An 899,737-nucleotide genomic window follows, 5' to 3' on the forward strand; every position below is an offset into this window, starting at 1 on the left:
TGAAGAAGCGCTTGCTGGTGGAAGTGAATGAATAGGCAGCTCATGATGGTCTATGGCGTTCTGGCGGAACGATAGCGAAGGATCACAAAGAGCATGATGGGATAAGCCAGGATTGCCCCCAAGAGACCCAGTACGCATCCTCCCAGGATAAATGGGAGTAAGTACGGTGTTAAGAGTTCAAAAATATTGTCAAGATGCATGCTTGAAAAATCCAAATCAGAGGTCGGCGCAGACCCGTAGAATGTGAACCCCGTATACAACGTGAGTCCGAGAATGGGAGCGATGGTCCATGGATTATTGATGAAGGCCCCCATGAACATGGCGAGGTAGTTCAATCTCAAGGCCCAGGCGAGGAAGACGACGCTGATCGTATGAAAACCGTAATGCGGGGCGAACGCGATAAAGACGCCGATCGCAAAGGCTATCGCGGTTCGTTGTGGCGATTCTTTGAGATGTAGGACCTGAATGAGTTGATCGCGAACAGTCTGAATTGAGAGCACGTGCCTTTCCTGGATGGTCTGCCGGTCACGAGTGAAAATGTGTGTAACTCTGTTGGGTCAGCGGTTGTGAGGATCCATCTTCCCGCCTGAGTGAAATGCCGTGTTTCTGATGACGAATGCTGCCGATGCACGTGATAGATTGCCTGATGTCAGAGGCCAGCGATTCGAGCTGCGAGCGTTTCCGCGACGGAACGGTAAACAGTAATTCATAATCTTCTCCCCAATGAAGGATGAGATCCTTCGATAAATTTCGATGGGCCGCCAGAAATGCGGAACATTGTCGAGAGACTGGCAGTTGTGCCAGGTCGATGAGGGCCCCGACGTGACTCGCGCGGCAAAGGTGCGATATGTCTCCCGACAGACCATCTGACAAATCGATCGCGGCGGTCGCAAGCCGGTGTTGGGCTAACAATTGACCCAGATGGATTTTGGGGGATGGCTGTAGATGACGTCTTTTCAAAAATCGTACGACAGACTGAGGAACATGTCCAGTCGAGCCCTTTGTCTGGCGCTGAAGGAGGCGAAGACCGGCACCGGAGTCTCCGAGCGTGCCTGTCACAAAAATGAGGTCGCCACGTTTAGCTCCTCCACGTGAAAGTGCATGGTGTGTCTTCACGGATCCAAGGATGGTGAGGCTGATGACGATATCCCTACGAGAGGCACACGTATCGCCTCCGACGATCTTCATGTCATACCGTTTGCAGAGTTGGCGTATTCCCCTGTAAATAGCCCGAATCTGTGCCAATTGGCATGAGGAGGGTACGGCGAGCCCCGCTAGCAGGTAAAGGGGAGCGGCTCCCATAGCTGCCATGTCACTCACATTGACGGCTGTGGCTTTATACCCAATATCTGAAAAAGTCGAAAATCGTCGATCAAAGTGAATGCCTTCTATGAACAGATCTTTCGAGATCACACACTCATAGCCAGCTTTCTGTGGAAGGACAGCTGCATCATCACCGATTCCGTAGGGCGACACGAGATTGCTGTCCCCGATCGTTGCTTGCAAGGCGCGTATGACTTCAAACTCGCCTGTATCTGCAACGGTTCTCCGGGAGGGAGTCGGTGGCATGTGATTAACGCGTGGAAGATTTCCGGCTGGCAATTTTTCGTCGCGGGGAGGTGTGCGAGCGGCCAAGGGGCTTGAGTTTTCTCCGGGTCGCGGGCGTTTTCGCATTGATGGATCGTAAGGTCGCGCGAGGTTTCGACTGGCTTTGCAGCGCGGCCGTTAACACTTCATCCATGGATTCCACGAAAATAAATGTCAAGTCTTCTAGCAGATGCTTCGGGATATCGTCCAAATCTTTTTCGTTGCGCTTGGGAAGAATGAGGCGGGGAAGCTTTGCGCGTTTGGCTGCAAGGATTTTTTCTTTCAGTCCGCCGATTGGCAGCACACGTCCGCGTAGTGTAATTTCTCCAGTCATGGCCACATCGCGACGGGTTGGGATGTTACTCAAACTTGAGGCCAGGGCAGTGGCCATAGTGATTCCAGCCGACGGGCCATCTTTGGGAATGGCTCCCGCGGGGACATGGACGTGAATGTCTTTTTTTGAAAATGCATCAGGGCTAATGTGTAAGGATTTTGCTTGTGTTCGAATATAACTCAACGCGGCCTGAGCTGATTCCTTCATCACGTCACCCAAGTGTCCGGTTAATGTGAGCTGTCCCTTCCCCTTGGTTGATGAAGCTTCGATGTACAGCACATCGCCACCATTTTCAGTCCAGGCTAATCCCGTGACCACTCCCACCTCGTCATGTTCCAACTCCTGATCGGGCAAATACTTGGGAGCGCCTAAGTATTTATAAAGCGTGCTGGGCGTGATGATGGACCGACCGGTTTGTCCCTCTGCGACCTTCTTCGCGACTTTTCGCAGGACATTGGCGATTTCACGCTCAAGATTTCTGACTCCGGCTTCTCGTGTGTATTGAGAAATGATCATTCGTACGACGGGCTCGGTCAGTCGAAGATGGTGTTCAGTGATCCCATGTTCTTCGAGTTGACGGGGAATGAGGTATCGGTGGGCAATACCTAGCTTCTCTTCTTCGGAGTAGCCTGGGATTTCGATGATTTCCATTCGATCTCGCAGGGCAGACAGAATGGGATCCGTCAAGTTCGCCGTAGTGATAAACATGACATCGCTTAAGTCGAATGGAACGCCGAGATAATGATCGGTGAAGTCATGATTCTGTTCTGGATCGAGGACTTCAAGGAGCGCGGCGGAAGGATCTCCACGAAAGTCCATGCCCACTTTGTCGATTTCATCGAGCATGAACACCGGGTTTAGAGTCCCTGCTTGTTTTAACCCCTGGATAATCCGTCCAGGCAATGAGCCAACGTAGGTTCGCCGGTGTCCACGAATCTCTGCTTCGTCTCTCGTGCCTCCCAGACTGATCCGAACGAATTCGCGGCCGAGGGCTCGTGCGATCGATTTACCCAATGAAGTTTTGCCAACTCCCGGTGGACCGACAAAACACAGGATTGGTCCCTTCATTTTTTCTTTGAGTTTTCGGACGGCCAGGTATTCCAAGATACGGTCTTTGACTTTTTCAAGATCGTAGTGATCTTCATTGAGCACCTTCGAGGCTTTCTTGATATCCAGGTTGTCCTGGGATCGTTTGCTCCAAGGAAGATCAACCATCCATTCCAGGTAGGTTCGCACGGTCCCGGATTCAGCCGCATCGGGATGCATTTTTTCGAGTCGTTTGAGTTGCTTTTCGCATTCTTTCAAGACGTGGTCTGGCATGTTGGCTTCTTTGATGCGCGTGCGAAACTCAGAGGCTTCTTCGGTGCGGTCATCAATCTCACCCAACTCTTTTTGGATTGCTTTGAGCTGTTCACGAAGAAAATATTCACGTTGGGTCTTATCCATCTCGCCTTTCGCTTGCGCCTGAATTTTTTGCTGCATCGAAAGCACTTCCTGCTCTTTGGCAAGAATTTCTCTGACACGCGTAAGGCGAACGAACGGGTCTTGAATTTCCAGGACTTCTTGAGTTGTTTCGACTTTTAACCCTAGGTTGGAGGCGATGATGTCGGCTAGACGACCTGGTTCTTCCAGGTTTTCAATGACGGTCAAGACATCAGGCATGATGACTTTCCCCAAGCTCACTAGCTGTTCAAGCGCTTCTTTCGTCGTCCTCATGAGGGCTTCATGTTCAAGCTCGGATCTTGAGACTTGGGTATCCACGATTTTCTCGATGTTGACGGTATAGAAAGGTTCTGATTGCGTATAGTCCAGAATTCTCGCCTTCGCGAGTCCTTGCACTAAAATTTTGATACGCTCATCAGGCAACTTGAGCATACGCATAATCACGCCGACTGTCCCGACCCGATGCAGCTCTTCGGGTTTGGGTAATTCAGTTTCCTGTGTCTTCTGAGTCGTCAAGAAGATCATTCGATTATCGGCCAAGGCCGATTCGATGGCCTTGATCGAGACATCTCGACCAACAAAAAGAGGAAGCACCATGTATGGGAAGACCACGATGTCACGCACGGGTAAAAGGGGAAGCGAAGAGGGGATTTCTGCTTGAGGTGAACCTTCCATAATATCAAAGTGAATGGTCTGAACGGACCAGCGATTCTGATCGCGAGAGTGGGAAAATATGTAGGACTGGGGAATAAAACCAAGATTTGCGAGTCGGACGTTTCTTCACGTTCATCATCAAGTCATGATACTAGGAGAAGGGCAAAAAAAATGTCAAGGTAACCTCATACGCCAAGCATGCTGCCAGGCTGTTTTTATTCATGACTTTACAAAAATCGCATATCGACTATATAATTCAAAGACCTCCTAATAATTATTCTATTCTTACAAACCGTAGACTTCCTGCCCATTCGTCGAGCGCATATCATGGCAAAGGCCCACAACTTCTCTGGCGAGTATGGCCAATCAATGTTCCTTGTCTAGGTTTCCATCATTGTAACCATTAACCATTGTGTTTTTACCATGAAGTACGCCGAGCCGGGGAAGGTGTTAGAGCAGCGGTCCCATGAAGCCGGTCGCTGGAAACATGAATGAACGGCTGGTGGCGTCGAATTGTTGATTCAGGGAGACGTTTGAGCTTTCTCGATGCCAAGAGGGTTCTTACGAGCTGTCTTGTGGGGATCGTGTTATCTGCCGGGGTTGTGACATCACCGACGCGTGCATGGGGGGAAACCACTCGTATTCGAGCGATCGATATCGAGGGAGCCCAGCACATTGAAGCGCAAGCCATCGCATCCAAATTGACGCTGAAGATTGGCGAGCCGTTCATCCCTCAGAAAATCCGGACAGAGATTCAACGTATTTATGGAATGGGATTTTTTGAAGATGTTCAGGTCGAGACGACTAAATTCTCCGATGGAATTCAGGTGACGTTCCACGTCAAAGAAAAGCCCTTCAATGTTGAGACGGTGTTTGACGGAAATCACGAATTATCTGAAGACACCCTCAAAGAAAAAGTTACGGTACAAAGTCAGGTATTCCTGGACCAAGAGCAAGTCAACACCAGTGCCGAAAATATTCGTCAAGCCTACCAAGATGAAGGCTATTATCACGCATCCGTCATCCCGGTTATTGAGGTCATCGGGGAAAATCGCGATCGTTTGACATTTTTCATTCAAGAAGGCCCGCAGGCTCATATCAAACATGTCACCTTTGAAGGCCGAAGCGTCGTGTCGCGAAAGGAATTACTGGGGGGGATGGCGACACGTGAGTGGTCTCTTCCCTGGTCCTGGTTTACGGATGCCGGGATTCTCAAGAAAGAGGAAATCCCTAACGATGTTGAGCGGATCAAAGAGGCCTACATGAACAGGGGCTATCTGGACGTTCAAGTCGGGACGCCATCGATTACGCTCGATGACAATAAAGAATCATTTGATGTGAATTTCCCCATTGTTGAGGGCGAGCCCTACATCGTGAGTCGAGTGACGTTCAAAGACAACACTGTTTTTACGGATAAAGAATTGAAAGAGGGGCTGTCCATTCATTCAGGAGAAGTGTTCCAACGAGCCAAAGTTCGGGAAGAAATTACTCGATTGACAGACCTCTATGGGGAGCGGGGGTACGCGTTTGCGGAGCCGATACCTTCTATTCAACCTGACCCTGAGAGTCGGAGCGCAGAGATTGTGTTCACGATCAAAGAAGGGGAGTTAATTCGCATCCGTAATATTCAAATCACGGGAAATAATAAAACTCGTGACAATGTGATTCGTCGGGAGTTGCGAGTCGATGAACGCGATATGATCGATTCTGTGGCCATGAAGCGGAGTTTTGAACGTTTAAATAATCTCAACTTTTTCGAAACCGTTGAAATTTTGCCAGAACAGATTAGTGACGGAGAAGTTGACCTGGAAGTCAAGGTGAAAGAGAAGCCAACCGGATCATTCAGCGTCGGCGGAGGGTTTAGCACCCTTGATCAATTCACGGCGATTGCAGACATTACTGAAGGCAATCTTCTGGGGCTTGGGTATACGGCAAGAATTCGAGGGCAGGTTGGAGGACGCAGAACTTTGGGGGTGCTGACATTTCGGAATCCCGCTTTGTACGATGGATTGACGTCCATGCAGATTGATGGATTTCAGACGAACACAGACTTTGTCACCTACCGTGAGAAGAAAACGGGTGGGAATATTACGTTCGGCCGTGCCTTTTCCGAATACATTTCCGGAAACTTCACGTTGGTTGGGGAGCGCATTCGAATTTCGCATCCGCGTTCGGATGCCCCTGAACTGATCCTCGATCAGGTTGGCACGCAGACGACGACCGGATTTAGAACCGCCTTGTTTCGAGATTCACGTGATTTTTATCTGGACCCGAGATCGGGAACACGGGTCGGGGTTAACGCGAGTTTTGGTACCGAGCTGCTCGGGGGAACGAACGATTTTTACTCATTTGCGTTTGACGCACTGAAGTACACACCGTTGCCGTTCTGGGATCTTCGTATCGCCACGCGGGGACGGGTCGGTCTAGCTAAAGGATACAATGGGGATGCCGTGCCATTATCTGAATTATTCTTCGTCGGAGGCATTAACACGGTCAGAGGTTTTAAATTTGGACGAGCCGGTCCGGTAACGTCAAGAGGAACGCTGGTCGGAGCCACTAAACAGCTCATTTTTAACGTGGACTTGATTTTTCCGGTGTTGCCTGAAGCCAAGTTCAATGGCGTGGTGTTCTTCGATTATGGTGAGGGATTTTCGGAAACTCATTTTTTTAAGATATGTTGCAACCTCAGGCCGACGACTGGTCTTGAAGTGCGGTGGATTTCTCCTTTCGGACCTCTTCGTGCTGCGTATGGAATACCGTTATCCAGAAGAAATGGAGAGAAAAAGGGTGTGTTTGAATTTTCAGTGGGCTCTGTATTTTAGGAATACACGTATGGGGAGTTCTACAAGTTATGGATAGGTCTTCCATCGAATATCTTATCCCGTGCCAAACGATGGTCAGACTCTGGCTCGTTGCTGGCCTTTTGGGGCTGGTGAATATTACGGGTTGCACGACGATGAGTCCGGCTATCGAAACTCGCTCAACGGTTGCCGTCGTGGATTTTCAGCGCGTGATCGAGGAGACGAGCACTGGAAAGTCCCTTAGAGAGTCGTTTGATGCCTTTGTGAAGGACCGACAAGTGCTACTTGAACTTGAGCAGCAAGAAATTCAAAAATTGCGGAATGATCTCTTGAACCAGGGAAGCGTGCTGAGCGAAGCGGCGAGACAGCAACGGGAAGAAAAGTTTCAACGTCGTGTTCGGGAGTATCAGATCAAAGAAGCGGAACTGTCACGTGAGCTCCAAGAAAAACAGCAGGAACTCATGCTCGAATTTCGCACGGCTGTCAAACGGGTGATTGCAACCCTTGCTGAAGAACGTGGGTATGATATGGTGGTTGAATATGGAGAACGATCATCGACTCTGTATCATCGTCCTCAATTGGATATCTCTGATGAGATCATTGAGGCTATTGATCAAGATGCCTTGTGAGTGTGAAGCCCCTAGGGTGTCGTGATGTGTCCATGAGAATGCTAGACAAAATTCTCGCTGATATTCGCACTGTTCTCATCTATCCACTGTTAGGGAAGGAGTGTAATCGTGGCTGGCGTTGACATCACTGCTCAAGAAATCCTCTCTATTCTTCCTCATCGGTATCCGTTTCTCTTGGTCGATAAAATTATCGAGTATGAAGCTGGTCGACGCATTGTCGGCCTAAAAAATGTGACGTGTAACGAACCCTATTTCCCCGGGCACTTCCCTGGACAACCGGTCATGCCCGGGGTGTTGCAATTGGAAGTGATGGCCCAAGTGGGCGCGATTTTGGCCTTAAAAGATGCGGAAGGAGAGCGGCGGCGGATGGTCTACCTGACAGGGGTTGACAAGGCCAAATTCAGAAAGCCCGTTTTCCCAGGTGATCAACTTCGAGTGGAAGTGGAGCTACTCAAGCATAAGGCCGCGTTTTGGAAGATGCAGGGGAGAATCGTGATTCAGGCCGCGCTGGTCTGTGAAGCGGAAATGACGGCAGTGGTCACTGACGAGCCTACATCCTAGGTTTTTCATCTCTCATCGGAGTTTGCCACAATGAGTATCCATCCCACAGCGGTGGTTCATCCCAAGGCCGAGTTGGAAGAGAATGTCAGTATTGGCCCATACTGTGTGGTTGGGGAGCACGTGCGGCTTGGTGACGGGACCGAGTTAGTCTCTCATGTCACGATCGAAGGCCATACCGATATCGGCAGACGGTGTAAGCTCTTTCCGTTTTCCTCGATCGGGTCCCCCCCGCAGCATCTTCAATATCAGGATGAACCGACCCGAGTGGTCATCGGAGATCACAATATTTTTCGTGAATATGTCACAGTGAATCGTGCGACGAGTTTTGGCGGTGGCGTCACGAGGATCGGGCATCATAATTTTCTGATGGCCTACGTGCATATCGCGCATGATTGTGACTTGGGCGATCACATCGTCATGGCCAACGCGGCGACATTGGCCGGCCATATCTCCATCGGCCATCATGCTGTGATCGGGGGGCTGGTCGGCGTGCATCAATATGTGCGTATCGGGGACTATGCCATGGTTGGGGGGTGCTGTGCGGTCTCGCGGGATGTGCCGCCATTTATGAGGGCGGCCGGGGGGTATCCAGCCCGTCTGTTCGGGGTCAACTCTATCGGGCTGCGTCGGCATAAATTTGGCACGAAGCGAATCTCGGTCATTAAAGAAGCTTATAATTTACTGTTCCGGCAGCAGTATCGTTTGAATGAAGCGGCCAAAATCGCCCGTTCACAATATGAACACAGTCAAGATGTGTTGCAACTCCTCACCTTTATTGAAAGCTCCAGACGCGGGATAAGTCGTCCGGGAAAACAAGGCGATGAGCATGAAGAGAATCTTCTGTAGTCGGCCGTGTATGAAGAAATGACAAAGGTCAGGCCACCGTGTCGATAAGCATGGCCCGAAATGAACGAATCGGACTGATCGCCGGGAGTGGCCGTTTCCCCATCATTTTTGCTGAAAATGCCCGTCGACTCGGCTACACCGTGTCAGCCGTGGCTCATATCGGAGAGACCGCGCCTGAACTTGAACAGGCGGTCGAGCGGATTCATTGGATCAAGATTGGTCAACTGAATAAAATCATCAATGCTTTCAAAAAAGACAATATCCATCAAACGGTCATGCTTGGAGGGGTACAAAAGACACATGCCTTCTCGACGCTCCGGCCGGACCTTCGTACGTTGGCAGTACTGGCACGGTTGAAAAATTGGAACGATGATGGAATTTTGCGGGGTATCGCCGAGGAACTTGAAAGCGAAGGGATTACCATTTTGGAGTCGACCTTTGGGTTGGACAACATCCTTGTCGAGGCCGGTCCGATGACCAGACGGGAACCGACGAAGAAAGAATGGCAGGATATTCAATTTGGATGGAACGTGGGATATCATATTGGACACTTAGACATCGGACAATGTGTGGTCGTGAAGAATCGATCAGTCGTAGCGGTAGAGGCGGCTGAGGGCACTGACCAAGCCATTCAACGTGGAGGAGCGTTGGCACAGGGTGGCGCAGTGGTCGTCAAGCGCTGCAAGCCCACTCAAGACTTGCGTTTTGATCTTCCAGCGATCGGCCCCATGTCCATCCAGTCCATGATTCATGCAAAAGCCTCTGTCCTCGCGTTAGAAGCCCGACGAACGGTGATTCTCGATCGTGACCTCGTTCTTGAGCAGGCGAATGCCCATCGTATCGCCATTGTCGGAGTCAACGGTGCTGGTGACCGATTGAGTCTTGAATGAATCGACTCTCAGGACTGCCGAGAAACAGGGCAGAGGCTTTGAGCCGATTCCCCTCGTTACATTGAAAGTGATTGTCTAGCGATGAATCAACTCAGAGTTGGGGTGATTGGAGTTGGGCATCTTGGACGACATCACGCCAGGATCTACTCTTCCCTTTCAGATGCAGACCTTGTTGCCATCGTTGATATTGATCAAGCGCGTGGACGGGCGATCGCTGAAGAATTTGCCGTCCCCTTTTACCAACACTTCCAACACATGTTGTCGAAGGTTGATGCTGTGAGTGTAGCTGTCCCCACTTCTCAGCATTTCGCGGTTGTCCGAACTTGTTTGGAAGCCGGGGTGCATGTTCTCGTCGAAAAGCCGATCACGACGAATGTCCCAGATGGTGAACGGCTGGTTTCGCTGGCCAAGGACCAAGGTTGTATTTTGCAGGTTGGGCATGTGGAACGGTTTAACCCAATCATGGAACTCGTGCGCCCCTTGATTCATGAGCCAGGGTTTCTCGAATGTCACCGGTTAAGTCCGTTTCAACCTCGTGGAACCGATGTTGATGTCGTTCTGGACTTAATGATTCACGACCTGGATATGGTGCTCTCGTATGATCTCGGGGCGGTGGTTTCAGTGGAGGCTTCTGGCTTAGCGGTCTTGACTGAGCAAATTGACATTGCGAATGCCAGAATCAGGTTTGAGAAGGGAGCCGTGGCGACATTTACGGCGAGCCGTATCTCTACCGGTCGGCTTCGAAAGTGCCGGATTTTTCAGTCTCGCGCATATCTTTCGATTAATTACCAAGAACGGCAAGCGACGATTCACCGTCGAAATGGAAGAACCGGAGAAAAAGCCTGTGTTGAAACCGAACAATTTTCCGGCTCAGAGGATGAGCCTCTTCAACGGGAGCTCCTCGCCTTCCTTAACACCGTCAGACATCAGTCGACTCCGCTGGTTTCCGGCGAGGACGGTGTGGCCTCTTTGGGACTGGCGCATCAAATCGTAACGAAGATTCATCTGTCAACTCCTGTCGTATGAACATCTGACGAGCATGATTGATTCCTCGCGTTCTTTCAATGTCATGAACAGGAAGCCTCGTATACTCATTCTCACTGGGGAGGCTTCCGGAGACTTGCACGGAGGAAATTTGGCAAAGGCTCTTCAGCAGTTATGTCCGGGCATTCACATCACAGGGGTCGGCGGAGCTCATATGTTAGCTGCCGGCGTGAACTTGCTTCCTGGTATCGATCGGGTGGACGCGATCGGTTTTCCGGGTGTGAAGCAGTTGTGGCAGGGAATGCGGACATTGCAGCGTTTGAAGAACATCATTAGGGAAGAGCCGTATGATGCCATTGTTTTCATCGACAGTCCTGGCATGAACCTGCGTTTGGCAAAAGTTGCAGCCAAAGCGAAGCAGCAGGTGATCTATTACATTGCGCCTCAAATCTGGGCGTGGGGAAAGCGTCGTTTGAAAGTCATCCAGCAGTCCGTGAGCCGGATGATCGTCATTTTTCCCTTTGAAGAAGAACTCTACCGAAAGGCAGGCGTCCCCTGTAGCTTTGTCGGTCACCCTCTTTTGGATACGATGGAACCTTCGTATCAACGATCGGCCGTAAGGGAACGATTGACCCTTCCGGCGGAGTCTCGAGTTTTAGGTCTTTTGCCTGGAAGTCGGGAGCACGAAGTCCTCAGATGTTTGCCCACGATGTTGGAAGCGGCATGGGAAACGAGGAAGGCTTTTCCCAAATTGCACATCATTATCGCGAGATCCGCGTCTGTGTCAGAAGACATCATTCATGGTATGGTCAGTCAATATAAGAGCCTGCAAGTCTCGGTCGTCGATCATCAATCTAATGAGGTCATGGCTGCGTCGGATTTGTTGTTTGTGGCTTCTGGAACCGCGACTCTACAGGCGGCGGTCATCGGCACTCCGATGTTTATTTTGTACAGAGTTTCATGGTTGACGTATGTGATCGCTCGCCAGGTGATCAAGATTCCGTATATTGGGCTGGCCAACATCGTGGCTGGCCGTCTCATTGCGCCAGAGTTCATTCAAGAGGAGATGACCGTAAAACGATTGGTGCCGGAAGCGATACGTTTATTGCGGGATCCTCAGCTACTTCAACACATGCGCGACCAGTTTCAGGACGTTCGCGCGGCTCTAGGGAAACCGGGGGCGTCACGTCGGGCGGCTGAATGTGTGTTGACTGAGGTGCAAGGGTGAGCATCTTTTTTCGGCTCCTGACCTACGTGCGGGCCTATCGGTTCCGGTTGATCCTGGCGTTGCTGTGTTCCGTCGGCGTGGCCGGACTACAGGCCATGTACGCCTGGTTGGTACAACCCCTGATGGATGGAATTTTTATCGAGCAGGATGAATACGTGTTCCAGGTTTTACCGGTCATTATACTCGGCGTAGCGTTATTGAAGGCGAGTTTTGCCTATGGACAGGCCTATTGTATGAGTTATGTCGGTAATTGGATCGTCGCGGATGTTCGTCATCAGTTGTTCGTCCAGGTTGTGCGCTTGCCGGTTAAATTTCATGATTCGAACGCGTCAGGACGGTTGGTGGCTCGGGTGCTCAATGATGTGAATGAAATGGCCAATGCGATCCCAAGCATCATGAAAGATCTCTTTCAGCAAGGCTTGACCTTTGTGGCGCTTATGGGGGTCGTGTTTTATCAAAATTGGAAATTGGCGACGATCATGCTATTGATTATTCCCGCGTCCGCGCTCGTGATTGTCCGTCTCGGAAAACGTTTACGCAAACTCGCGACACGCGGCCAAGAAAGCATGGGCGATATGGCTTCGGTGCTGAAAGAGACCTTCACTGGCATTCGATTGGTGAAAGCTTATGGAGGAGAGGAGTCGGAAACTCAGAAATTTGACCGGACCAATCATGCGTACCGATCAGCGAGTCAAAAGGCCGCTCAGGTGTCCGCTCTCTCGTCTCCACTCATGGAAATCATCGGGGTCACAGGCACCGTCATCATCACATGGTACGGGGGATATTTGATCAGTGTCGGGGCCATGACCCCAGGCGAGTTTTCTTCTTTCTTTGCCGCCATGTTCATGGCGTATGCGCCGATCCGCCGTTTGTCTGGGGCGAATCATGCCATTCAACGGGCACTCGCGGCCTCGAAACGAGTGTTTGATGTTCTGGACCTTGAGAATGAATGCGATCGTGATCATGGAAAAGAGTCACTGCCGAGCATTACCCGGTCGTTAGAGTTTCGAGATGTGTCGTTTTCTTACGAAAGCTCCAAAGAGCCTGCTCTACGCCATGTCTCTCTGAAGGTCCAGGCCGGAGAAATTGTCGCGTTGGTCGGCAGCAGCGGAAGCGGTAAATCGACACTCGTGAGTTTGGTCCCCCGATTTTATCGGCCCACTGACGGCATGATTCTGATCGATGGTCAAGATATCCGTGAGGTCGATCGAAGATCGTTGCGAAGACAGATTGGGATTGTGTCCCAGGAAACCGTGCTCTTTGATGACACGATCCGGAATAACATCGCGTATGGTCGTCCCAGCGCGAGTGCCCAGGAGATTCTCGAAGCCTCCCAATCCGCGTTTGCCTGGGAGTTTATCGAACGACTCCCTAACGGATTTGATAGCCGTGTGGGGGAGGATGGTGTCAAGCTTTCAGGCGGACAGCGTCAACGGCTTGCGATCGCACGAGCGATTTTGCGTGATCCTCCGATTTTGATCCTCGATGAAGCGACGTCAGCATTAGACTCAGAGTCGGAAAAACTCGTCCAGGCGGCTTTGACGAATCTGATGCGTCATCGGACGACTCTCGTGATCGCTCACCGTCTCTCGACCGTACAACATGCGAATCGTATCGTTGTGCTCGAGCGAGGAGAAATCGTCGAAGTGGGTACACACGCGCAATTGCTTCAGTTTGGCGGTGCGTACACGCGGTTGTACCATACCCAGTTCGAACAGACTATGATGGGAACATTGGAGCCGAATACGGTTTAGTGATGCGGCTGACGAATCGAATGACTTTGCGGTTGGCTCCGAAGTTTGGCGCCTGGCTGATTCAATGGCTCGGTCGTTCGTTGGAGATAAGCAGACAGGGAGAAGAGCCTGTGCTCGACCTGTATCGGAATGGTCAGTCGATGATTTTTGCGTTTTGGCACGGTCGACAATTGATGATGCCATGTGTGTATCGCGGGCGCAAGGCATATGTCTTGATCAGTCAACACCGCGATGGTGAGCTGATTCACCGGCTCATCGGTCGATTAGGGTTTCGGTCCGTTCGCGGATCGACGACGCGTGGTGGAACGGCTGCCTTGCGAGATTTGATTCGGTATGGACGGGAAGGGGTGGACCTGGTCGTGACCCCGGATGGGCCCCGGGGGCCAAAATGGAAGGTCCAGCAAGGGGTCGTGTTTTTGGCCAAGTTGACCGGGTTACCCATTGTTCCCGTTACGGTGGCCTATTCAAAAAAAAACTCTTCTCCAGTTGGGATCAGTTCGTGATCCCCTATCCTTGCGCTCGTGCCCTGTTCATGTGGGGAAAGCCCATATGGGTCGATAAACATGCTTCACGGAAATCGTTAGAAGCCAAGCGGGTTGAACTCGAACGGACGTTGCTTCAGCTGACGAATGAGGCAGACGAAGCCGTCATGCTTCGGAAGGGAAAAACATGAACGACATCATGTGAGGCCTGCATCGGCGCCATACGTGATCTTACGTGAATGTCGACCCTGATGAGAGAGAAAGTGCGTGGGATACCTTTTGTACAATATCCTTCTTTGGCTTGCGTCTCCCTTCATTATCTTGACGTTACTCGCCAAGCCACGCTGTCGTCGTGGCCTTGCCCAACGGTTGGGCCGTGTTCCAAAACATCTTCGAGATCTTGGCGCTCCAATCATGTGGGTTCATGCCGTGTCACTTGGAGAGGTGACCGCAGCCGTTCCGCTCGTCAAAAGCCTTCACCAACAATACCCGAATTATGTCTTTATCGTGTCCACCGTGACCGAGACCGGTCGTGAAGCTGTTGAGCAGCGATTAGCGGGGGTGGCTCATCATGCGTATGGACCGTTGGATTTTCCATGGGCCGTGAATGCGTATGTTCGGCATTTGGGTCCTGTGGCCTATCTGTTCGTCGAAACGGAGTTGTGGCCGAATTTGTTGCGAACAATGTTCCGGCGACAGATTCCGGCTATCATGGTGAATGGACGGCTTTCCACCGATTCGTTCGAGCATTACCGGTATGTCAAAAAATTCATGGAGCAAGTGTTGTCCTGCATCACTCTCTTTCTTATGCAATCAGAACGGGATGCCAAACGCATCAGGGAGCTGGGAGCCAAAGCTGAGTCGGTGCATGTCACTGGGAATATGAAATTCGATTTATGCGGTCCTGAACAAACCGATTATCCGTTGCCTGCCTTACGGGATCAGTTAGGTCTACAAGAGCATGAACGTCTTTTTATCGCCGGAAGCACTCACCCCGAAGAGGAGGATCAGCTTCTTCGATGTTATAAACGTGTATGTAAAACGATTCCCTCATTGGTTTTATTGATAGCCCCCCGGCATATTGAACGGATCTCCGAAGTCGAGGCAACGGTGTTACGGCATGGCTTTCCGTGTCTGCGAAAGAGTCAGCTCGCGGACAAGTCTCAGGAATCCTTTCCTTCTAAGGCCCCGCGAGTGATTCTACTGGATACCCGAGGAGAGCTCGCGAGTCTGTATGCGTCGGGATGGGTCGCGTTTGTGGGCGGCACCTTAGTCCCTGTCGGAGGACATAATTTGCTGGAGCCGGCTCAGTTGGGAATCCCTGTGTTGTATGGCCCGTACACCGATCATTGTGCTGAAAGCGCCAAAATCTTACGTGAGGCCGGCGGTGGGATCGAAATTCATGATGAAGAAGAATTGGCTGCCACGCTCATTGAGGCCTATCACGTAACGGCCTGGTGTGCGACAGTGGGGCAAGCTGCTCGACAGGCTGTAGAGATGCATCGCGGCGTCGTCCAGAAAAATCTGGCCTTGCTCGGATCACGGATTTCTTCCCCAACCACAGAGTCTGCCGAGGTTTCTTCTCGTGTCTCGTCAAGTCAATCCAATGTGATTGTGTCGTGATGTGGTCCGGTCATCCGAATATGAGCATTGATCACGGTGTCCAGTTCAGCAGAACCTTTTCTTGGCTTCAGCGTCATGCATCGTCATTCCTGAGCGTCCTGAGCATTCCGTATGGTTGGGCTGTGCACGCAAGAGGGAAATTCTATGACGACGGGTGGTTGACTTCTCGACGGCTTCCTTGTCCGGTCATTAGCGTCGGAAATCTCACGGTAGGTGGTACGGGGAAAACTCCGATGGTCATGTGGCTGGCCAATTGGTTACGCGCTCGGGGGCAACGAGTGGGAGTGCTTAGCCGTGGCTATCGTCGAAAAAGTACGGCGGAACGCTTGCTCGTCTCTGATGGCGAGACCTGTCTGGTTGAGGCTGATGAAGCTGGCGATGAGCCGTATTTGATAGCCCGAAACTGTCCTGGGGTCGTGGTGGCCGTCGGCAAGAATCGATATGACGTTGGGCGATGGGTGTTTGACCAGATGCATATCGACTGTTTTATCCTTGATGATGGATTTCAGCATTTACGTCTCTATCGTGATTGTGATTTTCTGCTCATCGATGCGCTCGACAAGAAAGGGATTCAGGGCCTATTGCCTCGAGGACGTCTTCGTGAGCCTGTGCAGGCCGCACGACGGGCCTCGGCCATACTGGTCACACGGGCCGATCAAGCGTCGAACCTCACGGAGTTCCTGCTTTCCCTTCACTCGGAAATTCCAAAAGACTTTCCATCCATTCTGGTTCGATTCGACTGCCAATTTGTCAGACATGTGAAAACAGGCGAGAGCCGTTCAACGGAATGGCTCATGGGAAAACGAGTCGTACTCGCGTGTGGAATCGGCAATGCTCTGTCATTTCGTCGAACGGTCGACTGTCTCAACGTGAGCATCATTAATGTCTTGGAGTTTCCCGACCACGTGACCTACACCGATGATCGTATTGAACGTATTCGAAAACTGGCGAGACGAGAGAAGGCTGATCTTGTCTTGACCACGGAAAAGGATGGAGTCAAACTAGCTCCATATCTCGCTGAGCTGGAGCAGTGGTGGGCCGTGACTCTCGAAGCGGTCTTTGAAGAAGGGGGAGAACACGCGGAAGATTTATTGACTCGTCTTCCGCTCAATTTTCAACGTCATGCATGAGAGGGACTCGCACGGTTTTCCGAATTCTTTCTGTCTATGTCGAAGACGTACGTGAGCAAAGAACGCATTGATCATATCGTCATTCGGGCTCCGAACTGGGTTGGAGATTCGGTGATGTGTACCCCAGCATTGATGGACGTCCGAGAATATTTTACTAATGCGACGATTGTCTTATGGGCACGACCAGCGATCGCAGAAATGCTACAAGATCATCCGGCTCTTGACCGCGTGTTAGTATACGATGATCACGGTGAGCATGCTGGGTTTGGGGGGAAACTCCGATTCATTCGTGAGTTAAGATCTTTCCACTTCCAGCTCGCGATTCTTTTCCAGAATGCGTTTGAGGCGGCGTTCCTGACAAGGCTGGCTGGAATACCACACCGATGGGGATATGCGACGGACGGAAGGCGTGTGTTGCTCTCGAAGCCTATTGCCGTCTCGCACGGAAAACGAGGGACCCATCAAGTTCACTATTATCAAAATCTGGTCGAGCAAGCAGTTGGACGCAGTTCGGTCCGGAATCTTCATTTGCAGGTTTCAGCAAAAGACGAGATGGATGTCGATGAGCGGTTTCCTGAACTCGTTTCAAGACGACATGAGTATATTGTTGGCTTAAACCCGGGAGCCATGTATGGATCTTCTAAGCGGTGGCTGCCCGAACGGTTTGCTGAACTCGCTGATCGGCTGATGGCGCAGCTGCCTCGTGCGGGCCGTCACGATGCCACCGTGAAGTGTATCATCGTTGGTGGCGCCCATGAGGAAAAGCTGGCCCACACGATTGCTTCGTTGATGAAGGTTCGCCCGACAGTCCTTTCAGGGCAGACGACGCTTCGCGAGCTCATGGTCCTCATCAAGCGATGCGCTTTGTTCGTCACGAACGACACTGGACCAATGCATATCGCGGCTGCCTTGGATGTCCCGCTTGTCGCTATTTTCGGGTCCACGGACCCTCGCCATACGTCACCGTTTGGCATGGATGACGCGGTCGTGAGTCAGCCTGTGAGGTGTTCGCCCTGCTTTTTACGGTCTTGCCCGATTGATCACCGATGTATGACGCAGGTTTCTGTTGAGCAAGCTCTGGATATGGCGATGCAACAAGTTCGGGCAACGGTGATGAGTTAATATGCATCTGAATGGCGTGACGATATTCGTGGATCGGGATGGGACGTTAAACGAGGACCCTGGATATTTGAAACATCCCGCTGACCTGATACTGTACCCCGGAGTCGTCGAGGGAGTTGCGAGATTAAAGCAAGGCGGCTGTCAAGTCGTTCTTGTCACGAATCAATCAGGGATTGGCCGTGGGTTGTTGACCCGCACGGACTTACAGGCCGTTCATGAGAGACTGCAGGCCATGCTCAAGCAGGGTGGCGGAGAGCTGGATGGAATATTTTTCTGTCCTCACGTGCCGGACGCGGCGTGTGAGTGCCGTAAGCCGAAAACGGGCCTCATTCGACAAGCCGTTGAAGAGTTGGGGGTAGAGGTGATCCGGAGTTACGTCGTCGGCGATAAACGATGCGATATGGAGCTGGCGCATAATGCGGGCTCCATCGGGGTGCTCGTCTCAACGACCCCTGTCAGTCAAGAGGCCATCGACGCGGCTTCACGTGGACTGTTCTCTATCGAAAAAAATACCCGCAGTTTTGTCGAGGCTGTTGATTGGATCCTGCATGATGCCAAGACGAGACCGTGGAATGATCCGATCCCTCGATTGCATGAGTAGTTCGGGAGCCCATTTTTGGTATAAACATGTATGACCTTGACGCCTGAGCGCATACTCATTCTCAAACCCAGTTCTTTGGGCGATATCGTCCATGCTCTTCCCACTCTTGCTTCCCTGCGTCAACGCTTTCCCAATGCCTATCTTGCATGGTTAGTCAAAGAGGAGTGGGCTGAACTCCTCGACGGCAACCCGGACTTGGATGAAGTTCTCTCCGTCAAGTTCAGTTTGAAGACGTGGTCGTCGATCGTTCAACGTGTCCGGGCGAAAAAGTTCGATGTCGTCATCGATCTTCAAGGTCTGTTTCGAACGGGAGCGCTGGCAGCATTGTCGGGGGCGTCTGAGCGTGTGGGGTTTGCAATGGCAAGGGAAGGTAGTGCGTGGTTTTATACTCGACGTATTTTGCTGCCTGTCAAGGTAGACGGTCCCTGGCGACTCGTCGATATGCACGCGGTCGATCGAAATTTAACGATAGCCCGGTTTTTGGGTGCGGATGTATCCCGTCCCACGTTTTGCATTCCCGACTTCGAGGATGATCGAAGAGTTATACAGGAATATTTGGACAATGCCGGAGTTCGGGCAGACGACCAACTCATTGCGATTGCTCCAGTTTCTCGCGAAGAAATAAAGAATTGGCCGATTGAGCGATTTGCCTATGTTGCGGAACGACTTTGTCAGGAATCGAATCGAAAGGTGGTCTTACTTGGTTCTCCTTCACAACAGAAGATGGCAGAGGCCTTCTCCTCCCTTCCTCAACGGTCTTGCCTAAATCTGGTAGGAAAGCTACGAATCCGCCAAATTGGAAGTCTGCTGCGCCATGTACATCTGCTGATCGCCAACGATTCTGCTCCCGTTCATCTGGCGATGGCCGTCGGAGTACCGGTGCTGGGACTGTACGGGCCAACTCATGTTGATGCGACGGGACCGTATGGAACAGGACCCCATCGAATTTTGCATACAATGACGCCATGTCGTCCTTGTGGAAAGAAGGTCTGTCATCACGTCAATCAACATGAATGTCTTCTAGAGATCTCTGTTGACGAGGTCGTGCAGGCTGCCCATGAGCTGTTGTCCAATCGGCTAATGTCAGTACTTCAACGTCCATTAGACGGAGTCCGTTCATAATGGATCGTCTGGAGAGCGCTGCGCATCATCCTCGAGTGTCCGCCGTCGTCATTGCCTACAATGATGAGATGAATATGCGCGCATGTTTGGAGAGTGTGACCTGGGCCGATGAGATTATCGTTGTGGATTCGTTTAGCACCGATCGAACAGCCGCGATCAGTCGCGAGTTTACGGATCAGGTCTATCAACATGCCTTCGAGGGTTTTGGCCGATTACGCAATGAGGCGATAGCCCATGCGAGTTGTGACTGGGTGTTTAGTTTGGATACCGATGAACGGGCAACCCTCGAGGTCCGTGATGAAGTCCGTCGTCGTCTCGCGGAGGGTCCCGATGCTCAGGCATATTTCGTTCCGAGGTCCAATAATTTTCTGGGCCGATGGATCAAACATTGTGGGTGGTATCCCGATTATCGACAACCGCAGTTTTTCCACAAAGCACATTTTGAATATAAAGAGGACCTAGTGCATGAGAGCTTTACGGTCGATGGACGGGTCGGATATTTTTCGAGTCCTGTGAAGCAATATCCCTTTCGATCCATCGATCACTATTTTTCCAAGATGGATCGCTACTCTTCCTTAATGGCACAAGAGATGAAGAAACGAAGGCGTCGATTTTATCGGCATCAGTTGTTCACGCATCCGCTGTTTACCTTCTTGAAGATGTATATTCTGCGTCTTGGGATCCTGGACGGAAGACCTGGTCTTATTTTGTCGGGACTGTATGCGTACTATACGTTCGTCAAGTATGCGAAATTCTGGGAGCTGGACCTCCACGAGTCCGCCAAGCCGCATCACCCCTCCTAGAGTATCCGTCTTAAGGCTCAAGGTCGGTCTGTTGTCGTGTCGTGATGTCAAGCTATAGGATCCTTCATACCGAATCTTCGATGGAGCTTGGAGGGCAAGAGATACGCATCCTTGAAGAAGCCCGCGGGATGATCAAACGAGGCCATGTGGTCGTGTTGGCGGCGCAACCGGGAAGCCAGATTCTGGCAAGAGCGTTCCAGTACGACATTCCGGTGGAATCGGTGGACATGTCCAGGGTCCGATGGGTCTGGCTGATCGTGACGTTCCTCAAACTTTTCCAAAAGCATCGGATCAATGTTGTCCATACCCATGGTTCCATCGATAGCTGGACGGCTTCTATTGCGGGTCGTCTGTCGTCATTGCGTCCGCTGGTTATTCGCGCCCGGCATAAATCAACGAGGATCGCGAAGACCTGGCGGCATCACGTGCTGTACCGGACTCTTCCTCATGCTGTGGTGACGACGGGGAACGCGGTGAAACAGATTGTGATGGCGCAGGCGCAGGTTCATGAGAGCCGGGTAAAGTCAATCCCCACGGGGGTCGATACTGAACAGTTTCATCCCGGGGTGTCTGGTGACCGGGTTCGGGCTGAGTTTTCTATCCCCCGAGATGTCTGTCTCATCGGAACGGTCGCCTTTTTCCGGTCGTATAAGGGACTGACCTTCTTTCTCGACGCGGCCAAATTGGTATTGTCGGCTAGGCCCGATGTGAAGTTTCTGATGGTGGGGGATGGACCGGAGTATCCGTTGCTTGTTCAACAACGGGACGCATTAGGCTTGCAGGAATCAATTATTCTGCCCGGATATAGAAATGACATCCCCCAATGCTTGGCGTGTATGGATGTCTTTGTTCTTTCGTCCGTTGAAGCGGAAGGCGTGCCGCAGAGCGTCACGCAGGCCATGGCCATGAACAGGGCCGTGATTGCCACCGATGTTGGAAGTGTTCGAGAAATTGTGCAACATGAAAAGACCGGTCTTCTGGTAGAGCCAAAGAATGCTGAAGCTTTGGCTCAGGCGATGGTCCGGCTCGTGATGAATCAAAGTTTGAGAGAGCGGTTGGGGCAGACGGCCAGACTGCACATCGAGGAATCCTACAGCTTGGCTCAGATGTTCACGCAGACCGAGATCTTGTATGCTGATATCGGGAGCCAACGGGACGTTGGAGGCAGGATAGCATACCGATGAAGGTTAGCGGGTTTACGTTCATTCGCAATGCGGTCAAGTATGATTTTCCGATCCTTGAGGCGATCCAGTCGGCGTTGCCGGTGGTCGATGAGTTTATCGTGAATGTGGGAAATTCCGAGGATGAAACGTTGGCGCTCATCCGTTCGCTGGATGATCCCAAGATTCAGATCATTGAGAGTGTCTGGGACGATACGCTAAAACGTGATGGGCGGGTGCTGGGCCTGCAACAGGATATCGCCTTGTCGCAGTGTTCTGGCGATTGGGCCTTTCTCGTTCAAGGCGATGAAGTGATTCACGAAGATGACCTTGCCGCTATTCGTGAGGCGATGAATCAGTATGCCGCCGATGAACGCGTGTTGGGGCTGGTGTTTCGAGTTATCCACTTTAAAGGGGATTATTGGTCAGTCGATCCTTGGATGTATCGAAAAGCCACGAGAGTGATCCGGACGAATCAGGGGATTTCTTCTTCTGCTGACGGGTGCGATTTTCGAACGAAACAGTCATCGCGCATGATTAAATCCGGCGAGAGCGGCCGGATCATTCCGGCTCGAGTGTTTCATTATGGATGGGTGAAACATGCTGAAATCTTTCGAGAAAAAAAACGGGAGATGGAGGGGTGGTGGCACGGTGAAACACGGTCGGTCCAGGAATTGGATGAGGCTGCGCGACTACAGGCCGCGTTCCCGAACTATGCAATCTTAAAAGACTATGCGGGGACCCATCCACGGGTCATGAGAGAACGAATTGACAAATCACGGAGGCTCAGGCCGCGGCGGAATCGATGGCTCAATTGGGAATTTTACCGTGAAGTCGTGAAGCATGGGTTTAAAGGATGATGGCCGGTGGACGCGCGACGCTGGGCGTGGTGGTTATCACGAAAGATGAGGCGAGCAACATCGCGGAATGTCTTGACACGGTAAAATGGGCAGACGAAATGATCGTCGTGGATGCGCAAAGTACCGATAAAACGGCTGACATTGCTCGCACCTACACCGAACTGGTCTATATCCGTCCCTGGCCGGGATTTGGGAGACAAAAGAATTTCGGGATCGATCAAGCTCGATCCGATTGGATTTTGATCCTTGACGCTGATGAACGCGTCGAACAGGCGTTAGCCGAGGAAATACTGGAAATGCTCTCCTCGCCTCCATCGGATGCTGCGGCGTTTCGGGTTCCGCGGCAGAATTATTTTTATGGCCAGTGGGTTCGATGGGGAGGAGCCTATCCCGATTATCAAATCCGGATTTTTAGGCGAGGACTCGCAACGTATAATGATATCGCGATCCATGAAAATTTGCTGGTTGAAGGGCAGGTCCAGACTTTCTCTTCGCCTTTAAAGCATTACACTGAAAGGCACATCACCGATCACTTTCGAAAGTTTAACCTGTACACCTCCCTTGCCGCCTCAGAGAAGCGTAAATCCTGTCACTCGGTCGCCTGGCATCATCTGATCTGTCACCCCTTCGTGATTTTTTTCAAGACTTATGTTCTGAAGCGTGGCTACCGTGACGGTACGCGCGGCGTAATTTTTGCGGTGTTTGCGAGTCTGTATACCTTCGTCAAATATGCCAAACTCTATGAGTCAATGCTTACGCCCCCCGAAGGGCGCAGGCGAGGTTCGAGGGAAAGCGATCGTCACGCGTAATGGTGGCATTGTAGATACGAATGAAAATCGTCATCGCGGCCTGGCATTTAATGAATATGAATGTTGGCTTAGGTCGGTACACGAAAAATTTGATTGCAGCCCTGGGACGAGTCGATCGGCGACATGACTATGAAATTCTGATGCCGGTCGAGACGACGGCGTTTTTTGCGTATGAAAATTTCCGTTACCGTTTTTGTCAGTTTCCGATCCTGAAACGGCGTTTTTGGGAACAGGTGGCGACGTGGCTCGTTGGCCCGTACGATCTGCTGCATTTCCCTTATGACTCCTGTGTCGTGAGGAAGCGGGGAAAGTTTGTCGTCACGATTCATGACGTGAAACCTTTGCTCTTTCCTCACTCCAGCAACCACATGAGCATGTCAAAACTCTTCAAACGAATGTTCATGCCTCGTCCCTTCGAAATTATCGACCATGTGATCACGGTCTCAAAAAGCTCTCAGGCTGATATTGTTCGGCGGCTTGAAGTTCCTCAAGAGCGCGTGACGGTCATTCCTCAAGGCGTGGAACATGACAAGTTTTCCCCGCGAACTGAATTTGTCAACCCTCACGGTCAACAGATTCCGTATGTCTTGTCCGTGGCGGGGGCTGATCCCACGAAGAATCTCGTTTCGCTCATCGATGCCTTTTCGCAGCTTCCCGATAACGTTCGTACGCGTCATCAGCTGCTGTTGATCGGAGATATCAAGCCGCAGGGCACTATACGGGATTTAGTCGACGAGAGAGGTCTGACGCGTCAGGTCGTCTTTACGGGAATCATCTCTGATGAAAAGCTCGTACGGTATTATCAAGATGCTTCGGTATTTGTCTTTCCATCTTTGTATGAAGGTTTTGGCCTTCCTGCGTTAGAGGCAATGGCTTGTGGATGTCCCGTGGTCTGTTCGAATACGTCTTCCTTGCCCGAAGTCGTCGGCGATGCGGCACTCATGGTGACCCCGACCGATGTGACCGCTTTGGAACAGTCGATTCGCCAGGTCTTAACCGACGAAAATCTTCGCCACCGCTTGCGTGAAGCAGGGATACGGCAAGCCGGAAAATTCTCCTGGGATCAAACGGCCAAGGAAACGGTCGCGCTATATGAGCGGGTCGTCTTCGGATGAGGAGAGGACTGGCGATCTGCTCGAACGTTCGACTTTTGAAGATGCATTGACGGAATGGGAACGGCAACGCCTCAACGGATTTTGGTCCTCGCGATTCGCGCCATCGGAGATGTGGTCCTCATTACGCCGATCATTCGAATCCTCAGGCAAGCGTTCCCTCGTGCCCTTCTGACTGTGCTGGCGAATGGCGCGAGTGCTCGTGTCTTGCAACATAATCCTCATATTGATCGAGTGGTCGAGATTGATCGGGAAACTGAGCGGCAACTTTCTTTCCCGGTAAGGCTTGGACATTGGAAACGGTTTTTTGCTCAGCTCCGGCAAGATCGGTTTGATACCGTCATTGATCTGTACAGCGGGCCGAGGAGTGCCCTGTGGGGGTGGCTATCCAATGCCCGAAACCGGTATGGAGAAGATACCCGTCATCGGTTGCGGGGTTTTCTCTATAACCACCGTGTTCCTGTCGATCGGGATGGCCGTCATCTCATCGAACAAAAATTGGATGTGGTTGTTCCCTTGGTCGGAGCGATAGATCGTTCCCTGGCCAGGTTGGAGGTCTACGTTTCCAACGAAGAAGTGCAGCGAGCGCGCCATACCCTGTCGGCATTGAACAGAAAGAATCCACGACTGGTTGGTTTGGTGCCAGGTGCTGGATCTCCATGGCGAGTCTGGCCTCATGAACGCTATGCAGAGCTTGGAAACATGCTCGTAAAACAATTTGGTGTCAACATTGTCTTATTGGGGGGAGAAGCCGATCGTTCGTTGTGTGAATCGATCAACATGAACCTGACAGAACCTTCCTTAGACTTATCCGGACAGACCAGCTTGCGCGAACTGGTTGCGGTGTTGGCTGAGCTCGATCTCGTGATTGCGAACGTGACAGGACCCATGCACATTGCCTCTGCCCTCGACAAACCAAGGGTCATCGGTTTGTATGGGGCAGCCGACACTGTGCAGTATGCGCCTTGGAGTCCTCGTGCAGTCATGATTACCAAGGGCAAGCCACAGGAAGCCTACTGGCAACACGTCGATTACGAGCGTGATTATCAGAGATTGTTGGAAATTACCGTCGCTGATGTGAGCAAAACGGTTTCGGATGTCATGAAGGAGTGGAACAGTACGGAATCCTAGATGCGCCAGTCTCAGATGGAGCGAATTCTTGTCATCAAACTTCGGTATATCGGCGATGTCTTATTCTCGACTCCTGTATTACGAAAATTGCGGGAACACTATCCGAAGTCCAGAATTACCTGCTTAGTGAATGCAGGAACTGAGGATGTGCTGCGGCACAACCCGGATGTTGATGAGGTGCTCGTTGTCGCTCGTGGTTCGGCGATGTCACAGGTTCGGTTTGGACTGAAGCTTCGACAGCGATGCTTTGATTGTGTGATTGATCTGACCGACGGGGATCGTTCTGCGCTTCTGTCTTGGGTTTCGGGAGCCAACGTTCGGGTAGGGTTTAATCGGGAAAACCGCTGGCGCGGCAGACTGTATACGGAGTGCGTCGAAATTCAAGATCAGCATCGGCATATGGTCGACCAACATCTGCAAACCTTATCGTCGATCGGGACTCCTTTAGGCGAGATTCCCAATCCCACTGTCTTTGTTGGAAAAGAAGATGAACGAAACGCAAGGGATTGGTTGAGTGAATCTGGATTGCTTGAACGGCGTTGGGTGATGATTCACCCTGCGGCACGCTACTGGTTCAAGGCGTGGCCATTGGAACGGTTTGCGGACCTCATCGACCGGCTGTCGGCGGATGGCTTCATGAGCGTTCTTGTGGGACAGGAGCAGGAAAAAGGAGAGAAGATCCAAGCGCTAGCGAATGCCAAGGTCCTCTCGTGTATCGGTCGAACGGACGTATTAGAACTAGCCGCACTTATGAAACATGCAGCTCTCTTTATCGGCAATGATACTGGTCTTATGCATATTGCCGCGGCCGTTGAGTGTCCGGTCATAGGTCTCTTTGGACCGACTGATCCGCAGACCTGGGGGCCAAGAGGCAAGCGCACAACCGTGATCTACAAGGGATTAGATTGCCGAGCCTGTTTTCATCCAGGCTGTTTTCGTGGTGAAGAAAGCTGCATGAAACAGATTTTTGTGGAGGAAGTTCATGCCAGTGCTCTTGAACTGCTTCAAAAGTAGTGAACTGTAATTGTAAGCATGACTCCTTTCTTTTCTCGCTCAGTCCTAGGGAAACGCCGAGAGCGGCGCATAGTGCATAGGTATGCCCACCAATTGTTCGAGCCAATCAGCAGTTTCGTCTTTGCTGAGAGGACAGCGGTTGAGCCTGGCCTCGATTTGAAACTGCCCCCTGCTCGCAACGACGCCAATAATCACCGCCGAATCAATGCCTGAGGGAAGAATAGAAGCTGTTTGGAATTCGCACAGGGTGGCATAGAGTCGTCCTGTATCTCCCAGTACCGACAGAAGTTCCGGTAACTCTTGCATTTGGCAATGGGCGGAACAGCGATATACCGACCGCTTGGGAGTCTCGAAGGAGTCAAAATTCAGAAGCTGGTCTTCCGTAAATCCGGTAAGATACGCGCGGACTGATGGCGGGGACCCTTGATACGTCGCCGCCAATTGGCTGGCGGGGACCAGAAATTCATAGACATCCGGGGAATTGAGCTCAATCTGGCAGGGGCCGAATGCGTCTGGCCAGGAACAAAACAATGGCGCATCCTCACGTGTGGAACGTACGGCGACTTGTTTACCGTCGATCACCGGGCTCAACGGGAGTTCGAGGGTGTGTATGGCCGACAAGAATGCGTTGCGACGTTCATCTGCCCATATGGGACGTTGGTGGTCTACCCACGTTTCACCGGGAGCCACGATTTCAGTGGTATGAACCCGTACACGGATAAAGGCGTGGGTGTGACGAAATCCAACCCAGAGCATGGCATTGGGCTTGAGGGTGACCATATGTTCGTGAATACGCCAGGGGTGACAGAGTGAGCAATAGGTGTTGACCGATCGGTATTGCTGCACGAGCGTGTGGTACTGGCCCGTGAGTAAAAAAAAGTCTCCTTTCCATCCATCCATGACATGAATGAGCGTCACATCTTCGAGGGGCCAGGCATCAAGGTGTGCAATTTCTCGAGGGCCATCAACTTCCCACTCTTCGATGTAACAAATCAGGTCTTTTTCAGGGTAAACCGTCGTGAGCCCGGCTTTGGCAAGCCGCTTGACCGTTTCATTCACTTCCGCGAAGGTGAAAGATGATGAGGTCTCCCAGCGGTGTTCACGCATGCGTGAGGTCTTTACCTGAATGGATATTGGCGGGAATTTCGGTTTGAAAAACGTGCGACAGTTCGGCAGATAGAAGAGACGCGAGCAAAGCTTAGAAGGCAGCGTCTTGAAGGAGAGCCCGCCCTACACGTAATTTATAAATCAAAAGAATAACTGGCGGAGAGGGCGGGATTTGAACCCGCGGTAGGTATTACCCTACGACGGTTTAGCAAACCGTTGGTTTCAGCCGAACTCACCCACCTCTCCGCTGCTATTTGAGTCGAATCAGGATGTTTTAGACGTTATCAGGGGAATTGTCAATCTGTTTAGTGCTGTTTAGTGATGAAGGTTGTATCGGATACAACGAGACGAAAATAAAAGGCTTCGACCTAGTTTCATGTTTTGAGATATTTGCTGAGTCCTGGTAGCGAGCGCGAGCCACTGCCAGGAACTACGCCTGTCCCTGTGGGCCATCGAACGGGGTCTTCTCCCCCTCTGTATTGATAGAATTCACCATACTTTCCATCAAGGCCGCCAGTTTTTGGTATTGTGGATGATCTGGGGTCAATGGATTTCCATTTTCGTCTCGCATTAGGTCTTCCATGCCGGAAAGGATATCGCCCATTTCTGGAAAAGGGGAGTCAGGCTTATTTTTTTTGCCCATGATTACGTTCCTTTGCTGATGACGGATGGAGGATAATGAGTACCTAGGAATTTTTGTCTTGCTCAAGAATGCTGCGAATAATGGTTCTGAGATTTTCTTCCGTTAAGTTCGCGACTCTCATATTGCCATCGATAACGACGGTAGGGGTGTGCGTGACTTTGATTCGTTCCCCCCAGGCCTTCCCCTCTTCAAGCGTTCGAAATGGAGCGCCGCTCGCCAACCCTTCTTCAAAAGAGTCGACATCGAGGCTCAATTTCTGGAGTAGCAGGCGCCGAATAGTTTTATCGAAGACCTCAATTTTTTTCCCATGGATAGAGTCGAAGAGTTCTTTCTTCATCTCGGGGCCTTTCCCCATGCTGACCGCTTGCTCGTACATCTCAAAAGCCGTCGGGAGTTTACCCGGCATGACAGGAAATCCAATTAATCGCGCTTCTAACCGGTCACCAAATTCCTCTTTGAGCTTTGTGACCACGATACGTTCGAACATATGGCAATGCGGACAATAAAAATCCGCGAATTCATAGAGAATGACCTTGCCTTTTTCATGCTTGGATGGTTCATCCTCGAGAAGCTCGAATTCTCCTTCGGTCGCGGCTCCACTTGATGCCAGGGCCGGAATCGGGAAGAATAGTGCGAGCATCAAGGCGAGTATCGAGATTGTGGAATGCGCGGGTCGCTTTGCCATTCGTATTCCTTTCTGATGAGAAGCTCTTAGAATTCAAGTAATCTCTTCATCAGGCTACCATGACGAAGCCGAGGGTTCAACCTTGGCCATATATGGCGCAGATGAAGCTATGCTACGAATCCGCTGAGCCATGAGATGACAACCATACCCCGGCTCAGCCACGCATTCGACGAGCCATGTCTGTTGGTCGGTGGCGGCTCTCCTCAGCATCAGTGGGTTTGATTGTATGAGTGGGTGTGTTGAACAATGAAGCTATCAAAGGCCATATTTCGTTAGAACGACGTTGTGAGTCAGCAGCGTCGGGGCGGTTCAAAAAAGTTCGCCCAGCAAGGCCACAGGCATTTTGACGCGCGGAGCGTACTGGCATTACGTGAGCACGGCAAAATGGAGAGAACGCCGCTGGCGGCTTTTTTCAACTGCCCCTGAGTTATGATCGTGTCTGCTGGAACCGGGCTGAGGTTGGTTGAGTGAACGAACAGACCTGTCATGGTTTGCCAATTATGTCGTATAGCAGGTTAGTGTAGACAGCAGCTTGGGAAAGGTATTTTTTATCATGAATTGTTATGAAGGAGGGTTGACGGATGCTCGTGAAGAGTCTTGATGATTTTCAGGAATTCTCGCAAGAAAAAATGAAAAAACATAATGTGTTTCTGTCGCCGAGGTTTTTCTGTGATGTGTATTGTCTTGAACCATCACAGGAACAAAAAGGACATGTTCATGCCGACCAGGATAAAGTGTATGTGGTGATAGAAGGGGAGGGAACGTTTCAGGTCGGGCAAGAAAAGCAAGTGCTAAGCGAAGGACAGGCCACGATGGCGCCTGCCGGCGAGGAACATGGGCTGGTCAATCATACGGATCGACGGCTTCGAGTCCTGGTCTTTATGGCGCCAAACCCATCATAAAGGCGAGAGACCTGATGTGGAAGAGGTGAAAGGGAGGGAACGACCGTAATACCTCTTCAAAAAACTACGGCAGGGCCATATCGATGAAAACACGTCACGATTGTTTTGACAGACGATCGGGATTGAAGCAGCTGACACTGGGCATGGGTGAGGGCGCTGTGAAAGAGGCCCTCGCAACAATCTTTCAGGAAGTTCAACATGCCGGAGGGCGGGCGTTGTTCGTGGGAGGCTGTGTGCGGGATGCGCTGCTCGGTCTCGCCGCCAAAGATCTTGATATTGAAGTCTATGGCGTGTCCCCTGAATCCTTGAGGGCGCTGCTAGAGACGCATTTCAAGGTTGAGGTTGTCGGTGAGGCGTTTGGCGTCATGAAACTCCACGGCTTACCCGTCGATATTTCTCTTCCGAGACGGGAATCAAAAGCCGGACGGGGGCATAAGGCGTTCGATATTTTTTCCGACCCGTCGATGACTCCGGAACAGGCTGCGGTACGGAGGGATTTTACGATTAACGCCATCGCGTATGATCCTGTGACCGGAGATTTGATTGATCCGTTCCTGGGCGTTCAAGATCTTGAGGCTCGGACGCTGCGACATGTTGGTGGGCAGTTTTCAGAAGATCCACTCCGGGTGTTGAGGGGGCTTCAACTGGCGGGGAGGTTTTCGTTGGATGTTCATCCCGACACGATACGACTCAGTCGCCAACTTGTGGATGAATACGAAACCCTTCCGATCGAACGAATCTGGGCTGAGTGGTACAAGTGGGCAGGGCAGTCTAAGGAGCCGTCGCGGGGATTACGTTTTCTCGAACACTGTGGGTGGCGTGAGCGTTATCCTGAACTTGACGCGCTGACTGGCTGTCCACAAGATCCTCGCTTTCATCCGGAAGGCAATGTTTGGGAGCATACCCTATTGGTCGCTGACCAATCTGCCCGTATCGCTGAACGGGATCAGCTCAGTCTGGAAGATCGGGCAGTGTTGGTCTTTGCGGGTGTATGTCATGATCTTGGCAAGCCGGAAACCACCGAAATCTTACCCGATCGGATTCGCTCCCGTGGGCATAGTGGAAAGACCGAAACGTATGAACGATTCCTCCGGAGAATAGGGATGCCGCGTGCATTAGCCGATCGAGTGATCGCATTGTGTCACTATCATCTGACTCATATTGATTTTCAGGGTTCCACCCGGCATGTGCGCCGGGTGGCCGTCGCGCTTGGCGAAGCCGGAGAGTCATTGGATATGCTGGCGAGGCTTGTTGAAGCCGATCACAGCGGACGACCGCCATTGCCGCAGGAGATGCCTCAGAATATGCGAGCGATGTTGACCGTTGCGCAAGGGCTTTCCATTCAAAATCAAGCCCCCAAGCCGTTACTGATGGGGCGGCACCTGTTGGCGATGAAGGTTCCACCCGGTCCAATGATGGGGAAGCTATTGAGAGCGGCGTTTGATGCTCAGTTAGAAGGAGAATTCGAAACTCTTGATGGCGCTCGTGAGTGGATACAACAGTATGATGAATGGTCAAGCGAGGGCTGTTCCATGTAATAGCTCATACACTGAGTAGCCATTAGACGAGGCGCTTGGCCGTTTCCACGATGATCCTTGCGCTGATGCCGTATCGGTCAAGGAGTTCGGCTGGCTTCCCGCTGTGTGGAATCTCGCGAACCGCGAGCTTATGGAGGCGAATGCCCTCACCTGACAGGGCATTCAGAACGGCATCTCCCAATCCACCGTGGGCATAATGATCTTCAACCGTGAGGAATGTGTTTGACGTCGCACGAGCGCAGTCGAGGAGCGTGGCTCGGTCGATCGGGACGATACTGTAGAGATCAACGATACGTACTGGAATGCCGGCTGACGCCAATTCCTCATGGGCTTGCAGGGCTTCAAAGAGAGTCACGCCTGCCGTGACGATCGTGAGACGATCTTGATCGCTCTGACGAACGACCTTGGACCCGCCAATATGAAAAATATCATCGTTGGCGTAAAGAATCGGGGTTTTCGGTCGACCGGTCCTGATGTACACCATGCCTTCATGAGACGCTGCGGCCTGCACCAAGTGATAAGCGCAGACGGCATCCGATGGGTAGAGCACCGTCACGCCGGGTTGCGAAGACATCATGGCGATGTCCTCCAGTCCCATTTGCGAAGGACCGTCTTCTCCGATACTCACGCCGGCATGTGATCCCATTAATTTAATGTTGGCCTGGCTGATCGCCGACATGCGAATGAAATCGTAGGCACGAGTCAGAAAGCATGCAAAGGTCGCGGCAAACGGGATCTTGCCGCAAGCGGCCAAGCCAGCGGCCGCGCCGACCATATTTTGTTCGGCAATGAAATTTTCGAAGAAGCGAGCAGGAAACCGTTGTGCGAACTTGTCGGTAAATGTCGAGTTTTTCACATCCGCATCCAAGGCAACCACCCATGGATTGGCCTCCCCCAAATGGACGAGGGCCTCACCAAACGCCTCGCGCGTAGCAACGGGCTTCGCAGGGTCATAGGCCGGAGGAGCCACGGGCATGACATTGGGTGGAGCCGATTCGAATGAAACCGGAGCGGCGATGCTTGGGGATTGTCCTGGCTCTGAATTGAGCATGCCGGACAGCTCCTCAATCGCTTTGCTAGCGTCCTCTTGAGAGAGAGCTTTGCCATGCCAATTCATTTTATCTTCAGCAAACGAAATACCTTTCCCCTTCAGGGTTTTGGCCAACAGGACCGTTGGTTGATCGTGGGTGTTGGCGGCTTCTTGAAAGGCTTCGAATAGGGCGGTATGGTCATGGCCATCGACTGGAATCGTATGCCAGCCAAAGCTCTTCCAACGCGCCTGATAGGTATTCAGGTCATGTTCCAAAAGCGTGGGATCTGATTGTCCTAAACGATTGATGTCGATGATGGCGCATAAATTGTCGAGCTGCTTGTACCGAGCGATTTCAGCCGCTTCCCATACGGAGCCTTCGACCGACTCTCCATCTCCCATTAACACGTACACGCGGGCATGATTGTCATCAAGATATTTATGGTTCAACGCAATTCCCACTCCACCATTCAACCCCTGTCCCAGTGAGCCGGTCGCCAAATCGACAAAAGACAGTCGTGGCGTAGGATGGCCTTCCAGGTCAGAATGAAGCTTTCTGAGGTCTAGGAGATCACGCTCGTTCAAATATCCGGCTTCCGCCCATGCAGCGTAGAGAAGAGGAGCCGCATGCCCTTTGGATAAGATAAACCGATCGTTTCCCCGGTATTGCGGATTCGTGGGGTCGAACCGCATGATTCCGAAAAATAGCGTGGCCACAATGTCCGCGGCCGAACAGCAGCTGGTTGGATGTCCGCTTCCTGCCTCAGTTGTCTGCCGAATGGCATGGATACGAAGTTGAGCTGAAAAATGTTGCAGTGATTGAATGAGCTGACTAGAAGCCGTAGTTGACACGATGGACTCCGATGGTTCAGTGAAAGATTCGCAACCAAAGATACGCTACAGGGTTAGGGATCAAGTAAAGTAACAGACCCCTTTCAGGCAGTCAATTTCGGGATGTCCCAGGAAGATTTTTCGATTTTGACCGATTCTTCCCTCAACTCTCTTTTTCGCTCCGAGAATCCTGTACAATGTGAAAATTCTATGGCGTCCAATTAAGCAAAGGGGGAGTGTACATGCTCAAGAATCACGAGAAATTACAAAAGTCGTTTGACGGGCATCTTCCGGTTTTCAAGGTCCTTGCGATGGGTCGCTGTTGGCTGCTTCTCGGCACCGCGATATTTTTGACCAGTGTGGGTATGTTCGGGTGTGCTTCGAAACCTCATGAATCACCCCCACCCTCGAAACAGGAAATACGAAGCGACGCCGACCGCTTTTTTGAAAAATTAGAAAAAGAAAACATGAAGGGTCAAGACGACACGTCGCAGCGTTAAGGGTTTCTCGCATCACCGCAAAGCTGGGGCTGAGTCCTCGGCTGACTTTTCCTGTCTATTGCTTCGTTCCCTCTATCGAATAATCATCAAGAAACATGTCTGCCCGCTCCTTTCGTCATACCCCGTTATCTACTGAAAAGATGCCGCCAGGGATTTTTCACGTGATCGCGAATGAGGGCGCAGAGCGGTTCAGTTTTTACGGCATGCGTGCCATTCTGGTGGTATTTATGACGGAGATGTTGCGCAATCAACATGGCGATCTCGATGTGATGAGTGCGCCGGAAGCTCGCGCTCATTTTCATCTGTTTACGTCAGCGGTGTATTTTTTTCCGTTTTTAGGGGCCTTGCTGGCCGATGGCTTCTTGGGGAAATATCGCACCATTATCCCGCTGTCGCTCGTCTACTGCGCCGGCCATTTCGCGTTGGCTATCGATCAAACTCGGGTGGGGCTTCTTATCGGCCTCACTCTGATCGCGATCGGTTCCGGGGGGATTAAACCGTGTGTGTCTGCGGTCTTGGGCGATCAATTTGGAGAACGAAACCGGACTCTGCTTTCTAAGGCCTTTTCCTGGTTTTATTTTTCCATTAATTTTGGAGCATTTTTTTCGACACTTTTGACGCCCTGGTTATTACAGAACTATGGCCCTCATGTGGCGTTTGGTGTGCCAGGGGTCCTGATGCTTCTCGCGACCTTGGTGTTTTGGATGGGGCGGTATCACTACACGCACATTCCTCCCGATCCCGCAGCCTTTTTCTCGGAATTGAAAAGCCCGGCGGCCTGGCGCTCAATCCTGAAACTGTCGGGTATCTTTCTTTTTGTCGCGTTTTTCTGGTCTCTCTACGATCAAACCTCGTCTGCGTGGGTCTTGCAAGCGAAAGAAATGGACCGGCAATGGCTTGGGATAGAATGGCTGCCTTCTCAGATTCAAGCGGTCAATCCTATCTTGATCATGCTCTTTATTCCGGTTTTTACCTATGGAATTTACCCGTTGCTCGACCGGGTGTTTCCTCTCAATCCGTTGCGGAAGATATCGATTGGGTTTTTTGTGACGATGCTGGCTTTCTTGATTTCTGCCTCCATTGAGGCCCGAATTGAGGCGGGGCTTCATCCGAATATCGTATGGCAACTGCTCGCCTACGCTGTGATCACCGGCGCCGAAGTGATGGTCTCAATCACCTGTCTGGAGTTTTCCTATACCCAAGCCCCGCTCAAATTAAAGTCGGTCATCATGTCCCTGTTCCTGCTGTCTGTGTCGCTCGGTAACGCCTTTACCTCGCTGGTTAATTATTTTATCCAAAACCCTGATGGTACGACCCTGCTCAATGGGGCCAAGTACTATTATTTTTTCGCAGGCGTCATGTTGGTCGTGTCGGTCCTATTTATCTTTGTGGCCAGGGCATATCGAGAAGAAACGCACCTGCAGGGCAGTAAATGAAAACTTTCGTCCTGTGAATAATGTGTGAATAGTGTGGAAATTCTTGTCTGTCAAATGAAAAAACACTGTATAGCTGTATTTCTTGGGTATTTTGTGATTTTTTATGGATTGAAATCGTAAGTTATTGAAACAAATGATTTTTTTAAAATCTTCCTGCTGAATGTAAAGTGAAGGGTTATAATTTTTCCAAAAACTTTATCATGAGTTTTTGCTTGATTTTTTGTCTGTGAATTGTTAGGGGATAAGTTTTGTAGGGTATATTTCCTAGGCTATTTGAGTGACAGAACTGTTCCGCAAATTCGACAGACCAGGGGCAAACGTCTGCCGGTTACTGGTGGGTTCTTATGCAGGCGTCGTCTGTTGGGTGAGGTAGAGAATTTGGTTGACCCGGAAGGCTTCTGCATAGTCTTCTGGTTGAATGTATTGTGAATGAAAACATCGACCGTCAAAAATGATGAGTCGGTTGGGTTTCATGTCAATAAGGTGGAGGAGTTCCCAATATTCATTCCCGTCATTGATATACCGGTTATCCTGACAGGCAAAAAGGGGATTAAAGATCATGCTGTTCTGGAAATTTTCATACCCCTCCTGGCTGTTTAAGAATTCCTCACTCAGCTCCAAACGATCGGCCAGGGCTCGAATGCTGTCATCGGGAAATGGTGGCAGGCGTTCTAACTGTGTGGGTTTGTGACGAAAAAGCCCAGTGCCGCCAGAGCAAGATTGCTGCGGGTTCAGCCAGACCATGGCTGTAATGTCCTGGTCGATGTGTGGTTGACGCTGCCCGATATTCAAGCGGTAGTTCTGGTTGGTAATGCCGGAGAACACGACCGGTTGCGGGTCGAACGCTGACTGTAATGGAGCCCCCCAGAGAGTGCTGATGGTTTTGATGACCGATTGCGTATCGACGTTGATTGACGCTCGGACGCCTGGAAAGTTCCCGATGATTTCGAATTGGCTCGTGTACGGAAGTTCGAGGGCAAGATTGAGGACTTTCTCCGGGTACCGATAAAAATGATCGACGGTCACCACTTTGTGCCGAGCTTTTCCGACATGGTTGACCTCAACTGAATACTCAGGATTGATCTCAAACAGGTCATGCGGGATGTTCATACGTTTTTAGGCCTTTATCAAGTTAATGGTGCCGGAATGGTAGCATGTGTGGATGGCCGCATAGTGCCCATCTCTTGCGCGAGAGTCAAATCCTGAGGGGACGTTCTTCCTGTTCATTGGTCTGATGTTTCTCGTCTCATTTAGGCCGGTTTTTAGAGTATACTATGGAAGCACAGCATTCCAAGACTTCTAACCCGCTGGCGGCTTTTTGCAACGGCTCAAAGGGATGCACGATGACCGATAAGCATGGTCAGGTGTTGAGTGTCATCGAATGTAAGAACGCGGCGTGTGGACATAAAATGTCGAGAGTCGGCTATCCTGACGATTGGCCTGACGAGTATGTCTCTGATGACCGTATTCACTCAGATTGGAATGAAGAGTTGACGGAGTTCTGTATCTGTTGTGTTCGTTGTGGGCACTACACTGGTAATAAAATCGTCAAGGGCAGGAAGCCTCGCGAGGAGTATTGAACACGGAAGTCAGCTTTCAACATCGTTGTTTCCCATCGTTGAGTCGAGAGTCGGTCAGACATTCCCCGCATGATAAAATAGTTTCTGTATTCAGATCGCATACCAAAGTTAAAGGAAAAACGCTTAGAAATCTAAGAAAAGGAAACGTGTATGGCTGCTCAGTATCGGGAAATTCTCGATCACATTCGTCTGGCCTTTCCTCAGCCTATCTCCAATCGTGTGCATGACTCGTATTTTGTGCATAGCATCATGCGCGCGATTGATGCGGTGGATATGTTAAAAAGCGAACGTCCCATTTTGGGTGAACGAGCTCCGCTCGATTATGAAACCGCGCGGCGTGCGGCCATTCCCGATTCGGGGTCTAGTGTCGAAGATGTTACGGCGAATCTTGTCACGTATTGCGAAGGATTGACGCTCTGGGGGCATCCACGGACACAACAAAATGTGGTCCCGCCAGCGACGATTTCTTCATTGATCGGAGTGCTTCTCTCGTCCATGTACAATCCGAATTTGGCCTGGGATGAATATAGTCACCGATTCGCCTTGGCTGAGGTGGAAATGGTTTCCATGATGGCGCGGTTGATAGGCTATGATCCTGAACGTGCTTCGGGTGTGTTTACGTTTGGAGGAACCGGCACGACTTTGTACGGGATTAAAGCCGCTTTAGTCAAAACGATGCCCGGATCCATGGAACAGGGGATTCGAGAGGATGCGGTGATCTTTGCGAGTGATTGTAGTCATTACTGCCGGTACAATATCGCCGGCTGGCTCGGGCTTGGGTCTCACAACCTCATCACGATCCCCACCGATTCTAGGAATGCGATGGACATGTCTCGTCTGCGTGAATCAGCCCTGGAAGTGCTTCAGGGCGGGAAAAAGATTGCGGCATTCATCGCGACAATGGGAACCACTGATGCATTCGGTCTCGATGATCTGAGAGCCATCGTTTCGCTACGGGATGAACTCGTTGAGACGTTTGAACTTCCGTATGTGCCACATGTGCATGCCGATGCGGTGATTGGCTGGGCTTGGTCTGTGTTCAATGATTATGATTTTGAGACCAACGTGTTGGGTTTTCGCCCACGGACGATTCGGGCATTGGCGGGTGCCTGCCACCATATTCGGTACCTGTACTTGGCTGATTCGGCGGGTATTGATTTTCATAAACCAGGTTTTACTCCTTATATTTCTAGTCTGGTCTTGTTTAAGGAGGGGAGGGATCTTACCCGTTTGAGCCGGCCTCAGGAGCAAATGCCTTATCTTTACCAATTTGGTGAGCATCGACCGGGGATGTATACGATGGAGACGTCCAGGTCCGGGACGGGGGTCTTAGCGTCATTGGCCAATATGAAGTTATTCGGCAAGGAAGGATTACGAGTGATTCTTGGCCATATCGTCGAAATGGCCGAGCTTCTCAGCGAAAATCTACAAGGGCATGCATGTACGACGGTGTTGAACCGTGATAATTTTGGAACGGTCACTCTTTTTCGGGCCTACCCTGAGGAAGTGGACACGTTTAAGATTCAAGAACAAGAACTGACCGATCCAGCCTTTCGACCTCTGCTCCTTCAACATAATGAGTATAATCGAAAAATTTATCATTATGTCCATAAGGAAGGGATGGCCGGACGAGGTGTGGTCCTTTCGATGACCGACTGTTACCGCCAGACGGCATATGGTGAACCAGTGGCGGCGCTCAAGTCCTTTATCTTGTCCCCATTCGTGGATGAGGAAAATGTCCAAGCTGTGGTTCGTAAGGTTTTAGAAGCTCGTGAGAAGGTAAGGAGGGAGTCGCCGACTGCAGAGACTTGAGACGCACCTGAAACCCCAGTATCTTTGTTTTTTCGTTTGTCCTTGAGATTCCTATTCTGTCGAATATCTTTGGGTAGCTACCGCGAGACCTCGGCCCAGGCCTTTTGATAATCTTCGAATGAATCAACATCTAACCATCCCTTATACGTCGGCACCGCCTGGACTTCTTGCCCTTGATCGATGAGTTCTTGGATCAGGTCTGTCAGTGCAGCCTGTGTCAGATTAGCTGATTCATGAAAACCCTTCGGCCATGAGGCTTGTTGAGCTTTCCTATAGCACTGAGTGAACTGCTCCATCCCAAGTGCCGAGAACATGGCCATACCAATAAACTCTCCATGTGCTTCATCGTAAGAGATGTCATGGCCAATTTTGACAATGCGATTCGATTCTTCAGGAGTGACATATCGATGACTTTTTCCAGGAGGAGAATCGAGAATAACAAGGTCCTTACGAGATTGGATAGATGAAACTTCTGGCCTCGGACGGTCGTTCCATGAGACGTCGACGACAAGCGAAATGTCTGCGGGACTCTTCAAGAGCTTTTGCAAGACCGTTGTGTCGAAAATAATGTCACCAAAGAGCAGTAGGCAGCGGCCTTTCATGACATGGGCGGCGGAAAAAAATGAATAGAGTTCACCGGTTTCTTCGTACCGATCATTGTCATAATATTGAATGTTAGGAAGGGTGATGGCTGATTTCTGATAGCCGCGAACCAAGGCGATGTCTTTCACGTTGCATTCATTCAAGGCTGAAACTTGTCGTTCAAGTATGCTTTTCCCTTTAATGTCCAGAAGACATTTAGGCCGATCTTGAATAAGGGGCAACAATGGTTTCTCGAACCCGGCTGCAGCGATAATGGCTGTGACCGGTTCTCCTCCTGGAGGTAGAAACTGGCGTTCGTCCTGTTTCATTTGTGTGACTCCCACCAAGTCATAGACTTCTTGTAGTGGGACAATTTGAGGCTTAACGGCTTCGGCATGACCATGTGTCAGGATATCGGCTAATGTTGCTCGCATGGCTTTGATGGCCGAACGGATGGCTTGATTCGCATAAATGACCATCTTGAACCCGGCTGCTTCAAGCTCGTTGGCTGTGATGCCATCATAGGTGGTCGGGACCGCCACGAGTGGGATCTGCACATGTTGACACGATTGTGCGACATCTCTGAGTTCATCGAAAGTTGGCTCTTTCGAGTGAATAAGGATGGCATCGGCTCCAGCCTCGGCATAGGCTTGGATTCGTTTTAAGGCTTCTTCTTTTCCCCATCCGGCGATTAAAGCTTCTGTCCTGGCGATGACCACGAAATCCCTCACCGTCTGAGCGGCTTTGGCCGCCCGAATCTTGCCGCAATGTTCTTCGATTGAGATAAGTTCGCGTCTGACGCCAGCGTAAAAACTACAGCGTTTCGGGAACACGTTATCTTCGATGCAAATGGCAGCGATGCCAGCTCGTTCATGATCGTTGACCGTTCGCATGACATTGAGAGCGTTTCCGTAGCCAGTATCACAGTCGGCGACGATCGGAATCGTGATGGCTTCGGCCATGTTGCGTTCCACTCCGACTTGTTCGCTCAACGTGATAAAGCTCGCATCAGGGATACATTTTAACGCTGCGGAGATGCTGAATCCTCCAGCCCAGACGGCATGAAATCCGGCCTCTTGGACCAACTTGGCACTCAGGGCATCATGGGCTCCTCCAACTTTAATAATCCCGTCTTTTGTGAATAACTCTCTGAGTTTACTGGCAGCATGCATGGTCAATCCTCAACTTTTATCTGACCGCGATCCCTTGCTTCGAGACCACAATGATTAAAATTTTTGATCCGAAACGGCATTCATTAACGCCGCGGCAAGCACGCGACTTTGCACGGAGATGAACCCACGTTCGGTCAAGCCATGATAAGTCAGGGAAATTTCTGTCGTGTGCCCCCGCCATGAATAATGCTGGTTCAGGCCTCGCATCATGGACCCGGGGGACAGTTGATGTTCCCCGAAGGTGGTCTCTAAATACTCCATAAGGGTTTGATGTGTGTCCTCCCCTTGGTAATGGATTAAAGCTTGCGCGAACTGGTTTTTTACGGCCAAGAATTTAATCGATTCTACAGGGATGCCCCAGGCCAGTACAGCCGTATCTTTTAATCCATAAAAGACGATGTCTTCTGAACGGTCGACTTGGACTAACCTGGGGTGATGTTCGAGTGAACGTCCCCATTTTATCCCGTCAAATCCCAGCGGATCATCTTGAATCGTCCCGGCAATACACCATGTGCAGGTCACGAAGAGCGCAAAGATATTCAGGACATGAAGAGTATGTAAAGGAAATCGCATCATCTCGGGAAGCTACATTCGGGATCACAACCTAGCATGTCATTACAGGGAACGCAAGAATGCCTGGCCTGAGAAGTGGGCAGGTCGTCCGTCCAGCTGACGCAAGGGGGTGGGAATGATAAATCGTATGTTACTGGGGAGAAAGAGCTGGTTGGGGTTTCGGTAAAGCGGATAATGTTGATTCTCGAACCGGCAATGGACAGGGAATCGACTCAGCACCCTCCACATCCGTATTGATCAGGATCCAAGAACCTGGGTTTTTGAGAATGGCCGTAACTAATTCGGCATGAAGTCGATGGCCGGAACGTTTTGCGACAAAATGGCCGATCACCGGGAGACCGAGCAATGCGAGGTCTCCGATAAGGTCTAGAATCTTATGTCGCACGCATTCATCAGGGTACCGCAATCCGGTGTCGTTGAGCAGCTCGGTCTCCGAAAACACGAGCGTATTGTCCAAGGTGCCTCCCATGCCTAATCCTTTTGCCCATAAGCCTTCGATTTCATTCTTAAAGGCGAATGTTCGAGCACTGGCGATAGAACGTTGAAACGCCGAAGGGGACGCATGGTAGACGTGGGATTGGGATTGTATGAGAGGATGATCGTAGTCGATAGAATACGAGATTTTTGGTAGAGACGAAGGATGGACGGAGATAGACTTCTCGCCATGGGTGATGGAAATTGGGCGGATGATCTTTACGTAAGTACGAGGCGCTGCCTGTTCGACGATCTGTGCCTCTTGAAGTAACTCGACAAATGGCGCTGAACTTCCATCTAATGCGGGGATCTCATTCCCATTGAGTTCCAGGTAGGCATTGTCAATTTCAAGGCCCGAAAGCGCAGATAGTAAATGTTCGACGGTCTGAACCTGAAAGCTATTGTGTGAGAGACTCGTGCAGAGGTCTGTCTGATGCAGGCATTGGATATGAGCGGGGCAGGCTTCTGGAACACCGTTGGATATCTTATAAAAAATCAATCCTGTGTTGGCAGGAGCAGGGTGAATGGCGATCCCAGCTGGCTTTCCAGAATGAATGCCGGGTCCAGATGTAACAGCTATCTTCCCAATCGTTCGTTGAAACCTCATTCATCCCTCTTCAAGATGGAAGGCTCAGAGCATAGCTCAATGACTACGTGAAAAGATGAGCAATAATGATGCCGAATGAAGAATGGAGACGAATGAGTACTGGTATGAAACAATAGATCTTGATGGTAACGTGTTCACGCGAAAAGGTCTAGCCTAAATGTTGTGCGAATGATGCAGATGTCTCATTTTCACACTTATGACGTTTTTCAAAATCGTTTTCGTGTCTTGAGGATGATATGGATAAGCTACTGGTTTGCGAGGAATGCTTGGGTAAAGACGGCATATTCCTCCGGGAGTTCTGGACATTGCTCGGATCGGATTAACCCTCGAATGATTCCGTGATGTTTTTTCGGCAGTCCGGATTGCACGAATGCCTGCTCGAAGAGGTCCCACTTCATGCGGAAGTCGTTCGACAACTGCTCCCGTTCCTGGGGAGGTTTGTTTTGTAACGATGTCGATAAAAAGCGAATGGCCTTCTCCACGCTATGATAGGGCGGGGCAAGATGGAGACAGGCATAAAAGCGTTCGAGGTGGTGTCGAAAGTCCTCGCGCAAAGATTGAATGAGTGGGTCCACATTGGTCGTCATGACGAGTAGGGAAGAGAAATGTGTGAAACGTACCCATCGTAATGGATTTTCTGTTCAAGCTCAAGGACGTCAAGAAATCCGTGTTGCTTGGTCAAGAGACATCGATTCTCGCTTCTTAACGGGAAGCTGGGGGGTTACTTAATTGCAGCTAATAATTGTTTCATGCTGGGTTCTTTAAGCTTTTGTAGTGCTTTTGCTTCAATTTGCCTGACTCGTTCTCTGGTTACTGACATCGTCTGTCCGACCTCTTCCAGAGTCCAGGGTTCATCCTGCCCAAACCCAAAGCGAAGCCGGATGACCATTTGTTCACGTTCTGTCAGCGTGCTAAGGACACGTTGGACCTGTTGATTGGTCTCCTGTTTCGCGATGGGGCTTTCCGGAGAGGCTGACTTGGTGTCGGCGACGAAATCGGTCAGCAGTGTTTCACCGTCTCCGACCGGGGTTTCAAGGGAAAGAGGGTCTTGAAACACTTGAACCGTCTCATGGACTTTATCGGGTGTCATGTTTAGGATATTGCCGATGTCTTCCGTGCGTGGTGCGCCCGCGTATTGCTGTGTTAATCGTTTTGAGATACGAGCGATTTTATTGGAAACTTCATTCATATGCACGGGAATGCGAATCGTTCGTGATTGATCGGCGAGTGCGCGTGTGATGCCCTGACGAATCCACCAGGTCGCATAGGTGCTAAATTTGAATCCTTTACTGTGTTGAAACCGTTCTGCGGCTTTCATGAGCCCGATGTTGCCTTCTTGAACCAAATCCAAAAAGGCGAGTCCATGACCGACATACCGTTTGGCAATATCAACCACGAGGCGCAAATTTCGCTGCACGAGCTCCGTTTTAGCTTCTTCTAACCGTTGCCCAGCATCTTGGAGCTGTTCGCAGAGTTGTTGAATGGTTCTCGAATGGTGAGGATGCTCTCGTTTCAATGTCAATAAGGAGTTTTTGGCCTCTTCGATCGCAGGAGCTGAGAGTCCACTCAGTTGATGAATGTCTTTCAAGGTGACGATCACGTGTTGTTGTGTTGATGATTTGGTTGATTTTCGCGCGAGGCTCAGCCCTTGTTTGATCACATTCCTGATGGAACGACTCGACTGATCGATAATCTTTCCGAGCTCGGCCTCTGATTGCCGGTCTAGGAGCGGTTTCGGACCAAAAGATCGAAAATAGAGTGATTCGAGCGCCGGAGACTGACTGCTCGAGGCCGGACCATAGGTCCGTCCCGGCCGTGCTTGAGGTTCTTCTTCCGACATAGCTTCCATAACCGATGGTGCGTGTTTCATGATCCAGCGTTCCCCAGTGTGAATAAATGTGGTGATGATTTTTCGTGACCTGATAACTAAGGGGACAGCAAAAAGCGAGCCACTAAACATTCACAGAGAAGCACAGAGAGGCGAGCAATGCTTGGAGATTCGTTTATCCACAATTTTGGCAGGATCGTGAGCCGTACGCGAATGTTCCTGTACCCCCTTACCCAGGTTAGCTATAAACGATTGAAAAGTAACGATTTGTTCAGTTAAATGGATTCTTTTCCCTTTGCATGGATGGGGATAGTCTTTTTCCCTAACGCCATGTCTTACCTTCTTCGGACAATGACGGAAGTTTCTGGAGTAGTCGAATAGGAACCCAGGATGGATGTTTGACGTCGTGATGCAAGATTTGACAGGTTTTCCCAAGAACGCGCAGGAAGTCTGTTCATTGACTTCAGGTTGTAGCGGAAAAATGGTTGAAAGCGGAAATATTCATGAGTCCTTAGACTTCTGGCCGAAATAGTCACGAAAGATCTTCTGGGTTCTTTTCATTCGGTCATGAATCGTTTTCTCGAGCGTTTCTGCCCCATCTTTCCAGTTTGGAGTGATAAAGCCTAGGCGCCTCGCTAGAAAGATGATACTGTCAGACTCCGGCTCAGGAAGAAGAAGGTCGCGAGCATTGCCACGTACGATACGAAGCGCGTCAATCAATTGACGGAAAAACAGGTAGTCTTCTCGGAGAGTGTGGGCTTCTTGACGTTTGATGAGTTTTCGACGGCATAGGGCCTCGAGAGCCTTGAGAGTGTTGGAATGTCGGAGTGATGCCAGACGGGAGCCGTATATGATTTGGAGGTATTGAATGAGGTATTCAATGTCAATCAATCCCCCTGGACTGTATTTGACGTGAGTGGCCCCAGCCGGAACGAGTTCTTTGATTTGACGCGTTCGAAGGTGTATGGCGGATTCCAGGTCCCACGGGGTCGAGCTGTACACAAAACGATCACGTTGTGCCTCCACTTTTTCTCCTAGCGCTCTGTCTCCGGCCACATGGCGCAGTTTGATTAAGGCTTGGCGTTCAAATGGGGCTGCAGATCCCCCCGAATCATAGTATGCGCAAAGTTCCTGGAACGAATTCGCGAGTAGTCCTTTCTCTCCATATGGTCTGAGTCGCGTGTCGATGTGAAATATCCCCTCCTTTTTGGCCTCAATCCAGCACAAAATTTCTTGAACGAGCTGTTCGAAGAACTCCGGTGAAAATGTGAGGGTTCGTCCGGGCAAAGGTTTTTTGACATCGTAGACGAACAGGACTTCAATATCCGAGGCATAGCCCAGTTCGGCGCCGCCCAGTTTCCCCAGTCCGAAAATCGCGAATGCCAGATGGTCGGAGAGCGTCTTTCGTGGCACACGTTGGCGCCGCATATGCACGCTCAGGGCTTCTTCTAACGCCTTGTCTAAGATGGTCTCCGCGAGATTCGTCAATGCCTGGGAAAAGTCTTGAAGCGAAGTCGGCTCTAACATGTGTTTGATGTCGATCCGGAACAGTTCTTGATCCTTAAACGTATTCAGACGGGCACGGCGGCTCTCGATCGCTGAACAGCGCTTCATTTGTGATGAGAGTGAATGAGCGAGGTCGGCTTTCGAACGGATAATCGAACCATCCTGGAATTGGGTCATGACCGGAAGAAGATTGGCATGTTGTCGACGGAGCAAGTCTTCCCAGAGGAAGTCGCTGCTTCCAAAGACTTTGGCGAGTTGACTCAGTAACGATTGCTGACGAAGCAGTGACGGCGTGAGGGCTGGATCATCCATGGCTCGTAACTCGTCTAACAATTGGTCGAAATGTTCGAGCGCTTTTCCGGGATCTGGAGCCCATGTCAAAAAATGTGAAAATTCTTTGATAAGAGCTGCCGTGGAAGATAAGTCCTGTTGCTCTTCAGGATTCTCAATTTTTCCTCCAGTTCGTCCTCGTACGTGAAAAACATTGTGAGCCGTGTGGTCTTTGACCTCAATCTTGGCCTTCGCAATGTAAATTCCTCGCATTGTTAGGGCGTTCGCAAACGTGTACAGGAATGCGGGTGTGTCGGTGGAGCGGATGTCCATGGCGGTCGCATCGGGAACACGCGTGTTGTCGAACGCGATTTCTACGGGATGGATAACCGTTGAAACATGGGATTTTATTTTTCCAAGTGTTTCGATCAAGTGACGATTCACTTCACGGCGAACTTCTCGAAAATGCCGTTTCTCCAGTAAATGAAGCATATTGTGGATGGATTGTCGTAAGAGTGTCTGCTCCTGTGGACCAAAGACACAGCCTTTTAAGAGCTGAACATTGAAGACATCAACGACTTTTTTCCGGGAAAGACCTGGAGAGGGTTTAAGAGAGCGTGGAGGCCGGAGTTGGGAGGGGGGTGGGTGCTTCCATGTTTGAGAGGCGGTCCCGTCCGATGTTCGCTTCTCAGTATAGGTGAAAATTGTGGCGTTTCTGATATCGAGGCCGGCCGAAGATAATAGGCCACATAATGTCGCGAATTCGGAAAAGTAATCGTAGGCGATAAAAGTGAGTTGAAATCGTCTGGACGTGGCCCGGTCAACCTCGAGCTTAAAAGGATGGTCGATCGTGAGGTGGCTAATGTGTGTGACATGTTGTGAGATTGTGGTGGGGGAAAATTGTGCGAAGTAGTCTGGGTCCATCCGTTCGACAAAGTCTTGGATAATGAGTGGGTTGAGATCTGGGCAAGCACGTTGAAGTTCTTGGATTTGTGTCTGCGGATCGGCCTCTTTGAACATGGACAAAGTATACTGGAATCGTGGTCAGTTGTAAGCTGTGTTTGGGAATCGTATATAATGCGCTTTGCTTATGAAGGCTGGTCGTAAACGCATCTTCAAACGTCAGAGTTCCTCTTCTTCAGGCTCGTGGCTTGATCCTACCCCTTTGCTGCTTTCTTCGACCTTATCCACAGGCGAAGTCAATAGGCTTTTACAGCACTATGGTTTTACGAAGTGTGAGCAAGCAGACGCCAATTTGCAAACCATGGCAGGGAATCCGGAGGAACGTCATGCGTTGGCTGGCATTCTCCGGAAGATGCTCTTGTATATCGCCGAGACAGCCGATCCTGACCAGGCACTGAATGCCTGGGAACATTTTGTGGCTTCAGGAATTCAGAGACGGACACTGTTTCAGTTTTTGGCTCAATCCCCAAGGATGCTCCATCAACTTTGTATGATTTTCGGGAATAGCCCTGCCATGTCCGAAACGTTGATACGCGATCCCATGCTCATTTATTGGTTGGAGGAAATAAAGGCTGATGTGGATGTTCCGAGCCAAAAAGACATGGAAGCCCATCTTCGTGAGTCATTACGTGCCGTGACGACGTATGAACGAAAGTGTGATGTTATTCGTCGATTCAGGCGGCGTGAGATGTTGAGGTTAGGACTGAGAGATTTATTAAGTGTCGGTGATGTGATCGAGACGGCCACGGCGCTTACTCATTTGGCCACCGTATTAATCCAGGTTGTGTATGACCTGGTTCATGCCGAATTAGCCATCACACATGGACTCCCTCATCATCAGGATCGACATGGACGATGGGTTGAGACGGGGTTTGTGGTGATGGGGATGGGCAAATTGGGGGGAGGCGAGTTGAATTATAGTTCAGATGTCGATCTGGTATACCTATATGAAAAATCGGAAGGCCATACCTTGGGAACCCACGCACACGTGACCGTGTCTAATGAGGAATATTTCGAGAAACTCGCTCGTGAAATGACTCGTGTGATGACGGAAGGCAGTGACGAGGGGGCGATCTTCCGGGTCGATTTGCGGTTGAGGCCAGAGGGTGATGTGGGCGGATTGGCTCATGCGCTTGACGATGCTGTGCAATATTATCGGACACGAGGTCGTGACTGGGAACGCATGGCATTCGTGAAATCGTACCCCATAGCCGGCAACAAATCGGTAGGCCTCAAATTTCTTCGACGAATCCGGACTTTTATCGTCGGAACCCCTGATATGTCATCTCAGGAATTCCTCAAATCTGTACGATTGCTCAAATCAAAGATTCAGATTAAACTCCTGCGTCGTGGAGAGGAAAGACGTCATGTAAAATTAGGGTTCGGTGGTATTCGTGAGATTGAATTCCTTGTGCAAGCTCAACAGCTTCTTCATGCCCAGCAACATCCCCAAGTGCTGGAACGAAATACCTTGAAGGCGTTGCGTCGGTTACAGAACGCGCATATTCTTCCGGAGAACGTCGTTCGACGTTTGACGGCTTCATACCGGTTTCTTCGCGATCTTGAGCATAAACTTCAGATCGTGAATGAATTGCAAACGCACACACTGCCGCGTGACCTTCAGGAAGTTTCACGGTGTGCGGTGCGAATGGGTTATCAAAAAGGCCCTTCCTATCATGAGGCGGCGCAACGTCTGTTGGACGACTATAACGGGCATACCACAATCGTTCATCAATCGTACGTGCAATACATTGGTTCGTAGTCTTTCTTGCTTGAAATTCTTACAATCGTGCTTACCTGAGTGTCGTGTCGGTGATGAGACCGATACAGGCGAATTGCAGGTGAAAGGAGTTCTGCTATGGATATGAATAAGATGACGCTGAAGTTGCAGGAAGCCTTGCAGGCGGCCTCAGGTATAGCCTTGCGTCGCAATCATCAAGGTGTGGATGTCGAACATGTGCTGTTGGCATTGCTCGAACAAGACGGGGGATTGGCCAAACCTATTTTAGAGCAAGCCGGAGTATCCCCTGTTGCCGTTCAACAGGCAGCCGAGATGGCCCTCAAGAAGATTCCACAGGTTCAAGGAAGTTCCGGTGGGCCAGGGCAAATTCACCTCACTCCCAGAGTTGCTCAGGTCCTGACCCGTGCTGAGGATGAGATGAAGGGGTTGCAAGATGAATTTTTGAGTGTGGAACACGTCCTTCTCGCGATGGTGGATGAGGGTGGGATATTTCCCTCGTTAGGGCTGAAGCGTGACAAGTTACTCTCCGGATTGCAGCATGTTCGCGGGAATCAACGTGTGACGAGTCAAGACCCCGAAGGCACCTACCAGGCTCTCGAAAAGTACGGGCGAGATCTGACCAAACTGGCAGGGCAGGGTAAATTAGATCCGGTCATCGGACGGGATGAGGAAATTCGTCGGGTGATTCAAATTCTTTCACGAAGGACCAAGAATAACCCGGTGTTGATCGGAGAGCCCGGCGTAGGAAAGACGGCAATCGTTGAGGGCTTGGCGCAACGTATCGTCAAAGGCGATGTGCCTGAAGGATTAAAGCACAAACGGGTGATCGTGTTAGATATGGGCGCATTGGTCGCGGGTGCGAAATTTAGAGGGGAGTTCGAGGAACGACTCAAAGCCGTTTTGAAAGAGATACAGGCCGCACATGGTCAAATTTTGCTCTTTATCGATGAACTGCATACGGTGGTCGGGGCTGGAGCGGCGGAAGGATCGATGGATGCGGCCAATTTGTTGAAGCCGATGCTGGCCAGAGGCGAATTGCATTTGATCGGAGCCACGACCTTGGACGAGTACCGTAAGCACATCGAGAAGGATGCCGCACTCGAGCGACGGTTTCAGACGGTCCTGGTCGATCAGCCATCTGTTGAAGATACCATTTCCATCCTTCGAGGTTTGAATGAGCGTTACGAGGTTCATCATGGTGTCCGAATTAAAGATGCCGCTCTGGTGGCGGCCGCTAAGCTCTCGCATCGGTATATTGGCGATCGCTTTCTGCCGGACAAGGCCATTGATCTGGTTGATGAAGCCGCAGCCCATCTCCGTACGGAAATCGACAGCATGCCGGCTGAAATGGATGAACTTTCGCGAAAGGTTCTTCAACTGGAAATCGAGCGTGAAGCGCTGAAGAAAGAAACTGATGCTGGCAGTCAAGCCAGACTGGAACACCTGAATGAGGAGCTTGCGGAAAAACAGCAAGCTCTCGAAGGTCTTAAAACGCAATGGGATTCAGAAAAGGCATCCGTTGAAAAGCTTCAAACCCTGCGACAGCAGATGGATGATGTGAAGCGAGAGATTGAACGTGCCGAGCGGGATTATGATCTGAATCGCGTGGCCGAGTTGCGATACGGCACGCTTCCGCGCATCGAACAAGAATTGCAAGCTGAAAGTGAACAGCTTGGCCAGAAGCAGGGAGATAAACGCTTGTTGAATGAAGAGGTGGATGAAGGAGACATTGCCGAAGTCGTGAGCCGTTGGACAGGCATTCCTGTCAATCGCCTGCTTCAGGGAGAAGTGGAGAAATTATTACGGCTTGGGGAATTGTTGCATCAACGGGTTATTGGTCAGGATGAAGGCGTGCAGGCAGTGGCCGATGCCGTGCTGCGTGCACGATCGGGTATCAAAGATCCGAATAGACCGATCGGCTCGTTTTTATTTCTTGGGCCGACCGGCGTAGGAAAGACCGAGCTGGCTCGAGCGCTCGCGGGCATCTTGTTCGATGATGAGTCCAATATGATTCGCATAGACATGTCAGAATACATGGAGAAGCATACGACGGCGCGACTCATCGGTGCGCCTCCAGGATATGTGGGGTATGAGGAAGGAGGACAGCTGACAGAGGCCGTCCGGCGTCATCCATTCTCCGTAATTCTCTTCGACGAAATTGAAAAAGCTCATCATGATGTCTTCAACATTTTGTTGCAGGTGCTAGACGATGGCCGGTTGACAGACTCACAAGGGCGAACGGTCGATTTTAAGAATACGGTGTTGATCATGACGTCCAATTTAGGGAGTCAAAAGATCTTGGAGGGACAGGAGCGAGGACTCACGTATGACCAGCTTCATGCGCTCGTCATGGAAGAAGCCAAACAACATTTTCGACCTGAATTTCTCAACCGAGTCGATGAGATCGTGGTCTTTCATCCATTAAGCACGGCTCACTTAGGCGACATCGTCAATATCCAATTAGATCGATTGCGGCAACGATTGCTCGATCGTCGGATCACGCTGATGGTGACGCCCGAGGTTGTCGATGAGTTGGCCTCACGTGGATATGACCCGGTATATGGCGCTCGACCCCTAAAACGACTCATTCAGCATGACATTGAAACACCACTGTCACGATTAATCGTAAAAGGAGAGGTGCGGGATGGTGATGTTGTACATGTAGACCTTCGGGATGGCGCATTGCACTTTTCTACGAAAGAGCCCAAGGCCTGAGAAACGTCAAATCGGCAATCAGGTGCGCGTCAGGAGGACTATTCAACCGCTTGCAGTCTGAGTGAAAGACTGTGTTCTTTCCCCTGGCGACGGATCTGGATGGAAATGCGGTCTCCGACTTTGTGTCGGTCTAGGATCGTGGCGAGGTCATCGAACGTCTTGACTCGTTGGCCGTCTACTTTGGTGATCACGTCCCCGAGTCGAATTCGTCCTCCCCGTATTTCTCTGGCGCTGCGAAGGCCTGCTCGACTCGCGGGCCCACCAGGTTCGACACGGGCAATGACAAGTCCTTCGACCCCCCAACGTTCGGCAATAGAGTCGGGAATGAGGGAAATGCCAAGGCCTGGGCGGATGACTTTTCCGAACTGTATTAATTGCGGGACAATGCGGTTGACGATGTTGACCGGTACAGCAAACCCGATACCTGCGAATGCTCCACTGGGGCTGATAATCTGTGTATTCACGCCTATTAAACGACCGGCACTATCAAGCAACGGGCCTCCAGAGTTCCCTGGATTAATAGCAGCATCCGTCTGAATGGCTCCTTCGATCGTCCGCTCATTCACTGAGCGAATAGTTCGACCGAGGGCACTCACCACTCCCGTCGTCAAAGTATGATCGAGTCCGAACGGATTGCCAATAGCCAGGACGCGTTGTCCGACTCGTAATGTTTGCGCATTGCCCACAGTCAGAGGAATAAAAGATTTTTTCCGCCGATAAATTTGAAGAACCGCTAAATCATGATCGGGATCGGCCCCAATTACCTTGGCTTCATGTGAGGATTGATCATCTAGGACCACTTGTATCGTGTCGGCTTTGTAGATGACGTGAAAGTTCGTCACGATGTGACCTTGCGTGTCCCAAATAAACCCTGACCCCGAACCTTGCGGCACTTCAAACGTATTCAAGGACCAAAAATCTCGCCGAATGGCGGTGTTCGTAATATAGACGACTGAACGTCGGGCTTTTTCAAAGACGGCGATCGTGGCGAGTTCTTCTTGACTGAGCGAGGGAGAGGGGGGAGCGGAACGATTGACAGTTTCCAGCAGGGTGGAAGGTTGTTCACTTGAAAATGACAGAGTGTGTGTGGGAAGGAACCATTGTCCGAAGAGCGCCCATGTGATGAGAAGGATTGTACTTCGTGTCAATAGCCGCAATGCCTTTATCGCAAACAACGGGCGGAATATCGCCTTCGTTCGACCGATGGATATTTCACGCCCTCAGTCATTCACCAATGACCTGTAGGACCACATCTCGTGTTCGTGGGCGCGTGTCGAAATCGATCAAGACGATGTGCTGCCACCTGCCAAGCGTCAATGTACGGTCATGGAACGGAATCGAGATCGATGGGCTTTGTAGTTGGCCACGTAGGTGACTGTGACCATTATCTTCGCCGGGATTCAACGCATTATGAGACCAAGAAGATCGAGCGGGAATCAGTTCGTTCCAAAATTCATGGGTGTCCTGACGAATGCCGGGTTCATCTTCGATGATCATGAGGGCGGCTGTCGTATGTTTGACGAAAGCTGTCAGGAGTCCAGCCTGCAAGCCTGAGGTGTTGAGGTAGTGTTGAATGGTGTGGGTAAGGTTTTCGATGTGGTTATTGCCCGTCATGCGATACTGGAGAAATTCGGTCAGAACCGGCATTATGCGAAGTCTTTTTGCAGCGAACGAAGGAATCGCTGTTCTCGGGTCGTGAAGGCTGCCCCGCGTGCCTGAATCAAAAGCTTGGTAAACGATGAACAGTTCATCATGCGAACAATGGAGATGAAAATCGTCCGGCTGATCATCTTATCTGATCGAAGTTGTTCAAGGTATTGAAACGCTTGAGGGAGACTTTCTCGCGAGCGGGAATAGTAATCGCGTCCCCGACGTTGATTACTAAAAGCTTCCAACTGCTCACATGCCACTAAGATTCCGGCCAATTGCCGAACCCAGCGTGATGCGTGTTTGAGTTCTTCCGGGTAATAATAGTACAACATGATTTGTTCCATCCAAGGGAGCCAGGTGATTCCCATGGATTGTAGATGGGGCGTAATCTCGCGTATTCTTTTTCTTAAGCGCCTGGCAAATCCCAGACGCATTTCTACTTGAGCTTTTGTCCAACTATCGAGTGGTATGCCTTGATCTTTCAGCTCTTTTCCGTATTGTTCAAGAAACGCTTCAGTTTCCTTGCCGTAGGGTGTTTGAGGGTATTTTTTTCGCCATTCTCGTGGTCGTGTGGGAATGCCATGGGTTTTCGCCCATGACCATATTTTTCCGAATAAACGTTGATCCAATCCTGCTCGTCCTAAATCATGGAGGAGACAGGCAATTTCATACTGCGTGATTCGTTCAGACGGATGTTTCAGGCGTTCAGCGACCATGACGCACATCTTGGTTGTTCGCCGTGAATGTGATTTATCATATCCACGAATGATTCTGCCTGGTTTCAGTGGGTGAGGATAGTCATAAAGACTCAGCAGAGTGTTTCTGGTACGTTGTGTCAAACGTGGAAAAGATTGATGGGGTAGCGATTTCTTTGACTGATCGCTTGAAGGTTCCGCCGATCCGTGATTGGACATGAGACTATGCGTATGGGTGAGAATGGAATTCAGAATATCGACGATCACGACTGATGTCAAGTTGTCGAACGAGGTGATGAGTGATCTTGTGATCACAGAGGAGGTGGTCGATTGTTTCAGGTAATCCTGAGCGCCCATCTCACTACTTGGCGTACCTTTTCCGAGTTCCGTCTGGAGAAATCGTGAAACGTCGCTTGCGGTACATGTTGCTGATTGTTCTCACAATAGTGGGATGTTTGATCGCTGTCGTGTTAGCCGGCCCATTTTTTTTGAACCCAGTCTATTTCCAAACCATGGCGCTAGAGTACATGCAGCGTACGTTGGGACCGCATATTCATGTGGGGCGGACCCATCTGTCGCTGTGGCCTTATCCTCATATCGACGTGGCCGATGTCACGGTGAAAGAACGTCCGGATACGCATGCTTTTTTCCGGGCGAAGCGCATAAGTTTAGATTTGAAAATCTTCTCCTTGCTCCGTCGAGAATTTTCAGTCAAGGAACTCTCCATCGAAGAGCCGGAGTTAGAGGTGAAGCGTGGACGTGACGGGACATGGTGGATGTTTCAGGCTGGCCAAACGACGTCAGGTGATTCGTTGTTCATCGGTTTATCCCTCATCGAAAAAGTGATGGTTGCGGATGGGCGCATTGTCTTTATCGACGAATCTCCACGTGAAGAAGCCCGTGGAATCGTGCTTCAGGATGTCGATCTGTCCTTTATAAACACGGGATCCCAAGAGGCGGTGCCAACGCTTGAAGTCTCGGGGCTGATTCCACAGTCATCCAAAACAGCAAGATTTTTATGGGAGGGGACTGTGAATGTGATGTCCGCAGAATCATCGGAGCCTTTGTTCCGGCTCGCTGATGTTCATCAAGCCGTCAACGTCGATGGAATGCTCAAGGTGAGGAATTTGGATGTCCTTCAGATTGCTGACTTTTTTTCCGTTCAATCTGAAGAGGCGTCGCAATTGGGAGTAACCGACATTGAAGGGCATATGACGTTGATGCCCGGTCGGGTCGGGTATGAATTGAATGTGTCCGACCTCCGCGTGAGCGGGCAGGTTGGTTTATTGACTGGAAATGCCAACATTTCTGGATTGTTGACTGACGATCTCACGACGTATGCAAGCTTTCAATCGACACCGATTTCTTTAGGGGCTATTCGGTCGTTAATCCCTTCAGAGGCGATCCCTAGAAATTTTCGTCCGGTATGGACGGAAGGGGAGATAGAGGGACAGGTTGAAGTTGTGCAAGCGACCGTAGCCGGTTCAACCCGTCCAGACGTCGGGGTCTCTGTCGCGGGGACCTTCCAGCTACACGAAAGTTCCTGGAAATCCAAAGGCGGCACGCCAAATCTTGAGAATGTCAGCGGTGAAATTGTTGTAGAACCGGACCGAATCCGTTTGCGGCGTTTTCATGGAATGTACGAATCTTTGCCGGTTGAGTCGGGCAATGGAGTGATTCTTTTTAAGGACTCGGGGCCATGGTTTGAGGCAGATATTCACGGGCAAATATCAGGAGAACAGGTGGTCCATTTGATGGCAAACCTTTCACAGTCGCCATCAACTCGTACCTTCTTGAGTCGTGTAAAAGCTGTTGAAGGCATGGGCGGTCTCCACCTGCAATTTGCCGGTCTGTTAGGAAGTGTTGAAGGGGTGACCTTGAAGGCTGGTGAGTATATGGTCGATAACCTCGCATTCCATTTCGACCTATTCAAAGATCTCATAACCTTTGATCGAGGACGCTTGTCGTTTACTCCAACGGAGGTTAAATTGGAGGAAGTTCATGGTCACGCGGCCGGCAGCCGGTTTCGATTGCATGGCACGATCCACACACTGCATGGCCTGACGTTTGATCGATTCGCGATCGATGCAACCGTTCACGATCCACGTCTATCCGAAATGTTTTCTCACCTCGCATATTTGCAGCAAGTGAAAATCTTGGGAGATGTGGCATTCCATGGGAGCGTGTCAGGAACCACGGACCTCCCAAGATTCAAGGGAGAATTTGATCTCTCTGAGTCATCAATGGTTTTGCCTGGCTTGTTGACGAAACCACGAGGGGTTCGCGGTGTGTTCCGAATGGATGTCGCGGTGCGGCAACATGGAATTTTGGCGATTCAGCAAGCGGAACTGGCCATTCTTCCTTTTCGTTTGTCCGTCCGCGCCCGAGTGAGGACCACGCCACAATTTGAATTTCACGCTCGTCTCAATACCGGGCCGATTAATGTCGGTTTGTTGCCAGCTCACGTCGTTGTCGGAAAACAAATCTTCAAAGCGGGAATTTTAGAGGTGTCATTAGAAATACAGGGGAAGGGATATACATGGACTGACTGGAAACCGCGGGGATGGATCGCATTAACCGAAGGCCGAGTGGATGTTCCTAATTTATCGGTACCGCTCTCAGACGTGTTGTTGCGCCTCAAGGTCAGTCCAACGTTCGCGGAAGTAAAACGATTGCAGTGGAAGATGCAGGACAGTGATATCCATCTCACGAGCACGATCAAAAATTGGCGAGGTAAGCCGGAAATCGATATCGTGCTTGAGTCCACAAACTTTAATTTCGACGTATTGATCCCAAAAAACAATGGCACTGACCTTCAGGACTGGTTGGCCTACTTGGCAGGAACAGCGACGGTCATGGGCAATATTCGAGTTGATCATCCCATGTACCGGCATTTGGAGGGGCAGAACCTTTCAAGTATTCTAAGGATTCGAGATGGCTTGTTGACACTCGATCGAATTCGTGGTCGAGCCTATGGGAAGCCAATCGTGGGACGTGTGTTCGTGCATCTTCCACAAGAACGTCCTGCGGCGGTCCGTTCGTCTTTTCATGTCAAAGGGGTGCCATTAGAGCCGATTCAGCAGTCTATAGGATCGCATGATCATATTGTAACCGGTAATCTCTCGATGCGAGGCATGATACAGGGGCATGGCCGAGATGCCCGAGGAGTCCTGTCCACCTTAAATGGCCATGTCGACATGGTGATTAAAGATGGCTATGTGAACAAAGGCACAGTCCTGCCTCGAATCTTAGAGCTCCTGAACATCCCGACGATCTTACGTGACCAAATTGATTTGAAAAAAGAAGGATTTCCTTTCAGGAAATCGACAGCCACTCTCCAGGTTGCGAATGGCGTGATTGAGACGAAGAATATGATCGTCGAGAGTCCGATCATGCAGATGACGGCAGTTGGTTCCTATAATTTGGTCACGGATCAATTAGATGGAGTGACCGCGATCAGCCCATTTGGCCGCTATTCCGACTTCCTCAAAAGCATTCCTCTCTTCGGCCGAATTCTGGCCGGGGATCGAAAAGGAATTGCCACAGCGATGTTTGATGTACGTGGCCCCTTGGCTTCTCCGGACATTCAGTATATGCCCATGGAGTCATTCGCTACAGGCTTGTCTGGCTTATCACAACTGGCTTTCGATGTGTTAAAGAATACGATTACCTTACCCCTCGATCTCCTGAAATCTGACAGCAAAGAGGAGGACAGTGAAACGTCCAAGAAAAGGTAAATACCCTTAAATGCCATGGATCCTCTGCCACGATGATATCTTACCTGGAAGATTTTTTTCGTAGATGCCGTTCTTAATAGTTTTTTACAAAAGGAGTACGTGATGATTCCGACGGTTGAATGGGGAGAGGATTCCGTGAATATCCTGGATCAGAGTCTTTTGCCTGGGAAAATCGTCGTGCTGCAATGTTGTGATTATCAATCTGTTATACAGGCTATTCGAGAGCTCAGGGTGCGTGGCGCTCCAGCGATTGGCGTCACGGCAGCGATGGGGCTGGCCTTGGGAGCCAAACAGATCTGCACCGCATCGCTCGATGATTTTCGACGGGAGTTTGACGTGATGTGTACGCAGATGAGCGGCGCCCGTCCTACGGCCGTGAATTTATTCTGGGCTATTGAGCGAATGAAGAACGTGCTATTACGGGCATCCGGCTTGTCGCCAGATCAGTTGAAACAAGACTTGATCGATGAAGCGCAGGCGATTTGCCGGGAAGATATCGCTCGGAACCAGGCGATTGGCGAGTACGGGGCCGCATTAATCGAGGATGGACAGACCATCTTAACGCATTGTAATGCCGGTGCGCTTGCGACTGCCGGCTATGGAACCGCATTAGGAGTCATTCGGTCGGCATGGAGGACCAAAAAGCATATTCATGTCTTTGCTGATGAGACGCGCCCGGTGTTGCAAGGGGCACGGTTGACGACCTGGGAACTTTTGCAAGACGGGATTCCTACGACGTTAATCACCGACAATGCGGCAGGGGCATTGATGCGACAAGGAAAAATTCATGTGTGTCTTGTCGGTGCCGACCGCATTGCGGCCAACGGAGATGTTGCGAATAAGATCGGAACGTATACTGTGGCGGTATTGGCAAAAACCCACGGACTTCCGTTTTATGTCGCCGCGCCGACTTCAACGATTGATATGGACACTCTTTCGGGGGAGCAGATCCCAATCGAGCAACGGGATTCGTCAGAAGTGACCACGTTGTATAGCGACCGACAGATCGCCCCTGCGGCGGTTGAGGTTTTAAACCCGGCTTTTGATATTACTCCAGCTGAGCTCATTACCGGAATTATTACGGAACGCGGAGTTGTGTCGCCTTCCAAACTCTCTACGCTTCAATCGTGAGACAAGGGCTGATTGTCTTTCGATCTTCGATGATCCTAAGGAGATGACGAGCATCGTAAGAAAGACGATCCCCCGTCAGCACTCCATGAGTATTTTGCTGAGAGTCTTGGAGAGGTCTGACAGATTGTAGGGTTTGGTGATCACGCCTTTGAAGCCAAATTGTTCCGGATTCGCTAGCACGGGATCGTTGCAATAGCCACTCGATACGACTGCTAAAACCTGCGAGTCGAGTTGTTGTAAATGGCGTACCGTTTCTTTACCGCCCATTCCTCCCGGAATGGTTAAGTCAATGATGGCAAGGTGAAAAGGCTTCTCCTGTTGCAAGGCTTGACGATATGCTGTGACGGCCTCCGTTCCTTCGCTCGTATACGTGACTTCGTATCCAAGATGTTCGAGCATTTTGCCGAGTATATCCCGGATCTCAACTTCGTCATCCATGATTAAGATTCTTCCCGTCCCCTCAATCAAGGCTTCATCCTCTTCCAGGACCTCACGTTCTTCCGTTTTAGCCGCTGGAATGTAGAGTTGAAATGTGGTGCCACCTCCGAGCTGCGAGCTGACCGTAATGTGCCCGTCATGACGTTTCATGATGGAATAGGTCGTCGCCAGGCCAAGCCCGCTGCCCTTTGGTTTGGTCGTGAAATAGGGGTCAAAGATCTTGCTGACATATTCAGGCGCAATGCCGATACCCTGATCGGTAATCGTCACGACCACATAGCGTCCATCGTTGATGGGAAGGTTCGTCGTCTGCTCGATTTCCGTGTTTTCGGCTTTGACCGTGATGACTCCGCCGTCGGGCATGGCTTGATCGGCATTGATGATGAGGTTTTGGATGACTTGACTCATCTGTCCTTCATCGACTTCCACTGCCCAAAGATTCCCGGGTAAATTCACTTCGCAGCGGACATTCGAGCCACGCAAGGCAAATTCTACCGTATCCATGATGAAGTTCGAGATCGATGCGATATTTTTGATTGGCGCCCCACCTTTGGCGAAGGTCAAGAGTTGCTTTGTCAAATCCCGTGCTCGTAAGCAGGCTTTTTCGGCTGCGGTCAGCCGTTCAACGATGCTGCCGTCTGCTGGAGCCTTCTGTTTGGAGGCAAGCATTTTCGAAAGCCCGACATTCGCGAAGACCGATGTCAAAATATTATTGAAATCATGCGCGATACCTCCTGCCAGGACGCCAACTGACTCAAGTTTCGTCGCGTGCAATCGTTCTTCTTCTGCGCGTTTGCGTTCAGTGATGTCACGTGCGTCGATTAATACAAGAATCGTTCCAGTCGTGGTCCGAAAGGGGCGTGTATGACTTTCAAACCACCGCCATTCATCGGTATGATGATGCAGTCGACAGACCATTTCCCCTGATTCGAACCCATTCACCCTCCGTTCAAATTCCAGGGCCAGTTCTTCTCGTTCGTCTGGATGAACGAAATCAAAAAAGTTTTTTTCTAAAAGTTCATTGACCTGATAGCCCAACGCGTTGCTGCAATTGGGACTCAAGTAGAGACATTGTCCGGATGGTGTCGTCTCAAAAATGAGGTCATAGGAGTTTTCGACAATCGCGCGGTATCGCTCCTCGCTGTCACGTAGCGCTTCTTCAGCGCGTTTGCGTTCTAACTCGCTTGCGGCGCGAACGGCAAATAAACGAATAATCGACTGAGCTACCTGAATATTACTCAACGCGGTCTTGCCCATCGCGGCGACAAGTCCGATGGTTTGTCCCGAGGCTCCGACGAGTGGGCTTCCGATAAAGCTTGAAATTTGCCATTGTGAGAGGAGCGGGTCATCAGGGAACTCTTGGAGGGCGGTGTTGGTCCAGTTGGGATGCCGAGGCGACAACACACGCTGTCTGAAGGCTGGGGTCAGATTCCAGGAAAAATTTTCCGCGAATGAGCCTTGGGCCCACGTGGCGACTGTTTGCGCCTGGGTTTTATCGGAGCCTGGAAATTCAGCTAGGATGGCATATTCAAGATTGAGTGCGTTGGAGAGGTCTTTTACGAGCGATCGAAAGAAGGCCACACTGCCGGCTGCCGGTGCGCCTTGAGCGATATCACGAAGAGCTTCTTCGACTCGTTTCTGCTGGGTGATATCCTTGACGACTGAGATGACACCCCATTGTTCCCCCTGACGATCACAGAGCGGATAACATGAGACTAAAAACCAGCCTTTCAGACATGGTAACCATGTCTCCATCACGGCCGAAAGCGCTCCTGCTAAGACCGTTTCCCAAGGAGGGGGATCTTGAAGGTGAATCGTGCCATAATAGGGAATGCGATAATCAAGGCCAATGAGACTGGAATGGGTGGATTCGAAATAGTCTGATACGGCTTTGTTCGCCCAGAGGATGATTCCCGTACGATCGAGGATGATAATCTGATCGGTGAGGGCGTTGAATGCCTGCTCCCATTCTTCCCCGGAGTTGCGTCGTTGCAGAAAGTCTCTCGGCTTCTGACGTAATGCTTCGACCATCTCTTCTGTCTCGGATATGGCGGACGGCTCCGTCTCTGGAATATTTTTTGGGTTTCGGATGTCTTTCATCCTATCTGCACGGTATTCGACGGATGGAATAGAATAGATAATTTCCTGTCAGATCATCATTACCACACCACTTTCGCGAAAAGATTGGCAAGAGTGGGATCGATGCTTTTACCTGCCTCTCGTCTAATATGTTCGCGGGCCTCCGGGACAGCCAAAGGTCCTCGATTATTCTGGCCAACGACCAGGTGATCGAATATATTTGCCAGTCCTACTATTCTTGCCAGGTAGGGAATGGCTTCACCGGTTAACTCGTCAGGGTAGCCGGTTCCATCCCACCGCTCATGATGAGAATGCACGATGTCGGATATTGGCTTGGGGAAGGGAAGCGCTTGAATCATTTTTTCGCCAATCACCGGATGACATTTGATCACTTCGTGGTCTTGTTCTGATTGCGGGAGGTCCCCAGAGATCAAACGATTGTGAATGCCGAACTTGCCGATATCGTGTATGTAAGCGCCGACCTGAATGTATTCTTTCTCTTCGACAGATACCTGCAGATGTTCCGCGAGCAACGACGAGTAAAAATTGACGCGGTCGCAATGTCGAGCGAGTTCCGGGCTTTTGGCCTCAAGGAGTGTTTTAATATTTTCAACGGCGGTCGTGAGGCTGCTGCCGCCGCTCCATAAGTTTCCGAAGGCTTCGAGTGCACCTTGAAGGGATGTCATGCGTCGCCGGCGTTCAAACGTCTGATCGACGACGGCGAGCAGTTCCGCGACATTGAATGGTTTCAGGATATAGGCCGCAACGCCCTGCCGTATGGCTTCCATAGCAGATTGTAAGGTGCCATATCCTGTGATGATGATCACATCTAATTCTTTGCCCTCTTGACGGATTTTTTGTAAGAGATCGATTCCTTGCTGTCCGGGGAGTTTTAAGTCGAGTGTGACTAAGTCTATGGCTTGACGCTTCAACACCTGAAGCGCGACTTCTGCCGAGTCGACAGTGATCAGGTTGAAGTAGGGAGAGAGGACCATCTTGATCGACTCTCGCGGTCCTTCTTCATCTTCGACGATCAGGATTGAGGGCTGACTGGAAGCGGTAGAACTTGTAGTGCCGTCCATCGTAAGTCTCCAATGTCAATAGATGTCATAGGTACTGCCGGAAGACAAAAGCATGAAGACGAAGGAATCATGACAATGAATTTACATGGACATACGATGTTATGAAATGGCTTGAGCATGAGATCATAGAGGGTAAAAATTCCACAAATAAAATGTTTCACGCCATGCTCAAGGAGGCTGTGCTGTGATAGTTTCTAAAAATAGCTCGTGGGCTCGCTCCTCCATGGATTCGTTAGCCTGCTGACTCTGTCTGAATGTATGGTACCCCGACCGAATTGGCACGTCTCCAAGCCGATCGGAGCGAATGTTTTAGGATAACCCTATTGAGTGTTTGATCTCAAATGAAAGGCTCGATCTCTGACCGTCAAATCGCGAAAGAGTTGATCGAATAATTCCTTGGCTACTTCATCCATCAGGGTTTTCACGTCATCGGGGTCGAAAAAGACAACCGTGTCAGATCCGTTGGAGCCTAATATGGTCCGGACGGTGCTGCCATCGCTCATGTTTTTGGCTTCGAATCGTACTTGCATGCCAACTTGGATGTCTGTAAAGCCAAACCCGCTTTTGGCCTGAGATTCCAGCTTGAGCACCTGCCCTGACAGAATCACGTCAGACAAATTCTCGCCTGTTTCTCGTGCAGCTTGCCACTGTCTTTGTTGAAGGTAGGAAACGGCAAGATCGGCCATTCCTTCTCCGACATGGCCATCCCAGGCATTAAATTGAGTGGTGCCACCCCAAAAGTGTGTCCGTTTCCCGATGTTTGCTTGATTTTTACGAAGGTCTTCGAATGGGGAGACGGCAATACGAAGGGTGTCATCATGGTAGGGTTCCGCGACCTTGGTGCGGGTGGGCATAGCCGTAGGGTCGAAATTTACCATCTGACCAGTTCCCTGGCATCCGGCGATGGTACAGGTAATAATGGCGAACATAAGGACTTTGTGAAATCTCACGTGACCTGCCTCCTCTTTCACAAGATGAAGTTTTAACGCACGAGTGAATTGTCTACTGTCACACGATGTTTTGTATGAAGACGTTGTGGTACTAGAGTAATGCAAATGCCTGCTTATTTCTAGACTTTATTTGTTGGGCGGCGAGATCGCAGTCTAGTGATTCGAGATAAGCGGTCTCTGTGTGGTCATGTCGTTTTCCATGATGAGTATCTTGACTTTTTTAAGAAGTGCCTGACAGTATGGCCTTCGTTCGTCTGTTCTAAGAAAGGTCATCGAACATGTGGAAGCATAACATACTCTTTCGTGCCGAAGAGTCCATTCCTATCGCGCAGACAGAAAATGAACTTTTTCATGAAACAGACCCGGCATTAGATAGTTCGGGACTTCAGTTGGAAAAATACATTTCTGTTTGGTTGCAGGGAGATGGCGAAGAGACGACTCCTACCGTCTTTACCAATGTGTACGTCCGCACGGCGACGTTGGACCCTGTCAAGCAAGTGGGGTTTCTGCAGCCACTTCAAGGGCGCTCTCATCAAATTAAGAAAATGTTAACCGCAGATCAAAAGTGCTACCTTCGGGAGTGGTTGAAAAAGGCCTATCCCCGGGCATGGGAAGATGCGGAGGAGCATTTTCATAATATTTTTCAAGCCGAGTGAATTTCTGCTTTTTCCTGCAATGACCTTGGGTGTATTCTCTTTTCATACCTAAATACCTGGGCAATGTCTATGCTCTGGCTTGAAGTCACGTCCGATTCTTGAGTGAAAGAGGTCGTTTCGATGGATCTCCAAAAAGATGTGGTTATCGTCGGAGCTGGTGGGGGCGGAGCTATTCTTGCCACTAAATTGGCGAGAAAACATATCAGCGCAACAGTCCTGGAGCAGAGTTCAGGCCCCCCGCAGGGGTTGCGGGGAGAGATCCTGCAGCCTAATGGCCAGCGAATTCTAGATGAAATGGGTTTGTTGGCGCAGCTGCCTTCCCATGCGATTCGTCCAGTGCGATACTTTCATTTTAGACGGGTTGGAGGTGAGCGATTATGCACGGTGGATTATGGAACGCTGCCTCAACCCTACAATAGAGCGTTAGTGATGTGGCCGAATAGTGTTCAACAAACGGTCTTAGCAAATTTGGAGAAGGAAAGTCCAAAAACTTTACAGTATGGCGTAAAGGTAAAGCGTTTGTTGCGTGAAGGAACCTGTATCTGTGGTGTGGAAGCTGAATTAGACGGGAAGACGGTCCGCATAGGAGCGAAATTGGTCGTTGGTGCCGATGGTCCCTTTTCTATGGTTCGCGACGCATTGGGTATTCCCACTCGGCTTCATCGATACCAGGAAAGTTATCTTGTCGCGATGCTCGACGGACATGAGTCACTTGGAGAATCGCAATATTTTGTCGGAAAAAAAACTATCCTGGGAATATTTCCTGCCGCAGGCAATAAAATGTATGTCTTCTACATGATACCTTCCGGAGCGCTCGCAGACATGAAGAAAGAGGGGACACGCGCATTATCCGAATGTTGGACGAACATTTATCCCGAGTTGGGAAAAACCTTCGAGACGTTAACAGACTGGAGCCAAACCGCCTACATGGGAACTGGGCGGGTCAAGGCAAAGACGTGGGTCGCCGAAGGGGCCGTGTTAATCGGTGATGCGGCGCATGGAATGAATCCCCATGCTTCTCAAGGACGCATGCAGGCCATGGTGGATGCTGATATACTCAGTGAAGTGATCCAGACCTGTGCGGAAAAGGATGATTGGTCTGTCTCGCGCGTACGAGAATTTGAACGCCGCCGTCGGCCTCAAGTGACGATGTTGCAACGTTTGGCCGATGAAGAGGTCTTCTTCTGGAACACGGGCAATCCGGTCTTGTCCTATCTTCGCGATCGAGTGTTCATGACCATCGATAATAACCCACGCTTAAAATACCAAGTGCTCAGTGCCACTGCTGGGTTACGCGAATCGCCGCCCTTCTCATTTTTTGATCGGATAAAGGCCGCAGGCATCATTCCCGATTCCCAGGCGCGTCAGGCATTTGGGCAAAAATAAGTGTCGGGCTGTCATCATAAAGATAAGGTGTTAAAAACTTTTTCGCATGTCTAGTCTTCAGGCATCCTCACCTCCAATCCCTGAATCGGCGCAACAGACACTACGCAAATATCTCAAACAATTGCGCCCAAAACTGGAAGCGCATATTGAAGGAGTCATTCTCTATGGGAGCCTTGTCAGGGGGGAGTATGTTGAAGGGCATTCCAATATCAATCTCTTGTTGGTCGTGAACGAGCCCACCTTAGAGCTTCTTCAGCATTGCGGGCATCTGACCGAAAAATGGCAGCGTCAAGGAGTGGTGCCGCCGTTAGTATTGACGGAACAGGAGCTTTGTCAGTCTGTCGAATATTTCCCGTTAGAATATTTTGAGATCAAGGATAACCATCTTTTGCTCGAGGGAAGAGATCCGCTAGAGACGTTGCATGTCAATGATCACTATCTCCTGTTGCAATGTCTTCAGGAATTACACGGGAATCTTTTTCGAGTCAGGCAGCGTTTTATCGAAGGGTTTGGCAATTCGGAAGCGATTCGGGCTTTGTTGCCGCTTTCCTTGACGGCGTTGTTGCCGTGTCTTCGCGGGCTGTGCCGGGTCTTTGGGCAAGCGTCGGGGGGGACGTCCGAGGCTTTCTTACGCAACCTCCCTCACACGCTACAGGTCGAGAATCCAGTATTCTTGGAAGTGCTGGAGGCAAAGCAAGGCTTAAGGAGTCCGGGCCGATTGGCCTGGCCTGGTTTGTTTCAAGAGTATGTGCGCGGCTTAGAAGAAATCATCACCTGCGTTCGTGAAAACCAGCAACGGCTATCCAACTCATGAATGGGTTTATCAGGCTGTTTTACATCGTCGGACTCGTTGGTTTGTGGGTGAGCGTTGGCATGATGTCTGTCGTGCATGCGCAATATCCGAGGCCGCAGGTCAAGCTCAATCTTCCTACGCCACTGGGATATGTCAGCGACTATGCCGAAGTCCTCTCTCCGCATTGGTCCAAACAAATTCGCGCGGTTTGCAAAGAGCTCGAACAACGGACTGGAGTGGAAATGATCGTTGTCACTCTCGCGTCAGTGGATATCGAGGGAATGAACGTTCAGGACTATGCCTCTGCATTATACAAGGGATGGAGAATTGGCACGGCTCAGCAGGAGAGAGGTATCCTCATCCTGGCATCGATGGAGGATCGACAGGCCGTCGTTGTACTCGGGCGGAGCTTATTGTCCGTCATTTCCCGCCAGCAGCTCGATGAGCTTTCGACGCAATACTTTATCCCAATGTTTCGAGAGCAAGACCTGGGTTCATTATTCTATCAAGCCATTGTGCGGCTGGCGGCTTCGGCTGGAGAGGTGCAATTTCTCGAGCCGGCAGAAAAAAAGTCTTCGCGCGCTGGGTTCTGGATGAATCTTTCTGTGGCGATGGTAATGTTGTACATACTCTGGAGATTCACCCGTCCTGAGCGTCGTCATCCGTTTCAACGCTGGCGACGAGGAGAATATTGGAGCACCGGCCAGGGCGGATTCGGTTCGAATTTTGGGGGATTTGGCGGGCGAATGGAAGAATGAAAGGAATAAAAGGCCGCATTCTACCTTGAAAGTCAGAATTTTCATGCCACAGTGAGTCGTCGTCGTACGACGATCAGTCTAAATCAGCGTCTTCGCAGTTACATCTCCACATCATAGATCGATCCATTCCCGTCTTCTTGCCTATTCCCTGGTATGTCTATCGCAGTTGGCTTCGCGTATGCCGGGTTGGCCACAAACGCCGACTTGCCCTATGGGCTGGCTTCAGTTTCTTGGGATTGTATGAAGGGCGTCTAGCTGAACGAGCAGTAGGGAAAAGCGATAAGTAATTTAAAATTGACTTAAAGACATGAATAAATTACTATTCTGGGTCTGTGGATTTTGAATGTTTAGGGATGCCATGAAAGAGTCTTGTGAGACACAACGCCTTTAACGCCTGGATATTGGGGAGCGTCGCGTTATTCATTTTCGTGAATTTCAGCCCTCCCCGGTCTTGGGCTGCGGGTGAGACGTCTGAACACAAATTAATCGAATCGAATGCGTCAAATGACGAGATCAAGGAGGAGGGCAAGAAATTGCTGTCTTCCTCGAGTTCTGTGTTGGAAACTGCCGCTGATGCTGTGCTGATCCGTGAGAAAGAGTGGCGATGGAAGCGATATGTGAAGGAGGCGTTCAATTTACCGCAGTGGGTAGATATTGGCCTAGAGCATCGAACGCGCTTTGAGGTCTATGACCACCCCTGGCGAACGAGTCAAGTATTGGGACGGACCGACCCTCAGGTGCAGCAACGCTCTCGTCTGCGATTGGGTCTGAACGGAAACGTATTCAAATTTCTCTTTGAGGGGCAGGATTCGCGGGTCTATCTGACGGACCCTGGTGACTTTGTTTCCACGGCGACGAAGAATGAATGGGACATTTTGCAAGTTTTCGTGACGGCCAGCATCCGAAATGTCATGGGACTGGGACTTCGTACCGACCTCCATGTCGGGCGGCTTACGATGGATTTTGGCCGTCGTCGTTTGATCGCGCGAAACGATTTTCGAAATACCACGAACGCATTTGATGGCATTCATTGGCAACTGGCCCAGGGAACCACGTGGCGTGTTCGTGCCTTTCTCGTAGAACCGGTGTTACGGGATCAAGTCCAACTTGATGAACAATCAAAACGTAGTGTGTTTTGGGGGGTCTATGGTGAAACGAACCATCTGCCGTGGTTGCGCCTGAATGCGTATTACTTTGGCTTAAATGATCAACGTCGTGCAACCGTGAATGTGCAGAGAACGTTCTCCACCTTTGGGTTACGATTCTTTAAAGACCCTCAACCACGTCATATCGACTATGAAGTAGAAAGTGTCGTGCAGACAGGAAAAGCCGGCAATATCGATCACTTTGCGCATTTTCAACATATAAACCTAGGGTATACATTCGATGTTCCGGGATCGCCGCAACTCCTGTTTCATTACGATTACGCCAGTGGTGATCGAAATGCCAATGACAGCCAAAACTCTACGTTCGATACGCTATTCGGGTCCCGGCGTTTTGAATATATGCCCACGGGCAATTTCGGGCCGTTTTTCCGGACGAATATCAGCTCTCCTGGCTGGCGAGTGATCGTGAAACCGTCCAAGGACTGGACTCTGCAGGTGAAACAACGGTTCTGGTATCTTGCCACTTCTCGTGGAGCGTTTGGCGCGAGTGGATTACGCGATGCGACAGGTGGATCAGGAAACAATCTTGGGCATGACATTGAATTACGGGCACAGTGGAAGATGAATGAGAATATCGAATTCGATGCGGGGTATGATCATTGGTTCAAGGGCAGCTATTTCAAGCGTTTGCCGGCAAGCGCGGGCTTACCGCCCGGCGGTAGAAAAGATACGGATTATTTTTATATTCTGACGAAATTCAGGATGTAGTCAGCCCTATCGAAACGGAGTAGGTGGATACGTGAGTCAGGTGAGAAGCATCAAAAATTTTATCATTGGGGTTGCCGTCTATTTGTCACTGTTGGTTGGGGTAGGTGATGCCGCTGAAGTGAAGATTGCCGTGGCATCGAACTTTTTATCGACGATGCAGGAAATTGCGAGTCATTTTGAGCAGGAAAGCGGACACGCAACCGTGGTCAGTTCGGGATCAAGTGGAAAACTCTACGCGCAGATCAAACACGGAGCGCCATTTGATGTGTTTTTTTCAGCTGATGTCCAACGTCCAAAGTTATTGGAGGAAGAAGGGCTCGCTGTTTTGGGAAGTCGATTGACCTATGCTGTGGGACGCCTCACGCTGTGGAGCGCTGACTCTGAACTGGTTCGAGGGCAGGGAGACGCCATATTGTCCATGGGTGGTTTTGAGTATCTGGCTATTGCCAACCCCAAGACAGCTCCCTATGGGACCGCTGCGCAACATGTTCTTGAAAAGCTGGGATTGTGGCAGAAGATACAGCGTCGGATCGTTCAGGGCGAGAATATTGGACAGACCTTCCAGTTTGTCTATTCCGGGAATGCTCAACTCGGGTTTGTGGCGTTGTCACAAGTGTTGGATCGAAAGATCATTGGGGTAGGAAGCCGTTGGGATGTGCCCATGGAGTTGTATCCCCCGCTCGAACAGCAGGCTGTTCTTCTGGTTAAAGGCCAACACAACAAAGCCGCGAAGGATTTTTTCGATTATGTTAAGGACGACAAGGCTCAGAAGATCATTGAACGTTCTGGCTATGGAATAAGAGAAAGACAACAGGCAGAACGATAAATCCAACTGGCCTATTCGGTGAAATGAGAGAGCGATAAATATGCCTGAAATGGATTGGGGGCCGTTATGGTTAACCATGCAATTGGCGGCGGTGACGGTCGTGGTGTTGCTGATCGTCGGCACGCCCTTGGCTTGGTGGTTAGCCTTTACGCGCTCCCGAGCGAGGACGTTGATCGAAGCCGTGGTGGCCCTGCCGATCGTGCTCCCTCCTACTGTACTGGGCTTCTATCTCTTGGTCGCGCTCGGACCAAATGGGCCAATTGGGGGGACGTGGAAGGATCTTACTGGCTCAGCCCTCTCCTTTACGTTTACAGGATTGGTGATTGCTTCGGCATTCTATTCGCTTCCTTTTGTCGTGCAGCCCTTGCATGGGGCATTTGAAGCGGTTGGGAAAAAGCCTTTGGAGGCGGCTTGGGCATTAGGTGCTTCCAAGTTCGATGCGTTTCTAACCGTCGCATCCCCTATGGCCATTCGAGGGTACTTAACCGCGATCGTGCTGGGATTCGCTCATACCCTCGGTGAGTTCGGAGTCGTTCTCATGGTCGGTGGCAATATCCCCGGTGTGACGAAAGTGCTCTCCATCGCCATTTACGATCATGTCGAAGTGCTGGAATATTCCCAAGCCCACTTTCTTTCCGGCTTTCTGCTGATCTTTAGCTTTCTGATCCTCTTGATCGTCTACACGGTCAACCGGCGCCTTCCGATTCATGTCTCATGAATACACTCGCGGCTCAGTTCGATGTGCAGTATCCCGATTTCCAGTTTGTGATCGACGTAACCCTTCCTTTACGAGGGGTGACCGTGGTGTTTGGTCCATCCGGATGTGGAAAGACCACGTTTTTGCGTTGTCTGGCGGGTCTTGAGCGATCTCCAAACGGCGTGCTTCGTGTTGGCCGTGCCACATGGCAGGATGAAGCCGAGGGAGTTTTCCTCCCCATTTCGAAACGTCCTCTTGGCTATGTCTTTCAGGAACCTCGATTGTTCCCGCACCTGAGTGTTCGCTCCAATCTGGCGTATGGTCTTAAGCGGACAGAAAAAGAAAAACAGAATATTTCGTTCGAGAAGATTATCGCTCTTCTGGACTTGCAGGCTCTTCTGGATCGGAGACCGCATGGACTCTCGGGTGGAGAGCAACAGCGTGTGGCGATCGGGCGAGCTTTACTCACGAGTCCGGAACTCCTGTTAATGGACGAACCACTGAGTTCGCTCGACGTACGACGTAAGCGGGAAATCTTGCCGTTCATCCATCGGCTCGATGCGGAACTCCATATTCCGATCATCTATGTGACCCATTCTCTTCAAGAGGTGTTGCAGTTGGCTACGACTCTTGTGATGTTGAAAGATGGGCGAGTGGCGGGCATTGGCCCTTTGCGTGAGGTGTTTTCGCAGCTCGATTCGAGAAGTTTCCTGGAAGAAAGTCACATTGGCGCGGTGATCGATGCCAAGGTTGACAGTCATGATACGGAATTCGGATTGACGAAACTTACGTTTGGCGGTCGCCACCTCTATGTTCCTCGGCAAGATCAACCCATAGGGCAAGGGGTGCGAGTTCAGATTCTTTCACGGGATGTGAGTATCGTCACCAGTCCTCCGGCATTTCAAAGTAGCGTGCTGAATATTCTTGAAGCGACGGTGCTCGATGTCGGTACGTTGGATCCTCAGCATCCATTTGTCGATATTAAATTAGACATTGGCTGGCCCCTCCTTGCGACGATTACCCGAAAATCATTGACTATCCTCAACCTAAAACCTGGACAACGGGTCTATGCGCAGATCAAAGCGGTCGCCTTCAGCCAAGACCGTAGTTAGTAGCCTGCAGTCTGTAATTAGCGTATTCATGAGTTTCGTCTGTGCCGCAGTTTTTTCTAGAAACTAGTTAAATAGTTTCTAGTTTGCCTCACCAGTGAATGTTCACTTCACTGAAAAACCGTTCAAAAAATTATTCGGTTCTTGATTTTAGTTAAAAGCAAGATAGACTAAATGAGAGGGTGAGTAATACTTCGGCAAACCGTATGCAATCGAACCCTATAAGCATGAGAACTATAAATATTAAATTTTTTATAGTAATGACGATTGCGTTTTTGCTTAATGCGTGCGCATCTCTCTTGGTCAAGCACGATTATAACTCGTCAGAATCGATAAGAGAAAATCAATACACCCGATATGCTTCTACAAAAGGCGTTGTATTACTTGCAGCTAGTTGGAGTCGAGTGTGGGGATGTGGAGGGTTTGAAAACGCTGAACTGCGAAGTATTGGCTTTGATCGTTTAGTAGAGCCTCAGGGGAAGGACAACCCCCCGGAATTTGTAATTAATGGCACAGCTGATATATCAGGTTTTATCAATTATGCGTTCCTCTTAGACCCGGGCACATATGCAATCAGCCACGTGAATGTGAAAGTTGCCAAATCCATTGTTAATGTGGGTTATTTAAAGGCATCTCGACGTGAATTATTTGATTCTGATGTTCCCAAAGGTGGTACTTTCGAAATTAGACCGGGCGAAGTCGTATACATCGGTCACTTTGGACTTGATTGTGCAAATCAACCGATGCTCTGGCGTTTCTACCTAGAAGATAAGAAGGACTTTGAAGCCTACGTGAGCAGTTACAAAACTCATTACCCATATTTGGCATTAGATGCCGTGCAGTATCGTCTTTTTAAAACCCAAATGTTTGGTACCGACTTTAGCTTGAATTGACCAGCTAAGGATAAGTAGTTAGTGGTCTTTTTGATCATGCGGTTACCACTTGAGGGATTTGCCGATTTCAGAGAGATCATACCCACCGATAGCTTGTAGCTCTTGTCGAAACGGCCGGCTGACCATCGCATCGAACAATCGATCGATCATGGGGTGTGACGCCAGAATATCTTTTCTCAGGATCAGATCGTACTGTTCCTCGCGTAACGGGATAAAGTCGAGCCCGACATATCGGGCCACGGATTCCACGCCGACACCAACATCAGCCACGCCATCGCGAATGAGATGGGCGACCTCCAGATGTGAGGCCGCTTCCTTTTCGTAGCCTTTCACGCATTGACTCAGTACTCCGGATTTCTTGAGAAGCGAGTCGAGCAAGAATCTCGCACCCGATCCGACTTCCCGGTTGACGAGATGGATGCCGCGTTTGGATAAATCCTCCCCACTGCGGATATGCTTGGGATTTCCTCGCCGCAGGAAAAGACCTTGTACCCACGAAGCAAATCGGATACCGAGAAAATCTTTTCCCCGTACATGTTGCTTGAGGTATGGAATATTACTTTCCCCGGTTCGTGAATCCACCAGGTGCACTCCCGCCATATGTACTTCTCCCTGTAAGAGTGCGTTCAGAGCGTGCGTACTACCCATCGTCCAATTGGTGACGCCAGCCAAGGCGTGTTGATGCCGAATATGCTCACCGGCTAAAAACAAAGATGGGTCGCATCCGGCAATCACGATCTGGTGTTGGATTTCTTTCCGGGCATGAAGAAGATTGACCTGAACTGTAGGCGGCTTACGACTATGTTTTTTGTGAAGAGGGCTAGTGACGATTCCATCGGCGGGCATGACGAAATTCAGCAAATCTCCGAGTTGGGATATGGGTCTGGCGATTACGCGATGGCCTACCTGGGAGATTTTGACGCGCAGAGGTTGGTCATGATCGGGAGCTGCTCCCAATAATTCCGCTTCAATGGTTTCATCCATAGGCGAAAGACAAAACAGATCTTCTACTTTGCATTCCAGTATTCGGGCCAGTCGTAGGGAAATGGCCGTGCTTGGGAGATATTGATTACTCTCGATTGCATACATGGCCTGACGGGTGAGCCTCACTTTGCAGGCCAATTCCGCTTGCGTCATCCCCATGGCTTTTCGCATAGATCGAACGTTATTCCTGATAGGCTCTTCTGCAGGAAGGATCGATTTGGTTTTAGAAGGCTTCTGCTCTGATCGTTTTTTTGTCATCTCTTCCATGCTACCCAACTACTAATCCGCTGAGCAATTATATGACAACCATACCTTGGATCAATCACGCATGCGACGATCCGTGTTTGTTGGTCGGCGGTGGCTTCTTCAGTGTCAGTGGGTTGATCGTGCGAGCGATCATCGTGTCTGCTGGAACCTGGCTGAGGTCATGTGAGTTAAGGAACTGACCTGTCATAGGTCAGCGGATTAGTATCTTGAAGAACGTATGGTGAGATTCCAGATCCGATGATAAATGCTCCAGGACGAACGTCGAGCAAACGGGATGGATCAGGTGAAGGTATTGAAAAAATAAAAAATCCCATCATGGTGAAATCCGCTCAGTGAAGCTCTGCCAAATGTGTGACAATTTTACTCGAGCGGCAAACAGGGCAATGGTGTCCAGATCTTCCTGGCTTGGTTGACGAGCGCGAATAATCTGTTGTGCATCAAGAAGATCTTGTGGCCCGCCGGCATACAGTTTTAAAAGCGTCAAGACTTGCCAGGATATAACGGGAACGGTGTTGTCGAGGATGGATAATTCGACGACGTTGGCAACAATGATTCGAGTCCATTCAGTCGGTAATAGGATCAACTGAATGGGAATCGTGAGGCCTTTTGTGGCGTATCCCAGGTGATAGACCCCCCGGAGTGGATCGTCAGAATCACCAATGTGAAACTCCGCATTGAGGTAGAGAGAAAGGGCGGTTGGGCTCGCTGTCCCTAACGCTACGGCGAAGTCGACATCATGAGTGGCACGGGGAATTCCCCAGGCAGAGACGGCGAACCCTCCAATCAGGGCATACTGCTCCACAAGTCCTTGGGCTTTGGCCTCATCCAGACGACGAGCTATAAATGTTAGAGCTTCTTGGAACACGTGCGCTGTAACTCAAGACAGGCATCCGAGAGTTCAAGAGCCAGGAGCAACCGGGCTTCAGCTGGGAGACGCTGAGCGTTCGACAGTTTTTCTTGAGTCAGACGTTCCCCAAGGTGGCTAGGGCGGCGGCCTGAGGGAGCTTGAGAGGAATGCTCTGTGGACATAGCCGCATTGTACCTGTGTGTCGTTGGATTGGAAAGATGGCGTCGTGCTCACAAAGAGGTGGTCCTCCCCTGATTTGGAGAACACATTTAACAAGGGCCAGAACGGGCAGGTGAATGTCATGCTTGTGTAGAGATGATATTCGGAAACGTTCAAAGGCGAAGCCGTTGAGTGGTTGTAGCTGAGTCAGCTTGATTTTCTGCCGAATCGAGATGAATAGGACGAGATCGGTGCCATCCTAACGCGAGTCGACTTGGCTAGGGAGTATCATCTGGGTATGATTCGATAACCTCGCAATTCTCTATTATTTCCAGTACTTCCTTCTTCGGAAGTTTTTCGTTAAAACATCCATTTCACAGCGTGAATACGAAAGACGAGTTTATCGGGTTCGCAAGTCATTAGATCTCAATGTCGGTATTTTGTAATGATATAGATTACTCTTTCTTAAGTAAGGCTATCTAAATATGTCTGGAAAAGTATAGGCGTAGATCGTAAGAAAGGGCCATGGTCTAGTTTTTGTTGCGTTAAATTGAGAGCTTTACCTCTTTGGCTGCAAGGGCTACGATGTCATTAATCATGGACGCCTCAGCCCTTTCTTCTTTTCATCCCATCATCGCTGAATGGTTCCGGTCGCAGGTGGGTGAGCCGAGTGATGTGCAGATCGCCAGTTGGCCGGTGATTGCTTCCGGGCAGCATACGTTGATTGCGGCGCCGACGGGTTCAGGGAAAACACTGGCGGCGTTTTTGACGTGCATCGATACGCTTCTCAAGCAGGCCTTGTCTTGTGAGTTAGCCGATCAAACGCAGATTGTTTATGTCTCCCCACTTAAAGCCTTGAGTCATGATGTGCAGAAGAATCTGCAGGAACCGCTGGCGCAGATGACGCAATGCGCATTGTCGGCCGGCTATCTCGTTCCGGATTTACGCGTTGAGGTGCGAACCGGCGACACGCCGCCGTCGGTGCGTCAGCGCATGCTCGTGCATTCTCCCCATATTCTGATTACCACTCCGGAAACCTTGTACCTCATGCTGACGGCGCGTAAGAGCCGTGAAATTCTGACGAATGTGCAGACGGTCATCGTGGATGAAATTCATGCCTTGGCTCCCAATAAACGGGGAACCCATTTGGCATTGTCGCTTGAGCGATTGGCGGCGCTCTGTCCCAAGCCTCCTGTGCGAATCGGTTTGTCCGCGACGCAACGACCTCTGGAACTTATTGCCGATTTCCTCGTTGGCCAAGGCGCTGTCGGCAATGCCGTTGAGCGGAATTTACCGGCGCGATCGTCGTGTCAGATCGTCGATGTCGGACAAAAGCGCGAACTTCATTTAACGGTTGAGGTTCCTCGTGATGAATTGGGAGCCGTCGCAACGAATGCGATGTGGGAGGAGATTTACGATCGCATTGCCGAGTTGGCCCGTGAACATCACACGACGTTAGTGTTCGTCAATACACGACGGTTAGCGGAACGTATCGCTCATCATTTAACTGAACGTTTGGGTGAAGACAAAGTGATGGCGCACCATGGCAGCCTTTCTCGAAAGATTCGATTGTCCGCCGAAGATCGTCTGAAGACAGGGCAGCTTCAAGTGATGGTAGCCACCGCTTCACTCGAACTGGGTATTGATATCGGCCATGTGGATCTGGTGTGTCAGATAGGTTCGCCTCGCGCGATTGCGACCTGTATGCAGCGAATCGGCCGGGCCGGGCACTGGGTTGGCGCGACGCCCAAAGGCCGCTTGTTTTGCACGACACGGGATGATCTCGTCGAATGTGCTGCCACGGTCTACGCGATACGGCAAGGCAATTTAGATCCCGCGACGGTTCCACTTGAGTCCGTCGATATTCTGGCTCAACAACTCGTGGCAGAAGTGGCGGCGCAGGAACGCTCGGTTGATGACCTGTATCGACTATGTTCTCGTGCCTATCCTTATCAAAATCTCACCAGGGACATGTTCGAAAACGTGCTCCAGATGGTGGCAGAGGGGTATGTGCCCGGACGCCGCCGTCAGCAAGCGTATGTCTTTCATGATCGTGTGCAGCAGAAGGTTCGCCCGCGCCGTGGCGCGAGACTTGCCGCCATCACTTCTGGCGGCGCGATACCAGACACCGCCACCTATGCGGTCGTGGCGGAGCCGGAAGGCAAAGTTGTGGGCTCGGTGGATGAGGATTTTGCGGTAGAAAGTTTGGCCGGAGATATTATTCTCCTAGGAACGTCGTCTTGGAGGATTCGCGGGATTGAGACGGGACGGGTCAGGGTGGAGGATGCGCATGGGGCTCCTCCCAATATTCCCTTTTGGCGTGGTGAGGCTCCTTCACGTACCAAAGAGCTGTCGAATGAGGTGGCGCGACTTCGGGAGCGGGTCAGCCGGTCCCTCGAAGAATCGAGCAATAGTGTGCAGGCCAAAACTATTCTGCAGGCTGAATGTGGAGTCGATGAAGCCGGAGCGGATCAGATCGTGGCCTATGTTCAAGATGGCAAGCAAGTGCTGGGGGCGGTTCCAACGCAAGAGCGGATTATTGCCGAACGCTTTTTTGATGAAGCCGGTGGCATGCAGCTCGTCATTCACTCCCCCTACGGCGGACGTGTGAATCGAGCCTGGGGGTTGGCTCTCCGCAAGAGGTTCTGCCTGAATTTCGACTTTGAGTTGCAAGCTGCGGCCACTGATGAAGGGTTGGTTCTCTCGCTGGGTGAAAAACACAGTTTTCCGCTGGATGCCATCTTTTCGTTCTTGAATTCCCAAACGGTGCGGGATGTTCTCATTCAGGCTGTATTAGCTTCACCGCTGTTTATCACTCGTTGGCGATGGAACATCTCACGGTCCCTGGCTCTGTTGCGCTTTCAAAAAGGCAAGAAGGTGCCTCTGCATATTCAGCGTATGCGAGCGGAGGATTTATTGGGTGCGGTATTTCCGATGGCCACGGCATGCCAAGATAACCATGTGGGAGACGTGCCGATTCCCGACCATCCCTTGGTTCAAGAGACTGTGCGCGATTGTCTCACAGAAGCCATGGATATCGATGGCTTGATTCGCCTGCTGCAGCGCATGGAGTCTGGTGAGGTGCAATGCGTCGCCATAGAGTCTCCGGCTCCCTCGCCGTTCGCCCATGAAATTTTGAATGCGAATCCCTATGCGTTTTTGGATGATGCCCCACTGGAAGAACGGCGGGCTCGAGCAGTGAATCTGCGGCAAGTTCTTCCCTCTGATATTGGCGGAACATTGGGCTCTCTTGATCCGAAAGCCATCGCTGCAGTCATCGAAGAGGCATGGCCAATGGTTCGTGATGCTGATGAACTTCATGAAGTACTTCATCTTTTGGTGTGGGTGCCTGAAGAGATGAGCGCCTCCTGGAAGCCGTACCTTCATGAATTGCTGGAATCAAAGCGTGCGTTGATCGTAGGAATCAAGAGTGAGCAGAATGATGAAATCCCCTTACGCAGAGGGTGGGTCACAACCGAACAGTTTTCAGCGGTTCAAGCAGTTTTTCCTTCTGTCGAAATTCTCGCCCCTGAGCAATTGGAACTTCTTCCGGTTGTTGCCGACGTGCCTACGATCGAGGAAGCGAACGCCGTCCTGCATATTGTGCAAGGATGGATGGAATCTTGTGGGCCAGTGACCGTGCGAGAGCTGTCAAGCGCGTTGTATCTTCCTCAGTCGGCAGTCAGGCAAGCGTTGCTGCATCTAGAAGGGCAAGGGCAAGTTTTGCGTGGACAGTACCGTTCGGAAATGTCTTCTTTCCCATTCAACGGAGACTCAAGCATAGCGGGATTTGAAGAAAGTCATGGAAAGCTTGAAGAATGGTGTGGCCGGCGGTTGCTTGCCCGAATTCACCGGAAGACAGTCAGCTCGCTCCGAAAGGAGATCGAACCGGTTTCCGCGGCAGACTTCATGCGGTTTCTGTTCCGTTGGCAGCATCGTGCGCCTGGTTCACAATTACATGGAGAGCCGGGGTTACAGGAAGTCATCACTCAACTTGCGGGTTTTGAAACGGCCGCATCTTCTTGGGAACCTTCAATTTTGAAGGAGCGCGTTTCGAACTACAAACCGGAACTTTTAGATATGTTGTGTCTGCGAGGGACCGTTGCCTGGGGAAGGCTGACGCCGCCGTACAAGGCACCAAATACTTCACCTGAAAGTCGAAAAAAAGATGAGAACGCGTTGTTTCAGGTTGAGGCTCGACGATCAGTCCCCCGTCGTATCAGCCCCACAAGTCTTGCGCCGATCAGTTTCTTTCTCCGAGAAGACCTTGCGTGGCACCTCGCGTTGAATCGTCACAGGTTACATAATGCCAACTCTGGTCTACGGCAGATCTTGAGCTCAGTGGCCCAAGATGTTCTCCAGTGCATGGAATCCCGAGGGGCATCATTTTTTACGGATCTGACGGGGACAACCGGACATCTGGCCTCAGAGGTTGAACAAGCACTCTGGGAGCTTGTGGCTGTCGGGTTAGTGACCTCTGACGGTTTTGACAACCTTCGCGCACTGCTCAACCCAAAGCGGCGCAATGCCTATGGCAAGGAACGGAAGCAGCGGCCTCGTCACAGCGCGGGGCGGTGGGATCTTTTACTGCCATCGCGTCGTCCTCCAGAAGAGTCATTCACGACCGATCAGATCCATGAAAAATGGGCTAAGCAGTTGCTCATTCGTTATGGCGTGGTCTTTCGTGATGTGTTGAAACGGGAATCGTCTGCGATGACTTGGCGTGAGCTTCTTATTCAATTTCGCCGGTTGGAGTGGCGAGGTGAGATCCGGGGAGGGCGATTTGTGAATGGATTTACGGGAGAGCAATATGCGTTGCCCGAAGCCGTTGAATCACTCCGTGCCGTCAGGCGTGACCCGCGGTCCAGTGCACAGGACATTCATATTTCCGCCGCTGATCCCCTCAACCTCGTTGGGATCATTCTTCCCGGAGAGAAAGTGCCGGCCAATACTTCCAAAGTCATCTGTTTCCGAAATGGTGTGCCTGTGAGTGATGATCGATCGGTCGTGGCGTTGGGATAAATTGTTTCAGGAAGACAAAGAATCTCGAGAAGGCTTATTGCATATGGCCGATCAAAGAAAGAAAAAAACAAGTCGGCAAAAAATGATTGTCGATATTCTCTGGTTTATCCTTGGAGCGATTATTGGACTCTTCTCGTTGATCGGCCTGTATGTGGTTGCGATGAATGTTTTATGAAGGCTACCATAGAATACGGTCCTATTTCTTGATTCTCGTTTCTCTGTTGGATAATATCTGATTATGTCACGAAGACCATTTCCGGGAGCACCGCCCCCGATCCCACCAGCTTTGCGGCGACGTCAGCCCATGTCTCCACAGGCCCAACAGGAGCAGTTTAGTGCTCTTCGAGCTTCATTACTCTACTGCCCGAAATGCAAGACGGCTACCCCTGCGCGGGAGCGACTTCTTTTGGTTTTGCCCTCTGGTAATCTCTATGAATATTTGTGTTCGGAATGTGGGACGAGCACCGGTGAGAAGACGGATCAAGCGCAGGACCAGGAGGTCAAGTTAATCAAGCCGTAGCGGCGAAACTCAAACGATATCTTCCGTCTGTTTGTCCGGCACAGGAAGTCCTTCTTGCGCCATGATGCGGAGGGCATTGGTCGTAGGGCAGGGGCCAGGTTTTAGCTGATAGTCAAACTGTAGTTTCCCGTTTTCGATCGTTTCCTGGAAGTGCATGTTGTGAATTCGCGATCCATTGGTTTCCAGTAGCGCTAATTCCAAATCGTGGGTGGAAAGGAGTCCGAGCCCATTCCCCTTCTGAAGCGCTTTGATAAAGGCTTCGCTGCCTCCCAAACGCTCACGGTTATTGGTCCCCTTGTATATTTCATCGATGAGAAAGAGGACTGGGTGGCCCTCACGCTCATTCACACCGTCTAGGACGACTTTCAATCTTTTCACTTCTGCGTAAAAGTAGGACAGTCCCTCCGCCAGTGAATCAGTCACTCGGATACAACATAAGAGTCGCAACCATGTCCACGCAAGATAGTCGGCACAAACGGGAGCGCCGGCTTGAGCCAGGCAAATATTGATTCCTATTGTTCGTAAAAACGTACTTTTCCCTGACATATTCGACCCGGTTACGAGTAGCACATGGCCTAATCCGTGGAGCGCTAAACTGTTTTCCACACGAAAATTTGTTTTAATTAAAGGGTGTCCGATGTTTGTCGCGGTAAAACCGGCTTCAGATTGGGAAGCGCTGAGCTGTTCTCTTGCCGGCCATGTGTAATCCGGGTTGAGGTAGGCAAAGGTCCCTATGGAGCTGGATGCGTCGAGCGTGGCTAATCGGTCTATCCAGATGGGAAGCGAGTGTTCTAATCGATGACAGGTTTTCTTGAGCTGGTAGACAAAACTCAGGTCCCAGGGCATGAGGGCATTCACGAATAGATGAACTAACGGGTGAGCTTTGATGCTGAGTCCGGCACAGACGCGTGCGAGGTCACGAAGAAGTTTGCTAGGTTTGCGGCGATCGGTGATCAGTGGAGCGCAGAGTTCCTTGAGTTCTGGTTGATCGAAAAAGCGGTGACGTTCCAGTCGTTGAGTGACGGCCACGAATTTTTCTAATTCATGATGCAAGTCCAGCGCTCGACCAAATATCGGTGTCATGTGGCCAGCCGTGTAAAAATACAGGGCCACATACAGGCCGAACGAAAGGACCCAATACCCTGGTATGCTGATGCTTACAGACAGTATTCCAAGTATGATGGTGCTCACACACAGTATGAGGGCGAGTATGAGCCGTTGTGTGACGTAAGGAATAGACACTCCGTGACGAAGCAGCTCCTCTATTCGTTGGCCGTCCAAGGGTTGCTCACTCACGAGCGAAGCCTCTAGTGCGATTCGATCCCGCAAGAGCGTAAGGCCTGAAATTTCTTGAATGAGCGATTGCCGGTGAGTCCATTCCACATCATGTAATGGGTGCTCATTTTGAGCCAAAATCCATTGCCGTAAGCGCTGCTGGCCAGGAAGCGAGAGCGTTGAGTCTAAAAGCTGGAGTAGCGAATGTGGTCCAACAATATCCAAATCATACGCATATGAATGATGAGCTATGGTGGGAAAAGATCGTGATGGGATCTTCGACCAATCTAACTGGAGGCGGGCAAGATTCGTGACTTTTTGTTGTTTCCATTTTGTGAGCCGAAGCAGCTTGGTCTTTAAGATCCCGTGAAAGTACGTTACGGTTGCGAATAAGGCAAGAAAGGCCAGCAATGCCAAATTTCCGGTATGAAACCATGCGGCTTTGTAGAGTGCCAAACACGTGAAAAAGGCTAAAAGAAAGATCGCGAGGCGACATCGTGTAAAGGACGTACTGGTCTGTACGCCATGAGTGAGCAGCCGTTCGGCCTTTGCGATGCCGCGCGTAATGGTTCGTTCTCGTTTCTGGCTTAACGTGTCAGGCATGGTGTGTCCTGACCTTACAGTCATCTAACCCCTCCGTCAAATTCTATGCAAACGTATATTCATGTTTATCTGACGGGGTTGATTGACGTGAGTGAACTAGCTGGACGGCTCATGAACATGAGCCTATTGGGTGCCTGGGAAGACGAGGGTGTTGTCCATTTGTATTGGGACCATGCCGATTGGCATGAGTCCATGCTTGAGGCACTTGGTGAAACCCTCCTGGAACTTGGCTTGAAGGTCGATCATGATGAGATTCGGGTTCAAACGATTCCTTGGCAGGACTGGAACCGTATCTGGACGGAGTCGGTCCAACCGATCCATATCGGGAAACGCATTGTGGTTCGACCGAGTTGGAGTGAAGTCGAAGTGGCAGAGGATGGGATTGAACTCATTCTTGACCCCAAACAAGCATTCGGGACTGGTCATCATGCGACCACACAACTCTTGTGTGAATGGCTGGAAGATACCATTCAAGGTGGGGAGCAGGTGCTCGATGTTGGAACGGGGAGTGGGCTCTTAGGGATGGTCGCGTTGCGCCTTGGGGCAACGTCTGTGCTCGCGATCGATCATGACGCCGTGGCCCTGGAATGCGCGAAGGAGTATGCGCGGATGAATCATTTCGGTCCTGAGTTGGAGTTTCAGGTCCTGGACATTCATGACCTTTCTGATGGTCAGTATGATGTCATCCTCGCCAATATTGACCGGCGAACGTTGTTGTCGGTCGATCAGGCATTTGCCAACGTTGCCGGTTCGCATACGCTATTGCTGATGACAGGAATTCTCGAATCTGATTACGAAGAACTGGTTGCCTATTATCGGCAATATGGATGGAGGGACGGAGACGTTCGGAAACGTGCGGAATGGATTGCGATCGAGCTTGTACGAAGAGCCCCAGACTATCTATCTGGCTAATGTTCAAGATAGTCTATGAGGGCACGATACGTGAGCTTACGAGTTTGAGCCTTTGATCGTTCTTCTTCAGCCTGATGTTGTTCAAGCCAAACGGTTTCCGAGACTTGCATACGTGCCTGATCACAGAATGTCCACATTTGATGAAGGAAATCCACATGAAGGCCGACTTGAACGCCTTCTGATTCAATCCGGTCATCCAGGATTGCCAGAAGGTCTGAAATGGCTTGATCCGTGTCATATGGCGGGGATGTATAGCCGAAGGCCTGGGATGCCGCCTCTTCTTGTCTGGCTTGTTCCACCAGATCGTGCATGTACTCCTTCAGGAGTCCGATAATACGTCCGGGTAAACGCATGGAGGTACGAGAGGAAAATCGTTGCGATGCTTACATGAACTTGTCACGGAAAGAGGTAGCATGAACGTGCAAAATTTTCAAACGATTCAATGGAACTTTTCCAAATGTCCGGTTGTGAGAGATCCAAAGGTTTCACACGTTGACAGGCCTTGGTTTCGGGTTGAAAACAACCGCATTAATTGGGTATAAAATAAGTACCCTCTGGCGAGATGCCCTGTATTCCTTTAACAAGCTAGTGAGATGGATAATGAGGAGAGCGTTCTCATGAAGGTGACACATCTCATTTTATTGATGTGCATCATGCTCTTGTCCCCTGATATGGCGCTCGTTTTCGCTCAGGAAACGTCGGAAGACCTAAGTGCTCAGGCGTTAGAAGAATGTCAAAAAGGACGTATTGCGCAAACTCGTGATAGCCGGATGGAACATTTTAAACGCGCCGAAACCATAGCCGAACGAGCTGTGAAAGCAAACGATAAGAATGCGGATGCGCATTTTGCTTTATTCTGTAGCTTGGGAGAGCAAATGCGAATTGACGGTGAACCGGATTTTCTAGCAATTTTTGGTTATAACCGGATGATGGATGCCTTGAACCGGACGCTTGAACTGAACCCTGACCACATCGACGCCATGTCCTCCAAGGGCACGTTACTCGTGAAGTTGCCGGCCTTTTTCGGGGGAGACACGGAAAAGGGGGAAGAGCTTCTTCAGGAGGTGATCAAGCGAGAACCGACCGCGATCAATGCCCGGTTGGTCATCGCTCAAAATTATGCTGAGCGCGGCCAACATGAAAAAGCCATGGAATTAGCCATGACGGCCCTGAAATTTGCAAAAGTTCAGAATCGCAAGGATCTCATCCCCGAGGCTGAAGAAGTCCTCTCAAACCTCCGCAACGGGAAATCTTCCGACTAGGTTATCGTATTCGACCTAGCCGGAATTTCCATTTTCCTACTTCGTGCTAGCCCCATAATTCTTTCAGTCGTTGATCACGTCCACAGCTATATCGATAAAACTTATACCGTAATGGGTTCTTTTGATAATAGTCTTGGTGGTAGTCTTCCGCCGGATAAAAGGTCGTGGCCGGCACAATTTCCGTCACGATTTCCTGTGGAAACGTTTTTGTCGATTCAATCTTAGCCTTGGATTGTTCGATCAATTTCCGTTGTTCCTCGTCGTGGTAAAAAATCGCCGGGCGATATTGATTCCCATGATCGCAGAATTGGCGATCTGCTGTCGTCGGATCAGAATTTCTCCAATAGACGTCCAGGAGTTCTGGATAACTGATCTTGGCCGGGTCGAAGACGACTTGAATAGCTTCGGTGTGGCCGGTTCCTCCAGCCGAGACTTCTTCATACGTAGGGTCAGACTTTTGGCCCCCCGTATATCCCGAGGTCGTTGAAATAACCCCATCGAGTTTGTCAAAGGGTGGTTCCAGGCACCAGAAACATCCTCCCGCAAAGGTGGCTGTGGAATACTGTCCCGGTTCACCAACGGCGCTGCTAGATGGGACAGCCCCAATGAACGTCAACATTAACCCGATCGCGAGCAAGACAGCGAATCCTGTGAATTTGTTCATGATTGTTTCTCCCGTGGAATTGCCATGGTAGAGTTGGAGCCTACCAACGGCAGATGTGTGTTATTTTTAGCTGATTTGAATACTAATCCTTTGCTCATGGACTATTGTCCCATGAAATCCCGTATTGTTACAAAGGGTCGGTGAGCGGAGTGTACTCCGGCCTGGGTATGAGGTTTATCGGTTGAGTGGGCATCTGACGCTTCCAGATTATATCAAGTCTGGGTTGGATATCGTATTCGTGGGGATTAACCCAGGCGTTCGGTCAGCGGTTGTGGGTCACCATTTTGCCGGTCATTCTAATCGTTTCTGGAAATTGCTGAATGACTCTCGTCTTTTGCCATGTCCTGTGACGTATGAGGATGATTGGCGTTTACCGAGTTGGGGGGTGGGTCTCACGAATATCGTATCGCGCACGACGTCCGGGAGTCGCGACCTTCTTGCCCGTGATTATTCTGAAGGCCGACAGGTGTTGAAACAGAAGATTCGTCGGTATCGCCCTGCTATTCTCGCGTTACTGGGTGTCACCCTTTATCCAATCGTGTTTCCTCAAGGCATGCGGTCTTCGCAGCGTTCCCAAAATTCTGACGCGCCACGGAGAGTCGGATTACTCCCCGAACGATTCGAGAATGCCCGTGTCGTCTTGTTGCCGAACCCCAGTGGGCGTAATGCCCATTATTCCTACAGTGACATGTTGAAAGGGTTTGATGAGTTGTGCCGACTAAAGTCTGAGCTGCGACGAGTAAACTCGGTGGGTGGTATGGAGTAGAATTATACAAGGAGTCAAGCGTGAAACTTTGGTCAGCAAATGCTCTAGGCTTAGTCGTGCTCGGCAGTCTTGTCTTAAATCTCTCGTTGCCCGTGTCGGTTTCGTCGCGTTCTCTACCTGAGGCAGCAGAACAGGCCAAGATGGCTACCGTCGGGATTTTGCGACATGCGGAGGATGACGCCTATAAAAGTGTGTATTCTGAATTTGCCATTCGAGGATCTGGGGTCCATTTAGGAGATGGTTATATCCTCACGGCACGACATGTGGTCGATCGTCAGGAAGGAGGTAATACGCACCTTCCCGACACGATACGTGTGCTCAGTACCGGGTTTAGTGAATGGCAAGCCAAGCTGGTCGGGTCCGATCGATTCCTTGATCTGGCCCTCTATCGTCTGCAGGTGGCGGGGAAAAATGATGAGGTGCTATCAGTTTCTTTTGCTCCTGAAGAACCTCTGCAAGGTGACGAGGTATTCACGGTAGGATATCCACTCGGTTGGGGCCCTGCGCTGGCCTTTGGCCGATTTGGAAACCCTCGAACGTTTTTGCCAACAGGGCAGTCGCGTCTCATGCAAATAGACCTGTCAGCCTGTAGTGGAAATTCTGGGGGAGGACTTTTTGATCGGCAGGGGAATCTCGTTGGCCTTATTCATGCCATCATTCAATCGGAAGGGAAGAGTGATGAACGTCGTTGCAGTCGATTTGCCTTTGCGATTCCTGGCGCGTTGGTGCAGAAAGTAGTTGAGGCATTAAAGAACGGCCACTCTCCGGCGTTTCCTCGGCTCGGGATTCGCATGACCGCTGTTAAAGTACAGCAGCAATGGAGGGTTGCGGTCGCCGAAGCAAAGGGGCCGTCTCGTCGAGCTGGTCTTCGAAAACATGACATCGTTTTGTCGATCGACCAAACCCCAGTGACATCAGCTGCACAATTAAAAAGTTATTTGATCGAGCATACGCAACCAGGACAAACGGTTGAGCTTCACGTTCTGCGTGGTGAGAAGGTCAAGGTCGTGAAAGTGCTGTTGGGAAAAAGCTGATCGTTATCGTAACGTTTGTTGTAGGTGTTGTGTGAGAGCTTGCATATCAGGTGGGCATTCAATCGTGTATTCGTGATAGTCTCCTGAGTTGGGATGCTGAAAGCCAAGACTTCGTGCATGGAGCATCATTCTTGGAATTGCCCTGTCTGCTATCTCACCGGTTGTTCCCTTCCCATACCATCGATCCCCCAAGATCGGGAGGCCATGGGAGGCCAGGTGTACGCGCAGTTGATGGGTGCGCCCAGTACGCGGGACGAGGTTCAAGTAGGCTGCCACGTTTGCCCATCGTTTGATCATATGATATTCCGTGATAGCCGTACGAGGCCTGGTCGTGTCGGGGGAATGCCTGGTGGAGTCATGCGCATCGCGTCCAATGGCCAAGTGGATCACGCCATCATTAGAAGTCGGAACATTCCAGACCAAGGCTTGGTATTGTCGGGTGATGGAATGTTGTGCAAATTGTTTCGCGAGAGATCGGTGTGCGTCCAAATTTTTCGCGACCACCACTACTCCAGAGGTATCTTGATCTAATCGATGTACGATGCCGGGTGAGCACCCCTTTTGTGTCGTCACCTGGAAGTAGTCAAGAACGCCATTCAAAATCGTTCCTGACCACATGCCCGCTGTGGGATGCATCACCACACCCGGTGGCTTATTGATCACGAGCATCGCCTCATCTTCGTGAAGAATGTCTAGCTGGGTTACTTCTCCCTTAACCAACACAGATCCTGGTTTTGGGGTGTCCAGAGTGATGCGATCGCCAGGTTTGACTTGAAAGCTCGGTTTCACCATGAGGTTGTTGACCCGTATCCGGCCGAGTTGAATGAGTCGTTGAAGACGTGAGCGAGAGACTTCAGGTTCGCGATGGACTAAAAAGATGTCAAGCCGTTTACGCTGCTCTCCGCGGGTGATGACAAATTCAGTAATCATGTCCTTTGAGTAGGCGCGGTCAGAATGCTGCCGGTTACGAAGAACACCTCCAGCTTTGTGGAATGACAGTCGATCTATGATTCTCCTGACGACTGAGCCATCGGAGGTTTGCGCAATCCTATTTGTCAGGCCCTACTGAATGCGTTGAAAAAACACTTTGCATAGAAGCCGGATTGGATTGAGAGTGAACGGGCGAAATCAGCTCAATATCAGGAAGATTGTTGGAAACTTCTTCATAAGTTTTCTGGGTTTCTAAGACCGCGACAACTTCGGGAAGAGGGGCAGGCCATATTTCTGGAAGATCACATTCGCCCTCGGATTGGATGGGGAACGCCAACTGTTCAGTCGGTGGACAAAATGTCGCCTGTATTCCATCCCTATTTCCTCGAGGATCAATTCGATACCAGCCAATGCGATCGAGATGCACGGCGTTCAGACCGTGTAAACAATAGGGCGGTCTTTGATGACTGATCGTCAGGCGTTGGTAACACAGGCCTGCGGGAATGCCATTGGCTCTCAGAAGCGCTGCGAGTAGATGACTTTTTGCGTAACAATAGCCGGTTCGATAGCGCAGAACGTCTGAGGCTCGACAAGTCACAGGATTGAGTGAATAGTCTCCACTGTGTTGAATCTGATCTCGTACAAACTCAAAGCAAGCGTTGGCGATTTCGTGAGGATTGGCGCATCCATTTGCCAGCATGTGGGCTTGCGTCAGGATGAGAGGGTGTTGCCAATTAATGTAGTGACTGGCCGAGAGATATTGCTGCATGATCACTCTTGGCAGAATGCCTATGACTGCTTCAAGCGTTTTTGAAAAGGTATTCAACCGGTTCTAGCATGTCAATGTTTGTCCTGTAAATGTGAGGCTTTCCCTAGCAGATTCATGCACGGGATGATGCGTGTGTTGGGGCGGAATCTAGGAGTTGTTGTTGCAACGCCTCGCATGCCTGTTCGCATGCTGTCCTCAATTGGCCGAGATCTTCTAAGGTAGTGTCCATCCGCTCTTCTCTTCCTGCTCGTTCGAGTTCCAGGCATATTTGGGATACGATCGTGGCGCCAACGTTTTGGGCACTTCCTTTTAAGGCATGCGCCGCCAAGGTTAAGTTTTTGGCGTTGTTTTGAGTCAGGGCGTGCTCAATAGATGTCAGATGCCTGGGGATGTCCCGTGTGAATTGATTCACCAGTTCGTCCAAAAAGGAACTATCACCATCCCCTTGGAGTGTACGGAGCGCTTGCATTGTTCGGGGGTTCAAAACTTCTTGAGATGGTGAGTCCAGATGATTGCTTGGTAGGGAGTCGGTCTGCGCGCTCTCTGGATGCTCTCCGGTTTTTATCGGGAGCCATTGTTTAAGAATAGCCGCGAGGTCTTCAAGCTTCACGGGTTTTGAGAGAAAGTCGTTCATGCCGGATTGAATACAGTTGTCTTTATCCTTTTGCATTACATTGGCGGTCATGGCAATGATGGGGATTGGGTCATTTGAATGTCCGGCATTTGACGCGCCGGTATGCGTTGTTTCCTGGTTATTCGCGATGGCGGACTCGTGGGCTCTGATTGTTCGCGTTGCTTCGTATCCATCCATTTCCGGCATCTGACAATCCATCAGGATGAGGTCGTAAGGCACCTGCTCGATGGCCTCGATGACCTCCTTGCCGTTCGCGACGACATCGACTCGGTATCCGAGTTTTTCCAACATCCGTACCCCTACCTTTTGATTGACGATGTTATCTTCGGCTAAAAGTATGCGTGCACCGGATTGAGCGATGACTTTTCTTACCGAATGTTGAGTCAAGAGGTCTTTAGGGGAAGATGGTTTGCCTCCGGTTTCTTGGGATTCCGGTGTCAGGATCATGGCCAGACAACGAAAGAGATAAGATTCTCGAACCGGTTTGGTTAAATAGGCTTCAAAGCCCGCGGCGTGAGCCGTTTGAGCATCGCCGCGAAGTCCCCAAGAGGTGAGTAATACGAGATGAGTGTTCTGTAACCGAGGATCGGCTTTAATCTGTCTGGCTAATTCTAATCCATCCATTTCCGGCATTTGATGGTCCAGTATGGCAATATCGACGGGTTCTCCGCGATCGACGGACTCTCTCAGGACATCAAGTGCTTGCGCACCATTTTCTGCATTTAACCCCGTCATTCCCCATGAACTGGCATAATGGTTGAGCAAAAGACGATTGGTTTCGTTGTCATCCACAAAACACGCGCGTATGCCTCGTAATGACTCTGGAAGAGCCTGGTTCCCGACTGTTGGTGTTGAATATTCAAGGTTTAACGTAAACCAAAACCGGCTGCCTCGGCCTGGTTGACTTTCGACACCGATCTCTCCACCCATCATTTCAACCAAACGCTTGCAGATCGCGAGTCCCAACCCTGTCCCCCCGTACCGCCGGGTAGTCGAGGCATCGGCTTGACTGAATGATTGAAAGAGGCGTTGTTGATGCTCCACGGGAATCCCGATGCCGGTATCAATCACCTCAATGCGAATGGTCACAGAGTCAGATGACGATCGATCGAGGGCCGCAACCTTGATGACGACTTCCCCATGTTCCGTGAATTTAATGGCATTTCCGACGAGGTTCATCAAGACTTGTTTAATACGACCTGGATCTCCGTATAGAGATGATGGAGTCGAGGCGTACATGAGGCCCACCAACTCGATGTTTTTTTTCGAAGCTGTAGCGGCAAGAAGTTCTAACGTTTCGTCCATTGAAGAACGAAGATCGAAGGTAATGTTCTCCAATTCTAACTTGTCAGCTTCGATTTTTGAAAAGTCCAAAATATCATTGATGATGGTCAAAAGCGTATCCCCGGATGTTCGAACTGTTTCGGCTAAATCCCGTTGTTCAGGATTCAGATTCGTGTCCAGGAGAAGGCCTGTCATGCCCATAATGCCATTCATGGGAGTTCGGAGCTCATGGCTCATCATGGCCAAAAACTCTGATTTTGCATTGGCTGCCACCAGAGCTTCATCCCTGGCGATACCCAATTCGACGTTTTTTTCTTCGAGTTCGCGTTCGATGTTCTTTCGTTCTTGGATTTCATCATTCAATGATGCGTTTACGGCATGCAAATCCTTCGTCCGTTCATTGATGCGTTCCTCAAGCGTCGCATTCGAAAGAGACAAAGCTTGCGTCGTGGCTCGGAGTCGCCATAATATCCAGCCGATATAACAAACGAGTAAGACACTCAAAAGATAGAACACCATTCGATATTGTTCGATTTGCTCGAGCACGTGGTTATGATACTGTTGATATCGGCCACTGAGTCGAGCGTGCATGGCCGTCGTCGGAATGGCGAAAATGTCCTCGACGGTCTTTCGTAGGTCCTCTCGATATTTCAAGATCAATCTCATGTGCGTCAGCAGGTTTTCTATGGAGTGGCTATTGGATGGAGAGAGTGAGGATTGGAGAGAATGTAATTCGTTAATCGATCGGGTCATGTTCGTACGATAATCAGCGGATGGTTCTTGATTGTACAAGAGCGTTTGGAGAATGGCTTGCTCCATGACATGTCTGAATTCAGGTATGTGCGGGGAGGCTAAGCTGATTCGTCGAAGTTCAATCCCGGCCAACGGGAAGTATCGCGTCGAATTTCTAAGAATGGCATGATGGGACTTAAAGAGTTCCACCAAAGATTCTTTCTCCTTGAGGAGTCGGGCATAGTCCACGAGGAGTGGACGGAAGACGGGTTCGTCGAGGGCTATGAGTGATAACGGCCCCCTGAAGAAGGTGGCCTTCAATCCGTGAAGCTGTTGAGTTGCGATGACGAGGGAGTCATAGTGGAGGAGTAATCCGTTTTCATTCTTGAGAATGTCCTGGTTCAGCGTGGTATCCCACCGTTTCAGTTCTTCCAGTGCCATCATCCGCTGGTGATGGGCCGTCCGATGATCTTCTTGAGTTTTGACGAAAAGGCCAGTGACCAGAGTCAGGAGCGAAAGAAAAAACAGAATATAAAGAGCCACCGATCGCGTCACAGTTGCTTCCCCTTGTATGTGCCCGGGAGTGTGTAGAGGAAGGCCACGATGGCATCGATTTGCTCTTGGTTCAGTGATCGCCCCAGTTGATATTGGGCCATGACCCGAACGGCTTGTTCTAATGTTGAGGCAGATCCATCATGAAAGTACGGCGGCGTCAAGACTGCCATGCGCAAACTGGGAACCTTATAGAGTCGATTCTGATGTCTATGGGAGTCATGGGTGATTGAAGGCTCCTTAGAGTTTTTGTCCTTCTGACCGTACCGTTGCTCTTTGTAATAATCCCCGGTCACACCAAATTTTTGAAACATGTTCCCGCCAACGTTGGCGCCTTGGTGGCAAGCCGAACAGCCGTACTCCTTAAAGAGGGCGTAGCCCTGCTTTTCCTGTTCAGTGAGAACCGAGTGATTTCCTTGTAAGTATCGATCAAATCGTGAGTTGGGAGTCAGTAGTGATCGTTCGAAGGTCGCAATGGCATGCTTGATCGTATCCCGGGAAATGCCGTCATGATACAAAGCCTCGAATATCTCGACATACATTGGGTCGGTTTTTAGTTTGTGAATGATTTCTTGCCATGTGGATCCCATTTCTTTCGAATGCTGGATCGGGCCTTCGATTTGATCTTCCAATGTATGAGCTCGTCCATCCCAAAATTGTCGGACATTGAGTCCGCTGTTATAGACGGTAGGCGTATTAATATCCCCCAAGGCTCCCCCGATGCCGATGGATCGGAACGCTTGATCTGTTCCTCCGGCTTCTAAGTTATGGCAACTGGCGCAAGCGACGGTGTTGCTGTGTGATAAGCGAGGGTCAGAGAACAATTTTTCTCCCAATGCGACTTTTCGTGAATCCAAGGCCCAGCTTGTCGGGATTGGTTGGATCGGTTCATTCGGGATTTCTGGACTAACCGGTCGAATCAATGATGAGTGAGAAAGCGGATGGCTTGATTCGCTCAGATCCGATTCACACGCGCTCATACTACCTATTAAGAGAGCGAATAGCCCCGCGCAGATCCGAGTTATCCAAGCAGAAGAGGGGATTGTGTTGAATGTTTGTTTCTCAGGTAGAAGGATGAACTTGCTCATAGGAATATGACGGGTAGTGTAGAGATTTTTGAGAAGCAAGCACGAAAGGTACGTAAATTTATCTCGGAATAAAAACGATAATCTTTATGTCGAGAGAATGCATAACCTGCACTATTTTGTACCATTATGGGCATCCCACCACCCAGTCAGGTTATATGAGATTTTCTTGGAAGCTTTTGTCAGAGTTTTCTGAAGCAATTGCAGGCGACTCCTGACTCATTTTCGAAAAGCCAGTCGAAAGGCCTTCTAAAACATGGAGGCAATGTGTTGAGCGTCGTCTGTCAGATTTCTTTGAGGGGGACCTTGAGTTGTGGGAAAGCGTAAAGACTTGATAATATTTTTTAATATGATAGGAGGGTTGCATATGCGAGTGGCGTTCTTTCTAAAGCTACGAAAAATTCTGCTTATCTTTTCCAGCATAGGCTGTGGGCTGTTACTGTCAGCTTCCCTGGTGAGCGCCGGAGGTGATTCGATCCCGTGGCAATGTACCTCGTATACCTACACCGGTCCTTCACAAGAGGCCTGTATTCAATCTCTTTCTGATCCGCAAGAGGAAAAAATTGCGAGTCTTGAAAGGAAGATCAAACGTCAACAATTCGAACTGGAAAAACTCAAAAATAGAATGCGTCGTCAATCTTCGCCTGTCATGAGACAGACACCGTATTATCCTTCTAATGCATATGGTCCTCCGCCACTGTTGCCTCCCGGGGGACCTTGGTTCGGTGGCGGTTTTCCTCTAGGGTTTGGGGGTGGTTTTCCCCTGGGGTTGGGGGTGGGCCAATTTCCTTTCCTGCCTCCCATAGCTATCGTGATTGATTGATCCCGCGTCACGTTCACCAGCCGTGTGTTTCTCCTGTGCTGATTAGCAATACGTGTTTTTCTAAACAAAATTTTCCCCCACATCACCTCAAATCGTCTGAATTAATGGGATACGAAGGAGCCTGGTTCCTCTCGGCATATCCATGTGCCAAAGACGCAATTCCTGCTTGGACAATTTAAAAATTTGCGCGTTTAGAAACAGCGGGAGGTATACGATTGATCGGATCGGTGACGAATTGTTGAGTGGGGAGCAGAGGATGTTCAAGAAACACAGACGGAGGAAATTTTTGGCCTGTTTCCGTATGGCGGAGAGTTCGTTTCAAGACAAAATCAAAAAGTAGGGGGTTGTAATCGTAAATTTCGTTGAGCCACGTTCGTTCCTCCGACGAAATATAACCGGAGGATTCGAGCGTTCGGGTTTGAATTACGATGTTCACCGCTGGTAGGGGATAGTCGCTTCCGTTGATCAAGTTGGAATGGATTGAGGTTTTCTCCAGTATCGTGTTGAGATGATCTTTCCGGTTATCTTGTGTCAACGCTGAGATATCGGCAAAGAGCAAGGTTTTGTATTGAGGGTCTTCTAACATGCCAATGGCAAGGTCAATGTAGGGTGTTCCAGGAGTGCAAATCCCTGCATCCTCCTCTTGGCATTCTCCCAGACTCGCGACATGGGCCATGATGACTTTGACTCCCATGTCCAAAGGCTTTTTCAAGAAGAGCGGGTTCCCCAAATGTTGGAAATCCTCAGCCTCAGTGGCTTTCTCATTTCCGGTATGTGAAATCAACACCATATCGTATTCACGCATGAGGCGGTAATAGGCTTCAAGTTTGTCATTCATGCTTGGGGACGCGGGATGGATGCCCATGGCATTTGGCAGCCATTTGACGAATCGGACCCCCTGTTTTGCAAAACGGCGTAGTGCATCTTCTGCGTCTTGCCGATATGGATGGATTGAGATGATCGGGAAGAACACGTCCGGGTGTTCTTTGACTATTTTCAACATATAGTGATTAGGGGTATGAAATGTACTGAGGGTCTTTTGGGGAGTGCCATGTTCATCATGGAAATAATCGAACGCCATCAATCCGAACATTCCATGTTGGGGCATGAAGTGAATCAAGTTTTGCAGGCGACCGAGATATTGCGCATCGGCTTGAGCCGTATCGGTAATTCCAGCCGAACTCTTGTAGACTTCGAATTGAATGTAATGAACGAGCCCGCCGAATGGACTCTGCCATGCTTCATTCACGAACGTCCCGTTCAGCTCGGTATTCATCCCGAGTAAATGGGTATGATAGTCCCGGAGCCGGGAAGAGTCGATGTCCTCAAAGGCTCGTTGAATTAAGGCTCGGGCTTGAGGGCTGATATTCTCGGAAAGCTCTTCTGGCCGGTGTTCGAATGCCCCGCCAATATAGTTGCAGGCGACAACGAGACTGCTCCAGCCGAGTATCATGAGCATGCGTATGGTGATGTGGAGAAAGGTTCGCATGCGAGATTAAGCGATGGCAGATGGAAGGGACTTTAGAGGTCTCCACCCTGACATCACACAACGTTGCGCAGTTAAAGGCAGAAAACTCTCGACATCATCGGCGATCGCGTTCATGAAATTTTGAGCCAGACTCTGATCTGCGAAACATTCGAAGACATCATCCAGAAAGCCTGCGCGCAATAACGGGTGGTGCAAGAATGCTTCGCCAGAACCTGTCGGGACGTCTAATGGCTGTTCTTCGACTTCGACCCGTTCCAGGCCGATTTCATGGAGCCATTGGCTGGCGTCACTGGCGGACGGTCGCTCGTCTTGATACGCTCTAAAGGCGTGACGTTCCTTCATGAGTCCCTGCTCTGTCATTGCCTTTTCGACACGTTTCCAGAGTGAATCAAATGTCCCTCGGGAGGGAAATGTTAACACCACCTGACCTCCTCGTTTCAGGAATGAGACGAGTTGCTGGAGGGCTTTCTTCCTATGTGGACGAAAAAACATAAAGGCCAGGTTTCCTGTGATTCGATCAAATTGGGGAAGATCGGTGGGAAGGGAGCGAACATCACCTTGGCGGAACTCAAGCCAGGGGAAGGAGAGCCCTTGATATGCACGTGCTTGCCTGAGCTGGGCTTCGTGAATATCAATTCCGACGATCCGACCAGTTGGCCCGACACGATCTGCCAGGTAGAAGCTCGGAACGCCACTTCCACAAGCGACGTCCAGGATGGAGATGCCCTGAGAGAGGTCCAACTTTGATAGTAAACTTTTTGCAAAAGGGGTTGACCAATAGTCTTTCGAAGGTAGAGTTTTGAGCCAGCTTGGAGAGGGAGTGAGCGGGAAAACTTTCGATGTCAGTATGGAATTCGTCATGCTCTGTGGGCCATGATCAAAAGAAAAGCCGTTACACACTGATTCTCTCTATGAGGCACATGTTCTGGTTAGGAGGCTTGGTTCCGACTTAAGGTGATCAGAGGAATCGAGTAAGGATATGCGAAATGACTGAAATAACGCAATAATCGTGTGTAGTGGCCATTTTGTCTGAGCAAGGGTTAAGTTTCATATTTTTTCGTCCGAGACAAAAAAAGAACGAAAAGATAGGGCGTGAACACCTTTATGTGTCGAGAGCTGCCCAACATACACGACCCATGGTTATTAAGGAAAAATCAGTCAATGGGATGCAGGTGCTTATCCTCATCGGGAAACTCGATATTTTTTCGCGGAATAATTTTCGCGATGTGATCGAGGGTCATAAAAAAGCCGGGACGAGGGGACTCATCATAGACTTACATGGTGTAACGTTTATTGATAGTATAGGCATTGGTGCCTTGGTTGTTGCTGGAAAAACTTTTCAAAGCATTAAAGGAAAAATCATTCTTGCGAATCCACAAGGTACCGTGAAAGCCGCATTAGAAGCCATGAATCTTTCTGCGCTCCTTCCGATTTTCATGACCGATCAGGAATATGAGACGTTTTCTCAGCTTGTCTAGTCCTTTCTACCTTCTTGTTCTACCTTCCAATACGGGCGGTATGTTTCCATTGGTCTTCGGTCCGTTGTCCCTCATTCCTTCTTGACGAACGGTTCTCTTAAAAATTCCCTGCATCTCTGGTTGAGTATGGTAGATGTCGTTTAGGAACCGTCCGCATCTCTCTTCCTAATAAGAGGCAAACGGATTACAGTCGGTTCGTCTTGGTGGGCGAATCTCAGGTGTGGTAGGCTTCTGGGGGCCAAGTGGACTGTTTTAGCTGTCGTTTTACATCTGTTTAAGGGGGGGGCGTATGAAAATGGGAAGATGGCTTCGAGTGTTGGGGATTGTCGTGCTGCTGATGGTCTGGAGTAAGGGCGCAGTATGGGCCGAAGGTGAATCGCGTGTGGACGAAATATTAGATGTTTTGCAAACAATCGGTCAAAACTTAAAAGATCAGAAATATGGGGCAGCCGCACGAGATTTTGACTATGTGTATGAAATATTCAAGGAGCAAAAGGGAACCTGGCTGCTCGGGTGTTTTACGGAGAAACACCAAGAATGGGTTCGTCAGGGAGAGGGAAAGAGGGAAGTCGTTGGTGCAGCGGCATTTGGGGGAGGAACGACGATTCAACAAGAATACGTGAAGGGGAACTCGAAAGTTGAAGCAAAGATCATGATTTCTCCAATGGCTTCAGGCCTTGGGGCACTTTTGAATAATCCGGCTTTTCGGGGAGGAGGCAAAGGTCAGCAAAAGCGCCTTCGTAATGGCATGACGGTGAATGTGCAACCACGTGAAGTCTCTGGGGCGACGGGAGGAGCGTTGCTTTCATGGAAGGTACGTACTGGTGAGGTATCCCCAAAGGAGTTGGAAGGTCTTGCTGAAGGGACGATTAATGTTAATTGCGTGAAGGAAATCACGGGTGGACAGTAGCTGTTTTTACTTATTGCGGAAACATCGATTCCCTCATAATGGACTCTTAGGTTGATTTTCAATAACATGAGGAACTATTTATACGGACGAGGTTTAGAAGAAACGATCGACTATCGAGCGTATTTCGTCGAATCAGTCAGATGGCTGGACAAAGGAGGCAATAGTGTTATGAAGGTTCCACGTAAAGTAGAGGTGAATTTGTTAATGTTTGCAGCTTTTATTTGGGCCATATCTGGATGTAAGGCTCTTCACACGTCCATCGCGAAAAAGGATTTGGATGTTCAGACCAAAATGAGTGACTCGATTTTCCTTGATCCCGTAGGGCCTGATAAAAAAGTGATCTTTATTCAGGTTAGAAATACTTCGGATAAGGATAATTTCGATATTGAAACACCCATCAAGGCCGCGATTGCCAAACGAGGATATCGGGTGACCGATGACCCGGAAGAGGCCTATTATCGACTTCAGGCGAATGTCTTAAGTGTGGCGAAGGCGAGCCCGACCGCCGCTGAAGCAGCCTTGGGCGGTGGTTATGGAGGAGTGCTTGCTGGAGGCGCTGCGGGAGCAGGGGTCGGGGTTGCGACGGGACACGGGGGGACTGGCGCAGCGGCGGGAGGCCTCCTGGGTTCTGTGGTTGGTGGATTCACGGAGACGGTCGCGGATGCATTCGTCAAGGATGTGACGTACATGGCGGTTACGGATGTGCAACTCGTTGAGAAAGCTCCCAAAGGTGTCATCGTGCGATCGGATAGTCAGCAGAATTTGGCTCAAGGTATGGCAGGGACCCAGCGACAGACGTTTTCTGAGGTCGGGACACTCAAAAAATATCGCACGAGAGTGGTGAGTACCGCGAACCAAGCGAACCTCGAGTATGAAGAGGCCGCTGATTTATTAACGAAAGGGCTGACACGTTCACTGTCAAATCTTTTTTAGTGATCTCTTTGTTTGGCCGATGGCGAGGAAAGTCGTTGTCGAAGTCTCTGAGGGGCCGAAGTCGTTGACTGAGAGGAGCATATGTCATGAAACGTTTTACCGTGTCTTTGTGTTTCGTCAGTAGTATGTGGGTATTGGCTTTGGGGTTTGTTTTACCACATCCGGCGTTAGCCGATGAGGAGGAAGACTTGGCAGCGATGCAACGGGCGTTGAATAAAGAAGTGTTAGAAAGACCTTTCGACCCTGGTGATCAGGCTGAGGTCGATCGATTCGTTGAGGAAGCTCTTAAGAAAAATCAAATTCCACAGGAATACAAAGGCAATGACTGGAAGCCAGGTTATACCTGTAACAACCTGACATATTCATTGTCGCGATACCAGAATTGTCTTCATTATTATCGCTACTACGGAAGATATTATCCGTATTAGTCACAGTGTGTGGCGATATTCCGTTTTTCCTCCTGCCTTGCCCGGGGAGACGGCGCATGGCGGGAGGTCTTCTTCCTTCGACATCCTCAGTTCCTTTCATTCTGTCTCAAGATTTCCTTTCTTCTTTGGCGCATTCGTTTGCATGACGACTTGATCGCTTTTGGCTCTTAAGGTGGACGGTGCCTTACTTTCGTGAATAAAAGAGGCTAAGAGCGGGGTTTTAAATACAATCGTTGTTCGTTGGTATCGAGCGTGACCAGAAAGTGCTTCAGGAAGGACATGCCGAGGAGCCCATCAATCCCAGAAGGAGTATCCGGGAGATCATGGATGGCGACATCAATATCGTGAGCTTTCGCGGTTCCGGCATGGATGGATGAAAGTTTGCTCAAATTCACTTGAATCTGACCACCGGCGGTATTGACAGTGGTCAATCGAGTATCCGTACTGGCTATTAACCCCAGGTCAAGTGCGACTTCATTTGAGAGCACGGTCATCGTCGCACCCGTATCGAGAATCAACTGGACATCTCTGGTTTGATTCAGCCGGACGGAGACGAGCAACGATCCTCCATGTGGAATGACTGGAACGATCACTGTCTCTGTTCGTGGGGCATTTTGTTTCTTATCCCTGAAGGAATATTCATGCGTCGCGTCTTCTGTTTTAGAGGGAGAGGGTTCCGTCGATCCAGGAAGCGGTTGGTGTTTCTCAATCGGACGTTCCAGAGGCTGAGAGTGCATCGATGATTCAGTGGATAGAACGACACACTTTTCCAATTGAGCGGGACTGTCAGTATGGATGATCTCACCGGCTTGAGTCTCACAGCGATACATGGCTGCGAGGCTTTCAGGGAAATTTCCAGGATGGCAGAAAGCGATCAGGATGAACAAGGACACAAGGAGTGTGCGCATCTGGCGTTGAGGCGCTGAATCGAAAAGGGGGCGTTTGTCTAATATCATCATGCCTGGTGAATGAGTCGGTTATGAATTTTGAGCATCTTTCGTGAGCGGAATCTCTACCTTCACGTAATCCCCGGAGTTGAGGATTTTTGTCGATAAGGTGACGATGGTCGGGTCAATACGGTAGACCAGAATATGATTGTCAACCGTTGTGCCTTGCTTGACGATATAAATGGATTGTCCGTTGCTTAAAAAAGCTTGGCTTTCACCGCCTTTCTTTAAGTACCCGAGAAAGCGAAATTGTTGCAGCTGTTGTCTGGCCCGTTGCCTAGCTAATTCAACGGGGTCTGGACCGAGTGGCGGCGTGACTGCTCGAGGCGCTTCTTGTTTTGGCGTGATCCTGGCTGGGGGTGCCTTGGGCTTTTTCGCAGGTTGTGGAGAGGTTGAACGGGGGTGAAAAGTACTAAAGATATTTCGGGGAGTTCCTAATTCGATATGTTGACGGGGATTCGCAAAAGATTTTGCGATCGCCAGAGAACCTGCGGTTGCCTGAAGCGTCACGCCCTGGGAGTGGGTATTGAAACTGTCAGATTGCTCGGATTCATCAAGATATTGGAACAGGACGGCTCCTCCCCATACCAACAACAAGGCCGCGAGAATCTGTCCTTTCGTTTGATTCGTCATAATTGGTGAGGTTCTCGTTGTGAGGCGCTTTGATGCTGCCGTAAAAATGTGGCGACCTTGATCTGGAATCCGACCTCTTGAGATTTTTGAGACCGTTCAGCCGAAAGCTTTTCAATAAACACATACGGCCATTGTGATTCGAGTTCAAAGATAAACTTTCTGATGGCTTGGTACTGTCCCGATGCCTCAAACGTTAAAATGCCCTTGGTCGCGATATCATGTCTGAGCTTCTGGAGATCATAGCCCATGCCTGGAATACGTACGTGATGTGTTTTGGCCAATGACGCAATGGAGACACTTAAACGTGTAAAGTCCTTTTGCGCAGGCAGCCCTTCCCATATTTCCTTCAAAGTCTCTTGCGCTTGTTGAGCCGTCTTCAGTTGCGCCTGTATCTGTAACTCATTCGTGTAAGCCAGTGATGCTTGCTCCAAGTTCGATGTGGCTGGAAAAAAGACGAACAGATACATGCCGAGGGCGATCAAGCATGACAGCCCGGTCAGGAGCGATAACGGGATAAGGTGACGAGACACCTGAAAGGTCGTTTGGGAACGTTTAATGAAAGCAAACGGCATAGAGAGTTTGAATTCTAGAGTTAACTGTTGACCGTGGTGTTCTGTGTCGGTTCATAGAGGACCGTTAATGTAAAAAGAACAAACGGACTCTCTGGCGATTTTTTCTGACGTTTCTGCGCATGTTGAGACAGTACCACGTGATGAAATGACGGATGCGATTCCAAGTGATCCACGAGCCCATTGATATCCGCCAGCGTTTTGGCCGAGCCACTTAAGGCGATAGACGCCTCCTTAAAATTCACTTTGACCGAATCCATCGCAATCGTCGTCGGTACCGTCGATTCCAAATCGTTCAGGAATTGTGTCCAGGAAAATCCCAGCTGTTTGCGGACTTGGTTAGCAAATTGTATTTCTTTAGGTAGAGATTCAATTCTCGCTTTTGATAGATCAAAGCCACGAGAGGAGGCTTTCATGATGAGTTCTTGGTTGTGCGCACGCAGTTCATTCGTGAGTTGCCTGAATTGTGCGCTTTCTTCGTCGATGGTCTGGCTTGCCCACCAGATGCAGCCAGAGATGATAAGAGTTCCTACTGTGACGAGCGTCAGCACCCATTGCGTCAATGAGAGATTCTTCATTCCAGGGGCAGCGAGAGAAAGGTGTGTTCGAGGTTTCATGACAAAACCGCCGCGCTCGCAAAGGCTGAAAAAGAGGTCATCTGAGGCTCAGACCTCAAGATGGTTCGCCTGAGTTTTGGGGACAGCATGTCCGAGACCCTACTGATCCGTACCGGGGGAGCATAGGAGGAACTCGTTGCCAAAAGAGTCGCAACGGTTTCTTCGGTCGGGAGCAAGCGATCACCATGCCACAGGCCTTCTGCAACATATAGTGGGATCGGAACCTGGTCGTGTGGCGCATGAGGCTGCGATTCAAAGTAGTACTGTAATGTTGCGGCGAGTTCATTGGAGACATGATTGACCTGTAAGGGCGAATAGTCATCAAAAACCTGATTCCCGGTGTCGTGTTGGATGTCTGGGGCCTCTGACAGTGTGGATGCATGGCTGTCTGTTTCTGCCACAAGATGTTCTTGGGAGTGAACACGGGGAAGAGGCAGGGATTTCACGCGAATGAATGTAGGATGGTTATCCTGAAAAGCGATGAACCAGAATCCCCAGTTGGCGAAATAGACAAAAAGGTGTTCCTGCGTGAGTTCTCGCGCTTGATTCTTGATGCGTTGATTGAGACTCTGCATGGTTGGTTGGAAATACTCGCATGCGTCTAATCCCGAGAGGCCGACGGAATTCGGCAACAGACCGACTTCGAGGCATGCCTGTTCGTATTGCTCAAGAATATCGTGCTGAACGGCTGTGGCAAGAACCCGTTTGGGGCTTGTTGGCTCTTTAGAATGGGAAAAGACTCGGTAGGCAAACCGCGTCTGGTCAGGTACGACGTTCATGTCCTGTTGAAACTTCCAACGAACGAGGGAATCCTGTTCTGTTTGCTTTGCTGGAAGTGATGAAAACGTCAAGATCGTCGTTCGTCCGCAGACGTCCGGCAGGGATAGGGCAACGGACTGAGGTCGCGAAAGATGTTCGACGAGACTTTTCAGGCTGTGCGTGAAGGCATTCATGTCTTCGATGTTTGGCCGGGTTGGTGACAGTCGAACGACATTGGGAGGCAAAAACCGTTCGGCAATCGCACGACAGGTCACCCGATTCCAGCTTCGCCGAATTTCGACCAGACACAGCGATTCACGGGTAATCGAAAGTCCCAGAGTCGCCTTGGTCATTGGGAAGAATGTCGTCATGTTTTTTCATCAGTCGGTGTGACGCGATTGATCTCTTTTAACGTCGTCTCACCACGAAAGACCTTTTGGACCGCAGCTTGACGCAGTGTGGTTAAGCCTTGGGCCATGGCGGCAATTCGCACTTCCGAAGAAGATTTTCCCGCGAGAATCATTTCTTTGATCGAGTCGGTCAGGTCTAAGAATTCCGTAATGCCTTTGCGTCCTCGATACCCCAGCCCATTGCATTCGTGACAGCCTTTGCCTTCATACAACGTGTTCATCTTGACTGTTTCGTAGTCCAGCCCTGACTCTTCACAGAGCTCTTGGCTCACGTCAACCGAGACCTTACAGAACGGACAAATAGCCCGGACCAACCGCTGTGCCAGAATACAACTGAGCGATGCGACGAAGTTATAGGGTTCAATCCCCATGTTGACGAACCGACTGATCACATCGAAGGCATTATTCGCGTGGACTGTCGTGAAGACTAAATGCCCCGTCAACGCGGATTGTATGGCAATCTGTGCGGTTTCGACATCTCGGATTTCTCCGACCATGATCTTGTCTGGATCGTGACGCAAGATGGACCGCAATCCACGCGCGAAGGTAAGTCCTTTTTTTTCATTGACGGGAATTTGCACGATGCCCTTCAATTGATATTCTACCGGATCTTCAATTGTGATGATTTTGTCCTCGACCGTATGAACTTCATTGAGGGCGCCATAGAGCGTCGTGGTTTTTCCACTGCCGGTTGGCCCAGTCACCAATACCATTCCGTAAGGGCGAGTGATGGCTCGTCGTAATCGACGCAGGTCTTCCGGGTTAAACCCCAACACGTCCAGCGTGAGTCCATGCGCCCCTGTGGCGATATTCTGTTTATCGAGGATTCGGATGACCACTGACTCACCGAACACACTCGGAAGAATCGAAACCCGAAAATCGACTGTTCGTTTCTCGACTTGCAGTTTGAATCGGCCATCCTGCGGGATACGGCGCTCGGCGATGTCAAGCTCGGACATAATCTTCAATCTGGAAATCAATGAGGCATGTAACGAGTTCGACAGGGGTTCCATGGAGTTGTAGAGAACTCCGTCGATCCGGAATTTGACCTGAACCGATTGATCATTGGCCTCGATATGAATGTCACTGACCTGCTTTTGTAATGCGCTGAGGATGATCGTATTCACGAGTTTGACGACTGGACTTTGATCTTTTGTGATCTGCTCGACCGAAAGGATCTCCTCGCCTTTTTCGTCTTCTTTAATTAGGACCGGATCGAGTTCGGCTTGGATTCTGGACAGGACTTGTTTATTGCCCTCGCTGGCGGCCAGAGCATCCTTGATGGCTGAGGGGGGCGAGACGACCAGGCGAAGCTCGCAGCCCAGGAACAGCTCTAACTCGTCGAGAACACGCACATCTTGAGGATTGGGGATGGCTATGGTGAGCACGCCCTGGTCTTTGGAGAGTGGAACGAATGGATAACGATGCATCCACTCGACAGGGATGGTCTCAAAAAACTCGGGATCGACCCTGAATTCCTGGAGCGGATCGTAGGATAATCCATATTGTTCGGCGAGCGCCTGAACGATATGCTCCTCGGACACGACACCTTCTTCGAGTAGAACGGTTTTGAGCGGTCGTTGCGACTCAAGCGCCTGATTCACGAGTTGCTCCATCTGGGAGTCAGTGATCAGACCTCGTCTGATAAAAATATCTTCAAGGGACGTGCGTTTGAGGGGTGTCGGCATTGGCGTCGATCGTGCCTTCGCTACGCGGAGGCGTTAAATGGCTCCGGCCAGGTTAAAAATGGGTAAATACATGATGATCAGGATTCCCGCCACCAGTACTCCCATGCCTAACAACAAGACCGGTTCGATCCAGGTTGTTAAACGAGTCAGTTTATAATCTAATTCGCCCTCGTGAAATTCAGCCACTTCCAAGAGCATAGTCTCCAATGAACCGGTGGTTTCCCCGACTTCTATCATTTCAATCGTCATTCGGGGGAGAAAGGACTCCTGTTTTAGGGATGCCGAGAGACTCTTCCCATCCCTGACGGACTTGATGGCCGAACTCAGTGCCCGTGTGAAGACCCGATTCGTCATCCCCCGTGTCGTCACTTCCAACGCTGATAGCAGGGGAATTCCGCCAGCCAAAATGGTGGCCAGTGTCCTCGTGAAGCGAATCACTTGATTTTTCAGGATCACATCACCAAGCATGGGGAGATGAAGCAACCACCGGTCAATTTGCAATTGTCCGGTGGGAGTTTTCCTCCAGATTTGAAAGAATGTCCCACCTACGACGAGCCCCATGACGATCCATGGGAGCCAGAGGCTTGCCGAGTGAATCATATCGAGCAGCATTTGGGTCGCAAACGGGAGTTCCGTATTACTTTCAGCGTAGACTTCTGAAAAAATCGGCATGACGTACGCGAGCAGGAATCCGACAACCGCAAAGCCAAAGACGACTAAAAACGTCGGATAGGCCAGAGCGCTTCGGACTTTTTCTTGAACACTAATAAGGAGTTTGAGGTACCCGATATATCGTTGGATGACCTCAGGCAGGTTTCCGGCCTGTTCACCTGAGCGAATCGAGGCTTGATACAGCTCTGGAAAGTATGTCGGGTAGTTGGCCATGGCTTCAGAAATCGAAGATCCTCCACGTATGTCTTCACGAATGCCGAGGAGCGCATGTTGAAACGCTCCTTTTGTCGCACGTTCGGATAACAGGTCGAAACTGCGAAGCATCGGGAGCCCGGATTTAATCAGGGCCAGAAACTCTTGATTAAAAATGAGGAACTCCCGAAGCGAAAGCGGTTTTCCTTTTCGTGAGTATCCGCCTGGCGCTGTTTGGGCCGCCCCTTTCCCGTTGAGTTCGAGGATGAGACAGCCTTGAGATTCCAATCGCGCGCGGACAGCCCGCTCGTTTTCCTCTTCACAGATATCCTCGAAAATGTTGCCATCGGGTCTCGCCGCTCTGTAACGAAATTGTGGCACGGGTCGGTCACAGACAATCCAGCATGATAGGTAAGAACACGAATGCTTCCGGGTCGTTATGGCGACTCGGTGTCTTCTGCCAATAAGTCGTGGCTTTCTTCGTCCATGTCGTCTTGTTCGGATCCTTGGCCGGAGACGATGACGGGAACTTTCAACGTTTGCCCTTCGACGATGACATCTGACGTGAGATGATTCATGGTAATGAGTGTTTCAACAGTCGTTTGATACTTTTGAGAAATACCCCATAACGTATCCCCGATCTCCACAGTCCATGTCCCGATCTCTGAGTGTGAGGTTGATGGTTCCGTCATGGAAAAGGCTGTAAGGCTGGCGGTTCGACGTTGCGGGTTCTGTTGATGGCGTTTCATATCTTGCTTGATGTGGATGACATCGGCCATCAGGGTTTTCATGTCTGTCACCATTTGTTGTACAGATTGCTGAATGGTGCCGAGTTCGCCTGTCAGTTCCTGAATGTTGGGGAAGGAGGCCGATTGAGCTCGAAGTTCTGTAACCTCCCGACGCAGCCGGTCGCGTTCACCCTCGACGATTAAGAGGCTTTCCCGATTTTTTTCGACGTCTGCCCCCAGGGTTTCTTCGCGTGTTTTGAAGGATTCAAGTTGTCGGCGCGCGGCACGCAACTCCGCCTGTTGTTTGGCCGTTGCAATTTTTACTGCCGCTAGTTCGGCGCGGAGTAACTCCGCCTCTTCTCGAGCCTCGTGTATCAAGGCTTCGTGAACATTGGGCGCGGGGGGCGCGGGGTTATGAGCTACCGGCTCACCGGCCGTGGCCTGGTGCTGTGCGCATCCGACGGTCAACAACATATACAGCATCAGTATCGTTGATGGGCCATATGTTAAGTGTTTCATCATAAGTTACCATTCCTTGTAAGGCGTGCCATCCAAGGCAGTGAGATCACTGCCACTGTGAATATCAAAAATCCCGGCGGGCGAGTCATCCTCTTCATCTTTTTCTTCTAAGACCTCTTCCCACGTGTCTGATGACTTGGTGAAGGGGTCAACCGGAATACTTCGAATGTAGTGTTCCGTGACCAATTCTTCAAGACTTGCCGGGTATTTCCCACGATCCGCATAAAATTGGTCAATGATCGCTCGAACCGTAAACAAGTTCTGTTTGAGCGCCGCTTCTTTGGCTTTGAGAGAAGACTGCTGGAAGGAGGGAACGGCTAATGTCACGAGAATGGCCGCGATCGCCACCACGATCAATAATTCCAAAAGTGTAAAGCCACTTTTGCTCCTCATCCAGTTTGGCATAGTCACCAGTCACGATATTTCGTTTTGTCCAATGCGACATGGCTGCTGGTCGTGTAAATATCGAACACGTCTTCTCCGCACCACCGATCCTCATCGGCCTCATCCTGATGACACCGAAGGCCCCATTCATCCTTTCCGGTCATGGGATCGATGGGAATTCGGCGAAGATACCGTCGGATCGCATGGGTCTCGTCCACCTGGGCTTCGGCACCCGTCAGTTCAACCCTGAGTAATTGTTCTAAGGATTTCGGGTATCCGTTGTATCCAGTGCTTTCCTTACAGGTCAGTTGATTCTTGACGCAGAGCGGACCAACCAGCGTGTCGCCATCTCTCGCCCAGTCGCGCCGAAACGTATCGATCGCCGTTCGAACGGTGCGCAATGTTTGCCGAAGCTCCAACTCTTGGGAACGTTTGGTGCTGACTTTGGTGATCGGCAACGCCACAGACGCCAAGATGAAAATAATGACGAGTGTGATCAAGAGTTCGAGGAGTGTGACCCCGCGCCTGGATCGTAATCTATTGAACCCAAATCCTCCCATGTTGCGAAATGACGGGAACCTGTTTCCCTGTCGAGTCGATGAATGATGAATGTTGAATGTGCAACGAGGCGTTCCCCTGAGCTTTCGCCTTAAAGGCCAAGGTTGCCAGTTGCCCGCTGCCGGCCACCGATTGGCCGCTTCCACTCAATTGAATCACGACTTGGCCTTTATTCGGGACATCGGAAACGGTGAGTGTAGGGGTAATGTCGTGTTCCTTCCAAAACGTTCCTTCGACCGCTTCCTGAAATTCCAGGATCCCAGGGTCATACGTGATCGTCATATGAGTCTGCTCAGTCGCCGGTACATTGTGTCCTGTGAGGTCAATGCGTACCGTTTTACCCACTTTTGTGGATACAGCAGGGGGAATGAAGGTCAGCCGAGTCGGTGGCGTTTGAGCTGGAGGGGCAGACGTCTGAGGCATTCCAGCTTGTGAAGCTTGTTGAGTAGGTCCTGAAGCTGGAGCGTGTGGCGATGGGGTTTGGTCTTGACTAAGAGCTTGTTCGTTCTCACTAAGGAGGACTGGGAGAGCTACATTGGGCTCGGAAAATAGGGGTTTCGTGTCGAAGTTTTTGGCTGTGCCAGACCAGAGTGTCTGTTTGGCGATATCCGAAGGCGCGAGACTATTCACGATGTGAGCGGTGATGACGAGAATGACTTCTGTCGTAATCTTGTTTGTTTCGGAGTTACTTAACAGATTGCCCAAGACGGGTACGTCATCGATCCCGGGTACCGCTTCCCGTGTCTTTCGATCTTCTTCTTGCAGCAGGCCTGCCAGGACCACTGTTTCGCCATCGCGCAAGCTCAGAGCGGTGTCAGCGGTTCGTGTTCCAAAACGGAATTGTGAGATTTCCGGGTTGGACTGCAGGACGACGCGATCACCCAGTCGTGTCACTTCGACTTGCATGCGTAGAGAAATTTGGTTATTGAGATGAATGGTCGGTTCAACCGTCAGTTTAATCCCGGTATCTTTGAATTCGATGGAGGTCACGGTGGAGGTCGTTGGCGTGGCTCCGGTGGTACCCTGGCCAGGTAAGACATTGGTCGTCGAAAGCAGGATGGGTTGTTTGTCTCCGATATTGATCGAGGCCTTTTCGTTATTCAGAACCCGGATCTTCGGCGCCGCCAGCGTCTTGGCATCAGACTCTTGCTTGAAGAAGTCGAGCAGGATGCTGCCAGGGAATGTAAAGAGATAGGAGTCTGGCCCAAGATTCGTCAATTGCCGATACGTGAAGGTTTGCAGGATGCTGCTGAAGGCATTGGTTCCTGGCGGAAAAATTCCCGCGCCAGCTTGTTTCGCGAAGTTCAGTCCGATCCGTTTCGTCTTGGTTCGGTTGACTTCAAGGACTTCCACGTCAAATAAGACTTCGGCATCACCCCGGTCATTCGCTTGAATGATATTCTCGGCAAGCACGAGCTTGGCTGGTTCATCACGAATCACCACGGTATTCAGCGGTTCATTGACGTAGACTCGTTTCGTTTCGAGAATGGTCCTGAGCAGGTTCGCCATGTCTTTGGCTTTCGCGTTGGACAGGTAAAAGGTTCGAATTTTGAGGTCCTGATATTGTTCTCGCTTTTGTTTCGTGTCGGGGATGATGAGCAAGGTATCGTTGCTGACTCGTTTCGCGAACAGCTCATTGGTGTTCAAAATGAGGGTTAAAGCCTCATCAAACGGCGTATCGCGTGTGAAGATGGTGACAAGATCATCCCGGACATCCTTGTCGAATAAGATGTCGATATTGGCGGTTCTTGCCAGGATTTCAAAGACCTGTTTTAAGCGAGTATTTTGAAACCGAAGTGTGACGGGTTCGGCTGATCCACTCACGGTCTTGTGTTCGTTCTGTCGTTGAGAAATGGCCGTGATGCCCTCAAGGGCTTGAGTCAGACTCGGGTCGAGTTGAATGGCCCGTTCATAATGGACCATGGCTTGATCGAGTTGTCCGAGGCTCTGAAGTTTTTTCCCGTCCTGCAGGGCTTGCCGCGCTTCCTTGAGCCGTAAGACATCGGTCAAGGCTGCCTGATATTCAGGTGTTTCGGGAGATAGCCCCAAGGCCATTTGAAAAGCCTGAAGGGCTTCGGGAAGCTGGTGTTCTTGAAGCCATGTTCTCCCTTCCCTGTAATGCATTTCGGCCGCGCGACCTTTCACCTCTTCCAGTTTGTCCTGAAGTTCTTGGTTGAATGGATCGTGCCGAACCGCCTCGCGATAGGCGGCTACAGCCCCATCCCAATTCCCGTCCGCCACCATCTGTTCTGCAAGATCGACTTGAGGGACCGAACAACTCGTGAGGAATAGCATGAGTGAACATGCGATGAATTGAGGGCGAAACAACATCATTATTATTATGTCAGGAACCATGTATCAAGATTTGGTGACCACTGATCCGCTAACCAATTAGAGATCTTTTCGTTTACTCCAACGACCCCAGCCAGGTTCCAGCAGGCACGATCATCACTCACACGAACACCCCACTGATACTGAAGAGAGCCGCTGCCGATCGACATACACGGATCATCGAATGCGTGGCTGATCCAAGGTATGGTTCTCATCTAAGTGCTCAGAAGATTAGTAGCTCAGGTAGGCCGTCGGCTCGTATACCGTTAGAAAGCTCAAAATCCGATAAAATAACCTAGCACACTTCGAATAATCAGGCTAGATAGCTACTTGATCCTTCTATCGGAAAGCTACCCCATAGAATTAAATTGATTATGTATAACGGCGTCGTCGGAGTTTTCTGGGCGTTTTGTCGGTCTTGCCTTCGTCGGCGAAGTCGGCTGCCTTCGCAGAGATTATTCAGGGAGTCCTGGCTCAGGACTTTCAGGCGCAGGGGAAAGATTTTCAAAAGGTTTTCCTGTTTGAGGATTGATTTCGGTTTGCACTGAAGACGATCCGCATCCAGCCGAGTTGAGGACGCTATGTTTCTGGGCGATATTGCTCGCGCTGACCCCTTGAGCGCAATTACCGGTTTGCCCCGAGGCTTCAAAGCGAACCGCATGATATGTCTTCGCATCCTTGAAGTTGACGCGATCGTAGGGTTTTTCCTGGCTTGTGCTGCGTACACCATGAATTTCAGCCCCGATTTTGATCACGTCAAAGTCTTCTCCGGTGATGGGATCTTTATAGACTGTCTGGAGATAGCGATGAGGCTTCTTCGTCAAATCTATGAGTTTCTGAGGATACCGATTGGGGCGTGTGGCCTTTTGGACCTCGTAGTCCGCGGCATAGCGTTCAATCGCCTCTTTGATACGGGTTCCCCTAAAGACCAGTTCAGCCTCGCGATCCCGTTTTATCGTCACAGACCATTCCTGACCGATCACCATGAGCGAGATGCCCATCATTACGACAAAGAACATGGTCATCAGATAGGTGAACCCGCCCTCAGGACTTATATAGATATGGTTGGGGCGGCTGGAAAAAAAAGAAAGAATGTGACGTATGCCTGCGGAGAGAAACCACCGATACTTTCGGGGCCTCGATGAATGGTGGTTGAGCATGGCCTTTTCTCGTAAATCGATACCCGCTTTATCGACAGCATATTTTCCCATCTGAAGGTGAGTTGTGCAAACACCAAAGCCACTGCCTTTCTGTTGAGTCAGGGATTCTTAATCTGGAAGGGGAGGAAGAGGAAAGTCCAGTGCCTAAGGTTTAGGCACTGGACAAGAGAGTTTGAGTGCCTAGAGGTCTTCAATATCCTTTTCGACTTCTCCGGCAATCATACCATTACATCCTTTGAATGTGTCGAAAAGTCTTGGCGTTCGTGGTGGTTATTTTGCGCTTCCTGCAGCGATCCCTTTCCGCGAATTTTCTAGACGTTTCTGTTCGAGTTCTTCTGCTGCCATCGCTGCTGCACCACCGTGAGTCTTCTCAACATTTTTTTCAAGGGCGTTAATGTCTTCATTAACGGGGACTTCTTTCCCTAAATCCGTTAGGGCGCCGCTTCGTTCTCCGGGGCCGCTTTCACCCATGCCAGTACCCTCATCAGATCCGGAAGGAGTGCTGCGTTGAATGGAACTGGGAATATTATCGTCGGGATTCATCGACGTTCCCGGCTCACCCCCCTCGATCTCGGCGAAGACTCCAGTGCTGAATAAAAGACTTAATCCTGCGATACCCACGAAAACTCGAAAAACCTTCATGACACACCTCCCTACGATTTGAAACTGTAAATACGTTCCGATAATTACTAATTACCAAGAACCTTTCAGGTCGAAGGGTAATGGATTTGTGCACTTTTGGCAACATGTGCGAAATTACACACACATCAGACAAGGGCCTTGACGTACACTCAACAAACGGTCTCAAAACATTTTTTAGCAGAGGCTGCTCATCAGTAATCCAGCGTCCGTTCACGTTCTTTGGCCCATGCCCGTAGCGTATCGATGAGTTCTCCTTCATCGCCAAACGTGGCATCAATGATGATGTTTTGTCCGTTCAGAAGAAACATCGCTGGGACTCCTACCGGAATGTTCATGACCGTATGTCTCGCCTCCTCGTCCACGGTGTAGGGTTCATCCGTACCCTTTTCTGTTTTAATCAGGGCCCACTTCAAATCGCCGATCAGCGGCTGTAAGAGGTGACCTTTGACGATCCAATCCCATCCCTGATAGCCCGCCTTATGAAAGTCGATGAATTGATCTTGGTCGCTAATGACGAGTTTCAGTTTGTCTCCTCGCTGGATTGACGTGATGCCCTTCTCAGCCGCTGCCTCCAATGAGAGAAAGACTGGTTCAAGTTGGCCAATGTTGACTTGAATCACGCCTGATTTCACATGTTCGACCGTGCCCAGGACGATGTGTTCACCGGGGAGCAAGAGCTTGAGTTCAGAATCTGCAGCAGGAGATGTTGCCATAACACAAGGAACGGATAGGAATAGGCCATGAACACTGAACAACAGCGCGGCGAACGCGATAGAACGAAAACGACGGCACAGATTTTCACGAGACATACCTGTACGCTCCTTTTCTTCAGTATGATTGATGTTGAATAAACCAGCTGACCTGCCGCTGGTAGCAATGAAAATGAAAACGATGATCGGACAGTACCTATTAATTTAAATGGGGTTCATGTTACGGCCGTATCATGCCACGATTCGCCGAACATATCCACGAACCGGTCTATTTTTTGACTTGTTAACGAAATAGCCCGTAATTAGGGGCTATCTATCTCTATAGTAGATGCGGAGTATCAACTATACGACGAACGATCTCGTTAGCTGAGGCAAAGCATACACTTTCGGCAATTGTGCAAGAGGTCAGTGACACCTACGAACGGATCGTCATTACCAAAAACGGGACCGATGCGGCTGTCCTTCTGACTGAGCGCAGAAGAGTATGAGAGGCTGCTCGAAATCCTTGATTGACGCACCTACTCTGATGAAGAAGAAGCCATTCGTCGGGAGTCATGCCGGGAAGAGGGTCAAGTCTTTTGTTGATATATTATTGATTGATCGTTTCGTAGGTATTGTCCTCCTCAAGCTTGAACAAGGGCACCGTTCCGAGAACAAGCAGACCTTCGCCTTTGAGCCACATGAACTTGTTAACGTATCAGGGCCTCTCATTCCATCAAAGCGGCTGAGCTTCCACGGGTAGGGGAAAATATATCAACAAAAGACTTGATCTATATCCGTGCTCTCTGTGCCTCCAAGTGGTCCAGGGCGGGAAAGGACAATGGTAGCTGGAACTGTCGAGGGAAAATACACTAACAAAAGATTTGACCCGTATTTCGTATTCGTATTCAGAACGATGTCGTGGCAACAGGCTAAAGAGGCGGTGGACCATCTTAATAATCGGCCGAGGAAAACACGGGGGTATTGCACCCCCAATCAGCTCTTCCACAATCACTTCGTCCCACTCGTGGAAAAATAATTACACTTACAACTTGAATTCAAGCCTCACCATATTTTCACTGTAAGATTGGGGAAAATCTTGCTCCATATGTCTCTTTATTTTTGTAAAAAAACGGAAGTGATCGAAGATGATCAACAACCTCAACAATGATGTTAAGAGACCCGTCAGTATTTTTATAATAAATGTTCTTAATTATACTTTTCCCAGATACTGCTTCCCCATATGCATCTCGCATTCGAACCTGAACAATCTTTCCCTTTGTGCATCCAATCTTATCTAGTGGGTTTTCAGGAACAATTAGTGTCTGCTCGATGGAATCTCCCTTAAAAACGGCTTGAATTTTTTCTCCTTGAATTACTTCGACCGTTTTAATGGTTTTTCGATTTTCAGGCAATTTATTTGGCCACAACAAAAGATCCAATGCCAACGCCATGTTCATTCCTCGCCAATCGCTGGGCATGCCCGACAAAGGAGTACCAATAAACTTATACGTGCCTGTGATAGTTGGACATGTGTCAATTGGTGATTCAATCTGAAGTAATTTCTCTTTTAATGTAGTCTTTGGAGAACCTGCACAGCTCAGCAGAATAGACACATACACAATCCCTAAAATTAAATTATTCCTAATCAGAGTAGTGTCTGAAAGCTTCATTATCCTTAAGATTTAACTATTATCGCCCCAATAGTGGGATATAAGCAGAACTCGGAATAACTGATGCCGCGACAAAAGGTGTTGCGACAAGAACGTTAGCTGCGCTGTAAACTTCACCAAACCCATCGAGAAACTTACCATATAGACTTCCTTGAGCGAGGAAATCTTTTGCATTTCCGAAAGCAGTATACCAATAAGGACTATTTAGAAAATCATGGGGCCCGGCATAGGCTTCAGCGAACAGATCTGCAAATGAACCAGGTCCATAGGGTATTCCAAATATAGATCCTTTACCCCCTTGGACACCTCCAAGTGGCGAAGGACGCTGTGCCGCACAATCCACTGCAACAATGCAACGTCCTCCTGCTAGTTTTCGGCCATCTCCCCTAAACCTCGCACTTGTTCCACTGCTATTGTTGGGATTTACTTCAGATTGTGCAAGCATAGTTTCTCGCATTTTAATGGCTGCAACAGATAGGCTTTTTGTCCCAGCAGAAATGGCAAACCCTTTAACAAAACTTCCACCCTGCAATTCAGCTGACGTGCCTCCTATGACACCATGAGCAGCAATGCCAGATACACTGTCGCCTAGGTAGAGGTCAGCTTGTCCAAATGCATATGCCGTTCCACCGGCTATGGCTCCTGCTTTGATTACATCTCCGAACGATCCACCATCTAATCGAGTGGTGTACGCGGCAAAACCCGTCGCCGCTACAGGGCCAAAATATGAAGCAGCTGCCGCCCCTACCATCCGTGCATAGGGTCCGATCGTAGGATTCGTTAAGGCGTAGTCAATCGCAATCGTACTAGGATTCCAATAATGTCGATATTTCCATCCTGCCTTTTCAAATTTTTTGAAGGCCTTCTTAATACTTTTAAACTGTTTCTTAAAGAAGTGCCCTGATGGATTGGTAAAAAGAATCGGATTATTTCTCGCATAGCTATACCGATTAAGAGCTTGGGGGTCGGTGACACTGGGGACAATGGTATCGGCTGAAATGAATCGGCCCAGGTCAGGATCATAATATCGGGCTTCGTAGAAGTAGAGTCCGGTGGAATCATCCAGCTCTTTCCCCGTGTACTTGTAGGCGACATCGGCTCCGCTCGTACCTCCAGCCGTGTAGCTCCAGGAAAACGTTACGGTTGCTCCCGAGAGAACACTAGTGGCAGCGGGGGTGATGCTGGTAGAAGCCGGTCCGCTATGGGAAACCAAACGCACCAGCGGATTCGCTTGCCTAGGCTCCAGTTGTGGGAGCTCAAAACGCAGACTCAAGAGGCCTCCACCGAAACCGTGGGTGAAGGCCCAAGGGGCGAATCATAAGAGCGAATCACATCATTGGACCATCTGTCTGAGTAGAAAAAATCTAACAAAAGATTTGACCTGTATTTCCCGTATTCCTGTGTTCATTCAGGAAGCCATTGCATTCCACTGAGAAGGTCTTCAGGCCGATGGGCAACCAGTCCCCTGTGCGAACAGGCAGGTAGACTATGTGGGAGTGTCAGTCTAATCGTTGCCTGCTTCATTCGTTCCCAAAGTTCTTAAAAGTATGAAGTCAAGCAATGACCCTCATTGTGACCCCCATTGTATTCTATTCCTAACAAAAGGCTTGATCGGTATTCGTATTTTAGGATTTCACTAGACAGAACCTGCGAATGGATGACCTCTAATCAAGTTCCAACAGAATCCGCACTACAACACCCCATCTGCATGTGATTGAGCAAGAAACTGATGAAAAGTAGTGGCTAAAGCATCTTCACGGCTATCCGTAAATGCATTCAACCACACAAATGGTAATAGCAGAATCCAGTATGCCCCTATCTGTTTATACTGATAAGTATACCGTTTTTTAAAAGTACCTTTTATATAGACGGTATATTCTACGTCATGGACGCTTAAAGTTCCGTAACAGGGTATTATTCCACCTGTCATCCAAGAAACTTCACACCACCCTTGATGACCGTAGGAGCCTGCATAATCGTAGCGAAGTGTAATTTTAACAAGACGCTCAGGAGAACCCAGTAAACCATTGTCAATGATTGGAGTATACAAAGGAAGTTTCTCTAGATTTCTTTGAAGTACATCATATTCCCAAGCAGATGGGGAAACATCAAGCTCACTTGAAGGTTGAGTTACGTGCTCCTTATCAAGTGAACGTTTGATATGCACAAGTAGAGGCTGCTGAGTTGTTTTTAAAGGATATTCATCCGTAACATCATCCACGACCGGATGGTAAGTCGTTATCATACAAGAGCTCAAACAAAACGACGATATCAATACGTACCTCAACAGAGATAGCTTCATTTGAAGCCATGGAAATCGGGAAATTGTGTGAATGACCGTATGTCTGTTGAATAGCCTAACAATCCACTTCATAGCAATTTCATCATTGTTAGTACTGTTGACCTGCTTTTTAAAAATCGCTTACTGATATCCACAGTAACTGTATTTCCACTGAGTGCTGCTCCAGCAGTAACCGCCGCGCTGGGTATCATGGTTGGAAAATTATAGAGCAAATTGAATGCGTCATTACCTAGCCCACTTCCATATGGCATAAATTTTCCTTGATTATATGTTCCTGCAAGTTTTCCATTCACCCAGTCGTGTACTTGCCCAGTTGCTTCAATAAAATCATCCACAACAGGAATCCCATTCCACCAATGATCAGCTCGTACGGTAGGATTGCCCGGAACAAATTCTGGATCCATACCTATTTCCGCAAGTCCGGTCGCAGAAGTCATCGGTGCTGCCAGGGGTCTTGTCCCAGCAATGCAGAGTCCAAACCTGCACGTAGTTCGATTACCTGAATCGTAGGCACTCTTTTGTGTCCAGGCACGTGCTGTACTCCAAAGAACTTTCATGCTTTTTGCGCTTGCTGCTGTAATAAATCCATTCTGAAAACTCCCACCCTGCAATTCAGCTGACGTGCCTCCTATGACACCATGAGCGCAATGCCAGATACACTGTCGCCTAGGTAGAGGTCAGCTTGTCCAAATGCATATGCCGTTCCACCGGCTAGGAAGAGGGTCAAATCTTTTGTTGGTATATTCTTGATTGATCGTTTCGTAGGTATTGTCCTCCTCAAGCTTGAACAAGGGCACCGTTCCGAGAACAAGCAGACCTTCGCCTTTGAGCCACATGAACTTGTTACCGTATCACAGTTTCCCTCATTCCATTAAAGCGGTCGAGCTTCAACTGTCAAGGGAAAATATAACAACAAAAGACTAGACCCCTATTTAAAAATTAGAATGTCCCTCACTTAAAAAAAAGGGCTGCCCTAGATAATGGGAGTTATGTTAGGAGAGCCTCAAAAAAATATAATCAAAACAATCTGTCCTGTTTTGCTTCGTTGAAAAATCGGGATACCGTATCAGCTAGAGCATCTTCCCGACCGTCAGTGAAAAGGTTAATCCATGAGAAAGGGAGCAATCCTATCCAGTAGGCTCCTTTTCCTGCATAGCGATAATGATACTTTCGCTGAAGGACCCCATCTATGTAGAGACCATATTCTACATGATGGACTGACAGGTCCCCATAACAGGGGATAATTGCTAATGTCATAAAAGTCACCTCACACCATCCTTTATGACTGTAAGAGGACTCATAATCATAAGACAAGACAATGTTAATGAAGATTTGAGATTGTTGTAATTCGCTTGCTTCAATTAGTGACTTCGCAGGGGAAGAATGATCCAAGGCGTTCCTCAGCGTATGATAATCTTCATCAGTTGGAGGTAAAATTTTTTCCATATTAACTTTGCCGACTCCGATGACGGCATTTCTTTCTTTTTCATATGAACGTTTTATAACAAAATATAATGACTCTAAGGTTTTCTCTTGAGGAATGATACTATTTCGATTTTTGTTAACTGGTTGATAACTTACAATCATACAGGAGGAGGAACTCAACAAAATCATCGACACAAGCCATCCACCAAGTACCGTGCCTAAAGCATAGGATGGCCGTCCAATCTTCACAACTTTTCTTCCTACAATAAAAATAAAACCGCAAGAACTAACTTATTACCCTATTGCTCCTGGCTATATTATTTGATCATCCTCGCTGCATCAACCGCTGCAGCATTACCACTTGCCATCGCCCCGGCCGTATATGCAGCGGCAGGAAGCATCGTGCCAAAGTTTCCAAAAACATTGAAGGCAGCCTCACCACCCGCTGTCCCGAATGGGATATAGGTTCCTTGAGCGGTGTACCTACCTAATGCTGACCCGATAAACCAATCATGGACTTTGGAAGTTGCCTGAATAAAGTTATCTACAACAGGGATGCCATTGTAGATATGATTTCCCCTAATCACAGCACCGCCAATTATTTCAAATTGTGGTTCCTGACCCAACTCCGCCAATCCTAGTAGATCTTTTTTTAGGGCACCATCACCGCTCTCAATTGGTATTGTTCCATCGGTGCATAGGCCCATTCCACAGTTTGTAGTATTTCCAGGGCCTGCATGTAACAGGGGCAAGTCTTTTGTTAATGTATTCTTAATCGACTGTTTGGTCTTTCTCGCTTGCATTTAGAATAGAGATGGTCCCCATCTAGTCGATGTCTGTTCAAGAGCGGGTAAGTCGCGTGCTTGATGACGTAATTGGCTACCTTCAATTTGTGCTTTTCAGAAGTGCGTGAATTCAGACTAATGACAAATCAACGGTTCTGTCCAGCTCCAAATAGGTGGTCTCTGTGTCTCCAATGGGCTAGAACAGGGAAGGGACCATGACGGCTGGAATAGTCGAGGAAGAGAACACCAACAAAAGATTGACCTCGTATTCGTATTCAACCGAGATGGCTTGGGATATTACGTGTGCGGATTCGTTACAATGTTGGTTGCCGTGATGAAGATGTACTCCACATGAAAAAAGGTTAATGAGGATTTTTTGAGCCATGATGAAGGTTATTTATAAGATCACCTATCCAAACGGAAAAATTTATATTGGCCAGGATCGCACCGACAGCATTCATTATTTTGGCAGCGCAGGCAGCAAACTTATTGAGAGAGACTTCACGCGCGAACAACGTAGAGATTTTACGATTCGCAAGGAAATTCTTTGGGAGTCAGAAACCGCAACGCGTGCGGAGATCAGTCAGAAGGAAATCGAATTCATTCGTGAAAACCGTTCGAATGATCCTGAAGTGGGTTACAACCAATGGCCGAGGCGGAAATGATACAAAGTGAGGACACGGCTAATTTAATGAATACCGGACGCGATTGTCCGACGGTCTGCTCGATGCCGCAATATGGGCGACTCCATGTCATCGGTGGATGTTATCACATCATGGGCCGCGCCTTGGAGTGGTGTCGCCGGACTCAGTTTCTAGTCGTCTATATGAAAACAGAATGTTCAGGACTGTTGAATGACTTTAGTGATGCTTAGTCAGGGTGAGGGATAGAAAAAGAGATGAAAACATGACTGAATAAAATGACAAGAAGAGATTGTGCTTCTCGTCGAAGCCATGACGACATGTTGCATTTTCGGAAGTGTCAAGTTTTCTGAATGCAACATTGACACGCTGCAGCTCCTTTGTTACTTATTCTCCCTATGCGAATCGTGTCTTTTCCCGAATCTTGGGAGCACGGTGCTTGTCCTGTTCCGCGAAGAAATCCTTTCTTGTCTAATATCCATCCAACAAGGAGGTTGGTCGCTTTGAAATGTTGGAAGTCTTGCGTCGGCTTTCTCTCGGTTTTTCTCGTTCTGACATTGTTCTCCCACTTGTTTGCGGCGGTCGGAGATGTCAATTACATTTCCGATGAGTTGAAGGTGCCATTGCGAAGTGGACCGTCGACAGCTCATCGTATTCTTCACCGTGGGCTTCCCAGTGGAACCCAACTCACGATTCTTGCGGTCGATGAAGAGGAGGGGTTTACGCAAATACGGACTGACGGTGGAACGGAGGGGTGGTTGCCAAGTCAGTACCTCGTCGTTGAACCCATCGCCCGGCATAAACTGACCGCGGCCAACCGGCGCATTCAGCAGTTGCAAAGCAAACTGGATGAGGAACGCAAGACACGAGTGAGCATCCAGACCGAATACAAAGATGCGGAGACGAACAATCGGACGCTCAGTTCTCAGGCGCAAACGCTGTCCAAAGAACTCGAAGATTTAAAACGCATATCCGGTGATGCGATGAATGAGCATGCGAGAAATGTTGAGTTGAGCAAGCAGAATGAACGGTTGGTCGAGGAGGTTGGGCAGCTATCCACGACCGTGAGAAACCTGGAAGCCAATGTCGAGCGTGATTGGTTGTTGTATGGTGGAGGACTTGTTCTGATTGGCCTCATTCTCGGGATCATGCTCAAGGCTCGTCCCCAACGGCCTGGTGGCGGCTATTCCCGGTATAGTTAACAGTATGATATCAGCGTCTTGTTCTGGCTTGTTAAACCGGCCATGTCTCTTCCCGCCAGGCCATGTCCCAAAACATCCATTCGTAGCGTGAACTGATCACGAACGCTTCCTGCATCCTGGCTTTTTCGGCCGAGCCGGCTGACTTGGCCTGTCGATCGACGAGTGCACGCATCCAAGCCGCGACTTCTGCAAATTCCGGCGATCCGTACATGTGGAGCCACTCCCGGTAGGGATGAGAAGATGGCGGCGCGCCTTTCTTCAGAAGATGCTTGCCGACTTCACAATAAATCCATGCGCAGGGAAGGGCAACCGCGGTAATTTCTCCCACAGTTCCTTCTTGCGCCACGCTTCGCATGTGCCGGCAGTAGGCATAATTGGTCGGAGACAGGGGAGTCGTTCGCATGTGTTTCGCCGAGAGTTTCCAACGTTTGCCATAGCTTTCATGGAGTCCGCGTTCGACGAGAATGGTCTCCTCTATCAGTTTGGAAAAGTGACGTGCGGTCTCTGCGTCGGTGGCGCGCATGGCTCCCGCCGCGAAGGTTCTGGCCAGTTCTTCAAGATACCGAGCATCTTGCAAGATATAGTATTGAAATTTTCGAGCCGAGAGCGTTCCATTGCCAAGTGCAAGCACGAACGGATGCGTGAGTTGCGCCTTCCATACCGCCGTGGCCTGTTTTTTGAGTTGAGCTGAAAATGACATGTCGCGTTCACGTGGACGAGTGTGGATTAAGCGTCTTGAGGAACGAAATGATCTGGGCATTGACCTCGTCCGGTTTTTCCCACTGTAACAGGTGTCCGGCCTGGGGAATTCGATGTGACCGGGCGTTTGGTAGTATGCGTGCGAGGTCTTCTGCCATAGTCGGGGAGAAGACGTTGTCTTCTTCTCCCCAGAGGATAAGCACGGGATGTTGGATCTCTCCGAGTCGAGGGCCATATCGTTCTTCCCATTCATCGAGATGATCGGTGAGGGAGTAGAGAGGCGGGAGGATATCACGTTGGTGACGATTAACGAAGGACCGTTCAATCACGACAGCGGTAAGTAACGAGTGGTCGTAGAGAATTTCCTCAAGCACCCTCCTGGTCGCCCATCTTCCTGAGAGCTTGTTCGCGAATTGGGCAAGCCAGAGGGGCGGACGGTGGTGCAAAAACCTGTTGTAGAGCGGGGAGTGGATTGCCCCTTCCAGGGCTTGAGGAAATCCAGCGATGAGGGTCAAGGCTTTGACGCGATCAGGCGCGGAAAGCGCGACGGCCATCGCCAGGCCGGCACCCATGGAATTTCCGATTAAGGTTGCATGGTCAATGTCGACCGCATCCATGAAATGCAGGAGAAAGGTCACCAGGTGAGATGTGGTATAGGGAATGTCAGGTTTCGCGGATTGCCCGGACCCTAAAAGATCAAGCGTCAGAATGCGATAGTGTTGGGCCAATGCCAGTTGTTGATGTTCCCAATTCCAAATGGATCCTCCAAAACCGTGCAGTAAAATGAGTGGTGCTCCGGAGCCCGTCTCAACATATACAATCCGGTTGCCATCGACGTGAACCGATTTCAGGGGAAGGCGTTGGATCGATTCGATGAGGGGCGGGGGCATAGTGGATTTCGCGCATCCCAAGCATCCGATGAACACGCATGCGACAAAGGCGGACAGCACACGATGGAGCGTGATCGACAAAGCGTTACTCGAGTTGAATCAGCGTTTCGTCCGGGTTTACCTCATCGCCTTCTTGAACATGAATGGCCGAAACACTTCCGGCAATCGGGGCCTGTATGCGGTTTTCCATTTTCATGGCTTCCACGACGAGCAGGGGATCACCCGATTCGACCGTATCGCCTTCACTGACGAAGACTTTGACGACTCTGCCCGGCATGGGGGTCGTGACGTCGCCAGGTTGGCTGGGCTTGGGGCGCCCTGCAGATTTCGTTTCGTGCGCGACAGCCGTCTCCGGCCCTCCCGCAAGCACTTCCTGTAGCGGTTCCAGGTATACTTCTTCCAGTTTGTCATCAACCTTGATGTAGTAGGGTTTAATGCCGTCAACGGTTCGTCCGGCTCCCGACACCCGAATATGATAGGACTCTCCATGGACCGTGACCTTAAACTCCACCGGAGCCAGATGCAGATCTGTGGCGACGAATGGTCCCCCTTCCCCTCGAGGTTCGAGTAGTTCAGGCTTCAGTTCCCCACGCTCGCGTTCATCAAAGAATTGGAGCGCGACCGATGGCAACATCGCGTACGAAATAATATCTTCATCGGAAGTTTCCTTCTCCTTTAACTCCTCCTGCGCATCGAGAAGCTCGGGATCGAGGCTGTCGGCAGGGCGGCCTTTGACCGGCTGTTCACCTTCAAGGGATTGTTTCCGAATGTCCGAGTTCAGTGACCCTGGCGGTTTGCCATACAGGCCGCGAAAATAATTCTTCGTTTCATTCGTGATCACTTTGTATCGTTCTCCAGTGAGCACGTTCAACGTGGCCTGCGTACCGACGATTTGGCTTGATGGCGTGACTAGGGGAGGGTACCCCATGTCTTTCCGGACTCGCGGGATTTCTGCGAGCACTTCTTTCATTTTATCCAAGGCGTTTTGTTCGGCTAATTGGGCGGCTAAATTCGACAGCATGCCTCCAGGTACCTGAGAGACCAGAATATCGGTGTCCACGCCGGTAAAGTCACTTTCAAATTGCCGGTAACGCTTACGCGCGTTCCGTAAACCTTCCGCTGCGGGGGCGAGTTGCTGAAGATCCAGCCCCGTATCATAGGGAGTATTCCGTAGTGCCGCGATAAACGATTCTGTCGGAGGGTGCGAGGTTCCACCCGCGAGTGGAGACATAGCCGTATCCAGAATGTCCAAGCCACCCAGAACCGCCATCAGCGCGGACATGGAAGCCATGCCGGACGTGTAGTGGGTATGCAGATGAATGGGCACTCGAACCGTGGATTTGAGGCGAGTTAAGAGTTCGTACGCTTCAAACGGAGGGAGAAGCCCCGCCATGTCTTTGATGCAAATAGTATCCGTCCCGAGATCCTCGAGTTGTTGAGCCTGTTCGACGAAATGGTTCAAACTGTGAACCGGGCTGACGGTATAGCAAATGGTGGCTTCGACATGTTTGCCACAGCTCTTGGCGACTTCCATGGCATATTTCATATTGCGAAGATCGTTCAAGGCGTCGAAAATACGAAAAACATCGATGCCGTTTTTCGCGGAAAGTTCGATGAATTTTTCAAGCACATCATCGGCGTAATGTCGATATCCCACTAAATTCTGTCCACGGAGTAGCATTTGCAGCCGTGTATTGGGGGCGGCTTCTTTGAAGGCACGAAGACGTTCCCAAGGATCCTCTTTCAGGTAACGGAGGCAGGAATCAAAGGTGGCCCCTCCCCAGACTTCAAGAGACCAAAATCCCACGGTGTCTAATTGCTGAGCGATCGGAAGAAGGTCTTCTGTCCGCATGCGCGTGGCCAACAGTGATTGATGGCCGTCGCGCAGGGCGACATCCGTTATGTGCAGCCGTCGCTTGGGAGAAGCCTCAATTTCAAACTCCGTCCCAGACTGCGCCTTTTTGTTTGAGGACCGACTCTTCGCCTTTGTTGTTTTCTCTGAGTGACGTTTAGAAGCCATCTTGCACCTTTCACCATCACTCCATGCGGTGTGATGTGTTAATCGTCATAGGCCTGGCCCATCGATGCGTAAACCGAGTTGTCTAGAGGCCCTCGTAGGCGGCGATTGCAGCAGATAATGCTACAACCAGGTCTTCGGGTTCAACCATTTCTTCATAGGTATACAGATCGGCATGTCTTTCAAGATAGGAGGTATCAAAGCGACCTGCGCGAAAATCAGGTTCTTCCATGATTTTGGTCAAGAACGGAATGGTCGTTTTGACTCCACGAAGAACAAATTCTTCGAGTGAACGGTGGGTCCGCCGGACCGCTTCGTCCCATGTTCTGCCATGCACGGTGAGTTTTGCGAGCAACGCATCATAGTAGGGCGGGACTGTGTAATCTTTATAGACCTGGCCATCAATCCGAACTCCGACTCCACCAGGTGAAAGGTAGGCCGTCACTTTTCCAGATGAGGGGCGAAATCCATTTTGCGGGTCTTCGGCATTGATCCGACATTGAATGGCGTATCCTTGAAGGTTGACTTCGTGCTGACCAAAAACCAGCGGACGGCCTGCCGCGATCCAAATTTGCGATTGCACGATGTCAACGGCTGTAATTTGTTCGGTGACCGTATGCTCGACCTGAATGCGAGGGTTCATTTCGAGGAAATAGTACCGGCCGTCCGGATCCAAGAGAAATTCAATCGTCCCAGCATTATAAAATTGAGCCGCGCGGGCCAGTGAGATAGCCGCTTCGCCCATCTCCGCGCGTAGGCGTGGAGTTAGGATCAACGAAGGAGCGATCTCAATCAGTTTTTGATGTCGGCGCTGAATCGAACAGTCGCGTTCTCCCAGATGAATGACGTATCCGTTCTTGTCGGCCAGCAACTGGAACTCGATGTGATGTGGACGTTCGACGTATTTTTCAAGGAACAATTCGCCATTGCCAAAAGCCGCAAGCGCTTCACGCGATCCGGCTTCCATCGCTTCTTGGAGTTCATCGTCGGAACGCACGACCCGGAGGCCACGTCCTCCTCCGCCAGCACTGGCCTTGACCATGATGGGATAGCCTGTACGCTGGGCAAAGGTCAGGCCTTCTTCAAAGGACGAAATACTGCCTTCGGTTCCGGGTACGACGGGAACGCCCACCTTCATCGCCAATTCACGCGCTTTGACTTTATCCCCTAATAATTCAATGGAATGTGCGGAAGGGCCAATGAAGGTGATGCCGGCTTCCTGGCACAAGTTGGCAAATTCGGCGTTTTCAGCCAGGAATCCGTAGCCGGGATGGATAGCATCGGCACGAATACGTTTGGCGAGTCCGACAATCTGTTGGGCATCCAAGTAGCCCTGGACCGGTCCGGGGCCGACTAAGTAGGCCTCGTTCGCTTTCTTGACATAAATGCCGGTCGCGTCACTTTCAGCGTAAATGGCCGCAGTGGCGATGCCCAGTTCACGGCAGGCGCGAATTACGCGCATAGCAATTTCGCCTCGATTGGCGATTAAGATCTTTCTAAACATCATCGCGATTGTCCGTTTGAAGAAACATCATGTTTGTGTGATGTGAGGAAAACATCTGGATTTTGCCGATGGAAAACCATGTTGCCGTGACAACGTATGTTAAAGGTATCCGTCATTCAGTCGCTAGTGGGTAGTACTTGTTCATCTTAATGATACGTTGTCCTTCAGGAGACAAGGTGAATTGTTCAAACGCGAGAGTCAATGGCATTGGGTTCGTGTCCGTATGAAACACGATCGGACGTTGGACCGGATACGTTTTATCCAACACGGTTTGATACTCAGGTTCAACTTTATCCACAAAAACCAGGTTGATGGCCACTCCATCCTCTTTGGCGCGCAAGGCTGGCGTGATCGATACGAATGCGATGGCCGCTAAATCCCCCGTCACCGCATTGATGGCATGACGTTCCTGCGCAATCACCTTGGCTGAGCGTGCAATCCGTTTGATTCCCAGGACCTCGAGAAATCCTTGTCGAATATTCTGATTATCTGATCGATTGATGAGGGTGATTTTCATCTCAGGCGCTTCTTCATACACCTGAGACCAGAATCGGGTATGCCCCGAAAAAACGTCGGCCAGCTGCTGAACGCTCATTTCTGAGACAGGGTTAGAAAAATTCGTGACAATGGCAATGCCATCACGGGCGACGACCGTCGATCGAAGGTGGGGAGATACCTGGCCAGTCACGCCGATATGGGTTTCTTTCAATTCGAGCATGCGAATCGGTTTGGCGTTTTCATGCCAGAACACGTCAACTGAGGCTAACGGATGGATCTCTTCAAACGCTTCGCCGAGGCTGGCAATGAGATGTTGTTCAGGGCCATTCCCCGAGATCAGGAGAGTCCCGGCTAATTCCGAATGATCAGGAGGACCATCTTCTGCCAGAAGGGGGTGGCTCCCAAGTAGAGAAAAAAACAACAAGATGATAAGGATGGAGAGTATCTGTTTCATCGAATCATTCATGCATGCGAAAAACTTGACTATACGGTTTTCCATGATCTCTGGACATCCGTTCCCTCTAATGTTGCTAAACCCGCGGAATCATTCCTGTTCTCCCAGGCGAAAGTCAAGCCAAATGTGTTATGCCCACGAGACACATTTCGTGATGTTTATCGTCGGCTGGCCATGGTGTTTGGGGGCCTATGAGTCGATAACTGCCGGAGGGCGTGATGACACTGAAGATGTTACACCGAATCACTGGGACCTGAGCCCGATGGCATGGCATTGTCCGCCGTTGGCGCGGCACGTTGTCCCATGATCGGAGGAAGCTTGTTAAATTTATTCATACGTTCACCCAGCATGTCGTAGGCCTTCATTTCCTGGAAGCCGGTTTTATGAGTGCCCACGACTTTTGAGGCAAACGCAGACATGATCCGCCGGCTGTTCGTCCCGTTACACTTTGGACAAGCCGTATCTTCTGCCTTGGCGTTGAGTGATTGCATGATTTCGTATTGATTTTCGCATGTATCGCAGACATATTCGTATAAAGGCATTGTGACCCTCCTTATTCGTCTATGAAAAAGACGAGCTTGTTTTCCGGTTGTGGGAACCCTTGAAGTCGAAGATTGTGCTCATCGATTGGTTCATGTGGTTCATGAATCCTCGGCATCATTATACAAAATGTTGGGCAAACGATGCCATGCGGTATCATCTCTAACAGGGACAACACTCTGGACGCAAAACTTCTTGACATTTTGAAAGAATCGTTATTAAGTTATCAAGTTTGGATATCAATTAATTTTGCTGTACCTGAAGGAGGCTTACTATGCCTGTGCTCATCCGTAAGTACAAATTGGCCAGCGGGCTGATGCAAGAAGAACGTATTGATGATGATGATCGCATCGAACGATATTTTGGTCTTCTGCATCGTGATGACGTCAAAAGATTAAAGGCTGGAGAAAAAGTGATCGTCGAAAAAGATGAATGGCAGTTGATAGATGACTAACGAACATTGCCGTCTCAAGATTGTTTCGTGTTCGTGAACGGGATCATGCGATGAACTATTGGATTCATGTCAAAAACTCTCTTGACCAAGCCATGCTCCATCGTGAGCGATGTTTAGAGATACCATCAAAGACCGGACGCGCGGACTTTTGGGAAGGGGGTTGGTTTGAATATTCAGATCGGGAGTCGGCTCTTATCGGACTAGAAAATACCGGTTTGACTCGGCTTGTCCATTGTCCAATCTGTAAACCCTGAGGTTGGCGGTTTTCCACAACGTTTGTTCGGACGAATTCTGCCTCAACGTCTTTCTCCCGTGTGCTTATACCAGGTTCGATATCTTCAATTTTCCTGATCATCAAACCATGGCTCAAAAATTCGGAAATTTTCGCTGGGTCAAAGACGGGTATTTAGACAATCGCACTCAAGGGGTAGTTGTGGGCCAAATGACCTTTGCGGGTCTTGGACTCGTAGACTTTTGTCTTGCTGGGCAGTTTAGTGGAGAAATCAGCGGGCAAGTGATTCGCTTTCAGAATTCCAAGTTCTTGGACGATGGGCGCGCGATCGATTCGTTGGCCGATCTCGAGACGCCGCAGATCGGGAAAGTCAGTCTGATTTCTTTTGATCCTCATCCTTTGTTGTCGCCGCATCCTTACATTGAATGGTTTTCACGACACGATCAGCATTATCGTATTGAACTTGAACCGCACGATGCACATATCGTGTCCGATGACCAACTACATGAGATTACTCCAACCAGCACATCACTCTTGCAAAGACTCCAGCCCCTTCTTTAATGACATCGATGACATCTCTAGTTGAGGATGATCGCTACAGTTCACTTGTCAAATCCACGATGGCCACGACGGTGTTTCGTTGACAGCCTCAGGAGTCGCTCGTAGAATGCCTGACATGAATGATCGATTTCTTCGTGCTTGCCGTCGGGAGTCTGTCGACCGGACGCCCGTCTGGTTTATGCGGCAAGCCGGTCGCTACATGAAGGAATATCAAGCGATTCGTAAGCGCTATTCCATCCTCGAGGTGTGTAAAACTCCTGAATTAGCGACCGAAGTGACACTCCAGCCGATTGAGCGATTTCCATTGGATGCGGCCATTATTTTCGCCGACATCCTGTTACCTCTTGAGGGCATGGGGTTACAACTCGAATTCCTGGAGAACAAAGGACCGGTTTTTCATAACCCCGTCCGTTCTGAGGACGACATTGCCCTTTTGCGTCGAGTCGACGGAGAGACTTTTGGGTACGCGGGTGAAGCGATCCGCCAGGCCCGCCAGGCATTGGCCGGTCGTGTGCCCTTGATCGGGTTTGCCGGGGCGCCCTTCACGTTGGCGAGTTACGCCATAGAGGGGGGGAGTTCACGGGATTATCGTCGAACAAAAGAGATGATGTTTGCCCGTCCTGACTTATGGCATGCGCTGCTCACGAAGTTAGTCGATGGCGTCATTGAATATTTGCGCGTGCAGATTCACGCCGGAGCCCAGGCCATTCAATTGTTTGATAGTTGGGTGGGGTGTCTGAGTCCTGATGATTATGAAGAGTATGTGCTGCCACATACGAAGAGGATTTTCGATGCTCTGGCGACTGAAGGGATTCCTAAGATCTACTTTGGGACGGGAACGGCGACGTTGCTCCCACTGATGCGCAAAACCGGTTGCGATGTCATGGGTCTCGACTGGCGTGTCCGATTGGATGAGGCGTGGGCCACGGTTGGGTACGATCTCGCGGTTCAAGGAAATCTCGACCCACTCGTGCTGGGAGCTCCAGTGGAGGAAATTGAGCGACGAGTTCGGCGAATCCTGCAGCAAGCCAACGGGCGAAACGGACACATCTTCAATCTCGGGCATGGTATTCTTCCTCATATCCCTGTTGAGTCTGTCGAGGCCGCGATAGACTTTGTCCATCGACTGAGCGCGCGGGAGGTACAATAACTTCAGGTTCGGTTCCACCGCATAATCCATCGTTCTGCTTGCGGCATGGTTGCGGGTGCGGTGCAAGTGGCCCGGATGGATGTCATTCCTCAATGAAGAATAGATTCCGGCATTTATGGTAAGGTCTTCGCCTCACGTCGCCATCATCGGTGGCGGTATTTCAGGTCTTGCGACAGCCTTTGCCCTTCAAAAAGCCTCTCAACAGCAGAACAAGCCCATCACCTGCACGCTGATTGAGAGTCAGCCGCGATTTGGAGGGAAAATCGTCACCAATCACTTGGATGGTTTTCTGATCGAAGGCGGTCCTGATTCATTCTTGACTTCAAAGCCCTGGGCCCTGGAACTCTGCGAGGACCTGGGGCTTTCAGGGCAATTGATCAACACGAACGCGGGAAATAGTCAAACCTTTTGTTATGCCAAAGGGCGGCTCAGAGAGCTTCCTCAGGGGCTAGTCGCCTTTGTTCCAACTCGGCTGCGTGCATTATGTTCCGGTGGCTTGATTTCGCCCATTGGTATGCTTCGCATGGGATGGGAATGGTTTGTTCCCCGGCGCACCGATCCTGACGATGATGAATCCTTAGCTTCCTTTTTTCGGCGAAGGCTCGGAGCCGAGGCGTTTGATTACTTTATCGAGCCCCTTGTCGCTGGGATATATGCCGGCAATGCCGATGAGTTAAGTTTGCGCGCCACATTTCCTCGATTTTTAGAGCTGGAGCAACAATATGGGAGTTTGATTAAAGGCATGCGGGTTCAGCAGGCACGTGGACGACCGCCATCACCGGGGACACAACCTCGGCGAACGATGTTCACGACACTGCGAGGCGGTTTGGGCGATTTAATTGAGTCGCTGGTGAAACGCCTGACGGATGGGGGAACGCGGCTTCTATCCGGACGTCAGGTGGTTGATATGCGCCAGGGTGGTTCTTCATCGCACTCCGGGTATACGCTTCGGTTAGACAACGCCGATAACATCACGGTGGATGATGTCGTGTTGGCCACTCCGGCCTACGTGTCGGCCAAGCTCCTTGAGCCGATCCAGCCGACGGTTGCCGGTCTCTTGCAGCAGATCCCCTATTGTTCGACGGCCACGATCTCTCTCGCATTTCGTGAGTCTGACGTCGAGGGTAAGATCAAAGGATTCGGGTTCGTGATTCCACGTGTGGAAAGGCACGCGATGATTGCCGCGACCTGGACGTCGCTCAAATGGTCCGACCGGACCAGAACCGGACAGGCACTCGTTCGTTGTTATGTCGGGGGAAAGGGAAGAGAACATATTCTTCAAGAAGACGATACTGCACTCATCAGGTATATCCGCGAGCAATTACAGGCGATCGTCGGTCTTTCGGCGGAACCGTTACTGACGGAAGTTCATCGCTGGGACCGGGCCATGCCTCAGTATGTCTGCGGTCATCTGGCACGGTTGCAAGATATTCGTGTTTTGATGAAAGATCTTCCAGGCCTTCATCTGACGGGGGCGGCTTTTGACGGGCTTGGCATCCCTGACTGCATTAGAGAGGGAACACGTCTGGGTACGGCCTTGGTGGAGTCTTACGAATAAGGAATTTCTCGAATATGATCATGAAGAGGGGACATGAGTGACGAGTTTTCGCAGGCCCCGGACGTCGTGCGTGCGCATGTAGTCGTGCATGGAACCGTCCAGGGCGTGGCATTTCGAGCGTATGTCCGACATCATGCCCAGCGATTGAACCTTCATGGTTGGGTGAAAAACCTCCCGTCCGGTCAAGTGGAATTGGAAGTGGAAGGCGGGCCGGATGTCGTGAATGTGTTTCTCCCTTTTTTACACGATGGACCTTCTCTTGCTCATGTGGAACGGGTTGACGTGAACTGGGTTGCCGTGATGCACGATGTCACGCCGTTTGAGATTCGACGATAACGTCTTGCAAGGTTTCATTCCTGGATGGAATTGTCCCCGACATAAAATGTCTAAAAAGAGGGGACGGTGCATAGAATCGCTATGATCTTGAACCCCTAGAGGTATTGTATGGATTACAAATCAATGATTCGTGAAGTGCCAGATTTTCCGAAGCCCGGCATTTTATTTTACGATATCACGACACTCCTGAAAGATGCGAAAGCGTTCGGGCATATTATTGAGACACTCACCGAAAAGTATCAAGCGGCCAACATCTCAAAAGTGGTCGGGATTGAATCTCGTGGTTTTATCCTTGGAAGTCCTCTGGCCTACCGGTTAGATGCCGGATTTGTTCCCGTACGAAAACCAGGAAAATTGCCCGCAGATGTGTATGAAGTGAAGTATAATTTGGAGTATGGATCGAATTCTTTAGCGATTCATCGGGATGCCATCGAACCTGGAGAGCGAGTCTTGGTAGTCGACGATCTGCTAGCCACAGGCGGGACAGCGAGCGCGACCGTCAATTTAATCCGTCAATTAGGTGGGGCCATCATCGAGGTTGTCTTTCTCGTGGAACTTCTTTTTTTATCCGGGCGTGAGAAACTGAAGGATGCATCGGTGCATTCCCTGATTACCTATACTTAATGTGTCCTATTTGCCAGAATGTGTAATTTTGCTAAGATCACATCCTTGTCTCTGTCTATGTGCATGAAACGGCGTGCCATCAGTCATCACTCTTTGATGGCTCAGCCAGAAAGGGCACCGATGTATGGTTCAAAAAGTTCAGAAAAAAAAGGGTCCTGCATCCTCGGGAAAGGGCAAGACAAGCCGAGCGGTGAAAAAGGCCAGGATGCCTCAACAGGGCAATACGACCAGCAAGCGCGTATCAGTCACTAAAAAAGATTCTGAAAAAACACGGGAGTCAACGAAGAAACCCAGCTTGGCTGCTAAGACAACACAGAAGAGGCCGACTGCAAGTCCTGCCCCGAAAATAACTGCTCGATCATCGAGTTCTTCGATAAAGAAAAGTACAGGGACGTCTCGAACAACCAAAAGGGAACCAATGAAGAACGAGTCAACAGAGAAAAAGTCTAGTACCCCTAAGGATCGAAAAGCTACGTTGAAAAAGATACTTCTTGCCAAACGTGACGCTATTTCCCAAGCCATCAAACAGCAATTGGGACAATCTCTGACGGATGAACAACAACGACGCTTAGAATCAGCGATGGATAGCGGCGATCAAGCCCTTGTGGATTTAGATCGTGAAATGGGAATCTCACTCCAAGAAATGCGAAACAAGGAACGGCAACAAATTGATGATGCCTTGGTCAGCTTAGAAGAAGACACCTATGGTATCTGTGCTGAGTGCGGAGAGGAGATTAGTGAGAAGCGGCTTCAAGCCTTACCCTTTGCGCGATTATGCGTAGGCTGTCAAACGAACCGTGAACTGATAGAGAAAATTGAACGAGCGGAACATCGTTCGTGATGTTTGCTGGGGATGTGAACGGTCGTCTTTTACTTGAATATCGGACCAGCTATGCAGGGGTGGTGGGTAACCGTTCAAACGTAACATTGATACGATGGCAGAAGGCAAAGCCATTATTCTAGCGAGTGGTGGGCTGGATTCAACCGTCACGGCTGCAATCGCAAAGTCTCAAGGGTTCAATCTCTATCTGCTGACGATCGCTTATGGTCAACGGCATGGCATTGAAATCGATCGGGCAAAACAAATTGCAGCCTGGCTTGAAGCCAAAGAGCATAAAATCATCACACTCGACCTTCGAACATTTGGCGGATCGGCTTTAACTGATGACATCGAAGTGCCCCGACCTCACTCCCGTACAGGCGATCCAAGAGAAATTCCGGTGACCTATGTTCCAGCCCGGAACATGATTTTCTTGAGTCTTGCCGTTGCTTATGCCGAGGTGCTCGAAGCTACCCGCATCTACTTTGGGGCCAATACCTTGGATTATTCAGGGTATCCTGATTGCCGTCAAGAATTCGTATCGGCATTTACGACGATGGTCCAGCTTGGCACCAAATTGGGGGTTGAAGGACAATCCATTGAAATCCTGTCTCCATTGATTCGCATGACAAAAGCTGAAATTATCAAGAAAGGCCTGGCGCTCAATGTGCCCTTTGCATTGACGCATAGTTGTTATGCGCCATCGGTTGATGGACGCGCCTGCGGCGCGTGCGAGAGTTGTGTATTTCGTCAAGAGGGATTTCGAGCGGCAGGTGTTGATGATCCTGGGATGAACACGAGCGTATTCGACTAGCAAGTCAGTGCGGACATCATGCCGGAGAGGTTCTAACATATAATGTCGTGGTCGAGCATGCGAGGTTGTCAGAGAAACGCGATAGGGTTGTGTGTCTTGTCTGGTTGCCTTGCGTTATTCTTCGGTTGTTCAGAACCTGCGACGGAAGTTAGTCATGAAGATCATGAGGCGACCATGTCTTCTTCTCCTGTGACGGAACATCAGGTGGCGGTCCCTACACAATTTGTCCCGGGCGAAACGCTCTTTGACACTCATTGTGCACGATGCCATGGAGCGCAGGGCAGTGGAACCAAGCAGGGCCCCCCGCTGGTGCACAAGATCTATGAACCCAGTCACCATGCCGATTTTGCCTTTCAACGGGCTGCCGCACAAGGCGTTCGAGCTCATCATTGGAAGTTTGGCGATATGCCCAAGATAGATGCCGTTACCCCGGAAGATGTGAGCTTGATCATTCAGTATATCCGTTGGCTCCAACAACAGGCTGGGATTTTTTGATCCTTCCTAACTCATCTTTTCCCTCAATCCCCTCGGCAAGTGTATCGTATCCCGTGAGTAGTCGGTGCTGAATCTCATGTGACGTTGGACCGGAATGCCCTAAATTTTACAGATACAGGAAGGCAGGAGGGGCGAAGTCGATTCAAGGCTCGCGCACTGTGCAGGGTGGGAAAGATCGTGACGCGAGGGAATCCTATGCGTGAGTCAGACGGTTTCGGAAGATCTGATAGACCAAGTGGGTATCAGTTTGGGCCACGCCATCAATCGCGTGAATGCGAGTCAACACCAGCTGGGTTAAGGCTTCTTGGTCAGATGTTTCGGTCAAGGCAATGATGTCGGGCTTACCCCAGCAAGAGTCAATGGTCTTGATTTCGTCAATTTCGCTGAGGCGATCGATCACCTCGTCTATCAGACCAGGCAGCACATTGATCAGAACATAGGCGCGATGGATTTGCATAGTCATCCGTGACCTTTCAACATATGGTAAATCGATCTCTTGCGAGCAGGTAAAACAGATTCTCACACGGTAACTCAGGCCACTCCTTAAGACAAGATGCCTTTTCGCCTCCAAAACGAGACAAGGCGTCTATGGCATGATGCGGTCTAATGTCTCCACCAGGTCAGCAATTCGGTGAAATCCCTCCTGCCAGAATTTTTCAGAACGGATATTCACGTTCAGCGGAGTGAGGAGCGATTCAGGGCTGGCGGAGCCGCCGGCCGAGAGCAGGTTGAGATATTTGGGAACAAAGGATTGGCCTTCATTTTTATACCGCTGATAGAGGGCCAGGACCAACAAATTTCCAAAGCTGTAGGCGTAACAATAAAACGGGCTCGCGAAGATGTGTGGAATGCCCAACCATTCCCATTGAAAGGCTTCAGGAATTGTGATGTTCCGTCCGAATTGTTCACGGAGAAGCTGAAGATAGGTGCTGGCCAAGGCGTCAATCGTGGCTCCCTCACTGACCATCGCATGAGCCTGGCGCTCAAATTCCACGAAATAGGCTTGTCGTAAGATCGTCGCGTACAGGTCGTCCAATTGTGTCACCAGCAGGGCACGTCGGGCTTGAACTTTTCGTTCCTGGTTCAAAAAATTCTCAGACAAGAGTTGTTCTCCAAAGATGGAAGCTGTTTCAGCGAGCGGCAACGATGAATGAAACGTCAAGACAGAATGTTCATGGGCCAACATGCCATGGACGGCATGGCCGAGTTCATGAGCCAACGTGGAGACATCGCGCGCTTGACCGTTAAAACTCATGAGGACGTACGGGGTCTGCTGGGGCGTGACGCTATAACAGAACGCTCCGCCCATCTTGCCCTGTCGTGGTTGCGCGTCAAGATGCCGTTCTTGAATGACCCGTTTCGCCAACTGAGCGAGGCGTGGAGAAAACTGCCGGTAGGAGTCTTCCACCATCTTCCAGGCTTGAGGGAACGAATAGGTCGTAGTGGTTGCTTGAAGAGGAGCGTACAGGTCATAGCGTGTAAACTTTGGCCGCTTGAGTAATCGCGCCTTGAGAACAAAGTAATGTTGGAAGAGTTTCGCATGCTTACGACATGCGGACAGCAGCGCGGTCACCGCTTGGTCCGGTATGTCGTTGGCCACATTCCGAACGCTGATCGGAGCATGATAATGCCGGAGGCCCATGCCTTCATTCTTCCAGTCCATAACGAGGGATTTATACATTTCTCCGATGACGTCACGTTGCGCCGAATAGACGCGAAAGAGCTCTTGATAGGCCGCTTGACGACGCCTCGCCGATGGATGCCGGACGTGAGTCGTCAATTCTTCCCGTGTGAGTGAATGGTGTTTGCCGTCAATCGTGAGGGAAAATTTCAGTCCAGACGTCAAGACCCCATACAGCATCTCGACCGCTCGCCGCCCAGTACTGTTCTTCACGCTGATAACCTGTTCCTCTGCTTCGCTGAGCGTATGTGGTTTCAGTCGTGTGAGGGTTTCAAGATAATATCGAAGACTACCTGATCGTCGAAGGAGAGGGTTGGTCTGTTGCGGGTCGAGGGATTGCCACCAGAGGTCTAAAAAAAGAATCCGGTTTTCGAAGGTGGTAAGTCGTTCACGAACGGTGCTTTCAAATGCGCGTGCCGCCTGTCCTTGTGTATTTTCGGCAAACCAGAGAAACGCAAAGGCGTGCAGCTTGGCCGAAATCACGGTGATCGATTCTTTGAGCTGAAAGGCTTGATCAAAAAGTGTTGCTGAGCCTCGTTTCGTCAAGTTGGGTCGTAACCGTTCCAATTGACTGACGAGTTGTTCCAGTTTTTTCGACAGTGTCTTGAAATCGTGTTCCGGGTTGGCCAACAGGTCGGATAATTTCCAGTGGGGACCTGTTTGGGATTTAGAAGCAGCTTTCGCCATACGTTCGTCTCCTCGATATAGAGCTAAGGGTTTACGGTTCGTCACACAAATTGAAAGGAAGAGAAACCGGAAGGTGTGTTCGATGATGGACGGACAATGACTATACGTATGAATAATGGAGCTGGCGAGAGGAATCGAACCTCCGACCGGCGGTTTACAAAACCGCTGCTCTACCGACTGAGCTACGCCAGCTCACAGGCGTTTATAGGTTGCGCGTACAAAAGCGTCCATCAAATGTCCACGACGTGGAGGTATCGCGAGTCGGTGTCTTTATACCAGGATTGTAAGCTTCCTCGTCAAGCGGACAGTTGCCGCATGGAGTCTTCCGGGAACGTATCGTTCGAAAGTGGCCACGGGTGATGAGGATAGATTAGCACACGATCGGCTTTTCCCCAACCTTATTGGGCCTGCGCGAGAATGCCGTTGACGACGGTTTTCAATAGCCCCATTCAGTGATTTGGAAGCAAGGATAAAGGTGCTAGGAGCGCACACAACTTCTTCGGCGCGCCAGTGAGCGTCTTCGGCACCTTGCGCATCAAGTTTGACCCAGATCTGGAATGGACCCCGCCCTGGGGGGATTGAGAGAAGATGGGTGAGATGGCTTACTCTTCTTACATTTCTCAGCGGCTCAATGTTCGAATATACGCCAGCACATCGTGAATCTGTTGCATGGTGAGAACCTTTTCCCACGGGGGCATTCCTGACCCGGCTTTCCCTTCGCGAATAATTGTCACGAGTTCCGAGTCCGGATCGGTTCGTACGTCCTCACTGGTTAAGTCAGCTGGCGAAGGATCAAGATACATGCCGTCAGGGCCATCACCTTTTCCTTGTTCACCATGACACCCTGTACATTTTTCCTGAAAGATTGCCGCGCCTGCTGTCGGATCTCCAGAGTGTTCGCCTGATTTTCCGGCTTCTTGTGCCTTCGCACTGGCCGGGCTCAGGAATCCCGATACCATGAGAATGACAACTAGAAGACACATACGTTGTGAAAAATTCATCCGGCTTTCTCCTTTACTACTAATAGGTTTTCCAGTGAGTGTCTCGGCACCTTGCATGTCCACTTCTCAGCGCGAGAGTCTACTCGGAGCTCTGGCTGTGACGAAACCTCGCGGACATCGGTTTTGCTGTCACACCATGGAGCACGATACTTAGAGTCACCGTCAGGACGACACATGCGAGGAGTTCTTCCATTCCTGGGACAAAAAAACGTTTGACAACTAGCAGTGCGAACAAGATTGAAGCCAATCCTCGCGGACCGAACCAGCCGAGGAAGAGTTTTTCATACGCAGTCAGCTTCACTCCGCTCAGGGACAGAAAGACGGGCAGTATTCGGACCACTGACAAGAATCCGATTGCCAAAACAAGAGTCTTCCAGTTTGCATGGGCAAGACCGATCGGCACGATGACGGCGCCGAAGATGATGAACGTGAAAATCGTGAGGAGTTGCCCTTCGCTTTCCATGAATTCGGTGATGAACGTGCTTGAATTTTTCAAGGTATTTCCGAACATCAGTCCGCCGACGAACGCCGCGATGAATCCATTCCCGTTGATCAGTTCTGCCAGCGTAAACGTCAGGAAGGCGACGCTGAGGAAATACAATCCTTGAAACGTGGTGGTGATCAGCCTGGCTTCGATGACCACATCCATGATTCTGGCGAAGACATACCCGCTCACGATACCTGCCAGTGGCCCAAGCGTCACTTGCATCAACGAGAACAAGAACAGATTATCCGGTACGTCCTCCACCTCGATGCCAAATTGTTGAGTCGCTAACAGACCCGCGATAATGACGAACGGAAGAGCCAGGCCATCGTTGAGCCCGCTTTCCACGTTGATCCCCTGTCGCAAGGGTGACGGTACGGATTGATTCGTCACGACTGTCTGGCCCAGTGCCGCATCGGTTGGTGTGAGAATGGCCGCCACCAGGAACGCAAAGACCCAAGGCTCATCCGGAGATACCCAGTGGGCGAGCAGTGTCCCGAGCAGAATCGTCAGCGGCATTCCCACGAGCAACATGCGCGTTGGGATCGCATAGCTTTTGGCGAGTTCTCGAAACCGAATGCGGGAAGCATCTGAAAACAAAACCAGGATCAGGGTGATTTCCGCGATCGCATGGATCGTCTCGTGCTCTATCTTCATGGGCACATGTTCGGCTTCGTCGCGGACGAGCAGCCAGCCAAAGGCCGTGAAAAACATCGGCAAGGTAATGATCGAATCTTCGATCCAACGCGAAAAAATCGCGAAGCTCACGATTCCCAGGAGAATGATGGCGATCAGATAGAGCTCAGGCATGTCTCGCGGCGTGGTTGCCAGAAGGTTCCAGCGTAAAGGCTGGGCCGATCGTTTGAGTGGAGTGACTGCGGGCGACGCCCAAGCGATCGGTTGACTGTACCGCAAATCGTCCTTGAAATTCCAAAATGTGCGTGCCTGTCATCGCTACCCAAACGTGACATGATGGAAATTAATAGCGAATGCCCCCTTTATTCATGGCCGGCATGGCCGATCAATCTTTCCAGATTAGTCAGCGCAATAGAAAGGTCATATTTCGCATGGGTATATTCCAATTCGGTCTCTCTCATGACCCGTTGTGCGTCCAGTACCTCGAGCAGACTTGTTTCTCCATACTGAAAACTCACTTGAGCGATTCGCAAGGCTTCGCGTGCTTGCGCGAGAAGGCCATGCTCATACGTCGAGATTTGCGCCGAAGCCATGTGGATCTCCTGCAGATGCTGTGACATGTCTTTGCGAAGCTGCGTTCGTGTTGCCAGCAGCGTGGCTTCCTCCTGTCGCATCACCCCTTTGGCCTGTGCGATCTCTCCCTGGCGCTGATGCCACAAGGGAAGCGGAATTGAAAGGCTTCCCACAAAGGCTTCTCGTCCGATATCTCGTTGATAGCTTCCGTTCAGGGTCACGTTGGGTACTCTGGCCTGGAGTTCTTTTTGATGCCGTTCCTGGGCTTCTTCTACCCGTTTTTGACCCATGATGATCGCTGGGTGAGACGATAAAGTGTCCTCTGAAAAATGTGAGCTGTTCCAATCATCAGGCAATGATTTGAAGGTTCCACGTATACTGAAATCAGTGCCCAACTTGCCAGCTGTCAGGCTATTCAGGGTTGCTTGAGCCGTGCGAGAGGCCCCTGTTGTGCGAATCCGTTCTTTTTGCAGTTTGAGCGTTTCCACTTTCATTTTAATCGCGTCAAAGGGAGGTGCCTCTCCTGACTTCACTTTGCTTTGAATGGCCTTGTAGAGCCGTTTGACTGTTTGGATGTTTTGCATAGCCAGGGAATGTTGGCGATTGAAGAACAGCAACGTGTAGAAGGCTTGCTTGACTTGCGCCGTGACATTCAGCCTGGCTTGTGCAAGCCCGGCTTCCGCACTTTGAACGCTCGCCCGGGCTGCCCGCTGTTCTGCGTGGCGTGTTCCCGGCCACTCTAACGGCTGGCTCAGTGTGACGTAGCGTTCCATAATGGGCGAGCCCATCGAAGGATCGCGAAGTGATCCTCGGCCGGACTGAATGTCAAGAGTCGGGTTCGGGTACGCTGACGCGGCTAAGGCATGCCCCTCTTTCTGTTCGACGAGACTCTGTCTTTCAACAAGTAGTGGATTGTGCGCTAAGGCTATCGAGAGAATGTCCTGAAGCTCAAGGGCTCTCTTCTTATGAGCAACCGCATGGTCTTTGGCTTCTGTTCGTGCAGGAGTGAAGCCACTCATGACGATGAACATGAGGAAAATGGTCATTACATGCATATCGCTAACTCTCCTTTTCGATCGAGTCAAACATCGAGGCTTCTGAGGGTGCCATTGACATCCCATGTGAAGCAACCATGGCCTGTCGCGATCGTCCAATGAATCGGTAGAGGGATGGAATAACTAACAGGGTTAAGGCCGTCGAGGTGATCAGTCCTCCAATGACGACCGTAGCGAGTGGGCGTTGGACTTCTGCGCCCATACTCGTGGCGATGGCCATGGGCAAAAACCCGAGGCTTGCGACCAGGGCCGTCATCAGGACCGGGCGAAGGCGATCCATCGATCCCTGCGCCACGGCCTCAGACGTCGGGAGCCCCCGAGACTCCAATCTTCGAATGCGACTGACAAGAACAACACCATTTAAAACAGCGATTCCGAACAGTGCGATACAGCCAATCATCGCCGAAATACTTAAGGGAAGTTCACGAAGCCAGAGTGCAAGGAGACCTCCCGATAGTGCAAGCGGTACGTTCAAAAAAATCAGGAGGGCGGGTGGCAAAGTCCCGAAGATGACCGAGAGAATGGCGAGGATTAGCAAGAGGGTAATCGGAAGAATGATCGATAGCCGCTTGGTAGCCGCTTGGAGATGTGTATATTGGCCTCCCCATTCAAGGTAGTATCCAGTCGGCAGCGTGATAGAGTCTTGGATGGCTCGTTGAGCTTCCGTGACAAACGATCCTAAGTCTCGACCGCGGATGTTGGCTTCGACGACGAGGCGACGCTGGACATTCTCCCGGCTGATCTGCGCTAACCCTTCATCGACTTTGATGTGCGCAACCCGTGAGAGCGGAACCAGTTCACCATGGTTGGTTGGAATGAGGATGTTGCCCAATGCGGAAGGGCTTGATGATGCCTCATCGGAAAGACGGACGATCAGAGCAAACCGGCGTTGCCCTTCGAAGATCGTACCGACGGTTCGTCCGACACGTGCGGCTTCTATGACTGTTAACACATCTTTGGCATTCAACCCGTATCGACCGAGTTGTTCACGGTCAACGATGGCTCGAATTCGTGGAATTCCGGTCACTTGCTCCACTTGAATATCTTTCGCGCCTGCAACCTGTCCTAATGTTTGTGCAATACGTTCACCCTGTTGTCGCAGGACTTTCATGTCTTCGCCGAATATCTTTATGGCGAGATCCGATCGTGTTCCACCGATCAGTTCATTGAAACGCATTTCAATCGGTTGCGTGAACCCGAGTCCGATGCCTGGCACGGCATCGAGGATGGCGGTTCTCATGATGGTAATCAGCTCGTCTTTCGTGGAGGCTGTTGTCCAGTCGTCAATAGGTTTGAGGACGACGAAGACATCAGATAATTCGATGCCCATGACATCGGTGGCGACTTCAGGACTTCCTGTACGTGTGACGACCTGAGTGACTTCCGGAAACTGCCGGACCACGCGTTCCACTGCTAGAGCTGTCTCAACGGATTCACTCAGCGAAATGCTGGGAAGCCGCCAAATTTGAATAGCCATGTCCCCTTCTTCTAACTGAGGCATGAATTCGATCCCTAACCGTGATCCGGCGAGCAGGCTGAGCAGAAACAATCCGATGGCAGGAATCACGATCCAGGCTGGCCGGGAAAGGGAAAATCGGAGGCAGGGTTGGTAGATCCGACGGGCTTGACGGATCAGCCAAGTTTCTTCGTGGTTGGATGTTCCCTGAGCGAACCAATAGGACAGAACGGGGACGACCGCTACAGCAAACAGTAATGATCCGGCTAACGCAAAAATCACGGTTATCGCCATTGGCCGGAAGAGTTTTCCTTCGAGCCCAATCAGAGATAAGATCGGAACGTACACCACAATAATGATGGTGACGGCATACACGATCGGACGTAAGACTTCCTGGGCCGCTTCCTGAATTACGGCCCGTTTTTGATCTTTCGAACCCTTCCCAGTCGCTCCGAGTTTTCGGAGGATGTTGTCAATCATCACGACGGACCCGTCAACCAAAAGACCAAAATCAATGGCTCCCAGACTCATGAGGTTGCCCGAGATACCGGCTTGATACATGCCAGTGAACGCGATCAGCATTGACAAGGGGATTGCTGTCGCGACGATCATTCCTGCTCGAAGGTCACCGAGGAATAAGAAGAGAATCGCGATGACGAGCAGGCCGCCCTCGATGAGATTGTTCCGCACGGTTTGAATGACTTGATCGACGAAAAGCGTGCGGTCATAGTAGGGTTCGATGATGACTTCAGGAGGAAGCGTCGATTGGATTTCCTGCACCCGTTCTTTGACTTGCGATACGACCTGTTGCGCGTTAGCGCCCGCCAACATTTGGACCATGCCGATGACTGTTTCGCCTTCGCCCATACGTGAGGCAGCGCCGATACGGAGTGAAGAGTTTTCCCTGACTTCGCCGATATCTTTGATGAAGATCGGGACGCCTCCGGGTCCGTGGTCAATAACGATGTGTTCGAGCTCAGCGATGCTTGAGGCCATCGCTTCGCCTTTAATGAGGTAATGTTCTCGTTCATGTTCAATGTATCCACCACCGACTAAGGCATTATTCTGTTCCAGGGTTTCGAAGATTTGCTTGAGCGTCAGATTGAAAGAGAGTAGCTTGCCGGGGTTTACGACCACCTGAAATTGTTTCGTTTCACCGCCCCAGATATTCACCTCGACGACTCCCGGCACGGTTTGAAGACGACGGGCGATATCCCATTCCAGGAGCGTACGTAAGGCCATCGGGCTCTGTCGTTCGCTACGGAGAGTGAACTGGTAGACCTCGCCAAGTCCCGTGGTTGGTGGTCCCATCATTGGACGTCCATAGACCGGAGGAATTTCTTGGGTGGCGAGAGCCAGCCGTTCGCTGACGAGCTGGCGGACAAAATACTGATCGAATGTTTCGTGAAAAATTGCCGTGACAGCCGACAGGCCATACCGTGAAACCGATCGAATTTCTTGCAGTCCGGGAAGACCGCTTAAGGAGGTTTCAATCGGGAAGGTGATGAATTGTTCGACTTCGACCGGTCCCAAGGCCGGTGACCGCGTGAGAATCTGAACTTGGACAGGTGTCAGGTCGGGTACGGCGTCGATCGTCAGGGCATGCAATGACCATAGGCCGGAGATCGTCACCAGCACGAGTGTGACGAGAGTGAAGAAGCGATATTGAAGAGAGAGCGTCAGCAACCGTTCCATGCGGTCCGTCCTGATACGTCAGTTCCCAAGTCCTTCAATTGCCCCTTCAAGCAAGGTATTTTTTAAATCGAACACTCCGTCCGTGACGAACGAGTCTCCGAGTTCGATCCCGTGTTTGACTTCTACCAGGCCTCCGCCTTCTTCACCCAGTTCGACTTCGGCAAAATCATAACCGGTTTCGTGTTTTACGAAGACTCCACGGGCGCCATTGATCATGGTAACGGCGGTGGTCGGGATGGCAAGGACAGGAAGCTTGGTGTCGACAAGCTGCACTTCGACGTATTCATTCGGCTTTAACGCCCCGTCGCGATTTTCAACATCAAATCGGAATTGAATGGTACGCGTCGCTTCCTCTGCGACTGGGGCGGTGTAGGCCAGTATGGCGGCAATCGGTTTGCCTCCGCGTGGAATGACGTCGCCCTGGTCACCTTCTTTGAATCGGCGTGCTTGCTCGATCGGCAGGTTGGCAAAGATCCAGACGTGATCCGTATTCACGATTTCAAAAAGCTCTTCGCCAGCCTTGATTCCTTGCCCCAATACGGCATGTTGTTGAACAATCGTTCCACTAAGTGGTGCGCGAAGACTGTAGGTATGGCCTTCTACATGACTCCCATGTTCCAGTTCTTGTAATTCTTGTGAGGTCAATCCCATGTTCAGCAGTTTTTCTCTTACGTGTTGATAGACGGCCTGTTCTTCGATGTATTTTCCCCGATCCTCCTGAAACCGTCGCCGTGACACGACGTTCTCATCCAACAAAAGTTTGGTTCGTTTGAAATTTGTCTTGGCGACATCACGCTTGGCCTTCGCCACTAAATATTCCTGGATTAATTCGTCCAACATCAGGCTTTCAATGGCGGCGAGCGGTTGTCCTTTTGTCACCCGATCGCCAAGCTTGCTCAGGATTCGATCAATTTGCCCGGGAATGCGTGAGGAGACTTTTGCGATATGCGAGAGGTCAACGGCCACATTGCCTGGGGCCGAGATGACATGCGGCGTCAGGCGAGTGACGGCTTTTTCCGTTTGGATTCGATTGAGCACACTTTCGGGAAGGTCGGATGTCCGCACGGTTTTCGTACGATGGGACGGGGAGGGTTCCGGGATTTTCGCTGATGGCCCAGAGCTATCCTGACTGGTGTTTTCCGTGCAGCTTGTTGTGAATAACAAGAAAAGAATGAGCAGTCGTGTCATGGGCAATGTTCTCACGTTCGACTCCAAGGCCAATGATTGTGCCTTATAAGGTTTATCAACGGAAGGCTGAGTTTTTATCCTGACTTCCCAAAAAGACAGAATGATTCTGTTAGAACTCTGAGAAGGCGTCGGGAGGAGCGCGAGTGGAGCGGAGAGTGATGGGGATAGGAAGCGTAGGGGAGTGATCAGGTTTGCGCCACAGCTCACGGGAATTCGCGACGACTGTCATAGAGTGAGCGGTTGGTATGAGCGCAACATGTGGTTCGTCTATTGGAGACATGTCTTCTGGGGAGGGAACCAGAAGAGAGAAATCAATTTCTTCATGAGTGAGCTGATGCGTTGCGGTATGCTCACAGGTCCAATCATCAGGGGAAGGCTCAAGCATCGCCGAATGTTCAGATGGTGAATGCTGATGAAACTCACATGTGAGGTCTTGAGAGAGGACAGAATGGACGAGTCCACCATGCCGATGATGTTGGGCTCCATGGGCGTGGTCAGCTTCGGGATGGACATGGACCAGAGGCAAGGCCACGAGCCAGAGCATGAGCCAGATATGCGAGAGGTGTTTCAAGGCACGAGAATACATGAGCTCCGTTGCTTTGGGCATAACCGTAAGCCGTTGTCACTAGGCTCATCTTAGCATGGGGGAGTATCTATGGCTACTGAGAGAAAAGCCGCTGAATTCTCATTTCCGCGGTTCTGTCATCTCCGTACAGTCAAGGCTCAATGAAGAATCGGAGAAGCCTCCGTCTTCGTTCTTCGCCGTCTATGGTTCTCTCTTTCTTTCCTCCCTTGACGCACCGATGGGGCTCATCGCGTGGCTAGGAATTTCTTCCCTTTGTTATTTTCTTTTTGCAATTTCATTTTACGATTCTATCGAGTATGATGAACAAACGGACCCTCCGTTCTGATCTTTTTTCCCCTTCATATACAAAGGAATATATCATGTCCATGCGTCGTCTAAGAGTTACTATCCTTGATCTTGTCACCAAAGGGCCATCGAAAAACACGTTTGCGAGAGTCATGCATCCCAATATGGCGAGCATCATGCCTCAAGTCGTCGGGGTGTGGTGTGAAGAACTGGGGCATACCGTGCGGTATATCTGTTATACCGGCTTTGAAGATCTCTCTCACGAAATCATGGGCGAGACGGATTTGTTATTTGTCGGGGCCTTTTCACGGGCTGCGCAGACCGCGTATGCCGTGAGTAACCTCTTTCGAAGTCGTGGAGCGATTACGGTTTTAGGAGGACCACATGCCCGCTGCTACCCGCAGGATGCCGCCCGGTATTTTGATTATGTGCTTGGCTTGACTGACAAGACCTTGATTGACGACGTGATTCGTGAGTGCGCACCGCATCGACCCATGGGGCTTCAGCTTCATGCCGCTCGGCAACCTCATATGCTGCCCGGAGTTAAAGAACGATGGAAATTTATCGAGCCAACCCTCGCGAAAGCCCCTTTTCTGAAAATTGTTCCAATGATCGGGAGCATGGGATGTCCCTATACATGTAGTTTCTGTATTGATTCTGTGGTGGCTTATCAACCACTCGCCTTTGAGCAAATTCGAGAAGATCTCGTATTCCTACAACGGAAACTGCCCAATCCCTGGGTTGGATGGCATGATCCCATCTTTGGCGTGCGTTTTGATGAGTATATGAATGTCATTGATGAAGTGGTGCCGAAAGGGAACGTCAGTTTTATTGCAGAAAGTAGTCTCTCTCTTCTGTCAGAACCGCATCTGAAAGCCCTGCGACGAAACGGGTTTAAAGCCATTTTGCCGGGTATTGAATCCTGGTTTTCAAACGGCGATAAGTCCAAGACCGGCCCCAAAACAGGCGACGAAAAAGTCCGGCAAGTTTCCGATCATATCAACACCATTCTTCGGTACATTCCTTATGTGCAAACAAACTTTATTCTCGGCCTCGACACTGATCAGGGGGAAGAACCCTTTGCTCTAACGAAAAAGTTTTTAGATCTCTCTCCCGGCGCGTATCCGACGTTTTCCCTGTTTACCGCTTTTGGGCAGGCGGCGCCTCTCAATAAAGAGTTGCAAGAGACCAACCGCGTGCTGCCTATCCCTTTTTATTTTTTGGACAATAAGCGCGCGATGAATGTTCGTCCCAAGCACTATACGTGGCCCGAGTTTTATGATCATGTCTTAGACTTAACGGGATACGCGTTATCCTGGCCACGCATTCTTCGGCGCGCTCAGGCTAATCGGGGGATGGGGACAAAAATTCTCAATGTTGTACGTGCTGTGCCAGCGAGCCGTCTGAGATGGGATCTCAAGGTACGGTCGTGGCTGGATTCCGATACCACGGTACGGAATTTTTTGGAAGGAGAAAGCACAATTCTTCCCCGTGTGTATGAACGCAGGATTCAAAAAAGTCTCGGATCACTCTGGTCGGCCCTGCCTCTTGGGGCTCTCATGCATGATCAGAACGCCTACCTGAATGCTTCCCGCACCATGCCGCTTATGGATCTTCCGGTCCGTTCGGCGGTTCAATCGTGATCAATGACCTGCTGATAACTGCCGAGCGCATTCGATGATGGTTAGACTGGGGGCTTAATAAGAGCCATACGGAAAGCCTGGCAGGAGAAAAATATGAATGAAGCCTTTTTCGCTTTGCATTTTTTCATGATCCTGGCGATTTGAATTGACGATGTTCTTTTTTTAAATGTCATGTATTGATTTGAACTTTCCGGGAACGGAACTTACTTGCCCGGCCAAGTCCATCCTCGTATTTCTGGCATGTCTTCGCCGTATTGACTGATGTAGGCCTTGTGTTCGATCAGTTTATCCCGAATGGCCTGCTTGGCATAGGCTGCCAGAGGGCCGAGCGTCGGGACGCGATCGATGACATCTGAGACGAGATGGAAGCGATCGAGGTCGTTTCTCACCGTCATATCAAAAGGCGTGGTGGTTGTCCCTTCTTCTTTGTATCCCCGCACATGGAGATTATGGTGATTGGTTCGTCGATACGTCAGGCGGTGAATCAACCATGGGTATCCATGAAACGCAAAAATAATAGGTGTATCGGTCGTGAACAATGTATCGAACTCCTTGTCGGAGAGGCCATGAGGATGTTCATGTGGAGGTTGAAGTTTCATGAGGTTGACGATATTGATGACCCGGATTTTCAAGTCAGGAACATAGTGATGGAGCAGGTCGACGGCCGCCAGAGTTTCAAGAGTGGGCACATCACCGCAACATGCCATCACGACATCAGGCTTATGCCCCTTGTCGTTACTCGCCCATTCCCAAATGCCGATCCCCGCGGTGCAGTGTTTAATGGCCGCATTCATGTCCATGTATTGTAAGCTAGGCTGTTTCCCCGCCACGATCACGTTGATTAAGTTTCGACTTCGGAGGCACTGATCCGTGACGAACAGGAGGCTATTGGCATCTGGTGGAAGATACACGCGGATGACTTCGGCTTTTTTGTTGACGACGTGGTCGATAAAACCTGGATCTTGATGGCTGAAGCCGTTGTGGTCCTGCCGCCATACGTGTGAGGAAAGGAGATAATTCAGTGAAGCGATCGGTCTCCGCCAGGGGATATGGTTGCAGACCTTGAGCCATTTTGCATGCTGATTGAACATGGAATCGATAATGTGGATGAAGGCCTCATAGCAGGAGAAAAATCCATGGCGCCCCGTCAACAAATATCCTTCCAGCCAGCCCTGACATTGATGTTCGCTGAGCATTTCCATCACCCGGCCGTCTGGAGCTAGATGATCGTCGTAGGGATGGGTCTTCGCGACCCAAGTCCGGTTCGTAACCTCCAGCACATCCTGCCATCGGTTTGAGTTGTTTTCGTCTGGGCTGAAGAGACGAAAGTTCTGTTCCTCCATATTCTCCTTCATCACATCGCGGAGGAACTTGCCCATGACGCGAGTGGATTCAGCAAAGACCGCTCCCAGGGACGAGACTTGGACTGCATACTCCCGAAAAGGGGGGAGCCGGAGATCTTTGAGGAGCAGACCGCCATTGGCGTGCGGGTTGGCACTCATCCGCCGTTCGCCTTGAGGCGGAAGTTCGGCCAGCTCGGGAATCAATCGACCCTGGCTATCGAATAACTCTGCCGGTTTATAACCGTTCAACCATTTCTCTAGGAGGCGTACATGATCTGAATTTTCATGCATGGCCCCCATCGGGACCTGATGGGATCGCCAATAATCTTCAGTTCGTTTCCCATCGACCTCGCGAGGGCAGGTCCATCCCTTGGGAGTCCGGAGAATGATCATAGGCCAGAGCGGCCGTTGCGAGAATCCGTTTCTGGCGGCATCGGTCTTGATCATGTGAATTTCTTGAATGACACGATCAAGCGTTTCAGCCATACGCTGATGCATGGTGGCCGGCTCCTGCCCCTCGACGACATACGGGATATATCCGTACCCGCGGAAGAGGTGATCCAGCTCTTCATCGCTGATCCGCGCCAGGATGCATGGATTCGCGATCTTGTACCCATTCAAATGCAGAATTGGCAGGACCGTTCCATCGGTCACGGGATTGAGAAATTTATTCGAATGCCAGCTGGTGGCCATGGGCCCCGTTTCTGCTTCGCCATCTCCGATGACGCAGGCGACGATTAAGTCGGGATTGTCGAACGCGGCTCCATACGCATGGGACAGGGCATACCCGAGCTCACCGCCTTCATGAATGGATCCAGGAGTTTCCGGCGCGACATGACTGGGAATGCCCCCAGGAAAAGAAAACTGCGTGAAAAGGCGCTTCAATCCTTCTTCGTCTCGTGAAATGTTGGGGTACATTTCGCTATAGGTTCCTTCCAGGTACGCATTCGCCACGAGCCCAGGCCCGCCATGCCCCGGGCCGGTGATATAAATCATATTGAGACTATGGGCCTTGATGACGCGGTTCAGGTGGACATACAGAAAATTCAAGCCCGGAGTGGTGCCCCAATGGCCGAGCAGTCTCGGCTTGATATGATCTTTGGTCAATGGCTTTTTCAACAATGGATTGTCGTACAGATAAATTTGTCCGACTGACAGATAGTTGGCCGCACGCCAATAGGCATCGATCAGACGTAGCTCTTTCTTCGGTAAAGGAGTCGACATGGAACGGACCTCCGTCGCTTTCACGATTATTTCAGAACAGGATGTGGACCCTGACATGTGTCATGGTTGCCGTTGAACGCGTTTCCAACATCTTGCAGGCAAGGCTGTCGCGTTTGTGAGGGGGCCATCCAGATCGAGCGGCACGGAATCATGTACATCTCCATCGAGATTGCGTGGTGTTGGCTGGTCGGGGGTGTGTGCTGATCTATGAATCGGTGATTTGACTGTGCTGGGGAAGATTCTCTTTTGTGTCTTGAGGTCACGCGAGCCTCGTCTCATGGTGATTTACACCAGCTTTTTATGTTTGTGAGCCTGTAGGCATCGAACTGTCTCAGATGCAATCCAATCTTCTTCATCTGTTCCGATCACATACACGGCGACTGGACTTGCGTCTTCACTAATTTTCGTCACCTCGCCTGGCGTGATTCCCACGGCTTGCTTATTGCGTTCTTGATTCAGATGAACCCCGGCCCATTTCAATCCGTCGCAGATTTTCGAGCGAATTTCCGAGGCGTTTTCACCGATGCCGCCACCAAAGATGATCGCATTGACGCCTCCTAAGACGGCAAAATAAGCGCCCAGATATTTTTGGACCCGATAGCAAAACATATCAATCGCCAGTCTTGCGCGCGGGTCCTGTTTCTGCCTAGCGGCTTGGAGTAGCTGGCGCATGTCATGTGTGTCGCCTGATATTCCGAGTAGCCCCGACCGCTCGTTGAGCCAGCTTTGGATGCCCATGACCGACACCTGTTCTTTCTTCGCGAGATAACCGATGATGGAGGGGTCCAGATCTCCCGAGCGCGTGCCCATCATGAGTCCTTCCGAGGGACTAAACCCCATGGTCGTATCGATGGATTTTCCGCCGGCAATGGCTGTCATGGAACAGCCATTGCCCAGTTGCAGCGTGATGATCCGTTGATCTTTTAATGATTGTTCTGTGTGGTTGGCATAATGAGAGGCCAACGAGGCGTGGGCAATTCCATGGAATCCATATCGTTTGATGCGATGACGTTTGGAGAGTTCGTAGGGAATGGCATAGGTGGCGGCATGAGCCGGGAGCGTACGATGATACGCCGTATCGAACACTGCAACCATGGGCATGTCATGACCAAAAAAAGTTCGAGCGTCAACGATGCCTGCCAGACACGTGGGGTTGTGTAATGGAGCGAGGTCGTTGAACTGTTCGATTTCCTGCAACACCGAAGCATCGATGATCGTAGATTGTGAAAACCGATTGCCACCATGTACTACCCGGTGTCCAACCGCTTCGATTGTGGTGATAAAAGACGTCCAATTCTCAAATTTTTCTATGTCCTTGAGGGAGTCGAAGATCCATGTGAATGAGTCCTCAAGACGTTCATGGGTGCATTCCGACAGGAACACCGTCGACTCTCTGCCGGATATCTCGAGAGTACTTTGTTCCCCATTTTGTTTTAGCAGACCGTGGATGATCGATTGAGACGACTCCCGTTTCATCATGCCGGGATCGACGCAGGTGTCTGTGACTCGAAATTTTATCGAGGAACTTCCGCTGTTGATCACGAGGACTCGCATGATAGCCGTGATTCCTATTGAAGAGAGCGGAGAAGGCGTTTAGGACATTTCTTGTCGTCCGGTCGTAGTGCTACGGATTTCAAACCCAGGATCAAATGTGGCTTTTGCCATGCCGATTACTCGAAGAAGACATGATCCCACTCGCCCCTAATATATCGTAATTCATTAATTATGAATATAGGCTTGACTTCCCCGAGCTTTAGTATGGCTGCTTGGGGTTCAGCAAAGCAGATAAATGTCTGCGACTGGGAGTTGACAGCCTCACCTCATATATGGCTGTTCTTCCATCCTTGCCAGCGATCAGAGGAAGTGTTCGGCATGGCAGGGAGTCGGGGGGATGAGAGCCGAACGTTGACTGGCTTTAGGAGGCCAGTCGCCATGGAAGCCTATAAAAAGGTAAGATACCGCTGACAGAGCACAACACCGATGGCTGAGGGTATGGACAAAAAATTTCGATTTTCCATCTGGTATTTCATTTTTGCGTTTTGGATCCTGATTTTGCTGCAGGAATTGTACCTGGCCTCACAGCATTTGGATGAGGTGCCTTACAGCCAGTTTAAAGTTTGGCTTCTGGAAGATAAGGTCGCGGAAGTGGCGATTACCGACACAATGATCAATGGCAAACTGAAACCACATGTCAAAGAAGGAAATGAAGGAAATGAGAAGTGGTTTCAAACGATTCGTGTCGATGATCCGGATCTTGTGAATCTGTTAGAGGAAAAGAATGTCGAGTTTTCTGGAGTCATCGTGAGCACGTTGTGGAAAGATGTCGCTTCTTGGGTGATTCCTATTTTGATCTTTGCTGCCATTTGGATCTTTATCTTTCGCAAAGTTAGTCAAGGCGCGGGTGGAAGTTTTATGCGAATCGGACAATCCAAGGCCAAAATCTACATGGAAAAAGATATTCCTGTAAGAATGAAGGATGTAGCGGGGGTTGATGAGGCGAAACACGAACTCATGGAGGTCGTTGAATTTTTGAAAACTCCAGAGAAATTCACTCGAATTGGCGGACGCATTCCCAAAGGGGTGCTGTTAGTGGGGCCTCCTGGTACAGGGAAAACGTTACTCGCGCGAGCGATTGCGGGAGAAGCGGCTGTACCATTTTTTTCGATCAGTGGGTCAGAGTTCGTTGAGATGTTTGTCGGAGTCGGTGCCGCCAGAGTGCGTGACTTATTTGAGAATGCCAAGAGTAAAGCTCCTTGCATCATCTTTATCGATGAACTTGATGCGCTGGGCAAGGCGCGAGGTTCAGGGCCGATGGCCCACGAAGAACGTGAGCAAACGCTCAACCAATTGCTGGTCGAGATGGATGGATTCGATCCGCGGGTGGGGGTCATCATCCTGGCGGCGACGAATCGCCCGGAAATCCTCGATCAAGCGTTGTTGCGGGCTGGACGATTCGATCGACAAGTGCTCGTCGATCGCCCTGACCGGTCGGGACGTGAGGCGATTCTTCAGGTTCATGCCAAGTCAATTAAACTGGCGGCCGATGTGGCACTCGGGAAAATTGCCGCCATGACGCCAGGCATGGTCGGTGCTGATTTAGCCAACGTGATCAATGAAGCTGCGTTATTGGCCGTACGCAACAATCGTGAGACTGTCCAGCAAGCGGATTTGGAAGAAGCCGTGGAACGCGTAGTCGCGGGGCTGGAGAAAAAAAGCCGGGTGCTGAGCCAGGAAGAGCGAACGCGGGTCGCACATCATGAAGTCGGGCATGCATTGGTAGCCATGATGATCCCAGGGTCTGATCCCGTTCAAAAAATCTCCATTATTCCTCGAGGTATTGCCGCACTGGGATATACGATGCAACTGCCGATGGAAGACCGGTATTTGCTGACCCGTTCGGAATTGGAGAATAAGATCGCGATTTTACTGGGAGGGCGTGTCGCGGAAGAACTGATTTTTGGCGAAGCGTCGACGGGCGCAGCGGATGATCTCCAGAAGGCGACGAATATCGCGAAACGGATGGTCAAAGATTATGGCATGAGCAAAGTTTTAGGCACTGTGGCGTTGGAGTTAACCAATCGGCCAGCGTTTCTCTCGCCTACTGAGCCAGTGTCACGATCAGATTATTCAGAAAAAACGGCTAGAGAGATTGATCAAGAAGTGCGGAGTATGATTGATCAGCAACAGGAACGTGTTCGTACGATTCTCTCCCAGCTTCGGCCGGTCTTACTCCATGGGGCAGAAAAACTCTTGACCGACGAAGTGATGTCCGGGGAAAGCCTTCAGGAATTGCTTCGTACGCATGAAAAGGCCATGGCAGGGTCGGACTCGTAGGATATTCATGTAGGCCATTCAGGCAGACTATTGCAGAATACATCACTATTGGCGATTTCGACAGCCGTCTCCTGTCATGTGCAGGTTTGCATTGAGGTATTTTGCGACAGTCAGGCATATTTATCTCGTCCCATTTCGCCCCATCTTTTCCTCCTCTCCATTCGTGAAAAAGTCCTTTCCTGAACATTGTCTTTCTATCATTTGACCCTGCTTCCTTATGCTTGTACGCTTGCGTGACAAGGTATAATTTTTGCTTTTTTAAAGGAACGGTCAAATAGCATCAGCGGCGAAATTTGTACCAATGATTTTGTCGCTTAAAACTATGTGAGGTGTACCGATCATGAAAATCATTCTTGCCGTGGATGGCTCTGAACAATCGTACGAAGCCACACGTGGGCTGACGGGATTGGCTCCTGCTGAAGAATTGACAGTCTTGAGTGTGATCAGTGTCCCTGGATTGTCTTATCCCACTATGGGCGGAGGCTTGCCTAAAGACTTATCCATGCAAGTGGAAAAGGCCATGAGAGATGAAGGGGAGAACGTTCTTCAACACGTGGTATCGTTGCTTCCCCCGAATCCTGGGCCAGTTAAAAATGTCTTACAAGTCGGAGACCCCGCGGAGGGTATCATCAGTTTTGCCGGTGAACAGCATGCAGATCTGATTGTGATGGGGGCAAGAGGACAAGGACAGATTCAAGAACAGATGTTCGGAAGTGTGTCCCATCGGGTCATGACGCATGCGCCCTGTTCGACGTTGATCGTGAAAGATTCACTCCGAAAAATCGAGACACTTCTGGTGCCGCTCGCTAACCGGGAAGATAGTGAGAAGATGTTGAAATTTTTCGAGCGACGACCATTTCGTAATCCAGTGCAAGCTACCATCCTACATGTTGTGCCATTTTCGCAACCCATCTGGCCCGTCGGGGCCATGATTCCTGAAGAATTTCGGAAAGAAATCATCTCCCATGGAGAACAATTTACCGAAGATCTTGCAGGCGAACTACGAAACTTGGGTCATGAGGCTAAAGGCATAGCGGTGATGGGAGCTCCATCGAAAAGCATTGCCGATGCGGTCGAGAGTAGCAAGCCTGATCTTATTTTGATGCAAACACATAGCCGGTCTGGACTCAGTCGTTTTCTGCTGGGAAGTGTGTCGCATTCGGTCATCCATCATACACATTGTTCAATCCTTCTCGTGAAGTAAACAATGAGCCTGGAAGATAAAATGCAAGACAAAAAAGAATTTAGTCTCATCACCAATTGGGTATGGTGGGGAGCCATTATTCTTGGGTTGGGGATTGTTCTGTACTTTGGATTTTTCGCTGAATTGGTGGAATGAACGTATCCTTCAATCATCACCGGAATCGGCGTCCCAGAAACGCTGCATCTGAAGATACATGAATGAAGCTGTCCATGTAATGAGCAGGAGCCCTGTTAACCCTTCCATGCCGGTGAGGAAACGAATCGGACCGTGAGGGATGAGATCTCCGAAGCCCAATGTCGTGTAGACGACAAATGAGAAATATCCGCAATCTTGGAATGTCGGCTCGGTCATGAGGCCTTCAAACCTTCCATACTCGCTGTATTTGGTCAAGAAATAGTACCCGATCCCAAAAACCCAGACTTCGATCACATGCGCAATCAGTACGGCGAACGTGCAGATCATGAGATTAATCCGTGAACGATGGGGGTGCGATTTCATGAAGTCGGAGAGTCGAAACAAGGCTTGAAAATGAATGTGAGCGACGATAGTGACGAGTAGCAAGGTGACAAAGAAGGTGGTAACCATGAATTATACGTCGCGGTGCGCAAGATCTCCCTTAGAGTGTAAGGGGATAATGAGGGCATTCAAAAAGCAGGTACGACCGGAGAAAATCATCGAGCTGGTCCACCATGCAGTATGGATCGAGTAGGGATTGAACACATTATTGCGGTCTTTGCGATAATGGTCGTGTCTTGCAACAGAATTAATGGCCCAATGTTCGGAGATACGCGAGAATATCATGGATCTCCTTGTCCGATAGATCATTTTTCCATGAGGGCATCGCGGTTCCAGGACGGCCTTTTCGAATGGTTTCGAGTATTTCGTCGTCGGACTTTTTCCCGATGATTGTCAAGTTGGCTGCAGGGGGGACGAGAGCTTGACCAATAGGGCCATCACCTTTTCCCTGTGGTCCATGGCAGTTGGTGCAATAGCGGTCGTACACAGCCTGGCCTTTCGCCGCACTGCCAATGCCGGTTAGGTGTGAGGGTGATCGTTCACTTCCGTTGTTCTTTTGCGAAGTGGGTCGAGTCGTGTTTTGACCGACGAGATAGTCTACCAAGGTTGAAACCTGTTCATCTGGAACCGGACAGCCAAACTGGTGTTTCATCTTTTCGACAGTCTCGTGCCATTGAGTACGAGAGAGTAGGGGTTGCGTGTAGACGTATTCTGCCGAATGACAAATAAGGCAATAAGATGTCGCAATTTCACTTCCCTGGCCGGCCTGAAATGTGATGGGAGGGGAGGGAATCAAGATTGTTTCCTGGGCATGAACTGATAACCAGACCGGCCACAAAGACAAACTCAACAGCGACAAGAAAAAGATACGACACAGACGAGTCTGGATATTCATGGTGCTCTCTCCGTTTACCTCCCTCGAACCGTGATCGTTTCAACGGCATTTCTCAAGTATCCACTGGGATTCCATCTTGCGCTGAATCGCTGAGATTCTCCAATCCTGTTTATGGCGAGACTTTGGAGTTGATAAGACTGTCCGGCCACGGGAGTAAAGTGGGTTTCCCAGGGGCGGAAGCTATAGTCTCCATAATCCTGTCCTAATTTTGCCCGTTTCCACTGTTGGCCGCCATCTATCGAGACGAGGACCTGATCAATGCCATATCCTTGGTCAAACGCGATACCTTTCACGCGAGTTGGTCGTCCTCCTTCGAGAGTGGCACCATTCTGAATACTGGTGATGAATGACCGGACGGTCATGGTGCTGATCGGAACCGTGTGCAGCGGTTTTTGTCCGGGCTCGACGCAGGCGCAGGGATCCGCGGGAAGACGGTAGGCATGTTTCATCCAAAATTCCTCATCCACAGCGTTGAGAACTTCGATATCGTTCAACGCTTTGATCCAATAGGAGGCGTACCATCCCGGGACCACCAGTCGAAGAGGATATCCGTTTAAATAGGGCAAAGGTTCATCGTTCATCGCATAGGCAACGATGACGTCTTTTCGCGCAGCATCATCGAGATTCAATGATTTTCGGAAGTCAGGCGTGACATCGGCGACGGCTGCATCCAACCCATCGAATCTGACTTGAACGGCTTTATCCCGAACTCCTGCCTTCTCGAGCAGATCCGTAAGACGTACTCCGGTCCATTTGGCATTACCCATGGCACCGTTCCCCCATTGTCCGCCGGGAACTCGCGGGCTGAAAAACCCCCGGCTATTGCCCCCACATTGGCAGACGGCCGTGATGCTCACCTGTTCGAAGTCTTCTTTGAGGCTCTGTAGACTCAACGAGAATGGATGATCGACATGGCCGTGGATCGTTAAGTGAAATTTTTGAGGGTCAACATGTGTGGGGATGTTGGCTAAATGCCAACGAACAAAGAAGGCATCATTAGGAGTCAAGATGTGATCATCGAAAATATGGAAAGGTGTTTCAAGTTGAGGGGGACGGGTTGTCAGCACCATCAACGGTCGTTTCTGGGGAAAGGAGACGAGAGGACGACGTCCTCGATCAAACGGAAGAGTGACGGATGTCGGCGCCTCATCAGCGCGAATTGGCCGGACACCGAATAGCAACGATCCCCCCAAAAGCACTCCAGCCTGGAGCAGCCGTCTTCGGCTCAACGAATGTTCGTACGTTGATTGTATTTTGATGGGTTGTGCGTGCATGTCGTCTCAACTAGGCTCTTAGTGCGTATCATTTCGACGAGACGAACGGCCGCGTTTCTTTTCTCCTCATCCATTCGGGTAAGAAACGCAGCCGTCTTCGTTTCGCGCTATCATTATCTGCTGACGACTTTCTTCGGCTATCTGGTCTTGTGGACGATGGCAACAAGGGCCAATGTATCGAAAATTATCTTATTTGGCTAGTGTTCGAATGTAATGAATGAGTTGCCAAATTTGATCATCAGGCATTCCGGCAAACGCCATCATACCTGTCCCGGGCGATCCATTCTTGATAATCCAGAACATTTGTCCATCAGAAATGTCTTTCATGGTTTCTCCACACGTAAAGTTTCGTGGATGTGGGTTTAAGGCTGCGCCCATCGGGCCATTCCCATCGCCCGCTTCCCCATGGCATTGTTTACAGGCTAATGGAGTCGCTGTTTCCTGGAACAGAGTTTTTCCCGCTTTCACGTTCGCCGGAGAGGGCTTCAGTGGATTCGTCATTTTGCGGAATTTTCCAGGAGCTTGTTTCGTCTGACGCGGTTGTGGGCACACGCCTGACACGCTTGCGTTGCCTCCTGTCGCCGCAACTTGCTGCCCGCCCTTAAACGTCGCCTTCAAATAGGCAATCACGTCCGCCACTCCCTGTTGGCCAATCGTCAGTCCCCAATACGGCATGCTGGGTGACTTCCCGACACTACGGCCTCCATGATAAATCACGTTGTAGAGGTACTCCATCGGAAGTTTATCGAATGGTATATTGGCATGGACGGCTGGCTTCGGACTTAAGCCTGAGGCTGCCGGGCCATCACCTTTTCCAGTGGCTCCGTGACATTGCGAGCAATATTCTTTGTACAGAACTTTTCCACGGTCTACGCTTGCATTCGTGAATTCCTGGCTTTTCCATGGTTCATAATATGTGAAATCTTTCACGCCTAACGTCATCAGATATCCGATGACGCTTCGCAATTGCGGTTCCGTCGCGTCGGCCAAAAACTCTCCACTGTGTGGGGTAAAGTCTTGCGGGTTAATCCCAAAACGGAACAACCAGTCTTTATCGTATCGATTGCCGGAATCGGCAAGATCGACACTTTGCGGTCCTCCGACCAGTTGCCCATTTTCTTCGATCGTGTGGCATCCGATGCAGGCATGTTCTTTGTAGATAAATGCTCCGTCTTTTACGTCCTTCTTCGTGACTTTCGTGACATCGAACGTGCCGACCGTCACGCGGGAATCTTTCAGATTTTTTTCGAAATAGTCGGCGATGGCTTCGGCTTCCTCGTGCGAGACGGCGATATGTGTGTCCGGCTTTTCTGACAGGTCCCATCGATACCCCTTCGCGTATAACATGGGTTCTTTGCCGGTCAGCCAGCGAATGAGCCAATCACGCTGATATTTACTCCCTCCCCACATCAAGTCGGGGGCTTTGAGATCAAAACGGCTTTCGGGTTCACCTTGAAACTTGTGACAAGTGGAACAGAGGTTGTTGACGAGTGTTTTCCCATCGTGTTCTGTACTTCCCAAACTGAGAGTGGGGCTGAAAAGGATGGCGGAAATAACCATCAATCCGATAGGCCAAGCCGAAAATGAATGACGAACCTTTCGCATCGTATGAAACATCGTACCAGCCTCCTTTAAAGCAAAATGTTCATGGAATGATTGTTTTTACTGAGCAAAGTCATACAGTATTTTGGGGTCGTCGTAGCCTGGGCCATGTGAGATGTCTCACAATTCTTCGCTTAGTCGACGTACCCAAGAATTACCAAATTCGGCGCCTAAAAGTATATGACGCGTCCTGAACCGGAAAAGATCGTACGATATGTGGTGACTCTCCCCTAAAACGAGACCGGGAATGATTGCTGTGAAACGCATCTTCATGGAATTGTCCTCTGTAACGTTTGCGTTCATTTCTCACTCATTTAAGGGACAGATTTTTCTTGTTCTTCTCATCGTTCGGTTGTTGAGTCAGAGGGTAACTCAATAGACCTCCTGTAAGGTTATAGACATGTTCGAACCCATGTTGCAGGAGAATGCGGCATGCCAGGTATCCGCGCAGCCCGACGCGGCAGTAGACGATCGTTTCCTTGCTCTGGTCTAAGTCGTCAAGATGCTCGCGGAGATTATCAACGGGTATCAGTTGTGCGTGAGGAAGATGTTCTTCGTCAAATTCATGAGGACTGCGTACATCGAGAAGCTGGATGTCCTGATTGGCTTCAAGTTTGCGTTGCAGGGCCTGAGTCGTGATGGTCTGCACTTCACCCCGTAACGTATTGGAGGCCACGAATCCCGCCATAATGACAGGACCTTTGGCGGAATTAAATTGCGGGGCATAGGCCAAATCTAAATTTTCCAAATCTTTAACCGTCATGTTCGCCGTCAGCGCGGTCGCCAGCACATCTATCCGTTTATCCACCCCCTGCTCGCCAATCGCTTGAGCCCCCAGGAGTCTTCCAGTTTTGTGTTCAACAACCAGTTTGATATGAAGTTGTTCTGCGCCGGGGTAATACCCTGCATGATCGAGGGGATGGGTAACAGAGGCAAAATACTCAAATCCGTGAGCCTTTGCGTCCTTCTCCGCTAATCCTGTTTTCGCGGCGATGATTCCCATGGTCTCAACAATCGCTGTACCCAAAGCTCCTGGAAAGCGCAAATCACCACCCGCGGCATTGGCTCCCGCCACGCGGCCTTGTTTATTAGCCGGACCTGCCAGCGGAATGCGAGTGGGGATGCCAGTGACGAGATGTCGAACTTCAACGGCGTCGCCTGCCGCGTAGATATCGGCGTCTGAAGTTTGCTGACGATCGTCGACGACGATTCCTCCCGCATCACCGATCTTCAACCCCGCTGTGCGTGCGAGCGTGAGTTCTGGGCGCACTCCAATCGACAAAATGGCGAGATCCATCGAAAGTCGACGTCCACTCTGCAGTTCTGCTTCGAAGGCTATGCCATTCTGACACCGAAAGGCTTTGATCCCATCGCCCTCGATGAGACGCAGGCCTCTTTCGCACAGATGTGAAGACACCAGCATGGCCATATCGGGGTCAAATGGAAGCAGAATTTGATCGGCCATCTCGACGACCGTGACGTCCATGTTGAGGTTTTTTAATGCTTCAGCCGTCTCCAGGCCGATGAACCCCCCTCCAACAACGATCACCTGTTTGGATGCAGATTTTTCCAAATATCGTTTGATCGCGTCTGAGTCAGGAACCGTCTTCACGGTAAAGATGTTCTTCGCGTCAATGCCTGGCAGGGGAGGGACGATCGCGCCTGCGCCAGGAGACAAGATGAGCTTGTCGTAGGACTCGGAAAAGAGCGTTCCCGTTGTGATGTCTTTGACGTTCACCAGCTTTTGATCGCGGTCGATACTCAACACCTCATGTCGAACACGGACGGCGACACGAAAGCGTTTCCAAAAACTCTCTGGCGTTTGAAGCAAGAGGTCATCACGATCGGAAATAGTTCCTCCGACGTAGTAAGGTAAGCCACAGTTTGCGAAGGAAATAAACGGACCACGCTCAAACAGGACGATTGTCGCGGCTTCATTGGTGCGACGGGCTTTTGCTGAAGCGCTCGCGCCACCCGCAACGCCACCGATAATGACGATTTTCATAATGCGTCTGCGTCCTGAAATAGCATGGCGTTGTTAATAGGCGATTTCGTGGTTATTGAAAGGTCATCATATAGGCCGTGATGGCGTAAATATCTTCTTCCGGAAGAGGCGGCTTGGGAATATAGGCTCCGCTATCAGGAACGAAATCATCCGGATTGAGATTGAATCGGTAAACCCAATCGCCCTTGAGGCGACTCCCCATGGCCAAGAGCGACGTACTGGATTTGCCACCCGTATACCCTCGGCGGTTTTTGGCCGGAGTCCAGTGACAGTTGGCGCAGGCATGTTCCTGGTATAACTGCTTTCCTCTCGAAATTTGCTCAGCGGTGCCGGGTTTGACTTTTCCCTGTGCAATCCGTGGATCTGTGAGTTTTGACAAATATTGAGCGACGGCTTGAGCCTTGTCGGCTGAAAGAGCGAGGTGGGGATTTTTCCGCTTCGGATTAGAATCGTACCCAAGCGGATAGAGCTTTTGTTTGGGATTTTGCAACCATCGTACGAGCCATGCCTGGTTGTATTTATTCCCGGCCCAGGTAAGATCAGGAGCGAGTTTGTTCCTTCTCGCCGTCGGGGTTCCCTCGATTCGATGACAGGCGGTGCAGGTGGACTGGACAAGACGTTCGCCAGAATCCTCGGCGAATGCCGTTCCGCCTAATCCGTTGAAGAAGCCAATGGCAATGATGATTCCACGAATGATGTTGGTCATGGAGCTGGTGTCCCTGTTGTTTCTTGTTCACCTTGTCCTGCTTCTGATGTACTGACGTGTGTTACCGGTTTGGGTCTCTTCATGGGAATCGTCATATGAAATGAGGTGCCGACATTTTCCTCACTTTCAACCCGGATGGTTCCCTGATGGACATCGATGACATCCTTGACGATCTTGGTTCCTAATCCTGTTCCGCCAACTTTTGTACTGATGGCGTTTTTGGTGAATAGCCGGTCTCGAACCTCTGGAGGCATGCCTTTGCCTGTATCGGCGACCGTGAGTTCCAGTGTCTCGCCGTTCGGGCTCACTGAGCCTTTGATCGTGACGGAGCCGCCGGAAGGGACTTCGGGAATGGCATTCCCGATCAAATTGTAGAGAGCGGCAAAGAGCCGTCGCTCGTCAGCTTCGATGACCGGTAACTGTTCGATACCGTTGGTGAGAAGACGGACATCCCGTTCTTTCGCGGAAATCTGGAGAGATTTGAGGACCCCTTTGATCACTTCATTGACATGGCAAGGTGCGAAATGGGGTTCGCTGGTCACACCCTTGACGGCATCGGCAATTTCACGCACACGGTCTTGGATTCGTCGGGCATTCGAAGTAATCATTTCCGTCAGCTCTTTACAGGTCTTCTCACTCGTATGCTTTTTTGCCGCCATCGTGCTCGCGTCCATCGCGAAGATTTCCGTGAGTTCATCTTGCAGAAGACTGGTCCCTGTGATGACGGGCATGAGCATGTTTTTAATGTCATGTCCGACATTCCCGAGCACGCGGGTCACCTCGGCCAGCTTGGCAGCTTCCAGGAGTTTTGCGGCCAGACGTTTTTGCTCGGTAATATCCTGAAATGTGACGACTGCTCCGATTAATTGACCCGCCTCATTCCGAAGAGGAGTGCTGCAATACTGGGCAGAAAAACTGCTTCCATCCCTGCGCCAAAACCTCTCATCGGTTCCCCTGTGGACTCTGCCGTCTTTATAGGCTCCATAAATGGGACATTCCTCGTGCGGGTATGGGCTGCCGTCCTCTCGAGTATGGTGCCACAAGGAGTGGCTGGCCTGTCCCAATAGTTCGTCGGCTGAGTATCCGAGCATAACTGCCGCGGCTGGATTGACGAAGGTATGCCGTCCCTCGAGATCCAGACCGAAAATACCCTCTCCTGCAGAATTGAGGATATATTCATTTTGTCGTCGAAGGTCTGTGATCGTTTGTTCGGCTACTCGACGGCTCGTGATGTCTCGAAATGTCACGACCGCTCCAGTACTGTTTCCGGAGTCATCGAGAATGGGCGTGCTGGTATATTCCACGGGAAACGATGTGCCGTCCTTTCGCCAGAACACCTCCGTATCGCCATGGTGAACGCGTCCAACTTTGTAGGCCCCATAAACAGGGCATTCTGTATCAGGGTAAGGAGAGCCGTCTGCATGGGTATGGTGCCACAAGTCATGACTGGCGTGTCCGATCAGCTCATCTTCGGTGAACCCAAGCATTCTTGTTGCCGCCGGATTCACGAAGGTATGTCGTCCTTCCAGGTCAAGCCCCAAAATGCCTTCTCCGGCAGCATTCAATATTAAGCCATTAAGATTCTTCGTATCGCTCAAGTTCCAACTCCCTTCGTGAAAATATGGCCTGGGACATTACAATCGTGTCCTCCAGATAAATGATTCAACTAGGCGCTGCGTAAACTGTTCAGTTAACGCAGGGCCATAGCTCCATGGGTTAAGGACGTTTGGCTTCTCGCTGCGCCATGGCCTTCGCTACTGATGCTAAGAGCTTCTCCTTGTCGACCGGTTTGACCAGATAGTCGACGAGTCCTTGCTTGATCAGTTCAGTCGCAGATTCCAGGTTTGGATATCCAGTCATGACAATCAGGGAGACACTTGGAAACTCTTTTTGAAAAAACTGAATGGCTTCCAGTCCATTGACTTTCGGCATATTGATGTCTGTGACAATGACGCTAAGCAGCAATGGGTTTTCACCGCTCCTCGTCCGTTCAATCGCTTCCTCTCCGTTGGCGGCTTCGATCACGGTATATCCAACTTTTTCAAGGGCCATCCTGGCGACTTTTCGCACATCCGCTTCATCATCAACCACAAGCACTAATCCTTCAGACGCTTGCCCTCCAAACATTCCTGCTGTCATGGTGTGCCCCTGTTCAACTGACATGAACGACCTCCTCGCTGAAAATGTTGTTTGTGAATGAAACTTACCGTTTTTTCTTCTCTGTGGTCTTGAACTAGCAATGAAAGTGCCAACTGTCGTTATGACTGGCAAGATGAAGTAAGGGGCATTTTTTCAAGGCATTTTCTCATCTTCGGGTACAAGCTTCTTAATGACTGCTGCGTCGAGTTAATTCAATACGTTAAATGTTACGTTAACGCGTTAACCATAAGAGAGGCAGGAGGCGTGAAAGGGGATTAGGGTATGTGATAGCGCATGCTGTTGGGTTCTTCTAGGATGAACGGATGTTCGTTTTTATTATCCTGGACTATGAGCTGTTTGAGCTTCGTGCGAGAATTTTGGACTTTTGACCGTCATCACCGGTATGGATGAGTGACGCAAAACCGCAGTCGTGACACTACCCATGATTAAACGTCGTAAGCCTTGCCGTCCATGCGTACCCATGACAATGAGGTCAGCCCCTACGTCCTTTGCCGATTGAACAATGGCTTCAGGTATCGGTTTGGTTTTGATCAGATAGTTGGCCGTGAGTCCCTGTCGAGTCATCGCCTCCGTGAGCTGGGTGATGCGCTGTGTGACATGTTCCCGGTGTTGACGATCTTCAACGGGATGACTCAAGGTGAAATCTAAACTATATGAAAGCGGTTCCAACACATGCATTAAGGTGATGGATGCATCCACGTGTTTTTCCAGATTGTCAACATATTCGTATGCATCGAGAGAACAATCTGAAAAGTCGACGGGAAGAAGGATGTGGCGCGGGGTGACGTCAGCGGCAGTCATGTGTTGTGTTTCCATATTGCTGATATCCCGAACGCTCAAGACAGGACAAGGGGCCTGGTGGATAACGCGTTCCGCAACGCTTCCCATCATGACGCGATCAAATCCCGTCCATCCATGTGTACCGGTGACAATCAGATCGGCTTGCGATGAGAGTGCGAATTGTGTGATTTGATCCGCCTGGCTGCCTGCCAAGAGATGAGACTGTACGTCAGAAAGAGTTTTTTTGGCTTCGAGGACGAGAGAGGCCAGTTTGGCTTGTGCTGCTTTTTTCTGCTCCTGAATATAGAGATTTGCGACCGTTGAATCTAAGTCGACTTCATGTAGGACGGACAGCACATGCACGATGTCGATAGCCGCATCGCACATATTCGCCCACGTCAGGGCGATGTGCAAGGTGCGAGAAGACGAGGCGGAAAAATCTGTCGCGAACACTATACGGCGAATGTGGTGTTTCATGGCATGCACGTCTTCAGTCGTCTGCCCCCTGCCAGGCGTTTACACAGTTCCCGCGCTTAATAAAAGGATTTCGCCTTTCATGTCAGGGTGAATGGAACACTGAAATTCATATCGTCCCGACTCTCGGATCACAAAACGAAAGGTCACCTCATGGTCAGGCTCGATGAATGCGCCGCCGACATCATTGCCGTAAGCCAGAACCCCGGCGCTTTCGACTTGTGTGTTGGTATGCTTGAAAATTGATGAACCAAAATCATGTCGGACCGTGTCTTCGTTCGTCACATGAATAACGGTGTGGGCATGTAGTTGAAGCGGCGTTTGTGTGGCTCTGAATTCGAAGTCCGTAATCTTCACATCGACACGTTGTTCGGGTTGCGCGCCGGTGGGAGAGAAGACGCCCATGCTTAATACGACGGCCGTGAGCATTCCGCCGACAATCATTCTCGTTGAGGTGTGTAGTCCGATCATCATGGTCCTCCTCAGGGCTATGAATAGGCACGTTATCCTGGAACTGTTTGTGGGAGTAGAAGATGTTCCTCCAGCTTCGATGGATGATGGAGGTCTCGTTGGCAATGCATTTATCTCTCAGCCGTAGTCAAAGACTTTACCTGACTGTCGGATGAGAAGCCAGTCTCTCCGTTAATGACACCATGCAAGAATTTTACTTGTCTGTGGCCTGATCAACAATATGCACGATTACTTATCCGCGAGCCAATGACAGGTCTGTTCGTGATAGCCGTTTGCAATAGCTTCCGTCTGGCTCAACGTTGTCCCGCGCGGAGTTTGTCGTCTATATCGATTGGCACGTATTGGGATTCGCTCTAACCCATATGACCTCAGCCAGGTTCCAGCAGACACGATCATCACGAACATGATCAACTCACTGACACTGAAGAGGGCCGCTGTCGATCAACAGACATAGATCGTCGAATGCGTGGCTGATCTAAGGTCGAGCTGTCTTCTCATGGCTCAGCGGATTAGTAGCGGCATATCACGATCATGAAGAGCTTCATTGGTACAGCCCTCAGAGACAATTGGATTCTTGGTGCCTTGGCCATTCTCAGGAACTGGATCTGTGGAAGGTTGCCACAGCATGCTAGTCGGTCGGTGGGGTAGAAAGCCACAGTGAGTCTGTATACACGATACTTTCAAGGGAACGCTCACATGGTTTCAATGTAGCGCAAAAAAATGCAGGAAATGTGTCGAGAGGATGTTCAGGCCCGCGCTGATTATGTGGAGAACTTATGACGATTTGAAGACATTATCGCACGATCAAGACTGGACAATGAGCCTGATGAAGGACGCTATGGGAAACACTGCCGAGGAAAAAACGAGACAGGCCTTTCCGCCCATGTGAGCTCATCATAATCATATCGGCCTTGTTGGATTTTTGTTGTTCCAGGATGGCAAAGGAAGGGTTGCCGAGTCCAATATGACTTGAGGCAGGATAGCCGAGCGTTTCAAGCATCGTTGTGAGTGCGTCGAGTGTTTTTTGGACATTCGTAATGGCATGTTCTTCTAACAGGGTGTTTTGCTTCAATGTGATTGGCCAAGGAGCCTGTGGCAGTGGCCAGACGATCATGAGTTGGATGTTGACCATTTGACGAAACGGCTTCATCGCCAAAAAATTGAAGGCTATCCGGGCATCCTCTTCTCCTTCAATCGGAAGAAGAATGTTGACTAAAGAAGAGAGAGGAGACTTGAAGACACACGTCGAGCGTGAGGCGTGAAGGACGGTACGATGAGAAACACTTCCCAACAGTAATTCTTCCACGTGTCCTAGGCCACGTGCCCCGAGCATGACCAAGTCGGATTCTGTCGTTAGAGCGGTATCGAGGATGACCTGAGCCGGGGAACCAATTTGATGAATTTGTAACGCTGGGACGAAATCCTGGGGTACTTCCTTCGCTGTTTGAGAGAGTAGGGCATTCCCTTCTTGACGCAGACCTTCTTCGATATCCTCCTTTACCCGATCCCGCATTTTTGAAGTAATCATCGGATGATCTAACTCTGGCAAGGTTAAGGCATGCACCAACGTGAATTCTTCAGGCGGCCTGAAATGTGCAAGAGCCTGAATGGCATACGTTGATTGAGTTGAGCCATCGACCGCCACGAGTATTTTCATCAGATGTTTCCTAAGGCGCTTCCTAAATCCAAGATTGATGGTCAATGACTAGATAAATCAGCAAAAGCAGTGCCAACGATTAAAGGGGAAATTGTTGTTGTATTTTGCTACAGTCATGTGATGCTCGGAGTAATGAGCTCTGTCTCCTTACCTTCCTAAAATCATCCCCGGGCCATGATCACGCTGCCTATTGTGGGCACATATGTCGAGAGGACGGTCGGAAGACGGATTGATCGTGAACTTTTACGCTTTTAGGTGTTGTATGACTCAGGATGAAAATAGAATTCTTATCGTTGATGATGATCCAGACATGCGTAATTTGCTGCAAGATATCTTGATCGATCAGTCCTATCATGTGGGTAGCGCCCGGGATGGTCAGGAGGCTTTGCAAAAACTTGAATGTGAGCCGTACACGTTGATTCTTACGGACTTGCGTATGAAGGGGATGGATGGATTATCGCTCCTTCAAGAGGTCACCAAAACCCACCCTCAATGCAATCTGATCATGATGACGGCCTTTGGGACGGTTGAAACGGCCGTTGAAGCGATGCGGCAAGGCGCGTTCGATTATCTCACGAAACCGATTAAGACCGAGGAGCTCCTCGTCACGGTTGATAAGGCCATGCGGGAGGCGCTTTTACGCCGTGAGGTCGAACAGCTGAGAAAGCAGGTGCGTCGTGAATTTTCATTCGATCAGATTTTAGGTAAAAGCAAGCCGATGCGGGACGTGTTTGATCTCGTTCGCAGAGTGGCTGATTCCCAAACGAATATTCTGATCACGGGAGAAAGTGGAACAGGAAAAGAACTGGTCGCGAAAGCCATTCATTTTAATAGCCAGCGAAAATCCGAATCGTTCGTTCCTGTCAATTGTGCGGCGATTCCTGAACAGCTGCTGGAAAGCGAACTCTTTGGCCATGTCAAAGGCGCGTTTACCGACGCGAAATCCGATAAACGCGGTCTGTTCGAGGAAGCCCAAGGCGGAACGCTTTTTTTGGATGAAATTAGTGAACTCCCGTTAATGCTGCAGGCCAAATTGCTTCGGGCCGTACAGGAGCGTGAGATACGGCGTGTCGGAGCCACTCGTTCGAGCCCGATTGATGTTCGGATCATCGCGGCAACGAACGTGAGGTTAGCGGAAGCCGTCAAGGGTAAAAGCTTTCGTGAAGACCTCTATTATCGTTTAAATGTGATTGAAATTCGTCTGCCGCCTCTTCGGGAGCGAAGAGAAGATATTCCGATTCTCGTACATGGATTGTTGGAAAGAAGCCGGGCGGCTCAACAGAAGAATATCCACGACATTATGGAATCGGCGCTTGTTCGGCTCCTCGACTACCCATGGCCAGGTAATGTTCGTGAGCTTGAAAATGTCATCGAGCGAGCGGCGACTCTGGCGCAGCAAGATCGCATTACATTAGACGACCTCCCTCCAGTCATTCGTGAAGTGCGTGGAGAAGGACAACTGATTGAAGATGCGGTTGATCGCTTGCTTCCTTTGGATGAGCTGGAACAGCTCTACATTCGTCGGATTCTCGACAAAATGGGTGGAAACAAGTATCAAGCAGCCCAGACTCTCGGAATCGATCGAAAAACTCTCTACCGAAAATTGGGTGAAATGGTCGCGAAGGAACACGTGTAACATTTCCATTCGTCAGATGTCACCTCCATCCCATGACGAACGGCTCAGACAGGAACTAGAAACTCTTCGAACAGAGTTGGCTGAACTTCGAGCCGTTCAACGCAGACACGAACAGACAGAAGCCGGCTTACAGGCTCTTGAGCTTCAATTGGCTGGCATTATTCACTCCGCCATGGATGCGATTATCACGGTCGATGCCGAGCAGCGTGTGGTGCTCTTTAACGTGGCCGCCGAAAAGATGTTTGGGTACCAAGCTGCCGACATGCTTGGTGCCCCTCTGGATCGGTTGATCCCCGTACGGTCGCGGCCAGCTCATCAACACTATATTCACCAGTTTAGTCAGAATCACAAAACCGGCCGCCGCGTGGGTAATTTAGGAGCGATCTCAGGACTTCGGGCCAATGGTGAGGAATTTCCGATTGAGGCTTCGATTTCGCACGCCGAAGTCGGTGGGGACGCACTTTTCACGGTCATTCTTCGCGATATCTCCGAACGCGTGAAGTCCAAAACGATGTTGCAGGAGACGCAACGCACGCTGACGACCTTAATTAAGCATTTATCTGGAATGGTGTACCGTTGCCGAAATGATCGAGATTGGTCGATGTTATTCGTCAGTGAGGGGTGCCAACAGCTCACGGGGTATTTGCCGGAAGAGTTTTTGGAGCAAGGGACCGTCTCGTATGGTCGCGATGTAATCCTGAAAGATGACCGAGAGCGAATTTGGCAAGAGGTACAAGCGGCGAACGCGAAAGGTTCTTCCTATCAATTGTCGTACCGGATCAAAACGGTGGATGGCTCGATCAAGTGGGTATGGGAGCAAGGAAGCGGAGTAGCAGGCCATGATCAGACCGTCCATGCCTTAGAAGGCTATGTGTTTGACATTACGCAGGAAAAAATTCTTGAAGACCGTCTTCGTAAAACAGAGCGGTTGGCGGAGCTGGGAACGCTTGCATCGGGAATGGCTCATGAGATTGGTACGCCCATGAATGTGATTTTAGGACGTGCGGAATATTTGATGAGAAAAACGACTGACGGCAAGGCAAAAGAGGGGCTGACCACGATCATTACGCAAGTCGAACGCATTACGAAAATCATGAATCAATTACTGAGTTTTGCGAGGAAGCGACCGATCGAACGTTCAGCCATCCATCTGAAAGCAGTCCTTGACAATGTGTTTGACATTATGCATGAGCGGTTCATCAAGCACGGGATCGGTATTGAATTGATCGCCAAAGACCATGTTCCCTCCGTGTTTGCCGACGCCGATCAACTGAGTCAGGTCTTTTTAAATATCTCCATCAATGCCTGTCATGCGATGGCCAATGGCGGGATGTTAACAACTGTCATCCAGAAGTCAGGCCACCATGTCTGCGTATCGATATCTGACACGGGCGAGGGGATTCCAGCTGAGAATCTTTCCCGGCTTTTTGATCCGTTTTTCACGACCAAGCCGGTGGGGGAAGGCACCGGTTTGGGGCTCACCGTGGTCCACGGCATTATTCAAGAGCATGACGGCAGGATAACCGTGGAAAGTGAGCTTGGGCAGGGGACGACTTTTCATATCTTTTTGCCGATATATCCACTTTCGAAATGATATCAGGACTGAATGAGCAGCATCAGCGCTGTTCCCTGAAGCGATAGACTCCTTCGGACATGCCCGGGGGAATCCTCATCATCTTTCACAAGAGGGTGACAGTTAAGGAGGAAGCATGAAGGTTGTATGCGCGGTTGATGGATCGACACATTCATATTGGGCGGTAGAGGCATTGGCTATGCTCTTTCATCAGTCTCTGAAAGAAGTCGTGCTCCTGCACGTGGTGGATGATGTACAGTTAAGGCAGGGGATGAAAAAAGAACGGGCGAGTCCATCCCACATGAAAGAGGTGATAACCGCCATGAATCACGATGGGGAAACATTGCTCAAACACGCGGAGGATCATGCGATTTTCGCGATTAACCAAGCGCATACCAAACCCTTTGTTTCCATTCGGACTGTCTTGGCCAACGGTCATGTGACGAATGTGATTACCAAGCAGGCAGAAAAACGAAAAGCTGATTTGATCGTCATGGGATCACGAGGATTGAGTAACGTTGCCGGTTATTTGATGGGGAGTGTCTCGCGAAAGGTCTTAATGCATGCACCCTGTGCTGTCTTGACAGTCAAAGAGAAAATTCCGGAGAATCCCGATGTCCTCTTGGCCGTAGATGGTTCCAACGCGTCAAAACGGGCGGTGCGCACCTTCCATTCATGGATCTACCCAGAGGGAGTTTCACTTCATGTTCTGTCTGTCGTGCCGCAGTTTCTTGCCGGTATCGGTCCGAACCTCATCGCAAAATCTCACGCCAAGACTTTACTGAGACCATTCCAGCTGCGGGCCAGGGAAATCATCGCGCACTATCGCCAGTTTTTCTTGAAAGACGGATACCGGGTCACGGTCTCTGTCAAGGAAGGCGAGCCAAGAAAAGTGATCCTTGAGCAACTTGAAAGTCAAAAAGCGAACCTAGCCGTCCTGGGATCAAAGGGCTTAACGGGACCTGAGCGGTTTCAAATGGGTAGCGTGTCCGAATGGGTATCCGATTATACATCCTGTTCGACGTTAGTTATACGTCCTAGCGTGAGATGATAAGAGGTAATGCCGTAATCCGGTGCAGTGAGCATCGACCCCATCACGTGGCATCTTGGGATTGCACGAAGAATAAATGCTCGAGGACCTGAATGCCCAGAATCGGTCAGGGGGAGGCTAGTCCGGCATGTCAAGTATGTCAGGAGTTTTGACTTAGAGATAATTATCGACTAAGTAATGAAGGATCCAACGATATCCCAAGGAGGCAAATCGAGTGTGTCTTAAAAAACAAGGCCGGCGTTTTGAAGGTCGTGTATTCATCATCAGTGTGGTCTTCGCATTGGGGCAGTCATATTCATTAAATGCGGAATCTGTCCCGAGTGATCTAGCCTCTAAGTGTTCCGGCCCATTTCAACATCAATCCATTCCTCCCAACATTCTTCAGCAAACCCTCAAGGCCCACACCGTTTGGTTAAAAGATTCAGAGCACCCGAAAGGTCAGCGGGCGAATTTATGTCAAGCTGATTTGACGAGAGCTGACTTACGGGAAGTGGATTTGAGTGGGGCGAACTTGCGCGGGGCCAATTTACAGCAAGCCAATTTGAACGGTGCCTTGCTCGTCAAGTCTGACCTTCGAGAAGTCAACGCACAAGATACGTCCTTCTATGCGGTGAGCATGCAAGGGGCCAATCTTCAGGATGGGTTTTTTCAGGGGGCTGATTTTCGTAAGTCGAATCTTCATCATGTCAATTTCGGTGGCGCCGATTTACGGTTGGCCAATCTTGCCGAGACCGATATGCGCCTCGCCAATGTTCGAAACGTAGAAATGGAAGAAGCCTATCTCGTTGATGCCAACCTGCAGGAGGCGAATATGACTGGGGCGAACCTTTTTCGTGCAGACCTTCGTGGGGCAGTGATGGAGCGTGCACTGCTGGTCGACATCGAACTTCGTGAAGCGGATTTGTATCGAGCCAATCTGTCGGAGGCGGATATGCGGAATGCCGATTTGAGAGCCGCCAACGTGAGTCTGGCCAATCTCAGCGAAGCCAACCTTTCGAACGCGAATCTTCGGGAAGCCACATTTGAACGATCGGTCTTGTATAAGACAAATCTTCAACGAGCCAACTGTACAGAAGCCAGTTTTCAAATCGCCAATTTCTTGCAGGCCGATTTGTCCTATGCTGATTTGCGCGGAGCATCATTTGATGAAGCCTATATGGCGAAAGCCAATCTGCACGAGGCCAACCTTGCTGGAGCCGACTTGGCATGGAGTAATATGGTCGATGCTGATCTACGCCAGGCCAACCTTGAACAAAGTACGCTCTATAAAGCCAACCTTCAAGATGCCAAAGTTGATAAGTCCCGTTTTTACGGGGCTGATGTACGCGGGACTGATGTTCGGGGCGCTTCGTTTCGAGAGACGGATTTTCGTGGAATGACCTTGGAAGATGTGAAGGGCTTGACGCAAGACCAGCTGGATGAAGCATGCCTCGATGAACGAACGGTCCTGCCAAAGGGGCTCTCCAGACCTTCTCTGTGTTCAAAGTGATTGATGCGGACCTGAGCGAGACGGTCATTCATCTGATTCGACAAGGCACGTGACGAAGCCATGTTTGTCGTGTGGAATGAGGGGGGAATTAAAGCTCCGTATGTGTCAGGGGCCATTCGGAATCGAAAGGTCCGGAAAGTTGCCAAATCTCATCCTGTTCAACGTCCTGAGCCACATCATGTGGACCTCGCCATACAGGGACGTGAGTTCACGTCTGGACATATCGCAGATACGTACCGGCAGGGTAGCGAAAAATCTCCTGTAGATCGAAAGCCCGCTATTCTCGCCAGACAGATTATGACGTCCCCCGTCGTGACGCTGCCGATGACGGCCTCGTTTTCCCATGCCTGGGACCTGGTCAAGAATAAACGGTTCCGGCATGTTCCGGTGGTCTCTCCCGAAGGCAAGCTCGTCGGTATTCTGTCCGATCGAGACCTGTTTCGTGCCACGATTGAATTCCTATCCGAGTCGCAGGAAGCCATGACCGAAGCTCAACATGCGTCGATCGATCATATTATGGTAGTCCAGGTACTTTCCGCGACGCCTGAGACGGAGATTCGGGCCATTGCCCGGGTCTTTTTTTACGAACGAATCGGCGCAATGCCATTGGTCAATGATCGCGAAGAACTCGTTGGTATTCTCACTCGCAGTGATATTCTTCGGACGGTCGTCAATGAAGCGCCCTTTGAATTGTGGGTGTGAGGACGAAAATGCGGTCGTTCACGGCCGGTTCCGTGCCGAGCATCACACTCGGTTTTATGTTGAGGGATGGCTTAAGGTCGAGAGTGGAGCCGCAATGGTAACGGGGGTCGATATTCGTTAAGAGTTATTGTGATCTTCGGACAACGAGCACGGAACACGCCGCATGTCGAGCGACCTTATTCGATACGCTACCGATCAAGAGCTTGCGCATGCCTGTCAAGCCTCGTGAGCCCAGGACGATTAATTCCGCCCTAACCCGTTTCGCGCATTTCAGGATTTCATCGGCACTGGCCCCATACGCCAAATGTTCAGTAACCGTGCATGCCTTGTCAGAAAACTTCGAACTGGTGTCATGAAGCAATTCGGCGCCTTTTCTCCCGCGTTCTTGTAATAAACCTTCGGCTGCCTGGGTCAACTCTGCCGGAGATAGCTGAGTTGTCGTGAGCAATTGTTCCGTCTGATAAAAATGCTTTTTGACAGTATGCAAGATCGTCAATCGTGACGAGGGAGAGAAATCGATGCGACGGAGCAGGGCAACCGCGGCCTCGGCATCCGGAGAGCCATCAGTGGCGAGAAGGATGCGCAGGCCTTTGGTTTTCGACTTCATAGCGCGTGTCTGCGGTCTGACGATCAGGGTCGAACAGGGGGCTTCCGCCAGCACCCATTCGCTCACGCTTCCAAGAAGAAATCGGTTGACTCCTCTTCGGCCATGCGTGCCCATGACGACGAGATTGATTCGACGCTTGTCGATCGCCTTGAGAATTTCTCCGCCGGGAGTTCCCACGGAAACAAGCGGCGTGACTGAACGGTCAGACGTTTGGAGATGCTCACTTTGTCGTCGCAGGTCCTCCCAGGCCTTGTCTATATCTTGCTTTTCAATGGCCTTGATGGCTGCGGTATCGCTTCCTCGTCGTAGTTTTTCAGGACTATCGATGACCCTGAGAAGATACAGGGAGGTTCTCGGCGGCAATACGGCATTCCGGATGAATCGAATGGCAGCTTTGCTATGGGGCGAGCCATCAACGGTCAATAAAATTTTAAACGAGTCAACGCGTTTCTTGTGATTCATAGAGACTTCCTTTTGATATCTCGTGAACAAGCAAGCGTGCATCTCCGGCGTGAGAGACCACAAAGTGGAAGATACTGCCGATGGGCATCCTCATGGATGGCTCCAAGTCCGCGTGATTTGAACGTTTCAATGGCGCCAGGTTCATCGTCAGCGGCAGAAAAGATGTATATCAACCGGAGAACGGATTTTCAGACCTCTTCCCCGCTACCCTTTTCTGCCCTTTAATAAGACGACGATACCAATCACCCCGACAACGACAACCAGGACTCCAAATAAAAATACGTCATTCATGAAAAAGCCTTCTTGTAGGATTTATGAATCTTTCGTCTGAGTATGAACGGTATGTTCCAATTCACTGATTCGGTCTAACAATTCGAGGGCCACGGCGACTCCAGCCCAATTGATGCCCAAATCCCTATGCAAGCGTAGCGCGGACGACAGGCGTTCGGCGGCATCGGTCGAGAAAAACTCTTCGCCTTGCATGTTCGTATGCGTGACCTGGATGAGTTCCCAGCTTAAACAGACGTCTAGGAGCTCATGTCCAATGCCTAGACAGGTACATAATTCTTCTCGACGGTAGGATTCAGGCTGAAAGAGTTCGGCGATAACCTGATCAATATCCGGATTCAGTTCATCAGGCATGGCTAGCCTCCTTGATGAGATGGGCTCTGGGATTCGGGTGATCGATGGCTTTCAATTGTTCGTACAGCTGTTGTTCTTGTGTGCTTATCTCAGAAGGCATGATGATCTGAAGAGTCACGATCTGATCGCCATGCTTTCCGTCACGTGAGGGTAAACCCTTCCCGCGTACTCGCATTTTGCTATTGGCTTGACTATTTGGCGGAATTTTTAAACGAACGGAACCTGTGAGCGTGGGGACTTCCACTTCAGTTCCAAGCGCGGCTTCCCATGGCCATAATGGGAGCGTGACGACAAGATTGCTGCCTTGTCGTTGAAAAACCGGATGCGGCGAGGCATGAATGCGTAAATACAAATCCCCCGAGGGGCCGCCTCCTCGACCAGGTGCTCCCTTCCCTTTGACGCGAAGTCGCTCCCCGTCTTTCACGCCTTTTGGAATCCGAACATCAATGGTATGGGGCTTACCTTCCGAATCTGATAATTCCAGCCGGCGTGTCGTTCCCGTAAAAAAATCTCGCAGCGGAAGTTCAACCGTTGCTTCAAGATCTGCTCCAGGCATTGCAAAGCCCCGAAAAGAGGCCCCCTCTTTTTTGGCTTGTTTTCCGAAAAGCTCTGAAAAGAAATCGCTATAATCGCCTTCTTTCCCCTGAGAATAGAAGGTTTCCCATCCTCCCTGAGGTCCGCGTGCGTCGGCTTCTTGCTGGGCACGCTGATAGGCTTCGGCTTCTTTCCACTGAAAACCAAATTGATCGTATTTTTTCCTGCTGTCCTCATCGCGTAAGACCTCGTAGGCCTCATTGAGTTCTTTAAACTTCTTCTCCATTTCCACTTTTTGAGGTCCGGGATGAAGATCAGGGTGATATTTTCTCGCTAAACGACGGAAGGCTTTTTTGAGCTCTTCAGCCGTGGCGGTTTTAGAGACGCCGAGCACATCGTAATAATCGCGTGGAGTGGAGGTCATTGTGTTGGTTATTCCTCTAGTGTTTGCATATCTACGATCCAGATAACCTCGATATGCTGTCACGGTACATGAATAATGTGAAATCTATCAAACCTGTCTGAGCAAAGAAACCCACCATGCCTCCTGTGTGGCGCGATCCCTTCTCAGGCTCGAACGAAACGTGAAGCCGTCGCTGGGGTATTCCGGTATCGTTGTTGGCTCATCACCACTTTTATGGTAGGAACAATTATGTCGTTGTGGCATGCACAGACTTCGATGAGCCGTCCGCCGGAACGGCAAGTGGAGCGAGACCGGATGGTCGATGAGCAGATTGTGGCTCGCGGCATCAAGAGCGAAACGGTCACCTCTGCGATGCGGCAGGTTCCTCGACATCGTTTTGTGCTGTCGAGCCATCAGTTAGAAGCGTATGAAGATTACCCGTTATCGATTGATTACCATCAGACGATTTCGCAACCCTACATTGTGGCGTTGATGACCGAAGCCCTAGCCTTGGAATCCAAGAGCAAAGTCTTGGAAATCGGCACGGGGTGTGGCTATCAAACGGCGGTTCTAGCGCATATTGTTGACCGGGTGTTCACGATCGAAATCGTTGCGCCATTGGCTCGACGTGCAGACAGCATTCTTCATGAATTGCAGTTTGACAATATCTCTGTCCGGGTAGGTGATGGATATCAAGGTTGGCCCGAAGAAGGACCTTTTGACGCGATTATCCTCACGGCGGCTCCCGAATCTGTTCCCGATCCATTGTTGGAGCAACTCCAAATAGGTGGGCGATTCATTCTTCCATTGGGAGGGACGTCCCAAACCCTGGTTCTCTTTCATCGCACAGAAAGAGGGCTTGTTCAACGTCAGATTTTGGCCGTCTCATTCGTGCCAATGACTGGGCAGGCTCAAACAGGCTCGTCGTCAAACCGGAACAACGATCCTCCCTAATTTGATTCAACAGATGCGTATAAGGGGGTGAGTCAACTGTCGAAAATCTGTCAAGACCTTCCGACTCTCTTAATGGACCTGTCAAACGGACTTCCTCGCGATAGTTGCACAATGAGAATTTTCTACTTCTTTTCTTTGGGGCTTTGTGTTTCTTGAATCGATTCGAGATAGGTCAATAATTGCCAGATACGACCTCGAACCTGATCGGCCCATTCCGTTTCTGTCGATACGTCATCACCGGGACTCTGAAACCAGAGCCCCCAAACCGGCATATCCCGAGGACCATGCGTGTTGACTTCTTCCCTGCCATCAATGATGCGATACGTCCGCCAGAATGGGAACTCTCCTCCATGTCTCTGGCTCAAGATGGTTAAGTTTGCTGGCCGGACTTTCAGTGAGTCAGCGCGAGGACCATTGCCTTGCGCTCGTGGGCCATGACAGAGCGCGCAATACTTTTTGTACAGATAACGTCCGCCCTCGATGATCTCATGTTTTTGTGCAAAGCTCGTGACGGCTATCGAATGAATCACGATCATAATCCCGAGCTGAGCGATAATGATTTTCATATTTTTATTGCGTGGTGTCTGAGTCATGATTCACCGCTTTCGATCGGTTGCCGTCTGATTGTCTATGGTACCGAAATTCCTCACAGAAACAACCCATAGGTCAACAAAAAATACATTCAGTTGAGGTCTCTTTGAAAAAATCGTATGGCTGGAAATCCCTTGGATGTTGACGGTTTTTCCGTGAAGTCTCGCGGACTGGTCATTCCTGGAAATTTTGGGTGAAACCTTGTTCTGCACTTGTTATTGTTAAGCAGTATGCACCATTCCCTTCACCTCAAGGATGTGTGTCCAGGGTTATCTATTCGGTCCTTATCCGAGTGGTCGGTCGTTGAGGCCAAGGGTTGCTGAAGAAATCAATGAGGAGACGTGCATGACGATGAAGATTTTATTAGGAGTTGATTTCTCTCGCGACTCGAAAGCCGCGATTCGATTCCTTTCTACGTTGCGGTTTCCCGCCAAGTCAGAATTGTTTTTCGTTCATGTCATTCGCGCCTATCATGAATTCGCGATGCTCCATGCTCATGAATTGGAAGATGGAATTTCTGTTCTGCAACAAAAGCATTATGTACGAGCTCAACGACATCTCACCAAACTTGCAGAACAGTTTGTCGATCCGGCCTTACAAGTACAGACTGTCGTTCAAGAAGGAAATCCTGGAAGAGAAATTCTTGCGTTGCTTGAACAGGAGCAATGCCATCTTGCGGTCCTGGGGACACGCGGTCTTTCGAGTATTGAACGCTTCCTGCTGGGGAGCGTGAGTGAATGGGTCCTTCAAGAAGCCCCCTGCTCGATCCTGGTGGTGCGTGGTTCTGGCCGAAGAGGGAAGCGGGGTTGGCGAGTCTTGGTCGCGACGGACGGTTCTTCCGAAGCACAAGCGGCGCTCGAGATGCTGAACACGTTACAATTTCCGCCTGCGTCCGAAGTTTTCGTCTTTCATGTCGTCGAGGGCACGGATTACCGAGTGGTGCAGGATGACTTTCGACGCCTAGCAGTGGATGCGTCTGGTCAGGTGGACCTTGCTGATATTATGGAAACCATTCAAATGCGTAAGGAGGTCGAAGGCCTTGCTTTGGTCAAGGAAGCCAAAAAAGGGCTGTTTAACAGACATGGAAAGCAGGGCCATATTTCTTCAGGCCATGCTGCGGAAGAAATTCTCAGAGCTGCTCGCCGGTTCAGAGCAGACTTGATTGTGATGGGGTCCCGTGGGCTTACTGGGCTTAAACGGCAATTCTTAGGAAGTGTTTCCACTCGAGTAGCACGACACGCCGAATGTTCGGTCCTAGTCGTTCGACGGCCCAAAAAAGACAGTAAAGCCTTGAATAGTGACTGAGGTCTACCTTGTTCGAAAACTCATCGTACGCTGAGGAAATTTGCCCCGGTTTTTCCCATGAAAGTATTTAGTCACATGTTTTTTGGCTTGAATTCGTTATGGCATTAACTTTGCTCTCTTTAGCGGCCACGAGCGAATACATGATAAGCCCAGGGCGTTCGATCGGAGGGCCGTTGTGTGAGTTTGGAATGTGGACGTTCTCAGACCTGCATGTGTCAGATACTCGTGGTGGATAATGACCCGGCAATGAGAAGTCTGCTTGTTGATGAACTGAGCGATAATGGCTGTCAGGTTGTCGAATCCCCTGACGGGTGCGATGCTCTGGCCAAAGTGAAACTACAGGCATTTAATCTTGTCATTACTGATCTCAAGATGCCTGGAGGGGGGTATGCGTATTTGAAAAAGATGCTCGCTTCCGTTCAGGACTGTCCTGTAATCCTTATTACGGCATTCGGAAACGCTCAAACGAGAAAGGATGTGCTGGCTTTTGGCATCTCAGCGTATTTTGACAAACCTGTCCGTGTTAATGAGCTTCGGGCGGCTCTGCAGCGAGTGTGTCCGATCGATAAACTTCGAACATGTCAGAATCAAATGATTAAAGATGGATAAAACAATGGTAATCTTGAATGCGTTGTGTGAAAGGAGTCCCGAACGATGGCCGGATCGTTTTTTAACCCGGAATTAACGGATGATTCGACGGTATCTTCTCGGTTACAGGCTTTAATACTTCTCGCGGATCAGCTTTCTGAGCCGATTGCTATTTTAGATCCTGATTTAAAGCTCATCTATTCCAATTCATCTACCTCAGGCATGGAGATGCCCTGTCCTCTCTTGCCAGATCAGGTAGGGGAGTCTTTACAGGACGACGAAGTCAAAGAACCTCGTTGCGCAGTCTGTCCAGCGGAACAGCATTTGGGCCAAGACGACTCTCTCCTCGTCAACGCAGATTCTTCAAGCACTTCTCAAGATCACCGGTGTCCATTTCCGACATCATTTCCGGTGCCTGGAGGAGATGGAAGGGTCGGCTTTGTGGTGATGATGGGAAAACATCCACACGAGACGAAAATTTGGAGGGGAATGTCTCAGGGGCAGCCATATCTCCGTGACCAATCTACGGATGAGGTTGCCCTGTCGCAACCGACACTCATCGGCCAAAGCGACCCTATGCAACAATTGATGGAAATGATTCGCTTGGTCGCCCAATCCGAGTCAACGGTCTTGATTGAAGGTGAAAGTGGAACCGGAAAAGAGCTGGTGGCGCGGACAATCCATAATTTGAGCCCTCGTCGCAATCATCCGTTTGTCGTCGTCGAATGCAGTTCTCTCCCCGAGACTTTATTGGAGAGCGAACTGTTCGGTCATGTCCGCGGTGCGTTCACCGGGGCTGTTGTCGACCGAAAAGGATTGTTTGAAGAAGCGAAAGGCGGAACGATTTTTTTAGATGAGATTGCCGACACGATTCCCACTTTTCAAGCAAAACTGTTGCGAGTGTTGCAGGAAGGTGAAATTAAACCCGTTGGTGGAAATCGTCCGATCAAGGTGAACGTCCGCGTGATTTCCGCGTGTAATCGATCACTGACCGCACTGGTGGAGAAGCAAGCGTTTCGTTCCGATTTATACTATCGCTTGGCTATCTTGCCATTGGGCGTTCCAGCGCTTCGCGCTCGACAGGGAGACATTCCCTTGCTGGCCCAATATTTCTTGGAACAATCGTGTGACAAGAATAACAAGCGAGGATTATCGATTCCGCAAACTACCATGCAAGCGCTTCTGGCGCATGATTGGCCTGGAAATGTGCGTGAATTAGAGAATGTGATTGAACGGGCTGTCGTCATTGCACAATCTTCAACGCTGAGTATTCGCGATGTGTTTGGAGACGTGCGCATAGATATTGAGAATGAGCAGCCGGGGCTGGGTTCTCTCAGCAAGGCTGCCCGTCAAGCTATCGAAAAGCAAGAAATACTCAAAGTTCTTCAAGAAACGAACGGTGATAAAACGCACACCGCACGACGGCTGAAAATCAGCCGAGCCAACCTCTACAATAAGTTAAAAGCCTATAACATTCGTTAAAGATTGTACGGGTTGCCCCATTTTCCCCCAAATTACACTCCTGTGTGTCCAAAAAAATAGACATTGTAAATGATTGAGATTGTTGAAGATTGCTTCTCGATTTTCAGAAGTGTGTACAAATTAATAGAGTTTGTCGCGACTGGTGTTCGTTACTTTGTTGCATGCCTTGGCAAGTAAATAGCTCTGCCCCATTGCCAGGAAAACGTCACATTTATCGTTAGAGATCGTTGGCACCAAGGTTGCTTTACTAGGAGTTTGTCGGTGAAGAGCCTGGGTGTGATGGACCGGCCTCCGGAGTGCCCAATTCTCCTGAACAAGGATACTCTTCACCGACACTTTGTCGAGTGTTTCCTGAACCTGGATCATGCGTTGTCCGATGCTCAGACATCTTAAAGCTTTGAACTCTTCGTGCAGAAGAAATTCTCAGTCAGTAGTTCGATGTATGGCGACATATTCTATCGTCTTGATGTATCCACTAAATTGTAAGGAGGCCGTGTAATGTTTACTCGTAGAAGTACAACGTTTCGTGCGAGATGGTTGCTCGGAGCCCTGGGAGGAGCCTTGCTTCTGGGATCTCCCTCTCTGATTCTTGCCGAAGACTCAATAGCCGACGTCCATTCCGTGTCGATGAATCATGAAAACAGTACGGGGTGGGCGGAGCGCTTGAAGGGGCAAACGATCGTTGAAAATTCAGTCGAAGGTCGAGCTGAGCGCGCCGCAATGGTTGAGCTTCAGCATCAGCGTTTAATGGAGCAGATGCAAAAAGAGATGGGGCATTCTCGGCACCAAGAGCATAACACGGGAGCCTATAATTCCATGTCGATGATGCATCAATATGGTGCTGGACCAGCCAATGGCTTATTGGCTACCACGACTGGTGCAGAGCCGGTCTCTGACCGAGGGGGGCGGTGTCCGGCGACTGCACCGGTGAAAGAATATGATATTTCGGCCATCAACGTGGAAATTTCTTTAAATCAATGGCTGGATTACTATCCAGGGTATATGTACTCCCTGACCGAAAACATTGAGAAGGTTCGTGAAGAAGAAGCCAGGAATGCGGAGGCTCGTGAGTCTGAGGGCCATAGTAACCCCGGAGCAGTGAAAAACGGGATCCAGGATCAATGGATTCAACCGCTCGTGATTCGCGGGAATCAAGGCGATTGCGTAAAGATTACTCTTCGCAACAAGTTAGAGTTCGGAGAAGATGTGAGTCTCCATATCAATGGTTCGGACATGGTGATGAGCAAAAGCGGTCTCCCTGCCACCACGACGAATCCTGAAGCGATCGCGTATGGGCCCCGTGAAGATGCTGAAGAGGGGGATAAACCCGAACCGATCAAGATGGAATGGTACATTTCCCCTGATGCTCAGGAGGGCGGCCGGCAATTCCACACCTATAGCAATGATCGGGAATTGACGGTGATGGGGCTTTTCGGTGTGTTCGTCATCGAGCCACGCGGCTCGAAATACTGGGAGCCATTGGGAACCGGCCCGGCGACCGAAGCCCGGAGCGGCTGGCAGGTCATGATTGAAAATGGAACGGGTCCGGACTTCCGGGAGTTTGTGTTGATTTATCATGAGGTCGGTGATGAAGCGTTTCGGCCTGTGAACAAGCATGGGGACTTCCTTCCGCAACGCGATCCGCTTTCAGATGCCTATCGGCCAGGCGCCCGTGCCTTGAATTATCGAAGCGAGCCGTTCGGCATTAACAACATGCATGTGCAGCATGAATACTTTGGTTTTGAGGATGAATCGATGGCGTATAGCTCCTATACGTTTGGCGATGCGGCTCCGACGATTCCACGGAGTTATTTGGGTGATCCAGCCAAGTTCCGTGTCGTTCACGGCGGATCTGAAGTCTTTCATTCCCACCATCCTCATGGTGGGTCCATCCGGTGGCAACGGAGTCCTCGAGCGACGCAAATGCCGGTATGGAACACTGGTCAGAATGGTCCTGTGAAATATCCGATCGTCCGAACCAAGTCGGACCGGGTTGATGTCGAAGTCATCGGGCCAGCCGAGGCTTTAGATTTGGAAACGGAATGTGGGTCCGGCCTGTGCCAATGGCTTGCCGGAGATTTCTTGTTCCACTGCCATGTAGCTCATCACTATGTGGCCGGAATGTGGGGGTATTGGAGAGTCTATAACACGTTGCAAACTCCTGGCGTGCAGAATGATGTGATGCCGCCATTGCGAGAATTGCCGGATCGGCTTGACCGAATCCAGAAACCAGTGACCTCGGATCAACTGGTCGGGAAAACGGTGAACTGGTTTGGTCGAAAATTCAAAATCGTGGAATCGGGCAAGAACGATTGGAAGTCGAATCCTGCAGTCGTGACTCTCAAAGACTGGGTGGAAATGCAGCTTGCCAACCAGGGAGTCCCGGGAAACACGAAGGATGAGTTGGGGCAACTTAAATCCTATGATGCGACGGTGCTGGACTGGGTATGGGATGGTAAAAAAGCCATGAGTGAAAAAGAACCCACGCTCGGCCAGAATCCGAAATACCAACCTGAATGGCAGGGATATCAGCCAGGAGAACGTCGAGCGATTTGGTTTGAGCCGACGACAGGGAAAGTGGCCTGGCCATGGTTGACCCCACACTTTGGGAAGCGGGCTCCATTTTCAAACGATCATAACCCGGCTCCATGGTTGGAAATGATTCGCTTGAATGATGATGGCACGCGATCGGTCGGACCGGCCAAGCCCGGTGAAAACGGCAATTGGAGCCTATGTCCAAATCGTGCGGGTTCGCAAGATTACAATGTGCATTTTATTAAACTGCCGATTGAGTTGTCGGCGGCTGAGGGTGATCAAGAGGCGATCGTCGATCCCAACGGACTCTTGTATGTCGTCCATGAAGAAGAGGCTGAAGTTCGAGCCAATAATGACAAGAAATTCCCGTTGGTGGTTCGGGCGAATGTGTATGACTGTATTGATTGGACCCTGACGAGCGAATGGTTGGATGACGATATTACGAACTTCCAATCATCCAAGATTAACACGCATTTTCATTTCTTTCAGTTTGATAACCAGGCCTCAGATGGGGTGATTTCCGGATTCTCGTACGAGCAGTCGATGCGACCCTTTACCCAGTTCAAGAAAGACAAGAAAAAAGGGTTGCCTGTACCGATGAACGCGAAAGTGACGAAGGCCGTGAAAAAAGGGCAAAAGTCAATCGAGATTACCAATGCCAAGCAGTACCATGTCGGCATTCCAATCCTGATCGGTGCCGATAATGTGAAGGGTCAGGAAGTGCGTCGGATTGCCAAAATCGGTGATAACAGCCTGACGTTTACTGAAGCGTTGAAACATGATCATCCTGTTGGAGAGATCGTGACGGTTGAATATGTCAGACAACGGTTCTGGGTCGATGCCGACGTGGGAAGCGTGTTCTGGCATGACCATGCGTTTGGTGGAACCACGTGGCCACACGGTGCCGTGGGAACCATGATTGCCGAACCATTCGGTTCAACCTGGCATGACCCCAAGACGGGGAAACCGATTCGGACAGGGCCAGTCGCCGATATTTATGCGACTGAGCGTGTTGGACATGATGTGGCGGGCAGTTTCCGTGAATTGATGGTCCATATCATGGATACGGTGCCTCACACGGTGAATATCGTGACGGCGGGGAATCCTCCCGGTCAACCGGTTGATGTCGCGCTCGAAGCCGGTCGTACCGTCTCATTTATCATGCCGCCGAACGATAAGATTAAGATGACGCCGATGCCATTCTTGAACGGAGGGACTCACACCACCGGTGGGGCATTAAACTTCCGGGCGGAGCCCTTCGCGCAACGATTGGCGAACAATTCGGATCCATCGAAACTCTTTAGCAGTGTGGTACATGGTGACCCCAGTACGGCCATGATTCGTGCCTACCTGGGTGATGCCGTGGTATTTCGTCTGCTCGATGTGACGATGAATGAAAGTAATGTCTTTACGGTGTCAGGTCACACATTCTGGTCAGAGCGGTATGCGGAAGAAGCGAACCGGAAGAATTCTCTGCATATCGGCATCGCGGAACGGTATGACCTTGTCTTGCCTGAAGCGGGTGGCCCGCGTCATCAAGCAGGGGACTACATGTTCTTCAATGGACGGAGTTCGAAATTCTCGGAAGGTGCCTGGGGAATCATGCGGGTACTCGATAAACCGATCAGCGACCTTCAACCGTTGCCGAATAAGGCCTACGGAAAAGAGGGAATGCCCGAGCAGCTTCCAGTCTGCCCGAAAGACGCGATGGTGAAGACTTTTAACGTCGTGGCCATCGATCATCCGGGGATGAGCTTCAATCCGAATGCCGGAGAGGCGATTGAAGTGGATTTTGAACGGAAGATCGAATTGCGGAATCCAGAAGCCAAGATTTATGTTCTTGAAGACGAAGTACAGAAGGTTTCTGGTGATGCGCAACCCATGCCGTTGACCCTGCGTGCGAACGTCGGCGACTGCCTGAAGATCAATCTGACGAATAAGATGAAGGAGAGCCGGGCCTCATTCTCGGCGTTCGGCCTTGCCTTTGATCCGAAAGATTCGCAAGGGGTTAATCTTGGCAACAATCCAGGTGATCAAACCGTGGCTCCTGGTGAATCTCGAACCTACACCTACTATGCTGATCCGTTCAACGGAGAAGGACAAACGTTGGTGTGGGACTGGGGCAATGTTGCCATGAACCCGCGCAATGGACTGTTTGGCGGGATTATCATCGGGCCGAAAGGATCAACCTACCGAGATCCTCAGACCGGTGAAGATATTTCGATGAAGAACAGTTGGAAAGCGGATGTGATCGTGGACCACACCATTCAAGGAAACGAAGGTCGAGCGAACTATCGGGATGTGGCCTTGTATTTCCAGGATGAGGACAACATTATCGGAACCAGTTTCATGCCATATGTCCAAAATGTTGCGGGGTTGACGGGTGTGAACTACCGGGCTGAACCCTATCTCTACAGAGAAGAAACCGGTTGTACGTTGGGTAAGATGTTCCAACCATGCGAAGTCGACAATCCGCAAGATCCAGTGACTCCACTGATTTTGGCACACGCTGGTGACAAGGTTCGTATCCACGTGTTTGGCGCGAGCAGCGAACAAAATGGAATGTTCACCATCGAAAAGCACGAATGGCCGATTGAACCCTTCCTGGATGGGGCTGACATAATTAGCACGGTTGAGTTTGCTGGCTCTGAGGGCTTGGATGTATTCCTGCCATCGGCCGGTGGAACCTATGCTCTCCCAGGTGATTATGTCTGGAGCAACGGGCGGTTGCCGTATTCGCAATCAGGTCAATGGGGATACTTTCGGGTACTTCCTATGAACGATCAGCGAGTGCTCCCGCTCAGTGGTGCCGTTTCGGGAAAGAATATGGCGCAGTCGGAGCCCATACAACCGACTCCGGCGTCATTTAAGCCATAAGTCGCTCTGAGCTGCATGAGAGGGGCGAAAGAGAAGGGGGAGCCGACGGGCTCCCCCTTTTTTTGGTCTCACGTGAGTCATCTGATAGTATGAGAATAGGTGATCATGTGAGAGGCTTGAGGAATTCTATTTCGTAAGGAGGCTGGGATGAGACGGGGAGTCATGAGTGCTATTTTAATCGCATGTCTAGGTATGGGAAGCCAAGGGGCTTTCGCAGCGTACGAAGAAATCGAAGTCGCAGACGGAGGAACACTGTCCGGGACCATCACGTTAAAAGGTGAGCAACCTCGTCCCAAGGGCTATAACCTCGTCAGTTTTCCAGATCCAGCGTTTTGTGGTCGGATTTCCAACGGAAAGGGGTGGCGGTTGCTTCAGCCTTTCCAAGTCGGAGCGAATGGGGAGTTTGAAAATGTGGTGGTCTACCTCGAAGGGATCAAGAAGGGGAAAAAATTCGACTATACCCCGTCGCAAATCGAAGCCATAGACTGTAAGTTCGCCCCGTACATCACGATCGTCCGTGATCGGCATGAAGTCAAAGTAGTGAACATGGATCCTGTCATGCACGATATTCAGGCCTATGAAACGTCAAAATTAGGGGCGCGTGTCCTGTTTAATTTGCCATTACCCGTGAGCGCGAAGCTCAAGAAGACTGATTTGATGAACGGAAAGAAGGTTAAGAATCGTGCAGGTCGAATCGTCAGCCCTACGATTAAAATGAAAAAAGGTCGTCATATCTTCGCCATGCAATGTGGGTTTCATCCCTACATGGAAAGCTGGGGGCTTGCCATGGATTCTCCGTATTTTGCGTTGACTGATCAACAGGGAACCTTCACGATTGATGGGATTCCGCCTGGTACCTACAAGGCGGTGATTTGGCATCCGATGATTCAAAAGGAAATGATGGTCACGATCGAGCCGAATAGTACAACCGATTTGTCCGTGGAGTTCGATTCGCCCAAGGGACGTTTATACGCCAATGAGGCGCATGACAATACGCGATTTGGGATGGAGCTACTCGGCGATTCTCAAATCGTGCCAATGGTTGAACTTCAGCAATAATACCTGGGTTGGGACATGTGTGTGAGGGGGGAAACTTGTGAAGACGTCACTTGAGAAACGTGCTCCGCTTGACTGTGCAACGTGTTCCTGTCGAGAGACGGCGGATGTCTGTAGTCTCGCTGCGGATATTCTCAGGAACCTGCAGCAAACCAAGCAAACGATGGTTTGTCGGGGAGGGCAATATGTATTCTACGAAGGGCATCCGGTTCTGGGCGTTTATGTCCTGTGCCATGGACGGGTAAAGCTGACGCGATCGACGAAGAAGGGGCAGCAGCGTGTCGTGAAAATCGTAGAACCTGGACAGGTGCTCGAATGGAATCTGTATCAACAGTCCGCCATACATCATGCGACGGCGGAGACGCTCATGTCCTCGCGCATCTGCGTGATTGATCGTGTGAGTTTCTTGAATCTGGTCGAACAGGATAGCCGCGTCGCCTTTCGACTCCTAACGTTGATGAGCCGGGAACGGCTTGCGTTGCTCGATTATGAAGATCAACTAGCCTTCAGTAGTGCTCGCGAACGCATCCGTAACGTGTTGTACGACCTGGCTGAAAACTATGGTGAGCGAGTCGAAGATGGCGTGTCTATTTCACTCTCGCTCAAACGGGAGGAATTGGCTCAAATGGCCGCCCTGACCCCAGAAACGACAGTCCGGGTCTTGAAAACTCTCGAGGCGAATCGCTGTGTTCGCTTATCGGGACGAACGATCACGATTCTTGGAAGCGGACTCGATTGATGTCCGCTTCCAAGACCCCATCTCCAGCTTTCCGTTTCATGCTTTGCATTCCCTGAGAATCGCCAGTCGGATTTTTCCGCCCCGCTCTAGTCCTTTTGCCCTAGCTTTTTGACTGATCACAATCAATGGGAGTGTTTATATTGGATAGTGCGAACGCGCTTCGTATCGCCTACCGTAGTTTGGCTATTTTTTTATTTTATCGCCAACTACAGGAGGGAGATTATGAAGACTGCGACACGAGTTTTCATGGGCGTACTGGTGTTTGGGACGCTGTCCATGTTTTCAGGAAATACAGGAGCAGCAACATTGGAAGAGCGTGTAGAGCGGCTAGAACAACAACAGTCCGTGACTGGAGGCGGAGAGGCCGGTCATATGGTGTTCTTTCGCGGCGGTGGGGCGTGGGCTACGAGTGATCGCAGTCGGGAAGTGCTCACTGATGTCGGAGGGGCGACTGGCGTGAATAACGGAGATTCTGGCTACTATGTCGGTGCGGGACTCGATTTGCTTCTCTCGAAAAATGTGTGGGGTCTGTTCTCCAAAACTTGGATCCTTGGAGAGATCGGTGTCGAATACAAACGCTGGCATTCCAAAAAAGTATCAAGCGCGACGAATGCGCTCACAGGACTTGGGGAGGCCAGGACCAAGGTACAGCTCACGCAGTTGACGGTATCGGTCTCTCCCAAAATCATGTTCATGGAAGGCAGTCGATTCCGTCCGTGGATTATTCCCGGGGGATTAGATTTTCATGTCATCAGCCCGCCATCCGGAGATGTTACAGTGCTGGATATTGGGGCGCAATTTGCCGTTGGGGCGCAGTATCGAGTCTGGAAAGCGATGCATGTGGGAGTCGATGGTCGTTTCCACGTCGCGGCTGGTCAAACGGATACGACGAATAATTTTGGAACTGTGGGAGCCTACCTTGGCATCGCATTCTGACGTGTGCGCCAAACAGGGCTACTAATTCGATGCGCCATGAGATGACCACCATACCTTGGATCTGCCTCGCATTCGACGATCCGTATCTGTTGGTTGGCGGATTTAGTAGTCCATGCGCAATATCACTTTCAACACGCCGGGCGTAGCAGCATGTTCAAAGGCAGCAAGTCCATTGTGCAATGGATAATGAGCGTGAATCATCGGTTCGACTTGAATGAGTCCCTGCTCAAGCAGGCGAATAGCCGGGCCAAAGGGGCCGCAACGCGAACCGACGAGTGAGATTTCATCTATCACGATTTTGGCCATGTTCAAGGTGAGCGTGCCCTGATAGGTGGATTTCAGTACGATTATGCCTCGCGGGCGAACGCAGTCGCTCGCGAGAGCAAATCCTTCATGGGTACCGGTCGCCTCCACGACAATGTCAGCTCCACATGGAATGTCCCTGGGATGAGATGTAATCGCTATGCCAAGTTTTCTTAGCCATGTGTTTCGTTCAGTGTGATGGCCAAGGAGGGAAACTGAGCAGCCAGTGAGCCGTAACACTTGTGCGCACAGCAGGCCGAGCTTTCCGTCCCCGATGACAACGATGCGGTCTGCAGGGTGAATGTCGACTTGTTGTGGAATCTCGCATGCGGCAGCGAGTGGCTCGATGAAGACCGCTTGATCATCGGACAACGTTCGTGAAAGAGGATAAAGATTGCGTGCAGGCAAACGAACAAATTCTGCAAACGTCCCATCACGTCCTTGAATCCCTAACACCGTTCGATGATGACAATGGGTCGGGCGACCTGCTCGGCAGGTCTCGCACTGATGACAAGCGGCATTGATCTCTCCGACGACTCGACATCCTTCCAAGCCCGTGCCACCGTCGGTCTGTTCGACGATACCGACGAACTCGTGCCCTAAAATACCGGAATACTCCATGTACCCCTTGCAGAGCTCGAGATCCGTACTACAGATTCCTGCTCGAAGCACACGAATGATGGCTTCATCCGCGCAGGGTTCCGGACGGGGAGCGTCATGATCAAGTTGGAGTTGCGTATCAAATCGTACTGCGAACATCAGAATCTCGTAACTTACACAAATGTCTCAGGACCCGCAGTAACATGGTTTAAAGCAGAAGAGTCATAAGCATGATGAACTGGCACAACGGATGTTCAAGGATTTTTTGTACATGCTTTTCGAGCATATCGTAAGAAATTTCTCAAGTTTTTGTCGAATGAGACGATGGATAATTGGTCTTGTCGAAACTCGGAAGTCAATAAATTTTATGCAGAGGGCATGAGCATGTTTGCCGGCATTCACCATTCACTTTCCGGCTTAGCCGCGGCGCAGAACAGGATCAATACCGCGGCTCACAATATCGCCAATGCCCATACGCCGGAATTCAAGAAGTCTCGAGCCATCTTCGAAGAGTCAACGGGGGGAGGCGTGCAAGTTTCTCTGGGATCAGAGAACACCCCAGGCCCTGTTGTCCTACAGGAGACTGAAGAAGAATTGATTGCGCAAGAGTTCTCAAATGTAAACCTTGAAGAGGAATTGGTCAACCTGCTCCTGGGACAGCGTTCATTCGAAGTCAATGTGCGTGCCATTGAAGTGCAAGATGATGCGCTTGGCAGTCTCCTTGATATCCATGAATGATTCGGGGATGTATTGCACTTAATAACGACCGGGTTTTCTTATGCTTCTCTTTCTTTTTTACCGCTTAATGAAAACCGTCTATGAAGGACGGGCCAAATCCATGTAAGTTTTCTCCCTTTCAGCCAGGGTTTTTTCTTTCTCCTTTGTTCTCATCGCTTAGCGTCATCAATCAATAGGTCGTTGTCCGGGCAGATCCTTTGGAAGAGGATCGGGTCTGTCAAGAGGAAGACTGTTTTTACGTATATATATCTAGCATTTTTCTGCCGCCTATCGCCTGCGAAGTTTTCTCTCTCCTCACTTTGAACGTCATGAAAGAATTAGTGTAGAATCAAGGGTTTCGTGTAGCGATTACTTTATTCGGGCATTTACGGAGCTTTGGGCCTTACGTAAAGATTCAGGGAACATTTCCTGGCAAGACAATCAGTCTAACTCACTTCTTATTGATAGGGAGATCACTTATGAAGAGACTCGCGAGGTGCCGCCCTCTACATGCATTCACGGGATTTTTATTCAGCGAGAACCCCGCTTTGGCCGGCAAGCAGGGCCTGATCACCTTGTGCTTAGTTCTGTGTTTCCTTACGCCTTCTTCTGCCTATGCCGTCGTCCCTCCTGCGTTTGCTGAGGGGTTTGCCGAGATTGTACAAAAAGTTGGCCCGACCGTGGTAAATGTGGCGGTGACAAGCTCTGCCTCAGCGGGTTCAGGTAATCCCCTGCCGCCAGGACCATTTGGCGGACCTCCTGGTGGAAGACCACAGCCGGGCCCCCCTGGCGGACCTCCAGGTCCTCCCGGGATGAGTGCAGGGTCAGGTGTGATCATCGATCCTTCGGGGTTTATTATTACCAACAATCATGTCGTCGAGGATGCCTCAAAGATTACCGTGACCTTGCAAGATGGACGCGAGTTTCCCGCCACGACTGTCGGGACTGATCCGAAGACCGACCTCGCGGTGATAAAGATTAAAGGCGAAGACGCCAACCTCACGGCGATGCCTTGGGGAAATTATGAAAATCTACGAGTCGGCGATGTCGTGTTGGCCCTGGGAAGTCCGTTTGGCCTGAAGTCCTCTGTTTCCTTAGGGATCATTAGTGCTCTAGGTAGAGGGAGTGTTGGGATTACGGAGTATGAAGATTTCATTCAGACTGATGCGGCGATCAATCCGGGAAATTCTGGAGGCGCATTAGTCAACATGAAAGGAGAATTGATCGGCATTAATACGGCGATTTTCTCACGAACGGGTGGTTCCGAAGGTGTGGGGTTCGCCATTGCCGTGAGTATCGCCCAAGATATCGCGGAGAGCCTTATCCAAACGGGAAAAGTGGTTCGCGGGTGGATGGGAGTAGCCATTCAAGAGATGAATCCATCCCTAGCACAATCCTTTCAGCTTCCGGAAGACCATAATGGGGGAGTCCTTATCAGCGAAGTTCATGAAAACGGCCCCTCGGCGAAAGCCGGACTGAAACGTGGCGATGTGATTCTCATGTATGGGGGAGAGGCCATTCGTGACGTCAATCATCTTCGAAATGTGGTAGCGCGTACAAAGGTTGGGAAAACCAAAGACATCATCGTCCTGCGTGATGGCAAGGAAAAGACCTTGCACATTGAGTTGGGAGAACGACCTTCGGATCAAGTGCTGGCAAAAGGTGGAGCTCCGGGATCATCACCTTCCGTGGCGCCACCGGATAATGTGCTGTCGGGCATCAGCGTGGAAGCCCTCACGACGGCAAAGCGTAATGATTTAAAAATTCCAGAAGAAGTGAAAGGCGTTTTGGTCAATAAAGTTGAAGCGGGCAGTGAGGCGGAAGTTGCCGGTGTTCAGGCGGGTGACCTTATTCAGGAGGTGAGCCGCGAACCGATCACCAGTCTCGAAGATTATCAACGAATTGTCTCAAAGATCGCGAAAGAAGAGCTCGTCGTCTTGTTATTGAACCGACGTGGGAATAATCTCTTCGTCGCGGTCAATCCGAAATGATGTACTGACAGGATGTCAAAGAAACGATCAAAGACGTTCGAGTGGCTTGAAGAGAAAGTCTTCAAGCCACTCGAAGATAAAAAAATGCCGATCATGGAGCATCTCCATGAGCTCCAGTGGCGTTTGACGCGCACCGTCATCGTAATGGCCGGAATTTTTATCGTTACGTTTTTCTATGCGGATGCGTTGGTGAACTGGATCCGCGTGCCGCTTCAAAACTACTTCATCCCCGGGTCACTCGAGTGGGTTCCCTCAGATCTTCCGAAAATCCCTTTCGTGTTTTTAGCGCCCGCCGAAGCGCTTTTTCAGAACATCAAGGTGGCGGCGTTATTTGCATTGGTGCTTGCCACCCCGCAGATTCTTTGGGAAACCTGGCAGTTTGTCGTGCCTGGCTTACATGTCCAGGAACGCCGGTTTACCGGTCCCTTTGTGGTGGTCAGCTGGCTGGCGTTCTATCTGGGGCTAGCCTTTGCGTTTTTTATCGTCCTGCCGTTCGCGTTACACTTTTTGATTTCATACGGGTTGGCGGCTGGGTTTATCGCCCAGATTTCGATCGCCAACTATGTGGGGTTTACGCTGTGGTTTATGGTCGTGTTCGGCATGATTTTCGAAGTACCGCTGGTGCTGACGTTGATGGCGAAACTTGGATGGGTGGATGCGCCGACGTTAAAAGCCTACCGGAAATGGGCGTTTTTAGGGTCATTTCTCTTCGCTGCGATTTTGACTCCGACGCCGGATCCGTTTAATCAATGTATCATGGCTTTACCAATGTATTTTTTCTATGAAGTGGGTATCATTAGCGCAGGTGTGTTCGGAAAAAGGAAACCCCAAACTGACCCATCTGATGATGAAGATGAGCCGCCTCCGAGCATGCCGTCGTCAACTGCTGCTTCTTCCAAAATAGAGAGAAGGTTACAGCCAGTTGGGGCTAGTACGAGTGGAGATGATGATTATGTCAGTGTTCCCGATTCAGGACCCCGGTAAGGTATACGGGGGCAAAGCCTGAAATGGCACGTCCAAGGATATTGATAGCCTCTCATCACATGACAAAGTGAGCGTGGGCTCTTGATCAGTGCGGCTATTCTGGTTATCAGCAGCAAAGTTCTTGATAATGGGCAGCGTGATGAGATTCGTGAAGTCTTAGAGCCCATGTTTCAGGAAGAGCACATGCGACTTAGCTCATACCACGTCGTCGCGGACAATCGAGACGACATTAAGTCGAACTTGATTGAATTGTGTGACGAAAAAGGCGCGCAGATAGTGTTGACAGTTGGAGGGACAGGCGTGCGTCCGACAGATTGGGCGCCTGAAGCCACGAAGGATGTCATCGACAAAGAAGTTCCGGGAATCGGAGAAGCTATGCGCGCTGAAAGTCTAAAAAAAGTGAGGACGGCGATGTTGTCACGAGGCATTGCCGGAATCCGGGGATCTACCCTGATCGTGAACCTTCCTGGAAGTTCACGAGGGGCTCGTGAAAACTTGTCAGTCCTTATGCCGATTCTCAATCACACGATCGGCAAAATATCCGGAAAAGGCAAACTGTCTAGAAAAGGCAAACTGTCTAAATGAGAGCTAATCATTCGGTTCAGAGAGCGGAGGCATTTCATGGCAACTGAGTTAAAGATGATTCAACCGTCGACGCCCAATAGCGGGGATGTCTGTACCTACATGTGGGCATGTGCGATTTGCGATGAAACAGAAACGTGTCAAAAAGATAAAGAAGGGCACAGTCGGTGGCTCGTCGCCAAACGTATGGAACGGATCGATTACAAGATCTTGGTGATGAGTAACAAGGGTGGCGTTGGGAAGAGTACCATGACGACTAATTTGGCTATCAGTCTGGCATTAAAAGGCTATGAGGTTGGCATCTGTGATATGGATATTCATGGTCCCAACATTCCCAAAATGGTCGGGGCAGAGGGACAAAAACTCAAGATCAGCACGGGCGGCGGCATCATTCCCCATCAAGTGTACAACCTGAAAATCGCCTCCATGTCCTTTTTGTTGCAGAATTCTGACGATCCCATTATCTGGCGCGATGCCTATAAATACGAATTCATCAATCAATTGTTGGGCGGGGTCGAATGGCAGGATTTGAATTTTTTGCTCATCGATTTGCCTCCAGGCACCGGGAATGAATCCGTGACGACCATTGATCTCATCGGCGATGTCAGTGGTTGCGTGATCGTCTCGACTCCCCAGGAGGTCGCGCTGCTCGATGCCAGAAAATCGGTGACGTTCGCGAGAGACAGTGAAATCCCAATCGTGGGTATCGTGGAAAATATGAGCGGGATGGATTGTCCGCATTGTCATCAGCATATCGAAGTCTTTCGGAAGGGTGGGGGAGAAGCCTCTGCCCATGATATGGGGGTTCCCTTCTTGGGACGGGTTCCTTTGGACCCTGAGTTGGTGAGGCAAAGTGATCGTGGCGAGCCCTACGCGTTGTTCCATTCCGATTTGCCGACGGCTGACGCGATCCATCATATCGCGAATCAAGTGGATGATTTTTGTAAACGCAAAGGGTCTTTGGTTCAGCCGTCCGCGCGCCCCGCGCCGTTTATGAAAAAGAAATAAACCGTCTCACATCGATATTCAAAACATCGAAGAAAGGTACAGTACTATTCCGATGAATGGCTTGACACCGTTGGAAAAGGCTCAGCAAACGGTCCTCGATGCCGCCGTTCCCCTTGGATGCGAGAAGATAGGATTGCTCGAGTCGACCGGGCGCGTCCTGGGCGAAGACATTATCGCGCCGCGTGACAATCCTCCTTGGAACAACTCCGCGATGGACGGGTTTGCCGTTCGCTGGGACGATATTCGACAGGATTATGCGATTTCCACGATTCCCGAACTCAGGATTATCGAAGACGTCCCGGCCGGGAAAATGGCCGAAAAAACAGTCGGACCTGGCGAAGCGATCCGGATTATGACCGGCGCGCCCATGCCAGCCGGTGCCGATACCGTCGTTCGCGTGGAATTCACCGAGCCACTTGGCCAGGATCACGTGCGGATTATGAAGCCTGAAAGCGGCAAAGGCGTTCATATCCGTCCACAGGGCGAGGACGTGAAAGAGGGAGAGTGCATTATCGCGAAAGGCACGCTGCTGCGGCCGGGAGAGATTGGCATGTTAGCCATTCTCGCCAAGTCGTTCGTGTCCGTGTATCACCGGCCCCGAGTGGCCATTGTATCGACCGGAGATGAACTGGCCGACCTCGACGAACGATTCGATGAAAATAAGATCATCAATTCTAATAGCTATGGGATTGCAGCAGGCGTCCAGGAAGCCGGAGGGATTCCGATTCTTTTGGGCATCGCCAAGGATCATCCCGATTCATTAAAGGAAAAAATTTATCAAGGTTTGACCTGTGACATCATCGTCTTGTCCGGCGGCGTCTCGATGGGCGACTACGATTTTACGAAGCCTGTGTTCGCGGAACTTGGCGCGGAAATGAATTTTTGGAAATTGGCGATACGCCCAGGCCAGCCCGTTGCGTTCGGGAAAATTCAACAGAGCCTGGCATTTGGCCTGCCCGGGAATCCTGTGTCATCCATGGTCACGTTCGATCAACTTGTCCGGTTGGCTGTATTGAAAATGGGCGGGCACCGTCAATTGTATCGCCCTGTGGTTCAGGCGGTGTTTCAAGAGACCTTTTCGAAGCACACCGATCGACGCCATTTTTTGCGTGGCGTCCTTCGGCAGGAAGATGGCGTGTTGACGGTCCGAACGACTGGTGGGCAAGGGTCGGGTATCCTCACGTCGATGGTCAAAGCCAATGGGTTAATCGATGTTCCAGAAGATGTCGAGCATCTCAAGCCCGGCGATACGGTCTCGGTACAGTTGTTGAGTCGAAACTTTTAGTTCATTCATGCCATTACTTATTTTGATTTTTTCATGAAAGTGTCGTGACACATGGCTCCTCCCATTCTGTGCTTTGTTGGACGATCCAACAGTGGAAAAACCACGTTAATTGAACGATTGATTCCCGAACTCACTCACGCCGGCTATCGAGTCTCGACCATTAAACATGCCGGTCATGGCTTCGAGCTTGATACCGAGGGAAAGGATAGCTGGCGTCATAAACGTGCCGGCGCGAGTACGGTGATTGTCCTGTCCAAGGGAAGTATGGCTATGTTTGCCGATGTGCCAGAAGAGATGAAAGTCGAAGAAGTTCGGGACCGTTTCGTGAATGCTGAAATTGACCTGATCATTGCGGAAGGGTGGAAGAGCGAAGGCTACCCCAAAATTGTCGTGGTTCGTGAATCCCTTGATGAAGTTCCTGTTTCACCAGACGGATTACTGGCGATTGTTTCGATGAAACCGATTGCTCAGGTTCCGGTGCCGTGTTTGGATCGAGATGATATTAAAGGACTTGCAGAGATCGTAATTAAGAATTTCCCTCTTTCCTCGTACACGTGATGGCTTCAGGCAAAGCCCTCGGTCTGATCGCAGCCCTGGTGGGTGTGGTTCTCCTCGGGGGTGCCGTAGCCATTCCCCTCACGAACGATCCGGCGTTTTGTGCCAGTTGTCATACCATCAAACCAGCCTATGATACATGGAAGGCGTCGACGCATAAGGAAGTCACGTGTGTGGCTTGTCATGTTCGGCCGGGAATCCAAGGGTTTCTTGAGGATAAAGTTCTGGCTGGCTTAGAGGATGTCGCCATAACCTTTTTCGGCACTCCGACGGAATATCATAATTTGCAGTCTCATGTTGCTTCGGATGTCTGTCTGAGCTGTCATCGCGCGGTCCTGCGGATTTCTGAAGTTTCAAGCCGAGACCTGCCCAGACGCGTTAAGGATGTTGGGCTCATCATGAGTCATCGAATGCATATGGAAGCGTTTGAGGCTAGAAACCAGGGTGAGGGTTGCACGACCTGTCATGCGAGAGTGGTTCACGGAACCCCGATAAAAGGCTATGATATCGTCATCCCGCGCGGGCATGCCGGTCTCGATGATCAACGCTATGAGCCGCAATACCCAAAGGACTCAAAACTTTGGGAGGCTTCGATGGCTGACTGTGTCCGCTGTCACGACAATCGGACGACTCATGAAGGACGAGTCGTCAGTAAAAAATGTGAAACCTGCCATCTCCCCGATAAAATTGGGGATTTCTTGTTTTAGTCTTATCCCATGGGAATGATGTCCCAACCGCTAGTGCAAGTCCGCAATCTGACGAAGCGGTTCGGCGACTTTTGTGCGGTCGACGATATTTCGTTTGATATCCAACCTGGTGAAATTCTGGGTGTGCTCGGCCCCAACGGGGCGGGAAAGACCACAACCATTCACATGTTGCTCGGGCTTATCACGCCGACATCCGGATCGATCCGGATTTTTGGATTGGATCTGGCCACGCATCGAGAAACCATCCTCCGCGACGTCAACTTTTCCTCCACCTATATTTCGATGCCCTTCTCGTTAACGGTTGAAGAAAACCTCAAAGTCATTGCCCGGTTGTATGGGCTCCGCGATATCCAGCAGAAGATTGATGCCATGATTAAGCATTTGGACATGCAAGACATTCAACATAAACTCACTCGAAAATTATCATCGGGGCAAATGTCTCGATTGACGTTGGCGAAAGCCATTTTGACTGAGCCGAAAGTTTTGTTGTTGGACGAGCCCACCGCCAGCCTTGATCCTGACATTACCCACAAAATCAAAGCGTTTTTACAAGAATATCGCCGTTCGGAAAATCTCAGTATTCTCTACACATCGCACAATATGCGTGAGATGGAAGAGATGTCGGATCGCATCATTTTCCTGCAACACGGAAGAATCGTTGCCGAAGGCACTGCCGCAGAAATTGTGCAGCGGTTCGGTCAAAACGACCTTGAAGAAGTCTTTTTAAAGTTGGCAAGAGAGGGACGAGACACACCGTGAACGTCAGGCGAATCGGAGGGCTCTTATCCCGTCACTTGTACTTATACCAGCGCAGCGTTGCACGTCTCCTTGAAATCTTCTACTGGCCATTTTTGGATTTGGTGGTTTGGGGGTTCATCACGATCTATCTGGCCAGGCAAGGCAATGAACTGCATGGTGCGGTCACGTTTTTTCTAGGAGCATTGATTCTATGGGATGTACTCTTTCGGGCTCAACAGGGGATTGCCCTCTCTTTCCTGGAAGAAATGTGGGCACGAAATCTGATGAACCTGTTCGCCAGTCCTCTCACGGTCGGCGAATATTTGGCCGCGACGATGGTGATGAGCATCTTAAAGGTGACGGCTGTTGGATCGTTGATGATGCTGTTCGCCCTGCTCGTGTACTCGTATGATATTTTCGCCATTGGAGTGGCCTTGATTCCCTTTATCTTCAATCTGCTGCTCTCTGGATGGATCATCGGCGTGTTGACGACCTCCATTATCATGCGATTTGGTCAGCAAGCGGAAGTGCTGGCATGGGGGATGGTCTTTCTCTTTCAACCCATATCGTGCGTGTTCTATCCGCTCGAGGTCTTACCGGAAGCTCTCCAGTACGTTGCCTGGTTCGTTCCGCCTGCCCATGTCTTTGAAGGCATGCGTCAGGTTCTCCTCAGCCACCAATTTCCAAGTCTTCATCTGATATGGGCGGCGGGCCTCAATGCTGTGTATCTTACGGGGATGGTCTTTTGGTTTTACCGTACGTTCAATATCTGCAAGGAGCGTGGGATGCTCGTGCGGGTTGGGGAGTGATTGATCGTGATCATCCGCGTTGTGAATCGGTCAGGAGCGGATAAAGGGTACTGTGCGTATTGGTGTAAAAATGTATGCTTCTTTAATTGCATCGAAGTCAAGGGGGAAACGAGTTCCGTCGGCGCAACAGCCCTCTCACCGAAGAAAAAATTATTGAGGTTGAATTAGGCTCGGATCAACCAGAGACTTCGTATCCTCGATGAACCATTCTGAATCGATAGCGCCGATCATTTCATCCGGGCTAATTTGTTGAGTCATGCGACCGCGTCGGACGAACCGATGCTCGAATGACTGAGCACCGCGCTCCATCACCTGTGCCTTGAAGGCTTCAATGTACTCGGGCTTGAACTGACTATTAAACGTATTGAACAGGACGACGTGCTTGCCATCGAAGCGGTTGTGCTCGGTAAAATCCCATATCGGTGGTGCTGGGCTGTACAGCCAGATGGGAGCCCCTAGGTAGACCGTCTCGAACTCGCCTAGATCGATAGTGCGCGGTGAGATATCGGCCTCATGCTTCCGCGCATCCTGCATTGCGCGTGCCCAACCCTGTAGCCCAAGACGATAGGCCGAAGCCTGAATCTCGAACAGTTGTGCGTCCAAACGTCTCGCAACATGTCGTGCTGCAAGGGCCGTGTTCCCAGAGCGAGAGAAATAGACGACAGCAATCCGACTCTTTTGCCCGTCACCAGGCGATCCGTATGGCACAAGCTTCTGAAGATCGCTGGCTTGACGACGTTCGATCCATGTGATGGTCACGGGGACGAGCGCCGCCACTACCAGGAGTAGGGTAAGCAAGGATAACAGGCATTTGAGCAACGAAGGGGCGGTCACGTGCTCTCCAGCTTCGATTTGAAGAACGAGTGTCCGGGTCGAATTCTAATTCATATACTTGTCGATAAAGGGCATGATTTTTTCGGGATAGCGCCCGAAATAATTATACCCATCCTTGAACCGCCGTGTGGTGTCCTCGATCCACAGTAATTCCTTCTCCTTGCTGCCGAGTAGATCGAAGGTTTCCTGTGCGTCTTCGGGATTACGAGTCCAGCTATCTTTCAGAACTTGCACCATCAACACTGGCATCTTTACGCTGGCGGCCCACAAATGCGGAGTCATTTCAGCAGCAACAAACGCACCCATCTTGAGCAGTTCCAGATCGATCAATTCCTGATACTGCCTCACGCCCTGCAACTCCGAGAACGCATCGTAGATCGCCGCCATGGAAACGACCATAGGGCTCACCATGCATTGCACGTTTTCAAACAGGTCAGGATGGCGGTGGATCGCGTGATATTGTGAATTTCCACCCATACACTGGCTGTAGAGGGCAACCTTCATTTTGGAGAGCGTCGGGTGGTGGTCTACAAATTTCTTGACCCCGACACAGTCACGCCACTCCCATTGCCCGATGCCGCTCAGACCGTTATTGGCAGCACTGCTGTTGCCGTGATTGCGAATGTCATAGGTGAGCACGTTGTAGCCAGCATCGGTCAGATGCTTGTATTGGATCACGAAGTCGATCTCCACCGCGTCATACAGGCTCCACGGTTCACCCAAATGCCCAGGAAAGCCTGAACGACACATCGGTAGCGCGTGGTTAAAGATGACCAGCTTGTTGCTCGCGCCACCCTTAGCCGGGATATACCAGGCCTCCAGCGGAGTGCCGTCGTCTGAGGGAATGACGAGATCCTTCCAGCCAGTCATCCCATAATCGTCCGGTGTTTTGTGGAGCACGCTGCGCAAGGGGCGAACGATGTTGGCCATCCCTTTGACCTTTTCATAATCCTCAGCGGAAATGGTTTTGAGTTGTTCCAAGGCCTTATCCATACGTTCTTTGGATATTCTGCTCATGATATTTTTCTCCTTGTCAGGTTGCGGGCGAAGTGGCACGGCTTCGACGGGATGATTATTTTCGATAATCCCTCTTGTTCACTGGAGGCTTCCTGTATGTTCACTTTGAGTCAACAGCGGTCTTAACCGTACAGTTCTGGATGAGTACGCGTAAGATAGAGAGAGGTGGAGGGAGGAAAGTAAGAAACGAAAGCCGCTATTTTCGCATTTCACCCACGATGTGGCCCATCTCCGGCAAGATGAGTTCTTCCATGGCCAATTGCACGGCGCCCCTGGACCCTGGAATTGAAAAAATGACTCGGCCTCGATAGAGACCGGCCACGGCACGACTCAGCATGGCTGGAGATCCGATTTCTTTGTAGCTTAAATGCCGGAAAATTTCACCAAATCCATCAAGGCGTTTTTCTAACAGTCCCGCCACGGCTTCGAAGGTGGCATCCCGTCGCGAGATCCCAGTTCCTCCGTTAATAATTATGGTTTCGATCGCCTCATTTTCACCCGCCTCTTTGAGAAGCCGTTGGACTTCTACCGGTTCATCTTTGATGATTTCATAGACATGCACTTCGTGATGTCGCTGCTTCAGCAGATGCTGGATCAGTTGGCCGCTCGTATCGGTCTCCGGGGTTCGGGTATCACTGCATGTCACGACCATACAGCCGATGGCTTTGGGGCCAGACTCTTTATGTTGCACGTGGGAAGGGGCGGTCGTTGAGCTTGTGTGAGGGTGATGATGTCCTGACATGCTATTTCGCCTTGGCCGGTACTCAGCCCCAGACTTGATCGGGCTTCAAGTCAGCAACCGGTTGTCCGCCCTTAATATGTCCATCAAGGATTTTAGGGACATCTTCTTCCTTGACTTGAGAATACCAGGTTCCATCTGGGTAGACGACGACCGTTGGCCCTTGCTCACAGGGACCAAGGCAGGTCGACCCGGTCACGAGCACTTCTCCCGGTTGGACACCCCGTTCGATCAATCCCATGTTCAAAGCCATGAGAAGGTTTTGTGAGCCTTGTGCGCCACAAGAGGGCTTCGGATGACCCGGCGGCCGTGAATTCGTGCAGACTAAAATATGATATTTGGGTTTTGGCATGAGCAAGTCCTCCTATTCGAGCACGGTGTTTTGATAATGGTTTCTTCTACGTCTATCTGGTACGGCAGAATCGGAGTGGAAGATGATGTGGTGAGTTAGTGAGGACGGAAAAGTTCCCACATCTCCGTACACTCATCTGGAAGCTTCCAATGGCGAACCCCGGTAAGGATCCAGTCTAGATAATGATCTTTGGCCTTAAATTTTCCGATGGCATGAGCTGAATGGGTCAGCACGAGTTCTTTTTGATCATCCTCTGTGATGACGTGGACTTCGAGGTGTCGAAATGCCCCGTCAGGCAGATCGCCTTCAAACTTGTCCAACTCTTTGAGGTCTTCATCCGTGATTTCTAAGACCACGCCCCAAACCCGTTCCCCTTGTGATGGCGCAATGGTTGCGAGCCCACATCGCCATTGCGAAGACCATCGACAGAATTGAATCGTATGGTCTTGGAGGTAAGCCTTATACAGGAACTTGTGTTCAGGAGCCCGGCGTTTCAACTGAGTTGGATTGAGATTGTCTGCATACACGAAGAACTTCATAGTATTTCCATGAGATAGACAAAGGAGGAAGGTGAACGACAAATTTGTTTTACCATACCACCTTCCAGAACTGTCAAGAAGTGGAGAAACAGGAGGTTAGAACTGAGATGATGCAGGAAAGGTCACTGATGTTACGATTTTGGTCGCAGGATAAGGCGTCGTTGTGTTTGGTCAAGGTGCCACTGGAATCCGTCCAAGAAATTCAGCCCGAGTAGCCCATTCATGTTTTGTCCAGAATGATCGCCGAAATCCAAGACTGCGACGGGGAGGTTCGTTCGCTCAATTTCTCCGACTCGTATTGAGTCGATCTTCGCTACCCAGGCTTCCACTTGACCGTTGGCAGTTTTGACCGAAAGTTTTGGCAGGTACGGGTCTGGGAACAGTCCGAGCCTATCGGCGAGTTGAGTCGAGATGGTTGTGATCGTGGCCCCACTGTCGATGATCAGATTGGTCTCATGCAGATGATTCAGTTCAACGCTTGCCAACCACACGCCATTCCACTCGAGGGGAATACTTTCCTCATCATCGATGCTAGGCAAGGTTGCGTCATTTCCCTGCACGATTGTTGAGAGCGCCGCATGGACCTGACTCTTATCGACATCTTGTAAGAAGTCCCAGGCCAGATGTTTGAACACGAAATGTTGCCCGAGTACGAGCACAGTGAAGAGGAAGGCCCATCTGACTAATGGGGTATTCATCGCAAAGGCACAACTCCGTCACAAAAGAATCCTCAATAAGGAGACGCAAGGCCTCGCCGGCTGGTGTTTTGTACTTCGGCTGATGAGATATTGAGCTTGACAAGAATTTCTCCCATCAAGTCGATAACGGACTATTTGAGACGCCAGAAGGCTTAGAAATATCTCGCATCGTTCGTTTCAGTTTGCCTAGGTGAGGGGAAATTCTTACCCGGTGTCGAGGGTTGTGAGCCCATTTTCGCCTGTTCTGCATGTTTCCAAGCCATCAGCATGACGGCTCATTTGGCATAAAGTTTGAACCGTGTGGTCTATGACTGGGTAGTCTTGGCGGGGCACTCTGTCTAATAAGGAGCCGATGATGGAACAGAATCTACAAATTTTAGTCGTTGGTGGAGATGCCGCGATTGAGAGAGAGTTTGAATCAGCCTTGCAGGGGGTGACGGGCTGTCACTGCGTCACCTCGTATGCCGCGAATTATCGACGGGCAGAAGAAATGGCATTAAGTCGTCAGCCCAATTTGATCTGTGTCGACATGGAGCAGGACTTCGATGAATTGAAACGCTTTACGCAAGATATGCGGCACTTACTTCCTGATACGACAGTGGCTGCGATGTATCGACCGGATCAATTGAGTGCTGAACGTTCAGAAAGTGCCATTGTCATCGACGGGATTCGCGCCAACATCAAAGATTATTTGCGGCACCCACTTTCGAGCACCGAACTTCGGCAATTGCTCGATCGCGTATATGCGCCACGGTATTCAAAGCCCGTGACTTCGGGCAAATTGGTCGCTTTTGTGAGCAATACGGGCGGGGTCGGGAAGTCGACGTTAGCCGTGAATGCCGCGACGCTGTTAGCGACGAGACATCCTGGACGCGTGTTATTGATTGACGCTTCGCTCCAATTGGGCGTCTGCTCGGTGATGCTTGACTTGCTTTCGCCCACTTCGTTGGTGGATGCCGTCAGGGAAAAGGATCGATTGGATGAAACGCTATTGCGGCAATTGACCACGACGCATGCTTCCGGGCTCAATGTCTTAACCGCACCGTTCGATGCCGTGGAGGGGGCCGAAGTCGATGAAGAGTCCATGTATCGTATCCTGAATTTTGCCCGCCGGACATTTGACTATGTCATCGTGGATTCGTTTCCGATTTTGGATAGCACCGTCATTTCGATCCTGGATTTGTCGGATGTGGTCTATGTCGTCATGTTAGGAACTGCCCCAAATGTCGTGGCCACCTCGAAGTTTCTTCCTATTTTAGAGGGACTTGGGGTCCCTCAGACGAGACATCGTCTGCTCTTGAATCAAAATTATCGATCCTTTACCGGGAATCTGAGCTCGAGAGACATTGAAGAACGTTTAGCCCGTCGCTTCCATCATGTGTTCCCTTACCAGAAGCAATTGCGTGCATCGGCCAATGCCGGAATACCATATTGTCTGAATCATTCCAAACGATTCGGGTTTTATCAGAGCTTGCACCGGTTGGTGAATGAAATTGAATGTCTCGACCCGTCGGATCAGTCCTTATCACTGAAGCCCTACAAAGAATCGTCCTGGCGACAATTCTCAGAACTCGTCGAAAGGTGGTGGCGTGGATAGTCAGCGCAATGGACATACGACGCTCACTCGGTCTACGTATCGTGAACGCCTCAATCGTTCGTTGACGACAAGATTGGCCTCACGCTTGCGAGCCACAGAACGGCAGTTTTCATCGACTATTTTAAGCGAAGGGCCGGAGAAAGATCGCAGATCCTTCGATCGTCCCAAGGCTGATTACACGACGATTAAGGGCATGCTGCAAGAACGGATGCTGCTGGAAATCGGCGAACAATACTTATACGGAAGCAGTAGTCATGAGGTTTCTCGCGCCATACAGGATTTCACCACACGTATTCTTACGAAGGAGCACATTCCTCTGAATGAAGATGAACGACGAACTCTTGCGGATGAACTGACGGAGGAGACGATCGGACTTGGCCCCTTAGCCCCGTTATTAACCGATCCGGCTGTCACGGATATCCTGGTAAATGGCCCAGAGCATGTCTACGTCGAACGGTTTGGTCGAATCGAACGAACGGAGGTGAAGTTCCTCAATAAGGAGCATATTGCACGAGTCATCGAACGTATTGCCGCACAAATGGGAAGGCGCATTGATACTTCCTGGCCCATGGCAGACCTTCGGCTGACGGATGGAACCCGTGTCAACGCGACGTTGCCTCCCGTTTCGACGGATGGACCGACGCTCTCCATACGACGTTTTGGCCGACAACGATTACGCAAGCATGATCTCATCACGCTGGATGTGATGTCCTCGGAAATGGCCATATTTTTGGGATTTGCTGTTCGGGCTAAGCGGAATATCTTGATCTCGGGAGGAACGGGAGCGGGGAAGTCGACCGTACTCGGTGCGCTCGCGGAATCAATCCCTGCGCATGAACGGATCGTCACGATCGAAGATACTGTTGAGCTTTCGCTCGATCAGGAGCATGTGGTGCGGCTGGAGACGCGACCAGCCAATATCGAAGGCCGTGGAATCATCAATACGCGAGACTTGCTGATCAACACGCTTCGCATGAGACCGGATCGGATCGTGGTTGGCGAAGTTCGCGGAGACGAAGCCGTCGATATGCTTCAGGCTATGAATACCGGGCATGAAGGCAGCATGAGCACCATTCATGCGAACTCTCCGCCTGATGCGCTCTCCCGCTTGGAAACGATGGTCATGATGGCCGGATCGGATTTGCCGTCCTTCGCCATTCGAGAGCAAATTGTCTCAGCCATTCATCTAGTGATTCACGTCAGGCGTTATGAAGATGGACTGAGGCGGGTCGAACGGATCTCAGAGGTCGTGGGCCGGGACGGCGTGAAAATCATCATGCAGGACTTGTTTCAATACCATCGTCCAGGAGTCCACGGTTCGGGGACGGGATATTTTGGGTCGTGCGGAGTCGTCCCACGGATGCTTCTGGATTTTCAAGAGTATGGTTTGGATGTTCCATTTAGTTTATTTGAAGCGAGAAATCATAATGTCGTGGTATGAATTCGGTCTTTTGTTCGTGTTTTCAGGTCTGTCTGCCGTCGCCGGTTATGCCTGGTGGGATATCCGGACGAGACAGCGGTATGCCCGCCGTTTGGAGGGCCTCTTCACCTCGATTCATGAACGCCATTTTCAACGTCGGATTCACCTGTTTCCTAAACGGCACCGGTTTCTCTCCATCATTTTGAGTGTTGGTCTGTTTGTGGTTCTGGTTGAATTTCTCGATATCGCTCTTCCATTCGCTTGTGCGGCGAGTGTCTTGACAGGTGTGGTGAGTTACTTATTGGAAGCGCATTTCGTTCGACGTCAACTCGATGAAATTGAACAACAACTGGCGGATGTGATCGATCTCATTATCGGGTTGCTTCACACCGGGTTAACATTGCCGAAAACCTTGGAGATGGCGATGCATGAAACACGGAAGCCACTCAAGCCGTTCCTCGTCGATATGGTGAGCCGCATCCGTTTAGGTGATGATCCGCCCTCTGTGATTCAACAGCTTGCCAAACAAATACCTCTCGAGACGTTTCAACTTTTTTCATCGATCCTGTCGGTGCAATGGTGGAGCGGGGGGCGTTTAACGACGACGCTCATGAATGTCAGCGCCGTAATTCGAAGTCGTCTCGAGCTTGACCGCCGAATCCGGACGCAGAGCGTTGAATCCCATCTCTCAGTGCTCTCCATCTTATTTATCACGTATGGCTTGTCGTTGCTGATGTGGTATCTCAACCCCGTAGGAATGGAAGCGTTCTTGTCTACGCCGGTGGGCTCCTATCTTGGCGCCGGAGCCATCATTGTTCAAGCATTAGGAATTCTTTGGATTGCTCGATTAAGTAGGATTTCTTTTTAAGTCTCATGGCGCACGTTACGCTCCTGTGCATTTTGTTTTTATGTTCCATTATCTGTCTGATCGGTATTCGTGCTCTCTATCGGCGTCAACAATGCATGAAGCGGATTGGAGAACTGGTCGGGATCGCCAAGGAAGAAGAAGGCCCACGAGAACGACGAAGTCTCATGCGAAGATGGCTGGCTTTGGCCGGATTCCGACATGCTTCGGCATCACTGTTTTTTCTCGGCTCGATGGTCGCCTCATCTTGGTCCGCACTGATCCTTCTGGCAGTCTTGAACTACTTGGCTATTTTCAATGGTCCCATCGAAACACTCCTACGCGTGCCCAGTACGTTTGTCCACATGGTAGGGCTTGCAGGATATGGTATTCCTCTCCTCGTATTCTTTCTAATTGCCGGCATGCCGATTTTTGTCGTGAGAGGGGCGCGGACGAAACGTATCAGACAGGTCGAACAGGACCTGCCTTTGTTCCTTGACCTTCTGTCCACATTGGCGGAAGCCGGGATGAGTTTTGATTTGGCGCTTGGAAAAATTTTGAGCTCACAGCCATCGGCGCGCGCACTCAGCATGGAATTTCGGATTTTTCAACGGGAAGCGTCTTTAGGCATCTCCCGTTTGAAGTGCTTCCGGCGTCTCTCTCAACGTCTCTCGATACCCTCAGTCTCTCTATTTATCGCGGCCCTGATTCAAAGTGAGCAACTCGGCGCCAACGTCGCGGAAACGCTTCGCCGGCAGGCCGAAGACTTGCGGCATCGACGGCAAGAACAGGCAATGTTGCATGCCCAGGGATTGTCGGTGAAACTCGTCTTTCCCCTCGTGCTGTGCTTTCTTCCGGGAATTTTCATCGCCACGCTCGGCCCCACCGTCTATCAACTCATTCATATTGTTGGCGGAGTGACGGGGGCCTTTTAGTTGGAACCAGCCTCTCACATGGTTTTCGTTCACCGGCATCTGAAACACCTGGTCCAATTTAGTCTGGTGCCGGGAAGCAACCATCGGGTGCAAGTTGCCAATACTACGAATCAGACCACTAAAACAAGGCCTGCTCCTAGGTTCTGTGAATAACGAACAAGGTTGTAGGATAGGATGACATCAAGCATGTTATTTGTCAGTCGACATAAGGAAGGGTCTGTATGTACGAACGCAAAGTGGATCCGCGAGTAACGAGGCTGTCGTAGGCACGTGGGAATGTAATCCAGTGGCGGATTCGTAGGAGTGGAGTCGTGGTGGCCGATGCCATCCGGTTTGTGAGTGCGGGGACGGGTGCGGGAAGTGGCCTCTACTACGCGCGCCCCGATCATCTAGGCACACTCCAGAAAATGACGGATGGCACGAAGGCTCTCGTGTGGGATGCGGTCTACGCGCCCTTTGGGGAGATGCACAGCCTTACGGGGACAGCGTCAAACAACCAGCGGTTCCCGGGGCAGCTCTTTGATGCAGAGACCGGCTTCCACCAGAATTACTTCCGGGATTATGATCCAAGTACAGGCCGGTATGTCGAAAGTGATCCGATTGAGAGAGGTGGCCTTAGGAGCTTATTATTGCAAGCTGTTTGCAATAACTTGACGCCGTCAAAGGGCTTTGCTACAGTTTTGACCCCATGACCACCTTTCGATGCCTTTTCCCGCCCCGTGTTCTTTCCGGGATTGCACTGATTACCGCTGTCTTCTGTATCAGTCTAATGCCCTTTTCTGGGGCGCTGCAAATTCATCATGTCTTCGCGGCGGTCGATCATGATAGTCATGAGCATTCTGAATTTGATCTCTGCCAGTGGGTTCTCCATCATGCCAACGGTCTGTCGGCCTCCACTGTGCTCGACTCGGTCGCCTTACCCCTTGAATTGAGCCAGGTTGAGCGTGATCGTGATGTATCTCTGTGTTCGTATCTTGGTTCGTTCAGCCAATCTCCCCGACCCCCCCCAGTCCTTTTTTCTTTCTTTTCATAATTCGTTCTTATTCGTCATCGTGTCTCGACGCATCCTCGTGAAATGGCGCTGATGTGCGCGGCATGAGCGAATCCTGTGATTTGAATGGAGTAAAGAGAAAGGAAAACTCTATGGGTGGCGCGAGAAAGGCCATTGGCCGCAGGTTTCATCTATCTTCGTGTAGTTTCGTCTTCTGTCTTTTTATGTTGTTTGCGGTGTCGGTGTTGGCCGAAACCGACACAACGCGGGAAAATGCTATTCAGCAGCGTATGCCCGGGGCAAACGTCCAAAGTGCACCCAAAGACCTGAATCCTCGAACCGGCGGGATGCCGATGTCTGATCCAAGCTCCCTGTCCGAGGCATATCAAGCCAATGATGAGAGAGCAGGCCCCCCCAGATCCGAGCGGCCGTCCGCGCTTGAAGAGCGTCTGCCTGGTGTTGAGATCACGACGGATCCCAAGGACTTGACGCCGCGGACGGGTGGAATGCCGATGGAAGTACCTATTGAACTCGATCAACCATTGGACACACGGGAAGCCGCGATACTTCGACGGCAAAAGCTGTTGAATCGATTCAATCCGGCTATCGGGCTCGTGTTTGAAACGGTTTTTGGGTATACACAACGGCGTCAACGCTTTCTTGGAGGCGATGGGGAGAATGCGCTTGAAGAGGTGGGAACCCGCTTTCCAAAGAATGCGGCCGTCGCACTCAGGACGATCGAGCTTTTCGCGTCGGCCGAGGTGGATCCTTTTGCGCGCGCGTACCTGATCGCCTCCGGCCATGCCGAAGGTATTAACGCGCGAGGTACGGAAGAATTCGGAAAGGCGGCATTTGAGATCGAAGAAGCCGCGATTCAAACGACGTCCCTGCCGTTCAATCTCTCTGTCCGGGCAGGGCGGTTTTTTACCGATTGGGGCTTTCTGGGGCGTCGGCATGCTCATGACCTTCCCCAGATCGACGTGCCGCCATCCCTTGCCCAGATTTATGGGAACGGGAACCGAACCGATGGGATCGAACTGACCTGGCTTGTCCCTGTTTCATTCTATCTGCAAGTGAACACGGGGTATGGGTATAGCTTTGGGCTTCCGGGGGAGGGGCCGCTCGCGGGTTTGCAACGTCAGGTCATTAACGGGAGTGTGATTTTTGGGTCGATCCGGACGTATGTAGACCTTGACGACGATCACAATATCGAGATTGGGTTTTCCGGTCTTTATACACCGCAGTCGAGAGTACCGGGAGCTACGGACGAAGCTCTGCTTGCCGTGAGTAACGAGGATCCTATCGATCGACACACGTTCAACGTGGATTTTCATTATCGCTGGTATCCCCTGGGGCGTGGATTGAGACAAAGCTTTTCCCTTCATGGAGAAATTCTGTACGATTTCGGACAGGGTCGTCGCGATATCTTTGGGAACACGGTCTCGCGTGGCGCATGGGGCGGCTATGCCTATGTGGAGTATCGCTTCAGTAAACGGTGGAGACCTGGATTCCGGTTCGACTATCATCAATTGCCGAGTGAGCCGGCTCTCGTCACCAATCCGCTTAACGGTCGAGCGGGTACGACAGTCAATTCTTCAGGAAAACGGACAGACTCCATGACTTTTTCTCCTTACATCACGTTTTACCCAAGCGAGTTTCAGCGATTTGTGCTCCAATACAATCATTCGGATTACGGAAATACCTTTGCGCCCAATAATCAAGTGCTTTTTCAATGGCAAGTCGTAATCGGGAGTCATCAACATGGGTTTACTGAACGAAACTAGGGTACGGGTCGTCATGAACCTGGGGCAAGTCATGAAAGCGGCAGGAATCGGATTGCTCTTGGTCGTCAGTTTAGGCATGGCGGAACGCCCGCCCGTCGAGCAGGGTGGGCGTCTCCGTGTCGTCACGTCTATTCCTGATTTGGCCAACCTGACATCCCGCATCGGGGGCGATCTTGTGACGGTCGAAAGTCTGGCGAAGGGATTGGAAAATCCCCATGGCGTACCGATCAAACCAAGTTTTCTTCCGAAGTTGAATCAAGCCGATGTGCTCGTGGTGATGGGATTGCAGAATGAGCATGCCTGGCTGACGGCATTAATCGATGTCGCCAGAAATCCCGTTATTCTTCCCGGAAACCCCGGGTACATCGATAGTTCGATAAAAATTTCTCCCAAACAAGTGCCTGAAGTTCTGACACGTCAAGAAGGAGATTTGCATCCTCTGGGGAACCCTCACTTTAATCTCGATCCGGTAAACGCCAAGCTGATGGCTCAGGCCATTTCCGAAGGCTTAACGCGGGTCTATCCAGCCGGTAAGCCCTATTTTGAGGACAATTTACGGCAATTTGAAGCCTCGATCGATTCGAAGATGGGGGCATGGCAAAAGCTAGCGGCTCCCCTTCGGGGCATACCGTTCGTGTCGTACCACCAGGACACGATTTATTTTGCTGAACGCTTTGGCTTGAAAGAAACAGGACAAATTGAAATTCGTCCCGGCATCGAGCCGACGCAGCGTCATTTAGCAGCGTTAGTCGAAAAAATGAAGCGGGAACAGGTCAAACTCGTTCTCCGGGAGCCGTACTTCAGTGATCAACTACCGAATTGGCTGGCCGAACAGACTGGCGCTCGCGTTGCCAAGTTTCTCATCATGGTCGGCGGAAGTCCTGAAGTGAAGACCTATGAAGATCTGATTGATTTCAATCTTCATTCCATATTAAAGGCGGTTCAGGGGGAGAAGGAATCTTTTCATGAGAAGTAGGCCATGAACACACTGTTGTCCTTGGAACATGCGACCATCGGCTATCATGACCGCGTGGTCCTTCGTGATGTTTCGTTTGACATTTCCCCAGGCACGTCACTGGCTCTCATTGGTTCTAATGGTTCCGGTAAAACGACTTTCCTGAAATCCTTGGCTGGCATACAACCTCTTGTACGGGGGACGCTCCACCTTGGGACACGGTCAGATGGAGGCCTTGTGCGAGTCGGGTATGTGCCCCAGCGTGGGATGGTCAATGCCCTAGTTCGATTAAAAGCCAGGGAAGTCGTAGAGATGGGAACCTATGGCCTCCTCCGGCCATGGCAAGGTCTAGGGCCAGATGAACGTGAGCGGATTCGGCAGAGTCTTATTGCCGTAGAACTGTTGGATAGACAAGATAAGCTCTATTCTTCCCTCTCAGGAGGACAACAGCAACGGGTATTGATCGCGCGTGCTTTGGCCACGCGCCCTGATCTCTTGCTTTTGGATGAGCCTCTGGCGAGTCTTGATCAGGCGTCTGTTCAATCTATCAGGGAGGTGTTTCTGAAGCTTCAAACCGAGTTGAACGTGGCCTTAATATGGGCTGATCATGCTCTTCCAACGTTGGAAGGCATTCTGTGCGAAGCCTTGATTATCGAAGACCAACATCTCCGAAAACAGGCATTTGATGCGAGTCTCTACTCTGGCAGTCCATGTACCTTACTAAGTGGGGATTCGTTCGTTGAGTGAACTTTTTGACATTCTGTCGCCTTCATACGTGCTGAGGAATGCCTTGTACGGTAGTGTGATGGCCGGCATGATATTACCACTCGTGGGAAGCCTGATGTATGTTCGCCGCATGGTTTTCCTCGGGGTGATGTTGCCGGCAATTTCTGCTGCAGGGATTGCGATGGCCATTTTTTGGCATGCGACGTTTCATCTCGATACACAGCATAGTGACTTTGCTTTGGCATTGATGGGATCAACAGTCCTCACTACCGGTACGTTACTGATACTCGCGTATTTGGAACGACATGGCCATGTCGGGGTAGATGGAAGAATCGGCGTGCTCTATGTTCTGTCCGGAGCCGCAACCGTGTTGCTTCTTGCGAGCGATCGAATACCGGAGGCCGGAGCGTTGAGCCTCTTGCAAGGACAAATCATCGCTATTTCAGACTCTGATTTGTTGCTGTTAACGGTGTGTTTGAGTGTCATTTTGTGTATATTGTGGCTTTTCCGCAAGGAATTGTTGATGGTTTCCGTCGATCGCGACCTGGCTATTTCACTGGGCAAACGTGTGTGGGTTTGGGATATGGTGCTGTATGGGATCGTCGGGTGCACCGTTTCTTTGGGGGTTTTGATCGTCGGACCATTGGTCACGTTTGGGTTTCTGTTACTCCCGGCGATGATCGCGCTACGGATGAATGTGGGAATTTGGGTGGCTCCCCTCATCGCCGCCGCCGTGGGAATCGCGATGGCCTTCGGTGGTTTTCTGGCTTCCTATTCGCTTGACTGGCCAACCGGTCCTACGGATATCGTACTGGGCTGTGTGATGTTGGGAGGCGTGAGTCTCAGCCAATGGACCGTACAGAAATTGAAAAAAGGGAAACATAGTGTGACAGAACCGTCAATTTCTTCATGATTCATTTCCCCCCATGGTCTTTCTGCCGTAAGCGGTCCTTTAAGCGATCCAATTCCCGATGCTGTCCTTCCAATTGCTGCTGAAGCTCTTCAATTTCCTCTTCTATCGCTCGCATATCTTTGGACTTATCGTTCGCGCGTAACGGGTCTTCCTCTGTATCAATCCCTGAAGAGGAGTCCTCACGAGTACTTCGGAATGCTTCAAGATCGATCGTGAGGGACCCAATGTCGGAATAAAGGGGTAACGTCCCGTCTTGCGTGCTGGCATCGGTTCGTGCGACCTCGGAAGGATAAAACTGTAAAATCCAACGCTTGATGCGCGTCGGAGAAAAACTCGCTTTCGACGAGACCTCTTTCTGTCTCATATCAGCTTGAAACTTGTCGAGACCGATGTGCGCCGAAGCGTTGGTCATGTAGAGCGTGCCGCGCGTCAGGGTCGGAGGGATCGCTTGAGGTTTTCGACGTTCAAACTCCACGTACTCTTCTGATGTCGCCTGACTCAAGGCGTCGTGAATGAACGGACCGAAAAACTCAAGGTCTTCTTCCGAAAAGACCGGGAGTACCTGCCCTTCACCACTGACGAGCGTCGCCAATAATGCTTTGTCTTCCTGAATACGCAGCCCGTGTAGTATGTCTTGTATCGATAACAAACTGATGGGAGATGGGTGGGAGGCATGATTGAAGCCTTCAGGGAACGTTTTCAGGATAATTCGGCCGCGCGAACTCTCGTGAATCGGCGTCTCGACTTGAGGGAGAGCGAGGCAACTCGCAAGGGGCAGGGAAATGGCCAGCAAACAGATGACCTGTGAGACAAACAATTGACGATTCATACGTGACAGGACTCCTCTGATGCCAAAGTCATTTGGGACTAATTGCGTTTTCTTTTGCATGAGCATGTTAGCACGTTTTTCGATGCCTGACTTCAAAGCGCGGAGGGAATACCTGCTCATGTTTACAGAGAGGACAGCGAGTAGGGCAGGTCAGGCGGTGACGGTCTCGGAAAATAAAGCCGCAATGCCGACAGGCTGCTGGATGTACGTGAAACTGTTGGGTCTCTTGATGTTTTAGACTTTTGATGATGTGCGTGAGGTGATCTTCCACCTCCCGTTCAGAAATGCCAAGGTTACGTGCGACATCGTAGGATGAATGGGGAGTCTGTTGAAGAAGTGCGAGAATGCTTTGTCGAATGGTTCGCATTGATCAGGCCGGTTTTCCTGCAGAAGATGGCACGGTATTGGAATAGGATAAAAGTGCGCAAGTACTTAAACCTAGATGGACGATTCTTTCATGAGAAGATTTCTTGGTGATTATGTCTTTGTGTTGCAGATATTGTGGGTGCCAGAGGTGAGTCATGCCATATCTTGGCTGTCTGGAGGTTTTGGAATGGATAGGCAATTTTTTGTGTTGGCTATAAAATGACTGAACCATATTCAAGGTAACAATTTTCTCCTGTTACCGGGAAAATCTCTACCATTGACTCTAGAAACTAATCGGAGTAAAGATGGTTAAAGACATGTAAGCGTGAGTCTTGGTTTTCTGCCTCTTGATCCACCGTTTGACGATTGAAAGAGTGTTGATTTCTCACTGAGCAAGAGATCCTGGAGTTTTTCGATGGGTTGGAAATCACAAGAACCTCCTCTCAACCTCATTCATATTCTTCCTAGTGAACGGAAAAAGCCTAAGGCTCAATTACCACACGATCAGTCTCAAAATCTACGCATTCAAGTAGGCGATGAGCCGCTGTCGATGAGGACGGAGTCTCTTGCGCGGTTTGTCCGCTTGTGTCGAAGAATGTTCAACCTGGTCGGTGCTGGGATGAGCACGATGTGGTCCTGGTGTCGAAAGGCGTGGAAAGCTCTTTGTGGTGGAACCGTGGTATCTGGGATCGCTTTGTGGACGTTGATGAAAAACGTGTTTTACGGAGGACATCAGATCCTCCTTCGATCAGGGCAAAGTCTTCAACTGGTCTCCGGGAAAGTGCAAGCGGTGCTTACAAGAAAAAAAGTTATGTCTTATCGCCATTTGGAAGAGTCTTCGTCGCCTATTGAAAAAACGGTGATGGATTCACCACGTCAGCTTGAACATGATGAACTCTTGCTGGAAGTCCATGCTCTTCGAGATCAATTGGCGGCTCAACGGAGTGAGCTGGCGAGAGTCAATGCGCAAATGAGTGAATTGAAGGCACTTGCCCTATCTCAGCAACAAGTGTTGCTGCACCTGGGACAGGAACTTGAATTACTTGAATCGAAATCAGTTGGGCCAGAGAAACCCTTGCCAAAGAAGACCAAGTCGCCGCGTTCAATGAAAACCTCAAAAACTAAATCACTACCTGCTGCGTTGAAGCCTGTGGCAGAACCGTCTATTCATCTACAGTCCCCTCGATAAGACTTCGTTCCCATCTCAGCTCATTAGCAGATACGATTCAAATCCTTTCGAATCAAAGGAATATTGCTGGCCATTGGATGAAACCCTGCATGTTCCGTTTGGTTTTCAGGTATTGTTGATGCTTTGCTGGATGTTTCTTCTCACTCCTCTTCTCATCATCGCCATGATGTTTTAAGAAGTTTCCTCATGTACTTCATAAATTTCATTGATTCTCCGAAGGATATGAAAGGCTGAGATAGGCCAATTGTCGTTCTCTGTCTTGACCATAGAAGAAACGGAGCATGGTTATAGGAGGTCAGTTGTGAGAGAGGGGCTCTCGCGAACACGGTTTCGTGGGCAATTATTGGACCTGATGACTCGCAAACATCATTGGGCCTGGCCGAAATTTTCTAGTGATGCTGTCAACAAAGACCAGCTTAAAGTGCATTTTCAGCAGGAATACGAAGTGTATGTTCGAGATTTTCCGGTGTTTCTGGCGCGTATTTACGGCCACAATCCACCGGCTTCTGTTCGTGCCATGTTAGCGGAAAATATCTATGAAGAAGATACGGGAAGACTATCGCTTGGGGTCTCGCATCCGGAACTCTTCTTAAAGATGATGAAGGGTGTTGGCTACCCACGGCAGGAATTTTCACAGATTCGACTACTGGCTGCGAGCCGACGGTACAGGAAATGGCTGGATGAGATCTCAGGATGTGGTGATTGGATCATGGGGGCAGCTGTCTTGACTATTTTCGTTGAGGGAAGCCGAAATGATCGGCGAGAAATTCGAGCGGCTTCCAAACCTCCGACCAAACAACGATTGGAAGCCCGTGTGCGGGAACATCCGTTGGTTCGCTATCATCGTGTGCCGGCACGGTTCATGGATTTAACTCGTGCCCATCTCATGGTTGAAAATGGCCATCGGCATGATGCGTATCATATGGTGGTCAATCATGCAGTGACCCGCAGGCAACAAGAAAAAGTGCTTTCGGCATTGAGAAAAACGTTACGTTTGTGGCTCCACTACCGGGAGGGCATTGCTCGGGCATGTCTGCTCAAGCAATCGTGAATAGGATCATCGAATTGCTCCTCCCATATTTCAATTTTCCGCCTGTTGAACTTCCCAAGACGCAAGCGATTGAGCGATCGGACTGCTTTCTGTTCGCTTCACTTCCCGAAGAATCCTTTATCATTCGACAGCTTCGAGGTCACCGTTCTTTTCAAGCAACTTCCCCTTGTTGACAGACCTGTCTTGAATTTGGTAATTGCAATACACTTGCAATAACAAGTTGCCGTTACATGAAGAGCACGATCGATCAAGACCTTCGAGCCGCAGGACATCGGCTGACCAGAACCCGTCGAGCCGTCCTGGATGTGCTTGAACGCACCAAATATCCCTTAAGTGCGACGGAACTATTTGAACGATTGAAACGTAACCGTGTGTCAATCGATCTGGCCACTGTCTACCGGACCCTTACTGTCTTACGTGAGCTTGGTCTTGTCACGCAGGTTGAGCTTCACCAGGAAGGTCAGGTCCGTTTCGAGATTCAACACGGACGGGAACATCATCACCATATTCGTTGCCATGGATGTGGCCGTATTGTCGACCTCCTGTTGTGTCCTCTGAAAAAGCTCACAGCACTGGTAGAACGCGAAACGAAGTTTGTGGTGGATGAACATACATTGGAATTCAGCGGACTCTGTCCTAAATGTCAGTAAACCTATGAAAACATTCGGTCTCACACTTTCCAAGGCTGGATCGCTGGCCTCTCTCGTATGCGCGGTGCATTGTGCTTTAACGCCTTTGGCTTTGCTGGCTCTCCCCGTGATCGCCGCTCACTCATGGGATGGATTGGATGTCATTCTTGGTGGATTTCTCGCAGAGACGACGGAGTGGTTTTTTGTGGGCATCATCAGCCTGCTGGCGGGGTTTGGCTTACTCGCCACCTATCCGCTCCACCGCGATATCCGTCCGGCTTATCTGACGGCTGTCGGTCTTCTCTGTCTCGTTCTTTCGCACGTCTGGATGGTGCCGAGTAGTGCGGGTGAAATAGTACTCGATGTCATCGGAGCTTCTCTCATCGCTTTCGCGGGATTCTGGAATCGTCGGCTATGTCATTGCCTGGGATGTCATACCCATGAACATACTGATGATTCTCAAGCGTCTACTGCCGAACACGTCGCCTAACTTTTCTTGTGTTTTTCCCACAAGGGAGTTACCTGGCCTCAATACCTTGATCGTGAGGAGGAGGGAAGGAGGCTTATAAACGGGAAAAATCCCTGCCAATTGTTAAGACGACTTGTCTCGAAAATACGACATTGTCGTCCTAGAGTGACGAGGCGAGTTTGGTAGGAAATGAACGTTGCATTCCTATCTGTAGCTCATAGAGTAGAGCTTCCGTTTCTTCCCAGCCCAGACAGGCGTCAGTTATGGACACTCCGTAGTTGAGTTCCATGCCTTTTTCCCATTTTTGGTTGCCTGGGTGGAGATGACTTTCCATCAAGAGACCCATGATCGCGTCCTGCCCATTGCAAAATTGCTCAAGAACGGAACGTGCGACATGAGCCTGACGTGTGTGGTCTTTATCTGAATTGCCATGGGAGCAATCGACCATCACCGGTCTTGAAATGTGTTCTTTCTCGAGAGCTGAAACCGCTCTGGCAATATCACTGGCCTGGTAGTTCACTTTGCCCCCACCGCCTCTTAGCACAATATGACGGTCTTGATTACCGTTCGTTTTGATGATGGAGGTCACCCCATCCACATTTATCCCGATAAAGCTTTGTGGGTGGCGTGCGGCGATCATGGCATTGAGGGCTACTTGGAGCCCACCATCTGTTCCATTTTTAAAACCAACGGGCATCGAAAGGCCGCTGGCCATTTCCCGATGCGTTTGACTTTCCGTCGTGCGAGCGCCAATCGCCGCCCAGCTGATAAGGTCGGAGATATACTGTGGGGTCACGGGGTCAAGAAATTCCGTACCACAGGGAATGCCCATGGCATTAATGTTGAGCAGAATCTTTCGCGCCAGTTGGAATCCGGCATCGATGTCACAGCTATTATCGAGATGAGGATCGTTAATGAGCCCTTTCCAGCCTACCGTGGTTCGCGGTTTTTCAAAATACGTACGCATAATGATCACGAGTTGTTCGCGCGTCTTATCGGCGACGACCTTGAGGCGTTCCGCGTATTCGTATGCGGCCTGAGGATCATGGATAGAGCATGGGCCAACGATCACGAGCAGACGTTGACGGTCACGCCCATCCAGAATGTCTTGAATCGTCTCGCGGGTGTTATAGACGAGCAGCTCGCTCGCCTCGGGAAGTGGAAGTAAATTTTTTACTTCGCGCGGAGTCATCAAGGGTCCGATATCTATGATGTTGCGATTATCGATTTGCTCACGCATGACTAGTCTTCCTCATTGATGCCACTGAATAAATAAACGTGGAAAAATTCCCGTTTGGCCGAATGTTTTATTCGACGATGATCTCAAACTATTTTCGCTGTTCCTGAAAATTGTTTGGGAAAGTGCATTCTATAAGGAGCGTTGCGTCGTGTGCAAGTGAGCCGTCTCAGGCGGTCGGAGGACCTGAAGAAATTCGATCGTGGGCACGAAAGATTTCCGGGGCATCACACGACGGTGTTAATCAGTTTGGCCTGCTGGGATGTGAACCACTTGAGAAGGTCCTGCCGTGCGACATCGGACTCTGACTGAAATCGAAATTGTATTCCCATAGTCAGTCCCGGTGCCGGATCTATCCATTCAATGTTTCCTGAAAGCTTTGAGTTATGTGATGATCCGGGAAGCCGGCAGGTGATGAATATTTGGAGGCTCGCGACTGTAGGCCAGGCTTCGGCTGGAGCTGTCAATTGACAGCCTGTTGGGCATAAGTCACCAATCGTGACAGGGAGCACAGCGAGGACCGTGGCGTGATGGCTTAATGGTCTGGCTGTGCCTGGTATTTTGACTGTGAGCCTGGGGTAGACTCTTGCGGCTTGGTGCGAAATTTCTGCGGGGGGAGTGAGTCGCAAAGAATGTGCCTCCGGCATGATTTCTTGTATGCTGGTTTCGAACTGATAGGTTTCGCCATCGAACAAGGAACGCCCTTTCACCAGGGCTCCTACTGTCAGGCTTTGTAATGTCGTGTCCTCGGGAATCGAGCAGAGCAAGGAATGGTCAGGTCCTAATCCTAGTAGCTGAGACCTGAGGATCAACGCGGCTGTTTCGCTCGGGAAGGTGAGCCAGAGGGTATTTGAGCTAGATGATAAGAAGGTCCGTGATTGATGACTCATTTTAAAATTATCTCATATGCAGTCTTTATGAAATGAAGCATGAAGAGCGAGGATCGGCTTTTCCGGATCTGCAGGTTAACAACCCACTTTCAGGATCATGCAGAGTGTCGCTATAGTCTTATCGGCCGGGTGCCAGAAAAATATAAAAACGAATGGCTTGGTACTGAGGAGAGAAAGCTGTCGGAAATGTGAGGCGATTCAGAAGCTTAGCGTGACTCTTCTGATTCGTTTGGGATAAGGTCACGAACCATGGCATTGGCCACGTCCATGCTCGAAACTCGATACTTCCCTGACGCAATTGCCTCTCGAAGCGCCTGAACTCTATGTTGGCGGATTTCCGGTAGCTGGCGAATCATGGTCTGGACGGTTTCATGTTCTTCCTGGTTTTCTGAGAAAAACACGGCATCTCGAGGGTGCGTTTGCCGAGCTGATGATTCGGAAGGGACTGCACTTTTTTCGGGTGATGAAGGTATGGCTTTAGAGGCATCTTCAGGAGGAGTGAGTTGGCGTGAGCCAGGTGGGGGGATGGGTATAGTCATATCGTCCTTTTAGGTCAAAGTAGTATAGTTGACGGTGAAAAAAATAGAAAGAGAGATCTGGGTGGCCGAAAGTTCTATGCGTTCACTAAACAGAAAGGTTGGTCTATGGCAGAAATCGTTGTTCCTGCGCGTCTATCGCGTGTGACAACCGTCGATCCCGGCGAGATACGGGCCATTGAGCTTACATTGCCTGAACAGTGGGAAGTCGAGGGAAAGGTCTATCCTGTCTTGGATGTTATGCGTCCCGGGAATGCCTTTTTGACAAAACCATGGGGAATGCGGACAGAGAAGTGGCGAAGACGGATGTACACACGATCAAACACCGCCGTCGTGTCGCCTCATCGATTGGAGACGATCATTAACTTCACGCATGAAGAACGATCAGACACGTCCCAGTGGTGGCAAACCGACGACATATTGCAATGGCAAAAAACCGGCAAAACGCTCGATGTTCGCGTGGACTGGAATGAAGACCGGACGGCCTTGCGGATTTATGAAAATAGCCGACGCCCTCATGAAACGAATCTCTATCTTGAGTCCGATCATGAATGGCCTCAGATGTCCTTTTTCGCTTTAGCGTTTTCCACGGGAATCACGCCGTTTCTGGCATATATTCGGTACATGCGTCATCATAACTTTGGGCGATCCCATGTACATCCTGGTGTTCGCTTGACCTTGGTAGTCAGTGTACGGCACCTACAGCAACTTTTGGCACATGATGAATTGGAAGCGTTAGCGGACCAATTTTCTGATAATTTTCAGTATCACCCGGTCCTGACGCGAAGTTGGCCGAACAATTGGAAGTATGCGACTGGTCGAGTGATTCAGACCGTTGGATCAGAAAAAGGAGATGAACGGGTTGATCTCAGTCGGTTGCTTGCAATCGAGTCCAAGCTGAGTCAGCGCCATATACGTTTTTGCGGAAATACCAATGCACGTGATCAGCTTAAACTCGGACTCACACAACATAGCATTGAGCCCCTTAGCCTCAGAGCGGAAGTCTGGTAATGAATATATTGAACCGAGTGTGCAAGGAAAAGGAGAGCGGTCGATGGATTGGTTCAAGCACTCTTCAATGTAACAGGCTGCGTGGGAATCTCCGGCCGGCGAATGAGCCGGACGACCGGTTTTCCTAAAAACGCATGATGGCCACAAATCAAACAGTGAAGGCACAGTGTGGCAAGCAGTTCCTGCTGGAGTTGCTGTAGATGAACGGTACGGGATCCACATCGAGGGCAGCATGGGTGTTTTGCTCGTTGGCCAGTCGGTGTAGTCATTGGGTTACCTTGACCTTTTCGGGAAGTTCGTTTGGCCGTAGCAGATTTTTGCAGGCTACGCGGCTTCTTATTGAGTGCGGTTTTCTGTAATGGTTGTTTTTTGATCATGCCCGTTTTACCTAACAAGTTTCATGCCAGGCCTAATGCTTATCTCCTGCCAAACAAAGGAAGAAAAACTGCGTGCAATATGAATAAACGGACGTCCTGTCTCGAATATATCGGCAACACTTACCCATTCGCCTAGGACGAAAAGAACCTAGAGTTGGTGAGGCGTCTCTTGGAAATAGCGTTAACGTGAGGGAAGCTTTGGGGGGGGGCGAGGAGAATATTTCGCGAGAATCGCAGCGGCACGAGATGACAAGTTGTCGGCTTCGGTATAGCGTTTTGCGTCACGAAGTAAATCCGCGTAATTTTCAAGAATTGTGACCAAGTCTGGATGATCTGGACCGCTCTGCTCCTCTTTCAGTTGAAGAGCTTTCTGATACTGGAGTTCAGCCTTATCATATTGGCCCTGTGACCGATAATAGGATGCGAGGCTGTAAAGGCTGCTCAGGACAAATGGATTCCCACGTCCCAAACTTTCTGCATGTTTCACCGTTTCAAGCAATTGGGATTCGACCGCAGTATTTTGCTGAATTTTCACCGACTGGCCGGCAGTATTAGAAGGAGTGTTAGAAGGAAGGTGATGAGAGGACGTGTGCTGGCAGGCTTGTACGCTCAAATGCAGAACGCAGATAGCTAAAAAACGGCAAAATAGTACGTGACGAGACATGATTGTGGAATTGTACGACGAGTAATCCGATTTTTTCTTACAACGTAAAAATTGTAAGGAGGCGACTACGAAATAACAAGTCACGAGAGGGGTGACCGAGTTTTGGCTTCTCTCGCTAACGAGTTACGTCAAGAAAACGAAAATGCTCAAGGGTTTGGATACTATAGTAGGGTCGTAAGGGGGATAACGAGTGTCAAAAATTTGGTGTGCGATTTCAAGTCATGGCTTTGGTCATGCAGCTCAACTTGTGCCTGTCTTAAACGAATTGGGGAGAAGACGCCCGGATCTTGAGGTCTACCTGCGTACGGCACTTCCGTCCTCATTTTTTAAGGAAACACTTGAAATTCATTGGGAGCTTTCTCCATCTAAGCAAGATATCGGGTGTATTCAGGATGGCCCACTTCACATCGATAGCAAGAAAACCTGGGATGCCTATCGACTGTTTCACGAAAACTGGGAAGAACGGATAGGCGAGGAAGTTGACGTCATCGAACGGGTCCGGCCTCAATGCGTGTTATCCAATATTTCATATTTGAGTATCACGGCAGGAGTCAAAGCAGGCTGTCCGACGATGGCATTGGCTTCGCTTTCTTGGGACCAAGTGTTGGAAGACTATAGATGCGCGGATAACGTCGAACATTCCAGGATTATCGAACAGATTCGCCAAGCTTACCGCGGATGTCATAAGCTTATACGTCCTTTTCCGGGAATTCCGATGGTGGCGTTTCCAGATATCCAAGATGTGGGGCCAGTGTTATCGCCAATGGTCTCGCTCCATGGAGACATTCGGCATCGTCTTCGCCTCAATGCCAGTGACCGCATTGTGTTGGTGGCCTTTGGTGGCATTCCCTTATCATCTCTTCCTCTATCCCAGCTCGAAACCATCAAGGGCTACCATTTTCTGGTTAGTGGTGCACTCGACTGTGAAGGATGTCAACGTGTCACGGCGATTGATGTCATGGGGCTCTCGTTTCGTGAAATTCTCAGTTCTGCCGATATCATTATGACCAAGCCTGGTTATGCAACGATTGTCGAGGCGGTTCGCGGTGACAGGCCTATCGTGTATGTCAGGCGCTATAATTTTGCCGATGAGCAACCTCTTGTAGACTTTGCGCATCGGTATGGACGAGCCGTAGAATTGACATTGAAAGACTTCGAGGATGGAAGATGGGAGCAGGCGCTTGATCAGGTGCTGCGGTTACCGTTCCCGACGGAGTTCATGCCAGCCGAGGGAACCGCAATCGCGGCTGAGCAGATTTTGGCAATCTTGTGATGTCTACGTATGTCCCTGAGCGCCGAGGGCCATACCTTCCGCGCGATCTGGAGTTAAGGGTGGGTAGAGAGTCACGGCTAGAGCTTCAAGGTTATTCTCAAAATGATATTCCTTAGCCACTCGATCTTTCCAGAACACTCCTGAAACCTGGACTCGCTCTCCCATAACGATTGGACTGCTCCCCTGAGTCCTATCGTGCCGACCGAAGACTACGAGTTGCTGATTGCCCTCCTGTAGAACAAAGACAAAGTCAAAGAATAAACCGGTCTCATCCAGATGCATTTCGGGTTGCCTGACGACTCCTCGAACGGTCACATGTTTTTTATGAAAGTGTTCTGGGTTCGATAGTAAGGACTGAACTGTGACCAGTTCGGGATAGCTTGAAATGGGGGAGGGCAATATTCCTAGAACGCAGGTTATGAGCCATGGAAGGAGCATAGATTTTCAGTTGAAACTCTTTGATGTGAGATGTGCGAGATGGCGTAAATAGTGAAGTACAACTTTAATTTTTGCTCGATATTTTCTATAAAGTATCAATATGATTCAAAACTGGTTGAATGGCAAATGGTGTCTATAAGACATTGATATTATTGAAAAGTTGAATACAATTCCTGATATTGAGTATGATGATAAGAGATTATGACACGTCAAGAACGATATCAACAACGTCATAAGGCAGCGGGACTTTGTATCTATTGTCCGAGAAAAGCGATAAGTGGTTGGTTCTGTGCTCATCATCTGCGAAAGCGCCGCACTTCCATGCGTGCGCAAAATGGTAATCGTCCCTGGCATCCTGGAGGGCCGGGAAGGCCTCCCCTCACACGACGCTCTCATTGAAAATCACTTCGATTTCTTCTAGACGCTTTCCTGCCACTTCAAAGAGATTCTTCCATCTATACCCGCGAAGATGTCTATTCCAGGCCTCAATGTTTATGGCAGCGGTCAATTGATGTATTGTCGGTGGTTTTGATCGGAGTTCTCCTTGGCACGTCTCGATTACTATGCCGTTCTGAAAGTGGTTCCGGATGCCTCGGATGAGGAAATAAAAAAATCATATAGAAAATTAGCGCGGCTCTATCATCCGGACCATAACCAAGGCAGGCAAGATGCAGAGACGAAAATTCGTGAATTAAACGCGGCTTATGAAATCCTGAATAATAAGGAAAGTCGAAAGGCCTATGACCGATTACGGTTTGGGGGCTATCGCGAGCAAGTTGATGGATTCGGACCGGCCACTGAAGATGCCCCGGATCCAAACATCGCCTTCCAAGCGATGGAGCACACGTTACGTGAGGAAGGGAAAAAAGATGTCTTTGCCACTCTCATCAAAGATCAAGCCAAAATTCAAGAGGAACTCGCGATCATTCGTGAACGGGTAGTCGCAAAGCAGGGATATGATACCTTTCACGATACGTTCGTTCGAGAGAGGGCCGCAGAGGTCATCACCTTACTCGTCTCTGATGAACTACTCGTACGGCGTGAACGGCTCGTGGATGTCGGTCATCAAATGCTGATCTCCCAAGGCATATGCCATGATCAGAAGGACCAGGACGTAAAGGCGTTGAGAACATTACTCGAAAAATATTACGACGAAGGTTGGATTCAAGGCTATGTGCAGGCCTGTGAATTGTTTTACGTGAGGCGGTAAAAACGCTCGAATAGCGGTTCTAGCCGGGAAGATGTAGAATCGATGATCTTTGGAATACAGGAGAAGAGTTTCCCCACCCTTCTCCTGATACGTCTTTTTTCCACCCTGTGCTATTCAGTGGATTACTGACCGTCGACAAGGGAAGAAGAGAATTGTTGTTGTGAACCCTGCTGGGAAGAAAACTGAGAATTTGAAAGGGCCTGAGCCGCACGAGAAATCTCAACTGTAATGCCCGGGCCTTGGGCTGCTCCCGCTTCGAGCTGGCCTCGTGAGTCTTGGTCCTTATCTTCAGGACGTTGAACCGCTGTCGCAGGTTTGCTCGAGGAGGAAAGGGCATTTGCCACCTGGCTCAGTGGACCGTGTCCTTGTTCAATGCCTGTGATGTTCATTCAGGGCCTCCCTTTAGAAAACTAATGTGTGGCATGCTCTCCGTGTCCTATCTCTTTCGGCTCGAATCCATATTCCTTGAGTTCGAGAATGTGGTGAAAAATCTTAACATCGAAGAACCATATGCAACATGGAATATGTTCAGCAATATGGAGGAGAGTAGCTGGCAAGGGATGACAATCTCAGATGCAAGTTTCATTTTTTAATGAGTAGTTCGAACTTATTCTAAATATGTCGAGGTATGTATGAATATAAAGCTTTTCTTATCTTTTGGTCTGTGGGGCCTCACGGTCATATCCCCGGTTTTTGCCGAGGAAATTGGAAGTGTTGACACAAAATTCAACTTCCTTGGGCCGGATCATAAAATTGTGATCGAGGCATTCGATGATCCCAAGATTGATGGGGTCACTTGCCACCTGAGTCGATCAAAAAAAGGTGGATTAAAAGGGATGATTGGAGTCGCGGAGGATAGTTCCGATGCGTCAATTGCCTGCCGTCAGGTCGGTCCAGTTCATGTAAAGGAAGAACTTGCAGAAGGCGAAGACGTGTTCACTGAAAGCCGGTCATTGATCTTCAAAAAGCTCCAAGTGGTTCGGTTCTTCGACAAAAAGCGGAATACACTGATCTATCTTGTCTACAGCGATAAAATGATTGAGGGCTCGCCTAAGAATGCCATTTCGACCGTGCCGATCATGCCTTGGCCTCATCGCTAGACTTCGCGTATACCCGATGCGCTCATCAAGAATGATCGTTCCTTAGACTCGTACCTCATGGCTAAGCACTCTACTTTCAAAGCCGTGTAACATATTTTTTATCATCTTTGATCAGTAAGAATCCCACGAGGTTCTCATCACATGTTGCGTGATGAGAACCTCTGTAGGTTGACCTCCCTTACACTTTAATCGTTAAGAACAGTGGGTTTCCATTCCGGTGGACAAGTACTAGCGCAAGCTTGTCATGCGTCAGTTCCGAGACGACTTCCTGGTACTCCCGCAGAGAATGAATCTCTTCCTTATTGATTTCACTGATGATATCGCCACGGACAAGACCAGCGCGTTCGGCTTGACTTCCTGGTTCGACATAGGTGACGACCACTCCTTCGGTCATGCCTTTGACACCAAGTGTTTGGGCTAATCGTTGGTCCAGATCCTGAACTTTCACCCCAGCCAACGCGCTCTCATGAACACTTTTCCCGACGCTTGCCAATTGGATGGAATCAGGGTGTTCCGAGATTTTCGTGCTGAGTTTCTGTTCTTCGCCATCGCGCATGATGGTGATATCCACCGAGGTATCGACTGGTGTCCGCGTCACTTCGCGTTGTAACGTGCGTGGGTTCGTAATGGCCACCCCTTGATACATGACGATCGTGTCACCGCGTTGCAAACCCGCTCCCTCCGCTGGACTTCCGGATCGCACATCCGTTACCAACGCGCCTTTGGTGTCATCGAGGTTGAGGGTTTTGGCGAGGTCAGAGGTCAATTCTTGAATGCCAACGCCCAGGTATCCACGCACGACTTTGCCGTTCTTGACTAAGCTATCGAATACGGGTTGCGCCATGCTGGCTGGAATGGCAAAGCCAACGCCTTGTGACCCGCCGGTTCGGGAGAAGATCGCGGTGTTGATGCCGATGAGTTCACCTTGCGTGTTGACCAACGCTCCCCCAGAGTTGCCTGGATTGATCGCGGCATCTGTTTGGATGAAGTCTTCATATTGCGTAATGCCCATGCCCCCTCTTCCCAAAGCGCTCACGATGCCTTGAGTCACAGTCGAACTCAAGCCAAAAGGATTGCCGACCGCGAGGACATAATCTCCAACTTGAAGCTCCGAGATATTTCCCCATTTCAAGTAGGGGAGGTCCTTGGCATCAATCTTGAGGATGGCGAGGTCGGTCTGAGGGTCGGTTCCCACGACGGTCCCTGTGAATTCCCGTTTGTCAACCAGCATCACGGTCACGGTTTTGGCTCCATCGACAACGTGAAAATTCGTGACAATGTGGCCGTCGGGAGAAACGATCACACCGGACCCTGACCCCATGCCGAAATGCTCTTGTGGGGGGCTTGGCATGCCTGGTTTTCCAAAGAAATCTCTAAAGGAATCAAAGGGGCCTTCTTGAAAATTCGAATTCATGACTTTTTGGGCCGTGATGTTGACGACGGCTGGTGTGACTGATTTCGCAATCTCAGCAAACCCATGTTCTTTAACGTGTTGTTGCATTGATGCGTGAGCAGAGTCTGAGCTTTTGGTCGGGGAAGCTAAGGATACGCCGGGAACGTTGATTGACCCCAGAATCATCGACCCAGTGAGCCAGCTTGCGACGACAAGTCCCATGACGAGTCCCAGTGTCTTCCGATTTGTCTTGCTCGTTGTCTTCTGGGACTGTTGGCTAAACGATTGAAACAAATGTCTCATAGTAACCTCCTACATAAAGAGACAAGCGTGAATGTGTGAGTTCGCTGGTAAGACCAGTCGAACAATTGTTAAATACCTTGTATCAGGCAAATATGAGACGGTGATTAAATGAAGATTAAGACTTTCTTAGGCAGGAATGCGACGAGTGCAGAAGCTCTTGGCGGGGAAGCCACGAAAAATCGGACTATACAGGAGAAGTTCACCATCATTTTCCCGTGCTTGGCAAATGAATGCGAGCGTGAATCGTGAATGGAGGCTGGGTGTCTGGAATTGATGAACCGGATCGGACAGTCCATACATGCTATCGGGATTGAATTTTCTTGGTTTGGTCATGTGCGTTTGGAGACTGATTTTATTCTCTGCGTCTCTTCCCATGGCTGAGATGGCGGAGGGGGTAGGATTCGAACCTACGGTCCCGTGAAGGACTCCGGTTTTCAAGACCGGCCTAATCGTCCACTCTAGCACCCCTCCAAATGTCTGCAGTGATACGTGTTGGGCACCTTTGAATGAGCACATTAACATGTATAAGAATGAGAGAGAAGGGGGTTCAGCGGATGAGACAAATTTTGGAGAGCATTTCACGCCCCTTAAACGAAATTATACACGGTCGTTGAAAGCTCTTCTAATGTAACCGGCTTGTGAAGGATGCCGGATAACCCATCTCTTTGCAATTCAAGGACACTCTCAACTTGGCGATATCCTGTGATCAACACTACTTTAATTTCTATGCCCTTCTTCTTTAATTCATAAAAACATTCCCGGCCTGTCATTTCCGGCATGAGATCGTCAAGCAGGATCAGGGAGATATCCTCCTTGGCATGATAGACGACTTCAAGACATTCCTTAGCCGATGAGGCTTCTAGAGTCTTATACCCTAACGATTGCAGCATGCTTGATAGAATAAAACGTGTACGTTGATCATCATCACAGACCAATACATTCAAATTTTTGGGAGGATTCATTTTGAGTGTGGGTTCGAATATCTGAGCCCCCATTTTCTGTAGGGGTTCGGTGGTCAAAAATTCGATCAAAAAGCAAGCCCCACCTTTCTTCTGATTTCTCGCTTTTATCGTTCCGCCATGTTCTTTCACGGTTCCATAGACGACTGAAAGCCCAAGTCCAGTGCCTTCGTGAGATGATTTGGTGGAGAAAAAAGGTTCAAAAATTCTCTCTTTTTGGTCTGGGTTTATTCCTGGACCGTTATCAGTGACCTCTAGACATATTGACTCCCTCAATGACCGTGATCCCTTAGAGGAATGGTCTTCATGAAAAAAATGACTGTTAAACGTTTTGATGTATATTTTCCCGTTTTGCCCATCAACGGCTTGAATCGCATTGATCCCTAGGTTCACAAGCATATTCTTCAATTGTGCCGAATCACCCATTAAGCAGCTATTTGTCGCCAACAATTTAAGATGAAAGTGAGCCTTCTTCTTGCTTCCCCGTCTGAGGAACAAAATGGCATCACTGATAATCTCATGGAGGTCAACGTGAGTAAACGTCGTCCCGCCTTTTTTGGAAAACGATAACAGTTTTTTCGTGAAGGCTTTGGCGTCGTGTGCCGCATCAATAACCGTGGCGAGATAGGGCTCCAAACTGGGGTTCGTATTCCCGGCTTGAATGAGTTGGGCTGCGCCTAATAACGCACATAAGGAATTATTGAAATCGTGCGCCACTCCACCAGCCAGCATTCCCAGTGAGTCAAGTCTTTGCCCATGTTTGAGACGTTGTTCGAGGCTCAAATCCTCAAGGAGAGCTTGTAAGGTTTCTTCTAATTCTCTCAAGTATGTCTGAAAGGGAAAGACATACCCCTTTTCCTGCTGCCGTATCGCAAGGATTCCCCGGTATGCAGAACCGGACTCGTTTGCGTCATTCTCCCATGTCTTCGAAAACGTAAAAAGTGAAAATGTCATTCCATCGCATGTCATGACTTCAGGAGGTGTTTCAGACTCGATTAAGAACGTTTGGATTTTTTCTTTCAGTGCCTTTTTGAATGTCCGATTCGTTATCCAATGAGAGAGCACGCAAGGTTTCTCAGAATCTTTAACGTAACAAAAAAGTAGCGGCTCTTCTCTGTGAAAGTATGACAGGAGCTCGACACTATGTTTAATGAATATGTGTGGCTGTTTGACCGCATATCGCAATCGATTGAATTCTCTTGACAGCACAAGCTTGGCATCACTGACACTTTTTACTAATAAGCAGTTCGCTTGCTGTGCCGTGAGTTCGGTCGCCTGACCAAAAAAACGGAGATTGCCACCCGATAGCACAGCAAGATGCGTGGCGTGCGAAATCGTCTCGTCGTATTTTTCAGTGGAGAACACGAACGTAATACCTTGCTGCGAAAGTCGAACAATTTTCTTGAAAAGATGATCGTTGCTGTGTTCGTCTAAATCCTGAAAGACTCCATTCAATATGTACAAAGATGTCTTGCACAGAAACCCACGAACCAGCGAAGCGATCACTCGTTCTTTACGTGACATCAGAGTGGATGGTCGTTCCCATTCTAACTCTTGACCTAATTCATCATATAAATCTTGAGCCCGTTTACGGAGGTGATTTCTATTTAAAATTCCTTCACCAATCGCCAGTGGAACTCCCAAAAAAAGATTATCGAATAACGAGAGTTCATGGTAATAGCCTAGGTCGCCAAATATTCCTGAGATCGAGATTTTCTCTGACGAGGTAGGATGGAGATCATGGAGATATTGCACGGATCCTTGTGTGGGGTTCAGGTGTCCAGACAATATTTGCAGGAGAGCACTCGATTCGTCAGGGTTTTCACTGGCGATTGCGACAATGGCCCCCTGAGGGATAGAGAACGAGATTTCCCGAAGAATCGGAGGAAACGTCTCACCGTGGTACGACACATCTTCCAAGGTCAGGATATGGTGGCCAGCAGAATTTGAGTAAAGAGACATGGGATTATCGTCTGGGATGTTCAGTGACTGTCAGATCGATCAGCAACGTACTTAAGACCAAGATTCCGGCCATGACATAACTGACCTCTGGCTGGAGCCCTAAAAACTCTAATTGATGCTGAATGATGACGAGGAGGATAGTGATAATGAAAATCCGTGACGGAGAAGGCAGGCGACGTTGAAGGCCAGCATTACTAATGATCACGATTGCCAGGGCATCAAATGGAAGCCGCATCCCAATATTGGGACTCGCGGTATTGAGTCGAGCATAGAAAATCGTGCTTGCAAGGAGGGCCGTCAAGGCAGCGAAAATAAAGGCGAAAATTTTATAATGACGGGTCGATATCCCGCAAAATCGAGCTCGCCTGCCCCCTAATCCTATTGCAATTAAATTCCTTCCGGTTGTCGAACGTCGAAAGAATGCCTCTAAAGCACCTACCAGTGCGAGAAAGACGAGGATGGATGTGGGGAGCCCCCAGACTTCCCCCCACCCTAAGGATTCCCAAACAGCCACGGTTGTACCAGGTTGCGAAGTAGAGGGCATTCCATCGCAGAGAAAAAAAACTACGCCTCGTATGATGAACATCATCGTAAAGGTCACAACCAATGTAGATCCGACTGTGACAGAGATAATTCCGTTAACAAAACCAATGACTCCTACTAGGGGAATAATCAGGAGCATGGCTATGAATGGAGACAGAGTATTGGAGAGCATTGAGAAGGTCATTAAGCTGAACGCAAAGGTTGCTCCCAACGACAAGTCATACTCATTGACATGAAAGACCATTAACGCTCCTAAAGCGATAATCCCTAGTACAGCCGTTTCATGCCCGATGCTTGCTAAACTCCACACGGCGACGTTATGTGGGTTGATGAGTGACAATGTCGCAATAATGCACATCATCATCAGGATCATGACCCATTCGACCGTAGAAAACTTTTGGTAGTCGACAGGGGGTTGATGGTACAGATTTGAGGTTACCACTCTGGCACGATTCCTCGGGCAATCCCTGGAGTCACGAGGACTTGTGGGATTTCAATGAAAAAGTTTACGTGTTCTCCATCCATTAATTTTTGAACTGTTTGAATCACCTTTTGTCCTTCCTCAGCAATGGAAGAATACGTGGCATACTGAATATCTCCAGTATGCATGAAGTTCTTCACATCCTGAGTGAATTCGAGTGTCACAACCTTGATGTCCTTAATTTTATTTTTTTGAAGAATGTGCACGACCGCCACAGCCGCTTCTGCCCATTGTGTGACAATCACCGTACCCAGTGTCTTTTCATCGACCATTCTTTGAATTTCACGTGCGACGATCTGAATATTCCATCCAGGAATGAGCAGCTTTTCGATGAGCGTCCAGTGATCTTTGTGGGCATCAAAGGAATCAAGAAATCCTTTCTCTCGAAATCGTTGCGGTGCTGTTCCGGGCGCCCCTTCAATTAAAACGATATTTATTGGCGTATCTCTTGCCAAAAGTTCGACAGCCTTTCCAAGTATTTGGCCGGCTTTCAACTCATCGCGACCGATATGAGCATTCACAATGGCGGATGGCTGGTTTTGTGTATGACCGACCCCATTTGTGAATGTCACAAAGGGAATAGACTTTTCTCTGATTAACTTAATAATGGCTGACATGGCTTGGTTATCAACAGAACACAGAGCGATCGCATCAAAGGTTTTACCTAACAAAACATTCTCGACCTGCTCTATTTGAACGTAGGGGTCCCATCCGGCATTAAATGTCACGAGATCTATATCAAGTCTCTTCGCTTCTTGATCCATGGCACGTGTTTCAATCGAGAAAAATTTCACGGAGCCTGGAAGGAAGACAGCCATGTGCTTTTTATGGTCTTCGAATTGATGCAGTTGAATGAAAATGTTCAAGATTATCAGGAGACATAAAACCCCAAGCAGAGAAAGCAGTATTTTTTGGGGAAATGCGAACGATGGCATGTCAATGCATCGATGCTCACGCCCCTCTATGTTCAGTGCGTTTATGATACTCATTTCGTACGGAGTGTTTATGGGCTATGCGAATGAGTGCTTTCACAGCCTCATTTGAGCCGTTATGCCGTTTCTTGGGCGTCTCTTCTTACAAGTGAGGAGTGCTCGCTCGTTCATAGCCGTTTCAAATAACTTACCGTATGGTTCCCGTCGTGCCGCGCGAGATTTGTCGTATTTGCTGATTGGAACTTATTGGGATTCGCTATCAATTGAGTGATGAACAAAACAATGTGTCAGGGTAATCTCAGTACTCATGTAGTGTATGTTTGGCTCTCTCCTGTACATTTGTGGGGAAGTGCATTCAATGTGTCACGCGTCTTTTGGTGTCAGCAACGTTCCTGACAGGTCGTCAAGTCCCTTGTTGTTCATCAGATCGCCATATTTTCCCTTCGTAGCCGATCAATCTTCTTCGGAGGATGGCTCAGGTTCTACCCATGGGTACAGAACTTTCTCACATAAATTACAGAGACTGTGGGAAAGCTTAGTGTGGTGGGTGGAACTTAAATAGGCCTCTACACTCTGCCATTCACCATTTTCCTTAAATAGGCTTTTGCAGACAGCGCAGATTATCTGGAGGTTCTTTGTTGAGACGTTTTTTTCATCCATCGTATGTATATGGCAGGTGGTATGAGCGGGTTCTTCCCCTACCATCGTATGATCGGGATTCGTTCGTCTGAGATTCCAGTTTTGATGGCCAAGCTCTGGGAATTCTTTCATGACTTCAAGTATCAGTGAGCGGTTGCTGATCGCGATCTCTTCCATGCCTAACCAGGGCAGGGGTGGGAGTGGAGAGGGGCTGGTCCAGATGATATCGAACAAGCCATCTTCTCGAGCTCTTCCAATGCGTGCGTACCTTCCAACATGATGATTTTTCTGTATCTGAATCATACCGCTAGGGCCATTGAAAAAAGTTCCGATAAGGTGTTCAGACAAGACTTCGCAATCGAAGGTTTTGCAGCGTTCGACTAGTTGTTTCCATAGATACACCTGACTGTAAGATGTCACAACGGGATCGGAGATCGGATAATGTGGGCCAAGATATTCTTTGCATTTTTTCACGAAACGTTGATTTTCATCATCAGGGATCGTTGAAAAATAGTTCCAGCAGGCATAACTCCCTTTGACTTCCTCCGCAATGCTCAGAGATTCGATTTCGGAAAGGCTAAAGGACATAATCGGGATAACTTCAGGGCCTATCCCAGCCTGATACAGTTTTTTGAAAAACACTAAGTTACTGTCTCCATTAAGAGTATTAAAGATTATGTCTGGCTTACATTCGATGATCATGTCGATGAGATTGGAAACATTCGTCGATCCCAACGGTATATATTCCTCACCTAATACGGTTCCTTTATCATTTTTGACGAATAGACTAATCAAGCGATTGCTGGTTCTTGGAAAGACGTAGTCAGAACCAACGAGGACGCAACGGTTGAAGCCTCTCGATAACGCCCACTTTACTCCAGGAAGGATCTGTTGGTTAAAACAACTTCCCGTATATATGATGCAAGGGGCTTCCTCTAAGCCTTCGTATTGCAGGGGATACCAGAGAAGGGATTGGTGTCGTTCAATGATGGGCTTGACGGCTTTTCGCGATGCAGAGGTCCAACAGCCAAACACACAGGCGACATCATTTTTCGTTAAGAGAGTTTCTGCTTGGGATGCATATTCCTCGGGAATTGATTTGCAATCTTTGACGATTGCTTCAATTTGTTGACCCAGCACGCCTCCAGATTGGTTAATTTCGTGAACAGCCATTTCAATGGCTTGTACCATCGGAACCTCATTTAACTTCATCGTTCCGGAGAGCGAATGAATGATTCCAATTTTTATGGTGTGAGTCATGTGTTGTAATCGTCTCTTTAGTGTTCGTGAGTAGATATTCTTTGTACAGCCCTTGATTTGCTTTCCCCGATGACGAATTGTCCGGTAAGGTTGCTCAATCGGAGCCATAGTGCGCAGACTCTACTAATGTGCAGCGCATCATAACGTATGGCATGTCCTCCACTTATTCTGATCTTTCCCTCATCACAACACCATGGCTAAATGCCTTTCAACTGGAGCCATAGGGCATCGGCTTTGAGCGTTTGTCATTTGCGTACCTATAGGAAAAACAAGGTGGATAAGAGCGGAGAGGGGGGCTTTCTGTTTTGGTGTTCTTTCTCATCGTGGCGTCTCTCAATTTCTTGGATGATCTGTGGATGTCCTGCAACACCCCCTTGCACCCCGCGACGCCGCTTCTGTTCAACTCACCACAAACAGCACTTTCGAGTGTAGTCGAAGAACCAAAGTGGCTCGTCTTAGGGATTGAGAAACTGTTCGACGGGATTCTTTGTTATTTTCATTTCTCTCAACCGATCTGGATAAAGTTACAGATACTCTCTAAAAATACGTTTGGATAATATCAGATATATTCCTCACCTCCTGTCTAAATCAAGGGAAAAGACCCGTTAGCTATGACTTTTCCTGAAAATCAGACATAGACTGAAGGCAAAGTCGGAAATTTAGAAGTGGGTACAAGATTCTGGACAATGGATTGAGCTGTGCAGAAAGACCGGCGTACTGGCAGTAGGGGGTTCGTGACAGCAGAATGGTGAGCGGAAAGGACGGCGTTGACGTCGAGAAAAAGGAACCGGGTCGCGACGAAGCGTTGACTAGCTAAAGCAATATAGAATGACTCGTAGAGAATCTCAGTTTACTTGTGTTTATATGGCGGAGGGGGTGGGATTCGAACCCACGGTCCCGTGAAGGACTCCGGTTTTCAAGACCGGCCTATTCGTCCACTCTAGCACCCCTCCAAGGATTATTGGATATGTCGGATATGAAAGTTATTAATACGGACCTATCATGGGAAACTCTATCGGTACAGTTTTGACCGGGAATGAATTGGACGAGATTACTCGCTAAAATTATTCAATCATCAATATGGCATTCCAGGGAAATACCTGTGGGACAAGAGACATGAAGCGGACTCTCCAAACATCTTTTTCAGAATGAGAGCTCCGATGCGCTATGATAGACGTGCTGCGTTCATCTGTCTCACTCATGCTCAACATCAATGTCTAACGGTTTTTCATCCCTTCAATCCGATCAGTTTCCGGAATGTACGGACGAAGCACATCTGGAATACGTACGGACCCGTCGGCTTGTTGATAATTTTCCAGAAGGGCCACCAATGTCCGTCCCACCGCCAACCCCGATCCGTTTAAGGTATGGACGTGGGAAGGTTTGCCCTGCTTAGGTCGAAAGCGAATACCAGCACGTCTGGCCTGAAAGGCCTCGAAATTACTACAGGAGGAGACCTCTCGATAGGTATTCTGTGACGGAACCCAGACTTCTAAATCATACGTTTTGGCCGCGGAAAATCCGAGGTCTCCAGTGCAGAGTGTGATGACCCGATAGGGGAGACCCAAGGCTTGCAAGATTGCTTCGGCGCACGTCGTTAAATCTTCTAGCGCTTGATAAGAGTCTTCCGGTTGGACAAAGTTCACAAGCTCCACTTTTTGAAATTGATGGACGCGAATGAGTCCTTTGGTATCTTGTCCGTATGAGCCTGCCTCTCTGCGAAAGCACGGGGTATGGGCCACGTAACGAAGCGGAAGGTCGGTTTCCGGGAGAATCTCTTGTTGATAGATATTCGTGACCGGTACTTCGGCCGTAGGGATGAGAAAATAGTCCTCGCTCGTTATATGAAACGCGTCGTCTTCAAACTTCGGAAGCTGACCGGTTCCGGTCATGGTCGTGCGATTCACAATATAGGGAGGTAGCACTTCGGTGTATCCATGTTCGCGAGTATGGACATCTAGCATAAAGTTGGCTAAGGCCCGCTCAAGTTTGGCTCCAAGACCGAGCGAAAGCGAAAAACGCGATCCGGTAATTTTGCTGGCTCGCTCAAAGTCAAACAATCCCAGCGCTTCGCCCAGGGTTTCATGGGATTGGGGGGGGAATGCGAAGGTGGGAAGCGTTCCCCAGCGACGAATTTCGACATTATCCTGCTCGCTCGTTCCCTGCGGGACTGATTCATGCGGAGTATTGGGTATCCGGAGCGCGTGGGCTTGGAGCTGTTCTTCGATTCCGCGTAACTGCCCTTCCATGGCTTGAATGCGATCGCCTAGCTCTCGAAGTGTAGCTGTTGCTTCGTCTGTCGGTTGTTGTTGGCGTTTGAGCTTCGCGACCGTATTTGAGCCTTGTTTTAATTGATTCCGCAGCTCTTCGATATTGCCAATCAATTCTCGGCGTTGCTCTGATAATTTCCGAACGAGATCCCAGGGCACCTCTTGCCCACGTACTCCCAACGCGTGTTGCAAAGCTTCGAGCTGATCCTTTAAAACACGGAAATCATACATAGGTTGTCATTCTTAAGGGTTCGTGCATTGTGCTGAATCTACCACTCAGTGTAATGGGAGTCAACGAATGGTATTCGTGATGCTCGTGAGCGAAAAAGAGAGGACCAATCACGAGTGAACATGGCATATGTCTTTCCCTATGAAGATGCGTTTATCCTGGGAGTCAGTTGCCTGATTCTCGTCTTGCTGTACGTGCGCTGGAGGGTTGCTAGACGGCAACAAGCCCGTGCTCCCGAGGAGAAGCATTCAGGAGATGAGTAAGGCAAATTCTGCTCACGAGAGCGTTTGAGTTTTCACCAACCCCTCTTTATAATCCGTCTTCTTTTTGGGGAAAGGAACACTGCATGTCTGATGCGAGTTTGAAACGATCCGACGGACGGCTACCGAATGAAATTCGTCCTGTCAAAATTACGCGAGGGTTTACCAAATATGCTGAAGGTTCGGTGCTGATTGAAATGGGAGAGACCAAGGTCATTTGCAATGCGTCGGTCGAAGAGAAAGTACCGCCATTTCTTCGGGATAAAGGTAAGGGCTGGGTGACGGCAGAATATGGCATGCTCCCTCGATCCACCCATGACCGTATGCCGCGTGAGGCGAACCGTGGGAAGCAAGGCGGACGGACGCTCGAAATTCAGCGGCTCGTGGGCCGCGCCCTTCGTGCCGTGACCGACATGCCCGCACTCGGTGAGCGAACCATCTGGATCGATTGCGATGTCATTCAGGCTGATGGGGGAACTCGGACTGCGGCTATTACTGGCTCGTTTATCGCGCTAGCTGATGCTATGATGAAACTCAAAGAGAAGCGATTGATTAAACAACGGCCCCTGAATGATTATCTAGCTGCAATCAGCATTGGGAAAATCGGTGGAGAGGTTCGAATTGACCTGGCGTACGATGAAGATTCAGTCGCAGACGTGGACATGAATCTTGTCATGACGGGAAAAGGCCACTTAGTTGAAGTGCAAGGTACGGCCGAAGGCGCGCCATTTGAGAAAAAAGATCTTGACGCGTTCCTGTCTTTGGGATGGATTGGCATCCAAGATCTCATCAAAAAGCAAAAAGAACTCATAGGACCTCTGGCTTGACCGACAATTCTCATGCTCTACAGACGCTGGTGCTGGCAACAGGCAATCGGCATAAGCAAGAAGAAATTTTGACATATCTTGCTGATCTTCCTCTCAGGATTTTGACATTGCGCGATTTTCCCGATGTCCCTGCAATTATCGAAGATGGAAAGACCTGTACAGAAAATGCCGAGAAGAAAGCCCAGGGCATTGCCGACTATACTGGACATGTGACGCTGGCGGATGACACCGGACTCGAAGTCGACGCGTTAGATGGACGTCCTGGAGTCTATGCCGCGCGATATGCTGGGGAAGATGCCTCCTACGAAGATAATTGTCAAAAATTGCTCAAAGAGCTTCGGGGCATACCGACTGGACATCGGCAGGCTCGTTTTCTTACAGTAGTGGCGATTGCATTACCGCATGGCGCTGTTGAGACAGTTGAAGGTATTCTCAACGGAGAAATTACGACGCAGCAAAAAGGGACGAAAGGCTTTGGGTACGATCCGGTCTTCTTGATACCTGAGCTTGGAAAGACATTGGCTGAAGTAAGTCTTGATCTCAAAAACAGGATTAGCCATCGCGCCAAGGCCTTGGCAAAAGCCAAAGAGCTCCTTACAACCAAATGGATTCCCCACAAAAAGTCGGGGCGTAGCGCAGCCCGGTAGCGCGCCTGCTTTGGGAGCAGGATGTCGGAGGTTCAAATCCTCTCGCCCCGACCAACCTTCACTCTCCCCATACTCTTAAGTTCTCAGGTATTGTCATATTAATGCCATGTGAACAAAATGTCGTTATTTTGTAAGACACACTTCGTGTACAGGCCAACTCCTGCCAAACTTAGAATACCTGGTTGCGTAACAGCCGATAGTTGACTGCCTAGATCAGGTGGTGACCAAGATGAAACGGATCTTCGTATGCTCGTGCTAGTGATTGCGACGATGTTGCGCGAGAATATCTAGGGAATCGCCATGTTGCTCCACGGTTCGTCACAGATAGTGCCGTTGGCCTTGAACGATCACAAGCATTTCGTCGACCTGCCAGGCATCATTCAGGTGTCCCTGTCGTTTCTTGAGTTTTTGAGTATAGTCCTGGTTAAACTTCTAACACCATTGACGAACGGTTTCGTAGGTGACGATGATTCCGGGCTTTGTACTTTGTCTATAAACATTATTTTGGTATGATTCGCTCCATAGTCGACTTGTAAATCGTCAACCCTTGAAGTGAGCTATGACGCGTAGAGTAGTTATGCCGTGTCGTTTGACGTTACTTTGAGTTCGCTGTGATCTCCAATGCGCCCGTAGCTCAGTTGGATAGAGCATCGGCCTTCTAAGCCGAGGGTCGCAGGTTCGATTCCTGCCGGGCGCGCCACTTTTCAAAAAAAATCTTAGCTAACAAAGTCCTCAGCCTATCTTCCCAGTTTTTATGCGATGCCAAATACACTCGCTCATCTGGGTGTCCAAGGGGTCCTAACAAAGCTCGCCGTTCCTCAAGCCGATCTGAAACTTGTCTTTCTGGGCTGTCTTCTACCCGATATCCCTTGGATCATTCGACGGGCGGTTGTAGGACTCGATCCCGGTGTCGATCTGTATAGCCTGAAGCTCTATGCGATTACTCAGTCTTCTTTGTTTATGACGTTGGTGCTATGTGGCGCATTGGCCGGATTAAGCAGAACGCCGGGAAGGGCTTTTGGAATCCTTGGGAGCAATGCTGTTCTACATCTTGTTCTTGATGCGATACAGATCAAATGGGCCAACGGGGTTCATCTTGTCGCCCCGTTTTCATGGGTGCTATGCAATGTCGGGTGGTTTTGGCCGGAAAGTCTTCCGACATATCTTCTCACTGGGTTTGGCTTGGGTTACGTGTTTTGGCGATGGAAAGAGGCTCTCGCCGAACCATTGAGCCTGGCCACATTTTCGACCTATAGGATCGGGCTTTGTCTCATAGGACTCACTGTATACTTGATGGCCCCCTTTGTTTTTCTTCACGAGCCCTTCATGCACGACAATCATTATGTCCGAACGTTTCAAGAGAGGAATCATCGTATTGATCGCCCCGTGGAAGCTGATAGACGTCCTTATACAAAAGGCGTCAAAAACGACGTGATCAATGTTTTCGGAGAAGATTTCGTCGTGCGGGGGGCACAATTAGCTCAATCGGGAATGGCATCAATTCGCGGTCGCTTTGTCCAAGAACAGGTCATTGAGGTCTGGGACATTCATGCGCATTCTACCTGGTTCAGAGAATGGAGTAGTTGTGTCGGGATCTTCGCGGTCGGAAGCATATGGCTTATCGTGATCATTCGACATCTACGAATGATCACCCAGAAAACGCATGGGGCATCCAGACGATCACAAAAGGAGGGGCATGTGAGACATCATTGAAAGGGCCTGCATGTTTTACGATTGAGGATGAGACTGTATGATAGGTGAACTGAAAGAATTTTACCGTCGATTTCATGTAGGCACGTAACGCAAGATCATCAAAAACGTTTCTCGCCCCGTCTTCTGATGGAATTACATTATCAGATCTCCTTTGGCTATCCCTACTTATAGCGTTTATCGAACTCTTTCACGACTTCACTCGTAATGTCCAAACCACGTTGCGCGTAAAGGACAATCTTCAATGTCGTTTCACTCCCTTTATCGATGACAAGCGTAAAACCATGACGTTGGGCTACGACGGCGGTAGCGGCTTCGATTTTCTTCATATATTCCTGAACGAGTTCTTTTTGCTTTTGGCCGAGCTCTTGTTGGTATTCTTGCCCTCGTTTTTGAAAATCTTGGAATTTTCGCGTAAAGACCTCTTGTTTTGACTTAAGGCTCTTATCATTAGTCGATTGGAGTTTTCGCAACTCTGTTTGGAGATCTTCCAACTCTTTTTGGTCAGCCTTTAGCACATTTTCTCGTGCTTGTGCATGTTCCTTCAATGTAGCGAGTGCCCGACTCCCGGCTTTTGATTTTTCAATGACGGCTTGAGGATCGATGATGGCAATCTTAGAGGTCTCTTTTGCCAATGCCAGGGAGGTTGAACTAAAAAGTAGAATGCCAAGACACAGAAGGGTCATGATGTTTGCTGTTATCCGACGAATGGGTTGCATTGACGCGCTAAGCCTCCTCATGATGATATTCTCCAGAGAAATGTAAATGGGTTCGAAAGCCGTTCGTGATCTACGTGAGAGGTAATGCTCGCAGTACTTGGATTTCTTAGTATGCGAGAACTTCTCGAAGAGCAGCCCGCGTGACTATTGACTGACCTGAGGTTAACTAGGGCTATCGTTCGTGTCAAGAGTGCTTCGAATATCTCTACTTTACCATGATGAAACTGGGAATACGAGTGTAGATCTTATGCGGTTGTCCGTTCGTGAGCAGACGATGGGAGAGTCGATATGAAGATTGTGTGTTTTGGAGATAGCTTGACTGTAGGATTTCAATCTCCCACTCAGGAAGCCCCCTATTATCATGAAACGCCCTATGGAGATATGCTCCAACGTTGCTTTGGAAAACGTGCCACAGTGCTGACACGAGGTCACAATGGAGAATTAACGGGAGAGATGACAACTCGGTTTCCTCGGGACGTCCTTCGCGAAGTTCCGCACTCTGTCATTATCCTGGGGGGAACGAACGACCTAGGGATGAACATGGCTCCGTCAACTATTTTTGAGAATTTAACCTGGATGTATGATCAAGCGTCTCAGTCGGACATTCAGCCTGTGGCGGTCACGGTGCCTTCCTTGCGAGACGTAGGAGACCAGCAGAACCCAGAATTCCAAAAGCAGTATATTAACCCGAGGGTTGAACTGAATCGTCTGATCATGACCCACTGTCAGGCTCAAAGTCTGGCTTGTATCGACCTCTATTCCGCCACATTAGAGCCTGGCGGGACTCTTTTGCTGGCCCGCCAATATTCAAACGATGGTATCCATTTATCAACCAAGGGCTATGAATGCTTTGCAGGATTGGTGTGGGATCAAGTTTGGGCGAGGGAATACGGAATCCGTTCGACGGTCCTCGAATAACACGTTGAAACTGCCGTCGTGATAATCAAAGAATACTGAAGGGCCATTAGGTTTTGTCACTTCCCGACGAACTTGACGATGAGGTATTAGGGGACGAGGCCCCACTTGAGGAAGTCGAAGTGGATGATGACGAGTCCTTTGTCGTAGACGACGTGCTTGAACTGTCAGTGGATGCACTCGATCCACTGGATGACGCAGTCCCTTCCGTTTTACCCTCGGTCTTTCCTCCCTCTGTTTTTCCCTGAGGTTTCCCATCTTCTCCGGGCCGCTTCGGTTCTTTCAGTTTGTCTGAATAATCGGTCACGTACCATCCTGATCCTTTGAACATGATGGCTGGAGAGGAGATGATTTTTTCAACGGGTTCGCCTTTAGGGCATGAGAATTCCGCACAAGTTTTGATGGGCGGGTCGGAAAACTTCCGTTGGACTTCGAACTTTTCATTGCAGGCTGTACAGACATATTCATAAATCGGCACGGTTCGTCCTCCTGATGGTCTCCATAAGCACAGGCTGTAAGTTAATTAGGAGATAAGGTCACGCTCCCGAAAGTCAAGGGATAAAACGTCCATTTTTTCATTGTAACGCCTGAATGGCGCGAGCCACTTCGTCCATTCCCTGCTCGATAACAGCAATTGGCGGTGTGTAGGAAAAGCGTATATGCTCAGAACTCCCGAATGGTTCTCCTGCCACTCCAGCCACTTTGGCCTCTTTGAGCAGATAATGTGCCAGGTCAGATGCCGAAGAAATGATGCCGTCGGCATGCCGACGACCGAACAAGGCTGAAATGTTCGGGAAGGCATAGAAGGCTCCTCGAGGACTCAAGCAACTGACCCCGGGAATGGCGTTAAGACGGTCAACCATCATCGTTCGCTGTTTATCCAGTTCCTGAACCATTTCCTTCACGAATTCTTCTCCGTTCCGTAAGGCGGCCACAGCCGCTTTTTGAGAAATAGAAGTGGGGTTGGACGTACTCTGCCCTTGAACATGAGCCATCGCAGTTATAAGGTCCTTCGGGCCCGCCGCATAGCCTATTCGCCACCCAGTCATGGAATAGGATTTTGAGACGCCGTTCACGAGAAGAGTGCGAGCCGCGATTTCTGGTCCCAGTGCCGCAATGCTCAGATGTTGGTGTCCGTCATACGTGAGGTGTTCATAGATCTCATCAGAAACGATCAATAAGTCATGTTGAAGCGCGAGATCGGCGACACGTTCAAGAGTCTGCTGATCATACATACTGCCAGTCGGATTACAGGGGCTATTGATGATAATCGCTTTCGTCCTCGGTGTAATCAGTTTCTTGAGTGCCTCCGGATCAATCGCATAGTGGGATTGTTCTTCAGTCTTGAGGAACACCGGCGTCGCGTCTGCTAGCACGATTTGATCAGGGTAGGAGACCCAATAGGGGCTTGGCACAATGACTTCGTCACCAGCCTCAAGGGCAGCTTGAGTGAAATTGTAGAGAGAATGTTTTGCGCCACACGAAACTAGGATCTGTGACTTTTCATATTCCTGATGACGAGTAGACCGCAATGAATCGATGATGGCTTCTTTCAGCTCATCGATTCCAGAAACAGGCGTATATTTCGTGAATCCAGCCTGCATCGCCTCATATGCAGCATGTTTTACGTGGTCGGGAGTATCCTGGGCAGGTTCTCCAGCCGCAAAGTCAAACACTCGGACTCCTTGTGCTTTCATCGTTTTGACCGTTGCCGCCATTTGTAATGTTGGAGAGGCCTCAATCCTTGTTGTTCGTTCAGCAAGTTTCATGTGATTCCACGTCGTGATGGGGTTAAAAACGGGCTCGCAATCTTTCGGCGACTTCTGGATGCAAAAAATCCTGCAAGGGACCTCCAAGTGAGGCAACCTCCTTGACCATGCTTGATGTTAAATATGAATATTCTTCACTCGCCATCAGAAATACCGTTTCGATTTCTTCAGCAAGTTTTCGATTGAGCAGTGCCATCTGAAATTCATGTTCAAAATCTGACACGGCTCGCATGCCACGGATGATCGCCTGCGCCCCTCGTTCGCGTACATAATCTACTAAAAGAGAGTGGAATGGCTCCACATCAACATGCGATAAGTGTTTCGTCGCAATTTTAGCGAGTTCCACACGTTCAGATAGATCGAACAAGGGCCCTTTTTGAGGATTCGGCGCCACGGCCACGATCACACGATCAACCATTCGCAGGCTTCGCGCGATGACGTTGGCATGTCCGAGCGTAATGGGATCAAACGTCCCTGGATAAACGCCGATTCGCATGACTATCAAAAGTTGGTTGATAAAAGGTCAACATGGTATCGCCGTACCGCTGGGTTCGTGACACCTTAAGCGAGCTAGCAAAGGACGGCATGTCAGTTTTCCAAAAATGTTCTACAATGATCGTTCCCTGTGGAGAGAGCATCCGTTCATGGCCGAGGTCACATAAGAGAGGAAGGAAGTCGTGCTGTCGATAGGGGGGATCGACATAGATCATGTCATATGGTCCCGAGTAAAGAACTTGCGGGATTTGTCGGATTTTCCAGGCGTCGCCACAGAGAACGGTGGCTTCTTCGGGGTTTCCCCATTGTGCAAGATTCCGCCTGAGGAGAAGCAAGGAATCTTGGTGGTGATCGACAAACACAACACGGGCAGCGCCACGACTCAAGGCCTCGAGTCCGATGGTTCCCACTCCACAACACAGATCGAGCACTCGCGCTTGTGGTACGTGATCGGCAAGAATGGAAAATAGTGCTTCTCTCACGCGTCCAGACGTAGGACGGATATGATTTCCAGTCGGACCTTGAAGTCGACGCCCTTTTTGACTTCCAGCTATCACTCGCAGCATCAATAATGGTCTCACTCAATTATGCCCCTAGGGCTTTGTACCGTACCACACCATTTTCAGATTTCACAACACGATCAGCTGTGACTTTGACGTGTTTCTTCGGACCTGCCTATAGTGAAGAGCTCCTTAAAACACACATAACAGTAGGGAAAAATGGGAATTCAAACATGGCCCAAATCCGAACGCCCGCGGGAACGGCTCTTACAAGAAGGGCCAGAATCCGTCTCTGATGCTCAACTGCTCGCCATTCTTTTACGTGTGGGAAGACCGGACTCTACCGCCGTTCAAGTCGCCATGGAGTTGCTGCAACAGTTGGATGGGTTACCGGGCCTGTGTAATCGAAGCCTTGAAGAGTTATGCGTCATTCCTGGGGTTGGCCCAGCTAAGGCTGCTCAGATCATGGCGGCACTTGAACTGGGGAAACGGTCACTCGCCGCCCCATTAACGACAGGAGTGCGAATCGGAAGTAGTCAAGAGTTGTATAGGCATTATTTCCCCCGGCTTCGAGATCTACGTCACGAAATCTTTAAAGTCGTCTTACTTGATGCGAAGCATAAAATTATTCGAGATGCGACGATTTCTGAAGGAAGCTTGACGATCAACATCGTACATCCACGTGAAGTGTTTAATATAGCCGTCCGGGAATCAGCGGCAGCCATCGTCGTCCTTCATAATCACCCCAGCGGCAATCCTGAACCCAGTGAAGAAGATCACGCCCTCACACATCGATTGGTCACGGCGGGAGAGATTCTTGGGATTCAAGTATTGGATCACCTCGTGATTGGTGATGGCCGCTATGTCAGTTTTGCTGACAGAGGGTTTCTTCATCATAGAGAATCTTGATAGAACATTTCCGTGTTAAACGGAATCCCCCTTTTGTATTGATCTGGTTATAAGCGTAAAGTTCGGTAGATTTTCTCGGGAAAACATGCTAGAACTATTTGGGAATAAAGGGTTTTTATTCCAGACAGTCAATCAAAGCCCATCTGCCCTGTGGGCCGTATTGGACAGGTTCGCAAGAGACTTACCATGAAAATTAGTCAGGACGAAGTCGACCATATCGCCCATTTGGCACGATTGCATATCGCTGAAGGCGAGAAAGAGCAATTCAGCGAACAATTGAGCCAAATCGTGACTTTTGTCAATCAGCTTAGCGAGGTGGATACCGAGGACATTCCCCAGACTGCCACAACTTCGACGGCATCAAATGTCCTACGAGAGGACATTTGCCATGCCTGCTTGCCCGTCGAAGAAGCCGTGGCCAATGCCCCTCAAACCAAAGAAGGGTTTTTTGTCGTTCCAAAGATTATCTCGGATCAAGAAACCAGAAACCGTTGATGGAATGAAAAGCATAGCTCGTACCGAACCGAAGGTCCGAGCAGAAGAATATTCAACAATGTTCGGCCCCTGATGTTCCGTCACGCCTCGAATAAAGTTACGCGTCTTCAAAATGGTCACATCTCTTTTTAAGCTCAGTTTAAAAGAACTCCAGGATCTTTTTACTGCCGGGGACATCAGCGCCCGGGATATCGCGCGTTCCTATCTGTTACGAATCAGCCAAGTTGAATCAAAAGTGAATGCCTTCATTACCTGTCAGGACAGAGAACGACTACTCACGGAGGCTGAGGCGATCGACAGGGATTTGAAGCAATGGCGGAAAACGTTTCCGTTAATGGGAATGCCGATCGCTATCAAGGACAATATTTGTACGCAGGCATTACGGACAACTTGTGGGTCGAGAATGCTCGAACATTTTACGCCGCCCTACGATGCGACGGTCATTTCTTCCTTTCGAGCGGATCGCTATTTACTCGTGGGGAAGACAAATCTTGATGAATTCGGCATGGGTTCGTCAACGGAACATTCTGCATTTGGCACGACTCGCAATCCTTGGAACCTTGAACGCATTCCTGGAGGGTCAAGTGGAGGATCCGCCGCGGCGGTGGCGGCCGATGAATGTGTCGCTGCCCTGGGAACCGATACCGGCGGTTCTATTCGGCAACCGGCCGGATGTTGTGGGGTCGTTGGATTAAAACCCACATATGGGCGGGTATCACGGTATGGGCTTGTCGCCTTTGCCTCTTCGTTGGATCAAATCGGACCGATTACAAAAACTGTGACAGATGCCGCGATTTTACTCAATGCCTTGGCCAAGCATGACCCCCGAGATTCGACGTCCGTCGATACCGATGCGCCTGACTATACGAAAGCCGTCAAGAAAAAGGACGTCAAAAAACTCAAGATTGGAGTCCCGCGGGAATTCTTCGCGGAAGGGCTCGATCCGGAAGTTGAGCAGCATCTCCAATCGGCCATCGCTCACTATCAGGATCTTGGAGGAACGATTCAAGAAGTCTCGCTTCCGACCACGCAATGGGCGATCGCGGCGTATTATATCATCGCAACAGCGGAGGCGAGTTCAAATCTCGCACGTTATGATGGCGTGAAGTATGGTTATCGAACCAAAGAACGACAAGACCTTATGGAGATGTACCGACAGACTCGAGCAGAAGGGTTTGGCCCCGAAGTGAAACGCCGCATCATGTTAGGCACATATGCGTTGAGCGCCGGGTATTATGATGCATTCTACGGCAAGGCCCAATCCGTGAGAACTCTGATTGCACGAGATTTTGAGAATGTCTTCCAGGATGTGGATTTTCTGATTACGCCAGTGATGCCTACGCCGGCCTTTCCATTGGGTGAAAGGCTTCAAGACCCGCTACACATGTATTTATCAGATATGTATACTATTTCTGCTAGCCTGGCTGGGCTTCCTGCAATATCACTCCCTTGCGGGTTTAGTCAGGATGGCTTGCCGATCGGCATGCAGTTGATGGGGCGTCCCTTTGAAGAATCGACGATTCTTCGCGCGGCCTTCGCCTATGAACAGGCAACGCAATGGCGAAAGAAACGTCCTTCCATTCGTTAGCCAGGAAGAAAGGAACAGGTTTTTATGATCGATTTGGCTGCAGTCGCCATCGCCATCGCCGTCGTTGTCCTGGTGGGGTACCTGATCCCGACCATTTTGCAAATTAAGCGAACGGTCGCGCAGTCCGAGCGTGTCCTGGCACGGGTCAACAATGAATTACCCGGGTTGCTCAAAGATATCCGTGGAACCAGTGAAAACGTGCGAGCGCTCACCGATCAAGCCAAAATGGGGGTTGATCGGGCCTCGACGTTGTTTACGGCCTTGGGCGACATGGGACAAACGGTCCAACAGGTTCACGGAGCCGTGCGCGGCAGGAGCGGCTCGCTGTTCCTGGGACTCACCAGCGTGTTGGCGGGAATTAAAGCCGCTTCTCAAAAAATGAAACATCGTGCCTCAAAAGAAGGAGGGAAAGAGCATGGGAAATAATCAATCATCTGCGTCTGCTGGATCCGTTGCGTTAGCGTTTTTAAGTGGTGCGCTGGTCGGAGCCGTTGGGGCCTTCTTGCTGGCCCCACAGGGGGGACGTGAATCGCGAGAGCGTCTTGTGGGGTATGCACGACGGACCGGCGAGGATATTCGCGATCTTCGAGAGAAGGCCACCGATGCGTTGGATGAAGTGGTATTGAAGGGGAGGGACTTTGTGGACGAAGCATCTTCCGCCGTGAAAGAGGCCATCGAAGCTGGACGTGAAGCCATGCGTCGTGAACGCGATCAGAATACGCACGATTACACCCTTTAATCTAGAGGATTCCGCACTTAGACTATGTCGTACGAGGTGGTGATCGGCGTTGAGGTACATGCTCAACTCCGGACTCAATCAAAATTATTTTGTTCGTGTGGGACAGTGTTTGGAGGTGAACCAAACACCCAAACATGTCCCGTATGCTTGGGCATGCCAGGCTCACTGCCCGTATTGAATCGCTTGGCCGTCGATATGGCTATTCGCGTCGGTCTTGCGTTGCAGTGCACGATTCGAACGGACAATCACTTCGCCCGTAAGAATTATTTCTATCCTGACCTGCCGAAAGGCTACCAAATTTCACAATATGAAGCGCCCATCTGTGAGAATGGTTGGCTTGACATCGACTCCGCATCCAAAGTCAAACGGGTACGAATCCGCCGGGCTCATCTTGAAGAAGATGCCGGAAAAACGGTTCATCAGCCTCAAGGGCAAGATAGCTATGTTGATCTCAATCGAACGGGAACGCCGCTCCTGGAAATTGTCACGGAACCCGATCTGCGTTCCGGGGATGATGTAGATACCTATCTACGCTTGCTGCGGGACATTCTGATGTATCTAGACGTATGTGACGGCAATATGGAGCAGGGGAATTTGCGTTGCGAACCAAATATTTCTTTGCGTCCTGTTGGGGCTCAGGACTTTGGGACCAAGGTTGAATTGAAGAACATCAACTCGTTCCGGTTTGTTCATGAGGCCATTGAATATGAAGTGTCTCGACAGACCCAGGTGTTATCGAACGGAGGCACCATTCACCAGGAAACACGCCTTTGGGATGAAGTTCAAGGACGAACCGTCGTGATGAGAAGCAAAGAAGAAGCGCATGACTATCGGTATTTCCCTGATCCCGATTTGCTTCCTTTACACCTCGATCAAGACATCATTGACTCGATCCAGGCCACGCTCCCAGAGCTCCCGGGGGCTCGCAAGAAGCGAATGATCACGGCGTATGCATTACCAGACACAGACGCCGCGCTCCTGACCTCATCAAAAGCACTCGCCGATTATTTCGAGTCATGTGTGGAACTCTTTCCCTTCCCCAAGACCGTGTGCAATTGGGTGAAAGGGGAATTGCTTCATGAACTGCACGCCCATGGTGTGTCGGCCCAAGAGTCTGAGTTGAGCCCCGAACGACTCGTCCAGTTATTACAGTTAGTCGAAGATGATGCGATTAGCCTCAAGGCCGCTCGCGAGATCTTTTCCGAACTCTATGACAGCGGGAAAGACCCCAAAACCTTGATTGATGAGAAGGGATTGAGTCAAGTCTCGGATGACGAAGCCCTTCTGACGTTCATACGTGACGTGCTCGCCAATCATCCAACGCAAGTTCGCCAGTATCAAGACGGAAAAGAGGCGGTGTTAGGGTTTTTTGTCGGACAGGTGATGAAAGCGTCAAAAGGCAAAGCTAATCCTGGAAAAGTAAATGCGTTATTGAAGACCGCGTTAGTGAACCATTCTTAATATAGGTGTCATGACGATGAGTACGATTCAAACGATTGTGTCTCGAATGATCTTGGATTCGCGTGGGAATCCCACGGTTGAAGTAGACGTGAAGCTTTCAAGTGGCGCCTGGGGGCGTGCAGCAGTGCCTTCAGGGGCATCCACAGGAGCACGTGAAGCGCTTGAACTTCGGGATCGTGACAAACGACGATGGATGGGCAAAGGTGTCGATAAGGCTGTACAGAGTGTCAAGAGATCGCTTGCGCCAAAACTCATCGGCATGTCAGCCTTTGATCAAGTGGCGATCGACTCGACCATGATTGCCCTAGATGGCACGAAAGGTAAATCCCGGCTTGGCGCGAATGCTATTCTGGGGGTATCCTTAGCAGTCGCACGTGCCGCAGCTTCTGAACTTGGCCAACCGCTCTATAGGTACATAGGCGGTGTGAATGCGAGAGAATTACCGGTTCCGATGATGAATATCATTAATGGCGGAGCACATGCTGACAATGGATTGGACTTTCAAGAGTTTATGATTATGCCGGTCGGAGCCTCAAGCTTTCGTGAGGCCCTTCGAATGGGCACGGAAGTCTTTCATCACCTCAAAGCTCTCTTGCAATCCAAGCGATTAAGTACGGCGGTAGGGGACGAAGGTGGCTTCGCACCGTATGTCGGGTCTCATGAGGAAGCGCTCGATCTTATTGTATTGGCCATCAAGAAAGCCGGGTATCGAGCGGGGCGAGATATCGTGTTAGCGCTTGATGCCGCTGCCAGCGAGTTTTATGAAAAAAACCGTTATACGCTCAGGAGCCAGGATGGGGCGCAGCACTCTTCGGAGGGGATGATCGATTACTATGCATCTTTAACCGCACGTTTTCCCATTGTCTCGATCGAAGATGGGTTAAATGAAGATGATTGGAAGGGGTGGGTCGCACTCACGGCGAAACTAGGGGACCGTGTTCAATTAGTAGGCGATGATCTCTTCGTGACCAACGTCGAGTATCTGTCCAGGGGCATTCAAGAACGAGCAGGAAACGCCATCCTGATCAAGCTCAATCAAATTGGCACATTGACAGAAACCATAGAAGCCGTAACATTAGCTAAGAGGAAAGGTTTTGGGGTCATTGTCTCTCACCGATCGGGAGAGACTGAAGATGTGACGATCGCTGACCTAGCCGTCGCTCTCAATACTGGACAGATCAAAACCGGGTCTTTGTCCCGCACTGACCGGCTCGCCAAGTATAATCAGCTCTTGCGCATCGAAGAAGAGTTGGGTCGTGCGGCCATCTATCCGGGAAAGGCTGGATTACCGATTTTTTGACGTTCTAACATGGCTAAAAACCGAAAAAAGAAACGACAAAAACCAGGCTTCTTAGGCGAGGTATCACATCGACTCCCCACGGTCGCTGGAATGATCCTTGGGGGAATGTTTTTGGGGTATATCTTTTTTACGAAAGACGGAGTCCCTTTATATCGTGCTCAAGTGCAGGCTGCAGAGAATTTAGAGCGACGGATACACGAGATCAAAACTCAAAATGCCATACTCGAGGAAGAAATTCGTCTTGTGCAAACCGACTCGAGAAAGCTTGAGGAGCTAGCCAGAAATCACCTGGGAATGGTGCGGAAAGGAGAAACCGTTTATCAATTCGTGGAGCCTCAGGTAAAACACGCTCCTCCTCACCTTTAATTATATCTCTTTGTTGTGTCCTCCACGCATCGTCAAAACCCCATCTCTGAATTTCAACCGCGTCCTCGTCAGCGAGACTGGCTGGTTGGCCTGCCATGAAATTCGGCACGTTGGTTCTCGTCGGACGTCCCAATGTTGGAAAGTCGACTCTCCTCAATACTCTTGTGCGACAAAAAGTCGCGATTGTCTCGGATAAACCACAAACAACGCGAACACGAATTCTTGGAGTCGGACATTTGCCACAGGCGCAAATCGTTATCCTCGATACACCGGGACTTCATAAGCCCAAGCATCAACTCAATCGCAAGATGGTCAGGACGACCTTGGATTCGCTTCCGGAAGCCGACGTCATTTACGCCATGGTTGATGCGCGAAAGCCGCCAGGCCCTGGAGATCGATTTGTCCTGGAGCAGGTCACGGCGGCAACCCAAGCCAGAGGGTATAATGGGATATTCTTGCTCTTGAATAAGGTCGATGAAATGGGAAAGGCTCGTCTCTTGCCATTGATCGATCAATACCGTCAACTGGGAGAGTGGACGGAGATTGTACCAATCTCCGCTAAACAAGGGGATAATATTGATCGGTTGATTCAATTAACCTTGGCTTGTCTGCCGGATGAACCTCAACCTCTCTATGAAGAAGATTTCCTCACTGATCAATCCATGCGACACATGGCAGCGGAAATCGTTCGCGAGAAAATCTTGCAGCAAACACACGCTGAACTCCCGTATGCCGTAGCAGTGTTAATTGAAGATTTTCTCGAGAAAGACTCCGCAGCCCATATTACCGCCTCGATTTATGTGGAAAAATCCTCTCAAAAACCCATTATCATCGGAAAACAGGGACAACGATTGAAAGCGATCGGAACCGATGCCAGGATTGAAATGGAACAGATTTTCGGTGTCAAGATTTTCTTAGAGCTTTGGGTGAAGGTCCGCGAGGATTGGAGAGATAATGAACGACTGTTGACCGAACTGGGCTATTAGGGATACAGGGGATAGGCCCTGTTGAAATTGCTTCGTTATCGCTTTGCAATAGAGGCAAATTTTCTTATGCCACTCTATAAGACGCAAGCCGTGATCCTCAAAAGTCAGCGATGGGGCGAAGCCGACCGGATCGTGACCTGTTACACTGAACACGTCGGAAAAGTTCGCGGCATCGCTCGAGGCGCTCGACGCATGAAAAGCCGATTTGGCAGTGCCCTCGAACCATTCCGCTTGATTGGCCTCACACTATTCGAGAAAAATACAGAAACACTTGCCCGCGTTAGTCAGGCCGATATTATCGAGCCATTCTCAAAACTTTCTGAAAATTTATCCTTGATGACGGCTGCTGCACGTATGGTGAATTTCATTCAAGGCATCACGCCTGACCGGGATCCGAATCAGTCAACATTTCATGGGCTAATCAACGGCTTAACATTCTTGTCAGATGGGCATGATCCTGGATTATGTACACTTCTCTTTCACATTCATATTCTGGGACATTCCGGTTTTCGCCCTCAACTCGATCACTGCGCGGACTGTGGAAAAATGTTTCATGCCGCCACGATAGTCCGATTTTCTCCACAAGCTGGTGGCGCTGTATGTACAATTTGCCAAGATAAATACCATGGGCGAGGCCTGTCGTTATCTCCTGGTAGTTTGGCCTTTATCCAGCAGGCTAAACGACTGCCTTTTTCAAAAGTGATTCGATTGCGTGCGGATGGGCGAGTACGTGAAGAAGTTGAGCAAGCCATCGAAGCTTACGTGGAACATATTCTCGGCCGTACGCTCCCACGTATGAGTCTATATTCTTCGGTATCGCATTCGTAATTTTTTCGCAATCTTCTGAAGAGGATATATGATATGACACATGATTTGATTGCGCCTAACGATATGAATTGGCTAGACAACGGGATCTTAGGCATCGATTGGAGTGATGGCCATCGTGGAATTTATCCCGTGCGGTATCTTCGTCAACGTTGTCCCTGTGCCGCATGCATTGATGAGTGGACTGGGGAACAACGGCTCAAGCCTGAGTCTGTCCCTTTACTCGTCATGCTGAAAGATATTGAAGCTGTTGGACGGTATGCTCTGCGATTTACGTGGAGCGATGGGCATGATACAGGAATCTATTCCTTTACAGCTTTACGTGCGATGTGCCAATGCAACATCTGCCAGCCTGAAAAACCTTCAGAACCACGCGGGAAAGTCCTCCTTTAGGCAATTGTAGGCAAGAGATCGATGTAACAAAATCGTGCTACTGGCAACAACAAACATGAAGAAGCCTCACGCAGCTGCTTAAAGCAACTCTGTATGTTGCTACGTTGTAGCTGAAATTTAATAGGTAGCCGACTTGTAAGAGAGGAGGGGCGTGAACGATTTATTACTCTAAAGACACGTTCCGAATCGTGGGCACTTGTTGTATGGTATGACGAGCTTCTTCAACATAGTATGCATATTCTGCCTCAGGGTAGCCCTCGATAACAGCCTGCAGGAGGTCGCGGGCAAGTTCTAGATGTCCGGTCTTCCATGCCGCTTCACCAGCCAGGAGAGAACAAGAGGCTGCCATGGCCCTAGGATCGACAGAAAGACGTGAAGCACGATGAGATGTCCAATTTTTCAAAAATTTTGGTAGGGGAATAGGAGAGTGATGGATCGAAATTGGTCGAGGTGCCTCTGTCAGCTTGAGAATGTAATCTTTCATCTGCAAGGGATCTTGGTCGGTGACGCACCTATTATACATAGACCAAAGCCCCATAAACTCTGAATCCTCAAGGGCTAGTTCACTTCTCTCGGTAGGCTGAAAACTTTGACATCCAGTGAAAAGCACCAGAGACAATATGCCTACGAGATAAAAACGAATATTTTGGTAAATAAATTTCATAAGAGTAAGTACTTTCGGAAGATTAAAAAAACACTTGCTTGTTCATAAAAAGAATTTTTAAAGATATAAGCAATGGTCATGCCATTTAACGTAAACACATAAGTCATTGAAATATATTGTAAATTAAGATATTTTCATCATAAGATAAGATCACGTGTTGCTTATTTACAACGAAAGTGTGATTTTTGATCAACGAATTACGAACGTCTTGAACGATTCCCAAGTGTCTGCTCTTCGTATTGAGAGAATAATCGTTTGGTTTCAGGATGAAGATGAAGTGATTGTCCTTTCGTAATATCACGCGTATGAAAGAAAGGACTAAACGCCCCCGTCGGATGTAAATACCCTGCTCGAAGCGGAACAGATCGATTTTGGTGGTGAACCAGGTAACAGGAAGTCGGTCGAATGCTGCTCAACCATGCCGCCAAATCTTGCGGGTTACCGATGGATGCCGATAGCAGAAGAAGACGAGCCCGTGATGGACAAAAGATAATCGTTTCCTCCCAAACAACCCCACGTTCGGCATCGGCTAGGTACTGTGATTCATCCAAAATGACGAGCCCGAGTGTATTCAGGCGAATGTCGACCTCTCCACTTGCCGCATCATAGAACAGGTTCCGTAGAATTTCTGTCGTCATGATCAAAAGCGGAGCCTGAGCATTGTCTCGTCGATCGCCTGTGAGTATGCCGACATGATCCCGTCCAAATAACGAAGAAAATTCCATGTATTTGGTGTTTGAGAGGGCTTTCAGCGGAGACGTGTAGATCACGGTCTGGTCTTTCTCGAGTGCTCGTTTCGTGGCTTCCACGGCCACGAATGTTTTCCCGCTTCCCGTGGGAACGCTGACGATCACGTCATGCACATCGAGTTTTTCCACGGCCTCGGTTTGCCATGGATCTGGTTGGAATTCTCGTGGCGGCGGAATACCCAATCCCTCTAAGAGTTCGCTTGAGGAAACCAGCGGCGTGGGAACGCGAGATGCCTTAGGCTTGCTCTGTGCCACGACGGGCTTCGTTGAAGACTTCTCGTGAGATTCAGGTGTTGTGGATTGTCGAAAACTTTGAGCTTGTGATGTCAAAAGGTCGGATTCAAGGAGTTGCCGAGAATCCAGAGGGAGGTTGAGTAAAATCTCGATTAATCGACGTTTCCCTAAGCGAAAATGTCGGTGAATTCGCCCCCGTGCGAGAAAGTGAAGCCGTCGCAGGGGAAGCGATTGCAGATGTTGGCTGAGTTCAGCGTTCGTCATCTCAGACATTCCTCAAAAAACAACCGAATAGGGTTTCTTCTAAAATTAGAATCGAACAAATATGTTCTCACGGAAGCTCCTCCAGAACCTCGCGTCTCATGGTCGTAATCGCTGCACTAGCCGTATCAGCAAGGCTAGGATGGGAATTTTTGAGAGTTTGTATCTGAGAGAGAAACTCGATGGTTCTCGCGAACAATCGGTATACATCCCCTTCGGCCATGGTCGTCATTTGGACGAGCGACGACCATTTCAGCGTTGGTTCACGAATCCATTTGTCCGTCAATGCCGCGACATCGGTTCGAAGCAATGGAGGATCCTCATAGGGGGCTAAGGATTGAGCGATTGTCCGAACCTGATGGAGCATCGTGCTCAAACCCGCTTCCATGCGAAGAAATGAACCGGGGCGATCATCATCATGGGCGATACTGGCCATCACAGCTGCTAAAAGTGCTGGCTCAATAGCCGCGAAGGCTTCCATCCGAATCAGTTCCGTGATGAGCAATGAATGATCGATACGGATCAATCGGGCCCACTGGCCTTCTGCCGTCAATTCAGAAGTCGCCGTCAAATATCCCAGATGATGCAGAACATCGCTTTTCTCTTGAAATCGGTGCCAGAGCCCCGTTCGTAGGGCTTGAATCGTTTTCGTCAATCCTTTTTCTTTCTGTCGAAGCCGTGAGGCTGTCGCATGATCTTTACGGCATGCGGGTTGAGACGGGCAGGTGGGACAGGGGAATTCATCAGTGAGAACCGCCTGGAGTTGTGTATCATCTTCAGAGTTTTGATCGAGCAACACGGGCAAAACCGGGAGGGAGTGAGGAAGTTGCTTGAGTTCGTGCACTAAACGAGCTAGCGTGTCGGCAGTACACCACGGAAAGGAGCGAAGGGAATGAAAATCAAAAACATGGTCATAGACCTGCGTCACTGTCATCGCCGGGCATTCAGTGATGGTGCCCTTCTCTCGTAGAATGGAAAGCATAGGGTATCGCTGGCTGCGACTCCGGTACTGACGCAGGATGATTGCAAAGCCTCTTGATACGCCTATCACTCGTCCAGGCGTCAAAAACGGGAGCCGTGCCGTCGTGGCGGGAGAATCGTTGTGCACGACGATCCGTCGATGAGATTTTCTCCGTTTGGCAAAATCATAGAGTTGCCATTGCGTAATCCAGTCGGTGCAGACTCTGGGGCCAAATGGCCGCATGGTTTCTTGTACCGTATCCAGATGATTCTGATGAACATCTGCTCGACGATTGAGCTGGAACTGGGCAAAGCTCTTAGCCAGGATTCCTTCGATATGATCGAGAGGGTGGGCTTTTAAAAGGTTCAAGACCATGGGATACGAGATGACAAACTGGCTTTCGATAGGCTCTGGAAACCCGGTCAACCCTTTGCTCAATACGTGGAGATCAATATACGGCGACGGTGTAATCATCACGAAACCCACCAAATCTTTTCCGCGCCGACCGCCTCTTCCGGCCAATTGTTGAATTTCCCCGACCGTCAAATCCGAAAAATCCCTGGCTTTTCGCACGCTCGACTGCGTGATAACCACCGTGCGAGCCGGAAAATCCACGCCTGCAGCTAAAGTCGTCGTGGCAAAAACTGCATCGAGATGCCCTTTCCGCATGAGCTCTTCAACCGCGATTTTCCACGAAGGGAGATGACCCGCATGATGAGCTGCGACTCCACATCGAGCGACGACTGGCATGAGCGGATGCCCGATAATACTCGGATAATCGCTGGCCAGCCCCTCAAAAAAGGTGGTGATGGCGTGTGAGCGTTGAGGCGGGAGCGAGGAGTTCCCTCGCTCGAACGCGTTGATCGCGTCATCGCAAGCACGACGTGACGTGAGGAAGACAATCGCCGGGGTCAATTGTTTTCTTCGTAGAACTTCGACTAGTTCAACTGGATGGATGGCAGGTGGCATGAACGAGAGTAAATTGTACCAAGTTTGAATCGGAAGGTGAAGGACACGCCAAAAGGAAGTTAATCAGCAATGCTGAAGATGATCGAAGAATGCCAGCCGAAGAATTCCGGCAAGAAAAAAAGCATGAAAGCAAGAACGTGGAACAAACGCCAGCAGATGCCGACAGTTGATAAGAATACGTCTTTAAGGCATTGTAGACGTGGACCGATACTCTTGATATAGGAGGAATGATGGTTGACGTCATCGTACGCGCTGTCAAGGGAGCCACAGTCATCGATTTACATGGTCGTCTTGATATGAACGCCCGGTGGCATTTCAAAGCGATTATGAACCAATGCTGTTTGAATGAATCGGAACACGTCATCATCAATCTTTCCGGCCTGACGTTCATCGACAGTGCTGGCCTGGGTTTTCTCGTCACAGCGTATATGCAATTCACCGGATTAAAGCGACGAATGACTTGGGTGCAACCCCAGGGAGTCGTGGCAACATTGCTTGATGAACTGAAACTCCAAGAGCTCGTCCCGATCTATGAATCGGAAAAAGAGGCCATATCAGAACTCTAGATGGCCATCCCTCCTTCCCCGCCTGTTACATTTTCATTATATAACGCACCACAGTGGTTATTCACTCGACTCAACCGTGGCTTTCCGAAGCGGAGACTGATCGACGATTCGGGTTGGAACGGATAGTAGAGAATTCAATGCGGAAGGTCTATTGGTTGTATCTTATGGCTTTAATCGTTTTTTTCTGATGAGCATGTGACCTTTGATTTTCTCTTTGATGACCTGAATGTGGACATCCCACGGGTCGACAGAAAGCCGGGTCTCACTGATTTCGTGGTTGAGATCAGCGCGGATCCCTGGAGCTTTTCTGAGGCGCAGGAGTTGCGTGGGTATCGCGCTCCGATGCCCTGACATCAGAAAACTCACGACGCACGTGAGCATGGCATAGGATCCGATCGTCACGCCAAAAAGTTCAAGTGCCAACAGCACGGCCGTAATCGGTGTGTTCACGGCTCCCGCCAATACCCCAACCATCCCTAAGGCGGCCAATTGGCCAGGGTCCAGGTCAAAGGCATGTCCAAATGCCGAGCCTACTGTAGCGCCGATAAAACAAATCGGAAGGATGATGCCACCACTTCCTCCAAAATTTAATGTCAGACTCGTAGTGATTATTTTTAGGAGAAAGGCGTACCACAAAAACTCCTGCCCAGCAATCACCTCCTGAATCACCCCCTCGCCCAATCCCAGCACGCGAGTTGAGGTCAGCGATGTGAAACCCAAGAGGACCAATCCGGCCAAAAACCCAAGCAAGGGAAAGGGAAGAGTCGCCCGAAACGCCACTCGTCTCCCCAAATTAATCGCTTCGATAAGGAGCAAGGCACATAATCCAAAAACAATCCCTCCTCCTATCGACCAGAGAAGAAGGGTATGGTCAAACATTCCTTCAACTTTAAGATGAGTCGTCCAAAAGGAAATCTGAAAATACTGTGTGACTTGATGGGCAACGATGGCTGCCACAACAGATGGCAGTAAGACTTGATAGGAGATAGCGCCAACGAACAGTGCTTCGACACCAAAAAACGCACCAGCTATCGGTGCTCCAAGAACGGAGGCAAACCCTGCGCTAATCCCGCAGATAACCAATGTCTTGCGATCCTCATTAGAAAATTTCAGCATCTGAGCCGCCCAAGAGGATATTCCGCCACCAATTTGCGCGCAGGGACCGACATTTCCAGCTGAGCCTCCAGCACCGATTGTCAATAATGTGGCGACCAGTTTGACGGGAATGACTTGGGCTTGAATGAAGCCGGATCGAAGGTGAACGGCTTGTATGACCCGCTCGACGCCCTGTCCACTGGCATCCGGCGCGAGAGAGGTCGTCATCCATGCCGACAGGGCTAACCCAAACGGCAAGAGCAGAAGAGGATAGGAAAGCCGTTCGGTCTCAGACAGTATCAGAGAAAGGATCGTTAAAAATATGGTGGTTGAGAGCCCAACCAGCAAACCAGCGCCAATGGCCAACACAAGCCATTTGGCGACGTTGAGGAATAACACACATTCTTCAGCTACGCGAGTATTCATGATCAACCGTATCCTAGAACTGATCAATCGTGATACAACACTGCAAAGTGTAGCACTCTGGCAGACAAATGTCGGCGTTCCACATGAGAAAGTCATGATGAAATCTCTATTGAGATTAAGAATGAAGCAAAACATTGACAGGTCGAAAACCCTGATGCCACGACTCCATGCACCGTTTCTGACGCCACCGTTCTAGACTTTTGTTCCGTCCTCACGTCTTGCATGACTTCATCTCGAGTATTTGGACTTCTCTGCTCCGTTGCCTTCCTGGGATTTGTGAGCTATGACCTGGTTCGCCGCCCGGCTCTCGCCCTTTTCGCCGAATCGTTAGGTGCGACACCCAGCACAGTTGGCATGCTGGTCGCCATTTCGACCCTGACCGGAGTGTTTCTCAAGCTTCCGGTGGGAGTCATGTCGGACTTTTACGATCGACGAAAACTGATGCTCGGTGGACTCTTGGCTTTTGCGCTTCCGCCTTTTTTGTATCCATCCATTTCAGATACGACGACGTTAGGCCTCCTTCGTCTTGTTCATGGCTTGGCGACGGCCCTGTTTACCCCGCTTGCTTTGGCGACCGTCGCCCGAATATTTGCCGCCCAACGAGGACAGGCAATGGGATGGTACACGGCCGCGGCTCAGGGAGGGGGGCTTCTCGGTCCGGTGATCGGAGGCATCTTGGTTTATTCCGTGGGATTTTCGCCCACATTTCTTACTGCAGGGATCATTGGAACATTGAGCCTCCTTTGTTTTTTATCCATTCCCCATGCCGACATTCTCCAAGAGCAAGTGAGGCGGTCCTCTCACGGACTATGGCCAGAAGTCCGGCAAGGCATTCACGAAATCCTGAAACATCGAGGTATTCTCACGACAAGCTTGACTGAAGCATCAAAAATGATGGCCAATGGCACGCTCATGGCATTTCTACCGCTATATGGGCTTTCGATCGGTCTCAATGCTGCTGAAATCGGCATGTTGTTCGGAATTCAGGCCTTCACATCTTTATTGGCGAAACCAGTCATGGGACATGTGTCCGATAGAGTCGGACGGCAGCCATTGATTATCCTCGGATTGGGTGTCTGCGGTTGCATGCTCATTCTTATTCCCCATATTGCTTCTCTGTATTTTTTGCTACCAGTGTCCGGAATGTTTGGTTTTGGAGAGGCAGTGATTACCTCATCTTCAACGGCCTTGATCGCCGATCTTTCGCACCAGCAATCATTAGGAGCTGGCATGGGAATGCGCGGGACTATCATGGACCTTGGACATGCGAGTGGGCCGATGATCACGGGTTTGCTCATTGGATCAATCGGATATGCTGGAGGATTTGCGATGATCGGTGTGCTGCAGTTTATTACGGCCGTCATATTCGGTATGATCATGTTGCGAAGCACAATCACAATTACAGGATAGAAGACACGGAGATCTTCGAACTCTGAGGGATGTTTGATGAGAGAAGGCATGAGTACAGGCGATGTCATCATCGGTGCCATCGCTGGGTTAGGGGTCGTGGTGATGATTATCGTGTTTTTTTTGGTCGTGAAACATGTTTTGCTGAAGAAAGAACACGACTCCGAATAGACCATCAGTCAAGGCCTAGGACGAATTTGGACGAGCTCTATGTTTAGTGGAATCGTGGAAGAAATGGGCGCCATCAAGTCTGTCAATAAAGGATTGACTGGCGCACGTTTATCGATACTCGCTTCACAAATTTTGCAAGATCTCAAGATTGGAGAAAGTGTCAGTGTGTCCGGCACATGTCTGACGGTCATTGAGCATGGCCCGGAGGATTTCGAGGCGGATGTCTCGACTGAAACACTCAATCTCACCACCCTCGGATCAGCTGAAGCCGGTATGCCCGTCAATCTCGAGAGGGCTATGAAACTGAATGAGCGCATCGGCGGACATCTCGTCACAGGACATGTTGACGGGGTTGGTACGATTCGTCGAAGAGAACAAAACGGCACTGCCATTCTGTTCGTCATCGAGGTTTCAGCGGCGCTCAGTCGATACTGTGTGAAAAAGGGATCCATCACGGTCGATGGAATTAGTTTGACCGTGAATGATGTCTCGGACCAGACGTTTGCCGTCACGATCATTCCCCACACGGCAAGTATCACAACTCTGGGGCTCAAACAGGTTGGCGATCACGTGAATCTTGAGACTGACTTGATAGGAAAGTATGTGGAACGCCTCCTTCAATCGAATGGAAACATTCCCTCAAAGTCCACACCAGTCATCGATCATGAGTATCTCCAGAAACGGGGACTTCTCTGACTGTACCCACCTGCTTATGCTTCGCGACCGTCCTCTCCTTCGTCTATTTTTAGTCATCACATCTTTTATCGTGATAATCCCGATTATTTTATGGGGAGTCGTGCAATGTTATGAAATCCTCTGTACGTGGTGTGATTGCTGTGAAGGCTTACCCAAACCCCGGAGATCGTAATCCGAGGCAGCATATCCAAGTATTGGACATGAGATATGAATGGGTAGGTGAACGGATGAGGATTGGGCTATAGCGTTTTATGTAACTTGAGAGTTTCGTCTCGCCAACTTGCATCGCAAGCCCGATAATACTCTGTCGCTTGCTGATATCTCCGCTTTTCCTGCTCGGTTAGACGTGTCGGTTCGATCACCTCAATTAATCGTTTGTACCGTTTAAAATAGGCCTGGCAAGTCGGATAATCTTTTTTGTGAAACGCAATGTACCCCATGTAGACGAGAGCGTTGTAATCATTGGGCTTTAACGCCAAAACGTTTGAGTAGGCCACCTCGGCCTCACTCAATTGCCCGAGCTCTATGTGAATGGTTCCCAACCAACTTTCAACTTGATAATTATTGGGGGCCAATTCTCTAGATTTCTTGAGATGGGCTAAGCTCTCTGAACCATGTCCAACATGAAAGTGCGCTTCGCCGAGCATGAGATGGACATGGACGTCATTGGGGCGTAATAACGCCGCTTGATCAAGCTTAATGATTGCTTGAAAGAATTTCTTTTCGATGCCCAGGAGCCGCCCCTCGGTTTTTAATCGCTGAAAGTTGTCCTCATCGGCCATGGGTTGAAGATGTGAGCGAGAGGCCACTCCCTGTGACGCACTACAGGCAACGAGTGTGATGATGAGAAACAACATACAGGAATTGATAGCTAGTCGAAACATTCTTGCTTGCCTCGTATAAATAGAAAACTCTAAACCGCCGACTCATGTACGAAAATAGTGAAAAGCTGCGTTGGCGGGAGACATGAAAGACTCAAGAGCAAGAATAGAGTGGCGGAAAAGAAACTGACCATACCCCATTCGGGTGGTTATGAAGATATCAACGGGATGGGTTGACTGGTGGAATGGACTGGCTGGTGTCGGCTTACCGAGAGGTGAAGTCCTGTTGTCGCCAGGCTTCATAGACGACGATTGCGACGGCATTACTGAGGTTTACGCTGCGGGATTCGGGATGCATCGGAATGCGTAAGCGATGATCTTCCGGCAGTGACTCTAAGATGTCTTGCGGGAGACCTCTCGTCTCAGGACCAAAGAGCAAGGCATCGCCCGCACGAAAATCGACCTCATGATACCCTGTCCTCCCTTTTGTCGTGATCCCGAACACACGCGAAGGCCGCTGGGAATCGTAATAGGCTTGCAAATTTAGATGAAGGGTCACGATCGCCAGCTCATGATAGTCCAGTCCCGCTCGCTTGGCCCCCTTATCTCCCCAGCGAAATCCAAGTGGACGGATGATATGCAAGGGAAATCCGGTATTCGCGCACAAGCGAATGATGTTTCCGGTATTGGGAGGGATTTCTGGCTGGTAAAGGACTACATCGATCATGGCAGGTATTTGAAAGGACGATAACCGCACATGATCGGCTCTTCGAATAGCGCAGACAAGCGCTATTCCTCTAATGTCGAGATATCTCCTGGATCTTGCCCAAGTTCTTTAGCTTTTAACACGCGCCGCATAATCTTGCCAGAACGCGTCTTGGGAAGTGACGTCACGATTTCAATCTCTTTCGGGACCGCGATCTTCCCGAGTTCTTGCAACACATGATCTTGCAAATTTTTGATCATGTCAGGCGTTTCGGTCTGCCCTTGTTTTAATATGATAAACGCCTTGATCATCTCTCCGGCGGTTTTATGGGGCTTTCCGATGACCGCGGCTTCCACGACAGCTTCGTGACTTACTAACGCGCTCTCGACTTCTGCTGTCCCGATACGATTCCCCGCCACTTTCACGACGTCATCGGCCCGTCCCATGAACCAGAGATACCCATCTTCATCCTTATGGCAGACATCTCCAGCGGTATAGAAGCCTTTGATCGTATTCCAATAGAGCAGGTATCGATCGGGATCGTTGTGAATGGTTCGCATCATCGACGGCCAGGGCTTTTTGATCACGGCGAATCCGCCGCCGTGGGGAATGCTCTTGCCGTCACGGTCCACGACATCGGCTTCGATCCCCAGAAATGGCCGGGTGGCGGAACCCGGTTTCAAGGGAACGCAGGGGAGGGGAGTGACGAGAATACTGCCCGTCTCGGTTTGCCACCACGTATCCATGATAGGTTTGTTGCCGCCCGTCACTCGATGGAACCATTCCCAGGCTTCCGGATTGATCGGTTCGCCCACTGACCCCAAAACACGTAATGAAGAGAGATCATATTTTCCTGGCCATTCTTCTCCATACTTCATCAGCAGGCGTATAGCCGTTGGAGTTGTGTAAAAAATCGAGACTCTGTACCGCTCGATCAAACCCCACCAGCGACCAGGGTTCGGATAGTCGGGTTTCCCTTCGGCCGTTAAAATCGTACCCCCATTCAGAAGGGGGCCATAGACGATGTAACTATGTCCGGTTACCCACCCTGGATCGGCGACACAGAAATACACGTCGTCATCCTTCAGGTCAAAGACGTACTTGGTCGTAATGTAGGTCCCAACCATGTACCCTCCGTGAACGTGAACGACGCCTTTGGGTTTTCCTGTCGTTCCCGATGTATACAGGATATACAGCGGCGCTTCCGAATCGAGTGCCAAAGCCTCACATTGAGTCGACTGTCCATCGAGCCACTCATCCCAGTCCAATTCGTGAGAGCCGGACAGCGCAGGGCCGTTTTTTTCTCTCCGAACTACGACAACCTTCGTGACGGTTGGACAGTTGGCGACGGCTTCATCGACTACCGGCTTGAGCGGAATAGTCTTCGACCGGTCGTAGCCCACATCGGCGGTGATCACGAGTTTGGCTTCAGCGTCCTGAATGCGCGCTTGAAGGGCTGGCGCGCTAAACCCGGAGTACACGACTGAATGAATCAACCCAAGTCGTGCGCAGGCCAACATCGCGACGATCTGTTCAGGAATTTTAGGAAGATAAATCGTGACCCGATCGCCCATTGAAAGCCCGAGACTTTTGAGGGCGTTCGCGCATTGATTCACCTGGCGATAGAGTTCCGCGTAGGTAAAAATCCGTTCTTGCCCATCCTCTCCGACCCAGATGACGGCCACTTTATTCTTCCGCCATGATTGTACATGTCGATCAAGACAGTTATAGGAAATATTGCAGGTCGCACCGAGAAACCACTTGGCCCATGGGTACTTCCACTCCAACACGGTATGCCAGGGAGAAAACCAGTGGAGCTCTTTGGCAATGCGTTCCCAAAATTTTTCAGGGTCGGTGATCGACTCCTTGTACGCTTGCTCATAGTCTTGAATGTACGCTGTCGCTTTCAAATCGGCTGGCGGCTGAATCACTCGACCAGACTTTTGAAGAGTCTCAATATTCTGCTCCATCAGATCGCTCCTTACTCGTCGGCTAGAGGCCTCACGCACTCAAAAAAAATTTTGAGAATTGAAAATATTCCACGCATTATGCTTGCCCATCACCACCTTGGCAAGGTCTAGGTGGCTTGATGCTCGGGTCGGAGAAGGTCTAAGACAGTCTTGACAGGATTGAACGTGCTCGCAGGGACTTCGACGAAGATGGTATGCCAGTCCGCCATCGCGCCGTTCCACAGCCCAGGCAACTCAAGAGCTTTCAATTCTCGCCCCTGGTAGGATTTCTTGGAAATAAACCCCGTATTCGGGTCAGTAAAATCAAATAAATTAAAGGCTTGTCCTTGATAATTTTTGACACCACACACAAGGTCGACGGGATTAAAGTGGGTGGATGTTCTAAGGATGTCTTGTTGACTTGCGGAGCTTGGGTCAACCTGTGAAGATTCGACGATCTGGCGGGAACAGGTGCCGTCCTGGTGCCGCGCCCAGAAAGGCCCGCCTCCGGGTTCTCCGGTGTTGGGGACCATTCCACATACTCGCAGCGGTCGATTCAACCGTTGAATCAAAAACGTTCGTTGTGCGTCTCGTGTTGCCGTGCGAAGACGATCGGAAATCGAGACACCAAGAATTCTCTGGGCAAAATCGAAAATTTCGCACAGTGAATCATCACGAATGTTGTTCTCTTCCAGGGATTCTAGATGAGTGAACAATCGCTGTTGAATCGACACCAGGTACCCGCCTAATGCTTTCTTGTAGACATTGGCCTGTTCAGCAAGTCGATCTGGAACCACATTGTCGATATTCTTCAAAAAGACGATATCACCCCCAAGATGATGCAGGTTCGTCAGGAGAGCCCCATGACCTCCAGGACGAAAGAGTAGCGCACCATGTTCATCTCGAAAGGGCTGGTTTTCAAGATCGACGGCCAGGGTATCAGTCGAGGCTTCTTGGTAAGAAAACGTTAAATCGAGTTGAATGCCCAACTTCTCAACCCGTTCGCGTATGAGAAGAAGCTGTTGATTGATGAGCGTCTCATGTTCAGGCGATATGGTGAAATGCAATCGTACGAGCCCGTCCTGATCCCGCGCGTAGGCGGCTCCCTCCATCATATGCTCTTCGATCGGGGTTCGCACATGGTCTCGATAGCGATGAAACTGGAGGAGAGCTTTCGGAAGCGAGGCATACCGAAGGCCTGGAGAGAATAACAAGGTCTTGAGGATAGTCTCCCAATGTAGTCCGTGCAGGTCTGAAGCGGAGCACCCAAGGCGCATGCATAGCTCATTGCAGAAGGGGAACGACGTCAATCCTTCGAAGAACTGTTTCAGGAACACGGTATCTTGACTGTGATCGAGAAGCTCCTGATAAGTGCTTGAAGCATCGGATGGAGACGATCGTTCCAAGGTTGCCAGCAGGGTCTTGAACATTCGACTCGCCGCGCCTGAGGCGGGAACGAATTTTCTGACCCTTCCACGCTCCATGGCTTGTTGGAACACGCGGGTGTATTGGCCGAGGTCTGTGTCAGAGAGTGTCATGATACCGTCCTCAATCGTACAGGGTCGATCGAGGACGGTATAGGGAATGCCGGTACGGAAGGATGCCAACTGCCGTTCGATGGTGTGCTGCGTCATGCCTTTCGCATCTATCTGCCGGAGGTCTGAGTCTGTCAACGCAAGCATGGATCGAGCTGGAAGGTTTGAATCAGAGAGAGCAATGAGTGAGCAAGAAATGGATCAACCGTTATCGTAGAAGGCAATTTGATTGTATGAGAAGGTAGCAGAGTTGTCGAGTATCCTGAATCTTCCTGTGTGTTCCATGGAATCAGGAGTTAGTCGTCGGCGCCTCCCTTCAGGTATCCCAACCCAATTTTGAGCGCTCTTCTGGTGATTTCCGACCAACGCTGTTCGGGGTATTCCGCTAGCACGCTGGCTGCGCTCGGATCCTGGATGATCAGGTCAGTAATCTTTATCATCCCATCTTCAATTTTTACATCGGCCACGAGTGATCTCCTTAAAAAACGGTTGAATTGAGTATGATGATCGAAGAGAGAGGGACACGAGGGCCTGCGGGTTCATTTCTTGACAGCATGGAGGGTGGATGATAGCATTTTTTCAAGTGCGACGCGACCACGGTCATCAACGTTCCTTTTGCCTTGATTTGATACATGTTTTATCTTCTTCCATGAACATTCGAACCATTCCAACAAGAACTTTTTCTCGATGCCTCAGCTTTATCGCCTTACTAGGCTTTATCAGTGTGGTGGGTTGCGGCGGACCACCGACCTGGGTGAAGGAAGGATCCGGCTATTTCAATAAGGAAGGCTCTAAGTCTATCTATGGCGTGGGCTCAATCATCGGAGTCAGGAATGAGCCACTAGCCTGGGAAGCTGCAGAAAATCGGTCACGCGCTGAATTGGCCAGGACCTTTGAGACCTATACCGGTTATCTCATGCGTGATTATGCGGCATCAACGACTGCTGGTGACTTTACGAAGGCGACAGAGGAACAGGACGTTGAACGAGCGATCAAAACCATTACGACGGTAACTCTCCATGGCGTCAGGCCGATCGATCGGTATAAAGATGAGGAATCTCACGCATATTACGTGCTAACCAAGCTTTCCTTCCTGGAGATGCAACAGGCCTTGGAACAAGCCAGAGAACTGAGTCGAGAAGCCAGGGCGTACGTCAAAGAGAACGCACAACGGCTTTTTCAAGAATTAGAGAAAGAAGAAGCGAAGCGTGAGTAGTCACTCAAAACCATGGGGAAAATCAAAACGTATTGAAATGAATACCAGCTTCCTGTTCCCCAAACGGCGGTGCTCCGGTCCTGGCCTGGTAATGTGGGCCAGTATGATTGTCTTTGTTTTTCTAGCAGGTTGCGGTTCGGAAAAAAAAGTTACACGCGTCGATACGGGCGTGGTCACCGACTTTAGCGGACGATGGAATGATACGGACTCCAAGTTGGTCGCGGAAACGATGATTAAAGAGATGGTATCGCAGCCGTGGCTGGAGAATTTTAGCCGCGTCAAAGGACGGCAGCCGGTCGTCATCGTCGGAACGGTCCTAAACAAGAGCAATGAACATATTAACGTGCAAACGTTCATTACAGATCTCGAACGGGAGATGACCAACTCCCAGAAGGTCACGTTTGTCGCCGACCGGAACGAACGGGATGAAATACGTGAAGAACGACGCGATCAGGCCATTCATTCGAGAGAAGACACGCAGAAGGGGCCGGGGCAGGAGATTGGCGCTGATTTCATGATGAAGGGCGCTATTTCGAATATTCTGGACGAAGCTGATGGCACGAAAGCCATCTACTATCAGGTTGACCTTGATTTAATCGATCTAGAAAATAACGTCAAGTCCTGGTATGGACAGAAAAAAATCAAGAAAGTCGTCGAGAAAAAACGGTTTCTTTTCTAGCTTCATAACTTTCTATTCACGTTAGCAATGATGAACAGTGGGTTTTTATCAGCGTGAGGTCATTAAGTATCGATCAACTCTGAATGTCTCTCGCGGCCCAATCGTGCGATCGGGTGTAACGTCCCGTCTTTTTCCTCTCTATCGTCCAGTCTCTCTCCTCTCCATCATGGTCCTCTGCTTGGTTACGCTGGCCGTTGGGTGTAGTTCGTTCGGTAGCCATTATCAGCGTGTGGAAAAAAGCCTGCTCGCCGGTCATCTCGAAGAAGCGGATCACATCGTCGAGAAGACACAAGAAGAGTATGGCCAACGTAGCCGTTTATTATATCTTATGGATCGCGGCATGACTCTGCACCTGGCAGGACATTTTCAAAAAAGTAACGAATTTTTGGAGCAGGCCGATCAATTGATTGAAGAATTTTACACAACGCGAATTCGAGACGAAGCGGCTGCGATACTTCTGAACGAAACACAATTACCATATCAAGGAGATCCCTACGAGCAGGTGATGGTCAATGTCATCAAAGCGTTGAACTATACTCAACTGCAAGATCTGCCGGCGGCACTAGTCGAGGCTAGACGGATTGATCATCGTCTAAATTTGTTAGCGGATTCGGTCGATGACGATGCTTACCATGAAGACCCGTTTGCTCGATACCTGACCGGACTTCTCTATGAGGCGACTGGAGACCTCAATAACGCATTCATCGCGTATCGAAAGGCCGAGCAAGGCTACCGCCAGGCTGAATCATGGTCTCACGTGACGATCCCGTCCATGCTCAAAGAAGACTTGCTTCGAACCGCGAAGGCTTTAGGGTTCGATGATGAATTGTTACGTTATCAGGAAGAATTTCCGGATATGACTCCACCGGTTGTGAACAGGGAACAGCAGGCCCAGATCATTCTAGTCAACCTCAATGGGCTGGGCCCTAGAAAATCAGAGGCCTTGCTGGATTTTCCGATTAGTCTGGATGCACTCAATCTGATCGCCCTGACAAAGCGGGGATTTGGACGGAGTTCACCACGAACACGAGGGCCCGATGCCGTTCTCTATGGATTGCAAGGAGACATCGTCCGCGTGGCGTTACCTCAGGTGCTTCTCCAACCATCGCTGGTGTCGTACAGTGAAGTTCGTGCCGATAATGGTGTGGAGTCGTATCAAACACAAACCCAGCGTGTGTATGATATTCAGGCCGTGGCCAAAAAAAATTTAGATGATGACTACACGGCCCTCGTCGTCCGAGCTGTTGCCCGTGCGGCGATGAAAATGGCGGCGGCGGTCGGGATCGGCTACGGAGCGCGAGCCGCGGTAAACAAGAATTCGCAAGCGTGGGTCGGTCTCGTCGCAGTCATTCTTGCCAGAATATTCGCGATAGCCACGGAGGAAGCGGATATCAGGACCTGGCGAACACTCCCAGGGGAAATACAAGTCGCAAGACTATGGGTTCCTCCAGGCACCTATTCTCTTGTTGTACACTCCTTTGATGCTCGGGGCCAAGCATTACCTGGCGGGATTTCCGAGAAAATTAGTCTTCTCGATGGCGAAACCAAATTCCTGACACAACGGATTCCCGAGTAAATGTTCATCCGTCCTTCACTCAACGACCGCGTGAAAAGGGGACTACTCATAGGCCTTGTGAGTCTTATTTCCGGTTGTTCCCTGTTCGGTACACAAGCCACGCCTGATTGGATTCGTGGGGACAGCCGGCAATTCCCCCCAGAACAGTATCTGGTTGGGCGGGGAGAGGCGGATTCACGAGCTGTCGCCGAACGGCGTGCGTATGCAGCTATCGCACGGGTCTTTCGTGCCAATATTACGTCTCGTCTACAGGATCGAGAAAGCTATTCGCAGGAAGAAAGAGATGATTCCACGAAGACCAGCCGGGACCTGACTCTCGATCACGTGACGTCCGTTTCTTCTGAAAAAGTCCTTGAAAATGTCAAAGTTTTACAAACCTGGTATCAGCCTGACACGAAACAGTATTTTGCATTGGCGGGCATTCATCGAGGTCAAGCCGAACGACGGTTGCTTGATCGCATCACGGAACTGGACCGCGCGATCGACTTGAACATCACACAGGCGCGTCAAGCAGAAAGTCCAATCATCAAACTGCGAGGGTACAAACGTGCCTTGAGAGATTTACGGTACAGGCACGAAGCCAACACGGACTTACAGGTCTTGAGAGTATCCGGCGAAGGGTTCTCTCCTTCGTATCATCTCGCCAATATCGAACAGGAACTCCAACGATTCGTGTTAGAGGATTTTTTCATCGTCGTAAAGGTGTCCGGAGACCAGGCAAGGCAAGTTGAAACAGCCATCTGGCAAGGACTGCAACAACAAGGGCTCGTGACACATGAGGTTGAGAAAGGGGAGGCATCGAAACAAACCATCGACTCGTCCGCAACAGAGCAGACTCCAGACATCCTCATTACCGGTTCATCGCGTCTTGAGGATCTCGCCTTGTCTGATCCGCTTTTTACATACGTGCGCTGGTGTAGCGATCTGCAGATTCTTGAAACACAGAATCAACTCGTGCTTGGGATTGTCTCTCGTTCCGGTCGAGAGGGACACATTACACAAGAGGAGGCCCGTGTGCGAGCGACTCGCACGATGCAAAAAGTTGTATCAGCCGAAATTGCCGAATCGCTGGCTCGTTATATCTACAGTGATGAACAAGTGGACGCGTCCTCATCAGCATCCTGTCTTCCTCCTAGGTAGAGGCCTGCCATATTTTTAGCTAAATATCATGCGTATGCAAAGGGAAGGTCCGTGAAAAAACCCATGGCTATCATCGGAATCGTTTTTGTTCTGCTGATGTTTCTCGTTTTGACGCTGCCGTATTGGCTAGACCTGAATCGGTACCGAGATCACTTTCTGCCCTTGGTACAGGATGAGTTGAATAGAAAAGTGGACGTTCCACACATTGAGATGATGTGGTTTCCCTACTTGGGCATTCGGCTGAAGGACATGAAGATATTGGATGATCCAACGTTCTCACATGTGCCATTCGTGAGGGTTGCGTCACTCGATGTCGGCGTCAAGTGGAAGCCTCTCTTCACCCGTCGAATTGAAGTCCACAGCATCAGCATCCATCAGCCTCTGATCTCGATCATTCGCCAAAAAGATGGAACGTTGAACACAGGAACAATAGGCAGGCAATCGCGCCCAGATCATGAGCCGTCTTCGACGCCGGCTTCAGGGACATCGATGCTTGCCATTTTTGGAGTTGAGCAGCTCAATATATCCGAGGGGACGGTTTTGTTTGAAGATCGATCCGCTGAGTCGACCAAGACATATCATGTGGAGCATGTTGAATTGAACACACAATCTGTCAGGCTAGGTGATACGGCGAAGGTTCATGCGCAAGGGGTGCTTATGCCCTACCAGTTGCCTTTTGTCTTTGAGGGAAATTTTGGTCCGTTACAAGCAAATTTGGATGTCCCGAATATCGAGGCAAATTTGCATCTCGCGAATTCGCGTTTCTTGGCCAAGGGGCATGTCATGAGAGAAACTCTGAATCTTGACATCACCTCTTCATCCATCGTTCTCAACGACTTTCCCATACCTGAAGCACTACCGAAACCTATCGAATTGACGAACGTGTTGGCACATGTTCAAGCCCCGGTGACGGGGAACAAGCGTTTAAATTCGGACGCGCAGGTTGTTCAAGTTGACCCTTTCTCATTTGATATAAAACTGGGCAATTCAACTCTTTCAGTGAATGGACGGGTTGACGGAGATCGTCTGGAGATTCATGCCACCTCGCCAACCATCAATAGTCTAGACCTTCCTTTGCAGCTACCCCTTCAAACTCCTGTTTCCGTGAACCAGCTGGATCTCAAAGCAAAGACGGCTGGCCGCCTTGTTGAAGTACACGCGTTGACCGCAGAAATTTTCGAAGGTCGTCTAGACGCACAAGCTTTATGGGACAATCGACCCGACATTCCGGCCTTACGTTCAACCGGCTCGCTGAAGCAGTTTCATGTCGAAACAATACAAAGCCTTTTAAAGCCGGGTTCCATCACGTTACATGGCACTGGGGTTTTGAACTGGCAGTTAAAAGGAACAGTGCCATCAAACGGGCTCCCTCTTCTGTATGGAAAGGCTGACATGTCGATATCAGATGGGCAATTGAAGGGAGTTGACTTGCTTCATCAGATTGAAAAAGTTTTGCAAGCGGAAGGACTCTTGGGGGGACATCGCGGGGTCACGAAATTTTCCAAGCTTCAGGCCAAACTGGAATTTCAAGGAGAGCGCATTGTGATCCAGAAGCTGCAGCTAAATGGGGAAGCCAACGATTTTGTCATGGAGGGGGAGGGAGTGGTCATGCGAGATCAGTCCATGCATGTCAACGGAACTTTACGGCTAGAAAGAATGCTATCAAAGAAAATTATTGCACAGATTCCAATTGCGAAAGTCGCCCTTCAGGAAGAGCAACTCACTGTGCCTTTTGTCGTGAATGGGAATGTTTCTCAACCACAAATAGGATTGGATTTTAGAGATATTCAGCAGCGTTTGCAGAAGGAAGCGGGGAAAGCGATTCAAAAAATTCTTCAGGGTGATTCGAAAGACGTACAAAAACTCTTACAGCAAGGAAAGGAAATGCTCAAGGGTTTGTTCGGCCGTTGAAGCCATGCGGTCTCCGCCGGAAATGTCCATAGCATAAACGATTTCTCCTTCAGATTACTCACATCACATTCATCCTCCCCTTTTCTGACTCTTTGTCTCGTCAACTCTTAAACGTTGGGCTTAAGCCTAGTCACTTGGTTGACAAATAAGCCGAATTTGGCATGATCCTTTACGTCAACGCTTCATGCACTGTAAAGGGATTTGGCTCTATTGAAAGCACGAACGTAGTGGAATCCTGAACGTATTCATCTTCATGCTGGCATTTGCACGAGAGCATACTGGATTCAAAGTCATGCGTCACGCCATCGACGGGATAGGAAGCGATGTCAACACCTTTTCCATGCGCTTTTTGTGTTTAGCGAGCTGCCGGCAGATAGACAGATATGCGAGCAAACACGAAATTTGGAAAATTTTTCTTGTTTCCAAAGTTATTCTTGCTCTGTTGAACTTCCAAGCGCCAAGTGCTTGGGCTGATGGGTTTCGTAATCCGTTCCAAGATTCTGCGGCATTAGGCCAAGGCACGGCATTTATTGCACAGGCTGACAATCCGTCGGCCATTCACTTTAACCCGGCGGCGATGACTCAATTGTCTGGCATTCAGCATTCCGTCGGCGTCCAGTTTCTCAATCCGTCTACCAAATTTACGTCTACAAATGGCCAGAAAGTTGAGAATGATCTCAATGGTCCTGTCGGACTTCCGCCTCCAGGGCAATTCTTTCTCACCGTTTCCTTTCAAGACTATGATATTGGTTGGTTGAAAAACTTTACCCTGGGCCTGGGACTCGAATCGCTGTATGGATTTGCCAGTGAATGGCCAAAAGATGGTCCATTTGCTACCGCGCTTACCCGCGCTCAATTGCCTCTTCTCGATATCAAACCGTCGGTTGCCTATAAGCTTAGTGATTGGTTATCGGTCGGGGTCGGCGCAGATTTTTTTACGTTTGCCCCATTCGTTGGTGAGGGTCATTTCGAACAACAGTCTATCGCCATCGGCAACATCCCCGGAACGACAGCAGGAGAGTTAGTGGAACTGAATGGCAAGGGAACGACAGCAGGCCTCAACGCCAGTTTTTTACTCACCTTACTACGTAATGAAGCTCAGCAACCGCTCCTGACCCTCGGATTTATCTGGCGCAGTCAAGCCGTGTTGCCGATCAATGGAAGACTCCTTGCCAATGGACAGCATGTTGCCGATATCTCGTCTTCACTCAGGTTTCCCGAAATTTATGAGGGCGGCGTTGCGATCTGGCCTCTGCGAAATCAAGAAAAGGAGTGGAAAGTCGAAGTGGATGTCCACTATGTCCGCTGGCAATCGATTCGGTCTGGAGACATAACGTTATCGTCTGGCATGGCGATTCCCCAACCGCAAAAATGGAACAATGCCCTGACCGTCTTAACAGGAACTGAATGGACCTGGTTGAGTCCTGACGTATTACCGGATTGGGAAGTGGCGTTGCGAACTGGGTACATTTATTCAGAGTCGGCTACGACCGACATTAGTTTTAACCCCAGCTTTCCGGACAGCGACTTGCACGTTGTCTCTGTAGGAGTAGGATTTACATGTAAAGAAGCAGGTAAATTCTTCGGGGTTCTGGACTGTACTGATTCAGGAAGTGGGTGGTTTACAAAGAAAGCCATCGTACTGGACCTCGGTGTACAAACCATCTTTTACGAGACGCGGAACGTAACAGGGAGTCCGGTCTCAGCATTCAATGGGACGTACAAGAGTAGAGCAACTGGCGGATCATTAACCGTTCAGGTGAATTTTTAATGAGCGTTCTTCTTATATGATGCTGGCTGACTTGGAAAATGTCGTGAAGACGTGTGTAACCCAATTTGCCTGACGATGCCGAAATTGAAGCCTTCAACAGTGAGAAAATCGCTACCGCCTTCCTCGGTCAAATTGACCATTCCACTGTTGCCACGGGTCGTAGAACGTCAAAGATTATTTCATCGGCTGAATCACACAGACAACCGTTCGATCATCTGGATCACAGGACCGCCGGGATCGGGCAAGACGACGTTGGCAGCGAGTTATTTAAACCAACAGCCACGTAAAGCCCTCTGGTACCAACTCGATGCCGGCGACCAGGACCCCGCTGTCTGGTTTGGATTCTTGCGCCAAGGGTTTTCTCGACTGGCTCCACGAAGCAAACGCCCCCCCCCGGCGTTGACTCCGGAATACTTTGCCAACCTCCCAGTATTTGCCCAACATTTTTTCGAGCAGTTCTACCGTAAACTCAAGACGCCGTTTCTCCTAGTCTTCGATAATTATCATGAACTGCCCCTGGACAGTTCATTCCATACGCTCGTGCTCAAAGCGATTGAGGGAATGCCTGCCCACGGCACGATGCTGATCATGAGCCGAAATGTCCCGCCACCCATGCTGGCCCGGGTGCAAGTGGAACAACGCATGGCACTGCTGGGCTTTACCGACTTGCAGTTGACCGACCCCGAGCTCAAAGACGTGGTGCATTTGCACCGGCCGGGCATGCCGCCGGACGAGATGGAGGGATGGGTACTGAGGTTACAGGAACATACACAGGGGTGGATGGGCGGGGTGATCTTGGCATTAGCGCAAGCTGGGGAGATCGGGAAGCGCGCCCCCGACACATCGGATACGTCGGTCTTATTTGACTACTTTGCGACAGAAGTGCTGCAGCAGCAATCCGCGCAAGAACAAGAGTGGCTCTTGACGTTGAGTGCGCTGCCGTCGATGACGCGGGGAATGGCAGCAGCGCTGACGGGGGCAGAGAAGGCGGGGGCGTTGCTGGAGCGGTTGGCTCGGCGGGGGTATTTTACCGAACGGCGCAAAGATGTGGAAGTGCAGTATCAGTTTCATCCACGGTTTCGGGAGTTTTTACGCGCATACGCACAAGAGCATTGGGAGGCGGAGAAGATACATGACCTGCAAGAGCAGGCCGCGACGCTACTCAAAGCCGAGGGGCGTAGGGAAGAAGCCATGGCGTTGTATGTGGAGAACCAGCAGTGGACAGAGTTCTTGAATATTTTGTTGCCTGCTGCACCGCAATACATGAACCAAGGTAAGGTGCAGACGCTCGCTGCTTGGCTCATGCAAATTCCCAAAGACATAGTAGCGGCCGCTCCCTGGTGTCAATATTGGCAGGCCACGTGTGTGATGACGACGAATCCTGATTCGAGTGTCCCCCTGTTTGAACGGGTGTTTCATCGGTTTGAAGCAGAAGGCGATCAGACTGGAATTCTCTTGGCTTGGTGTGGGATCGTGGATGCGATTCAACTGAGCTTTCAACAGTATTCGCGATTGGATGCCTGGATTGATTTTCTTGAAACCTATTTAGCGACACATCCGTCATATCCTTCAAAAGAGATTGAAAGACAGGTGGCAGCTTCTATGTATGGGGCGTTAGTCAAACATCGATTTAATTATTCGACGATCAATCAATGGGAGCAAAAAGTCTTAGACAATATTCGTCTATTCCCGGATCTCATGAGCCAGACACAGGCTGTGTGGACAGTCTATCAGTATCGGACCTGGAATGCAGACTATGCTCTCGTAGAGAGTTTACTACAGGAAATCAAAGACAAATTAGAAGATCAACCTCATCTTGTGGCTGCTTGTCTTTTGGTCAACGCGATGCGGGGTGATATCAGTTGGATGCAAAATGATGGACTGCGATGCCTTCGCATGTACGAAGATGGGCGTCATCTTTTTGGCAGGGGTTTGGTGCCTGACCTAGAGGTCTGGCCTTGGTGCTCGGGGATTGCGGGCTATATTTTTACTGGACAATTGTCTAAGGCACGTCAGGAATGTCAAACCTTGGTCTCTCAGTATCAACACGCTCCCGGAATGGGGGGCGCGTTTACGAACTATTTTGCGGCCTGGCTTGAGCGACTTGATGGGAATATTGCCAAGGCTATGACTCACATAGATTATGCTCTCGATATTCTCTCTAAGGTTCAGATGAACTTTATTCAGAGTTTTATGAGGGGTTTGAAAATACATTTATATATCGATCTTCAGGAGTGGGGTCATGTTACTGAAGAACAGCAGAAGTATAGAGCAGATGGTTTTATCTCGCATTTTTCGTGGTTAAGATATCTTGACCACATTATCGAAGCGAGGAAAATGCTACTCAAAGGGGAGAAAGAAAAGGGGTTAAAAGAACTACGACGCTTTCTTATGATCAGTAGAGAATATGGTTGTATCTTTTGGATTGGTATTATTCCGGAAGTCATGGCGTTTTTATGTAATCACGCTCTCAAAGAAGGTATCGAAGAAGCGCAGGCTAAGAAGATTATCGCGACGCTCAAATTGAGTCCGCCGTCAGAAGGCGTCTCATACAAATGGCCCTTTGCGGTGCTGATCACGACGTTGGGCAGTTTTGTTTTATTGGCGGAGCAAACGACGACAGAGCTTCTCAAGAAAACTCCCAAGCGACAGGTCCTCTTCCTGAAAGTCCTGCTGGCGTTAGGCGGCAAAGACGTCCCACAGGAGAAGATGGCCGACATTCTGTGGCCGGATTCTGATGGGGATCGAGCCTATCGCTCGTTCATCGTGACGCTCACGCGCGTGCGCAATATGCTGGGCCACAAAGATGCAATTTTGTTAGAGAGCGGACGAGTGAGCTTGAATCCGAATCGCTGTTGGATTGATATCCTGGCCTTTGAACAATTGGTGGCCCGCGCTGATACGACATGGCACGAGAAACAAGTTGATGAGAGTCTTCCGCTTTATGAGCAAGCCCGCGCGATGTATCGAGGGCCCTTTCTCCCGCAAGAAGATGACGAGCTCTGGGCGCAGTCAATGCGCGTTCGACTCGACAAGCGTTATCAGCACGTCATCGACCGGCTTCGAACTGGCTATGAACAAACAGGCGAGTGGAGCAAAGCCGTGGAAGTGCTAGAGCAGGCCAAACAGGTCGTGGAAGTTCGTAATGAATAAGCAAAAGGAAATTGGATAAAGTGGGAGGTGGCACGCATCATCAAAGTCATAAATCAGCTAGAGCGGTGAGGATTTTCGATTGCTCGGAGTTGAACCATGATCCAGATTAAGTTGCGTGAGAGTCTCCAAACACGCTTTTTTTAGTGGAGGTAAGTCGTTAGGCACGACTGCCCATATCGTATCGAGATTCACAACATCGTAGGAATGACGTATGTGATTACCAATTCCTCTAATAGAAGGCCAGGGAATGTCGGGAGCGAATTTCTGGGCATCATCCCCAAGTTTCACGGCAGCTTCTGAAAGGATCGCAATGGCTCGTTCTACAGCGAGTCGTGTTTTTAAATCGTTTTTTCAGTCGGATTTAGAAAGTCCTTGAGTAAACCGCTCAATGTAGCCAATGCTATCAAGGATATCCTGAAAACGCAGGGAAATCTTATTAGAAGGCAAGAATGGCCTCTCTTTCTACGACTTGCTTGAGACGGGGTTTTTCTATTGGTGAGCGAACCAAATCGACAGGGCACCCAAGAATTTCTTCAAGGCGGTGTTGAATGCTAACTATGGCAAAACCGATACTAGCAGTGGGTTGGAACTCAGCGAGAAGGTCAACATCCGATGTGGAAGCTTTGTCACCTCTAGCTACCGATCCAAATAGATAGAGATGGGAAATACCTAGGGATTCTAGTTCAGGTTTGTGGCTATTGAGTCGAGCAATGACATCCTCGCGGACCATAGTAAGAATTATAACGATGTATTCTAAAAAGTGAAACCAAAGCCACTCCTTCCCATCAAGCTCACGATTCCCACGCTGCCACGTGTGGTGGCCCGCGAGCGACTGTTTTATCACTTAGACGATGCGCAACATCGGTCAGTCATTTGGATCACGGGACCTCCAGGATCTGGAAAGACCACACTCGCTGCGAGTTACCTCAACCAGCAGAAACGTAAAGCCCTCTGGTACCAACTCGATGCCGGCGACCAGGACCCCGCTGTCTGGTTTGGGTTCTTGCGCCAAGGGTTTTCTCGACTGGCTCCACGAAGCAAACGCCCCCCCCGGCGTTGACTCCGGAATACTTTGCCAACCTCCCAGTATTTGCCCAACATTTTTTCGAGCAGTTCTACCGTAAACTCAAGACGCCGTTTCTCCTGGTCTTCGATAATTATCATGAACTGCCCCTGGACAGTTCACTCCATACGCTCGTGCTCAAAGCGATTGAGGGAATGCCTGCCCACGGCACGATGCTGATCATGAGCCGAAATGTCCCGCCACCCATGCTGGCCCGGGTGCAAGTGGAACAACGCATGAGGGTCGGCCGGGATTCTGACGAAATTGGCCAGAATAGATTCCCCCGGCTAAAGCCGGGGGAATCTATAGAACGACCTTTTAATGGGGGCAGGAGCCACGGGCGCTTAATACTCCCGTGTGACGCCGGATAATGAAAAACGTTTTAGGTAGATGATGAGTGATACAAGACACAGCCCAAGCAGGACCGGGGCATGTATTCCACTCTTACCTACTGCCCCGGTCCTGCTTGGACTGGAAAATGAAGAGCGGACATCATACTCTCTTGACTTTGACTCAATTAGAGAAAAGTCCATATAACCCAATACGCGTAGCACCCTTTTTTGAACAATTTTTCCCGTGATTCATAAACGATCGTTTGTGAATAAGCTGCATTCAAGTTATATGTCGTTTCAACCGATAACGGACAAAACCATTCCCTATAGTGGACCCCAAACTCCGTTCACAAAATTCAGTCATCGCAATTAACCTTTTAAAAAATGAGAGTTTATGCGACGATCATGCTTGTTTTTTATTTTTGGGCTAGCGGTACTATGGACACTGCCTACGTTTTCTCTCGCAGGCACACTTGATCCGCCAATGTCAGGGACATTATCTGATACTCAACGATTTGTCGTGGTGATGGATGGAATGGGTGTGCTAGACAACGAAACGGGATTAACATGGCAACTATCGCCAATTACGACAACAAAAAACTGGTCGGAAGCTCGAGTTCAATGCATTGTCAACACTGCCATTTCCAATCGAAGAGGATGGCGTTTACCAGCAATCAACGAACTTTCAAGTTTGCTGGATACGGCAAATACGAATCCAGCCCTTCCAACGGGTCATCCTTTTACCAATATCGTCAACGGCATTTATTGGTCTATAAGCACCAATCCAGATAATCCGGCTGAGGCTTGGTGGGCAAACCTCGGTACTGGGGCTGTATTACTCAGTCACAAATGGAATAACCAGTACCACACCATTTGTGTGAGAGGTGGGTCACCAGGACCAGTTGATTATTAGGCTTAGTTGCTAAGCAATAATGGAGTGCGAAGAACGCTAAGTTTTTCAAAAGAAGAACTTTGAGACTATCCAAACTTTAGAGAAAGAGCCTCTGGTCTATGTGGCCCAGGGGCTCTTTCTTGTGTGCCGAGCCTGTTTAACAGCGTAAGCATGGAACTCGATTTGCCATCATTTGCGTAAATGCTTTTAGTCTCCAAATACCCTCTGCAGAAAAGAGAAGCAGAAGGTCTCAAATATCGTCCTACCCTGACCATACAATCGGACAAGCTATATTTCTCTCTGCTTCAGTTCAATGCCTACCGCTAAAAGGTAATGAGCCATTGGATAGAATCCCGTATGAACAACTTCATCATTCATCGAAAATAGCAGACAGTGGTGAAAATAACTCGACATCAACTCATAAAGGGTTTCCGAGCTTTTGAGGTTGATATGTCCTTCAGCGGCAAAACGACTCGCATACCTACTTGCTGTTATATTTGGTGTTCCTAGGATACAAATAGAATGTTCAGACAGTGACGCAGAGAGATTTTCCATAAATTTATTCTCGTGCAAGAAAGGGATATGCTCAATCACGTCTAGGGAGTATGCTGCATCAAATTGTTGATTCATTGTAGCTGCTGTCATATCGTGAACGCTCAAAGTAATTCCACCTTGCTCTTCATCTTGAAGACGGTTCTTAGCATCTTCGAGCACAAGTGGTTCAAGATCGATCCCATGAATTTCTAATACGGTTTGTTTGACAACTGATATCCCAAAAGCATCACCACAGCCAATTTCAAGCACCTTTTTCCTTCCAGACAAGATTTTTGCACAGAACTTATATCTGGCAAGAAGAAATCCTAGGTGACGTGGATCATCACGCCACATATGACTTGTCCAGGGACCCATTTGAACTGGCCCTCTAGAATGATATGAGTCAATTTGGAATTGATTTGCCGGTTCTTTTGTTTCTAATTGAACACTTTTCAAGGTCATTTGCTTCTCCTTTTATTTTTAGTAAGAAAAATCATTCTACCGCATAATCTGTTGTGAGAAGAAGGCATTAGCCAAGAACCGATGGTTCAGCTTTTTGAGAGCTATTGTCAAATCTAGTGTCTGAGATTGGTTACGCGGCGACGGGTTCCGTTGTCGTGACTTCTCTCCCATCCCTAAATTGAATGCCCTTACTCACTTGGACCAAGTGTCTAAACCCTCGTAGGCGTCGCCAAGTCTTCTCGGCACACCGTCCCAGCTTGAACATCATGTGTAACATCCCAGCCCGCGTCAGACAGCTTTTGGTTCGCTTGGTCCGGTGCCGAATGGTGCCAAAGGTCGATTCAATGGGATTGGTCGTACGAAGACTTTGCCAGTGCGCCGCTGGAAATGCATAGTAAGGTGAGGAGTGCTTCGCGATCTTTCGCCAGACACATCGTGGCTTTCGGGTACTTGGCTTCATAAGTCTGCAGAAAGACGTCAAAGGCTCGATTGGCCGTCCCTTGGGTCTCGGCCTGCCAAATCTCATGCAACGCTTGCTTCGCTTGGGGCTGCACACTCTTCGGCAACGCATTGAGGACATTGCGAGTCTTGTGGACCCAACAGCGCTGGTGCCGCGTGCTCGGATAGACTTCCTCTAACGCGCCCCAGAATCCCATGGCGCCACCGCCAACAGCCGCTTCTCGCCTTGGCTCGTAACTCCGACCACCACTAACACACAGAGCCGATGCTGCTCAGCCCGGAGTCCACTGTAAAGGCCATCTGCCCAGATATACCCCCATTCCTCGTCATCGAGTTGCTGTTGGTGCCACGTCTGATACTCGGCCCCCCACGTCTGCTTGAGTCGTGCAACCGTACTGGCAGACAGGCCCGTGGCTTCCGGACCGACTAAGGCTTCTAAAGCCGTCTGCATCTCCCCGGTTGAAATGCCTTTCAAAGAGAGCCAGGGAATCGCGGCTTCGAACGTGGCTGTTTTCCGCACATACGGTGGCACTAATGCTGAGCGAAACGTAACTGGGGAACCCTCTCGACTCCGTACCTTCGGGACTTGAACCGGCACCGGCCCGAGGCTGCTTTGAATCGGCCGCTTCGGATGATGCCCATTGCCGACGACAATGGCTCGTCCCTGGGCATCCTGTTGCTCCGCATATTCAGCTAACAGTGTAGCCCGTTCCGCTTCCAACGCGTGGGCCAGCAGTTGTCGGGCTCCGGTCCGAAGTAACTCTGTTAACGTATCCCGATTCACTGGTGCTGCTGATGGTGTTTTGTTACCCTCTTGCATCGTGGCGTCTCTCCTTTCATGGTTGAGGTGTGGCTGTGTGGCAACACCCATTTCAACCCGAGACGCCGCGTCTTTTCAACTCATCCAAACACTACTTTCGAATATAACTCGCTTTTTGATTTATAGATGTTCTATGCCGGTGAAGGACATAACATGGCTTTAAGGATAGTATTGCACAGATTATTTTATTGTCCATTAAGAGCTAATAACGTTATTGATCAAAAACCTCCTCCCCCTTGGGGTTTAATTCTACAAATGTACGATATTGTCCGTTCTATGGCGTGACCTCTTCTTGCAAAGTAGTCGCGTTAGAGTTGGCAGGCTCGATCCACAACCTACTTTGAGTCGTTCTCTGTCCATCAGGATACTAACATCAAACCGACAGCTCCTGCGCACAAGGGAGGCTAGCAACGACGATAGTTCACACTACCGAAGAAACGTCGCCCGTGAATTCATGGGGATAACTGCCCGCTCCAGATCCAACGAATAATCACCAAATCGGTTAATGTGGTGGGTGCGGTACGGAGCCAACCCCGCGACCGTTTCTGCTGTGAGTGGGTAGCCTTCCGCACTCAACTCGCTCAAGACCTTGGTCATCGCATTGACGTTGTGGAGAATCACGAGGTTGGCCACTAAATGATTGTGCTTGATGATTTTGCGCTGCTCATACCGATCATTTTCAGCAATGACCCCTTCCCCACCAAAGAGTAACCACTGGGCGAACTGATTGAATTCTTCACTCTTGTTCGTGGCCGAATGTACCATTTGACGAATCTCAATATCACCGATATACGTGAGGAGAAATTCCGTACGCACGACTCGCCCAAGTTCTCGAAACGCAAAATAGAGTTTGTTTTTCCGACTCCGAGCTCCCAATCGGCGGAGTATGGCGGAGGGCGTAATTTTCCCGGCCTTGATGGAGCGCGCGATGCGAAACATATCTGGCAGATGCCGTTCGATCAAGGACCAGTCGATTGCTTCACTAAAAAGTACATCAATATGCGCGTACTGTGTGCCTCGGGCTGGTCGGTAGAACACCAGGTTTTTCGGTTTTCGAATTCTCGGCATGAGATGAATGCCTAACAGATAGGCGAGCCCGAAGACAGGTGTACTTTGAGCATGGGTATCGCCGTGCACGGTATCTGGCTGAATATCCGATTCGTTCTTCATCAACCCGTCCAGAATGTAAATGGCTTCATACACCCCACACGGAATAAAATGACTAAACAGGGCAATGTACATATCGGAAACATGATAATAGCCAATCCCGCCGTATCCTCCGTAACGAATATGATATTCCGAGAGCAGGTTTTGCTCATACACGTTCCACTTCGTGCCGTCTGCTGACACGCCCTTGCCAGAACCCCAGGACTTCGGTAAACGAAATTGATTATAGGCGTTGATCACACCTTCAATGGCTTTATCCAACCGTTCTTCAGTGACATGATAAAGATTCAGCTAGGCCACTTGCTTCCGACTCAGTTCTTTGACGGACCGCGCAGTTTGGACAGGGCCGAGATTACAGCCATAACAGAACAAGGTTGCGATGAAGCGTTTTCGCGGCTCATCAAGCTTGGAAGCAAAGCTGGTGATTGGTCCGAACTGCTGATGCAGATTCAACCAGCGTTCAGTCTCTGTCAACACATCAAGGATATTCTGTTCGGGCAGGCGTTCAGTGATCGTTTGGTCCAGCTTCTTCAGTGCTGCCGAGGGCGTGCGTGTTTCGGGTCTGCGGATAAGCAGTCCATCATCATCGATATCGACTGACTCGTTATCAGGAAATTGATGATCGATAGATGCGGCCGTGCTGGCGAATTGCTCATGAAGCTTCGCCACAAACAGCTCCGGGTCTGACGGCAGATCCAACAAGACACTGTACTCACCAATTTGTTCGTGGTAGTCGGACCAATCGAGCAGTTGTACACGGTAATCGCTGTATTCTTCGCTGTGGTTAATGAACAGGTCGCCAGTTTTTAATTCTATTGATACTTGGGAGAGGACACACAATTCAAAATATTTGCGATTGACCTCGACAATGGGCAGGGCCGTATTGGTACTGCCGGTCACGAGCTTGCGCCACTTCTCTGATAGCCAGTGCAGCGACAGATTCTCTGGTAACGGCAGCGTCGGTTTGCGACTGTGACGATGATGAAGCACCAATTGACAGGTCTGCACAATGGACCGGTCATTCGATGATGATTCCACATTCATCAACGTTAACGCATTGAGGAGCAACGAACGCTGAGCCTGGTACGAACCCAACATAAAGGGAAGGTAGTTGCCGCCGGCATATGCCATATGTTGATCACACTCGGCCACTAAATTCTCTGGGCTGTCCGCCAAGGCTCGACTGATGCCTGCCAGACGGTCACTATCGGATGACTCTGCGTTATACGCACACAGCACATTCCGAAACTGATCAATAAGATGATCCACTTTCGTGGCACGTTGCACATGGTACTGCTCCAGCCGTTGCCGAGCATTGTTGTGCAGGACAGCCATCTTTCGAGTCACAATCGTCACTACATCATCCATCGCGTGACGCAGCTGTGAATGAAAGAGCATCACCATCAGCGCATACCGTTTTTTTGGTTTCATCCTTTTCAAACTGGCGGCATCATAAGAGCGAGCTTCCCAGTTGAACTGTCGCCATTTCGCCGCGGGGATAGCACAAACATCGTGCAACCTCTCCACCCATCGATTTAACCAGATCAGTTGCTCAAGACAGCCTTGCATCTCTTTGTTGGTGGGTTTTTTCGGTTCCCGTTTCAACCGTTGCCAGCTACTTTCGGAGGCATCTGATTTCACGATGAGGAGCTGGTCCAGATGACTCTTTGTCTCAGTAGGTAACTGACGGGCTATGGTATCGTAGATAATGGTGTTGGTCTGGGCACGTGCGTGCCTTGCAGCTCGCTGTAATGTCGTGAATCCAGGTAATTCATAGCGACAGCGCACCAGTTCTTCGATCACCACATTGATAATGTCGGCCAGTTCCTGTCGTGTCTGTGCCGCCGCTGTGGCCGTTTGCGTCACGAACTCAGCACCGCCAGCATCAAAGGCTTTAAGCGCGAGCCGCGCTCGAACCACACTCCGTAATCGGTGACGAGCCCCAGATCGCTCAAGTTTTCGGAGTTGGGCCTTACTGACGCTCAACATGTGTGCATGCTTCGCAATGTGGGAGTGGATCATGGCCGGGACATCAGCACACTTGACGAAATAGCCTAGCCGTGGAACAGTCACCAACAGTATGAGCAACGCGAATTGTTCAGCTGGAGTTTTGCTATGCTCTCGGGCGAACTCCAGGGTCTCACCCGATGGCGTGTAGATTTCGTCTAGCTCAGTAGCCGTCAGATCCGATTTGAATCGAGGGTAGGCGGTTTCGTGCTTGGCGCTCATACGAATGTGTGTATGGCACTGTCCCGTTTATGACTCTAAATGGGAGAGCATAATACACGAGCACCTGAAAAAATGGGCTATTGAGAGGCTTCAGTTTTGTGTCACCAATGATCGAAAATGGGACAGTCACGCGCAAACCCTACCCCGATTGTCGGCCACGGGAGTGTTTGACGGAGCGAGAAGTCACCGAACTAATGGCTGTGGCGCGGAAGCGTGGTCGATATAGGCAGCGTGATACCACCATGATTTTGCTGGCTTATCGGCATGGATTACGAGCCTCCGAACTGTGCGCCTTACGCTGGGATCAAGTCAGTCTTGAGCAAGGGCTCCTTCATATTCATCGTGTCAAACAGGGTGTCCCGAGCGTACATCCGCTCCGTGGACCAGAGCTACGCGCCCTGCGGAAGTTGCAAAGTGAATCGGCGAAGTCGCCGTATCTCTTTGTGACCGAGCGTGGCGGCCCCATGACCACATCTGGGTTTCGAAAGCTGATCGCGCGAATTGGGGCACTCTCAACAATGAGTTTTCCCGTTCACCCACATATGCTGCGTCACGCGTGTGGCTATAAGCTGGCCAATGATGGTCATGACACACAAGCTATTCAACATTATTTGGGTCACAAGAACATTCAACACACCGTCAAATATACGGAATTATCGGCTGAACGGTTCACCTCATTCTGGCGAGACTAAGTCTGAGGCCTCGGTTTGGCCAATTCCGTCAGAATCCAGACCGACCCTCGCATGGCGCTGCTGGGCTTTACCGACTTGCAGCTGACCGACCCCGAGCTCAAAGACGTGGTGCATTTGCACCGGCCGGGCATGCTGCCGGACGAGATGGAGGGATGGGTACTGAGGTTACAGGAACATACACAGGGGTGGATGGGCGGGGTGATCTTGGCATTAGCGCAAGCTGGGGAGATCGGGAAGCGCGCCCCCGACACATCGGATACGTCGGTCTTATTTGACTACTTTGCGACAGAAGTGCTGCAGCAGCAATCCGCGCAAGAACAAGAGTGGCTCTTGACGTTGAGTGCGCTGCCGTCGATGACGCGGGGAATGGCAGCAGCGCTGACGGGGGCAGAGAAGGCGGGGGCGTTGCTGGAGCGGTTGGCTCGGCGGGGGTATTTTACCGAACGGCGCAAAGATGTGGAAGTGCAGTATCAGTTTCATCCACGGTTTCGGGAGTTTTTACGCGCATACGCACAAGAGCATTGGGAGGCGGAGAAGATACATGACCTGCAAGAGCAGGCCGCGACGCTACTCAAAGCCGAGGGGCGTAGGGAAGAAGCCATGGCGTTGTATGTGGAGAACCAGCAGTGGACAGAGTTCTTGAATATTTTGTTGCCTGCTGCACCGCAATACATGAACCAAGGTAAGGTGCAGACGCTCGCTGCTTGGCTCATGCAAATTCCCAAAGACATAGTAGCGGCCGCTCCCTGGTGTCAATATTGGCAGGCCACGTGTGTGATGACGACGAATCCTGATTCGAGTGTCCCCCTGTTTGAACGGGTGTTTCATCGGTTTGAAGCAGAAGGCGATCAGACTGGAATTCTCTTGGCTTGGTGTGGGATCGTGGACGCGATTCAACTGAGCTTTCGACAGTATTCGCGGTTGGATGCCTGGGTGAAAACTCTGGAAGACTTTCAAGATGCTCATAAAGAATATCCATCACAAGAAATAGAAATAAGAGTCAAAGCTACTCTCTTCAGTGCATTAGTGAGCCGCTTCGGGGTTCTTATCAAGGGTGACGATACCAGCCCTGAATTTTTGAAACTAACAAAAGAAATCGAAGAATTCCTTCATCAAATTCCGGACATCACAATACGCACCCAATTAGCCTGGCATCTATGGAAGTTTTATACTTGGAAAGGTGATTTAGTAGCAGCCCGATCTGTCTTAGCAAATTTGTCCCTTCCCATACGATGTTATCCACAAGCCACAGTTGCTCATCTCATTTTTCATGGCATGGCAGGTTTTCAGGGATGGCTGGACCATGATGTGCAGACATGCTTAGCACACTACCAAGAAGGCGTGAAATATTTTGATAAAGGGCAGTCCCCCGTTCTTGACGCTTGGGTATTAGAACAAGGCGTTTGTGGGTATGTGTTGAATCAAGAACTTTTAAAGGCAATGACTATCTGTGACCTCATGCTGAAAAAATTTCAGGACGATGGAGGTGTCGGGGAAATCCATGCTCGTATTCATACCGCTTGGTTAGCAAGCCTCTCCGGACATTCAGATCAGGCTATTTCTCAAAAAGAGCGCATTCTTGATCTTGTTGTGAACTTTGAATTTCCATTTATGGAAGGACATTACAGAATCTGCCTCGTATTTTTTCTGATTCATCAAAAAGATTTCATTCAGGCTAATGAAGAATTCCAAATAGTGAAGTCTCAGACTCGATTGATGAAAGTGCAGGCGCTCGACTATCAGGTTGCTATTGCAGAAGCCAAACTTGCTTATGTGCAGGGGAAGGCACAACACGGACGTCAAGCAATTGCCGCAGCATTATCGATAAGCCGAACTACAGGATTCATGTTTTTGAAGGGAGTGATTCCAGACATGCTCGCATGGCTCTGCAATCAGGCTCTGGAAGCCGGGATCGAAGAAGCGCAGGCTAAGAAGATTATCGCGACGCTCAAATTGAGTCCGCCGTCAGAAGGCGTCTCATACAAATGGCCCTTTGCCGTTCGGATGACGACATTAGGAAATTTTGTCTTGAGCACAGAACAGGCTGAAAAAGGGCCTATTAAGAAAATCCCCAAGCGACAAGTGCTTTTCCTGAAAGTCCTGCTGGCGTTAGGCGGCAAAGATGTTCCTCAGGAAAAGATGGCCAATATTCTGTGGCCGGATGCCGATGGCGATCGAGCCTATCGCTCGTTCATCGTGACGCTCACGCGCGTGCGCAATATGCTGGGCCACAAAGATGCAATTTTGTTAGAGAGCGGACGAGTGAGCTTGAATCCGAATCGCTGTTGGATTGATATCCTGGCCTTTGAACAATTGGTGGCCCGCGCTGATACGACATGGCACGAGAAACAAGTTGATGAGAGTCTTCCGCTTTATGAACAAGCCCGCGTGATGTATCGAGGGCCTTTTCTCCCGCAAGAAGATGACGAGCTCTGGACGCAGTCAATGCGCGTTCGGCTCGACAAGCGTTATCAGCACGTCATCGACCAGCTTCGAACTGGCTATGAACAAACAGGCGAGTGGAGCAAAGCCGTGGAAGTGCTAGAGCAGACTCAGTATGTTGATGCCCCACCTATTCTCTAGGAGCTCTTGCGATAGGTTTTCCACTCTGTAGTTCTTATGTCATAGCCCTGTGCCCCTGCCTGTGATGCCGGTGTGACCCCAAATTTACACTCCACTGGCGCATTTCGCCTCAACACCATTTTCAACAGCTTTTCTTCCTCATAGGCTTTGCCGCAAATTTCTGTGCGCTATCGATTTTCTTTATGTTTTCCACACCTTCTGTTGGGTTTTTTCTCTCTCAGTTAAAAGTAATAAAAAAAAACCGCTATTCCCTTATTTTTTCTGGCTTTTGTGACCTGTTTGTGACTTGGGAATTGGTATAGAAATAACTAAAGAGTCGAAAGACTTCATCATTTTGATTAGAAAGGAGTCACGATGAAGCACATGCACATTTTATTACTATTGCTCGTGTTGATCTTGAGTGGAACATCAGCAGGTTGGGCCTTGAATGAAGGCGAGCTTTGTACACTCAAGGGCATAGGAACGGTCCCGCCTGGAGATTTTTACTACGGGGACGTGGTGCAGTTTACGGATCACTCAATTGTTGGCACATGGATACACCGGCTGCCGACCGGCGAACGGATCGTGGGCGAGCCAGACTTTATGTTCTGCCGACCGAATGGCTCACGGCTGATCGATCTTGCAGGGCCGGCGACATTCAATGGAGAGAATGGTTACTCCTTCATCTTGGCGGTTCACGATCGTGGATGGAATCAGGGCTTTGGCATCACGCATACACTGACCGCGAGTCGAACGCCTTCCCCATCGACTTCGGAGGACGGTGTCTTACCATTTGAACGCCCGTTAGTCCGTATTCCAGAGTCCATACAGATCGTGGACGGCACAATCTCCGATGGGTGGGCCCACCTGTCCTTTGATCGGTTATCGAGCCATGATCGGGTGACCTGCCGCTATCGAACAAACGGGACAATCTTCGAACTAAAAAAGTGTACAGGCGAGAAATTGGATTCTCCACCTGTGGAGGCCAATTGTATCGTTCAGGCCGTTGATTTGAGGTTGCATCTTCAAGAGATCAAGCCCAACGTCCCGGCCACGATTCAAGTGGATCTTCAAGTCACCCCTAATTATGCAGTCGACACCTATCAGTTGCTGCTCTTTGATCCAACTGGGGGACAAATCTATACAGTATATGATGACCAGGACACGGGAGACTTGAACGGGGAATTCTAGCAGAGGCAGATAAAGCATGTTGAGACAGGCATTTAATAATCACAACATTCGCCCATACACACAAGAAGAGGACATAACAGGGGTGGATCTGTTTTATGTACATAAACATTTTCAGCGGATACATCCTGGGGCTGTTTATAGTATCGCCATGTTTTGCTGATTCGAGGCTTTTACTTGTCAGCTCAACAAGGGATAGTGCAGACAACATGATGGATGCAGCATGAGGAGGGAATGATATGTATCAGCGCATAAACCGCGTTACGTATTGGCTCTTAGTTTTCATTGTATGTGGACTGAGTGGTGCATCATTTTCGTTAACGCATGCCCAACAGCGGGATGTCGAAATTCGACTGCATTCGCTGCAGATTCATGATGACTGTGACAATATTTCTGAAGGGGATTGGTTTGTGGATTTACGGACCGCTCAAAGCGGAGCGTTGCAGGATGAGGTGGTGGCGGTATTCCCTAATCTCGTGGATGCCGCTGATGTCGATACAGGGGAGACCGTATCAATTAATCGATCGGTGACCCTACCCCGCGTTCCTGTCTCGAATGACATCGAAGTTGTTGTGAATGCCGTGGACTGTGACGCGGGTCCTGCTTCCCTTTCTGGGTATTTTCTCATCCCGTTCTTTCCGTTCATCCCAGAAGGGTTTGCCAATTTTGAAAGCGACGCGATTGTGGCACGACAAACGTCGTTTGATTGTGATGGGGAGGAAGAGGTTCTGGAAATCTCAAGCGATCATGATGCGGTAGGGTCCGTAGTCTTGCGTCTAACTCCTTCGCAATGGACCACAAACAGGATATTGACAGCACGTCCGTTAAGTTCCACGCAATGTTTTGATGGTCGATTAGACCTCCCCGGCATCGGAATTATCTCTGAACCAGGCGGTTCTAAAGCGTATACGGCCAGTATCGAAATCATTCCAGGGGAGTTAATCGTTGATGGTAGCCTCATCGGTCCAGTGCTTGACTTACTTGCCACTGGTCTCGGATGTTGCTGACCTAGATGGCAATGGCCAATCGATCATTGGTTGTACTGGGCCATCATCAATACTAACTCGTAACCAGGAGGTTTATGATGAAAACCTTAATGATAGTGATGATGCTGGCGAGTCTGTGTATTCTACCGAATTTGGCATCTGCCGATGGTGAAGCTGAGGTGCGTGAAATTCAGCTCCTTGAGAATGCGAATCCTGCGTCTCTGAGGGTCAAGGTGCGATGGACAGGAAAAGCTGGGAATGCCGCGGAGGCTGGAAGGGAATTATGGATCGAAGTGAGGAAAGCGCAACATGGTGATCAAGGGCTGGCCAGAATGCAGTCGTTGCTCACATCTGCCTTACTCAGTGGAAAAACTATCTATGTAGATCAACAAAATGGTCGTCCTCAAATCGCTAATGGGTTCAAGCTCTTTGCCCAGCGGCAATAAGGATTAGGTGCGAAATCCGAAGAATGATTTCGTGTTTTCAGTCAAAAATTCGAGACGGGCAGGGTTGTGGTCGAACGCTATTCAGTTATGCCAAGCGCGTTGATCACAGGGAGAAAAGTCAAAGATCAAAGAACCGTATTATTTTGGCGCTCTCGGGTTCAGTATAGGTGAGCGAGGGGATTTATCATGTTTCCCTCCTTTGTAAGCAACGGTTGCATCCTGCGGGATGCTGCAAGCAATAGTTAGGGGGTAGAGACGTCAAGTTTTCATTGATCATCTTATTTATCAGGAGGGTGCACCCATGGATAGAAAACACTTCATTGTTTTTTTCTTTGTTTTGATTTTTCTCGGATTCGTGGGAGTCGTGTATGGGGTTGATCAACTTAAAATGACGAATACCGGTAGTAAGAATGGTTCCTACAAGGAACTCCGCTCACAAGCTCAGAAAGCGCGTAAAGCCTATCCGGAGCTGTTCCAATACTTAGAAGAGCGTGAACTCGCTATCCAGAATTCGCTCTTGGCCTTAAACAGCAAGAAGCCGAATCCTAATGCCTGGCCTATAGGGAAGATTCCAGTGCTTCCCTGGATTGAACTCATGGCTCCTCAGTCAGAAGGTCAATGTCAACAGATCCTTCAACGTACAGACCTCTCAACGGACTTTAAGGAACGACTGTATCAGATTTGCAAAAGGGGAATTTACCGTACCAACCCTTCCTTCACCTGGAGTCGGTAGTGGGTAAATCGACAGGTTGTTGCTCAACGCTTTATACGTGAAAGAAAGGCTGATCTTTATGAGTCGAGTTACAAGATTTATCGTTCTTCCACTGTTGAGTGTGTGTTTGATGATCGTGTTTCCGCTCGGATCTCGAGCGCATGATCGAAACACGATTGAAGGTGTGGTCGTTGATCAAGCCAATCAGCCTGTCGCCAATATTTGGGTGAGGCTGTACCGCGGAGAGAAGGAAATTGGTAACGATACAACCAGGGCAGATGGGAGTTATTCGATTGAATTCGATCGGGGAGATAGTCTTTCCGCTGTGCGGTTTGATGACGTTCGGACTGATGCGCTTGACCGCTATCATCCAAGTCTGACCTCGAACTTATCGGGAAAAACAGACCAAAAGGTGAACAAGGTGATGCCAGGCAAAGTAGGCAGGGCATTAGGTCCTTGGCAAGATTTAGAACTCGTCTCGACCTATGAACGCTTACACGTCCTGGATCAGACGGAGTCTCTTGAGGGTATGCGTGCTGAGCTCCCCAAACGGTATGCCGTCAATCTTGGCATGTGGAAGCCGACCGGTCTGGCGATGAAACGACTGGCCCAGGTTCGGGGGCTATATACAAACCATTGATGGTTTTCAAGTATGTGGGGGAGGATCCGTGATGACTAGAGCAACCATAAGTGAGACAGAACAAATAAGAATACTTGAAGATTGGTCGCTAGTGTTGAGGAGAGACCGTAGTGAATCTGAGGCCTCCGTATCGGAAATGCCATTGTTGCTTAATCTTTCTTAATTAAATATGAGGAAGCTTTACATGTGTAGCAACTCGATAACTAGCAATCGAGGTGCTAGAACTCGTTAACGGAAGAAAGCTATCTAATGCGCTGCTCACATTCATCAAACGGCATCAGGCGATTGCATTGCTAAGGAGTGATGTTATGTGCAAAGTCAAAAGATTATTGGTTTTCATTGGACTGTTGGCCGTCCTATCGAGTTCAGGATTTGCTCAAGCAGAATGCTTAGGACTCGGACTGCCGGCCCCACAACGAACCAATGTTTGTGAAACGTTGCTTGAGGAACTTGTTGTTCACAAGACAGAAGTGTTTTGTGATCTTAGTTTGATAGAGCGCTTTGCCTTACCAGATTGTAATCTACCAGTTGTTTGTCAAGCTGATCCAACTTGCAAAGCTGTTCGAGAGATTAAACTTGTTGGATCCCATATATTAAATGCTGGAGAACTCTATTGCGATTTTAGAGATGTACAGCCAGAGAAATTGATAGAAAATATTGCGCAAGATCGTTTCACAGATTTAGTGAAGCTTACCACTGGTGGTACATCGAGTATTCTCTTTACAGTGAGCGCGGCCCATATCGATACGCTTGAGTGTGGTGCCAAAGCCCTGACTCCTGAATTAAAGGATGTTATTCAACACCTTGTTGATGGAACGTCGTTGTCGAGGGACAGGCATTTTTACTCTATTGATCTCGATCGTGTGAAGATCATTCAACGCTCTGTCCTTCTTGGAGATCTTTACCTACGAGAAGGGTTCGATGGCATTACCCTTGATTCGTTGGTCATCGTTCAAGATGCCCATCATCAAATCTTAACGGGTTGGACTCATACATGGGATGACGTCCGCTTTGGGCATCTTAGTGCAAAAGAGGAAGAATCACTCATACTTATGATTCATAAGCTTGTTCACTACAGACAAATGGGCCGCGAACAATTCGTCAATCGTTATTTGGCTGAAGCAATCCAAAAGGGTTATGCAAATATTAGTACTGAAGAGGAAGCCTAGAATTTTGGGGAATTGGCACATAGTGAGTACGATCGTCAAAGGGGATTATTCGTTAGCAGCTTCATGCCAGTGTTGGGTCCTTGATGTGTCAGGTTCGATCGCGTCCCCAATTTTGCTGCCAGATGATGTATCTACTTCACGCAAAAGAATAAGAACGTTCGTAGAGGGTTTATGTTGTAGATTCGTTAGTTTTATCTGGTTTGGCAAGGGTAATAGAGATTCTGTTCCAACAATTTCTTATCTCATTAAAACAAAGGAGCGCTTTATGCTTACAAAAAAAATGATCGTCTTGCTCGGTATTACTTTTTTCTGTACTGCTTTCTATTTTCACCCACTTCATGCTGAAACATTTAGTGGCTATGCGAAGGTCCAAATCATCACGATCGACAAAAGTCAGGCCCCCAAGACGGATATAGGCATTCAAGCCAAATTCACTGGCAAAGGTGGTCCTATGAGGGCTGATGAGGAAAAGTTGCTCATAGTTCGTGAATCGGACTTCGGCCCTTCAGGAGTGAATCGAATTCAATCATTAGCCTTGGCTGCGCTCCTTGCAGGAAAAACCTTGTGGGTTGATTTTGATTTGCGGAATCGAGACTCACCGAAAGGCCATCTTTTAAGGTTAGATATAAGGCCATAAGATTGAAGGCACCAAAGAAAAGTGTTGATTGAAGATGGAGGTCTGCTTAGGGAGGATCACATCGTAGGATTTCAGTCAAAATGAGACCTTCTTTCTACGGCAAGATAAGTCATACGATCCTGCTATCTCACAACATGTTTTACCTTATATGAGACATAGCACATTCACAAGGAGAGATACATGATTGACCGTCGAAAATTCAGGACAATTCTTTTACTTGTTCTGTTCGTTGGGTTTTACCTCGGTTGTCTGCTTCAGACTCCTGTTTCTGCTAAGACGACTGTTGTCGTTCAGAACAATACCACGAAATCCCTGGAATTGAACACGACTAGTGAATTGGGAAGTGAATACTGGAAAAGAAAGTCAACATATGTACTACCTGGGGAGCGTGCAGAAATCTACAAAACTAACAGAGATGACGGTGTAACGGATAATCATACCTACCATTTTACGACCGAGGTCATCGTCAAGAATCCGAAAACGAAGGACACGATCAGACAGTTTCCTGAAAACTTCGCGCTCCGCCTCAAGCTTCACGGCAGTACAATTGGTAGCCACATGTGGCAGTCAGTTAGAGATCAGGCAAATGAGCAACACGATTGGCATGATGACCGTAAGAAGTGGAATGCGAGCATGAACATTGGCGACCATCAATGGAACGTCAAATACTGGGCTTATTTTACCGGTGGAGACGACAATGTGGAGTACGTCTTTCAAGAGGAATATCCCTTGCCGACAAACGTACCGGAAAAATTGTCGGATGAGTGGAATCGGTCGCACCTAAATATTCTGACGTATAACATTTACATGAGACCTAGGTCGGCGCGAGGAGCATTTCGTTTAAATGGACAGATGATTCGAGCCAAGATGATTCCAGATAAGATCCCTGGCTATGACATGATTGTTTTTCAGGAAGCCTTTGATGGGGGAGTTCGCACAGAATTACTTGATCGTCTCAAAAAGAGTTACCCCTATCAATCAAGAGTCTTAGGAAGTCAACGAGGCCTGGAGTGGAATGGTGGGGTGGTGACTGTCAGTAAATGGCCTCTTGTTTCCCAAAAGCAGCAATTATTTAAAGATGTATGCTCAGGTAATGATTGCGGGGCTGATAAAGGAGTTCTTTATGTGAAGATAAACAAAGTGAGTAAAGAAAATGAAAATAATTTCTTTCATATTTTCGGGACTCACTTAAACGCTGGAGACTGGAAAATTCAAAAGCAACAACTTCAAATCATCAGAAATTTTCTTGATGCTCAACAAATTCCCCAAACGGAGCCTGTTCTCTTCGCCGGAGATATGAATATACGGAAAGACACCGATGAGTACAAAGAGATGCTTGCTATCCTCGGAGCTGACTACTTGCCTGAGAAGCAATTGAGGGGACATTCCTATACTGATGATGGTGTCATTAATAAATTGAATGAAGGCTCTCGAACCTATGTTGACTACGTGTTGTATTCAACGAGCCATATGAAACCGGATGAGTCATCTTTCGCGGAAGTTCGTATGCTTCGATCAAATGACGAATGGAAGGAATTTCCCCATGAAAAGGCGATGTGGGATTTATCAGACCATTTTCCAGTCTATGCCAGTTATCATTTTGATGCCTGGAATCCTTCCTTTTACGTTCCTTTATTTGCAGGGCCACTATTGTGAGCAGGGCTGAAGTGTCATCATTGGAATGTTGGGCAATCTCCAGAAGGAGGGAGAACTATGTCGAAGTCTTCGTTTGCATGTCACCTCGTTTTAGGTTTCACTGTTTCTCTCTTTCCTGCTTGGCTGTCTGCTGAGACTGGAAGGCAAGTAGCACCATTAGTGAGTAATACTATCGATGAGGATAATGCCGAAGCGAATTCGAGCGTTTGGGTTGGAGGATGTACCGGCACATTGATTAAATCGGATATAGTAATCACGGCTGGGCATTGCGTAAACCGACCCTCTGGATTCGAGGCCGAGGATGGACAGTGGTACTCCACCACTGTCCTAGAAAATCGCAGGACCAGTGAAATTGGGTTTGGGTATGATCGAGAAAACTTTCGACTTGTTCTTAAAGCTACATATTTTTCGATTCTCGATGGAGCAGACATTGCGCTACTGGCTTTGGAGTCTCCAGTCAATTCACAGGTAGCAATTCCTAAGAAAGTTCTTCTTGATGCCCCTGTAGGAATTTCTTGGTCAAGACAATCTTTTCGGCAAGTAGGTTGGGGAATGCTCTCTGCTACTGCGGGTGCACCTGCCCTTAGGCGATCAGGATCTGCAATCTTCAGGCAATTTCCTTGTTACACCTTTCAAGCCATTCAAGCGGACAAGATATGTGTGAATGGCAGTCAAGTCCGAGCTGGTGACTCCGGTGGTCCTTTGTACTGGATGGATTCCCGAGGGGGCGAGTGGTTGGTTGGCGTAGCGCAAGGAACAGAGGGAAATGGTGGTCGGTATGTTCCAACATTTTTACAGGCAGGAGCAATAACCGTCCATGATGATGGGAGGAGAACAGAGGAGCCAGATATTTCTTCCTTTCTGAAACAGCATTTGGCCTCGAGCGCCTGCTCTCAAATTCGAGCACAAGCACTCGATCGTAGTCCAACGGTTCCTTTAGTCTCGTGGTACAGCCGAAGCCGAAATGATAATTCCACGACTGCGAACAAGGCGTGGCAAGGGTGCCAAGGAGATACTCAGAGCCCTGACTATGGTTTTACGAGGATAGAGGGGATAATTTTTAGCCCTGATCGTCCACAACCAGAAGGAACGATTCCGCTTCATAAATGGTACTCTCCTGATCGTGGCGATAATTGGACAACAAGTCAACATTTTATCGCTGCTCAGAGAAGAGAAGGATTATCTCCCAATTATCGTTTCGTGCGAATAGAGGGATACATCTATCCACCTTCCCTTGATCGTCGTTCTGGTGTTGTACCACTGTATAGCTGGTATAGCCCATCAAGAATGGACAATTGGGTGACAACTCAACACCGGGAGAAAGGTGAACGTGGAGAAAACCTGAGTCCTGACTATCGGTTTGTCAGATTAGAAGGTTATGTGCTGGATCCTTCTTCTGAGGGTGGCCCTCACTAAAGGGATTAACACGAAAGCAAATATTCAGTCACGTAAGCTGTCAAAATAGGAGAACTAGAGTATGGTTGTCCCTTGACTTTTAATTTAGCGAGAACTCCCCGTCGGGAAGGGCGGGATGAGAGCAAGGTCCAGTGCCTCCGATTCATGAGCACTGGACAAGCGTAGCTTGAATTCTTCAAGTACCACGTCCGTAGGGACGTGGGTATCTATGGAATTTCCCTAGAGCCTTGGAATGCTTCGAAAAATTTCCTCACATCCCACCTGTGTTTGCCTTAGGCCTGTTCCTCGTCATATTGCCGTACTCTTTGGGTATGAGCCTGTTCTTAGATATCGGATGTGGACCACTACGACACAAGCCGTCAATGAGGAATGAGTGCAGAGCAGGCAAAGTCTGTTTGCAGTTCCCGAATGATTTCTGTCCATTCTTGGGCCTGTGCAAAGTATCGGTGGGATATATGAGTTGAATCAGATTGATTGGAAATTGGCATATTCGAAAACACTGTTTGTGCGTTATGGCTATGTTGTGTGGCAAGACTGAGAAGTTGACAGGCGCCGGTCGGTGCGGGAGGCTGGCCGCCAGCTTGCTCGAAGAGCGCGATGGCGCGATAGCCATGTTCTTGAGTTCGGAACAAGGCTTCAATCCCTAAAAAAACATCTTTAGCAGACTTTTCGGATTCTTGCCTTGCCATAATCCCGGCCATCATCGCGGCCTTCCCGATCGCCAGAGCCGCTCCACCTGAATCTCCATCAGCTACTAATTCACTTGCCTGACGTTCAAGACGTTCCATTTCGGCCTGATTCCCCGTTTCTTGGGCGAAAGATGCAAGAAAACTGGTCGTCATGAATAAGAAGGCAAGGGTGACAGCAACAAAAGTGGATGGGCTCCGAAACACTATTCGCGACATCACATCAGCTGGCATCTCGATGGTATGTAACGGCTCCTCTCCCCGAAGGGAGAGGCAAACCAAACCCTTGTGAAATGAAAAACGAGAACCTCGGAACCTCGACACGAGTCGTGTTATTGGATTTGTCCGTCCATATCGATTTGCTTGACGGTCCAATTAACGGCATCACGAAGCTCGGTCATTTCATTCGAGGTGTCATAAATGAGCCACACCCTTTTTTCTAGTTCTCGCATGGGTGCAATTGACTTCTCATTGCGCAGGCGACCCAAGCTCCACACCACTTCGGTCAGGACAGGAAAATCTATGTCCTTCGACGTTTCCATCTGCTTCAGATTATTGATGAGATAGTCCAAAATCGGGGGCGTGATCGATGGATTTCCCGTCGCGGCGCCGATCTTGCCTAATCCCTTTGCCGCGGCGGCTCTGATGTTTGACTCTTCTTTCGAGTCATTAAAGATTTCCGTGAGCAAGGGAATTCCGTCACTGCCAGTTGTTGTCACGGCAGCAATGCCATCTAGGGCAAGATCCTTATCTTTCAGAATGTCTTTTAAATAGGGCAGGGCCTTATGAGATTGTAAGTTTGTCATGACCGAGAGCACCGTCACTTTTCGGTTTTTGGGGGTGCTAGGGTCGTCGAGCAACGCTAATAATCGATAATCTTGCCCCCATTCCGCAGCGAGTTTCACGGGGAAATCATACTCTTTCAGCTTCTTGGTTAACTGGCTCAACGCGTAGGGGCCTGACTTTTTCGCGTTCGCGGCTTTGGCTGCAGCATCAGCATCTTCGAAGTCGGTCCGTACCTCTTTTTGCCAGCCTGAATCTTCCCCGTTCAGATAATAGGCAAACAAACACGCGGGCCCCTTCCAGAGACGAGCCGGATTATCGGGATGATCGGCATCACCGCCGGCTCTTGTCGTCCCTCCTCCCTTTTTTCGTTCTTCACACTTCACGCGAAATTCAACGTCATGAGGCTCCTTACGATCAGTGACGATGGCGTACCCCAGTTGTTTGAGCCGATCAGAAACGAGGCTGACTATCGGTGTGCCATCGCCACGTCCGCGCTCAGTTAACGCCAAAACATTTACATAGATAGCATTGGCCTTGACGAGTTCGCTTTTTTGTTCCTCCGTGAAATAATTTCGTCTGGCGGAGACGTCAGTAATACAAAAAAAAGTCAGAAAAAAGCCGATAAGTACTAAGGAGATCCCACGTCTCATTTTCCCCCCTCTCTGGCGGATCATTAGCTGATATGACCATCTAAATCGAGTTGTTTATAGCTCCAGTTGGTGGCTTCCCGTAATTCTGTCATGGATTGAGAATTATCGTAAATGAGCCAGACCTTTTTTTGTAACTGCCGCATCGGCTCCATGGACATATCATCGCGCAACTTCCCGATAGCCCAGACGACTTGTGTCAAGACCGGGAAATTAATGTCTTCAGACGTTTCCATTTTCGTAAGCGCTGCTTGAAGGTATTTCACCAGAGGCGGGATCGCTCTTGGGTCTCCGCTCGTAGCGGCAATGGTCCCTAAGGCTTTGGCGGCTTCGGCGCGAATGGTATCCTGCTTGGTGTGTTGGAATAAATCGATGAGGAGGGGAATCGAGTCTTGTCCTGTGCCAGCCAAGGCGGTAATGGCTTCTTGTTGAAGATCTTTGTTGGCAAGAATTTTGGTCAGTTGAGGCAACGCCTCCGCCGCATTCAATTCACTCAGGACAGAGAGGACACGGAGCTTGAGGAGTTTATTCGTCTGTGGATTATCCAAGAGCTGAATCAGGAGATCAACTTGTCCCCATTCGGCTGCCAATAAGACTGGGAATTCATATTCCCGAATCCGTTCTTCCAGTTTTTTCATGGCAAAAACACTGCTATCGGAACTCCCGGCTTTCTTGGCGGCCTCCAGTGAGTCTTCAAACGATGTCCGAATTTCTTTGTACCACCCCAAGTCACGACCGTTGAGGTAATAGGAAAAGAGACAGGCCGGCCCTTTCCATAACCGGGAAGGCGCATCAGGTAGTTCCGCATCTCCTCCCGCGGCCGTCGTCCCAGCCCATGTCTTTCGTTCTTCACATTTTACTTTCAGCTCAACGTCATGCGGTTGGTCGCGTTGATGGACGACTTCATAGTTGAGTCGTTTGAGTCGACGCGAAATAATTTCCGTGAATTCATCCGTCTGATACGGCCCTTTTTCAGTTAACGCTAACACCTGCAGGTAAATGGTCTGGATCTTTTTAAGCTGTTCTTGTTGTTCGGCTGTGAGATGGGCCCTACGTGCATCGGCTGATGAAACCTGTACGGCAAGACAGAGAATGATAAGAAGGACGGTTCTCATACAAATCCTCCTGGCGAAGGTTGTTGTTCCGACCATGATTAGGTAGTAAGAGGTATTTAAAATCATAACACGTCGTTCCTGTGTTTCTTTTCAGTTAAATATTACCTTCCCCGGACAATGGCAGCAACTCATGTTGAGTGTTATCTCATGGTCCTCGCGACGCCATAGTTGTAAAGGGCAAGGCGCTGAGTTGAACCCCCGTCACGAGCAGGGTATACTCGCCACCATGCCAAAAGATTCGAAAATCGCGTTCATCGGCGCAGGCAACATGTCTGAAGCTCTGATAGCAGGGCTACTCAAAGCTAGAACATTTCAAGCAAACGCAATCTTTGTGACAGATGTCTCAAAGGATCGCTTGATACTGTTCGAACAGACGTATGGCATAGGGGGAGAAAGTCGTAACGCCAAAGCCGTCCAGAGGGCGGATATCATCGTGTTAGCCGTCAAACCTCAAGTTCTTCCTGAGGTATTGTCGGAGATCAAGTCACACGTTAAGGACTCCCATCTTGTGATTTCCGTCGCTGCAGGCTTTCCCCTCTCGAAGATTCAACAGACTCTCCCATCACGCACTGCCGTGATTCGGGCCATGCCAAACACGCCGGCTCTCGTCCTTGAAGGAGCGACAGCTCTGGCCGGGGGAGACTACACCACTGAAGCTCAGCTCGCGATCGCCCAGGAAATTTTTCAGGCCTCTGGAAAAGTCGTCGTGATCGAAGAAAAATTAATGGATGCGGTAACCGGATTGAGTGGGAGTGGACCGGCCTACGTGTATGTGATGATCGAGGCTCTGGCTGATGGAGGAGTCCGGATGGGACTTCCCCGGCACATCGCCCAAACCCTTGCCGTGCAGACCGTGCTTGGCACAGCAAAGCTTCTGACCGAGAGTGGAGAGCATCCCGGAATCCTCAAAGACCGGGTGGCTTCTCCAGGCGGAACCACGATAGCCGGACTTCACGAACTGGAACGGGGAAGGATACGGGCCACCTTGATGAACGCGGTAGAAGCGGCCACGAGAAGATCACAAGAATTGGGTTCTTAAATTACACCGTGTTTCTGTGAAAGGAGCACAACGTGCAGTATTGGATAAAAGTCGTGTTTACCGACAACAAAGAATTAGACGTCAAGGATGCTGTTCGTCATACGATCAGCGATGATATGGAAATTCTCGAGATCGATACTCCTCGAGAAGTGACGATCATTCCGCTCAAGCAGATTAAATATTTTTCGTGTGATGCCACGGTGTTTGCCAAGCCATCTTCAGGCTAACGGTTTTCTTGCGGCTCAACTTCTCACGAGAACTTTTCCAAATCCCGGAGGTCGCCAGAAGCTGTGCGCATATCACACAGGCTAAACCGAACGGGACATACCCTGCATAACCCAAGACGGGCATTTCAAAGATTTGATAGGCATGGAGATAGGGAATCGAATATTCCCAATGCGCCAGACTCTGAGAATTCCACAGCTCCCACAGTAGACCGCACAGTAAGCCCGCCATAGACGGAATCACGATTGGCCGCCAATCCCCCCGCCCCAACATCCTAACCCACGCGTCTCGGTTTTGTGATTTTTGCAGACCAAGAAGCAAGAGCAGTGGTGAGAGCCAGATCAGGGGATACAGCAATTTTGGCCAGAGGCCAATCCCGATCAAACCAAGACAGGCCAAGGCGACGAAAAACCATCTCCAGGTTTCGTGACTTCGAACAGGGACCGCCCTCCAGGATTGAAAGGGTTGACTGAGCCGGGGAAAAGACTGCAACCATTCATAGGTACAGTACACTGCGGGAAGAACGGTCGAAAACGAAAGACTCCCAACGAGAAAATAGGTCAGCCCATCAACGTCGACTTGAGGAACGTAATGCCAATTCTGAGCGAACCGATTGAGATACTCAAACACCCACCAATACATCGCGCTGAGCGGAAACAAACCGAGGAAGCACGTAGGATAATCGCGGAGAAGGCAATGTTGCGTTCGCCTGTCAGTCAGGGCATTGACCAGCACGATATAGCTCAGCCACAAGGGCGTGAAGGTGTGGAGTTGGAATTCGCCCATCCAGGAAAATCGAGTCCAAGCCAGAATCCAAAAGATAAGGAGGCTTGCCATCGATGCCCACCCCCAGAGTGAAAACGTCTGTTGTGTTGAATGATGTTGTGCTGCTGGTCGAAATGTCAGCAGTCGCAGCACAAACGGAGTAAGCATCCCGAGAATGCCTAGAGAAGAGGCGAAGAACAAGACCCAAGACACGTCACTGAGGCTTCCTGCTATTGGCCGAGGGGGAAACTCAAGAAAACTCAGGACCAATTGTCCAGAAAGCCACACCCCAATCAACGGTAATGTAAACAAGCAGAAGAGAAACAAGCAAAGGGAATAGGCCGTCATAGGTCACTCACCATGCCTTACCCGTTCAGTCCGTCCCGTTCGTCTCCTAGTCGGGAAACGTAAATTCAGCGAGGTCGGCCTGCTCGAGTCCTTGCCGCACCATGCCTGTGATATCGAGACGCTGCTCGACTTGCGTCACTTCAGTCAGCCGAGCCCGCGTATCGGGATGACGTGGAACGAAGAGCGTACAACAATCTTGATCAGGCTCGATCGAAATTTCAAATGAGCCGATCGCCTGAGCTTGCTCAGTAATTTCGCTTTTATCCATTCCAATCAAGGGGCGAAGAATGGGGAGGGGAGTGACCTCACTCACCACTTGAATATTACCGGGCGTTTGAGACGCGACCTGGCCAAGACTGTCGCCAGTGACCAAGCCCCACATATCTTCTCGCTTTGCCAGCGCCTCGGCGATCCTCAACATCATGCGCCGGTACAAGACGACTCGAATAGGCGCGGGCGCTCCCAACACAATTTGTTTTTGTATGTCTCCGAATGGAATAAGATGTAGTTTGGAGGAAAGCTGATGACGCGTCAGCAACGTCACCAGATCGCGTACTTTTTCTTCCGACGCGCGTGAGAGATAGGGGCGACCGTGAAAATGGATAAAGCCCGCACGACATCCCCGCTTGATCATGCGGTAGGCAGCCACGGGTGAATCGATACCCCCAGAAATCAAGCAAAGCACGGTTCCCCCGGTCCCAACAGGAAGTCCCCCAGGCCCGGATTCCTTGGCAAAACCGTAATAGGCTTCTTGTTTCAGGAGTTCAACATGAATGGTCAGGTCGGGTTCTGTGAGATTAACGCGTTTTCCGGTTAGATCGCAAAGATACGCGCCAATCTCACGATCAATATCCATTGAGGTTTTGGGAAATCGCTTTTCAGCGCGTTTCGTGAGTACGCGAAACGAGTGAAACCCATTGGCGGGAAGGTCTTGTTGAATCGCTGATTTTAACGCCGTGAGGTCTGGTGAGGTATAGAGGACCGGAGCCGATCGAGCAAAGAGAAAATTGGTAATCCCGAATGTTCGAGTGAGCGTCTCACGAATTTTACCCTGAGACTGTTCCTCCGGAAAGCTCACTCGGATGCGACCTGGTAACGCATCCACCCGCAGTCCGGGGATATCTTTTAAGGCTGATCGCAAGTGATGAACGAGACGCTGCTCAAAAAACCCCCGGTTTCGTCCTTTCAGGGCGACTTCGTGGTAATGAACAAGCGCGTGAAACATCTCATGAAGCGTAAGACGTCAAAGACCCGTCTTTATTGAAAAACCGTCCTATCGTCAATAATTCTCAGGTGCGTTGCTTAGCGCATCATCATTGATTTTCGAGAAAACGTTCGGCATCTATAGCGGCCATGCACCCAGACCCTGCGGCCGTAATGGCTTGCCGGTAATGAGAATCTTGTACATCGCCTGCCGCGAAGACTCCAGGTATGTTGGTCGCGGAGCTATGCGGCTTGGTGACGAGATAGCCGGCTTCATCCATGTTCAACATGCCCTTAAACAGGCTTGTATTGGGTGTATGGCCGATGGCGACGAAAATTCCGGCACAGGGCAAATCATCCGTTCGATCAGTCTTGACGTCACGCAGCCGAATCCCAGTGACTACATCGTCTCCGAGCATTTCTTCAACGGCTGCATTCCAACGAAAGGCGATTTTTTCATTTTTCGCTGCGCGGTCTTGCATGATCTTGGATGCCCGTAATGTATCTCGCCGATGAATCACCGTCACCTTCGTCGCGAACTTCGTAAGAAAGTTGGCTTCCTCCATCGCGCTGTCGCCACCACCGACCACGACGATTTCTTTCCCTCGAAAAAAGAAGCCATCGCACGTGGCACAGGTTGAGACGCCATGGCCCATCAGCCGGCTTTCCGATGGCAAACCCAGTAGATTGGCGGATGCTCCGGTTGAAATGATAAGAGTCTGAGCCTGGAGTGTTTCTTCGTCATCCACGGTCAGGGTAAAAGGCCGCTGAGTCAGGTCAACCTTGCTCACGTGGCCCTGTCGAAAGCTCGTCCCAAAACGCTCAGCCTGTGCCCGCATATCCATGATTAACTGAGGGCCCATGATGCCTTTGGGAAACCCAGGATAGTTCTCGACGTCAGTCGTGATGGTCAATTGGCCACCGGGCTGAGAGCCGTCAATTAAAAGTGGAGATAAATTGGCACGAGCGGTGTACAAGGCTGCCGTCAGCCCGGCAGGGCCCGATCCTAAGATCACAACGTTCTGCATGATGACATGACTCCTTAGGTTAAGACTCCCATGTTTCCAGAATGAAAGGGAGGAACGCCAATACGACCATTATTCATGACTCACTGTTTTGCGACGTCTTGAAATTCTGCATAGAGCTGCCGGACGACACGCCGTAATTGATCACGAGGCAATGTGCCGTCGATGACATGATCGGCATATTGCAGTTTTTCAGCAACCGGCAGCTGGCAACGTATCCGCCGTCGCGCTTCAGCCTTCGACATGCTCGTCCGTTGAGTGGCGCGTTGAATTTGAGTGTGTTGAGTGGTCATGACGACAATAATCCGATCCATGCGTTTGAACGCGCCAGATTCAATGAGCATGGCGGCTTCATAGATAATCACGACATCCCGATTCTCCCGGTAGAGACGTTGCGTGAGACGCGCTTGTTCTCGAGCCACGCGAGGATAAAGAATATCGGTCAGCTGCTTGAGCTTTGCCGGAGTATGAAAGACGACATGAGCTAAAGCCGATCGATTTACCTGGTTATCCGACGTGAGCACATCGCGCCCAAATATCCTGACGATTTCCTTCCAGGCCGAGCGCTTGGGACAAACGACCTGCCGAGCGATCTGGTCCGCATCGATGATTTGCGCTCCAAGTTGCTGAAAAAGCTGTGCAATCGTCGTCTTTCCAGACGCCAATCCTCCCGTTAAGCCCACCAAGAGCATATCGCACCTTAGCATATGATTTTTCTTGCCGACAATGTCCAAGGCTAGCCCCCAACCCATTCAATAATTGATAACGGCGTTCTGTCCTCATTCAGAATGTTCCTGTTGTCTGGAAAGATAGGATGGAAGACATCACCGAGCTGTCGCGACGCTTGACCGAGGACCGATACTTGAGTTATTGCCTACAGATGCCAAACGTCTGCAATGCAGACAGTTCATCAAACATGAAAACTTCTTTGAGAACGTAAGGCGATAATGCAAGCTCTCTATTCCAAGCCAGCCGTCATATTCTTTTTTGCACTCGCATTGACTTTCACGCATCTTTCTTCTTTTGGCGCTCCCGTAGATTCCCCGCGGGTGCAACTTCCTGACGATCAAGCCAAGTGGACGGTCGCGGCTGATGGAAGCGGGTATTATGTTTCCATTCAAGAAGCGATCGATGCCGCACAATCAGGCGACACGATTTGGATCAAAGCGGGTACCTATGCCGAAGATGTGACCGTCCATAGTAAGGAAGGTCTCAAAATCATCGGCGAACAGATGAATCTTGTGATACTCACGGGGCTGAAGCGCGTCGGGACCTTGCATGTTGGCAAATGGCCATATGGAGCGAAGAACGTAGAAATTCACAATCTTACCGTGATGCAACATGGGGGACTTGGACTGGGGATATTCAATGGTGGAGGAATCCTCCTGAAACATCTTGAGGTAAAGGGCATGGTCTTCGGTCAAGACGTTGAAGATGTGAGGCTGGAACATTGTGTGATCGGCGGGAGTGAGACGACGGGTGTGGCGTTCGCTAATTCTAAGGCCACCTTATTGGGAAACTATATTCACGACAATGATCATGGCGTGGCGATTGGGGGAAGGTCAGAAGTGGTATTAAAGCAGAACGTGATCACTCGCAGCTTATTCGAGGGTATTATGGTGAATGATGCCGCCAATGCGGTAGCTATCCAAAATACGATCGTTCGCAACGGGGGAGGGATGGCTTTTCACGATCAGACTCGCGGAGAAGCCCATGGCAATATTCTGATGCTGAGTCAAACGGCATTTCTCTTTTCCCCCCAAAGTGAGACCACGCTATCCTTTAACGTACTTTTCGCCAACAAGGTTGACTATCTTATAGAAGGGTCTGATTCCGGATCAGCCTTCCCCGAGGGTAGAAGAGGGAAGGATGATGTCACGACCCCCCCGGCATTTGTCAATGCCGAGCAAGATGATTTTCGTCTTCGTTCCGACACCAAACTCCGAGACATCGGCACCTTTCCATTCTTAGGGGCACTTCCACCCGTGGGACCTCATCCATGATGGGATAGAGGAATATCCTCTTCCCTGATGCATTTCTCCAACTTCGTTGAACCTGTTTGGCATGACTTTGGAGAAGCGAACAACGTCCCTGATTCTTGAAGCACAGTCTTTTTTCATCCCTGCCAAATTCTTCCACGCATGAATCTACTCTTTTACATGGTCTTTCCCTGAAACAATCTCATGGGATCAAAGAAACTTCCGCAGGAAGTTTATAGCCGTTTCAGTGATATCAAAACGATACAGCGTTCCCTTGCACGCCTTTACTCTTCAAGACGTGAGAGAAACAACCAAGTGTGTCAGGTCATCCACGCGGGTATCACTTTCCGTCTGCTTCAACGTCGTACCGCGCGGGGTGTGTCGTCTGTATCGATGGGAACGTATGTGGATTCGCGATAAATGATAAGATGTCGGCACAATAACCTGATTGCATGAAAATGCTAAGATAGAGTTTTCTTATGGCCATAATGACGTTAAAATGGGCTGTTTCTGAACGCCAGAAGAATCTTGAATGAACTTCCAGCATCTATCATCTTGAATCATGAAAGGTTATGGTCGTGGATATTAACGAGAAAATCATACAGGCCAAACAACGACTCATGTTCCGTGGACGCGGCGACTCCGCCAGAGAAGTGGAGACGGAACATTCAGACCCTCGGGTACCCCCCGGTCAACACCTCGTCAATAATTGGCCCGTCCTGGACCTTGGGATCAAACCCGAAGTATCACTTGAAGATTGGAGGTTGCACATTGACGGGGAAGTTGAACATCCCTTGACATGGAATTGGAAGCAATATCTCGAACAGCCCATCGTACATCTCACTTCCGACTTTCATTGCGTCACGACTTGGAGTCGTTTAGACAACGAGTGGGATGGAGTCAGCTTTCAACACTTGCTGACGATTGTCCAACCCAGTCCTTCCGCAAAGTATGTTCTGTTCGAAAGTTACGACGAGTACACGACCAACCTGCCCTTGTCGGTCTGTGACGATGATGACGTGATCTTGGCGTATCAATGGAATCATCAGCCGCTCTCAAAAGAACACGGAGGACCGGTCCGCATGATCGTTCCCAAACGTTATGCGTGGAAGGGGGCGAAGTGGATCAGGAAAATATCATTTTTACCACAAGACCAAAAAGGGTTTTGGGAAGTTCGTGGATATTCGAACACCGCCTTGCCGTGGGACAATGATCGTTATGGTTAATGCAACGGCAAAAGTTTTCCTACCGTGACCAAACCTCGGGGCTTTCTTTTTTCTTGCATGCCTTCTTCCTGACTGGATAAGATAACTTAGACGTTGATTGATGAACAGAAAAGCGGTTCTATTTCATTAAGGGCTTACACCATGAGGACCAATATGAGAGCAAGCAGGAGAAAACAAGTATTGTGCGGATTGCTGATCGCGTTGGTTTTTTTTCATTTCGTCCCAAGAGCTTTTAGTCAAGATCTGGCCTCTTTCTCTCAACATGTCACGCTTCACACCTTGAAAAACGGCTGGACGTTTATCATCGTGGAACGGCCAACGGCACCGGTCTTTGCGTTTATGACGCGTGTCAACGTTGGTTCGGCCCAAGAGCCAAAAGGGAGAACCGGCTTGGCTCATATGTTCGAACACATGGCCTTCAAAGGAACCCCACGGCTCGGAACATCGAATTATGAAGCGGAAAAAACAGCGCTCAGGAGTCTCGAAGACGCGTATCAGGCCTACCAAAAAGCACGTTGGAACCCCAAATCCAGCCCTGAACACGTGAAAGAACTCGAGGACCGCTTCAAACAGGCTCAACATGTCGCCAGTCAATATGTGTCCAAGAACGAGTTTGGGGACATTATTGAACGTGAAGGCGGGGTTTCGCTCAATGCTTTTACCGGCGCTGATGTCACCGGATACTTTTATGCCCTCCCGTCGAACAAGGTCGAACTCTTTGCTTATTTAGAATCCGAACGTTTCTTGCAACCCGTCTTTCGGGAATTTTATAAAGAACGGGATGTCGTGATGGAAGAACGTCGTCTTCGGACTGAAAGCAGCGCCATCGGAAGATTACTCGAGCAATTTGTCTCGGCTGCCTTCATCGCTCATCCCTATCATCATCCTGTCATTGGCTATGCAAGCGATATTCAATCCTATACGATGACGGACGCTGAAGCATTCTATCGACAGTATTATGTCCCCGCGAATATGGTAACGGCCATCGTCGGAGACGTCAAAGCGGAAAAGGTCATACCGCTTTTAGAGAAGTATTTTGGGCGCATTCCCCAAAGACCGATCCCTCCTCCGCTTCGAACGATCGAACCACCATCGATCGCCGAGAAAACCGTCGTCCTCAAAGATCCCTCGCAACCCTTTTACTTAGAAGGTTATCACAAGCCTGCCGTCACGCATCCCGATCAACCGGTGTACGATGCGATTGATGATATCCTCACAAACGGTCGAACATCTCGCTTCTATCGTTCGCTGGTGCGTGATAAAAAAATCGCCGTCTCAGTCGGTTCCTATGGAGCATATCCCGGTGAAAAATATCCTCACCTCTGGGTGGCCTATGGAGTTCCGGCCAGGGGCGTGAGCAATGCGACGGTTCAACAGGCTCTTCGGGAAGAGTTACAAAAGATCGCAACCGAAGATGTCTCGGACGAAGAACTTGAAAAATTTCGAACCCGTGCCAAGGCTGGATTGCTCCGGTCACTCGGCAGCAATCTGGGATTGGCGATGCAATTGACGGATTATCATCTGCTCTTCGGAGACTGGCGAGAGCTGTTCCGTTATATTGAACGACTGAAGAACGTCACCAAGGCCGATATTCGTCGCGTGGCCAGCCAAACCTTTCGTGAGACAAACCGGGTCGTTGCGATGATCGAGACTGAATCAGCGCCACCTGACATAGCATCTATCGCGACGAAGACAGGAGGATCGCAGTAATGGGCAAACATCCCAGCCGAGTCTCTCGACTCACTTCAACCGTGCTGCTCTTGTTGTTGTCACATCTGTGGCTTATAGGACCTCTTTATGCTCAAGTTGAATACGTCGCTGATTTACGATTCCCTCCTCTTCCAGATCTGGCAATTCCCGAACCCACACGAGTGACCTTGGACAATGGCATGGTGATCTTGATGATGGAAGACCACGAATTACCACTCGTGAGCGTCTCGGCGAAAATCCGAACAGGGTCCCGTTTAGATCCCCCGGGAAAAGTGGGATTGGCTCAAATCGTCGGAAGTGTGATGCGCAGTGGAGGGACCACGACAATGTCCGGTGATGCCTTGGATGATTATCTTGAAGGAAAAGCCGCGACAATCGAGACCTCAATCGGTGAAACGATGGGGTCGGCCTCGATGAGTTGCCTGAAAGATGATTTCGTCGATATTTTGAAAGTTTTCGCTGACGTCTTGCGAAACCCTTCGTTTAATCAAGAGAAGCTCGCCATCGCCAAAAACCAGGCCATGGCCTCAATTTCTCGACAGAACGACAATCCTGATTCGATCGTGAGCCGAGAATTTAAAAAGCTTGTGTACGGGGCCGACTCTTCCTATGCCCGTACGCCTACCTATACCACCATTAGTGCGATCACTCAAACAGATCTGAAAGACTGGCACCAGCGCTTCTTTCATCCAAACCGGATGATCATCGGTATCACCGGCGACTTCCAAGCCGATGCTGCATTAACGTTGTTGAAAAAAGTTTTTTCCGATTGGCCAGCCGGACCTCCCGTTCAACCGGTCTCCGTGCCATATGCGGCATCGAATCCGGCCAACGTCTTTTATGTCGAGAAGAATGACATGACTCAGGCGAAGATTATCATGGGGCATTTAGGTGTCCTCCGGAACAACCCTGATTATTATCCTCTAGTGGTGGTCAATCAAATTTTATCCGGTTCATTCGGGGCACGGTTATTTTCCAATGTTCGTTCGAAGCAAGGTCTTGCTTACGATGTGCATGGCGGAGTGGGGTTTCAATGGGACTACCCGGGTATGGCCAGTCTGATGATGTCCACAAAGACAGAAACGACTGCCGCAGGCATCGATGCCCTCATCGCTGAATCGCAAAAGATGGTCTCAGAGCCACCGACCGATGAAGAAGTTGCAAAAGCCAAAGCGAGCATCATCAATTCATTCGTGTTTTCGGTTGATTCGCCGGCCAAGGTGTTGGGGCAGTATCTTTTGTATGAATACTATGGCTATCCCTTAGATTGGCTCGTCAAATTTCGCGATGGCATCGAACAGGTAACGACCGAACAGGTGCGGGAAGCGGCTCAACACCATTTACGTCCTCTAGACTTTTCGATTCTGGTGGTGGGGCCCCGGGCCGGCACAGCACCGGCGTTGGCACGATATGACGCCGTACAAGAACTTGACATTTCGATTCCAGAGCCAAGCTAATCGCCATGCACAAGCTTTCTCGGCCCGACCCATTGTTTCCTCTTTGTTCGTGCCTTCGTTATTCATGATTCAGAAAAGGCCTAGGCTTCTTATGAGAACATTTCCCACCTGGCTCCGACAGCTCGCCTTTTTTCTTTTTGTATTCATGTTCGGGATATCGGTATCTGGATGCCAAACCAACCCTTACACGAAACGGTCACAATTATTACTCGTGAATTCTGCAGAAATGCAACAAATGGCGAGTAACGCGTACAATGAAGTCCTGTCAGACCCCAAAGTCATCATCTCAAAAGATCCGCGTGAAATTGAACCGGTCAAACGAGTCGCCGCTCGAATTATTGAAGCGGCAAAGCGTTCGAAATATGCCGAAGCCGCGAAACAATTTCATTGGGAAGTTTCCGTGATCAAAGATGACCAAACGAAAAACGCTTGGGCGATGCCAGGTGGGAAAATTGCGGTCTATACAGGGATTTTTCCGATTGCGAAAACCGAAGCCGGGTTAGCGGCAATCATGGGCCATGAAGTCGTTCATGCCCTAGCCCAACATGGTGGAGAGCGCATGAGTCAGGGTATGCTTGCTCAATTCGGGCAAGCGGGAACTGCCGTAGCCTTGGCTGTGTTAGGAGTCAATCCAGAGGTCAACCAACTGGCCATGCAAGCGGTCGGCCTGGGGACTCAGGTTGGGATTCTCCTGCCTTTTAGCCGTCAGCATGAGTCTGAAGCCGATTATATCGGTGTCTTATTGGCCGCTGACGCCGGATATGATCCACGAGAGGCTATCGCCATTTGGCAACGTATGGCCGGGGCCTCTGATGGCGCTCCACCTGAATTTCTTTCAACTCATCCCGCCCACGACACTCGTATCGCTGATTTGAAAAAATGGATGCCCGAAGCCATGACGTTGTATCAATCAGCCGACAAGGCTCCGGTCAAAAACTTGCCAACTCTTACCCCCTCTGCCAAACCTCCTTCAGATCGTCCATCAGCCCCCAAAACTAAATTTCGTCGATAGCCTGATGTCCAGCTGCATCGGAGTTTGTCCTTGACGCCATTGGTCAGTCATAGCTCTCTCTCTTCGCCATTGGCCCGCTCCTTGAGAACCGTGGCGGCGTATGTGTGGGTCGCTTTATGGTGTTATGCGGCGACAGGTTGTGGAGAAAGTGAGCCCGTCGTTGAAATCGCGCTCCATCCTTCTAAACCTCATATCCTCTACATCGCGACGAACGCCTATGTCTATAAGACACGTGATGAAGGCGCGACGTGGCAGAACATTTCTCGCGGCATGACCCACTCGCGTGTCATCTCATTAGCTATTGATCCTCTCTTTTCGGCGAACGTCTATGCTGGAACAAAAGGCGATGCGGTTTTTAAGAGTTATAATGGAGGGCAAAACTGGGTGTCACAACGTGATGGACTTGACAGTGTGACCATTTCCTCAGTCGTGCATGAACTCGTGTTTGTGCCGGGTTCGAGCAATCATCTGTACGCAGCCACATCCATGGGGGTGTTTGAATCGGACACGGCTGGAGAAACCTGGATGAAACGAATGGAAGGCATGAAAGAAGTCCTAATGGTCATTGCGTTGGCTATCGATTCTCACCACCATCACACACTCTATGCCGGCACGAGCGGAGGAGTGTACAAATCCCTTGACGGCGGAGTGTGGTGGGAAAAAGTGAATAACGGGCTGGTCGCGCCAGAAGTCTTGAAATCCTCTCGCGCCCTCGGTGTCACCAAGATCAAAGTGGATCCCCATCATGAACAGTCCGTGTATACGGCTACATTGACGGGCTTGTATAAAACCGTCAATGGAGGGCAAGCATGGCAGAAGATCGGGGAAAACCTTCCCGATCACATGTTAAGCGACTTGATCATTGATCCGGTTTACCCTGATATTGTTTATGTCACGAGCCGCAAGGGTGTCCATAAATCCGTAGACGGTGGAGCGAGTTGGGAATCCGTCAACCATGGATTAGATAACCTCAATATCCGTGCCCTGGTGATGAGTCCGCTCGACTCTCGTCTGCTGTATGTCGGAACGAATGGTAGTGGCTTGTACCGAAGCCGCGATGGCGGCGAATCCTGGCAGTCTGTTCCTTTGATCATCCCAACCGATAACCCAAAGAAACTGCACTGAAAAAATTGAAATGCTTCACTCTCTCGCTATATGATGCAGGGACTAGGAAGATAAGAATTTGAGCTCATGCTCTTTTGAGTAAAGAAGGAAACTTTTCACGATTGGGTAATTCTCGAAAAAACAAGCCTTCTGATGTCATGCCATGTTCATTCTGTGGCAAGCCACAGCGTGAAGGCAAAACATTGATTCAATCTCCAGCGAATCAGCCTTGCCCGCAATGCCAAACTCCGGGGCAGGTTTTTATCTGTCAAGATTGTGTGCAACATTGCGCAAGGTTTCTAGAGGGACAGCCTCATATACAAGAGCCAGTCGCAGCTCCAACAGAGCCGCTCCCAACGCCTCCTGAAATCAAAGCCGTCTTGGACCAATACGTCATCGGCCAAGAACGCGCGAAAAAAGTTCTTTCCGTCGCCGTCCATAATCATTATAAACGTGTGTTCAGCGGCCGTGACTTAACGCATGTGGAACTTGAAAAGGGAAATGTGATGCTCATTGGTGCGACTGGCACGGGGAAAACGCTCTTGGCGAAAAGCTTGGCGAACATTCTTCACGTACCCTTTGCTATCGCCGACGCTACGACCGTTACGGAAGCTGGTTATGTTGGAGAGGACGTCGAAAATGTCGTCCTCAAATTGTTGCAAGCCAGTGACTTTAACCTGGCCCGCGCTCAGATCGGTATTATTTATATCGACGAGATCGATAAAATTAGCCGGAAGTCCGAAAGTGCTTCGATTACACGGGATGTCTCAGGTGAAGGCGTCCAGCAAGCTCTTCTCAAGCTCGTAGAAGGCACGGTATGCAATATCCCTCCTAAAGGAGGACGGAAGCATCCTGAGCAAGAATTTTTACGAGTTGATACAGCGAATGTCCTGTTTATCTGTGGGGGCGCGTTTGTCGGACTGGACGAGTTTATCGCTCAACGTACTAACCAAAAAAGACTAGGTTTTGAAGCGGATTCCAACGCCAAAGATCCCAAGGCGGTTGACTCGTTAATGGATCGAGTGCGTCCAGAAGATTTGCTCAAATATGGGCTGATTCCCGAATTCGTGGGACGGTTTCCGATTCTCTCGACCCTTCAAGACCTGGATGTCGATGACATGGTGCGTGTGATGACAGAGCCCAAAAATGCCATCATCAAACAGTACCAGGCCTTATTCGAGTTGGAAGATGTCCATCTCAATTTCACACCAGAAGCCATTCGGGAAGTTGCCGAACAAGCCATTTCGATGAAAACAGGGGCACGGGCGCTACGCAGTATCCTGGAAGACCTCATGTTAGATCTGATGTATGACGTCCCGGCACTGAAAGGGGTAAAAGAAATCATCATCAATCATGACGTCGTAACGGGCAAGGCCAAGCCCCGGTTGCTCCGAAAATCCGCGTAATCATCCAGTCCAATCTGTTCAATTCTTCATGATCTTCTGAGAAAGATCACGATCGTCCTGCCGAAGATCATTTCTGTGCGTTAGCTGGTTCCACACACTTTCAGTCGTTCGGCATCGACGGTTCTTGTACTCTTGGCCATGAAGTCGTCATACCCCAGGAGGGTGTTTCATTATCACTACAGCTAGACGGCATACATGAACCTGTAGCGGTCTCAGACTGCACTCTTGCCATAATGAATTTTTATAGTATTTTTATGAAATGTTCATCGAGAGTTCTCAGGAAACCATGATTCGGGTTGGTCAGCTTCCTTCCTGCTCTGACCTTCAAGAGATAGGCCAAAACAATAGTCTCTGCTTTATTTTTTGAAGGTGCGCTCGCTTTTCCCGAGATTTCATAACATTTTCTCGAATAATATGAAATGCCTTTAGCAAAGGTTCCTCTATATCCTCATGACTTAGTACGCTTTCCCTGAAGTTGAAAATTTCATGAGATTCTATGAGCTAGGGTTTTCACTGAATTCATAAGCATACATAAGAAATCTACCCTTTCATTGTCACTCTTTATAAGACGTTAAAAACAAAGAGCTTTCATCCATTATTCCGTATCAATATTTAAGTATGTTACTTGCATTTGGTATACATCGTTCTTCTATTCAGAGATCTTACATGCTTCCTACACCATAGGTCCTTATACAGGTATGACATTATTACCTCCAGAGCTTCTCGACAGAATGGTTCTGTCAGAATTTGGCCCCTTCTACACTTTTTTTGAGTAGCAAATCTCCATCTTTTTCTAAGACATGCAAGCTAGACGTACGTTACTCATTCAAAGTCTCAAGGCCATAGATCTGATCTTGCTAGGCATTGCATTGGCTGCAGCCGTAGCCTTTTCGTATTCCTCTTCAGCAAACATTTCCTTTAGCCAATTCTTGTCTATTCGAGTCAAGATCGAAAACATCATTTTTGTGTGTGGCATGGCCATTCTGTGGCATGGAATTTTTTCTTTTTTTCAAATATACGAATCTCGTCGCCTTTCGACGTTAAAAAGTGAGTGCCTGGACCTGCTAAAGGCTGTCACTGTATCGACATTCGTTTTTGTGACGGCAGCCGTATTATTTCGAGTTGACATTATCGAACCATGGTTTGTTCTGGTGTTGTGGGGTGGGGGATTAAGCCTAGTACTGGGGAGTCGACTGTGCTTGAGGTTTATCTTGAGGCAAGCCAGATTAAATGGCCGGAATATCCGAAATATTTTGATTGTGGGGACCAATCCTCGAGCTGTCCAATTTGCTCTTGACATTCAAGCCAAGCCAGAGCTCGGTTATCATTTGGTCGGGTTTTTAGATGAGCCGTGGGATGGCATCAACACGTTTCAGCGAACTGGGTTTTCAATCGTGACAGACTTCGAAAATTTCCAGAGTTTTTTGCGATGTTTTATCATTGATGAAGTGATGATTGCTCTTCCAATTAAGTCATACTATGAACAGGCTGCTCAAATTGTGGCTCAGTGTGAAGAGCAGGGAGTCTTGATTCGTGTGTTGGGCAACATGTTTTCGCCAAAATTTGCCCATGAACGAGTCGAACATTTTGAAAAACATTCCCTCCTCACATTACAGCCTGGGGCCTTGGGCGATCACGCATTCGTTTTTAAACGTATCATCGATATTCTGGTCTCGTTGCCACTGTTAGTTTTTCTACTTCCTTTTTTCGCCATTATTGGGAGCCTGATTAAACTCTCAAGCAAGGGACCGGCTTTATTCGTCCAGGAAAGAATCGGTAGAAATAAACGAAAGTTTCGATTGTATAAATTCCGGACGATGGTTCCTGATGCGGAAAAAATGCTTGAAAATCTTATTCACCTCAATGAAGTCGAAGGGGCAGCTTTTAAGATAGAGGATGACCCGCGTCTGACCACGCTTGGCCGATGGCTTCGAAAAACCAGCATTGACGAACTTCCCCAACTCTGGAATGTCCTCAAGGGAGATATGAGCTTAGTTGGTCCTCGGCCCTTACCTGTCCGAGATTTTGAAGAATTTAAAGAAGACTGGCATCGTCGCCGTTTCAGTGTTCCACCGGGATTGACCTGTTTATGGCAAGTCAATGGACGCAGCCGTCTGTCGTTTGAGAAGTGGATGGAATTGGATATGCAATATATCGATCAATGGACGTTATGGCTCGACCTCAAAATTTTACTCAAGACCATTCCCGTTGTCTTACGAGGGACAGGCGCAGCCTAATGCCGCCAGTGATCTGAACTTTTCACGAAGGGTCAAGAATGGCAAAAATTGCATTTGTAACTGGCATTACAGGGCAGGATGGTTCCTATCTGGCGGAATTGCTGTTGGCAAAAGGATATGAAGTTCATGGGCTTATCAGACGGGCAAGTACGTTCAACACGAGTAGGATTGATCACATCTATCAAGACCCCCATCAACCTCAAGCTCGCCTTTTTTTGCATTATGGCGATCTCATCGATTCCAGTCAGTTGACGCATCTGATCTATAGCCTGCAACCCGATGAAATCTACCATCTTGGGGCGCAGAGTCATGTACGGGTGAGTTTTGACATACCAGAAAATACTGGTGATGTGACGGCGCTCGGAACCACGAGAATTTTGGAAGCCATTAAACGAAGTGGGGTGAAGTGCAAGTTTTATCAAGCTTCTTCAAGCGAAATGTTTGGCAATGCTGCTCCGCCGCAGGGAGAGCAGACAGTATTCTACCCCAGAAGCCCATATGGCGCGGCAAAAGTGTACGCCTATTGGATGACGGTCAACTTTCGGGAAGCCAGTCAATTATTCGCCTCTAACGGTATCTTGTTCAATCATGAATCCCCAAGGAGGGGAGAAACATTCGTGACTCGTAAAGTCACGCGAGCGGTTGCCAATATTGTCGCCGGTCGTCAGAAGGATCTGTATCTTGGTAACCGACAAGCCAGACGTGATTGGGGCTTTGCTCCTGAGTATGTGGAAGGCATGTATCGAATATTACAGGCCGATGTTTCGGACGATTTCGTTTTAGGATCGGGAGAAGCCCATACGGTGCAAGAACTCGTGGAAGAAGCCTTCGGCTACGTCGGATTGGACTGGCGAGACTTCGTCAAAGAAGACCCCAAATACATGAGACCGACGGAAGTCGACGTGCTCATCGCGAATCCGGCAAAAGCGAGGCAGCACCTCGCGTGGGAAACCCGGATTGGGTTTCCCGCATTAGTCCGTATTATGATCGATGCAGACATGAGAAAAATTGGACTGGCTCCCCAAGGCGAAGGTGATGCGATCATCAAAGAGAAATTTCCTGACAAATGGTGGAAGGGTGATTAACGATAGTAAAATCTTCGTCGCAGGTCATACTGGAATGGCGGGGTCTGCGATTGTCCGCAATCTGCAGGCCAAGGGGTTTTCCAATCTTCTCCTAAAAGACCATCTGTCGTTAGACCTAACTCGTCAATCTGACGTCGAAGAGTTTTTTTTCACAGAAAAACCGGACTACGTGTTTCTTGCCGCCGCAAAGGTTGGCGGAATTTTAGCGAATGCCACATATCCGGCCGAATTTATTTTTCAAAATCTGGCCATCGCGACACATGTCCTTGATGCGGCCTATCGAAGCGGCGTCCAACGTGTACTCTTCCTGGGCAGTTCCTGTATCTATCCCAAGCATTGTCCTCAGCCCATGCGCGAAGAATACCTGCTGAGCGGATACCTTGAACACACGAACGAGCCATACGCGATCGCAAAAATTGCTGGCATTAAGATTTGCGAAGCTTATAATAGGCAATATGGTACGAAATTCCTGAGTGTGATGCCGACGAATTTATACGGGGTAGGGGATAACTTTGACCTAGAAACGAGTCACGTATTACCAGCCCTCATTCGAAAGTTTCACGAGGGGCGCGAACATGGCCACGATGTGGTGGTGTGGGGCACCGGACGCGCCGAACGCGAACTATTGTTTGTTGATGATTGCGCTGAAGCCTGTGTGTTCTTAATGATGCTTCCTCACGAATCGTTCGATAATCTGCTATCCTATAAAGCTGGTCCTGTTATTAACATTGGAACGGGGAAAGGCATGACGATTCGCCAACTGGTCGAAATGATTCAGCGGATCATCGGGTTTCACGGTCAAGTTCAATGGGATTCGACAAAGCCTGATGGAACCATGAAGAAGGTTCTTGATGTCTCTCGGCTGCAAGGGTTAGGCTGGACGCCTCAAGTTTCCCTGGAAACAGGCATCAAGAAAACCTACGATTGGTATTGTCGATTCTCATCACAATATTCAGTCGAGGTTCCTGTCCTCCATCCTCACAGGTAAAGTGCCGCCCTAGCGAGAGTCCTTGGTGGGGAGGCTGTCGTCATTCACCATGTTGACGACGTGTTCCGAGGATCTTGGCAATAGGTTACGACCAAGGAAGGTTGTTCAGTCATGCATACCAGTGACCCCTGTTGGCCCAGAAAATTTGATCTCTTTGGCGTCTCGGTTAGCTCAACTCAGTATGATGAGGCGCTGGCAACCATCATTCAAGCGGCTCGAGAACGTCGATCGACCATTGTTGATCATATGCCCGTGCATGGCCTTATCGAGGCATCTCGAGACCCCGACCTCAGGCAGATGGTGAATCAGTTTGATATCGTCGCCCCAGACGGCCAACCCGTTCGCTGGGCCCTGAATCATTTTCATAAGGCACAGTTATCCGATCGCGTTTACGGTCCCGAGTTAATGTTACGGCTATGCCGACAAGCGAGTTTCGAGGGTATCGGGGTGTATCTGTTGGGCAGCACGGAAATCGTCCTGCATCAGTTGCGGACCAATCTTCTGAAACGCTTTCCACCACTACGCATTACCGGCTTCGAATCTCCACCGTTTCGTCCATTGACTCTTCAGGAAGATCAGGCTCTCGTCGATCGGGTTAATAAAAGTGGGGCCGGCTTGATATTTCTTGGACTCGGTTGTCCGAAGCAAGAAATTTTTGCCTATGATCATCGCAAACGCATTCATGGAGTTCAACTTTGCGTTGGCGCGGCATTTGACTTCATCGCAGGTTATAAACCAATGGCTCCTGGCTGGATGCAAAAGCATGGACTGGAATGGCTCTTTCGGCTCTGCAGCGAACCCCAGAGATTGTGGAAACGATATGTGATCACGAATACGATTTTTCTTCGTAAAGTCGCGCAGGCCATGCTTTTTGAAGGCAAGATCAGTTCGTAACATTGACAAAACGGTTTTTCGAGTTCGGACACTTCAGAGATGGAGGCTCACCCTCTAATCTCTTAGCGACAGGTTCTATCCATATTATTGAGGAGATCTCTCATGAAAGTCCTAAGTCTCGGTGGGGCAGGGTTTATCGGATCACATCTTACAGAACGTCTCTTACTTGAAGGGCATTCCGTTGTTGTCGTCGATTACTATGACGATAAAATCTCCGAACTGATCAATCATCCAGGCCTGACTCTTATCAATCAAGATATCAGAGAGCCGAACTGGGGGTTGGAAGAGCTTGTGAGTGACGCCGATGTCGTCATTGATTTAATCGCCTATGCGAACCCAGGGCTCTATGTCAAAATGCCATTAGAAGTGTTCGAGCTCAACTTCACAGAAAATCTCAAGATTGCCAAAGCCTGTAGAAAACTCCAGAGACGGCTCATTCAGTTCTCAACTTGTGAAGTTTATGGAAAGACGGTAGCGAGTTTTCTGAATGGTCACCTGGTGAATCCTGATGATCCGATCCATGCCACTTTTTCTGAAGATCATACAAACTTTATTCTTGGCCCCATAGGGAAACATCGCTGGATATACGCGTCAGCTAAACAATTATTAGAGCGTATTCTTCATGCCTATGGGATTGAAAATGGCTTCAACTACAGCATCATTCGTCCGTTTAACTTTATCGGTCCCAAAATTGATTATCTGCTCAATGAAACCGACGGAATCCCAAGAGTATTTTCGTTTTTCATGGATGCGCTGATCAATGGAGGACAAATGAAGCTGGTTGATGGAGGGACACACCGTCGTTGTTATACCTACATCGACGACGCCATAGAGGCCATTTACGCCATTGTCCTCAACCCTAACGATGTCTGTGATCGTCAGATTTTTAACATCGGATCCCCCAAAAACGAAATTTCCATACAAGAGTTGGCCGTCTCGATGCGAGATTTGTACGCCAATGAATTTTCGGATAAGCCATCAAAGCTCCCCGAAATCGTCACCGTCTCATCAGAAGAATTTTACGGAGTGGGATACGAGGATTCAGATCGTCGTATTCCCGACATTTCCAAGGCGAAGGTCCTTCTTGGATGGGAACCCAAGTGGGATATTCATAATACACTTCGCGCGACGATGAGCTATTATGTCAAGGAATACCACATGCATTACGCGCTCAAACCATGGAAACATGATCTCATGCAGAAAGCTTTAAGCGTGAAAGATTAGACATCTTTCAACTAAGAAATCATCATCGTTTCAGGTACAGCATACATGTTTAACCCGACGCATCAACCTCCGAGAACGGAGGCCCTTTGTGTTCGATGGCCTCTTGGCAAAGTCCTTTAACGCGCTGAGCAGTGCTTTCCCAGCTGTATCCTTCTTCTTCAAGAATTTCCTGAGCGGCTATCCCTAGCTGTTCTCGAAGATGAGAATTTTTCGCAAGGATAACCAAGTTATCCGCTAAGACTTGAGCATTGCCAGGTGGGACAAGAATGCCTCCGCGACCATAGTGAAGCATTTCTGCGATACGTTCGAGTCGTGAGGCAATGATGGCCACTCCCGTTGACATGTAATCAAGGATCTTGACGGGATCGAAATAAAATGGCTCGATGTGAAGAAAAGGGGCAACAGCAATATCTGCAAACCGAACATGGTCAAGCATCTTATGGCGAGGGAGCCAGCCGAGAAAACGCACAATATCCTCGAGGCCGAGGATCCGTGTTAACTGTTTATCACCGTGAAACGTCTGCCCATCACCGATGAGTTCGAGAGTAAGGTCAGGGATGTGTTGTTTTACTAAGGCAACAGCTTCTAATAATATTCTGACTCCATGCCATGAATAGAAACTGCCGACAAACACGATTGTGAGATTTGATGAATGGCATGAAGGGTCTTTCACTCGTTGAGGAAGGATCTCAACACCATATGGGATAAAAGAAATCCGTTCCGGAGTGATTCCCTCTCTTTCTAATATCTTGACCATGGGTTTAGAAACGACGCGAATCAATGAAGCATATTTCCATTGTAATTGTTCGTACTTTTGTAGAATCCTGGATTGCTTCCATCCTCGAAACGTACGTTCAAGGTAGTGAGGGGAGTGGACTTCCAGGATGATTGGCCGACAAAGCGTATGTCCAATGAGCCATGGAGCCCAATCACAATAGGAGACACGCCCATAGATAACATCTGGCGGATGAGACTTGAATTGTTTTGCCCACAGGCCAAGACGGAAGCTATACCACAGCCCACGGGCGATGCTCATAAATTCAATGAAAACATGTTGAAGCCAGTTTGGACTGTAACTTTTGAAGAACCGGGAAAGTTGCCTATTCTGACCTGAACGGGAGCACGTCGGTGAAGCCTGATGGATGGAATACTCAGGGTAGGTGGTAACTTCGACCCCGAGTCCTCGAAGTTCATCCACGAACTTTCGCCCCCAGGTACCCTGTTCACTATTCGGACGAGTCAAATGTGGATTAAGGTAGAGAATATGTAAATGATTACCGTGCATCAGCTCAAAACGCTCGGATTGTCATGATGCGAGTAAGAATGGAGTAATTCGGACAATTGATGATAATGGCATGAATTCCGAAGCCGACACATCTTAGAGATTCCAAACTTTTGCAACAATATATACCAACATGATTCTCGTGACAAAACTTCTTATGAAACAATATGCTTCGTTCAATCTATCCTCCCTTACGATAGTCAATGGTCTTGGGAAGATTAAATACTGGTTCACAAAGATTTCCTGTGGCCTCTTGGACCAAGGATTTTTTGTCCTGTCCAATGTCCTGTTGAATGTGTTTCTTTTGCGTTGGCTCTCGCCATCTGACTATGCTTCATTTACCATCGCGTTTGCCGTATTCCTTCTCATTGCCGGTTTTTATAATTCACTCATCCTTGAACCAATGAGTGTGCTTGGACCATCACACTATGGATCACACTTGCCTGAATATGTCTTTGTGCTTCTCAGACTCCATGTAACGTTAACACTAACGCTCTCCAGCATACTCGGCTTTTCCGCTCTTGCATTTTTCATCGTTGGTAGCCAATTGGCCTCTACACTTTTATGGTTAGCGGCAACGACTCCCTTCATCTTATGTGTTTGGTTCACGCGTCGAGTCGGCTACCTGTTTTTAATGCCTGTTTGGTCACTCATCGCCAGCAGTGTCTATTGTGTCACACTGCTGACCGGAGTCTTGGGGCTCTTTCTTCACACAACGATCATTCCTGGCGCCGTGCTGTTGACCATGGGATGTGCCAGTATTACGGCTTCCTGCATTGTCGGGGTTTTGATTTTTAATACCTACGCTACCCAACTGAATCATGCTCCACATTTGCGACCTCAAGCCGTATGGACACGTCATATCGAATATGGAAGGTGGACAATTGGATCCACGATCGCCTTGTGGATCGGTGCCAATGCCTATATCCCGGTGATCGCTTTATTTTTGGGAAACCCTCAGGTCGCTGGCTTTCGAGCCATCCAAAGTCTCATTTCGCCGATGAATCAATGTCTGGCAACCTTTAGTCACGTTCTTCTTCCTTATATCTCGAGACGGTGTTCCGAGATTGGAAGAAAAGAGGTGAAAGAGGGGGCGAGAGACCTGTTTTTGTTAAATTTCTGCGTTGCGTCCCTCTTCTTATTGCTACTTTCGAATTACGGTTCATATATCTTGCCACTCCTTAGTGGACAAAGTTTCTATGTCGAGTACCTTTGGCTTCTACCATATTTTATCTTAACTGGGTTTTTAGGAATATTTGTACAATCCAGCGTCGTGCTCCTCATGGCCATACAACGGCCTGATCTGATCTTTTTAGGAAGAAGCACTGGAGCTCTTGTCAGTTTGATCTGTAGTCTTCTCCTAGGTTGGCATTACGGTATGGCAGGGATTGCGATGAGCATGACCATTGGCTCGATCGCTGAAGGGATCGTTCTCTATTTGGTGAAGCATCATGAACCTCAATCTTTCAGACCTGTACTGTGGGATAACGTGACTTCGTATTTCAATCGATTCACGATATTGATAAAACCGAAAATGCTTTTAGCCGCAATGGTCTGTCGGAGTTGGCCATAATCTAAAACGATTCTTGACTGTCCTCTCAGAGGTAGCCAAAACTCCTATAGCCGTTAGAAATTCATGCGTCTAGAAGGTGGTCCAATTAATGTTCCTCCTGTCTTACAAAGTCTGCCGAACTAATGGTGATATGTCATGAATTCGCAAGAAGAAAAAATACGCGTAGCATGGCAGCATCCTATTATTCCAAACTATCGAGTGCCATATCTGGAAAAGCTCGCCAACGTTCCTGATGTCGAAGTGACATCGTTTCATGGACAAGGACTGGATGGGTATACGACGAAATCTGTTGGCTCCATTCCATCCGTCAAGAATATTCTGGTAAAAAACCGGTATTGGGCCTTCGGTCGTGGTCGAATATTCTGGCAATCCGCCGTGCGCAAAATCATAAAAGGAAAATTTGATGTCATTGTTTGTGAGGAGGTTATTCACAATGCCTCAGTTTGGATGTTATGGCTCTTTGCTCAAATAACCAATACGCCACTAGTGCTCCATGGTTTTGGATATCGACCGGTATCCGGCATGTCATATCACCGTAAAACACAACCAAGTCTCCGGCAACATTTTATCGATCGATTGAGATTTTTCATGATTAAACGTGCAAGTGCCATTGCGGTTTATACGGAAAAGGGGAAGGAAGCATGCATCCAAGAAGGTATTCAATCTCATAAGATCTTTGTCACGAAGAATACCTATGATACAGAATATCTTATGGGTTTGGAGCAGAGTGTCACGTCCCAAGAGCTTGATTCGATTACCCAGAAACTGAACCTAACAGATCGCTTTGTTCTTATCTTCGTGGGGCGACTCAACCCCTTGAAACGAGTCTCTCTTCTGATTGACGTCATGCGAAAACTTGATAAGAGTTCACTCCAAGCATCTCTCCTGGTTGTTGGAGAAGGCATTGAATATCAACCGTTGGTCAAACAGTCACAGGGATTAGCACATGTCCATTTTTTGGGTGGAATCCATGAACCGATTGAATTGGCCAAACTGTTCATGATCTCGCACGCATTAGTCATCCCTGGGTTACCCGGCCTGACATGTGTACATGGATTTTGTTATGGAGTTCCTACCATCACGACGGCGCCGGTTAATCTTAGGTGGCCGGAATGTCCAGAACTGGATTACATTCGACATGGAGTGAATGGATACTTTGTCGCAAAACCGGACTGTCAATTGTTCTGTGATGCCATTATGTACCTCGCCGATGACAAACAACGTTTACAGAAATTTAGTACAGGGGCGAGGGAAACCGCTAAATCATTGCCGCTGAGGGAAACGGTGGCACAGTTTCGTAAAGCTGTGAAGTTCGCATTCAATGGAATACAGAACAAGGCTCTCGTTTCATAAAGTTTTGCATACCGATCGTTTTATTTTCCCAATGTAGCAGGCAGGAGATCTGGACGGTGTGATGGCATCGGTCAACGATGGCAAAAGCCTATTCGAACGAATGACATATTCAATCAAATAGTCTCTACATCTTGTTCTCAGCCTTCATCACTGAATCTATGAGAGTCGCCCAGGATGACCAGAGAAAACTAACACGCATGTTTTCTCAGCTCTCCCAGCCTGTATAGCAATGGTAGGAGATTCGACTGATCGTCGAATCCAATTCGACGACATCCTATAAGACGCCAGCTCAATGCCCATTCGCCGGACGTATGCTGATACACGACAGGAAGATGGTGTGATACAAACACGGTATCAGATTTACTGAAGAGGCGTGGATTCATTTCATCACAGCCACGATATGCCTTCCGCATGACGACACTTCATTTTTTTGAACATTCACTCCGGTTTTTCAATGTGAGCAAGACGGTTCCACTCACGAAAGAAATATTTTCAGTGCTGCGTGCAGGTGGAATTGTCATGGTATTACAAATTATCGGTCTAGGGTTGGCGTTTCTTAGCCAGATTTTCTTTGCTCGCTGGATGGGAGTGCATGAATATGGTGTCTATACCTATGTGCTGGCATGGGCAATTTTGTTTTCCGTTCCTGCTGCTGCCGGCCTACCGTTAACAAGTATTCGGTACATTGCTGATGGGTTGGTACATGCCAATTTTGATGCTGTGACTGGGATTGTCAAGTGGAGTGTCTGGCTCACGATCAGTATCGGAATTGTCATAACGGCAACGGCTACCGGGATTATCTATGGGCTGAATATCGGTTACGATTTAGCGTATCCCATTCAACTCAGCATTGCGTTTGCGATCGTCCCCCTACTGGCTCTTCTTCGAGTGCAATCGGGAATTTTTCGTGGATTTGGGTGGCCGGCATGGGCTCACCTTCCTGATCCGGTTTTGAGAAACTTTTTTTTAATTTGTATTTTTTTCTTGGTGTGGGCTCAAGGAATGACGTTGACAGCGCAACTGGCGTTGGTGATTACCGTGGGAGTTTTTGTGGTCCTGAATGCTCTCCAAATGGTGATCTATAGACAAAATGTGCCTTCAGCCGTCTTGCACGCGACCCCGTCGTACGAGCCAAGAAAATGGTTAAAAACATCTTTACCCCTTTTACTGGTCGCTGGATTTCAAGTGATTGTAGAACGAACCGATCTGATCATGCTTGGGATGTTGCAGGACACACAAGATGTCTCAGTGTACTTTGCATGCTCAAGAGTCGCCAATCTGATTTTAATCGTCTTGACGGCTTTCAGCGTGCTTTCTGCTTCAAAAATTGCGGCACTCTTCAGTGTCAAAAAGCTTCATGAACTTCAAATATTTGTCATGAGCCTTTTGCGATGGATCTTTTGGCCATCGCTCGGAGTGGGGATGTTCCTCATCATATTCGGAACGCAGATCCTCTCGCTATTTGGTGATGCTTTTGTGACAGGATACGACATTCTTCTTCTATTAATCGCCTGTCAGTTTATTAACGCCATAGTCGGTCCCGTACTTCTCCTCCTGAACATGACCGGTCAGGAGCGACAATCGGCAAAAGTGTTTGCTTGGAGTTGCCTGCTCAATATCGTGTTGAATGGATTGCTCATACCGAAATTCTCAGCTATCGGTGCTGCTATCGCCACGGGAATAACGATCGTCTTTTGGAACATTTGGCTCGTGATCATCGTAAAGAAGCAATTAGGAATAGTGTGTTTTCCCTTCAACCCTTTTGTTAATCCTTTAGGAAAGTCTCAATGATGGGTACTGATGCAAAGGTTTTGTATATTGCGGGGTACGGACGTAGCGGGAGCACGTTGCTAGAGAGAATTCTAGGTCAGTTTGAAGGATTTTTTCCGGTCGGAGAATTAGAGACTATTTGGCACTATGGATTTGTGGATAACCATCTCTGTGCTTGTGGGCAATCCTTCTCTGATTGTGATTTTTGGCAATCTGTCGTGAAAGAAGGATTGCAGCCGGGGCACGACTTTGATCTTAACGAAATTGCCGCCATCAAAAAGTATTTGCGGTTTCGGCGAGTGCCTCAACTGAGCATGCCGTGCTTAACCACGACGAAGATGAGGAACGCTCTATCTCAGTATGCACGCTTACGAAGTAGGCTGTTATCGGCGATTCAAAAGGTTTCAGGAGCAAAAGTCATCATTGATTCATCTAAATCTCCCGTTGTGCTCTATGCGTTAAATGAGGTCGATCATATTGATTATCACGTCGTTCATCTCGTGCGAGACAGTCGGGGCGTAGCATTTTCCTGGCTACGAAAAAAACCAGCCCTCATTTCGAAAAACAAAGCTCACTATCTCAGCCGATTCAATGTCGCATCTTCTTCGTTGATTTGGAGTGAGTATAATCTTCTGATTGAGGCGTATGGTCAGTCTAAACGATTGCTAGGTCGTGTACGTTATGAAGATTTCATTGCTGATCCAAAAGGAGAGACGTTAAAGATTTTATCAGGCTTGGGAGAAAAACAAGGCGATTTAGAGTTTCTCGAACAAAGTTCAGTCGAATTTAAGACTTTTCATTCCCTCAACGGGAATCCCATGAGGTTTCAAAAGGGTAAAGTTCAACTTGCTCCAGATGAGGAATGGAAGCAGAAAATGCCTAAAGTGAAAAAAGCCATGGTAACAGCCATGACGTACCCATTGTTGGCACGTTACGGCTATCTAAAGCAATAATAGCCAGAGTAAAAGGAATATTCAGCAGAAAAATGACCTAAAACACATACCGGTCTGTTTAAGTTTGACATTCAACTGATCAAATTTCCATCGATCGAAGTTAACCAAAATTCTTCACGGTTGGTCGACCAGTATCTAATGTATACATTCTTATCTGCCCAAGGATTGCTGAGCCATTCATGATGAAACGAAGTATCAAGTCAGTGTTGGACCCAGTGCTGCCAGCCTTTTGTCTTGACACGATGAAGTATAAGGTTTTTGAAACTTTAAAGCCGCAACATTGGGGAGAGCAAAATGCCATATGGTCTGATCGATCGCTTGAGTCTCATGATCATTTGAAATAGTCAATATACCAATTAATGACCAGACTGAAGTGTACTCACAATACAAATCATAGTTTCAGCAACTTCAAGTAGACGTATTTTTAGCTGATGAAAACGGTTCAACGTTTTTCTTAATTAATGGCATTACGTGATTGTTTTCAGATGGCAAGACGATTATTGAGGCACTGGGACATACTCATTTTTGAAAATGATCATGGCAGCAGTATGAACTCCTTTGTTGCTACGGATCCTGTCGCTCTCCGTTCACTATCTCATGAGGGTGGCTTAACCCACAATCTTGGCAACCTGCTTTCTTTGACAGCCTATTCTTCACAACACTATGGCACATAGGCGGAAAGCAATCTGCGTTCTGTTTTCGCACTATGACCATTACTTGACCAGCAAATCCATGAGGAAGAGAGAAGGTCTGTTGGCTATTGGAGAGCCCGACCACTGACTTTGAGAATGATAGCTGATGTACCTTATCATTATTTTTCCACTAGTAATTAGTCTCATACTCGGTCTTTTGGTGCTTTCCGGTTCTCTTCCCATCATTGTTGGGGGTGGCATTGTACTCCCAATCATGTTGGGCTTATTGATCTATTGTTTCCCAGCTATTCTGGACAATGTCAAAGCCGTATGGAGACAACTTCAATGGTGGCATATTCTATGGCTTTTGGCGTTCTTTAGTGGATTTGTCTTTCGAGTCCGAGAGGCAGGGCTGGCAAGAGAAAATCCTCTAGATATCTGGGCTCTGTATCGTATCGTTCTCATGGGTCTCGTTGGAGTCATTCTGATTTATCAATTGGTCTTAAAGCGGTCTGAGTGGCTGTCTGGTATGTTCTATGGTTTAGTTGGGGTATTTGGTATTGCAGCGATATGGAACCTCGCATCAACGGTCTGGTCTGTGTATCCTGCTTGGACTTTTTACAAATCTGCGGAGTATTTTCTTGATGTCTCCCTATTGGCAGCTATTCTTTCGACTGTGAAAACCCCTGAAGAGTTCAAGAGTTTTTTGGATTGGACATGGATGCTTCTCGCGTTCTTAGCGGGGACCATTTTCCTCGGAGTCCTTCTCTGGCCAGAGGAATCAATCAAGAAAGATATTGGAATGTTTGGCGCTCGTCTCATTGGAGTCTTTCCGGCAGTTTCGGCCAATGGTGTGGGAGATTTAGGCGCAATCCTGGGATGCGTAAGTTTTGCCAGGCTTCTGTTGCGTAAGTCGAGCAGACTTTTCTTTTCCATGTTATTCGTGATCTCTATGATCTTGCTTCTTGCTTCTCAAACACGATCTTCATTGGGAGGGTTCATATTAGGTGCATTTTTGATCATGGTGCTGACAAAACGATTAGGGGTTATTTTCATCATTCCCATAGGTTTTGTCGTAGGTCTCCTGAGTACAGACATTGAGCAAGTCCTACTCCAGTACGTCTTGAGAGGGCAAGACACGGAGTTGTTGCTTTCGGGAACTGGTCGAGTAGGATGGTGGGAATATGCGTGGGAACGTTTTATCGAACAACCTTTTTCAGGGTATGGTGCCTATGCCGCCGGACGTTTTGCTGTGTTACAACAAGCTGGTCTTCAAGAAACTTCAACACTGCACAGTAGTTGGTTAGAAACATTGCTTGGCGTAGGAATTTTTGGAGTTATTTTATTATTACTAGTGCTAATCAGTACTTGGGTCGTTCTTTTGCAAGTTGTCTTTAGCCTGTCACATCACACGCTAGGATATCATTTAGCCATAGAATCCCTCGGAGTGCTTTCTGTTCTGTCAGTTCGCTCTTTCTTTGATTCTCTACTTATTTGGCATCCGGCTTTACCTTTTCTGGCAATCGTGGGACTGGCTGAAATGTTGCGAAGACAACAAAACGGTGTATTTCATGAAAATTTTGCTCGTCCATAACTTTTATCAGCAAAGAGGAGGTGAGGATCAGGCTTTTGAAGAAGAACGTCGACTCCTAAGAAATTATCGTCATCAAGTCATTGATTATACGCTTCACAATAATCAAGTCACGACATACAACAAACGAGAGCTTGTGCATGCTTTAATTTGGAATACGCAGTCTTATCGAGCGCTTCGGAATCTCATTTCCAATGAAAAACCTGACATCATGCATGTCCATAATACATTTCCATTGATATCACCGTCTGCCTACTATGCAGCTAACGCGGAAAAGGTTCCGGTGATTCAAACCCTTCACAATTTTCGGTTGTTGTGTCTCAATGCTACCTTCTTTCGCGAGAATAGGACTTGTGAGGATTGTATGGGAAAGTTATGGCCTTGGCCTGGGATACGACATGCCTGTTACCGCGATGGAAGAGGGCCAAGTAGCGGGGTAGCCACTATGTTAATCGTACATCGCTTATTACGGACCTGGCAAAGAAATGTGAACCTCTTTATTGCCTTGTCTGAGTTTGCAAAAAAAAGATTCGTTGCTGGCGGACTTGAGGAGAACAAAATTGTCGTCAAACCGAACTTCGTTGCCCCTGATCCTGGAACAGGGACAGGGGGCGGTAATTATGCCCTGTATGTTGGGCGCCTATCTCAAGAGAAGGGCATCGAAATGATGCTAGAGTCTTGGCAAAAATTGCAAGGACAACTCTGCCTCAAAATAGTCGGTGAAGGAACCCTAAGCCCAGTAGTGAAGAAAGCTACCGAATGTATTCCTTCCGTAGAGCATCTCGGATACCAATCACACGAAAATGTGCTACATCTTATGAAAGAGGCTCTTTTTTTGGTCTTCCCATCGGAATGCTACGAGAATTTCCCATTAACGATAGCTGAAGCCTACGCAGTGGGTCTACCAGTTGTCGCATGCAACAATGGAAGCATGTCTTCACTGGTCATAGACGGTCAGACAGGCTTACATTTTGAACTTGGGAACACAGATGACTTCCTCAAGAAGATAACTTGGATTTTAGAAAACCCGGGTGAATTGAGAAAAATGCGTATCTTGGCACGAAAAGAATATGTTGAGAAGTATATGGCCGAACAAAATCACGAAATACTCATGAATGTATACAAGCGTGTTGTGATGACAGAATAGGGCATACATTCTTCCTTCTGCCTATGGGAGAATGACAAATTTCCCATCGAGATCCTGCTGTTCGTCTTTCCATTCCGATGCCGTCATAACTTTGTTTAACCAATGAAACTTATTCAGTTCATCATGACTGAAGAACATATAGATATTGTGAGAAAATTGGTTATTACGGCTTGTAAAAAATGAAAGATCTGAATCTAATACCCGAAGACCGGTTTTCCCAGGGCTTAGAATTTGAATATTATCATGGACAAAGAAGTTCTCTATGTCTCTGGGTCCAAAATGCCCATCACCACGGTTTGTCTGTACAGCCAGAATTCCATATGCATTTCTCGTTAAAATATTACCAACAATTTCAACATCTGGAGACCCGGTCACTAAAATTCCAGCGCCATTATGCCCCAGGCGTTCGCCAAATCCGTTCCCTTCTACGATGTTACCTTTGATGACGGCATGATAACTCGCCGAGTGACGAATGCCGGCTCCCTCGTTGAATGCGACACGATTGGCTTCAATATGAGTTGAACGATTTTCTGGATTGGTATAAAGCCCAGGGCCTGTATTGTGATGGATATCATTGCCGATGATGTTCAGCATATTTGTCCATACGAAACGAGCTCCCCCACTTTCCCAATCCCATGCAAATCCTTGAGTATTGTTGTTAGCAATCTCATTACCAATGACTTGAATATTGCGACCACTCCCTCCGACTCCTAGTTGACCATTGTGATGAATGTTATTCTTGAGGACTTTTGTGAAATTGCCGACTCGAATGCCGATTCCATGGTTCAAGCGGATCTCGTTTTCTTGAATCGTCCAGCCATCGGCTAATGGGCCAGAGTGACCGACCCGAGAGTGAACCGCTCCTTCTTGGGCTGGATTGGCGTACTTTTCGATGATGAGCCCTGAGATAAAGACATTTTGAGCCATACCCTCAAACGCATGTCGAATTATACTGGCCTCGACTCTTCGGTTTTTGGGATTATCGGCAAGGTAGATCTTGTCAGCGTCATAGTCGAAAAACCACTTACCAACTTCAAGGTCGGCAAGCTTACTAACTTGAACCAAAGGAACATTATCCAAGAATAGATCCTCGGGATGACGACAGCTCGCTCCAGATAGTTCCAATTGCTCATCACAGAGACCAAACGTTGGTCCTTGTTGAATCTGATTGTCGGCAATCCAGTACTGACCTTGCTGAGTAAAATTTTCGAGCTCTCGTGCCCCAGACAGTATCGAACCAACCTCGCCAATAAACTTATTTCCATTCTTTGGCCGAATGTGCTGTAAACGGTGAATACCGGCTTTCAAAGTAAAGGCAGTACCTTCCGGCTGACTGTCCACAATAGTCTGAATATTGGATCCCGGCGATATTTCGATACGGGAAGAAGTTGGCAAGGGAACCAACTCCATATCAGGAGGATTCCAGAGTGTCGTTGATGAGTCAAGAGAAGGAAAACGGATAAAATTACTCGCGACGTCTTGCCCGAAATTTTGCCATTGCGCTATCGTGTAATTGATGCTTAACCTTTTAAACACGCCCTGATACTTTCCATAGAGTACATACGTATTATTCTCAAATCTATTATTTCGTTCGTTGACATACGCGGGATCTGAATTGGTCACGCCAATTCCAGTCTGGCCTTCTGCCATTAAGATAACATTGTCGTGGACATGAGCATTCTTCAACTCACGAGGACCAAACTTTCCTTCGATTCTTGTATGATCTTGAATGAGCCCAATCCCATCAGCATTATTAAGGACCTGGTTTCCATAAATCTCGACGTTGGGGGAAGATGAAACGAGGATTCCTGATCCAACATGCCAGATGCTATCCCCAAAGCCGTTCCCTTCTACAAGATTGTTCCTGATAATTGCATGATAACTGGCTTCGTGAAAGATACCCTGCGTTTTGTTCGCTAATACGTGATTATCCTCATATAACGTATTGAGGTTATCGACATCACTCCACAGTCCCGGACCAAAATTATGATGAACAAAGTTCTGACGAACAACCAGGTCAATAGTCGTCACAAATTTTGTCCCGCCACCAATATGCCAATGAAATCCTTGGATGTTGTTGTGCGCAATTTCATTTCCTTCAATCACCACGTTCGAACCTGAACCTCCGATTCCCAATTGTCCATTATGATGGACAACATTATTACGCACGTGCATGTCTTCACCTAATCGTATGCCTATGGCATGATTCCATCGAATTTCATTGTTTTCGACAATCCAGCCACGACTACGCAAACCGGCATGTCCGGTTTGTCCATGAATGGCCCCTTCTTGTCCTGGTGATGCATATTTCTCGATGATCAGACCTTGAATCAGAACATTCTGGGCGCTACCTTGAAACGCGTGAGGGAGCACACTCGCCTCAACTTTACGATTCGTCGGGTTATCTGCCATAAAGATGGTGTCAGTGGCATAATCAAAATACCATGTTCCCGGCGTTACTTCAGAGAGGCTGGTTACTTGTGTCAAAAGGACGTCATCGAAAAAAAGATCTTCTGGAAGCATACAGTTGTTGACTGGTGGTTGAATGCGTTGCGTTTCGCACCGCCCAAATCGCTTCCCTTGTTGCTGTTGATTTTCCACGACCCAGTAAGGTCCTCGCTGGCCAAATACTGTGAGTAATCGTGCTCCAGAAAGAATGGTTCCGGCTTCGCCGATAAACGTATTGTTCGTTTTTGGAGTCACGCTTTGCAAACGATAGACGCCTTTCGTCAGAATAAACGTCGTGTATGCAGAATGACCGTCGACCAGCGCTTGAATGTCGTCAGTAGGAGTGACGGTGACAGTGGTCGTGGGCTGAATCTCCTGGCTTAATACAGGTCGCGCAACAAGCAGAGTCAAAGAGATGAAAACACAGAATACGAGTGTGGCACAAACTGTATGAGATCTCATAGAAGAATCCTTTCGGAATGGCTATACATTCACAATTAAAGGAACAGTTATCGCGCGGACGTCAACGTACGCTTCTTGTTTGATTCAACTTCGTTTTTTCTGAGAGATGCCGTCAACAAGCACGGCCTTGAGCACAGGCATCCCCAACAGGCTCTCAATTAAAATTAAGAGAAGTCAGATGAACGTAACGAGGCCAAATGAAGTAGGAAATATGAAATCTGGAATATGGAGAAAAAGGAAGATAGGAAGAATAAAGACATAATTTTTAGCACATCTGGCACACACATTGTGTTTGCGAAAATTTTCAACTTATGCCATTCGAATACGTCGCGAATCAGGATTCATACTATCGAAATCAATCTGAAAAATGATTAGCCATTGAAGACTAGGAGGTCAGATGTATGATTCATGGAAATCGTTTATAGCCGTTTTAAATAACTTCCGTATAGTTCAACGTCGTACAGCGCTGAGTTTGTCATATTTATCGATTGGAACGTATTTGGATTCGCCATAAATGCTCGAAGTTGTCAATTTACTGGAGAATTGGGCAACTGGACAGGTTCTTTTGTCGTTTTGGTCATCGTTCCGGATACATCTTGGCCAAAATTCTGCCATTCTTTAAATGTATGGCGCGCATTCATCCATCTGAAACTTTTTGGCTCCTGGCTTTCCACGATGTAGGTGTTGTTCGTAAATCGGTTATTTTTTTTTGTATAGTACTGAAGATCACGAGTTTTCACGTCAAATCCCGTCTCGCCTTCTTTCATGACGATATTGTTATGATGAACGTGTAAATTCTTCACTTCGTAGTATCCGTATCGTCCATGACCTCGTTCAGTTTGTATCGCTCCAATTCCGTCGGCATTGTGCCGCACGGTGTTACCATAAACCTCAACTTCGGAAGAACAGGAAACAAGAATACCAGCGCCATTGAGCCATACCGAATTATCAAAACCATTTTCTTCAACCACATTGTTTCGAATAACAGCAGAGTAGCTGATCTCATGAAAAATCCCGGTCGATCGATTGAGCCGTACAGTATTATTTTCGTAAAGCGTGTTAATGTTGTTAATATCAGTCCACAATCCTGGGCCAAAGTTATGGTGAACATGATTATGACGAACGATTAAATTCTTTGTCCAAACGAACTTCGTGCCTCCTCCGGTATGCCAATGATATCCCATACTATTGTTGTATGAAATTTCATTATTTGCGATAACAATATCCGTCCCATTTCCCCCAACTCCATACTGTCCATTATGATGAATACGATTATTCATGACTTGACTCCCATCTCCGACACGTATCCCCATGGCATGATTGAATCTGATCTCATTATTTTCAATAAGCCAATTCTTCCCTAAAGGTCCGCTGTGACCCATACGGCCATGGATCGCACCTTCTTGAGTAGGAGTCGCATACTTTTCAATAACCAGTCCTCGAATGACCACATTCGACGCGTTGCCTTCAAACGCATAAGGAGTCACACTCGTTTCGACTTTGTGGCCGTGAGGGTCGTCCATGAGGTAAATTTTGTCTGACTCATAATCAAAATACCATTTTGTTGGGCTGAGGTCAGTCAATTGGCTCACTTGCGTAAGCGGTATATCATCAATGAACAGATCTTCTGGGAACATGCAGGTATCAACAGGCATCGCAACATGTATGTGCTCACATCGACCTGTTGCCCCTCCTTGTTGGGTTTGCCCTATTACAGTCCAATATTTTCCTTCTTTGACAAATTCAGTCAACAAGCGTGCGCCTGACAATATAGTTCCATTTTCTCCGACAAAGGTATGACGACTTTTAGGGACAATTTGTTGCAGGCGATGTATACCCGTCTTCAACAAAAAAGTCGTGTTGCCACCATACTGGTCAACCAGATATTGAATATTTCCCCCCGGATGAACCTGGATAACATTGGCATGAGGGGGTTGAGAAGTAGCATCGGCTGTCAAAGAGGCAATATTGGCTCGTTGATTACCCGAAACGGTTATCAGTTCTTGTCTGGCAGAGTGCCCAAGGACGTGCTCTGCAGCCACAAAGTACGAATAGGCAGCTAAGCAGCCGAGTACGACCGCCGTGTAAATTAACACTCTTCTCATGAACATGTGCATAGGCCGCATTGGACACCAGATTTCAGGAACTGCATGATCAACATGCTCCTGCGAAGTATCAACTGAACGACGCTAGGAACAAGAAACAATCCGTTGATTGTCTGCATGGCGTGCGTTTTCGACCTTTCTCATCATTCGAATGTATTGGTTATGCGATAAGTATTCTAGAATCTTGTCGATGCAGACCTCAGGGGATTCCTTATCTGTCATCACCACAATTTCCGGGTTTTCTGGCGGTTCGTACGGATCGGACACGCCCGTGAAATTCGTAATTTCTCCTCGCTGAGCTTTCGCGTAATGTCCCTTCACATCACGTTTTATGCAGACGTCAATCGGGCATTGCACATACACTTCGACAAAACGCCCTATTTCGTCTCGCGCTTCTCGTCTCAGTTTTTGATAGGGTGAAATGGCCGCAGTAATCGTGACACCTCCTATCCTGGTTAAAAGTTTGGCGACATATGCAATGCGCCGGATGTTTTCATCGCGATCAGGCTTTGAAAATCCCAAACCTTTTGTCAGCCGTCTCCGAACCTCGTCGCCATCTAAAATTTCCGTAGGATACTGTAGATTCACGAATCGTTGATACAGCATTTGTGCCAATGTGCTCTTTCCAGAACACGGTAATCCCGTAAACCAGACTGTAAACCCTTCCGTGCCCATAGTTCCTCCATACATTAGAGCCACCGGTATGCCCAACCGGGAATATAGTGACGTTGCTTGTTAAAAGCGACTCCAAGAACCCGTCCACCTCGCCTGATAATCCGATCCTTGAGCGTAAGAATAATCGGGGATCGTGTTTTTTCAGCTTCCACAACCATCACAACGCCATCCACCGCAGCACTCAGAGCCAAACTATCCACAGATGAGCCAAGCGGCGGAGAATCGATGAGTATAAGATCAAACTGTTTTCGAAGGAATTCCCAGATTCGCCGATAGTCCGTATGACTCGTGGAAACATGTAGATTCGACTGTCTGTTGTCGGCGAAACGAGATAGAGAGATTCGCGTTTGCTCCACTCGTGTGATGACTGAGTCCATTGAACCGCCATTCTGCATGAGACTTTGCAATGGTTCTCTTGGATGAACTCCGAATGCTTGATGCTGAGAGGAAGAAGGCTGGAAATCCACATCGATTAATAAGACTGACTTGCCATATTGTTTGGCGATAACTTTGCCATATTCCCGAAGAATGCTCGACGTTCCCACACCCGAATGACTGCCGATAAACTGCAGAATATTGCTCTGCGTATCGGGCAGCAGAGATGTAATCGATTGATGAAGTTGGAGCATTTCCGGCTCCATTGACAGGCCGGCGTTGCCATAATCCAACACCGGTTCCTCCTCAGCAAGAGTCCGGACGACAGGGGGAAGAGTATCCTCCTTTTTCTCAAGAGGCTTTTCAACGAACAACGGGGGTACTAGTCTCTCTCGACTTTTGGAATCCTGCTCCGTATAGGCATATTGTAAGGCTTCATACATTTTGCTCATGTAACAAACCCTTCGTTCACGACAGACTACATACAATACGGACCAATTGGTTCTCGCATTGCTATCGCGTCATCATCCTGACGGCGATGACCATTGTACAAACCTTTTTCCTCTCTTTCCTTCAGACTGCCATACATTCCAATACTTGACCAACACCCTGATATTCTCAAAGTCTACCTCATCAGTGTTCGTCCTTTTGTGATTGAGAAAATGTGGGAAACGCCACCTTTTGACCGGGGAAAATTTTTCTCGCATTTCGGATGTGAGGATTATATTTGAGAACATGTTCGACGTATTCAGGACTCGTCGTGCCATAGTGATTTTTCACAAGACTGCTCAAACTCTCTCCTTGTTGAACGACCCGGACAGTCAAGGGCTGTCTCAAGGAGGAGGCAGTCACATCATGCGTTGTCGTATCCTCAGGAGACTGAGCGAAAATGCCTTGAGACATGGGGCCGTTTCTTTTTTTTCTATCTGATTCAGGAGGTATAACAGACTCCCTGACAGATTGGATGTTAGGTTTCCCAAAATCGTGAAGAGCCGGAAAAATAATGCGCTGGCCAGGCTGTATGTTTCGAACATGTGTAATGCCAGGATTATGCTCCAGGACAAATTGAAGTAATTCAGGGTTGAGGTCTCCATAGACTTCCTTCGTCAATTCAGCCAAGGTTTCACCCCGTCGAATCACTCGTGTTTGATGGACAGCACCGGAAGACAGATGCCCTGCTGATATGAATGCCAAAGATGGATCAGGTCTTGTCGAGGGCTGTCCTTGACTTTCCTGAACTGTAAGAACGTCAGAAGCCAGATGTGGATCGAGATTGCCTCGCTCTTCTCCCCGGTACGCGGAAGAAGCCTGGTCAGATGTACCAGAGACAATACCATTCAGATTTTCTGATTGACCGACTTTCGGTGCAGAGGATGCTGGCTGTTCACTTCTCCCCACAGAAACAGGCTTGTTATCCATGTGTGAAAATTGTTCTTGCCTGTCTACCATTCTATCGGCAAGTGACAAAGTCGGCAATTCCATTCGAGAATTTTTGTCAGCGTGGGAGGCATCTGGCTTATCGAGTGACACGAATAAAGCCACGCCTCCGATCAAGAACAACAGGCTGGCCGTCGCTGGAACCCATCCCCACCAGCGCTTGTGGAGTTGCCTGTCAACATCGGCGATCACTTCCTGAACGATCTTGGCCGTAATAGGGTTCGCACGGTATCCTAATCCGGTTACCAGCGCATTATCACACAGAATATTCAGTCGTCGAGGAATACCGTTCGCTTGCTTGACGATAAGCTTCAGGGCGTTGTTGTGGAAAACTGGCTTGCCGGTTAATCCTGCCAAGACAAGACGATGCATGATATAAGCCAGGCTTTCATCCTCTGTTAATGGACGGATTGTCGACCATACGGCAATCCGTTGACGCAATTGCCGCAACTCATGCTGCTGTAAGAGAGTTTCCAGTTCCGGCTGCCCGATCAGAATAATCTGAATCAACTTATCAGTGGCTGTTTCCAAATTCGAGAGCATTCGAAGATGCTCCAACGTCCGTGGATCCATGTTTTGGGCTTCATCGATCAGGAGCACGACTGTCCCACCGTGACGATATCGTTCGATCAGGGTGTTCTGCAGCTGCGTCAAGAGCTCAACATTCGTACTGCCGGTGGCTTCTTGATCGAGTTCGAAAAGAATGGCCAGAAGGAGCTCTTTCACGGAAAGCGTCGGATTATAGAGATAGATCAACTGGGTGTGTTCGGCTTTCCAATCTACCTGTTCCAAAAAAGAACGAATGACCGTGGTTTTGCCGACGCCGACTTCACCCGTGATGGCGATAAACCCCTTACGATGATCAATGCCATAGAGCATCGCCCCCATCGCTTCTTTATGACTTGGACTTAAAAAAAGGAAATGTGGGTCAGGCGTCGTATGAAATGGTTTTTTCGAGAGACCGTAGAATTTCAGATACATAAGGGAGTGCAGCCTTTAGGTCTTATACGTAATGCTCGTGAGCACCGGTAGCTCCACATCTCGTGTCAAATGTTCAGGCCGGGTATAGCCACCTTGAAGATATTCATTCGCGAAAGCCAGGCTGACTCCTGCGGCCCCTCCGATCATGATACCGAGAAGAATATTCAAGAGAAGTTTAGGTTTTACGGGCTTGACTGGTATGGTGGCAGGCTGAATGATACTGATATTGGCCATCTTGAGCTGATCCATTTCCTGAGCGACTCTGGCCTCCTCGACTTTCGAGAGATAGATCGCATAGTTGTTTTGATCTGTCTCGACATCACGATCCAGTGTTTCATACTCTTTCTTCAACGAGTCCAATTCGGCCAACTTCTCATCGACTTCCGCAATATGTCGTGAGATTTCTTTCGCGCGAGTTTCTAAAGACCGATACTCAGATTTTGATTTATGGATCTCAACTTCAAGTTCTTGATAGACCGGATTTTTCCCTTTCGTCACTCGATCAGAAAGCTGAGCTTCCTGTTCTTTGATGAAGGCTTCCGTCATCTTGATTTCATTTAAGATATTTTTTATGAACCGGCTCGTGTCTTTGTAGCGAGTTGAGAGTTCTTGCTTCTGCAATCGAAGTTTCAATAAGTTGCTCTTCGCCTCATCGATGACTTTTTGACGTTCAGAGACACTAGTTAGAGAAATAAGTTTGGGAATCTGAGGAATTTGCTGCAACAGGGAACTCAGCTTGCTTTTCAATCCTTCACGATCATTTTTAACATTTTTCAAGGATGTGTCGAGGTCTTGACGCTGCTGCAGTAAGAGACGCTCTTGCTCGGTGAGGGAGGATATTCCGTAGCGCTGTTTAAAGTCTTGTAGTTTTGAGCGAGACACGTCTAGTTTTTGAAGATGGGCTGCCACTTGTTTTTCCAGGAAATCAGCCTTCGGATTACTAAAGATCTGAAGATGTCGTTCCAGCAAAAAGTCAATGAGTAAGTTCACGGCAGTAGCGGCTATGCTCGGATCGTGATGTTGATAGGCCACTCGTATTACATTTGAATTTTTAATGTTCGTCGTCGAAAGATCTTCCTGCATTTGCAAGATACTCGCCTCAACCGGGGGGATCTTACTTTGTGCTTCATCAAATTTTGGATAGATCTTATGAACCCCGATGGTTTCGATCACTCGCCTGAGAAGATCTCGACTGGTCAAGATTTGGATCTCTGATTCCAGGATTCGTTCTTGATCGAACGCAACGGCGGGACTGGCAGATCCGACTTCGGGTTGATAAATATGCTCGCGTCCCATTTTTACCATAATGGTGGATTCGGCCTCATAGGTGGGGTCCATGAAAAGAGATCCCAACACGACGACCGTCACAGTGCCAAGGAAGACCGCAAGCATAGTCCACTGGTGTTTAAACAGGATCGTAACGATATCTCGAAGACTAACTTGACTGGATCTTTCAGATTCAGTTGACATCATTTTACACGTCACATGTCTTGCCAAAATTTTGGACAAACAGGCTAGACGAGCACCCTAGCTACTCGGCCGTAATCCAGTTCGACTGCTCGCATCAATCTTCTGGTTAAACGAACGTAAGATCACCGTAATCGAAGGATTTTTCAGCTCTATATCGTACCGACGTTTAAGCCGCTTTGTTAGCTCCTCCACTGTCAATCCTGATGCCATCACCTCTCCAATCAACTGTAGAGATATTCTTCCGTCCGGCCTCACGGAAGCTTCTTGATTGAGGTCTGGATTGAAGAAAAACTTCACATCAAGAAGATCGCCAACTTGAATGCGATAGTCCTCAAGCGGTGTCGTGCCAACCATCGCAAGATACTCTTCAAAATTCCTTTCGTTGGCCGTGACGGTCCGCAGTAATTCACGAAATTCCTTTTCCAGATTATTGAGCCTCAGAAGTTCTTGATCGATTTCTGCGATCTGTTGTTGAGTGACCATTCGCCGTGATTTATCTGATACTAACTGCGCCTCAGTTCGAAGTATTTCAATCTCAAGTTCCTGGAATACAGGATTTTTACCAGTGGTCACCATGTTTTCTAGCTCAGCAGCCTTTTGCTTTTCCAAAAAGCCCTGAACGAGCTCGATTTCCTTCCGCACACTCATCAATGTACGGCTGTTTTCATGAAATTTTGTGAGGATTTCCTGTTCTTTTAATTGCAGATCTAATAGGTTTTTTTGAGCTTCCTGAATAATAGCTTGGCGATTCGTGACGCTCGAGAGTGGAACCTTTTCTGGAATTTCCTGTATCTGGTGCTTGAGCCACGATAACTTTGTATCAAGAGCACTAATATTATTGACAGCTCCTTTTAAGAGCGTATCGAGTTCTTTGCGTTGTTGAAGCAGGAGTTGTTGTTGACTTTCGAGCGATGTCAACGAATGCTTTTGTTTAAATTCTTGGACCTGCGCTTCAGAACGTGCGAGCGCTTTTTTATACGCCTCTAACTGACGTTTTACGAACGACGTTTTTGATATCAGAGGGGTCGGAGCCTTCCCTGATACAATGTCTCCTCGTTGAGGTTCTTTGATGTCCTTTTCTTGTCCGAATACATTGTTGGCCTCGTAATGGACAAAAATGAGCATCAGAAAGTACACAACACACAAGGCCTGGGGACACGGCAACAACCATGCCTTCTGGGCCGGATAATCTTGACTGTTCCTCATCAACGCGTACTTTCTGCGAACAGTTGTATGATGTTCACCATAATAGAAAAAAACGGGTTACCTCAATGGGAAAAATAAACCGAAATGAATGGGAATATTCCTCCGGACATACTGATCGACCCATAGATTAACATCAGCGATTGGTGATCGCGGGACATACACGATATCAAACGGCACAAGACCAATGTCTTGGGTAAAATCTTCACCAGTCAGGACAGCCTCAATATCAACTGGAATCACAAGAGGCTGTTTACCATAAATCCGCCGAATCACGATGGCCTCCTGCCACGCTTTCTCGGTCGCGCCTTCAGCCCGTGCTATCGCTTGCATGACGGTTAGAGGACCGCTCAGTTCCAACTCGCCGGGTTTTTCGACTTCACCGTCAACATACACTCTGGCACCGAAGGAACGTACAATCACCGTAATAACGGGTTTTTTGAGTTCCTTATCATACTCTTGAGTCAAGAGCTGCGTTAATGCTCGTGGAGTGCGGCCAGCAGCGATCGTTTCTCCGACCAATTGGAGAGAAATCCGTCCATCAGGACGAACGATGACCAACTCATTCAGGTCCGGATTATAAAAAAACTTAATATCCAACTCATCGCCAGGCTGAATCACGTACTCCTGCATGAGGGTTGGCCCGACTTTGCCAATCGTGGTTCCAGGAGCACCTACCGCAGTCGGATCTTTAACAACAACACTCGGATTACAAGCAGCGGAGAGGAGAGCAATGAATAAAATAAGTGCGACCATCAGACAGCAATATTCCTTTCATGGGTGGATTTTCTTGTAATGACACGACCATGAGGTGTCAGGGGACAGAAAGACGAGTTAGCTCACGAGGGTTGATTCCTCATTCGGCCAGCTCAATACCTGGGCTTTGGCTTTCGCGCCATCATTAAGAGATTTCAGATCACTAGTAAGTGTGGTGAAGGGACGCAGGCCCCAGATGGAGGTTATACCTGTCACTAAGGCTGTAGAATAAGATGGTACGCATTCCGTACAAGAGACACGGGAATCCCATGCAATGAGTATACCTTAAGGTACAAACACTATAGTAAGACTTAGGAACATACTGAATTATAATGAAAAACCTATACTCCGGCTACCGGAACGGTCTTCCAGAGAAGTGCATGCTTTCAAGAACGGGTAAACTACGTAACATGAGATCATCATACCCTGTTCACAAAATAAATTGTATGAGGATTTTCTATTTCATTCACACCATTAAATAAGATACAGGTGCTTATGTAAAGAGAATGGTACAAATTGCCGAAAAACAGACGAGCCGATGGTCATCGATCAATCATGAGGTACCAAAATGAATAGGCACCCGTTCACGCATTCAGTCCGAGGAAGCATTGAAAACCTGCTGGCACACCGTGCCCCTGAAGCACGTGAGGCCGCAGCGTCGACCCTGGGGGAAACCCTGACAAGAGTCGCAGATGAACGTGAGGCCTTGGAAGCCTTGAGCACCGCTCTTCACGATCCCTCGGCGCGAGTACAAGATGCCGTCCTCCAATCACTCGTTCGACTAAGTACCAGATAGCTGGTCGGTCGAGAGGCGGGGCCCAGCTCTTTCCCGACTCTCTTCCAGCTATGGCATTTTTTCAATAACTCGTCTGTTAGCCTTCGATCTTACCATCCAACCCCGCATCGTCATGATATTTCTCTCACACTGGGTCGTATGACGAATCTCCATAAATAGATAGAATCTTGACCCATTTAGCTCTAACCGACTAGACTGAATAAAGTACTGGAACTCATGATTAGCCTTCAAGGACAGAGCGGAGATCAGCTATGCAGACAAGGATGATGATGAAAAACTGGCGGGTTCTCACGATTTTCCTCGCAGTAGGACTGTATGTAGTCGGTTGGCCGATGGCAAGTGCCGAACTGACGGCAAAAGTCGTTTTGGTCCAAAATTATGAACCGCCCCCCCAGGCCGAATTTCCTGATATCCAGAAAGCCACACCTGCTCCTGAAACGCTCACTCAGCAGGATCGCGATCGATTGGAATCACTGGTGCCTCTACTCGAAGGCCGTCAAGAGCTTTGGGCCATGGGCGAATTCGTCCATTATGGCAAACATTCGGTCCCGTTTGTCGTGAAGGCTTTAACGATGCCAGGCGCACGGATTCGTTATAATGCGATCGAGACCCTTTCGATGATCAAGGACCCTTCGTCTGTTTCCGAGCTCCTGAATGTGGCAAAGGACCCAAATGAAATTTCTCGTGTCAGATCGCATGCCCTTCGTGTCGCCACGCGATTGGATTCCACCAAAGTGCTCCCTGCGATCAAAGAAATGGCCAAAGACGAGAATTCGACAGTACGGCTAACGGCTGCATTTGAAGCAAGAAGTGTCAGGCAAAAAGAGATTCTGCCGATTCTCATCGGAATCATCGCAGATCCAGAGGAATTTGTCTCCGTCACGGCACGGGAATCGTTCTGGCGACTGACGGGGTTCTCCGGTTCCCGCCGGCATAATTGGGAAGCGTCCACATTAAAAGATCGAAAAGAGTGGAGCCAAGAATGGCGGACCTGGCTTAAAGAAAATGAAAGCCGATTTGGACCGCCGGCCAATCCTCAACCGCAGCAATCTCCTACGCCCTCAAGTTAGGACAACTTCAAGACAGCCGTACTATCGTCGCGGAACGATCACAGGCTACTATCCGTGACGCTGCATACAATATCAAGGAGACGAAGATGGCCTTATTACCGATCGCAAAAGTAGGGAACCCGATCTTACGCAAAATTGCGGAACCTGTAGATCCAGACCGAATCACTACTCGTGCGTTTCAAGAATTCATCGACGACATGTTTGAAACCATGGTGCAGAATGAAGGCATTGGATTAGCGGCCCCGCAGGTCTCTCGCTCAGAACAAGTTGTGGTCATGGAGTGTCGAGGAGAAAATGGATTTCCCCGAACAGTCCTCATCAACCCACGAATTCTGTTCTATGGTCCGACGCAAACCGAGATGTGGGAGGGGTGTCTGAGTATAGACAACCTGAGGGGGCAGGTGACACGCCCGTCCATGATTCGCGTACAAGCCCTTGATCAACATGGAACGCCACAAGATTGGGAGGCTCATGGGTTGTATGCCGTGTGCATCCAGCATGAAATGGATCATCTCATCGGAAAGTTGTTTATCGATCGCATGACCGACATGTCCACGTTGACGCAATTACAAGAATTCGATACCTATTGGCAAGAAGAACCTGCCACCGTGATTTAATGTTTGCATGTTCACCTCGTTCGAGGTGGGCTGCAGACTGCACCATTATTGGATCGTTTCAAGTAAGAAAAGCCCATACCCCTTCGTGAAATCCCTCGTTCGTATCGTTGCCTACCTTGCGCCCCATCGCTCACTCGTCATCATCACATTCCTCTGTGCAGCTCTCGCCACAGGGCTCGATCTGTTGCCTCCGTGGCTGATTAAGATCGTGATCGACGAGGTCATCCCTCAACATGACCTTTCTCGACTCCCGTTGATACTGCTCGCTCTTCTGCTCGCCTATGCGTCGAAAAATCTCTTTAACGCTCTTCGGATCCGGTTCAACAATACGCTTGAGCAACGCGTCGTTTTGGAGTTGCGTGGGCAAGTGTTTGCAGCCTTACAACGGCTTTCGTTGAATTACTTTGAAAATCGGTCAACCGGAGAAATCATGTCCCGCGTCACAAACGATACTGAACATGTCGAACGCATTTTTATCGATGGTCTCGAAGGCATCTTGACGGCCTCGCTCACCTTGATCGGAATCACGGTCATCCTATTTACGTTGAATTGGAAACTCGCCTTGCTCGTTCTCTTGCCGATCCCGATTTTGATCTTTGCCGGCGCGAAGTTTACTACGCGTGTCCATCGGTATTATCACGATATTCGTCAAGACGCCGCCGATCTCAACGCGTATCTACAAGATGCGTTGTCGGGCATTCGCGAAACCATGGGGTTCAACAGGCATGACTATGAAAAGCACCGGTTCTCGACACGAAGTCACGCCTATAGTCAATCGAATCTAAAAGCGATGTACCTCTGGTCGGTATACTCTCCGAGCATGATTTTCATAGGAAGTTTAGGGACGGTTGTCACACTCTGGTATGGCTCCGGTCAGGTGATGGAAGGCAACTTGACGTTGGGTGAACTGGTGATGTTTTTGTCCTATCTGGTGTTATTTTATACTCCAGTCAATCAAATCCATTCTGTGAATCATCTGCTCCAACATGCGCTCGCCGCAGGTGAACGGGTCTTCGAAGTATTAGACTTCAAGCCGGATGTCCTTGATCGGCCACGTGTGCACCCATCAGTTCCTCATTTGGCAGGTGCGGTTGCCTTTCGTGATGTTTCATTCGCCTACCGGGACGATGTGCCGATCTTGAAGGATATCTCAATGAGCATCGCGGCGGGAGAGCAGGTTGCCCTCGTCGGTCACAGCGGCGCCGGGAAATCCACGATCATAAAACTGCTCTTTCGATTGTATGACGTCAACAAGGGAGAAATTCGCATTGATGGGTATGATCTTCGAGATTTGCCGGTACAATACCTGCGAAACCAAATCGGATTGGTCCAACAAGAGCCGTTTTTATTCAATGGGACCGTTCGAGAAAATATTGCCTATGGCAATCTCGAAGCCTCTCAAGCCGAAGTCGAGGCCGCGGCCAAAGCATCGCATGCCCATGAATTTATCATGGAGCTCCCTGACGGATATGAGACATGGATCGGTGAACGAGGAGTCAAACTTTCCGTCGGCCAGAAGCAACGAGTCTCGATCGCGCGAGTCCTATTAAAAAATCCACCTCTGGTGATTTTTGACGAAGCCACATCCAACATCGACACTGAAACAGAGGTAAAAATCAGAGAAGCGCTCATGAACCTCATGAAAGGCCGAACGACGATCGTGATCGCCCATCGCTTATCCACGTTACACCAAGTCGATCGTATCGTCGTCTTGCATCATGGCAAAATCGTTGAGGAAGGATCGCATCATGAACTCATGGAAAAAGGAGGACCGTATTCAAGCCTTTACGAAGCCCAGTTTTACGTGTAAGGGGCTGCATATGTTGTCCTTGAAGGGGAGCAGTATCCTATTCTCGGTTCTCTTCCAGCGACGATTCACGAGACACGGATGATAAATCGATGAACTGTCCGATCTGTCAACAACCCATACGGTGGGAAGGAAACCGCTTTCGTCCGTTTTGCTCTGAGCGATGCCGGCTCCTGGATCTTGAAGGTTGGCTACGTGAACGGTATCGAGTCCAGCAAGACGATGATGAGTCGATGGAGCAGGACACATCGGACACCGATCCATCATCCTCATATGACCATTTACATGACGAACGTTCGTGACACGTCAGTCAGGACCCGTCACTAATCCGTCTGAAAGGCACGCAAACGATCTGCATTCGTTCCAACGTAAATGGTTCAGCCTTAGACTGACGAAAGGCTGGAAGTTTGAGTGACGGCTTATTATGATAGGGTGGCTAGACAGCTCCGGTTGTTTCGTTTGTCATTATTAATTCAAAGATAAACCGATATGGCGAAAGTTATCACAGCTCGTAAGGTCGAAGGGGAAGTCGAAAAGGCTCATGATTATGTGCGTACACATATCCTGTTTCCTGCTGGGATGACCGGCTTGATCACGATGGTGATCGGAGTGGTTGGTCTCCTTGTTCAACTCTGGAATGACACGTACTCATGGGAAACCTTCACCTCAAGTTCAGCACTTCTGATCATTGGCGTCTTAGTCGGACTCGCCCAAACTAAATATCATCAATTTCTCTTACGGGAATTCCCATCATTTTTTGCCAGTCGAATGAGGACCGCGACGCAACGCTCCGTGCAAAAGGCCCGGAAGGCTGCGGCGGAGTCTCCCGTTGAGCATCGAGGAAGGGGGCTCGTTCCGCTCTGGTATCTCCTGGGGATCACGCTCTTTATCGGTCTTTCTATCGTGACCATTTTCGCTGGCTACATTCATCCCGTTCCCGCGTTTGCCCTACCATGGGCAGGATACTTCTGGGCCAAGATGTTTTTTTGGAAAGGGATTATCCTGCCGCCGGCGAAAAAAGGGAAAAAGCAGAAAGCATAATGGAAAGTTATTTCGTCGAAAGGCCAACGCCGACAGGTTGAGTAGGAGAACCTGCTTGACCGCACCGGACTGCTAACAATGGCAGACAGCAACGATTGTCTAGAACGTTAGGCTTTCTTCTCGATCGCCGTCAGCCGGTCGCTCAATCGTTGAATTTCTTTTCGTAACTCTGGAAGCCTCTGGTATATCGATTCTGATTTGAGCCATGACCGGTAGTCGAATCCCATGTGACCACCGATGGCTTGACCAGGCTCGATATTCTTCGTGACCCCCGTGCCTGCGGCGATCTTGGCTCTCTCACCGATCGTGAGGTGATCAACAATGCCCGCTTGTCCCCCAACCATGACATGATCATTGAGTGTCGTGCTACCAGCTATCCCGGCTTGCGCGACGATAATACAATGTTCCCCAATGTGAACATTGTGGGCGATTTGGACTTGGTTATCGACTTTGGTGCCGCGCTTAATCGTCGTCACGCCAAATGTCGCGCGATCAATCGTCACATTCGCGCCAAGCTCGACGTCATCTTCAATATGAACACTTCCCAGTTGTGGAATTTTCTTGTGTTGTCCTTCATGTTGAACATAGCCAAATCCATCACTTCCAATCACGGTGTTCCCATGAACGATCACTCGAGCTCCAAGATAACATCCTTCCAAGACGATCACATTGGGATATAGAATCGAGTCGTCACCGATCACGACATCATCTCCTATATACACACCAGGATAGACGGTAACTCGCGCTCCCACGCGAACACGGTCACCGAGAGTCACGAACGAACCGATGAATGTTTCCGGTCCGATATGAACGTCCATGCCCTTGCACACGTGCTCGGATATGCCTTGCCGGGACGATCGCGTGAGGAAGTAACGCTCCGTGAGACAGGCAAAGGCGTAAAGGGGATTGGGGGTGATGAGTTGAGGCCGGGATTCATCCGCTAATGGCTGAGCAATCACGAACGCTGAGGCGTGCGAGCGCCGAGCCAGCGAAGACAGATTCGGACTTGTCACAAACGCCAAGTCGCCCACTTGCGCCTGCTCGAGACTCGCCACACCCGTAAGCAGGGTTTCTCCAGAGCCCTGGACGCGACCGTGCACGAATTGCGCTAGCTCATCTAAACAAACCCCTGGATTCAGTTTGGGCGGCATAGGTCTGAACAGAATTTTGACTCAGGAGAGCCGTTCTAAAGAGCACTTCTTGAATGTGAAACCGATTGCATGCTACGTACATGAAACTAGCCAATCCACTTCTTTGAGTCAAGTGAGACGGATGAGGAATTATCTGATAATAACTCCATGATTTGGAATGCGAGTGACCGTTAAGGAGGACTGGTGTTGAGCCGAGTAAAAAAGCACAAAACCAAATTCAACACGATGCTCCCTGTAGTTGAGAGGAGTGTCGGTCGGCCATCTTTTTTGAGCCAGCAGCTACCCATGACTCGGATCATGACATACTGGATGCCGGTAGTACTCTATGCCGGCCTGATCGTCTTCCTGTCATCACTATCATCCACAGGCATGAAAATCCCGTCTCTTTTTTATGGGTACGATGATAAAATCATTCATGCCATTGAATACGCGATTCTGGCGATGCTGTGCTATCGCGCCTATCTTGGGACATTCGTCGAAAGACTGGCGATGTATGCGCCGGTGTTGGCGATCGTGACGGCTGTACTGTTTGGGGTCACGGATGAAATTCATCAGGCGTTCGTCCCCCTTCGACATGCCGATGTGTGGGACCTCGTCGCTGATGCCGTCGGATCTTTCCTCGGCGTGGCAGCCTGGAAATGGTATATGAAAATTTCAGCATTGGAATCATGATCGCATAGCCGTTTCAGTGATACCAAAACCATACCGCGCTTCCTTGTACGCCTGTGCGCTTCAAGACGCGAAAGAAACATCCCTGTGGGTCAGGACATTCAAGCGGGTATCACCTTCTGCTTGTGTCAACGTCGTACCACGCGGAGTGTGCCGTATTCATTAATTGGAACTCATTTGGATTCGCAATAACCTCGCTGTTTTCCTCATTTGCCCCTACCTAACGTCTTTTAGTATCGTAAATTATCTGGCTTTACACATCCGAACCGAAAGAGCGCTATGCGTTGTGTGATCAAGACACTCGCTCTTCTCATGATAGTCATGTTGACAGTCATCGACCATCAACATGTACTCGGGAACACGCACGATGAATGGGAAATCAAAAACACGAGTGGCTTACAAGCCTACAAAGCGCAGCAATACGAGCAGGCTATTCAATTATTCAAAGAAGCGTTACTGACCATCCCCGAAGAAGAGCAACCCAACTCACGTCAAGCGATGACGCTCAACAATGTGGCAGCCGCTCATGAAGCGCTGGGACGGTACGACGAAGCCGAGCTGTATTATCAGCAATCGCTCACGGTCGTCGAGCGCATTCAGGGCCCGAATCACCCCGACTTACTCCCTGGGCTGAAAAATCTCGCGATTCTTCACCGAGAGCAGCGGAATTTTGACCAAGCCGAACGCCTCTACCAGCGCAGTGTATTCATCATTCAGCACATTTTAGGAAATTCGCATCCACACCTTATTCCCGGGCTCCTGGACCTCGCCCATGTGAGCCAGGCGCAAGGAGAATATGGGCGGGCAGAAGGATATTATGAACGCGCGTTAGCAATCGGAGAAGCTGAACTGGCTCCGGCTCATCATCAGACACAAACGATTCGAATGCAATATGCCAATCTTCTCCGTCATCTCAATCGAATAGATGATGCAGAAGAACTGGAACGCCGGGCTCGTCGTGGCCTGGAGAACCCTGGCAACTATAGCGAATCCAAATAAGTTCCAAACGATGATCTTTGAAAGAATGGGGAGAAAGAATGGGATCGGAAGTTCAACTACACGTTGAATTTGAAATGACAGACGTCTCCGTCCTTGACTTCATACTCCTTTCCCTCTGAACGAATAAGTCCTCGTTCGCGTAAAGCGGTCTCAGATCCATGCAGATCGATGTCTGAAAAGGCATAGATATCCGCCTTAATGAAGCCCCTTTCAAAATCAGAATGAATGACCCCGGCAGCTTGTGGGGCTTTTGTGCCTATCGGGATGGTCCAGGCCCGTACCTCCGAGGGACCGCCGGTAAAGTAGGAAGTCAATCCCAACGTCGCGTAGGCGGCCACGATGACTTTTTCGAGCCCGCTGCATTCCATCCCAAGATCTTTCATGAATAAGGCCCGATCTTCACCAGATAATTCAGCGATCTCGCTCTCTAATTTCCCACAGAGCACGACCGATTTGGAACCGCGATTTTCGGTAAAAGCCTGGAAGTCTGAAATCACGGATGCGTCAGGCGATTCATCCGTATTCCCGACGTAGAGCATCGGTTGTGCTGTTAACAGAAAATAGGGTTTGAGGATCTCAGGAGCCAGGCCTAATGCTCGCGCGGGCCGGCCCGCTTCGAGTCCGCTCTTGAGCGTATCCAGAATTTCGAGCGTTTCTTTCGATGCCTTATCCCCCGCGCGTGCCTTTCCTGACACTTTGTCATACTGACGCGTGAGACTATCCAAGTCGGCCAGCATGAGTTCTGTTTCGATGATTTCAATGTCGCGTTGAGGGTCGACTCCTCCCATCGTGTGCACGACTTCGGAATCTTCAAAGAGCCGAACCATATGCAGAATGGCATCGACCTCGCGAATGTTCGCCAGAAACTTATTCCCTAAACCTTCACCCTGCGCTGCGCCCTTGACCAGCCCCGCGATGTCGACAAACCGGCAGGACGCCGGAATGGTCTTTTGGGGTTGAAAAATTTCCGTAAGACGAGCAAGGCGAGCATCTGGAACTCCAACGACGCCGACATTGGGTTCGATCGTCGTAAAGGGATAGTTCGAGGCTGCCGCCGTGCCGGACGTTAATGCATTAAAAATGGTGGACTTGCCCACATTGGGAAGTCCCACGATACCAATTTCCATAGGGAACAGACCTTATCAGAAACCTCAGGGATGAATCCTTAAGCCAAAAGGCCTATGCACAGGCTTTGACATTCTGTTTGGCTCATAGAGGAGCACGGAGAAATGAGGTAAGAGCTTCTAGGATTTCGTCATTCTTAACCAGCTCGGTATGGCTTACATGATAGGCGGACATGGTCGTATGAAACACCCCTCGAAAAGCGTCTGGAAGGGCTGCGGAGCGAACCGTGACTGTTTCATCGCCATCTTCATACAGCCGATCGGGATCGATGGATGGAATGACCTGGGCCTGCTTATCATTGTCAAAGTACAAACACAGACAGTCTTCCGTGTCCTTCTCTATTAAGACTCCATGATCCAAGGTACGGAAACCCTGGCCGTACATGTACAGGAGAGGAGGGGAGGAAGGACTCGAACCAGACTTGGGGACGTTGAGCAGTTCCAAAAACCGCCGTGAACGATCGAGCCAATGGGTCATGTATTCTGCCCGATGTTCGATAACGGTTGGCGGAAGATTCTTTTGGTGATTCAGCAATCCCCATCCGTAGGCTTTCCAGTTTGAGGAAACCCTGATCATGTGAGGGAGTCTGTTGAGGTCAGTGGTGAGCAAACGGTCTCCCTTTAGAATCGGTAAGGTAAAGTAACTCGAAGGGAAGGAAGAATAGGCTTCAGCAGTCAGAAGGGAAGTATTTAGCTTCGCGGTCACCCCATAATTCATGTTGCGAAACGAATTCATCACGCCTTGAAACGGCACGCCGATCATCACGGCAGAAGAAACTCTTTGCGCTCCTTCCCAGGTCTCGATTGCGGTATTTGGATCCTGATTTCCGTATCGAAGATAATAGCTCAGGATCAGCCCCCCCAGGCTATGCGCCACGACCGAGATTTTTTTCGTGCCCTGGGCTTGCAGTTGAAGGATGAGCGCATCGAGGCTCCGCACGGCATCCATCAAATCTTTCCGCCAGTCATACGCCAACGGGATCACTGAGCCAGGCAGATCCTCGATGCCGCGTAGCCGGTCCAGGATCGACCGGTAGACATCGACTTCATACAGGAGGGGAATGACCGGAACGGTTTCGAGCACCTCGGTCGCATGTAAGTTGATAGTGTCGGTGAGTTTCAGATCGTCAACAGGGAGCGTTAATGGTTGTTGACCGAAGAGCAATTCACTGGCTGACACCCACACAACGGAATCATCCGAATCACGAGCCAACTTCGTACCATAGTATCCTGGGATGAAAATAATTGCCGATGGTGGATGAACAGATGGTGCGTCTTTTGAGGTTCTCTGAACGTGACAACCAAACGACAGCACACAGAGGGCGAGTAACATCGACACGGCCCAGAAGTTTCGAGGAGCACTCATCGTATAGAAGAAGATACAGACAGAATGTTTAGTCGTTCATGTCAAGGCGCGCCGGTATAGGGAACATCGAGGTAATCTTTGGTGCGCTTGACCTGTTTGAGGTGGATAGTCCAGGGGCCGGACGCGATGATTTTCAGATAAAATGTCCCCCCTAAAGGATGAAACGCCGTCCCGGAAGAGTCCGCTGAGTTCGCCAGAATGATCGGTTCATACATTTCAAACGATCGAAGAACCTGTTCTGTTTGACTCAGGTTTCCTTCATACAAGTCCGCGACGCCATAGGCCGATAGCTGAAATGAAGGAGAGTCGGTCTCCCACCTGACCTCCCACCCATCTTTTAAGGTAAACATCTGCGTGGTTGTCGAATCGTTCCCGGAAAAATACAGGTCATTCGATGACGGCAGGGAAGATGTTTCCGCCAAGAGTAGCGAATGCCTTTCGAACGCAAAGCATATCCAAATCACGAGAGATAGGATAACAATCAAAAAACCGGACCGGCGTTTACAGAAAGGGGCACTAGAACCATTGCAATTGGACATGGAGAAGTATCGCGTGTTCGTTAATTTCCACGTTCGCTACGGAGAGAAACGGTTCGTCCTTCCTCTAAATCCAGAAGATCCGCCCAGGTGACGACGTCTTGACGCGTCGAATCCACCGCGTTCCGAATTTCGAGAAAATAGTCCCATTTTTCTGGAGTATCGGGGCCTCGATTGAGCATCCTGGTATTCCATTCATGGATTTCAGGCTCTGATCGTTTCGTTCCGTGAGTCTGAACCCACTGGAGAACTTCTTGATCTGTTCGTTCTCGAACGGCGTGAAGAAAATCTTCTGCATTGATGCCTATGAACTCGAGCAGAAAGGCATCGAGAGGACAAGGATAACGATACTCACCTAACACGCCTATCACGTGAGCCCGGCATTTATCGATCATTCGACCCAGATGGACATAGGGCCCTAATCGGTCTCTGAGACTACGGGGAAACTGTGTGCGAAGGTCCATGGAAAGCAGGGGAACGCAAGCATGAGAAGTGGGAGCGGTATCGAGACTCTACACTCCCACTCCTCAAAAAACGATCACAGCATGTGGTGATTTTCGAACGTTAACGTCTTCGTCACGATGGCATTATTTTCATACGAAATAATGCGCCGTGTGGCGGGAAGATCAGAGGCTCCCACGCGCACATGAGTATCCGAAAAGCTCTCGACATTCTTCAAGGAACCATCCTTCGGAGAAAAATAGTAGACCGTATACCGAGTCGTCAGATACTTCTGATCTTCTGTGATGGCACTGTCTTCCACATTGATCGTAAACGCGACATAGGGCATTTTGCGATTGATCTGCGTGATGCGATTATCTTTGACCCGGTACCACGACCCCATCCCATCTCCATGAATGGTCACCCGTTGCCCCAAAGGATGATGATCATCCCCATCCAGCGTGAGCGCGTATTTCCCGTCGGATTCCTCAAAGTTACGGGGGCCGCGATGGACGGCAATCATCCCGATCTGATTTTCAGCCCATTTCTTCAGTTCTTCATCATCAATATTGACCGTGACGTCTTTGGGCCCTTTCACGGTCACAACCCCTTTGGTCTCGACTCCATCGACATTGATACGTAAATCAGCCTCGAAGCCCGAAAAATCAGGTTGCCATCGCGCGGTCTTATTAAACGCTCCACGAAGCAGGTCTTTGGCTTTCGGATCATCTTGAACTGTGGTTTCGTTTTCTTCTCGCGTATACATTTCCATGACGCTCATTCCCTTCATTCAATAGGAGATAAATAATGCGTATCGGGATCGTTAGTACTCGTAGCCCATTATAGAGAAACGGCTTTCTCATGAACAACTGACCGGCGCGGCGTCAATCGGAACACTCAAATCATCCGATTGTGCACGATCGCGTGAAATGACCAGAAACGCACGAACATTTGGCACCCCAATTGCGAGATCACGCGTAGGAGGGCAAATGCCAGATGCATGTTCTCGTGACAGGAGGGGCGGGGTTTATCGGTTCGCACTCGGTTGAAGCCTTATTGAATGCTGGAGCCTCAGTGCGAGTTTTGGACAATTTTTCAACCGGAACCCGGAAAAATTTGCCTAGCAACTCGTCGCTGGAGGTTTGTCACGGAGACATACAGAACTTGGCCGACATTGAAAATGCGTTGTCCGATATCACCCATATCTTGCACTTGGCCGCTCAAGTTTCGGTGCAGGATTCCATCAATGATCCGACCAAATCTTGCGGGATCAATATTCAGGGTTTCGTCAACCTGTTGCAAGCCGCGAAAGCACAAGGAATTCACCGAATCGTCTATGCCTCGAGCGCCGCCGTATACGGACATCCTCATCGTCTGCCACTCTCCGAAGACGATCCAGTCGCGCCGATTTCTCCCTATGGCCTTGAAAAGAGTGTTAATGATCAATATGCCGGACTTTTTCATGCGCTGTTTGGTCGCTCAACGCTTGGGCTTCGATATTTCAATGTGTATGGACCTCGTCAGGATCCCCGGTCTCCCTATGCCGGTGTCATCAGCAAATTTATGGACAACATGCGACACCGACGTGCCCTCACCGTGTTTGGAGACGGGAAACAGACTCGTGATTTCGTATTCGTGAAAGATGTCGCTCAGTGCAATGTCCAGGCTCTCCAGGCAGAAACAACGGGAGTTTGTCATGTCGCCACAGGGACGAGTCGAAGCCTCCTTGAAATGATTCAAGCGCTGTTCAACGTTATTGGCTATGAAGTCCCGGTTGTTTATCAAGATGCGAAGTCCGGAGATATCCCACATTCTGCATCCCATGTCGAGAAGTTAGCTCTGACATTAAAAATGCCGTGTGCAACCCCGTTTGAGACAGGACTGAGACTCCTCTGGGATCACGTGAATTCAGCTGAATAACGAATCATGGGAATCCGTTCATACGCTCGTACATTGGGTCATGTCTTGTGCCTGCTTGGCCTGCTGAGTCTTCCCAATCATTTGGCTCTGGGGGCTGATCCAAGCGTCGCCTTCTATTACGGAAATCATGCCCCCCTCGATGAGTTGAAGGCCTTCGATGTCGTGGTGGTAGAACCTGATCATGGGTATGACCCGCAAGCCTATCGATCATCAAACAGCGAATTGTTTGCCTACGTCAGTTTGGGGGAATTTACGCCTTCACGCAGCTACGCCCGGGAAATCCCGGACAGTTGGGTGTTAGGAAGCAATACACAGTGGGATTCTTCGATTATCGATCAACGACAAAACGAATGGGCCTCGTTTGCGGCAGATCGGATTATCGGGCCTCTGTGGAAACAAGGGTACCGAGGATTTTTTCTGGACACCCTTGATTCGTATCATCTCGTCGCACACACGCCTGAACAGAAAGCGCAACAGGAACATGGTCTTGCCAAGGTCATTCAATCGATCAAAGGCAGGTATCCAGAAGTCAAACTCATTCTCAATCGAGGGTTTGAAATTCTACCTACCGTGGCCGAACACACATTCGCCGTGGCCGCTGAATCATTGTTTCGTGGCTGGGATCAGGGTCGCGCCCGGTACATTGAAGTCTCAGAAGTAGATCGTCAATGGTTGCTCGAGCAATTGCTGAACGTTCAACGAACCTATCAACTGCCAGTCATCGCCATCGATTATCTCCCGCCGCATCAGCGGCAGGCCGCCAGAAACGTTGCCCGACACATTCAACATCTTGGGATTATCCCTTGGGTGAGTACGCCTCAACTGGACATGATGGGTATCGGAGCCCTGGAGGTCATGCCAAGAAAAGTCCTGACCTTGTTCGATGGCGCGCACGATCCCGATCCGGAGCACAGCGACCTTCACCGGTTTCTGGATTTTCCGTTAAACCATCTGGGATATATCCCAGAACATCGAGACGTACGATCGTCCTTACCCGATTCGCCACTCATCGGTCGATACGCAGGGATTGTCCTGTGGGTTTCAGGAGACCGACATCCATGGAGCCAAAGACTCTATCACTGGCTGTTGCGTCAGAAAGAGCAGGGTCTTCCAATCGTGATGTTTGATTCATTTGGCCTTCCTCTGGAGGAGCGATTCCTTTCAGCATTTCAACTTCAGCTCGGAACGACACGGCAGCCGACGGGGAACGTACGATTTTCGATCAAAGATCCACGCATCGGGTACGAGATTCAACCGATACCGAAGCGACGAGAGTTTGTCCCGATCACGACCAAAGAAGGAATGACAATCCTTCAAGTGGAAACCGAAAGCGGGCAACAGCAAGACGTCATCTCCATCACGCCATGGGGTGGATATGCTCTGTCCCCCTATACCGTGATTCAACTTCCAGGCCTCGAGCATTCTCGCTGGGTCTTTGATCCCATACAGTTTCTGCAAGACACGTTACGCTTGCCGTCAATGCCCGTACCCGACACCACCACGCATAACGGTCGCCGGATATTATTGACTCACATCGATGGCGATGGATTTCCTAGCCTCGCGGAATTTCCGGGAAACTTCTATGCCGGAGAAGTGCTCTACCGGGAAATATTGCAGAAGTATCGTATTCCGACGACGGTTTCAGTGATCGAAGGCGAAGTCGGATCGACCGGTCTCTATCCAAACATCAGCAAACGGTTTGAAAAGACGGTCCGGGCGATGTTTGCCTTGGATCATGTGGAAATAGCCAGCCATTCATATTCTCACCCTCTGAATTGGAGGGAATTTGTGATATCCGGGCCAAACCGACCGGGAGATTACAATCTCAACATTCCGAACTACGTGTACGGACCGGAAAGTTTGAGTCGTGAAATTCAAGGGTCTATCGAGTACATCAATGCCCATCTGGCCCCCCCAAACAAACGTGTTCAGGTGTTTTTATGGACCGGGGATTGTGACCCGGACGAAGAAGCCGTAGGCCTCACTTACGAGATGCAGGTTGGCAATATGAATGGCGGGGACACGATCATGACGAAGGAGAATAAGTCACTCACCGCGGTCACCGCATTCGGAATCAAGAAAGGGGAGCATTTTCAGATCTATGCTCCGAATCAGAATGAAAATTTGTATACCCATAGATGGACGGGGCCTTTCTACGGTTTTGAACGCGTGATCGAAACCTTTGAACTCACCGACCGCCCCAGGAGATTGAAACCCATTAACATCTATTTTCACACCTATTCAGGGAGTAAAAAGGCTTCACTCAACGCCTTGCACCGTGTCTATCGTTGGGCGTTGTCTCAAAAGATTAATCCCATTTACGCGTCCGACTATATCCAACGAATCCATGATTTCAACCGTGTCGTCGTCGCAAAGGCCGGTGAGACTTGGAACATTCGAGGAGCACAGCAGTTGCGCGAGCTACGCGTGCCCATATCCGCCGGATACCCGGACCTGTCAAAAAGCGTAGGAGTAACTGGATATTCTGATCATGAATCTCATCGATATATTCATCTCAACGATCCGAATGAGAGCATTATTCAATTCAGCCCCAAGCCAGCTGCGCTACCATATCTTCGCGAAACCAATGGGGAAATATTGGCATGGGCGAGAACCAATGAAAGCATTCACCTCACGATCAAGTCCTATCTCCCCCTGGTGGTCTCACTCGGGAATACCAAACATTGTCAGGTATTGACTAAGGGAACACGCGTAAAAAACCGACAAGAAGGGAAAGTATTCAACCTTTTTGTTGAACAACGACGTGAAAAACCCATCAGCCTTACATGTTCTTAGGCAATCGGATCGCCAATCCAAGGAACGGTTGTTTTCACTATGGTCTATCTTGTTATTCGCTGTTGGAATCGTCTTCGTCCTCATGACGTTATTCCCGAAGCAACGGATTTTCAATCAGGTCGCCCAGGCAAACCAGGCTTCTACTGTGAGCACGTTTTTTTTGGAGAACCTACTTCGGGCCAGGCCGGATGATGCCGATCTTCGTTTGCTTCTTGCGCATCATTATTTGGAAGTCGGACAGATCACTCAGGCGCAGACAACATTGACGCAACTTTTGGACAGTACTCAGGATGATGTATGGCTCAAGGCACGATTGCTTGCACTACGCCTGCAAAAGATTCGAACTCTGGCGCTTCCGGAAGGATCTCTCCAACGCCAGAATGGTATGGGACAACTTCGGGACCAGATTCACGTGATGATCTCTTCCGGGCATTCACTCCAGACAAAAGTCCTGACTCAACTTGCGCAGTCGGCGCAATTAATCGGAGAGCCTGAGCTTGCGCAAATGCTGTATGAACGGCTGGGGACGCAATCTGAGCCTCAATCGTCGGCGTGGTTTGCTAAGGCAGCCGGACTGGCATTGGAACGAAGTGCCTATAAACAGGCTGCATCCTTGTATTTTTCCGCACTGCGTTATGCACAAACCCAGCAAGAGAAAAAAGCCTATTACATGGCAGCACTTAAAGTCCTGCAAGCGGGAAATTTTTTGGCAGAGGCCATTCAGCAAGCTCAAACGCATCTGGAAGACGTGAACCAGGATGAAGAAATATTGTTGTTTTTAATCGCGCTTGGTCGAGCGGCTGGGAATGGTGCGTTTGCTCAAAAATACGTAAAAGACCTCCTGCGGATTGCATTCGTCCCTACTACTGGACATGTGATCCCCACAAGATATGAACCCAAAAGTCAGGAAGCAACGCATTCATGGATCTTCGCTCCAACCGCTTCAAATATGCACATGGACTCCCGAACAGAACGTTGGAGGACAACATACGGACGCCGTGAGTATCGATGGCTTACGAACAGCCAGCCATCCCATCAACATCCCGCGCTGCGTCCATTCGATGATCGAATTTATTCGCTGGCCTATACCGTTTTCCTCGAGAATCAGAACCTTCAGGATGCCTTTGCTCTCGCGCAGGCGGCTGTCCAGCAAGCCCCTCAACGATTGACGTGGAGAAAACGGTTGGCACAGGTCGCGGAATGGACTGGTCGGCAGGATGTCGCACTTGCACAATGGCGATTCATGGCCGAGCGAAACCCAAGTATCGCATCGTTTGAGCAAATTCTTCGTTTAGCCCCCGGTGCGTGGAATGACGCGCAGGTAATTTTTTCATTGTTGGGGCTAGGGAAAATTCGCTCCTTGTCTGATGAAGAATGGCATAGGCTAATCGATGCATTTGAACGAGAGGGACAACCAAAGCAGGCCATCGCGTATCTCACTCACCTCAACCAACAATCACCCGCTCGCCCCCTCCTTGAGGCCATCGCCGTCCTGTACCGGCGGATGGGGAAAAACGATCAGGCTTACGAGTCCTATCGCATCTTGGAAAACCTGTACGGGAAAAATATCCGGTGGGCAATGGAGCAGGCTAACCTGCTCGTCCGTCGTGGTGACTTGCGTGGCGCCTACGACGTGTTGCGACAGGACATGAGCCTGGCTCAGCCGAATGATCTGGACTTTTGGAAACTATTAGGGCATGTGGCCTGGACGCTGGAAGAAGATCAACAGGCGGAAGATGCGTATCGCCAGTTGTGGACTCACCGGGAATTATCAGCGACAGGCCAAGAGCGGTTGATTCTGTTAGCCCGGCAAAGCAGACCGTTTGAAGCGATCGATATCGGCTTGGCGGGATGGAGGAATACCCATAGTCCCAGGTTTTTACTTCAAGCCTTGGATTTGTTGTTACAAGAGAAAAAGCACCAAGAAATTCAAGCGATCTTGAACGGATTACTGCCCTGGGAGGAAAAACTGGTCGCTCAGAACGAACGGTATTGGGTCATCCGCGCTGAAGTCATGGCTAAAATGGGGCAGCCAGAGGAAGGTCTTCACGCCTATCAACGAGCCTTAGCGCTCAATCCTGAATCCAGTGAGATCAAAGAAGCCTTTTTATGGTTCCTTATCGATCAGAACGACCGGGTGGAGCTGGAATTATCTGTCAACGATTGGCGGGACATGGCCGAACAGGACCCACGCCTCTGGGGAGCGATGGCGGCTGCCTACATGGTCCTTGATCGTCCCAAACCGGCGCTTCCCTATTTCGTCCGTCAACTGAAACACAACCAGCATGATTACCTCTGGCTCCTCAATTATGCCAGCGCGTTGGAAGCCTCATCCTACACGGCATTAGCGTGGAAGGTTCGTCAACATGCATGGCTTGGCGTGCGTCAACGCCTGCTCACGACTCCACCGGAAGAACATGCACCTCACATGCGAGAAGCCTACGCCATGCTCGCGAATGTCAAAGACCCGGGTGACGCGCTTCTTGAACTTTTTCGTCAAGAAGACATCCATCGCACGTCGCGCACATCGCCCGTCATGAAAGAGTTAGTCCTGTCATGGCTGCTCTCACAAGAAGCCTTCGACGCGGCCAAGATGTGGCTTTGGAAAAACTATGCACGCCGTATGACGGCCCCCGGATGGGCGGAACTCGCCATCGCGCTCGAGGACAACGATTGGGAATCGATCCATGCCATCGTCACCCGCCACACCAAGACATTATCACGATCTGACAACATTGAGGCGGCCAGCCGTCTCGACCGTCTGACACTCGCACAAACCCTGGCCTTCGACTCCATGAGTCGCGACCCAGACAATACCGTGGCCCATGTTCAATATCAGGAAGCTATCAAATTCGCCGTCGATCAAATCACCTCTCGCATCATGTTTGAAGATCGTCGTCCACTATCGAGTTATGCGTGGAAGACAGCCATTCCCATTCAGCTTGGCAGAATGGAGGTTCGTCCGGAAGCCTCGGTTACCTGGCAAACGAGTACTGACGCCTCGGCGTTTTCCGGCGTCCCCCATGTCGATCGTCAAATCGGCGCATCCGTTGGATACCGGCGTCCTTCCATGTTTCTCCGGCTTACAGGATTTCAACGAAGCGCAGTATCGAACTTTTGGGGTGTAGGAATGATGTATGAACAAGCGTGGAACGACCATTTTTCATCAATCCTCACGCTTGGGCGCAATTACAAAGCTGATGACTCGATTGCGTTGCAAGTCGGAGGCGTCAAGGATTTCATCAGGGGACAGGGCCTGTATTATTTTTCTAAACGACAGTTTGTGTCGCTTCAGTTGGATGCGCCATGGTTTTTCACGCAATCCCGTGACGCCCTCGGGCACGCTCTAGGCGTCGAAGGCGCGCTTGGCCATCACCTTCGACGAGAATACCCAGACGTAACCGTACGAGTCACCGGGAATGTCCGGCGATATTGGCGAGTCAACACTCTTCCCGCGAGCATTCGCCCCATATTCCCTGGCAACCAACCTCTGACATCCGATCTCGTCGTTCCAAGAGAATTTTCCCAGTTGGGCATAAATCTCAGCTTCGGCGATTCCATTCGAGATGTGTATACCAAAGGAATCCGGCCGTTCGGATTACTCGGAGCGAACCATAACAGTACAAACGGATTTGGCTATAGCGTGGAAGCTGGAATGGCAGCCCGGTTACTGGGACAAGACCGATTGGTGCTGTTCGGTAGTCATATCCGCGGTGGGTTTGGGCAGAATGCGAAGACCACCCAAATGAACCTGGAATATCAACGTTGGTTTTAACGACAAGGGTGACAAGATGAAAAACACAGGATGCTTCATGATGAGTCTAGCGTGTCTGTTTGTGGTGAGCTGTACGGCCATCGATCATTCCCAGAGTCCTATACTTGATCAACAGGCATCATGGGCTCTCCTTCCCATCCTGAACTACACCGAAACGCCACAAGCCGGCCGGCGCGCCGAATCGATCACCTCGGCGCTCCTTCATAGCCGGGGGCTGCAACAAGTTCAGCAGTATCCATCGAATCTTCAGGATGGGGCGTCGGTTCTGGGATCCGATCATCAACTGTATGACTCGGCCCTCGCTTGGGCCAAGAAACAAAACATTCGGTATGGGATAACCGGGACCGTCGATGAATGGCGGTACAAAGTCGGCATTGACGGCGAACCGGCAGTCGGCGTCAGCCTGCGATTGATCGACTTGAAGACCGATCAAGTCGTGTGGAGCGCTGTCGGCGGTCAAACCGGTTGGAGTCGAGAGGCCGTCAGTGCCGTGGCTCAAAAGCTGATCAAGCGTCTTCTTGATGAAGTCACGTTGAGCTAATGCGCCTTCCTTTTCATTTACGAGCCGTCCCGAAACCATGGCAATGGGTGGAAACCTGTGTCTTAACCGGTGTCGTCTTGGCAGCCAATCATTGGTTCTCGCCGGGTGATCCGTTTCTCATCACGACCGCATTTCCTTGGATTTGGCTCATTACCCTGCTTTTGGCGCTGCGGTATGGAACGTGGGCGGGCTTGTTGTCTTCAGGCATAATTTTGAGCGCCCTATTTCTTGAAATGCGACTCGGCCATCTTGCCGATGCTGCCATCCCCAAAGTCTACATCATTGGAGGCGTCCTGTTTATCGCGATTAGCGGAGAATTCGGGAGTCGGTGGAACATGTACCTCAAACAGATGGAAGAACGGAACGATTATCTGGATCAACGTTTACAGGAAACTGCCCGTGCGTACCATTTACTCGGGGTTTCTCATCATCGTCTCGAAGAACATTTAGTCAGTCAACCCTTGACGCTTCGCGATGCCTTGAAACGTTTGCGTGGCATGTTACGGGAAGGCGACGAGGAAGTTCCTGTGGCGGCGGCGGAACGCCTCATCCAACTGTTGACGCAATTTTTCCAATTGGAAATGGCCGGGCTCTTTCGATCGATCGAACCGAACCTCGAAGGCAGACCGATGGCTACGGTCGGAGCGATGGGACCGCTCGCCAGCGATGATCCATTAGTCCATCATGCCAGAACCAGCAAAGCATTTTCTCATGTCATGATGGACGGATCGGTCTCCGTCTTGAACACCCAGTACCTGATCGCCGCTCCGGCGATGGCGAGCACAGGATTGATCGTTGGCTGGTTGGTGGTCGAGCGCATGCGTTTCTTAAACCTCCACGAAGAGAGTTTGCGCATGTTAAAGATTTTCTTGAATTACTTCGCCGACGGGTTTCAAACGGCTGTGCTTGCACGCCCCATCCTTGAAGCATTTCCCGACTGTCCCGTCACGTTCGCCCGCGAATTGCCACGATTAGTCCATTTGCAATATGAACTGGGCCTCGATAGCCGGGTCGTCGTGTTTGACGTGAATGGCCCGACGATGCGGGAAGAAATCGTCTTTCATATTCTTCACCATACGCGAGGCTTAGATGTCGCCTGGGACATGCGCCATGAAGAAACTCGTCGTCTTTGTATCCTGCTTCCCTTCTCTGATGATGCGGCGATTGAAGGCTACCTCGCCCGTATTCAACAGCTCCTGCGTGAACGTTTCGGCAAAGGGTTTGAGGAGGCAGAGATCCAGGTCAGTGTTCGAAGTTTACACGAACCGAATCCTTCCACCATTGTTCAAGATTTGATCGTCGGAAATTATGATCGCAAGAATGTTTCTGTGCTTAGCGGTGTTGCTTGAAGGCGGCGTCCTTCCCCTCCTTCTCTTCCACGAGCAATACCACGGAGATTGGAAAGGACTGCTCCTTCTCCATGGCCTGACAAGTATCGCCGTGGGGCTGTTGGGATGGGACAGTCTTCCGCGGACGTACCGGCGCAATCCAATAGTCGTCATCCTGTTTTTCACGGTCCTGTCGTTGTTTATTCCGATGCTCGGAGCGATTGGCGTTCTCGCGCTCGTGCTTCTGACACATTTCACCACCGTGAAAAAAGACCACGCCCAGATTCAAGAACTGCCTGACTCTTATTTTTCCGGAACGGGCAATTTGGATTTCAGTCAATATGGGCGAGGAGATCTTCATTCACGATTTCAAACGGCAGCTCTTCGCACGGAAGCGCGATTAGATGCATTGGGGAAACTTCAAGGGTTTGAGACGCATCAGATTCGCTCCACGGTACGTCAAGCCTTACAGGATCAAACCGATGATGTTCGACTCGTGGCGTTTGGCATTCTCGACAAGAAAGAAAAGTCGATCAATGAACGGATCAACCGCGAACTAGAATGGTATCAACAGTGCAGGGAGAACCAGGAGAAGCTAACCCATGCACGCGAATTGGCCTATGCATACTGGGAACTGGTCTACAAAGATGTCGTTGAAGGCGATATCTTACTGTATGCCCTGGGCAAGGCCGAATATTACAATACGGTGGTCCTAACCGCACGTCCATCCGATGCAGGCATGTGGGCCTTGAAGGGACAGATTTTACTTCGTGCGCATAGGAGTGAGGAAGCGCACACGGCATTCACCAACGCCCGTGACCACGGTATTCCAGATACGCGCGTGCTTCCCTATTTAGCCGAGCTCGCTTTTTTGCGCAAGGATTTCTCAGAATTGTCCGGACTGTTTCAGCGGGGACAGAGGTTGTCAGAAGTCCCGGTATTAAAACCCGTGATACGATACTGGACTTCGATGCCAACGCCTGCTCCTGAGACCATGGTCCTCTCGTCACATCCCGACAGCCACTCGGCAAGGGTTTAACTATGTTCATGTCGCAAGAGTTTTCCACCGACCGCTTATTGGCCAGGATATCCGTGCTTGATTGATAAGAAGATGACCTCGCCGCAAGCCGATGAAGTCGACATCGCCCTCCTGCTCGAAGGGACTTATCCCTACGTGAGTGGCGGCGTATCGAGTTGGGTTCACCAAATCATTCAAGCATTTCCGGAATTCCGGTTTGGGCTGGTGTTCATCGGCGGTCATCCGGGTGAATATGGCGACATGCGCTACGTCTTACCCGAGCACGTGGTACATCTCGAAGCTCATTATGTCCACGCGAATCATGATCAACCCCCAATCAAACCGGTTGAAGGGGACACGCACGTATTCCGTTTTATCGATGAACTTCATACAGCGATGAGAGCGCCAGAATCATGCCCTCATGCCGTCGATCTCACGCAACAGATGCTGGCATTGCTGACCACATGCCCTGAAGCATTGCAGGAGCAATTTTTGTATAGCGAACCTGCCTGGGATTTCCTGTGCCAGACCTATCGCAGACATTGCACCGACCCATCCTTTGTCGATTTTTTCTGGACAGTCCGAAAGATGCATGAACCGATCTGGATGTTAGGGAAGGTGGCGGCCAGTCTGATACCAGCCAAAGTCTATCATACGGTCTCCACAGGCTATGCGGGATTTCTTGGAGCCTTACTGCATCATCGAACCGGACGCCCACTTATCCTCTCTGAACATGGAATTTATACAAAGGAACGTCGAATCGATCTCTTTCAAATGACGTCCTTTCGCGATAACCGGTCATTGATTGAAAAACGCGCCGATCATCTTGGCTATTTTCAACAGCTCTGGATTCGGTTTTTTGAGATTCTGGGGACGCTCTGCTACGACGCAGCCAATCCCATCATTTCCCTGTATGAAGTGAATCGCCAACGTCAGATTCATGATGGTGCGGATGAACGGCGCACACTGACCATCCCGAACGGGATTCCGGTGGAACGATTCGAACCGCTTCGAGCTTCTCGCCCATCACATCCCCCTCCCATTCTTTGTCTCATCGGTCGCGTGGTTCCCATCAAAGACGTCAAGACATTTATCCGGGCCATGCGAACGGTGGTCAACCGTATGCCCGAAGCTCAAGGCTGGATCGCCGGTCCTGAGGATGAAGACAAGGACTATGTCCAGGATTGTAAACATCTCACGGAAAGCTTGGGACTCACTCAACATGTCAGGTTTATGGGATTCCAGAACGTTCATGAACTGTTACCACAGATCGGCCTACTGATCCTGAGCTCCATCAGTGAAGCCCTTCCCTTAGTTGTACTCGAAGGATTTGCGGCTGGCGTACCCGCCGTCACGACGGATGTCGGCGCTTGTCGCCAGCTGATCGAAGGGGAAGGCATCTTGAAAGATCAAGCCGGCCGCGCCGGAGCCGTCGTCAGCATGGCAAATCCGACCGCCTTAGCCGAAGCGGCGTTATCTCTTTTAACGGATACGGATGCCTGGCGCGCCGCGCAGAAAGCCGGCATCACACGGGTCGAATCTTTCTACACACAAAGACAGATGATCGATCACTACCGTTCTATTTACGCAAAGGCCCTCGAAACATGGCAGGCATTGGCTTTGAGCTCCGCAAGATCTTAAAAAAAGATAGTTACTGGTCGCTACTCAAAGCCTATGCGTATGCGGGTGTGATCAGTTCCGGGCCATGGATTCTCTCTATCATCGGCATCCTGGTGATTGGTGTCATGAGCCTATCGGTCGTGGCGCCGGAAACGCTGATTATCCAGTTTCAACTCTCGGTCACGTACCTCATCGCTTTGAGTCTCATCTTGACTGGATGTTTGCAAACATCGTTCACACGATATGTCGCCGATCGTCTATATGAAAAGCGAGACGATTTAGTCTTAAGCAACTTTCACGGGGTCCTCTGCCTGGTCACGATCGTGTGCGGAGTCGGAGCCACGGGACTGATCATCTGGCTGTTTCCAGAACAGAGTCTCTTGTACAAGGTGCTCATGATCGGCAGTTTTGTCGTGTTAGGAAATATCTGGATCGCGACGATCTTCTTGTCAAGCATGAAGGAATACAAGGCAGTATTGCTGTTATATGCCTCGGGCTATGGACTAACGGTCGGAGCGGCATTGGCCTTCCGGTCATTCGGACTGGAGGGGCTGTTATTCGGGTTCTTTATAGGGCAATTTTTTATTTTGGTGGGCATGCTCGCCCTCACGGTACGCAATTATGCATCGGAAACCTTATTAGCCTGGGACTTTTTGAAAAGAGGACGGATGTATACGAGCTTGATCTGGCTTGGATTGGTGTATAACTTGGCCATCTGGGTCGACAAATTCTTATTTTGGTACTATCCGGAAACCAGTCAGATCGTGATTGGACCGATTCGAAACTCTCCAATCTATGATTTGCCGATTTTTTTAGCCTATTTATCGATTTTACCGGGAATGGCCAGTTTTCTGGTCCGCATGGAAACCGATTTCGTCGAGCGGTACCAGGAATTTTATGACGCGATCCGGGGAGGGGCGACATTAGGTCATATCCAACATGCCAAAAATGAAATGGTCCGCACGATCCGGCTGGGACTCTTTGAAATCATGAAAATTCAGTTTGTCGTCTCGTTACTCATATGGGCAATCGGCCCACCGATTCTTCGCTGGCTCGAAATTTCTGAACTGTATGAATCGCTACTCTACGTGGATATCGTGGCGGCGGGTTTGCAAGTGTTATTTTTAGGCATCATGAATGTGTTTTTCTATCTTGATAAACGGTTGATTGCATTGGGACTTTCTAGCTTATTTCTTGTCACGAACGTGACACTGTCAGCCTGGTCACTGTACATGGGCTTACCCTATTATGGGTATGGGTTTGCCATTTCCTTGCTCGTAGTCGTGATGTTTGGCATGTATCTTCTGGACAAGAAACTTCAGAAATTGGAGTATGAAACGTTCATGCTTCAATAGTTTCCTCCACACGTTCAGGCTTTTTACCGGCCAAATCCCGCTCTCGTTTCCATCTACATAAGGATGAAAATTTGCACCTGCGTTGGAAAAATTTTCCCTCAGAGGAAATCGTTTCCATGAATGTTCGTTGAGGAACATTCCTATTTTTTTTGATTAGGTCGAGTGGTCCTTGTGCCCGATGCAGATATGTGGGACGATAAAAGAGTAGAAACTGCCCTGAGTAGTCAGGTACAATACAGCCCCCGCAATTGAATCGACTCAACGTTTTTATTGGGCTACCACTCATGTACGAACGTCAAGCTGTCGTCACAGCGGCCAGACAGTTGGTGAAGGTTTTTGGATCGGTTGTAATCCTGGCCATCGGGCTTGTTTTGCTGTGGCAAACACAAACCTGGGAACGACAATCACTTTCGCACGAACATGTGCCCAAGCGATTATCGACCGAATTACCCCAATTCGATGAACAGAAGTTCATGCGGCATGTTAAGACCCGTCTCCCTATGTACCGGGAAGTATTCAAAGAAGCCGGCGGAAAATACGGCCTATCCTGGATCCTTCTTGCGGCTCAAGCTTATCAAGAATCGCACTGGAACCGGAATGCGAAGAGCCCGACTGGAGTTCGTGGCCTCATGATGTTGACTCGAGATACCGCTTCGGACATGGGAATAGAAAACCGGTTAGATCCTCGAAATAGCATTACAGGTGGAGCAAGATACCTGGCCCGTCTTTACGAACAGGTCCCTGAAAATGTTCACTCGGAAGATCGGATGTTGTTCGCCCTCGCGGCTTATAATGTCGGTATGGGGCATGTGAAAGATGCACAAATTTTAGCAAAGCGTTTGAACAAAGATCACAGGAAATGGGATTCGATCAAAACCGTCTTACCGCTTCTGGCGAAAAAGAAGTATTACAAAACACTCCCCAATCGATACGCACGGGGTTGGGAGCCTGTCCAATATGTCAAACGCATCAGAGCGTACCGGAAGATCCTTGAGTACATGGACCAACAACACACCCGCCAAGTCGCTGAACTGTAATCGACGTTTTTTCTTCTTTCCAGTTCCTATTCATCTCTCATCGACAATCCACCAGCCCTTGTCAGTCGTTATTCGATATTGATCGTTACCTTATTCTGCAAACATTTGGCATTATCATGTTCTGCATAGTCATGATGTTATAGTCGAGAAACATCTCTAACAAAAATAAATAACACAAAAGTCTTGACAAACTCAGACATCTGAGGTTAACCTCCATGCGGTTGTCTGTCCTAGATATAAAGAAAGTTTGAAGTTGCCCGACTTCAAGTAGCCACCGGGGTCCCCCTCACCCCATAAATGGCCATAATCACACAGGGTGGAACAACTCAGGGAAAAGAAAAGGGATTACATCCCTAGATTTTGGTCGAGATGGTTTTGATGATCAACGCCTTACGATAAAAATGACATTTTAACAGTCAGAGAGCCCCATAATGCAGTCCGTTTTTTATTTGTTTTCATTCATTTTTATCATTCAAGGAGGTGCGGTGTTATGAAACTATCTCGTATGGTGCTCACATTCATGACGAGTTTATGTATTGGTGTAGGAGGGTTCACGCAATTAGTGTCAGCGGCTCCTGTGTCGCCCATGATGCAGTATTTAACCACTGACTCCTTAAAGAATAACGTACGGCTGACATTCACCCTCAAACTAAGCAATGGCAATACCAATACATATGTGACTGGGGATGATCCTGGCATGTTAATGGTGAATGAGGCTGCTGGAACCATGAGCTTTGTTGATAGGATTCAAAATTCTGCCGGCGATTCAGGGTTTGATCTGGAGTTTCATTGGAAAATCGTAGATTTTTCAAGCCTTGGATTATCTGCTCCTAGATGTTGGAACGATAATTGTAGTGCTCTATATTATACAAACAATGGAATTAACCCCAAAGACGATTGGATCTTTTTTGAGAGTGACACAACGATGAACAATGGGCTAACTGGATGGGGAAAAAATCTAGGAGACAATAGAGCTCTTACGACTAAATGGGGACAATTTGGTGACGGCGCCGGAGGAATACATGTGAAACCGGAAGGCCTGGCTTTGGGTGCCTGGTTAAACGATTACAAGGGTGATCTCAATGTAAATGTTCAACCGGTTCCTACTCCAACGTCCTGGCTATTATTCGGGTCTGGATTGGTCGCCTTAGTTGGATGGCAACGTTTCAAGCGGTTTTCTTACGGAAAGATCTAAATCTTCTGTCACATACAAACTATCAACCGTCATTGCCCTTACCCTTTCAACGAACTGAATGGGTAAGGGCAAAATTTCGCCAAACGGAAAACAATAGGATTGAAATTTCCAACTCAATGATGGCCCCATTGATAAAGCTATTGTTTATCAAGACCGGAGATCGTTTTTTGATGAGGCGTTGGCCCAACGATAAGGAACATGTTGGTATCTTCACGACGAATCAGCATTAAAACCTGTTCAAGATTTTTGTGCGCACGCCGGACTTTATCGAAATCCTCCACGGATTCAATCGCTCCTTGATTCACCTCCACAACAATGTCGCCTTCTTCAAGCCCGGAAATATCGGCAGGGCTTCCGAGAGGAATTTCACTAACGAGCACCCCCTTTCTGTCTTTTGCTAAATCCGACGGTAAGGGCTCGACTTCTATGTCCGACAAGATGTTCTGGTGCGGGAGTATCTTCTGAATTTCGACCGTTTCAGGCGAAGACGATTGTCGTTCAATCATCTTAACCCGTACTTCACGGAGTTCCCCGTTTCGAATTCGAGAGATGAAAATGGTAGTCCCTGGAGGACTTTGAGCAACAAGCGCATGTAATTGATGCGGGGAAGAAATCTTGATTCCATTCAATCCCTGTATGATGTCGCCTTTCTTCAGATTGGCCTGCTCGGCAGGGCCATCAGCGGCTAAATCCGTGACGATCACGCCATGATGGTCAGAAACCTTGAACCAGCGTGCAAGGTCCGGCGATAGCTTTTGTACGGCGATCCCCATCCAACCGCGAATGACTTTGCCCTGTTGGCGCAACAAGATGGAAATCGTCTTAGCAATCTGACTTGGCACGGCAAATCCAATGCCGGCGGCTCCACCATTTTCTGTGAAAATTGCCGTATTAATCCCGACGAGTTCCCCTCTGAGATTCAGCAAAGCTCCACCCGAATTACCCGGATTAATGGCTGCATCAGTCTGGATAAAGTCTTCATAATCGGAAACACCAATCGTGTCACGGCCAATCGCGCTGACAATGCCCATCGTCACCGTTTGGGTTAAGCCAAATGGATTACCGATGGCAACAACGATCTCTCCAACTTGGAGGCGTGTCGAGTCTCCCCATCTGAGAGCCGGCAATTTTCTCATCGAGGTTTTCAAAAGAGCTAAGTCGGTTGTGGGATCGCTTCCAACGATGGTGGCGGGAATGATTTCTTGTGAGTCAAGCTGAATCCGAATATCATATGCACCGTCTACCACGTGATTGTTCGTAATGATGTACCCTTCAGGATCAATAATGACACCCGCTCCGTTACCCCTTTCTTCTTCATCAGGAGACAATTCCTCTTCGTCCTGCGCTGCCGACGTCGAATTTTGCAAAAAGAACGGGAACATGGACGGTTTCGTCATATGTTGGGGCTTAATCTTCACGAGAACACCGACCACAGAGGGTTTCGCTTGTGCCGCGACACGAATCAATTCCTGTGAGAGAGCGGAGGCTTTCGTATCGTGTTGAGCAGAGGGCAGGGGGTGGACAGGCTGAAGATTTTCCGATGCAAAAGCCCGGTCTCTCAAGCCAAACATGGAGATGAAAATTACTATGAAGACTGAAAGAGTAAAAATTTCGATTTGATGTTTCATGCTACTGCACCTCTCTTTTGTGTCTATACCCTCGGTTAAACTCTTTTTTCATCTGAAAAGCCGAGAGGGGAACCTGAATTTAGAGTAAATCTCGGACAGACGAGATTTCCAGAATAGTTAAGAGGTGATTTTTTTAAGTAGAGAGGGGACAGCCTTGGTCAGCCAATCTTTCCTATACACGTCATACACGCCATGGCGTCGCAGATACAGTGAAGTCGTCTCGTTGCTCAAGCAATTCAGGTATTATTTCACTGGAGAATAAACCGGAAAATTTACTCGTCATGGATGCAATTATGCTATGGGGTCCTCTATGGACAAGCAAAACCATTATAACTGGAATTAACTGCAACATATATACCGGTCGATTTGCTTGACGTTTTCATTGTCTCATAGATCTTCTTTTTATTCGAAACCTTTAAATGAGTCACATCGCTTCTACCGAACTGCCAAAATACAAGACAAACTGTCTCGACAACAGACACTCTGTCCAGAGGCATAAGCTCTAGAGAGTCGGTGCTGTGAAGAGAGCCGATAAAATGACGAAGATCACGGATTAAAATGTCCAGAAGCACTGAGTAATACTGGTATACCCTTTGCATTGAATCATGTACTCTACGATCGGTTTTGTCATTATTCGTCAATCGGGATCTTCATCGTGAGGGATGACATGCTTGGCCTATGTGAATCATGTGGCTATCGTGGCTCACAAGTCGTTTATGAACCTGTGACGCAATCTGAACTTTGCCTTCGTTGCTATGCTGAACAAACCTCCGAACAAACTTTTCAGAATGCCTGGACTCGCCTGACAGTCTCATCTTCTCCTCAGGCAGCGTAACTGAGCTCTAGCTGCTTAGGCTATTGCAACCGGGGAAAGGCTTGCCCTAACAGAATGCAGCTTTTCGACTTAAGCCTTTCTTCATCGCCAACGGATCTAATTCCACCATCTATCCTACGTAAAACAGCTTCAGAGACGGTACTTTTTCGATGTGAATCCCTGCAATTTGAAGATGAGTTACCATATGGCAGAACAGCAAAAACTTTTGGCACTGCTATTGCTTTCATCATGGAATTTGTAGATGGAGTTTCCCCGACATAAGCGAATCATCATCGGCGTTGAGATCGAAGCCTACAGTATTAATGTAGCGGATCATAAGATCGGGCGCCGGCTCTCACGACCCAGACGTGGCATGTCAGAGGACGGCGAACGCTTTACTCGCGATGCCTCGATCGGTAGCGAGTACAACAGTCGTCCGTTTCAAACCGTGCGGGAAGCATTGTTCCTGCTCAAGGCTGGCCTAAGAAAATATCTTCGAGATCTTTATCGTAGCCGAGATGAGGAACGAGACTACCGGATTCCCTTGCTGGTAGGCGGTTGGACCAATCGGTTTGCCGGCACCCACCTTCATATTTCGCTTCATCAAAAAAACCTGACGAAATCCTTGGCTTCATCACTGGCTTGGCATATCCATGATCAGATTCCGTTCTTGATTGCCTTAGGGGCCAATTCACCCATCTGGAACCGGCAACTGACCGATCATGCTTCCAATCGCATTCTGCGTGGGAGCGAGATTCATTTTACTACTATAAAAAAAGGCCGGATTGCGTCCATTCCAACTCAGGAACTTGTCTATAGTCCAGGACGCAAGACCAAACCACCCACCTTGGAGTTACGCGTTCTTGATTCAAATATTCCAGAATATGTGGTGACAGCTCTCTGTTGTTTAAAGGCAATCTGCCTACGCTGGTTACGAGGAGTCCGGGCCGCGAATACCCTCAAGCATGCTGATTACCTGAAAGCCCGTCTCGAAGCCGCTTCAACCGGAGTTCGTTGCCGTCTTCCCTGGCGGGGAGACTGGATGGCTTTTCCCGAATATTTTGATCACTTTCTTTGGGAACATCGGGAGGAGTTTGAGGTGATGGACGTTCCCGAGGAAATTTTTGAGGTCTTACGGCTTCTCAAACGTGGATACAATGGCTCACGCTTACTTCATGATGCGGCTCTCCTTGCACGAACCGAACATCCTCAAACCTGGCAAAGGCGATTTGCAAAACGATACCGGACAGGCCTGATGCATTTATTGAGCGGGAATACCTTTCGCGACTTTGCCGAGGAGCTACAGGTGGCTCTTCCAAACACGGATCGTGTGTGGCTAGGCCGAAAACGAGGTTCCATCGATGAGTAAACGAGGACCGGCCCCATTAATCGGTATCACCTGTGAGGCCGTGTCTAAGCGGAAAGATTTTGCCGATTATGACTTACTCTGTGACCATCGGTACAGTTTGATGGTCACACAAGCGGGTGGACATCCCGTCCTCCTCCCCATCGCACACAGGCGGTCTTTGCTACATCGGTATATGGAAGGGATTGACGGGCTCGTCATCGTGGGAGGAGACGATCTTGACCCGCGCTGGTATGGCGAACGTCCCAAACGTGCCACGAAAATTGCTTTCCCCAAGCGTTCGGAATTTGAAGCGTGGCTCTACCGTGCAGGACGACAACGAAAATTACCGATGTTGGGAATTTGCTACGGCATGCAGTTGATCAATGTGCTGGAGGGCGGCACGCTGTATCAACATCTCAGTTCATCCCGCATGGGACACCGGGTCGATCATCAAGGACTTCGTCATGGCACTCATGATGTGAGTATCCTGCCCAGAACGCGCTTGGCCAACATACTCGGAGAAGGCCCCGTACGGGTGGCAACAGAACACCACCAGGGAATCCGCTCCCTTGCCGAAGGGTTTATTCCGTCAGCCGAAGCCGCGGATGGAATCATCGAAGCGATGGAAACGCCTGCCGCGTCTGAATTGTTTGCTGTGCAATGGCACCCCGAACGCCTCCCGGAGAGTCAAGCCACCCGACGGTTGCTTCACGCATTTATTCGTGCATGCTCCCGCTACCAACGAGCCAGATCCCAACAGAGCTGAGCAGGCAGCGCGTCATCTTGCGGGGAGCCTAAGGAAACGGGCAGGTACGGTCTCGCATCCTTTACATCTTCAAAGGATATTGCTCAATCAATTTTGCGATCAACGCGGTCCATCCGGTTTGATGACTGGCTCCAAGACCCGATCCGTTTTCTCCATGAAAATATTCATAAAATTGGATCAGCTCCTGCCAATTCGGGTCGTGCTGAAATTCTGGTATGTTGCCGTATACCGGTCTATGATGGAATTCGTCTTTGAGGAAAATCTTCATGAGTCGGTACGATAACTCTCCCGCGACCTCCCAAAGCGAGCGATAGTGTCCTGATCCCGATGGACAGTCAACACGATACGAATCACCGAAAAAATGATGGAATTTTTGAAGGGATTCGACCAACAGAAAATTTACGGGAAACCAAATCGGGCCACGCCAGTTGGAATTACCGCCAAAGTCCGGCACAGTCGATTCAGCCGGTTCGTAATCGACTTGATACGTATCGCCATTGAAGGGAAAAACAAAGGGAACCTTCTGATGATACTTGGACAACGAGCGAATACCGTATGGCGAGAAGAATTCCTGCTCATCCAACATCACCTTGAGTATCCGAGTCAGCCGATCTTTCCCCACAATCGAGAGCATACGACGGATCTCGCCATCCGACCGGATTGATGTTTCGACATGCCTGGCAAATTCAGGGCGGTTGTCCAAGAACCAGTTCATTCGTCGTTTGAACCCCGGTAAGACCTCAATCATTTCAGGTTCGAGGGTCTCGACCGCGAACAGTGAGATCAATCCGACGATGGACCGGATTTTTATTTTATGAGGGTCTCCATTGGGGAGATGAAGCACATCGTAATAAAACCCGTCTTGCTCATCCCAGAGGTCCAGACAATCATCACCTTTACCGTTAATCGCATCGGTAATATACACGAAGTGTTCAAAAAATTTACTCGCAACGCCTTCATAGGCCAGATTGAATTTTGCGAGTTCTAACGCCATAGCCAGCATGTTCAGACAATACATGGCCATCCAGCTCGTTCCGTCCGATTGATCGAAATGTCCACCAGTTGGGAGCTGTTTGGAGCGATCGAAGATACCGATATTGTCTAATCCAAGAAACCCGCCCTGAAAAAGATTTTTGCCATCAGGGTCTTTTCGATTCACCCACCAGGTAAAATTGAGGAGCAGTTTATGAAAGACCTGCTCCAAAAAGTAACGGTCGGCCTTCCCGGTTATCCGCCGGTCAATTTTATACACTCGCCAGGCTGCCCAAGCATGGACTGGAGGGTTAACATCGTCTAACGACCATTCATAAGCCGGAAGCTGTCCATTGGGATGCATGTACCATTCGCGAAGAAACAACAGGAGTTGTTCTTTGGCAAAGTCGGGATCGATCTGCGCGAGCGGTATGCAGTGAAAGGCCAGATCCCATGTGGCATACCACGGGTACTCCCATTTATCGGGCATCGAGATCACATCGGCATTGTAGAGATGTCCCCAATTTCCGTTGCGGATTTCGTCTCGTCCAGCCGGGACCGGCGGACCGGAAGGATCTCCTTGACTCCAGGTCCGTACATCATAATAGTAGAACTGTTTTGACCAGAGAAGCCCGGCAAAGGCCTGGCGCTGGATGCATTGTTGCTCGAACGATAGGCCTTCAGATCGCATGGCATAAAATTCATATGCCTCTGTTTTTCGTTTAATAAAAATGGAATCGAACTGGCTGCCAAATTCCGCTCCCGAAGGCCGTTGATCAGTTAAGCGAAGTTTGACGGTTTGGCTTGTATTGGGGGAAATCCGTAGTTGGTAGCAGGCCGCAGTTTTCGTCCCAATGCGGTCTGGATTGACAGCATGAGGGTCGTCATGAATGAGATACCGATGAAACGCATCTTTGACGTATGGGGTCCTATTAGGGGTGCCCCAGATTTGTTCAGTATTCGACTCATTTTCCGTGAACAGAAGCTCTGGATTACCGTCACAGATCAGCCAGCGTTTTCCGTAATAGACATGCTCGGCTTCTACGGTCCTCACGCCTTTGGCGGAGGGTATGTGCCGGAGAATAGGTTTATCCCTCTCTGTTCCCCATGACCATGTGTTGCGAAACCACAATGTTGGACACAGCGTAAGAGAAGCAGGGTCCGGACCACGATTAAAAGCCGTAATTTTAATGGCTATGTCGTCGGGAGTCGCCTTCGCATATTCGACAAACACATCGAAATACCGGTTTTCCTGAAAAATCCCGGTATCGAGCAATTCAAACTCACCGGTCTGGCGATCCCGTTGCTGACTTTGCTCAAGCAGTTGCGCATACGGAAAAGCTTGATGCGGATATTTATACAGAAACTTCATGTACGAATGGGTTGGCGTTGAATCCAGGTAAAAATAATACTCTTTGACATCTTCACCATGATTCCCTTCCAGATTGGTGAGGCCGAACAGCCGCTCCTTGAGGATCGGGTCCTGACCATTCCAGAGCGCCAAGGCAAAACAGATGTATTGATGACGATCACAGATTCCACCAAGACCATCTTCTCCCCAGCGGTAGGTACGAGACCGAGCATGGTCATGCGGAAAATACTCCCACGCTGAGCCGTCGGCGCTGTAATCTTCACGCACGGTTCCCCATTGTCGCTCACTTAAATAGGGGCCCCAGCGCTTCCAATGTTTCATGCGTCGATTGGATTCATCCAATCGACGATGTTCTGCCGTCTTTGGAGTCTGTCTGCTGCCCCTTGTTGGAGCCTTGGTTTTACGCCGTTGCGCTGACTTCATCGCTGAAAAATTCTTTGGAAATATTTATTTCGAGAAGGGTGAGTGTCTCAACTGGCATCCCGGAGGAGATTGTCTTCAGAGACTGACCAGAGCCATGGTTGGTATGTATCTCTTATGCCATGAACAGGGTAACAAGATGAAATAATTATAACAGCCAATTCGATGCTTTCTACCGAAAAAGGCAAGCGCCTGGGTCCTCACAAGACTTCAGTCGAATCCTCAGGATCGCTATACCATACTGGATAAGAAATGGGAAAGCCCTTTGCGTGACCGACAATTTGTCGTACTGAAGGACAGTTTGTTTTATTTATGGAGTAAATAAGGGAAATATCAGAAAAACAGTGATGAAAACACTCAGGAATTTGAAAATTTTTCGACCGAATCCTCTGGCATGCGGGTTGCCTTTCAATAGGTGGTGTTGGAAGCGCAAGACAGCGCATTACAGGGAGGGAGGTGAGGGGTAGTGAAAAACAATCAACAAAAATCCAACAAAGGTGCTCAGATTAAACCGGCGGTCTCTCATGATCAGAAAGTCGGACAATCCAAAGCTGATCCCAAGAAGCCCGTTGGAAAACATTAATGTGTTTGAGATTCCTCGAGGTCGGGTTCCTCTCGACCTCGAGTGAGTCTGAACGAGAATTTCTTGCGAACACATGCGTTGTAGAGGAAAAACAAGAGGCGGACTATGGAACATAAAGAAATCGGCGTGCAGAATCATTTACCGTTGAGTGTCATCGCGTTAATGACGGCTGGAGTGCTTGGCCTAGTTTGCGGTCTACTTCTTGCTCCACAGTCGGGCCCTCGGACGCGCCGTCAGCTTCATGATCTGGCGCTTGACGCCAAAGAACAAGTGGATGAATGGGCCGAAGAGGTCAAAGACTCCGTCGAGGATCTGCTCAAACAGAAGAAAAAATTTTCGGGGTTTCAACAGAAATAGTATGCCCTGCGTGAATGACGTAATAAGCCAATGCGACTCGACACGGCAATCGGACAGGGAAAGGGAACATGCAGTATGAGTGGAGTTCAAGAATTAGAGAGAGGCATTCCTCAATTCGTCCTGGAAGCTATTCGACGATGGCAATACGAAAAGCGAACGGATCAGTTAATTCTTAATTTTCACCAGGGTACAATCGGGTCAATTCAGTTTTTCAAGATGAAGGTTACTAAAACAGAAGAATTGGGAAAATGTTTCTAACGTCGAAATTCCTATATTAAAGACTTAAGGGACCACCTGTTAAACAGATGCCTATCTTCCCAAACGGGAAGGTGGGCTTTTTTGTGCAAAAAATCAAGATTCCGATGTTCAATTTGGCGTGCTCATTAACAATCAATCATAACAAGGAGGTAAACAGTTTACCAATGGGTATTATCAGTCAAAGCAGACGTTCCCTTTGGGGATGCGTGTCAGTCGCAGTTATCAGTATGTTTGTTCTGGTGGACAATGCACAGGCTGTGTCGATGCTTCGATTATCGAGCTCACAGGGTGGCTCGGTAACCGTGACCGATCAAGGTGCGAACGATGATAATAGCAATGTGGGCGTGACGGAATTCGATGGATCGCTCACAGGATGGAACGTGAACATCACGACCGGCATCACGCATCCAGTATTAGGGTCAAGTCTCTCACCAGAGTTTGACTTGAATAGTGTCAATGTTTCGCAATCGGCGGGAACGCTGACGATTGCGTTTACTGAGACAGATTTCGGGAATAGTTCGGCGTTTGCTGGCGGCGGTGGATTTTTCGCTGCCATTGGTGGGACGACGGTCGGGACCGTGTCCTATCAAACCTACCTGGATAGTGCCAATACGCCTTTTGCTCAAACGACGCTGTTAGGAAACGTTGGGCCATTCGGGACCAACGCCTTTTCCGGGACAGATTCAGGCTCGTTTGCAGGATTGAACGCGCCCTTTTCCCTGACCTCAGTGGTGACCATTACGCATAGTGGGGCTGGGATTTCGTCGTTCGATGCCAATCGGTCTTTGACCGGAACACCCGGAGGAGCTCCTGTTCCAGAGCCATCGAGCATGTTGTTGCTTGGGTCTGGTCTCCTGGGGTTAGGTTATTGGCGTTGGAATAAGAAAAAAGAAACAGCGACAAAAGAGTAATCATTCCATACCATGACCGCTTCACGAAGGAGCTTGAGGTGAGCCGATTCCCTCAAGCTCCTTTGTTTTATGTATGTTGGGGCCGGCTCGGAACCAGGCACGTTTGATGCATTTTATCTCATAGAGAAAACTAGGAGATGTCATGAAACAACTTGCTGAAACGTGGTCGATCGATGAACAGCTCAAGCACCGAGGGCATTGCAGCATGCAAAAATTTTATGAACACGTGGTCTATGTCTGGATGACTGTCGTTATGACCCTCCTGTGCACCTTGGTCTACCTCGCCGTGAGATAATGCAAAAAGGTCTGGAATGACTTGAAACATACGGTTAGTTGGCCTACATCCATAGGGCAAAGGTTGAAGAAAAAAGAGGTAGACCTCCTCAACTGGAGACACACTTATGATAGACTATAGCAGATCAAAATAACTCATGCGGCAAATACAGTGCGGTACGATGTTGAACCATACGGAAAGTAATACCTGCTTGGCTGTCCAAACAAACATTGATCTTTCTATCACGTCTTGAAGAGCACGGGCATACAAGGGAGCGCTGTATCGTTCCGGCATCACTGACACGGCTATAGGCACAGACCATTACATCCAATCACCAACAGTTTCTTCTTACGATGAGATGACTATGAAGATACGATTATCGAGGGTTGTCGCGGGTCTACTTATCTTGTTCGTCCATGCCAGCGGGTTACCGAATGGCGCAGAAGGAATGAATTTTCCGGATGTCCAATCCTATAAAGGTGTTGCCGGAGTGCAGGTGGCGGTTATTTCGTATGAAAACATGAACGACATCTCACTGACCGCCGCAGATATTATCAAGCATGTCAAGAACAGTCTGGAAAAATCCGGAGTGAGCCTGCATCATGGCAGCCAATTGGTTGCGGCGAATGCGTCGCCTCGAGAAGCACAAAAGGGCAACCAGAGTCATGATGCACTGTTAGGAATCCGCATGAGACGAACGGAAGATTCCGCTCTGTTCGGTGCATCAAAAATCGGTGTCGTGACACTGACAATGTCTCTCTTTCAACCTGTCACGGTCAAAGAGAATCAACACGTAACCCATGCGATTACGTGGAATGACAGTCGCAGCATCTCTGGCGCGTCGAGGCGCCCACGGAAAATCCTTGAAGCGTTGGATGAATTGCTCGCGGCATTTGTGAAAGATTTTGCACCTGCCGCTTCAAAGTAAGACGAACATGACGTGATGCTCTCTCACGCCATTATCCTTATATGAGTACCCGTCTTTCGACCCATTGCCAAACCACACATTGACGTCAAGACACGATTGTGATCAGTGTCGTTGTCAGTCTTCTACCATGCCGATCGGATCTTCTGGCTTGGCGCGTTCAACCGATAACGCTCGATTATTGGGGAGAACGATGGCTTTAATTTTATCCCCAAACTTAAAGTCTTCCGTGTGTTTCGTGTCGGGAGCGACTTCAATCTGAATCTCCCCTCTTTCCCCCCTGACAATGATAAAGTCTCCATCGATCATTAAGACATCGGCAGTAATGGTTTTTGTCTTTTGTTCAGGATTGGGATCAACAGTATCAGTATCGGCAATCGTCGACTTGTCCTGTTGTTGAGGGGCCGTGGATGCGGCAGAAGGGGGAGGCGTTGGCGTCGCCGGTTCGAGGGATTGGACCCCAACGACATCCGAAGGCTTCGCGCGTTCGATAAAGATCGCTCTATCATTCGGTAGCACTTTGGCTTTGATTCGATCACCAAACTTGAACGTCTCTGTCACCTTCGTGTCTGGCGTGGCCTCTATCCGTATCTCTCCACGTTCCCCCCTCACCACATAAAAATCACCATCGACCATCAAGAGGTCAGCCACAATCATTCTGGTCGTCGGACCGAGAATCGGTGGAGGAGCGGGGGGGTCAGATTGAGTCGAAGATGTATTGGGAGTGGGGTCGGACGAGGCGGTTGGAGGTGCTGACGGCGAGGCATCGACCGCGATCCCAGTTGGCTCGTCTTTGGCCGCGCGCTCAACCGAAATCGCCGTGTCATTCGGGCGAATGACCGCTTTGATGCGATCACCGAATGTAAACGCCTCTGAGATTTTTGTATCATCCCTGACTTCAATGCGTATTTCACCCAACTCTCCTCGAACGATGATAAATTCACCTTCCACGACGAGTACGTCTGCAACAACGGTGCGTGTGGCAGGTGGTGGAAATTCGGGTTCTTGAGCTGAAAGAGGCACAACGGCGCAATGGACGAACAAGAAGACACCTAGGAAGCAGCCAAGGTATTTTTCCATGTAAGACTCCGTGATGAGAGAGTATGATCAATGAGGATTATGCACACTCCAGGGATTCATGAAGCGCTGGGTTATGTTACCTGGGTGGACCTGACAGGTAAATACCGGAATGAGCCGGATTAATGGACACTAGGCGACTTCCGCCATGCATTCCTCACAATCCTGTCGCGGATTATTGACGAGGGTACTGACTGGATACGCTTTCATTTCGTCAGATGAACAAGAGCTGAGGAGGGGAGAGAGGGAAGCGGGCTCATGGACGGCTGGATCGAGCCACGTATTAAAGTCCCTCGGGTTGAGGATGACCGGCATCCGTGGATGAATTGCCTCCATGAGCGTGTTCGAACCCGTCGTGATGATCGCGCAGGAATCGATCCTATCCTCAAATTGCTGCCATCGTTCCCACAGTCCGGCAAACGCAAATGGACGATGATCCTTAAAGCAAATGTAGTAAGGCTGTTTAGCCTTGCCTTCGCGCTTCCATTCATAAAATCCATCAGCCAGTACCAGACAACGTCGCGTCCGGAAGGCGTTTCTGAATGAAGGTTTTTCGGTGATGGTTTCACATCGTGCGTTGATCATCTTGCTGCCGGTGCGGACATCTTTAGCCCATGAGGGGACCAGCCCCCATCTCAGCATCACACATTCTCGAGAACCATTCTCTGATGAATGGCGCGCACAGGCAACCATTTGATTCGGGGCAATGTTGTACCGTGGCTTCAACGTCGGCATGTGAGCCACCTGAAGCATCTTCAGCAGCGTGTCAACATTTTCTTTTTGGGTATAGCGGCCACACATGAAACAAGAACTGGTTTATGGCGACATGCCCTGAGGGCACCACACGAGGGGATCATGGTTTTCGGTCGAGGAAACCGCAAATTCATAGTCAACCAGGAGTTGGTTCACACTTTTCCCATCGGCATAGACGATAGCCAATGAATCCTGGTGACGATCGGTCCCTTGAATGTCGAGCTCAATACGTTCTGCCCGTGCCAGAGCATCGGAGACAAACGCCAGCGCAGATCGAGCCAAATGATGTTCGCGGTCACAATGAGCCTGCATCTCAGGCGCATGAATGTTCGCAAGGTGGACGGTGATCGGTTTGTCCCCGACTTGAAACATACACGTATCTCCATCGAGACATGAAAGGAAGATGGCGAGGATTAACGAAGACATGCTTGAAAATACTAGAATTCGTTCGCTGGTTCAAGAAGTGAGAACAGATCTATTTGGGGCAGGATCATGAGGAACGCCTCAGAGATCGCTAGTCACAATGCCATGGAAAACTATAGGAACAATACTGATAAAAAAATAAGCTTATTCGCTATTGAGTTCTCAGTTCTACATGGTAACTTTTGAGCATGGCAGCGTGGAAAAAATTTCCAAAAATTTCAAGCCTTATGATTCTTCGAACGCGAAGAAGTCCAGACTTGCATCTTCATAATTGTCTTCATCCTTGCATGATTCTATGGTGGCATTAATTGTGCTTTACACGTAACTCCTATAAGTTTTACGAACGTTGATCAGTGTGGCAGCGATATGTGCATCTACTCAGAAGCCTGGTTGTGAATTGTCGCGACGATGACCACGCGGCACGACCCGGTGAATGCGAGGATGACGCATTCTGGGTTCTTCATCACAGTTCCTAAAACTGTCAGAAATCTTTAACGGTCTGACACAAACTTCTAATCCGTTAACCAATGTTAGGTCTGTTCGGTAACTCATATGACCTCAACGAGGTTTCAGCAGACCAGAGCATCACTCACATGATCAACCCACTGACACTGAAGAGAGCCGCCGCCGACCAACAGACACGGATCGTCGAATGCGTGGCTGAACCAGGGTATGGTGGTCATCTCATTGTTTAGCGGATTAGTCGTATCCCCACTTAGGAGGCTTAATTGATTCTCCATACGTCGCATTTGCCAAGAGTTCGCAGACAATCGGCATCCTACCGCCAAATCATCGTGTTGCTGATTTCCACAATCACGCTCGCAACAATTGCGCGGATTCTATTCAATCCGTTCCTTGGCGGTCATTTACCCTATGTGACCTACTTTATCGCTGTAGCAGTAAGCGCCAGAATGGAAGGTTGGCGTTCTGCCACCCTCGTGACTGTTGTGGGGTTTCCATTAGCGTGGTATCTCTTTGTGCCATACCAGAACTCGTTTATGATTGAACACAACGTGTTCATTTCCGGCTTTGCGATGTATTTTATGGTGTGCTTCGCTTTTGGGTTTTTGGGTAATGCCTTACTGAGGGAACGGCGGCGGGCTAGTGAGCAGGCTGAGTATCTGGCGACGATACTTGAAAGTATCGGGAATGGGGTGATTGTCGTCGACACAGACCTACGGATTACGAATGTGAACCCCGCTGCACAGAGCATGATCGGGGTCTCAGCGGATGAAGTACTTGGAGAGTCGCTCGTCCAGGCCATAGATTGGAAAGACGAACAGGCCAGGCGTTCATTTGAGTCACTGGCACACACTGCGCTCAACTCTCAAAAAGTCATGACGTCAGCACAGGTCACGTCACTTGTGACCCAAAGCGGCGAAACAATCGTGATTAAACAAAATGCCGCTCCCATCCGATCCCACTCAGGGAACATCACCGGCTGCGTGTTGGTTCTGCATGACATGACTGAGGAACATCGGCTGCAAATTGAAAATACGCAAAAAACCCTCGCCGCCGAACGCCTCGCGAATGACCTCGAAAAAGCTGATCACCGCAAAGATGAATTTTTGGCCATGTTAGCTCACGAGCTTCGAAACCCACTGGCATCTGTGCGTACGGCTGCCGACATTCTGCGCTTGTCTGGACATACTGACGAAACCGTCGCCGCCACTTCATCCACGGTAGAACGGCAGATTCGGCATCTTTCCCTGCTTATAGACGACCTGCTTGATGTGAGTCGCATCACACAAGGGAAGATCCAACTTCGTAAGGCGCCGGTTGAAATTGCTGAAATGATTGAAATCGGCCTCGATATTGCCAGACCTTTGCTTGAGAAGTGCCAGCATACGCTACAAGTTGATGCGCCTTGCAAAAGCATCTATCTGAATGCTGATCGGTTGCGTGTTGCGCAAATTATCGGAAACCTGCTTCACAATGCATGCAAATTTACCAGTGACCATGGAGATATACATCTGACCATTCAATACGATGAAGCGATTTTGACGATAATCGTTCGTGACAATGGTATCGGGCTCGCGCCTGAAAATCTCAATGATATCTTTGAGATGTTTGTCCAGATCGATACGTCAATCAGTCGGACGAGTAACGGTTCTGGCATAGGCCTTACGGTGGTCCGTAATCTTGCGAACCTGCATGGTGGATCAGTGCACGCTCATAGTAAGGGGCTCGGATACGGGAGTACCTTTACAGTGTCCTTACCCCTAGAGAGAGTCGATCCTCCGGCTGAGCCTGCTATGCCATTGCCAAGTGTTAAAAGTTGCCGTGTGCTGGTGGTTGATGACAACGAGAACAATGCAACCATGATGAAAGCGCTGTTGGAAATGGAAAATATTGTTGTTGACCTTGCATTTGATGGATTAAGCGCATTTCATAAAGCTCTTGAATTCGTACCGGATGTCATCCTGCTTGATCTTGGCTTACCGAAGTTGAATGGGTATCAAGTCTGTGAACGTTTGCGCGCGGAGCCTTGTGGGGCCAATATCTTTATTATAGCTCTGACAGGATGGGGGCAAGAATCCAGCCGTCAACGAACTCAGCAAATAGGGTTCGACGACCACCTGGTAAAGCCAGTCGGTCATCGTGAGATCATGGAGGCCATAGCCAAAGGGGTCGCGTTAGTTCACGAGAGGCGTGTAGGCTCAGGTGCAGAAGGTGAATTTCCCATTTCGTGCGACACTGTTCAAATCCATATGCATGCCTCTATGCAGTCGAAGGCCGAGTATCACGCGTAAACCCATGGGCCGAAATTCTCATTCGGGAAGCCATTGCATTGCACTTAGAAGGTCTTCAGACCGACGGTCAACAAATCCCCTTCTCCAAACAGTCAGGTAGAACATAGGTAGGTGTCAGTCTAATCCCAGATACTTCGCTAGAGCCTCTCAAAAAAATGGTGTCCCCCCTTTTTTCACGTCCGCTGGCAATTTCTATCCGTCTCACGTTTTCCCATAAGTTCTGATCATAGAATTAAGTAATTAGAGAAAATCATCCCATCTGCCGTCTCTGTTACGCCTTTGCCCCGTACAATCATGCGTAAGGAAGGCAAAAGAGCCGTAACATTATTTTTCGTTTTTCGCCCCACCAAACACTGAATATCCTTCGGGATACACACCCTGGAATAGTACGAGGATTTCCGAAAAATCATAGACATTTCAGGCAGAAAATCGTAGCAATGCCCCAAAATGCCAACTGCCTGGAGAGGGATGTGCTGGAAAATCAAAGAGATAAACAAGAAATGGTGCCGAGGGACAGAATCGAACTGTCGACACCAGCCTTTTCAGGGCTGTGCTCTGCCAACTGAGCTACCTCGGCACGAGGAATTTCGAAGAGATAAGGAAAATGAGGATTTCTTCTGGCCGTTAAGCAAAGCATAATATGCAGGAATACGAACGTAAAATCAAGCAGAGAAGATGAAATTAGATCTTGAAATTCGTGCCCCACTGAATAGTTTCTGGAAGGTTGCCTTCGCTTGACGGTCCTCCATACCTCGCGGTATTCTCGATTTCCGCACTATATTTATTCTCGTCATCTGCATCAATTCAGGGAACAGAACTGCGACCATGGAAATTAAGGAAGAACTTGAACTGCCAGACGAAGAATCAGAAGTCATTGAAGCGGGGGCTCCAGAAACCGAAGAAGAGCCCTTAAGCAACGAGGACTATCTTAAGGCTTTGCTTACGACAGCTCGTTCGGCTGCGCGACCGTTGAGCGTCTTGACCGCCGCAGCCAAAAATCAGGCCCTCCTCTCGATGGCTGAAGGACTCGAGGAAGCCACCGATGCGATACTCGAAGCCAATGAAGAAGATCTGACGAATTTTGGCGATGATCCCTCGCGTACCGCGATGGCCGACCGGCTCAAACTCACCCCCGAACGTGTAGCGGGCATGGCCACACAAATCAGGGAAATCGCGGCATTGCGTGATCCAGTTGGGGAGTCGCTTGGGATTTGGCAACGCCCCAACGGTATGAAAGTCGGAAAAGTCCGCGTCCCGATCGGCGTCATCGGGATCATTTATGAATCCCGTCCCAATGTCACGGCCGATGCGGCGGCCTTGTGCTTGAAGTCTGGTAACGTGTGCGTGCTTCGTGGCGGTTCTGAAGCGATTCACTCCAACACAGCCATCGCGAAAATCTTAGGAGAGGCTGCCAGCAAGTCGGGGATTCCGGAAGGCGCGATTACCTTTATAGACCGGCCAGATCGCGAAGTCGTGATCGGCCTGCTCAAAAGCGACCAATATGTCGACCTGATTATTCCTCGCGGAGGGGAATCGCTGATGGCCACGGTCACGTCCAATTCCACGATTCCCGTGGTCAAGCATGATAAAGGCGTATGTCATATTTATGTAGATGCGGATGCCGATCTCGAACAGGCGCAAAAGATCGCCTTCAACGCCAAAGTGCAGCGTCCGTCTACGTGTAACACTATGGAGTGCCTGTTGGTGAACGAGAAGGTCGCCAAAACATTCCTCGTTCCACTTGGGAAACAACTGCGTGAAGCCGGAGTTGAAATTCGCGGATGCCCCAAAACCTGCGGAATCGTGCCAGAGGCCAAGCCTGCACAGGATGATGACTACGGGAAAGAATTTCTTTCTCTGATCCTGGCGGTCAAAGTCGTCAAGGACATGGAGCAGGCGATGGAGCATATTGAAACATATGGCTCCCGCCATACCGAGTCTATCTTGACGAACAATTACAATCGCGCGCTTCGTTTCCTGCGTCAGGTGGATGCCAGTGCGGTCATGATCAATGCTTCCACCAGACTGAACGATGGATATGAATTTGGCCTTGGGGCGGAAATGGGTATTAGTACAACACGCCTCCATGCCCGTGGCCCGATGGGCCTGGAAGATCTCACGTGCTCAAAGTATGTAGTGTACGGCTCAGGACAAATCCGAGAATGATCGGACAATGTGTGCCGTTCGTTGTTTGTCCATCGTAGAAGAGCCATCACCGTTTTCGCCTGTGGCTTAACGCCTTCCTGGGTTCTCTTCAACATTTTCACCAAGCACTTGCATTGACCGCGATGGCATTTGATTCGACGATTCACTCCATCCTTCGTCAACCGGACCTCTTCGTCCTCCCTGGCAATCACGCCTATGCCAAAGACTTTCAGGCCGCCGGAGGCAGCGTGAAAGCTCAACACAGCGGACATTTCGTCTTCTACGGATCATCGGGAAGACGAATACTCATGACCGATCCGAAGGGGCATGCCCTTCACGAATGCGCATGGGAGCAAGGCCCAACGGACGAGGAACGGCTTCATTCATCCAGATTGCAGCTCGACTGGGGGAGATGGGTAGGAATCAAGCCTGGGCACATCACCTACGAGACAAAAATCAACCTGGCGGCTCGACCTGGATGGGAAAACGTGACCAAGGACGATCTTCGTACCATGGCGGCCCGGGCGATGAATGTGTCCATCGAGACGATCCGGTTTTTTTACCGCGACGAAGATATCAGGATCGATGCCAGGGGAGAGGCCACCATACGGCAACGGAAGGATGCGTTTTATATCTTGCCGACCGGCGGTTTTGAGCAGACGATCTTTATGTCCTGCATGACGGCCATGCATTGGGAACGGATCGATTACCTGCCGGTCGTGGAGTTGTTCCTCTCTCTTTTGCCCGGTACGGGAAGCGCGACATTTGAACTCATCCGAAATCTCTACGATGATCAGAATCTCCACAACCCAGTACCGTTGCGGTATCGTGGGATTCCTCCCTATCCGTCAGATGGAGCGTTTCACCTGTTTAGCCAATTCTTTACCCCTTCGTCTCACGAAGGAGTGGATCCTCGTACCGTATTTTTAGACCCTGCTCATTCGGAACGAGTGACCTGGCTGCCATCAGAGCAGTACCCATTGAGATATTTTGCGCCGGCAGATCACCTCGGGTTGACGGTCTTGAAAGGTCGCGTGGTGAAAGCGACATTATCGAACGACTCAGCGGGCCTTTCGTATTTTGGCGCGAAACCAAAGGGGTTTCCCCCTTGTGGACGAAGTGTGGGTGCCACAAACACTAGTCTTCTGCTTCAGGATGAAACACACCAGATAGAAATCCAACCCGATGAAAGCTGGGGAATCACGGATCAAGTTTCCAGTCAAAATGTTCCTGCGTCAATTCCTTCCTGGCGATCAGTGTTTCCTCGCGACCTTCCGCATGTGTCACCAGTTGATGCCTATTCCGCAGTCTTACTCTACCCCGAGGATGAGCGCATTATCGGAGAAGCGGAAAGCCAACCATTTATCTTTGATTATATCGATGACTACATGGAAGAAAATCTGGGCCTCGCCCAGGCAGTCAAGGCCGCACACCATATCCTTATCGGAGGTTGCGACGCCGCGCTTGGAACGTGCCTCCGACTCAGCATGGGAAAAGACTACACGGTGTTATACCGGTGGGGAAATCTGGCTCAAAAGCAGGCGCAAGTCCTGTGGAATCAATGTAACTCCATCCAGCGATGGGAGCTGCTCGATACGGTTCGCTTTGTTTCATATGAAGAGAATTTTCAAGTTTCACTCCAGAAATCGTATGACCTTATTTATTTCTCCTGGCTTTTTGAACATTTCGCTCATCCGCAATCGCTGAGGGACATGCTCAACGCCCTCGCCAAGACCTTAACGCCCGGCGGTCTGATCGTGACGTCGGGAGTGCCGCTGCTACAAGAACTCGCCATGCAGCTGGGCCTCACAGTCCTCCAGGCTGAATCTGTTCGTGAGCTGCCGACTTTTCGTCTTCATCAGGCCATTTTACAAAAAGCCCAACTTTTTCCGGATCTCATGGTGTATGTTCTTGCAAAGTAGCAGACTGACGTTTCGTCACTTCATAATAGGGTGTTTTCGGGCTGAATATTCACCCGACCGTTACCTTGACATGACACGTCACGACGAATAGGATAGGGTAACCTTTAACACTCATCCTGTGAGGTGAGTAAGGAGATAAGAGACCAGTGGGGCCAGTGCCCAGATTATGAGAGCAGCCTTCTCGCGAAGTTCGTGGGGAGGTTTTTTTTTGTCATTACGCCATACTCGCGCCTGGGCGCTAGGCTGACTCCGCCACGATTACAACGATTTGGCTTTGGCAGTCAGAAATCCCATGGTTTGCCGGCGCGGTTGGAATTGTGCCTCCCTCAAAGAGTGTAACCATGCCTTTGAATAACGAACATATCGTGATGGACGCGGAAGAAATGGGGCGTGCGCTGACCCGAATCAGTCATGAAATCCTCGAACGCAATAAAGGCGCAAAATCTCTTGCTTTGGTCGGCATCAGAACGGGAGGAGTCTATCTCGCTCAACGATTGGCGGAGCGCATCAAGCAGATCGAGCAAAATGATGTTCCCCTCGGGGAATTGGACATCACGCTGTATCGTGATGATTTAGCCAGTCGGCGAGAGCAGCCAGAGGTGAGGAAAACCTTAATTCCGTTCCATATTTCCGAGATGAAAGTCGTCTTGGTCGATGATGTACTGTTCACCGGAAGAACCATTCGTGCGGCGATGGATGCCTTGATCGACCTGGGAAGGCCGGATGAAATTCAATTGGCGGTTTTAGTGGACCGGGGACACCGGCAACTGCCTATTCGAGCAAACTATGTCGGGAAAAGCATCCCAACTGCTGAAGACCAGAAAGTTCAAGTTTTACTTCATGAATTGGGCGAGAATGATCGTGTGACGATCGCCTCACCGTAAAAGGCCAGAAGATTCTATGGGAATCAAAAGCAAGGATTTGCTTGGCTTGTCGGCGCTCACACCGGACGACATTCGCCTCATTCTCCGCACCTCAGAGTCTTTTAAAGAGGTCAGTGGCAGGGAGATCAAAAAAGTCCCGGCCTTACGAGGAAAAACAGTCGTAAATTTATTCTTTGAGCCAAGCACCCGCACGCGAACCTCGTTTGAATTAGCCGCCAAACGGTTGAGTGCTGATGTGATCAACTTTTCACCATCAACTAGCAGTATCGTCAAAGGGGAAACCCTGCTGGATACCGCCCGCAATATTGAATCCATGCAGGCTGATATTATCGTGCTGCGTCACTCATCACCGGGTGCTGCGGAAACGTTAGCCAAAGGCGTCCGATCCTCAGTGATTAACGCTGGGGACGGTTGGCACGAGCATCCGACTCAAGCGTTGCTTGACCTGTTCACGATCTTGGAACGGAAGAAAGAGATTCAGGGGCTAACAGTCACGATTGTCGGTGATATCGCCCACAGTCGTGTGGCGCGATCCAATATCTATGCGTTAACCAAGTTGGGAGCGCATGTACGGGTCGTCGCTCCTCCGACGATGATTCCCCTGCATATTCACTCATTGGGCGTGACCGTGTATTCTAACCTGGATGACGCCCTGGAAGGTGTGGACGTGATCATCATGTTGCGCCTCCAATTGGAACGCCTTGGTCGCGCGTTTTTCCCCAGTATTCGTGAATATGCGCGTCTCTACTGTTTGAATCGAACACGCCTCAGCCGGGCGAAGGCCGACGTGATGGTGATGCACCCTGGTCCGTTGAATCGAGGAGTTGAGATCACGCCCGATGTCGCCGATAGTCCAGCAGCCGTGATTCTGGACCAGGTCTCCAATGGGGTGGCGGTACGGATGGGGATCATGTATCTTCTTTCAGGATCAGGCGCCGCGTAGGAAGAGCGCTGGGACACGCAAAATGGCAGTCTTTGGGAACATGGCTTACGCATTCCGTATTTTACATTTAGAACATTTAGATTGTTCACGAGAAATCAGATGACGATATTGATTCAAGGCGGTACAGTGATCGACCCCGGGAGATACCATGGTCGAGGCTCGGTATTGATTCGCGATGGCAAGATCCAGGCGATCGGAGAGGATCATTCGGATTCCACTCAAGATTCGGAACCGTTAACCGTCATTGATGCCACGGGACTTGTTGTCGCTCCGGGGTTTGTGGATCTTCACGCACATTTGCGGGAACCCGGGTTCGAGTACAAAGAGACGATTGCCACAGGAACCGCTTCGGCGGTTGCCGGGGGATTTACATCAGTCTGTTGTATGCCCAACACCAGCCCGGTGAATGACAATCAAGCGGTAACAGAGTTTATCTTGAGCCGAGCCAAGCAAGCCGGAAAAGCGCATGTGTTTCCGATTGGCGCTATTACCAAGGGTTCGGAGGGGCTTGAATTGGCAGAAATTGGCGATCTTTTCGCGGCGGGCTGCGTGGCGATTTCTGATGACGGCCGTCCCGTGATGAACAGTCAGGTGATGCGTCGAGCGATGGAATATGCAAAAGCCTTTGACCTGCCTGTCGTCGATCATTGCGAATGCCTGCATCTTTCGGATAGCGGTTGTATGAATGAAGGGCTGGTGTCCACGGAGCTGGGCATGCCAGGCATACCCAATGCCGCGGAAGATGTTATGGTGGCACGAAACCTCGCCCTGGCTGAATTGACAGGGGCCAGACTGCATATTGCCCATCTCAGCACGGCAGGCTCTGTCCGGCTCACCCGCCAAGCCAAGGCGCAAGGGATAGCTGTGACCGCTGAAGTCTGCCCGCATCACTTTACATTGACGGATGATGCCACCCGTGGATTTGATGCCAATGCGAAAATGAATCCTCCACTCAGAACGGCCGCTGATGTTGAAGCGGTGAAAGAAGGCATTTCGGATGGGACGATCGATACGATCGCGACCGATCATGCGCCGCATGCCCCTCAAGAAAAACAATTGGAGTTCGATAAGGCGCCCTTTGGAATCGTGGGATTCGAAACGGCTTTTCCCTTAACCATCGCACTCGTGGAAGAGGGTGTCCTATCGCTCGAACAAGCCATCGAAAAGCTCACGTCCGCCCCGGCAAAGGCCTTCGGCCTGAAAAAAGGAACATTAGCGGTTGGACAGGATGCCGATATTGTCCTCTTAGATCCTTCTTGCCAATGGGAAGTCGACCCCGATCGGTTTTATTCCAAGAGCCGCAATACTCCCTTTGCCGGTTGGCGAGTCAAGGGAAAAGTCATGAAGACAATCGTGGGTGGCGCGGTTGTGTATGAATGTACATAGCACGTGAAACCGGGAACAATTCGATGGCAAGTGGTGGGCTATTTTCTCGAAATTTTGGGGCTCTGCATATGGGTTGGCGGGCTCATCATGATTGTGGCTGTCGTGATTCCAGCCGTCTTTAACTCGTTTGGGATGGAGCCGGCTGGCCGGTTCCTGCGTCGCGTCTTTGATGGATATAGCCTTCTCACGTCAGGCATTCTCGGTCTTCTCGTCTGTTTGACCGGGCTTCGCTATTGGCAAGGGACCTTCTCGGAAAATATGGTGCTTCCCGTTCAACGACTGGAGATTTTCTTACTCGCAGGCATGATCATGACGACCGTTCTCATCATGGGCGTATTAGGCCCGAAGGCGATTGCCCTCCAAGAGCAGGCATTCGAAGCCACGGCTGAAGCCGAAAAAAAAGCCGCGTACGATCATTTTTTCCGGATGCATATGATCGTTCGTGCTCTCCATTTTATCAATGTGGGATTGGCTACCGGGTTGCTGATCTCCAAACTTCGTCGTGGACTTGCCACGGCCAATCCTTTCGTGACGTCAGTTCAAGGTAGATCATGAAGAACGCGTTGTTAGTCCTCGCCGATGGAACCGTGTTTAAGGGAATGCCTCTCGGGTATTCCGGGGAAACGTCTGGCGAAGTGGTGTTTAACACCGCGATGACAGGATACCAGGAGATTTTAACGGACCCCTCGTACAAGGGGCAGATGGTCGCCATGACCTGCTCCCAAATCGGCAATTATGGCGTGACGCAAGAAGATTCAGAATCAAGACGACTGTGGATTGAAGGCTTTATCGTTCGAGAACCGTCTGCCAAACCGAGCAACTGGCGAAACTCCGGCACATTGTCCGACTATTTGGCGACACATCAGGTCGTGGGAATCGCTGGGATTGACACGCGCGCATTGACGAGACACTTGCGTGATCACGGATCACAGCAAGGTATCATCTCGCACGCCAATTCTGATCTGGCATCGCTTCGGGAAAAGGCTCGCAACCTGCCGTCGATCGTCGGAAGAGATTTAGTGGCGGAAGTTACCTGCGCGACGCCTTATCGCTGGGAAGAAGGCACAGGGGATTGGCCAACCGAACCTCCGAATATGCCAGACTCAACGGACCATCAACGCTTCAAGAGCTGTAAAGTCGTCGTGCTCGACTTTGGTGTGAAGTGGAACATCCTCCGGCGTTTGGTTGACGTCGGCTGCGAGGTTCATGTGGTACCGGCTTCAACGACGGCAGACGAAATCAAAGCCTTCGACCCAGAAGGTATTCTGCTCTCGAATGGTCCAGGCGATCCTGAAGCCGTTCCCTATGCCGTAAAGACGGTGCGGGAATTGATCGGGTGGCGTCCCATTTTTGGCATCTGTCTCGGCCATCAAATTCTCGGATTGGCCTTAGGCATGAACGCGCATAAGTTGCAATTTGGTCATCATGGAGGCAATCACCCTGTGATCGACTTACGGTCGCGAAAGGTTGAGATTACTTCGCAAAACCACAACTTTGCCGTGGGACCGTCTCAGATCGACCATGCCCATGCCGATGGGCTTCCTGAATTTCACACCCAATGGGGTCGCGTCCAAGTCACGCATCGGAGTTTGAATGACGGATGCTGCGAGGGTATGCTTGGATTAGATATGCCGTTCATGTCCACCCAATATCATCCGGAAGCCTCACCTGGTCCGCACGATTCAGCGTATATCTTTCGACAGTTCATGAAAAACTTACCACAGCATTCGACGTCATCATGATTGTACGATCGTTCTCTATTCACACACTCGTCAAGAAATGCATTTCAGGGAATCACATGTATAAACTCACTTCCGTCATGCTCATATTCTTGGGGCTGCCCGGGTGTATCAGTCAACCATCGCTGTTCTCTTCCGTCGGACCATTGCAAGAATCCACGGTCTCAGGCGAAGGCGAACAAAAAATTCTGATGATTGATATCGCCGGAATGCTCACATCAAGCAAACCTTCCGGGTTTATCGATCAAATCGTCGATCGCCCAAGCTTGCCCGCGCGGCTCAAAGAGGAGCTTCTTCAGGCAAGTGAAGATCAACACATCAAGGCGGTAATCCTTCGCATCAACAGTCCCGGTGGAACCGTTACCGCCTCGGATATTCTTCATCATGAAATTCAAGAATTCAAAGAAAAATACAATATTCCCGTCATTGCCTCAATCCTTGACCTCGGCACCTCTGGAGGCTATTACCTGGCGACAGCCGCCGATAGGATTATCGCGCATCCTTCAACGATCACGGGAAGTATTGGTGTGATCATGGTGTCGATCAATGCTGAAGGATTATTGCAAAAAATAGGCGTGACGCCTCGTACCATCACGTCTGGCCCGAATAAAGCCATGGGCTCCCCGTTTCATACGATGACTGACGAAGAACGCGCGATTTTTCAGGGTGTGATTGATTCCATGTACGAGCAATTCGTCGCCGTCGTTAAAGCGGGACGTCCAAACTTGAACGAACAAGAGATTCGCCGCCTTGCAGATGGTCGAATCTATACCGCCTCGCAAGCTCTCGATGCGGGATTGATCGATACGATCGGCTACATGGAAGATGCCGTCGCATTGGCTAAAAAACAGGCCAATCTCGACGAGGCGACCGTCATCACCTATCACCGAGCCGGAGGCTATAAACACAATATCTACTCGAGTACTCTGACGGAAAATATCGAGAGCCGGAAGTATCCAAGCCTTGATGCGTCATCTCTTTTGACACTCTTAAGTGGAGGGGCTCCGCAATTTCTGTACATGTGGATGCCATGATTTTTCGGGAGAGGGGTTCCGGTTTGACGATTCACATGCCTGCAATCTCACACATGTCGCTTCCCAAACCCCTGGTCTGCCTAATAGTCATTCTCGCCCTCAACGCCTGTCAAAAAGCTCCAGGTACGGCCAGAGATCAATTTATTTATATCTCGGAAGAAAAAGAAATTGCGCTCGGGTTATCGGCCTTTCGCGAAGTGTTAGCAAGCGCTCCCCTCAGTACCAACCCTGAGATTACGCTGATGGTGAATCGGGTGGGACGTCGAATTGCTGCCGCGGCCAATAAGCCCACATACCATTGGGAGTTCGCGGTGATTCAAGATGATGAACAGATTAATGCGTTTGCGTTGCCTGGCGGAAAAGTCGCGATCTTTACAGGAATATTGAAGTACACGAAAAATGAAGCCGGGCTCGCTACCGTCATGGCCCACGAAGTAGCCCATGCGTTACAGCGGCACGGAGCCGAACGCTACAGTGCCGGTATTCTTGAGCAAATCGCGCAAATTGGCACCCTCGCCGGAGCAGCGGCTGGTGGCGTTGACCCGGGGGTCGCAATCGGAGCGATGTCCGCATACGGGGTGGGAGTGGCCTTACCCAATTCACGGAAACAGGAATCGGAAGCTGATTATGTCGGCCTCCAGCTCATGGCCAAAGCCGGATACGATCCACGAGAGGCCGTCAAGTTCTGGGAACGGATGAGTGGGTGTCCTCGAAAAATGATCGGACGATTTTGCTTCCGTTCAAACGCAGCCGTCCCGGAATTTCTGTCGACCCATCCATCTGACGTGACTCGGATCAATCAGATCGAGGCCTGGCTCCCCAAAGCTCTCGAATTTTATCATCCTCAGGCCGACTCCCCTGATTTGAAGAAAGCAAGCTGAGACGGCACTCTCGCGTACGAGTACTTACGACTATGCCACGACGAACTGATCTTCACCGCATTTTACTCATCGGCTCCGGGCCCATTGTGATCGGACAGGCTTGTGAATTCGACTATTCAGGCACCCAAGCCTGTAAGGCGCTCAAAGAAGAAGGCTTTGAGGTGATCTTGATCAATAGTAACCCCGCGACAATCATGACCGATCCTGATTTGGCTGATCGTACCTACGTCGAACCCATTACCTGTGAAGTCGTAGAACGCATTCTCGAACAGGATCGCCCCGATGCGTTGCTCCCCACGATGGGAGGGCAGACAGCTCTGAATCTGACGGTCGAATTATTCCAGAAAGGCATCCTGGAAAAGTACGGTGTCCGTACGATTGGGGCGTCGTATGAGGCGATTCAAAAAGCCGAAGACCGGGAAGCGTTTAAAGCGGCTATGGAGCGAATCAACGTCAAGGTTCCACTCAGCGGATCCATCCGCTCACGACAAGAGGCCATTCAACTCATCGAGCCCATCGGATTTCCTGCTATCGTTCGCCCCTCATTTACCTTGGGAGGTGCGGGAGGCAATATCGCGTACAACCGGGAGGAATACGAACAATTCGTGGACTGGGCGCTCCTGACGAGTCCGGTCGGGCAGGTGCTGATCGAGCAATCGCTCATCGGATGGAAGGAATACGAGCTCGAGGTCATGCGCGACTTGAAGGACAACGTCGTGATCGTATGTCCCATAGAAAATTTCGATGCCATGGGCATTCACACGGGCGATAGCATCACGGTCGCTCCGGCCATGACACTGACGGATAAAGAGTATCAACGCATGCGAAATGCGGCGGTACAGATCATTCGTGAGATCGGCGTGGATACGGGTGGCTCCAACATTCAATTCGCGGTGAACCCGAAGACCGGAGATCAAATCGTCATCGAGATGAATCCCAGGGTCTCGAGGAGTTCCGCGCTGGCTTCCAAGGCGACCGGCTTTCCGATCGCCAAAATTGCCGCAAAACTCGCGGTCGGGTACACGCTCGATGAAATCACCAACGACATCACCAAGGTGACGAAAGCTTCATTCGAGCCGGCCATCGACTATGTCGTTGTCAAGATCCCGCGTTTCACGTTCGAGAAATTTGAGGGAAGCGATCCGACGCTCACCACCCATATGAAGTCCGTTGGCGAAGCCATGGCGCTTGGCGCGACGTTTAAAGAATCGCTTCAGAAAGCTATACGCTCCCTAGAAACTGACCGATTCGGCTTGTGTTCCTTGTATGGATTAGAGGGTTTATATCAAACAGAACCGGCCGACCCGGAAGTGGCCGCTGAGATTCGTGCCGCATTGCAAACACCAACCGCCGACCGGCTGTGGCAAGTCGCCGATGCCCTGCGTGTTGGCCTATCGGTCGAGGAAATTCATACGATCACTCACATCGATCCCTGGTTTGTGGAAGAAATCCGGCAACTCGTGGAATTTGAGCATGAATTGGTCGCGCAACGTCATGCGTTCTCGACGCCACTCTATCAGGAGGCGAAACGACTCGGGTTTTCGGATGAACGGCTGATGCAACTGCTCGAGCTTTCCGCTGAATCGCTTCAAGAGGTGGCAAAATCCCTTGACGCCACATTCCGCCTGACTTATAAGCGCGTCGATACCTGTGCCGCTGAGTTTGAAGCTCACACGCCGTACTTGTATTCAACATACAGCGCGCATTGCGAAGCTCGCGTCTCGAACCGCAAAAAAGTCATCATTCTTGGAGGAGGGCCCAACCGAATAGGGCAGGGGATAGAATTTGACTATTGCTGTGTCCACTCGGCCATGGCGCTGCAAGAAGAAGGCATTGAAACCATCATGGTCAACTGTAACCCTGAGACCGTGAGCACCGACTATGATATCTCTGATCGCCTGTATTTCGAACCGCTGACCGTCGAAGATGTGACGCATATTCTTGATGTAGAAAACCCCTTTGGCATTATCGTGCAATTTGGCGGTCAAACGCCCTTAAAACTTTCGTGGCCGCTCGACAAAATCGGAGCGCCGATCCTGGGAACCAGCCCGGACGCCATTGATCGGGCGGAAGATCGCAAACGATTCAGCGCCTTGATCACTGATCTCTCGTTACGTCAGCCGGAAAGCGGGACGGCATTCAGTTTTGAAGAAGCCCACCATATCGCCGAACGGGTCCAGTATCCCGTGATGGCGCGACCGTCGTACGTGCTGGGTGGCCGCGCGATGCAGATTCTCTACGATGCGGATTCGCTCGAACGGTACCTGCATGTTCATGCGTTGAATCTTGCCCGGCATCCGTTGCTCGTTGATCATTACCTGGACGGGGCCATTGAAGTGGATGTCGATGCCATTTCGGACGGCCATCATGTCGTGGTCGCCGGCATCATGGAACATGTCGAAATGGCGGGGATTCACTCCGGGGATTCAGCCTGCTCGCTGCCCCCCTATTCCTTGCCGGGATCATTGATCGATGAAATCAAAACACAAACGATTGCCCTGGCAAAGTCGTTGAATGTGGTGGGGTTGATGAATATCCAATTTGCAGTCCAGGGAAATCAGGTCTTTGTCTTGGAAGTCAACCCGCGAGCCTCACGCACCGTACCGTTCGTAAGCAAAACCATCGGTGTGCCATTGGCCAAGCTCGCGACGAAAGTCATGGTTGGCCGATCCCTGGAAGAACTTGGCTTCATGGAAACCCCGCGGCTTTCTCATATGTCCGTCAAAGAAGCCGTCTTCCCTTTTACCAAGCTTGGGGCGGTGGATGTCCTGCTCGGCCCAGAAATGCGTTCGACGGGTGAGGTGATGGGCATCGATGGAGACTTTGGCTGGGCGTTCGCCAAATCGCAAGCGGCGGCTGGCAATGCTCTTCCCAAATCAGGAACTGTTCTGTTAAGTGTGAAGGATAGCGATAAGGAAGGCACGTTGGACATCGCTCGACGGCTACGCGCGCTAGGCTTCACCCTTCAAGCGACCAACGGCACCGCTGCGTTTCTCCGCCAACAGGGAATCGACGTGGAGTCGGTCAACAAAATTAAGGAAGGCCGGCCCCATATCGTGGACGTGATCAAGAATGGCCAGATCGGCGTCGTCGTAAATACGGTCGGGAGCGCCGCTTCACAGGATGATTCCGCTCCGATCAGAAAGGAAGCGTTGTATCAGGGAATTCCGTATTTCACGACGATTCCTGCGGCAAAAGCCGCCGTCCTTGGCATTGAAGCCATGCGTAAGGGCAAACTGCGTGTTCGCCCGCTGCAAGCCTATCAAGCCGCATTAAAACATCATAAGTGATGTTGTTCTATAGGTGTACGTGATGAAAATTCCGATGACTCAGAAAGGCTATCAGGGACTGAAAGAAGAACTGGACCGTCTGCGCAAAGTCGAGCGCCCCAAAGTCATTCAAGCCATCGCAGAAGCCCGGGAACACGGAGATCTTCGGGAGAACGCAGAATACAAGGCTGCGAAGGAACAACAACAGTTCATCGAGAATCGCTTGGCCGAGATTGAATATAAGTTAACGGAAGCGCAAGTGATTGAAGTGACCCCAGGGCCAAGTGAGACCGTGGTCTTCGGTGCGACGGTCAAACTGGCTGACCTGGAATCCGGTGAAGAAAAACAGTATCGGTTGGTGGGACAGGAAGAAGCGGATATTAAAACAGGAAGCATATCCGTACAGTCCCCAATCGGCCGAGGGCTTATCGGACACCACGTCGGGGATATCGTCCAAATTCAACGACCGGCCGGAACGATCGAATACGAAGTTCAAGATATTTGGTTTGAGGAGATGTAAGATGGCATCTGCGACATCGCTTATCACGTTATTGACGGATTTTGGGCAACGCGATTACTTCGTGCCCAGCATGAAAGGTGTTATCCTCGGCATTAATTCCCAGGCGCGCATCACCGATTTATCACACGACATTGCCCCGCAGAATATCGAGCAGGCCGCCTTCTATCTGAAATCCTGCTATCACTACTTCCCCGACGGGACTATTCATGTCGTAGTCGTCGATCCAGGCGTCGGGAGCGACCGTCGCGCATTACTCGTATCGACTTCCCGCTATTTTTTCTTAGCCCCCGATAATGGAGTCCTCAGTTATATTTTTGAACAGGAGCTGTCAGTCGAAGTTCGCGTCATCGAGAATAAGCAATACCGTTTGGATTCCGAAGGGGCGACCTTTGACGGACGGGACCTCTTCTCGCCAGCCGCCGCCTGGCTCACCAAAGGCCAAGTGCCGGGATCGTATGGTCCGCTCGTTCATAATTACGTGACCCTTCCCAAAACAGAACCCAGAATGGAAAATGGAAAACTTGTTGGCAAGATTCTGTACATCGACCGTTTTGGCAACCTCATCTCCAACATCACGCCCAATGACCTCGAGACATTCCGCTCGGTGGCGAAACAGGAACCCGCGACGCTGCGATTAGGCGATCTTACGATTACAGGCATCAAAACCCATTATGCCGAGGGCGCGTTAGGATTGCCGGAATCCTTGATCAACAGTAACGGACAGTTAGAAGTCTTCATTCGACAGGGCAACGCCGCCGAACGGTGTGAATGTCGAGTCGGACAACGCATTGAAGTCGCATAACCGGTAATCGAAGCCAGCCCCATTATGAAGTCGGAAGAACGCAACAGCCATTCCCCTCTACATTAACTGCTTGTGGGGCGGTTCAAAAAGTCCGTCCAGCAAGGCCACAGGCATTTTGACGGGTCCATACCCGAAAACGGATAAAAGGGCTCATTCCCTGGGGATAACTTCATTTTCGGTTCCTGCCTAGTCAATCTTCTGGGCTTTTCTTCCATTCATTTCATCATCTCGCTGCTACGATTCATGACTTTGAGCCTCGAACTTTGAAAACTCGAGCATCACAATACCTCCTTTTTTACCCAAGGAGGTTGCGATGCCTAGAATGGAAGTCCTCAGTGCCGTCGAACGAGAAGAATTCGACTCACCGCCCACGTTCACGTTCGCTCAGCAGCAACATTATTTTGATCCGTCTTTAGACGTCATCCGTACGCTCAAACGACAACGAACACCGACCCATCAGGTCTACTTTCTCGTCAGCTATGGCTATTTTCTGGCTACGCATCGCTTTTACCCGAGCGCCCTCTTCCGAGAATCTGATATCCAATACGTGACACGAATCATCGGATTGGACGTCCAGCAGCTCCAGCTGTGGTCTTATGTGAAGCCCACACAAACACGTCACCGCCATCTCATTCGCACCCTCTGTCAGTTTCGCCGTTGCGACCACGTGGCACGTCAATATCTCACGGCCGAAGTCCAGCGTCTGGTGAAACAGCATTGGGCCCCGCGCCACTTGTTTGTTCGGCTCGTCGAACAACTCTCTGCGAAGCGCATTGAAATTCCGGGCTCCGGGTATCTGAGCCGTCTCATTGCCACGACGATGACTCAGTATCGACTGATGCTCGCTCGACGCTTGCGTGCGCAGTTGACCCCAGCCATGCGTGAGGGGTTGGCCGCATTGCTCAATCCCTCCGTGGAGCCCATGGGATCGGCACGTTATCGCCTGGGGCAATTGAAACGGTTGTCGCAATCCACCAAACCCACCAAAGTCCAAATACGCTTGAAGGATCTTGAGGAGATGCAGACCCTCTACCAGCTGCTTACTCCCGTGCTGCCAGTCCTCAATCTTCCGCAAGCCGGGATCATCGAGTATGCCACGATCACGTTAAAACTCGATCTCTTTGATCTCGTGCGCCGAACAGAACCTGATCGTCTCTTACATCTCTTCACATTTGCCATTCACCATTATTTCCGGTTGCACGATAATCTTGTTGATGTATTTTTGAGCGTCTTGCCATCTCTGTTGTCGAGTGTGCAGCGAGAACACATGGAACACTGTTACGAGAAGCGAGAGGCCCAGTCGAGAAGTCTCACCACGCTGCTCACGATCCTGGAGACGGATGTCCTGACCGCCTTTAAGACGATCAAACGGATTGCGGAATCCTCGACCCTCTCAGATCGTGACAAAATCCAACGGATTCAAACGGTCTTTGCGGCGCGCCAGACACCGCAGCAACAACTGGTTGAGACCATGACTCCCCTGAAGGCCAGTGTGGAGGAGATGCGACACCAAGATGCCTATTACACTGTGCTCGAAAGGCGCTCCCTTCGACTGCAGGCTCGCTTGATGCCGATCTTGAAACATCTCCCATGGCAGGGCACGGATCAAGCCTTACTGGCGGCGATTCGGTATGTGAAAACCCCGAAAGGCGATTGGGGTCGCGAGGCACCCAAGCGCTTTCTCACCGCCACCGAACGGAAGGCTGTCAGCCCGCCTGCTCAGGCCTTTCGCGTCTCCCTGTATAAAGCCCTCCTGTTTATTCATGTGCAACAGGGGATTAAAGCGGGGACACTCTATCTTAACCAATCCTATAAATATCGCGCCCTCGAAGACTATCTCCTCAGTCGTGAACAATGGCAACAGCATCGTCAGGAATACCTCAAGCAAGCGGGCCTTCAAGCCTTCACGAATCCTCATACGGTCTTACACACATTGGAAACGCACCTGCAGCGACAGTATGTCACCACCAATGAGCATATTCTGGCCCAACAGAATGCGCATGTGAGCCAGAAGGCCGATGCCAGTTTTGTCGTACGAACCCCGGCTCAACCAATGGTGAACACTGAGGCGCTCTCCACCTTTTTTCCGGGTCGACAGTATATCGCCTTAACGGAAATTTTAGCGACCGTTGATCGGCTCACGCACTTTCTCAGCGAATTCAAACATGGACATTACCAGCCTCGAGAGTCTCGTCCTCCCACACGTGCGTTTCTCGCGGGCGTACTGGGGCTGGGGTGTGGGATTGGGGTTCGGAAGCTTGCCCGCATTTCTTGGCATGTGCAGGAAGGGCAAGTCGAGCATACCGTTCATTGGTATTTCACTCCCACGACGGTGCGGGCCGCTAATGATCGTATTCTCCAAATGGTGGAGCAACTGCCATTGCCGGACATTTATCGTCGGTCCGAGGACGTGCTGCAGACTTCGAGTGATGGGCAGAAATTCGAAGTCCCCGCCGAGTCCCTGAATGCCAATTTTTCGTATAAATATTTTGGCAAAGGCCAAGGCGTCAGTGTCTATAGTTTTATTGATGAACGCCATCTCCTCTTTTACTCCACCGTGCTTAGCGCGGCGGAACGAGAGAGCGCCTATGTCCTCGATGGCCTGCTTTATCAGGACGGGTTGCCCAGTACCATTCATTCAACGAATACGCATGGGTATAGTGAATTAGTCTTCGGGGCCATGCATTTATTAGGATTTGCCTATGCGCCGCGGATCAAAAATTTTCAGCGGCAACGGCTCTATGCCTTCAAAGAGCTTCGCCGTCATGCACGCTATGCTGCGTTCGCCCTGAAACCTCATGGCACGATCAACACGGACCTGATTTGTGAGCACTGGGACGACATCTTGCGCTTTGTGGCGACACTCAAGTTGAGAATCACGACGCCCTCCGCACTGTTCCGACGGCTCAATTCCTATTCCGCCCAACACCTATTGTATCGCGCGTTGAAAGCCTTTGGACAAATTCTCAAGTCCATGTTCTTGCTTCGGTATTTCGATGAAGTAGAACTGCGGCAACAGATCACCCAACAACTCAACAAAGTGGAGCAGTCGCATCGCTTTGCCCGGGCCCTCTCAGTGGGAACGCCTCGAGAATTTCTGAGTGTGGAGAAGGACGAACAAGAAATCGAAGAAGGGTGTAAGCGTCTCATCAAAAATGCCGTGACCTGTTGGAATTATGTGTATCTCTCAAAGCGACTGATGCAAACAGCCGACCCCACCCACCAACACCTGTTCCTTGAGGCCATTCGGCATGGATCCCCGATCTCTTGGCAGCATGTAAATCTCTTAGGCGAGTACGATTTTTCCGATGCGCGGTTGGAAGACTCGGTGGGGATTTTCCCTGCCACTTGGCTCACTGAAAACCAATCCTGGTTGAGGGAGGCGTTAGAACGATAACTCGTTGATTGACTGGGAGAGATAACTCGCGGTTGCCTCGCGAACTGCGAGTTATCCCCAGGAAATGAGCCCTTTTATCCGTTTTCGGGTATGGACCCCTCAATCGCGGACTCGATCTGTTCGAAGGTAAAGGAATGTCCGGTTTTCCATTGATCGGACTTATCCTTGTACGACCGAGATAACGTGACAGTGAGAAAAGGTTTTCCCTTCTCCGGTGTTTGTTCCCAAATCGCAACCTGGGCACTGCCGACTTTGAGTTTATGAAGTGGTGTTTTGTGTTCTGTCGCCATGATGTTTTCTCCTTCTGTTAGCTATTGAACATTGGCTTCTCAGCAAAACCGGAAGCCAAATTCATCAGCGCAGAGAACGCATCATAGACAGATGGCCATACGGACCAAATGCCGCAGGAGTGATTAGCTTTGCTGGCGCGAGTGGGGCAGGGGAGTGTGGCCTAGAAAAACACACGAACAACACATATCATGCTGCCAAACGTGCGAGGGAATAACTGACCATAAAAACCACAAAAGTACGGCTTTGGCTGCGAGTCGAAAACAGTAACAAATTTGTCCGAGGGAAAAACCGCTCAAGAGCGGTACATCGAAGACATGTGTCTTGCCCGTTATGACGCGAAAAAGCTTGAGAAAGATGGCTGGGAATACGAGCTGACCTTTCACTACCAGGATGACGAAGATTTGGAGCGACAGGTGTATGATCTCGCCAATGAAATGGAAGGGATTACTGACCTCAGAAATGGGCTCACGGAATCGGACTTTTCAGAGGTGGGCACGGAGAGAAGTTGGTAAAGGGAGTAATGGCTAAATAATGTATTTGACAACATATGTATTATAATACATACTATGGACATGTGGCAGGTCATATTTCACGAGACGTTTGATGAAGAATTTATGGAATTGCCTGCCGATGTTCAAGACGCCATTTTAAGCCATAAAGGGCTCTTGGAAATGTTTGGGCCTCAACTGAGCAGACCGCATGCGGATACGTTGGAAGGGTCCAAGTATTCGAATATGAAAGAGCTACGTTTTGATGCGGATAACGGTGTTTGGCGAGTGGCCTTCGCGTTTGATCACCAACGCCAAGCGGTTTTGTTGGTGGCAGGTGATAAATCCGGGACTGGTCAGAAACGCTTTTACAAGCAATTGATTAAAAAAGCGGATGAGCGGTTTAAGGATTGGCTCAAAAGTCAGAAAGGAGAGTAAATCATGGCCAGAACAATAAATGAAGTTATTTCCAGCCTTCCTAAGGTGCGGCAAAAACGGATAACAAAACGTTCAAAGGAAATGGTCGAGGAATACATGGCGTTACAGGAAATCCGTAAAGCACGGGAACTGACTCAAAAAGATGTAGCGAAGAAGCTTAAGATTTCGCAAGACGGTGTCTCGCGCCTTGAACAACGCACGGACGTGATGCTCTCTACCTTACGAAAATACGTGGAAGCAATGGGTGGCAGCCTTAATCTAGTCGCGCAGTTTCCAGACCGTCCTCCTGTGGAGATTGCTGGATTTTCTGATACCCCCAAACAAAAATAACTACTATTTTCTGTGCGTGTCTGCCCAATCGTTTATATTCCAAGCAGGTTTTTCTTCCAGGAAATTTCGGCACTGTGAACAGGAAAGTCTTAGTAGTGATTTTTTAATGCCTTTTGCCTTCCTTTACGCCAATGTCTTACGTATTGTTGTGTTTATGGTAAGACGAGACAGTGATTGCCGAAACGAATAAATAAGACAGCACCAGACACGAAGAAGTTAGGATCATACGTTAGGGAGTTATTGTCAAAAGTGGTGTCTGCGTTGTTGTTCACGCGGCGACTGGGTTATTCCTCGTTTCCTCAACTCCATCAATAAACTGTCTGCCCTTGATCACGTGAGCTAACTGCTGAAAACCACGAAGGCGTCGCCAGGTCTTCTCGGCACACTGGCCTAGTTTGAACATCATGTGGCGCATGCCGTCTCGCGTGAGGCAGCCGTTGGCCTGTTTCGTCCGATGGCGAATGGTGCCGAACGTCGATTCAATCGGATTCGTCGTTCGTAGGCTCTGCCAATGGGTGGCTGGAAACGCATAGAACGTGAGGAGCTCCTCCCGATCTTTTTGCAAACACGTTGTCGCCTTCGGATACTTCGGTTCATAGGTCTTCCCAAACACGTCGAAGGCCCGTTCCGCCGTGGCTCTGGTGTCCGCTTGCCAGATGTCATGTAGCACTCGCTTCGCTTTCGCCTGTCCACTCTTGGGGAGCGCATTCAGAGCATTCCGCGTCTTGTGGCACCAACAGCGTTGCTGTCGGGTACTCAGATAGAGTTCTTCTCACGCGGCCCAGAAGCCCATCGCGCCATCGCCAATGGCGAGCTCTGGCGCATGCAGCCCCCGCGCTTGGAGATGCACGAGCACCTCCCGCCAACTCTGTGTCGACTCGCGGAGGCCATCATCAATCGCCAAGAAGTGCTTCTCGCCTCGAGCGTTCACGCCGATAACGACCAATGCACACAATCGGTGCTGCTCCGCCCGCAGGCCGCTATAGATGCCATCGACCCAGATGTACACCCAGTGGTCCGCATCGAGGCGTCGCTGACGCCAGCCTTCATACTCCTCCCGCCAGGTCTGCTTCAACCGGGAGACCGTACTGGCCGAGAGGCCTTTGGCCTCAGGGCCAACTAACGTTTCCAGGGCGGCCTGCATTTCCCCCGACGAGATGCCTTTCAAATACAACCACGGAATCGCCGCCTCCAAGTTCGCGGTCTTGCGGACATAGGGCGGCACCAAAGCCGACCGGAAGGTCACCGGCTTACCCTGACGACTCCGCACTTTGGGCACTTGGACCGTGACCGGGCCAATCCCCGTTTGTACTGCGCGTGCTGAATGATGGCCGTTACGCACAACGACCGCACGCCCGTGCTCATCGCGTTGTGTCCTGTACGTATCCACGAGTGCCGCCACTTCGGCTTCCAGGGCTTGCGCCATGAGTTTCTGGGCGCCAATCCGCATGAGGGCTGTCAGGGTGTCGCTCGCTCCTCGATCTTCCTGCTCCGTTTTGCTACGCTGATTCATCTACTGGTTGAGTTGTGGATGTGTCGCAACACCCATTTCAACCCGAGACGCCGCGTCTTTTCAACTCATCCAAACACTACTTTCGAATATAGCTCCACTGTCAGAAATAACCGCCTGAATGTGTTCTCTGCTGCCGCCATATTTTTGAAGACCTGCAAAACCATGTAGTGGTGTATCACTATGTTCTAGAACATTACCAATAAGCTCACCAAATACCGTAAAAGCCGCGACCCGATATTCTTCGGAGGATTGTTGAATAAATTTATTTGTTAATTCTTCAATTAGGTCTTCATTTGTTGCACTGGTATCAATAGTTCCAAATTCAACAAGTGTATCACTTTGCCCCTGATATTTTTGTGCCGCAGATATCAAAGGACGATCTGGAAGAACAACGACATGTTCATCCAAATGATCAAAGAACCCTGAGCGGTTAAGATATGCTCTTGTCTCTCCAGCATTAGAAAAATCCATAGTTACGTTTTTACCGAAGCGGGCTAGCTGATTTCCTAATGCAAGCAATCTCTCGATACAATCAATCATCGTCTTACAACCAGAAGAAAAATTAATTTTGATGTTTTGATTGTCTTCGGTGATAAGATCACCAGCCTGTTTGAGAATTATTTCAAAGTTATCTCCGGTTACCCATTCAGGTGGTAAAACTAATTCTTTGCCCTTTATTAAAGACCACCTGTATTCAGAATCTTGTTGGTATCTTTCCGGATGATCATACAGGAAGGAATTAACTTCCTTGCGACTGATCCCCAATTCTGAGGCTATTTTTTTAGCCTTTATGGGGGAATATTTGAGTAAAATACTGTCTATATCCTGCTTCATAGATTATGATCTCGGTCGTAATAGTCTTTTCAGATTTCTTAAAGCACCACGCTGCTCATATGTCCATCAATAACTTCCTCTATTTCAGAGGGCAGAGCATAGTGGGCCTTGTTTTTCTTCCAGGCCTCCCTAGTTTTTTCTGCTGTTTCCCCCGCTGCGTCTAACACCAGTTTTTTTGGCAACCCGGCCTTTTCCGCCAGCTTTTCAAATAGCTGTAAATCACACAGCATCATATCCTTTGTATTCAAAAATTTTAGAGCCAGCTTGTCGCCCGGAATATAAGGGATTGTGGAAACCAAATCGTAAGCCGGGGACAGTTCCGGCGTCCGCCCGTCCCTGTAAATGAAAGACCAGTTTTTTAGATGCATGTCGCCATTGCCGGTCAGAATCGTAAAGGCCAGATGCCGGATGAAATCCCGCAAACCCTCTTCGCCCGTCAACGTCCAGACCATCCCGGCGATATTGGTAAAACTGACGCCTTCATATTTTTTCTCCGGAAAAACGCTGTAGACTTGCGCAAAATCTTCGATATGGATGCGCTTGCCATCCTCCGTACGATCAAAACGCTTGACTGCAAGCGCCTGCTTACCTCTTAACTTCCCAAAATCCGGCAGGCCGACAATGTCGGATAGAGGAACCAGTTTTGTTTCCGGGACGGGGATCCCAATCTCCGCCGCCATATGCATCATGGCGTATTCGTTTTCCGGGATGTTGTCATAGGCCGGTGACGGCAGTTTGACAATCCAGTTGCCGCCCATGCCGCTTGCCGGGATGGTCAGACCGCCATTACGCGCCATCAGCGCGGAGAATTTCAGCTGAACACCCGCCAAAGAAAAGCGCAAAGGCTGCTCCGCTTCCTTGCTTTCAGATCGTTCCTGTTCTTCTTTTTTCCGTGGGAGCGAAAACCCTTTTGCCGGTTTGGCAATCACCGCGCCGGGCAAATCTTCTCCCAACAGATAGAGAAGATAAAATTCATGGGTCGGCTTTATGCCGCCACGTTCGGCCAGATACGCGCGTAAATGTCCTTCCGGCAAGAGGTTCGAAAAAAACGGCGGCACTTTTCCGCTATAGGCCTTGGGAGGGGTGAGTAAATCTCCCTCTGCGGAAAAATAGGACTGGCTTAATACAGGGCGCTTGGGATCATCTGCATAGGATTCATCAAAGGAAAATAGGTTCCGGCCGCCGGGGAGCAGGGTTAACACGCCGACGCGCCGCTCATTCAGAAAAATGTCTAGTACGCTTGTCATGCCAGTTCCTCTTCATCACTTTCAGATAAACTGTCAGGCTGCCAGGCTGGTTTCCGCTCCTTCGCACGGCCGGATATGACGGACCGGACAGCCGGGGTCAAGGCACGCGGGATCAGCATCGGCTCCAGATCAAGGAGGCGGGCCATTTCCTGCAGGCTGGAGAGGCGCAAATCCACCTCGCTCGCTTCAATCTTAGAAATATGGCTTTGCGGCAGCCCCATCTTTTTACCCAGCTCCGCTTGCGTCAGCCCTTTTTCCTTGCGGGCCTTCTTCAATTTTTCAGCAATTTCTTTCATCTCTTCCTTATAGTCTATACTAGCATAGTATATGCTATAACATATAATATAAAATTAAAATATGCTACTGCATATATAACGGCAAGTCCCCTCTTATACATTATGGATAGTTTCAATTTTTGCTTTAGACAAAAGCCAAAATTGATATTTATTGAAAAACAACGACTTACATCTCTTTTAACCTGTGCTATTTTTGCTTTTATGAATAAAAATAGAAAAGCAAAAATTGAGAATGACCCATGGAACAAGGATAAAGCCGTTGGTCAGATGGCACCCTTTACCCCTGATCAGGCCGGCCTGATCCGATCCTTGCTGGTTGCCGAGAAAAAAATCCGGGATCTGGCTCTGTTCAACATGGGTATCGATACGATGCTGCGTGCGTCTGATCTTTTACCCTTACGTGTGATCGATGTCACCGATCACAATGGTGATGTCGTTCATGAGTTTACGGTCCGTCAGAAAAAAACCAGCAAAGGTCATGTGGTTGCCCTGACACCGGATACCCGCGACTCGGTCGCTGACTGGATGATTGCCTCCGGCAAGGGCCCGGAAGATTATCTCTGGACCAGCATCGGCAACAAACCTTCCGTCAAGCACCTCAGCCGCGAACAATATGCCAATCTGGTAAAAAACTGGTGTTATCTCGCCCGCATGAATCCCAAAACCCATAGCACCCATTCCGTGCGGCGCTCAAAATCAGCCGCCATTTATGACGCCACACATAATCTGGCAGCCTGCAAGGAACTACTGGGACACAAGAACATCGGGAGCACGGCTCATTATCTGGGGGTCGATCAAAGAGCGGCGCTTGAATTAGCCAAGCGCGTCAAAATATGAAGGAGGACAATAAGATGGAAGGGAGATTTCACATCAAACTTGAAGCGAAAAATCCGGAGAAAGGGAATTTCCGGTCTTACGCTATCGATGCCGAGCAGGGTCTGTTCGGCTACTGGAAAGTTGCCGACTGATCCGCCTTCCGGGTTTTGACTGATGACCTGACCTTTCGGAACGGTCGCACTGGGTTCTGGAGTTACATTTCTGATTTCAATACCAGAGTCCTCAAGAGCTTTGGGTGTAACCCAACAAAAGGAGGAAAAGTTGCATAGGATTTTTGCTAACGCGTTGATATCGTGAGCGAATTGTCCAAGTGCGTCCTCCGTTTTTGAGGCTCGTTTAGGCCGTGAGTTTCGGGGGCTTGATGCCCACGGAGTCTTGCAGTCGTTCTTCCGAGAAATCGTATTCCCCGAGCAGATTGATATGTTGCCAGCAGACCACCGACCCATGGCGGATCGCGTGCCGTAACGTCTCATGATAAGAGCTCTCGCTGGCTTCCTCAAGCTTCTGGGAGAGATAGAGATAATTCCAACAAATGATGGCATTTTTGATGAGACGTTTACAGCCTTCCGCAATTTCCTGTTCCTGCTTATCCACTTCGAGGAATTCTCGAGGATTGCCGACCGAGATGGCGCGGGTAAAGCGATGCGTACCTTCACTGTTTACGGTGAACGATCCAGTAAACTCACAGTCAATGGCTCAGACACCTGATTTGCCAATAGCTTGCCGCGAGTACTCTTCCGTACTGAATCTGCATGTTGAGGCTTTCCCTTTCATGAGAGCATCAGAGCAAGAGGGCAATATTTGGATCATCATCGATGACGTGGCGAACTTTTCCATGACGATATACAATTCTTGTTGATGCAGCCACCGGTGTTAGCTTTCCCTCATATCCGGCCTCAATCTTATAACTCGGTAAAAAATCAAAGAATTTCAAATGCTGTGTGACTGAAATTCCAACCTAGCGGACGGACCATTTTTTCAGTCATGAAAGGATTGCCACACTTTCAGTAAATTACCTATATGATTGCCATGTTTTCTATGGTAACTAAGAAGAAGGATCGATCGCGCGCCACAGGCGCCTCCATGCTTTCGCCCCTATGAGGCTGGACATCGAGTAAAGAATACGGTAATGATTTTTCACAAAGTGTACCATCTGGATTTGCCCCATCGCTCTGCAACACGGATATCCCGATAAAAGGGGTTTCATCTCAAGCGCGTGTCTCGAAACCTGCCGTAGGCATTTCGTATGGTAAAAAGAGCATACGGGAATGAACGTTTTGAAGTGCGACGCGAAGCGTTCGTGTTGATGAATGAACGAGTCGGAAAGCAGCAAGGTACGCGCAAACAATCTTCGTCAAATGGATCAACACGATTCAACAGCTCATGAGGCGATTGATCGACTCAGCATTATAGCCCATCGTGCTCCGGTCTTGATTCGAGTGTCAGACGATGACGGGAAATGCACATTCGTCAATCAGCAGTGGTTAGACTTTACGGGACGCCCCCCAGAGCAGGAGTTAGGAAATGGGTGGATGGACGGCGTGCATCCTGACGATATTCCGGCCTATCGTGAGACTTTCCAGGCTGCGGTCAACAGACAACATCCGTATACCATGGAATATCGACTCAGGCACGCCGGCACCGATTATCGATGGGTGTTGGAAACTGGAGTTCCATGGCAGAAAACTGATCATACGATTGACGGGTATGTCAGCTCGACCATAGATATTTCCCTACGCAAGGAAGAAGAGTGCCGAATGCAACAGGCCTACACAGAACTCAAACGCCTGTGCGACGAGCAAACGGACAAGCTCACAAAAATCAGTGAATCTCAACAGCAATGGATCATTCAACGAGAGCGTGCGGAACAGATTCTTCAGCAAGTATCAGGAGGAACGACCTCAACGATTGGCCCAGCTTTTTTCCGTTCTCTTGTTGAACACGTGGCCGCCGCCTTTGAATCGCGCTACGCATTTGTGGCGGAGCTGAGGGAACGTGGTTCCCGTGTACGTACCCTCGCGTTTTGGACACCGGACGGAATTATCCCAAACACTGAATACGATATCGCACATACGCCTTGCGAACGAATCTTAAATGGGAAAGTTTGCCATTTCCCTGAAAACGTATCCTCCCATTTCCCCCACGACCGCCACCTGGACGAATTGCAGGTAGAAAGCTATTTGGCCATTCCCATAACCGATCCATCGGAAAAAGTCATAGGGCATCTGGCGATACTCGACCACAACCCCATTTCGATTCAACCTCACTCGTTACCGGTCCTGAAAATTTTCGCGGCGCGCGCCGCTGCGGAGCTCCAAAGGCAGTCCGCGGAGACGGCCATACGCGCGGTCAAGGAACAACTTGAGCATATCATGGCGTCTGCCATGGATGGGATCATTACCGTGGATGAACATCAGATGGTCACCGTGTTTAACCAAGCCGCCGAAAGTATGTTTCAGTGTTCCGAGAAGGACGCCATCGGGTACTCGCTTGCTCGCTTTATTCCCGAACGCTTTCGTCTGGTCCTCCAAGAATACATTCAGCGCACTGATGCCTCGCATGAGCCTCAGACTCCGGTCCCACAGCTGCCGATTCTCTACGGTCTTCGTGGCGATGGGAAGGAAATACCCCTAGAGGCGTCCCTCTCCCAAGTCAATGTGGGAGGGAAACGGTTGTTTACGATCATCCTTCGTGACCTAACCGAACGATATCGTGCAAAGGCCACGATCAATAAACTGCAACAGACGAGAAAATATCTTCAGGAGGAAATCAACACCGAGCTGAAGTTCCAGAACATGGTCGGGCAGTCTCTGGCCATGAAAAAAATCTTTAAACTCGTACAGTCCGTTGCTCCCACCGATACCCTGACCTTAGTGACCGGTGAAACAGGAACTGGCAAGGAATTACTGACTCGCGCCATCCATAACCTGAGTCACCGAAAAAAAGAGATGTTCATCAAGGTCAATTGTGCGGCCATTCCAGCCGGGCTCATCGAAAGCGAATTGTTTGGTCATGAAAAAGGCGCCTTTACCGGCGCTATATCCCGGCATATCGGCCGGTTTGAACTTGCTCACAAGGGTACGCTGTTTCTGGATGAGATCGGTGAGTTGCCCCTGACGCTCCAGGGGAAACTCCTCCATGTACTTGAAGCCGGGGCATTCGAACGCGTTGGCGGAACACGGACAATCAAAGCCAATGTTCGCGTGATTGCGGCGACTAATCGGGTGTTGGCACATGCTGTGCAGCAAGGGCAGTTCCGACAAGACCTGTTCTATCGCTTAAATGTCTTTACCCTCCATATCCCGCCGTTGCGAGATCGAAAAGAAGACATTCCCTTGCTGGCAGAATTTTTCCTGCAAATCTATAACACAAAACTTGGCAAATCGATTACGAAAATTCCCGAATCGGTCATGGCGAGTCTCAGTGCGTATCACTGGCCCGGGAACGTGCGAGAACTTGAGCATGTGATCGAACGGGCCGTGCTCATCAGTGAAGGGACAGATCTGGCGAACGTGGAAGGATTGCACTCGTCAGTTGAGACAGCCAATCCGGGTCTTTTCCCCACACTCGAAGACATCGAACGAGAACATATTCTCAAGGCATTACACGTCACCAATTGGCGTATCAGCGGCCCCAAAGGGGCGGCCAAACTCTTGGGTCTTAAACGCACAACGCTCGACTCAAAGATAGACAAACTTGGCATACAAAAAGACTCATAGTTTTTGCCGTTATTTCGGAAATATGCCGAAATAATGGCAAACATTCCTCGACTCTCCATTTTCTCCACACGTTCAAATTCGTCATAAGCTCCAATATTCATAGGCCTTTGAGGGCCATCTCAAGTGTCTTGATTCGTGGGCATTCGTATTGCTTATCCCATCTCTGCTGTGCCGCACTTCGATTCATAAAGGCCTTCAGCGCTGCGACCCCAAAATTGAGAAAAGAATTGATCCAGGCGAACGACTCTGCGTCAACAAAAAGCTCGAAAGTATTTGTATCCGCAACAGGCCATCAACACTGATGACGAATCAGCTCTCTCACGATTGTCATCATCGATGAAATTTCAACATCCTGGGCTCAAGAGCAAGAAAAGGAGGTACTCATGCCCGAGACACTAGTCGCATAAGACGGTTACCCCAAACTGGAACCGCCTTCAGATTGGATTGCCCTCACGGGTCTGAAGGATGACGAGAATGAACATGGAGAGGGTCTAATATCCAGCTTGAATACAGGAGACATATCATGCTTTCACGATCGTACGCTCAATCCCTACGCACAATATTTGGAGTGGTCGGATGCCTCATGATCATTTTTGGGGTTCTATCGACTCCATCAGTCGCCAAAAGCAAAGGCGACCGCGTCTATACTTTCAATGACAAAGACGAACTGCTTCAACCGATGGATTGGGCCGTCCCTTCGAATTGGCGAGAAGAATGGATTTATGTCGGAACGCCAGTCACGCCAAACGATATGAATAATGGCAAAGCCTCCTTTCCGGAGTTTCACAGCGTGTATATCCATCCGGATCATTACAACGTCTACAAAAAAACCGGAGCATTTCCCGACGGGACGATCCTCATTAAGGAAATGACGAGCGTGGGATCGAAGCAGGCTGTCAGTGGGAGCGGCTATTTCATGGGTGAATACCTCGGCCTCGAAGCGACGATAAAAGACTCGAAACGCTTCAAGGATGAGCCTGGAAATTGGGCCTATTTCAGTTGGACCAATCATGAGGGTGGGCCGCGGAAGAAGACAGCCAAAGCCGAACCAGCCGGAAAGTGTAACATCTGTCATCAAGCGTTTGCCAAAGATGATTGGGTCTTTACTCAGTATTATCCCGTGCTTCGAGCGGCAAAGCCTGCACGAGGAAAATAATTCGGTTGTCATCATGAAATCTTGCAACGTTCACACAGCAATCGCATGGTCATTGCGGTAACAACTTTAGAGAGGGGGTAGTGATGAAATATTCTGCATTCAACCTGAGTCTTCTATTCTGCCTGTTGGCAAGTGTGGCATGGGCGGAGCATCCGGGAATTGCCACGACTCATCGAGATGCAATCCAAAACGCCATGGGAAAGCATATTGAGGAGCAAATCCGATTAAACGGCAATGGGAAATACCCGATGTTCGATCCCGAAACACGGACGCTCAAACAACTACAATTTAAAGCCTTTCACGACAGTGTGGAGGTCAAGGGAAGAAAAAACCCGTATTTCGTGAGCTGCGCAGACTTTGTCGCTGAGGATGGCACGCTCTACGATCTTGATTTTTTCGTCTCAAAAAACTATGGCGTCGTTTCTGCCATCGTACATTCGAAGAACGGTGTCCATACGGACTATGACATCCATTAAGGATGTCGTAGAGCCCGGTTACTTTCTGAGTGAGCCTACATCGATGACTGTCGCATCACATCATCGAAAGTGTCGGCACTCACCACCGTCAAATATGTAATTGTTGTATGGATGAAGCTCCCCAAGCTCAGGGGAGCTTCAATTCCATTTTTCAACCCATTGGCTTAGGGACGAGAACGTCAATTGAACTTGAGACTTTGAGCTAGAGCAGAGATCGTGGGAAACATTATTAATAATAGCGGACATACGTTTTTGAGAGAACGAGGACGACATATTGAGCGACATATTAAAGGAGTACATTCATGAAAATACCTGCATTCAGGCTGGGAGAGCGGACTGAGAATCATCAATGGCCATCCCATGCCTCAAGAGTCATGCCGTTGCGTGACGACAGATCCGTACGATTCAATCGTTTGATTGTCTTGGGGTTCGTTTTGCTATGGATTGGATTTCTGAGCCAATCATTGTCTGCGCATGCGGCGGAAGGGCGATTCCTGTACATCGAGAGCAATCATGTAGATGAGGGACAAAATTCTATCGTCGCTTATTCTAGACATGCAGACGGAAAGCTTACACCATTGCCCGAGGGCCCGTTTCTGACGGGTGGAACAGGAATCAACAATGACACCCATGGAAAGCTCGGGCCGGACGATAATGATACGCCCCTCGCCTTAAGCGAAGATGGAAAGTATTTATTCGCGGTCAACACGCATAGCAACACGATTGCCGTGTTCAAGGTATTGGAAAACGGTTCGCTGCGTCACGTGAAAGGATCTCCCTTTCCTTCGAGAGGCATCGGTCCGAATAGTCTTTCGGTCTCTGGGAATATCCTGCTTGTATCGAATCGCAATGGAGATTATCATCAATTAGAGCAGCTGCGAGGCGCGGCAAAAGCCAATTACGTTTCCTTCCGCGTGAATGACGATGGAACGCTCACGTTTCTCTCGTCCATAGACGTCGAAGGTGCCCACAAGCCGACGCAGGTGTTGTTTTCAACTCTTCATAACCGGATCGCCTTCGGGAACGATTTCCAGGTTGACGCGGATTTTGACGGAGACGGGGCACGCTCATGGCTCGCTGGCCGTGAACAGAAAGTCCAGGGGCAATTGCACGCCTTCACGCTCGATGCATCCGGGCATCTCATAGAGACCGACCGTGTGACGTTGCCTGAAACAGATCCTGGGCATCTCTACGAAGGTGCACCTGGCGTCCCTTCCCTTCCTTTGGGACTATGGGACCATCCAACCAAAAATCTCCTCTATGTAGGATTCGTCACCCGCAATGAATTAGGTGTCTTCCGTTACTCCCGCGAAGGCAAGCTGACGTTTGTCACCTCGGTCCCAAACGGCGGGCAAGACATTTGTTGGCTTCTTACCAATCGAGCCGGGACCCGTCTGTATGCGGTGAATAACCTCAACAGGCAGGAAACCAAGGACAAATCGGGATCAATTTCGATCTATGACATTTCAGGCGAGAAAGCCGAGCGGCCGGTGGAGATAGGGCGTGTTCAGACGCCCTTGCCTGGTGAGTCGTTTATCAACAATCGGATGTTTTTGCAGCCAGGGAGCACGCCCTTTCAAATGGCTCTCGATCCGACCGAAAAGTTTTTCTACGTCATCAACCAACGTATTAATCAGACGCCAGAGAACAAGAGTTCCGAAGGTAATTTTTTGCATATGTTCAAAGTCGAAGAGTCAGGTCTGTTAACGCTCGTAGATTCACGCGACTTAAGGAAGGATGGGCTTCCTAGCCACTCACGACCTCAGGGAATCGTCATCCTCGATCGGTAGGCGCATTGTCGCGTTCTCAAAGCCAGCGAGTACGCAAAGCAATGGTGATGAATAGCGTCGTATAGACCTCGGAATTCAACGGGTGTACGAAAAATGTACGGTTAACTTATTCATGGAGGACAGTAAGCATGAGAATCAAACAGATGATCGTCATAGTTGTTGCGGTACTTGCTCCAAGTTTGGGGTATGCCAATGAATCGTCCATATCGGACGTGAAGCGTGGAATCACCCCGCATGGCTATGTCTACCAACAAGACTTTATGCCCAAAGAAACACTCGAGATTGACTTAGCAAGGACCGCGATCTTCATCACCGATCCACAGAACGATTTCCTGTCAGAGGGAGGCGGGGCCTGGGCTTTGGTCGGAGGACAGGTCGTCTCGAGCAAAGTTGTGGAGCATGAAATACAGCTGCGGGATACGGCGAAGACCGTAGGCATTCCGGTCTTTTACTCGCCCCATATGTATACCAAAATGGATTACGCGCATTGGAAAAGCCTGAATGCGATCGACAAACTCATGTTTCAGCAGAAGATGTTCATCCAAGGCACATGGGGACATGATTTTCATCCCAAACTCAAGCCAGACGACAACACAGTGGTCATGAATTCCCATAAGGGATTGAGCAATTTTTGGACCGGCGACGCCGTAATTCAACTACGGGAATACGGTATCGAGACGATCATCATGGCGGGCATGTCCGCTAATTTGTGCGTGGAGTCACATACCAGAGATGCCATTGAAAATGGATTTGAAGTCATTATCGTGGCGGATGCCACGGCTGGAGCTGGGCCTTACTCCAAGAAGGCAGCGCTCATCAATTATGAATATATCGCCCATGAAGTCGTCACGACGGATCAAATCATCAAGCGGCTGCTTGCAGCGAAGAAAATGAAAGATGCCAGCGCGACGAAATAATAAGAGAGTTGATCGCTGACACGCGGTGACGACATGGTGTGTCTGGCGCCGGGCCACCATGTCGCCTCGTAGATCAATCGGGAAGAGCTGACCATACAGGAAGGCTGCTTATGCGCTATGCAATTTTGATTCTTGGACTCCTTGTCGTGGCATGTACGCCCACAACAGAAACGGTTGGCGTACGTGACGCCCAAAATCAATTTTCTGAGGGCTGGGATAAGGACAAAGCGGCAGAATGGCTGGATGCTCGCGCGGATTGGTGGCTCCACGCGGAACGGACTCAACGAGTCACAGACGAGCAGGGGAGCGTTGCCTGCTTTGGATGCCACACGGTTCATACGTACACGTTCGTGCGTGCAGATTTGGCGCCGGGAACCGGTTCAGTGCCGCACATCATGAATACTATCGCGCGGCGTCTCGCCGCAGGCGTCAATGTCCCCCCCTGGAACGTAAAGCCTGAAGGCCGAGAACAGCAGTCTCGCGGATCCGAAGCGATTAATGCCGCATTGTTATTGGCGTATCAAGAGGCCCGTTCCGGAGCCGCACAGCCTTCAGACAGACTGTTGACCGCATTCGACCGGCTTTGGCACTGGCAACGACTGGATGGTGGATGGGATTGGTTTAATTTTTCTTTTGAACCTTTGGCGACTATCGAAGCCCAACACTTCGCGGCCTGTCAAGCCGCTATTGCCGTTGGAATCGCCCCAGGCTATTACTCGGATGATTCCGCGAGTCCCGAACTCAGGCGCCATGTCGAGATGCTTCGAACGTGGGTACACAACTCTCGCAACAAAGAGAATCTTTTCGGCGAAGCCTGGCTGCTCAGAGCATCGACGAAACTCAGCGGGCTTCTCGAACCAGGAGAGCGGACAGAAATCGTTGAGAGGCTGTTAGAGAAACAGGTGACCGAAGGTGAGGACTCCGGCGCATGGATGCTCTATAACCTCAACCGCTGGAAATATAGTCAAAGCGCGCCTCCTGCCATCCCACGAGATCTGCTCCCAGAGGCACGAAAGCCTGATCCATACTCGACTGGAATGATAAGCGCGATTCTTATGGACTACGGTGTTCCGGTCGATCATCCCTCAATTATCACAGCTATCGCATGGTTAAAGGCCCATCAACAGGACGACGGTTCATGGAGAGCTTATTCAATCAATAAGATTCGCGATAAGGATGATATCGCCTATCTCTTCATGAGCGACGAGGCAACAGCATGGGCGGCCCTGGCCCTCCTGGAGTTCGAGCGAAGAGGTGGTAAAGGAGTATAGGCCGCATTTTCTTCTCCTCACGGTGTCGCGAGTCCCAGGGGTAGTTTCTCCCGCAATCGTCAATCATTGGGCCACTGAAAGAACTATAAAGATTATGAAAGGAACGTTCTTGTGAAATCACGGCTGCTTCTAGGAATACCATTCGCGCTGCTCGCCTTCCTCATGCTCAAGCAGCCTGCTTTAGCTGAATGGCGGTTTGATGGCAAGCTCAACGTATTTTACACCGATGATACCTCGCTTTTCTCTGCGTCACAGCGACTGTCTTTGCGGGAAGATCCGACACAGCCCGTGATTGATGTGACCAATCAGGGAGAGGATATGGTGTTCGAACCCGCGATCTCATTCGGTAGATTATTTCGGCCATCCTGGGGCGATGTCGAGCTCACCCTCAAAGCTCAAGGCTATGTGTTCGCAGACCATTCCGAGTTCGACCATGGCACGTATGGAGGACAGGTCACTCAAACGCTTTCACCCGAGACGCGGGCTCGGTTGCGGTATCACTATGGCCCGAATTTATTCTTAGGCAGAAACGAAGAAAAGGGAACGGAGAGTGAGCGCCTGGTTGAAGAGCGTGTCTCGACTCACTTTGGTACGCTTGAGTTGGAACACGATGTCCGGGAAAACCTCATGGTTCGTTTGCTCGGCCGGTATGGGCACCGATCGTATAACGAAGCGTTCAAACAACGCGATACGGACTTTTGGACAGTGGGGACTCATGCCGCATGGGAAATGATTCCTGGGGTTGAACTTGTGGTAGGTTATCACTACGAACGAACGCTGGCCGACGGACGAAAGAAGCCTGAACTCGAGGATGATATTTCTTCATTCATTCACTTCATCGTCGCGGAACTCGCGGTCGAAGTGACAGAAAAAACGGCGCTTACATTTGGGTTTGATTTCGAACGAACAGACTTTACGACGGGGATTCGGGGGGATGAGCGGCGGAATGGGAGTGAAAATGTCTATCAGGGCGAGATTGAAGTGAGGCATGCCATTCACAAAAACATTGACGTATCATTGTCATATCAACGAAGTCAGAGAAAGTTCAGTATTGAAGATCGTCAGGCGATCATCAATACGGTATGGATCGGCAGCGCCTACCGATTTTAAATTCCATCCAGCTTCAATACATAAGAGCCAGCAAACATGTTACGATCGTAACCATGTTGTCCCTGGATTCCGGCATCGGCTGGGTCGCAGAATTCTCTGTCGTATGACCGGCTTACCACACGCGTTCATTCCTGAAAGCCGTTACAGACCATTGATATGATACGACACCTACCAGGAGCGTCCCCGCCATGAACGCCTGCCGCAAGGATCTTATCGGGTGTCAGGATTGTGGGCATATTTTTGATAAACCGGCTTGCCCGCATGGGGAAGAATTGAGTTGTCAGCACTGCGGAGCCGTATTATTGGTGAACCGTAAGGATTGGCTTACCAAGGCGGTTGCCTTTACGTTGACGGGAATCATCTTGTTCGGGGTCACGCTTTCCGTTCCCTTTTTGGGGCTGGAAGCTGCCGGTCAGACTCAGTCCAGCCATTTAGTAAGCAGTGTGGAGGCCTTGCTTGAACGCAAGCAGTTTCTGTTGGCCACGCTGGTATTCGTGACGGTTGTCTTGTTCCCCTTAGCGGAACTCATAGGACTTTCGTATGTGCTGGGCGCTCGAATGTTAGAACGCCGCGCGCCAGGGTTCAAATGGGTGCTGCATATGCTATTTTTAGCCCGCCCCTGGAATATGATGGAAATTTTTTTCCTGGGCATGCTCGTGACGGCCGTAAAGCTCGGGGATCTGGCAGAATTGCAACCGGGCATCGGTGTGTTTACGTTCGCAGGCTTAGTGGTTGTCCTGATCTTGAGTCATATGCATCTCAGCCGCGAAGAACTTTGGGATTGGATTAAGGAAGAAAATTACCATACTATGGGCAATAGGGAAGGGGCTACAGGGAGTCCTGTCGATGAGGAATTCGTCACGTGCCGCACTTGTCGCGCCATGGTGTCGATGGCGCTCATCGAAGACAATGCCCGATGTCCACGTTGTCAGAGTCCGTTATCGACACACCATGCACAGAGCTATCAGCGCAGCCTGGGGCTACTCGTGGCCGCCGCAGTGTTATTCATCCCAGCCAATACATTACCCATCATGACGACTGCCACGTTTGGCACGACCACGTCCAACACCATCTTCTCGGGTGTGGTACATTTAATCGAAGAAGGTGCCCTGGGGATTGCTGCGGTGGTGTTCGTGGCAAGCATTATGGTCCCCATTGCCAAATTTCTGATCATGGGATATTTGTTATGGGCGGTGAAGCATCCCGGCACAGGAACCCCTGAACAGCAGATCACGCTCTATCGAATGATAGAGTTTGTCGGTCGCTGGTCGATGATTGATGTATTCGTCGTAGCCCTGCTCGTGTCTTTGGTACAATTCGGGTCGCTCACGTCCATTGAACCCGGAGTGGCCATCCTGTGTTTTGCCGCGGTCGTTGTCTTGACCATGATGGCGGCGGAGACATTCGAGCCTCGATTAATTTGGGATGCATACAACGAGCACGAGAAGGAACCGCACGAAAAAAACCGTGACGATGCCTCTGAAGTCAAATCCCGGCATATAATGGCGATCACGTCTCGATCACAAAACTAGAACCAGATGGCCACGAACACGCCCGTTGTTTCGAAAATTTCATCTTTTTCACCCGTCTGGATTGTGCCAGTGATTGCGCTCCTGATCGCAGGGTGGCTAGCCCTGAAAGCCTGGCAAGAGATGGGGCCGACGATTGAAATCGTGTTTGATAGCGCAACGGGAATTGCAGTTGGCAAGACGCAGGTCCGTTACCGTGATGTCACCGTCGGGCAGGTACAAAACATTCAGCTCAGCGAGGGATTTGAAAAGGTCTCCGTCTTTGTCGAACTCGACCCTCATATTTCTTCGCTGATTTCAGAGAATACCCGGTTTTGGGTGGTCTCACCGAAAATTTCCGGCAGGGGAGTCAGTGGATTAGATACAATATTATCCGGCGTCTATATTGAGATGGCTCCAGGCAGTCCCGGCGCGGAAAAGTTTCGATTTGAGGGGCTCAGTGAACCGCCGGTCGTGCGTTCCTATGAAAAGGGCAATCATTACGTGTTGAAGGCGGAGAGTTTGGGGTCACTCGACACGGGTTCACCAGTTTACCATCATCAGATTCCGGTTGGCGAAGTCACCGGCTACACCTTTTTCCCTGAGGAAGACCAGCAGGTGCATATTCAAGTGTTTGTCAAAGCTCCTTATGACAAATTGGTCACCACACGCAGTCAATTTTGGAATATCAGCGGCATCGATGTCGTCATAGGACCAGACGGGATCGAGGCGAACGTCGCACCACTCACCTCTGTGCTCGCCGGCGGTGTCGCGTTCTACTCACCGTCTTCTCACGGGACAGACGTCGAACTTGCCGAACAAGGGCACCAGTTTGAACTGTTTGAGAATAAGGAGGCGATCAGAGAGGCCGCGATTATGACTTCATACGAATACTTGTTGCGGTTTACCGGCTCCGTGAGGGGACTGCGAGTCGGTGCTCCGGTCGAATTGCGAGGACTGCAAGTCGGTCAAGTGACGCATGTCGGACTCGGGTTTATGTTAGATGATGAACCTGCCACCAATGTTGTGATCGGCATACAACCGGAAAGATGGACTTCTGACGATCTCCCAACTCAAGAACATTTGAACATTATTTTTTCACGGCTGGTTGCCGAGGGTCTTCAAGCGCAAATCCGAAGCAGCAACCTTATTACCGGGGCGACGTTTATTGATCTTGTTCCGAATGCGACGACACATATGAGTCTATCACGCGTTAAAAAGCTGATAGGGGAGCAAGGCTACATAGAGTTACCCACAGGAGACAGTGAATTCACGCAATTGACCAATCAACTTTCAGCCACAGTAGAAAAAATTCAATCCATCCCGTTCGACTCCATCGGACAGAATGTTGACGCAAGTCTCACCAGCCTTCGAAATATTGTGACGACCCTCGAAGATTCTAATGTCGCCGGGAATTTCGGAGATATAGCCATGAGCCTCAAAACAGCGACAGACGGCCTGGATGCGACGGTTCGGCAATTAGATCACATGCTGCAGTCCGTCGACCAAACGATCGCTCCGGACTCGGAACTGAATCATAATATGAATAAAATGATCCGAAACATCGCCAAGGCAGCGAAATCCATGGAGAAGCTAACGGATGAACTCAATCGATATCCGAACGCGGTCCTTCGTGGCAGGGAGGACGATGACTGATGACAAGGGAGCATCCGATTCTTACCTGGGTCGCCGCTGGAGCTTTCCTTATCATGCTGAGCTGTACCGCCCAACCCAAGACGCACTATTATGATTTGGCAGCACAACAGACCTCTGTTCCAGGAAAGTTGGGCCGTGACCTGCACTTAGGGGTCGGCCCTTTCTCCTTTCCGGACGTTCTCGATCGGGAGGGAATCGTCACCCGGAGCTCCTCTGTCAACCTCAACGTCTCCACGTACCACGTGTGGGCCGGTTCTCTAGAACAATCGTTCACCCGGGTACTTGGAGAATCACTGGCCTCTCATCTGAATCAAAACGATGTGTGGACATTTCCATGGGAAACTCGTTTTCGTCCGGAATATCAAGTTAGGGGGGCAGTGAGTCAATTTTCTGGAGAAGCTGGCGGCACAGTGAAGTTAACGCTACAGTGGACATTACTCGGAGATCATGGGAAAAAGATCGTCAAGAGTTCCAGGTTTCAACATACCACGACCGCAGACGATACGAGTTACGATGCCTATGTGACTGCGCTGAATCGATTGGTGAATATGTTCGCCAATGAGTTATCCACAGAAATTATGGCCCACCTCCCTCAAGACTCCCGACCTTAAAGCATGAGATGAATTTTATTCGAGTGACTGCTTGCGGCATGTGTCAATCGTACGGCTGATTGACGCGGTCATCACCACCGGATCGTTAGTCATTCTAAAGGCCTGGACGTGATGGGGCTTTGCTCGCCTTCGCTCGATTTAGAAATATAGACACCCAGAAATAAAAGAACGTTTCCAGTTTATTGCTGATATGAAAGTCAGGTAATATCTTGTTGAAAATTTCGACGATGAATGGCAGGCTCATCACATGTCAGGTTCCACAATCTCTGGAACACACCGTAGAGTCGAATTGAGACGCGGCATATCGCGATACCACTTCACTGAGACTTCCTAAGACATATGAAAACATCCTCAAAATTGAGATCGAGCAAGAGTGGGCTCCCACCCGGCACCCCGATGCACATTGGTGACACACACTCGGTCAAAACGGCTATCACATGCTATCGGTATACGCCCGAATCTCTGCATCGGGAAACGTTCGTCGATCAATGGCCAACCGGTCATATCCAGAACTCTGACGACCTGATATGGATTCATATGCAGGGAGTTCACGACTGCAGTATCCTCAAGGATCTGGGGCACGATTTCGCTATTCATCCACTCGCCATCGAAGATATCGCGAATACCCATGAACGCCCAAAACTTGAAAACTATGGAGAGTACCTCTTTCTTGTCTTACAGCGGGTGATTCTTCGTGATGGGTCCGATGAGTTATCGACTGAGCAATTCAGTTTGGTGCTGGGACCACGATTTGTGCTGTCGTTTCAAGAATACGACGACAAGTTCCTTGAACCTTTTCATACCCGGCTCAACACCCCCAAAACCCCTGTCCGGACAAGAGGGAGCGATTATCTCGCCTACGAACTGCTCGACTTTATCATCGATCAGTATTTCGTGATCGTCGAGCATTTCGATGAAATCCTTGACGATATTGATGACGACTTAGAGACAAACGCGTCACCGTCCATCCTGCAAAAGCTCCACAGCCTCAAACGACAACTCATGCTGTGTCGGCAATCGATCTGGCCTTTGCGCGAAATGCTCAATCACCTTGAACGAAGCCCGACCACCTTGCTTCAAGAGACGACTCGCCCTTTTCTCCGTGACATTCATGACCATACGGTGACGATGTTTGAAGAGATGGAAATTTTTCGCGACCGTATGGGCAACATGCTCGAACTGTACCATACCACCATGAGCACGAAGATGAACGAGACCATGAAACGGCTTACGATCACGGCGACGATATTTTTACCCTTGACACTCCTGACCGGAGTGTTCGGCATGAACTTTCAACACATCCCGGGCATCGAATGGTATTGGGCCTTTCCCATGCTCCTTATCAGCATGGGGGGCATGGCTGCTGGAATGTTCTTTTTCTTTAAACTGAAGAAGTGGATCTGAGACAGTACACGTACATGTTCGTTCCTGTACGACTGAGAACGCTTATTATGGTGTTGCGGTAAGACAGATTCAACTCACAAATTATTGAAAGACAGGTTATGGGTGCAGCCCTCTCCATCGTTGTCCTCCTCACAATCTCAATCTTCTTGATACGAATTGCTTCGGTGGCGCTCCGGTTGACGGGACTGGAAGAGCAAAGCGCAAAGTTTCAGGCGCTGTCGGCATTTTCCGGAACTGGATTCACTACGCGAGAGTCGGAAAGTATCGTCAATTACCCCATTCGACGCAAGATCATCACCATTATGATCGTCGTTGGTAATCTGGGCCTGGTGAGTGTCTTTGCCACACTGGTCGTTTCTCTGGTGCATACGGAAGGCAAAGTTCATGCGATTGCTCAGCAGATCGCCTGGCTCGGAGGAGGGCTCGCCTTGCTGTGGTTCTTCATATTGAACAAGCGAGTCGAAGATCTCATGTGTCTGGTTATCGGAAAAGTTTTGCGATCAGCGACTATTCTTGGGAAGCGAAGATCTCACCGGCTTGCGCAGATCGGTGAGAACGACAGCGTGTGCGAGCATCCCGTAGCGGCAACCTGGCTGGAGCCGACAGGCTCTCTCCGGACATCAGATCTCGACCGACTGGGGCTCACTGTTCTTGCGGTACGTGGGTTGAGTGGGGAGATAACCAACAATTTCTCGTCGACTGACCAGCTCGAAGCAGGTGATTCGCTGGTGCTCTATGGCAGTGATTCGGGGCATGAACGGCTGGAACAGATGGCTCAGCACTGCGAAACGAATACAGAGTCTGATGAGGCTGCACGATCGACGCCGTAACTGATGAGCCGGGCTGTTGCCTGAGAATGAGAGACCGATTACCGTCAAGCTTAGATGTCAAGACGTGTACGTTGCCAAGTTTCGTCCATCCAACAATCGTCTAAATTCTACCTGTCTGGACTGAGCCCATTGCTTAAGTGAAGTGTCGCCGCAATCACTTATAGGCTTCCCCAACTAACGGCCCGACCTGTTTGCCAACTCCCCACACTCAACCGCACTCAGAATATCCATCCCCGGTATCATATCCTCCTTTGGAGAAGAAAAGGAGGCATTGAGATACCCGTGAAGCAACATGGGGTCCATCACCGAGGCAGGGCAGGTAGTCGGTTGTCTTTTCATGATGAAAACAAAGCCACAAAAGTTTGATCATTAACCCGCGTAACTTACCTTTTGGCAGGTTATATCTTTTTAAGGGAGGTTGCATTATCCTTCCCTGCATCAAGGACCTCAAAGGAAGACCACACAGTGATTGAGATTACTTCGGCCAAAGAGCGCCACGTTAATGATTTTGGATGCTTGAAAACTTATTGGTTATTTTCATTCGCTGATTATTTGAATCCCGAAAATATTCAATTTGGCGCGTTACGAGTGTTTCATGACGACATCGTTGAGCCAAGGCAGGGGGTTGGATCGCACCCGCATAAAGAAATGGAAATTGTGACGGTCGTCCTTCGTGGAGAGATGCCTTTACGCATCGGATTTCACGTATTCGCCCCAAAAGCCGGGACCGGTGCGACTCGCGTGGCCAGCTTTAATTCTTGGGTTTCGTTGTATTGGCTTGTCAGTGGCAAAACCGTTGGAGGCACACCGCTGTACCCGGATTCCAATCGTCTCGATCGGGGGACAGCTTTACAGCTTCACACCGTAGGCAGTAGTTAGTTCTCCAATGAACAAGGACAAAAGGGGACGATTGCGAATGGACAATTTGCCGACTTCGCCGTTTTGTCCAATAATTATTTTCCTATTCCTGAAGAAGAGATTAAGCGTCTCGAATCTGTGCTCACCGTGGTGAACGGTCGTATTGAGTATGCGGCACAAGAATTCTCTCAATTCGCACCTCCAGCTTTACCCGTGAGCCTGTCATGGTCCCCTGTTGGCACCTATGGAGGATTTGCGGCCTCCAACCGCACCATTGTAAAAAATGGCCAGTATCATGCCCAAACCCGTTTGAATACGTCGCAGCGTATTTTGAGCGATAACCTGTCGAATCATTCAAGACTGCTGGAATGTGATTGTTTCGCCTTTTAACACAGTAAGCAATCTGCAAAAGTGAAAGGAGCCTGCCATTGCTCACACAACAACGGCTTCATAAACACAAGTTTCCTTTATCTCTTTCCAGTAAATGGCCTCCTTCTTGTACCTTTATCATTGGGGTATGTTGCGTGTTGCCGCTCGCAGGATGTCTATCGCCCATTGCTATGGAACGAGCCGTGATGCAATATGACGCAAAGTTCAGTCTCACTGAAGCCAATCTTTTGCTCCTCAACATTGCCCGGTCTAAATATCATTTTCCGATCCATTTTACTACGGTTCCCAACATTGCCGCCTCCTTTGAATTTCGAGCGGACACCGGTTTTAGAGGGTCCTTTTTTGCAAACCCGACCGCTGGCTCAGATCAGGCCAATATCTATGGCTTCGATATAGGGGCCAGTGTCTCGGAACGGCCCACGATCTTTATTACGCCCGTTCAGGGAGAAGATTTCACCAAACGGCTCTTGACGCCAATGGATGAAACAAAATTTGAATTTTTGGTACATCAGGGAGTCCCACTTGCCATGCTTCTACGCATCATGGCATTGGGCATTGTCATTGATAATCATGGCATTCAAGAGTGGTTTCCGAATACCCCGTCACAGCCTGAACACTATCTGGAATTTCGGAAGCGAGTCCTACATTTGGCATCGTTGGAAACACGAAACCAAATAGACCTCGGTCCTATCGAGTACGATCGCGTTTGGCCAAAATCCACATCCGATAACATCGACCCACAAGAAATTGAGGTGGCCTACACACAGGGTTATCGGTGGGCAGACACGGAACAACAAGACGCTGTTCTGAAAAAACGGGTCGTCGGCAGAATGTTACTGGCCAATTATCGTCCCTCTCAGTTGTCGAACAAAGCGCGACGTGCCCTGGAGGATCGTGCCATGCAATTTCCCCGAAATTTTATTTTGATAGATATTCATCCCGAATTCCCAGGTGGCGCCTATCCACTGCAGGGATGGATTAAATTGCGCAGCTTTCGGGGCGTTTTGGGATTTATTGCTGAAGGCATCGATGAATATCCAGAATTTCATGTAAATTCCGATTCTCGCACAGAAAAAGTGAATGACAATCCTGTTAGAACCTTGGCCATCGAAGAAACCCCAGATGAACGTGAAGAGCCAGCCTTTTCCGTTCGCTTTCAAGATAAATACTATTCGATCTCTTCGAGTTCAAAATGGGATTTAAAAGCTTTTGAGGTCTTGCATCAGCTTTTTCAGATGACGGTCAGTGACGTGACCAAAGTCCCAGCTCCACCGATCACGATCGCAAAATAATTTCTACGAATGCCTGACTCACCTTTGTCTAGCCAGCCTAGTGCAGGGGAATCCACATCAGCATGGAGTCCATCATCTCAACCTATTTTCCGGTCATTATGAATAACAACCGTCGTTTCTCATATCCGAACTTGGAAATTTCATCTGGCTGGGATTGAGCGGTTCGATCTTACACCGTCAATGCATTGGCCTATCCCTCTCGTAAAGCACATGGATGAAGAAAAAGGGCCAGTGCTGGTGACGATTCGATATCGAATTCATTCTCAAAAAACCCAAAAACTCCTGAAAGCTATGATAGAGATGTGACGGATTCGACGAAGAGACGGTGCCTTTTTCTGGGAAGTGTTTGGTGACATGAGGGATCCTTCACATTTCAGTGAGCACTTCATGATTGAATTTTGGGATGAACATTTACGACAACACGAACGAATTACAAAAGCCAATTTGAAAATTGAACAAAACGTTCACGATTTTCACGTAATGAGTGACCCTCCTGTTGTTACGCACTTTCAAGCAGAACGGTCGACCAAGCATTCAATAAAGTCGTAAAGCCGACAGAACACTCACGATAGTTCACGAAGAAAACATTGATCATGTGGCAAGAACGCACCACATGACTTATCATGGACTTTAGAGAATGAAATCTTTCCTGCCTCTCAGCTCGTATGCAAAATTACAACATCCAGGAGCATTGGGCGGAAACCTAGATTAACAGGTATTACCGATCGAGCCCTACTAAGGAGACCGGGATTCGCCCCAGGGAGTTGACTGACAGAAATCTTTCCTTTTTGGTGAGAGGGGGGGAAGAAGTATCTGACACACCGTCCTTCCGAAGATGAATAAATCTTCACGCTTCCTTCACGACCTCCTCATGTTGGCAGTGTAAGCTTATCGTATAAAGTCATTCATTGTCTTCGTTCACTTACCAAGGAGGTAGTTTCATGAAGCGCTTTTCTTACATGATGTGTGTTGTGATAGTCGGTGTAGTATTGTTGACGTGCGGATTGGCTATCAGTTCTGAAGGTACCCCTCAACAAGGAACCACTGTTTCAACGGCTGCACTTTCGATGGAGGAAGCGATCACTGCGGCCAAAGCCAAGTTTCCAGGAAAGGTCCTTGAGGCAGAATTTGAACACGAAGACGGAAAAGCCGTGTTTGAAATTGAAATTGCCAGTAACACGGGGGGAGTGACTGAGATCAAGATTGATGCGCAGTCTGGTGAAGTGCTCTCCAGTGAAAAGGAAGAACAAAATGAGCATGAGACTGAACAGTCTGAACAGAATGACGATGATTAAGAATTCGGCACACCGGCTCAATATCCCGGTGTGCCGTCATTGTTTCTAAGCAGAGAAGAGGTAAATGAAGTGCAGTTTTTTCAAGGCAAAGTGGCTCAAAATGTTCACCTAAAATGGTGTTGATAGATACACGGGTTTGATATTGGGAGATATAACATGGACAACATCAAAGAAGAGGTAAAGCTTGTTAAAGCCGGGCTGGCCCTGGTGTTAGTCGGGCTTTTATTTGGCGTAATGATGGGGATCACTTTTGGAATCAATGAAGATCTCTATAAAGGGTTCATAGCCGATGGAATAGCGGCTCATCCAACAATCCACGATGCAAAAAGCCAGGAGAAAATCTGGCGGTATGCCCAACGAGCGCATTTTCATGCCACAGGCATAGCAGCATTCGCACTGGGATTGATCTCCCTTGTGATGTTTTCTGACCTGAAACCAAAGATGAAGTCAGCATCTTCCTTTTTTCTTGGTCTCAGCAGTTTCTATCCGTTTGCTTGGTTCACGATGTTTGCCTTAGCACCATCCATTGGACGGGGAGCCGCCCATTCCCATATCTTGACCGAAACGTTCGCCATGATCGGAGTCGGAGGGTTGCTTCTGGGGAGTTTTCTCTTAGTGGCCAATCTTTTTGGAGGGATGTTTGGCAACAAAACGACACCAGAGCGACAGGCTTAGACAGAAAGATGATAGGTAATTGAAAAAGGGAATATCTTTCATGAGGTTGGACACCATACTTGAACGTTGGCGACAATGTTGATGAATGAGAAGACTCGTGTTGACCAAGAAGAACGCAGACATAGACGAATTCTTCATTAAGCATTGTCAAAGAGTACCGGGATGATTACATTTGTTACGTAGAGATCATGCGAATTTTGCTCGTTGAAGACGACTCTGGCGTGGCTGGCTTCATTGTCAAGGGATTAATAGAGGAACGGTATGCCGTCGATCTGGCATCTGATGGAGAAGAAGGGTTTTTAATGGCACAGGCCATTGCGTATGACCTCATCATCTTAGATGTGATGCTGCCTACACTTGATGGCATGGCGGTTTGTCGGCGGTTGCGCAGTCAGGGGAAATCGGTTCCGATCCTTCTTCTCACGGCGAAGGATGCCATTGAGGATAGAGTGATGGGGTTGGACCTAGGGGCAGATGATTACCTCACCAAGCCCTTCGCCTTTCCAGAACTGCTTGCACGAATCCGCTCTCTTCTTCGGCGAGGAAGTGGACAGACCCCTCTGCGATTAAAGGTTGGGGACCTGGAGATGGATCCCGTCGCTCACCGTGTGTGGCGTGCAGGTCAAGAGCAAGCACTCACGAATAAAGAATATGCGATTTTGGAATATCTCATGCGGAATGAGAATCGGGTTCTAACCCGGTCTGCCATCATTGAACATGTGTGGGATATTCAGTATGACAATTTAACCAACATCGTCGATGTCCACATTCGATCTCTTCGGGCGAAGATCGATCGAGATTTTACCGTCACTCTCATTCACACCGTTCGCGGCGTCGGTTATGTCCTAAAAATACCCGAGCCGTCGTAATCCATGCCCTCATTCCACAAACGTATTCGATGGTCGAGTGTTTCATTGATCATTATTCTTCTTTTGATATTTTGTGTATCGCTATACACCACATTGTCTATTCTTCTGCATCGACAGGTCGATGCCCAGTTACTCGCGGTGGTTCAACCTCAGGCTGATCGAGTAAAAAAGGAAACGGGTGCAATCCAAGAATTTCTTCATAAGAATTCCCTTCCTGAATTAGACAGTGAGAACGACCTTGAACATGAAGAGCATGAACTGCGGGAGGCCATTCGGGATAGCGTGGTCCTCAGTTCGGAAGGTCAGGTGCAATGGAAAGGCGAAGGGGTCGAAGTCGTACATGGGCTTACCCCTCTTGTCAAAAATGAAGTGTTAAAAGGGAGAGTTATGTATGAGACGATTCAACCTTTACAAGGTCCTCCAATCCGGCGGGTCTCATTTCCGATCATGTCTCAGGGAGTGGTTCAGTATATCCTCCAAGCACAAACCTCTCTCGACTTGGTGAATGAAACCTTGCAGTGGCTCATCAACACACTGTCGGCCGTCGCTATAGGCATTTTAGTGTTTGGATGGATGGGCAGTAATTGGATCGCGCGAATGGCTTTGTCTCCAATCGATACGCTTGGCCAAACTGCGGCAAAAGTCTCGGCACAATCACTCGATACCCGTTTGCTTCTGGACGCCCCGTATGAGGAATTTCAACAATTGTCAAAAAGCTTCAATAAAATGTTAGAACGACTGCAGCGAGTTTTTGAATCACATCGTCGCTTTGTAGGAGATGCCTCTCATGAATTGCGAACCCCTATCGCGGCCATGAAGGGCAATATAGAAGTTGTCCTGCAACGCCACCGGTCACCTGAAGAATATCAGGACGTGCTGGCTACGACCTTAGAACAAGTGGAACATCTTGCCCGATTGGTCAAATCTCTGCTGACTCTCACCAAATTCTCAGGAGACCACCCTCCAATTGATTTGCAACCCGTTCTCTTGGAACCGCTTATCAAAAGTCTCGTATCTGAAGTCGCGATACTCACGGAGGCAAAAGGCTGTCGTTTGATCGCCCACCTTCAAAACGTTCCCCAGATTCTTGGAGATGTTGGACTCCTGAAACAACTGATGATTAATTTACTCGATAATGCCATTCGTCATACGCCACACGGTGGAGCCGTAACGGTCGACTTAGAATCTTCAGAGAATCAGGTCTTCGTCAGCGTGAAAGATACTGGCCCAGGAATTCCCGCAGAGCATCTATCTCGCATTTTCGAACGTTTCTACCGTGTTAGTCAGGCAAGAGATCGGGAGAGCGGTGGAACAGGCCTCGGCCTAGCTATCGCCAAAGAAATCGCGGTCGCTCATCATGGAAGTATTCATGTGAAGAGCGAAGTTGGAGCAGGAGCAGTGTTCACGGTCAATTTCCCTGTCTCTTGAAGTTCTCTCCCCCCCCCTTCTTTATTGATCTGCGCATGGTTTCGTCTAGCCATTCTCCTCGTGTTCTGGCCTGCCAGGGGCTGAACACGGGCTCCCTTCTTTCATGTGGAAATCTTCATGGGACATTCACGCTCTCTTTATGGTACCCCCCTATACTACAAAATGATAGAAGGAAACTCCCTTTGAGAAAACAACAACAGTAACCGTGGGAAAATTATATAGATGGAAAGTATGAGCAAGCCTTCAAGCATTGTGATGCCTCAGAAGACACTGAATAAACAGCTCATGTGTATTTCAATAAAGAGCTGACCAATCCGAACATTGAAATTCGGAAAACATGGGCATTAAAAAATTTGTTAGACGGCGGCTCTGCGGAGAGCAGCCCTTTGGAAGATTACCGCTTCAATTTTTTAATATGATCGGGGTTTTGAGCCCCATGGAACAGCGTATGAGGACTGGAGACAATATCTGATGATAAACAGTATCAAAGGTCTATTAACATATACAGCGATTGTCTTTGTCGCTTCCGCTCTCTATTTCGTCTATGTCTATACAACATACCCGCCGATACCTGAACGGGAAACATTTCTAAGCGAAATAGGCGAGGGCGTTGGCGAGGTGGGACTATGGGCTTTACTGTTCATTTATAGCCGCACTATATTGAAGTTGCTGATGGGCAAAGGCGCGATTGCCAAACGCATACTCCCGAATCATTCCTCACCCGCCTCTGCATCAATGCTCGAACATGTATTCGGGTTTTTAGATAGAACCCATGTCTATGTCGGAATCGCGACGGTCGCGGTTCTTCTCCTGCATATCGCATTAATGGGTTTGCCGATGAACATTTTATTCTTTCCCGCCATCTTGGGATTGGTCGTTTGGCAGGGATTATTCGGGATGTTTCTCACATGGAGATATTCACCAAAGGAATTAGTAAAATTCTCCTATTTCGTCCATGCTCAGTTTTTCACCGGAATTTTGATCGGCATATTTTCTTTGCTTGGGCATCTGCTCATTGAGGATTAAAAAAGTTCAAAGGGGGTAGTTGAAAAAATCCGCCATCGTCGTTTCGACAGACTTCAGATACCGTTTTGAACGAATTGAATGGCCTGTTCCACGATCTTCACCATTTTCCTGAGGTTCCGGGAATTGACGCTGAGCGGAGGAAGAAGCACTAAGACGTTCCCGATGGGCCGAATGAGCAGACCTCGCTTTTGACATTCTTTGGCGACTCGATGTCCCATGCGGTCGGTAAGTTGGAAGGGCGTTTTAGTTTTCTTATTCTTGACGAGTTCAATACCCACCATGAGGCCGATTTGACGAATATCGCCGACAATTGGTTCGTTCTTCAAAGGCCTGAGTAGTTCATCTAACAATCTAATTTTCTTCTTGAGTTTTTTGAGCGTTCGTTCTTCCTCAAAAATTTCAAGGTTTGCAAGAGCGGCAGCGCACCCGATGGGGTTACCCGTATAACTATGACCATGAAAGAAGGTTTTCCAATCCCCATACTCTCCGAGAAACGCGCCAAAGATCTTTTCTGTCGAGAATGTCGCCGCTAACGGCACATACCCTCCCGTTAATCCTTTGGAAATGGCCATAAGGTCAGGAGTAATGGCTTCATGTTCGCAAGCGAACATTGTTCCGGTTCGTCCAAATCCCGTGGCAACTTCATCAGCAATAAGTAATACGTGAAATTTCTCGCACAACTCGTGAACACGCTTTAAGTATCCAGGAGGGGAGGGGATGACGCCGGCCACGGCTTGCACCATGGGTTCAATAATGACGCCCGCGATTTCTTGATGTTTTTGTTGAAGTAAACGCTCGAGCAGACGAAGACAGTCAATCTTACAGGATGGGTAGGTAAGGTTAAGCGGACAGCGGTAGCAATGGGGGTGGGGAATTTCATGGCTCTCGAATAAGACTGGATGAAACGGTTGCTGAAACAGCTCAACCCCACTCACGCTCATCCCGCCCACGGTATCGCCATGATAGGCCTGGCTCAGGTGCACAAATTTCTTTTTTGATTTCACAGGGACATTGCACTGCCTCCAATATTGAATCGCCATTTTCATGGCCACTTCCATGGCCGTGGAACCATCATCGGAATAAAATACTTTTGTCAGGCCGACAGGCGCGAGAGCAATCAGTTTTTGAGCCAGCAAAATGGCCGGTGGGCTAGCAAGCCCTAACATCGTGGAATGCGCGACTTTCTTGAGCTGACGGCGAATGGCCTGATCGATTTTGGGATGTCGATGGCCGTGGACATTCACCCAGATGGAGGACGTCCCATCCAAATACCGACGGCCGTTCGTATCATAGAGATAGACATCCTCTGCACGCTCGATAATAATCGGATTCTCCTTCATCCATTCTTGCATTTGCGTAAATGGGTGCCACACATACTGATGGTCAAACGAGGCCAATGCCTTCGTGGAATGCCGACGTTTCATTGCTCAAAAACCCTCATTTTTGGCGAGTATAGGCAGGCCTTTCTTTTTTGACAACCTGACAACGGCTCACTACAATCAAAGCATTAGAAATGATGGACCAACCACAGCTAGCTCGCATCCGAAATTTCTGTATCATCGCTCACATCGATCACGGGAAATCCACCCTTGCCGATAGATTCCTGGAGATAACCGGGGCTATCACAAAGCGTGAATTTCGGGAGCAGTACCTTGATGCGATGGATCTTGAACGGGAACGAGGCATTACGATCAAAGCCCACGCGGTTTCAACCACCTATCGAGCAAATGACGGCACTGAATTCCTGTTGAATCTCATCGATACGCCTGGCCATGTCGATTTCACCTACGAAGTTTCTCGTAGTCTCGCCGCCTGTGAAGGAGCGCTCCTGCTCGTTGACGCGACGCAGGGCGTCGAAGCGCAGACGATCGCCAACGTGTACTTAGCCATCGCCAACGACCTGACCATTATTCCCGTCATCAACAAAATTGACCTGGCCAGCGCGGATGTTGAAGGCGTAAAACAACAAATTCAAGATACCTTGGGTCTTGATATTCAGGACACCCATTATATTAGCGCAAAAGACGGCAGAGGCGTACAACAGGTTTTGGAGGCTGTCGTCCAAACCATTCCCGCGCCGGCAGGACAGGCAGACCGGGAGCTGAAAGCGTTGATCTTTGACTCCTGGTTCGATAGCTACCAGGGGGCTATTGTCTTGATACGTGTTTTCGATGGAGAAATTGTTCCTGGCATGAAAATCCAGATGATGTCGAATCAGCGTATTTTCGAAGTCATTGAAGTCGGAATCTTTGCCCCCAAACGGACCAAGACCAAACGACTCGGAACCGGAGAGGTCGGGTATCTCTGTGCGGGCATGAAAGATCTCTCAGACACCAAGATCGGCGACACGATTACCGATGCCGGTCGACCGGCGGCGGCCCCCCTTCCAGGATACAGGGAAGTAAAGCCCGTCGTGTTTTGCGGGCTCTACACGATCGATAACGCAAAATTTGAAGACTTACGGGATTCGTTAGAAAAGCTCCGATTAAACGATTCATCATTTGTCTATGAACCTGAAACTTCCCTCGCGCTAGGATTTGGGTTTCGTTGTGGGTTCTTAGGCCTGCTGCATATGGAAATCATTCGGGAACGGCTTGAACGTGAATATAATTTGGATTTGATCAGCACGGCTCCGACGGTGATCTATCGTGTCTTTACGACCAGAAACGAAGTCGTTGACATTGAAAACCCTTCCAAGCTTCCGGATCCCTCGATGATCGACTACATGGAAGAGCCGTTCATTCAGGCGACGATCATCACTCCGGAGCGATACGTGGGGAATATTTTTCAACTGTGCCAGGAACGCCGGGGAATACAGCAAGGCATGCAATACTTGGATCCCACTCGAGTCATGCTGACCTATGAGTTGCCATTAAATGAAATGGTGTTAGATTTCTATGATCGCCTCAAATCTCGCACACAAGGATACGCATCCCTCGACTATGAGTTGAAAGGCTACCGCCGTTCGGATCTCGTCAAACTTGATCTGTTACTGAATGGGGAAAATGTGGATGCCCTTTCGGTGATCACCCATAAAGACAAGGCCCAACAACGCGGGCGGCAATTAGCGGAAAAGATGAAAGAGCTGATTCCGCGACAAATGTTTGAAGTCGCGATTCAGGCGGCTATCGGAAACCGCATCATTGCCAGAGAAACCGTCGGGGCATTGAAAAAGAATGTCACGGCGAAATGTTATGGTGGCGATATCTCTCGTAAACGGAAACTCTGGGAGAAGCAAAAAGAAGGAAAAAAACGCATGAAACAACTTGGCCGCGTAGAAGTTCCGCAAGAAGCCTTTTTGGCGATTCTCAAAACTGACAGTGATTAACATGGCTTCATCCGAAGAAAATTCTCAAACACCAGATTCCGGATCGATCAAGGACTCAACCACCTCGTCAGACACGAAAGAACATGAAGGGGGTGGCGAGAACAAATCGATCATTCGCGAATATGCCGAAGCGATCGTCATCGCGATTATCCTCGCTCTCTTCATTCGAGTCTTTGTGGTCCAGGCCTTTAAAATCCCTTCAGGGTCTATGATTCCGACGCTGTTGATCGGTGATCATATCCTCGTCAGCAAGATGGCGTATGGGCTACAGTGGCCGACGGACTGTAAGATTTACGTCGGCTTTCCCCCCGTGACGTGTTATTCCTCCAACATTTTCTGGAAATTTGGTGACCCGCAACGTGGCGACATTATCGTGTTTCGATACCCTGAGGATGAAGAAAAGGACTTCATTAAGCGTATTATCGGTCTGCCTGGTGATACCATTCAGGCCCGAAACAAAGTGGTGTACATTAACGGGCAACCTTTGCATGACGAAGCCTATACGCAACGGATTGATCAGGGCATCATCGACGGTCATATCAATCAGCGCGATAATTTCGGCCCCATTACCGTTCCGGAGAATTCCTACTTCGTGATGGGGGACAATCGAGACCAGAGTCTCGACAGTCGATTCTGGGGATTCGTGAAAATGGATAAGATTAAAGGCAAAGCCTTTATGAGCTATTGGTCATGGAATGGCCAGGGCTCATGGGTTGACTGGGTTCGATGGGACCGAATTGGCAAATTGATTCACTGAGCTTGACGCAACGGCAAACTCCTGACGGATGGTTTTTCGTATTACGCCAATTTAAAACCCCGTCAGGGCAAGTAAAGGCACATATCTTTGAGCACGACAAAGACACTGGAACGGTATATTCAACGATTTCCGCGTGCCAAGATGCTGGTGCTTGGCGATCTGATCTTAGATCATTTCATTTGGGGAAAGGTTGACCGGGTCTCACCTGAAGCTCCCGTCCCCGTCGTTCACGTCGAATCTGAATCGCTTTGCCTGGGAGGGGCTGCTAATGTGTACCGCAACATGGTATCTCTCGGAGGACAGGCCGATCTCTGTGGAGTCATCGGTTCTGATGAAGGTGGCCATGCGCTCTTGAAAGCGCTGGGAGTTTTTCGCCGTGATCGGGGAGGAATTGTCATTGATGCGACAAGACCTACCACTCGAAAGACTCGCGTGATCGCGCATAATCAGCAGATCGTCCGGTTTGATGTTGAGCAACGGCAGAGCTTATCAGCCGGCATCGAGAAAAAAGTGCTACGATACGTGGTCTCGCGGCTTCCTGAGCTCTCCTGTCTGGTTATTTCAGATTATGCGAAGGGCGTAGTCACAGCGTCACTGATGCAGGAACTTTTGAGAACGGCCAAACGTTATCATGTGCCGGTCATCGTGGACCCGAAAGTCGAACATTTCGCGCAGTACTATGGCGTGACGGCCATTACACCCAATCACGTTGAAGCCTATCATGCAGCAGGGGCCGTAGGCCTTACCGATCAACCGATCGATGAAATCGGCCGGAAGCTCAGGGAAACGCTCGATTGTCAGGCGGTGCTAATTACGCGAGGCGAACAGGGGATGAGTTTATATGAAGGGAAGAAAAAGGGGTTACATATTGCTTCTCGTGCCCGTCAGGTCTTTGATGTCACAGGAGCTGGTGATACAGTGGTGAGTACGATGGCGCTCGCCCTGAGTACCGGAGCTTCCTTTCGCGATGCAGCATTCCTCGCCAATCAAGCGGCAGGTGTCGTTGTCGGAATGGTCGGAACCGCGAGTCTGACACGAGAGCAACTCAAGAGGGCCTTACGCAATGCCTCATGATGTCTCGTCGATTGCCGTGCTCATTCCAGCTCGCTACGGGTCTTCTCGCTTTCCCGGGAAGCCGCTCGCGCTTCTGGACGGCCGTCCCCTGATTCAGCATGTCTATGAGGCGGCCGCTCGCACGAGCGGAGTTTCTGACGTTCGAGTCGTGACAGACGATGAGCGTATCGTCCGAGCAGTCAGGGCATTTGGAGGGCTGGTCATGATCGTCGACGCTCCTTGCCGGACGGGCACCGATCGAATCGCCAAAGCCGCTGAACAGGTCGACTGTCCGATCATCGTGAACCTTCAAGCCGATGAAATTCCCCTTCACTCTGAGCTTCTCCGCGATTTAATCGACCCATTCGTCGCGCACGAAGGAGCTGGCATGGGAACGTTAAAACGACGAATCACGGCTCAGCAGGAGTTGGAGGATACGGCGTTGGTGAAAGTCGTCACCGATGCCAACGATCAGGCCGTGTATTTTTCTCGTTTACCGATTCCCTACGTTCGCGACACCCACACGGAACCTCTTCGGGCTTTCACCTACTACAGTCATTTAGGCATCTACATTTTTCGTCGAAGCACGCTCTTTCAATTTGCTCGTTTACCAACCGGATCTCTGGAAGATGCTGAAAAGCTCGAACAACTTCGTGCATTGGAACATGGCCTCTCGATACACGTGTGGGAGACAAAGCGGCCTTCGCTTCGGATTGACCGGCCAGAAGAGCTTGAGTCGGCTTCGGCACACTATGAAAAATATTCGAAGCCCACGGTGCGTTCACTTGCCACTGAATTGACATCTTAACCTTCATTGATGATGGATCTATGAGTAAATTTCTCTTTATCACTGGCGGAGTCGTTTCCTCTTTGGGCAAGGGCCTGGCTTCTGCTTCAATCGGGCATCTGCTCGAAAGCCGCGGGTTAAAGATCACCTTCTTAAAACTTGATCCGTACATTAACGTGGACCCCGGCACGATGAATCCCTATCAACATGGGGAAGTGTACGTCACAGATGACGGCGCAGAGACGGATTTAGACCTTGGGCACTATGAACGATTCACGTCGGTCGGGTTAAGCAAGGAAAACAACTGTACGACTGGACGCATTTATGACTCGGTCATCAAAAAGGAACGCAAGGGAGAGTATCTGGGAGGGACCGTGCAAGTCGTTCCTCACATCACCGATGAGATCAAACAGACGATCCAGCATGTCTCCCATGACGTAGATGTCGTGATCGTAGAAATTGGCGGAACCGTCGGGGATATCGAAAGCCTGCCGTTTCTTGAGGCCATTCGTCAGATGCCCTTCGATGTCGGACGCGAAAACGTCCTGTATATACACCTGACGCTCGTTCCTTTCATCAAAACAGCTGGAGAGCTGAAGACCAAACTCACTCAGCACTCCGTGAATAAATTGCGTGAGATCGGGATTCAAGCCAATATTCTTCTCTGCCGGACCGATCGGTATCTGCCGCCATCCGTCAAACAAAAAATCGCCTTGTTTTGCAATGTCGACAAGGAGTCCGTCATCACCGCGAAAGATGTCGAGACGGTCTATGAAGTTCCGATCGTATTGCGAAAAGAAGGGCTGGATGAATTAATCGTTCGATCTCTCCGTCTTGAGACCGGCCCACCGAATTTGCGCGACTGGGATGCCCTAGTCCAAAAAATCAAACGTCCCAAGCATGAGGTCATGATTGCGTTAGTTGGAAAATATGTTGACTCGAAGGAGTCCTACAAAAGTCTTTCAGAAGCCTTGGTGCATGGGGGGCTTCAGGATGAAGCTGGCGTTCGCATTTCGTGGGTCGAATCAGGAGACGTGGAAAAACTCGGTCCGGACCGTCTTCTCCAAGATGCCGACGGCATCATGATCCCCGGAGGCTTTGGGATTCGAGGCATTGAGGGAAAGGTCAAAGCCATTCGCTATGCCCGGGAACGAAAGATTCCATATCTCGGCCTGTGCCTTGGGATGCAATGCGCCGTTATTGAATTCGCACGCAATGTCGCTGGCTTAACGAAAGCGAATAGTTCCGAATTTGATGAGCTTACTCCTGATCCAGTCATTCATTTGTTGCCGGATCAACATGACGTTCAAGACTTGGGCGGGACTATGCGGTTAGGAGCGTTTCCTTGCCGGGTTGTGGAGGGCACATTGGCCCACAACATCTATAAGCAGTCGGATGTGAGTGAACGTCATCGGCATCGTTACGAGTTTAACATGGCCTATCGAGAGGCCTTAACGACAAAAGGGCTCGTATTAAGTGGATGCTCTCCTGATAACACATTGGCAGAAATTATTGAATTACCAGATCACCCCTGGTTTATCGGGACTCAATTTCATCCGGAGTTTCATTCCCGCTTTCACCACCCCCATCCTCTGTTTACGGCCTTTATCGGTGCGGCACTTCAAAGGAAATTGGGTCGGTAACGTAGAAGTTTTCAACCATGACCGTCGCAAAAGAAGTTTCTATCGGCCCCCTCAAGGTAGGAGGCCAACAACCTCACTTTCTGATAGCGGGCCCCTGTGTGATTGAAAATGAACGGTTAGCCTTGGAAACGGCTGAAGGGATAGCTCAAGTGACGCAAGAGCTTGGTATCCCGTATATCTATAAGTCTTCGTATGATAAAGCGAATCGAACATCCATCTCATCATTTCGAGGGCTGGGGCAGGAAAAGGGGTTGGCCATTCTTAAAAAAGTTAAGGACAGCATGAAGATTCCCATACTGACAGATATTCATGCGATCCACGAAGTTTCGAAAGCAGCGGAAATCGTGGATGTCCTTCAAATCCCAGCTTTTCTCTGTCGCCAAACGGATCTTTTAGTGGAAGCCGCCAAGACCGGGTGCGTGGTGAACGTAAAAAAAGGGCAATTTTTGTCGCCTCATGAGATGGGGAATGTGGTCAAGAAGCTTGAGGAAAGTGGGGGAGAAAACATCCTCTTAACAGAGCGAGGCACATCTTTTGGTTACAATAATCTAGTCGTTGATATGCGAGCTCTTCCCATCATGAGTGCGTTCGGTTACCCCATCGTGTTTGATGCCACTCATAGCGTGCAACTGCCAGGTGGAGGCGGGACTCGATCGTCCGGACAACGTGAGTTCGTCGCGCCATTGGCTCGAGCAGCGGCGGCAGTAGGCTGTCACGGATTTTTCATGGAAGTTCACCCAGATCCAGACTCGGCCCCATCAGACGGACCGAATATGGTGCGGCTATCAGAATTGCGCACCTTACTGGTAGAATTACTCGACATATGCAAAGCCAGAGCCGGAGCCAAAGTGGATTCAGCCCTGCCATCAGGCTCACGCGTTCGTGAATGAGTCGTGCCATGTCCACATCAGAAGCCGTCAAAATCAAACATCCTTCGGAACATGCTCAGAGCAAGGAAACCTACCTAAATCTCCCTAATTCTCTGACCATATCGAGAATCCTTCTGATTCCGGTCTTTGTCTACCTCTTTTCTAATCCCACAGAAGATCGATCTTTTGCGGCCGCGGTTGTCTTTGCCATCGCCGCGCTTACCGATCTGCTGGATGGGTATGTGGCTCGCCGTCGTGGGGAAATTACCAACTTAGGCAAGCTGCTGGATCCCGTCGCTGATAAGCTGCTGGTAGCTGCCGGCTTGGTCCTTTTAGTCCAAGTCCAACGTGTCGAGGTTTGGCTGGTTATTGCGATCATTGCTCGCGAAATCATCGTAACCGGAGCGCGAGCGGTCGCAGCACGGGAAGGGTTCATCATCGAAGCCGATTCGCTGGGAAAAGTTAAAGTGATCGCTCAGATCATCGGCATTATTGCTTTGATCGTACAGGATATTTTCGTCTTGCCATTCGTCACATTACACAACCTTGGGACCTGGATGCTCTGGGCAGCATTGTTCTTTGCGGTGGTTTCCGGCACAAAATACATCGTTGAAGTTTTGCGGAAAGTTGGCCCGCAGTACCTCTGACAGACTTCAGTATCCAAAACATCACGAGAGAGACTATCGACATGGAAGGGATGTCAGTTCTGGTCGGTTTTATAGGCGCGTACCTTATTGGCTCCATTCCCTTTGGGTTGCTTGCCTCGAAATTCTGTCATGCGAAAGATCCTCGAACCGCAGGAAGCGGCAATATCGGGTTTACCAATGTCTTGAGAATTTCCGGGAAAAAAGTTGGCATCCTGACGCTCATGGGAGATGCAGGAAAAGGCTTTCTCGTCGCATGGCTGGCCAGGCAATATTTCCAACATGAACATGAATATTTACTCATTACAGTCGCAGTTGTGTTGGGCCATATCTTTTCAATCTTCCTGAAATTTCAAGGAGGAAAAGGTGTCGCGACGGCCCTGGCAGCCATCGGTGGATTGCACCTGACGCTCGGACTGGCAGTCACCGGGATTTGGCTTGCGTTCGTCGCCATCTTTCGTTACTCATCCGGAGGAGCCATCGCTGCGTTTCTCGCGCTTCCAATACTTTCGGCTACCGTATTTTCTGGGTCAGTGGCATTTAATCTTTTTGCGACCGGAATCAGTCTTTTGATACTTTTCAGACATCACGAGAATATCTCCAGATTGTTGTCGGGAACTGAAAGTAAGCTGAGCTCGAACTCTAGTTGACATAATAGTTCTTATCAGACATTAAGGGTTGGTCAATGGAGACCAGGATATGATGAAAATTTTCAGATTGTCCCTCAAAATTTCTTTGATATTGTTGTGCCTCATTTTGTCCTTACAGAGTGTGGAGGCTTCTGCGGGTGACGCGTCTACGAAAGAATCTGAAGAGCGAGGGCTCCAGTTCCTGGAAGATATTCAAAATTCGATTGCCGCCCTGGCTGAACGCGTAACGCCCACCGTGGTGAATATCGCGCCGATAAAAAAAATCGGGAACTCGCGCGGATTGCGACAACGCCCTTCTCGTGTCGCCGGGACCGGCTCCGGAGTCATAATCAGCGAAGACGGACTGATCGTGACCAATAACCATGTCGTCGGCGAAGACACGACAGAAGCCGAGATTCGCCTGTCCGACAAAACGAAAGCCTTCGCGCGGGTCGTCGGACGAGATAAGGATACAGACATTGCTCTTCTGAAGATGAACATCGAACGGACTCTCCCCAAGGCCGAATTTGGAAAATCCTCAACCTTGAAGGTCGGACAATGGGTCTTAGCCGTAGGAAATCCGCTTGGCCTAGATCGGACTGTGACGCTTGGAGTGATTAGCGGCATCGGCCGGGAACGCTTGAATCTTTCGAAATATGAAAATTTCATCCAAACCGATGCAGCGATCAACCCGGGGAATTCAGGAGGCCCGTTATTCAATTTACGTGGGGAAGTCGTCGGCATCAATACGGCGATTATTCATATGGCACAAGGAATCGGCTTCTCGATCCCTTCCGACATGGTGGCTCGTATTGTTCGACAACTTCAAGATCATGGGCGTGTGGTTCGTGGGTGGTTGGGAGTCGGGATTCAACCCATGACGCCTGAACTGGCCAAAAAGTTTCAGGTCCAAGCCAATCACGGAGTGCTCGTCAACGAAGTGTTTGAAGATCAGCCTGCCCATCGCGCCGGGATCAAACCCGGTGATATCATCAGCACCATTGGTGGCGCGCCGGTGAATACCCCGAATCAATTGTCTCGCCTGGTCGCGCTAGTGGGTCCTGGCGAAACCACCATCGTCAAGGTCATTCGCGATGGCGTGGAAATGGACATTCCGGTCGCGATGGGAGAACGAGAAGAACAGCCAATCGTCGCCTCACTCCCCGCCGAACAGTCTGACGTTACGTTGGGCATCGATGTGCAGGGGCTTACGGCTGCCCTCGCAGAAAAATTCAGCTTGCAGGAGGATTCCGGCGTCTTGGTTTCTCGCGTGGAACGTGGAAGCTTAGCGCATTCGGAAGGAATAAAGGCCGGAGACCTGATCAAAGAAGTAAACCGGAAGGAAGTGCGAACGGTCAGTCAGTTCTCTGAAGCCCTAAAAAACATCACTCCAGGAGAAACCATTCTCTTACGAGTCATCCGCAAAGATCGAGCATTTTTTGTGGTGCTCAAACCTATTCCCTAAATCCCGCCCCGTGCCTCTCTAGCACAGATGGGGGCGGATTAGGATGAAACGGCGACGAATTCTTTCTTGTGTTCTTCGATGATTTTATGCGTTTGCTCTTTCGGCACTTCTTCATAGCCTGAAAATTCCATCACATAACTGCCTTTCCCAGCCGTCATCGAAGTCAGGGCCGGCGCGTATTTAAGGATTTCTGCCAGAGGAATCAAGGCTTTGACGATCTGATGATGACCTTTCGTCGACATCCCTTGTATGCGCCCTCGTCTTGCATTCAAATCGCCAATGATGGTTCCGACCATGTCATCAGGTACAGTCACTTCCACATGCATAATCGGTTCAAGCAAGGTGGGCTGTGCCAGTTCCATGGCCTTTTTGAATCCCATGGACCCTGCGACCTTAAACGCCATTTCGGATGAGTCGACGGGGTGATGCGACCCATCATAGACCGTCACCCGAAGATCCACAGCCGGAAATCCTGCGATCGTTCCATGAAGCATGGATTCCATCACGCCTTTTTCAACAGCAGGAATAAAGTTTCTCGGTATCACGCCCCCGACGATCTTATTCACAAATTCAAACCCTGTTCCGCGTGGGAGCGGATCGAGCTGAAGCCAGCAGTCGCCGTACTGACCATGCCCTCCCGTTTGCTTTTTGTATTTCCCCTGCGCTTGCGCCGGCCGTTGAATCGTTTCTTTGTAAGGAATTTTTGGCGTATGGAGATTCACCTCGACCCCATACTTTCGCTTTAACTTCTCCAGCGTGACGTCGATATGGGTTTGTCCGACTCCACTCAGGAGCATTTCTTTCGTTTCATCATTCCGTAAAAACTCTAATGAAGGATCTTCTTCCACGAGTTTATGCAGCCCGACACTGACTTTGTCGATATCATTCTTGCTCTTGGGTTCAAGTGCGTACGACATGACCGGACGCACGAACTGCGGAGAGTCGAACTCAATCTGATGTTTTTCTTCAGCCAGCGTATCACCTGTTTGGGTGTCCTTGAGCTTTCCGATGGCCGCGATATCCCCCGCTGATACTTTCTTGGTGGCCGTAAATTTTTTCCCGAGCGCGTAAAAAAGATGCCCGCCTTTTTCTTTGATCCGTTGAGTGACGTTAAAAAAACCGGAATCGGCCTGCAACACCCCTGACTGGACTCGAATATATGTCAGACGACCCATAAACGGATCGATCGTCGTTTTAAATACCTTTCCTGAAAACGGTTCACTGTCCTGCACCTCTCGCGTGAGAGGCTCTCCAGTAAGAGGATCTTTTCCGTTGATGGGATGAACATGTGCCCAATCAGCTGGAGACGGCAGGTAGGTATGAACGGCATCCAACAACAAGGATGTCCCGATATTGTGAAGTGCCGAACCGCACAGAACAGGAATCAGTTTCCCTTCCAGCGTGCCAAACGTCACCCCTTCAAGCATCTCCTCGGCAGTCAGCTCGCCATCAGTCAGGTACTTCTCTAAAAACTGATCATTCATCTCGGCAGCCCGCTCGATCACCTGCTTGCGCAGTTCTTCAGCTGGAGGTTGCAGCTCCAGGGGAATTTCATGTTGTTGCCATTTAGGAGAACTCGTATCGGACGTGATGGCAACCGATTGGATCACATCGATGACCCCTGAAAGCTGTTGTTGCTGACGGAGAGGCATGGTGAGAGCGACTCCGTTGAGTTCCAGGGTTTGGCAGCATTCCTGAAAGGTTCTCGAGAAGTCCGCATGCTCTTTATCCAATCCATTGATAAAGAGGAGGCATGGCAACGACCGCTCTCGGATGTAATCCCAGGCTTTTTCGAGCTCGCTCTTTATGCCATCTCCGGCATCGACCACCAGGATGACACCATCGACAGCTAGCAAACATGACTTGACGTCGCTAAAAAAATCTAAAGAACCTGGCGTGTCAATAAAATTGATCCTCGTTCCTTTCCACTCAAGTTGAAGAAGTGAAGAACTCACGGAATGATGACGATGAATTTCTTCGAGTTCAAAGTCTGAAATGGTGTTTCCTTTGCTGGTCGTGCCCATTGAGTCGACCGCTCGCGTGGTAAAGGCAAGCGCTTCACTCAAAATTGTTGTACCTGAACCAGGGGCAGAGACCAAGGCGACGTTACGGAGGGCGGGTTGGCTAACATCGTTCATAATGAAGCCTCCTAATGTGGTTTCGTAAATTCTAGGCATCCGTTTTCAGGGAGTCAATGGACAGACCACAGAAAGCTGTCAAATACCACAACGCTTATGTTTGAACGTTGTCATGATTTCGACGAATCAGAATGTCAGGACCATGACATGTCGGCATTATTTTGGAGACAGACCTCTGATTCACTGGGATAACTGCCAACTTCAAAGGGAGTATGACATGGACAGGGAAAAATCGGACATGGCATAGAGGTTGCTCTACTCCCGAACATCGCCTCAATTCTTCTTTCATTCCCTCTTAAGAAAACTGAGGCGAGTCAAGGCAAGCTCTACGAAGGCTTGCTGAGTATCCTGATTCACCGAATAACAACTCGTTCCTGATTCATGGCAGTCAACACTGCCGGTGGATGGGTTTTGTCAAAAACGCAAGTAGAAATAGCTAGTAAATTTTACAAACACTGAATGCATGAGGTGCGGCGATGAATTCCACGATTTCTCAACAGGCGTCTGAATCTCTTTCTCTCGTCAGCGGTGCAGCGAATCATCAGGCTTCCTATCTCAGGGTAAGCAAATCGGTAGAGAAATACCGATTGAACTGCGCGATCTCACTTCATGGGTCCGGTGCGAATTGGAAAGGAACGACTCATGAGTTCACCCGCTCAACCATGACAATCATCATCGAGGGTTGTCCATTAGTCGTGGTCTCACAATCTCTCAAGCTCTGTTTCGATTCACCCCAATCACGTTTTGAAATTCAAGGATGCGTTCAACACGTCACTCCTATTGGTCATGACACTCAAGGTCGTTGGTCTCGCGTCAAACTCGATGTAGTGATTGAGGGCTTGGATGACCTGAAATGGCAACGTGTCAAGGCGTTCCTCAGAGGCATCGCGTCATCCTCTTCCCGTTCTTCGCTACAAGGCACCCTGGTTCCGTTGGACTCCGGAGATAACCTTTGGAATATAAAGTCGGTCCGGCTTTCAGATACTGATTCCTGTCAGGATTCCTCGCGCGCTCCCATTGCACGCGTCATTGAACCGCTGACGCAGAGTTTTCAAGCAGGCAGTCCGGAGAGCACGTCCTCAAACATATCTGTCGTGAGTACCGAGGTGATGTTTCCAAGCCAAGATGGACGAATGATTCGGGCGTATCATGATACTCCATCTATCGCCGTGTCTTCTGACAGCCCCGTGATCATTCTTTCTCCTGGTTACGGCGAAACCAAACGTGAGTACATCATGCTGTCGTACTACTTTGCGGTCAATGGATTTCATGTTCTTCGGTATGATCACAGCAATCATGTGGGATCCAGTGATGGCGACCATCTGTACACGACACTGTCGACGATGCGAGAAGATCTTGTCGCCGTGCTGAACTACGCCGCCTCACGGTGGCCTCTGAGCGCAAAAGGACTCGTCGCCACGAGCCTGAGCGCCCGAGTCGCGATCAAAACCCTCGCACACGAAGCCAAAGTGGATTTGTTATGTCTGCTGACGCCCATCGTTGACGTTCGCAGCACGCTTCAGTCCGTACATCAGGAAGATTTGATCGCGGCGTATTATCAACGACGACACAAGGGGGTGACCAATGTGCTGGGATTTAATGTTGAACTGGATGATTGGCTGGCGGATGCTGTTACTGGTCAGTTTTCTGACCTGGAAACAACGTCTGATGACATCGGCAAGATTCAAGCTCCGGTCGTGATCGTGAGTGCCGAACATGATGCATGGGTGGATTTGGGAAGTACCACAGCCGTGGTAGAAGGGTTGGGCGAACACTTACAACAATGGACAGTCATTCCTCGCGGTCTGCATCGTGTGCTGGAAAACCCCAAACGCGCCAAGGCTGTCTATCGTGAGCTGATTCATTGTGCACGACATACCTTGCTAGGAAAAGCAGGCAGGTCTGACGTCCAGGAACCGGTCAGGAAAGCCATCGGCTGTCAGAACAAGATTGAACGGGAGCAGAAGAAAGCGACGCAACCATCGCTCGAATTATCAGGGTTTTGGAAAGACTACCTGGATCACTTTCATTACATCGTCAATTTTTCGGATTACCAACAATTACTGGACCACATGTTTCAACTACTCGGTCCCGTACAATCTGGAGATCGCATCTTAGATGCCGGCTGTGGAAATGGAAATTTCGGATCACTCATGCTTCATAAACAACACGCAGCCTCACGCGCACCTCGCCAGGGTCAAGTGGACGACTTCCAATACGTAGGGATCGACTTCGTTCCGACCGCGTTAGCGCATGCACAACATCAATACCACGCGACCTACAATACTTATTTTTCAGGACGTACATCAGACGGTTCAGAAAATGCTTCGGCGTTCCATTGTGTCGATCTCAATCAACCGCTCCCATTCAAAGATGGTTCATTCGATAAGGTTGTCTCGAATCTTGTTTTAGGGTATTTAGACAATCCTGCTGCCACCATCCAAGAACTGATGAGGGTTCTGGCCCCTGGGGGAACGCTTGTCTTATCCAATCTTAAACCCAACTCAGATCTATCGCGAATTTTCATGAATTTCGTAGGAGAAACATCTAAGACTGAAGAAGTCGAAGAAGCCAAACAATTGTTAAACAATTCTGGAAAAATTCGGGAAGCGGAAGGCGAAGGATTGTTTCATTTTCCTGACAGTGATGAATTAGAAGAACTCTTTCTCACGGCCGGCAAGTCCGGCAAACTCAACATCTACAGCACATTCGCGAATCAAGCCTATATCGTAGAATTCCGCAAAGCAATGGCGCATGAAGGGCAATCTGACATTTCGTATAGTGAAGCCTTACGAGCGGCCTGACGCCCTATCCGAGCCAGACGTCCTCGGGATCTTAGAGAGGTATTTAGTGGAACAGTCAACATCCCCTCAAGATTATCTCACATGAACACCGACCAGTCCTTACCTTTAGGGCTCTGAAAGATATTCAGGGTCCTAAAGCGCTGCTTCACTCCTCCCCCTCCCCCATTGATCAATGAGCTGACGCTAGCTTTTTCACAAAGTCGTCAACCCAGCAGCCCCTATTTGCAAGGGATAGAAAGTAGTGGTAATCTTGGGCTTTATACGTTTTCATCTTCCATTATCACTACCGTTTATTTCTTCGCCATTCTCCTTAATCGGGCTTTATCGTCCTTTTTTCGTTCTCGACAATTCAGTGTTCCCCTGAAAACAGAACGTTGACACTCGAAATGGTCAACGGCAGATCCGTGAATGTGTAGAGAGGATCATAGATGAACTTTTATGCCTTTAGTGGCTTGATTAATGGTTTCATCAGTTCGGGGCTCGGACTATTCATTTTTTCTCGAGCCCCCAAAAACGCCAAACATCAAACGTATGGGCTGTATTGCTTAAGCTTGTCTATTTGGAGTTACGCCTACTACTTTTGGCATATCCAGAATGACCCCGATTCCGCATTATTTCTTACCCGCGCCTTGATGGCCGGCGCCATCCTCATTCCGATTACACACATTCAACATGTGGTGACATTGCTCGGCATTCAACAGCGTCATCGCGTGCTCCTCTGGTTTGGATATGTCCTGACGGGAGGCTTCCTCCTGAGTGATATGACGACCCTTTTCGTTTCAGAGGTCAAGCCTATCGCAGAATTTCCGTATTGGCCTGTTCCCGGCCCAGCCTTTTCTTTGTACCTGGCTTGGTTTATTTTTTCCATTGGGTATGCAGCCTATCTGTTCGGGAGCGAATATCGGAAGGCCACAGGCATTCGGCGAACCCAGTATTTGTACCTCTTGGTGGGTTCACTCGCCGGTTATCTTGGGGGGGCGACGAACTTTCCGTTGTGGTACGGGGTGCCAATCATGCCCTATGGCACGATCCTCGTCAGCCTCTATGTCGTGGCGGTTGCGTACACGCTGGTTCGCTACCGGATGTTGGATTTTTCAATTGCCGTCGAACGAAGCCTCACATTCTTATTCTTACTGGTTGCGCTCTCCATTCCCGCCCTAGGCGTCTTACTCTATCTCGAGCAGATTTATTTAGGGCAGGTGAACATTCAGTTCACCGTTCTACTCTTGTTGGTGGCCTCCATCTTAGTCGCGTTAGCGTACCGGATGATGGAAGGCATGCAGGCTGCCGTCTCGAAAGCGCTCTTTCGGGAACGACATGACATGTACCAAGCGCTGTCGACGTTCTCAAAATCCCTCGTCACGAATTTAAAACTGAAGCCGCTCGCACACGAGATTGTCCACATGCTCGGGCAAGTCATGGGCATTCAGCATGTCGTGTTATTTATCTTGGACAAGGAGCGAAAAGAATATGCCCCGATTTCTCAATTCGGGTTAACGACTGACATTGAGCAGATCCCGAAACCGACGCTCAACGATCCCCTGCCCAGGCACCTCACTGCCTCTCAATCACTCATTATTCGTGATGAGCTTGAAGATACGGCTGATTCCTCATCGATCCTGAGCAGCCTCAAGGCTACGATGGAATCCATGGGGATTGATCTGTGCCTACCCTTGATCAACAAACGACGTCTTCTGGGGTTTTGCGTCCTTGGCCCTAAAACCTCGACGGCTGCATTTACCTCGTTGGATATTGATCTCTTGACGACCTTATCGCATGAAGCGGCGATCGCCATCGATAATGCCATGCTCTACGAGGAGCTCAAGAGATCCCAAGCTCTGGTTCGACGAACGGATCGTTTACGAAGCTTGGAAACCATGGCGGGAGGGCTAGCGCATGAAATTCGAAATCCCCTGACATCGATTAAAGCATTCGTGGATCTCGTCCCCGAACGAGCGACCGATGAGTCGTTTTTATTACGGTTTGGACAAGTCGTCAAAGATGACGTCTTGAGGATTGAACGCTTGACGAAGGAAATTTTGGACTACGCACGTCCGGCAGAACCGTTCTTGAAACTCGAAGACGTGAATGAGATCGTCGAATCGTGTTTGTATGCTCTCCGGATTAGGGCATCGCATCAAATCGTAGTGATTGAGACTGATTTGGCCAACGGCCTGCCGGCGGTCTACGTCGATCGACAACAACTCAAACAAGTCTTCCTGAATCTATTTTTAAATGCGACTGAATCGATGGCTGAGAAAGGGGGAACGCTGACCGTTCGAAGTTCTGCCATCCTTCAGCAAAACGGAGACCGCAGGGTCAGAGTCGAGGTTCGCGATACGGGAGGAGGGATCGCTCAGGAAGATCTTGAGCATATTTTTGACCCCTTTTTCACGACCAAGCACCATAGCGAGGAACATGAAGGCACAGGATTAGGCCTCGCGATCGCCCATCAGATCATCCAGGAACATAAGGGGCATGTCGAAGTCAAAAGCGAGTTGGGAAAAGGGGCCATCTTTATCGTCGACTTGCCGGCGCAGAACCGCTCATCACCATTGCTTGAGGATGTGTTGTCTGTGTGATGCGACATCTCACGTGTCCTTGGCCCATCTGAATGTTATAGTGATCCCTGGATTAACCTACCCTCCCAATCTCCTGTGCCTTTTTTGAGTTTGACCATTCCCTGTTTTCGGTATCCAGCTTTCTTCAGCCAAGCTTGAACGTCCGTGGCCTGGTACGTATTGCCGGATTCGGTGAACAATAACATGGTCACGGCAAAAAGATTGGATTCGGCAGGCCGGCTGCCGGCACGATCCACTAAAAAGGTGTCTTGAATCAAAAGACGGCCGCCAGGATTGAGATGGGGGCGCAGGCGTCTGAATAATTTGAGATTCTCCGCTGCAGAATAAATATGAATGACATTCGACAACCACATGACGTCATATTTCCTCTGAATCGGATCCATCAAAAAATCCCCGGCCATATACGATACTCGCGCATGAGATCGACGAGTTTGAGCAATTTCCCTGGCCACATCCAAGGCCTCAGGCCGATCAAAGATCGTGGCGCGCAGTGAGGGATTCTTATCCAGGAATTCCAGCGCATAGGTCCCTGGCCCTCCCCCGACATCTAAGAGAGATGTTGCGGTTTTCAGGTTCAGCTGTCCGGCCACCTGCCGGGCGACGTCCAATGATCGTTCATGCATGGCCCAGCTAAAACTCCGGCGATACTCAGGCGTCCCAGGCCCTTGGGGCTCGATCGGTTTTCCAGTTTTAACAGCCTGCGTCAGGCTCGCCCAATCGCTCCATTGTCGTTGGATCAAATCGAGATACGCGCCACGATAATCTTCGCTGTGTCGATTGAGAAGGCGTCGGGCAAACGGACTATTTTGATAGCGGGCCCCATCCTTGCGAAGGAGTCCGGCGCTCAGCAAATTCCGGCAGAGTATGTCGAGGCCGCGTTGACTCACCCGTAAGGTCTTGGCCAAAGCGCGAATCGTCCACTTCTGACCGTTCATGACGGTGAAGAGTTCAAGCTCAAGGGCCGTCAAAAGAATGCGAGGCAATCGAAACTGAAAAACGGCCTCACGAAAATCTCCAAATTTGTGAATACTCATTACACCCCCTCAGCAAACGTTTCGTCTTGATTGAAGGAATGGAAATTAGGTGCGAGAATTGGAAAACTGGGAACGATATTGTTGAATAGTGATCTCAAGGGATGAAAGGTCCTCAAAGTCGACCGGTCGCTCAAACATCATGGCCACGTATTCATCATTCATCTCCGTCCGTTCCGAAAAGCCTGCAACCTGCAATCGTTTCCGGTATTTCGACACCGTTTGTTGCAGGTAGAATTTCGCCTGTTTCGCTAATTCATCTGACCCTAGATCCTCGGCTGTTCCATCGGACAAGATACTCTGCATGTCTTCGAGCATATAACCGGCTTGGCACACGAGCTTTCCATCCGGAGTAATTTCCAACAGCCAATCTTCATCATCAAGCTGCATGGTCAGCGATTCATCAACCGATCCAGGCAGCCAACCCGAAACATGTTCGAGCAAGTACGTTCGGACATGCTGCCAAGATGGCGGATGGAGTGATGGTTGGCTCATCAACAACACTATTCTTCCCGCGAGTGACGCTCACGAAGATGCTTGAGACGTTCAGTATTCTCCAGAAGCTTTGGCAGGTCGTATTTTTGGTCAACACGCACGACACGCTCAAGATACTGTATGGCTTCTTGCCAATATCCCTTTCCTTCATGGCTGCTGGCCAACACGTACCAGGCGCCACCCATGCGAAGCTCGTCTTGAAGCCGTTCCGCCATAGCCAGGCTCGTCTGGGCGCAAGCGATCGCTTCATCGTACCGCCGTTGGGCCAGGTATAGTCGCGCCATCATCCGATAGACGTCAGCTTGTCCGGCCTGATTACCGACTCTTCGCATGAGAAAAAGCGACTCTTGGTAATACTGAAACGCCAGGTCATACTGTCCGGTTTCACGAGCGACGAGGCCGAGGTCCGACAGCAAGATCGCTTTGCCTGCGTAGTCACCGGTATCGTTCATCAAGTCTAGGGCTTCTAAATAAAAGGCGCGCGCGCGCTCCCAGTCGCCAGCATCAGCTGATAAATTCCCCAAGTTGGCGAGGGTCGTGCTAATCCCGCGTTCATCCCCTAAAATTTTTTGAATTTCCAGCACCTCATGATAGTACGTTTGCGCTTGCATGCGTCGCCCACTGACCGCACAGATATTTCCTAAATTTCCCAACGTCATAGCCAGGGCCCGCTGATCTCCACTCTTGCGATCGGTTTCTAACGCTTGAGCATAACAATGATACGCATCCGTATAGAACCCACGAGAAAAGTGTTCATTCCCAAGACGGTTTAACTGTGTCGATCGTGATTCATGCATGGACGGATACAGGATCAAGGTGTCTCGACGACTTCCTCGACAACGGCCTTAGCATTGGTGAGAATAGAGGTGCCGTCACCCACAAGCAGTGCGTCAAATTGATACTTGAGAAGACGGCCGAGTCCCTCACGAGCTTTGGCAGGATCAGGATACTTTTCGGGGGGCAGGAGACTGAGAGAGCCAGCGGGCTTCCCGATGAGGGCATCACCGACGAGTAAGATGCCTTTTCCTTGCTGCACAAACAGCGCGCTTTCCCCGGCTGATTTCTGGCCAGTCAGTTGAATGACCCATATACCGCCCGGTAAAAGCTCACCATCTTTGAAGGTTTTATCGGCCTCCACTGACATATCTGGAGCATCCTTGTCAGGAACGAATAGTTGACAACCGAATTCAGTCTTATATGTCTGAGCCTCTCGTTCATGGTCACGATTCGTCAGGATGATGTAATCAACAGGATCACCTTGACGGATTCGCGCGATATCCGTGGAGGACAACAGTGGAGGATCGACCAGGATGCGATGTTCGCCGACCTCCAGCAGATGGCCGTTAAAGTCTAGTTGCTTCTCATCGGAAAACCATTGCCATTCCCAGATTCGAGGCAGAACTTGTTTCATAACGACCCGATCGCTTCTTTAAGCATCGTGGCGGTTTTTCCAACGACCGTTTCTTCATGGGGGAGATCAAGCACATCATCCTCTGGGACCGTGATAAATTTTCGATTACCCCCCTTCGTGAGGGATATCAGGAAAAGATTGTTCGAGGGTGTCGTCGGAATCACCACATCGACCGTCGCATCGATGCCTTGAACGATTTCCAGGAACTTTTGTTTTCCCTCTTCTAATTCATCCATACGTCCCCTTTAGTGTGTGAATTACATGTTTGAGATGATTTCGATGCAGTATGTGCTAAAACATGCCCGAGGCCGTCTCAGGCTTATAATGAAGAAGACTCACTTGAACTCAAGAGTTTATTGACTTCATTCAGAATGATTTCATGCCCGGCCATATTGAAATTTCCGACACGTTGCCATCGGATGATTCCTTGTTGATCGATAATATACACGTTGGGGATAAACTTTCCCCCTCCATACAATTTGTCCGTCACTTGTTCGGGATCGAGAAGATACGGATAGGTCACCTTGCTGGGAAACGTCCCAAGAAAATCGAGCACATGCTGTTTCGAATCTCCTGACGAATTGACCCCGAGTACAACCACGTTTTTCCCTTGTGTCGCTTCATGAACTTTTTGAAGATTCGACCCTTGAATCAGGCAAGGTTCGCAAATGTGAAAAAGACCTAGGACGACAACCTTACCTCGAAACGCCTCGAGGTTTATGGGCTCATCGGTCAATGAGGTCAGAGAAAAAGTTGGGGCGGTTTCCCCTACTTTGAAAAAGCCAGCGGCATGGGCCAAGACACCAACTCCCCCAACTATCAACATAGTCACGAACAAGACCTTGATCGTATCCCACCGTTTCATGTCACCCCCCTTTCCGACGAGAAGAACCATAATCCATCCTCTCGCTCGTTAGCTTAGCATAGGAAAATTTTCTGCAGCAACACAGAGAAATACGCGTGAGGCGGCTTATGGACTAGAAGTTGGAACAGTCTCGAAAAGACCAAGCTGAAGTTGTTCCGCACGTGTGAAGGAAATTGGGTATTGGTCGGTAAAGCAGGCACTGCAATAATGGCCGGCTTGTTCCGGCGCCACGCCGAGCATCCCCTCCAAGCTTAAATACCCAAGGCTATCCGCGGTAATGTACCGGCGTATCTGGTCGAGACTTTGGCGAGCCCCGATAAGTTCCTTTTGAGTTGGGGTATCAATGCCGTAAAAACACGGAGCGACAACGGGGGGAGAACTGATGCGCATGTGCACCTCTTTAGCCCCAGCCTGTCGAATCATTTTCACGATTTTTCGGCTCGTGGTGCCCCGGACGAGTGAATCGTCTACCACAACCACACGTTTACCCTGTAAAATATCTGGAACGACGTTGAGTTTGAGTTTCACGCCAAAATGCCGAATGCTTTGCTCCGGTTCGATGAATGTCCTACCGACATAATGATTACGGGTGAGTCCAATCTCAAAGGGAATCATCGCACCTTCCGAATAGCCTAAGGCAGCCGGCACACCGGAGTCCGGAACAGGAATGACCACATCGGCTTCAATGGGACATTCCTTCGCCAGTTGACGCCCTAACGCTTTGCGTATGGGATAAACGGCATGGCCTCCAAAAATCTTCGAATCCGGTCGGGAGAAGTAGACATATTCAAAGATACATTGGGCAGGCGTTTTTTCGGAAAAGGGATGGAAACTTCTAAGGCCGGACTGATCGATCACGACGACCTCGCCAGGGTCGATCTCTCGCAAAAACTCCGCCCCCATCAGATCAAACGCACATGTCTCCGAGGCCACCACCCAACTGCCCTTATACCGCCCCAAACAGAGTGGGCGAAAGCCATGCGGATCTCGCGATGCGACCAAACACTCATCCGTTAATATTAATAAAGAATAGGCCCCCCGAATCAGCCCCAACGCTTCGATAATCCGATCGAGTAAGGTATCGCCGTGGGAGTGGGCAATCAGGTGGACGATGACTTCGCTATCGGAATCGGATTGAAAAATAGCGCCATAGGCTTCCAGCTCGCCACGAAGCATCGAGGCATTAATGAGATTGCCATTGTGTGCAAGAGCAAGATTACCGAAGGCAAAGTTCACAGTCAGCGGTTGTACGTTTTTCATATCGCTCTCTCCTGCTGTCGAGTAGCGATTATGACCGATGGATTTTGTACCGGTTAACCCCTTGAGTATTTTTTTTGAGTAAATATCCGCGACCAGTCCCATGCCTTTTCGTTGATATAATCGTTCGCCATCCGAAGAGACGATGCCGGAACCTTCTTGCCCCCGGTGTTGCAGGGCATACAACCCCAAATACGTCAAATTGGCGGCTTCGCGATGGCCATAGACTCCAAACACCGCACATTCTTCTTGAAATTTATCAGGAGCTGTTCGGAGCGTTTCTTCAGGGATGAATGTCATCATGTGGCTTTCTGGAAGTCCTATGTTTATTCTACCTGTTCTTCAAGTGACATGTTCCAGGCCGTCCCGAGGGCTTGAAGAGAGACATCCAAGAGACGCGACGCGGGTTGCGTACGAGAGGTCCGGATAATTTGAAGAGAATCGCCCCCGACCGTCCCAATGAGGGAAGCTGGAACTCCATGTGTCTCGGCTATGTGAAGGACCTGTTCAACATGTTGGGGAGAAACGCTTACGACGGCTCGTGAAGGACTTTCTCCAAATAAGAGCGCGTCCAGACGAAGATCGTACGCATCAAGTTCGATGGACGCACCGCATGGTTGAGATGGATGTGTCAGACAACACTCTGCTAGTGTAACGGCTAAACCGCCTTCCGAGCAATCGTGAGCGGACTGAATGAACCCTTGACGAATCATCGTTAGGAGCGATCGATGTAGGGCACGTTCCTGCTCGAGATCAAGCCATGGAGGAGTACCCTGTTCACGGAAATGGACGACTTTTAAGTATTCCGTCCCACCCAGATCTTCTTTGGTTTCCCCTAAAAGAATAACCTGATCGCCGTCTTGTTGGAACCATTGGGTTGTCGCAAGATGAGCGGGTTCAATGAGTCCCACCATTCCCAGCACGGGAGTGGGATAAATTGACAGTCCATTGGTTTCATTATAAAAACTCACGTTTCCACTCACGACAGGAACCTCAAAATGCCGACAAGCGTCGCTGATGCCTTCAAGAGCCGCGATAAATTGCCACATGATGTCTGGACGCTCCGGATTGCCAAAATTCAAACAATCCGTGACGCCGATCGGTTCTGCCCCTGAACAGATTAAGTTCCTGGCCGCCTCTGCCACGGCCAACATGCCTCCCATGTAGGGGTTCAGGAGACAGTACCGGCTGTTCCCATCCGTCGTGAGCGCCAGGGCTTTATCGGTTCCTTTGATTCGCACGACGGCCGCATCAGAACCTGGTCGTACGATCGTATTCGTTCCCACCATATGATCATACTGACGAAAAACCCATCGCTTGCTCGCAAGCGTGGGGGAACGCAAGAGACGCAACAAGACCTCTGAAGCCTCTTTGACATCCGGAAGATTTTCCACCATGAGCGATTGAAGCATCTCTTGATATTGTGGGGCTTCGGCCGGCCGTTCATACCGTGGCCCTTCTTCGGCGAGTGCCTTAGCCGGAATTTCGGCCACGACCTTCTCGTGCTCTTTCACTCGCAACATCCCATCATCAGTGACCGTTCCGATGATGGCGGCATCGATACCCCATTTCCGGCAAATGGCCAGGACCTCATCTTGTTTGCCGGGTTTTGCGACTAACAGCATGCGTTCTTGTGACTCGGATAACAGCATCTCATAGGGAGTCATGTTCGGCTCCCGACATGGAACATGCTTCACATCAATCTCAATCCCGGAGTTCGATCGAGAAGCCATTTCACAGGATGAACTGGTGAGACCCGCCGCGCCCATGTCTTGAATACCGACAAGTAAATCTTTTTCCATGAATTCCAGGCACACTTCCAAGAGTAATTTTTCCAAGAAGGGATCTCCGACCTGCACGTTTGGACGCTTGGCCTCGGAATGATCGTCGAAACTATCCGAAGCCATGGTCGCGCCATGGATCCCGTCCCTTCCTGTCTTGGCCCCTATATACAAGACAGGGTTCCCTACGCCTTGCGCCAATCCACGCAGAAGCTTGTCTTTCTCCACGATGCCGAGACAAAACACATTCACGAGTGGATTTTTGGAATAGATATCGTTAAACGTAATTTCTCCTCCAACCGTCGGCACTCCAATACAGTTTCCATACCAGGCAATGCCGGAAACGACGCCTTTCAGGAGGTGCCGGTTCTTGGGCACATCCAACTCTCCGAATCGAAGCGAATTGAGCAAGGCAATCGGTCGTGCCCCCATGGTAAAAATATCGCGAAGAATCCCGCCAACTCCGGTGGCCGCCCCTTGAAAGGGCTCAATATACGAGGGATGGTTGTGAGACTCGATCTTGAAAACGGCCGCTAACCCGTCTCCGATATCGATAGCCCCAGCATTCTCCCCGGGACCTTGGACCACACGTGTCCCGTCGGTCGGTAATCGTTTAAGGTGCACTCGAGAGCTTTTGTAACTGCAGTGCTCGCTCCACATCACAGAAAAAATACCTAACTCCGTCACATTTGGCTCGCGCCCCAGGCATGTGATGATTTGCCGGTATTCCTCCTCGGACAAACCATGCTGCGCGATCAATTCTTTTGTATTCATGGATTCAGCCGATGACATGTGACGAAGCAATTGCTCTTACCGGGAGGGCATGCGTAGTGGAAGATGATCGGTCACGTACGACGCATATCGTAATGCAGTGAGGACCTGTTCGTAAGTCAACTGAAATGCCTCTTGAATATCTTGAAAGCTTTGTCCGGTCCCAAGAGCGCCGACGACTGTCGCGACATCCACGGTGGTTCCCGTCACGCAGGGTTTACCCGAACAAACTTGAGCATTCATAGAAATTCCAGGGAACACTTCCAACAATTTTCCTCCCGTCAACCTACGTGACAGTCTGTTTCATGGTAGACAGAAGTGAAGAAAAAATCTTCAAGCCATCGGTATTTCCGAATAGATCCTCGGCGCATCGCTCAGGGTGAGGCATCATCCCCAGAATATTGCCCCTGCGGTTTCGGATGCCGGCGATATTTCCTGTGGAGCCGTTGGGATTCGCCTCACGTGAAATATTTCCTTCGTGATCACAATAGCGAAACATGATTTGCCCGTGAGCCTCTAATGTTTCGAGTGTAGAGGAATCGGCATAGTAATTCCCTTCTGCATGAGCGATCGGGATCGTGAGGATTTGCCCAGGCTCGCATTGATTCGTGAAGGCGGTATCAGCCTGTTCGACTTTGATGTGCACATCTTCACAGATAAAAGCCAGACGGCTGTTTCGTAACATGGCTCCCGGCAAAAGTCCGATTTCCAGCAGGATTTGAAACCCATTACAGATTCCGAGGACTATCCCCCCCGATTCAGCAAAAGCGGTTACCGCCGTCATGATCGGTGAGAATCTTGCGATAGACCCAGTGCGAAGGTAATCCCCGTATGAAAACCCTCCCGGCAAAATGACGCAGTCGATATCGGCAAGCGAGGTATCTTGGTGCCAAATGAATCTGACTTCCTGTCGCAAGACTTCGGCGATCACGTGATAGCAATCTCGATCGCAATTGGAACCGGGAAATGTCACAATACCGAATTTCAAGGAAATAGGACTCCGTCAATGCCTTGAGGCGTATGAGGGCGACTCACGAGCCCTAGTGCCTCGAAATTAGGGTGATACCTCAAATCGGTAATCTTCGATGACTGGATTGGTGAGAAGTTTGTCACACATGGATTGAATCGCGGCTTCAGCTTTCCCTTGATCGGTTTCTTGTAGGTCAATCTCGAGGAGTTTTCCCATACGCACGCCACTGACGCTCTCGAATCCCAGGGTCGCGAGTGATTGTCGGATCGCATGCCCTTGGGGATCATGAATGCCTGGTTTGAGGGTGACATAAATCGTGGCTTTCATTCAGCGTGATCCAATCTGTTGTGTTCAAGCACAGACTCGTTTTAAGACTTCTTGATAGGTTTCTTCGAGTCGTCCGAGATCTTTGCGGAACCGATCTTTATCCATTCGTTCGCCTGTCTGAATATCCCAAAATCGACAGGTGTCCGGAGAGATCTCATCCGCCAGAATCAGTTGACCGTCAGAGTCGCCAAATTCCAGTTTGAAATCCACGAGCATCATGCCACGCTCCTTGAAAAACGGGAGAAGGACTTCATTGATTCGCAACGCGACGCGACGCAGTTCGGCGACTTGTGCATCCGTCGCGAGTTGTAATAAACGGACATGGTCTTCGGTAATTAATGGATCGCCAAGGGGGTCGTTTTTGTAGAAGAATTCAACGAGCGGCGGATCAAGGATCATGCCTTCTTCGAACCCCAACCGTTTGACCAGACTACCCGTGGCCCGGTTTCGGACAACGACTTCAATTTGGATAATCTTCAGATGTTTGGTGCGCATTTCACGATCACTCAATTCTTCGATGAAATGAGTCGGAATACCGGCTTCTTCAAGCAGGCGAAACAGTCTGATCGAGATCTTGTTGTTGACGATGCCTTTGTTGAAGATCGTTCCCTTTTTTTCTGCGTTAAATGCGGTCGCGTCATCCTTGAAGTATTGAATGACCTGCGCAGGGTCTGGAGTGGAGTAAACTTTCTTGGCTTTGCCTTCGTAAAGTAGGGTTCCTTGTTCCATGGGGCTTATACTTTCCTTGATCGAGATGATTGATGGATATTCCGTCGTTTCGCGGTTGGCGGAGTGACGCGTGCCCTTCGTGGTTGGCGCCCAAACACTCGTGAAAAGACCAGATTTTGATGACGAAGATACGATTTTGGTTCGAAGCAAGAGGCAATCTGTCCGGGAGAAAGATATTTTTTAATGTATGGGTCCTGTGCGATCAATTGTTGAAAGGTGCCCTGTTTCTTCCAAGATGTCATGGCATGTCGCTGAACGACTTCATAGGACTCTTTTCGCGTGGCGCCTTGTTCGACAAGAGCCAGTAAGAGTCGCTGAGAATATACAAGCCCGCCCGTGAGGTTCAAATTGTGAAGCATCCGGTCGGGGTACACATCGAGGTGTTTCAAAATTTTGTTCAACCGCACGAGCATATAGTCGATTAAAATCGTACTGTCTGGAAAAATGATCCGTTCAACGGATGAGTGACTAATGTCGCGCTCATGCCAGAGCGCGACATTTTCTAAAGCAGCCAGACTATGGCCACGAATCACTCTGGCCAAACCACTCAGATTTTCTGATCCAACGGGATTCCGCTTGTGAGGCATGGCGGATGAGCCTTTTTGACCTTCTTCAAAATGTTCCTCCGCTTCCAGGACCTCCGTCCGCTGAAGGTGCCGGATCTCAACCGCGACCTTTTCGATGCTCGCGGCGAGGAGGGCTAACGTCGAAAGATAGGCGGCGTGACGATCACGTTGAATGACTTGATTGGAAATGGGTGCCGGTTTCAGCCCTAATTTGGCGCAGACTCGTCGCTCGACGGATGGCGAGAGATGCGCAAAGGTTCCCATCGCCCCAGAGAGTTTTCCGACGGCGATATCCTTTCTGGCTATGAGAAGCCGTTCTCGCTGTCGGCTAAATTCCTGGTACCAAATCGCGAGTTTCCATCCGAATGAAATGGGTTCCCCATGAATCCCATGCGAGCGGCCGACCATGATCGTGTCCTGATGTTGCAAAGCCCGAGTCTGAATTGTGCTCAAGAGATCGGAAAGATCGTTTAAGATCACGTCCGTTGCCTCGCAGATTTGCAGGGCAAGCGACGTGTCAAGAACATCCGAAGAGGTGAGGCCGGCGTGAAGATGACGCGCGTCTTTTCCGGCCTGTTCCGTGATGGATTCTAAAAAGGCAATGACATCATGTTTGACGACCTGTTCGATCTCATCAATCCGTGTTGGGTCAATCTTGACCCTTTTGCGGACACGCGCCGCAATGCCCTTCGGCACACGCCCCTGCTCTTCCATTACTTCACAAGCCGCAAGCTCGACCCGCATCCACGACTCATACTTCCGTCTTGGGCTCCAAATGTCAGACATGGCTTGCCTGGAGTACCTGGCGATCATGGGAACGTTCGTCCTGTTCGTTGGCCGTCGGCAGTCATTCCCGAGGGCTCATCATTTCTGCGCGTTTCGTCTCTAATCGCGAATCACTTTGAAGAATGCGATCCAAAAGGCCATTGACGAATCGTTTGCTTTCATCGTCTGCGAACCGTTTGGCCAGTTCAATCGCTTCATTGATCGTCACTTTCGCGGGAATATCCGGAAGCCAGAGAAGTTCAAAGAGTGCGCAACGCAAAATATTTCGATCAACGACCGGCATCCGATTCAATGACCATTCCGTCGCGAAACGATTGATCAGCGCATCTAGTTCTTCTTGATGAGTCTGAACACCTTCAACAATGTTACTGGAATACAGACGAACATCATCAGAAGCCTTTTGTGTCATCCAGAATTCCTCCAAGAGAGCTGGATTCATTTCTTGAAACTCCTCTTGGAAAAGGATCTGGAGCGCAAGTTGACGCGCCGAGCGGCGGGAGCGATGCTGAGAAGACTTATTAGTCGTGGTCACGTTGTACGGAATTGAAGAAACCATGGAAGAGTAATTTGTTCGACCCGGGACATCCCCAATGTAGCGGAGTTGGGCGAGACGATCAATTGGTCTTTTGGCTCATATTACCAACATTCTAAGGGGTCGATTTCTTCTGGGGTTGAGACACGGGAAGGTGAAGGTGGCACATTGGCCTGAAGAAGCGGATGTTTCATGAGATTAGCCATTTCGATGGCGGTGCGAGCGGCATCGGCACCACGATTTCGCTCTAGCGCACCCGACCGCTCCAATGCCTGGTCCACGGTATTGGTGGTCAAAACGCCAAAGATGATGGGGGTGTTCGTCTCAAGGGTTGCCTGCGAGATACCCCGTGCCGTTTCCGTACAAATATAGTCAAAATGCGGCGTGTCGCCTCGAATGACAGCCCCTAAGCAAATGATCGCGCTAAACTGCTGAGAGGCTGCCAACTGGCGTGCGATGAGTGGAATTTCAAAGGCGCCTGGGACGCGAACGATTTGGATATGTTCTTCGCGGGTCCCATGCTGCTGAAGGATGTCAAGCGCACCGGTGAGTAAGCGGGAGGTAACGAATTCGTTGAATTTACTGACGACAAGCCCAAAATGAAGATCTTGGGCTGTCATGCCGCCTTCGACAGGTTCCATGATGATCAGAGACTATTCAGAGCGCCAAGAGGCGCAAGGGAAGAATATCGTGTGCCATGCTGGCCATTGGAAGATTACGAGGGGACATTGACCTTTTTACCGGAAAGTCTGCATTCCTAACATCAGAAAACATAACGAAACTGAATGGACCTACACATTATTGAGAATATGACCCAACTTGGTTTTCTTCGTCCTTAAATAATGGACATTGGATTCTTGGGGGATCATTTCGATAGGGATGCGTTCGACAACGTTTAAGCCGTACCCCTCGATACCGACTATTTTCCTTGGATTATTCGTGATCAGTTTAATTTTTCGCAGACCAAGATTGACGAGAATTTGGGCCCCGATTCCGTAATCACGCAGATCGGCCTTGAACCCTAATTTCAAGTTAGCTTCGACGGTATCACTGCCCTCATCTTGCAGATGATACGCGCGAATCTTATTAAGGAGCCCGATCCCTCGTCCCTCCTGATTTAAATAGAGCAACACTCCCCTCCCCTCTTTCTCGATCATTTTCATGGCATGATGGAGTTGTTCGCGGCAGTCACAGCGCAATGACCCGAAGACATCGGACGTCAAACAGCCGGAATGCACTCGCACCAGCGTGGGGGTTTCGTCTATGACTCCCTTTGTCAGAGCAATATGGGTTCCGCTGTCGAGTTCATTCTCAAACACGACCGCTTCAAACTGACCAAAAATCGTCGGCATTTTGGCCTTTTCAACAGATCGGACAAACGTTTCCCTGTGAAGCCTGTACTGAATGAGATCCTTGATCGTGATGATTTTGAGTTTGTGGTGCTGAGCAAATGCCAGAAGCTCTGGCACACGTGCCATTGTCCCATCATCATTCATGATTTCACAGATCACTCCGGCTGGATATAGGCCGGCGAGTTTGGCCAAATCGACCGAACCTTCCGTCTGCCCGGCTCGCTTGAGCACTCCCCCTTTATGGGCTTTGAGAGGAAACACATGTCCCGGGCGAGCAAAGTCCGTGGCTTGGCATTCAGGATTCACGGCCATTTTGATCGTCATCGCACGGTCAGCCGCCGAAATCCCCGTCGTGATATCGCGGCCGGCGTCGATGGAAACGGTAAAGGCCGTACCGAAGGGCGCTGTGTTTTCCGTGGCTTGAGGGGGAAGCTTCAATTCATCGACGCGCTCAGGCGTCAAGGCCAGACAGATTAGCCCCCGTCCATATTTCGCCATGAAATTTATGTCTTCGGCTGTGACCTTCTCAGCGGCCATGACCAGATCGCCTTCATTTTCTCGATCTTCATCATCGACCAGGATAATGGATTTCCCTGCCTTGATATCTTCAAGAGCCTCTTCAACAGTATCGAATTGATCGGTCATCAGTAGATATTCGGGTTATTGGAATAGTTCAAATGCCTGAATCCCCGAGTCCATTCTAGCATACATACTCATTCTAACCAGACTGTGGAACGGAAAACTCTCTTGAACGCTGTATCACAAGAATGCTGACGCTGGCAAAGCCGGCGATACAGGCGAGCACCCAGAACCCGCTCGCAAACGTGCCGGTCAAATCCTTGAGTATCCCGAACCATGCGGGTAAGAGAAAGCCGCCGAGAGCCCCAGCGGCCCCTATCAGACCCGAAGCCGTTCCCATATTGTTCCTGAAACGCAGTGAGGCTACCTGGAATACGACCCCGTTGCCAAACCCTAAGAGCAGGAGAACACTGACCGACAGGGGAAAAGCCCATGACGGTGGTAAGAGCTGGCCAAGTCCGATACAGAGGATTGTCACGACGGGAAAGACGCCTTGGAGCAGCTGGAGCCCCCCTTTACGGTCAGCGAGATGTCCGCCGAAGGGCCTGGCCAGACTCCCAGCCAACCCGCAGAAAGCGGTCATAGTTCCCGCCATCACCATACTGACGTCATATTGATCATGAAAAAAAATCGGCAGAAAGCTTGAGAGCCCGACGAACCCGCCAAATGTCACTCCATACAAAAAACACAACCAATACATGAATTTCCTCGATAGTGCCTCACGTAAGAGTTGCCATGGAGAAGACGAGCGTCGCATTCCAGCAGATTGGCTTCCGGGAAGGACCGTGACCCAGAAGACGACCGCAGTAAGAATCACAGGCAGCATCATGAAGCCGAATGTATTCCGCCACCCAAACCCTTCAGCCAATCGAGGAGCGAGAAATGTCGCCAATAAGACCCCGCTATTCCCAACGGCTGCGACTCCCATCGCGAGTCCTTGATGGGCTGGAGGATAGGCCTGACTCGCGATCGGAAGCGCGATCGCAAAGCTTGCCCCGGCAAATCCAAAGAGAAGACCGACTCCAAGAAGCATCAGATAATTGGTGGACCAAAGCCACGCAAAGGCAAGGGCAATTACTTCCAGGAGTAAGATGAGCAGGCCGATAACTTTGGGGCCATGATGATCAGCCAATGGTCCGATGAAGATGCGAAGCACGCTTCCACCCAACAATGGCGTAGCGACCAAGAACCCTTTCTGTGTGGCTGACAGCCCAAATTCTTGAGATATGGCAATCCCTAATGCTCCCATCAAGACCCAGATCATGAAACTTACCTCAAAATGGAGCCAGGCTCCCACCAAAGAAGGCCAATATCCGAGCTTGAGTGCTTGAATTCCGCTACGAATCATTGAAAAATTCCCGAGACTGGCAGAGCAAGTCAATGGGTAGCAGGTCATATTTCATTCGATACATGACCGATGATGTTTCATGTTGAACTATAGTTGAGGGCTCGAAGAGGGTGCAATTACATCTCAAGCAGGCAAGATTGAAGGGATTTACGGAAGGGTCGGCTCACTGTTACCGTCCTGAGTGTGGTAATAATGACTTTGTCGTTCTCCTGAAAGTCATTACAATACCTGAATGTAGCTGGTGGAGAATATGGAGATCATCTATTGGAACCAGAGACATCCAGGCAATTCAACCTTGAGACATGTTGAAAAGGACTCGAAGCAACTCGTTAGGTAATTCATGAGTGTGAATAACCCAGACATGAATGAACTCGACCAAGAGCCATTCGACCAAGATTGGCCTCTGGATATCGATGTGGACGTGGAAGATGCTGAAATTCTCCCCCCTGATGAGGAGTCCAGCGCTCCCCATCCTGATACTCTTTCTGATAATGAGACAATAAGTACTCCATGGGAGGTTGTTTCAACCGCCCTTGTTCCGACAACGACACTTGACCGTTATCTTGCTGAAGTCCGCCGCTATCCGTTCTTGACGAAAGAAGAAGAGGTCCGCCTCTTTCACGAATATCAAGTGAAAGGAAAAGAAGATGCTGCCGTCAAGCTCATCTTAGCGAACTTGCGCATATCTGTGGCCATCGCCAGCGAATACGGTAATGTCGGTATGGACCAGATGGATCTCATCCAAGAAGGCAACGTGGGGCTCCTTCAAGCCATGAAAAAATTTGACCCAACCAGGAACGTCCGTTTTTACGCCTATGCGGCCTGGTGGGTCCGCGCGTATATCTTAAGGTATCTTCTGAACAATTTCCGTCTCGTCAAGATAGGCACCACTCAAGACCAACGGAAATTGTTTTTTAATTTAAAAAAAGAAAAGGCCAGGCTTGAGCAGCAAGGCTTCGTTCCAGACCCGAAACTTATCGCAGACCGCCTGCAAGTTCGCGAACGAGATGTCATCGAAATGGACCAACGGCTCGGAAGTTGGGAATTGTCGCTCGATCAACCGCTCACCGATGATAGTGAAGGGACATTGTATGACCTCTTCCCCTCCACCCAGCCAGGAGTTGATGAAGAGATCGAAAATAATCAGTTGCGTGTCCTTTTTCGAAAAAAGTTAGGCGAATTTGCCAAGACTCTCAATGAGAGGGAAGAAGATATTCTCAGGAATCGACTGCTTGCTGAAACACCGCTCACACTCGAAGAATTAGGGAAAAAGTATTCAATCTCCAAAGAGCGCGCGCGGCAAGTCGAATCAAAAATAATCAAGAATTTACAGATATTTATGAAGAAAAACTTAAAGGACTTCGAACACATTCAACTGTAAGCATCCCCCCCCCAATCCCATCGTTCAGCCTGTAAGCGAGTCACTCACTTTCAGAGTTTTTTAAAATATATATTTGACAACCTCTTGACTTGCCTCAGAAAGGGTTTATCTATGGATCAGTCTTGTGAGTATAGTAGCCAGGTGGTCGTTATGACCACGGGATAGTCAAAATATAATAGTCGATTTGTCATAAACAAAGGAGGAGGTTTTCACATGGCAGCATCAACGAAAGAGAAAAAAGAGAAAGAAGAAAAATCTGGTAGCAGCGCCAAAGGGTTTCGTCCCCTGGGTGATCGAGTGTTCGTGACATACACGGAAGAACTCGAGCGTACGGCTGGTGGAATTTACGTGCCTGATTCAGCCCGTGAAAAGCCACAACGCGGTACGATTGAAGCTGCTGGTCCAGATGTGGAAAACGTGAAAGTCGGCGATCAAGTGTTATTCGATAAATATTCCGGGACCAAAATTAAGATTGAAAATGACGATTGTCTCATCCTGAAAGAAGAAGACATCCTCGGTGTCTTTGAAACCAATTAATCAACATCAATATATTTCCCCAAAAACTTGAAACCTGGAATGTAGGCCCAATGGCTTACAAGACGTGAAGGAGGATCATTCATATGGCAAAACAGCTCCAATACAGTGAGCAGGCACGATCATCAATTCTCTCGGGGGTCAATCACTTGGCCAATGCGGTCAAGGCTACCCTGGGACCTAAGGGTCGAAACGCTATTCTGGATAAAAAATTTGGCGCCCCTACGATCACGAAAGACGGCGTAACCGTGGCCAAAGAAATTGAACTTCAGAATGCGTATGAAAACATGGGGGCCCAACTGGTGAAGGAAGTGGCCAGCAAGACCAGCGACGTGGCAGGTGACGGAACCACGACGGCTACCGTGCTGGCTCAGGCCATATTCCGAGAAGGGGTCAAAAACATCACGGCCGGCGCGAACCCAATGGATCTGAAACGCGGGATCGATCAGGCCGTCGAAGTTGTCGTGGAGGAATTGAAGAAAATCAGTAAGCCCTGTCAATCCAAGAAAGAAATTTCTCAAATCGGTGCCATTTCAGCGAACAATGATCATACGATTGGTGATCTGATCGCCGAAGCCATGGACAAAGTCGGAAAAGACGGCGTGATCACGGTTGAAGAAGCAAAATCCATGACGACCGCCCTGGATGTCGTTGAAGGTATGCAATTTGATCGAGGATACATCTCTCCCTACTTTGTGACCAACGCCGAACGCATGGAAGCTTCTTTGGAAGATGCGTTTCTACTGATCAATGAGAAAAAAATTAGTGCGATGAAAGACTTGCTTCCCATTCTTGAGCAAGTTGCCAAGATGGGGAAACCCTTGGTCATTATCGCGGAAGATGTCGATGGGGAAGCCTTGGCAACTTTGGTTGTCAACAAACTTCGGGGAACACTCAATGTTTCAGCGGTCAAAGCCCCAGGATTTGGAGACCGACGCAAAGCCATGCTTGAAGATATTGCAACCTTAACGGGTGGCCAAGTTATTTCTGAAGAAGTCGGCCTTAAACTCGAAAACGTCAAATTAACTGATCTTGGGCGTGCAAAACGCGTGACCATCGATAAGGATAATACGACGATCGTTGAAGGAGCTGGTGATCCCAAACGTATTGAAGCACGGGTCAAACAGATCAAGACGCAAGTTCAAGAAACGACCTCAGACTATGATAAAGAGAAACTACAAGAACGGTTAGCCAAAATGGTTGGCGGGGTGGCCGTCATTAATGTTGGTGCCGCGACTGAAACTGAAATGAAAGAGAAGAAGGCTCGGGTTGAAGACGCGCTTCATGCAACCAAAGCCGCCGTGGAGGAAGGAATTGTGCCTGGAGGTGGTGTAGCCCTGCTCCGGTGTATCGGATCGTTAGACTCTTTGAAACTTTCCCATGACCAACAAGTTGGCGTGAATATCGTCAGACGAGCCTTGGAAGAACCTCTCCGACAAATTGCGATCAATGCCGGTGAAGAAGGCTCGATGATCGTTGAAAAGGTCAAGAATGAGTCAACCACCCGTGGCTTCAATGCCGCCAGTGGCGAATATGTGGATATGGTTGAGGCTGGAGTCATTGATCCAACCAAGGTTTCACGTTGCGCCCTACAGAATGCCGCCAGTGTTTCTGGTCTGATGTTGACCACTGAAGTCATGATTACTGATCTCCCTGAAGACAAGAAAGAGTCAGGGATGGGTGGTCATGATCATGGTATGGGTGGCATGGGCGGCATGGGAGGAATGATGTAAGATAGTCAGTCAACGCTCACTTAATAGATTTTTTAGGAAGGCCTGGGGAAATTATGCTTCCCAGGCCTTCTTTTTTAAGGCTTACAGTTCATTCCCGCTTTGTTTCAACCCTCTGAGTAAAGTCTTCACGACTCATGTGAAACGAGGACTGCAGATTACTCCACGTATAAAACGCAGGATAAGGCACTCGCTCTTTATTCATGAGCCCCCATGCCGATTCGACTGGCTGTCCACTTTGTTCAGCTTTCCAAGGCAATGAAAATGCCTCAAAAGAAGTGGCGAACGAAACCCATACTTGAGAATCAACTTGAGAATACACCAGTCGTTTTTCTTTCAGATACATGTCCCAGAATTTCTTTTGCGACTGAGGCGTAAAATGTCGTTCTCCAGCTTGAGGAAATCCGGTTTCTTTCACTAGCACAGGTTTGTGTGCTTTTTCCATTAATCCAATGGCCTGGTTACGCGTCCAGAAGACCGCATCTTTAGGCGGAAGAGCAGGCTTTTCCCATACCGGATGAATATTCGGGGCCAGAAAGTCCCCGAAACGATAGAGGGCGACGTCACGATACTGGCTCATCGGCTCACTCGTGGTGATGGGAACCGAAAGATCAGGACCGAGCTGCATTTGCAGAAAATTTTTGGCCAGAACCAGATCGTCCATCGTATAACGATGAAAGTACAGACCTTCATTACCTAGGCATATAGCCAGGGCCATCTCATCGGCATATTGATGAACGAGCGTGATGACGCCTTGAATTTCTCTCGTCGAACGAGCGCCCCAAATTCCGAGAATGACTGCGCGAAAACCAAGCGACTTGGCTTTTTCCAGAATGATCGGAGTCACTCTTGGGTGATAACTATAGACCACCAACCCGTCGAAGACGGATCGAAGAGCGAGGAGGTCCTTTTCAATCGAAAGCGGTGAGGGCAAATGAAAGTTTTCCCCATGACGGGGATCAAAATCAGAAGGTGAATAATCGATCAGCACCGGTGGCCGTTTTGCATCGGTTAGATACGAAAAAAATGGAACATTTTTCGTACCAGAGGCTCTTTCGCCATAGGCCTGGTCTGTGAGTGCCAGTGTCGTACATTGAAAGACCAGAAAAAACCAAACAATCAGTCTGTATACCCGTTTCATGACATTTCTCCTGATCGAAACAACCCATGGAAGATCCATAGGCTTTTTCGGCTGCGTTACAGGAGAAATGAACTGACATTAGGGCGATACAATCATGGTTTCTCTATCTATATGATTGCATTCATTGACATTAATTACGCGATGTGGATAGTTTGTGAGATTGGGCATGGAAGAGCCATGCATGACGTGAGGGATGGCCTGAAGGGATGATCGAACAGCAACGTACGAGAGGAACACCCACGTGACACAGATAGCGTTTTACATCGGGTTGTTCTTGATTACGTCATGTACGTTGATGTTGCAGGTCATTCAGACCAGGATACTTTCGGTCGTGACGTGGTACCACCTGGCTTTTTTTTCCATCAGCATGGCGATGTTTGGCCTTACGGCCGGAGCCGTTTGGGTCTATGTCCGTCGTGATCGCTTTACGGAAAACACACTTTCCTTTGACCTTTCCTACTATAGTGCTGCGTTTGCGGTCACGACAGCCTTGTGCTTCATGATTCAGATGACCTTGGCTCCTGTTGTGTGGTACTCGATCAATTCAATTTGGACATGGATCGAGTTAGCTCTCTGCTTGGCCTTGCCTTTCGTGTGCTCAGGGATAGTCGTAAGCCTGGCTCTGACTCGAAGTCCGTTTCCCCTCGGCCGTGTATACGGCGTAGATCTAGCGGGAGCTGCAGTTGGTTGCCTTGGAGTCTTGTTTGTACTTGATCAGATCGATGCCCCATCGGCTGTCCTGTGGGTATCTGTCGTGGCAGCGTTAGGGGCATTGTGTTTCCGCAGCTCCGGCATGGGAACAGCTCCTCAAATACTTCCACCGTTTTATGCCATCTTCCGACATCGGACAGTCATCTTTTCGGTACTTTTTCTCTGTGCCGTGTTCAATGGACTCACTGAGTATGGATTTCAACCTCTCGTCATCAAAGGCAGATTTGAAGGTCCACAGGACCCCATTTTCTTGAAATGGAACAGTCTTTCTCGAGTCGCGGTTTATCCAATGGGGGAAACCACCCCATATTTATGGGGACCTTCTCCCACACTTCCACACGCGAAGTATGCCGTTGAACAACGAAGACTATATATTGATGGAGATGCTGGGACTGTCGCGACTCGTTTTACCGGAGATCTTGATGAGGTAAGGTATTTACAATACGACATCACGAACCTTGCCTATCATTTGCCAGATCGAAGCCGTACCGCCATCATCGGAATTGGAGGAGGACGAGAAATTTTATCTGCGGCCGTGTTTGGATATCGACAGATCGTCGGCATTGAAACAAACCCCATTTTCATTGACCTGTTGACCCAAGAACCGAATTTTTCCGATTTCACCAACATCACGAAATTGAACGGCGTGACACTCATCATGAGCGAAGCGCGCAGTTGGTTTTTACAAACAGAACAAACCTTCGACGTGATTCAGCTAACATTGAACGATACATGGACGGCCACCAATGCCGGAGCTCTTTCTTTGAGTGAAAACGGCCTCTATACGGTCGAAGCATGGAAAATTTTCATGAATCGATTGCGTCCACAGGGAGCGTTGTCCGTCAGCCGCTGGTATGATCCAAAGACACCCGATGAAGCGGCACGTCTGCTCAGTCTAGCTTCTGCCACCTTACTTGACATGGGAGTGAAAGAGCCTTTTCGCCACATTTTCATGGCAAAATCTGAAAACATCGCAACTCTGATCGTAGCTCGTGAGCCCTTTTCTTTTCATGATCTCACGGCACTGAACCAGACTATCCTTCGATACCAGTACGGAATGTTCGTTCACCCTTCATCGGAATCCAGCTTTCGCATCTTTGAAAGCATCGTGACCGCTCATGATCGTAAGGAATTGGAAGAGTTGACTTCCCGTCAAGAGTTTGATCTCACGCCAGCCACCGATGACCGTCCGTTCTTTTTCAATCAGCTCCCGTTAAGGAATCCATTCGAGACCTTCTCGCTCGCCAGACGTCTGCTCGACGAAAAAAACAAGGACCATGGCATCCGTTATGGAAATCTTGTCGCGACTGCAACATTGATCTTTCTCTTTATCGTCTCTCTGATCTTGGTGCTGTTGACGATCGTGATGCCTTTGCGAGGAGCCCTTACAAACACGGGTAGAAAATTTGTGATGAATGGGACCTTATACTTTCTACTTATTGGCATCGGATTTATGGTGGTCGAGATCAGTTTACTCCAGAGACTAAGCATCTTTTTGGGACAGACGGTCTCGCTCAGTGTGGTGTTATTTACACTCATCCTATTCAATGGGATCGGAAGCCTTTTTTCGGATAGTATCACGCTTGATCGCAGTTGGAAGTTTGCGACTTGGTCACTGCTGACGGGAGGATATCTTATGGCCCTTCCCATGTGGCTACCTGATGTATTGTTGATGTTCGGCAATCATAGCCTGTCACACAGAGCTATGCTATCTATCATTGTCATCGCTCCGGCAGGATTGCTCATGGGATTCGGGTTCCCAACCGGGATGCGGGCGATCGCTTCGATCGATCGAACCCCAACGGCGTGGTTTTGGGGAATCAGTGGTGCAGCGGGCGTGCTGGCCTCTGTCGTTGCCGTTTCGACAAGTATCGCGTTTGGAATCAGCACGACCTTAACGATCGGAGCATTGTGTTATGTGTTGCTCTTTCCAATCATTCTTTCCTCTGTTCGGGCGCCAGATCTAAAAAGAGCCTACTAAGATGACAAGTATCGATTTCGAAAAATATAGCGGTAGGAGTTTTAGCCACTAGAGCTTTCAGTTTCGTGCCTGGAGGAAATTTCAAATCCATGGCCTCTGAGCTATGATAAAGTCATCATGCGAAAAGCAGACTGAACATTGGAGAAGTTGAACATGAGGATATGGAGTGTAATTTGGTGCCTCTTGTGGCTCACGTTGCTGGCTCTGCCTGCCATGGCCGATGATGGTCAGGGAGAATCGATCGTTTCAGTACGTATCGATCAGCCCGCGAATGGAGATTTAGGCGAGTGGAGGACAAAAGTCTCGGGGACCGTCTCAAACTCCTTGGCCAAGATTTGGGTCGTGGTTCGTCCTCTGGAAACAAGAGACTTCTGGGTTCAACCTCGGACGACAGTGGAGGCGAATGGAGAATGGGAAACACTTATCTATTTAGGCGGAGAAGACTCTTCACACGCAGGAAAAATATTTGATGTGCAGGCGATAGCGAACCCAGAATATCCTTTAAATGAAGGACTAATCTTGCCGGGTTGGCCAAGAGCAGAGGGCAAGTCCAATGTCGTAAGAGTCGTGCGAAAGTAACTGCAGGCACAGTTCTGGCTTGGTAGAGGGTGAGCCGCTATTTAGTTAACCACACATTAAAATTTCCAAACCCCTCTTTGGCAGGATTATGGGAATGGCTAAATCGTTTAATCGTAAATCCTGCTTCTTGAACCACAGCCTTTAACTCCTCAGTGTTATAATGCCAGATGTGATCGTCAGTCCACTCAGCCTTTTCGTTCAGTCGTGGCAAATCCGATAGTTGTTGATAATATTTATAATTACGTCCCCAGCCAATATCGGCATCAGGCGTCGAGAGAAAGAAAGACCCACCTGGCTCGAGCGCGTCATAAATTTTCTTTAACGTTGGGACAGGCTGAAAATTGAGATGCTCCATGACTTCGGTCATGATGATGACGCTGAATTGTTTGTCGTCCGGTAACCGCCCCCGTTCGATATCGCCTTGAACATGCGTGAGGTGATATTTCTCGTTAAAGCTATTGATGCCATACGCGCCAAAATAATCATGTATATCAAAACAAATTCCTTCCGCCCCGTAGATGGTCGTGGCATACGCCAGTAATGTCCCAAACCCACAACCCAGGTCAAGTATGCGTTTCACCGGCTTATTTTTGGTATAAATCCGATCAATGACATCAACAGCCATCCAGCCGGCTATTTCAGACCAAAAATAGACCTCATTCTTGCTGTATTTATCCTTATAATATGAAAATCCAGTTTTCGACTCTTCTTGCGCAAGATCATCCTGAATCCTCTTGACTAAGGGAATAAGCTGGAGTGGCTGGTGTTTTGAATCTTTTGAGACACTAATTCTCTGTCGCTCAACCAGGCCTTCAGGAAGGTTGGTCTGTGAAATCCCTTGATAAATTTGTCCCTGACTAGTTGTGTGTTGATATTGTTGTTGAAGGAACAACGACGCCACCTTTGTCGCCGTATAAATCACGATCTCGTAACGTTGAGGAGGATCACCGAAATGAGCGTTGACCGACCAATGCCCCCGGTCTTTGTTCGCAGGAGCGGCAACGTGAGAATCTCCATACTGTGGCCAGCCTACGCCTTTGGTCTTTTCTGGCCAAATCATGACCCAAATATCGTCCCCCAGAGATTCAGCGTAAGTTCCCAGGAGGGTCACGTCATCGCCGACGATGGAACCATTTTTTGGATACGTCATCTCGACAAGTTTGTTCCTGACCCCTTTGTCTGTGTCCGTATAGCCATGAAAATGTCCCGCATCGTTCTCTGCCCAGGCATACCCAGAGAAAAGACCGACAAGTATCCATAACAGAATCACAGGGAGGAGGCTTGGAAGCCATGTGGCCACCTTGAGAGATTTGCAGGCAGAAGGTTTTTCCCTCCTGATAAGGAAGAACATATACTGAAGTCTGATCATCGTCCATATATTGTTCATGAAATCTCCCTTATACCGTATGGTGGATCACGCTATTTCAACGAAGCGATGAGAAAGGCAGGAACCAACAGAAGTCCCCAGGTATCAAACCATCCAAAAACCCATCCTTCTGTAAAATAAAACGCAATAAACAGAACACAAACTGAAAAGTTCACGACCCGGACAGTGGCTGAGGCACTGGTCAATGGACCCACCTGATAACGCAGAAATTTGGGCGTCCGAAACCAGTCAAGCCTAGCCCCGAACAAACCTTTCATGTTCGCGGCGATGTACGTCAGCATCACGCTCCAGCCATACCATAGAACCATCGGAAAATGGAACAAATCTCTGTAGGAATGACGTTTGAAGACCACCATCACGAATGGCTGAATCAGGTTTGACGCCAAGCAAATGCCAATCGCAATTACGAATGGAATCTCCACAAAACTCAAGAGGTAGAGGTAATATTCGACCTCATATGAATTCCATCCGGTTGCCAGCCACCAGACCGTCATGATACCCAACACGATGACCGCGCCCGTAAGCAGGGGGGTCGCATAGTAGGCGTTTTGTCGAATCGCGGAGCACTTCTCCGCAACACTCAAGTTTGAGGAGGTGACGATCTTCCAGAAATACTCCCGCAGAACTCGTGCCGTGCCGGCACACCAGCGTTCTTGTTGTCGGCGAAAATGGTCATGGGAAAACGGGACTTCTCCATGATTCACCACGCTACCTAAATAGGTGCCCTTCCACCCTGCAAGCCAAAGTCGGTTGGTGAGATCAATGTCTTCCGTCAAATGACCAGGCGTAAACCCACCCACTCGTTCGATGGCCGACAAACGAAGCATGGTACAACAGCCAGAGAAAAGTGTTGGATGGTTGAGAACCTGACGTCCTTCAAAATCCACGTAATAACATCCCTCTTCAGACAAGGCGACATATTTTTGAAAGACATTCATGCCATAGGGAAAAGCCACTCGTTTTGTTTGAACAAACGCCACATTCTCTTGGGCCTCCAACACTTCAAGGGTTCGTTCTAATGCGTCTGGCTGTGGTTTCCAGTCTGCATCGAGCAGATACATGTACTCGGTCCCACGCTGTTTCAGGTAGGCCTGAAGTTTTCGTAAACTTCCGGCTTTGAACCCCTGTTTGCAAGGACGGTGAAAAAGCACGAATTCATCGGATTCCCATATTTCAATCGGAACCTCCTTCACTTCTCCGTTTTCCGATTGAACCTCCTGGACAAACGGATGATCAACGAGCTGCGTACATCCACGGGCGATGGCAAATTGACGAATTTGGTGAATGATTTCAGGATCCGTTGAATCGTCCGCTAACACCGTAAACCGATTAGGATACGTTAAACGCTCGCACCCCCGAATGGTCCGTTCCAACACATACTTTTCATTATAGGAGACGATCACGACAGCGACTTCTTTCCCACTATGTCGCGTCCGAGGAATCGAAGGCTTGCGGAGGCTCGCGAAGGCATAGAGATAGTTATAAAACGCAAAGGCAAAAAACGCCACAAGGCACGTGAGTTGAAGGATGAATATCAGAGAGGCTGACCAAACCATCGTCACCACTCATGCAATCTCGAGGTTTTATGAATATACCGGGACAACGCTCCAAGCAGGATAAAACAGGCAATTCCCAAGAGCGACGGGAGAAGGCCCCAAGAAATTTCTCCGCCCATGAGTGTCCGCGCCGACGTTACCTGAGGAGAATGAGAAACGACGGAATCAACTAACGACGGGTTAACGAGCCAATAAAAACCCAGATGGCGTACCGAAAATATTCGAAACGTTTCAGCCTGTTCTGCACCCGACCAATGTTGGTCTACCGCAAGCTCTTGAGAAAAATGTTTCTCCCATACTCCCTTCACGTTCTCCAGCAGCACAAGACTTTCATGCAAGCCCGCCGTGTATAGTGTTGCGCGCTGGACGCGGGATTGGATTTCATCGGGAGCCGTGAGCAGTAATGTTTGTCTCCCATCTCGGGTCAGCAATTCTCGAAGGATGAGATGCCCCTCGGAAAGACCTGGAGCATAAACGGTGATCATTTTCACGAACGCATGTTGTGGTCGTGCAACCAATACATTGCCTGACTTTTCTAATTTTACGAATTCACGAACCGCCGTTGACGATCCTCCCTGGGTAAACAGTGGACCACCCTGTGTCACGCCGCCCATGGTTCCCAGGACTACGGAGGAACAAAGTAGAACCGATGAGCAAATAATCAAGAGACTGATGGAAAGGGTCTTGAACATCATCGGTCTTCTCATGGAGCAATCGACTCGACAGCCGGCTTGGGTCGACCTTGAGCATCATGTAGTCCCCAATGTCCCTCAGCTTCTGGTTGGTTAAACATCTCATGTTTCCAGGGCTGATCAAAGGCTTCAAAGTACACGAACTTTACGCCAGTCGATCGCAGTGTCTCAAAGAATTTTTTTTGCATTTCTTCGCTGCGGGGGTGATTCGTTTTGGAAGGCAGCCCCGTTTCTTTCAGGATGATTTTTTGTCCGGTTGCCGCTTCCAAATAGTCGGATCGAGCGACGACCCAATCGACCGCTTCTTGGTAATGCGTTTTCCCCCCCCAAAAGGGATGCGTGTTAGGAAAGAGCCAATCGGAATGCTCCCACAACCATTTGCGGTAAGGTCCTTCAAGATAGCTATCAATCGGCTCACCCGTGGTGACCGGTTTCTTTGTAGCGTTTCGCAATGCCGACATCTGCTCTTCCAGTTCATCTACGGTGTATCGCAGGAAAAAAAGTCCCTCATTTCCCAAACAGTACCCATCAACATATTCTCGTTGAGCCAGAGCATTGTTCCACTCCTCATCCGAGTAAATATCCCAAATTCCCATGATGATCATCCCGGAAAACCCGACGGACCTCGCGATCTTGGGAATGGCCCCCATCGCTCCCCGCGCTCCATACGTGACAAGGCTCTCAAATCCAAGCTCATGCAATTGTCTGAGTTCGTGACTGATTTGATCCCGTGCAGAAGGTTGAAACTCAGACCCCGGGAAAAAACCGCGAGGTTGATAGGCAATGCCAGGAGGAACGAACGCTTGAAGAATGTCTTCGCTTTTGGAAGCGACGGCCTTCTCGATAGGCAGAGAAAAGATAAGGCAGATCAGCACTCCGCTAAACCATACGATGAGGCACCGCGTCATATGTTGAGTGGAATGAGTCATGGTCTATCACCGGGTGAACAACCGTCATGGTTGAGAGTTGGAGGGGGTACCGAACCAGATATCATCTAGGTAGAGTGTGCCCGACATTTGCTCCCATTCAAATACGACTTGCAACGTCTCCAAATGAGTCAAGTCCACGCCATGTTGAGCAAAGGCCTCGAGAGGAATCGCCACGGATTGCCATTCCGTGGATACAGTCATGTAATCCTCAAGATTCACGCCCCACCGAACGTTGCCATCATCAAGGTAAATGTTGGGTCTCTCTCCACCTTCTCCTCCCCGGACACGAAATGACACCCTGGAACATCGAGAACAATCAACCCCCCCCAAATCGGTCGCCCAACCGGCATAGGTCAAGAGATCGCTGGCGTAGGCATTGATGGCGCCGATGTTTCCACCGTACGAAAGCCGATACAACCCATTGGGTGATCCCCTCGTGTACGTACCATTGATGGCAGCCGCACCATTCGCGAAAGTCCGGTGTTCGCCGCCTAGTAAATTTTTCCCATGCCATTGTTCAAAACTGTCCACATGATACGCACGCACATGTTTGTGAAATTGAATATCATCGAGAAGAATGGTGCCTTTGGACTTTGTACTCATATGGGCAAAGGAAAAACTGACATTTTCAACCGCTCCCCAATTGAGTTCAGAACCAAAGACCGTCAGAGGGATCTCGATCCGCTTCCAATCCGTATCGAGCCTTTCTGGATGATAGGTACTGAGAAGAATTTTTCGTTCTTGACCGGATGAATCCCGAATCCCGACAAACATGTCCTGATTCAAGTCCGCACTTTTGACGGAAAAACTCAAGGCATAAAACCCGCGAAGGTCAAGACGTGGGAGGGTCGTGGCATACCCGCTGTATGTCTTGGGCCTGGAAACATCATACGAAAGAACGAGTGAATGCCCACGCCCTGAAGCATCATCAGAGGCAAAGGCTATTGTAATGATGCCACTAGCAGGATTGGATGGATTTTGAAACGTAAACATTGGACGTCGAAAATGATTTCTTCCTTTTTTTTGATTGAAATTGTCAACCACAAGAACATCTTCATTCGGATGGAGACCCGCCTCAATTTCTCGACTAATCCCAAAGTTATCGATGTAATACGTGGCTCCAGCAGGGTTGTGTCCATACTGAAGTCGCATGTATCCCGTGACATCCCAGTCTGCCATGATCAATTCATCAACGATGAAATTTCCGGTTTTCGTACGCAACATGTCATAGAAGTTGAATTGCGTCGCATGCCATTCCCCATCAGCCACAATATCCGGCACAGTGCCGATCTGTGCGATATTCACGCGTTTGTGTAGAAGTTCCATGGGATCATCGGTCAACCTGACTTGATACCATCTTCCTGACACTTTCGCGTATAGATTGGTCTTCACCCCTGGGTCCATTCGATAATCAAACTCAATGATGGGAAATTCGCGGGCGCTGAAAGGTGTTGTCCTAATATTGACAGCAAAATTGCCTCCGGGTTGGGAGTTCACAATTTTCAAAGCTTTCGTTCCGTCAAATGTGGAGGCCCCATCGATACTGACGGTCGCTCCCGCTTGACCGTCACGGTTGGACCATGATCCGACTCCCTTCTCAAAATCTTCCTGAACAAGATAATGTTGGGAAGTTGGCACTCCGGCATTGACCTGATGAATTGTTTTGGTCCAAGAATTAACAGGGATGGGATCGGACCCTTCCCCTACCCGATTCGTAGACATCACGGCATACAATGCATGTAATCGCCTGACACGGGTGAACAGGGCACCCGATTCGATTTCCTGTTGAAATGTGGGGAGATGGACCCACTCCTGAATCGCAGGATCGTATCCGTAAATGGCCATACGCTCTCGTTCAGAATGGTGAAGATTTTCCGGGATTTTTATTTCTAGAACGGCGCTTTTGGTAAACCTCTCACCTGGTTCTTTGACCTCATACACATCACCAATAAGTTGTCGGCCATGACCAGATATCTTGGGTCTCTGATTCGTCGATTGAATAAGGATGAGTCTAAATGGGGCGGTAATAGACTGCTCCTGGATCGATAGCCTCACCTGCTCATCGGGGCTGATCACCTGCCCACCCCAAGCATTGGGTATCACATTCGCTACATGAACCGTGACTCGATCCTCGATGCGTTGTCCATCCGTCGAGATAACAACCAGGCGAATGGTGTAGGTTCCCTTTAAATTAATCGGATGATCTGGAGGGTGAGTCGGGAGATAGACATAATTTTTCAGCCCCGTATCCCAGGTACCAAGATTGCCTTCGATGGAAAGGTCCGCGGACAGATAGAGGGGATTGGGAGTCACATTCTGGGTTTGAGGAGTGGTTGATCGGCGCAAAAGTTCCCAATGGGTTGGATTGGAGCCTTGGCCATATTCGACTCGATATTCTTTGAACTTTTTCCCGTGGGCTTTACCAAAAATTGGCACATTTGCCCGAACTAACGCCTGATGGGTTGGAATAAAAATCTCTGCTGTTAATGCGTCGGGTTGACCCTGGGCACTAACCCTGGATAACACTGGAGTCTTTTCTGTAGAGACTTGGATAAATGTCGGGTCAGTGCTGATAATATCCTCTTGACACCCTCCACCGAGCGCGCAAGGAAATTGCTCCATTTGCATTTCGCTACCCACTCTTTCAGAAAATGGGCTGACTTGAGCCATTACCATCAACTGACTTGATAGCATCACGCTTGTGACAAAACCCGTCAGCATTGTTTGAACCTTCATGACCCTCCCCTCACGATATGAAACTCACTGGATACATGACTTGCAGGTTAAAATGTTTCATGCGTCCTCTATCAGGGAAACGTCACTCCGACAAGACGGCTCTGTCGATCATAACTATACTTGCTGGTGATCCCATTAGCATTGGTTACTGAAACTAAATTACCGACACTGTCATGCTCATACGAGACGGAACGACCCCGGCCGTCACGTATTGTCCGTATACGGTGGGTTTCTTGATCATAATAAAAGGTAATAATGTTTCCTTCAGCATCACTGATGGATTCCAAATAGCCATCTGCTCCGTAGGCCAGCGAAATCTTGTTCCCATATTGATTACCTTGGATATGGGTGAGTCTGCCTTTACGACTAAACTCAAACATCGTACCTGCTTCGTCAAGAAATTTGTGCAGCCCCTCTCCGTCACTCTTGATCAGACGTGAATCCTTCTCGTCTCCAGTCGATAAGGTTCCCGACTCCGTTTTAGTAAAAACGGTATTCTGACCCTTACCATCAAATAATTGAATTCTCCTATCAGAAGTATTACGTATATGCATCAAATAATTATGTGTCCATCGCTTCCCTACAGGGCTATCAATTCTGGTATGTGAAAGATAGCTCCTGACAATTTCGATCTGGACGCCCTTTCCATGAAAGCCAATATCAATAGCTGAATCGTTTCCTCTTGGTCCCACCCACCAGCCAAACTTATGAGGAGATGCTTCTTGTAACGGCTCACTACGACTACCCCCAGATATCGTACATCCGGCCAGGAACGTGAGCATCACAACGAACACTACCAAGGTGTCTTTCCGAAATACGCGTCGTCCAAGCACTCAATGCTCTCCAATTTACAATCGCTCTCCACCTCATCAAAAAGGTGCTCTCGCTTCTACAAAAGTTTTCTCTAAAACGATGTGCCCGTAGATAAGGTTGGATATCTATGAGTTTTTTCTCAATTTAGCCACACACATTCTCTCTCACGTAGAAAAGACTGAGCATAGTATACGGGGCTAAACAATAGGATTACAACCGGCCAATATGTCAAAATGTTCAACAATTACAAAGTGTTCTGCGTTCTTACGTTGAAAGTCAAAGAGTTCCTGATTGGTAGAGTCCTCCAGGCTGTCCTACCCTTGAGGCCAGTCTATGGGTAGTACCGGCACTCTTACGGTCCCATGGTCCTGGCCTTGCCTTATTGATTCTACCGGTAGCTCTAAGGTAGACTCCCTCGATTTTTCAAGGTTTTCATCATTTTTATGTACTAGCTGCCTCCTGGAAAATTTAGTATTTTCCATCAGCCTTCATCTTCAGTCATTTATTTCTTCATACTTTATTTGTACCGGTCTCAACCAATATTCCAACACTCGATTTTCAATTGATGTCATGTCATTACCGTTAACATGCAACATGACTTTCTCAACGTGAGTAAATCTGTTTGAAGGCCATCATTTTCATGTTTCGAGCCTGACATCTACCAAAAGGAGCAGAACATTGTCTGGTATAGCCATGCGCACAGCAATCGATAGTTCAATCATGAATCAGGCGGAACAGTGCTCTATGCTGTGGAAACGCGCAGGGTTAGGGCTTTTCGTATTTCTTCTGAACCTGCCTCTTTCTTTGGCAACTGCCGCAGAACGAATAGATCCACATGCCTGCTCCTGGTATGCAGGAAAAGTTTCACCCTCAGACTATCAGGAGGAAATCGAACGCCGCATTGCAACTCCACTCGCGGAAGATTCGCCTGAATATCCTTACCGGCTCTGTATCATCGCCGAACTCATGAAACGGAATGGTGATGCACGCGCCACTTCTTACTATGAACAAGCGATTGCACTCCATCCTGAGGAACCCGGCCTAGAACTCATATATGGTGAATATTTGCAATGGATGCGGGGGGTAAAAAACGGCGGAATGGTCGTCGAAGCGAAAGAACATTACAGACTGGCGCAAGAAAAAATCGCGAGCCTCAAGGCTCAAGATCGATGGGGAGCGCGCAATGATGAAAAAACCAGCGATGACATCAAGAAAGCCATTTTCTACCTCAACCAAGCCAATGGGGTAGGCATAGCCGTCGGAGGCAAGGAACCAACCGTATTTTTCAGTACGATTACGGAAACACGGAATGATACGGTGGCCTTTGAATATCAATGGGTTGACAGTCGGTCCTTTAACTCAGAGGCACTCTATTCCCAAAGCAGGAATAAGCTTGCGAGACCGCTGACAAAAGATGAATTGAAAGGCATTGCCCGGCATAAACTGAGCGTGGTGACCTCAAATCGCCTACGAATTCAGCTTGGAAAGTTACGCGCGCTAGATTTCACATATCGTTACTTACGCTTTAACGATGCCAAAATTCCCAATTATAACGAACCCAAAAGAAACGTAAATGATGTTGGCCATGAATATGGAGTCTCTCTCTCTAACGACTTTCAACTGCCTATGGCCATTGACTTATTCGTTCAGGCAGGGGCCAAGTTTATTCGCCGGACGACATCTGCAGAAGGATTTAATGATCGCAAGGAGGATTCTCAATTGTTCAATTTGCTTTTGGGTGCTTCAAAGCTGATTGGACAAGGAAAAATGACTGGAGAACTTGAATACAGGCATCAATTGTGGGATCCAGGGTACAATTGGGAATCAATCGATACAATCCAGGGCAATCTTCTTTACCAATCTCGTCTGTTTGGAACCGATCGTTGGATCCTCGATGGAACATACGTGTACCAATTTGTAGATCAAAGTTCATACAATCCATTCAACGACAATATGAAATCTTTCATCGTGCAGGCAACCTACGTCTTTACCGTCCCGCAATTTATAAGAGATCGTGTAGGCGGAGGAGATGTCTTTGGGGGGTATGCGGATGCTTCGACACTCATTGCCTCGCAATCGGAAAACGAGGTAAAAAAACGCCAATTTTTCGGAGGTTTTGCGCTGCGACGAATTGATCTGGCGCCATCACTCAATCCATTTGATATCCACTTTCGCAGTTCGTACTACATTAGCGATGTGAGACAAGACTCCTCACAAGACCATTCTCAGTGGAGAAACGAATTGACATTTGGCTACCGTCTCGTCGAGAACCGTCAAGTGCAATGGCTCCCGAATAGGAATAGCATGATTCAACCTGCCTTACTGAACCTCGAAGTGCCAGTTCGTCATGACGGCTCCGTCGAAGGGCTCAGAGAATACGCCAATTATCGCGTAGGCTTACAATTAAAAGGCGATTTTATCTACTCGCAACATAACGTATCCTTCCCCTTCTATGGCACGATAGGATACGCCTTTGAACGGTTCTACCATCTGAAAGAAAATTTCCACATCTTCCTTTTTCGACTCGGAACGGGTTTCTAGTCCATGCCGTCACAGTCTTCAGTGAACTTGGGTCGGATGGCCCCATAGCTGAGCTTGGGCTCGACATCCCTCATCATATTCCATGCCTCCACATTTTGTCCTTCCATTTCAGGTCGGTTTTTCGATAATTTGAACTTGCAGGTGTTTCTGGCAAATCGGTAGACCGAATGATATGTTCATCCGCCGGACATTCTTCTTTGGGACATAGCTTGAGTCTGAACTGATCGCGGGAGAATTTGAGCATGCGATGGATTTCTCGAACTCTTATCCTTTTTTATGCTGGTCTTGTCGGATGTTCCTCCGCCTTAACCTGGGTGCCAGACCACCAGTCTCATCAACCTTCCTGTGTCCCTGACAGACTGCCTTCGTGGGAAGATTTCTCCAAACGAGAGACCCCCACGGCTACTCCGGCAGCACAGACGGCCATTCGGTTTCTCCTCCATGATTCACCGCCTTACCTTATCGCGAAATTCGACCATGAGCATTCATGGGTTAAACCTCAACCGGCCAATCCTGAGTCGCCAGCAGAGTGGATCGCCTCACAAAAATTATTGGCGCATGAACAGGTTCATTTCCTCATCAGCTGCCTTCTGGTTCGACAAGCCAATCGTGTGACCCATACTGAAGAAAACCCACGAAAAATGCTGGAGTTAGTCAAATCGGTTGCTCAACGGGTGAATGTCCAATATGATACCGACACGAAACATGGCACTGATGAGAAGGCCCAAATGACCTGGGAAACGCAAGTCCAAGAGCAATTCGAAGAAGTGACCGCGCAACCCAGTGAAGCATTCGGCACACAGGAAAAACCTCGGTAAGGGAGCGATGTTTTCTTTCAAAGAATTCCTTGTGTTATAAGCAGGGTGACATTGGATATATCCGTAGATTCGGTCTTTTATCAATCATTGAGGTGATCATGATTCGATTTCAATACATTGCGATATGTTCCCTGAGTGTTATTTTTTTTGTCATTCATTTCCTGTTATCTCCAGAAGCTTTTGGCCAAGCCCGAACGGAGACGAATTGCAATTTCGGCATGGTGAAAGGACAGGAAGTTGGCAGTTGCAATGTCCCAATTCCTTCCAGCTGCACTGTTGCGCAAATTCCCGGCTTTGATAAGCCCTGGGCTGACATATCCAAAGGCGGAAACACCAATTGTCAATTTGACGAAAAACAATCTGACTGGGAAACTACGATCGTCGGAACGTGCGATACTTGCAAAACCGATCACTGTTCAGCTCGGTTTAGCGTGATGTTTAATTGTTCGAGTACAACCACTCCGCCCAACATGCAACGTCAAGCTCACTAAAATCTGGCCCCATCGTTGCCCCGTTCTGCCGATGTCGCTTACCGCTACGATCAAGTCCGAGGCATTGCAGGCTGGCTTCGATGCCGTCGGAATCATTCAGCTTCCTCTTACCCCATCTCCGGCTCACCCCCCTGATATCCGCGATGTGCCTTCTGACGCTTCAACCACTAATACACTATACCTGCGTTTACAAGAATGGCTCCAACAAGGATTTCACGCCACGATGGACTGGATGACCCGGTCTCCGCACAAACGCAGTCATCCAACGCTTGTGCTCCCTGGTTGCCGATCAATCATTTCTCTCGCCATCAATTACTTTATTGACGAGCTGCCTGACGAAAGACCGGGAAATGGTCGAATTGCTCGCTACGCATGGGGGAAAGACTACCACCATCTCTTTAAGCGGCGCCTCAAAAAACTCAACGCCATCATTCACCGGCTGGCTCCCGAAGCTCAAACCAAATGGTATGCCGATACAGGCCCTATCATGGAAAAAGCCTGGGCGCAAGAAGCAGGCCTGGGGTGGATTGGCAAACATTCCAACCTCGTGTCTTCGGAGTATGGGTCTTGGCTGTTGTTGGGCGAAATCTTGACGACGTTGGAACTTGAGAGGGATCTTCCTGGCACGGACCTTTGCGGTTCTTGCACATTGTGCATCAACGCCTGTCCAACCGGAGCGATCGTGGAACCCTACGTGGTCAACGCAGAAAAATGCATTTCGTACATTACGATCGAACACCGGGGAGCAGAAGAAACCATTTCACCTGAAGTCAGGAAAAATATCGGCAATCGAATTTTTGGTTGCGATGATTGTCTGGATATCTGTCCATTTAATCACCGAAGTGTGCCCACCGCTGAATCTACGTTTCAACCCTCGGAGGTCACGATTGCGCCAAAGCTGTCAGCGTTGCAGACCCTTTCACCTGAATGTTTTTCCATGATGTTTCAAAACAGCCCCATTCGACGTGCAAAACATGAAGGCTTTATCCGAAACATTCGCATGGCCCAAGAGCCAACGCACGTTACCGCAGTGAAACCACAGTAGCTCCATCTCCACCCTCTCCACGTTCACCAGGACGGTAGGTCAACACATAGGGCGATGCTGAACACAGTGTTCGTAACGCGGCTTTGAGCTTTCCTGTGCCATGACCATGAATGACGAGAATAGCTTGATGGCCCTGCAGGACGGCATGGTCAAATGCAGCCTCTGTGCTCTCGATCGCTTCATCTACCGACTTTCCCCGAAGGTCAATAGTCAAAGATGGCGTGACCGACTGAAGAACATGGCCACCCGAGTTCTCGGAGACAAAATCTTTCTTAGCCTTCCCTTTCATGTTCATGCGTTGTGATGACGCAGAAACTTGAGGCGTCGCTGAAGCATGAATGCTTCGTAATAATTGCGCATCAACGGAAATGATTTTTTCGCCAACCTGAACTTTGACGCGCGGGCTAGCGTCGATGGGCTCCAAGAGTATTCCGTGCGTCCCCAGATCTTTGATTGCCACCATCTCGCCCACCGAGGCATGACGAAGCGGTCCGGTCTCGCCATCATCCAATAGTGCCTCGCTCTGTTGTTGTAACTGAACGATCTTTTGTCGGGTAGACTTCACCTGAAACAGCGTCCGGTGGCTCTTGAGTTCTTCCATCATCGTATGGAGCTCACGCTTCACATGCGCGAGTTCGGCTTGAAGATTCTTACGGACTTTTTGGCGCTCCTGACGTTCGGATTGGCACACACGCTCTTTCACCTCTCGGGCTTCCTGATGAAACCGTTCAGCTTCGACGCGCAAGGATTGAGCCTGACGCAATTCATGATCCAACCGATGTTGTGTATTCTGTAATTCTTGAAACATGAATTCGAGATCCCGTTCCTGACCTTGCAACAATGTTGAGGCATGCGACAGGACCAGAGGATCTAACCCCAGTTGACCGGCAATCTCGAGAGCTGACGATCCCCCAGGAAGACCTTCGATTAAACGATACGTTGGCGACATGGTGACTAAGTCGAATTCATGACTTGCGTTCATAAATCCGGGCTTGCGTAGTGGCATGGTTTTGAGAGAATGATAATGGGTCGTGACTATGACCTTGAACCCCTGTTCATGCAAACGACAGAGGAGGGCTTCGGCAATAGCGGCTCCTTCCGCCGGGTCTGTAGCATTCCCGATTTCGTCCAGTAACACGAGGGAGGGAGGGAACGCTTCGGGGCGGCTCGAAAGGGTATCATTCATGATCGCGATCATGTTCGTGATATGCGCAGAAAAACTCGATAAATCTCGCTCTAGGTCTTGGGCGTCTCCGATGTCGGCATAGATTCGTTCAAAAATAGCCATTTCTGAACTCTCATGACACGGCAGATGCAAACCAGCCCGAACCATCAACGCAAACATCCCTAAGAGTTTGAGAGTCGCCGTTTTCCCTCCCGTATTCGGACCTGACACGATGCAGACAGGGGTTTCATACGGAAGATGTATGTCGTTTGCCACGACGTCCCGTTTATTCATGACAAGAAGCGGATGTCGGGCTTCTTTTAACATGACATGTTGCCGTCGATTCAAAGAAACGGGATTGGCCCGCATGGTGATGCTGAGCCGAGCTTTTGCGCCCAAACAGTCCAATTGCCGGAGGGTCTGAAAATTCTGAAGAAGAATCGTTACATGAGAGGCCACCAAGCTAGAAAGATCTTGCAAAATCCGACCGATCTCTTGCTTTACCTGAAGGTCCGCGACTTTAATCGCATTGTTTAATTCGATGAAGTCGCGTGGCTCGATGAATACGGTTGCGCCGCTTCCGGAAATGTCATGCACGATCCCGGAAATATGATGTTGCTTGTCCGATTTGACCGGAATCACATAACGTTCCCCTCGCTGGGCAAAATACTGCCCTTGGAGCAGCTCTTCAAACTCATGAGAGGACAGCAATCGCTCAAGCCGTTGTCGAATTTGTTGCCGAAGTTGATGGAGATGCTGGACGAGTTGAGACAATTCTGGAGTTGCCGATTCTTGAATGTTCCCTTCATGGTCAACGCACTGGACAATTGCTTCATACACTCTGGAGAGGGGATCTAACGTATATGCCAGGACAGAGATCGTAGGGCAGGACTCTTCAAAGTCCATGATTGCCCGACTCACTTCAGCACATAGGTCCAACAGTACCGACACGGAGTACAGTTCTACCCCTTCAAGCTGCGCACCTTTTGCTGATCGATTTAACAGATCCTCGATATCGTCGAACGCCAGAATCGGAAATGAACGTGCACATTCCAATATCATCCGCATCTCAGTTGTTTCTTGTAGACGCATCGCGGCAGTCGGTAAATTTGTTTCTAAGGGCAACTGCAAACAAGCCCTCGCGCCTGGTTTTGACTGTGCGTACCTCGCCAAAACGCTGAGGAGTTGCTCCCATTCTAAAGCCTGTCTCGCTTGCAACTGTAGAGAGTCCTGTGACATACAACGGAGTCTACTATGTTTTCACGTTAAAAATGTAGCGAACATGCAGAGCACCGGGTTTTAACGGTCCAATATAGGGCACGCTTCTCATGTGAGAACGCCGATATAAAACACAGCCAATGTGAGAGAACGTAGATCCGGTATGGCCTGTTCGCGACACTATACCTTGGAAGATTCGCAACAAGAACATTCATCGGAAAAAGTTGAGCAAGCTTGTACGAGCTTTGGAGAGGTGATGAGAGGGGGCGCAACGGCTCAGGGCGATGGCATATATTGAGAAAGAGACTGTTCAAAGTTTTCCATCATCTTGAGGATATTCTCTCGAACATCTTTCCACTTATTTTCTCCGCTGTTTTGCAGGTCCTCCATTTTCGAGAGAAGTTTTTGCTTTTGATCATTTAACTTTTCAAGTCTGTCGTTGAATTGAGACTTGGTCGTTTCATGAAGGTTCGAGCTTTTCTCCCTGAGAGCTTCGACTTTATCTTCGATGAGCTTGAGTTGCGTTCGGACATAGTTTTCGAATTTTTGCTTCTCCTTGACGGCTGAATCTAAATTTTTCTTTAAAACTGTTGATGCCTCAGTTGAGATAGGTGTAGAACCTTTTTCGTCTGCCCGGGCCTGATATGGAAGCAAACACCAAATACTAACGGTGAACATCATGAATAACCCAACTCGATCACTCCATTTGGTGGAAGCGAAAAATCCTGACATAATAGGCCCCCGGGAAGAAGATATATAAAGGAAACCTCGACATTTCATGATATCATACCCATCTAACCTTGCATAGAATAATGGATTTTATCATGATTCCGACAGCACTCATGCTTCAAGCCTTCTGTGTAAGAGAAAGGTAGTAATAATGACCCAAGAAGAAGCCAGATCGTACCTCCATTATCTCTTGACCTTACATCTCCGGCGAGAAGAAGCATTCGGTCCTCTCGCACTTGCGTTCATTAAAGAACAAAACCTGGGTGACTTGGGACTCACGCCGGAGGAACGATTTAATCTAATGATGGCCACGGCACAGGTCCTGGCCACAGAACCCAAACGTTATACGCTGAAACTCGAGCTACTCCAAAAAGCGCTCAAGCTCCTCCCGGAAACCCGCTACAATGACCCAGCCTTGGCACAAGAGCTCGGACATGGGATTCGGAAAACACAGGCAGACCTCGGCATCTACAACGAAGCCATGAAAACGTCTCGCTCTCAGAGCGATCGTCAACGTCTCATCGTGGAGTCAGATGCGCCACAATATTTTCTCGATATCGCACAAAAGCGTGCCTCTTCCTATTATCAAAACAAATATCGCCTGTCGAAAGAAGCTAAAACGGCTCAGAATTTTGGCGGTTCTCCCAAAAAGTTTCAGCCAGATAATGCAGACATCCATACCGAATTTCCGGGAGCCTGTGCGCCATTCATGGCTGTCCGGAGTAATGCCTTTCATATGATGTTGCCCTTCGACCTCAAAATCAGCCGCGACCCCAGCGACCCTCTTGAGGCCGGAGTCAGAATCTTTTATGGCAAGATGGGATATTCTTTTCCGCTTCGGTACGAAATGGGGAAACTGTGCAGCTATCATGATGGCGAAGTACTTGATATCGACCTACGAGATCCAAACCTCATTTTTGTTTCGGCCTCTCGTGTGCAAGACCAAGAGTTTCAGTCGTACACACGATCAGATGATCCGAATATTCCACCAGAATTCGCTTACCCAGTGGCAATTCTCGAACATACTGGAAGCCTTGGCCCATTTATTCAAATAGCCTGTAACTTTAAAGTTTGGTTTGATGCATCCATGGTATCGCTCCTGATTCAAGGGGCCCCAGATTTACATGAATATGGCCTTCAGGGGGGAGCGGGGCTCATGACGAGAAGCTATGCTTCAGACAAGGTCGAAACCTATGCGGAATCTCGTTCACAGCCATGGCAAGAAGGTTTAAGCTTTAATTTTGTCAATCTTCACCTACAGCTTGCGTCTGGAGTCACGACGGCTTTGATTCCGCACAGTACACCTATTTTTAGCATCTTTCCTGTTTTGAATCGTCAAAATTTTCGATTTGAAGATCGTGGTCGCATGGAGCGAGGCAATGGTCATTAACGAAAAATATTCACGCAAGACTTTAATATTTAACGATAAATTGCTGATTTCCATAAATCTTCTTGAACCATTACCCCATGAATTTCAAGTATTTATTTTTCAGCCGTACGTACTTCCTTACTTAAAGCAGATTTCAATTGCCAGAAACCACATGCATATGATAGCCTAATGACTATTGATGGATGACGATGAACCTAGACCAAAGGTTTTGTCAAAGCAACTGAGCACGAATATTAACCCCGCATCACTTTCCCTGTTTATCCTTCCCCATATAACCACAAGTTTTCAAGAATTGGGCTTGTCCCATGTACATTCATCTGCCGTGTTGAATCGTCCCTGATACGATTATGGATATCTTCGCAGTTCTAGTCTGTTTAGGGCTTTCTGCATTTTTCTCTGGTGCAGAGATTGCTTTTTTCTCGATCTCGGAAAGCAAGCTCAGAACGATGGCTGAGGAAGGGAAAAAAGCGGCAAACCTTGCCCTGAGGCTCCGGGCGAACCCACAACGCCTGCTTTCAACAATCCTTATTGGCAATAACTTGGTCAATATTTCGGCAACCACGTTGACAACTCTCATTGCCCAACGGTTATTCGGAATCGAGGCAGTGGCAATCGCGACGGGAATTTTAATCTTTGTCGTGCTGATGTTTGGTGAAATCGTTCCTAAATCACTCAGTCAAAAGCATGCAGAGACTGCCGTGCAACTGATGGCCTACCCTGTCTATTGGTTCGAACAAGCCTTTTCCCCCCTACTCTTTGTCCTTGAACCATTCATTTTGAAAATGACGGGCGGTCGCTCTCTTTCGTTGCACTATGCGACTGAAGAAGAGCTCAAACTCATGCTTGATGCTGGGGATAAAGCTGGAGTTCTTGAGACAGAAGAAGTCAAGATGATCAAGAACGTGTTCGAATTTACAGATTTGACAGCAGAAGACGTGATGACACCTCGGATCTACATGTTCGGGTTGGATGGCAATGAAACGCTCGAAGAAGCACGCGATGAACTTTTCAAATCTAAGTTTTCGCGAATTCCGGTCTATGATGACGACCTTGATAACATCACCGGTATCATGTACCGCAGTCACGCATTAATGGAACTGGCCCAAAATCAGACCACGACACTCATAAAAGACATTTCCAAACCCGCTCTCTTCGTTCCCGCGAGCAAACCGGCTGATGACCTGTTAAAACAATTCCAGCAAGAAAAGCGTCATATTGCCATCGTCGTGAATGAATTCGGCGGGGTACTCGGCTTGGTAACGGCAGAAGATCTTCTAGAAGAAGTCGTCGGCGAAATCCTTGATGAAGGTGATGTCACAGAAGAATTGATCAAAAGAACAGGTAAAAATCAGATCTTGGTTGATGGAAGGACTGAAGTCCGAAAAATTAATGAATTCCTGAAGGTCGAGTTGGATGAGGAACAGAACACGATCAGTGGACTGATTCTTGATGAGCTAGGACATATCCCTGGCATTGGAGAACGCGTTTTCACCGACCACTGCCACCTTGTGGTTCGTGATGCCGATGAAAAGTCCATCAAAAGCGTTCAAATTATTAAAGAAGAAATCGTACCTGATCCTCCCGCCCAAACACCGTCGCCTGTCGGACAATCTACGTAACGCCTTCACATCCCTCTCCAATGGGGCAAGCAGTTTGACGCATTCCTCCGGAAAGTCACTTCCTTAATAAAACAATTTACCCTCTGCCACCATCACGACTTGTCCACCAACTTTGACAGCTTGGATCACGTCATCGTCGGAAAACACCTGAATGAAAATTTTCGATGGTCGATCCATTTCATAGCCTTGCTCTGCCACAATTTCAGTCGTTGGTCTCACCTCGACAACGCCGTTTTTGACCAGATAGGCTCCCAAGGCCCCACTTGCACTCCCTGTCGCCGGATCTTCGTCGATACCAATCGGGGCTGCGAACATTCGGGTATGGACGGTTGAATAATCGTCGACCGTCATCGTACTGAAAACCATCATGCCATTGGAACCATATCTTTGACAAACGTCAGTGATGGCTGCCTGGTCAGGCTGGATTGATTTGACTGCCGTCAATGTTCGCGCTGGAATAATCATGACCGGTAGCCCCGTCGAGACAACTTCCACGGGAAACGGAGATGGGGCAATGTCAGATCGATTGAGCCCCAACGCTCGCGCTACTTCAAAGAGTTCTTCCCCGTTTTTTACCGTTTCGATGAATTGTGGCGAGGGCTGGCCCATCTCAACACGATCAATCGCCCCCTTGAGAACATAGAGCTCTGCAGAGAATACGCCAATGTTACATTCGTACTGAATATGGGTAATAGGCTCATGAATGGGGAAATGGCCTAATTTGCCTAAAACATAACAGGTTCCCAGAACAGGATGCCCAGCAAATGGAAGTTCATGGGTTGGGGTAAAGATGCGCAATTTTATCCTGACGTCAGAATGGGACGAAGGAAGCACAAACACCGTCTCTGACAGGTTCATTTCATTCGCAATTTGTTGAAATTCTGAGTTGGATAAATCCGGTGCATTCGGGAAGACAGCGACAGGATTACCGCCGAACACTACATCAGTAAAGACATCAGCTTGATAGAAGGAAAGATGGCGGGTGGTCAAGTCCATCGTGGACCGAGAAGAAATGATATGAAAATATTATGAGAGAAAATGCTCAATACCTATCGACAGGCTTGCTGGTCATCATACAGCATTATGCGGAATGCGGCAAAGCTTCATAGGAGCGAGCCATGGGATTTCTGACATAATCCTCCACAAAATTCTTTAAAGTGCCATTTCGGTACAGGCGAGCATTCGCAAACTTCGTATCGATTTTACGTAATACTTTGACCGTAACCTTTGTTTTTCTGGTGAATTCTTCCAAAGTCACTCCGGTAATGTCCATATTCTGCCCGCGTCCAGATTCCATGACAGATTTCGGGATGTGAATAATCTTTTCATCGGTAAGCCGCTTGGCAATATCCTCAAACGTGAGTAAGACGGTACAGTCCGAATCGCCACCCAGCATTGCGTTTGGAACATGGAGGTAGCGCGCGCGTTTTTTTCGAAAAGTATTGAGTATCTTATAGACGCTTCCCGCCATCACCACATGGTCTTTCTTGTCCAATTCCAGTGAGTCAAAGAGGCTCACGATTCGCCTGCGATTCAAGAACGCCGTGACATAAGCCTCGGTATGGATCGTCGTAAGGTTTGGCAATCCAGCATCATAAATACGTTCCGCTTCAATTCCCAAATACCGTCTCCCCTTTCTCATCAATTCTGCCGTCGACTGCTTCAACCCGCGAACCGGCGTTAAACACCCCATCCATAAGACACATTGCTGATTGAGGTTGGAAATCATTTTTGCATCGTCGGACATCGTATGTTGGTCAAAGGCATAGAAGTTGGCGGATGAAACGGCTGGACCATCCAGGACTTTCATCACATGTTTCAAGGACGGCGCATGAGGCATGAGTTGCTGTCGGTAGGCTCCCAGGGTAATGACTGATAGCTCAAAATTGATTCGCCCTGGATATTTAGCGGCAAGCTGGTGAATTTTGGGGACGTGCACAAAACCAACGGTAAAGAACTGTATGCTTTTGTCGGTATACTGCAAAAAGTCTTCGACCCATTCCATGGCCTTGGGGTGCAGAAAGAGATCCGTCCATTCCATATATTCATTGCCCCCTAAACACCAGAATTGCATCGGATCAGTCGGTTTGCTGTTGATATAATTCAAGATAAATTCCCAATCATCTTGAGTCGTTTTTGGGGGATCGAGGGTTTCGCGGTAGGAGTGATCGATTTCGTAGCAAAACTCACACTTCACCGGACAATTTTTCCCAAGACTGATGGGGATTTTCCCGGCATCCATTTCTCGCCTTAAGACTTCACGATAGTCTTTTCCTTCCAGCACCTTCGTCTGCTCCAACATCGGAATGCTCCGGCTCACAATGTTGCCTCACCTCGTTGAAGATTCGTAGGCCCATCTCTATTTCGATTCGCGAGAGACTTTCAACTCATGAACGACTCATGCTACAACAGTTTAAGCCTCTTACTCATCGTATCGTTTGCCCATACCGTATGTCAGAAACGAACCATTCAGAAGCTCTTATCTTATTCGAATTATCCGAGCCCTATAGCTTGCAAGAATTGAATATTCGCTATAAAAAGCTCTTACATACCTGGCACCCGGCCCGATACGCCAGCCTAACGAATAACCCCAAAAAATACATGGAAATGTACAAGAAAGGCGAAGGAAAAACGAAGGAAATTCATTCTTCCTACCAAGTCCTTCTCGATCGCGTCGATGGGCAAGACGAGACAGTTACGAACCCGTAACCGACATCTTACGGTGTGGCATGGCTAACAACCCGGCTCATGCCTGTTTCTTTATCTTTGCTCGATGATTCCGCATTAGCCATAGGCCACGTGATAAGTCCCTGAACACCGTCAGTCCGTGGAAGCTCTTTTCCGGCTTTGGTCGCGTAAATTTGAGGAAGCGAGTTGGTACCGAATTTGGAGATATAGAGAAACACATGCTCGCGAGCGTTCACGCGTACCGCCCACGGCTCAAAGTCATTCTGGTAGAATTCTTCACACAGCTGCATCGCCTCTAAACAACTGATGCCCGTGGGTTCATTCAGCGTGTAGTAGTAGTCGAGAGGCATGTCATATTCATCCTGTTTGTGTATGGTAATGCCGAATTTTTCAGGATTCCTGACCATGGGAGTATGTCGGTAGGCCACAAAATAAAATAACTCTGTGGAATGGATGTAGCGTTTATTGTCGATCAAAAATCGCCTGGTGTCTTCGGCCTCCTGGCGGGTTTCGCCGGGAAATCCATAAAAGGCCATGACATGATTCCAGATGCCGGCCTTGGCGGCTTCACGAAGATTATTCTCGATGACACTCTTCCTGGCATGTTTGTCCATGAGCTCGAGCACCCGTTCATTCGCCGACTCCATACCATAGTACAATGTACAGCACCCTGCTTTGACTGCCTGCTTCCAAATTTCCGGATCTTGTAACGTTTCCTCAAACCGGATTAATGTAGTCCATTTAATCCCGACGTTCTCTTCGACAAGAAGATTGATCACCTTTTTGAACAACGCCGGTGGATAAGACTCATCGGCGAACAAAAAGTGTTGGGCCTGGTACCGTTCTTTGAGTGCAGCGATTTCACGAACCACCTCGCCGGCCGGCTTCCCGCGATACTGATCAAAATATCCTTGTCCATGATCACAGAAGGTACATCGCCCCCAGTAACAACCGCGGGTAGCGAGATATGGAAGGATACGAACAGGGACAAAATACGAATCGAGAGGCAGGCCTTCGAAATCTGGCAAGGGAAGCGACGTCGTTTTCTCTGTGTAAATTTCCTGGCTGACCTGAACGATGCCTTGATCCCGGTACATCAGATTAGGAACCTGACTCCACGTACGTTCACCGGCAAGCGCTTCGAGTAACCAGAGTAAAGCATGTTCCCCCTCGTACATGATCGCCGAGTCAAAGAGCATGGCAAAAAACTCTTCTTTCTTGGGGATTTCTTCTTGCAGCCGTGTAATAACATTGCCTCCGACAGTAATATGGATATCGGGGAAGGTGGCCTTGATCATTTTACAGAATGTCAGACCAGCCATCAGTTGCATTTGAGTGCCAATTGAGACTCCGACGACATCCGGCCGCTCTTTATGCACGGCAGGAAGAACGAGTTGCTGACAGACATCCCGATAGACATTGACTTGTTCGTCTTCCAAGCAAGCAAACACTTCTTTGGAAACACCAGACCGATACCCTAAATTACTTTCCATCGGATAAAAAACCAGAGAAGCGGGGTAGTAAGCCGCAGAGATAAAGTGCATGACTTCCCGGAATACATTCAGCGCCTGTTCTAATTTTTCGGCGTCATAAAATTCCTCACCACGAGTGACGGCCTTAGCCCATTCTGCACGTTCTGCTAAATCCATCACATCAACGTCAACCTTTGCGAACAAACAGGCTAGTTGATTCCTCTCGGCATCGGTCAACGGAACTCCAGACTGTTCTTTTTCTTGCAGGATTTTCCGTTGTCGATCCATACGAATTTTGACCCAGATCAAAAATGTATCACTAAAGAACCAGTCATACATCTCGATATTGATGTCTTTTTGGATGACTTCATGGCCATGTTCCCGAAGGACCGCGGTGAGACTGGGCAGCGCAAGATAGGGGGCCGTAGGCACCCATTCGGGCGGAAACAACAACATGGTCTTGAACTTTTTCCTGGATTCTTTGGTTACCGAGGGCGTATCAACTTGGATGAGGCCTGATGACATGACAGCATTCCCACTACATTTAGAATCAATAACGTCGGTTCTTCATCATATGCGATCCTCTATCATGAGGCTGATGCCAGAGCCTGAGGGTTGTCTTGAGAGGCTATTTTAAATTGTAACGCCGGAAGTTTATTCGTACCAAAATGGGCGACGTACAGAAAAACGTATTCACGAATGAACACCCTGAGATCCCATCCTTCATAATGGTCTCGTTCAAACTCTTCAAACACCCGCTCGGCATCCTCCACGCCTAGCCCGTCCCTTACCGTAAAGTAATAGTCCAGGGCCAAATCCCATTCCGGATTCTTATAAAACGTCACTCCAAATTTTTCGGGGTTCTTCGCCACAGGAGTATGTTTACTCAAATCAAAGGTCCCGAAGCCAATAGAGTGCACATGTTCTTTATTCTCTTCGAGTAACTGCGTTGAGACCTTGGCATCTTCATATCGTTCTCCGGGAAACCCAAAGAATCCCATGATATGATTCCAGACGCCATGCCGGGAAGAAAGCTCCAAGCTTCGCTGAATGACATCTCGGGTCGTGGCCTTATCCATCAACTTCAAGACGCGTTCACTCCCCGATTCATAGCCCATATGCAGGTATTTGCATCCCGCCTGTTGCGCCGTTTTCCAGACATCATCGTCGAGTAGACTTTTTTCAAAGCGGATGTGCGTGGTCCAGGCAATGTCCAGCTGATGTTCGACCAAAGCATTCGTGAGTTTGCGAAACAAGGCCGGAGGATAGGACTCATCGGTGAAGTGGAAATGCCGCGCGTGATATTTGTCTTTCAGATAGGAAATATCTTTGATGATCTCTTGAATCTTTTTGGTGCGATAGCCTGCCGTGTACCCCTCGCCATGATCACAGAACTCGCAACGTCCCCAGTAGCATCCCCGCGTCGCAAGGTAGGGCAACACCCGATCGGGAACGAAATATTTTTCCAGTGGAAGTCCATCAAAATCAGGAGGCGGTAATTCAGCCATATTTTCCGCATAGGTGGCGGAATTGACATGTATGCCATCGGCATCCCGGTAGAGAAGATTGGGGACCTCTGAAAGATCGCCACTACCCCCCACTGCTTCGATAAGTCGAAGAAACGCCGTTTCGCCTTCATACACGACGGCGCTGTCAAACAATGAAAATAAATTCGTCGCTTGGGGCAAGACATCGCGTAGACGCGTGACGGTATTCCCGCCTATCGTGACATGAATGTTCGGGAAATGTTGCTTGATCAGGGCACAGAAGGTCATTGATGAGAAGAGTTGTTGCTGCAACACGATGGAGAGACCGATAATTTCAGGCTGCTCGGCTTCAATGGCTGGCTTCAGAATGTGGTCAAATACCTCTCGATACACATTGACCTGCGTGTCTTCAACCGCTTCCAGAATTTCTGAAGACATAAAGACTTTATAAGACAGGTCGGTTTCCATCGGAGGCATACAGATTCGTGCCGGGGCATAGACCAAAGAAATGGTCGCAGTGACTTCGCGAAAGATTTGGATCGCCCACTCCAGCTTATCGATATCGTATAATTCCTGGCTGCGTACGATGCGTTTCGCTTCTTCGGCCTTTTCCGACAATGCAGCGATTCGACTGCGGGTACACTCACACAGAGCCAGTTGCAATTCTATTTCTGACTCCGTGAGATCGCGAATCCTCGATAGTTTCTTGAGACGATCTAATTGCTGCGGGACTCGCTTGAGGACCCGACGAAGAAAGTCATGACTAAAATACCAGTCATACATCTCAAGATTGACATCTTTTTGGATGACTTCATGTCCGGCGGCACGGATAAAAGCGGTCAGAGTTGGAAGACTCAGATACGGCTCCGAAGGAAACCAGTCCGGAGGGAAAACCAACATGACCTTTCTTTTTTCCTTGGAAAGTCCCGTGTCCCTTAGACCTTCAGGCTGTATCAAGTCCGGACTAATCAACCCTCCTTTATTGTAATCAATTTTCATAAAAAATCCTTATGAAACAATTACTTAATAAGCATTTACCCATTAGATTTTTTCAAACCGATCTTTTCAGAAACCCTTAAGTGGTGAGCATTCCAAAATTCTACTAACGGGCCATTCTATGCCCCAGTAAAATCCGTGGTCAAGCTTTCATAAGTCCTGAACATACATGAAGAAAACTGCATTGACAGACTAAGCCTGTCTCTATATAATTAAAGATTGTGAATGGCTAATTGACGGATGTGCTTGTCTCCTCAGTCCTGCCAACTTATTTCCCGTTTTCCCTAATCCTATAACCATCCCTTCCAGACTCCTGGCAAAGGGGAAACTTGTGAGGATTCACCCATGATGACATGTGTTGAGAAGAAACCAAAAAATTGGATGTCGTATCTCGTTGATTCTCTCATAAATTCAGGTGCTCTACCCAGTTGGGAGGCATTGGAATACGTGACCATGAATCTCACAGGCGAGTCTCCCAATCCAAATCTACATGATTCAAAGTCGCCCTATGAAGCGATACAACAGTTTTTGCATCGCGTATACGGCCCCATTGTGGAAGCGGCTTCCCGTACCATGGAGTTGCCTGCCTCTGGCATGATTCATATGTTCACGGATATTAGCTTGATCGGAAAGTCTGCGGTACTGGTTGTCTATTTCCCTGGGAACAATCAACCCCATCAATTGTTGCTCCTGGATTCGGCTCCGGCCTGGGACCTCGTTTTCGACTCTGATGCCGCGTTTAATGCCTGGGCACAAGAACGTTATCAGTGGATTGCCGAAGCTCTTCAGAGCATCACAAGGAATCCAACAAACGTTACGGTGACTGCTGAGGAAAGATCGTTAGCTGGTGTCCATATCCAATAAACATATCCCTGGCTATAGAAGATATTCATTCACATTTTCGGATGTGGTTGCTGAATCACGCCTTACTTCTTCCCTCATTTTTCCTTATCGAAGTTTTGCGAATTTCTCATGATAAAAGTCCGTGAATAAGGCGATTTCCCTTTTCCCTATCTTCTTCCCCAACGCCAACGTCGAAGGAAATGTAGATTGCATAAGTCCCTCTCACCATACACATTGACCAACGAACTCCATGCCATAACATATAGAAGTTATAGGAAACGGCTCTAGACGGGGGTAGGACAAGTATCGTAGGGTAACTGATTATCCAAATAAATTCACGACAGTGGAGAATGATCATGGCAATCAATGCGTTGAAAAAGAAGACGGCGCGTGGAAATGGCCCACCGACAATAGAGGCGAGCAATAGAGGGGGCGGCGAGGAAGTGTCTGCTGAATCGAAAGAGAAGGAATCGGAACTTGCCGCCCAGGAAATCGAGGCGATGTGGGAATCTCAAGAAGTCGGCATCACACGTTGGTCAGAGAGCGATGGACAACGATACGCGGATTAGTCATCATTTCGTACTCGTACCATTTTCTTAAAATTTATACGTCAACTCAAAAAGATTGACGTCGACACCTCGGTTATCAGATCCCCAGATCCCCGCATCTGAAATATGATGGAAGCGCCAGCCCAATCCAATGTGATCCGTCACATAATACGTGAGGCCACCCTGACCGACGATTTGAATCGGGCCTCCTAAATCTTGCTCACCGTACTTTTCCCGACTCACAAAGGCAACTCCCGGTCCGCCATTGATACTGATATTCCATTTAGGATACCAAAACACGATCCCTGGAACAATGGTTGCGATAAACCCCAACTCACCGGCACCTCTCAAGACACCCATTGACCCATTCATGCGAAACCGAATTTCCCACCCAGAGTCATAATTGTACCGTTTTGGAAATCCTATAGCCCCGAAAAGCGCGATATGTTGAAAATCCTCCTTTTCCGTCGGAGGAATGGCCACATATTTCGCGTTAAATCCTCCCTGAATGCCAATGACTTCGAGTGGAAGGCCTAACCAACTGTTCTTGCTTGACTCGTTTATTTTCTTATGTGAATCCGAGAATATGGGCTCATGCGCTATCTCACTTTCTCTTGTCATAGATGATTCGGCATCGACGAATGGCTGTTCGGGCTCCATTGCAACCAGATCATTCTCAGAACCGTCTTGATCTATTTCGATAGATCGTGGCGAGACTATCACATCGCTCTCAATGAGCTCCTTGTCTGGTCCCATACCTCTACGGATTGAATCGTTTGACGATTCTTTGATTCTGGCAACACCGTGCGATGAAGTCCTCGTCACACCCTTTGGCACATCTTCGTTAAATTCCAACACTTTGTTTGACCGTTCATAGGCATGATGGGCCGATGCTTCGAAGGAATCCGTGACAGGGTTGCTCGCCCTGCGCGAAATATCCTGACTATCAGCATCCGAGCTTGTCGAGAACGATAGTTCATGTGGCCTGATAGCCTTCCGTCCATCGAGCGGAGCAGTTTGAGCATAGGCTTCCGCTGGCTTATCAAGTTTCGACATTTGTTCTCTAGGTTGAAGGTCCGCAGTTCGCTCAACCAATGCCGGCTCCGATATTGTGTTGTTGTTTTCCGTGCCAATCCAGACAAGTGCGCTAATGCCCACAAGACTAGCCAAACCTATGAGTATATATTTAGCCATCAGCGTAATGGGAACCATCCTTTCAGTGGTGAAATGGCCCGCACGATATCCATAGATATTGCGAGCGTATTTGTTTCATGAAGGAATTTCATCCACATGTCTAGACCACAACTCGATTTCATCTCGTTCGAGCATGTAAAACATTTAATGTAGGATTGCCAAAAAATAAGGGAGGAGGTGTTAATGACAAGTCGGAGAGGCAAATAAGTTTTGTCTTATCTCTTTTTCCTAGAATTTCTTATCTTATTAATCTTAACAGTGCTATGCGCTTGCGACAACCAGAGAATCCTTTGAAAAATCACTATTCACAGGAGAACAGAACGATAGACGAATTTAATCTCCCTCCTACTGATTCAACGTATGGGCAATACAGAGTCCCAATACATTCATAACAGTTGAGAAAGCGCAGACCCATTACTCGGGGTCATAGCATAAATTCGGTGATAACCACCGCTCCACTTCGTCGAGCTTCATGCTTTTCCTCGCAGCATAGTCTTCAACTTGATCTCTATCGATTTTTCCAACACCGAAATATTTGGCTTGGGGATGTGAAAAATACAGGCCACTGACCGACGCAGCTGGGTACATGGCGTATGTTTCGGTAAGCTTGATGCCCGTATGCTTTTCGGCTTCCAACAAGTCAAACAAGATTTTCTTTTCCGTGTGATCGGGGCTGGCAGGATAACCCGGGGCTGGGCGAATGCCTTGGTATTCCTCACGAATCAACTGTTCATTCGAGAGATCTTCTTCTAGACCATACCCCCACTCCATTCTCACCTCACGGTGAAGCCATTCGGCGAAAGCTTCGGCTAGACGATCGGCCAGAGCTTTGGCCATGATGGAATTGTAATCATCATGATCCTTTTCGAATCGTTCACAGAGTGCTTCAATCCCGATTCCTGCCGTGATCGCAAACCCACCGATATAATCTGCCACCCCAGTTGATTTCGGCGCGACAAAGTCGGACAGTGCATAGTTCTTGTCGCCCTGAGGTTTCTCCATCTGCTGACGAAGGGTATGAAACGTCGTGAGAATGTGGGCTCGCGACTCATCTGTGTAAACGTCTATATCATCTTCCATACTGTTGGCCGGGAAGAAGCCATAGATACCTTTTGCCTTCAGCAATCTTTTTTCGATGATTTCCTGCAACAGGGTTTGAGCATCGTTGTAGAGTTCCTGAGCCTTACTCCCAACAGTTGCGTCGGACAAAATTTTTGGATACCGGCCTTTCAGTTCCCATGCTTGAAAAAAAGGCGTCCAATCGATGACTGGCAACAAATCATTCAAGGGCATATCGTCAAGTACGCGAGTCCCGAGAAAGTGTGGTCTTGCGATCTCTGATGTTTCCCATTCGATCGCCACTCGTCGTTTTCGCGCTTCCTGGATCGGCACCAACGTTTTCGTCGTCTTCTTGTTCCGGTGAGCTTCACGAATCGCAGCCTGCTGCTGTCTGACCTTTTCGACGAATGCGCTCTTGGCATCCGGACTCAGTAATTGTCGAACGACATTTACGGCTAATGATGCGTCAAGTACATGCACGACAGGTTCGTTATACCCGGGCGCAATCTTGACCGCTGTGTGCGCTTTACTCGTCGTGGCTCCCCCGATTAACAAGGGAATATTCATGCCTTCGCGATTCATTTCTTTCGCATTGTGAACCATTTCATCGAGTGAAGGAGTGATCAATCCGCTGAGGCCAATCATGTCAACATTTTCATCGCGAGCGGTTTGCAAAATTTTGTCGCAGGATACCATGACACCCAAATCGAGCACTTCGTAGTTATTACAACCCAGGACCACGCCCACGATATTTTTCCCAATGTCATGAACATCTCCTTTAACGGTGGCCATCAGCACTTTCCCTTGGGCATGGCCACCCGTTTCTTGTTTTTCTTTTTCCATGAACGGCAACAAATACGCCACAGCTTTTTTCATCACCCGCGCACTCTTGACAACTTGAGGAAGAAACATTTTGCCTGCCCCAAATAGATCTCCGACGATATTCATGCCATCCATGAGAGGACCTTCAATAATGAGCAGCGGTTTGTCATACTGCTGGCGCGCCTCCTCCACATCGACGTCAATATATTCGACGATACCTTTGACCAGGGCATGCGAAAGACGCTCTTCCACCGTTCCTTTCCGCCAGGCTTCATCCTTGACGATCGTCTTCCCGCCCTGCTTGACCGTTTCCGCAAAAGCCACCAAACGTTCCGTCGCATCTTCACGTCGATTGAACAAGACATCCTCGACTAACTCCAACAAATCTTTGGGGATTTCCTCGTAGACCCCCAATTGCCCCGCATTGACGATCGCCATGTCCAGACCGGCTTTGATGGCGTGATAGAGAAAGGCCGTGTGCATGGCTTCCCGTACGATATTGTTACCACGGAATGAGAAAGAAATATTACTGACTCCCCCGCTGACCTTGCAGTAAGGCAACGTGGCTTTTATCTGACGCGTAGCTTCGATAAAGTTCATCGCGTAATTGTTGTGCTCTTCGATACCGGTGGCCACCGTTAAAATGTTCGGATCGAAAATAATGTCTTCCGGTGGAAAACCGACATCTTTCGTCAGAATCTTGTACGCACGTGTACAGATTTCGACCTTGCGTTCCATCGTATCGGCCTGTCCAACCTCATCAAATGCCATCACGACGACAGCGGCACCATAGCGTCTGACAATTCTAGCTTGTTCTTTGAACGTGTCTTCGCCTTCTTTGAGGCTAATGGAATTCACTACTCCTTTTCCTTGAACACATCGCAACCCGGCTTCGATCACCGACCACTTGGAACTATCAATCATGATCGGCACACGGCAAATATCGGGCTCGGAGGCGATAAGATTCAAGAAATGCACCATCGCTTTCTCTGAGTCCAGCATTCCTTCATCCATGTTGACGTCAATGATCTGCGCCCCTCCCTCCACTTGTTGACGTGCCACAGACAAGGCTGCTTCAAAGTCTCCACTGAGGATAAGCTTGGCAAACTTTGGAGATCCTGTGACATTCGTCCGTTCTCCAATATTGATAAAATTGGCTTCAGGACGAATGGAAATGGCCTCCAACCCGCTGAGTCTGGTGATTGGCACCTTGGGGTGTTTCTGGTGCGGCGGAAAATCCGACACGGCCTGAGCGATAGCCTTGATGTGATCGGGAGTGCTTCCGCAACACCCTCCAACGATATTCAACCATCCTTGACTGGCAAAATCCCGCAAGTCAGCCCCCATACGCTCAGGAGTCTCATCAAACCCGCCAAAGGCATTCGGCAACCCAGCGTTTGGGTAACAACTGATATAGACAGGTGCAATACGGGATAACTCCTCAATGTAGGGCCGCATCTGCTTCGCCCCTAAGGCACAGTTGATGCCGACACTGAGAACATGGGCATGTGACACCGAGTTCCAGAAGGCCTCGATCATTTGCCCGGACAATGTTCGTCCACTCTGATCGGTGATCGTGACTGAGATCATGATGGGCACGGTTCGCTGTTGCTCCTGACAGTATCGGTCAATAGCGAACAGAGCCGCTTTGGCATTCAACGTGTCAAAAATCGTTTCCACCAGCAACAAGTCCACCCCCCCATCTATCAGTCCTCGCACTTGCTCATGGTATGCCCGTTCCAATTGTTCAAACGTCACAGCACGAAAAGCCGGGTCGTTGACGTCCGGAGACATTGAGGCTGTACGATTGGTTGGCCCCATGGCCCCCGCCACAAATCGTGAGCGATTGGGGTCTTTTTCCATAATGGCGTTCCTGGCCTCACAGGCAACTCTGGCTCCCGCGACGTTCAGTTCGTATGCCAAAGATTCCATCTTGTAATCTGCCATGGAAATGACGTTCGCGTTAAAGGTATTCGTTTCAATAATATCGGCTCCCGCATCCATGTAATCCTGATGGATCGATTGGATGATAGTCGGCTGCGTGATCGACAAGAGATCATTATTGCCCTTGACATCACACGAATGGTCCGAAAACCTTTCCCCACGAAAATCTTTTTCACCTAATGTATGCTTCTGGATCATGGTACCCATCGCACCATCCATGACCACGATTCTTTTTTGCAGTAACTCTTCTAATTCCGACATTCGTTCGATCTCCTCACAAAAGACAATACATGACTAATTTTCAAACGATCGAATTCCGTTCTAACATGACGCCCATGACATGTGCACAATTTTCTTGACATCCCTTCATCCTAAGAAATACGATGAAAAATAGGAATTTCACTTATGCCCTGTTTGACTTCTCAATCTGTTTCTCCGGTGGTTTTCGCTATCCTTATTTTTAGTTTCTGCGTCTTGGAATTTCTCACGCCTTCGAAGTCCTTAGGGAAACCCTACTTTGAAGATGGATTTCTAGGGCTTACGCAAGCTGAGTTGCACCAAAAACTCGGACAACCGATGGCTGTGAGGTCTCGAAAAGCCGCCTTACGCGTGTTTAGCTATTACACCTTTCAAGACTGGAAAAAATATTTCAGTAAGCTCGTCTCTCCGGAAAATGGTGAAGATGTCTACACCTACAAACGAGACAATGTTCAAGTCCGGTATTCATTCGTTTACATTCCAGACCTCAATGAAGATAAAGATTTTCCAACACTGTATGTCAGACGTATTGAAATTGAATTTACCCCCGCCATTCCTCTGAATCAAATTCCATCCTTGGTTCCTGAATTCGTTCCGCCGACAGATGCCGGAGCTTCTGCATTTCGCTCCAATCTCTGGGTGCTCATTTTTAAAGGCTCCCCTTCGAAAGAAGCATCATTTATCGTGAAAGAGCGCGGAAAAGAAAATTTACCTTGGTCTCTGGCCTATCAGATGTTTGCCCTCGACGGCCTCCCTAATCATTTGACGCTTGACGCTCCGATCGACCGTATGGAGATTACCGCCCAAAGTCTTGAAATCGTGAGAACCAACCAACGACTCACTCATGAACCGATCGTCAATCCCTACTCTCAAGAGTTCCCCAAACACCCTCCGCCACCAGACACACAACAAAAAAGCATTCCACGTCCGCAGTATGCTGATTAGACGCTTTGCAAGCATTATCACGTAATTATTTAAGCAAACCGTACGTCATCTTCTCCACTTAAGAGAAGATAGGTTTCTCCCCATTGATTCGGACTCTTAAGGTCCCACGGTTCACTGGAATCTTCAGCCTTCAGTCGAACGCCATGGATTCCTCCATAGATGAGTATTGCGACCCCGGAGCCAGAATCCTCGACCTTCTGAGCGTAAGCGTCGCATGTTGCTTGCTCATCATTGTTCCCCCATCCCGTAATTGTATACCATTCTCCTATTGACGAACGATCATAGATTCGTACGTGCGAAACGAGTCGAGGGGCAGAGACTTCCTTGAATCTCAGGAACACAGAGTTCTCGACGTTTAAATTATCCTCGACTTCCACGAACATGCGCATCATCCTTTCTTGACCCTCTAAATTCTGGACTGATAATATCTATCACTGGCTGTAAATATGAACATACCATAATTCTAGCCAGTTGATTTTTTGCATGTTTGCCTGACGCTCTCGCTTGATAGATCAACTTGTCAAATCACCACGTTCATTCAGAATCCAACCCTGTTCCGTTTCCCTGCCGCCGACCCGTTCGCGTCGCTGTATACGTCGGATTAACGGCTTTTTTGCTTTGGATGTTGGGCTGGGGAATTCTCCCACCCCTCTTAGACCCGACCTTCGAAAAACACATTCAAGAAAAAAACGTCATGGTAGGGATGACTCGTGACCAAGTCATGAAGGCGTGGGGATCACCCTATCAGATGAACGTGAGCTATACCGACAAAGGCATTCGGCGCGAAGAATGGGTCTATGAAGACTGGCTGGACGCCGGTACGGTCACCCATCGATACCTCTATTTTGAGGAAAATCGGCTCGTGGGGGGATGGAAGTAAGAGCCAAGAATTACTTTTGTCTAATCATGGCGTTTCCGTGATTTGCGCTCGCCGCTCACGGCCAACTCCCCCACTAATAATGAGCACTCGCTTCCACTCCCGAATTTGATAAACGGCCCATGCGTTTGGGCGTCCCTTGTAATACGCATCAGCGTCCTCACCTTTGGCTTGTAGGTAAGTTGGTTCCGTAAACCCTTCATCTAACACGTATTCCATTAAATTATCTGTCGTCACTCCACTTCCCTTGAGCGAGACATCCGATAAAAATTGAAAAATGTCGTCTGGATTGCCCAAATTTACAGTTTCCATATGCTTACAGCTTCCTCAAGAGTGTGGTATCCTATAAAAGAGATTACCGCAACTAATATTTCGTGATAAAAGGTTCATGCCAAGCATTCGTTGTAGCTTGCCTTTCGCTGTCTTTACCCCAGCTCATTTGTATTAACTGAGAAGAAATCCCATGCGCACTCTTTCCCCTGATCAGTTTCGTGAGAAGTTGTTCGATGTGCTTCGTCGAAAACGACATTGGGCCGATTCGTATTTTAATGGGAATACCATCACGATGGAACATCTTCACCGATTATACCATCAAGAATATGTTGTCTACATTCGCGATTTTGCCGTGTTACTCGCACGTATCCTTGGGAAGAATCCCCCTTGGGAAGTTCGACGACGACTCGCGACAACAATCTACGAAGAAGAAACAGGGGGGTTATCCTTCCATCAGCCACATCAAGAGCTCTTTCTCCAAATGATGATCGGACTAGGGTTTGACCGATCGGGCTTCCGCGATGTCACACTTCTTTCCAGTAGCCGTACGTACCGAGAGTGGCTTGATCATCTTTGTCAAGAAGATGACTGGCTTGTGGGCGCTACTGTACTTACCGTATTTGTCGAAGGCACGTCGATGGATCCTGAAGACGTGATGTACCCGAAGGGGCCAAAATCATCGGCAGAAATTGAAGACATCATCATGAAACATCCGTTGGTCCAATATCAAGGGGTGTCTCCCAAGTACATGGATTATATCCGCGTCCAACAGATTGTGGAACCAGTGAATCGGCGTGCGATCTATGACATGATCATTCATCACGCTATCGAAGCCGATCAACAACAATCTGTCTTGCAGCAGATGGAAGAAACACTCCAACAATGGTCACGATATCAGGATGGGATTGCTCGGGCCTGTGGCCTTCGTCAATAAGACTGCCCTCCTTGCCATCGTGACGCCTAGGTTTGACTACCCTGCCACTGTTTACGTTTCTTCCAAATAGTTTCCTTATCTCGTCAATCCTGTTCCCTGATCCGTGCACCAATGATATTCCCGAAGAATGAGATCATGAAGAGAGGCTCCTCTCGAGCAGGTGACGTAGAATAGGTGCATTGGCAGGGGGAAATTGGTAAGCCTTGAGGTCTTCTTTTTTGACCCAATCAAACGTAAAGCAATCCACGGCCTTAGGCGTTCCACAAAATGACATGCATTCAAAGACGGAGAGCTCTACGGATTTTTCAGGATACTCATACGAACAGCGCATGACAAAATGCAGTTGTTCCAAGTGAATATCTAATTCTTCAAAGACCTCGCGAACGACGCATGCTTCCAATGATTCTCCGGCCTGACATTTCCCTCCTGGAAACTCCCACAATCCGCCCATGTGAACTGAAGGGTTTCGGCGAGAAAGAAGAAAGCGATTATTTCGCCTGATGATCGCGACTCCAACTTGTATGTGAGGATTCCCCTCCATTGGCAGGAGGGTTAGGACGGCTTAAAAGGAAAGGCTTTGCAAAATTTCTGCATCGGACATAATAAACAGTATGGCTTCCTTGCGGTACAGACCATAGCTCCAAAATCCATTAACGCTTGATTAAAATCATAGCCTTTCCCTTTCGGAATAGACGCTTCTGAGATGGCCCACAATTGAGTCTTATGATTCTTTGGATCTCCCTCTCCGACAAACACTCGATATAAGACTCGCATGACATTGGTATCCAGAATCGGAGCATCTTCTTGAAAAGCGAATGAACGTACGGCACCCGCAGTATATCGACCGATTCCTTTTAACGATAGCAATTGCTCATGATCATTGGGAATTTCCCCACCGTACCGCTCGACAGTTTCACAGGCAATGCTATGTAAACGATAGGGTCGGACATTGTACCCCAATGGGTACCATGTTTCTCGCACCTGTTGCGGTTTTGCAGCGGCAAGGTCGGCCACGGTTGGATATTTTTCCAAAAATTCATGATACTTGGGTATGACCCGATCAACTTGGGTCTGTTGAAGCATCACTTCTGACACGAGAATTTTATATGGATCGTTGGTTCTGCGCCAAGGAAGGTCACGACCATATTTGTGGTACCATTTCAGTAAATGTGACTGAAATTTTCGCTTTATCCTATCATCAAGAATTTTGGGACGAGAAGAGGCTCCTGAAGATCTCACCTTTTTCTTCGATTGCCGCATGCTACAAGGCCTCCTCTTTGAAGAACACGTCGACTAGAAATCCACATGATTGTAGGGATGACACTTGTTGAATTCAAGACGGTTTCCTGGAACAATACATGTGCTCAGACGACCATCGATTCTAGACGAATCGAGACCGATCGGCCTCAGGAGGAGTTCTGCATGCTTCAAGCTTTCCCATCCATTGATATCTTCGACGGACAATGAATCGATAGATGAAATCTCTAATAGATCGTGGGATGAGTTTTCCGACATACCACAAAGCTTTTATGCCCTGTAACTCTTTTAGAACCTTTAAAGCAGCCGTCGATTTGGTATAGACCTGCCCGTGCTCAAGATACAAGAAGGTTTCAAAATCATGGATACTGAAATGATGGGTCATTAAAATCTGCTGACCAACCTCTGACTGTAAGGCTCCGAATTGAAATTTTCGCTCAGGGTCATGGCGGATGACAAAATCGACAGAAGCAATGCAGAACGTACATACTCCATCGAATAAGATCAGTCTTGGATAACGCCTCCATGAGTGCCCTTTGAGGTCTGCCATAACTACCTCCTGCATTCGGTGAATCACGGAAGTCAGTGGTATTTCAATAGAAAGTGAAATTTAGCTTCACAATATCCTATCGGGGCATAAATGCTTGAGAAGCCAACGGCAAGTCTACTGAATAAACGACGGTTACGACCGATCCTGACGTATGTCCTCGTTCTAGGCTTACTCCCTTCTCACCTTATCGCCGGGTCATCACTCGGCGTCAACATCCTCTTGGATCGAACATCGGGGAATGGAGAGAAATTGATTTATGGCTCCGCACGTCCTCTTTTTTCTCAAAACGACCAAGAAGCATTCATGACAGAACTGGAACAGACTCCTCCGGACTGGGACATGTTGCACGATCATCCAGGGGAAGAGCAAGGACATCGGCTTTTTCAATTTAATCGAAACCGGGACAAAAAAAGAGCAGGACACCCCTTACTGCAGCAGCGTGTGGCTTTTTATTGGAGTGGGATTTTACGGCAATATGTCGACGAGCTAAAGGGCTTCAGAGTTGCGATCGGTCCTATCCACACACAAACCTCCTGGGGAATCGTCAGATTTAAGCCAGTGAATATTCCCTCTGAGATGGTTGCCATACCAACTCACAAGGAAATGTCTGACGATTTACAAGAAAGGCTTACGAAAGGCTCGGAGATTGATGTTGTGATCTTGCTTACCGGACGTCTGGTACCAGATGAATCACTCATGTATGCTTTTTCTCATGAAAATTCCCATCAAGGCATGGTGCTTCCGTTTGTACGTATTGATAACATTCAGTACATTTTGCAATGACCTCTTGGGAAAGGTTTCCCGTTTCTTCTCCAACCGGCCCGACCAACTCCCTCCAGTGGACAGCGTTAAAACCGTACCCTTCATGGCTGAGTAAGCTTCTTGAGCCACTGATAATTTCTTCTTTCAAATAGTCGGTAAATTAATTAGGTACAATAGCTCACTAGACAGACAGGAATCATTTCGTTACCCTTGTGGATATCCTAGCTTTTCATCACAATACTAGCGTTCTTGGGCTGACGCGTTTCCGACAGATTTTCTAACCTTCGAATTCATAGTTACAGATAGCCCTCTCTTCTCGTCGTTATCTATTATCTTTCTTTTCCATTTTCAAATTATATTCTTAATGCCTTGAATGTGCGGGCAAGGTAAAGAATAAAACCTCTTTGCGTACTTAGGATTTTCCTCATGTGGAGGGACCCTACCATTCTTGATGTGCCTCCTTGCTACCCTGCACACATCCGCAGACAATTCTTGCGAGAACTAATGCAAAGCCTCGACACCAATCAGACACTCTCTCCACATGGGGTGGAAGGAGTAACGCTATCAAGGAGGAACCCATGCAAAGATTTTCTGCAATCACTGAAGCCTCAAACTCTGATGACACGCAGTTATCCCGATGCGGCGAAAGGATTTTAGAATCAACGATCCGAGACATTAAACGATTGGTTCAAAAAGGAGGACCGACGCCCCAAGAATATACCTCACTGAATCAAGCAATGGATAAATTAGTGTTATGCAGAAAGTCAGGCGTCCTTTCCCAGCAGCAGTTCACGAAAATTCTGCATGCCTTTGGGAATGCTTTATCGATTGAAACCATACAAGGATTCGTGTTTCAAAAGCCCCATGGCTATGCAGGTGATTTTGAGGTGATCGAGCGGATTTACAACTACTGGACAGCACCCGATCCGAATCTTAAAAACTGGGATCGATTCTTTCATTCTCACAAGGCGCCTCAAGCTGTCAGGAACCGTGTCTCATATTTTCTGGAACAAATTTGGAAAATGAAGAATCAGTTCCAAATGGAGGCGCGAGTCTTAAATGTGGGTAGTGGACCAGGACGAGATTTGTATGAAACGTTGAAAGTTATTGGTCCCTCCAATATTGTATTTGACTGCATTGACCAGGACCGTCAAGCGATCCAATATGCTGAGACACTCTGCAAAGACTTTTCAGACACGGTCAACTTCCTCCACAAAAACGTCCTTCGGTTCAATCCAACTGAAAAGTACGATCTTATCTGGTCCGCAGGATTATTTGACTATTTCAGTGATGCCCTGTTTAAGCGTGTGATTAAGCGCCTTCTACCAGGCTTGAAGAAAAACGGAAAACTGGTGATCGGGAATTTTTCAGATGACAATCCCACTCAAGGGTACATGGAACTCTTTGATTGGATCTTGATTCATCGTAGCAAGCGAAAATTGCTCGAGTTGGCGGAAGCCTGTGGTGTCAGTCCAAAGAATGTTTGGATCGAACAGGAGGCAGAAGGCGTAAACCTCTTTTTACATATTCTTAAGACGTGAGAACAGCCGCAAGGATCTTGGCCTTCGAGGATTCTCACAACTAGGTTTCAGCATTCACTATTACGCAGAACAATGATCGTATGGTCAAATTTTGCGGGTTAACAAACGTGGTCTCTTTTACTGTAGGCTTCGCAAGAGGTGCGTTGCACCTCCTGACTCTCACCCCCCTCGCATACATGAAAAAGACCTATGTAATAGAGACGCAATATCCTGACGATAAGGGAGCCGTCTGAATGTAAACTTTGTTAATTAATTAATTCTGAAGAAGTCGCATTGGCTGGCGGGGTATAGCGAATCCAAATACGTTTCAATCGATACAGACGATAATCCCCGCGCTGTACGACATTGAACCATACTGAAGTTATTGGAAACGGCTATACCTCTTGTTTTTTGACATCCTAAGCTTTCCATGTGCATATGAGCATCAGATGTCATCAATAAAGCACGATGCATTGCGTGATGATTCTTTTTCCCGAGCGACAGCTCAGCCCTAAATCTAAGCAGTTGGACACAATCCGCAATCTGTTAACTCGTGGCTGGATGAATTTCTCTAAAACATGCTGACTATACTTCACGACAACATGAAAATTTCAGCGAGAATCTGGAGCGGCAAAGTTCCTGAGATTAACCGGGAAGTGGTTATAGTTGGAAGAAAGATCACAGACAGTTCGGGGTGGACAGACAATAGGAGGTAGGATGCATTACTTATTCAAGACTTGTTGAATAGCATCACTGACCTCATTTAATCGAAATGGTTTGGGAATTCTCCCTTGAAAACCATACTCTTTGAAGTTTGAAAGAACAGGGTCATTTGAATATCCGCTGACAACGATCGCCTTGACCGAAGGATCGATCTCAAGGAGTTTTTGAATCACGATACGGCCACCCATTTCTCCAGGGATCGTCAAGTCAAGTATCACGGCATCAAAGGGGGTCCCATTCTTCTTCGCCTCACAGAACAATTCGAGTGTTTCATGGCTATTTTTGGCAGTTTGATAACCATAGCCACACACCTCGAGCATCTCGCAAAGGACTTTTCGAATTGGTGCCTCATCATCCATGACAAGGATAGTCCCCTGCCCTTGTTGAATGGGGGCGTCTCGTCTGGGTGAGATCACACGGCTCTCAATCGAGGCGGGCAACAATACCGTAAAAGTCGTTCCGATTCCCACTTCAGAATCTACAGTGAGATCTCCTCCGTGATTTTTGATGATTGAATACGAAGTCGCCAACCCAAGACCATGGCCTGAAGCTTTGGTCGTGAAATAGGGATCGAAAATTTTGCTGAGATGCATCTTGGGAATCCCGATACCCTGATCAATAAAAGAAACTTTGACCCAGTTTCCCGATGAAACTTGGCAATGGCCAGCACGCTCTTCCTCCGTCACAGTCAGATTTTGACCGAATACCGTTAACGTTCCACCACTAGGCATGGCCTGCATGGCATTGATCACTAAATTTTGAATGACCTGGCTGATTTGCCCGACATCGACATCCACAGTCCAGAGTTCTTTGACGATGTGTAATTCTGACTTGATATTCGATCCCGTAAGGACAAAATGCGTATTTTCTTCAACGATTTGACTCAAGGAGGCAGGCTTGCGAATCGGCGTTCCACCTTTTGCAAAGGTTAATAATTGTTGCGTAAGGTCTTGAGCTCGCATCGAAGCCAGCTCGGCTTCATTGAGACGCTGAAACAACGGATTATCCGAGGCGATAAAGAACTTCGCCAATGACAATTGGCCTAAAATGGCGGTAAGTAAATTATTGAAGTCATGGGCCAGTCCACCCGCGAGTAACCCCAATGAATCCAGTTTACTCATTCGTAAACGCTCTTCTTCAAATTGTTTTCGGATCGTGATATCTTCAGCCATTCCCGCGACGCGAAAAATTTCCCCTGCATCATTGGTTATGGGGAATGCACGATTATGGATCCATCGTACATTCCCGTCATGATGAAGAACACGATATTCAATATCGAGGGTTCCATTCACAACCTTCTCAAAAAACGTTTTTTCGATTTTGGTTCGATCTTCAGGATGAATTGTACTGAGCCAGGCACGAGAATTTTCCAATAATTGAAGGGAACAAGCCCCCCAGGATTTTTCGTAGGCAGGACTGACATAAAGAAATTTTTCGGTCCTGGCATCGACTAGCCAAAACACATCGGTAATGGATTCGGCAAGCTGCCGAAAACGTTCTTCACTTTCCCGAAGAGCACATTCTGCAGATTTTTTTTGGGTAAGGTCTCTCGTGATAATCAGGACGGTTTTTACTCTGCCCGTTCTGCCGAATTCCGGTATGAAGCGCGATTCAAAGATTTTTTGATCATTGTTCAAAAAGCACGAAAATTCAAGCAAAGAAGGCGTTTCCTCAAACCGAACTCGCGCGCACGCTTTCGACCATGCGTTCGAGAGCGCGTCAGGCATTTCTAACTCTTCTAAAGTTTTCCCGAGGTACGACTCAGGATTCATTGGGTGACAAAAATCAAGCCAACGATTGAGGTATAACACTCGCCCTTGCCCATCAAGACGGGCAATGATATCTGGGTGGTGTGTAGTCAGCGCACGGGTTTCCTCATCCCAACGAGATAGTTCATCCTCAAGACGTTTCTTTTCCGTCACATCGTGAAAAACCCCAACAAGATTTACTGAGACTCCATCTGCCTCTCGTACAATGCTGGCCACATCACGAATCCATACCATCCTTCCGTCATTTGAGAGTATTCGATACTCCATTTGCACTGGTTCATGAGACTCAAGTCTCTCTCGATGTTCATTCCCTACTCGTTCTCGATCATCCGGATGAATATGTTTCAGAAAAAGATTTGGATTGTTAATCCATTCTGATGGATGGAAACCCAAGACCGTCTCCAATTGAGGGCTCACATAGTTGAATGCAATTTTTCCCCATTCTATGCGGGCGGTGTAGGTGATAGCGGGAATTTGCTCGACGAGCAGACGATATTGATCCTTCGATAATGTCGTAAGGCTATTCATTCGAAGAAAGACTTATCTAGGCTATTCACGGGTAGCAAGAAATGAAGAAGATGGCTGCGCCTGGCTATGGCTGTCTTCTAGAGCGCGCGCTGGAGGTCGTGGGGCTTCGGGAATGCAGCTTCCCTTTAAATGCTTCTTCGCAGGCAGACTCAAGAGAGACAGCATGATGGTCTCGGAAGTACCGTATCCTTGAATGTATCCTCCATACGATTGGATAATATCTTGGGCGATACGAATGCTTTCATCATTATGAGCACATTGTTCTAACTCTTTATAGAATGTCCTAGGAGAGCCAAGTGAGGCGCATAAGACTTCATGTACAGATGGTTGAACTGGCCGATTTGAGACTTCGAGTTGGACCCATGGATCATTCGTCGAACTCCGAATCATTCTCGTCGTGATACAAAGAGTTTTATCATGATGCCCCACAGGATGAAGGTGAAAGAGCAAAAGATTAAAGAGCACCTGACGGATGTCTTGCCTCTTAAACATCAAGCTCGGCAGGTTCGGTTCTAATTTTTGCTCTATTTTGATATCGTGAAAAATCGGATTACGAGATATATAACAAAGGCACGATTCAATAAGTTCGTTGAGGTTCTCTGGAGTCCATCGCCGTGACGGCTCATTAGACACATAGTCGCGAATCTCTTTCGTTAACTGCTCGATTCGTTGAACATCGGTCGATAGCACGGATTTCAAGCGCTCCAAAAACTTTTCATCATTCTTCCGCATATAGGCCAATTGCATAAAGGCCTTGATGGAAGCTTGTGGCTGCGCAAGTTCCTGCGTAAGTCCCATGGACATGGTTTCTAAGGATCGCAAACGATCGATATGCCGGATCGTCTCTTGAGAACGGATGACTTCTTCACGTAGCAAAGCGTTTTCTAGCGCTAAAGCCGCTTCACGCACGAGTGTGGCAACAAACCTCGAGGTCTCATCCTCCATGGGGCTTTGCACATACGGAGAAATCATGCAAAACCCGATCAACTGATTCTTTTGAATGAAAGGAAAGCAAGCCTCAGACCGTAATTTCTCCATATCTTGCAATATTGCCTGCTTCCACTGATCAGGAAAGGCCTGCTTAAGCTCATGACAGACGACACAAGATTGGACGATGGCTAAATAACGAGGGAGAGCATCAGTCACTCCAAAAGTGTGGTCGACAGGACTGTCATAAGACTTGCCAAAATCCGATACTTGGACGTACTGGTTCTTGTCCTTGTTTAAGACAAAGAGGATCACTGTTTGCGCTTGTATGCCTTTGCCCAAAGAGACAACGATCTCTTTTCCCAATGCGCCTACGTCGTGAAGCGTAGAGATGTTCGTAGAAAATTGAGACAAGGTTTTCAGGCTTGCGTCCCGCCCTTTCAGGATTGAAGAGGCAATGGACCGGCTAGTGCCAAGACGCATTTGATACGCACCGGCGACCGTCAGGAGATGGACAAATAATTGAACCATGGAATACCGATAGCTAATGGTCCCAAAAACCGACTTTTGAGCAAGTAGTAATACCGGATATGCAGGCTGAGAAATAAGGAACAGGACAGCGAGGTAACTCAGGCCTCTTTCTACGAACACAGAAAAGTCCATCAAATGATAGCGTAGGAGTGTATAGGCCACGAGAGAGATATGGAAGGTAAAAAGTATCGTTCCATAGGGAAGGACTTCTATCCCGTACCATAGCGGAAAATTTGTTGAACCGCCTATAAATCCAACACTGGAGGCAACAAGAAGGTAGAGATATTGCTGTTGCTGTCCCCTCCCTCCCGTAAGATAGGTCTTGACTAATAGATAATGCGCATAGATCACGATGCCTATCCACCAAATCAGGAAGAAATGAAAAAAGATTCCTGGTACTGGCCAAAACGTAAAAAAATTATTGGGCTGAACATCAGCGACAAAAAGTGGAGTCAGATTCGACAAGAGGAACAGTCCTCCAACGATATAATTCTTCTGCAAAATCCCCCACTTGCTTACAGCTTCATCACGCAGCGTCATGATGTGATGAAGAAAAGTAACGGGAATAAAAATGGCGCCTACCATAAGAAGGCGAACGAAGAAGAGTGCAAGTTGATGAGACTCGGAGAGTTGCCAGAAAAAATACCCAAAGCTCCAAAGGCCTGTGGTTAGTCCAAACAAGACATAGGTCCGGTGCCTGGGATTTTGAGGAGAATGGAAATAGACAAGAAGAGTTAACCCGATAGCCGCTATTCCATTTAACAGTCCGCTGATGGCAAAAAAATTCACAACGACTTCAATCCTCAAAGCGGATCTTGATGAAATCTTTACATCTTTGCTAAAGGACCCGGCTTCTGTTCTACAGTTTTAGAGGGACAGAATGAAACAGTACGTAAAATCTAGAAGAAGGTCAAGTTTTTGAATAACTTTAGAGAAAGAAAAGTGTGACGAATCATCAATTTTAGTCGAATAGCCATAGACGCCAAGATACAGGCTTTAGTGTCTTCCCCCATCAATAACCCACGTAGTTCGCTTATTATAACAGAAGCAGCCTGGAAGATGAATCTTAAGAGTGAAAATCCAAGAGTGCGGAGGACGGGGCGTATCGTTAGGGTGAATGGCCTCTTTCTCTTTTTGGCAGAGATCCTTCAAACATGATACGTGCTTAAAATATGTGGCAGTTCACGTAAATGACTGATTTTTACGATGTGCTGTGGCAATTTGTTCTTCTCGCACAATAAAACAGCCTTGAGCCCGGACTTCGTCGCCCCCTCCCAATCCTCAGTCAGACTATCGCCGACGTGCAGGGCTTCATGAGGCTCAACAGCATGTTCGTCCAATGCATACTGAAAGATTTCCCGAGATGGTTTCACTGCCTGGACGAGGCTAGAAATCGTGATGGTATCAAAATAATTGGAGAGCGAGAGATCATTGAGAATCTGAAACAAGCGCGTATCGAAATTTGAAATAATGCCTAATTCAAACTGCTGTTCTTTTAACTCTGTTAGGAGCGGTATGAGTTCAGGTTGAATCTCCCAATGTTCTGCACGACCAAATGCCTCAAACACTTCGTCAAAATATTCATCAAACCCCTCAAACATTCCGACTCGGTAAAATACTGCGTGGACAATGTCAAACCACCATAAGCGTTCACATTGCTTCAATTTTTCAGGTTGGGAAACGGCGAATATCGGAGGAGGGGCCTGTTGGAATGCATATGAAAAAGCGGAATTGATGGAAGATCTAAGTGAAAGAGATTCCTGCAAACCGTACTTTTTAGCGTACTTAAGATACACATCTGCGACTGATCCCTTAATATGAAAAAGTGTTCCAGCTGCGTCAAAGAAGATGACTTTCAGGAAAGAATGTTTGACGTCAAGCGTACCCATGACCTGCCTTTTTTAAAGTCAGGGACGGTACGGAAAGAAAACTGGCAGGGTTAATCTCGAAAATTAGAGTCAGAAACACGATAGTGGGAACAGTTGATCATTTTCCCTTTTTCGTCCTTCGGTCACGCTCCAGTGCTTTGAGACGATTCTTGTTTTTACGGTGTTTTTTTCGAAGATCACGATCTTTCTCTCGTCCTCTTGGCATGAATATTTCTCCTCTGATGAATGTGAAAACTGTAACACTATAGTCTTTTAGCACATCGCTGCCAAACCCAACAAGTATCAGGCATTTCAGTTGAAGCCCTGCTGGGTGCGTGATAAAATCTGGCTCTTCAACCGATTAGCTCTTGATTCACATGCCCCAACAACAACTCAATAAAACATACGATCCGCAAAGCGTCGAAGAGCACTGGGGAAACTACTGGCTCCGTGAAAAACTCTTTACTCCAAGGCTGAAGGAATCGTCTCAAGCCTATTCCATTGTCATCCCCCCACCCAACGTTACCGGAGCTCTCCATATCGGACACGCATTAAATAGCACCCTACAAGATATCTTAATTCGTTGGAAGCGAATGCAAGGATATCAAACCCTCTGGGTGCCTGGAACGGACCATGCGGGCATCGCCACACAAAATGTCGTTGAGCGCCAACTGATGGCAGAAGGCAGCTCTCGAGACAAGATTGGTCGACAAGCGTTTATTGAACGCGTCTGGAAATGGCGTGAACAGTCAGGTGATACCATTCTTACGCAACTGAAACAATTAGGAGCGTCGTGCGATTGGAGCAAGCAACGATTTACGTTGGACGAAGGATTATCTAAAGCTGTCCTTGAAGTTTTCGCGTCATTGTATGAAGAGGGATTGATTTATCGAGGTGAGCGACTTATCAACTGGTGCCCCAGGTGTTTCACCGCACTCTCTGATGTCGAAGTAGAGCATGAGTCGACAAAAGGCAAACTCTATGAGATCCAATATCCCATCGAAGACGAAACAGATGCCTACTTAACGATCGCCACCACTCGACCCGAAACCATGCTCGGCGACACGGCTGTCGCCGTTCACCCGGATGACCCTCGATATAACCGCTTCATCGGAAAGAATGTTTGCCTACCACTGACTCATCGAACGATCCCTGTCGTGGGGGACTCAATACTGGTTGATCGAGAATTCGGGACAGGCGCCGTAAAAATCACTCCGGCCTGCGACTTTAATGATGAAGAGGCAGGAAAACGCCTCGGACTTCCATCAAAACCCATATTTGACTATCGCGCAAGGATTGATACGAGCCTCTTTGCTGATCAGGACATCGACCCGCAACTCAAAGAGCGCATTCATCAAAAATCTGAGCAGGATGCCCGAAGCCTCATCGTTGAAGCCCTCCAGGACAAAGGGTTGCTGGCAAAAATCGACGACCATTCAATGGCTATTGGCAAGTGCTACCGGTGCAAAACGGTGATCCTTCCCTACCTTTCCCCACAATGGTTCGTCAAAATTCAGCCCCTCGCTGACCCTGCCATTGCGGCCGTGGAGTCGGGAGACATTCGGATCATTCCCGATGAGTGGAAAAATAACTACCTGGGATGGATGCGGAATGTAAAAGACTGGTGTATTTCACGGCAAATCTGGTGGGGCCACCAAATCCCCGCATGGTACTGCAAGACCTGCAACAACGAACATCTTCTTTTTTCCAACAACGAGAGCAAGGGGCAGAACGCCAACGAACAGGAAACCACAGAGACGGTCCGATCATGTTTCATCAGTCCCGATGCTATCCCCATCATCTCCAGAACTCCTCCTACGGCATGTCCTGTCTGCGGAAACAAAGACCTCATCCAAGATCCGGACGTGCTCGATACGTGGTTTTCTTCCGCTCTATGGCCTTTTTCAACATTGGGTTGGCCGGAAGAAACGCAAGACCTTAAGACTTTTTACCCGACTTCGACGCTGGTGACCGGATTGGACATCTTGTTCTTTTGGGTGGCACGCATGATTATGATGGGCCTTAAATTCACGGGAAAACCGCCATTCAGAGATGTCTACATTCACGCTCTGGTGCGGGATGCCGAAGGGCAGAAGATGAGTAAGTCGAAAGGCAATGTCATCGATCCTTTAACAAAAATGCGGGAATATGGCACCGATGCGTTACGCTTCACCCTGGCCTCGATGGCTTCGCCGGGAAGAGATATCAAGCTCGCCGAAGGGCGTATAGAAGGGTACAGGAATTTTGTCACGAAAATATGGAATGCAGCCCGATTTATCGCCCTGCATGGCGAAGGCGAGCAAAAAGTCCTTCCCGTGCGTGAGCGGTCATACGCTGATCGCTGGATTTTGAGTCGATTGAATCAGGCCATCACTCGTTGCACGGAGTCGTTAGAGGAGTATCGATTCGACCTGGCCACCTCGTCTGTCTATCAATTCCTCTGGCGCGAATACTGTGATTGGTATATTGAACTGATAAAACCCGTGTTCCAGGACCAGGATTCGCCTGAAGCTCAGTCAACTCGTCATACGCTCTTTGAATCATTTGATGTTATTCAACGCCTCCTTCATCCATTTATGCCATTTTTGAGCGAAGAAATCTGGCAGGCCTTCCCGCATTCTGGAAAATCCATCGTGACACAGCCCTTCCCTGTCGCAGACGAAGAGTGGAATGCCGCGGATGTTGAAAAAACCTTCGAGACTTTTGAACAATTCGTGGTAACGGCGCGGACAAGCCGCGCGCTCCTGAATTGCTCTCCGACTCAAAGCATGATGTTTTGGGGAACCGCGGCCAACCAGGAAGAACGCGCGTCACTCTCGAACCTCTCCCCCTACCTCCCCCACATGGTGCGAGGATCGGTAACGCTCACTGAGGAGGATGACTGGTCGAAGGAAAACATCCTCCGACTTGTCGTCGGTTCCGTAACGGTCGGGTCAGAAATCAATCATGAAATTGACGTGCAACAGGTCGTTGAGCGAATACGGAAACAGATGCAGGAAAAGCAAAAAGAAGCTGCCCGCCTTGAAAAACGTCTCGCCTCCACAGACTTTGTCGCGAAAGCTGAAGCAAGCGTGATTCAAGAATCCAAGAATCGCCTCACACTGCTTTCTCAAGAGCTCGCCTTGCTGGAGAGCAGTGACCACCAACTTTCCACCCGGCTCTCAAAGTCCTGAACTCGCGAGCGTTGACATGAAAAACGGGCAATCTGGACTGAAGGCACTGATACGTATCGCCCTTGAAGAAGATCATGTCGCGAATGATATCACCACACGCCTTCTGTTCCCGGACCCCGTTCCTGCCGCCGCCAGTATCATCGCCAAGGAAGACATGGTCCTGGCGGGAATAGATGTGGCTCGACAGGTATTCAAGCAAGTCGACCGTCGATTACGCTTTTCTCGATCCTGCCGTGATGGCGATTCTGTCAAGGCCGGGACCACGTGTTGCACCATACGTGGTGACGCCCGTTCACTCCTCAGCGCTGAGCGAGTTGCCTTAAATTTCCTTCAGCATCTTTCAGGTATCGCTTCCCTCACTCACCAATTTCAGCGGCACATGAGAGGAAGAAACACTCAAATACTCGATACCCGAAAGACCACGCCAGGCCTTCGGATGTTACAGAAAATGGCCGTGAAACTTGGAGGGGGCCGCAATCACCGCATGTCGCTCAAGGACGGCATTCTGATAAAGGACAATCATCTGGCGATACTGAAGTCGCTAGGCATTGATATCACAGAAGCCTGCCGAAAGGTTAAGAAGCGCTCACACTTGAAAATCTGCGTAGAGACTGAATCCTTACCCCAGGTTGAAGCTGCGGTTAAAGGAGGGGCCGACATTATCATGCTTGATAATATGTCTCCGCGCATGCTTCGCAAGGCAATTCGGCTTATCAATGGACGAGCTCTGACTGAAATCTCCGGGGGAGTCACCCTCAAAAATATCGCAACTATTGCTCGAGTTGGCGCTGATTTCATTTCAATCGGCGCTTTGACGCATTCAGCTAGAGCCATGGACTTAAGCCTTGCCCTTGATCCATTACCGTCCGGTCGTTAATCAAAGTCTGGCGATTGAATGGAGCAATATCCGTTGCGCGATGATCTGATTCGGTCATATGACACCTTCTCGCTACAACTTCCGACCAAGAATATTGGTCATCCACTCGTCTTTTTTGAGTCTTGCCTCTCAACTAATACTGCATGTTTTCAGGAAGCCGAACGTGGAGCCTCTCACGGAACTCTGGTCTTGGCCGATAGCCAAACGTCTGGAAGAGGCAGAAAAGGTCGAGCCTGGTATTCCCCTAGAGGGAAAAATCTGTATTTCTCCATCCTATTAACCCAACTTCCAGTACAATCCGGCATCTCGTGGATCCCATTAGTAACAGGACTCGCGCTAACGGAAACCTTAGAGAAAATCACAAGCTTAGCATTTTCCCTGAAATGGCCGAATGATATTCTTTTCAAGAACAAAAAAATGGCAGGCATTCTTTGCGAATGCAAACAAGCGGGGAAAGCCGGCTCTGCTTGCGTGGTGGGCGTCGGCATAAACATTAACAGCACCTATGGGGACTTCTCCCCTGACTTGTCAGAGATAGCGACGTCACTATTCATTGAGTGTCAGTTTCCATTCAATCGATCGGTTGTTCTCACTTCGTTTTTGGAAAAATTTGAGTCCTATTACGAAAACTTACTGAAATCCGGCGCTCATAGCATGAAAATCCCCTACACTAGACGTTGCTCAACCATCGGACGACAGATTCGGATAGAACTTATGACAGGAGAATCCATACAAGGAATTGCGGTCGGCATAGGGGATGAAGGAGAATTGCTGGTATCGGAGTCCGAAAAATCTTCTGAAAGCTTAGTAGTGAAAGTACGAGAAGGGGACGTCATACATTTACGATAAGCATGTAACCTGCTCGAAACAAGCCTCAAAGTACTTTCATGGTATAAACGCTTAAGAGTCTCACGATGTTACTGGCGATTGATATTGGCAACACCCATATCGTTGGGGGAATTTTCGAGAATGATCACTTGCGAGCAAGCTGGCGATTGGCCACTGATCACACAAAAACCTCTGATGAATATGGCATTCTGTCCCTAGCCCTCCTCAACTCTCACCGGATAGCCCAATCGAATATCACGGGCTGTATCATCTCGAGTGTCGTGCCTCCTCTGACCATCGTCTTTGAAACGATGGTGCAAACGTACTTCGGACAGCATGCCCTTGTCGTGAATAGCCAAAGTCCGTTGGGTTTAACCTTGCGCTACCAACATCCCGAAGAAATCGGGACCGATCGACTGGTCAATGCGGCCGCAGCCTTTGCCCGATTCAAAAAAGGATTGATTATCGTTGACTTTGGAACGGCCACCACCTTTTGTACCATTACCGCCTCTGGTGAATACTTAGGTGGCGCGATCGCTCCAGGACTCAAGAGTGCGGCAGATTCCTTCCATGAACGAACCGCACAACTTCCGAGCGTTGACCTCATCCTGCCTCCCTCAGTGATCGGTACCAATACGATTTCCAGCATGCAGTCTGGCCTTGTGTTTGGGTACGCCGGCCTTGTTGACGGGCTCGTGACGAGAATTCAGACTGAGATTGCTCAACCCATGCATGTCATCGCGACGGGAGGCCTGGCAAACATCATTCAGGATATTTCTCGAACCATCGATGAAATTAGACCTCACCTTACCCTAGAAGGGTTGGAGCTTCTCTATCGAAGGATGACGACCCAATATTCGGCCTAGTCTGTGGATAACTCGCCTGGCTTCTCTTTTTCTTCAATATAGCCGCTCCTAATAACTTCCGTCTGGTTCAACGTCATACCGCGCGGGGTTTGCCGTAATTTTGATTGGAACGTATTTAGACTCGCTATATTCATTAAAATTCAAGAATTTTCCTTTCATGGGTTGACTTCGTCCATTTCCATGTCTATCTGGATGGCACGCAAATCTGTCTAAAGAAACGCCTGGACAAATTGAAGGAAAAACAAGAATTTCTATGAGTCGGGACGAACAGATGAAAAAACCAAAGCCTAGAGCAGACAAAGGAATTGATTCCGATTCTGCTGATGAATCTAGAGTGGATCAAGAGCCAGATGAAATAGGTGAATCCACCCATCTTGACTCTCTACGCCATGACCTTGAAGTCAAGACTGAAGAATCACGAACCTCTCAAGATAAGTATTTAAGACTAGCGGCAGAATTTGAGAATTACAAACGACGGGCACAGAGAGATCAAGCTGATGCGATTAAATTCGCGAATGAAAAACTTATAAAAGACTTATTGCCCACTCTGGACAATCTCGAACGAGCGATTCAATCGGCAGAAGAGCAAAAAGCTATTGGGCCACTGTTGGAAGGCGTGGCCTTGACCTACAAACAGCTCCTGGAATCCTTGACGAAAATTGGTCTTCAACAGGTATCCAGCCTGGGAGAGGCATTCGACCCGGCTAAACATCAGGCTGTAGCCCAAGTCGAATCAGATTCGGCCCCACCCAATACCGTCGTTGAAGAATATCAAAAGGGCTATTTTTTACACGATCGCATCGTTCGCCCAGCTATGGTGACCGTCGCCAAACAATCCACGGAACATGAAACAGATATTCACAGTGAATAAAGCTTGACCGTAAGGAGGATACGCGCATGAGTAAGATTATCGGGATCGATTTGGGAACAACAAATTCTTGCGTCGCAGTAATGAGTGGAGGCGACCCTAACGTTATTGCCAACTCTGAAGGAGGGCGTACGACACCTTCGGTCGTTGCCGTCAATGACAAAGGTGAACGATTAGTCGGGCAAATCGCCAAACGTCAGGCTATCACAAATCCAGAAAATACGATTTTTTCCGTCAAAAGGCTGATGGGCAGAAAGTTCAACTCTCCCGAAGTACAGGACGCGATTAAACGGCTTCCGTACAAGATTACTGAATCCCCAAATGGAGATGCGCAAGTCGACATTCGGGGCAAACACTATAGTCCGCCAGAAGTTTCCGCCATGATTCTCCAAAAAATGAAGCAAACCGCTGAAGATTACCTTGGCGAAAAGGTAACGGATGCCGTCATTACCGTTCCAGCGTATTTTGATGACAGTCAGCGCCAAGCGACGAAGGACGCAGGGCAAATCGCAGGGTTAAATGTTCTTCGCATCATTAACGAGCCGACGGCTGCTTCGTTAGCCTATGGTCTCGACAAGAAAAAGGATGAACGGATTGTCGTCTACGATCTTGGCGGCGGCACATTTGACGTTTCGATCCTAGAGATCGGCGATGGCGTGTTCGAAGTGAAATCCACCAATGGTGATACCTTCTTAGGGGGAGATGACTTTGACCTTCGTATCATCGACTGGCTTGTCGAAGAATTTAAGAAAGACCAGGGGATTGACCTTCAAAAGGACAGAATGGCGCTCCAACGTTTGAAGGAAGCGGCAGAACGGGCCAAAATCGAGCTTTCATCCTCACAAGAAACCGAAGTGAACCTTCCCTTTATCACGGCGGATGCGAGCGGGCCCAAACACTTAGTCCTAAAATTGACACGGGCTAAACTTGAGCAATTAGTCGATGATTTAATTTCTCGCACCATCGAGCCCTGTAAAAAGGCTTTGAGCGATGCCGGTCTGACTGCGAGTGAAATCAATGAGATCGTTCTTGTTGGCGGGATGACAAGAATGCCCAAAGTGATCCAGAGGGTTAAGGAATTTTTTGGAAAGGAGCCCCATAAGGGCGTGAACCCAGATGAAGTCGTCGCTATCGGGGCCGCTATTCAAGGTGGCGTGCTCAAAGGTGACGTGAAAGACGTCCTGCTCCTGGATGTCACACCGTTGTCCTTGGGCATTGAAACACTCGGTGGAGTCTTTACGCGTCTGATCGATAGAAATACGACGATTCCCACGAAGAAAAGCCAGATATTCTCCACTGCCGCTGACAATCAAACTGCTGTCACGATCAGGGTTTTTCAGGGTGAGCGTGAAATGGCCAACGACAATAAGCTCTTGGGACAATTTGACCTGGTCGGCATTCCTGCCGCGCCAAGAGGACTTCCTCAGATTGAAGTCACATTCGATATCGATGCCAATGGGATCGTCCATGTTTCGGCAAAGGACATGGCGACGCAAAAAGAGCAATCGATCAAGATTACAGCCTCAAGCGGTTTGAGCAAAGAAGAAGTTGATCAACTCGTAAAAGATGCAGAAGCCCATACCGAGGAAGATAAAAAGAAGCGCGAACTTGTGGAGTTGAAGAATCAAGCCGATACCCTCATCTACAGTACTGAAAAGAACCTTTCTGAGCATGGAGACAAAGTCGCCGAAGACGAAAAAACCAAGATTACGACAGCCGTAGCTGAATTAAAAACCGCGTTAGAAGGTTCGGATGCTGAAACGATCAAAACAGCCATGCAGAACTTGACGACCGCCTCGCATAAACTCGCAGAAGAAATGTATAAAAAAGCTTCTGCTGAAGCCGCCACCGCCGGTGGACCTAACAATGCTTCAGGACAGGCCGAAAGTAGCGAGCCTTCTTCCTCCGACGAAAAGATCGTTGATGCGGAATTTGAGGAAGTCGACAAAGAAGCAAAATAGTATAGAATGAAAGAAGGGATGCGTTCATAGAAGAACAGCCTTGTATGTCATGAATCTTGACATAGAGCTTACTCAAAAATTATGGCACAGACTGGAAAACGAGATTATTATGAAGTTCTCGGCGTTGACCGTAATGCCTCGGATGATGAAATAAAGAAGGCTTTTCGCAAGCTTGCCCGGCAGTATCACCCTGATCTTCAGAGCGACCCTGTCAAAAAGAAGACTGCAGAAGAAAAATTCAAAGAATCTGGGGAGGCCTATGAGATCTTAAGCGATCCTGAGCGTCGGAGAAAGTATGATATGTTCGGGCATACTGGCGGCCCCCATGGATTCGGTGGAGCTGAAGGCTTCGACTTTGGTCGAGGATTTGATGATGTCTTTGGAGATATTTTCGAAGGCTTTTTTGGTGGAGGAAGGGGACGATCCCGGGCTGAGTCCGGTACGGATCTTCAATATAACCTGGAATTGTCATTCGAAGAGGCGGTCACAGGCAAAGAAGCGAAACTTAAAATTCCAAGATGGGAAACCTGTGACACCTGCCATGGAACAGGAGCTCGCTCTGAAAAGTCTGTCAAAACTTGCGCAACATGTCGAGGCGTCGGGCAGATTCGTCTGCAACAGGGATTTTTCACGATCAATCGGCCATGTGGAGAATGCAAGGGATCGGGAAAGATTATTTCTGACCCTTGCAAAGAATGTCGAGGGAAAAAACAGGTCTATCGAGAACGAACTCTATCTGTCACCATTCCTGCCGGAATGGAAACAGGAATGCGGTTACGACTGGCCAACGAAGGTGAACATGGATCGAATGGAGGACCTCCAGGGGATTTATACGTTGCCATCACGGTCAAACCTCACCAATACTTTTCACGAAAAGGCAATGATGTGTTATATGACTTGCCCATTCACTTCGTGACCGCTACGCTGGGCGGAAAAGTGGAGGTGCCCACCTTAAAAGGCAGTACAATGGTGAGGATTCCAGAAGGAACGCAGCCAGATAAAGTCCTTCGCCTAAAAGGTATGGGAATTCCTAGCGTGAAGAGTGGACAGCCAGGAGACCAGCTTGTCCGTATACGCATTCAAATTCCGACGAAATTGTCGCCACGTGAGCGCGAACTGCTCACTGCGTTTGCACAAGAAAGTCAAATTTCTGCCGAGCAAGGCGAAGGGGAAGGACTTTTTGACAAGGTCAAGAATCTGTTCGAGTAGCCTCTGCCTCCATTGCTAACCCCGGTGTTCCGGCTCCTGTCTATGCCGGTTTTTTTTATCTCCTCTGCCAACATCCAAGATCAACGTCTCACTCTAGACGGAGAACTGCATTCTCACCTCGTCAAAAGTCTTCGGATACGGCCAGGTGAGATAATTCAAGTCAACGATGAATATGCACGACGCTATATGGTGCGTGTAGCAAAGGTCACGACACGCGCCTTGATCGGTGAAATCATAAAAACATTAAGTCGTCCTCAAGCCGAAAAACCCACAGTGACCCTCCTGCAATCAATACTTCGTGGTCCCAATATGACTTGGATTATCCAGAAGGCGACGGAATTGGGGGTCGACAAGATTCTTCCGGTCATTACCGAACGAGTGAGGAGTCGTGCAGACCTTCCTTCGCCGGCTCATTTCTTGGGTCGTTGGAAGAAAATTGCCCTAGAAGCCTCACAGCAGTCTGAACGGTGGGTCCTTCCTGAAATACTCACCCCGCAATCATTCCAGGAGATGCTCCAGTATCTTCCGTCAAATGCACAAAGATATATATTAACCGAGCGTCAAGACGTTCGTAGTTCCATATCCCCTCACCTTTCTTTAGGTCAGGAGTTTCTCCCATCTCATGTGATTCTTGCCATCGGCCCGGAAGGAGGGTGGACTCAGGAGGAACTACAATCAGCACGGACTCACGGATTTGAAGGAGTCACGTTAGGTGAGAAAATCTTACGGTCCGAAACGGCGGCGTTAACAGCACTGGTCCTGCTCAAAGCTAAATTCATGCACATTCGGTTTTTATCGCTTACTGATGCACCGAGTCTTTCTGATTGAGTTTGACGATCATTCCCTGATCGCCCACGGCCCACCCGTTAAACTTATCAGGAACCGAAAGTCCATATAATGATACTGGGCTCACGGGTTCTGATTCTGTCCAACTAAATCCGGCATCTGTCGTAAATAAAAGAATTCCCCGCTCTCCGATAATCCAACCATTGGCCGAATCCATGAAATGAAGCTTCACGAGGTCAGATGGCTTGATGCATGGAGCTCCACAAGGGCGAGTTTGATCAATCCAGGTCTTCCCACCATTGATGGTCTGAAAAATAGCCCCTTGCGTGCCAATGGCCCAACCGATTTTCTTATCTATGAATTCAATGTCAAAAAAAGTCGCGGGACTTTTGGTTTGCTGCAAATTCCAATGTTTTCCACCATCTTCCGTCGCGAGTATTACACCCAACGCTCCGACAGCCCACCCAGTATCCTTATCAAAAAAATTAATCCCAAAGAGGTCGGCCGTGATGCCGCTTCCTTGATCATCCCAGGTTTCACCTCCATCTGTGGTGAAGAGCAATGTCCCCCGCGCGCCCACAGCCCAACCGACATTTTCATCGAGAAAATACGAACCATACAATATGGCGTTCGTCCCACTGACCTGAGGGATCCATGTTTTTCCACCATTTTTTGAATGAAGAATCGTACCGTTTTGCCCGAAGATCCACCCATGTTGATCGCCCACGAACGTCACATTTGTCAAGAGCACATTAGTACGTCGCGGAAGACGGTCCCATGTCTCCCCTCCATCGCGTGTGCGCAAGAGCGTTCCGGCGGCACCCACAGCCCATCCCGTGTTTTTATCCTGAAAATACGTGTCAAGTAGCGTCACCTTGGTCCCGCTGTCCTGCACGATAGATTGAACCGATTCCGGATTCGCATAAACAACAGAAAACTCTGAATACATGCTTATCCAGATTATCATGCTAAGGCATACGGTGACGGTGCGAATGTACTTCAATGGCGTCAGTCTTTCTTGTTTGGGGGTTATCTTAATCGGGGGAACGTTCGAGCTTGAAAGTCTCTTCATTTGGAAGTCCACGCTTTAATATCGTGAATGGACCAGCTAAGGCGGACACCCATTTTTTGGGCGTGCAACACTTTCCGTTTTCTAAAAGATCCCATGAACCACGTTTGACAATGAGTTCTCCCTTTAGAAGACTAAAGTCAATGCCTTCTGGATTTGTCACGCCAAACGCCTGCCGACGAGGGACACGCACTTTAATCTCTTCATCTGTCCAGGAAATCACTTGAGTGCCGAGCCCGTTTAACAATACTTCACTTCGTGAAATGTCAGAACCTAACCGATAGTTTTCCCAATTATGTCCGTGATGATGCATGCTCAATTTTGTCGATTCCGCGTTGAACCGTAAGTATTTACCGAAACCAGACCCTTTGATGGTCACCACTTCATCTAATCCAGCAGAGGTCGGAGAATACGATGTGACGTGAGGTTGTACGACATGAAATTCTCCGGCAACGTATTTCACGACCTTTTCGGTCACACAGCACGTTCCATCTGCTTTAGGGATCGCGCCCCCCCTCTTCACCACCACCTCACCAGATTTAGCGCTAAATGGGACCCATACATCTATCTGATTATCCAACCACCGATGAATGATGGCAGGTACTCCACCCACATCAACACCATTGGCCCCAGTTTCAAAATCAAATGCATAGGCCGTGGAACCCCCTTCTGACAAGATACCAAAATGCTTTCCCTTAATGGTGATTAAGGTGCCTATGGGACCATGCTCAGGCATCATTGAGGTGATTTCACTCTTCTCAAGCTGAAAATGACCAACTTCACGAGTTTGCCCCTGGCTAGTTAAAACCACAGGTCCGCTTTTTGCGTTGAGAGGAACATGTACGACGATCGTCCGGTTCGACCATTCAGCTATGCCGGCACGTTCTCCTCCAATTAATACGGCCCCATCCTCCGGCCGGCTGCTTCCAAAGTCTTGTCCAGAGAGAACGACCTTACTTCCCAAGGGACCATGATCCGGCTGGAGCGAAATAGACGGAACGACTGTCAGCGGGATCGCGTTGCTGACGATATAATCCACAGGGGCACAGCAGGATCCGTCAGGCAATGGGTCCGATGAGGCAAGTCGGACTTCTACCTTGCCTGAGCCGGAATTTGCAGGAATAGCAATTTCAATTTTGTTCGAGCGCCACTTTTGCACTTGTGCTCGAATTCCGTTCACGAGCACTTGATTGACACCAAACATCGTGTTCTGATCACGTGATCCCGCCGTGTTGCCAAAGTTTTTTCCATAGATGATGAGCGTTGAACCTGCTTCTGCGACCGGTGGCTCGACTTTGGTAATTTCAATATTCTGGACTGAGAAAGAGCCGACGCTAACTTTGGAATTTCCGTTCGTGACTGTGACCTCTCCTGTTTTGGCTTTCATAGGGACCTTGACCATAATAAAGTCATCTTCCCACTGCTGAACGAGCGCTGAAGCTCCATTAAAATCTACACGATTGCTTTGTGTAGACTGAAAGGCTCCAAAATTTCCGCCACTAATGGTCACAGTTGTACCTAATGGTCCGGCCTCTGGATGGATGTCTGCATTGGCCATCCCTACGAGACCGAATAACAGAATAAGATTCGTGATATAAATGATTCGATTCATGATCCTCTTACCTTGTGTCACATTAATGAGATGGATGAGTCAGGGTTCTGGTAAAGATAAGCATTCCGGGAAAACACTGCCGATATACGCAGTTCCTGAAGCAACGATTATGATACAGGAGAACGATTGAAATAACCGTGCAAAAACAACTGAATCGACTATATCAAGCAGTCTTTTGGGGAGTCAAACAACACTGGGTAAAGAGACGACAGGCAAAGCTGACAACGCGTCAAGTGACTGTAATGCCTGACGGGCTCCATGACGAACCTGTTCATCCGGATAATCAAGTAGGCGATCCAAGATGGGAATCACTCGACGATCATGACGACGAACCAATTCATTGATTGACCTGACCATCGCGAAGGGGAAATAATATTCATCTGAAAAATTCATGGAATGGTCCGCATCTTCAAACAAATCTGCTTGACTGTTCGGAGGATCAGAACTGGAAGACCGGAGAGCTTCTTGTTGAAGCACCAGTAACAGCGCTTGCTCTACAGATAATTCTTGTTCAATAAATGTTCTGAGCAAGAGCCCGATGAAAAAATAATACGGATTACTGTCGAGCTTTTGAATCACGTCTAGATATGGTGGTGTACCCGACACAGAATTTTCAGAACGTTCAACCAGTGAGACCTCCCACACCGCCTGTGTTGCTCCACGAAAGAGAGAAAAGGTCGCACGAAGTATGGTTCCATACTCGCTAGCAGTATAGGCAGGACCTTTTTCTTCCCGATAGCGGACCAACAAAGTCCAGTCATGAAATTCCTGACGGCTTCGAGCAATCTGAAAGCCGGCAGAATGCAGTTTACGAAATAATGATCCCTCAACATCGTAGAATATTCTTCCACGTGTCTTCCAGGTCGTCGCATCAACATCGACCAATATGGTAGGAGGTGGGCTGAGCGCTGAAACCGATGCTTCGGCGTTCGCATAGACAGGATTTAAACCTCCAACAACAAAAAGACTCACGATCGAAAAAAAGACAAGATATGGCTTCATGTCGATATCATGGTGTTTCTGATGTCGATAACTAGTTGACTTGAATAATGAGCTCTAATTCGATCGGCGCGTGGAGTGGCAGTTCTGCAGCACCCAGCGCAAGTCTCGCATGTCGCCCATTTTGTCCAAAAATCTTTTCCAGTAAGTCTGATGCGCCATTGATAACGGCGGGTTGTTCGGAAAATCCGGAGGCCGAAGCAACATGTCCGGTCATACGCACAACTTGACGCACTCGCTCCAAAGTACCTAGTTCTTGCTGCACGATGGCCAGCCCATTCAACACAGCGGTTTGCGCTGCTTGGTAACCCTGTTCCACCGTCACGGTATCACCTAACTTCCCGGTGATGGTCAGCTTTCCATCCTGAAAGGGCAATACTCCGCTCACGAAAAGCAGATCGCCGGCAAGACAAGCCGGGACATAGGTCGCGACTGGCTTGGGCGCGGGTGGAAGCGTGATGCCTAAGGTCGATAACCGAGTTTCTATATTCATACCATTTGAGCGTGATCAAGAGGCATGCTTGGGGCGTTTCTTTTGATATTTTTCGACCGCACGATTATGCTCAGCGAGCGTTACAGAAAATTCATGACTTCCATCGTTCCGGGAGACAAAATAGACGTAGTCTGAAGGTGTGGGGTAGAGCGCTGCATGAATAGCAGCCTCTCCAGGATTGGCAATTGGCCCAGGCGGAAGACCGCGAACTCTATAGGTATTGTAGGGACTATCGATCGATAAGTCACGTTTTCGTATGTTTCCGTCAAAGTCTTCTATCGCATAAATGACTGTTGGATCGCTCTGGAGCGGTATATTACGGTTCAAACGATTGTGAAACACACCAGAAACCATGGAACGTTCGGTCGACAGGCCCGTTTCTTTTTCGATCACCGAGGCCAAGGTCAAGACTTCCTGAACAGACATCCCGATTTCATTAGCTCGATTCAGGAGTGTGGGAGAAAAAGCTTTCCATAATCGAATGACGAATGTTTTGATAATATCTTCTTCCGAGGTTGTACGCGTGAAAAAATAGGTATCAGGAAACAAATAGCCTTCGAGCGTCTGAACGTTCAGGTCTAAACTCCGAATAAATGCTGGGTCTTTTGTTAACCAGACAAATCGCGTTTTATCGACGAGACCCTTTTTTGAAAGAACGTTCGCGATCTGACTGATCGTGTACCCTTCGGGAATCGTGACTGAATGGTAGTACACTTTTCCTTCTGCCAGTCGCTCGAGAATTTCTTTGGGCGTCAACCCTGCATGTAATTTGTATTCACCCGGTTGAATCTTCCGATCAGCTCTGGAGAGCGTGCCAATGATACGAAACCATTGAGCATTCGCGAGAAGCCGTCGCTCCGCCAAGAGGGAGGCCACTTCTCCGAGTGACATGCCGCGTTGTATGTTCACGATTTCTGAATGTTCGGAATTTCCAGCCGCCTGGTTGAACGTCCACGCACCGGCCAAAAGAGCCAAGACGAGGGCAATTGCCATGAAGAAGAAAAACGATTTCATGAACGAAGATGCTCGGTTAGATCATCGTGAATTCCCGCTACCGACTTTCACCACCTCTCATCCTGAGTTACATGTGTGAATGGGGCATCAATCCCGTATTGTTACCTCAAAATCGACGCATAAGATTATTGTTCGGCCACTTGCTGGCACAAATTGAAACCCGGTGGAAATACGCGACAGTACCCCCTTCTAGCACTATGGATATATATTATGTGAGGTTTTGTTGTTGTTCTTCCACGTATTCAAAAACCCGTGCGAGAGCCTTCGGGAGCCCTTCCGGATGAGTCCCGCCTGCCTGCGCCATGTCGGGTCGCCCTCCTCCTGACCCGTTCACATCGGTCGCGATGGCTTTTGCGATGTCTCCGGCTCGAATCTTCTTCGTTAAGTCCTTGCTCACGATCACTAAGAGCGAAACCTTTGTATCCAAGGCAGAGCCTAGTACCAAAATGCCACTGGGCACGGTGTGGCGAATCCGGTCAGACAGCGCCCGTAATTCAGGCATGGACAGACCATCGACTCTTTGAGTCTGTACAGGAATGGCATGAATCGTGCGGACATCGACCTTCGCCTGGTCTAGTTCTTTGGCCGCCAATTTCATCTTTAATTGTTCAAGTTCTCGCTCAGTCTCCTTGAGAGTCGTGAGGGTTTTCTGTGTTTTAGTGAGTAAATCGTTGGGGCTGACCCTCATGACTTCAGATAACTCACGGAGCTGGCCTTCGATTTGCTTCGTGTAATTGAGGGCTCCTACGCCGGTCAAAGCCTCTATCCGCCTGACCCCGGCAGAAATCCCCCCTTCCGAAACGATGCGAAAAATTCCGATTTCTCCCGTATGGGTGCAATGTGTTCCGCCGCATAATTCCTTACTAAATGTCCCCACCCCCACAACACGGACTTCCGTCCCATATTTATCGCCAAAAAACGCCAATGCGCCGTCATCAATCGCTTCCTGAATGCCCATGACCTTTGTCTGCACCGCCGTATTCGACCGTATCTGTTCATTGACCAGTGCTTCAATGTCATCAATGTCTCTGGGTGAAAGAGGCTTGAAGTGTGCAAAATCAAAACGGAGACGATTGGGGGCGACAAGAGATCCATATTGTTTGACATGCGGCCCCAACAGCTCGCGTAAGGCCGCATGTAACAGATGCGTGGCCGTGTGGTTCCTCGCGGCATCTTTCCGGCTGGAGACATTAACATGAGCTTGCATGGAATCCCCGACATTGATCCGTCCTTCTGCGACAGCTCCGTGATGCAGAAAAAACCCTCCATCGGTTTTTGTCGTACTGAGAATATTCACACGTCCGTTCGGAGCCAAGAGACTTCCTTGATCGCCGACTTGTCCTCCCCCTTCAGGATAAAATGGTGTCGTCTGAAGCACGAGATCTACCTTCTCGCCTTGCAAGGCTTGCTCGACAACGTGTTCATCCTTCACGATGGCTTGCAGGGCTCCCTCCCCTTCACAACCGGTATACCCGACAAACGTCGTCGGAGAGGCAATCTCTTTAAGACGACGGATGTACGGTTTCGACTCAGCCGCTGCAAATATCGCGGCTTTTCTGGCACGTTCTCGTTGGACGGCTAATGCTCGCTGGTAACCTTCGCGATCTAACTGTAACTGTTCTTCTCTAGCTGCATCTTCCACTAAATCCAGGGGAAACCCATACGTATCATACAGTTTGAACACGGCTTCCCCCTCAAGTATGTGATGGCCTTTTGCCTTGGCCTCCTGCACGAGCTTGTCAAGAATGGGCGTCCCCTGCTCCAGCGTGCCGATAAATCGCTCTTCTTCACGTTGCACCACTTCAACAACGATGGAAGAACCCTGTGCAAGAGCAGGGTAGGCTGATTTCATTCCTTGAATAACCGTGTCGGTTAACTCATGGAGGAAGGGTTCGGTGCACCCCAGGAGACGGCCATGCCGGGAAGCTCGCCGAAGTATGCGACGCAACACATAGCCGCGTCCCTCATTAGACGGCAGAATACCGTCAGTGATAAGAAAAGTCATGGCTCGAAGATGGTCAGCGATGACCCGCATGGACCTGTCCACCGCGATGTCTTTTCCGTATGACCGTTTGGTCCTGTTACCAATGGCTTGAAAAATTGGAGAGAACAGGTCTGTGTCGAAATTGGACAAGACACCTTGACTCACGGCAGCCAAACGTTCTAAACCCATACCGGTGTCAATACTGGGCTTGGGAAGAGGATGTAAGGTGCCTGACGCATCTCGGTCAAATTGCATAAAGACAAGATTCCAGATTTCTAAATACCGGTCACAATCGCACCCCACGCCACAGGTTGCCCGCCCACATCCCAAGGCTTCGCCTTGGTCCAGATGGATTTCTGAACATGGGCCGCAAGGGCCGGTATCACCCATTTGCCAAAAATTGTCTTTTTCACCCAAGCGAATAATACGGGATTCTGGGACCTTCATGCGGCGTTGCCAAAGGTCGAAGGCTTCATCATCTTCACGATACACCGTCACCCACAACCGATCGGCCGGCAGTTCGACGACGTTCGTGAGAAACTCCCACCCATAGACGATGGCCTCTTCCTTAAAATAATCCCCGAACGAAAAATTGCCGAGCATCTCGAAAAACGTATGGTGGCGGTTCGTGAACCCGACGTTTTCGAGATCATTGTGTTTCCCCCCAGCCCGCATACATTTTTGCACGCTCGCGGCCCGCACATAGTCACGTGTTTCTTCGCCGAGAAACACCCGTTTAAACTGGTTCATACCGGCGTTGGTAAACAGGAGCGTGGGATCGGCTTGCGGAATCAGCGGCGCGCTTGGAACGGTGGCATGGCCGCGTTCAGAAAAATACTCGAGGAAGGACTGGCGAAGTTCATTGGCAGAAAGTGTCATACCTTTGTTGTCAATACCACATGAGTTAGCGGGGGGTAAGCCATGCACATCACCGCATTATCGCCTTCAACAGCTACCCTTTGCCTCCTACTGTTTTTTTCGTGATGGGTTTAGGGTCGGGTGGCTCAGTCTGAATACTTTGGGAAGGGGTGTTAAGACCGGCCGCCTCTCGAATGCGTCGTTCAATATCTTTTGCGATATCCGTGTTGGATTTCAAAAAACTCTTGACGGCTTCTCGTCCTTGCCCAAGCCGCTCGTCTTGATAGGAATACCACGCACCCGCTTTATCGACGACTTTTCGCTCAACCCCTAGGTCTACAAGCTCGCCGACTTTTGAAATCCCCTCTGAGAACATAATGTCAAATTCAGCTTGTTTAAAGGGTGGGGCTGTCTTATTTTTGACCACCTTGACACGAACCCGGTTTCCCACCACCTCCTGGCCTTCTTTAATCGTCTCGATCCGACGTATATCCAGACGAACCGATGAATAAAACTTCAAGGCGTTGCCGCCCGTCGTCGTTTCGGGATTCCCGAACATCACTCCGATCTTCATACGTATTTGGTTGATAAAGATAATGGTCGCATGTGATTTTGAGATGGCTCCCGTCAGTTTTCGAAGGGCTTGCGACATGAGGCGGGCTTGAAGCCCCATGTGTGAGTCGCCCATTTCACCCTCGATTTCCGCTCGAGGAACCAACGCGGCCACGGAATCGACGACAATAATATCGAGAGCTCCACTCCGGACAAGCGTTTCCGTAATCTCCAGAGCCTGCTCACCGGTATCGGGTTGAGCTACGAGTAAATCATCCGTTTCAACCCCAAGCTTTTTGGCATAGGAAATATCCAGGGCATGTTCGGCATCGACAAAGGCGGCGGCACCTCCAGCCTTCTGCGCTTGAGCGATCACATGCAGACAGAGAGTCGTTTTTCCAGAAGACTCCGGGCCAAAAATCTCGACGACCCGTCCCCGAGGCAAACCACCAACTCCAAGCGCCAGATCAAGCCCCAAAGATCCCGTCGGGATGGCGGCAATATCGGCTTGGACTTCCATCCCCCCGAGTTTCATGATCGCCCCTTTCCCAAATTGCTTCTCAATTTGCGTCAAGGCTAAATCCAAGGCACGCTTTTTCCCATCTTTTTCAGCAGCTGGTGTGCTCATTCAAGTTCCTTTTGGTGGGTTTCTGATCTATTGCCTTCTCATTAATGGATCACAAAGAAGACATTATCATACCGAACCCTTTGGAAGAGGTAAATGGGCTTCTTGAGACTCTCAAGGCAGCTATCAAGAGGATCGATATATTCGCATAAGACACTCTCTGACAATCTCCGCCCTCATCCACCGGCCTTCCTCGCTAGGACAAAATCGCTGATTGCCACCAAAACGGGTACCTCAACACCTGAAACTGATCCTCAGAAATTGAATAACGTTATCGAAAGTCAATGATCTCCCTAAGTTGTGGGGATGTCGGAATTTTTCCATCAGCGACATTACCTCAAACCGTTGATTTTTCATCGCATTCACCACTGAAACTGGACACATGCCGATAGCACCGTCGAGATTTTTTCCACTCTCTCGTTCTTCATGTTTCATTTCTGATTGTATGGTCTTAACAGCAACAAAACGGAATGACAACAATCGTACGCTCAAGATCGTTTATCGGCCACTAATTTGACATCTGCTTTCAGATCAAAAACATGGCTTCACAATGCGGCACACAAGTTGCGGTATTCATGCCTCATGAAGGTGGCACTCACGGAGACATACCCCTACGTGCCAAATACGTGAATTAATCAAGCCTACTCATAGAGGAGGACATCATCATGAAACATTTGCTCGCACTCGTCGTCACAACGGGGATCCTGCTGACCGCCATCAGTCACGCACAAGCCGCCTCCATCACCACGACCTTTGCCAATAATAACAGTTTCGATGGCAATATGTTCGATCTTACCACCTTTAACAATGCCTTAACGGTGAATAGCCTCGCGATCAATCTAGCAGCAGGCACCGCCAGTGAAATACGCGTCTATACGAGAAATGGAACCTACACGGGATTCGAAAGCAACGCGGCGGCATGGACGCTCGTGTCACAATCTTTTAATATTCTGTCGGCCGGAACAGACAATCCAACCTTCGTCGATGTCATGGATTTTAGCTTATTGGCCAATTCGGTCACGGGCATTTACATCACAACCACCGGCCAGGATAATGGCAATCCGTTTATGCTCTACACGAATGGGAGTAATACCTTCGCGAATGCCGACCTTCAGCTCAACCTGGGGGTTGGAAAGGAGGCGTTGTTCGGACGTACCTTTTCTCCACGAACCTGGAACGGCACCATTAATTATACAGTGCAGAACAGTGGAACTCCTGGTGCTGTTCCAGAACCAGGCACGATCTTCTTAATGAGTACCGGCCTCACAGGACTTGCAGTCTGGCGTATGCGCAAAGGCAAGGAAGTCACGGAAAAGTAAAAACGCCACTGTTTAGATTCATCCGACCTGAGCCTGACATCATAATTGGTGTCAGGCTCTCTTTTTGCTTTGTCATTAATGTTCGTCAAACGGCCATTCCCGAAGCTTAGAATAGATCGCTCCTTGCGGAGTAAGCTGACTCCGAAAGAGGCACAAGCGATCGACGCTGAGCTCACCAAACAGCCACGGTTTTTTAAACAGGTCAACTGATTCAATGAGCCTTCCGATCTCTCGAGAATATGTCTTAACTCGCGAAAGCGTCAAATGGGGATGATAGGGTCTGTCCTCCTGAATGCACCCTGCTGCGCTCAGCGCTGATTCAAGACATGAGACCAGGACTTCTAACTCATCGATATCGCCAGATACTCCCGCCCAGACGATCCGTGGCCGTTGAAGAGTCGGAAACCCGCCAATACCTCCAATCATCAGCGTAAAGGGTGCCATGTCCTGAACCACGTTCTGAACGGTTTGCTCGATTATAGGAATTTGCTCTGCCTCAATGTCACCAAGAAATTTTACGGTGAGATGCAGAGCCTGCGGAGTCACCCATTTAACAGGGAGAACGTGACTGACCTGTTCTTGGAAGAGGGTATACGCTTGGCGAATGGCGTCATTCAGATCGATGGCGAGAAATGTGCGAATGGACATGGAAACAACGCGATTCTATGGACGACCTAACAGGTACAGACGGAGATAATTCAACGCCGCCTGAGAGGCTCGGATCTTGACATCCTGTCGATCTCCAAACAGTTGGAGTTTTTTCGTGTATGTTCCGGCCGCTCCATCGATTCCGAGAAACACCAGACCTACCGGCTTGCGCGCTGATCCTCCACCGGGCCCGGCAATGCCAGTGACACTCAGTGCGACATCGCTGCGACTGTGATTTCTCGCTCCCACAGCCATCGCTCGAGCCACGGGCGCGCTCACGGCCCCGTGACGTCGCAAGAGCCTATCCGGAACGCCTAAGAAGTCTTCTTTAGCTTGGTTGCTGTAACACACAAAAGCCCGATCGAGGTACGCTGAACTGCCGGGGACCTGCGTAAGACGATGACTGACCAGACCGCCCGTACAGGATTCGGCCAAGGAGAGGGTGAAGGCAGCAGACTTGAGCTGGGTTCCCACCACCTCTTCCATGCTCTGCCGACCTTCCGCATACACATGGTCTCCAAGCGCATGCCGTATGAGAGGAACCAGTCTGTCGATTTCATTGAATTCTCTCTTTCCTCTTTGTTCACGAATCCATTGCCTGACCGCCACTGTCACACCTAATGTCGATGCCAGAAGGCTGTATTCCACTGATGAGGCTTGTGAGAAGATCAGTTGCAGCCGATCGTCAATCTCTAACTCCGTCAAGCCAAACGTGGACAGCACCTTCTGCTCCAAGACATGAAAATGAGCGGAATGAGCCACTCGTGCCGCTATTCGAACATATCCCTCAGCTTCGAACATGGCCCGGGCTTCCTTCGCCACACCGGGAAGGGCCAGCAGAAGACGGCCCTTCCACTCGAGCAGAAACCCCGGCGCCGAGCCTACGGGATTGTCAAGCATCTGAGACCCTACGGGGAGATAGGCCTGACGCGATACGATTTTCGTCAAGCTTCTCCCGCGTAACGCATACAGAGTTTGTAATTTAGCCAATGCCCGGCTGCGGCAACGCAATGCCTTTCCCGTAACCTGGGACACAGCTTTCCGCGTACAATCATCAAGAGTTGAGCCCAACCCTCCCGTTAGAACAACTACGAATGCGCGTCGAACCGCCGTCTTGATAGCCAAAACGATTTGGTCGACATCATCACCGACAAGCGTCTTCCATCGCACCTCGACTCCAGATTTCGCTAAACCCTCTGCGAGAAAAAGGGAATTGGATTCGATTCGGCCGCCATGGAGAAACTCTGACCCAATCGCGATGATTTCTGCACAAGGACGTTTACCGGACATTATTCATCATCTCGTTTCTCCACTATGGCAGGTATGACAGGATTGGCTGCATGATAAATTGGAAACAACGATCATGGAATCTTTGAAAAGTCCAATTCAAACCGCACTTCTCCTCCTTCTCCTGGAAAAACGAATACCGTCGTCGAGGCAAGTGGGTCAAATGTTCCGTACGAAAAAAACGCGACAATCTTGGCTTGAAAAGGAGGATCGTCCGGCCAGACCTCACTACGATGAGCACGGGCATCTGATCGAACTCGTGCAGGTTTGATCAGGTGCGTCCCCTGTTTGAGCAGGATATAGCTATCAACGGCAAATTCTGGAAATGCTCCAAATACGGTTACGCTAAGTTGAAGGTCTGATTCCTTCGTCACTCGAGCAAGATCTTGGGACGACGGAACGGCTGAACGAAACGCATAGTGTGCGGACAGAACGGCCACTCCACCTAATTTTGTCATGATCAAACCATGTGGTTTCAGGCTACCGGATGGTCCGAAACGCCAATAGAGCTGACTGGGAGGGGTTTGCGATCGTACAGCAGATTGTCCTTTTTGAATCGCTGCTTGAACCTGAGAAGAACTAGGGGTGATCACGATAGCATACGCATGCGGTCGCTCGCTGATGGGGATGTAAATAAGTATGAGGAAGAGAATGGCTTGAGTACGAACCGACATAAAAAATCCCTCCTATTTTTTCAGCTTGTTGCGGTTAACAAATACCCAAGAAACTGTCAAGAAGATCTACAGTGCAAAAGCTAAAGAAATAGTTGAATATACGCCTGCAGCACCGTCCCGTTTATAATCTTCCATCAAACCATAAAAAACCTCATCGAACGTACGACAACTGGGATGTATCATGGACCAATACGATCCAAACTGAGAGAAACATTGACAAATTTAATGAAGAGGTGCTAGATAGGCCCTGTCTAAAAATTATCACTCTGTTTACTACTAATCCTCACAGGTGAGTCGGAGGAATCCTCATGTCCAGTGCAGAACCCGCCAAGCGTCAATTTGTCAATTTTGCCTATTACAAAGTCGATCCTCAGTGGCGTCGTCTTCCTAAAGATGAACGCGATGCCGGAAAACAAGAATTCATTCGCTCGATTGAAGAGTATGCAGGAAAAGTCATCGTCGTTCCCTACACGACAGTCGGGATTCGAGGTGACTGTGATTTCCTCCTCTGGCGTATCAGCTATGAATTGGAACTCTTCCAGGAAATGTCGTCGAAGATGCTGGCGACCGGGTTGGGACAATACTTGACGACCCCATACTCGTACCTTTCGATGACCAAGCGGTCAGTTTATGTCGACAATCATGTTCACGAGGGGCAAGAAAGTCGTCGCCTCAAAATTACGCCTGGGCGGGCCAAATACATCTTCGTCTATCCATTTGAAAAAACGCGTGACTGGTACCTACTGACCAAAGCCGCTCGCCAAGGTATGATGGACGAACACATTGAAATCGGTCATCGTTACCCCTCGGTCAAACTCAATACCACCTACTCGTTTGGGTTGGATGACCAAGAATTCGTCGTCGCATTTGAGACCGACTCTCCTGAAGATTTCCTGGACTTAGTCATGGCGCTTCGTGAAGCGGAAGGCAGCCGGTATACTAAACGCGATATCCCCATCTTTACCTGCATCATGAAAAGCCTTAAGGAAGTGATCGATACGCTAGGAGGATAGTTCGTCCAGTTATTCTCAAATCGACAGACCTCTCAAAAATTCGTTCCTCTTTACCCCGTACTGTTGTGTATCGCCCGTAGGTGGTGAGCCTTCACTCCTCTAATTACTCTCCTCGCCTACTGGCCTTCCTTTCGCTCCTGATCCCAGGGCTTGGGTTATTCATCAGAGGACACACACGGCAAGCCATTCAAACGGTTTTCATCAGTGTCGTTCTCGCACTCACGGTCTGGTGGTCAAGGAATTGGGGAGGCGCCGGCACACAAATATTCGCAGGAATACTCTTTTTTCTCCCATGGTGGACCTTTCAGAGCTATCATGCCTCACTGCCGATTCCGCTTAGCATAGTTGCGACATGGAATCGCGTGTGGGAACGCGGGCTCGATATTCGCTACCTGGGCGGACTCTTTCTCTTTTCCGCGGTGATGGACCTGTCTATTATCCTGGGGAACCCGGATTATCAGCTCCAAGTGTTTTGTACAAGGCCCGGCGGCATCCTTGGTTTGCTGACAAAGCTTCAATCACCATTCTTTCATGTATTGATTGGATACGGGTTCTTACGTCTCGTTCGTTGGGGACTCTCTGCCTATTTGGTCTATGCGAGCTATGGATTAATGAATGCACTCGCGAACTTTGCCTGCGAAGGCTATGGACGAATTCGCATGGTGTTCTTTCTCACGTTACTTGTGTTTACCTTGTATGTATTCATGCGTAGAAAGTGTTTCGGCCAAAAGTCTCAGGAGGGCTTGAGCAGAGCATGAGGGATGATTTTGACAGTCTTTACATGGGTATGGTATCTAAATTTTCTGGAAAAATACTGAGTTTCGAGGAGACGCATGTCTGAGGAAGAACAAAATACGCTGCTCGTTCGCCGTGATAAAGATGGAGCCATCACCCTCTACGCTGATGAAGATTGGGCCATTGAACGGGGGGCCGATCCGTCTGAATTAGTGACCGTACCCATTCCTCGCGAGCTCTACGTCTCAGGCACCGTGCAACAACTTCGCGAGCATGCCGCGAACTACTTGGAGTCTCTGGAAGAAGCAGGGGGGTCGTAAACGATTCACCCGTGCTGCTTTCTCCAGCCTTTATTAAGATAGGATGTGTACATGACAACCTTGGTCTATGATCATATCGAATCGTCGTTGAACGAGCTTCCGATTCAAAACCGTACGATGATCCGCTTACTATTGCTCCAATATTTCAGCGTGCCGCAAGAGGAAATTGAATACATGGCCGCCGATCAACCGGATTCTCGATTTATGGCGGGAGTGCAGCCTGCGGAAAAACGGGGATCAAAAGAGGCTATTGACAACGTGTCTGGTCGGGCTGGTCAGTATCACCTCCTGCTTCGACAAAAACGGGAACGCCCCGGACTTCAGATTGAATGCCTCGAACAGCTCATCGCTCACACCGCCAAAGAAATACAAATGGCAGAGACCATGCTATCGACTGAATTCGAACTTGGTCGCGACCGCATACAAGAAGCCAAAGATCAGGCTTTCACGGCTTTGGTCAGAGAAGCCCGCCGCCAATTAGACCGTGGTGTCGAGCAAGGCGAGATTGCTGAAAAAGAATATCCGGCCAAACGTCTTCTCTTGGAATATCAATTGCTGTTGCGGCGCCAGGAACGGCAGCGACGTCGCCTCAAGGTGGCCAAGCAGGAGTTTCACATCGCGGGCAGTTCACCATTGCAAGACCACGAAATTGCCCACATCTGGGGGATACCTCTGGGAAGTTTGGCCGCAAGAAAAGTCAAGGCCTTGCAACAATACCTTCTCACCGTCCAGGGATATGTCCAGAAGACGAACGGTCAGGCCAATTCCGCCGAGCCCCAACAGGATCAGGCTCGACCTGATTATTGGCAACAAACCCTCGGGGTCTTATCGACCCGCCCCCTCGAACGATCAGTCGTATCTTACACCGGACAGGAACGCTCCGAAGACACGCTCATGGAAAAACTTCAATCATTGGCCACACGACAAATGGCCGAAGATGAAGAAACACGGTTTTGGGGAAACATCACCAAAATCCATGACAGTGAGCATTCTGGAATGTGGACCTCACACGAACGTGCCATCTTTTCATTGCAACGCCTCTCGGCCATCCTCAAGGATATCGACCAATCGGATGATGCGATCGAAGAAAATCTGCGATCACGAATCACGCCGCCCTCATTAGCCGAACAGCTTCCTGAGCCGGAACAGCCTGAAGAAACAGGAGAGCTTAGCGAAGAAGCGTTAGGAGTCTTGCAAAAATTGGTTGGAGAACTTGACGACAAGCGTCGGAACTAACCACTTGAGTTGAGAGCCGCCAGGCAGAGTCTCTCCTGCCACTGTCGAAATTTCCTCGAAATCTTGCCTCTACCCCTTCATGTTCGACAAGATTTGCGTCGACCATTCAATGGCTTGAATGTAGGCATTTTGAATGACCGAGGGATCTATCTGAGCACATTGCATGTCCTTCCATGTCCCCTGTTCAAATGCAATCACACATTCCAAGACCTCTCCTAACAACCCAGATCGATCCAATAATGCATGACGGACTTCTTGGGATAGCGGCAAAGAGTCGAGGACATCCGATAATTCACAATCAAAAAACCCATCGAGGACAGAGAAAAGACCGATCGTAAAGAATTGATCACTCCCATTCTGTCCCATGGCCCGTCCAAGCTGTTCACACATATGAGCCCGAACGGTCGCCGTCACTAACAATTCATATGGCTTATCTTCCATACTGACCAAGCTCATGAGCGTCACCCACATTCTGAGCTTATCGATCCCGACCATACAGGCAGCCTGCCCGATCGAATCGACCTGTCGTGGTAACCCGCAATACGCTGAGTTGACGTAACGCAGCAATTTATGGCTGAGAGAGACGTCGCTTTTGACCTTCCTCGCAATCTCAGATATTTCAACATCACGCTCTTGCAACTTCGCGAGTAACATGAGGATCGCCATCCGGTTCGCCGGAACACGTGCGCCAGCAATGATCTTGGGCTTACAGAAAAAATATCCTTGAAAATAGTCAAACCCCAGAGATCGGCAAAATTCGAAATCTTCATGGGTCTCGACCTTTTCGGCCAGCAGCTTGACAGGGTACTGTCGAAGCCAGAGCACGTGTTCAGCAATTTCTTCGTGCGAAAGGGCCATCACGTCAACCTTGACCATGTCAGCAATTTGAACCAGGGGCTGGAGTGACGGGTGATAGATAAAGTCATCCAAGGCAATCGTGTATCCCTGGCTGGAAAGATCGGTTAACGCTTCGATGATCTCATCCGTCGGTTCGATGTCTTCCAGCACTTCTAACACGACCCGATCTTTAGGCAGTGTTTCGCAGAGTCGGTTCACGAGAAGATTCGAGGTCATGTTGATAAAAGCCAATCGGTTGCCCACGATATTTTCAAGGCCAATCTCGAGCATCGTGTTCAACATGACATTGGCCGTGGCAGAATCACCATCGACAATAGTTGCCTGATTGCCGTCTCCGCCCCGGTACAACAATTCATAGCCAAAGACATCCACCTTCTGGCCGTAGATGGGCTGACGCCCAACAAGTGCCGAGGTCTGCGCTGGAATAGAGGTATGCGTGGTGGCCATACGGGTAAAAACGCTCACATCCACGTCAAGGACATCGAGGAACGTACTCGACGCCTTTCATTCGTATAGGACTTGACCCAGTAAGCATATGAAAAACTTGCAAAATCAAAGGGTCATACGTAAAACCTTATCGGTTTAGACACGTCCAGTCTTAACCATTTGCCTACGGCCTTCACAGCAGAACACTACCGCTCAAGCTCAAACCGATGATTGAGAAGAGACACGAGAAAGCTTGCGGTTTCCGGGTCCGCTTAAAGAATCATATCGGATCAAGAAAATCTTGATTCCTCCAAAACTGAATTGAGAGAACCCCTCGGCCTATGGTATAGAAAGAAACGCGTCAATCCTCCCGTTGTAGACTTCTTCTGAAACGCGTGGCGGTGTAGCTCAGGTGGTAGAGCAGCGGACTCATAAGCCGCGGGCCGGGGGTTCGAGACCCTCCACCGCCACCATAATTTTCTCGTCAACAATCAGCAGGTCCCCCATGTTGAGGCCTCCTACCCAATAAGAAACCTCTTTCCTCTGACAAAGTAGAAGTTTGTGGAACGAAACCTTTGTGAGAAGTGGAAACGATTTCCTATACCTAAACACAAAACCCTAGGTTAATTATACAATAAGAGTAGTTAGGTTTCTGCCGCGACAGACATAGGCTGTATGGGGATTTCGACATGGACTCGCGCACCATGTTTCGGCTTGCTCTTGATCTTGAGTCGTGCGCCAATTTTTTTTGCCCGGGCGACCATATTGCCCAGACCCTTTCCTTGCGCTTCAACCAAATCCACCTCGAACCCCTGTCCATCATCCAGCACCTCCAGAACAACTGTCTTGTCGTCGCTTGTCAAGGACACACGGGCTTTTTTGGCTTTGGCATGCTGCTGGCTGTTGCTGACCGCTTCTCGGGTGATATGCATGAGCTGAAAGCTCTGATCTTTGGTGAGATATCCCGCGGACTTGGGATCAATCGAGAGTTGGACTGGCAATTCACCCTCTTCAGTCATCTCCTCAATAAGCGCTTGGAGTGCAATGCCAAAGTTATTCCCGACGACTAACCCCGACTTCATGTTTTCCAAGAATTCTTGAATGAGTTGGGTAAGGACTTGCACCTGCTCGACGACCATATGCATAGGTTTTCCAACTTCCAGTGCAATCTGCATCTGTTTGAGTGAACGTAATTGATCCTCGTGGTGTTGTTGGATCACCATCGTTCGATCTTTGAGGACTTCTCGAAGTTGCTCGTTGCGTGCATACGCCCGGAGTAAGGGCGCGATCAATGCGACACCAGCGACCATGAACAATGAGATGATCAAACTGACCAACGCATGCGCCAGTGCGATAAATTGCCCTTCTCCGTCGTGAGTCGTATCGAATATCTGTATCATGGCCTGACTCGACAAGAGAAATAACGCTCCGCCAATCAAGACCCATGGCAGCGTTTTCTTGGTCTCTCGAATTAAGCGTAGCGCAAAAAGAGCGGCCAATACATAGAGGGCGACTGTGAGAGAGAAAATAATCGTGGAGGTCATCGCTTCGGCTCTCTAGTAGACATACGTATCCTCGAGCGCACCTAGCGGCAGGTATTTCGGCTGGTTAATGCAAAAACTTGAAAAAAGGGATAGTGTCCTCCTTATAGATCTTGGAACGACGACTCAACGACCGATGCGGACGTTCCCTACCTTTGAGGTATTTTCCTTCCACCACCAGGTCCGCCACACTAGACTTCATGCGCTAGGACGGATGATACGTGACAATGGTCACGGTCCGAAACGCCGGAGGGAGTCACAGACTCTCCAGATTCAAGATTTTTTCGTATCTGAGAAGAAGCCACAACAATGTCCATGTACGGAAAATTGTTCACAGCAAGCGTCATCGGGGTTCTCGTCTGGACATTGTCGATTCATGTCGTTCCCGTTCAGCCAACGCCCCTTTCCCCTTCCCTCTTCACCTGCCAACAGGAACACACAACCCAACATTTATTTCAAAGCATGACTGATGGCATTGTGACACACATGTGGAACGATGGACTGGTGCTGTCTGTCACGGTTTCAGAAGCATGGGTAACATTGCCCCCCAGTTCACAAGAAACCCTGTATCGTGCGCTTGGATGCTTTGCCCATCAGAAAAATATAGCGTTTCAAATTCTTCCCTCCTGGCATACAGAATCGTCATAACGCAAACAAGCTGGCGTCCTCTGTAATCATAGAATCTATCGTGACCGGCGATAAGGCGAATCAGCGGGGGGGTGACTCACGAACTGACGTCTTCATCTCATGAATGGCTTCGCGATAGTAGCGGACGAACCAATCAGCATTGGAGGAATCGGCTAGGATGATTTGGCGTTGATCAAGTGTGTTCGCCCAGTAAAGATAGGTCAATGGTCCTGATTCCCCCAGCTCAAGATGCATGGCGCGTCCATCGGACGATCGATAGGTCTCTTCTTCCTGAAGACATCGGGCAGGCAATCTCTCCCAAATGAGTTGTGCTGCAGGGGTATGGTTCTCATAGCATGGGATAGGACCCTGACTGTCATCGCCTTGTCCATCGCCCCACAATGTTCGAATCGTTGTTTGCAAGTCAGGATCACGCTTGGCCTTCAACCGCTCAAAGTATTCGACGATGATGGATTCATCTTCTCGACTCGCCAATATCATTCCCTGAAAATCCATCCCAACAGAGACGTAGCCGTACACGATCGCTTCGCGCCATATTCCCCGGTACGTTTGAAACGATTGAGAATGTGCCTCGGGCGGCTCCGAGGTGCACTCTTCTTGTATGGCACCGATAGCGATGGCCATCCGTCGAGCGGTTTTGCCAGTACACGTATACACACTTTGTCCCTTCGGCCATTCAGGGTTCTCATCCCAAACAGCCCGAACCTCGGAAGGCCTGCGACCCACTTCATACAACGGACCGTCTTCCACTCGTTCGCCAAACGAGCCGAAAGTCAGAGGGAAGGGAACACTGAGGTTATGGAAACCTCTTGCCGCAAGTGCGCGTTGCAATACGATTCTTCGTCCGAGGTGTCGGGCTTTTTCGCAGAGTAACATTTTGCCATCTTCCACTAAAATTCGACTCAGCTCATTCAAACGCGCTCCAATTCCCGTTTCCGCCTCTATCTGATGCTGCAAGGCTGAATCCTGACGGCGATGAAACGTGTTCCAGTCATCACTGCACAAGCCTGGGGAATCTTCCGCCTGAAACAGCGCTTGAGTGCATATGACACCATCAAACATGCCGGTTAGTGAATCGTGTGGAAGGTGAGCGTACACAAAACGCACGTTGGGTAATTGACGTCGTGTGGCTTCATGGGTGGCGATGGCAAGAGATGCCGAGGATCGATCAACACCGACAAATTGCACATCAGGGAACAAGGTGGCCCAAAACGTGGTCAGAATGCCTACCCCACAGCCAAAATCAAGCACCTGTCGTGTGGAGGCTAACCGCTTCGCGATCGCGAGCCCGGCGGCGACGAAATAATCATAACGTTGACTGTATAAAATAGGCAGAATTTCTGGGGAGGCAGTCAAGTCGTAGAAGCGAATATCCGCGCTAGGATCGCCTTGCTTCAGCCTGGATGTGGCGCAATCATGCAAAGACTCAAGTTGCTCTTTGGAGAGCACCGTGCGCTGCCAGTTGAAGTAGGCCGGTTCATCGGTAAACCGCTTGAGTCCCCACGAAGCCAGATGTTCGGAAATCAGACGCGAATGATGAGTGTGCGAGAGAGAGTCCTTCATAGCACATGAAGCCACAAGACACGACCGAGTGGAAGGAATATCGAACGCTCGTCCCCAGTCGCCCGTGATACGACTCTATCGTTCCTAGGGGGATACCCAGGGCCTAGAACTTTGATGACAGCATCATGGCATCTAGATACGCCTGAGGGACTGGATGGGGTTGCTGTAATTGGCCAGTTCCCAACGCCACAAACTTTTCAGTCGTGAGCGCGTCCAGGGTCAAGGGGCCCCGAGCGTGAAAAGGCGTTGTACTCATGCCAAGTTCTGGCCCTAAGCCCATCTGCTCTCCTCCATGAAGACGCGTCGACGCGTTGACCATGACAGCACTGGAATCAACTTCTTGAACGAACCGCATGGCCGTTTGATAGTTTCGCGTCACGATCGTGTCAGTATGGCCGGGGCTAAATTTTTCAATATGCCCAAGGGCTTCTTCAAGATCGGTCACGATTTTAATATTCATCGCCATGGACTGATATTTCTCTCCCCAATCGTTCTCCACGGCATCTTTAATCCCCAAATGGCCGGTCATCTCCATGATTCCCATCATGGAGACCGTTTTGGGACATCCAGTTAACGTGACCTTAAACTCCTCGAGCAATCGACGCATGAGTCCAGGGAGAATATGTCTGGCCACTTTTTGATGTATCAAGACCGTATCGACGGAATTCGAGGCTTCTGGGTCTTGGACTTTGGCATTGACCACTATGGTCTGAGCCAGTGGGATGTCGACTTCTCCGTCGACATAGACATGAGAGATGCCACCGTCATATCCCAGCACCGGGATTTTGGCTTGCCCCATGATACCTTTCCGCATCGAAGTGTTTCCTCGTGGAATGACGGCATCGACATATTTCACCAATCGAATCAGCTCAAGGGCCGCTTCCGGTTGCGGGCGATCGACAAATGTCATGGCCCCCTCCGGCAAACCAGCTTTCGTCCCAGCTGTGCTCAGGCAATCGGCAATGGCTTTGTTGGTATGAAACCATTCCGATCCACCTCGATAGATACACACATTGCCAGTCTTGATACACATAGCAAAAGCCTCGACGGCGACATGAGGGGCCATGTCGGAAATAACGGCCACAACACCAAGCGGAACGCGCATTCGACCTACCTGCATCCCATCATCGGTTAGCCACAACCTGGACACCTCTCCTATGGGGTCCACAGATTCAACCACTCGCTGAAACCACTCTTCCATACGAGTGAAATCGTCTTCACTGACCCGAATACGGTCGACGGCTTGACGATAGATTTGTTTATCAATCTCTTTGGAAATCGCCTCTAAATCGAGACGGTTGGCTTCTAAGAAACAGGATTTGCTTTCCTGAAAAGCGATTAACATTGCCTCAAGGGCGCACGTTCTTTTCTGGCTTGAGAGTTTGGCTAGTGGTCGTGCGGCCATTTTGGCTTTTTGAGCTAGTCCTTGAATATATAGTTTGACAGGGACTTCTACCATTGTTAAATACCTCCTCTGCTCTCACTTCATGATTGCGAATAAACCCGTCGACTATACCGAGGCGAAAACGAGTGAGTCAAAGTCTGCTTGGCCACTGAAGCATCAATATGTTCGTGATTCTGAAAACAAGCTCGCTTGAATTAGCATGGTCGCTATGCTACCCTTTCTAAGTTTGTGAATATTAAAGTATTTTAAGTCTATTGCGGCGTCAGGAACGCCCGTAGACGATGGACCATGAACAGGTGGCGGTAATGACAAGCAAAGGGTTTCATTTTACGATTCAATAAATTGGTTATAGATGACTGATTCTGTCTAAACCAACTCATGAAAGGGGGTGGGAAAATCTTATCATGGTGACGATTAAATCTTTATTGGAAGCAGGCGTACATTTTGGGCACCAAACCAATCGGTGGGACCCCAAGATGAAACCGTATATTTTTGGTGAGCGAAACGGCATTTATATCATTGACTTACAGATCACACTCCAATGTTTCAACAAAGCCTATCAATTCGTTCGAGACACCGTGGCCAATGGCGAGTCCATTTTATTCGTGGGGACGAAGCGTCAAGCGATGGATATCGTCGAAGAAGAAGCCACACGGTGTGACATGTTCTACGTCAATCAACGATGGCTGGGTGGCATGTTAACGAACTTTCAAACGCTTCGGAAAAGTATCGGACAACTGAAAAAACTTGAAGCGGCTGAAACCGATGGAACATACGAACGATTGAAGAAAAAAGAAATCGTCCGCATGGAAAAAGAACGAGCCAAATTACAAAAGTATCTAAACGGCATTAAAGAGATGTCCAATTTACCTGGTTGTATATTTGTCCTCGATACACGAATACAGCATATCGCCGTCAAGGAAGCCAACCGTTTAGGTATCCCCGTCATCGCAATCGTCGATACCAATTGTGACCCCCATGGGATTGATTATCCGATCCCAGGAAACGATGATGCCATTCGTTCACTCAAGTTGTTTTCTGCAAGCATCGCCGACGCCTGTCTCGAAGGTCTGGAACTGCGAAAAAAACAGGAACACTCGGCTGATGGTGAGGATGGGATTATGGCGGAGATGCTGTCAGTCCGTACATCGACTGACAGCGTTGAAAGTGTACAAACGCCGTAACCACACCCAGGCTAATCGTTCAAGCATCAATCAACACATCACCTCTACGTCACGACAAAGGAGAGACTCACTCATGGCTAGTACAGCTGCCTTGGTGAAAGAGCTTCGTGGTAAGACCGGGGCAGGAATCCTAGATTGCCAAAAAGCTCTTCAAGAAAATGAAAACGACATTGAAAAAGCCATTGACCATTTACGAAAAAAAGGGTTAGCCGCTGCGCAAAAAAAAGTTGGGCGTGAGACGAAGGAAGGGTTGATCTATTCGTATATTCATCCCGGCTCGAAGGTCGGCGTGATGCTCGAGATCAACTGTGAAACTGATTTTGTCGCCAGGAATGAAGAATTTTCAGAACTGGCCAAAGACCTGGCCTTGCAGATTGCCGCCGCCAAGCCTTCATACGTCAAGCGTGAAGATATCCCCAACGAGTTAATCGAAAGAGAAAAATCGGTCTACCAGGGCCAAGCCAAGGAAACCGGAAAGCCCGAGGCCGCCTGGGAAAAAATCGTCACTGGCAAGCTCGAAAAATTCTATCAAGAACAGTGCCTCCTAGAACAAGGATTCGTGAAGGATCCCAATACCTCCATCAAAGATCTGTTAACTCAAAAGATCTCCAAGCTTGGGGAAAATATCCTTGTGACCCGGTTTATTCGCTATCAGTTGGGACAGGAATGAACCCTCCAAAGTACCGGCGTATTCTCCTGAAAATCAGCGGAGAAATGCTTGCCGGTGAACAGGGCTACGGCATCCAGCCTGAAATTCTTGAGAACCTGGCTTCCGAGATTCTGGATGTTCGGCGCATGGAGGTCGAAATCGCGCTCGTGATCGGTGGCGGGAACATTTTCCGTGGATTGGCAGCAAGTGCATCCGGGATGGAGCGTGCCTCGGCTGACTATATGGGAATGTTGGCCACCCTCCTCAATGCACTGGCCTTACAAAATGCGTTAGAGGCGAAAGATATCGCGACAAGAGTCTTGTCTGCCATCGAAATGCGTCAATTGGCCGAAGGTTACATCCGCCGCCGCGCGATTCGTCATTTAGAAAAAAAACGGGTCGTCATTTTCGCCGCCGGAACTGGAAATCCGTACTTTACGACTGACACCGCTGCTGCACTCAGGGCGATGGAGATCGGTGCGGACGTGATCCTGAAAGGCACGAAAGTCGATGGAATCTATGAGGCCGATCCCGTCACGCATCCAGAAGCTAAACGGTTTTCTGAACTTCCTTTCCTCTCAGTTCTGAACAAAAACCTTAAAGTCATGGATGCGACCGCCATCACCCTGTGCATGGATAATAACCTTCCGATTATCGTCTTTGATCTGACAACGTCTGGGAATATCCGCAGACTGCTCGAAGGTGAGACCATTGGGACTTTGGTCGCGCAACATGCTACGATTCAGTAAAGGAACGCGATGATTATGGCACACTCATCTCTTCAAAAATATACGCAGTTGATGGAGAAGGCACTGGACCATCTTCGGCGAGAGTTCACGACGTTGCGTACCGGACGTGCCTCGGTAGCGCTCCTCGATCATATCACCGTCGACTACTATGGGACTCCGACTCCCTTGAAACAGGTAGCCAACTTATCCGTTCCAGAAAGTCGCTTGATCCATATTCAACCCTGGGATACGGCCATCATCAAAGACATCGAGAAAGCCGTGACAGCCTCCGAGCTGGGGATCACTCCATCGAATGATGGAAAGATCATTCGTTTGCCCATTCCTCCCCTGAGTGAAGAACGACGCAAAGAATTGGTCAAGCTCTGCAAGAAGTATGGAGAAGATACCAAGGTGCAGATTCGTGGGTTTCGACGTGATGGCAATGATGAATTGAAACGTTTCCAAAAGGACGGAGAGATTTCAGAAGACGACTTACGTCGCGCAGAAGCGGAAAACCAGAAATTAACGGATTCCTATATACATAAGGTCGATGATTTGATAAAGAAAAAAGAAGAGGAGATACTCGAAATCTAAAACAGACGTCTGTGATACCACCATCAACTCTGCCCAATACCTCCGTTAACTCAGAACGTGCTTCGTTGATCGCGACCATCAAACTCTCTGCTCTCGCGAACAATCTCTCCGAAATCCGCCGCCTTATCCATTCCTCATGTGAGATCCTCGCGATTATCAAAGCGAATGCCTACGGACATGGTGCGACCAGAATCGCCAAAACGTTGGTCGAACTTGGCGTACAGCGATTTGGCGTGGCATCCGTTCAAGAAGGTTGCGCCCTTAGAGGGGCCGGCATTTCCCAACCCATTCTTGTGATGGGCGGCTTGCTGCCGGCTCAACTCCCGGAACTCATCGAGCACCGTCTCACGCCCGTCTTATCGAACGAGGAAATCACTCATCACATCGCTGAATGGTTGGGAAGTTCCCATCTGACTCCTTACCCTGTCCACCTCAAAATTGATACCGGCATGCGGCGACTGGGATTTGCTCCGGAGTGTCTCATCCCCTTGTTGGAAAACCCACACATTCAGACAAGTCTGACCATCGAGGGTTTGATGACTCATCTGGCGGATGCCGATAACGTCGACCCGGAATTTACGAGAGTCCAGCTCGAACGGTTTCAAGCGGTCATGAGTCAAGTCAAGCTATCTGACCGTTCTATCGCCTTGGTCCATGCGGCAAACAGTGCAGGGATCATGTATCACCCGTTTTCGCACTTCAACATGGTACGCCCAGGACTCATGTTGTACGGATGTTATCCCCGGACAACTCAGCAACACGAGATCTCCCTGCAACCGGTCATGAAGATCACGACACATATCGTCCAGATTCGATCAGTGCAGCCTGAAGAATACGTCGGTTATAGCCGTGGATTTCAAGCGACCAAGCCGCTTAAAATAGCGATTCTTCCTGTTGGCTATGCCCATGGGTATGCTCGAAGCCTGTCCAATCGCGGTAGAGTCTTGATTCAGGGACAGCGAGTCCCCGTCGTCGGAAAAATATGCATGGACATGATGATGGTGGATGTCTCCGTTCTTCCACACGCAAGCATCGGAGGAGAGGTCGTATTACTCGGAGAGCAGGGAGAAGATGAGATTCGCGCGGAGGAAATGGCTTCGTGGCTAAACACCATCCCCTATGAAATCATATGCAATTTAGGGATGAGGGCCCGTCATGTCTATGTCAGCGAGGAGAATGCCTGAGGCTATGGAGCCCTCCAAGTCCATTCAGGTTGTCTTCAATTTTCGTTTCAGTCGTTTTTCCACACTAGCGACTTTCCCTCCCAATCGACCTTTTTTCCCTCGACGGTAGTCGACTTTAATGATACAGGAGACTCGTCCACAATCCTTACTCATACGTTGGTAGCATTTCTTTACCACATCGAACACCTCATCCCACTCCCCTTCCAAGACGGTGCCCATGGGATTCAGACGGTAATCGACCCCACTTTTGTCGATAATATCGAGGGAACGCGACACGTACTTTCCGACACTTTCGCCTTTACCGAGCGGGGACATACTGAATTCTAGCAAGACCATGTTTTACGCCTCCTTGACCTGCTGGCTCATTTGTTGTTCCTGCCAAGCCCTGGGATACTCGATGGTCCCGGTCAGTCGAAAGCCCTCGATAAGTTGTTGAAGCCGTTTCCGGCGTACTTTTTCGTTCGATTCGGTCTTTCGCATCTCGTTTCTCACCGCACCAAGCCATTCGACACATTCTCCAAACTCTTCATCCAAGAGTATTTCAAGATCTTTCCGCATGGCTTTGGCAAGAGAGGGAGATGCCCCGCTGGTACTGATCGCGACCCGTACCGGCCCGCGCTTAACAAGCGCAGGCATCGTGATCGTAGAAAGATCAGGTTGATCGATTGACCAGACGAGGAACCGTTCGGTCTTGGCCAGTTCATATAACTGTTTCGCGAGCTCGTGATCGTTCACCACCGTGTTCACCACGACGGCCACCCCATTTTGCACATCTGTGGTACGAAATGTTCGCCCTCGATGAATGATTTTTCCGGAGGCCGTATACTTCCGAAGCGTGGTATGGAGTGTCGGGTTGACGACCGTGACTTTCCCCCCACTTTCAAGGATTCGATCGATCTTCTCGACCGCTTCTTCCTCGCCTCCAAGAACTAGGCAAGACCGTCCTTGAATATTGAGTGAGATTTGAAATCCAACGTTACTGTCCATAATTCATTCCTTTCCATTAACACAATCTAAACGAGCTGTATCTTACCTGAGACCAAGACGTGAGGAAAAGTCTGACATGAGTTATGGCTGGACGGAAATAGAGACAGTCAGGCAGATCATAGATCAAGAGCCATGCGGTCACTTGGGCATGGGTAGACGGTATTTTCTCAAAAAAACGGGTCGGGTTTTGACTCCGTTTTCGAAGGCGTCTCGGAAAGGTCCGGTTCATCAGAAGACGGGACAGGTTCTTTCGGGGAAAGTTGAGGGGTGGAAGCGGGTGAGTTGGAAGCTGAATCTTCACCATCAAGCTCCGTACGTGAAGAGAAACCATTATCCGGTTTTTTGACTCGGAGAATGGGAGGATCCTTGACGAATGGAGCGTAGACCTGCACATCAAGCGTGATAGAGTCGCCCTGGTCGACTAAGAGCGATATTTCCGTCAGTTGTTTTTCAAAAGTTGCCAAGATCGCGCCATCTGGCGCTGATATGGTCAGAAGAAGACGACCGTCTTCCAACTGCTTTTTGACGACGGTCCCATGTACGCCCGAATGTTTAGTGGCTAACCCTTTCGGAAAATAAGGCCCGAGGTACTTAGGCGCTACCGAAGGCACACCAAGACCAATCCCAATTCCGACGAGAAGAATGAAAAGCAAAAACCACACTTTCATAATGTCATCTATCCGTGATTGTAGCATGAAATAGGGTCTTGAACAGAAAGTCAACAGACATGTCAAAAGAAATTCTGATATAGTACGACCATGTTGAGGCATTGGTCTTTCACTATCCTGGCCATTGGCGCGTTGATCTTACAGAGTTGTTCCTCAACCCCGTATGAGCTCCCTGAGTCGCTAGAATCGGCAATTGACGAAAATTTGTCATTTCGTGAAATTTCTGAAGACCCAGCGCATTATCAAGGAAAACTCGTTCGACTGGGCGGAGAAGTCCTTCATGTGGAAGGCTTAAAAAATGGTACACAGCTTGAAGTCTTACAACTTCCGCTCGATGACTGGCACAGGCCTGAACATCCTCGAACCGCCTCTGCCGGTCGGTTTATGGCAGTCAATGAAACATTCATCGATCCCGCAACGCTTCCTCCGAACACACGGATTACCATCGTCGGCAAGATCACGGGTTTTCAAGTCGCCCCGTTAGATGAAATGGACTACCAATATCCAACACTCACAATTCGACATCTGCATGTCTGGGAAAATTATTCCCCTCCGAATTATTCGGAAAACGGTCCGTATTGGAATATTTTCGGAGGTGGCGGAACGGGGATTGGATCGGGAGGCGGCGTCAGCGTCGGAATAGGCTTTTAATCATTGCACACTCACATGATGAAATGGTTTTCCTTCACGTTGATCGCCATCGCCATGGGATGCTTGGGCCTGCTTGCGTTTCCAACATTCTCAGCGGGGAGCTATCTTGATGGGGAAGAGGCCTATCTCAACCAAGATTTTGAAGTCGCCTTGCAATATTGGGAACCTTTGGCTCGACAAGGCAATGCCGAAGCACAAAACATGCTGGGGTATATGTATCGCCATGGACAAGGTCTTCCCCAAGATTATAAAAAAGCCCGCCAGTGGTACAGACTCGCAGCCGACCAGGGCAATGCTCGTGCGCAGAATAATCTGGGAGTAATGTATCGACTCGGGCTTGGTGGCGCACAAGATTATCACGAAGCCTTCCTGTGGTTTCAACGTGCAGCTGAGCAAGGCAATGGTGGTGGCCAAAGCCATCTTGGCCTGATGTATTACAAGGGAGAAGGCGTCCCCAAGGATAATGTCAAAGCCTACATGTGGGCGACGCTGTCGGCTGAGCAAGACATCGAGCAAGCCACCCAAGCCTTAATTGTCCTCGAACAAGAAATGTCAGCAGAGGAGATTTCCGAAGCGAAGGAAGCGGCCAAGAAGTGGAAGCCAAGGGGAGAAGAGACCATGCTTTGACGGTGTGAGATAGATTCAATGAAGTTTGCGGAACCTATTCATATTTCGGGAGGAGAAAATCAATGAGGACTAGCATCTATGTTGCCGGAGCGATCGTCATGCTCAGTATGGCTCAATCGGTCTCAGCGGCTGAAGGAGCGATTTCAAAAGACTATCAAGGCATGTGGGGAGCCGGTGGATGCGGGAAAGCGAAATATTACATGCAAATCGAAGGAAACGGCATGCGCATGTATGCGGCGGATAAGCGAATCGCTTTAGGAAATTGGGATGTCCGGGATGTGCAAAAGAGCGGAGACCGTCTCATCATCGATACGAAAGAAACCAATTCGCAGAAAGCCACTCATATGGAACTGTCCAAACTGCCAAACGGACACCTCACATTGATGCTGAAAATCGGAGGGAACGGCGGCGTTGATGACTTGTCTCGCTGTTAATCCACGCGTTGTTTCCAAATCCGTACACTCCCAAGACGCTGCTGCCATCATGAATCACCCTCACCTCATATCGATATGTTTCTGGCTAAATTGCAGACACTTCGAGTCGAAATTTCACAGATTGAATGTGACCCCACCGTTCTCTTATGCATGGCCTGTACGACTCACGACGAGACATAGTTTTTCTGCTTTCATCGACAAAACGAGTTCATGATCGTGAGTCGTTTATGAGGTGGCATTAATCATAAAAATGACCTGACTCCCGTGTGCGTGTTTTCGGAATTTACGTTTCAATGACTAGCGAAAAAATGGAAGGCCACGTTAATCGTCGTGGATAAAGATGTCGTCCTCTCTCAAAAAACTGTTTGACTCACCTACCCCCATTTCATTGGCACTCATCTCCATATCCCATGCCCTGCCGCTATGACCTCGCAATTATTGGAGCTGGCGCCGCTGGTTTAGCCGCTGCCATCTTTTCCGCAGAAACTCAGCCAGGACTCAAAGTTGTGCTGGTCGACAGCGCCAAAAGTCTTGGGGCCAAGATTCTGGTCTCTGGTGGCGGGCGCTGCAATGTGACGAATGCCACCGTGACTCCTAAAGACTTCCATGCACCTTCGCGCATTGTTGAGAGAATTTTGAAGCGTTTCGATGAGCATAGGACTGTTCAATGGTTTGAATCCATGGACGTTTCTCTTAAGCAAGAACCAACAGGAAAGATCTTTCCAGTGATGAACAAAGCGCGTACGGTGTTGAACGCTCTACTGAGTCGATGCGGCGCCTTGGGGGTCCAAATCAAGACCAATCATCGTGTGCATTCGGTGATCAAACGCAGCCAGTGCTTTGCCGTTCAAACAACATGTGGCGTCATCACGGCTCGGCGAGTGATCATGGCCACAGGAGGCAAATCTTTACCAAAGACCGGATCAGATGGATCTGGGTGGGATATCGTGAGACAACTCGGGCATACCGTTACCGCTTGTTATCCCGCCCTGGTTCCTCTTGTGTTGTCCGATATTTTTTTTCATAAGACGCTGTCCGGAATTTCTCACCAGTGTGCTGTCACAACCAGGGTGCAGAATCGGGTTATCGACCGTCGAAGCGGCAGTCTCCTCTGGACGCACTTTGGCGTAAGCGGACCAGTCGTGATGGATGCCAGCCGGTTTTGGGTGAAGGCCCACCAGGCAGGCGATGGTCCTGTACTATCGATTTCGTTCTTTCCCGAACACACTTTTGCAGAGGTTGAACAATGGCTACTACCTAAGTCCCGCTCCAAAAATCTGGCCTCCCACCTTTCCACACACCTTCCACATAGAGTGGCCGTTACACTAGATGAATATGTAGCGGACCAGATCGCCCCTCATTCAACAATCTCTGACAGATCCAAAGTTACCGGGTTCCCCTTGAATGAATTGTCACGTCAGACAAGACGTACCATCAGCCATGCATTGACAGATTTAACGCTCCCGGTCGTAGACTCTCGCGGATGGAATCATGCGGAAGTCACGGCTGGAGGTGTCCCTCTTTCTGAGATCAATGTCAGCACGATGGAATCGCGTCGCCAACCAGGGTTGTACCTGATTGGCGAAATACTCGACTGCGACGGCCGTATCGGTGGATTCAATTTTCAATGGGCATGGTCGACAGGACATATTGCCGGCTGTCATGCAGCGAAGATGATTGAAGCGTCGTCGACGATAGAGACATGATAGACGTACTTGCACGAAAATGCGTCATGTTCATGTTCATTGCTTGACAGGCCTTCACAAGTATACGTACGATACCGCTACAGGTAACTGCGCCATGAAACGCTTTCAACATCCCCTCATGATCTTCGCCTTGCTTGCGTGCTTTATGTTCGTGAGCAGCGCGTTATCGTCACAGGCTGCGGATCACAGCACCCACCACACACATCATAAAGCCAGCACGCATACTAGCAACATTTGTTCATGGATGTGTGCAGCGGGACACATTCTGCAAAGCGTGGACTTTGAATTACGCGTCCCCATGCTTGCCACTCTGGCCTTCGAAAACGTGTTCCCTTCCTCAGTGGATCTTCTTGTTTCACGTTTTTCTCAGTCCCGGGCTCCACCATTCTAAAAGTTTTCACCATTCAAACAGTACATCTTTAGCGATCGAGTCGCCATGAGCCTGCCGTCTCCAGCGTTGTAAGCTTTTCACGGCAAGGATGTTCTTAAGCATTCGTTTTTTCGGTATTTTCGATCGCTATTACATTGCTATTACATTATTGAATACTTTTCTTATTTTATTTTTGGAGTCTGAAAAAGCAACATGTTGGACAAGTACTATCATTTACGAATCAGGTCTTTGACAATGTTTCGCTTCTTCCTTTCTTTTGGTTGTGCATTCACATTGGCCATGACCATGTGTGTCAACCACGTATCCGCCGCCCTGCTCGACGGCATGCTTGATGGTTTTGAAGAGTCGCTTTCGCAGAAACTTGCGAAGAAGGGTGAGAAGTTAACAGTTGGAAACTTTTACACACCAGAGCGGGCAGATTCACATGGCCCGATAGGCATGATGGGTGAACATACACACAATATCGGCGAGCTCATGTTCTCCTATCGCTACATGCAGATGGAAATGGATGGAATCCGGGATGGAACCTCGAGTTTGTCTCACCTGGACGTCAGAAATCGGGGCTACGCGGTGGTTCCAACCTACATGCGTATGCAGATGCACATGTTTGGGGCCATGTATGGCGTGAATGAGACGCTCACAGTGACGGCGATGTTGCCATATATACGCAATACGATGAATCATCTGGCCGGCATGCCGCTAGGTGCAGCTAAATTTCAGACTCGCTCAGAAGGCGCAGGAGACCTCAAGATTGGGTCTCTATGGAGGCTATACGCGTTCGAAGCCCCAAGCATCGGGGCCCATCGTTTTCATTTTAATTTCACCGTGAGCCTGCCGACTGGCGACATCACTCAAAAGGGTACGACTCCGCTCGGATCCATACGGCTTCCCTATCCGATGCAATTGGGCTCAGGCACGGTGGAAGTACTTCCCGGCATCACCTACGGGGGAGCTAAAGACAATTTCTCCTGGGGTTTTCAAACCGTCGGGACGTACCGGATTGCACGCAATAAAGCCGGTTATTCCAAAGGTGACGAATATGAAGTTAATGGATATGCGGCGTACGCCTGGACGAATTGGATCAGTAATTCCGTTCGTTTTCGCTGGCACCAGTGGTTTGACTACGACGGGCAAGATACGAGAATCACGAGACCGACTTCACCTCAATTGGTCTTTACTGCCGACCCGAATCTTCGAGGTGGAAAGCGGCTTGACATCACAGGAGGCGTGAACTTCCTCTTGCCGGAGATTCTTGGGTTAGAACATCGAGTAGGGGTCGAAGGTGGCGTACCGATCTATCAAAACTTAGACGGTCCACAGCTTGAAACCGACTGGATGGTCATGTTTGGCTGGCAGGTCATTAATTAGTGACAACGTTTTATTCATATGGGTATCTCTAAAAACGAGGATTTTTCTGGGAAGGCAAGGAAGCCGCGCGCGGATAACCGCAGTATATGCAGGAATACATGAGGGTTTGAGCACGCAGTTGACACCGCCATCGCGGAAAAGAACAGTGTTTAGAGGTACCCATAACATGTTTTGTGGGCCGGGACGATAGCCAAAGGAGTTCAACGATGACACGGATATCTCGCGTAGGACTGATCGGCTTTATGTGCACCCTGGGATTCTGGTCTGCCACATCGGCTTACGAAATCGTCGAGGTGAATGATCCAGGCAAACTCACGGGAACGGTATCCTTTTCAGGACATGTCCCGGCTCCACGAACATTCGAGGTCCAAAAAAATCCGGAGATTTGCGGGTCACAACGATCCTTAACCAAGGTCTCCGTACACAATGGACGGTTACAGGGAGTTGTACTGGCCCTGCAACATGTGACAGGCGGAAAAGCCTTTGAAGAAAAAACGCTGCATGCGAATCGTCCTGGAAAAGGAGAGTTTCATTATCAGGCAGGTAAGCAGCTCGCATTGAACGTTCGGACTGAGAACTGTAACTTTGGCCCCTTCACGGGGGTCGTGGCGCGTGATCAGCCGGTTCGCTTTTCAAACCGGGACTCGATCAAACACACGCTTCACACCTACGTCAAGCGAGGAACGAAGGCTACGATCCTGAAAACGGTGCACAACCGCGGCATTCAACCCTCCTCGACTATCGAAGAAACGTTCACCGAACAGAAGTTGCCTGATCCTGGCGTCGTAGCTCTTACCTGTGACCGCCATGACTTCATGGAAAATTGGCTCTACGTCGTGGACAATCCCTATTTTGCCGTTTCCGATGAGAACGGACAGTTCCATATCGACGGCATCCCTCCTGGTGATTATCACCTTGTGGCCTGGCACCCGATCCTGGGAACCCAAGAACACACAGTCACCATTGCGCCACAAAGGGACACAGCGCTCCATTTTAGCTTCAAGAAGCCTTAAAGCCTTTTGCTGTACCACCTCATCGTTTTTTGACATCAACCGCCTGTCTCGTCAATGTTTCCTCAGTCGAGTTCTACGCCTGAGCCTCGACATAGAATCACGCATTCTTCTTCTTTCAACTGTCTCCCTTCTTGAAAATATGCTATATTCGCGGCGCATTCATAAATCGCAGACCATTCTTTGAGACACCATCATACGTTGCGCAAGAACAGGAGGCCTCATGACCGACATTCCATCAGCCCGCGTCGCTGATTTCATGCAAGAAACCCTCGAAATGGTGAACGAGCAAACAAGTCTCATCGAAGCGGCTCAAAAGATGACTCAACACAGGATCGGTTGTCTAGTCGTGCACGATAAAGAGTCGGAGGCTCACGATCACCAAATTACCGGCCTGGTCTCCGAGACTGACCTTGTGCGGCGGGGCATGTCACATGACTCGACTGAAAAGGGGTGGACGGTCCGGCAGATCATGGCGAGCCCCCTACAAACGATCGAGTCTCACCGTTCCATGCTCGATGTCAGTCATGTGATGGAACGCCAAGGCGTTCGCCATCTGTGTGTCACTGACGGAGATGAAATCGTCGGAATGATTTCTATCCGTGATCTCGTCAGGCATTTTGTTTACGCGGAATCCGGCCCAATTCGCGACTTGGATGACGTCTATCGCCCACTCAGCGTGCTCATGCAAACAGCCATTGAGCAGATCGCGGGAGAAGAAACCGTCGCCACGGCAGCGGCTCACATGGCGAATAAACATATTGGAGCCCTACTCGTGACGGAAAACGGTGAATGGGCGGGGATCGTCACTGAACGAGACCTCATTCAAAAGGTCATCGCAGAAGAATTGGATCCACAACAGATCAAAACCCGCACGATCATGAATAAGCCCATCATTGGGATCGATATCAACCGAACGGTTCATGATGCCAGCGACCTCATGGCAGAAAAGTGGATCCGACATCTCCCAGTCACCGAAAACGGAAAAATAGTCGGCATCCTGTCAGTGCGGGATTTAATTCGCATGGTGGCCCTTCGCGATCGCCCTAGATTTCTGCGCCAACGATGATCCACCGATCTTTTCACGCCTGAGCACCAATATGTCCCTGGCTCACGAGTAAGTCCTGTTCGGTATGTCTGCCCTCATTTACGGACAGCAGTTGTCCAAGGCCTTTGGCGTTCGTCAACTCTTCAACAACGTCACAATCGGGGTCTCTGAGGAGGATCGCATAGGTCTTATCGGACCGAACGGCTCGGGAAAGAGCACGTTGCTCAAAATCCTGGCCGGGCAAGAATCATCCGATGCAGGTTCAGTCACTCGCCGGCAGCATCTCCGCATCGCCTATATTCCTCAACAGCCGGTATTCAGGCCCAATGCCACGGTCCGAGAAGAGCTGGAACGTTTCGCAACGGCTTCTGGCGTGCCTTCAGAAGAGGCGAGCATTCGTGTGGGAGAACTCTTAGGGCGAAGCGGATTTGATGATACCCATCAACTGACGCACACCCTGTCGGGTGGATGGAAAAAACGACTGGCGATTGCTTGCGGCGAGATCCAAAATCCGGATGTCATGTTGCTGGACGAACCGACCAACCATCTCGACTTTGAGGGCTTACAATGGTTGGAGCAGGTGATGACCCGCGCACCATGGCCCTGGATTATGGTCAGCCACGACCGGTGGTTCCTTGAACATGCCACCAATAAAATCGCTGAAATACATGCACGATACGTCAATGGAATGTTTTTCGTGACAGGAACCTATACCCAGTTTCTTAAGCAACGAGAAGCCCATCATCACACTCAGAGACAACAAGCTCAAAGTTTGGAAAATAAAGTCCGTCGAGAAGAAGAATGGTTGCGACGTGGGCCAAAGGCCCGAACGAGCAAGGCCAAATTTCGGATCGATTCCGCTCACGCATTGCAGGCAGAACTCGCGGAGACCGCGACACGTCTGCGCCAACACGAGACGACGATCGATTTCGTCTCTTCGGGACGGCAGACTAAACAGTTAATCGAAGCCACGGCACTCTCTAAAGCCTTCGGAGCACGAACGATCATTCGAAACCTCGACATCCTCCTCACACCCGGCACCGCGATGGGCATCGTGGGGCACAACGGTTCAGGGAAATCCACGCTTTTAAAATTGCTCGCCAAAGAACTCGAACCGGATCATGGGAGCGTTCGATATGCTGAAAAACTTCAGGTCGTCTATTTTGATCAAAACCGTGAGCGCATCGATCCGGAGACCACATTGCGTCGGATGCTTTCGGATACCGGACAATCGGTCGAGCACCGCGGCAAAGCCATTCACATCACGGCCTGGGCAAAACGGTTTCGTTTCCAGCCTGAGCAACTGGATCTGACGATGAAATCGTTGTCGGGGGGTGAACAGGCTCGCGCAGTCATCGCCCGGCTCATGTTGCAACCAGCCGATGTGTTAATCGTGGATGAACCCACCAATGACCTTGATATCCCCACACGCGAAACCTTAGAAGAAAGCCTTCTCGAGTTTTCAGGGGCCTTGCTCCTCGTCACGCATGACCGCTACATGCTCACCCAAGTATGCTCACAATTCATCGGGCTCGATGGTCAGGGCGGGTTTGGACTGTTCGCAGACTACGCACAATGGGAATCATGGCTTCGGAACCGACAAGCCAAGCCTAAGAAACCAGAGAAACAAGAACCGCTCGAAGACCACCGACAATCGAAAGCTAAGACCAAGAAATTGTCATTCCACGAACAACGGGAATACGACTCGATGGAAGCTCGCATCATCGAGGCCGAAACCAAACGCGATGCCTGCCTGAAAGAAATCGAGAGATCGGACGTGGTCACGAATCATACGAAATTGCAAGACGCCATCCACGCTCTCTCCGCCGCCGAGCAGACTGTCGAACGACTTTATACTCGTTGGACAGAGCTGGAAAATAAAAAGTCGAATTGATATTCGATACCCATCCGCTGCCTGACTCCCCGGTACGATCGAAGACAATCACAAAAAACATCACGAAAAAGCATAGAATATTCCCCGTTGAACAAGCCCTGGGTTCTTCCTTCATCTCCCATTGATATCCTCCTAGGCCTTTCCACATTCCTTCAACGACCGCATTCGATCGCAATTTCCCGTATATTCATGAATCTTTGCACATCATGGTGAATAGTCATCTCCGTAGCGAGAGATTGGTCACGCCACCACTCTTTCGAGGGATGGTGAGCGACGAGGTCGACTGCCTACCGTGACTGGACATTCACGAACCAGGGAGAATCATCGAGCATTCCCTCTGTGACGAATGAGGCATGTCAACCAAGAAGTCAGTTTAACGGGAAAAGTCCCCAACAGACAGTCCACACCATTGCAAGAGGAGAACACCATGTTACGTTACCGATCGCATGTACCACGAACACCATGTGGCTCTGCTACCAGTACGCACATGTTCATCGCGGGTCTTACACTGACGACTCTATTGGGACTCGGGGCATCAGAACTTCATGCGTTCGAACCCCGTTCGATAGATGGAACCCACAATCATCTTCACAATTCTGAGTGGGGAAGCACGAATACTCCACTGATGCGACTCATGGATGCTGACTATGCGGACGCACAAGGTACTCCGTCAGGAGCCACACGGCCGAGCGCCCGTATGATTTCGAACATTGTCGTGTCGCAAATGCAGTCAACCTACAATTCGAAACGGGCAACAGACTTTCTCTGGCAGTGGGGACAATTTATCGATCATGATATTGACCTGACAGAGAGCGCACACCCAAACGAACCATTCGACATTCCTGTCCCAACCGGTGATAGATACTTTGATCCTAGTGCCACCGGCACTAAAATCATCCCGTTCGTCCGCTCGGAATATCGTCCCGACTCCAGTCCACGACAACAAATGAATCAGATTACTGCATTTCTCGACGCATCCATGGTCTACGGATCGGATCCGGTTCGCGCTCAGGCTCTTCGCACCAATGATGGAACAGGCAGACTGAAAATGAGCGCAGGACGATTCCTTCCTTATAATATTGACGGGTTGCCGAATGCCGGAGGACCGGACCCAACTCTCTTCTTAGCCGGGGACATTCGGGCCAACGAACAAATCGGCCTCACCGCCATGCACACCCTGTTCGTTCGAGAGCACAATCGTCTTGCGAACAAAATCAGAAAGCGACATGAAACCCTGACGGGAGATGAAATCTACGAGAAAGCACGACGGCAAGTGGGCGCGCTTATTCAAGTCATTACCTATAACGAATTTCTTCCGGTATTGCTAGGCAAACATGCGCTTCGCCCGTATCGTGGGTACAGACCTTGGGTAAACCCGAGCATCGCGAATGTTTTTTCGACTGCAGCCTATCGACTGGGTCATAGCATGCTGTCTCCACAGCTTTTGCGATTAAAGAAAAACGGCAAACCGATTCAGGCCGGTCATTTGGCACTTCGTGACGCATTTTTTGCTCCCTGGCGAATTACTGACGAAGGAGGCATCGCCCCCATCCTCCGGGGACTCTCCCAGCAGCAGGCGCAAGAAATCGACCCCTACGTAATCGACGATGTCCGAAACTTTCTATTCGGTCCTCCTGGCTCTGGCGGATTCGATCTGGCATCCCTCAACATTCAACGCGGTCGCGACCATGGCTTACCCAGTTATAACGATGCCCGCATTGCCATGGGATTATCACCCGCTACGACATTTGCTGATATAACTTCCGACACTCAGCTACAGCAGCGGCTCGCCGACGCCTATATTTCCGTGGAACAAGTCGATCTCTGGGTAGGAGGTCTCGCCGAGGACCAGTACAGACAGGCCATGGTGGGAGAGCTGTTCTTTGCCATTCTCACAGACCAGTTCGAACGCTTAAGAGATGGCGATCGATTCTGGTACCAGAATGCCTTTTCGCCCAAACGTATTGCCCGTTTCAATAGAACCACCCTCGCTGATGTGATTCGTCGAAATACGCCTATTAAGCGTGAAATTCCCGACAACGTGTTCCTCTACGTGAAACACACAGGCAAGTAAGTTTTCGTGGTGATTGTGATCCGGTCGCTTCAGGACAAAACTGAAGCGACCCGGCTCTGTGCGGTTCACCAGGCATAGGCTTCCGGCGCAGGGCCGCCAGGACCAGGAAAAATTTCATCCAATCGCTCGAGAGTAGTATCTGAAAGTGAAATATTACACGCGCTTGTTATCCCGTTTAGCTGTTCGATAGTCCGAGGCCCAACGATGGGTGATGTCACGGCTTTCTGATAAAGCAGCCAGGCCAAAGCGACATTGGCTGGTTCTTCGCCTAACTCTCCACATAGATTTTCATAAGCCTCCAAGCGAGGACGGTATTTCTCAACATCTTTTTGTAAATCCTCATCCGCTCTGCGGCCGCTCTTGACATGGTTGAGTGATCCAGCCAGTAATCCGCGTGCCACGGGGCTCCAGGGGATGAGGCCAATGCCATACGCTTCACAGGCAGGGATGACTTCAAGCTCAATCATACGATCGTTGAGATTGTACAAACTCTGCTCTGACACCAGGCCAAGAAAATGCCGGCTCTTGGCCATTTCCTGCGCCTGCGCAAGGTGCCATCCGGCGAAGTTACTGCTCCCAACATACAAGATCTTCCCTTCGCGGCATAATTGCTCCATGGCCTGCCAGATTTCCTCCCAAGGTGATTCACGATCCACATGGTGCATTTGATACAGATCAATGTAGTCAGTCTGTAAGCGTCGTAAGCTCCCTTCACAGGCTTGCTTGATGTGACGGGCCGAAAGCCGTGATTGATTCGGCCATTCCCCCATTCGACCAAATACCTTCGTGGCTAACACGATCTTGTCTCGACGGCCCTGTCCTTGCGCCAACCATCGCCCGACGATCTGTTCGGTAATCCCCTCCCCCGTTTTCCACCCGTAGACATTGGCGGTATCAAAAAAATTGATACCCAACTCCAGCGCACGATCCATGATGGCAAAGCTATCTGGTTCCGTCGTATGGGGGCCAAAATTCATCGTCCCCAAACACATGCGGCTGACTTTTAATCCCGATCGACCAAGATGCACATAACGCATAACGTTCCCCCTCTTAGGCGTGAGTTTCTTATTGAACTCGACGATTCATCAGCCAGTATGTCATGATGAAGGCTCGTTCTCATCAATTCAACACGTGCTTCACACATTCCATTCTCCAACTAGGAGCCTCCAATGTCTTCGACAAATGGTTACGCAGCATTAGAAGCCGGAAAAGCCCTTGAACCCTTTCGTTTTGAACGGAGAGCCATTGGACCAAATGATGTCCACATTACGATCAGCCATTGTGGTATCTGTCACTCTGATATTCATCAGGCACGAGACGAATGGGGTGGATCGATCTTTCCGATGGTCCCTGGCCACGAGATCGTAGGGACAGTGCTCGCCATTGGGACCGATGTCAAAAGCTTCCATCCGGGGGAAACGGTTGGCGTTGGCTGTCTAGTCGATAGCTGTCAAACCTGTCATTCGTGTCAACGGGGACTCGAGCAATATTGCCAGGATGGGCTCGTCTTTACCTATAACAGCCGAGATAAAGCGGGAGAGCCGACATACGGAGGGTATTCGACTCACATTGTCGTCGATCAACGGTTCGTTTTCCATATTCCGACTTCTCTGACTGCAGCTGGGGCAGCGCCCCTCTTATGTGCCGGCATTACGACCTATTCGCCTCTGAAGCATTGGAACGTGGGACACGGCCATAAACTTGGCGTGCTCGGACTCGGGGGTCTCGGACACATGGCCGTGCAACTCGGAAATGCCCTAGGCGCTGAAGTCACCGTCCTGAGCCGTTCGAGCTCCAAACAACCAGATGCCGCACGGTTAGGAGCCAAAGACTTTGCCCTGGTGAATGGACAAGCGTCGAACGCATCGTTGGCCGGTCGTTTTGACTTTATTATCGATACGGTCTCTGCTCCTCATGACTATACCAGCTGCCTGGAAATGCTCAAAACTGATGGGACATTGATCCTGGTTGGAGCACCTGAACAACCTACACCCCTTGGCGCTTTTCCACTCGTCATGAGAAGGCGTCGCATGGTGGGCTCACTCATTGGCGGAATACCGGAAACGCAAGAAATGCTCGACTTCTGCGCTGAGAATCGCATCGAATCAGAGGTGGAAATCATCCCGATTCAAGGAGTGAACGAAGCCTATGAACGGATCATGCGCGGCGATGTTCGCTTTCGATTCGTGATTGATATGTCGTCACTGGGTCGCGAATAAAGAGGCGATTTACACGATGAGCCATGAGTTGGGGAAAGGTTCTTATTCCGTCGGTGGGACGATCGGGCCAGCCCATGTCCCTTTTATCCGTTGCACATCCACAAGGTGGTGAGGTGGACCCAAGTCCGCCATCAGTTTCGTATCGATACGGCCATGACTGACGAGCAGTAATTTCGGATCGCTCACGCCTGGAGCCTTGTACCAATACCAACCGGGACAATCGGGGATGTTCTCACTCCAATGAGGGACGATATGTCGCAGTCCACGTTCAAGCTTCGCTTGCACCAGCTCTGAGTCATGGGTCCCGAGTAAGGCACGCAGGCCTTCGTAGATCGCTTCTACATGAATCCGTAAACTCATGATCTCCCTAAAAAGGCTCAGCTAGGGCTTCCTTTCGAATTCTTCACCGGACACCGGCAAAGAGTCAAACGTCCCCTCCCCTCCGCGATGGAGTATAAAGGTAATGATTGAGAACTTTCCATCCGTTTTCGCCACCGTAAATCTCGCGCTCTTGGTGTAGGTATATTCTTTGGCACTATCTCCGTACCGTACAAGAATGTGGTACTCGCCGAATTTCACCCGGACCGTACGGGTTTCATCACGCTGCATTTTAGCAACGGTTTTGGTCGGACCGATGATTCTGACGACGGCATTTCGACCCGATTGATTATCGAACTTGATAATATTGGGAGCTGAATCTGAGGCCAAACAATCGCCTGTGAGCATCAGCACGATGCCAATAACGTTCACTAATAATTTTGTCTTCGTCTTCATGATCAATCCTATTGAACCTGATTCTTTTCAGGATGTGTCGTGTGAAATTGAAATGTCAGCGATTGCTGTTCATTGGCCCCGACGGTTAAGGGCTGCTCGAGATATCCGAGGGAAGGGTGCCAAACACTCACTGTATAGGTACCGGGTGGAATGTCGTCAATCTGAAACTGACCGTCCTCATCGGTTTTGGAAAAATATGGATTGATCGGAACAAGAATCCACGCTTGCATGAATCGATGTTGATCACATTCAACCTTCACCATTCCGCTGCGTCGAGTCGTGAGTTTGGCGGATTGTTCTTCCCCCGTTTCCATGGTAGGAAAATGAAACAAGGGAATTCGTCCCTCATTCAGCATTTCCCATCCCCGTAACGGATGCAGGACCGTGTCATTCATCACCAGGGACAATGCCGTTCCATCCATTCCAGCTAACACCAATTGATCAAACTGGCAACGATTGACCGTCAGCTTTGGCCCTTCTTTGCCTTGTGGCTTTCCACGCTCCAGTCCCTGAATGAAGACGACAGCATCTTGAACATTCTGGTCTTTTGATACCCTGGCACGAGGCAACAAGACATTTCCATCCGTATCCGCAAGAGGCCGGCAATGTTCCGGATACGCGCCCATCGTCAGTCTGAAACGAAGAGGCGATGGCACCGGCCCGGATAACTTCACAGTCCCTTTCACCGACGCTCCATTGTTCACAGGAATTTCTTCATACGCGCGAACGCCCCCAACTGCGAACTGCGAAATCAAGAAAAACACGAGCATGGATCGATACAGTTGCTCCTTCAACCTATTCACAGCGCAACTCCTTGTAAATAAAGACAGTATATCAAATCTAACCAGAATTTTTCCGCTTACGAAACTTCGCTTGTCTTATGAAATTTTCGTTTTTTGAATACACGACAGCGTATATTCCAAGATTCATCAGTAGAACAACACAACCCAGAACCCATTGAACGGTATCAGTCAGTCCCTTGGGATAGATGATGGGCGTTATATAATGCTCAATGAAGCCTCCCGCGTACCCAGCCTCACCACTGGCCTGCCTGAGCCAATTCTCCAGAGGGGTCAGTGGACAGATCCACCCCCCGAATTCCAGTGCGACGGCCCAGAGTACCGCAGGAAGGTGAATCCAGGGAATCCACCACCAGCGCAAGGCAAACAGTCCTCCTAACAACACGAAGACGATGAATGCAAGATGAACAAACAAAACCAGATCTGCCAGCATTCGGAAAGAGGAACCGTGCGTTCTCCCTGAGGTTCACGACGCGTTATTCAAGAACATCCTCGACAGCCTTCTGAAGAGCGTTTTGACACAACCGTCTGCCATGCCGGCACGCATCATGCTTTATCTTCCGCATCTGCAGACAGAATCCAGCACCCGACACCAAAGATATTGGCCGAGATCATGAATTGGCCTCATTTTTCCGAAAAAACCGTAGAGACTATTTTCTATTGTCCATCATATCTCATCATACATTCCTGTTGCTGTCATATTGATGAACTCGTATGGTACAAACAAGCGGTTGCAAACCGCTGGTAAACATGGAGAGTAAATAGTGGACGGATCATCAAAAAAGCCCGTTAAAAGAAACAGCTATGACATCGCGGAGAACGCGGAAAATCTCCCGCCTCCCAACGGTCACATGCAAGAAAATGATATCGTCCGCCTCATCGGCTATTGGCTTCCGCTCTTACTCTATGCTGGGACAATTACCCTATTCTCATCGCTCTCGACTCCCAAAATCCACTTGGAAAATTTCAGTCACGCCTTTTTTTCCGTTCCAATTGGAGTGTTCACGAGAATCAACGACAAACTCTATCATCTTGCCGAATATACGATACTCGGATTACTCATGTACCGCGCGATCCGTGCTACATGGGGTCCTCAGCTTGGAACCGCTGCTGCGTTCACCACGGTTTGTGCGGTCACCATCTTTGGACTCGCCGATGAATTTCATCAAATGTTCACTCCCCTTCGGCAATTGGAAGCCCTGGATCTGATGGCCGATACGTTTGGAGGATTTTTAGGGGTGATGCTCTGGGAATGGGCCCTCTCATTCTCGACTATCCGGCAACTCGAAGAACAGATTTCTATGAAGCTGCAAGCACTCAGAACGCTGACCATCACAAAGTTTTAACACAAGATTGTGATTCGGCGTGAACTCTCCGCTTGAATTAGCGAATTAGTAGTGAGCTGGTACGCAAGTTGTCGGTGCAGGGCAGGAAAAAGGCGGAACACCCCTCCAACGGGGTTCAACGGGGGAGATGCCTAGTGAGTGGGCGGCCTGCATCGCGACATCAGGGTGATCGACCAGGACAAAATTGACTCGGCGCTCAAAGAGGTCACCTAATTCATCTCGCAATGACGATTCGTTATCCTCGCGAAGCCAGGAATAATTGACGAAAACCCCTGCCTGCTTCAAACGGTTGACAGTATCCTCACATGGCTTGCCGCGGAACAAAAGAGGAAGATTGACGAGCTGAATAAATTCATCGCATGAAGCAATCGTGGTATCGACGTACTGGCGACGGAACAGCCTGCGACTCATGTTTGAAATCCAAACAGGCTTGCCTGTTTTTTCCTCGAATTGACGAATGGCTGGAGCCGCCTTGTCACGCACACTAAAGATAACTTGTGGTAACCGATTGGCGTGAGACACCACTTCGACCGCCAGGCGACCGGCCTCAGGGTGATTTTCCTTCACATCAAGATTGACCCAAATATTCAGCGGCATCATGGCAAGGACTTCCTCGAGCGTCGGAATATGCTGATCGCACATTGCCCCATCCGTGCACGCCCCAAGGTTTAACCGTCGAACCTCCCATAGAGTGGATTGAGAGATACGCAGGACATTTCCATCCACATCTGCCATCACATCATCATGGGCTATGACCAGCACACGGTCCTTGGTCATCCGCGCATCTAACTCTATCTGATGCACGCCAAGACAAATGGCCCGCTGAAATGCCCCAAGCGTATTGCTTGGACATCCCATACGGCCTCCACGATGCGCGGCAATCCCGCGCGTGGGAAGATCATCAATGTGTGGAGTAGAAGTATGACAGGAAACCGTTACGGGCTGCGCCGCACATCCAATCCAAAGCGTTGTGCCGAGAAAGGCCACGAGCCAGAAACGAGCCCGACTCAATACCATAGATTCTCGATAGAGCGTGCACACCATCAGTGTGAGGCTGACTTTGCGGAGGTGAGATATATATCAAATCGGTGTTTTCTGGTTTTGACCGACGTGTGAGGTTTGATATGTCCGAGAAACTCCGCATATGCCGGTCGCTTGATGACGACGCGGTTAGTCGCAATTTTTCTTGCCAAGAGAAGTAATTCAGCAGCATCATGATCTGGCCCGACGATCTGCTGCAAGAGTCGTATGTCCTTTTTCACGAGTGCTGATTTTTGTTTGGGAGGGTACATTGGATCCAGATAAATCACCTCGGGGTTAAAGGGAACGAGCCACATGGCTTTTCGACTATCCCCATACGTCAGTGATAACTTTTCCTGAATGAGCGAGCCAATCGTTTCATCCTTCGCGGCTCGACTTAACGCCCCGTCAAGGAGACGAGCGATAACGGCTGAGCGCTCAATCATATGTACGCAACAACCCATCGTCGCCAGAACAAACGCATCGCGCCCTAATCCAGCCGTCGCATCAATAACATTGGGCCGATAGCCACGCTTGATCCCGACCGCCCGACCAATTGCTTCTCCCCCTGCATGACCGTATTTTCGACGGTACGTCCTCTCACCGGAGAGAAAATCAATGACAGGATATGGGATAGAAGGTATCGTGTGGGCCATGGCACGAATTCTGAGAAGCAGCGATCGTTACGACCTACGTAGCCTCACAAAGCATGAAGTCCATTCATAACTCTTCATCAACTAATAGCCTCGCCCACTCCGGCCACCGGTCCCCATTCGATCGAAGGGAAGAGCCTCATAGCGTTTCTTCAAGTCCGGATGCTGACTCAGAAAATCTTGCACCGTCGCGTTATCGGCAAAGATGCCGGAGCTTTCCCGGGTATACTCCTCTAACGTCAACCCATGTTTGCCTAACAACTGGCGTAATTTCGCATTGATATCCTCTCGCATATCACGCATCTGATCAGGCGATGGACGTCCGCCTCCATACCCCCGTCCTCCCGAAAAATAATCCGTCATCATTTCGCCTATCTCAATCCGGGCCTTGACGAATTGCTCTACCTTCTCCGGCTCTGCACTCAATCCGGTTCCCCCGAGGAAAAAGAGATTAAACGCAAAACCAAGCAAGATGATTGGAGTTAAGATGAGCAGCATCACATCCCCTTCACATAAAATGGCTGGCCCCACGTCCCCAACGCGGCATCGTTGAGACGAAAAGCATCAGTCATGCCCAAGTGGCTTGGTCGTAAATAGATATTCTTTTAATTCCTTATGAAAGGTCGCATCTTGCCGACAGATCCATTCTAGAACCATAGCAGCATGCTCCTTTTCTTCATCACGGTTATGTTCTAAAATCGCACGCAACTCGGCATCCTTACAGACATGCACGCGTTGGTTATACCAATCCACGGCTTCCAACTCTTCCATAAGGGAAGTGATAGCCCGATGCATATCTCGTGTCTCATCGTTCAACTCGGAAACTGGTTCGTGGTACCCTTCATTTGCCATAAACAATTCCCCTTTGTTGCTGACCCGAATGAATAAACAACCCCAGTGACGGCATTGCCAGTTTTTGAGAAATTATAGGGGCATGCATCTTTGACCACAGCTTTTGTTAGCACCATAGCCTACAACCATGTTCCTTCGAAAAAAGTAGACAGAGACGAACGGACTCAAGTGCCGAAGAGTATGCCATATCGGTGAAGCTCAAGGATAGAGAACAGCGATGACATGAGACCTTGGAGGTCAAGACATCCACACGGCAATTGCACGTATCGTTGTCGCTACCCAGACTGGGCATACGTTTGGCTTTTGATTTCCGGTTATCCTAGCAAGGCTGACTCCCTCAGTGTCTCTACATTTTCTTCATTGAGATCCTTTGTCATAGGATACAATCCCGCGTAAGATGACAGAAAAGCTTGCCTCACGATCATGATCAACATTCAACGCCTAAAGATCAAAGGGTTTGAAACCGTCGTAGCGGGGAAAGATCCGTCCAGCAATTTACATGCGATTATTGCCGTCCATTCCACCCGGCGCGGTCCCTCATTAGGAGGAATTCGCATGTGGCCCTACAACTCTGAAAGAGAAGCCCTCCACGATGTCCTTCGCCTGGCAGAAGCCATGAGTAAAAAAGCTGCAATCTCAGGGTTAGAAATTGGCGGCGGGAAGGCAGTGATTATTGGCAATCCCGAAACTGACAAAACGCGTCCCTTGCTGCTCTCGATGGGCAAATTCATTGATTCACTCGATGGAAAATACATCGCGGCGAAGGATTCCGGGATTCTCCCTGAAGATTTAAATGTGGTGTCGGAACAGACCCGCCATGTCACGGGAACGACAGGAAAGCATGGCGGCAGCGGAGACCCGTCCCTCTCAACAGCTAAAGGCGTGTTGGCGGGTATGCAGGCCGCCAGTCAGCTCGTCTACGGCACTCAAGATCTGCGCGAAAAAACCGTGGCGATTCAGGGAATCGGTCATGTGGGATGGCATTTGGGAAGCCTTTTGTCTAAACAAGGCGCCAGGCTGATCGTCGCCGACTTACATCCGAAACGTACCATGCGGGCACAGAAAGCTTGGAATGCCTCCATTGTTCCAATAGAAAAAATTCATCGCGTTTCCACAGATTTTTTTGCGCCGTGCGCTCTCGGAGGAGTCTTGAATGCCAAGACCATTCCGTCACTCAAAGCCAAAATCATCGCCGGAGGAGCGAACAATCAATTTTCCGATGAAGAACATGACCCACATCGTGTCATGAAACGCGACATCCTTCATGTGCCGGATTACGTCCTGAATGCCGGGGGGCTCATCCAGCTCGTGGTGCGCGAAATTTTGCACCAACGACGAGTGGCTCCTTGGATTGCCAAAATCCACCATACCGTTCATCAGATCTTAACGACGTCACTACGCGATCACCTACCTCCCTTGACTGTCGCTAACCGCATGGCTCTGGAACGCATCAAGGCGTAGACCATGCTCTCCACTTGACGGTCCAGCCATACCCTCTGGCCTTGGCCAGTTTGCACGTCATAAGAAGAAACCTGCCCTTCAACTCGTGATAGGCCTCGCTATAGCCGTTTGAAATAACTTCCGTACGGTTCAACATCTACCGCGCGGGTCTTGTCGTATTTGCCGATTAGAGCTTGAGTGGAGCGAATGCGAACACCGAGAACGTGGGAAATCGCACGGCTTGACGAGTTCAAGGCCATATCGCACATGTAGCACTTCCCTAAATTTTCTCTGAATTTATACGATTTTCGTGAAAAATCTCATCCTGAAACATCTGGTATAGAATTTGATATTCAAGAACATTAAGAAACAATGGTTAAACGTCTTAGTCGTTGCGAGAAAGACGTAATAGAGGAAATTTTATTCCCATTATCTCAAAGGGGGTCGGCCGATGAATACGTATCGATTTTCTCAATCGTGTATGACAGGCGTGTTATTCATCTTGATCGCGATCAGCGTAGGATGTCATGGACCAAGCAAACCTCCCATCTCACTAAACAATTTAGACCCGTCCCAGGATCAACAGTTCATCGTGAAACAGTATTTGCAACAGGCAGTTCGCTTGGTGCAGAGGGCACATGATTTTAATGCAAAGGCCGAACGCTATGCACAACTCTTCGGCCCGGACTCGGAATGGACTACCAGTGCAAGGATGCTTGAAAACTACTACATGAAAGCGGCCTACGAACGAGAACACATGGCCGTTGGACATGTGGGATTGCTCCCGCTCAAGACTAGCAAGGTCAGTTTGAAAACCCGCTAGGGATAAATATACGGACCGGATAGAGATGGAGAAAACAATGAAATCGCTTTCATGGATTTTATACAGTGGGCTTATTATCGGTATTCTGTCCTCTGTGGGCTGTGGAGTGTCAGTGAAACCGGGCGAACGGGGACTGCGATGGCACCCTCTATCTGAAGGCCTCATGAAAGAACCGCTCAAGGATGGGTTTTATTGGCGAGCCCCCTGGAATGACATCTATGTGTATCCGGTTCAGTGGGGAAGTTATAATGAAAAGGTTGATGCGCTAAGCTCGGATGACCTTCAGGTAAATTTAAAAAGCGCCATTATCATCAGGCCAATCCCGGAAGAAATTTACTTCCTCGTTCAGGAAGTCGGCTCGAATTGGTACACCAAGGTCGTACAACCAGAGTTTCTTTCTGCGGTGCGGAGTGTAATTTCAGGGTATCCCATGGTCAGCATACCCGAAAGGAGCACAGAAATTGCCCATAAAATTCAGGCAGTCTTGGATGAAAAGTTAACAGATCGGCATCTTGAAATTCGGAGTGTCGCTCTGTCAGACATCGAGTGGCCTCAAATGGTGCTCAAATCCATTGAACTGAAGCAGGCCAAAGAACAGGAAAATGAGCAAAAAGACTTTGAACTGATCATTGCGAACAAAGATGCAGAAATTGCCAGAAGGCGGGCAAAGGGGGAAGGCGACTCGTTAAAAATCCGCGCAGAAGGGGAAGCCGCCAGTCTGCGTATTCGAGCAGAGGGACAAGCCAAAGCCCAAGAAACTATCGCAAAAACATTGACCGATGGGTATTTGCGTTTCAAACTCTATGATTCGAGTAATTCCAAATTCGTCCTTTTGCCCAACAATCTTCAAGTTCCTCTTGTATTGAATCCAAGCATGGCATCAGCTCGTCAGGAAGAAATGGCGCCATGACCCGTATTGCGATGCTGACGAGTAATGATCGCCAACGCTAAACGTATTTTTTGTGCGCAATGCTCTTGGCTTGCCTCCTCCAGAGAACGGTGATGAGTTCATGTCACATGGACAGGCTTTGGCAAAACCCAATTTTGCTAAAGCCTGCCAAAACCTGTTTGACCAGTTTGAATAGTTCGAGTTGACTGATAGCCTTTTTGTACTTCTTAACTTGCCTTCGCCCGTCTTACTGCTTCCATAGATCGCTAACGACCCCGTGATCTCGACCTCGAATACCTACATGATGCAATTCCATACGCAGCACCTCCGCCAGAGGCAAATCTAACTTATAACTCTCTTGGCAAGAGATACTCCCTTCTTGTCTACCCCCTGTCTCATTAGCTGAAAATAATGTGCCATCGCACACACAACTTAAAGTTAAAGCTACTTTAACTTTAAGTTATAAGTAATTGAATTTACATTAAAATAATCGAACGCCAAGAATCGCAATGCCAATGAGCGAGCAAAATATTCAAGCTTAAAGACGCGTGTAGCCGCCACACGAAGGATGGGAAAAGCACTGCCCAGGATCTGCTGGGGAACCACTGCTTCCCTCAGAGAGAATTTGCCTTGAGTCTATGATAGAGAAAAGTACAGACCTGGATACGGATCGATCGGTAGTCTAGCACTGCCAACTCATAAACCCTGAAGAGATAGCGAAGAAGTATGAGCGGTTTACTTGCCTGCCCGACGATATTGCTGCAATTCTCAAATTGGCAGCCGCTCAACTCGACGACATGGCCTCACAGACAGTTAAGGTTGGAAGCAAGACAGCTGGAGTCGTGGTTGCCGGTACAGCCGTCACCCCCAATATACAACTGGACATCCAGCGGCCCGTGAAATTCCAATTACTGCAAAGATCGCCAGCAGGTCTCTCTTCAATAAGCTCGTCATCCTTTTGCCAGCCCTACTGATGTTACATGTATTGGCACCATGGGTCTGTTCACGAAAACGGAGAATAATTCCCGGAAACTCAGAAAAGCCTTGAGGTTTCGCGGAGTTACCCAACCAGTTCTGCCAGCTTCGAGGCTTTGGCGTGGAGCCATGTGGCCGGTAAGATACCCACAGAATCTTCGAGGCGTTTATCGGAGAAGTCATACTCCCCGAGCAGGTTAATATGTTGCCACGAGATGGGCGACCCGTGTCGGATGGCTTGCACTAACAGGTGTTGATGAGTTGGGTCAGCGGTCCCGAGCAAGCGTTTGGCTAAGTAGACATAATTCCAACAGGTCACCGCGTTTTTGATCAAACGGCGACAGCCTTCCTCGATTTCTTGTCCCTCTTTATCCACGCTCAAAAGCTCGCGTGGATGCCCCACAGATAGTGCCCGCGCAAAGCGATGCGATTGTTCGACTTTGTTGAGTTGCTGGGTAATGCGTTGTCGCAATTCGACGTCATCAAGATACCGGAGTAAAAAGAGCGATTTCAGAATTTGGCCAAAGGCTTTCAAGGCGCGATAGAGCCCATATTGCGAGGAGTAGGAATTGAGCCGACGAAACAGGGCGGAGGGCGTGGTGACTTTCAACTTCAAGGAGACAAGCAACCGCAAGATAGCATCCCATTGTGCGAGAATCAGGGGAACATTAATAGTGCCCGACGGCTTCACCAGGAACGAGGGATACGCGTCATGACGGCGAAGGCCTTTAAAGGCATACAGCCGCTGGCGTTGAAAATGTTTGATCCGGGGTGCGTAGGTGAACCCGAGGAGGTGCATCACTCCAAAGACGAGTTCACTATACCCATGGGTATCCGTGGAGTGAACCTCGCTGTGCACCACGTTGTTGTGGAGGAGGCCCTCTAAGACATAGGCACTTTCGCGTTCGGCGGCACGAATCACCGTGGAATAGAAGAGCAGATGACGTTCGTCCATAAAACTGTAGACACTGACGCCTTGGCCTTTGCCAAAGTATTTAGAGGAGTAATTCGCGTTGAGCGATTCAGCGGGGATTTCAAACTTTTGCCCATCACTGGACGTCTGAAGGGAGTCGACCGATCGGCGATAGATCGTGGGTAACGGTAAGCGATCAATCATCTGGGGAATGCGATCATTCGCAGCTTGCAGATTGGTAGGGGTAAAGTACCAATTGACCGCATGTTCGACCTGGGTTTCTTGAACATGGCGGAATATGCGGGCCAGTTTCCGTATGCCGATTCCGCACCCTACCCCCAACAAACCGGCTAAAAATGTTTGTACGGGTGGGCGGGCCACGGTCGGATGGTGTTGCCCATGGGTAAATTCAGCGAGGAAGTGGGTGAGCTGATTCACGGTTGCAAGGATTTCTGTTAACGCAATGTACTGGCGACCTGGGAAGAACGTGGCCAACGTCTCGGTGTGGTCCCGCCGTTGCGGTGGCGTCCGAACGAGTAACGTCTCATCCGATTTGGATTGAACAAAGGGATTGCTGCGCGCCTCCAGCCGGGCATTGGTTGTAACGTATTGCTGGTGAAGGTCGACTTCTAACTGCTGTAACATGTTGTGAGGATCAGCCAGGCGCTCAAGATCAGCGAGATGAACGTAATGTGTCCGACGAGTCTGCCATTGTTCGCGCTCAAGCAGATACCCTTCCAGTGCCCGATACTTATAGGATTGTTCGAGATACACAGTGCCGGCTTTGAGTCCCTGGGCCACGTGCCCAAAGAGTAAGGCCTTATACAACGACACCCGAAAAGGTTGGGTCGCGGAACTCACCGCTTTGCGTTCGGCGGCCGTGAGAAAGTGTTGTGGCGCATCTGAGCCCACCGTGCCTTGGTGGTCTTGCACGTACCGTATCGCGGTCCAAGGCGTGATCCGTCCCTGCCCACGCCAGGCTTTTGAGAATCGGCATTAACCGAAATTGGAGGCGAAGGGATCGTCGTTCAAGTGTCTGATCATACGTGGCGTGTTTCTGGGTGTCTTCCACGCTGCTCTTCAACGGCGTCATGGCCTGGGTGAGTTCCTGCTGGGAGGTCTGCTGTGTCACAAACAGTTGTTGAATCTGTTGCACCTTTTCATCGCTGGTGAGCGTGGAGGACTCCACAATACGTTGGATGGCCTTAAAGGCCGTGAGGACATTCGTCTCCAGGAGCGTGAGGAGAGCTGTTAGGCTCATCGCGTGGGTGTCTCGTGTGGCATAGTATTGGGCCATATGCTCACGGCGGACACTATTCATCATGGACGAGAAGACCTGTAAAAAGACATCGGCCAGATTGTCTTGTAAGCGAGCGTAGTGATGTACCACAAACGCGAGGAGATGAAGCACCCGATCGTGTTCGGGACGGCGGATCAGATCGAAGGGGGCGAGGTTAAGCGTCAGTTGGGCGTAAGAGACGATACCGGCTTGAGGAATCTGCAGTTGGTGGAGCAGAGGTTTCGTCTGTTCATAGATCATTCGAACGAAGGTCAGGTCCTCAAGGCGGGCACGCACTTTAGCGAGCTTGGTTGATTGCGAGAGTCGTTTGAGTTGCGTCAGGCGATACTGGATCCCTCGTTGAGGCTGAGGTGGGGCCACGATCAGGGTGAGTAAGCTTTCCCGAAGCAATGGACTGATATGCTCTCCAACTTGACGGGCAAGTGTTTGACGATGTCGAGTGAGGGCGGTGGCGACAATCGGGCTGAGTACAGCAGAACGGGGGACGGCAATCCGTGCCGTGACTAACCATTCGACCAAGCGAAAAAAGATCTGTCGAGGCTCCCAATAGAGTTGAGCCAGGGTTTGGGCCTCGGGTTGGAGGAGCCGGAGAATCGCTCGATTCCATGCACGAAACTGACAAAGTCGGAGGATGCGCTGGCGATGTCGTGCTTGTGTTTCGTGTGCGTACGTGTGTGGGTGGATGAGTTTCAGGGAAACGCCTAACTCTTGGGAGACATAGCGAATGTCAGTCGGACGAAACTGGGAAGCGGTGAAAAACCGAGAGGTGGCGAGAAAATAGCCATAGGCCAACAGAAAATAGACTTGATTGGTTGGCGTTTTGAGGCGCTTCAATGCGCGAATAACTGGTAAGGATGGCTCAAAATACTGCTGCTGTTGAGCCAAGGTAAAAAGCGGTGGGCTATCAAACTCCTCGCATTCAACTGCACTCAGAATATCCATTCTTGGCATCAGAACCTCCTTTGGAAAAAAGAAGGTATTCTGATGCCCTCACAGAAAAATTTCGAGTGGAGAGGGAACACAACTGCGCTGGCAAGTTATCCACAGTGAGGCGGGAATTATTCTCCGTTTTCGTGAACAGACCCCACCATGCATGATCGCACCGCGTCTCATGTTGAGTGGGGCATGCTTGGCTTTGAAGGTGCCGAGAAAACCTGGCACGCCCTCACACATCATCACGAAAAAGGCCTGTAACAAATGACAACCTTCAAGGCTGCACCTGTTGAAGAGCAGCGCGTGAAAGGGGCGATTAAGACCAACTTCATTCTGTCTCTGAAATTATGACCATTGCGTTGACGTCTATCAGCAATGGCAGCATTCGGGAAATGGCAGGTTTGCTTGCGGTTGTCGGCATCTTGATGACGGTCTGGTCTATGGCGTGCCGCATTACTCGTCAACATTATCGAGCCAGATACTTGTCAGTATCTGGCTAGAGGGTATACTCCCCATTTCGAAGCCGCGTAACCATCAAATCGAGCAAACGGATTGTCTAGAAGTTTGCCATGCACAAAAACGGCATCTCGGACGTGGCCCGGCATCCCGGAAAGGCCTCTGCACATCGGGGAAAATGCCGGCCCTTATGCCCACACAAGCTAATGACATTTCCTGCTTTCAGTTCGTTCAAGTCAGAAAGCTGACCTCATTGACCTTTCGACGAACGCGAACTCCCTGGAGTCGGTGACACGCTGAATGAGGGCTAGCCAGCTTTACGACCGGAAGTCGCGCGTGCCTTTGGACGTCCGTCGCATTCAACCGAAGGATCGTCTTGGACTGCAGTCCCGGCCTTGACCACTCCACCAAAATCCGCACCGACACCAAATCCGGGAGTGATCGTGAACCCTTGAAAGACATTATCATAATTGAACCAAAGGCCAATCCCGAGCGAAGGGCCTTTCTTAAGAGAAGCTGCTCCAACATAGGCTAAAGCGAGATCATCCACTCCAAACTCAACCCCCCAAGAGTCCCCACCAATTTTATTGTTCTGACAAACCCAGAACCCCACATCAATTGCCCCTCCCGCAGCAAGGCCAGGGCCAACGCCATAGTCGCCGGTCGCATAGGCATAAGCGGGCCGCTCCCCTTTGAGATCGATCGCTGCTCCAGCGCCGCCTGAGGTACCGACAAATAGAAACTTGCCACCCACCGACGCTCCTACGGTGAGCGTCCGTAACAAATAACCATCCGGCATTTGCGTCTTCCCGACTTCCGACGCGTTCACGACTTTTGCCACAGAAGTCTTGTCTTCAGCATTCAACCTATTCCGGACTTTTTGGTTATTCGCTACCCGAGTTGCAAACGCAACTTTTGAGGCGACAAACCCACCTATTTTCTTCAGTTTTTGCGCTGCAATCAGATGACGCTTAGCATCTGCATTCGGGACACATTTTCCTTTGAGGAAATCTTCGACCAAGCCCTTATCGCAGGATGGGATTCGTTCTGACAGTTTGCAGGGTTTTTGGTAACGCTTGCCACATTTGAACTTGTTGCCTAGATCGGCTTGAGTTGTGCACCGATTGGACGGGAAGTGCTCCACCAGCCCCTTATCGCACGACGGGATGCGTTCCCAAATTTTGCACGGCTTTTGGTTACGCTTGCCACATTTGAATTTTTGGCCAGGAGCAACTTTGGCGACACACCGATTGATCTTAAAATTCTCTACCAATCCCTTGTTACAAGACGGTATCCGTTCCCAAATTTTGCAAGGCCGTTGATTTGTCCCACCGCAATTTCCCGCATGGGCTGAAGGAGAAGACACGATTCCCATACCAAGAAAGACTGCTGTGAAAAGTAAAATTTTAGAAAGACAAATTTTCATTACTGATACTCCTTCTGCCGTAGAACATTATACCTATGAAAACGAGTGTTATTGGGCTAGGAAAATCCAGTTTAGAGACATTGACCTCGAACCACAACCAAAATAGAAAGGAATGGCATCGAGTGATTATTGAGTTGAGTCGGGTTCACTTTCCTGAGGGTTCAAACGCATTGAAAAAATCAGGAGCAATAGACAAGACAAGAAAACCTAACACCGGGAAGGGTCGGGGTTGATTGAAGGGCGCATCAATTTAATCTTGATGACTAGGACAATACTGATCTTCTCCCACAGGATCGGATAGGAAGTTAAGCTACCCGCTCAAAGATCATCGGAATTTCATCGCCAATTGCCGAATGCCTTTTCTGTCGATTGTTACAGGGTTCAATGTATTCAACGATATTGACTTGAGCTTAACGCCGCGTGCCATACCGCTCTCGGTGAATCAGTTTGTCTTTCAGTGTGTACAAGAAGCGCTCCGTCACCGCGTTATCATAACAGGTGGCTTTGCGCCCCATGCTGCAGTAAAGCGGCATTGCTTCTGCATAATTGTTGATAGCCCGTTGAACAATACTGGCTCCCCTGACCAGAGTGGACGATGTTGTTCTTCGGGAACTGACGATGCAACACGGTTATGGTCAGAGCCCCACTCACCAGGTGCTGTGTCATGCGACAGTTTATGGCCCAGCCCACAATGGCGCGCGCGTACCGGTCCAACACCACGGCCAGATACAACCATCCTTCAGCGGTCCACACGTAGGTGATATCCGTGGTCAATTTCTTGGGAGTGCCGGCGTGAAAGTCCTGCTTGAGCAGATCGGAGGCCACCGGCTTCGAGTGCTGCGAATCCGTCGTAATTATAGAGTACCACGCCCTTACGGACGTGGTACTCTCAAAATTCAAGCTGCGCTTGTCCGGTGCCCTGCTTGCCTTGATCATGAATATACCGCTGGATGATGGCCTCATTAATGCCTACCGTTGACACGAAAAATCCTTAGCTCCAGACCACCCCCATCCCAATAGACTTCCTGCAACCTCATCTGAAGATAAACTGCCACGCCCTTCCCCAGGATTTTTCGTCGATACCGCATCACCCAGACAATATGATATGGGGTCTTGTAGACCCTGTGGGCAGCCTTCTGAAGTTTCATCACCGCCCACTATACCGCAGGACACCGGATCTGGCTCTTCTCCCCGCCCTTCCGGACGGGGAGTTTTCGCTGAATTAATGCCCCATAGTACTTCGCTAACACCTGCGCGATATGCGACCCGACATTTCGAATTCCCAATCCATAAATAAACCGAGCCAACGGGGCTTGCTTGCTCTGTTCAATCTCTTCCAACAACTGTGTAGCCGATTTATCCGCGAATCCTTCGAGATCCAACAGCTGCGCTTTCGTTAATGTATAAAAATCCGCCAGGTCCTTCACGAGCCCTCGATCCACGAATTGCGCAATAGTCTTTCTGCCAAGACCCTCGATATTCAACGCCCCCTTTGAAGCATAAAGCTCAAGTGCGCCTTTAAGTTGCGCAAGACAAACCGTGTGTCCTGTGCAGTAGAGCACCGGCCCCTCCTGCATGGTTCGTGAATGACAGACCGGGCATTCAGTGGGCGGTGTAAACGGTTGTGAACGGACTTCCCCAGGCACTTCGATGCGTTCTACGACATCGGGAATTACATCCCCTGCCCGTTCAACTTTGACTGTATCGCCGGGACGAACATCCTTCCTGGCCACTTCGTCTACATTATGCAATGAAGCACGGCTGACCGTGACGCCACCAATCTCTACAGGATTGAGCAGGGCGATGGGAGTCAGCGCTCCGGTTCGCCCGACCGACACCATAATATGGTGCACTTTCGTGATTTCTTTGCGAGGAGGTTGGGATTGTACTGTTTATACACGATGTGGGAGGATGAGGTCATTTTTTTCAACACAGTTTGCCCCACCAGGGAGGGTTATGGAAGGCGTGCTGTATTCATTTCTTTATTCATATTCTAAGGAGCTACAAGCAAATGGTTCGTTCACTAACACTATCCCGCACATCCCTTTGCATCCCTGCGTTACTGGGGTTAACCACTTTGCCATTGAGCGCAATGGCTGCGGCTCCCAAAGAGTGCCCACCCGGACTCGAAGCAGATGCACCAATCATCGCTCAGTCCATTGAACAGGCCGACATTAACAGCGGCGTGTTCAGCTTCAAAGAGGTCAACGAACACGGTAAGGCGCTATTCATTGCCAGGTTCAATCGCTGCGACGGGTCAGGTCGTCCAGAGACCACCGGCGGCGGCGACAAGCGGAACATACCGATCTTCTCAGAAGATGGCGAGACGATTTCTGAGGGACAAGTCAAGAAGTTGCGCACCTCGGCCCCGGATTCTGATGCCTGCGCTGGCTGCCATAATCAACCGGAAATCGGTGGTGCGGGTGACTTTGTCGCCAACGTGCTTGTGCTAGCACAGACACTGGATCCGGTCACGCTGTCGGTAAGCCCCTCCAAGAGCAACAGCCGCAACACACTGGGCATGCACGGTTCAGGTGGCATTGAAATGCTAGCTCGCGAAATGACTACGGACCTGCAAGCCCATGCCGCCGGTCTTCCTGATGGCACACACACGATCAGTTCCAAAGGTGTCAACTTCCAAATCAAGGTAAACGGCGGCGCTGTAGTAGCCACCGACGGTGGCGTCGATACGGACTTGATCATCAAGCCGTTCCACCAGGTGGGTAAAGTGACTTCATTGCGTGAATTCTCCATTAACGCTATGAACCATCACCACGGTATGCAGGCAGAAGAACGTTTCGACCTGAATCCAGACAAGAACTATAATCCCGACTATGACGCCGACGGCACGGAGCGCGAGCTAACCCTCGGTGACCTCACAACGATCTCCATCTGGCAGGCCCAGCTGGATGCGCCGCAGCAAGTTATGCCTAAGAAAAATACTGATCGCAACCTGGCCGAACAAGGGGAAAAGGTGTTCGATGACATCGGTTGTAACTCCTGCCACAAACCGAAAATGGTGCTACACACCCGCACCTTTGTCGAGCCCAACCCGTTTAACCCACCAGGCACCTGCAACAATCAAGCACCTAACTTCAAGGACGCGTGTCCTCCGATTTCTTTCGACCTCACGAAAAAGGCTGGGTTTAAAGAAGACGCCAAAGGCACCATCATCGTGCGCGCCTACACCGACCTGAAGCGCCACAACCTGTGTGACGCGGACATCAATTTCTTCTGCAACGAACTGCTGGCACAGGGGCGTGAAGATGCCATCGATGGCACTCCTGGCACATATTTTTTCCTTACCCGTAAGCTGTGGGACGTTGGAAACACTGCGCCTTACGGTCACCGCGGTGACGTCAGCACTATCACCGAAGCCATTCTGTTCCATGGCGGGGAAGGACGAGCCTCTCGTGACGCCTTCATAGCAAGGTCTATTGAGGATCAGAAGTCCTTGGTAATGTTCCTGAAAACTCTTCAGGTTGTACCGGATGCAATGTGAAAACGATCGGGATTCCCCTCCCTGCATCGCCTCGCCTTCAGAACGAGCCCGTGGCCATCGTGTCATGGGCTCGTTTTTTGCCTGGTGATTTCTCTAAAAATGGATCAATCAAGCAGAGTGTGACAGCAATGCAACTCGATGCGAATTCCGAAAGGGGCTTCTTACCCATCTTCGGACTTAGCTGTTGTCAAGGAACTTCACGAATCCTGCTTCATTCAAGACCGTCACCCCCAGTTTCTGAGCTTTCTCCAGCTTGGAGCCTGGCTCGGCTCCGGCAACGACATAGTCAGTTTGCTTACTGACGCTTGAGGTGACGCGGCCACCCAGCGATTCAAGCTTTTGCTTGGCTTCCTGGCGAGTGAAGCCTTGCAGCGTTCCCGTCAGGACAAAGATTTTTCCTGAAAGCGGCTGACTGCCAGAAGGCTTCGTGACATTGAGCCCTTCTACCTTCACTCCTAATTCTTCCATGCGTTGCAAGACAGAGAGGTTACGAGGCTCCCGAAAAAAGCTCTCCACGCTAGAGGCAATCTCTGGGCCTATCTCATGTATCACCTGAAGTTCTTCTTTGGTGGCCTTACGAAGCCTACCTAATGCCCCATAGTACTTCGCTAACACCTGCGCGATATGCGACCCGACATTTCGAATTCCCAATCCATAAATAAACCGAGCCAACGGGGCTTGCTTGCTCTGTTCAATCTCTTCCAACAACTGTGTAGCCGATTTATCCGCGAATCCTTCGAGATCCAACAGCTGCGCTTTCGTTAATGTATAAAAATCCGCCAGGTCCTTCACGAGCCCTCGATCCACGAATTGCGCAATAGTCTTTCTGCCAAGACCCTCGATATTCAACGCCCCCTTTGAAGCATAAAGCTCAAGTGCGCCTTTAAGTTGCGCAAGACAAACCGTGTGTCCTGTGCAGTAGAGCACCGGCCCCTCCTGCATGGTTCGTGAATGACAGACCGGGCATTCAGTGGGCGGTGTAAACGGTTGTGAACGGACTTCCCCAGGCACTTCGATGCGTTCTACGACATCGGGAATTACATCCCCTGCCCGTTCAACTTTGACTGTATCGCCGGGACGAACATCCTTCCTGGCCACTTCGTCTACATTATGCAATGAAGCACGGCTGACCGTGACGCCACCAATCTCTACAGGATTGAGCAGGGCGATGGGAGTCAGCGCTCCGGTTCGCCCGACCGACACCATAATATGGTGCACTTTCGTGATTTCCTTGCGGGGAGGAAATTTAAAGGCTATAGCCCAGCGTGGGCTTCGAGACTTTTCACCGAGTGCCTGCTGCCAGTCATACCGATCGACCTTGACGACGATGCCGTCGATTTCAAACGGCAGTCGATCCCGCCGGGACTCGATATCCGTGTGAAACGCCAAAACCTCTTCGATTGACCGACAACGCTGGCGATGTTGCGGAACAGGCAGCCCCCATCCTCCGGCTTGCGATACAGCATCCCAATGCGTGGACGCAATATTGCCTTGTTGTGTTTTCACGTCATAACACGTAATGGTCAGTGGCCGGCTGGCCGTGAGCCGGGAATCAAGCTGCCTCAGAGACCCCGCCGCCGCATTCCGTGGGTTGGCGAACGGCTCTTCACCTTTTTCTGTGAGCCGTTGATTGAGAAGATGAAACGCATCCAGGGGAATATAGACTTCGCCACGCACGATCAATCGCTCGGGGATTACAGAAGAAGCAGAAAGCTGCAGAGGCAGCGTTCGGACAGTGCGAAGATTGACCGTGATGTCTTCTCCCACCAGCCCATCGCCGCGCGTCGAGCCACGCACAAAGCATCCGTCTTCGTAGATGAGCTCAACTGAGAGTCCATCGTACTTGGGCTCGACTGTGTAGTCGACTTGCGCCTTCTCGAGTTCACGCCGAACGCGCTGATCGAAAGCCTGGACGTCTTCCACCTTGACGTGAGAGTCCAGACTCAACAAGGGAAAATCATGCTGAACTTTTTGGAATTGATCCAGCGGCGCCCCTCCGATGCGCTGCGTTGGTGAATCCGGCGTAACGAGATCAGGATACCGGGCTTCTAGATCTTGAAGTTGTTTGAAAAGCTGATCATAGGCGGCATCCGAAATCTCGGGCTGGTCGTTCTGATAATACAACCGGTCATGATGACGGATTTGCTCGCAGAGTTCTTGTAGCCGAGTGGGAATGGATTCGGGGGGATGATCTGAGCTTTTGGAAGACATTGTTTTGTTGGCTACTAATACAACATTAATTTACATGGCTGGCAATTTTGCATCAGCCCAGTAACTGAAGTAGTTTTCTGAATCCACAATCATGCGCCGAATGATACTTCGGTCTGAAGATGATATCGGATATGTCACCTTCTGCCGGAACCTAGATATTGATTCCATATGGCAAGGTATCAGACCTTAAAAAGGTTGTCGTATCGTCGTCAGTCACGAATGAACTGAGAGGCATAGCTTCGAATCTCGTGTCCATTCAGCACATGAAACTGTCGAAGGCGGTTCACGGTTTGTCCAGAGAACCGGCTGAGTGGGATGGGAATCAACGAACGTCCATACCGTCGCGCAATTTGCCGCCATCGCGCTTTGGGAGGAATAGGAGAGATGAGGGCGACATGGGGCTCCAATGAATGCCGGCAGGCTCCGGCCAGAAGCCGTTCTTCGAGCGACTTGGCGTAATCCAGGTGCGGGTCGGTCCAGATATCGGGGATCGGTCGTGGAGGAAAGAGAAACATCGTCCCCCCGTACTGGGACTGTCCAATTCCCGGCCCCACCATATTTTCCAGGAAAGGCGTCGCGTAAAAACAGAGCGTGGACTCCTCTTCATGTTCGGCATACCAAGTAGCCTGCCATGAAAACCTCTCACGATCTGCCGGCACTTCAAAGAGAAAGACGATGACTTCCAGCGTCCCCCTCGATGGCGGAATTTCTTTGACATAAATTTCAAGGTTACGCGATTTCGAGGTGATGGAATGCCGAAGCGTTTCCCGTAAATCTATCCCATCCCGCATGGAGGTCGTGAATTTTTCGGCTTTGGCCAATTCCGCGCCGATGAGAGATTTAGCTTGCTGACGGACATGAGACGCAAAGGATTCGATCTTGTCATCCTCAGGCGGCCAGGAACATTGACCGTACGGATTCCACTGGAAGACCCAATGGCGTTTTTGTCGTTTGGGGGGAGCCGGTCGTAATGCGAGAGACCGCCATTGCAGAGGCTGCCCGGCTAACCGGTTTTTAGCCTTGGCGACACGCCCATCAGGCAATTGCACTTCGCCCAAGCCCACCATGATGGGAGGATCGTCCCACGGAAGCCTGTCCTTTTCTTGAAACGCATAGTGTTTCGCCGTCTCCAGGAGTCTCAAAGCGAACTCATCCCCCGCCAATTGCTTGGCCGCCAGAACAAGCGTGTACAAATCCGGTGTCAGGCGGCGATCCAACAGAGAGAGATTCCTGACGTACTGCAAGTACATTTGCAGGAGTTGCGGCGTGACCCAATTGGACTCTTGGACACGTTCGGCAAGCCAGCTATGCTGCCAGCGCGTCCGCGTTTCCATTAACAGTTCCTTGATCGCATCAATTGACACATGTCTGTCATCCCGGGCTTCGCGCCGACGGGTTTCGTACAACTGAGTCACGAACGGTAACTCGCCAAGGACGAAATACAGGGCTTCTGTCTTGACGGAGAATACTTCCGGCTGTGTGGTTAAGGCTTCGTGGGGTTCGTACGAAGTACGATTCTGATAAGCCATCCTGATCCACGGCCAATCTTCCAGGGGACAGAGACCAAGGATCGATTCAGAGTAGAGTTCTAATTCATGCAGACGAAACGCCATCCAAGCAATGCGATACGCTCGTTGAGTGTCAGGTAAAGGCGCCGGGAGCGATGGCAACATGGCCGCGGCATATGCGGCCAAGGACACCTGCTTGAGCGCGTAGGGATCGGGCATAGGATAGGCGTGCGGCTCAAACAGCTTGACTTCACGGTCGATATACGCACGAGGAATGCCTTCGCTCATCGCGACACGGATACCCATAATGACTGCTTGACACGGATCAATCGGCACGAAGGAATAACTGGGTCGGTCATCCTGTCCGTCTTCCTGGATTAAGACAAGCTGGATATGCGGGAGGCGGGTAATCGCCGTCTCAACCGCCTCTTCTATGGAAGGTGGCAGCGGCACCGCCAGACAATCGATAGGATGCTCAAGCAGGTAGTCTCGAACCTCCTGTGCCACATCGCCACTTCCATTCCGAATGGGCAGAAGTGTCACACGGGATGAGAGTTCGAAAACGACTTTTGTGTGACCTTTGTGGTGTGTCATATCGCAAAGAGAGTCAGTTGCCTCTCGTCGCTCGAATCTCGCAGCCAAAGAGTTTCGGATTCGTGCCTCAACGAGAGATGGATAACGGACGACGAAAGGTCGCCCTATGAGTCCGGATGAAGCGGATTTCCTTCATCAAAAAAGAAATCCCCTAGCCCCCGTGGGGTGGATTCTCCACCAATCGCCCGACTTCGACGTCGCGCCAGCGTATCCAAATCGGCAGCGTCTTGCCCCAGCACCTTAATGAGCGCTTCCTGCCATGCCGCATCTTGAGCCAAAGGGTGCGTTGGATCCTGAGCGACGCGTTTCAATGCGTATTGTACGATGTGGATACCATCCCGGACAGAAAACTCCAGGTCGAGTTCATGGGCTTTTTGAAGAAAATCGACCGTTAGATTCAAGATTTCCGCAGGCGCAAAGGGTAAATGGTATTGGAGAATAGCTAGTTCATGTTCACGGGCGGGAAATTCCACCTTGAGCGTCGGTTGTAGCCGGGACAGTATATAATCGGGAATTTCATAGGTAGAGGCATCTTCATTCATCGTAATACAGCACCGAAAATCATCATGGGCCCTAATCTGGATACCGGCAATGATCGACTCAACGGTTCGTCGATAGTCAAGTAGGGAAGCCAGGGAAGCCCAACTTTTCTCATTCATGCGATTGCCTTCGTCCAACAGACAGATACTTCCGGTCAGCATGGCCGTGACGAGAGGAGAAGCCTGGTAGGAAATCGTCCCCCCTTCGGAAATCACTGGTGATACCAACAGGTCTTCCGGTCTCGTGTCCGCCGTGCATTGAAAGATGTAGAGGGCTTGCTTCTTTTCTTTTGCCGCCGACATGGCCAATGTGGTTTTTCCCACTCCAGGCTGTCCGGTAATGCGTGGAGACAAGGGCAGATCTCTGGGATCGACCACCAGCCAGCAGGCCAGCAGTTGCTGCAACAGTTCGCGGTCTCCGATCCACTCTTGATTCAGCGGCACCGATTGCGCTAACCGGAGCGTCACTTGATCAACAACATGCGTACGAGATGCTCGTGAAGAATCTGTCATCTGCGACACCTGGGCAAAAGTCCTTTCAATAAAGTCTACGTGCCACTACCACCGGATCATCAATTGGCGAATTAGTAGCACACCATTTTTCTTACGGTCAATCGAGTAGAGGCCGCGCTGGGCTGACATGGATTAAGCTACAGAAATGTTTGACATTATACGTAACTCACACTATTCTTTATCATGTATTTGCCCACGAGCAAATTTCAACTATCTTACGAACATAACGAAGAAAATCGCTCGCCCGAAAGGGAAGCGCCCATGACCTTACAATTTATGGAGGACAGTGCATGATGTCGCGACCTAGGATATGTGAAACGAGTTTGCAATCTTACCTACCTGCAACATGGTTAACGATGTCACGGATCATGGGGGTCGTCATTGTAGTCAGTGGATTGATCAGCGGATGCGTAAGCAGTGAAAAGTATGAAGCTGAAAAAGCGCGAGCCCTCAACTTTCAACGACTGCTCGCTCAAGAAGAGAAGCGAACGGGAGAGATTAACGCCAAATATCAAGAAGTCCAACAAGAGCTCACGAACATACAATCACAAAACCGGGACTTGACGTCCGAACTTGACACGATGCGTGATCAATTTACGAACACCCAAGATGAATTAACCCGACTTCGCGATAGTAAAGTCGATGGTGCAAAAGCTGATGATTTAACCCTTTCCGAACCATCCATTTCTGAGTTTGGTTTAGAAGACATCGAATTTAAAGACTCTGATTTTGCCGATATCAGCGCGGACCTCAGTGGAGATTTAGGTGCAGACCTTGGGGAAGAACCGCTCTCTCCATCCGTTATGGATAGCGGAAACAAGTCCCATACGGTGGCCAAGGGAGAAACCCTCTTCAGTATCTCCCGGCAATATGGTATCTCCGTGAATAATTTAAAGTCCTGGAATAATCTCCCCAGCAATTTGATTAAACCTGGCCAGAAATTAGTCGTCAGTCGCCCATAAAGCATCATCAGATCTTCAACCAACCGGCTTCACCTAGGCAAGTTCGGCTGATAACAGGCCGGGCTGTTACCCGGTTATTCGTTTGCCTACCATCCAGCACTGACCTCACATTGATTTTAAAATCAATCGTGTGCTACGGTCAGGCCATGAAAAAACCTTATTATTCAGTAAGTTTTGAGGATTTTTGCGAGCTCGCGCAAAAGGGAAACCTCATCCCGATCTATCGCGAGATTCTGGCAGATTATGAAACGCCCGTCTCCGCATTTTCAAAGATCAACACGGGTCCAACGGCGTATTTATTAGAAAGCATCGAAGGTGGAGAAAATTGGGCACGATACTCCTTTCTCGGAAATCATGCCAAGGCGGTCATTTGGCAGGACGGTGAAGATGTATTGATTCAAGAAGGCAGAAAAGCCCAACGCCTCCCACTCGGCAAAAATCCACTCCAACATATCGAACGTCTCTTACAAGATTACCGTCCCGTGTCTGTACCGGGACTTCCTCGTTTTACTGGAGGCGCCGTCGGATATCTCAGCTATGATATCGTCCGCTACTTCGAACCCATACCCGAATGTCCCAAAGACGATGCCAGGCTCCCGCAGTTGGCATTCCTGCTCACAGACACCCTAGTGATTTTTGATAATGTCGCCCATACGATGAAAGTCGTGGCAAATGCGCACATCACGACTCAAACCAAGACGGCGCTGCGTCAAGCCTATTCCGATACCAAGAAACGAATCGATGAAATGATCGAACGGTTACGGAAACGAGTGCCACGCCCCAAATCCCAGTCCCGCCGATCGCCTCTTCGATTTACGTCCAATATGAGTCGTGAGCATTTCGAAAAGATGGTGATGCGAACCAAGGAGTATATTCAAGCTGGAGATATCGTCCAGGGAGTCATCTCACAACGCTGGACGACCAAGATTCAATCCGACCCGTTTGAAGTGTATCGCGCGCTGCGCGTGCTCAACCCTTCGCCGTACATGTATTATTTGCGTGTCGCGGGCGTCGAACTGGTGGGATCATCGCCTGAAGTCCTCGTTCGCTGCGAAGAAGACCAGATCGTGGTTCGTCCGATCGCCGGAACTCGACCACGCGGCAAAACAGCGGAACAAGATCAGGCCTTTGCCGATGAGCTGCTCGCCGACACCAAGGAAATCGCTGAACATATCATGCTGGTGGATCTGGGCCGCAACGATGTCGGGCGTGTTGCTCGTGCCGGGACAATCGTGGTCGACCCGTTCATGACGATCGAACGCTATTCGCACGTCATGCATATCGTATCGCAAGTGACCGGGCGTCTCAAAGAGAGACAGTCCGTCTATGATGTCATGAAAGCCTGCTTCCCGGCAGGCACCGTCTCCGGCGCGCCAAAAATCCGGGCCATGCAAATCATTGAAGAATTGGAACCCACCCGACGCGGTCCCTATGCCGGAGCTGTCGGCTATTTTAGCTTCTCAGGAAACATGGATACCTGCATCAACATTCGAACCATCGTCATCAAAGATCAGCAGGCCTATATTCAAGCCGGCGCGGGAATCGTGGCTGACTCGGATCCGTCTCGTGAATATGAAGAAACATGCAGTAAGGCAGGAGCGATGATGCGTGGAGTAGAAATGGCGGAGATGGGACTCGAGTAAATGTTGCTCGTCATCGATAATTACGACTCGTTCACGTACAACGTCGTCCAGTACCTGGGTGAACTGGGGGCCGATGTCCACGTGTACCGAAACGATAAAATCACGACAGCGGATATCGAACGCCTGTCGCCAGAGCGTATCTTGATTTCCCCCGGACCCTGTACGCCAAACGAGGCCGGCGTCTCCGTCGACGTGGTTCGCCGGTTTGCTGGACATCTCCCACTCTTGGGAGTGTGCCTGGGACATCAATCCCTGGCCTATGCCTTCGGCGGGGAAATCATCCGAGCCGATCGATTGATGCACGGAAAGACTTCGATGATTCATCATGACGGCAAATCGATTTTTCAAGGGCTGCCCAATCCCTTTGAAGCCACACGCTATCATTCCTTGATTGTGAATCGTCATACGCTGCCAGATTCGTTTGAGGTCTCAGCTGAAACGGCAGAAGGTGAAATCATGGGTATTCGCCACAAAGACACAGAAGCCGAAGGCGTGCAGTTTCACCCCGAGTCCATACTGACGACCTCTGGCATGGATTTATTCAGAAATTTTCTGTCTCTGCCCACGCCAGCGACCCGGTAATCTTCTGATGGACATGCGCACATGATACGAGAGAGCATCGAAAAATTATCCGAGAAGACGAATCTCTCAGAGTCCGAAGCCAAGGACACTATGCTGGAAATCATGCAAGGGGAAGCTTCCGAAGCACAGATTGCGGCCTATTTGATGGGCTTACGATTAAAGGGTGAAACCGTCGATGAAATTCTCGGATCGGTCAAAGCCATGCGGAGTTTAGCCCAGCGAGTGCATGTATCAGATCCGTTGGTGGTCGATACCTGTGGGACGGGAGGCGATAAATCGAACACCTTCAATATATCCACAGCCGCAGCGTTTGTGGTTGCGGGTGGAGGCATGACCGTCGCCAAGCATGGCAATCGCTCCGTTTCGTCGAGGTCAGGCAGCGCCGATGTTTTAAACGCTTTAGGGGTCACCATCGACCTTCCGATCGAACAAATCGAAGACTGCGTAAATGACGTAGGGATCGGATTCCTGTTTGCTCCCCTGTATCATGGCGCCATGCGGCATTGCGCGAAACCACGAGCGGAGATGGGTATTCGGACGATGATGAACGTGCTCGGCCCGTTGTCCAACCCGGCCAATGCCTCCATACAAATCCTGGGTGTGTACCGAAAATCACTCACGGAAAAGCTCGCACAAGTCCTTATCGGATTGGGGACACAACATTGTTTCGTGACCCATGGCCTCGATGGTTTAGATGAAATCACCATCACCGGTCCCACGTACGTGTCGGAAGGCAAAGCCGGTCGAGTTTCCAGCTATACGATCAGCCCGATGGATTTTGATCTGGAGACCGTGAATCTGAAGGAAGTAAGCGGGGGCAGCCCGGAAGACAATGCCAGGATTATTCAGGATGTGTTGCGCGGGAAAAAAGGCCCGAGGCGAGACATCGTGCTCATGAACGCCGCCCCGGCCTTTGTGGCCTGCGGAAAGGTCAAGACCTTACAAGAAGGCTATCTGGCGGCCTCGCAATCTTTAGACAGCGGCGCAGCCTATGAAAAACTGGAAAAGCTCATTCAATACACCAAGCAGCATGCTTCATGATCCTCGATCGTATACTCGAACATAAAAAGGCGGAATTGCGTCATAAACAAAGCCGCGCGTACATCGCGGAACTTAAAGGTCGGATAGCCGATCGGTCAGCCCCACTCGGCTTTGTCGACGCATTGGAACGTGGCGTGACGGATGATTCCCCGGCTCTGATCGCTGAAGTCAAGAAAGCCTCTCCCAGTCAAGGACTCATGCGTCCGGAATTTGAGCATCGCTTTGATCCGGTGGCGATTGCCAAACTCTATGAGCAGGCTGGAGCCTCGGCTCTATCGGTCCTCACCGATCAGGAATACTTTCAAGGGTGCCTAGACTATTTAGCTTCGGTGAAAGACCATATCGGACTCCCTACTCTCAATAAAGAATTCATGCTCGAAGAGATTCAATTCTATGAAGCGCGTGCCTATGGAGCCGATTGCGTGCTCTTGATCGTTTCGGCCTTGGATCGCATCCAATTAGAAGACCTCTTTAGCGTGGCGCAGGGCCTGGAACTGGATGTGCTTATTGAAACCCATGATGAACGCGAACTGGACCTGGTCTTAGAACGACTCCCCTCCGCACGATTCATCGGAATCAATAACCGTGATCTCAAGACGTTTTCCACTGACCTTGGCGTCACTGAACGCCTGGCGAAACGAATTCCCCCAGACAAACTGATCGTGAGTGAAAGTGGTATTCACAAACGTGATGATGTGATCCGAATCAAGGAAGCTGGGGCAAAAGCCATGTTGATCGGCGAGTCATTAATCAGAGCTGATTCGATCAAAGAGAAAGTTCACGCATTACTTCATACACATTCAAAGAATACGACTCCTTCGGAAACCGCCACTCGTTGGGTCTGATCTCACTATTTCCATATAAGGCTGCCCAAACTTCCATGATTCCAAAAATCAAAATCTGCGGCATTACCAATCTGGAGGACGCACAAACCGCCATTCGAGAGGGCGCAGATGCGTTAGGCTTTATTTTTCACTCGCAAAGCCCGCGTTTTGTGGAAGTCAATATGGTCAAGTCCATCGTGAATCAACTCCCGCCATTTATTATTCCCATCGGGGTCTTCGTGAACGAAGGACTGACGATCGTGCGAAACATGATGGATCAATGCGGACTGGCGGTCGCACAACTGCATGGCGACGAGACTCCCTCATACTGTGAAACACTCGGACGCCCAGTACTCAAGGGCATTAGGTTAAAAGACCGCAGTAGCTTTCTCTCCCTTGCCGAGTACAAAGGACGGGCGGGAGTCAGAGGATTTGTGATTGACGCCTTTTCCGAATCCGAATATGGCGGAACGGGTAAAGTGGCAGACTGGAATCTCGCGCAGGAAGCGGCTGAAGTGGCGCCCATTCTCTTGGCCGGAGGTCTGACGCCCGACAATGTGCAGGAAGCCATCAAGAAAGTCCATCCCTACGGGGTGGATGTCAGTAGCGGGGTCGAGGCCAGTCCTGGAAAAAAAGACCGCACCAAGGTCAAGGCCTTTATCCAAGCGGTTCAACTTGTCTCCTGAAGAAGCCCCCCGCTATACTCTTGTTTCCCCGGCGGATTACGCATTGCCAACATACGACGCATGGGTCATGAGATACGTTTTGCATTTTTCTATAGATGAGTTTTCGGCATGGCGATGATTCCTGACTCTCGAGGACGATTCGGTCGGTATGGGGGACAATATGTCCCGGAGACACTCATGCCTGCCATGTTAGAGCTGGAGGCAGCCTATCAGAAGGTCAAACGCGATCGGTCCTTTCAAAAAGAATTTCATGAGTACCTCAAACAATATGTTGGACGCCCGACTCCTCTGTACTTCGCCAAGCGGCTGACCAAAACGCTGGGCGGAGCCAAGATTTACTTAAAACGGGAAGACCTCTGTCACACGGGCGCGCATAAGATCAATAATACGGTGGGACAGATTTTATTGACCCGCCGCATGAAAAAGCATCGGATCATCGCGGAGACTGGCGCCGGCCAACATGGAGTCGCCGTGGCCACAGTCTCGGCGATGTTCGGGCTTGACGCAGAAATCTACATGGGCACCGAAGACATGGAACGTCAAGCGCTCAACGTGTTCCGCATGCGCCTTTTAGGGTCGAAAGTCACGGGTGTCGATGCCGGGAGCCGAACGTTAAAGGATGCCATCAGCGAAGCGATGAGAGACTGGACGACGAACGTCAAGACCACGCATTACCTCTTGGGATCGGTATTGGGCGCACACCCCTACCCAATGATGATTCGCGATTTTCAATCAGTGATCGGTCGAGAGGCCCGGAGGCAAATTTTAGCAGCGGAAGGCCAATTACCGCAGTGCCTGGTGGCCTGCGTCGGTGGAGGCAGTAATAGCATTGGCCTCTTTTATCCATTCATCAAGGACTCCAAGGTCAAAATGATTGGCGTGGAAGCCGGCGGCATGGGACTGGCCAGCGGAAAACATGCCGCTCGTTTTTCCGGTGGCAAACCCGGCGTGCTCCATGGCACGATGACCTACCTGCTCCAAGATCAGCATGGTCAAGTCAATCTCACGCATTCCGTTTCGGCGGGATTGGACTATCCGGCCGTCGGGCCGGAACACAGCATGCATCACGACACAGGACGAATCCACTACACCTCCGCGACCGACGAAGAAGCTCTGGCGGCCTTTGATTTCCTTTCGCGAGAAGAAGGAATTATCCCAGCACTCGAAAGTGCGCATGCAGTCGCCGAGGTGATGAAACTGGCTCCGACGATGAAAAAGAATCAAGTCATCATCATGAATCTTTCCGGCCGCGGCGATAAAGACGTCCAGCAAATCGCCCGTATGCGCGGCATTCCATTATAGTTTGTCTTCGTCTTTTCCAGGATACACCTTCATGAGCAATCGAATTCAGACGGCATTTTCGGCGTTAAACAAGAAAGACGAGAAGGCGCTCATCCCCTATATCATGGCGGGCGATCCTACAATGGCCGTGACGGAAACGCTTGTCTTGGAACTTGAACAAGCAGGCGCCGACCTCATTGAATTGGGTGTGCCTTTTTCTGACCCCATTGCCGATGGACCCGTTATCCAGAAAGCAGCCGAACGAGCGTTACGCTCCGGCACGTCACTCAATTCCATTCTGACTTCAGTCAAATCACTTCGCGCCAAAACGCAAATTCCTCTGATTCTCATGACCTACTACAACACCATCATGGCTATGGGGGAAGAGAAGTTTTGTGCACGGTGCGTCGAGGCTGGAATCGACGGGGTCATCGTTCCTGACATGCCGCCCGAGGAGTCAGACATATTATGCCAGGCGTCTGAGAAATTCGGTGGCCCAACTGTCATTTTTCTTCTAGCTCCGACCAGCACCAAATCGCGCCAAAAGGATGTGATCACTCGGACTCAAGGGTTTATCTATTATGTTTCGTTGACTGGGATCACTGGAGCGCAAATCCGTGATATGCAACACGTTCAAGAGAATGTCCAGAAAATTCAAAAAGCCAGTAAACAACCAGTAGCGGTTGGGTTTGGCATCTCAACGCCGGAACACGTCCAGGAAGTCTCGCGCTTCGCAGATGGTGTCATTATCGGTAGCGCGCTCGTCCGCCATATCGGTACGTATCAAGATCGTCCTGACTCTCTCGAAAAGATTCGACAATTTGTGTCAGAGCTCAAACACAATACTTGTCGTCATTAATTCCTTCCTTCGAGACCTCAGCCTCTCATATCCTGTCTGTTTTATCTCCTGAATTCACTTCCATACATCACTGAAGGCCGTACCGGCTAAATTTGCCTAGTGCTGTACGAATTTTCCTACCAAGAGAATTCATTGATCAATTGCCCGCGTTGGTCCAAGTTGCTGTTTTTTCGAGAGGTTTATGCATTGGTCGCCAAAGATCTCAATCTGAGACTATGGCATAGGTCTTGAAGCACAAAAGATTGTCAAATCGGTCAACCCAGGAAACCACTTCACCATGTATAAAGAAGAGTATTTAGACCCTGAAGATGAAGACAAGGCCGTAGAAATTCGTTTGGACGATGTCGTCTACCGCAATGATGAAAGTCCCGCGGTCGTCCTCTCGATTAAACGCACCTGTTCTCTCAGCGGCGAAACCAAAGTCGGCCACGTGACCTTGGGTCAAGAAAATACCCTACGCCTCTACCTCGAAAATTAAGTCGAGACGTTCATTTCCCTTCCCTTCCTATTTCATCTGCAAATCATTTCCCATGTTCCGTAACATATCGTGTTCCGCCAGAATGTAGAGACCATGTCATATGCCCATTGATCAATCGACTGTAAGTTGAATCAGGTGGCAAGCGTGATCTTCCCCTGTCGAATTTCACTAGCGTCCTAACTCCCCGATGTATCGGCCCAACGGTTGGGTGTACCTGCTCGGAAGGGCAGGAAGCAAAATTTACGGGTAGCTTGTCACGTGCGATTGAGGCTCGAAAAGAACAATGAAAGAGTTCAGGTATCCGGGGCAGTAACGGAATCGGAAGTCTGTTGACGCAAACAGGCTTCACATTGAACACGGCCGAGAATTTCAGAAATATAAAAAACCGTAAAATGCTCAATTCCACATACTTCGCATACTACGGACGCCTGATGTGAAGCCGGTGGAACCCAACGCGCTGGACGGTATTTCATAGAAATCTCACGACTGCGTCTTACAGTCGTCTCTCTTTCAATGCTGGACATTCGAGAGAGAAGTGTGCGTGAAAAAAGTAGGAATGTAGCAAGACAGGCAAGGGAGAAAAACTTTCTTTCTGTATTAACCTTCTTTGGCGAGTCCGCGATCGACTCGTGAATGAAAACATATCGGACACAACTGAAGCCCTAACGCATGTGACGTAAAAAACTCCGTGAGATTGTCCGCCCCGCATTCTGAACACGAAACGGGATAACCTCCGATTGAGTACGGCAGATTCAGTGTAACAGGGCCTTCCATACGTTCGTCTTCACTTTCTAACTCTTCTTTCGGTCATACGCGCCGATTCTTTAAGTTTTTGTCGACCGGCAAAAATGCTACACTCGTCCCGTGATACTTCCTAGCGGGTCATGAGACAAGCCGAGGTCATAACATCCAGACGAGAAAGGAGACTGTCATGTTTGGTCCCATCACCATTCCATTTGGGGTGAAAATGTTGATGAATACGGTGAAGCTGAAACCTGAGATCGCGTTTGATCAGGTAGAAATGGCGTTTGGAGAACTCTGTATGGTGGTCAAAGAAACCTACGGAGGAGACAAAGGCGGATTCATTGCCGGGCAAGTTTTTAAATTTTCTGGGTTTCTCTCAGAGGAAGGGTCTTTGGGGCCAATGCAAGGCACTGACGAGCACTATGCGATCGTGACCTATTGGCGTTCCTTTGAAGAGCATGAACGATCCCATGCCGATGAAGTATTTAAAAAAACATTCTCATCACTCGCCAGCATGTGTTCGGACACGAAAGAACTGGGGTATGAATTGCTTTGGCAGGGAGAGGCCAAACCGTCGCAACCGTCCACCTAGACGCCACAACATTTTTTATATTTTTTCCCGCTTCCACAGGAGCACGGATCGTTTCTGCCGAGTTTTGGTTCTGTCCGTCTGTAAGGTTGCACTGTGGGATCGACAGCATCCGTAAAGAACCATGTGCCCTGACGTTTCGTAAACTGACTCAGCTCATGATGCTGCTGTGGGCCCTCATCCGTTTCATAGGTCGCGGTAAACAGCACGGTTCCCGTCTCATCATGCGCTTGCCCATCTTGAGTGTCCAAGATTTCTAATCCTGTCCATTTCGTGGACTCGGCCCATTCCTGGCTGGCCTTCATGTCGATACCGCTTTTCGTTTCCGGATCGTGGGTGGCCTCGATAAATCCCATGTTGATTTGTGTGTAGGCCGAATAGCGTGCGCGCATTAGCTGCTCGGCAGTTTCCGCCTTTTTGAGTCCATCGATAATGGGTTCGCAGCATTCGTTGAATGGCTTTCCACTTTGACAAGGACACAGCATTGGTTACTCCATAAGAATCATGAGCCAAGTTTCCTGGATCACAACATTCCAATTTATCGCGAACGAGACATACTCTGGCTAAGCCCCGAGCAGAAGCGAAACGATGCGTATTTCCCCACTCTTTATCTTTACGTGAATGATTGGGTATGGTGTGAACATCTCAGGACACAACGTCAGCAAAAGGATCTTTTCGGTTACCCATGTTTGTTACCAGTTTCTTAAATCGAAGACTCTCCTGGGTCTTTCGCCTCCTCATCCTATCATGCCTTTCCACAAGCTGCGCCACAGTACGTGAGCTGAGTGCATCAGTCAACAAGGCCTTCAAGGGACAAACTCTTTCTCACCAGATTCTCTCATGATCATCTCTCTCGCAGAATGTGCTGCAGTCGTTGAAGAACTTCAACGGACACTCACCGATGGGATTATTCAAAAGATCCATCAACCAGATCCGTGTATCCTGACGCTGAACGTCCGCATTCCAGGTGATACGCACTGCCTTTTTATCTCCCTTGAGCGCGGCTATGCACGCATCCACCTGTCCTCACTCAAATTTCAAAACCCTCAAACTCCGTTACAATTTTGTCAATATCTTCGCTCTCACATTGAAGGAGGACGCATAACGAGGATAGCGCAGGAGCCGGATGACCGTATTCTGTACCTCACCATCACGAAATCCTCGATGACCTACACCGTGGTGGTAGCCCTCACCGGAAACCAATCAAATGTTCATGTTCTGAATGAATCCTGGGAAATTTTGCGGTCCTTGAAATCCTCAAAGATAGAAACCGGTCAAGTCTACATGGCGCCACAGCGTTCCGCCAGGCATGTTCCATCCAGTCCCACGACTCTGTCAGATATTTGCGAACAAGAACAACCGACACAAGATAAACAAGGCAAGTCCGCCCCGAATACCTTTGCCAAGCGATTTCCCGTTTCCGCAAAGCTCGAAGAACAACACCAGTTCGCACAAGCATCCGATAAAAGGCTAGCATGGTTTCGAACCCAATCGGCAACGCTTCGAAAAAAACTCAAGCAAGCCGTACGGCGTGAACGGACGCTTGAAGCTGACCTATTGAAAGCTGAAACCTACCGTGAATATCGACGGTACGGAGAGCTGCTAAAAAGCCAGTTGCATGCGATCGAACCACGCCAGACCGTCGTTCAGGTTGTTGATTATTTTGACCCCTCGATGCCCACTCTCTCGCTTCCGCTCAACGCGTTACATGATGCCGTGTGGAATATGGAAGATTACTTTCGGAAATACCGGAAATACCTCTCGGCTCAGGAACATCTTCAGCCCCGATTAGAGCGGACACACGATGAAATTAAAACGGTGAAGGCAGAACTCTCAAAATTAGAACAGGAGGAACTGGAGGTGCTGGTTAACGGACCGCCGTCCGATCATCCAAAAGACGACAACGCGTTTCAGCTTGCTCCAGAACATGCCAAAAAAGAACGACCTCACACAAAGAAGGCAGACCCACAACCGGCACAGGCAATACGAACGCAACACAAGGCCGCTGAAAAGGAAAAGGCTTCGGTACGAGCCAAACCCTATCGCCTATTCGAATCGTTTGACGGCTTGCTGATATTCGTCGGGAAAAGCGCGAAAGACAACGACACACTCACCCTAAAAATCGCCAAACCTGACGATCTGTGGCTTCATGCACGGGGCTGCCCTGGTTCCCATGTGGTCGTCCGGCTTGAGAAAGCCACGGAAGTCCCGCATGAAACATTACGCGATGCGGCCACGTTGGCCCTGTTTTACAGCGACCTCAAGAAAAGTGGAAAGGGCGAAGTGATTTACACCCTTCGCAAATTCGTCAAGAAACCGAAAGGGCTAAAAGCCGGAGCCGTGCATGTCACACGGGAAAAGAGCCTTTGGATCGAAGTCAAAAAAGAACGACTGGACCGATTGAAGGGAGGATGCTGAACCAACCACACTCGCCTACACTACTCCTTCTTGCATCAATGTGTATTCGTGTGCATTTTAAAGCATAGATGACCGCATAAACAGCAACGCTCTCATCAAAGCGCTCAAAAAGAACGGATGGGTTCAGGTTGCCAAGAAAGGCAGTCACAGCCAATTTGCACATCCCAACAAAAAGAGTCGAATAACCCATCCCAAATGCCACATCCCGATCGGAACACTGAAGAGTATTGAAAAACAGAGCGGCCTTGTACTGCGGTAAGCCACTCACAAGGAGAGGAAGAACACAATGGACTATGTTGCGATTATCCACAAGGACGAAGGGAGTCACTACGGAGTCAGCTTTCCTGACTTTCCAGGTTGTGTCATAGCAGGAGGAACCGTCGATGACGCAAAGAATATGGCCGCTGAGGCACTGGCCCTTCATGTTGAAGGGTTGCAAGAAGACGGTATAGCTATTCCCAGACCTTCGAGCCTGGAAGTCATCATGAAATCGCCGGACTTTGCCAACGGAGTGGCGTTTCTCGTGAGCCTTCAACAACCTGACAGAACGGTGCGGGTCAATCTGACGATGACTGAACGCGAATTACCGGCCATTGATGCAGCCGCAGCGGCACAAGGAATGAAACGTTCCACCTATCTAGTGAAAACCGGGCTTCAATCCGCTCACTAAGAGTTCGCCCAACCATTCGCCTGACAGTCGGCTCGGTTACCGTACAAACATTACCCTCGTCAATTTTTTATTGTAGCATGGGGGCTCATTCATCAATGAATGAACACGCTAGTTGAAAACCAAAACTCCTTACAAGCTAATTATTTCGAACACAGGCAGCAAGGCTCCAGACATTGAACCTTACCTAAAGAAAAGTCTCAAAGACATGTTGGAGACCGAGACCAAAGCCGCGGAGAAACCACAAAAATCAGCGCAATTTCTGCTTCTTGGATAAATTATTGGAGCTCCAAGATACGTTATGTCTGTACTCGAAACATTGCCCTCGTCCTGGTTTGAGGAGGACAATGCTTACGAAAACTGTCGAATAAGAATGTAACAACAAAAGACCCGTATTTGAGTGGCCTGAAGGGGGAGACTCTTTTCGCTTTGCCTATCTACCGGCTGTTTTCTACCATCTATAATCACTTTCCTGAGCAATTCTCTGTTGTTCTCACTTCTATATACGACAAATATTGACGATATTCAATGTACGGGTCATAATGAAGAAAATGGAAAAGGAGGCAAAAGGCCAATGAGTAGCAGTCTCAATCTGACATTAACCGATGAACTACGGGCATTCATCGATCGGAACTGTGGCGATGGAACTCTGTATGCCACACCTACAGAATTTATGCGAGATGTCCTGCGAGAAAAAAAACAACGTATGGAAGCAGCTGAACTGCGTGCGGGAATCCTCGAAGGGTACCAAGATGCCATTGCAGGCCGAACCTCGTCATTTTCGGGAGACTTAAAAGCTGATATGGCCAGATTTCGAAAACGTAGGGTGTAGCCGTGTCGGTTGTCATCAAACTTACCGATAGAGCCCACTACGATCTTCAAGAAATCCAAGACTATTCGATCCAACGATGGGGAAAGAGAACCGCCGACCGATATCTTAAAGACATTCAAACCGCCTTATCACTCTTACAGGACCAGCCAGAGTTGCTACGCCACAAGCTTGAAATTTCCCCTCACCTGAAGTTCTATCGAGTTCGAGAACATTTTCTGGTTTGCATTGAAATGAAAAGGGCCATTATCGTTCTGACAATCAAACATGGACAAATGGATTTACCGACGCGTATCAGCGAGCTGGAGCCCACATTAGTTCAGGAAGCGGACTTCCTGCATAATCGACTCTTGGCTGCACAAAGAAAGCCACCAGCATCATCCAGAAAAAAGTAAAACTGACACCTAATAATGAATACGTATGAGAAAACGCCCCTTTTCTCACCATGCGTAAGCTTCATATTCCCCTATAGAGAACAGAACTTGAAGGCTGAGAATAGTTAAAGAATCGTTAGTCCTCAGAGCTGTAATCTTTGCCCACGTTTGTATATTTTAGGAGAGTTGGGGGGAACTGTGGGAGTCCTGGGGGCTCAGTAAAATGTCAATATTCATCCCTGCCTCCAAAGTTCATGTCAAATGACGAATCGAATCAATATTGAGGCGCAGGGCATAGTTCCTTCAACGCTGCAGAACATCCACCGATATTTTCATAGTCCTGATCATTCCACAAACAACTTTGCATGAAACATGAGTGTTCATTGTCGTATTGCAGAACAGGATAAGACTGCGGCTTAAAAAATTTTGAACATTTACGTGTATCCTCCTTTGAGCAAATCCCAAGAATTTCCTTTACATAACAACCGAACTCACATTTGGTATATCCGTCCTCAAAGCTTTCCTTGCCTTTGTTAAAGACTGGAGGAGGACAATGCTTACGAAAACTGTCGAATAAGAATGCAATAACAAAAGACTTGACCCCCTTCCGGTTACCGTACAAACATTACCCTCGTCAATTTTTTATTGTAGCATGGGGGCTCATTCATCAAGAATGAACACGCTAGCTGAAGACCAAAACCCCCTACAAGCTAATTATTTCGAACACAGGCAGCAAGGATCCAGACATTGAACCTTACCTAAAGAAATGTCTCAAGGACATGTTGGGGACCAAGACCAAAGCCATGGAGAAACCGCAAAATCAGTGCAATTTCTGCTTCTTGGATAAATTATTGGAGCTCCAAGATGCGTTATGCCTGTACTCGAAACATTGCCCTCGTCCTGGTTTGAGGAGGACAATGCTTACGAAAACTGTCGAATAAGAATGTAATAACAAAAGACTCGACCCCCTTCCCATTGAGAAGATTCCCAAACAGCAACGCAATCGCGTGCTCAAACAAATTCTCTTCGAGGCCTTACCAGCACGCGTGAAGCGCCAGAAGGCGGTCAAACCGTTGCTCACATCGAGTGTCTCTCCAGTGCCCCAGGATCCGCACAGCGGGAAAACCCGACAGCTGTCCTCCACGCTCACGGACCGCCTGAAGCCTGTTCTTCCATCAAATTCTCTGGAGAGTCTGCAGCAGGCACTCAACAAGATTCCATTAAAGAGAAACACCTGAATACATGGATCTTCACCCAAAACGTTGAAAACATATTGCCACTGGTGAGGTCAACGTCGGCGATATGAGAGGGATGATGTATTCTCAATACTACGGCTGCTGTATCGTTTTTTAGACGCATTGTATCTGTTTCGTTATTCCGACTGTCCATCGCCTTCTCTCCCGACTCCCTTTCTTCAAGAAAACCAAGCCTTGTCTTGGTCTCTCGGATTGGTACATCTCTTGCTCTATGAGAAACATGGGAGGACATCATTTTTTCTTTCTTGTGTGCTCAACGAAAGGAGTAGGCCATGGCTACGATTAATAACCTCGTCTTACGTTTCGATCCGTTCCAACCACGCGCAGGCCACGTCCGAGCCCAGGTCACGGGGCAAGTGATCTTTAGCACTGAGGATCAACGTGCCAACACGCAATTTCGTCTCAGTCTCGAACTGAGAGCCAGTGATGCAGGGGAACTGCCATTGAACTGGGAATGGCCCGCGTATCCCCTCCACACTTTTACATTTCTCCAAGGGTTTCTTCCCTTTTCTTATGCCGTCATCCAGGCGGGGCCGGACCCGTATGAGATTAATGTGACGAATGATATTTCGTTAGAAGATCTCGATGAGGACCCTGGAGCTGATCGACGCGTGCGAGCGTCCATACTTGGTCCCCGCTTTTCTGAACTCGTCACACGTCAAGACGAGGTGTATGCACTCGCGATCTTAGCGTCAACGCCAGGGCAAACTGCAACATCTGCCCCACAGGTCGTGCCGGGTAGTGAGATGGTAGTTCCAGGAAGTCGACGGTCGGAAGAATTCTAAAGCAATCGTGTGCCTGGGCATGTCTATCGTGGCCGGGCACACGGACTTACTCCATCGACATAATACAATTCGGCCCATCTTGCCGCACATTATTGACAGCGAGACTCACGGGATAGCAGGTGAGATCGTTTTGTGCGTACGGGGTGAGAAGTTGTTCAAGAAAGGCAGTGTCTTGGTAGGTAGGATCGATCCACGCGTCATAGTCTTACTGGAATTACTGGAAAAGGGGTCAAATCTTTTGTTAGTGTATTATTCCTCGACAGTTGAGTCCCCATCTCTCTGGTGGCAAATAAAAAAGACGCAGGGGCAACGTTGTTGTTTCGCTCATCCTTGGAAGATGAGAGGGGAAATGGGGAGTTCCCCTTGTTGAATGCCTTGACATTTTTGTTTTCTATGAGCTCCTGACTCTTTTCTCATAAGTGTCAATTCGGACATCGTATTGGTGTTGCTCCAGTTTTTGCAGGAACGATCGTAGAGATTGCGGCTTATTTGTCAAGACAAGATAGGTCAGGGAGGAGGATGAGCGGTCTGATAGCAGGATGAACGTGAGCGAAAGGCTTCGAGGTGCTATTCGGGATCTCGGTGAACCGTGTCGGGCGAGAAGGCTGGCACACAGACGGCGATGTATTCAGCTCCACATTGTTCGGGGGAACTATACCGGACCCATTCTCCCGGAGAACAGACGATCGCTTGTCCGGCGTAGACATCAAACGCGCCCTGCTCATGTTCGACGCGTAGCATGCCCTTTAAGACCACGGTCGTCTCCGTAAAGTCCGGCCGCTGGCCTGGCTCTGCCCAGCCTTGAGGCGCGACCATCCGTGCCACACTGATCGATTCATCTTGCGTCGCAACTCTTCCCGCGTATTCTTCAATCCGCTTGGGCTTGTTTCCCGCTGAGGTAATGACAGAAGGATCTTCAATTAATTTCGGCATCGTATCTCTTCTCCTCTCTACGAATGTGTATTGACTGGCGACCCACACTAGATGGTCCATGCACGGGTGTCAAGAATAACCTTGGACCATAGATTCACGATGGCCTTTTTCGCTTCCTCTTTTAATGAAAGCTTGATGGCGGTGTACTATGCTATGTTCACATTCTATTCATATTTTTAACCAGAAGGACTTACGGACTGTCATGTCTTCAGAATTGCTGACCACGATCATTGCATCAGAATTGGGTCTTACGAATAACCAGGTGCGCGTCACGGTCGAGCTTCTGGACGAGGGCGCCACGGTACCGTTTCTGGCCCGCTACCGAAAAGAAAAAACTGGCGCTCTGGACGAAGTAGCGATCACCACCATTCGGGATCGTATCGCCCAATTGCGGGATTTGAACAAACGTCGCGCAGCGATCCTGTCGTCGCTTGAAGAACAAGGACATCTCACGGACGATGTAAAGGAAAAAGTGCAGGCTGCCAGTTCGATATCGGAGTTGGAGGACCTATATCTCCCCTATCGCCCCAAACGCCGCACTCGCGCGATGATCGCGAAAGAGAAGGGCTTGGCCCCTCTCGCCCAAACACTGTGGGAACAAGATGCACGGCTCAATGTGGATACCGAAGCCGCAAAATACCTCGATCCAGAGAAGAAGGTGGATTCCCCGGAAGACGCGCTGTCCGGTGCACGGGATATTATGGCTGAATGGGTTAACGAAGATCTGAATGCCCGTGCATCCATGCGGACACTCTACTTGGAACAGGGGCGGTTTCACACGACCGCGATACGCGGCAAAGACCTCCAAGACAGTAAGTTTCGCGACTATGCTGACTGGGAAGAACCCGTAGCGACGGCTCCCTCGCATCGCGTACTCGCCATGCGCCGTGGCGAGCAAGAAGGCCTTCTCAGTCTTCGTGTGATCGTACCCGAAGAATCCGCGTTCGCGATACTTCATCGACTCTTCGTCAAAGGAACAAGCCCTGCGTCGAATCAAGTCGTGCTGGCCATTCAGGAAAGTTTCAAGCGGCTGCTCTCTCTTTCGATGGAAACCGAAGCTCGCGTCATCACCAAGGCCCGTGCCGATCAAGCAGCCATCGAAGTCTTCAGCCAAAACGTTCAACAGTTGCTCATGGCTTCTCCTCTGGGACAGAAGTCGGTCTTGGCTATCGACCCTGGATTTCGCACGGGGTGTAAGGTGGTCTGTCTGGATCGGCAGGGGACATTACGGCATACTGAAACGATCTACCCTCATCAGGGTCCGGGGAATGCCTCTCAAGCGGGAAAAACGATCCAAGAACTGTGCAAACGTTTCACGATTGAAGCGATCGCCATAGGCAATGGAACGGCAGGGCGGGAAACGGAAACATTCCTGCGCGAGTTAGACCTGCCAGAGGACATCCCGCTCATCATGGTCAATGAAAGCGGTGCGTCCGTCTATTCTGCATCAGCCGTCGCGCGTGAAGAGTTTCCTGATCACGATGTCACCGTACGCGGCGCCGTCTCCATTGGCCGGCGTTTGATGGATCCCCTCGCCGAACTGGTAAAAATCGACCCTAAAGCCATCGGCGTCGGACAGTATCAACACGACGTGGATCAAGGTCTGTTAAAACAGCGCCTGGAAGACGTGGTCGTCAGTTGCGTCAATCGCGTCGGAGTCGACGTCAATATCGCCAGCCCGCAACTCTTGACCGCCGTATCGGGTATCGGTCCGCAACTGGCCCATAACATCGTCGCGTATCGACAAGAACATGGGCCATTTCCCAACAGAACCGCTTTAAAGAAGGTGCCCCGATTGGGGGCTAAAGCTTTTGAACAAGCCGCAGGCTTTTTGCGGATTCCTGCTGGAGAGCACCCGCTCGACGCGAGCGCCGTGCATCCCGAACGGTATGCGGTGGTGACCACTATGGCGCAAGACGTGGGCTGCACCGTGAAGGAATTGATGAAGGATTCGACGCGACAACAATCGATCGACCTCGATCGCTACATCACAGCGGAAGTCGGCAGGCCAACGTTAACGGATATTCTCAGCGAATTAGCCAAACCCGGGCGCGACCCCCGCGAACGATTTGAAACCGTGCGTTTTCACGACAAGGTACAATCCATCGAGCAGGTCGAACCCGGAATGATTCTGAATGGCGTCGTCACTAATGTGACTGCTTTTGGCGCTTTCGTGGACATCGGGGTACATCACGATGGCCTCGTCCATATCAGTCAACTCGCCAACCGGTTCGTCAGCGACCCCAATACGGTCGTCCACGTTAGTCAACATGTCACAGTTTCAGTCTTAGAGGTCGACAGGTCAAGAAAACGCATTTCTTTATCGATGAAGGCCGTCACCGGTAAATCCTCAGAAACGACGCAATCCAGATGATGAATCAAGACCTCGTCATCCGCATCACCGCATTTGTCGGCGTCTTGGTGGTGATGGCCATATGGGAACTCATGGCTCCCCGCCGTCGATTGCACACGTCCAAAGCTCAGCGCTGGGTGATCAATCTGTCGTTAGTCGGCATGAACGCTCTTCTCATTAGAATTCTCCCAGCTTCGGGAGCCTTCGGGGCGGCGATAGTAGCGGGACAGCACAAGATCGGACTCCTCCATCAGCTTGACTGGCCTTCGTGGATAGAAGTCATGCTGGCCGTTATCCTGTTGGACTTGGTGGTCTATTTTCAACATGTGTTGATGCATGCCGTTCCCATTCTCTGGCGATTGCACATGGTGCACCATTCCGATTTGGATTTTGACGTCACCACGGGCATCAGATTTCACCCGCTGGAAATTGTCCTGTCCATGTTCCTGAAAATAGGAATCGTCATCGTCCTGGGCGCGTCACCGCTTGCCGTGCTCGTCTTCGAAGTGTTGTTGAACGCTACAGCCATGTTCAACCATAGCAATGTGTACATTCCGGCACAGGTCGACCGAACGCTTCGATGGCTTGTGGTCACTCCGGACATGCATCGCATTCATCATTCGGTTATCCCGCGGGAGACCAATCGCAACTTTGGGTTTAACCTTCCATGGTGGGATCGACTCCTCGGTACATATCTTGACCGTCCCAGCAAGGGTCAAGAACGTATGTCCATCGGACTGGAAACATACCGCAATCCCGCCAAGCTTACCTGGCTGAGACTTATGATCTTACCGTTTACGGGCAGCACTGGGAATTATCCAACCTGGCACGATGAACACCATCATGTCACGGCAGAAGAAAAGGCAGAAGAAAAAAAGGAAAAGGAAGACTTGCCTAAGCGCGTCCGATAGCCTTTCGAATCCATTCACAGACAGGCTTCACCATGTCGGGCGTATGTTCGGAGAACACGTGGTCGGCGCCATCAATCTGCACGAGCTGCTTGGGCTCATTGGCCCGTTCAAAGATATCGAATGAATCTTGAAGAGGGACGACGTCATCCACCGTGCCGTGGACGAGCAGCCAGGGCACCTGAATCGAAGGAGCGCGGGTCACAACAGTTGTAATCGCCGCCATATCGTCAATATATGCCTGAGACAGCGGACACGTCGGCTCATCCCACATGAAACCCTCTCCCGGATTGACACCGTTAAATTCGCGTTGCGCAAACGCTTCCGTGTGAACCATACCGGCAAGTGAAACCAGCCCCGTGATGCGCGAGTCTTCGCTAGCCAGTAGAACACCCACCGCTCCCCCCATGCTGTGGCCAACATATATAACCTTCCATTCCGCAAGCGCATCAATCACACTTCGCAGGTCTTCGGCTTCTTTAGAGATGGTGGAATCCTCGAATCGACCATCCGAGCTGCCATTCCCGGAAAACGACATCCTGAGCGTTGGAATCCCGTTCAATGACAAGGCTTCCGCCAGCGCGACAAGAAACGGACGGTCCTTATTGCCCGTGACCCCATGCCCGATCACGACGATAGTTTTCTGATCTTCCTCTCCCGGATGGAACGTGTAGTCGAGTGTTTCATCTTGTCGATTGCGGATGATTCCAAACATGGGTTCCTTTCTACTCCATAACAAACAAGCCGCTCGTCCGTTCCTCAATCTTATCAATTCCAACATTCAACATATCAAGCCGGCATATTCGATGTTATTATTCGTTTCCCGGCACATCATACATCCGTTCTCAACAGTATCCTAATGGTTGCATCCTCAAATCAGGCTTATGCTTATTTTCATTTCGCGCAACGACGTCTTGGGCAATCATTTCCCTTCAGCTCATTCGCAGCGGTCTGAGATGGTTTGATATACTGACACACGATCCTTCACCCATGCATGTGACTGTTCCCGCATCGTGAAAACACCTCTCGTTAAAATCACGATCATCGGCCTTGCAATGTTGCTCTCTGGGTGCCGTACGTACTATCCCAGCAACCTCGATAACCTGTGCGATATTTTCTGGGGTGAAACGGACTGGTACGAAGCGGCCCGTGACGCGCAGCAAAAATGGGGTACGCCTATTTTCGTGATGATGGCTATCATGCATCAGGAATCGCGGTTTATCGATGACGCCCAACCGCCCAGAGACTGGTTTTTAGGACTTATTCCCTTGCCCAGGGATTCGTCTGCTTATGGATACGCACAGGCGCAAGATCCTGCCTGGGAAGACTATACCAAACAAACAGGCAATTCAGGCGCCGATCGCGATGAGTTTGAAGATGCCATCGACTTTATCGGATGGTACACCAATGGCACTCAGCGAAGACTCAAGATTTCCAAGTGGAATGCCTATGACCAATATCTTGCCTACCATGAAGGCCGCGGTGGGTATGAACGAAAAACCTATCAACGCAAACCGTGGCTCAAAACAGTCGCCAAGAAAGTGAAGTTCCGCGCCACCCGGTACAGTCAACAACTTAAGACTTGTAAGCCTGAGCTGGACGATGAAATCGATAGTTGGTTTTGAAGATGGAAGCGATCTACTTCAATGTTACGTCCCATGTGACTCGTGATACGAGGCCACGACCTGCTCAAAAATCGGCAAATCTTCATCGAAATAGATACGACTGACGGCTCTGTACGTTAAACGGGTCAGGGTCTTGTCGTGTAAGTAGCCATATTGAAGAATACGATACGTCAACCCTTCTGTTGTCTTAAAAGACAGGAGTAGTCGGTAACCGGGATGTCCCGCCAGTTGTGCCAGCCCCATTGTCAACACACGCTGATTCATGATGCGCGTATCGGCAAGAAAACCGTCTTTGCTCCACTGCGCGACTTCATGCGGAAGCATCGTAGCGGTCAACGTCTTTTTGGCATGTTCATTTAATTCTTCTAGCTCTTTTTTAGAGACACTGATTTGCTGAAGACCTAGGCCATGCTTCGTAAAAATAAGGTCGTCCTGACCGTCTCGAAATCGATACCAGTCTGACGGCAGTTCAATTTCCACGTTCAGCGTGTCCTCTCGAACCGTACCAGCAACCGGTTCCCAGGTGGGAGAGATACAGCCACTGGTAACGAGGACCATGAAACAACAGACGCGAAAGTTAGTGATGTTGCTGTAGCTGTTCAACATAACTTTGAATAAACTCACGATCGGGGGCAGTTGGAGAAAGTTCGAGATAGCGATGGAATTGGTTTTCTGCTTGACTCCACTCTTGACGTTTCATGTGAATGATTCCCAGGCTCCTATGTGGATCCGCCAACACTGGCGATACTTCGATCGCCTTCGTCAGCGACTGGACAGCCATCGCTTCATCCCCCTCATCTCCTCGTTGGCGATAGACTTCTCCGAGCCAGTAATGCCCACGTGCATCATCGGGTTGGCGGGACAGATAGCGCTTGAAGCCCGCTTCAGCTGAGATGAATCGACCTGTCGCGAGATCAAGTTTTGCATTCTCCAAGAATACTGGCTGCATCATCGAGAGAAAAATTTCTTGATGCGTTTCCCCTGATGTATTCGAAAAACGTTCTTCAAGACTTTCCTGATATTGCTCGATACGATCAGTCAGACGAGGGTGCGTTCCGAAGAAAAAAGGCTCATCAAGGTCCTGTTCTTCAAGATCTTGCTTAAGATGTTCGAAGAGCTTCGGGGACTCATGCGGGTCGTACCCGGCCGCCACCACGAGCTCTAATCCGACTCGATCGGCCTCTGCTTCAAACGAACGTGAATACCCCGTCACCGCCGCCATCCCTCCAATATTCCCCAGTACCATCGCCAGTCCTCCCAAAGGGCCGAATGGAACAAGAACGACGCTAACAGTCCCAAGCGTATTGGAGGTCGTTTTTATCGTCCGCATGTTCTGAATCGCATGCCGATGGCTGGCGTGGGTCATCTCATGTCCCAACAAAGTCGCCAGCTGCGCTTCATTTTCCATGCGAGCCAATATACCTGTGTGGAGATAAATCACCCCATGTGGAAATGCGAAGGCGTTCAACAAAGGATTGCGTAAAATTCGCACCTGCACCTGTAACCCGGCTGTCCTGAGTGACTCAGGCATCACGTGATCCGCGACCTGATTCACGTATGTTGTAATGACTTCGTTGTCGTAGACCTGATCGCTACGATCCAAACGAACCTGTTCCTCTTGAGACAGCCGCCAAATTCGCTGTTCGTCATCCAGGAGATTCAAAGCCGGTTGCTCTCGAGACCCAAAAGGATGCAAATCCCCCCCCGCACATCCCATGCCCGGGAGCCCCAATAACGTGATAATCACAATACGAATCTTGAGCGAGTCCGTCATGACGTCAGTTGCAACCTACTCACCACGTCTCCAGCAAGTGCTGAATCAACGCCCTAGCCCCTTCTTCCGTCCTGATATCATATCCACCGCGACGAGCCAAGGAATTTAACCACAACACAGCACCGGTTTTCGCATCGACCACTCCAAGCACTCCAGTCGTCACTCCTCCCTGCGGGACCGTGGCCACCCCCAAGATTGCTAGCAATAATGTCGTGACCACTTGTTTGGCCTTTCGCCCTCCCGAAGAAATTTGATCAAAGCCATGGAGTAAGACGTATGCATCGGCATCTTCCTGAAGCTTGGCCAAGTCGTCTCCAAGCGTATAGTCGGAAATGCTCCTGCCGATAAAATGCGATTCGCCATAGTTTTTAACATGTTGTTGAATGCTTGGTGCGACGACATCAAAAAGAGCTTGCATTTCCAGTAGAATCTCCGTCTGCTCGACAGAGAATTGTTCCACCGAAAGTTCGGAAACCCTGGAAAAACCATGAAACGAAAATCGGTTTTTCAATGCCTGCAACAGATGGGTTTGAGCCTGTCTGGACCAATCGGGCATTTCCTCCGTGACTTCACCAACGGATGTTTCATAGACCTTAAATTGCAAAGGCACGATGACCAGATGCTTGTACTCGGTCAACGAACGCTTGGGAGGCGTTTGTTTGATTTCTTGCGAGGCGTTCACCTCGGACGAAGGGGCAGTGGTCTTTGAGTTCGAACTCGCGCAGCCAGCGACAACAGCACCTGCCATCATCACGCACAACACCCATGGCATGGCCTCATGACGCTTCTTCGCGGAGAGAACTAGGGGTCTTCGAATCATCAGTAACTCTTAATCAGAATAGACTGTTGCCTAATACTCTTATGGTATCAATACATTCAGAGATGTACAGCGACAACGCGCTCGACTACGATGAGTGATATAAGGGAGGGAAGACGCTACAACAAGTAGGCAAGAGGGACTGGCTGACTCATCGCATAAGCCCCCCTGTTGCAAAGCCAAGGTTGGAGCTCAACGCGATACGATCGTGGGAAATAGCTTCTGGGAGCTTGGGAGACAAGGAGCTACCTCCCCTCTCTCACAGACGTTCCCACGACCGCATAGCCGTTATTCAGATTTAGTCCTCGTCGTCTTGTTCACCATTCTGCTGCTGATGTTTATTCTTGTGATTTTTGCCATGCCGGCCTTTGCCCTTTTTCTTTCCATGGCCCCCTTTTCCTTGACGCTTTTTGAATTTTTCTGCTTGCTCGGGGGTTAATTGGGCTTCAATTTGAGATCGAGCCTGTTTTCGGACTTCTTGGATTTGCTTGTGCAGTTCTTCGATCTTTTGATGTTTTTCCTGCAAAATGGTTTTTACCTTGCTTTGCTGTTCAGGGCTAAGACCCAACCGCTTCGTTAACTGCTCAAGCTTCTTTTCTGGATCGTGGCCATGATGGGTACCTTTGCCATCAGCCAAGCTTGGAACAGCCATCAGCATACTCACCATAAGCATCGTGATAATGCTGACCGCCATTCGCTCGATTCTGACGTTGACGCATGGACGCTGTGACATATTCACCTCCTCAGTAAATTTGGACAACCTATTTTCGTAGTATACTACAGAATCAGAAATGACGAGATACGCTACTTATGCGGGTTGTCATCGAAAACTGCATTACAAAGAGCTTGCCGGAGGAGTGTGGGTGATGGACCCGCCAAGCAGAAAAAGCCTGACGTGCATTTCCAGAAAGGTAGGATGTCCCTTTTTCAAGCTAGGACATCAAGGAAGGATCACACGGGCAATGGTATTGGCATCAGTACCAAACCACACGGTTTGTGTTGTCTGATGATAGAACATATGACGGACGGTGCCACCGCCACTCTTGATTGCGGTCATACTGATAACCTGTTCAGTTTGCGTATCGAATCCAATCAATCGATTGGGAAGCACTCCAGTTTCGACGAACCAGATTCGATCACGGTCATCGACTGCTATCCCATACGGGCGACTGTCTTCGTTTGATGGAGCCGGCCATTCTTTCACGGTTGCCGTCTGAGGATTGAATCTCCCGAAGTATCCTCCCGCGTAATCGACATACCACACGCCTCCATCCGAGGTAATGGCCAAACGCCTCGGGCGGACCTCAGGACGAGGCAATGAGATTTCCTGGACTGAATTCGTCTGAGGATTAACCGTTCCCAGTTTATTCGTGCCGAATTCAGTAAACCACGGCACCTTGGCTTCGTCCACCACGATGCCATAAGGCCGTGCATTCTGTGATAGCAGTGGCGTCAAGAGAACGCTTCCCGAGTTCATGGTCAATCGGCCAATGTAGTTTCCATGCTGAACGGTAAACCAAATCGTTCCAGGTTCTCCGAACACCAGCGTATGGGGGTCCATGGCGCTCGCGTTGGGCATAGGATATTTAACGATGCGGCCCGTCGAAGGATTCAGTTTTCCGATATGGGCTGTCCGATTCCCCGCGTACCACACGAACCCTTCCGGATCAACGATGAGATTATGAGGACCTGTACCAGGGTCCAAGGGATATTGACGGAACGTGCCGGTTTGAGGGTCAAGAACGGCCAGGTAATCTCCAGCCTGCCCGACAAACCACACACGGCGGTCAGTCGCCACAAAGGGGTCACGTGGACGAGTTCCCTCCCAAGGAACGGTCCATTCGGTGATATCAACAGGGTGAAGTTCAGCTTGCGCTGCGTGCGACACGCTGTTGGTATAGGTAATAAAACCTAACAAGCCTCCCCAGATCATGAGCAAGGACGTGATTGTGATCACAGCTACATGAGACCCTGCCTTTTGAATTCGACCAAATGTCATAACAGCCAGCTCTTACTTACCCCTTTTTCTTGGCTTTCTTCTCAGCCCTCTTCTCTTTCATCGTTTTGGTCGGCTTTTTCTTGGTTTCCTTGCGAGAATCCTGACTTTTTGCCATCAGTAACACTCCTTATTCGTTAGGTTTTTGCTCAGTTTACGTTTTCAATTTTCGCGCGGCATCCTACCCAAATCATGCCTGAAAAGTATAGGGATAAACCGTTTGTTCCCATTCTTTCTCGATTAAAAAGGAAAGAAAGAACAACTTTGTTGGAGAACACACATGCAAGACGTCTTGCGTTTACATGTTCCTTACACATTCCTTTAACCTCTTAAAGACGAGCAACCCGACGAAAATTAAAAAATTCACTTTATTATCAACAATATACATAATTTCACCTTTACAATATTCGTCCTCCGGAAGCTCAAGCATCATTCTTGACTAAGCAGAGCGGTGATTTGACTCATCACCAGTAGAATGTTACTTTAAAGCACGGTTCGAACTACGGTTAATTCCTCCAATCTACATTATCAGGGGTGCTTCCCTTCATTCATGTAAATTCCGTAGTGCTCGTTTCGTAGAAACCTAGGTATTTATAGGCATGGGAATCTCATGCTCGGATTGGTGTATATGCGATCAATTCCAGAGAATTATAACGGGTATCATTATCATCAACACCATCAAAATCAGTGACTGAATAGCGCCTTAGCAGATACCCATATTCAGTTAATAAGGAGAGAGACAGATGAAGATGACAAAAGGATGGCCTGCTCACAAACGACCCCACAAAATAGTCCGGATCAAAGATAATCGCAGCATTCCCTGGAAAACTCTAGGACTCACCGACCCCACTGAAGAACAACGGTCCCGGTCGATGGATGAAATCCGGCAACAAGTCCTGATGATGTCGGCTCAGGAAATCGGACAGGGATTTGAAGAAATTGAGTACGAGGAAAGCCCGAAGTCATCTCAGGCGTCTTCCCGCTCCAAAACTGAACATAAAACTCGTACGAGAGCGTCGAAGAAACAAACGGCTGAACGGTAAAAACCCTAGACTATTTCCTTAAAGAGATCCAACGGAAAATATGGGGAAAATAAAAAAAGAGACGCAGGGTAAACGCTTTCGCGAGCAGGCTCAACGTCTCAAACGTCAGGAAAAAGAGGTGCGTCGCGAACAGCGTAAAGCTCAAGCGGCCACCGAAACACGTCCGGTTGTTGAAGGCGAAGACCCGGATCTCTATGGTCTTCGCTGTGGCCCCCAACCACCTCTTTTCTAATCGCCACTATAGCTCGTCCTCCTCACGTCCTTCGTAGTCCTTCCGCCACGAGAACTCGCAGTCCTCTCTTTCAAATTTCAGTAACAGACCTGCATCCGTTCTCCCCCCCCAACCATGGGAATCTTCTGAAACTCACGGCAACAGATGTCAAAATGCTGCCCTTGTGGCTTAATACTTTCCGTAATCCCACCGATACAATACAGAATAAAGAACTGAGTGGCCGATCATCGATAGATCGTTAACCGGCTGCTCATTCATCGCCAACTAGCCAATGCATCTATGATTGTCCACTCTTCAATCTGCCGAATCGGGATTATTACGATTGGATGGGCCAGTCTCATTCTTGGTGTGATCGGGATCTTTCTCCCCCTCCTCCCGACCACGCCCTTTGTCCTTCTTTCGGCTTACTGCTTTTCCAAAAGTTCTCCGAAGTTACACCAATGGTTACTTGGACAACCAACTTTAGGTCCGATGATCCGCAACTGGGAATGTTATGGAAGCATTAGTCGAGGGGCGAAAATCACTGCAACCGTCTTGATGGTCGTTCTCTTTAGCCTTTCTTTTTTCGTGTTATCCATAAGCATGACGCTGAAAATCGGACTGCTCGCAATCGCAGGCGCCGTGTTGTCGTACATCTGGACCAGACCTTCCCAGACCCACCCCTCAGCCATTCCCGAACCAGTCACCATCAAATAAAGCACACCCGCGGACGTTCCATTACAGAGAACGAAATACCGCCAGCAGATCGCTCAGCGCTACGGTTTTTACACGTAAGACTTCTCGTTCTTTATCCACTTGCGCCTTCAGTTCGGCATCTTGAGGATTCTTGGATAAGGCATCTCCACTCTTGAGCACTCGTTCGTATTCTTGCTCCACCTTTTCGGGCACAATGCGATTAGTCGATAGCCAATTAGCCGCCTCGGCCCGCGTCTCGCGCAGGTGCTTCTGGAATTCTTCTTCTGACAATGGCGCGCCCTTCTCATCACAGGCCAAGCATCGATCAAGGTACTGAGATAACAGGACATAAAGTCTGAGCAGAGTCTCTGTGATTTTGATGTGTTCTGGCGTAAGCGTTTCTTGTGACATGGTGTCCTCCTCTAGCGATGCGTACATAAGGGAATGAGATCAAACCGACTTTGCCGACTCTTACTTCTGGTCTATTGTATCACGTACTTTGATTGTCGAGTTTCCCCAAAATGCACATTGATGCTCAGGCCTCATACCCAGACTTCATGACCGTAAATGGGCAAGCAACCACTCGGCGATTGTTTCGGCAGATTCATTCGCAGATTCAATCAACAAGCAGCCAGCCGCCCCTGCCCGGTCGTACGCAGCCCGCGCTCTTTGATACGCCGCCTCTACTTGTCGACCGCCAGCTGGACGGTTTAGACCGTCTACCAACCTTTCCAGCCTCAAAGGCCTGGGAACCAACGCGGCGGCGATATCGGGGAGATCTGCGACTTCTAAAATTCGACGAATGATCGCATCTGCCGGCAGGTAGGCAAATGGATGATCCAAGACCGAGGCATAACTCAAGAGACCTCTATGAACATACACGGCGAGCACATCCGGTTCATACAATGCCGCCAGAAGCGCCACCACACCTCCAAACGGTTCACTTCCTTCCGGATAGGGAGACGCATCCAAGGGAACCGCCAAAGAGGGACGAGAAGAATTTGTTGGCGCTAGTGCCTCACCCCATAGAGCGAATCGCTTGCCATCGAGTGCCTTGTGATTCCTGAGATAGGCTATCACAGTCCGCAGATCGCGAATTCGAGAACTGAGCAAACTTTCTCCGAGCATCAAACTGTTCGCGGCTACACCGGCGCTTGGACTGATTCGGCCTCGATACAATTCTCCGTGGCGTCCGTCCCCGATTCCTCGCGGCTCCACTAAGCACACGGCAATTCCGCACGCTCGAAGCCCCTGAATTAACGAACGACGTTTCTTCCGTAGCTCAAGATTGCCCTCCTGCGCCAAACCGACCACCACCGGCGGACTCGTATCACTCAGGCCCGATGGCCAGAGCAGTTGCATGCGTAGGGAGATATTCTCTTCAAATACTTCCAACACCACATATTCCGATCGACCGATCCCATGGCGCTTGGAGCGAACTCGATACGTCGAACAGGGCGCTAGAGGACCCAGAATGTCCTGTAGTTGATGTTGCAGGTAGGCAGAAGAAGCATTGGCCGCTTGCGACTCTCTTTTTACACGAGATGCCTCGAGTTGCTCGTGACACACTTCCCTGCACACTTCATGCACTGAGCGAGCACGGACCGTCTGTCGTGACTCCGGCGTAAGACAGTACAGAGCTTCTTCGTCCAAAGGAGGCGACAATTCTCGCGCAGGAATGGAAATGCCAAACCATTCTTGGAAAATAGGATATATTTGCTGACGATGGATAGGCCCGATGTTGGTACAATGGCTGTCCAAGGGACCATGCCCCGATACCCTTCCTGAGCCGTGAACTGATCGCAACGAATCACGGCTGTCATAGAGGGCATAGATCTGTCGTAAACACTTCCAAGTCAGGTCCTGTTCAGAATTCCAGGCAAACTCTTTTCCATAGATCAGGCGGCGAGGGGCAAGCGAACCAAGGATAACCCATGGCCAAAATCCACCACGAGCGGTGTCAGGAAGATTCCTCGTGGAATCCCAGTCACCGGCCGGCACTCCTCCGAAATTAAAAGCCACAACTGCCGTCACACGATCATCTAACGCTCCGGCGACGGCGGCGATGTCCCCTCCCCCGGCCACGGCTCCGATAAGGATCATGTGCTCCTGGTTGACCTGAGGATCCGCACACAAAAGATCAATGCCTCTCCTGATATCTTGCACCATCCACCCCATGAGGCTTTCTCCGACCATATTCATCTGCATGCCGAGCACGTACCGGAAATAGTAGTCCTGCCGGTCCACACGACATGTCCTCCACTCGTCGTGATGAGCCGCGAAAGGATGCTGTCGTCGCTCGCCATGGCCGAGCAAATCCATGATCAAAACCGTGCAGCCTTGTTGGGCGAATGTCATTCCTATGCATTGCAGTTCGATTTCAGTTTTTGGATGATGATGACTATGGCAGATCAGGACCGCAGGTGTTTTTCCGTGAACTCCGACAGGACGATAGAGGTTAGCGGTGATAGGAATTCTCTTATGTCCTGGAAAAACAAGGTTGTCAATTTGATAGTGCTCATTCTGAATAATGTTCGTCACGATTCGCTCAGCAATCTTTGCGCGCTCTGGCTCTGCACACTCTGGCTCCGCGCGCCCTCTCTCTCTATACTCTCGGCCAATGCCTAAAGAACGACGAAGAGCATCACGACGTGTATCTCGAAAAAGCTCCCACTCGGCTTTTGTGCGTATGCGCATCAGTTCAATCAAGTCTTGTTGCGCTATTTCATGAATCCGCTGGGAGAGGCGTTTCCCCAATTCTCGAATCCGGCGATTGCCCATGGCCACCTTCCGTTCCCATAGCCATGTCCGCATCTGGGGAGAAAGCCTCGCATTGACCAAATGCTTCAATTCCATAAGTCGGCTCATATTTCCACACGTACTACATCTACGACATTTGAGACTACGAACGTATCAGGCCTGGTGAAGGAAAGAGAGTCTATTGAAGAAAGGAATGCGCCATCTGAAGGACCGGAAAGGAAAGGCGGCTGCCATCATGAACCGAAAAGAAACACATGGAGACTATCCGCCACTCCCAACATCTGTGGCTTTAATGTATCCCAAAATGACATCGCCACGAGCAAGAATACCGACTAGGGTGGTTCCACGAACCACAGGCACACGCAACAAATGGTATTCCTGTAGCAGTTTGACGATTTCCATAAAGCTTGTTTCCTCGGTCACAGAAACCACCCTGGGATTCATGATCGTCGAAACAGGGATCTGGAGCAGATTTTGTTCAGTCTCGATGGCGCGAAGAATATCAAACTCTGTCACGATACCAAGCAAAGTTTTTTGGGCGTCAATGACAGGCAAACTGCCAATGTTGCCATCATACAATTTATGCGCGACGGTGATCGCCTTATCTTCCGGCTGGCAAGTGGTCACCTGATCTTCCATCAATTGATGAGCGGCCAGAGTCTTTGGATCACACCGCTGCGAAATCCATTCAACTTTTCGCATCTGCGTTCTTCTCCATGTGTCCGCTTCATCAGATCGTCTCTGACGCCGGGAAAATTCAATCGTCAGAGAGAAGGCGAGGACTGCGTCAGGCTTGTGACCTGAATGAGGCGTACCGAAGCTTTTAGGGTATTTTCATTACATATCATAACAGGCTCAGACTCGACAGGCCATTCAAAAGAACTTACTTACGGCCTGCGAGAGCGTAGCGTCTCCTAAGATACCCCAACACCAGCATTCCCGTCGCCATGAGAATCCAGGTCGCTGGCTCTGGACGAGCAATATTGGCAGAACCGCTCGTCCGAGCTTGATAGTCGAGAAACGCTTGCTCACTCGCAATACCCGTCCATCCCCAATGACGAGCGAAGTCGCCGTTGATCGAAAACCATGTGTCTTGATGGATCACCCCAAGATACCCACGATGTAACAAACCAGGATACACATCCAGCGGATCGGTGAGAAACAGACCAGAGCTTTCATGCACCATAAAAAACGTCACCGGTGCAATCCCGGTCCGTAACGACCGTTCAAGAATTTCGTCAGGATCGTCGTAGGCAAACACCCCAATCCCAATCTCGGTCTCTTCATACTCATCCAAAGTCAAAGAACCAGCCCATGACATGTTTGACAGACTAAATATTATCATGATGGCGAAGACAACGTGTTTCATCATTCGGTCTCCTCTCATTATGATTATAGCGAGTCTAAATATGTCCCAATCGGCAAATACGACAAACCCCGCACGGTACGACCTTGAACCAGACGGAGGGTGATACCCGCATGGATGCCTGACACACATGGATGCTTCTCTCACGTCTTGAAGAGCCAAGGCATACAAGAGAGCGCTGTATCGTTTCGGTATCACCGAAACGATTATAATGTATATCTTCTTGAAGAAGAAGGATACCGAATCGGGCCTAAATAGCAAGTGGGAATTGTTGAAGAAGGCTTATGAGACACATGTAGTGACGAGTAGACTCTCCCTTTCTCATAATGTCACCTTACCTGTTCCTCTAAATACGCCAAACGAGATCAGAAGAAGGGACACTGATAAATTCTTAACTTAATGACGAAACGACGCAGAAAACGTTGGCCAATCCAGCATATCGTAGAACTAATCACCTACAGAAATATTATTAAAGAAGATTTAAAAGTTTCTTTCACCCAATTTTGTGGTGAAATGATTTCCGGAGGATAATTTCCGTTGATCATTATCCAACACATAGAAATTCACTCGCAAGCTCAGAAGAGTTTTCTTAACACTTGAACTAATAATTTCATCCCATGTTAATCCTGCGCTGGTCTCTGACAGACCAGCGCAGTTCCGTCCGAAGGGCTCACATTCAAACGACCCCAGGCTCCTCCGGCAAAAATCTGAGCCGGACCGTCCCGATAGATGTAACATCCCTCCTTGGCTCCTCCCTCAAGGGTTGCGTTTATGGCTTTTCCAGCCGACATGATGGCGGAATGAGGTGACCCAAATTGTGGAATAAAATCGTGGTAGTCATGCCCTCCTGTTAAAAACGCTCGTTGACGAGCCCGCCCATGAGGTTGAACGACTCGAAACCGCACTTCTTCTCCGGCTTTGGCTTGAAAAGTAGGAGTAGGGATTGAGCTCCATGATTCTTGGAAAAAGTTATTGGGGTAGATCACATGATTCAGATTCGACCCCGGGCCAGTATCCTGGGTCACCAGGGCACCATCCTCATCTACAACCTTCCCCTGACGCAAGCGAGCCCAGAACGGAGCGGAGCGATAGTTGATTCCTTTTTCTCCACGATCGTAGGAGTCATCGCAAATCGGACAATTATCGATCGAAACTTCATGTGTTTGTCCGGTAGGAAGCGGGTTCCCATTTTCATCCCAGGGAGCATTCCAATGCAGATTCAATCCATCCTGATACATAACCACAAATTCCTGAAACTCCTTCTCCAGTTTGTTCTCATCAATATATTGAATGACCGCCCGCGTCCCCAGTTCCCATCCAGCTTTTTCCATTCGCGAGACCGGGTCCACGTACTTCGCCCCTTGCGGCTCCACAATCAAGGTCCCCAAAAGCCCATGCACACCATGGCCAATCACATCGCCAAAGGCTTTGATCGGCACGACCCCAAAGGCATAAGGCTTGGGTGTGAGGTTGTAATCACAATCCCCCTCATCAGGACAATCGGGAGCGCCATGCGGTTTTTCATTTGCAGGCTCAAGGTCCATAAGTCCGGCATACAAGAACATCTTTTGTCTTGTCAACGAGGGATCGACATCTCGATTGATTCCGATACCGATATTATGGTCCGTCGCTGTCTCGCCGTATAACATAGGAATCGATAAGGCTAAACGCGTCGAAGATTGAACGTCGTCGACATCCGATTCACTCTCGCCACGCCGATCCACGTTTAACGGTACAATTTTCGGCATGAGCGCATCCCCAGATTGATCTGGTAGCGCCTTTTGATTCGTCCTTTCCTCCTCACTCAAGAGCAGATTATGCACCGTCAGTTTCAGGCAATCGCCAGCATTCACTCTCAGCACCAGCGGTTCAAGCTCCCCCGCTTTTGCTTGATTTCCATAACGGGCCTTCACGCTTTCAAGAGTCACATTATTGTCTCCCGGCGGCATGGCCAGCAGAATGAGACCATCCGGATCGAACAACCCTTGACCCGCGTCATAGGGTTGAACTCCATTGAGCGTTAAAAGATTTAAGCGAGTTGCCGCCACATGATACGTCACTAGATGAGAACCACTCGGACACCTTTCTTGTGCTTCATCATTAAATATGTCTTTTTTATTCGCTATTCTGATTTTTCCCGTGCCATGCTCGGTCAGGAGGTTGAGCCTCTCACCGATATGCTCACAAAAGTCTTCTATATTTCGATCGTCAGAGGGTAGTTTGAAAAGGTTGCGCTTATACCACCAGATATCGGCGGCCTCGCTGATCTTCTCTAGCGTTTGGAAATCGACCCGTGGTTCCCGTTTTTGGCAGCTTTGTGGATCCCAAGCCTCTTTTCCATTATAGATCCGTATCAACCCCCAGGCTCCATTCCACAGCGCATCCACCGTCCCAAAATGATAGAGGTAATCATGGGCCGGGGCCCCCCTGCGAACATTTTGAAAAGGGGGTAAATCCATCTCGAAATGTTCCGAAATGCCGATCTCCTGGGAAGAGACCAAAAGCTTTGCGTTATCTTGTTTTGCCAATTGTTCATCAGAAATTTTCTTGTCCACTTCATAATCAATGACTCGTGGCCACGAGAGCCCCTCGATGGCAAACATGTGCTGGACTTCTTGAGCGCCCTGGACCATTCGGATCTGAATCTTTTCTCCTTCATAGGCTTCGAGAATCGGGGTACAGGGATCTCCATGCTCTCGCGTCGCAAAGACAAAGGCCAAGTCTCCTTCTTTCCCGGACCGTTGGCGCTTGACACTTTTTCGTTTTTCGGTCTCAGGGATGTAGCCGTTTTCATCACGCTTCAGTGCGCTTTGTCCGCATCCGGTTTCCTCGGGCACCTGCAGATCTCCCTCCATTTTTCCAATTCGTAATGGGAGGGCTTCGTGTTTATAGTTCACCAAATAGGGGTTATGATGATCCTTTGATATGGCCTCCGGCTTAAAGGGTGGATCAACCGGACGGCCGTGACGCCTCCACCATTCGTTCACATAGGTGTCCAGTCGTTGAACCGCTTCATCAGAGATTTCCTGCACCACTCCGTTTTCCGCTTTCGCTTCGATCAAGAGTCGTCCCATCCCCTGTTCCGTTAGTGATCCCTCCTCCTCCACCCTCGGATCATAGAGGAGGGCGAAATCTGCCACCGCCAGAGCAAACTCCCGGTGATTTTCATGGGTAAGCCAATCGTCTGCTTCGACGATCATGGCTTTTGAGCCCACGGCTTGCCCTTGTGCATCCGCAAGGGGTGTCCCATCTGGTTTGAGCCACTTAGTTCCAGCCGGTTCAACCAGGAGTGCGGAATAAAATCCATGCTGTTGAATAGAGGAGGGGGCGAAATGATCGTGCGTAAACACGGTCCGTAATGTTCGATCACGACACTCTGACTCGGGATTATCGGCACAGGGAAACGAAGGCAGTTCAATGTCGGGCATATTCGACATGGACATATGTTTTATGCCCTCCGCCCGAACGGTGAGAAGGGGGTCGGCAAACCATCGTTGAATAGTGGTCTGATAGATTCCCACATCATGACCCTCCAGATCTTTACCCAGGGCCAGGTTCCTTCTAACACCATTCACTTCGGCACCCCCAAAAGCATTGGCCGCATGAATGCGTTCCTCTACAGCATCTGCCGCTAGCGTTCCATCTTCGTAGTTGAACCCGTTCGCCGACCCATCTGAAGAGGTCACATCGAACTTTACGAGATGAATATGTTGGCCGATGATATCGGTAGGCGTTGCAACCTGAAAATCATCGAGTTGCAGTTCTTTATGAATGCGGTTTTGGTGACGAAATTCAATGCACTCCCCAGATGCCGCACGGAAGAAGAACGGTTCTTGATCGTTCCGGACGGTATGTTCGATGTCGTCAGCCTCCTTGGTCAATACATTGATTCGGGCCTGAGGATCATGCCACCCGGCTCGATTCACAATTAGATCCAGTTCGACGGCCGATACCTCATACCGACGGTGACCATTCATGGCCGGATCCTGCACAAATCCGCCTTCCCCGGTAAAGGGATCAAATCCTGGTTTCCCGGCAAAGGCTGGTGCACCACAGGGATCAGCAAACGGCGCCCCAGGCTTCGGGGCCGTGCCATTGACAAAAAGCCTTCCGGGATCTCCATCTTTAGGATCTTTTGAGGGATACCCTGGCCGTTCTGGATCCTTTGTGACCACGCTTCCATCGGCCAAGCGGATAGCCGGTGCTTGGCCAGCATGAAATTGCATGGCGGCTTTCTCCAATGGTGTCCCATCACTTGGCAACACCTGGATATCGGCTTTGACCAATTCTTCACGGAAATCCCCGGTGGCCAAGGCATACCGCAATAATTCGTTCGGTGTCTTGGCTTTAGGGTCTAATTTGTCGAATTCCTCTTTGGTCATGAAGGACGGCCGTCGCTCTCCGTTCCCAAACACATGGCGGGGCAGTCCTCCATGGAGCACATGGCCATCGGAATTTTTTGCGAAATCCAGTGGAGGTTGTGGTGCGCGATGACCTGGTTTACCCGGAATATAAAACGGATAACCCGGCATACCATCCTCCTGCGCATAGAGCGGAAGAGGCGGCAAAGCCTGGCCCGGCAGGGGTAACACAGCAGGAATAGGCGTCCCACCATGCCGATTGGTATCTGTTAGGCCGGTCAAGGGTTCTGTTCCCAGCCGAGGCCCTCCAGTCGAGTCAACGAAGCCCCCAGACAGCGCGATTCTGGCATTCGTAAAAAGATGCATGTTGGCCTGCCCATCAGGTAGCTTGCGGGTCCCATCCTCGATCACATCATGCACACGCCAGAGGGCCCACATTCCTTGGGCGAAATGCGGATACAAATGACAGTGAAAGATCGAGTCACCTGGAGCCCGATTGCGATTGCCACTCCCGTTCGATAAATACCATCCCCCGTTGCCCCACCGTAATAAGCCTCCGTCATAAATTTCATAAGAAAACCCCTGTTGAGGGGCAATGGTTTGCGAGTCGAGATAGGTTCCAGAATTCGTATCGGCGGAAGATAGCCATTGATGGGCATGCAGGTGGAACACATGGGTTTCTTTGGGACCAGCGTGCAGATTCCTAAATTGCACACGATCATTCAGATAGGAATGAAACACATTGGAAGGATCATCCTGAAAGTTCTCCAACAGAGCAGGATCTCCGTTGGCCCATGACTGGAGAAAAAACTCTTCATAAAGACATTCTTTACATTCGGTCGCAGGGCCAATTCCTTTGCGATTTGCCAACAAAATGGATCCCATTCCACTTGAGCCGTAGTTCACCGCGAATCCATCTCGCACACCGGAAAGCTGCCGGCTCTCCTCCAATTCTTGGAAGTCGTCGGCATAAAAGGTCTTTAACTCATCATGAAAGATGGCGGTGAATTCCCGAAATGACGGGGGAGCCTCAGGATTCTTGAGAACGGATTCAACCACTACGGCATGGAGATCCCCATGAACCAACTCATAGCGATTCCCGCCCTGATGCTGAAGCATATTCAGATATGGAATGCCTGTCTCATCTACCGCTTCGTAATCCAACTCCCCCAATCGAGCATGTTGGATGTTGGGTTGCAGTTTCCACGCCTTATCCAAAATTTCTGACGTCACTTGGCTCCGGTACCAACGACTCCCTTTTGGCTCTACAATCACAGCCCCAAACAAGCCGTGCGTGAGACTTCCTCCATCACCTTCACCACCAGCTGGCGCACCATGGCTGGAAAAGAGATGCGTCCCTGATCGCTCCAGACGCCATCGACAAGTCACCGACTCCCCCGGGGCAAGTGACTCGAGGCCGTTACATCTTGGATCATTTCGTGATAGGGATGTGAGGCCCACAATCATAAGATTGGCTGTTCGTGTCTTGGGCCAATCATTAAACCCAGTATCCTTTCCTTGAGTTACGCCTTGATCTATCCGTTCTTCATGCTCAGGAGGGTCAATGGAAGGAAGCGTATCTTCCTTTTTGACAAGGTGCCCATAAGGGGAACCGCCATCAACCTCTGTGCATTCTCGTTTCATATCCGGCTGCTTATCAAGCAGCCGATTGGTAAAGGCTATCTCAAGAATATCCCCAACATTACCGCGTAGAACAAGCGGACGTGGACGTTTTCCATCCCGCAAACGGACTTCTGATAGACAACGCAGCCCCGGGAGCCATTCCTCTCCTGTGCGAACTTTCACCACATCCCTGTCGAGCGCATAGATCATGCCATATGGATTGACCGATCCGAATCGATTGTAATAGAGGGGATGATCCAACGCCGCCACGTCCGCATGGATAATACGACCGGCTTGAGGAAAAGGAGAATGGATGGTCGTACATGCGGGAACAGCCAATATCACTCCCAGAGCACCTAAACACAAGATCTTTTCTGTCATCCGATTTAGCATTTGCATTTCCCCTTTCCATCAGCGCACATCAATGGCATCAATGAGCAAGCAACCCGGGCTGGCAAATCGGGTATTGTTGGGAATCCCGTCTTCCTCAACATTATGACCAGTGCCAACTACCCATCGTAAGGTTCCAACGAAATCGGTATTGGGATCGATTTCTACGAAACATTCGGTCCATTGGGTTTGATTTGCCCCATTATGTGTTTCCTCCAGATCTTTGACATCGGAAATCCAGTACGCGGGAAGCGGTTCGTGTATATTGTTTTTGGGATAGGCCACAAGCGCGGCAAAGGCGTTGGTTGGGAAGGCATCAAATCGCAAAAAGGCATATCGAAACCAGAGCCGTTTATCTTTAGGGATTTCCACATCTTGGCATTCAATCCAGGCACCTTTGCCACCAAATGTTTTGGTTCCATCTTGATGAATACGGGGAAGCCAGGGAAGCTGGGTTAAATCCATGGCTGCCTGATCAGCGGTAAGAGTTCGCATGTCATCAGAGTCCACGGCACGGGGATCGTCTACGCGAACAAACCGCCCTCCATCCACCGGGCAAAATACCTTTCCTCGACTCCCCTTATAGGTCTTATGGAGTTTTACAAGGGTATCAGAAGACAGTTTGAATCCATCTAACTTTGAGCTTGTAAACGTGGTAGGAATACACATACGCACTCCTTTCTTATCATCAGGTCGCTTAAGTATAGAAAATGATATGGAGCAATCCGTTTGAACCAAGCTTTTGTAGTTGGATGATACTGTTCAAATGAGCAATAGAAATGCCAAAAGTAAGGGATAAAACTCGCCAACAAAAACAGAGAGTTATCGATAAAGGCTTAGGGAATAGAACATCGAAATGGATACTTACATGTATCGAATCTGATACGCGCTCCAGTCTACAAAATCCGCCAGGTAACCAAGCTAATGATTACGATTATTATTGGTGCACAGTACCTTTCCGACAAACTGAGGGGTAATAAGGTCAGCTTTTGAGAAATTAATGCAAAAACGAGAATGATAAGTTTTGGACTCTTTCCTCGTAGATACCCACGGGCTCACGCCACGTGATCCTCCGCGCTTGCTTTGATAGAGATGATAAAGAGGAACGACGAGACGGCACGGAGAAAGCTGAGAATTTCAACGTTTGCACTGACGCTTATTTGCAGGGAGGTTCTTGGCCAACGCATTGAGGCTTCTGGCAATGTCGCTCAGGTTAGCCGAAGAGTTGGAAGAAGTGAAAATTCTGTAAGTGCGGAAAAGATTGGAGCGGGCGATGGGATTTGAACCCACGACAACTAGCTTGGGAAGCTAGGACTCTACCACTGAGCTACGCCCGCTCATCTTGGTGAAGGTGTTCAGCATTCTAGGTCTGCCAGGATACAGAGTCAAGGCAAGATAACAGTCTATTCTTAGAAGAGAGATAGCGCACTCTGGTCGTGTCGGGACTATGGCTTGGGGAATTCAATGAGGGCAAATTTCCGTTTGCCGATTTTCAAACGATACGATTCCCCGGCTTGAAAGGTCACACAGGCATTCTGGTCGGTGAGTTTTTCACCATTCAGCTGCACGGCGTTTTGTGCGACGAGACGCCGAGCTTCGGCCTTACTCGGAAGGAGACCGGTTTTCATGAGCAGATCGACGACGCTGAGCGACGAGGCATCCGGGTCGGAAAAATCTGATGCCTGGAGCACAAGATGCGCGTCAGGCTCGTCAGGAAAATCTTTGGATTGAAACCGTTGCTGAAAATCTGCCTTGGCCTGACCAGCCCCGTCCTCTCCATGGTATTGACGTACGATCAGTTCGGCCAACGCTTTTTTGGCTTCCATCGGATGCTGGCGATCAATGGACGATAAATCTTCAGTTGTCAGCAGTTCGTAATACCGGCGCATCAGCGAGTCGCTGATCGACATGATCTTGCCGTACATGTCCCCCGGCTTATCTTCGAGGGCAATGTAGTTTCCATAACTCTTGCTCATTTTTCGTATGCCGTCTGTGCCTTCGAGCAGAGGCATGGTGATCACGACTTGCGGTTTCTGGCCGTAGTCTCGTTGCAAATCACGTCCGACCAATAGATTGAATTTCTGGTCGGTTCCGCCAAGCTCGACATCCGCCTTCAAGGCAACGGAATCATATCCCTGAACCAAAGGGTACAAGAATTCATGCACACTGATCGGTTTTTGGTCGCGATAGCGTTTAGCGAAATCGTCACGCTCCAACATTCGCGCCACACTATAATGCGAACATAACTGAACCACCTGCTCAGCATTCATCTCGTTCATCCACTGACTATTGAAGACAATTCGCGTCTTCGAAGGATCCAACGTTTTAAAAATTTGCGTCTCATACGTTTTCGCATTCTCCAGAACCTGCTCTTTGGTGAGCGCCACCCGCGTTTCCGAAACACCCGTCGGATCGCCGATCATTCCGGTAAAGTCCCCGATGAGAAACAGAATCTCATGCCCCAAATCCTGGAAATGTTTGAGCTTTTGAATGAGGACCGTATGACCCAGGTGCAAATCGGGAGCTGTGGGGTCAAACCCGGCTTTGACTCGAAGAGGACGCTGTTCTTGCAGAGACAATTTCAGCTTTTCACGCAGCGCATCGAGTTGAATGACTTCAACCGTCCCACGAAGGATTAGCTCTAATTGATGTTCAATGTCTGAAGAGATCATAATGTCGCAGGGAAACTCGAAATGTGATTATCATGTTACGTTCGCTTTTTGGCTTGATGAATAGCCTGACCTTCCACATCTTCCGCCGCTTCCATCAGCCCCTCGGAGAGCGTAGGATGCGCATGGATCATGGACGCTAATTTTTCGATAGACACCCCAACTTCCATGGCCAGCGCTGCTTCATGGACCAAGTCGGCCGCATGGGCCCCGATAATATGTGTACCCAACAAACGTCCCGTTTCGGCATCGGCAATGACCTTGAACATGCCCGTAATGTCCCCCGTGCCCTGCGCCTTCCCCAATCCGCTGTAGCGAAACCGGCCAACCTTGGCTTGCATGCCTCGTTCACGGGCTTGCTGTTCGGTTAATCCGACTCGACCGATCTCGGGCAAGGTAAAAATCCCAGCAGGGATTACCTCGTAATTCACCGACAGGTCTCGACCTAGAATATTTTCCACGGCCACTTTTCCCTGTGCCGATGCCACATGCGCCAACATGGCTTTTCCCACCACATCCCCTATGGCATAGATGCCTGGAATGTTGGTTTCCATTCGATCATTCACCTCTATTTCGCCACCGGCCCCCAACTGGACGCCAACCATTTCTAACCCGATTCCCTGGGTATTGAAACGGCGGCCGATAGAAACCAGCACGGTATCGACATGCATGTCTTCGCCGGAACAGAGCTTGACGTTCACCTGCGTGCCCGACTTCTGGCAGCCTTCCACCTTCGTCCCGACATACATGTGGATCTGTTGTTTTTTAAACTCGCGCGTCATCATGGCGGAAATTTCTTCATCTTCTTCTGGAAGAATCGTTGGCATCATTTCCACAACGGAAACCTTCGATCCAAGACCTCGGTAGAGTGATGCGAATTCACACCCTTCCACCCCCCCGCCAACGATCAAGAGATGGTCGGGGACGCGTGGAATTTCGAGCGCGTCTTTGCTGGTAATAATGGAAGTCCCATCAACAGGAAAGAGTGGAAGATTGGGCCATGAAGAACCAGTCCCGAGAATAATGGCATCTGCCTGAACGGTTGTCTCGGAGCCGTCGGACAATGCGACGTGAACCGATCGCTCATCGACCAATCGCCCAGTGCCTTGCAGATACCTCACGCCATTACCTTTGAGCAGCATCCCGATACCCTTGACGAGGTTGGTCACGACTTGATTTTTCCGTTTGACCATCTGGACGGTGTCAAAGCTCACTGGCCCGTTGACCTGAATCCCGATGTCTTGAGCTTTGTTGATTTTCGCGCCCAACTCGACGACCGACAGCAGGGCCTTGGAAGGAATGCACCCCCAATTCAGACACACGCCCCCCAATTCCTGGTTCTCAATGAGTGAGACCTGCGCGCCAAGCTGTGCTGCCCGAATGGCCGCCACATACCCGCCAGGGCCGGCACCCAGAATAGCGATGTGCTTACCCGAACTCACGATTACTCCTCATCCCTTACGCTTCATGTTTTCTGCCTCGCGTCTCACGTTCACAGAACTAGGCTTGCGATTTCAAAAACTCATCATATTGTTCGGCCGTCATCAACCGCTCAACTTCGGAAAGATCGGAAAGGTCGAACACGACGATCCAGCCATCTCCGTAAGGATCTTTATTGAGCAATTCCGGCTGTTCGTCAAGTGCAGTATTGACGCGAAGAACGGTCCCGCTGACGGGTGAATAAATCGTAGATGTGGCCTTGGTCGATTCGACCTCACCGAGTTCTTGTTCGAATTCAAATGTTGTCCCCACCTTCGGCAATTCCACAAAAACAACATCGCCCAATGCATCCTGCGCAAAATGACTGATGCCAACCGTCGCTTCGTTCCCCTTGACCCGCACCCATTCATGCTCTTTGTGAAACCGCAAATCCGTCGGCTCCATGACACCCTCCATCCAGGTTATGAGACCACGTTAAGAGATAAAGATAACACGAGAACCCGTACAGTCTACCCGCGCGGCCGAACCATGACGAGCCATTCGCATTCACCGATAAAAATCGGATGAAAAATGTATCAGGAAAATGGACGTAAATCATAGACCAACCCTACCCCTTGTGGAATCTGCTCACCACTGATCAAATCGCGCAGCGATTCTGAGGACCAGGTTTTGACTTCGATTTTCCGTGGTATGGTGAGCCAAATTTTTGTCGGGTCCTTCGTCAACTCGAGCATGCGCTCGGCCAGGGTCTGCAGCGACTCACGTACGGCCAGACTCTGTGAAACGGGACCATTCACATCGATGAGAAAGAAGGAGAAGTCACGATTTTGACTTTCCAGAATATCTTCATTAAATCGCACGAGGGTTTTCAGAGGGTCGTTCAGCGAGCCGGCATACACTTCAAGCGCGACTTGAAGTCGGGAATACTTGGATCTCAGCATGTTCATGAAGTCTTCCAGCACATTCAACCGAGCACGTGCCCTCCACCCCAACCAGCGCCAAAACTCCGAGGCCTGAGGAAGCGGGATCTTTCGCTTTGGTCTTCCCGCTCCGAGGCTTTCCCGAAATACCTTCTCCGGCGAGAACGTCACGCCAAAAGTTTTTTCAAAGTTCCGTAAGGCCACCGGGGTCAACCCTTCGAACATCCCCATCGGAGCATCATCGAGAAAGACAATTCCGTCAACGCCAAGGTCCGCGAGTTGGACAAGGACATTCCCGACAAATTGCTGGTACTCGGGTCTGAACACGTCAAAATACTTCGTGGACCGAATGGTCTGTGTTCCACGATTATAGGCGCGATCCATCCATCCGGATGGAGGATCATCACGCAACGACCCCAAACACCGGATATTCACCCCAAGGAATACCGCCATTCCTTGCTTATGCGACTCCCGAACAAACGTCACAAAGTCCAGTTTAGGATCTTTCCGAATTGGCTGCATGATCGGAACCCCGGCAAGCAGAAACGCCGCCTCTTGCTTTTTCACCCCGCACTCGATGTTGATGAGTTGCGCAGTCACCCCGCGGTTCTCCATATTCTTGAGCCGCGTATTCCAATCATCCCCTTCGAGCCATTGCTCCAATGTCATCTGTAACGCAAAGACGTTCGACGGATCACGAACGATCGCTTTCGGCAAAGCTGGCAATCGCGCGAGATACTCTTTGGCTTCTTGGTGGAAAGCTCGCGCGGCCTCGTGACTCAATACCTGTTGATAGAGCTGACGGGCATACTTCGCTTCACCGGACCGGTCATAGGCACGCGCGAGCAGCCAGGTCACATCCCATTCCAGGGGCGACCGAGGATATGTGGCGAGGAATCGGCGAAGCTTGCGGATGGCCTGAGGGTATTGCTCCGTGAGAAATGCACGTTTTGCCTCTGCGTAGAGCCGTTCTTGCGAACGAACGTGTAAATCCTCAAGAGATTGCTGGGGGGCAACTGACTTGCCACAGGCCGTGACCAAGCAAGACACAAGGAGGAGAGACAACCAAAATGCGGCCCCAGTTATTCGACAAGACGAAAAATATCCCAACGAACAAGAAATGACCATCGCCCAACTTCCGGATGAACAATTTTCTGAAACATGGCTCCACCGATCTGATCAACCCCAATGTCTAGGATTACTTACCCCTTCAACTCAGGGAAAAAGAACCCGATTTCAAACTGAGCCGTTTCCGGTGCGTCAGACCCGTGCACAGCATTCGCTTCAATCGATGCTCCATGGGCGGCTCGAATCGTCCTGGCCTCGGCTTTCTTCGGGTCTGTCGCGCCCATTAAATCGCGATTCACTTTAATGGCATTCTCCCCTTCTAACACTAAAACTACCACGGGCCCCGATGCCATGTACGTCGTGAGATCGTTGAAAAAAGGACGCTCTTTGTGCACAGCGTAGAAACCTTCAGCAAGGTCCTTCGACAATGTCATCATTTTCATCGCGATCGGATGAAGTTTGGCTTCTTCGTAACGCCGAATGATATCGCCAATCGCATGTTTTTGGACGGCATCCGGTTTAATGATCGCAAGTGTCCGTTCTGACATGATTCTAACCCTTTCTTTCACATGTTAGATGATTATGGATGATGAAGATGCAGGTGGCAATAAACTCAATAACTTCCCGACAAATTGCCTGGCATTGTATGGGATGGCTGGTCACCCTGGCAAATTTCTTGGCTCGCGGTATCGCTCAACAAGGGACCGATACACATCATGTCCCGCTGAATCACGTGCACACTTCGGGAGGCCGCGTATCCCGCCCCGCTCCTTTCGTCACTTCAATTCGTGCGACCTGTTTGACGTTCGCGCATAAATCTCCAAGGCCAGGCGTCACCAAGCGAAACGGTCCGCCTTTCTCATCGGGCAAAGGCAATCCATCAACTTCATAGATTAAAATTCCGTACTCCTTGGCCTTTGCCAACGTCAGCGTAGCAGCAAATTTTCCATCGAGCGAATGAAACGTCACATGATCAGCCTCAACGCTTGGCTGGGCAGTCTCCAACAGAGCGCTCATCCGTACACCGCGCCCTTTCATGTTGGGCATCACGGCGCTCACATCAGGAACCTGAAACTCCAAAGAAAATTGCCTCAGATCTTCTCGATCAAGTGCCCGCCGACTTTGGATTTCACCTTCAAGAAAAAACCTATCAGTAAAGGAATGTTGGTCAGTCATAGCGAAATCCTGTCCTTGTGAAAGGTGTTCAATTCAGAGCGCGACTCAGGATAGAAATCTGAAATCTTTGTCTCATGCTTCGTGCATCACGACTATTCCTGATCCCTCTGCATCAGAGTGGCTCTCACTGGAGAAGCTTCTGATCCGGTTAAACGAAGGGGAAACCCAGAAAAGAGATACTCGCCAGGTGGCACATCGTTCAGATTGAGACAAACATATACTGGAATCCCGGCTCGCGCGACAGTCTTATGAGCGGGGAAACTCTCTCCATCTGATTGATAGGGGTCCAGACTGTAATAGTCGAACCCGATTGATAGGGGTTGTCGTTCACACATCGCCTCCGCGGCTTCTGACGAAAGTGTACAATAGTCTGGAGAAAACGCCTTGTGTTGGAGCAATTCAGAATTCATTGTCTTGAAGAGAATGTGGCATCTCTCTCTAATGTGGAGACTTTCTACATCCTTTCGTGTGATGGCCTTCCTGTCAAGCAATTCATACACAACCGCAGGCCCATAGAATCGCTCCAGACGTAATTCATCTAAGGTTTCACCATCCCCTAGGAAATGTGCCGGAGCATCCACATGTGTCCCCACATGGCAGTTCATGGACAGATGCGTCGCGGTCAGCTCATCACCTTTCTCGATATCCCGCTCCTTATTAATCGTGGGCGGTAAATCTCCAGGATATGTTAAGGTTTTCAGAGAGAGGGGCAATGTTATATCCAAAACTTTCACTGGGTACTCACTGCATATTTGGGGTAAAATTGAGCTCATGGAAATATGGTGGTTTCAGCACTCTTCGCATGAGAATATCACTGTCAATTCAGTTTCTAAAGACTTGCTTGCTCACCATTGGGTATTCTTGTGAGTATTCTTGTGAGTATTCTTGATATTCGAGATAAAGTTTCCCAAGCCCGTTCAGTCACGGTCCTCACCGGTGCAGGGATTTCGGCTGACAGCGGGGTTCCAACGTTTCGTGGCGCAGACGGCCTGTGGAAGAATTTTCGCCCTGAAGAACTGGCTTCTCCCGATGCGTTTGAACGCGATCCCAAGCTGGTTTGGGAATGGTACAACTGGCGGCGTGAACTGTTGAGCACCAAGAAACCGAATGCGGCTCACGAAACCTTAGTAGAACTAGAAAAACGTATCGAACAGTTTTGGCTCATAACTCAAAACGTGGATGGTCTGCATCGGGCCGCCGGGTCGACGAACGTCTCGGAGATTCATGGCAATATCTGGAAAGTCCGTTGCACGAGTTGCGGAAACATTGAACCGAACCATGATGTTCCCATTGACATTCTTCCATACTGCAAAACATGCCAGGGTCTTCTCCGCCCGCACATCGTCTGGTTTGGAGAGTCACTACGTCAAGAAGATCTCGATACCAGTTATCGGGCGCTTCAGTCCTGTGAAGTTCTTCTAATCATTGGAACATCCGGTGTCGTGTATCCGGCTGCATCTTTTGCTCCTATCGCCAAACAAAACGGCGCATACGTCGTGGAACTCAATTTAGATCCAACCCCCCATTCGGATCTTGTGGACGTATCCTTTCAGGGCAGGGCCAAAGAACTCGTTCCACTCCTCTTGCCATCGTGACCGAATGTTCCTCGTCCCGTTTGAGCCTCTTTCTTGACGGATTACGCGATACTCTGTTACGTTTTTTCCTTTAGGTTCCTTCGGGTAAATTACGGAGTTTTCAATGCAAATCAGCATTAATGGGAAGCAGGAAACTGTCGAAGCCGCCACAGTCTTGGATGTCCTGAACGTAAAAGAAATTGACCCGCAACTCGTCGCAGTGGAATTAAATACGGAAGTGGTCGAACGTGAACAATTGCCCACGACAACGATAAAAGACGGAGATAAACTGGAGTTTCTTTTCTACATGGGTGGCGGTGCGTGAAGGGTATCCGTTTAGCCCAAATCACAGACGGCATCGGGAACACTCCACTCGTGCGGTTAAACAGGCTCTCCCCACCAGATGGAGCTACCATCTACGGGAAAGCTGAGTTCTACAATCCCGGAGGGAGTGTCAAAGACCGGATCTGTCTTAACATGATTGATGAGGCGGAACGGCAAGGCCGCCTTAAGCCAGGCAGTACTATTGTCGAGCCAACCAGTGGAAATACTGGAATCGGCCTCGCTCTAGTCTCGGCTGTTCGGGGTTATAAATTAATTCTGGTCATGCCTGAGGGCATGAGTCTTGAGCGAGCCAGCCTCTTATCTTCCTATGGGGCGCAACTGGTTCTTACTCCGGCTCGGGAAGGCATGAGAGGCTCGATCAAAGAAGCGGAAAGTATTCTCAGTCAAAATCCTGAGTATTTTATGCCAGATCAATTTTCCAACCCAGCAAATCCGGCTATGCATAAAATGACCACCGCGCTTGAAATACTGGATGCCCTTGATGGACAAGTTGATGCCTTTGTCGCCGCGGTAGGTACTGGTGGTACGATTACAGGATGTGGAGAAGTGTTTAAAGAACGGAATAGCTCGACGCAAATCGTGGCGGTGGAACCATCCGGGTCACCCGTTCTCTCAGGTGGCGAACCTGGCCCTCATAAAATCCAGGGGATCGGAGCTGGTTTTGTTCCGAAAGTCCTGAATCGTTCTCTGCTGGATCAAATTCTTACGGTCACGGATGAAGAGGCTTATCAAAGCACGAAACAATTGGCCAAGAAAGAAGGTCTCCTGGTTGGCATTTCAGCCGGAGCCAATGTGTATGCGGCACAAAAAATCGCCGAACAACTGTCGCCCGGCCAAAATGTGGTCACCGTCTTATGTGACACCGGCGAACGATACCTCAGCATGGAAAAGTACTTTAATATTTGAGCCATCCCTACATCGTCACAAAAGAGTTGTCTCAGCATAATTCAACCATCTGTATGACTTATGGATTTCTCTGAAGATCAAATCAATCGGTACAGTCGTCACATCCTGCTTCCTGAAGTTGGAGGCAAAGGACAGAAGAAACTGTCGAAGGCACGCGTGTTCGTCGTGGGTGCCGGCGGACTCGGCTCACCTGTCGCGTTATATCTTGCCGCGGCGGGTGTGGGAACGATTGGATTAATCGACAGCGACGTGGTTGACTTGTCAAATCTTCAACGACAAGTCTTGCATCATACCCCGGATGTCAATCGCCCCAAAGTGACCTCGGCGAAAGAAAAGATTCTAGCGCTCAATCCCGACGTACAGGTCGAAACGTACGAAGATCGGCTCACGTCCGAAAACGCATTAGAATTGATCAAACAATATGATATTGTGATCGATGGCGTTGATAATTTTCCCGCAAAGTTCCTCATCAACGACGCATGTTATTTTGCAAAAAAACCTCTGGTCCATGGTGGAATCCTGAGATTTGACGGGCGAGTGTTTACGATCATCCCCGATGAATCCGCTTGTTATCGATGTATCTTCAAAGCCCCGCCTCCACCTGGCCTGGTCGCCAATTGCCAAGAAGCGGGCATCATCGGAGTGGTCGCTGGTATCATCGGAACCATTCAAGCGACAGAAGCGATCAAATTAATATTGAATATCGGAAACCCGTTGACAAATCGTATTCTAGACTTTAATGCCCAAACGACCCGATTTAGAGAAGTTCGCACCAAGCGTAACCCGAATTGTCAACTCTGTGGTGCCCAACCAACGATAACCGAACTATTTGACCATGAGCAGGAAGTCTGCCAACTTCAACCCTCGGCGGGTGTGAGCGTTTCGTAACGTTGCCCCACGGTCTCAGTGTGGGAGGATAGTGTTATGGCAAAAATGAAATCTCTTGTTTGTCGAGAATGCGGCAAAGAATATCCAACCAAAGACATCCACGTCTGTGAACTCTGCTTTGGTCCACTCGAAGTCAAATATGATTACGACGAGATCAAAACCACCATCTCACGTCAAAAGATAGAAACAGGCCCTAAAAGTCTATGGCGGTACATCGACTTACTTCCAATCGAGGGTCAGCCTACGGTCGGAATACATGCAGGGTTTACACCACTGGTGCGAGCCCACAACCTTGGAGCGTATCTAGGCATTGATGAGTTATATATTAAGAATGATTGCGTGAATCACCCGACTCTTTCGTTCAAAGACCGAGTCGTGGCGATCGCACTCACAAGGGCAAGGGAATTGGGGTTCGAAACCGTTGCTTGTGCGTCGACTGGCAACCTCGCCAATTCAGTCGCCGCTCACGCCTCATCAGCTGGCATGAAATGCTATGTTTTCATACCGGGAGACCTTGAGGCTGCCAAAGTCCTCGGAAACCTGATTTACCGTCCCAATGTTGTTGAAATCGAAGGTAACTACGACGACGTCAATCGTTTATGCAGTGAAATTGCCGGAGAACGCCGCTGGGCATTCGTTAACATCAATGTTCGTCCATATTATGCCGAAGGCTCGAAAACCCTGGCCTTTGAGACGGTCGAGCAGCTTGGCTGGCGAGCACCAGATCAAGTTGTCGTGCCTATGGCCTCGGGCTCTCTATTGACCAAGATATGGAAAGGCCTGAAAGAGTTTGAGAAGCTGGGATTAATTGACAAGGTGTCAACAAAGGTCAATGGGGCTCAAGCTCAAGGCTGTTCGCCTATCGCCACGGCCTATCAAAACGGACGAGATTTCTTTAAACCAGTCAAGCCTCACACGATCGCTAAATCACTGGCGATCGGAAATCCTGCAGACGGCTATTATGCGCTCAAAACAGCCGCAGAAAGTCAGGGGGCCATGGATTCTGTAACCGACGACGAGATCGTTGAAGGCATCAAATTGCTCGCGCAAACGGAAGGCATCTTTACGGAAACGGCTGGGGGCGTGACAATTGGAGTGCTTCGCAAATTAGCCAAACAAGGCCTCATTAAAAAACATGACGTGACGGTGGCGTATATCACCGGCAACGGGTTGAAGACCCAAGAGGCAGTCATTGATTCGGTCGGACGCCCCATCCGAATCCAACCCAGCTTATCTCATTTTACGAAGATTTTTGATGGACAGGAGACTGCATGACCAAAGTTCGCATCCCGACCCCACTTCGCCCGAAAACTGGGGGGAAGAGTGAAGTTGAAATTGAAGCCTCGACGATTTCAGAGCTAATCGAGAATTTGGAGTCTGCCTATCCGGGAATCAAAGAACGCATCTGTGATGAAACAGGAGAAATTCGTCGTTTCTTGAATATTTACCTCAATGAAGAAGACATCCGTTTCCTGGATGGGAAAAATACTCCGCTGAAAGCCACCGACGAAGTCTCGATCATTCCTGCCATTGCTGGAGGCGCCTGATGGCCAAATTGCGGTTTCATATCCGATATCCTGAAGAAAGGATTCCCGATCCCATTCTTCATGAAATCGGACAAGAATTCGACGTAATCACCAGCATACGTCGGGCCGATGTCCGTGAAACGACCGGTTGGTTAGACGTCGAATTTACCGGCGACGCAGATGAGATAGACCGAGCGATCTCGGCGCTTCGTGAAAAAGGCTGTATCGTCGATCCGATTGAACTCAACATCGTAGAATAGGGACCAGCAAGAGTGGAGTTAACCGAAGAGCAAATTCAGCGATATAGCCGCCATATCATTCTTAATGGTGTCGGTGGAAAAGGCCAACAAAAAATCAGGCAGGCGAAAGTCTTAGTCATCGGCGCTGGTGGGCTTGGCTCGCCTGCCGCTCTCTATCTAGCTGCGGCCGGCGTAGGGATCCTCGGATTAGCAGATGGAGACGTGGTTGATCTTTCAAACCTTCAACGTCAAATCCTTCACACGACTGATCGTGTTGGGACGTCAAAAGTTGAGTCAGGCCAGGCCATGCTCTCAGCCCTGAACCCTGATGTTCAGTTGAACCTTTACACCGAACATGTCAACACCTCAAGTATTTCAGAACTGATCCAAGGCTACGATATCATCCTTGATGGGTCAGATAACTTTTCGACGAGATTCCTCGTCAATGATGCCTGTTTCTTCGCAAAGAAGACCCTCATTTCTGGGAGCATTTTTCGCTTTGAAGGACAACTCGCCACGATCAAACCCCATGAAGGATTTCCCTGCTACCGTTGTCTGTACCCTGAACCGCCTCCGGCGGGCCTAGTCCCCAACTGCCAGGAAGCAGGAGTGCTTGGCGTACTTGCGGGGACCATCGGCGTCATGCAAGCCAACGAGGCCATGAAAGAAATCCTCGGTCTTGGGGAATCTCTGGCGGACCGCCTTGTGCTCTATGATGCGCTCGACATGACATTTAGAAGTGTGAAGCGTCCCAAAGCTCCAGACTGCCCGCTATGTGGACCCAATCCTACGATCACAACTCTTGAAGAGTACGAAATTTCCTGTAGCATTTAACACCGTTCACATGCTTACCATTCCACGTCCCGTCATCGATGACATGATCGTGCATGCACGAGACCTCGATCCACACGAATGTTGTGGCATGCTTGGAGGGAACGAAGGCATCGTGTCGCAACATTATCGGATTACCAATATTCTCGCGAAGCTTTCAGAAGGCGAGCTTGCGCGTTTTGATGCTCCAAAACTGTCCGACCTGAAACAACTCTCTCCGGAAGAGCGTGCTGATATTGCGTTTCAAATGGATGCCCAAGAAATGGGCAAAGCCCTTCGAGACATGCGTAACAAGGGTATCGCCCTGCAAGCCTTCTATCATTCTCATACGTTTAGTCCGGCTCGACCCTCACAAACTGACATTACCATTGCCATGGAATTCGAAAGTTACCGTGAAAAACTCAACTTACCAGAACCGTTCCACATCATCATCTCGCTTCTCGACAAGCACTCACCCGATATTCGTGCCTACCAGATCCGTAAAGGGCAATCCATGGAAGTCCAGACTTTGATCTCCTAACCTCGTCGTTTCAGTACAAGCCGTTGTAAATTCTCCATAAATTCCTAAAAAACCATAGACTTGCGCGACTGCTGCCTGACATAATACAGTCCTTTTTACGCATTAGTTATCTGGAGGCCTTATCCATGTCGACCCCCTGTAGAACTTGGTGCATTCGGACCCTGCTTATTTTGATCCTATTTGTTCTTATAGCATCGCCGATGATGAGTGCCGCTCAAGAGCCAGGACAAGTCAAATCATATTACAGCCCAATTGTTCGTCTTGAAGTCGAAAAAGGGTTTTTTCTTATCACAACCGACTCAGGAATCTTATGGGTTCAAGTTGCAGACAACGTCAAGCCACACCTACAGACACTCAGTCTAGGTGATATGATTGACGTAGTCGTCCAATTTCGCCCCGATAACCTGCCTCCCATTCTCCTATCCTGGAAACTGGCGAGAAGCGAATCTCCCTGCATCCTCTTCGATGGCAACACTTGCCGGAAGGAATAACCCCTTCGGCCTCATAATCGGTGTGTGGAAAATTTGGAGAGGTCTAGGATGATTTCTCCATCATGTGCTTCTCCAACAAGATTTTCAAAAAAACTAACAGGAATGGGTAACGTGTAATTCGAGGGGCGGAACATGACATCAATATTTCTGGGAACAAGAGAATAGGCTGGCTGGCGGCGATCATACACGAGACCAAACGGTGGAATGCTATAGACGGTCCGGTAATTGCTCAGCATAAAATGAAACTGCTTCCCTCGGATAAAGATCGCGCCTGACGTGACCTCTCTGGTTGTAGTGTTTAATGGACGGCTCAAATAAAACGTCACAAATTCTCTTGGCACTGCTTCTTGCAAAGCGGTGCCGACATGCTGACTCAAGAATTTGACTTCCTTTGGTGTAAAAGCCGGCATGCTTTCTGCCGAATCCATGAATAACAGTAGGAGAGACGAGCGGTGCTCTCGGACCAATAGACCCGAGAAAATTTGCGTCAGTTGTTCAACAGAGACGTCTGCAGGATGGGAATGGAGCGTCTCGGACACATCGGGATCAACATCCGGAGAGGCTTCCAGACGAACAAACGCCGTGGGATCTTCATAAATGACGTGTGAATAGAGGGGAGGAACGGCACATCCCGCAATCAGCATACTTCCCAGCAGCATGCCCAACACATCGCGTTTAGCCATCAATCTCGACAATCGACACCGTCATTTCGACCCGATCAAGAGGATTATCACGATCATCACGTTTCACGGCAACGATGCGATCTACCGTCTCCATGCCACTGACCACTTCTCCAAATGCCGTATACTGCCCATCGAGAAAATTCGCGTCAGAGACACAAATAAAAAACTGCGACCCCGCGCTGTCAGGATCTTGAGCCCGAGCCATTGAGAGCACTCCCCGTTTATGAGGCTGCCGATTAAACTCAGCCGCAACCTTGTATCCAGGCCCCCCCATACCATGCATGGAACGATCAGGACTTTTACTGTTGGGGTCGCCGCCTTGAATCATGAAACCCGGTATCACACGATGAAAGGTCGTACCATCATAAAACTGTTCTTTCGCCAACTGCACCATATTTTTGACGTGATTAGGGGCAAGGTCTTGGTAAAATTTGAGTTGAATTTCTCCTAAACGTTCGCCATTCACCGATACCGCAATGGTCGCACGTGTGCGTTCAGTTACTTCGACATCTGCCATACGCTCTATATCCTCCTCGATCGTACAAAATCATGCGATATTAATAATAAGGCCCGGATTGTGAGGTATGTTTCCCTAACCCTTCACTGACATTGACCCATGCCATGCCATCATTATCACTCCGAAACGCACCCGCACTTGTTCCTGCATACATTACCCCTTTCCCGGAGACAACTAACGTCTGAATGGCCGTTTCCGTCAAACCGTTATTCGCAGACTTCCAACTACGGGCGTTTTCGTCTAATCGATAGACTCCGCGACCGGTCCCAACAAACAAGCCCGCGTCTGACCACACGATACTCCGGATAGAATCATTCGGAAGTGTCCGACTGATGGTATGCCACGTCGTTCCATGGTCCGTACTCCGGAAAATTCCACCATCTTGTGTCCCCAAGAAAATATTGTCGTTCTTCCCCGTGGCCACAATCCTCAAAAATCGATGATGCAACCGTTCTTTAGGATCGACCAAGTCAGAAGCCTTGCCTTGCCATTTCGATGCCGTTTTCCCACTCATATCATAGCGAAAAAGACCTTTTCCCGCGGTCGCCGCCAACAGCATATGATCGCGAGTCATCGCCATACTTGCGATCAGCAACTGATCCAGTTCGTCCGCCACAGGACCCCATGTTTTCGTCGATTCCGTCCAACGAAAGATCCCCCTCCCAGTCCCGGCAAAAGTGCCTGTCGAATTCACTAGGAGAGATTTTACTTCAACTCGTTTCAAACCTTGATTAATCTTTTCCCATTCATCGCTATTGGCTTTAGTCCGAAACACACCTCCTCGAACGGTACCGGCATAGACCCGTCCCTCTTCATCGACGGCTAAACAAAGGAGAAAATGATCCGTTAACCCAACATTGACTGGCCTCCAGGTTTGACCTTTATCCTCGCTCCGAAACACTCCCATACCAAAAGACCCAGCGTACACCGTTCCTTTTTGAGTAACAGCCATGGCTTGAACGCTCGGAGAGAATGCTGCGGTGGCACTCCCAGAAGGCCCCTCATGAATGCGAGGTGTGGATCCGGCGATCGCGTCACTGACGAGTATCCCAGATAGGAAAAACACCCCGGCACTACAGAGAACAATCCCCACACGATTCAAGCTATTGAGAGATCCTGAGTGACCCTTCATCCGTTACGACCTCTTTCAGATGTCCCCTCAGAGACGAATGAATCCTGACCTTCTGGTTCATCAGAAGTTTCAGCAGATGCCCGTGGCTGCCAAAACACTTTGGCACCAATAATCCCAATTTCATAGAGAATGATGAGAGGAATCGCCATAAGGAGCATCGTAAAAAGTGTCGCATCCGGAGTCACGACAGCGGAAAGAATCAACGCAACCATCACCGCATGCTTTCGGTATTGACTGAGCATGGCCGGGGCAATAAACCCTACCCGCGCCAAGAGAGTCAGCACTAAAGGAATTTCAAACGCAAATCCAAAGGCAAGTAGAAACTTGACATTAAAATCGACATAGGTCCCGACGGCTAGCTCAGGGCTAATGGACCTGTCCATCCCAAAGGTCACAAAAAAATCTATGACGAGGGGCAGGATCACGAGGTTGCAAAAGACAAGACCAAGGACGAAGCAAGTCAGCCCAAGCACAAAGAGAGGAATCGCCCAGCCCTGTTCTTTCTTCAGTAAAGCCGGCTCGATAAACTTCCAAAACTGGTACAGAATCACAGGGACACTCGCCACGATGCCGGCCAGGAAAGAGATCTTGATGGACGCAAAGAGGGCTTCAGCAGGCGAGTAAAAAATGAGCGTATCTTCAAACGGCCGTTTAAACCAATCGATCAGCACCGAGGAATACGAAAAAGCGATCATAAAGCCGACTAAAACGGTCGCTCCCACGATGATGAGACGCCGTTTGAGTTCAGAAATATGTCGGCTTAAGGGATGGGCAACGGTGGGCATAATAGCTTCGTGAAGCAATCCGCGAGACAGCCCATGGAGATGTTCGAGTCTCCATGGGCTTAAAAACCATCAGGAAATAGCCATATCACATGAATCATTTCGTTGTTGTCGAACCAACCAAGCCATCCGGTCCTTTTTGCCAAGCTTTTCTTTCTGTAATTGCTTTTTGAGAATTTCTTCTTGAGGAGTCAAGACGTGATTCTTGAGCAGTTCCTGTAATTCGGCGTCAAGCCGGTGATGGGCCTCCTCTAATTCACGAAATTCCGAATTAGAGGCTCGAAGCTGTGCTGCAATTTCTTCGTCTGTCACCATGAGGACCCTCCTTCGTTGAGTGATTCATGAAAAAGACGACACCCCTGACCACATGAGAACGAACGGCTGCAACATTGTTATTGATGAGGATAAAAGCAGTCATGAATCTCGAGCCATAAGCATAGCATTCTCGTTCGGATTCGTATAGTAGTTCAGACGTGTACCATACGTAGAAAACCCGAATTTAACATATAGAGCCTGGGCGGATGTGTTCGATTCTCGCACCTCAAGAAGAGCACGTTGAGCGCCCTGCTTTTTCCCTGCGTCTAACGCATGTTGGACTAAGGCAGAACCTATGCCCCGGCGGCGCCAATCAATTTCGACGGCTATATTCATAAACCGGAGCTCTTCAAAGACTATCCAGACACAGATGTACCCAATGATGCCGCAAGCACTCGTGAGAGAAGACATTTCAGATGCAGCTGTTGTGTCAGGCTCACAACGCGCGACAAGGATCAGACTAAATTCATTGCCTTGCAATTCAGCCTCAAAGGATTTGCGAGACCAGGGCGAGGTAAACACTCGATTTTCAATCGCAACCAGCTCTTCAATATCTTCAAGTGATGCTTGAGAAAATCTAAATTTCACTGACTCATCTTCGCGTATCACGACACCCTTCTCTTGGCTTCCGCATAGGATGGAAGCACATATCGAGGGGTAACCCCGACTTGTGCATATTCTCCTCGTGCGAATCGAGGCAGACTAGCTAACGCCACACTGACAGCACTGGCTTCATGGACATCGGCTGACGCTGAGGTCCAGACAGGAGACTTTTCCACGATGATGTGCCGATGAATCAACCAACCCTCTCCAAAACCAACAACCGGCTCTTTAAAGAATTCTATCACCTGCTCTGCCTGACTGACATGATCATCGGTCACACGTTTCAATATCCCACGTTCCCAACGAAATCCCGCCCAATAGACCTCCTGGGCAGTGGCTTGTAACATCGGGCAAATAAGCCTGGTTTCTGACGGAATATTCCAAGCCAATGCTTCAAGCGTAGGCACTATCACGATTGGAATGTCAAGAGCCGTACGAAAGCCAGCCACCGTCGCTAAGCCAGCGCGTAACCCCGTAAAGGACCCGGGACCAATCGACACCGCCAACCCAGAAAATTTTCGCATGCTTAAATCTAAGGACCGCAACAATTCATCAATCTTGGGAATCAGCCATCGCGTATGGGACCCCCGAGAATCTCCATGTCTATACCCCAACACGCTGCTGTCCTCCAAGACAGCAATACTGTGTCGGCTGGTGGCTGTTTCTATTGCAAGGATGAGCATCGTTTCCTGCTGATCACAGAACATGTGGAGCTATCATGAGGTGCATCAAAATGCACGAAGAATCAGGCGGAGTTGATGACCAGCTCTTGAAAATCCAGCGTCACCGATCCCGATAGTTGATCGTCTTCGGCATGAATATGGAAAGGTAAATAAATGGGCGTCACGTCTGGTGATAATGATTGAGTAGAAACCGCTCGAAAATCTTGACAATCGATACTTCGCAACACTTCACCATCCCGACCAAGGTACTCAATCTGCATGATATCAGAACGAACCTTGTCGACTCGTAGACGAGTCAGAGAGACAGAGTTCGTACCAGCATGCTGGCCTGGGACTGTAGGAATATCGATCCGAAACACGTCCTGTTCTTCGAACAAACGAGCAAAAACAGGGGTCAATCCCTGGATTTTCCCTAAGACTGCATCCAATGCGTGTAAACTTAACTCCACCACCTGGCCGATATCTCCAACCCTCCTAAGCTCATGAATCTTCCCCGCAGCAGATTGCCCGTTGCCCGGCATGAGAAGCTCATAGTCTTCTCCATCACGGACAAACTGAAAAAACGTTCCTCCGACCGGGGTCAAACCTTTCAAGCGAATGGAATCTGGCCTCGTGTAGAACACTACACCAGGCATAGATCGGGAAATCGGCAAGATCGAACCCGTAATGGACACGTGAAACAAGCCCTTAAGATGGAGAATACGTTCTTCTCTCGCTTTCAACTTCCCAAGAATCTCAATGGCTTTTTCAGCAGAAATCGGTTTTTCAGGTTGCAGGGGCGTTGAAGTACAGCCATGAAGAAGCACACTGGCCGCGAGAACGATAATTAAGAGAAACCCGTTCGCGGAACAATGCACACAAAGCCCCCTGAATGGATTAGGCATTGGCCATCACCAGTTCAAATGCTCCACGTATTTCCTGAATCCCGATCATTTCCATGCCTTGAATGGGCTTCCATTTCTTTAGATTGCCTTGAGGCAGAAGACATCGTTCAAACCCGAGTTTCATAGCCTCACGAATGCGAATTTCCACCTGATTAACCGGACGCACTTCCCCACCAAGCCCTACTTCGCCCAACACGATCGTTCGCGAATCAAGCGGGATGTCTCGAAGACTCGAAAGGACAGCCACAACAATCCCAAGGTCCATCGTGGGCTCATCAATATGGAGCCCCCCCACGATATTGACATACACATCCTGTCCCGACAGATGCACGCCGAGACGCTTTTCCATCACGGCCAATAACAAGGCCACTCGATTCAATTCCACGCCGTTCGCCATCCGTTTCGGCATCGCATATCCCGTGTCTGCCACCAGAGCCTGAAGCTCGACCATGATAGGACGCGAACCTTCCAGGCTGGAAACGACGACTGAGCCTGTTGCCCGCTCAGGACGGCCGTTGAGAAATAACTCCGACGGATTATCAACTTCAGCCAAGCCTGCATCACTCATCTCAAACACGCCAATTTCGTTAGTCGCTCCAAACCGGTTTTTCACGGCCCGTAGAATACGATACGCATGAGATTTATCCCCTTCGAAATATAAGACCGTATCGACGATGTGTTCGAGCAACCGCGGCCCGGCGATCACGCCTTCTTTCGTGACATGGCCGATCAAGAACACGGGCACGCCGCTTCGTTTGGCATACCACATGAGTTGACATGCGACTTCCTGGACTTGACTTACGCTTCCTGGAGCTGAACTAATCTCTTCGGTAAAAACCGTTTGAATCGAATCGACGACAAGCGCTTGAGGTCTGAGTTCTTGGGCGACCTTGAAAATATCCTGCAATGACGTCGCCGCATAGACATACAGGTCGGGGGACAACACGTTCAAGCGATCGCCGCGCATTTTGATCTGTTGCACTGACTCTTCACCTGACACATACAACACATTCCCATCGCAAAAACATAGTGAAGGCAAAGCCTGAAGCAGGAGCGTGGTTTTGCCGATTCCAGGATCGCCCCCGACTAAAATCACTGAGCCTGGCACAACTCCTCCGCCGAGGACACGATCGAATTCACCTATGCCGGTCGGCAGCCGCATGTCTTCGACTCCAAGAATATCACCAATCGGCAAGGGCTTTTGAGGATTGGCTCCTACTCCAGAAGGCCGATGAACTCCGGCTTTCCGCATGACCTCTTCCTTCATGGAATTCCATTCATTACAGTCCGGGCAACGCCCACTCCACCGTGGAGCCTGATATCCACAGGCTTGACAACAAAAAGTCGACTTTGTGGAGGTCGTTTTTCTAGCCATCACACATTCTTAACTTCTATGCACATACCTACATCGGACATATGGCGAACAGCCGTAACAACAACAGCAACGCGTCACAAATATCGTCGAACCTTATTCCAGCTGCGAACGATTTTGGCGCGTCGGGGATATGTCTCTTTTGACTCTGATTCTTGAATAATGACCGTCTCAACCCGACGTTCTACCAAGACTTCGGCAAACTCAACCGTACGACCAATCCCGGCTTGCACGTTTTCCCAGCCGTCGGCCTTCAATGTATCGAGAAAGGCCACGAATGCCTCAGCTCCGAGTTTCACCACGATCGGAACCCCGACGGGAAACTGATGTTTTTTAAGCCAGTTACTGACGGCCTCGCTGGTACCATCGTTCGTACGATGAAGATAGATAATGTTGTAATAAAATTCCCCGAGTTTTTCGAGTTCCGAAGAAGCATCACGTTCAGGGGCAGGAAAGTGGTCTTCTCCAAGCGTCGATTGCCATAATGTCTGTAGAGTCTCTCCTGACTTCGGAGGCGGCAATAACGACATCAGGTCCACGAGCAGAATAGGCCTTCGCTTTTCCCAAGCAGCCAATAGACCTTCGGCCTCTTGATCGGACATGCGGGGGCTACCTTTGACTTTTGCCTTGACGATGAGATTCCCACGTAATCGAGGCACGAATTCCAAGTAGGCCTTCCCATCACCGCCGGTCATTGATTGTCCGATCAAACGGTTTTGAACAAAAAATTCTATATTTTCCCCGCCGAGCCCAATCCGTTTTCCTAAAAGTCCCTCTTTATACAGAAATGCCTGCAATTGCATGGGCTTACCGGGAAGCGCCAGAACATCCTGCACAAAGAGCTTCGCGTCAACCCGTTCTTCCGCCAACCCAACGCTCGATGACGCGAGCCATGCGAGAGCGATGGTGATGAAGAAAAGCCCTGCACAGCTCCTTTGCGGACGGTCGAGTCTTTTCACCTCCATGTTCTTCCGAACCATTAAAAAAGTCCCCGTCCCCGCTTACCGAATGAAAACGCATCGACAGCGGCGATAATGGCAAATTGAATGTAAATCCATGTCGCGACATGCCAATAAAACTTCCCGATGACAATCATGATAATCGAGGAAGCGATAAACCAATACCCTCGACGTTCCTCCCCAAGGTAAAGATGCCCTAACCCTGCAATCACCGACAGGGTCGCGGCTCCGACGCCATACCAGGTCTTCTCACGTTCATTGTCAAGGTTAGCCATGCTTCCCCTCTACCATACACCCATCGCCTTCTGATCGCCTCAGATTACCATGTGCTTTGCAGGTAGTTCCAGGCACAGTCCTGCCTCACCTATGATGACGATATTTTCTAGCGTGAGGAAAAAGAAAAAAACGATAAAAGGTGAGAGCAGAAAGGATTAACCAAGATTACGTTTTCGGAGTTCTTCAGAGTAGGTTTTTCGGTAAAGAACGTCCCACTCCTGAGACCCTTCCGGGATACGACGTGAATACGACTCTAGCTTCGCACACACCGCTTTCGTGATTTCCCGCTCAATATTCATCTGGTCATTCAAGACGCGCTTGATTTCCCTGAGGACCACCGTGGAGTCACTCTTTAACCTCACCTCACGATGGCTCTGCAGAAACCCGAGTATCGTATGAGCCAAGTGTGTCTGTTTGTCCTCACTCAATAGGGGCGTCATGGTGCAAGTCTCGACTGAAGAGAAACGGAGTGATGTGTTAATCGATAAACGTGTGATTCAACCGTAGATGGCCGCGATGGTTACAGGACAAGGCCACGTTCACGAACGAGTTTTTGCTTCACCATCGTAAACATTTTTTGATAATCCGCTTTCCCGCTTTCAAATTCCGTATCGAATTTTTTGAGGATTTCCCTGATCTCCGCGTTGAGGCGATCTTCCACTGAAAGTTCCTCGGTAATCGTATGCTCTAACCCTCGCAATAGCGAATCGGAGGACTGCGGTGCATCGAGATGATGTTGTGATTGCAGACGTGTGAGAAGTGTCGATGCGATCGCGTGAATCCGTTCTTTCGTCAAACGCATGGGGAAGCCTAGCCGATAGGTTCAACTTTAATCGTCGTAGCGCCCATCGCCTCTCTGAACGCCTTCGCGTCACCATCAATTTTACCGATGACATTGACACGATCGGCCGGCACCGGATCTTCACCGATACTCATCGGGGTTCGGCCGAAGAAAATCGCTAGCATTTCTCCTACTCCCCAAAATGCGACATCTCCGACTTTCACTTGTGTCGTGGCCGTTTCACGATAATCTTTCACTCCCGGAACCTTGCAATAGAACTCTTCACCCCATACATTAACCGACGTCTCGATGGGTAAGGCTTCGTAGATGGCTTGCGCCGTCCTGGTTGGCTTGAGATCAGCTTCCATGTTAAGGCCGCCAACCGATATTTTGATACGTCGAGCCTGTAGTTCCATTTCAGATAAATCCTAGGTCGCGAATATGCCAAAAGAAAAGAAATCACCCAGAATGTAGCTTGTCCTCATCATGAAATCAAGGCTAGGATGCTGCATTCTCACAGAGCCACATCACCATCATGTTGAAATCTACTTTTATTCTCCTTGACGGCATTGGTGAGTCCACCGAACAACGACTCTGGGAACAGGGGATCGATAACTGGGAGATATTTTTACATTCTTCTGACATTTCAGGCATTCCTTCTGCCCGCAAAGAGCTGTATGATGCGTCACTCAAAACAGCCCAACAGGAACTCGAAAAGGGCAATGCCAGATATTTTGCGCACTGCCTAAAATCTCGTGATCATTGGCGGCTTTTTGAAAGCTTTCGCGATCGCACCGCGTTCCTCGACATCGAAACGAACGGAGCCCCAGCCTCGCACGGGTATATTACCGTTGTCGGCATCTATGGAAAGCATGGCATGACCTCCTTAATTCATGAAGACACCTTGACACAATCTCGTCTTCAAGAAGAACTGGAGAAATACGATCTTTTGGTAACTTTCTTTGGCTCTGGCTTTGACCTTCCTTATATACGCGCTCAATTTCCAAGCCTTATCCTCGATCATCCACACTTTGACCTGTGCTTTGCGGCACGACGACTCGGCTATAAAGGCGGGCTCAAACGGATTGAGGGAGAGTTTAACCTGGAACGTCCGCCTCATATTCATGGGTTGGACGGATGGGATGCTGTCGTACTCTGGGAAGCCTGGCGACGTGGAGATCACCAAGCTGGCTCCAGACTACTGGAGTACAATGAACTGGACGTCAAAAACCTTGAACCATTGGCCGAGCAGGTCTTTGCAGAACTCAAACAACGTTATCAACCACCAAAATCAACGCACGACTCGCGGAAGAGAAATCTCCAATGGCAATAACGTGGCAAGGCTGGGGACTGACCGATATTGGACGAGTCCGCACGGTTAACCAGGATACGTTTCGATTACATCCCGACTTGTCCGTTTGGGTGGTGGCTGACGGCATGGGAGGTCATGCCGGAGGGGAGGTGGCGAGCCGCCTGGCGATCGAGACGATCGGGCCATACATCGCTCTGCATCAGGAACGGCTCAACACGCCGAACGTCGAATCCCGTAAGTCCCTTTTAAAAGATTCACTCGTCGCGACGAATCAGGCCATTCGCACTCATGCCCGCCAGCATCCTGCCTTCAGCAGTATGGGAACCACCGCCGTCGTCTTGCATATTTCAGGGTCATCATCACACGATGCGACGATCGCACACGTTGGTGATAGTCGCGCCTACCGTATTCAAGACCAGGCGATTATCCAGTTGACTCGAGATCATAGCCTCGTTGAAGAGCGGATCGATCTAGGCATCATCACTCGCGAAGAAGCGTCCACACATCCGTTACGGAATGTCCTGACCAAAGGTCTTGGCATCGAATCCGTCGTGGAGCCGTCAGCCCAAACCACGTCTCTCCTGCCAATGGACAAGATCTTGTTATGCTCGGATGGATTGACCAAAATGCTGACCGACGATGAAATCCTTACAATCATCCGTCAAAACCAGCATTCGATGAAGGAAGCCTGTCAACTGTTGATTGACAGGGCAAACCAGTTGGGAGGGCAGGATAATATCACGGTCGTGTTGGTGAGCTCCGATCATTGAGTATCTGCTGTCCGTCGTTTGCTTCTCTCGTATGACATTGTCGTTATCTTTCACGAGTCACGAACGGCGAAATAATGCCGGCAACCCGAAATACCCTACCGCATCCTTCATGTTCGAAAACCAGCGATACAACCGTCCCATTTCAGGATTGGTCACATATTGTAATGTGAGCACAATGCGTTCTTCATTCTGGCCCAACGGAGTCACCGCATGATACAGCTTGTCACCGTTAAAGAAGACGAACGAGCCAGGCTTCGTTGCCAGAGACAGTTGTTTGTCGGGCTTTACCGGATCCTTGGTATGCAGACGACATTCGAGGCGACTGGTCGAATTATCCAGTAACCCGATCAAAACCGTGTAGCGAGCGCCTTTATAATACGACGTATCGTAGTGATAGCCGATATGGTCTCCCGCTTCGGTGTAGAAATAGAGGGCGCATGAATGGGGATCATCTTCTGGACAGAGTAGCAAGCGCTCCCCCGCAAGCTGACTCAGCCATTCGATAAACCCGGGATCCTTATACAAGACCGTCAGCGCTGGAGCGGACTGTTTGACGAGATAATAACTTACACTTCCGCCCTTTTTATGCCCGGGAATAAAGTTGCGATTGAGCCGAGGACGAACCGCTTCGACTTCATCCATGAATTGAGCAATCACATCCTGTGACAAAAAGGACTCAATCGCCAAAAACTCCCCCTGCTCCCGATATTCTTGGAGTAGCGCTTGGCGATCCTGGCGGGTAATCGCTTCAGAAACTTCTTCTGCCGTATTTGTCGCAACACTTGTCATAGAGAACTCACTGTTCCTTTATTTATTGCTCCGGTATTGATCCGGTGTATGTCTGTTACAGAAAACCATTCCAGTCATTCCGAGACACAACAATGTACCATGAATGGACATCTTCATCCACCTAGCCGGGAGAAGCTACTCATCCGCTGAGCAATGAGATGACAACCATACCCTGGAACAGCCATGCAGCCGACGATCCATGTATGGTGGTCGTTGGGGGCTCTCTTCAGCATCAATGGAGTGATCATGTTCGTTCGGATCGTGTCCGCCGGAACCTGGCTGAGGTTATGTGCGTAAACGAACAGACCTGTCATTGGTTAGCGGATTCGTAGTCTATCGTGTTGACCCCGCCCTTGAAGTCAGTCTATCGTCACACTTCCGCACGCTTCCTGAAAATAGACAGAAACCATCACGAGGACTTCCAGCATGAGTATTCTTCCATTTCGTGAGCTAAAATCCGGAACCGATTACTGGGTAGAAGATCATGTCTTGCCCAACGCCCTGGAGATCGCCCAACGCTGCATATCAATCCCCACATGGACATTAGGTTCACCATGGAGGGCAGAGCCGTGGCCGGGAATGCGCGCGCCGAATGCACTCACCACGGAAGAATTGGCCCAAATCGAACGATGCGTCAAAACACGCTTGGGGATTTCTGCGATACGCCCACAAAATCATAACGACATGGGGCTCTCGGGTCATAATCATATACAAATCGTCGGAGGATCAGAGGGCGTGGCCAGGCCACATGTGGATTCCGCCAGTATTTGCGATTACGCCGCGGTGTTATTTCTTCACCCCCACCCACCCACCCCACATTGCGGAACCTCGTTGTACCGCCTTCACATCCCAGGTGAAGCACCGGACGGCAATTACTGTCCGAAAGCATACGAAAGCCTCAGTGCGGTCCCTGCCATGCCCAAGGACATCGACCCCACCATGTTTCAAGAAATTCTTGAAGTTCCGTATGTCTTTAATCGTTTGCTGGCCTATAAAGCGGACTTAATCCACTCGGCCACTTCGTATTTTGGCTGGAGCCATGAATTGGCATCAAAACGCATGGCCGTGGTCTTTTTTTGGAAAGTGGAAGAGTAACGCTGCAGAATTGCAAACTGGGCATACTGATTACTGGTGAACTGGACAGACATCACCCACGACCTAGATCCTGTTTTTTTTTTGCATCATAACGTCAAATATATTAGGGTTACGCTTTCGGAAGTGTGCCTCCGCTATTAGGCCATCATTCATAACTACTACACGAGGAGAACACATCATGTCAGCAACGAACCATGACCCCTGGGATCTATTCAACATGGATATCCCAGAAAATCACTTTCCCCAAACAGGAACCGGTCCTCGCGTGGCCGAAGCCATTGTCAACAGTGAAGCATGGACCGATGCCCAGCCCATGATGAACCTTTCATCCTTCGTCACCACGTTCACGGAACCCGAATCGGAACGAATCGCTCATGCCCATTTCCTGAAAAATTATATCGACCATGACATGTACCCGCAGCTCTTTAAAATGGAACAACGGATGGTGCGGTGGCTGCATCATCTTTGGAATGGGCCCCAAGATGTGACACCATACGGCACCGCAACGGTTGGCTCGAGTGAAGCGTGCATGTTGGCTGGGCTTGCCCATAAATGGAACTGGCGTCACGCGCGCCAAAAGGTAGGCAAGGACGCGAATCGCCCGAACATGGTAACTGGAGGCAATGTCCAAATCGTCTGGAAGAAATTCATGCGCTATTTTGATATCGAACCCCGGCTCGTGCCTCTACGCCCCGGTGCTTATGGCCTGACCGCCGAACGACTGGAAGAATTCGTCGATGAACATACCATCGCCGTCGTCGCGATCGCCGGACAGACATTTACGGGCGAGGACGACGATTTCCGAGGGATTCAAGCCTGGCTGGATGACTACGAAGCTCGCACCGGCATCAGCATTCCCATGCACATCGACGGTGCCTCAGGGGGGTTTGTCAATCCATTCACTGACCCTGACTACGAATGGGACTTCCGTCTACCGCGCGTGCAATCCATCAATGCCTCTGCGCATAAATTCGGATTGGTTCCTCCGGGACTGGGGTGGGTCATTTTCCGAGATGACACTGTCTTCCACAAAGATCTGATTTTCTACGTCAACTATCTCGGCGGCGACATGCCGACGGCCACCCTGAATTTCAGCCGAAACGCGTTTCAGGTTGCGTATCAATATTATCTATTCATCAGGCTAGGGTTTGAAGGTTACAGAAAAGTGATGACGACGACGGTCACTAATTCCGCCTACCTTCGTCAGATGTTAGTCGATAGCGGATATTTTGAGATCATGAATGAAACACAGCGGATTCCCGTGGTAGCGCTGACGCTCAAATCCTCGGTCACGAACTTCAACGAGTTCGATGTGTCGGCAAGAGTACGGGAGCGTGGCTGGGTGTTGTCTGCCTACACGATGCCGCCGGACGCCCAGGAAGTGCGTACCCTGCGTATCGTCGTACGTCCTCACCTGAACCACAATGTCGTGAAGGGGCTCGCTGAAGACATCATTGAAGCTTGCCAATGGCTTGAGAAGCATGGAGGCAATGAAACACCGCCACCATTGCATGATCACGCGACTCATTCGCCATCGAAATGTTGAGACGGAAGGCCTGCATCTCTCACTGACGATATCCTCTGGAAAATCGAACTCAGAATACCAGATTCCTTGATATCCGGAGCAAAGCCAGAAGTATGGCTCAACGATCTTCCAAGGCAAGGCCTGAGACATGGCATGTATGAGATTACACGTCATCTGTACAGCCGGGATTCGTTAAGGTGGGTTTGTGACGATTTTCGCCAAGCGCAAGAGTTTGGAACTGACGACTAAATCCCTGGCCTTGATGACCTCTGGATTGATCGCAAAACGAAATTTTTGCATTTCAAGGAAAAATTGAATCATACCCCCACTGTGTAAAAAACCGTCAGTTTCTCCGACGGTCAGAATGGCTTCGGTCCCCAACAACTGACGGATGTGTGACCACTGCGAGCTATAGCCTTGGTCAAAAAAAATCAGATGACAACCTTGAACATTCTTGGGGGACGGATTACGAACGGTCAAAAATGAGTGGCCACCTTGTGTTTTCCCTTGAATCATCTGTTCGAAGATATCCGAAAAATAATCGGGCGCCATCAGGCAAATACGCATGGGCTCAGTGTTATCGGACAGTTTGGAGGAGGGCCATTGCAAAAATTGAGTGAAATGGTACAGGAAAGAGGCTTTGATTTCTAACTCCAGAGGCCGGGCCGCATAGGCACTCACGGTCATCGAGGAGCTAATGAACACCAAGCTCAGCCCTAAGCATACCAGCCCACGACAGGCCATGCTTCGTACAGTCGATGAACAGTGAAAGAGAAGAGAGAGCCGTCCCATCAGAATAGATGCCGAATACATACGTCTAGGAAATAGTCCCGAGTACTCCCATCGCCTTATGTTTGTTGCTGGAGCAATAGAGCATCGAGGGCCTTACACTTTGCATATCCCCCATATTCAGGTACTGCATACGGATAAATACTATTCTAAAACCCCCAAGTGATTTTCCCATATACGCTTCTCTGAATTTCTGTCGACTGTGTTTGGAGGAATGAAGATTGAAATTCAGGATGATGATTATCGAATAAGTTTTTCCCCACCAAAGAAAGCTCGAGACCGGGCATCGGTTTCCATCCCAGACGAAGATCCAACGCCACGTAGGCTCCAATCGGTTGCGCCGTCAAATTATCGACGATTCGTACCCATGAATCGAATTCGACCTGGCCCGGAAAATTCATTAACGATCGAATCGAGCCTTGATGCTTGGGAGTGAGCCCCATCGTTTGGTCTTTGGCGTTCCCTGCCGGTCCATCGACATCGATGTCAATGTACGAATACGCGAGGCGTAGTTTCCACCAGTCTTGAAGAGGCAAGTCAGCCGCCACTTCCACTCCCCAGGTTTGGGCTTGAAGATTATTCGTGATCTCAGACGTAGGCGGGAAAAAACTCACAACCTGTCCCCCACGGAGATGATGATAGAAATTATAAAATCCCGTAAGGTCAAAGAAAACGCCCCCATCAGAAAAACGATATCCGAGTTCATAGGACAGAAGGGTTTCCGACTTAAACCCCTTTTGTCCTCTTACGACCGCCGGAAAAGCCACGTTGGCACTTGGGGGAATAAGGATCTGAGAGTTTTGTTCGAACCGAGACGGAATCCGAACGGCACGAGACACGGCTCCCCAGAAGCTATGAACATGAGAAGGCGTAAACAGGATTCGCCCACTGGGCTGATATTCGAATCCCGTGAAGGGATTGTGTGAAATCTTCGTACCCACATTGATCGAAAATGTGTTTGGAATAAGATACACTTCATCCTGTAGGAATCCGCTAACTAAATGTAACGTTTTAGAGGCGGGGTAGGTGGAAGCACTAATCGTATTCTGAAAATCATCATTCCATAATCGATATTCCAGGCCCCAGATGATGTCATGTGATGACAGGAACGGAAACTGATGTTGGAAATCTGCGTTGAAGGCATCGATCGTGGTTTTGACCGCCCGCTCTTCCCGTTCAAAATGATCATAAAATAGCTGGAAAACCATGTTTGAATGATACCCGAGGTCGCGCTTCCAGTTTCCGAGAAAATGCCCTCCCTTGAGATCAATATCCTCCTGGACCGGGGTGAATGCGTACGGGAAATTGGGAGATGTCGCCACAAGGTTTTGCTGCCCGGCTTTCCCCTGATAAAGTTCTCCTTCGAACATAAAGGCATTCTGCCCCAGGGGTGCCCAGTCGGCCCGAAAGCCTCCTCGGAACATGCGCGTATCATCATGTGCGCCGGATTGGTTAAATTGCGTGTCCCGGCTCCAATACTTGCCGAATAAACGATACTGCAACGTGTGGTCCGAATGTCCGCCATACCGCATAGCGAGAATATCTTCTTCACTCCCGGCAAGGCCACTGAGTAATGCTCCTTGAGTATCACGAGAATGTTTGGTGATAATATTGATGACACCATTCATTGCATTCACTCCCCACAGCGTTCCAGCTGGGCCACGGGATATTTCGATACGTTCGATGTCTTCCAGCATCGTATCCTGAATTTCCCAGGTGACCCCCGTAAACAAAGAATTGTAGACCGGTCGGCCGTCGAGCAAAACCAGCAATTTATTCGCAAATCGATCATTAAACCCTCGTATGCTGACAGCCCACTGATTATTGTTAATGCGTCCAACCTGGACTCCGGGCGCCATACGAAGGGCTTCCGGAATACTCGTCACACCAGATCTCCGTATATCTTCATGGGTAATGACATACACAGCCGCAGTGGTTTGGACGAGTTTTTGTTGTTTCTTGCCGAGGGAGGTGACTTGAATTTCCATGAGCTCTTCAAGGCTCAGTGTCGTGAGGTCCAGGTCTCCGGCGTCATCAATCGATTCAGCCCGTGCCAGATTGAAGGGGTTGCCGCCATCGACAAGAGTGATGGAAATTGAACCGCTTAGAAAGAACGCGAGGCAAATCCCGATCGTTCTCCACGAGAAAAATCTCACCGACTGACTCCATGCTTTCATCATGTTCGCCTGGGTATCACCAAGATAGACTAATCTTCACGATACGCACCTATTAAAGGGCATTCGAACGCAATGCCCCCTTTTAAGTCGTTATCGGCGATAATCTTCCAAAAAATATAGGAGTTTTTCTGAAAAATGCGGTCCCTGTTGGTGCACATGGCAAACAATCATGATGAGATCGTAGAGGTGAGAGGAAGGAAATAGGCTTCCCGGCTTCACTGGCGGGATGCGACGGAGTCAAGCGTCAGGGCTAGGGACCTTGATTGGACAACATAGATGCTTGATAACTTCAGGGTAAGGTTTGAGGAATTGTCGGCAGTCCGTCAATCAGCGAAATCATTGAGAGCAGTGCCATCGAAATCCGTCAAGGTGGAACCGTGACGATTTTTGCCACACGCAAGAGTTTGGAACTGATGACTAAATCCTTAGCCTTGATGACGTCTGGATTGATCGCAAAACGAAACTTTTTCATTTCAAGGAAAAACTGAATCATGCCCCCACTGTGCAAAAAGCCGTCAGCTTCACCAACGGTCAGAATGGCTTCAGTCCCCAACAGATGGCGAATGCGTGACCACCGCGAGCTATGGCCATGCTCAAAAAAGATCAGATGACAATCCTGGACATTCTTGGAGGACGGGTTACGAACGATCAAAAGAGGATGGGCCCCTCGTGTTTTCCCTTGGATGAGCTGTTCGAAGATATCCGAAAAGTAATCTTGCGCCATCAGGCAAATGCGGATGGGCTCAGCATTGCCGGACAATTTGGAAGAAGGCCAACGCAAAAATTGAGTGAGATGGTACAGGAAAGAAGCTTTCATTTTTAACTCTAGAGATGGAGACTCATAGGCACGTAAGATCGTCGGGGAACTGATGAACATGATGCTCAGCCCAAAGCATACCAACACTCGGCAGACCCCGATTCGTCCAGCCGAGAAACAGTGAAGGAAAAGAGAGAGCCGTGTCATCAAGTTCGATACGGAATACATAAGTCTACGAGATGGTCGTGAGCTTCCTACAGTCTAATCTTGTTCTTCGGGAACTATCATCAGTGAGGCCGGCCGTTCCTCCCAATTGAATGCAAATAACTGAAGTCCTGAAACGCTCAGATAATGGTCCAGAAATCCTCGACATGGAGAGTCATTCGAACAGTCTAGACCCTTAGCAGTTTTAAAAACCCAATTAGTGAATCCTGATTGCTCTGTCCGGAAAAATCTCACGAGCCTACTCCACCATGTCACGATTGTGGTCTGTTGATCATCATGGGCTCATTCACAAAAGCTTCTTGAGTGCATGCATACAATCTCAATTGTTCTAGTTTAATATCGGCACTCACCTTCAACGTTAAGATAGGAAATTTTCTGAAAGCATCGCTATCGAATGTCTGGCATTGTAGAAACCGTCTTGAAGCATTCTTAATGTATATTGAAAGGAACGAATAATCAGCCAAGGGCAGGACGCCAGATTTATTGAGCGATTTCGCACCAAGTCAGATAACTAATGTGTATTGAATGGAATAGAAAAGCTAACGAATGCAGGAGGCCTGACTTATAGAGCGATTTCGCACTAGGCCAAATGGCCGATGCCTATTGAATGGGATAGCAAAGTTGGTTGCTGCGAAGGCTCCTCGATGCCGAGCGATTTCGCACCAATCAGATGGATGAACAACCGAGGACAAGAAAAAACAATGCGATGCGTTGAAGAAAGCAGAAGACTTGAGTTCAAAGGAACTATTAAGAGGAACGAGCTGCCTTTAACATCTCCGTTGCCGTTTGGCGCACAGCTTTGGTGACCTCCTTCCCGCCAAGCATCCTTGAGATCTCATCCTGTCGCTCTCGCTCTGTGAGTTGACGAACACGTGTCGTCGTCCTGTTCCCGTGGACCTCTTTTTCGATATAGAAATGGATATGAGCCTGAGAAGCGAGTTGCGGAAGGTGAGTAATACAAAAGACCTGATGGTATCGCGAAACCTCACGCAAACGTTTTCCAATTACACTTCCGACTCCTCCACCCACCCCAGAATCGACTTCATCGAATACAAGAACGGGGACTTCGTCCGCTTCAGAAAGAACCGACTTCATCGCCAACATCACTCGTGAGAGTTCACCTCCCGAAGCAATCCTGGACAACGGATGAAGCGGCTCGCCGGGATTGGCGGAAAACAGAAACTCGACGACATCCTTTCCAGTAGGACCGAACGCCTCAACTTCAGACAGGACATGTACCTGCACAGCGAATCGCACATGACTCATGTGTAGGGCCGTCAGTTCAACCTTAAGCTTTTTTTCGAGATTCTGTGCGGCCTTTCGACGTTTGCTGGACAAGTCTTGTGCACGTTCATCTACCTGAGCGCGCAACTCCGATACGTGCTGCCGTACTCGTTCGATGTGTGCATCGACATCGGCATTGCCGGCTAATTCAGCTTCGAGTGTTTGTTGTAAGTGGAGTAGTTCGTCGATTGACGAGTGATACTTCTTTTGTAAGCGCTGGAGTTTAGCGATGCGATCATCCAGTTCTCCAAGGCGCTCAGGATCATACTCGAGCGTTTCGCGATAATTTCGTAGACCATCGGCATACTCACGGAGCGTGACAACAGCCGTTTCCCCCAATGGAGACCATTCTTTAACGCTTGCGTCGAGAGCTTCCAGTTCCTGGATTGTATGCGTGATAATCTGCAACCGGCTTACGACCGCAGTATCACTCTCGTATAAGAGTTGATACGACTGTTCAACGAGTTCGCCAATCCGCTCGTGATGCCGGAGCCGTTGATATTCCTGCCTCAAGGCCTCTTCTTCCCCAACTTGCAGGCTCGCCTCGCGCAGTTCCTGAAGTTGAAATTGCTTCATCTCAAGGTGACGTTCTTGTTCTTCACGTTGGGTGACCTGGTCCGCAAGTGCTTGTTTCTGTGCTCGCCACGCCTGGTAGATCCGCACATATTGTTCTCTTGCATCCTTCGTTTTCCCAAAACCATCCAACACATCCAACTGGGCCTGTGTCGACAAGAGAGATTGCTGATCATGCTGACCGTGAATATCCAGCAAACGACTCGCGAGCGTTTGCACGGTTTGGATAGGAGTGAGCACTCCATTCACGTACGTCCTATTTTTCCCGGCCTTGGAAAGCACGCGCCGGATCAAGAGTTCGTCTTCGTCAGCAGTCAAAAGATCATGCACTCGAAGATGCTCAAGCAGTGGGCTGTTGAACGGTACAGTAAATGCGGCTTCCACGGTGGCTTGCTCGGCGTCGGATCGAATGTGTTCGCTCGAGGCTCGACCACCGGCGATTAACTCAAGCGCATCGATCAACAAAGATTTACCAGCCCCGGTTTCGCCCGTGAGCACGATAAATCCTTCAGGAAATTCCAGATGCAGTTGATCAATCAGCGCAAAGTTTGTAATGCGGAGTTCAGTGAGCATAGAACCCCGTCACCGACCACGGAACTAAGCCGTAGCGGATGACTGTGCGAGGAGGGAGTCAATGACTTGTTTGAATTGTTGTTTTGAACGGGCGCCAACGATTTTCTCGACCGGTTCGCCATTCTTGAAGAACAAGATCGTCGGAATACTCATGATTTGAAATTTACCGGCGACTTCAGGGACTTCATCCGTGTTTAATTTCATGACTTTTAATTTACCTTGGTACTCTTTGGCTAACTCTTCCACCACCGGAGCAACCATTTGACAAGGACCACACCACACGGCCCAGAAATCAACCATTACGATATCAGAAGAATTCGCCACTTCGGCTTCCCAATTTTCTGCAGTAGCCTGCGCAACCAATGTGGACACGCGCACCCCCTTTGCTAGACGTGAGTGAATGATGAGGTTCAGCAAGACTTCATCCTAAACTGAGGTTCTGGATAGTGTCAACATTCTTCTTGGTACAGCCTCGATCACATTGTTTCAGGTTTCCGATCCTTCGTTTTCCCTCTCGCGCCTGAGGCATTTCGTCTTTACCAATCCCATTCTTCTGGTACGCCTGTCCACCAATCATCGGGATGTGCCTCTCGCCACCTCATCTGTTGCGCCCACATTTCAGTCGTTCGTTCTTGATCTAGACGATTTGCCATAGCCGAGGCTATATCAAACTGTTGACGGAGACCTTCGTGGATCATTTCGCGCGCCATGCGCGGCATGACATTAGGAGGATCGATGATGTCAAGCAATTTTCGCGTGGTGAGGTTCAAGGCTATCTGCCCAACTTTAACCCAATCATCTTTTTTCTGTAAGGCCGAAAGATGTCCTTCGATTGCCTCATAGACATACGCCAAATAAACATAGCCAGCAACAGAGGGATAGTCATCCAAATACTTTTGACAGGCTTCGACAGCACGGCGGTAGTCTCCTGCTTTAAGGTATACCTTCGCCCGATGAAGATGGGAAGTCGACAGGGCCTTCTGAATTCGTTTGGCCGCATAGCCCGTCTGACCGGAAAAGGGAAGGGCCCACGCCATGCAAGCGACCATGACGAAACACCATATCCTGAAGAATCCATTCATCCGCTGATAATCCATGATAATCTTTTTATTTCTGTCGACTTGGTTTCTCCTGCCCTACAGCTTACACGAGCTATTAGAGGACGATTTCTGGTCTGAGATCAGTATGTCAGCTATTCAAGATAGATATCTTTCGTTGATTGTCCGGACGAAATTTACCTCTGTCGATATTCTTATCAGTTTCACAATGGTGTATTTTTAAGAGATTTTATCAAAAACCATCCTCAAAATCTGTCGGCTTCTCGAATTCATGTCAGTTTTTTTAACAACAAACTGATTCCTTCTCAAGATTTTTGGCATGTTCGACCCTGAGAACCTTAGTCGTTCTGGCCAAATCCTCCTTTAACACCCCATATTTTCCCGTAATCACTCCTGAGCACCCGCGCACGGAGGATGCGGCATGGCCTTTGCCAATTATCCCTACCATACAGCCGAATAACTTCATTAATAGAAACACAAACAAATGGGCTCCATTATTCACTAACCTCTACTCACACAGTATGTCATACACAATACATTTACCACCAAAAGTTCTTGTCAGTTTCATTGTCCTCACGTTTTTCGTGGCCTTTTTCCCTACGATCACGAACAATGTCGCCGCCTATTCGCCACAAACACTGACAGGGAAGAATCATGCTTCTCGAACTCCAGCAGCCTCGACCTCTTACCATCAAGACGCTCCTCTGTCTGAAGAACAATTGGCTGCACTTACGATTTACTTGGAGGCCCGAGGAGAGAGTTTTGCGGGAAAATTGGCTGTCGCTGCGGTCATCAGGAACCGCATGAACGCGAAATATCACAGTGATGGCACTGTGAAGGGCACGGTTTTAAAAAGGCTACAGTTCCAACCATGGAATTATGCCAAACCGGAGGTTGTTCGGCACCAAATCAGTCAATCACGCATGAAGGATAGTTTACTGGCGTGGCGAATGGTCCAGGATGGAAGAACTGTCGTAGATGGAGCCCTGTTGTTCTATAATCCTCGCCTGGTGAAGCCCCCGTTTTGGGCAACTGTTAGTCATAAGGTTGCATCGATCGGCGGGCATGAATTCTATGTTCCACCGGGAAAACGAAACGAGCATCAAGTATAGCCTCGTTTTCTGCGAGCAAGCCATGTTGCCGCCCCATCATCCTTGTGTCATGTAGCACTCCCCAATCATCGACAGTCTCTATCGTTCACTCCTTGTCAGGAAGCGCCCCATGAGGCACAGATGGTCGAGAAGACGCAGGTTTTTTCTTGGAACGTTTTGAGGTAGAGGATCCCTTGTGAAGCGAGGTCTTGTGAGCATCAGGTGGGGCAACCTCAAAATCTTGAAGACCCACTCGTAATTTCCTCAATGCTTCGGCATGCACTCGGCATACGCCGGATTCGGTTAATCCTAATTGCACGCCGATTTCTTTCATGGTCAGGCCTTGAAAGTAATATTTCTGCACCACATCCTGTTGACGACCAGACAAATTTTCCATGGCCTGCTCAAGCACGTGATTCGTCTCCGAGGACAAACACAGAGCATAGGGATCTAATTGGTCTTCATCCGGCACCAGGTCTCTGAGCGTAAACGCCTCGTCCTGAGAACCCATTGAATCATCCAGGCTCAACAGACGCGTATGGTCTGCTGAAGAAGCATCGAGTTCTTCTTGTGTGACCCCCAACAGTTCGGCGATTTCCGCTCGCGTGGGAAGTCGCCCTTCTCTTTGAACGAACTCCGTGCTGACTTGTCGTATTTGATCATTTCGCGTCCGAACAGAACGAGGAATCCAATCCATCGAGCGCATTTCGTCGAGCATCATCCCTCGGATACGATACTCTGCGAACGTCCAGAACTTCGTCGCTCTCCCCGGATCATAACGCGTCATTGCACCGAGCAGTCCGATCACACCTGCGCTCGTTAAATCTTCAATGTCTAGTGAAGAAGGATTTCTTGCCGCAAGACTTCCGGCAATCCGTCGAATCATCGGAAAAAACTCTTTTAAGATTTCGGCCGGATTAGATGGGGTGTGAGAAGCACATGCTGACGTCGCTGCCTCAATCAACTCTCGTGAGAGCACGATCCCATCTTCACGCTCCGGCCGTTGGGTTTGTTCGTTCATGCTCGTCTCCTGAGTTGAAGTTTTCGCGCGACCGCACTCCCTCGCGTTGCCAAATAAAAAAGCGCCCACCGTGATGGATGGACGCTTTGTTTGCCGCCTAGACTGTGACGAAGGACAGTTTGGCAACCAGACAAACCTGCTGGATCTTTCTCTCTCCCAACCAGGTCTCTTGGCTTTGCGTCCTATCCTTACGGATAGTTTGCCTTTTCAACTGGCATAGGGACGTTCCCCGGTTAACCGCGGGAACGATCCCCTGGACGTGAACGTTCACGCACACGTCGCCGTATCATCTTTACAGATACTTCGGGAGAAATGAGGGAAAAGTTAAGTCTGCGGCAGCTGCAAGAAGATCACGCATTGACACGAATTGAATAGTACGACCAGGTAACGAGAGGAAGAAGACACGAACGAGGCAGCGATTGTTTCAACCGGCCAGGAAAAACTCGAGAAGGATTATCGGGCTTTCAAGAAAAGATTAAGACCAATCACGAAAAACATCACACAAGCAAACCAACCGGCCACGATCGGCACAAGCGCTCCGTTTTGCCCAAGCACGACGCTAAAAGAATGGGTCACCCAAAACAGGAAGCCGATCCCCAGGGCCTTGCCGATTCCCCTGGAGACCGCATGGCCACGAGCCTCGGTTTTAGATAAGCTAATGGCGAGACCTAAGACCGTCATGACGAGCGTCATCGCCGAAAATGCCACGCGTCCCCAATAGTCCGTCGCAAAGCGATAACTCGTATGACCGTCTCGCTTCAACCGTTTGATATAGGCATCTAACTGTTGTAGGGTCATATGCTTGGAGTCCAGGGCGAGCCATGTCCGAAAGTCATTCGGGACCAATGGTAATCCCAATGATAATGCCTCGTACCGGCTAGCTGTCACCTCACCTCCGGGCCTCACCACCCGTTGAATCGCGTCCCGTAACGTCCATCCTTGAGACCCGAACAGGGCTTCATCCGATTCAATAATCTCAAACAATTGGAACCGTTCGTTCACGCGATAGAGGGCGATCTGCTTGAGACGATTGCCTCTCTCGTCAACCGCTCCGATTTTCAGCAAGCCATCTTGCCCGAGCCGCAGCCAAAGACGATCCGGCGAAACGGACAATGTAGCCGGTTTCTTCTCGATGAGAACGTTCCGCACATAGTCAGCTTGAATATTCGCGATCGGGACAAATACGGCGGTAAAGCTAAAGAGAACGGCACTGACGACGATCCCAACACCCAGAAATGGAGACGCGATTTGCAAAAAACTCAGCCCACAACTGCGCATCGCGGTAATTTCATAGCTCCGGTTTAGAAAGCCCAGAGTCAACAACGTCCCCATGAGCGCCGCCAGGGGGGTTATTTGAAAGGCGATGTCTGGGATGCGATAGAAAAAATAGGCCAGCATGGCCGAGAAATCCGCGTCGTACTTTAAGAATTTTCGAAGCTTCTCAAAAAAGTCTACGACGAGGTACACCGTGAGTAACGCACTCACACACATCAAAAAAACTTTTGAGTACTGACGAAAAATGTACCAGAATAAGATCCCCATCTTAGTTTTTGCTGGCTTTCACGTAGAGCAGACCGGTGCAGAATAAAATCACTATATTGGGAAACCACGCACCCACGAATGGATGAACGACATACGTCGTCACTAAAAACTCACCCATAATATTCAACAAATAAAATCCCACGATGATCCCGATTCCGATCGCAAACCCTCCCCCCTTGCCAGAACGTTTCGACATGATTCCGACAGGAAATCCCAGCAAACCGAGCAACAAGGCGGCAACAGGGAATCCCCAATCTTTGTAATGCTCCATGAGCCGACGTAAATTGCCTGAATCCTTCCAGTCTGACGCATCTAACTTTTGGATGATTTCTTCATAGCTCTTCCTCTGCGTCGTCCCCATCCCCTCTGGAGGAGGCACATTCATCCAAAAGTCATAGGTTTCGAATTCCACCTGATGATAGTACTGCATATCAGGCGGAACTTGATGAATCGCTCCCTCAAAAAGCCGTAGGCCAAGTTGCTTGCGCCGTTCATCCTGTAAGACCGAAAATGATTGTGCCACGATGACTAAGGGCTTTTGAGCATCTCGTAGGTCTGAAATGAACACGCCTCGAACCGTTTGTGTTGGTTTGGGCTCCGGCACATAGATCGTGAGGTCGGGAATCGGTTCATTAAACACCCCTGAGTCGAGCGCAAGATTCAATTGATCCTGAATCACGCTCAAGGCCAACCCTTTCAGAGAAACGTTGGACCACGGCTGTCCCCACTGAGCCAGCAGGAGGGTGGCAAAGAAAACGCTCATGGAAAAAATGAAAACAGGTGCACTCAAGCGCCAAAGGCTCAAGCCGGCGGCCCGCATGGCGATCAATTCATTATCAAACGATAATCGACTGAAGGTGGAAATCGACGCAATCAGGCAGGCGATAGGCAGGGTCAAGACTAAGAACGAGGGCATTAAGTATGCGATAATTTTTACGAGTGCCCACAGACCAATGCCCTTTGAGACCAAAAGATCGATGAGCCGTAGCATTTCTTTGGCAAAAATGATGAAACACAGTGCCGTGAGAGTAGAGAAAAACGGGGAGAACAATTCCCGAATGATGTAGCGGTCAAGGAGTGTAAGCAACGAAACCTTATGGCGAGATAAAGATGATATCTGTCGCGTGCTCTTCGTCTGTTATTGATCATCCGTGCGATCGCGAATCATCGATTCCAACAACAATCATCCAAATGAGTAATCACGTATGGGAAGATATCGCCAGGGGCGATTCTGTCACTCGCAATGAGCTGTCTACACACTGTCAAACTGCAGGCTGTATTCTGCACCCGCATTCGGAAAATGAGGGACGAGGTTCAAGGACTGGCTACGGCGTGGGTCATAACGCCAGAACCATATCGGATGCATAGTAGAAAAGATAACCGATAATGAGCAACAAATAGGCCTGATTGAAATCAGACCCTCACAATTCGATCTCTCAGGGCAAAAAGCCTCTTGCTACGCGAAGACATAATGTTCAGTGTGCTATTCTCAAAAATGCGTGTTAGGCATAATGTAAAACGCATTTTCGGCATACGAATGGATTTATTACATCATCATGTTATTGACACACTTCGAATTCTATGCTAAACCACGCTGTCTTTTTGGATTTGTATCGTGGCTAGTCAATTCATGCTTAAGGCCGTAGGAGGAACGACACCTTTCTGCGGCTTTTTTTTGCCTTATCTGCCCATCGCCACTTCATTCTCCCATCACAGACTCCAGGACTTCGATACTCCATGGCGGTATATGAGCCTTTGACAACGAAGCAATTGTTCATGGCAAGCTCATCATCACAATTCTCATCTTATTGTAGGAGGTACTTGTGAAAAGTAAAGGAACAGTGAAGTGGTTTAATGATCGAAAAGGATTTGGGTTCATCCATGTTGAGAATGGACAAGACGTTTTTGTGCATTACTCAGCCTTGGAGGGCGAAGGCTTTAAAAGCTTAAAAGAGGGGGAAGCGGTTGAATTTGATTTAGTGGAAGGCGCAAAGGGGCCTCAAGCCGCCAATGTCGTGAAAATGGGAGGTTAAACCAATTTGTTCCTGCACGACCCGACAGGTTCCCTTTTAGGGCTGGAATCTCTGGGTTTCCAGTAACAGCTGTCTTAGAGGGAGAGGAGGATACGGGCTGTCCTTGAGTCTGTAAGTTTCGGTTACTTTGATGAAGACAGCCCTTGATTCAAAACAATCATCTATTTTCTTCGATTTCACTGAATCTTGAGTGAAAGGAAATGCCGTTTTTCTCCCAGACCTAATCACAATGGTCACCGCTGCCTTCTCCTTGACTTCCTGAAAACCTGCCTGCTAGACTTTCGCGTAAGTAATTGGATTTATTGTTAAAATTTCACGACGAACATATTTCCCCGCTCTCAAGTTCTGTAAAAAACCATTGATTTTTCTTAATAATGTGAGGCGTTATGAATGATTGGATGCTAACAGCACGGTACTGGAATGCAGATAAATTTCTCAGGCCACTCACCATAGAAGGTCAGGGCGAGGATTGGGGAGCTGGTTCTAGCGACGAAGAACTCCCTCCAGCTCCAACCAACGTCCAAGCCAAACCTGACAATGGTCGCATCACGATCTCTTGGGACTCAGTTCCAAACGCTTTGTATTATAACCTCCATTTCATGACGACAAAGGGTGTCTCTGTGAAGCCCAATGACGTTCATCGGCCAATCGCTAGCCAAGATGATTTTAATCCCATTATCGGGATAAAAAAAGACGGTGCCAATACAATCGAAGGGGCTATGAGTCCTTACGTTCATGACGATTTATCGAATAACTTGTGCTACCACTACGTGGTGACAGCCATTACGGCCGAAGGTGAAAGCCTAGAGTCGGAAGAAGTGATGTCGATTCCTTCTCCGTACCTCAACGTCATGCAGTTTGGCGTCGAGGGTATGGATGATGGCGAATTCAATTCGCCAACAGGCATCGCAGTCGACCATGATGGGAATATCTATGTCTCCGACACCGATAATCATTCGGTGCAAAAGTTCGATAAAGAAGGCAAATTTATCGCACGATGGGGCGATGAGCCAGACTCTGAAGAAGGCAAGTTTTACTATCCTCGAGGATTAGCCACCTCTCCCGATGGCGTCTTATACATCGCTGACAGTGGTAACAATCGCGTACAAAAGTTTGATTTAGACGGCAACCTGATCAATGCCTGGGGAAAATTTGGTTTCGCATGGCGCGGGGCAGAAGCGGGGAAATTTGATGTTCCCTGGGGAATCGCGACAGATCAACAAGGATTTTTATACGTCTCTGACACCAGTAATGCAAGAATTCAAAAGTTCCAGGCTGATGGAACTCCGCTGCTGAAATGGGGACGTGATGGAGGATATGACGGAGCCATGTTTTATCCGAGGGGAATCGCCGTCGATTTCATCGGTAATATTTATGTGGCAGACGAAGGCAATAATCGCATACAAAAATTTGACGCTAGGGGGAACTTCCTCCTCAAGTGGGGAAAAGAGGGAAATGGTCTCGGGCAATTCAAATCACCCTGGGGACTGGCGTGTGACCCCCTCGGAAACGTGTATGTCGTCGATAGCGGTAATCACCGAGTTCAAAAATTTGACTCAAACGGCACATTCCTCTGCTCATGGGGAAATCGCGGGTTGACAGAAGGACAATTGAACTTCCCTTCTGGCATTGCCATCGACAGAGAAGGGTATGTGTATGTCATCGATAGCGGAAATCATAGACTGACAAAATTCGCTCCAACCGAAGAAGAAATCAACAGAGGCAAAGAGCAATCGCAAACACCTCAACGGGCTACCGACCTTTCCACTCCCTCAAGCATGGCAGTGAAAGCCGGAGACACCGAAAACATCATCAGCTGGCTGGAAGTCCCAACCGCGGTAAGTTACAACTTGTATTTCAGCACAGATTCTGGCGTCACCACGCAAAATTCGACTAAAATTGAGGGTGTCACGACCCCCTATACACATCTTGGGCTCACCAACAATACAACGTACTATTATACGCTGAGCGCCGTCACCGAAGATGAACGAGAAAGCGAACTTTCTGAAGAATATTCAGCTACACCATCCTTAATTGACGTCACAGCCCCTCAAAATCCTGATATTGTCTTGAACCACGGGGCCTACATGACCAATTCGCCAGATCTTGTCGCAACGATCTCGGCAAAAGACGTTGATACCGGTGTTTCAGCCTATTTCATCTCTGAAAACCCCATGACTCCAAGTGCAACCATGCCGGGATGGGTGGAGGTTGAACCGGAGGAGCGATTTGGGGCCACCATTCCCTTTACCACATCGGCAGGAGACGGTCCTAAAACAGCTTACGTCTGGTTCAAAGATGTCAATAACAACGTATCGGTGCCTGCGAGCGCAACCATCTTACTCAATACTTCAGGGTATGTGTGCGTCGCTAATTGGGGAAAACCAGGACGTGGAGCCTCACTCCTTCACGGTGGAGAATTTATTAGCCCGCTATATGGCATGGCCATTGATCGCCAAGGATCTGTTTTTGTCGTTGATAATGGGAATAACCGCATTCAAAAATTTGAACGCAACGGGAACTTTATCCTCTTATGGGGGAATTTTGGCGCGGCCAACGGCAGCTTCAATAATCCAACCGGGATTGCATGTGATGCGAAAGGCGATGTGTATGTCGCGGACACGAACAATCATCGCATCCAAAAGTTCGACGGAAAGCTTGGGCACTATATCATGAAATTTGGGACACGAGGTAGCGGGGAAGGTCAGCTCAATTCACCGTGGGGTGTTGCCGTTGACCGAGTTCGAGGCTATATTTATGTCGTGGATAGCGCAAATTTCCGCATACAAAAATTTGATGAAACAGGCGAATTCATCATGCAATGGGGTAGCTTTGGAAACAACGACGGTCAGTTTTATTTCGCGAGAGGCATTGCCGTTGATCAAAATGATGGCACCGTCTATATCGTCGATATGGGAAATCATCGCATTCAAAAGTTTGATACGAGCACGAATGTCCTCCCTCAACTACTCACAAAATGGGGAGGAGGCATCGGCGCGGGTCATGCCAGCAGCACACAGGCCCAAGAGCCCGGACAATTCCGTTCTCCCTGGGGCATTGCAGTCGATGAAGTTGGCGATGTATACGTTAGCGATACAGGAAATCAACGAATTCAAAAATTCGACCGTGATGGGAATTTCATCACTCAATGGGGTGGATTCGGGAATGCAGAGGGACAATTCAATTTTCCCTACGGCATTTCTCTCGACAATCACGGTGGCGTCTTTGTCGTAGACAGTGGAAACATGCGGGTTCAACAGTTCATGCCGGCAGGAGAAGCTGAGGAACGATTGAAAGAAGAGGATGCGGTTGGTCTCTTGCCAGGACATTCTGAACCTTAATTTTATGACAGACTGGCGATCATTGATGTTTTAGAGTGGTGAACAATAAAATTCCTTACATCAGAATGAGTGCTTGCTCCTTTCGTACTGGCCTGATTCTTTGACTTCTAGGTAGGCGGTTTGAGAAAACGGCAGTCTTCCCTTTCTAATTTTTCTGTGCAGACGTGACTAAAACCACGATACAGCCCTTCTCCGGGGCTGTCATGCTCTTTATGATTCTCCCTCAGTAGAAGGAATATTAACTTATGCTGGAACATGATATTCGAGTGGGATTGACGTTTGACGATGTCGTTCTGGTCCCTGCCCGCTCCGATGTTATTCCAGCAGAGGTCGATACATCGACCAATCTCACGAAGAACATCCGGATCAATATCCCCCTGCTCAGTGCCGCGATGGATACCGTCACAGAAGGACGTCTCGCGATCGCCATCGCCCGTGAAGGGGGTATAGGAATCGTTCACCGAGCATTGTCCCCAGAGATACAAGCAGGAGAAGTTGATAAAGTAAAAAAGTCTGAGAGTGGCATGATCCTTTCTCCAGTGACGATTTCACCTGACCAAACCATTCGTGATGTGCGTCAACTTATGTCGACCTACAGAATTTCAGGCATCCCTGTGGCACAAGATGGAAAGTTAGTCGGTATTTTAACGAATCGTGATCTTCGCTTTGAATCACGGATGGACTTAAAAGTTTCACAAGTCATGACCAAAAAAAATCTTGTTACTGTTCCCGAAGGTACGAGCCTGGAAAAAGCTCAAGAAATTCTCCATGAACATCGCATAGAAAAACTTCCAGTCGTGAACGAACACTTTGAACTCAAAGGTCTGATTACTATTAAGGACATTCAAAAACGTATCAAATACCCTTCGGCTTGTAAGGATGAACATGGCCGCTTGCGCGTCGGGGCAGCCGTAGGCGTTGGACCTGACGCTGAAGAACGTCTGGAGCGACTCATAACCGCCGGAATCGATCTTATTGTCGTCGATACCGCACATGGTCATTCTCAAAGTGTCCTCGATATGGTGAAATTTATCAAGAAAAAGCATCCAAACCTTGACGTGATTGCTGGCAATATCGCCACGTCTGAAGGCGCAAAAGATCTCCTGGATTGCGGAGTGGATGCGGTTAAAGTCGGAGTGGGGCCTGGATCGATCTGTACGACACGCGTCGTATCCGGTGCCGGAGTTCCTCAGCTCACAGCCATCGCTGATTGCGCCAGGGCCCTCCGCGGCCAGTCTGTGCCTATTATTGCCGATGGCGGCATCAAGTATTCCGGTGATATTACGAAAGCCCTGGCCGCTGGAGCCTCTTCCATCATGATTGGCTCACTGTTCGCTGGAACTGAAGAATCCCCCGGCGATATGGTGCTTTTTCAAGGCCGTGCGTACAAAGAGTACCGAGGGATGGGATCATTGGGCGCCCTTGAACGGGGAGGAAAGGATCGATATTTTCAAGAAGGTCAACCGACAGGCAAGCTTGTCCCTGAGGGCATAGAAGCGCGCGTCCCGTACAAAGGTACTTTATCAGCTCTGGTGTATCAGCTCGTCGGAGGATTGAAAGCAGGAATGGGCTATTGCGGTTGCCGGTCTATTCCCCAGCTACAACAAGAAGCAAAATTTACCAGGCTCACCCAAGCTGGTCTACGAGAAGCCCACGTGCACGATGTCGTCATTACCAAGGAAGCCCCGAATTATCGAGCTGATGTGGAATAAGGCTCTTTTCATTAAAAGAGACCGACCATGTTCTCACGAGAACAACAACGATGGAGTCCTCTCACGATACGATCGTCATTCTTGATTTTGGGTCTCAGTATACCCAACTCATTGCACGCCGCATTCGGGAGCTTTCTGTTCACTCCATCATCCTCCCTCCGACGACTTCACTAGAAGCCATCCAAGAACATGCCCCTAAGGGATTGATTTTTTCAGGTGGACCAGCGAGTGTTTTAGTGTCTAACGCACCTCGGCCCGACCTCTCGGTTCTTACGTGCAATCTTCCCATCCTCGGGATCTGTTATGGGATGCAAATCTTAACCCACCACTTTGGTGGGAAAGTCGGCCAAGCTCAACGGCGAGAGTTTGGACGGGCTGAATTGTTTATTGACGATACTTCTGACTTATTCCATAACATCGACTCTCAGGCTTCTATCCCCGTCTGGATGTCTCATGGAGATCGAATCGATCACGTGCCGGATGGATTTACAGCCATCGCGCACACCGACAATTCCCCTGTCGCGGCCATGAAGAACGTCAGCTCGATTCAACCAGTCTACTGCTTGCAGTTTCATCCCGAGGTTGTCCATACCAAACATGGACAGCAGATGCTTTCGAATTTTGCCGTCAGGATCTGCCAATGTCGACAGACCTGGACCATGGGTTCGTTCATTCAACATATCGTTCAAGACATTCGCACCCAAGTGGGAGATCAAAAAGTCATCTGCGCGTTAAGTGGCGGGGTCGACTCAACCGTAGCCGCGGCATTAACGTATCAGGCGTTAGGGGAGCAGCTCACATGTATTTTCATCGACAATGGACTCATGCGTAAACATGAAGTGAGCGTTCTCAACGATGTGTTTACCAGGCAGTATCAAATGGATGTCCACATGCTCGACCAGACCCAGGAATTCCTGACCGCGCTGGGCAAGATCGTGGACCCGGAACAAAAACGCAAGATCATCGGACGACAGTTCATCGAGGCCTTCGAAAAAGAAGCCAGCCGAATCGGACAAGTCGACTTCCTCGTGCAAGGCACGCTGTACCCAGATGTCATTGAGAGCGAAAGTACGAAAGGACCATCGGCTACGATCAAAACTCACCATAATGTCGGTGGGTTGCCCGCTCGCATGAAACTTCGGCTTATCGAACCATTACGGGAATTATTTAAAGACGAAGTGCGAACGCTCGGACTCGAACTCGGTCTTCCTGAAGAACTTATCTGGCGTCAACCATTTCCAGGGCCTGGTCTCGCCATTCGCATCCTCGGTTCGGTGACGCAAGAACGCCTCGACATTCTTCGAGAAGCCGATGCCATCGTGACCGATGAAATCGCTAAGGCTGGACTTTCACGAGATATCTGGCAATACTTTGCCGTCTTGCTCCCGGTTCAGACCGTTGGCGTGATGGGGGACCAGCGTACGTACGAATCGGTCATTGCCATCCGCGCCGTCACCAGTACCGATGGCATGACGGCCGATTGGGCGGCGCTGCCTCATGATCTCCTTGGTCGTCTCTCAAATCGCATCATTAATGAAGTCAATGGGGTCAATCGGGTTGTCTACGATATCAGCTCCAAACCACCTGGAACGATAGAGTGGGAATGATGCCTGCCGATTCTTCCAACGCAGTCCGTTTGCAAAAAGTCATCGCCCGATCAGGCATCATGTCTCGTCGACAGGCTGAGGAATGCATCAAACAGGGACGAGTCACCGTGAACGGGAAAACCGTAACGGTCATGGGAATCCGGGTTGACCCTCAGCGTGATCATATTAAGGTGAATGGACGCCATTTGAAACCTACCCCTCCTGACGTCTTTCTCATGCTGAATAAACCGGCAGGGTACGTATCGACCATGAAGGACCCAGAAGGCCGTCCGACCGTTTCTCATCTCTTAGATAAAACATCATTGCGCACATTTCCAGTCGGTCGGCTTGACTACGACAGCGAAGGCTTGTTACTGCTCACCAATCATGGATCCGTGGCGCAAGCCTGCCTCCACCCCAGCTCTCATGTTGAAAAGACCTATTTAGTCAAGATCAAAGGCCAACTTTCTGATGAAGCCGTGCAAAAACTCGAACAAGGAGTCGAACTGGAAGATGGCGTGACAGCTCCTGCACGTGTCAGAAAGGTCCGTAAGGTTTCTGTCAATTCCTGGATCGAACTGACGATATACGAAGGTCGAAATCATCAAGTCAAACGAATGTTGTTAGCCGTCGAACACCCAGTGATAAAGCTGAAACGAACGAAATTTGGGCCTCTTCGATTGGGAAATCTTCCTTTGGGAAACAGCCGACATTTGACGGACCGGGAAGCCAATGCGTTACGGGATCTATTATATCAGGCACCTTCTTCCGTGAAGACCCCTCAGCCCCGTTCCAAAAGCACATTGTGGGCGAAGAGCACCAAGCGAAGAACCAAACCTCTCTCTCGCTCCAAGGCTCAGTCGAAAACCAGAACGACACAGACTCACCCGTAGGATTCATCGTGTTACGAACGCATCGCTGTGGCGAATTGACAAAATCTCACGTAGGGCAGACCACGACGCTCTGCGGATGGGTTAATGGGCGACGTGACCATGGAGGCATCCTGTTCGTGGACTTACGGGACCGTCAAGGTCTCACACAAATCGTCTTTGATTCGGAACAACAGCCTTCCATCCATGAAGTGGCGAGCCATGTGCGAAACGAATTCGTGATCCAAATCATTGGGATCGTCAGCCTGCGTCCAGATGATTCAATCAATCCTCACATTTTCACCGGAGAGATTGAAGTTCGCGCGACCGAGATCACCATTTTGAATGAATCGAAGCCACTTCCCTTCTCTGTGGAGGACGACCTACAGGCATCCGAAACGATCCGTCTGACGCATCGCTATCTGGATTTACGACGGCCACGAATGCAGAAGCTCCTCGCTCTCCGCTCCGAGGTCACACGACAGATCAGAGATAGCCTCTACGCCCAGGGGTTTGTCGAGATTGAAACACCGATCCTGACCAAGAGTACGCCGGAAGGCGCACGAGACTATCTTGTCCCGAGCCGGGTCAATCCTGGCGAATTTTTTGCGCTTCCGCAATCACCCCAATTGTTTAAACAAATTCTTATGATCGGGGGTGCTGATCGCTACTTTCAAATCGCTCGATGCTTTCGGGATGAAGATCTTCGCCTTGACCGTCAACCTGAATTCACTCAAATCGACCTTGAACTTTCGTTTATCGAACAGGATGACATCCTGAACCTCACTGAACAGATGATCCGCGACATTTTTCAGAGCACCCAAGACATCCAACTCCCGACGCCGTTTCCTCGCTTTTCTTATGATACGGTCATCTCACGATATGGATCGGATAAACCCGACTTACGCTTCGATCTTCCTCTCGAAGACTTGTCCGCCTTTTCAGCTGCTTCTCATTTCAAGGTGTTTCGATCCACGGTCGAACAAGGCGGAATCGTGAAAGGACTTGTCGTAAAAGGTGGCGCGGCCTTCACACGAAGTCGTGTGGACAATCTCGTCGATCTGGTAAAAGACTTCGGGGCGAAGGGGCTTGCCTGGGTCAAGATTCTGGAAAATTGGAAACTGGATTCTGTGATCGCCAAATTTCTTGACGCGGAATCCCTCCAAAAAGCGCTTCCTCTGGCTGAGCCAGGCGATTTACTGCTATGCGTGGCTGATCGTCCAGCTATCGTTCACCAGGCGCTTGGAAAACTCCGAACCTATTTTGGAGAGGAACTCAAGCTGATACCAGCCAACCAGTGGGCTCCACTTTGGGTAGTGGATTTTCCGATGTTCGAGTATGACGAAGAAGAGGGCCGGTTTGTCTCACTCCATCACCCTTTCACATCTCCCGCCACCGAAAGCCTTCCACACCTCGATACCGATCCACTATCAGTCAGAGCGCAAGCCTATGATCTTGTTTTAAATGGTTTTGAACTTGGCGGAGGCAGTCTTCGTATTCATTCCTCTGCCCTCCAACAACAAGTCTTTCAACTTTTGGGAATTCAGAAAGAAGAAGCCAGGGCGAAGTTTGGGTTTCTATTGGAAGCATTGGAGCTCGGCGCTCCTCCGCACGGAGGTATTGCCCTAGGGTTGGATCGACTCATCATGCTTCTGGGCAAAACTGAATCCATTCGCGATGTCATCCCATTCCCAAAGACACAAAAGGTTCAATGTCTCATGACAGAAGCTCCCTCCACCGTCAACCCTCATCAACTGAAAGACCTCCATATTCGCTCGACTTGGAAAGAGATGGACGCCTAGGACTTCTGCCTGATGAAGTGCTGTTAAGGAAGGTAGAGCGACAAAATGGGATGGCTATACGGCTTTGACGTCCAACACGATAGAATGTAGGCCACTGGCCCCGGCTGGTTGCGGCCTCACGATTTCGGAAGTTTGAATTTTCCCATCAATATCAATCGCCCGAACCGAGACCATATGCTTCCCCTGGTTTGGAGCGACCCAATCGTAATTCCATATCACCCACGTGTATGGAGAAAGCGGTGGCTCGATTTCTGCTCGCACCCAGGTTTTTTCTTGATCAAAACTCAACTCGACATCTCGAATAGTCCGAGGGCCACCAAAGGCTAGACCGCGCAAGCGTTGTTTGAGCCCTTGCAAGACTTGATAGTGCCCTGGACTATCGATGCGTGAAAAGATCTTGATAGTCCCATCGTCCGTCCAACCTTTGCGTTGCCAATAGCCTTGATAATCGCCATCGTATACTTCAATTTCTGTAATCCATTTGACGTTCTTAATTCCATAGAGACCAGGAACGACAAGACGGAGAGGGAAGCCATGCATTTGCGGCAATTTTTCACCATTCATGAGGTAAGCTAGCATGACATCCTCTTGCATGGCCCGTTGAAATGGGATACTGTCATGGTATCCATCCGCGGCTCGGAAGATTACGTCTCTTGCCGTTTCGCTATCAACCCCGACCTCCTGAAGAAGCGCTTTTAGAGAAATGCCTCGCCACATCGCATTGCCCAAACTACTGCCACCTGGCAATGTATCGATACACATGAGAGTCGCGGCCTGATCAAAAGAGGTCCGATTGAGGATATCACGCCAGTTCAAGACCGCTGACTCTCGAACCTCACCTTTGACCGTGAGGCGCCACTGTTCGATGTCAATGTCACGTGAAAAATTGTATGGAGAATCAGAGAAATTCACAGTATAAAATTTATCATTCGGAGTAAAATACACCGTCTCGCGTGGCGGGACCGCAAACATTCCCCCAAGATCACAAGCGGGCAATGTCCCAAAGAAGACTGACACACCACCGAGCTTCAGAAGTGCCCGGCGAGAAAGAGAGAAAGTTTGTGTGTTGGGTTGTATCAACATAAATATCAGCTATGATTATCTACTAGACCTATGAAATTCCGCAAGGAATTCACGACATTCACCCAATTCATTCCATACACCAGTTTTTTTAAAGAGGAACAGTTATGAGAATCTTAATTACCGGCGGCGCCGGATTTTTAGGCAGCCATCTATGCGACCTTCTCATTCGACAGGGACATGAGGTGATCGGCATGGATAATTTTATCACGGGCCGCCCGGAAAACATTGCCCATCTCATGGGGCACGATCGGTTTACCTTTATTCGATACAACGTGTGCGACTATTTGCATATCGATGGGCAACTCGATGCCGTCATGCACTTTGCTTCTCCGGCCAGCCCACAGGATTATCTCGAATTTCCTATTGCCACGATGAAGGTAGGAGCGCTCGGCACACACAAGGCGCTTGGATTGGCCAAGGCAAAGAATTCGAGGTTTCTCTTAGCCAGCACGTCTGAGGTGTATGGCGATCCCCTCGTGAACCCGCAATCTGAATCCTATTGGGGCAATGTGAACCCCATCAGCCCACGTGGCGTGTATGATGAAGCGAAGCGATTTGGAGAGGCGATCACTACGGCTTACCATACGTACCACGGACTCGACACCCGCATCGTACGCATCTTTAACACGTTCGGCCCACGGATGCGCCCCAAAGATGGTCGCGTCGTGTCGAATTTTATCGTCCAGGCATTGAAAAACCACACCCTCACCGTCTACGGGGATGGATCCCAAACCCGTAGTTTTTGTTATGTCGATGATCTTGTTCGAGGTATCGTCTCACTCCTGATGGCACCTGATGATGGGCCAGCAACAACGAATGACGACGAGGTCGTCAAGGGTACGACGGACCGAAAGGTGACGATCCACTACCCCGTGAATATCGGCAACCCGCGGGAACTGACTGTGCTTGAAATTGCCAAACTCGTCCTCAGCCTCACTGGCTCCACCAGCGGAATTGATCACCTCCCCCTTCCGATCGGCGACCCCAAGGTCAGAAGACCGGACATTCAACGCGCCAAATCCGTGCTCAACTGGGAACCGGAAGTGACGTTGGAAGATGGTCTGGCCAAAACCATTGCCTACTTTAAAAACATTGTTTGAACCCTGAATGATTCAGGTCGGCTTTAAATACGCTTGCACTTCCTGAGCGTAGGTGCGAAAGGGATCAGGCATAAGGAACGCTGACTGCCCCAGTACCTGAAACACGGACCAATTGATCACATAAGGGGGAAAACGTCGCTCGTGTTGTTCCAGATCCGATCCATCTGGCCACGATCGATCAACTAAATCCTTGACGACTTCTCCACGACCAAAGGCCCGTGTATCTCTGGGCGGTGCGTATTTCGATAATTCGATAGCGTCATGTGTCGTGACGAACGGTACCCGACCTTCGTCCGCTAACCCAAAGTAGAGCCCTTTTTGAGGATTGACATTGTGGTACTCAAGGTCAAGGCTCTTCAGCCACGGATCCTGCCACGATAGTTGTTCCTGCTCGCGAAACGTTTCAAGCAGCCAGAGCTTGGACGCCCAATCGACCCGACCGATCACTCGTGTATAGTCCACACGCAGGTCATTTAACACACTTTCCCATTGCGCTAACACCCAATCCGTTTCTTCATCCTGACCGTGATACCGTTTCTGTGCCCGTTCGAGAAACCGTTCCTGAATATCGATGGCTGAAAGTCGCTCTCCGGTCGCCAGGGTCAGTTGCCACGTACGTTCAGGATCACGTGATACTTCCCGAAGTGCTTCGACGGGGTCAGGCAGGTCCAGTCCCGTGGGAGCATGACCATCCTCGATAAGCTGAAGGACCAATCCTGTCGTTCCCATCTTCAAGGCCGTCGCGACTTCTGAAAGATTGGAATCCCCGACCAATAGATGAATCCGTCGGAATTGCGTGGGATCAGCCAGCGGTTCATCACGAGTGTTGATAATCGCCCGATTGTGCTGAACCCACTCAAAAAAATCATTGACGATATAATCCGCCCGCTGGGAAATCTGATAGGGCACCGTGAGTGAACGTTCTGTATTTTCGGCCGTCTCACGTTCACGAGTGAGATGTTCGAGGGGAATCCAACCATTAGGATTTTCCGCCGCGCCGATTCTACCGGCTCCGGTAAAAATTTGACGGGTGACCAGAAAGGGAATGAGCTTGCCTAGCCCGCTATAGCTGAAAGGAAACTCTCGAGAGACCAGGTAGTTTTCATGACAGCCAAACGTCGCATCGGTTTCATGATCAATATTATTTTTAATCAGCGAAACCTGTTCCGCCAACCCCATCTCCTCAATGGCGTCCTGCAATAACCAATCGCCCGCCCGGTCAGACGCGACAAGATCCCGCAAGGAATGACATTCTGGAGAGGCAAATTCTAGATGGCCCATATCCACATACATTCGCCCGCCATTTAAGAGAAAGCCCCCGTTCCCGGGCGGTTCATCATACCCGCGATGGTGGAGGTCCAACACCCCGTAGCGCTTGACGCGAAACAGATGGTCGATGATTTGATAGGCAATCCAGGACGGTGGACGATCCGGCCGCTCTTCGTGAATGAGCAAACCATACTCGGTTTCTATTCCAAAAATACGATTACGCACAAGACATACAGCCAGGAGGAATTAGTCTAACGGGTCAACGTCACCGGAAATGGGAGGAGATCGGTCAATTCATCAGAGGAGAGCATCCGGTATTTTGATTTTCCGGAAATGGTTCGATCCAAGAGGCCGCATTCAAGAGAAGATTGGGACAATGTTTCACGAAGATGGGCAATGATATCATCATCCGCAAATTGTCGCAGAGACTCCTGCGCCTTTCTTGAGATTTCATCGTTTGGCTGATCGTGGTGTTCTCCCCCATCGTTCCTCTGAAGTAAGTCTCCCATGGCCCAAGTTCTCATGCCTAATTCGATGCCTTCTTTAAGCGACAGGATTCGTTCAGCCATTTGCTTCACGACATGATCAGCCAATATAGCCTGAATCGAAGCGTGACCAGCTAGCACGACACACGAATGAGCCTCGTGAAAGCTTCCATCATAGTCGATCGTCAGAAATTGGTCTTGCTCCTTCGTCCGGCCCAACTCCACGAGGAGAAGTTTGATGAGAAAGGGCGCCTTAAAGATTTCTTCAAACGCTTGTTTTAACGTCGGAGCCAACCCGTACTTTAGCAGCCGCGCTCCGGTCACATCAGAGGGCGACCGGTTAAATCCCTCAAGATGCGCCATATCCAATAATTGAAAGCGTAACTTTTCCAGGTCTGCCGGATGGCCCATGCCACCAAGTGCAATCCGGTCATAGATTTCATACAGCTTGGGCGTCCCACGGTTCAGAGTAAGGAGTAAAATACCATCTTGGCAGGAGAGTGCGATAATTGGACTTCCCCGCCGTAACTGGTCAGCGACATACTGACGCCGGTTTTCGACAGCTTCTATCCACCGATACGGTTCTTCATACATATCGCGTCACCTGCGCTTCACACAGTCGTTTGAGATGCTCCGCGGCGATTGGCTCGACCCCACGGGATGTTATCCGTTTGATGACGGGAAATAGATTGGCTTCATAATTAATACCGCCAGTCGCAGCATCAAACTCGGCCGCACTACTGAGAAGTCGCAAAATGAGAATAATGGCATCCTCTTCAGGAAGGTCGTACAACGGTCGTTCACCCCAGCGGTGCAAATAATGAAGTATGCCTCGTATGGTCGGCGAACCCGAGCCAGAAACGGCATAATCCACGCCTTCAAATTCAGCGCCCAGAATGTCATAGAAGTAAATCTTGCCTTCTCGGTCATCTTGGTCATACCCGGCGAATACAGGTGCTACCGTACCCGTTCCAGCCAAAGCCGCCGGCGCATTGTCCTTCAAGAGCTTTGTTAATGCCCGCAATTTGCCTTCAAAACTTAAATCTTGGAGCTGGCTCCGTCGATAATACTTAAACGAATGCTCCAAGACTCTCGCCATTTCAAACGCGGTTGCCGGGACACCAGCAATAGCCATGATGCAAAATCGATCCAACTCCAACACTTTGTCGGTTCGATCGTACATCACCGACATGCCGGCCGTGGCCCGCCGGTCTCCACCCACCAACACGCCATCATGATATTTACACGCCAACACCGTCGTCCCGTGAGTGATCAATTCCTGTTGTCCGTTCCCCCCCGCCAGGCTGTCAGACCTGAGCTCATCAAAGGCATATCCCTGAGCTTTCAACAGTTGAAAAAAATCACCGTGCCGTCCCATCATCCTTACTCTCCGGTCCGCTGCCGATAACGCTCTGCTTGTTTGGGGTCAACTTTTCGCATCCGTTTTAACAGATTATCCTTCTGGGCTGAATCAGGGTCCGGACGCTTAGGCCCTCGGTCATCCTCTCCCGGACCAGGTGGTCTGGAAATTGGACTCGGTTGCTCACGTCGCTCACAGTGAGCGGGATTCGACAACCCGGCAATCAGAATTATGCGATCCTCGGCCGTGTATTGGTGACGTATCATATGACACTCCTCTCGTTCATGCGAGCCAACTCAAAAGGCGTTACGATTCCATCCAGTTCAGCCTGTATCGCCTGCACCGCTTCCGGCTCCACCACATCATGTAAATCCAGATTGGTTCGTTGCCCGAATTCCGACTTGAACTGTATACGTTCCCATTGTACGGCATGAATGTCCTTAGCAAATCGTTTCACACATTTTCCACGGATTCCTCCGCGCGTATCCATCGGCCCCTCGCGTATCGCACGCAGGATATCCTCCTCCTGACAGACTCGTTTGACTTGACCATCAGCCTCCAAGCTCATGTAGAGTCCCCGTTCTGGATTCACGTTGTGATATTCAAGGTCGATACTCGCTAACCATGGATCCGACCAATCCAGATGTTCTTCCTGGCGAAATCGTTCGAGCAACCAGAGCTTGGTGATCCAATCCAGAGAGCCGACCAATTCCCATCGATCGCGTTTCAATGTGGTAAGGACACGTGCCCATTCTTCGAGAATCCAATCTGTCTCCTCGTCACGCCCCTTGTAAGCCCTTTCGGCAGCCTCAAGATACTCAGCTTGAATCTCACAGGCCGAGAGCGCAGGGCCTCGACGGGTTTTCATGAAAGTCTTGAGTTCAGGATCTCGAGAAAACGCCTGCACCGCACGAACAGGATCTTCCAACTCTACGTCGGGCGTCAATCGTTGTTCGAGCATATCAAGAACGACTCTGGTGGTGCCGACTTTTAACGCAGTCGCATACTCGCACATATTCGCGTCCCCGATGATCAGATGAAGACGCCGATATTTTGATCGATCCGCATGAGGTTCATCGCGCGTGTTCAAAATCGGGCGATTGTACATCGTATCCACGCCCAAGACGGCCTCCATAAAATCCGCGCGTTGGGATAGCTGAAAACCTCCAGACTGATATCCCTGTTCCTGCTTTTCGAGGCCAACCTTGCCCGCACCCGCGATGACTTGTCGACTCACGAGAAACGGCACGAGCGCCTGAACCAGGTCTGAAAAGGGAATGGCGCGGGAAACCAGATAGTTGTCATGACAGCCATAGCTATGGCCATGAAAGTCCGTGTTGTTCTTGTAAAGTTGAACGACCGGGCTTCCAAGTTGGTGATTGCGTTTGTCGGCCGATTGCTGCACGATCCGCTCTCCCGCCCGGTCATGCGCCACAAGATCTCGCAAGGTCCGACATTCGGGAGTCGCATATTCGGGATGGGTATGATCATTATAAAAGCGCGCCCCATTCATCAACACCAAATCGCTTTTCATCTCGTAAAACGAGAAGGATCGATGAGCATCTTCTTTGGCAAACGCTTCCTCTTCCTTATCCTGTTGGAGCCCCGACACCCGAAAACCTCGCTGATCCTCATGCGGCTCTTCACCTCGATAGTCCCAATGCTGTTTGAATGGTCCCTCATGATGAGCACGAACGAGTTCCATGGATTCAACCACCGGATCAACGTGGTCTTGATCCTCCCGTGTAATTCCATATTCCGTTTCGATGCCAAATAAACGCAACACGTGGGAACAGTCCTTAGATGATGGGATAAAGCATGCGCTCAGTAGAATTGGAACGCCGCCGAAAAGTTGACACGCCAACGACCTGATCGGGGTGATAATCCAGCAGCTTCAACCATTCTTCTGCCGAATCATCGGGCGGAAAAATATCGCCTTCTTCAAATTCTTCTTTGATCGCCCGCTCACAGTCCGCTTGAGAAAGACCAGCTGGGGATTGGGCTTCACCAGAAATTTCCCGTTCAATGGCCCGTTCTTTGGCCCGTCGCACAATGTTCGCCAGAATAGCCCCACTCAATACATCCTGTCGATAGAGGACTTCCTGACGACCATTTCGTAAACGAATAGCCAGCACCCTGCTCTCATCTGTCTTCGTGAACAGCTGATCCAACACACTGACTAGGAGAGCATGTCGCGCCGATTCCGAATCCCCTTGATGAGCGGCGAGGCAAGTCGCATCGAGTGGAATCCCTTCCGTCAAATAGAGACGAATGATTTCTTCAGCTTCCTCTCGATTGGGACGGCTCACCTTCACTTTTCGGTCTATTCTCCCCGGCCGCAACACGGCGGGGTCGATCAGATCGGGCCTATTCGAAGCCAGAATGACCACCACGTCATGCAACGTCTCGATTCCGTCTAACTCAGCGCAAAACATCGGCACTAACGTATTGGAAATGTTATAGGAACGGGCTGCACGACGAGTCCCGAGAATGGACTCTGCTTCATCGATGAAAATAAACGGTAAGCTTCCAGCCTGGCGACGTTCACGTGCTTGGGAAAAGAGATCCCGCACGATACGTTCAGACTCACCCACCCACATATTTAACACCTCCGGACCTTTGACATGCAAAAAACATCCTTGAGTAATGGGCGGGAGAGAAGACGATCGTTCGATCGAAGAACCATCGTGAGAAAACTGCGCTGCCCCCTCTTGGACCAGCTGAGCCAGACTTGCAGCTGTCGCTTGCCCGATCAACGTTTTTCCACACCCAGGAGGACCATGTAACAAAAACCCCTTCGGTTGAGTAAATTGATACTGCTGAAAGGTCTGTGAATGAAGAAGCGGATATTCAATCGCACGACGAATCGCATCGATGGCCGCCTTTTGTCCCCCAATATTCTCCCATCTCACAGTTGGGACTTCAGCCAACATGTGGCCGTGCTTTTGCGACCTCTCCATTCGCTCGATGACGTATCGATGAGACGGGTCAATACGAACTTCATCCCCTGCCTTAAATGCAACGTTCATCAGCTCAGGAATCGGCTGTAGGATGATTCCCTGACGTCCGGGTTCCTGCTCCATTCGCAAGCGCCCATCTGACAGCACCTCACGAACGGTGAGGAGCGGACCATTCGTGTCATAGCCCAGAGATCGAAGGACAACATAGGCTTCATTCACGAGAATTTGGGCACCAATCTTCAGCGCACCAGGTTCGAGACGGGGATCGACATTGGTAAAGTACTCACTCCCTCCGACCAAAATGTGCGCGACGCCTTCCTGAGGAAGATCCAGAAGCGTGCCAATTCGATTTGCGGGAGCTGTCAGCTGTTCGACCGCAGCCGTCAGTTTCTTCACTTCGGCATCCCGTTGCCGCCGTTCAACACCATGTTGCAACAGCGCCTCTTTGATTCGGCGCAACAAAGGCAGCCGTTCATCCCCTTCGGAAAAAGAAGCCAAACACTCGTCGATTAACTGCAAAAGATTGGAGTCGCTAACCTTGGAGGAGAAGACAGACCCTCGAGAGGAAGAACGTGGAAGTTTGTCGTCAAAACTTTGTCGATCACCCATCAGATAACGCCCTACCCTTACACCAAGAAAAATCGTCTCAACACAAGAAGCATTATCATGCTATTCTCACCAATGTTCAAGTCGTCGACATGCTCTTCGACGCTCGATTCGCCCAGAGTAAGGGGCTGTTGAAGCACAACCTCGTTCTGAGAAAATATGTCCTTTGATAACTTCATTATTCAACTCTCTCTTCATCAGTATATCGACACGGGCATGATCAAAAAAAAAGCAGAAGGCCTTTCACAAGGGCTTCTGCTTTTTCGTGCATGAAAATAATGTTCAGGAATTGACGTTGGCGAGTTAGTCAGCCGCTTAAAACCTTCTGCCGCCACCCCCGCCAAATCCACCATCGCGCGAACGGGGAGTTTGAGGACGGGCTTCATTCACAGTCAACGTTCTTCCTCCCATTTCAGTTCCATTCAATGCCTCTATGGCCGCTTTCGCTTCTTCTTCCGTGGACATCTCGACAAACCCAAATCCTCTCGATCGTCCAGTAAACTTATCCATAATGATTCGCGCCGACTCTACATTCCCATGGGGCATAAATAAATCAGACAACTCTTGGTCTACTGCCGAATAGGGCAGGCCACCCACATAAATTTTTGAACCCATTGGGTTCCTCCTTTTAATTAAACTATTGTTGTTTTGCAGGAAAGGTTAAGGAAGGAACGGCCCGAGAGCGCGGTATTGAGGCGACTTAGGTCTGACTTCCGAAATAAGTTCTGAAGCAAAACAACAGCCATTCAGGGCCAACCTCTTAAACACCTAGCTACCAGGCCCACAGGAAGTAGCTATGGTAGAAGAACGATAGCCTACCGCTCAAAAAAAAGCAACAAAAAAGAGTCTCTCAGAAACAGACAAAATCAAAAAATCAGCTTCTCAACCGGGTGGAATCCAGTCTTTCACAGGGCCGACCGGCCTCTCGAACAACGGCATTCGCTCCTTCAGCATCGCCATACCCATCTGAAGTCAGGTGACCAGCCCTCATGTAATGGACCACGCCCAGAGGTGTTCCATTTTTTACATCTTATTAACGTAGGATCCCGCGTGTTTTCGATGCCTCTCATTTTTCATGAGTTCCGGCAGGAATCTCAACCACGACATTCAACAATTCGTTGTTCGTGCGGTCAGGATAATCATGTAAGGAAAAGAATAGCCGTTCATTGTGCTTATGAATGGGAATTCGCTATAAGTTCCTATGAAAACTATTTGGTTATTTGATATGCTCACGATTAAGAAAAATCAGGGAGGGTTTCCCGATGAGTAAATGGCAACAGGTTATTCTCTTTGGGATTGTGAGTGTTTTCTTGGCATCGTGTGCAATCCCGGTTGACATACGCAATTCAGGGTTTTTCCAGGAACAAGACCTCAGGGATTTTGCAGACAATTGGTTGAGGATATCCAGTTACCAACATAGTCCAGGTCATATTAACATCCTTCAACGTGGTTCGGTGCACATGACCGGCCGCTACCGTTTTGAGGGGGATTCCCTGGCAGGAGGTACGACTGAATTGGGGCAAATTGACCTGGAAATTAATTTTGATGATCGCGACGAAGTGAGACCCGGTTCCTATGTCATACCGATTACCTCTGGAAAGATCAGTAATATTACGGGACTGTTGCCGGACGTACCAGATTTTGGTGTAGGCTGGTCTGGCGAGATTCCTATCACCGGAACAATATCAGTGGAAGAAGCCGTTGGAACAGAGGGAGACCCCCCTCTTATCGGCTTTGAGGCGAAGGGAACAGTAACGTCCATTCCTCGTCGAGATGGAGACGCAGGAAGCTCTCGTGAAGTGCAGCGAATTTTTTCAGGGACATTTTTTCAAGAATTCAAGCTCGGCGTCTTTCCTCTGTCTGCCGCAGGAACCGTTACACAGGATGTCTCCTCCATAGCTGGGCCAAACAATCAATTCTATCTCGAGCAAGCTCGTTGAGTTCGGCGGAACCTGCTCAGGACATGCACGATTGATCCCGGCCCCATCAACCCAGCATCGTCGTTCAGCAACAGCACGGACAAGCTCGCGATGGGATTTCATATAAGTGGTGCGGGAGACGGGAATTGAACCCGTATGCCCTTTAGGGGCGCAGGATTTTAAGTCCTGTGCGTCTGCCGATTCCGCCACTCCCGCAAATCTGAAGTGAAAGCGACAAACTCTACCATCGGACTTCCATCATAGCAAGAACTCTCAACCTTGATGTCCGACGAATTCGGCACCATACCGTCACAGAACAATCATGGAAAACCTGCAGTCTAGGATTAGGAAGAAAAACACGAAGGGCTGTGGAATGTTTCATCCACAGCCCTTCGTGTGAAGACGAGTCTTTTCAATGTCACTTAGTTTTGTAAGTCGATATGTCCACGCCGGTTTTGTTGATAACAGAACTCATTGTGCTCAGAACAAAACGGCCGTTCCTTTCCGTACGAGACTACTTTCAACTGAGAGGAATTGACACCCAAGTCAACCAGGTATTCTTTAGCGGCCTCCGCGCGTTTCTTCCCTAACACCATGTTGTAATCTTGCGTGCCGCGTTGGTCGCAATGTCCTTCAATCGTGACCTGGTGGCCAGGATGGTTCTTCAGCCATTCCGCGTCAGCTTGAAGAGACTTCGCCCCTTCATGGGAAATCTTCCAACTATCGAATGCAAAATACACATCCTCGACGTTTCCACCCCAGGAACTCTCGTAACTTCCATACTGACCATTCATAGAAGAAGCACTATGGGATTCACGGGACTGATTCCCTGACCCATATTCTGAAGCATAGGGGTTGGATCGGGCGACAAAGACATCTTGATCGACATGTTCAGACATCAACCCTCCCTGAGGCGAACCGTCTTCTGAAGGTCCCTCAGCAACATTCCCTCGTAAAAAAGCCTCGGCCCATGCTTCAGGGGTAGGATTCACGCCTTCAGCAAACCCACTCCCAAACCCGCTGACCGGCCCGTTGTTCGAATCATAGCCGGGTACTCCTGAATAATTATGTTTATAGTCAGCCCCAGGTCCAGGTTGATATCCCCGGTCATAGCCGGGATCATATTCTTGGTCATATTGTGGGTCATATCCCTGATAGCTATACGCTCCGTTCTTAATCTCCTTTCCATCGGGGATTTGTCCGTTATGATTGTAGGCCGGAGAATACCCGATAGCGCCGGGGTCATACGACTCACCACTTTCATAGAATGATCGCCCAGTCTGATAGTCGCCATTACTGGGCATCGTGTCTCCTGACTCCTCCATCATCGCAGTTCCATCGCTCATTGTTCCATCAGGACCACGCTCAGAATCCACTGTGTACCCTACAGAATGAGAACTGCATCCTTGCCCCACGACCAACAGCAAGGCTATGGCGCTCATCCATAATCGTGAGTGAGATCGAGTATTCATTGAAAACCTCCTCTGAATGAATAAGATGATACGCATGCGTTACTCATCACCAATGTGTCGTTGAAAGTAGGCGGTGTGAAGGGACGCATTGACGATATCTCGTTACACTTCAAATACATCTGCAAACAAATTTGCGAATGAACGCGAAATTCGCTTCATGCAGCTAACTATCGGCATTCCGGAGTAAAACTTAAGTACTTTTCAGATCTTCTTGAAAGCAGAACGGCTATTCAGCCTCGGAGCGTTTCAACTTGATAGAAGCGAGAAGAGGCAAGAAGGTAGGATATTGACTATCAGAAAATCTTGATACAGCGAATTTCGATATCGCCATTAAATGAGGAGCCTCAAGGGATCCAATCAGAAACGTGGGAAAAAGGAATCAAACGACGATGACACGCCACCATCGTACGCTAGAGAGAAATGCAAGAGGAGAAGGAGGTGAGGAAAAGCAGATTGGCCCCGTATGCTTCACTTTTTTCACCAAGACATAAAACCGGGCGAAATCGTCGGCATTCCTCCTCCCAGGGTCCCCCTGAATCTGTCAGCAAACATCCCCACGATCTTTTAAAGGAATGTGTGTTGGTACCATCGCCAAAATCGCGAGACGCCTTCAGGCACCGAGGTCTGAGGGTTATACCCCAAGAGCTGACGAGTCTTGCTAATATCAGCAAAGGTGTAGGCGATATCGGCATCCAGCATGGGAGCCGGAATCAGGTTGGCCGAACGACCCGTTAACTGTTCAATTCCGGTCACAAAGTCAGAGAGCAAGACCGGCTCTCCTCGCCCTAGATTGACGATATCATACCCTAACGGACGATCCACAGCTGCCACCACGCCGCTCACGATATCCTCGACATACGTCCAATCACGGTGCATATTGCCTCCATTATAGAGAGGAACCTCTGCACCCTTAAAAATATTATCAAGCACTTTAAACGCCATCATATCGGGACGACCGCGAGGACCATACACTGTAAAAAACCGAAGAACCGTAAACGGCAGCCCATAGAGATGATGATACGAAAATCCCAGCATTTCACTCGCACGTTTACTCGAAGCATAGGGAGCCAAAGGCCGATCACAACGATCCTCTGGGACAAATGGCACAATCTGAGTATTGCCGTAGACCGAGGAGGTAGAAGCAAAGACGAACGTCGGCAGGTTTTTGGTCTGCGAAGAAGACGACTTGACACTCAAACGCCCTACACAAGCATCAAGCAGCGTCAGGGTTCCATTCACATTGACATCATAATAGAGCCCGGGATCGTCGATCGACACCCGCACCCCGGCCATGGCTGCGAGGTGAACCACGCAATCAATCGAATGACCATCGAAGACTTCCTGAATGATCTTTTTGTCCCGAATATCACCTTCGACCAATTTAAAAGATTTGAACTGCCCGGAAGGAGAGAGTTGGTCTTCTAGCTCTTGTATATTCGCACGTTTTCGCTTGGGGTCATAGTAGTCATTAAAATTGTCGATACCGATAACCCGATCGCCTCTTTTTAGGAGCGTTTCCACGGTGTGACTTCCGATGAATCCAGCTGCGCCTGTGACCAGCACGGTTTTAGACATACATGTTCTCCTTCTCTTCTTCACTCATGTTCATGATGTGCCGAATCGATTGGCGGTATAGGCGGTGTTTCTCTGACTTTCCAGGACGTGCCCTTGCTGTCCCATGACTACCAAGGATTCTATGCCAACGGATATCAATTCAAGGGAACCCCGGCACATATGAGTGAATAAATGACTCCGACAAATTACATAGTCTCTATGGAGGATTGAACTCAATCGGTTGGCAAGTTTGACTTACGACACAACTAAATTGTTGGAACGATAAGGAATCCGTCGGTCAATCAATTAGTTACCTTAACACAGTTCACAGTAATTGTTGAGAATACGGTTTCGCACGACTGCTGTGCTTTCATGCACTTCATTGACCTGAACTTGTGAGCCCTCCATGTCGTTGCTACAATACAATCATGATCCAAGTGGTGGGTAATCGAACACTTGAGACACCTGCGGTCATTGAGGATACAGGAATCGGCACGGGACAAGATTTTGAAGCCGAAGTCATCGTCTACAATTGTAACTGCCACACCTATCAACAAGTCATTGCATTATTTTGTGAATATATTCCCGGCATGACACCCGCCAGAGCCTTTGAGTTGGCATGGCAAATCGATCATCATGGAAGTGCCGCCGTATACCAGGGAGAACAGAAAAGAGCTGAAGGAATCGCCAAACAACTGGCAGGAGGAGGATTGCGCGTAGAAGTTCGCTATTAACATCCGTGTGATTAGTCAGATGTACGCTCTTCACTGACTGATTGTATCATCGATACTGATTTCCTAATTTTCACAATTGCCTGTCCTCGTTACGGACGGCTCTTCTTTACGTTCCCCTTTTTCAAAGTCTTCTTGGGCTTTGATAAAACAGGTTTAACAGCGGGTTGAGTCTTGCCAGCTTTCTTAGATTTGGCGGTATGCTTTTGGGTTTGAGCTTTAGGAGACACAACTTTCCGGCTCGACCGAACTGCCTTGTCTGGCGCATTCTTCTTCGCCGATCTCGTATCCTCTTCCACCTTCCTGGACTGAGGCTTTTTCATCGCTTTATTCGATAAACTGCTAGAGACCATTTTGGGCCTTGCCTCTGAACCGGAGGACTTTGATTGAGTCTCGGGAGACTTTTTCGTCTTGGGGCTCGACTTCTTCTCGGCATTGAGGGGCTGCGGGTCTTTTGAAAATGAAGTCTTACTCTTCTTCAGTGTTTCTCCTGTATAGACTTTCACTTGGTACAATTCAAAGAGTAGATCAATAGCTTTTTCATCTCCTTTTCTTGCAAGACCCAGCAGACGCCGGCGTTGGTTCATTTCTTCTTCTTCCGTATGAGAAGTCACGCGCCGTTCCATCCATCGTTCCTTTGCGATTGTCTAGTTAAAGAGTTATCCAGGGTTATCAAGCCTGGGGATTGTACAGAAACAGTCACCGTTTGTCAGTATCACCTAGTGTTTTTTTCTCATTCAACATGACTAGAGTCAAGAACTAATCAGTAGGATAGCCAAGAATCGTATGTTCTTTCCCCTTACTCAAGGGCTTCTTAGGAATTTGAGAAAACCGTTTTGCTTCTCGCTCTCTTGTCCCATGGAAAAGCGGTAGCCAAGCTTACAGACTCTTTAATGTTGACTTGGCTTCCTCCGATCCAGGGAAATTACCACTCAACTGCAGAGCCGCTTCTAACGACTTTTTGGCTCCCTCTCGATCGCCTTTTTTAAACTGTGCCATGCCATAGTGAAATTGCACTTCTGGGTTATCTTGCAGCTTTTCAGCGGCTTCTCCCAGAAGAGAAACGGATTTCAAATACGCATCCTTCTTATAATAAATCCATCCGAGCGTATCCGCGATATGCGGCTCTTCAGGCTGCTGCTCTCTAGCCGTTTGCGCATGAGACAGCGCAACATCCAAATTCCCCCCGTGCTCAGCCATGATCCACGCCAGATTGTTCGCTGCCGGGGCAAACTTGGGTTGGATCTTTAGCGTCGCTTCATAATGTTGCTGGGCTTTCTCGTATTCTTGTTGCTGTTCAGCGATCATGCCTAAAACCATATGGGCCGACACCAGCTTGGGGTTCCGTTCCAACAGTTGCTCATATTCTCTTACCGCTTCAGTTGTTCGCTTGGTCACACGGTACAATTCCGCTAAGTGCAAGTAGGAAGCTTGAATATCTGGGTTGATCTCAATGGCTTTTTTGAAAGCCGCTTCGGCCTGATCGGCATCGTTGGCCTGCATCCATAATTGTCCTAGCAGACTATAGAACAGTGGGTTTTGTGGCGACGTTTCGATCTGCGTTAACACTCGTTGACGAGCAGCCTTGGCATCTCCTTTCGCGAGTTGTACATTGGCAAGTTGCGATAAGGCTTGCAAAAAGTCAGGGCTTCCCCTGAGGGCAGCTTCAAAGTGCTCGATAGCCTTGTCCCAACGCTTATCAGCTCCAGCGATAAGACCTAGTTGATAATGGCTTGATGATTCGAGCGGAACTTGCGCCACGATCATTTCAAACACCTTTTTGGCCTTGTCAACATCGCCCTTTTGAAGATAGGCCGCACCAAGAATTCGAACGGCTTTCAGGTTCCGGGGGTTCAGTCGGATACCAATTTTGGCGTCTTCAATCGCGAGATCGTAATCTCTGGCGGCCAAATGCACTGCCGCAAGAGCCGTTCGGGCTGTGACGCTGTTCGGAGCCAACTTCACGGCTTCCAACAATTCAGTCACCGCTTGGTTGAGGTCTTTTTTGGCCCCATACGCAACCCCGAGATATTCGTGAGCTGGCGCGAAGTCCGGTTTGTCATTCACGACATGTTGCAAAAGCGTCACCGCATCATCAGGCTTTCCCTCAGCTAGCAGAATACGCGCTTGGTGCACGCGTCCCATTAAATCATGTTTATCCTTGTCCAATGTCTGACGAATTTGCTCTTTGGCTTTAGCAAATTCTCCCGTGTCGATATAGTGATTCGTGAGTCGTTCACGCGCATCCAATGAGTCAGGAGTAACCTCCAAGGCTCGCTGGTAACTCGACAATGCCTGATCGAATTTATTCATGGACGTATAATAATCACCCAAAAACAAGTATGGTTTTTCACTCGTGGGTTTTTGCGACGCCAGTTGTTGGTACGTCGCTTCAGCCTGATCAAATTTCTGATACGCTTGAAAGAAGAGCGCGAGCTTGACGTAGAGACCTTGATTGTCAGGATCCAGCTCGATCGCTCTCCGGTAGCGAGCCTCTGCCTCTGCCGGCTTCTTTTGAATCGCATAAAAATCGCCCATGGCCATCATGAGCTGCGTCGAGTCGGGATGTTTGGTCAACGCCTCTTGAAGCGCGTGCTCTGCGGAGGGAAAATCCTTCAAGCCGACATACGCCCTCGCCAAGTCAAGATAGATTTGAACGTTGTCAGGGTCCAGCTCAATAGACTTCTTCAATTCGGAGATACCCTCGTTGTATTCTTTCTCACTAATTAAACTTCGTCCCCGTAACAAATGCCCTTTGGGGTCCTGAGGCGAGGACGCCAGAACGATTTCTGCCCGCTCTCTGGCCTCAGCCGGCTTCTGCCCGAGCAAGTACAATTCTCCGAGCTTCAATTGCGCATCATCATTCTTGGGATCCAGGTCAACCGTCTTGGAGAGCTCCCCATACGCACGCTGCATATCAGGTATTCCACCAACTTTGAGATGACTCAACGCCAGCTGGTAGTGGCCTTTGGCATCTTTGGGATCAAGTTGAACCACATTCTTAAATTCAATGATGGCCTCTTCGTATTTTTCATCCTCAAAATATGCCATTCCCCTCTTATAGTGAATGGCTTTCTTTTCTTCAGCCGTCATTTGCGTACAATTGCCAAGGACCAAGAGCAGCAATGGAAGCCATATCGCCCATAAGGGAACCGCTCGTCTACATGTCATAACGTACATCTCCTCAATCAATAAGTTTTAGCATAATATTCAAAACCGAAGTCTCTTGCATTCATCGAAACAAATTCTCCCGCAGCGATCGCGCGAATGACAGGAGAAAGTTCGGCCGTTTTCACTTCATTGACAACCCCGCAAAACCGCTTATATAGTAGCCGTCTAGTCATGCTTGCAGTGACAGGATAACCTGAATTTTTGCCATAAACACACGGTTATTAACGAAAGTCTTCATCCTTATGCCAGAACAAACGGCCCCGTTTACACCCGCCGAGATAGGATGTGGAAGAGTCCGGTTTTCGAGTACCGGCATCTTCTCTACCCACAAGGATCACATGGTGGATCCCTACGTGGCCACCCGTATTCCTAAAGAATCGCAAGTTGAAGGGACCCAATATACTCCTCAAGCCAAAGGGCTGTTTCCCGCCATTGTCCTGCTTCATGACCGTTGGGGACTCACTGTGCATATTCAAACGCTCGCGCAACAATTAGCTTGTGAAGGCTATATCGTCCTAGCCCCCAACCTCTATGGTCGCCAGGGGGGAATGATTACGGCCAACGACGAAGTGGCCGAAGCCCTTATGAACCGTCTTGAGGAACCTCTTGCCCTGCAAGATATCAACGCTTGTTGCGAATATTTAAACACCAATATTCCCGAAGATTCGTTACTCGATAATATGAAGCGAAACATGCATGCCGTCATTGGGTTCGGGATGGGCGGTGGACTGGCCTTTCAATTTGCGGCTCGTCGTCGTCGGCTGAAAGCCGCAGTGTCATTCTATGGTCCCTTGCCTGACAATAGTGCGCAACTCGCCAAGGACCTCCACTGTCCGTTGTTGTGTCATGCAGTGGATCTAAATGGGTCTTCTTCTCTGGAGATGATGCATCAGCTTCAGAATCAAGCCAAAGAGGCAGGGAAAACCATTGATGTTCTTACCTACCCAGATGCCCCAATAGGGTTTTGTAATCAATTAAATCCCACGACCTACCGACCAGAAGCCGCTCAACAAGCCATCACCAAGACCGTCGAATTTCTTAACGGAATATTGAGGCCTTCCTAAATTCATGAATGTCCTTTTTGGTACAATTGTACCAGAATAGGGCAATTTGACTAGTGTCTAATGTTTTTGAAATGCTGAGACAGAGACACAATCCTGCCTAAGTTTATAGATGTCGATGTATAAACTATGGGAGCAAACCTTTTTCATAGGATTTTGGGTCGGAATTTTTGTGTTTTTTTCTTCCCTTGCCTCAGCCTCACCCCCTGATCATATAGCTCTCAGTAAAGAAGTCGAGCAAAAACTCCTATCCATTACATCAGATCAGCAGGCTATTCGATTCTACCGGCAATCCTTGGGGTTATCTCGGCAATCCACAGACCATCGCACCCGATATAATCCTCAAACATCCTCCCAACTCTTTCCCAAGACCCAGCAGAAGATCATCTCTCTGACAAGAAATCTTCTGGCGACAACGGTGGCGAGAACGATTCAAACTTACGTGCAACACCATGACCTCAACAATCTGACGTACCTTGATGAACATGCAGAAACAATCGAATGGATGCGTTCCCATTCATCCCTTCCTCCATCAGTCAGCGACATGATGACCTTCCATTCACACCTTCAGGCCTATTTTAAAAATGGCTTGACACTCACGAATCGTCCTGACGATTTTGAGGCCTTCGCAACGTTCATAGACCATCGTTACCCCATGCTGACCGGTTCGCAGGACTCATGGGTCCATCTTATGGAACAGGGAGAATTAGAGAAGATATCTGAACGTCTTACTGAATATTGGGATGCACCGGCATCTCAAAGCCATCTTGACGGCGGGCCATCAGAGCTACAAGACCATCGAGTATCCCCGCTCAATTACGCCCATTATTATAGCCAGACACGACTGTGGCCGATCTTTAGAGCCTATCTTCTCAGCCTCGCTATTCGTGCGGAGGCGGAATCTCTTCTATCTGCCGAGCAAACACTGACATCCATACACAATGATCAAGAGTCGGACACCCTAACACGAGCGAAAGCGCGCATATGCGGAAAATGGCAATGGACTGTTCACAATCATCAAAATCATGGCGACCATAAACTCATCATGTATTTGGGAGAATCCAAGGATTTTCCCGCCTCCCAACCTCAACCAACAGACGTGCAAATTCACGGAAACACAGTCTACTTGCTGTGGAAATTCCCCCAGGGCTTCCAGGAAGATAGCCTGTTATTGAGCAACAATGATGGACGACTAGAAGGGACGTTCCAAAACACGTTCGGTCCCTATGGAAGCATTACGGGAAAACGCCTGTCTTCATGCAAAAAATAGCCCCCACCTAAGTTCAGTCTGAGAGCTGATTCATCCAAGGCCTCCTCTTCTCGAAAAAGTGCAGTATAATGAAAAGGAAAGGGGGCAAGAATCATCATGGTATCCCCGGATGTACTCGAACCATCCGTTCAACGCATCGGTCACTCTCTCAACGCGAGATCACGGCATACATTAGATCTATTTAACCACCGCCGCTTAATCGACCTTTTGCTCGACTGGGGAACCAGAGATGAGCAACTCAAGGTACAATTATTCCGCTTTATCGATGTGCTGCCGGCACTGCGGACTGACGAACAATTTTTTCTGGTTTTCAAAGAGTATTTTCAGGATCTCCCGACTCTTCCTTCCGCCGTCCGTTGGGTTCTGAAAGAGACTCCGGCAGGGTCCGTTCGTGCGCGCGTTGGAACATCCCTGCTCAGACGACAATTTCTCAGAACGGCCAAAACCTTTATGGCCGGGAATTCGGTCGAGCAGGCGCTTGCCACACTCCATAAACTCTGGCGGTCTGGCAGCGGATTCTCTGTCGACTTACTCGGAGAGGCCACAGTAAGTGAAGACGAAGCCGATGACTACCAGGAACGCTGTCTTCATACCTTGCGCTACCTTGCACAGGCCACACAATGCTGGGAAGAACGTTCGATTCTGGAACATGACCACCTGGGACCGATTCCTCAAGTTCAGCTATCCATAAAAATTTCAGCACTCTACTCACAACTGGACCCGATTGACCCAGATGGAAGTTTTTCAGCGGTCGCGTCTCGACTACGCCCCATCCTTGACCTGGCCCATTCGCTTCCCGCTGGCATCACGTTTGATATGGAACAAGTTGAGCTCAGAGATCTGACGATCAACATCTTTACCCGCATACTGTCCGAGGAGGCCTATTCGTCCTACCCGCATGCGTCCATCGCACTTCAGGCCTACCTCAAAGATACTGAGCAGAGTTTAGATCAACTCGTGATGTGGGCAAAAAAACGGGGAGCTCCTATTGGCATTCGCCTGGTGAAAGGAGCCTATTGGGATTCAGAAACTGTGCAGTATCAGCAGCGAGGCTGGCCAATTCCTGTCTTCGTGAATAAAGCCGAAACCGACCAAAATTACGAAAGACTGACGCATACGCTCCTACAAAATCTTGATGTCATCCGACCGGCTTTCGGCACGCACAATTTGCGCACGCTGTCGCACACTCAAGCATTGGCCGACTTTCTCAATCTCCCGAAAGAAGTCTATGAATTCCAGATGCTGTACGGCATGACGCATGGCTTACAGGAAGCTGTGATCGGCTCGGGACACCGCATGCGTATTTATACTCCCGTCGGAGAGTTGATCCCAGGCATGGCTTACTTGGTTAGGCGGTTATTGGAAAATTCTTCCAATGAAGGATTCATTCATAAGCTGCATGAACAAGACAGCTCGCTCGACCAATTGCTATCTCCGCCACTCGTTCACGGTGAACAGAATGGACTGCTGATATCTTCCTCTATATCACAAACGATATCAGCAGATACCGACCCTCCGACATTTCAAAACGAACCCCTCCTGGATTTCTCTCAACCCGGCTCTCGTCAACCCATTGAACAGGCCGTCCATCGTATACGTCAGCAATTGGGCGAGACGCATACGTTTCCTCTTCCGACGGGCCGCACTGGATCAGGACCTGACCTCGTCACGGTCAACCCCAGTGCACCGGATGAGATCATCGCCACATTCCCGAGCGTCACAGTCCAGGACATCAACGCGACAATCGAGGCGGCCAGATCTTCCCTGCCATCCTGGCGCCGTACCTCCCAGGCACTGCGAATTCAGATGATGTTCAAAGCGGCTTCGTTGATGAGAGAACGGCGATCAGAACTCATCGCCTGGGAAATCCTGGAAACCGGGAAGCCGTGGCGCGAAGCTGATGCCGATGTGGCTGAAGCGATAGACTTCCTTGAATTTTACGGGCGGCAGATGCACCACATTTCTCAAACCGCTTCACTGCGATCTGAACCTGGAGAAGCCAACCAACTTCGATACAGTTCCAGAGGACTTGCCGCCATCATCGCTCCCTGGAATTTCTCACTGGCCATTCCGACTGGAATGCTTTCTGCCGCGCTGGTCACCGGAAACATCACACTCTTTAAACCATCCGAACGGTCGACGATGGTCGGCTATCAACTTTATCGGCTCTTTCGTGAAGCTGGAATTCCAGAGTCTGCCCTCTACTTCCTCCCGGGTGGACCGACGGTAGGACAGACGCTAGTCCGTCATCCTCACGTACACCTGGTCGTCTTCACGGGATCGAAAGACGTGGGCCTCGAGATTATCTCCGAAGCCGCCTATGTCCAGCCCAAACAACATCATGTCAAACATGTGATCGCCGAAATGGGCGGAAAAAACGCGATCATCGTCGATGAAACGGCAGATCTCGATCAAGCAGTCACAGGAGTATTGACGAGCGCCACTGGATATCAGGGACAGAAGTGTTCAGCTTGCTCACGCGTCATCGTCATCGAGTCAATCCATGATGTGTTCCTTCAACGTTTACTGCAAGCCGCACAGAGTGTGCCGGTCGGTCCCCCAGAACACAGTCACCAGCGCATGGGGCCGCTGATCGACGCACGGGCGCTTGCCCGCGTTCGTCACTACGTTGAAATCGGCAAGGGCGAAGGCGTATGTGCGCTGGATCGAAAGATGGAAGGACCCGGGTTTTTTCAAGGCCCAGTTATTTTCACCGACATCAAACCGCACCATCGTCTGGCGCAAGAAGAAATTTTCGGCCCAGTCATGGCGATCATGAAGGCAACGGATTTCAATCATGCACTGAAACTCGCCAATGATTCATGTTTTGCCCTCACCGGGGCAATTTACTCTCGAAGCCCCCGCAACATCGAAGAAGCGTGCCAAAATTTTGATGTTGGGAATTTCTACATCAATAGGCCATCAACTGGGGCATTGGTCGGACGCCAGCCATTCGGTGGGCATCGCCTATCAGGAATTGGCATGAAGGCAGGGGGAGAACAGTACTTACGGCAGTTTCTGGTCGAACGCGTGATTAGTGAGAACACGCTTCGTCGCGGATTCGCTCCGGCTTCCTAAGATCGTTGGCTCTTGAAGCGTCGATTGTTCCAGTTCCTCAATCACCTCGATCAGTCGATCATTCTCAGACCGTAATGACGGGATGGTTTGACGTTCTTCATACTTTAGCAGGCCTATGCCCCGCCCAAACCAGGCCGTCATCGTATCGGTTCCATGTACCACAGTGTCTAGCCCAGATAAATGGACATTCATGGTCATGTGAGCCACCACACGAATGGCCTCGGCGTACGTACCAAGTGGAACGGTCACAGTTTCTTGTCCTTCCACAGACACCGTGGCTTGCACATCAACTTTCTCCGTTTGTCCATCACGATCCAAATCCAGGCCTAGATTGAGCCCTTTGCGATTCAGCTGCTGAAAGGAATTCGGGATTGTCAGCGGAAATCGAATAATCTGATAAGGAACCAATTGTTTTTCAAGGGTGGTCCCAGGCTTCGACCCAAAATAGCGAATACCAGCAGCATCACGACGATAGTAACTGTCCGATGGTCCTTGATCGCCGGGATTGGTATCGTGAAAGACCGTCAATTCCACCCCATCTTTCATTTCTGTTCCTATTACTGTAGACACATTCGTGAAGGACTTCTCTGCAATCTGCACCATCGTGCCATCAATAAACCGCCCTCGATAGGTCCACTCATTTCCCTTCTGGTCAGGAAAATATTCTTCAATGTTGGATACGACGATACCTGGAGAACTCGCAAGACTATCGATTGGAATGCCAAGAACACCGGAACAGGCCAAGCCGAGGCATAGACTCACGCACATAACATTGACCATTCTAAAGACCAAAACACCCTCCTTTGTCTATGATAAATTTCCTAGGGCACAATATCATAGACTTCCGCACTCAGCAAGAAATGAGTTCGAGCACATACAATCGACCTCATCCATTACTCCCCTAAGCCACATTGGATGCCTCCGTCCTTTAACTTTTTGGACATCCCGTTTTATGCATGAAAGAAAGCCATAGTCTTGACGGATTGCGACTGGGCACCTCTCTTTCGTTTTTCATACGGCTCATGCTCTAATTGCCAAGCCTCTAGAGTCAATCAACATCTTGGCATGCCGAGACTTGCTTTTCAGCCGGAATGCGATTTGTATGAGCACTTCAACAAAATTCAACCCTCCATGCGCGTTAGTGGCGGGAGGGTCGGGAGTCATCGGCAAAGCGATTGCTCAACACTTTGGACAACATCGTTGGCATGTTGGCATTCAGTATTGGACGAACCAGGATTCAGCCAAAGAAATATCACAAGACATCCATGCTTCCGGCGGAACTGCGACCATCTATCAAGCGAACATTCAGGACCCAGTACAAATTCAAAGGATGGTTGCTCAATGTATTGAAGAGCAACAACGACTTGACGCGTTGATTTGGGCCATCGGGATTGCGCACAGCCGCCTGCTAGCTCAGACCACTCCTGAATCATGGGCTGCTCAATTAACCACGAACTTAACCGGGTGCTTCCGGTTGCTACATGCCGTGGCCCCAATCTTCGAGGAGCAACAATTTGGAACAATTGTTCTTGTCGGATCACTGTCAGGCGCACAAGGAAGGACAGGACAGTCTGCGTATGCTTCCTCGAAAGCTGGACTCATCGGTCTGATGAAGAGTGTCGCCAAAGAGTGGGCTCCTTGGAATATCCGAGTGAATACAATATTTCCAGGCTGGCATCGTTCTCCGTTATCGGGTAAAGCCCTCTCACGTGCCGACACATTGGGGAGTCATGTTCTTACAACTCGACCAGCGATCACAGACGTCGCCGCAGCTGTTTATCAATTAGCGGCCATGGAAGGGATCTCGGGGCAAGTCTGGAACATGGACAGTCGAGTTGAATGACTCTTACACAAGTCATTAATGTGATCTGGTAATAGATACTCAAGACAACCGTTTTTCCCCTCAGAGAATACACAGTGAGAAATGGCCTCTTCATCACAGGAACAGGTACCGGAGTCGGCAAAACCGTGATAACCGCTGCACTTGCGCGATATATGCAAGAACGGGGATGCGACATTGGCGTGATGAAGCCAATTGAAACTGGAAGCAGTCAAGATGAGCCTCCATCATCCGATGCCTATCGATTGAGACAGGCTAGCCGATCTGGTCAATCACTTGATTCCGTTTGTCCGTATCGCTTTCCCGATCCAATCGCTCCTCTTGCGGCCGCTCATCGAAGAGGAAAAACCATTGACCTGTTCTCGATTCAAACTCATTATCGAAGGCTGCAGGACCAGTTTGAATGGGTTCTGGTCGAGGGCGTGGGTGGGCTCATGGTTCCGCTTACTAAACAGGAGACTGTACGGGACCTTATCCAGCTCCTGGACTTGCCCTGCCTCGTCGTCGGTCATGCCACGCTAGGAGGCGTCAATCATCTCCTGTTGACGCTTGAAGCCTTGGAAAATGTCCACATTCAAGTTTTGGCGATCATTTTGATCCAATGTGAAGCGTCAACGAATCAGGACATTCAGAACCTACAGATGGCCTCCACGATTGATCTCGCTCGAACCTTGAGCAAGCCCCCCGTGTTGGGTCCATTACGGTATGTCGAGGCATTCAATCGGGACTGGGAGGAAGGCATCAACCGACTGCAACACCAGGATGCAATCAAAAACCTGGCCGACCTGCTTATGCAAAGGCTGACATAAACCCTGCCAGGGCTGACTGAATCTGTGTAGCCCCAAGAATAGCCGATGCGACAGCCACGCCATCGGCCCCCGCGGCAATCAGGGTTGGCACTGTTTCGGCCGTGATTCCCCCAATGGCAAAAATCGGAAGCGTCGTCATGTTTCGCACAGCTTGCAACCCTTGAACACCCACGAGCGGTTCCAAGTTGGCTTTCGTATTCGTTGAATAGATGGGGCCAAAACCCAGATAATCAGCCCCTTCAGCAATCGCGGCGTGAACTTCCTCTAATCGATGCGTCGAGACGCCGAGCAAACAGTCTTCCCCCATCAGCTGTCGCACCATGGATACAGGAAGATCCGACTGCCCGACATGCACCCCATCCGCGTCGACCGCCTGGGCAAGATCACAGCGATCGTTTACGATAAACTGCATGCCTAATTGACCCGCCTGTTCCCGAAACATGCTGGCCCGCTTATACATCTCCCGCATATTGCCTTGCTTGTTCCTATACTGGACCAATCGGACTCCAGCTTCTCCAGCCTGCTTCAACACGTCACTCAACGTATACCGGCATGTCAAAGATTCATCTAAAATCAGATAGACTCCACTCAGGTGGGAGCGGCATGAGGAAGAAGGAGACATGGGAATGGATACCTATGAGACTGGACGTGGCGTCATCACGCGATCCAAGAACCTCGTTGACACCTGTCCCTTTTGAAAGTCCGGATGATCGAGCACGCGTCGATGTAGAGGAATGGTTGTTTGAACCCCTTCAATGGTGAACTCATCAAGCGCCCGTCGAGTTCTTGCCAGAGCTTCCTCCCGATCACGTCCATAGCCAATGAGCTTTGCGACCAGAGAGTCATAATAAGGGAGGACAACCCCGGACGACTCCATGGAGGAATCCACCCGGATACCAGGTCCGCCTGGAGGATGATACCTGGTCACGATGCCAGGACTTGGAGTAAACCGATCGGGACATTCGGCATTCACTCGACATTCGATCGCATGCCCGGTCAACCGTATATCTCGTTGACTAAATGAAAGTCGTTGCCCCGCAGCGATTCGAATCTGCTCTTTGATTAAATCAATGCCCGTCACCATTTCCGTCACAGGATGTTCCACCTGAATGCGTGTATTGACCTCCATAAAATAAAACTGGCCATCACGATCGAGTAAGAATTCAACGGTCCCGGCATTTTGGTAATTGACAGACTTCATGACCTGGATCGCCACTTTTCCCATCCTCTGACGCAATTGCTCATTCATGCCAGGAGATGGAGATTCTTCGATAAGTTTTTGATACCGCCGCTGGACGGAACAGTCTCGTTCGCCGAGATGCACAACACGACCGTACTGATCGGCCAAGACCTGAATCTCAATATGACGAGGATCTTGGAAAAACCGCTCCAAGTACACGCCGCCATGACCAAATGAGGATTCGGCTTCTCTTTGAGCTGCCTGGACTGCCACGAGCAAATCCTCCGCCTTTGTCACGACACGCATCCCCCGTCCCCCTCCACCGGAAGAGGCTTTGACAATCACGGGAAACCCGATCTTTGCGGCAATTTTCTGGCAATCTTGATCAGGACCAATCTCGCCATCACTTCCGGGGAGCACCGGAATTCCCTCCCGGCTGAGCTGTTGACGAGCCTTGGACTTATCTCCCAATAAGGCGATGTGTTCAGATGTTGGTCCGATAAATTTTAGGCCGATCGACTCGCAGACTTCAGCGAAGTGGGCATTTTCTGCGAGAAACCCATAGCCTGGATGAATGGCGTCGACTCCGGTGACTTCCGCTGCACTCAACACATTAGGGATATTTCGATAGCTCAATGCCCCATCAGCCGGTCCGATACAAATATGTTCATCCGCTTGTCGTACGGGGAGCGACCCGGCATCCACATCGGCATACACGATAACCGATCGAATGCCTAGCTCCCGGCAGGCCCGGATAATCCGAAGCGCAATTTCCCCACGATTCGCGACGAGAATTTTTTTAAACACTATCCATATTCCAATCAATTTAACGGGCTGTGCCGTATGCCTCGGGTATTTCAAGCCACATTTCCGTATGTGCCAGCACGAAGCATATTACCCGTTGGTTCATCTCATCACTCTGTCTCATCCTCCGATCTTTCAACGGCTTCATGAACGAGACCCGCATCTAAACCGTTCTCGTGTGACCAATGGAGTAATGTGTAAACCGACTCCTCTTCGTTTAAGGACTATTGAGAATTTTAAAACCCTACACATCATCAGAAAACCTCTACAGAGCCCCTCTTTGGCGTTTTCAATGAAGAGGGTTTTGACATGGGTGAGATTCCTGCCTATGGACCACTCAGTCTTGGCAAGAGCAAAAAGATACGTCAGGGCTGTTCCTCGTCATCTTCATTCGACATTCACGACAGAGGAACCATTCTCAGGAATGGAGTTAAGACACCGCAACGGGATCGATAAGAAACAAAGCTTGTCCATACTCGACAGGCATCGTACTTTCAACCAACACCTTCATAATTCTACCGTCTGATTCCGCTTCAATTTCATTCATCAACTTCATCGCTTCGACAATACAAAGAACTTGTCCTTTTTTGACAAAGTCCCCTTCCTCCACATATGGATCGGCATCTGGTGACGGTGAACGATAGAACGTGCCAACGATCGGAGACGTCACCGTCACAAACTTGCCTTGGTCGGCAAGATGAGCAGGCATTGACGGTTCAGGGGCGTTCCCTTCACGAGTTTCACTGGGCTGATCGGCTGCGGGAAGAGACAATGGGGCTGGATCCCGCCTGATACGAATCCGTACGCCGTTTTTTTCAACCTCTACTTCAGTCAGTTGATGCTGATTGAGCAGATACACCAACGATTCAAGCTCCTCTCGTTGCGTCTCACTCATAAGACAACGAAGCCATCCTTTTGCAATGTGCCCCCCTCAACAGGAACGAGGCATACATGAGTCGGTACAGGGGGAGAAGACCAGTCAACCTGTTATCGGACACGTTCAACGTATTCTCTTGTTCGAGTATCAACCTTGATCGTTTCGCCATTTTCGAGATAAAGCGGAACCTTGACGACCGCACCAGTTTCGACCACGGCGGGCTTGGTTCCGCCTGAGGCCGTATCGCCTCGTATCCCTGGATCGGTTTCGACGACCTTGAGTTCCATAAAGATCGGCAACTCAACTGAAATCGGTTCGTCGTGGTAGAGGAGAATATTGACGTTCGTGTTTTCTTTTAAGAGATCAGTATTCTCTCCGAGTTGGCTTTTTTGATAGGTGAACTGTTCATAGCTTGACGTATCCATGAACGTATAGTCCTCTCCCCCACTGTATAAAAATTGCATTTCCCGTTCATCAAGATTGGGCTCTTGGAATTTTTCTCCTGAACGAAATGTTCGGTCAATTACACTTCCCGTTCGATACGCTTTGAGCTTCGTTCGAACAAAGGCTCCACCTTTTCCAGGCTTCACATGTTGAAATTCCACGATATAATAGGGAACCCCGTCAATTTCCAGTCGAACGCCATTTCTAAAGTCTGACGTAGATATCACGATCTCATCACTCCTCTGTCTAAGGGGGTCACATTCCGCGTTTTTTCTGTGTTTCTTTGTCGCACATAGTCAATCATCGCTTGGACTCCAAGCAGATAACTTGCCACTCCTAAACCTGAAATTTGGCCAAGGGCCACTGGCGCAATCAGTGATCGTTTGCGAAACGCCTCACGGCGATGAATATTGGAGAGATGTACTTCGACCGTCGGCACCTCGACTGCCGCAATCGCATCTCGGATCGCGATACTGGTGTGAGTATACGCGGCAGGATTGATCACTAATCCCTGGTACTGCCCCTGTGTGTCTTGAATCCAAGTCACTAATTCGCCTTCATGATTCGACTGTCGCGCGTCGACATGCACCCCTTCGCGTCTTGCCAATTGCCCGATTGACATGTTGACTTCATTCAGCGTTTGAGTCCCATACGTCCTTTGCTCTCGAGTTCCGAGCAAATTCAAATTGGGTCCATGCAAGACCAGAATACGTATCATCACCGGTAACCTCGGCACCTAAGCTGAAAGGACAGGCCCCACCACTCACAACAGGGGAGCCCGATTTCTCGAACTATCGCCATACATTTGGGGGTGACCACGTCACCCAATGTAACAACCCATTTCAAAAATGGAAATTTATTGAGTCGGTTAGAATCAACGGTAGGGTCGAAATCAATTCTATCAGGCCACTTGCAAGGGGTCAACGGAGTGCCACCTCGGTCGATTCCACTCCCCTATCCTCCAAACTATCAAAAAGACGCTTGAGAAGTTCGGAAAGAAACGCTAAGCCTACGCTAGAAGAAAGCGCTATCCACTCCCGCAGTCTTTTTTAACAGTACTCGCCGCAACTCTAACATTCCTAACGTATCCCTCGCGCAATACCGGATGAGATTATCGGCCATACGGGAACGTTCGAATAAATCCTGCTCCTCAAAGACCATTTTGCGATACACAACTGACGCCATCGCCCCATTCTGAACATCGAGATCATCGTACGCCATGTGCGGAACCAAAGCCGGCAAGACCGATTTGATGGATAACGACCCCTGAAAATCCGGATGATAATAATGTTCCTGCAGAATCCATAAAAGGTCCCAAAGACGATCGACTATCGTGTGAAGGGCCTCTTTGAGTGCAGGACACGTTTCGGCCAGGGATAACAACACATGCCGCTCGTTCTCGGAATACACGCAAATCGTGCCAACCTCGCCGACCGATTTCACCACGCTCATGGCAATCTCTTCACGTGGATCCTTGGCATCGCGGCAGAGGTATGTTTCATGTCTAACCGTTCCATCCTGCTCTTCGATATGATTGGACCACTGAATGGGAATAGGCCGGTAAGGCCGCGTTCCGGGATATGGGGGAATGGCCGGCATAAACATCTCAAAATCCAGGTGATGCACGGGGTACTGGACCGAACGTAAGATCTGTGGAAATTCATCAGACATCCACTCGACATTGTCTTTCATGCGTTGTTGGAGGACCGTCAATTGAACCGTCTCGGGAATTTCGTCAATCGTCTCGATTCCCTTGGATTGCAGTTCGTGAAATGTCTGCTTCCCCCCCGGAAGACCATAGATCCACCGCGAAGGTTTTCCCTTGGTACAATGTCCCCAGAACGGACATACGTATGGTGAATGACAATGCCCATCTGGAGCGATGGCCGGAGGAGAAGGCTCTAGTAGCATCTGTCGCATGGTGCCCAATTGCCCGCCAACGGTCTTGCGTCGTTGCTCTACGGCTTCGGTCATATCAGCAATGAGAAACAATTCATTTAAATCCAAGTCTCCACCTTCATACACATACCGCGTATTCACGTGCATTAACGCGGTCCCGGTCAACATGATCCCGGCGCCTCTAAGAACTTCAGCCTGGACGGCCAGATCATGCATGTGAACCGGCTTTACCTTCGCCGTTGATTTCACTTCTATCAGTTTCCATGCTGAGCCTTCTTCCCGATCCAAGATATCAACCCGCACCAGGGTTCCCTGCGATTCAAAAGCCCCTTCAAATATCGTGGTGGTCGTTGGATCATGTACGAGCTCCTCCGTTCGCCGCAACGCCGCATTCGTTTGTCGATACGTTTCCTTCACGAGAATTCCTTGAGGAAATCGATCACGGGCAAGATGCCCGATTTCTGTGCCCATATCCATGATGGCTTGTCGTTCAGGGTCGATGTCATCAGCCAATTCAGGAAAATGTACCTCAAGGTACAAGCGTTTCGCGCATTGCAGACCCGATAAAAATCGACTTTTTGAGAGGCGAATCGGCCTCTGGTCATTCACGCCACGTTTCCTCCCGAGTAGAGATAGCCGTTTCAGTGATGCCGAAACGATACAGCGCTCCCTTGCACGCCTGGGCTTTTCAAGACGTGAGAGAAATATCCATGTGTGTCAAGGCATTCAAGCGGATAGTACCTTCCGTCTGGTTCAATGTCGCACCGCACGGGGTGTGTCGTCTGTATCGATTGGCACGTATGTGGATTCGCGATATTTACGCGATCAACTGACTTCAGATAGGGTAGCAAGGCATCAAATGATCCGATCGAAAAATTTCAGGTGACATGCCAATCCCTCACTCATCACAAAAGTCCAACCCATCCCCATGCGGCCGTCCCTCCAGTGATCTGGCCAAGATGATTGCGACTCTTCTCGACTCGGCCTTTACCATACCTGGAACCAAGATTCGCATCGGACTTGACCCTTTACTTGGTCTGATTCCTGGAATCGGCGACTATCTGGCCAATCTTATCGGAACGTCCTTACTCTTTTTGGCCACTCGATCTGGAGTGCCTCGAATCGTGATTTTTCGTATGTCACTGAACATTTTTCTTAATATGGTCATCGGCGCGATCCCAGGAATTGGAGACCTTTTCTCATTCTGGTTTAAGAGTAATGTCCGTAACGCCGAACTCATTCAACGTTACAGTCAAGTTCCCCCTCCAGCATCTACCGCCATGGATTGGATTTACGTCGGAACATTGATGACCATCATCGTTATGACACTCACAGGACTTCTCTTTGCCGTCGTCTGGTCCATCGGTCAAATTTGGCGACTTTTATCGTGAAGCCAATCCTCTGACCAGTCCTCTGCATCACCGGACCTCTGATAATGAAGACTCCTATTCATCGTTAGGAATATTCCGATACCCATCGTACGCATTCAATGCCCTTCAAGCATGCAAGGTTTTCTCCAAGCTACATGCCTATCCTGTTCATAACCTCTTGCTTTTTCAGAGCAATCATGCCATGACTGAGTTTTCATATTTTTGAACGTCAAATCTTCGAGGGTACATGTATTCAACAGAATCGTTTCAAGACACTAATAATAAAGACTTTTTTAAAACTCATACAAAAACACCCGCCAAATATCACCTATTTTTCCAGATGAGTGTCACGTGTTTGACTATCCACAAAATCTGTGGGAAAACTCTTTATAATCCTGTGAATAAATCTCGTGAGCACCGATAGGTCGCATGAACGACCAAGTTGCCTGATTTTTAGGCAAATCAAATTTAACGCAAGATACTTTCCTCCATATGTTACATTCAGCATAAAAAACTCATAACAACTGAACCGCGATACTATCCAGTTGGCGACTTCCCATTTCCGTCGTCTTCAGTCGATTGTTTTCCCAGACGAGCAACCCCCCGTCAATCATCCTTTCGATAGAGGACTGCCATTGCCCTTCGCAAATCGGCACAATATCATCGCTGGGAACGCCTTGCGTCATTCGTAATCCAAAAATGACGCGTTCTCGTGCACGTTCTTCCTGTGACAAGACATCCAAAGATTCAATGGGCAATTCTTGACGGTTTAACATGTTTCCATACGCCGCAAGATCCGCTACGTTACCGAACCGCATGCCAGACACATACGATTGGGCACTTGGTCCGGCTCCAAGATAGTCTTTTCCTGACCAATACCGAAGATTATGCCGACATTCCATGCCGGGCCAGGCAAAATTAGAGACTTCGTAATGCTGATATCCCTCAGCTCCAAGGTATGAGATCGCCAGATCCTGCATGACCATTTCCAACACTGGTTCTGTAGCTGGCAAGTTTCCCGCCTGAGTATCTCGATGAAATCTCGTGCCTTCCTCTAGCGTCAACGCATAACAGGAAATATGCTGAGGTCGAAGTTCAATGGCTTGTCTTAATGACTGTTGCCAGGATGTCAACGTTTGCTTCGGCAGTCCATACATGAGATCTAAGCTCACGTTCGAAAAACCAATTTGCGTTGCTAACCACGTCGCATGAGAAATGGCATTCATGCCTCCCGACCGCCCCAACAGACTCCACTCTTCCCCCTCAAATGTTTGCACTCCAAAACTGAGTCGATTCACTCCCATCGACAAGGCAGATTGCAAACTCGTCTCATTGACGGTGCTCGGATCCATCTCGATGGTTATTTCGACTTGAGAGTCCAGACTGAACGCTTCTCCAAGAACATATAGGATTTCCATCAGTTGTTGATTTTTCAAAACGGAAGGCGTTCCTCCGCCAAAATAGACGGTAGAAATGGGACAACGATGGAATAATGCTCTTTGCCCATAGCAGGTGAGCTCTGTCACTAATGCCGACACAAACTCCTGGATTCGACGTTCATGATAGGGGGTGACATAAAAAGAACAAAAATGACAACGCGTACGGCAGAATGGGACATGAATATAAAGCCCAAGGTCTCGTGGGTGAGCATGGGTCTCCAGCCCCTTGAGCAGTCGTTTTTCAAAATTCGTCAATTCATATACCTTATATAGATACGAAGATGTTTCAACAGGACCTCGCTACCCGCGAATATATCTCAGAGCACGGATACGGGCCAATGTGACAAAGAGAGATGTCCTGCAAAGATCGGTTCATGAAAGATCGGCAATCTGAGTTCTGATGCCTTAGAATTCTTCTTGATATACAGGACACGGCCCTTTGCGACTGAGGATTTCCGTCACCTCATTCACCATGCTTTGATGACCACAGACATAGACCGCTAAGTTTTCCACGGACGGCAAACTGGTAACCAGCTTAGTCACCCGACCCGTCTGGCCCTGCCAATTCGAGTTGAAACGTGTCAGGGTTGTCTCAAATGTAAACCATGGGTATCGGTCTGCCAGCTCATGAAAATCCTCCTGATAATACAAGTCTTCTTCACTCCGAAGCCCCCATATCAATCGAACTGACTTTGCGGGAGGACTGTCCTTCATGGCATGGAGCATGGATCGAAAAGGTGCAACCCCCGTGCCTGTCGCCACGAACAAAAGATCCCGTCCTTCATCAGGTCGAAGAAGAAACGTCCCATGAGGTCCATGCAAATTCACCTCAGCGCCTATGTCCTGCTGGCTGAGATAGGACGCGCCAATGCCTTCTTCCGACAAACTGAGAAGGAACGTGACAGATTCCGGCTTCTGATGAGATGACGCAAGAGAAAAATACCGCAGTACCGTGTCTCGGTCGTGTACGCCGGGAATTTCTATAGCCATCGACTGTCCTGGGGAGAATCGGAACTGGCCACGGCTCCAGCCTGCGAGCCGAAGGGTGACTTCACGGACGGTCGGGGCAAGATCACGAATCGATTCGAGATGTGCGGTATAACGAGTCGGAGACATCTGAGGGTAATCTAGTCGAATCCCTTAAGGAATGACAACCTTTTCAAGGTTTGTTGAGCAACACCGCCTCCCTTCGTCACGGAAGATAATGTCTATCGTATGTCTGAATCTGATATGATGAGTGATATTTTAGCAATCCTTCTCACACCCACAATCATACACACTAGGGGATCTTATGAACGAAAAAATCCACAAAAGCGACGAAGAATGGAAACAGAGCTTAACTCCGGAACAATATACGGTCACGAGGCAACGCGGGACTGAACGGGCTTTCACAGGCCAATATTACGATCATAAAGGAAATGGCACATATCAATGTGTCTGTTGCGGCAAACCACTGTTTCGCTCGGATCATAAATTTGATTCCGGGACCGGGTGGCCCAGTTTTTCCCAACCCATACAAGAAGAAGCCATTGAGTCAGAACCCGATGAAAGTCATGGAATGCGGAGAACGGAAGTGACGTGTGCCGCCTGTGATGCACACTTAGGACATGTGTTTGAGGATGGCCCACAGCCTACCGGACAGCGCTATTGTATTAATTCCGCCGCCCTGCGATTTGAAGAAAAACCCAAGTGACTTCTTCACTCGGACCCTCTTCATCTCATGAAGAAAGTAGCCTAGTCGAAATTTGCCTTAGCTACCGGTATTCGCAAGAACACCCATGGGTCGTTCAAGGCATCACCGGATTTCTTTCAGCGTATTATATGGAACAGCCTGACTTTCACGTTCGCAGACATTATGACGAATTGGAGACCGGAAGACATATTTGGGTCTGTGACGTACCCGACGCCATGAACATTCGCCATCTTCTGAAACGACTCCAATGTGACCTTCCGCCCTCCGCCGTTTCCCAAGGCACCTTGCTGGCCAAGCAACCCATACGATACCTCATCGACATGCCCGAAGACTGAAAAGGCTACATACCAAAGGCTCCAGTTGGTAGGAACTATCGGGAGATCCCTGCCAAATCCAAGAGAAAGGCATAGGTTGACGCTGTTTCTCGATACCGCTTAAACCGCCCCGATGCCCCGCCATGCCCCGCATCCATGTTCGTCCTCAGGATAAGGCGATTCTTATCAGTCTTCAGCGTTCGCAGTTTGGCCACCCACTTCGCCGGCTCCCAATACTGTACCTGCGAGTCATGCAGGCCTGTCGTGACATACATATGCGGATACGCCTTGGCCTCGACGTTGTCATACGGAGAGTACGACAACATGTAGTCGTAATCGGGCTTCTGATGGGGATTGCCCCACTCATCATACTCCCCTGTGGTCAGAGGAATCGTCTCATCCAACATCGTAGTGACAACATCGACGAAGGGCACTTGCGCAACAACACCGGTAAAGAGATCAGGACGTTGATTGGCGATGGCCCCAATAAGCAGTCCGCCTGCGCTTCCCCCCATCGCAAAAAACTTTTTGGGATTTCCGTACCCATGCGCCAACAGATATTCTGCACAAGCGATAAAATCATCAAACGTATTCTTTTTTTGAAATAATTTTCCCTGCTCATACCATGCTCTGCCCAATTCTTCTCCTCCGCGAATATGGGCAATGGCAAACACAAACCCACGATCCAACAGACTGAGACGAGCCGAGCTAAAACTCGCATCCATGCTCGCGCCATAGGAACCATATCCATAGAGGAGCAATGGCGCTGTACTATCTGGGACGAATCCTTGATGATACACGATCGAAATAGGTACGAAGGTCCCGTCCTTGGCCGTTGCATGCAGACGTTCTGTTCGGTACTTGCTAACACAAAATCCCCCCAACACTTCCTCTTGCTTGAGAAGAACCCGTTCCTTGGTCTCCATATCATAATCATAGATACTCATCGGAGTGGTCATGGACGTGTACCCAAACCGCAAGGTTGAAGCATCCATTTCATAGTTATCCCCAAAGGCCGCGTAGTAGGCGGGTTCCCCAAAATCAATCTCGTGCTCTTTTCCTCCATCCCAAGGAATGATGCGAAGATGAATCAGCCCTTGAATACGTTCCTCTACCACTAAGAATCGAGAAAACAGTTCGATCCCTTCCAACAGAACTTCATCTCGGTGAGGGATGAGCTCTGCCCAATGATCGATCGCATGATGTTCCACAGGTGCAACCAGCAGTCGGAAGTTCGTCGCCTGATAATTCGTTCGAATATAAAACTTTCCGTCAAAATGATCGACGTCATACTCATGCCCGCGAGAGCGTGGATGAAAAACGCGAAATTCCCCGGAAGGCTCGTAGGCATCAAGGAAACGATATTCGCTCGACACTGTCTGGTGTGAGGCGATCATGAGGTACTGTTTTGATTTGGTCTTGAACACATAGGTCGAGAATGTTTCATCTTTTTCCTCGTACACCAGCTTGTCTTTCTCGGGCTCCGTCCCGAGCACATGCCGCCAAACCTGACAAGATCGCAACGTGTCCGGATCTTGTTTGCTGTAGAAAATCGTGCGATTGTCATTGGCCCAATCCATGTTTCCCGTCACATTTGAAATCGTCTCATTCAGCACCTCGCCCGTGACAAGGTTTTTAAAATACAACGTATAGATCCTACGGCCCTGAGTATCCACCGCATAGGCTAAGAAATCTTGTCTCGAGCTCACCATCCAATTCCCAAGAGAAAAGTATTCACAATCCTGTGCTAACACATTGCCGTCCAGCATGACTTCTTCAGGATTTTCCAAGGTCTCGTATTTTCGGCAATAGATGCCATACTCACGTTCAGGTTCGTAACGAACATAATAGTAATAGGCTCCCATCTTAAACGGAACCGACCAGTCGGACTGCTTGATTCGTCCTTTAATTTCTTGAAACAATTGCTCTTCCAGCGGTTTCGTATGCGCCATGACCTCGTCAGCATAGGCATTTTCGTCAGTGAGATACCTCACGACATCCGCATTCTGGCGTTCGCGAAGCCAATAATAGTCATCAACCCGGACATGGCCATGTTCTTCTAATCTGAACGGGACGCGCTTGGCACTCGGTGGTTGAGGGCCCTTCGATCGTGACGATATAGACATACTGAACAATTCCTTTTCATCCTCAATACGCACGGAATGACTCCTAATCCTCATTTCTCCGTACCGTAGTTCGATTCTTTTTGATTTGGCCCCGACGTTTCTTTTGGTCGAGCCTCTGTTCTTTGATGGCTTTTGACGCATGCGTGGGAACACGATGCGGTTTTGGCGCTAGGGCTTGTCGAAGTTGATGGGCGAAACGATCCATAAGCTCCGCGCGATTCATGGATTGCATACGATGTTTTTGACACGCAAGGCGCAACATCCCTTCGGCGTTGACCCGTGAACCCAAGACAGACAACACGCGAGACTTCTGAGCCGGGGATAAAAATGGACTACCAACAACATCAAAATGCAGAGTCACACGGCTATTCACCTTGTTCACGTTTTGCCCCCCTGGGCCCTGACTGCGAGATGCGGTAAAAACCAAAGCTCTCTCGGGAATCAAGAGTCCCGGCTTAATCATCATGTTCATGGTTTATCACGGTGCCTCGGCTCGACGGGATAACTTCCCCCTACATAACGTCTCTTGAAGTCACCCATCTCATCGGCCATTGCAAAATCCACCAGGTGGAAGATAATCCTGAAGTGTGACTTCGGTGCCCTCCCCATACCTGTTCGGCAATCTGCAAGGGCGTGTTGAATAATGAGGGTATCAAGGGTCATATTCTGCCAGAAAGATGTTGTACCCCAACAGCTTCGAGGCGGTTCAAAAAAGTCTTGGCTCATCTTCCGTGTTTCAGTTCTGTTGAACACTTCATCATGCGAGGGAAGGGGCCATTGGCGAAAATCATGAGCAATGCGAGCCAAGCAGCAAGGCCGAGAACGCCGGCGGCGGCTTTTTTCAACAGTCCCGGCAAGAAAATTTGATAACAGCCAGTCTCATTCGTCGCCTATTGTAACCAGGCGACAAGAACGTAAAAAAGGCGTAGGAGCCTGACGGCTCAGGTCCTACGCCTTTTCGCTAGATGTTGAGGGGATTAACGATTGTAACCTATTACATGAATGTTACCTATATTCAATGACTTCCGCGCGTCTGAATATCTCGTCTCACGGAGTTCATGGCTAAAAACCTACATGCATATACTTAAATCACTCTATTTCTGACCAAACTGCTTAGAACCATCAAAAAGGACAACAATTAGCGCAATTCAGCCAGTAAAGACTTCACTCTAGGCTCTTTGAGCTTTCTAAGCGCGACTCCTTCAATTTGCCGTATTCGCTCGCGTGTCACCGACAAACTTTGGCCGACCTGTTCCAAAGTCCATGGCTCATCTTGCCCAATCCCAAATCGCAAACGAACCACTTGGCGCTCACGAGGAGTTAAGATCTGGAGAACTTGGTCAAGCTGCTGCGCAGTTTTCTTCTTATCTATTTCTATATCTGGTGAAACGACTTCCAGGTCTGGAATGAGATCTCCAATCTGGCCATCACCCTCTGCTGGAGTAGCGTCCAAAGATATAGGTTCTTGAAAGGCTTGAATCGTTTCTTTAATACGTTCCCGACTCAATCCCATCTCGGCCGCGAGCTCTTCATAGGTTGGCTCACGATCGAGCTGTTGGGCTAATTTTTGTGCTGTGCGAGCAATCCGATTCGAAGCCTCTGTCGTATGGACCGGAACTCGAATCGTCCTGGATTGATCAGCTACCGCCCGAGTAATACCTTGGCGTACCCACCAAGTCGCGTACGTGCTGAACTTGAAGCCTCGCTGATAATCAAATCGTTCAGCAGCCTTCATGAGCCCAATATTTCCCTCTTGCACCAAATCCAGGAACCCAAGACCGCGATTGAGGTATCGTTTGGCAATGTCGATGACCAAGCGAAGATTACGCTGCACCAGTTCATCTTTCGCTCGTTCGATCTTTTTTCGGGCTAGTTCCACCGAACCGAGAAGCTCTTCGAGCTGGAGGCTGACACTTTCCCCCTTTTTCCCATATTGATTTACGAGCGAACCACAAGTATTCAACGCATCGATGACTTCTTGGATGTTCGGAGCTGAAAGGCCACTGAGTTCTTCAATTTCTCCAAGCCGCGTCGATAGAAATGAAAGTTCTTGATGTGAACTCCATGGCTGACAGAGGCGTCTCGCCGTACGTAGAACCTCTCGTATGGTGGACGACCCTTCATGGAGTTGTCGAGCCAGAAGAAGCTCTGCATCAGGGTCAAGAAGCGGCCTGGCTCGAAAGTCGCGAAAATAGACTGTCTCGAGTGAGACCGATCCTTCGCCATTGGGAACCGGCACTTTATCAAATACTCCGACTTCATGCTCAGAACTTCGTTTAGTCCATTTCTGAGGCATCCCACCGTCAATATCGTTGTCGTTTTCTTCATGATATTGTCTGGCGATTTTGCCTTTCCTCTCGAGATGTTCTCCTGTTTCATGCAAGACCATCATGACAAGCCTCCTTCTTTCTTTCCTTTTGCATTAGCCCTAGTCAATTTCCAATTCTTTTCTGCCGTTCCCTGCTCATAAGTCCTCTGTTGCTCTCATCCGGCATGCCCTCATAATGCACCCACGCCGTGACTGCCTCGCGACGGGAACCAGTGCCCTTAATGAGAAAAAGTCTGGAACCATCCACCCAAGCAAACGATTTGTCGACCAATCAATAGTTGACAGCTGTCGGAAATCCTCTAAACATTCCCTTAAAAAACGAATGGCTTTGTGTTTCATACAACCCTCCTCCATGCGTCACTGAGCACCCTTTCTCGTATATATACTCACGAGACATGAAGGGAGGATTAAGTTTAGATTAGAATTTTTTAATGTAACCGGTCGGGATGGGAATGTGGCTACAGGCCAGGTGAGTGGATTGGCAAGAGGACGGTGAAGCAAGAACCGGCATGAGTTGAGCTCTGGATCTCAATAGTTCCTCGATGAACCTCGACGATCCATTTACAAATGGCAAGCCCCAACCCCGTCCCCTTCGATGTGTGAGCACGGGCCGTGTCTGTGCGATAAAACCGATCGAAGATCCGCTGTTGTTCGACAGAAGAGATGCCAATCCCAAAGTCCCGGACTTCTAGCTTGGTTTGAGTGCCTACCGTAGTCAGTGAGATCTGCACCTTGCCATTCGTGTGGGAATACTTAATCGCATTATCGACCAAATTCAACAAGAGTTCACGAAGTCTAAGTTCATCACCGAGTATGGTGACCGGGTCAACACGTTCTAAGACGGTCTCAATGTGTCGTTCTTGACCAAGAACCGTGGCTTGCCATTGAACTTCCCGGACTAACTCATCAAAATGAACCTCGGTCATCGTCATTTTGATCTCGCCCAGATCAGCCCGAGATAAAAATAACAATTCATCGACAATTCGGCTCATACGATCGATTTCTTCCAGATTGCTTTCAAGAGCTTGCCTGTAATCTTCAGCCGCTCTTGGACGACGCAGAGCCAATTCGGTTTCTCCCTTCGTGATCGTCAAGGGCGTACGAAGTTCATGGGAAGCATCGGCGCTGAACTGGCGGATTTGACGAAAAGAAATTTCAAGCCGCGCAATCATGTCATTGAAGACCGACGCCAGACGTCCGATTTCATCGGTCGAGCGTGGACTCGTAATCCGCTGCGTTAAATCACCATCCGCGATCCGTTCGGCCGCACGAGTGATCACATTCACGGGTTCCAACGCGCGACCGGCCAAGAACCAGCCACCCAGCAAAGAGACAATGATCGCGATCGGTGAGGCAATAAGAAGAGCCAAGAGCAGTCGTTGCAACATTTTCTCGGTCGGGTACAGGGACGTTCCAACTCGGAGAATGCTGACAAGCCGATCCGTATGGCGAATAGGCACTGAGAACAATCGGAACGGAACTCCATGATCAAATCTGACAGATTCAAACGTCGAATGGCCTTTAAGCGAAGCTTGAAAGGCCGTCTGGCTGAGCGGAATCTCCCGGCTCTTAATATTCGCGGATTGGATGGTCACCTGGCCCGCCGGGCCAAAAATCTGAAAAAATTTATCGAGCAAAGCCAGTTCTGGAAAATTTTGTGACAAATCTTCGAAAATCAAGAATGGTCCAAACCGGTGCTCTCCTAATGTTCGAATGGCGGCCGAAGCCGCCTCTTCAAGTGAAGCATCAACCTGATCTCGCAATGCGCGAGACATGACAAAATACATGGTTCCGGCAAACACGATCAGAATCAACGCTAACGCTGTCCCATACCACAACGTCAGTCGGACTCGGATCGAGGCCTGACTCATGTCTCCGACCTCATGACATATCCAGAGCCGCGTACGGTCTGAATGAGGCTCTGTTTACGCCCTCGATCAATTTTATTTCTCAGGTAACTGATATAAACATCGATCACATTCGTAAAGGTATCGAAGTCTAAATCCCAGACATGTTCCGTGATCATCGGCCTGGTAAGCACTCGTCCGGCATTTCGCATTAAATATTCTAAGAGGGCATACTCCTTGGTGGTTAAATCTATACGCTGGTCGCCCCGCGTGACTTCTCTTGTGACAGGATTTAAGACTAAATCATCAACCTGCAAAATCCCCGTAGGAGCTCCCCCAGCACGGCGAAGAAGCGCTCGAGTACGGGCTAATAACTCCTCGATAGCAAAGGGCTTGGTCAAATAGTCATCCGCCCCCGCATCCAGGCCCTTCACACGCTGATCTACTTCCGAACGAGCCGTCAGGATAACCACGGGAGTCTTGACCCCCCCCCGACGGATTTGTTTCAGCAGCTCAAGCCCAGGGATTCCCGGCAACATCAGGTCTAGAATAATTAAGTCGTAGTCGACCGACTGCGCCCAATCTAGACCCTGCTGGCCATCCGCGCAAACGTCCACGGCATAGCTTTCTTCTTCTAAGGCTCGTCGTATAAACGAGGCGACTTTGGGCTCGTCTTCAACAACCAAAATACGCATAGTTCATCCATAATACCATTTAAGAAAGCACGCTAGAAGAGGTGCAACGCTAGAACGCCATATACTTATATCTATCAAAACATGGCTCAACAAAAAGGCCCCGTCATTCATGACGGGGCCTTTGACGGTAAGAACAATGTAATGGAAGAACGTTAGATATGCTCGACAAGACTCCTCAGCTTATGACTGCAACTTGGGTGACGCAATTTTTTGAGCGCTTTGGCCTCAATCTGACGGATCCGCTCTCGTGTCACGTCAAAATCCTGTCCGATTTCCTCTAACGTATGATCGGTACTATCCCCGATCCCAAACCGTTTTCTGATCACGGTTTCTTCCCGAGGTGTCAGCACACCAAGAGCATTCGCGATTTGACGTTGAAGATCATACCGATTGGCCGCATCCATCGGAGAGACGGCATTTTTATCCTCGATAAGATCGCCAAGTTGACTATCTTCCTTTTCTCCGATTGGTGTTTCTAATGAGATAGTCCCCTTGGAAATATCCAACATCATTCGAACTTTTTCAGCCGTGAGCCCCATACGGTTGGCGATTTCCTCAGGGGTTGGCTCCCGACCAAGTTGCTGCACTAATTGTCGTGCCGTTCTCGCGAGTTTCGTGTTGGCTTCGATCATATGAACTGGAATCCGAATGGTTCGTGCCTGATCTGCGATCGCGCGGGTTACGCCTTGTCGGATCCACCAGGTTGCATAGGTGCTGAATTTATAGCCGCGTTGATACTCGAACTTATCCACGGCCCGCATGAGTCCAATATTTCCTTCCTGAATAAGATCGATAAACTGAAGGCCTCTATTGGTATATTTCCGTGCAATGCTCACCACCAAGCGCAGATTGGCTTCAATGAGCTGTGCTTTGCCGCGTTTCACTTTAGATTCGGCTCTCCCAAGATTATTCAAGGCATCTTGAAACTCGTTGAGTGGAATCAATACGATTTCCTCTTGTACTTCTTTTAACCGATGCTTGGCTTCAGCGATCGCATCTTTAAGCTTCGCGACTTCCTGGGTACTCAACTCGACTTTCCGCCGCCCAATAGTCGTCTTTGACGAAGCACGAGAACGTGATGAAAGAACTTGCATGCTATCTTGGTTCGCGTACCCCAACCGGGCCGTACTCCGACGTATGACGGCTTCACATTCAAAAATCTCTTTCCCGATATCCTTGATACGTTTTAACATCTGATCCCGAACACGCTGATGCAAGTTCAAGGCTTCGATCTGATCGACAAACTGATCACAAACATCAGAGATTCGTTTTTCCAACTGCCCCTTCTTCGTCTTGGAAGATGCAGCTTTTCGCTGATTCCCATACAAAGTCATCAAGGATCGCCCATGTTTTCGGATTGCACCGAGGATCTCCAATGTTCGCTGGTGCAACTCTTCATCCTCTTGCTCGCTAGCCTGAGGCTCTTCCTCAATTTCCTCCTCATCGAGTGTGTCTTGGAGTAAAACCAAGTCACGCACGCGAATCTCCTGATTCTTGAGTTGTTCGTAAAGCATCTCAAACTGTTGAATGGTCACAGGCATCCCGAACATGGCGCATGCCAGTTCGCGCTTTCCCTCTTCGATGCGTTTAGCAAGATCAATTTCTCCGTCGCGAGTCAACAGCGGCACCCGTCCCATCTCCTTCAAGTAGAGTCGAACAGGATCATCGATTCGAGTGGGTTCACCAGGCGTTAAGTCTATGTCACTATTACTATTGTCTGAATCATCGTTGGAGTGATCTGAGTCTTCGATGTCTGCTCCGGATGCCGCATGTTGAATGACATCTTTAGGTAAATCCAAGACCTCAATGTTCATTTCGTTTAAGGCCAAGAGGACAACATGGAGCTGATCTGACGTCACGATTTCTACTGGGAGAACTTGAGAAAGATCCTTATGCGTTAGGTGCCCTTTTTCTCTCGCGAGGGTGATTAGCCGCTGAACATCACCAACAATTTTTTCTTTTGACATGCAACACCCCTTCACAAACAATGATTAGAATGCTTTCTCACCATCTTCTTCACTCGAACACGCCGCCTAATGTTTTCTTAAAATCGAGTAATGGAACTTAAGATTTCAAAAACAATTTTATCTTCATTTTATTTTCGCAAAAAGCGAGTTATCAAAAAAACAAACGTGGAAATTCTTATTAAACTATACTTATTACCTGTTACCTATTGAAGAAATTTTGGCGTGACGTGTCTGGTCATACAAATCGAAATAAGTTTTATCAAAAAACTACTGACGATAATTTTCTTAAGCCTATGATTTATAGGAAAAAAGTCACAGTAACTCAATTCACAATCCACGCGGGTTCCGTCTAGGCAAAACTTATAGCTACTATACGGTGTTTCATTGAGAAAGTAAAGGAAACTAACACCTAAGAACATATGCGCATTTACGACATTACGAATCATTAAACAATAATCTCATATAACCAATTGTAATAAAAGGATATTCATGTATTTCTGTGGGCACAAAATAGCCAAGGCCCTATCATGTTTCTCACGAGTCTTTGCTTGTTTTTTGCTGAAGCTGATGAGACTCAGAAAGCGAGAGGAAAATTTCAGGTTCCTCAACTGAAAGGGAGGAATAGCGGCGAGAAAAACAGAAATGATGTGAGCTAATGCTGGAAAAGACTCACCTGATTAAATTGCGTCCCCTCACCGATGAATACACCACCATTCGCTTGAATGCCATCCATACTGAGGGTTTGCGAAAATGTTGCCCCGACAATAGCAAGTCGGCCTTGAACCTGAGCCTGATCGAGATTGACTGAACCAAAGCGGTCATTTTCATACAGATTCAAACTTCCTCCAACATGAATGGCTTTCATGTTGACGGTCCCGCAAATTTCCACGTCGATAAATAGTACGGGACCTCCGACATGAGCATCGACTAAGTCTACTGCGCCCAATCGGACGTGAGCGCCCAAAATGAGACTGCCAACAACTTGGACGGCTGTCATCGTGACCTTCTCTGTACCCTGCACGTCAACGAGCGTTAACGATTGCCCCACGGTGGCTCCAGACAGATTCATTGAGTGACAAGACAGCCCTCCTCCAATAAATAACGAACCATCGATCTCCGCTCCTGCTAAATTTATTCCCCCTGCGATACGCTCACCTTGAATCGTCACAGAACCTCCACAATGTGCGTTCCGAAGATCCAGCAGCTCACATCGTAGGCCCGATCGAAGAAACAGTCCCCCCTGCACTTCAAGGCTATGCAAATGCACCGCATGAACGATTACCGTTTTTTTAAGAGAAAGATTGCCATGAATAGTCGCCCGGCTCAATGACAACGAGGACAGAACCTCCGATTGTTCGACAAACACATTTCCTCCAATTTGAGCCTGCTCAAGATCTACCATTCCGTAAATTGTGATCCCGGATAGTGTCAGACCACGGTCCAGACGACTTCCCCGAAGTGAGATAGACGCGAAACATCCGGCCGAACCAGCCCAGAGCAATCCACGCACGTGCAAATGCATCATGTCCAACGGCATGGACATCGTGCATCGATCAAACACGAGGTCTCCATCGATTGTCCCGTTGCCCAATGATAATTTTTCAACGAATGAAGACCCCTCAAACGAAAGAGTACCCTTGATTTTTACATACTCAAAATGAACGGGTTGCTCAAAATAGCAAGCGTGAAGCCAAAGCTCATGGGCAATCAGACAGTGTGCCCCGTTTATTTCATCCTGCCACCATGCCCCTTTGATTCGAACGCCTTGCCTAGGAATCGCGCATGAGTAGTGTTTATCGAGAAGAATGCAACAAAGAAAAGAGGCGCGCAGAATTCTAGATTGTGGCCAGCACGCGGGCTGTGTGGGGTCCAACACGTGAGTGAGCCCATCATATTCATTTAAATCTGCTATATGCCCTTGACATATCCTCTCCCATACCCATCGTTCTTGGGCGGTCCAAGACATTCGCGCAGGAACAGGCAAACAACAAGATGAGTCTGAGAGGCTATGCCCCGTCATATACAATTCACGCTTCTGTCACCAAGAGTCTCAGAGTTTCCTATTTACACCGCCCGCTACACTTTCCGCGTAAGAGCCAAAACCTAAAAAACAGGGCCAAGGATGAACGAAGTGTTTCTCAATCATCCATATGTCGGTCAAACGAGATGAAGAATGAACCCCATGAAACACCCTACAACCAAGAGCAAGATCAAAAGAGAAGCCAATTGGAACGCCGCAGTCGTCAGAGAGAGATGGGAATGGAGGGGCACTATCGGTGAGGAAAATGTCAGACCTTTGACGCCGGGAAAATTCAAACAAAATACCGGGCAATTTCTTCCAACACGAATCAACCGGCCACCGCTAAATTATTTTCCCAATAACCTCAAGCATCGAGAACGAAGTCCCGAAAAGATATAGAGGTACGCAGCAACAAACGATATTGTCCAACAATACAAGAAGGAAATCTCACCATGGCCCAGTCAGACCCGACCCTGCTCAATGTTCTTCTCGTCGATGATGACCTTGATGATGGAACTCTTATTCTCGAGATGATTAAAGACGGACTGGGCACACAATTCACATTCACACAGGCCACGAGTCTTAGAGAAGCATTTACACTCTTTCAACAATCGACATTTGATATCCTGCTCCTCGATTTGGACTTGCCTCAATCCCTCGGACTCGACACCCTGCGACAACTTCGTCAGGCACACCCATCGTCTGCCATTCTGATCTTAAGCGGCCTCGAAGATGAAGCCTTGGCGGTTCAAGCCGTTCAAAACGGCGCTCAGGATTACCTGATCAAAGGACAGGTCAATAGCCATGCCCTCAGTCGAGCGATTCGATACGCGGTCGAGCGCCATCGCGTCCATGAACAGGTCACCTATCAGGCCCATTATGACCATCTGACCGGTCTCGCCAATCGTGGCTTATTTCATGAACGCCTCCACTATGCCCTGGCCCGATGTAACCGAAACGACACCGCGATTGCCCTGTTGTTTCTTGACTTGGATCAATTCAAAGCCATTAACGATACATTTGGGCATGCCTATGGCGACATGGTGTTAAAGACCGTTGCCAGCCGACTCAAAAAATGCATACGTGAAGTGGATACCGGCGTCAGGATGGGGGGAGATGAATTCGCTATTCTTCTCGACGAAATCTCGTCTGTCGAGAATGTTGGCATGATCGCGCAACGGCTGATCGATCTGGTCTCACAACCCATGATGGTGCAAGATCATGAGCTCCATGTTACTTGCAGCATAGGCGCCACGATCTACCCTTGGGATTGCGCCAAAGCGCAGGACTTATTGAAGCATAGCGATACCGCGATGTACCGGGCCAAGGCACAGGGCGGGAACAACTTTCAATTTTATACGGCCGGCATGCAGAATTCGCCACTGGATGGAAACACGATCGACGTTGAACTCCGTCGGGCTCTGACGAAAGGTGAGTTTTTACTGCACTATCAACCCCAATTGGACCTTCGTACCCGACAAATCATCGGCATGGAAGCGTTGCTTCGTTGGCAACATCCTTACCAGGGCATGATTGGTCCTATGGATTTTATCCCGAAAGCAGAAGAATCCGGGTTGATCGTGCCCATCGGAGAATGGGTTCTGCACACAGCGAGTGCACAGCTCAAAAAATGGGAAAGCGAAGGCCTGCCGATTTCTCCGGTCTCGGTGAATCTTTCAGCTCGACAAGTGCACAAGCGAAGCCTGCCGGCCGCCATCGAGTCCATTCTTCAAGAAACCCAACTTGACCCGCAATTCCTGAGAGTGGAGCTTACGGAAAGCTTTTTAATCAATGAATCACCCAGCACCCTCTCCACCTTGCAAGAACTGAAAGCCATGGGCGTGAGAATTTACATCGATGATTTTGGAGTTGGCTATGCCTCACTCCGTTATCTTAAAGCCTTTCCATTGGACGGGCTCAAACTCGACCAGTCACTCATCCATGACATCAATACCGATACGAACAACGCTGCGATCGTCAGAGCGATTATCGCCCTCAGCAACACATTAGGACTGACGATCATCGCCGAAGGCGTTGAAACCGAATCTCAAGCTGATCTTCTGGCGGAATTCGGCTGTGACATCATCCAAGGGTATTGGGTCACACCTCCGATGCCCGCCCACGAGAGCTGTCATTGGCTTTCAAAAACATTACAGGTAAACATGGCATAAACTTCGACGTGCCCCTGAAAGATCATCCTTGACGACTTCTCTCCCTGTCGAGATGGAGAATCAATCGCATACTGAGCGGATCAAGATAATTTTCACTTCGCATATCGATACCCACCACTGAGATGGCGTTCGAAGGTCGAGGAAAGACCAAGATGATTCCGGTATAATGTCGTCTCGACAATGCTCGCACTCGTTGGAGCCAACCTTCCGGCCTGCTGAAAATGCCGTGTCGCCCCTTCATGGTCTTCGAGTTTGTGTAATGTCAGAGCCAGATTGAAGTGAGCCTCAGGCAATTGCGCATCAATCAACACCGCCTGCTCAAACTGCTGCCTCGCCTCCTCCCACTTCCCGCTATTATAAGCTTCAATCCCCAGACGATTGTGCTCAGCCGCATCCGGGCTCACGATCGGTAACGTCGCGAGCGGCCCTGTGGACGTCACACACCCTTGCGCGAGGATCATGAGCAGCCCAAGCATCCCCATGCGATACAGAATGTAGTATGGCCATTCAGATTTCATACACAACAAAGTTGCACATCTGTCCCATTCAGAGTAGGATCGGCTCCGGTTTCCTCTCAACCGCGCATAAGAGCATGAACCACGACGTGATCATCATCGGCGGCGGCTCTGCCGGATATGCTGCCGCACGAACCGCACAAGAAAACGGCGCCGATGTGGCTATCATCGATCACGGCCCCTTAGGAGGCCTGTGCATCCTTCGCGGCTGCATGCCAACCAAAACGCTCCTTCGCTCCTCCGATGTCATGTCGCTCATGCAAAGGGCCGAAGAATTCGGACTCTATCCGGTCTCGGCCAAAGCCAACCTCTCCGCTATTATCGACCGTAAGGTTCAGTTGATTCAAGAATTTGCCGATTATCGAATCGACGCCCTGAAAGATCCGCGGTTCACCCTCTATGAAGAACGTGTGCACTTTCTTTCTCCTACCGAAGTCCAGGCCGGCCCACATCGCTTGACGGGCAAAGCCTTCATTATCTCCACCGGGTCGGTTGTCTCTCGCATCCCGCTACCCGGCTTAGAGGAAGTGGGCTATATCACCAGTGATGAGGCCCTGGATTTACGCACGCTTCCGGAGTCGATGATTGCCCTCGGCGGCGGAGCGGTCGCCCTTGAATTGGCTCAATTCTTTTCACGACTCGGCACCCGTGTCACGCTCCTGCAACGAAGCGGACATGTCATGTCTCAGGGTGATGAAGATTTGGCACGTCCCCTTGAAGCACGCCTTCAGAAAGAAGGGATGCGCGTCTTGACCGGCACAACGATTCGGCGCGTTGAGCAAACCGGGAACGAGAAAACGGTTCACTTCCACCACCAAGGGAAAGAACAAGCTGTATCTGCCGCGGTCATTCTTCAGGCGCTAGGACGTCATCCCAATATCGCGAACCTTCAACTAGAAAAAGCCAACGTCAAAGTCCACAACGGCGCCATCAAGGTTTCCAGCGACATGCGGACCTCCACACCTCACATCTTTGCGGTCGGGGATGTCAATGGGCTCCATGAAATTGTCCACATCGCGATCCAACAGGGAGAAATCGCCGGCTGGAATGCCGTTCACCCGAGCGCCACGCCCCGCCTGCAGGATGACCGCCTGAAAGCCCAGGTCGTGTTCACCGATCCTCAAATCGCAAGCGTGGGGCTCTATGAACGAGAATGCCAGCAGCAAGGCATCGACTATCTGGCGGCCTCATATCTCTTTAACGAACACGGAAAATCGCTTTGCCTGGGAGAAACATACGGGCATGTCAAAATCCTGTGTCACCCGAAAACCGGAGAAATCATCGGCGGACATATCGTCGGGCCTGAAGCGTCCGAACTGATTCATGAATTTATCGCCATCATGTATTTCCGTGGCACAGTGCATGATTTGATCAGGATTCCACATTACCATCCGACCCTCGCTGAAATCTTAACGTATCCGGCTGAAGAACTCGTATCAAAACTTTCCTAGCGTTCCAAACCCTGAACTCCGTTCTTGGCTCCGCACCATGAGCATTTCATCGCTGACGCCGAAGAGGCCCCCGATGTTTCCCCCGTCTCAGGCTTTTCCCCCAACACCAATCGAACCCACCACGCCGACCGATTGTTCATGATCAGTTTTGGCAAAAGGATCAAAAGTCCAACCAATATCAGTCCCAAAACAAAGACCATCCAATCAGCTGCGACCGTGCTGCTTCCAAAGTAGACCAGTGCAAAGGTCGGGGGGATCATGCCAACGAATGTCGCAAGTGCAAACGCCTTGAGACTCATCGTTGTGAGGCCGGCCCCGTAACTGACGAGATCAAAGGAAAAAAGCGGAAGAAGCCGCGCGACAACGACGAATCCGATAAGATGATGATCCGAACATTTCTCACAAAAGACCACATCAGTGCGTAGGAGCCGGGTCACGACTTCCCGACCCAACATTCGCCCGATCAGAAAACTGATGATTGCTCCAATTTCAGCACCAATCACTGCATAGACTGTCCCCATGAACGGCCCAAAAACCGCGCCAGCCGCTAAATCCAATGGAAGGCTGGGAATGGGACTCACGACCACTGCCAGCGCCATCATTCCTATGAACACCATGGGTGCAAGGAGACCAAATCTCTGAAAAAATTCAACGAGTCGGTCCGGGTGAAAATACTGCACGATATCTGCCTGCTGGAAGGCCCAGTAGGCGGTAGCCAATATCACGACGAACATCACAATCTTTCCCCATAACCTAGTATTCCTGATGGGACTCTTGTAATCTAACGACGGATGTTGCTTCATACTTTTATGCGTAAGACGCCAAGACTCACGAACAACCAGCTTGAGGATTCAAACAGTCGGACTATTTTGATGTACATACCAGGAACCATATGCCTCGTGCGATCGCCTCTGCCAACAGTCAACAAAAAACTTATGTAACGACTATCTCCTTTCGAAGACATCAATGCAGTCGTCGAAGTCATGATTGCTGGTGTTGGAGTTTCCAACACCCAGGATCACCAATAAAATAGCGAGCGACCCCACCCTGGGAGCTGGCCATTGAACAAGACATCCAGCACAACTCTTCAAGAACCGCCAAAGTCACTCGGGAAAATCGTTCTCACATTCCTTTTCGCAGCTGGAATCGGCATTTTTTTCTACTTTGACCTTGGTCAATACCTTTCTTTAGCATCACTACAATCCAACCGGGATCAACTGCTCGCCTATACTGAAAGCCACTTCACGATCGCCGCGTCTCTCTTCATCCTGGTGTACATCACTCAAACCGCGTTTTCACTCCCTGGAGGTGCCATTCTGACCCTCGCCGGCGGATTCCTGTTCGGAAGCTTTTTCGGAACTCTATTAGTCAACATCGGCGCCACTACTGGAGCCACACTCGCATTCCTTGCCGCACGTTATCTTCTGCGTGATTGGATTGAGACGAAATTTGGAGATCGCCTGGGGCCGATTCAAGCGGGATTCGCCCAAAATGCTTTCAGTTATCTGATGACACTACGCCTGATTCCGGCGTTTCCGTTTTTTTTGGTCAACTTGGTGTCCGGCCTGACACGAGTGAACCTTGGAACCTACATCGCGGCCACGGCTCTGGGAATCATTCCCGGGAGCTTTGTGTTTGCATTTGCCGGCCGTCAACTCGGCACGATCAATTCATTATCGGAAATCGCATCTCCACCAGTATTACTGGCCTTTACGTTTCTGGGCTTACTCGCCATCATGCCCATTGTCTACCGGAAGCTTACTGGGAAGAATAACCCGGAATCCTTATCGCCGTGAACCGGAATCCACTAAGCCATCCGTGCCAACTCTTACCACCATACCACGACGACGATAGAGGGAAACGATGATTCAACCGAAGCCCATGACTGTCGATTCGACCCAAGTGTTACCCATGGACCAATTCAATCAAGAGCTGGTCAACAACGTACATCCGCCTCAATGGATCAACCCTGAACCAGCGGAACAATATAATCTGGTGGTCATCGGGGCTGGGACTGCAGGCCTGATTACCGCGGCTGTCGCGACCGCACTCGGTGCCCGCGCCGCCTTAATTGAACGCCATCTTATGGGCGGCGATTGTCTGAATGTAGGGTGCGTCCCTTCCAAAGGGGTAATCCGTGCCGCACGAACGTGGGCGGAAGTGAAGCGCGCGAATGAATTTGGCATCGAACTGCCTCCCAACGGAGTCACACGTGATTTCGGGACGGCAATGGAACGAATGCGGAAACTCCGCGCCCGGATCAGCCATGTGGATTCAGCTCACCGGTACAAAAAACTGGGCGTTGATGTCTTCATCGGCGAAGGAAAATTCACTGGCTCCAACACAGTTGACGTGAATGGTCAAACTCTACGTTTTACGAAAGCGGTTATTTGCACGGGGGCTCGGGCTGCAGCGCCTCCAATTCAAGAGTTAGACAATGTAGGCTATCTCACCAATGAAACGATCTTCACGTTAACCCGCCTTCCACGGCGTCTGGCCGTCATTGGAGCCGGTCCCATTGGATGCGAAATGGCTCAGTCGTTCGCCCGCTTTGGGAGTGACGTCCACCTTTTTGAGAGGACCGAACATATTCTTCCACGGGAAGATACCGATGCCGCTCAAATCGTCCAGGAACAAATGAGAAAAGACGGCGTGAGTTTCGTGTCTCAATCTGACATTCAAAGGATTGAATCTCGAGGTCCTGAAAAAATCGTATACTTTGAATCGAAAGGACACCAGCAAGAACTGATCGTCGATGAAATTCTAGTCAGTACAGGACGAGCCCCGAATGTCGAAGGTCTTGGGCTCGACACTGTGGGCATTGCCTATGATCATCGCTCGGGGGTGAAAGTCAATGACCGGCTTCAAACGACGAACGCCAACATTTACGCGGCTGGGGATATTTGCTTTCCCTTTAAGTTCACGCACATGGCTGACGCCATGGCTCAAATCGTGATCCAGAATGCACTCTTTCCGCATCCTTTTGGTCTCGGATATGCCAGCACGCATTCCCTCATCATTCCTTGGTGTACCTACACCCAGCCAGAAATCGCGCATGTGGGTTTGTATGAACAAGAGGCACGATCGAAAAACATCGCGATCGACACATTCACGTTTTCACTGAATGAAGTGGATCGCGCTATCCTGGACGGAGAAGATGAGGGATTTGCGAGGGTGCATGTGAAAAAAGGAACTGATACAATCCTGGGCGCGACGATCGTGGCCGCTCATGCGGGGGACATGATCAGCGAGTTTACATTGGCGATGAAAGCCCAAATCGGCCTGAGCACCATCACCGGAACCATACATCCCTACCCGACTCAAGCTGAAGTCATTAAAAAAGTCGCAAACGCATGGAGAAAAACGACATTGACAGATTGGAAGAAGCAACTGCTCAAGAAATGGTTCGCATGGACACGGTAATCGCTCACTCAGACACGTCACCTGGCACCCGCTGCTCCTCCGCAGAACAAACTCGGCGCCTCCGTTTCCGTACGTACGCCACGGGATGGATGATTGTCGTCTGGATCATCTTCTGTTGGTGGCCGGCCGCCAGCATCGCGGACTCAACCTCCGACACAACCCTTGAAGTTGGAACATTCTCTCACGCTCAAGAAGGAGAGGAATTCCCTACTGGTTGGGAACCATTGACCTTCGACAAAATCAAAGAGCACACACGGTACGAGCTCGTCAAAGACAATGATCAGGTCGTCGTCAAGGCCACGAGTGTCGAAAGCTCATCCGGACTCACACGACCCATTACCATAGACCCGAAAGAGTTTCCGATCGTCTCCTGGCGATGGAAAGTCGAAAATGTGTTTAAAAATGGAGACGTCACAAAAAAGGACGGCGATGATTATCCGGCGCGAATCTATATTACCTTTATCTACGACAGCACCAAGGTCGGGCTATTCGAAAAGGCCAAGTATGAAGCGGCCAGGTTACTCTATGGTCAGTATCCCCCTCTTGCCGCGATCAACTATATCTGGGCAAGCAAAAGTCCTGTCGGGACCGTTGTCCCGAACCCCTACACGGATCGCGTCCAAATGTTCGTGATTCAAAGTGGTGAGGACAGGCTTGGCAAGTGGGTCACCGAAGAACGCAACGTGTATGAAGATTACAAACGCGCCTTTGGCCAAGAACCTCCGATGATTTCCGGAGTGGCTCTCATGACGGATACCGACAACACCAAAGAGGCCGCCATCGCGTATTATGGGGACATCACTTTTAAAAAGAAGCAGTAAGACGAAGAACGTGCTTCATCTCTTGTCTTTCTCAAAAATAATCCGGCTCATTTCCTGATTTCCATTTAATATTACATCCCGCACTTGGCCGCTGATCTTGGGGAACGGACTTGCCGGCTAACACGAGTTCAACCGCAGCTCGTAAATCCTTCCCTGTTACCGGCTTGCCATTTCCTGGACGACTGTCATCTAGTTGACCTCTGTACACCAACGTATGCTTGTTGTCGAAAAGAAAGAAATCTGGCGTACAGGCTGCGGTGAAGGTTTTGGCCACCGCCTGATTTTCGTCATAGCACATCGGGAAAACAAACCCTAAAGACTCAGCCATCGTTTTCAAGGAGTGCGGCGCATCGTCAGGATACTTGCTCACATCATTACTGCTGATGGCGATGATACCGAGACCTCTGTTGCGATAGTCCCTTCCAATACGTGCCAGTTCATCTTCGACATGGACGACGAACGGACAATGCTTACAGATAAACATGACTAAGACACCTTGGGAGTCGCTGAAGATTTCCTGGGAAACCCTCTGCCCCGACTTAACATCTGGTAATTGAAAAGGCGGTAGCGGTGTCCCAAGGGGAAGCATCGTCGAATTCGTCAAAGCCATAGATTACACTCCTTCGCCGAAGAGCCATCAATACTTGTTTGCAACAAAAACCTGGTGGATCACTCAAGAAACAAGACCAGATGAGCCCTAACACTGTTTCTTGCCCATGAAAACAGAAGATTACGTCTTCTTCCAATCCCGAAAACGTCGAAGCAGCTCTTCCCGAACCTCTGGCGAGATCGGTTCCGATGGAAGTTGTCTGAGTGTTTGAATCGTATATTTCATCTGTCGCAAATAATTCCTACAGGACCGGCAGAAACCCAAATGCATATGAAATCGTATCCATGTAGTCCATGACATCGTTCCCTCGAGATACTCCGTCACGATCTCAGCTACATTCTGACAGGATAAATTTCCTGTCATATATGCCAGAAGATGGTCTTTGAAGCTGTGACTCATGGCTATTGCCCTGACCGCCCCTCAATGTACTGGGCCAAAGCTTTTCGAACCCGAGTCCGTGCACGATGCAACAGAACCCGTTGATTAGTCTCTGTTACACCCAAGATGTTACAAACTTCCCCTGAACTCATTCCTTCAAGATCGCGAAGCGTCATGACTTGTCGTTGCGTGTCAGGAAGCGCAGCTATTGCTCTTTCAATCTGTTCTCGGCTTTCTTTCGATAATGCTAATCGTTCTGGCGTCCCATGATCCCATGCGTGCGGCGGCGTAATCCAATGGCCGGCCTTGGAACCGGTTTGAATGAATGCATCCACGTCCACACCCTGTCCCTCATCTCCATCCTCGGGTTTACCTTTTTCCGGGAAAGGCATGTACCGACTTTCTCGTTGGCCTCGAGTTTTGGCCCGATTGGTCAGGATCGTAAAGAGCCACGTTTTAAAGGAAGATCGGCCTTCAAATCGAGGGAGTCCTGCAAGCACCCCCATCCACGTTTCTTGTACGACTTCTTCAGCCACCGCTCGACTGGGAACATAGGCCATCGCCACTCGCAAAAGCGAATTTGAATATTCATCAACCACCTGCATAAACGCACGTTCATCGCCGTTTCGCAATGCCTCGAGCAAACGTGATTCATCTTGTTTCGCCCCAGGGCTCGCCATGGCAAACACCAGACCAATTTGGCTGAGTACATTCATCTAGATCCTAGGATAGTGAGAGAGGTTGGCGGATAATCGACTGGTCGATTATCTTCGTTGAGCTTCAGAGAATCAAGTCAATGGACACACAATGGGATGGGCAAATCCGATTAAGACCGGCAGGACTGCACGATTACCGAATTGAGTCGGAGACAAAAACGCAGGATTTATGAATCTTGATAGATTTGGGCAAGAATGCCCGTGCGAGTCGAGGATTTGGTTTTTTTGAGGAGATGCCGAACATGTTCTTTGACCGTATGCTCGCTGATGGACAAGGCTTTTGCGATTTCTTTATTCGTCAGACCATCGGCGATATGTTCGACGATTTCTTCTTCTCGATCCGTTAGGTGAAACCGTTCTTTTGTTTGCGTCGGGATCACCTGGCTTTCTCGACCAATTTTTTCCATGAGGATCAAAAGTCGGGTATCCGTCGCCTGATGTCTGTCAGGTAAGACGAACCCTCGCAACAAAACAGGCAACTGTAAATTGCCTGTGACCCGGCGCAATTCCAACTGTTCACAATCTTCCGCGGTCATGGGCTTCTGTAATGACGCTTGAAGGTCGTCACACAGGTCTAACACCTCAGAGGGAAAGCGATCGCCGCTCGCATTTCCATTTCGACTTCCGATGATCTGGCGACTGAGCACTTCCGCCTCTGGGTTCATGAACAGCACTTCGCCTGTGGCAGAAAATGAGAGAACCCCCGGCACAGCCCGTCGATCGGCGATGGCTTCCAAAAAAGATTTCAAAGGTCTCGCCTGAACATCGTCATCTTGATTCAATCGTGAATGATGATCCTGGTATACAGCCACAGTCCCTCGCTCGGTCAACACTAACGATTCACAACGGGAATAAGAGGTCAGATACACGCTATCACATGCAGAGCAAGACCAATTCAGGTCTCGTATCTCCTCTTGTCGGTGTTTTTCGAGAAAGACTTAACGAGGTGAATCACTGCATCCACCAGAGGCCACAAGTGTGAAGATCGACATCTGTACTGACCTTTCACGTTCTTTCACGGCCTTATTCCAACTGGACCGCCGTTCCACTCACGGTGACCATGAGCATACTTCCCGACTCACCCAGAACCTCATAATCCAAATCAATTCCCACGATTGCGTTGGCACCAACTCGCACGGCATCCGCTTCAAGTTCTTCAAACGCGATTTGACGAGCCCTGGCCAATTCTTTCTCATACGCGCCAGATCGACCTCCCACGATATCCCGAATATTGGCGAAAAAATCACGGAAAAAATTCGCCCCCATGATCGCCTCTCCGGTGACAACGCCAAAATACTCTCGAATTCTCCGACCTTCAATCGATGGTGTGGTGGTTAAAATCATCTTGATCTCCTTTGCGTGTAAGAACCAGAAACTCTGGCCAGGCTTCTTGTTATCCCCATGGTATCCCCAGCAAGATTTTCAGGGAATCTTGCGCTCCTTTTACTCGTGCAATAATGCTATACTAGCTGTGATAAACTTGCCTCTGTTACCCTCATTAACATTTTCTCGAAATAGGAACTGCTCAGTGGCCTCCCAATTCGTTCATCTTCATCTCCACACACAATATAGCCTCCTGGATGGCGCTAACCAACTCGACCCTCTCTTCAAACAAGTCAGAGAATTTGGCATGCCGGCTGTCGCGATGACCGACCATGGCAATATGTTTGGCGCGATAGATTTCTTTCAAAAAGGCCAAACCCATGGTGTGAAACCGATCATCGGTTGTGAAGCCTACATGGCCCCCGGCAGTCGCCGGCAACGAAAAGAAGGGCACTTGGCGCACAATGACTATTACCACCTCATTCTTCTCGCCACGAATATCACGGGGTACCAAAATCTCATGAAACTTTCCAGCAAGGCTTATCTGGAAGGTTTCTACTATAAACCACGGATGGATAAGGAGTTACTAGCCCAACACCATGAAGGGCTCATCGCCTTATCCGGCTGTTTGAGTGGCGAAATTCCTTACCTCATCGGGCAGAATAACATGGACGAAGCCCTTCGTGTGGCCGATGAATATCGCTCCATTTTCGGGAAAGACCACTACTACCTCGAAGTTCAAGCCAACGGACTTGACCACCAACGCATCGCCAATCGCGGTCTCGTGGAGATTCACAAGAAACTCGGCATGCCCCTCGTCGGAACCAATGATTGCCATTACCTGAAAAAACGGGATGCTCGCCCTCACGAAATCATGCTGTGTCTTCAAACGGGAAAAACCCTCAAAGACCCATCGCGCATGAAATTTGACACCGACCAACTCTACGTGAAATCTACCGAAGAAATGGTCGCTGATTTTTCCGAGCTCCCATCGGCCGTCTTGAACACCTGTCAAGTTGCCGAACAATGCAATCTCGAACTGACGTTTGGAACATCATACCTCCCGAATTATCCAGTCCCGGAAGGAGAGACAAGGGAAAGTTATCTTGAAAAACTGACCAAGGAAGGATTGACCGCCCGCCTTCGTGAACGACCCACGGGCATCGCGAGTGAGGCCTACGAACGCCGCCTGAAAGCCGAACTCGCCATCCTGACGTCGATGGGCTATGCCGGATATTTTCTGGTCGTCTGGGATATCATCAATTTTGCGCGCTCACGCGGCATTCCTGTGGGGCCAGGACGAGGTTCTGCAGCGGGAAGTCTCGTGGCCTACGCTCTCCGCATAACTGACCTGGACCCGCTTTCCTACAATCTTCTGTTTGAACGCTTCTTAAACCCTGAACGTGTGACCATGCCGGACATTGATATGGATTTTTGCATGGATCGGCGAGGGGAAGTCATTAACTATGTCATTGAAAAGTATGGAGAGGAACACGTCTGTCAGATCATCACTTTCGGCACGCTAGGCGCGAAGGCCGCCATTCGCGATGTCGGCCGGGTCATGGATATGCCCTACGCCGAAGTCGATCGTGTGGCGAAACTGGTTCCGACACAACTCAACATTACCCTGCAAGATGCTTTGATCCAAGAACCGCGGCTGGAAGAATTGATCGAAAAAGACCCGAGAATGAAAGACCTCATGGACACGGCCCAAGCATTGGAAGGCTTGGCTCGTCATGCCTCAACACATGCCGCTGGAGTCGTTATCTCACAAAAACCGTTGATGGAACACGTTCCTCTCTATAAGACCAGCCACGACGAAATCGTGACTCAATACTCCATGACGGATGTGGAGAAAATTGGCCTGGTCAAATTTGATTTTCTTGGTCTCAAAACCCTGACGATGATCCACCGGGCTGAATCATTGGTTAATGCCAAGCACCCCCAAGAAGTTCGCCTAGACATCAACGATATCTCTCTCACCGACACGGCCACCTACTCCCTACTCGCAACCGGTAAAACAACGGGCATTTTTCAACTGGAAAGTTCCGGAATGCGAAACCTGCTCGTGAAGATAAAACCGGAAACCTTCGAGGATCTCATCGCTATCCTCGCGCTCTACCGGCCCGGCCCATTGGAAAGCGGCATGGTCGATGATTTCATCAAACGAAAGAGAGATCCCTCGAAGACGGTCTATGATCCGCCACAACTCGAGTCGATCCTCAAAGAAACCTACGGCGTCATCGTCTACCAAGAACAGGTCATGGCCATTGCCAACCAGTTGGCCGGATTCAGTCTTGGGCAAGCCGATCTCCTCAGACGAGCGATGGGGAAGAAAAAGCATGAAGAGATGGCGAAACAGAAAGCCCTCTTCATCGAAGGCGCCAAATGCAAACGGATTCCCGAGAAAAAGGCCGAAAAGTTATTCGACCAAATGGCCTTTTTTGCTGGATACGGATTTAATAAATCGCACTCCGCCGCCTATGCGCTGGTTACCTATCAGACGGCCTATTTAAAAACGCATTATCCGACAGAATTCATGGCGGCATTACTGACGACGGAAATGGGAAATACCGATAAAATGGTCGGCTATTTTACCGAATGCCGGGAACGGGGATTGAAGATCCTGCCGCCAGACGTGAATCAGAGCGGAAAAGACTTTTCTGTCGTCCCGGAAGGCATTCGCTTTGGATTGGCAGCCATCAAGAACGTCGGCGGTGGGGCGGTGGAAAGTATCCTGGCGACCAGGGACGAGCAAGGCCCCTTTCGGTCATTTTATGACTTTTGTTGCCAAATCGACTTGCAGAAAGTCAATAAACGGGTTCTCGAAGGCTTGATCAAAGTTGGAGCGTTTGATTCGATGAATCTCGTTCGTTCTCAGCTCATGACTATTCTCGAGAAAGCCCTCGAAGAAGCCAATACCGTTCAACGTCGAAAACGACATGGTCAGACCAGCTTGTTTGAAGCGCTAGACGCCGAATCCGAGTCGGAATCGACCACACCGCTGGAATTTCCACTTCCAACGATCAGTGAATGGCCCAAGAATGAACTTCTCCAACACGAACGAGAATTAACGGGATTTTATATCACGGCCCACCCCCTAGATCGACATGCGACGACGATCAAACAATTTTCCACAGGGACGACGGCAACGCTATCCGAAGTGAAAGAAGGCAAAGACATTAAACTGTGCGGTGTGATCTCGTCGATCAAAAACCATACGACCAAACGCGGCGACCCGATGGCGTATGTGCAACTTGAGGATCTGCATGGCACCGTGGAAGTCATCGTGTTTCCTGAACTCTATAAGACCAGCACCGAACACCTCATCCCGGAGTCGATCATCCAAATCACCGGAACCGTTGACCAAATGGATAGCGGGACGAGAATTAAAGCGACCGCCATTCTCCCCATTCATGAATTGTTATCTCGGTCCATTAAATCATTAACGGTCAAAATCGAGGAATCGGGGACACAAGACTCCTGTCTCCTTCAACTCCAACGTATTTTCCAAAAACACCCGGGCCCTGTCTCCGTGTCCTTGCAGATTGCCCTGGAAAGTGATATTCACGTTGCCACGTCTTCTCTTCCAAACGTGGGCGTCTTACCGAATGCCGAATTCATGGAAGAAATAGAACATCTTCTTGGCCAATCCATGGTCACACTCCATGAATAAGACGATAGGAGTCATGCCGTGAAAGAATACCTCGACTTCGAAAAACCTCTACGCGAATTGGAAGAGCGCATCAATCGACTCAAGCGATCTGGATCTCTTAAAAAATCCGTTCGAGACCAAATACGGAAACAAACAGCCAGACTGCACGAGTTGGAAACAGAATTATACAGTCAGCTCACACCTTGGCAACGCAGTCAAATCGCAAGACACCCTGAACGTCCATCACTTTCGAACTACGTTGGCTTGATCACGCAAAACTTTCTCGAACTTCACGGGGATCGCGTGTTTGGTGATGACCAGGCCATCATGGGGGGGTTCGCGCTCTTTCAAGAACGGCCGGTGATGATTATCGGCCAGGAAAAAGGCAAAACCCTCAAGGAACGCATGCGCCGCAACTTTGGCATGCCCAACCCCGAAGGGTATCGCAAAGCGCTTCGACTCATGAAAATGGCCGAGAAGTTTCAGCGTCCGATCATTACCTTTATTGATACTCCTGGAGCCTATCCTGGACTAGATGCCGAACAGCGTGGACAGGCCGAAGCCATCGCGAGAAATCTCATGACCATGGCCCGCCTTCGTGTACCGATCATCGCCGTTATAACCGGAGAAGGGGGAAGTGGAGGCGCCTTGGCCTTAGGCGTGGCCGATCGAGTCATGATCCTCGAACATTCCATCTATTCGGTCATTTCCCCTGAAGGATGCGCAGCCATTCTGTGGGGAGATGCATCCAAAGCGTCACAAGCCGCTTCTGCCCTGAAGCTTACAGCCTCGGAGCTTTTCAAACTTGGCATCGTTGACCATGTGATTACTGAGCCAATGGGCGGCGCTCATCGAGATGCAGAAACGACTGCGCAGCGCCTCCAGGAAATCCTGGATTCCACCCTACAGCAACTCTCTCATATCCCCACTGAAACTCTATTACATGAACGTGATCAGAAATTCAGAAAAATGGAAGCTATCCGGTATCTACAGGAAACGACTGAAACGAAGACTTCATCATAATCGCTACCATCGTTTCACTATACTTTCACTCCGGTACTGACCATTATTTTCTTCTATCCAACCAACAACATCTCATCAAAATTGCCGAGAGCCTGAGAAAGATGGACAAACAAAGAAGAGTGATCCAGGCATTCGGATACAATACAGGCCAACGCAACGCAGAAACCACAAAGTAAACACTAGTGCACTTTGACCTTGATTAGGCGGGATTTCCTATTGGGAGCCAGACATTCTCTTTCATTCCCTCAATACTTCACAGTTCCACCCAGAGAATATATTTGACAATTTATCCTCATACGGTCATGATACAAACACACGCTATACCCTGTTTCTTTTCATTTCTCGCAGGCATGAGTGTTTAAGTAAAATTTCTGAATACTCAAAAGTCCTGAAAAAGAGAATGCCACAGCTTTCTGTAACAACTGCCATGAAGACAGTCAGAGGAACTGTTCGTCAGAGCGATACAGACCAGCCTCCAAGACGGTCATTCAATATGGCCCTGAGGGTTGAGAGACCAAGTTCTGGCCAGCGATGGACATCGTATGGTGAATGCAAGTGTTACCGTCCCTAGCTGGATGGCGCAGAAGTCTCAAGCCAATAGTCCACCATTATCCGGTTCATTATTCATCAGCACAATTCATAGCATTTCTGCTCTCGTCCTCTTGTCGCGAAATGCGTGCAAGAAGAGTCATCATGACCTTACCGTGCTGTCCAAATCATTAGGTTTCAAGTCCAAGGATAGTTCTGAACGCCTGCTCTGTCCCTCTGATCCTTTACGACAACCCTTCAGAATTCCCATGAGCCTTCGGCTAGATGCTATCAATCAGAATCTGACACCACGTGAAACGACTGTGAGGAAGAGGTCATCTTTCATCCTTATCCTCCTAGCCACAACCAGGCAACCACACGGTGTCCTTAACAGACGTAGTAGGTTGGTGAAGAGCGCATGAATCGATCCTTGGAGGGCATTTCAGAGATAGAGTATGACGTGATCATCATCGGGGGTGGGATATATGGCGTGTCGGCAGCGCGGGATGCCGCTTTCCGTGGGTTGAAAGTTCTTCTTCTCGAACAGGGAGATTTTGGGCATGCCACCTCAAGCAACAGTCACAAAATTATTCATGGGGGACTACGCTATTTACAACATGGGGATCTGCCTCGAATGAGGGAATCCATCGCCGAACGTAGTACACTCGTGCGTATCGCGCCCCATCTCGTCAAACCCATGCCGTTTTTAATTCCGACCTATTCCCATATCGGAGCCAAAAAGCTTCTGCTCCGTGTCGCGCTCGCGATGAATGATTGCATTGCCTTCGACCGCAATCGTCATTTGCCCGAGCCATCGCAATTTCCACCTAGCAGGATCATGTCCAGCCGTGAAACTCTGGAACGTGGCAAGATCATATCCTCGTCCCAGCTCACTGGTGGGGCTTATTATTTTGATGCTCAAGTGCGTAATTCCGAACGTCTAATACTCTCTCTGTTACAATCGGCTCATGAAAAAGGGGCGGTGTGCTTGAATTACGTGCGTGTTTCGAAACTTTTAACGAACCATGGCTCCGTTTGGGGTGTCCAGGCCGAAGACATCCCGGGAAAAACCACATTAGAGATCCGCGCGAAATGCGTCGTGGATTGCAGTGGCCCATGGGTGAATCGGTTGGTGCCGTCGGAAACCCGTTCCACCACTCCAGGACCACTCCCACTCCTTAAGGCGGTGGTCCTCGTGACCGATCTTATTCTGGAGGACGTGGCTCTCGGGGTCCCAGGCCACTCCACGTATAACGATACTGACGCCGTTATCAACAAAGGACGACGGTATTTTTTTATTGTCCCCTGGCGTAACAGATCGTTAGTTGGAACCTTTCAGACACCATACGACGGCCACCCAGACGAGGCCTCTGTATCCGAGCAAGAGATTGACATGCAGCTGGAGGAGGTCAATGCCAGTCTCCAGCAGACAAAGATTACTCGAAAGCACGTTCAGTTCGTCTACTGGGGCCTTCTACCAAGAAACGATGGGCAGGGTAGTACGCACGGAGACGTGCAATTATCGAAGCACGCGGTGATCTATGATCATGAGACGCAATCCGGCATCAAAGGCCTCATTTCCGTCTCCGGGGTCAAGTTTACGACGGCTCGAGCCGTCTCGGAAAAAGCGATTAATCTCGTCATGACCAAACTTCGCAGGCCGTCGACACGATGCACCACAGCGACCACTCCGGTTTACGGAGGAGACTTTTCTTCATACGAGCAAGTATTGCAGGGTGCTTTGGCTCGAAAGCCTCCGAGCCTGTCTTCTGATATCGTCACACATCTCGTGGAAACCTACGGCTCCCGTTTCATCGAAATCTTTCAGTACATTGAAGAAAATCCAGAATTAGGCACCAGGCTCGTGGCAGATATACCGGTCAGTAAAGCCGAAGTCATCCATGGAATTCGGGAAGAAATGGCACAAACGCTAAGTGATATCGTGTTTCGAAGGACTGAGCTTGGCACGGCCGGCTACCTCAGCGATGATGGGCTTCTTACCTGTGCGAACACCATGGCTAGGGAACTCGGATGGGATGAACACCAGCTTCGAGATGAAGTGTCTAAAACGAACGCAGATTATCGCCGAAGGGGGGTCATCTAATGTCTGCCCAATCAATGTCTAACCGTATTCTGGTGATTGCGCCTACACCATTTTTCGCAGACCGTGGTTGTCATGTACGCATCCTGGGAGAGATTCGAGCTCTACAAAAACTGGGCTATGAGGCGCGGCTATGCACCTATCATTTAGGACGCGATATCCACGGGATTGACACCGTTCGGACCATGAACATCCCTTGGTATCATAAGCTGTCAGCTGGGCCCTCCATCCATAAGTTTTATATCGACCTCTTCTTATTGTGGGATGTATGGCGTGTGTGTCGCTCTTTTCGACCGGGCATTCTTCATGCACATTTACACGAAGGAATCGTGATCGGAAAACTGGTGAGCCTCTGGTACGGCATTCCCATGGTTGCTGATTTACAGGGAAGTTTAACGGAGGAGGTGCTTGATCATAACTTTCTCCCAAGATGGAAATGGCTTGTGGGGGTTGTCCAATGGATAGAAAAACAGGTTAACCGAATGCCGCTCCATCTCATTACCAGCGCCTCGCGCACGACCCAACAGGTCAAACAGTCGTACGGGATTTCGACCGTCTCGACTATTGGTGATGGCGTGGATTTGGAGCTGTTTTCGCAACAACCCAAAGATGTCGCACTACAGAACGAACTTGGCATAGGTTCTGACGATAAGGTCGTGGTCTTTATCGGCGTACTCACCTCGTACCAAGGGATTGATTTACTGCTAGACTCGGCTCTTCAGGTATTCAAACAAATTCCCACCGCCAAATTCCTAATCATGGGTTTCCCCGAAGAGGCGTATCGGAAAAAAGCCATTGACATGGGACTCCAAGACAATGTCATTTTCACAGGAAAAATTGAATACGCCGATGCCGCTCGGTATCTCTCGTTAGGGCATGTTGCGGTATCCCCGAAAGTGTCTTCTTCCGAGGCAAACTTGAAGCTGTTTACGTACATGGCAATGGGACTTCCCTGTGTTGTGTTCGATAATCCAGTCAATCGAGAGATTTTGGATGATCTGGGTGTGTACGCCGAGAATGGTGATCCGCAGGCCTTCGCTCAGAAAATCGTTTCGTTATTGCAGGATAGTAAACATGCTAAGACCCTGGGAGACGCCTGCTATCAAAAAGCATCATCTGAGTATTCCTGGGATGTCGTAGGACAGCGATTACTGGGTATCTACGAGAGATATACCCCCCCAGACTTGACACAACAACACCTAGGAGGTGAACTCAATGGCTGATGTGGCGCTAGTTACCGGTGGAGCAGGATTCATCGGCTCGCATGTCGCAGATGAGCTGCTTGCTCGCGGGTTACGGGTGGTGGTGCTTGATGACCTGAGTGGAGGATTTCGTGAAAATGTTCCAGAGACGGCCGAGTTTGTCGAAGGCAGTATCACGGACGCCCACTTGATCGATGACCTGTTTTCCAGATATCGGTTTGATTATGTCTATCATCTGGCGGCCTATGCGGCAGAGGGGTTAAGCCACTTTATTCGGAAGTTTAATTATGAGAATAATTTGATCGGAAGCATGAATCTCATTAATGCATCAGTGAATCATGCAGTCAGATGTTTCGTCTTTACGTCATCTATCGCCGTATATGGCAAAAATCAGCTGCCGATGACGGAAGAGATGGTACCAGTACCTGAAGATCCGTATGGAATCGCGAAGTTAGCCGTGGAGCAAGATTTGCGCGCCAGCCATGAGATATTTGGTCTCGATTATGTGGTATTCCGACCACATAATGTGTATGGCGAGCGGCAAAATATCGGAGATCGGTACCGGAATGTCGTCGGCATTTTCATGAATCAGTTAATGCAAGAGCAACCCATGACCATTTTTGGCGACGGAACGCAAAGTCGCGCCTTCTCGTACATTCAGGATGTCGCGCCGATTATCGCCAGCTCCCCGTTTAATCGCGACGCGTTGAACCAGGTGTTTAATGTTGGTGCCGAGACACCTTATACGGTAAATGAGCTCGCTGACATTGTCGCAAAGAGTATGGGATGTCAGAAAGACATCGTCTATCTCGATGCTCGAAACGAAGTACTCCATGCCTTTTCCAGTCATTACAAACTGCATCAGGCATTTGGTGATGCGCCAGTCGTCTCGTTGGAAGATGGAATCTCCCGAATGGCGTCATGGGCAAAAGAAGTTGGTGCCAAGGCCAGTAAGACGTTCGAGGGCGTGGAGATCCTCAAGAATATGCCGAAGAGTTGGAGGAATGAATTATCCAGGAGTAAAGAATCAACGAACGCGAAGACTCAAGATTCCTATTCCTAGGGAAATGAGGAAAGACTAGCAATGATGAAGGCATTCGTCACAGGCGGAACAGGATTTACGGGAAGTCATTTATGTGCTGAATTGGTCCGGCAGGGCTACCAAGTTCGTGCCTTGGTTCGCGAGAACAGTCAGGTCAGTGAATTGGAGAAGCTCAAGATAGAACAGGTGCAAGGTGACCTTTGCGATCCTTCCTCTTTCGGAAAAGCGCTAGAAGGGGTTGATATCGTCTTTCATATCGCGGCGTTGTTTCGGCAACAGGGGGTGAATCCAGAGGTCTTTCGAAAGGTCAATGGCGAGAGTGTCGGCCATCTGATACGAGCGTCACTTGATCATGGGGTTAAGAGGTTTATTCATTGCAGTACAGTGGGCGTCCACGGACATATCGAGCATTCACCAGCCAATGAAGACGCGCCATTTGGTCCAGGTGATCTATATCAAGAAACCAAACTAGAAGGCGAGCTCATTGCCCGTCAATATCAAAAAGAGGGAAAGCTAGACATCACGATCGTAAGGCCGGCTGGCATTTACGGTCCGGGGGACTTAAGATTTTTGAAACTGTTTAAAGCAATCCATCGTCGTCGGTTCGTCATGATCGGTAAGGGAACGATCAATTATCATTTTACGTATATCGATGACCTCATACAGGGCATCATGTTGAGCAGTCAATCCGAGCAAGCCATCGGTCAAACCTATATTATTGCCGGGAAAGAATATGTTCCGTTGAACCAACTGGTCACCATGATCGCGGAGGCGTTACACGTGAAGCCTCCGTCGTTACGAATCCCGCCATGGCCGGTCTACGCCGCAGGATATGTCTGTGAATTACTCTGTAAACCTTTGAACATCGAGCCGCCGTTGTACCGAAGACGAATCGATTTTTTCAAAAAAAATCGAGCGTTTGATATCACGAAAGCCAGCAAGGAACTGGGATTTGAGCCACAAGTGAACTTGAAGGAAGGCATTCACCGGACAGCGTGCTGGTATAAAGAGCATGGCTACCTTTAGAAGACCAACACGACGGACGCTTTCATGAGGGAAAGGAAAAGGTCTTTACGGATTATGCCAGCGTGCGCCTTCAAGTTCGGGATTAAACTGATGGGTGAGTTTCAGGGTGTCTCCATCCTTGACCTTAGACTCGAATGTCGAGATCTTCAGATTAATCGTCATCATCACTTGATTTGAGTCGAGAAATGATTGAAAAGGCTCAAATCGCTCTGTATGCGTTTCAAATAATTCCCGCACCGTGATGGGGTGAGACACCTCGCATTCAAATTCCGGTTCTTCGACAGCATCTTGAAGCACTTGACCAAATACTAAGACTTTAACCATGTATGCCTCTCGCGTTTATGGTTACCATACGACCTATCCAACATTTAACCATGAAGTTCTTGGGGGACACAATGATTATTCGACATGTTCATCCATCACTTCAGCTACATGCTTGACCTTTACTCTTTCACGGAGTCCGTTCTTCAGCTGAATCATGCACGCAGGACAACTCGTGGCCACCATCTCGGCTCCAGTCTCTAGAATGGCATTGCGCTTGCGTTCGAAAATTTTTTGAGACGTCTCATAATCCTTCACCATGTAGGTCCCAGCACCTCCTGCGCATCGATCCGCATCTTGCATTTCCACAAACTCCACTCCCGGAAGACTCGCTAATACCTCGCGGGGAGCTTTCGTGACGCCGGCCGCACGTAAGTGACAGGAGGAATGATACGTTATTGTTCGTCCATGTCCAGACGAAGCCGGAGATTGAACCGTTCGAGAAACTTTTACCATCTCAGATATATGCTTCACCCGCTGCGCCACTTGGTTGGCAAGCTCTTCTTCGGGCTCTCCTTTAAACAACCGAGGATAGTCTTTTAAGCTGAGCGTGCAGGACGCACAGCCTGTCACCACGGTTTCATAGGGTGCCAAATTGGTTAAATTCTCGCGGGCTCCTTCTTTGACTAAATCCCGATGACCGTAGGTCTCAATCGGCGTGCCGGAACACCGCTGAACGGGAAGAGCAGGTTCCATTCCCTGCTTTCGCAAGACACGAATGACGGCATCACCCACACCATCATTAAAATAATTTGCGGCACAACCATGAAAATAGGCCACCTTGGCGTCGTTGTTTTTCGGGTTTGCGCAGAGCTCAGGATACCGTTCGCGTAATGTCGCTTTCGCTATGCGAGGGAGAAGCAAATCCTTGGGAATTTTGGCATTGGGGGCCAGGCGACGCAAAAGTGGACGGGTCAACTTCTCCAACACACCTCGGAAGGACGGTCGATCCCAAAGGTGTTGTGTCATGCCTGCCACCTTGAGGAACGGTTCAAAAAGCCACGGACGCGCATGCCACGCGAATACCCACCCCATGAAACGATTGGGATGTTCCGCGCGGCGCTGGAGGATCAAGTCGGCGACATCGACATCCGCCGGACAGACCGTCCGACACGACTTACAATTCAGACAGGCTTCCACCACGCGTTGCGACTGGAGATAGCTGTAATCTTCAGCCGTGACGATTTCAAACCAGCCTCGTGAGCTCATATCTTCCGATTGAAACACATCGTACACCGGACAAACGGCATTACACTTGGCGCATGTCGCACACGGTTTCGCGAGACGTTCAAAGTCGATATGATCGGTAAATGGCGCATCACTGATCTTGACTCCCGGATTCATCACCCCGGTCGGATCGAGCTGATGTTTCACGTCCGCAAATAGCTGATACAGGTCATCTCCAAACATGAGACGCACCATCTCTGCCCGGACACGGCCATCACCATGCTCCCCGCAAATGGATCCCCCAAACTGATCGAGCACCACTCGATGGATGTCACGATGGGCGTCGATCATTACTTGAAAGTCCTTTGCATCATTCACGTCCAGCAATGGAAGGATATGGGCATTGCCATCGCCAATGTGCCCGAACACTGCGACCTCGACCTCTTGGCGACGAAAGAATTTTTCCAAATAACGAATCAATTCTGCGGTACGTTCTGCCTTGACAACCACATCATCGACGAAGTTAATGGGTTTTTTTCGTTGATCATAACGATATAGAGTCGGATAGAGAGCCTTTCGAGCCTTCCACAGTTCTTTTTGCTTCTCCCCGTCATACGCGACGACAGGATCTGCAGAGAGACGATAGCCACGGCATAATTTGAGCAGTCGATCGCTTCGAGCAGGATCTTCCCCTTGATCGAATTCGATGAGAAGCGTCGCGGCAGAATCGTCAGGAATCCCATACGTTTCACGTCCGATGAGATTGAGCGTATTGGCATCCATCACCTCGAGTGCGCTCGGATGGAGGGTCAATAATTCAGGAACGGCTTCCCCCATTTCTTCCAAATGCTGAAAATGAATAAGGGCCGACGCAGTAGCCTTTGGCCTATCCACCAGACGAATCGTGGCTTCACTAAAAATCCCAAGAGTCCCCTCACTCCCGACAAAGAGCTTCGGTAAATCGATCTGCCCTCGTTTCATGCCATCGAGCAGATCAAAAAGGTTATAGCCCGAACTGTTCTTACTCACATGAGGACGCTTGGCCTCGATCAACGTTTCATGGCCTCGCACTAAATCAATGAGTGGCTGCAAGACCGGATGAGTTAAGGTGACCTGAGTCCAAGCAGGGCCATCGATGTCTAATGACCGAGCGTCCAGCCATCCTCCATGTGGCAATCGCACCCGCAGCGCTTGCACATTATCCTTGACAGACCCGTAGCGTAAGGTATGAGGACCAGACGAATTATTGGCCAGCATGCCGCCAAGCTTACACATGTCCCCGCTCGAAGGGTCTGGACCGAACATGCAATCATACCGGGACAACTGTTTGTTCAATTCTGCCAGTACAATCCCCGGCTGCACTCTGGCCCAGTGTTCTTCTGAATTGACTTCCAAGATCCGATTCATTCTTGACACATCAAGAATGATACCGGTGCCGATAGCAGAACCGGTCAGATTGGTGCCAGCCGCTCGCGCGGTTACGGAAATGCCCTGCTGAACGGCATAATCAATGATACGATCGATATCGTCTTCGGAATCAGGCAACGCCACCGCGGTCGGAGTTAATCGATAGATACTGGCGTCAACGGCATAGGCTCTGAGCGTGGCTTCATCATGTTTCACTTTCTGGGAACCGAGCAGCCGCCGAAGATCTCTGGCCACTGAGGACGGTTTCTCGGGAAGGATCAACGGCATGGACATCGTCCTTACTTAAAGGGAGGTTTGCAATGATCTCGACGGGGATTACTGAACTATGACGATTATGTGATTGCGTAGTCAATCAGGCGGGCAAATCAATACGACCATTCGCCAAAGCTGCTTCATCGGAGGGACGTTCCCCATCGAACGGGAGATCTAACGTACCTGGTATCCCCAAATCTTCGATCTCTTTTAAGGGGGGAAGATCGCGAAGATCACGAAGCCCAAACCGCTGCAGGAATTGTTTACTCGTACCGTATAAAATAGGACGCCCTGGAACATCCTGTCGTCCAACGATACGTACCAACTTTTGATCAAGCAGCGTTCTGAGAACTCCTGACGTTTCCACCCCCCGTATCTTTTCGATATCGAGACGAGTAATAGGCTGCTTGTAGCCGATGATCGCCAGCGTTTCAAGGGCAGAACGAGAGAGTTTAGAAGCCGATCTGACCTTGCCTAAACGCCGCATATAGGTCCCGTACTCAGGCTTCGAGGTCAAGAGAAAACCACCCGCGACTTCCGAAAGCCGAAGCCCCCGCCCTTCCTGTTCATATTCTTCTTGCATAACACGCAGCATATGAACCACTTGAGATTTCTCAACTCCGTCAAGGACGGTCACGAGCTTTTCGACTGTGATCGGTTCATGGGACACAAACAGGACGGCTTCAAGAATACTCCGAACCTCGCACTCGTCAAGCTCAACTCGGTTTTGGCCTTCGGTCACTTCTTCTTCTTTTTTGAGGGCAGAAAGTGAAGGGCCATCGGAGATCGAAAGTTGATGATCGACTTCGGCCTCTTTCTCCAAGTCCGATTCAACAAGACTTTCCGAACTGATTGCATTCACCGTCATATTCAGCCTCCATGGGAAAAAATCATCGAGTCGAAGCGACTTCGTCTAATGCGGGCGTGCGCTCTTGTGGTCAAATAGACCGCTCTACGTCACCGGCCACGCCTGAGCTGCCGTCTCCCGGGACAAAATTCCGCGTCACACGAATGGGTCCAAAAATATCTCCTTGGTACAAGCGAACAAGATGCATACGTACGAGTTCCAACAGCGCGAGGAATGTGACGATCACCATCTGCCGCGAGCCTGCATGATCGAAGAGATCGTCAAACGTCATCCCCGATTCATACTCCAATCGTTCGAGAATGCCGTTGATTCGATCCTGAATAGACCACGACTCTCTGGCGACATTCATGTACGTCTGACCGGTTTCCACCCGCTTTAATACTTTTTGAAGGGCTCCGACCAGGTCAAACAAACTCAGATCATCGGTCAGAATCTCATCTTCACAAGAACCTTGATTGGGTTGAAGGTGCTCGAGGTTGGGTTCCCGGCCAAACGCGTCGCTCCAGACTTTCCCTTGATGAGAAAGACGAAGCGCGGCGTCTTTAAATTGTTCATATTCGACTAATTGCCGCACGAGTTCCGCACGAGGATCAACATCCTCTCCATCCTCATCCGCCGGAGCTTCGTCTTTGGGAAGCAGGAGCCTGGATTTAATCTGAAGCAGCGTCGCAGCCATGACGAGAAACTCTCCGGCAAACGAGAGGTTTAAATTCTTCATCAGGCTGAGATATTCGAGATACTGCTGAGTGATAAGAGCGATGGGAATATCGTATATGTTGATTTCCTGCTTGCGGATTAAATGCAAGAGGAGATCGAGAGGACCATTAAAGGAATCGAGCTGAACTTGATAGGCAGAGTCAACGGCTTCATCACTTTGAACAACATCCATCTAGGGAACATTTCCGGTCAAATATTCTTTACCTGTACGATCATTTAGGTATACCATCTTTTGTGGCATCCAGCAATCCCCTATCAATATATTGTAGGGAAAGCCTTACATTCACCATGTTTTTCTCCACTTTTGTACCCCCCAGGCCACGACACAGCAGATCCCCAGAAACGTGAACAGAAACACGAGTTTTCCACTTAATTGTTTAAACTTAGATGCGGCAAATACCTGTTCATCGAGGTTCGCATGAGACAATTCTGGGGCCGTGTGAAACTTCGCACGTGAAAAATCAGGAGTTCCCGAGAATGACGCTTCCGAAAAATCACTTACGGCCTCGAACGTCGTCCCGGCAAAATTCGCCTGGCGGCGAAACCGGGCAAATCGAAAAAACACTTCCCTCTGAAATCGAGCACGCGAAAACAGCGCAGGACCGTTGAAATGCGTTCCGGAAAATCCAGTTCCCATTTGAAATTGAACACCTGAAAAATTGGCTTGCTGCGAGAACACCACCTCCAGAAATTCGGCTAATCCGTGGAATCGACTTTCCATGAAATTCGCGACTTGAGCGAATTGAGCCTGATGAAATCGAGAATGTGTCCCAAAGGTCGTTTTTGAAAATCGTGCTGACTGGTCAAAATACGCGCCGACAAAAAATCCTTCGTATCGAATGACCGAATCGGAAAAGTCGAACGCCTGGAGGAAAAGCGTGTGTGAATGATCAATCGACTGCTCAAATCGCGTTCCCGTCACGGCAAACGGTCCGAAGAGGACTAAGAGACCATTTCGTAAATTCGTCGCCCAATTCCCTTGGACCACGACATCTTGCATCGTAATCGACCCTGAAATGACCCTTCCCGTTTCTACATGCCGTTCATCGACGATTCGTCGAACACGAGGCGACCCCTGCAAGGCGTGGGGCAAGGATTCAAGAGGCAAACGATCCAACATGAGATCGCCCTCGACCACAATGCCTCGTAGGTCAAGGCTTTTCCCGTCTTGCAACGCCTGCAAGAGCGATTCAGCAGAAACCGCTACCCTTCTGCGGTCGTCCACAGAACAAGGCCCAATCAAATGACGCTGGAATATCTGTGAGTCCTTAGACGATTTCTGTATTTCACAGGCGCTGAGGTTCGGAACGTTGAACCCGAATAACGCGAACGCCATGCCCACCAAACAGAGTCCAAACGCATGAAATGCCGGTGGCAACCGCATTCGTGGTTGCCTTCCTGTCACCGGACACGTCATCACAGAAACGCTCCTGGGGTTTTTGTTTAACGAAGGGACAATGATCTCGTTATCATGGCACACGAGGAAGGACTCATAACAGAGGAAAGAAACGCAAGAACGGTGTACGCAGAAAAGAAACTACGCGGAACTCTCGGAAGGCTCAGCCGTCTTCCTGGCCTTGAGGTCTTTCAGCATGAGATAAAAATCTTTCTGTTCAAGATCGGACTGCCCTTCACGCTGTTCGACATCTTGAACGGTCTTCGGAGGCGGGACGACCACTTTTTCACCTTCATGCCAATTGACCGGTGTCGCACAGGTAAATTGTTCGGTCGTCTGCAACGCCGTCACCAGTCGCAAAACCTCTTCGACATTTCTCCCAACATTCATTGGGTAGTAAATCAGCGCACGAATGATACGTTTGGGGTCAATCACGAACACGGTACGAACTGTGGCCGTCGAGCTAGCACCGGGATGAATCATGCCATACAGTTGAGACACTTTCATATCGATGTCGGCGATAAGTGGAAATGAGATAGTAACACCCATTTTTTGTTTCATGTTCTGAAGCCATGCAAGATGCGCATGAACACTGTCAACACTCAGCCCGACAAGCTTTACACGCCTCTCAGAAAACTTTTCATGTTGCCGAGCAAATTCGAGCAATTCGGTCGTACAGACTGGGGTAAAGTCTGCCGGATGCGAAAACATCACAACCCAGTCCTGTTCTTGCCACGCGCTAAAATTAAACTCCGGGATATGGGTCGTCACAGCCATAAAGTCCGGTGCCCGATCTCCAATCCGCGGCAAACCCGTCACCTCAGACATACATCCTCCTTCACGTGATCCGCTCTCCATCTGTCACGATCATTTATCTTCAGAGTCCGTACTCTCACATGCCTTGCGTGATGCCTGACGCATTGGAGACAGGATTCGGCTTACCATGAGCGAGAAATATCTTCATCATCATCTTCTAAACCGGACTCGGCATCTCGAAAGAATTTCTCCGTCCCCAATTCATCTGAGAGATCGTCGGTCAAATCCACATCATCATTCTCATCATCGAGACCTCGAGGAAACGAATCGTCGACGAATTCGTCGGCAAGATCATCGGTCAATTCATCCAGGTCTTCATCCGAATCATCTCCCACCTCTACCGCTAATTCATCGACTTCCATCTCGCTATCCGAATCAAGATCGTCGGACTCTGAAGACTCCACGGTACTCTGGCCGATGTTCTCAGCGCTCAACGCTGCCATCAACGGCGATGACGAAAGATCCTCGTCAAGGATCACGTCCGGCTTAACCTCTTTCCCAGTCGCTGAAGCTTGCTTCGCACTTCGATTGGTCGTTTTCCCTTTTTTGACGGCGGCTTTCCGAGCCGTGGTTTTCGTCGGACTGTTCTCGGTCGATTTTCGAGTGATGCGTTTGCTCGCCGCGTTGGCCTTTGACTTGGTGGCAGCTTTACTAGCAGGCTTTTCTTCCTTTGTGCTCTTTGATGTTTGCTTGACGGGTTTTTTAGTAGCCGTTTTCTTGGCCGCGCCTTTTTTTGAGGAAGACATGGCAGCAGACGTTTTCACGACTTTGGCCGTTTTCGAAACTTTGCGGGCACCGGTTTTTGGTTGGGATTTTGTCTGTTTCGCGGGTTTCGACTTCTTACTCGTCACTCGCGAAGACTTCGGTTTTGCAGGCGCCTTTTCCTTGGTTTTCTTGGATTTGACCGTAGACTTGGACTTCGTAGGAGTCTTGGCCTTCGATTTAGTCTTAGACGTCATCGACTTTGATCCGGCTTTCAATTTGGGCTTGGCCTTTCTTGCCATCAGCGAACCCTCCTCATGCATGTAAGCATATCGTGACCTTTGAATGGAATCAGTGAGTTGCTCAGTGGCACCCATCTACCATGGACTGCATATCCGTTTCAAGAAAAGAATTGTCGGTGAAGGGTCAAGTAACAAGGCGCGTACGAAGGGACAAGCCTCTTGCAACCATCTCATTCCCTTGATACAACACGAACTCTGCACTTTCCTCACGGTACACGGCCAAGGCCCGGCGTGTGAACCGATCGATTCCGCCGCCTCATGGCAACCATGGCCTCGTTATTTTTCCAGCAACCTGCATGTAAGGACATTTGAACATCGATCATGTTTCAATCGTGTCTCACACTTAACGTGTCCCTCTCTTCCATTCTCATGCGATTTTTCATTTTCTCTTTACTTAGCGAAATTTTTTCATAACGTCAATGTATAAAAATTTCCTTCTTATTTCCCCAAACATCTGACCAATGCTTCCCCCAGCCTCACGGCCTGAACCACCGACTCGAACCAGATGGAAAATTCTGCTCCTGCTTCTTCTCATCAGCATCATTACCTATATTGACCGGGTAAACATCTCGGTCGCCGCACGGCAAATGATGCCATCCCTGGGCCTAAGCGAGATGCAAATGGGACCAATTTTTTCGTCCTTTGTGTTGGGATATGCCCTCTTTCAAATACCGGGAGGATGGTTAGGGGATCGCTGGGGAGCTCGACGAGTCCTGACTCTTGCCGTCATTTGGTGGTCTATTTTTACGGGGATGACGGCCATCGCCCCAGCCCTTCCCCTTGCCGATCTCGTAGGAATCATGGGTTCTCTCATGGTGGTTCGATGTCTCATCGGGGTTGGAGAATCTGCAGCACTGCCGAATTTCAATCGAGCTGTCGCCAACTGGCACCCACCCCAAGAACGAGGCCTGGGGATCGGGATCACCATCGGTGGTATTGGAATCGGCTCCGCTCTCACACCGCCTATAACAGCGTGGATCATGGTCAATTACGGGTGGCAAACCGCCTTTTATGCGGCTGGCGGGCTCGGGTTTGCCATCGCCCTTCTCTGGTATTGGTATGCTACCGACTACCCACGCCAGCATCGAGGAGTGAATGAAGCCGAGGCAGTGCTCATCGAAGGTTCCGAAGAACATGACCAATCGACCGATCTGGGGCGGGTTCCATGGAAGGCGATGTTTCAAACCCCGACAGTTTGGTGGCTTGTTCTCAGTTACACCTGCCTGGGCTATGTCGCCTATGTCTATATGTCCTGGTTTTATCTGTACCTTGTGAACGTGCGAAATTTCGATGTATTGCGGGGCGCATTTTTTGCTTCTGCACCATTCCTCACCATGGCTCTATTCTGTCCATTGGGAGGATGGATGACTGACAAGCTCACTCATCGTCGGGGCATAAACTTGGGTCGTTCCATCGTAGGTGGAGCTGGAATGACGCTCGCCGCCCTTTCCATCATCCTCGGAGCTCATATCGAAGCGCCCTACTTGGCCATCGCGATGCTTTCGCTCGGTGCTGGATGGCTCTATTTCACCGTCGGAGCCTTTTGGGCCACAACGATCGATCTTTCCAAGCCCCATGCCGGAACGATCTCTGGCCTGATGAACACAGGAGCTAATTTGGGCGGAACGCTCTCTCCAACACTCACACCCTGGTTGGCGGATCAATTTGGGTGGGAAGCGGCTCTCGGGTTTGCCGCGATGATTGCATGGCTAGGAGGAATCTGTTGGTTCATGATTCGAGCCGGAGAAGGTCTGCATCACTCGCCACCTGCGTCCGTCTGAACGATGAACATGATGGCTTGCTGATCGAAACCAACGCTTGGTACATTCCATGGCATCATGTCCCATTCATCCAACCTGCAATTTCGAAAAAAGAATCCCAAGGCGACGATCTCTACGAAGCTGGGGAAGATTGAGATCCGATTCCTGACAGATGCTGCGCCGCGACATGTCGAAAATTTTATCAATCTTGCCAAGATAAAGTTTTATGATGGCACGACTTTTCACCGCGTCATTCCAGGCTTTTTGATCCAGGGAGGAGATCCCTTGAGCAAAAAATCTGACCGCAGCCTTCATGGAACAGGCAGTCCAGGCTACAGTATTCCTCCGGAAACTAGCGACCATCCGCATAGACGAGGGGCCTTGGCCATGGCCAAAGTGCCTCGCAACGAAGACCGAACTCGTGACGTGAATGATAACGGCTCGCAATTTTTTATTTGCGTTGAGGATTCAGGAAGTCTTGACCGCATGTATACCGTGTTCGGAAAAGTTATCCGGGGAATGAATGTCGTCGATCAAATCGTTGCTGGGCCGAGAGACGATCGGGATAACCCGCTTGACCCGATAAAAATGACGGTAACAGTGGAAGAATAAGAATCTGTACTCCGCCACTTGCAATCGTTTCCACATCTTGATCCTGTGCACGCCCACTTAAGACTCGTGAAGCAAGGCTCAAAAGTCCGGTCCGGTAAGGCGACAAGGCATGGAATACTGTACCGCCTGCACGTGAGCCGTACGCGAGGTGGATGATGAGAGACTGAGAGCACAGAGGGGTTACGGGATTTCCTAAAAGAAGGAGATACTGGCGTAGGTGACCGTCGAATTAAACTGATCCGTGATCCCTCGATCATACCGCAACACTTCCCCTTTTTCAGCTTCGATCAGTTTCATCAGCAAGAAAATCGTGGAAAATCCCATGATGTGACGGGCATCGCCTTCCGTCAGGATAAATTGCGCGAATTCTTCAGGCTTCATTTCCTCAACCTTCTTGAGCATCTCCAAATCGGTTTGCATACACCGGTGGAAAGAAAAATCCGTCGGAGGCTTATTGTCGCCATAACGCAACCCGATATGGGCGAGACTGGCGCTGCCGATCACACAAACATGCTGCCCCGAAGCCGTTATGGCCTCTTTCAAGCTCACTAAAAATGCATCGATGTCCTCAAATAACGGTTTGAGCTCGGCATTCGCCAACACGTCTGGAGGGAACGAACAGAGGACTGGCACGATCGAAACCTGACGCTGACTTCCGATGGCATGCTGAAGGAACGGCAGTTGAAATTCAATGCTATGTTCCTGCTCATGCCGGATATCATCGTCAAAGAACATAGCCCCGCCGTGGGTCCGAACATGATCGAGTATCGGACGATACGACGGAATCACCCCAAGCGGTGTTTCAAAATCCTTGTCCGTCATGGCAATGCCATGCGCCAATTCAGTATGACACGTGCCGATCACCACGAACACATCAGGCGTGACGGCTTCACGCAATTCTTTATAGGCCCACGCATAAATAGGACCAGCCTCTTTCGGTTCGACATTCGGGGCTACGATGGCCTGAATCCTTGCGCCTTGATGTTCAGAAGGTTTCTGCTCCGGACCTTCTTTTGAGTCGAAGAAACTATCGATCTGCTTTCGCAATTGCTCGGGATCGGCTTCATAGCTCTTTCCGGCATATACAGGCTTTCTGACAGGACCTTGCCGGTAGGCCGTAACGGCCGCGGCTTTGGCTTGCTCGAAGCGTTCGCCTTCAAGGAAGAGTTTGTCGTCTAAATCCGTGACCAATTGACTGAGCTTATCCGGCATCAGGAATTCACCATATTTCTTGAGATACTCCGCCCCTAGCTGTTCCAGCGAATGTTCCCCGTCAAAAAATTGGAATAAAAAGAAGAATGGTAACGGAATGACGAGCTTCTCATGGGAAAGTCTCGAGGGATCCCATAAGAGAATATATTGTTCATCCCCCTGTTTGAGGGGAGAAAACTGCAAATTTCGTAATGCAGGATAATGCTTGGGGTCCTTGACTTGCGTGGTCATGATGGATGAATACTCCTTCTCTGGTATGAAACGTGGGAAACGACCAGCCACCGATCAATTCAGGGGCAGTTGAAAAAAGCCGCCAGCGGCGTTCTCGCCATTTTGCCGTGCTCACGTAATGCCAGTACGCTCCGCGCGTCAACATGCCTGTGGCCTTGCTGAACGGACTTTTTTGAACCGCCCCGATGCCACTGATGCATAACGTCGTTCTGACGAAACATGGCCTTTGATAATTTCATTAGGCAACACTCCCATTCAGAATTGATTTGGAATTATACGAAGCCCGCTCTTGGGGCGGCAACCTGGACAGGTTAAAAATCAATGAGAAGAGAAATCGTCCCTCCCACGTCACGCTGTACTTTCCCGCTTCACGTCTCCATACAAATGACACCACACTTGATGAGGAGGCCCGTCCGAATCGATTTGAATCAAAGGTGGTTCGATGTTTTTACACACATCCATTACCTCTGGACATCGTGTATGAAACCGGCAGCCGGTCGGAGGATGGAGCGGCGAAGGGACATCGCCTTGCAACATGATTCGTGTTCGCTGACGAGCAGGATCGGGAATAGGGTTCGCCGACAACAGAGCTTGTGTGTAGGGATGCTTGGGGGCACGAAATAAGTCAGCGACCGGGGCTACTTCGGCTAATTTCCCTAGGTACATCACCGCTATCCGCTGAGCCAGATACTCCACGACATTCAGGTCATGGGTAATGAACAAATACGCGAGTTGAAATTCTTGTTGAAGGTCTTTTAACAGATTGATGATTTGCGCCTGGATTGAGACATCCAGGGCAGAAACGGCCTCATCGCAAACGATAAACTTCGGACGAAGGGCAAGCGCCCTGGCGATACCCACCCGCTGTCGCTGCCCACCGGAAAATTCATGAGGATATCGTGCATGATGCTCCGGACGCAAACCGACCCGCGCCAAAAGTTGCGACACCTTCTCCTGAAGGTCTTTCCCCTTGGCGAGGCCATGGATGATGAGAGGTTCCCCAACGATCGCCCCGACCGTCATCCGTGGATTAAGAGAACTATAGGGATCTTGAAAGATGATCTGCATGTAACGGCGAGCGCGTCGAAGTTCCTTGGCGCTAAACTGGAAAATATTGTTTCCTTCAAAGAGCGCCTGGCCCGCGGTGGGTTCCATGAGACGAAGAATCGTTCGCCCGACCGTCGTTTTCCCGCATCCCGACTCTCCGACCAGCCCAAGGGTTTCACTTGAATGAACATCGAGACTCACATCATCGACGGCTTTCACCCACGATGACACATGGGAAAACACGCCACTGCGAACAGGAAAATACTTTTTGAGACCAGTTACCTCAAGCAAAGGACGACGCGTTTCTATCCTGCCTGACGTATCTGTCATTGTTCTTCGTTTGAACCTGTTGCCTTCAAAGGATGTCCGGCGTACAACCAACAGGATGTTTCATGGCCGGACTCAACGTGCACGAGTGGCGGAGGCTGTTCCGCGCATACGTCAAGAATTTCTGAACAGCGTGTCGAAAAATGACAACCCCTGGGATAGTCCAACGGCGAAGGAACCGTCCCCTGAATCGACTCAAGCCGCTTGGCGCGTTCATTGGGTCGAGGAAGCGAATTCAACAACGCTTTGGTATAGGGATGAGAGGGGTTGCGAAAAAGCTGCTCCACGCTCGCCCGTTCCGCGATTTTACTGGCATACATGACAATGACCTGTCGAGAAAATTGAGCCACCACGCCTAAATTATGGGTAATGAGCAGAATGGCCATCCCCATCTCTTCCTGAAGGTTTTTCAAAAGATCCAGAATTTGAGCTTGAATCGTCACATCCAACGCCGTGGTTGGTTCGTCGGCGATTAAGAGATCGGGCTTACAGGCCAGCGCCATGGCGATCATGACGCGTTGCTTCATACCTCCGGAAAGCTCATGCGGGTATTGATCAATCCGCTTGTCCGGTGAAGGAATTCGAACTCTCTCTAACAGCCGCAACACCTCTTGGCGAATGGCGCTGCGCGACAAATCAGTATGAATTTCTAGAGTTTCGCCAATCTGGTCGCCGATCCGGAACACGGGGTTTAAAGATGTCATCGGTTCTTGAAAAATCATTCCGATCGACTTTCCGCGAATCTTCCGCATAGCCGGATCGGACAATTCAAGAAGATTCTGCCCCTTGAATACAATTTTTCCACCGACCACTTTCCCTGGTTTGTCGACCAAGCGCATGATGGAGAATGCCGTAACCGACTTTCCACACCCCGATTCGCCGACCAACGCCAGTGTCTCTCCGGCCTTGATCGAAAAGCTGACGTCGTCCACCGCTCGAATCTCACCCTTGTCGGTAAAGAAAGACGTCGAAAGATGTTCGAGCTCGAGTAGAGGGGAATCGTGGTCGTTCATTCACCGGCTCCGAAGCTTGGGGTTTACGGTTTCTCGAATGCGCTCCCCTACTACATTAAATGACAAAACCACGATCGAAATCGCGATGCCTGGGATAAAAAACAACCAGGGGGCGTCAAAGATGAACGCGCGGGCATCGGCGAGAATATTGCCCCATGTGGCATAGGGAGGAGGAACCCCGATTCCCAAAAAACTTAAGGCTGACTCGGTGAGAATGGCCCCACCAACTCCAATCGTGGCTGACACCAACACCGGGGCTATGGCATTCGGGATCACATGACGAAAAATAATTCTGGGTCCGGACACCCCCAACGATTGGGCTGCGATGACAAAGTCCTGCTCTCGCAACGCCAGGAATTCGGCACGAACCAGCCGGCATGTTCCCATCCAACTCGTGAGTCCGATCACGATCATGATGGTAAAGATACTTGGCGGCAGCAAGACGATGATGGTCAGAATAAAAAACAATGTCGGCATGCACATCATGATATCGGTAAATCGCATAATCAACGTATCGACAGTGATGAAACCCAGCTTCACGTTACCATAGTACCCAGCCAAGCCTCCGAGTAAAATACCGAGAAAAATGGAAATGCCCATCGCGATAAAACCAACCGAAAGCGACACAAAAGAACCCTGAAGCATTCGCGCAAAGACGTCGCGCCCCAATTCATCAGTGCCCAAGAGATACACTCCCAAGGTCGGAAGATCTCGCGCCGGGATCAGATCCTGCGAAGGAGCTGAGAATGGCGGTAAAAATTTATCCGGAAGACGAACCACTTCGGGGTCAAAGACAACCACCCATTCCGTGAGAATCTTTCCGGCAATGGCCGCGCCTAGCAAACACAACAAGATCACGACACCGGCAACGGCAAACCGGTCTTTTGTGTAAATGCGAACAAACTCCTGCCAGGGCGTTTCATGCTCCGCCATCGGCTCGGCACGGTCCATAGCGGAGAGCGAAGATGTCTGAGAAGACGTCATCCTCGCCTCCCGTAGACCCTATGCATACACGGCCTCATTGCAAACGAATCCTCGGATCGACGATCCCATACAGAATGTCTGAAAGCAAAGTCCCCAATAGGGTGAGCGCGGCCGCGAAGACGTTAATCGTCAACACAATCGAAAAATCCCTTGACATAATCGCCTCAAACCCCAGTCGCCCCAATCCCGGCCATGCAAAAATGGTTTCAAAAATCACCGAACCGCCAATCAGCCCCGGTAACATCAATCCCAGGAGCGTGACGAATGGCAACAAAGCATTCCTCAGGGCGTGGCGATAGATCACATCATCCTCGGCCACTCCTTTGGCCCTGGCCGTTCGAACAAAGTCCTGACTGATGACTTCAAGCATTTGCGAGCGAACATAACGGGACAGCACCGCAACCCCCAACATTCCAGACATGACGGAAGGAAGCACCAAATGCCACACGCGATCCATGACGCGATAGAACGTGTCCGCCTGTTCCATGCCAAAGGTTTTCATCCCGATTACCGGAACGCCGAACGTCTCCACGACCCATTGAATGAGGAGATACGAGAGGAAGAACCCCGGGATAGCGATGAGCGTGTACGCTATAATATTCGTGAATCGATCATAGACGGTCCCCCGCCTGACGGCAGCATAGATACCCGTGGGAAACGCAAACGTCCAGGTAATGAGGATCGCCACGAGAAACAAGGGCACAGAATTCATAAAGCGGCGCCAGATTTTCGGCAAGGCGGGTTGATTGTCCTTGAACGATTTCAAATCACCCGTAAACAAATCCCGCACCCAATAGGCGTATTGCATGTACAGTGGATCATCCAGGTGAAAAGCCGCCCGAATCTTCGCCACATCTTCCGGCTTCATCCTCGGGTTCATCGGATCGACCGCACTGGGTTCTCCAGGAGCCAAATGAATAATCGAATGGATAAGGACAGACGCGATAAACAAGAGGACCAATCGCTGGGCCACATTACGAATGATAAATCCTCTCATCGGCTGGTCTTAACTCTCCTCAGACGTCAGGGCATGCCTCGCCCCGGGATCTAAGCGGTCATCAGAGTCACATCAACAAGTTCGGGAGAAACTCCAACTTGCGCCATCTATGAAAATGAAACATTTCGTTTCCGGTTTTGGTCGGATAAATCTTCCTGTAGTATTCCTTCCCATCCTTCTCCCGGTACACTAACACGATTTTCTTATCCAGCACCCTCGTGCTCAACGGCGCGTAGAGAAACGTATAGGGTTGATCCTCATAAATCACGCGATGAAGTTCATGCGCCAAGATCCGCTGCGTCTCCTTGTCATACTCTTGACGAATGCGCACGATGAGCTCATCGGCCAGAGGATTCTGATAGCCGACAAAATTGAGTTGTTGAGGGCCAACCTGACTCGAATGCCAGAGTTGATATAAATCAGGATCCGCATTCATACTCCATCCCAAGACCACCGCATCAAACTCGGCGGTATTGACGAAGTCTTTTAAAAAAACCGCCCATTCAAAAACCTGGGTCTTGCACTTCACCCCGATCTTTTTCCATGAATTCTGGGCGATACTCAAAATATTTTTCCTGATCGGGTTGCCATGATTCGTGATCAAGGTAAACTTGAACAGTTGACCGTCTTTTTCCAGCACGCCATCCTGATTGAGCTTCCACCCGCGCGCTTTCAGGAGTTTTCTCGCCCCATCGGGATCGTACGGTATCGGCGGCACATCCGGGTTGTACCATTCGGTGTTCTTTGGGTACGGACCGGTAATTTGCTCGCCTTCACCGTACACGAGATACTTCAGCATCTCGTCGACATTAATCGCCATACTCAGGGCGCGACGAACGTCCGGGTCGGAAAATAACGGCTTTCGGATATTGTACCCGATGTAGTTGTAGGCGAAAGCCAGACTCGAAAAATGCTGATAGGTTTCATCCTGTTTATACCGAGAGACTTGATGAGGCTGAGCTCCGTAGTAATCCACCGCCCCGGCTTGAAACTCCAGTTCCTGGGTGAACAAATCGGGAATAATCCTCATGTAATAGTCGTGATACTCGGCGGGACCTTCCCAATAGTCATCAAAACGCGTGAGATGAATGTATTCATCGCTATGCCATTCGACAAAACGAAATCGCCCCGACCCCACAGGGTGAAGATTAAAATGGCTATCCCGCATCCCGAATGACTCGCGAGCTTCCTCTGAGAGTCCACGCGCCGTCATTTCTTCTTGCATCCTCTTCTGATTCAAAAGGTGTTCGGGGAGCATGCCCATCGTCCAGGCATTGATCGCCGGAGAAAACAAGCGTTTGTAAATCACTTTGACCGTCAACGGATCAATGATGTCAATCCGTTTGATCGGTTCAAAATCGGACGTTCGGGGGGAGAGATTCTTGGGGTCCATGATGGCTTCATACGTAAATTTGACATCCTTCGCATCAAATTCATGGCCATCATGAAATTTCACCCCAGGGCGCAAGTGAAAAACGATTTGCGGATTGTGCTCGCCGACAGGAAGGATTCGAGGGAATTTCATTTGAACCTTCTCGCGGAGATTCGCGGACAATTCCGGAGGCAGGACGATATAGTCAGCATGTGGAAATTGCTCAAGGTAGCCTTCCCCGATGACCGGAATCAGACGGTCAAAGAGATCCTGATCGACAGAGTCCAGGACGAACTCAATGCGTTCAGGCACCGTGATCGTGATAGAGACGTCGTGACTTCGGGGAACTCCACGCTCGTCTTTGGCGAACACGGAAACCTTTTCCCTCCGCTTTTCAGGCGGGAGGAGACGAATCGATTGAATGCGCGCGCGCATTTCTGGCAGCGTATCCGAAAGAGGCTCCTTGGTGAGATCGGCCCGGATCCGCCGCAAGAGCTCTGAGCCAGTCATCCGGGTTCCGTCAGGGAAACGGCGTTGAGGATCGACCAGCAGATAGGCATGTTCCGTAATTTCCCATCGCGTCGCAAGACGGCCCCGCAGACTCAGGTCTTCATCTAAATCCAAGAGCCCCTCGAAGAGATGACCGACGATCGTCGCACTAGCCATGTCGGCGTTTAAGATCGGGTTGAGAATTTTCGCATCCCCGATGGAACCTTCAATATAGGTCTCCAATCGTCCAGGATTCCCTGATGCCTGCTTCTCATACGTTGGAACCCAAAAGTACGATTGAAGGAGAAAGACGGTGATGACGCAAGGAATGAAGATCAGAAGCCGTTTAATCGCCATAGAGTAGAGAACACGCGGGGAAAAAGCAGACAGTTTGTAGCGTATAGTAAATGGTAACAGGAAACACGGAAATGACGCCACCAAAAGACACCTGACCTTGCGGACATTGTCTCCCGATCGGCAGAACCGCCGGAGACATCATAGCCACGAAAATTGCCGAAAGCGGTGAGATTAACGACATGCATAGAGCTTCTCGGTTTCGTTCAGTTCGATATCTCTCGAGAATGAAGCGATGATTGAAAAAATCAAACGACTTCTCCGCAGTCGGTCATCGCGATAGTCAAAATTCCTAGCAGACAGATGATTTCAGGCATTTCATTCGACGAGGGATGTCTCACCTACATCGTTCAGCGCTTGTACTGAAATCTATGATTGCCGCTTCCTCGCCACCACAAATGGTGTGATACGCTTACCAGGCACCACAATCTGTAGACTCAGCATCTCACCACGTTGTTCCATGATCATTACAATTCATATACTTTAATCGGAAAAAGATTTATTCCTCACCTCTTGAACAGCTTTGAGCAATCAGCTATTATGCGCGCTCGTTTTTTGGATTCTGTACAATACCGAACACGATCATTCACGTCATTTATTTATATGGTAGACCTTTTACCTGGAACCATTTTTTGAAGAGGAGGCTCGTCGTTCGCCACTAGCTTTTATCGTTTCTTCCCATACTCTCCGTTTACTTTTTCCTCGTATCCTCTGCACTCATTTTCTTTTTACGACATTCACAGCATCAAGATAGGCCCCTGAATGGCCATCAACTTATAGCCGTTTCAAATAACGTCTGTATGGTTCAACGTCGTACCGCGCGGGGTTTGTCGTCTGTATCGGTTGGAACGTATGTGGATTCGCTATATTCATTCACGCGTGCATGAGGAAGGGAATTTTGCATGAATACCACGAGACAATCTTTTACGGTGTTAGTGGTGGATGACAATCCAGGGCTCATTACGCTCATACAAAAATACCTTCATCGCGAGGGGTTTTCGACCGTCATCGTCCAAAGTGGAGCGGAAGCGATCACCTGGCTGGCGGATCATCACGCTGACCTGATGCTGCTTGATTTACAACTCGCGGATATCAGCGGCGTAGACCTCGTGCAGCAGCTGGAACGCCGACAACGGCTACTGCCATTTATCGTGGTCACGGGTCACGGCGACGAGCGGCTCGCTGTCAAAATGATGAAATACGGTGCACGTGATTACGTCATCAAAGACGATATGCTCCTCGAACTTCTTCCATCCATCATCGTTCAAACCTATGAGCAAATCCAACGCGAACATCGACTGCTAAAAGCCGAGGAAGAACTCAATGCCGAACGAGAACGGTTGGCCATTACGCTCGCGTCTATCGCCGAAGGGGTCATCACCACGGATATCGAAGGTCGGATCACGTCCATGAATCGAGTCGCAGAAATTCAAACTGGCTGGCATCAATACGAAGCCCTCGGCCACCTGGCCGATGAGGTGGTCCAACTTGTCACGTCAGATAAGACGACGCCACGGGAACACCCCGTCCGGGATGTCCTTCAAACAGGGCAAACCCTCCATCCCATCCATCACCGTTTGCTACGATCCCAGGAAGGTGTAGAACGGACCGTGGTAACGAGCACCGCACCTATCCGACGTCAAGACAAAACGATCCTGGGAGCGGTGCTGGTCCTACGAGACATGACTGATCGGATTCGAGCGGATCAAGAGCTTCTCAAGGCCAGTAAACTCGAATCCTTGGGCATCCTGGCTGGAGGCATAGCCCACGACTTTAATAATTTACTCACCGGTATTCTGGGAAATATTTCGCTTTCCAAGGTTTCCCTCAACCCGCAAACCGAACCCTACGGATACCTGACCGAGGCCGAGAAAGCCTCCTTGAGAGCCAAAAGTCTCACTCAACAACTTCTGACGTTCGCACAAGGTGGAGCGCCGGTGAAAAATCCACTCTCGCTAGCCCCGATGATCACGGAATCTGCCACCTTTGCACTACGAGGCACTAAAAGTCGCTGTGAGTTTGATCTTCCGGCAAACCTTTGGGGCGTGGAAGCGGATAGGGAACAACTCAGCCATGTGATCCATAATTTAGTCCTGAACGCCCATCAGGCCATGCCCAAAGGGGGAACGATCACCATCCGGGGTAAAAATGTTTCTCTTTCTGCGCATGATGTGGACCACAAGGTGCCATTGCCGAATGGCCGCTACGTCAAGATCACCGTTGAAGATCAGGGAATCGGTATTCCCTCCGATTATTTGACGCAAATTTTTGATCCCTATTTCACGACCAAACAATCCGGCAGCGGTCTTGGACTTTCCACTGCTTATTCCGTGACAAAAAATCATGGTGGCACGATGACCGTATCTTCAAATTTGGGACAGGGGACATCGTTGAGTTTGTTCCTGCCAGCGACGACCTCTCAAGTATCGCCAGATGTCCAAACAGTCCCCGATTCTGTCACTGGAGAAGGTAAAATTCTCGTCATGGACGATGATGACTCTGTTCGTCTCCTACTCGAGGAGATGCTCGGACATCTCGGGTACCAAGTCGAAAGCGTTCCCGATGGTGGAGATGCCATTAGTCGCTATCAGCAAGCCAAAGCGGAACACCAAGAATATTCGGCGGTGATTCTGGATTTAACAGTCCCTGGGGGATTGGGGGGTAAGGACACGTTGGAAAAGCTGAGGCAAATTGACCCTGAAGTTCGTGCTATCGTAGCCAGTGGCTACAGTAACGACCCCTTATTATCGAGATACACGGCATTTGGCTTTTTAGGAATGGTGGCGAAACCCTTTCAACTCAGCGAGTTGAGCGAAGTGCTTCATCGCATCATGATCTAATGGAACCTGAAATAGCCCCTGGCCCTTCGACAGGCCTTCAGGCCTCCTCCCGCCCCCTCAGGCAGATTAGTTGCCGCCATCTGGAAAGCGCAAGGCTCACGAGATTTCCACCTGTATATCAGAACCCTTCACGGAAACAGGGTAGGAGTGTACGCAGGCCGCAGGATTCGTAATGCAGGCCCCGGTCTTCACATTGAATTCCCAGCTATGCCAGGGGCATGTCACCGTCTCGCCATCAAGATCCCCTTCTCCCAGTGGACCTCCACGATGGACACACGTGTTATCGATGACATAATACGTTCCATCGACGTTAAACACAGCCAGACTTTTCCCTTCCACCTCAGCTACCAAGCCGTTCCCTGGCGCTAAGTCATCGGTTTTCGCGATCGTGACAAACTCCCCCATTGAATCTCCTCCTCCCTCTATAGTCGAGTGCAGATGGGTTACTTCTCTTCTTGCATCGGTTTTTTAATCTTGCCCAGCAGGCTGGAAATGGAGGCTTTCCCCTCTGACGACTCACGAGCCGTACGCGTAATCAAAGCCGCAGCCATGTCGGTAAACGCTTTGGCCTGTGGCGAAGACGGATTCGCGATTACGATGGGCGTCCCCTCATCCCCTCCCCGTCGAATCTCGGGATCAAGAGGAATACGTCCAAGAAAGGGAACACCAAACTTTTCAGCCGCTTTCTCCCCCCCACCATGCGAAAAGATTTCGCTCCGCTCCCCGCAATGACCACACACATAAAAACTCATGTTCTCTATCACCCCAAGAATGGGCACGTTAACCTTTTGGAACATCACGATACCTTTTCGAACATCCTGAAGGGCCACTTCCTGTGGAGTGGTCACAGTCACGGCTCCAGTCAACGGAACCAATTGGGACAAGGATAATTGAACGTCCCCAGTTCCTGGCGGGAGATCAATCAGTAAGTAGTCTAAATCGCCCCATACGACATCACGGAAAAACTGCTGAATGGCCCCGTGCACCATCGGCCCACGCCAAACAACAGGTGTTTCCTCAGGAACAAAAAATCCCATCGACATGACTTTGACCCCATGTCCCTCGGCTGGAATGATCTTCGCGTCTTCTTTGGCTGGTGGTTTCGTCACACCCATCATGGTAGGGATATTCGGGCCGTACACGTCTGCGTCAAGCAACCCCACGGTCTTGCCAGCTTTTGTTAACGCAACCGCAAGATTCGTCGTCACCGTGGATTTTCCAACCCCACCCTTCCCACTACTCACGGCAATAACATACTCGACCCCTGGGATGAGATTATCCTTCGGAGTCATCGGATCACCGTCTTGGCCAGCTGGTCTCGTATTTTCTTCCGGCATTATTACCCACTTCCCTTTCTTTCCAACAGGATTCAAACAAGACAGCGGCTAATCGATTCACACCCAGTCGATCAACAGGGAAGAATCCAACCAGCCCTTTGTCATGAGGATGAAGAATGGATACCCTAACAGCGCGGAGGCAAGATTGCCATCACCCAAGTTGAGTGGCAAACTTTTTTCGCGACCGGCCAAGAAGGGGCTCGTGATGAGATTGTCGATTCGCAGAAATAACTGGGTCTAAAATTTCACCGCATAAGATACAACGCCAACCGGAAAACCTCATTGCACCCGTTTCGTCGGCAATATCTTCAAATCTATCGCTCACCATTATACCTTTGCAACGCGGACATTCCATGGAGTGCTCCTCATATAAGTTAAGATATGGTAATGCAAATATTAACTAGGCATAGATATGAGGATGCAATAATAGTTCCTTAAAGTCTTTTACCTTAACCTATTGATATTAAAGGAGTAGTAATATTGAAATTCTCGAGTACATGTTTCAATATAAAACAACGTTTAAGGAAATTCAGAGAATAACTCTGCAAGTTCATGATATTACTGAATATATTATGCGATACCAAAAGTAATCACATGAGGTTCTAATTTGAAACGTTTTTCTTTATATTTTCTATACTATACGACTTCATCTTTCTCCAAAGTGTCGAACGACCGATACCCAATTTTTTGGAAGCCTCGGCATATTTCCAACCGGTTTGTGACAACACGTGATAAATGGCTTCGCGTTCAATATTCTTGAGGCTCTCACTTCCTCTTCCCTTCGTGTGGAGGATACGGTAATGCTGAATTTCCCGAGGAAGGTCCTCAAATCTGATGATCGTATCATCGCAACAGACGAAGGCATGCTCCATGATGTTTCGAAGTTCTCGAATATTACCGGGAAAATGATACTGCATCAGTGCCTCGAGCGCCTTGGGAGAAATCTGCCGCACATGCTTCTTCATTTTGCCGTTGAATTTTTCGAGGTAGTAATTGATGAACAACGGCAAGTCATCCATACGACTTCGCAAGGGCGGAAGATCAATGGCCAAGACCCGAATGCGATAGAATAAGTCTTCACGAAATGTGCCAGCCTTGACAGCCGCCGACAAATCTTGATGGGTCGCTGCGACAAGACGCACGTCGATATGAATCGTGTCATTGGACCCGACTCGCTCTAAATGCCCGCTTTCGAGTATCCGTAAGAGTTTGACCTGCGTGGAAAGCGGAATATCAGCTACTTCATCCAAAAAAACGGTCCCCCGATGCGCGCGTTCAAACCGCCCAACCTTGTCATAGTAGGCACCGGTAAACGCCCCCTTGACATGTCCAAAGATTTCACTTTCAAGCACCCCCTCCGAAAGACTTGAACAATTAACGACCACGAACGGAAAATGCTTTCTCAGACCTAGCGCATGTAACGCATAGGCCAAGAGCTCTTTGCCGGTTCCGCTTTCACCGGTGATCAACGTGGCCGCGCTTGAAGCCGCCATGGCGGGAAGCTTGGCAAAAATCTCCCGCATGATTCGACTTTCTCCGATCATATTGTGGGCATTCACCTGATCTTCCAACCGGTTTTTTAATTCATTCACTTCTACGATGACTTGGGAGAGCTCTCGAGTCGACGACATGTCGCGAATGACTTCGATTAACCCCATTAACTGCCCGCCTTCATCACGCAAGAAATCCGTATTCACGCTCACCGGGATCAGACGACCGTCATGCCGCTTCACAAAGGTCTCAAAATTATCCACCCGTTCTCCACGTAAGGCTCGCTCGAGCACACAGTCCTGGCTGGAACAAATCTCACTTTGGACCAAGACATCACATGCCAAAACCTGTTCTGACAGTTCCCCCCGGAATCCGAGCAGGTTTTTCATAGCCCGATTGAGGAACGTCACCCGTTTCTGCAAATCAATCGTCATCACCCCATCGGCGATGCAATCGAGAATAATTTCGGCATCTCGAAGACGAGATAATGAAGGGGAAGCGTAGTTCATGGGAAACATTCAATTCATAAGCAATCTAGAACATGGAAATGTTTCACACAGCCGTACGGAAAATCATACGACAACCACCCAGGCTCAGCAAGTTTCTCGTTCCAACGCATAGGCATTGAGGTATGGTCTCTTGCCACGACAACGCTTGCAATCACACGTCGACACACCTACTATCATGGAGGATCTGTCGGTCACGACCTGCTGGGCCCATCATCCGCTACTCCGACGAAAAGGACATGCTCGTGCTCAACCATTTGTTCGCCCTTCCGTACCCTGAAATTGATCCAATTTTTTTTCAACTGGGACCCCTCGCGTTCCGTTGGTATGGCCTCATGTACCTGCTGGGCCTTGGGGCGGCATATTTTGTCATCAAATCTCGCGCCGCCGACAAACACGTCAATTTGACGCACGAACAATTATCGGACCTCATTGTCTTCGCAGCCTTTGGAGTCTTTCTCGGGGGACGGCTCGGCTACATCCTGTTCTATAACCCGACGTTCTACCTCGAACATCCGTTAAAGATCTTTGCCGTATGGGAAGGCGGCATGTCCTTTCATGGGGGACTGATCGGAACATGCGTGGCCCTCTGGCTGTTCAGCCGCCGACGTGGATTTCCACTCTATCGTATCGCGGATTTAGCGGCGGGGGCCGTGCCGATTGGCCTGGGGTTTGGCAGATTAGGAAACTTTATCAACGGAGAATTGTACGGACGGGCGACCGACGTGTCCTGGTGCATGGTCTTTCCCCACGGTGGTCCCAACTGCCGACACCCATCCCAATTGTATGAAGCGTTTCTCGAAGGATTTGTCCTGTTCGTGATCCTGAGCATCGTGAATAGACGGTCGACACCTCCCGGGACGATATTCTGGAGTTTTCTCATCGGATACGGGTGTGCAAGGTTCTTTATCGAACAATTCAGAGAACCGGACAGTCACATCGGATTTCTTTTCGCATCGCTCACCATGGGACAGATCCTCTGCATCCCCATGATCTTGATCGGCACATTCATGCTCATTCGAGGCTATCGAACTCAGGCGCGCGCGCGCCAAAAAACTTAACTGCCAGCCCCCCCGAATCCGCCAAGACCGCCCCCACCGCCGAGGCTCGGCAACACTGGCGCGCTGGCATTGTTTGCGGGTTTGTCCGGCACATTCCCGTAACGTCGTAGAGGAGGTGAGTCCCAAATAATCTTATGACCTGGGGCCAGGTTTGCCGCTTCGATATAATGCTGCCGGGCTTGCTCGGAGTCGCCGAGTCGCTCCAGAGTCAGAGCTAGGTCATAATGCGCCTCGGCTAAATCTGGCTGAGCTTTCAATGCCTGCTCAAATTGCACCTTGGCCGCTTCCCACTGGCCTACGGCAAAGCGTTCACTCCCGACCTTCAAGAATGTTGCCGCCGTCGGCAATGTTCCGCTCGGAGCCAGCAAAGGCGTACGAGGCAGCGATTCGGGTTTAGTCGAACATCCGGCATTCAGCGACACACTCACAATCATCATCGACACGACCAGTATATACCGTGAGACCATCGGCGCTCCTCCTTTTATCTGTTGTCAGTTTCTAGATTTCCACAGCTTGCCCTAAACGCACGAACAGCAATTGACATTTCACGTCCTGTAATCCTAGGCAGTACCGCACCGCCTGTTGATAGATTTTGGCCTGTGTACGGTAGGAATGCATTCGATCGGAAATTTCCTTTTCTTCTATCCGGTCAGTTTTGTAATCAAGAATCCAGGTTTGTCCCTCATACTCGTACACCAGATCAATCACGCCTTCCATCACGCCCTGAATTTCATTTATAGCGATCCCGGAATCCTGGAGGCAATCCCATGGGATCGTAAAGGGTACTTCACGTCCGATAATCGTCGACCGCTCAAGCCGTTGGTAAATGGAGGAAGCCATAAATTTCTTGAACAGGTCCGTCAGGTCTTGACGTATGTTCTCTCTGACTTCATTCTTTTCACGCTGAAGGCCTTGCCGGCAGAGGCTGGCGATATGGTTCTCGAGCCGATTCGAATCCTGTGAAAAGTTCCACCGCTCGAGAATACGATGAGCCAACACCCCGACCTGAATCCCCTTCTGACGGCTGGTTTCTGCCTGGCCATTTTGTAATGGCACAGTCCGACGCTTGAGCGTCAGTGAGGTGGGAGTCATCGAGGTCGGCGTGGCTTTCAGGATATTCCAGATACGGTCTCGCGTCTCCCAAGATGTCTTCCAACAGGAAAGATCAATCGCGGTCGTCTTAGCTGAAACAGCTTGACCTGCCTGGGCTCGCGAATGTTCTGAGACCTCGAGCAAGCTCAAGGGAATCGCAGTAGAACCAAACAGAACTTCCCCAGACTCCAGGCTACCAATAGGTTGAGAGGCAGCCGCCTCGAGAAGACGGAAAAACGTTCCCGAAGCCTGCCGTTTAGGACATGCGCCCGACAGAATGAGACGCTCTTGAGCTCGAGTCATCGCGACATACAATAAACGACTCTGCTCAGCCAGCTCTTTGATCCGTGCCTTTTCCTTCAGAAATATTCCCCCTACTGTTGAGCAGGAGCCGACCGAGGCTCCGGCAATTTCCGTTGCCCAGTCCCACGAAACGACTGGACCATCCCCCCCTCTCCGCGCGCCTTGATGGAGGCCGGGAACGATCACGATGGGGAATTCCAGCCCTTTGGCTTTATGGACCGTCAACACTCGAATCGCATCGAGAGAATCCTCCTCTAAGGTCTGCTCGGCATCAGTGTGCTGCATTCGGATTCGCTCAGCAAGAAGATTCACGAACCCACGAAACGTCAAGATTGGTCGATCAGCCATGCTTACCGCAATCTTCTGAACCTTGACCAGATTGGCGACCGCCTGTTCGCCATGCGCGGAGGCCAGGGCCAATTCACGGACCGGCAATCGGGCAAAGATTCTCTCAATGATGGTTCCAAGCGGATAGAGAAAGGTCTCCACATGTAATCCGGTCAGAGCGGCATAGAGCCGTTTGAGAATGTCGCGTTTGGGATTGGACCAGCCGGCCAGCCGGCTGGCATTCCGGCAATCAAACGCGTGCAGTCGTCGAAGTTCATAGATCTCATGATCAGAGAGCCCCCCTAAAGCAGAACGAAGAAGACCAAACATCGCCACCTCATCACCCGGATGATCCAGGACTCGCAGCAGATTCACGAAATCGATGACTTCTTGCCGTTGGTAAAAATGCTTTTCTCCCTCGGAGATGTACGGGAGATCATATCGCTGCAATGCCTCAAGGTAGATGCGTGATGCCGTGAGCGTCCGAAATAACAGACCAATATGGCCAGGCCTCAACGGAACGTTCTGACCCGTGCGTTCATCGACCAGGTCTCCTCGGAGTAACTCGTCTTTTATCCAACGGGCCAAGTGATCCGCTTCATGACGGGTCATCGCCATACTTCCGTCCTCTTCATCGTCCTCATCGGGCCGGACGAGGCGTAGCTCGACACCGACACGCTTCATACCCGGCGGACGTTGAGGAGGGGCACTGAGGGGAATATGACGTGGCTGGACATGCGGTCGCGGCCAAAAGAGTTCTTCGAAGACGGCATTGACCACATGCAGGATCGAGGAATGGCTGCGAAAATTAGTCGTCAATTCATACACCACGCCATGACTCTTCACGATTTTTTCTACGATATGGTCAAAAGCTTCGAGATCGGCCCCCCGAAACGCATAAATTGACTGCTTAGGATCGCCGACGATAAATAACTTGCCAGGACTCAACCGTATGTCTCTCCAATCACGTGCATGTTGACCACGTTGTTCACCGAGAAACATGACCATTTCGTATTGCAAAGGGTCGGTATCCTGGAACTCATCCACCAAGATGGCCTGATAATCCAGCTTGAGCCGCTCACGGACGACCGGATAATCGCGTAGCAGCGACCGAGCTCGATTCAGCAATCCCTGAAAAGTGACCCACCCGCTTTGGACAAAGCCATGATGAATTCGCCTGACAAACGGACTTAACACCTCAAGCAGGCTTGCCATCACGCGATGCTCGACGTTCACAAGAGCATTCGCGACGCGGATGAGCCCCTTGGCCTCGCTAAAATGTTCTTCCGTCCATCCTGCCGGCATCTTCCCCAACCGTAACTCCCCGTCGTGGAACATGAGTCCATGCTCATCAGTCAATGAAGACAGCCCCTCCACCCCATTCTCCAGCAGTGCGGTCAAGACCGTTTCAGTGTCTGCGAGCGCGTTTTCAATCTTTCGTCGCTTGGGCCCACCATACAAAGACAACAACGTTTGCGCACGGTGACGCATCGTCGAGCACCAACCTTTCAAGTTCTCCGGCAGCCCGGATGACATGGACAGCGACGGCACCAGGTCAATCGAAGGCAAATCCAACGAAAGGGTATACGCAAAGTCTCGAATAACAGGAAGACGAAGATGAGCCAGCAAGACGCGCCATCGTTCATGTTGCCCACCGTCCGAACTCAACTCATCGCCTACCCATGCCTCCCATTCTTGCGTGAAATACTCAGTAAAACGTGTTCCGTCATCCTCCTGGAAATTGGGCGGGACCCCGCTTTCGAGAGGGTACAGCCGCAGAAGGTGAGCCGCGAAACTATGCAGTGTGCCGATTTGAGCTTTCTCGAAATCAGCCAACGCCGACCGGGCGCGCGATTGGATCTCGTGATTGGACAGCGAAACGTCCGTCAGCCATCCTGCGGGATGCCTGGACCTTGCGGTATGACGGAATTCACCATTCTGATGATCATTGGAAAGTTCACGAAGCTGCGCTTGAATACGCACCTTCATTTCCAGGGCGGCCTTGTTCGTGAACGTCAATGCCACGATTTTCGTGATCGAAATGGCTTCCGGCTCACGAAACAGAGTCGAGAGAAAGCGATGAACCAACAATGTCGTTTTTCCGGTCCCTGCCCCAGCGATCACCACGACATTCTGATCGAAATTCGAAACGGCCAATCGTCGGACATCGGAATCCGAGAGATCGAAGGACTCACTCATGTTCTCGCCCCCTCTTCAACGCCCTCTTTATCCTCCTCCCCTTCGCGTCTGGCTGCTCGCTTCTCATCGTTTGGTCTTTCCCTGTCGGCCTTGGCTGCTGGGGATATCCTGTTTTCGTATGGCTCGAAATTCCTTGACGCGGTTGGATCGGTACCATCGATTCCTGGTCGCTTCATGGACACGTCGACAGGCAACGGAGACCGGACAATACTGACAGTATTCCTCCGGAAGGATAAAAAACTCCCATTCCTGAATCCCTCTCACCAAACGACTGATGGTGGACTTCAGAAGCTGACCGTCATCCGACTTCCATACGTTCCGCTCAAATTTCGATCGCGTGATCAGAGACTCCCGGTTCGGCGAGAGATAGATAAACGCCACGGATTCAGGGTCAGCATCTGCTGAAACCTCGATCATGCCGTGAGAGTCCCATTCTGGCGCCATCAGTGAATAGAGCGGAGCTTGAAGCCTGCGACCACGAATTCCCGAGGCCAACAAATCCTCTTCGTGGGTTTGCTTGCGTACGCTGAGCTTCACCTTATAATCGACGATGCGAATATCTCCCGTCTGGTCGCGGTAATCGACCCGATCAAAACGGCCGTGGAGCCGTTGCGTGACGGCGGACTCGTCAGGCCACGCCACCTGGCCATGGGCCTTGACCTCCACCGCGATAGGCCGAAACCCGCTATCGAGACAGTCGTGATAACTGGCATCCACTTCGGCCTTCACGACAGATGTCACGACCTCTTTGAGCCAGTGCCACATGAGCCAATGACCCGTCGGTTGTGTTCGGGCATGATCAGCAAACACGTCCTCGACGAGTACATCCACACGTCCGCGATGAAACTCCGGAGATGCCTGCTCGTTCGGCCAGCCCTCTTGAATCAGCGACGCATACACCTTCTGAAGAACGGCATGATACAGCGAGCCGATCATGGATGCCGGAAGTTCTTCCGATGGAAGAGTTCGGGGCGTTTCCAGGTCAAGCAGATCCAAAGCCATATACTGGAACGGGCATGAGGCATAGCGTTCGATCGCCGTCGGGGAGAGACCTGGCTCCAGGAGTTCAGGCCGGTGTCCCTTCACCTCAGTAAGCATTCCATCATACAGTCCTAATCGAGACGATGAATTGTCTAGCATGGCCAGGGCTTGCCTACCTTGCTGGAAGATCAACGCTTCATGATGTCCAAGGTCGAGCAAGACTGATGGATCTTGAGCCTGCTGTATCAGTTTAAACCCCATTTCTTCGCGGGTGAGGAGCCGGTCTCGAAATTGAGGTTCCTTTAACTGATCCGAAAACCGCCTGGCTAAGACCGTTTCCCCGACAGTGGAGGCCTCTGCTTCTGGATACACAGATTCATGGAGAAACGACGAAGGCGCCAAGAGCCGACCGTCATCGGAAGCTCGCTGATATGAAAAGAAAAGTCGTTCTCGCGCCGACTGCCGCGCGAGCGCAAACAATAATCTCTCCTCCTCATAACCGGATAATTTTTCGTCAATCTTATACCCCAGAGTTTCCGCTAACACGCGCCGCTGACTATCGCGTAACAAGGCATCCTCCCTGATCGCTCGAGGAAAGGCATGCTCGTTCAATCCCACCAAAAAGACGGCACGAAACGGCAAACCCCTGGCGGACATGGCATCCAGAACGCGCAGGCCCCGATGGGGCGCAGCTTTAGGCGCCAATGGCCAGGATTGAACCACTTGAACCAGAAGGTTCGACCAATCTTCCCATGTCATCTTCTCCCAGAACCCTTCCATCTGATCGAGACAATCAAAGATGTGCCGCACGAGCTCCGCTGGAGCAACTTCCCGTGTAGCGAGGTGGTCTTTATCGAACGGTTCCAGGTTCACATGTTCGGCAACAAAACGGCGAACGCTTTCTGTGAGTTCTTCAATGGAACCCTCAGCCGGAAAAGCTTCACATCGCTGCAAAAGTTCCTGGGCGAGTGCATGGTAGGCCTCCACTGATTCACACCCGTGAGATCGCGCGCCAGTCGCCACATATTCAGACATCTCTGCCGTCTTGTTAGACGCTGTCGTCTGAGGACTTTTCTGGGCGCGTGAAAGTTTTGACCAATCATCTTTTCCCCGAACGATTCCGTACGCCTGCAAGAGCTCCGGCCACCGTTCAGGCTGAACTGTTCCAGGTCGATCAGCATCAAACCCGCCACGATAAAAAGGTGAACGCAACACATCGATCATGGTGTTCGCTTCATACTGATTGACTGGCAAGCTTGTCAGGTGGAGCAAAAACTTCACGATCGGTTGGTCAACGATGGAGATAGAAGCTGAAGACGTGTAGGGAATGCGATGCTCTGTGAAAATCGAACCCATAAAAGCGTGATAAGGCTCCAACGACCTGGCGATCACGCCTATTTCGTCAAATTGATAGCCATGCGCATCAATCAAGTTCAAGATTTCTTTACAGACAAGCCTCAACTCATCTTCAGGACCGACACAATTGAGCACGTTCATGATCCTGGCAGGGCTGGCGGAAGGCGAGGAATCTGTCGCAGGTAGCGTCACATCTGACTGCGTTCGCTGAAATGCACCAGTCGCGAGATGACGATCATAAAATCGTCGGGCGAATGCATAGGTTGACTCATTCTCCAAAGGCAGGAAAAGCGTCACCGTCACCCGCCGAGTCACGGCCTCGAAAAGAGACAATTGAATCTGAGTGAGATCATAAAAACCATAGTAATATGCCCGCGACAAGCGAGAAAGAAACGGCGAATGGGGCACATAAGAAATAACTCGCGAGGCTAAATCATCCGGCCCGCAAATCTGTAGTGAATCAGTTTTTGCCAATAAGGCTTCATACGCCTCACAGACAGCATGGAGCGTCTCTACGGAATCCGGATCGAATACCCCCTCATCGAGACCCTGTCGAATCACCGACGGAGGCACCATCGCCTCTTTGAGGTCGCGTATCGTCGCCCACAACGCCTCACAAACCCCGGGCGAGTATGGCTTTCCCTTCCACGCACCCTCAGAATCTTCACTCAGGCCAAGAATACTTTGCAGCAAGAACCGGAAGACAGGGTCCGAGACCTGACGAGAGGCAGGAATATCGCCCATATCTGACGCATCCATCAGCTGTTCGTCACGCAATCGCAGGGCAAGCTGATGAAAGGTCAGAACATGGACATCATACAGCCCGAGTCCATATTCAACGCACAAGAACTGCTGCACACGGCGACGGAGCATTGCCGACGGGACGACGATCGCGAGGGGCGCCAGCCGATCATGAGCTTTGACCCGTTGAATTTCTTCAGCCAGAGAAGACTCGAGGACTGGATGAAAGGAACCCTTAACGATGTGAAACATGAGAGGCGAGACGTGAAGAATAGGGAGTAACGAAAAAAACGAAAAACGGGAGACGAATGACCTACCCCGTTTCCGGTCCTACAAGTTCACCATTGCAGTCGATACAAATCCAATCACCATCGTTAAACTTCATGGGATCACCGCAGAAAGGGCAATCAGGAGGAGGACCGGATTCCAGACTGGGCAAGATAGGGATTTCAATATCATCGTCATCATCGTCCATGCCAAACGGACGATTTCGTTCCGTATACCCATCCGTCATGATGCTACCGCTCCCTCGGCTTTGTTTTGGCGGCAAGCGCCTTTTCGGCAGCTTGACGAGTCGGAACGCCTATGAAGGTCAATTTTCCGTTAATGATCGTCGCGGGCGTGGCACGAATCGAATGACGCTCGGCCAATTCCTGACCATTTTCTGTCCCCACATCAATTTCTCGATAGGTAAAGCTGTACTTGACTTTCATGCCTTTCCACAAAGTTTTGGCCGCGGGACAGGCGCCACAAGACTTGGAGACTAACAAGGTCACATTTGCCATATGAGAACAGACTCCTCTATGAGATTCCAGCCAGGAGAATGAATGAAACGTATGTTAGCACTAGAGAAAAAGAGGCCGCAAGGAATAGAGAACGGTGCGATCCCCGCCCTCCCGTCAACACCACGACTTTCCTGTCATGATCTACCTCTCTGCTTCCCGGTTATTTCAACACATCATTCGCTATCTTGAAAGGCCTTGCCTGTCTCTCAGTAACAGACTTGCTCTTATACAGGAAAAGCGGCATAATTTCCCTTTCTATCCATATTGTTCATACCCGTTCGAAGAACCGTTCATCTGATGGCATTCCTGACTGTCCTCTGTCCTTCTCTTCATACCCGAACTTATCATTTGCTCGTAGTTCCCTCAGCCTGATCGTCTAGCAGGCAGATCGAAACGTGGCCGCAACCAAGGAAATGTTTTCCTTAGGGAAGCATTCGACCGGTTCCTCGCACATGAACAAAGGAATTCCTCGTCATGAAAAACCCCAACTTGAAATCCCGGAAAAAATCCAGAACCGCGTCCAAGAAGGTCGAAATACCCTCATTACCGGCCCATGCCTCCCACCCCTCCCACCCGGCGGATGACATCAAGCTCGACAACCTGGTGATGGAATCCAACGGCCCACCGGCCAAACCGTTCCGCTACCCTACCCACATCGTCGGGATCGGGGCGTCAGCCGGAGGGTTGGACGCCATCGAACAACTCTTTCAAAACATGCCGGTCCGTACGGGGATTGGGTACGTCGTAATTCAGCATCTTTCTCCGGTCTTCCCCAGTATGATGGTCGAAATCTTGTCTCGTCATACCATGATACCGATTAACCGGGCCGAGGACGGAATGCCGGTCGAGCCAGATACGATTTATCTCATTCCGCCCAAAAAAAATATGATCATCGCTTCGGGCCGCTTGCATTTAACCGAGCAGGATCCAACAGAACCCCTGCATTTGCCCATCGATATTTTCTTTCGCTCCCTGGCGCAAGACCTCCATAATCGAGCGATTGGCATCATCCTCTCTGGAACAGGGGCAGATGGATCTCGCGGCATTCTTGAGATCCACAAGGCTGGCGGCTACGTCATCGTACAGGATGAAACCACGGCCAAATTCGACGGCATGCCACGAGCCGCCATCGCCACCGGGACGGCACATTGCGTGTCGGATCCGTCCGGAATGCCCACGAACATCCTTGGCCATGTCGGGGTTCCACAAGACACATCAGCCCTTGAGCCATTGAGTGGCCTCCCGACCAATCAGGAAACCCACATTCATGACATTTTTACCCTGCTCCGGCTACGGTATGGCATTGAATTTCATTATTACAAGGCGGCCACGATCGACCGGCGTCTTGAACGACGGCTGAAAATCGTTCAATGCTTAAACCTCCAGGAATATCTTCGCTATCTACAAGAGAACCCCGCCGAACTGGACCGGCTCTACCATGACCTGCTCATCGGCGTCACAAAATTCAATCGTGATCCCGCGGCCTTCATCGAGCTCCAGACTCATTTCTATAAGTTGTTTCAAACCATTCCCCCGGACCGCGAAGAACTCCGCGTATGGGTGGCCGGCTGTGCGACAGGCCAGGAAGCGTACACAATCGCCATTACGCTCAAAGAATTCGCTGAGGCCACGAATCAATCAGCTACGATCAAAGTCTTTGCCACGGATGTTCACCAAGCATCACTCGACATCGCCGCGGACGGCTGTTACTCGGAAGACGAACTGAAAGTGCTCCCGGCTCAGGTACGGGAAAAATATTTCACGAAAAATGGCCGAGAATTTCGCATTGCTCGAACCATACGGCAGATGGTTGTGTTCGCCAATCATAACGTGATTTCAGCCGCGCCCTTCACCAAGATCGACCTGATTTGCTGTCGCAACATGCTGATCTATTTCGAGCCGATGATCCAACGGAAAGTCATCGCGCTGTTCCACTTTGCTCTTCGGACCAGAGGGCTTCTTTTCCTGGGGCCCAGCGAAAACGTTGGCGGGGCTGAAGACGAATTCGATTCTCTATCCACAAAATGGAAAATTTTCCTCAAACGCCGCGATGTCCGCCTTGCCGAAGCCAAACCGCTGCCCACGACCGTCACCAATATGTCGGGCACGCGATTTCCTAGGAAAAAACAGGGAGATCTGACCGCCGAAGGACCGGACAACACGGCTGTTTGGGCGTATGAGGCACTCCTGTCTGAAATCATCGATACGGGATTCCTGGTCAGTGAAACCCAAGAGGTGCTTCACATTTTTGGCGATGCCACCCAGTTTTTACGCCCGGCGACCGGACGCCCCAGCGCTTCCTTCACCAAACTCCTTGACGAAGATCTTGCGCGCGCGATCACCACGGGCATTCATCGTGCCAGCCGGACGCGAGCGCCCGTACAGTATGGCGGCATCCAGCACCAGACGGACGCAGGCAGTCAGGCGCTCACGATCAAAATCAGGCCGCTTCGGAACACACGGACCAATTCGACGTTTTACTTTGTGTACATCGAGCGTTCACCGGCCATGCAACTTCTGCAAGAACCGCTCACGGATCCCTCCACTTTCGCCACCGTCTCGACTGACCAGTTCACCGACTTACAGTCCGAACTCGAATACACCAAGGAAACGCTCCAAACGACGAACGAAGAGCTGGAAACCAGCAACGAAGAATTGCAGGCCGCCAACGAGGAATTGGTGTCGTCAAACGAGGAACTGCAGAGCACCAACGAGGAGCTATTAAGCACCAACGAAGAACTGCAAAGCGCGAACGAGGAATTGCAATCGGTCAACGAAGAACTCCACACGGTCAATTCTGAATTTCAGCAAAAAATCCTTGAACTCACACAGCTCACCTCGGATATGGACAATCTACTGACAAGCTCAGAGATCGCAACGATCTTCCTCGACAATTCGCTCTCGGTCAGAAAGTTCACGCCTGCCGTGTCGACCATGATGCACTTGTTGCCGCGCGACCTTGGCCGGCCGATCGCCCACATCAATCACCAAATTCAGTTGGGGAAGGAACAGTTGGCAGACCTCTGCCAGCATGTCTATGACACGAAGGAGCTACTGGAACGAGAGACGCCGTGTGGGACCGACAAGTGGCTATTCATGAGGATCTTGCCCTATTTCGATGAATATCAGCACGTCCAGGGTGTGGTACTCACCTTCATGGAGATCACACCACTCAAGAAAACCGAGTTAACGCTCAAATCCTACACGGCCAAGCTCGAGGCGAGCAATCAAGACTTGCAAGACTTTGCCTTTGTCGCTTCCCATGACCTCCATGAACCATTGCGAAAGATCATCAGTTTTCACGAACAATTAAGCCAGGAGCTCAGCGACGTTCAACTGACTCCGGAAGCCAAAGATTTCCTGGCTCGAAGCACCAACGCCGCGTCCCGCATGCATACCATGATTCAGGACCTGCTCGCATTCTCCCGCATCCATTCCCGTGGCAAAGAACTCACGAAACAGAACTGTAACGATGCGCTCAAACGCGCGATCGAGAATCTTCAGATGACCATCGAAGAAAAACACGCCATCATCACTCACGAACTTCTGCCCACTCTCCCCATCGACCTCGGACAGATCACGCAATTGTTCCAGAATCTCCTCTCGAATGCCATCAAATTCTGCGAAGGATACACACCGATGATCCAGATTTCCGTCTCCCACCAGGACAACCATTGGCTCTTCACCGTCAAGGATAACGGCATCGGCATGTCCAGCCAGTATCGACACAAAATCTTCGTGATCTTCCAGCGCCTTCACGGAAAGTCCAAGTACCCCGGCAGCGGCTTAGGGCTGGCCATTTGCAAACGAATCGTCGAACGGCATGGCGGGCAAATTTGGGTTGAATCGGAAGAGGGCCAGGGAAGCACGTTTTATTTCACACTCCCAACCTAGCATTCACGGAGGCGGACCAGAGACAAGAAACCACTCGTGACCGGTCTCGTGCTCCCCTTCCCGCCTCACCTACCGGCTTTTGGCTTTTTCTCTGGTAATGTGCTACTATTCGACATTCTTATTTTTATCGTTCTTACGCTTCATTGGTTCTAGTTATTTCCTAATCTTTTCCTCCGTTTTCCTTCATACCGTCCTACTGTATTGATGACGGACATCTCTATTTTCCCAGCATGACTGTGTCCGTTTTGACCTGACGATCATGTACCGCGTGTAGGTGCCCCACTCTTACGTCTTTACGCCACTTCACGAAGGGTTTCTGGAGGTGCGTGAGAGGATAGTATATGTCTTATCGCTTATTGCTCATCGAAGATGATCCAGAAGACGTGCTCATCTTGAAACGTCTTCTTCAAGAAACCAACGGGCAGGCTTGGCTTCAGACTGAATCGACGGTGGAAGATGGCCTGTTGTACCTTCAATCCGAAAAGCCAGATGTAATTCTGCTCGACCTGTTCCTTCCTGATAGCCGTGGATTGGATACCTTTCAACAGCTTCACGACGATTTCGCCAGTATCCCGATCATTGTCCTGACCGGGCATACCGATGAAGAACTGGGCGTGGAAGCCCTCAAAATCGGAGCACAAGACTTCCTGACAAAGGGAGATTTCAATTCGCAAATGCTCGGCAGGAGCATTCGGTATGCCATCGAGCGCCACCAGCTCAAAATGCTGGCCAAGCAGCGGCAGGACCAGGCGGAAGCCGAGCTTCAGGCTCTGTTTCGTCTGGTCAAACACAGGGAAAATCAGGTCACGACCGAACAATACGCAGAACCGTTGATTGAAGACAGCTCACCTGCCCTCTTTCATCATGTGAAGCATCAGTTCGTCCAGACGCTTGAGCGTGCGCTGGAAGAACAAAAGTACAAGACGGAATCCCAAGTCTCGAGTAATCTCAACCGAATCGCGCAACGACTGGGGACACTCCACGCAGGTCCCCGAGATGTCGTGAACGTCTACCGTGCAGCCTTACAGGAGCTCACGACATCCTCTCAACCTGAAAAGGCTCGCGCCTATGTCGAAGAAGGACGAATGTTGGTTTTACGGTTAATGGGAGAGGTCCTTTCTTATTATCGGCGCCACAGCCTGAAGCACCTCACGCCGGCAAAGAGTGCTGAGGCCTCTCAACCCCTTCACCACTCATCACGCTGAGCCCGTGATGGGCAAGGAGCCAGGACCTATGAAATCGTTCCTGAAACTCTACATAACAGGACACTCGGTCAAAAGCCAGGAAGCCATCCGGACCCTGCATAGGATTTGTCATGATGAATTTCGCGAGGACTATGAGATTGAAATCATTGACGTTCTGGAGAATCCTCAACTCGCGGAAGACGAACGGATCCTCGCGACGCCCACGGTCGTCAAAGAATTACCCCCTCCTATTCGTCGAGTCATCGGCGATCTCTCGGAACGCGAAAAAGTACTCATGGGCTTAGACCTTGTTTCATCTTCCATCCCAGTGTTGTCACATGAAAAAGGAGGCCACGTGGCATGATTCCAACAGGATGTACTGAAATTGCCAAAGACCCGACTGGCATCCCGGGGTTCGATCTCATTACGTATGGAGGCCTGCCGCGGAACCGAACGGTCTTAGTCTCTGGCACGGCGGGAAGCGCCAAAACCGTCCTGGCCGCGCAATTTCTTGCGGAAGGCATTCAGCAATTTGATCACCATGGCGTGTTTGTGACGTTTGAAGAAACCCCAGACGATATTCGTAAAAATTTAGTCGGATTCGGCTGGAACATTCAGGAATGGGAAGAGGAGGAAAAATGGTGTTTCGTGGATGCCAGTCCAACGCTGAACGGACATACGGTCATATCCGGCCAGTTCGACATGGGCGCCCTCCTGGCCCGCATTGAACATGCGATCGGCAAGGTTGGCGCGAAGCGCGTGTCATTGGACTCGATCGGGTCGATTCTCGGTCGATTTCCAGATACGCACCTCGTCCGCAGCGAGCTTCTCCGGATTGCGGCGGCGCTGAAACTGCTCAATGTCACGGCCCTGATGACGAGCGAACGCGTCGATGAATACGGGCACATCAGCCGGTACAATGTCGAAGAGTTTATCGCGGACAATGTCATTATTTTACGGAACACGCTTCAGGACGAAAAACGCCGACGAACGATCGAGGTCCTGAAATTCCGGGGAACCAACCATCAAAAGGGTGAATACCCCTTCACGGTCCGGTCGGGGGAAGGTATCGTCATTCTCCCGCTGTCCGCGATGGAATTGACCCAAAAATCCACGACCGTTCGCATTTCTTCCGGCAATCAGGATCTGGACAATATGTGCGGTGGCGGATTCTTTCGCGACTCCATTCTCCTCATCACGGGCGCGACCGGATGCGGCAAAACGTTGTTGACGAATGTCTTTATGCGGGCCGGCGCGGAAAGCCAGGAACGATGTTTACTCCTGGCATTTGAGGAAAGCCGCGATCAAGTCGTCCGCAATGCGTCTGGATGGGGTATCAACTTCGAAGAAATGGAGAGTGATGGCTACCTGAAAGTCATCTGCACCTATCCTGAACACAATAATCTCGAGGATCATCTCATCCAGATAAAAAAGCTCATCGACCAGTACCAACCCACACGCCTAGCAGTCGACAGTCTCTCAGCGCTACACAGGGTTTCGAGCCCCAAGGGGTTTCGAGAGTTCGTGGTGGGCCTGACCTCTCACGTGAAGGCGCACCAAATCGCCAGCCTGTTTACCTCCACGGCCAATTATGGACTGAATGGGAACTCGACCGTGACCGCCGACCATATTTCAACCATTACTGACTCCATTATCCTGCTTCGGTATGTAGAGTTTTTCGGCGAAATGCATCGTGGGCTCACTGTGCTCAAAATGCGCGGGTCCTACCACGATAAACAAATTCGGGAATTTACGATTGACGATTATGGCATCCATATCGGACGCCCCTTTCGGCATGTCACCGGAATTCTACGCGGCAATCCGCAACATTTACCGCAATCTGAGATCGATCGCCTCGGAGCTTTGTTCGAAGAGGAATCGAGTTAGGACTCTCTTTGACTTATTGACGAAAACACGCCTTGTTGTCGATCATCGAGGCTCATGTATTCTTCATGGCTCCCCACCCTTCACATCACCGGCCCAGTGAACAAGAATTCCGCGCGCTGGTGGAGCATAATATCGATGGCATGGTCATCATCGCCGATGATAGCCGCATCAGCTTCGTCAATGCCGCCGCGTGCCGGCTTTTCCATCGAACCGCCGAAGAACTGCTCGACGCGCCGTTCGGGTTTCCCATCATCGCGGACCAAACCACCGAGATTGACCTTTTGGGCCCCAATGGCCTCGTCACTCCAGTCGAAATGCGAATGGTCACGGTCGATTGGAAGGGGCAAACGAGCTACCTGGCCTGCCTTCGCGACCTGACAGAGCGTCGAAAAGCTGAAGAAGAACGCCGTCGATTAGCCAACAAAATGCAAAACGCCCAAAAGCTGGAATGTCTCGGCATGTTGGCAGGCGGGATCGCCCATGACTTCAATAATTTGCTCATGGCCATCGTGGCCCGGGCGGGGCTGGCCCTTCGACTGCTCGGTGAAAACTCTCCTGCGAGTCAACACTTGGAACATATCAAGGACTCCGGGCTCCGCGGAGGAGAATTAGCGAATCAGATGTTGACCTATGCTGGAAAGGGGAAAGCCTGCATTCAACCCTTGGACATCTCGCAACTCATCAAGGACATGATGCACTTGCTCCGGACATCGCTGCCGAAACACATCTCGCTGACCTACGAGTTGGATCCCCACATTCCCCGCATGCAAGCCGATCATTCGCAACTCCAACAATTGTTATTGAGTATCCTCATCAACGCCTCTGAAGCGATCGGCGATACCCAGGGCAGCGTGCACATCTCGACGGGAACCGAGAAAGCCCAGATGAATCACCTCCAGGAATGGTATGTCGCGGGCGACATTCCGACCTCCCTGAGCGTATTTATCAACATCCAAGACACCGGGTCAGGCATAGACAAAGACACCATTCCAAAAATTTTTGATCCTTTTTTCTCGACGAAATTTACCGGGCGAGGCTTAGGTCTTGCGGCCTTACTCGGCATCGTTCGTTCACTCAATGGAGCTGTCGCCGTGACGAGTCAAGCCGGAGAAGGCACGCATTTTCGACTCTTTTTCCCCTCCTTGGTCCCGGAATCGACAGAACCGGCACCGGCAGAATCGCAGGATTTCCATTGGAAAGGATCAGGGACGATCCTCGTCGTCGATGATGAAGAGGATGTCCGGGAAGCGACGCAACTCATCCTCGAAGAAATCGGCTTCACCGTCATCACCGCGAATCATGGAGAGGCCGGCCTTCAAATGTACAACCGGTATCGAGGCGAGATCACGCTCATCTTACTGGACCTGACGATGCCCGGCATGAACGGCGAACAGTTCTTCCACAAGATTCGCGAGTACGACCCAGATATTCCCATCCTTCTCATGAGCGGATACAGCGAAGACGATGCGGCTAAACGATTCCAAGGCATTTCGCCGTACGAGTTCATTCAAAAACCCTATCAGATCGACGCGCTCATTCAAAAGGTTCGGTTCATCCTCGATTCCCACCAGCGCTCAGTACTGTAGCTGTCATTTCCCCTTGCAGGTACTATGTTGAAGACTGAATACGCACAAACTACACCTAAACGCTCAACCTTAAATCCCTTTCGCAGTACGCTTCGCAACAAAATCACATGGATGCTCTCTGGGATACTCCTGGGCGCGACGTTAGTTGTCCTTCACCAAACGAGACAAAGTTATTTCGCCGCACTGACTGACGCGTCCGCCAATGAGGTTCGACACAGCATTGAGAGACTGGAAGGGCTTTGGGGCAACCAAATCAACCTCATTGGAGAAGATGTCCGCTTTCTTTCCCAAACGCTTCCCATTCAAGCCATTGTTCACGCACGAAAGACCGGAGAGAGCAATCCACCAACGAAAGAGACGGCATCCGATTGGAAGAACCAGGTAGCCATGATGTTTACGGCATTCATGAAAGTCAGAAACAACTATCTTCAAATTCGATTGATCGGCATCGAAAATGATGGGAAAGAGCTCGTTCGGGTCGATCGCCAACAAGGCGCTGTTTGGAGAGTCGGAGAATCCAGTTTACAAAAAAAATGGCACCGGTCGTATATGCAGGAAACGATACGTCAACCTCCAGGAACACTCTACTATTCTCCGATCGACTTAAATCGTGAGAATGGGAGAATCAGCGTTCCCCATATACCGACTTTGAGGGTCGCCACCCCAATTCATACATCTTCCGGCGAGATTCTGGGAATATTCATCATTAACTACAACATGAACGAATTGTTTTCCCAGATGCGCGGCATGGTGCGCGCGAAACAAACGTTGTACCTCACAAACCAAACCGGTGAATACCTCATGAATCCGGACCCTAAAAAGAACTTTCTGTTCGAGTTTGGCCAATCCTACACAATGCAACAGGATTTCCCTCAATTCAAAACATGGCTGACATCCAGAATGACTCCTCAACTCCCCGCCATCTTATCCAGTACCGTCAATGATCATGTGTTCGAACTTAAAAGGCTTCCATTTCCAGACAAGAAGACTAGATACATGATCCTCGGCCTGCATGATTCGTCCGACCCTTCACTCATTCTCCTTAATACGCTCATAACGAATATTGGTTTTCTATCGGTTGCGGTTCTCTCTTTAATCTGCGTAGCGATGATCTGGCTTGCTCGTTTCATGAGTCGGAAAGAGCATGAGCTACTCTCAATCATAAACACCGCCCCGACTGGCCTTCTCATGACCAATGAAGCTGGCACCATCGTCCTGACCAACGCTTTACTGACTCAAAAATTTGGGTACGAAGAAGAAGAGTTGTTAGGCCAGTCGGTAGAAATGCTTCTTCCCAAACGTTTCCGTTCCGAACATCCTACTCATCGTGCCGATTTTTTTGCCGAGCCCAGTCCACGCCGGATGGGCAAGGGGCGCGAACTGTATGCGCTGCGAAAAGACGGTTCCGAGTTTTCGGTCGTCATAGGCATTACCTCACTGAAGACTGATGCGGAGACCTTAATTTTAACTTCGGTCGTCGATATCAGTGATCAAAAACTCGCAGAAGCCCGTTACAGAGACTTGATTCAATCCAACCTGCTCTTGATGTGGACCTGTCGCCCGACCGGTGAATGTGACTTTTTGAACGAACGCTGGCTGGCGTACACCGGCAAATCCGCGGACGAGCAGCTGGGGTATGGATGGTTAGAACAACTCCACCCCGATGATCGAGAACGCGTGAATCGCACCTGGCAAGAAGCCGTGAAGAACGGGTCCCACTTGATGGTGAAATTCCGTATCCGATGCCATGACGGCAGCTACCGGTGGTTTCTGGCTTTGGCCAATCCCTTAATGGACGACCGGGGAGCGATCGACCGTTGGGTCGGCTGCAATATCGATATTGAAGAGCAGCATCAGGCGGAAATAGCGCTTCAAGATTTGCTGCAACAGAATCGGCATATTCTTGAATCGGCGGGAGAAGGCATTTGGGGGTTGGACCTCGAAGGCAATGCCACGTTCGTCAACCAGGCTGCCGCGCGCATGTTAGGCTATCAACCAGAAGAGCTCATCGGAAAACCGATGCACACGCTGGTTCATCATACCAAACCCGATGGGTCGCCTTATCTTCAGGAATCCTGTCCCATGTATACCGCCTTCACCGAAGGCACGGCTCAACACCGGTCGGATGAGTACCTGTGGCGGAAAGATGGATCACACTTTCCCGTGTCATACACGAGTAGCCCGAACCTGGACGAACACAAGCGACTAACCGGAGCGGTCGTGGTGTTCCGGGACATCACCGAAGAGCTGGAAGCCAAAAGAATGATCGCCGAGAAGAATTTGGAACGCACACTCATCCTCGATAATGTTCCAGCCCTGGTCGCCTCGTTCGACCGGCACCATCACTATCGATTCGCCAATAAACGATACCTGAAATGGTTCAATATCACAGATGATTACCTCAAGGGCAAACATGTCCAGGAGTTGCTGACCTCCGAAGTCTACACGAACATCATACGCCCTAAGATGGATCGGGCCCTGAATGGCGAACTCACGTCATTCGAGTTGCAAATTCCACATGCCAACGGGCATCTGCGCTGGGTCCAAGCCACCTACGTTCCGGATCGAGATGTCCAGGGCGTCGTTCATGGGCTGTTTGCGATGGTCGTGGATATTCACGAACGCAAGCAATTCGAAGCGCAACTAGAAGAAGTCACGGAACGTCTTCAATTAGCCACGCAATCCGCCGAAATCGGGGTCTGGGACTGGGACGTCACGCGCAACGTGCTCACCTGGGACGAACGGATGTACGAGCTCTATGGAGTCACCCGCAACACCTTTGCCGGCGCGTACGAAGCCTGGACCAATGCCCTGCATCCCGACGATCACGACCGGGCCCATGGCCAACTCCAAGCGGCCCTGGCAGGGGACGCCACGTTCAATTGCGAATTTCGCATCATCTGGCCCGATCAATCCATTCACCATATTCGGGCCTTTGCGACGGTCCAACGCAATCAAGCCGGAGAGGCGATTCGTATGATCGGCGTCAACTGGGATATCACCATCGAGAAACTTCAGGAACACACGTTGACGCAGTACATCGATAATCTCCGGCGTTCGAACGCAGAACTGGAACAGTTTGCCTATGTGGCCTCGCATGACCTTCAGGAACCCCTTCGAAAAATCCGAAACTTCTCGGAACTCCTGGCCCTCCGCGCCAAGGGTCACCTGCCACAGGAGGCTGAAAAATACTTGAAGACGATCGTGGATGGGGCCCTTCGCATGCAAACGCTCGTGCAAGATCTCCTCGCGTATTCCCGGGTCGCACGCGGCGCACTCAAGGTCGAATCCGTGGATCTTCGTGACGTGCTCAAGACCGTCCTCGAAAATTTAGATCAACGAATCATTGAAGCCAAGGGAACTATCACGGTCGGCACACTGCCCGTCGTCGTGGCCAATCGAACTCAGATGGAACAGTTGTTCCAGAATCTCATCGGTAACGGGGTGAAATATCGAACCGACGCGCCTCCTGTAATCGGCGTGTCGGCGGAGCGCAAGTTGACCCATTGGCTCTTCTCCGTTCGAGACAATGGCATTGGCATCGACCCTCAGTATGTCGAACGGATCTTCGTGATCTTTCAACGGCTCCACACGAAGCAAGAATACACAGGAACAGGGATCGGACTGGCCATATGCAAAAAAATCGTGGAGTTACACGGCGGTGATATCTGGGTGGAATCGACGCCTCACCAAGGTTCGACCTTTTTTTTCACCCTCCCCGATCGCTCGAAATCGTCCTCTTCAATCGCGCACAACACCAGTTCATCTCAAGAGCTTTCAGCCTAGCTAGACAGTTTTGAGGGCATGGGATAAGATGTTTAGATAGATACCCGTTTACGCTGCTCTCGCTCTTCGTTGTCCGCAACATTCTCGCAAGAACTAGCATTCGTTATCTAAGGAGAAATCGATGCTCGACCAGTCCAATCCGATTCATGTTCTCATGGTTGAAGATGATGAAGAAGATGTCGAGCTGACGAAGGTCGCATTGTCAAAGTCAAAAGTCGCCCTTGACCTTCAAGTCGTCGAGAATGGAGCCGAGGCCATGAGCTACTTGAAGAAAGCGCCTCCCTACCAGGACAGACCTCGTCCGGACCTGATTCTGCTCGACCTGAATCTCCCCAGAAAAAACGGGCGCGAAGTTCTCGCAGATCTGCAAAATGATGAAAGCTTACGGTTGATCCCGGTGATCATCCTCACCACATCCGACCAGGATGAAGACGTACTGAGAACGTATGAGCTGGGGGCCAATTGCTATATCACAAAACCCGTGGGATTGGAACAGTTTTCAAAAGTCGTCAACGCTATCGACCACTTTTGGTTTTCAATCGTGAAGCTCCCTTGACCGGCTGCCATAAACCTTCGCGACCTCGGTCCGATCCCACAGGAATCACCAATCTCCGAACGCAAGGTCCGCGATCAACGCAAGAGAAAAGGAATGCCTTATGTCACCCCGACCGATATCGATACTGTTAGTTGAAGATGACGACGAAGATATCTATTTGACTGAGGAAGCGCTTCACGCTTCGAAGCTCGTGATACAGTTAGACATCGTGAAGAATGGAGAGGACGCCATTAAGTATCTTCATCGTGAGGCGCCCTATGGCGACAAAATGTTGCCAGACTTGATTATCCTGGACCTGAATTTGCCCAAAAAAAATGGATGGGAGGTACTCGAAACGATCAAATCCAACGCCACGCTCAGAACCCTCCCAGTTACGATCCTCACCACCTCCAGTGAAGACCCCGACGTACGGCGCGCGTATGACATGGGAGCGAACAGCTACATCACCAAACCCATCGGACTCGAAGCGTTTCGCAGCGTCGTTCACACGCTTGAGGACTTTTGGTTCACGATCGTGAAGCTGCCTCCCAAGCCAACCAGATAGCCATCCCTCCAAGATGATGGAGTACCCTGGGCTCGCGAATGCCGCAAGTTCTTTCTCGTGCCCAGCATGAAGCGCAAGAAACAAGGGCTCACGGCGATGTCTTCGTAGGATTAAACGGCTGTGATCTGAACGGCAGCCGATGGCCGGTCTGTTTGAGGAGAGTCAATCTTCGGAAATGTCACGCTGAATGTACTTCCCTGGCCTTCAACGGAATTCACCCAGATTTTTCCGCCATGAAATTCGACGATTTTTTGACAAAGGGCCAGACCAATACCCGTGCCCTTTGGGATGTTCGTATGGTCTATTCGTTCAAACACCGTGAATATCGTCGTCAGATATTTCAGCGGGATTCCGACTCCATTGTCACGAACTTGTAGATGCCAGTATCCATCCTGTTCATCGACCGCGACGTCGATTTGCGGAGGTTCGGCGCGACGAAAGCGGATGGCGTTGCTGATGAGATTGCGGAACAATTGCTGAAGCAACCCCTGATTCCCCAGAATCTCTGGCAGAAGCGCGATCGTGATGTTGGCCTGAGCCTCCTGAACGACATCCTCCAATTCTCCAAGCACCTCGTGAACGGTCTCAGACAAATTCACGGGAAGCAATGGTTGCTGCCCGCCACCGACCAAGGAATACGCTAAAAGATTCGTAATGAGTTGCCGCATATGATAGGCATTCTTAAGGGAGCGACTGAGATAATCCGCAACCTGTTCGGGTATATGCCCTTTGAGATCCTTCTCCATGATTTCCAGGTAATTAATGATTCGTCTGATTGGAGCCTGTAAGTCATGCGAAGCCCGGTGGGAAAATTGCGCCAACTCCTTCTGCGATCGTTCGATTTCGAGTCGCTGCTCTTCTGCCTGCCGTATTAACACCGACTTCTCGACCGCGAGGACGACTGCGCGGATGAGGTCGTCTGCCGTCGTCTTTTTTTTCACGAGGTAATCTGCGGCTCCGCTCTTGAGCGCATTTCTTACGATCGATTCATTGCCATGATTTGTCAGAAGCAGGACCGGAATGTTTCGGTCACGCTGTTCATGAATCAATTTCGTCATCCATTCCAACCCATCCGCATCGGGAAGCTGATAATCGAGCAAGACGCAATCCGGATGCTCAGCCAGGAACAATTCCCAGCCTTTCGTTCCGGAATCAGCCTCGAGCACCTGAAAGACCGGGTGTTGATTCTTCCGTAGATAGTGACAGAACACCTCTCGTGCCTCTGCGCTGTCGTCGATAAGCAGGACGGTCAAAGAAGAAGTCGTCATCGCTTGGGAAGTCATGAGAATAGAGTGATTAAAAGGGTAATTCTTGATGGATCTCGCATATCCATGAAGACCGTTGCTTATGATGCCGGGCCTTTACGTGTTGCTGGCACGCCTGCCAGTATCGAGTTTCATGCTATTAACCCTCTCGGCTTATCATCCTTTTTCCTAAAGGCGCGGCGCCTGCCAGTAGCTAGGATCGAGAAACTGACAGGAACCATCAGATCACGTCCAGTGAATAGTCCCAATGAACGCTTCTCTTCAACACGCCTGCCCTTTCTGCGCCGGACGATGGGCCAGCCATAAAGTTGTACGCTCCGAAGACCGATCAGAGAATCAACATCGTGAAAAGGGCAAACCATCCGTAAGGGTGGGACGCAAAGCCAAGGGACCTTTGAGAACGGTTGTGCAGACAGAGGTTCGCCCGGTTGCCACTCATGCACCCCCTCCGGCTCGGCTCTCACGCTTCTGGCTCATGGGTGTCCAGCAGTTGTCACCCAAGATTCCCTTCTCACTCTCACAAGACATTGGTCATCAACCGATAAGGCAATAAAAGATTTCTCCGATGACCGTAGAGAGAACAAGAAACAAGGTCACCATTCATGTCTGCCGCTGAAGCTCCAGATACGCTGCGCGTCCTCCTCGTGGAAGATGACGAGGACGATGCCGCTATGACGCGGGCGCTACTCTCCAATATTCCCGGGACGCGTTTTGAGATGGATTGGGTCTCATCCTACGACCGCGGGCTAGAAATGATTCAAGCCAATCGCCATGATGTCGACCTGGTCGATTATCACCTTGGCATGCACTCCGGGCTGGACCTCCTTCACGCAATCCAAGGGGAAACGCGACATGCCCCGGTGATTATGCTCACCGGCCACGGGAACGAATCGGTCGTCCTCGAAGCCATGCGGTCAGGAGCAGCCGACTATCTCCCCAAAGGATCCATGTCCTCGGAAAGCCTAGAGCGAGCGATTTCCCATGCAGTCGAAAAATTCCGTTTACGATGCCACCTGGACGAGCGGCATCGTGAGTTGCAACAAGCTAATGACGATCTCAAGATGCGCAGCGAAGAAATCGAACGCTTCTACCATGTGCTGGCACACGAGCTCAAAACGCCACTCACGGCTGCCAGCGAGTTCGTGGATATTCTCCTCGAAGAAATTTCCGGCCCCATCAATGCCGACCAACGCGAGTACTTACAGATCATCGACGGTTGTTTCGACTCGTTGAAACAGAACATCAACGATTTATTCGATATCACACGTCTGGAAACCGGGAAATTAAGCGTGACCTTGGAGTCTGCCCCGGTCGATGACCTCATCCATCAGGTCGTGACATCATTCGGCCCCATCGCCCACCATAAAGGCGTCACGCTCGACTGCGCTGTCTCTCCAAACCTGTCCGCCGTCTTCATGGACCCGCAGCGCATTCGACAGGTCCTGAATAACTTGCTCAGCAATGCCATTAAATTCACGCCATCCGGAGGCTTCGTGACCATTGCCGCATCAGAAGAGACCGCCAACCCGTCCTTCCTGACCATTACGGTCACGGACACTGGACAGGGCATTGAAGCAGATCAATTGAGCCGCATTTTTGGTCGCCTCTATCAAATTCGTGATGACTCATCACCGTCGGTGGCCGGACTAGGCCTTGGACTTTTTATCGCGCGGGAGCTCGTGAAGCTTCATGGCGGCACGCTGTCGGTGACCAGCACACCGGGGGTAGGCAGCACATTTTCCTTTACCCTTCGTCACACGTCTCAACCCACGTCATGACGATTTAAGCGAAAGAGAGTGAAGCATGCAGAAGAAAATATTACTCGCTGAAGACGACGAACGAATCGTGAAAGCCATTTCCGTCCGGCTCAACGCAAAAGGCTATGAAGTCCTCGCTGCCTACGACGCCATCATGGCCATGCAAAAAACCATGGAACAAGATCCCGATCTGATCTTGTTAGACATCAACATGCCTGGAGGCAATGGGCTCACACTCGCCGAGCGATTAAAAAATTCCAGCAAAACGAGTCACATTCCTATTATTTTCCTCACAGCGAGCAAACAACCCGATCTTCAACAACGTGCGATCAATCTGGGAGCGATCGCCTTCTTCGAAAAGCCATTCGACTTTGATGAGCTACTGGCGACCGTTCGGGCCGCTTTGGACCACCCACATGTGCGCTTGACGAACGCGTACTAAGGCCATGTCACTCCTTTCGGTCATACCGGACCGTGAAAAAGCCTCACGTTCCTCACAAAGCCACGACTCCACTCAAGCCTTGCGTGTGCTCTTAATCGAAGACGACGAAGACGACGCGCTCATCGCAAAATCCCTATTATCCTCCATAGAAGGCTCCACGTTCCACGTGGACTGGATCTCATCATACGATGAAGCCCTCGACGTCATCCTGCAGAATCAACATGATGTCTGTCTGTTGGATTACCGACTCGAAGCGCGAACCGGCATCGAGTTTTTGAGGGAGACCCTGCAGTATGGTTGTCAAGTGCCCATCATCATGATGACCGGCGCGAAGGATCAAGAACTCGACTTCAAAGCCATCAAACTTGGAGCCGCGGACTATGTGGTCAAAGGCGAGACGGCTTCCGTTATCTTAAATCGCGTCATTCTCCACGCACTCGAGCGCAAGCGGGCCGATCTCGAAAGGCAGGAGCTCCAAACGCAACTTCTGGAGACATCCCGGCAGCTCGGCATGGCGGAAATCGCGATCAATGTTCTTCACAACGTAGGAAATGTCTTGAATAGCATCAATGTTTCCTCGGGCATCATCGCCCAGTCACTACGGCAAGCACATGTCGGAGAACTCGGGAAAGTCGCGGAACTCTTGAATGCCCACCATGATCAGCTTGGGCCATATCTGACCGACGATGCCAAAGGCAAGCTGATTCCCCAGTATCTACAAGGACTGGGAACCGACCTTTCCATACGGTTTAACCGTGCCATTCAGGAAGTCGATGCTCTGGTTTCTCAAGTAGATCATGTCAAACATGTCATCAAAGCCCAACAAGACATCGCCAAACCCGGCGGTCTGCAGGAACCGGTCCGGGCCGAAGAACTGATTGAGCAAGCGTTGATGATCAGTCACGGGGAGCTCGTCCATCATCATATCGCGATCGTCCGGGACTATGCCCACCTTCCGCAGATCATGCTTGACAAGCATCAAGTCTTGCAAATCCTGGTCAATCTTATCCGTAACGCCAAACATGCCATGCTCGCGATACAAAACATCCCCCACCGCCTCACGCTCCGACTGCGATATTGTGATGACCTGACAGATCACTTTCAGATCGAAGTCCAGGATACTGGGATAGGGATCAAGGCAGAAAATTTGACTCGTATCTTTGCCCAAGGCTTCACGACCAAGAAACAAGGCCATGGCATCGGACTGCATAGCAGCGCCCTGGCTGCGAAAAACTGTGGGGGCTCTCTTCAGGCCATCAGCGATGGGGAAAGGCATGGAGCGACATTTATCCTTCGGCTGCCGCTTTCCACGATACAGGCTCCCGCCTAACCTCAATCAAGGAGAGACAGCCTTTTCGCGAGACGCCTTGACACTGACCTACCCTGAACGGACTGGTTCGAACACGGACAAGTCCTCTCCCGTCAATAGATACGCTTTTCCAAACCCCATCACGAACCGGCCACTGACCGGTCGTAAATGGAATAAGAGAAAGTCCGGCAATTGCCGCAATAACGCGACCGTCTTGCCGTGTCGTTGCTGATAGCCGTCCAGCACTACTGTATAGTTCGAAGCATCCGGCGATACCGGAATCGCCTCACACTGATACATCACCCTGGTCCGCGCAAAAATCTGGCGGCTCGTGTGCTCATCAGCGATCACCATGATCGAAACGGTTGGGTTCCCGAGCATGTGCCGGGTATGCGCCGCTAATTGACTGACAAAAATGTAAAAATGATTCGGGGGACGATGGAGGTAGGGCGTATAACTCAGATCAGGCAGACCTTCAGGGTTTACGGTCGAAAGCTGAAGACTCTGCATCTTCCTGATGAGTTCCGCACAGACCGTTTCCGGTGCGTCCTCGCTCATGGCCGATACGTCGATTCTCGACGGCGAGCGAATTCATCAAGCAGGTTCCGCGTGCGTGGCGGACTAGGACTGCCGGGGTTCAAGTTCAATGATCCCTTTGCGGATGGCCAGAATTGCGGCCTGCGTGCGATCATAGACGTGGAGCTTATGGAAGATATTTCTGACGTGATTTTTCACGGTTTTTTCGCTGAGGTCCAGCACATTCGCGATCTCTTTGTTCGTCTTTCCATCCGCCACGAGACGGAGCACGGTAATCTCCCGGTCCGTGAGGTCATGCTCGAGCACTCCACGCTTCCGCCCTTTTCCTTCCGCAAGAAGTGAGAACTCCGCAAGGATTTTACTGGCGACGGAGGGATGAATGAGTGACTCCCCTCGAGAAATCGTGCGGATGGCCGCAACTATTTGCGCCGAATCACTGTCTTTCAGTAAATACCCGGTCGCCCCAGCCCGAACAAGGTCGAAAATATATTGCTGTTCTTCATACATCGTCAGCGCAATCACGCCGATATGAGGAAATTCCCGTTTAATAATCCTGGTCGCCTCGACTCCGGTCATCCCCGGCATACTCACATCCATCAGAATCACGTCGGGCAGAAGCACACGGGTTTTTTCCACGGCCTCTCCCCCATCACGCGCCTCACCCACAATTTCAATGTCGTCTTTGGTTTCGAGGATCGCACACAATCCTTCCCGGACCACCCGATGATCATCAGTGATTAAGACACGGGTTTTTTTAGCCATGCGAAAACTTCTCCTTATGATACGATCGGAATACGGATCGTGACGCTCGTCCCCTCGCCAGGCTGTGACTCCCAATGAACTTTCCCAGCCAGCATACGAGCGCGTTCCATCATTCCCTGCAAACCAAAATGATCCCATTTGGCAGGATTTTTTGATTCCATTTCCACGTCAAAACCGTTCCCGTTATCGGTGACGGTCGTTGAGAGTACACCATTTTGCGCAAGAACTTCCACCCTCACTCGAGAGGCCTGCGCATGTTTGGCGACATTTTGCAAAGCTTCTTGGACCATTCGAAAGACGAATACCTTGGTTTTGGGGTCAAAATGAATTTCATCACCTGTCGCGGTAAACACCGTACGAATTTTATGCTCCGATTCAAAGGACTTCATATAATTCGACAGGGCGGATACCAGATCGAGCGTGTCATAGTGTCCAGGGCGAAGATTATACACCACCTGCCGTGCCTCTTGAATCGCACTCTTGAGTTGACTGTTGGTCTGATTCAGCATCGTCAGACATTTGCTGGGGTCTGTTCTGACCAGATCCCGGCAACGTTCGAGCTTTAAATTGGACCCGACAAGCGTTTGGACCAGCCCATCGTGAATTTCACAGGCGATTCGGGTTCGCTCATCGTTCACGGCGCCTTCGGATTCTTCCTTGACGTAAAGCTGGAACAACGACTGATACCGCCTCAGCGTGGTTTCAATTTCAGTCGACGCGCGTATTCGGGCTTCGACCAATTGCCACATGAACTTTGCACTGGCCCCTCCAATAATCGCGAGATGGGAATCATGGATCTTGAATAAGGCTTTTTCCACGTCAGGGTTGCCAGTCACATCGATCACCAGGTCGATATCCTGACGATCGAGAAAATCTTGATAATTTTTCGTGACCGGGATTTTGAGACGTTGGGCCAATTGGACGCCACGTGTGCTGGCGCGTTTCTCGGCAAGCCCGACGACACGGACGAGCGGATCATCCGCAAAAATTTCAATTAAGGCCGTTCCCCCTTTTCCACCACCGATGATGGCTACTCGCGTCACCTCCACGGTCGCGTTAGAGCGACGGGACACTCGCGGTGATCGGGGCGATTTGGCTTTGGTTAGTGGGCGGGCCATGCGGGCGGTTTACTCTTTCTGGAAGGACAGAAGGACTCAACACATTCGAGAAGATGTTCGTCCTGAAAACCTATGCGTTGCGTCGTATAGACAAACCCTCTCGTCCCGGAAGAACTCTCCAGGACCCGGATTACGAGACTTGTTTTTCCTGAGCCAATACCCTGATCGTATCCATGAATTGGTCGATATCTTTAAACTCTCTGTACACCGACGCGAACCGGACGTAGGCGACAGGATCAAGATCGCGAAGCTCACGAATCACTTCCTCGCCGACATCACGGCTCGGAATTTCTGTCTCGCCTTTGTCTTGAATCCGTTTTTCAATGCGATCCACCGATGCCCCTAGCGCGCTAATACTTACAGGCCTTTTTTCGCAGGCCTTTTTGAGCCCGGACAGGATTTTGGTGCGGTCAAATGGTTCGCGACGGTTATCTTTTTTGACGACCATCGGCATACTTTCCTCGATACGTTCATAGGTCGTGTACCGGCGGCGGCAGGAAATACATTCTCGGCGACGGCGAATGATTTCTCCTTCTCGAGCCGTTCGAGAATCAATCACTTTGTCATCGAGTTGGTCACAGAATGGGCACTTCACCCGGGATGATCCTGTTGCCTACTGAGTCCGTTAGGCAGATTGATAGGAATAAAACATCGGAAAGCGAGCGGATAGGAATTTGACTTCTTTTTTCACTTCGCGCTGCGCTTTTTTATCGTCAGGACGAAGGATGACTCGATCCATCAAGGCCACGATTTCCTGCATTTCACCTTGGCCCATCCCACGAGTCGAGACGACAGGCGTCCCAATCCGAATGCCACTCGCCACAGCTGGTGGCTGCTCATCGTATGGGATGGCATTTTTATTCACCACGATTCCCGCTGCATCGAGCGCAGCCTCGGCTTCTTTACCCGTCACATTCTTGGAGGTCAGGTTGAGCAAGAACAAGTGGTTATCCGTACCATCAGAGACGACTCGGTAACCCCGATCCAGGAATTCTTGAGCCAACATCTTGGCATTTGCGATGACTTGTCGCTGATAGACCTTGAATTCAGGAGCCAATGCCTCTTGAAATGCCACGGCTTTTGCAGCAATGACATGCATGAGTGGACCGCCTTGCAACCCTGGAAATACGATTTTATCGACCGCCTTGGCATGTTCGGCCTTGCACATGATCATGCCGGCGCGAGGACCGCGCAACGTTTTGTGCGTCGTCGTCGTCACAAAATCCGCGTACGGTACGGGGTTAGGGTGAAGGCCGGCGGCGATTAACCCTGCGATATGCGCGATATCAACCATGAGATACGCCCCGACTCGATTGGCAATATCCCGAAACCGTGGAAAATCCAAGATTCGAGAGTACGCGCTCGCCCCAACCACCAGCATCCGGGGTTTACATTCACTGGCTATTCGTTCCACTTCGTCATAGTTGATACGACCGGTTTCACGATCCACACCATACGCGTAGGACTGAAAGAGTTTTCCGGAGAAATTCACTTTATGCCCGTGCGTTAAATGTCCACCATGCGCGAGGCTCATGCCCAAGATCACATCTCCAGGCTTCAGCACAGACAGATACGCTGCCATATTGGCGGTCGATCCTGAATGCGGCTGCACGTTGACATGCTCACACCCGAACAATTGTTTCGCGCGGGCAATCGCCAATTCCTCGACCGTATCCACATATTGGCAACCGCCATAATACCGACGACCGGGATATCCTTCGGCGTATTTATTGGTCATCACAGAGCCCTGCGCCCCCAAGACCGCTGGGCTGGCATAGTTCTCTGAAGCGATCAATACAAGCTTTTCCCGCTGGCGTTTCTCTTCGGCGCGAATGGCCGCGTACACCTCTGGATCAGTCTCTTGAATCGCCTTGAAGGTTCCGACTGGAAATCGCACAAACTGCCTCCCTACTCGGACTCAGATTGGGGACTATCCTCTGCTAAATCAATCTCATCCTGAACCGGCTCTTCACCGCCTTTCTTCACGACCGTGACCGATACTTCAGGAACAACCTCTCGATGTAATTTCACCGGCACAGCGTACGTCCCCAGCTCTTTAATCGGCTGCGCCAGGGAAATCTTCCGCCGATCGATCTCGATGCCTTCTTGCGACAACCGTTCTCCGATATCTTTTGACGTGACGGATCCGAAGAGCTTGTCGTCTTTACCCGTCTGAACCTCGAACGTCATCGACACGCTGGCAATACGTTTCCCAAGTTCACCTAGCCCTTGAAGTTCTTTCTTCAATTGATGAGTGGCGACTCGTTTGAGATGCTCGAACGCTTTGATATTCCTCGGATTTGCAAGGATAGCTTTTTTTCGGGGGATAAGATAGTTTCTGGCATAGCCATCAGCCACAGTCAGGAGATCTCCAAGATAACCAAGACCGTCCACATCCTCTTTAAGAATCACTTTCATCGACATTACTCCTTCTTCACATCAACGATATCTTCTATATCCATGACGACCCACGAATCCACACGTGCTATGGCCATCTCGACACGAGTTCATCCACGACAGCGATCCAACTTATTGACAGCCTTGAGAGTTTTGGGGAAAGTAGGGGCCAACGCTAAGCAATTGATCATAAAGTCGGGTCATCAAAAAGTCAATTTGCCCCTTTTGAAAACTGTAGGACGGCTCCTTCCATTCACACATTCGCATGTCCCTCCTAGACACTCTTGAAATGCCTTCACTACAATTAAATCAATAGAAGCCTTTCAACGCTTTCTGGAAAAACTCCAGTCTTTGAACGACTTAATCAAGTACCGTACCCTATTGCCTACGATGAAAGATTCATTTTCCCCGCCTTCTTTGAGGAAACATGACAGACGTGAAAACATCATGCTCATCTGGTGTATGACGATCTGCTGTCTATGTGGGATGTCACTCATGTGGACGCCTTCGTATGGACATGAGGGTGAGGCAGGTTCGATCTCCGGGGAATCAACCAATGTGTCGTTAAATATTCGACTCAGCCGTAAAGCCATCCATCCACCCAAGTCCCTGCTTGTCTCCACACTACACATCCCGGACATTCCCATTGCCAAACCGATCGTTGGCCCTCCACCTCAATCAGCCATATTGGAGGATGACGATCGTCACCGCCTCATGGTCCTGACCGTAGGTGACAATGGAGATTTAATCGCGTACATGTTAGATACTATCGACCTGACTCCCCATCTGTCTGCCTTGCGGGCACACATCATGAATCGCAGCTGTGCCACCGATCGTATGGAAATCACTGGAGGGTTGGGATGTATCGCACTCTGCGTCAAAGAAATTCTCGAGACTGAGATCTTACTTTAATAGCGAATTCAAATACGTGCCAATCGATACAGACGACACCCCCCGCGTGGTACGACGTTGAACCAGACGGGAGTTATTTGAAACGGCTATAACGTCACAAACCACCGAACTGCCCGAACGAACACGCACAATGAAACTCCAAGACCTTCTGACCCTGTATATCGATCAATTGCAAGAAGAACGAGACTTGGCCATGACGCAAGGGTTCGATGCTCCAGTTGACGTGGCGCAGGCACGACATCTTCGTACCATTGGCACCTTGCATATCTATGCACTAAGCCTTCCGAATGGACACATGTTGACACAAGATCTGCCCATTACGATTTTGCCGTCGAATAACTGTGAACCAACAGAAGGGATCGTACTAGGCACTCAGGATGGTGAGGTCCTGGTCCAAACATTCGATGCCTTCGGCGAGACCGTCCATCATTGCACCGTGGTTCCGGACACATCGGGGTTCCTCGAAACCGCGATTACGCGCCTGTCCGAGATGTCCACTAAACCGGAGTCGTTCACGCTCGGCCCCGCCGAACGGCTTGTCCCCTGGCTCAATCCCGATGAGAACGCCACCGACCCTGGAGCCAGAGCGAATGTCTCGGCTTCAGTGCTCTCGACGATGTGGCATGCCGACGAACACACACGTCATACGCATATCGGCAGCATGCTCGTTGACCATGCCCGGCAAAACAAACGCGTGCTCGTGATGGGCCCGGATCATGAATCCCTTGATCGTCTCCTAGGCTTCATCGCCAAGAAACTCCAAAACGCCGCGCTCCCCTTTAAAAGCCTCCTGAGCCGGTATGAACTGGCCATCCAAACAAGCGCAAACGGCATCGACTTGCAGGAAATCGGGTTCGAATCCCATATGCATCAATTTTATGCCAAGGCGAACTCCCACAAGGTGCTTCTGCGAAAAAAATATGAGCGTTTTCGAGAACTCACCCCCATCTTGGCTTACAAACGGGACAAGCAAAGAGACCTGAATGAAGTCAAACTCCTGGAATGGCGGCTCCTGACTTCATTGAGCGAATGGCAGGGTAAGATTAAATCCCTCGATAAAACCGTCGCAGATTATGAGGCCATTCCCATATGGAAGCGGCTTGCGATGCAAGCGGCGGGGAAGAATGTCGAAACGTTAAAAGAGTATCGCCTGATCTATGAACAGAAAATTCACGAACTCATGCGGGAAGTCGAAATCGCCCAGCAACGTATTCGAGAACTGGTTCCGGAAGCCACGATCCCTAAGGACATGAGACCCGAATATGACGAATTGAAAGAAGAAATCGCGAAGCTTGGGGGAACCAGAAAGATTCGGGAAATGCTCGCCGCTGGCGAAGGCACGAATCGCCAAGCATTTATTCAAAATAAGCGCATTGTCGCCACCACGGCCAGTCGGGTCCTCACAGACCCCATATTTCGTCGTACACGCTTTGATATGGCCATCATCGCCGACGCGCCCAAGATTCCCGCCCCATGCCTCTTAGGGGCCTCGGGACTAATCAGAGAACGAATCGTTCTTTGTGGCGACAGCGCTGATTTACAAGCATGGACTTCCGGGCACAAGACACAGGCATTCGGAAAGTGGCCTCAAACCTTTTTACCAGGAGTTGCCTCAGGGCCCATCCAAGCCGCACAGAATGCATAAAGGGCCCGTGAAACAGTTCTTGAGGATAACTCCTTGACCAACCTCCGTTAATTCACGATAATCCAGGTAGATGTGCCGAAGTGGCGGAATGGCAGACGCGCTAGATTCAGGGTCTAGTGTCCTTTGGGGCGTGCGGGTTCAACTCCCGCCTTCGGCACCATATACCTTACAAACATCTCTACTACCAGCCGATCCGTCATATACAACCAGAAACCATTGAAGTCTGATTGATAGAATACCGCTAGTAAAAGCCAGATCAATTTATGACCAAAGCCTGCCAGCAATGTCATTTTGTTTAACCCTCAAGTCTAGAGATAGGCAGGACCAATCTTCATTCTACTCATAGGCATGCCAGTATGATATGCTCACTTCAATGGAGATGAGCATATGTCCAACGTAGCAGACAGAATAACTGTGAACCCCAAACAATGTGGTGGACGTCCTTGTATTCGAGGGATGCGAATCCGAGTCACCGATGTCCTTGATCTACTTGCAAATGGCCTTACGACTGAAGAGGTTCTGCATGAGCTTCCGGACCTTGAACAAAAAGATATCCACGCCTGTTTAAGATTTGCCAGTGGTCGGCTCGATTACCCGATGGTGGTGGCTTGACTCTTTGGATCGATGCCCAGCTTTCTCCTCATCTTGCCCAGTGGATCGACCAGACATTTGAAATTGAGTCCCAGTCGGTGACGTCTCTAGGCCTCCGTGATGCCGAAGACGTTTCAATTTTCCAGGAAGCACGTGCGGTAGGTGCCATTGTGATGACCAAGGACCAAGATTTCGTTAATTTGGTTAGGCAATATGGTCCACCTCCCCAGATTCTCCTGGTTACTTGTGGAAATACGTCGAACAAATATCTTCGTTCTCTTCTCCAACAGGTATTCCCCAATATCTTCGAAACTGCTCCAAGCAGGAGAGCCACTTGTAGAACTGAGTGATGCGTGGTAATCCTGTTTCTTTTGTCAAACAATGAACAGGTTCAAAGTGTAGGAACGTCTATGTCGCGCATAAAACAGTTCATTCGGATATTCGATGCTAGAACATTTGGAGATACTGGTTTTCGTTCAGACGAGAATTCTCAGAAATGTAGTGAAACTCTCTAACTATTGTCATTGGTGATTATTAATAGAGTCAGGCAAAGAGCTGACTGAAGGGCTTTGGAGAATACGGAACCAATCGTCAAGAATATTACATAACTGGTTCTGGCATGTTCTGCCTGGGCGTGCCATCATCTCTCACTCTATTTCCATATGAAACGCCAGACATGCTCCACCGGTCTTGGGTCCCCGCTTCTCCCTGTTCTTCAATATCCTTCCAACGCTCTCAATAGAACGCGATGGTACTTGGGTTGATCTCAGCCGGGATACATTCATATTGATAGTCTGTATGTTCTTTCGCCAATGACAACTTCAGGGCATTGCAGTCATTTTTTTCGATAAAGGCGTCGATGTAACTCCACGTGCCCTGCTTTCCAGCCTGGGTGATTTGGATCTCTGATTTTTTAATGCCCCAAAGCACCCAGGTTGATGAGGCCGCCGCTAACACCGCACTCGCGACAATCAGGACAATTGCCAGGAAGATCATTCGTACCATCGTAAAACTCCTCTGTGAAAAGCAAAAAAAGAAAAGAGAGAAAGACACCATGAAAACCGGTGTATGCTCTTCGTTCAAAGAAAAAAACCCATACGGCCGATATTCAGTATAATGGGCAAGATCTTACTAGGTTTTCCCTACGAATAGGAATACACAGAAACCCTAGTCCTCGAACATATACAAACAGGCATCCTCGCCTCTATCTCAAGAAAGGAAAATCGCCAACTTGCCCATGCAAGACGACTCAGACCAATGCCTGATCTTCTCTGGATTGCTCATCTCTCACGGACTTTTTCTATTGTTCATTCACGCGGGGTTCGGTCTATGCTTTGGATGAAGACACATGAAATCGTTCTCCCGGACAATCGCAAGAAGATTACCCTGGAACGTCAATCATTGTTTGGCCCTCGTCAACGGATAAAGTACATCGAAGCCACGATTCAATCGGCCAGTCAAGAGTCGAAGACCGATGTCGTCACGGTAACGCGTCGTCGAATAGGATGGCGGTTTCGTATTCAATACCCCTTGATCACCACCTACTACAAAAAAAACGCAAAAGGCCAATGGAAACCCATTGGGACATCACTTCCATCCTGAACAGATTTTTTCCTTCTGACTATGTTCAATTTTCTACCATTCACCCGCCCATTTTTAACGATCATGTGATCATCCCGATTAATTTGCCTCAGCATTCCACTTGAGTCTTTGCCACAAGAGGGGACGTTGATTAGCTATTGTTCCGTCTATCTTTATCTTCTATTTTTTCTTCCTGTTACCCTCGTTTGATTCATTCTGCCGTTATCCTGACTCTCTCTCGAAGAGGGCCGCTGTGGAGCCGACATGTGCCCCTTGAAAGAGTTGACGTAGCCTCTTGGCACACTTGAGGGTTACGCCATATCTACTACGGGGTTGCGGTGTTCAATGAATACGAAGGACGGAGCCAAATAGTGAGTATGATGGAGGAACTGGCCTATGAACGTACCAGGGAGGCTGTGAAGGAAATGAATGGCAGGCACGCCGGAAGGCCGGGGAGAGAGAACCCATTAAGTTATGAATGTATCAGTGTCCCTTATTCACTGCCTAACTAATCCAGCAATTCTGTCTGATCTGTTGTAGAGGGGTCGCTCCGCTTTCGTTGAACCTAGGAGCGCTGGAACCAGACCACGACATCTGAGAAGCTCACGCTACCTGTGCCATCTATCACACTGAATTGGAGGCTATTCATCTTTCCTGTCAGGAATCGATTTCCTCCAATACTTTCGTGCATTGTCCGGCGTACGCCCTCGTTGAAGGTCGTCGATATTGCCGTATCCCCATTGATGGTAATCTCACAATTGAGGCCATTCGCATCGTTCGTGGGATCTGCCATAAACATAATGATCGGACGTTGCACAGCGGTCCCGTCACCAGTTGCAGCCGGCAAAGCAGTATCTGATGGCAATTCGAAAGTCAGCGTATGGCTTTCACTCGCGCTCAGAGTAAATGAGTGATCCAGCAAGACTTTATAGTCGGCAAGCGTTCTCATGTGTAACCTCCTTTGAAAGAATACGTGTCGCGTCATATGATCCGGCATGCAGTACTGAGTACACACCCTACCCAATTCTTCGATATACTTCAAAGGTCCTCACTCCTCAACTCATAGAAGCCGCCACACAGGAGCACATCCAGCAGCAACTCCATACTAAGAACCGACACACACGGTACCGTGTATTTTGTTGGTGGTAATAAGATGACGCCGGCAGGGTCATGGAAGGCAGACATACTTCTTATCGAGCTGTCTAAAATTCGGGAGACACTTCTGATGGCCTGTATTATGCTTGACAATTGCGTAAATATGGCACACGCTAGAATGAATCAACCAGTTCCGGCTAGTCTTTAGGCAGCTCGCAGATTTTCAGACAGACGTCAAATATGGTATGACCTATTCGATGCGACTATTCATTTACCTGTTGCTCGTAACCTTCATGCTCACCGCATGTTCAACGCGCGTGATGTCCCCAGAAGAAACTGCCGAAATTTCATCGAAAACCTACCGGGCCGTCACGCCTCAGGCCATTTTATCGGCAGCTTCCGATCTGTTTTTTTTGGCCGACGATCAGGCTTTTCAAAGAACGCTGGAGCCAGATCAGCTCGTGGCTGTCCGCGAGCATAGTTTCAACATCGGCCTGAACCTCGTCCAGTCTCAAGATACCTGGAACATCTCCACGCATCCCGATACCGACGGAACAAAAGTCACTCTCGACGTGAAGAGTGAAGAGTCCTGGATAACAGGAAAAACGCAGGTCCAGAGGCCAAACGGACCGGCCGTGTACACGCAATTCTGGAACCGTCTGGATTACCTACTCGGTCAATCAACCAAGTGGATGTCTTGTGGGGATCTGAATCATGAATACCTGGAAGATCGGACTTGGGGAGACGTCTGGTGGCTCTGCAGTGACGTGCAGGACCGGCTACCCCCCGAACTCATGACAGGAATCTGGCAGAACGGCGGGAACAATGAACTGTCTCCGGAAGTTCAGCAGCGTTGCATGAATAAGGTATTAGATGGCCTCTACGGCATAGCGGACTCCCAACGCCAGCAGGATCTCTATCTTACCCTGTGTCTTGAAGAAGAAGGCTACAGACTCTTTGATGAACATTTTTGACCGAGGCGAAGTGACTGTGTGGAAAGGGCAATGAGCCTATCATCCTGAGCCCTTACCGATGTGGACTCTGAACAATGCCGTGTGTGCCAAGTACGAAATTCTATGCTATGATGTTACTGATTAATATGCATGCCTTTTCTACATTCAACGATCGTACTTCATCTTCCCCGCTTTTATCCCCTCACATGAACCGAAATCATTTCAGTCATCTGCATGAACCAATGACACGGTCGTCTTACTCGAGCATTACAGGATTCTGACTTACGTATACGTTTTGAACACGTGTCTCGTCTCCAGGCTCCAGATGCTCAAGAAAGGAGTATGGTCTGCCATGGACGGTTCGACAATGCCCTCTTCGACACGACGCGCTCACTGGATTCTCTCGCTTGGCCTGTGCGTAGTATTCGGGGTCATACTTGGCGCATGCTCCCGGTCTGCTTGGATGAAGCCGGATGGACGTGAAGTGTCGCCCAATGAACAATTGGCCTGTGCGGAGGAAATCCGGGAAGCCCCTGAAAACCGGACACTCAATCACGACGAGATCCAACCCAAGATAGACAATTGCATGAAAGCGAAAGGCTACCATCGAAGACCCTGGTGGCTCCTCAACGATCTTCACTGGAACATCACTCCCCCATCATAACGCCTGGAGAACGCCGAACATCTCAACTTCGCACCGCTCACCTCATCGACGCGAGCAGAGGTCAGACCCAGTCGCCCTCTTACCACGTATCAACCTCTCGTTCGCTTCAAGGGATCAGATTCTGATATCGTGAACCCCACAGATTTCAACAGCCCCTTTATCTATGCAGCCCCGTTGGGCCGTTACACTTGAGGAGCCCTCTTCATGCCGACTTACGATCGCCCTTATTTCATCAAGATGTGTTGCTTGACTCTACTTCTGCTGATACAACCCTCTCCCGCTTTTCCGGAAGTCATCGACGGATTTAGAGAACTCAAATTCGGCATGACAAAAGAGGAAGTGCAATCACTCGAACGTTGCTCCAGTCCCACGGAATGCCTCTATGAGCTCGCCGGGAAAAATCGTTACATCCATCTGTCCTACTATCCTGAACAGAACAGCCAAGCCAGGCCCACGCTCGCTCGGATTTCCATAGACATGGGACATTTCTCAAACGAATGGTATGCTAATCTTCAAAATATTCTTCAAAAGCAATATCAACTCACCCATGACCTGCGTGAAAGCGATATTGACGCGTTCGAGAAAGAACGTGTATCCGAACTGACATCGGGCTACGAAAACGGACAGGTACTCTTGCAGGTCGTCAGAAGAACGTTCGGAAACCTTATCCTGAAAGTCATCTATCAAAGCCCAGCGCTCGCAGCCGCTACTCTTCAACAGCTCGAAAATTCTTCCCACTCATGACTTGTCATCCAGGAAGGCTTTCCTCACCATCCTGGCTTCCGCCCCGGCTCTTTGCCAAGCACTGCCAACGTCACGCCCGAGTTCCCCGCATCGTGACATCGCTGCAAGTGCCTGCCACCATGGAGATCAACACGCCGTGGGCGGATGATCACTCTGCTCCATGTCCTCAAACGATCGACGGGCATACCGAAGGTCCACGACCGTCACCTGCCGGTCATGCTGCATCAGGCGCCTCCAACAACGCCGACAGAGATCATGGTCTTTCATGCTGACAGCCCGCCCGAGTTTACTGGAGTGGGGGTTGCGTCGCGGAGAAACCAAGACTTTGACTTCACTCCCGCATTCCGCACAACGCAGAAGACCGGGACTTTGAACCTTTGAAGGCTTTCCCGACCGGATGAACACGCTGCCTCGCTGCTTTTGGTGTTTCGATGCCCACCATTCCTCCGTGGTCATGCCATCTTCTTGAATGCCATGCGTAAATCTCCGTTTCATACATCCCCTCCCTCCAAAGCGCTATGAGCAAAAAATCATATACACATGCCGAAGGAGAAGTTGAGCAAAGGCCATGCCGAAGAGCAACACGCATGGCCCATGGATTCATTCGTTCTGATCTTGTCAAGCTTTTATATGCCTTGTAACGGAATCGGACCGGACCGTCCGATTGCCACAAGGACCTAGGGGACTCGAATCAACGGACAAGGTATGGCTATTTTTGACAGGCCGTCGAGCTAATGACACTACGATGGCAAGCACGATGAAGATCAAGGAGAAGAGAATTTCAACATATTTGGCTAAGGATGATCTCGATAAAACAGAAGAATGCATCCCGCCTCTATGACACCCATAGAGAGATGCCTCATGAATGAACAGCAACAAACCGTCCGCATTACTGCCGGCTTGTACGGGAAATAAACTCTGGAAATATGTAGTCCTCGTCCAAGGCACCCTCCAGAGAATGGCACGCAACCAGGACCGCTTGAGTAGGACAACCCTGCAGTCTACACCTTCTGCACTTCAGCCGCCGACTCATTCAAAATGAGCCAGTAGAGGCCAAGCTGCTGGACAGCCTTCGTGAATTCTTGGAAATCTACGGGTTTCCTCACGTAACTATTCGCACCCAATTGATAACTTTTGACGACATCATGCTCTTCTTTGGAGGAAGTCAACACCACAACAGGAAGAAATTTCGTTCGATCATCGGCACGCAATCGTCGCAACACCTCGAGCCCATCAATCTTCGGCAGCTTGAGGTCGAGCAAGATGATTTGCGGCATCTGGCTCAGGTCACGACCGGCATAGGCGCCAGTCCCGAAGAGATATTCCAAAGCCTGCACGCCATCACGTGCCACGACGACTTCATTCATGATGTTATTTTTCGCGAGCGCTCGCATCGTCAACTCTTCATCATCAGGATGATCTTCGACCAATAGAATCACTTGTTCCTTTGAACTCATGGCCCACCTCCTTTTCTCACAACGTAAAATAAAATGTGGCTCCAGCTCCCACCATGCCTTCGGCCCAAATTTGTCCACCGTGACGTTGAATTATTCGCTGCACGGTCGCCAACCCCACGCCCACGCCAGGGTACTCGCTAAACGCGTGCAATCGTTGGAAAGCTCCGAATAATTTGTGAACATAGGTCATGTCAAAACCCGCCCCATTATCTCGGACGAAAAATGCCGACCGATCCCTGTACTGCGTGATCCCCATTTCAATCGTGGCATCCGACGTATGGGCCGTAAACTTCCAGGCATTGCCCAACAAATTTTCCAGCACCACACGGAGGAGGTTCGGGTCGGCTGTGGTCTTCATTCCTTCCTCCACTCGCCACGCGACGTCATGATCCGGGTCCACCCGATTGAGTTCTCCGATGATCTGCTGCGCTAACGCGCTCAAATCCACCGGCTGCACGTGCAATTCCGCACGCGTCAGACGGGCGAGATGAAGCATGGCGTCGATCAACTTCGACATGCGCTGACTCGCTGAACGGACTCTCTCCAAGAATCCTTTCCCGGCGTTGTCAAGTTTGTCTCCATAATCTTCAAGAACAGCCTGACTGAACCCGTCTATGCCTCGTAACGGCGCGCGCAAATCGTGAGAGACTGAATAGCTAAAGGCCTCGAGTTCTTTATTGCTGGCCTCCAACTGAGCCTTTTGTTCCAGCAAATCCGCATTGAGTTTTCGAACGCCCTCTTCAGCCAGTTTGCGCTCCTTCACTTCCTTGACAAGTTCGGCGTTGGCCTCGGCCAATTTTGCGGTCCGCTCATGGACGCGTTGCTCCAAATGGTCTCTTACTTCGCGTAGCGCGCGCTCCGCTAATTGACGCTCTCGAATTTCCTGCTCCAATTGTTCATTCGTTCTTTGAAGGTCCAGCGTCCGCTGTTGCACGCGAACTTCTAGTTCATCTGAGGTTCGACGGAGCTTTGACACGACCAGTCCCACGCCCCCTAGCCAGAGCAACGCCAGAAGGCTCATGAGTCCATACGTACTCCGCATATTCACGCCAGTAAGCGTCTCCAGACTCCGGAGCGGATAGAGAATTTCCAACACACCGCGAACCTGCCCTGTTTCCCAGTCATGTTTGGGGCTTTCGGGATGGGAATTGTGACAATCCACACATTCCGGCCGCAGCACGTCGGCGGTGGCATAGCGAAGAGTGGGTTGGCCGTCTACCTCTTGAAACCGCAGGAAGACATCGCCAGGATGTTCCGATAGATAGTTCCAAGCCTCGGATTCAAATGAATCATGTACGCCTCCTGACGGCCCACGCCAGGGAAACGGATGAGGACTGTAGAGTCGAGTCTGTTCACCCGGACGTTGCACACCCATCCGCTCGCCGAGTTTTGCGCTTAACGTCGCCGGAAGAGGAATGGCGCCTGGCTGGTTTTCATACTCATGCGTCACGACAACCCCATTGGCTCTCACCCGCTCCACGACTTCACTTGTGTAGAGATTGCGCATTTCCATCAGGGCTCGGGTATAGACATCAGCGCTCGTCACGGCCACCGTCTTGACCATTTGGGTCTTTAAATGGGTGATATGGATCAGCATGACGACCAGACAAATCCCGAACAAGATCGAGATGATTAAAATGGTTCGCTCATGGAGTTGTTGCAATATGCTGGAGAAAATCTTTGACATCGGTGAACTCGTCATACCAGCTGGAACCGCAGTCAAGAACGATGCGAATGCCCATATGAATCAAACATGGCACCTTCTGCGCATGGCTTCGATAGTGTTATCGGTTTTCCCGCTCGAGAAATGAAGAAAAAACATGAATCCGATCGTGTCGAATGGGCCTGATTCATGTCACTTGTGTTCAAATAGAGAGACCCAGGCCCTCGTAACCGGCTTCCCCCATAGGACAGAATTTCTGCCTTTTTCCGCTTCAAATCCCATTCAGGTTCTGGCTGGCGCGAGGGCGGCGGCTTGACCTAAGTTTCCAGCGAAAAGTTGACCCGATACGAACTCAATGATACCCTTTTGCGCTACAGTCGAGTGGAGAAAGTGCCCCTCGTCGTGTTCCTGATGCGTCACTCAATGAGAAGAGCCGATCTAAGAGGAGGATGAGATGAGCGCAAAACTGTACGTCGGAAACCTGCCGTTTTCGACGACCGATCAAGAATTACAAGAAGTCTTCGCGACTCATGGAGCCGTGATATCAGCGACCGTGATCATGGATCGATTTTCAGGACGTTCACGTGGTTTTGGGTTTGTGGAGATGAGTTCTCCGGATGAAGCCCAACAGGCCATTTCGGCCTTACATGAGTCTGAACTTGACGGACGTCCACTCATCGTGAATATCGCCAAACCTCGCGAGACGCGACCTCCGTTTCGTCCAGAATCGCGTGGAGAGGAGGCATCTGGAAGCACTCACGCGGAAGGCTAAACAGCTCTACTCATGATTCAAGTGAGCGACCGCTTGGTTCTGCATCGCCACTGCCAGGAGGGGATCTTCCTCTGACTCTTCTTGTCCGGCGGCCGGGTCGTCTTCCAGTACGGCATCGAGTTCTACATCTTCTGAGTAATCCTGCAAGACCGTCGTGACCTCAATGTGCACATTCGCCCCGGGTGTCAATCGTTTGAGATCCCATTCGGTGATCCACCCTCTGACGTATTCTCGCATGCGCGTACTGGATAATTGGTCGACCGAGGTCACGGCTGACGGCTCCCACCCATACGCCGAACCATGAAGCGCCCGTACTTTCTCATACGTGTCCTCCACGAGTTTTCCATACGGTAAATTGAGCAGCATACGATCCTGGTCAATCACATGAATGCCCGCTTCGGCTTCCTTAGCCATTTTCATGATGGAATCGGCTTCAGGCTGTGCGAGACTCACAGAAACCTTCTCACGATCGCCCTTTTCGTCCAACACCACGGCCTGAAAGTCATCTGTTAACGCGACAACAGACCCCAAGCCTGGAAATTGGCAATTTTCGAGCGCACCCATCCAACGCGCTAACTCCGCATACGACTTGACTCGCTGCTTGTATGAATAGCGGGCCATAATTTCCGCTTCGTCGATCAGCAGGACCCAACCCGCGTAGCCAGCCGCTACGATCAACCGCGAAACAAAACGGAAGCGCTGCAGGGACAATTCTTGTGCCGTGATTTTTTCGAATGAGTATGGAATATCCGGTGCGCATCCTTTCAGGAATTTCTTTAATTCTCCGTTGCTGAGCGGATCTCCAGACCAAAAACGGATCATACGATGGCTCAGCTCCGGATCATTGACCATCTGTTCATACAGGTACAGGCTCGCGGCAAGCCGGGCATCGACTTCTCCATTTTCCCGGCGCTGGGCCCATCCATAAAATTCCGAATATTGCGGACTTTGAAAATTCAGTTCGCTGGCAATTTCAGTCAACGCGTGACCTCGTTTGTGCGGAACGAGGGCGGAATCAACCGCCGCCCGAAAGAGCGTCGCGACATTATGAAATGGCGTTTCCTTGCTGATCACGATGGGACTGCACACGACATTGTGCTCAAGGGCCATGTGCTGCAAAGACTCTAACAAGTGAGATTTTCCGGAACCGAAGCCACCGGCAATCAGCAACCCCTTCGCCATCGTGTTGGTCTCCACTCGTGGGGCGAGTTCCTGGAGAAGACCTTGAAACTTCCCTTCAATCTCCGGCTGATGGCTTCCCAGAGCTTGAACCACATCACGGTTGGGCACGCCAGATCGAAGCGATTCGATGACCCGTTGATGAGAGACGTTCCCGGCCACCTCAGCGCTGTTGAATTCCGAACCTGTCTCTTCCGCCACACCTTGTGGAACAATTCCTATCGGTGCGTTTCCCAGACGAATAAGTGCCCCCAACGGATTTTGATACGTCCGATCACGGACTTCATCCCAGATTCGTAACTTCAGCGCTTCATACCGGCTCAATCCACGACGCGCATCGGTCAGGAATTCACCTGGAGCCATCACGATCAACAGCAGTCCTTCGATTTCGTCCGTGCCGTCGATGAACTGACGCAGCACTTCGTACACATCCATCGAGGCGGCCGGACTATAATAGAACCCCTCTGGCTGTGGAGGACGCTTGGCGACGACATACCGGTCTATGTTGATCGTTAAGACCAGCCCATGTTTTCCGGCCAGCCGCACCCAGTGCGAGAGTGACGCGAACATGTGCCTGGCATTGTGCCGTACGATTTTTTGGAATATGAGGGCCTCTTTCAAAGCGGACAGTTGACGTAATTCCCCTCGCAACCACTCGTTGACGGCTTGAGTCATGAATGGACTGCCTTCTCCAGAATCGAGCTGCGCAAGACAGAGGCGAATCATGGCCATCTTGAATTCCTGACACAAGGCCGGATCTTGAAAGATCGCCCGTTCCAGCCAACTATTGAGATCACGCCGCAACAACGGTTCCGCACGATCATTCAGCTTCGCTACGTCGGCCAGGTTGAATTGTGACCGGTCCTCAGGCATCTGATATCCGTTTTCCTGAAGAAGTCGTGCGACGAATTGATACGCGAGTGAATCCCAATCGATGAGCCGTGCGACTTGATGGAAGAGACGGTCAGCCATATGGACTTTGGTCTCACTCGACTCGACATGGACGGAACAGAACCCTTCTTCCCGCGCCATGGTATCCAACTGCGGATGGAGTAATTCACTGGCAGGGGTGTTTTCAGCGATGACGAATTTGACGGCTGATCCACCCCGCTTCACGAATCGTTTGAGGTATTCCTGCCGAACCGTGCTTAACCAATCTTGCGGATGTAATTCCATGCCTCTAGATCCTTCATCGTGATAGAGTTTTTTTCATGACTCTCTTCTGTCGTCCTTTCCCATGCTTACGCTAGCTGTGTGCTGGGTCAGGAATGCGATTCGGCCAGAACCGGCTGGGCCACTTCGTCTGGACTCGCTTCCAAATCCGCATCCTCGGTGTAATCCTGCCGCACTTCCGTCAATTCAATTTCGACGGTTTCCCCCGGGGCCAGTCTCTTCAGATCCCATTCCGTAATCCACCCTTTGACGTATTCCCGCATTCTCGTGCTCGATAATCGTTCAATCGTCGGGACTTGAGGGGGATTCCATCCATAAGCCTGCGCATGGACGGACCAAATCTTCTGATAAATTTCCTCGATCCGTTTATCGTGGGGGCCCACGAGAGGAATACGTTCACATTCGATCAACTGCATTCCCTGTTCGGCTTGACGTGATAACACCAAATCAGCTTCTGAGCCCGTGTCCCGCAACTTTGCCGGCACCATTTCCCGATCACCTTTTTCATCCAAGATCGCACTTTGAAAATCGTCAGTCAGCGCCAACACAGAGGCCAAACCTGATTTGTACCCGATATCAGCAAAGCTCGACGCCTCTAAACGTCCCATCCATCGGGCTAATTCAGCATACGATTGCGCGCGCTGCTTGAAGGAGTAGCGTCCGATGATTTCGGCTTCGTCAATCAGCAAAATCCAGCCGGAATAGCCGGCAGCCACCATCAGACGGGAAACGAACTTCAAACGTTGCAGGGCCATTTCGGCCGAGGTCAATTTGTCAAAGCGGTACGTCATGCCCGAGTCGCAGGCTTTCACGTATCGCTTGATTTCCCCATCACTGAGCGGGTCGCCAGCCCAGAATCGAAGTATGCGATGACTCAGTTCAGGATCATTGATCATGCGTTCATACAAAAGAAGCGTTGCGGCAAACCTAGCGTCAATCTCGCCTCCCTGTCGGTTGACCCATTCGGAAAACTGTGCAAATCGCGGACTTTGAAATTGCAAGCCGCGCGTCACTTCCATGAGCGCTTCCCCACGTCTCTGAGGGATCACCGCCGACTCGATCGCAGCCCGAAACATCAAGGCGGGATTATACAGAGGAGTTTCCTTGCTGATGACGACCCGGCTCGTGACGAAGTTTTGCTCCAAGGCCATCTGTTGTAGTGATTCCAAGAGATGTGATTTCCCAGTCCCAAATCCTCCCTCCACGAGCATGCCCTTCGTGGTCCATCCCTTTTCCACACTCCCTTGAGCATCATGGAGTAACTGTTGAAATTTTGATTGGACTATGGGTTGAGGACACCCCAGGGTTTTGACCACTTCGGCATTTGGAACTCCCGATCGCAATGATTCGATCACTCGTTGCGCCTGAGCATTGCCCCCTTCTGACATGCGACGATACGAGCCCACCTCACCAGACGATGAAGACGCATTCGAAAGTCTGATCATCGGAGCAAGAGGATTCTGCCGGTACTTATCTCGCACATCGTCCAGTATGCGGAGTTTTAATGCTTCATACCGGTTCAGACCCAATCGTTGGTTCGTTAAAAATTCAAAGGGCGCGATGACCACCATCAATAAGCCTTCAATTTCATCCGTTCCATCGATAAATTGCCGCAACATCTCATAGGCGTCGAGGACCGCCGCAGGACTATAGGACAACCCCGCTCTCTCCTTCTTGACCGACCGAGACTGTACGAATGCGGAAATATCGAGAGAAACGACAAGCCCTCGATCGCCGATTACACGAATCCAATGCGTGAGAGAGGCGAACAAGAAACGGGCATTGTTTCGTGAAACCTTTTGGAATATCAGGGCTTCTTTGAGCTTTGACAGGTACCGCAGCTCCCCGCATAACCAGGCTTTAATGGATGTCGCGAGTGTGGACGTCTCCCCTGGTGGCTCAAGCCGTGCCAGACAGAGCTGCATCATGGCGAGGCGAAATTCAAGACTCATGTGATAATCATGGAACAACGCCTGTTCCAGCCATCCGGTCAGATCACGTTTTAAATCGGCTTCTTCTCGACCATTGAGGGTCGCAAGAAAGGTCCAATGACAGTCACTGGGAGTTTCTGGAGTCTGACAGTGGTTCTGCGCGAGCAACCGTTTCAGGAACCGGTAGGCCAACGCGTCCCAATCGATTTGCCGGGCGATCTCCTGAAAGAGCAAATCGATCAATTGCACTTTCGTCGAACGGGCGTCAGCGTTCACCACGACATAGTCTTCGTGCTGGGCCATCACGCGGAGCTGAGCGGAAAACTGCGAGAGATCGGTGCCTTCAGTCCCTACTGCGAACTTCACGACCGATCCTCCATCCCGAACATACTGTTGGAGGTACTCTTTTTGAAGGATCGTTAACCATTCATGTGGTGACATTGCCATCGTCAGACCTTCTAAGATGTTCGTATCGATTCACGATCGGACCGCAGGAACGAAAGGTAATACAGTCTCACCGTTCTTTCCTCACCCCAACGCTTCACTGCCTTATCCTGTCTTCACGAACGAGAGACCATAGTAGGTCTTCTCTCTCCCTCCCTGGGCGATCACCGTCAGGGTTCGATTCGCATCCCGGACGCCGGTACTGGCATGAAAATTTGCCCGATGCCCTTTCTTGGTCACGACGGTCCCGCTCTTATCCAATAGATACACATCACGACCAAATTCCTGTCGTGTGTACTCCGTCGCTTGCCAGGGCAACAGGGTTAAAAGTTGATACAGTTCGAGAAGAGGGATGACCGTTCCCGTGCCGATCAAATGCTTCCCTCGTCCGGCGACTACGATCGAATAGGCGGAGAACAACATTTCCAGGAAGGTCTGTGTTTTCAACCGTGGCGGCTTGTTCTGGACCTCTTTTAATTTCTTGACTAAGACGGATGGGCGGAGGCGGCTCTCCTTTGTACGATCAATGGCGACGGCTCGCTCCTTATGAAGAATCTGCAGCAACACGGGATAGGAAAAGAGATATCCATCATGTTCATAGATATTCACGCCCATTTGCTGAGCCGCAGACAGTAATTCCTCTCGATACCCTTTCCCCGATAAGTACCGTCCTTCATCGAAAAAATTCCAATTCTCTTGCGCCTTGCCAAAGTCACATCCAAGTGTCAGCGTCGCTTGCCTCGCTTCCTCCAACAACCGACGAAGTTTCACCAAATCTCCGACTTTGGCGGCATCCCGTAACTTTTTGTATGAGGTCGCGACGAGGCCGGCCGTTTTGACGAGCATCGCGGATTGCTCTTCCATGTCCGCAAGAGCCTGTTCAAGATTGAGTTCCTTCTTCGGGACATCCGGAGTACAATGATGGGCAGGCAATTCGGCCACGCAACTGGCAGATCCGACGCTGGATTGCTGTTCACTCATACACGTCCATCCCTCGTGCTATGCAGGAAAATATAGACTGGCTCACGTCGCGAACGATCGGTCAACCCGACATCCGTGAAAAAGCGACGTTCATCACACTATCGACTGCTGGACACGCTGTTGGTTTCTGGGGCTCATCGGTTTTTTTACATATTTCCTTAAAAGGCGCTCAATAAAACCCAAGAACATGACAGGCTGGCGAGTAATGGGCCAAGACGCATGGCGGCATCATTCCTCGAAAGACACAGAATGCGTGATGAGGTGACGAATCATGTGCAGTGACGATCATGAAGGACGGATATGAACCAGCCCCACTCGACACTTGGACAGGCCGTCATCACAGGAGCCTCAAGAGGCATCGGCGCAGAGTATGCCAGAGCCCTCGCCGGCGAAGGGTATTCCCTGCTCCTCGTGGCCAGGAATCAAGCTCGTTTAGAGCAGGTGGCCGGTGAAATTTCAGACGCGCATGCTATCGAGGTGAGAACGGCATGCATAGACTTGACGAACGACACTGCCTCTGACGAACTCTTCGAGACCGCGCAACGATCGCCTCTGCCCGTCGACCTGCTGATCAACAACGCGGGATTCGGGATGTTTGGGGCGTTTGTCCAGACACCCGTCGCTCAGGTCCAAGCCATGCTTCGATTGCACATCAATACCATCGTCGAAAGCACCCATCGTTTTTTACCCTCCATGATCGCGCGACGGAAGGGTACTATTATCAATGTCGCATCAGTGGCGGGATTTCTCCCAATCCCCTACATGGCTGAGTATGCCGCGACCAAGGCCTTTCTGATTTCATTTTCCGAAGCTCTGGCGGAGGAAGTCCGCGCATCCGGCGTGACGATTCAAGCCTGTTGCCCCGGCTCCACTCAAACCGACTTTCACCGAACAGCCGGACATCAACCCAAGAACCCCCTCGGCTCTCAAACCGTCCAGGAAGTCGTCAAAGCCTCCTTGAACGGTCTCAAGAAACGTCATGCTCGCGTCACGGTAGGCTGGCAAGGCAGGGCTATTGATTTCCTGACTCATTATATGCCCCGCTCTCTCCTCGTCCGCATGGCCGGCAATCGGGCCAAACCCACCTCCCAAGATTGAAGTCCCTGTATCGCGTATACCCGCGCCGGACGCTCTCACTGACGGCACAAAACTTAACTAAACGCTCACAAAAACCGACAATGCTCATGAAGTGTCAAAAATTAGTCCATCAGGACCGACAGGGGATGATGTTTTTCATGGACGACTCCTAAATGTCCGGGCTCGTGGAGTATGTGGAACCTGATCAACAGACTAACAGCCTTATCTCTTATCGTACTTTTGATTGTACAAGCCGGGTGTGTCGTGACGCCGGAACGGTTAACCGAATCTGATATCCAGGCTCGCATCACTCATGACTTGCAATATGTCACGAAAGATCAAGACCCCGTTACCGACCCCATCGACATTTTCGAAGCGATGGCTCGAGCGCTGGCCTACAACCTCGAGACGAAAGTGGAAGTCATGAAGACAATGCTCGCGCATCAACAACTCGACCTGTCTCACTATGACCTGCTCCCACAACTCGTCCTCAACAGTGGCTATGACGGCCGCAGTAACTACAGCGGAGCCACCAGCCGATCATTGTTAAGCGGACAAACCTCACTCGAACCGTCCACGTCGTCCCAGAAAAATGTTTTCACGACGGATTTAAGTCTCAGCTGGGATGTCCTCGATTTCGGCCTGTCCTACGTTCGCGCCAAACAGGCTGCGAATAATGTGCTGATCGCCGAAGAGGAACGGCGACGCGTGGCCAATCGGGTCATGCAACACGTCCGAACGACCTTCTGGCGAACAGTCAGTGCCAACCGCATGCTCGGACGGCTGGCCCTCCTCGAGGACTGGGTCACCAAGGCTTTGGACGAACTCGAGCAAGCTCAGCAACGTCGACTGGAACCCCCCCTGGCTTCCTTGCAATATCAACGAGAATTGCTCTCGACGAAAAACGAAATTCAAAAGCTGTATCACGCGCTGTCGGTGTCTCGATTTGAACTGGCTGAACTCATGAACCTGACGCCGGGTCAGACCTACGAGCTGACGCTTGCATCACGTGAAGATCCCATTCCCACGCTCGCGCTGTCGGTGAAAGAACTGGAGCATCGCGCACTCGTACATCGGCCGGAACTTCGGACAATCGACTATCGAAAACGAATCAATGCTGAAGAAACCAAGGCCGCTCTCTTGGATATGTTACCGAACCTTAATCTTCAGTTCGGACCGAATTACAGCAGCAATAGTTTTCTGTTCAATAACCACTGGCTGTCCTACGGAGCCAAAATCAGCTGGAACCTGCTGAACGTGTTTCGAACTCCCAAACAATTCACGATCATCGAGCTTCAGGATCAGATCCTGCACACTCAAAGTCTTGCCCTGACGATGACGGTCATGAGTCAGGTGCACGTCAGCTTGGCTCAACTCACAGCGGCCAAAACCGCCCTTCACTCAGCACGAGCCTACTTTGACACTCAAGAACATATCGAAGAACTCGTTCAGCATTCGTGGAACGCCAGACGGCAGGGTCAACGCACGATCATTCGTGAACGACTAAACGGCATCCTCGCTGAGCTCCGTCACGAAGCCGCACGAGCGGAATATGAAACGGCCTACGCGAATCTCCTCGCGGCAATCGGGGAAGAACTCCTGCCAGAACGGATAGAGGGCCGGAAGATCTCCGAGATCGCCAATGCCTTACGGAATCAATGGGATGGCTTAAAAACATCCAATCAGGAAACGGCCTAGTCAAATTCAGCAACATGAAATCCATTATCCTACGAAGAGCGAGAACACTGGGGATGGCGACCGTGGCCATCTCATGTTTGCTCAGTCTCTCCGTCTCCGTACAAGCCAAAATCAAACCAAAATCATCACCGGCACGCGCTGAACTGAATAGTATTCGCGGCATCATCACGCCTGCAGCGGAAGCGGTATTATCCAGTGAAATACAAGGACGCATTCAATATCTCCCGCTACGGGATGGGCAACGATTCAAGAAAAACCAGGTACTCGTCTCCTTTGAGTGCTCCAAACTCGAAGCGAATCTGGCCAGTGCCAAAGCCGAACACGAAGCCAACGTCAAAACATTGAAAAACGGGCAGCAACTATCCACGCTGCATGCGATCGGTGGACTGGAAATCGAGATCAGCCTCGCGGAGGTTAAAAAGTCTCAAGCTGCAGTGGATATTGCACAAACCGACGTGAACAACTGTGTGATCAGAGCTCCCTTCTCTGGGCGAGTCGTCAAAACGCTGGTCAATCAGTATGAGAGCGTCAATCCCTACGATCAGTTGTTGAGCATCCTGGATGATAGTCGGTATGAGATTGAACTGATTCTCCCGTCAACCGCCTTACAATGGGTTGGAAAGGACAAGCCATTTGATTTTACCGTGGATGAGACCGGAAAGACTCACAAAGCCACAGTCGCCATACTAGGTGCGAGCATCGATCCGGTCAGCCAGACTTTCCGAATAACAGGACATTTCCTCGAAACGCCACAGGATATTCTCTCGGGAATGAGCGGCAGCGCACATTTCCCTGACCAACCAATCCCCACCACAGAATCCAATACCCAAGCCAAAGCCCAGACTAAAACCCTGTCCCAAACAAAGGCGCACAACGCCAAAAAGAACGTATCGGGTCCGGCCGACTTGTCGCTCAAGCCCACGCGGAAACGACGATGACGACATAGGGTAGCATGAGGAACGAAGAACATCGGCCGACGGCTCACTTAGGTACTACGACAGAGCTCCTTGAACCGACAGAAAACGCACCGCCTCTTTCCGCAAAAGCTGACACGGCGGCCCCACCGCCTACTTCAACATCAGGCCTCGCATCTCTGGAATTCCAAGCCCTGTTCACGTTACTCCAGCTTGAGCCCCAGGCTCGCATGGCCCAGAGCATCAAAGAACTCCATTTCCTGGCGGTGAACGAAACGCGGCGACTGCTTCCGTACCGACAGGCGTTCCTGTTCAAAGCCGGCGCCAACCTCAAAAGTCGCTGTCAGCTTGAAACCGCTTCCAGTGTGCCGGCCATTCGGCGAGACGCGCCACTCACTCTGTGGCTGGAGCAGACGCTTCATGCCCTTCGCCAGAAAGAAGGTGTGCCAGAAAAACAACTATTTTCCGCGGATGAATGTCCACCGGACCTTAAAAACGGATGGAAAGAATTTTCCTTTCCTCATGTCTTGTGGTGTCCATTCATCCTTCCCGACAAGACATTCCTAGGCGGCCTATGGCTGGCCAAAGACACGCCCTGGCAAGACAGTGAGGCCACCATCGCCCAACGGCTGTGCGACACCTACGCTCACGCATGGGGAGCCATGGCCCGACGGAAGCGCATATCGCTCACACAGAGAACATCTCGAAAATGGCTATGGCTCGCCCTGTTCACCGGCCTGATTGCAATGGCCATCCCTGTCCGTCTGTCAACATTGGCCCCAGTCGAAATCGTCGCTCGGGAACCGGCGATCGTCAGCGCGCCCATGGATGGAATGATCGCGGAAATCCTCGTCCCTCCAAATACGCGAGTGGGGAAGGGACAAGTCATTTTTCAGTATGACGACACCGATTTACGCAGTCAGTATGAAGTCTCGGAACACAATCTCACCAAAGCCATCGCGGAATACCGCAAGGTCACACAACAGGCATTCGCAGCCGCGGAGAGCGATGCGCAAGTTCCGTTACTCAGAGCCGAAGTGCAGTTGCAGGAGACCGAACGTGATTACGCCTTGGAACGTCTGGAACACGTCGCCGTCAAAGCCACCCAAACTGGGTTGCTTCTATACTCCGATCAATCGGACTGGGTAGGCCGTCCAATCAAGACCGGAGAGCGGATCATGGAAATCGCCGACCCTGAAAAGATCGAATTAAAGATCGACGTCCCGGTCAACGACGCGATTGCGCTGCAGGATCGCGCAGCCATCGAAATATTCTTAGACGCAAAGCCACTGGACACCTACCCAGCGACGCTTATCCGCGCCAGCTATCAAGCCGTTGAGCTTCCCGAACACATCCTCGCATACCGCGTCATCGCGAAATTTCACCATAGGCCCTCCGACGTGCGGATCGGTTGGCGGGGCACGGCAAAAATCTACGGTGACCAAACCACCGTCTTCTTCCTGGTCTTCCGGCGACCACTCTCAGCGATCAGGCAATACCTTGGCTGGTGATGAGTCAGGTCAACACCAGGCACTCCCCTCTCCCTCCGTTACGCGACGACTTGCACGTGATCAAGAGCATGCCGACGTTGCAGGGAGAACCAACCTGGACCATCGTTGACCCCGTTCGCAATGCCTATCTTCAGATCGGATACGGGGCCTATCAATTATTGACGCGATGGAATGCAGGAACGGTCGAGCAGCTCGTGGACAGGATCTCCTTGGAAACGTCCTGCACCATCACCAAGAAAGACGTCGAAGAATTCCTTAAATTTCTATACGCGAATCACTTGACGCAAGCCCCTATGACAGGGAGCAGTGCAACCTTTGCGGCACAGGCCGAGGCTAGGCAACAATCCTGGCTTATAGCGCTGCTCCATCAGTATCTCTTCTTCAAAATCCCGGTAATCCAACCGGATCGTTTACTGAAAATCACACTCCCCTACGTGGCTCCTCTGATGACGCCAGTCACGGCAGCCTTTGTCGCCGTTCTCGGAATTCTTGGCGTCTTCCTCGTCAGCCGTCAATGGGACGGCTTTATTCATTCCTTCCTTCATCTGTTCTCGTTAGAAGGAGTAATCGCCTTCGGGATCGCACTCTGCGGGGTCAAAGTCCTGCATGAATGCGCGCATGCGTTCACCGCCACCAAGTATGGATGCCGGGTGCACACGATGGGAATCGCATTCCTCGTCATGTTCCCTCTCTTGTATACGGACACGACAGACGCTTGGCGCCTCGCGTCCCGCCGAGAGCGGATCCTCATCGCGGCCTCGGGGATGATCGCGGAAGTCGCATTGGCGATGTGCGCGACATTCCTCTGGAACTTTCTGCCTGACGGAATTTTCCGCAGCATTGTCTTCGTGATCGCCACGACAAGCTGGGTCATGTCGCTCACGATTAACCTGAATCCCCTGTTACGATTCGATGGATACTATGTCCTTTCGGATTTTCTCGGCATTCCCAACCTTCAACAGCGGGCGTTCGCATTCGGTCGCTGGAAACTCCGGGATGTGCTCTTCGGCCTGAACGTACCCCCTCCAGAACACACGACACCACTGCTGCGCAAGGGGCTTATCGCCTACGCCTGGAGTACATGGCTGTTCAGATTTGTTCTCCTGACGGGCATCGCCGTCCTGGTCTACCACTTTTTCTTCAAGCTTCTCGGCGTCATCTTATTCACGGTCGAAATAGTCTGGTTCATCGTGATGCCCGTTTGCCGCGAAATCAAAGAATGGTGGAAATTCAGAGATCATATCGTGAAAACCCCTCGGGCATGGATCTCAGGAACCATTCTGGCACTCATAGTCTTGACGGCCTGCATGCCCTGGCATACGCGTGTAACCATTCCAGCTATCCTTCAAGCCGAAGACCACACCGTGATTTTCTCCCCCGCAGCTGCGCAACTGCTCGAAAGCAAGATTGACAACGGGCAGCACGTTGAACAGGGAGAAATCCTGATCCGGTTAACCTCTCCGTCGATCGAGCATGATCTCCGGCAGGCTCATGTCCGCGTGAATGCCCTGAAACGTCAGATACAGACAATCACCAGCGACCCGGACCTGTTGGCCAATACCCACGTCCTCATCGAAACACTCGGCACCGAACTCTCGACGCTTCGCGGACTGCAGGAAATGAAAGACAATCTCCTGTTGAAAGCCCCGTTTTCCGGGGTCATCGTCGACGTTCAACAGTCTTTGCATCCCAAACGTTGGATCAATGAACAACTTCCCCTCACGCGAATCTTCAGACCGCAGACCCAAAAACTTGTGGCACTCACATCCCAGACAGAACTGTCAAGATTACAAATCGGACAACACGCGACGTTCATTCCGGATGATCTCATGCAACCGGCGATTCAAGCCCGCATTTCAGATATCCGCCATGTCGATGAGGAAACGCTCGTCATTCCGTACCTGGCCTCCGTCTTTGGGGGAAATATCCCCGTGCGAGAAAATGGAAAAGGAGAACTCATTCCGAAATCCGGGGTGTATCGAGTCACCCTCACGCCGCTCGAGCATCTGCCTCCAAGCAAGCAGGTAATCAAAGGCCTTATTCACGTGCAGGGCGCTCCACAGAGTCTGGCCATCCAATTCCGAGATTTTGTGGTTTCAGTCCTGGTACGGGAAATGGGATTTTAGTCTACCGCTCTAGCACACCCACCACACCGTTCGTTTTCTTTTCTGAGAACTGTTCCGTCACCGCCACCAACTTCCCTGAAACACAACAAACATGAAGCAACCAACATGGCCTCACAGAGCGTTGGTTCATAGGAAAAATGGGAAGTCAGCCATAGGACTTTTTCTGATATTCATCAATAGATCGCAAAAAGTGGATATTTTGAGCGTCGTGGCCGATGTAGAGACTAGGGAAAATACAGCTAGAGGCCTGAATCCACACTATTTCCATGAGGCGGAGGCCTGGCATAGCCAGATAGCTCGTTTGTCTATTTTTGGATCACGCATGAAATCATCACATTCCTCAACCTCCAGTCCAAATCGCTTCATGCAAGCATTGCTGGCCTTGGAACCACGTCTCCTGTTTGATGGCGCAGCACTCGTCACTGCCGACACGATCGTCAACGACCAAGACGTTCAGGACCAGGCCGAGGCGTCTGAGCCCAAAGAATCCGGAGAGCATGAGGGAGGACATCACCCGGCATCTGATCCGCTACTCGAGTCCTTAATCGCCTTACCAGCCAGGACCGATCGACAAGAAATCGTCTTCATCGATACCCGCGTGAATGATTACCAAACGCTCATCAAAAATATTGATCCGAATGCCGAAATCGTGCTTTTGGATCCGACACTCGATGGGATCTGGCAAATCACGGACGCACTACGCGATCGAGAGGGCGTCGATGCACTCCATATCGTGTCGCATGGTGAACAGGCTCACCTACAAGTAGGAACCAGTTCCTTAACCATCGACTCCATGAATGGGAACTATCACGAGGCCCTCGCGACCATCGGCCAGGCTCTATCGGAGGAGGCCGATTTACTCATCTATGGCTGTAGTTTTGGCGAAGGTGAAGTAGGTCAGGCCGCCGCTGTCAGATTAGCCGAACTGACCGGAGCGGATATCGCTGCCTCTAACGACCTCACCGGAAACGCAGAACTCGGCGGTGACTGGGACCTGGAAATTTCAACCGGCACGATTGAAACGACCGCAGTCATCGGTGAAGCCAGTCAAGCCGTATGGGAAGGCCTCCTTGCCACCTATACCGTGACGAACACGAATGATTCAGGAGCTGGTTCGTTCCGGCAAGCTATTCTGGATGCCAATGCCAATGTGGGGACTGACACCATCGGGTTCAATATTGCAGGCGCTGGTCCACATACCATCACGCCCACCTCGGTACTGCCCAACATCACCGACACCGTCATCATTGACGGAACGACAGAGCCGGACTTTGTGAGCACACCAGTCATCGAATTGGATGGCAGTAGCGCAGGAGCCGTCGCTGGTCTGACCTTCGCCTCGGGCAGCGATGGCAGCACGATCCAAGGATTGGTGATTAACCAATTTGAGGGGGCTGGGCTTGATCTCTCCAGCGACAATAATACGGTCCAAGGAAACTACATCGGCCTAGACGTGACCGGCACGGCGGATTTAGGAAATGGCTTTGCCGGCATCCTCATCCAGAATGCCGCCACTGGCAACACCATCGGGGGAACAGACGCCGCCGCACGTAACGTGATCTCAGGGAACACCAATGGCATCGTCATCCGGCATACCGGCACCTCGTCCAACACCATAGCCGGGAACTATATTGGCACAGATTTCAACGGTGACGCGGATGTAGGGAATACCTTCGACGGCGTCTTAATCCAAAATGGGGCCACGGGCAACACTATCGGAGGCACCACAGCGGCACATCGCAATATCCTGTCTGGAAACGATCGGGCAGGAATTCAGATCACTGGTGAAACGACGGACGGCCACACCGTACAAAACAACTATGTCGGTGTGGCAGCGGATGGCACGACAGCTCTCGGAAATGCGAACTCTGGCATCTATATCGGCTTCGGCAGTGACGATAACATCATCGGCGGCATTGGGATGGGCAATGTAATCGGCGCCAGCGGGTTTGTCGGGCTGGAGCTAGACGGGGCAAGCTCCGGGCATATCATTCAAGGCAACTATATCGGGACTGATGCCACTGGCACGGTGAATCTCGGCAACCAGGAAAATGGCGTGCTGTTTGAAAACGGCGCATCCTCCAATCTCCTGGGCGGCGAAAACGCCGGGGAAAGCAATACCATCGCATTCAATGGCCAGGGTGGCAGCTTTACGGCTGGCATCGACGTATCGGATACCACTTCCATCGGGAATGCCTTACTAGGCAATGTCCTCTACTCAAATGTCGGGATAGGCATTGATCTGAATAGTGGACCGCTTGGAGTCACACCCAATGACGCCGATGACGGGGACACTGGTGGCAATAATTTACAGAATTATCCGGTGCTCACGACCGTGAGTCTTAAAACCGCGAGTCAGGTTGTCATTGCGGGAACGTTCAATACGGACCTCTTGAGCCAAAATTACCGGATTGAGTTTTTTGCCAACACGACGGCTGATGGAAGCGGCCATGGCGAAGCCGAACGGTATCTTGGGTATACGACCGTGACAACCGATGGAGCAGGGAACGCCTCCTTCAACATCACGCTGTCGGCCTCTGTCGTCGCTGGTGAATCGGTGACGGCCACGGCTACCGTGGACCTTGGCGGCGGAAGCTATGGTGACACGTCGGAATTGGCGCTCAACATGACCGCAACGAACAATGCCCCCGTGTTGACCCCGGCCAGCCCCACCCTCACATCCATTACGGAGGACGATACCAATAACAGCGGCGATTTGATTTCGGCCATCGTTACGACTGATATTACTGACGCCGACAGCGGGGCCGTCGAAGGCATCGCTATTACCAGCGTGAATGCCAGTAACGGCACCTGGCAATACAACACCGGCTCCGGCTGGACTGACGTCGGCACGGTCAGCAATGCCTCTGCGTTGTTGTTGCGCAGCACCGACTCCTTGCGCTTCGTACCCGATGGCCAAAACGCCGATGCCGCTTCGGTGACCTATCGCGCCTGGGATCAAACCAGCGGCGCCGCCGGCAGTAAAGTCGATGTCTCCACCAACGGCGGCACCACCGCCTATAGCAGTGCCACCGATACCGCCTCGCTCACCGTCACCGCCGTCAATGATGCCCCCGTGTTGACCCCGGCCAGCCCCACCCTCACATCCATTACGGAGGACGATACCAATAACAGCGGCGATTTGATTTCGGCCATCGTTACGACTGATATTACTGACGCCGACAGCGGGGCCGTCGAAGGCATCGCTATTACCAGCGTGAATGCCAGTAACGGCACCTGGCAATACAACACCGGCTCCGGCTGGACTGACGTCGGCACGGTCAGCAATGCCTCTGCGTTGTTGTTGCGCAGCACCGACTCCTTGCGCTTCGTACCCGATGGCCAAAACGCCGATGCCGCTTCGGTGACCTATCGCGCCTGGGATCAAACCAGCGGCGCCGCCGGCAGTAAAGTCGATGTCTCCACCAACGGCGGCACCACCGCCTATAGCAGTGCCACCGATACCGCCTCGCTCACCGTCACCGCCGTCAATGATGCCCCCGTGTTGACCCCGGCCAGCCCCACCCTCACATCCATTACGGAGGACGATACCAATAACAGCGGCGATTTGATTTCGGCCATCGTTACGACTGATATTACTGACGCCGACAGCGGGGCCGTCGAAGGCATCGCTATTACCAGCGTGAATGCCAGTAACGGCACCTGGCAATACAACACCGGCTCCGGCTGGACTGACGTCGGCACGGTCAGCAATGCCTCTGCGTTGTTGTTGCGCAGCACCGACTCCTTGCGCTTCGTACCCGATGGCCAAAACGCCGATGCCGCTTCGGTGACCTATCGCGCCTGGGATCAAACCAGCGGCGCCGCCGGCAGTAAAGTCGATGTCTCCACCAACGGCGGCACCACCGCCTATAGCAGTGCCACCGATACCGCCTCGCTCACCGTCACCGCCGTCAATGATGCCCCCGTGTTGACCCCGGCCAGCCCCACCCTCACATCCATTACGGAGGACGATACCAATAACAGCGGCGATTTGATTTCGGCCATCGTTACGACTGATATTACTGACGCCGACAGCGGGGCCGTCGAAGGCATCGCTATTACCAGCGTGAATGCCAGTAACGGCACCTGGCAATACAACACCGGCTCCGGCTGGACTGACGTCGGCACGGTCAGCAATGCCTCTGCGTTGTTGTTGCGCAGCACCGACTCCTTGCGCTTCGTACCCGATGGCCAAAACGCCGATGCCGCTTCGGTGACCTATCGCGCCTGGGATCAAACCAGCGGCGCCGCCGGCAGTAAAGTCGATGTCTCCACCAACGGCGGCACCACCGCCTATAGCAGTGCCACCGATACCGCCTCGCTCACCGTCACCGCCGTCAATGATGCCCCCGTGTTGACCCCGGCCAGCCCCACCCTCACATCCATTACGGAGGACGATACCAATAACAGCGGCGATTTGATTTCGGCCATCGTTACGACTGATATTACTGACGCCGACAGCGGGGCCGTCGAAGGCATCGCTATTACCAGCGTGAATGCCAGTAACGGCACCTGGCAATACAACACCGGCTCCGGCTGGACTGACGTCGGCACGGTCAGCAATGCCTCTGCGTTGTTGTTGCGCAGCACCGACTCCTTGCGCTTCGTACCCGATGGCCAAAACGCCGATGCCGCTTCGGTGACCTATCGCGCCTGGGATCAAACCAGCGGCGCCGCCGGCAGTAAAGTCGATGTCTCCACCAACGGCGGCACCACCGCCTATAGCAGTGCCACCGATACCGCCTCGCTCACCGTCACCGCCGTCAATGATGCCCCAACGATTACCAGTGATGGCGGTGGAACCACCGCGAATGTCAATATGGTTGAAGGGAACACAGCCGTCACGACCGTCACGGCCAGCGATGTTGATGTCCCAGTCGACGCACTGACCTACAGCTTGGTCGGTGGAGCGGACCAAGGCCTGTTTAACATCGACGCCAATAGTGGAGCATTGGCCTTCAACACTGCGCCGGCCTTTGCGATTCCAGCAGATGTGGACATGAACAACATCTACGTCGTTCAAGTCCAGGTCAGTGACGGAAACGGCGGCACCAACATTCAAACGATCAACGCCACCGTGACCGCGGCGAATACGTCTCCAACAATCACGAGTAACGGAGGCGGGCCGACAGCCGGCATAAATATAATCGAGGGACTCACAGGCATTACGACCGTGACCGCTACAGACAATGATACAGGAGATATTCTGACCTATGGACTGGTGGGGGGGGCCGACGCCAGTCGTTTCAGCATCAATAGCAGTACCGGAGTCCTGACATTCAACACGGCGCCTGATTTCGAAAATCCTGTTGATGCCAATCGGGATAATGTGTACGAAGTCCAGATTCAAGTCAGCGATGGAAACGGCGGATTTGATTCTCAAACCTTGAATGTGACCGTAACCAATATCGTGGAGGCCCCCGCTCCTATTCTCGACCCATTCCCTTCCCCTGAACCGTCAACGGATCCCACCCCGGAAACAGATTCTGCCTCCGTCTCTGAAGAACGTACGGAAGACACCGACGAGGCAACGACTGCCCCTGCCGGAGACCAGAATCCGGGAACACCAAATCCTGTCGCACCAGCCTTCCTGGAAGAGCGGGATCAAACGAACGATCGGTTCAATCGTCACTCGGCTTCGCATTCTCACCCTGCTCACCCCCCTCAACAGCAGTTAGATGTAATGCATGTTTTGAGACCTACCGACTTTCTTCCCACGAACATATGGAATTCAGACAACATGTCGTCCGCCCCAATGCGATCACTGGATATTGGAGGAATCGCCCCTACTGTTCCGATGGATCTCCATCTCCAGCTCGACGCTCTGGCTCAACAGTTACAAAGCACGCTCCACCATACAAATGACCAATCCGACCTCGCATCCGGTCTGGCCAGCGGCGCTGGCATGACACTCTCGGCCGGGTATATCGCCTGGTTTTTACGAGGCTCTTCCTTTTTGACGAGTCTCTTGGCCTCTGTCCCCGCTTGGGGAAACTTCGACCCGCTGCCTGTTTTGTCGGGCGGCTATACCGCGCGCAAGATTCACGAACAGCAAAACCAATCTCAAGCCGACAAAGAAAACCAAGAATTTCAAGGCATTGGTGAGATTTTTCAAGACGTAAAAAAAGACCCGTAATCCTCCCATCATTCGGACTCTGATCTAGTATGCGACTGCCTCCACTCATTGCCATCAGTATTGGCTTGGTTTCCTTAACCGTCACGACGATGCTGCTGGGCAATACCGTATTTTCCGTGGCGCCGGACGAGCGCCAACAACTCTTCGCCTACCGCCAAACACTCTCGGAGTCCCTCGCCGTTCAATACACAGCGCTCGCCAGTCAAGATGAGTTTGAGACCATTGAATTTGCCATGAATCAACTCGTCGCCCGCACCGACGATATCGTGTCGGCGGCCTTAGTTTCCATCAATGGAGCTACGCTGGCGGCCACAACAGCGCACCACCAAGCCTGGTCTCCACAAAAAAAAGACGAATCAACATTGGAGCATATGCAAGTCCCTATTTTCCAAGGATTGGCGAAGTGGGGAGTACTTCAGATTCGGTTTCGATCCAAACACGAGTATGGACTCCTGGCATGGGTCTCGACGCGATGGATTGGTTATCTGACGTTCGTCGCCATACTTGGCTTCTTGGCCTACTGGCTCTTCATGAAACGCACATTGCGGCACCTTGACCCATCCTCCGTGATTCCGAAACGTGTGAAGGCCGCATTGGACAATCTCGAGGAAGGCGTGGTGATCCTTGACAACCAAGATCGCATTCTCCTCACCAATACGGCATTCGTTCGGCAATCAGGAAAACAGATGTCTAATTTGCTGGGAATCAAATTGACCGAATTGCCATGGCTGATCAGCAAAGACCAGATGATGGAAGAACATTCCTGGGTGACCGCCCGACAGGAGAATTGCCCACAAACAGGATTTCCCGGCTTGCTGGCTCATGCTGAAAAGGAGGAAGTCAGAAAATTTCTGATCAACAGTTCGCCAATCACTGATGATCATGGACAGGTCACCGGCGTGCTCGTCTCCTTCAATGATGTCACCGAATTGGATGAAGCCAACGCTCAGCTCATGGACGCGCTCAAAGATTTGCACGAGAGCCGTACTGAAATCATCAAGAAAAACGAGGAACTCGAACATTTGGCGACTCGCGATCCCTTGACAGGATGCTGGAACCGCCGGGCATTTTTCGAACGATTGGAGAAAACCTACGTCAACGCGAAGCACAACGATCTGTCCCTCAGTTGTATCATGACGGATATCGATCATTTCAAATCCTTTAACGACCGGTATGGTCATGCTCTCGGAGATCAAGTAATACAGGTGTTCGTCAAAACACTGATTGAATGTCTCAGACCATCGGACATCATCGGGCGGTACGGAGGGGAAGAATTTTGCGTGATTTTACCCAACACCGATCTCACAGGAGCTCAGGAAATCGCTGAACGCATGCGCCGCAGGGTTGAGACTGAAAGTGGCACAAAAATCCGGACTACGTCTCAGCTTTCGATTACGTCGAGTTTTGGCGTCGCGACGATCGGACCGGCGATGATTGATCCATTGGAACTGCTTGATATGGCGGATAAAGCCCTGTATGAAGCCAAAGAGGGCGGGCGGAATCAGGTTGGGTTCTGGGACACTCAGATGAACGAACCGAAACTGAACTCGGCAGCCGTATTCACACGGTAAGGGGATGCTTACGCAGCATGGTCCATAGCGGGCGCGATCATTTCGAGCGTGAGATTGAGCCCTTCCTGCACAAAGGCCATGAACCGATCAAGATCCTCATCCGTTAACTCTCGCAGCTCGGCCGGCTCGAGAGACACATATGACATCCAATGCTCCCTCGGGATTTCAAGTAGCTGACATTCTTCGACGACTCCTGCGACGTGTAATATCCCAAGTTCGAGCGTGATTGCGGGGGCCGTATTCAGGTCTAAGTGATAGCGAGTCGAGTCTTGATAATTCAGTGGAAGGTTCCACATCTCTAGCAAGCGCGCACCGACTTCTCCCGCATGAAACCCGAGAAGCTTGGTCTCAAGCGTTGTCCGCGTCGTTCGTTCTTCCTTTCCCTGCTTGAGTACCTGTTGAGCCAGGTCAGGAATTTTTTGAAACATCACGAGGTGGCCGATGTCACTTAAGAGGCCTCCCACGAAAAGACGTTCACTATCGATGACATGATAGGTTTGCGCAATCACGCGAGCCAGGAGGCCTCGCTCGACGCTATTGCGCCAGAATGTTTTCATATCCATCGTTGTCGATGAGATTCTTGAAAAGGTCGTCGCCACGGCGGTCGCCAGAACGAGATCGTGCAGCGGTTGCATGCCTAAAATGCTGGCCGCACGAGAGACCGTTTCTATCCGTTCAGACAGCCCATAAAAAGGGCTGTTGACTAACTTCAAAACCCGTGCGGTCATGGCCACATCCAGAGAGAGCGCTCTGGCAAGATCCAACATCGACGCCTTCGGATCTTCAACGACCTCCCGTACTCTGAGATAGACATCAGGCATCGATGGCAAGTCATCGCAATGTTGAATGAGTTCTTCGATCGTCATGCTTTTCCCTTCAAGTCAGGAAGGATAAATGTTTTACATTTTTCCTGGTTTTTCTGATCAATTGATCGGCAATCGAGGTGGATCTCTTAAGATTGAAAAGAGAATCAGGCTCAGGCATGAAGAGGAAGACGAGAAAAGGCTCGAAAAATACGAACCACGAACGATGAGAGACGCCTCTAGCTGGTGGTATCGGCTCGCCTCAAAGCGCGCATGAGAATGGGGTCGTTCATGGCGACCTCACTCAAGGCATCCATGATGTGACCCCCTTTAGTCTTGACGAGTGCCTTGGCTTTCGAATATTGGCGCGCATTAAACCGCGCGACTGACGGTTGGCCATTGACGATTTGGCAGGCCAATACTCCGCCCGTCTTTAACTCGCAGGTTCCACCGTGATCCAGTAGGTGACGCGCTTCTTGTTGAGAGACACTATGAAATCGGGCAAAATCTTCGAGACCGCTCGTTTCCACGAGTTTCCCATCGGGCATGACGCATTTTCGTTTAAAATGCGGAGACCAGTCCTTCCGGAAATCGATATATTTGACGTCTCCGCCCCTCGCTACAGCTAGTTCCAACTTGGCGTAATCCAGGCCTAAGTTTTTTTGCTGCAAGCGTTCCTTTAATTCCTGTGGGAGCGTGCGGAAAAACACCCGGGAAGCCGCCTCTTCCATGGACAGTCCCCAACTTGTTCGTAACTGTTCTGTTTCCGCGTACTGTTCAACGTCCAATACCCAAGTTTGTTTGGGGGCTGCTCCCGAAGGATCCACCTTGCAGACGAACAATCCTTTTGTCACCAGGGAACCAGACTGTGGATACTCGTACAACCCACCCTCCAGCAAGAGTCGGCTGACGGTTTCCAGGGGAATGTCATAACTCTCAGACAAGACCTTGGCATGACTCCCAAGGTCTTCTGCCTCGGTCATGGCACAAACCATGACATTCCCTGGGGGATCATGATCGGTGTAGTTCTCAAGAATGTTATACAGAACTGGTAATTTTTCTTTTTTAAGTGGCCGTTTTTTTACCTTAAACATTCCGGTTCATCTCCTTACTGCTCTCGAGCCCGTCACGGTATTTGCATTTATCCAGTACCCAATGGTAGAAGGTGGCCCCCTTGGCTCATCCTAACACGCGAAAGGTGTTCTCCATGTCTCAACACGATCTAATCCAGGCCTTTCATTCCACGAATGCTTTTCAGTGGGATAAAACCACGGGATTTCGCCTGGCGAGTGGATTGACGAGCCCCTATTACGTCGACTGCCGTATTGTATTATCTCATCCCGGTCCACGTCACCTTGTGGCTGCACTGGCCTACGAACGGCTCCGCCCCTTGACCTTTGACGTGATTGGCGGGTTAGAGATCGGAGCCATTCCACTAGCGACCGGTATTTCCGCGTATGGCTTTACCGCAAGTCCTAGTCGTGAGTGGCGAACGTTTGTCGTGAGAAAACAAGCCAAAGATCATGGGCTCGGGAAGCTCATCGAAGGCACATTTGCCCAGGGAGAACAGGCGATCATCGTCGACGACGTGATGACGACTGGCGGTTCATTAATTCAAGCAACCCATGCCGCACGCGAGTCCGGATTGGTTGTGACGCATGCACTGGTGATCGTCGATCGTTCAGAAAATGATGGCCATCAACGCCTTCAGGAACAAGGCCTTCAATTACTGAGCCTCCTCACGTTGGACGACCTCAAGTCCGGAAGTCGAATGCCTCGCTCGTGAATCATCACACGTGTTTGTCCAAAAACTGCAAGACAGTTTTTTGCGACTGATGAATCACGAACAGACAAGGGAGGCCTTTTTCTCTACTCACATCGAAACCGAATTCCCCACCAGGTTTCGGTAATCACGTCAGACCCGGCAATCCCCTCGACGACACGTTTTCGGCCCCGTGTCGGCCCTTCCTTGATAATCGTGTAAGAACGCAGACAATATCGACTGATCTGATGGAACGCTTCTGTTCGATTGGGCGACCCCAGATGCCCATGATGTGCTTGGTAAAGGTATTGCGCGACTCCTCCCTGCTGACCTTCCGGATGAAGCATTACGCCCGCCCCACAACCCGTCAGGCACATGCACACCCCGATACTCACAAACTTGACCAACGTACTCATAACGGCATAAGATTTTTTAAGGGGAACCGTGATTGTTTATTGTCCGGGTGTCAGCTCGTGACAATATCAACGTGACGGTTGAATCATGATTCCGCAGTGGAACGACTTACCAAGGAGACGTCATATAATGCAAATCAAACATCTCATGAGAAGCCTGACAATTATCTTTCTTCTCTTTGGGCTCAGTCATGTCAGTATGGCGGCCAAACATTATGACTTAAGTGTCCAACAATTGAAGGCTGGACTTGACAAGGCTCAGCATCCCTCTCAAAAAGGCTTCATTTTAGTTGATGTACGGACACCCGAAGAACATCAGGAAGGCTTTATTCCTGGAACTGATTTTAACATCGACTATCGCGAATTACCGCAGCGTTATCGAGACCTTGGGGCTGACTTCGATGACCATATTGTCGTCTATTGTCAATCAGGGCACCGAAGTAACATCGCGGCTGACACGTTAACAAAAATCGGCTACAAACATGTCTATAACGTTGAAGGCAGCATGAATGCATGGCAAGCCGCTGGATTTGAAGTTGATCACCCTAGATAAGTCAAAAAAGATACAGGCCTTCGAGAACGTGACGTGAGACAGATGAGGAACAGAGATACCGATGAGGGACACACCGTTCCTTAGATTTTACAGCGCAAGGTCGTGAGTTTCTTCCATGACTCTGGAATAAATCTGGTCAAACTCGGTGTGCATTTCTCGAAAGGCTTCGAGCAATCGCGGATCAAAGTGAGAGGGCTTGGTTCGATCGTTTCCGTTCAACATCACATCGCAGGTCTTCTTGTGCGAAAACGCCAGCTTGTACGGGCGCCGGCTACGCAGCGCATCATAATGATCGGCCAACATCACGATACGACCCGCCAAAGGGATTGCCTCTCCTTGTAATCCATAAGGGTAACCGCTGCCATCCCATCGTTCATGGTGAGTGATCGCCACCTCCCGAGCCATGATTAATAAAGGCGACGAGGAACCGGCTAAGAGACTGGCTCCGAGGCTGGGATGCTGTTTGACCATTTCCCATTCTTCCTCTTCTAATGGACCTTGTTTCCCCAAGACGGCGTCCGGAATGCCAATTTTTCCGACATCGTGCATCGGGGCTGCGGCATACAATTGTTCAGCCTCTTCCATCGGCCATCCGATCGCAAGTGCGAGCCGTTTTGCATAATGGCTCAATCGTTCTATATGCCCTCCCGTTTCCTCATCTTTATAGCGGGAAGCCAATGACAAGCGAACGATGGTTTCGGCATAAGCCTGCTCTAATTCACGATTTTTTTGTTGTTCCGCGTCATAGGATTTTTTCAGGTCACGGGCGTAGGCCTTGAGTTGTTGATTGACCCGTTCGATTTGCCTAGTCCTCTTGGCTTCTCGCCTCAGTAATGTTTTCAGGTCGATCGCGTACTGCGTGAGCTGCGATCGAGAAGCGGCCAATTGACGTTGCGTGGCGAGGTCGTGTGCGAAGGAAGGATCATCCGGAACAGAGCCTTGATGCGGATGCGGCTTTTTCGGATCGGAGGGCTTCATCCCGCGAGGGCTTTCTCGACGGTATGAATGAGTTCTAAGGGGCTAAACGGTTTCTGCAGATAGGCAAAGATGCCGAGCGTTCGGAGTTCCGCCTGGTGCTCCGTGTCATCTTCACTCGTGAGGAGCAAAACCGGAATTCCTGTCGTAAAAGAATTCTTTCGAAGCTGACGAAGAACGGTCAAGCCATCAAGTTTGGGCATAACCCAATCCAAGATGACCAGATCTGGTTGATACTCATAGATTGCGGCAAGTCCGGCTTCCCCATCTTCTGCCGTCAGCAGACGATACTTGGAATCTTCAAGCGTGATCTCCACCAATTCTCGTATGTCCTCATCGTCATCCACGATAAGGATCGTTTTGCCTTTCGTGTCCATACACTCGATACTCTCAGCGCAATACGCGTGATACAGACGTTATACCCACTCACCATCTGACTGTTGATCCTCCATGATCAGCGTTTCGGGCTCATCCGCCCGTAGCTCCCTTAACTCACAGACGCCCTTCTCGATCTTTCGAGCCACCGTTATAAACCCCGAATGGGCGACCATGCGATGATCCGGCCGCACACTCCGTCCTTTGATATTCCATGTCCGCAACAATGTCTCAAACGTGTCGATCATCCCAAACTCTTGGGTGTTTTCCAGAGCCTGTACGGTTTGCATGACTTGCGGGATGGTCGGAACAAAGCTTAAATACAGCCCCCCGCTCCGTAATCCCTGGGCCGCATGTGGGACGACTTGCCATGGCTCGGAAAGATCAAGCACCACACGGTCAAACGGTCCCTCCTGAACATCTTCCTCTTTGATGCCCTCGAAGATATTGTCCTGTCTGAGCGTAAATTGGGGCACATCACCCATGTATCGCTGGATATTTTTCATCGCGGTTTTGGCAAAATCCTCTCGAACCTCATAACTCACGACACGTCCCTTCTCACCAACGGCTCGCAGCAACGCCATCGTTAATGAACCTGATCCGACGCCTGCCTCCAAGACCCTAGCCCCTGGATAGACATCAGCCCAAATGGTGATCATGGCCAAATCTTTTGGATAAATAACTTGCGCGCCTCTTGGCATCTTGACCGAATACTCGGCCAAGGTAGGATAGATGGCGACCATCGGCTTTCCTGTTGAAAGCTGAACCATCGTTCCATCAGGCTTGCCAATGAGTTCATCATGAGCGATTTTCTCTCCACTGATTTGGAATACATCACCGGCCTTCAAGGTCAAGGCATAATGCCGGTCTTTTTTATCGACTAAATGGATTCTTTGGCCAGCTTGAAGACGTTTCATCGTGGCGGCATTCTAACAAGCGTTCCATCTATTGCGCACCCACTCTTTTGAGGGGAACGCAAGTGGCCTATCTTGTTGTTCACTCATCGCATCGTCTAAATTCATCTTAGATTTTCCACCTGCCGTGTCATCCACTTCGGCTCATTCCTTGACACGATTCAGAATGAAACGTAATATCCAATTAGATGGGCCCTCACTGCAGGAGCCTCATGCTTGCTTCACCATTACACCAACCATTTTCTTCACCCCTGAGAAATCCTCGTCTCTTAGTCCTGGTAACGTACTTGCTCTGCCTTGGTTTCACGGCAGGCTATCATCCAACCGCCCACGCCAAAACTCCGCTCGTGATTACGGCCAGCTATGAAGGCGTGATTAATCCCGTCGCTGTTGAATATCTTCAAGAAGTCCTTCTAGAGGCTGCAGATAAGCAGGCCGCATTACTCATCTTTCAACTTGACACTCCTGGAGGATTGGACACTTCCATGCGTCTTATGGTGAAAGACATCAACCAATCCTCAATCCCCGTCGCGGTCTATGTCGCTCCCTCCGGCGGGCGAGCCGCATCGGCAGGGGTCTTTTTGACCCTCGCCGCTCCTTTCGCGGCAATGGCCCCAGGTACGAATATAGGAGCCGCGCACCCAGTCGCCATGGGAGGCGGGGAGATGGATGAGGTCATGAAAGAAAAAGTCGAAAACGATGCAGTCGCATATATCGTCTCGATCGCCGAGCGTCGAGGACGCAACATCGAATGGGCGGAAAATGCCGTTCGCAAGAGCGTCTCTGTTCCTGCTCAGGAAGCTTTGCGATTAGGACTGATTGATGTCGTGTCAGAGAGCGTACAGAACCTGCTCCATCAGTTGGATGGAAAAACAACCTCCATCAACTCGCAACCGGTCACGTTACATACGACGAACGCCCGAATACAGCACATCCCCATGTCCTGGCGGCTGGAAGTACTCAAGGCATTAAGCGACCCCAATATTGCGTATATTCTCATGACCATCGGCACGATCGGAATGATCGCCGAACTGTATAATCCTGGAGCCATCCTTCCAGGGGTGGTCGGCGCCATTAGCCTGATCCTCGCCTTTTATTCGCTGCAAACGTTGCCAGTGAATTATGCAGGGGTGTTGCTTCTCATCCTTGGTCTCGTCATGTTGATGTTAGAAGTGATGGTCACGAGTTTTGGGCTGTTAGCCATCGGCGGGGTTACCGCCCTTATCCTAGGGTCCTTGATGCTTATTAAGGAAGGCTATCCGTTTTACCAACTCTCCTGGTCCATCATTATTCCCATGGTGACGCTCTTGACAGGATTTATTCTCCTCATCGTCACATTCAGCCTGAAATCGCTCAAGAGACGGACGGTCACCGGGTCCGAAGGATTGATTGGCATGACGGGATCAGCTAAAACGGACCTGCTCCCCAGTGGTCAAATTTTTGTCCACGGGGAACTCTGGGAGGCGATCAGTGAGGCCCCTCTTCGAGCTGGCGATCCCCTTGAAGTCACCGGTATAGATGGGTTAACCCTGCATGTCAAACCCACGGCTCCAACTCATCCCACTGTCTAATCATGGAGGTTATGGTGAATCCATCGTATGTATTGCTGTTGATCGGTTTCATAGCCTTGGTCACCAAAGGCTTTTACGTGCTCCGGGAATATGAGCGAGCCGTCATTTTTCGATTTGGACGCCTTGCGAGCGGCATCATAGGCGGCCATGGGCCAGGCGTTATCATCATTCTTCCGTTCATCGATAAACTCGTCCGCGTCAGTCTTCGAACCGTAACGATGGATGTTCCCCCGCAGGATGTCATTACCAAAGACAATGTCTCGGTCAAGGTCAATGCGGTCATCTACTTTCGGGTGGTAGAAGCCCAAAAAGCCATCGTTGACGTCGAAGATTACTATTATGCGACTTCCATGATCGCGCAAACGACCTTGCGGAGCGTACTTGGTCAGAGTCAACTCGATGACTTACTGTCCAAACGCGATGAAATCAATGCCGACCTCCAGCGCATTATCGATCAGGCCACCGAGCCTTGGGGGATAAAGGTGACGGCAGTGGAAGTCAAGAACGTCGATCTTCCACACGAAATGCAACGAGCCATCGCGCGACAAGCGGAAGCGGAACGGGAACGCCGATCAAAAGTCATCCATGCGGAGGGCGAATACCAAGCATCACAACGTCTGGCGGATGCTGCGAACGTGCTCTCGCAAAACCCTGCAGCCATTCAGCTCCGATACTTAGAAACCATGATGAGTATTGCCGGTGACAAGAATTCTACTATACTTTTCCCTCTCCCAATCGATATCCTTAGTTCATTCATGAAATCATCCGAGCGAACGACGCCCGACATCAGACAAACGTGATCTAGCAAGCATCCCACACACCAACACCCATAGAGATTGCACTGAGATGGAGTAATCGATGAAACGATTTTTTGCCGTAATCGGTCTGGGACGATTCGGGTACAGCGTTGCCGAAACCCTCATCAATAAAGGCTGCGAAGTCTTAGCCATCGACCGGGATGAGGAAAAGATCCAGGCAATCAGCGACATCGCGACATTTGCCGTTCAATGCGATGCGACGGATGAACGCGCGCTGAAAGCCGTGAGTGCCCAGAATGTCGATGTGGCGGTGGTCAGCATCGGGGAAAATATTGAAGCCAGCATCCTGATCGTTCAAACCTTAAAAGAGATGGGCGTCCAATCGATCGTCGCGAAAGCCGTCGCTCCCATCCAAGGAAAAATCTTAAAGAACCTCGGCGTCAATGAGGTGATTTACCCGGAGCGGGATACCGCGATCCGTCTTGCCCATCGCTTAGTTTCGCCTAACGTCTTGGAATACCTCGAACTGGCTCCCGGATACAGTATCGAAGAAGTGTCCGTTTCAGATCAACTGTCTGGACTGAGCATCGGCGAGTCTAAAATTCGTGAACAACACAATCTAAACATCATTGGCATCAAAAAACAGGTGACGCGTATGGTGAAGGGACGAATGATGGTCGGAGAGTCATTTCATTTCACACCTTCCCCAGATGAAGTCATCGAAAAAGGTGATGTGCTAGTGTTGATGGGTCGTGCCGAAGACTTTGATCGATTCAGTAGTGCCGAAGAAGAACGAACGTAATGATCCTTCAGCAAGCATTCATTTAATACTCTTCGACAGGTTTCTTGCTCAAACCGAAAAAACGAGAGAGTTGTTCTAATGGGTTATGTCGTTTAATGGCTACCATAAAGACTCTTCGCATCCGATTTTCCGGACACCGAATTTCCTTCATGCCATGCCACGAATTCTCGGTTCGAGCAAACAACAAGCTATAATTTCCGATCGCCTTGGAGGGGATAGTTGAAGAAAATTCATCAAAACTTGGAGCTGACTTTCGTTCAAGTTTCCCGCCATCATCAAGAATAAGTGTTTCTCCTCCCCACTCTGGGCTCCAATCCTGCTCCGTATTCATGTAGAACAAATGGGCACCAATCTTGTTCTTATGGTCACAGTGAGGAGAAATCGAACAGCCATTGGGAGTGTAAAACCAAAAAAAGTCCAACTCAAATGACCGACACTGGAAAAAGGTCTTTAAGAAGTTTCCATATTTTTGACCTTGAAGTTCCTGTATGAATTCTGCCCAAGGCCTTGCCAAAGATAAATCTTTTCGATACTTGAGTGTATATCGATCGTGACTTTTTTGCCCATATTTTCTCGCTCGCCCAAACGTCGAGGTAAATATCGCTTGCTCCGGCAACGTCTCCAGCAATGAGCGATAGCGATCTTCATACAACATGCCATAGGGATTAATCCATGGATAGGGCGTCTGTTGTTGAAAGGCTCGGGAGGGAAGGCTCTCAAGCATCTCCGCATTTAAGTAGTGCATGGTCGACCAAATTGGATAAAATGCTAGAAACTCGGGTTTGAAAGCCAATAGTCATACATGAAGGTTATGAACGTAAAGATCTTGAACAATGATGTCAACAGGCATCCATTCGTTGATCGAGAAACAAGAAGCCACGTAACACATGGAAGCTCACAATCGCCATGCCACACGATCAAGCCATTCACAGTTTGACTAAGACATTGTGCCGGCGATCCTTTTCTCTGATCTTGTTCGTTTTTTTCTCGTTATCCAACTTAACGCTACCGGCTCTTAACGAGGCGTCGGCTGCGGCCCCCTCAGACAACTGTGTCAGATCCGCATATCCCATCCTGATTCACGTACATGGACTTCGCAATGCACAGGGGTCGATCAAGGCAAAACTCTATGGAGAGAATCCAGAGGAATTTCTTGTCACGGGGAAAAAGCTCGATTCAAAACGGGAATCAGTCAACCAGCCTGTTACCATCGTCTGCCTACAAGCCCCGCAACCCGGCATCTATGCCATTGTCGTACATCACGACGAAAACAGCAATAAGAAATTAGACCGAAATTGGATCGGAATTCCCAAAGAAGGTGTCGGTTTTTCGAATAATCCAGAATTGTTTCTAGCTGCACCTGAATTTCACGATGTGACATTTCACGTCGTGGATGGCACGACGAAATTAGATATTACGATCCAATATTAGCCATTAGACAAATTGACTGTTTTAGCTTTCTTAAGGCCTGTATCCCCTTTTATCACTCGTCTAATTTTTTTTCGACCTTCACGCGCCAGCATCCAACTTGTTTGCCTCCACATGTTGGCATCACTTGGGGCTGCTTTCAATGCTCGCCCTAACAACTTCAGGGCCCATGACCACTCATCTAGCCGGAACAACATTTTAGCCCCGCGGACATATTCACACGCCTTGACCCAGTGTTTCACGTTTGGTCCAAATTCATCAAAACATCCGGACAGTTCCGTCGAGACTGGCTTCAATCCCCAGGAAGACGTTTCTTGCACGAACTCACAGGGGACTGAATTTGTTCGCCGGCCCCGAAAATTTGCGATTGCCCGCTCATACAATTGGCTCAAACGTTCTTTCGTGTGCTCCCATGATCGTTCTTGAATGACCGTCGCTCGTGCCGCTTGACCTATTTGTTGTCCAAGTGCTCGATTACCTATGAGTTCCAACGTCCTGTCAACAAAGAGATCGGGACGATCAAAAGGGACGATCCATCCGTTTTGTCCATGCTCTACTAAATCCAACGCCGCTCCAACCGGCGTTGACAGACATGGAATGCCACTGGCCATCGCTTCAAGAAGCGGGACAGGACCTCCTTCGACGCGAGACGTGACCCAATAGACATCAAGCGCTCTATATGACCTCGCCACACTCCCATGATCGAGTTGGTAGGGAATATGAACCGAATGAATCTGTTCTTGATTCAATCGTCGAACCAGAGCCTTCCATCCTGGACCAACGATTAAAGCCACCAGATTCGCGCACCTCTTCTGCATCTTTTTGAGCCCGCTCACTAAACAATCCATGCCCTTTCTTCCGTCATTATCACTCGTGCGTCTGCCAGAGAATCCTATCACCACCGCATCATCAGGAATTTTCAGCATGCGTCGAGTATCGCCGCGCTCAAGCCGTGTGGCTGGATGAAACGCCTGGTGGTCGACGGCAAAAGGGACTACACTGACTTTCTCCTTTGGAAAACCTCGATCTAATACATAGTGCTGCCATTGCCCAGATACCGTCATAATGGCATCCGCATCATCGAGAAACCGGACATGCGTACTCGAATCGACATGATGAAGCGTCACCGCGACAGGCACGCGACCGCAAAATGGCTCCATCGTCTTGGTGTTCAAGAAGTGGACAACATCAAACGATAGAGGAAATCGTCCAAATCGCCACAGAAACTGTCTGACCATGTATTGCGATGCGATGATCGCCTCGATACGTGGATTGTCCGTTACAACGTGCCTGGCAAAATTCCCGGTCGCCCAATACAACGAATCGACCAGAAGCAGGACACGAAGCTTGCGATGGTCGGACATGGTCGGTTGCATGGGTTCTCTTAAAATGACTCAGCTTGACGACATAGACCAGACAGGTATGGTCAGGTGTTGCCAGAAACAATTTCTCTACAGTGGAGACGAGCGTGGCTCCGCGGACGACCGATCCACCACGATCGCCGCTGCCCCATGCTCTAAGCGGTATACTCGATCGGCCGCTTCAATTAAGCCCGTTTGATGCGATATGGCAAGAATCGTCATCCCCCCCCGAAGATCCCGCAAGGTTTGGCAGATCGCCGCTTCGGTTTCCGAATCGAGAGCGCTCGTCGCTTCATCTAAGATCAGGAGCTTGGGTCGCTGAGCTAAAGCTCGAGCAATGGCGATTCGCTGCCTTTGCCCGCCAGAAAGACGACTGCCATGCTCCCCGACCGAACTATGGGCACCTTCCGGCAAATCTTGAACGAATGCCCAAGCCCCCGCTGCACGTAGCGCATATTCAACGTCTTGGTCTTGTAAATCTGGATCTCCTAACGTCACGTTCCGGTAGACGGAATCGTGCAGGAGTAATGTTTCTTGCGGAACATAACCGATCATCTTCCTCCATGCCCTGAGATCAATCTGGCTCAATGGCTGATCATCAAGCAGCACCTCTCCCCTCTGAGGTCGAATCAACCCGATGGCTAAATCCACGACGGTTGTTTTGCCTACTCCCGACGGGCCAACGATAGACGTGAAATACCCGGCAGGAATCGTCAGAGACAAATCCTCAAAAATCGTTCGCTTGTCATAGGCAAACGTCACGTGCTCAACCCGGAGGCAATCGTCAAGCGTCGGCGTCTGGATTCCAGACGTATTTTCACGCGCGCGCTCTGCCTGTTCGATCGTGTCGCGCAAGGACCAATAAGCGCTTTCAAACACCACCATCTCCTGGTACTGGCGTTGCACTTTTCCGAGTCGGCTGAGCATTTGCGCTAACAACAAAACCAGAACCATGACCGTGGCAAACGGCATTTCCCATTTGACCAATGCGACATACAACCCAATCGCGACGAGAATCGTCAGCATCGGTTCTTGAGAAGCTCGTAGGGCTTCTCGACTCATGACTTGCCGTCGAATGGCTTTGTTTAATTTTTTCGTCTCTGATTCTAAGAGAGAACTGAAAAGCGCCTCCCGCGCCATGGCTTTCAAAGGCTTCACTGAACGAAGACTATCAGTCATCACGGAAAGCAAAGACTTCAACAGTTTGGTTTGTCTTCGGCCAGCCCGCTTGGCTATCCTGATTAACTTATTGAGGACGAATAGGAGGCACAGACTCGCGCTGATCGCGGTTAAGGTGACTTTCCACGAGACTAAAAACGCCACACAAGTATACACAAACACCTGGATTGACACCGCGGTAACATTGGCCGCGAAATGATAGGCACTGGCGGATCGTTGGGCTTCAGTCGCGACGGCATTGACCAGCGTTCCAGCGGGCTGCCGCACGTAGTATTCCCATTTCGTATTCAAGAGCGCCCGGAGAAGCGCCAACCGTTGATCCGTGGCAACATGCGCCATCGTATAGCCGACTTGCCGGTTGGCTAACAAGAGAAACACATTCTTGAGCAAAATGCCGAATACAATGACCACGAGAAGGGCACCCAGGGAAGGGGAGAATCCCATTCGAGTCAAGCCATCCAGGATTAACTGCCCTGGCCCAGCTTCGGTTGCCACTTGTCCCTGGCCCCCACCACTTGACTGAGAAGACTGACTGTTAATCGCGGTACTCAAGAGTGGAAGAAGGGTGGATAAACTTAACCCTTCCATGATTCCGGCAATCAACAACGAAAGGAGAGTGAGGAAGCTCGCCCAGGGATAGGCTCGACCAAACGCAAGCAGTAAGCTCATACGTGGGAGGATTTGGACTTGTCGACGACCCGTGGAATTGATCTAAGCAGGCTTTCGGGCACCATCCAGCCATGGCCAAAGAACAAAAAACATGATATCGAATGCCCTATGTTATCTTTCATTTATTGCGCGCTGACCAGTCCTTGTTCCCGTAGCTGTTGGGCGAGCGATTCAGCGACGATCTTGTGAGCTTTGGCCGTCATATGCTCATCTTCTATATGAAAATACAGATCAGTTTCTCCCGCCTGTTCAGCTTGAACGAGTGGAGTCAACGCATCAAGGACCGGAATATGGGCTTCATGTCCAAATTGCTCAATTATCCGGTTAATACGAGTCAGGTCGAGCTTCAAACCCGGATAGACTTCACGGACCTTTTGCTGATACTCCTCTTCAACTTGTAATTTTGGCGCCATCACCATCATAGCAAACTTCGCTCCTTGCGCCACCGATTCATCTCGCATCCGCAGTATCAACGCTTGCGTCACCGCCCAACCATCGTCCCAAAGTTGGCGATAGTCTTCTTTTGTCATCCCGCGAGTTGAATACTCAGGAGCGAACTCGGCCAGAAACGGCCATCCAATAAAAATGTTCGGGTCGTGAAACGCTGAAGTTTGAAAGCTCTTCACCAACAATTTTCCCAACCGATACAGGACATGACGCTTAAAATAGGGTTTGAGGTGATCTTCCGACGAACGATCTTTCTGCTTTTCGTAAAACGCCTTTACATACCGAAGATCGAGTTGTAACTGCCCTGCGTCATCCAGGTACGCATATGCCCGGACCTTCTTCTTCTGATGAAGCTGCTGGAGGGCCAACGTATTCGTTTGAATATCGGTATTCGGACTGAAAGCCAGCACGACCAGGTCAGGCTGATAGGATAAGCCTTCTTCTTCCAAGAACAAGAGTTCCTGAACTGTATTGTATGTCGCAAATCCGCCATTGATAATATCGACCTGATCTTCCCCGAGTTCTTTCGCCAAGAGTGTGGGCAGGATCTGTTCAACAGGAACCCCACTGCCAAACGTCGTGGAATCGGCCACGAAAAGAATACGTTGGCGGTGATCTTTGGGGCCAATGTCTGTACCTCTCAGTCCCTGCGCGTTGATCTCAATCGGAACATTAAAGTCCAATTCTTGATGTCGTCCGACAGCATGAGGAGCATAGGCGATGGTTCTGGTCGGATGAGGCACCGTGACCGGAAGTGTGGAAAAGGGCTGAGCCAGCGTTCTAAAGAAGTACACGCGGAGAAAGGCCTCCCCCACAACAACCATGAAAAGGACCGTGAAGATGACCAACGCGGCATTCAGTATCGTAGTCTTGTTTTTCATGAACACGACAGATCGTGGGACAGTCAACGGCTAAAATACTCGGGAAAATGCTCGGCCAATGCCCGTTGAAGGCCTTGAGCGAACAATGTTCCCGCTTTGCTATTGGGATGTGCGTCAGTCGGCGTCACCCATAATGTCCGAGGGTTTTCCTGCTGGACGGTTGATAAGAGATCGATAAATGGCGTGTCGTAACGACTGGCTTCGGAGGCAAGCAGATCCGTCACGTGTTGAAACGGATAGGGTGAGACTTGATGCAGTTCAGGGTAATTCACGATCAAAAACTTCATATCATGTTGTTCACAAAATTTCACCAGTTGACGAATCGCCTCCCGGGCAGCCAACCACCCAGGCTGATCCTCATCGTAAAGACCCCGGTAATAGCTGAGCCAATCCCCCCTGCCAAAATAGCTGCGCATCAAGACATCGAAACGACCCGCTAAAAACACCATGGCATAGGAATGTTCGACCAAAAAGCTCTGAGAACGGGACGGCGTGGGTTCGGCATCATTGATAAAGTAATTGAGCACGACAATGTCGGGTTGAAACCGGAATCCCTCATTGAGAAAATAGGCCGTTTGCATCGCCGTGTTGGAATTCCCGATCCCGGTGTTCAGCACTTCATAGCGACGAGATGTTCCGTCCTGATTCAACAGCGACTCCAGCACCATGGATGTCACGCCCTCTGGCGGCGCGCCCCAGCCAAACGTGACTGAGTCGCCAAGCATCATGATTCGAACCGTATCCTTGGGTTTTTCAAGACTGTAGTCCTGGTCTCGCCATCCAACGGAATTGATCGTGACCGGCACACTCATATAGGTCCCTGACACGTTCGGAACATGTTCATGTCCCATACCCGGTATTGAACTCACACGCTTCATGTCTTGAGCGTACCGCCACATTTCAATATCAAAATTATCGACATGAGTCTGAGTGCCTCGTACGTAGACTTCTGCCAAACCCCAAACAACCACGAGGCTCATCGCCACCAATACCAACCCGAACACCAAGTTTTTCATCATCTGGTCACTATGATCGTGACAACCGACCCTGTCCTGTTTGATTCGATCAGGTCGACACTCGTTTAAGAGGGTGGAGGACATGGAACCCAATGAGATGGATTGCGACAGGACGGTCGACAAGAAAGGCAAGCGCGTACCTTCTTTACGCGGCGATGTGAGCTCTCTTTATTAGACCTCGGAATACTTCAGAAGCAAAACACCCGTCAGGAATCATTTGTCCATGGACGACACTAGCAATCGGAAGCTATTGTAATCGAACGGAGCCGATTAGATAAATAGGGGACAGGGATTTGATCAATCTTTCTTGAGTGCTCTACGAAGATCCTCAACATGAATCGAAAAGTCGTCGCTGACGCGGGAACGTTGAATCACATCACGCGTTTTCACGCATGTGTAGTTGAGCCCCATATCCACGCACAAGCGGAAATAGGCATCAGTCGCACGAGAGGGGAAAAGCTCAATGACTCGAGTGCCAGGGTCGCAGAACACGAGATTCGCGAAGCCAGACCCATGTGGCCCCACGACGATCTCTGCCTCATGAAATAAGGTAATTTGCTCGGCCAAGGACAGCTGCTCAAGATGACAGAACCTAAACCCTTGAGGCGCTAGAAACGAAAAAATCTCTTCTTCATTCACCACCTTCCGTCTCCCGGCCAAAGAACGGGATACGTAGATTTTCCGTCTTGGCTTCGAACGCGTCCCTCCCGTGGGCAAAAACGTACGGCGCAGCCAATCGCACACCCATCGCGGATAATGATAACCAAACAAGACCTGATGACAGGGGATGACCATCTGATCACTACTTGCCCAAGGAATGTGGTCGCAGTTAACGAGACACTGCGTATCGATAAACCCCAATGCCTCAATGGACTCGATTTGAAACGATCGAGAATATTGCAAAAAATAATGCTCGACACGCTCTTCACACTCTCGCAACTTGGCAAGCCTGGGCAGTACATCAAATAACCAATGCGAATACATGTGCTGTTGTTCCGACGTCAAAACGGCCATCCGTCCCTGGTAATGTCGAGGCTGCGCCTGCCGTTTTCTATAGTCGACAGCAATACAGTCCCGCCACTTCCGTCTTTGATACTTCGTTCTCTGCCTCAGAGGATGACAGGCATCGAAGACAGGCAGGCCAGAGACGTCATACACGAACCCATCACGGTCGGCAGATCCATCTGCGATCGAAAGAACATGATGAAAGGTCACAGGAGAAGGCGTGGGACGATCCCAAAACCCCTCTTTGTCACCTTCGTTGAATTTGGTGTAGTCAAACATGGTGGGGGGATTAAACATCTTTCGCGGAAATTGCGTGGAGGAAATCGGAATATACGGGATAGAGCCTAACCAGTGGCCCACCCTCTTGATACCGAAGAAGGCCGATATACCGTAGACCACGATTGACCATAAGGCGGAAAGAAGCTTTTTATGGTTTCGTGAGTATGCCGGTTGACATGACCCACACGCGGTAGAAGGGAAAGAATCTCTCCCGTCTACTGGCTTACGAACTGATCGACGAACGAGATTGTCTTTTAACAAGCCTACCAACACATCAAACCTCTAGGGAGATACAGAGCGAGAAACAGAAAACATTCGAGCCGAGAGACGTATCTGCCTCATCGCCTTTTTTGGCTAAGAACCGACCAAAAGTGCTATCAAAAGCTTATCACTTCTTATTATTTCAACCAACGATCGGGTGGCGAGATACACAATCCATGCGGACGCATAAAAGGTAGAAAATGTAGGGGCTTGAACGGAAGGATGCGGGTATAAAAGTCGTTAACAAGAATCAAGTGACGACGATGTTTTGAAGATAATTGGGACGTGAGTCAATAGAGAGAATGAATGTCCTCACTATAGCAAAGTCCATCACTCTTGAAAACCAAGAATCTCCTTGATCTTGCGACCGACCTGATCGGTTTCTCGGAGAGGAATTCCCTTGTGGGCCTCGAGATCCCGCCCAAACATTTGTGCATATCCCCGCTCGACCAATACCCGATGAAATGCCTGCAAGTCACGAAGCGGTCGAACGAACCCTTTTCGCAAGAGCAACCCGCACAACCGCTTCACGCTCTTGGTCCAGACGGGCTCCTGAACCATGGCTTGAGATCTCCACCCCGCGACGACAATCGCCTCGCGAACACGCGCGAAACCACGTAACGGTCGTTCAGGCAACGGATAAATATAGACGGGTTTTCCGACCGAGACGCTTTCTCCCACCATAGACTCACTATCGCCAGTCACGATGATGAGATCGGCAACCGATAAATATCCCCAATAGGGATTGGGGGAATGACCAGGCTCCCACCTTCGAACCAACACATGAGGACCGAGACCTTCACACAGCGCATCCGTGGCCTTCTGTCCGGTTCGCCTACTGGTGACGGCATGGACCGTTCCCCCAATTTTCTCGGAAAACGCCCTCACGTCTTTCCCCAACTGTCTCGCGACACCTTCATCAAAAACAGACCGAACGGTACTTCCCCCGACCAATAGCACAACGTAAGGACGAGCAGCCTCATGATATAATTCCGACCATTCCCTCGCCGCAGATTCAAGCTGTTGATCGGATACGCGATTGAGCGGCGCGAGCGTTTCAATGTGGTGGTCATGTGGCCACATTCGACAATAGGCCGGCGCAATCGTGATGTCGCCTTGAGCCACCGCTTGACTGCCTTTTCGGCCCAACTGAATGAGCTTCGTTCGTCCGCGACTCTGGCTACGAATCCATCTGGCGATTGGAGCCGGACGACGCCCGGCGCATATCACGACATCGGGCCATGGCGAAACCAAAGGACTTGAGGTCTTGAGGTTCAGACAGAGAGTTGTCGAACCTATCAGACCCTCATGAATCTTATGCAGACGCGCGAGCGGCGTGAAGTCCAGGCGCTTGACCTCGTATGGCCAGCCGAGGGAATCCGCCAATCCCAAAGATTGCGTCGTATTGCCAGGCCGATCATCGGTCAATACCCAGACATTTGGAGAGTTCCTACCGGAAATATTGCTCACCTCCTCTGTCAATTCCATGGCAAGGGGAAACCTACTTCGATAAAACCGATATGAAGATTGCCATGGATTCGTCAAAGATTCTCGTATGAATGATGAAGCTTTTGACTTTCATGACGTTATAGTATTATCAATAAAAAAGAACAACAGACGATCAAGATGATGACTTCAAAGCCCACACTCATTATTCCCTCAGAAACACAGCTCCGTGAATTTGATGCCAAGCTACTTCTTGGGTGCGTTGCCGCCGAACGAGAGTATCCTGTTATTATTGGCTCACAGACGCATATTCATCTGAATATTAGTGCGTTGCCAAAGGGAATTTACTTTGCCAAAGACCTCCAAGCGAGTAAGGTGCGTATTCTCGATATACTCGAGAAACTCGGCTCATGCATCGTTGCTTGGGATGAAGAAGGGTTAATCACTTACAGTCCAGAAGTCTATTATCAAAGACGAATTTCTCCCAAAGCTCTTTCTCATACTACGCTGTTGTTCGCCTGGGGCAAAGAATACGAATCACTCGTCAAGGGATTCCCTGGATATAAGGACACGCCAGTTTATGTGACAGGGAATCCGCGTTTAGATTTACTTCGACCTGAATTGCGATTGTACTTTGAGGAAGAAACCAATCGGATTCGTGAACGTTTTGGAAAATTCATATTAGTCAATACAAACTTTGGCACCTTAAATCATTTCGTCGAAAATTTAACATCTCAAAAACCAGCAGAAATTACTCGCGCTTCATCCGAGATTAACAAATATTGGTCTGAGCGGAACGTCTATCGTACGGCCCTTTTTGATCACTTCCGACATTTACTTCCCCAACTCAGTAAAGTACTGCCTGAATATACGATCATTCTTCGCCCCCATCCTGCTGAAAATCATGAGCCTTGGCGAATGGCTGCCTCCGATTATCATAATATCCAGGTGATACATGAAGGAAACGTGATACCATGGATTATGGCAGCCCAAGTGTTAATTCATAATAGCTGTACGACTGGAATTGAGGCTTACTTGGTAGGAACTCCCGCAATCGCCTATCAGCCAATCGTCTCGGATCGGTTCGACCATCAATTGCCGAATGCGTTAGGGCATCAAGCCTTTTCGTTTAGTGAGCTAGAAAACGCGCTTCGGGACATACTTAATAAAAAAACTAACAGCCGGGATGACTCTCAGCAAGAGACCGTCGCTCATAATCATATGGCGGCACTGGACGGGTCACTTGCCTCGGACAGGATTATGGATGTGATCGAAGAAAATGAGCGCCTCTTAACCCTTGCCAGGCCAGGAAGCCTCAAAAAATACCTCTCGGGATGGTTTCAGAGCCAATACCGCGCCTCGAAGAAACGATGGAAGTCGCAGTTTTCAGGCAATAAAAACAGTGCCGATTACCAACAACACCGCTTCCCCGGCATCTCACTGGAGGAAGTTCAAGTCCGTCTCTCTAGATTTCAACAGCTCTTAGATAGATTTCATGGTTTGACAGTCAAAGAAGTCTCTCAATATATTTTTTCTTTACATAGGCAGGGATAGAATCGGCATACGATTCTTCATTATCATTGGCCCAAGGCTTGGACAAGGGCTCCTTACTGAAGAGAGGGGTCAAACGGTTGGGCAACGGCTTGTTCCTATTTTATCGCCAAGAATCCTTCAAAACAGATAAATTTCATGACAGTCAGAATATCGACGAATCCTGCGCGTTTCAGCATATCAACATTAGCCTGCGTTGAAAACGGTTCGAGCACCCCTTTCAAACTTTTACTTTTCCCAATTATTTCCTCCGCAGAATAACCTTGCTCCAGCTTGAAGTCAGTATATAGGCCTGTCGTAATGTCCTGAAACCTCGCATCGTTCGCACGAACTTTCTCGAAGAGTAATAATGCCCCTCCCCAATTGAGACTCTTGAAGATCTTGTTAAAAAGTTCTTGCCGAATACTCGGACGGACAAATTGGATTGTATAGTACGCTGTGATGAAATCTGCTGAAGAGAACTTCGTTAAGCAAATATTATCGTTAAGAAATTTAGCATTCTTCACTCCCGCAGCTTTCTGCTTTTTTCGTGCCAATGCAAGCATTTCTTTTTCGGCATCAATACCGACAAACATGGCTCCTTCTTTATGCAAATTATGTTTCGCGAGTTTCAGCGTTAACTCTCCGGTCGAACATCCCAGGTCATAGCACGTTGAGCCATCTTTGACAAAATAATCACTCACCTTACAGACTAAATCGTGACCAGCTTGATACCACGGCACGGACTTTGACACATGCTGATCAAATTGCTGAACGATCTCTCCCCGGAAACGCCAATTCGCGTTCCCGGCTTTCAATTTGTCTCCCACCTTCATCAGGAGATTCCTTTCGACGATTGCAGACTAAAATCGCTTACGCCACAAGATGCCATGGACAAGCCATTTGGGGTCATAATTTTGGGGAAAAAATTATCTTCATGCAGGAAGAATAAGCGATGGAAAATTTCCAAGTTCATCAGTCTGATCACATCTCTCTTTGATAACTCATCTGGAATGTGCACAACATCTTGAATCGCAAAGTGGTCAAAATTCCAAAACGAAGGATGCGCCCACGCCATAGAGTAATTTCTTGTCCCTTCCTTTCCACGATTGACAAACTCCCCGATTTCCCTTGCAGCCAATTCACGCAAGAGTAATTTCCCAAAATGACCTGAAGAATGTCGAGCACTTTTAAAGCGTGGTGGAAGATGACACACAAAACGCACCAAGTCCATATCCAGCAAAGGATTCCTCAGCTCAACAGATTCCATCATCGAATAGGCATCGCTGTGCGGAAGGTTGCAGGTTTGCAGAAAGGTTGATGTATCATGAAACATGGTCGCAAGGATATATCGCTCACACGGGTCAACAATATTCTGCAGATGAGAGAGAATACGTCGGCGTATATCACATTGAACGGATTGATGATCCTCGGCATGCTCCTTCTTATAGAAGGGACTCTGGCTATCCAGACTGACAAGATCGCCAAGGTCAAACATATCCGGCTGTGGATGGGCGAACATGTTCTCATAATGAGTATAGCCTGAAAAATACTCATCGGCACAATCTCCCCCAAGAAGAACATACACATCATTTCGCCGTGCGTCTCGACAAAGCTTTGACATGGGAGGGCCTCCGCCCCAACGTGACGGAGCTCCGGAGGCGGCGATAAAATTGTTCAATCCGATCAGATACTCTTCAGGTTTTTGGAGAGAAAAATAGACGTTGGCTGGGCGTTGCTTCAATACGTTTGGTATCACGTCAAGTGGAATTTCCTCGATGCCTGGAGAAATTTTCGTAAACCCAGTAATCTCAGGATTTTGCTGTTGGGCAAACCAATACACCAAGGTTGAATCTATCCCCCCACTGGTCAACACTCCCACCTTGACATCACTCGTTAAATGACGAACGACCGCTTGTCTTAACAAAGACTTCAATTCATCTAGGCATGAAGCCATCGACATGTCGGCATAGTCATCAGCGTCCTCACGATTGTAGAGGCTCCATACGGTAAAATACTCTTCTATCGAAATATGCCCCTGTTCGAGCGTCAAACTATGTCCAGCCGGAAGAATATTGATTCCATCGAAGAATGTGCGGTCAGTATGAAACGTCCCTCGAGTACCCTGAGAGCCCGCTGTGGAGAGATACACCGTGTAGGCGGCGAGATTAGGGGTGGTAGAGCTTTGTAGTTCAGTGAGGCTACGAATGTCAGATGCAACAGCGAAACACCCGCTCTTGAAAAAATAGTAAAGAGGTTTTTGGCCAAAATGATCACGAACAATCGTGGCCTTTTGCACGATATTATCGTACAGCACAAACGCAAACATTCCTCTCACGCAATCCAGTGTTTTTTCTAATCCAAAGGAAATAATGAATGCCAATAAGACTTCTGTATCCGATTCCGTTCGGAACCGATGCCCACAAGCTGAGAGCTGCTGACGAAGTTCCCGGTAGTTGTATATTTCTCCATTTAGGACAATGACGTATCGCCCAGTACTGTCCCAGAATGGCTGATTGGCACTTGATGTCAGATCGATAATCGAAAGCCTCGTATGGCCAATAACATAATCTTTTCCGTAATATAAATCGCAGAAATCTGGCCCACGATTGGCCATATGGCCTAAGGACTTTTCATAAAGGATATTGGGCGAGACGCCAGCTTGATTCCAATAAAATAATATTCCACACATACGACTTCGACCCATTTCATGTGAGGCCGTGAACGAATCAGGTCCTGAATATGGCAGGGATCTTACAGATAACGAAGCAAAATATGGTAACGTCCCGACATCATTTCCTCTGCACTGAGATCTGGCCAATTCTCTTCAACGATTTGCCAAAATCCGTCGACTTCGTCAGCAAGATTCTGAAATTCATTAATATTCCGTAGTGGTTCATTGATGACGGCCTGCATAATAAAACCGTGACGTCGAGCGATCTTAATAAGATTGGACATGGTATGACGGGGATAGGCCAATCCAGTGAAAAAGAAGTCGGTCATCTGCTTGGCCCGTTGCGGATGAAACTCACTCGCAAACCGTCGGTATTCTTGATTCGTGAGTAAAAGATGCCCCCAGGGAATATTTGTCGTGGCATACCGATGCGGACCCAGGTACGAAAAAAAAGAAAAGTGTTTAATACAGAAGACCGCCCCTTTATTCGCGACCATCGCTACAGCCTTAAAGATACCGTCCCAGTTGGGAATATGATCAATCGCCTTGACATAAAACAGATCAAACTTCTCATCGAGTTGAGCCAAATCATGAGCGCCAATTTGAGCAAAACGATAGGTTTTGGTTGGTTGGGGGGTATAAGGCACGCGATCTGGCTTCAATGAAAAGTGCTCATACCCGAGAAAGGACCGATACTGTTCATACTCAAACGCATCTGGACAATGTACCCGAATAAACTCCCGGATACTTTGAAACTCTGCGTCTTGATCATGTCCCTGCCAACTCGTCTTGTGTTCTTCATTTAAAAACGGGTCAGCACCCACGGCTGAGTCCAGATCTGAAAACTCTAATAATAACCGGGGAATCATCCCATTTCCCGTGCCAATATCCAACAGCTTCTTACCCTTCAAATTAATATTGGCCTTCTGAAAAAGCTGGAGAGCCTGGTGCACTTGCAAAAAAATTCGCCCTCGTTGCCTGTCCGTGAGAGGGCCAGGAGGGGGAGAATCCCAATAGTTCGTCCCTGGGCTTGTTGGGGATAAAAACGGTAAAAGATATTCATCACTCACTGGTAATTTTTTGCCATTATCCTTCGTGAAAAAGCTAACATCTCTCATTTTCTTCCTCCCTCTATCTTGCCAGTATGAACGAGTCAAATAGAAACTTGAGTATGAGTACAGATCAAAGCCACTCACCCGTCACCAATCTTTATCGTGTATCTCGTGAAATCTACCACGTTGCCCCAATGATTTATAGCCGAAATAATTCTTTTACGATGAAAGACAACAGCTATAACATTGAATCCCCTATTACGTCCACGTTGTCCACTTGCGACAGTATGGAGGGAGTCAAATGGTGCACCAGTGAAGCGGGCCGAAGTCTGGCTGGAATACGAACATGGGGAAAATCCTTTGTTAATATTTTCCTTCTGGGCCTGTTGAAAAAAGCCGTCAGCGGCATTCTCGGCCTTGCTGCTTGGCTCGCATTGCTCATGATTTTCGCCAATGGCCCCTTCCCTCACATGATGAAGTGTTCAACAGGACTGAAACACGGAAGATGAGCCAAGACTTTTTTGAACCGCCCCGACGCTACTGAGGCATAACGTCGTTCCAACGAAATATGGCCCTTGATAACCTCATTATTCAACACTCCCCTTCTCAACCAATCCAATAGGCATTGCGAGCTGGTTTTTCATTGTAAAAGTGGAAAAATGCTTCGATTGAGGGTGAGCAAAGATTTGGAGAAGCTCACAAGCAAGCACGCGACTTGCCCCTTTACCTAAGCTGTCACACAGGATGCGGATCGGTTGCGTCAGACTCCAGCAACCATGCGACTAAGAGGAGGGCCCTTTAGTCTGCACTTTGGACTCCCACAACTGGAACCTCACCCAGCGAATCCACTGGTGCATTTGGTTTCCCATGGTGGAACGCCTTCTACCAGCATCACTCCCGCTGCCAATACTGTCCTACCGGGAGCCACTGTAACATTTTCCTGGAGCTACACCGCTGGAGGTACGAGCGGAACAGATGTCGCCTACAAGTACACGAGTAAAGAATTGGATGGGTCAACGGGGCTCTTTGGCCACGATCACTGCATGGGCGAACCCCACATGGTGCCCCATCCTTGGTTGTTGATGCTTTCTACCGTTTACGCAATCGATTACAGGTGGCCAAATCTATGAAGCCCGGTACTACGACGCGGCTCTCAGCCCTTGGCCACGGTCATTGACAAGGCGCCACGCTTCTGATGATCCCCTTTGAAATGGCCACCATTTCGCCGCTCCAAAAATGCGATTAGAAGTGGCCAAGTATTTCCGCCGATACGATAGTCCCTAGTGTCACTGATCCACAGGCACTCAATCGCTACAGCTATGCCAGAAATAATCCGATTCTCTTCATCGATCCATCAGGGCACTTCTTTAAGAAACAGTTTAAAAGTATTAAGAAGGCCTTCAAAAAATTTGAAAAGGCAGGATGGAAATATCGACATTATTGGAATCCTAGTACGATTGCGATTGACTACGCCTTAACGAACCGTACGATCGGACCTTATGCCCGTGCTGTTGGATTTGCAGCGGCCTCTTATTATGGGGGTGCTTTGGGAGCTGCTGGGTTTCAGGCTTATTTATCAAGACTAGACGGTGGGTCAATAGGAGATGCAGCCAAGGCTGGAGGCATTACACTTGCCGTTGGTCGAATAGGGTATGGTGCTTATACGACCAAGGCCAATGGAGGATCATATGGCGATGCATTCAAAACTGCGGGCATTGCCTTAGCATCTTCAGCAGCCGGACAGACCTTCACGGACTTAGGCGGGAATTATATTTTAGGTGGAGCTGGGGCTGGAGCGTTAGGTGGATATCTTAGTGGAGGCGATCCGGGACAAGAGGCTGCCTTAGGTGCCACTGGTGCAGTAGCTAGCGGTGCCTTCGCAGGAAGGAATGTAGGCGCAGATTTATTAGATGCAGCTGGAAAGGTATGGAACCTGCCGAATACCGCCGTGGGCTTAGTTTGGGGTGGGATCGGTGTCCTCGGAGGCGCAGGAGTCTCCATTGGCAATAATGCCATTCAGTTTACTAACCACCCATTGGGAGTAAATGCCGTAACGTTAGGAAACACAATCAGCTATACTCAAGGTAGTGGTCCAGGAGATTATGACTTCCTATATGATTCCAAAGTACGTCTTAACATCGGTCTACATGAACAGGCTCACACCTATCAATCTCAGGTCTACGGACCATTATTTCTTCCACTCTGGCTCCTGGGAGGCGGCCCTAGCGCATCAAACCCCTTTGAGCAAAGCGCCAATAATTTCGCCCTGGGAGGGTCCTGGTGATTAGACGAATCCAGGCAATACCCGTGAACAAACCTGCATATACAGTACTATTGTTGTTTATGTTATTTAGCCTTTCTGGATGTGAAGATTTTGGTTTTGAAGGCCCCCGAATCAGAAACGGGTTCTCTACACCAATAAAGATACATATTCTGTTTAAGAACGGAGAAACCCGAACTGGGGTTTTGCCAGCAGGAGCACGAACTCATCTTGGAATACAGGGTATGAGTATTAAGCAGGTCCAGATCTACCAGAATGAGGTGTTAAAAATTGAAATCCCCAATTCTGAATTTCCTACGTATGAGCAGTTCATGAAGTTCAAAAATAACCCAACAGAAATTTGGACTATAGACGAAAAGGGGATTTACCATCTGTCTGTTCCTAATTAGCGTACCTGAAAAAACTGAGGTCACATGATAAGGAAAGAGGGACACTGATAATTTAATAAGTTAACAGACACCTCAACCGTCGTTAAGGTAAAGTCGAATACGGGTCAAATCTTTTGTTAGATTTTTCTACTCAGACAGATGGTCCAATGATGTGATTCGAGAAGTGGTCCCCGTTTTTTGGACAGCTCGATAAGTGAAATTTCTGCCTTTCCTTACGCTACCTGCTGTGTTTTGAGATCAGCAAAATATACGGTATCAGGTGTTTGTCGATTCAAGGTCTGATGACGGCGTACGTTGTTATAGAATTGAAAATAGCTTGTCAGGCCAGCGCACAGCGTGGCTGGCGTGTTATAAGCTCGTAGATACACATCCTCGTACTTTACGCTCCGCCAGAGCCGTTCCACAAAGACATTGTCGACCCACCGCCCTTTCCCATCCATGCTAATCCGTACTCCATGAGCTTTGAGCACCCCCGTGAAAGCCTCACTGGTGTATTGCGCCCCCTGGTCAGTATTGAAAATTTCGGGCGCGCCATAATGGCGGAGTGCTTCTTCTAACGCTTCCACACAGGCCTCAGTCTCCAGAGTATTCGAAACCCGCCAGGCCAGCACTCGCCGTGAGTGCCAGTCCATAATGACCGTGAGATACATAAATCCCTTGGCCATGGGAATGTAACAGATATCACTCGCCCAGACCTGATTCGAGCGGTCAATATTCAGGCCTCTCAGCAAGTAAGGATACACCTTATGCTCCTTGCCCGGCTGACTGGTGCGGGGCTTGGGATAGAGAGCCCGGAGCCCCATGTTCCGCATCAGGCGCTGGACCCGCTTCCGGTTCACGCCGTACCCTCGATGCCGAAGTTCAACGCACAGGCGTCGACTTCCGTAGAACGGCCATTGCAGATAGAGCGCGTCGAGCTGTCTCATCAATGCGAGATCAGCCTCCGAGACAGCCTGTGAGCGAGCATACACACTGGAGCGAGGGACGGCCAACAGCCCACACTGACGAACCACAGAGAGTTTTTGCTTGCCCTTGATCATCGCTTTGCGCTCGCTCATCGGCCGTGCCCGAGCGCGTTGGCTAAAAAATCCTTCTCCATGGTGAGCTGTCCAATCTTGGCATGGAGTTTCTGCTGCACCTGCTCGTGAGTCGCGGCATCGGCGGGGCTTGCTCCAAATACGTGTTCGGCTTTGGCAAGCAGCTGTTTCCTCCAATCCTGGATTTGATTGGGATGCACATCAAACTGTTTCACCAACTCTGCCAGTGTGCGATCTCCTCGAACCGCCGCGAGGGCAACTTTGGCCTTAAAAGCGGGAGAGTGATTCCTTCGTGATCGTCGTGCCATCTTCTGCTCCTTTCGTTGAACAAAAATATACCGCAGAAGATTTCACTTAGCATCCAGAAATTCCTGTCTCAGAAGTGGGGTCCACTTCTCCACCGTTCCCAAAATGCGATTAGAAGTGACCAAGTATCTCCGCGGATACGATTGTGCCGAGCACCACCGATCCGCAAGCATTCAATCGGTATAGCTATGCCAATAACAATCCGATTCTCTACACCGATCCATCTGGGCACTTTTTCAAGAAGGCGTTACGTAAAATTGGAAAGGCGTTTAACTCTCCGATTTTTAGAGGCATTGCTTGGGCTCTCGCTCCTGGTGCTGCGGCATATTTTGATCCCTACACCAGTAACACAGCTTTTTCTCTGAGTGCGGGAGCCATTGCCACCTATCTGTGTGGGGGCAGTCCGATCTGCGGCGGCGCGGCATCGGGAGCCGTCGGGCCTATTTGAGCGGAGGGAACATTGGGCGAGGAGCTGGAGTCGGCGCGGCTGTCGGGGCCGTCTCATTTGGAACAGACTATTGGGCCAACCAGGCGACGCAGGGGGAATACCTTGTCGCCTCGGCATTCGTCGGCGGAGCTGCCGGAGCGGCCACGGGAGCCGCATTGAATGGTGGCAACGCGAGACAAATTATCCAAGCATCTCTGATTCAAGGATCAGTTGCAGCCATCTCGACGTACATTAGCTTACATTCACAAGTATCTGCGGGAGAAGGGCAACAAATTGCCCTTGAGCAGAAGAACTTCGATGCAATGAACGTTGCTAAAGGAGGGAATTTTTCGCCGGAGGATGAAGAGACTTTGGTTGCAGCTGTAGTGGTAGGATTTGGTACTGAAGAAGCTGCTGCAAACGCAGCGGAAGCTGCACAATTGTATACACCTGGAGGTAGTGTTGTAGGGTCTACAATCAAAGGCTATACTAAACATGGTATCAATCAGGCTCTTGGTCGAGATGGTGTAGGAGTTAGTCCAAAAGCTATTTTAGATACAGTTCGAAGCCCTAACAAAATTAAAGTGATGCCAGATGGTGTCAGAAGAATTTATGGTTCTCAAGCTGGAAGTAAGGATTCGCCCAGATGGGAATGTCATTACAGTAATACCTAAAGGTACAGAAGCACATAGGTTGAAGTGAGGGCTAAACTATGAGCATTGCAAAAAGTAAGAAGAATACTCTACGTATTACAGAAATTCTCCATGAAAGAGGTTCGTCCATGGTAGAGGAGATTTCAAAGGTTCCAGATGTTCAGTTACTGTCTCGTGCTTTAAGAGAAATAATCGTCGATGAGCTGGGCGATGAATTTTTTCAGAGAGGACTACGAGAAGATGGAGAACCAAATGAGTACGGGCTGGAATTAGAGAACCTTACTGATGCCTGTGGTTTAGCATGGGATTAACCCAGCCACATTCAACCTTGAAGTGCACTACTGGCTTCGCGAAAATATAGGGGAAATTTGTAAATGGGGTCATTGCTTGACTTTATATTATCCCCTTATTCGTCCTGAGGCTATGGCCCGTCCATGACGACTCGAATATGCCGGGGCCCTGTATCATCTCACGCTCGGGACACTGGGTGGCAGGCTATCTCTCTGGATGACACCGACCGCGCACGCTTCCTGGATCTTCTCGGTGAGGAGGTCGAACAACAGCACTGACGGTGCTTGGCCTAGTGCTTGATAGACAACCATGACCATCTTTTACTTGAAACGCAGGAAGCGAACCTGAGTCGGGGCATGCGCCGGCTCAATGGGCAATATACCCAAGGCTTTATCGGCGTGTCCCTCGGGCGCAGACGCTCCCCACTCGAGTAACGGGACCGGAAGTTTTGGCGCAGGTTGGCCAGGTGTATGGACTGATGACACCGCCCTCCTGACCCGCTCCCATTCGGGAGCCTATCAGTGTGCGGCCTGGCTGCGGCGACTGGCAGCCAACGAACCCGTAGCGGTGGTCGCCCAAATACGGGAAATACGGGTCAAATCTTTTGTTGTTGTTTTCTTCTTCGACAGTTCCAGCTGCCATTGTCCTTTCCCGCCCTGGACCTATTGGAGGCACAGAGAGCACGCATTTAGAACTGGCCAGAATCTTTGATTTGCAATCAGTCTAAATTTACGCGTTGCTGAAAAACACAAATTGAAGGTAGCCAATTACGTCATCAAGCACGCGCCTTACCCGCTCTTGAACAGACATCGACTAGATGGGGACCACTCTATTCTAAATGCAAGCGAGAAGAACCAAACAGTCGATTAAGAATACAATAACAAAAGACTTGACTCCAATTTTAGAAATTTAGAAGAGGAGAAAGAAGCTGGATGGACGTCGGTTTTTATGCTATGATGATTATATTGTGATGTTTTGCACGCGGAGTGATTGCAATGGCCCAAGAGACTGGAAATGTTACAGTAAGAATGCCCGTGAAAACCCAAAAGAAACTGGATCAGATTGCCGCAGAAGCCGATCGGTCCCGGAACTGGATTATCAATGAAGCGATCGACCAATACCTGGATGTCTATGCGTGGCAGGAAGAGCGTATCCGTGAACGGCTGAAAAAAGCGGAAAAAGGAGGAAAATTCCTTACCAAGGATCAAGTCAGTGACGTCATTGAGTCCTTTAAGCCATGATGAAGGAAGTCGAATGGCTTGAGGAGGCCCTTCAGGATTTAAAGGAAATCGGCCAGTTTATCGCAACCGATGATCCGCAGGCAGCGTACCGGGTTTTGACCAAAATCGAAACCAGCGTTCAATCCCTCGAACACCACCCACAGCTCGGTCGGCCTGGACGTGTGCCAAAAACACGGGAGCTGATCATTCCGGGCCTGCCGTTTATCGTTCCGTATTACCTGAAACAGCATAAAATCCGCATTCTGGCCGTGATGCATACCGCCAGAAAATGGCCTGATGAGTTTACCAATCTTCAATAAGGGAAGCCGTACAGAATTGAGGTACGACAAATACCGCCCAAAATTTCTGCGCCATTTATAGGCGTTTCAAATAATTTCCGTAAAGGATAAAGGGGGCAAATCTTTTGTTGATTAATTTGCGCACGGCACACACATTTCCTGGAATCAGTATGTCAGCTTCTTTTCGAATGTCAGGGGAACACTCGTCAATAACTCGGCAATCTGTTCTCCCGCTTTGCCATTTCCGTAGAGCGCGTCTTCACTGAATTTGCCTTGTGCGGCTTGTTTGTGAATAGCGCCCAAGATTTCTTCCCGGTCATACCCTACATCGATGACATTGCCCCCTCGATCACGTCCATCCTGACGACTGCCAATATTGACCGCCGGCACGCCCAAGAATGAACATTCTCGAATTCCCGCACTCGAATTGCCCACCAAACACTTGCTGCGATAGATCGTCTGCACAAACACTTCCGGAGGCAAATTCCTAAAGAAGTGGACATTGGGTAAATCATAGTGCTCCCGGAATATACGAATCCCCTGAGATGTCCCATCGGAGCCCGCATCCACGTTCGGCCAAAACCACAGCGTCGCAAGGCCACTTGCATGGACGGCGTGCAGGGTCTCCTCGATATGTCGGCGCGCTTCCTGGTATTCAGTCGTGACCGGGTGCTGCAACACGACGATATATCCGTTGGAAATATCAAACTCGGATCCGGCCCCCCCATACGTTTCAAAAAACTTCTCAAACGTGATAGGTGGCCGCGCGATGGCTTCTTGCGCAAGATCGATCGACGGACACCCGGTCACAAAGACCCGGTCCGTGCGCTCACCCATGCGCCGCACTCGTTCGGCCGCCTGTGTGGTCGAGACAAAATGCAGGTCGGCCAGTTTCGTCACTGCATGGCGAACTTTTTCATCGATCGAGCCGGTGATTTCCCCACCTTGAACATGAACGAGGGGAATGTTCATATAGGCCGCACAAACCGCTGTCGCCATCGTTTCAAACCGGTCGGCTATGGTTACAACGACATCAGGCTTCAAGTCATCGAAGACGGTCGCCATTTCCGCGAGACCGAGTCCTGTTGACTTCGCCGAGGTGACCGGGTTTTCTCCCTCCACGATCATATAGACGCGACGATCGATGGAGAACCCATCCCGTTCGATCACCGCGCAAGTCCCTCCATACCGGTCAAGCAACGCGGAGGCTGCGACCACAAGTTGCAGCTTAAGATGAGGATGGTCGCGAATCGCTTCGAGCGCGGTACGGATACGAGAATAACTCGGTCGTGCGGTAATCACGACACAGACTTTTCGTTGGTTCACCAATGTTTACTCCACATCATCAAACACAATATTGGAATCACGCGCCACAGACCGACGCAATCGCCGACCTAATAATTTCGGAAGCTGTCCCGGGGTCAATCCTGTCGCGGGCTTTTTGGTCGTCAGATGTTCATGGCGCAAAATCGTACCTTCCCGCAAGTCTTCTCTAGCCACGATACTTTTCATGAAGATATCGCGAAGGGGCGCAACCTCATCCATCGTGATGGTTTTTTCGACGGGATACGCCTTCATCGTCTCGATCATCCGGATACCATTTACCAGCTGCCGTAATTCATCCGTAGTTACGGAAGCCGGAACATCCGGACCAAACATCTCCCGGCTCAAGGTCACATGCACTTCCAAGACTTCCATCCCCATCGTCGCAGCGGCTAACCCCGGATAAATCGTTCCGGAATGATCTGACAGCCCCACGGAAGATTGATATCGTTCACGAAACATGGACAACACATTCAGGCCAATCCGCTCTGGCGGACAAGGATAGAGGGACGTACATTGCAAGATGGCCAACGACCTCGCCTGTCCGCGCACAAAGGAGACCGCCTCATCAATTTCCTCAAGACCGCTCATGCCCGTCGAAAGAATCACCGGCATGTTCGTCGCCGCCATGGCACCCAGGAGCGGAAGGTTGGTAATTTCTCCAGATGGAACCTTCCAGGCCTCAACACCCACCTTCTCTAAGAGCTCCACCGCCTCAAGAGAAAACGGGGAACTCATGAATCCGATCTGCCTCCGTTTCGCATGTTCTCGCAACCCCTGCCATTGCTCAAGCGTAAACTCCATCCGACGCCAGTATTCATATCGTGTCGCATCTTGCTGACTGAACGACTTTCGCCAGGGTTCCGCCTTGGTACTCTCAGCTGCGGCAATATGAGTCTGAAATTTCACAGCGTCGGCACCGGCATCGGCAATCGCGTCGATGAAAGCATGGGCAAGTCCTAAACTTCCATCATGTGACTGACCGACCTCCGCAATAATGGCACAGGGAGCGCCTTGCTCAGGCTGTTGAAGCCACGTTGAATTCATGGAGTCCACGTCATCCTTTTTTCATGAACAAGATTCGTTTATGTCGATTCATCATGACTCTCTTGCCGTTGATAGAGTATATTGGCCAAGTCCAGTTCGAAGGGCTCATCAATATTCACGACATAACGGTCGATCAACACGCCAACGCAATCTCGTTCCACGATCATCCCATTGTCGATGAGATGCTCTCTTCTGACGGCATAGCAGAGACCATTCCTCGAATAATACGAGGGGATGGACTGGCGTAAAGAATGTTTCGCACCATCTTCGAGATAAAAATGCAATCGATGGTCAGAGTCCAACGTCAGAAGTTTGTGAGGCGTAAAGTGGCCGGGAACGCGACTAATGGTCGCCGCAGCCTGATGATTTCCGGTGATTAACTCCCGGACGGTACGCTCGACCTCTTCGGGCTTTCGTAACGGAGTCGTGGGCTGCAGGAGCAAAGAAAGGTCAAAACGACGTTGATAATGGGCCTCACTTTGCAACCAGGCATGTTGCCACATGCCTAAGGCAGGGGCCTCATCACTCGCGAAGACATCAGGCCGCATAAACGGAACATCGAGTCCATGCGTTCGTCCTTCTTCGGCCATCTCATGATCATCGGTTGTAAGAACGGCTTGATCAATCCATTGAAGCGATCGAATAACCTTCGCGGCATGTGCGATTAACGATTCCCCTCCCACGGTACGAAGGTTTTTTCTGGGGATTCCCTTACTTCCCCCACGGGCCGGAACGACCGCGAGAACGCTCAAGCCCTCCCAGGACACATCACCTCCCCAGCCGTTACCGGTTACTCAATGGATTGATAGGGACACTCACCCAACCGAACGACACCCTTCAGAATGCATAGTTCGTGAGGAAAAAGCGATAATCAGGACATTCCGTGAATGGAGTTAGAAATCCTCGCGACCATTGCGAGCGACTCATGGTGTATCCGATTCTGCATACTTCGCTCTCAACAGTCCAAAGACATCACAAATATACGCGAGCTGCTCTTCGGAATGTGCAGCACTTACACTGCATCGGAGTAAGCTCACCCCATTCGGAGTCGCAGGAGGAAGCATTAAATTCACGTAGACGCCTTGTTCCACGAGCCCATTCCAAAAGGCAATCGCATATTCTTTCGATGGAACTGTTGCGGCAATGACCGGAGACACCTCCGGGCCAAGGGTGAACCCAATTTTCTGCAGGCCGGCATAGAGCGTGTGACTATTTTTCCAGAGCCGTTCGCGCAAGGAGACGTTCTCTTCGAGTATCTTCAAGGCACGTCGCGTTGAAGCCACGACAGAAGGACACAACGAAGCGGAAAAGATATAGGGCCTGCTCGTGTAGCGAATCAGGTCCAATTCAGGCCGGCGGCTGACGCAAAACCCGCCCGTTGACCCTAGACTCTTGCTGAAGGTTCCGACGATAAAATCGACTTTTTCTTCCAGATTTGCTTCTTCCGCAAGACCTCGACCGCGTGCACCGAGAACACCGAGCGAATGCGCTTCATCCACGACCAGGCAGGCTCCATACTGCTCTTTTATGGCCGTAATGGCGGCAAGCGGCGCGCGATCACCCAGCATGCTGTACACCCCTTCGATCACAATCACTGTCATCGAAGCCCGCTCACCGAGTCTTTTCAAGCGTTTTTCCAGATCATTGACGTCGTTATGACGAAATCGAATCACCTCGGCTCCACCCAAGCGACATCCATCGTAGATGCTCGCATGGCTATCAGCATCCAGCAGAATCACGTCTTCAGGGCCAGCCAAGGTTGAAAGGAGACCAAGATTGGCTTGATAACCGGTAGAAAAGACGATTGCTCCGGCACACCCATAAAAGTCGGCCAATTCTCGCTCAAGAGCCACGTGCCCCTGAAAAGAACCATTTGCCATCCGAGAGCCAGTCGTTCCAGTGCCTTGCGTCACTAAGGCTTCACGAGCGGATTCTATACACTGAGGATCAAACGTGAGACCAAGATAATTGTTCGTTCCCGCCAGGATCGTGCGTCGCCCGTTGATGATCGCTTCGGTGGGCGAGAGCACACGCTCCACGGTTAGGCTAAAGGGATCGGCTCCATGCTCAACGATGGACTGATGCGCTGCAAGAACGGGTTTAAACTTATCGAAGAGATTCATGAGGCTGGGACAACGAGTTTGGAAATGCGATCGGCGAGGTCATGAACAGTTCGAACCTCGGGAACAATATTGAGCGGCACGGAAATGTCAAACTCATCTTCAATAGTGGACAGTAGCTCCATCACCTGCATGGAGTCCAGGCCCAAGTCTGCCACAAGCTGAGTGTTGGATTCCAGGATGACGCCTTCTTTTTTAAAAGGTGTCAATAGTTCGCAAAGCCGTGTGACTACCTCGTCATGTGTAAGCATTATCTTCTCCTTCGACCTTGGAGGTCTAACGACTCTGAGTAGGGGAAAGAAGCGTGCTCAGCTTCCTCCAGCAAGTCACAAACCAGATAATGAACGTCTTACGCCTTCCTTGAGCATGACCGACGGCCGCCATCCCAATTCCAATCTCAACGCAGAATTGTCACATACCCAATCAGCATGCCGCAATTCCCGAACTTTACCATAGGTCAGTATCGGATCATACCCAATGATCCGTGCCATAACCTGATTCATTGAAGCCGTAGCATTCAACAGCGAAGCTGGAACGACCAATCGCCACACCTTTTTTTCACTGACCAGCTCGAAAACTTCTTGCCAGGAATATCCTCCGGTTTTTCCATCGTGCAACTCAAACGCCCGCCCGGCATGCACACCTCGATCCAGCCAAGCGAGCACAGCATTCGCTAAATCTTCGACGAAGAGCATAGAAAATCGTGCCCTATCGGACCCCAATTGAACTCCAATGCCGCGTCGAATCCAGCGAAAGAGAGGGAGGATCGCATGATCCTGAGGACCATAGACAGCAGGCGGACGAAAAATAATCCATGGCATGAAACCGGCTGCTTCTTCAAGCGCCAGTTCCCCCTGATTCTTACTCCAGGCGTAATTCGATAGCGAAGGCTCCCTGGCAGCCAAAGAGGAAATTAACACGAATCGTGGTGGGGTCTGCTGTGAGGCAGCCAGCCGGACGATTCGTCGAACTCCTTCAACATTGGTTTGCTCAAACTGATGGGAGTGAAGGCCACGGACTCTTCCGGCACAATGTACGATGGCCTCCGCGTCTTTGATTAAATCATGGAGCGGCTTCTCATCATGCAACGTTCCTTGAACAAACTCTGTTGTACTGGAAGATTCTTGTCGTTTCGGTCGAAACGAGGAACGAACGAGTACTCGGACCGTCCAACCTGCCTCTTCCAAAAATCGCCATAGGACTTGGCCAATAAACCCGGTCCCTCCCGTCAAGGCCACAATTCGGGACATGCGTATTGCCCAAGACGCCGTGCTGCTTACAGAGAGGCTACACTCTTAGGAAAGACGCACGAAGAAACGAGAGGCGATAATTCGCTCCAATTTCCCCGTTTCAGAAAATCTTCGCGTGCTCGAGAACGCGACAACTTTCCAGATGACGTGCGTGGTAAGGTGCGAGGAGGAATCAATTCGACAAAACACTCGATTCCAATTTCTTTATAAATGATCGGCTTCAATTCTTCGATGAGAAGCTCACGTTTAACTGTATCGGACTCTCGGCATTGAATCACCACCACAGCACGCTCTTCACCGTTCGGCCCTTCCACAGAAAAGGCCGAGGCATCCCCGGGACGAACTCCAACCAATCCTTCAGCCAAATACTCGATATCTTGCGGCCAGATATTTTTTCCATTGATGATGATCAAATCCTTTTGACGTCCGATAATCACGAGGCTTTCTCCGATCCGGTAACCGATATCACCGGTATTCAGCCACCCATCAGCGGAGAGCACTTCACTCGTCGTATGGGGATCACCAAAATATCCAGTCATGACTCCAGGACTTTTCACGTAGATCACACCTGCACGACGCTCAGGGAGTACTTCCCCAAATTCATCACGGACCTCCACTTCACAGTCTGGAATCGGATTCCCACAGTTCACAAATCGATTGCCGCGCACGGCTAACGGGTCAGCCAGACTCTCTTCAAGAGGAACGGCTTCGTGAAATTCTGATAAGTGCTCGCCATCCACATGGTCGACAACCAGGCCTTGGTCAAGCGGCGCAAAGCTGATAGCTAAGGAGCATTCTGCCATGCCATAACAGGCCACGAAAGCCTTCTTGTTGAATCCACTGGGCTCAAGGGCCAGCGCAAACTGTAAGAGGGACTCACTTCGGACCGTCTCAGCACCAACTCCCGCTACCCGCCAATGAGACAAGTCAAATTGATCCCGGTCACGCTCGGCCAGTCTCCGCAAACATAGCTCGAACCCAAACGAAGGACTAAAGGAAATCGTGGCGCGGCTTTGCGTCATGAGATTCAGCCATTGCCGTGGCCGCATGGCAAAGTCACGGGTACTGAGATAATCAACAGAGAGTTGAGAGGCCAATGGCCCCAACACGAATCCAACCAACCCCATGTCATGATAGAAAGGCAACCAGGAGACACATCGATCGCCTGATCTTACCTGCAAGCCGTGCTGTATGATCCCGGAAAGATTACTGAGGACGGCCTCTTGGGTAATTTCAACGCCTCGCGGCCACCGCGTGCTTCCAGACGTGAATTGAATATAAGCGAGCTCGGAAGGTCCCAGTGGTCGCAATTCGGTTGAAACCTCTGGAAGACTTGCGAATACATCCGCTCCGCCTTGAATTTGCAAATCCAGACCCTGGGAAGCTTCCGTCAAAAAGGGCACAATCTCTTCTGGAGCCATCGCAGCCGAAGCCTTGCAGGTCTTCAATAAACGATTCAGCTGTTTCACGTACGCTTCATGACCACCCAAGTGTATAGAGACTGGCAACGGGACTGGAACCAACCCGGCAAATTGACACGCAAAGAAGAAACGCAAGAAATCAGGAGTCGTGTCAGCAACGAGTGCAACCCGAGCTCCACGCGGCAAGCCAAGCGAAAGCAACCGTTTAGCCAGGCTAGAGGCCTGGGTATAGAGGTCCTTGTAGGACAAGGCAGCTGAGAGCCGTCCTTTACTCGTATAAAAATTACACCCAGTTTCTCCACGAGCCGCATACTCAAGAGCTTGCGAGAGACTTAGAAAATTGCCTGGACGTAATGGAACTCTACTCTCAGTCGGGGTTGCAACGCATTCCATTAATTGTTCTCCCTGGTCACCTGCTGATTTCATAAGCTAATGAAACTAGAGCGGTTTATATTGACCACCATTATTTTTTAGAACTATCTAGCAAAACTACCTAAAAAAAGCATCACAAAAAACTTTGCGCACAACTACACACAACATAGCTCGGGGAAACATAGGCAATATATATACCAAAAAACGCCAGTATCTTTATTCGATTTTACGGTTATTTTTTCTATATTTTTCACCATCTTACTTTTACTATGTGGCTAAACTACAACTCGAATGAGTCTATTTCAACACACTCAGAATCGTTCCTCGACGATTGCTACTCCTTGAGCTTCGACAAAATGTGAGAATTCAATTCACTCGTCGTAACGTTCACCTGTTTCAGATCAGGAGGCCCTGGCCACCCATGGTCAGTAAATTGGTGGCCATCGAATGTCTGTGGAGACGAGTATCGTGGAAACACGTGAAAATGGACGTCAGGGTCAACCATCATTAACATCAAATAATTGATCTTTTCATAAGCAAACGCGTGAGACAGTTGAGTTTCAACGAACTGCGTCACCTGACGTAACTCAATGTACGCTTCCGGGCTGAGCTTCGAAAACGACAGGGCTTGTTCGGTACTCACAATCACCAACGCTCCAAGAGTCACTTGTTGTGGACGCAACAAGACCACCCACCTCTCGAATGCCTTGATACGGGTTTCAGGGTCACCAAACTTTTTTAACGTCGCGTTCATGCCGTTGTTCCTGGCTTTGTACTCATAACACTTTTGGACAGTCTGAGGAAATTACCATATGATGAGAAAGATCCTCTTTATTCTGACGAGCAAGGCCTCCGACTTCAGCTGGAAGGGATATTGCTTGAGTTCATTTTCAGCGCTCCCTATAATCCCGGCCTATGACTCCGGATTGAATATCAATCTTTGACAAAAAAGTAAAGCCATGAATGGGATCAAAAGCTTTTGGCGTCAACGCACGCACTACCTGGACCGAATGACTCTGCGTGAACTCATCATCGCCTACTTTCAATACCCTGCAGTCATAGCCTATATCCTCCTTCTCTTTCCAAGCACCTATATGGCCGTAGTGCCAGCAACACCGTCGGAACCCACGTCATGGCCACTTCTCCTGCTCTCGGCAATAACAGCAATCCTTGTCTACCCTGCCGTGTGGTATCTTTTACATCGTTATGTCTTACACGGACAATTTCTCTATCGTTCCCCGTTCACGGCAGCATTATGGAAACGGATACATTACGACCACCACCAAGATCCCAATAACCTTCGCGTACTCTTCGGAGCACTTTATACCACCCTTCCAACCGTCGCGATCGTCACCCTCTCGGTCGGAAATGTGATAGCCGGCTACCAAGGGGCCGCCGCCGCCTTTGCCGCCGGCTTGGGAACGACGCTCGTGTATGAATTCTGCCACTGCATTCAACACCTCCATTACGTCCCCAAACTTCAATTTCTTCGAAAAATTAAGCGGCTTCACTTGCTGCATCATTTCCACAATGAACAGGGCAACTACGGAATCACAAACTATTTTTGGGATAAAATCTTTCACACATTTTATGGCCAGTCGAGCGATGTCCCGACGAGTCCAACCGTCTTCAACCTGGGCTATGCGGAACAAGAGACCGAGCGTTATCCCTGGGTCGCACAACTTTCTAAGACCGCGCAGTAGCGAATTTCCCGACTGACGCACGACAAACCACTCAGGCGCTCCGTTCACCTTCGGAACTCAATCTCCGGGCACACAACGCCACCAAACACCATTGACGCACTCCTCATCGACCATACAGATCCGGCCTGCCATCCAGAAACAAGAGATAGCCACTTTTATTCGTGTGCCATGGTCTATCTACCGCGATGATCCATGCTGGGTTCCCCCCTTGCTGATAGAACGCACTCAGCATCTCTCCAAGAACAATCCGTACTTTTCTCATGCCGAAGTTCAATGCTGGACGGCGTACCGCAACCACCAACCGGTCGGTCGCATCAGCGCACAGATCGATGCGTTTCACCAAACTCGCTACCACGACCATGCGGGGTTTTTCGGAATGCTTGAAGCCAAACCGGACATCCAAATTTTTCGTGAACTACTCGGCACGGCGGAACAATGGTTACGGGAGAGGGGCATGCGAAGAATCCTGGGGCCTTTCAACCTTTCAATCAATCAAGAGTGTGGGCTGCTCATCGATGGATTTCATACACCCCCAATGGTCATGATGGGTCATGCGCCCCCCTACTATCGCCAGCTTCTTGAAGCGAATGGGTATCAAAAAGCCAAAGACTTATTCGCCTATCATATCGATCTCAACTTCAACATCCCGCCTGTGATTCAAAAGGCTATTCGCAAAGCGGAATCATCGGTCACGTTCCGTTCCCTACGTCGATCGGACTTCCAACAGGAACTTCGGACGATCCAAGACATTTTCGAAGATGCATGGTCCGGCAATTGGGGATTTATCCCTTTTTCGACTGAAGAGTTTGCGGCAATCGGACGCGAAATGCGGTTGTTGGTCCCCGACAGTTTCGTCCAAATCGCTGAGGTCGACGGAACCCCGGAAGCCATGCTCGTGGCATTTCCTAACATCAATGACTTGATTCGCGACCTTCAGGGAAAGTTGTGGCCCGTGGGATGGCTCAAGTTTCTCTGGCGATTGAAAGTTTCATTGCCTCGAACAGCCCGAGTCGCGTTAATGGGGGTGAGAAAACGCTATCACGGCACGCCGCTAGGCGCGGTGTTAGCATTTGGCATGATTGATTCTGTTCGTCAGGCCGGGCGTACACGTCGTATAGAGCACGTGGAATTATCATGGATTCTGGAAGATAACGTCGGAATGCGAAATATGTTGCATGCGATTGGATGCGCCCCGTACAAAACCTATCGTATTTTCGAAAAAGACCTGATCTCATAAAGAGGACTTGTGACGCAGCGCCCATTTCATATTCTAGATATTCTAGAAACTCAACAATCATTGAAAAGAACGGTCTGAAGACGAATGGTTCCAATCCATCATCCAACATTTACGGCCATCGTGCTCGCCGGTAGCCGTGCATCTCATGACTTCGTGGCGGAAAAAAGCGGAGTCGCATGCAAGGCTTTGGCGCACATCAACGGTACGCCTATGGTGATCCGTGTGCTGGAGGCACTTCAACAAGCTGAAACCATCTCCCACCGCATCCTCTGCGGCCCGAGTTGGTCGATCATTGAAGAAACACCCGCATTGCACACGCGCATTGACTCCAAAGCAATTGATTGGGTGGCGCCGCAGAGCTCTCCGAGTACCAGCGCCGCCTCTACCTTAACCTCCATACCTGAAGAGACGAAGGTTCTGCTCACGACCGCAGACCACGCTCTGCTCACCAGGGAAACGATCGACTTTTTCTGTACCGAATCGCTAGCCAGCCAAAGTGACGTGACCGTCGGGCTTGTCCCCTATTCCATCGTCCAGGAAGCCTTTCCTCAATCCAAGCGGACCGTCATGAAATTTCGGGATCAAGGTTATTGCGGGTGCAATCTATTCGCATTTCTCACACCGAAAGGCCGGGCCATAGCCACTTTTTGGCAACAGGTTGAGAAAGAACGCAAAAGACCGATTCGCCTTATCAGGATGCTGGGATGGGGTGCCGTCCTCCGATATCTGACAGGTCGTCTCTCGTTGCATCAAGGGCTGGCAATGCTCTCCAAACAATTGGGCATGACCATATCCCCTGTTCTCCTTCCCTTTCCACGGGCAGCGATTGACGTTGACACAGTCGCAGACCTGGAACTCGTCCAACGCCTCGCACAGGAACAGGCATCACCATGATGGAACGGCTCTCGAACACAAGGCTTGTGAAAAAGAGGTCAACGAGAGGGGAAACGTTCGGCGAGTGTATGGGCATAATCGAGATCAGCTGGACTGTCGATCTCTCCCCACCCGAGACCATTGATCGCACAGGTCCAGACCTGCCCTTGCTGCGCCAGTTCGTCGACGATCGATAAATACCACTTCTTCAACGACTCAGGCCGCCGAAGAGCACGTTCAACCGCCTGACGAAACAGGGACGGGCCTTCATCGCGAAACGCCATCATTCCGATCGATTCACCATGCGTTTCATGAATGGGAATCGTTTTGCCGACTTTGGCCAGTCTAGTCCCGTCAAGAATGACCTTCATGTCATCGGCATCATACGTCGGTTTGGAGTCAGTGACTAACGTGACAGGCTGAACCGGAGAAGATAACAATCGCCGGGGGATGGCCGACTCAAACAGCGTATCGCCGTTCAGAAGAACAAAATCATCCAGCATCTCATGACGAGCCACCCAGCAACTTCCTAAATTATCCGCCACAGCGTAAAATGGATTATAAACCGTGCGAACCCAATCATCGTGGCCGCGTTGTTTCAGATGATCTTCGACTTTATCGGCTCCATATCCGACGATCACTACCACTTGGTCAATTCCACTGCTCTGTAGTTCGTGCAGTTGCCACTCAAGAACCGACCTTTCGCCAACCTGCAACAAACATTTCGGAGTGTCTGCCGTGAGAGGCAATAAACGTCGTCCCTGTCCAGCGCTTAAAATGATGGTTTTCATTGGTTCCTACTTGAAGATGATCCTTGAGACGTTTAGTTCTAACACATTTGCGTCTGACTTTCGAATTTTCCGGTCAACTTCGTCATGGACAAAACTCGTCCGTTCACGTGGTAGAAAAAGACGCACAACCATTACGTTGGCTCATCCGACACTCGATGCAAGAACATGACTGGTCATGTAAGATGACGAAGAAATAACCACGAAGCGAAAGGCTTGACTAGCACCGACGGACAATCTCATCCTCATGATGTTACTTGAACGATATCTCACGAAAGAAATCGCGAAGCCGTTCTTCGTGATCTGCAGCCTTCTCGTCCTAATGTTCGTGAGCTTTAACTGGGTACGGTTCTTGGGACGTGCGGTTGACGCTCAACTGCCCACGAACATGATCTTCACACTTATCATGTTTAAGGTCATCATTGCCCTCGAAGTGTTGCTCCCCGTCGCCATGCTCTTATCCATCGTTCTGGCACTTGGTCGCCTGTCCATGGAATCGGAAGTCACGGCCTTATCAGCTTGCGGGGTCAGTCCTCTGAAAATCGTCAAAGTCGTCTTTGGCTTGGCTCTCGTTCTAGCTGGCATCGTCAGTGCGCTCTCGTTATTCATTCGGCCTTGGGCTTATCAGCAAAGTTACGATCTCGAAGCGAAGGCAGACACCGGCTTCCGCATTTCAGACCTTGAGGCTGGTCGGTTTTATGAACGAGAAAAAAATGGCGGGTCTTTGGTGCTGTTCATGCAAAAGATTGATCAAACCGCAGGCATCATGAAACACGTGTTCGTACAAACAGAAAAGAATGGCAATATACGCATTCTCTCGGCGAAAGAGGCTCGCGAACGTTTTGACCACGGAATCGGAAAGATCGTCCCCGTCTTGATCGATGGCTATGAATACAAATTGTCACGACAAGCAGGCATCGATCGCATCACGGAATTCCAGGAACTCACCCTATATCCCGATGATCCCAAACCGCCATACTATACACGAAAAGCTGCTTCGAATTCACGATTGATTGCGTCTTCCAGCCCCAAAGAGATCGCAGAATTCCAGTGGAGACTTTCGACGGGCCCCTCGACCCTCCTCTTGGCACTCCTGGGAATCCCATTGAGCCGTGCCACCCCTCGTCAAGGGAAATATGCCAAAATATTCGTGGCAATCGTAGCATTCGCGGTTTATTACAACTTAGGAGCCATGGCTAAAACTTGGGTGGAACAAGGATTGGTTAATCCGACGTTTCCGGGAATTTGGTGGGTCAACGGGCTTCTGCTTGTCGCTCTGGGCATTGCCTATTGGCCAAAATCTCTCTTCCGACACATGCGACTGGGGAAAGTATCCGTTTCGCTCTAGTGCTCACCCACGCCTACGATTCAATGAATCAGTTGCCTATCCCGATCTCAGCATGAACATCCTCGATCGTTACATCGCGACTTCGGTGCTCACCAGCTATGGACTCATCCTCTTGCTATTTTCGACAATCTTCAGTTTTTTCATCTTTTCCGACGAACTCGATCAGGTGGGCACCGGCGTCTATTCACTCCAACATGCCTTCACTCATGTGCTCTTGACCGTCCCAGGTCGCATGATCGATCTCGCGCCGATTACCGCGTTACTCGGCAGCATTATCGGATTGGGTGCCCTTGCCAATCATCAAGAACTCATCGCGATGCAAGCCGCTGGAGTCTCCACCATCCGCATCGCCTGGTCGGTCTTAAGAGTCGGGATCCTGTTCATGATCATGATCGTGGTTCTCGAGGAATTCATTCATCCCCCTCTGGCGCATTATGCACACAACAAACGGGCAATAGCTCTAGCTGACTCTCAAACTCTCCAGAGTGAAGATGGGTTTTGGTTCCACGACGCGTCGCGGTTCATTAAAATTGGCGAACTTCGATACGGTAAGCTTCCTGAAAACATCGATGTGTACGAGTTTGACGCCCAAGGCAAGTTACACATTTTCACTCATGCCAGTATGGCCGACATTGTCTCCCCCAACCAATGGATACTCCGGGATGTTGATCAAAAAATTATCGATAGCCAAGGCATTACATCCAAGCATCTGCCTGAATTGATATGGGATTCATTCTTGAGCAAGAACCAGGTAGGAATTTTCTCGACGCCTCCTGACATGTTTTCCCTGACCCAGCTTGCTTCCTACTTGCGCTACTCGCGAGAACATGGAAAGAATTCTAAACGCCTCGAACTCGTGTTCTGGCAAAAAATCGCGATGCCCTTTACCTCGGGGGCAATGGTCCTCCTCGCCATTCCTTTCATATTCGGTCCGCTGCGATCGTCGACGACTGGCAAACGGATCCTGATCGGATCCGGCATAGCCATCGCCTTTCACTTTGGCAGTCAAATACTGGGACAGGTGGGACTTCTTTGGGAATTCGACCCGATTCTCACCACCTTTGCCCCCACGTTCATCCTTACGGGTATCGCCGCGTGGCTCTGGTCACACAAAAGTTAAATCTCAGCTCTGACGGCATTGAATTGTCGGAAAATGGTGGGTTTGCTCAAGGTGAAAGCCCTGATCATCGGGAGAGTAGGTATAAGTATTGAGTACCAGATCGTAGGCTCCCTGCTCTTCTGTCATGCGAAAGAGATGGTAACAGGCCCGGCGATCGGACGTCTTACCCACGGCCGAAGCCGAGGGAGCACCCACGACCGGTATGCATTGCGTTGGCCTTGAGAGATAACTGAGCATTGAGCGATGAGCATGGCCATGCAGCACAAGTTCAGCGCCGCAACGAGACAGAACATCCTCTAATTCTCCAACATTCGTTAAAGATTTTCGCCAGGAGACCATGCCTGCTAAAGGTGGATGATGGACTAAGACAACTCGAAACAACTTCTGTTCCCCCAATTGATCCAATATTTCCTGAAGTTTGGTGAGTTGTGCGGCATCAAGACGACCCGTGGCCAAAAACGGGAACGTCGGCTGCGCACTGGATAACCCGATAAAGGCCGCCTTTCCTCGAAGACGAACACTCGGAAACGCTTCGATAGAACCATTCTGAGAAGCGCTCCTCTTGGGTTCATCAGAAAGCAGATAAGGCGTCCAATGAGCAAAGGTTTCCTCCCATGGTGTGGGAACATAGGTTTCGTGATTGCCAGGAATAACCGTGACTCGCGAAGCCGGCCCTAAATCCTTGAGCCACTCCTGAACCATTCGAAATTCTAACGGCAATCCCAGGTGAGTGAGATCACCGGTAATCACAATATGGTCAGGCTCTTTTTGACGTAAATCCTTAATGAGCGCGTTCAAGACCTCCCGACGATGTTCTCTGCGGCGATGCTTGCGCCACGACAGGTATCCGAGTATACGCTTATTGAATAAATCTCCAAGATCAATCCCTTCCAATGTGGTCAAATGTGGATCGGACAGTTGTGCAAAGGTAAACGTGGTCATATGCCTCTTTATCAGGAACGCCCCTGAAACCGTCGATACGCCTTTACCCGGAGCATCGCATTAGTATACGATTTCTCATCCTTAATTCCTACGTGGACTTTCGACAAACCATCCGCATTAGAATCGCGATCACTCAACAGCAGATTGTTTGGTAGATTCTTATCGGTCATTCATGCCCCATTACGTCTACATCGTCTCTGATACCCCACTCACGCTTTGGGGCTTGTCCTCCCGGGAGCGCCTTCGCCGGCTCTTCACTCGACTGGGATCGTTCATCTTTCTCGATGCCCTCGACGCTCTCCCGCCTGACGCCTCTGTCCTGCTGCTCCGCGGCGACTTTCTCTATGACGAGCGCATCCTGAAACGGCTGATCCACGAAGAACAGACGCTGCTCCAGGTCCCCGTAAAATCCCAGCACATTTCCGTGGCCGCTTCCGTGCCAGCTTCATTAGCCCCGCAGGCAAGCCGCCTCCTCTCCTATCCTTCAGACTCCCCCCGCCTGCCCAACGTACATACCGTTCAACTTCACGAGTGGTCCGCTGGCTTTCAGGAGCAATTACGGAAATTCGATCCGCCGTATGTCCTACCGATCACAGCCGACAATCAACGCGCATTGGAAGAACATTTATACTCGGGCTCCTATAAAGGCGTGACCGATCTCATCACAAAATGGGCGTGGCCCATTCCGGCGAAATGGGTGGTCCGCGTGTGCGTGAATCTGGGCATTGTCCCGAATGTCGTCACGACGGTCAGTGTCGTCTTAACCGTCATAGCGGGCGTCTGTTTTGCACAGGGAGCGTTCGGGAGCGGGCTGGTGGCGGGCTGGATCATGACCTTTCTCGACACCGTGGATGGGAAGTTGGCGCGGGTCACGGTCACGTCGAGTAAAATTGGCCATATCCTCGATCACGGGCTCGACACTATTCATCCGCCGCTCTGGTATATTGCCTGGGGCATGGGACTCGCTGCGTTTACGCCGCCAACCCCCTGGCTCTCTCTTTTCAATATTTTTATGATCATTGTGTCGGCCTATATCGCAGGACGACTGTGTGAAAGCGTATTCAAATTTCGCTTAGGGCAATTCGGTTTGTTTTGCTGGCGTCCCGTCGATTCGCTTAACCGGCTGATTACGGCGCGCCGCAATCCGAACTTGATTCTGTTGACAGGTTCTCTATGCATGGGCCGTCCTGATCTGGGATTTCTCGCCGTCGCCGCTTGGACAGTCCTGTCGACCGCATTCCTGTACCTACGCCTTGCCCTAGCCTTTAGAGCCAAGGCCATCTCAGGCCAACCACTTCGTCCCTGGTTAGCCGATATTGGAACGTATGTGCATAGTGAATCATTCGTAGCCAGGATATTTACACGTCCTCCATTCACATCGATCATGACATCACCAGAGTAATTGATAACGAACAAACACCAACACACATTCTCAGACATCGTTTATGCCCCATTACGTCTACATCGTCTCTGATACCCCACTCACGCTTTGGGGCTTGTCCTCCCGGGAGCGCCTTCGCCGGCTCTTCACTCGACTGGGATCGTTCATCTTTCTCGATGCCCTCGACGCTCTCCCGCCTGACGCCTCTGTCCTGCTGCTCCGCGGCGACTTTCTCTATGACGAGCGCATCCTGAAACGGCTGATCCACGAAGAACAGACGCTGCTCCAGGTCCCCGTAAAATCCCAGCACATTTCCGTGGCCGCTTCCGTGCCAGCTTCATTAGCCCCGCAGGCAAGCCGCCTCCTCTCCTATCCTTCAGACTCCCCCCGCCTGCCCAACGTACATACCGTTCAACTTCACGAGTGGTCCGCTGGCTTTCAGGAGCAATTACGGAAATTCGATCCGCCGTATGTCCTACCGATCACAGCCGACAATCAACGCGCATTGGAAGAACATTTATACTCGGGCTCCTATAAAGGCGTGACCGATCTCATCACAAAATGGGCGTGGCCCATTCCGGCGAAATGGGTGGTCCGCGTGTGCGTGAATCTGGGCATTGTCCCGAATGTCGTCACGACGGTCAGTGTCGTCTTAACCGTCATAGCGGGCGTCTGTTTTGCACAGGG

General features: G+C 49.8%; 778 protein-coding genes, 11 tRNA genes, 6 pseudogenes and 2 riboswitches. Of the genes and pseudogenes, 415 read left to right on the forward strand and 380 right to left on the reverse strand.

The window, feature by feature from the left end:
- Positions 1-50 precede the first annotated feature (50 nt).
- The 3 genes from MRJ96_13105 to lon are packed head-to-tail and all read right to left on the reverse strand — an operon-like array spanning position 51 to position 4,039.
- Positions 51-500, reverse strand: a complete 450-nt coding sequence (locus MRJ96_13105) for a DUF2062 domain-containing protein (protein ID MDR4502382.1) — start codon at positions 498-500, stop codon at positions 51-53.
- 25 nt (positions 501-525) lie between these two features.
- Complete coding sequence (thiL, locus tag MRJ96_13110) at positions 526-1,569, reverse strand: thiamine-phosphate kinase (GenBank protein MDR4502383.1); 1,044 nt, start codon at positions 1,567-1,569, stop codon at positions 526-528.
- 4 nt (positions 1,570-1,573) lie between these two features.
- Positions 1,574-4,039, reverse strand: coding sequence for an endopeptidase La (gene lon, locus MRJ96_13115; protein ID MDR4502384.1), 2,466 nt, complete (start codon positions 4,037-4,039; stop codon positions 1,574-1,576).
- Positions 4,040-4,509: 470 nt separating this feature from the next.
- On the opposite strand from lon, the gene bamA reads away from it, so the two are divergent.
- From bamA to rfaQ, 22 genes are all read left to right on the forward strand, one after another.
- Positions 4,510-6,840, forward strand: coding sequence for an outer membrane protein assembly factor BamA (gene bamA / locus MRJ96_13120; protein MDR4502385.1), 2,331 nt, complete (start codon positions 4,510-4,512; stop codon positions 6,838-6,840).
- Positions 6,841-6,869: 29 nt separating this feature from the next.
- On the forward strand, positions 6,870-7,448 hold the full coding sequence (locus MRJ96_13125) for an OmpH family outer membrane protein (protein ID MDR4502386.1): 579 nt from the start codon (positions 6,870-6,872) through the stop codon (positions 7,446-7,448).
- Between the two features lie 108 nt (positions 7,449-7,556).
- Complete coding sequence (gene fabZ, locus MRJ96_13130; protein ID MDR4502387.1) at positions 7,557-8,009, forward strand: 3-hydroxyacyl-ACP dehydratase FabZ; 453 nt, start codon at positions 7,557-7,559, stop codon at positions 8,007-8,009.
- Between the two features lie 30 nt (positions 8,010-8,039).
- Positions 8,040-8,855 carry an acyl-ACP--UDP-N-acetylglucosamine O-acyltransferase gene (gene lpxA / locus MRJ96_13135; GenBank protein MDR4502388.1) on the forward strand — a complete coding sequence of 272 codons (816 nt, stop codon included), beginning with the start codon at positions 8,040-8,042 and terminating at the stop codon, positions 8,853-8,855.
- 50 nt (positions 8,856-8,905) lie between these two features.
- Positions 8,906-9,745: a UDP-2,3-diacylglucosamine diphosphatase LpxI gene (gene lpxI / locus MRJ96_13140; GenBank protein MDR4502389.1), complete on the forward strand. Its 840-nt coding sequence runs from the start codon at positions 8,906-8,908 to the stop codon at positions 9,743-9,745.
- Between the two features lie 81 nt (positions 9,746-9,826).
- Positions 9,827-10,771: a Gfo/Idh/MocA family oxidoreductase gene (locus MRJ96_13145; GenBank protein MDR4502390.1), complete on the forward strand. Its 945-nt coding sequence runs from the start codon at positions 9,827-9,829 to the stop codon at positions 10,769-10,771.
- 109 nt (positions 10,772-10,880) lie between these two features.
- A complete protein-coding gene (gene lpxB / locus MRJ96_13150; protein ID MDR4502391.1) occupies positions 10,881-11,957 on the forward strand; it encodes a lipid-A-disaccharide synthase in 1,077 nt (358 codons plus the stop codon).
- Positions 11,954-13,711 carry a lipid A export permease/ATP-binding protein MsbA gene (gene msbA / locus MRJ96_13155; protein ID MDR4502392.1) on the forward strand — a complete coding sequence of 586 codons (1,758 nt, stop codon included), beginning with the start codon at positions 11,954-11,956 and terminating at the stop codon, positions 13,709-13,711. The genes lpxB and msbA overlap by 4 nt, the downstream gene beginning before the upstream one ends.
- Before the next feature lie 2 nt (positions 13,712-13,713).
- Positions 13,714-14,214 (forward strand): lysophospholipid acyltransferase family protein, encoded by a 501-nt coding sequence (locus tag MRJ96_13160; protein ID MDR4502393.1) that lies wholly within the window; start codon positions 13,714-13,716, stop codon positions 14,212-14,214.
- Positions 14,211-14,384 carry a hypothetical protein gene (locus tag MRJ96_13165; GenBank protein MDR4502394.1) on the forward strand — a complete coding sequence of 58 codons (174 nt, stop codon included), beginning with the start codon at positions 14,211-14,213 and terminating at the stop codon, positions 14,382-14,384. The genes MRJ96_13160 and MRJ96_13165 overlap by 4 nt, the downstream gene beginning before the upstream one ends.
- A 76-nt stretch (positions 14,385-14,460) precedes the next feature.
- On the forward strand, positions 14,461-15,816 hold the full coding sequence (locus MRJ96_13170) for a 3-deoxy-D-manno-octulosonic acid transferase (GenBank protein MDR4502395.1): 1,356 nt from the start codon (positions 14,461-14,463) through the stop codon (positions 15,814-15,816).
- 20 nt (positions 15,817-15,836) lie between these two features.
- Positions 15,837-16,946, forward strand: coding sequence for a tetraacyldisaccharide 4'-kinase (gene lpxK, locus MRJ96_13175; protein ID MDR4502396.1), 1,110 nt, complete (start codon positions 15,837-15,839; stop codon positions 16,944-16,946).
- Positions 16,947-16,997: 51 nt separating this feature from the next.
- The gene (gene waaF, locus MRJ96_13180; GenBank protein MDR4502397.1) at positions 16,998-18,068 is read left to right on the forward strand and encodes a lipopolysaccharide heptosyltransferase II; all 1,071 of its coding nucleotides are present in this window, start codon (positions 16,998-17,000) and stop codon (positions 18,066-18,068) included.
- 1 nt (position 18,069) lies between these two features.
- The gene (locus tag MRJ96_13185; protein ID MDR4502398.1) at positions 18,070-18,669 is read left to right on the forward strand and encodes an HAD family hydrolase; all 600 of its coding nucleotides are present in this window, start codon (positions 18,070-18,072) and stop codon (positions 18,667-18,669) included.
- Positions 18,670-18,699: 30 nt separating this feature from the next.
- The gene (locus MRJ96_13190) at positions 18,700-19,791 is read left to right on the forward strand and encodes a glycosyltransferase family 9 protein (GenBank protein ID MDR4502399.1); all 1,092 of its coding nucleotides are present in this window, start codon (positions 18,700-18,702) and stop codon (positions 19,789-19,791) included.
- Positions 19,791-20,594 carry a glycosyltransferase family 2 protein gene (locus MRJ96_13195; GenBank protein MDR4502400.1) on the forward strand — a complete coding sequence of 268 codons (804 nt, stop codon included), beginning with the start codon at positions 19,791-19,793 and terminating at the stop codon, positions 20,592-20,594. The genes MRJ96_13190 and MRJ96_13195 overlap by 1 nt, the downstream gene beginning before the upstream one ends.
- A 44-nt stretch (positions 20,595-20,638) precedes the next feature.
- Entirely contained in the window at positions 20,639-21,778 is a 1,140-nt protein-coding gene (locus MRJ96_13200) for a glycosyltransferase family 4 protein (GenBank protein ID MDR4502401.1), read from the forward strand.
- The gene (locus MRJ96_13205; protein MDR4502402.1) at positions 21,775-22,614 is read left to right on the forward strand and encodes a hypothetical protein; all 840 of its coding nucleotides are present in this window, start codon (positions 21,775-21,777) and stop codon (positions 22,612-22,614) included. The genes MRJ96_13200 and MRJ96_13205 overlap by 4 nt, the downstream gene beginning before the upstream one ends.
- A complete protein-coding gene (locus MRJ96_13210) occupies positions 22,611-23,423 on the forward strand; it encodes a glycosyltransferase family 2 protein (protein MDR4502403.1) in 813 nt (270 codons plus the stop codon). Before MRJ96_13205 ends, MRJ96_13210 begins: the two co-directional genes overlap by 4 nt.
- A 20-nt stretch (positions 23,424-23,443) precedes the next feature.
- The gene (locus MRJ96_13215) at positions 23,444-24,538 is read left to right on the forward strand and encodes a glycosyltransferase family 4 protein (protein MDR4502404.1); all 1,095 of its coding nucleotides are present in this window, start codon (positions 23,444-23,446) and stop codon (positions 24,536-24,538) included.
- A 54-nt stretch (positions 24,539-24,592) separates the two neighbouring features.
- Positions 24,593-25,666, forward strand: coding sequence for a lipopolysaccharide heptosyltransferase II (waaF, locus tag MRJ96_13220; protein ID MDR4502405.1), 1,074 nt, complete (start codon positions 24,593-24,595; stop codon positions 25,664-25,666).
- Complete coding sequence (gene rfaQ / locus MRJ96_13225) at positions 25,667-26,680, forward strand: putative lipopolysaccharide heptosyltransferase III (protein ID MDR4502406.1); 1,014 nt, start codon at positions 25,667-25,669, stop codon at positions 26,678-26,680.
- A gap of 45 nt (positions 26,681-26,725) precedes the next feature.
- Here rfaQ and MRJ96_13230 read toward each other — a convergent pair whose 3' ends face one another.
- The 4 genes from MRJ96_13230 to MRJ96_13245 all read right to left on the reverse strand — a co-directional run bounded on the left by MRJ96_13230 (position 26,726) and on the right by MRJ96_13245 (position 29,115).
- Complete coding sequence (locus MRJ96_13230) at positions 26,726-27,787, reverse strand: hypothetical protein (GenBank protein MDR4502407.1); 1,062 nt, start codon at positions 27,785-27,787, stop codon at positions 26,726-26,728.
- A gap of 154 nt (positions 27,788-27,941) precedes the next feature.
- A tRNA-Ser gene (locus MRJ96_13235) sits at positions 27,942-28,033 on the reverse strand.
- A gap of 184 nt (positions 28,034-28,217) precedes the next feature.
- Positions 28,218-28,430 (reverse strand): hypothetical protein, encoded by a 213-nt coding sequence (locus MRJ96_13240; GenBank protein ID MDR4502408.1) that lies wholly within the window; start codon positions 28,428-28,430, stop codon positions 28,218-28,220.
- A gap of 43 nt (positions 28,431-28,473) precedes the next feature.
- Positions 28,474-29,115 carry a DsbA family protein gene (locus MRJ96_13245; GenBank protein ID MDR4502409.1) on the reverse strand — a complete coding sequence of 214 codons (642 nt, stop codon included), beginning with the start codon at positions 29,113-29,115 and terminating at the stop codon, positions 28,474-28,476.
- A gap of 581 nt (positions 29,116-29,696) precedes the next feature.
- On the opposite strand from MRJ96_13245, the gene MRJ96_13250 reads away from it, so the two are divergent.
- Together MRJ96_13250 and MRJ96_13255 are read left to right on the forward strand one after the other, a co-directional pair.
- Entirely contained in the window at positions 29,697-30,017 is a 321-nt protein-coding gene (locus MRJ96_13250; protein ID MDR4502410.1) for a cupin domain-containing protein, read from the forward strand.
- 83 nt (positions 30,018-30,100) lie between these two features.
- Positions 30,101-31,555 (forward strand): HD domain-containing protein, encoded by a 1,455-nt coding sequence (locus tag MRJ96_13255; GenBank protein MDR4502411.1) that lies wholly within the window; start codon positions 30,101-30,103, stop codon positions 31,553-31,555.
- 22 nt (positions 31,556-31,577) lie between these two features.
- Here the strand turns inward: MRJ96_13255 and MRJ96_13260 are convergent, their stop codons facing one another.
- Positions 31,578-33,437 (reverse strand): transketolase, encoded by a 1,860-nt coding sequence (locus MRJ96_13260; protein MDR4502412.1) that lies wholly within the window; start codon positions 33,435-33,437, stop codon positions 31,578-31,580.
- Between the two features lie 221 nt (positions 33,438-33,658).
- Between MRJ96_13260 and MRJ96_13265 the strand changes: the two genes are divergently transcribed.
- Both MRJ96_13265 and MRJ96_13270 read left to right on the forward strand, forming a co-directional pair.
- A complete protein-coding gene (locus MRJ96_13265; GenBank protein ID MDR4502413.1) occupies positions 33,659-33,916 on the forward strand; it encodes a hypothetical protein in 258 nt (85 codons plus the stop codon).
- Between the two features lie 95 nt (positions 33,917-34,011).
- Entirely contained in the window at positions 34,012-35,352 is a 1,341-nt protein-coding gene (locus MRJ96_13270) for a POT family MFS transporter (protein ID MDR4502414.1), read from the forward strand.
- A gap of 342 nt (positions 35,353-35,694) precedes the next feature.
- Here the strand turns inward: MRJ96_13270 and MRJ96_13275 are convergent, their stop codons facing one another.
- Positions 35,695-36,462, reverse strand: coding sequence for a DUF6445 family protein (locus MRJ96_13275; protein ID MDR4502415.1), 768 nt, complete (start codon positions 36,460-36,462; stop codon positions 35,695-35,697).
- Between the two features lie 620 nt (positions 36,463-37,082).
- Here MRJ96_13275 and MRJ96_13280 point away from each other — a divergent pair.
- On the forward strand, positions 37,083-38,744 hold the full coding sequence (locus tag MRJ96_13280) for a pyridoxal-dependent decarboxylase (GenBank protein MDR4502416.1): 1,662 nt from the start codon (positions 37,083-37,085) through the stop codon (positions 38,742-38,744).
- 77 nt (positions 38,745-38,821) lie between these two features.
- Here the strand turns inward: MRJ96_13280 and MRJ96_13285 are convergent, their stop codons facing one another.
- The 6 genes from MRJ96_13285 to MRJ96_13310 form a co-directional block, all read right to left on the reverse strand.
- Entirely contained in the window at positions 38,822-40,498 is a 1,677-nt protein-coding gene (locus MRJ96_13285; GenBank protein ID MDR4502417.1) for an isocitrate lyase/phosphoenolpyruvate mutase family protein, read from the reverse strand.
- 54 nt (positions 40,499-40,552) lie between these two features.
- Positions 40,553-41,074, reverse strand: a complete 522-nt coding sequence (locus MRJ96_13290) for a hypothetical protein (GenBank protein ID MDR4502418.1) — start codon at positions 41,072-41,074, stop codon at positions 40,553-40,555.
- Positions 41,075-41,201: 127 nt separating this feature from the next.
- Entirely contained in the window at positions 41,202-42,152 is a 951-nt protein-coding gene (gene lpxC, locus MRJ96_13295; GenBank protein MDR4502419.1) for a UDP-3-O-acyl-N-acetylglucosamine deacetylase, read from the reverse strand.
- Positions 42,153-42,397: 245 nt separating this feature from the next.
- A complete protein-coding gene (locus MRJ96_13300; protein MDR4502420.1) occupies positions 42,398-42,727 on the reverse strand; it encodes a hypothetical protein in 330 nt (109 codons plus the stop codon).
- A 146-nt stretch (positions 42,728-42,873) separates the two neighbouring features.
- Positions 42,874-44,022 carry a sigma-70 family RNA polymerase sigma factor gene (locus MRJ96_13305; protein ID MDR4502421.1) on the reverse strand — a complete coding sequence of 383 codons (1,149 nt, stop codon included), beginning with the start codon at positions 44,020-44,022 and terminating at the stop codon, positions 42,874-42,876.
- A 459-nt stretch (positions 44,023-44,481) separates the two neighbouring features.
- Positions 44,482-46,776, reverse strand: a complete 2,295-nt coding sequence (locus MRJ96_13310) for a hypothetical protein (GenBank protein MDR4502422.1) — start codon at positions 46,774-46,776, stop codon at positions 44,482-44,484.
- Between the two features lie 70 nt (positions 46,777-46,846).
- On the opposite strand from MRJ96_13310, the gene MRJ96_13315 reads away from it, so the two are divergent.
- Positions 46,847-48,481, forward strand: coding sequence for a hypothetical protein (locus tag MRJ96_13315; protein MDR4502423.1), 1,635 nt, complete (start codon positions 46,847-46,849; stop codon positions 48,479-48,481).
- A gap of 96 nt (positions 48,482-48,577) precedes the next feature.
- Complete coding sequence (gene clpB / locus MRJ96_13320; protein MDR4502424.1) at positions 48,578-51,175, forward strand: ATP-dependent chaperone ClpB; 2,598 nt, start codon at positions 48,578-48,580, stop codon at positions 51,173-51,175.
- A gap of 38 nt (positions 51,176-51,213) precedes the next feature.
- On the opposite strand, the gene MRJ96_13325 is transcribed toward clpB, so the two are convergent.
- From MRJ96_13325 to MRJ96_13335, 3 genes are all read right to left on the reverse strand, one after another.
- Complete coding sequence (locus MRJ96_13325; GenBank protein ID MDR4502425.1) at positions 51,214-52,323, reverse strand: trypsin-like peptidase domain-containing protein; 1,110 nt, start codon at positions 52,321-52,323, stop codon at positions 51,214-51,216.
- 76 nt (positions 52,324-52,399) lie between these two features.
- The gene (locus tag MRJ96_13330; protein ID MDR4502426.1) at positions 52,400-52,822 is read right to left on the reverse strand and encodes a secondary thiamine-phosphate synthase enzyme YjbQ; all 423 of its coding nucleotides are present in this window, start codon (positions 52,820-52,822) and stop codon (positions 52,400-52,402) included.
- Positions 52,822-53,541 (reverse strand): hypothetical protein, encoded by a 720-nt coding sequence (locus MRJ96_13335; protein MDR4502427.1) that lies wholly within the window; start codon positions 53,539-53,541, stop codon positions 52,822-52,824. Before MRJ96_13335 ends, MRJ96_13330 begins: the two co-directional genes overlap by 1 nt.
- 380 nt (positions 53,542-53,921) lie before the next feature.
- Between MRJ96_13335 and MRJ96_13340 the strand changes: the two genes are divergently transcribed.
- Positions 53,922-57,257 (forward strand): AsmA-like C-terminal domain-containing protein, encoded by a 3,336-nt coding sequence (locus MRJ96_13340; protein MDR4502428.1) that lies wholly within the window; start codon positions 53,922-53,924, stop codon positions 57,255-57,257.
- 102 nt (positions 57,258-57,359) lie between these two features.
- Positions 57,360-58,388, forward strand: coding sequence for an S-methyl-5-thioribose-1-phosphate isomerase (mtnA, locus tag MRJ96_13345; protein ID MDR4502429.1), 1,029 nt, complete (start codon positions 57,360-57,362; stop codon positions 58,386-58,388).
- Between the two features lie 75 nt (positions 58,389-58,463).
- Here mtnA and MRJ96_13350 read toward each other — a convergent pair whose 3' ends face one another.
- The 3 genes from MRJ96_13350 to MRJ96_13360 all read right to left on the reverse strand — a co-directional run bounded on the left by MRJ96_13350 (position 58,464) and on the right by MRJ96_13360 (position 62,937).
- Entirely contained in the window at positions 58,464-60,926 is a 2,463-nt protein-coding gene (locus MRJ96_13350; GenBank protein ID MDR4502430.1) for a PAS domain S-box protein, read from the reverse strand.
- 59 nt (positions 60,927-60,985) lie between these two features.
- The gene (locus MRJ96_13355) at positions 60,986-61,987 is read right to left on the reverse strand and encodes a response regulator (GenBank protein MDR4502431.1); all 1,002 of its coding nucleotides are present in this window, start codon (positions 61,985-61,987) and stop codon (positions 60,986-60,988) included.
- A 320-nt stretch (positions 61,988-62,307) separates the two neighbouring features.
- On the reverse strand, positions 62,308-62,937 hold the full coding sequence (locus MRJ96_13360; protein ID MDR4502432.1) for a hypothetical protein: 630 nt from the start codon (positions 62,935-62,937) through the stop codon (positions 62,308-62,310).
- Positions 62,938-63,215: 278 nt separating this feature from the next.
- Here MRJ96_13360 and MRJ96_13365 point away from each other — a divergent pair, with 278 nt between their 5' ends.
- The 9 genes from MRJ96_13365 to MRJ96_13405 all read left to right on the forward strand — a co-directional run bounded on the left by MRJ96_13365 (position 63,216) and on the right by MRJ96_13405 (position 71,929).
- Positions 63,216-63,593 (forward strand): hypothetical protein, encoded by a 378-nt coding sequence (locus MRJ96_13365; GenBank protein MDR4502433.1) that lies wholly within the window; start codon positions 63,216-63,218, stop codon positions 63,591-63,593.
- A 120-nt stretch (positions 63,594-63,713) separates the two neighbouring features.
- Complete coding sequence (locus MRJ96_13370) at positions 63,714-64,979, forward strand: FAD-dependent monooxygenase (protein ID MDR4502434.1); 1,266 nt, start codon at positions 63,714-63,716, stop codon at positions 64,977-64,979.
- A 46-nt stretch (positions 64,980-65,025) separates the two neighbouring features.
- Complete coding sequence (locus MRJ96_13375) at positions 65,026-65,793, forward strand: nucleotidyltransferase domain-containing protein (protein ID MDR4502435.1); 768 nt, start codon at positions 65,026-65,028, stop codon at positions 65,791-65,793.
- Positions 65,790-66,530 carry a TPM domain-containing protein gene (locus MRJ96_13380; GenBank protein ID MDR4502436.1) on the forward strand — a complete coding sequence of 247 codons (741 nt, stop codon included), beginning with the start codon at positions 65,790-65,792 and terminating at the stop codon, positions 66,528-66,530. Before MRJ96_13375 ends, MRJ96_13380 begins: the two co-directional genes overlap by 4 nt.
- A gap of 371 nt (positions 66,531-66,901) precedes the next feature.
- Positions 66,902-68,404, forward strand: a complete 1,503-nt coding sequence (locus tag MRJ96_13385) for an alginate export family protein (protein MDR4502437.1) — start codon at positions 66,902-66,904, stop codon at positions 68,402-68,404.
- A gap of 31 nt (positions 68,405-68,435) precedes the next feature.
- The gene (modA, locus tag MRJ96_13390; protein ID MDR4502438.1) at positions 68,436-69,230 is read left to right on the forward strand and encodes a molybdate ABC transporter substrate-binding protein; all 795 of its coding nucleotides are present in this window, start codon (positions 68,436-68,438) and stop codon (positions 69,228-69,230) included.
- A gap of 40 nt (positions 69,231-69,270) precedes the next feature.
- Positions 69,271-69,948, forward strand: a complete 678-nt coding sequence (gene modB / locus MRJ96_13395; protein ID MDR4502439.1) for a molybdate ABC transporter permease subunit — start codon at positions 69,271-69,273, stop codon at positions 69,946-69,948.
- Entirely contained in the window at positions 69,945-71,039 is a 1,095-nt protein-coding gene (gene modC, locus MRJ96_13400; GenBank protein ID MDR4502440.1) for a molybdenum ABC transporter ATP-binding protein, read from the forward strand. Before modB ends, modC begins: the two co-directional genes overlap by 4 nt.
- Before the next feature lie 179 nt (positions 71,040-71,218).
- Positions 71,219-71,929, forward strand: a complete 711-nt coding sequence (locus tag MRJ96_13405) for a hypothetical protein (GenBank protein MDR4502441.1) — start codon at positions 71,219-71,221, stop codon at positions 71,927-71,929.
- Positions 71,930-71,971: 42 nt separating this feature from the next.
- Here MRJ96_13405 and MRJ96_13410 read toward each other — a convergent pair whose 3' ends face one another.
- The 3 genes from MRJ96_13410 to MRJ96_13420 form a co-directional block, all read right to left on the reverse strand.
- Positions 71,972-73,171: a helix-turn-helix domain-containing protein gene (locus MRJ96_13410; GenBank protein ID MDR4502442.1), complete on the reverse strand. Its 1,200-nt coding sequence runs from the start codon at positions 73,169-73,171 to the stop codon at positions 71,972-71,974.
- 322 nt (positions 73,172-73,493) lie between these two features.
- Entirely contained in the window at positions 73,494-74,045 is a 552-nt protein-coding gene (locus MRJ96_13415; protein ID MDR4502443.1) for a hypothetical protein, read from the reverse strand.
- Positions 74,027-74,209, reverse strand: a complete 183-nt coding sequence (locus tag MRJ96_13420) for a hypothetical protein (protein ID MDR4502444.1) — start codon at positions 74,207-74,209, stop codon at positions 74,027-74,029. Before MRJ96_13420 ends, MRJ96_13415 begins: the two co-directional genes overlap by 19 nt.
- 574 nt (positions 74,210-74,783) lie before the next feature.
- On the opposite strand from MRJ96_13420, the gene MRJ96_13425 reads away from it, so the two are divergent.
- The 3 genes from MRJ96_13425 to MRJ96_13435 all read left to right on the forward strand — a co-directional run bounded on the left by MRJ96_13425 (position 74,784) and on the right by MRJ96_13435 (position 79,728).
- Positions 74,784-79,208, forward strand: coding sequence for a DEAD/DEAH box helicase (locus tag MRJ96_13425; protein ID MDR4502445.1), 4,425 nt, complete (start codon positions 74,784-74,786; stop codon positions 79,206-79,208).
- Entirely contained in the window at positions 79,180-79,383 is a 204-nt protein-coding gene (locus MRJ96_13430) for a hypothetical protein (GenBank protein ID MDR4502446.1), read from the forward strand. Before MRJ96_13425 ends, MRJ96_13430 begins: the two co-directional genes overlap by 29 nt.
- A gap of 63 nt (positions 79,384-79,446) precedes the next feature.
- On the forward strand, positions 79,447-79,728 hold the full coding sequence (locus MRJ96_13435) for a hypothetical protein (protein ID MDR4502447.1): 282 nt from the start codon (positions 79,447-79,449) through the stop codon (positions 79,726-79,728).
- A 9-nt stretch (positions 79,729-79,737) separates the two neighbouring features.
- Here the strand turns inward: MRJ96_13435 and MRJ96_13440 are convergent, their stop codons facing one another.
- The gene (locus MRJ96_13440; protein ID MDR4502448.1) at positions 79,738-81,606 is read right to left on the reverse strand and encodes a hypothetical protein; all 1,869 of its coding nucleotides are present in this window, start codon (positions 81,604-81,606) and stop codon (positions 79,738-79,740) included.
- An 87-nt stretch (positions 81,607-81,693) separates the two neighbouring features.
- Between MRJ96_13440 and MRJ96_13445 the strand changes: the two genes are divergently transcribed.
- Positions 81,694-82,518: a 50S ribosomal protein L11 methyltransferase gene (locus tag MRJ96_13445; GenBank protein MDR4502449.1), complete on the forward strand. Its 825-nt coding sequence runs from the start codon at positions 81,694-81,696 to the stop codon at positions 82,516-82,518.
- Here the strand turns inward: MRJ96_13445 and MRJ96_13450 are convergent.
- Positions 82,515-82,829: a hypothetical protein gene (locus tag MRJ96_13450; GenBank protein MDR4502450.1), complete on the reverse strand. Its 315-nt coding sequence runs from the start codon at positions 82,827-82,829 to the stop codon at positions 82,515-82,517. The two genes, MRJ96_13445 and MRJ96_13450, sit on opposite strands and share 4 nt — an antisense overlap.
- A gap of 306 nt (positions 82,830-83,135) precedes the next feature.
- On the opposite strand from MRJ96_13450, the gene MRJ96_13455 reads away from it, so the two are divergent.
- Positions 83,136-83,780, forward strand: coding sequence for a hypothetical protein (locus MRJ96_13455; protein MDR4502451.1), 645 nt, complete (start codon positions 83,136-83,138; stop codon positions 83,778-83,780).
- A gap of 46 nt (positions 83,781-83,826) precedes the next feature.
- On the opposite strand, the gene msrA is transcribed toward MRJ96_13455, so the two are convergent.
- Positions 83,827-84,444 carry a peptide-methionine (S)-S-oxide reductase MsrA gene (gene msrA, locus MRJ96_13460; GenBank protein ID MDR4502452.1) on the reverse strand — a complete coding sequence of 206 codons (618 nt, stop codon included), beginning with the start codon at positions 84,442-84,444 and terminating at the stop codon, positions 83,827-83,829.
- A 181-nt stretch (positions 84,445-84,625) separates the two neighbouring features.
- Here msrA and MRJ96_13465 point away from each other — a divergent pair, with 181 nt between their 5' ends.
- Both MRJ96_13465 and MRJ96_13470 read left to right on the forward strand, forming a co-directional pair.
- Complete coding sequence (locus MRJ96_13465) at positions 84,626-85,210, forward strand: mismatch-specific DNA-glycosylase (GenBank protein MDR4502453.1); 585 nt, start codon at positions 84,626-84,628, stop codon at positions 85,208-85,210.
- Positions 85,211-85,230: 20 nt separating this feature from the next.
- Positions 85,231-86,244, forward strand: a complete 1,014-nt coding sequence (locus tag MRJ96_13470) for a S1C family serine protease (protein MDR4502454.1) — start codon at positions 85,231-85,233, stop codon at positions 86,242-86,244.
- Between the two features lie 3 nt (positions 86,245-86,247).
- Here the strand turns inward: MRJ96_13470 and MRJ96_13475 are convergent, their stop codons facing one another.
- From MRJ96_13475 to MRJ96_13490, 4 genes are all read right to left on the reverse strand, one after another.
- Positions 86,248-87,174: an RluA family pseudouridine synthase gene (locus MRJ96_13475; GenBank protein ID MDR4502455.1), complete on the reverse strand. Its 927-nt coding sequence runs from the start codon at positions 87,172-87,174 to the stop codon at positions 86,248-86,250.
- A gap of 118 nt (positions 87,175-87,292) precedes the next feature.
- Positions 87,293-87,943: a transglutaminase family protein gene (locus MRJ96_13480; GenBank protein MDR4502456.1), complete on the reverse strand. Its 651-nt coding sequence runs from the start codon at positions 87,941-87,943 to the stop codon at positions 87,293-87,295.
- 112 nt (positions 87,944-88,055) lie between these two features.
- Positions 88,056-91,148 carry a response regulator gene (locus MRJ96_13485; GenBank protein ID MDR4502457.1) on the reverse strand — a complete coding sequence of 1,031 codons (3,093 nt, stop codon included), beginning with the start codon at positions 91,146-91,148 and terminating at the stop codon, positions 88,056-88,058.
- Complete coding sequence (locus MRJ96_13490) at positions 91,145-92,125, reverse strand: cytochrome-c peroxidase (GenBank protein MDR4502458.1); 981 nt, start codon at positions 92,123-92,125, stop codon at positions 91,145-91,147. Before MRJ96_13490 ends, MRJ96_13485 begins: the two co-directional genes overlap by 4 nt.
- 472 nt (positions 92,126-92,597) lie before the next feature.
- Between MRJ96_13490 and MRJ96_13495 the strand changes: the two genes are divergently transcribed.
- The gene (locus MRJ96_13495) at positions 92,598-93,053 is read left to right on the forward strand and encodes a hypothetical protein (GenBank protein MDR4502459.1); all 456 of its coding nucleotides are present in this window, start codon (positions 92,598-92,600) and stop codon (positions 93,051-93,053) included.
- A gap of 175 nt (positions 93,054-93,228) precedes the next feature.
- On the opposite strand, the gene MRJ96_13500 is transcribed toward MRJ96_13495, so the two are convergent.
- Both MRJ96_13500 and MRJ96_13505 read right to left on the reverse strand, forming a co-directional pair.
- Complete coding sequence (locus MRJ96_13500) at positions 93,229-94,542, reverse strand: hypothetical protein (protein MDR4502460.1); 1,314 nt, start codon at positions 94,540-94,542, stop codon at positions 93,229-93,231.
- Between the two features lie 6 nt (positions 94,543-94,548).
- Complete coding sequence (locus MRJ96_13505; protein ID MDR4502461.1) at positions 94,549-95,403, reverse strand: class I SAM-dependent methyltransferase; 855 nt, start codon at positions 95,401-95,403, stop codon at positions 94,549-94,551.
- 305 nt (positions 95,404-95,708) lie between these two features.
- On the opposite strand from MRJ96_13505, the gene MRJ96_13510 reads away from it, so the two are divergent.
- The 4 genes from MRJ96_13510 (at position 95,709) to MRJ96_13525 (ending at position 98,291) form a co-directional block, all read left to right on the forward strand.
- Positions 95,709-96,020: an STAS domain-containing protein gene (locus MRJ96_13510; GenBank protein MDR4502462.1), complete on the forward strand. Its 312-nt coding sequence runs from the start codon at positions 95,709-95,711 to the stop codon at positions 96,018-96,020.
- A gap of 289 nt (positions 96,021-96,309) precedes the next feature.
- A complete protein-coding gene (locus MRJ96_13515; protein ID MDR4502463.1) occupies positions 96,310-96,930 on the forward strand; it encodes a hypothetical protein in 621 nt (206 codons plus the stop codon).
- A gap of 168 nt (positions 96,931-97,098) precedes the next feature.
- The gene (locus tag MRJ96_13520) at positions 97,099-97,863 is read left to right on the forward strand and encodes a complement resistance protein TraT (protein ID MDR4502464.1); all 765 of its coding nucleotides are present in this window, start codon (positions 97,099-97,101) and stop codon (positions 97,861-97,863) included.
- A gap of 86 nt (positions 97,864-97,949) precedes the next feature.
- Positions 97,950-98,291 (forward strand): hypothetical protein, encoded by a 342-nt coding sequence (locus MRJ96_13525; GenBank protein ID MDR4502465.1) that lies wholly within the window; start codon positions 97,950-97,952, stop codon positions 98,289-98,291.
- 206 nt (positions 98,292-98,497) lie between these two features.
- Here MRJ96_13525 and MRJ96_13530 read toward each other — a convergent pair whose 3' ends face one another.
- From MRJ96_13530 to MRJ96_13630, 21 genes and pseudogenes are all read right to left on the reverse strand, one after another.
- A complete protein-coding gene (locus MRJ96_13530) occupies positions 98,498-99,199 on the reverse strand; it encodes a retroviral-like aspartic protease family protein (protein MDR4502466.1) in 702 nt (233 codons plus the stop codon).
- Between the two features lie 69 nt (positions 99,200-99,268).
- Positions 99,269-99,871, reverse strand: a complete 603-nt coding sequence (locus tag MRJ96_13535) for a hypothetical protein (protein MDR4502467.1) — start codon at positions 99,869-99,871, stop codon at positions 99,269-99,271.
- The gene (locus MRJ96_13540) at positions 99,868-100,401 is read right to left on the reverse strand and encodes a hypothetical protein (protein ID MDR4502468.1); all 534 of its coding nucleotides are present in this window, start codon (positions 100,399-100,401) and stop codon (positions 99,868-99,870) included. The genes MRJ96_13535 and MRJ96_13540 overlap by 4 nt, the downstream gene beginning before the upstream one ends.
- Positions 100,402-100,463: 62 nt before the next feature.
- Positions 100,464-101,057, reverse strand: a complete 594-nt coding sequence (locus MRJ96_13545) for a PilN domain-containing protein (GenBank protein ID MDR4502469.1) — start codon at positions 101,055-101,057, stop codon at positions 100,464-100,466.
- Positions 101,054-102,187, reverse strand: a complete 1,134-nt coding sequence (locus tag MRJ96_13550) for a hypothetical protein (protein MDR4502470.1) — start codon at positions 102,185-102,187, stop codon at positions 101,054-101,056. The genes MRJ96_13545 and MRJ96_13550 overlap by 4 nt, the downstream gene beginning before the upstream one ends.
- Complete coding sequence (locus tag MRJ96_13555) at positions 102,184-103,914, reverse strand: GspE/PulE family protein (protein MDR4502471.1); 1,731 nt, start codon at positions 103,912-103,914, stop codon at positions 102,184-102,186. The genes MRJ96_13550 and MRJ96_13555 overlap by 4 nt, the downstream gene beginning before the upstream one ends.
- Positions 103,915-103,947: 33 nt before the next feature.
- Positions 103,948-105,159 (reverse strand): type II secretion system F family protein, encoded by a 1,212-nt coding sequence (locus MRJ96_13560; protein MDR4502472.1) that lies wholly within the window; start codon positions 105,157-105,159, stop codon positions 103,948-103,950.
- 56 nt (positions 105,160-105,215) lie between these two features.
- Complete coding sequence (locus MRJ96_13565) at positions 105,216-106,028, reverse strand: LysM peptidoglycan-binding domain-containing protein (GenBank protein ID MDR4502473.1); 813 nt, start codon at positions 106,026-106,028, stop codon at positions 105,216-105,218.
- Between the two features lie 297 nt (positions 106,029-106,325).
- Positions 106,326-106,418: pseudogene (locus MRJ96_13570) on the reverse strand (prepilin-type N-terminal cleavage/methylation domain-containing protein).
- 14 nt (positions 106,419-106,432) lie between these two features.
- On the reverse strand, positions 106,433-106,969 hold the full coding sequence (locus MRJ96_13575; protein ID MDR4502474.1) for a type II secretion system GspH family protein: 537 nt from the start codon (positions 106,967-106,969) through the stop codon (positions 106,433-106,435).
- On the reverse strand, positions 106,947-109,262 hold the full coding sequence (locus tag MRJ96_13580; protein ID MDR4502475.1) for a cohesin domain-containing protein: 2,316 nt from the start codon (positions 109,260-109,262) through the stop codon (positions 106,947-106,949). The genes MRJ96_13575 and MRJ96_13580 overlap by 23 nt, the downstream gene beginning before the upstream one ends.
- Before the next feature lie 44 nt (positions 109,263-109,306).
- Positions 109,307-109,468, reverse strand: coding sequence for a hypothetical protein (locus MRJ96_13585; protein ID MDR4502476.1), 162 nt, complete (start codon positions 109,466-109,468; stop codon positions 109,307-109,309).
- Positions 109,469-109,753: 285 nt separating this feature from the next.
- Complete coding sequence (locus tag MRJ96_13590) at positions 109,754-110,509, reverse strand: hypothetical protein (protein ID MDR4502477.1); 756 nt, start codon at positions 110,507-110,509, stop codon at positions 109,754-109,756.
- A 219-nt stretch (positions 110,510-110,728) separates the two neighbouring features.
- Positions 110,729-111,100 (reverse strand): hypothetical protein, encoded by a 372-nt coding sequence (locus MRJ96_13595; GenBank protein ID MDR4502478.1) that lies wholly within the window; start codon positions 111,098-111,100, stop codon positions 110,729-110,731.
- A gap of 191 nt (positions 111,101-111,291) precedes the next feature.
- Complete coding sequence (locus tag MRJ96_13600) at positions 111,292-111,909, reverse strand: hypothetical protein (protein MDR4502479.1); 618 nt, start codon at positions 111,907-111,909, stop codon at positions 111,292-111,294.
- 956 nt (positions 111,910-112,865) lie between these two features.
- Entirely contained in the window at positions 112,866-113,462 is a 597-nt protein-coding gene (locus MRJ96_13605; GenBank protein ID MDR4502480.1) for a hypothetical protein, read from the reverse strand.
- A gap of 19 nt (positions 113,463-113,481) precedes the next feature.
- Complete coding sequence (locus MRJ96_13610) at positions 113,482-114,735, reverse strand: RHS repeat-associated core domain-containing protein (protein ID MDR4502481.1); 1,254 nt, start codon at positions 114,733-114,735, stop codon at positions 113,482-113,484.
- Between the two features lie 417 nt (positions 114,736-115,152).
- Entirely contained in the window at positions 115,153-115,683 is a 531-nt protein-coding gene (locus MRJ96_13615; GenBank protein ID MDR4502482.1) for a hypothetical protein, read from the reverse strand.
- Positions 115,684-115,832: 149 nt separating this feature from the next.
- Positions 115,833-116,201 carry a hypothetical protein gene (locus MRJ96_13620; protein MDR4502483.1) on the reverse strand — a complete coding sequence of 123 codons (369 nt, stop codon included), beginning with the start codon at positions 116,199-116,201 and terminating at the stop codon, positions 115,833-115,835.
- A 580-nt stretch (positions 116,202-116,781) separates the two neighbouring features.
- A complete protein-coding gene (locus tag MRJ96_13625; protein MDR4502484.1) occupies positions 116,782-117,438 on the reverse strand; it encodes a hypothetical protein in 657 nt (218 codons plus the stop codon).
- Between the two features lie 68 nt (positions 117,439-117,506).
- Positions 117,507-117,992, reverse strand: a complete 486-nt coding sequence (locus MRJ96_13630) for a hypothetical protein (GenBank protein ID MDR4502485.1) — start codon at positions 117,990-117,992, stop codon at positions 117,507-117,509.
- A 365-nt stretch (positions 117,993-118,357) separates the two neighbouring features.
- Here MRJ96_13630 and MRJ96_13635 point away from each other — a divergent pair, with 365 nt between their 5' ends.
- The 3 genes from MRJ96_13635 to MRJ96_13645 all read left to right on the forward strand — a co-directional run bounded on the left by MRJ96_13635 (position 118,358) and on the right by MRJ96_13645 (position 119,817).
- The gene (locus tag MRJ96_13635) at positions 118,358-118,639 is read left to right on the forward strand and encodes a hypothetical protein (GenBank protein MDR4502486.1); all 282 of its coding nucleotides are present in this window, start codon (positions 118,358-118,360) and stop codon (positions 118,637-118,639) included.
- Complete coding sequence (locus MRJ96_13640; GenBank protein ID MDR4502487.1) at positions 118,636-118,848, forward strand: hypothetical protein; 213 nt, start codon at positions 118,636-118,638, stop codon at positions 118,846-118,848. The genes MRJ96_13635 and MRJ96_13640 overlap by 4 nt, the downstream gene beginning before the upstream one ends.
- Positions 118,849-119,118: 270 nt before the next feature.
- The gene (locus MRJ96_13645) at positions 119,119-119,817 is read left to right on the forward strand and encodes a TIGR04211 family SH3 domain-containing protein (protein ID MDR4502488.1); all 699 of its coding nucleotides are present in this window, start codon (positions 119,119-119,121) and stop codon (positions 119,815-119,817) included.
- 31 nt (positions 119,818-119,848) lie between these two features.
- Here MRJ96_13645 and tenA read toward each other — a convergent pair whose 3' ends face one another.
- From tenA to MRJ96_13675, 6 genes are all read right to left on the reverse strand, one after another.
- Positions 119,849-120,517 carry a thiaminase II gene (gene tenA, locus MRJ96_13650; protein ID MDR4502489.1) on the reverse strand — a complete coding sequence of 223 codons (669 nt, stop codon included), beginning with the start codon at positions 120,515-120,517 and terminating at the stop codon, positions 119,849-119,851.
- 7 nt (positions 120,518-120,524) lie between these two features.
- Positions 120,525-121,487: an alpha/beta fold hydrolase gene (locus MRJ96_13655; protein ID MDR4502490.1), complete on the reverse strand. Its 963-nt coding sequence runs from the start codon at positions 121,485-121,487 to the stop codon at positions 120,525-120,527.
- A gap of 4 nt (positions 121,488-121,491) precedes the next feature.
- Positions 121,492-123,426 carry a sodium-extruding oxaloacetate decarboxylase subunit alpha gene (gene oadA / locus MRJ96_13660; protein MDR4502491.1) on the reverse strand — a complete coding sequence of 645 codons (1,935 nt, stop codon included), beginning with the start codon at positions 123,424-123,426 and terminating at the stop codon, positions 121,492-121,494.
- An 82-nt stretch (positions 123,427-123,508) separates the two neighbouring features.
- Positions 123,509-124,930 carry an acetyl-CoA carboxylase biotin carboxylase subunit gene (locus MRJ96_13665; GenBank protein ID MDR4502492.1) on the reverse strand — a complete coding sequence of 474 codons (1,422 nt, stop codon included), beginning with the start codon at positions 124,928-124,930 and terminating at the stop codon, positions 123,509-123,511.
- A gap of 109 nt (positions 124,931-125,039) precedes the next feature.
- Positions 125,040-125,879 (reverse strand): substrate-binding domain-containing protein, encoded by an 840-nt coding sequence (locus MRJ96_13670; protein MDR4502493.1) that lies wholly within the window; start codon positions 125,877-125,879, stop codon positions 125,040-125,042.
- 233 nt (positions 125,880-126,112) lie between these two features.
- The gene (locus MRJ96_13675) at positions 126,113-126,421 is read right to left on the reverse strand and encodes a zinc ribbon domain-containing protein (GenBank protein MDR4502494.1); all 309 of its coding nucleotides are present in this window, start codon (positions 126,419-126,421) and stop codon (positions 126,113-126,115) included.
- A 272-nt stretch (positions 126,422-126,693) separates the two neighbouring features.
- Between MRJ96_13675 and MRJ96_13680 the strand changes: the two genes are divergently transcribed.
- The 10 genes from MRJ96_13680 (at position 126,694) to MRJ96_13725 (ending at position 133,463) form a co-directional block, all read left to right on the forward strand.
- Positions 126,694-126,873 (forward strand): hypothetical protein, encoded by a 180-nt coding sequence (locus tag MRJ96_13680; GenBank protein MDR4502495.1) that lies wholly within the window; start codon positions 126,694-126,696, stop codon positions 126,871-126,873.
- A 50-nt stretch (positions 126,874-126,923) separates the two neighbouring features.
- Positions 126,924-127,127: a hypothetical protein gene (locus tag MRJ96_13685; protein MDR4502496.1), complete on the forward strand. Its 204-nt coding sequence runs from the start codon at positions 126,924-126,926 to the stop codon at positions 127,125-127,127.
- A 107-nt stretch (positions 127,128-127,234) separates the two neighbouring features.
- Positions 127,235-127,666 (forward strand): hypothetical protein, encoded by a 432-nt coding sequence (locus MRJ96_13690; protein MDR4502497.1) that lies wholly within the window; start codon positions 127,235-127,237, stop codon positions 127,664-127,666.
- A gap of 115 nt (positions 127,667-127,781) precedes the next feature.
- Entirely contained in the window at positions 127,782-128,816 is a 1,035-nt protein-coding gene (hemE, locus tag MRJ96_13695; protein ID MDR4502498.1) for a uroporphyrinogen decarboxylase, read from the forward strand.
- A 115-nt stretch (positions 128,817-128,931) separates the two neighbouring features.
- A complete protein-coding gene (gene hemG / locus MRJ96_13700) occupies positions 128,932-130,374 on the forward strand; it encodes a protoporphyrinogen oxidase (protein ID MDR4502499.1) in 1,443 nt (480 codons plus the stop codon).
- Between the two features lie 33 nt (positions 130,375-130,407).
- The gene (locus MRJ96_13705) at positions 130,408-130,710 is read left to right on the forward strand and encodes an acylphosphatase (GenBank protein ID MDR4502500.1); all 303 of its coding nucleotides are present in this window, start codon (positions 130,408-130,410) and stop codon (positions 130,708-130,710) included.
- Positions 130,711-130,818: 108 nt separating this feature from the next.
- Complete coding sequence (locus MRJ96_13710) at positions 130,819-131,334, forward strand: adenine phosphoribosyltransferase (protein ID MDR4502501.1); 516 nt, start codon at positions 130,819-130,821, stop codon at positions 131,332-131,334.
- Between the two features lie 475 nt (positions 131,335-131,809).
- Positions 131,810-132,175 (forward strand): TraR/DksA family transcriptional regulator, encoded by a 366-nt coding sequence (locus MRJ96_13715; protein ID MDR4502502.1) that lies wholly within the window; start codon positions 131,810-131,812, stop codon positions 132,173-132,175.
- A 94-nt stretch (positions 132,176-132,269) separates the two neighbouring features.
- Positions 132,270-132,968, forward strand: a complete 699-nt coding sequence (gene queC / locus MRJ96_13720) for a 7-cyano-7-deazaguanine synthase QueC (GenBank protein ID MDR4502503.1) — start codon at positions 132,270-132,272, stop codon at positions 132,966-132,968.
- Between the two features lie 174 nt (positions 132,969-133,142).
- The gene (locus tag MRJ96_13725) at positions 133,143-133,463 is read left to right on the forward strand and encodes a cytochrome c (protein ID MDR4502504.1); all 321 of its coding nucleotides are present in this window, start codon (positions 133,143-133,145) and stop codon (positions 133,461-133,463) included.
- A gap of 193 nt (positions 133,464-133,656) precedes the next feature.
- Here MRJ96_13725 and MRJ96_13730 read toward each other — a convergent pair whose 3' ends face one another.
- The 9 genes from MRJ96_13730 to MRJ96_13770 form a co-directional block, all read right to left on the reverse strand.
- Positions 133,657-133,926 (reverse strand): Lrp/AsnC ligand binding domain-containing protein, encoded by a 270-nt coding sequence (locus MRJ96_13730; GenBank protein MDR4502505.1) that lies wholly within the window; start codon positions 133,924-133,926, stop codon positions 133,657-133,659.
- Between the two features lie 123 nt (positions 133,927-134,049).
- Entirely contained in the window at positions 134,050-135,831 is a 1,782-nt protein-coding gene (locus MRJ96_13735) for a M3 family oligoendopeptidase (GenBank protein MDR4502506.1), read from the reverse strand.
- 116 nt (positions 135,832-135,947) lie between these two features.
- Positions 135,948-136,023: transfer RNA gene (locus tag MRJ96_13740), tRNA-Thr, on the reverse strand.
- Between the two features lie 428 nt (positions 136,024-136,451).
- A complete protein-coding gene (locus MRJ96_13745) occupies positions 136,452-136,832 on the reverse strand; it encodes a cytochrome c (GenBank protein MDR4502507.1) in 381 nt (126 codons plus the stop codon).
- 79 nt (positions 136,833-136,911) lie between these two features.
- Positions 136,912-138,231 (reverse strand): sodium:proton antiporter, encoded by a 1,320-nt coding sequence (locus tag MRJ96_13750; protein ID MDR4502508.1) that lies wholly within the window; start codon positions 138,229-138,231, stop codon positions 136,912-136,914.
- Between the two features lie 83 nt (positions 138,232-138,314).
- The gene (locus tag MRJ96_13755; protein ID MDR4502509.1) at positions 138,315-139,580 is read right to left on the reverse strand and encodes a TolC family protein; all 1,266 of its coding nucleotides are present in this window, start codon (positions 139,578-139,580) and stop codon (positions 138,315-138,317) included.
- A gap of 4 nt (positions 139,581-139,584) precedes the next feature.
- The gene (locus MRJ96_13760) at positions 139,585-142,731 is read right to left on the reverse strand and encodes a CusA/CzcA family heavy metal efflux RND transporter (GenBank protein ID MDR4502510.1); all 3,147 of its coding nucleotides are present in this window, start codon (positions 142,729-142,731) and stop codon (positions 139,585-139,587) included.
- A gap of 18 nt (positions 142,732-142,749) precedes the next feature.
- Entirely contained in the window at positions 142,750-143,919 is a 1,170-nt protein-coding gene (locus MRJ96_13765) for an efflux RND transporter periplasmic adaptor subunit (protein MDR4502511.1), read from the reverse strand.
- 109 nt (positions 143,920-144,028) lie between these two features.
- Complete coding sequence (locus MRJ96_13770) at positions 144,029-144,505, reverse strand: hypothetical protein (protein ID MDR4502512.1); 477 nt, start codon at positions 144,503-144,505, stop codon at positions 144,029-144,031.
- A gap of 359 nt (positions 144,506-144,864) precedes the next feature.
- Here MRJ96_13770 and MRJ96_13775 point away from each other — a divergent pair, with 359 nt between their 5' ends.
- Positions 144,865-146,433 (forward strand): hypothetical protein, encoded by a 1,569-nt coding sequence (locus MRJ96_13775; GenBank protein ID MDR4502513.1) that lies wholly within the window; start codon positions 144,865-144,867, stop codon positions 146,431-146,433.
- Between the two features lie 203 nt (positions 146,434-146,636).
- Here MRJ96_13775 and MRJ96_13780 read toward each other — a convergent pair whose 3' ends face one another.
- The gene (locus tag MRJ96_13780) at positions 146,637-149,000 is read right to left on the reverse strand and encodes a phosphoketolase family protein (GenBank protein ID MDR4502514.1); all 2,364 of its coding nucleotides are present in this window, start codon (positions 148,998-149,000) and stop codon (positions 146,637-146,639) included.
- A gap of 285 nt (positions 149,001-149,285) precedes the next feature.
- Positions 149,286-150,554 carry an acetate/propionate family kinase gene (locus MRJ96_13785; GenBank protein ID MDR4502515.1) on the reverse strand — a complete coding sequence of 423 codons (1,269 nt, stop codon included), beginning with the start codon at positions 150,552-150,554 and terminating at the stop codon, positions 149,286-149,288.
- Positions 150,555-150,992: 438 nt separating this feature from the next.
- On the opposite strand from MRJ96_13785, the gene ftsH reads away from it, so the two are divergent.
- A complete protein-coding gene (gene ftsH, locus MRJ96_13790) occupies positions 150,993-152,834 on the forward strand; it encodes an ATP-dependent zinc metalloprotease FtsH (protein MDR4502516.1) in 1,842 nt (613 codons plus the stop codon).
- Between the two features lie 340 nt (positions 152,835-153,174).
- On the forward strand, positions 153,175-154,038 hold the full coding sequence (locus MRJ96_13795) for a universal stress protein (GenBank protein ID MDR4502517.1): 864 nt from the start codon (positions 153,175-153,177) through the stop codon (positions 154,036-154,038).
- Between the two features lie 144 nt (positions 154,039-154,182).
- Here MRJ96_13795 and MRJ96_13800 read toward each other — a convergent pair whose 3' ends face one another.
- The 11 genes from MRJ96_13800 to MRJ96_13850 form a co-directional block, all read right to left on the reverse strand.
- Positions 154,183-154,623: a potassium channel family protein gene (locus tag MRJ96_13800; GenBank protein ID MDR4502518.1), complete on the reverse strand. Its 441-nt coding sequence runs from the start codon at positions 154,621-154,623 to the stop codon at positions 154,183-154,185.
- Between the two features lie 178 nt (positions 154,624-154,801).
- Positions 154,802-155,449, reverse strand: coding sequence for a c-type cytochrome (locus tag MRJ96_13805; GenBank protein ID MDR4502519.1), 648 nt, complete (start codon positions 155,447-155,449; stop codon positions 154,802-154,804).
- 14 nt (positions 155,450-155,463) lie between these two features.
- A complete protein-coding gene (locus MRJ96_13810) occupies positions 155,464-156,723 on the reverse strand; it encodes a molybdopterin-dependent oxidoreductase (GenBank protein MDR4502520.1) in 1,260 nt (419 codons plus the stop codon).
- 189 nt (positions 156,724-156,912) lie between these two features.
- Positions 156,913-158,340, reverse strand: coding sequence for a c-type cytochrome (locus MRJ96_13815; protein ID MDR4502521.1), 1,428 nt, complete (start codon positions 158,338-158,340; stop codon positions 156,913-156,915).
- A 295-nt stretch (positions 158,341-158,635) separates the two neighbouring features.
- Positions 158,636-160,330, reverse strand: coding sequence for an FAD-dependent oxidoreductase (locus tag MRJ96_13820; protein MDR4502522.1), 1,695 nt, complete (start codon positions 160,328-160,330; stop codon positions 158,636-158,638).
- 52 nt (positions 160,331-160,382) lie between these two features.
- The gene (locus MRJ96_13825) at positions 160,383-161,036 is read right to left on the reverse strand and encodes a cytochrome c (GenBank protein MDR4502523.1); all 654 of its coding nucleotides are present in this window, start codon (positions 161,034-161,036) and stop codon (positions 160,383-160,385) included.
- Entirely contained in the window at positions 161,033-162,634 is a 1,602-nt protein-coding gene (locus tag MRJ96_13830; protein ID MDR4502524.1) for a PAS domain S-box protein, read from the reverse strand. Before MRJ96_13830 ends, MRJ96_13825 begins: the two co-directional genes overlap by 4 nt.
- Positions 162,635-162,752: 118 nt before the next feature.
- On the reverse strand, positions 162,753-163,199 hold the full coding sequence (locus MRJ96_13835; protein MDR4502525.1) for a response regulator: 447 nt from the start codon (positions 163,197-163,199) through the stop codon (positions 162,753-162,755).
- 312 nt (positions 163,200-163,511) lie between these two features.
- The gene (locus tag MRJ96_13840; protein MDR4502526.1) at positions 163,512-164,453 is read right to left on the reverse strand and encodes a universal stress protein; all 942 of its coding nucleotides are present in this window, start codon (positions 164,451-164,453) and stop codon (positions 163,512-163,514) included.
- 39 nt (positions 164,454-164,492) lie between these two features.
- Positions 164,493-164,924, reverse strand: a complete 432-nt coding sequence (locus MRJ96_13845) for a hypothetical protein (GenBank protein ID MDR4502527.1) — start codon at positions 164,922-164,924, stop codon at positions 164,493-164,495.
- 790 nt (positions 164,925-165,714) lie between these two features.
- Positions 165,715-166,578, reverse strand: coding sequence for a universal stress protein (locus tag MRJ96_13850; GenBank protein MDR4502528.1), 864 nt, complete (start codon positions 166,576-166,578; stop codon positions 165,715-165,717).
- Between the two features lie 262 nt (positions 166,579-166,840).
- On the opposite strand from MRJ96_13850, the gene MRJ96_13855 reads away from it, so the two are divergent.
- From MRJ96_13855 to MRJ96_13875, 5 genes are all read left to right on the forward strand, one after another.
- Complete coding sequence (locus tag MRJ96_13855) at positions 166,841-168,214, forward strand: sigma-54 dependent transcriptional regulator (protein ID MDR4502529.1); 1,374 nt, start codon at positions 166,841-166,843, stop codon at positions 168,212-168,214.
- A 16-nt stretch (positions 168,215-168,230) separates the two neighbouring features.
- A complete protein-coding gene (locus tag MRJ96_13860) occupies positions 168,231-169,808 on the forward strand; it encodes a PAS domain S-box protein (GenBank protein MDR4502530.1) in 1,578 nt (525 codons plus the stop codon).
- A gap of 115 nt (positions 169,809-169,923) precedes the next feature.
- A complete protein-coding gene (locus MRJ96_13865; GenBank protein MDR4502531.1) occupies positions 169,924-170,838 on the forward strand; it encodes a universal stress protein in 915 nt (304 codons plus the stop codon).
- A gap of 214 nt (positions 170,839-171,052) precedes the next feature.
- Positions 171,053-172,327, forward strand: coding sequence for a pentapeptide repeat-containing protein (locus tag MRJ96_13870; protein MDR4502532.1), 1,275 nt, complete (start codon positions 171,053-171,055; stop codon positions 172,325-172,327).
- Between the two features lie 60 nt (positions 172,328-172,387).
- Positions 172,388-173,029, forward strand: coding sequence for a CBS domain-containing protein (locus MRJ96_13875; protein MDR4502533.1), 642 nt, complete (start codon positions 172,388-172,390; stop codon positions 173,027-173,029).
- 124 nt (positions 173,030-173,153) lie between these two features.
- Here the strand turns inward: MRJ96_13875 and MRJ96_13880 are convergent, their stop codons facing one another.
- The 4 genes and pseudogenes from MRJ96_13880 to MRJ96_13895 all read right to left on the reverse strand — a co-directional run bounded on the left by MRJ96_13880 (position 173,154) and on the right by MRJ96_13895 (position 175,698).
- Positions 173,154-174,098 carry a universal stress protein gene (locus tag MRJ96_13880; GenBank protein ID MDR4502534.1) on the reverse strand — a complete coding sequence of 315 codons (945 nt, stop codon included), beginning with the start codon at positions 174,096-174,098 and terminating at the stop codon, positions 173,154-173,156.
- 312 nt (positions 174,099-174,410) lie between these two features.
- Positions 174,411-174,740 (reverse strand): chaperone modulator CbpM, encoded by a 330-nt coding sequence (locus tag MRJ96_13885; protein MDR4502535.1) that lies wholly within the window; start codon positions 174,738-174,740, stop codon positions 174,411-174,413.
- Positions 174,733-175,296 carry an HSP40/DnaJ peptide-binding protein gene (locus tag MRJ96_13890; protein ID MDR4502536.1) on the reverse strand — a complete coding sequence of 188 codons (564 nt, stop codon included), beginning with the start codon at positions 175,294-175,296 and terminating at the stop codon, positions 174,733-174,735. The genes MRJ96_13885 and MRJ96_13890 overlap by 8 nt, the downstream gene beginning before the upstream one ends.
- A 180-nt stretch (positions 175,297-175,476) precedes the next feature.
- Positions 175,477-175,698 (reverse strand): annotated as a pseudogene (locus MRJ96_13895) (DnaJ domain-containing protein).
- 228 nt (positions 175,699-175,926) lie between these two features.
- Here MRJ96_13895 and MRJ96_13900 point away from each other — a divergent pair.
- Entirely contained in the window at positions 175,927-176,631 is a 705-nt protein-coding gene (locus tag MRJ96_13900; GenBank protein ID MDR4502537.1) for a protein-L-isoaspartate(D-aspartate) O-methyltransferase, read from the forward strand.
- Between the two features lie 122 nt (positions 176,632-176,753).
- Here the strand turns inward: MRJ96_13900 and MRJ96_13905 are convergent, their stop codons facing one another.
- Positions 176,754-177,224, reverse strand: coding sequence for a c-type cytochrome (locus MRJ96_13905; GenBank protein MDR4502538.1), 471 nt, complete (start codon positions 177,222-177,224; stop codon positions 176,754-176,756).
- 343 nt (positions 177,225-177,567) lie between these two features.
- Between MRJ96_13905 and MRJ96_13910 the strand changes: the two genes are divergently transcribed.
- The 7 genes from MRJ96_13910 (at position 177,568) to MRJ96_13940 (ending at position 188,740) form a co-directional block, all read left to right on the forward strand.
- Positions 177,568-178,527 (forward strand): universal stress protein, encoded by a 960-nt coding sequence (locus MRJ96_13910; protein ID MDR4502539.1) that lies wholly within the window; start codon positions 177,568-177,570, stop codon positions 178,525-178,527.
- A 210-nt stretch (positions 178,528-178,737) separates the two neighbouring features.
- On the forward strand, positions 178,738-179,136 hold the full coding sequence (locus MRJ96_13915) for a response regulator (GenBank protein MDR4502540.1): 399 nt from the start codon (positions 178,738-178,740) through the stop codon (positions 179,134-179,136).
- A 45-nt stretch (positions 179,137-179,181) separates the two neighbouring features.
- Positions 179,182-180,597, forward strand: coding sequence for a sigma-54 dependent transcriptional regulator (locus MRJ96_13920; GenBank protein ID MDR4502541.1), 1,416 nt, complete (start codon positions 179,182-179,184; stop codon positions 180,595-180,597).
- A 498-nt stretch (positions 180,598-181,095) separates the two neighbouring features.
- Positions 181,096-186,009: a hypothetical protein gene (locus tag MRJ96_13925; GenBank protein ID MDR4502542.1), complete on the forward strand. Its 4,914-nt coding sequence runs from the start codon at positions 181,096-181,098 to the stop codon at positions 186,007-186,009.
- Positions 186,010-186,171: 162 nt separating this feature from the next.
- The gene (locus MRJ96_13930; GenBank protein ID MDR4502543.1) at positions 186,172-187,068 is read left to right on the forward strand and encodes a carboxypeptidase regulatory-like domain-containing protein; all 897 of its coding nucleotides are present in this window, start codon (positions 186,172-186,174) and stop codon (positions 187,066-187,068) included.
- Between the two features lie 37 nt (positions 187,069-187,105).
- Positions 187,106-187,804, forward strand: coding sequence for a Crp/Fnr family transcriptional regulator (locus MRJ96_13935; GenBank protein ID MDR4502544.1), 699 nt, complete (start codon positions 187,106-187,108; stop codon positions 187,802-187,804).
- Positions 187,805-188,026: 222 nt separating this feature from the next.
- Entirely contained in the window at positions 188,027-188,740 is a 714-nt protein-coding gene (locus tag MRJ96_13940) for a hypothetical protein (protein ID MDR4502545.1), read from the forward strand.
- A gap of 102 nt (positions 188,741-188,842) precedes the next feature.
- Here the strand turns inward: MRJ96_13940 and MRJ96_13945 are convergent, their stop codons facing one another.
- The gene (locus MRJ96_13945) at positions 188,843-189,802 is read right to left on the reverse strand and encodes an alcohol dehydrogenase catalytic domain-containing protein (protein MDR4502546.1); all 960 of its coding nucleotides are present in this window, start codon (positions 189,800-189,802) and stop codon (positions 188,843-188,845) included.
- A gap of 165 nt (positions 189,803-189,967) precedes the next feature.
- Between MRJ96_13945 and MRJ96_13950 the strand changes: the two genes are divergently transcribed.
- From MRJ96_13950 to MRJ96_13995, 10 genes are all read left to right on the forward strand, one after another.
- Positions 189,968-190,381: a flagellar basal body protein gene (locus MRJ96_13950; protein ID MDR4502547.1), complete on the forward strand. Its 414-nt coding sequence runs from the start codon at positions 189,968-189,970 to the stop codon at positions 190,379-190,381.
- A 458-nt stretch (positions 190,382-190,839) separates the two neighbouring features.
- Positions 190,840-192,351 (forward strand): Do family serine endopeptidase, encoded by a 1,512-nt coding sequence (locus MRJ96_13955; GenBank protein ID MDR4502548.1) that lies wholly within the window; start codon positions 190,840-190,842, stop codon positions 192,349-192,351.
- 12 nt (positions 192,352-192,363) lie between these two features.
- Positions 192,364-193,335, forward strand: a complete 972-nt coding sequence (tatC, locus tag MRJ96_13960) for a twin-arginine translocase subunit TatC (GenBank protein MDR4502549.1) — start codon at positions 192,364-192,366, stop codon at positions 193,333-193,335.
- A gap of 81 nt (positions 193,336-193,416) precedes the next feature.
- Positions 193,417-193,920, forward strand: a complete 504-nt coding sequence (locus MRJ96_13965) for a MogA/MoaB family molybdenum cofactor biosynthesis protein (GenBank protein MDR4502550.1) — start codon at positions 193,417-193,419, stop codon at positions 193,918-193,920.
- Between the two features lie 36 nt (positions 193,921-193,956).
- Positions 193,957-194,925, forward strand: coding sequence for an Mrp/NBP35 family ATP-binding protein (locus tag MRJ96_13970; GenBank protein MDR4502551.1), 969 nt, complete (start codon positions 193,957-193,959; stop codon positions 194,923-194,925).
- Between the two features lie 52 nt (positions 194,926-194,977).
- Positions 194,978-196,210, forward strand: a complete 1,233-nt coding sequence (locus MRJ96_13975) for a molybdopterin molybdotransferase MoeA (GenBank protein ID MDR4502552.1) — start codon at positions 194,978-194,980, stop codon at positions 196,208-196,210.
- A 51-nt stretch (positions 196,211-196,261) separates the two neighbouring features.
- Positions 196,262-196,768 carry a molybdopterin-guanine dinucleotide biosynthesis protein B gene (gene mobB, locus MRJ96_13980; GenBank protein ID MDR4502553.1) on the forward strand — a complete coding sequence of 169 codons (507 nt, stop codon included), beginning with the start codon at positions 196,262-196,264 and terminating at the stop codon, positions 196,766-196,768.
- Positions 196,768-197,472, forward strand: a complete 705-nt coding sequence (locus MRJ96_13985) for a NapC/NirT family cytochrome c (GenBank protein MDR4502554.1) — start codon at positions 196,768-196,770, stop codon at positions 197,470-197,472. The genes mobB and MRJ96_13985 overlap by 1 nt, the downstream gene beginning before the upstream one ends.
- Positions 197,473-197,481: 9 nt before the next feature.
- Positions 197,482-198,231 (forward strand): ABC transporter ATP-binding protein, encoded by a 750-nt coding sequence (locus MRJ96_13990; GenBank protein ID MDR4502555.1) that lies wholly within the window; start codon positions 197,482-197,484, stop codon positions 198,229-198,231.
- Entirely contained in the window at positions 198,228-199,019 is a 792-nt protein-coding gene (locus MRJ96_13995; protein MDR4502556.1) for an ABC transporter permease, read from the forward strand. The genes MRJ96_13990 and MRJ96_13995 overlap by 4 nt, the downstream gene beginning before the upstream one ends.
- Before the next feature lie 150 nt (positions 199,020-199,169).
- Here MRJ96_13995 and MRJ96_14000 read toward each other — a convergent pair whose 3' ends face one another.
- The 6 genes from MRJ96_14000 to MRJ96_14025 all read right to left on the reverse strand — a co-directional run bounded on the left by MRJ96_14000 (position 199,170) and on the right by MRJ96_14025 (position 203,198).
- The gene (locus tag MRJ96_14000; protein MDR4502557.1) at positions 199,170-199,853 is read right to left on the reverse strand and encodes a hypothetical protein; all 684 of its coding nucleotides are present in this window, start codon (positions 199,851-199,853) and stop codon (positions 199,170-199,172) included.
- Between the two features lie 45 nt (positions 199,854-199,898).
- A complete protein-coding gene (locus MRJ96_14005; protein ID MDR4502558.1) occupies positions 199,899-200,870 on the reverse strand; it encodes an alpha/beta hydrolase in 972 nt (323 codons plus the stop codon).
- Between the two features lie 196 nt (positions 200,871-201,066).
- On the reverse strand, positions 201,067-201,612 hold the full coding sequence (locus tag MRJ96_14010) for a MogA/MoaB family molybdenum cofactor biosynthesis protein (GenBank protein ID MDR4502559.1): 546 nt from the start codon (positions 201,610-201,612) through the stop codon (positions 201,067-201,069).
- 22 nt (positions 201,613-201,634) lie between these two features.
- Positions 201,635-201,961 (reverse strand): (2Fe-2S) ferredoxin domain-containing protein, encoded by a 327-nt coding sequence (locus tag MRJ96_14015; protein ID MDR4502560.1) that lies wholly within the window; start codon positions 201,959-201,961, stop codon positions 201,635-201,637.
- 95 nt (positions 201,962-202,056) lie between these two features.
- Complete coding sequence (locus tag MRJ96_14020) at positions 202,057-202,500, reverse strand: gamma-glutamylcyclotransferase (protein MDR4502561.1); 444 nt, start codon at positions 202,498-202,500, stop codon at positions 202,057-202,059.
- A 131-nt stretch (positions 202,501-202,631) separates the two neighbouring features.
- The gene (locus MRJ96_14025) at positions 202,632-203,198 is read right to left on the reverse strand and encodes a retroviral-like aspartic protease family protein (GenBank protein ID MDR4502562.1); all 567 of its coding nucleotides are present in this window, start codon (positions 203,196-203,198) and stop codon (positions 202,632-202,634) included.
- 352 nt (positions 203,199-203,550) lie between these two features.
- On the opposite strand from MRJ96_14025, the gene MRJ96_14030 reads away from it, so the two are divergent.
- From MRJ96_14030 to MRJ96_14070, 9 genes are all read left to right on the forward strand, one after another.
- The gene (locus MRJ96_14030; protein ID MDR4502563.1) at positions 203,551-204,795 is read left to right on the forward strand and encodes an AAA family ATPase; all 1,245 of its coding nucleotides are present in this window, start codon (positions 203,551-203,553) and stop codon (positions 204,793-204,795) included.
- Entirely contained in the window at positions 204,788-206,236 is a 1,449-nt protein-coding gene (locus MRJ96_14035; protein ID MDR4502564.1) for a CpaF family protein, read from the forward strand. Before MRJ96_14030 ends, MRJ96_14035 begins: the two co-directional genes overlap by 8 nt.
- Entirely contained in the window at positions 206,223-207,083 is an 861-nt protein-coding gene (locus MRJ96_14040) for a type II secretion system F family protein (protein MDR4502565.1), read from the forward strand. The genes MRJ96_14035 and MRJ96_14040 overlap by 14 nt, the downstream gene beginning before the upstream one ends.
- 5 nt (positions 207,084-207,088) lie before the next feature.
- Positions 207,089-207,994 carry a type II secretion system F family protein gene (locus MRJ96_14045; protein ID MDR4502566.1) on the forward strand — a complete coding sequence of 302 codons (906 nt, stop codon included), beginning with the start codon at positions 207,089-207,091 and terminating at the stop codon, positions 207,992-207,994.
- Positions 207,995-208,308: 314 nt separating this feature from the next.
- Positions 208,309-208,686 carry a hypothetical protein gene (locus MRJ96_14050; GenBank protein ID MDR4502567.1) on the forward strand — a complete coding sequence of 126 codons (378 nt, stop codon included), beginning with the start codon at positions 208,309-208,311 and terminating at the stop codon, positions 208,684-208,686.
- 451 nt (positions 208,687-209,137) lie between these two features.
- Complete coding sequence (locus MRJ96_14055; protein ID MDR4502568.1) at positions 209,138-210,769, forward strand: hypothetical protein; 1,632 nt, start codon at positions 209,138-209,140, stop codon at positions 210,767-210,769.
- Positions 210,747-211,745, forward strand: a complete 999-nt coding sequence (locus MRJ96_14060) for a metal ABC transporter substrate-binding protein (protein ID MDR4502569.1) — start codon at positions 210,747-210,749, stop codon at positions 211,743-211,745. The genes MRJ96_14055 and MRJ96_14060 overlap by 23 nt, the downstream gene beginning before the upstream one ends.
- Before the next feature lie 3 nt (positions 211,746-211,748).
- On the forward strand, positions 211,749-212,471 hold the full coding sequence (locus MRJ96_14065; GenBank protein MDR4502570.1) for an ATP-binding cassette domain-containing protein: 723 nt from the start codon (positions 211,749-211,751) through the stop codon (positions 212,469-212,471).
- Entirely contained in the window at positions 212,464-213,363 is a 900-nt protein-coding gene (locus tag MRJ96_14070) for a metal ABC transporter permease (GenBank protein ID MDR4502571.1), read from the forward strand. Before MRJ96_14065 ends, MRJ96_14070 begins: the two co-directional genes overlap by 8 nt.
- Before the next feature lies 1 nt (position 213,364).
- Here MRJ96_14070 and MRJ96_14075 read toward each other — a convergent pair whose 3' ends face one another.
- Entirely contained in the window at positions 213,365-214,192 is an 828-nt protein-coding gene (locus MRJ96_14075) for a hypothetical protein (protein MDR4502572.1), read from the reverse strand.
- A gap of 781 nt (positions 214,193-214,973) precedes the next feature.
- On the opposite strand from MRJ96_14075, the gene MRJ96_14080 reads away from it, so the two are divergent.
- The 4 genes from MRJ96_14080 to MRJ96_14095 all read left to right on the forward strand — a co-directional run bounded on the left by MRJ96_14080 (position 214,974) and on the right by MRJ96_14095 (position 217,917).
- Positions 214,974-215,747 (forward strand): hypothetical protein, encoded by a 774-nt coding sequence (locus tag MRJ96_14080; GenBank protein ID MDR4502573.1) that lies wholly within the window; start codon positions 214,974-214,976, stop codon positions 215,745-215,747.
- A 301-nt stretch (positions 215,748-216,048) separates the two neighbouring features.
- Positions 216,049-216,798 (forward strand): iron-containing redox enzyme family protein, encoded by a 750-nt coding sequence (locus MRJ96_14085; protein ID MDR4502574.1) that lies wholly within the window; start codon positions 216,049-216,051, stop codon positions 216,796-216,798.
- Positions 216,799-217,028: 230 nt separating this feature from the next.
- On the forward strand, positions 217,029-217,448 hold the full coding sequence (locus MRJ96_14090; GenBank protein MDR4502575.1) for a transcriptional repressor: 420 nt from the start codon (positions 217,029-217,031) through the stop codon (positions 217,446-217,448).
- Between the two features lie 4 nt (positions 217,449-217,452).
- Positions 217,453-217,917, forward strand: coding sequence for a MerC domain-containing protein (locus tag MRJ96_14095; protein MDR4502576.1), 465 nt, complete (start codon positions 217,453-217,455; stop codon positions 217,915-217,917).
- Between the two features lie 139 nt (positions 217,918-218,056).
- Here MRJ96_14095 and MRJ96_14100 read toward each other — a convergent pair whose 3' ends face one another.
- From MRJ96_14100 to flgM, 3 genes are all read right to left on the reverse strand, one after another.
- Complete coding sequence (locus tag MRJ96_14100; GenBank protein MDR4502577.1) at positions 218,057-219,136, reverse strand: 3-deoxy-7-phosphoheptulonate synthase; 1,080 nt, start codon at positions 219,134-219,136, stop codon at positions 218,057-218,059.
- 224 nt (positions 219,137-219,360) lie between these two features.
- Entirely contained in the window at positions 219,361-220,023 is a 663-nt protein-coding gene (locus tag MRJ96_14105; protein ID MDR4502578.1) for a hypothetical protein, read from the reverse strand.
- Positions 220,024-220,229: 206 nt separating this feature from the next.
- Positions 220,230-220,562 (reverse strand): flagellar biosynthesis anti-sigma factor FlgM, encoded by a 333-nt coding sequence (gene flgM / locus MRJ96_14110; protein MDR4502579.1) that lies wholly within the window; start codon positions 220,560-220,562, stop codon positions 220,230-220,232.
- Positions 220,563-220,667: 105 nt separating this feature from the next.
- On the opposite strand from flgM, the gene MRJ96_14115 reads away from it, so the two are divergent.
- Positions 220,668-221,570 (forward strand): hypothetical protein, encoded by a 903-nt coding sequence (locus MRJ96_14115; GenBank protein MDR4502580.1) that lies wholly within the window; start codon positions 220,668-220,670, stop codon positions 221,568-221,570.
- Between the two features lie 558 nt (positions 221,571-222,128).
- Here the strand turns inward: MRJ96_14115 and MRJ96_14120 are convergent.
- Complete coding sequence (locus tag MRJ96_14120) at positions 222,129-222,611, reverse strand: tetratricopeptide repeat protein (GenBank protein MDR4502581.1); 483 nt, start codon at positions 222,609-222,611, stop codon at positions 222,129-222,131.
- A gap of 190 nt (positions 222,612-222,801) precedes the next feature.
- Here MRJ96_14120 and MRJ96_14125 point away from each other — a divergent pair, with 190 nt between their 5' ends.
- The gene (locus MRJ96_14125) at positions 222,802-223,884 is read left to right on the forward strand and encodes a hypothetical protein (GenBank protein MDR4502582.1); all 1,083 of its coding nucleotides are present in this window, start codon (positions 222,802-222,804) and stop codon (positions 223,882-223,884) included.
- 3 nt (positions 223,885-223,887) lie between these two features.
- On the opposite strand, the gene MRJ96_14130 is transcribed toward MRJ96_14125, so the two are convergent.
- Complete coding sequence (locus tag MRJ96_14130) at positions 223,888-224,283, reverse strand: hypothetical protein (GenBank protein ID MDR4502583.1); 396 nt, start codon at positions 224,281-224,283, stop codon at positions 223,888-223,890.
- Between the two features lie 583 nt (positions 224,284-224,866).
- On the opposite strand from MRJ96_14130, the gene MRJ96_14135 reads away from it, so the two are divergent.
- Positions 224,867-225,532, forward strand: a complete 666-nt coding sequence (locus MRJ96_14135; protein MDR4502584.1) for a DnaJ domain-containing protein — start codon at positions 224,867-224,869, stop codon at positions 225,530-225,532.
- A gap of 122 nt (positions 225,533-225,654) precedes the next feature.
- On the opposite strand, the gene MRJ96_14140 is transcribed toward MRJ96_14135, so the two are convergent.
- Positions 225,655-225,921, reverse strand: a complete 267-nt coding sequence (locus MRJ96_14140; protein ID MDR4502585.1) for a hypothetical protein — start codon at positions 225,919-225,921, stop codon at positions 225,655-225,657.
- 243 nt (positions 225,922-226,164) lie between these two features.
- On the opposite strand from MRJ96_14140, the gene MRJ96_14145 reads away from it, so the two are divergent.
- A complete protein-coding gene (locus tag MRJ96_14145; protein MDR4502586.1) occupies positions 226,165-226,632 on the forward strand; it encodes a CreA family protein in 468 nt (155 codons plus the stop codon).
- A gap of 178 nt (positions 226,633-226,810) precedes the next feature.
- Here the strand turns inward: MRJ96_14145 and MRJ96_14150 are convergent, their stop codons facing one another.
- The 8 genes from MRJ96_14150 to serS form a co-directional block, all read right to left on the reverse strand.
- Positions 226,811-228,328 (reverse strand): DegQ family serine endoprotease, encoded by a 1,518-nt coding sequence (locus MRJ96_14150; GenBank protein MDR4502587.1) that lies wholly within the window; start codon positions 228,326-228,328, stop codon positions 226,811-226,813.
- Positions 228,329-228,711: 383 nt separating this feature from the next.
- Positions 228,712-228,799, reverse strand: a tRNA-Ser gene (locus MRJ96_14155).
- Between the two features lie 116 nt (positions 228,800-228,915).
- Positions 228,916-231,249, reverse strand: a complete 2,334-nt coding sequence (locus MRJ96_14160; GenBank protein ID MDR4502588.1) for an ATP-binding protein — start codon at positions 231,247-231,249, stop codon at positions 228,916-228,918.
- Between the two features lie 4 nt (positions 231,250-231,253).
- Complete coding sequence (locus MRJ96_14165) at positions 231,254-232,234, reverse strand: ABC transporter permease (GenBank protein MDR4502589.1); 981 nt, start codon at positions 232,232-232,234, stop codon at positions 231,254-231,256.
- Complete coding sequence (locus MRJ96_14170; GenBank protein ID MDR4502590.1) at positions 232,228-233,208, reverse strand: sugar ABC transporter substrate-binding protein; 981 nt, start codon at positions 233,206-233,208, stop codon at positions 232,228-232,230. The genes MRJ96_14165 and MRJ96_14170 overlap by 7 nt, the downstream gene beginning before the upstream one ends.
- 450 nt (positions 233,209-233,658) lie before the next feature.
- Positions 233,659-235,104, reverse strand: a complete 1,446-nt coding sequence (locus MRJ96_14175; protein ID MDR4502591.1) for an urea ABC transporter substrate-binding protein — start codon at positions 235,102-235,104, stop codon at positions 233,659-233,661.
- A gap of 865 nt (positions 235,105-235,969) precedes the next feature.
- Positions 235,970-236,057, reverse strand: a tRNA-Ser gene (locus MRJ96_14180).
- A 264-nt stretch (positions 236,058-236,321) separates the two neighbouring features.
- Complete coding sequence (gene serS / locus MRJ96_14185; protein ID MDR4502592.1) at positions 236,322-237,605, reverse strand: serine--tRNA ligase; 1,284 nt, start codon at positions 237,603-237,605, stop codon at positions 236,322-236,324.
- A 120-nt stretch (positions 237,606-237,725) separates the two neighbouring features.
- Here serS and MRJ96_14190 point away from each other — a divergent pair, with 120 nt between their 5' ends.
- The 6 genes from MRJ96_14190 to MRJ96_14215 all read left to right on the forward strand — a co-directional run bounded on the left by MRJ96_14190 (position 237,726) and on the right by MRJ96_14215 (position 241,050).
- The gene (locus MRJ96_14190; GenBank protein ID MDR4502593.1) at positions 237,726-237,866 is read left to right on the forward strand and encodes a hypothetical protein; all 141 of its coding nucleotides are present in this window, start codon (positions 237,726-237,728) and stop codon (positions 237,864-237,866) included.
- An 83-nt stretch (positions 237,867-237,949) separates the two neighbouring features.
- Complete coding sequence (rph, locus tag MRJ96_14195; GenBank protein MDR4502594.1) at positions 237,950-238,690, forward strand: ribonuclease PH; 741 nt, start codon at positions 237,950-237,952, stop codon at positions 238,688-238,690.
- Positions 238,687-239,337 (forward strand): XTP/dITP diphosphatase, encoded by a 651-nt coding sequence (locus tag MRJ96_14200; protein MDR4502595.1) that lies wholly within the window; start codon positions 238,687-238,689, stop codon positions 239,335-239,337. The genes rph and MRJ96_14200 overlap by 4 nt, the downstream gene beginning before the upstream one ends.
- Positions 239,315-239,391: transfer RNA gene (locus MRJ96_14205), tRNA-Pro, on the forward strand. The genes MRJ96_14200 and MRJ96_14205 overlap by 23 nt, the downstream gene beginning before the upstream one ends.
- Positions 239,392-239,960: 569 nt before the next feature.
- Positions 239,961-240,037, forward strand: a tRNA-Arg gene (locus MRJ96_14210).
- 59 nt (positions 240,038-240,096) lie between these two features.
- Positions 240,097-241,050, forward strand: a complete 954-nt coding sequence (locus MRJ96_14215; GenBank protein ID MDR4502596.1) for a hypothetical protein — start codon at positions 240,097-240,099, stop codon at positions 241,048-241,050.
- A 161-nt stretch (positions 241,051-241,211) separates the two neighbouring features.
- Here the strand turns inward: MRJ96_14215 and MRJ96_14220 are convergent, their stop codons facing one another.
- Complete coding sequence (locus MRJ96_14220; protein MDR4502597.1) at positions 241,212-241,787, reverse strand: OmpH family outer membrane protein; 576 nt, start codon at positions 241,785-241,787, stop codon at positions 241,212-241,214.
- A gap of 267 nt (positions 241,788-242,054) precedes the next feature.
- Between MRJ96_14220 and MRJ96_14225 the strand changes: the two genes are divergently transcribed.
- On the forward strand, positions 242,055-242,684 hold the full coding sequence (locus tag MRJ96_14225) for a GDSL-type esterase/lipase family protein (protein MDR4502598.1): 630 nt from the start codon (positions 242,055-242,057) through the stop codon (positions 242,682-242,684).
- A gap of 46 nt (positions 242,685-242,730) precedes the next feature.
- On the opposite strand, the gene MRJ96_14230 is transcribed toward MRJ96_14225, so the two are convergent.
- The 4 genes from MRJ96_14230 to rsmD all read right to left on the reverse strand — a co-directional run bounded on the left by MRJ96_14230 (position 242,731) and on the right by rsmD (position 245,511).
- A complete protein-coding gene (locus MRJ96_14230; protein MDR4502599.1) occupies positions 242,731-243,159 on the reverse strand; it encodes a zinc ribbon domain-containing protein in 429 nt (142 codons plus the stop codon).
- A gap of 97 nt (positions 243,160-243,256) precedes the next feature.
- A complete protein-coding gene (locus tag MRJ96_14235; GenBank protein ID MDR4502600.1) occupies positions 243,257-244,450 on the reverse strand; it encodes a pyridoxal phosphate-dependent aminotransferase in 1,194 nt (397 codons plus the stop codon).
- 22 nt (positions 244,451-244,472) lie between these two features.
- On the reverse strand, positions 244,473-244,946 hold the full coding sequence (coaD, locus tag MRJ96_14240) for a pantetheine-phosphate adenylyltransferase (GenBank protein ID MDR4502601.1): 474 nt from the start codon (positions 244,944-244,946) through the stop codon (positions 244,473-244,475).
- Positions 244,915-245,511: a 16S rRNA (guanine(966)-N(2))-methyltransferase RsmD gene (rsmD, locus tag MRJ96_14245; protein ID MDR4502602.1), complete on the reverse strand. Its 597-nt coding sequence runs from the start codon at positions 245,509-245,511 to the stop codon at positions 244,915-244,917. Before rsmD ends, coaD begins: the two co-directional genes overlap by 32 nt.
- A gap of 153 nt (positions 245,512-245,664) precedes the next feature.
- Here rsmD and radC point away from each other — a divergent pair, with 153 nt between their 5' ends.
- The 11 genes from radC (at position 245,665) to MRJ96_14300 (ending at position 254,507) form a co-directional block, all read left to right on the forward strand.
- Positions 245,665-246,354 (forward strand): DNA repair protein RadC, encoded by a 690-nt coding sequence (gene radC, locus MRJ96_14250; GenBank protein MDR4502603.1) that lies wholly within the window; start codon positions 245,665-245,667, stop codon positions 246,352-246,354.
- Positions 246,355-246,540: 186 nt separating this feature from the next.
- On the forward strand, positions 246,541-246,849 hold the full coding sequence (gatC, locus tag MRJ96_14255) for an Asp-tRNA(Asn)/Glu-tRNA(Gln) amidotransferase subunit GatC (protein MDR4502604.1): 309 nt from the start codon (positions 246,541-246,543) through the stop codon (positions 246,847-246,849).
- Between the two features lie 112 nt (positions 246,850-246,961).
- On the forward strand, positions 246,962-248,437 hold the full coding sequence (gene gatA, locus MRJ96_14260; protein ID MDR4502605.1) for an Asp-tRNA(Asn)/Glu-tRNA(Gln) amidotransferase subunit GatA: 1,476 nt from the start codon (positions 246,962-246,964) through the stop codon (positions 248,435-248,437).
- 24 nt (positions 248,438-248,461) lie between these two features.
- The gene (locus MRJ96_14265) at positions 248,462-248,863 is read left to right on the forward strand and encodes a DUF948 domain-containing protein (protein MDR4502606.1); all 402 of its coding nucleotides are present in this window, start codon (positions 248,462-248,464) and stop codon (positions 248,861-248,863) included.
- The gene (locus MRJ96_14270; GenBank protein MDR4502607.1) at positions 248,853-249,176 is read left to right on the forward strand and encodes a YtxH domain-containing protein; all 324 of its coding nucleotides are present in this window, start codon (positions 248,853-248,855) and stop codon (positions 249,174-249,176) included. Before MRJ96_14265 ends, MRJ96_14270 begins: the two co-directional genes overlap by 11 nt.
- Before the next feature lie 24 nt (positions 249,177-249,200).
- Complete coding sequence (gene gatB, locus MRJ96_14275) at positions 249,201-250,637, forward strand: Asp-tRNA(Asn)/Glu-tRNA(Gln) amidotransferase subunit GatB (protein ID MDR4502608.1); 1,437 nt, start codon at positions 249,201-249,203, stop codon at positions 250,635-250,637.
- Positions 250,638-250,653: 16 nt separating this feature from the next.
- The gene (eno, locus tag MRJ96_14280) at positions 250,654-251,937 is read left to right on the forward strand and encodes a phosphopyruvate hydratase (GenBank protein ID MDR4502609.1); all 1,284 of its coding nucleotides are present in this window, start codon (positions 250,654-250,656) and stop codon (positions 251,935-251,937) included.
- Between the two features lie 9 nt (positions 251,938-251,946).
- Positions 251,947-252,303: a septum formation initiator family protein gene (locus tag MRJ96_14285; GenBank protein MDR4502610.1), complete on the forward strand. Its 357-nt coding sequence runs from the start codon at positions 251,947-251,949 to the stop codon at positions 252,301-252,303.
- A gap of 95 nt (positions 252,304-252,398) precedes the next feature.
- A complete protein-coding gene (gene era / locus MRJ96_14290) occupies positions 252,399-253,289 on the forward strand; it encodes a GTPase Era (protein ID MDR4502611.1) in 891 nt (296 codons plus the stop codon).
- 66 nt (positions 253,290-253,355) lie between these two features.
- Positions 253,356-254,117 (forward strand): DNA repair protein RecO, encoded by a 762-nt coding sequence (gene recO, locus MRJ96_14295; protein ID MDR4502612.1) that lies wholly within the window; start codon positions 253,356-253,358, stop codon positions 254,115-254,117.
- Positions 254,118-254,150: 33 nt separating this feature from the next.
- A complete protein-coding gene (locus MRJ96_14300; protein ID MDR4502613.1) occupies positions 254,151-254,507 on the forward strand; it encodes a DUF971 domain-containing protein in 357 nt (118 codons plus the stop codon).
- 163 nt (positions 254,508-254,670) lie between these two features.
- Here the strand turns inward: MRJ96_14300 and MRJ96_14305 are convergent, their stop codons facing one another.
- The 3 genes from MRJ96_14305 to MRJ96_14315 form a co-directional block, all read right to left on the reverse strand.
- Entirely contained in the window at positions 254,671-255,045 is a 375-nt protein-coding gene (locus MRJ96_14305; GenBank protein MDR4502614.1) for a hypothetical protein, read from the reverse strand.
- Between the two features lie 323 nt (positions 255,046-255,368).
- A complete protein-coding gene (locus MRJ96_14310; GenBank protein MDR4502615.1) occupies positions 255,369-256,418 on the reverse strand; it encodes a DEAD/DEAH box helicase in 1,050 nt (349 codons plus the stop codon).
- A 67-nt stretch (positions 256,419-256,485) separates the two neighbouring features.
- Complete coding sequence (locus MRJ96_14315) at positions 256,486-258,345, reverse strand: hypothetical protein (protein MDR4502616.1); 1,860 nt, start codon at positions 258,343-258,345, stop codon at positions 256,486-256,488.
- Positions 258,346-258,572: 227 nt separating this feature from the next.
- Here MRJ96_14315 and MRJ96_14320 point away from each other — a divergent pair, with 227 nt between their 5' ends.
- Entirely contained in the window at positions 258,573-258,911 is a 339-nt protein-coding gene (locus tag MRJ96_14320; GenBank protein ID MDR4502617.1) for an STAS domain-containing protein, read from the forward strand.
- Between the two features lie 162 nt (positions 258,912-259,073).
- Here MRJ96_14320 and MRJ96_14325 read toward each other — a convergent pair whose 3' ends face one another.
- Complete coding sequence (locus tag MRJ96_14325; GenBank protein MDR4502618.1) at positions 259,074-260,432, reverse strand: chloride channel protein; 1,359 nt, start codon at positions 260,430-260,432, stop codon at positions 259,074-259,076.
- Positions 260,433-260,654: 222 nt separating this feature from the next.
- On the opposite strand from MRJ96_14325, the gene MRJ96_14330 reads away from it, so the two are divergent.
- Together MRJ96_14330 and MRJ96_14335 are read left to right on the forward strand one after the other, a co-directional pair.
- Positions 260,655-261,842, forward strand: coding sequence for an MFS transporter (locus MRJ96_14330; GenBank protein MDR4502619.1), 1,188 nt, complete (start codon positions 260,655-260,657; stop codon positions 261,840-261,842).
- Between the two features lie 207 nt (positions 261,843-262,049).
- Positions 262,050-262,706: a riboflavin synthase gene (locus MRJ96_14335; protein MDR4502620.1), complete on the forward strand. Its 657-nt coding sequence runs from the start codon at positions 262,050-262,052 to the stop codon at positions 262,704-262,706.
- 239 nt (positions 262,707-262,945) lie between these two features.
- On the opposite strand, the gene MRJ96_14340 is transcribed toward MRJ96_14335, so the two are convergent.
- The 5 genes from MRJ96_14340 to MRJ96_14360 all read right to left on the reverse strand — a co-directional run bounded on the left by MRJ96_14340 (position 262,946) and on the right by MRJ96_14360 (position 268,184).
- On the reverse strand, positions 262,946-263,590 hold the full coding sequence (locus MRJ96_14340) for a hypothetical protein (protein ID MDR4502621.1): 645 nt from the start codon (positions 263,588-263,590) through the stop codon (positions 262,946-262,948).
- A 202-nt stretch (positions 263,591-263,792) separates the two neighbouring features.
- Entirely contained in the window at positions 263,793-264,254 is a 462-nt protein-coding gene (gene trmL / locus MRJ96_14345) for a tRNA (uridine(34)/cytosine(34)/5-carboxymethylaminomethyluridine(34)-2'-O)-methyltransferase TrmL (GenBank protein MDR4502622.1), read from the reverse strand.
- Positions 264,255-264,316: 62 nt separating this feature from the next.
- Positions 264,317-266,203, reverse strand: coding sequence for an acetate--CoA ligase (gene acs, locus MRJ96_14350; GenBank protein ID MDR4502623.1), 1,887 nt, complete (start codon positions 266,201-266,203; stop codon positions 264,317-264,319).
- 107 nt (positions 266,204-266,310) lie between these two features.
- The gene (locus tag MRJ96_14355; GenBank protein ID MDR4502624.1) at positions 266,311-267,816 is read right to left on the reverse strand and encodes a DUF4301 family protein; all 1,506 of its coding nucleotides are present in this window, start codon (positions 267,814-267,816) and stop codon (positions 266,311-266,313) included.
- A 197-nt stretch (positions 267,817-268,013) separates the two neighbouring features.
- Positions 268,014-268,184: a hypothetical protein gene (locus MRJ96_14360; GenBank protein MDR4502625.1), complete on the reverse strand. Its 171-nt coding sequence runs from the start codon at positions 268,182-268,184 to the stop codon at positions 268,014-268,016.
- A gap of 98 nt (positions 268,185-268,282) precedes the next feature.
- Between MRJ96_14360 and MRJ96_14365 the strand changes: the two genes are divergently transcribed.
- From MRJ96_14365 to MRJ96_14410, 10 genes are all read left to right on the forward strand, one after another.
- Positions 268,283-268,933, forward strand: coding sequence for a hypothetical protein (locus MRJ96_14365; GenBank protein MDR4502626.1), 651 nt, complete (start codon positions 268,283-268,285; stop codon positions 268,931-268,933).
- Positions 268,926-269,612: a penicillin-binding protein activator LpoB gene (locus tag MRJ96_14370; protein ID MDR4502627.1), complete on the forward strand. Its 687-nt coding sequence runs from the start codon at positions 268,926-268,928 to the stop codon at positions 269,610-269,612. The genes MRJ96_14365 and MRJ96_14370 overlap by 8 nt, the downstream gene beginning before the upstream one ends.
- Before the next feature lie 37 nt (positions 269,613-269,649).
- Positions 269,650-271,188 carry a hypothetical protein gene (locus MRJ96_14375; protein ID MDR4502628.1) on the forward strand — a complete coding sequence of 513 codons (1,539 nt, stop codon included), beginning with the start codon at positions 269,650-269,652 and terminating at the stop codon, positions 271,186-271,188.
- A gap of 30 nt (positions 271,189-271,218) precedes the next feature.
- Positions 271,219-272,328 (forward strand): LPP20 family lipoprotein, encoded by a 1,110-nt coding sequence (locus MRJ96_14380; protein MDR4502629.1) that lies wholly within the window; start codon positions 271,219-271,221, stop codon positions 272,326-272,328.
- 51 nt (positions 272,329-272,379) lie between these two features.
- The gene (locus tag MRJ96_14385) at positions 272,380-274,239 is read left to right on the forward strand and encodes an AsmA family protein (GenBank protein MDR4502630.1); all 1,860 of its coding nucleotides are present in this window, start codon (positions 272,380-272,382) and stop codon (positions 274,237-274,239) included.
- A gap of 253 nt (positions 274,240-274,492) precedes the next feature.
- A complete protein-coding gene (locus MRJ96_14390) occupies positions 274,493-276,010 on the forward strand; it encodes an outer membrane protein transport protein (GenBank protein MDR4502631.1) in 1,518 nt (505 codons plus the stop codon).
- A gap of 84 nt (positions 276,011-276,094) precedes the next feature.
- The gene (locus MRJ96_14395) at positions 276,095-279,163 is read left to right on the forward strand and encodes a hypothetical protein (GenBank protein MDR4502632.1); all 3,069 of its coding nucleotides are present in this window, start codon (positions 276,095-276,097) and stop codon (positions 279,161-279,163) included.
- Between the two features lie 760 nt (positions 279,164-279,923).
- Complete coding sequence (locus MRJ96_14400; protein MDR4502633.1) at positions 279,924-280,223, forward strand: AAA family ATPase; 300 nt, start codon at positions 279,924-279,926, stop codon at positions 280,221-280,223.
- The gene (locus tag MRJ96_14405) at positions 280,220-280,597 is read left to right on the forward strand and encodes a hypothetical protein (protein MDR4502634.1); all 378 of its coding nucleotides are present in this window, start codon (positions 280,220-280,222) and stop codon (positions 280,595-280,597) included. Before MRJ96_14400 ends, MRJ96_14405 begins: the two co-directional genes overlap by 4 nt.
- A gap of 355 nt (positions 280,598-280,952) precedes the next feature.
- Positions 280,953-281,471 (forward strand): DUF1566 domain-containing protein, encoded by a 519-nt coding sequence (locus MRJ96_14410; protein MDR4502635.1) that lies wholly within the window; start codon positions 280,953-280,955, stop codon positions 281,469-281,471.
- Positions 281,472-281,738: 267 nt separating this feature from the next.
- Here the strand turns inward: MRJ96_14410 and MRJ96_14415 are convergent, their stop codons facing one another.
- The 3 genes and pseudogenes from MRJ96_14415 to MRJ96_14425 form a co-directional block, all read right to left on the reverse strand.
- Entirely contained in the window at positions 281,739-282,446 is a 708-nt protein-coding gene (locus MRJ96_14415; GenBank protein ID MDR4502636.1) for a class I SAM-dependent methyltransferase, read from the reverse strand.
- 130 nt (positions 282,447-282,576) lie between these two features.
- Positions 282,577-283,725 (reverse strand): annotated as a pseudogene (locus MRJ96_14420) (transposase).
- Between the two features lie 426 nt (positions 283,726-284,151).
- Positions 284,152-287,121 (reverse strand): annotated as a pseudogene (locus MRJ96_14425) (Tn3 family transposase).
- A gap of 107 nt (positions 287,122-287,228) precedes the next feature.
- On the opposite strand from MRJ96_14425, the gene MRJ96_14430 reads away from it, so the two are divergent.
- The 11 genes from MRJ96_14430 (at position 287,229) to MRJ96_14480 (ending at position 299,225) form a co-directional block, all read left to right on the forward strand.
- The gene (locus tag MRJ96_14430) at positions 287,229-287,813 is read left to right on the forward strand and encodes a tyrosine-type recombinase/integrase (protein MDR4502637.1); all 585 of its coding nucleotides are present in this window, start codon (positions 287,229-287,231) and stop codon (positions 287,811-287,813) included.
- 15 nt (positions 287,814-287,828) lie between these two features.
- Positions 287,829-290,396, forward strand: a complete 2,568-nt coding sequence (locus MRJ96_14435) for a hypothetical protein (GenBank protein MDR4502638.1) — start codon at positions 287,829-287,831, stop codon at positions 290,394-290,396.
- Between the two features lie 354 nt (positions 290,397-290,750).
- Entirely contained in the window at positions 290,751-291,566 is an 816-nt protein-coding gene (locus MRJ96_14440; GenBank protein MDR4502639.1) for a hypothetical protein, read from the forward strand.
- A 236-nt stretch (positions 291,567-291,802) separates the two neighbouring features.
- Positions 291,803-292,570 carry a hypothetical protein gene (locus MRJ96_14445; protein MDR4502640.1) on the forward strand — a complete coding sequence of 256 codons (768 nt, stop codon included), beginning with the start codon at positions 291,803-291,805 and terminating at the stop codon, positions 292,568-292,570.
- Between the two features lie 74 nt (positions 292,571-292,644).
- Entirely contained in the window at positions 292,645-292,995 is a 351-nt protein-coding gene (locus MRJ96_14450; GenBank protein ID MDR4502641.1) for a hypothetical protein, read from the forward strand.
- Between the two features lie 301 nt (positions 292,996-293,296).
- Positions 293,297-293,728, forward strand: coding sequence for a hypothetical protein (locus MRJ96_14455; GenBank protein ID MDR4502642.1), 432 nt, complete (start codon positions 293,297-293,299; stop codon positions 293,726-293,728).
- A 58-nt stretch (positions 293,729-293,786) separates the two neighbouring features.
- Positions 293,787-294,347, forward strand: coding sequence for a carboxypeptidase-like regulatory domain-containing protein (locus tag MRJ96_14460; GenBank protein MDR4502643.1), 561 nt, complete (start codon positions 293,787-293,789; stop codon positions 294,345-294,347).
- A 308-nt stretch (positions 294,348-294,655) separates the two neighbouring features.
- Positions 294,656-295,516 (forward strand): hypothetical protein, encoded by an 861-nt coding sequence (locus MRJ96_14465; GenBank protein MDR4502644.1) that lies wholly within the window; start codon positions 294,656-294,658, stop codon positions 295,514-295,516.
- A gap of 22 nt (positions 295,517-295,538) precedes the next feature.
- Positions 295,539-296,153 (forward strand): hypothetical protein, encoded by a 615-nt coding sequence (locus tag MRJ96_14470; GenBank protein MDR4502645.1) that lies wholly within the window; start codon positions 295,539-295,541, stop codon positions 296,151-296,153.
- A 336-nt stretch (positions 296,154-296,489) separates the two neighbouring features.
- The gene (locus tag MRJ96_14475; protein MDR4502646.1) at positions 296,490-297,809 is read left to right on the forward strand and encodes a sphingomyelin phosphodiesterase; all 1,320 of its coding nucleotides are present in this window, start codon (positions 296,490-296,492) and stop codon (positions 297,807-297,809) included.
- Between the two features lie 159 nt (positions 297,810-297,968).
- On the forward strand, positions 297,969-299,225 hold the full coding sequence (locus MRJ96_14480; GenBank protein MDR4502647.1) for a S1 family peptidase: 1,257 nt from the start codon (positions 297,969-297,971) through the stop codon (positions 299,223-299,225).
- A 359-nt stretch (positions 299,226-299,584) separates the two neighbouring features.
- Here the strand turns inward: MRJ96_14480 and MRJ96_14485 are convergent, their stop codons facing one another.
- From MRJ96_14485 to MRJ96_14495, 3 genes are all read right to left on the reverse strand, one after another.
- Positions 299,585-300,130: a hypothetical protein gene (locus MRJ96_14485; protein ID MDR4502648.1), complete on the reverse strand. Its 546-nt coding sequence runs from the start codon at positions 300,128-300,130 to the stop codon at positions 299,585-299,587.
- A gap of 113 nt (positions 300,131-300,243) precedes the next feature.
- On the reverse strand, positions 300,244-301,347 hold the full coding sequence (locus tag MRJ96_14490; protein MDR4502649.1) for a HEAT repeat domain-containing protein: 1,104 nt from the start codon (positions 301,345-301,347) through the stop codon (positions 300,244-300,246).
- A gap of 23 nt (positions 301,348-301,370) precedes the next feature.
- The gene (locus MRJ96_14495; protein MDR4502650.1) at positions 301,371-302,459 is read right to left on the reverse strand and encodes a HEAT repeat domain-containing protein; all 1,089 of its coding nucleotides are present in this window, start codon (positions 302,457-302,459) and stop codon (positions 301,371-301,373) included.
- Positions 302,460-302,589: 130 nt separating this feature from the next.
- Between MRJ96_14495 and proC the strand changes: the two genes are divergently transcribed.
- Both proC and MRJ96_14505 read left to right on the forward strand, forming a co-directional pair.
- Positions 302,590-303,498, forward strand: coding sequence for a pyrroline-5-carboxylate reductase (gene proC / locus MRJ96_14500; GenBank protein ID MDR4502651.1), 909 nt, complete (start codon positions 302,590-302,592; stop codon positions 303,496-303,498).
- 32 nt (positions 303,499-303,530) lie between these two features.
- Positions 303,531-303,725 (forward strand): hypothetical protein, encoded by a 195-nt coding sequence (locus MRJ96_14505; GenBank protein ID MDR4502652.1) that lies wholly within the window; start codon positions 303,531-303,533, stop codon positions 303,723-303,725.
- Here the strand turns inward: MRJ96_14505 and MRJ96_14510 are convergent.
- The 4 genes from MRJ96_14510 to coaE all read right to left on the reverse strand — a co-directional run bounded on the left by MRJ96_14510 (position 303,673) and on the right by coaE (position 307,771).
- Positions 303,673-304,836: a hypothetical protein gene (locus tag MRJ96_14510; GenBank protein MDR4502653.1), complete on the reverse strand. Its 1,164-nt coding sequence runs from the start codon at positions 304,834-304,836 to the stop codon at positions 303,673-303,675. The genes MRJ96_14505 and MRJ96_14510 overlap by 53 nt on opposite strands.
- Before the next feature lie 46 nt (positions 304,837-304,882).
- Positions 304,883-306,061 carry a tRNA 4-thiouridine(8) synthase ThiI gene (gene thiI / locus MRJ96_14515; GenBank protein MDR4502654.1) on the reverse strand — a complete coding sequence of 393 codons (1,179 nt, stop codon included), beginning with the start codon at positions 306,059-306,061 and terminating at the stop codon, positions 304,883-304,885.
- Between the two features lie 88 nt (positions 306,062-306,149).
- Complete coding sequence (trxB, locus tag MRJ96_14520; protein MDR4502655.1) at positions 306,150-307,067, reverse strand: thioredoxin-disulfide reductase; 918 nt, start codon at positions 307,065-307,067, stop codon at positions 306,150-306,152.
- An 80-nt stretch (positions 307,068-307,147) separates the two neighbouring features.
- Positions 307,148-307,771, reverse strand: a complete 624-nt coding sequence (coaE, locus tag MRJ96_14525) for a dephospho-CoA kinase (protein ID MDR4502656.1) — start codon at positions 307,769-307,771, stop codon at positions 307,148-307,150.
- Positions 307,772-308,011: 240 nt separating this feature from the next.
- On the opposite strand from coaE, the gene MRJ96_14530 reads away from it, so the two are divergent.
- The 12 genes from MRJ96_14530 to MRJ96_14585 all read left to right on the forward strand — a co-directional run bounded on the left by MRJ96_14530 (position 308,012) and on the right by MRJ96_14585 (position 323,386).
- Positions 308,012-309,067 (forward strand): pectinesterase family protein, encoded by a 1,056-nt coding sequence (locus tag MRJ96_14530; protein MDR4502657.1) that lies wholly within the window; start codon positions 308,012-308,014, stop codon positions 309,065-309,067.
- A 548-nt stretch (positions 309,068-309,615) separates the two neighbouring features.
- Entirely contained in the window at positions 309,616-310,269 is a 654-nt protein-coding gene (locus MRJ96_14535; protein ID MDR4502658.1) for a sulfite oxidase-like oxidoreductase, read from the forward strand.
- Positions 310,270-310,422: 153 nt separating this feature from the next.
- Positions 310,423-311,979: an insulinase family protein gene (locus tag MRJ96_14540; GenBank protein MDR4502659.1), complete on the forward strand. Its 1,557-nt coding sequence runs from the start codon at positions 310,423-310,425 to the stop codon at positions 311,977-311,979.
- Positions 311,979-313,436, forward strand: coding sequence for an insulinase family protein (locus tag MRJ96_14545; protein ID MDR4502660.1), 1,458 nt, complete (start codon positions 311,979-311,981; stop codon positions 313,434-313,436). The genes MRJ96_14540 and MRJ96_14545 overlap by 1 nt, the downstream gene beginning before the upstream one ends.
- A gap of 91 nt (positions 313,437-313,527) precedes the next feature.
- Positions 313,528-314,448, forward strand: coding sequence for a M48 family metallopeptidase (locus MRJ96_14550; GenBank protein ID MDR4502661.1), 921 nt, complete (start codon positions 313,528-313,530; stop codon positions 314,446-314,448).
- A 30-nt stretch (positions 314,449-314,478) separates the two neighbouring features.
- Positions 314,479-315,573 (forward strand): hypothetical protein, encoded by a 1,095-nt coding sequence (locus tag MRJ96_14555; protein MDR4502662.1) that lies wholly within the window; start codon positions 314,479-314,481, stop codon positions 315,571-315,573.
- A gap of 137 nt (positions 315,574-315,710) precedes the next feature.
- Positions 315,711-316,958 carry an ATP-dependent Clp protease ATP-binding subunit ClpX gene (gene clpX, locus MRJ96_14560; GenBank protein MDR4502663.1) on the forward strand — a complete coding sequence of 416 codons (1,248 nt, stop codon included), beginning with the start codon at positions 315,711-315,713 and terminating at the stop codon, positions 316,956-316,958.
- Between the two features lie 800 nt (positions 316,959-317,758).
- Positions 317,759-319,195 (forward strand): sugar transferase, encoded by a 1,437-nt coding sequence (locus tag MRJ96_14565; GenBank protein MDR4502664.1) that lies wholly within the window; start codon positions 317,759-317,761, stop codon positions 319,193-319,195.
- A gap of 38 nt (positions 319,196-319,233) precedes the next feature.
- The gene (gene gmd / locus MRJ96_14570) at positions 319,234-320,280 is read left to right on the forward strand and encodes a GDP-mannose 4,6-dehydratase (protein MDR4502665.1); all 1,047 of its coding nucleotides are present in this window, start codon (positions 319,234-319,236) and stop codon (positions 320,278-320,280) included.
- Complete coding sequence (locus MRJ96_14575) at positions 320,276-321,268, forward strand: GDP-L-fucose synthase (GenBank protein ID MDR4502666.1); 993 nt, start codon at positions 320,276-320,278, stop codon at positions 321,266-321,268. The genes gmd and MRJ96_14575 overlap by 5 nt, the downstream gene beginning before the upstream one ends.
- 111 nt (positions 321,269-321,379) lie before the next feature.
- Complete coding sequence (locus MRJ96_14580; GenBank protein ID MDR4502667.1) at positions 321,380-322,162, forward strand: WecB/TagA/CpsF family glycosyltransferase; 783 nt, start codon at positions 321,380-321,382, stop codon at positions 322,160-322,162.
- Between the two features lie 102 nt (positions 322,163-322,264).
- Positions 322,265-323,386 carry a bifunctional UDP-4-keto-pentose/UDP-xylose synthase gene (locus tag MRJ96_14585; GenBank protein MDR4502668.1) on the forward strand — a complete coding sequence of 374 codons (1,122 nt, stop codon included), beginning with the start codon at positions 322,265-322,267 and terminating at the stop codon, positions 323,384-323,386.
- Between the two features lie 49 nt (positions 323,387-323,435).
- Here MRJ96_14585 and MRJ96_14590 read toward each other — a convergent pair whose 3' ends face one another.
- Entirely contained in the window at positions 323,436-324,671 is a 1,236-nt protein-coding gene (locus MRJ96_14590; GenBank protein ID MDR4502669.1) for a glycosyltransferase family 4 protein, read from the reverse strand.
- Positions 324,672-324,810: 139 nt separating this feature from the next.
- On the opposite strand from MRJ96_14590, the gene MRJ96_14595 reads away from it, so the two are divergent.
- The 6 genes from MRJ96_14595 (at position 324,811) to MRJ96_14620 (ending at position 333,687) form a co-directional block, all read left to right on the forward strand.
- Complete coding sequence (locus MRJ96_14595; GenBank protein ID MDR4502670.1) at positions 324,811-326,241, forward strand: hypothetical protein; 1,431 nt, start codon at positions 324,811-324,813, stop codon at positions 326,239-326,241.
- Positions 326,242-326,376: 135 nt separating this feature from the next.
- Positions 326,377-327,594 (forward strand): glycosyltransferase, encoded by a 1,218-nt coding sequence (locus tag MRJ96_14600; GenBank protein MDR4502671.1) that lies wholly within the window; start codon positions 326,377-326,379, stop codon positions 327,592-327,594.
- A gap of 411 nt (positions 327,595-328,005) precedes the next feature.
- Positions 328,006-329,385: a polysaccharide biosynthesis C-terminal domain-containing protein gene (locus MRJ96_14605; protein ID MDR4502672.1), complete on the forward strand. Its 1,380-nt coding sequence runs from the start codon at positions 328,006-328,008 to the stop codon at positions 329,383-329,385.
- Positions 329,382-330,317, forward strand: a complete 936-nt coding sequence (locus tag MRJ96_14610) for a sulfotransferase (protein MDR4502673.1) — start codon at positions 329,382-329,384, stop codon at positions 330,315-330,317. The genes MRJ96_14605 and MRJ96_14610 overlap by 4 nt, the downstream gene beginning before the upstream one ends.
- Positions 330,318-331,115: 798 nt before the next feature.
- Positions 331,116-332,543 carry an O-antigen ligase family protein gene (locus MRJ96_14615; protein ID MDR4502674.1) on the forward strand — a complete coding sequence of 476 codons (1,428 nt, stop codon included), beginning with the start codon at positions 331,116-331,118 and terminating at the stop codon, positions 332,541-332,543.
- Positions 332,521-333,687, forward strand: coding sequence for a glycosyltransferase (locus MRJ96_14620; GenBank protein ID MDR4502675.1), 1,167 nt, complete (start codon positions 332,521-332,523; stop codon positions 333,685-333,687). The genes MRJ96_14615 and MRJ96_14620 overlap by 23 nt, the downstream gene beginning before the upstream one ends.
- Before the next feature lie 21 nt (positions 333,688-333,708).
- Here the strand turns inward: MRJ96_14620 and MRJ96_14625 are convergent, their stop codons facing one another.
- The 8 genes from MRJ96_14625 to MRJ96_14660 form a co-directional block, all read right to left on the reverse strand.
- Positions 333,709-336,597 carry a right-handed parallel beta-helix repeat-containing protein gene (locus MRJ96_14625; GenBank protein MDR4502676.1) on the reverse strand — a complete coding sequence of 963 codons (2,889 nt, stop codon included), beginning with the start codon at positions 336,595-336,597 and terminating at the stop codon, positions 333,709-333,711.
- 527 nt (positions 336,598-337,124) lie between these two features.
- Positions 337,125-338,693 (reverse strand): right-handed parallel beta-helix repeat-containing protein, encoded by a 1,569-nt coding sequence (locus MRJ96_14630; GenBank protein ID MDR4502677.1) that lies wholly within the window; start codon positions 338,691-338,693, stop codon positions 337,125-337,127.
- 93 nt (positions 338,694-338,786) lie between these two features.
- Positions 338,787-339,377, reverse strand: coding sequence for an adenylyl-sulfate kinase (cysC, locus tag MRJ96_14635; GenBank protein MDR4502678.1), 591 nt, complete (start codon positions 339,375-339,377; stop codon positions 338,787-338,789).
- Between the two features lie 14 nt (positions 339,378-339,391).
- On the reverse strand, positions 339,392-340,204 hold the full coding sequence (locus MRJ96_14640; protein MDR4502679.1) for a CpsD/CapB family tyrosine-protein kinase: 813 nt from the start codon (positions 340,202-340,204) through the stop codon (positions 339,392-339,394).
- 181 nt (positions 340,205-340,385) lie between these two features.
- Entirely contained in the window at positions 340,386-342,170 is a 1,785-nt protein-coding gene (locus tag MRJ96_14645; protein MDR4502680.1) for an AAA family ATPase, read from the reverse strand.
- Between the two features lie 15 nt (positions 342,171-342,185).
- Entirely contained in the window at positions 342,186-343,562 is a 1,377-nt protein-coding gene (locus MRJ96_14650; protein ID MDR4502681.1) for a GumC family protein, read from the reverse strand.
- 135 nt (positions 343,563-343,697) lie between these two features.
- A complete protein-coding gene (locus MRJ96_14655; GenBank protein ID MDR4502682.1) occupies positions 343,698-344,846 on the reverse strand; it encodes a polysaccharide biosynthesis/export family protein in 1,149 nt (382 codons plus the stop codon).
- Between the two features lie 57 nt (positions 344,847-344,903).
- Positions 344,904-345,599 (reverse strand): polysaccharide biosynthesis/export family protein, encoded by a 696-nt coding sequence (locus tag MRJ96_14660; protein MDR4502683.1) that lies wholly within the window; start codon positions 345,597-345,599, stop codon positions 344,904-344,906.
- Between the two features lie 568 nt (positions 345,600-346,167).
- Between MRJ96_14660 and MRJ96_14665 the strand changes: the two genes are divergently transcribed.
- The 6 genes from MRJ96_14665 (at position 346,168) to MRJ96_14690 (ending at position 350,930) form a co-directional block, all read left to right on the forward strand.
- Positions 346,168-346,395, forward strand: coding sequence for a hypothetical protein (locus tag MRJ96_14665; protein ID MDR4502684.1), 228 nt, complete (start codon positions 346,168-346,170; stop codon positions 346,393-346,395).
- 251 nt (positions 346,396-346,646) lie between these two features.
- Entirely contained in the window at positions 346,647-347,465 is an 819-nt protein-coding gene (locus tag MRJ96_14670) for a HEAT repeat domain-containing protein (GenBank protein ID MDR4502685.1), read from the forward strand.
- A gap of 86 nt (positions 347,466-347,551) precedes the next feature.
- Positions 347,552-348,082, forward strand: coding sequence for a peptide deformylase (def, locus tag MRJ96_14675; protein MDR4502686.1), 531 nt, complete (start codon positions 347,552-347,554; stop codon positions 348,080-348,082).
- A gap of 85 nt (positions 348,083-348,167) precedes the next feature.
- Entirely contained in the window at positions 348,168-349,892 is a 1,725-nt protein-coding gene (locus MRJ96_14680) for an ABC transporter ATP-binding protein/permease (protein MDR4502687.1), read from the forward strand.
- Between the two features lie 89 nt (positions 349,893-349,981).
- Positions 349,982-350,191: a DNA gyrase inhibitor YacG gene (gene yacG, locus MRJ96_14685; protein ID MDR4502688.1), complete on the forward strand. Its 210-nt coding sequence runs from the start codon at positions 349,982-349,984 to the stop codon at positions 350,189-350,191.
- Positions 350,192-350,378: 187 nt separating this feature from the next.
- Complete coding sequence (locus MRJ96_14690) at positions 350,379-350,930, forward strand: hypothetical protein (protein ID MDR4502689.1); 552 nt, start codon at positions 350,379-350,381, stop codon at positions 350,928-350,930.
- A 107-nt stretch (positions 350,931-351,037) separates the two neighbouring features.
- On the opposite strand, the gene lpxD is transcribed toward MRJ96_14690, so the two are convergent.
- Positions 351,038-352,030: a UDP-3-O-(3-hydroxymyristoyl)glucosamine N-acyltransferase gene (lpxD, locus tag MRJ96_14695; GenBank protein MDR4502690.1), complete on the reverse strand. Its 993-nt coding sequence runs from the start codon at positions 352,028-352,030 to the stop codon at positions 351,038-351,040.
- A gap of 237 nt (positions 352,031-352,267) precedes the next feature.
- Between lpxD and MRJ96_14700 the strand changes: the two genes are divergently transcribed.
- Complete coding sequence (locus MRJ96_14700; GenBank protein MDR4502691.1) at positions 352,268-352,753, forward strand: VanZ family protein; 486 nt, start codon at positions 352,268-352,270, stop codon at positions 352,751-352,753.
- 276 nt (positions 352,754-353,029) lie between these two features.
- Complete coding sequence (locus MRJ96_14705) at positions 353,030-353,749, forward strand: tetratricopeptide repeat protein (GenBank protein ID MDR4502692.1); 720 nt, start codon at positions 353,030-353,032, stop codon at positions 353,747-353,749.
- A 56-nt stretch (positions 353,750-353,805) separates the two neighbouring features.
- Here the strand turns inward: MRJ96_14705 and ychF are convergent, their stop codons facing one another.
- The 5 genes from ychF to MRJ96_14730 form a co-directional block, all read right to left on the reverse strand.
- Positions 353,806-354,876 (reverse strand): redox-regulated ATPase YchF, encoded by a 1,071-nt coding sequence (ychF, locus tag MRJ96_14710; protein ID MDR4502693.1) that lies wholly within the window; start codon positions 354,874-354,876, stop codon positions 353,806-353,808.
- Between the two features lie 82 nt (positions 354,877-354,958).
- A complete protein-coding gene (locus MRJ96_14715) occupies positions 354,959-356,086 on the reverse strand; it encodes a hypothetical protein (GenBank protein MDR4502694.1) in 1,128 nt (375 codons plus the stop codon).
- Between the two features lie 194 nt (positions 356,087-356,280).
- A complete protein-coding gene (locus tag MRJ96_14720) occupies positions 356,281-356,661 on the reverse strand; it encodes a hypothetical protein (GenBank protein MDR4502695.1) in 381 nt (126 codons plus the stop codon).
- Between the two features lie 137 nt (positions 356,662-356,798).
- On the reverse strand, positions 356,799-357,239 hold the full coding sequence (locus MRJ96_14725) for a DUF5069 domain-containing protein (protein MDR4502696.1): 441 nt from the start codon (positions 357,237-357,239) through the stop codon (positions 356,799-356,801).
- 74 nt (positions 357,240-357,313) lie between these two features.
- Positions 357,314-357,988 (reverse strand): DUF3386 domain-containing protein, encoded by a 675-nt coding sequence (locus MRJ96_14730; protein ID MDR4502697.1) that lies wholly within the window; start codon positions 357,986-357,988, stop codon positions 357,314-357,316.
- A 224-nt stretch (positions 357,989-358,212) separates the two neighbouring features.
- Here MRJ96_14730 and MRJ96_14735 point away from each other — a divergent pair, with 224 nt between their 5' ends.
- The 10 genes from MRJ96_14735 (at position 358,213) to MRJ96_14780 (ending at position 373,801) form a co-directional block, all read left to right on the forward strand.
- Complete coding sequence (locus tag MRJ96_14735; protein ID MDR4502698.1) at positions 358,213-359,136, forward strand: NAD-dependent epimerase/dehydratase family protein; 924 nt, start codon at positions 358,213-358,215, stop codon at positions 359,134-359,136.
- A gap of 6 nt (positions 359,137-359,142) precedes the next feature.
- Complete coding sequence (locus MRJ96_14740; GenBank protein ID MDR4502699.1) at positions 359,143-361,932, forward strand: bifunctional glycoside hydrolase 114/ polysaccharide deacetylase family protein; 2,790 nt, start codon at positions 359,143-359,145, stop codon at positions 361,930-361,932.
- A complete protein-coding gene (locus MRJ96_14745; protein ID MDR4502700.1) occupies positions 361,901-365,707 on the forward strand; it encodes a tetratricopeptide repeat protein in 3,807 nt (1,268 codons plus the stop codon). The genes MRJ96_14740 and MRJ96_14745 overlap by 32 nt, the downstream gene beginning before the upstream one ends.
- A 37-nt stretch (positions 365,708-365,744) precedes the next feature.
- Positions 365,745-366,248 carry a hypothetical protein gene (locus tag MRJ96_14750; protein ID MDR4502701.1) on the forward strand — a complete coding sequence of 168 codons (504 nt, stop codon included), beginning with the start codon at positions 365,745-365,747 and terminating at the stop codon, positions 366,246-366,248.
- Positions 366,248-367,597 (forward strand): PelD GGDEF domain-containing protein, encoded by a 1,350-nt coding sequence (locus MRJ96_14755; GenBank protein ID MDR4502702.1) that lies wholly within the window; start codon positions 366,248-366,250, stop codon positions 367,595-367,597. Before MRJ96_14750 ends, MRJ96_14755 begins: the two co-directional genes overlap by 1 nt.
- The gene (locus tag MRJ96_14760; protein ID MDR4502703.1) at positions 367,569-368,615 is read left to right on the forward strand and encodes a hypothetical protein; all 1,047 of its coding nucleotides are present in this window, start codon (positions 367,569-367,571) and stop codon (positions 368,613-368,615) included. The genes MRJ96_14755 and MRJ96_14760 overlap by 29 nt, the downstream gene beginning before the upstream one ends.
- Positions 368,616-368,672: 57 nt before the next feature.
- The gene (pelF, locus tag MRJ96_14765) at positions 368,673-370,235 is read left to right on the forward strand and encodes a GT4 family glycosyltransferase PelF (GenBank protein MDR4502704.1); all 1,563 of its coding nucleotides are present in this window, start codon (positions 368,673-368,675) and stop codon (positions 370,233-370,235) included.
- Positions 370,199-371,569 (forward strand): exopolysaccharide Pel transporter PelG, encoded by a 1,371-nt coding sequence (gene pelG, locus MRJ96_14770; GenBank protein MDR4502705.1) that lies wholly within the window; start codon positions 370,199-370,201, stop codon positions 371,567-371,569. Before pelF ends, pelG begins: the two co-directional genes overlap by 37 nt.
- A gap of 284 nt (positions 371,570-371,853) precedes the next feature.
- On the forward strand, positions 371,854-372,606 hold the full coding sequence (locus MRJ96_14775) for a transglycosylase SLT domain-containing protein (GenBank protein ID MDR4502706.1): 753 nt from the start codon (positions 371,854-371,856) through the stop codon (positions 372,604-372,606).
- A 490-nt stretch (positions 372,607-373,096) separates the two neighbouring features.
- Positions 373,097-373,801, forward strand: a complete 705-nt coding sequence (locus tag MRJ96_14780) for a hypothetical protein (protein MDR4502707.1) — start codon at positions 373,097-373,099, stop codon at positions 373,799-373,801.
- 137 nt (positions 373,802-373,938) lie between these two features.
- Here the strand turns inward: MRJ96_14780 and MRJ96_14785 are convergent, their stop codons facing one another.
- On the reverse strand, positions 373,939-375,429 hold the full coding sequence (locus MRJ96_14785) for a Do family serine endopeptidase (GenBank protein ID MDR4502708.1): 1,491 nt from the start codon (positions 375,427-375,429) through the stop codon (positions 373,939-373,941).
- A 1,076-nt stretch (positions 375,430-376,505) separates the two neighbouring features.
- Between MRJ96_14785 and MRJ96_14790 the strand changes: the two genes are divergently transcribed.
- Both MRJ96_14790 and MRJ96_14795 read left to right on the forward strand, forming a co-directional pair.
- A complete protein-coding gene (locus MRJ96_14790) occupies positions 376,506-377,612 on the forward strand; it encodes a hypothetical protein (GenBank protein ID MDR4502709.1) in 1,107 nt (368 codons plus the stop codon).
- Positions 377,605-378,357 carry a gamma-glutamyl-gamma-aminobutyrate hydrolase family protein gene (locus MRJ96_14795; GenBank protein ID MDR4502710.1) on the forward strand — a complete coding sequence of 251 codons (753 nt, stop codon included), beginning with the start codon at positions 377,605-377,607 and terminating at the stop codon, positions 378,355-378,357. The genes MRJ96_14790 and MRJ96_14795 overlap by 8 nt, the downstream gene beginning before the upstream one ends.
- Before the next feature lie 61 nt (positions 378,358-378,418).
- Here the strand turns inward: MRJ96_14795 and MRJ96_14800 are convergent, their stop codons facing one another.
- Positions 378,419-381,124: a glucosidase gene (locus MRJ96_14800; protein ID MDR4502711.1), complete on the reverse strand. Its 2,706-nt coding sequence runs from the start codon at positions 381,122-381,124 to the stop codon at positions 378,419-378,421.
- A gap of 685 nt (positions 381,125-381,809) precedes the next feature.
- Between MRJ96_14800 and MRJ96_14805 the strand changes: the two genes are divergently transcribed.
- The 5 genes from MRJ96_14805 to MRJ96_14825 all read left to right on the forward strand — a co-directional run bounded on the left by MRJ96_14805 (position 381,810) and on the right by MRJ96_14825 (position 384,432).
- On the forward strand, positions 381,810-382,061 hold the full coding sequence (locus tag MRJ96_14805) for a YtxH domain-containing protein (protein ID MDR4502712.1): 252 nt from the start codon (positions 381,810-381,812) through the stop codon (positions 382,059-382,061).
- 75 nt (positions 382,062-382,136) lie between these two features.
- Positions 382,137-382,319, forward strand: a complete 183-nt coding sequence (locus MRJ96_14810) for a hypothetical protein (GenBank protein ID MDR4502713.1) — start codon at positions 382,137-382,139, stop codon at positions 382,317-382,319.
- Between the two features lie 227 nt (positions 382,320-382,546).
- On the forward strand, positions 382,547-383,230 hold the full coding sequence (locus tag MRJ96_14815) for a PEP-CTERM sorting domain-containing protein (protein MDR4502714.1): 684 nt from the start codon (positions 382,547-382,549) through the stop codon (positions 383,228-383,230).
- A gap of 142 nt (positions 383,231-383,372) precedes the next feature.
- Positions 383,373-383,525, forward strand: a complete 153-nt coding sequence (locus tag MRJ96_14820; protein ID MDR4502715.1) for a hypothetical protein — start codon at positions 383,373-383,375, stop codon at positions 383,523-383,525.
- A gap of 343 nt (positions 383,526-383,868) precedes the next feature.
- Positions 383,869-384,432, forward strand: a complete 564-nt coding sequence (locus MRJ96_14825; protein ID MDR4502716.1) for a hypothetical protein — start codon at positions 383,869-383,871, stop codon at positions 384,430-384,432.
- A gap of 114 nt (positions 384,433-384,546) precedes the next feature.
- Here MRJ96_14825 and MRJ96_14830 read toward each other — a convergent pair whose 3' ends face one another.
- The 3 genes from MRJ96_14830 to MRJ96_14840 form a co-directional block, all read right to left on the reverse strand.
- Positions 384,547-385,509 carry a hypothetical protein gene (locus MRJ96_14830; GenBank protein ID MDR4502717.1) on the reverse strand — a complete coding sequence of 321 codons (963 nt, stop codon included), beginning with the start codon at positions 385,507-385,509 and terminating at the stop codon, positions 384,547-384,549.
- A 129-nt stretch (positions 385,510-385,638) separates the two neighbouring features.
- Positions 385,639-386,259, reverse strand: coding sequence for an SOS response-associated peptidase (locus MRJ96_14835; GenBank protein ID MDR4502718.1), 621 nt, complete (start codon positions 386,257-386,259; stop codon positions 385,639-385,641).
- A 63-nt stretch (positions 386,260-386,322) separates the two neighbouring features.
- On the reverse strand, positions 386,323-386,631 hold the full coding sequence (locus MRJ96_14840; GenBank protein ID MDR4502719.1) for a thermonuclease family protein: 309 nt from the start codon (positions 386,629-386,631) through the stop codon (positions 386,323-386,325).
- A gap of 779 nt (positions 386,632-387,410) precedes the next feature.
- Between MRJ96_14840 and MRJ96_14845 the strand changes: the two genes are divergently transcribed.
- Positions 387,411-389,435 (forward strand): ATP-binding protein, encoded by a 2,025-nt coding sequence (locus tag MRJ96_14845; protein MDR4502720.1) that lies wholly within the window; start codon positions 387,411-387,413, stop codon positions 389,433-389,435.
- A gap of 501 nt (positions 389,436-389,936) precedes the next feature.
- Here MRJ96_14845 and MRJ96_14850 read toward each other — a convergent pair.
- Positions 389,937-390,012, reverse strand: a tRNA-Phe gene (locus tag MRJ96_14850).
- A 248-nt stretch (positions 390,013-390,260) separates the two neighbouring features.
- Here MRJ96_14850 and MRJ96_14855 point away from each other — a divergent pair.
- The 13 genes from MRJ96_14855 to MRJ96_14915 all read left to right on the forward strand — a co-directional run bounded on the left by MRJ96_14855 (position 390,261) and on the right by MRJ96_14915 (position 408,357).
- A complete protein-coding gene (locus MRJ96_14855) occupies positions 390,261-391,601 on the forward strand; it encodes a glutamate-5-semialdehyde dehydrogenase (GenBank protein MDR4502721.1) in 1,341 nt (446 codons plus the stop codon).
- Between the two features lie 122 nt (positions 391,602-391,723).
- The gene (locus tag MRJ96_14860) at positions 391,724-393,502 is read left to right on the forward strand and encodes a hypothetical protein (protein MDR4502722.1); all 1,779 of its coding nucleotides are present in this window, start codon (positions 391,724-391,726) and stop codon (positions 393,500-393,502) included.
- 347 nt (positions 393,503-393,849) lie between these two features.
- Positions 393,850-394,386 carry a bifunctional pyr operon transcriptional regulator/uracil phosphoribosyltransferase PyrR gene (gene pyrR / locus MRJ96_14865; protein ID MDR4502723.1) on the forward strand — a complete coding sequence of 179 codons (537 nt, stop codon included), beginning with the start codon at positions 393,850-393,852 and terminating at the stop codon, positions 394,384-394,386.
- A 16-nt stretch (positions 394,387-394,402) separates the two neighbouring features.
- On the forward strand, positions 394,403-395,329 hold the full coding sequence (locus tag MRJ96_14870; protein ID MDR4502724.1) for an aspartate carbamoyltransferase catalytic subunit: 927 nt from the start codon (positions 394,403-394,405) through the stop codon (positions 395,327-395,329).
- A 99-nt stretch (positions 395,330-395,428) separates the two neighbouring features.
- A complete protein-coding gene (locus tag MRJ96_14875) occupies positions 395,429-396,715 on the forward strand; it encodes a dihydroorotase (GenBank protein MDR4502725.1) in 1,287 nt (428 codons plus the stop codon).
- A 3-nt stretch (positions 396,716-396,718) separates the two neighbouring features.
- Positions 396,719-397,270 carry a DUF4149 domain-containing protein gene (locus tag MRJ96_14880; protein MDR4502726.1) on the forward strand — a complete coding sequence of 184 codons (552 nt, stop codon included), beginning with the start codon at positions 396,719-396,721 and terminating at the stop codon, positions 397,268-397,270.
- The gene (gene carA / locus MRJ96_14885; GenBank protein MDR4502727.1) at positions 397,267-398,457 is read left to right on the forward strand and encodes a glutamine-hydrolyzing carbamoyl-phosphate synthase small subunit; all 1,191 of its coding nucleotides are present in this window, start codon (positions 397,267-397,269) and stop codon (positions 398,455-398,457) included. Before MRJ96_14880 ends, carA begins: the two co-directional genes overlap by 4 nt.
- A gap of 56 nt (positions 398,458-398,513) precedes the next feature.
- Positions 398,514-399,488: a signal peptide peptidase SppA gene (gene sppA, locus MRJ96_14890; GenBank protein MDR4502728.1), complete on the forward strand. Its 975-nt coding sequence runs from the start codon at positions 398,514-398,516 to the stop codon at positions 399,486-399,488.
- 35 nt (positions 399,489-399,523) lie between these two features.
- Complete coding sequence (locus MRJ96_14895) at positions 399,524-400,369, forward strand: M48 family metallopeptidase (GenBank protein MDR4502729.1); 846 nt, start codon at positions 399,524-399,526, stop codon at positions 400,367-400,369.
- 32 nt (positions 400,370-400,401) lie between these two features.
- A complete protein-coding gene (carB, locus tag MRJ96_14900; GenBank protein ID MDR4502730.1) occupies positions 400,402-403,659 on the forward strand; it encodes a carbamoyl-phosphate synthase large subunit in 3,258 nt (1,085 codons plus the stop codon).
- A 22-nt stretch (positions 403,660-403,681) separates the two neighbouring features.
- Positions 403,682-404,158 carry a transcription elongation factor GreA gene (gene greA / locus MRJ96_14905; GenBank protein MDR4502731.1) on the forward strand — a complete coding sequence of 159 codons (477 nt, stop codon included), beginning with the start codon at positions 403,682-403,684 and terminating at the stop codon, positions 404,156-404,158.
- A 1-nt stretch (position 404,159) separates the two neighbouring features.
- Positions 404,160-404,960: an SAM-dependent chlorinase/fluorinase gene (locus MRJ96_14910; protein MDR4502732.1), complete on the forward strand. Its 801-nt coding sequence runs from the start codon at positions 404,160-404,162 to the stop codon at positions 404,958-404,960.
- A 313-nt stretch (positions 404,961-405,273) separates the two neighbouring features.
- Positions 405,274-408,357, forward strand: a complete 3,084-nt coding sequence (locus MRJ96_14915; protein MDR4502733.1) for a Tn3 family transposase — start codon at positions 405,274-405,276, stop codon at positions 408,355-408,357.
- A gap of 74 nt (positions 408,358-408,431) precedes the next feature.
- On the opposite strand, the gene MRJ96_14920 is transcribed toward MRJ96_14915, so the two are convergent.
- Positions 408,432-408,647: a hypothetical protein gene (locus MRJ96_14920; protein MDR4502734.1), complete on the reverse strand. Its 216-nt coding sequence runs from the start codon at positions 408,645-408,647 to the stop codon at positions 408,432-408,434.
- A 273-nt stretch (positions 408,648-408,920) separates the two neighbouring features.
- Between MRJ96_14920 and MRJ96_14925 the strand changes: the two genes are divergently transcribed.
- The 3 genes from MRJ96_14925 to MRJ96_14935 are packed head-to-tail and all read left to right on the forward strand — an operon-like array spanning position 408,921 to position 409,904.
- Positions 408,921-409,160, forward strand: a complete 240-nt coding sequence (locus MRJ96_14925) for a hypothetical protein (protein ID MDR4502735.1) — start codon at positions 408,921-408,923, stop codon at positions 409,158-409,160.
- Positions 409,161-409,220: 60 nt separating this feature from the next.
- On the forward strand, positions 409,221-409,574 hold the full coding sequence (locus tag MRJ96_14930; GenBank protein MDR4502736.1) for a type II toxin-antitoxin system RelE/ParE family toxin: 354 nt from the start codon (positions 409,221-409,223) through the stop codon (positions 409,572-409,574).
- A 3-nt stretch (positions 409,575-409,577) separates the two neighbouring features.
- A complete protein-coding gene (locus MRJ96_14935; protein MDR4502737.1) occupies positions 409,578-409,904 on the forward strand; it encodes a helix-turn-helix transcriptional regulator in 327 nt (108 codons plus the stop codon).
- A 268-nt stretch (positions 409,905-410,172) separates the two neighbouring features.
- Here MRJ96_14935 and MRJ96_14940 read toward each other — a convergent pair.
- The 4 genes and pseudogenes from MRJ96_14940 to MRJ96_14955 all read right to left on the reverse strand — a co-directional run bounded on the left by MRJ96_14940 (position 410,173) and on the right by MRJ96_14955 (position 413,794).
- Positions 410,173-411,417: pseudogene (locus MRJ96_14940) on the reverse strand (IS256 family transposase).
- A 60-nt stretch (positions 411,418-411,477) separates the two neighbouring features.
- Positions 411,478-412,251, reverse strand: a complete 774-nt coding sequence (locus tag MRJ96_14945; GenBank protein MDR4502738.1) for a hypothetical protein — start codon at positions 412,249-412,251, stop codon at positions 411,478-411,480.
- Between the two features lie 38 nt (positions 412,252-412,289).
- Positions 412,290-413,498 (reverse strand): type II toxin-antitoxin system HipA family toxin, encoded by a 1,209-nt coding sequence (locus tag MRJ96_14950; GenBank protein MDR4502739.1) that lies wholly within the window; start codon positions 413,496-413,498, stop codon positions 412,290-412,292.
- A complete protein-coding gene (locus MRJ96_14955) occupies positions 413,495-413,794 on the reverse strand; it encodes a helix-turn-helix domain-containing protein (protein MDR4502740.1) in 300 nt (99 codons plus the stop codon). The genes MRJ96_14950 and MRJ96_14955 overlap by 4 nt, the downstream gene beginning before the upstream one ends.
- 102 nt (positions 413,795-413,896) lie before the next feature.
- On the opposite strand from MRJ96_14955, the gene MRJ96_14960 reads away from it, so the two are divergent.
- Positions 413,897-414,631: a tyrosine-type recombinase/integrase gene (locus MRJ96_14960; protein ID MDR4502741.1), complete on the forward strand. Its 735-nt coding sequence runs from the start codon at positions 413,897-413,899 to the stop codon at positions 414,629-414,631.
- A 336-nt stretch (positions 414,632-414,967) separates the two neighbouring features.
- Here MRJ96_14960 and MRJ96_14965 read toward each other — a convergent pair whose 3' ends face one another.
- Positions 414,968-415,258, reverse strand: a complete 291-nt coding sequence (locus MRJ96_14965; protein MDR4502742.1) for a Tn3 family transposase — start codon at positions 415,256-415,258, stop codon at positions 414,968-414,970.
- Positions 415,259-415,941: 683 nt separating this feature from the next.
- Here MRJ96_14965 and MRJ96_14970 point away from each other — a divergent pair.
- The 19 genes from MRJ96_14970 (at position 415,942) to MRJ96_15060 (ending at position 438,912) form a co-directional block, all read left to right on the forward strand.
- Complete coding sequence (locus tag MRJ96_14970) at positions 415,942-418,350, forward strand: sigma 54-interacting transcriptional regulator (protein MDR4502743.1); 2,409 nt, start codon at positions 415,942-415,944, stop codon at positions 418,348-418,350.
- 523 nt (positions 418,351-418,873) lie between these two features.
- Entirely contained in the window at positions 418,874-419,506 is a 633-nt protein-coding gene (locus MRJ96_14975) for a cytochrome P460 family protein (GenBank protein ID MDR4502744.1), read from the forward strand.
- Positions 419,507-419,589: 83 nt separating this feature from the next.
- Positions 419,590-419,982 carry a hypothetical protein gene (locus tag MRJ96_14980; GenBank protein ID MDR4502745.1) on the forward strand — a complete coding sequence of 131 codons (393 nt, stop codon included), beginning with the start codon at positions 419,590-419,592 and terminating at the stop codon, positions 419,980-419,982.
- Positions 419,983-420,284: 302 nt separating this feature from the next.
- Complete coding sequence (locus tag MRJ96_14985; protein MDR4502746.1) at positions 420,285-421,772, forward strand: lactonase family protein; 1,488 nt, start codon at positions 420,285-420,287, stop codon at positions 421,770-421,772.
- 128 nt (positions 421,773-421,900) lie between these two features.
- Complete coding sequence (locus MRJ96_14990) at positions 421,901-422,689, forward strand: cysteine hydrolase (GenBank protein ID MDR4502747.1); 789 nt, start codon at positions 421,901-421,903, stop codon at positions 422,687-422,689.
- A gap of 110 nt (positions 422,690-422,799) precedes the next feature.
- Positions 422,800-423,960 (forward strand): hypothetical protein, encoded by a 1,161-nt coding sequence (locus MRJ96_14995; protein ID MDR4502748.1) that lies wholly within the window; start codon positions 422,800-422,802, stop codon positions 423,958-423,960.
- A gap of 111 nt (positions 423,961-424,071) precedes the next feature.
- Positions 424,072-425,070, forward strand: coding sequence for a hypothetical protein (locus tag MRJ96_15000; protein MDR4502749.1), 999 nt, complete (start codon positions 424,072-424,074; stop codon positions 425,068-425,070).
- A gap of 188 nt (positions 425,071-425,258) precedes the next feature.
- A complete protein-coding gene (locus MRJ96_15005; GenBank protein MDR4502750.1) occupies positions 425,259-426,602 on the forward strand; it encodes a paraquat-inducible protein A in 1,344 nt (447 codons plus the stop codon).
- 6 nt (positions 426,603-426,608) lie between these two features.
- Complete coding sequence (locus MRJ96_15010) at positions 426,609-428,234, forward strand: MlaD family protein (protein MDR4502751.1); 1,626 nt, start codon at positions 426,609-426,611, stop codon at positions 428,232-428,234.
- Positions 428,234-428,845 (forward strand): PqiC family protein, encoded by a 612-nt coding sequence (locus MRJ96_15015; protein ID MDR4502752.1) that lies wholly within the window; start codon positions 428,234-428,236, stop codon positions 428,843-428,845. Before MRJ96_15010 ends, MRJ96_15015 begins: the two co-directional genes overlap by 1 nt.
- A gap of 339 nt (positions 428,846-429,184) precedes the next feature.
- Positions 429,185-430,249, forward strand: a complete 1,065-nt coding sequence (corA, locus tag MRJ96_15020; GenBank protein ID MDR4502753.1) for a magnesium/cobalt transporter CorA — start codon at positions 429,185-429,187, stop codon at positions 430,247-430,249.
- A gap of 98 nt (positions 430,250-430,347) precedes the next feature.
- The gene (locus MRJ96_15025) at positions 430,348-431,079 is read left to right on the forward strand and encodes a hypothetical protein (protein MDR4502754.1); all 732 of its coding nucleotides are present in this window, start codon (positions 430,348-430,350) and stop codon (positions 431,077-431,079) included.
- Positions 431,080-431,544: 465 nt separating this feature from the next.
- A complete protein-coding gene (locus tag MRJ96_15030; protein ID MDR4502755.1) occupies positions 431,545-431,958 on the forward strand; it encodes a pirin family protein in 414 nt (137 codons plus the stop codon).
- 554 nt (positions 431,959-432,512) lie between these two features.
- Positions 432,513-433,619, forward strand: coding sequence for a hypothetical protein (locus tag MRJ96_15035; protein MDR4502756.1), 1,107 nt, complete (start codon positions 432,513-432,515; stop codon positions 433,617-433,619).
- A gap of 941 nt (positions 433,620-434,560) precedes the next feature.
- The gene (locus MRJ96_15040) at positions 434,561-434,914 is read left to right on the forward strand and encodes a PepSY domain-containing protein (GenBank protein MDR4502757.1); all 354 of its coding nucleotides are present in this window, start codon (positions 434,561-434,563) and stop codon (positions 434,912-434,914) included.
- A gap of 156 nt (positions 434,915-435,070) precedes the next feature.
- Complete coding sequence (locus MRJ96_15045) at positions 435,071-435,589, forward strand: hypothetical protein (GenBank protein ID MDR4502758.1); 519 nt, start codon at positions 435,071-435,073, stop codon at positions 435,587-435,589.
- A gap of 188 nt (positions 435,590-435,777) precedes the next feature.
- On the forward strand, positions 435,778-436,458 hold the full coding sequence (locus MRJ96_15050; protein ID MDR4502759.1) for a response regulator transcription factor: 681 nt from the start codon (positions 435,778-435,780) through the stop codon (positions 436,456-436,458).
- 3 nt (positions 436,459-436,461) lie between these two features.
- Positions 436,462-437,886, forward strand: a complete 1,425-nt coding sequence (locus MRJ96_15055; GenBank protein ID MDR4502760.1) for an ATP-binding protein — start codon at positions 436,462-436,464, stop codon at positions 437,884-437,886.
- 471 nt (positions 437,887-438,357) lie between these two features.
- Positions 438,358-438,912: a hypothetical protein gene (locus tag MRJ96_15060; GenBank protein MDR4502761.1), complete on the forward strand. Its 555-nt coding sequence runs from the start codon at positions 438,358-438,360 to the stop codon at positions 438,910-438,912.
- A 53-nt stretch (positions 438,913-438,965) separates the two neighbouring features.
- On the opposite strand, the gene bioA is transcribed toward MRJ96_15060, so the two are convergent.
- Positions 438,966-440,336: an adenosylmethionine--8-amino-7-oxononanoate transaminase gene (gene bioA / locus MRJ96_15065; protein ID MDR4502762.1), complete on the reverse strand. Its 1,371-nt coding sequence runs from the start codon at positions 440,334-440,336 to the stop codon at positions 438,966-438,968.
- Positions 440,337-440,428: 92 nt separating this feature from the next.
- On the opposite strand from bioA, the gene lepA reads away from it, so the two are divergent.
- From lepA to MRJ96_15110, 9 genes are all read left to right on the forward strand, one after another.
- A complete protein-coding gene (gene lepA, locus MRJ96_15070; protein MDR4502763.1) occupies positions 440,429-442,240 on the forward strand; it encodes a translation elongation factor 4 in 1,812 nt (603 codons plus the stop codon).
- 1 nt (position 442,241) lies between these two features.
- Positions 442,242-442,997: a signal peptidase I gene (gene lepB / locus MRJ96_15075; protein MDR4502764.1), complete on the forward strand. Its 756-nt coding sequence runs from the start codon at positions 442,242-442,244 to the stop codon at positions 442,995-442,997.
- A gap of 87 nt (positions 442,998-443,084) precedes the next feature.
- Positions 443,085-444,071, forward strand: a complete 987-nt coding sequence (rfaE1, locus tag MRJ96_15080; GenBank protein ID MDR4502765.1) for a D-glycero-beta-D-manno-heptose-7-phosphate kinase — start codon at positions 443,085-443,087, stop codon at positions 444,069-444,071.
- Positions 444,061-444,858: a 3-deoxy-manno-octulosonate cytidylyltransferase gene (kdsB, locus tag MRJ96_15085; GenBank protein MDR4502766.1), complete on the forward strand. Its 798-nt coding sequence runs from the start codon at positions 444,061-444,063 to the stop codon at positions 444,856-444,858. Before rfaE1 ends, kdsB begins: the two co-directional genes overlap by 11 nt.
- A gap of 20 nt (positions 444,859-444,878) precedes the next feature.
- Entirely contained in the window at positions 444,879-446,480 is a 1,602-nt protein-coding gene (locus MRJ96_15090; protein ID MDR4502767.1) for a CTP synthase, read from the forward strand.
- 17 nt (positions 446,481-446,497) lie between these two features.
- Positions 446,498-447,370, forward strand: a complete 873-nt coding sequence (kdsA, locus tag MRJ96_15095) for a 3-deoxy-8-phosphooctulonate synthase (protein ID MDR4502768.1) — start codon at positions 446,498-446,500, stop codon at positions 447,368-447,370.
- Between the two features lie 8 nt (positions 447,371-447,378).
- On the forward strand, positions 447,379-447,996 hold the full coding sequence (gene pgsA / locus MRJ96_15100) for a CDP-diacylglycerol--glycerol-3-phosphate 3-phosphatidyltransferase (GenBank protein MDR4502769.1): 618 nt from the start codon (positions 447,379-447,381) through the stop codon (positions 447,994-447,996).
- A 41-nt stretch (positions 447,997-448,037) separates the two neighbouring features.
- Positions 448,038-448,643, forward strand: coding sequence for a glycerol-3-phosphate 1-O-acyltransferase PlsY (gene plsY / locus MRJ96_15105; protein MDR4502770.1), 606 nt, complete (start codon positions 448,038-448,040; stop codon positions 448,641-448,643).
- Positions 448,644-448,692: 49 nt separating this feature from the next.
- A complete protein-coding gene (locus tag MRJ96_15110; GenBank protein ID MDR4502771.1) occupies positions 448,693-450,087 on the forward strand; it encodes a trypsin-like peptidase domain-containing protein in 1,395 nt (464 codons plus the stop codon).
- 38 nt (positions 450,088-450,125) lie between these two features.
- On the opposite strand, the gene fusA is transcribed toward MRJ96_15110, so the two are convergent.
- Entirely contained in the window at positions 450,126-452,225 is a 2,100-nt protein-coding gene (gene fusA, locus MRJ96_15115; protein MDR4502772.1) for an elongation factor G, read from the reverse strand.
- Between the two features lie 476 nt (positions 452,226-452,701).
- Between fusA and MRJ96_15120 the strand changes: the two genes are divergently transcribed.
- Both MRJ96_15120 and MRJ96_15125 read left to right on the forward strand, forming a co-directional pair.
- Positions 452,702-455,029 carry a methyltransferase domain-containing protein gene (locus MRJ96_15120; protein MDR4502773.1) on the forward strand — a complete coding sequence of 776 codons (2,328 nt, stop codon included), beginning with the start codon at positions 452,702-452,704 and terminating at the stop codon, positions 455,027-455,029.
- Positions 455,030-455,457: 428 nt separating this feature from the next.
- The gene (locus MRJ96_15125) at positions 455,458-457,611 is read left to right on the forward strand and encodes an ATP-binding protein (GenBank protein MDR4502774.1); all 2,154 of its coding nucleotides are present in this window, start codon (positions 455,458-455,460) and stop codon (positions 457,609-457,611) included.
- 35 nt (positions 457,612-457,646) lie between these two features.
- Here MRJ96_15125 and MRJ96_15130 read toward each other — a convergent pair whose 3' ends face one another.
- The 17 genes from MRJ96_15130 to MRJ96_15210 all read right to left on the reverse strand — a co-directional run bounded on the left by MRJ96_15130 (position 457,647) and on the right by MRJ96_15210 (position 472,411).
- A complete protein-coding gene (locus tag MRJ96_15130) occupies positions 457,647-458,645 on the reverse strand; it encodes an acetylserotonin O-methyltransferase (protein MDR4502775.1) in 999 nt (332 codons plus the stop codon).
- A 45-nt stretch (positions 458,646-458,690) separates the two neighbouring features.
- Entirely contained in the window at positions 458,691-459,137 is a 447-nt protein-coding gene (locus tag MRJ96_15135) for a hypothetical protein (GenBank protein MDR4502776.1), read from the reverse strand.
- An 8-nt stretch (positions 459,138-459,145) separates the two neighbouring features.
- Positions 459,146-459,952 carry a tetratricopeptide repeat protein gene (locus tag MRJ96_15140; protein MDR4502777.1) on the reverse strand — a complete coding sequence of 269 codons (807 nt, stop codon included), beginning with the start codon at positions 459,950-459,952 and terminating at the stop codon, positions 459,146-459,148.
- Positions 459,949-460,548 (reverse strand): hypothetical protein, encoded by a 600-nt coding sequence (locus MRJ96_15145; GenBank protein MDR4502778.1) that lies wholly within the window; start codon positions 460,546-460,548, stop codon positions 459,949-459,951. The genes MRJ96_15140 and MRJ96_15145 overlap by 4 nt, the downstream gene beginning before the upstream one ends.
- Complete coding sequence (locus tag MRJ96_15150; protein MDR4502779.1) at positions 460,545-460,784, reverse strand: hypothetical protein; 240 nt, start codon at positions 460,782-460,784, stop codon at positions 460,545-460,547. The genes MRJ96_15145 and MRJ96_15150 overlap by 4 nt, the downstream gene beginning before the upstream one ends.
- Before the next feature lie 83 nt (positions 460,785-460,867).
- Positions 460,868-461,413, reverse strand: coding sequence for a TlpA family protein disulfide reductase (locus tag MRJ96_15155; protein ID MDR4502780.1), 546 nt, complete (start codon positions 461,411-461,413; stop codon positions 460,868-460,870).
- A gap of 105 nt (positions 461,414-461,518) precedes the next feature.
- Positions 461,519-462,973: an amidophosphoribosyltransferase gene (gene purF, locus MRJ96_15160; protein ID MDR4502781.1), complete on the reverse strand. Its 1,455-nt coding sequence runs from the start codon at positions 462,971-462,973 to the stop codon at positions 461,519-461,521.
- Positions 462,974-462,996: 23 nt separating this feature from the next.
- Positions 462,997-465,225: a phosphoribosylformylglycinamidine synthase subunit PurL gene (purL, locus tag MRJ96_15165; protein MDR4502782.1), complete on the reverse strand. Its 2,229-nt coding sequence runs from the start codon at positions 465,223-465,225 to the stop codon at positions 462,997-462,999.
- A 36-nt stretch (positions 465,226-465,261) separates the two neighbouring features.
- Entirely contained in the window at positions 465,262-465,465 is a 204-nt protein-coding gene (locus tag MRJ96_15170; protein ID MDR4502783.1) for a DUF433 domain-containing protein, read from the reverse strand.
- A 43-nt stretch (positions 465,466-465,508) separates the two neighbouring features.
- The gene (purQ, locus tag MRJ96_15175) at positions 465,509-466,210 is read right to left on the reverse strand and encodes a phosphoribosylformylglycinamidine synthase subunit PurQ (GenBank protein ID MDR4502784.1); all 702 of its coding nucleotides are present in this window, start codon (positions 466,208-466,210) and stop codon (positions 465,509-465,511) included.
- A gap of 66 nt (positions 466,211-466,276) precedes the next feature.
- Positions 466,277-466,519, reverse strand: a complete 243-nt coding sequence (gene purS, locus MRJ96_15180) for a phosphoribosylformylglycinamidine synthase subunit PurS (GenBank protein MDR4502785.1) — start codon at positions 466,517-466,519, stop codon at positions 466,277-466,279.
- Positions 466,520-466,543: 24 nt separating this feature from the next.
- Positions 466,544-467,248: a phosphoribosylaminoimidazolesuccinocarboxamide synthase gene (locus MRJ96_15185; GenBank protein ID MDR4502786.1), complete on the reverse strand. Its 705-nt coding sequence runs from the start codon at positions 467,246-467,248 to the stop codon at positions 466,544-466,546.
- Between the two features lie 5 nt (positions 467,249-467,253).
- Positions 467,254-468,627, reverse strand: a complete 1,374-nt coding sequence (gene purB, locus MRJ96_15190; GenBank protein ID MDR4502787.1) for an adenylosuccinate lyase — start codon at positions 468,625-468,627, stop codon at positions 467,254-467,256.
- A 34-nt stretch (positions 468,628-468,661) separates the two neighbouring features.
- The gene (gene nusB / locus MRJ96_15195; protein MDR4502788.1) at positions 468,662-469,039 is read right to left on the reverse strand and encodes a transcription antitermination factor NusB; all 378 of its coding nucleotides are present in this window, start codon (positions 469,037-469,039) and stop codon (positions 468,662-468,664) included.
- A 197-nt stretch (positions 469,040-469,236) separates the two neighbouring features.
- Positions 469,237-469,773, reverse strand: a complete 537-nt coding sequence (ribH, locus tag MRJ96_15200) for a 6,7-dimethyl-8-ribityllumazine synthase (GenBank protein MDR4502789.1) — start codon at positions 469,771-469,773, stop codon at positions 469,237-469,239.
- Positions 469,774-469,923: 150 nt separating this feature from the next.
- On the reverse strand, positions 469,924-471,129 hold the full coding sequence (locus MRJ96_15205; protein ID MDR4502790.1) for a bifunctional 3,4-dihydroxy-2-butanone-4-phosphate synthase/GTP cyclohydrolase II: 1,206 nt from the start codon (positions 471,127-471,129) through the stop codon (positions 469,924-469,926).
- Between the two features lie 73 nt (positions 471,130-471,202).
- A complete protein-coding gene (locus MRJ96_15210) occupies positions 471,203-472,411 on the reverse strand; it encodes an MFS transporter (GenBank protein MDR4502791.1) in 1,209 nt (402 codons plus the stop codon).
- A 340-nt stretch (positions 472,412-472,751) separates the two neighbouring features.
- On the opposite strand from MRJ96_15210, the gene MRJ96_15215 reads away from it, so the two are divergent.
- The 3 genes from MRJ96_15215 (at position 472,752) to groL (ending at position 476,059) form a co-directional block, all read left to right on the forward strand.
- Positions 472,752-473,792, forward strand: coding sequence for an RNA polymerase factor sigma-32 (locus tag MRJ96_15215; GenBank protein MDR4502792.1), 1,041 nt, complete (start codon positions 472,752-472,754; stop codon positions 473,790-473,792).
- 213 nt (positions 473,793-474,005) lie between these two features.
- Entirely contained in the window at positions 474,006-474,329 is a 324-nt protein-coding gene (locus MRJ96_15220) for a co-chaperone GroES (GenBank protein ID MDR4502793.1), read from the forward strand.
- An 83-nt stretch (positions 474,330-474,412) separates the two neighbouring features.
- Positions 474,413-476,059, forward strand: coding sequence for a chaperonin GroEL (groL, locus tag MRJ96_15225; protein ID MDR4502794.1), 1,647 nt, complete (start codon positions 474,413-474,415; stop codon positions 476,057-476,059).
- A gap of 88 nt (positions 476,060-476,147) precedes the next feature.
- Here groL and MRJ96_15230 read toward each other — a convergent pair whose 3' ends face one another.
- Entirely contained in the window at positions 476,148-477,197 is a 1,050-nt protein-coding gene (locus MRJ96_15230; protein MDR4502795.1) for a hypothetical protein, read from the reverse strand.
- A gap of 241 nt (positions 477,198-477,438) precedes the next feature.
- On the opposite strand from MRJ96_15230, the gene MRJ96_15235 reads away from it, so the two are divergent.
- Both MRJ96_15235 and MRJ96_15240 read left to right on the forward strand, forming a co-directional pair.
- Positions 477,439-479,889 carry a hypothetical protein gene (locus MRJ96_15235; GenBank protein MDR4502796.1) on the forward strand — a complete coding sequence of 817 codons (2,451 nt, stop codon included), beginning with the start codon at positions 477,439-477,441 and terminating at the stop codon, positions 479,887-479,889.
- 153 nt (positions 479,890-480,042) lie between these two features.
- The gene (locus tag MRJ96_15240) at positions 480,043-480,468 is read left to right on the forward strand and encodes a hypothetical protein (GenBank protein MDR4502797.1); all 426 of its coding nucleotides are present in this window, start codon (positions 480,043-480,045) and stop codon (positions 480,466-480,468) included.
- Between the two features lie 37 nt (positions 480,469-480,505).
- Here MRJ96_15240 and MRJ96_15245 read toward each other — a convergent pair whose 3' ends face one another.
- The 6 genes from MRJ96_15245 to MRJ96_15270 form a co-directional block, all read right to left on the reverse strand.
- Positions 480,506-481,855 (reverse strand): class I SAM-dependent methyltransferase, encoded by a 1,350-nt coding sequence (locus MRJ96_15245; protein ID MDR4502798.1) that lies wholly within the window; start codon positions 481,853-481,855, stop codon positions 480,506-480,508.
- A gap of 32 nt (positions 481,856-481,887) precedes the next feature.
- On the reverse strand, positions 481,888-483,411 hold the full coding sequence (locus MRJ96_15250) for a glycosyltransferase (GenBank protein ID MDR4502799.1): 1,524 nt from the start codon (positions 483,409-483,411) through the stop codon (positions 481,888-481,890).
- Between the two features lie 2 nt (positions 483,412-483,413).
- Positions 483,414-484,106 carry a hypothetical protein gene (locus tag MRJ96_15255; protein MDR4502800.1) on the reverse strand — a complete coding sequence of 231 codons (693 nt, stop codon included), beginning with the start codon at positions 484,104-484,106 and terminating at the stop codon, positions 483,414-483,416.
- 8 nt (positions 484,107-484,114) lie between these two features.
- Positions 484,115-485,032 (reverse strand): hypothetical protein, encoded by a 918-nt coding sequence (locus tag MRJ96_15260; GenBank protein ID MDR4502801.1) that lies wholly within the window; start codon positions 485,030-485,032, stop codon positions 484,115-484,117.
- 24 nt (positions 485,033-485,056) lie between these two features.
- Positions 485,057-487,768 (reverse strand): hypothetical protein, encoded by a 2,712-nt coding sequence (locus MRJ96_15265; protein ID MDR4502802.1) that lies wholly within the window; start codon positions 487,766-487,768, stop codon positions 485,057-485,059.
- A 71-nt stretch (positions 487,769-487,839) separates the two neighbouring features.
- A complete protein-coding gene (locus tag MRJ96_15270) occupies positions 487,840-488,148 on the reverse strand; it encodes a hypothetical protein (GenBank protein MDR4502803.1) in 309 nt (102 codons plus the stop codon).
- A 1,111-nt stretch (positions 488,149-489,259) separates the two neighbouring features.
- Here MRJ96_15270 and MRJ96_15275 point away from each other — a divergent pair.
- The 4 genes from MRJ96_15275 to queG all read left to right on the forward strand — a co-directional run bounded on the left by MRJ96_15275 (position 489,260) and on the right by queG (position 493,476).
- Entirely contained in the window at positions 489,260-491,122 is a 1,863-nt protein-coding gene (locus tag MRJ96_15275) for a hypothetical protein (protein ID MDR4502804.1), read from the forward strand.
- A 242-nt stretch (positions 491,123-491,364) separates the two neighbouring features.
- Positions 491,365-491,940: a hypothetical protein gene (locus tag MRJ96_15280; protein MDR4502805.1), complete on the forward strand. Its 576-nt coding sequence runs from the start codon at positions 491,365-491,367 to the stop codon at positions 491,938-491,940.
- Positions 491,941-492,038: 98 nt separating this feature from the next.
- Positions 492,039-492,431, forward strand: coding sequence for a hypothetical protein (locus MRJ96_15285; protein ID MDR4502806.1), 393 nt, complete (start codon positions 492,039-492,041; stop codon positions 492,429-492,431).
- 31 nt (positions 492,432-492,462) lie between these two features.
- On the forward strand, positions 492,463-493,476 hold the full coding sequence (gene queG, locus MRJ96_15290; protein ID MDR4502807.1) for a tRNA epoxyqueuosine(34) reductase QueG: 1,014 nt from the start codon (positions 492,463-492,465) through the stop codon (positions 493,474-493,476).
- Here the strand turns inward: queG and MRJ96_15295 are convergent.
- Both MRJ96_15295 and MRJ96_15300 read right to left on the reverse strand, forming a co-directional pair.
- Positions 493,454-495,880 (reverse strand): endonuclease MutS2, encoded by a 2,427-nt coding sequence (locus tag MRJ96_15295; protein MDR4502808.1) that lies wholly within the window; start codon positions 495,878-495,880, stop codon positions 493,454-493,456. The genes queG and MRJ96_15295 overlap by 23 nt on opposite strands.
- Before the next feature lie 255 nt (positions 495,881-496,135).
- Positions 496,136-496,540 carry a hypothetical protein gene (locus MRJ96_15300; GenBank protein MDR4502809.1) on the reverse strand — a complete coding sequence of 135 codons (405 nt, stop codon included), beginning with the start codon at positions 496,538-496,540 and terminating at the stop codon, positions 496,136-496,138.
- Positions 496,541-496,739: 199 nt separating this feature from the next.
- Here MRJ96_15300 and MRJ96_15305 point away from each other — a divergent pair, with 199 nt between their 5' ends.
- Both MRJ96_15305 and MRJ96_15310 read left to right on the forward strand, forming a co-directional pair.
- Positions 496,740-497,978, forward strand: coding sequence for a hypothetical protein (locus tag MRJ96_15305; protein ID MDR4502810.1), 1,239 nt, complete (start codon positions 496,740-496,742; stop codon positions 497,976-497,978).
- A 347-nt stretch (positions 497,979-498,325) separates the two neighbouring features.
- Positions 498,326-499,597, forward strand: coding sequence for a hemolysin family protein (locus tag MRJ96_15310; GenBank protein ID MDR4502811.1), 1,272 nt, complete (start codon positions 498,326-498,328; stop codon positions 499,595-499,597).
- A gap of 63 nt (positions 499,598-499,660) precedes the next feature.
- Here the strand turns inward: MRJ96_15310 and MRJ96_15315 are convergent, their stop codons facing one another.
- Entirely contained in the window at positions 499,661-500,593 is a 933-nt protein-coding gene (locus MRJ96_15315; GenBank protein MDR4502812.1) for a PhzF family phenazine biosynthesis protein, read from the reverse strand.
- Between the two features lie 85 nt (positions 500,594-500,678).
- On the reverse strand, positions 500,679-501,917 hold the full coding sequence (locus MRJ96_15320; protein ID MDR4502813.1) for a hypothetical protein: 1,239 nt from the start codon (positions 501,915-501,917) through the stop codon (positions 500,679-500,681).
- Positions 501,918-502,048: 131 nt separating this feature from the next.
- On the opposite strand from MRJ96_15320, the gene MRJ96_15325 reads away from it, so the two are divergent.
- Positions 502,049-502,306: a hypothetical protein gene (locus tag MRJ96_15325; protein MDR4502814.1), complete on the forward strand. Its 258-nt coding sequence runs from the start codon at positions 502,049-502,051 to the stop codon at positions 502,304-502,306.
- An 8-nt stretch (positions 502,307-502,314) separates the two neighbouring features.
- Here the strand turns inward: MRJ96_15325 and MRJ96_15330 are convergent, their stop codons facing one another.
- Both MRJ96_15330 and MRJ96_15335 read right to left on the reverse strand, forming a co-directional pair.
- Complete coding sequence (locus MRJ96_15330) at positions 502,315-504,282, reverse strand: B12-binding domain-containing radical SAM protein (GenBank protein ID MDR4502815.1); 1,968 nt, start codon at positions 504,280-504,282, stop codon at positions 502,315-502,317.
- Positions 504,283-504,344: 62 nt separating this feature from the next.
- Positions 504,345-506,243, reverse strand: a complete 1,899-nt coding sequence (locus MRJ96_15335) for a B12-binding domain-containing radical SAM protein (protein ID MDR4502816.1) — start codon at positions 506,241-506,243, stop codon at positions 504,345-504,347.
- Between the two features lie 450 nt (positions 506,244-506,693).
- On the opposite strand from MRJ96_15335, the gene MRJ96_15340 reads away from it, so the two are divergent.
- Entirely contained in the window at positions 506,694-507,104 is a 411-nt protein-coding gene (locus MRJ96_15340) for a hypothetical protein (protein MDR4502817.1), read from the forward strand.
- Positions 507,105-507,439: 335 nt separating this feature from the next.
- Positions 507,440-507,652, forward strand: a complete 213-nt coding sequence (locus MRJ96_15345) for a hypothetical protein (protein ID MDR4502818.1) — start codon at positions 507,440-507,442, stop codon at positions 507,650-507,652.
- Between the two features lie 27 nt (positions 507,653-507,679).
- On the opposite strand, the gene MRJ96_15350 is transcribed toward MRJ96_15345, so the two are convergent.
- Together MRJ96_15350 and metH are read right to left on the reverse strand one after the other, a co-directional pair.
- A complete protein-coding gene (locus tag MRJ96_15350; protein ID MDR4502819.1) occupies positions 507,680-508,687 on the reverse strand; it encodes an acyloxyacyl hydrolase in 1,008 nt (335 codons plus the stop codon).
- A gap of 552 nt (positions 508,688-509,239) precedes the next feature.
- Entirely contained in the window at positions 509,240-512,911 is a 3,672-nt protein-coding gene (gene metH, locus MRJ96_15355; protein MDR4502820.1) for a methionine synthase, read from the reverse strand.
- A gap of 144 nt (positions 512,912-513,055) precedes the next feature.
- Here metH and MRJ96_15360 point away from each other — a divergent pair, with 144 nt between their 5' ends.
- Positions 513,056-513,853: a hypothetical protein gene (locus tag MRJ96_15360; protein ID MDR4502821.1), complete on the forward strand. Its 798-nt coding sequence runs from the start codon at positions 513,056-513,058 to the stop codon at positions 513,851-513,853.
- A gap of 29 nt (positions 513,854-513,882) precedes the next feature.
- Here the strand turns inward: MRJ96_15360 and MRJ96_15365 are convergent, their stop codons facing one another.
- Complete coding sequence (locus MRJ96_15365; protein ID MDR4502822.1) at positions 513,883-514,236, reverse strand: hypothetical protein; 354 nt, start codon at positions 514,234-514,236, stop codon at positions 513,883-513,885.
- A gap of 134 nt (positions 514,237-514,370) precedes the next feature.
- Between MRJ96_15365 and MRJ96_15370 the strand changes: the two genes are divergently transcribed.
- The gene (locus tag MRJ96_15370) at positions 514,371-514,733 is read left to right on the forward strand and encodes a hypothetical protein (protein ID MDR4502823.1); all 363 of its coding nucleotides are present in this window, start codon (positions 514,371-514,373) and stop codon (positions 514,731-514,733) included.
- A 24-nt stretch (positions 514,734-514,757) separates the two neighbouring features.
- Here MRJ96_15370 and MRJ96_15375 read toward each other — a convergent pair whose 3' ends face one another.
- The gene (locus tag MRJ96_15375; GenBank protein MDR4502824.1) at positions 514,758-515,042 is read right to left on the reverse strand and encodes a hypothetical protein; all 285 of its coding nucleotides are present in this window, start codon (positions 515,040-515,042) and stop codon (positions 514,758-514,760) included.
- 151 nt (positions 515,043-515,193) lie between these two features.
- Here MRJ96_15375 and MRJ96_15380 point away from each other — a divergent pair, with 151 nt between their 5' ends.
- A complete protein-coding gene (locus MRJ96_15380) occupies positions 515,194-515,937 on the forward strand; it encodes an iron-containing redox enzyme family protein (protein MDR4502825.1) in 744 nt (247 codons plus the stop codon).
- A 133-nt stretch (positions 515,938-516,070) separates the two neighbouring features.
- Here the strand turns inward: MRJ96_15380 and mutT are convergent, their stop codons facing one another.
- The 3 genes from mutT to MRJ96_15395 form a co-directional block, all read right to left on the reverse strand.
- The gene (gene mutT / locus MRJ96_15385; protein MDR4502826.1) at positions 516,071-516,478 is read right to left on the reverse strand and encodes an 8-oxo-dGTP diphosphatase MutT; all 408 of its coding nucleotides are present in this window, start codon (positions 516,476-516,478) and stop codon (positions 516,071-516,073) included.
- Positions 516,479-516,489: 11 nt separating this feature from the next.
- Positions 516,490-517,197, reverse strand: a complete 708-nt coding sequence (locus MRJ96_15390) for an A/G-specific adenine glycosylase (GenBank protein ID MDR4502827.1) — start codon at positions 517,195-517,197, stop codon at positions 516,490-516,492.
- Between the two features lie 121 nt (positions 517,198-517,318).
- Complete coding sequence (locus MRJ96_15395; GenBank protein MDR4502828.1) at positions 517,319-517,744, reverse strand: DCC1-like thiol-disulfide oxidoreductase family protein; 426 nt, start codon at positions 517,742-517,744, stop codon at positions 517,319-517,321.
- A 90-nt stretch (positions 517,745-517,834) separates the two neighbouring features.
- Between MRJ96_15395 and MRJ96_15400 the strand changes: the two genes are divergently transcribed.
- Positions 517,835-518,527, forward strand: coding sequence for a hypothetical protein (locus MRJ96_15400; GenBank protein MDR4502829.1), 693 nt, complete (start codon positions 517,835-517,837; stop codon positions 518,525-518,527).
- Positions 518,528-519,084: 557 nt separating this feature from the next.
- Positions 519,085-520,047: a class I SAM-dependent methyltransferase gene (locus MRJ96_15405; protein ID MDR4502830.1), complete on the forward strand. Its 963-nt coding sequence runs from the start codon at positions 519,085-519,087 to the stop codon at positions 520,045-520,047.
- 701 nt (positions 520,048-520,748) lie between these two features.
- Here MRJ96_15405 and MRJ96_15410 read toward each other — a convergent pair.
- The 3 genes from MRJ96_15410 to MRJ96_15420 all read right to left on the reverse strand — a co-directional run bounded on the left by MRJ96_15410 (position 520,749) and on the right by MRJ96_15420 (position 526,393).
- Positions 520,749-523,046, reverse strand: a complete 2,298-nt coding sequence (locus MRJ96_15410) for a PAS domain S-box protein (protein MDR4502831.1) — start codon at positions 523,044-523,046, stop codon at positions 520,749-520,751.
- 21 nt (positions 523,047-523,067) lie between these two features.
- The gene (locus tag MRJ96_15415) at positions 523,068-525,293 is read right to left on the reverse strand and encodes a hypothetical protein (protein MDR4502832.1); all 2,226 of its coding nucleotides are present in this window, start codon (positions 525,291-525,293) and stop codon (positions 523,068-523,070) included.
- Positions 525,294-525,652: 359 nt separating this feature from the next.
- Positions 525,653-526,393, reverse strand: coding sequence for an HAD-IA family hydrolase (locus tag MRJ96_15420; GenBank protein ID MDR4502833.1), 741 nt, complete (start codon positions 526,391-526,393; stop codon positions 525,653-525,655).
- Positions 526,394-526,749: 356 nt separating this feature from the next.
- Between MRJ96_15420 and MRJ96_15425 the strand changes: the two genes are divergently transcribed.
- The 8 genes from MRJ96_15425 to MRJ96_15460 all read left to right on the forward strand — a co-directional run bounded on the left by MRJ96_15425 (position 526,750) and on the right by MRJ96_15460 (position 536,982).
- Positions 526,750-529,545, forward strand: a complete 2,796-nt coding sequence (locus MRJ96_15425; protein MDR4502834.1) for a valine--tRNA ligase — start codon at positions 526,750-526,752, stop codon at positions 529,543-529,545.
- Entirely contained in the window at positions 529,508-530,422 is a 915-nt protein-coding gene (gene nadC / locus MRJ96_15430) for a carboxylating nicotinate-nucleotide diphosphorylase (GenBank protein ID MDR4502835.1), read from the forward strand. Before MRJ96_15425 ends, nadC begins: the two co-directional genes overlap by 38 nt.
- Before the next feature lie 18 nt (positions 530,423-530,440).
- The gene (locus MRJ96_15435; GenBank protein ID MDR4502836.1) at positions 530,441-531,271 is read left to right on the forward strand and encodes a biotin--[acetyl-CoA-carboxylase] ligase; all 831 of its coding nucleotides are present in this window, start codon (positions 530,441-530,443) and stop codon (positions 531,269-531,271) included.
- Between the two features lie 65 nt (positions 531,272-531,336).
- On the forward strand, positions 531,337-532,116 hold the full coding sequence (locus MRJ96_15440; protein MDR4502837.1) for a type III pantothenate kinase: 780 nt from the start codon (positions 531,337-531,339) through the stop codon (positions 532,114-532,116).
- Positions 532,117-532,387: 271 nt separating this feature from the next.
- Positions 532,388-532,987, forward strand: a complete 600-nt coding sequence (gene grpE, locus MRJ96_15445) for a nucleotide exchange factor GrpE (protein ID MDR4502838.1) — start codon at positions 532,388-532,390, stop codon at positions 532,985-532,987.
- 26 nt (positions 532,988-533,013) lie between these two features.
- Entirely contained in the window at positions 533,014-534,945 is a 1,932-nt protein-coding gene (gene dnaK, locus MRJ96_15450; protein MDR4502839.1) for a molecular chaperone DnaK, read from the forward strand.
- An 81-nt stretch (positions 534,946-535,026) separates the two neighbouring features.
- Positions 535,027-536,154 (forward strand): molecular chaperone DnaJ, encoded by a 1,128-nt coding sequence (gene dnaJ / locus MRJ96_15455; protein ID MDR4502840.1) that lies wholly within the window; start codon positions 535,027-535,029, stop codon positions 536,152-536,154.
- A 42-nt stretch (positions 536,155-536,196) separates the two neighbouring features.
- Positions 536,197-536,982: a 16S rRNA (uracil(1498)-N(3))-methyltransferase gene (locus tag MRJ96_15460; protein ID MDR4502841.1), complete on the forward strand. Its 786-nt coding sequence runs from the start codon at positions 536,197-536,199 to the stop codon at positions 536,980-536,982.
- On the opposite strand, the gene MRJ96_15465 is transcribed toward MRJ96_15460, so the two are convergent.
- The 7 genes from MRJ96_15465 to recA form a co-directional block, all read right to left on the reverse strand.
- Positions 536,954-537,889 (reverse strand): YCF48-related protein, encoded by a 936-nt coding sequence (locus tag MRJ96_15465; protein MDR4502842.1) that lies wholly within the window; start codon positions 537,887-537,889, stop codon positions 536,954-536,956. The genes MRJ96_15460 and MRJ96_15465 overlap by 29 nt on opposite strands.
- Before the next feature lie 85 nt (positions 537,890-537,974).
- Entirely contained in the window at positions 537,975-539,621 is a 1,647-nt protein-coding gene (locus MRJ96_15470) for an IPT/TIG domain-containing protein (protein MDR4502843.1), read from the reverse strand.
- 183 nt (positions 539,622-539,804) lie between these two features.
- Entirely contained in the window at positions 539,805-540,623 is an 819-nt protein-coding gene (locus MRJ96_15475) for a hypothetical protein (GenBank protein ID MDR4502844.1), read from the reverse strand.
- A gap of 31 nt (positions 540,624-540,654) precedes the next feature.
- Positions 540,655-541,113 carry a RidA family protein gene (locus MRJ96_15480; protein MDR4502845.1) on the reverse strand — a complete coding sequence of 153 codons (459 nt, stop codon included), beginning with the start codon at positions 541,111-541,113 and terminating at the stop codon, positions 540,655-540,657.
- A 15-nt stretch (positions 541,114-541,128) separates the two neighbouring features.
- Entirely contained in the window at positions 541,129-542,127 is a 999-nt protein-coding gene (mltG, locus tag MRJ96_15485; GenBank protein ID MDR4502846.1) for an endolytic transglycosylase MltG, read from the reverse strand.
- A 208-nt stretch (positions 542,128-542,335) separates the two neighbouring features.
- On the reverse strand, positions 542,336-544,990 hold the full coding sequence (alaS, locus tag MRJ96_15490; protein ID MDR4502847.1) for an alanine--tRNA ligase: 2,655 nt from the start codon (positions 544,988-544,990) through the stop codon (positions 542,336-542,338).
- A 73-nt stretch (positions 544,991-545,063) separates the two neighbouring features.
- The gene (gene recA / locus MRJ96_15495) at positions 545,064-546,149 is read right to left on the reverse strand and encodes a recombinase RecA (protein ID MDR4502848.1); all 1,086 of its coding nucleotides are present in this window, start codon (positions 546,147-546,149) and stop codon (positions 545,064-545,066) included.
- Positions 546,150-546,811: 662 nt separating this feature from the next.
- Here recA and MRJ96_15500 point away from each other — a divergent pair.
- Positions 546,812-547,465 (forward strand): PEP-CTERM sorting domain-containing protein, encoded by a 654-nt coding sequence (locus MRJ96_15500; GenBank protein MDR4502849.1) that lies wholly within the window; start codon positions 546,812-546,814, stop codon positions 547,463-547,465.
- A 75-nt stretch (positions 547,466-547,540) separates the two neighbouring features.
- Here the strand turns inward: MRJ96_15500 and thpR are convergent, their stop codons facing one another.
- From thpR to MRJ96_15515, 3 genes are all read right to left on the reverse strand, one after another.
- Positions 547,541-548,113 carry an RNA 2',3'-cyclic phosphodiesterase gene (gene thpR / locus MRJ96_15505; GenBank protein ID MDR4502850.1) on the reverse strand — a complete coding sequence of 191 codons (573 nt, stop codon included), beginning with the start codon at positions 548,111-548,113 and terminating at the stop codon, positions 547,541-547,543.
- A 15-nt stretch (positions 548,114-548,128) separates the two neighbouring features.
- A complete protein-coding gene (locus tag MRJ96_15510) occupies positions 548,129-549,403 on the reverse strand; it encodes a CinA family nicotinamide mononucleotide deamidase-related protein (protein ID MDR4502851.1) in 1,275 nt (424 codons plus the stop codon).
- Between the two features lie 71 nt (positions 549,404-549,474).
- Positions 549,475-550,074 carry a hypothetical protein gene (locus tag MRJ96_15515; GenBank protein ID MDR4502852.1) on the reverse strand — a complete coding sequence of 200 codons (600 nt, stop codon included), beginning with the start codon at positions 550,072-550,074 and terminating at the stop codon, positions 549,475-549,477.
- A 308-nt stretch (positions 550,075-550,382) separates the two neighbouring features.
- Here MRJ96_15515 and MRJ96_15520 point away from each other — a divergent pair, with 308 nt between their 5' ends.
- From MRJ96_15520 to MRJ96_15535, 4 genes are all read left to right on the forward strand, one after another.
- A complete protein-coding gene (locus tag MRJ96_15520) occupies positions 550,383-551,087 on the forward strand; it encodes a chlorite dismutase family protein (GenBank protein ID MDR4502853.1) in 705 nt (234 codons plus the stop codon).
- An 83-nt stretch (positions 551,088-551,170) separates the two neighbouring features.
- On the forward strand, positions 551,171-551,845 hold the full coding sequence (locus tag MRJ96_15525) for a hypothetical protein (protein ID MDR4502854.1): 675 nt from the start codon (positions 551,171-551,173) through the stop codon (positions 551,843-551,845).
- Between the two features lie 75 nt (positions 551,846-551,920).
- Positions 551,921-552,142 carry a hypothetical protein gene (locus tag MRJ96_15530; protein MDR4502855.1) on the forward strand — a complete coding sequence of 74 codons (222 nt, stop codon included), beginning with the start codon at positions 551,921-551,923 and terminating at the stop codon, positions 552,140-552,142.
- 51 nt (positions 552,143-552,193) lie between these two features.
- On the forward strand, positions 552,194-553,378 hold the full coding sequence (locus MRJ96_15535) for a hypothetical protein (protein ID MDR4502856.1): 1,185 nt from the start codon (positions 552,194-552,196) through the stop codon (positions 553,376-553,378).
- Between the two features lie 69 nt (positions 553,379-553,447).
- On the opposite strand, the gene MRJ96_15540 is transcribed toward MRJ96_15535, so the two are convergent.
- Entirely contained in the window at positions 553,448-554,707 is a 1,260-nt protein-coding gene (locus tag MRJ96_15540; GenBank protein MDR4502857.1) for an HDOD domain-containing protein, read from the reverse strand.
- Positions 554,708-555,059: 352 nt separating this feature from the next.
- On the opposite strand from MRJ96_15540, the gene MRJ96_15545 reads away from it, so the two are divergent.
- Positions 555,060-555,135: transfer RNA gene (locus MRJ96_15545), tRNA-Met, on the forward strand.
- A gap of 171 nt (positions 555,136-555,306) precedes the next feature.
- Here the strand turns inward: MRJ96_15545 and MRJ96_15550 are convergent.
- Positions 555,307-556,206 (reverse strand): ATP-binding protein, encoded by a 900-nt coding sequence (locus MRJ96_15550; GenBank protein ID MDR4502858.1) that lies wholly within the window; start codon positions 556,204-556,206, stop codon positions 555,307-555,309.
- 306 nt (positions 556,207-556,512) lie between these two features.
- Between MRJ96_15550 and MRJ96_15555 the strand changes: the two genes are divergently transcribed.
- Complete coding sequence (locus MRJ96_15555; protein MDR4502859.1) at positions 556,513-556,851, forward strand: hypothetical protein; 339 nt, start codon at positions 556,513-556,515, stop codon at positions 556,849-556,851.
- Positions 556,852-556,911: 60 nt separating this feature from the next.
- On the opposite strand, the gene MRJ96_15560 is transcribed toward MRJ96_15555, so the two are convergent.
- Together MRJ96_15560 and MRJ96_15565 are read right to left on the reverse strand one after the other, a co-directional pair.
- Positions 556,912-558,414, reverse strand: a complete 1,503-nt coding sequence (locus tag MRJ96_15560) for a methyltransferase domain-containing protein (GenBank protein ID MDR4502860.1) — start codon at positions 558,412-558,414, stop codon at positions 556,912-556,914.
- A 103-nt stretch (positions 558,415-558,517) separates the two neighbouring features.
- Entirely contained in the window at positions 558,518-559,873 is a 1,356-nt protein-coding gene (locus MRJ96_15565) for a glutamate-5-semialdehyde dehydrogenase (protein ID MDR4502861.1), read from the reverse strand.
- Positions 559,874-560,223: 350 nt separating this feature from the next.
- On the opposite strand from MRJ96_15565, the gene rpsB reads away from it, so the two are divergent.
- The 5 genes from rpsB to alr all read left to right on the forward strand — a co-directional run bounded on the left by rpsB (position 560,224) and on the right by alr (position 564,158).
- Complete coding sequence (gene rpsB / locus MRJ96_15570; GenBank protein ID MDR4502862.1) at positions 560,224-561,003, forward strand: 30S ribosomal protein S2; 780 nt, start codon at positions 560,224-560,226, stop codon at positions 561,001-561,003.
- Positions 561,004-561,076: 73 nt separating this feature from the next.
- Positions 561,077-561,673, forward strand: a complete 597-nt coding sequence (gene tsf / locus MRJ96_15575; protein MDR4502863.1) for a translation elongation factor Ts — start codon at positions 561,077-561,079, stop codon at positions 561,671-561,673.
- A complete protein-coding gene (pyrH, locus tag MRJ96_15580) occupies positions 561,670-562,401 on the forward strand; it encodes a UMP kinase (protein MDR4502864.1) in 732 nt (243 codons plus the stop codon). The genes tsf and pyrH overlap by 4 nt, the downstream gene beginning before the upstream one ends.
- 15 nt (positions 562,402-562,416) lie before the next feature.
- On the forward strand, positions 562,417-562,974 hold the full coding sequence (gene frr, locus MRJ96_15585; protein MDR4502865.1) for a ribosome recycling factor: 558 nt from the start codon (positions 562,417-562,419) through the stop codon (positions 562,972-562,974).
- Between the two features lie 65 nt (positions 562,975-563,039).
- Positions 563,040-564,158, forward strand: a complete 1,119-nt coding sequence (gene alr, locus MRJ96_15590; GenBank protein MDR4502866.1) for an alanine racemase — start codon at positions 563,040-563,042, stop codon at positions 564,156-564,158.
- Between the two features lie 24 nt (positions 564,159-564,182).
- On the opposite strand, the gene MRJ96_15595 is transcribed toward alr, so the two are convergent.
- From MRJ96_15595 to MRJ96_15605, 3 genes are all read right to left on the reverse strand, one after another.
- On the reverse strand, positions 564,183-564,494 hold the full coding sequence (locus MRJ96_15595; protein MDR4502867.1) for an MTH1187 family thiamine-binding protein: 312 nt from the start codon (positions 564,492-564,494) through the stop codon (positions 564,183-564,185).
- Positions 564,495-564,497: 3 nt separating this feature from the next.
- Positions 564,498-565,145, reverse strand: coding sequence for a bifunctional precorrin-2 dehydrogenase/sirohydrochlorin ferrochelatase (locus MRJ96_15600; GenBank protein ID MDR4502868.1), 648 nt, complete (start codon positions 565,143-565,145; stop codon positions 564,498-564,500).
- Positions 565,146-565,312: 167 nt separating this feature from the next.
- A complete protein-coding gene (locus MRJ96_15605; GenBank protein ID MDR4502869.1) occupies positions 565,313-565,813 on the reverse strand; it encodes a hypothetical protein in 501 nt (166 codons plus the stop codon).
- 90 nt (positions 565,814-565,903) lie between these two features.
- On the opposite strand from MRJ96_15605, the gene MRJ96_15610 reads away from it, so the two are divergent.
- The 10 genes from MRJ96_15610 (at position 565,904) to MRJ96_15655 (ending at position 577,016) form a co-directional block, all read left to right on the forward strand.
- A complete protein-coding gene (locus tag MRJ96_15610; GenBank protein ID MDR4502870.1) occupies positions 565,904-566,464 on the forward strand; it encodes a Slp family lipoprotein in 561 nt (186 codons plus the stop codon).
- Positions 566,465-566,479: 15 nt separating this feature from the next.
- On the forward strand, positions 566,480-567,091 hold the full coding sequence (locus MRJ96_15615) for a sel1 repeat family protein (GenBank protein MDR4502871.1): 612 nt from the start codon (positions 566,480-566,482) through the stop codon (positions 567,089-567,091).
- Between the two features lie 62 nt (positions 567,092-567,153).
- Positions 567,154-567,525: a hypothetical protein gene (locus tag MRJ96_15620; GenBank protein ID MDR4502872.1), complete on the forward strand. Its 372-nt coding sequence runs from the start codon at positions 567,154-567,156 to the stop codon at positions 567,523-567,525.
- A gap of 410 nt (positions 567,526-567,935) precedes the next feature.
- On the forward strand, positions 567,936-569,231 hold the full coding sequence (locus MRJ96_15625) for an NAD(P)/FAD-dependent oxidoreductase (GenBank protein MDR4502873.1): 1,296 nt from the start codon (positions 567,936-567,938) through the stop codon (positions 569,229-569,231).
- A gap of 94 nt (positions 569,232-569,325) precedes the next feature.
- The gene (locus tag MRJ96_15630) at positions 569,326-569,622 is read left to right on the forward strand and encodes a hypothetical protein (protein MDR4502874.1); all 297 of its coding nucleotides are present in this window, start codon (positions 569,326-569,328) and stop codon (positions 569,620-569,622) included.
- 285 nt (positions 569,623-569,907) lie between these two features.
- Positions 569,908-570,990 (forward strand): hypothetical protein, encoded by a 1,083-nt coding sequence (locus MRJ96_15635; protein ID MDR4502875.1) that lies wholly within the window; start codon positions 569,908-569,910, stop codon positions 570,988-570,990.
- 206 nt (positions 570,991-571,196) lie between these two features.
- Positions 571,197-572,003 (forward strand): hypothetical protein, encoded by an 807-nt coding sequence (locus MRJ96_15640; GenBank protein MDR4502876.1) that lies wholly within the window; start codon positions 571,197-571,199, stop codon positions 572,001-572,003.
- Between the two features lie 220 nt (positions 572,004-572,223).
- Entirely contained in the window at positions 572,224-573,069 is an 846-nt protein-coding gene (locus MRJ96_15645) for a CBS domain-containing protein (GenBank protein MDR4502877.1), read from the forward strand.
- A gap of 64 nt (positions 573,070-573,133) precedes the next feature.
- Complete coding sequence (locus MRJ96_15650; GenBank protein ID MDR4502878.1) at positions 573,134-574,942, forward strand: ABC-F family ATP-binding cassette domain-containing protein; 1,809 nt, start codon at positions 573,134-573,136, stop codon at positions 574,940-574,942.
- A gap of 427 nt (positions 574,943-575,369) precedes the next feature.
- Complete coding sequence (locus MRJ96_15655) at positions 575,370-577,016, forward strand: hypothetical protein (GenBank protein MDR4502879.1); 1,647 nt, start codon at positions 575,370-575,372, stop codon at positions 577,014-577,016.
- A gap of 65 nt (positions 577,017-577,081) precedes the next feature.
- Here MRJ96_15655 and MRJ96_15660 read toward each other — a convergent pair whose 3' ends face one another.
- Positions 577,082-578,053 carry an aldo/keto reductase gene (locus MRJ96_15660; GenBank protein MDR4502880.1) on the reverse strand — a complete coding sequence of 324 codons (972 nt, stop codon included), beginning with the start codon at positions 578,051-578,053 and terminating at the stop codon, positions 577,082-577,084.
- Between the two features lie 132 nt (positions 578,054-578,185).
- Between MRJ96_15660 and MRJ96_15665 the strand changes: the two genes are divergently transcribed.
- Positions 578,186-579,235, forward strand: coding sequence for an NAD(P)-dependent alcohol dehydrogenase (locus MRJ96_15665; protein MDR4502881.1), 1,050 nt, complete (start codon positions 578,186-578,188; stop codon positions 579,233-579,235).
- A gap of 42 nt (positions 579,236-579,277) precedes the next feature.
- Here the strand turns inward: MRJ96_15665 and MRJ96_15670 are convergent, their stop codons facing one another.
- From MRJ96_15670 to MRJ96_15685, 4 genes are read right to left on the reverse strand one after another with little or no spacing between them, the layout of a single operon-like run.
- A complete protein-coding gene (locus MRJ96_15670; GenBank protein ID MDR4502882.1) occupies positions 579,278-579,595 on the reverse strand; it encodes a hypothetical protein in 318 nt (105 codons plus the stop codon).
- Between the two features lie 21 nt (positions 579,596-579,616).
- Positions 579,617-580,009 carry a hypothetical protein gene (locus tag MRJ96_15675; GenBank protein ID MDR4502883.1) on the reverse strand — a complete coding sequence of 131 codons (393 nt, stop codon included), beginning with the start codon at positions 580,007-580,009 and terminating at the stop codon, positions 579,617-579,619.
- Between the two features lie 8 nt (positions 580,010-580,017).
- On the reverse strand, positions 580,018-580,812 hold the full coding sequence (locus tag MRJ96_15680; protein ID MDR4502884.1) for a carboxypeptidase-like regulatory domain-containing protein: 795 nt from the start codon (positions 580,810-580,812) through the stop codon (positions 580,018-580,020).
- Between the two features lie 37 nt (positions 580,813-580,849).
- Positions 580,850-581,224: a DUF2784 domain-containing protein gene (locus MRJ96_15685; GenBank protein MDR4502885.1), complete on the reverse strand. Its 375-nt coding sequence runs from the start codon at positions 581,222-581,224 to the stop codon at positions 580,850-580,852.
- 349 nt (positions 581,225-581,573) lie between these two features.
- Here MRJ96_15685 and MRJ96_15690 point away from each other — a divergent pair, with 349 nt between their 5' ends.
- On the forward strand, positions 581,574-582,155 hold the full coding sequence (locus MRJ96_15690; GenBank protein MDR4502886.1) for a VanZ family protein: 582 nt from the start codon (positions 581,574-581,576) through the stop codon (positions 582,153-582,155).
- A 45-nt stretch (positions 582,156-582,200) separates the two neighbouring features.
- Here MRJ96_15690 and MRJ96_15695 read toward each other — a convergent pair whose 3' ends face one another.
- The 4 genes from MRJ96_15695 to MRJ96_15710 form a co-directional block, all read right to left on the reverse strand.
- Positions 582,201-583,172 carry a glycerophosphodiester phosphodiesterase family protein gene (locus tag MRJ96_15695; protein ID MDR4502887.1) on the reverse strand — a complete coding sequence of 324 codons (972 nt, stop codon included), beginning with the start codon at positions 583,170-583,172 and terminating at the stop codon, positions 582,201-582,203.
- A 26-nt stretch (positions 583,173-583,198) separates the two neighbouring features.
- On the reverse strand, positions 583,199-583,831 hold the full coding sequence (locus MRJ96_15700; protein ID MDR4502888.1) for a class I SAM-dependent methyltransferase: 633 nt from the start codon (positions 583,829-583,831) through the stop codon (positions 583,199-583,201).
- 81 nt (positions 583,832-583,912) lie between these two features.
- A complete protein-coding gene (locus tag MRJ96_15705; GenBank protein ID MDR4502889.1) occupies positions 583,913-584,359 on the reverse strand; it encodes a hypothetical protein in 447 nt (148 codons plus the stop codon).
- A 33-nt stretch (positions 584,360-584,392) separates the two neighbouring features.
- Positions 584,393-584,680, reverse strand: coding sequence for a hypothetical protein (locus tag MRJ96_15710; protein MDR4502890.1), 288 nt, complete (start codon positions 584,678-584,680; stop codon positions 584,393-584,395).
- 423 nt (positions 584,681-585,103) lie between these two features.
- Between MRJ96_15710 and MRJ96_15715 the strand changes: the two genes are divergently transcribed.
- From MRJ96_15715 to MRJ96_15725, 3 genes are all read left to right on the forward strand, one after another.
- The gene (locus MRJ96_15715) at positions 585,104-586,141 is read left to right on the forward strand and encodes a leucine dehydrogenase (GenBank protein MDR4502891.1); all 1,038 of its coding nucleotides are present in this window, start codon (positions 585,104-585,106) and stop codon (positions 586,139-586,141) included.
- Positions 586,142-586,571: 430 nt separating this feature from the next.
- A complete protein-coding gene (locus MRJ96_15720; GenBank protein MDR4502892.1) occupies positions 586,572-586,943 on the forward strand; it encodes a hypothetical protein in 372 nt (123 codons plus the stop codon).
- A gap of 37 nt (positions 586,944-586,980) precedes the next feature.
- Positions 586,981-587,853 carry a prohibitin family protein gene (locus MRJ96_15725; protein ID MDR4502893.1) on the forward strand — a complete coding sequence of 291 codons (873 nt, stop codon included), beginning with the start codon at positions 586,981-586,983 and terminating at the stop codon, positions 587,851-587,853.
- A gap of 1,039 nt (positions 587,854-588,892) precedes the next feature.
- Here the strand turns inward: MRJ96_15725 and MRJ96_15730 are convergent.
- The 5 genes from MRJ96_15730 to MRJ96_15750 all read right to left on the reverse strand — a co-directional run bounded on the left by MRJ96_15730 (position 588,893) and on the right by MRJ96_15750 (position 595,688).
- Positions 588,893-590,653 (reverse strand): Tn3 family transposase, encoded by a 1,761-nt coding sequence (locus tag MRJ96_15730; protein MDR4502894.1) that lies wholly within the window; start codon positions 590,651-590,653, stop codon positions 588,893-588,895.
- Positions 590,541-591,971, reverse strand: coding sequence for a DUF4158 domain-containing protein (locus MRJ96_15735; protein MDR4502895.1), 1,431 nt, complete (start codon positions 591,969-591,971; stop codon positions 590,541-590,543). Before MRJ96_15735 ends, MRJ96_15730 begins: the two co-directional genes overlap by 113 nt.
- Positions 591,972-592,716: 745 nt before the next feature.
- Positions 592,717-593,835, reverse strand: a complete 1,119-nt coding sequence (locus tag MRJ96_15740; GenBank protein ID MDR4502896.1) for a hypothetical protein — start codon at positions 593,833-593,835, stop codon at positions 592,717-592,719.
- Between the two features lie 489 nt (positions 593,836-594,324).
- Positions 594,325-594,660: a DDE-type integrase/transposase/recombinase gene (locus MRJ96_15745; protein MDR4502897.1), complete on the reverse strand. Its 336-nt coding sequence runs from the start codon at positions 594,658-594,660 to the stop codon at positions 594,325-594,327.
- A gap of 332 nt (positions 594,661-594,992) precedes the next feature.
- A complete protein-coding gene (locus tag MRJ96_15750) occupies positions 594,993-595,688 on the reverse strand; it encodes a hypothetical protein (GenBank protein MDR4502898.1) in 696 nt (231 codons plus the stop codon).
- Between the two features lie 239 nt (positions 595,689-595,927).
- On the opposite strand from MRJ96_15750, the gene MRJ96_15755 reads away from it, so the two are divergent.
- Positions 595,928-597,337: a hypothetical protein gene (locus tag MRJ96_15755; GenBank protein ID MDR4502899.1), complete on the forward strand. Its 1,410-nt coding sequence runs from the start codon at positions 595,928-595,930 to the stop codon at positions 597,335-597,337.
- 177 nt (positions 597,338-597,514) lie between these two features.
- On the opposite strand, the gene ligA is transcribed toward MRJ96_15755, so the two are convergent.
- From ligA to MRJ96_15770, 3 genes are all read right to left on the reverse strand, one after another.
- Positions 597,515-599,548 carry an NAD-dependent DNA ligase LigA gene (ligA, locus tag MRJ96_15760; GenBank protein ID MDR4502900.1) on the reverse strand — a complete coding sequence of 678 codons (2,034 nt, stop codon included), beginning with the start codon at positions 599,546-599,548 and terminating at the stop codon, positions 597,515-597,517.
- Positions 599,549-599,757: 209 nt separating this feature from the next.
- A complete protein-coding gene (locus tag MRJ96_15765) occupies positions 599,758-601,563 on the reverse strand; it encodes a hypothetical protein (GenBank protein ID MDR4502901.1) in 1,806 nt (601 codons plus the stop codon).
- 191 nt (positions 601,564-601,754) lie between these two features.
- Positions 601,755-602,702 (reverse strand): MoxR family ATPase, encoded by a 948-nt coding sequence (locus MRJ96_15770; protein MDR4502902.1) that lies wholly within the window; start codon positions 602,700-602,702, stop codon positions 601,755-601,757.
- A gap of 368 nt (positions 602,703-603,070) precedes the next feature.
- Between MRJ96_15770 and MRJ96_15775 the strand changes: the two genes are divergently transcribed.
- The 10 genes from MRJ96_15775 to MRJ96_15820 all read left to right on the forward strand — a co-directional run bounded on the left by MRJ96_15775 (position 603,071) and on the right by MRJ96_15820 (position 612,394).
- Entirely contained in the window at positions 603,071-603,664 is a 594-nt protein-coding gene (locus MRJ96_15775) for a LysM peptidoglycan-binding domain-containing protein (GenBank protein ID MDR4502903.1), read from the forward strand.
- A gap of 146 nt (positions 603,665-603,810) precedes the next feature.
- Positions 603,811-605,307 carry an anthranilate synthase component I gene (gene trpE / locus MRJ96_15780; protein ID MDR4502904.1) on the forward strand — a complete coding sequence of 499 codons (1,497 nt, stop codon included), beginning with the start codon at positions 603,811-603,813 and terminating at the stop codon, positions 605,305-605,307.
- Complete coding sequence (locus tag MRJ96_15785) at positions 605,308-605,889, forward strand: aminodeoxychorismate/anthranilate synthase component II (protein ID MDR4502905.1); 582 nt, start codon at positions 605,308-605,310, stop codon at positions 605,887-605,889.
- 21 nt (positions 605,890-605,910) lie between these two features.
- Positions 605,911-606,930 (forward strand): anthranilate phosphoribosyltransferase, encoded by a 1,020-nt coding sequence (gene trpD, locus MRJ96_15790; GenBank protein MDR4502906.1) that lies wholly within the window; start codon positions 605,911-605,913, stop codon positions 606,928-606,930.
- Entirely contained in the window at positions 606,927-607,775 is an 849-nt protein-coding gene (trpC, locus tag MRJ96_15795) for an indole-3-glycerol phosphate synthase TrpC (protein MDR4502907.1), read from the forward strand. The genes trpD and trpC overlap by 4 nt, the downstream gene beginning before the upstream one ends.
- 35 nt (positions 607,776-607,810) lie before the next feature.
- Positions 607,811-608,440 (forward strand): phosphoribosylanthranilate isomerase, encoded by a 630-nt coding sequence (locus tag MRJ96_15800; GenBank protein MDR4502908.1) that lies wholly within the window; start codon positions 607,811-607,813, stop codon positions 608,438-608,440.
- A gap of 108 nt (positions 608,441-608,548) precedes the next feature.
- Entirely contained in the window at positions 608,549-609,742 is a 1,194-nt protein-coding gene (trpB, locus tag MRJ96_15805) for a tryptophan synthase subunit beta (GenBank protein MDR4502909.1), read from the forward strand.
- A gap of 31 nt (positions 609,743-609,773) precedes the next feature.
- A complete protein-coding gene (gene trpA, locus MRJ96_15810) occupies positions 609,774-610,580 on the forward strand; it encodes a tryptophan synthase subunit alpha (protein MDR4502910.1) in 807 nt (268 codons plus the stop codon).
- Between the two features lie 277 nt (positions 610,581-610,857).
- Positions 610,858-611,058: a hypothetical protein gene (locus MRJ96_15815; GenBank protein ID MDR4502911.1), complete on the forward strand. Its 201-nt coding sequence runs from the start codon at positions 610,858-610,860 to the stop codon at positions 611,056-611,058.
- Between the two features lie 931 nt (positions 611,059-611,989).
- Entirely contained in the window at positions 611,990-612,394 is a 405-nt protein-coding gene (locus MRJ96_15820; protein MDR4502912.1) for a hypothetical protein, read from the forward strand.
- Here the strand turns inward: MRJ96_15820 and MRJ96_15825 are convergent.
- Positions 612,391-612,876 carry a YchJ family protein gene (locus MRJ96_15825; protein MDR4502913.1) on the reverse strand — a complete coding sequence of 162 codons (486 nt, stop codon included), beginning with the start codon at positions 612,874-612,876 and terminating at the stop codon, positions 612,391-612,393. The genes MRJ96_15820 and MRJ96_15825 overlap by 4 nt on opposite strands.
- 355 nt (positions 612,877-613,231) lie before the next feature.
- On the opposite strand from MRJ96_15825, the gene MRJ96_15830 reads away from it, so the two are divergent.
- From MRJ96_15830 to MRJ96_15860, 7 genes are all read left to right on the forward strand, one after another.
- The gene (locus tag MRJ96_15830; protein ID MDR4502914.1) at positions 613,232-614,809 is read left to right on the forward strand and encodes an NFACT family protein; all 1,578 of its coding nucleotides are present in this window, start codon (positions 613,232-613,234) and stop codon (positions 614,807-614,809) included.
- 94 nt (positions 614,810-614,903) lie between these two features.
- Entirely contained in the window at positions 614,904-615,068 is a 165-nt protein-coding gene (locus MRJ96_15835) for a type II toxin-antitoxin system HicA family toxin (protein MDR4502915.1), read from the forward strand.
- A 27-nt stretch (positions 615,069-615,095) separates the two neighbouring features.
- Positions 615,096-615,479, forward strand: a complete 384-nt coding sequence (locus tag MRJ96_15840) for a type II toxin-antitoxin system HicB family antitoxin (protein MDR4502916.1) — start codon at positions 615,096-615,098, stop codon at positions 615,477-615,479.
- Positions 615,480-616,050: 571 nt separating this feature from the next.
- Positions 616,051-616,308 carry a hypothetical protein gene (locus MRJ96_15845; GenBank protein MDR4502917.1) on the forward strand — a complete coding sequence of 86 codons (258 nt, stop codon included), beginning with the start codon at positions 616,051-616,053 and terminating at the stop codon, positions 616,306-616,308.
- Between the two features lie 2 nt (positions 616,309-616,310).
- Positions 616,311-616,700, forward strand: a complete 390-nt coding sequence (locus MRJ96_15850) for a type II toxin-antitoxin system RelE/ParE family toxin (protein ID MDR4502918.1) — start codon at positions 616,311-616,313, stop codon at positions 616,698-616,700.
- Positions 616,701-617,686: 986 nt separating this feature from the next.
- Entirely contained in the window at positions 617,687-617,917 is a 231-nt protein-coding gene (locus MRJ96_15855; protein ID MDR4502919.1) for a hypothetical protein, read from the forward strand.
- A gap of 290 nt (positions 617,918-618,207) precedes the next feature.
- On the forward strand, positions 618,208-618,720 hold the full coding sequence (locus tag MRJ96_15860; protein MDR4502920.1) for a hypothetical protein: 513 nt from the start codon (positions 618,208-618,210) through the stop codon (positions 618,718-618,720).
- 567 nt (positions 618,721-619,287) lie between these two features.
- Here the strand turns inward: MRJ96_15860 and MRJ96_15865 are convergent.
- Positions 619,288-619,653 (reverse strand): hypothetical protein, encoded by a 366-nt coding sequence (locus tag MRJ96_15865; protein ID MDR4502921.1) that lies wholly within the window; start codon positions 619,651-619,653, stop codon positions 619,288-619,290.
- A gap of 202 nt (positions 619,654-619,855) precedes the next feature.
- Between MRJ96_15865 and MRJ96_15870 the strand changes: the two genes are divergently transcribed.
- On the forward strand, positions 619,856-622,027 hold the full coding sequence (locus tag MRJ96_15870; GenBank protein MDR4502922.1) for an RNA-binding transcriptional accessory protein: 2,172 nt from the start codon (positions 619,856-619,858) through the stop codon (positions 622,025-622,027).
- Positions 622,024-622,917 carry a sterol desaturase family protein gene (locus MRJ96_15875; GenBank protein MDR4502923.1) on the forward strand — a complete coding sequence of 298 codons (894 nt, stop codon included), beginning with the start codon at positions 622,024-622,026 and terminating at the stop codon, positions 622,915-622,917. The genes MRJ96_15870 and MRJ96_15875 overlap by 4 nt, the downstream gene beginning before the upstream one ends.
- Here MRJ96_15875 and MRJ96_15880 read toward each other — a convergent pair.
- A complete protein-coding gene (locus MRJ96_15880; GenBank protein ID MDR4502924.1) occupies positions 622,901-623,629 on the reverse strand; it encodes an alpha/beta fold hydrolase in 729 nt (242 codons plus the stop codon). The two genes, MRJ96_15875 and MRJ96_15880, sit on opposite strands and share 17 nt — an antisense overlap.
- 298 nt (positions 623,630-623,927) lie before the next feature.
- On the opposite strand from MRJ96_15880, the gene MRJ96_15885 reads away from it, so the two are divergent.
- The gene (locus MRJ96_15885; protein ID MDR4502925.1) at positions 623,928-624,539 is read left to right on the forward strand and encodes a hypothetical protein; all 612 of its coding nucleotides are present in this window, start codon (positions 623,928-623,930) and stop codon (positions 624,537-624,539) included.
- 24 nt (positions 624,540-624,563) lie between these two features.
- Here the strand turns inward: MRJ96_15885 and MRJ96_15890 are convergent, their stop codons facing one another.
- The 5 genes from MRJ96_15890 to MRJ96_15910 all read right to left on the reverse strand — a co-directional run bounded on the left by MRJ96_15890 (position 624,564) and on the right by MRJ96_15910 (position 629,129).
- A complete protein-coding gene (locus MRJ96_15890) occupies positions 624,564-625,019 on the reverse strand; it encodes a hypothetical protein (protein MDR4502926.1) in 456 nt (151 codons plus the stop codon).
- A 97-nt stretch (positions 625,020-625,116) separates the two neighbouring features.
- Positions 625,117-626,313, reverse strand: coding sequence for a M48 family metalloprotease (locus MRJ96_15895; GenBank protein ID MDR4502927.1), 1,197 nt, complete (start codon positions 626,311-626,313; stop codon positions 625,117-625,119).
- A gap of 19 nt (positions 626,314-626,332) precedes the next feature.
- Positions 626,333-627,133 carry a hypothetical protein gene (locus MRJ96_15900; protein ID MDR4502928.1) on the reverse strand — a complete coding sequence of 267 codons (801 nt, stop codon included), beginning with the start codon at positions 627,131-627,133 and terminating at the stop codon, positions 626,333-626,335.
- A gap of 295 nt (positions 627,134-627,428) precedes the next feature.
- Positions 627,429-627,788 (reverse strand): periplasmic heavy metal sensor, encoded by a 360-nt coding sequence (locus tag MRJ96_15905; GenBank protein MDR4502929.1) that lies wholly within the window; start codon positions 627,786-627,788, stop codon positions 627,429-627,431.
- Positions 627,789-628,070: 282 nt separating this feature from the next.
- The gene (locus MRJ96_15910) at positions 628,071-629,129 is read right to left on the reverse strand and encodes a hypothetical protein (protein ID MDR4502930.1); all 1,059 of its coding nucleotides are present in this window, start codon (positions 629,127-629,129) and stop codon (positions 628,071-628,073) included.
- Positions 629,130-629,869: 740 nt separating this feature from the next.
- On the opposite strand from MRJ96_15910, the gene MRJ96_15915 reads away from it, so the two are divergent.
- From MRJ96_15915 to MRJ96_15925, 3 genes are all read left to right on the forward strand, one after another.
- Positions 629,870-630,169 carry a hypothetical protein gene (locus MRJ96_15915; GenBank protein MDR4502931.1) on the forward strand — a complete coding sequence of 100 codons (300 nt, stop codon included), beginning with the start codon at positions 629,870-629,872 and terminating at the stop codon, positions 630,167-630,169.
- Positions 630,170-630,209: 40 nt separating this feature from the next.
- Positions 630,210-630,401: a hypothetical protein gene (locus MRJ96_15920; protein ID MDR4502932.1), complete on the forward strand. Its 192-nt coding sequence runs from the start codon at positions 630,210-630,212 to the stop codon at positions 630,399-630,401.
- A gap of 279 nt (positions 630,402-630,680) precedes the next feature.
- On the forward strand, positions 630,681-631,097 hold the full coding sequence (locus MRJ96_15925; GenBank protein ID MDR4502933.1) for a YbaN family protein: 417 nt from the start codon (positions 630,681-630,683) through the stop codon (positions 631,095-631,097).
- Positions 631,098-631,118: 21 nt separating this feature from the next.
- Here MRJ96_15925 and MRJ96_15930 read toward each other — a convergent pair whose 3' ends face one another.
- From MRJ96_15930 to MRJ96_15995, 14 genes are all read right to left on the reverse strand, one after another.
- The gene (locus MRJ96_15930; GenBank protein MDR4502934.1) at positions 631,119-631,487 is read right to left on the reverse strand and encodes a hypothetical protein; all 369 of its coding nucleotides are present in this window, start codon (positions 631,485-631,487) and stop codon (positions 631,119-631,121) included.
- Positions 631,488-631,631: 144 nt separating this feature from the next.
- A complete protein-coding gene (locus MRJ96_15935) occupies positions 631,632-633,944 on the reverse strand; it encodes an acetylxylan esterase (GenBank protein ID MDR4502935.1) in 2,313 nt (770 codons plus the stop codon).
- A 153-nt stretch (positions 633,945-634,097) separates the two neighbouring features.
- Positions 634,098-634,538 (reverse strand): CBS domain-containing protein, encoded by a 441-nt coding sequence (locus tag MRJ96_15940; protein MDR4502936.1) that lies wholly within the window; start codon positions 634,536-634,538, stop codon positions 634,098-634,100.
- Between the two features lie 181 nt (positions 634,539-634,719).
- Complete coding sequence (locus MRJ96_15945; protein ID MDR4502937.1) at positions 634,720-635,208, reverse strand: PEP-CTERM sorting domain-containing protein; 489 nt, start codon at positions 635,206-635,208, stop codon at positions 634,720-634,722.
- A 614-nt stretch (positions 635,209-635,822) separates the two neighbouring features.
- Positions 635,823-641,585 carry a hypothetical protein gene (locus MRJ96_15950; protein MDR4502938.1) on the reverse strand — a complete coding sequence of 1,921 codons (5,763 nt, stop codon included), beginning with the start codon at positions 641,583-641,585 and terminating at the stop codon, positions 635,823-635,825.
- Between the two features lie 12 nt (positions 641,586-641,597).
- Complete coding sequence (locus MRJ96_15955) at positions 641,598-642,245, reverse strand: hypothetical protein (protein MDR4502939.1); 648 nt, start codon at positions 642,243-642,245, stop codon at positions 641,598-641,600.
- A gap of 593 nt (positions 642,246-642,838) precedes the next feature.
- Positions 642,839-642,913: transfer RNA gene (locus tag MRJ96_15960), tRNA-Gly, on the reverse strand.
- 108 nt (positions 642,914-643,021) lie between these two features.
- Positions 643,022-644,248 carry a tyrosine--tRNA ligase gene (gene tyrS / locus MRJ96_15965; protein MDR4502940.1) on the reverse strand — a complete coding sequence of 409 codons (1,227 nt, stop codon included), beginning with the start codon at positions 644,246-644,248 and terminating at the stop codon, positions 643,022-643,024.
- Positions 644,249-644,283: 35 nt separating this feature from the next.
- The gene (gene lpdA / locus MRJ96_15970; protein MDR4502941.1) at positions 644,284-645,687 is read right to left on the reverse strand and encodes a dihydrolipoyl dehydrogenase; all 1,404 of its coding nucleotides are present in this window, start codon (positions 645,685-645,687) and stop codon (positions 644,284-644,286) included.
- A gap of 58 nt (positions 645,688-645,745) precedes the next feature.
- A complete protein-coding gene (gene gcvH / locus MRJ96_15975) occupies positions 645,746-646,129 on the reverse strand; it encodes a glycine cleavage system protein GcvH (protein ID MDR4502942.1) in 384 nt (127 codons plus the stop codon).
- A 131-nt stretch (positions 646,130-646,260) separates the two neighbouring features.
- Positions 646,261-647,733, reverse strand: coding sequence for a hypothetical protein (locus tag MRJ96_15980; protein MDR4502943.1), 1,473 nt, complete (start codon positions 647,731-647,733; stop codon positions 646,261-646,263).
- Between the two features lie 74 nt (positions 647,734-647,807).
- Positions 647,808-648,221: a nucleoside-diphosphate kinase gene (gene ndk, locus MRJ96_15985; GenBank protein MDR4502944.1), complete on the reverse strand. Its 414-nt coding sequence runs from the start codon at positions 648,219-648,221 to the stop codon at positions 647,808-647,810.
- Positions 648,222-648,402: 181 nt separating this feature from the next.
- Positions 648,403-648,849, reverse strand: coding sequence for a molybdopterin-dependent oxidoreductase (locus tag MRJ96_15990; protein ID MDR4502945.1), 447 nt, complete (start codon positions 648,847-648,849; stop codon positions 648,403-648,405).
- A 92-nt stretch (positions 648,850-648,941) separates the two neighbouring features.
- Entirely contained in the window at positions 648,942-649,583 is a 642-nt protein-coding gene (locus tag MRJ96_15995) for a cyclase family protein (GenBank protein MDR4502946.1), read from the reverse strand.
- 141 nt (positions 649,584-649,724) lie between these two features.
- Here MRJ96_15995 and MRJ96_16000 point away from each other — a divergent pair, with 141 nt between their 5' ends.
- The 9 genes from MRJ96_16000 (at position 649,725) to MRJ96_16040 (ending at position 655,678) form a co-directional block, all read left to right on the forward strand.
- Positions 649,725-650,444: an NAD-dependent deacylase gene (locus tag MRJ96_16000; protein MDR4502947.1), complete on the forward strand. Its 720-nt coding sequence runs from the start codon at positions 649,725-649,727 to the stop codon at positions 650,442-650,444.
- 103 nt (positions 650,445-650,547) lie between these two features.
- Positions 650,548-650,748, forward strand: a complete 201-nt coding sequence (thiS, locus tag MRJ96_16005) for a sulfur carrier protein ThiS (protein MDR4502948.1) — start codon at positions 650,548-650,550, stop codon at positions 650,746-650,748.
- 5 nt (positions 650,749-650,753) lie between these two features.
- The gene (gene cysK, locus MRJ96_16010) at positions 650,754-651,674 is read left to right on the forward strand and encodes a cysteine synthase A (protein ID MDR4502949.1); all 921 of its coding nucleotides are present in this window, start codon (positions 650,754-650,756) and stop codon (positions 651,672-651,674) included.
- A 60-nt stretch (positions 651,675-651,734) separates the two neighbouring features.
- A complete protein-coding gene (moeB, locus tag MRJ96_16015) occupies positions 651,735-652,562 on the forward strand; it encodes a molybdopterin-synthase adenylyltransferase MoeB (protein MDR4502950.1) in 828 nt (275 codons plus the stop codon).
- Between the two features lie 36 nt (positions 652,563-652,598).
- Positions 652,599-653,837 carry a threonine synthase gene (gene thrC / locus MRJ96_16020; GenBank protein ID MDR4502951.1) on the forward strand — a complete coding sequence of 413 codons (1,239 nt, stop codon included), beginning with the start codon at positions 652,599-652,601 and terminating at the stop codon, positions 653,835-653,837.
- On the forward strand, positions 653,834-654,109 hold the full coding sequence (locus MRJ96_16025; GenBank protein ID MDR4502952.1) for a MoaD/ThiS family protein: 276 nt from the start codon (positions 653,834-653,836) through the stop codon (positions 654,107-654,109). Before thrC ends, MRJ96_16025 begins: the two co-directional genes overlap by 4 nt.
- Positions 654,109-654,348: an NIL domain-containing protein gene (locus MRJ96_16030; GenBank protein MDR4502953.1), complete on the forward strand. Its 240-nt coding sequence runs from the start codon at positions 654,109-654,111 to the stop codon at positions 654,346-654,348. The genes MRJ96_16025 and MRJ96_16030 overlap by 1 nt, the downstream gene beginning before the upstream one ends.
- A gap of 12 nt (positions 654,349-654,360) precedes the next feature.
- A complete protein-coding gene (gene moeB, locus MRJ96_16035; protein ID MDR4502954.1) occupies positions 654,361-655,161 on the forward strand; it encodes a molybdopterin-synthase adenylyltransferase MoeB in 801 nt (266 codons plus the stop codon).
- Between the two features lie 10 nt (positions 655,162-655,171).
- Complete coding sequence (locus MRJ96_16040) at positions 655,172-655,678, forward strand: M67 family metallopeptidase (GenBank protein MDR4502955.1); 507 nt, start codon at positions 655,172-655,174, stop codon at positions 655,676-655,678.
- 502 nt (positions 655,679-656,180) lie between these two features.
- Here MRJ96_16040 and MRJ96_16045 read toward each other — a convergent pair.
- The 13 genes and pseudogenes from MRJ96_16045 to MRJ96_16105 all read right to left on the reverse strand — a co-directional run bounded on the left by MRJ96_16045 (position 656,181) and on the right by MRJ96_16105 (position 665,572).
- Positions 656,181-656,852, reverse strand: a complete 672-nt coding sequence (locus MRJ96_16045) for a hypothetical protein (GenBank protein ID MDR4502956.1) — start codon at positions 656,850-656,852, stop codon at positions 656,181-656,183.
- Positions 656,845-657,369 (reverse strand): peptidylprolyl isomerase, encoded by a 525-nt coding sequence (locus MRJ96_16050; protein MDR4502957.1) that lies wholly within the window; start codon positions 657,367-657,369, stop codon positions 656,845-656,847. The genes MRJ96_16045 and MRJ96_16050 overlap by 8 nt, the downstream gene beginning before the upstream one ends.
- Before the next feature lie 40 nt (positions 657,370-657,409).
- On the reverse strand, positions 657,410-658,501 hold the full coding sequence (locus tag MRJ96_16055; protein ID MDR4502958.1) for a hypothetical protein: 1,092 nt from the start codon (positions 658,499-658,501) through the stop codon (positions 657,410-657,412).
- Positions 658,498-659,286: a twin-arginine translocase subunit TatC gene (gene tatC, locus MRJ96_16060; GenBank protein ID MDR4502959.1), complete on the reverse strand. Its 789-nt coding sequence runs from the start codon at positions 659,284-659,286 to the stop codon at positions 658,498-658,500. Before tatC (MRJ96_16060) ends, MRJ96_16055 begins: the two co-directional genes overlap by 4 nt.
- A 69-nt stretch (positions 659,287-659,355) precedes the next feature.
- Complete coding sequence (locus MRJ96_16065; protein MDR4502960.1) at positions 659,356-659,598, reverse strand: YdcH family protein; 243 nt, start codon at positions 659,596-659,598, stop codon at positions 659,356-659,358.
- A 99-nt stretch (positions 659,599-659,697) separates the two neighbouring features.
- A complete protein-coding gene (gene rimI / locus MRJ96_16070; GenBank protein MDR4502961.1) occupies positions 659,698-660,186 on the reverse strand; it encodes a ribosomal protein S18-alanine N-acetyltransferase in 489 nt (162 codons plus the stop codon).
- 17 nt (positions 660,187-660,203) lie between these two features.
- Positions 660,204-660,884: a tRNA (adenosine(37)-N6)-threonylcarbamoyltransferase complex dimerization subunit type 1 TsaB gene (gene tsaB, locus MRJ96_16075; GenBank protein MDR4502962.1), complete on the reverse strand. Its 681-nt coding sequence runs from the start codon at positions 660,882-660,884 to the stop codon at positions 660,204-660,206.
- Between the two features lie 62 nt (positions 660,885-660,946).
- Positions 660,947-661,768, reverse strand: coding sequence for a hypothetical protein (locus MRJ96_16080; protein MDR4502963.1), 822 nt, complete (start codon positions 661,766-661,768; stop codon positions 660,947-660,949).
- Entirely contained in the window at positions 661,761-663,143 is a 1,383-nt protein-coding gene (radA, locus tag MRJ96_16085; GenBank protein MDR4502964.1) for a DNA repair protein RadA, read from the reverse strand. The genes MRJ96_16080 and radA overlap by 8 nt, the downstream gene beginning before the upstream one ends.
- A gap of 74 nt (positions 663,144-663,217) precedes the next feature.
- Positions 663,218-664,105, reverse strand: a complete 888-nt coding sequence (locus MRJ96_16090) for a hypothetical protein (protein MDR4502965.1) — start codon at positions 664,103-664,105, stop codon at positions 663,218-663,220.
- Between the two features lie 14 nt (positions 664,106-664,119).
- Positions 664,120-664,374 carry a hypothetical protein gene (locus MRJ96_16095; protein MDR4502966.1) on the reverse strand — a complete coding sequence of 85 codons (255 nt, stop codon included), beginning with the start codon at positions 664,372-664,374 and terminating at the stop codon, positions 664,120-664,122.
- Between the two features lie 156 nt (positions 664,375-664,530).
- Positions 664,531-665,177: pseudogene (locus MRJ96_16100) on the reverse strand (DUF507 family protein).
- Between the two features lie 8 nt (positions 665,178-665,185).
- Positions 665,186-665,572 (reverse strand): cyclophilin-like fold protein, encoded by a 387-nt coding sequence (locus MRJ96_16105; GenBank protein MDR4502967.1) that lies wholly within the window; start codon positions 665,570-665,572, stop codon positions 665,186-665,188.
- 119 nt (positions 665,573-665,691) lie between these two features.
- On the opposite strand from MRJ96_16105, the gene MRJ96_16110 reads away from it, so the two are divergent.
- Together MRJ96_16110 and MRJ96_16115 are read left to right on the forward strand one after the other, a co-directional pair.
- Positions 665,692-666,489 carry a ribonuclease H-like domain-containing protein gene (locus tag MRJ96_16110; GenBank protein MDR4502968.1) on the forward strand — a complete coding sequence of 266 codons (798 nt, stop codon included), beginning with the start codon at positions 665,692-665,694 and terminating at the stop codon, positions 666,487-666,489.
- Positions 666,480-667,238: a Stp1/IreP family PP2C-type Ser/Thr phosphatase gene (locus tag MRJ96_16115; GenBank protein ID MDR4502969.1), complete on the forward strand. Its 759-nt coding sequence runs from the start codon at positions 666,480-666,482 to the stop codon at positions 667,236-667,238. The genes MRJ96_16110 and MRJ96_16115 overlap by 10 nt, the downstream gene beginning before the upstream one ends.
- Before the next feature lie 57 nt (positions 667,239-667,295).
- Here the strand turns inward: MRJ96_16115 and MRJ96_16120 are convergent, their stop codons facing one another.
- A complete protein-coding gene (locus MRJ96_16120; GenBank protein MDR4502970.1) occupies positions 667,296-668,027 on the reverse strand; it encodes a 2OG-Fe(II) oxygenase in 732 nt (243 codons plus the stop codon).
- Positions 668,028-668,453: 426 nt separating this feature from the next.
- Here MRJ96_16120 and MRJ96_16125 point away from each other — a divergent pair, with 426 nt between their 5' ends.
- Both MRJ96_16125 and MRJ96_16130 read left to right on the forward strand, forming a co-directional pair.
- Complete coding sequence (locus MRJ96_16125; protein ID MDR4502971.1) at positions 668,454-669,122, forward strand: DUF6445 family protein; 669 nt, start codon at positions 668,454-668,456, stop codon at positions 669,120-669,122.
- A gap of 178 nt (positions 669,123-669,300) precedes the next feature.
- Complete coding sequence (locus MRJ96_16130) at positions 669,301-670,668, forward strand: glutamate decarboxylase (protein MDR4502972.1); 1,368 nt, start codon at positions 669,301-669,303, stop codon at positions 670,666-670,668.
- Between the two features lie 171 nt (positions 670,669-670,839).
- Here MRJ96_16130 and MRJ96_16135 read toward each other — a convergent pair whose 3' ends face one another.
- The 6 genes from MRJ96_16135 to MRJ96_16160 form a co-directional block, all read right to left on the reverse strand.
- On the reverse strand, positions 670,840-671,391 hold the full coding sequence (locus MRJ96_16135; GenBank protein ID MDR4502973.1) for a YfiR family protein: 552 nt from the start codon (positions 671,389-671,391) through the stop codon (positions 670,840-670,842).
- Positions 671,392-671,585: 194 nt separating this feature from the next.
- Entirely contained in the window at positions 671,586-673,592 is a 2,007-nt protein-coding gene (locus MRJ96_16140) for a TonB-dependent receptor (protein MDR4502974.1), read from the reverse strand.
- Positions 673,593-673,977: 385 nt separating this feature from the next.
- Complete coding sequence (locus MRJ96_16145; protein ID MDR4502975.1) at positions 673,978-674,430, reverse strand: YfiR family protein; 453 nt, start codon at positions 674,428-674,430, stop codon at positions 673,978-673,980.
- Positions 674,431-675,342: 912 nt separating this feature from the next.
- Entirely contained in the window at positions 675,343-677,025 is a 1,683-nt protein-coding gene (recN, locus tag MRJ96_16150; protein ID MDR4502976.1) for a DNA repair protein RecN, read from the reverse strand.
- A gap of 24 nt (positions 677,026-677,049) precedes the next feature.
- Positions 677,050-677,388 carry a thioredoxin gene (gene trxA / locus MRJ96_16155; GenBank protein ID MDR4502977.1) on the reverse strand — a complete coding sequence of 113 codons (339 nt, stop codon included), beginning with the start codon at positions 677,386-677,388 and terminating at the stop codon, positions 677,050-677,052.
- A 173-nt stretch (positions 677,389-677,561) separates the two neighbouring features.
- The gene (locus tag MRJ96_16160) at positions 677,562-678,074 is read right to left on the reverse strand and encodes a hypothetical protein (GenBank protein ID MDR4502978.1); all 513 of its coding nucleotides are present in this window, start codon (positions 678,072-678,074) and stop codon (positions 677,562-677,564) included.
- A gap of 530 nt (positions 678,075-678,604) precedes the next feature.
- On the opposite strand from MRJ96_16160, the gene MRJ96_16165 reads away from it, so the two are divergent.
- Complete coding sequence (locus MRJ96_16165) at positions 678,605-679,195, forward strand: cell wall hydrolase (protein ID MDR4502979.1); 591 nt, start codon at positions 678,605-678,607, stop codon at positions 679,193-679,195.
- 85 nt (positions 679,196-679,280) lie between these two features.
- Here MRJ96_16165 and MRJ96_16170 read toward each other — a convergent pair whose 3' ends face one another.
- From MRJ96_16170 to lptF (MRJ96_16180), 3 genes are all read right to left on the reverse strand, one after another.
- The gene (locus MRJ96_16170) at positions 679,281-680,195 is read right to left on the reverse strand and encodes a FliA/WhiG family RNA polymerase sigma factor (protein MDR4502980.1); all 915 of its coding nucleotides are present in this window, start codon (positions 680,193-680,195) and stop codon (positions 679,281-679,283) included.
- A gap of 118 nt (positions 680,196-680,313) precedes the next feature.
- Positions 680,314-680,409, reverse strand: a riboswitch (cyclic di-GMP riboswitch).
- 239 nt (positions 680,410-680,648) lie between these two features.
- A complete protein-coding gene (gene lptG / locus MRJ96_16175) occupies positions 680,649-681,680 on the reverse strand; it encodes an LPS export ABC transporter permease LptG (GenBank protein MDR4502981.1) in 1,032 nt (343 codons plus the stop codon).
- A 58-nt stretch (positions 681,681-681,738) separates the two neighbouring features.
- Positions 681,739-682,824: an LPS export ABC transporter permease LptF gene (gene lptF / locus MRJ96_16180; protein ID MDR4502982.1), complete on the reverse strand. Its 1,086-nt coding sequence runs from the start codon at positions 682,822-682,824 to the stop codon at positions 681,739-681,741.
- Positions 682,825-683,560: 736 nt separating this feature from the next.
- On the opposite strand from lptF (MRJ96_16180), the gene MRJ96_16185 reads away from it, so the two are divergent.
- The 6 genes from MRJ96_16185 (at position 683,561) to aspS (ending at position 693,080) form a co-directional block, all read left to right on the forward strand.
- On the forward strand, positions 683,561-683,770 hold the full coding sequence (locus MRJ96_16185; protein ID MDR4502983.1) for a cold shock domain-containing protein: 210 nt from the start codon (positions 683,561-683,563) through the stop codon (positions 683,768-683,770).
- Between the two features lie 386 nt (positions 683,771-684,156).
- Complete coding sequence (locus tag MRJ96_16190; GenBank protein ID MDR4502984.1) at positions 684,157-687,111, forward strand: 6-bladed beta-propeller; 2,955 nt, start codon at positions 684,157-684,159, stop codon at positions 687,109-687,111.
- A gap of 248 nt (positions 687,112-687,359) precedes the next feature.
- Positions 687,360-688,823 (forward strand): IMP dehydrogenase, encoded by a 1,464-nt coding sequence (gene guaB, locus MRJ96_16195; protein MDR4502985.1) that lies wholly within the window; start codon positions 687,360-687,362, stop codon positions 688,821-688,823.
- Positions 688,824-688,873: 50 nt separating this feature from the next.
- On the forward strand, positions 688,874-690,430 hold the full coding sequence (gene guaA / locus MRJ96_16200; GenBank protein MDR4502986.1) for a glutamine-hydrolyzing GMP synthase: 1,557 nt from the start codon (positions 688,874-688,876) through the stop codon (positions 690,428-690,430).
- Positions 690,427-691,302 (forward strand): rRNA pseudouridine synthase, encoded by an 876-nt coding sequence (locus tag MRJ96_16205; protein MDR4502987.1) that lies wholly within the window; start codon positions 690,427-690,429, stop codon positions 691,300-691,302. The genes guaA and MRJ96_16205 overlap by 4 nt, the downstream gene beginning before the upstream one ends.
- Positions 691,303-691,307: 5 nt before the next feature.
- Entirely contained in the window at positions 691,308-693,080 is a 1,773-nt protein-coding gene (gene aspS, locus MRJ96_16210; GenBank protein MDR4502988.1) for an aspartate--tRNA ligase, read from the forward strand.
- A gap of 54 nt (positions 693,081-693,134) precedes the next feature.
- Here the strand turns inward: aspS and MRJ96_16215 are convergent, their stop codons facing one another.
- A complete protein-coding gene (locus tag MRJ96_16215) occupies positions 693,135-694,163 on the reverse strand; it encodes a molybdopterin-dependent oxidoreductase (GenBank protein ID MDR4502989.1) in 1,029 nt (342 codons plus the stop codon).
- 104 nt (positions 694,164-694,267) lie between these two features.
- Here MRJ96_16215 and MRJ96_16220 point away from each other — a divergent pair, with 104 nt between their 5' ends.
- The gene (locus MRJ96_16220) at positions 694,268-695,263 is read left to right on the forward strand and encodes an SDR family oxidoreductase (protein MDR4502990.1); all 996 of its coding nucleotides are present in this window, start codon (positions 694,268-694,270) and stop codon (positions 695,261-695,263) included.
- Between the two features lie 12 nt (positions 695,264-695,275).
- Here MRJ96_16220 and MRJ96_16225 read toward each other — a convergent pair whose 3' ends face one another.
- From MRJ96_16225 to MRJ96_16255, 7 genes are all read right to left on the reverse strand, one after another.
- Entirely contained in the window at positions 695,276-696,757 is a 1,482-nt protein-coding gene (locus MRJ96_16225; protein ID MDR4502991.1) for a proteasome accessory factor PafA2 family protein, read from the reverse strand.
- Between the two features lie 26 nt (positions 696,758-696,783).
- Entirely contained in the window at positions 696,784-697,611 is an 828-nt protein-coding gene (locus tag MRJ96_16230) for a hypothetical protein (GenBank protein ID MDR4502992.1), read from the reverse strand.
- A complete protein-coding gene (locus MRJ96_16235; GenBank protein ID MDR4502993.1) occupies positions 697,604-698,398 on the reverse strand; it encodes a proteasome subunit alpha in 795 nt (264 codons plus the stop codon). The genes MRJ96_16230 and MRJ96_16235 overlap by 8 nt, the downstream gene beginning before the upstream one ends.
- Before the next feature lie 2 nt (positions 698,399-698,400).
- Positions 698,401-698,643, reverse strand: a complete 243-nt coding sequence (locus MRJ96_16240; GenBank protein MDR4502994.1) for a ubiquitin-like protein UBact — start codon at positions 698,641-698,643, stop codon at positions 698,401-698,403.
- Positions 698,640-700,163, reverse strand: coding sequence for a proteasome accessory factor PafA2 family protein (locus MRJ96_16245; protein ID MDR4502995.1), 1,524 nt, complete (start codon positions 700,161-700,163; stop codon positions 698,640-698,642). The genes MRJ96_16240 and MRJ96_16245 overlap by 4 nt, the downstream gene beginning before the upstream one ends.
- Positions 700,164-700,176: 13 nt before the next feature.
- Positions 700,177-701,946, reverse strand: a complete 1,770-nt coding sequence (locus tag MRJ96_16250) for an AAA family ATPase (GenBank protein ID MDR4502996.1) — start codon at positions 701,944-701,946, stop codon at positions 700,177-700,179.
- Between the two features lie 312 nt (positions 701,947-702,258).
- The gene (locus MRJ96_16255; GenBank protein ID MDR4502997.1) at positions 702,259-702,558 is read right to left on the reverse strand and encodes an RNA-binding protein; all 300 of its coding nucleotides are present in this window, start codon (positions 702,556-702,558) and stop codon (positions 702,259-702,261) included.
- A 647-nt stretch (positions 702,559-703,205) separates the two neighbouring features.
- Here MRJ96_16255 and MRJ96_16260 point away from each other — a divergent pair.
- Positions 703,206-703,883: a hypothetical protein gene (locus tag MRJ96_16260; GenBank protein ID MDR4502998.1), complete on the forward strand. Its 678-nt coding sequence runs from the start codon at positions 703,206-703,208 to the stop codon at positions 703,881-703,883.
- A 107-nt stretch (positions 703,884-703,990) separates the two neighbouring features.
- Here MRJ96_16260 and MRJ96_16265 read toward each other — a convergent pair.
- The 3 genes from MRJ96_16265 to MRJ96_16275 all read right to left on the reverse strand — a co-directional run bounded on the left by MRJ96_16265 (position 703,991) and on the right by MRJ96_16275 (position 706,909).
- Positions 703,991-704,078: transfer RNA gene (locus tag MRJ96_16265), tRNA-Leu, on the reverse strand.
- 206 nt (positions 704,079-704,284) lie between these two features.
- Entirely contained in the window at positions 704,285-705,334 is a 1,050-nt protein-coding gene (gene pal / locus MRJ96_16270) for a peptidoglycan-associated lipoprotein Pal (GenBank protein MDR4502999.1), read from the reverse strand.
- A gap of 564 nt (positions 705,335-705,898) precedes the next feature.
- Positions 705,899-706,909 (reverse strand): GDP-mannose 4,6-dehydratase, encoded by a 1,011-nt coding sequence (locus MRJ96_16275; GenBank protein ID MDR4503000.1) that lies wholly within the window; start codon positions 706,907-706,909, stop codon positions 705,899-705,901.
- Between the two features lie 419 nt (positions 706,910-707,328).
- Here MRJ96_16275 and MRJ96_16280 point away from each other — a divergent pair, with 419 nt between their 5' ends.
- The gene (locus MRJ96_16280; protein MDR4503001.1) at positions 707,329-707,622 is read left to right on the forward strand and encodes an ATP-dependent Clp protease adaptor ClpS; all 294 of its coding nucleotides are present in this window, start codon (positions 707,329-707,331) and stop codon (positions 707,620-707,622) included.
- An 89-nt stretch (positions 707,623-707,711) separates the two neighbouring features.
- Here MRJ96_16280 and MRJ96_16285 read toward each other — a convergent pair whose 3' ends face one another.
- On the reverse strand, positions 707,712-708,245 hold the full coding sequence (locus MRJ96_16285; protein ID MDR4503002.1) for a hypothetical protein: 534 nt from the start codon (positions 708,243-708,245) through the stop codon (positions 707,712-707,714).
- Between the two features lie 253 nt (positions 708,246-708,498).
- Entirely contained in the window at positions 708,499-710,790 is a 2,292-nt protein-coding gene (locus MRJ96_16290; GenBank protein MDR4503003.1) for a tetratricopeptide repeat protein, read from the reverse strand.
- A 242-nt stretch (positions 710,791-711,032) separates the two neighbouring features.
- Here MRJ96_16290 and MRJ96_16295 point away from each other — a divergent pair, with 242 nt between their 5' ends.
- The 3 genes from MRJ96_16295 (at position 711,033) to MRJ96_16305 (ending at position 716,199) form a co-directional block, all read left to right on the forward strand.
- Positions 711,033-711,854 carry a dienelactone hydrolase family protein gene (locus MRJ96_16295; GenBank protein ID MDR4503004.1) on the forward strand — a complete coding sequence of 274 codons (822 nt, stop codon included), beginning with the start codon at positions 711,033-711,035 and terminating at the stop codon, positions 711,852-711,854.
- 115 nt (positions 711,855-711,969) lie between these two features.
- Positions 711,970-713,121 (forward strand): hypothetical protein, encoded by a 1,152-nt coding sequence (locus MRJ96_16300; protein MDR4503005.1) that lies wholly within the window; start codon positions 711,970-711,972, stop codon positions 713,119-713,121.
- 96 nt (positions 713,122-713,217) lie between these two features.
- Positions 713,218-716,199 carry a proline dehydrogenase family protein gene (locus MRJ96_16305; protein ID MDR4503006.1) on the forward strand — a complete coding sequence of 994 codons (2,982 nt, stop codon included), beginning with the start codon at positions 713,218-713,220 and terminating at the stop codon, positions 716,197-716,199.
- On the opposite strand, the gene MRJ96_16310 is transcribed toward MRJ96_16305, so the two are convergent.
- Entirely contained in the window at positions 716,128-716,991 is an 864-nt protein-coding gene (locus MRJ96_16310) for a hypothetical protein (protein ID MDR4503007.1), read from the reverse strand. The genes MRJ96_16305 and MRJ96_16310 overlap by 72 nt on opposite strands.
- Positions 716,992-717,301: 310 nt before the next feature.
- On the opposite strand from MRJ96_16310, the gene MRJ96_16315 reads away from it, so the two are divergent.
- Both MRJ96_16315 and bioD read left to right on the forward strand, forming a co-directional pair.
- Positions 717,302-718,042, forward strand: coding sequence for an SDR family oxidoreductase (locus MRJ96_16315; GenBank protein MDR4503008.1), 741 nt, complete (start codon positions 717,302-717,304; stop codon positions 718,040-718,042).
- A 74-nt stretch (positions 718,043-718,116) separates the two neighbouring features.
- Positions 718,117-718,848: a dethiobiotin synthase gene (bioD, locus tag MRJ96_16320; protein MDR4503009.1), complete on the forward strand. Its 732-nt coding sequence runs from the start codon at positions 718,117-718,119 to the stop codon at positions 718,846-718,848.
- Here bioD and thiE read toward each other — a convergent pair.
- The 6 genes from thiE to MRJ96_16350 all read right to left on the reverse strand — a co-directional run bounded on the left by thiE (position 718,829) and on the right by MRJ96_16350 (position 724,661).
- A complete protein-coding gene (gene thiE / locus MRJ96_16325; GenBank protein ID MDR4503010.1) occupies positions 718,829-719,470 on the reverse strand; it encodes a thiamine phosphate synthase in 642 nt (213 codons plus the stop codon). The two genes, bioD and thiE, sit on opposite strands and share 20 nt — an antisense overlap.
- A 12-nt stretch (positions 719,471-719,482) precedes the next feature.
- Positions 719,483-720,835: an acetyl-CoA carboxylase biotin carboxylase subunit gene (gene accC, locus MRJ96_16330; GenBank protein MDR4503011.1), complete on the reverse strand. Its 1,353-nt coding sequence runs from the start codon at positions 720,833-720,835 to the stop codon at positions 719,483-719,485.
- 427 nt (positions 720,836-721,262) lie between these two features.
- A complete protein-coding gene (accB, locus tag MRJ96_16335; GenBank protein MDR4503012.1) occupies positions 721,263-721,727 on the reverse strand; it encodes an acetyl-CoA carboxylase biotin carboxyl carrier protein in 465 nt (154 codons plus the stop codon).
- 92 nt (positions 721,728-721,819) lie between these two features.
- Positions 721,820-722,380, reverse strand: coding sequence for an elongation factor P (efp, locus tag MRJ96_16340; protein ID MDR4503013.1), 561 nt, complete (start codon positions 722,378-722,380; stop codon positions 721,820-721,822).
- Entirely contained in the window at positions 722,377-722,871 is a 495-nt protein-coding gene (aroQ, locus tag MRJ96_16345; GenBank protein ID MDR4503014.1) for a type II 3-dehydroquinate dehydratase, read from the reverse strand. The genes efp and aroQ overlap by 4 nt, the downstream gene beginning before the upstream one ends.
- Before the next feature lie 296 nt (positions 722,872-723,167).
- A complete protein-coding gene (locus tag MRJ96_16350; protein MDR4503015.1) occupies positions 723,168-724,661 on the reverse strand; it encodes a DUF2779 domain-containing protein in 1,494 nt (497 codons plus the stop codon).
- Positions 724,662-724,939: 278 nt separating this feature from the next.
- On the opposite strand from MRJ96_16350, the gene MRJ96_16355 reads away from it, so the two are divergent.
- Positions 724,940-725,443 carry a DUF4112 domain-containing protein gene (locus MRJ96_16355; protein ID MDR4503016.1) on the forward strand — a complete coding sequence of 168 codons (504 nt, stop codon included), beginning with the start codon at positions 724,940-724,942 and terminating at the stop codon, positions 725,441-725,443.
- A gap of 494 nt (positions 725,444-725,937) precedes the next feature.
- Here the strand turns inward: MRJ96_16355 and hemW are convergent, their stop codons facing one another.
- Together hemW and MRJ96_16365 are read right to left on the reverse strand one after the other, a co-directional pair.
- Positions 725,938-727,116, reverse strand: coding sequence for a radical SAM family heme chaperone HemW (hemW, locus tag MRJ96_16360; protein MDR4503017.1), 1,179 nt, complete (start codon positions 727,114-727,116; stop codon positions 725,938-725,940).
- A gap of 150 nt (positions 727,117-727,266) precedes the next feature.
- Positions 727,267-727,977, reverse strand: a complete 711-nt coding sequence (locus MRJ96_16365; protein ID MDR4503018.1) for an FAD-binding oxidoreductase — start codon at positions 727,975-727,977, stop codon at positions 727,267-727,269.
- 175 nt (positions 727,978-728,152) lie between these two features.
- On the opposite strand from MRJ96_16365, the gene msrB reads away from it, so the two are divergent.
- Together msrB and MRJ96_16375 are read left to right on the forward strand one after the other, a co-directional pair.
- Positions 728,153-728,554: a peptide-methionine (R)-S-oxide reductase MsrB gene (msrB, locus tag MRJ96_16370; protein MDR4503019.1), complete on the forward strand. Its 402-nt coding sequence runs from the start codon at positions 728,153-728,155 to the stop codon at positions 728,552-728,554.
- Positions 728,551-728,889: a hypothetical protein gene (locus MRJ96_16375; GenBank protein ID MDR4503020.1), complete on the forward strand. Its 339-nt coding sequence runs from the start codon at positions 728,551-728,553 to the stop codon at positions 728,887-728,889. The genes msrB and MRJ96_16375 overlap by 4 nt, the downstream gene beginning before the upstream one ends.
- Before the next feature lie 35 nt (positions 728,890-728,924).
- Here MRJ96_16375 and MRJ96_16380 read toward each other — a convergent pair whose 3' ends face one another.
- The 7 genes from MRJ96_16380 to MRJ96_16410 all read right to left on the reverse strand — a co-directional run bounded on the left by MRJ96_16380 (position 728,925) and on the right by MRJ96_16410 (position 739,393).
- Positions 728,925-730,994 carry a S9 family peptidase gene (locus MRJ96_16380; protein ID MDR4503021.1) on the reverse strand — a complete coding sequence of 690 codons (2,070 nt, stop codon included), beginning with the start codon at positions 730,992-730,994 and terminating at the stop codon, positions 728,925-728,927.
- Positions 730,995-731,037: 43 nt separating this feature from the next.
- Positions 731,038-731,466: an aminoacyl-tRNA hydrolase gene (gene arfB, locus MRJ96_16385; protein ID MDR4503022.1), complete on the reverse strand. Its 429-nt coding sequence runs from the start codon at positions 731,464-731,466 to the stop codon at positions 731,038-731,040.
- A gap of 666 nt (positions 731,467-732,132) precedes the next feature.
- Complete coding sequence (locus MRJ96_16390; GenBank protein ID MDR4503023.1) at positions 732,133-733,386, reverse strand: sigma-70 family RNA polymerase sigma factor; 1,254 nt, start codon at positions 733,384-733,386, stop codon at positions 732,133-732,135.
- A gap of 395 nt (positions 733,387-733,781) precedes the next feature.
- The gene (locus MRJ96_16395) at positions 733,782-735,194 is read right to left on the reverse strand and encodes an ATP-binding protein (protein MDR4503024.1); all 1,413 of its coding nucleotides are present in this window, start codon (positions 735,192-735,194) and stop codon (positions 733,782-733,784) included.
- Positions 735,191-735,865, reverse strand: a complete 675-nt coding sequence (locus tag MRJ96_16400; protein MDR4503025.1) for a response regulator transcription factor — start codon at positions 735,863-735,865, stop codon at positions 735,191-735,193. Before MRJ96_16400 ends, MRJ96_16395 begins: the two co-directional genes overlap by 4 nt.
- A gap of 152 nt (positions 735,866-736,017) precedes the next feature.
- The gene (gene rpoD, locus MRJ96_16405; protein ID MDR4503026.1) at positions 736,018-737,832 is read right to left on the reverse strand and encodes an RNA polymerase sigma factor RpoD; all 1,815 of its coding nucleotides are present in this window, start codon (positions 737,830-737,832) and stop codon (positions 736,018-736,020) included.
- Between the two features lie 652 nt (positions 737,833-738,484).
- Entirely contained in the window at positions 738,485-739,393 is a 909-nt protein-coding gene (locus tag MRJ96_16410; protein ID MDR4503027.1) for a hypothetical protein, read from the reverse strand.
- Positions 739,394-740,014: 621 nt separating this feature from the next.
- Between MRJ96_16410 and MRJ96_16415 the strand changes: the two genes are divergently transcribed.
- Together MRJ96_16415 and MRJ96_16420 are read left to right on the forward strand one after the other, a co-directional pair.
- A complete protein-coding gene (locus tag MRJ96_16415; protein MDR4503028.1) occupies positions 740,015-740,251 on the forward strand; it encodes a hypothetical protein in 237 nt (78 codons plus the stop codon).
- 53 nt (positions 740,252-740,304) lie between these two features.
- The gene (locus tag MRJ96_16420) at positions 740,305-742,023 is read left to right on the forward strand and encodes an EAL domain-containing protein (GenBank protein ID MDR4503029.1); all 1,719 of its coding nucleotides are present in this window, start codon (positions 740,305-740,307) and stop codon (positions 742,021-742,023) included.
- Between the two features lie 92 nt (positions 742,024-742,115).
- Here MRJ96_16420 and MRJ96_16425 read toward each other — a convergent pair whose 3' ends face one another.
- Complete coding sequence (locus tag MRJ96_16425) at positions 742,116-742,541, reverse strand: tetratricopeptide repeat protein (GenBank protein MDR4503030.1); 426 nt, start codon at positions 742,539-742,541, stop codon at positions 742,116-742,118.
- Positions 742,542-742,615: 74 nt separating this feature from the next.
- Here MRJ96_16425 and MRJ96_16430 point away from each other — a divergent pair, with 74 nt between their 5' ends.
- Positions 742,616-743,989 (forward strand): dihydrolipoyl dehydrogenase, encoded by a 1,374-nt coding sequence (locus MRJ96_16430; protein MDR4503031.1) that lies wholly within the window; start codon positions 742,616-742,618, stop codon positions 743,987-743,989.
- Here the strand turns inward: MRJ96_16430 and MRJ96_16435 are convergent.
- Complete coding sequence (locus tag MRJ96_16435) at positions 743,986-744,792, reverse strand: TVP38/TMEM64 family protein (GenBank protein ID MDR4503032.1); 807 nt, start codon at positions 744,790-744,792, stop codon at positions 743,986-743,988. The two genes, MRJ96_16430 and MRJ96_16435, sit on opposite strands and share 4 nt — an antisense overlap.
- Before the next feature lie 258 nt (positions 744,793-745,050).
- Here MRJ96_16435 and MRJ96_16440 point away from each other — a divergent pair, with 258 nt between their 5' ends.
- The 3 genes from MRJ96_16440 to MRJ96_16450 all read left to right on the forward strand — a co-directional run bounded on the left by MRJ96_16440 (position 745,051) and on the right by MRJ96_16450 (position 748,233).
- Positions 745,051-745,785: a TVP38/TMEM64 family protein gene (locus MRJ96_16440; GenBank protein MDR4503033.1), complete on the forward strand. Its 735-nt coding sequence runs from the start codon at positions 745,051-745,053 to the stop codon at positions 745,783-745,785.
- 67 nt (positions 745,786-745,852) lie between these two features.
- On the forward strand, positions 745,853-747,412 hold the full coding sequence (locus tag MRJ96_16445; GenBank protein ID MDR4503034.1) for a mercuric reductase: 1,560 nt from the start codon (positions 745,853-745,855) through the stop codon (positions 747,410-747,412).
- Positions 747,400-748,233 carry a DUF3047 domain-containing protein gene (locus MRJ96_16450; protein ID MDR4503035.1) on the forward strand — a complete coding sequence of 278 codons (834 nt, stop codon included), beginning with the start codon at positions 747,400-747,402 and terminating at the stop codon, positions 748,231-748,233. Before MRJ96_16445 ends, MRJ96_16450 begins: the two co-directional genes overlap by 13 nt.
- 31 nt (positions 748,234-748,264) lie before the next feature.
- Here the strand turns inward: MRJ96_16450 and MRJ96_16455 are convergent, their stop codons facing one another.
- The 4 genes from MRJ96_16455 to MRJ96_16470 all read right to left on the reverse strand — a co-directional run bounded on the left by MRJ96_16455 (position 748,265) and on the right by MRJ96_16470 (position 751,281).
- Positions 748,265-748,843 (reverse strand): thioredoxin family protein, encoded by a 579-nt coding sequence (locus MRJ96_16455; protein ID MDR4503036.1) that lies wholly within the window; start codon positions 748,841-748,843, stop codon positions 748,265-748,267.
- Between the two features lie 401 nt (positions 748,844-749,244).
- Entirely contained in the window at positions 749,245-749,937 is a 693-nt protein-coding gene (locus MRJ96_16460) for a sigma-70 family RNA polymerase sigma factor (GenBank protein ID MDR4503037.1), read from the reverse strand.
- A 167-nt stretch (positions 749,938-750,104) separates the two neighbouring features.
- The gene (locus tag MRJ96_16465) at positions 750,105-750,806 is read right to left on the reverse strand and encodes a LuxR C-terminal-related transcriptional regulator (GenBank protein MDR4503038.1); all 702 of its coding nucleotides are present in this window, start codon (positions 750,804-750,806) and stop codon (positions 750,105-750,107) included.
- 154 nt (positions 750,807-750,960) lie between these two features.
- The gene (locus MRJ96_16470) at positions 750,961-751,281 is read right to left on the reverse strand and encodes a heavy metal-binding domain-containing protein (protein ID MDR4503039.1); all 321 of its coding nucleotides are present in this window, start codon (positions 751,279-751,281) and stop codon (positions 750,961-750,963) included.
- A gap of 184 nt (positions 751,282-751,465) precedes the next feature.
- On the opposite strand from MRJ96_16470, the gene dnaE reads away from it, so the two are divergent.
- The 6 genes from dnaE (at position 751,466) to MRJ96_16500 (ending at position 761,837) form a co-directional block, all read left to right on the forward strand.
- Positions 751,466-754,936, forward strand: a complete 3,471-nt coding sequence (gene dnaE, locus MRJ96_16475) for a DNA polymerase III subunit alpha (protein ID MDR4503040.1) — start codon at positions 751,466-751,468, stop codon at positions 754,934-754,936.
- A gap of 18 nt (positions 754,937-754,954) precedes the next feature.
- A complete protein-coding gene (locus MRJ96_16480) occupies positions 754,955-755,938 on the forward strand; it encodes an acetyl-CoA carboxylase carboxyltransferase subunit alpha (protein MDR4503041.1) in 984 nt (327 codons plus the stop codon).
- A gap of 946 nt (positions 755,939-756,884) precedes the next feature.
- Positions 756,885-758,570, forward strand: a complete 1,686-nt coding sequence (locus tag MRJ96_16485; GenBank protein ID MDR4503042.1) for a glycerol-3-phosphate dehydrogenase/oxidase — start codon at positions 756,885-756,887, stop codon at positions 758,568-758,570.
- On the forward strand, positions 758,570-759,790 hold the full coding sequence (locus MRJ96_16490; protein MDR4503043.1) for a glycosyltransferase: 1,221 nt from the start codon (positions 758,570-758,572) through the stop codon (positions 759,788-759,790). The genes MRJ96_16485 and MRJ96_16490 overlap by 1 nt, the downstream gene beginning before the upstream one ends.
- A complete protein-coding gene (locus MRJ96_16495; GenBank protein MDR4503044.1) occupies positions 759,783-760,832 on the forward strand; it encodes an NAD-dependent epimerase/dehydratase family protein in 1,050 nt (349 codons plus the stop codon). Before MRJ96_16490 ends, MRJ96_16495 begins: the two co-directional genes overlap by 8 nt.
- A gap of 21 nt (positions 760,833-760,853) precedes the next feature.
- On the forward strand, positions 760,854-761,837 hold the full coding sequence (locus MRJ96_16500; GenBank protein MDR4503045.1) for an NAD-dependent epimerase/dehydratase family protein: 984 nt from the start codon (positions 760,854-760,856) through the stop codon (positions 761,835-761,837).
- A 45-nt stretch (positions 761,838-761,882) separates the two neighbouring features.
- On the opposite strand, the gene MRJ96_16505 is transcribed toward MRJ96_16500, so the two are convergent.
- From MRJ96_16505 to MRJ96_16535, 7 genes are all read right to left on the reverse strand, one after another.
- Positions 761,883-762,161: a MoaD/ThiS family protein gene (locus tag MRJ96_16505; GenBank protein ID MDR4503046.1), complete on the reverse strand. Its 279-nt coding sequence runs from the start codon at positions 762,159-762,161 to the stop codon at positions 761,883-761,885.
- A 75-nt stretch (positions 762,162-762,236) separates the two neighbouring features.
- Positions 762,237-765,020: an FAD-binding oxidoreductase gene (locus MRJ96_16510; GenBank protein ID MDR4503047.1), complete on the reverse strand. Its 2,784-nt coding sequence runs from the start codon at positions 765,018-765,020 to the stop codon at positions 762,237-762,239.
- 85 nt (positions 765,021-765,105) lie between these two features.
- The gene (scpB, locus tag MRJ96_16515) at positions 765,106-765,873 is read right to left on the reverse strand and encodes an SMC-Scp complex subunit ScpB (GenBank protein MDR4503048.1); all 768 of its coding nucleotides are present in this window, start codon (positions 765,871-765,873) and stop codon (positions 765,106-765,108) included.
- Between the two features lie 70 nt (positions 765,874-765,943).
- Entirely contained in the window at positions 765,944-766,762 is an 819-nt protein-coding gene (locus MRJ96_16520; protein MDR4503049.1) for a segregation/condensation protein A, read from the reverse strand.
- A 111-nt stretch (positions 766,763-766,873) separates the two neighbouring features.
- A complete protein-coding gene (locus MRJ96_16525; GenBank protein ID MDR4503050.1) occupies positions 766,874-768,007 on the reverse strand; it encodes a pentapeptide repeat-containing protein in 1,134 nt (377 codons plus the stop codon).
- A gap of 120 nt (positions 768,008-768,127) precedes the next feature.
- Entirely contained in the window at positions 768,128-768,814 is a 687-nt protein-coding gene (locus tag MRJ96_16530) for a peroxiredoxin (GenBank protein MDR4503051.1), read from the reverse strand.
- Positions 768,815-768,924: 110 nt separating this feature from the next.
- On the reverse strand, positions 768,925-769,806 hold the full coding sequence (locus tag MRJ96_16535; protein ID MDR4503052.1) for a hypothetical protein: 882 nt from the start codon (positions 769,804-769,806) through the stop codon (positions 768,925-768,927).
- 461 nt (positions 769,807-770,267) lie between these two features.
- Here MRJ96_16535 and MRJ96_16540 point away from each other — a divergent pair, with 461 nt between their 5' ends.
- Both MRJ96_16540 and MRJ96_16545 read left to right on the forward strand, forming a co-directional pair.
- Complete coding sequence (locus tag MRJ96_16540; GenBank protein MDR4503053.1) at positions 770,268-771,587, forward strand: MFS transporter; 1,320 nt, start codon at positions 770,268-770,270, stop codon at positions 771,585-771,587.
- A gap of 57 nt (positions 771,588-771,644) precedes the next feature.
- A complete protein-coding gene (locus tag MRJ96_16545) occupies positions 771,645-772,178 on the forward strand; it encodes a peptidylprolyl isomerase (protein ID MDR4503054.1) in 534 nt (177 codons plus the stop codon).
- A gap of 192 nt (positions 772,179-772,370) precedes the next feature.
- Here the strand turns inward: MRJ96_16545 and amrB are convergent, their stop codons facing one another.
- From amrB to MRJ96_16575, 6 genes are all read right to left on the reverse strand, one after another.
- Entirely contained in the window at positions 772,371-773,621 is a 1,251-nt protein-coding gene (gene amrB / locus MRJ96_16550; protein ID MDR4503055.1) for an AmmeMemoRadiSam system protein B, read from the reverse strand.
- A 348-nt stretch (positions 773,622-773,969) separates the two neighbouring features.
- On the reverse strand, positions 773,970-774,998 hold the full coding sequence (locus MRJ96_16555) for a dipeptide ABC transporter ATP-binding protein (protein ID MDR4503056.1): 1,029 nt from the start codon (positions 774,996-774,998) through the stop codon (positions 773,970-773,972).
- Positions 774,995-776,008, reverse strand: coding sequence for an ABC transporter ATP-binding protein (locus tag MRJ96_16560; protein MDR4503057.1), 1,014 nt, complete (start codon positions 776,006-776,008; stop codon positions 774,995-774,997). The genes MRJ96_16555 and MRJ96_16560 overlap by 4 nt, the downstream gene beginning before the upstream one ends.
- Positions 776,009-776,992, reverse strand: coding sequence for an ABC transporter permease (locus MRJ96_16565; GenBank protein MDR4503058.1), 984 nt, complete (start codon positions 776,990-776,992; stop codon positions 776,009-776,011).
- Positions 776,993-777,026: 34 nt separating this feature from the next.
- Positions 777,027-777,989, reverse strand: coding sequence for an ABC transporter permease (locus tag MRJ96_16570; GenBank protein MDR4503059.1), 963 nt, complete (start codon positions 777,987-777,989; stop codon positions 777,027-777,029).
- 67 nt (positions 777,990-778,056) lie between these two features.
- Complete coding sequence (locus MRJ96_16575; protein ID MDR4503060.1) at positions 778,057-780,207, reverse strand: ABC transporter substrate-binding protein; 2,151 nt, start codon at positions 780,205-780,207, stop codon at positions 778,057-778,059.
- A gap of 899 nt (positions 780,208-781,106) precedes the next feature.
- Here MRJ96_16575 and MRJ96_16580 point away from each other — a divergent pair.
- Positions 781,107-783,044: a response regulator gene (locus MRJ96_16580; protein ID MDR4503061.1), complete on the forward strand. Its 1,938-nt coding sequence runs from the start codon at positions 781,107-781,109 to the stop codon at positions 783,042-783,044.
- 96 nt (positions 783,045-783,140) lie between these two features.
- Here the strand turns inward: MRJ96_16580 and MRJ96_16585 are convergent, their stop codons facing one another.
- The 3 genes from MRJ96_16585 to MRJ96_16595 form a co-directional block, all read right to left on the reverse strand.
- The gene (locus tag MRJ96_16585) at positions 783,141-783,449 is read right to left on the reverse strand and encodes a Rieske (2Fe-2S) protein (protein MDR4503062.1); all 309 of its coding nucleotides are present in this window, start codon (positions 783,447-783,449) and stop codon (positions 783,141-783,143) included.
- 38 nt (positions 783,450-783,487) lie between these two features.
- Positions 783,488-784,381 carry an Mrp/NBP35 family ATP-binding protein gene (locus MRJ96_16590; GenBank protein ID MDR4503063.1) on the reverse strand — a complete coding sequence of 298 codons (894 nt, stop codon included), beginning with the start codon at positions 784,379-784,381 and terminating at the stop codon, positions 783,488-783,490.
- Positions 784,382-784,983: 602 nt separating this feature from the next.
- Positions 784,984-786,381 (reverse strand): sigma 54-interacting transcriptional regulator, encoded by a 1,398-nt coding sequence (locus MRJ96_16595; protein MDR4503064.1) that lies wholly within the window; start codon positions 786,379-786,381, stop codon positions 784,984-784,986.
- Between the two features lie 236 nt (positions 786,382-786,617).
- Here MRJ96_16595 and lgt point away from each other — a divergent pair, with 236 nt between their 5' ends.
- On the forward strand, positions 786,618-787,439 hold the full coding sequence (gene lgt, locus MRJ96_16600; GenBank protein MDR4503065.1) for a prolipoprotein diacylglyceryl transferase: 822 nt from the start codon (positions 786,618-786,620) through the stop codon (positions 787,437-787,439).
- On the opposite strand, the gene MRJ96_16605 is transcribed toward lgt, so the two are convergent.
- The 5 genes from MRJ96_16605 to MRJ96_16625 all read right to left on the reverse strand — a co-directional run bounded on the left by MRJ96_16605 (position 787,436) and on the right by MRJ96_16625 (position 795,223).
- Entirely contained in the window at positions 787,436-787,906 is a 471-nt protein-coding gene (locus MRJ96_16605; protein ID MDR4503066.1) for a tetratricopeptide repeat protein, read from the reverse strand. The genes lgt and MRJ96_16605 overlap by 4 nt on opposite strands.
- Before the next feature lie 31 nt (positions 787,907-787,937).
- On the reverse strand, positions 787,938-791,360 hold the full coding sequence (locus MRJ96_16610; GenBank protein MDR4503067.1) for a UvrD-helicase domain-containing protein: 3,423 nt from the start codon (positions 791,358-791,360) through the stop codon (positions 787,938-787,940).
- A 63-nt stretch (positions 791,361-791,423) separates the two neighbouring features.
- The gene (locus MRJ96_16615) at positions 791,424-794,690 is read right to left on the reverse strand and encodes an exodeoxyribonuclease V subunit gamma (GenBank protein ID MDR4503068.1); all 3,267 of its coding nucleotides are present in this window, start codon (positions 794,688-794,690) and stop codon (positions 791,424-791,426) included.
- 61 nt (positions 794,691-794,751) lie between these two features.
- Positions 794,752-794,952 (reverse strand): hypothetical protein, encoded by a 201-nt coding sequence (locus MRJ96_16620; GenBank protein MDR4503069.1) that lies wholly within the window; start codon positions 794,950-794,952, stop codon positions 794,752-794,754.
- Positions 794,953-794,956: 4 nt separating this feature from the next.
- Entirely contained in the window at positions 794,957-795,223 is a 267-nt protein-coding gene (locus tag MRJ96_16625) for a thioredoxin family protein (GenBank protein ID MDR4503070.1), read from the reverse strand.
- Between the two features lie 474 nt (positions 795,224-795,697).
- On the opposite strand from MRJ96_16625, the gene MRJ96_16630 reads away from it, so the two are divergent.
- From MRJ96_16630 to MRJ96_16665, 8 genes are all read left to right on the forward strand, one after another.
- Complete coding sequence (locus tag MRJ96_16630; GenBank protein MDR4503071.1) at positions 795,698-799,117, forward strand: ATP-binding protein; 3,420 nt, start codon at positions 795,698-795,700, stop codon at positions 799,115-799,117.
- 341 nt (positions 799,118-799,458) lie between these two features.
- Entirely contained in the window at positions 799,459-800,322 is an 864-nt protein-coding gene (locus MRJ96_16635) for a response regulator (protein ID MDR4503072.1), read from the forward strand.
- 28 nt (positions 800,323-800,350) lie between these two features.
- Positions 800,351-800,665, forward strand: a complete 315-nt coding sequence (gene kaiB / locus MRJ96_16640; GenBank protein MDR4503073.1) for a circadian clock protein KaiB — start codon at positions 800,351-800,353, stop codon at positions 800,663-800,665.
- Entirely contained in the window at positions 800,662-802,188 is a 1,527-nt protein-coding gene (gene kaiC / locus MRJ96_16645) for a circadian clock protein KaiC (protein MDR4503074.1), read from the forward strand. Before kaiB ends, kaiC begins: the two co-directional genes overlap by 4 nt.
- A 65-nt stretch (positions 802,189-802,253) precedes the next feature.
- Positions 802,254-803,774, forward strand: coding sequence for a response regulator (locus MRJ96_16650; GenBank protein MDR4503075.1), 1,521 nt, complete (start codon positions 802,254-802,256; stop codon positions 803,772-803,774).
- Between the two features lie 24 nt (positions 803,775-803,798).
- Positions 803,799-807,560 (forward strand): PAS domain S-box protein, encoded by a 3,762-nt coding sequence (locus MRJ96_16655; GenBank protein ID MDR4503076.1) that lies wholly within the window; start codon positions 803,799-803,801, stop codon positions 807,558-807,560.
- Positions 807,561-807,681: 121 nt separating this feature from the next.
- On the forward strand, positions 807,682-808,116 hold the full coding sequence (locus MRJ96_16660; protein ID MDR4503077.1) for a response regulator: 435 nt from the start codon (positions 807,682-807,684) through the stop codon (positions 808,114-808,116).
- Between the two features lie 100 nt (positions 808,117-808,216).
- Complete coding sequence (locus tag MRJ96_16665) at positions 808,217-808,660, forward strand: response regulator (GenBank protein MDR4503078.1); 444 nt, start codon at positions 808,217-808,219, stop codon at positions 808,658-808,660.
- Positions 808,661-808,770: 110 nt separating this feature from the next.
- Here MRJ96_16665 and MRJ96_16670 read toward each other — a convergent pair whose 3' ends face one another.
- Positions 808,771-809,928, reverse strand: coding sequence for an ATP-binding protein (locus MRJ96_16670; GenBank protein ID MDR4503079.1), 1,158 nt, complete (start codon positions 809,926-809,928; stop codon positions 808,771-808,773).
- Positions 809,929-810,267: 339 nt separating this feature from the next.
- Positions 810,268-810,361: riboswitch (cyclic di-GMP riboswitch) on the forward strand.
- Positions 810,362-810,527: 166 nt separating this feature from the next.
- Here MRJ96_16670 and MRJ96_16675 point away from each other — a divergent pair.
- The 3 genes from MRJ96_16675 to MRJ96_16685 are packed head-to-tail and all read left to right on the forward strand — an operon-like array spanning position 810,528 to position 813,454.
- On the forward strand, positions 810,528-811,703 hold the full coding sequence (locus tag MRJ96_16675; GenBank protein ID MDR4503080.1) for a hybrid sensor histidine kinase/response regulator: 1,176 nt from the start codon (positions 810,528-810,530) through the stop codon (positions 811,701-811,703).
- A gap of 25 nt (positions 811,704-811,728) precedes the next feature.
- Positions 811,729-812,124, forward strand: a complete 396-nt coding sequence (locus tag MRJ96_16680) for a response regulator transcription factor (GenBank protein MDR4503081.1) — start codon at positions 811,729-811,731, stop codon at positions 812,122-812,124.
- A 4-nt stretch (positions 812,125-812,128) separates the two neighbouring features.
- Positions 812,129-813,454, forward strand: a complete 1,326-nt coding sequence (locus tag MRJ96_16685; protein MDR4503082.1) for a response regulator — start codon at positions 812,129-812,131, stop codon at positions 813,452-813,454.
- Positions 813,455-813,502: 48 nt separating this feature from the next.
- Here MRJ96_16685 and MRJ96_16690 read toward each other — a convergent pair whose 3' ends face one another.
- The 6 genes from MRJ96_16690 to rplI form a co-directional block, all read right to left on the reverse strand.
- Entirely contained in the window at positions 813,503-813,991 is a 489-nt protein-coding gene (locus MRJ96_16690; GenBank protein MDR4503083.1) for a pyridoxamine 5'-phosphate oxidase family protein, read from the reverse strand.
- A 63-nt stretch (positions 813,992-814,054) separates the two neighbouring features.
- The gene (locus tag MRJ96_16695) at positions 814,055-814,732 is read right to left on the reverse strand and encodes a response regulator transcription factor (GenBank protein ID MDR4503084.1); all 678 of its coding nucleotides are present in this window, start codon (positions 814,730-814,732) and stop codon (positions 814,055-814,057) included.
- A 14-nt stretch (positions 814,733-814,746) separates the two neighbouring features.
- On the reverse strand, positions 814,747-815,850 hold the full coding sequence (locus MRJ96_16700) for a histidine kinase (protein MDR4503085.1): 1,104 nt from the start codon (positions 815,848-815,850) through the stop codon (positions 814,747-814,749).
- Between the two features lie 130 nt (positions 815,851-815,980).
- Complete coding sequence (gene nrdR, locus MRJ96_16705; protein MDR4503086.1) at positions 815,981-816,445, reverse strand: transcriptional regulator NrdR; 465 nt, start codon at positions 816,443-816,445, stop codon at positions 815,981-815,983.
- A gap of 30 nt (positions 816,446-816,475) precedes the next feature.
- Positions 816,476-817,747, reverse strand: coding sequence for a serine hydroxymethyltransferase (locus tag MRJ96_16710; protein MDR4503087.1), 1,272 nt, complete (start codon positions 817,745-817,747; stop codon positions 816,476-816,478).
- Positions 817,748-817,758: 11 nt separating this feature from the next.
- Entirely contained in the window at positions 817,759-818,268 is a 510-nt protein-coding gene (gene rplI, locus MRJ96_16715; GenBank protein MDR4503088.1) for a 50S ribosomal protein L9, read from the reverse strand.
- 474 nt (positions 818,269-818,742) lie between these two features.
- Here rplI and MRJ96_16720 point away from each other — a divergent pair, with 474 nt between their 5' ends.
- The 4 genes from MRJ96_16720 to MRJ96_16735 all read left to right on the forward strand — a co-directional run bounded on the left by MRJ96_16720 (position 818,743) and on the right by MRJ96_16735 (position 821,416).
- Positions 818,743-819,159 (forward strand): hypothetical protein, encoded by a 417-nt coding sequence (locus MRJ96_16720; GenBank protein MDR4503089.1) that lies wholly within the window; start codon positions 818,743-818,745, stop codon positions 819,157-819,159.
- A gap of 130 nt (positions 819,160-819,289) precedes the next feature.
- Complete coding sequence (locus MRJ96_16725; GenBank protein MDR4503090.1) at positions 819,290-820,804, forward strand: hypothetical protein; 1,515 nt, start codon at positions 819,290-819,292, stop codon at positions 820,802-820,804.
- A gap of 74 nt (positions 820,805-820,878) precedes the next feature.
- Positions 820,879-820,964, forward strand: a tRNA-Leu gene (locus MRJ96_16730).
- A 227-nt stretch (positions 820,965-821,191) separates the two neighbouring features.
- The gene (locus MRJ96_16735) at positions 821,192-821,416 is read left to right on the forward strand and encodes a DUF433 domain-containing protein (GenBank protein MDR4503091.1); all 225 of its coding nucleotides are present in this window, start codon (positions 821,192-821,194) and stop codon (positions 821,414-821,416) included.
- A gap of 714 nt (positions 821,417-822,130) precedes the next feature.
- On the opposite strand, the gene MRJ96_16740 is transcribed toward MRJ96_16735, so the two are convergent.
- Entirely contained in the window at positions 822,131-822,400 is a 270-nt protein-coding gene (locus MRJ96_16740; GenBank protein MDR4503092.1) for a hypothetical protein, read from the reverse strand.
- A 252-nt stretch (positions 822,401-822,652) separates the two neighbouring features.
- Between MRJ96_16740 and MRJ96_16745 the strand changes: the two genes are divergently transcribed.
- The gene (locus MRJ96_16745) at positions 822,653-822,997 is read left to right on the forward strand and encodes a hypothetical protein (protein MDR4503093.1); all 345 of its coding nucleotides are present in this window, start codon (positions 822,653-822,655) and stop codon (positions 822,995-822,997) included.
- A gap of 544 nt (positions 822,998-823,541) precedes the next feature.
- Here the strand turns inward: MRJ96_16745 and MRJ96_16750 are convergent.
- Entirely contained in the window at positions 823,542-823,925 is a 384-nt protein-coding gene (locus MRJ96_16750) for a hypothetical protein (GenBank protein MDR4503094.1), read from the reverse strand.
- A gap of 403 nt (positions 823,926-824,328) precedes the next feature.
- On the opposite strand from MRJ96_16750, the gene MRJ96_16755 reads away from it, so the two are divergent.
- The 3 genes from MRJ96_16755 to MRJ96_16765 all read left to right on the forward strand — a co-directional run bounded on the left by MRJ96_16755 (position 824,329) and on the right by MRJ96_16765 (position 826,432).
- Entirely contained in the window at positions 824,329-825,045 is a 717-nt protein-coding gene (locus MRJ96_16755; GenBank protein ID MDR4503095.1) for a hypothetical protein, read from the forward strand.
- A 331-nt stretch (positions 825,046-825,376) separates the two neighbouring features.
- Positions 825,377-825,688, forward strand: a complete 312-nt coding sequence (locus tag MRJ96_16760) for a hypothetical protein (protein ID MDR4503096.1) — start codon at positions 825,377-825,379, stop codon at positions 825,686-825,688.
- Positions 825,689-825,892: 204 nt separating this feature from the next.
- Positions 825,893-826,432, forward strand: coding sequence for a hypothetical protein (locus tag MRJ96_16765; protein ID MDR4503097.1), 540 nt, complete (start codon positions 825,893-825,895; stop codon positions 826,430-826,432).
- Positions 826,433-826,558: 126 nt separating this feature from the next.
- Here MRJ96_16765 and MRJ96_16770 read toward each other — a convergent pair whose 3' ends face one another.
- The 3 genes from MRJ96_16770 to MRJ96_16780 form a co-directional block, all read right to left on the reverse strand.
- Complete coding sequence (locus MRJ96_16770) at positions 826,559-826,927, reverse strand: hypothetical protein (GenBank protein ID MDR4503098.1); 369 nt, start codon at positions 826,925-826,927, stop codon at positions 826,559-826,561.
- A 506-nt stretch (positions 826,928-827,433) separates the two neighbouring features.
- A complete protein-coding gene (locus MRJ96_16775; protein ID MDR4503099.1) occupies positions 827,434-827,889 on the reverse strand; it encodes a response regulator in 456 nt (151 codons plus the stop codon).
- A gap of 16 nt (positions 827,890-827,905) precedes the next feature.
- A complete protein-coding gene (locus tag MRJ96_16780) occupies positions 827,906-829,576 on the reverse strand; it encodes an ATP-binding protein (GenBank protein ID MDR4503100.1) in 1,671 nt (556 codons plus the stop codon).
- A 430-nt stretch (positions 829,577-830,006) separates the two neighbouring features.
- On the opposite strand from MRJ96_16780, the gene MRJ96_16785 reads away from it, so the two are divergent.
- Positions 830,007-830,324: an RNA-binding protein gene (locus MRJ96_16785; GenBank protein ID MDR4503101.1), complete on the forward strand. Its 318-nt coding sequence runs from the start codon at positions 830,007-830,009 to the stop codon at positions 830,322-830,324.
- A gap of 6 nt (positions 830,325-830,330) precedes the next feature.
- Here the strand turns inward: MRJ96_16785 and MRJ96_16790 are convergent, their stop codons facing one another.
- The 3 genes from MRJ96_16790 to MRJ96_16800 form a co-directional block, all read right to left on the reverse strand.
- Positions 830,331-832,679, reverse strand: a complete 2,349-nt coding sequence (locus MRJ96_16790; protein ID MDR4503102.1) for a DUF2791 family P-loop domain-containing protein — start codon at positions 832,677-832,679, stop codon at positions 830,331-830,333.
- 86 nt (positions 832,680-832,765) lie between these two features.
- Complete coding sequence (locus MRJ96_16795; GenBank protein ID MDR4503103.1) at positions 832,766-835,054, reverse strand: ATP-binding protein; 2,289 nt, start codon at positions 835,052-835,054, stop codon at positions 832,766-832,768.
- 102 nt (positions 835,055-835,156) lie between these two features.
- Entirely contained in the window at positions 835,157-836,032 is an 876-nt protein-coding gene (locus tag MRJ96_16800; GenBank protein MDR4503104.1) for a hypothetical protein, read from the reverse strand.
- Between the two features lie 300 nt (positions 836,033-836,332).
- Here MRJ96_16800 and MRJ96_16805 point away from each other — a divergent pair, with 300 nt between their 5' ends.
- The 7 genes from MRJ96_16805 (at position 836,333) to MRJ96_16835 (ending at position 851,068) form a co-directional block, all read left to right on the forward strand.
- Positions 836,333-837,130, forward strand: a complete 798-nt coding sequence (locus tag MRJ96_16805; protein MDR4503105.1) for an SDR family oxidoreductase — start codon at positions 836,333-836,335, stop codon at positions 837,128-837,130.
- Positions 837,131-837,301: 171 nt separating this feature from the next.
- Positions 837,302-838,807 (forward strand): TolC family protein, encoded by a 1,506-nt coding sequence (locus tag MRJ96_16810; GenBank protein MDR4503106.1) that lies wholly within the window; start codon positions 837,302-837,304, stop codon positions 838,805-838,807.
- A 14-nt stretch (positions 838,808-838,821) separates the two neighbouring features.
- Positions 838,822-839,745, forward strand: coding sequence for an efflux RND transporter periplasmic adaptor subunit (locus MRJ96_16815; GenBank protein MDR4503107.1), 924 nt, complete (start codon positions 838,822-838,824; stop codon positions 839,743-839,745).
- A gap of 14 nt (positions 839,746-839,759) precedes the next feature.
- On the forward strand, positions 839,760-841,232 hold the full coding sequence (locus tag MRJ96_16820) for a biotin/lipoyl-binding protein (protein ID MDR4503108.1): 1,473 nt from the start codon (positions 839,760-839,762) through the stop codon (positions 841,230-841,232).
- A gap of 68 nt (positions 841,233-841,300) precedes the next feature.
- Positions 841,301-843,358 carry an HlyD family efflux transporter periplasmic adaptor subunit gene (locus MRJ96_16825; protein MDR4503109.1) on the forward strand — a complete coding sequence of 686 codons (2,058 nt, stop codon included), beginning with the start codon at positions 841,301-841,303 and terminating at the stop codon, positions 843,356-843,358.
- A gap of 322 nt (positions 843,359-843,680) precedes the next feature.
- On the forward strand, positions 843,681-849,497 hold the full coding sequence (locus MRJ96_16830) for a DUF4347 domain-containing protein (GenBank protein ID MDR4503110.1): 5,817 nt from the start codon (positions 843,681-843,683) through the stop codon (positions 849,495-849,497).
- 29 nt (positions 849,498-849,526) lie between these two features.
- Positions 849,527-851,068: a diguanylate cyclase gene (locus tag MRJ96_16835; protein MDR4503111.1), complete on the forward strand. Its 1,542-nt coding sequence runs from the start codon at positions 849,527-849,529 to the stop codon at positions 851,066-851,068.
- Between the two features lie 8 nt (positions 851,069-851,076).
- Here MRJ96_16835 and MRJ96_16840 read toward each other — a convergent pair whose 3' ends face one another.
- Together MRJ96_16840 and MRJ96_16845 are read right to left on the reverse strand one after the other, a co-directional pair.
- Positions 851,077-851,934: an HDOD domain-containing protein gene (locus MRJ96_16840; protein MDR4503112.1), complete on the reverse strand. Its 858-nt coding sequence runs from the start codon at positions 851,932-851,934 to the stop codon at positions 851,077-851,079.
- 176 nt (positions 851,935-852,110) lie between these two features.
- Complete coding sequence (locus MRJ96_16845; protein ID MDR4503113.1) at positions 852,111-852,965, reverse strand: hypothetical protein; 855 nt, start codon at positions 852,963-852,965, stop codon at positions 852,111-852,113.
- Positions 852,966-853,078: 113 nt separating this feature from the next.
- Between MRJ96_16845 and pyrE the strand changes: the two genes are divergently transcribed.
- Positions 853,079-853,657, forward strand: a complete 579-nt coding sequence (pyrE, locus tag MRJ96_16850; protein ID MDR4503114.1) for an orotate phosphoribosyltransferase — start codon at positions 853,079-853,081, stop codon at positions 853,655-853,657.
- Between the two features lie 83 nt (positions 853,658-853,740).
- Here the strand turns inward: pyrE and MRJ96_16855 are convergent, their stop codons facing one another.
- The gene (locus MRJ96_16855) at positions 853,741-854,049 is read right to left on the reverse strand and encodes a hypothetical protein (protein ID MDR4503115.1); all 309 of its coding nucleotides are present in this window, start codon (positions 854,047-854,049) and stop codon (positions 853,741-853,743) included.
- Positions 854,050-854,176: 127 nt separating this feature from the next.
- Between MRJ96_16855 and MRJ96_16860 the strand changes: the two genes are divergently transcribed.
- Complete coding sequence (locus MRJ96_16860; protein ID MDR4503116.1) at positions 854,177-854,599, forward strand: rhodanese-like domain-containing protein; 423 nt, start codon at positions 854,177-854,179, stop codon at positions 854,597-854,599.
- Between the two features lie 87 nt (positions 854,600-854,686).
- Here MRJ96_16860 and MRJ96_16865 read toward each other — a convergent pair whose 3' ends face one another.
- From MRJ96_16865 to MRJ96_16875, 3 genes are read right to left on the reverse strand one after another with little or no spacing between them, the layout of a single operon-like run.
- The gene (locus MRJ96_16865; GenBank protein ID MDR4503117.1) at positions 854,687-855,577 is read right to left on the reverse strand and encodes an HD domain-containing protein; all 891 of its coding nucleotides are present in this window, start codon (positions 855,575-855,577) and stop codon (positions 854,687-854,689) included.
- Complete coding sequence (locus MRJ96_16870) at positions 855,574-855,951, reverse strand: response regulator (protein ID MDR4503118.1); 378 nt, start codon at positions 855,949-855,951, stop codon at positions 855,574-855,576. The genes MRJ96_16865 and MRJ96_16870 overlap by 4 nt, the downstream gene beginning before the upstream one ends.
- Before the next feature lie 39 nt (positions 855,952-855,990).
- Positions 855,991-856,866, reverse strand: coding sequence for a tRNA (adenine-N1)-methyltransferase (locus MRJ96_16875; GenBank protein ID MDR4503119.1), 876 nt, complete (start codon positions 856,864-856,866; stop codon positions 855,991-855,993).
- 209 nt (positions 856,867-857,075) lie between these two features.
- Here MRJ96_16875 and MRJ96_16880 point away from each other — a divergent pair, with 209 nt between their 5' ends.
- Genes MRJ96_16880 through MRJ96_16890 form a run of 3 tightly spaced genes read left to right on the forward strand, consistent with a single transcriptional unit; the run spans position 857,076 to position 859,994 of the window.
- Positions 857,076-858,434: a nodulation protein NfeD gene (locus MRJ96_16880; protein MDR4503120.1), complete on the forward strand. Its 1,359-nt coding sequence runs from the start codon at positions 857,076-857,078 to the stop codon at positions 858,432-858,434.
- Positions 858,435-858,445: 11 nt separating this feature from the next.
- The gene (locus tag MRJ96_16885; protein ID MDR4503121.1) at positions 858,446-859,234 is read left to right on the forward strand and encodes a slipin family protein; all 789 of its coding nucleotides are present in this window, start codon (positions 858,446-858,448) and stop codon (positions 859,232-859,234) included.
- A gap of 58 nt (positions 859,235-859,292) precedes the next feature.
- Positions 859,293-859,994 (forward strand): TrkA family potassium uptake protein, encoded by a 702-nt coding sequence (locus tag MRJ96_16890; GenBank protein MDR4503122.1) that lies wholly within the window; start codon positions 859,293-859,295, stop codon positions 859,992-859,994.
- A 22-nt stretch (positions 859,995-860,016) separates the two neighbouring features.
- On the opposite strand, the gene MRJ96_16895 is transcribed toward MRJ96_16890, so the two are convergent.
- Positions 860,017-860,739, reverse strand: a complete 723-nt coding sequence (locus tag MRJ96_16895) for a hypothetical protein (protein MDR4503123.1) — start codon at positions 860,737-860,739, stop codon at positions 860,017-860,019.
- 161 nt (positions 860,740-860,900) lie between these two features.
- On the opposite strand from MRJ96_16895, the gene MRJ96_16900 reads away from it, so the two are divergent.
- On the forward strand, positions 860,901-861,425 hold the full coding sequence (locus MRJ96_16900) for a DUF2141 domain-containing protein (GenBank protein ID MDR4503124.1): 525 nt from the start codon (positions 860,901-860,903) through the stop codon (positions 861,423-861,425).
- On the opposite strand, the gene MRJ96_16905 is transcribed toward MRJ96_16900, so the two are convergent.
- From MRJ96_16905 to MRJ96_16930, 6 genes are all read right to left on the reverse strand, one after another.
- Entirely contained in the window at positions 861,422-862,798 is a 1,377-nt protein-coding gene (locus MRJ96_16905) for a glycosyltransferase family 4 protein (protein MDR4503125.1), read from the reverse strand. The two genes, MRJ96_16900 and MRJ96_16905, sit on opposite strands and share 4 nt — an antisense overlap.
- 75 nt (positions 862,799-862,873) lie before the next feature.
- Entirely contained in the window at positions 862,874-864,631 is a 1,758-nt protein-coding gene (locus MRJ96_16910) for an ABC transporter ATP-binding protein/permease (GenBank protein ID MDR4503126.1), read from the reverse strand.
- A 122-nt stretch (positions 864,632-864,753) separates the two neighbouring features.
- Positions 864,754-865,959 carry a hypothetical protein gene (locus tag MRJ96_16915; GenBank protein MDR4503127.1) on the reverse strand — a complete coding sequence of 402 codons (1,206 nt, stop codon included), beginning with the start codon at positions 865,957-865,959 and terminating at the stop codon, positions 864,754-864,756.
- Positions 865,960-865,982: 23 nt separating this feature from the next.
- Positions 865,983-866,978, reverse strand: coding sequence for a GDSL-type esterase/lipase family protein (locus tag MRJ96_16920; protein ID MDR4503128.1), 996 nt, complete (start codon positions 866,976-866,978; stop codon positions 865,983-865,985).
- Positions 866,979-867,272: 294 nt separating this feature from the next.
- Positions 867,273-868,340, reverse strand: a complete 1,068-nt coding sequence (locus MRJ96_16925) for a glycosyltransferase family 61 protein (protein MDR4503129.1) — start codon at positions 868,338-868,340, stop codon at positions 867,273-867,275.
- A gap of 510 nt (positions 868,341-868,850) precedes the next feature.
- On the reverse strand, positions 868,851-870,008 hold the full coding sequence (locus tag MRJ96_16930; GenBank protein MDR4503130.1) for a mitochondrial fission ELM1 family protein: 1,158 nt from the start codon (positions 870,006-870,008) through the stop codon (positions 868,851-868,853).
- Between the two features lie 138 nt (positions 870,009-870,146).
- Here MRJ96_16930 and MRJ96_16935 point away from each other — a divergent pair, with 138 nt between their 5' ends.
- Positions 870,147-871,520: a hypothetical protein gene (locus tag MRJ96_16935; GenBank protein MDR4503131.1), complete on the forward strand. Its 1,374-nt coding sequence runs from the start codon at positions 870,147-870,149 to the stop codon at positions 871,518-871,520.
- 95 nt (positions 871,521-871,615) lie between these two features.
- On the opposite strand, the gene MRJ96_16940 is transcribed toward MRJ96_16935, so the two are convergent.
- The 3 genes from MRJ96_16940 to MRJ96_16950 form a co-directional block, all read right to left on the reverse strand.
- Positions 871,616-872,332 (reverse strand): methyltransferase domain-containing protein, encoded by a 717-nt coding sequence (locus MRJ96_16940; GenBank protein ID MDR4503132.1) that lies wholly within the window; start codon positions 872,330-872,332, stop codon positions 871,616-871,618.
- Positions 872,332-874,188: an asparagine synthase (glutamine-hydrolyzing) gene (gene asnB / locus MRJ96_16945; GenBank protein ID MDR4503133.1), complete on the reverse strand. Its 1,857-nt coding sequence runs from the start codon at positions 874,186-874,188 to the stop codon at positions 872,332-872,334. The genes MRJ96_16940 and asnB overlap by 1 nt, the downstream gene beginning before the upstream one ends.
- Before the next feature lie 62 nt (positions 874,189-874,250).
- Positions 874,251-875,288: a hypothetical protein gene (locus MRJ96_16950; protein MDR4503134.1), complete on the reverse strand. Its 1,038-nt coding sequence runs from the start codon at positions 875,286-875,288 to the stop codon at positions 874,251-874,253.
- A 1,480-nt stretch (positions 875,289-876,768) separates the two neighbouring features.
- On the opposite strand from MRJ96_16950, the gene MRJ96_16955 reads away from it, so the two are divergent.
- On the forward strand, positions 876,769-877,506 hold the full coding sequence (locus MRJ96_16955) for a hypothetical protein (protein MDR4503135.1): 738 nt from the start codon (positions 876,769-876,771) through the stop codon (positions 877,504-877,506).
- A 598-nt stretch (positions 877,507-878,104) separates the two neighbouring features.
- Here MRJ96_16955 and MRJ96_16960 read toward each other — a convergent pair.
- Positions 878,105-879,237, reverse strand: a protein-coding gene (locus MRJ96_16960; protein ID MDR4503136.1) for an IS3 family transposase whose coding sequence is annotated in 2 segments (ribosomal slippage) — positions 878,105-878,973 and positions 878,973-879,237 — 1,134 coding nt in all. Because the reading frame shifts where the segments join, the coding sequence is not laid out codon by codon here.
- A 143-nt stretch (positions 879,238-879,380) separates the two neighbouring features.
- Between MRJ96_16960 and MRJ96_16965 the strand changes: the two genes are divergently transcribed.
- The 3 genes from MRJ96_16965 (at position 879,381) to MRJ96_16975 (ending at position 880,626) form a co-directional block, all read left to right on the forward strand.
- The gene (locus tag MRJ96_16965; GenBank protein MDR4503137.1) at positions 879,381-879,683 is read left to right on the forward strand and encodes a hypothetical protein; all 303 of its coding nucleotides are present in this window, start codon (positions 879,381-879,383) and stop codon (positions 879,681-879,683) included.
- Positions 879,684-879,838: 155 nt separating this feature from the next.
- Positions 879,839-880,336: a hypothetical protein gene (locus MRJ96_16970; protein MDR4503138.1), complete on the forward strand. Its 498-nt coding sequence runs from the start codon at positions 879,839-879,841 to the stop codon at positions 880,334-880,336.
- Positions 880,337-880,374: 38 nt separating this feature from the next.
- Positions 880,375-880,626, forward strand: coding sequence for a hypothetical protein (locus MRJ96_16975; GenBank protein MDR4503139.1), 252 nt, complete (start codon positions 880,375-880,377; stop codon positions 880,624-880,626).
- Between the two features lie 300 nt (positions 880,627-880,926).
- Here MRJ96_16975 and MRJ96_16980 read toward each other — a convergent pair whose 3' ends face one another.
- Positions 880,927-881,091, reverse strand: coding sequence for a hypothetical protein (locus MRJ96_16980; protein MDR4503140.1), 165 nt, complete (start codon positions 881,089-881,091; stop codon positions 880,927-880,929).
- Between the two features lie 549 nt (positions 881,092-881,640).
- On the opposite strand from MRJ96_16980, the gene MRJ96_16985 reads away from it, so the two are divergent.
- Positions 881,641-881,847, forward strand: coding sequence for a ribbon-helix-helix domain-containing protein (locus MRJ96_16985; protein MDR4503141.1), 207 nt, complete (start codon positions 881,641-881,643; stop codon positions 881,845-881,847).
- Complete coding sequence (locus MRJ96_16990; protein ID MDR4503142.1) at positions 881,844-882,146, forward strand: type II toxin-antitoxin system RelE/ParE family toxin; 303 nt, start codon at positions 881,844-881,846, stop codon at positions 882,144-882,146. Before MRJ96_16985 ends, MRJ96_16990 begins: the two co-directional genes overlap by 4 nt.
- 144 nt (positions 882,147-882,290) lie before the next feature.
- Here the strand turns inward: MRJ96_16990 and neuC are convergent, their stop codons facing one another.
- From neuC to MRJ96_17030, 8 genes are all read right to left on the reverse strand, one after another.
- Complete coding sequence (gene neuC, locus MRJ96_16995; protein ID MDR4503143.1) at positions 882,291-883,451, reverse strand: UDP-N-acetylglucosamine 2-epimerase; 1,161 nt, start codon at positions 883,449-883,451, stop codon at positions 882,291-882,293.
- Between the two features lie 6 nt (positions 883,452-883,457).
- Positions 883,458-884,495, reverse strand: a complete 1,038-nt coding sequence (locus MRJ96_17000; protein MDR4503144.1) for an N-acetylneuraminate synthase family protein — start codon at positions 884,493-884,495, stop codon at positions 883,458-883,460.
- A 38-nt stretch (positions 884,496-884,533) separates the two neighbouring features.
- The gene (locus MRJ96_17005; protein ID MDR4503145.1) at positions 884,534-885,262 is read right to left on the reverse strand and encodes an acylneuraminate cytidylyltransferase family protein; all 729 of its coding nucleotides are present in this window, start codon (positions 885,260-885,262) and stop codon (positions 884,534-884,536) included.
- Between the two features lie 156 nt (positions 885,263-885,418).
- Positions 885,419-886,618 carry an aminotransferase class I/II-fold pyridoxal phosphate-dependent enzyme gene (locus tag MRJ96_17010; protein ID MDR4503146.1) on the reverse strand — a complete coding sequence of 400 codons (1,200 nt, stop codon included), beginning with the start codon at positions 886,616-886,618 and terminating at the stop codon, positions 885,419-885,421.
- Positions 886,615-886,866: a phosphopantetheine-binding protein gene (locus MRJ96_17015; protein ID MDR4503147.1), complete on the reverse strand. Its 252-nt coding sequence runs from the start codon at positions 886,864-886,866 to the stop codon at positions 886,615-886,617. The genes MRJ96_17010 and MRJ96_17015 overlap by 4 nt, the downstream gene beginning before the upstream one ends.
- Positions 886,867-886,941: 75 nt before the next feature.
- The gene (locus MRJ96_17020; GenBank protein ID MDR4503148.1) at positions 886,942-887,865 is read right to left on the reverse strand and encodes an NAD-dependent epimerase/dehydratase family protein; all 924 of its coding nucleotides are present in this window, start codon (positions 887,863-887,865) and stop codon (positions 886,942-886,944) included.
- 26 nt (positions 887,866-887,891) lie between these two features.
- Positions 887,892-889,679 (reverse strand): fatty acyl-AMP ligase, encoded by a 1,788-nt coding sequence (locus tag MRJ96_17025; GenBank protein ID MDR4503149.1) that lies wholly within the window; start codon positions 889,677-889,679, stop codon positions 887,892-887,894.
- A 313-nt stretch (positions 889,680-889,992) separates the two neighbouring features.
- Positions 889,993-890,412 (reverse strand): hypothetical protein, encoded by a 420-nt coding sequence (locus MRJ96_17030; GenBank protein ID MDR4503150.1) that lies wholly within the window; start codon positions 890,410-890,412, stop codon positions 889,993-889,995.
- Positions 890,413-890,617: 205 nt separating this feature from the next.
- On the opposite strand from MRJ96_17030, the gene MRJ96_17035 reads away from it, so the two are divergent.
- The 3 genes from MRJ96_17035 (at position 890,618) to MRJ96_17045 (ending at position 893,492) form a co-directional block, all read left to right on the forward strand.
- Positions 890,618-891,361 carry a sterol desaturase family protein gene (locus tag MRJ96_17035; protein ID MDR4503151.1) on the forward strand — a complete coding sequence of 248 codons (744 nt, stop codon included), beginning with the start codon at positions 890,618-890,620 and terminating at the stop codon, positions 891,359-891,361.
- A 208-nt stretch (positions 891,362-891,569) separates the two neighbouring features.
- Positions 891,570-892,598 carry a hypothetical protein gene (locus MRJ96_17040; GenBank protein MDR4503152.1) on the forward strand — a complete coding sequence of 343 codons (1,029 nt, stop codon included), beginning with the start codon at positions 891,570-891,572 and terminating at the stop codon, positions 892,596-892,598.
- Positions 892,599-892,682: 84 nt separating this feature from the next.
- Positions 892,683-893,492, forward strand: a complete 810-nt coding sequence (locus MRJ96_17045; GenBank protein MDR4503153.1) for a nucleotidyltransferase family protein — start codon at positions 892,683-892,685, stop codon at positions 893,490-893,492.
- Positions 893,493-893,530: 38 nt separating this feature from the next.
- Here MRJ96_17045 and MRJ96_17050 read toward each other — a convergent pair whose 3' ends face one another.
- Positions 893,531-894,262, reverse strand: coding sequence for a phosphocholine cytidylyltransferase family protein (locus MRJ96_17050; GenBank protein ID MDR4503154.1), 732 nt, complete (start codon positions 894,260-894,262; stop codon positions 893,531-893,533).
- A gap of 244 nt (positions 894,263-894,506) precedes the next feature.
- On the opposite strand from MRJ96_17050, the gene lptF (MRJ96_17055) reads away from it, so the two are divergent.
- Both lptF (MRJ96_17055) and lptG (MRJ96_17060) read left to right on the forward strand, forming a co-directional pair.
- A complete protein-coding gene (gene lptF, locus MRJ96_17055; protein ID MDR4503155.1) occupies positions 894,507-895,607 on the forward strand; it encodes an LPS export ABC transporter permease LptF in 1,101 nt (366 codons plus the stop codon).
- A gap of 52 nt (positions 895,608-895,659) precedes the next feature.
- Entirely contained in the window at positions 895,660-896,727 is a 1,068-nt protein-coding gene (gene lptG, locus MRJ96_17060) for an LPS export ABC transporter permease LptG (protein MDR4503156.1), read from the forward strand.
- Positions 896,728-896,730: 3 nt separating this feature from the next.
- On the opposite strand, the gene MRJ96_17065 is transcribed toward lptG (MRJ96_17060), so the two are convergent.
- Entirely contained in the window at positions 896,731-897,669 is a 939-nt protein-coding gene (locus MRJ96_17065; protein ID MDR4503157.1) for a metallophosphoesterase, read from the reverse strand.
- A gap of 148 nt (positions 897,670-897,817) precedes the next feature.
- Between MRJ96_17065 and MRJ96_17070 the strand changes: the two genes are divergently transcribed.
- Positions 897,818-899,071, forward strand: coding sequence for a CDP-alcohol phosphatidyltransferase family protein (locus MRJ96_17070; GenBank protein ID MDR4503158.1), 1,254 nt, complete (start codon positions 897,818-897,820; stop codon positions 899,069-899,071).
- A gap of 43 nt (positions 899,072-899,114) precedes the next feature.
- On the forward strand, positions 899,115-899,737 hold a 623-nt coding region (locus MRJ96_17075), incomplete at its 3' end, for a hypothetical protein (protein MDR4503159.1).

The organism is Nitrospirales bacterium (genome assembly GCA_031315865.1).
GTDB lineage: Bacteria > Nitrospirota > Nitrospiria > Nitrospirales > UBA8639 > JAGQKC01.

Bases quoted from the DNA above. Each gene is read 5' to 3' on its own strand.
- MRJ96_13775 (MDR4502513.1), top strand. From the start codon at position 144,865: ATGTCCATGCGTCGTCTAAGAGTTACTATCCTTGATCTTGTCACCAAA.
- MRJ96_14300 (MDR4502613.1), top strand. From the start codon at position 254,151: ATGACACATGATTTGATTGCGCCTAACGATATGAATTGGCTAGACAAC.
- MRJ96_15255 (MDR4502800.1), bottom strand. From the start codon at position 484,106: ATGATGTTCAAGACCCTTTCCATCAGTCTCTTGATTATTTGCTCATCG.
- MRJ96_14020 (MDR4502561.1), bottom strand. From the start codon at position 202,500: ATGAAGTTCTTCGTGTATGCAGACAATCTCAATCCAACTCAGTTGAAA.
- MRJ96_15295 (MDR4502808.1), bottom strand. From the start codon at position 495,880: ATGTCACAGGACTCTCTACAGTTGCAAGCGAGACAGGCTTTAGAATGG.
- MRJ96_15755 (MDR4502899.1), top strand. From the start codon at position 595,928: ATGGCTGCGGCTCCCAAAGAGTGCCCACCCGGACTCGAAGCAGATGCA.
- MRJ96_13850 (MDR4502528.1), bottom strand. From the start codon at position 166,578: ATGAAAATACTCGTGGCGGTCGATGGCTCAACTCAATCAACGTATGCC.
- MRJ96_13450 (MDR4502450.1), bottom strand. From the start codon at position 82,829: ATGCACGATCTGGTGGAACAAGCCAGACAAGAAGAGGCGGCATCCCAG.
- MRJ96_16305 (MDR4503006.1), top strand. From the start codon at position 713,218: ATGGTATCCCCGGATGTACTCGAACCATCCGTTCAACGCATCGGTCAC.
- MRJ96_15565 (MDR4502861.1), bottom strand. From the start codon at position 559,873: ATGGTAGAAGTCCCTGTCAAACTATATATTCAAGGACTAGCTCAAAAA.
- MRJ96_16425 (MDR4503030.1), bottom strand. From the start codon at position 742,541: ATGAAATCTGAATGGCCATACTACATTCTGTATCGCATGGGGATGCTT.
- MRJ96_16540 (MDR4503053.1), top strand. From the start codon at position 770,268: ATGCTTCCCCCAGCCTCACGGCCTGAACCACCGACTCGAACCAGATGG.
- MRJ96_14875 (MDR4502725.1), top strand. From the start codon at position 395,429: ATGACGATATTGATTCAAGGCGGTACAGTGATCGACCCCGGGAGATAC.
- MRJ96_15925 (MDR4502933.1), top strand. From the start codon at position 630,681: ATGATTGTCCACTCTTCAATCTGCCGAATCGGGATTATTACGATTGGA.
- MRJ96_15535 (MDR4502856.1), top strand. From the start codon at position 552,194: ATGACAACCTTGGTCTATGATCATATCGAATCGTCGTTGAACGAGCTT.
- clpB (MDR4502424.1), top strand. From the start codon at position 48,578: ATGGATATGAATAAGATGACGCTGAAGTTGCAGGAAGCCTTGCAGGCG.
- MRJ96_15700 (MDR4502888.1), bottom strand. From the start codon at position 583,831: ATGGCCCACACGATACCTTCTATCCCATATCCTGTCATTGATTTTCTC.
- MRJ96_15675 (MDR4502883.1), bottom strand. From the start codon at position 580,009: ATGAAGACGAAGACAAAATTATTAGTGAACGTTATTGGCATCGTGCTG.
- MRJ96_13205 (MDR4502402.1), top strand. From the start codon at position 21,775: ATGAAGGTTAGCGGGTTTACGTTCATTCGCAATGCGGTCAAGTATGAT.
- MRJ96_13805 (MDR4502519.1), bottom strand. From the start codon at position 155,449: ATGAATATCCAGACTCGTCTGTGTCGTATCTTTTTCTTGTCGCTGTTG.
- MRJ96_16905 (MDR4503125.1), bottom strand. From the start codon at position 862,798: ATGCAACCGACCATGTCCGACCATCGCAAGCTTCGTGTCCTGCTTCTG.
- rsmD (MDR4502602.1), bottom strand. From the start codon at position 245,511: ATGCTGCGAGTGATAGCTGGAAGTCAAAAAGGGCGTCGACTTCAAGGT.
- MRJ96_16460 (MDR4503037.1), bottom strand. From the start codon at position 749,937: ATGAATGTACTCAGCCAAATTGGTCTGGTGTTTGCCATGGCGAGCCCT.
- MRJ96_16605 (MDR4503066.1), bottom strand. From the start codon at position 787,906: ATGGTCTCACGGTATATACTGGTCGTGTCGATGATGATTGTGAGTGTG.
- MRJ96_15740 (MDR4502896.1), bottom strand. From the start codon at position 593,835: ATGAAAATTTGTCTTTCTAAAATTTTACTTTTCACAGCAGTCTTTCTT.
- asnB (MDR4503133.1), bottom strand. From the start codon at position 874,188: ATGTGTGGAATATTATTTTATTGGAATCAAGCTGGCGTCTCGCCCAAT.
- MRJ96_16615 (MDR4503068.1), bottom strand. From the start codon at position 794,690: ATGTTTCACATCGTTAAGGGTTCCTTTCATCCAGTCCTCGAGTCTTCT.
- MRJ96_14580 (MDR4502667.1), top strand. From the start codon at position 321,380: ATGCATACCAGTGACCCCTGTTGGCCCAGAAAATTTGATCTCTTTGGC.
- MRJ96_15950 (MDR4502938.1), bottom strand. From the start codon at position 641,585: ATGCAAATGCTAAATCGGATGACAGAAAAGATCTTGTGTTTAGGTGCT.
- MRJ96_14160 (MDR4502588.1), bottom strand. From the start codon at position 231,249: ATGTCTCTTTACTCAAATTCTGCTGGCCACCATATCCTGACCTTGGAA.
- MRJ96_16795 (MDR4503103.1), bottom strand. From the start codon at position 835,054: ATGGCAATGTCACCACATGAATGGTTAACGATCCTTCAAAAAGAGTAC.
- trpC (MDR4502907.1), top strand. From the start codon at position 606,927: ATGATCCTCGATCGTATACTCGAACATAAAAAGGCGGAATTGCGTCAT.
- MRJ96_14080 (MDR4502573.1), top strand. From the start codon at position 214,974: ATGGGTTGGAAATCACAAGAACCTCCTCTCAACCTCATTCATATTCTT.
- MRJ96_13550 (MDR4502470.1), bottom strand. From the start codon at position 102,187: ATGACGACATTCTTCCCAATGACCAAGGCGACTCTGGGACTTTCGATT.
- MRJ96_16170 (MDR4502980.1), bottom strand. From the start codon at position 680,195: ATGAACGAACAAACCCAACGGCCGGAGCGTGAAGATGGGATCGTGCTC.
- MRJ96_16120 (MDR4502970.1), bottom strand. From the start codon at position 668,027: ATGACAAGTGTTGCGACAAATACGGCAGAAGAAGTTTCTGAAGCGATT.
- MRJ96_16050 (MDR4502957.1), bottom strand. From the start codon at position 657,369: ATGGCAGATGTCGAAGTAACTGAACGCACACGTGCGACCATTGCGGTA.
- MRJ96_13670 (MDR4502493.1), bottom strand. From the start codon at position 125,879: ATGAAACAGATACTCTCCATCCTTATCATCTTGTTGTTTTTTTCTCTA.
- MRJ96_15470 (MDR4502843.1), bottom strand. From the start codon at position 539,621: ATGAATCGAATCATTTATATCACGAATCTTATTCTGTTATTCGGTCTC.
- MRJ96_16890 (MDR4503122.1), top strand. From the start codon at position 859,293: ATGAAACGATTTTTTGCCGTAATCGGTCTGGGACGATTCGGGTACAGC.
- MRJ96_15500 (MDR4502849.1), top strand. From the start codon at position 546,812: ATGAAACATTTGCTCGCACTCGTCGTCACAACGGGGATCCTGCTGACC.
- MRJ96_13915 (MDR4502540.1), top strand. From the start codon at position 178,738: ATGTGTCAGATACTCGTGGTGGATAATGACCCGGCAATGAGAAGTCTG.
- MRJ96_15815 (MDR4502911.1), top strand. From the start codon at position 610,858: ATGTATAAAGAAGAGTATTTAGACCCTGAAGATGAAGACAAGGCCGTA.
- MRJ96_16260 (MDR4502998.1), top strand. From the start codon at position 703,206: ATGAGTAAATGGCAACAGGTTATTCTCTTTGGGATTGTGAGTGTTTTC.
- coaD (MDR4502601.1), bottom strand. From the start codon at position 244,946: ATGCGAATCGGCGTTTATCCAGGGACGTTTGATCCCATTACGCTCGGA.
- MRJ96_16430 (MDR4503031.1), top strand. From the start codon at position 742,616: ATGAACCACGACGTGATCATCATCGGCGGCGGCTCTGCCGGATATGCT.
- MRJ96_16990 (MDR4503142.1), top strand. From the start codon at position 881,844: ATGATGAAGGAAGTCGAATGGCTTGAGGAGGCCCTTCAGGATTTAAAG.
- MRJ96_14335 (MDR4502620.1), top strand. From the start codon at position 262,050: ATGTTTAGTGGAATCGTGGAAGAAATGGGCGCCATCAAGTCTGTCAAT.
- MRJ96_14830 (MDR4502717.1), bottom strand. From the start codon at position 385,509: ATGGAAAAATACCTTGGCTGCTTCCTAGGTGTCTTCTTGTTCGTCCAT.
- radA (MDR4502964.1), bottom strand. From the start codon at position 663,143: ATGGCTAGAAAAACGACCTCCACAAAGTCGACTTTTTGTTGTCAAGCC.
- MRJ96_16665 (MDR4503078.1), top strand. From the start codon at position 808,217: ATGTCACCCCGACCGATATCGATACTGTTAGTTGAAGATGACGACGAA.
- gatC (MDR4502604.1), top strand. From the start codon at position 246,541: ATGAAAATTAGTCAGGACGAAGTCGACCATATCGCCCATTTGGCACGA.
- MRJ96_16750 (MDR4503094.1), bottom strand. From the start codon at position 823,925: ATGAGAACGCTTGCCGACTATAAAGTCTTGCTGGATCACTCATTTACT.
- MRJ96_15775 (MDR4502903.1), top strand. From the start codon at position 603,071: ATGGGGGTCGTCATTGTAGTCAGTGGATTGATCAGCGGATGCGTAAGC.
- lptG (MDR4503156.1), top strand. From the start codon at position 895,660: ATGAACATCCTCGATCGTTACATCGCGACTTCGGTGCTCACCAGCTAT.
- MRJ96_14620 (MDR4502675.1), top strand. From the start codon at position 332,521: ATGAAAATTTTGCTCGTCCATAACTTTTATCAGCAAAGAGGAGGTGAG.
- MRJ96_13940 (MDR4502545.1), top strand. From the start codon at position 188,027: ATGAAGACTGCGACACGAGTTTTCATGGGCGTACTGGTGTTTGGGACG.
- MRJ96_16590 (MDR4503063.1), bottom strand. From the start codon at position 784,381: ATGCCGGAAGAAAATACGAGACCAGCTGGCCAAGACGGTGATCCGATG.
- lpxI (MDR4502389.1), top strand. From the start codon at position 8,906: ATGGCCCGAAATGAACGAATCGGACTGATCGCCGGGAGTGGCCGTTTC.
- MRJ96_16135 (MDR4502973.1), bottom strand. From the start codon at position 671,391: ATGGCCTGTCGTGGGCTGGTATGCTTAGGGCTGAGCTTGGTGTTCATT.
- MRJ96_16110 (MDR4502968.1), top strand. From the start codon at position 665,692: ATGTTGAAATCTACTTTTATTCTCCTTGACGGCATTGGTGAGTCCACC.
- acs (MDR4502623.1), bottom strand. From the start codon at position 266,203: ATGGAGCAGAATATTGAGACTCTTCAAAAGTCTGGTCGAGTGATTCAG.
- MRJ96_13970 (MDR4502551.1), top strand. From the start codon at position 193,957: ATGGCAACTGAGTTAAAGATGATTCAACCGTCGACGCCCAATAGCGGG.
- MRJ96_16055 (MDR4502958.1), bottom strand. From the start codon at position 658,501: ATGAAGGGTCACTCAGGATCTCTCAATAGCTTGAATCGTGTGGGGATT.
- MRJ96_15155 (MDR4502780.1), bottom strand. From the start codon at position 461,413: ATGAAACGGTGGGATACGATCAAGGTCTTGTTCGTGACTATGTTGATA.
- MRJ96_15145 (MDR4502778.1), bottom strand. From the start codon at position 460,548: ATGAAACAAGTTCTGCCTCGAATCTGGGAATGGCAATGGTTTTCCGAT.
- MRJ96_16845 (MDR4503113.1), bottom strand. From the start codon at position 852,965: ATGTTTAAGGTAAAAAAACGGCCACTTAAAAAAGAAAAATTACCAGTT.
- MRJ96_13880 (MDR4502534.1), bottom strand. From the start codon at position 174,098: ATGAATCACAAGAAACGCGTTGACTCGTTTAAAATTTTATTGACCGTT.
- MRJ96_13705 (MDR4502500.1), top strand. From the start codon at position 130,408: ATGAGTGACGAGTTTTCGCAGGCCCCGGACGTCGTGCGTGCGCATGTA.
- MRJ96_13365 (MDR4502433.1), top strand. From the start codon at position 63,216: ATGTGGAAGCATAACATACTCTTTCGTGCCGAAGAGTCCATTCCTATC.
- MRJ96_14175 (MDR4502591.1), bottom strand. From the start codon at position 235,104: ATGACTCACACCATAAAAATTGGAATCATTCATTCGCTCTCCGGAACG.
- MRJ96_13770 (MDR4502512.1), bottom strand. From the start codon at position 144,505: ATGTATTCTCGTGCCTTGAAACACCTCTCGCATATCTGGCTCATGCTC.
- MRJ96_16025 (MDR4502952.1), top strand. From the start codon at position 653,834: ATGACCAAAGTTCGCATCCCGACCCCACTTCGCCCGAAAACTGGGGGG.
- MRJ96_15980 (MDR4502943.1), bottom strand. From the start codon at position 647,733: ATGGTCATTTCTTGTTCGTTGGGATATTTTTCGTCTTGTCGAATAACT.
- MRJ96_16570 (MDR4503059.1), bottom strand. From the start codon at position 777,989: ATGAGAGGATTTATCATTCGTAATGTGGCCCAGCGATTGGTCCTCTTG.
- MRJ96_16065 (MDR4502960.1), bottom strand. From the start codon at position 659,598: ATGGTGACAGACGAAGAAATTGCAGCACAGCTTCGAGCCTCTAATTCG.
- MRJ96_14605 (MDR4502672.1), top strand. From the start codon at position 328,006: ATGACGACACTTCATTTTTTTGAACATTCACTCCGGTTTTTCAATGTG.
- MRJ96_16495 (MDR4503044.1), top strand. From the start codon at position 759,783: ATGGCTGATGTGGCGCTAGTTACCGGTGGAGCAGGATTCATCGGCTCG.
- MRJ96_15840 (MDR4502916.1), top strand. From the start codon at position 615,096: ATGGACTATGTTGCGATTATCCACAAGGACGAAGGGAGTCACTACGGA.
- modC (MDR4502440.1), top strand. From the start codon at position 69,945: ATGAATACACTCGCGGCTCAGTTCGATGTGCAGTATCCCGATTTCCAG.
- MRJ96_16560 (MDR4503057.1), bottom strand. From the start codon at position 776,008: ATGAACGACCACGATTCCCCTCTACTCGAGCTCGAACATCTTTCGACG.
- MRJ96_14170 (MDR4502590.1), bottom strand. From the start codon at position 233,208: ATGCCATCGTTCGCATTTCCCCAAAAAATACTGCTTTCTCTGCTTGGG.
- MRJ96_13745 (MDR4502507.1), bottom strand. From the start codon at position 136,832: ATGAATTTTTCACAACGTATGTGTCTTCTAGTTGTCATTCTCATGGTA.
- MRJ96_13515 (MDR4502463.1), top strand. From the start codon at position 96,310: ATGAAAATGGGAAGATGGCTTCGAGTGTTGGGGATTGTCGTGCTGCTG.
- MRJ96_16220 (MDR4502990.1), top strand. From the start codon at position 694,268: ATGAGAATCTTAATTACCGGCGGCGCCGGATTTTTAGGCAGCCATCTA.
- MRJ96_16770 (MDR4503098.1), bottom strand. From the start codon at position 826,927: ATGAAACGGAGATTTACGCATGGCATTCAAGAAGATGGCATGACCACG.
- MRJ96_16820 (MDR4503108.1), top strand. From the start codon at position 839,760: ATGAGGAACGAAGAACATCGGCCGACGGCTCACTTAGGTACTACGACA.
- MRJ96_13810 (MDR4502520.1), bottom strand. From the start codon at position 156,723: ATGCACGCACAACCCATCAAAATACAATCAACGTACGAACATTCGTTG.
- MRJ96_15935 (MDR4502935.1), bottom strand. From the start codon at position 633,944: ATGAGCCGACTTATGGAATTGAAGCATTTGGTCAATGCGAGGCTTTCT.
- MRJ96_13800 (MDR4502518.1), bottom strand. From the start codon at position 154,623: ATGGTTACCACCTTCTTTGTCACCTTGCTACTCGTCACTATCGTCGCT.
- MRJ96_13315 (MDR4502423.1), top strand. From the start codon at position 46,847: ATGAAGGCTGGTCGTAAACGCATCTTCAAACGTCAGAGTTCCTCTTCT.
- MRJ96_16660 (MDR4503077.1), top strand. From the start codon at position 807,682: ATGCTCGACCAGTCCAATCCGATTCATGTTCTCATGGTTGAAGATGAT.
- MRJ96_14820 (MDR4502715.1), top strand. From the start codon at position 383,373: ATGAAACAACTTGCTGAAACGTGGTCGATCGATGAACAGCTCAAGCAC.
- MRJ96_13710 (MDR4502501.1), top strand. From the start codon at position 130,819: ATGGATTACAAATCAATGATTCGTGAAGTGCCAGATTTTCCGAAGCCC.
- dnaJ (MDR4502840.1), top strand. From the start codon at position 535,027: ATGGCACAGACTGGAAAACGAGATTATTATGAAGTTCTCGGCGTTGAC.
- trpB (MDR4502909.1), top strand. From the start codon at position 608,549: ATGGCGATGATTCCTGACTCTCGAGGACGATTCGGTCGGTATGGGGGA.
- MRJ96_14065 (MDR4502570.1), top strand. From the start codon at position 211,749: ATGAACACACTGTTGTCCTTGGAACATGCGACCATCGGCTATCATGAC.
- MRJ96_14825 (MDR4502716.1), top strand. From the start codon at position 383,869: ATGAAGATACGATTATCGAGGGTTGTCGCGGGTCTACTTATCTTGTTC.
- MRJ96_15635 (MDR4502875.1), top strand. From the start codon at position 569,908: ATGTGTGTCAACCACGTATCCGCCGCCCTGCTCGACGGCATGCTTGAT.
- MRJ96_16105 (MDR4502967.1), bottom strand. From the start codon at position 665,572: ATGGAACTACAGGCTCGACGTATCAAAATATCGGTTGGCGGCCTTAAC.
- MRJ96_14950 (MDR4502739.1), bottom strand. From the start codon at position 413,498: ATGACAAGCGTACTAGACATTTTTCTGAATGAGCGGCGCGTCGGCGTG.
- MRJ96_14585 (MDR4502668.1), top strand. From the start codon at position 322,265: ATGAAAGTCCTAAGTCTCGGTGGGGCAGGGTTTATCGGATCACATCTT.
- MRJ96_14450 (MDR4502641.1), top strand. From the start codon at position 292,645: ATGATGAAAACCTTAATGATAGTGATGATGCTGGCGAGTCTGTGTATT.
- MRJ96_14795 (MDR4502710.1), top strand. From the start codon at position 377,605: ATGAGTAAACGAGGACCGGCCCCATTAATCGGTATCACCTGTGAGGCC.
- MRJ96_13765 (MDR4502511.1), bottom strand. From the start codon at position 143,919: ATGACACGACTGCTCATTCTTTTCTTGTTATTCACAACAAGCTGCACG.
- MRJ96_13545 (MDR4502469.1), bottom strand. From the start codon at position 101,057: ATGAAACCTCGAACACACCTTTCTCTCGCTGCCCCTGGAATGAAGAAT.
- MRJ96_15230 (MDR4502795.1), bottom strand. From the start codon at position 477,197: ATGAAACGGGTATACAGACTGATTGTTTGGTTTTTTCTGGTCTTTCAA.
- MRJ96_15605 (MDR4502869.1), bottom strand. From the start codon at position 565,813: ATGAAAGTGTGGTTTTTGCTTTTCATTCTTCTCGTCGGAATTGGGATT.
- MRJ96_15210 (MDR4502791.1), bottom strand. From the start codon at position 472,411: ATGATTCGTAGCGGAATTCAAGCACTCAAGCTCGGATATTGGCCTTCT.
- pyrE (MDR4503114.1), top strand. From the start codon at position 853,079: ATGTCTCAACACGATCTAATCCAGGCCTTTCATTCCACGAATGCTTTT.
- MRJ96_14120 (MDR4502581.1), bottom strand. From the start codon at position 222,611: ATGTCTCGTCACGTACTATTTTGCCGTTTTTTAGCTATCTGCGTTCTG.
- MRJ96_15240 (MDR4502797.1), top strand. From the start codon at position 480,043: ATGAGGATATGGAGTGTAATTTGGTGCCTCTTGTGGCTCACGTTGCTG.
- MRJ96_13860 (MDR4502530.1), top strand. From the start codon at position 168,231: ATGTCACCTCCATCCCATGACGAACGGCTCAGACAGGAACTAGAAACT.
- MRJ96_14665 (MDR4502684.1), top strand. From the start codon at position 346,168: ATGAATAGGCACCCGTTCACGCATTCAGTCCGAGGAAGCATTGAAAAC.
- MRJ96_15270 (MDR4502803.1), bottom strand. From the start codon at position 488,148: ATGTTTGAGTTTAGTCGTAAAGGCAGACTCACCCATATCCAAGGTAAT.
- MRJ96_13420 (MDR4502444.1), bottom strand. From the start codon at position 74,209: ATGTCCACAGAGCATTCCTCTCAAGCTCCCTCAGGCCGCCGCCCTAGC.
- fusA (MDR4502772.1), bottom strand. From the start codon at position 452,225: ATGAACGATGTTAGCCAACCCGCCCTCCGTAACGTCGCCTTGGTCTCT.
- ftsH (MDR4502516.1), top strand. From the start codon at position 150,993: ATGGACAAAAAATTTCGATTTTCCATCTGGTATTTCATTTTTGCGTTT.
- MRJ96_16230 (MDR4502992.1), bottom strand. From the start codon at position 697,611: ATGTATGAAGAACCGTATCGGTGGATAGAAGCTGTCGAAAACCGGCGT.
- MRJ96_15330 (MDR4502815.1), bottom strand. From the start codon at position 504,282: ATGTCATCAGGCCTCATCCAAGTTGATACGCCCTCGGTAACCAAAGAA.
- MRJ96_15475 (MDR4502844.1), bottom strand. From the start codon at position 540,623: ATGAAGCCATATCTTGTCTTTTTTTCGATCGTGAGTCTTTTTGTTGTT.
- trpA (MDR4502910.1), top strand. From the start codon at position 609,774: ATGAGCAATCGAATTCAGACGGCATTTTCGGCGTTAAACAAGAAAGAC.
- MRJ96_14270 (MDR4502607.1), top strand. From the start codon at position 248,853: ATGGGAAATAATCAATCATCTGCGTCTGCTGGATCCGTTGCGTTAGCG.
- corA (MDR4502753.1), top strand. From the start codon at position 429,185: ATGAAAACATCCTCAAAATTGAGATCGAGCAAGAGTGGGCTCCCACCC.
- MRJ96_16865 (MDR4503117.1), bottom strand. From the start codon at position 855,577: ATGAAGCCCTCCGATCCGAAAAAGCCGCATCCGCATCAAGGCTCTGTT.
- MRJ96_16215 (MDR4502989.1), bottom strand. From the start codon at position 694,163: ATGTTGATACAACCCAACACACAAACTTTCTCTCTTTCTCGCCGGGCA.
- MRJ96_14075 (MDR4502572.1), bottom strand. From the start codon at position 214,192: ATGAATCGTCAATTGTTTGTCTCACAGGTCATCTGTTTGCTGGCCATT.
- MRJ96_15400 (MDR4502829.1), top strand. From the start codon at position 517,835: ATGCTTGAGAAGCCAACGGCAAGTCTACTGAATAAACGACGGTTACGA.
- kdsB (MDR4502766.1), top strand. From the start codon at position 444,061: ATGCCTCATGATGTCTCGTCGATTGCCGTGCTCATTCCAGCTCGCTAC.
- MRJ96_14090 (MDR4502575.1), top strand. From the start codon at position 217,029: ATGAAGAGCACGATCGATCAAGACCTTCGAGCCGCAGGACATCGGCTG.
- MRJ96_13245 (MDR4502409.1), bottom strand. From the start codon at position 29,115: ATGGCAAAGCGACCCGCGCATTCCACAATCTCGATACTCGCCTTGATG.
- MRJ96_13990 (MDR4502555.1), top strand. From the start codon at position 197,482: ATGGGAATGATGTCCCAACCGCTAGTGCAAGTCCGCAATCTGACGAAG.
- MRJ96_15720 (MDR4502892.1), top strand. From the start codon at position 586,572: ATGAATACGTATCGATTTTCTCAATCGTGTATGACAGGCGTGTTATTC.
- MRJ96_15620 (MDR4502872.1), top strand. From the start codon at position 567,154: ATGAGGACTAGCATCTATGTTGCCGGAGCGATCGTCATGCTCAGTATG.
- MRJ96_13635 (MDR4502486.1), top strand. From the start codon at position 118,358: ATGATGAAGGTTATTTATAAGATCACCTATCCAAACGGAAAAATTTAT.
- MRJ96_14860 (MDR4502722.1), top strand. From the start codon at position 391,724: ATGGCATTTGATTCGACGATTCACTCCATCCTTCGTCAACCGGACCTC.
- MRJ96_15015 (MDR4502752.1), top strand. From the start codon at position 428,234: ATGACAAGGGAGCATCCGATTCTTACCTGGGTCGCCGCTGGAGCTTTC.
- MRJ96_15405 (MDR4502830.1), top strand. From the start codon at position 519,085: ATGCAAAGATTTTCTGCAATCACTGAAGCCTCAAACTCTGATGACACG.
- MRJ96_14225 (MDR4502598.1), top strand. From the start codon at position 242,055: ATGAAGATTGTGTGTTTTGGAGATAGCTTGACTGTAGGATTTCAATCT.
- MRJ96_14690 (MDR4502689.1), top strand. From the start codon at position 350,379: ATGGCGAAAGTTATCACAGCTCGTAAGGTCGAAGGGGAAGTCGAAAAG.
- coaE (MDR4502656.1), bottom strand. From the start codon at position 307,771: ATGCTAAGGTGCGATATGCTCTTGGTGGGCTTAACGGGAGGATTGGCG.
- mobB (MDR4502553.1), top strand. From the start codon at position 196,262: ATGGCTCCTCCCATTCTGTGCTTTGTTGGACGATCCAACAGTGGAAAA.
- MRJ96_14730 (MDR4502697.1), bottom strand. From the start codon at position 357,988: ATGGAAATGTATACGCGAGAAGAAAACGAAACCACAGTTCAAGATGAT.
- serS (MDR4502592.1), bottom strand. From the start codon at position 237,605: ATGTATGATTTCCGTGTTTTAAAGGATCAGCTCGAAGCTTTGCAACAC.
- MRJ96_16870 (MDR4503118.1), bottom strand. From the start codon at position 855,951: ATGGACACGAAAGGCAAAACGATCCTTATCGTGGATGACGATGAGGAC.
- MRJ96_15600 (MDR4502868.1), bottom strand. From the start codon at position 565,145: ATGGACAGTAACGTTGGATTTCAAATCTCACTCAATATTCAAGGACGG.
- MRJ96_13210 (MDR4502403.1), top strand. From the start codon at position 22,611: ATGATGGCCGGTGGACGCGCGACGCTGGGCGTGGTGGTTATCACGAAA.
- MRJ96_14775 (MDR4502706.1), top strand. From the start codon at position 371,854: ATGTACGAACGTCAAGCTGTCGTCACAGCGGCCAGACAGTTGGTGAAG.
- MRJ96_13530 (MDR4502466.1), bottom strand. From the start codon at position 99,199: ATGCGCACACTCCTTGTGTCCTTGTTCATCCTGATCGCTTTCTGCCAT.
- MRJ96_16585 (MDR4503062.1), bottom strand. From the start codon at position 783,449: ATGGGGGAGTTTGTCACGATCGCGAAAACCGATGACTTAGCGCCAGGG.
- MRJ96_14415 (MDR4502636.1), bottom strand. From the start codon at position 282,446: ATGACCTTGAAAAGTGTTCAATTAGAAACAAAAGAACCGGCAAATCAA.
- MRJ96_16810 (MDR4503106.1), top strand. From the start codon at position 837,302: ATGTGGAACCTGATCAACAGACTAACAGCCTTATCTCTTATCGTACTT.
- MRJ96_15530 (MDR4502855.1), top strand. From the start codon at position 551,921: ATGTCTGAGGAAGAACAAAATACGCTGCTCGTTCGCCGTGATAAAGAT.
- MRJ96_14800 (MDR4502711.1), bottom strand. From the start codon at position 381,124: ATGAAGTCAGCGCAACGGCGTAAAACCAAGGCTCCAACAAGGGGCAGC.
- gcvH (MDR4502942.1), bottom strand. From the start codon at position 646,129: ATGGAGCCGACGGATTTGCGGTTTCACAAAGAGCATGAATGGGTGCGG.
- amrB (MDR4503055.1), bottom strand. From the start codon at position 773,621: ATGACCACGCAAGTCAAGGACCCCAAGCATTATCCTGCATTACGAAAT.
- MRJ96_16720 (MDR4503089.1), top strand. From the start codon at position 818,743: ATGTGGACGCCTTCGTATGGACATGAGGGTGAGGCAGGTTCGATCTCC.
- MRJ96_13435 (MDR4502447.1), top strand. From the start codon at position 79,447: ATGTCACGAAGACCATTTCCGGGAGCACCGCCCCCGATCCCACCAGCT.
- MRJ96_16445 (MDR4503034.1), top strand. From the start codon at position 745,853: ATGATTCAACCGAAGCCCATGACTGTCGATTCGACCCAAGTGTTACCC.
- MRJ96_13185 (MDR4502398.1), top strand. From the start codon at position 18,070: ATGCATCTGAATGGCGTGACGATATTCGTGGATCGGGATGGGACGTTA.
- MRJ96_16855 (MDR4503115.1), bottom strand. From the start codon at position 854,049: ATGAGTACGTTGGTCAAGTTTGTGAGTATCGGGGTGTGCATGTGCCTG.
- MRJ96_16880 (MDR4503120.1), top strand. From the start codon at position 857,076: ATGCTTGCTTCACCATTACACCAACCATTTTCTTCACCCCTGAGAAAT.
- queG (MDR4502807.1), top strand. From the start codon at position 492,463: ATGTCGCTTACCGCTACGATCAAGTCCGAGGCATTGCAGGCTGGCTTC.
- accB (MDR4503012.1), bottom strand. From the start codon at position 721,727: ATGAGTGAGACGCAACGAGAGGAGCTTGAATCGTTGGTGTATCTGCTC.
- MRJ96_13630 (MDR4502485.1), bottom strand. From the start codon at position 117,992: ATGCAAGCGAGAAAGACCAAACAGTCGATTAAGAATACATTAACAAAA.
- MRJ96_13925 (MDR4502542.1), top strand. From the start codon at position 181,096: ATGTTTACTCGTAGAAGTACAACGTTTCGTGCGAGATGGTTGCTCGGA.
- MRJ96_15425 (MDR4502834.1), top strand. From the start codon at position 526,750: ATGCCCCAACAACAACTCAATAAAACATACGATCCGCAAAGCGTCGAA.
- MRJ96_15390 (MDR4502827.1), bottom strand. From the start codon at position 517,197: ATGCGGCAATCGAAGAAAAAGGTGAGATCTTCAGGAGCCTCTTCTCGT.
- trmL (MDR4502622.1), bottom strand. From the start codon at position 264,254: ATGATCGATGTAGTCCTTTACCAGCCAGAAATCCCTCCCAATACCGGA.
- MRJ96_13125 (MDR4502386.1), top strand. From the start codon at position 6,870: ATGGATAGGTCTTCCATCGAATATCTTATCCCGTGCCAAACGATGGTC.
- MRJ96_16045 (MDR4502956.1), bottom strand. From the start codon at position 656,852: ATGGCTAAACGCGATGTGTTGGGCATGCTGCTGGGAAGTATGCTGATT.
- MRJ96_13590 (MDR4502477.1), bottom strand. From the start codon at position 110,509: ATGGGAAAATATGCTGTCGATAAAGCGGGTATCGATTTACGAGAAAAG.
- greA (MDR4502731.1), top strand. From the start codon at position 403,682: ATGAAAATTCCGATGACTCAGAAAGGCTATCAGGGACTGAAAGAAGAA.
- MRJ96_13620 (MDR4502483.1), bottom strand. From the start codon at position 116,201: ATGACTTCTGCGACCGGACTTGCGGAAATAGGTATGGATCCAGAATTT.
- MRJ96_17030 (MDR4503150.1), bottom strand. From the start codon at position 890,412: ATGAACGCGACGTTAAAAAAGTTTGGTGACCCTGAAACCCGTATCAAG.
- MRJ96_15465 (MDR4502842.1), bottom strand. From the start codon at position 537,889: ATGTATTCAGAGTTTTCTGTTGTTTATGCGAATCCGGAATCGGTTCAA.
- MRJ96_14650 (MDR4502681.1), bottom strand. From the start codon at position 343,562: ATGCTTGCGGTCTTCCTTGGCACTGTGACGGTCGTCGTGTTGGGATCT.
- MRJ96_14550 (MDR4502661.1), top strand. From the start codon at position 313,528: ATGAGAACATTTCCCACCTGGCTCCGACAGCTCGCCTTTTTTCTTTTT.
- MRJ96_15345 (MDR4502818.1), top strand. From the start codon at position 507,440: ATGGCAATCAATGCGTTGAAAAAGAAGACGGCGCGTGGAAATGGCCCA.
- MRJ96_16650 (MDR4503075.1), top strand. From the start codon at position 802,254: ATGGCTCCCCACCCTTCACATCACCGGCCCAGTGAACAAGAATTCCGC.
- MRJ96_13380 (MDR4502436.1), top strand. From the start codon at position 65,790: ATGAATGGGTTTATCAGGCTGTTTTACATCGTCGGACTCGTTGGTTTG.
- MRJ96_15360 (MDR4502821.1), top strand. From the start codon at position 513,056: ATGCCCTGTTTGACTTCTCAATCTGTTTCTCCGGTGGTTTTCGCTATC.
- MRJ96_15820 (MDR4502912.1), top strand. From the start codon at position 611,990: ATGTTTGGTCCCATCACCATTCCATTTGGGGTGAAAATGTTGATGAAT.
- MRJ96_14465 (MDR4502644.1), top strand. From the start codon at position 294,656: ATGTGCAAAGTCAAAAGATTATTGGTTTTCATTGGACTGTTGGCCGTC.
- MRJ96_13270 (MDR4502414.1), top strand. From the start codon at position 34,012: ATGTCTGCCCGCTCCTTTCGTCATACCCCGTTATCTACTGAAAAGATG.
- MRJ96_14750 (MDR4502701.1), top strand. From the start codon at position 365,745: ATGATGAGTCTAGCGTGTCTGTTTGTGGTGAGCTGTACGGCCATCGAT.
- MRJ96_15305 (MDR4502810.1), top strand. From the start codon at position 496,740: ATGACCCAAGAAGAAGCCAGATCGTACCTCCATTATCTCTTGACCTTA.
- MRJ96_13455 (MDR4502451.1), top strand. From the start codon at position 83,136: ATGAAGGTGACACATCTCATTTTATTGATGTGCATCATGCTCTTGTCC.
- MRJ96_14540 (MDR4502659.1), top strand. From the start codon at position 310,423: ATGAGAGCAAGCAGGAGAAAACAAGTATTGTGCGGATTGCTGATCGCG.
- MRJ96_14755 (MDR4502702.1), top strand. From the start codon at position 366,248: ATGCGCCTTCCTTTTCATTTACGAGCCGTCCCGAAACCATGGCAATGG.
- MRJ96_14025 (MDR4502562.1), bottom strand. From the start codon at position 203,198: ATGAATACCCCATTAGTCAGATGGGCCTTCCTCTTCACTGTGCTCGTA.
- MRJ96_16130 (MDR4502972.1), top strand. From the start codon at position 669,301: ATGTCAGCAACGAACCATGACCCCTGGGATCTATTCAACATGGATATC.
- MRJ96_14390 (MDR4502631.1), top strand. From the start codon at position 274,493: ATGCTGGCATTTGCACGAGAGCATACTGGATTCAAAGTCATGCGTCAC.
- MRJ96_13480 (MDR4502456.1), bottom strand. From the start codon at position 87,943: ATGCAGCAATATCTCTCGGCCAGTCACTACATTAATTGGCAACACCCT.
- MRJ96_15895 (MDR4502927.1), bottom strand. From the start codon at position 626,313: ATGACGGACTCGCTCAAGATTCGTATTGTGATTATCACGTTATTGGGG.
- proC (MDR4502651.1), top strand. From the start codon at position 302,590: ATGTTGAGTGTTATCTCATGGTCCTCGCGACGCCATAGTTGTAAAGGG.
- MRJ96_13160 (MDR4502393.1), top strand. From the start codon at position 13,714: ATGCGGCTGACGAATCGAATGACTTTGCGGTTGGCTCCGAAGTTTGGC.
- ychF (MDR4502693.1), bottom strand. From the start codon at position 354,876: ATGGAAATTGGTATCGTGGGACTTCCCAATGTGGGCAAGTCCACCATT.
- MRJ96_16670 (MDR4503079.1), bottom strand. From the start codon at position 809,928: ATGACGACTTCTTCTTTGACCGTCCTGCTTATCGACGACAGCGCAGAG.
- MRJ96_14485 (MDR4502648.1), bottom strand. From the start codon at position 300,130: ATGTCGCGAATAGTGTTTCGGAGCCCATCCACTTTTGTTGCTGTCACC.
- pyrH (MDR4502864.1), top strand. From the start codon at position 561,670: ATGAACCCTCCAAAGTACCGGCGTATTCTCCTGAAAATCAGCGGAGAA.
- MRJ96_15010 (MDR4502751.1), top strand. From the start codon at position 426,609: ATGGCCACGAACACGCCCGTTGTTTCGAAAATTTCATCTTTTTCACCC.
- MRJ96_16255 (MDR4502997.1), bottom strand. From the start codon at position 702,558: ATGGGTTCAAAAATTTATGTGGGTGGCCTGCCCTATTCGGCAGTAGAC.
- MRJ96_16935 (MDR4503131.1), top strand. From the start codon at position 870,147: ATGATGACTTCAAAGCCCACACTCATTATTCCCTCAGAAACACAGCTC.
- MRJ96_14105 (MDR4502578.1), bottom strand. From the start codon at position 220,023: ATGAGTCATCAATCACGGACCTTCTTATCATCTAGCTCAAATACCCTC.
- lepB (MDR4502764.1), top strand. From the start codon at position 442,242: ATGGCTTCATCCGAAGAAAATTCTCAAACACCAGATTCCGGATCGATC.
- MRJ96_13535 (MDR4502467.1), bottom strand. From the start codon at position 99,871: ATGACGAATCAAACGAAAGGACAGATTCTCGCGGCCTTGTTGTTGGTA.
- MRJ96_14610 (MDR4502673.1), top strand. From the start codon at position 329,382: ATGATGGGTACTGATGCAAAGGTTTTGTATATTGCGGGGTACGGACGT.
- MRJ96_15280 (MDR4502805.1), top strand. From the start codon at position 491,365: ATGCGATGGATTTCTCGAACTCTTATCCTTTTTTATGCTGGTCTTGTC.
- MRJ96_16700 (MDR4503085.1), bottom strand. From the start codon at position 815,850: ATGGCCCGCCCACTAACCAAAGCCAAATCGCCCCGATCACCGCGAGTG.
- MRJ96_15800 (MDR4502908.1), top strand. From the start codon at position 607,811: ATGATTCCAAAAATCAAAATCTGCGGCATTACCAATCTGGAGGACGCA.
- MRJ96_16275 (MDR4503000.1), bottom strand. From the start codon at position 706,909: ATGTCTAAAACCGTGCTGGTCACAGGCGCAGCTGGATTCATCGGAAGT.
- MRJ96_14330 (MDR4502619.1), top strand. From the start codon at position 260,655: ATGACTTCATCTCGAGTATTTGGACTTCTCTGCTCCGTTGCCTTCCTG.
- MRJ96_15955 (MDR4502939.1), bottom strand. From the start codon at position 642,245: ATGTGTATTCCTACCACGTTTACAAGCTCAAAGTTAGATGGATTCAAA.
- MRJ96_15905 (MDR4502929.1), bottom strand. From the start codon at position 627,788: ATGCTGATGGCTGTTCCAAGCTTGGCTGATGGCAAAGGTACCCATCAT.
- MRJ96_13305 (MDR4502421.1), bottom strand. From the start codon at position 44,022: ATGAAACACGCACCATCGGTTATGGAAGCTATGTCGGAAGAAGAACCT.
- rpoD (MDR4503026.1), bottom strand. From the start codon at position 737,832: ATGTCAAAAGAAAAAATTGTTGGTGATGTTCAGCGGCTAATCACCCTC.
- MRJ96_13565 (MDR4502473.1), bottom strand. From the start codon at position 106,028: ATGATGAAACACTTAACATATGGCCCATCAACGATACTGATGCTGTAT.
- MRJ96_15710 (MDR4502890.1), bottom strand. From the start codon at position 584,680: ATGGCAAATGAAGGGTACCACGAACCAGTTTCCGAGTTGAACGATGAG.
- MRJ96_15315 (MDR4502812.1), bottom strand. From the start codon at position 500,593: ATGGACTTGACCACCCGCCATCTTTCCTTCTATCAAGCTGATGTCTTT.
- MRJ96_16580 (MDR4503061.1), top strand. From the start codon at position 781,107: ATGAATACCACGAGACAATCTTTTACGGTGTTAGTGGTGGATGACAAT.
- MRJ96_13955 (MDR4502548.1), top strand. From the start codon at position 190,840: ATGAAGAGACTCGCGAGGTGCCGCCCTCTACATGCATTCACGGGATTT.
- MRJ96_16910 (MDR4503126.1), bottom strand. From the start codon at position 864,631: ATGAGCTTACTGCTTGCGTTTGGTCGAGCCTATCCCTGGGCGAGCTTC.
- MRJ96_15825 (MDR4502913.1), bottom strand. From the start codon at position 612,876: ATGCTGTGTCCTTGTCAAAGTGGAAAGCCATTCAACGAATGCTGCGAA.
- MRJ96_15310 (MDR4502811.1), top strand. From the start codon at position 498,326: ATGGATATCTTCGCAGTTCTAGTCTGTTTAGGGCTTTCTGCATTTTTC.
- MRJ96_16435 (MDR4503032.1), bottom strand. From the start codon at position 744,792: ATGAAGCAACATCCGTCGTTAGATTACAAGAGTCCCATCAGGAATACT.
- MRJ96_14935 (MDR4502737.1), top strand. From the start codon at position 409,578: ATGGCCAGAACAATAAATGAAGTTATTTCCAGCCTTCCTAAGGTGCGG.
- MRJ96_16875 (MDR4503119.1), bottom strand. From the start codon at position 856,866: ATGAAACGTCTTCAAGCTGGCCAAAGAATCCATTTAGTCGATAAAAAA.
- MRJ96_14410 (MDR4502635.1), top strand. From the start codon at position 280,953: ATGCGACGATCATGCTTGTTTTTTATTTTTGGGCTAGCGGTACTATGG.
- MRJ96_16920 (MDR4503128.1), bottom strand. From the start codon at position 866,978: ATGATGAAAAACTTGGTGTTCGGGTTGGTATTGGTGGCGATGAGCCTC.
- MRJ96_15520 (MDR4502853.1), top strand. From the start codon at position 550,383: ATGTCCAGTGCAGAACCCGCCAAGCGTCAATTTGTCAATTTTGCCTAT.
- MRJ96_14010 (MDR4502559.1), bottom strand. From the start codon at position 201,612: ATGTCAGGACATCATCACCCTCACACAAGCTCAACGACCGCCCCTTCC.
- MRJ96_13690 (MDR4502497.1), top strand. From the start codon at position 127,235: ATGGCTCAAAAATTCGGAAATTTTCGCTGGGTCAAAGACGGGTATTTA.
- MRJ96_14670 (MDR4502685.1), top strand. From the start codon at position 346,647: ATGCAGACAAGGATGATGATGAAAAACTGGCGGGTTCTCACGATTTTC.
- MRJ96_14235 (MDR4502600.1), bottom strand. From the start codon at position 244,450: ATGAAACTTGCTGAACGAACAACAAGGATTGAGGCCTCTCCAACATTA.
- bioA (MDR4502762.1), bottom strand. From the start codon at position 440,336: ATGAAACGTCGGCATTCCACGAAGGCATTGGCCTCGTTTGACCATCAG.
- MRJ96_15640 (MDR4502876.1), top strand. From the start codon at position 571,197: ATGACACGGATATCTCGCGTAGGACTGATCGGCTTTATGTGCACCCTG.
- ndk (MDR4502944.1), bottom strand. From the start codon at position 648,221: ATGTCAGAACGGACACTTGCGATCATTAAACCGGATGCCGTCCAAAAA.
- MRJ96_13760 (MDR4502510.1), bottom strand. From the start codon at position 142,731: ATGGAACGGTTGCTGACGCTCTCTCTTCAATATCGCTTCTTCACTCTC.
- MRJ96_15735 (MDR4502895.1), bottom strand. From the start codon at position 591,971: ATGCCAAGAATGGATATTCTGAGTGCAGTTGAATGCGAGGAGTTTGAT.
- MRJ96_14285 (MDR4502610.1), top strand. From the start codon at position 251,947: ATGGCTAAAAACCGAAAAAAGAAACGACAAAAACCAGGCTTCTTAGGC.
- plsY (MDR4502770.1), top strand. From the start codon at position 448,038: ATGGAAGGGATGTCAGTTCTGGTCGGTTTTATAGGCGCGTACCTTATT.
- MRJ96_15630 (MDR4502874.1), top strand. From the start codon at position 569,326: ATGAAACGCTTTCAACATCCCCTCATGATCTTCGCCTTGCTTGCGTGC.
- MRJ96_15250 (MDR4502799.1), bottom strand. From the start codon at position 483,411: ATGGTTTGGTCAGCCTCTCTGATATTCATCCTTCAACTCACGTGCCTT.
- MRJ96_16285 (MDR4503002.1), bottom strand. From the start codon at position 708,245: ATGGAACGGCGCGTGACTTCTCATACGGAAGAAGAAGAAATGAACCAA.
- MRJ96_16505 (MDR4503046.1), bottom strand. From the start codon at position 762,161: ATGGTTAAAGTCTTAGTATTTGGTCAAGTGCTTCAAGATGCTGTCGAA.
- MRJ96_16690 (MDR4503083.1), bottom strand. From the start codon at position 813,991: ATGAGCGAGGACGCACCGGAAACGGTCTGTGCGGAACTCATCAGGAAG.
- MRJ96_13910 (MDR4502539.1), top strand. From the start codon at position 177,568: ATGACGATGAAGATTTTATTAGGAGTTGATTTCTCTCGCGACTCGAAA.
- MRJ96_13410 (MDR4502442.1), bottom strand. From the start codon at position 73,171: ATGACAAAAAAACGATCAGAGCAGAAGCCTTCTAAAACCAAATCGATC.
- MRJ96_13200 (MDR4502401.1), top strand. From the start codon at position 20,639: ATGTCAAGCTATAGGATCCTTCATACCGAATCTTCGATGGAGCTTGGA.
- MRJ96_15880 (MDR4502924.1), bottom strand. From the start codon at position 623,629: ATGTTTGGAATCATCCGCAATCGACAAGATGAAACACTCGACTACACG.
- MRJ96_16835 (MDR4503111.1), top strand. From the start codon at position 849,527: ATGCGACTGCCTCCACTCATTGCCATCAGTATTGGCTTGGTTTCCTTA.
- MRJ96_13945 (MDR4502546.1), bottom strand. From the start codon at position 189,802: ATGTTCGCAGTACGATTTGATACGCAACTCCAACTTGATCATGACGCT.
- MRJ96_14115 (MDR4502580.1), top strand. From the start codon at position 220,668: ATGGCAGAAATCGTTGTTCCTGCGCGTCTATCGCGTGTGACAACCGTC.
- gatA (MDR4502605.1), top strand. From the start codon at position 246,962: ATGGTCACATCTCTTTTTAAGCTCAGTTTAAAAGAACTCCAGGATCTT.
- MRJ96_13145 (MDR4502390.1), top strand. From the start codon at position 9,827: ATGAATCAACTCAGAGTTGGGGTGATTGGAGTTGGGCATCTTGGACGA.
- MRJ96_14815 (MDR4502714.1), top strand. From the start codon at position 382,547: ATGTTTGTTCTGGTGGACAATGCACAGGCTGTGTCGATGCTTCGATTA.
- sppA (MDR4502728.1), top strand. From the start codon at position 398,514: ATGTATAAACTCACTTCCGTCATGCTCATATTCTTGGGGCTGCCCGGG.
- MRJ96_16685 (MDR4503082.1), top strand. From the start codon at position 812,129: ATGTCACTCCTTTCGGTCATACCGGACCGTGAAAAAGCCTCACGTTCC.
- MRJ96_13255 (MDR4502411.1), top strand. From the start codon at position 30,101: ATGAAAACACGTCACGATTGTTTTGACAGACGATCGGGATTGAAGCAG.
- pal (MDR4502999.1), bottom strand. From the start codon at position 705,334: ATGAATACTCGATCTCACTCACGATTATGGATGAGCGCCATAGCCTTG.
- MRJ96_13680 (MDR4502495.1), top strand. From the start codon at position 126,694: ATGCCTGTGCTCATCCGTAAGTACAAATTGGCCAGCGGGCTGATGCAA.
- MRJ96_16805 (MDR4503105.1), top strand. From the start codon at position 836,333: ATGAACCAGCCCCACTCGACACTTGGACAGGCCGTCATCACAGGAGCC.
- thpR (MDR4502850.1), bottom strand. From the start codon at position 548,113: ATGTCCATTCGCACATTTCTCGCCATCGATCTGAATGACGCCATTCGC.
- MRJ96_13855 (MDR4502529.1), top strand. From the start codon at position 166,841: ATGACTCAGGATGAAAATAGAATTCTTATCGTTGATGATGATCCAGAC.
- MRJ96_15515 (MDR4502852.1), bottom strand. From the start codon at position 550,074: ATGTCGGTTCGTACTCAAGCCATTCTCTTCCTCATACTTATTTACATC.
- MRJ96_13350 (MDR4502430.1), bottom strand. From the start codon at position 60,926: ATGAAAGACATCCGAAACCCAAAAAATATTCCAGAGACGGAGCCGTCC.
- MRJ96_14600 (MDR4502671.1), top strand. From the start codon at position 326,377: ATGAATTCGCAAGAAGAAAAAATACGCGTAGCATGGCAGCATCCTATT.
- moeB (MDR4502950.1), top strand. From the start codon at position 651,735: ATGGATTTCTCTGAAGATCAAATCAATCGGTACAGTCGTCACATCCTG.
- groL (MDR4502794.1), top strand. From the start codon at position 474,413: ATGGCAAAACAGCTCCAATACAGTGAGCAGGCACGATCATCAATTCTC.
- MRJ96_13375 (MDR4502435.1), top strand. From the start codon at position 65,026: ATGTCTAGTCTTCAGGCATCCTCACCTCCAATCCCTGAATCGGCGCAA.
- MRJ96_15040 (MDR4502757.1), top strand. From the start codon at position 434,561: ATGAAGCGCTTTTCTTACATGATGTGTGTTGTGATAGTCGGTGTAGTA.
- rplI (MDR4503088.1), bottom strand. From the start codon at position 818,268: ATGAAAGTGATTCTTAAAGAGGATGTGGACGGTCTTGGTTATCTTGGA.
- MRJ96_16725 (MDR4503090.1), top strand. From the start codon at position 819,290: ATGAAACTCCAAGACCTTCTGACCCTGTATATCGATCAATTGCAAGAA.
- MRJ96_13595 (MDR4502478.1), bottom strand. From the start codon at position 111,100: ATGAAGGTTTTTCGAGTTTTCGTGGGTATCGCAGGATTAAGTCTTTTA.
- MRJ96_13640 (MDR4502487.1), top strand. From the start codon at position 118,636: ATGATACAAAGTGAGGACACGGCTAATTTAATGAATACCGGACGCGAT.
- MRJ96_14840 (MDR4502719.1), bottom strand. From the start codon at position 386,631: ATGTTTCAAGTCGGGGACAAACCGATCACCGTCCACCTTGCGAACATT.
- MRJ96_13930 (MDR4502543.1), top strand. From the start codon at position 186,172: ATGAGTGCTATTTTAATCGCATGTCTAGGTATGGGAAGCCAAGGGGCT.
- MRJ96_16790 (MDR4503102.1), bottom strand. From the start codon at position 832,679: ATGGAATTACATCCGCAAGATTGGTTAAGCACGGTTCGGCAGGAATAC.
- MRJ96_16040 (MDR4502955.1), top strand. From the start codon at position 655,172: ATGCTTACCATTCCACGTCCCGTCATCGATGACATGATCGTGCATGCA.
- MRJ96_17035 (MDR4503151.1), top strand. From the start codon at position 890,618: ATGAATGGGATCAAAAGCTTTTGGCGTCAACGCACGCACTACCTGGAC.
- tatC (MDR4502959.1), bottom strand. From the start codon at position 659,286: ATGCCCACCGTTGCCCATCCCTTAAGCCGACATATTTCTGAACTCAAA.
- MRJ96_15150 (MDR4502779.1), bottom strand. From the start codon at position 460,784: ATGGATGAATTAGAAGAGGGAAAACAAAAGTTCCTGGAAATCGTTCAA.
- MRJ96_13290 (MDR4502418.1), bottom strand. From the start codon at position 41,074: ATGATGCGATTTCCTTTACATACTCTTCATGTCCTGAATATCTTTGCG.
- MRJ96_15715 (MDR4502891.1), top strand. From the start codon at position 585,104: ATGATCAACATTCAACGCCTAAAGATCAAAGGGTTTGAAACCGTCGTA.
- MRJ96_16510 (MDR4503047.1), bottom strand. From the start codon at position 765,020: ATGCCGTTGATCCTTCCCGAGAAACCGTCCTCAGTGGCCAGAGATCTT.
- MRJ96_14495 (MDR4502650.1), bottom strand. From the start codon at position 302,459: ATGAGAACCGTCCTTCTTATCATTCTCTGTCTTGCCGTACAGGTTTCA.
- MRJ96_16860 (MDR4503116.1), top strand. From the start codon at position 854,177: ATGCAAATCAAACATCTCATGAGAAGCCTGACAATTATCTTTCTTCTC.
- lon (MDR4502384.1), bottom strand. From the start codon at position 4,039: ATGGAAGGTTCACCTCAAGCAGAAATCCCCTCTTCGCTTCCCCTTTTA.
- tatC (MDR4502549.1), top strand. From the start codon at position 192,364: ATGTCAAAGAAACGATCAAAGACGTTCGAGTGGCTTGAAGAGAAAGTC.
- MRJ96_14780 (MDR4502707.1), top strand. From the start codon at position 373,097: ATGAAACTATCTCGTATGGTGCTCACATTCATGACGAGTTTATGTATT.
- MRJ96_16090 (MDR4502965.1), bottom strand. From the start codon at position 664,105: ATGGAGGTGAAAAGACTCGACCGTCCGCAAAGGAGCTGTGCAGGGCTT.
- MRJ96_13585 (MDR4502476.1), bottom strand. From the start codon at position 109,468: ATGTCGATCGGCAGCGGCTCTCTTCAGTATCAGTGGGGTGTTCGTGTG.
- purS (MDR4502785.1), bottom strand. From the start codon at position 466,519: ATGAAAGCCACGATTTATGTCACCCTCAAACCAGGCATTCATGATCCC.
- MRJ96_13985 (MDR4502554.1), top strand. From the start codon at position 196,768: ATGGCTTCAGGCAAAGCCCTCGGTCTGATCGCAGCCCTGGTGGGTGTG.
- purB (MDR4502787.1), bottom strand. From the start codon at position 468,627: ATGATCGCCAGGTACTCCAGGCAAGCCATGTCTGACATTTGGAGCCCA.
- MRJ96_13905 (MDR4502538.1), bottom strand. From the start codon at position 177,224: ATGACTCAGACACCACGCAATAAAAATATGAAAATCATTATCGCTCAG.
- MRJ96_15220 (MDR4502793.1), top strand. From the start codon at position 474,006: ATGGCAGCATCAACGAAAGAGAAAAAAGAGAAAGAAGAAAAATCTGGT.
- MRJ96_13950 (MDR4502547.1), top strand. From the start codon at position 189,968: ATGGATAATTGGTCTTGTCGAAACTCGGAAGTCAATAAATTTTATGCA.
- thiL (MDR4502383.1), bottom strand. From the start codon at position 1,569: ATGCCACCGACTCCCTCCCGGAGAACCGTTGCAGATACAGGCGAGTTT.
- MRJ96_15665 (MDR4502881.1), top strand. From the start codon at position 578,186: ATGTCTTCGACAAATGGTTACGCAGCATTAGAAGCCGGAAAAGCCCTT.
- MRJ96_14320 (MDR4502617.1), top strand. From the start codon at position 258,573: ATGATGGTTGACGTCATCGTACGCGCTGTCAAGGGAGCCACAGTCATC.
- MRJ96_16745 (MDR4503093.1), top strand. From the start codon at position 822,653: ATGCCTGATCTTCTCTGGATTGCTCATCTCTCACGGACTTTTTCTATT.
- hemG (MDR4502499.1), top strand. From the start codon at position 128,932: ATGGTAAGGTCTTCGCCTCACGTCGCCATCATCGGTGGCGGTATTTCA.
- MRJ96_14870 (MDR4502724.1), top strand. From the start codon at position 394,403: ATGGGAATCAAAAGCAAGGATTTGCTTGGCTTGTCGGCGCTCACACCG.
- MRJ96_16635 (MDR4503072.1), top strand. From the start codon at position 799,459: ATGTCTTATCGCTTATTGCTCATCGAAGATGATCCAGAAGACGTGCTC.
- MRJ96_14305 (MDR4502614.1), bottom strand. From the start codon at position 255,045: ATGGGGCTTTGGTCTATGTATAATAGGTGCGTCACCGACCAAGATCCC.
- MRJ96_15830 (MDR4502914.1), top strand. From the start codon at position 613,232: ATGATCATCTCTCTCGCAGAATGTGCTGCAGTCGTTGAAGAACTTCAA.
- MRJ96_16610 (MDR4503067.1), bottom strand. From the start codon at position 791,360: ATGAGTGAGTCCTTCGATCTCTCGGATTCCGATGTCCGACGATTGGCC.
- MRJ96_13265 (MDR4502413.1), top strand. From the start codon at position 33,659: ATGCTCAAGAATCACGAGAAATTACAAAAGTCGTTTGACGGGCATCTT.
- MRJ96_14440 (MDR4502639.1), top strand. From the start codon at position 290,751: ATGAAGCACATGCACATTTTATTACTATTGCTCGTGTTGATCTTGAGT.
- MRJ96_16780 (MDR4503100.1), bottom strand. From the start codon at position 829,576: ATGTCAAAGATTTTCTCCAGCATATTGCAACAACTCCATGAGCGAACC.
- MRJ96_15285 (MDR4502806.1), top strand. From the start codon at position 492,039: ATGATTCGATTTCAATACATTGCGATATGTTCCCTGAGTGTTATTTTT.
- MRJ96_13780 (MDR4502514.1), bottom strand. From the start codon at position 149,000: ATGTCGACTCCTTTACCGAAGAAAGAGCTACGTCTGATCGATGCCTAT.
- rfaQ (MDR4502406.1), top strand. From the start codon at position 25,667: ATGCGCCAGTCTCAGATGGAGCGAATTCTTGTCATCAAACTTCGGTAT.
- MRJ96_15185 (MDR4502786.1), bottom strand. From the start codon at position 467,248: ATGGAACAAGGAACCCTACTTTACGAAGGCAAAGCCAAGAAAGTTTAC.
- purL (MDR4502782.1), bottom strand. From the start codon at position 465,225: ATGAATACAAAAGAATTGATCGCGCAGCATGGTTTGTCCGAGGAGGAA.
- MRJ96_16740 (MDR4503092.1), bottom strand. From the start codon at position 822,400: ATGGTACGAATGATCTTCCTGGCAATTGTCCTGATTGTCGCGAGTGCG.
- MRJ96_16535 (MDR4503052.1), bottom strand. From the start codon at position 769,806: ATGGCAAGAAAGGCCAAGCCCAAATTGAAAGCCGGATCAAAGTCGATG.
- MRJ96_13215 (MDR4502404.1), top strand. From the start codon at position 23,444: ATGAAAATCGTCATCGCGGCCTGGCATTTAATGAATATGAATGTTGGC.
- MRJ96_14910 (MDR4502732.1), top strand. From the start codon at position 404,160: ATGGCATCTGCGACATCGCTTATCACGTTATTGACGGATTTTGGGCAA.
- MRJ96_15045 (MDR4502758.1), top strand. From the start codon at position 435,071: ATGGACAACATCAAAGAAGAGGTAAAGCTTGTTAAAGCCGGGCTGGCC.
- MRJ96_15130 (MDR4502775.1), bottom strand. From the start codon at position 458,645: ATGAGTATTCACAAATTTGGAGATTTTCGTGAGGCCGTTTTTCAGTTT.
- MRJ96_14430 (MDR4502637.1), top strand. From the start codon at position 287,229: ATGATCGAAAATGGGACAGTCACGCGCAAACCCTACCCCGATTGTCGG.
- MRJ96_16975 (MDR4503139.1), top strand. From the start codon at position 880,375: ATGAGCATTGCAAAAAGTAAGAAGAATACTCTACGTATTACAGAAATT.
- MRJ96_15920 (MDR4502932.1), top strand. From the start codon at position 630,210: ATGGGGAAAATAAAAAAAGAGACGCAGGGTAAACGCTTTCGCGAGCAG.
- MRJ96_16125 (MDR4502971.1), top strand. From the start codon at position 668,454: ATGAGTATTCTTCCATTTCGTGAGCTAAAATCCGGAACCGATTACTGG.
- MRJ96_14920 (MDR4502734.1), bottom strand. From the start codon at position 408,647: ATGGCGACAGAACACAAAACACCACTTCATAAACTCAAAGTCGGCAGT.
- MRJ96_14855 (MDR4502721.1), top strand. From the start codon at position 390,261: ATGGAAATTAAGGAAGAACTTGAACTGCCAGACGAAGAATCAGAAGTC.
- MRJ96_13580 (MDR4502475.1), bottom strand. From the start codon at position 109,262: ATGCTATTCCTCACGAGTTGTTCGGTCCCTCAAGTCGATCTTGCAGAA.
- MRJ96_14810 (MDR4502713.1), top strand. From the start codon at position 382,137: ATGAGTGGAGTTCAAGAATTAGAGAGAGGCATTCCTCAATTCGTCCTG.
- MRJ96_14095 (MDR4502576.1), top strand. From the start codon at position 217,453: ATGAAAACATTCGGTCTCACACTTTCCAAGGCTGGATCGCTGGCCTCT.
- MRJ96_16545 (MDR4503054.1), top strand. From the start codon at position 771,645: ATGTCCCATTCATCCAACCTGCAATTTCGAAAAAAGAATCCCAAGGCG.
- MRJ96_15460 (MDR4502841.1), top strand. From the start codon at position 536,197: ATGCCGGTTTTTTTTATCTCCTCTGCCAACATCCAAGATCAACGTCTC.
- MRJ96_13840 (MDR4502526.1), bottom strand. From the start codon at position 164,453: ATGAAACACCACATTCGCCGTATAGTGTTCGCGACAGATTTTTCCGCC.
- MRJ96_16775 (MDR4503099.1), bottom strand. From the start codon at position 827,889: ATGAGTTCAAAGGAACAAGTGATTCTATTGGTCGAAGATCATCCTGAT.
- MRJ96_15055 (MDR4502760.1), top strand. From the start codon at position 436,462: ATGCCCTCATTCCACAAACGTATTCGATGGTCGAGTGTTTCATTGATC.
- MRJ96_13975 (MDR4502552.1), top strand. From the start codon at position 194,978: ATGAATGGCTTGACACCGTTGGAAAAGGCTCAGCAAACGGTCCTCGAT.
- MRJ96_16355 (MDR4503016.1), top strand. From the start codon at position 724,940: ATGCCAATCCCTCACTCATCACAAAAGTCCAACCCATCCCCATGCGGC.
- thiI (MDR4502654.1), bottom strand. From the start codon at position 306,061: ATGTTTCACGCGCTTGTTCATTACCACGAAGTCGCCCTGAAAGGACGA.
- MRJ96_13555 (MDR4502471.1), bottom strand. From the start codon at position 103,914: ATGCCGACACCCCTCAAACGCACGTCCCTTGAAGATATTTTTATCAGA.
- kaiC (MDR4503074.1), top strand. From the start codon at position 800,662: ATGATTCCAACAGGATGTACTGAAATTGCCAAAGACCCGACTGGCATC.
- MRJ96_16400 (MDR4503025.1), bottom strand. From the start codon at position 735,865: ATGCGTATTTTGGTTGTTGAAGACGAGCCCAAAGTCGCCTCGTTTATA.
- thrC (MDR4502951.1), top strand. From the start codon at position 652,599: ATGGCAAAAATGAAATCTCTTGTTTGTCGAGAATGCGGCAAAGAATAT.
- carA (MDR4502727.1), top strand. From the start codon at position 397,267: ATGAAGAACGCGTTGTTAGTCCTCGCCGATGGAACCGTGTTTAAGGGA.
- MRJ96_13835 (MDR4502525.1), bottom strand. From the start codon at position 163,199: ATGTCAGTTGAACAGGGGCACACCATGACAGCAGGAATGTTTGGAGGG.
- yacG (MDR4502688.1), top strand. From the start codon at position 349,982: ATGAACTGTCCGATCTGTCAACAACCCATACGGTGGGAAGGAAACCGC.
- msrB (MDR4503019.1), top strand. From the start codon at position 728,153: ATGAACGAAAAAATCCACAAAAGCGACGAAGAATGGAAACAGAGCTTA.
- MRJ96_14645 (MDR4502680.1), bottom strand. From the start codon at position 342,170: ATGTATCTGAAATTCTACGGTCTCTCGAAAAAACCATTTCATACGACG.
- MRJ96_14150 (MDR4502587.1), bottom strand. From the start codon at position 228,328: ATGAGACATTTGTTTCAATCGTTTAGCCAACAGTCCCAGAAGACAACG.
- MRJ96_13725 (MDR4502504.1), top strand. From the start codon at position 133,143: ATGTCTTCTTCTCCTGTGACGGAACATCAGGTGGCGGTCCCTACACAA.
- MRJ96_14510 (MDR4502653.1), bottom strand. From the start codon at position 304,836: ATGACGGCCTATTCCCTTTGCTTGTTTCTCTTCTGCTTGTTTACATTA.
- recO (MDR4502612.1), top strand. From the start codon at position 253,356: ATGCCACTCTATAAGACGCAAGCCGTGATCCTCAAAAGTCAGCGATGG.
- scpB (MDR4503048.1), bottom strand. From the start codon at position 765,873: ATGACGGTGAATGCAATCAGTTCGGAAAGTCTTGTTGAATCGGACTTG.
- MRJ96_15205 (MDR4502790.1), bottom strand. From the start codon at position 471,129: ATGACCGATCAATTCGATACTGTTGAAGAGGCTCTTGAAGATATCAAG.
- MRJ96_14975 (MDR4502744.1), top strand. From the start codon at position 418,874: ATGCTTTCACGATCGTACGCTCAATCCCTACGCACAATATTTGGAGTG.
- MRJ96_14590 (MDR4502669.1), bottom strand. From the start codon at position 324,671: ATGCACGGTAATCATTTACATATTCTCTACCTTAATCCACATTTGACT.
- MRJ96_15625 (MDR4502873.1), top strand. From the start codon at position 567,936: ATGCCCTGCCGCTATGACCTCGCAATTATTGGAGCTGGCGCCGCTGGT.
- MRJ96_14945 (MDR4502738.1), bottom strand. From the start codon at position 412,251: ATGAAGCAGGATATAGACAGTATTTTACTCAAATATTCCCCCATAAAG.
- MRJ96_14915 (MDR4502733.1), top strand. From the start codon at position 405,274: ATGCCTAGAATGGAAGTCCTCAGTGCCGTCGAACGAGAAGAATTCGAC.
- MRJ96_15090 (MDR4502767.1), top strand. From the start codon at position 444,879: ATGAGTAAATTTCTCTTTATCACTGGCGGAGTCGTTTCCTCTTTGGGC.
- MRJ96_15375 (MDR4502824.1), bottom strand. From the start codon at position 515,042: ATGGAAACTGTAAATTTGGGCAATCCAGACGACATTTTTCAATTTTTA.
- MRJ96_14535 (MDR4502658.1), top strand. From the start codon at position 309,616: ATGGTCGTGGATATTAACGAGAAAATCATACAGGCCAAACAACGACTC.
- metH (MDR4502820.1), bottom strand. From the start codon at position 512,911: ATGTCGGAATTAGAAGAGTTACTGCAAAAAAGAATCGTGGTCATGGAT.
- MRJ96_14615 (MDR4502674.1), top strand. From the start codon at position 331,116: ATGTACCTTATCATTATTTTTCCACTAGTAATTAGTCTCATACTCGGT.
- MRJ96_15245 (MDR4502798.1), bottom strand. From the start codon at position 481,855: ATGAACAATATATGGACGATGATCAGACTTCAGTATATGTTCTTCCTT.
- MRJ96_13875 (MDR4502533.1), top strand. From the start codon at position 172,388: ATGTTTGTCGTGTGGAATGAGGGGGGAATTAAAGCTCCGTATGTGTCA.
- MRJ96_13845 (MDR4502527.1), bottom strand. From the start codon at position 164,924: ATGATGATCGGACTACACACCTCAACGAGAATGATTGTCGGCGGAATG.
- trpE (MDR4502904.1), top strand. From the start codon at position 603,811: ATGAAAAAACCTTATTATTCAGTAAGTTTTGAGGATTTTTGCGAGCTC.
- MRJ96_14055 (MDR4502568.1), top strand. From the start codon at position 209,138: ATGGGTGGCGCGAGAAAGGCCATTGGCCGCAGGTTTCATCTATCTTCG.
- MRJ96_16315 (MDR4503008.1), top strand. From the start codon at position 717,302: ATGAGCACTTCAACAAAATTCAACCCTCCATGCGCGTTAGTGGCGGGA.
- MRJ96_16420 (MDR4503029.1), top strand. From the start codon at position 740,305: ATGGCCCAGTCAGACCCGACCCTGCTCAATGTTCTTCTCGTCGATGAT.
- thiE (MDR4503010.1), bottom strand. From the start codon at position 719,470: ATGTCTCCTTCTTCCTCATGCCGCTCCCACCTGAGTGGAGTCTATCTG.
- MRJ96_13190 (MDR4502399.1), top strand. From the start codon at position 18,700: ATGACCTTGACGCCTGAGCGCATACTCATTCTCAAACCCAGTTCTTTG.
- MRJ96_13230 (MDR4502407.1), bottom strand. From the start codon at position 27,787: ATGCGTGAACACCGCTGGGAGACCTCATCATCTTTCACCTTCGCGGAA.
- trxB (MDR4502655.1), bottom strand. From the start codon at position 307,067: ATGCAGAACGTTGTGATCTTAGGATCGGGCCCTGCCGGGCTGACGGCA.
- MRJ96_15695 (MDR4502887.1), bottom strand. From the start codon at position 583,172: ATGGTATTGAGTCGGGCTCGTTTCTGGCTCGTGGCCTTTCTCGGCACA.
- MRJ96_15325 (MDR4502814.1), top strand. From the start codon at position 502,049: ATGTCAGAAACGAACCATTCAGAAGCTCTTATCTTATTCGAATTATCC.
- MRJ96_13825 (MDR4502523.1), bottom strand. From the start codon at position 161,036: ATGACCAACATCATTCGTGGAATCATCATTGCCATTGGCTTCTTCAAC.
- era (MDR4502611.1), top strand. From the start codon at position 252,399: ATGAAATTCGGCACGTTGGTTCTCGTCGGACGTCCCAATGTTGGAAAG.
- lpxA (MDR4502388.1), top strand. From the start codon at position 8,040: ATGAGTATCCATCCCACAGCGGTGGTTCATCCCAAGGCCGAGTTGGAA.
- MRJ96_16900 (MDR4503124.1), top strand. From the start codon at position 860,901: ATGCCACACGATCAAGCCATTCACAGTTTGACTAAGACATTGTGCCGG.
- nusB (MDR4502788.1), bottom strand. From the start codon at position 469,039: ATGAATCCAGCTCTCTTGGAGGAATTCTGGATGACACAAAAGGCTTCT.
- MRJ96_15365 (MDR4502822.1), bottom strand. From the start codon at position 514,236: ATGTTCGTGGAAGTCGAGGATAATTTAAACGTCGAGAACTCTGTGTTC.
- MRJ96_14460 (MDR4502643.1), top strand. From the start codon at position 293,787: ATGAGTCGAGTTACAAGATTTATCGTTCTTCCACTGTTGAGTGTGTGT.
- tsaB (MDR4502962.1), bottom strand. From the start codon at position 660,884: ATGCTCATCCTTGCAATAGAAACAGCCACCAGCCGACACAGTATTGCT.
- pgsA (MDR4502769.1), top strand. From the start codon at position 447,379: ATGTCCACATCAGAAGCCGTCAAAATCAAACATCCTTCGGAACATGCT.
- lpxC (MDR4502419.1), bottom strand. From the start codon at position 42,152: ATGAGGTTTCAACGAACGATTGGGAAGATAGCTGTTACATCTGGACCC.
- lepA (MDR4502763.1), top strand. From the start codon at position 440,429: ATGGACCAACCACAGCTAGCTCGCATCCGAAATTTCTGTATCATCGCT.
- MRJ96_13495 (MDR4502459.1), top strand. From the start codon at position 92,598: ATGCGAGTGGCGTTCTTTCTAAAGCTACGAAAAATTCTGCTTATCTTT.
- MRJ96_15510 (MDR4502851.1), bottom strand. From the start codon at position 549,403: ATGTCCGGTAAACGTCCTTGTGCAGAAATCATCGCGATTGGGTCAGAG.
- MRJ96_15050 (MDR4502759.1), top strand. From the start codon at position 435,778: ATGCGAATTTTGCTCGTTGAAGACGACTCTGGCGTGGCTGGCTTCATT.
- MRJ96_16815 (MDR4503107.1), top strand. From the start codon at position 838,822: ATGAAATCCATTATCCTACGAAGAGCGAGAACACTGGGGATGGCGACC.
- MRJ96_14040 (MDR4502565.1), top strand. From the start codon at position 206,223: ATGTCGTGGTATGAATTCGGTCTTTTGTTCGTGTTTTCAGGTCTGTCT.
- MRJ96_16145 (MDR4502975.1), bottom strand. From the start codon at position 674,430: ATGAAAGCTTCTTTCCTGTACCATCTCACTCAATTTTTGCGTTGGCCT.
- grpE (MDR4502838.1), top strand. From the start codon at position 532,388: ATGAAAAAACCAAAGCCTAGAGCAGACAAAGGAATTGATTCCGATTCT.
- MRJ96_13900 (MDR4502537.1), top strand. From the start codon at position 175,927: ATGTCGTTGTGGCATGCACAGACTTCGATGAGCCGTCCGCCGGAACGG.
- MRJ96_16915 (MDR4503127.1), bottom strand. From the start codon at position 865,959: ATGAAAAACAAGACTACGATACTGAATGCCGCGTTGGTCATCTTCACG.
- MRJ96_16950 (MDR4503134.1), bottom strand. From the start codon at position 875,288: ATGAGAGATGTTAGCTTTTTCACGAAGGATAATGGCAAAAAATTACCA.
- MRJ96_15120 (MDR4502773.1), top strand. From the start codon at position 452,702: ATGAATTCCACGATTTCTCAACAGGCGTCTGAATCTCTTTCTCTCGTC.
- MRJ96_13755 (MDR4502509.1), bottom strand. From the start codon at position 139,580: ATGCATGTAATGACCATTTTCCTCATGTTCATCGTCATGAGTGGCTTC.
- gatB (MDR4502608.1), top strand. From the start codon at position 249,201: ATGTCGTACGAGGTGGTGATCGGCGTTGAGGTACATGCTCAACTCCGG.
- MRJ96_17045 (MDR4503153.1), top strand. From the start codon at position 892,683: ATGGTTCCAATCCATCATCCAACATTTACGGCCATCGTGCTCGCCGGT.
- MRJ96_15845 (MDR4502917.1), top strand. From the start codon at position 616,051: ATGAGTAGCAGTCTCAATCTGACATTAACCGATGAACTACGGGCATTC.
- MRJ96_13865 (MDR4502531.1), top strand. From the start codon at position 169,924: ATGAAGGTTGTATGCGCGGTTGATGGATCGACACATTCATATTGGGCG.
- MRJ96_16755 (MDR4503095.1), top strand. From the start codon at position 824,329: ATGCGACTATTCATTTACCTGTTGCTCGTAACCTTCATGCTCACCGCA.
- MRJ96_14735 (MDR4502698.1), top strand. From the start codon at position 358,213: ATGCATGTTCTCGTGACAGGAGGGGCGGGGTTTATCGGTTCGCACTCG.
- MRJ96_16695 (MDR4503084.1), bottom strand. From the start codon at position 814,732: ATGGCTAAAAAAACCCGTGTCTTAATCACTGATGATCATCGGGTGGTC.
- aroQ (MDR4503014.1), bottom strand. From the start codon at position 722,871: ATGATACGTATTCTGGTCTTGCATGGACCCAATTTGAATTTGCTCGGA.
- MRJ96_16525 (MDR4503050.1), bottom strand. From the start codon at position 768,007: ATGACGTGTCCGGTGACAGGAAGGCAACCACGAATGCGGTTGCCACCG.
- MRJ96_16785 (MDR4503101.1), top strand. From the start codon at position 830,007: ATGAGCGCAAAACTGTACGTCGGAAACCTGCCGTTTTCGACGACCGAT.
- frr (MDR4502865.1), top strand. From the start codon at position 562,417: ATGGCACACTCATCTCTTCAAAAATATACGCAGTTGATGGAGAAGGCA.
- MRJ96_14310 (MDR4502615.1), bottom strand. From the start codon at position 256,418: ATGACGAACGCTGAACTCAGCCAACATCTGCAATCGCTTCCCCTGCGA.
- MRJ96_16365 (MDR4503018.1), bottom strand. From the start codon at position 727,977: ATGTCTCCGACTCGTTATACCGCACATCTCGAATCGATTCGTGATCTT.
- MRJ96_15660 (MDR4502880.1), bottom strand. From the start codon at position 578,053: ATGCGTTATGTGCATCTTGGTCGATCGGGATTAAAAGTCAGCCGCATG.
- MRJ96_13475 (MDR4502455.1), bottom strand. From the start codon at position 87,174: ATGATTACTGAATTTGTCATCACCCGCGGAGAGCAGCGTAAACGGCTT.
- MRJ96_13280 (MDR4502416.1), top strand. From the start codon at position 37,083: ATGGCTGCTCAGTATCGGGAAATTCTCGATCACATTCGTCTGGCCTTT.
- MRJ96_16080 (MDR4502963.1), bottom strand. From the start codon at position 661,768: ATGCCTAATCCATTCAGGGGGCTTTGTGTGCATTGTTCCGCGAACGGG.
- cysC (MDR4502678.1), bottom strand. From the start codon at position 339,377: ATGGGCACGGAAGGGTTTACAGTCTGGTTTACGGGATTACCGTGTTCT.
- MRJ96_13525 (MDR4502465.1), top strand. From the start codon at position 97,950: ATGAAACGTTTTACCGTGTCTTTGTGTTTCGTCAGTAGTATGTGGGTA.
- waaF (MDR4502405.1), top strand. From the start codon at position 24,593: ATGGGAACGGCAACGCCTCAACGGATTTTGGTCCTCGCGATTCGCGCC.
- MRJ96_16565 (MDR4503058.1), bottom strand. From the start codon at position 776,992: ATGACGTCTTCTCAGACATCTTCGCTCTCCGCTATGGACCGTGCCGAG.
- guaA (MDR4502986.1), top strand. From the start codon at position 688,874: ATGGAGTCCTCTCACGATACGATCGTCATTCTTGATTTTGGGTCTCAG.
- MRJ96_15135 (MDR4502776.1), bottom strand. From the start codon at position 459,137: ATGAGCCAACCATCACTCCATCCGCCATCTTGGCAGCATGTCCGAACG.
- MRJ96_14655 (MDR4502682.1), bottom strand. From the start codon at position 344,846: ATGAGGAACAGTCAAGATTATCCGGCCCAGAAGGCATGGTTGTTGCCG.
- MRJ96_13605 (MDR4502480.1), bottom strand. From the start codon at position 113,462: ATGAAGCTTTCAGACACTACTCTGATTAGGAATAATTTAATTTTAGGG.
- MRJ96_16205 (MDR4502987.1), top strand. From the start codon at position 690,427: ATGATGCCTGCCGATTCTTCCAACGCAGTCCGTTTGCAAAAAGTCATC.
- MRJ96_14045 (MDR4502566.1), top strand. From the start codon at position 207,089: ATGGCGCACGTTACGCTCCTGTGCATTTTGTTTTTATGTTCCATTATC.
- MRJ96_14030 (MDR4502563.1), top strand. From the start codon at position 203,551: ATGATGGAACAGAATCTACAAATTTTAGTCGTTGGTGGAGATGCCGCG.
- MRJ96_15480 (MDR4502845.1), bottom strand. From the start codon at position 541,113: ATGAATATAGAAACTCGGTTATCGACCTTAGGCATCACGCTTCCACCC.
- MRJ96_16735 (MDR4503091.1), top strand. From the start codon at position 821,192: ATGTCCAACGTAGCAGACAGAATAACTGTGAACCCCAAACAATGTGGT.
- MRJ96_15335 (MDR4502816.1), bottom strand. From the start codon at position 506,243: ATGAAAATTGATTACAATAAAGGAGGGTTGATTAGTCCGGACTTGATA.
- MRJ96_13735 (MDR4502506.1), bottom strand. From the start codon at position 135,831: ATGGCGAAAGCTGCTTCTAAATCCCAAACAGGTCCCCACTGGAAATTA.
- MRJ96_16520 (MDR4503049.1), bottom strand. From the start codon at position 766,762: ATGGATGTTGTTCAAAGTGATGAAGCCGTTGACTCTGCCTATCAAGTT.
- MRJ96_13575 (MDR4502474.1), bottom strand. From the start codon at position 106,969: ATGGGAGGATTTGGGTTCAATAGATTACGATCCAGGCGCGGGGTCACA.
- MRJ96_15550 (MDR4502858.1), bottom strand. From the start codon at position 556,206: ATGACCTCCACGATTATTTTCTCTCTCACAGTCGCCCTCTATGTATTG.
- MRJ96_15340 (MDR4502817.1), top strand. From the start codon at position 506,694: ATGAATCTCACAGGCGAGTCTCCCAATCCAAATCTACATGATTCAAAG.
- MRJ96_16555 (MDR4503056.1), bottom strand. From the start codon at position 774,998: ATGACAGATACGTCAGGCAGGATAGAAACGCGTCGTCCTTTGCTTGAG.
- MRJ96_15005 (MDR4502750.1), top strand. From the start codon at position 425,259: ATGAACGCCTGCCGCAAGGATCTTATCGGGTGTCAGGATTGTGGGCAT.
- MRJ96_16295 (MDR4503004.1), top strand. From the start codon at position 711,033: ATGCCAGAACAAACGGCCCCGTTTACACCCGCCGAGATAGGATGTGGA.
- MRJ96_14340 (MDR4502621.1), bottom strand. From the start codon at position 263,590: ATGTTTCGACTAGCTATCAATTCCTGTATGTTGTTTCTCATCATCACA.
- MRJ96_15870 (MDR4502922.1), top strand. From the start codon at position 619,856: ATGTCTTCAGAATTGCTGACCACGATCATTGCATCAGAATTGGGTCTT.
- MRJ96_16630 (MDR4503071.1), top strand. From the start codon at position 795,698: ATGAAAAACCCCAACTTGAAATCCCGGAAAAAATCCAGAACCGCGTCC.
- MRJ96_15865 (MDR4502921.1), bottom strand. From the start codon at position 619,653: ATGCCGAAATTAATTGAAGATCCTTCTGTCATTACCTCAGCGGGAAAC.
- MRJ96_16485 (MDR4503042.1), top strand. From the start codon at position 756,885: ATGAATCGATCCTTGGAGGGCATTTCAGAGATAGAGTATGACGTGATC.
- MRJ96_13685 (MDR4502496.1), top strand. From the start codon at position 126,924: ATGAACTATTGGATTCATGTCAAAAACTCTCTTGACCAAGCCATGCTC.
- MRJ96_13285 (MDR4502417.1), bottom strand. From the start codon at position 40,498: ATGCATGCTGCCAGTAAACTCAGAGAGTTATTCACAAAAGACGGGATT.
- bamA (MDR4502385.1), top strand. From the start codon at position 4,510: ATGAACGGCTGGTGGCGTCGAATTGTTGATTCAGGGAGACGTTTGAGC.
- MRJ96_16190 (MDR4502984.1), top strand. From the start codon at position 684,157: ATGAATGATTGGATGCTAACAGCACGGTACTGGAATGCAGATAAATTT.
- ligA (MDR4502900.1), bottom strand. From the start codon at position 599,548: ATGTCTTCCAAAAGCTCAGATCATCCCCCCGAATCCATTCCCACTCGG.
- modB (MDR4502439.1), top strand. From the start codon at position 69,271: ATGCCTGAAATGGATTGGGGGCCGTTATGGTTAACCATGCAATTGGCG.
- MRJ96_15215 (MDR4502792.1), top strand. From the start codon at position 472,752: ATGAGTGTGAATAACCCAGACATGAATGAACTCGACCAAGAGCCATTC.
- MRJ96_16655 (MDR4503076.1), top strand. From the start codon at position 803,799: ATGTTGAAGACTGAATACGCACAAACTACACCTAAACGCTCAACCTTA.
- MRJ96_16500 (MDR4503045.1), top strand. From the start codon at position 760,854: ATGATGAAGGCATTCGTCACAGGCGGAACAGGATTTACGGGAAGTCAT.
- lptF (MDR4503155.1), top strand. From the start codon at position 894,507: ATGATGTTACTTGAACGATATCTCACGAAAGAAATCGCGAAGCCGTTC.
- MRJ96_15770 (MDR4502902.1), bottom strand. From the start codon at position 602,702: ATGACAGATTCTTCACGAGCATCTCGTACGCATGTTGTTGATCAAGTG.
- MRJ96_16250 (MDR4502996.1), bottom strand. From the start codon at position 701,946: ATGGGTGATCGACAAAGTTTTGACGACAAACTTCCACGTTCTTCCTCT.
- MRJ96_13675 (MDR4502494.1), bottom strand. From the start codon at position 126,421: ATGCCTTTATACGAATATGTCTGCGATACATGCGAAAATCAATACGAA.
- tenA (MDR4502489.1), bottom strand. From the start codon at position 120,517: ATGTCATTTTCAGCTCAACTCAAAAAACAGGCCACGGCGGTATGGAAG.
- MRJ96_13890 (MDR4502536.1), bottom strand. From the start codon at position 175,296: ATGCCTGGAGCAGATCTTGAAGCAACGGTTGAACTTCCGCTGCGAGAT.
- MRJ96_16395 (MDR4503024.1), bottom strand. From the start codon at position 735,194: ATGAGTCAGGCCTCGATCCGAGTCCGACTGACGTTGTGGTATGGGACA.
- MRJ96_17010 (MDR4503146.1), bottom strand. From the start codon at position 886,618: ATGAATCTCTTCGATAAGTTTAAACCCGTTCTTGCAGCGCATCAGTCC.
- thiS (MDR4502948.1), top strand. From the start codon at position 650,548: ATGCAAATCAGCATTAATGGGAAGCAGGAAACTGTCGAAGCCGCCACA.
- MRJ96_16095 (MDR4502966.1), bottom strand. From the start codon at position 664,374: ATGGCTAACCTTGACAATGAACGTGAGAAGACCTGGTATGGCGTCGGA.
- MRJ96_14530 (MDR4502657.1), top strand. From the start codon at position 308,012: ATGCAAGCTCTCTATTCCAAGCCAGCCGTCATATTCTTTTTTGCACTC.
- MRJ96_14960 (MDR4502741.1), top strand. From the start codon at position 413,897: ATGGATAGTTTCAATTTTTGCTTTAGACAAAAGCCAAAATTGATATTT.
- MRJ96_15395 (MDR4502828.1), bottom strand. From the start codon at position 517,744: ATGGCAGACCTCAAAGGGCACTCATGGAGGCGTTATCCAAGACTGATC.
- MRJ96_17000 (MDR4503144.1), bottom strand. From the start codon at position 884,495: ATGAATTCAACGTGGCTTCAACAGCCTGAGCAAGGCGCTCCCTGTGCC.
- radC (MDR4502603.1), top strand. From the start codon at position 245,665: ATGGGAATTCAAACATGGCCCAAATCCGAACGCCCGCGGGAACGGCTC.
- alaS (MDR4502847.1), bottom strand. From the start codon at position 544,990: ATGACACTTTCTGCCAATGAACTTCGCCAGTCCTTCCTCGAGTATTTT.
- MRJ96_13430 (MDR4502446.1), top strand. From the start codon at position 79,180: ATGATCGATCGGTCGTGGCGTTGGGATAAATTGTTTCAGGAAGACAAA.
- ribH (MDR4502789.1), bottom strand. From the start codon at position 469,773: ATGGAACCTGTCGAAGGCGGCATGACAGCCCAAGATCTTCATTTTGGG.
- MRJ96_15915 (MDR4502931.1), top strand. From the start codon at position 629,870: ATGAAGATGACAAAAGGATGGCCTGCTCACAAACGACCCCACAAAATA.
- MRJ96_14760 (MDR4502703.1), top strand. From the start codon at position 367,569: ATGTTTCTGTGCTTAGCGGTGTTGCTTGAAGGCGGCGTCCTTCCCCTC.
- MRJ96_14490 (MDR4502649.1), bottom strand. From the start codon at position 301,347: ATGAGACGTGGGATCTCCTTAGTACTTATCGGCTTTTTTCTGACTTTT.
- MRJ96_15900 (MDR4502928.1), bottom strand. From the start codon at position 627,133: ATGATTCGAAGACCCCTAGTTCTCTCCGCGAAGAAGCGTCATGAGGCC.
- MRJ96_15860 (MDR4502920.1), top strand. From the start codon at position 618,208: ATGGCTACGATTAATAACCTCGTCTTACGTTTCGATCCGTTCCAACCA.
- MRJ96_16165 (MDR4502979.1), top strand. From the start codon at position 678,605: ATGTCATACACAATACATTTACCACCAAAAGTTCTTGTCAGTTTCATT.
- carB (MDR4502730.1), top strand. From the start codon at position 400,402: ATGCCACGACGAACTGATCTTCACCGCATTTTACTCATCGGCTCCGGG.
- MRJ96_13330 (MDR4502426.1), bottom strand. From the start codon at position 52,822: ATGCCGGTTCTGACCGAATTTCTCCAGTATCGCATGACGGGCAATAAC.
- MRJ96_15440 (MDR4502837.1), top strand. From the start codon at position 531,337: ATGTTACTGGCGATTGATATTGGCAACACCCATATCGTTGGGGGAATT.
- MRJ96_13520 (MDR4502464.1), top strand. From the start codon at position 97,099: ATGAAGGTTCCACGTAAAGTAGAGGTGAATTTGTTAATGTTTGCAGCT.
- MRJ96_15300 (MDR4502809.1), bottom strand. From the start codon at position 496,540: ATGATGTTCACCGTTAGTATTTGGTGTTTGCTTCCATATCAGGCCCGG.
- MRJ96_16115 (MDR4502969.1), top strand. From the start codon at position 666,480: ATGGCAATAACGTGGCAAGGCTGGGGACTGACCGATATTGGACGAGTC.
- MRJ96_14705 (MDR4502692.1), top strand. From the start codon at position 353,030: ATGCGTTGTGTGATCAAGACACTCGCTCTTCTCATGATAGTCATGTTG.
- eno (MDR4502609.1), top strand. From the start codon at position 250,654: ATGAGTACGATTCAAACGATTGTGTCTCGAATGATCTTGGATTCGCGT.
- MRJ96_16470 (MDR4503039.1), bottom strand. From the start codon at position 751,281: ATGATTTTAACCACCACACCATCGATTGAAGGTCGGAGAATTCGAGAG.
- MRJ96_15410 (MDR4502831.1), bottom strand. From the start codon at position 523,046: ATGAATAGCCTTACGACATTATCGAAGGATCAATATCGTCTGCTCGTC.
- MRJ96_15615 (MDR4502871.1), top strand. From the start codon at position 566,480: ATGATGAAATGGTTTTCCTTCACGTTGATCGCCATCGCCATGGGATGC.
- MRJ96_15595 (MDR4502867.1), bottom strand. From the start codon at position 564,494: ATGGTCTTGCTAGAATTCAGTATGTCCCCGCTCGGTAAAGGCGAAAGT.
- MRJ96_15785 (MDR4502905.1), top strand. From the start codon at position 605,308: ATGTTGCTCGTCATCGATAATTACGACTCGTTCACGTACAACGTCGTC.
- MRJ96_16390 (MDR4503023.1), bottom strand. From the start codon at position 733,386: ATGATGGTCTTGCATGAAACAGGAGAACATCTCGAGAGGAAAGGCAAA.
- MRJ96_16825 (MDR4503109.1), top strand. From the start codon at position 841,301: ATGCCGACGTTGCAGGGAGAACCAACCTGGACCATCGTTGACCCCGTT.
- MRJ96_16930 (MDR4503130.1), bottom strand. From the start codon at position 870,008: ATGGAATTGACAGAGGAGGTGAGCAATATTTCCGGTAGGAACTCTCCA.
- MRJ96_16680 (MDR4503081.1), top strand. From the start codon at position 811,729: ATGCAGAAGAAAATATTACTCGCTGAAGACGACGAACGAATCGTGAAA.
- MRJ96_13355 (MDR4502431.1), bottom strand. From the start codon at position 61,987: ATGGACGGCACTACAAGTTCTACCGCTTCCAGTCAGCCCTCAATCCTG.
- MRJ96_16675 (MDR4503080.1), top strand. From the start codon at position 810,528: ATGTCTGCCGCTGAAGCTCCAGATACGCTGCGCGTCCTCCTCGTGGAA.
- MRJ96_14140 (MDR4502585.1), bottom strand. From the start codon at position 225,921: ATGAACATCACAGGCATTGAACAAGGACACGGTCCACTGAGCCAGGTG.
- MRJ96_13815 (MDR4502521.1), bottom strand. From the start codon at position 158,340: ATGTTTCATACGATGCGAAAGGTTCGTCATTCATTTTCGGCTTGGCCT.
- MRJ96_14725 (MDR4502696.1), bottom strand. From the start codon at position 357,239: ATGGACCTTCGCACACAGTTTCCCCGTAGTCTCAGAGACCGATTAGGG.
- MRJ96_14545 (MDR4502660.1), top strand. From the start codon at position 311,979: ATGGGCAAACATCCCAGCCGAGTCTCTCGACTCACTTCAACCGTGCTG.
- MRJ96_14835 (MDR4502718.1), bottom strand. From the start codon at position 386,259: ATGCTTCAGGTGGCTCACATGCCGACGTTGAAGCCACGGTACAACATT.
- MRJ96_14215 (MDR4502596.1), top strand. From the start codon at position 240,097: ATGCCAAATACACTCGCTCATCTGGGTGTCCAAGGGGTCCTAACAAAG.
- arfB (MDR4503022.1), bottom strand. From the start codon at position 731,466: ATGAACATGATGATTAAGCCGGGACTCTTGATTCCCGAGAGAGCTTTG.
- clpX (MDR4502663.1), top strand. From the start codon at position 315,711: ATGCCATGTTCATTCTGTGGCAAGCCACAGCGTGAAGGCAAAACATTG.
- MRJ96_14100 (MDR4502577.1), bottom strand. From the start codon at position 219,136: ATGCGTGAGCAAATCGATAATCGCAACATCATAGATATCGGACCCTTG.
- MRJ96_16760 (MDR4503096.1), top strand. From the start codon at position 825,377: ATGGACGGTTCGACAATGCCCTCTTCGACACGACGCGCTCACTGGATT.
- MRJ96_13310 (MDR4502422.1), bottom strand. From the start codon at position 46,776: ATGTTCAAAGAGGCCGATCCGCAGACACAAATCCAAGAACTTCAACGT.
- oadA (MDR4502491.1), bottom strand. From the start codon at position 123,426: ATGGCTTCTAAACGTCACTCAGAGAAAACAACAAAGGCGAAGAGTCGG.
- MRJ96_13920 (MDR4502541.1), top strand. From the start codon at position 179,182: ATGGCCGGATCGTTTTTTAACCCGGAATTAACGGATGATTCGACGGTA.
- MRJ96_14005 (MDR4502558.1), bottom strand. From the start codon at position 200,870: ATGAGCAGAATATCCAAAGAACGTATGGATAAGGCCTTGGAACAACTC.
- MRJ96_16840 (MDR4503112.1), bottom strand. From the start codon at position 851,934: ATGACGATCGAAGAACTCATTCAACATTGCGATGACTTGCCATCGATG.
- MRJ96_15435 (MDR4502836.1), top strand. From the start codon at position 530,441: ATGGAGCAATATCCGTTGCGCGATGATCTGATTCGGTCATATGACACC.
- MRJ96_14145 (MDR4502586.1), top strand. From the start codon at position 226,165: ATGAATATAAAGCTTTTCTTATCTTTTGGTCTGTGGGGCCTCACGGTC.
- MRJ96_16575 (MDR4503060.1), bottom strand. From the start codon at position 780,207: ATGGCGATTAAACGGCTTCTGATCTTCATTCCTTGCGTCATCACCGTC.
- MRJ96_14625 (MDR4502676.1), bottom strand. From the start codon at position 336,597: ATGAGATCTCATACAGTTTGTGCCACACTCGTATTCTGTGTTTTCATC.
- dnaK (MDR4502839.1), top strand. From the start codon at position 533,014: ATGAGTAAGATTATCGGGATCGATTTGGGAACAACAAATTCTTGCGTC.
- MRJ96_13240 (MDR4502408.1), bottom strand. From the start codon at position 28,430: ATGGGCAAAAAAAATAAGCCTGACTCCCCTTTTCCAGAAATGGGCGAT.
- MRJ96_14315 (MDR4502616.1), bottom strand. From the start codon at position 258,345: ATGCCACCTGCCATCCATCCAGTTGAACTAGTCGAAGTTCTACGAAGA.
- MRJ96_17015 (MDR4503147.1), bottom strand. From the start codon at position 886,866: ATGCTTACACATGACGAGGTAGTCACACGGCTTTGCGAACTATTGACA.
- MRJ96_16290 (MDR4503003.1), bottom strand. From the start codon at position 710,790: ATGACATGTAGACGAGCGGTTCCCTTATGGGCGATATGGCTTCCATTG.
- MRJ96_16885 (MDR4503121.1), top strand. From the start codon at position 858,446: ATGGTGAATCCATCGTATGTATTGCTGTTGATCGGTTTCATAGCCTTG.
- MRJ96_14955 (MDR4502740.1), bottom strand. From the start codon at position 413,794: ATGAAAGAAATTGCTGAAAAATTGAAGAAGGCCCGCAAGGAAAAAGGG.
- MRJ96_15670 (MDR4502882.1), bottom strand. From the start codon at position 579,595: ATGAGTTTACGGATTCATGTAGAAGCGATCTACGAAGGCCTGCGTGCC.
- MRJ96_15265 (MDR4502802.1), bottom strand. From the start codon at position 487,768: ATGAAGGTTCAAACAATGCTGACGGGTTTTGTCACAAGCGTGATGCTA.
- MRJ96_14740 (MDR4502699.1), top strand. From the start codon at position 359,143: ATGGGAATCCGTTCATACGCTCGTACATTGGGTCATGTCTTGTGCCTG.
- MRJ96_17025 (MDR4503149.1), bottom strand. From the start codon at position 889,679: ATGGAATGCGTTGCAACCCCGACTGAGAGTAGAGTTCCATTACGTCCA.
- MRJ96_14640 (MDR4502679.1), bottom strand. From the start codon at position 340,204: ATGAGCAAAATGTATGAAGCCTTACAATATGCCTATACGGAGCAGGAT.
- MRJ96_14220 (MDR4502597.1), bottom strand. From the start codon at position 241,787: ATGAGGAGGCTTAGCGCGTCAATGCAACCCATTCGTCGGATAACAGCA.
- MRJ96_15350 (MDR4502819.1), bottom strand. From the start codon at position 508,687: ATGTCGAAACTTGATAAGCCAGCGGAAGCCTATGCTCAAACTGCTCCG.
- MRJ96_16160 (MDR4502978.1), bottom strand. From the start codon at position 678,074: ATGGTCGCTTGCATGGCGTGGGCCCTTCCCTTTTCCGGTCAGACGGGC.
- gmd (MDR4502665.1), top strand. From the start codon at position 319,234: ATGGCAAAAATTGCATTTGTAACTGGCATTACAGGGCAGGATGGTTCC.
- MRJ96_15910 (MDR4502930.1), bottom strand. From the start codon at position 629,129: ATGACATTTGGTCGAATTCAAAAGGCAGGGTCTCATGTAGCTGTGATC.
- MRJ96_13195 (MDR4502400.1), top strand. From the start codon at position 19,791: ATGGATCGTCTGGAGAGCGCTGCGCATCATCCTCGAGTGTCCGCCGTC.
- MRJ96_13505 (MDR4502461.1), bottom strand. From the start codon at position 95,403: ATGACGAATTCCATACTGACATCGAAAGTTTTCCCGCTCACTCCCTCT.
- MRJ96_15725 (MDR4502893.1), top strand. From the start codon at position 586,981: ATGAAATCGCTTTCATGGATTTTATACAGTGGGCTTATTATCGGTATT.
- tsf (MDR4502863.1), top strand. From the start codon at position 561,077: ATGGCTAGTACAGCTGCCTTGGTGAAAGAGCTTCGTGGTAAGACCGGG.
- MRJ96_13425 (MDR4502445.1), top strand. From the start codon at position 74,784: ATGGACGCCTCAGCCCTTTCTTCTTTTCATCCCATCATCGCTGAATGG.
- msrA (MDR4502452.1), bottom strand. From the start codon at position 84,444: ATGAACAAATTCACAGGATTCGCTGTCTTGCTCGCGATCGGGTTAATG.
- MRJ96_15260 (MDR4502801.1), bottom strand. From the start codon at position 485,032: ATGACTCATTCCACTCAACATATGACGCGGTGCCTCATCGTATGGTTT.
- MRJ96_16895 (MDR4503123.1), bottom strand. From the start codon at position 860,739: ATGCACTACTTAAATGCGGAGATGCTTGAGAGCCTTCCCTCCCGAGCC.
- MRJ96_14060 (MDR4502569.1), top strand. From the start codon at position 210,747: ATGGGTTTACTGAACGAAACTAGGGTACGGGTCGTCATGAACCTGGGG.
- MRJ96_15930 (MDR4502934.1), bottom strand. From the start codon at position 631,487: ATGTCACAAGAAACGCTTACGCCAGAACACATCAAAATCACAGAGACT.
- MRJ96_14365 (MDR4502626.1), top strand. From the start codon at position 268,283: ATGATAGCATTTTTTCAAGTGCGACGCGACCACGGTCATCAACGTTCC.
- MRJ96_14805 (MDR4502712.1), top strand. From the start codon at position 381,810: ATGGAACATAAAGAAATCGGCGTGCAGAATCATTTACCGTTGAGTGTC.
- MRJ96_15125 (MDR4502774.1), top strand. From the start codon at position 455,458: ATGAACTTTTATGCCTTTAGTGGCTTGATTAATGGTTTCATCAGTTCG.
- MRJ96_16765 (MDR4503097.1), top strand. From the start codon at position 825,893: ATGCCGACTTACGATCGCCCTTATTTCATCAAGATGTGTTGCTTGACT.
- MRJ96_15945 (MDR4502937.1), bottom strand. From the start codon at position 635,208: ATGATGAAACACGTTGTCTTCGCCATCATGATAATATTTAGTCTGTCA.
- MRJ96_16455 (MDR4503036.1), bottom strand. From the start codon at position 748,843: ATGGCTTTGACGAATTCGACGATGCTTCCCCTTGGGACACCGCTACCG.
- MRJ96_14785 (MDR4502708.1), bottom strand. From the start codon at position 375,429: ATGAAACATCAAATCGAAATTTTTACTCTTTCAGTCTTCATAGTAATT.
- MRJ96_15940 (MDR4502936.1), bottom strand. From the start codon at position 634,538: ATGCGAAAAGTTGAATGGATTTCGCAGCGGTGTGATCCAAAGACTCTG.
- MRJ96_16620 (MDR4503069.1), bottom strand. From the start codon at position 794,952: ATGACGGATGGGTATACGGAACGAAATCGTCCGTTTGGCATGGACGAT.
- MRJ96_14930 (MDR4502736.1), top strand. From the start codon at position 409,221: ATGTGGCAGGTCATATTTCACGAGACGTTTGATGAAGAATTTATGGAA.
- MRJ96_16800 (MDR4503104.1), bottom strand. From the start codon at position 836,032: ATGAGTGAACAGCAATCCAGCGTCGGATCTGCCAGTTGCGTGGCCGAA.
- MRJ96_16940 (MDR4503132.1), bottom strand. From the start codon at position 872,332: ATGAAGGTGGGAGACAAATTGAAAGCCGGGAACGCGAATTGGCGTTTC.
- MRJ96_15875 (MDR4502923.1), top strand. From the start codon at position 622,024: ATGATGAATCAAGACCTCGTCATCCGCATCACCGCATTTGTCGGCGTC.
- MRJ96_14660 (MDR4502683.1), bottom strand. From the start codon at position 345,599: ATGGTCGCACTTATTTTATTCATTGCTCTCCTCTCCGCTGCTTGTAAT.
- MRJ96_15060 (MDR4502761.1), top strand. From the start codon at position 438,358: ATGATAAACAGTATCAAAGGTCTATTAACATATACAGCGATTGTCTTT.
- MRJ96_13510 (MDR4502462.1), top strand. From the start codon at position 95,709: ATGCAGGTGCTTATCCTCATCGGGAAACTCGATATTTTTTCGCGGAAT.
- MRJ96_15655 (MDR4502879.1), top strand. From the start codon at position 575,370: ATGTTACGTTACCGATCGCATGTACCACGAACACCATGTGGCTCTGCT.
- MRJ96_14445 (MDR4502640.1), top strand. From the start codon at position 291,803: ATGTATCAGCGCATAAACCGCGTTACGTATTGGCTCTTAGTTTTCATT.
- hemE (MDR4502498.1), top strand. From the start codon at position 127,782: ATGAATGATCGATTTCTTCGTGCTTGCCGTCGGGAGTCTGTCGACCGG.
- MRJ96_13820 (MDR4502522.1), bottom strand. From the start codon at position 160,330: ATGAAAATCGTCATTATCGGTGGCGTTGCGGGTGGCGCGAGCGCTTCA.
- MRJ96_16830 (MDR4503110.1), top strand. From the start codon at position 843,681: ATGAAATCATCACATTCCTCAACCTCCAGTCCAAATCGCTTCATGCAA.
- MRJ96_16415 (MDR4503028.1), top strand. From the start codon at position 740,015: ATGAAACACCCTACAACCAAGAGCAAGATCAAAAGAGAAGCCAATTGG.
- MRJ96_15555 (MDR4502859.1), top strand. From the start codon at position 556,513: ATGTCCATGTACGGAAAATTGTTCACAGCAAGCGTCATCGGGGTTCTC.
- MRJ96_14565 (MDR4502664.1), top strand. From the start codon at position 317,759: ATGCAAGCTAGACGTACGTTACTCATTCAAAGTCTCAAGGCCATAGAT.
- MRJ96_16490 (MDR4503043.1), top strand. From the start codon at position 758,570: ATGTCTGCCCAATCAATGTCTAACCGTATTCTGGTGATTGCGCCTACA.
- MRJ96_15025 (MDR4502754.1), top strand. From the start codon at position 430,348: ATGGGTGCAGCCCTCTCCATCGTTGTCCTCCTCACAATCTCAATCTTC.
- rph (MDR4502594.1), top strand. From the start codon at position 237,950: ATGTCTGATGCGAGTTTGAAACGATCCGACGGACGGCTACCGAATGAA.
- MRJ96_15650 (MDR4502878.1), top strand. From the start codon at position 573,134: ATGTCTGCCCTCATTTACGGACAGCAGTTGTCCAAGGCCTTTGGCGTT.
- MRJ96_13500 (MDR4502460.1), bottom strand. From the start codon at position 94,542: ATGCGAACCTTTCTCCACATCACCATACGCATGCTCATGATACTCGGC.
- MRJ96_16300 (MDR4503005.1), top strand. From the start codon at position 711,970: ATGTATAAACTATGGGAGCAAACCTTTTTCATAGGATTTTGGGTCGGA.
- MRJ96_13785 (MDR4502515.1), bottom strand. From the start codon at position 150,554: ATGCGAGTCCTCGTGATCAACAGCGGAAGTTCCTCGATAAAATTTCGA.
- mutT (MDR4502826.1), bottom strand. From the start codon at position 516,478: ATGGAGGGGAATCCTCACATACAAGTTGGAGTCGCGATCATCAGGCGA.
- MRJ96_13335 (MDR4502427.1), bottom strand. From the start codon at position 53,541: ATGGTCGCTGAACGCCTGAAACATCCGTCTGAACGAATCACGCAGTAT.
- MRJ96_16235 (MDR4502993.1), bottom strand. From the start codon at position 698,398: ATGATGGGACGGCACGGTGATTTTTTTCAACTGTTGAAAGCTCAGGGA.
- MRJ96_15170 (MDR4502783.1), bottom strand. From the start codon at position 465,465: ATGAATGCTCAAGTTTGTTCGGGTAAACCCTGCGTGACGGGAACCACC.
- MRJ96_13275 (MDR4502415.1), bottom strand. From the start codon at position 36,462: ATGAACATCCCGCATGACCTGTTTGAGATCAATCCTGAGTATTCAGTT.
- MRJ96_14015 (MDR4502560.1), bottom strand. From the start codon at position 201,961: ATGCCAAAACCCAAATATCATATTTTAGTCTGCACGAATTCACGGCCG.
- MRJ96_13490 (MDR4502458.1), bottom strand. From the start codon at position 92,125: ATGAGCGCGTGTGAATCGGATCTGAGCGAATCAAGCCATCCGCTTTCT.
- MRJ96_14895 (MDR4502729.1), top strand. From the start codon at position 399,524: ATGCCTGCAATCTCACACATGTCGCTTCCCAAACCCCTGGTCTGCCTA.
- mltG (MDR4502846.1), bottom strand. From the start codon at position 542,127: ATGAAATCGTTTTTCTTCTTCATGGCAATTGCCCTCGTCTTGGCTCTT.
- MRJ96_15560 (MDR4502860.1), bottom strand. From the start codon at position 558,414: ATGAAGGACTCTCTCTCGCACACTCATCATTCGCGTCTGATTTCCGAA.
- MRJ96_15420 (MDR4502833.1), bottom strand. From the start codon at position 526,393: ATGGGTACGCTTGACGTCAAACATTCTTTCCTGAAAGTCATCTTCTTT.
- MRJ96_15380 (MDR4502825.1), top strand. From the start codon at position 515,194: ATGCGCACTCTTTCCCCTGATCAGTTTCGTGAGAAGTTGTTCGATGTG.
- MRJ96_14985 (MDR4502746.1), top strand. From the start codon at position 420,285: ATGAAAATACCTGCATTCAGGCTGGGAGAGCGGACTGAGAATCATCAA.
- MRJ96_15035 (MDR4502756.1), top strand. From the start codon at position 432,513: ATGCAATATGACGCAAAGTTCAGTCTCACTGAAGCCAATCTTTTGCTC.
- flgM (MDR4502579.1), bottom strand. From the start codon at position 220,562: ATGACTATACCCATCCCCCCACCTGGCTCACGCCAACTCACTCCTCCT.
- queC (MDR4502503.1), top strand. From the start codon at position 132,270: ATGGCAGAAGGCAAAGCCATTATTCTAGCGAGTGGTGGGCTGGATTCA.
- MRJ96_13600 (MDR4502479.1), bottom strand. From the start codon at position 111,909: ATGTCTCGTGAAAATCTGTGCCGTCGTTTTCGTTCTATCGCGTTCGCC.
- lgt (MDR4503065.1), top strand. From the start codon at position 786,618: ATGCTCGTGCTCAACCATTTGTTCGCCCTTCCGTACCCTGAAATTGAT.
- MRJ96_15990 (MDR4502945.1), bottom strand. From the start codon at position 648,849: ATGACTGACCAACATTCCTTTACTGATAGGTTTTTTCTTGAAGGTGAA.
- MRJ96_14265 (MDR4502606.1), top strand. From the start codon at position 248,462: ATGATCGATTTGGCTGCAGTCGCCATCGCCATCGCCGTCGTTGTCCTG.
- rpsB (MDR4502862.1), top strand. From the start codon at position 560,224: ATGGTGACGATTAAATCTTTATTGGAAGCAGGCGTACATTTTGGGCAC.
- MRJ96_13795 (MDR4502517.1), top strand. From the start codon at position 153,175: ATGAAAATCATTCTTGCCGTGGATGGCTCTGAACAATCGTACGAAGCC.
- MRJ96_16240 (MDR4502994.1), bottom strand. From the start codon at position 698,643: ATGATACGTCACCAATACACGGCCGAGGATCGCATAATTCTGATTGCC.
- MRJ96_16595 (MDR4503064.1), bottom strand. From the start codon at position 786,381: ATGAACTACGCTTCCCCTTCATTATCTCGTCTTCGAGATGCCGAAATT.
- recN (MDR4502976.1), bottom strand. From the start codon at position 677,025: ATGCTCACTGAACTCCGCATTACAAACTTTGCGCTGATTGATCAACTG.
- MRJ96_14455 (MDR4502642.1), top strand. From the start codon at position 293,297: ATGGATAGAAAACACTTCATTGTTTTTTTCTTTGTTTTGATTTTTCTC.
- kdsA (MDR4502768.1), top strand. From the start codon at position 446,498: ATGACCGTCGCAAAAGAAGTTTCTATCGGCCCCCTCAAGGTAGGAGGC.
- MRJ96_14995 (MDR4502748.1), top strand. From the start codon at position 422,800: ATGCGCTATGCAATTTTGATTCTTGGACTCCTTGTCGTGGCATGTACG.
- recA (MDR4502848.1), bottom strand. From the start codon at position 546,149: ATGAGCACACCAGCTGCTGAAAAAGATGGGAAAAAGCGTGCCTTGGAT.
- mtnA (MDR4502429.1), top strand. From the start codon at position 57,360: ATGATTCCGACGGTTGAATGGGGAGAGGATTCCGTGAATATCCTGGAT.
- lpxK (MDR4502396.1), top strand. From the start codon at position 15,837: ATGAGCATTGATCACGGTGTCCAGTTCAGCAGAACCTTTTCTTGGCTT.
- MRJ96_14190 (MDR4502593.1), top strand. From the start codon at position 237,726: ATGGCATATGTCTTTCCCTATGAAGATGCGTTTATCCTGGGAGTCAGT.
- tyrS (MDR4502940.1), bottom strand. From the start codon at position 644,248: ATGATCTCTTCAGACATTGAACATCAATTAGAGCTAATCCTTCGTGGG.
- purF (MDR4502781.1), bottom strand. From the start codon at position 462,973: ATGATGACATTCATCCCTGAAGAAACGCTCCGAACAGCTCCTGATAAA.
- MRJ96_17065 (MDR4503157.1), bottom strand. From the start codon at position 897,669: ATGACCACGTTTACCTTTGCACAACTGTCCGATCCACATTTGACCACA.
- MRJ96_14355 (MDR4502624.1), bottom strand. From the start codon at position 267,816: ATGACGCAGCACACCATCGAACGGCAGTTGGCATCCTTCCGTACCGGC.
- MRJ96_16030 (MDR4502953.1), top strand. From the start codon at position 654,109: ATGGCCAAATTGCGGTTTCATATCCGATATCCTGAAGAAAGGATTCCC.
- MRJ96_14980 (MDR4502745.1), top strand. From the start codon at position 419,590: ATGAAATATTCTGCATTCAACCTGAGTCTTCTATTCTGCCTGTTGGCA.
- MRJ96_13885 (MDR4502535.1), bottom strand. From the start codon at position 174,740: ATGCCTGATGAACTGAATCCGGATATTGATCAGGTTATCGCCGAACTC.
- def (MDR4502686.1), top strand. From the start codon at position 347,552: ATGGCCTTATTACCGATCGCAAAAGTAGGGAACCCGATCTTACGCAAA.
- MRJ96_16380 (MDR4503021.1), bottom strand. From the start codon at position 730,994: ATGTCTATATCGTCACGATCGAAGGGCCCTCAACCACCGAGTGCCAAG.
- MRJ96_16530 (MDR4503051.1), bottom strand. From the start codon at position 768,814: ATGTCTGAGGTGACGGGTTTGCCGCGGATTGGAGATCGGGCACCGGAC.
- kaiB (MDR4503073.1), top strand. From the start codon at position 800,351: ATGAAATCGTTCCTGAAACTCTACATAACAGGACACTCGGTCAAAAGC.
- MRJ96_17020 (MDR4503148.1), bottom strand. From the start codon at position 887,865: ATGTCCCGAATTGTGGCCTTGACGGGAGGGACCGGGTTTATTGGCCAA.
- MRJ96_16625 (MDR4503070.1), bottom strand. From the start codon at position 795,223: ATGGCAAATGTGACCTTGTTAGTCTCCAAGTCTTGTGGCGCCTGTCCC.
- MRJ96_15645 (MDR4502877.1), top strand. From the start codon at position 572,224: ATGACCGACATTCCATCAGCCCGCGTCGCTGATTTCATGCAAGAAACC.
- MRJ96_13665 (MDR4502492.1), bottom strand. From the start codon at position 124,930: ATGATGTTTAGAAAGATCTTAATCGCCAATCGAGGCGAAATTGCTATG.
- MRJ96_17050 (MDR4503154.1), bottom strand. From the start codon at position 894,262: ATGAAAACCATCATTTTAAGCGCTGGACAGGGACGACGTTTATTGCCT.
- MRJ96_14970 (MDR4502743.1), top strand. From the start codon at position 415,942: ATGAACGAGTCGGAAAGCAGCAAGGTACGCGCAAACAATCTTCGTCAA.
- MRJ96_13250 (MDR4502410.1), top strand. From the start codon at position 29,697: ATGCTCGTGAAGAGTCTTGATGATTTTCAGGAATTCTCGCAAGAAAAA.
- trpD (MDR4502906.1), top strand. From the start codon at position 605,911: ATGATACGAGAGAGCATCGAAAAATTATCCGAGAAGACGAATCTCTCA.
- MRJ96_13440 (MDR4502448.1), bottom strand. From the start codon at position 81,606: ATGCCTGACACGTTAAGCCAGAAACGAGAACGAACCATTACGCGCGGC.
- MRJ96_14790 (MDR4502709.1), top strand. From the start codon at position 376,506: ATGGAGTTTCCCCGACATAAGCGAATCATCATCGGCGTTGAGATCGAA.
- MRJ96_13370 (MDR4502434.1), top strand. From the start codon at position 63,714: ATGGATCTCCAAAAAGATGTGGTTATCGTCGGAGCTGGTGGGGGCGGA.
- MRJ96_14990 (MDR4502747.1), top strand. From the start codon at position 421,901: ATGAGAATCAAACAGATGATCGTCATAGTTGTTGCGGTACTTGCTCCA.
- MRJ96_15610 (MDR4502870.1), top strand. From the start codon at position 565,904: ATGTTGAGGCATTGGTCTTTCACTATCCTGGCCATTGGCGCGTTGATC.
- MRJ96_14325 (MDR4502618.1), bottom strand. From the start codon at position 260,432: ATGAATACTCGCGTAGCTGAAGAATGTGTGTTATTCCTCAACGTCGCC.
- pelG (MDR4502705.1), top strand. From the start codon at position 370,199: ATGGCAGGCATTGGCTTTGAGCTCCGCAAGATCTTAAAAAAAGATAGT.
- MRJ96_16450 (MDR4503035.1), top strand. From the start codon at position 747,400: ATGGACACGGTAATCGCTCACTCAGACACGTCACCTGGCACCCGCTGC.
- MRJ96_13730 (MDR4502505.1), bottom strand. From the start codon at position 133,926: ATGACTATGCAAATCCATCGCGCCTATGTTCTGATCAATGTGCTGCCT.
- MRJ96_15110 (MDR4502771.1), top strand. From the start codon at position 448,693: ATGATGAAAATTTTCAGATTGTCCCTCAAAATTTCTTTGATATTGTTG.